Genomic DNA, 718,133 nt, shown 5'->3' with positions numbered 1-718,133 from the left:
GGTCATAGCGGAAGGGAAACACCCGGTTACATTCCGAACCCGGAAGTTAAGCTTTCCAGCGCCGATGGTACTGCACCGGGGACGGTGTGGGAGAGTAGGACACCGCCGGACAAAATTTTATAGGTAGTTGTGTGCAGGTGAGCCATCCACGGTGTGGGTGGCTTTCCTGCGTTTACCGGCCTTTCTTCGCTTGGCTTCACGCCTGATTGAGGGCTCGATGTCCAACGTGATGCCCAGATCGCTTCATGGCTGCTCAGTGTGTGGCGCTGGAGAAGGAGATGGGCGTGCCTCCCTCCTCCTGGCGGGAGCGGCAGGCGCCGGACTGCGAGGGCGTATCCGTCTCGGATGAGGGCCAGGAGTCCTGCTCCATGCCGAATCGCGCGTCGCCCGGCTTCGACCGCCGCTGGGGGCCCGCTCACCTCGACATGTGCCACGTGCTGCCGGCCGAACGGTGGAGACGCCGGATCCGCCGAGCGGTTTGACGATCTTCTCGGCCGCAGGGGTTCGCCCGGAGATTCAGCGATGCGGCAATGGGTTCCCCTTGCCGTGTGCGAACGGTCTCAGCGGTTTCCGCTCACTGGTCAAGGGACGAGGAGATGGTTGCCTCTAGCCGTGCGGTTCCCGTTCACCGGTCAGGGGATTTCGAACGTTTTCAGCGGTTCCCGTCCACTGGTCAGGGGACGAGGAGGAGGGCGTCGCCCACGCCGCGCTCGGAGCCGTCGGAGGGGTGGTTGACGACCTTGCCCTTGACGACCATCGCGCTCGAACCTCCGCCGTCGAGGTTGATGGCCTGGCGGGCGCCGAGCCAGAGCATCAGGTGCGCGGCCTCGACCATCGAGGCTCCGACGGTGACGCCCGGCTTGCGGCCGTCAACCACGGCGAGGATGAGCTGACCCGACTTGGTGACGCCCGCGAGTGTACGAGGGTGGCGGCGCAGGATCATGTTCACGTTCGCGTGACCGTCGGCCTGGGCGGTGACGTGCTCGCGGCCGTTGCGGACGAGGCCGACACCGCCGCCGATGATGTTCGTCTCGGGTGTGAGCGGGACGGACTTGCCGGAGCGCATGTCGGTGACCTTAGTGGTGATCTTCAGGCTCCAGCTTTCCCAGGCGTGGGACCAGATCCAGTCGGCCATGATGCCGGTGCCGTGCAGAACGCTGGTGCCGGCGGCCACCTTGCCGCCCGCGGGGCGCAGTTCGAGGACCTGGCCCTTGGCGTCGAGAACCGCTTCGGCGCCTTCGTCGGCGGGGGTCTTCTCGCCGAACTCCTCGGTGTAGAGCACCAGCTCGTCCGGCGCGGCGACGCGGTTGACGCCGTTGACGACCATTTTCTCGCCGTCGGCGGAAGTGGCCGTGACGGTGGTCGCGACTTCGGAGATGCGGGCGCTGTGCCCCTTCAGGATGAGGGCGCTGCGGCCGAGGACGGCCTCGCTCAGCAGGCGGCCGTTCACGACGGAGATGCCGACGGGTTCGCCTCGGAGGTTCTTCGCGGTGTGGATGTTGAAGAAGCCGCCGTTGACCGCGGCGACCGCGCCCGCCTTCTTGGCCATCGAAGACGTGGTCTCGCGCTTGGCGACGCTCGTCCCGATGCTGGCGCGGTAGGAGCCGGTGAACGCTCGGGGGTCGATGGTGAGGACGCGCATGTCCCAGGGGCCGGTGGTCTGGAAACCGTCGTCGCCGAGGAAGTCGACCTTCGCCTTGACGCCGGATCCGCCGAGCTGTTTGACGATCTTCTCGGCCTCGGACCGCTCGTCGAGCTTCCACATGCCGACGCGCACCATGTAGCTGACGTTCGCCGGGAAGTCCGCGACGGCCGGTCGGGTGAATTCCTGGATGCCCGCGGGGAGTCCCGCGGCCTGCACCGCCTGAGCGGCGGTTTCGGCCTGTTCGCGCGTGCCGTAGTCCTTGCCGCTCATGAGCACCGACACCGTGTATCCGTCGGTCGGCTTCCCGTGGACGACGGTGAACAGGTCGATGCCCTTCGCGACCGCCTTCTGCTTCTGGGCCGCCTTTCCCGGCTGCCCCAGAGGGAAATTCGACGCCGGAAGCCCTGACCGGGCGGGTGTGGCCGCCGCCCCCGCCAACGGTTTCGTCAGTGCCGGCCGCGCGTTCTTCGTCGACTCCGCCGTCGCCGGTGACGGGACCGCGACAGCGGCGAAGGACAGAGCGGCAAGTCCGGCGACGAGACGACGTGGCATCAAGGGCTCCCGTGGGTGATCTGATCCTCAATGCACCATCGTCTTTGCTGTGGATCGTCAAGTACGGGTAAACACGCCAACGTCTACGAGAATGTGACCCGCTGTCGCCGCGGCGATGGTCGTGCGTGCGGCGGTCAGCGGATCTCTCTGCGGAAGGACTCCAGCGCCAGAAGGGCGACGTGGAGGGACAGGCAGGAGTCGACGTCGTCGAGGTCGGTGTCCAGGACGCGTTCGAGGCGCCGGAGCCGGTCGTAGAACGCGGGCCTGGACAGGTGTGCTCGCTGCGCCGCGACGGCCTTGTTGCGTCCGGCGTCCAGGTAGATGCGCAGGATGCCCGTCAGGTCGCCGCCCCGGTGGGCGTCGTGGGCGAGCAGCGGGCCGAGCTCGCGTTCGGCGAAGGTCTGCAGCCGAGCGTCGTCCCGCAGCAGGTGGAGCAGGCCACGAAGGCGCAGGTCGGGCAGGCGGTAGAACGGGCGGCGGTCGGGCTGGCGCGCGGCCGCCTCGGCGACCTGCTCGGCCTCGAGGAAGCTGCGCCGCACCTCTTTGACCGACTCGACGACCGAGCCGGCGGCAAGGACGAACGGGATGGTGAAGGTCGTCCGGAGCCGTTCGGCCAGGGTGGTGAGCGCGCCTTCGGCGAGCGTGCGCGGGGGCAGCGGCAGCAGGACTCCGACGCGGTTCTGATCGAGCGCGCCGACGAGGGCGGGCAGCTTGGCGTCCCGGCAGGCGGCCGCCGCGGCCTCGGCCAGCTCGCCCAGCTTGGCCTGCAGGTTGAGCACGGTCTCGGCCGGCGGCTCGGCGAGACGGAGCACGACGCTGATGAGCTTGCGACCGGTGAGCGGGACGCCGACCGCGCGTGCGCGTGCCGCGGCATCCTCAGGGTCGGCGTACGCGTGGGTCAGGATGCCCGCGATGATCGTGCCGTGTGCCTGGCGCTCCAGACTCTCCTGGTGGCGCTCCAGCAGCCGCCCGAGGGCGAGCGTGGTCGCGGCACGTTCGGCGAGGACGATGTCACGCGGGCTCGGCGGCGACTCGCAGAGCATGATGAGCCGCCCCCAGTCGTGGCCGCGCGCGCCGACCATCGTGACCAGCCAGCCCGACGAGGGGTCGTAGGCTGTGCGTTCGCGCGGGGCCACGGCGCGCGACCGGGCCTCCCAGTTGGCGAGCAGGATGCCGGTGTCGCGCCCGGCGGACTCGCAGGCGAGGACCTGGTGGGCGAGGTTCTCCAGCATCGCGGGCCGGGCCGAGAGGCGGGAGACCTGGGCCAGCACGTCGGCGGGGGAGGCGCCTTCGACCGACAGCTCGGTGAACACCTCGTGCAGTTGCTCGGAGGCGCGCAGCTCTTCGAGCTGGATGTCGATGATGCGGGCGTGCACCGACTCGGTGATCTGCACGAACGGCGTCTCGCGCGCGAGGGTGACGAGCGGCAGCCCGTGGGTCTCCGCGGCGTCCACGACGGCGCGGGGCAGCTCGCCGATGAACCTGCGCCCGAGCTCGACGATCAGGCCGGAGGCGCCCACGCTCGTCAGGTCGGCGATGTACTGGGCGAGTTTGCCCGCCTCGTCGGGCAGGGCGACGCCCGTGGTGAGGATGAGCTCGCCGCCGCGCAGCAGATGGGCGATGTCGCTGACCTCGCCGACGTGGACCCAGCGCACGCGCGTGTCCAGCCGGTCGGACCCCGCCACCACGCGCGGGTTGCCTCGGCGGACGGCGTCCAGGGCGAGGACGTCGGCCAAGGTCGGTAGCATATTTCCGAGCCTAGCCGATCACGGTGTAATAGCGGCCGTTCGCTAACTGACATACGGTCTGACCGTTATGCGGTGATCGCCGTGGATGGCAGCCGATGTCCTGTCCAGCGTCCTAAGTCCCCGCCCTCCAGGAGACCCCCTCGCCGGCTCGCTTGGATGCCGGCGCCTGGATGCCGGGCGGCGTCGGACACGGGTCGACCGGATGCGGGCCGGTCGGTTGAGGGCCCGCGGGAGGCTGGGTCGGTCAGGTTTGGCGAAGGCGGAGCGCCAGGCCGTCCAGGAGGGCGGAGAGTCCGTAGTCGAAGCTGAGACGGCGCATCTGCGTGATGTCGAGGTCGTGGAGGCTGTCGTAGCGGGCGAGCAGTTCAGGATGCTCGGCGCCGGCGACGTGGAGCTGGGCGCTCATGTCGGCCACCCACTCGGCCTGGTCGGCGCCGGCGCGGCCGACGGTGTTGACCCAGATGGCCTCGGGTGTGGTCGCGCCCAGGGTGTAGGAGACGATCGAGCTGACGGCGAAGTCGAGGGTCACGCCGGTGAAGCCGCCGAGCTCGAAGGCGGTGGACAGCGTGGAGACCGCATTGAGCGCGTTGGGCCCGATGCTCGGCATGGAGCCGATGAGCGTGACCGACCACGGGTGCTGGAGCACCGCGTGGCGCATCCCGTAGGCGAACGCCGCCCCGGTGTCGTGCCAGCCGGCCGTGGCGGCGTCGGGAAGGCGCACCTCGGCGTATATCTCGTCCAACGCCAGTTCGAGCAGCTGATCTTTGTTGGAGACGTGCCAGTAGATGCTGGTCGCGCCGGAGCCGAGGCGTGAGCCGAGCTTGCGCATGCTGAGGGCGTCGAGGCCCTCGGCGTCGAGCAGCTCGATCGACGCCTTGACGATCTGCTCGCGGCTCAGCGCCGGCTGCTCGCGGACGGGCGCGGGTCTTTGCGCGCTCTGACGGGACCAGACCGAGATGAAGCGTTGTTTGGGCGGCACGTGCGCGGACTCCTTCGTTCTCTCCAGGATAATTCTCTCGCACACTGTGCGAGGCGTATCGTACGCTGTGCGAGTGAACTCGAACGGTGTACGAGAAGAGAGTGGACGGACCCCGGCCAAGCATCCGCGCCGCTGGTGGATCCTCGGCGTGCTGTGCGTGAGCCTGCTGGTGCTCGTCGTCGACAACACGGTGCTCAACCTGGCCATCCCGTCGCTCATCCGCGACCTCGGCGCGAGTCCCGCGGACGTCCAGTGGATCATCGACGCCTACGTCCTGGCCTTCGCCGGCCTGCTGCTGACCGCGGGCAGCCTGTCCGACCGGTACGGCCGCCGGCGATTCCTGATCATCGGCCTGGTGGCGTTCGGCGTGGCCTCACTGATCGCGACGCTCGTGCAGGAGCCGTGGCAGCTCATCGGCGCCCGCGCGCTGATGGGCGTGGGCGGGTCGTTCCTGATGCCCAGCACGCTGTCCATCCTGATCACGGTCTTCGACGAGTCCGAGCGCCGCAAGGCGTTCGCGGCCTGGAGCGCCGTCGCCATGGTGGGCGTGATCGCCGGTCCGACGCTCGGCGGGTTCCTGCTGGAGCACTACTGGTGGGGTTCGGTGTTCCTGCTGAACGTGCCGATCGCCGCCGTCGCCGTCGTCGCCGCGGTGCTGCTGATGCCCGAGTCCCGCGCGAAGGCCCGCCGTACGGACCCGGCCGGCGCGCTGCTGTCGACGATCGGCATGACCGCGCTGGTGTACGTGGTGATCGCGGCGCCCCGTGACGGCTGGGGCTCGACCGGATCGGTGACCGCGATCGCGGTCGCCGTCGTGGCGCTCGGCGCGTTCGTGGTCTGGGAGCGCAGGACGGACCATCCGATGCTGCCGCTGACCCTGTTCCGCGACCGCGACTTCAGCGGGTCGTCGTTCTCCATCGTGCTGATGTCCTTCGGCACCGGCGCGCTCCTGCTCATGCTCACGCAGTACCTGCAGTTCGTCCTGTCCTACGGGCCCATGAAGGCCGGTCTGGCGCTCCTGCCGTACGCGGTGGCGGCGGCGATCTTCAACGGAGTGGGCGCCGGGCTGGGGCAGCGGGTGAGCAACCGCGTGCTGATCGCCGGAGGCATGGCCGTGATGGCGGGCGGCTTCGCGGTGCTCGGCATGATCGGCCCGGCCGACGGCTACGGCAAGCTGATCGCCGGCCTGCTGGTCATGGGCATCGGCGGCGGCCTCGCGGGTCCGGCGGCGTACGCGACGCTGATGGGCGCGGTGCCGCCGGAGTACGCGGGGGCCGGTTCGGCGTTGAACGACACCGTCCAGCAGGTCGGCATGGCGCTCAGCGTGGCGATCCTCGGCAGCGTGCTCGCCGGCGTCTACACCGCGCGCATGCCCGACGCCGCGCCGGACGCGGCCCGCGACTCGATCGGCGCGGCGCTGCAGATGGGCGACGCGGGGCTGGCGAGCACGGCCAGGGAGGCGTTCGTGTCCGCGATGTCGTTCGGCTCGTGGGTCGGGGTCGCCTTCACCCTGGCGGCCGCCGCGCTGGCCTTCACCGTCCTGCGCCCGGGCCGCCCCGCGCCCGTGGCCCAGCCCGAGCCGGAGAAGGTCGCATGAGGCCGAGAAGTGCGCCCGCAACGGAGAAGGCCGTTTGAGCGCACACGGCCACCTGATGGTCGCGCCCATGCGGTCACACGCGTGGGCGGGACCTCTGTCCGTCGAACCGTCACGTCCTCCCGTCACGTCAAGCGTGAGGTCCGAAGCGTGAGGTCCAAGCGTGGCATCCGTACGATCAAGGTTTAATGTCCGGACATTAAGTTCACCTGAGTGCACGACATTTTAGCCTGGCACTAGCAGCATGTAAGGTGATTTCGAGGTACGCCGACACCTTGGAGGTGGGAGCGATGGCCTCGAATGGACATAATCGGTTTATGTCCGACCTGCTTCCGCGCCATCGTGCGGTCATGCCCAACTGGTTGTCCCTCTACTACGACGAGCCCATCGAGATCGTTCGAGGGAAGGGCAACCGCGTCGTCGACGCCGAAGGCCACAGCTACCTCGACTTCTTCGCCGGCATCCTGACCAACATGATCGGGTACGACGTCCCGGAGGTCCGTGACGCGGTCGAGCGCCAGCTCGCCACGGGAGTCGTGCACACCAGCACCGTCTACCTCCTGCGCGCCCAGGTCGAGCTCGCCGAGAAGATCGCCAGGCTGTCGGGCATCGAGAACGCCAAGGTCTTCTTCACCAACTCCGGCACCGAGGCGAACGAGACGGCTCTGCTGCTCGCGACCTACGCCCGCAGGTCCGACCAGGTGCTGGCCATGCGCCAGAGCTACCACGGCCGCAGCTTCGGGGCCATCTCGGTCACCAGCAACCGCAGCTGGAAGAACAACTCGCTGTCGCCGCTGAACGTCCACTTCCTGCACGGCGCCGACCGCCACCTGACTCAGTTCCGCGGCCTGTCCGACGCCGACTACATCGCGGCCTGCGTCGACGACCTGCGGCACGTGCTCGCCACCGCGGTATCGAACGACGTCGCCGCGCTCATCGCCGAGCCGATCCAGGGCGTCGGCGGTTTCACCATGGCGCCCGACGGGCTGTTCAAGGCGTACAAAGAGGTGCTGGACGAGGAGGGCATCCTCTTCATCTCCGACGAGGTGCAGACCGGGTGGGGCCGCACCGGCTCGGCCTTCTTCGGCATCCAGGGCCACGGCGTCACACCGGACATGATGACCTTCGCCAAGGGGCTCGGAAACGGCTTCGCGGTCGGCGGCGTGGTCGCGCGCGGCGACCTGATGGACGCGCCGCACGCCATCGGCCTCGCCACCTTCGGCGGCAACCCGATCTCCATGGCGGCGGCCAACGCCACCCTCGACTACGTCCTGGATCACGACCTGCAGACACGCGCCGCCACCACCGGCGCCATCCTCATCGACGGGCTGCGCGCCGCCAAGGGCCGGCTGCCGATCGTCGGCGACGTCCGGGGCAAGGGCCTGATGTTCGCCCTGGAGCTGGTCGACCCGGGCACCGGCGCGCCCTCACCGGCGCTGGCCGCCCGGTTCATGGAGGAGACCAAGAAGCTCGGCCTGCTGGCCGGCAAGGGCGGCCTGTACGGCAACGTGCTGCGCATGGCGCCGCCGCTGACACTCAGCGAGGAAGAGGCGCGCGAGGGGCTGGGCATCATCCTCACCGCGCTGGAGACGATCAACGGGGAGACGGGCAAGTGAACGACGGGCCGGTGCGGGGACCGCTCGACCAGCGACCGCGGGACGACGAGGCGACCCAGGCGGAGGCGGTGAGACGGATCACCCACTGGATCGGCGGCGCGGCGGCGCCGGGCGGCTCCGGCAGGCAGGGCGAGGTCTTCAACCCGGCCACCGGCGAGGTGAGCGCCCGGGTCGACCTGGCCGGTCCGGCGGACGTCGACGCGGCGGTGGCCGCCGCGGCGGCCGCCTTCCCCGCCTGGCGGGACACCTCGCTGGTGAAGCGGGCGCAGATCCTCTTCCGGTTCCGCGAGTTGTCGCACGCCCACCGCGACGAGATGGCGGCGCTGATCAGCGCCGAGCACGGCAAGGTGCGCTCCGACGCGCTCGGCGAGGTGACCAGGGGCCTTGAGGTCGTGGAGTTCGCGTGCGGCATCCCGCACCTGCTCAAGGGCGGCTTCTCGGAGAACGTCTCGACCAGCGTGGACTCGTTCTCGATCAGGCAGCCGCTGGGCGTCGCCGCCGGGATCACCCCGTTCAACTTCCCGGCGATGGTGCCCATGTGGATGCACCCCATCGCCATCGCCTGCGGGAACACCTTCGTGCTGAAGCCCTCCGAGCGCGACCCGTCGGCATCGCTGCTGATGGCGTCCCTGTGGAAGCAGGCCGGGCTGCCCGACGGGGTGTTCAACGTCGTCCAGGGCGACAAGGCGGCGGTCGACCGGCTGCTGGAGCACCCGGACGTGCGGGCCGTCTCCTTCGTCGGGTCCACGCCGATCGCCCGGTACGTCTATGAGACGGGCACCCGGCACGGCAAGCGGGTGCAGGCGCTCGGCGGCGCCAAGAACCACATGCTGGTGCTGCCGGACGCCGACCTCGACCTGGTCGCCGACGCGGCGGTGAACGCCGGCTTCGGCTCGGCGGGCGAGCGGTGCATGGCGATCTCGGTGGTGCTCGCCGTGGACCCGGTCGGCGACGAGCTGGTCGCCAAGATCGTCGAGCGGATGAGCGGGCTCACCATCGGCCCCGGCGACGACCCGGACGCCGACATGGGCCCGCTGGTCACCGAGGCGCACCGCGACAAGGTGGCCTCCTACCTGGACGCCGCGCTCGCCGAAGGGGCCAAGCTGGTCGTCGACGGGCGGGAGACGCCGATCAAGGGCGGAGCGACCGCCGCGCGGACGCCCGGCTTCTGGCTCGGCCCGACGCTGATCGATCACGTCACGCCGGGCTCCGCCGTGCACCGCGACGAGATCTTCGGGCCGGTGCTGTCGGTGATCAGGGTTCCCTCCTACGAGGAGGGGCTGCGCATCATCAACGGCACCGAGTACGGCAACGGCACGGCCGTCTTCACCAACGACGGCGGCGCGGCGCGGCGCTTCCAGAACGAGGTGGAGGTCGGCATGATCGGCATCAACGTGCCGATCCCCGTGCCGATGGCCTTCTACAGCTTCGGCGGCTGGAAGGCGTCGCTGTTCGGCGACACGCACGTCCACGGCACCGAGGGCGTCCACTTCTACACCCGGGGGAAGGTCGTCACCTCGCGCTGGCTGGACCCGAGCCACGGCGGCGTGAACCTCGGGTTCCCCACCAGCGATTGACGCGCTCCCCGGGCCGGTAGGCTGCCCAGCAGGAAGCGGAGATGGGGGGCGGCCGACGTGAGCATGCGCAGAAGTCGTCGCCGGTCGGCGGCGGCGTTGCTCGCCTCGGCCGCCGTCGCGCTCACCGGGTGCGGCGCGGTGGGGCGCCAGGCGCAGGTGACCTCGGTGACGACGCCCGGCCCATCCGCGTCCGCCTCCGGCTTCGCGTCCCCCGCCGGGACGCCCTCGCCGTCCGCCTCGCCCACTCCGGCGGTCGCGCCCTCGCCGTCCGCCAAGGCCCTCGGGCCGGGGGAGGGGTCGGTCACGGTCATGACCTACCGGGGCTACGCCGAGTACGGCGGCACCAGTGCGAGCTACAACTGGGTGGGGCCGTTCGAGAGCGCCACCGGCTGCCGGGTCAACCTGCGCTTCCCGCAGTCCGACGACCAACTGGACGCGATGACCGAGAGCACCGCGTTCGACGTGGTGTCGGCGCCTCCGCAGATCGGCGGGCGGCTGATCGCCGAGCGGAAGGTCGCCCCGATCACCACCTCGCTCCTGTCGCACTACGACGAGATCCCCCAGTGGCTGCGCACGCAGCGCGCGGTCACGGCCGGCTCGCGCGTGTACGGCGTGCCATATCTGTGGGGGTGGTACACGACGCTGTACGACAGCGGCAGGACGCGTCCGCCGGGGGGCGGCGCGCTGTACTCCGGCCGCGGGCCGGTCACGCTCAAGGACAGCCCGATGACCATCGCCGACGCCGCGCTCGCGCTCAAGCGCGAACGGCCGAAGCTCGGCATCGGCGACCCGTTCAACCTCACCCGGCCCCAGCTGGACGCGGCGACGGCGCTCCTCGGCGAGCGGGGCGGCGAGCGGTCGTACTGGAAGAGGCCGATCCAGGCGCTGCAGCGGCTCGCCGGTGGGTCGGTGGATGCCGCGCGCACCCTGCCCTCCCAGCTGGACGGGCTGCGCAAGGCCGGCCATCCGGTGAAGGCGGTGAAGGGCGAGCCGGTGACCGGCTGGGCGGACTCCTGGATGATCTCCGCGCGGGCCGCGTCGCCGAACTGCGCCTACCGCTGGATCAACTGGGCCTCTTCGAAGGAGTCGCAGCAACAGGCGTCGGTGTGGAACCTGCTGGCACCGGCCAACCCCAAGGCGTGCGCCTTCGAAGGCGAGGGAAGAGCGGCGGACGGTCAGGCCAGGCTGGCGAAGGGCCTCTGCGCGGCGTTCCGGGTCACCGACGACTCCTTTGGGAAGAAGGTCGAGTTCGCCGTTCTCCCGGGAAGCGATTGCACGGACCGGGACGGGGAATGCACTGACTATGCCGAGTGGGCGGCCAGATGGCGCTCGCTTGTGGAATAGACGGGGCGCTGTTCACCGGCACATGAGAAGGACGCGGGTGCGCCCGTTCCCCCGATGGGCGCCACCTGCCGAAGGCGCTCCGGATGCTCCCCCGACACCCGGAGCGCCTTCCTTCGTCCCGCCTCCCGCCGGCGTGCGCGCCCGTGCCGCCGAGTCCGGGCCTGTCTGCCGCATCGGTCGCCTTATCGGCTGAGGGCGGTTCTTCTGGTCGCTCGTATGGGCCGATGGCGACGGAATCCGTGGTGAGGAGACGGGTGGGCGACGGGCAAAACATTGATTGGTCAACCAGTCAGTTGGTATCGTCGCCGCATGCGCATCCTTCTCGTGGGTGCGGGAGGCGTGGGTTCCGCCGTGGTCCCGATCGCCGCCCGCCGTGACTTCTTCGACCACATCGTCGTCGCCGACTATGACCGCTCACGCGCCGAGGCCGTCGTCTCCGAACAGATGGAGGCCGCTGACCGGGCGCCCGAACGGGTGACCGTCCCCGGGCGGGCGGCCTCTGAACGGGTGACCGTCCCTGAACGTCCGGCGACCTCCAGACAGGCGGCCGCCTCAGAACGGGCGGCCGCCTCCGGACGGTTCAGCGCGATCGGGCTGGACGCCTCCGACGAGGCGGCGGTGGAGGCGGCCCTGCGCGAGCACCGCTGCGACGTGCTGTTCAACGCCGTCGACCCCCGGTTCGACATGCCGTTGTTCCGCGCCGCCCTGGCCGCGGGCGCCGACTATCTGGACATGGCGATGTCCCTGTCGCGGCCCCATCCCTCGCGGCCGTACGAGCTGCCCGGCGTCAAGCTCGGAGACGAGCAGTTCGCCATGTCGCCGCGCTGGGAGGCGGAGGGCAGGCTGGCCCTGGTCGGCATGGGCGTCGAGCCGGGTCTGGCCGACGTGTTCGCCAGGTACGCGGCCGACCACCTCTTCGAGAGCATCGACGAGATCGGCATCCGCGACGGCGCCGACCTGGTCGTCGAGGGACCCGGCGGGCAGGAGGCGTTCGCGCCCACCTTCTCGATCTGGACCACGATCGAGGAGTGCCTGAACCCGCCCGTGGTGTGGGAGGACGGCGGCTGGCACACCACCGAGCCGTTCAGCGAGCCCGAGGTGTTCGACTTCCCCGAGGGCATCGGCCCGGTCGAGTGCGTGAACGTCGAGCACGAGGAGGTGCTGCTGGTCCCGCGCTGGGTGAAGGCAGGCCGGGTGACGTTCAAGTACGGTCTCGGCGCCGAGTTCATCGAGGTGCTGCGGACGCTGCACAAGCTCGGCCTGGACTCCACCGAGCCGGTGCGGATCAAGGGCGTGGAGGTCTCCCCGCGCGACGTGGTGGCCGCGTCCCTGCCCGACCCGGCGACCCTGGGCGACCGGATGCGCGGCAAGACCTGCGCGGGCGCCTGGATCAAGGGCGCCGGGAAGGACGGCCGGCCGCGCGAGGTCTACCTCTACCACGTCGTGGACAACGAATGGTCGATGCGGGAGTACGGGTCCCAGGCGGTGGTGTGGCAGACCGCGGTCCAGCCGGTCGTGGCGCTCGAACTGCTCGCGCGCGGCGCCTGGAAGGGACGTGGCGTGCTCGGCCCCGAGGCGTTCGACCCTGTGCCGTTCCTGGACCTGCTCAACGAGTACGGCTCCCCGTGGGGCATGCGCGAGCAGTGAGCCCGGCGCGCCCCGTGGTCAGGGCAGGGCCGCTCTGCGGGGGGAGGGCTTCTGCCGTGGCGCGGGGGTCGCGGGCAGCAGTGCTTGTGCGCAGTCCTCGCAGGCCATGACGGGGGCGTCGTCCGGAAGCCGGCCGACGCGCACCCGGGGTCTCGGCCACTTCTTGTGGCAGACCACGCAGGCGTCCCCTTCGCGCTGCGGGCCGGTCAGATCATGTGGGTCGAACATCAGATCGAGCCGTGCCGCTCCGGTCGGTTCCCAGCTCATCACGCTCCCGTGGATCGAATGGCTCCTACCCGAACCGTTATAACCCCATTACCCACAGTGATCGACTAGGGCGATGTCAAGGACCGGTTAAATCGCCGCCCTCGCCCCGCCCGTTCAATGACAAAAGGGACACCTAGGCAAAAGCCGGGTGCCCCTTTTGTGGTGATCCTAAACGGACGCGATGGCCTTCTCCAGGATGGACAGGCCCTCCTCCAGCAGGGTGTCCGGAATGGAGAGCGGCGGCAGGAAACGCAGGACGTTGCCGTAGGTGCCCGCCGTGAGCACGACCAGCCCTTCCGCGTGGCAGCGCCGGACGATCTCACCGGTGATCGCCGCGTCCGGCTCCTTGGACCCCGGCACGACCAGCTCGATGGCGATCATCGCGCCGCGCCCGCGCACGTCCCCGATGATGTCGAACCGCTCGGCCAGCGCGTGGAGGCGGGGGAGCATGACGGAGCCGATCTGCCGGGCCCGCTCCACCAGGCCGTCGGCCTCGATGGTGTCGAGAACGGCCAGCGCGGCCTCGCAGGCCAGGGGGTTGCCGCCGTAGGTGCCGCCGAGGCCGCCGACGTGGACGGCGTCCAGGAGCTCGGCCCTGCCCGTGACGGCGGCCAGCGGCAGGCCGCCCGCGATGCCCTTGGCCGTGCAGATGACGTCCGGCACGACGCCCTCGTCCTCGCAGGCGAACATCCGGCCGGTGCGGGCGAAGCCGGTCTGCACCTCGTCGGCGATGAACACGATGCCGTTAGCCTTGGCGTACGCGAGCAGGGCGGGCAGGAAGCCCCGGGCGGGCTCGATGAAGCCGCCCTCGCCCTGGATCGGCTCGATCACGATGGCGGCCACGTTCCGCGCGCCGATCTGCTTGTCGATCGCGTCGATCGCCTGGGCCGCGGCCTCCTCGGCGCAGTTCTCCGGGCCGGTGGGCCACCGGAACGGGTAGGCCATCGGCATGCGGTACACCTCGGGGGCGTACGGGCCGAACCCGTGCTTGTAGGGCATGTTCTTCGCGGTGAGCGTCATGGTGAGCAGCGTGCGGCCGTGGTAGCCGTGGTCGAACACGACGACCGCCTGGCGGCCGGTGGCGTGCCTCGCCACCTTGACGGCGTTCTCCACGGCCTCGGCGCCGGAGTTGACCAGGAACGAGCGCTTCTCGTGGTCGCCGGGGGTGAGGGCGTTGAGCCGCTCGCAGACCTCCACGTAGGACTCGTACGGAGTGACCATGAAGCACGTGTGGGTGAAGTCGGCGACCTGCTTGCGCACCCGCTCCACCACGCGCGGCGCGGCGTTGCCCACCGTGGTCACCGCGATGCCCGAGCCGAAGTCGATGAGGGAGTTGCCGTCGGCGTCCACGAGCACGCCGCCGCCCGCGTGGGTCACGAACACCGGCAGCGTGGTGCCGATGCCCGGCGGCACGGCGGACCGCTTGCGCGCGAACATCTCGCGGGACTTCGGGCCGGGGATCTCGGTCACCAGGCGGCGTTCCTGCGGCAGGGTGGGCCCGCCTTGCGTGATGGGCTGGTCGGGGGCCACGCCCGGCTGCTGCTGTACCTCACGCTCGATGCTCATGCCTGTGACGTTACGGCCGTCGCGTCCGAGTGCCGACCTGGCGACATGTCACAATATGTCGATCCGGCTTGTCCAAGTTGTACAACTCGGCTGTCTGAGGGAGTGGCATGGCTCCGACCCTGCGGCGGGTGGTGGCGCTCGCGCCGCTGCGGCTGCGGGTGCGCGCGGGCAAGGACGCGCTGGAACGGCCGGTGCGCTGGGTCGCGGTGAGCGAGCTGGAGGACCCGACCCCCTTCCTGGAAGGCGACGAACTGGTCCTCACCACCGGCATGCGGCTCCAGCCCCGAGACGCGCGAGCCTACGTCTCGCGGCTGGTCGGCCGGGGAGTCGCCGGCCTGGGGTTCGGCGTGGGGCTCGGCCACGAGAGCGTGCCGCCGGAACTGGTCGAGGCCGCCGCCGGCGCCGGGCTCCCGCTGGTCGAGGTGCCGAGGGAGACGCCGTTCATCTCCATCGGCAAGGCCGTCAGCGAGATGCTCGCCGCCGAGCGGTACGAGGAGCTCGGTGACGCCTTCGCCGCCCAGGGAAGGCTGACCCGCGCCGCGCTGCGGGCGGGCGGCATGGCGGCGGTGGTCAGGCGGCTGGCCAAGGAGATCCACGGCTGGGCCGCGCTGTTCGACGAGACGGGAAGCGTCCTGCACGCGGTGGGGGACGGCGCGGACGAGGGCGTCGCCGCGGTGCGGGGCGAGCTCGGCCGCCTGCGCGCCCCCGGCGGCGCGCCCGCCACCCTCGCGCTGTCAGGGCCGCACGAGAACGTGATCGTCCAGCCGCTCGGAGACCAGCGGCGCGTCAGCGGCTTCTTCGCGGTCGGCGCCCGACGGCCCTTCTCGCCCGTCGGGCACACCGTCGTCAACACCGCCGGCTCGCTGCTCGCCCTCTCGATGGAACACCGCCGTGAACGCCTCGCCGCGGTGCGCCGCGTCCGCGCCGCCGTGCTGCGCCTGCTGCTGGCAGGTGAACGTCAGGCCGCCCGCGAGACCCTGGTCGCGCTGCCCGGCGGCCGGGCCGAGGCGGCGTTCATGGAAGGCGGGCCCATCGTGGTGCTTGCCTGCGACCCGGGCGACGCGGAGGAGCTCCAGGACGCCCTGCCGGGGTTCACCGCGCCATGGGACGAACTCGTGATCGCCCTGGTGCCCGAGGCCGCGGCCGGGCCCGTGATCGAGACGGCGGCCCGGGACGGACGCGTCGGGGTGAGCGAGCCGGTGGACCTGTCCTCCCTGGGCACCGGGCTGGACCAGGCGCAGCGCGCCCTCGCCTCGGCCGGACCGGTCATGCGCTTTCCCGACCTCGCGGGGCAAGGGCTGCTCACCCTGGTCGACCCCGGCCTGCTGTCCGGGTTCGCCGCCTCGCTGCTGGCCCCGCTGCGCGAGTACGGCTCGCGCGCCGACCTGGTGGAGTCGCTGCGCGCCTACCTCGCGTGCAACGGCCACTGGGACGCGGCCGCCCAGCGGCTCGGCATCCACCGGCACACGCTGCGTTACCGGATGCGCAGGGTCGCCGAACTGCTCGGCCGTGACCTGGACGACCCCGCCGTGCGCGCGGAGCTCTGGGTCGCCCTCGCGGCCCCCGCCCCGGGCCCGCGCTGAGGCGGGCGGCACGCTCAGTAGGTGACGGGCAGGGTGTCCTTGCGGACCAGATAGCGGCTGATGGCGGCCAGGGTGACCGAGGTGTAGACCAGGTCGTCGCGCAGGTGCCCGGCGCGTTCGAGGCTCACCGCGCCCTGCGCCGCCGCCCACAGGCAGTCGGCGATCTTGCGCGGCTGGGTGGGCACCAGGTAGCCGGCCGCGATGCAGTCGACGATGGCCCGGTCGAGGATGTTCACCGCGGCCCGTGCGAGCGTGCGCGCCCGCTCGCTCGGCTCGAAGCCGGGAATCGCCTTCTCGAACATCACGCTGTAGTAGCCCGGCTCGGCCAGGCACGCCTCGCGGTAGGCCGGACCGAGGGAGGTGAGGTACTCGAGAGGGTCGTTGTGGCGGGGGACGGCCGCGAGCCTGCGGCGGAACCGCTCGAAGCCCTCAAGGTAGAGCGCCTCGGCGAGCCCCTCCTTGTTGCCGAACATGGTGTACACCACCGTGACGGCGCACCCTGCCTCGGCGGCGATGCGCCGCACCGTCAGGCTGTCGGCGCCGCGGGTGACCAGCAGCTCTCCGGCCACCGTGATCAGGCGGGCGCGCAGCTCGTCCTGGGAGCTCTGGCTGCCCGGCTCATAGGCGCCTTGGAGACCGAGCGGCGCAGGCGAACCCATGAGCGACTCAGCCCCTTCTCCCTGCGGGTCCCGCGCGGACCCGCATGTTGACTTAACCATGTGTCGCGACCTTCAAACCGTCATGCGACAGAAACATCCCGAGATTGCGGCATGCTCGTTACAGAACGGGGAAAGAACGTATCTTATGCGGAATGTAGCGGTCCGAGCGGGCACTTGTCCGTACTGGAGTAGCGCCCAGGACCACGGGAAGGCATAGCGTCGGCTTATGGACGTACGCCCCTTCTGGCTCGCCGGGTCGCCCGCGACGGGCGATGACGAGCTCACGGTGACCAATCCCCACGACGGCCGTGTCGTCGGCGTCGGCTCGGTGCCGACCCAGAACCAGGTTGAGCAGGCGGTGGCGGCCGCGCACGCCGTCCGCAAGGAGGCCGCCGCCCTGCCGATCCACGTGCGCGCCGAGGCGCTGGCCCATGTCTCGCGCCGCCTGGCGGAACGCTCGGAGGAGATCGCCCGGCTGATCAGCGCCGAGAACGGCAAGCCGATCTTCTGGGCGCGCGGCGAGGTCGGCCGCGCGGTCTCCACCTTCCGCTTCGCCGCCGAGGAGACCCGGCGCTTCAGCGGCGACGTCCAGCGGCTCGACACCGAGCCGGCCGCGAACGGTCGTCTCGCCTATGTCTCGCGCCAGCCGTACGGGCCGGTGCTGGCCGTCACGCCGTTCAACTTCCCGCTCAACCTGGTGGCTCACAAGGTGGCGCCCGCCATCGCGGCCGGCGCGCCGGTGATCGTCAAGCCGGCGCCGGCGACCCCGCTGTCGGCGCTGCTGCTCGGCGAGATCCTCGCCGAGACCGCCCTGCCGGCGGGCATGTTCTCGATCTTGCCGGTGCCCAACGACCGCGCCGGCGCGCTGGTCGACGACCCGCGCCTGCCGGTGGTGTCGTTCACCGGCTCGGGCCCGGTCGGCTTCGCCATCAAGGACCGGGTGCCGCGCAAGCACGTGACGCTGGAACTCGGAGGGAACGCCGCCGCGGTCGTGCTCGCCGACGCCGACCTCGACTGGGCGGCCACCCGCGTCGCGCTGTTCTCCAATTACCAGGCCGGGCAGAGCTGCATCGCCGTCCAGCGGGTGATCGTCGAGGAGCCGGTGGCCGAGGCGTTCACCGCCAAGCTCGTCGCCGCCGTCGAGAGCCTCGTCGTCGGCGACCCCGCCGACGACAAGACGCAGGTGGGGCCGCTGGTGTCGGTCGAGGCCGCGGAACGGGTCGAGCAGTGGGTGGCCGAGGCGGTCGCCGCGGGCGGCAAGGTGCTCACCGGAGGCGGCAGGGACGGCGCCACCATCGCCCCCACCGTCCTCGCGGAAGTGCCGCGCGACGCCAAGGTCATCCGCGAGGAGGTCTTCGGCCCGGTGCTGGTGATCGAGCCGGTCGGCTCGGTCGACGAGGCGTTCGACGCCGTCAACGACTCCAAGTACGGCCTGCAGGCGGGCGTCTTCACCCGCAGCCTTGAGGTGGCCTTCCGCGCCGGCAAGGAACTGGAGGTCGGCGGTGTGATCATCGGCGACGTGCCGTCCTACCGCGCCGACCAGATGCCCTACGGCGGCCTCAAAGAGTCGGGCATCGGCCGTGAGGGCCTGCGTTCGGCGATGGAGGACTACACCTTCGAGAAGGTCATGGTGCTCACCGGCCTGGCGTTGTGAGCAGGCCGCGTCCTTCGGTGCCCGGTTCGCCGTCACATCAGGCTCTCTGCGCCGCCTCGAACAGCCGGCGGGCCTGGTCGCCGAAATAGGGCCCGTACATGGTGCCGGCGTCGTCGCTGTACTTGAAGCTGCTCACCGAGGTCACCACCCCCTGCCCGGTCGCCGGGTCGAAGGAGCTCAGCCATGGGCCGCCGCTCGACCCGGCGGTGAGGTCGCAGCGCATGCCCTGGTCGCGGGTCTGGCCGTGCGGATCGGCGTGCGTCGCGCCGGAGCAGTAGATCAGATGCTCGCCGTCGTAGGGCGGGTCGGCGGGGAAGCCGAACCCGAACGCCCGCCCGCCGCGCCGCACGCCGAACCCGATCTCCTGGCCTCCGACGATCTGGCCGAGGTGGCGGTCGCCTGAGGGATTCACCGCGACCATGCCGAGGTCGCTGCTGTCGTCGCCCTTGCGCGACCAGGGTTCGGGCACGAGCATCCGCCGGGCGGTGAACACGCCGTAGGGCCTGCTGCCCGACTCGTACCCCGGCACGAATGTCCAGTTCTCGGCCCAGGCTCCCTTGCCGTCCTTGACGCAGTGGCCCGCGGTGAGGACGACGTCCATGTTGCGGCTGCGGATCGCGCCGGCCGAGCAGACGTAGTCGACGCCGCGCATGGTGAGGAACACCCGGCCGGTGGTGCGCGTCACCGCGCCTCCGGCCGACCATCGCGCGGCGCTGGTGTTCACGGTCGGCGTTCGAGCGCCGGCCGCCGAGGACGACGGCGCGCCGGGCACGCCGGGCGCGCCGCCGCGAGCGGGAGGGCCTTCACCGGCCGGCCTCTCGCGGGGCGGATCGGCCGGGTGTGAGGGCGGGGTCGGCCGCGACGGGGCCGCGGGCCGCCCGTGCCCCGGCGGCCGGGCGCCGGCCACGCGCAGCGGCAGCGCGCCGGAGCCCAGCCTGCCGATCTTGGCGACCGCGCCGAGCAGGCCGCCGGGCAGCGCCCGCGCCATGCGGCGGGGCGTCCAGTAGGTCAGAACCCGGCGCTGCTCGGCCCCGGTGAGGGCGGCCACGTGCTGGACCACCCCCGCCGAGGCGGCCTGCCCGGCCGCCTCGGCCGCGTCAGTGTGGATCACCCTCGCCGGGCTCACCTGGCGGTCGGCGGGCGCGGCGCCGGCGGGCCCCGTGACGAGCGACGCGGCGGCGATCAGGGGGAGGATGGGGGTCATGGATCCCGAGTGTGGACTACGCAAGGTCGCCTTGCGGATACTTTCGGTAAATCAGGCGGCGTCCTGGTTCTGCGCCGCGGTGTACACCGCCTGCGCCTCCGGGCCGAAGTACGGGCCGAACATCCAGTACGGGGCGAAGTTGTACTTGAAGCTGTTCACCGAGTTCAGCGTCCCGGCGCCCGTGGACTCGCTGAAGTTGAGGAACCAGCCGCCCCCGCTGGAGCCGCCGGTCATGTCGCAGGTCAGCCCCTGGTCGGTCGAGACCAGGAAGTCGTTGAACACCCTGCCGCCGCAGTAGATCAGCTTGGAGCCGTTGTACGGGCTCGCGGCCGGGTAGCCGAACGCGTACATCTGCCGCCCGCGCGGCTGGTTGAAGGCCACACCCTGGCCGCCGACCACGTCGACGAGGCGCTGTCCGTTCAGCGGGGCGACCACGGCGGCGGCCATGTCGTGGTTCATGTCCTCGCTCGCGTTCCACTGCGGCGTGGTGAGCAGGCTGGTGGCGACCCAGGTGCCGTACGGGCGGCTGCCGGCGTCGTAGCCGGGGACGAACGCCCAGTTGGTGTGGAAGGCGCCGCCGAGCTTCACGCAGTGCCCGGCCGTGATGACGACGCTCTTGTTGGCGCTGGTGACCGCCGTGCCCGAGCAGGAGGCGTTGCGTCCCTGGTAGGTGAAGAACACCCGTCCCTCGGTACGGGTGATCACGCCGTCCGCCGTCCACGGGGCCCCCGACGAGCGGGCCGCCAGCGTGGACGCCGAGGAGGTCGCGGAGGGGGAAGGGGAGGGCGAGGGGGTGGGCGACTCGGGCGCCGCCGAGGGCGCGGGCGTGGCCGGCGCGGTGGGCGCGGCCTGGGTGGGGGAGGCGGTCGGCGCGGCCGGAGTGTCGGCGCGCTTCACGGCGTGCGAGCCGGGGGCAGGCAGGACGACCGTCTTGCCGCCGCCGGGGGTGGCGGTCGTGCGGCCGCCACGCGACCTCACCAGGTCCAGCGGCTTGGCGGCGGCCATCTTGGCGGGGGTCCAGAACTGCTTGACGACCCGCTGCTCCTTGGTGGTGTCGGCCGCGTCGTGGACGGTGGGCCGGGGCGCGGCGGACGGCTTGGCCGCCTCGGCGGTCGAGGCGTTCAGCAGGATTCCCGCCGCCGCCAGGGGGGTGATCGCGAGGATGGGGATGAGACGTCGTGCCGTGCGATGCATGCGGGGTCCTCCATGCGGTGGTCGCGGGAGCCGGGTGGCGGGCCGGCGCGGGGCGCTGGACGCGTGCCCGGCTCCCGCGTGTTCGGGTGCCGTGCTCTGACGCGGGAAGTTAGTGCGGGCGAATACGGCATTTCTCGCTATTCACCGAGACGGGTATGACGGGTTTCGGGCATTGAGCTGCTGCTTTCCCACCCGTCGCAGGGGTGACAGGAAAAGACCTCCACCGAGCCCGCCCGGAGGGGCGGCGAGGCGGCGGGGGGCGGGCCGCGATAATGGGGGCATGCAGACCCCTCTCGCCGCACCGGCAGGTCCCGCGGGCGCCGCGCCGGCGGGCTCCCCCTCGGCGAGCGCCTCTCAGGCGCGCCCCGCCGATCGGCCCGGCCCCGTGCGGCCGCCCCGCCCGGCCGAGCCGCGCTCGATCGTCGTGCTCGGCTCCACCGGCTCGGTGGGCACCCAGGCCCTCGAGGTCATCGAGCGCGATCCCGCGAGCTTCCGGGTCGCCGGGCTCGTCGCGGGCGGCGGCCAGGTCGACGCGCTGGCCGCCCAGGTGAGGCGGCTCCGTCCCGAGATCGTCGCGGTGGCCGACGAGCGGGCCGTCCCGGCGCTGCGCGAGGCGATCGGGCCGGTGCCGATCGTGGCGGGCGCCGAGGGGGTGGCGCAGGTCGCGGCCTGGCCCTGCGACATCGTGCTGAACGGCATCACCGGGGCCGTCGGGCTGACCTCCACGCTCGCGGCGCTGTCGGCGGGCCGGGTGCTCGCCCTGGCCAACAAAGAGTCGCTCATCATCGGCGGCCCCCTGGTCAAGCGCCTGGCGGGTCCGGGCAGCATCCTGCCCGTCGACTCCGAGCACTCCGCCCTCGCCCAGTGCCTGTGGGCGGCCGGGCCCTCGGGGTACGACCCCGCGCAGGTGCAACGGCTCGTGGTCACGGCGAGCGGCGGCCCGTTCCGCGGGCACGCGCGCGCGCAGCTCACCGGCGTGACCCCCGAGCAGGCGCTGAAGCACCCCACCTGGGACATGGGGACGGTCATCACGCTCAACTCGGCGACGCTGGTCAACAAGGGGCTGGAGGTCATCGAGGCCAACCTGCTGTTCGACATCCCCTTCGACCGCATCGCCGTGGTCGTCCACCCGCAGTCGGTCGTCCACTCGATGGTGGAGTTCGTCGACGGGTCCACCATCGCGCAGGCCAGCCCGCCCGACATGCGGCTGCCGATCTCGCTGACGCTGGGCTGGCCGTCGCGCGTTCCGGGGGCGGCCAGGGCCGTCGACTGGACCAAGGCCCACACCTGGACGTTCGAGCCGCTGGACGACCAGGCCTTCCCGGCCGTGGCCCTGGCCCGGCACGTGGGCACCCAGGGCGGCACGGCGCCGGCCGTCTACAACGCCGCCAACGAGGTCTGCGTGGAGGCGTTCCTGACCGGCCGGCTTGCGTTCCTCGGCATCGTCGACACCGTCGCCGCCGTGGTCGGCGAGCACGCCAGGACGCCCGCGGACTCGGTGGAGGAGGTCCTGGACGCCGACGCCTGGGCCCGCGCCCGGGCCGGCGAGCTGGTGGCCGCGCAGGCGGGGTAGCCCTTCCGTCCCGGCCGGGGCCGGGGGTGGCGGGGATCACAGGTGGCCAGGAGCTCCGGGTTCATCGGCGTCCCGCGCCTAGCGGTCCGCGCGGGTCCCTAGACTGGAGGACGTCTTAGCGCGTCGCCAATACCAAGGTGCTGGAAAAAGATGACATCTGTTGATCTAGGGATTCCCTCGGTACGGAGCAAGCCGATCGCCGAGCGGCGGGTGTCGCGGCAGATCATGGTGGGGTCGGTGCCGGTCGGCGGCGGCGCGCCGGTGACGGTGCAGTCCATGACCACCACGCTGACCGCCGACGTCAACTCCACGCTGCAGCAGATCGCCGAGCTGACCGCGTCCGGCTGCCAGATCGTCCGCGTGGCCGTGCCCTCGCAGGACGACGCCGACGCGCTGCCCGCCATCGCGCGCAAGTCGCAGATTCCGGTGATCGCCGACATCCACTTCCAGCCGAAGTACGTCTTCGCCGCCATCGAGGCGGGATGCGCGGCCGTCCGGGTGAATCCGGGCAACATCAAGAAGTTCGACGACAAGGTCGGTGAGATCGCCAGGGCCGCCGCGGACGCCGGCGTCCCGATCCGCATCGGCGTCAACGCCGGTTCGCTCGATCCGCGCCTGATGGCCAAGTACGGCAAGGCGACCCCCGAAGCACTGGTCGAGTCGGCGCTGTGGGAGTGCTCGCTGTTCGAGGAGCACGGCTTCCGCGACATCAAGATCTCGGTGAAGCACCACGACCCCGTCGTCATGATCCAGGCGTACCGCCTGCTCGCGGCGCAGTGCGACTATCCGCTTCACCTCGGCGTGACCGAGGCCGGCCCGGCGTTCCAGGGCACGATCAAGTCGGCGGTGGCCTTCGGAGCCCTGCTCGCCGAGGGCATCGGCGACACGATCCGGGTCTCGCTTTCGGCGCCTCCCGTCGAGGAGGTCAAGGTCGGCATCGGCATCCTGGAGTCGCTGAACCTCCGTGAGCGCGGGCTTGAGATCGTCTCCTGTCCCTCCTGCGGACGCGCCCAGGTCGACGTATACACCCTGGCGGAGCAGGTGCACGCCGGGCTCGACGGGCTGAAGGTCCCGCTGCGGGTGGCGGTGATGGGCTGCGTGGTGAACGGCCCCGGCGAGGCCCGCGAGGCCGACCTGGGCGTCGCCTCGGGCAACGGCAAGGGCCAGATCTTCGTCAAGGGCGAGGTCGTCAAGACCGTCCCCGAGTCGCAGATCGTCGAGACCCTGATCGAGGAGGCCCTGCGCCTGGCCGAAGAGATGGGCGTGGAGGTCGACCTCGACGACGACGACGCCCCCGGCCCGCAGGTCATCGTCAGCTGAGCTCCCCGGCCTCGCAGGCCACCGGCTGAGCGTCCGTCGGCCCGCAGGTCGTCGTCGGCTGAGCGTCCGGCCGGCGGGCCCATCGGCAGGAGTTTCCCGCAGCGCGGAGGCCGTCGTCGGCCTGAGCGCACTCCGGGCGGCGGCGAAGGCCGGTGGCCGGTGTTCGCGCTGGTGAGGATGGTGGCGGGTTGCCGGCGCAAGGTCGCGCTGGTGTATGCATGGAAGGGTGCGGTACAGGCGGCGGGCTTCTGATCCGCGCCGGTCGTGGCTCCAAAGTCACGGGCTGGTGGCGATCCCGCTCGCGGTGATCGTGGCGATCACCGTCGCCGACCTTTCGACCCCGCGCGAGATCGTGCTCAGTCCTCTGCTGATCGCGGCTCCCGCGGTCACCGCCTCCTTCGCCGGGCCCTGGGTCACGACGATGATCGGCGCGCTGACCATCGCCGTCCAGATCTTCCTCGACATCTACGACGATCTGCTCTGGACGCGTCCCGTGCAGACGCAGTTCGCCGCGACCGTCATGGTCACGGCGTTCCTGGTGCTGTTCTCCCACCTGCGCGACCGGCACCAGAAGGTCCTCACGCGCGTGCGGTCGGTGTCCGAGGCCGCGCAGCGGGCGTTGCTCCGGCCGCTGCCCCCGCGGCTCGGGCGGTTGCGGCTCGCCTCCATGTACCTCGCCGCCGAGGAGGAGGCCCAGATCGGCGGTGACCTGTACGCCGTGGCGCGCACCGATTCGCAGGTGCGCGTCGTCATCGGGGACGTGCGCGGGAAGGGGCTCCCCTCGGTGTCCGACGCCGCGCTGCTCCTCGGCGCCTTCCGCGAGGCCGCCCGCCTGCACCCGACCCTGTCGGCCGTGGCCCGCTATCTTGACGAGAGCGTGCGGGCCGACATGACCGAGCACGCCGCCGATCTCACCCAGGCCGACGAGAACTTCATCACCGCCGCCGTGCTGGAGATCCCCCATGACCGGCCGGTGGTCGGCATGATCGACTGCGGGCATCCGCCGCCGCTGCTGCTGCGCGACCACCACGTCATGATCCTGGAGGCGGCCAAGCCCGCCCCTCCGCTGGGCCTCGGCGAGCTGGCCGATCAGGCCTACGACGTCGAGACGTTCGACTTCAGGGACGGCGACACGCTGCTGCTCTACACCGACGGCGTCATCGAGGCGCGCGGCCCGGGCGGCGGCTTCTACCCCCTTGCCGACCGGGTGAAGAGCTGGGAGGGCGACGGGCCCGAGACGCTGGTCGAGCATGTCCGCGACGACCTGCTCGCGTACGTCGGCGGCAGACTCGGCGACGACGCCGCCATGGTGGCGATCCAGCGCCTGCCCAGTTGAGGCCGGCGAAGACCGCCTGGATCATTACAAACCGCAATTGAATGACTACAGATTGGTAAACGTTGGGCGGGGTCGGCGGTCACCGCCCGTGTCCGTCCGGAAACATCGCCTCTGCCACAGCAGCAGAGGAGTCAACGGGTGAAGCGCGTTTTCAGTGTCATGGCGGGTGTGGCCTTGCTGGTCACGGGGCTGACGGGAGGGGCCGCCGCGGCCCCCGGCGACGGCCCGGCATGGGCGGCGTGTCCCGGGCCGAAGACCTTGGTCACGGTCGAGTGCGCGTCTCTCGACGTACCGCTCGACCCCGTCCGGCCGGACGGGCGCAGCATCGCCCTCGCGCTCAGCCGGGTGAAGGGCGCGCAGTCCCACGACCGCCGGCGCGGGCTCGGCGTGCTGCTGGTCAATCCCGGCGGTCCCGGCGCGCCGGGCGTGAACCTGGCCCGGTACGTCGCCGCGGCCCTGCCCAAGGACGTCGCCTCCAGGTACGACGTCATCGGCTTCGACCCCCGGGGCGTCGGGGCCAGCGAGCCGGCGCTCCACTGCGTCGACCCCAAGAAGCACTTCGCCGCGCCGCGACTGGACCAGGTGCCGGGGAACGACGCGGCCGAGGCCGCGCTGCTCGCCCGCGCCAAGGGGTACGCGAAGGCGTGCGGCGCGCGCTGGTCGTGGCTGCTGCCGCACATGACCACGGAGAACACCGCCCGCGACATCGACGCCATCCGGCGGGCGCTCGGCGAAGACAAGATCAGCTACCTCGGGTACTCCTACGGCACCTACCTGGGCTCGGTGTACGCGACGCTGTTCCCCCAACGGGTCAGGCGGATGGTGCTCGACAGCGTGGTCGACCCCGAGGGGGTGTGGTACGACGCCAACATCGCCCAGGACTACGCCTTCGACCGGCGGCACCGCCAGTTCCTGGCCTGGGTCGCCAGGCACGACGACGCCTACCACCTGGGCGGCACCGAGACCGCGGTCACCGAGGCGTGGTACGCGGTGCGCCGCCGGCTCGCCGCCCGGCCCGCCGGCGGCATGGTCGGCCCGAGCGAACTGGACGACATCTTCACGGTCGGCGGGTACACCAACGCCGTCTGGCCGCAGTTCGCCGCCGCCTTCGCCGCCTACGCCAAGAAGGGGCAGGCCGAGGGCCTGGTCGCCGCCTACCTGCGCCACGTCGACCACGACGCCGCCGCCGAGAACAACTACGCCGTCTACCTCGCGGTGCAGTGCCGTGACGCCGAGTGGCCGCGCGACTGGGCGCGCTGGCAGTCCGACACCGCCAAGGTGAACGCCAAGGCGCCGTTCATGGCCTGGGCCAACGCCTGGTACAACGCGCCGTGCGCCTTCTGGCCGGAGAAGGGCGGCGCGCCGGTCCGCGTCGGCGACGTCGCGCACCTGCCGCCGATCCTGCTCGTCCAGTCCAGGCACGACGCCGCCACGCCTTACGCCGGCGCGCTGCGGGTGCGCGAGCGGTTCCCGACCTCCCGGCTGCTGGTCGAGGCCGGGGGCAACCACGGGGTGTCGCTGGGGGACAACATCTGCGTGGACCGGCACCTGGCCGCCTACCTGCGCGACGGCAGCGTCCCCGGCGGCGCCGAGCGGCACTCCGGGCACCGGCCGGACGGGGTCTGCGCCACCGTGCCCGAGCCGCGGCCGCTGCCGCCAGCCGCGGCGACTCCCGCGCACACCCACCCCGTGAAGGCCATTCTCGGCGACTAGGGTCGGTTCGTTCCAAAATCGGGGCGGTCGCGTAGGCTAAGCCCCGTGATGCTGCGAACATCGGCGTCGCGCGTGCTCGACGATCAGGACCGCGACGAGGTGCTCACGCTCCTCGACGCGGACCCCGTCGCCAACGTCTTCGTCGCCTCCCGGGTCCGGTCGGTCGGGCTGAGCCCGGCCCGGCTCGGCGGACAGATGTGGGGGTTCGGCCCGCGCGGTGGGCTGACCTCGCTGTGCTACGCCGGCGCCAATCTGGTCCCGGTCAACGCCGGGCCGGAGGCCGTACAGGCGTTCGCCGATCGTGCCCGCAGGCAGGGACGGCGCTGCTCCTCGATCGTCGGCCCGGCCGACGCGGTCGAGAAACTGTGGGAACGGCTGGAGCCCTACTGGGGCCCCGCACGGGCCATCCGCTGGGCCCAGCCGGTCATGGCCACCTCGGTGCCCTCGCCCGTCCCGGCCGACCCCCTCGTCCGCCAGGTACGCCCGGAGGACTTCGCCACGCTGCTGCCCGCATGCGTGGCGATGTTCACCGAGGAGGTCGGCATCTCGCCCGACCTCGGCGACGGCGGGGCGCTCTACCGATCCCGGGTCGCCGAGCTCATCCGCATCGGCCGCTCGTTCGCCCGCATCGAGGACGGCCAGGTCGTCTTCAAGGCCGAGGTCGGGGCGGTGACGCCGCAGGTCTGCCAGATCCAGGGCGTGTGGGTGCACCCCGACCGGCGCGGGCGCGGGCACGCCGTCTCGGGCATGGCGGCGGTCATCGGCCTGACCCTGCGGCACTTCGCCCCGGTGGTGTCGCTGTACGTCAACGACTTCAACGGCCCCGCGCGGGCCGCCTACCGCAAGGTCGGCTTCAAAGAGGTCGACACCTTCATGTCCGTCCTGTTCTGACAGCGAGAATGTCCGTGCCGTCCTGTCCGTGAGGATGTCCGTGCTGTTCTGGCAGCGAGGATGGAGGCGCATCCTCCCAGTGCGCTTGGCTCTCGCTCCGACCGGCCACGGTGCTTCAGCGGGATCTTCCGGCCGTCCCGCGTCCGGTCCCGGCGTCGTCCCGGCGATGGCGGCCCTGGCGGCGAGCCGGTCCGCCTTGCTGGACGCGTCGCCCCGGGCGCCGGGGGAGATGACCCGCAGGGTCGGTACCCTTGGCGGGTGCTCGAACTGGTGACCGCGACGCGTTATGTGACCCCCCTCAGGGAGGGGGGTTCGCTGCCGGGTGTCGTCGAAGCAGATGACCTCGGTACTTATGTCATGAAATTTCGTGGCGCGGGGCAGGGGCGGCGGGTGCTCGTCGCCGAGATCATCTGCGCGGAGCTGGCGCGGCGGCTCGACCTGCGCACCCCCGACCTGAAGATCATGGACCTCGACCCGCGCATCGGCGCGCGCGAGCCCGACGAAGAGATCCAGGACCTCCTCAAGGCGAGCGAAGGGCACAACCTCGGCGTCGACCTCCTGCCCGGGGCGCTCGGCTTCGACCCGCTGGCCTGGACGCCCGACGCCGACCTGGCCTCCCGCGTCCTGTGGTTCGACGCGCTCGTCCACAACGTCGACCGCAGCTGGCGCAACCCGAACCTCCTGGTCTGGCACGGCGACATCTGGCTGATCGACCACGGAGCCGCGCTGTGGTTCCACCACAACTGGCCCACCGCCAACCCCCAGCGCCCCTTCGACGCCGGTGACCACGTGCTCGCGCCCTTCGCCAAGCGGCTCAAGGAGGCCGACGCCGAACTGCCCGGCCTGATCACCGAGGACCTGCTCCGCGCGGTCGTGGCCCTGGTGCCCGATGAGTGGCTCGACGGCGAGCCCGGTTTCCCCGACGCCGACGCCGTGCGCCGGGCGTACGTCGACCACCTGCTCGCACGCGCCCACGGCCCGCGCGCCTGGCTTCCGGAGGCCGCCCGATGAACGCCGTGCTCCCGCCTGCCCACCGCGCCGGCGAGCCGGCCGAGTCCCGCGCGACCGGCGAGCCCGCGGAGTCCCGCGCGACCGGCGAGACGACGGCCGTCTACGAGTACGCGGTGATCCGCGTCGTGCCGTGCGTGGTCCGCGGCGAGTTCCTCAACGTCGGGGTGATCCTCTACTCGCAGCCGCACGGCTACCTGTGCGCCCGCACCGAGCTGGACGAGGCCCGGTTGCGCGCGCTCGACGACACCGTGGACGTCGAAGGCGTCGGGAAGGCGCTCGGAGCCTACGAGCGGGCGTGCTCCGCCGACGCGGGGCCGCTGCGCGGCGAGTCGCCCGGGAGCCGCTTCCGCTGGCTCACCGCCCCGCGCAGCACGGTCGTGCAGACCGGCCCGGTGCACGCCGGGCTGACCGGCGACCCGGAGGCCGAGCTCGAATGCCTGCTCGACCGGCTGGTCCGCAGGGGCTCCTCCACGCGCTAGAAGTCCCTCCGGCGGCGACAGGCGAGTCAGGGCGAAGGGCGCGCCCAGCACCGCTGACGGCAGGCCGCCCGCATGCGAAGAACCCGTCCCGTGCTCGGCTACGGGGGAGAGCCGAGCACGGGACGGGCGCTCATGGAGTCCCGGACCGCCCGGAGGGCTCGATGCGGTGGCACCGAGGCCCGGCGGTCACCCAGGTGACTCTCCGTCGTGGTTCGCGGCGGACGGCACCCACCACAGCCCGCCGCCGGCGATCTCGTGGTACACGTCCAGCAGGTCGTCGCCGGTCGTCGCGCTGCGCGACTCGGCCGCGGCCCAGGTGTAGAGGCCGCGCGACATGGCCGAGCTCTCCTGCCGCACCCGCAGCGTGTAGACGCGCGCCCTGATCTCGTGCACCTTGGGATCGGACGGGTCGGCCTGCGTGGCCATCTCGGCCAGCTGGCAGGCCAGGCGCAGATCGCCTTCTGCGGCCGCCGTGGCGGCCCGCGTGGCCAGGGCCGCCGCGCCGCCGGACAGTCCGGCCAGCGCGCGGGCGAAGACCTCGTCGGGCGCGGGTTTGAGGTGGGCGGGGTTGCCATCGTGCCAGCCCCCGTACAGCCGCCATATGTTGCGCACGACGAACTCCGGCTCGTCGTAGTGCGGCTGCAGGTAGGGCCGGCCGGCCAGAGCCTCGGGCGGGCGGACGGCGTGGATGATCTCGTCGAGGCGGGCGCCGGCGTTCATCATGTCCAGCGTCTGCTCGACCAGGCTGTCCAGGTAGTCCGCCGTGTCGGTCAGCGCCTGGCGGACGCGCGCCGCCCCGACGATCGGCAGCCCGTGGCCGGGGAGCAGCACCTCGGGCGACAGTGCGGACATCTCACGCAGGGCGACGGCCCACTCGTCGGGATACCGCTGCGCCTTCTGCGGGTTGCCCGCGTTGGGGGTGACCCAGATGAACAGGTCGCCGGTGAGCAGCACCCCGCGCTCGGGAAGGAACGCCCAGGTCGCGTCGTCGGTCTCTCCCCGGGCGTGCCGCAGATCAAGGGAGACGTCGCCGAGCGACAGGCGCATGCGGTCGTGGTAGGTCAGATCCGGCCGGCGGAAGCTCGTGGGCCACACCATCCGGGTGAAGCCGAACTGCCGCTGGTTGATCACCGTGTTGTACCCGGCCGTCCTGGCATAGCGGACGAAGCGGGCGGCGACGTTCTCGTGCGCGATCACCTGCGGCCGCGGGCCGGTCTCCGCGTCGAAGGGCTCCATGCCGGCGACATGGTCGAAGTGGCCGTGGGAGAAGACGGCGTGACAGACCGGCTCGTCCGACCAGGCGCGCATGGCCGCGTGCATCCTGCGCGCGTCCACGCTGTTGCCCGAGTCGAACAGAGCCAGGCCGCCGTCCCCCCTGATGCCGTAGACGTTGCCGAAGGCCGGCCACATGACCACGCCCTCGGCCACCTCCTGCACCCCCCTCGAGCGCAGGTCCCGCAGCGGCACCTCCTGCGGGGGCACCGACCCGCGCCAGACACTGTCCGCGTGCTCGAGGATCGGCGATGTCATGCGCCCAAGCATGGCCTGGACCGGTCCGGGGCAGCAGTAGGGAGATCCCTACACCTGGCCTCGCGGCGCGGGAGCGTGAGCCAGGCCAGGCGCCGGGCCCTCGCCGGACGCTCGCCACGCCGCCGGGGGGTTGGGCGCTATTCGGGCCAGGTCCAGAGGGGCACTTCGCGGATCGGGTGGAGTTGGTCGTCGGTCTCCGCGTGCGAGTTCTGCAGGGCGACCTGGGAGCCGAACTCCACGTGGGAGCGGAGGGCCTCGCGGAAGGGCGGGTCGGCGGGGAGGCCCACGGCGTCGGCGGCAGCCATGTAGAGCTCGACGAACCGCCGCCGCTGCTCCTCGGTGATCTTGAGGCCGCGATGTACGGCGATGAGATGGGCGAATCCCCCCATGTCGGTGGTGAAGGTGGTGGGCCCCCCGAAGGTCTCCGCGGTGAAGGCGGTCAGGTGGGTGACATGGTCGGGGCGGCCGCGGCCGAAGAGCGGCTGGAGCAGAGGATCGGCCAGGACGCTGCCGTAGAAGGCGTCGACGAAGCGGTGCAGTCCTTCTTGCCCACCGGCATGCTCGAAAAGGGTCTCCATAATTACATGATTACGCAGATGATCCACAAATGCACCGAATGCCGTACCGTGCAAGCAGTCCCTCCGGCTGATAGAGGAAGCGGTGAACCGCATTGACACCTGACCTTCGGAAGGCGCTCTGGCGCAAGAGCAGCTTCAGCGGCGACTCCGGCGAGTGTGTCGAGGTCGTCTCGAACCTGGGCGGGGTGGTCGGGGTGCGGGACAGCAAGGATCTGGGCGGTCCGGCGCTGGTCTGTGCTTCGGGTGAGTGGTCCGCGTTCCTGACCGGCGTCAAGAACGGCCGCTTCACCGCCTGAGCCCGACCTCGGCCACGCCGGCCGCCGTACGCGGTACGCCGCTGAATCACCACGAGAGCCGGCTACCGGAGCCCCCGCCCATCACGACGGGGGCTCCGACAAGTTCGTCCGAGAGGTCGCTCCATCGTGATGCCGCCATGGCGAACGTCCAGCGGCCTTCGAGATACGGCGCGGGCGTGGTGCGCGGCGACGTTGTGTCAGCCGAGGTGGAGGAGCGGTCAGCCTCTCAGGTAGGTGAGGACGGCGAGGACGCGGCGGTGGTCGTCTTCGGCGGGGGGCAGGTCGAGTTTGTTCAGGATGCCGGCGATGTGCTTGGACACGGCCGCCTCGGTGACCACGAGCCGCCGGGCGATGGCGGCGTTGGAACGTCCTTCCGCGATGAGCCCGAGCACCTCCCGCTCGCGGGGCGTCAGGCGGGCCAGCGGGGCGCGGCGGCGGCCGAGCAACTGCCTGACGACCTCCGGGTCGACGACCGTGCTGCCGGCGGCGACGCGCTCCAGCGCGTCGACGAAGTCCCTGACTTCGCCGATGCGGTCCTTCAGCAGGTAACCGATGCCGACGCCCGCGCCCGCGTCGAGGAGTTCGGCCGCGTAGGTCTGCTCGACGTACTGGCTGAGCACCAGCACGGCCAGTTCGGGGCGGCCGGCGCGTAGGTCGAGGGCGGCGCGTACGCCTTCGTCGGTGAAATCGGGCGGCATCCGGACGTCCACGACCACGATGTCGGGTTCGTGCTCCTCGACGGCGGCCAGCAGGGCGCCGGCGTCCCCGACGGACGCGACGACCTCGTGGCCGAACCGTTCGAGCAGGCCCGCCAGTCCCTCGCGCAGCAGGACGACGTCCTCGGCGATGGCTACGCGGAGCCGGCGCACGGGATCTCCACGCGGAGCGAGGTCGGCCCGCCGGGCGGGCTGGACAGCGTCATCACGCCGTCGACGACCGCGACCCGGTCGGCGAGCCCGGCCAGTCCGGACCCGGCGGCAGGGTCGGCGCCGCCGACACCGTCGTCCTCCACCTGGAGCACGAGCGTGTCGTCCAGCAGCCTGCCGTGGACCAGGCAGCGGCCGGCCCGGCTGTGCCTGGCCATGTTGGCGAGCGCCTCGGAGGCGACGTAGTAGGCGGTCACCTCGACGGGGCCGGGCAGCCGTGTGGAGAGGGCGATGTCCACCTCGACGGGGACCGGAGACCTGCCCGCCGCGTCGAGGACGGCGGCGGTCAGGCCGCGGTCGGTGAGCACCTGCGGGTGGATGCCGCGGATCAGTTCGCGCAGTTCGGCCAGTGCCTTCTTGGCCTCCTCGTGCGCCTGGCCGACGTGGGCGGCGGCGGGTGAGCCCGGCGGCAGGTCGAGCCGGGCGAGCCCGAGCCTCATGGTGAGCGCGACGAGCCGCTGCTGGGCGCCGTCGTGCAGGTCGCGCTCGATCCGCCGCCGTTCGCTCTCGAACGCGTCGACGAGCCGGGCGCGCGAGCGGATGATCTCGGCGTCGCGCGGCGCGAGGACGGCGCGGACGATCGTCGCGCGGGTGCCCGCCCAGGCGGTGACGAAATAGGCGGCCAGCGCGAGCATGACGAGTCCTCCGGCGGCCACCGGGAGACCGTTCAGGAAGCCGACGCTGGGCTGCGCCGGCGCCGAGAGCATGAGCAGGGGCAGCCAGATGGCCTGGACCACCACGCCGAGGTCGACGAACCAGATCCCCAGCGCGACCATCAGGAGGGCGACCTCGCGCCAGGTGGCCTGCTCGCGCAGCCGCGCGGCCAGCCAGGCGCGCGGGCCCGGACGCTCGGGCGGCCGGTGCGGATCGGCGGCCGGGCGGAGGTCCACCAGGCGGAGCCTCGCCCGTTCGAGCCGGGCGGCGGGAAGCCCGCACCCCGCGACGACCAGCAGCAGCGCGGCGCAGGCGACGGCGACTCCGCACAGGTAGGCCAGGTAGACCAGGGCTGCGGCCGCCAGGGCGAGGTAGGCGCTGGACAGCAGGTACGCGAACGACCGCCACGGCCACGACGACCGCAGGAACGCCGACGGCCTGCGGGTGAGGGCCTCCAGCGGGGTCCGGGCGAGCACGGTCCGACGCTATCCGACCTCCGTGGCGCGCACAGTAGTGCTGCCTCTACCTCCGGTTCTCGCCATAGCGCCAATGTGCCGAGGCCCGGCGGCGGCTTGGCTTGACAGCATGGAACCAGCAGACATCGTCCAGCTGTGGTCGGTGCGCAAGACGTACCGCACGGCAGCCCACGACGTGACCGCGCTCGACGGGGTGACGACCGGCTTCCGCGCCGGTACGTTCACGGCCGTCATGGGGCCGTCGGGGTCGGGGAAGTCCACGTTGCTCCACTGTGCGGCGGGGCTGGACCGGCCGGTGGCGGGGAAGATCGTCATCGACGGCGTCGACCTCGCGACACTCGACGAGAACGGTCTGACCATGCTGCGCCGCGAGCGGGTGGGATTCGTCTTCCAGGCGTTCAACCTGGTCTCCGCGCTGACCGCGGAGCAGAACGTCTCGCTTCCTCTGCGCCTGGCGGGACGGGCGATCGCGCCCGCCGAGGTCCGCGCGGCGCTGGCGGAGGTCAACATGGGCGACCGGGCCGGGCACAGGCCGAGCCGGCTCTCCGGGGGCGAGCAGCAGCGGGTGGCCATCGCGCGCGCTCTGATCACCAGGCCGGCCGTGGTGTTCGCCGACGAGCCGACCGGCGCGCTGGACATCAAGGCGTCCCGCGGGGTCCTCGGCCTGCTGCGCGGCCTCGTCGACGGCCAGGGGCAGACCGTGGTCATGGTGACGCACGATCCGGTCGTGGCGGCCTACGCCGACAGGGTGCTGTTCCTGGCGGACGGCCGGCTGGTGGAGGAGTTCACGGGGGACGTCGACGCGGAGTCGGTCGCGGCCCGCATGGCGGGTCTGGAGTCGTCGGCATGCTGAGGGGACGAGGAGGTATGTGGCTGGGGCTCGCCGCGGCGCGGGAGCGCTGGACCACGTTCGCGGGCACGTTCGTGACGCTTCTCCTGGCGGTCGCGATCGTGTCGGTGACGTCCGCGGCGTTCTTCTCGGCGGAGCCGACGCCGCCCGCGCGGTTCGCGGGCGCGGGCGTCCTTGTGGGGGTGCCCGCGATCGAGCGGGAGGAGGGGAACTTCACGCCCGACCGGCCGTGGCCGCCCGAGACCGCCGAAGCGCTCATCGAGCGGCTCGGCGGTGTCCCGGGCGTGGCGCGGGCCATACCCGACCGGCCGTTCTACGCGCAGGCCGTCATCGATGGTGAGCCGGTCGAGGCCCACCAGGGGTACGCCTGGTCCACGGCGGCGCTGGCGCCGTACCCTCTGGCGTCCGGCACGGCGCCTCGCGGCGCGGGACAGGTCGTGCTCGACCGGGCGCTCGGCCTCGCTCCGGGAGCGCGGGTCACCGTTCTGACCGCAAGGGGACCCTCGCGCTACACGGTCTCCGGCACCGTCGACGCGCCGGGCGTCTACCTGAGCGACGCCGAGGCGGAGACCTTCGCGGGCGGCGTGCGGACGATCGGGCTGGTCACCGCGCCGGGCGCGGACGTCGCCGCGGTCGAGGCCGCCGCGCGGGCGATCGTGGGCGGCGACGGCCGGGTGTTCGCCGGCGAGGCGCGGGCCGCGCTGGAGCCCTTGGAGGACGCGCGGGTCCGCTGGATCGGGATGCAGGTGCTCACCGCCATGGCCGCGATGGGGGCGTTCGTCCCGATCTTCGTGGTCGCCTCGACCTTCGCGTTCGGTGTGGCGCAGCGGCGCCACGAGTTCGGGCTGCTGCGTGCCGTCGGGGCGACCCCGCGCCAGGTCCGCGCGATGGTGTTCGGCGAGGCGCTCGCGGTCGGGGTGGCCGCCGCGGCGGCGGGGGTGGCACTCGGCGTCGTGCTCGCGCCGGGTCTTGGAGATCTGCTGGTGGAGGTCGGGTTCGAGCCGCGGGGATTCGCCGTGGAGCTCCGGCCCGCGCCGCTCGCCGGCTCGTTCGCGCTGGGAGTGCTGGTCGCCCTGCTCGGCGTGTGGTCGGCCTCGCGGCGCGCCGCGCGGGTGCGCCCGCTGGAGGCGCTTCGCGAGGCGGCGGTGGACGAGCGGCCGATGGCGCGCGTCCGGTGGATCGCCGGTGGGTTGTTCTGCACCGCGGGGCTGGGCGGCGCCGTCGTCACCGCGAGCGCCGGCGGCGAGGGTTTGGTGGGTTTCGGCCTTCTCACCGCGATGGCGCTGATCGTCGGCCTCGCCCTGCTCGGCCCGGCCGTCGTTCCCCCGGTGGTGCGGGTGGTCACCTGGCCGCTGGGCGTGTCGCGCGGCGCGACGGGCATGCTGGTGCGGGAGAGCGCGCTGGTCGCGGTCAGGCGTACCGCCTCGATGGCGACCCCGGTGCTCGTGACGGTGGGCTTCTCCGTGCTGATCACCGGCATGGTGCAGACGACGGCGGGCGCGTTCGCGTCCGCGCGGACCGGGTCCTTCCAGGCGAGGGCGATGGTGGTCCCGGACGGCACGCCCGGCCTGTCCGACGCGGCCGTCTCCGCGGCCGGCGCGACGTCCGTCCTGTCCACGGCCCTCTACCGGCAGGACGGCGAGGCCGTGCCCGCCGCGGGAGTCAGCCCCGAACTGCTCGCGATGGGACGGGAAGGGCTCGATGTCCTGTCCGGCTCGATCGACGGCTTCGGGGAGCGCGGCATCGTCGTCCCGTCCTGGGTGGCGACCCAGTGGGGCTGGACGACCGGCCGCATGGTGCGGGCGGCGTTCGAGGACGGCCGCACCGTGTCGTTGCGGGTCGTCGCCGTGGCCGATGGCGGGCCCGGCGGGGTGCTGGTCCCGCGGGACCTGGTCAGGGCGCATGACAGGTCCGTCCTCGCCGACGAGGGGTTCGTCACCCGCGCGATCGCCGGCCCTCCGCCGTCCGGGCTCGGCGCCAGGGCGGTCGACCTCGCGACCTACCGGGCACGGGCCGACAGCGAGGACGACCGGCTCGTGTGGATCTTCACCGTCCTGCTGGTGATCGTGTCGGCGGGCTACACGGCCGTCGCGATCGCCAACACGCTGATGATGGCGGCGGCCGGGCGCGCCCGGGACCTGACCGTGCTGCGCCTGTCCGGCGCGACGACCCGGCAGGTGCTGGGGACGGTCGCCGCCGAGTCGGCGCTCGTGGTGGTCCTCGGGACGCTGATGGGCCTGGCGGTCGCGCTGCCCGCCCTGCTCGGGATGCGCGCGGGGCTGCAGGAGGCCCTGGCGACGAAGGTCGCGCTCGTCCTGCCGTGGCCGCTCATCACGGGAGTGGTGGCGGCCTGCCTGGTCATCGCCGCGGGCACCGCCGTCCTCACCTCCTGGCCCCGCCTCCGCCCTGGTCAGGCGGCGAGATGACCGGCACGGTCCACCGCGTCCCGCGTCCCGCGTCCCGCGTCCGCCGTCCCGCGTTCCGCCGCCCGCGTGGGCGATGCGCGCTCTCCCCGTCCATCCGCGGGGACCGGGGATTGTCGGTGGCCAGGCCTAGGGTGGGGCGGCACGAAGAAGTTGCGATGCGACCGGAGGTTCCCATGACGACCCTGCCCGATCGGACGAGCGCCGCGCTTATGGTCATCGACGTCCAGAACGGCGTGGTGTCCGGCACCCACAACCGCGACGAGGTGATCGCGAACATCGCCACCCTGATCGAGAAGGCTCGCGCCGAGGACGTGCCCGTCGTCTGGGTGCAGCACTCCAGCGACGAGCTCGTACGCGGCAGCGAGAACTGGCAGTACGTGTCCGAGCTGGCCCGCCGCGATTCCGAGCCTCTGATCCACAAGAGGCACGGCGACTCCTTCGAGGGCACCGACCTGGAGGCGGTGCTCGCCGAGCACAGGGTGGGCCGGCTCATCGTCACGGGCGCCCAGTCCGACGCGTGCGTCCGCTCGACCATCCACGGGGCCTTCGTCCGGGGGTACGACGTGACGCTGGTCGGCGACGCCCACACGACGGAGGACCTCAGCCAGTGGGGCGCGCCGGCCCCCGAGCAGGTGATCGCGCACACCAACCTCTACTGGCGGTGGCAGACCGCTCCCGGGCGCGTCGCCCGCACCGTCGACACCGGCGAGGTCACCTTCGCGGCGGCGGACGCGACCTGAGCCCCCCGAGCGACAGCCCGCCCCACGCCCGGGGGCTCGGAACTCGCCGCGTCAGGAGGGTGAGGGTGATCGCCCGGCCTGAGGGTGCGGCGAGGGGGGCAGCGTCAGCAGGGCGAGGACGGTGAGCGTGACACCGCACAGCAGGAGCGCGGCGATCTGCGCGGCGTTGACGGCGGCCATGGTCCGCGAGACCGCATCGACGCCGTCGAGGTTGATCCGGGCGAGCACGCCGAGCGTCACCGGGACGACGAGCAGCGCCAGCGCCATCGGCGGGCCGGGCGAGCGCCGGGCCGGTACGAGCGCGTGGACGCCGATGCGCGCCACGCAGGCGACGAGCAGCGCGAGGCAGGCGACTCCCGGGAGGTCCATCCACGGCCAGACCCATGCCCAGACCCGCAGGTCGATGCTCCGCGCCAGTGCCTTCGTGCCGAGGAGGCCGAGGAGCGCGTAGAGCGGGACTCCGGCGACGACGGGCAGGGCGGCCACCCACAGGGGGCGGCGGGCCACCGGCGCGTCACGGTGGAACCCGGCGAACAGCGCGAGCACGGGGAAGGCGAACAGGAGAGTCTGCACGACCATCGCCGACACGGCCTGGCCGGGGTCGACGGTCCACATCTTCAGATGGTCTGAGTACACCGACACGACGGCGAGCGACGCCAGTGCCTTGGCGGTGCGCGGGCGGCCCCGGACGAGTGCGGCGAAGGCCGCGACCCACAGGAGGGCGCCGAAGCCGTGGACGATGTCCCAGAGCCGGTCCGGCGACCCGGCGGCCGTGAGGGCCTGCTGGTGGGCGGTGGGGAGCACGCCGAAGAAGGCGTACCTCTCCAGGAAGTCCCCGAACCAGACGCAGCTCATCGCCGACTGGAAGGCCAGCCCCAGCACGGCCACCAGGCGCACCGCCTCGCCCCAGGCGAGGAACCGGGGCGCCGCGCCGATGCCGCCCAGGCGCACGCGCAGCGACAGGGCCGCCACGCTGGCGACCTCCGACCAGCGCGGCCGGGCGTCGTCGGCGCCGGCGAGGTGTCCAGCCCCCTCAAGGAAGGCGCTGACCATCTCCTCTTCTCGTTCGGCCCGATAGGAGGGAGGCAACAGCCGCAGGACGTACCTGTAGCGCTTCTCCAGAAGACTCACGCCATGCCCTCCGCATGCCTGGCGCGCAGCCGGTCGCGCGCGCTCTTGACGTTCTCGGCCAGCCGGACCGCCTCCTCCTCCAGAGCGTGCGCTCCGGCGTCGGTGAGCCGGTAGTAACGGCGCAGCCTTCCCTGGTGCGCCTCTTCGCGATCGAGGGCCACCAGTTCGTCTGCGGCCAGCCGGTCCAGCACGCCGTACAGGGTGCCGACCTTGAGCCGCAGCCGGCCGCCCGAGAGCCGCTCGACCTCCTGGACGATGCCGTAGCCGTGCCGCGGCCGGTCGACCAGGGCGGTGAGGACGAGGAAGGCCGGTTCCGTCATCGAACGGGAAGTCATGAAGGAAAGGATATATCGGAAGACAAGATATAGCACCATTCCGGCATATGCTGCCGCCTCGCGCGCGGGCCATCCCCGTGATTACGGACCGGTCCTTGAGCCCGTCGAGCATCGGGATTCGCCGCGATCCGCGATCGAAGAACCCCGCCGCCGTGACCGGTCGGGTCCGGGCCTGCCCGACACACCTGACCCGGGAGGAGCCTGACGGCTCGCCGGGATGTTGTCCGGGCAGCACGGCGGGGGGCGGCAAGGAGCCTGTGCCGCAGGTAGCGCTCGATCACGGTGGTGAGACCGAGCGGTGGACGGTCTGCTCGGTGATGCGCAGGTCGGTCAGGTCTCACCAGCGCCAGGCATTGCGTCCGGTTGCGCCGCCCCGAGCGGTGGGCCCGGAACAGCGGTCTGAGGGTGTGGCCGGCGGGGGTCAGGTGGAGCTGGGAAAGGTGACGTAGGTTCGGTCGTGGTCAGGTTCGGCGCGAGTTCAGCGTTGCGCACAGCATGTCGATCTCCTCGTCGGTGTTGTAGTAGTGCACCGATGCGCGCACCACCGCGGGGAGGTTGCGTGCGCCCAGGTCGTAGCGGGCAGAGGTGATCGCTGAGACGCTGGTGTTGATGCCGGCCGCGGTGAGACGGCGGTGGACGTCGGTGGCGGGCACGCCGTCGACGGTGAAGGTGACGATTCCGCACAGGCGCCGGCCTCGGTCCTGGACGGTCACTCCGGGCAGCTGGGCGAGCTGGGCCCGGAGCCGTGTGGCCAGAGCGGTGACCCGTTCCTCGATCGCTTCGATACCCCAGTCCAGGGCGTAGCCCACCGCGACGCCGAGGCCGATCTTGGCCGCGTAGTTGGTCTCCCAGCTTTCGAACCGGCGCGCGTCGGGGCGGATGTCGTAGGTCTGTGCGTCGGTCCAGGTGGCGGCGTGCAGGTCGAGGAAGGGCGGCTCTAGGCTTTCGACGAGCCGGCCGGAGACGTAGAGGAAGCCGGTGCCGCGCGGCCCGCGCAGGAACTTGCGCCCGGTGGCTGACAGCATGTCGCAGCCGATCTCCTGCACGTTGACGGGCAGTTGCCCGACGGACTGGCAGGCGTCGAGCAGGAACGGGACGCCGGCGGCGCGGGTCAGCCGGCCGATCTCGGCCGCGGGGTTGACCAGGCCGCTCTGGGTGGGGACATGGGTGACGGCGACGAGCTTGACGTCGTCGTCCAGGCGCCGCTCCAGGTCCTTGACCGACAGCTGGCCGTGCTCATCGTCGTCGACCACCTCGATGTGGGCGCCGGTGCGGCGGGCGACCTGGAGGAAAGCGATGACGTTGCTGGCGTACTCGGCGCGGGAGATCAGGATACGGTCGCCGGGTCCGAAGCGCATCGCGTAGAAGGCCATGTCCCAGGCGCGGGTGGCATTTTCGACTACGGCGACTTCGTGCGGCCGGCAGCCGATCAAGCGGGCGATCGTCTCATAGACGGCGTTCACCTTCGGGGCCGCGGCCGTGGCGGCCTCGTAGCCGCCAAGCCGTGCCTCCAGTTTCAGGTGATCGATGACGGCGTCGAGCACCGGAGCCGGAGTGAGTGCCGCGCCGGCGTTGTTGAGATGCATGACCTCGGCGCACCCGGGGGTGTCGTGGCGGGCGCGGGCCACGTCCACTGGCATCGGCATGGCATTCCTGTTCGCGTTCGTCATGGTGAGGTGGCGGCGGGGTTCAGGGCAGTCGCGGGCCGGCGTCCCGCTGGGCGGCGAGCCATGCCTCCACCTCCTCGGCCCGCCGTGGCAGGCCGGCAGAGAGGTTGACCGCGCCCTCGGCAGTGACCAGGACGTCGTCCTCCAGTCGGATGCCGACCCCGCGGAGCTCGGCCGGAACCAGGTCGTCCTCGGGCTGGAAGTACAACCCCGGTTCGACGGTCAGCACGTTGCCATCGCTGAGTTCGCCCTCGCGGTAGCGGTCTGGGCGAGCTGCGGCGCAGTCGTGCATGTCGATGCCGAGCATGTGGCCGAAGGTGTGCAGCGTCCAGCGCCGGTAGAGCATGGAGGCGGGATCCATCGCCTCGTCGGCGCTTACCCGCAGCACGCCCAGTTCCACCAGGCCCTCGGCGAGCACGCGCATGCAGGTGAGGTGGACGTCGGCGAAGCTCACGCCTGGTTTGATGGCCTCCATGCCGGCCTGCTGGGAGGCGTAGACGATGTCGTAGACCTCGCGCTGGAGCGGGGAGAATGTTCCCGAGACGGGCAGGGTGCGGGTCACGTCGGCGGTGTAGAGGTGGTTGTTCTCCACACCCATGTCCATCAGCAGCAACTGGCCGGGCGCGGTGAGGCCGTCGTTGCGCTTCCAGCACAAGATCGTGGCGTGCGGGCCGGCGCAGACGATCGAGCCGCATCCGACGTCGTTGCCATCATGGCGGGCGCGCAGGCCGAAGACGCCTTCGATGAGGCGCTCGGACACACCGCGGTCGGCCGGCACCACGCGGGCGACGTCTTCGAAGCCGCGGACGGTGGCGTCGATCGCGTCCTGCAACTGGGCGATCTCCCACTCGTCTTTGACGAGCTTCAGTTCGGAGATCGCCGCCGCCAACTCACGGTCGCGGGCGCCTGTGGCGGGCACGGCCGCGTCGACCCGGGGGTCCAGGCCGCGCAGCACGCGGGTGCGGCCCGGCGCGCAGCGGGCCAGGACGGTGTCGAGGTCGGCGAGCGGGGCCGTGTCGATGCCCAGTTCGGCCGTCTTCTCCGCCAGAGTACGACGGCGGCCGGCCCACAGTTCGCCATCCCTGTCGCGGAAGAACTCATCAGTCGCCCGCGAGGAGCGCTGCCTGGTGTACAGGAGGGCGTCGTGGCCGTCGCCACTCGGCCGCAGGATCAGTACGCCATCCGGATCGTGATCGCCGGTGAGGTAGGCGAAGTCGCTTCCCGGGCGAAAGCGGTAGAGCGTGTCGTTAGCGCGCACCTTGGTCGACCCGGTGGGGATGATGAGCGTTTCTCCGGGGAAGGCGTCGGACAGCGCCGCGCGGCGTCGCGCGTGATGGGTCACCGCCGGCTGAGGCCGTACCTCGATCGGATGGTCCAGCCACCCGGCCCGCATGAACTCCAGCAGCTTCTGCGGGAAGTCCTGGTCGTGCGAGGCCGTACGCGCGGTCGCGAACCGGCTCACTCCTTGGTCCGACATCGATACCTCCGGTCTTGCGTACCCACCTCCGTGAGCCGCGATCAGCAGTATGTACTATTGCACGATATTCGCAATAGCAAACAATGTGCATCAAGTGGGAAGATCGGATCCAGTCGTGGCGGCGCTCACCGGCACGTGGTGAGCGCACTCCGTCGCTGGCGAGGTCGTGGTCGGACCGGGTGCTTCGCTACGGCCTCCACTCCTCCGCGAGCAGCGACCAGACCTCCGTGTCGTGGCGTACCCCCCCATGCGGGTAGGACTGACGGAGGACTCCGTCGAGCCGCATGTCCAGGCGCCGGGCCACGTTGCTGCTGCGCACGTTGGCCGGGCTGGTGCGCCATTCGAGCCGGTGCAGGCCGCGAACGGTGAAGGCCCAGTCGATGAGGTGCCGCACCGCGGCGGTGACCAGGCCATGGCCCTGGCCCGCCGGTTCCATCCACACGCCGATCTCCCCGATGCCCGACTCGGCGTCAAACCTGACGAACATGACCCCGCCGACCAGCGTGCCGTCCAGCCAGATGCCGTACAGCCGCTTGGTGTCGGCGGCCTGGCCGTCGGCGTAACGCTGGAGGGTGGCCCGCGCGCCGACCGGGTCGGAGCTCGAGGCCGCCCACGGTATCCACGGGTCGATCGTGGCGCGGGCCCGCTCGATGTGCTCGAAGAACTCGGTGCTCTGCCACGGTTCCAGGGGTCGGAGTTGCGCGTCGTGGCCGGGGCCCGCGGGCAGGGATAGGGCGAACATGCGGGGACCTCACCTCGTACATAACAAATGTTTGGTATGTACCCTAATGCCATGTCACCGAGCAAGGAACGCTGGGATGCCCGGCGCCAGGACGTGTCCGCGGCGGTCTGGCGCGTGATGGCCACGCGCGGCTTCGCCGGACTGACGCTTCGTGCGGTGGCCATCGAGATGGGCGCCTCGACCGGGCTGCTGACGCACTACTTCCCGAACAAGCGAGCCCTGGTGGTGTACGCGCTGAACATCCTGGAGGAGCGCACGCACGGTCGGCTGCGCCAGGCGCCGCCCGCCCCCGGCCTGGCGGCGTTGCGGACCGCGCTGATCGACATCCTGCCGCTGACGCCCGACGGCACCGCGAACAACCGGATCTGGGTCGCCTCGTGGGACGTGGCGCTGGCCGACGCGGAACTGGGCGCGGACCAGGCGGCACGGTACGAGGGCATCCGGGCGAAACTGCGCGAGCACATCGCGGTCGCGCAGGAGCGCGGCGAGCTGCCCGGCAGGGACGGCGACGACCTGGCCGCCGCGGCGATCGCCTTCACACACGGGGTGGTCGTGCAGACACTGTTCGACCCGGCGGCGTTCCCCCCGAAGCGCCAGGTGGCGCTGGTAGACCGCTTCCTGGCCAGCCTTGCCCAGAACTGATCAGGTAAAGATCAGCTGACATGCCTCATGTGACAGAAGGGTCATCGGGCTCTGACCTGCGAGAAGGCCGTCATCCCAAGTAACGATGGAAGGCGGATCATCGCGGCGGGCTCACGGCGACCGTCCGCTCTCATCCGAAAACGCCGCCACGGCGGCGTCGTCCAGCGCCGAGCTGGTGACGATGTCGCGGACGGCGACGATGGCCGCATGGGCGCCGTCGCAGAGCTCGGCAATGGCCCGGGCGCGATCGGCGGTGAACGTGATCTGTCGCTTGGACGGCAGCGCCAGCGCCCGTGAGGCGGCCTTGCGGATCTCGGCAGCGGCACATCCTCACCGGGGCCGGGCTACTGGTCCGGACCGAGGGTGTGGCCGAGGGGTCCACCCGGCTCCGGGAGTGCGGCTGTTCGAGGACCCGGCGACAACCTCTGACCGACGGCTCGCCCGCGGCGCGGGTGGCAGGGGGAGCGGCAGGTCAGACCTCGCCGCGTTCGTGGGCGAGGGCCAGTTCGACGCGAGAGTGCAGGCCGGTCTTGGCGTAGACGCGCGAGAGGTAGACCTCGACGGTCTTGCGGCTGTAGTGCAGCTCGTCGGCGATCTGCGGGTTGGACATGCCCTCGGCTACCAGTTCGACCACGCGGCGCTCGACGGGGGTGAGACCGGTGGACGGCGACACGACGAGCCCGGCCTCCCTCAGGGCGCGGGCCGCGCGGTCGCGCCAGGGAACGGCGCCGAGGTCGGCGAAGATGGCGTGCGCGCGCACCAGCTGCGAACCGTCGGTGAGCGCGCCGAGGACGAGCCGGGCCTTGCCCTCCTCGAAGCGCAGGCCGTCGGCTCTGGCGGTCTCCAGCGCCGCCTCGGCCCGGGCCGCGTCCCTGAAGATCATGGCGGAGGCCAGCTCGGCGGACATCCGCGCCCGGGGGGTGCCGGTGCGGGAGGTCTCGGTCAGGGCGGTGGCGGCGGCGCGGGCGGCGTCCAGCTCGCCGGCGCTGGCGTGCATGTTGACGCGGACGGCGAGCTCGCGGTGCCGGACGTCCGGCGGCCCGGCGGCGGCCTCGTCGAGCAGGCGGGAGGCCGTGGCCCGGTCGCCCAGGGCGAGCGCCCGCCGGGCCTTGAACATGGCCCGCAGCGAGAGCTGGAGGACGCAGTTGGGCGGAGGGTCGGCGAGGAGCTTGCCGGCGTCGTCGTAGCGCCCCTGGTCGATGAGGATGTCCACCTCGATGTTGCGCAGCAGCGCGACGTTCTCCCACAGCCCGGCGTCGGTCAGGGTGACGGCGTCGGAGCGGATGTCACGCAGGGCGTGCTCCCATTCGCCGCCGAGCCGGCGCACCACGGCCATGGTGCGCGCGTGCTGCCCCGCGATGTCGCGCCAGCCGAGGCCGCGGTAGATCTGCTCGGCCTGCGACAGCAGGTCGAGCGCCCGGGTGCGCGCGCCCGCGCTGGCCAGGATGTGCGCGGCCGACTCCAGGGAGGCGAGCCGGCCGGCGGGCGGCAGCGCCGCGGAGGCCGAAAGGAGGGTGTCGAGCGCCCGTTCGGCCTCCTCCCAGCGGGCCTTGATGATCGCATCGCCGGCCAGCGCGCTGAGGGCGATCACCAGGTCCTGCCGCGGGCATCCGGGCAGCGCCTGCCAGGCCGCCTCGGCCAGGCCGGCCGAGGCGATGCCGAGCTGGGTGCTGATCACCGCCTGCTGGGCCAGCAGGGCGGTCGGGTCGTCGGCGTGGGGGAGCTGCTCGGCCGCGATCGACACCGCCACCTCGTACCGGCCCATCGCGTGCGCCGCGTTGACCATCGTCTGGGCGGTGCGGGTGTGGCGGCGCCCGGGCGCGAGCACGGCCAGGGCGGCCTGCCCGGCGCTCAGCGCGTCCGCCGGGCGCGAGCCCTTCCAGTACGAGAGCGCCTGCCGGGACAGCAGCACGCCCCGCTCTTCGGCGGGGGCCAGCTCGGCGGCCCTGCCGTACCAGTGGGCGGCCGACAGCGGCGCCGTCCAGCGGGTCAGCTCGGCGGCGCGCAGCATGGCCGTCAGCGCCTCGGCGCTGGTGCCGCCCTCGGCGACGTGGGTGGCCCATTCGAGCACCCGGCGGGCGCCGAGGAGGCCCTGGCGGTGCAGCAGTTCGGCGATGCGGGCGTGGACCCGGCGCCGCTCGGCCGGCCCGAGGTCGGCGTACAGGGCCTCGGCGACCAGCGGGTGGGTGAACTCGTACGCGTCGTCGCCGGTGTACCGGACCAGGCCGTCCCTCACCAGGCCGTCGAAGGCGCGCTCGGCGTCGGCCACGTCCAGCCCGGCGACCTCGGCCAGCGCTGGGAGGTCGGCCATGGCGGCGGGCCGGGTGCGGCGCAGCGCGGCCAGCACTCTGGCCAGCCTGCGGCCGCCCTGGTCACGCTGGAACAGGCGGCTCAGCATGGCGCCCCGGCGGGCGTCGGGGAAGGCCGACTGCAGGGCGCCGCCCTGCACCAGGGTGAGCACGGTCTCGCGGGCGAACCACGGGTTGCCCCGGCTCTGGGCGTGGACCCGCCGCACGGTGGCGTCGCTCGGGACGCGGCCGAGCATGCCGGCCACCAGCGCGGTGACCTCCTCCACCGACAGCGGGCTGAGCCGGATCACCAGGTCGGCGTCCATCGCGGGCGGCCGCCGGGCGGTGCAGGCGATCACCAGGCCGCGCACGCGGCGGGGCAGGTAGGACAGCGCCCCCACGGTGTCGGCGTCGGCCAGGTGGAGGTCGTCGATGGCCAGGAAGGTGCGGCCGGGCAGCGACTCCAGCAGGTTGGCGGTGCGCACGGCCGGAGCTCCGCCGGTGACGCCGAGCGCGGCCTGGTCGATGGCGTCCAGCAGTTCCTTGAGCGGTTCGCGCGCGGAGGGCTCGGCGTGCAGCGTCCCGAGGGCGTCGGCGAGAGAGGCGTAGGCCAGGCCGCTGCCGAAGTCGCGAGCCTGGCCGTGCAGTACGCGGTAGCCCATGGTCTTGGCCAGCGCCTCGGTCTCGGCCAGCAGGTGCGATTTGCCGATGCCGGCCTCGCCGTGGATGAGCACGGTCAGCGGCGGGCGGAGCAGCGCCGATTCGAGCTCGCGCAGGATGGTCGGCCGATCGGCCTGATAATCGCCTCCGGCGGCGGGCGCTCCGTCTGGAGAAGCAGGCACAACCGGAATGGCGGAGGCCGCCGAAGTGGCCGAGGTCACCGGAATGGCCGAGGTCGCCGAAGTCGCCGGGATGGCTGGGGCCGCCGAAGTGGCCGAGGTCGTAGAAGCGGCCGGGGTCGCCGGGATGGCGGGGGTTGCGGGAATGGCCGGGGTCGCCGGAATGGCGGGGGCCGCCGGGGTCAATGGGATGGCGGGGGTCGCCGGGACCGCCGGGGTGGGCGGGGGGGCAGGCTGGGGGGCGTCTTCGCGGTCGCCTGTCACTCGTCACCGTGCCCGGTCGGGGGACGCGTCGTGGACGGCGAGGGCGGCGGTGAGCACCAGTTCTCGCACGGTCTCCTGGGGAAGGTCCATGGTCTTGACCACGGCGAGCTGCAGGGACCCCATGACCGCCCACGCGCGCACGCGGGCGGCGTCGCCGGGCGCGGGGCCGGCGAGCCTGGCGTGGATCTCGTCGCGGAACGCCCGGATGGCCTCCCGGGGGGAGCCGGGCGCGGCCTGGTCGGCGCCGCCGATGTCCTCCATGAGCAGGCCGATGATGGCGCGGTGCCGTACGACGAAGGCGGTCAGCGGTTCGACGAACGCGCGCGGGTCGTCGCCGTGGTCGCCGTCGAGCAGCGCGACGAGGTCGTCGGCGGCGGGGGCGATGAGCTCGGCGGCCAACCGGTCTTTGGGGTGGAAGTGGTAGGCCACGGCCGTCTTGGTCAGGCCGACGCGCGCGGCGATGTCGGCCAGGGAGGTGGCGGCGTAGCCCCGCTCGGCGAACAACTGGCGTGCGGCGGCGAGAATGCGGGTGCGCGTGTCGCCGCCACGGTCGATTGTGGTCATCGTCTCACTTCTCAGCCCGGTTCGGCGTCCAACGATATTCCCGCCTAAGCTCTTTAACGTACGTCCTGCACGGTCGTACAGAATATTGTTTCTGCGGCGTTTCTGATTCCTCAATACTGTCTGGGACGGTCACCGATGGCTAGCTTGCTCGGTCGATTGGGCGGTTGGTGTGCGAGACACGGCCGCGTGGTGCTGGCCGCCTGGCTCATCCTCGCCGGGGCGCTGACCGCGGGGACGCTGGTCTTCGGCCGGCCGGTCAGCAACGACGCCTCCATCCCCGGCACCGACGCCCAGCGTGCGCACGACCTCATGCGCGACGGTTTCGGGCCAGGGTATGACGCCGGCGGCACCCTCCAGGTCGTCCTGTACGGAAAGGACGGGCCGCTCATCGCCGGCGAGCGCAAGCGCGCCGTCGAGCGGGCCATGGCGGATATCCGCGAGGTGCCGCACGTGGTCCAGGTGGACAGCCCCTTCCGCGTGGGCGGCATTTCGCGCAACCTGGTGATCGGCGTCATCGCCGTCCGGCTTTCCGGCCAGGGTTCCGACGGCCTCGCCGAGAGCTCCCGGCTGGTCTCCGCCGCGGTGGAGCCGTTGCGCGCGGCCGGCGTCGAGGCCGTGCTCGCCGACAACGGCACGCCCGCCGACAAGGAGATCAAGACCGGCAGCAGCGAGATCATCGGTGTCGCCTGCGCCCTTCTGGTGCTGCTGCTCGCGTTCGGCACGCTCGTCGCCGCGCTGGTGCCGGTCTTCACCGCGATCATCAGCCTGGGCGTCGGCCTCGGCGTGATCGGCCTGCTCGGCCATCTGGTGGACGTGCCCAAGCAGGCCTCGGTCATGGCGTCGATGATCGGCCTCGGCGTGGGCATCGACTACGCGCTGTTCCTGCTGTCGAGGCACCGCAAGTTGCTGGCCGACGGCGTGCCGGTCCATGAGTCGGTCCGCCGGACGGCCCAGGGCGCGGGCGGGGCGGTCTTCTTCGCGGGCGGCACGGTCGTCATCGCCCTCAGCGCGCTCCTGCTCGGCGGCTTCCCGATGCTGCGGACGCTCGGCTGGATCACCGGGATCTCGGTCGTGTGCGCCGTGCTCACCTCGCTCACCCTGGTGCCCGCGCTGCTCGGCCTCCTCGGCCACCGGATCAACGCGCTGCGCGTCCCGTTCGTCGGCCCGCGGCGGGACGCCGCGCATTCGGCGGCGAGCGGCTGGGCGGGCCTCGGCGCCTGGGTCGCCCGGCGCCCGTGGCGGGTGCTCGTGGTGGCCGTGGCCGTGCTCGGCGCCCTCGCCGCGCCCGCCCTGGGGTTGAAACTCGGCCCCGCCGACGACGGCTACGCCGACAGGGGCCAGGACGGCCGGCGGGCGTACGAGCTGATGGAGGCGGGGTTCGGGGCGGGGAGCAACGGCCCGTTGATCGTGGTCGGCGAGCTGGACGCCGCGGTCGCCGTCAGCGACCCGCCCGCCCCGGCCGTGACGCGCGTCGGCGACCGCCTGGCGGAGGTCCCCGGCGTCGCGCACGTGTCGCCCCCGAAGATCAACGTCTCCGGCAGGTCCGTCCTGTTCCAGGTCGTCACCGAGTACGCGCCGAGCGACCCGCGGGCGGGCGACGTCGTGCGCGCCGTGCGCGGCCTGCGCGTTCCCGGGGCGGTGCTGCACGTGGGCGGCGAGGTCGCGGGCATGGCCGACGCGAGCGACCGCATAGCCGAGCGCACTCCGGCCGTCATCGGCGTCGTCGTGCTGCTCAGCGCGCTGCTCCTGCTGCTGGCGTTCCGCGCGCCGCTGGTGGCGATCAAGGCGGCGCTGATGAACCTCATCTCGCTCGGCGCGGCGTTCGGCGCGCTCGCGATCGTGTTCTCCTACGGCCTCGGCAGCCGCCTGGTCGGCCTGGATCCACCGGTCTCCGCCCAGGATTCCTCCCTGTCGACGCTTTTCTTCAGCGTGCCCATCGACTCCTACGTGCCGCTGATGCTGTTCGCGGTGCTGTTCGGGCTGTCCATGGACTACGAGGTCTTCCTGCTGACCTCGGTGCGCCAGTCCTATCAGCGCCTGGGCGACAACCGGCGCGCGGTCGCGGAAGGGCTGGGCGCCACCGGCCGGGTCATCACCTCGGCCGCGCTGATCATGGTCGTGGTGTTCGTCGCCTTCATCGCCTACCCCGACCCGCTGGTCAAGGTGTTCGGCGTGGGGCTCGCGGTCGCCATCGCCGTGGACGCCACGGTCATCCGCGGCCTGCTCGTTCCGGCCACGATGGTGTTGCTGGGCCGGCTCAACTGGTGGTGCCCCGCCTGGCTCGACCGCGTCCTGCCCGACCTGTCGATCGCCGGGCACGGCGAGGACGACGACGAGCCGCCGGTGACCGCCGGGCCGGAGAAGGAACTGGTCCCCACCGGCCGAAGCTGAGCCGGGCAGGAGCCGGGCCGGGCGTCTCGGTCAGGGCTTGGCCGGGGCGCGGGCCTCCTCGCGCCGCCGGCGCCGGTCGGTGACCGCGGGGAGCAGCCCGTGCGGCAGGAAGAGCACGACCACGATGAGCACCAGCGCGTAGACCGCGTAGGACAGCACGCTCGGGGCGTAGCTCGGCATCCCGGGCGCCGTCCCCACCACGTTCAGCGCCTGCACGAGCAGCGTGATCGCGGCCGCGCCCACCACCGCGCCCCAGACCGTGCCGAGACCCCCGACCACCGCCATGACGATGTACTCGATGGACAGCAGCACCGGGAACGACGAGGGCGCCACGTAGCCGGTGTAGAAGGCGTAGATGCCGCCCGCCAGCCCGGCGAAGGCGGCCGACAGGGCGAAGACCACCAGTTTGTAGCGGCCGACGGGGACGCCGGAGGACGCCGCCGCGGTCTCGCTCGTCGCCAGGGCGCGCAGCGCGCGGCCGGGCCGCGACTCGATGACGTTGTGCGTCACCAACATGACCAGGGCGACCCCGCCCCAGACCAGGTAGGCGTACTGGCTCGCGTCGCTCAGCTCGAACGGCCCCACGGCGAGCTGCGGGATGCCCTGCAGCCCGATGTCCCCGCCGGTGAACGACAGCCGGCCCGCCAGCGACAGCAGGATCAGCTGCATGGCCAGCGTGGCGAACGCCAGATGGTGCCCGCGCAGCCGCAGCAGCGGCAGGCCGATCACGACGGCGAACACCGCCGCGACGAGCGGAGCGGCCAGCAGCCCGGCGAGCGGGGGACCGCCGCGCACCGCGAGGATGCCGGCCGTGTAGCCGCCGACCGCGTAGAACGCGCCCTGGCCGAGCGACACCTGGCCGGCGTAGCCCATCAGCAGCGAGACCCCGACCGTGACCATGGCGGCGAGGCCCAGGAAGATGTACACCGTCAGGGCGCTGTCGTCCAGGAACGCGGGCAGCGCCAGCGTGACGGCGGCCACGGCGAGGCCGGGCACCAGGCGCCTCGCCCGCCGCCCGCGCGCCGCCTCGGGCGACCTTGGGGAAGGCGGGCCGGGCTCGTCCTCCGCGGGCGTCACGGGCTGTTCCGCAGGACGGGTCATACGCTCTCCCCGAGGACGGCGGGGCGCCGCGCCGACTGCAGCACCATGATCACGAGCATGAGGCCGAGGGCGATCTCCGTCTGGTAGGCCCCGTAGCCGTAGCCCGCGGCCAGCGACTCGGCGACGCCCAGCAGCAGCGCGCCCACCAGGGCGAGCCCGGGGCGGGTCAGCGCGCCGAACACCGCGGCGGCGAACCCGTTGACGATCAGCGTGACGTCGGTGTCGAACGAGATGGGCCGGAGAGGGGTCACCAGCACCCCGGCCACTCCGCCGAGCAGCCCGCCGAGCGCGAAGGCCACCAGCCCCATCTTGCGGACGTCGATGCCGATGACGCGGGCGGCGTAGGGGTTGGACGCGCACGCGCTCAGCGCCTTGCCGAGGTAGGTGCGGCCGAAGAACGCGGCGAGCGCGACGATCGTCACGGCGGTGGCGGCGATGACGAGCAGGTGCTGGCGCTGGACGCCGACCCCGGCGAGCGTCAGCGAGCCCGGCAGCCCCGGGAACGACCGCGGCTGGTCGCCCCAGATCACGATCTCGACGGCGTAGGCGAGCACGCCGACCCCCAGCGTGACGATCAGCGACGACTGGGGCGTGGTGCCGCGCCTGCCGATCGCGAGGAGGCCGGTCAGAAGGCCCGCGGCGGTCGCGATCAGGACGGCGGCGACCTCGCTGAGCCCGTGCGGCAGCCCGGTGCCGAGCAGCCACGACCCGCTCAGCCCCGCGACGACGGCGAACATGCCCTGGGCGAAGTTCACCACGCCGGTCACCCGGTGGACCGCGACCAGGCCGCTGGCGATCAGCGCGAACCCGCAGCCGATCGCCAGGCCGTTGACCAGGTAGGTCAGGAACTCTGTCATCTCACGCCCCTCCCGGCCGCGCGGCGCCGGTCATCGCCGGGGCTCCTCGATCGAGCCGCCGAGGTAGGCGCGGGCGACCCGCGGGTCCTCGGCGAGCTCGGCGCACGGCCCTTCGGCCACGATGCGGCCCGCCTCCAGCACGTAGGCCCGCTCGCAGACGCCGAACGCCAGCCTGGCGTTCTGCTCGATGAGCAGCACCGTGAGCCCCTGGTCCCTGTTGAGTTCCACCAGGTGGGCGGCCAGGTCCCGGGTGGCGATGGGGGCGAGCCCGAGGGACAGCTCGTCCACGACCAGCACCTCCGGCCGCGACATCAGGGCCCTGCCGAAGGCCACCATCTGCTGCTCGCCCCCCGACAGCACGCCCGCCCGGCGCCGGCGCAGCTCGGCCAGCCGGGGAAGGATCTCGAAGACCGGAGCGGGGTCGCGCGCGCCCGCGCGCCAGCCGCCGAGCACGAGATTGTCCTCCACGGTCAGGTCGGGGAACAGCTGGCGGCCCTCGGGGATGTGCGCGAGCCGTCCGGCGACCTCGACGGTCCCCGAGGCGGGCGAGACGATGCCCGACAGTGTGTCGGCCAGGGTCGACTTGCCGGCGCCGTTCGGGCCGAGCAGGGCGACCATCTCGCCGCGCCGCACCGAGAGCCGGACGTGGTCGAGCGCGGTCGCCGAGCCGTACGTCACGACCAGGTCGCTGATCTCGATCACTCCGCGGCCCCACGACGGTCCGCGCGCGGCCTTTTCACGAGGCGTCTCCCAGATAGGCCGAGACGACGAGCGGGTCGGCGCGGACCTCGCCCGGCGTGCCCTCGGCGATGACCCGGCCGAGGTCCAGCACGGTGATGCGGTCGGCGAGCCGGGTGACGAAGGCGACGTCGTGCTCGATCAGCATGATCGTCAGCCCGTCGGCCTTGAGCTCCTCGATCAGCACGGCCAGCGCCTCGCGCTCGGCGGCCCGCAGCCCCGAGGCGGGCTCGTCCAGGAGCAGCAGGCTGGGCTGCGCGCACAGGGCGCGGGCGACCTGCATGGACCGCTGCTGCCCGAGGGGCAGCAGGCCCGCCTGGTGCCCGGCCCACGCGCCGAGGCCGACCCGGGCCAGGGCCTCGTCGGCGCGCCGCGCGATCTCGCGCTCGTCGCGGCGGTGCGGGGGCAGGCGCAGCGCGGCGGCCGCGAAGCCGGTGCGCCCGCGGGTGTGCGCGCCGACCATGACGTTCTCGCGCACCGTCATGCCGCGGAACACGCGCGCGCCCTGGAACACGATGGACATCCCGAGCCCGGCGCGGCGATGCGGCGCGAGCCGGTTCAGCGGGGTGGAGCGCATCGAGATGGTGCCGTGGTCGGCGGGCAGATGGCCGGTGATGAGGTTGAACAGCGTCGACTTGCCGGCGCCGTTGGGGCCGATGATGCCGCGCGCCTCGCCGTCCGCGATGTCGAGGCTGACGTCGCGGACGGCGTAGACGCCTCCGAAGGAACGGGAGACGCCGTCGACGGTGAGCATGCCCGGCACGTCGCCCCTACTCGGCCGTGACGGTCTTGGACAGCTGCTCCGCGGCCCACTCGGTGGGTACGAACTGCCCGTTCTTCACCGTGTTGACGGAGATGAAGTCCGGCCGCAGCCCGGAGTGGTCGGTCGGGGAGTAGCGGAAGCGGCCGTTGGGCGTCCACAGGTCCATGGTCTCCAGCGCCTGCCTGACCTTCTGCTTGTCGGTGCTCCCGGCCTTCTTGATCGCCTCGAACAGCAGCAGGCTGGCGCTGTAGCCGTCCTGGGCGAACTGCGGCGGAGGGTAGCCGTACTTCTGCTTGAACGGCACCGCCATCTGGTCGATGACCTTCTTCTGCTTGCTGTCGGGCAGGTGGTCGCCGATGACTCCGATGGCGCTCTGCACGGTCATGCCCTCGGCGGCGGAACCCATCGGCTCCAGCCACAGCTTGCTGGCCTGCGCGGCGGTGAGGAACAGCGGCACCTTCAGCCCCGAGGCGGCGTACTGCTTGCCCGCCGTGACGCCGGGGGCGCCCGACCCCCAGAACACCAGGGCCTCGGCGTCGGAGTCGCGGACGTGGGTGAAGATCGCGCTGAAGTCGGAGTTGGTCGTCTCGTACGGCTCGTCGACGACGACGGTGACGCCGTACTTGGGCGCCAGGGCGACCATCGCCTTGTGCCCGGCGACGGAGTAGGCGCTCTTGGTGTCGTGCGCCACCGCGATCTTGGTGATCTTCTGGGCCTTGATGTACTGCAGGTAGCGCTCGGCGTACATGTTCGACAGGGCAGGGGTGACGAAGATGTACGACTTGATCGGCTCCACCTGCTCCTGGGCGGGGGCCAGCGAGAGCTGAGGGATCTTCTCGCGCTCGGCGAGCGGCTCGATGGCCAGCGCGGAGTTGGAGAAGACCGGGCCGATCAGCGCGTCGATCTGGCCCTTGATCTGGTTGAACGCGACGATGGCCTGGTCGGGGGCGGTCTTGTCGTCGCGCTGGATGAGTTCCACCTTGCGTCCGAGCAGGCCGCCTTGGGCGTTGACCTGCTCGACGGCGAGCTCGACCGCCTTCTTGTCCTCGCTGCCGAGGGGGGTGTAGTTGCCGGTCAGCGAGACGATGAGGCCGACGCGGATGGGGTCGGACCCGCCGCCGGAGGAAGCGCCGCCGGACCCTCCGCCGCCCGACCCGCCACACGCGGCCACGGTCAGGACTAAGCAGGTGATCGTTGGGACGAGCTTGCGCACGTGCGCCTCCTGGAGGTCATGTCGCGGCGACAGGCTCCTGCGCCGTGCCTCCGCCGTGTGCCGGGACGCCGGAGCACGGGAGGAACGGATGAGATCAAATCCCCGATCGCCTGAATCTAGACACGGCGTTTTTCCGCTGTCAATAAGGTGCGCGACATCCTGAAAACCTCATGTGGAGAAGCGCGTCCTTCGCCCTCCCTCGCGGCAGGGGCGGGCACGATCGTGACACTCGTGACGGGCTGGCCTAAGTTGGGGCGAGATCGCCTGATCGTCAAGGAGTGGCACCATGCGGAATCAGGGATTGGGGTCCTGGCCGGCGCGGCGGGCGCGCATGACACCCGACCGGGTGGCGCTGCGCCACGACGGGCACGCATGGAGCTATGGCGAGCTGCGCGAACGCGTCGACCGGCTGGCCCACGCCCTGCGCGGTATGGGCGTGCGGCACGGTGACCGCGTCGCCTACCTCGGGGCCAACCATCCGGCGTTCGTCGAGACGCTCTTCGCCGCCGGCGCCGCCGGAGCGATCTTCGTCCCGCTGAACACCCGTCTCACCGTGCCGGAGCTGTCGTACATCGCGGCGGACGCCGGCCCGGCCGTGCTCGTCTGCGGGCCCGGGTTCGAGGAGTCGGGCGCCGCGCTGCCCGTCGAGCGCCGGGTGACGGTCGCGGAGGACTACGAGGCGCTGCTGGCCGCCGCCGACCCCACGCCGGCCGACGAGCCGGTCGGCCTGGACGATCCGTGCCTGATCCTGTACACCTCGGGCACCACCGGGCGGCCCAAGGGCGCGACGCTGAGCCACGGCAACCTGGCCTGGAACACCTTCAACCTGCTCGTGGACGTCGAGCTCGCGCACGACGAGGTCGCGCTGATCAGCGCCCCGCTGTTCCACATCGCCGCGCTCGCCCAGACGCTGGTGCCCACGGTGCTCAAGGGCGGCACGTCGATCCTGGTGCCGTCGTTCGACGTGGACCAGACCTTCGACCTCGTGGAGCGCGAGAGGGTGACGGTGATGTTCGGCGTCCCGGCGATGTTCGCCTTCCTCGCGCAGTCGCCCCGATGGGAGGGCTCCGACCTGTCCAGTGTGCGCCACCTGCTGTGCGGTGGCGCGCCGGTGCCCGAGCCGCTGATCCGGACCTACCAGGAGCGCGGGCTGACCTTCCTGCAGGGGTACGGCATGACCGAGACCTCGCCGGGCGCGCTGTTCCTGGCGGCGGAGCAGTCGGTGCGCAAGGCGGGCACGGCCGGCGTGCCGTGCTTCTTCTCCGACGTCCGCCTGGTGCGGGCCGACGGCGAGGACGCGGCGCCCGGCGAGCCGGGCGAGGTGGTCGTGCGGGGGCCGAACGTCATGACGGGATACTGGCGCCGTCCGGAGGACACGGCCGCGGTGGTGTCGCCGGACGGGTGGTTCCGCTCGGGCGACGTCGCGGTCGCCGACGAGGACGGCTACATCCGCATCGTCGACCGCGTCAAGGACATGATCATCTCGGGCGGTGAGAACATCTACCCGGCCGAGGTCGAGGGCGTTCTGTACGGGCACCCCGCCGTCGCCGAGTGCGCGGTCATCGGCGTCCCCGACGACCGGTGGGGGGAGGTGGGCAAGGCCCTGGTCGTCCTGCGGCCCGGCGCCGGGGCCGGGGCGGGCGACCTGCTGGCCCACCTGGCAGGACGGCTGGCGCGCTACAAGATCCCCAAGCACGTCGAGTTCGTGCCCGCCCTGCCGCGCAACGGCGCCGGCAAGGTGGTCAAGGCCCGGCTCCGCTCGCTGTACGGATCCCCTGGCGGCCTCACGCGGGACACGCCCGAATGAACCACGCGGAGTACCCCGGACCGGCCACGCGCGACGAGCCCTGACGAACCACGCGGGAGACGCCTGAATGAACATCGGCAGCCTCGTCGCGAGCGACGTGCACACCCACGCCGAGGTCTCCGAGCACGGCGCCGAGTCGCTCTCGGGTGAGCTGAAGGCCGGCGCGGACGACTACTTCAGGCTGGCCGGGCACCATCGGCCGACCGTGCGCGAGATGGCATAAGATCCTCAAACTGAACGCCGCCCGCCTGCTCGACCGCGCCGGGCTCTCCCACGCCGGACATCAGAAGCGGCAGCAACGTGTCCCGCAATTCCAGTGTCGCCTGGCGAATCCGTTCATGTACCGCGATCTTGTCATCAAGTGCACCGAGCGCATCACCGATGCGCCTTTGCGTGTCAAGTGGAGCGAGCGCGACGGGAAGCACGCCCATTGACCTGGTGCTGATGCTGGGGACAGCGGTCCCGGAGGAATTTCGCGCGAGCCAACCGCGTACGGCCGGGTGGCTGAGATAGTGGTTGAGGTAGCGAGGATCCACGCGATCGTCCGGCCGGAGCCTGATGACGCCGGAACCGAACACCGAGCCTTCGTGCTCATCGGTCACCAAGGCGTTGCGGCCGAGTGCTCCCGTGCGGACGCAAATGACGTCCCCGGGGGCCAGACGATAGGCGGAGAGTCTGGCAGCGGCCTGTTCGGTCATGCGATCGACCGCTCCCGTGATGCGGCCGTCCGCCAGGTTCCTCGGCTTCACGATGGCTACGGAACCCCCGGAATCGGGCGGAGTGCTCGGCCCCGCCCTCAACACGCAGACGTCCGCCAAAGGGATCTCCGTCCAGCCGTCTGGGAGCTCTCCTACCAAACCCGTCACCATCCGAGCCTCCTCAACTCCTGCTCGGCCTTCGCGTCCACCTCTGCCGCACTCCGCCGAAGCTCGTTCAGTTCTCGCCGCAGCGCTCCGATCTTCGCGATGATCTCAGGAGTCCAGGCCCATGTCCGCGTCGTGTATCTGCGCGGGTTGAGGTTGTAGTCCTGGTATCCGATCTCCTCGCGCGATATCAGGGCCGCACCCATCCCGGTGTGGTCGGGCAGTGGGCGTCCAGCCCGATGCCTTTCAATGATATTGATCAGCGTCTTGGAGTCCTCCTCCGTGAGTTCCCGGCGAGTACGGTGGGTCATCAGCCCGGAGGCGTACGCGTCGACGAACAAGATGTCCTCCGGCGAACCACCCGGATGGGTCAGCAGCCACACGGTGACCGCGACCCCTGTATGGGGGAAGAGTTGCGGCGGCAGAGCCACCAGCCCTTCGACGCAGCCGCCTTCGACCAGCCCGGCGCGGATCCTGCGCTCACGAGGATTCTCGGAGAACGATGCGTTGTTCGGCATGACGACGGTCGCGCGGCCTCCAGGCGCGAGCATCTCGACCGCGTGCTGGAGCCAGGCGTAGTTCGCGTTGTGCGCCGGAGGCGGCCCGAACGTCCAGTGCCGCGCGGACTCCTCAGCGCGCCAGTCACCGATGTTGAACGGAGGATTGGTGATGACGTACCCGGCGCGGCCGTGGGGGTGAGGCCTGTCGAACAAGGCTTCGCGGGGCTGGGTCGCGACGCTGGCCTCGACTCCGTGCACAAGCGCGCTCATGGTGGACAGCGCACCCGAGAGCGGGTCCAGCGCGTCACCGCGGACCGCGGTGGGCCACGCACCGGTCAACTCGCGCATCCGTGCCGCCGCAGCGACGAGCAGATCGCCGGATCCGCAGGCGGGGTCGTAGATCTCCGAGGGAGACTCGGGTGCGGTGAGGTCGACCAGGATGCGTACAAGGGAGGCGGGTGTGTAGAACTGCTCGCCCCTCCGGCCCTCCCTTTCGGCGAACCGCTCCAGAACCTGGCGGAATGTCACCGAGTCACCGAGTCGTCTTGCCGCTTCGTCGATGACGTCGGCGATCTCGGCGAGGTGACGCGGGGATGGCTCGCCGGAGCCGAGGTCCGGTATCAGTAGGCCAGGCCGGTCCAATGCCCATAGCGCCTCCTGCGTGTCCTTCAGGTCGCCGCGGAGCGCGGCGGACCATCCTGTACCGCCACGGGCACGAAGGCATATCAGCGCGAGTACCAGGATGAGGTCGCGTACCGATCCTGGGGAGCCGGTGAGCGCGACCAGTTTGTCTATGCGCGGCTCAACGTCCTGTGCCGCGACGGCTGAGATGGGATCCTGCGAAGGCGTTGCGTGACCCGCCACCCCTTTCGCGTTCTTGTCGAAACGTTCACCGTAGGTGGTGCCCGCCGTCTCGTCCGGCAGGAGGGCGTTGGCCGGGATGGTGCGGTGGGCGAGCCAGGCAGCGACCGCGTCCGTCGCGAAGTACTCGTCCTCACCAGAGGTGATCGGCCGGGGAAAGTCCTTGTGGCGGCGTTCCCAGTTGCTCACGGCCGGGCGCCGCACGCCGGCCAGTCGTGCGATGTCCGCCCGTGATAGGTGGCCATCAGGGATGTTCGTCACCGGTCACCTGCCTCGGGCGTCGGGCGAGTATCTCCGGCACTCGATCGAATTCCCGCAACCACATCACGATTCCCGGCTGCAGATAGCCCAGCAGACGGTAGATCTTGGTGTGATCGGCTGCCAGATGGCGGTGGTGGATGGGTTCATGGTGCATGATCCTGTTGCGGAAGAGCACCATGGATTGCAGGCCGTCGCGCAGCCGCTCCCGGCTGCCCGTGTAGTACGGGAAAGCCCGATGCAGCGTCGGAACCCAGAGGTGACGATCGTAGGCACGGGTGAGGAGCGACACCCAGAAACCGAACGACAACTCCGCTACCAGGTCGTCGGCGGTCGGGACCCGTGTGCTGTTACGTGCGTCGTCAAAGGCCTTATGGATTCTCTTGGCGTGATCCGCGCGCAGCGGGGCGACCCGCCACCAGTCCGCCCGGCCATACCGTAGACATAGCTGGTCGTGCTCGGCGTTGCGCAAGCCGATCTCCAAGCAGTGCAGGGGACCATAGAAGGCCTCTGACACCTCGATGTTCCAGCGATACAGGTGCAAAGCCGTGACGGAGTCACCCTGCATGAGGTCCAGATAGGGCTTCAGTCGCGGCGGGGAGAACGCTCCGCTGAACCACTGAGGCGGTTCAGAAGCCATCCGGCATCTGTCTCTCTCGTGAGCATCGACCGTTACACAGCACCGACCATGGGTACACTCATGGCGTAAGCCCCGGGTCCGCCTCTGCGTCGCATGCCGCCCGGGGCACGGCTTTTCCAAGGCTGGTCGGGTGACGTGCTCCCCGGCGCCATGGCTTTCCGAAGATCGATCGTCACTTCTGGGCAGCGTAGCCCGTGCACGGTGACGCGGCAAGCGTATTGCCATACGGGAAACTGTTAACACTGATTCCAGTGTCCTGCGGAGGATCCCGCGATCGTGGGGGTCGGTCACCCGAGTGGCGGGATTGGGCGTGACCGGGCGGGGAAGTACGATCAAGAGATGACCGATAAGACCGAAACCGCACCCGGGTGGCTCGCTCCGGAGGAACTGGAGTCGGTGCGGGGGCGGATGCCGATCCTGTACGTCGACGCCGTGCCCGTGCGGGTCGACGACGCCGGCATGGTCACCCACGTCGGCCTGCTGCTGCGCATCAGCCCGGACGGGGCGGTCAGCAGGGCCCTGGTCTCCGGGCGTGTCCTGCACCATGAGCGCGTGCGCGACGCCCTGCTGCGCCACCTGGAGAAGGACCTCGGCCCCGTGGCGCTGCCGCGCATCCCGGCCTCGCCGCAGCCGTTCACCATCGCCGAGTACTTCCCGACGCCCGGCGTCACGCCGTACCACGACCCCCGCCAGCACGCGGTGTCGCTGGCCTACATCGTCCCGGTCGCCGGTGACTGCCGCCCCCGCCAGGACGCTCTCGACCTGGTCTGGTTCACGCCCGAGGAGGCGGCGTCACCGCTCGTGCAGCAGGAGATGCCGGGCGGGCAGGGAGTCCTGGTCATGCAGGCGCTCGCGCATGTCGGGCGGCTCGCCTGACGATCTCGGCCGTGCGGGCGCGCCCGCACGGCCTGGCGATGGCGGGGTTCACGCGTCGCTGACGCCGATCCAGTTGACGTGCCACTGGTACTGCCGCGCCTTGTCGGGCGTTATGGGCGAGTCGTCGGACGAGCGGACGTACACGCGGAAGCGCGTCGCCGTCGGGAAGTAGATCGCGTTGGCTCCCGTCAGCGTCCACTGGCTGGAGATGCCGCCGATCGAAGCCATGTAGATGGGTGCGCCGCTGAACTTGCCGGCGCTGGTGTCGATGTCGATGTAGAGACCCGACGGGCTGTAGGAGACCCAGCCTTCTCCGGGTGTGGTGCTGCCGGCGAAAAGACGCAGACCGGTCCCTGTGGGCGCCGCCGTGGCCGCGTCCCGGGCGCCGGGGGGAGCCGGGTCGGCGTACGCGGCGGCCCCGGTCGCGAGCGTGGTGCCGCCTGCCAGGAACGCTGACAGGGCGGCCACCGTGAAGGTCTTGGCGAACATGCTTCTCCTTCGTCAAGCAGTCCCCGCCTGGCACGGCCTTTCAAGGAACGCTGCGCGGACCGCGGCCACGACGACCGGGGACATCTGATGATCACTACTGATAGTAGTTAATCGATCACGTTCTGATGCGCATCGCCACATTCAAGCGGTGTGTCGCCGTCGCGCGGCGCCGTGCCGCGTCTTCAGGCAGGCGATCAGGACGACGACGGCGATCAGCAGGGGGATCACGAGGGTCCCGGCGCCGGTGACCTCCTGGCCGGCGGTGGCGCGGACGGTCCCGGCCGGCACGCCGGCCATGGCGGCGGGCAGCGGGAACTCCGCCGCGACCGGCTTCAGGGCGGGCGTGGCGGTGGCGGACGGCTTGCCCGCCAGCGCCCGGGCCTCCGCGGCCTCCTGCTTGCGGGCCTCCGCGGCCTCCTGCTTGGCCTTCACCTTGTCGGGGTAGCCGTAGCCGACGACGTAGGTCTGGTCCCTGACCTTCGTCTTGGCGTACTGGCCGTCGATGTTGCCCTCGATGGTGTGGATCGTGTCGCCGTCCACCGAGGTCACGATGCCGACGTGGTCGATGTTCTCGACGACGTCCGAACCGCCCCAGTCGAAGAACACCACCGCGCCGGGCTTGGGTGTGGTGCCCCAGGCGCCATGGTCGGTGAACCACTCCGCGTGGAAGGGGGTGTACGCGAACTGGCCGAACCACTTCTGGTAGCCGAGCCGGTGCGCCGCCCACGACAGGAACATGTCGCACCAGGGTTGTGCCGAGTAGTCGGAGTCGAACTCCACGTTCTTGCCGTACCAGTCTCCGAACTTGGTGTATCCGCCCGCGTGTTCGCTGTAGCCGATCTGTGTCCGGAGCAGGTCGATGAGCTTCTGCATTTCAGGCGACATGGACATAGGAAGTGAGGGCCCTTCCGCTTGTGTCGACCGGCGCTGGGGCACGCCGGCGTCGACCATGTGGCGGGACCGGCGCGGGGGGCGCCGATCGTTTCCGTATGGCGGATCGGCGCTGGGGGACGTCCGTCCGTGGCGGCCCGACCGGCGCTGGGACGCCGGCCGTGCCGGTGCTGGAGGACGTTAGCCAGGAAAAGCGCAGGTCAAAAGGGGGTCAAGTGGGGGCGGCGCCGCGGCGGGCGGCGTGTCCGCGTGCCGGAAACCCCGTGCCGGCCGGGGTTTCCGGTGCCGGACCAGGCCCGCGGCGGGCAATCCTCGAACGGGATTTCTTTCCACAAACTTGACCAAAACGGTCAGAACCGAACGTCATTCCACTCTCCGGCTTAGAATCGGCGCATGATGCCCGAGCTCGTCACGCCCCAGGAGTCCGACGGCGAGGTCCGCCTCGCGGCTCTCGCCGTGCTCGCCCAGCAGGCGCGCGACCTCGTCGACGCGGTCACGCTGACCGACGTGCCGGAGGACGAACTGACGGCGGTGACCGCCGAACTCGTCGCGCTGACCGAACGGCTGGGCGCGGTGCGGCGGGAAGGCCCGCTGCGGCACGAGTTCGGGCCCGATGGCCGGTTCCGCCACCTCGGCAACGCGGTCGTCGGCGACTGCAACCCCCACGCGCTCCCGCTGGTCGTCGGGCGGACCGCCGAGGGCGGCGTCCGGGCCGACCTCGCCTTCCGGCCCTCCCACGTGGGCCCGCCCGGCTCCGTGCACGGCGGCGTGAGCGCGATGATCCTCGACCATCTGCTGGGGGAGGCCGTCGCCGCGGCCGGCAAGGCGGCCATGACGGGCACCCTCAGCCTGAAGTACCGCCGGCCCGTCCCTTACGGCGTGCCGCTGCTCGGGGCCGCGGCCGTCTCGCGCAGCGAGGGCCGCAAGACGTGGGCCGAGGGAGCGATCTCCCTGCCGGACGGCACGGCGCTGGTGGAGGCCACCGGCCTGTTCATCACCCCCGCCCAGTGGGTGGGCATCGGCACCGACGGCCGAGAGACGGCCGAGGCCCGGGCGGCCGATGGGGGAGACCCCGTGGAAGGCGGCCGGTCAGGACCCCGGTGACGGGGAGACGCCGGGAACGGCGGGCGGCAGGTCGGCCGGCATGTGGAGCTGCTGCGCCAGCCAGGGCAGCGTCCGCGGCAGCTCGCGGCTCCAGGTGTTGAAGTTGTGCCCGCCGCTCGGCAGGATCAGCGAGGACGCCTGCATCGGAGCCCGCACGGCCGCGAGGAAGTCCAGCGTCGGCCGGTAGTTCGACTCGCCCCGCTCGCTGGTGGTCACCAGGGCCGAGATCGGCGGAGGCGGCAGGTTGGCCAGGCGCCACATCAGGTCGTTCTCGTTCCGCAGCCGTGGGTCGCCTCTGAACAGGTCGCCCGTCGTGGCGTCGATCGGCGGCTTGTAGTAGCCCGAAAGGGACGCCACCGCCGAGTACGCCTCGGGGTGGCGCATGCTCATCTTCAGCGCGCAGTATCCGCCGGTGGAGGTGCCCATGATGCCCCAGCTCGCGGCGTCGGCGCCCACGCGGAAGGCGCTCGCCATCGAGGCGGGCACGTCCTTGGTGAAGTACGTCTCGACCTTCGGCCCGTCGGGCACGTCCATGCACTCGGTGTCGCGGGGCGGCACGATGGTCGGCCGCATGAGCACCAGCACCGTGGGCGCCATCTCGTGCTCGTCGATGGCCTTCGCCGCGACGGCGGGCATGTCCATGCGGGTGACCAGGTTGCGGGCGTCCCCGGGGTAGCCGGTCAGGGCCACGATCGCCGGGAAGCGGGTGTGGGCGTACTTCTTCTCGAAGTACTGCGGCGGCAGGTAGACGTACGCGGGGGCGCTCAGCCCGGACGCGCCGCCGGAGATCACGACCTGCTCCAGCCTGCCGGCGGGATGGCCCTTCTTGCCGGAAAGCGGCGGCACCCGCGAGCTGTGCACCACCTGGACGCCGCCGCCCGGGCGCGCCGCCTGCCCGGGGTCGCCCGCGTCGTTGACGATGGGGGCGGCGAGGCCGTCGTCGGTGCCGAGCAGGTCGCTCCAGCTGCCGTAGAAGCCGAAGTAATTGTTCGCCGCGAGCGCGAGCGCCACGAGCAGGAGAATCTGGTTTCCCAGGAGCACCGCGACGCGCCCGAGAATCGCGGGCCAGGTGCGGACGCTCAGGCGCGGCCATATCCACCAGACCGACGTGACCAGGCCCGCGACCGCGAGCAGGCACATCAGAAGCTCCAGCTTCAAAGCTGTGAGGCCCAATCTATGTCTCCCCCGGTCTTGGTCCCGCAGCCCATCTCTTTTAAGGTGGTGCCCAAGTGAAAGTTACCCAACCGAAATAAGGTCGAGTTAAGGATGTATCACCTCTCGGACACCCGAAGCACGGACCTCACCCTCTAGTGTGTCCTGACGTGAACGAACGGACACGCATATCGCGAATGCTCCTCTCGCGGTCCTGGGTTCCGGCCGCCGCGGGATATGCCGCACTTGTCATCGGAATACTCGATATCGTCCGCGGTGTCGTTCCGCATTTCCGCCGGAGCCGCGTCAGCCTCATCGCCGACGTGCTTCCCGGAACGGTCACCACCCTCGCGGCGGCGGCCTCGCTTCTGGTGGGCGTGCTGCTCGTCATGCTCGCCCACGCGCTGCGCCGCCGTAAGGTGCGGGCCTGGCGTGCGGTGGTCATCCTGCTTCCCCTCGGCGCCGCCGTCGAGGCGCTGCGGTGGCGGCACTCCGTCACCCCCGCGATCGGCCTGGTGCTGTTCGTCGTGCTCCTGGTCAACCGCGGTGAGTTCCACGCCCTGCCCGATCCGCGCTCGCGCTGGCGCGCCCTGTGGAACCTCCTCGCCCTCGGCCTCCTCGACATGGGCATCGGGTGGGCGATCGTGAGCGTCCACCCGGCCACCATCGTCGGCGACCCCTCCGCCGGCGAGCGCATCCAGCACGTGCTGCTGGGCCTCGCAGGCATGCAGGGCCCGGTCGAGTACTCCCTAGACCGTACCGCCGACCTGGTGTACTACTCGCTGGCCGGGCTCGGAGCGCTCACCGCGATCACGACGCTCTACCTCGCCCTGCGCCCCGAACGTCCGGTCGCCGCGCTGAGCGGCGACGACGAGGGGCGGGTCCGCGCGCTGCTCGACCGGCACGGCGAACTCGACTCGCTGGGCTACTTCGCCCTGCGGCGCGACAAGAGCGTGGTCTTCTCGCCCACGGGCAAGGCGGTGATCGCCTATCGCGTGGTCGCCGGGGTGATGCTGGCCAGCGGCGACCCCATCGGCGACCCGGAGGCCTGGCCCGGGGCGATCCGGCGCTTCATGGAGGAGGTCAGGCGGCACGCCTGGGTGCCCGCCGTCATCGGGTGCAGCGAGACCGGCGGCGAGATCTGGACGCGTGAGGCGGGCCTGTCGGCGCTGGAGATCGGCGACGAGGCCGTCGTGGACGTCGCCGGGTTCAGCCTGGAGGGGCGGGCGATGCGCAACGTCCGCCAGATGGTCAACCGCACCGAGCGCGCCGGCTACAAGTGCCTGGTCAGGCGGGTCGCCGAGCTGACCGAGCAGGAGCGGGAGCAGATCCTCGCGGCCGCCCGCTCCTGGCGCGGCACCGACACCGAGCGCGGCTTCTCCATGGCGCTGGGACGGTTCGGCGACCCGGCCGACGACGCCTGCGTCGTGGTCACCGCGCACAAACCCGGCGAGGACGGCAAGGCCCCGCCCGGCGGCGACATCCGGGCCGTGCTGCACTTCGTGCCCTGGGGGCGCGCCGGCATCTCGCTCGACCTGATGCGCCGCGACCGCGACGCCGACCCCGGCCTCAACGAGTTGCTGATCGTCAAGACCCTGCAGGCCGCGCCCTCGCTCGGTGTGACAAGGGTCTCGCTCAACTTCGCCATGTTCCGCTCGGCGCTGGCCCGGGGCGAGCGGCTCGGCGCCGGGCCGGTGCTGCGGGCCTGGCGGGGCATCCTGGTCTTCCTGTCGCGCTGGTTCCAGATCGAGTCGCTGTACAAGTTCAACGCCAAGTTCCGGCCCTTCTGGGAGCCGAGATTCCTGGTGTATCCGACGGCGCGCGACCTGCCCCGCATCGGCGTCTCCGCGCTCCAGGCCGAGGCGTTCCTGACCGTGGGGCGCCTGGCCGTTCCCTTCCGCGGGCGCCGCCCCGATTCCGGTTCGCCGGGCTCCACGCCTTCGGAAGGGCCGCTGCCGGTCGCTCCCTGAAGGGTGATGAACGGGAAAGTCCACCTCCTATTCGGATATTCGCCGACATCAGATGCGAGGGCGGCGGCGGCCGGTCGGCCTGGCGCTGAATTGTCTTCAGTTGTGCCGGAGAGCGGTCTCCAGGGAGAGAGTTCCTTCCCTGGTAAATTCTTGTCCTCGTTATATGTTCGAGATGTGCGTGGCGCTTGGTTGGCCTGTGTCGCGATATCGTGCCGTCGGTGACCGTTGGTGCGCCGGATCGATACCACTTCGTCGCATTCGTCGATGACGGTTAATGCGTCTTTTGTGGTGTATGACGGGTTTGGCGGGCGGGTCCTCTGCGGTGGCAACCCCTCGTCCTGCCGCCGCGCAGCACGGAGCCTCACGATCTACCCTTAAGGTGGGCATCTCGCGAAATAGCGCGCCAGACCGGTGCTGACGCCGCCGCTTCCCGCGACGCCGGTGGGCCACAGGTGTCTCAGGGGGACGATCATGGGGCGGGCGAGGCGCCGGTGCCCGCGCGCGGCCTTATGGCCGCGGCGGTTCGACGACCGTGGTAGCTACCCTTGGAGGGCCGGCCGGTGCCGACGATGGTTCCCGCTGCTGTGCGATCGCCGATGACAGGGCGCGAGCCCGCCGGCGGCGTGTCACGGCGCGCGCGCCAGGCCGGAGGCGTGGGCCTCGGCCTGATGGGCCTGGCGATCGCCGTCATGGCGGCCATCGCGCTCCTCGGCCCGTCGGCGGCGGTCCCCGACGTGGGCGGCGACGGCCCTCCGTGGTCCCTGCGGGCGGCTCCGCCCGCCCCGCTGGTGCTGTGGCTCTGCTGGGCGGCCGTCATCGCGGGCGGCCTGGGCCTGGCCGTCGCGCTCGGGGCGCTGCGCCGCGGATGGCGCCCGAGACGAGGGCTGCTTCCCGCCGGCACGGTGATCGCCGTCGCCGTCCTCGCGTTCCTCCCGCCCGCCGGGTCCACGGACGTGCTCAACTACGCCGTCTACGGGCGCATCGCCGCGCTGGGACACGACCCCTACGTGACGACGCCCGCCTGGCTGCACGAGATCGCCGACCCGGTGGGCCGGTACGCCCCGCTCGCCTGGCGCAACGCGCCCTCGGTGTACGGGCCGCTGGCCACCTGGGCGCAGACGGCCGCCGCGATGGCGGGCGGCGGCACGATGGCGGGCACGGTGCTGCTGCTCAAACTGGGCACCGCCCTCGCGTTCCTGCTGTCGGCGGTCATGCTCGGCCGGCTGGCGGGCCGCGACCCCGCGAGGCGGGCCCGCGTCCACCTGCTGTGGAGCCTCAACCCGCTGATGCTCTGGCACGTGGTCCTGGGCGGCCACGTCGACGGGCTCGGCGCGGTCTTCCTGATGGCCGCCTTCCTCGCCCTGCGGCGGGGCGGCGTGATCGCGGGCCTGGCGGCGGGCGTGCTCCTCGGCGCCGCGGCGGCGGTCAAGGCCCCGTTCATCCTGGCCGGCGCGGGGCTCGCCTGGGCGGCGCGGCGGTCGGCGGCCACGTTCCTGGCCATGGTCATGGGCACGGGCACGGCCCTCGTCGCCGCGTACGCGACGCAGGGCACCGACGCGCTGGGCAACCTGATGGGCAAGATCGGGGCGCACTCGCTGGCCGACCCGTGGCGGGTGATCACCGACGCGATGGGCCTCGGCATGGAGTCGTCGGTACTGGAGGGCCGGCTCGCCCTCGGCGCGGCGTTCCTCATCGGCGTGCTGCTGTGCTGGGGGCTCCCCGCGGGGCCGCCCGGGCGGGAATCGGTGCGGCCCGCGCTGGCATGGTGCCTGTGCTGGCTGCTGACCTCGCCCGTGCAGCACCCTTGGTACGACGCGCTGCTGTTCCCCCTGCTCGCCTTGATGCCGGCCGGCCGGCTGGACGGGCTGATGATCGCCAGGGGCGTCGTGACCAGCCTGATCTACCTTCCGGGCGCGGCGGCGATCCTCACCCCGACGCCGTTCACCCAGTGGATAGCCGAGATCTACCGCCCGTGGGCGGCCCCGCTGGCCGCGGACCTGATCATCGTCTGCGTCGTCGCACTGGCCCTGGCCGGCGGCTTCCGTCCCGCCGTGTGGGCTCCGGCGGGCGGGCCGGTCAGGCGATGAGCCGGGCGGCGTGCAGCCGCTCGTCCAGCGCCGCCACGCTGCGGGTGCGGTGCCACGGGCTGAGCTTCTCGCGCGTCTCGATCACCGACCGCACCAGGCGCGGAGAGGTGTTGCGGCCCGCCAGGCGGGCGGCCTCGCCGAGGTGCTCGCACGCCTGGTCGATCTCGCGCAGCTCCAGATGGGCCTGGGCGATCTTCAAGCGCAGATAGGCGGCGTTGCGGACGAACGCCGGGTCGATGCCGGTCGCGGCGCCGGCCGCCACCTGGAGCGCCTGCGCGGGATCACCGGTGTCGAGCAGGCAGCCCGCCTTCGTGGAAAGGTACTGGCCCTGCCCGTAGAACGGGACGAGCCGGGCGCCGGGGTCGTCGGCGGTGGCGCCGTGCAGCTCGCGCTGGGCCTGGTCCACCAGCCGGAAGCAGCGCGTCTGGTCCTTGCGCCGCTCGCCGCGCGCCGTGCGGCGCACCACGGCCGCGTAGGCGCGGGCGCCGACGTCGCAGGAGTAGGCGGTCAGTAACCTGCTGCCCGCCCGCTGTCCCCAGGCGATCGCCCCGAGAGCGTGCTCGACGCCCAGCCGTGGGTCACCGCGCCAGGTGGCGAGCTGGCTCCAGTTGGCCAGCACCATGCTGCACATGGCGTCGTCCTCGGCCTGGTGGGCCGCGTCGCGGGCGCGCGCGTAGTGGTGCTCGGCCCCGCGGAAGTCGTTGAGGTTGAACAGCATCCAGGCGGTGCAGCGGCGGATGTCGGCGAGCAGGGACAGCGTCTTGCCGCGCATCCGCTCGGACACCCCCGCCGCGAGCAGCGAGACGACCAGCTGCTGCTGGGCGAGCACCGTGGCCAGCGCCGCGTGCGGGCCGAGCACGTCGTCCTGGCGCATGGAGTGGCGCAGCACAGCCTGGATGTGGCCGAGCGTCGCCTCGTCCACCCTGTCGGGATCGGCGCCGGCCATCGCCAGGCGTCGCGCCTCGTCGGCGTTCGCCCGGTCGACGAGCGGCGAGGCGTAGGCCGAGGTCGCGGCCGCGCCGATCAGGGCGAGAGCGTCACGTCGGTTCATCTGTGTTGCCCAATCGGTGAAGGCGTGGACGAGCTCCTCGTACTCCCGTTCACGCAGTTCTGCTGAAGACGTCGGCCCGGGGAGCGGCTGAAGAGGAAGGATGCCCTTTATGTCGCTAAAAGTGACGGTAACTGGACTCGGCGGGGTCGGGGTATTCCGCATACGGGCGACATTCGCGTTCTGGTCGGACGCCGTGTGATCCTCCCCGTCGATCAGATCGCACGCCCGGCACCCGTAGATGCGCGCCAGCCGGTTGAGCCCCGCCACCGGAGGCTCGTTGCCGCTGACCCCCGGCCAGGCCTCCCAGGAACCGAGTTTGCGGACGCTGAACGGCTCGGACGGCCACAGCGCCTTCCACTCTTCGACCACACGCTCTTGCGTGTAGCGGTGGGCCTCGCGGAACGCCTGGCGGGAGTTGAGCCGGTAACGGCGCTGGAGCTCACGCGCGATCTCGGCCCACGTCGACCCTCGCTCGCGAAGCTCGGTGGTGAGGCGGTCCATCTCCTCTTTGAGACTGCGTGGTTTACGTGGCATCGCGTACTCTCCGACCCCCGTGGATGCGTATCGCCGACACCGAGAGTAGCCACAGCAACCACCTGACTACGCAGGGTTGCCGGTAATCGGCGACGGGACCGCCGGTTTCTGCGACGACCGGCCGCCCGGACGCCGGATCAGGGGTCCCGGCCTACAGACACACTCCGTCACGTCGCCTGTTGGCGGCCACGCCGCCCGCCGGAAGGTAAAGGTCCGCCCCATTACCCGGATCGGGGGATCCGGTGCGGGGGCCGTCACGCGGCCGATGCACCCCGAGTGAAAGGCCAGGGATCAGCATGATCAGCATCCCGTCCTGTACCCGTGAGGTCCGCTGGGAGCTGCGCGCCGAACCGGGCGTCACGGCCGAGTGCCGCGCGGTGCTCCGCGTGACGCTCGCCGCATGGGACCTGCACGACCTGATCGACGACGTGTTGGTGGTCGTCACCGAGCTGCTCGCCAACGCCCTCGTCCACGGCGGTCCTCCCGTGCACATCGCGATCGGCACCGCCCCGGACACCGTGACCGGCTCGGTCACCGACCGCGGCGCCGGATGGCCGCGCCTGTGCCCGGCGGGCAACGAGTCGGAACACGGCCGAGGCCTGCGCATCGTCGCCGCCCTGACCGACGCGTGGGGGGTGGAGCCCGTCGAGGACGGCATCGGCAAGACGATCTGGTTCACCCGCGCCCGCCGGCCGGACACCGGGCCGCCCGGCCGCGGCCCCGAGCCGCCGGCCATGGCCAAGCCGGCCCGGAACAGTGGAACGAGGCCCGCTCAGAGCGGCGAGTAGAGCACCAGGACGTTGCCCGACGGGTCGCGCAGCACGGCCCTGCTCTCGTGCGGGCCGGCCTCCGGGCCGCTGACCAGCTCGGCGCCGGCCGCCGTCAGCTCAGCCACGGCCTCGGCGAGGTCGCCGACCTTGTAGGAGGGCGCGGTGAGAGCCCCCGCGACCTGCTCCTCGGGAGCGGCCAGCGCGATCGTCACGCCGCCGGCGTCCAGCGCCGCGAACCGGTCGCCGTCCCTGAACTTCACCGTCAGTCCGAGGACCTCCACGTAGAAGGTCAGGGCCTTGCCGAGGTCGTCCACCGGGACCAGGACGTTGCCGAGCTTCTGAACGCGCGCGCTCACGGGGCCTCCACCGGGTAGGTCTTCTCCCGAGAGTCTCGCGTCCGGAGGCTCGCCGCGCACCCGGCGACGTGCGCAGTCCATGCCGCCCGCCGCCACGCCCCTGCGGCGGGCGGGCCGCTCAAGACGGGACGGGGCCGTCCGCTCAGGTCAGGACGGGGCCGTCGCGGGTGCCGCCGGACGGCTCGTCCCTGGGCTCGTCTCTCGGCTCGGGCGAGGGCGGGGGGTCGGCAGGCGGGTCCTTGTCCGGAGGCTCCTCCGTCGGCGGGTCCGACTTGGTCGGCTCCGGGGACGGCTCGGCGCAGGGCCGGCCCCTGCGCGTGAGCTGGGCCGAGTCGCCGGCCGTCCCGAGGGCGGAGACGACCGTCACCGTGACCTTCCTGACGTCCACGTAACCGCACCGCGGGGTCGCGAAGCGCACCGTGAACACCTTGTCGTACACCGAGCCGCCCGACAGGGTCGCCCGGCGCGAGGCGGTGCGGGTCGCCGTGCGTTCGCCGGCCGTGACGGTCTGCTGGAAGGCCGCGGACAGCTTCACCGCGTCCGGGGTGGAGCTCCGCACCCTGACCCTCAGCGTGCTCCCGTCCCAGGAGGTGATCGAGACCTTCGGCGGGGCGCACGCGGGCCCCTCGACCCCGATCTCCTTGAACTGCGCGCCGTTCGCGGCGGTGGGCTGGGTGGTCACCCGCACGCCGAAGTACGCCTTCTCGCCACAGGGAACCTCGCCCAGGTCGCCGGACAGCGAGAACGCGTAGGAGGTGTCGCCGGACAGGGTGCGGCTCGCCTGGTCGACGACCTTGGCCGCGCCCTCGCCCTGCCTGCGGGTGAACTCGGCGGCCAGGCGCACTTCGCCCGGCCCGCCGGCGCGCACGCTGACGCGCGCCGTGCTGCCGTTCCAGCGCGTGACGGACACCGCGCCGACCGTGGGCGGCGGGCACGGGTTGCCCTTGACCTTGACCGTCCGGCTGCGGGAACCGTCCGCCGCGCCGGGCGTGGTCGCCACGGTGACCTGCCGGTAGACGCTCTTGCCGCAGGGCGTGGCGGCGAACCCGGCCGCGGTCCCTGTGGTGGGGAAGGCGGCCTGCTTGGTGTAGAAGGTGGACCCCGCGAGCGGGAAGGTCTGCGTGGCCGTTGTGGAGAGGTCGGAGGGCGAGGAGCCCTCCGCGAAGCGGACGGTCAGCGTGACGGTCTGCGGCGTCGACGTTCGCACCCGCACGGTGGCGGTGCGTCCATCGAACGCGGAGATGGACAGCGCGCGCACCGACAGCCGGGTCGGCGTCGGCGTCGGAGTGGGAGTCGGGGTGGGTGTCGGCGTGGGTGTGGGAGTCGGGGTCGGGGTGGGAGTCGGCGTGGGTGTGGGAGTCGGGGTCGGGGTCGGGGTGGGTGTCCGGGTGGGCGTGGGAGTCGGCGTGGGCGTCCGGGTGGGCGTGGGGGTCGGCGTCGGAGTCGCCTTGTGGGTGGCTCCCGGCGAGCTCTTGGGAGTGCTCCGCGGGACGGCCGGAGACGTGCGGACGGCGTGCGACGGCGACGGCGACGGCGAGGCCTCGGCCTGGCCGGTGTTCTCCGGGCTGGGTGAGACGGGCGCCTTCGCCAGCGCCTTCGACGGCTCGCCCGTCGGGACCTCCACGACGGCCCGCGCGGTCGGGGACGTGGCCAGCGCGACGTCGCGCACCGGAGTGCCGCCGCGGTTGGCGGCCAGCACCGCGATCACCAGGCCAACCGCCACGATGCCGGCGCCGACCAGCACCCGCGCGGGGTGGCGCACCCGGCTCAGAGGGCGCAGCGGCCCCCGCAGCACGGTGTTGGCCAGGCTGGTGCTGGCCTGTGCCTGCGGCCGCGCCAAGGGGAAGCCCAACGCCAGGAGCGCGGCCAGCTCGGCCAGGTGGCGGCGCCCGCGCTCTTCCCATTCGGGGCCGTACGCCGCGACCGCCGCGGACTCCAGCTCGCCGACGAACGCCCGCGCCGTCGAAGGGCGGTCGGCGGGGTTCTTCGCCAGGCCCCGCATCACCAGCGCGCGCACGGAGCCGGGCACCGCGTCCACGGGGATCGCCGCCGTCTGGTGCTGGTGCTGCAGAGCGGCCGGGTGGTCGGCGCGGTAGGGCCTGCGCCCGGTCAGGCACTCGAAGAAGACGCACGTGGCGGCGTAGACGTCGGTCGCGGGGCCGGCGGGGGAGCCGTTCCACTGCTCGGGCGCCATGTAGGGCGGGGTGCCCGACGGCATGCCGGGCCGGCCGGCCGGGGTCGCGATGCCGAAGTCGGCCAGCCTGCTGAACCCGTCGGCCTGGACCAGGACGTTCTCGGGCTTGTAGTCACGGTGCACGATGCCCGCGGAGTGCGCGGCCGACAGGCCGAGAAGCGAGCCTTTCAGCACGACCAGCGCGGCCTCGGGGCTGGTGGAGCCGTGCTCGTGCAGGATCTTGCGGAGCGAGACCCCGTTGACCAGCTCCATGACGATGGCCGCGCCGAGCGGGCTCTCGACGTACTCGTAGAAGCGCACGATGTTCGGGTCGCCGATCTCGACCATCGTGCGCGCCTCTTCGCGGAACGCCGCCAGGAAACGCGGATCGGATCTCAGCTCGTCGCTGAGGTACTTGATCGCCACATGGGCGCCGGTGCCGGTGTAGACGGCCAGGACCACCCGGCCGCTGCCACCGGCGCCGAGCACGCGTTCTTCGCGGTATCCCGGAACGGACCAGGCGTCCATCTTGTCCCCTCGGAGTGGTGCTGCTCCTGACTCCCCAGACGAAGGTCTCATCGGATACGCCTGTTGTCACGGATTTGGTAGATCTTCACGGTGACGATTCAATTACGGAAGGTATGCCCGTTCAGCATAAGTCAAGGTCATGCCCTCTTTGCCCCAAGTCCGACTTACTGCTCGCTCGCGCCCGACTCCTCCGGCCTCGGCCCGCCGGAGCCGGGTCTCCGGAGGCCGGAACGGGGCGGGGGGGGCGTCCTCGGGGGGCGGAGGTAGGACGGTGCGGTCGTCGGGGACGGCGGGATGGAGCGGGTTGTCAGGGAGGACGGGGCGGGTCGTCAGAGGAGGGAGTCGTAGACGGACTCGATCAGGCGGTGGCCGCGCATGCTTCCCGCCACCGCGTTCGCCATCTTGTTCATCGTGTACGCCACGGCCAGTCCGTGCCGCGGATCGCCGAGGCCCGCGAAACCGCCCAGGCCGGGATGGCCGAACGCCCCGGCGCCCTTGGGCGGGGTGAGGAACATCATGGCGGGACGCATGAAGCCGAGCCCGAACGAGCTGTCGACGAACATCACCCGGTCGGGACCGCTCACCCTCGGCCGCAGGGCGTCCTCCAGGGTGGCGGCTCCGATGATCTCGCCCGCCAGCAGGTCGCGGTAGAACCCGGCCAGGCCGCGCGCCGTCGTGACCAGCCCCATGGCCGGCCACCCGGCCCGCATGATCACCGGGTGGTTCGCGCCGCCCTTCAGCTTGGCGGGACTGGGGTTGGCCATCGCCCGGCTCATCAGGCTGCCCCGGTCGAGCGAGGCCCGGGCCATCTCCCACACCGGGTCGCCAGGTCCGCGCCCCGTCAGCTCGCCGACCGTCCGCCCGCTCCCTCCCTCGTGCCGCTCCGCGCCGGCGTCCGCACCGCCGCTCGTGCCGGCTCCGCCGGTTCCAGTGCCCGTCCCTGTGCCGGTGGCCGTGGCCTCGGTCCGGTCGCCGGGTCCGTTCGCGGACGCGCCGCCTGACGGGGCCGTGCGCTCGCTCGCCGGATTCGTGCGCTCGCCGGCCGAGAGCCGGGCGGCGCGGGCGATCACATCGGGAGGGGCTCCCAGCCACAGGTCCAGCCCGCGCGGGCCGGCGATCTCGGTTGCGACGATCTCGCCGACGCTCTTGCCCGTGACCCGGCGGACCACCTCGCCCACCAGGAACCCGTACGTCAGCGCGTGGTAGCCGTGGGCGGTGCCCGGTTCCCACATCGGGGTCTGCCCGGCCAGCCGGGCGGCGATCGCGGGCTGGTCCTCGAACTCTTCGACGGGCACGTCGTGCTCGATGACCGGCAGCCCCGCCTGATGGGTGAGCAGGTGCTCGACGGTCACCCGTTCCTTGCCCCCGGCCGCGAACTCCGGCCACACCTCCGCCACCGGGGCGCCCAGGTCGACCGCTCCGCGTTCGGCGAGCATCAGCACGACGGCGGCGGTGACGGCCTTGGTGCAGGAGTAGGAGAGGGCGGGGGTGTCGCGCTCCCAGGGGCGCCCGGTGTGCCGGTCGGCGACGCCGTCCCACAGGTCGACCACCGGCTCGCCGTCGAGGTGGACGGCGAAGGCCGCGCCGATCTCCTCGCCCTGGGCGAAGTGGCCTTCGAAGACTTCGCGCACGCGGGCGAACCGCGGATCGCAGTGGCCGTGGGCACCCATCAGGACCTCCGATGGCGATGGCTCGCTCGGTCGACGCACCCGGCGGCGTCTCACTAGAACGACGCTCGGCCTGCCATCCCAACCTACCGGCGTCCCACCCGCGGGCGAACCCCTTCCCACGGTCAGTGCCCTCACCCGCCCGCACGCCTCGACGACGGCGGGCGGCGACGACGAGGCGGGGACGGCGGGGACGGCGGCCGGGCGGAACGCGGCCCGCGCCGGGCGGTGGCGCGGGCGACGGCCTCCGTGATGGGGTGTGCTCGTGGCGACGAACGTGATCCTTTCCGGCGGCCTGGCACATGACTTCCCCGCGACGTCCCGCGCCCTCGCCGAGGTCCTGACCGAGGCCGGAGTGCGGTCGCGGATCACCGATGACATCGCCGGGTCGCTCTCGGCCGACCCCCGTCCCGATCTGATCACCGTGAACGCGCTGCGCTGCCACGACGACGGCGGCTGGGCGCGGAGTCAGGGCGCCGTCCCGTTCTCGCTGCCCGGCGCCGCCCGCGCGGCGGTGCTCGCCCATCTCGATCGGGGAGGGGGTGTGCTCGCCGTGCACGCGGCGTCGATCTGCTTCGACGACTGGCCCGCCTGGCGCGGGCTCCTCGGTGCGGCGTGGGTCTGGGGCTCCTCCTACCACCCGCCGCTCGGCCCCGCGGAGATCAAGATCCACGACGAGCATCCGATCGTCGAGGGCCTGGACGACTTCGAGCTGATCGATGAGATCTACAGCGACCTGGACGTCTCGCCTGAGGTGCGGCCGCTGGCGTCCTCCCTCGGCCGCCCGCTGGTGTGGGCACGGGAGGTGCGCGGCGGGCGGCTGGTGTACGACGCGCTCGGCCATGATGCCCGGTCCTACGAGAACCCGGTCCACCGCACGCTCCTCCGCCGCGCCGCCCACTGGCTCCTCGGCGACCTTTCCCGGTCCTGAGCGCCCAGCGGGAACCCCGGGTGGCACCGCGCACCGATGACGCGCTCAAGCTGATCGCCGACAGCGGAGGGACGGGGTCGGTGTCCCCGCTGGGTTCGAGACTCTCGCCGAGTCCGGCGCGCGCCTCGCCGCCGCCTGAGCGCGCGGGGGCGGTCACGGGCGAGGCCCGAAGGACGCTGGGGTGGACGTGGGCCGGCATCGAGGACGCGGGCGGACGTGCGTCAGGCGCCGAGCGGTGGGAGGACGTGCGTCAGGAGCCGAGGACGTGGGCGGACTCGGACTCGTGGGCGAGCCTTCTGAGGATGTCGAAGATCTTGCCGTACAGCACCGTGCCGATCACGAGGGACTCGACGGCCGCCTCGCGCGGGCCGTCGACGGGGATCTTGCCCATCTCGCGCTCCGAGACCAGCTGGGTGATCACATCCGCGTAGTGGCGCAGGTCGTCCTCGCCCGCGGGCCTGCCGAGCTGCGCCAGCCGCACCAGCACCTGCGCCAGCTCGTCCCGTGTGGGCGCCTCGGGGGTGATCCGCCAGCCGAGGTCGCCGATCAGCCGGTCGACGCGCTCGCGCGCGGCGCGCTGCTCCTCGTCGTCCGGGTCGGTCTCGGCCGGGGAGGCCAGGGCGTAGTGGGCCGTGCCGAGCATCCGGTGGACGGGGATCCCCTCGTCCTCCACCGCCGCCACGATCTTGCCGATCGAGGCGACCGGCACGCGGCCGACCTCCAGCAGCGCGCGGATCAGCCGCAGCCTGCGCAGGTGGGCGTCGCCGTACTCGGCCCGGGTCGCGCCGGTCTGCTCGCCCTGCTGGAGCAGGCCCTCGCGCAGGTAGTACTTGATCGTGGGGATCGGCACCCCGGAGGCGGCGCTGAGCTGGGAGATCCGCATGCGGATATCGTACCGGCTGCTGGATACCGTGCCTATCCAATGGGTCGGACGGAAGCCGGGAGCGGGGTGGTGGTCCTAGCCGGTGGGCGGCACCAGGCCGACGCCGCCGAGGCCGCCGGCCGCCGACTCGTCTTCCGTCAGGGCGTGTTCGGGACGCCACGAACCCACGTGGACCAGCCCGGGCTCCACCATCTCCAGCCCGGAGAAGTACCCCTGGATCGTCTCGCGGTCGCGGATCTTCAGCCCTCTCCTGGTCCGCGCGTAGATGGCCTCGGCCTTGGCGATCGTCGGGTCCTCCAACCGGCCGCGGAACCCGTGGGAGAGCACGAGGGCTCCACCGGGCGGGAGGATGCCGCGCAGGTGCGCCACGATGTCCGCGGCCTCGTCGTCGTCCTCGATGAAGTGCACGATCGCGCAGAGGATGACGGCGAAGGGCCGGTCGAAGTCGATGGCGGCGCGGACGGCGGGCTGCTCCATGATCGCCTTGGGGTCGCGCAGGTCGCCCTCGATGACGGTGGTCTGCGGGTTGTCGGCCAGCAGCGCGCGGGCGTGGACCAGCACGATGGGGTCGTTGTCCACGTAGACGACGCGCGACCTCGGCGCCCACGCCAGGGCCACCTGGTGGACGTTCTCACGGGTGGGCAGGCCGGCGCCGATGTCGATGAACTGGTCGATGCCCAGGCCGGCGAGATGGCGCACGGCCCTGCCGAGGAAGGCGCGGTTCTCGCGGGCCACGTGCCTGGCGCTCGGGAGCAGCTCGATGATCTGCTCGGCCGCCGCGCGGTCGGCGGCGAAGTTGTCCTTGCCGCCGAGGTAGTAGTCGTACATGCGGGCCACGCTGGGTGTCGTGGGGTCGATCCCCGGCGGAGCCTTCTCCTGCTCGCTCATCGACGCCCCCTCGCCCCCGGTCGTCCGGTGTTCAAATGCCGGTGATTACCGTCCTCGAGTTGAATATAGACGAAGCGACCGACGAGGTTGATCATGTGACGACTTTTCGTCTCATTGCGCAAGGACGGTCACAAGATCATGTCTGACCTGCGCCGCACGGCTCAGCTCACCGGCAGGTTCTTCAGGGCCTCTCGGCGGCTGAGGCCGGTGAGGCCCTTGTGCTGGACGTAGCGGACGACCTCGCGCGGGCTGGTCTTCGCGTATTGGCGCAGCGCCCAGCCGATCGCCTTGCGGGCGAAGAAGTCGGTGTCGGCCAGGCTCGGCTCGATGCAGGCGTACAGCAGGCCCGCGTCCGTGCGTTCCTTGAAGCTGTTCTGGCACAGGATGGCCGTGCGGCGCCGCCACAGATCGCCGTCGTGCGCCCACTCGAGCATGAGCGGGCGCATCGTGTCGGGGAAGGCCAGCAGGAGCGTCCCCACCCGGTTGATCGCCAGGTCGTCTACGTAGTCCCACCAGGCGCCCGTGACGATCATCTCTTCGTACATCGGCACGGTGTAGAGCGTCTGGAAGGACTTGTAGTAGCGGAAGGCGGACAGCTGCATCGCGGCGTACCGCTCTTCGCGGTACTCGGCGTCGCGCCACATCGCAAGGACGGTCTTGCGCCACTCGGGCGCGCTGTCGATGCGGTGCTCGGCCAGGACCTTGCGCAACGCCGCCCGCAGTGGCACGGCCTGCACGCCGAGGAAGGGCATCGCGGACTTCATGTACGCCTGCATGGCGGGCGCCTTCGCCGGATCGGCGACCTCGGTCAGCGCCACGCGGACGGCCTTGTGCAGAGGGGTCATGCTTTCTGGCTCGTGCGCTCGCCCGTGGCCAGACCGTCGAACAGGACGGTGATGTAGTGCTCGGCGAGGTGGGTCGTGGTGAAACGACCTCCCGGGCGGAACCAGCGCACGGCCACCCAGATGCTGTCGCGGATCATGCGGTAGGTCAGCTTCGGATCGACGTCGGCCCTGAGCTGGCCCGCGGCCTGCCCGCGCTTGATCTGCCCGATCCACATGCGCTCGACCTCGTCCTCGGCCTTGATGAGGTAGTCGAAGCGGTTGCCGGGGAGGGAGCGCAGGTAGTTCCAGTCGTTCTGCATCACGGTGATGGCGGCGCGGTGCGGTTCGAGGGTGCCGAAGCCGATGCGCACCATCTCGGACAGCACGCTGCGGGGGTCGCCGTCGCCCTCCATGACCTGGCGGTAGCGCCCGATAAGATCCTTCAGGAACGTCGAAAGGACCTCGTCGACGATCGTCTCTTTGGAGTCGAAGTGGTGATACAGGCTGCCGGAGAGGATGCCCGCCTCGTCGGCGATCTGGCGCACGGTGGTCGCCTGGAACCCCTTGCGGGCGAAGAGCTCGGCGGCGAGCCTCACGAGATGCTCGCGGCGCTCGGAGGCGGAGGCGGCCGTGGCCGCGCGGCGCGGGGGGCCCTGGCGCCGGGCCGTCGTGGCGTCGCCCCCCGGGGAGATCGCGCTGGTCGCACCTGCCGCGGGCAGCGCTCCGCCGGAGTTCTTACGCGTGTTCACGTCCTCCATTATGGCCTCCATGCAATCGCTTGTTCACCTGACGACCGGCATGAGTAACCTGCTCACCTTACGTTCTTGACACGACCAAGCGCTTGCTATCATGCCGGGCCGGACACCTCCCGGCTGCGGCGGCGGCGGCGGCCGGACGCTCCCGGCGACGCACCGCGTTGGATCGCGACAATTCCTTCCAAAGGGGCATGAATCCGCAGTTCCGGGGAAAAGACCCGTGGTCTAACAGAAAAGGGAACGGTGAAGTGAGCGGTCTCTGCGAGGGACGGGTCGTTGTGGTGACGGGTGCCGGCCGCGGCATCGGTCGGGAGCACGCCATCGAGTTCGCGCGCCAGGGCGCCAAGGTCGTGGTCAACGACCTCGGCACCGGCCCCCAAGGGGGAGGGCGCTCAGGAGACCCGGCTCACGCCGTCGTCGCCGAGATCCGCGACCTCGGCGGCGAGGCCGTCGCCAACTGCGACGACGTCGCCGACTGGGACGGCGCGGGACGGCTGGTGAAGACGGCCGTCAGCGCCTTCGGCGGGCTCGACGTGCTCGTCAACAACGCGGGGTTCCTGCGCGACCGCATGATCGTTTCCATGACCGAGCAAGAGTGGGACGACGTCGTCCGGGTCCACCTCAAAGGGCACTTCCTGCCGCTGCGGCACGCCGCCGCGTACTGGAGGGAGCAGGCCAAGGCGGGCCGCCCCGTGGACGCCCGGGTCGTCAACACCTCCTCCGGCGCGGGCCTGCTCGGCAGCGTCGGACAGGTCAACTACGCCGCGGCCAAGGCGGGCATCGTGGCGCTCACCCACACCGCCGCGACCGAGCTCGGCCGGTACGGCGTGACCGTCAACGCCATCGCGCCCTCCGCGCGCACCCGCATGACCGAGCAGGTCTTCTCCGCGATGATGGCGCCGCCGGAGTCGGGTTTCGACATCATGGACCCCGCCAACATCGCCCCCCTGGTGGTCTGGCTCGGCTCGGCCGAGTCGGCGGGCGTCACCGGGCGGGTGTTCGAGGTCGAGGGCGGCATGATCTCGATCGCGACCGGCTGGCACCACGGTCCGGGCGTCGACAAGGGCGGGCGGTGGCACGTGGAGGAGATCGGCGAGGCCGTCGCCAAGCTGCTGACGGACGCCCCCATCCCCGACCCGGTGTACGGGACGGCGGCCCAGGGCTGATCGCCGCCGCGGGCCGTCGCCGCACCGCCCGCCGGCCCGCGGAAGACGTCACAGGAAGGCGTAACACTCCACCTCCGCCCGGCGGTAGGCAAGGCCATTGTTGACGGAGTCCTGCACGCACCGCCGTTCGAGCGCGCTGAGCTTCAGCGTGCCGCAAACGGTGACGCCGGAGTAGGTGCGGCAGTCGAGATCGGTGGCCCGTGCGCCGAGACGGTACCTGCGCTGGACCTCCACACGGCAGTCATTCTGGGCCTTCGCCGTGTTGGCGTAGCGGCATTGGCGGGTCAGGATTCGATATTGGTCTGAACTGACCGACTGCCTGCCATCTTGGTCAGGCGGCCCCCCGGCCGCGACGGTGCCGAACATCGTCGTCGTGACGAGCACGACGGCCGTGGTGAGATTTCTCATGACTCCCCCCAGTCATGAAGTACTTACCCGCAGTGCCGCCTTCCGAAGAACCATTCGATCGATTGGGCACGGGACGCCTGACGCGGGCGTGGCACCCGTCATGCCGGCGCAGGACGCGTGGTGTGGGCGCGCAGGAGGCGTGACGCCGGGGCCGGACGCCGCCGCTTCGGGGCAGAGCGGGCGACGCCGGCCCCGGCAGGCCGTGGTCAGGAAGCCTGGGCGGCGAAGGTGGCGGCGAGCCGCTCGCCCCACTGGCGAGCCCTGTCCGGCTCGCCCACCATCAGCGGTCCAGGGGATCCCATGACGTAGAAGCTCGTCGCCGGGGAGGCGAACCTGACCCCGAGGCGGCGCAGCCGCTTCTCGGCGCCGCGCGCGGCCGAGCCGGGGACGAGGTGGCTTCTGATATGTGTGTCGAAGGCCGCCGCCGTCAGCGCGGGAGCGTCGACCTTCGCGGAGTCCAGCCATTCGCGCAGCCCGATGCCCTGGGAGATCACCGGTTCCGCGGCCTGCTCGGCGGCGGCGACGCGGGTTCCGGGCTTGCTCATCCCGAAGGCGTGCGTCGGGCCGCCGACCACCAGCAGGTCGACGTCCTCGCCGACGGTCGTGGGCGCCGCGCCGACCTCCACGACGTCCACGCGCATGATCGAGGACAGCCCCTCGGCCACCGCCTTCGCGATCTGCCGCGTGTTGCCGAACATGGACTCGTAGACCACCAGCGCGTACATGACAAGCCACTACCTTTCGCAGGAACGGCCCGCTACTGAGGAGGACCGGCCGCCCCTCCGAGGTGAGGAGGGGCGGCCACCGTCTCCTCGGTGGCCGGCTGGGAAGAGCTACTTACGAGCACGCAGCCGGGCGATGGCGCGTACGGTCAGCAGCACGACCACGGCGACGATCTGGCCGCCGAGGATGACGCGGTTGACGTTGACGACGGGCAGCCAGCGGACCTTGGCGTCCTTGATGACGAACATGCCCTCGGGGGTGACGCCGAGGCCGAAGCCTCCGCCGGTGCCCTCGGACGGCTGCTCGCCTTCCTGCTTGCCCTCACCGCCGCCTCCACCGCCGGAGATACGGGCGACGGGGATGACCGTCACGCCGTCCTGGGTGACGGGGTCACCGAAGACTCGGCCGACCGACGCGGTGTCCTTGGCCCGGTCGATCATTTCCAAGACGTTCATAGCGTCTCCTTCCCGGAGATGACGACCCAAGCTTCGTGCGGAACACACGCGCTGGACAGGGAAGGAGGTCCGCACCCGCGGTGCCGAAGTGCCCATAACGGGCATTGCGCCGCGTGCCGCTCGCGGTCGGGACCGTCAGCGGGCGCTCCACTTGATCTCGTAAGGACGCAGGGTGAACTCCTTGCCGTCCACGGTCGTGGCGATCCGCCCGCCGGTGGTGTTGACCATCACCATCTGCCGGGGCTGCGCCAGCACCCGGACCGCGGGTTCGGACGAGGTGAGATCCTCAAGCTCCGCTCCCGCGGGGAACCACTGGGCGAAATCGCCCATCAGGCGGCCGGTCGGCAGCAGGGCGCCGGTCCGCGGGGCCCACATACAGGCCTGGCAGGCCCCCGTCTTGACCTGCGGGTTCCAGTACAGCGCCGTGGCGGCGCCGCTCTTGGCGAACTCGATCATCGAGGCGGCCTGGACGGCGAGCCGCATGGGCTCCTGCCACTTGGTGCCGTCCTCGGGGGCGAAGTACCACTCCGACCACCAGACCGGCAGGTCGCCGGCCTTGTCGCGCAGCCAGGCGGTGACCGCGCCGAACTTGCTCAGCGCTCCGAACGCGTCGGGCAGCAGCTCGTGGGCGTCGGTCGGCGAGGCGCCGTCGACCACGATGAAATCGGCGCCCTTCTTGTTGTCGAACCAGTACTCGAAGGCGTCCAGCGAGTTCTGGTTGACGACTCCCCAGGGGCCCCGCAGCTCGGACTTGCCGCTCTTGTTGCTGTCGAAGCCGATGTAGGGGCCGCCGATCTGGGCGTCGGGCCGCACCGCCTTCACCGCGTCGTAGACCTTGTTGTACATCTCGGTGTAGCCCTTGATGTCCGCCGGCTTCGAGTGGTCGCGCCAGAAGCCCTTGAGCTCGTTCCACACCATGAAGTACTTGACGTCGGTGTACCGCTTGGCGACGGCCGCCGTCAGGTCGGCGAAGTCGCCGAAGTGCTCAGGGTAGGGAGCGTCCTCCAGGTGCTCGGTCCACGCCGACTCCTCGGTCGGGCCCTCCGGGCCGCCCTTCATCCAGTCGGGGGCGCAGCAGAGGGTGATGACCGGAGTGCCGCCGGACTGCTTCATGAAGTTCGTCCGGCTGTCGAGGTCCTCCCAGAAGAACTCGCCGGGCCGGGGCTCGGGGTTGAGGGCTCCGAAACCCATGATGTGCTGGTTCTGCACCATCGGGGTCTGGGCGAGCGTCCGGCTCACGTCCTGCTCGAACCGCTCGGTGACGTTGTTGGCGCTGGTCCCGGTGTGGGTGAACCCCCAGCGCGGCCAGGCGGGGTCCACCCGCGGCGGCTTGGAGATCGCGGCGCCCGCCCCCGCGGGCGACTGGGAGGCCGGCCGGCGCCCCACGGTGGCCTCCGGCTTCGCGGTCCCTCCGGAGGAGCAGCCGGCCGTCACCAGCGCCATCACGATCCCCATGACCAGGGCGGCCACCCGGCCAGGACACCGCCGTGCAGATCCTCCGCCACCCGCTGACACCTGATCACCCGATCTTCGCCGTCCCGTCTACCTCAGAGCGTTCCACGAGGACTTCGAAAGTGACGAATCAGGCGCATGATTCACAGACAAGCGTTACGCCCCCCACACCCCATCACCACCCGCCCCTCCCCACGAACGCCGCTCCCAGGCCTTGGCGCCCGGGCGGTGTGCAGGGGGCGGCCGTGTTGGGGTGGCGGGGTCATCCCTGGGGTGGAGGCGATCAGGTCCCTGGGGTTGATGTCGTGGGACGGCGGGTGGGGGAGGCTGGGCGACGCGGTGGTGACGGTGGGCGTCGACGATGGAGGGTGCGGTGCGCCGGCGGTGGAGATGGGTTCTGGGCGGAGCGGTCGTGCTGCTCGTCGCGGGGATCGCCGGCGTGGCGGTGGCGTTCCCCTCGGTGGCGGCGACCGCCTGTCCGGGGTGCTACGGGCTGGAGGACCTCGGGGACGGCGTGTACGCCGAGCCGGGGACGCCGAAGGCCGGCGGGGAGCGACTGTCCGACGTCGTCGGGGAGGCGGAACGGCGGGTGGCGGAGTTCTACGGGGGCCGGAAGAGCAGCCCGCGCGTGCTGGCCTGCCTGACCGACGGCTGCTACCGCCGCATCGGCGGGGGAGGGGAGCGTGGGGTCGCGGTGCTGAACCGGGCGGTCCTGCTCTCGCCGCGCGGGCTGGACGCGGTCATCGCCTCCCACGAGATGTCGCACGTCGAGCTGCACGCCCGGCTGGACGGAGGCGAGGTGCCGCAGTGGTTCGACGAGGGGCTCGCCGTCCTGGTCTCCGGTGACGCGCGCTACCTGGCGCCGGCCGGGTCGCCCGACCGTTGCCTGGTGGCCGCGGACCGGTCCCTTCCCGCGGAGCTCGGGCAGTGGCTGAAGACGGCCGGCGCCGACCGGAACCTGTACGCCGAGGCGGCGTGCCGCGTGAGCCGGTGGGTCACCGCCAACGGCGGCTCTGGCGCCGTGCCGTCCCTTATCGACCGCCTCAACGAGGGCGAGAGGTTCGACGCCGTCTTCCGGTCCTGAGCGGTCACGCCGGCGGCTCGCTCCTCGGCCGCGCGGCGGCGCGCAGGACGGCGCGGCGGATGGGCTCGTAACCGGTGCAGCGGCAGAGGTTGGAGCCGAGCAGGGCCGCGAGCCGCTCAGGGTCGTCGGCGACGGCCGGGTCGGACTCCAGCGCTCCGGCGGCCGACATCAGCCATCCCGGCGTGCAGAAACCGCACTGGAGGGCGCGCTCGGCGGAGAACGCCTCCTGAAGCGGGTGTGGACGGCCGTCCGGCGCCGCCAGCCCTTCGACGGTGCGGATCGGCCGCCCGTCGCACTGCACGGCCAGCATCAGGCACGACCGTACGGCCTCGCCGTCCACCAGGACGGTGCATGCCCCGCACACGCCCATCTCGCAGCCCAGATGCGTCCCGGTCAGGTGGCAGTCCTCCCGCAGGACGTCGGCGAGGACGCGCCGCGGCTCGACGTCCAGCGGGTGGTCCCGGCCGTTCACCACGAGCGTGATCCTCATCCCCGATCACCTCCGGGCCGGTGGCCACCGCCGTGCGCCCGCCCGTCCGACGACGCCTCGCACAGGGCCCGGCCCACCAGGACGGCGATCACGTGCCGGCGGTGCTCGACATCGGCGTACGGCTCGGCGACGGGCTCGGCGTCGTCCTCGGCGGCGATGCGGGCCGCGCGGGCGAAGGGATGGCCCGGCGGCGGGCCGAGGCCGGGGGAGAGGTCCTCGGCGCCGATCAGCGAACGTTCGGCCGCGTGCGCGCGCAGCGGCGTGCCCGCGCAGTTGGCCAGGGCGATCCTCGCCTCGGTGACCACACCGTCGCGCACGGTGAGCGCCACGGCGACGGCGACCTGGGCGAAGCAGAACTGTGTGCGACGGTGCTCGGCGAACGCGACCCCCGTGGCGTCGCCGAGCAGGGGCAGCCGCACCGCGGTGATCAGCTCCTCGGGGGCGAGGGCGGTCGCGTGCGGGCCGTGGAAGTAGTCCCGGGCCGCGACCACGCGCGTCCCGGCGGGGCCGCACGCCTCGACGCCGGCGTCCAGGGCCACGGCGACGGCGCACCATTCGGAGGCGGGGTGCGCCCAGGCCAGGCTGCCCGCCATGGTGCCGCGGGCGCGGATGGGCGGGTGGGCGATGTTGACGACGGCGCGCGAGAGCAGGCGTCCAAGCGGGCCCGGGGCCACCCGCGGGGATTCGAAGACGCGATGACGGGCCAGCGCGCCGACCAGCAGCGCTCCCTCGTCCACCCGCACATCGGCCAGGCCGCCGATGCCGTTGATGTCGACCACCAGATCGGGGCACGACCGGCGCAGGCGCATGTCGAGGATCAGGCTCTGCCCGCCCGCCAGCACCTGGGCCCGCCTGCCGGGGACGGCGAGCGCGTCCACGGCCTCGGCGACCGTGTCCGGCGCGAGGTAGTCGAAGGCGGGAGGCTTCACCGGCCGCGGTCCGTCCTGCGGCCGGCCGCCCGGTCGCGGACCGGCCGGCCGTCCGCACGGCCGGGGAGCTCCTGGGCGCCCGCCGGGCCGCGGTCCGCCTTCGGGGCGCGCGCCGCGCGCCATACGACGTCGGGGGTGAGCGGCATCTGGAGCAGCCCGGGGTCGGCGACGCGCAACGCGTCGACGACGGCGTTGACGATGGCCGGCGGGGTGCCGATGCATCCGGACTCTCCCGCCCCCTTGGCGCCCAGCGGCGTGACCGGGCTGGGCGTGCGGGTGGCCGCGATGTCGATGGGCGGCACCTCGGCGAAGGTGGGCAGCAGGTAGTCCAGCAGCCCGTTGGGCAGCACGGGCAGCCCGGCGTCGTCGTAGGGCACCCCTTCGTACAGCGCCTGCCCGATGCCCTGCACGGCCGATCCCAGGGACTGCCCGTGGACCACCGCGGGGTCGAGCGCCACCCCGCAGTCGTCCACGGCGACGAGTCGCAGCACGCGCACGGTACCGAGGTCCACGTCGACCTCCACCACCGCGGCGTGAGTGCCGAACGGGAACGCCATGCCCGCCTCGAACCGCTCGTCCACGCGGAGCGGCCCTGTGGCCCGTACCAGTTCGCCCAGGCCGGTGACGGCCGGGGAAGCCCCCGCGGCCCGCAGGGTGCCATCGGACCAGGTCACCTTGTGGACCGGCAGTTCCCACAGAGTCGCGGCCCGTCGCCTGGCCTGGTCGATGAGCGTCCGCGCGGCCTGCTGGAGGGCCGCGCCGGCGATCTGCGCCGAGCGGCTGGCGAACGAGCCGACTCCCTCGGGCACCTCGCCGGTGTCGCCCTCGATCAGCCGGACGCGCGCCGGCTCGATGCCCAGCGTGGCGGCGACCAGCGCCGAGAAGGTCGTCTCGTGGCTCTGCCCGCTGGAGCAGGCGCCGCACCGGGCGACGACCGTGCCGTCCTGGCACGCCTCGACCGCGGCGAACTCGTGCAGGCCGCCGGGCTCGCCGCCCGAGCGCTCCACATAGCAGGCGAGCCCGATGCCGAGCGGAAGGGCGTCCGGGTCGGCGCGGCGCCGGTCCCGTTCCGCTCGCCACCGGTCGTAGCCGAGGGTCTCCAGCGCGAGATCGAGGGCGGCGGCGTAGTCGCCGCTGTCGTAGCGCCGTCCGGTCGGGGTGTCGTACGGGAAGCGCTCGGGCGCGATGAAGTTGCGCCGCCGCAGCTCGGCGGGGTCCATGCCGAGCCGGCGGGCCACCTCGTCCATCGTGCGCTCCAGCGCGGCCGTGGCCTCGGGACGCCCGGCGCCCCTATAGGGGTAGGTCATCATGGTGTTGGTCAGCACCGAGCGGACGGTGGCGTGCACGCGGGGGGTGGCGTACGGGCCCGTCGCCATGCGGGCCGTCTGCATCGGCAGCGCCGCCCCGAGGTGCGGGTAGGCCCCCACGTCGGCGTCGATCGCCAGCTCGTAGGCCAGCAGCCGCCCGTCGGCGTCGGCGGCCAGCCGCACCCGCTGGTCCTGCCCGCGTCCCCGGGTCGCGGCGAGCAGCGACTCCATGCGGTCCTCGATCCACCGGACGGGGCGTTCGAGCGCCACGGCCAGGAAGGCGGCCACGATGTACTCGGGGAAGGTCGCGCTTTTCGAGCCGAACGCGCCGCCGCTGTCCTGCACCACCACGCGGACGCGGCCGGGGGACCACCCGAGGGTCCCGGCCAGATCCCGGCGCAGCCGGTGCGGCATCTGGTGCGAGCACCACACCGTCAGCCCGTCCCCTTCCGGCACGGCGAGGAAGGCCCTGCATTCCATCGGCGACGGCAGCAGCACCTGCTGGCGGTAGGCCGCCTCGACCACGACGGCCGCGCGCCGCCAGACCGCCTCGTCGATCGGGTCGCCGGCCGAGCCTTCCATCGCGATGTTGCTCAGGCCGTCGAACAGGGGGACCGGCGCCTCCAGCGACGCGGCGGTCGTCACGGCCGCCGGCAGCGGGTCGATCAGGACGCCGACCGCCGCCGCGCCGTCCTCGGCCCGGTAACGGTCCTCGGCGAGGACCACCGCGACGGCCTCGCCCGGGTAGCGCACCCGGTCGGTCGCCAGGGCGGGCCAGTCGCGCCCGGCCACGACCTCATAGGTGGACAGGCCGGCCAGCAAGGCGGGGGGGACCTGCGGCGGATGCCGCCGGTCGGCGGCCGGCATGGCGCAGGTGGCAAGGCGGGGCAGGCCGGCGGCCGACCAGGCGCCCACGACCCCCGGCACCTCCATGGCCGGGGCGCAGTCGACCTCGCGCAGCCTGCCGTGCGCGACGGTGCTCCTGACGAAGACCGCCGCGAGGCATCCGGGCACGTCGATGTCGGCGACATACCGGCCGTGTCCGGTGAGCAGCCGCTCGTCTTCCCGCCTCGTGCATGCGAACGACACCAGGAGCCTCCACGAACATCCTTGTCGGCCGTCGACAAAGCCCGGCTCACCGCACACCTCCTAAGCCGTAAATAGTGGACATGTCCGTAGGATGCGCACGGTACTGACGTGGTGAAATCTGGATGGAGCGTCGTGAAGTTCGCTTATGTCACCTATGACGGGCCGGATGACGACCGGGAGGTACTGCTCGCCGCCTGGGAACGGGCCGGAGCAGAGGGGGCCGCGGTGCGATGGAACGACCCGGCGGCCGACTGGGAGTCCTTCGACGCGGCCGTGGTCCGCTCGCCCTGGGACTACATCCTGCACCGGGACGCGTTCGTCGAGTGGGCGTACAAGGTGGAGAGCGGCACCCGGCTGCTCAACCCCGCTTCGGTGCTCGAGCGGAACACCGACAAGACCTACCTGCGCGATCTGGGCGTCCCGACCGTCCCGACGCACTGGATCCACCCCGGGGAGCAGGTGACGCTCCCCGTCCACGCCGAGTACGTCGTCAAGCCGGCCGTCTCGGCCGGAGCCCGCGACACCATACGCACGGCCGACCGCGCCGCCGCCGAGACCCACGCGCGGAACCTCACCACGGCGGGCCGCGTCGCCATGGTCCAGCCGTACCTGGACATGGTCGAGACCGAGGGCGAGACCTCCCTGGTCTACATCGGCGGCCGGTTCAGCCACGCCCGGCGCCGCGCCGCGATGCTCGCCGACGCCGTCCCCGCCGACCACCGCTCGATCCCCGGCCGCGACCCCGAGCCGGACCAGTTCGCCCTGGCGGAACGGGTGCTCGCCGAGGTGGAGGCCGACCTGCTGTACGCGCGCGTCGACCTGGTCCGCCTCCCGGACGGGACCCCGGCCCTGATCGAACTGGAGCTCACCGAGCCCTACCTGTTCCTCAGCACCACCCCCGGCGCCGCCGACCGCCTCACCGAGGCCCTCCTCGCCCTTCTCTGACCCGAACCGGCGAAGGCTCCGGCTGTTCTGCGGATGACGACGCCGGGCGGGCCTCAGGAACACGCTTCGCCGGGGCGGGGGTTCGCGGGGGTCGTCATGAGTGCGGCCCGCGCCTCCTGGTGTTCGCAGGGGGCGCGGGCCGCGGTTGTCAGGCGGGTGGCCAGGGATGCTCCTATGGATGTCAAGCGGCGAGATCTTGATCGTTTGCTGTGATGATGATCCGGTAGAGCTCCCGGGCGATGTAGCGTTTGAGGCAGCGGATGATCTCTTTTTTGGAGAGTCCTTCTTTTGTGCGTCGTTCCATGTAGGCGCGGGTGCGGGGGTCCCAGCGCAGGCGGCATAGGACGACGCGGTAGAGCGCGGCGTTGGCCTGCCGGTCGCCGCCTCGGTTGAGCCGGTGCCGGTGGGTCTTCCCCGATGAGGCCGGGATCGGAGCAGCGCCGCAGAGCATGGCGAACGCGGCCTCGGAGACAATCCGGTCGTGGTTTTGGCCAGCGGTGACCAGCAGCTGGCCGGCGACATCGGTGCCGACGCCGTTCGCCGCGACCAGGCCGGGGTTGATGGCGGCCACGAGTGGGTCCAGGAGTTCGTTCAGATCGTTGATCTCTTGTGTGAGCTGCTGGTGGCGGCGGGCCAGCGACCGCAAAGCGATCTTGGCGGCGGTGGCTGGACTTGCGGCGTCGGCCCGATCCGGCTGCAGGCCCGCACAAAGGTTGATCAATTCCTTCACGGGCAGGGCGCGCAGTCGTTGGCGCAGGTCGTCGGGAGCGGTGACGATCAGGGTTTTGATCTGGCGCTGAGCGTCGGCGCGCTGGTCGACCGCCGATCGGCGAGCCACGCGTAGGTTGCGCAGCGCCTCGATCCGGCCATCGCGCTGTTCGGGGATGCCGGTGCGGTCGGCGGCCAGGGCGGCCTTGGCCGCGGCGATGGCATCGATCGGGTCGGACTTGCCCTGGAAGCGCCGGGTCTTTCGGCCGGGCCGGTCGACCTCGACCACTACGACGTGCTCGTTTCGCAGCAGGCGCGCCAGTCCGGCCCCGTAGGCGCCGGTGCCCTCGACACCGACGAGCATCAGCGGCCCGAAGGCACGCATCCAGGTCAGCAGGGCGGTATAGCCGGCCGGGGTAGCGGGGAAGCATTCGGTGCCAAGTACGCGGCCCACGTGATCGATCACGGCCGCGGTGTGGGTGTCTTGATGGGTATCGACTCCACCGCAGACTTCGGTGATGGTCGATTGCTGGGGTGTAATGGAGGTCATCGTCGTCCTGTCGTCTTGACCGGGGGCAGGGCGGCACGCACCAGCCGGGCGGACGGACAAGACAGTGATGGGGCCTCTGGCCAGGCTCCTATGAGGTCACCCCGCCACGTCCGGTGAGTGCAGGTGAGCGCCTCCCGACCGAGGCCGACAGATCCGCTTGAGGACCCGAAGTCAGTCAGGGGTTGGGTCAGACCCCGCCGGGAGGCGCTCACCTACATCATCACTGTCAGGGGAGGACCACCGCGAGGGGGGTCACTCCGGCGGTGCGGAGGGCGGCCGGGAGCTTGGCGGCCCAGGGATGCTCGTCGAGGGCCAGGCCCTCGGGGTTGCCCACGACGAAGCGGATCGAGCCGTCGGGGCCGGGCCGCTCGGTCCAGGCCGCGCCGAAGCCGGACAGCGCGGTGGCGACCTTGGCCTTGTCGGCGACGCCGACGGTGACGCGGATGGCCGACTCACGGCCGGGGGCGGCGGCCGCCGTCACCGTGGGGTCCGCGGCCGCGGACGGCGCGCCGGTGGCGGCGTTCCCGGGGGTCCGGCTCTGGGCGGCGGCCGGGGCCTTCGGGAGGTCCGCGGTCAGCGCGTTGGTGATCAGGCGGGCGGTGCCGTCGGTGAAGGCCCGGAAGTTGGGCTCGCCGGCGAACAGGATCGCGTGCCCCCGGCCGACGGGCTCGTCCAGCACCGCGGCGGTGCCGCCGAGCTCCTCCGCGCCGAGCTCGAAGCCCGAGACGAACCAGTCAGGGGAGTCGGCGGCCGGGTAGGAGGCCACGACCTGCGCGGGGTCCGCGGCCCGCATCAGCGGGTCGTAGGAGTAGAACTGCCAGGCGCTGGACCCGACACCCGCGGCCAGCGGGCCCTTGGCCACCTGGACGCGGAACAGCGAGCCGGGGACGTCGGAGGTCGGCTCGGCGAAGGTCGCCGTGCTCACGCCCGCCAGGGAGGCGAGCTGCGCGCCGCCGCTCCATCCGACGTACCGGCCGCCGCGGCTCACCCAGGACGTGAGCGCGTCGCGCCCCTGCTGCCCGAGGGCGGCGTTCGCCGAGGCCGCGGGACCGGCCGGGACCAGCAGCACGTCAAGGCCCGACAATCTGCCCGCCGCGACGTCCGCCGGGGTCAGCGTGGTGTAGGGCAGCTTCCACTCGCGGTCGAGTCGTTGCCGCAGCCAGCCGAGGGACTCGATCGTGGTGCCCGAGGTGGCCGACAGTCCCAGCACGCCGACCTTGGGCCGCTTGGCGGGAGCCGGAGGCGAGACGACGGCGGGGACGCGCTCGGCGGGGGAGGCCGGGGGCGCCAGAACGCCGCCGGACGAGCCGCCGGACACGTTCGCCAGCAGTGGCAGGCTCCAGGCGGTCACGTCGTAGAAGTAGGGGAAGGGCGTGTAGCCGTCCTCGCCGAGCATGGCCTGGATCCAGTGCTTCTGACCCTGGGCCATGGGGATCCAGTACGTGCCCTTGGGCAGGGTGGCGCGGGCCGGCGGGCGGCCGTACTCCTTGTAGTCCGGGACGGTGATGGCCCTGGCGAGCTTGTAGACCTTGACGTCCATGCGCTGGAGCCGGCGCACGATCGACTCGACCGCGGCCTTCTTGCCCGGGTCGCCGGCGCGCAGGAAGTAGTGGCGGACCGGCCGGTCGGGCACCTGGGTGATGACCTCGTTGCCGGGGTTGTAGACCTGGTTCGGTTCGAGCCTGCCGGCGAGGCCCTGCTCGAACGCCTCGGCGTGCATGCCGTGCCAGGTGGTGAGGATGCTCTCCCGGTGCGAGGCGGCGGCCGACAGCGACACCCACTGGGTGAGGTACTGCTCGAAGGCGCGGGTCGCGATGGGGGAGTCGCCGCCCTTCTCGTACGTCATGCCGGCCGCGTTGAAGCCGGTGGTCGGCACGGTGTCGCCGTAACCCATGTAGAACAGGTCGTACACGTCCCTGTTGGTGAAGGGCAGGCCGCGCCGGGTGAACTCGTCGATCATGGACTGGCCGTACAGGTTGCTGATCCAGTCGTAGGCGGGCTCGGCGATGTCGTGGTAGATCGGGTCGGCGTTCGGCGGGAAGAAGTACTCCGTGCCGCCCTGTTCGTGGGCGTCGATGTACAGCTGCGGCGGGTACCTGCGCAGCAGTTCGAGCTTGCCGTCGGTCTCCGGCTGGGTGCGGGCGAACCAGTCGCGGTTCATGTCGAAGCCGTAGGCGTTGCGCCGGGTGTCGGCCTCGCGCCCGTCGGGGTTCTGGATCGGCAGGATGACGACGGTGGCGTTGTCGAGGATGCGCCTGGCCGCGCAGTCGTCGCGGTCCGACAGGTCGTAGAGCGTCTTCAGCGCCGCGTCGGCGCCGCTCTCCTCGTTGCCGTGGACGTTGCCGGTGACCCACAGGACGGCGGTGGTGCGCTTGGCGATGAGCCTGGTCAGCGCCGAGGGGGTGAGCGGGTCGCGCAGCGCCTTGACGGCCAGCTCGGTCGCGGCGAGCCCGGCCTTGGTGACGTTCGCGGGCCTGCCGACGATCGCGTACTTCAGCGGGCGGCCCTGGGCGGTGGTGGCGAGGGTGCCGGAGACGACGCGGTCGCTCGACCGCGCGATCGCTTCCAGGAGCGTGTCGGACTCGGCCGAGGTGACCTCGCGCTCGCCGAGGTCGAACCCGAGCACGCTCTTGGGGGTCGGGACCTTGTTCAGGTACACGGGCGCGGTCCGGGTGGGATCGCAGGTGCCGGACGTCTGCGCGGGTGTGGGGTCCGCCTGGGCGGTCCCGGCTGGGAGGGCGAGCGCTAAGGCCAATGCGGCCGGCGCGACCACTTTGAGACGCTTGAGCATGCGATCACCGTGTCATCGGCATTTATCCGCGACAAGAGTGATTTTTTAGGTTCACGTTACATTCGAGGTGATTGCCGGGTCATCCGGCTCAGAGCCGGAGAGCGGATCGCTCAGCCGGTGGAGATCCCTCCGTCGACCGGGATGACGGCGCCGGTGAGGTACGCCCCCGCGCGGGACGCCAGGAAGATCGCCGCCCCGGCCATGTCGTCCGGGCGGCCGATGCGCCCGAGCGGGACCTGCGTCTCGATGGCGGCGCGCGTCTGCGGGTCGTCCAGCGCGAAGGCCATCATCTTGGACTCGAACGGCCCGGGGGCGATGGCGTTCACGGTGATCGACTCGGCGGCGAGCGTGTGCGCCAGATGCCTGGTGAGCATGTGGACGCCCGCCTTGGCCGCCGAGTAGGCGTAGTTCTCCACGGCCGGGGCGCGCAGGCCGTCGACCGACCCGATGTTGATCACGCGGGCCGGGTCGTCGGCCGACGCCGAGGCGCGCAGCAGCGGCAGGAAGCGCTGGGTCAGGTAGAACACGCCCTTGACGTTGATGCCCCAGAGCTTGTCGAAGGCGTGCTCGGGATACTCCTCCAGCGGTGCGCCCCAGGTCGCGCCGGCGTTGTTCACCAGCACGTCCAGGCGGTCCTCGCGCTCGGCGACCGCCGAGACCAGCGTCTCGACGCCCTGCGGCGTCGAAAGGTCGGCGGGGACGGCCGCGCAGCCGAGTTCGGCGCCCGTCTTCTCCACCTCGGCGGCCTTGCGGGAGGAGATGTAGACGGTCGCGCCGGCCGCCGCGAAGCCTGAGGCGATCATCTTCCCTATGCCCCGCGAACCGCCCGTCACGACGACGGTCTTGCCTTCAACCGAGAACAGCGTCATGTCCCCCGATGATGCCGCACCGGCCTCCGGCCGTCCATACCGACTGGTCGGTCCGACCCGCGTCGCGGGCTCAGACGCCGAAGCGGCCGTAGTCGCCGCGGAAGAACAGCAGGGGACCGTGGTCGGCGTGCGCGTCCAGCGCCAGGACGCGGGCCACGACGATGGTGTGGTCGCCCGCCACGTGCTCCGACTCGATCGAGCAGTCGATCCAGGCCAGTGCGCCGCTGATGAACGGGCCGCCGCCGGGTGACGGGCTCCAGGGCAGGCCGGCGAACTTGTCCACGCCCTTGGCCGCGAGCCGCCTGCTGACGTGCTCCTGCCGTTCGGACAGGACGTTCACGCAGATGCTCGGCGCCGCCTTGAGCCGCTGCCAGGTCATGCTGGTGTTGGCCACGCAGAAGGCCACGAGCGGGGGATCCAGCGACACCGACGTGAAGGAGTTCACCGCGAGGCCGTGCGGCGCGCCGTCGGCCGGGTCGATGCCCGTGACGGCGACCACGCCGGTGGCGAACCGGCCCAGCACACTCCTGAAATGGCCCGGGTCGCCGGCGTCACCGCTCGCCGGCAGGGCGCCGGCTTCGGGCGCCACGTGCCCGTTACCGGCCGCGCGGCGCCCGTTCGCCGCCGCGCGGCGCCCGTCGCCGGGTGGGCGGCGCCCGTCCGGGGGCGTGTGGTGCTCGCCGGAGGGGGCGAAGGACCCGCTCTCGGCGGCGGCGGCGGCGCCGCCGGGCCGCACGTACGGCAAGGGAGGCAGGGGAGGCGGGGGAGGAGGAGCGCTCGGCCTGTACGTCAACGCTCGTTCCCTCCGGAGGCGGCCCTCATGGGGCCGGGCGGTCGGTCCGCCCGGCGAGGGTGTCGCCTTCAGCATGCAACTTCAACCATGGTTCAGGTCAAGGCCGGGGATCTGTGACGGTGAACACGTCCGCGCGCTGGGGCCCTCAGGGGATGCGCCGCACCAGGGGCGCCATGACGAGGTGGTGGCCGGGCCGGCGGTCGAAAACGGAAAGCGTGTCCTGGCGGGCGTGGGGGACCCGCCAGGACACGTTCCGCCCCGGCGCGACTTCCAGGACCCCGGCGAGGGTTGGGGTCCTGGCCGTCGTTTACCGCACGGAGTCGGTGGGCGGCCGGTCGCCGGAGTCATGAGCCCAGGGGTCCCCGGGCTCCTCCTCGGCCGGCCTGCGGAGGCGGCGCTTGACGAGCTGCGCGGCGCCGGCGGGGTCGTCCGACGGATGGGTGACCGTCAGGCCGTCCTCGGTCCAGACGAACGATCCGCTCCTGCACCAGACGGTCAGGCCGGTGGTCACGGACAGCACCGACATCCCGTTCGCGCTGCTCTGATAGGTGTGGGTGAAACCCTCCCGGTGCAGCGCGTAGCGCAGTAGACGCGTCGCCTCGCGGGGATCGTGCCAGGGCAGATATGGCGTGCCCGCCCGGACTGCCAGCACAGGCCCTCACCCCTCGCCGCCTCTTTGATGGATTTGTACCAACGTTTGGATAATGCGGTGTGGAGACGCTTGGGTCAAGGGGTTGTTTGCCGTCAGATCGAGATCGTCTAAATTCGTAGGTACAAAAGGACGCAACCGTAGGTGAGATTTGGCACGGTCTACGCTGTACCAGCAGGTGGCCGGCGAGCTGCGCAGGGCGATTTACTCCGGCGAGCTTGGGCCGGGCGCTCAGCTTCCGACGGAGATGGACCTCATGGACAGCCATGAGGTCAGCCGCAACACGGTGCGCCTCGCCCTGGCCGAACTGGAGAACGAAGGCCTCATCACCCGGATGCGCCGGCGCGGCAGCTTCGTCCGTGACCGCCGCGCGCTGCTCATGCGTCCCCAGGCCGAGCTGAACACGCCTCCCGGCGTGCTGCGCCGCGAGGCGTTCGCCGAGGCGGTCACCAAGGAGGGCCGCAAGCCCGGCCAGGAGATCGAGGTCTCGATCGTGGAGCCGCCCGAGGAGATCGCCGCGAGGCTGGAGCTGGAGGAGCACGCGCTCGCGGTGGTGCGGCGGCGGCTGCGCTACGTCGATGACCAGCCCTACAACACCAACGACTCCTACTTCCCGCACACGCTGGTGCGCGATTCCGAGATCGCCCGTCCGGCGGACATCACGCGTGGGGCCAACCGCGTGCTGGAGGAACTGGGTCACCGCCAGGTCCGCGTCGTGGACGACATCTCCGCTCGTATGCCGACTCCTGAGGAGTCCGGCCGTCTGCAGCTCGAACCTGGCACCCCTGTTGTCGTATATGTCCGAGTTGGCTACGACCGTGAGGACACCCCGGTCCGGGTCGCCGTGTCGGTTCTGCCCGCCGACAAGCATCTGATCAGGTATGAGCTCGCACTGAGCTGATTTCGCGCGCGCCGTCTCGCTCCGTGACGCGGCCGCGCCGTCCTGCCTCCGGCGCGGGCCGGGGCCGTCACCGCGGCCCTGAGGCCCGCAGGCCCGGCGGCGAACGCCGTTCCCACAGGCCTTCACTGATAGGGCCGCGCGCCCCCGGTCGAGCACTTTGTGTGTTCGAGGCGCTACCCACGGCGACGAAAGGACGAGTCATGTACTCCCACACCCTCCAGCAGGCCGGTTCCCTCACCCTGCGTAACGCCACCCCCGACGACCTTCCGGGCGTCCTCGCGCTGTTGGCGGAGACGGCGGGCTGGCTGAACGAGCGGGGCATCCGCCAGTGGCCCGCCGACGGCTTCCCGGCCGCGCGCATCGAGCCGCTGATCGCCGAGGGGACCATGTACGTGCTGGACGACGAGGACGCCGCGGACGCCCGTGAAGGCGGGCGGATCCACGTCCCGGCCGCCACCATGGCCCTGGACGACCACGCCGACCCGGAGTTCTGGAGGCGTGCGGACCACCCCGAGACCGGCCTGTACGTCCACAAACTGGCCGTCAAGCGGGTCTTCGCAGGTCAGGGCCTGGGCGAGACGCTGCTCGACTGGGCGGCGCTGCGCGTGGCCGCGACCGGCCGGCGGTGGCTGCGGCTCGACTGCTCCAAGAGCAACCCCGGCCTGCAGGGGTACTACCGCAAGCTCGGTTTCCGGCACCTCCGGACGGTGGACCTGCCGCACCGCGCCTCCGGCGCGCTGTTCCAGCGGGCCGCCGACCTGGCGTCTCCCGCTCTCCCGCACGCGCGGCGCCGCAGGTCGGCGCACGTGGGAAGCCGATGAGGCCTCGTCCCGGCGTCGCCAGAGCGCCGGGCAGATCATGATGTAGCCGGTTGATCCTGGATCATTAACCGGCTTGCGGGTGGTAGCGGTCCATCTATGGACAAGAGGGTCGGATAACCTCAGGACCCATGACCGGATCGCTGCTGGAGGTGATCGCGCTCGACGTGCGCGACGCCATGGCCGCAGAGGACGGCGGCGCGGACCGCCTGGAGATCGTGGCCGACATGTCCGTCGGCGGGCTGACGCCCGCCCCGGAGACCGTGGCGGCGATCGCCAAGAGGTCCGCGCTGCCGCAAATGGTGATGCTCCGCTCCAACGCCGGGTACGGCGCGACCCCCGAGGAGCTGGAAGGGCTGGAGCGCGACGCGCGCGTCCTGGCGGACGCCGGGGCGGCCGGGTTCGTCTTCGGCTTCCTCGACGACGAGGGCAGGGTGGACCTGGCGGCGACCGAGGCGCTGATCCATGCCGTCACCCCGCTGCCATGGACCTTCCACCGGGCCGTGGACAACGCCGACGACGTCCAGGCGAGCTGGCGGGCCGTGCGGCTGCTGCCCAACCTGGCCACGGTGCTCACCTCGGGCGACCCCTCGGGCATCGCGGCGGGGCTGCCCGTGCTGCGGTCGCGGGCCGAGGCGGGCGACGCGCCGATCATCCTGGCCGGCGGCGGGCTCAAGCCGCACCTGGTCCCCCCGCTGCTGGACTACGGCGTGCGGGCCTTCCACGTCGGCGGCGGCGTGCGGTCGTCCTGGTCGGACCCGGTCGACGTGGAGCGCGTCCGGCGGTGGCGCGACCTCGTGGACACGATCTAGCGTGCGCCTCACCCTCGGGAGCCACGACGTGCCGGGCGCGGACGCCGCCCTGGCCGAGCAGGCGCGGCGCTACCCGGGGCCCGGGGCCGCCTGGCAGCCGGTGCACACCGTGTACGTGCCCGCCGACCGCTTCGACGCCCAGACGGTGCGCGCCTGGGGCGAGGAGGCCCTGGACCTGCTGGAACGCCACCTCCCGGACGGCGCCGCCCTGTCGTCGGTCTTCGGCCCGTTCCCGGCGGAGACGCCCGGACCGCCTGCGGAGGCGCCAGGGACGTCCGCGGGTGCCTCCGGGACGGCCGCGGGCGCCTCCGGGACGGCCGCGGGGGCCGCTGAACCGTCCACGGGGGCCTCTGGGACGTCCGCGGGTGCATCTGGGACGGCCGAGGACGTGCGTCGCAGGGTGGCGCGCAAGCTCGCCCGCGAGCCGGTCGAAGACCTGCGCGTCGACTTCGAGGACGGGTACGGCGCCCGCACGGACGCCGAGGAGGACGGGCACGCCGTCCGGGCCGCCGAGGCGATCGCCGCCATGCACGCCGGCGGGACGCTGCCGCGCCGCTGGGGGCTGCGCGTCAAGTCGTTCGCAGACGGGAACCCGGCACGCAGCCTGCGCACCCTCGACGGCTTCCTCACCGAGATCGTCGCCCGGGCCGGCGGCCTGCCCGGCGGGTTCACCGTCACCTTCCCCAAGGTGCTGATGGAGGACTACCTCGGGCAATTCGCCGCGAGCCTGGCGTCTCTGGAGGAGGGCCTCGGGCTGCGGGCCGGCACGCTGCGCTTCGAGATGCAGGTGGAGGCGCCGCAGACCGTGCTGTTCCTCGCGCGCTCGCCCGACCTGGTGGCGGCCCTGGACGGACGCCTGGCCGCGGCGCACTTCGGGGTGTTCGACTACACCGCCGCCTGCGGGCTCCCGCCCGCCGAGCAGCGCCTGGACCACCCGGTCTGCGACCACGCCCGCGAGGTCATGCGCGTCGCGCTGGCCGGCACCGGAGTCGAGCTGTCGGACGGCTCGCTGGCCGCCTCGCCCGCCTCCGGCTCGACCGAGGACGTGCACGCGCTGTGGCGGACGCACGCCGCGATGGTCCGCCACTCGCTGCGCCACGGGTTCTACCAGGGCTGGGACATGCACCCTTCGCACCTGGTCGCCCGGTACGTCACCGTGTACGGCTTCCATCTGGCGACCCGGGACGCCTACGCCGCGCGGGTGCGCGCCTGGGAGGAACGGCGCGACGCCGGCGGCGGCGTGATGGACGAGCCCGCGACCGTCAAGACCCTGGCCGCGGCGTTGCGCCGCGCCGGCCTCGCTCTCGAAGACGCGGCCGGCCCGGCCCGGACGGATCGCTGACCAATCGGGTCAGGCCTCGGCGGCCGGGGGGAGTGGGAGGTCGCAGGCGGCGAGCATCGCGGGGCGGCCCACGAGCTTGACGTGCTCGCCGCGGCCCAGAGACAGGGCCAGGGCCGCCTCGGCGGCCTCGATGGCGAGCCAGTTGTCGTAGGTCACCGGCCGCACCCCGCGCGCCGCCAGCACCTCCTCCAGCCGGGCGGCCGGCTCGGGCCGCTCGGGCCGCGCGCCGAGATCGGCCAGCAGGGTGCGCACGGTCTCGGCGGCGTCGGACTTGTTGGTGCCGATGACGCCGGTCGGACCGCGCTTGAGCCAGCCGGCGACGTACTGCCCCTCGGCCACCCGGCCGGCGTCGTTCGGCACCGTCATCGTCGCCGTGTCGAACGGCACCCCCGGCAGCGGGACGCTCTGGTAGCCCACCGAGCGCAGCACCATGCCGGCCGGGATGGTCTCGTACTCGCCGGTGCCCACCACCCGGCCGTCCGAGAGGCGCGTGCGCTCGAGCCGCAGCGCCTCGACCTTGCCCGAGCCGAGGATCTCCACCGGCCGGAGCCAGAACCGGACGTCCATGCGCCGCGGCCGGCCCGCCGGGGTGCGCGCGGACCAGGACCTCAGCACCTCCACGTTGCCCCGGACCTGCCGCGACAGCCCGCCGAGCTCGCCGGAGCCTGCCTCGTCGGGGCGGACGAGCACGTCGCAGTTGACCAGCTCGCCCAGCTCGCGAAGCTCCTTGAGCGTGAACTTGGCGTGCTCGGGACCGCGTCTGCCGATCATGTGGATGGTCGTCACCTGGCTCTTGGCCAGCCGGTCGAGGACCTCCTGCGGCACGTCGGTGGACCGCAGCTCGTCGGCGGTCTTGGCCAGGATGCGCACCACGTCGACCGCCACGTTGCCGACGCCGATCACGGCCACCTCGGCGCTGTCGAGGGAGAAGGCGTCGGGCGGCATGTCGGGGTGGCCGCAGTACCAGTTGACGAAGTCGGTGGCGGCCACGCTGCCGGGGAGGTCCTCGCCGGGGATGCCGAGATGCCGGTCGACCATGGCGCCCGTGCAGTAGACCACCGCGTCGTAGCAGGCGCCGAGATCGCCGGCCGTGACGTCCGAGCCGAGCTCGACGCCGCCGAGGAAGCGCACCGACGGCAGCTCGAGCACCTTGCGCAGGTAGCCGGCGATCGACTTGATGGAGGTGTGGTCGGGCGCCACGCCGTATCTCACCAGGCCGTACGGCGTGGGCAGCCTGTCCAGGACGTCGATCTCGACGGGTTCGCCCGCCTGCTTGGTCAGGGCCTCGGCCGTGTAGATCCCGGCGGGACCTGATCCCACGATCGCCACGCGCAGCGACATGCGGCCTCCTTAGCGGGACCTGCCGGCCCCACGACGTCTTGCGCCGATTCTCGCCCAGGCCGGTCCTCCCGACCAGACTCGCACGCCGGAGGCGATCGCAATAATCCGGTTCGGCTGCCTGCGCTCCCGGAACGCCCCGGCGGAGGCGCGCAGGGGGGAGGCGAGGAAGCGGCCCGCCGGACGCAGCCGGGCGGCCTGGAGGCGTCCCGGGCGGGGTTAATTCGGGCGGGGCCCCCGCCGGACTCGATAGCCTGTACACCTGTCAACCACCGCGACCGAGGAGTAGCCGTGCCGCTGCGTATGTCCACCCTGTTCCTGCGCACCCTGCGTGAGGATCCGGCGGACGCGGAAGTGCCGAGCCACAAGCTGCTCGTCCGCGCCGGCTACGTCCGCCGCGTCGCCCCGGGCATCTACTCGTGGCTGCCCCTCGGCAAGATCGTCATGGAGAACGTCGCCCGCGTCGTCCGCGCCGAGATGGACGCCATCGGCGGCCAGGAGGTCCTGTTCCCCGCGCTGCTGCCCCGTGAGTACTACGAGGCGACCGGCCGCTGGACGGAGTACGGCGACACCCTGTTCCGCCTGAAGGACCGCAAGGGCGCCGACTACCTGCTCGGTCCGACGCACGAAGAGATGTTCACCGACATGGTGAAGGGGGAGTACTCCTCCTACAAGGACTACCCGGTCATCCTCTACCAAGTGCAGACGAAGTACCGCGACGAGGCGCGGCCCCGGGCGGGCATCCTGCGCGGGCGTGAGTTCATCATGAAGGACTCCTACTCCTTCGACCTGGACGACGACGGCCTCAAGCGCTCCTACGAGCTGCACCGCGAGGCCTACATCAAGATGTTCGACCGGCTCGGCATCCACTACAAGATCTGCTTCGCGATGTCCGGCGCGATGGGCGGCTCGGCCTCCGAGGAGTTCCTGGCCCCCACCCCCACCGGCGAGGACACCTTCGTGGCCTGCCACAACTGCGGATACGCCGCCAACGCCGAGGCCGTCGTCATCCCCGCGCCCCCGGCCGTGACCGCCGAGCACCCCGCCGCGCAGGTGCTCGACACCCCCGACACCCCGACGATCGAGTCGCTGGTCTCCTTCGTCAACGAGCGCTACGGGCTCGGCGTGACCGCCGCCGACACCCTCAAGAACGTCGTGGTGAAGGTGCGCACGCCCGGGTCCGACGAGGTCGAGACGCTGATCATCGGCGTGCCGGGCGACCGCGAGGTCGACTTCAAGCGGCTGGAGGCCTCGCTGTCGCCCGGCGTCCCCGAGATCTTCGAGGCCGCCGACTTCGCCAAGCACCCCGGCCTCGTGCGCGGCTACATCGGCCCGCAGGTCCTCAAGGAGCTCGGCATCCGCTACCTGGTCGACCCCCGGGTCGTGGCCGGCTCGTCCTGGGTGACCGGCGCGAACGAGCAGGGCAGGCACGCGGCGCACGTCGTGGCCGGCCGCGACTTCGAGCCCGACGGCACCATCGAGGCCGCCGAGGTGCGCGCGGGCGACTCCTGCCCCCGGTGCGCCCACCCGCTGTCCATCGACCGCGGCATCGAGATCGGCCACATCTTCCAGCTCGGCCGCAAGTACGCCGACGCCGCCGGCCTGGACGCCCTCGGCCCCGACGGCAAGCCCATCCGCATCACCATGGGCTCCTACGGGGTGGGCGTCTCGCGCGCCGTGGCCGTGCTGGCCGAGCAACTGCACGACGAGCTCGGCCTGGTGTGGCCCCGCGAGGTCGCGCCCGCCGACGTCCACATCGTCGGCACCGGCAAGGACAACCAGGTCGAGGTGGCGCTCGCGCTCGCCGAGGAGCTCGAGGGCAAGGGGCTGCGCGTGCTGGTCGACGACCGCGCCTCGGTCTCCCCTGGGGTGAAGTTCAAGGACGCCGAGCTGCTGGGCGTCCCGACCATCCTGATCATCGGCCGGGGGCTCGGTCAGGGCGTCGTCGAGCTGCGCGACCGCGCCACCGGCGTCAAGGAGGAGATCCCCCTCGCCGAGGCCGCCGACCGCGTGCTCGCCGCCGCCGCGCCGGCGCCCGCCCAGGGCGCCTGACGCCCGGCCGCGTTGCAAAGGGCCCGCCGCCTCTCGGCCCGAGGCGGCGAGCCCCTCACGCTCGCCGTGGCGGAGTCGTACCGCACGGCGAGCGGCTCGTGGCGCCGGAGCTCGCGCCCGGCGGCCGGTCTAGCTACGGCTGCCGCCGAGCGTCTTGCGCCAGTGGAATCCGCCCGGCAGGTTGATGGTCAGGGTGCGCCGCCCGTCGGCGGTCTTGGTGACACGGAAGCCTCGTCCGCCATAGCTGTGACCGACACCGCTCCGCGACAGGTTGAGCCGGAACGGCCCCATCTTGATCGATTTACGGTAACTCCAGCCCATGTGTCCTCCGTGCGTTTATGTGATGGACGGCTAACTACCCCGGACGCCGATCACAAACGTGGACTTATGGGCGAAATCGCCTTACTGGTCGAGGGAAACGGGCGGGCTGGTGGCCGGCCGCCCCGTCGGGGAGGCGGCCGGCGCGGGCGCCGGGTGGCCGGGCAACGCGGCGATCGCTGGCTGCCAGCCGTACCCCCGCACGGCGCTCTCTTGCATGGCCAGCGCGGCCAGCCGCCGCAGTGAGGGGTCGTCCACGGCGACCAGTTCGAGGTAGGCCGCCGTCACGCGGTCTTCGACCAGCGCCGCCAGACGGGCGGCGTCGCGCGCCGCGGTCACCGGGAACGGCAGCTCGTAGGCCGCTCCGGCCTCCGAGGGGACGCCGCCCCTGGCGGTGATCAGCCCGCGGATCTGGTCGCGCCTGGCCCGGTGGGCGTTGAAGCCCGCCGTCGCCGACGAACGCTGACCGCCGGAGGTGCGGGCTCCGACGACGCCGTAGGCGTACACGGCCGCGTGCTCGGCGGCCAGCACCTTGTTCAGCCCGCCCACGGCGTCGGTCACGACGACCTCGCCAGTGCCGCCGCATGGGCGGCCTCGCACGCGCCGATGGAGGCGAGCAACTGCGCCAGCGCAGGGGAGACCGCGCCGATCTGCCGGGGACGGGACGCCGCCGCCCTGCGTTCCATGTCGCGCAGCGCGCGGATCGAGACCGCCGGAGGCGAGGAGCCCGCGGAGGCGGCCGGCGCGGGCGAGCCCGTCGCGGGCGTCCGGGGCGTCGCCGGCGTCGCGGGCAGGCGGCGCCGCAACTCGGCCAGGTGGGCCTCGTGGCGCTGCTGGAACGGGCGCAGCGTGGCGGCCACCTCGGCGCCCGAGCGCGCGGCCTGCCGGTAGCTGGCCACCATTCGCTCCTTGTCGGCGATGACGCTGGTGAGCAGCACCGTCTCGCGGTCGGGCGGACGTGGCGTCGGCGCCGTGCCGGGCGCGGGCTCGGGCCCGGAACAGCCGGTCACGGACGCGGCGACCGCCGCGGCGGCGGTGCCGCTCAGCACCGCGCGCCGGGTCAGGGCACGCTGACGCACGGTGCGGCCTCCCGTGGATGACGGCTTTTCCTGGCTTGGCACATAGCATCGTACGGCGCGTCGCCCGGTGGGTAACCGAGTGACGCTCTTTCCGTGCCCCGGTGTCGATAGGCTGGTGAACCGTTGGGCGAGGTACGCCTTCGGCCGTTCTTTGAGACGGCCGTTGAAACAACTGGGAGGTCAGCATGGGCTCAGACGCTCGACGTGACCGCCTGATCAAGCTTCTTGAACCCGTCGCGGCCGCCGAGGGCCTCGATCTTGAGGATGTCACGATCACCCCGGCCGGCAAGCGGCGGCTCCTGCGTGTCATCGTTGACGGCGACCAGGGCGTGAGCCTGGACAAGGTCGCCGACATCAGCCAGATGGTGTCGCAGGCCCTCGACGACAGCGACGTGATGGGCGGCAGCCCGTACGTGCTGGAGGTCTCCTCGCCCGGGGTCGACCGCCCGCTGACCGAGCCGCGCCACTGGCGCCGGGCCAAGGGCAGGCTGGTGAAGGCCGACCTGCGCGACGGCAGCTCGCTGGAGGGCCGTGTCGTGGCCGTCGGCGACTCCGGCGTCGAGCTCTCGGTGGGGGAGGCCTCGCGCCCGCTGCTGTGGGACGAGCTGGCCAAAGGTCGGGTGCAGGTGGAGTTCCGCCGGCTCGACGATGACGTGCTGGACGATGAATACGACGCCGACGCCGACGACGGCGACGAGGGCTAGGGGGGAGCCTTGTGGACATTGACATGAGCGTCCTGCGCAGCCTGGAGCGGGAGAAGGACATCTCCTTCGACCTGGTCGTCAAGGCCATCGAGGACGCGCTGCTGATCGCCTACTTCCGTACCGAGGGGGCGGCGTCCAAGGGCCGGGCCGAGCTCGACCGCGCCTCCGGGCATGTGACCATCTGGGCGGCGGAGCTCGACGAAGACGGCCAGGTGGCCAGAGAGTACGACGACACCCCGGGCAACTTCAGCCGCATCGCCGCCACCACGGCGAAGCAGGTCATCCTGCAGCAGCTCAGGGACGCCGAGGACGAGATCAACTTCGGCGAGTTCGCCAGCCGCGAGGGCGAGCTGGTCGCGGGGGTCATCCAGCAGGGCAAGGACCCCCGGGTGGTTCTCGTCGACCTCGGCAAGATCGAGGCCATCCTGCCGCACAACGAGCAGGTGCCGGGCGAGGAGTACGTCCACGGCGAGCGGCTGCGCTGCTACGTGGTGCAGGTGAAGAAGGGCCACAAGGGTCCCTCGGTCACGCTGTCGCGCACCCACCCGAACCTGGTGAAGAAGCTCTTCGCGCTGGAGGTCCCCGAGATCGCCGACGGAACGGTGGAGATCGCCGCCATCGCCCGCGAGGCGGGCCACCGCACGAAGATCGCGGTCCGCTCGCGCCGGGGCGGGGTCAACGCCAAGGGCGCCTGCATCGGCCCCATGGGGTCGCGGGTGCGCAACGTCATGACCGAGTTGCACGGCGAGAAGATCGACATCATCGACTGGTCTGACGATCCGGCCGATTTCGTCGGGAATGCGCTGTCGCCGGCGCGGGTTTCCCATGTAGAGGTGATCGACCTCGACGGTCGTGTCGCCCGGGTGACCGTGCCCGACTACCAGCTCTCGCTCGCGATCGGCAAAGAGGGGCAGAACGCCCGTCTCGCCGCTCGCCTCACCGGATGGCGCATCGACATCCGGCCCGATACCCAACCGGCGGCTGCGGGGGATGCGGTCGGTCCCGCCGATGCCTCCACAAGGTAAGCTTGAGAACGGTGGCCGGGCGGCCCCGCTGAGAACATGTGTGGGCTGCCGGGTTCGCACGGTAAAGTCCGAGCTGCTCCGCCTGGTGGTGGTCAGGGGTGAGATCACTCCTGACCAGCGAGGACGGCTGCAGGGCCGTGGTGCGTACCTGCACCGGGCGCTGAGCTGCCTGGAGCTCGCCGAACGTCGCCGGGCGTTTCCGCGCTCGTTCCGTGTCGCGGGATCGCTCGACGTTTCGTGTCTGCGAGCTCATCTCGCGGGGCTTGACGCCGAGTAGGACCGGGTGAATGGTTACCAACTGTCATGTAGGACGCCGAGTCGATAGGCGGGTCAGATAGCGATGAGCGCCTGATGAGCATGCGGCGATGAGTACGTCTAGGTAGCGACGGTCCGGCGGCACAGCCTCCCGGGCCGAGTTAGGGAGTGCAGTGGCGAAGGTCCGAGTCTACGAGCTCGCCAAGGAGTTCGGAGTAGAGAGCAAGGTCGTGATGGCCAAGCTCCAAGAAATGGGCGAGTTCGTGCGATCGGCGTCTTCAACGATAGAGGCGCCGGTGGTCCGCAAGCTTACGGAGGCCCTCAAGGGGTCATCCGATTCCAGGGGCGGCGATAGGTCGTCCAGGGCGCCGAAGGCGTCCCCCCGGCCGGCTCCCAGCCAGGCCGGCAACGGCGCGCCCGCGCCGGGTCAGGCGGTTCCGCGGCCGGGTCCAGGCCCGCGCCCCGGTCCTGGTCCGCGCCCGGGTCAGGGACAGGGTCAGGCACAGGGGCCGGCGAACGTCGCCCCGCGCCCGCCCGTTCCGATGCCCCACGTCAACCAGCCTCCGCAGGAGGCCCCCCGTCCGGCGACGCCGCGTCCCGAGGCCGCCCGTCCTGAGGCCGCTCGTCCCGAGGCTCCGCGCCCGGCGACGCCGCGTCCCGAGACGCCGCGCACTGAGATGCCGCGTTCCGAGGCCCCCCGGTTCGAGGCGCCGCGTTCCGACGCGGGCCGTCCGGCCGCTCCCGGGGCGCGCCCCGGCTCCGGCCCCAGGCCGGGTCCTCGTCCGGGCCCGAACCAGCGTTCCGACGCGGGACGCCCGTCCGCGCCCGGCGGCGGCGCCCCCAGCGGCCCCAGTGCCCCCGGTGCTCCCGCGGGTCCGCGCTCCGGCGCTCCGGCGTCCGGCGGCGCTCCGCGTCCCGGCGGTCCCAAGCCGGGTCCGCGCGGCCCGCGTCCGGGCAACAACCCGTTCTCCTCGACCGCGAGCGGCATGGGCCAGCGCCCGCCGCGTCCGGGTCGCGAGGGCGGTGGCCCTCCCGGTCGTGACGGCGCTCCCCGCGACGCCGGTCCCCGCGAGCCGCGCCGTGACGGCGCCGGTCCGCGCGAGCCGCGCCGCGAGGGTCCCCGCGACGGCGCGATGCCGCGTCCGCCGGGCGCCCGTTCCGGCCCGCCCGGAGCGGCCGGTCCGCGTCCGGGTCCCGGCGCCGGTGGTCCGCGTCCCGGTCCCGGTGCGGGTGGCCCCCGTCCCGGTGGTCCGCGTCCGAACCCGATGATGATGCCCTCTCGCCCGTCCGGCCCCGGCCAGGGCGGCGGCGGCGGTGGCGGCGGTGGCCGTCCCGGCGGTGGCGGCGGTCGTCCCGGTGGCGGCGGTGGCCGTCCCGGTGGCGGTGGCGGCGGCGCCGGTCGTCCCGGCGGTGGCGGCGGCTTCAGCGGTCCCCGCACGGGCGCCGGTGGGCGTCCCGGTGGTGGCGGCGGCGCCGGCGCGGGTGCCGGTGGCGGCGGCGGTTTCGCCGGTCGTCCCGGTGGCGGCGGCGGTCGTGGCCGCGGTGGCACGGCGGGAGCCTTCGGGCGTCCCGGCGGCCGTCCGACCCGTGGCCGCAAGTCCAAGCGCCAGAGGCGTCAAGAGTTCGACAACATGCAGGCCCCGTCGATCGGCGGCGTGCAGGTCCCCCGCGGCACCGGCCAGACCCTGCGCCTGCCGCGCGGAGCCTCGCTGTCCGACTTCGCCGACAAGATCGGTGCGAACCCCGCCTCGCTGGTGCAGATCATGCTGCACCTCGGCGAGATGGTGACCGCCACCCAGTCGGTGAACGAAGAGACCCTGCAGCTTCTGGGCGCCGAGCTCAACTACGCCATCCAGGTCGTCAGCCCGGAGGAGGAGGACCGCGAGCTTCTCGAGGCCTTCGACATCGAGTTCGGCGAGGACGAGGGCGACGAGAGCGACCTCGCTGCGCGGCCGCCGGTCGTGACCGTCATGGGTCACGTCGACCACGGTAAGACCAAGCTGCTGGACGCCATCCGCAACACCAACGTGGTGGCCCGTGAGGCCGGAGGCATCACCCAGCACATCGGCGCCTACCAGGTCGCGACCGAGCACGAGGGCCAGGAACGCAAGATCACCTTCATCGACACCCCGGGTCACGAGGCGTTCACCGCCATGCGTGCCCGTGGTGCGCAGGCGACCGACATCGCCGTGCTGGTGGTCGCCGCCGACGATGGCGTGAAGCCGCAGACCATCGAGGCCCTCAACCACGCCCACGCGGCGGAGGTCCCGGTCGTGGTCGCGGTCAACAAGATCGACAAGGAGGGCGCCGACCCGACGAAGGTGCGGGCGCAGCTCACCGAGTACGGCCTGGTGGCCGAGGAGTACGGCGGCTCGACGATGTTCGTCGACATCAGCGCCAAGCAGGGCCTCGGCATCGACGACCTGCTCGAGGCGATCCTGCTGACCGCCGACGCCGAGCTCGACCTCCGCGCCAACCCGACGATGGACGCCCAGGGCATCGCCATCGAGGCCCACCTGGACAAGGGGCGCGGCCCCGTGGCCACCGTGCTCGTGCAGCGCGGCACGCTGCGGGTCGGCGACTCCATCGTCTGTGGCGAGGCCTTCGGCCGCGTCCGGGCCATGCTGGACGACAACGGCGACAACGTCGCCGAGGCCGACCCGTCGCGTCCGGTCCTGGTGCTGGGTCTCACGGCCGTGCCGAGCGCCGGTGACAACTTCATCGTCGTCACCGACGACCGCATGGCCCGCCAGATCGCCCAGCAGCGGGCGGCGCGGCAGCGCATCGCCGACATGGCGAGGTCCAGCCGCCGCCGCACCCTCGAAGAGCTCTTCAGCGACATGGAGAAGGGCAAGGTCGACGAGCTCAAGCTCATCATCAAGGGTGACGTCTCCGGTTCCGTGGAGGCCCTTGAGGACGCGCTGCTCAAGATCGATGTCGGCGACGAGGTGCGCCTGCGGGTGCTCCACCGCGCCGTCGGTGCGATCACCGAGTACGACGTCAACCTGGCGATCGCGGACGACAACGCCGTCATCATCGGCTTCAACGTGCGCCCCGAGGTCCGGGCGCGCGACCTGGCCGAGCGCGAGGGCGTCGACATCCGCTACTACTCGGTCATCTACCAGGCGATCGAGGAGATCGAGGCGGCCCTGAAGGGCATGCTGAAGCCCGAGTTCGAAGAGGCCCAGACGGGCACCGCCGAAGTCCGCGAGGTCTTCAAGGTGCCGAAGATCGGCAACGTGGCCGGCTGTCTGGTCCGTTCGGGCACGATCACCCGCAACAGCAAGGCCCGCATCATCCGCGACGGTGTCGTGGTGTCCGACAACCTCACCGTCTCGTCGCTGCGCCGCTTCAAGGACGACGCGACCGAGGTCCGCGAGGGCTACGAGTGTGGTATCGGCCTCGGATACGGCGATATCAAGATCGACGACGTCATCGAGACGTTCGAGATGCGGGAGAAGCCGCGCGCCTGACGGCGGCGTGAGACAAGGCGGAGGGTGTCCGCGGGTCACGGCCCGCGGACACCCCCGGCTTTCATCGCCTCCGCACCGCGGCGTCAGCCATGTACATAGGTGCTCTGACTCTGGACATCCTGCTCGGCGACGTACGCTCGCTGAAGCAGAAGCGCTCAGTGGTGCGTCCACTCATCGCCGAGGTGCGCCGCCGGTTCCCGGCGGTCGCGGTGGCCGAGACCGGCCATCTCGACCTGCACCGGCGCACCGAGATCGGCGTCGCCGTGGTGTCGTCGACGGCCGTCAACTGCGGTGAGGTGCTCGACGACTGTGAGCGGCTCGTAGCGTTCCATCCGGAAATCGAGCTGCTGTCCGCGAGGCGGCGGCTGTACAACGAGGACGAAGATTAGGGCCCGCGGGAAGTAGCGATTCCTGCGGGCCGTTAAGCGATAAAAGCGACAAAGAGGGGGAGCGCGATCGTGGACGCAGCACGCGCCCGTAAACTTGCGGACCGCATTCAGCAGATCGTCGCCGAGATGCTGGAGCGCCGGATCAAAGACCCGCGCCTCGGCTTCGTGACGGTGACCGACACCCGCATCACCGCCGACCTTCGAGACGCGACGGTCTTCTACACGGTGTTCGGCTCCGACGCCGAGCGCGCCGACACCGCCGCCGCCCTTGAGAGCGCCAAGGGGATCATCCGTGCCGAGGTGGGGCGCCAGACCGGCGTGCGGTTCACCCCGACCCTCACCTTCAGCCACGACCCGCTCCCCGACAGCGCCCGCCACCTCGACGAGCTCATCGCCGAGGCCAAGGCCCGCGACGAGGAGATCGCCGAGCGCGCGCGCAACGCCGTGCACGCGGGCGAGCCCGACCCCTACCGCAAGCCGGGCGACGAGAGCCCCGATGGCGAGGAGCCGCCAGGGGGGTTCGAGACCGAGTCGCACGACCGGGCGGGGCGTTCCGCACAGTGACGCCCAGCACCCCCACCGGCCCTCCCGCGTTCACGGTGCGAGACGACGACTGGCGCCGCGCCGTCCGGCTCGTCCAGGACGCGCGGGAGGTGGCGCTGGTCTGCCACGTGGCCCCCGACGGCGACGCCCTCGGTTCCATGCTCGGCTTCGGCATGGCGTTGCGGCGAGCGGGCAAGCGCGTCGCGGCCTCCTTCGGCGACCGCCGGTTCGCCGTGCCCCGGCTGCTGCGCTTCCTGCCCGGCCAGGACCTGCTGGTCGAGCCGGCGGCCTACCCCGCTGAGCCCGATCTGATGATCAGCTTCGACGTGCCGACGATCGACCGCCTCGGCCTGCTCGCTCCGCACGCGGGCAAGGCGGCCGAGCTCATCGTCATCGACCACCATCCCTCCAACACCGGGTTCGGCAGCGTCCCCATCGTCGACCCCCGCGCCGCGTCGACGTCCATGCTGGTGGAGGAGCTGATGACGCGGCTCGGCTACGAGGTCGACCACGACATCGCCACCTGCCTGTACACCGGCCTGGTCACCGACACCGGCTCGTTCAAGCACGCCTCGACGACCCCGGCGGTGCACGAGATGGCGGCCCGGCTGGTGGCGGCCGGCCTGCGCACCGACGAGATCGCCCGCGAGCTGTGGGACCGCTCCCCGTTCTGCTTCCTCAAGCTCCTCGGCACGGTCCTCGGCCGCGTCCGGCTCGACCAGGAGGCCGCCGGAGGCGCCGGCATGGTGTGGACCTACGTCTCCCACGCCGACCGGGCGACGCACTGCCTGCCGTACGAGGAGGTCGAGGGCATCATCGACGTCATCCGCCGCACCGACGAGCCGGACGTCGCGGTCGTGCTCAAGGAGGACGACGACGGGGCGTGGCAGGTCTCCACCCGCTCCAAGGGGCAGGTCGACGTGGGCCGCGCCTGCACGGCCATGGGAGGCGGCGGCCACGTCCGCGCGGCGGGGTTCACCTCGCACGACACCCCCGAGGCGACCATCGCCAAGCTGTGCGCGCTCCTCGGCCCGCCGAGCTGAGCGGCGCCCGCCCGTTCCTTTCCACCGCAGACGAGACTTCGAGGATGTGCCGATGAGTACGGCCGGCAGCGAGCCGAGCGCCCCGGCGGGCGGCGAGCCGAGCGTCGCGCTGGGCGGTGAGCCGGGCGTCGCGATCGACGCGCCGGGCGTCGCGATCGACGCGCCGGGCGTCGCGACGGGCGGTGAGCCGGGCGTCCCGGCCACCGGAGGGACGCGCGTGAGGCGTCCCCCGCCGCCCAGCGGACTGATCATCGTGGACAAGCCGTCCGGATGGACCTCCCACGACGTCGTCGGCAAGATGCGCCGCCTGGCCGGCACCCGCCGCGTCGGCCACGCCGGCACCCTGGACCCGATGGCCACCGGCGTGCTGGTGGTGGGCGTCGAGAAGGCCACCCGGCTGCTCGGCCACCTGACGCTCACCGAGAAGGGCTACGACGCCACCATCCGGCTCGGCGTCACCACCAACACCGACGACGCCGAGGGCGAGATCCTGGCCGAGGTCCCAGCGGGCCACGTGAGCGACGAGGCCGTCCACGCCGGCGTCGCCGCGCTCATCGGCCCGATAGAACAGGTTCCGCCGCAGGTCAGCGCGATCAAGGTGAACGGCGAGCGCGCCTACAAGCGGGCCAGGGCCGGCGAGGAGGTCGAGCTGCGGGCCCGTCCGGTCACCGTGCACGCCTTCGAGGTCACCGGCGTGCGGCGTGACGGCGACGCGATCGAGGTGGACGCCTCGGTGAGGTGCTCCAGCGGCACCTACATCCGCTCGCTGGCCCGCGACCTCGGCGCCGCGCTCGGCGTCGGCGGCCACCTGACCCGCCTGCGCCGCACCCGCGTCGGCCCCTACGACCTGGCGCAGGCGCGCACCATCGAGCAGCTCGCGCACGACTGCGCCATCCTGCCGATGGCCGAGGCGGTGGCCGCGGCGTTCCCGCGGATGGACGTCTCGGCCGAGGAGGCCAAGCTGATCGGCCATGGCGGGCGGCTGGCCTCGGCCGGCCTGGGCAGCGGCCCCATCGGCGTCTTCGGCCCCGACGGCGCCCTTCTCGCCCTGGTCGAGGAGCGCGGCCGCTCGGTCAAGCCTCTTGCCGTCTTCGTCCCCTGAGGCGCCCGCCGACGCGTGATCTCCCTGACTACGCGGGGCCGTCGCCCGGCGGCCTCGTCGCTGGGCTACCCTCGTCCCCGTACGGGGAAAGCGCTTCGCATGGCAGGCTTGGACGAGCGCGACCATCACCACAAGGAGCGAGGTCGAGGTGCAGGGCTGGCACGGACTCGACGACGTGCCCAGGGAATGGGGCAGGTCCGTCATCACGATCGGGGTGTTCGACGGTGTGCACCAAGGTCATCAGCGCATGGTCGAACGTGCCGTCGCGATGGCGGCCGACCTGGGGGCGGCCTCCGTGGTGATCACGTTCGACCCCCATCCGGGCGAGGTGGTCAGGCCGGGCAGCCACCCGCCGAGGCTGACCACGGCCCGGCACCGCATCGAGCTGCTCGGCGCGCTTGGCGTGGACGCCGTGTGCGTGCTGCCGTTCACGCTGGAGTTCTCCCAGATGACCCCGGACGAGTTCGTCCAGGCGGTCCTCGTCGACCGGCTGCACGCCGCAGGGGTCGTGGTGGGGGAGAACTTCCGGTTCGGCCACAAGGCGGCGGGCGACATCGAGACGCTGCGCCAGCTGGGTGAGAAGTACGACTTCGTGGCCGAGGGGGTCCCGTTGGTGAGCAACGGCGAGGCGATCTCCTCGAGCATGATCCGCGAGCTGCTCGCCTCGGGCGACGTCGGGGGCGCCGCGGAGGCGCTCGGCCGGCCGCACCGCGTCGAGGGCGTCGTGGTGCGCGGCCACCAGCGCGGCAAGGCGCTGCTGGGCTTCCCGACGGCCAACGTCGAGTCGCCGGCGTTCACCGCCATCCCGGCCGACGGGGTCTACGCCGGCTGGCTCCAGTGCACCCAGTCACCCTCTCCCTACGAGGGCGACCGATGGCCGGCGGCGATCTCCATCGGCACCAACCCGACGTTCGAGGGCATCGAGCGCACCGTCGAGGCGTACGCCCTGGACCGCGACGACCTCGACCTGTACGGGGCGCACGTCGTGGTGGACTTCACCGCCCGGCTCCGCGAAACGCTGAAGTTCGACTCCATCGAGGCGCTCATCGAGCAGATGCGCCGCGACGTCGACGAGGCCCGCCGCCTGCTCACCGGCGCCTGACCGGCGCGAGAGCCGGTTCGCTCATTGAGCGCGTCGACTTCGCGACGGTGGTAACCTGACGTGTCGGCTCGGCATGGGCTTCGCGCTGCCGCCGACCTGTTACGGCGACTGTAGGCACACACGGTCGTGCGTAGTCCACCATCTGACGTGTGCCCGTAGACAGTTGAAGGAGAGCCGTGTCGCTCGACACCGCCGCCAAGAAGACGATCATCGACGAGTATGGCACCGGAGACGGTGACACCGGGTCCCCCGAGGTGCAGATCGCGCTGCTCAGCAAGCGCATCAGCGAGCTCACCGAGCACCTCAAGACCCACAAGCACGACCACCACAGCCGCCGGGGGCTCCTGCTGCTGGTCGGCCGCCGCCGCCGCCTGCTCAAGTACCTCATGAGCAAGGACATCACGCGCTACCGCACCCTGATCGAGCGGCTCGGCCTGCGCCGATAGTCTGGGAGGGAGCGGCTCGGCGCCGCTCCCTCTTCCATATCAGGGCAAAGGCCGCCTGATATGGAGAAATGGGTCGGCGCGTCCCGTGCGACGCGGACCCGTTTCCGAGCACACTGGCCTAGCGAGACAACTGAACAGCCGAGAAAGTGCCCCGCGTCCGCACAGCACAGCAACGCGCGTCCCGTGACGCCTGCGGGCCGGTCCTCGGTAGTGGCTTCCGGATGCCGACGGCGAACGCGCCGCGCAGTCCGGGTGCTTCGATCGAAGACCGGCGCTGCACATGACGGGGAGCCGGCATAACGGAGCCGGGCACGAGCCCGCCGATCGCGACGAGATACACGGTCGGCCGGTGAGTGCCCGAGCGAGTGCGAACCACAGCACGGACGCGGGCGACCGAAGAGGAGGTCCCCCGTGGAGGGTGTCCACAGCACGGAAGCCGTGATCGACAACGGCTCATTCGGCACGCGTACCATCCGGTTCGAGACCGGGCGGCTCGCGCGCCAGGCGGCGGGAAGCGCCGTCGTCTACCTTGACGACGACACGATGATCCTGTCCGCCACCACCGCGTCCAAGCATCCGAAGGAGAGCTTGGACTTCTTCCCGCTCACCGTCGACGTCGAAGAGCGGATGTACGCCGCGGGCCGCATCCCCGGCTCGTTCTTCCGCCGTGAGGGCCGGCCGTCCGAGGACGCCATCCTCACCTGCCGTCTGATCGACCGCCCGCTGCGCCCCTCCTTCGTCAAGGGCCTGCGCAACGAGGTGCAGGTCGTGGCGACGATCATGGCGCTCAACCCCGACCACCTGTACGACGTGGTGGCCATCAACGCGGCCAGCCTGTCGACCCAGCTCGCCGGCCTGCCGTTCTCCGGCCCGATCGGCGGCGTGCGCGTCGCGCTGATCGGCGGCCAGTGGGTGGGCTTCCCGACCCACTCCGAGCTGGAGGGCGCGACCTTCGACATGGTCGTCGCCGGTCGCGTGCTCGATGACGGCGACGTCGCGATCATGATGGTCGAGGCCGAGTCCACCCGCGACACCCTCAAGCTCGTCGCCGACGGCGCCGTGGCCCCGACCGAGGAGACCGTCGCCGAGGGCCTGGAGGCCGCGAAGCCGTTCATCAAGGTGCTCTGCGAGGCGCAGGGCAAGATCGCCCAGGTCGCCGCCAAGGAGACCGCGCAGTTCCCGGTCTTCCTGGACTACCAGGAGGACGCCTACGAGGCCGTCAGCGGGGCCGTGAAGAGCGAGCTGGCCTCCGCGCTGACCATCGCCGGCAAGAAGGAGCGCGAGACCGAGCTCGACCGGGTCAAGGCCCTCGCCATCGAGAAGGTCGGCTCCGACTTCGAGGGACGCGAGAAGGAGCTCTCCGCGGCGTTCCGCTCGCTCACCAAGAAGCTCATGCGCGAGCGGGTCATCAGCGAGGGCATCCGCATCGACGGCCGGGGCACCAAGGACATCCGCCAGCTCAGCGCCGAGGTCCACGTGGTCCCGCGGGTCCACGGCTCGGCCCTGTTCGAGCGCGGCGAGACCCAGATCATGGGCATCACCACGCTGAACATGCTGCGCATGGAGCAGATGATCGACACGCTCAACCCCGAGCGCACCAAGCGCTACATGCACAACTACAACTTCCCGCCTTACTCCACCGGTGAGACCGGCCGCGTGGGCTCGCCCAAGCGCCGCGAGATCGGCCACGGCGCGCTCGCCGAGAGGGCGCTGCTGCCGGTGCTGCCCACCCGCGAGGAGTTCCCCTACGCCATCCGCCAGGTGTCGGAGGCGCTGGGCTCCAACGGCTCGACCAGCATGGGCTCGGTCTGCGCCTCGACCATGGCGCTCCTGGACGCCGGTGTCCCGCTGAAGAAGATGGTCGCGGGCATCGCCATGGGTCTCATCGGCGAGGGCGACCAGTTCGTCACGCTGACCGACATCCTCGGCGCCGAGGACGCCATGGGCGACATGGACTTCAAGGTCGCCGGCACCCGTGAGCTCATCACCGCCCTGCAGCTCGACACCAAGCTCGACGGCATCCCGGCCTCGGTGCTGGCCGGCGCGCTCAAGCAGGCCAAGGCGGCGCGGCTGGCGATCCTCGACGTGATGCAGGAGGCGATCGACTCCCCGGCGGAGATGAACCCGACCGCGCCGCGCATCATCACGATCAAGGTCCCGGTCGACAAGATCGGCGAGGTCATCGGCCCGAAGGGCAAGATGATCAACCAGATCCAGGACGACACCGGCGCCGAGATCACCATCGAGGACGACGGCACGATCTACATCGGGGCGACCGACGGCCCGTCGGCCGAGGCCGCGCGCACGACGATCAACTCGATCGCCAACCCGCACATGCCCGAGATCGGCGAGCGCTACCTGGGCACGGTCGTCAAGATCGCCGCCTTCGGCGCGTTCATCAGCCTGCTGCCCGGCAAGGACGGCCTGCTGCACGTCTCCCAGATCCGCAAGCTGCACGGCGGCAAGCGCATCGAGAACGTCGAGGACGTCATGAACGTCGGCGACAAGGTCCAGGTGGAGATCGCCGAGATCGACTCGCGCGGCAAGCTGTCCCTGGTGCCGGTCGAGGTCATCGAGAAGGAGTCCGCGGCCAAGGCCGAGAGCGGCGCCGACGACGACGACGCCCCCGAGGCCGAGACCGAGCCGCGCGAAGAGCGTGCCGAGCGCGGTGAGCGTTCCGAGCGCTCCGGCGACCGGCCGCGCCGTTCCCGCACCCGAGGCGGACGGGACGACCGCAACTCGTGACGACCACCACCACTGTGCACCCCGGCAAGGACGGCGCCGGGGTCGTACGGCGCACCGTCCTCCCCGGTGGGCTGCGGGTGGTGACCGAGACCATGCCGACCGTGCGTTCCGTCGCGGTCGGCATGTGGGTCGGCATCGGCTCGCGTGACGAGGCCCCCGAGCACACGGGGGCCACCCACTTCCTCGAACACCTGCTGTTCAAGGGCACTCCCACGCGCGACGCGCTGGAGATCTCCGCGGCGATCGAGGGCATCGGCGGCGAGATCAACGCGTTCACCGCCAAGGAGTACACCTGCTATTACGCACGGGTGCTCGACGAGGACCTCCCGCTGGCCATCGACGTGCTGGCCGACGTCGTCACCTCCTCCCTGATCACCGCCGAGGACGTCGAGTCCGAGCGCGGAGTGATCCTGGAGGAGATCGCCATGCACGACGACGACCCGTCGGACGTCGTGCACGAGCAGTTCTCCGCGGAGCTGTACGGCGACACGCCCATCGGGCGGCCCATCCTCGGGTCGGTCGAGTCGATCAACGAGCTGTCGCGCGACCGCATCGCCGAGTACTACCAGAGTTACTACCTGCCCCCGCACACCGTCGTCTCGGTGTGCGGCAACATCACCCATGAACGGGTGGTCGAACTGGTGGCCGCGGCCTACCAGCGGGCGGGCGCGCTCGGCGGCTCGGCGAGTCCGGCCCCGCCACGCCTGTCAGGCCCGGGGGCCGCGCCGCGCGCGGGCGTCCGGGTGGTCGACCGGCCGACCGAGCAGGCCAACCTGGTGCTCGGCACCACCGCCTACTCGCGCACCGACGACCGCCGCTTCGCCCTGGGCGTCCTCAACGCCGCCCTCGGCGGAGGCATGTCGTCGCGCCTGTTCCAGGAGATCCGCGAGAAGCGGGGCCTGGCCTACTCGGCGTACAGCTACACGGCCCAGTACGCCGACACCGGCCAGTTCGGCGTCTATGTCGGCTGCCTGCCCGCCAAGATCGACGACGTGCTGAAGATCTGCCGCGAGGAGATCGCCCGGGTCGTCGCCGAGAGCATCACCGAGGAGGAGCTCCAGCGCGGCAAGGGCCAGATGCGCGGCGGCCTCGTCCTCGGCCTGGAGGACACCGGCTCGCGCATGTCGCGCATCGGCAAGAGCGAGCTGGTGTACGACACGCTGATGCCGGTGGACGAGGTGCTGGCGCGCATCGAGTCGGTCACGCCCGACCAGGTCGACGCGGTCGCCAAGGAGATCCTCACCCAGCCGATGTCCCTGGCGGTCATCGGCCCCTACGGCGACAAGGACTTCACCTCCTTCATCGCCTGATCCACCCGGTACCCGAGAATGCCCGGCCCTGCCTGCGCAGGCCGGGCATTCTTCGCGGGGAAGCGGTGGCCGCGATGGCGGCGTGGGGTTGGCGGTACGCTTGGGGCTCGTGATCAGGGTTGGAGTTCTGGGCGCCCGCGGGCGCGTCGGCGTGGAAGTCTGCAAGGCCGTGCACGCGGCCGACGACATGGAGCTGGTGGCCGCCGTCGACGCCGGCGACGACATCGAGTCGCTGTCGGCCGCCGAGGTGGTCGTCGACTTCACCCACCCCGACGTGGTCATGGACAATCTCAAGTGGTGCATCGAGCACGGCGTCCACCCCGTGGTCGGCACCACCGGCTTCGACGCCGGGCGTCTGGGCACCGTCCGCGGGTGGCTCGACGCCAACCCCGGCGTCAACGCCCTGATCGCCCCCAACTTCGGCATCGCCGCGGTGCTGATGATGCACTTCGCCCAGCAGGCCGCGCGCTACTTCGACTCCGTCGAGATCGTCGAGCTGCACCACCCGAACAAGGCCGACGCCCCCTCCGGCACCGCCCGGCGCACGGCCGAGCTGGTCGCCGCCGCCCGGCGCGAGGCCGGTCTCGGGGCCATGCCGGACGCGACGACCGCCGAGCTCCCCGGAGCGCGCGGCGCGGACGTCGACGGGGTGCGGGTGCACGGGGTGCGCCTGGCCGGCCTGATCGCCCACCAGGAGGTCCTGCTCGGCGGCGACGGCGAGATCCTGACGATCCGCCACGACACCATGAACCGCTCGTCGTTCACGCCGGGCGTCCTGCTCGGCGTCCGCCGCGTCCGTGAGCTGCCCGGCCTCACCATCGGCCTGGAGAACCTGCTCGACCTCTGACCGCCCGGCGCGCGCGGGCTGTGCGCGAGCGTGCCCCGGGAACTGAGGCGGCCGCGGGGCGCCCGCGAGAGGGGCCTGGCGGGGTCTCCAGGCCACCCAGAACGGCATTCAGCCCGTGAGTGTCGATTGGCTAACTATGGCCGGTCATATGCCGTTCTGACGGCTTACAGCGCGAACCCGATCGTGAACAGCAGGCCGAAGGCGAGCTGAAGGCGGCCGGTCTGCTGGAGCGTGGCGATCAGGGCCGGACCCGTCGCGCCCCCGAGCACCGTCCTGGCCGGCCCCACCGCGAGCGGCAGCGCCAGCACCGCGAGGGCCGCGAACGGGTGTACGAACCCCAGCGCCCCCGCGATGACGAAGGGCAGCAGCAGGCAGCCGACGTAGAGAACGCGCGTGCGCGCGTCGCCGAGCACGACGGCGAGCGTGCGCTTGCCCGCCGGGGCGTCGGTGACGATGTCCCGCAGGTTGTTGACCACCAGCAGCGCGCAGGCCAGCAGCCCCACCGGCACGGCCGCCGCGACCGCCGGCCACGGGAGGCTCTCCAACTGCACGTAGGTCGTACCGGTGACCGCCACCAGGCCGAAGAAGACGAAGACCGAGATCTCGCCGAATGCCCGGTAGCCGTACGGGCGCGAGCCGCCGGTGTAGAACCACGCGGCGGCGATCGCCAGTGCCCCGACGGCGAGCAGCCACCAGGCGCCGGTCGCCACGACCAGCGCCAGGCCGGCCACGGCCGCCGCCAGGAAGCACCCCAGCGCGGCGAGCAGCACCGAGCGCGGGGCGGCGACGCGGGAGCCGACGAGCCGCAGCGGGCCGACGCGCTGCTCGTCGGTGCCGCGCACGCCGTCGCTGTAGTCGTTGGCGTAGTTGACGCCCACCTGGAGCGCCAGAGCGACGAACAGGGCCGTCAGGGCCCGCCACCAGACCGCCCCGCCGTAGGAGATCGCCACGCCCGTGCCGACGGCGACGGGGACCACCGCCGCGGGGAGGGTGCGGGGCCGTGCCCCCGCGAGCCACTGAGCGGGTGTCGCCAACGTCGCCTCTTCCACGAATCCGGTCCTGCGCGGCCCTGGCGTCCACAGTCGTACGCGCTCGCCGGAGCCGCCCAGGAAAGTGCCTATGCAGGGTAAGTCATGACGGCCGCATGACCCGCGCCGGGGTGGAGTCCGGGTCAGCTGATGTCGGTGCTCAGGCGGATCATGCGTACGGGGTGGCCCATGTCCAGGACGCGCTCGGCCTCGTCGGGGCCCCAGCCCGCCGAGGTGAGGAAGTCGACCATCGCCTTGTCCTCGGCGAAGACCCAGGTGACGACCGCGGTGAAGCCGTCCTCGCGGAGATGGTCGACGGTGGCGTTCAGCAGCCGGCTGCCGTGGCCGCGGCGGGTGTGGCCGGGGTCGACGAGCAGCGTGAGCAGTTCGGCGGCGGTCTCGGGGTCGAGGTCGGGGTCCTCGGCGGGCGCGTGGGAGGCGAGCCCGACCACGCGCTGGACGCCCGGGTCGCCGTGCCCCTCGGCGAGGGAGGCCAGCGGGTCGGCCATGGAGGTCAGCGGGTCGTCGCTCTCGACGGCGACCAGGAGACGATGGTGCGGGGAGGGAGGCGCGGCGATGGCCTCCTCCCACTGGCGGCTCCAGACCTCCCGCGCCGACGCGTCGGTCATCTGCTCGAGCGGCCCCTCGGGCAGCACGTCGCGGTAGGCGGCCTGCCACGCCCGGATCTGGGTGGCCGTCACCGCCGGGACGTCCTCGCGCCGTGCCGCGCGCACCCCCACGTCAGCCATCTGGCCGCCCCCCTCTCCTATGGTCCCAACACCGTATCGGGACCCGCGTGCGGCGATGACCCGCCACCGCGGTCCACCAGGTCGCCCGAGAGCTCCGGAGGTGTCGGGACCCGCGTCCGGCGATCACCCGCAGGCCGTCAGGAGGCGGGCTCGGGGGAGAGCGGGGTGTGCCGGCGTCTGGCGCGGTAGGCACGGGTCTTGGTGCGGTTGCCGCAGACCCGCATGGAGCACCACGACCGCGACCGGTTCTTGGAGGAGTCGATGAACGCCCACTGGCAGGTGTCCTGCGCGCAGACCTTCAGGCGCGGCCAGCCGCCGTCGGCGTGGGCCGAGAGGATGGCGGCGGCGAGCAGGCCGACGCCCCTGGCCGCGCCGGCGCCGAGCGGTTCAGGGACCGGCGTGCGTCCCTCCGCCAGCCTGACCCGCAAGGGCAGCGCGGCCAGGGCGGTCTCGAGTTCGGCGGCCATGCCCGCCGGGGCGGCGTCCGTCTCCACCTCGGCGGCCATGCCCGCTGAGGTGGCGTCCGCGGAGCCCTGGTGGCGCAGCGCCGCCCGCAGCCCTTCGCGCAGGTTGATCGCGAGGGCCCAGTCTTCGTCCACCGCGCGGTCGGTCTCGGAGATCAGCTCGCGTTCGCGCAGCCAGACGGCCAGCTCGGCGGGGGAGGCCAGCTCGTCCGCGTCCGCTTCGACGTCGTAGGTGTTCACGAAGTCGCGGAGCAGCTCCGCCGGCCCATCCATGCCACCACTGTAGGGCAGCAGAAGGTTGGCGCCGCCTGCGCCGGAGTCAGCGGGACCCCCGCCCGAGCTGGGCGTCCAGTGCCGCGCCCAGGCGGCGCACGCCTTCGGCGAGCTCGGCTACGTGGGCGGTCGCGATGTGTGTGACCCGGACGTGCGGCGAGGGGGGTTCGGCGGGGTGGTAGATCGCGCCGGGGCTGACCTGGACACCGGCGCGCTGGGCGCTCTCGACCAGGGCGGTCTCGTCGACCTCGCCGGGGAGCCGCACCCACAGGTGGAGCCCGCCCGCGGGCATGAACGGCAGCTGCCCGGCGGGGAGGTGGCGGGCGAGGGCGGCCGCGAGCGCGTTCCGCCGCGCCGCCAGCTCGGCCGTCACCGATGCGCGGTGGCGCCGCCAGGCGGGCGAGCCGAGGAACTCCAGCGCGGTCTCCTGCAGCGGGCGGGCGACGAAGAACGACTCCACGAGCTGGACCGCCCGGAGCCGCCGCGCGGCGGGTCCCCTCGCGATCACCGCCGCGACCCGCATGCTCGGTGCGGTGATCTTGCTGAGCGAGTTGACGTGAACGACGGTGCCGTGGGCGTCCAGGGTGACCAGCGACGGCGGGACGGCGTCCGTGGTGAGGTAGCGCGCGTAGTCGTCCTCGACGACGAAGGCCCCGGCCGCCCTGGCCACGGCGAGGACCTGATCGCGGCGCTCGGCCGACAGCACCACCCCGGTCGGGTTGTGCAGGGTGGGCTGGCAGTAGAAGACCCGCGCGCCGGTGACGGCGAACGCCTCGGCGAGCAGATCGGGCCGTACGCCGTCGTGGTCGATCGGTACGGCGACCGCGCGCAGCCCGGCCGCCCGGGCGGCGGCCAGCGCCCCGGGGTAGGTCGGCGTCTCGACCAGCATGGCCGCGCCCGGCGGGGACAGCGCGCGGAACGCGTGGGTCAGCGCGGCCTGCCCGCCGCTGACGATGAGCACGTCCGCCTGCGTGACGCCGCCGCCCACCTCGGAGGCGAACCAGCGCCGCAGCTCGGCCAGGCCGTTCAGCGGCGGGAGCGCCCAGGCGTCCGGACGGCGTACGGCGCGGGAGGCGGCGTCCGCGAGCGCCTTGGACGGGCGCAGGCCGGGATGGAGGTAGCCGCCGGTGAGCGGGATGACGCCCTCGGGCGGCGGGGTGAGCAGCCCGGCCACCGCGGCGTCGTCGACCGACCGGTCGCCGAGCGACACCGTCTGCCAGGACAGGTCGGCCGCCTCGCCGGTCGTCGCGGCGACGGAGTGCGCGACGAAGGCGCCGCTGCCCGGACGGGTGATCACCCTGCCCTCGGCGGCCAGCGCCGCGAGCGCCCGCGACACGGTGACCGGGCTGACGCCATGACGCCGCACCAGCTCGCGGCTCGACGGCAGCCGGTCGCCGGGCCGCAGCCTCGCCGCCTCCTCGCGCAGCGATGCCGCGATGCGGACGATACTGCTATCGTCATTCATGAGAGACAACAGTAGCGCTACTGTGCGCTGGGCAGTAGCGGTCCCGTTCACCGGCAGGTTCCGGCGCCGGGGCGGGCCGGCAGGCGCCGTGAGCGCGGGGGCGGTGGTCCCGGGTGCCGTGGCCTCGGATGCCGGGATCTCAGGCGCGGGTGTCTCGGCCGCCGTGGTCTCGGGCGCGGGCGCGGGCGCGGTCTTGGACGCGGGCGTCTCGGGCGTGGGTGTCTCGGGCGCCGTGGTCTTGGACGCGTTTGTCTCCGGTGCAGTGGGTTCAGGCGCGGATGTCGCGGGGGCCGTGGCTTCGGGCGCGGGTGTTTCGGGTGCGGGGATCTCGGGGGAGGGCCGCTGGGCGGGGACGCTGCTGGCGGGGCTGGGGGTCCTCGCGTTCTCGGGGACGTTCCCCGCGACCGCTTTCGCCCTGCGGGGCTTCGACCCGTATCTGGTGGCGGTCGGCCGGGGCGCCGTGGCCGCGCTCGTGGCCGGGGCGTGCCTGCTGGCCGCCGGTGCCCCGCTGCTGCCTCCGCGTGCCCACCTGAGGCCGTACGTCGCGATCGCGCTGGGCGTGGTGTTCGGGTTCCCCCTGTTCAGCGGCCTGGCGCTGGCCGCCGGGGCGAGCGTCTCGCACGCGGCCGTCGTGGTCGGGCTGCTGCCGGCGGCCACGGCCGTCTTCGCCGTCCTGCGGGCGGGGGAGCGGCCTCGCCCGCTGTTCTGGGTGGCGAGCGCCGCCGGGGCCGTCGCCGTCACGACCTTCACCCTCACCAGGGGAGGCGGGCGGCTCGCCGCCGCGGACCTGTTCATGGTGGCCGCGCTGGTCTGCGCGGCGGTCGGGTACACCGAGGGCGGACGCCTCGCACGGCACACGCCCGGGTGGCGGGTCATCTCCCACGCCCTTGTGGTCGCGGCCCCGGTGACCGTGCCGATGGCGGTCGTCCTGGGGTTCACGACCGGCCACCAGGTGTCGGCCGAGGCCGTGGCGGGGTTCGCTTACGTCTCGCTGGTGTCGATGTTCCTGGGCTTCATCCCGTGGTACGCGGGCCTGGCCAGGGGCGGCATCGCCCGTGCCGGGCAGACGCAGCTGCTCCAGCCGCTGCTGGCGCTGGTGCTGGCGTGGTCGCTGCTCGGGGAGACCCTCGACGCGGTCACCCTGGCCGCCGCGCTGGCCGTCCTGCTCTGCGTCGCCCTCACCCAGCGCGCCCGCTGACCCGCGCCGGGACGGTGGCGGGAACGCCGGGCCGTGAGGCGGCGGCCGCCCGGAACGTGCGTATGTGCGATCACATCTCAGGTAACGGGACGGAGTAGACGAGGCGGAAGCGGTCGCCGGGGACGACGATGTCACTGGTCTCGACGGGACGGTCGCCGGACCAGTGGGTGCGCTCGACGTGGAGGACGTGCACGCCGGTGGGCAGGTCGAGCAGGTCGCTCTCGGTCGGCTGGGGCACGCGGGTGTGGACGCTCTCGCGGAGATCGGTGATCTTGACCCCGGCGGCGGACATGCGGGCCAGGAGGCTCTTGCGCCCGTTGGTGCCCTCTTCGGGCAAGGAGTGGACGCGGCCGAACTCGACCGGTTCGTAGGAGGTGGCGAGCTGCATCGGCTTGCCGTCGGTGCGGAACACGTAGCGCGTGCGGATCACCGGGTCGGCGGCCTCGATGCGGAGGCGCCGGGCGATCTCCGGCCCGGCCTTGACGGGTTCGCTGCGCCAGTCCCACGTGGCGCGGCGCCCGCCGGCCTGCATGTCGGCGGCGAACGGGGCGTCGTGGTCGGTGTTGCGGCACCGCTGCAGGGGATAGAGCACGGACTTCTCGCGGACGTAGTGGCCCGAGCCGACCCTGCCGATGATCAGCCCTTCGGCGGCGAGGACGCGCAGGGCGTGCCGGGCGGCGGTCTCGCCGACGCGGAAACGCTGGGTGAGTTGCGCGCGAGACGGGATGGGCGCGCCCGGCGGCAGTATGCCGTCGACTATCTGCGCCCGCAGCTCTTCGACCACACGGAGGTACACCGGGTCGTTGCCAGTCATCCGTCCATCCCTCAGGGAGTTCGAGATCGTTTCCTTATCTTGCCGTAATCGAAGGACAACTAGGAGTAATGGAGAACACTTGGAGTCCCAACTTTACGAAACGTGATTCTGTGGGGACGCAGCGTTCCGCTGGACGGAGAACGGCCTGGGAGTGGAGCCGGGGAGCCGCCCGCGACCTGGGCCGGCGGGCGGAGTGGAGGGACGGGGCGCGCCCGGCGGGCGGCGCCGGATCCTTCCCCGGCGCCGCCCATGCGGACGATCGGAAAATTCTTCTCAGATGTATGTAACGCCCCCGTAAGTGGGGCCGATTGCACGGATAGAGGTCGTCGATGTGTGTACCCCCGAGCACATATCGACGGCCTCTATCCATGTCCGGCGATCTCCGCCGTAACCGGTACACACCCGGATCGGCCGTCGTGTCGCCACGAACCGGGGTGGCGGGGTCCACCGTCTTCGCGGATCCAGGTACCGTTCCGTCTATGGCATCGCCAACCGGAACCTCCGACGCGCCCTTCGGCCGCATGCTGACCGCGATGGTCACGCCGTTCACCGCCGACGGCGCCGTGGACATCGAAGGTGTCCAGCGCCTGGCCACCTATCTCGTTGACGAACAACGCAACGACGGCCTCGTCGTGAGCGGCACGACAGGGGAGTCGGCCACGACCTCCGATGCCGAGAAAGACGCCATCCTGCGGGCCGTGCTCGAAGCGGTCGGCGACCGGGCCACCGTCGTGGCCGGCGCGGGCACCAACGACACCCATCACTCGGTCGAATTGGCGAAGGCCGCCGAGCGCGCCGGCGCCCACGGCCTGCTCGTGGTGACGCCGTACTACAACAAGCCGCCGCAGGAGGGCCTGTACCGCCACTTCACGGCGGTCGCCGACGCCACGGCCCTGCCGGTGATGCTGTACGACATCCCGGGCCGCACGGGCACGGCCATCGCCACCGAGACGCTGCTGCGCCTGAGCTCCCACCCGCGCGTCGCCGCCGTGAAGGACGCCAAGGGCGACCTGTTCGGCGGCTCGCAGGTCATGGCCGCGACCGACCTCGTCTACTACTCCGGCGACGACGCGGTCAACCTGCCCTGGCTGTCGGTCGGCGCCGCCGGCTTCGTCAGCGTGGTCGGCCACGTGGTGGGGGCCGAGCTGGCCTCGATGATCAAGCTGTTCCGGTCGGGCCACGCGGAGGGCGCCCGTTCCGTGCACCAGCGCCTGCTGCCGGTGATCACGGGCATCATGACCCGCACCCAGGGGGCGATCATGACCAAGGCCGCGCTCGGCCTCCTCGGCAGGCCTGTGGGCCCGGTGCGCGCGCCGCTGGTCGACGCCACCGCCGAGCAGGTCGCGATCCTGCGTGAAGACCTGGTGGCGGGCGGCGTGAAGTTGTCCGACTGACATGCCCGCGCAGCGGGTCCCGACGAGAGTGCCGCGCGTCCCGCCGGACGCGCGAGAATTGCCTGGCGTGACCGCCGCACGTCCATCGTGAGCGGCGGAGAGTCCCATCCGGCCCGATCGCCGCGAATTGTCCGCGGCGGGGAGGAACAGAGAGTTTGAGAGAGAGACACGACGAATTCGGCCCGCGACGCGCCGGACGGCTCGGCGAGGGAGCCGTACGCGTGCGGCGGGCCGATGTACACGGGGGTAGATCATGAGTCATCCGCATCCCGAGCTCGGGCCGCCTCCGGCGCTGCCGGAGCACGGCCTGCGCATCGTCGCGCTCGGCGGCCTCGGCGAGATCGGCCGCAACATGGCGGTCTTCGAGTTCGACGGCCGGCTGCTCGTGGTCGACTGCGGCGTGCTGTTCCCAGAGCCCGACCAGCCGGGCGTGGACCTGATCCTCCCGGATTTCGAGTACATCCGGGACCGTCTCGACGACATCGAGGCGGTCGTGCTCACCCACGCCCACGAAGACCACATCGGCGCCGTGCCCTATCTGCTGCGCGAGCGCCGCGACATCCCGCTCGTCGGCTCACGCCTGACCCTCGGCATGATCGAGAGCAAGCTCACCGAGCACCGCATCCAGCCGGTCAAGATCGAGGTGGCCGAGGGGCAGAGGCAGCGGTTCGGGCCGTTCGAGTGCGAGTTCTTCGCGGTCAACCACTCCATCCCCGACGCCCTCGCCGTCGCGATCCGCACGCCCGCGGGCATCGTGCTGCACACGGGCGACTTCAAGATGGACCAGCTCCCGCTCGACGGGCGGCTGACCGACCTCGGCGGGTTCGCGAGGCTCGGCGCCGAGGGCGTCGACCTGCTGATGTCCGACTCCACCAACTCCGAGGTGCCCGGCTTCGTGCCGAGCGAGACCACCATCGGACCGGTGATCGACGAGGTCTTCCGCAGCGCGGCCAAGCGCATCATCGTGGCCTGCTTCGCCTCGCACGTGCACCGCGTGCAGCAGGTGTTCGACGCCGCCGAGGAGAACGGCCGCAAGGTCGCGCTCATCGGGCGCTCGATGGTCAGGAACATGGGCGTGGCCCGGGAGCTCGGGTACCTCCGGGTGCCGGCGGGCCTGCTGGTGGACGCCCGCGAGATCGAAGAGTGGCCGCCGGAGGACGTCGTGCTGATCTGCACGGGGTCCCAGGGCGAGCCCATGGCCGCGCTGTCGCGCATGGCCAACCGCGACCACCCCATCCGGGTCGCCGAAGGTGACACGGTCGTGCTGGCGTCGTCTCTCGTGCCCGGCAACGAGACGGCCGTCAACAAGGTCATCAACGGCCTCACCCGCTGGGGCGCCCGCGTGGTCCACAAGGGCAACGCGCTGGTGCACGTCTCGGGTCACGCCGCCGCGGGCGAGCTGCTGTACGTCCTGAACGCCACCAAGCCGTCCAACTTCATGCCCGTGCACGGCGAGTGGCGCCACCTGCGGGCCCACGCCAAGCTGGCGGCGCTCACCGGCGTGCCGGACGACCACATCGTCATCGCCGAGGACGGCGTGGCCGTCGACCTGGTCGACGGCCGGGCGCGCATCGTCGGCGCGGTGCCGTGCGGCTACGTCTACGTGGACGGCTCGTCGGTCGGCGGCGTCACCGACGTGGCGCTGAAGGACCGCCGCATCCTCGGAGACGAGGGGTTCATCTCGGTGGTCGTGGTCGTCGACTCGACGACGGGCAAGGTCAGCGGCGGCCCCGAGGTGTACGCGCGGGGCTCGGGCATCGAGATCGACGCCTTCGACGCGGTGATCCCGCTGATCGAGAAGGCGCTGCAGGACTCTGCGGCCGACGGTGTGGCCGACATCCAGCAGATGCGCCGCCTGACCCGCCGCATCGTCGGGCGCTGGGTCAACGACACCTACCGCCGCCGCCCGATGATCGTCCCGGTGATCGTCGAGGTCTGATCCGGCGGTCCCCGCGCGTGAAGGGGAGCCGCGAGGACCGCGAGGTCCGACCGGCCGGCCCCGGGCGGGGGAGGACGCGAGGACCGCCACGCCGCCGACGGCGGCGTGGCGGTCCTTTTCCCGTCCGTCCCCGGTCAGAGCAGGCGGCCCGCGCCGGCCAGCAGGGGCACCTTGACGGGTACGAGCACCGCCGGGTCCACCCGGGTGTGCAGGGTGGGCGTCCACCCGGCGTCACCGGACAGGTCGGGGTCGTGGGTGGCGTTGTGCGCGGCGAGGATGTCCACGGACCGGATCCTGGCGCCGGTGGACACCAGCGTGCCGGTGGCATGCAGGGCGGTGCCGCCCCAGTTGTAGATGATCGTTCCCGGGTCCACGCCGGCGCCGAGGCGGAAGAAGTTGTTCTCGGCGTAGATCTTCGACTGCACGCCGGCGCCGAGGCTGTAGACGTAGTCGTCCCCGGCGGGGATGTCGTAGTAGTTGTTGTACACGTGCACCTGGCCGAACCGCACGCGCGGGGCCCGCTGCAAGATGGTGTCGAACACGTTGTGGTGCACGGTCACGTTGAGCTTGCCGCTGTCGGCGGCCGGGTTGTTGGTGGAGCCGATCAGCATGGTCTTGTCGTGGTCGGCGAACCGGTTCCACGACACGGTCGCGAGGTCGGAACCGTTGGTGATGTCCAGTTCGCCATCGTGCACCTGGTAGGGCCGGCCGAAGTACAGCGGCTGGGCCGCGTCGGGGTTGTTCCCGTCGTCGAAGCTGCTGTGGTCCACCCAGACGTGCGTGGACCCGGTGACCGAGATGTTGTCGTAGAGCGAGTTCCAGTTGCCCTCGTCGCCGTCGGTGGGATCCCACTGGGGGAAGCAGTCGTAGGTGTCCTGGAACCCGATGTTCCTGATGATGACGTTGTCGGCCTTGTCGACGTGCAGGTTCAGGCCCTTGATCACGGCGTTGCCGAGGCCCACGATGGTGGTGTTGGAGCCGACCTTCGGCTTGATCTGGGCGGTCTGCCTGGCCGCCGAGGCGGCGCGCGCGTCCTCCAGCGGCCCGGACGGTTCGGCGTCGCGGCCCCACACCGCCGGGTCGTAGGCGGCGAGGTAGGCGGGCAGGGTGTAGCCGTCCGCCGCGTAGTCGTCGCAGTCGAGCCGGGCGCCCGCGTCGTCGGTGTTGCCGTCGACGACGCCCCTGACGTAGATGATCTTGGGGGTGGCGTCGCCCCTGTTGAGGGCGGCGACCAGCCCCTTGCGATCGCGGACGGTGTACACGTGGGCGTCGTCGGCGGCGGATCCGCCGGTGGTGCCGGTGGTCGCGGACGCCCACCCGTCGCCGGCGGGCAGGGTGCGCCGCCCGAGGGGGACGTCGTGGCCGGTGGCGGCCGAGGCCGGCGCCGCGGTCAGCGCCGCGGCGCACAGGGCCGCGGCCAGGGCGGCCACGGCCTTGGAAGATGCTGGCAAGGGGATACCTCCTGGGTCAGGGAGGCTCCCGCTCGGGCGGAGGAGAGCCTCCAGGGGGTTCGGGCCCGTGGGGGCGTGCCCCCGGGGCCCGGGCAGGCGCCTCCCCGACGCGGCGCCGGCCGGGTCACCGGCCTTCGGTGATCTCCAGCGCGCGCTCGATGAGCTCGCCGAGCCGCTTGACGTGCTCGGGCGCCGGCTCGCAGAGCGGGGCGCGCACGGGGCCCGCGTCCAGGCCGCGCAGCCGCACGCCGGCCTTGATCAGCGACACCGCGTACCCGGCGCCCTGGCGGCGCAGTTCGACCAGCGGACGGTAGAACTCGTCGATCAGGCGGTCGGTCACGGCGTCGTCCCCGCTGAGCAGGGCCTTGTGGAAGGCCATGGCCACGCCGGGGAGGAAGCAGAACACCGCCGAGGAGTAGCGGGTGATGCCGAGGCCGCGGTAGGCGAGCGCCGACATCTCGGCCGTGGGCAGGCCGTTGAAGTAGAGCAGGCCGGCCGAGGCGGAGCGCACCGCGCTGATGATGCGCTGAAGCAGGTCCAGGTCGCCGTGGCCGTCCTTGAAGCCGATGATGCCGGGATGACGGGCCAGCTCGACGACGGTCCGCGGCTCGAAGATCGCGTTGTCGCGCTGGTAGAGGATCACCGGGAGCCGGGTGCCGTCGGCGAGCGCCTGGTAGTGCCGCTTCAGGCCCTCCTGGTCGGCCTGCACGAGGTAGGGCGGCAGGGCGAGGAGGCCGTCGGCGCCCGCCTCCTCGGCGGCGGCCGAGAACCCCGCGGCCAGCGTCGTGGCGTACCCGGTGCCGGCGATGACCGGCACCCGCCCGGCGGTCTCCTCGACGGCGGCGGCGACGCACGCCGCGTAGTCCGCGAGGCCCAGCGAGGGGAACTCGCCCGTCCCGCAGCAGGCGAAGACCGCGCCGCACCCCGCGGCCACGCCGTCGCGGACGTGCTCGCGGAAGGCTTCGAGGTTGAGCCGCTCCTGGTCGTCGCAGGGGGTGACGGGAAAGAAGAGCGGCCCGTCCAGCCGATCCACCAGCGAAGTCATACGGTCCTCTCTCGCGTACACATGCCAGGACTGTATTCACGTATATGAACACAGGGAACGTATGGCGACTTCGCCCCGCCAGTCAAGGGAGCGGCGGGAACGCGCGGGACCTGCCGCCGAAATGCTTTGGTTACCTGGCGAAGGGTTGACAGTGCGCATGCCGCCTTCCTACGTTGACGGCGCGTCCACAAGTGTGAACCTTGTTCAAGGATGTGTCACTGAACCCGATGGCCGACCCGAACGGAGCGCGAGGTGGCTTTCGCCAGGACAGCGGCGGCGAGGGGGCGTCCTCGTGCTCTGCGCTGGGCCCCGTACCTGCTGATCTCCCCGACCGTCCTGCTGATCACGGTATTCCTCGTCTACCCCATCGGCAGCGTCCTGTACTACAGCCTCCAGCACTACAACCTGACCAAGCCGTGGGCCAACGGCTTCGCGGGCCTGGACAACTTCAAGGAGATGCTGTTCGAGGACCCGCTGTTCTGGTCCAGCCTCGGTTTCACCGCCAAATGGGTCATCGTGGAGATCGGGCTCCAGCTCGTGCTCGGCCTCGCGCTGGCGCTCATGGTCAATGAAAGTTTCATCGGCCGGGGGCTCGCTCGCTCGATGGTGTTCTCCCCGTGGGCGGTCTCCGGAGTGCTCACCACCGGCATCTGGATCCTGCTCTACAACCCGACCACCGGCATCGTCCGCTACCTCGGCGCGCCCGAGACCGCCGTCCTCGGCAACCTGGACACCGTCTTCGGGGCGCTCGTCATCACCGAGCTGTGGCGCGGCGTGCCGTTCTTCGCGATTCTGCTGCTCGCCGGCCTGCAGGGCATCCCCGGCGAGCTGTACGAGGCCGCGGCGGTCGACGGGGCGGGCCGCACGCGCCGGTTCCTGCACGTCACCCTGCCCCACCTGCGCGACGCCATCGTGCTGGCCACACTGCTGCGCTCGGTGTGGGAGTTCAACAACGTCGACCTGATCTACACCCTGACGGGCGGCGGACCGGCCCAGGTCACCACGACGCTGCCGCTGTACGTCGCCCAGCGCGCGATCGACTCCAAGGACTTCGGGTACGGGTCGGCGCTCACGACGGCCGGCTTCCTGATCCTGCTGTTCTGCTCGCTGCTGTACCTCCGGCTGAGCAGGTTCGGCGCGGACCACAAGGGATGAGGGACGCTTCCATGGCGACGGACACCATCGCGCGGCGCCCCGAGACGGTACGGGTCCAGACCGCTCCCGGCGGGCGGCGCCGCAAGGACCCGGGCAGGGTGCTCCGGCTCTACGTCCCCCTCGGGCTCTACCTGGTCTTCACGCTCGTGCCGTTCTACTGGATGGTCGTCTTCGCGCTCCGGCCCACGGGCTCGACCGCGCCGGTGCCGTGGCCGATCACCTTCGAGCACTTCGACACCGTCTGGAATGACATCGGGTACGCCGTCTTCTTCAGAAACAGCGTGATCGTCGGTGTGCTGTCGCTGTTCCTCACGACGGTGATCGCGCTCATGGGCGGGTACGCGCTCGCGCGCTTCCGCTTCCGCGGCCGGACGTTCTTCATGGTCGTCCTGCTGTGCACCCAGTTCATCCCGGGCGCCATGATGCTGATCCCGCTGTTCACGATCTTCCGCGGTCTCGGGCTGATCAACTCGCTGTGGAGCCTGGTGGTCGCGGACACGGTGTTCAACCTCCCGCTGTCGATCATCTTGATGAGCGGGTTCGTCACCGCGGTGCCCTTCCAGGTGGAGGAGGCGGCGATGGTGGACGGCTGCTCGCGGGTGCGGGCCTTCTTCGCGGTCGTGCTGCCGCAGTTGCGTCCCGGCCTGATCGCGGTCGGCTCGTTCGCCTTCATCCACACCTGGAACAACTTCCTGTTCGCGCTCATGTTCATCAGCAAGCAGGACAACTTCACCATCCCCGTCGGCCTGAGCTACACGATCGGCGAGTACAGCGCCGATTTCGGGGCCCTGGCGGCGGGCGGCGTCGTGGCGGCCGTCCCTGTCGTCTGCGTCTTCGCAGTGATTCAGCGCTATCTCGTGCACGGCATCAGCGCCGGTGCCGTGAAGGGATAGCACCCCCCGCCTGGAGGACACCACACCATGAGAACCATCACCAAGGTCCGCACGGCCGCCGTCGCGGTCCTCGCCCTTTCCGTGACCGCCTCGGCCTGCGGGTCGGACTCCGGCGGCGGAGGCGAGGCGTCCGGCGGCAAGACGACGATCACGTTCTGGGACAACAACGGAGGCGTGCGCACTCCGGTCTACCAGGAGCTGATCAAGCGGTTCGAGAAGGCCAACCCGGCCATCCACGTCCAGTACGTCGGCATCCCGATCGCCTCGGTCCAGCAGAAGTACGACACCGCGGTCGCCGGGGACGCGACCCCCGACGTGGGCGGCGTGACGACGAGCTACCTGGCCGGCCTGATCGGCCAGCAGGCGCTCGAACCGGCCGATGACTGGCTGTCCAAGAGCCCGGCGAACGGCAAGCTGCTGGACAGCATGCTGGCCTCGGTCAAGGGGACCAACCCCGACGGCAAGCTGTACATGGTGCCGGCCACCTCCAACCTCGACGTCGTCTGGTACCAGAAGGACAAGCTGTCGGCCGCCGGGGTGGAGGCGCCCAAGACCTGGGACGAGTTCTTCACGGCGGTGGACAAGCTCACCAAGACCCCCGACCAGTACGGCTGGACGATCCGCGGCGGCGCGGGGTCCATCTTCCAGCTCCTGGCCGAGGCCTACGCCTACTCGGGGGTCACCGAGTTCTTCGACGCCTCCGGCAAGAGCACCGTAAACGACCCCAAGAACGCCGAGCTGATCGCCAAGATCGCCGCGCTGTACAAGAAGAACACGCCCGAGGCGGACGTCACCAACGACTTCCCCAAGATGGTGGCGCAGTTCACCAGCGGCAAGGTCGCGATGATGCACCACAACCTCGGCTCCTACAACGACCACGTCAAGGCGTTCGGCGCCGGCAAGGTCGACGCCTTCCCGATGCCGGTCGGGGCCTCGGGCAAGCGCACCATCGTGGCCAACCCGGTCGACGGCTTCGCGGTGTTCAAGAACAGCAAGAACAAGGACGCGGCCTGGAAGTTCGTCGACTTCCTGGTGTCCAAGGAGAGCAACAGCTACTGGAACCAGCAGACCGGACAGATCCCGGCGAACAAGGAGGCCCAGGGCGACGCCTGGCTGGACGAGCGGCCGTACCTGAAGAACGCCGTGCAGGTCCTCGGCGACCCGTCCACCGTGGTCGTCTCCCCGCCGTACTACCTGCCGCAGTTCTCCTCCATCACCAAGGCCGACACCGAGCCGCTGTTCCAGAAGGTCCTGCTCGGCCAGATGAAGCCGCAGGAGTTCCTGGACACCATGGCCGAGAAGCTCACCGAGGCCCAGGCGGAGTGGAAGCAGTCCCACTCCTGACCTCGGCCGGGCACGACCCCGGCGCCCGTCACCTGACCGCGGGCGCCGGTCCCGGTCCGGCCCGGCGGCGAGGCCGGGCGGACGGATTCGAGCGGAAGGAGAGGTCATGGCCGTCATCGAGCGCGTCGGCGTCACGGTGTTCGCGACCATCACCGAATCGGTGGTGGACGGGCACGGTCACCGGCATCCCGGGCCGCCCCGGGAGGTCAAGGAGGCGCTGCTGGAGATCACCGACAGCGACGGCGCGAAGGGGTACTGCCTCGGCCAGCCGGAGACGCTGCGCGAGAGCATGATCCAGGCGCACGTGCGCCCGGTGCTGGCCGGCCAGGACGGCATCGAGCGCGAGCGGCTCTGGCACGCGCTCGCGCGCCGCCAGCGCGGCGCCCACGGCCACCTCACCGACCGCCTGCTCAGCACCGTGGACCAGGCCCTGTGGGACCTGGCGGGCCGCAAGCTGGGCCTGCCGGTCTGGCAGCTCCTCGGCGGCGCCCGGGCGGCGGTCCCCGCGTACGCCAGCACGATGTGCGGCGACGACATCCCCGGCGGCCTGGCCACGCTTTCGGACTACGCGAGCTTCGCCAAGGAACTGGTGGCGCGCGGGTACCGCGGCATCAAGCTGCACACCTGGATGCCGCCGATGCGGCACGGCGTCGACCTGGACATCAAGGCGTGCGCCGCCGTGCGGGACGCGGTGGGCCCCGACGTCGCCCTGATGCTCGACAGCAACCACTGGTACAGCCGCACCGAGGCGCTCAGGCTGGGCCGGGCGCTGGACGAGCTGAAGTTCGCCTGGTACGAGGAGCCGATGGAGGAGGCGTCGGTCCAGTCGTACCGCTGGCTGGCCGACCAGCTCGCGACCCCGATCCTCGGGCCCGAGACCTCCTGGGGCAAGCACATGGCACGGGCCGAGTGGGTGGCGGCGGGGGCGTGCGACATTCTGCGCGTCGGCGTCGTCGGCTCCGGCGGCGTCATCCCGGCGCTGAAGGCGGTGCACACCGCCGAGTCCTTCGGCATGGGCTGCGAGATCCACGGGAACGGGTCGGGGGCGCTCGCGGTGATCGGGGCGACGCTGTGCGGGGAGTGGTACGAGCGCGGCCTGCTGCACCCGCATTCGGACTACGACACGCCGCCGCCGCATCTCCGCTCGATCGTCGATCCGATGGACGATTCAGGGAATGTGACCCTTCCGACGCGTCCGGGACTGGGCGACGATCTTGACGTGGACTACATCGCCGCCCATACGGTTGCCACATGGTGAACAACATTCTGGTGACCGGCGCCGCCGGCCGGATCGGCGCCTGCCTGACCGCGGGTCTGCCCGACCACGGTCACACGTTGCGGCTGTTCGACCGCACTCCGATCGACGACGAGCGCTTCGAGGCGATCTGCGGCGACATCACCGACGCGGCGGCGGTCGAAAGGGCCATGAAGGGGGTCTCCGCGGTCGTCCACCTCGCCGGCACCCCCTCGACGAAGGCGTCCTTCGAGAAGGCGCTGACGGCCAACATCGAGGGCACCTACCGCGTCATCGAGGCCGCCCGGCAGGCGGGCGTCGAGCGTTTCGTGTACGCCAGCAGCAACCACGCCGCAGGCTTCGTCCCCCGCCAGGATCTGGTGGCCGCCGACACCCCGGTGGCGCCCGACTCGCACTACGGGGTGTCCAAGGCGTACGGCGAGGCCCTCGGCCGCTACTACCACGACAGGTACGGCATGCGCGTGGCGTGCCTGCGCATCGGCACCTTCGAGGAGCGCCCGCCCGGTCCTCGCGCCCTGTCGACCTGGATCAGCCCGGGGGACATGGTGCGGCTCGTCCACGCGTGCCTGACCGCGCCGGAGCTCACCTACGCCCTGGTCTGGGGCGTGTCGGCCAACACGCGCAACTGGTGGGACCTGTCGGCGGGGCGGGCGCTCGGCTACGAGCCGGTGGACGACGCCGAGGCCTACGCGGCGGGCATGCCCGACCTCGACCCCTCCGACCCCGAGTACGCCTGGCTCGGCGGTCGCGTCGTCGAGTCGTGAGCGGGTGACAATGGAGGTAACGTGCGGCAGGGAGGACGAGAATGACGCAGCAGGAGATTGCGGCGCCACAAGAGGGAACCGCGGCGCCGCACGTCAAGTCCGCCGTGCGGACCGTCGAGTTGCTCGACTTCTTCGCCCAATATCCCGGTCTGCACAGCCTTTCGGATCTTCAGGCCAAGCTCGGCTACCCCAAGAGCAGCCTGCACGCCCTGCTGCGCACGCTGGTGGGCCTGGGCTGGATCGAGACCGACGTCACCGGCACCCTCTACCGCATCGGCATGAGGGCGCTGCTGGTGGGCGCCACCTACATCGACGGTGACCCGGTGGTCCAGATCGCGCGCGACGCGCTCGACTGGCTCGCCGAGGTCACGGGCGAGACCGTCCACCTGGCGCGACTCGACCATTTCGACGTCGTCTACCTCGCGACGCGGGCCTCGCGCCACTACCTGCGGCCCTTCGCCCGGGTCGGCCGGCGCCTGCCGGCCAGCACCACCTCGCTCGGCAAGGCCATCCTCGCCACCCGCGACGACGCCGAGGTGGCGCGCATGCTTCCGGCCGAGCTGCCCCGGCTCACCAAGAACACCGTCGTCGACCAGGCGCAGCTCATGGCCGACCTGCGGCGCATCCGCAAGCGGGGTTACTCCATCGACCGTGAAGAGAACACCGAGGGGCTGCGCTGCTTCGGTGTCGCGCTCGACATCGCCTACCCGCCTCGCGACGCGGTGAGCGTCTCTGTCCCGGTGCCCCGCCTGACGGCGGGTCGCGACCGCGAGATCGCCGCCTGCCTGCTCGAGGCGCGCGAGCGCATCGAGGTGGCCGCCCGCGGCGTCCGCCGCACGTACTGAGCCGCCCCCGGGCGCGCCCTGCCGCGCCGCCTTGCCGACGGCTTGACCCGGCACGCCCAAGACAGTTCTATATAGCGATATCGCATTTTATGTAACGGAATGGGAGGCGTGGTGGAGGTACGGTACGCGACGGCACCGGACCAGGTGCCGGGCATGACGACCGACCGGCTCAGGAGCCGCTTCCTCGCGGAGGACCTCTTCGTCCCGGGCGAGATCCGCCTGGTGTACTCCCACGAGGACCGCATCGTCATCGGGGGAGCGGCGCCCGGCGGCGCGCCGCTGGACCTTCCCTGCCCCGACGAGTTCCGCGCCGAGTACTTCCTGGAGCGCCGCGAGCTCGGCGTCGTCAACCTCGGGGAACCCGGCGCGGTCACCGTCGACGGCGAGGAGTACGCGCTCGGCAACAAGGAATGCGTGTACGTGGGCATGGGCTCGCGCGCGGTGTCGTTCAGCGGCGGGCCGTTCTACCTGGTGTCGACCCCCGCGCACGCCGGGCACCCGACCGTCAGCGCGGGCCTCGCGGACGCCGAGCCCGTGCGGCTGGGCTCCCAGGAGGGCTCCAACGATCGCACGATCCACAAGTACATCCACGCCAAGGGCATCCAGAGCTGCCAGCTCGTCCTCGGCGTCACCGTCCTCGCGCCCGGCAGCATGTGGAACACGATGCCCTGCCACACCCACGAGCGGCGCACCGAGGTCTACCTGTACTTCGACGTCCCGCAGGACGACCGGGTCGTCCACCTCATGGGCAGGCCGGACGAGACGCGCAACCTGATCATCGCCGACCGCCAGGCCGTCATATCGCCGCCCTGGTCGGTGCACTGCGGGTTCGGCACCCGCAACTACGCCTTCGTCTGGGCGATGGGCGGCGAGAACCAGGCGTACGAGGACATCGAGCAGGTCGCGATCGGCGAGATGCGGTGATGTTCTCCCTCGAAGGCAGGACGGCGCTGGTCACGGGCTCCCGCACCGGCATCGGCCGGGCGGTCGCGGCCGGCCTCGCGAGGGCGGGCGCCGACGTCGTCCTGCACGGCCACCGCGACGACCTTTCTGAGGTGGAGGCCGAGGTCCGCGAGGCCGGCCGGGAGTCCTGGCGGTGGGTCCTCGACCTGTCCGACCTCGACCGCGTGCCCGGGGCCGCCGAGGAGCTGCTCGCCCGGCACCGCGTCGACATCCTGGTGAACAACGCCGGGATCATCCGCAGGGCTCCGGCCGCCGGGCACGCCTACGCCGACTGGCGGGCCGTGCTCGACGTCAACCTCGACGCGGTCTTCCTGCTCAGCCAGGCCTTCGGCCGTCCCATGCTCGAACGCGGGCAGGGGAAGATCGTCATGATCGCCTCGATGCTGTCGTTCCAGGGGGGCGTCAACGTGGCCGGGTACACCGCCGCCAAGCACGGCGTCGCCGGCCTCACCCGTTCGCTGGCCTGTGAGTGGGCCGCCCAAGGCGTGCAGGTCAACGCGATCGCCCCCGGGTACATCGCCACCGGCAACACCCGCGCGCTGCGCGAGGACCCCGAGCGCGAGCCCGCGATCAGGGCCCGCATCCCGGCCGGCCGCTGGGGCACCCCCGAAGATCTCGCCGGCGCGGCCGTCTTCCTCGCCTCCTCCGCCTCCGACTACGTCAACGGCCATGTCCTGGCCGTGGACGGAGGCTGGCTCGCCCGCTGACCCACCCGTCCTCCCCGCGCCCCGCCGGGCCCGCTCCGGCGCCGCGCCGCCCCCGGTGTCCGTCCCCCGCCCGCGAGACGGGCGACGGCGGCGCGCCACCCCCCCGCTGCGCCGTGCGCAGCGTGCCGCCCGGTGGCTGTTAGTAGGCTCTGGACGTGGTCAGGGAAGGCAGCTCCATCGACAAGGCGCTGGCGGTGCTCGAGGCGATCGCCGAGCACCACCGCGTGACCGACATCGCCGCGGCGACCGGCGTCTCCAAGTCGACCGTTCACCGCATTCTGCAGTCGCTCGTCGAATGGGGCTTCGCCCGGGCCGACGGCGCCGGCGGCTACGAGCCGGGGCCGCGCATCCTCACTCTGGCCGGCAGGGTCATGACCAGGTTCGACCCGTCGCGGCAGGCCTCCGCTGCTCTGCGGGCCCTGCACGAGCGCACCGGCTACACCACCCACTTCGGCATCCGCAGCGGCGACGAGGCGGTCTACGTGGACAAGCTGGAAGGCCGCAGGCCCTACCAGATGCCCTCCCGGGTCGGCATGAGCCTGCGCCTGCACACCACGGCCATCGGCAAGGCCATCCTCGCCGGGCTCGGCGACGACGAGGTCAGGGCCATCGCGGGGCGCACCGGCCTGGTCCGGCTCACCTCCGCCACCCTGACCGGCGTGGAGGAGCTGCTCGAGCACCTTTCGAAGGTCCGCGCCCTCGGTTACGCCGTGGACGACGAGGAGAACGAGCCGGGCGTCCGCTGCGTCGGCGCGGCCGTCTTCGACCACACCGGCCATGTGCTGGGCGGCATCTCCATCTCCACCCTCGCCATGGACATGGACCGCGCCACCCTTGAGGAACTCGCCCCCGTGGTCACCGCCGCCGCCCGAGACGTCTCCCACGCCCTCGGCGCCCCTGCCGCCACCCCCGCCCACTGACTCCGCGTCACCCGCCATTGCCGTGTGGCAGGGCGAGGAGCCGGTCGATCTCCTCGGGGGTGGCCACCCGGCCGGTGCCGCCCTGGCCTTCGAGGCTGACGGCGGCGGCGGCCGTTCCCGCTCGTACGGCGTCGCGCAGGGACGCCCCCGCGGCCAGCCGGGCGGCCACGGTGCCGGCGAACGCGTCCCCGGCCCCCGTCTGGTCCACGACCGTCCGCGCCCGGACCGCCGGGATGGTCTCGAACGGCTCGCCGTCCTGGCCCTCGCGGCCGTCCCTGACGCCCAGCAGGACGCCGTCCGGCCCCTGGGTGACGGCCGCCGCGCGGGCGCCGAGCTTCAGGCAGGCGCGCAGGGTCTCGGCCGGGTCGGCGGTGCCGAGAAGGGGGAGGCCGTCGCCGGGGGAGGACGGGGTCACCAGCGCGGCGAACGGGGCGACGGCGGCGAGCATCGCCGCGGCCTTCTCGGGTGTGGTGAGCCGGGAGCGGAAGTTCGGGTCGTAGACGACCTTGCCCCCGGCCTCGTGCACGATCTCCGCGGCGTGGCGCACCGCGTGGGCGCAGGAGGGGGACAGCGCGGCGGCGATGCCGCCGACCAGCAGGACGGAGGTCTCGGCCAGCGGCGCGTCCGCGACGTCGGAGGGGCCCATCCTGGAGGCGGCGCTGCACGCCCGCATGTACGTGAAGTCCCGCTCGCCGCCCGGGTCGGCCCCCACGGCGTACGCCCCCGTGGACCCGGCGCCCGGCAGCATCCACCGGGTGTCCACGCCGTGCGCGGCCGCGAACCTGATCAGCCGCTCCCCGAACTCGTCCACGCCCACCCGCGTCACCAGGGCGACGTGCGCGCCGGCGGCCGCCGCGGCGACGGCGGCGTTGAGCGCGTCACCGGAGAACGACAGGCGGAACGTCTCGGCCTCGGTGAGGGGAGCGGACGCCGAGAACTCGACCAGCGGCTCGCCGATCACTATGACGTCCACGACGGCTCTCTCCTTCTTGGTTCATGTAATGGAATCTGATTTCATGTGATGCAACACATGGAACCGGAGGACATCATGCCGAACATCACTGTGGAACTGCTCTCGGGACGCACGATGGACCAGCGCCGCGAGTTCGTGGCGGCGGTGACCGAGGCCGCCGTGGGCATCCTCAAGGCGCGGCCGGAGGCGGTGCGCATCGTGTTCACCGAGATCGAGAAGTCCGACGTGGCCAACGGCGGCATCCTGGAGTCGGACAAATAGCGGTTACAAGCCTACGAACACCGGGAGAGGGACTGTTCCCTCTCCCGGTGTTCCATTTCCCCGCCTTCTACATCCGCCCGGCGCGCCCAGGCGCCGCGTGAGCGAACCGAGCGCTCGTGAACGACGAGGAAGGGCGCCGGCTCAAGGGCGCCCGGGCACCGCGTGAGCGGAGCGAGCGCCGACAACGCGGGCTCGGGCGCGCCGGTGTCGTGACGAGGAGGGAGCGAGTGCGAGGGACGAGCGCTCGTGAGCGACGAGGAAGGGCGCCGGCTCAAGGGCGCCCGGGCACCGCGTGAGCGGAGCGAGCGCCGACAACGCGGGCTCGGGCGCGCCGGTGTCGTGACGAGGAGGGAGCGAGTGCGAGGGACGAGCGCTCGTGAGCGACGAGGAAGGGCGCCGGCTCAAAGGCGCCCGGGCACCGCGTGAGCGGAGCGAGCGCCGACAACACTGTCGTCGTTGAGGGAGTCGACCAGGTCGTCGCGGTCGGGGGTGTTCTCCGGGCGCAGCAGGCCGATGACGACATAGAGGATCAGCGACGTCACCAGCGGGGCGGCCACGACGAGCGTCTGGTTCGCCGAGGTGATCACCCACTTGACGACGGCCCACACCGTCAGCCCTGCCGCCCAGGAGACGATGGCCGCCGTGGGGCCGCTGCGCTTGAACCAGGGGAGCAGCCCCAGCATCAGCGGGATCGAGATCGGTCCCATCGTGGCCGCCACGACGTCCACGACGATCTTCAGCACCACGCCCTGGCCCTGAGTGGTGATCGCGATCGTCATGCTGACGACCACGAAGACGAAGGTCGTCACGCGGGCCAGGCGCAGCGCGCCGCCCGCCGACATGTTCCGCAGCCGCCGTACGAACACCGGCAGGATGTCGCGGGTGATCACCGCCGAGATCACGTTGGCGTCGGAGGAGACCATCGCCATCGTGTGGGAGAAGAACCCGGCCAGCACCAGGCCGATGAGGCCCGTGGGCAGCAGTTCCTGCGCGAGCCGCACGTAGGACTGGTCGGAGTCGGTCAGCCCCGGCACGATGAGGGGCGCGGCGAACATCGGGATGAACAGCACCAGCGGCCAGAGCAGCCACAGGGCGCTGGACAGCAGCGCCGCGCGCTTGGCCTGCGTGCCCGACGGCGCGCTCATGTAGCGCTGGGCGAGGTTCCACATGCCGCCGTTGTACTCGAAGGTCTTGATCAGCAGGAACGCGAAGAAGTACGTCGTGGTGTAGGGCCCGGTCAGCGGGTCTCCGTGTCCCTCGGGCAGTTCGCCCCACATGGTCCACAGCGCCGAGACCCCGCCGAGGTGCCCGAGGACGGCGGCGAACATGACGATGCCGGCCACCGCCTGGATGACGAACTGGCCGAAGTCGGTGAGCACGTCCGCCCACAGTCCGCCGACCGTCACGTAGATCACGGTCACCGCGCCGGTGAGGGCGATGCCGTACTGGATGGGGATCCCGGCGAAGCCCTTGAGCAGCACCGAGATGGCGACCCACTTGGCGGCGATGTCCACGACCTTCAGCAGCGCGCCGCTGTAGGCCATCACCTGCTGGGTGGGCAGGTTGTAGCGCCGGGTGAGGTACTCCAGCGGCGAGACGACGCCGTGCTTGGACCTGAGCCGGTTCCACCGGGCGGCGAACAGGAAGGCGCCGATGCCCACGCCGATGCCGATGGTCATCGCCCACCAGACGTAGACGGTGAGCCCGTAGTCGTAGGCGACGGCGGCGAACGCGACGAACATGACCGCGCTGTAACCCGACATGTGGTGGGAGATCCCCGACAGCCACCAGGGGATCTTCCCTCCGGCCGTGAAGTAGTCGATGACGGTCTTGATGCGGTTCTTCGACCACACGCCGATGACGATCATCACGGCGAAGTAGGCGCCCAGCACGGACCAGTCGAGTGCGGACATCACTCCTCCTTCCAACGTCCCGTTGGATGGAGATTCCATTACATGAAACGCTATGTCAATACATAGAACACAATCACTCGACGCCGCGCGGATTGCGATGGATCGCGCGGATCATGACGATCGCGGCGGTACCGGCGCGCCTTCCGCCGCCGCCCGCGCATCATGCGTACCCTCGGTACCATGGCCACCCGTACGTCGAAAAGCACCCCGAAGGGGTCGGCGAAGCGGTCCACGTCATCGCGCCCGTCCCCCGCCAAGCGGCCCGCCGGCGCGCGATCCGCGGGCGCGCGCGCGGGCGGCCGCCAGCCCGCCCGCCGTCCCGCCCCGCAGCAGCCCGATCCGATCGGCTGGGTCTTCCTCGCGATCGGCAAGCTGTTCGTCGGCGTGTGGCTCCTGTTCGCCAACGGCATCGGCACCGCCGCGCGGGCCTTCGGGCAGCAGGCGCGCGAGCTCGACCCGGCCCACCGGCGCGACGGCCTCGGCCTGGCCGTGCTCGGCGGGGCGATCGTCCTGGCCGCCATGACCTGGCGCACCACCAAGGGCGCGGTCGCCACCGTCGTCGACACGGTGCTGCGCGGCGCGTTCGGCTCGCTGGCCTGGTCGGTGCCCATCCTGCTCGCGCTGGTCGCCTGGCGCCTGCTGCGGCATCCCGACCAGAACGCCGACACCGGCCGCATGATCATCGGCTGGACCGCGCTGCTGGCGGGCCTGCTCGGCATCATCCACGTCGCGCACGCCACGCCGTACCCCTCGGGCCCGGCCGCGACCGACGGCATGGACAAGGTGTCGGCGGCGGGGGGCATGGTCGGGTTCATCGTCTCGGCGCCGCCGTCCAGCATCCTGCCGGCGTTCATCACGATCCCGCTGCTCCTGCTGCTGTCCGGGTTCGGCGCCCTGGTCATCACCGCCACGCCGGTGCACCGCGTGCCCGAGCGCCTGGCCGAGATCCAGCACATGCTCTTCCACAAGGGCGACGCCCCCGCTGAGGGCAAGCCGGGCGAGCGCACGACCCGCGCACCCCGCAAGACCCGCGGACGCGCCGCCGGCGGCAAGGGCGGCGCAGCGGACGCCGAGGTGGGCGAGCACGTCAAGCCCTACGACACCCCGGTCATCGCCGACACGCCCGGCAAGATGTCCGACCACTCGCCCGAGATCGTCCCCGGCCTGGTGGACGAGGAGCCGCCCGAGCCGTCGCGCGTGCCCGAGCCGCCCCAGCCCACCCCCGCCCCGCGCAAGGTCGAGCAGCTCGTCCTGTCCCCGCAGGCCGGGCCGTACGCCCTGCCCGACCTGCAGGTGCTGCGGCCGGGCACCCCGCCCAAGCCGCAGACCAAGGCCAACACGACCGTGGTCAACGCGCTCACCAGCGTGATGGAGCAGTTCGCCATCGACGCCCAGGTGATCGGCTTCACCCGCGGCCCGACGGTCACCCGGTACGAGATCGAGCTGGGCCCGGCGGTCAAGGTCGAGAAGGTCACCGCGCTCACCAAGAACATCGCCTACGCCGTGAAGTCGGCGGACGTGCGCATCCTGTCCCCGATCCCCGGCAAGTCGGCGATCGGCGTCGAGATCCCCAACACCGACAAAGACCTGGTCAGCCTCGGCGACGTGCTGCGCTCGCAGGTGGCCCAGGCCGACCACCACCCGATGATCGTGGGGCTCGGCAAGGACGTCGAGGGCCGCACCATCGTCGCGAACCTGGCCAAGATGCCCCACCTGCTCATCGCGGGCGCCACCGGCGCGGGCAAGTCGGTCTGCGTCAACGGGCTGATCTCCTCGATCCTCATGCGCGCCACGCCCGACGAGGTGCGCATGGTGCTCGTCGACCCCAAGCGGGTCGAACTGAACACCTACGAGGGCATCCCCCACCTGATCACGCCGATCATCACCAACCCCAAGAAGGCCGCCGAAGCCCTCGAATGGGTCGTCGGCGAGATGGACCGCCGCTACGACGACCTGGCCGCGAGCGGCTTCCGGCACGTCGACGAGTTCAACAAGGCCGTGCGCGCCGGCAAGCTGGTGCCCCCGCCAGGCAGCGAGCGCGTCTACCAGCCCTACCCCTACCTGCTGGTGATCATCGACGAGCTCGCCGACCTGATGATGGTCGCCCCGCGCGACGTCGAGGACTCCATCGTCCGCATCACCCAGCTGGCCCGCGCCGCCGGCATCCACCTGGTGATCGCCACCCAGCGTCCGTCGGTCGACGTGGTCACCGGCCTGATCAAGGCCAACGTGCCCTCCCGGCTGGCGTTCGCGACCTCCTCGCTCGCCGACTCGCGGGTCATCCTCGACCAGCCCGGCGCCGAGAAGCTCGTGGGGCAGGGCGACGCGCTGTTTCTGCCGATGGGCGCCAGCAAGCCCATGCGCCTGCAGAACGCGTTCCTCTCCGAGAAGGAGATCAACGACATCGTCGGCCACTGCAAGGCGCAGATGCAGGTCGAGTACCGCGACGACGTCGCCGCCGTGGCGACCGCCAAGCGCGAGATCGACGAGGAGATCGGCGACGACCTCGACCTGCTCGTCCAGGCCGCCGAGCTGATCGTCACCACTCAGTTCGGCTCCACCTCCATGCTCCAGCGCAAGCTCCGCGTCGGCTTCGCCAAGGCCGGCCGCCTGATGGACCTCCTCGAGAGCAGGAACGTCGTGGGCCCGAGCGAGGGCTCCAAGGCCCGCGAGGTGATGGTGAAACCCGACGAACTGCCCGGCCTGCTCGCCGACTTGCGGGGAGAGTGACCCCTCCGCGACCGTCCCCCTCGGTTACTGGTTGAATGTGAATGACTACGCATCGTCGGATTACGGGCGCGTAGCGCAGGTGCACGGCGAGGGGGACGTATGAGCATTGGAGTGACGCTGGCCGCGGCACGCAACGCGGCTGGGATGACGGTCGCCCAGCTGAGCGGCCGCACGCGAATAAGAGAGACGGTCATCTACGCCATCGAGCGGGACGACTTCTCGCTCTGTGGAGGCGACTTCTACGCCAGGGGACACGTTCGCAACATCGCCAAGACGCTCGGGCTCGACCCCGACGCCGTGGTGCACCAGTTCGACGAGGAACACGGCGGCGTCCCCCTTCCCGTGCGGGCCGCGGCCGTCTTCCAGGCCGAAAGCCAGATCAAGCTGCGCGAGCGCCGCAGCCCCAACTGGTCCACCGCGATGGCCATCGCGCTGGCGATCGTCGCCGTCTTCGGGGTGGCGCGCGTCATGAGCCGGCCCGGCGAGAACGTCGCCACCGGCGCGGACCTCAAACCGAACCCGGTCGTGCCCAAGTCCACCGCCTCGGTCACGCCGTCCACCCACCCCAAGGCCGCCAAACCGGCCGGTGACCTGGTGACATTGCGGGTCAAGGCCAACAAGCCGTCCTGGCTGGAGGTCAGTGACAACAAGGGGAAGGCCATGTTCCGGGGCACCATGCGGGCGGGCGACACCTCGACATGGAAGGCCCGCAAGCAGCTGAGGGTCACCATCGGCAACGCCGGAGGCGTCGACCTGGAGGTCAACGGCAAGCACCTCGGCACTCCCGGCAAGCCCGGCCAGCTCGTGCGCAAGTCCTTCGGACCGGAGGCGGCAGGTTCGCGGTGACCCGCGCGGCCCTTCCGCGCGCCCCGGGATGACGCCCGGGGCGCGGGTCTGGCGGGCACGGCGGGGGAAGTACGGGGGGAGTGCGTCACGTGGTGGCCAACTCCCGATACCGTAGAGCCCATCATGTCTTCCCGCCGAACCGCATCGCTGATCACACTGGGTTGCGCGCGCAACGAGGTCGACTCCGAGGAGCTCGCCGCGCGCATGGAGGCTGCCGGGTGGCGGCTCGACGACGGCGATCCCGACGTCGTCATCGTCAACACCTGCGGCTTCATCGACTCGGCGAAGAAGGACTCCATCGACACGCTGCTCGCGGCCGCCGACTCCGGCGTCAAGGTGGTCGCCGCGGGCTGCATGGCCGAGCGTTACGGCAAGGAGCTCGCCGAGGCTCTGCCCGAGGCCTCCGCCGTCATCTCGTTCGACGACTACACCGACATCGGGGCGCGGCTGGACGACGTCCTGGCCGGGCGGTCGCTCGTGCCGCACAGCCCGCGCGACCGGCGCACGCTGCTGCCCATCTCTCCGGTGGAGCGGTCCGCGGGCGCGGCGCACGGCCACATCCCCGGCCACGGCGAGCTGCCCGAGGGCCTCGCGCCCGCGAGCGGCCCCCGCACGCTGCGCAAGCGCCTGTCCGGCGGCCCGGTGGCCTCGCTGAAGCTCGCCTCCGGGTGCGACCGGCGGTGCACCTTCTGCGCGATCCCCGCCTTCCGGGGCGCGTACGTCTCGCGGCGCCCCGAGGAGGTCCTCTCCGAGGCCGCCTGGCTCGCGGAGCAGGGGGTCAAAGAGCTCGTGCTCGTCAGCGAGAACTCCACCTCCTACGGCAAGGATCTCGGCGACCTGCGCGCCCTTGAGAACCTCCTTCCGCAGCTGGCGGCCACCGACGGCATCGAGCGGGTGCGGGTCAGCTACCTGCAGCCGGCCGAGCTGCGCCCCGGGCTCATCGAGGTGATCGCCGGCACCGAGGGCGTCGCCCCGTACTTCGACCTGTCCTTCCAGCACGCCAGCGGGCCGGTGCTGCGCCGGATGCGCCGCTTCGGCGACCCGCGGCGCTTCCTCGACCTGCTCGCGACCGTCCGTGAGCTCGCTCCGGAGGCCGGGGTGCGGTCCAACTTCATCGTCGGCTTCCCCGGCGAGTCCGAGGCCGAGTTCGGCGAGCTGGCGGGCTTCCTGGAGGAGGCCCGCCTGGACGTCATCGGCGTCTTCGGCTACTCCGACGAGGACGGCACCGAGGCCGCCAAGCTGGGCGGCAAGCTCGACCAGGACACGATCGACGAGCGGGTGGCCGCGCTCACCGAACTGGCCGAGGAGCTCACCACCCAGCGCGCCGAGGAGCGCATCGGCACCGACATCGAGGTGCTCATCGAGGACGACCTCGGCGACGGCGGCTACGAGGGCCGTGCCGCCCACCAGGGCCCCGAGGTCGACGGCTCGGTGACCGTCCAGGGCATCGGGCTCCGGCCCGGGCAGATCGTGCGGGCGACCGTCGTGGACGCCGAGGGGGTCGACCTGATCGCCCGCATCAAGGCCGGGCCATGACGAACACGCCGGAGACCGGGACCGAGCCGATGACCACGCCGGTGGTCCGGCGGGTCAGCCCGTGGAACATCGCCAACGTGCTCACCGTCCTCCGGCTGGTGGTCGTCCCGTTCTTCGTGGCCTGCATGCTCGTCGACGGGTCCGGCTGGCGCTGGACCGCCTTGGTCGTGTTCCTGCTGGCCTCGCTGACCGACCAGCTCGACGGCTGGCTCGCCCGGCGGTACGGGCTGATCACCGACTTCGGCAAGATCGCCGACCCGATCGCCGACAAGGCGCTCATCGGGGCCGCGCTCGTCACGCTGTCCGCGGCGGGCGAGCTGCCCTGGTGGGTGACCGTCGCGATCCTCGGCAGGGAGGTCGGCGTCACGGCCCTGCGGGTCGCGGTGATCCGGCACGGCGTCATCCCGGCCAGCTACGGCGGCAAGGTCAAGACCGTCCTGCAGATCGCGGCGGTCGCCCTGTACATCCTGCCCGGGGTGCCGCAGCCGCTGAGGTGGGTGATGATCGGCCTCGCGCTGGCGGTGACCGTGGTGACCGGGGCCGACTACGTCATCCGGGCCGTGCGGCTGCGCAAGGTCGCCGAGAAGGCGCGCGGCGCTTGAGCGCGGGGCTCGCCACCGACGTGCTGGCGCTCCTGGTGCGCCAGGGTGCCACGGTCGCCGTGGCCGAGTCCCTCACGGGCGGGCTGATCGGCGCCACGCTCACCGTGCCGAGCGGGGCGTCCGCGGCGTTCCGCGGCGGGGTGATCGTCTACTCGACCGATCTGAAGGCGCGGCTGCTCGGCGTCCCGCGGGAGCTCCTCGAGCGGGTGGGCGCCGTCCATCCGGACGTGGCGGCGGCCATGGCGGCCGGGGTGCGGCGGGTCACCGAGTCGTCGTTCGGGCTCGCGGTGACCGGTGTCGCCGGCCCCGACGAGCAGGACGGGCGGCCCGTCGGAACCGTCCATGTCGCCGTCGCTGGTGCGCACGGGAACGTATGGCACCGCGATGTTCTTTTGCGAGGATCGAGAGAAGACATCCGTGAACGTACTGTGAAGGAGGGTTTGGATCTCCTGAGAGGTGTGCTGGAGGTACTAGTGGGGGAACAATCAGGATGATTACCGCGTTACGTCACCAGCGAACATGGTCCCCACGGTCTGCCGTCCCATTGGCCTATGCAGGTACGGTGGAGCTGTGAGCGAGGTTCGTGACCCATCGGTGAGGAGCAGGTCCGGCGTACGCCCGGCAAAGGGGCCGAGCGAACCAATGATGACGGCGAGGAGTATGTACGAAGGGCACCCGAAGAACGGGCGATACGAACCGACCGCGCGGAGCGTAGTGAAGACGCCTGCGCCGGGGAGGGAGCGACAGATGATCCTGCTGCGTCAGCTGCTCGGTGACGTGCTGCGGCGGCTGCGGGTGCGGCAGGCGCGCACCCTGCGTGAGGTCTCCACGCTGGCACGTGTCTCCCTTGGCTACCTGTCCGAGGTAGAACGTGGCCAGAAGGAGGCGTCTTCGGAGCTGCTCGCCTCGATTTGCGGCGCCCTCGGGGTGCCGCTTTCACAGGTGCTTCGTGAAGTCTCCGACCAGTTCGCTCTGGCCGAGCTTCAACACGCGCCCGTGCTGGCCGATGCGCCCGAGCACGAGCGTCTGCCCATGGCCGAGACCGTGTCCACCACGATCTCCGGTCCCGAGTTCGACGGCTTCCCCGAAGTCAAGGACATGGTCGCCGCGTAGGTCACGGCCGCTGGTTTCACGTCCTTTCAGAGCCGGACCGTCGCGCGTCATGCGCGTGATGGCCTAGTTCACCGATGCCCGAGGGCCGGGCCCGCTAGGGCTGGCACGCGGGACAGTAGTAGATCGCTCTTTCGTATGGCTGCGCTCCGAGCTCGCCGCCGAGCACTTCGCCGCCGCAGCGAAGGCAGGGCCGCCCGGCCCGGCCGTATGCCCAGAACCGCCGTCCTGGGCGTCTGTCGCCGGTGGTGACCGGACCGCCCGATTGGTTCTTTCCCGCGTCCAGCAGCCGGTGGGCCAGCCCCATCATCCCGGCCAGGTCCGCCACCTGCCCGACGGGGCGGAACGGCGAGACTCCCGACAGGAACAGCGTCTCCGCCCGCCAGATGGTGCCGATGCCCGCCACGTTGCGCTGATCGAGCAGAGCCTCCCCGATCGTCGCCTCAGGCCGCGCCGCCATGTTGAGCGCCGCCCGCGCCGCCATTTCGTGGCCCCACTCAGGGTCGAGCAGGTCAGGTCCCAGATGGCCGACGACCCGGTCCTCCTGGTCGGTGCGCAGCAGGTCGACCATGCCGAGCCGGATGCCGACCGCCTGCCATGTCTCGTTGGCGAGGATCAGCCGGATCATATGCCCCGAGCGCAGCGGTGTCCCGGCGCGCTCGACGCGCCAGCTGCCGTCCATGCGCAGGTGGGTGTGGACGGTGAACCCACCCTCCACCCTGGTCAGCAGATGCTTGCCTCGTGAGGCCGTGGTGAGCACGACGCGGCCGGTGAGATCGGCCGTGGCGTGCCGGGGGACCCGGAAGTCCGAGCGGGTCAGCGCCCTCCCGTCGAGCGCGGCGCGAAGCCGGGCCGCGGCGCGGTAGACGGCGTCCCCTTCGGGCATGGCGTGTTCAGTCCCAGGCGGCGGGGTCGGCCGCCAGCTCCATCACCCGGTCGGGCAGGTTCTCGGAGGCGATCTGGTCGAGGGTCACCTCTTCCAGGATGGCGCGCTCGCTGGCGCGCAGCGCGATCCACACCTGCTGGAGCGAGCGGGCCGCCCCACGGTAGCCGACATGTTCGGGCCGCTCGCCGCGGACGTTGGCCAGCGGGCCGTCCACGGCGCGGATCACGTCGGCCAGGGTGATCTCGGCGGCCGGCCTGGCGAGGACGTAGCCCCCCTCGGGGCCGCGCTGGCCGCGGACCAGCCCCGCCCGGCGCATCTGGAGCAAGATGTTCTCCAGATATTTGGGTGGCATTTCCTGTTCCTTGGCCAGCTCGCCCACCGTGGTGGGGCCGCTGCCGGCGGCGGCCAACTCGGCGGCGGCGCGAAGGGCGTAGTCGACACGGGCGGAAAGACGCATGTTGTCGATTATCCCGCCTGCTAAACCCCGGTTACGCGCAACCTGACCACGAGAGGCCGATGATCTGAGAATCCGAGTCCGGGAGCCCGGGCCGCCGTCACCACCAGCCCCGGGCTCACCAGCACGTGGTCGATGCGCTCGACCGGGGCGTCCGCGGGGGAGGTGAGCGGGTCGCCGAAGGCCGTGAGCGGGTCCGACAGCCCCGCCGCGGTGAGGACGCGCATCGCCGGATCGCCCGGTGTGGTGTTCAGGTCGCCCGCCAGCAGCACCGGCCGCCCCTTGGCAAGATCCCGGACGACGGCGGCCACCTCGGGCGCCTGGCCGGGCGGCGCCTGCAGGTGGGTGTTCACGATCCCGACCTCTCTGCCGGCCACCTCGACGACCGCCGCCTGCGCCTGGGCGCCTGTCGGGTAGTCGTGCCTGCCCAGAGGGTGGGAGGTGATCCACCGGACCGGCAGGTTCGTGATGACCGCGTCGCCCCACAGCGGGTCGGCGGCGGGCGCGAAGTGATAGCGCATGCCGAGCCCCCGCGCGATGCGCGCCAGGTCGTCGTGGCCGCCGTTGAGCAGCCACCCACGGTCCACCTCGCTGAGCAGGACGATGTCGGGACGCTCATTCCGTGCCCAGGCGGCCACCCGGTCCAGGTCCAGGGTGCCCTTCAGCCCGAAGCCCATCCGGATGTTGTAGGCGATCAGTGTGAACTCGCCCGCGGAGGCCACGCGCACCGCGGGCAGCGGACGCCAGGTGAGCGCCGCGACCAGCGCCGCCGTGACCAGCGCCGCGACCGCGACCAGCCGGGGCCGCGGGCGGGCGAGGTGCTGGACGGCGCGCCCGCGCACGGCCGCGGCCGCGGCCGCGGCGACCGTCCCGGCGAGCAGCACGGGGGTCACACCGTTGGGAAAGCCCAGGTCGGTGTCGTAGGCGGCGTAGTAGAGGAAGACGGCGACGAGGAACATCAGCATCCCGCCGAGCAGCGCGATCCCGCCGCGCCGGGGGGACGTCGGCGCGGGCAGGGCCGCCATCCCCAGGCATCCGCCGAGCGCCACCGCGGTGAACAGGGCGAACGGCAGGGCGGAGGAGACGGCCAGCGCCACGGCTCCGGCCGGGAGCAGCGCGACGATGATCCAGCGCCGGTAGGGCGGGCGTGCGGCGTAGGAGGCCATCATGAACTGGCCGCAGACCAGCGCGGCGGCGACGACGGCGATCCGCCAAGGGTTCCCCTGCTCCCCGCCGGGATGCTCGGCCAGCCCGAGGGTCGCCAGGTACATGCCGTGCAGCGCCAGCGCCGGGCCGAACGCGAACCACACCCCCGCGGGGGCGGGACCGCCGACCGGGACGGGCTGCCGCACGAGCCACAGGAAGGCCGCGCTCAGGGCGATGACGGCGAGCCAGGGCAGGACGCCGTCCCTCCAGACGAGGTCGACCTGGCCGAGGGCGAGATGGCCGGTGGCCGAGGCTGCGAGCCCGGCGGCCAGTCCGGCCGGGACGGCCGCGCGGGGGAAGGTCAGCGCACAGCCGTACAGGAAGACCAGGCCGCACGAGACGCCCGCGCCGGCCAGATAGAGCTGCGGGGCGCCGCCGCCGGCCGCCTGGAGCGCCAGCCTGACCGCCACCAGGAGGACCGCGGCGCCGAGCGCGACCGGCCGTGCTCCCCACCGGCGGGCGATGGGCGCCGCGGCGAACGGGATCACGAACCACAGGGCCGCGTACAGTCCCATCTGCTCGGCAGGGGTGTCGCCCGCCCGCCCGAACAGGGTGATCAGCGACGGCAGGAAGACCCGCAACAGGTCGGTGAACAGCACGACGCCGAGGGCCAGGGCGACCGCCGCCCGGTGGCGCGCGGCGAGCGGGCGCAGGGGGATCCGGAAGGCGGGGGAGATGTCGGTGGTGGCGGCGCCCATGAATGCTCCTCAGAAAGACATGAGCGATCCTCGGGTCAATGCCACGGCGAACGCAAGGGGGAGCGGCACGGCAAAGGCGGGCCGCGAACGCGGGTGAAGGAGGCAGGCCGGAGGCGCGGTGGCCTTTCACGCGCGAATCCTGCCGCTAAACTGGCAGGAAGCTTTACTGAGCACTGGTTGAGTCACGCCGCGCGCGCGTTTTGTGATGAAACCAACGGGGACCGACGACAAGAAAGCCTGTGATGGAGCGACGTCCTGGCGTGCCCAGGTTGCTACGGGAGATCAACGACCGGGCCGCGCTGGAATTGCTGCTCGGCTCCGGCCCGCTGACCAGGGGCCAGATCGGGGAGATGACCGGCCTGTCCAAGGTCACCGCCTCGCAGACGCTGTCGAGGCTGGAAGAGCGCGGCCTGGTCGAGGTGGTCGGGGAGCAGGCCGGTAACCGGGGGCCCAATGCCGCCCTTTACGGGGTGATTCCGTCGGCGGCCTATGTGGCCGGGCTCGATGTCGGACCCGAAAGGGTGACCACTGCCATCGCCGATATCAATGGCGAAATCATGGCCGAGGCGAGTCTTTCCCCCAATGGGCACGACGATCCGGTCGCCCTGGTGCACAACGCGGTGGTGAAGGCCTGCCGCTCGGGGAAGGTCGCGCTTTCCCGCCTCAAGGCCATCGTGATCGGCACCCCCGGAGTGGTCGACCCCCGCACCGGCGACGTCCGGTTCTCCTTCGACCTGCCGGGCTGGCACGAGGGCAGCCACCAGGCTCTGGCCCAGGACCTCCGGCGGCCGGTCTCCATCGAGAACGACGTGAACCTCGCGGCGATCGCCGAGCGCGCGGAAGGGGCCGCCAAGGGCGTCGACGACTTCGTGCTGCTGTGGGTCGAGCGCGGCGTCGGCCTGGCCGTCGTCCTCGGCGGCAGGCTGCACCGAGGGCGTTCCGGCAGCGCGGGCGAGATCGGCTACCTGCCGGTTCCCGGGGTGCCGCTGGCCGAGGACGTCAAGGCCGTCCCCGGCCGGATGCCCTCGCTCGCCGGCGGCCTGCACGCGCTGATCAGCGCCGAGGCCGTCACCGAGCTGGCCGGGCCGTACGGCTTCGCGGGCGGATCCGCGGCCGACGCGGTCCGCGCCGCCGTCGGCGGCGGGGACGCCGGCGCGGCGTTCCTGGACGAACTGGCCCACCGGCTGGCCCTCGGCGTCGCCTCGGTGTGCGTGGTCCTCGACCCGACCCTCGTCGTCCTCAACGGCGAGATCGGCCGGGCCGGCGGGGCCGCGCTCACCCACCGCGTGGAGGAGGCGGTGGCGCGCATCTGCCCGATCAGGCCGGAGGTCGTGGCCAGCGAGGTGAAGGGCCGCCCCGTGCTGCGCGGCGCCGTCCTCGCCGCCCTCGACCAGGCCCGCGAGGAGATCTTCGCCTCCTGACCGCGAAGCCTGGCGTCCGCGGGATGCTCGAGGCGGTGACGCGGGCAGGACTCCGGCACGCGGCGGCCGTTCGAGCGACAGGTGCGCGGCTCGGCGGCCGGATGGGCGTCAGGCGGTCAGCAGCTCGGCGGCGGCCTGGGCGTTGGCGCGGGCCGCCCCGTAGGTGGCGATGTACGCCGCGGCCTTGGGCCGCCAGATCGGCAGGCCCATCTCCACGACGACGGCGTCCGGGCGCGCCGCGAGCAGCGCCGAGACGATCTCCTGGCACGCCCGGTGGCGGTGGGCGTCCTTCACCACGATCACCAGTGACCGGCCGCGGGCGCGTTCGAGCAGGCCGGCCGGGTCGGCGGCGTCCGGCTTGACCCGGGCGATCTCCGCGTCCGGCAGCCAGGGCGCGAACCCCCACGGCACGTCGCCGACGGCGATCGTGGGCGGGGTGTCCACCTCGACGACGAACGGGTCGACCAGCGGTGCCGCCGTGCCCGACAGCCGCACCGCCCGGCGGGCCGCGGTCAGGCCGATCACGTTGCCGTCCCTGGCCTCCTCGCGGGGCGCGCCGAACCAGCCGCGCAGCCGGGCGACGCGTTCGGCCGCCTCCTCCAGGCGGGCGAGCGGCAGCCGGCCGTCGCGCACCGCCGCCACGATCTCGTCCTTGATGGCGTCGATCTGCTCGCGCGTCGGCAGCGGGCCGAGGCACAGCAGGTCGGAGCCGGCGGCCAGCGACAGCACGGCGCCCCCGCCGAGCCCGACGCTCTCGGTGATCGCGTGCATGTCGAGCGCGTCGGAGATCACGACGCCGGTGTAACCGAGCTCGCCCCTGAGCAGCTCGGTCAGCGCCGGCGCCGAGAGCGTGGCGGGAGCCGTGCCGGTGAGGAACGGGACCCGCACGTGCGCCGTCATGATCGACCGGGTGCCGGCCTCGATGGCGGCGCGAAAGGGAACAAGCTCGCGCTCCCACAGCACCTCACGCGAGACGTCCACCACGGGGACCTCCAGATGGGAGTCCTGGCGGGTGGCGCCGTGCCCGGGGAAGTGCTTGACGCAGGCCGCCACTCCCGCGTCCTGCAGCCCGGCGACGGCCGCCACGGTGTGCCGCGCGACCAGGGCCGCCTCCGAGCCGAACGACCGGGTCCCGATGACCGGGTTGTCGTCGGCGGTGTTGACGTCCGCGTCGGGGGCCATGTCCAGGTTGACGCCGCAGCGCGCCAGGTCGTCACCGATCGACCGGTACACCCGGCGGGTCAGCTCGACGTCGTCGACCGCGCCGAGCGCCGCGTTGCCCGGGTAGGGGCTGCCGACGTGGTAGGCGAGCCGGGTGACGTCGCCGCCCTCCTCGTCCAGGCTGATGATCGGATCGCCCGCCTCGCGCAGACGCGCCGTGAGGCCCGCGAGCTGCTCGGCTCCCGCGACGTTGAAGCCGAAGAGCGTCACCCCGCCCAGGCCGTCCTCCAGATCGCGCAGGATCCAGTCGGGGGCGGTGGTCCCGGGGAAGGCGGCCAGGAGCGTGCCGGCCGCGAGGCGGCGCAGCCCCCGGTCGCCGCCCACGGGAGACACGCCCTGGGACGTGCCCGCGGAGAACTCAGACATGGCTGTACTCGACTCCTTCGATACAGAGCTGGCAGGCTGCTGACGTCAGCCTTTCACGGCGCCGGCGACCAGGCCCGAGACCATGCGCCGCTGCACCAGCAGGAAGAACGCGATGACGGGGATCGTCATCAGCGTCGAGGCGGCCATGATGCCGCCCCAGTCCGTCGACCGCTGGCTGGTGAAGAACCCCAGCGCCACCGGCATCGTGTAGGTGCCCTGGTCGCTGATCAGGGTCAGCGCGAAGACGAACTCGTTCCAGGCGGTGATGAACGAGAAGATGCTCGTCGCCACCAGGCCCGGCGCGACGAGCGGGAACAGCACCCTCCAGAAGGTGATGAAACGTCCCGCGCCGTCGATGGCGGCGGCCTCCTCCAGTTCCCTGGGCACTGCGGCCACGAACGTCCGCAGCATCCAGATCGCGAACGGCAGCGTGAAGCCCACGTTGACGACGATCAGCCCGAGCAGCTGGTTGTACAGGCCGAGTCGCTTGACCATCAGGAACAGCGGGATCAGCAGCGCCTCGCCCGGCACCATCTGCACGATCAGCAGCAGGATGAGGAAGCTCGTGCGGAACCGGAACCTGAAGCGCGCGACGGCGGTGGCGGCGAGCAGGGCGAACACCGCCCCGACGAGCACGGTGCCGAGGGCGACGACCGCGCTGTTCAGCAAGTACTGCCACACCGAGTGCCCGGCGACGCCTCGGGTCAGCACCCGGGACACGTGGTCCATGGTCGGAGCGAGGGGGAAGGGGATGAACCGCGTCGTGAAGATCTCGTCGGTGGGCTTGAACGCGGTCGCGACCATCCAGTAGACGGGGAACACGGCGAACAGGAAGACCACGACGCCGGCCGCGTTCAGGGCGGAGGTCTTGAGCCGCTTGGCGGTCCGCGGGTTCATCGCACGTCCTCCGTTCTGACGATCTGGCGGACATAGACGGCGGTGATCAGCAGCATGATCACGGTGAGGACGACGGCGATGGCCGCGCCGAAGCCCATCTTGGGCGGCGCGCTGAACGCCTCGGTGTACGCCCACAGCGACAGGTTGAACGCGTCCCGGTTGGTCGTGCCGCCGGCCAGCACGTACAACTGGGTGAACACCTTGAAGTCCCAGATGATCGACAGTACGAGCAGGACCGAGAACACCGGCCGCAGCAGCGGGAAGGTGATCCTCCGGAAGGTCGTCAGCGGCGCCGACCCGTCCACCCGGGCCGCCTCGTACAGCTCGGAGGGGATGCTCTTCAGCCCGGCCAGCACCGACACCGCGATGAACGGGAACGACGCCCAGACCACGGCGACGATCAGCACCAGGTAGATCGTCGAAGGGGAGTTGAGCCACGGCTCGCCCGACCAGGCGGCCCGTCCGAAGACCAGGTTCGAGAGCCCGTCGGGCAACTGGTCGAGCACCCAGTTGACCACGCCCGCGTCGGCGTCGAACAGCCACTTCCAGATGATCGCCGTCGCGGTGGGCGGGGTGGCCCAGGCCGCCATGATGCCCACGACGACGAACGTGGACATCGCGCGGCCCAGCCGGTTCAGCAGCAGCCCGACCAGCGTGCCGAGCACGAGCGTCAGCGCGACGGTGATCGCGGCGAACACCACCGTGTTGCGGAGCGAGGACCAGAACAGCTCCGACTGGAAGACCTGGGCGTAGTTGTCCGCCCCTACGAACTCGGCCGGCTTCGGGTTCGGCCGGATCTGCCGCAGTCCCACCTTGTGGAAGGACATCTCCACCATCTGGTACAGCGGGTAGAGCAGCAGGACGCCGATGACCAGCAGGCCGGGCAGCAGCAGGACGTAGGGGACCGCGCGGGCGGACAGCCCGCGCGACCTGCGGGCGGGTCGGGATGGGCGCCGCGCCGGGGCGGAGGGGGGACCTCCGCCCCGGGCGACGGTCGACGTCTGCGCCATCGTCACTGCTGCTGGTTGAGGATCGTCTCGAGTTCGGAGTTGGCGTCGGAGAGGGCGGTGTCGACGTTCTTCTTGCCCTCGATGACCGACCGCGCCGCGTTCTGCAGCACGGCCTTGGTGTCGTTGGCCTGGGCCCAGTCAGGGTCGGCGGGGAAGCCCTTGGCGACCTTGAACGTCTCGGCGAACGGCGCCTGCACCGGGTCGCTCGCGTACTCGGCCAGGGCGTCGGGGTAGAGCGGGAGAAGACCGCCCTCCTTGGCGTACCGGGTGCCGTACTCCTTGCCCGCGGCCAGCTTGACGTACTCGGCGGCCAGCTCGGGATTCTTGGCGTCCTTCCAGACGGCGATGTCGTTGCCGCCCTGGAAGGCCGGCGCCGGGCCGCTGCCGTCCTTGTTCGGCAGCGAGAAGAAGGCCATCTGGTCGTCGCCGATCTTGTTCTTGCTCTGCTCCTTGATGGTGGCGATGTCCCAGCCGCCCGTGACGTACATGCCGACCTTGCCGGCGGCGAAGCGCTGGCTGATGTCCACGGAGTTCAGGTTGAGCCGGCCCTTGCCCGACACGCCGTCCTCGGCGACCAGGCCGGTGTAGAACTGGAAGCCGTCCTTGAACCCGGGCTCGGTCAGCTTGCCGACCCACTTGCCGCCCTCGAAGGCGGCGAAGTCGCCGCCGGCCGACCAGACGAACGGCGAGAGCGACATGTTGGCGTCGGAGCCGCCGTTGAAGGCGAACCCGTCGACGTCCTTGCCCTTCTCGGCGACGATCTTCTTGCCCGCCGCGACGAGGTCGTCCCAGTTCTTGGGCGTCTCGATGCCGAGCTCCGAGAACCAGTCCTTGCGGTAGAGCACGGCGCGGGTGCCGCCGCCCCACGGCGCGGCGTAGACCTTGCCGTCGATGGTCTCGTATCCCCACAGGTTCTGCGGGATCTGCTGGAAGTCGGGGTTGGACTTGACCAGCTCGGTGATGTCGGCGAGCGCGTCCTCGGCCACCCAGGCGGCGACCTGGTCGTTGCCGAACTCGGTGACGTCCGGGCCCACGCCGCCGGCGAGCGCGGCGGTCCACTTCTTCTGGGCGTCGGGCCAGGGGATCCACTGCAGGTCGACGTCGGCGCCGGTCTGCTCCTTGAACTTGGTGTTCAGGTCGGTCATGTACTTGTCCTGAACGTCATTGGGGGCGCCGAGCCGCCAGACGGTCAGCTTCTGGCCGGCGAACGCCGGACCTTGCGACGCGGACGACGCCTGCGGCGCCGCGGCCTGGCCGGCGGGTTCGCCGCCGCCCCCGCACGCGGCGACGCCAACGGCGAGAGCGGCGGTCGTGGCCGTCACGGTGGCGATCTTTGCGATGTTCACGTTGAGTTCTCCCTTCCCGGCTTCGCGTCGGGATCGCGCTCTTCGAAGGGGACGTGCGGCGAAAGCCGCACGCCGCGGCGAAGGCGCCGTCCTCGCGCTCTGCGCTGCGACATCCCGAGGCCTGATCGCTTGCCCGCGGGCTGACTGCCGCTAAACTAACAAGAAACTTTCTTAAAAAAAACCCTGTTAGCGGATCGTGACGAGAGGGCCGGCCTCATGCCAGGACGACATCCGGGAACACCGCGGCTGCTGCGCCGGCTCAACGACCGCGCGGCGCTGGAACTCCTGCTCGCCAAGGGACCGCTGACGCGGGGCGAGCTCGGAGAGCACACCGGGCTGTCCAAGGTGACCTCGGGCCAGCTCCTCGCCCGCCTGGAGGAACGCGGCCTGGTCGAGGTCTCAGGGCAGCGTCCCGGGGGCCGCGGGCCCAACGCCGCGCTGTACACCGTCGTGCCCGCGAGCGCCTACGTCGCCGGCCTGGAGGTGCTCCCCGACCGGGTCACCGCCGGCGTCGCCGACATCACCGGCGCCCTCATCGCCGAGGTCGGCGTGGACCCGTGCGAGACGGGAGAGCCCGTCAAGACCGTCCACAGCGCCGTCCGCCGCGCCTGTGACGCGGCCGGGATCCCCCTCGGCAGGCTCCGCGCGCTGGTCATCGGAACGCGCGGCGTGGTCGACCCGCGCACCGGCGACGTGCGCTTCTCCTTCGACCTGCCGTCCTGGCACGCGGGCGTCCTCGCCGACCTGCGGGCGACGCTCGGCGCCTCGGTCACCATCGAGAACGACGTGAACCTGGCCGCGCTGGCCGAGCACGCCTACGGGGCGGCGCGCGGAGCCGATGACTTCGTCCTGGTCTGGGCGGGCGTGGGGCAGGGACTCGGCGTCATGCTCGGCTCGCGGCTGCACCGCGGCTTCACCGGGGGAGCGGGCGAGATCGGCTGGCTTCCCGTCCCCGGCGAACCGCTTCCCGTCAACGTCACAGAACCGCAGTCCGGCTCCTTCCAGCGCCTCGTCGGCACCGCCGCCCTGAACCGCCTCGCCGCCACCCACGGCCTGCGCCCCGCCCCCGCCCACGGCCTAGGCCCGGCCCCCGGCGCAGACCTGGTCCGCACGGCCGTCGAGACCGGCGGGGAGGAGTTCCTGGACGAGGTGGCCCGGCGGCTGGCCATCGGCGTCGCCGCGGTGACCGTCGTCCTCGACCCGGGGCTGATCGTGCTCAGCGGCGACATCGGCAGGGCCGGCGGGCAGGCGCTCGCCGGGCGGGTCGAGAGGGCCGTCGCCCGCGTCTGCCCGAGCCGCCCCAAGGTGACCGTCACCGAGGTGGAGGGAAACCCGATCCTGCGGGGCGCCCTGGCCGCCGCCCTGGATCAGGCACGCGAGGAGGTCTTCTCCAGCACGGTCGACGGCATGCCCTCCTGACCCCGGCGCGGGCGACGGCCGGGGCGCCCTGGCCGCCGCCGCTCTGGGCCGGGCAGGCGAGGAGGTCTTCTCCAGCACGGTCGACGGCATGCCCTCCTGACCCCGGCGCGGGCGACGGCGGGCTTGAGGGGTACCACACGGCGAGGGCAAAGAGCCGGTCATGTCAGACTTGCTGGTCATGCCCAATATCGTGCTCATCTCCGACCCCCGCGTGACCTCCATCCCCGTCCAGGAGAACGGTGAGGCGCTGGCCGACGTTCGCGGCGTGCTCAGTGTCGACGGCAGGCTCGCCGATCCCGCCGGCGCCTACGCCCACCTCCGCGAGGGGCTGCTGCGGCGGCTGGAGGACGCGCAGTCGCAACTGCCGTACGGCTACCGGCTGCTCGTGGTCGAGGGATACCGGCCTCCCGAGCTGCAGCGGCGCTACTTCGAGGAGTACAAGGACGAGTTGCGGGCGGCGTTCCCGGAGATGTCCCCCGAAGAGCTGCACGTCGCCGCCAGTCGGTACGTCTCGCCGATCGAGGTCGCGCCGCACACGGCCGGCGCCGCGGTCGACCTCACCCTCGCCACCGACGACGGCGCCGAGGTGGACATGGGCACTCCGGTGAACGCCAACCCCGAAGAGAGCGACGGCGCCTGCTACACCGGCGCACCGAACATCTCGGACGCCGCGCGCCAGAACCGCAAGATCCTCAGCACGGCCCTGGAGGCCGCCGGTCTGGTCAACTACCCCACCGAGTGGTGGCACTGGTCCTACGGCGACCGCTACTGGGCCATGACCACCCGCACCCCCACCGCCCTCTACGGCCCCCTCACCCTCCCCTAAGACGGCCAAACCAAGCGATCGCCCCCGCTCCCGCGGAACCCGCCACTGCCCCCCAACCACCCGCACCCTCAACCACCCTCCACGGCCTGCATCCGTCGGAGGTGCCTTTCACCTTCTGGTGCGGAGCCTGTGGCGCCGGCGACCGCTTGCTTTCGCCGGGGGGTCTCGTTCTCCGGTGGATGGTGCCTGTCGTACGGCGCCGGGTCGGCGAGGTGGGGTACGGCGGTGCCGGCGCCGCCGTACGCCGAGCAACCCGGCGAGCCCTGTGCGGACGACCGGTCAGGCGCGCAGGCGGAGGCCGCGGGGGGTGGGGTGGAAGCCGGCGGCCTCGAGGGCGGCGGCGAGGGGGGAGTCGACGATCGCGGTGCCGTCGGCCTTCTCCACCGTCAGCTTCCCGAGCGCCCCGTCGCGTACGGCCAGCACAAGAGCGTCGACGGCCGGTTGCAGGCGTTCGTCTTCGGCGAAGGACAGCAGGGTCTTGCCGCCGCGCTCGACGTAGAGGACGAGACGGCCGTCCACCAGCACCACCAGCGCCCCGGCCTTGCGGCCGGGTTTGTGCGTGACATCTCCTGGATGCGCCGGCCACGGCAGCGCCGCGCCGTACGGGCCGGCCGGGTCGGTGGCCGCCAGCACCACCGCCCGCCTCTCGGCCGCTGATCGATTCGGCGGAGACGCCGCGTACGCGTTCGTCGCCCCGTACGGCTGCGGCGTCCCATACGGCTGCGTCGCCCCGTCCGGGTTCGGAGTTTCGTACGGGTTCTGCGCTTCGTATGGACTCGGCGTTTCATGCGGGCCCGAGGTCCCGTGCGGGCTCGGGGTGTCGTGCGGGCTCGAAGTCTCGTATGGGCGGGGCGTGTCGTGTGGACTTGGGGGACCGTCTTGCGCCCGGCCCGGTGTGCCTCCGGCATCGGCGTGGCGGGTGGACGTGCGAGCCAGGGTGGCGGCGGAGGCGCGCATGCGGTCGACGGCGCCGGCTAGGGCGAACTGGGCGCCGCCCAGGCCCTCCACGAAGTAGCCGCGGCGGCACCGGCCGGTCTCTTCGAACGCGCGGAACACCGGGTAGACGCCGGCGAACCCGCCGGTGAGGCGCTCGCCCGCCACCGCGCCCTTGGTGACCACGCCATGTCGTTCGAGCAGCACCTCGGCCTGCGCGTGAGCGCGCTCGGTGGCGTCGGCCGAGATCTCGGGCAGCAGCCACCAGCGGCCGCTCACCGTCGGCGGGCCCGCCCGGGTAGGCAGCACGGGCCTTCGCCTGCGCGTGGCCGTCGGCCGGTGCGCGGGCCGTCCTGAGCCGAGCGCCGAGCGCAGCGGCGCGAGCGTGTCTCCAGAGACGCGGCCGGACCACACGAGATCCCACAGGGCGCCGGCGAGCGCGATGTCGTCCAGGGAACCCGCCCGCGAGGAAAGATCGCGGAAGAACAGCGCGCCACCGCCGCCCAGCGCCGCGAGGATCTGCTCGTGCAGCGGGGTCATCGTGATCACGGCCGGCGCGGGCAGCAGCAGCGGGGCGGTGTCGGCGAAGAACAGGGCCACCCAGCCGTCGCCGCCGGGCAGCGACCCCTGGCCGGACCACAGGACCTCGCCCGAGGCGGTCAGTTCGTCCAGCAGGGCCGGCTCGTAGCCCGGCACCCGGCTCGGCAGGACCAGAGTCTCCAGCGCCGACGCCGGCACCGCGGCGCCCTGGAGCCGCTCGATGGCGTGCACCAGGGCGTCCATGCCGCGGGCGGAGCGGCCTTCGGTGATGCCGTGCCATGCGGTGGAGAACGCTGCCAGAGCCTCCGGCGGGACCGGCTCGACCTCCTTGCGCAGCCGGGCCAGGGACCGGCGCCGCAGCTGCCGCAGCACGCCCGCGTCGCACCACTCTTCGCCCCAGCCGCCCGGCCGGAACTCGCCGGAGACGACCCGGCCCGAGGACGCCAGCCGCCGCAGGGTGTCGGTCACGACGGCGACGCCCAGGCCGAACCGGGTGGCGGCCGTGGCGGCGGCGAAGGGACCGCGGGTGCGGGCATGGCGGGCGAGCAGGTCGCCGAGCGGGTCGGCGGCCGGTTCGAGGAACACGTGCGGCACCCCCATGGGCAGGGGCGCGCCGAGCGCGTCGCGCAGCCGGGCGGCGTCCTCGATCGCCGCCCACTGCTCGGCCCCGGCGACCCGGACGCGGATCGCCCGCCGGGCCGCTTCGAGATCGGCCGCCCAGCCCGGGTCGCCGCCCCGCACGGCGATGTCCTCGGGACGCAAGGGGCCGTGCGTGCGCAGCAGGTCGGCGAGGTCTTCGGCATCGCGCAACGGGCGGTCCAGCCGCGCCAGCTCGCGTTCGGTGTCGGCCACCACGTCGGGGTCGAGCAGCTCGCGCAGGTCGGCCTCGCCCAGCAGCTCGGCGAGCAGATGGGTGTCCAGGGACAGGGCCTGGGCGCGCCGCTCGGCCAGCGGCGCGTCCCCCTCGTACATGAACGCGCCGACGTAGGCGAACAGCAGCGAGGCCGCGAAGGGCGACGCCTGGGTGGTCTCGACCTCGACCACGCGCACGCGGCGGGCGGCGATGTCGCGCATGAGCCGCACCAGCCCCGGCACGTCGAAGACGTCCTGCAGGCACTCGCGCATGGTCTCGAGGACCACAGGGAACGAGCCGTACTGGCTCGCGACCTTGAGCAGACCGGCGGCCCGCTGGCGCTGCTGCCACAGAGGGGAGCGCCTGCCGGGGTTGCGGCGGGGCAGCAGCAGGGAGCGGCCGGCGCACTCGCGGAACCGGGAGGCGAACAGCGCCGACCCGCCGAGCTCCTCGGTGACGATCTGCTCGATCTCGTCGGCGTCGAACACCGCCACATCGGTGGGCGCGCCCTCGAGCGTGTCGGGGATGCGCAGCACGATGCCGTCGTCGGAGTGCAGAGCCTGCACGTCCACGCCGTACCGTTCGCGCAGCCGCCTGCCGATGGCCAGGGCCCACGGTGCGTGGACGCGGGCGCCGAAGGGGCTGTGCACGACGACCCGCCAGTCGCCGAGCTCGTCGTGGAAGCGCTCGATGAGCAGGGTGCGGTCGTCGGGGACGTACCCGGTGGCCTCGCGCTGCTCGGCGAGGTAGGACAGCAGGTTCGCGGTGGCGAAGGCGTCCAGCCCGGCCTTGGTGAGGCGCTCGGTGCCGCCCTCGGACAGCTCGCGGGTGAAGGCGCCGAGGGCCCGCCCGAGCTCGGCGGGACGGCCCGGGGTGTCGCCGTGCCAGAACGGCAGCTTGCCCGGCTGGCCGGGCGCGGGGGAGACCAGCACGCGGTCGGCCGTGATGTCCTCGATGCGCCAGGAGGTGGCGCCCAGCACGAAGACATCGCCCGTCCTGGACTCGTAGACCATCTCTTCGTCCAGCTCGCCGACCCGCCTGCCGCCGCGCCCGGTGTCGCCGCCGACGAGGAAGACGCCGAACATGCCGCGGTCGGGAATGGTGCCGGCGTTGGTCACGGCGAGGCGCTGGGCGCCGGGGCGACCGGTCACCCGGCCGGTCACGCGGTCCCACACGACGCGCGGGCGCAGCTCGGCGAACTCTTCGCTGGGGTAGCGCCCGGCCAGCATGTCGAGGGTGGCCTCCAGCGCGCTGCGCGGCAGCGTGGCGTACGGAGCGGCCCGCCTGACCAGGGTCTCGAGCTCGTCGACGGTCCACTCGTCCAGCGAGCACATGGCCACGATCTGCTGCGCGAGCACGTCGAGGGGGTTGCGCGGGTAGCGCATCTCTTCGATCTCGCCGCTCTTCATGCGCTCGGAGACGACGGCCGTCTGGAGCAGGTCGCCGCGGTACTTGGGGAAGATCACGCCCTTGGAGACCGCGCCCACCTGATGGCCGGCCCGGCCGATGCGCTGCAGGCCGCTGGCCACGCTCGGCGGCGCCTCGACACAGGCGACCAGGTCGACCGACCCCATGTCGATGCCCAGTTCGAGGCTGGAGGTGGCGACCACGGCGGGCAGGCGCCCGGACTTCAGGGCCTCCTCGATCTGCGCGCGCTCTTCTTTGGAGACCGACCCGTGGTGAGCGCGGACGACCTCGGGGACGACCCCGGCCGACGCGCCGGCCTGCGCCATCATCGCCGCCGGAGTGGAGACCGACGCGACCGGCCTCGGCGGCCCGCCGCCTGGGGAGGACCCCGCTCCTCCAGCGGTCGTCCGTGGATCGACGGAGGAGGCGGAGCCGCTGTCAGGGGTGGTCCACAGGTCATCGGGAGGGAAGGAGGCGGGCCCGCCGCCGGTCGCCCGCTCGTGGGCCAGCTCGTTGAGCCGGGTGCACAGGCGCTCGGCCAGGCGCCGGGAGTTGGCGAAGACGATCGTCGAGCGGTGGGCCTGGATGAGACCGAGAAGATGCTCCTCCACGTGAGGCCAGATGGACCGGCGCGCCGGAGGTTCAAGCCAGGGCGCCTCGGCGTCGCCGGGCGGCGGCCCCTGCCGGGGGGCGGTGTCCAGTTCGGTCATGTCCTCGACGGGGACGACCACGTCGACCTCGATGACCTTCTCGGAGGGCGGCTGGACGACCGTCGTCGGGCGGGCGCCGCCCAGGAACGCCGCCACCTCGCTCACGGGACGCACCGTGGCGGACAGGCCGATGCGCTGCGCCGGCCGGGCGAGCAGCGCGTCGAGCCGTTCGAGGGTCAGCGCGAGATGGACGCCGCGCTTGGTGGCCGCCACCGCGTGCACCTCGTCGACGATCACCGTCTCGACGTCGCGGAGCGCGTCACGGGCCTTGCTGGTCAGGATGAGATAGAGCGACTCGGGCGTGGTGATCAGGATGTCCGCCGGGGCGGCGGCGAAGCGCCGGCGGTCCTCGGCCGTCGTGTCGCCCGACCGGATGGCCACCGAGATCTCGGGGGCGGAGAGCCCGAGGCGCCGCGCGGTCTGCTTGATGCCGGTGAGCGGAGCCCGCAGGTTGCGCTCGACGTCGACGGCCAGCGCCTTGAGCGGCGAGACGTACACCACCCGGCACCCTCGCGCGGGGCCCTGCGCGCGCGCTCGACGCCTCTTGGCCGGCCCCGCCGCGGACGAGTCGCCCGCGCCGCCGGCCCCCGCCGCCGGGGACGCCGGATCGCCCGGCGCCGCGGGCGCGGCCTGCGGCGAGCCCGCGGCCATGAGTTCGGAGGCGAGGCGGTCGAGCGACCACAGGAACGCGGCGAGCGTCTTGCCCGACCCGGTGGGGGCGACGACGAGCGTGTTGTCACCGCGCGCGATAGACCGCCACGCGCCCTCTTGGGCCGCCGTCGGCGTGGCGAAGGCGTCGGTGAACCACTGGCGGGTCACCGGAGTGAAGTGGTCGAGCGAGGATCCGGTCACCGCTTCATCATGCAACCCGCCACCGACAGAACGCGTCACCCCACCCGGCTGACGTGCTCGAACAGGGACAAAGTGGAGCACTTGGCCGTATCCCGCCCGCACGCCGGGCCCTCGAGGCTTGACATGGCGCATTCCCGGGCCGTCATCTGAGGTCATGGGCATCGACTACGCGGCCATCGAGGCGACTCGAGAGCGGATCCGCGGGCAATATCTCCAAGCACGACGGCCAGAGAGCAGCGCACGTGGCCTGCACCACTTTGCACTGATCTGTTCAAATGTCGAGCGGACCGTCCAGTTCTATCAGGAGCTACTGGAGTTCCCGCTGACCGAGATCTTCGAGAACCGCGACTACAAGGGGTCCAACCACTTCTTCTTCGACATCGGCAACGGCAACCTGCTGGCCTTCTTCGACCTGCCCGGGCTCGACCTCGGGCCGTACCAGGAGGTGCTGGGCGGCCTGCACCACATCGCGATCTCGGTCGAGCGCGGCAGGTGGGAGAGGCTCAGGGACAAGCTGGACGCCGCCGCGGTGCCCTACCAGCTCGAAAGCGACGCCTCGATCTACTTCCGCGATCCGGACGGCGCGCGTCTGGAACTGCTGGCCGATCCCCTTGGAGAGATGTACGGCTCCCGCGTCATGTGAGCCGCCCGCCCAGGCCCGGCGGGCGTCCCTGCGGGGCGTTCGCCCGGCCCGGCCCGGCACGGTGGCCTGCGCACGTGACCGGGGCGTTCGGAGGTCCCCGCAGTTCTCGCTCACGGTGGCCGCCCGGCGTGCGCGAGCCCGGGCGGCGGCCTGAGGGGTGCCCGCGGCGCCGGGCCGGCGCCGCGGGCCGGCGCACGCGGGGCCGGGACCATACTGAGAGCATGCGCTTGACGGACTTCTGGAGCCGGATGAACCGCCACTTCGGCGAGGGGTACGCCGAGTCCTGGGCGCGTGACTACGTCATCGCCGAGCTGGGCGGCCGCACCGTGACCCAGGCGCTCGCCGACGGCGAGTCCGTCAAGGACGTGTGGCGCGCGGTCTGCGGCGTCACCGACGTCGACTCCCGGCTGCGCTGAGGCGCCCGGCTCCACGCCTCTGCGGCGGTGGCGCGCGGCTGCGCCGTTGAGCTGTGATCGAACAGCCGTTCGGCTATATTGGGCATGCCGCCGCCGCCGGCGCCCTGGGCCCGTTCCGGGAAATTGTCGGTGGCACCCCGTAGCTTGCTAGCGACGGAAACGACTTCGACTCAACCCTCCAGGGGGCACCCCATGGCAGCCAACGACCGCGAGAAGGCTCTTGAGACCGCGCTCGCTCAAATCGAGCGGCAGTTCGGCAAGGGCTCTGTCATGCGCCTCGGCGATGACGCACGAGCCCCCATCGAGGTGATCCCCACCGGGGCCATCGCGCTCGATGTCGCCCTCGGCATCGGCGGGTTCCCCCGCGGGCGCATCGTCGAGATCTACGGCCCCGAGTCCAGCGGTAAGACCACCGTGGCGCTTCACGCCGTCGCCAACGCCCAGCGCGGCGGCGGCATCGCGGCGTTCATCGACGCCGAGCACGCCCTCGACCCCGAGTACGCCAAGAAGCTCGGCGTCGACACCGACGCTCTGCTGGTCTCCCAGCCCGACACCGGCGAGCAGGCGCTCGAGATCGCCGACATGCTGATCCGCTCCGGCGCGATCGACCTCGTCGTCATCGACTCGGTGGCGGCCCTCGTGCCCAAGGCCGAGATCGAGGGCGAGATGGGTGACAGCCACGTCGGCCTGCAGGCCCGCCTCATGTCCCAGGCCCTGCGCAAGATCGCCGGCGCTCTCAACAACACCAGCACGACCGCCATCTTCATCAACCAGCTCCGCGAGAAGATCGGCGTCATGTTCGGCTCGCCCGAGACCACGACCGGTGGCAAGGCGCTGAAGTTCTACGCCTCCGTGCGTCTGGACGTCCGGCGCATCGAGACGCTCAAGGACGGCACTGAGCCGGTCGGCAACCGCACCCGGGTCAAGGTCGTCAAGAACAAGATGGCCCCGCCCTTCCGGCAGGCCGACTTCGACATCCTCTACGGCTTCGGCATCTCCCGCGAAGGCGGCCTGATCGACATGGGCGTCGAGCACGGCTTCGTCCGCAAGGCCGGCGCCTGGTACACCTACGAGGGCGATCAGCTCGGCCAGGGCAAAGAGAACGCCCGCAACTTCCTGAAGAACAACCCCGACATCGCCAACGAGATCGAGAAGAAGATCAAGGAGAAGCTCGGCGTCGGCCCGCGCCTCGACAGCCCCGTCGAGCCCGCCGCTCCTCCGGCCGCCGCCGCTGCCGCCCCCTCCGGGCGTGGCGCCAAGGCGCCCAAGCCGGGCGACGTCTGATCGAGCCGATCCGCCATGCCGATGCCTGGTTCGAGCCGATCCGCCATGTCGACGTCCGATCCGAGCTCATCCGCTATGCCGATGCCTGGTTCGAAGCGATCCGCCATGCCGATGTCTGATCCGAGCTCATTCGCCACGCCGATGTCTGATCCGAGCTGATCAGCCATGCACGCGCGCGATGACGAGCCCGGTCGGCTGCGGCCGGGAGACTGGGGAGCCTGGGTCGAAGACGGGGCGGGCGACAAGCCCGCCCGCCGTCGCGGCCGGGGGAGAGGGTCCTCGCGGCAGAAAGGGTTCGACGGGCCGGTCGAGGGGTCGCCGGCGGCCGAGGCGCCTCCCGCCGACCCTCAGGCGGTGGCTCGGGCGGTCTGCCTGCGTCTGCTCACGCTGGCGCCCCGCACACGCGCCCAGCTCGCCGACGCCCTCCGTAAGCGGAACATCCCCGACGAGGCGGCCGAGGTCGTCCTCGCCCGCTTCTCCGATGTGGGGCTCATCGACGACGAGGCGTTCGCCGAGGCATGGGTGACCTCGCGGCACGCCGGGCGAGGGCTGGCCCGCCGGGCGCTCGCCGCCGAACTGCGCACCCGCGGCGTGGACGAGGAAACCGTACGCGACGCCGTCGACCAGCTCGATCCCGACCAAGAGCTCGAGACCGCGCGCCGGCTCGTCGCGCGCAAACTGGCCGGCACCCGCCACCTCGAACCCGCCGCCCGGGTCCGGCGGCTGGCCGGCATGCTCGCCCGCAAGGGCTACTCGGGAGGTCTCGCCTACCGCGTCGTCCGCGAGGCCCTCGAAGGCGAAGACCTGCCGACGGACGCCTTCCCCGACTCTTTCGAGTGACCTGCGGTCCTGATCTGCTGCCGCCCTGGTGATGTCAGGTGTCCACGTGAAACTCCTCAGAGTTACCTGACGTCACGATCCGTGGGTACGATGGTGATGTCACCTGACCGTGCAGGCGAGGAGGGGGCCGGATGACGGCGGCTTTTCCCGACTGGTTCTATCCAGGACCGCCCGGCGGCTGGACGGCCGACATGCTCGATCATCTCCCCCCCGGCGCGCCCCGGCACGTCGAACTGATCGATGGATCACTCGTCATGATGTCGCCGCAGAGCGCCTTCCACATGCTCACGCTCAGACTTCTCGAGCGCGGGCTCGACCCACCCCCTGACCTGGTCGTGGTCAGGGAGATGAGTGTGACACTCGGTCGCCGGCAGCGCCCCGAACCGGACATCCTCCTGGTGAAGCGCGCGGCGATGGCGAGTCTCGCCACGACCTCATTCAAACCGGAGGACGTTCACCTGGTGGTCGAGGTGGTGTCGCCCGAGTCGGCCGAGCGAGACCGCACCACCAAGCCCATCAAATATTCCGATGCCGGCATCCGGTTCCTCTGGAGGGTCGAACAGGAGGACGAGGCGCCGGTCGTCTACACCTTCGAGCTGGAGCAGGGGGTGAGGGCGTACGTCCCGACCGGAGTCCACCGCAAGCGGCTGCGGACCACGGTCGGGTTCGAGGTGGACCTCGATCTCGATCTGAGCCGGGTCGTCAGCTGAGGTCGCGCAGGGCGGGGAGGAGTTCCTTCTCGGCCCAGGCGAGGAACTCGCGCTGGTGGTCCCCGCCCACCTGCGCCAGCGTCACGTGCGTGAAGCCGGCGTCGGTGAACTCCTTGACCGCGCGCACGACCGCGTCGACGTCGGAGCCGCAGGGGACGTGCCCGGTCACGTCCTCCGGGCGGACGAACCGCGAGTAGGCCGCGAAGTTCACCGGTCCCGGCAGTTCCGAGAGCACCTTCCAGCCCGCGGGGAACCACTTCCAGAGCCGGTGGGCCCGTTCGGCGGCCGTCTCGGCGTCGGTGTCGTAGGAGACGGTGAGCATCCCGTACGCGGGCTTGCCCGCGCCGCCTGAGGCGTGGAAGCGGGAGACGAGGCCGGCGTCGGGATCGGTGGCGATGAGCGCGTCGCCGTACTCGGCCGCGAGGTCCACCGACTGCGGCCCTGAGGCGGCGATGCCGACCGGCACCGGCTGGTCGGGCAGGTCGTACAGCTTGGCGGAGTCGATCGTGAAGTGGTCGCCGCGGTAGCTGACGTACTCGCCGTCGAACAGCGCCTGGATGATCTCGATGGCCTCGCCGAACATCTCGTGGCGGATGTTGACCGGCGGCCATCCGCGCCCGACGACGTGCTCGTTGAGGTTCTCGCCCGCCCCGAGGCCGAGGGTGAAGCGGCCCTCCGACAGCGCGCCCATCGTCGCCGCCTTCTGCGCGACGACGGCGGGGTGATAGCGCATGATCGGGCAGGTGACGTAGGTCATGAACGGGATGCGCTCGGTGGCCTGCGCCACCGCCCCGAGAACCGACCAGGCATAGGAGGAGTGCCCCAGGTCCTCGAGCCACGGGAAGTAGTGGTCGGAGATGGTCTCGTAGTCGAACCCGGCGCGCTCGGCGGCGACGGCGTCCTGGACGAGTTGCCTGGGCGGGGCCTGCTCGCACATGAGCATGTAACCGATCTGTGCCATGGCGGCCCCATACCCGTCCGTCCGGGGAAGGTGCGGAGCGCCCCGAAGATCTTCCGAATCCGGCCGAGGAAGAGACGGCGGGCCAGGGGAACCTTCCCCACTCGACATATGATCATTTTCCCGACTTGTCGCTGCATACTGGGATTAATCCGGCGCATCGCCGCCGCACCGCCGATCCCATGAGATGACAAAACTGGCCTGACGGGCGGTCTTTGCTTGCTCGTTACCTCTCTGACGCTTAATCTCGACCACAGTGAGGAGTTACTCCGCGCGGTGCGGATTGCCATAACTGTGCACGACGGACGATCGAGACCGATCACACCCAGCGGACCGGCATCTGATGCCGGCGCGTTGGACATATTCGTCTGACCCGGATCGCCCGGTCGGGCTGGTCCGTGCTGCGCGTGTAACCCCTCGCGTGCTGAGGCTCGCGACGCGAGGAGGGGTGGGCGCGCATGAATTCGACAGTCGTGATCATGCTGGCGGTGGCCGTTGTTCTGCTGGCACTCGTCGCGATTGTCGCGCTCGTCGTGCTGATACGCCGCACCGGAGGTGATCGGTCCGGCAAGCGGGGGCCTACCGCGGAAGAGATCGCCGACGTCCAGGCCGAGCTGGAGCAGGCACGCCGGGAGGGCGCCGAGATCCGCGTGAAGGCCGAGTCGGACGCCGGAGACATGCTCCGCCGGGCCGAGGCCGCCGCCGAGGGCGCCCTGCGGACGCGCAAGGAGGTCGAAGATGAGACCCGTGCTCTCAAGAACGAACTGAAGGAGCTCAGGTCCGACCTCGAACGCCGGGAGAACCGCCTGGCCGAGCGCGAGCAGCGGCTCGATGAGGAGGCCCGCAGGCAGGCCGAGCGGAGCAGCAAGATCGTCGAGACCGAGACCCAGCTCGCCGACCGCCGCGCCGAGCTCGACCAGGTGGAGGCGAAGCGCCGCGAGGTGCTCGAACGGGTCGCCGGCCTCACCTCCGATCAGGCCAAGGCCGAGCTCGTGATGACCATCGAGAACCAGGCCAAGCGCGAGGCGGCGCTGATCGTCCGCGAGATCGAGGGCGAGGCCCGCAAGGAGGGCGAGAAGCGCGCCTGCAAGATCGTCACGCTGGCCGTGCAGCGCGTGGCGACCGAGCAGACCGCCGAGTCGGTGGTCAGCGTCCTGCACCTGCCCGGCGACGAGATGAAGGGCCGCATCATCGGCCGCGAGGGCCGCAACATCAGAGCCTTCGAGTCCACGACCGGCGTCAATCTGATCATCGACGACACTCCGGAGGCCGTGCTGCTGTCGTGCTTCGACCCGGTGCGGCGCGAGACGGCGCGGCTCACCCTGGAGAAGCTCGTCCTGGACGGCCGCATCCACCCGCAGCGCATCGAGGAGGCCTACGAGCGCAGCAAGGAGGAGGTCAAGGACCTCTGCGTCCGGGCCGGCGAGGACGCGCTGGTCGAACTGGGCATCACCGACATGCACCCCGAGCTCATCACCCTGCTCGGCCAGCTCCGCTACCGCACCTCCTACGGGCAGAACGTGCTCAAGCACCTCATCGAGTCGGCGCACATCGCCGGGATCATGGCCTCGGAGCTGCGCCTGAACCCGATGCTCCTCAAGCGCTGCACGGTGCTGCACGACATCGGCAAGGCGCTCACCCACGAGGTCGAGGGCAGCCACGCCCTCATCGGCGCCGAGATCGCCCGGCGCTACGGCGAGCACGAGGACGTCGTGCACGCCATCGAGGCGCACCACAACGAGGTCGAGGTCCGCACGGTCGAGGCGGTGCTGACCCAGGCCGCCGACGCGATCAGCGGCAGCCGTCCCGGCGCGCGCAGGGAGTCGCTGGAGGCGTACGTCAAGCGGCTCGAGCGCCTGGAGGAGATCGCGCAGTCCTACGACGGGGTCGAGAAGGTCTTCGCCATGCAGGCCGGCCGCGAGATCAGGGTCATGGTGCGGCCGGACGCCATCGACGACATCCAGGCCCAGGTGATCGCCCGCGACGTCGCCAAGCAGGTGGAGGAGGAGCTGACCTACCCGGGCCAGATCCGCATCACCGTCGTCCGCGAGTCGCGCGCCACCGAGTTCGCCCGCTGAACGGACCCTCCCGGACGTAGGGCTCATCAGGGACCGGCTTAGGGCGAACCAGAACGTCCTGGACCGGTCGGCGGCGCGCTGGGACGTTCTGAGCCGGTCCGGGGCGCGCGCAGGGCCGGGGAGCGAGGGACGCGCGGGCCTCAGAGGCGGAAGAGCTGCTGGTAGAAGGCCAGTTCGGCGGCGAGGGCGGCGCTCTTGGTCTCGGCCTTGCGGAACTCGTGCGACTCGCCCTCGAAGGCCAGGTAGACGCACGGCACCCCCCGCTCGTTCAGGCTCGCCACGAACGCCTCCGCCTGCCCCGGCGGCACGATGGGGTCGTCCTGGCCCTGCATCAGCAGCATCGGGCAGTCGATCTGGCCGCACTTCGCCAGCGGCTCGCGCGAGGCGTACAGCAGCGGGTCGGCCGGACCGACGAGCCATTCGACGTACCGCGACTCGAAGTCGTGGGTCGAGGCGGCCAGGGAGCCCAGCGTGCTGACCCCGGCGATCGCGACGCCGCCGCAGAACAGCCCCGAGGAGCAGCAGGCCGCCATGGTGGTCCAGCCGCCCGCGCCGACGCCCCTGATCGCGATGCGCGCCGGGTCGGCGTGCCCGTCCGACAGCAGCCACTCGGCGGCGGCGATGGTGTCCTCCACGTCGATGACGCCCCAGTGCCCTTTCAGGCGGTCGCGGTAGGCGCGGCCGTAGCCGGTGGACCCGCCGTGGTTGACGTCGATGATGCCGATGCCCCGGCTGGTGAAGAACGCCTTGCGCAGGTCGAGGGCGGAGGTGCTGTGCGCGGCCGGCCCGCCGTGCACGAAGACCACGTACGGCGGCGCGGCGTCCCCGGAGGTGACCGCCGGGTTGGCGGGCGGGTACACGTAGGCGTGCACGCGCCGGCCTGAGCGGCCGCGGATCTCCACCGGCCGGCAGGGCGGCAGGTAGCCGGCGTCGGGCAGCTCGCCGATGTCGCTGCGCAGGCTCTCGGCGTGGCCGGTGGCGGTGTCGACCCGCACCACCGACCGGGGCCGGCACGCCCCGTAGGCGACGCCGCACACGGTCGAGCCGTCGGCGCTGAGGAACGGCACCCAGCCGTCGTAGGGCAGGTCGAGGTCGGTGAGGACGCCGGTGCGCGGGTCGAGGATGCCGAGCCGGAGCTCCGGCGTGCCGTGCAGGACGGCGACCCTGCCGTCGTCCAGGATGGCGTACGGCGTGCCGCCCAGTTCGCGGGGCGCCCACGCGAACTCCTCCTCGGCCGGGCAGAGGGCGCGCGGCGGGCCGCCGCCGATGCCGGCCTCGTAGAGGTTCCACCACCCCGACCGGTCGGAGACGGCGTACAGGGTGGAGCGGTCCAGCCAGCGCGGGGCGAGCACCGACTCCGACGCGTCGCCCATGATCGGACGGGAGCCGCCGTCGGCGAGCCTGGTGACGCGCAGTTCGGTGCCGGTCCAGGGCAGCCGGGGATGGTCCCAGCAGACGTAGGCGATGTGCTCGCCGTCGGGTGAGATCGAGGGATGGGCGTAGAAGTCGCTGCCCGCGACGCGCTGCCGGGGCTCGGCGCCGCCGTGCAGCGGCACCGACACGATGGACCGGACGACCTTCCCGCCGCCCGCGTGGCGCTCCTGGACGCACCACACCTCGTCGCGGTGCACGGTGAGGTCGGCATAGCGCAGGGCGCAGGGGGCGTCCGGCGCGGGCGTGATGGCGACCGGGTCTCGCGCCGGCCCTGATCCGTCGTCGCGGATGAGGTAGAGCCGCTGGTCGGCATGGGAGGCGAACACGACGCCGACCCCGGGCGCCACGGCGTAGGAACGCCCGCCGTATTCGTGGACGCGGGTGCGGGCGTCCCAGGGCGGGCTCAGCAGCTCGCGCCGTGCGCCGCCGGCCGCGTGGTGGACGAGGGTGCGCCGCCCGCCTTCGGTGGGGCGGTCCTCCTCCCACCACATCTCTCCGGCGAGCGCCGTCGGGTATCCGGGACGCAGCCCACCGCGGACGACGTCGGCGGTGGAGATCGGCGAGGGCCAGGCGCCGAACGGCGACGAGGGGTGCCCGGACATGCGATCGGGGGGCATAGCGGCATCCTGCCGGAAAACCCCGGCCCGCGTGGCGGCTACGCCGCTGATCGTGCCACGCGTATCACCGCAAAGCACGTGGAGAAGGCTGTTTCGCCCGCCCGGCCGGCGTCCCGGACACGTGGCAGCCTCGTCAAGGTGGCGTCCTGACACGCGGCGGGCTCGCCAGGGCGGCGTCCTGGACACGCGCGCGAAGTCCGGGGCACGTGTCGCGAGCTCGGCCGGCCGGAGTCCGGGACACGTCGCGGGGCCCGGCCGGCCGGCGTCCACGGCGTCGTCCGCCGCGGCTCCGGCCGGCCGGAGCGTCAGAACCTGACGTCGGTCCCGGCCGCCGCGCTGTTGACCCCGACCGCGCCCGGGGCGGTGACGACGGTCGCGCTCGTGCGCCGGCTGCGCCTGCTGCGCCGTTCCAGCACGTTGGCGAGGTAGCTCAGCGCCAGGTTGATCGCGATGTACACCAGCGAGATGACGATCGCGCTCGGGATGAGGTTGCCGAAGTTCGCCGGGATCTGCTTGAGCCCGAAGTTCAGCAGCTCCTCGTAGGCGATGACCCAGCCGAGCGCGGTGTCCTTGAGCAGGACGACCATCTGGCTGACGATGGCCGGCATCATCGCGGTCGTGGCCTGCGGCAGCAGGATGATGCGCATGACGCCGCCCTTGCGCAGCCCGAGGGCGTACCCGGCCTCCGACTGGCCCTTGGGCACGGCCAGGACGCCCGCCCGGAACACCTCGGCGAGCACCGAGCCGTTGTACAGGGTCAGGCCGACGACCACGGCGGCGAACGCCGGCACACTGAGGGTGTAGCCGCTTATGGTCGCGACCCCGGCCTGGGCGAAGAAGATGAGCAGCAGCAGCGGGATGGCGCGGAAGAACTCCACGACCGCGCCCGCGGGCCTGCGGATCCAGGCGTGGTCCGACATCCTGCCCAGCCCGAAGACGACGCCGAAGAGCAGCGCGAGCACGGCGGAGACGACGGCGGCCTGCAGGGTGGCGATCAGGCCGGGGAAGATCTGCCCGGTCCACACCTCGGCCCGCAGGAACGGCTCCCACAGGCGGCCCGCGAACTGCCCCTTGTCCGCCAGGCCCTTGATCAGCAGGTAGGCGATGCCGAGCACCACGACGGCGGAGGCGAGGGTCAGGACGTTGTTGCGCAGGCGCGCGCGGGGGCCCGGAACGTCGAACAGGACGCTGGTGCTCATCGGACCACCGCCATGCGCTTGGCGAGCCAGCCGAAGAAGAACCCGGTGGGCAGGGTGAGGATCATGTACCCGGCCGCGAACCCGAGGAAGATCGGCAGCGTGCCTCCGTAGTCGTCGAACATCTGCTTCATGACCGCCGACGCCTCGATGTAGCCGGCGACGATCACGATGGTGGTGTTCTTGGTCAGCGCGATCAGGATGCTGCCGAGCGGCGCGATCACCGAGCGGAAGGCCTGTGGGAGCACGACCATGCGCAGTGACTGCGTGAACGTCAGCCCGATCGCCCGCGCCGCCTCGGCCTGGCCGGGGGGCACGGTGTTGATGCCCGAGCGCAGCGCCTCGCAGACGAACGCGGCGGTGTAGGCGGACAGGCCGAGCGTGGCCCACCAGTAGTAGTTGGTGGGGGAGTCACTGGACAGCGACAGCTGCAGGGTGTCGCTCAGGCCGAGCGCGCACAGCAGCAGCACCAGCGTGAGGGGGGTGTTGCGGAGGGTGTTGACGTAGATCGTCCCGGCGGCGCGCAGCACGGGCGTGGGGGACACCCGCATCGCGACCAGGACCGTGCCGAGGATCAGCGCCAGGATCGCGCTCATCACGGTCAGGCGGATCGTCGACCAGAAGCCTGTGAGGATCGTGCCGAACTGTTCGACGAGGGGGCTGAAGTCGAGAAGCGATTCCATCGGGCTCCACCGGAGACGGGGAGCGCCGGTGAGGGGACCTCACCGGCGCGGGGACAGGGGATCAGGCGCAGCCCTCGGCAGGCGGCGCGCCGGTCGCGGTGAACTTCAGGCCGGTGCCGGAGAAGTGCTTGTCGAACAGCTTCTGGATCGTCCCGTCGGAGTACATCTCGGTGATCGCCTTGTTGACGGCCTCGCAGGTCTCCTTGTCGCCCTTCTTCAGGCCGACGCCGTACTTCTCGTCGGTGAACGGGGCCCCGGTGACCTTGAGCGAGGAGCCCTCGCGCTTGGCGTAACCGGCGAGGATCATGTCGTCGGTGGTCACCGCGTCGATCGCGTTGCCCTTGAGCTTGGTGATGCACTCGTCGTAGGCCCCGGCCGGGACGAGCTGGACGTCGACCTTCTTGTTGTCCTTGTTGGTGCCCTCGGCGATGTTCTTCCAGGAGTTGGACCCGCTCACCTGGCAGATGCGCTTGCCCTTGAGGGTGTCCAGCGAGGTGATCGAGGTGTCGTCCGCGCGCACCAGCGTGTCCTGGTGGGCGATGTAGAACGGCCCGGCGAAGGTCACCTTGGGCTTGCGCGCCTCGGTGATGGAGTAGGTCGCGACGATCAGGTCGACCTGGCCCTGCTGGAGGAACGTCTCGCGGTTGGCCGAGCGCGCCTCCTTCCAGGTGATGCCCTCCGGCGGGACGCCGAGCTTGCCGGCCAGGTAGGTCGCCACGTCGACGTCGAAGCCCTCGACCGTGCCGTCGGGCTTCTTCAGGCCCATGCCCGGCTGGTCGTACTTGACGCCGATGGTGAGCTTCTTGTCGTCCTTGGCCTTCTGCAGAGCCGTCGTCGGGCCGCTGTTGCCGCAGGCGGCGAGGCTGCCGGCCAGTGCCGCGGCGGACAGGAGCAGGGCCCCGAACCGTCGTGAACGCATATGCGTGTACCTCAGCTTTCTTCGTGACGTGCGTAACAGCGTGACGAGCGATGTGCGGACGAGCGATGTGCGGACGAGCGATGTGCGAGGAGCGGCTTTCTCATGAGCGGCGTACGGACGAACGCATGCGAGGGACAGCTTGACGAGCCGGAGTCGCGAGACGCCGGCGGCTCGCTCGCATCCGTCCCGGAGTACGACGGCACGGCGGCCCGTACGAACCGCCGTACGAGCCGCGCGCGCGTGCACGACCGCCGATCAGTGCGTCAGGATCTTGGACAGGAAGTCCTTGGCCCTGTCGGTGCTGGCGTTGGTGAAGAACTCGTCGGGGGTGTTCTCCTCGACGATCTGGCCCTCCGCCATGAACACGACGCGGTTGGCGGCCCGGCGGGCGAAGCCCATCTCGTGGGTGACCACCACCATCGTCATGCCGTCCCGCGCCAGGCCGATCATGACGTCGAGCACCTCCTGGACCATCTCGGGGTCCAGGGCCGAGGTCGGCTCGTCGAACAGGATCATCTTGGGGTCCATCGCGAGCGCGCGGGCGATGGCCACCCGCTGCTGCTGGCCTCCCGACAGCTGGGCGGGGTACTTGCTCGCCTGGCTGGCGATGCCGACCCGTTCGAGCAGCTCCATGCCGCGCTTCTCGGCCTGCTCGCGCGGCACGCCCCGGACCTTGATCGGGCCCAGCGTGACGTTCTCCAAGATCGTCTTGTGCGCGAACAGGTTGAAGGACTGGAACACCATCCCGACGTCCGACCTCAGCCGGGCCAGCGCCTTGCCCTCGGCGGGCAGCGGTTGCCCGTCGAAGACGATGGTGCCGGAATCGATCGTCTCCAGCCGGTTGATGGCGCGGCAAAGCGTCGACTTCCCGCCCCCGGACGGGCCGATCACCACGACGACCTCCCCCCGGGAGACCGTCAGGTTGATGTCCCTGAGCACGTGCAGGGCACCGAAGTTCTTGTTGACGTTCTCGACTCTGACGAGAGGAGTCGCGTCCCCGTTGTCCGTCATGGTGGACAACGTAAGTGGTCCGGGGCACTGGTCACTAACCGGGTGGTACCGATCGCATCACGGCCTGGTCTCGACGCGGCGCCTCAGGTGATGGAACGCTTCACCAGCGGCGGGGCGCGCGACGTGCGACGAGCGTCGCGGAGCGCCTACCCTAGTCGTTGAGATGACTGTCACCGAGGAGCGCGCCCGCACGTACGAGGTCATCACGTACGGGTGCCAGATGAACGTCCACGACTCAGAGCGGCTCACCGGCCTGCTGGAGGACGCCGGGTACGTCCGCCCGGGCGACGGCGAGACGGCCGACGTGGTCGTGTTCAACACCTGCGCCGTCCGCGAGAACGCCGACAACAGGCTGTACGGCAATCTCGGCCACCTGCGCCCCGCCAAGGTGCGCAACCCCGGCATGCAGATCGCCGTGGGGGGCTGCCTGGCGCAGAAGGACCAGGGCGAGATCGTGCGCAAGGCCCCGTGGGTCGACGTGGTCTTCGGCACGCACAACATCGGCTCGCTGCCGGTGCTGCTCGAACGGGCCCGCATCGCGCAGGAGGCCCAGGTCGAGATCAAAGAGTCGCTCGAGGTCTTCCCGAGCACGCTGCCCACCAAGCGCGAGTCGGCGTACGCCGCGTGGGTGTCGGTCTCGGTCGGGTGCAACAACACCTGCACTTTCTGCATCGTCCCCGCGCTGCGCGGCAAAGAGAAGGACCGCCGCCCCGGCGACGTCCTCGGCGAGGTCCGCTCGCTGGTCGACCTCGGGGTCCTCGAGGTCACCCTCCTCGGTCAGAACGTCAACACCTACGGGGTCGAGTTCGGCGACCGGCTGGCCTTCGGCAAGCTGCTGCGCGCCTGCGGCGACGTCGAGGGGCTTGAGCGGGTGCGTTTCACCTCGCCGCACCCCGCCGCGTTCACCGACGACGTCATCGCCGCCATGGCCGAGACGCCGAACGTCATGCACCAGCTCCACATGCCCCTGCAGTCGGGCTCCGACCGCGTCCTGAAGGCCATGCGCCGGTCCTACCGGGCCGAGCGCTACCTCGGCATCATCGAGCGCGTGCGCGCCGCCATGCCCGACGCGGCCATCTCCACCGACATCATCGTCGGCTTCCCCGGCGAGACCGAGGAGGACTTCCAGGCCACCCTGGACGTCGTCCGCGCGTCGCGCTTCGCCAACGCCTTCACCTTCCAGTACTCCATCAGGCCGGGCACGCCGGCCGCCACCATGGACGAGCAGGTGCCCAAGCAGGTCGTCCAAGAGCGCTACGAGCGGCTCGTCGCCCTGCAGAACGACATCTCGTGGGCCGAGAACAAGGCCCAGGTGGGCCGCACTCTTGAGGTGCTGGTCGCCGAGGGCGAAGGCCGCAAGGACGAGGCGACGCACCGCATGTCCGGCCGCGCTCCCGACAACCGCCTGGTCCACTTCGTGCCCGCGCTGCGCGGCGCCGGCGAGGGCGGGGCGCACGGCGACCCGCCGCGGCCCGGCGACATGGTCACGGTCGAGGTCACCTACGCCGCTCCCCACCACCTGGTCGCCGATGGCCCCGCGCTCTCGCTGCGCCGCACGCGCGCCGGTGACGCCTGGGAGGCCAGAGAGAGCGCCGCCTGCGGCACCGGCGACGGCGGCGGCTCGGGCAAAGCGGGCGCGGTGCCGCTCGGCATGCCGTCCATCCGCCGCTCCTGACCAAGGCCGTTTTTCGGCGCTCTTGGCTAGGGGCGCCTTGTGTCGTTCCCCATGCCGTCGATGAGCCGCTCGCAGTAGTCCTTGCGGAAGTCGGTGAAGGTCGCGCAGGGGTTCGGCGTCCGGCGTGGCGGCCCGACCGGCGCCGGGGTGGCCTCCGGCCGCATCCTGGCGTCAGGGGGCGGCTCAGGTCGCCGGCGGTCCTGAGAGGGCGGTCGCTGCGTCTTGGGGGGCGGCGGCGCAGACCGCGGCGTCTTGAGCACGGGTGACGCCGGGCGCGGCCGATCACGGTTGTCCGAAGGCCGTTCGGGACGGTCCTCGCCGGTCGGCGAGCCGCCCCGTCCCTCGGGCGCCCGTCGCCGATCAGGTGCCTGGGAGGCGTCCGGGGCCGGAGGGCGAGCGGGCCCGCGCCGCCCGTCGTTCCCGGACGGCCCCCTGGCCCCCGCCCGCGTGCCGTGGCCCCCGCGAGCCCTGGGAGTGGTCAGCCCCTGCTCCGGAGCACCGGGTCGTCCGGGGGGAGGCACCGCGCGGGTCCATCCGCCCTCGGGCGGGCCGGGCCGCGTCCACGGGGGAGTCGAAGGCGGCTGACCTGCCCCTTCTTGGTGTTCGAATACTCCGCCGTCCTCGGAGTGCCCTCCCGCGCGCGTCGCGGGGGCCGGACGGGGGGTCGGCGTGGCCTGCCCGTGGGCTGATCGGGAAGCCGGATCGGGGGACGCCGCCGGGGATCCCGGCGCGCAGGCGCCGGCGCCGAGGACCACCGTGAGCCCCAGCATCCGGAAGATCGCCCTCGCGCCGCCGCGCGGCGGCATCGTTCGAAATGAGATCGGTCCAAGTGATGACAAGTCGTGATTCTTCCGTGATTGAGGTGCGGTAATCGGGCCTATGGGGCTAGTGTGACGACCGCCCGCGGAAGCCGGAGTGCTTTCCCCCCGATAGGCCGCAGGAGTCAACTACATGGATCGGCACGACCATCGGTCGCCGGGCCCCTATGACGAGTCCAACTCTGCAATGCCCCCGGAGTACCTCTCGTCCGAGCCCGCGTCCCCCTCGGGTTCCCGGAGACGGACCCTTGTGATCTGCGCGGCGGCCGCCGTGTTCGCCGCGGCGGTCACCGCCGGAGGGGTCATCACCCTGACCGGCGGCTCGGATCCGGTCAGCCGGCAGTCCTCCGAGCAGGCAGGCGCCGGCGGCGTCGCGGCCGCAGGCGACGGCCAGGCGGCCACGGACGACTCGTCGGCGGACGACGACGCCACCTCCGACGACGGATCCGCCGGATCGGCGGACATCGGTGGCGGTGCGGACGGTTCCTCCGGGGCAGGACAGTCCGGCGGCGAGGGACAGTCCGGCGGCGGGGCGCAGTCCGCGCCGAACGGCCAGGAGGCCGAGCCGGTCGGACAGACCGAGAGCACCAAGAGCAAGCTGGGCACGAAGACCGGCACCCAGGCCGAAGGCCAGGGCATCCCCGGGCCGGACGGGCCGGCGGGCTACGTCGAGCCCAACCCGCAGCTGCCGGGACGGTCCGCGGGACTGGGCGACCCCTCCTCAGACCCGGCCCCGAACACCCCCCCGTCCAAGTCCCCGCCGGCCACGCCCACCCCGAAGCCGAAGCCGACGGCGAAGCCCACCGCGAAGCCGTCCGCCAGACCCACTCCCAGGCCGTCCGCCAGGCCCACCCCGAAGCCGACGAAGAGCCCGGCCAAGCCGGCGCCCCCTCCGGCGGACGCGCCCTCGTCCGTCGTGGCGGCCGAGAACGAGGTCGCGCGCCTCACGAACGTCGCCAGGCAGGAGGAGGGCTGCGGCCCGCTGCGCATCGACGAGCACCTGCGCGCGGCGGCCCGGGGCCACTCGGACGACATGGCGGCCAAGAAGTACTTCGACCACACCTCCGCCGACGGGCGTTCCCCGTGGGACCGCATCAAGGCGGCGGGGTACAACTCCTCGGCGTTCGCCGAGAACATCGCGCGCGGCCAGGCCACCCCGGCGGAGGTCGTCCAGGGCTGGCTGAAGAGCCCCGGTCACCGGGCCAACATCATGAACTGCAAGCTCAAGGCCATCGGCGTGGGCGTGCACTTCGGCAGCGGCGGCCCCTGGTGGACCCAGGACTTCGGCGGCACCTGATCCCTGGGGCCGGCCGACGCTCCCACCCCGGTCGCCGGGCATCGCGGCTCGCGAGGCCCGGCGACCGGCCGGCCGGGACTAGCCTGATCTTGTGCTTGTCGCCGCGGCCGTGTGCCCGCATCCTCCGCTGATCGCGCCCGAACTCGCCGGCGCGGCGGCGCCAGAGCTGGACGACCTGCGCGCCGCCTGCGTGTCCGCCGTCCGATCGCTCGCCGAGGCGGCGCCTGACGCGATCATCGTGACCGGCGCCGCCGACGGGCCCGCGCAGGCGGTCTCCTACGGGCCGGACGCCGGAGGCAGCCTGGCACCCTGGGGAGCCGGCGTGCTGGTCGGCGCCGGAGTCCCCGTCCTCCCGCTGTCGCTGACCATCGGACGCCTGCTCGCCGACCTGGCGGGCGTCGGGCCGGTGGCCGGGTACGAGGCGGTGCCCTCCGACGCCTCGCCCGCGGCGTGCGCGCGCGCCGGCGAGGCCATGGCCCGCTGTGCGGAACGCGTGGCGCTGCTGGTCATGGGCGACGGCTCGGCCAAGCTCACCGTCAAGTCCCCCGGCTACCACGACCCGGGCGCCCAGGCGTACAACGAGGCGCTCGCGCGGGCGCTCGGCGACGCCGACCCGCGAGCCCTGGCCGCGCTCGACCCCGGCGAGGCGGCCCGCATGTGGGTCGCGGGCCGGGCGGCGTTCCAGGTCCTCGCCGGCGCCGCCGGAGCGGGCACGGGGGACGGCGGCACGGGTCTGCGGGGCGAGTTGCTCTACGATGACGCGCCCTACGGCGTCGGTTACCTCGTGGCGCGCTGGAGCCTTGCCTGAGCCGCTCGCCCCACACGGGACGAGGGCGTGCCCAAGTGTGGTTACGGTGAAGGCAGGGGGACGGCGACGGCCGTGCCCGCGGTCAAGAGCGCGCGGATGGACATGATCAGATGGTAGACGTCGCCTTCGGCAGCGTGCCGACACCACTTGGTGACGTGCTGGCGGCCGTCACCCCCGACGGCGTGGCGGCCACCGCGTTCGAGGACGGGCAGCAGGTCAGGGCCAAGATTCTCGATCGCCTCGGCGCGCACGCCGTCGACGACCCCGCCCGCACGGCCGGGGCGCGCGACGAGCTCGCCGCGTACTTCGCCGGGCGGCTCACCGCCTTCACGGTGCCGGTCGACTGGCGCCTGATGTCGGCGCTCCAGAGACTGGTGCTGGGCACGCTGTACGAGACCGTCCCCTACGGGAAGGTGACGACGTACGGCGAGCTTGCGACGAGCAGCGGCGCGGGCGTCCCGGCCCGCGCCATCGGGTCGATCATGGGGAGCAACCCGGTCCCGATCATCGTGCCGTGCCATCGCGTCGTCGCGGGCAACGGCCTGGGCGGGTTCAGCGGCGGCGACGGAGTCGAGTCCAAACGCTGGCTGCTGACCCTGGAAGGCCACCTCCCTCCGACCCTCGACTGGGAGCTGTAGTGGCACGCGAACCCGAGGCCCTCCCGAGCCCGGCGGCGCCGGGCACGCCGGTCGCGCCCCGCCAGGGGCGGCCGCAGGGCGCGCGCCCCCAAGGACGGCCGCCGGTCGTGGCCGTCGTCGGGCCGACCGCCGCGGGCAAGTCCGACCTGGCCGTGGACCTCGCGCTCCGCCTGGGCGGCGAGGCGATCAACGCCGACTCCATGCAGCTGTACCGCGGCATGGACATCGGCACGGCGAAGCTCACCCTCGCCGAGCGGCGCGGCGTCCCTCATCACCTGCTGGACGTCTGGGACATCACCGAGACGGCCAGCGTCGCCGAGTACCAGCGGACGGCCCGGCCGCTGATCGACGCCATGCTGGCCCGAGGCACGACGCCGATCCTGGTGGGCGGTTCGGGGCTGTACGTGCGCGCGGCCCTGGACGACCTGCGCTTCCCCGGCACCGACCCCGGCATCAGGGCGAGGCTGGAGGCCGAGCTGGCCGAGGCCGGGCCCGAGGCGCTCCACCAGCGACTGAAGGAGCGCGACCCGGTGGCCGCCGAGGCCGTCCTGGCGAGCAACGGCCGCCGCATCGTCCGCGCCCTTGAGGTGATCGAGCTGTCCGGGCAGCCCTTCTCGGCCACGATGCCCTCCTACGACGCCCTCTACGACAGCGTGCAGATCGGCGTCGAGGTGCCCCGGCCCGTGCTCGACGAGCGCATCGCGCTCCGCGTGGACCGCATGTGGGCGGCCGGGTTCGTCGAGGAGGTGAAGGCCCTGGCCGCGCTGGGGCTTCCGCAGGGCCGTACGGCAGGCCGGGCCCTCGGCTACGCGCAGGTCCTGCGGTTCCTCGCGGGGGAGTGGACCGAGGAGCAGGCCCGCGACGAGACGATCAGGGCCACCCGGCGGTTCGCCAGACGCCAGCAGTCGTGGTTCCGGCGCGACCCGCGCGTGCATTGGCTGCCTTTCGACGCTCCTGACATGGTGGAACGATCCCTGGCGCTCGTCGGGGCGTAAGATCTGTCGGCATGCGGTTCGTCAAAGGGCACGGCACCCAGAACGACTTCGTCATTCTTCCCGACCGTGACGGGAGCCTCGACCTGCACGCCTCGGCGGTCGCCGCGCTGTGCGACCGCCGCGCCGGCATCGGCGCCGACGGCGTGCTGCGCGTGGTGCCGGTCAAGCTCAGCCCCGAGGCCGTGAGCATCGCCGAGTCGGCCCGCGAGGCCGGCGGCCCCACGGGCGCCGAGTGGTTCATGGACTACCGCAACGCCGACGGCGGCCTGAGCGAGATCTGCGGCAACGGCCTGCGGGTCTTCGCGCGCTACCTCGTGGACGCCGGCCTGGCAGAGCCCGGCGAGTTCGACGTCGTCACCCGGGCGGGCGTCCGCCGGGTGCGGCTCGGCCGCGAGGGGGACGTCACGGTCGACATGGGCGCGCCCAAGGTGCTCGGCGAGAGCCGGGCCGGCCTCGGCGGCGCCGAGTTCGACGGGCTCGTCGTCGACGTGGGCAACCCGCACCTGGCCTGCGTGACCGGCGAACCGGTGACTCATCTCGACCTGTCCTCCCAGCCCGCGTTCGACCCGGCCGTGTTCCCGCACGGTGTCAACATCGAGTTCCTCAACGCCGTGGGCGAACGCCGGGTCGTCATGCGCGTCTTCGAGCGCGGCTCGGGCGAGACGCTGGCGTGCGGCTCCGGCGCGGTCGCCGCGGCCGTGGCGGCGGCTCGGCTCGGCGGCGATCCGCTGGGCACCTGGGCGGTCGAGGTCCCCGGGGGCCTTCTGACGGTGACGCTCGAAGAGCACACCAGCCTGCTGACCGGCCCGGCCGTCCTGGTCGCCTCCGGCGACATCCCCGCCGCCCAGCTCACCTGAACCACGCACGCCCGAAGGCTCCGGGCGCCCGACCGGCTGGTCCAGGGCGCCCGGCGGCCCGTCTCGGGCGGGACCGCGGGTTCGCCACGGGCGGCCCGCGAGCCGGCCCTGTACGGGGAGTCATCCTCACCGCACCGTCCGCATGTTTGGGACATGCTCTGCGAACTGGCAGACTGACCTGCCATGGACGTGGACATCTGGGCCTGGGTCGCAGACACCCAGCGGCAACTGCACGAAGCGGGGAACACCGGGCTGGCCATCGCGCTGGGTGACCTGCCCGCGCAGGCTTTCGAGGGCCGGTACGCCCAGCTCGACGTGATGGCGCCGGCCGTCGCCCAGCAGGCGGAAGAGCTCGAGCTGCCCTGGCTGGAGCTGTTCGCCCGCCACTGGCACCTGCTGAGCCGCATCGGTGACCGCGCCCAGGGCGTGGCCGCCCTCGGCGACGCCGAGGCGTTGATGGAGTTCGCGCGCCGCGAGGACACCAAAGACTGCCCCTCCGTCCCCGCCGCCGTCGAGGCGCTGGCCGTCTGCCAGGCCAACACCGACGGCCCCGGGTACGCCGCCGAGCGCCTGGCCGCCCTGGGCGCCGCGCTCGAGGGCCTCCGGCCCGACTCCCCCGCCTACTGCGGGCTCGTCACGCAGTACGTCGCGGCGCTGTCCGACAAGGGCGAGGTCGAGCAGGCGGTCACCTACTACGAGTCCGCCGTCGCCGGGCGCAAGGCCGCCGACGCGCAGGTCAGCTGGGAGCTGGCGGCCGCGGGTGTGCGCGCTCTGCTCGCCGCCGGCCGCACCATGGAGGCCCTCACCGAGCTCGACGCGGCCAAGGAGTTCCCGGCGGACGACCCGGTGGCCAAGGACCACAGGGAAGGCGTGCTGCGGGCTCTGGTGCTCGCCTCCGCCGACCGCAAGGCCGAGGCGCTCGAGGCCCTTCCCGATCTCGACGTCGTCGGCGAGCACCCGCGCGACTGGGTCGAGTGGGCGCGCGCCGTCCGCCTGCTCGACTCGGTGATCAGCAACACCTGGCAGCTCGGCCGTGTGCTGCGCCAGTGGATGGCCTACTTCGAGACCATGGGCGTGCATCACGGCCGGGTCGAGCTGGCGCTCATCGCCGGCGAGCTGGCGGTGGCGCGGCAGGGCATCTGGCAGGCCCGCGCGCTGGCCGACCTCGCCGAGTCGTGGCTGGGCGACCTGCGCGTCTCCGACGGGCTGCCCGAGCGGGTGGCCGCGCTGCGCGCCGCCGTCGACGCCGCCGTGCCGCCCCCGCCGCCGGGCCCGCAGCCCGAGCTGGTCGCCTACTTCGACGCCGCGGACGGCCACAACGCCGACCCCGAGCGCTGGGTGGGCTGGCTGTGGCCGCTGTCGGGCACCGACCTTGAGGCGACCCGCCGGCACACCACCACGCTGGGCTTCCTCGGATACGCGCCGCTGGGCGCCGACATCCTGTGGAAGACGATCGTCGAGGACGCCGACCCGGCCGCCGCCGAGGACGAGGACGTCGCCTACCTCACCGGCGTGCTGATCGAGGCCGAGCAGGACGAGCGGCTGGAGCGTTTCGCGGCCATGCTGCCCCCCGCGTCCTCTCACCTGGCGCTGGCGCGCCTGCACCGGGCCCGCGAGCGGTGGACCGAGACCGCCGCCGAGGCCGAGCAGTCGATCGCGTCCGGCGCGCAGGGCATGGTCGAACTGGAGGCCCGCCGGCTGCTCGCCGGAGCCGCACAGCAGCTCGGCGACAACGTCAAGGGCGCGGCCATCCTCCGCGACCTGGTCGAGTCGGACGCCGGCGAGGAGGAGGACGTCTGGCGCATGATCGTCATGGCGACCGCCTCGGAAGACTGGGCTCTCGTGCGCGAGGGCGCGGCCAAGATCGGCATGCCGATCGAGTCCCCCGAGGGTCCCATCGAGGAAGAGTGGCACCTCGTCCGGGTCGTCCTGCCGGTCTCCGACGGCAGCCGCCGCGAGGTCCTGTCCGTCCGCACGGGCCCGGCCACCGCGCGGCTGCTCATCCCGCAGCCCCGCGGCATGGACTACAACGCCGGTGACACCGTCGTCGTCGACCCCCGTCCCCTGGAGCCGGTGCCCGAGAGCGCCGAAGAGCAGGAGAACTACGTCATCCCGTTCGCGGGCGTGGCGATGCTGCGCCCGGGCGGCTACACGAGCTGGTTCTTCGACGGCGCGGCCCCCAGCGAGGACGACTGGACCGAGTTCAACGAGGTCCTGGCCGAGCGCGGCTGGCCCATGTGGGTCTACAGCGACGAGAACTACTCGGTGACCCACCCCTCCACCGGCGAGCGGCTCCAGGGCGTCTACGGCTGGATCGCCGTGCCGCCGGGCGTCGAGGCGGTCGAGGTCGACGCCCTGCTCGACGACGCCACCGAGCGGTGGAGCCACCCGCTGGCCTGGCTCGACCTCGCCCGGAGCGCCGGCATCGAGGTCGAGCGCCACGAGCGCATCACGAAGGAGTACGGCCTCTAGCGTCCCGCGGCCCGAAGGGGACGCGGCGGTCCAGGTGCCCGGAATCCGGTGGTCGGATTCCGGGCACTCTGCCGTGCGGGAGGCGGCGAGTCGCCGCGCGGCGAGGTGTGGTGCGCCGAGGTGCGGTGCGTCGAGGTGCGGTGCGCCGCGTCGTGTCCGGTCCGTCGTGTCCGATCCGCCGGTATCGCGGGCCGCCGTCCGGAGACCTCATCCGATCAGGTGCCGTAATCGCGGCTTTCGCGGGTAGTTGCTATACCTAGGCATTACTTTCCTTTTACCTGGGGGTGGCAGTGCGCCTGCGTGGATCTCGCGCGATCGTGGTGGGAGCGGTCGTGGCCGCCATGATCGGGGGATGTGCTCCGATCGACGCCGGCGGTTCCGGTGGCGGCGGGAGCGATGGAGGGGCGCGGGGGGACGGCGGCGGCTCGACCGGCGTCAACCCGCTGGACAACCCCAAGGGCACCGAGCGCGGCCTTGGAGTGATCAAATCCGCCAAGGACCTCGCCGAGGCGATCAAGATCATTGAAAAGGTCCCGACCAAGGGACGCGGACCGAAGACGGGCTACGACCGCGATGAGTTCGGGTACGCGTGGGCGGACAACGCCGAGGAGATTCCCCTCGCGCACAACGGCTGCGACACCAGGAACGACATCCTGGCGCGCGACGGCGAGAAGCTGAAGTACCGCTCCGGCTCCAACTGCGTCCTGGTCTCGATGACCCTGGACGACCCGTATACGAGCAAGACCATCGAGTGGACCAAGCAGGACGCCTCCGAGGTGCAGATCGACCACGTCATGCCGCTCTCCTACGACTGGCAGATGGGCGCGTCGCGGTGGAGCAGGTCCAAGCGGGTCCAGATCGCCAACGACCCGCTGAACCTGATGCCGGTCGACGGCTCGGCCAACTCCTCCAAGGGCGACTCGGGGCCCGCCACGTGGCTGCCGCCGGCGAAGGGCATCCGGTGCTCCTACGTCGTCCGCTTCGCCCAGGTGGCCCTGAAGTACGACCTCCCCGTCACGGCCCCCGACAAGGACGCCATGCTCACCCAGTGCCGCTGATCCCGTCCCCGCGGAGGACGGGAGCGGCGGCGCTCTGGGTCAGTGGTCGTGCTTCTGGCGGAACTTGATGATCTTTCCGGTCGTGACGGAGATGTACACGCGGTACTCGATGCCGCGCTTGTGCAGTTCGACCTTCCACGCCCGCCGGCCGTGCTCCCACTCGCGCTCGACCTTGGTGACCCGGGCGCCGGGGACGCGCTTCTTGGCGATCCTGATCGCCTGCCGGTAGGTGATCCCCAGGGAGGTGGCCGAGCCCTGGCTCGCGGTCGCCGCCGAGGCGGCCGCGGAGCCGGTCGCGCCCGTGAGCGACGCGGCCCCGGAGGGGACGGAGAACCCGGGGGACGCGGCCGAGGCGGCGGCTCCGGTGCCGAGGACGACGGCGACGCCGGCTCCCGCGATGGCGAGCTTGGCGGCCTTGCTGATGCGGTGTGCGTTCGTCATGCGCCAACACTCGCGCCGACCGCGCTAAGCCCGCGCTGCGACGACGTTAAGGCACTCCTAAGAGCGTCCGGGACGGGACGCCGACGCCGCTTCGGGGTCGCTCGCGGGTCCCGGGTGCGCCGCGGCGGGTCGCGTCACGGTCATCGGGGGGACCCCAGGCGGAGGACGACCAGGGCGCCGCCGGTGGGGGAGGCGTCCAGGGCGAGGGAGCCGCCGGACGCCTCGGCCGTCCGCCGGGCGATGTCCAGGCCGAGCCCCGTGGAGCCGCCGCCGCTCGTGCCGCGTTCCACAGGCGGCCCGGCCCCGGGACGGAAACCCGGCCCCGAGTCGGCGATCTCCAGCAGCGCGCCGCCGGCCTCGGGCTCCAGCCGCACGGAGAAGGCGGCGCCCTCGGGGGTGTGGGCGAAGACGTTGCCGAGCAGCGCGTCCACGCAGGCCGACAGCTCGGCGGCGCTCACGGCCACCTCCAGCGGCTCCGGCGGCACCCTCACCCGCGCGGCCCGTCCCTGGTCCTCGGCGAGCACCGACCAGAAGGTCACGCGTTCGCTCACGACCCGCGCCGCGTCACAACTCGCCTGCTCGCGCGACCTGCGGCGCACGTCGGTGATGACCGAGGTCACGGCGCGCTCCAGCGCGTCCACGCGGGCGCCCAGCCGCGCCGCCTCCCGCGGGTCGGCCAGCGACTCCGCCTCCAGCCGCAGCCCGGTCAGGGGCGTGCGCAGCCGGTGGGAGATGTCGGCGGCCGTCTCGCGCTCCTCCGCCAGCAGGTCGCTGATCCGTCCCGCGAGATGGTCGAGCGCGAGCCCCACGTCGCGCACCTCGGCCGGGCCTCCCGGGGTGGTCCGCGCCGTGAGGTCCCCCGCGGCCAGCCGGTGCGACACGCGGGCCAGCCCGCTCATGGGCCGGGTCAGGGCCAGGGCCAGGCGGTCGGCCACCAGGATGCCCACTCCGATCAGCGCCAGCCCGAGCAGCAGCATGCCCAGCCACACCTCGCGGACGCCGCGGTGCAGGTCGTTCTCGCCGAGGAACGCGCGGACCACCGCCGTGCCGCCGGGCACGCCTTGCACCGCGACCAGGACCTCCAGCCCCGCGGGCGTCTCGGCCGTCAGGCTCTGCCCGCGCGCGGCCAGCTCCACGGCGGCCGACCGGGGAGCCGGAGCCCCGGCGACCCGCCCGTCCGGGAGGAACACGGTGATCGCGTGCCCGCTGCCGGCGGAGGTGCGTTCGGCGGTCAGCGTGAGACCGGCGACGTCCGCGGTGCCCACGGCCGCGGCGACCGACTGCGCCTCGGCGGTCGCCTGGGTGAGCGCGCTGCTCTCGGCCAGGGCCCGGACGAGCAGCGCGAGCGGCACGAGCAGCGCGATCAGCACCAGCGAGGTGGTGGCCGCCACCAGCAGCGCGAGCCAGCGCCTCATGACGGCTCGACCAGTTTGACCCCGACGCCGCGCACCGTCTGCAGGTAGCGGGGTTCCTGGGCGGTCTCGCCCAGCTTGCGGCGCAGCCAGGACAGGTGGACGTCCACGGTCTTGTCCGCTCCGCCGTAGGGCACCTGCCACACCTCGGTGAGCAGCTCGCGCTTGGTCACCACCTGGCCCGGGCGGGCGGCCAGGTAGTGCAGCAGGTCGAACTCCCGCGGCGTGAGGTCCAGAGGGGTTCCGGCGAGGACGGCCTCACGGCTGCGCGGATCGAGCCGCAGGTCGCCCACCGTCACCGAGGCGTCGGCGCGGCCGTCCCCGGTGCGGCGGAGCACGGCGCGGACGCGCGCGTCGAGCTGGGCCGCGCTGAAGGGCTTGACCACGTAGTCGTCGGCCCCCGCGTCGAGAAGCCGCACCATTTCGGCGTCGCCGTCCCTGGCGGTCGCCACGATCACCGGCACGCGGCTGACGGCCCGGAGCATCCGCAGCATCTCGATGCCGTCCAGGTCGGGCAGGCCCAGGTCCAGGACGACCAGGTCGGGTCGTTCGGAGACGGCGAGGCGCAGCCCTTCCAGCGCGGTGGGAGCGGAGGACACGGCGTGACCACGGTCACGCAGTCCTCGCATGAGTGCGGTGCGGATCGTCGCGTCATCCTCGACGAGCAGGACGTTGGCCATGGGCGGTTACGCTAACCGGTCAAAAGCACCGGCATAAGCCCGGTCACGGCGTCTCGGTGTCGGCATGGGCCCTGTTATGGCGCCTTTAACCCGGTCTTAGGCTTCGGCCGGGGAACATCGGGCGCATGGATCCACTGTCACGGAGGGCTCGCGGGTGAACGGCGTCGAGGGCGGCTCGCCCGAGGGTGCGGCATGAACCGGCGCCCGCTTCTGGTCGTGGGCGGCTGGCTGCTCACGGCGGCCATCGCCACCGGCGCCGGCGTCGTCGTGACCACCTTTCTCGGGGACGCCGTCACCGGCTCGGCGACCCGGGCGCTCTCGCCCGCCGACGTGCGGCGTTCTCTCGACGCCTCCGCTCGCCCTGCGGGGCCGTCGCCGTCCGCGCCGTCGCCCTCCGAGGTCGCGCCGTCCCGCCCGGCCGCCTCGCCGTCGTCGTCTCCGCAGGCGTCGCCGTCCGGCGGGGAGAGCCCGCGATCGGGCCACAGCGGGGTCATCGCCACGCGCGGAGGCGTGGTGGTGGCCCGATGCGAGGACGGCGGCCTGGTGAGATCGCAGTCGTGGACGCCGGCTCAGGGGTATGAGGTCAAGGACGCCGAGCGCGGGCCACGGGACAAGGTGCGCGTGCGGTTCGAAGGCGAGACCAGGGTCGAGATCGAGATCCGCTGCTCCGGCGGCCGCCCCGTCCACACCGTCAAGACCGGCTGAACACCGGGACCCGGCCGCGTGGACGCCGGTGGCGTCCCTCGCATGCGCGTCCGTCCGGAGGAACGCTCCGCCCGGGCCTGCGTCCGTCCGTCCGGAGGAACGCTCCGCCCGGGCCTGCGTCCGTCCGTCCGTCCGTCCACAGGCTGCCCGGCCGGCGGTCGTCCGTCCACAGGAAACCGGTCGGCTCCGCCGCGCCTCCCGCCCGGTGTTCTAGGATCGGCCGACCGTAAAGCCTGAGTAAAAGGACGGGTGGGCGATGAGCGCACGCAAAAGCACCGATGACCAGGCGCAAGGAGGGCGGCGCGGCCGGTTACTGCTGAAGACCGTCCTGCTCGCCGTGATCGCCATCGTGGTCCTGGGTTTCGTCGCCACCGGGTGCACCAAGGTCAGCACGGCGCCCGACGAGGTGAGGCTGCACTACGCCGGCGGCCCCTTCGAGGCGATCAAGTTCGTGAAGTGCATCAACCCGTCCAGCGGGGCGACCTACCTCGGCCCGGGCGACACCTCCTACTCCTATCCCTTCGGCCAGCGCACCTTCGACTTCTCCGGCTCGCCGGATGCCGAGTCCAAGCCGATCAGCATCGTCTCCAAGGACAACGTCGAGATGGAGGTCGCCGGGTCTGCGACCTTCACGCTCAACACCTCGTGCGAGACCCTGCGCCGCTTCCACGAGAAGATCGGGCTGAAGTACGTGGCGTATTTCGAGGGCTCGCAGTCCTCCGACGGCTGGCGGCGCATGCTCAACTTCTATTTCAAGCAGCCGCTCGACCGGGCGATGGACGCCGCCTCGCAGGAGTTCGAGTGGAAGAAGCTGTTCAACGACCCTGACGCCAAGCAGCAGTGGGAGGCCCGGGTCGGTCAGCTGGCGCGGCAGTTCATCAAAGAGACCGCCGGCGCCGACTACTTCTGCCAGCCCAACTTCGGGGGCACCGGCGACTGCGGCGATGTCGTGCTGACCATCCAGAAGCCCGAGCCGCCGCAGACGCTGATCGACGCGCTCGCCGCCGAGCAGTCCGCCAAGCAGCAGAACCTCGCGCAGCAGCAGATCAACACCAAGGTCAAGACCGAGCTCGAGTCCATCAAGGACCTGGTGAAGGTGCTCGGGCCGCAGGGGGCCATCCTCTGGAAGGCCATCCAGGACGGCAGGGTCCAGGTCGTGCCGGTGCCCCAGAACGGCTCGATCAACATCACCCCGCAGTCACGCTGACCCCACGTCAGCCCGTGATTTACGGGCATATGTCCAGATAATGGCTCGCTTGGGGGTCCGAGAGGGCCAGTGCCGGGTGTTGATGGAAGTATGCCCCTAAGGGGCTCATGTCTTCTCGGGGGGAGATCTGTGATGTCGGAGCGCTGCCGCTACCCTGACGGCGCACCCTGCTGGCCGGAGCTGACGACGCATGACGTCTCGGCGGCGGCCCGCTTCTACCAGGACGTCTTCGGGTGGACCTGTCAAGATCTCGGGCCCCGGTTCTGGCACTACACGATGTGCCTGGTCGACGGCATGCCGGTCGCGGCCATCACGGCGCCGGCGGTCGGTCTGGAGGGCGTCGAGCCGGCGTGGAACACCTACCTCGCCACCTCCGACGTCGAGGCCTCGGCCGTGCGGGTCGAGGCCAACGACGGAAAGCTCCTCATACTTCCGACCACCATCCGCGACGAGGGCCGGCTCGCCCTCGCCACCGATCCCGAGGGCACGTTGTTCGGGCTGTGGCAGTCGGGCGCCCGCATCGGGTCCCGTCTGTACGGAGACGTCGGCGCCATGTGCTGGAACGAGCTCAACGCCAGGAACGCCCGGGTGACCGACCAGTTCTACCAGGCGCTGTTCGGCTACCAGCCGCTCCAGATCGGCGACGGGGTCGACTTCGACTACGTCGTGTGGCAGATCGGCGACCTACCCGTCTGCGGACGGCTGCGCGTGCCCTACGAGATCGAATGGGTTCCGCGCCACTGGATGCTCTACCTGCGGGTGAACGACTGCGCCGAAGCCGTCGCCCGCATCGTCCGCGAAGGCGGGGCGGTGCGCATCCCCGCGTACGAGTCGCGCACCGGCCCGGTCGCCGTCGTCTCCGACCCCTTCGGGGCCGACTTCGCCCTCTGCCAGCACCCCTTCGGTGAACACCCCGTCGGCACCAGGATCCTCGAGCACTGACGCGCCGTCTCCGGAAGTTCCGCCTGCACCGCCCGCCGTCTCACCGTCCGGCGACGTGGCGCAGTCTCCGCTCGCGGCGCGGCGCGAGGGAAGGAGGGCGGGCGCGTCAGCGTGAGGGGGAGACGTCCTGGCCGAAGTCCGCGGCGATCTTGCGCATGCCCTCGGCCAGTTCCTCCCGGTCCAGCGCCTCGATGCGCTCCACCGGTCCAGAGATCGACATGCCGGCGATCACCCGGCCGCCGTCGCGGACCGGCACCGCCAGGCAGTGCACCCCGAGCTCCTCCTCGCCGAAGTCCATCGCGTAGCCCCGCGACCGCACGGCGTCCAGCTCGGCGAGCATCGCCTCGACCGTCGTGATCGTGTGCTCCGTCCGGCGCGGCAGGCCCGTGCGCGCAAGGATGTCCGCCGCGTCCGGCCGGTCGGCCAGCAGCACCTTGCCCACCGCGGTGCTGTGCGGCAGCACCCGCCGTCCCACCTCGGCGAACAGCCGCAGCCGCCGCGGGGACGCCGCCTGGGCCACGTAGACGACGAAGTCGCCCTCCAGCACCGCGAGATTGGCCGTCTCGCCGGACAGCGCCACCATCCTTTCCAGGTACGGCTGCGCCCACACGCCCACCATGCGCTCCGCCGCCCCGCCCAGCCGCACCAGGGCGCCGCCCAGCGCGTACCTGCGGTCGGACTCCTGCCGGACGTAGCCCCGGCTCAGCAGCGCCTGCAGCAACCGGTGGATCGTCCCGTACGGCAGCCCGGTGCGGGCCGCGATCTCCGACAGCCCGGCCTCCCCGCCCTGGTCGGCGAGGGCCTCCAGCACGTCCAACGCCCGATCGACACTCTGGACCGTGCTCACCGGCCCTCGTTCCTCGCGGTCGAGAGACCTTCGGAGGCACGGCCGAGGGTGGCGGGGGAGAGGCCGCGCAGGGAGGCGTCGAGCAGCTCGGCGGTGTGGGCGACGCGGATGTGCTCGCCCCGGCGGCGGGCGGCGGCGGCGATCTGCATGGTGCAGCCGGGGTTGGCCGACACCAGGAGATCGGCTCCGACGGTGAGCACCCGCGCGGCCTTGCGGTCGCCCAGCTCGCGGGCCGCGACCGGCTGGAACAGGTTGTAGGTGCCCGCCGAGCCGCAGCACATCGCCGCGTCAGGCACCTCCCGCAGCCGCAGCCCCGGAACGGCGGCCAGCAGCGCCCTGGGCTGCGCCCGGATGCCCTGGGCGTGGGCCAGATGGCAGGCGTCGTGGTAGGCGACCGTGATCGGCAACGGGTGCCGTTCGGCTATCGGGCCGAGTTCGGCCAGGTATTCGGCCAGGTCGGCGAACCGCAGCGCGCGCGCCCGCGCCGCCCACGCGGGATCGCCGGCGAGCAGGTCGGTGTACTCCTTGGTGCTCGACCCGCACCCCGCAGCGTTGACGATCACCGTGTCGACGCCCGCCTGTTCGAAGGTCTCGATCGTCCGGCGCGCGAACCGCGCGGCCTCCTCCGGCCGTCCCGAGTGGACCGACAGGGCGCCGCAGCACCCCTGCCCCGGCGGGATGACCACGTCGCACCCCTCCATCGCCAGCACCCGGACCGTCGCGGCGTTGACGCCGGGAAAGAACTCGCCCTGGACGCACCCCGTGAGCACTCCGACGGTCGCCCGGCGCTCGCCGCGCGCCGCCACGCGTCCCGGCAGCCGCACCCGGCGGCGGGGCAGGGGAGGCGCCAGCTCGGCCATGGCGGCGAGCCGTGGGTCCAGCCGCTCGAGCAGGGGGCGCATCAGGGGCGTGAGGCTCTTGCTCAGCCGCAGCGGCAGGCGCAGCGCCCGCAGCCGCCGAGGGTAGGGGAACAGGCCGAAGACCAGTGCCCGGAAGGCCCGGTCGGTCCGTGAGCGCGGGTGGACCCGTTCCACCTCGGCACGCGTCTGCTCGATCAGCCGGTCGTACCTGACGCCCGACGGGCAGGCGGTGACGCAGGCCATGCAGCCCAGGCACGCGTCGAAGTGGCCGGCCATCTCCGGGGTGATCGGGGTGCCCTCGACGTGCTGTCTCATCAGGTGGATGCGCCCGCGCGGGGAGTCCATCTCTTCGCCCCAGAGCTCGTAGGTGGGGCAGGTGGGCAGGCAGAACCCGCAGTGCACGCAGTCGTTGATCAGGTCGGGGTTCATCGGCGTAGGCTCCTCACGCGCGTTTCCCGCCCCCGGACGGCGGGCCGCCCGCGGGCAGCCGTCCGGGAGACAGGCGGCCCTCGGGGTCGAATCGCTCTTTGACCCGCCGCATGAGCGTGGCGGCCCCGGCCGGGCCCCACCGGTCGAGCAGGCCGGCCGCGTCCGCCGGGGCGGTCCATACCACCAGTCTGCCGCCGTGCGCGGCCAGGTCGGAACGCAGCGCCGACACGAACGTCAGCGCCCGCGCGGGGGAGGCGTCCGCGGGGAGGGCGAGGTGGACGACGGCCGAGGCGGCCGACCCGCGCAGGCGCACCGGCAGGTCGCCGGCCTCCCGCGCCGCGCCGGCCACCGCGGCCAGGGCGGGGACGGCGGCGCTCGGCCGCACGCGCATCTCCAGCAGGAACTCCTCGCCGGGGAGCCTGCCCCACCAGGCGGGCGGCTCGGGGCCGGTCACGGCCGTGGCGTCCAGCAGTTCGGCGGCGGCCTTGGCGCGCTCGCCGGCCGCCACGCCTTCGAACAGCGCGGCGACGGTCAGCGGGCCGTCCGTGGTCGGCCGGTCGACCTCCACGGCGCTCGGCTCGGTCTGCGAGCCGGCGAGGGCGGCGAGGTCGGGGAGCCGGTCGAGGCCGGGGACGGTGGCGGTGATCCACGCGCGCGCGGCCGGCAGCGGGTGGAGGCGGACGGTGGCCTCGGTGATGACGCCGAGCGTGCCGAGGGAGCCGGTGAACAGCTTGCCCAGGTCGTAGCCCGCGACGTTCTTGACGACCTTGCCGCCCGAACGGGCGACCGTGCCGTCGGCCAGGACGACCGTGATGCCGATCAGCAGGTCGCGCCCGGTGCCGTACCGCAGGCGGCGAGGGCCCGCGGTGGCGGTGGCGAGCGTGCCGCCGACGGTGGCCCCTTCGAGGGGGACGTCCAGGGCGAGTTCCTGGCCGGACGCGGCCAGCACCGCGGCGAGGTCCTGCGTGCGCACGCCGGCCTGCACGCGCGCGACCAGGTCGCCCGCGGCGTGCTCCAGCACGCGGTTCATGCGGCCGGTGCTCAGCAGCAGGTCGCACCGCTCGGGCGGCGGTCCCCAGCCGAGCTTGGTGCCTCCGCCCTCGGCGACCACGGCCAGCCCGTGCTCGGCGGCGGCGCGCATGACGGCGGCCGCCTGGCCGGTGGACTCCGGCAGGGCGATCCAGCGGGGGGTGAGCCGGCCGAGGCCCGGCGCCCGGGTGGCCGCGTCGTCCGCGGTGGCGGCGCGGATGGTCGCGCCGCTCGCGGCGAGGGTCTCATCGAGGGGAAGGGGCATCAGAACAACTCCGCCTCTCCCGAGGCCACCAGGGGGTGGACGCCCTTGCGGACGCCCGGCGCCTCGCCGCACAACCGCGGCGTGGGGAAGATCTTTCCGGGGTTGGACAGGTTCTTGGGGTCGAAGGCGCACCGGACGAGTTGCATGGTGTCCAGATCATCCGCCGAGAACATCTTGGGCATATATCGAGACTTGTCCACACCGACGCCGTGCTCTCCGGTGATCGACCCGCCCTTCTCGATGCACAGGTCGAGGATCTCGCCGGACACCAGTTCGGCCCGCTCGCCCGCGCCCTCCTCGGCGTCGTCGAACAGCACCAGCGGGTGCAGGTTGCCGTCCCCCGCGTGGAAGACGTTGGCCACGCGGATGCCGTACCGCGCGGACAGCCGTTCGATGCCCGCCAGCACCTCGGGCAGGGCGGTGCGCGGCACGACCCCGTCCTGGACCAGGTAGGCGGGGCTGATGCGCCCAACGGCCGCGAACGCCGACCTGCGGCCCCGCCAGATGGCGGCCCGCTCGGCCGGTTCGTCGGCGACGCGCAGCTCGAAGGCGCCGGTGTCGCGGCAGATGGCCTCCACCTGGGCGAACTGGTGGGCGACCTCCGGGGCCGGGCCGTCCAGCTCGACGATCAGCACCGCGCCGGCCCCGGCGGGGTAGTCGCAGCGCACCGCGGCCTCGGCGGCCTCGATGGCCAGGGCGTCCATCATCTCGATCGCCGCCGGGACGATGCCCGCGCCGATGATGGAGGACACCGCCCGCCCGCCCGCCTCGACGGTGGTGAAGGCGGCCAGCAGGGTGGTCACCGTCTCGGGGACGCGCAGGAGCCGCACGGTGATCTTGGTGGCGATGCCCAGTGTGCCCTCGGAGCCGATGAAGGCCCCGAGCAGGTCGTACCCGGGGTCCATCGCGTCCAGCTCGACGATGTCGCCGTCCGGGGTGACCAGCTCGATCGCCAGGACGTGGTTGACCGTGAAGCCGTACTTCAGGCAGTGCGCGCCGCCGGAGTTCTCCGCGACGTTGCCGCCGATCGAGCACACCTGCTGGCTGGAGGGGTCGGGCGCGTAGTAGTAGCCGTACGGGCGGGCCGCCTCGCTGATCGCCAGGTTGGTGACGCCCGGCTCCACCACGGCCAGCCGGTCGGCGATGTCGATCTTGATGATGCGGCGCATGCGGGAGGTCACGATCAGCACGCCGTCGGCGCGCGGCAGCGCCCCGCCGGACAGGCCGGTGCCCGAGCCGCGCGCCACGAACGGCGTGCCGGTCTCGTCGCAGACCTTGACCACCGCGGCGACCTGCTCGGCCGTCTCGGGCAGGACGACGACGGCCGGGGTCGCGCGGTGGTAGGTCAGGCCGTCGCACTCATAGGTGCGCAGCCGCACGGGGTCGGTGATCACCCCGTCGGGACCCAGGATGGACATGAGACGGCCGGACAGCTCGGCCGGTGCCGGTGTCATGGCATCCGGGCGTAGGCCGGGAGAGTGAGGAAGTCGGCGAAGTCGTCGTCCAGGGCGACCTCCGTGAACAGCTCCGCCGCCTGCCCGTACAGGGCCCCGTCGAAGCCCGGCTCCCGGCGGATGTTGTCCAGTTCTTCGGCGATGACCCGCTCGACCAGCTCTTTGGTCACCACCTCGCCGGTGTCGGCCAGCTCGATGTCGTTGTGCACCCACTGCCAGATCTGCGAGCGGGAGATCTCGGCCGTGGCGGCGTCCTCCATCAGGTTGTGGATGCCCACCGCGCCGCTGCCGGCCATCCAGGCCGCCAGATAACGGAGGGCGACGTCGACGTTGTTGCGCAGGCCCGTCTCGGTGATGTCGCCCGGCGTCTTGGAGACCGCCAGCAGGTCGGCGGCCGAGACCGAGACGTCCTCGCGGAGCCGGCCGAGCTGGTTGGGCCTGTCGCCGAGGACCGCGTCGAAGACCTCCTGGCAGATCGGCACCAGGTCGGGGTGGGCGACCCAGGACCCGTCGAACCCGTCGCCCGACTCGCGGGTCTTGTCGGCGCGGACCTTCTCCAGCGCGACCTTGTTGACCTCGGGGTCGCGCCGGGAGGGGATGAACGCGGCCATGCCGCCGACGGCGTGCGCGCCGCGCTTGTGGCAGGTGCGCACCAGCAGCTCGGTGTAGGCGCGCATGAACGGCGCCGTCATGGTCACGGCGTTGCGCTCGGGCAGCAGGAACTCGCGACCGCGGGTGCGGAACTTCTTGATCACGCTGAACAGGTAGTCCCACCGCCCGGCGTTGAGGCCCGCCGAGTGGTCGCGCAGCTCGTAGAGGATCTCCTCCATCTCGAACGCGGCCGGATAGGTCTCGATGAGGACGGTCGCCCTGATGGTGCCGTGCGGGACGCCGAGCAGCGCCTGCGCGCGCGTGAACACGTCGTTCCAGAGGCGGGCCTCGAGATGCGACTCGATCTTGGGCAGGTAGAAGTACGGGCCCTTGCCCTTGTCGATCTGCCGCCGCGCGCAGTGGAAGAAGTACAGGCCGAAGTCGAAGATCGACGCTGAGAACGGCTCCCCGTCCACCAGGACGTGCTTCTCGGTCAGGTGCCAGCCGCGGGGCCGGACCACGATCGTGGCGAGCTCCTCGTCGGGACGCAGGGCGTACCGCTTGCCGCCGGCCTCGAAGTCGATCGTGCGGTCGAGGGCGTCGCGCAGGTTGAGCTGGCCGCCAACGACGTTCTCCCAGAGCGGGGAGTTGGCGTCCTCGAAGTCGGCGAGCCAGACCTTGGCGCCCGAGTTGAGGGCGTTGATGGTCATCTTCCGGTCGACCGGCCCGGTGATCTCGACCCGGCGGTCCACCAGGCCCGGCGCCGGTTCGGCCACGCGCCAGGAGTCGTCCTCGCGGACGGCCTTGGTCTCGGGCAGGAAGTCGAGCGTGCCGCCGGCCGAGAGCTCGGCCTGGCGGGCCTGCCGGACGTCCAGCAGCTCGCGCCTGCGTCCTTCGAACTCCCGCTGGAGGGTGGCCACGAAGCGCAGGGCCTCAGGGGTGAGGATCTCGTCGAAGCGGTCCAGCGAGGGACCACTGATCTCAACGCCTTCCATGGCCATCCTTTCCACCATGCGGAAAAATACTTCTGAATTGTGGAATCGACGCTACCGCTGCCGGGCTAGGGGGTCAATGTCAGGTCCCCCTGAGGGACCGCTAAGGGATGCCTCCGGGCCTTCCCTGATGGGCGTGGCCGTCCGTGACCAGCAGTCTTGGACCATGACGAACCGAACGTCCCCAGCGAACACCTCCCCCCGCGCCGGCTCCGCACGCGTGTCGGCGCGCGCCCGGCGCGTCATGGCCGCCGGGGCCGCGCTCGGCGCGGGGCTCATGCTCACCGCCTGCGGCGTGACCGACCTGGCCGCCCCCACCAAGAAGGCCACCAACACCTACGACGTGACCGGAGAGACGGCCGTGCTGCACGTCGCCGGCGGCGCGGGGGACGTCCAGGTGACCGAGTCCGGCCGCACCGGGTTCCACGTGACCGAGAAGCTCTACTGGAAGGGCGACAAGCCCGTCACGCGGCATCCTGTGGACGGCGACACCCTCACCCTCGACTACACCTGCGTGGACTCCGGCTGGGCTTGCGGCGTCGACTATCTGGTCGAGGTCCCGCGCGGGGTCCAGGTCAAGGTGGAGGCCGGGTCGGGCGACATCACCCTGCGCGCGCTGTCGGGAAAGATCGACGTGCACACCGGGTCGGGCACGATCGACGCCGGCGGGCTGGGCGGCAAGCAGGCGGTCGCCAAGGCGGGCTCGGGGGACGTCGACCTGCGCTTCACCGCCGCGCCGGACAAGGTGGACGTCCAGACGGGGTCGGGCACCGGCACCGTGCAGGTGCCGGGAGGCGCGTACAACGTCACCGTGGGCACCGGCTCCGGCGACAAGGAGATCGGGGTCACCGACGACGACTCCTCGCCTCGCACGATCGTCGTCAGGGCAGGCTCGGGCGACGCCAAGGTGCTCGCCACCTGAGCGGGGTCGTGGCATGGACGGTCACCGATGGCCGGTGACCGCGGGTGTGACGGACTCCCTCGGGCGTGACCGATGACGCCGGGGGCTCCCTGATCGCGGACGCGACCGATAACAAGGTGAATCCGCGTGGCCGACGTGGCACCATTCGGGGAAGACACCGGCGGGGTCCCCGTGTTGAATTGAGCGGAGCGGTCCACCCACGAGCGGTGACCCATGAGCGCTGAGGAGCGCGACCATAGCCACAGAGAAGACTTATATGTACAACGAGTCCAACGAAGACCTCGCCACGGGTGACTACGACCTCGAAGAGCGGCAGGCGCTCCGGCGTGTGGCCGGCCTGTCGACCGAGCTCGAGGACATCACCGAAGTCGAATACCGGCAGCTCCGCCTCGAGCGGGTGGTCCTGGTCGGCGTCTGGACCGGCGGAACCATCGTCGACGCCGAGAACTCCCTGGCCGAGCTCAAGCTGCTGGCCGAGACCGCGGGGTCTCAGGTCCTGGAAGGGCTCATCCAGCGGCGCCAGCGTCCCGACTCCGCGACGTACATCGGTTCGGGCAAGGCCATCGAGCTGCGCGACGTCGTGGTCTCCACCGGCGCCGACACCGTGATCTGCGACGGCGAGCTGACCCCCGGTCAGCTCCGCCAGCTCGAGGAGATCGTCAAGGTCAAGGTCATCGACCGCACGGCCCTGATCCTCGACATCTTCGCCCAGCACGCCAAGAGCCGCGAGGGCAAGGCACAGGTCGAACTGGCCCAGCTCAGCTACCTGCTTCCGCGGCTGCGAGGCTGGGGTGGCAACCTGTCGCGCCAGGTCGGCGGACGGGCGGCCGGAGGCGTCGGCATCGGCGGCCGCGGCCCCGGTGAGACCAAGATCGAGCTCGACCGGCGCCGCATCCGCGAGCGCATGGCCAAGCTGCGGCGTCAGATCAGCGGCATGTCGACCGCGCGAGAGACCATGCGTTCCCGCAGGACGCGGCGCGAGGTGCCCGCGGTGGCGATCGCCGGTTACACCAACGCCGGCAAGTCGTCCCTGCTGAACCGGCTCACCGGCGCGGGGGTGCTCGTGGAGGACGCCCTGTTCGCCACGCTCGACCCGACGGTGCGCAGGGCCCGCACGCCCGACGGCAGGCTTTTCACGCTCGCCGACACGGTCGGGTTCGTCCGGCACCTGCCGCACCAGCTGGTCGAGGCGTTCCGCTCCACGCTGGAGGAGGTCGGCGACGCCGATCTGATCCTGCACGTCGTGGACGGCTCACACCCCGATCCGGAGTCCCAGATCGCCGCCGTGCGCGAGGTGTTCTCCGACATCGAAGGGGTGGGCGACATCCCCGAGATCATCGTGGTCAACAAGGCCGACGCGGCCGACCCGGTGGCGCTGGCCCGGCTGGCGACGCGCGAGCGCCACAGCGTGGTCGTCTCCGCTCGCACCGGCGCGGGCATCGACGAGCTGATCGCCATGATCGAGCGGGAACTTCCCCGGCTCGACCACGAGGTCCACGTGCTGGTCCCGTACGAGCGCGGCGACCTCATCGCCCGCGCCCACAAGGAGGGCGAGGTGCGGTCGGTGGATCACACGGGCGACGGCACCGTCCTGCACGCGCGCGTTCCGGCCGGCCTGTACGCCGATCTCGAGCGCACCGCCAAGCCGGTCGAGACCGTCTGATCCCGGCCGGGGGTCCCAGGCCCCCGCCCGGGACCCCCGGGTGCCCGGCTGAGCACGTTCTCGCGTAATAACACCCCGCCCGGAGATCGTCCTTGGTAGCCTCTTGAACCGTCGAGAGGGCCTCAGGGCCGGCGGCGGGGGTCGGCGAGCCGAGATGACGCGCCAGGGAGGGCTTGGTGCGGCGTCGTCGGCGGCTTCGCCGATATGCGGGCGAAGGCTGTACCGCCATCGGGGAGGCGGGCGTCATAAGGTACATATCAGGATGTAGCGGCTTAAAAGGTATAAAAGTACGACAGGGTGGGGAAACCTCGCAAAGGCGCAGGAAGGTGGCTGTGGCCTGCGGGGGTTGATTATTGCTACGATATGGGCACCCTGACAAGAAATTCTGGCGCTGGTTTCGCATGATGACGCGTGTGACTGCTGCTACAGCAGGGGCTAGGTCGGCACCAGGCGTTCCCGGGGACAGGTTAGCGACATGCCGGGGTGCAGAGGGCCTCGACGCAGCACAGGTGAGATGAACTGGCGTTCTTCTCAATAACCCTGTACAGCGAGCCGACCTGTGAAATAACGTAACTGAACTGAAATCGCCTGGCCAAGATCCCGGGCGATACCGTCATCGCACACCAGTGCGGATGAGATCAGGAGACCCCCCAATGACGTCCGGAAACGGAGCGGACCCAGCGGGCGTGGCGCCCGGCACCAACTGGGCCCCGGCGGCGTTCCCGGATGCTTCCACGGCCCTGGGCCGGGCGGTGATGCCATGACGGTGCGGCTACTCACGAACATCGGCCGGCTATGGACCGGCAACGATGTCTGCAGCAACGCCGCGATCCTCGTTCACAACGACCGCATCGCTTGGGTCGGGCGTGCCGCCGATCTTCCGCAGAGCGTGCCCGGTGTCGTGGACGACATCACGGACGTCGATCACGTCGAGAACCTCGGCGGGTCTCTGGTGACCCCGGGCCTCATCGACGCGCACACTCATCCGGTGTACGCGGGCAACCGCTACGCCGAACTGGCCATGCGCTCGGGCGGCTCGACGCCGAGCGCGATCACCGCGGCGGGCGGCGGCATCGGCTCCACCGTCACGGTGACCCGCGGCACCGACCCGTGGACGTTGTGCAACGGCGTGCGCGAGCGTCTGCGCGACTGGATACTCAACGGCACCACCACCGTCGAGGCCAAGACCGGCTACCACCTCACCCGCGACGGCGAACTGGCCGACGTGCGGCTGCTGCGCGAGCTCGAGAAAGAGCCGATGATGCCGCGGGTGCACGTCACCTTCCTCGCCGCCCACGTGGTGCCGCCCGAGTACTTCGGACGCCAGCGCGACTACGTCGAGGCCGTCGGCTCCTGGTGCGGCGACGCCGCCGCGGCGGGCGCCGACAGCGTCGACGTCTACTGCGACGACGGCCACTTCACCACCGACGAGGCCCGCTGGGTGCTCGCCTCCGGCCGCAACGTCGGCCTGCTGCCGCGCATCCACGCCGGCGCCCACAAGCGGCGCGGCGCCGTCCAGCTCGCCGCCGAACTCGGCTGCGCGTCGGCCGACCTGCTGCACAACACCACCGACGAGGACATCGCGCTTCTCGCCCGCTATGGCGTGCCCGCGGTCGTGTGCCCCGGCACGGCCCTCCAGCAGGGCAACCTGCCCCCGGTGCGCCGCATGCTCGCCCAGGGCGTCACGGTGGCACTCGGCAGCGACCACAACCCCGGGCACTGCGGCATCACCTCGATGTCCCTGGTGATCAGCCTCGCGGTCGCCGCGTTCGGCATCAGCGTCGGCGACGCCCTGCGCGCCGCCACGCTCGGCGGGGCGACGGTCCTCGGCGCCCCCGACCGCGGCGTGCTCACCCCGGGCCGCCTCGCCGACATCGTCCAGTGGGACGCCGACCACGAGGGCGCCTTCGCCTGGGGCTTCGGCCTCAAGCCCCGCCGCGTCTGGCGTGGCGGCACCCCCGTCCAGTAACTCCGCCCCCACGCCGTCCCCCGTGCGGCGCCCTCCCCACCACGCGCGGTCACACCACCCCCCGCGGTGGTCACACCACCCCCGCGGCGGCCACGCGCACCCTCCCCCCGCGGCCACGCGTACCGTCCCCCTGCGGCGGCCAGGCCGTCCCACCGCACGCGGCCCTGACCGGCAACCGATAACCGATGACCGGCAACCGCAGGGAGCCGATGGCGGAGCCCCGGCGAAGTCCAGTGGCGGTCCCGCGGCGCCACCTGGGGCGGTCCCGGGTAGCCTTCGGTCATGTCGCAAGCGGTCGCCGTGGTCACAGATTCCACCGCCTACCTCGACGCCGAGGAGACCCGGCTGCTGGGCGTCATCGTGATCCCCCTGCAAGTGGTCGTGGGGGGACGCGCGCTGGACGATGTGGCCGAGATCGACGCCGGTGGCGTGGCCGCCGCGCTCCGCCAATGGTCGCCCGTCTCCACTTCCCGCCCATCCCCGCAGCGCTTCGCCGACGCGTACGAGATGGCCGCGGCGCAGGGCGCCACAGGGGTGGTCTCCATCCATTTGTCGGCCGAGATGTCCGGCACGGTGGAGTCCGCGCGCATCGCGGCCGCGGAAGCGATGATCCCGGTCGACGTCGTGGACAGCGGGTCGCTGGCCATGGGGCTCGGCTTCCCGGTGCTCGCGGCGGCGCGGGCGGCGCGCGAGGGCGCCACGCGCACCGAGGTGGTGGCGGCGGCGAAGGCGTGCGCGGAGGGCACCAGCAGCTTCTTCTACGTCGACACCCTCGAACACCTGCGCAGGGGAGGCCGCATCGGCGCCGCGGCGAGCCTCCTCGGATCCGCCCTCTCGATCAAGCCGCTGCTGCACATATCAAAGGGCACCATCGAGCCTCTGGAGAAGGTGCGCACCGCCGGTAGGGCGATCGCCAGGCTCGAGGACCTGGCGGTACGGGCGGCGGGCGACGAGCGGGTCGACGTCGCCGTGCACCACCTTGTCGCCGCCGAGCGCGCCCGCACGCTGGCCGATCATCTCGCCAAGCGCATCCCGTCCCTCGCACGGCTGCGCGTGGTGGAGGTCGGCGCGGTCGTCGGCGTACACGTGGGCCCCGGCATGCTGGGCATCACCCTGGCCCCCGCCCTCCCCGATCCGGCCGCCTCCCCAGACCCCGATCGCTAGGACGCGGTCCCTCGCGGCGGACTTATCCACAGAACGCCGTTCGTGTCAGATCGACGGCGGCCCGGCGGCCTAATGTCCACCGCGTGAGAACAGCGGACAGGTCCTTGCGCAGCGATGCCGGCGAGTCACGCCTGCACGCCCTCAGCCCCCTCGGCCGGCACCGCCCGCCCGTGATCTCGGCGCCGTGGCATGACCACGCCGACCCCGGTCTCCTCCATCCACCTCGATCGACGACGACGAACGTCCCGGAGTCCCCGGCGGCCTCCGCCGAGGCCGGCGTCCCCTGGGGCGGCGAAGGCTCACCCGCGCACATTGGTGAGCCGACGCAGGGCGAGGCGGCGCCGGCAGGCCGCCTGCGGTCGCAGCCGATGCCCGCTCTGTCGTTGCGCGCCCGGCTGGCAGATCTCGTCACCGAGCACGGAGCGCGCCTCGACCCTGGCCGCCCGGGCGTGCGCGTCTTGGTCGTGCTCGGCCTCCTCGCGGCCCTGGCAGCAGGCGTCTATGCCTGGCAGGCCCGGCCCGAGGTCGAACCGCTGAGCCCGCCGATCCCGACCGGCGCCTCGCCGGCCCTGGCATCCGCCGCGCCTGTGCTCGCATCGAGACCTGCATCGGCTCCTCAGGTGTTCGTCCACGTGACAGGGAAGGTGCGCAGGCCGGGTGTGATCACGCTTCCCGGCGGGTCCCGAGTGGCCGACGCGGTCGCGGCGGCGGGAGGCGTGCGCGCGGGTGCCAAGGCCGGCGCGCTCAACCTCGCCCGGAAGCTGATCGACGGGGAACAGATCGTGGTCGGACAGGCCGGCGGGCTCGGCCTCGGGGCCGGTGCGGCATCGAGCGCCGATCCGGCCGCCGTGCCTGGTGCGCCCGTCGACCTGAACACCGCGACCGCGAGCCAGCTGGAAGGGCTGCCGGGGGTGGGGGAGGTCCTCGCCGGCCGCATCATCGAGTTCCGTCAGGGCCACGCCGGTTTCCAGAGGATCGACCAGCTCCGTGAGGTGACCGGCATCGGCGAGCGCAAGTTCGCCGATCTCCGCGACAAGGTCCGCGTATGACGGCCGCTATCCGCGTCCCCACCCGCAACGCCGTCCCGCAAGAAGAATCGAGACCAGTCTCGCTTGGGCGGGGTGATCTGCGGTTGGCGGTGCCGGCGCTCGCCGCCTGGGGAACGGCCCTTGTGCTCTTGAGGTGTTCCGTCACGATCAGTGTTGTCACGGCCGTCCTTGCCATGATCGCAATGACCGTCATCGCATTCGCCCGTCACCCTCTGATCGCGCCCCGTACGACGGTCGTCCGCCCCGATACGGGCTCGGGCCGTGAGCCGAAACCGGGACAAGAGTGGGGGCCGGGATCGAGATCGAGATCGGGGGCGGAATCGGGAGGGGGATCTGGAGGGGGGTGGGGATCTGGAGCGAGGGCGGGATGGGGGGCGGGGCTGGGGCAGGGGGCGTGGCGTGGGTGGCGGTACACGCTGCTCGGGGTGCTGGGGTGCGTGGCGGCCGTCGCCGGGGCGGTGGCCTTCCGGGTTCATGCGGTGACATCTGGACCGCTCGTCGATCTCGCTGAGAAGCGGGCGGTGGTCACCGTGGAGCTGTCGCTGACCGGTGATCCGCGCGTCCTGCCCGGCAGGCGAGGGCTGGTACGGCGAGAACGGGTCATCGTCGAGGGCTCCGTCGAGCGCGTCGAAGCCTCTGGCATGCGGGTCGGCACGGCGGCGCCGGTGGTCGTGTTCGCTCAGGGCGCGGCCGACTGGGCGTCGCTGCTGCCGAGCCAGCGGGTCCGCGTCCAGGGCAGGCTGGCTCCGTCGGATCCGGGCGAGCTGACGGCCGCCGTGCTCCTGGCGGGGAAGCCTCCGGAGGTGCTCAGCGGTCCTTCCCCGCCGCAGCGGGCCGCTGCCGCTCTCCGCGAAGGGCTGAGACAGGCCTGTGCCGTGCTGCCGCCGGCCGAACGCGGGCTCCTGCCCGGACTCGTCGCCGGTGATCTGTCCCTTATGGATGAGCAGGTCAGGCACGATCTCAAGACGGCCGGCCTTAGCCATCTGACGGCCGTGTCCGGAGCGAACCTGGCCATCGTCGCGAGTACGGTGCTCGCGCTCGGGCGGCTCGCCGGACTGCCGCTGGCCGTCCGGGCGGCCCTCACCATCGTGGCGATGATGTGCTTCGCCGTTGTCGCGAGACCTTCGCCGAGCGTGCTCCGCGCGCTGGTGATGGGTTCGGTGGCCGCTGTGGCACTCGGCACCGGACGCGCCGGGGACGGCGTCATCGCTCTGTCGGCCGCAGTCCTCGGGCTGATCCTGTTCGATCCGGGGCTCGCCGCCGAATACGGCTTCGCGTTGTCGGTCTTGGCGACCGCCGGCATTCTGGCGTTCGCGCCAAGGTGGCGTGACCGCATGTCCAGGCGGATGCCGCGCTGGGCGGCCGAGGCGATAGCGGTGCCCTGCGCGGCGCAGGCGGCGGTGACGCCGTTGCTGGTGGTCATGGCTGGGGAACTGGAGCCGGTGGCGATCCCGGCCAATCTGCTGGCCGGACCGGCGGTGGCCCCGGCGACGGTTCTCGGGTTCGCCGCGTCGGTCGTGGCCCCCGTCCACCTGGAGACCGCGCGGTGGCTCGTCCGTCCTGCGGGGTACGCGGTCGGCTGGATCATCCTGGTGGCCCGGCGGGCGGCCGGGTTTCCCGCCGCCATCCTGCCGTGGCCGGGCGGGGCGATCGGCCTGATCCTGCTGGTCCTCCTGGCCGGGCTGGGCTGGGTGGTGCTGCGCCGCGCGGCTTTGCGGCTCGTGGCGTGCGCCATCGCGGCCGGCGTGGTCTTCACCGTGGTGGTCGTCCGGCCGGTCGTGGCGTCCTGGCCGCCGCGTGGCTGGCTCATGGTGAGCTGTGACATCGGTCAGGGTGATGCGCTCGTCCTGTCGGCGGGCGTAGACAGGGCGGTGGTCGTCGACGCAGGGCCCGACCCGGTGTCGGTCGATCGCTGCCTGCGCGCGCTCGGAGTCGAGCGGGTGCCCCTGGTGATCCTCACCCATCCGCACTACGACCATGTAGGAGGGCTCGACGGCGTGTTCCGCGGCAGGAGGGTCGGGGCCGTGGTGACCAGTCCGGGCCGTGAGCCGCGTCAGGAGAGTGCGCGGGTGTCCGCGGATCTCGGCCGCCGCCACGTGCCCGTCTGGGCGGCTTCCCCGGGCATGAACTGGCGTCTCGGCCCGGTCGAGTTGCGCATCATCGGGCCGGTGGGCGAGGCGATGTCGGCGGGCCCCGGCGAGGGTTCCATCGCGAACAACGCCAGCGTTGTGGTGCACGCGCGGTGGACATCCGGATCGGCCCTGCTGTCAGGGGACGTCGAGATCGAGGCGCAGTCCGAACTGTTACGTCAGGGGCTGCCGCGGGCCGACATCCTCAAGGTGCCGCATCATGGGTCGGCGCGCCAGGACCCCGCCTTTCTCGCCGCCACGGGCGCGAGGGCGGCGTTGATCAGCGTCGGAGCGGACAATGACTACGGCCACCCGGCCCCGTTGACGATGCGACGCCTTCACGAACTCGGCATGCGGGTCTACCGCACCGACCGGCAGGGCGACGTGGCCGTCGTGTCCGACCACGGCCGTCTCGCCGTCGTACCACGAGGCCGCTGACGCGAGGTGTCCCGGACACCGTCGGCGTGGGGCGGCATGTGGCGTCGGGTGGCGGGCTTGGGGCCGCGACCGATCCCGAGGTGGCGCCGGTACGAGTGCGGCGCGCCGCCTGAGTCACCGTTGTGAGTGTGGCGCGCCGTCTGACCTGCCCTTGGGCGGGTGATGTGCCGTCTGGTTCACAGGTGGATGGCGTTGCCGGCGTTGGTCGCCATCGCGGGCCGGCGTGCCGGGTGGCCAGAGGTCTTGTCGGGCCGTTGGTCAGTGTTGCGCGGCGTGGTGGGTGTGGAACTCGGTGTCGAGGTCGGCGGCATACACCGAACGACGGCACGGCGCGCAGCGGTACAGGATGGGACCGTCGTCCAACACGGCTCCGCAGCGAGGGCAGCTATGACGGCGCTTGTTCATGGTGGAGTTCACCTCCTCGTCCGTTGTTCGTTGCTTCCAACTTGCCCGACACTACCTGCAGTTGAATTGCTGATGACTTGCAGCGTTGCCGCTGATGCGGGAAGTGAATGCTGTGACTGAGCCTTTGCCGGATCGTGGAGATTTGTGGACTTATGGGCGCTTCGCTCTGTCTTGGTGACCAGATTCGGCCGGTCCCGCGTGTCTCGGAGGTGCGGTGTGGGCTGGGGCGGGCTGATCGGTGATCGGTAGCCGGGATCTGGGGCCTGTGGTCCGTGGCCGGCGTCCGGGGCTTGGGGTCTGTGGTGGTGGTTGGTTGCTGGGCGGGGGGTGGGACGTGGGATGCTGCTCGCATGGCGACGCAACCAGCACCCGTGAGCCTCGTCGTCGGTGATGAGGAACTGCTCGCCGATCGCGCGGTCGCGTCGATCATCACGGCCGCGCGCGCGGGCGATCCCGAGACCAAGGTGCACGATCTGTTCGGCGGCAAGGTCGAGCCCGGCGAGCTGACCCGCATGACCTCCCCGTCCCTGTTCGGTGACCGTTCGGTCGTGGTGTTCCGCTCGGCGCAGGATCTCGGCAAGGACGTCGTCGCCGAGGTCGTGGCGTACACCAGGAATCCTTCGGAGGACGCGGTGGTGGTCCTCGTGCATCCTGGCGGAGTGAAGGGCAAGGCCCTGGTCGACGGGGTCAAGAAGGCCGGAGCGGCGGTCGTCACGGTCACCAAGCTGACCAAGGCGGGGGAACGGCTCGACTTCATCAAGAACGAGATGAGGAACGCCGGACGGTCGATCAGCGGCGACGCCGCACAGGCGCTGCTCGACGCCGTGGGCAACGACCTGCGAGAGCTCGCCGCCGCGTGCGGCCAGCTGGCCTTCGACACGCCGGGCAAGGCGATCGACGAGGCGGCGGTCGCGCGGTATCACCGGGGCCGGGCGGAGGTCAGCGGGTTCACGGTCGCGGACAAGGCGGTCGAGGGTCGGCTCGCAGAGGCGCTCGAACAGCTGCGGTGGGCGCTCGCCACCGGGGTCGCACCTGTGCTGCTCGTGAGCGCGCTGGCCGGCGGGGTACGGTCGCTCGCCAAGGTGGGCAGCGCTCCACGCAACCTGCGCGGCGGGCAGCTGGCCAGCCATGTCGGCATGCCCCCGTGGAAGATCGACCGGGTGAAACGCCAGCTCAACGGCTGGGGTCCGGAGGGCATCGCGCGAGCTGTGCAGGCCGTCGCCCTCGCGGACGAGCAGGTCAAGGGCGGCGGCACCGATCCCGCTTACGCTCTTGAGCGCACGGTGCAGGTCATCGTCGCCAGCCGCACCGGCCGCTGACGGCCGGATCCTGCAGGAGGTTCGCGCCCGGTCGGCAGGACCCCGCATGGGGCATGGCGGACACCGGCGGACGGATCGTCTCCGCTCCGCGATGTCACCCGTGTTCCGTGTTCGAGGGTGTTGTGCCGCCCTCGCCTCAGGCCGTCAGCCTCAGGCCGCCAACCTCGCCTCAGGCCGTCAGCCTCAGACCGGTCCTCGCCTCAGGCCGGCCGGCGTCTCCGTCTCCTCCGGAGGGTCAGGCCGGGGCGGAGGTGGGGACGAGGTCGGGGTCGGCGAGGGTGCCGTCGTGGAGTTGCAGGACGCGGTCGGCCAGAGAGATGAGGGCGGGGTCGTGCGTGGCGACCAGGGCGGTCACTCCTTCGCTGCGCACCAGAGCCCGCAGCAGCTGCATGATCTGCCGGCCTGTCTGGGAGTCGAGCTGCCCGGTCGGCTCGTCGGCGATCAGCAGGCGCGGCTTGTTCGCCAGAGCGCGCGCGATCGCGACACGTTGCTGCTGTCCGCCGGAGAGCTCGTAGGGCCGCTGGTTCATGTGCTTCTCCAACCCGACCAGCGAGAGGAGCATTCGTACGCGTTCGTCCCGTTCGGCGACGGCGGTGCGGGACAGCCGCATGGGAACGCCGACGTTCTCGGCCGCCGACAGCACCGGGATCAGGCCGAAGGACTGGAAGACGAAGCCGATGACGTCTCGGCGCAGCTCCAGCAGGCCGGTCTCGGGCAGTTCCGTGACGACGCGCCCGGCGACGGTGACGCGGCCGCTGTCGGGGCGGTCGAGGCCGCCGATCTGGTTGAGCAGCGTGGTCTTCCCCGAGCCCGAGCGGCCCCTGATCGCGATCAGCTCACCGGGGTAGGCGTCGAAGGAGACGCCGCCGAGGGCCACGACTTCCTTGGGCCCGCTGTTGTAGACCTTGCGAAGCCCCTGGACGACGACCAGCGGCTCGCTGCCCGGCGTCGAAGAGGGGGCGCGCCCCTCGGCCATCCCCGCCACAGGGCCGGGGGCCGGGGTGGCGAGCCGGTGCTCGATGGGGGTTGCGGGCTGGTCGGGGTTTTCGGGTCGGGTGCTCATTCGGTGTCCCCCGCTTGCGGCTTGTCGGGCCATACTCCGATGTGGTCGCGTTCGAGCTCCAGCCGTACGCGGCGCTCCATGTCCAGGGCGTTGGTGAAGTCCCTCGGAAGCTGCAGGCGCCCGACCCGGTCGAGGACGGCGTACTCCTCGGCGATGATCTCGCCGTCGGAGGAGGCGCGGCGGAGCGTCTCGCTGCTGGTGCGCCCGTCGCGGATGCCGACGGTCCGGTCGACCTGCTCCGACACCAGCGCGTCGTGGGTGACGATCACGGCGGTGACGCCGAGCTCGCGGTTGGCCCGGCGCAGCGCGGCGAAGACGTGCTCGGAGTTCTCGGTGTCCAGTTCGCCGGTCGGCTCGTCGGCCAGGATGACCTGCGGAGAGTTGGAGAGGGCGACGGCGATGGCGACGCGTTGCTGCTCGCCGCCGGACATCTCGCCCGGCTTCCGGTCGGCGCAGTAGGCGACGCCGAGCAGTTCGAGCAGGTCATCGGCGTGCGCGGCGCGGGCGCGCTTGCCGGCCAGCCGCATGGGCAGCCGGACGTTCTCCCGGGCGCTGAGGTAGGGCAGCAGGTTGCGGGCCGTCTGCTGCCAGATGAACCCGACCACCTCGCGCCGGTAGCGCAGGCGGTCCTTGGCGGTCATGGCGAGCAGGTCGGTGCCGGCCACCCGCGCGATGCCGGCGGTCGGCACGTCCAGCCCGGACAGGACGTTGAGCAGCGTGGACTTTCCTGAGCCTGACGCGCCCACGATGGCGATGAGCTCGCCCTTGTCGATGAGCAGGTCGAGCCCCTGCAGGGCCACGACCTCGACGCCCTCGGTCTTGTAGATGCGCACCAGGTTGTCGCAGAGGATGTGCGCGTGCTCACCGAAGGCGGGCTGAGCCCGCCCGGCCTGCGCCTCCAGTTCCGACAGCGTGGGCGTGTCCACGTCACCGGCCGCGTTCACCGCGCCCGGTGTGTTCACTGTGCCCGGTGTGTTCACTGTGCCTCCAACGTGGGCGGTGCCGGTGCGGCGGTCATTCGCCCACCCGCAGGGCCGAGCCGAGTGAGCGGTGGGCGCCGAATCTGGCGTGCAGGAACGCGCCCAGCACGGACACGGCGGCCAGCCCGGCGGCGAGCAGGGCCGGCATGGTGGGGCTGAGCCGGTAGTCGCCGACGGTCAGGGCGCCGGCGTAGGGGCTGAGGTCGATGGCCGGGCCGAGCGCGGAAGGCAGCGCGAGGCCGAGCACCAGTCCCGCGAACGCGGTGATCAGGATCAACGGGGTGATCTCCAGGACGGTCAGGGTGGACGCCTGGCGTTCGGACAGGCCGAGCGTGCGCAGGTAGGACAGGGCGCGTGCCCGGTCGGCGGCGCCGATCACCAGGGCGATGATCACGGTGAGCAGCGCGTACACGGCAAGGGCGACGGTCACGACCCGGAAGCTGGTCATGATCGTGCCGGCGAGCGGCGTGCCGGTGACCTTGCGCAGCGACTCGCCGAACGTGGACACCAGGATGTCGGCCCGGCCGCCCGTGGCGGCCCTGAGCTTGGCGCCGTCGATGTCCTCGCCTCCGATGAGCAGCACGTTCGTGTAGAGGCGGGCGCCGGCCCGCTGGGAGGCGTCGTAGGGAAGCACGATCAGGTTGTTCACGGTGAAGCTCACGCCGGGGAGCCCCCCGCGCAGGACTCCCGCCCTGGTGAGCTTCATGCGGACGTGCCAGCCGATCTCGACGTCGGCCAGATTGGCCAGGTCGGGGGAGACCAGGGCCGGGATGGCCGGAGCGGGCATGGCGGCCGGCGCGCGCGGGACGTCCAGCGGGGTGTCCGCCACGGCGCGGCGGTAGGCCTCGAGGTCGACGGCGACGACCGTGACGGTCTTGCCGCTGAGGCCGATCTGCGCCGTGCCCTTGTCCGCGGGGATGACCGTCTTGACGCCGGGGACGTGCCGGACCCGTTCGATGACGTCCGCGGGCAGTTCGGCGGAGGCCTCCACCCGGGCGGCGGCGCCGGTGGCCTGCCAGGCGGCCAGCCGCTGCGTGGTCTCCAGCGCCCCGCCGACGACGGCCCCGTACACCGAGACGGTGAGCGCGGGCAGCAGGATGATGACGGGCAGTGCGGTGACCGACCGGGCGCGGGCGGCCAGGGTCAGCCCGACGAACGGGACGGCGGAGCGCGCACGGCCGGCGACCCACACGATCAGTCGCAGGGGGTAGGGGTAGCAGCGCAGCGTGATGAGCGCCGTGGCGATGGTGAGCGCGGCGGGGACGAGCATGAGGAACGGGTCGGCGCCGCGCCGCAGGGTCTGGGTGGTGAGCCCGCGGGTGCGCAGCAGGTAGGCGCCGACGAGGGCGAGGACGATGACCACGACCTCCAGCGCCACGCGTCGCGGCGAGAGGCGGCGGGCGACCACGTCATCGCGGCGGTCGTCGATCGGCCTGCGGTGCCCGGTGGCCAGGCGCGCCGCGGTGAACGCGAGCGTGACCAGGGTGATCAGCAGGGTTCCGACGTGCACGGCGGCGGTCGCCGGGCCGGGGTAGGCGAACGCCAGCGCGTAGCCGGCCAGCACCGGCGGCAGCAGCGCCATGGCGACGACGGCGGTGCCGGTCAGGACGATCTGGCGCAGCGACGCGCCGCGGGCGCGCGCCAGGGTCAGGCCGGCGCGCATGCGCTCGGCCAGGAGCTGGACCGCCAGGATGAGGACGCCGACGGCCACCGTGACCAGGCCGCCCAGAATGAGGAACATCAGCGTCTGGGCGGTGCTGAGCCGGCCGAGGAAGCCGGACAGCACGTCGGGCAGCGAGGTCAGCAGTTCGTAGGGGGCGACCCCGATGCGCGGGTTGTAGGGGATGGGCCCGCCGGGGTCGACGACGATCGTCCGCAGGTACGCGCCGACGCCGTCGATCACCGAGAGGGCGTTGCGCGCGGTGAGCTTGTCGTTGTCGACGGCGAAGACCCACCGGTAGTCGAGCTGCCTGGCCTCCCCGGCGAGCTTGGTCAGCGACGCGGGGCTGGTCAGGCCGGTGATGTAGTTCTCTTCGATGTCCAGCGACGGCTGGCGCAGGACGGTCACGGTGAGCATGTCGTGGTTGTGGTCCCAGTAGCGGTCGCGCGGGGCCAGGGCTTCGTACACGCCGGTGACCTTCGCGAGCGTGGGAAGGCTGTGGCCGAGGATCAGCGTCGTGCCGATCGGGATGTCCATCTTGTCGGATGCCTGCTTGGACAGGGCGATCTCGAACAGTGTGACGTTCCGGAGCTCGGGGTGGCCGGGGACGCGGGCGACCGTGGTGGGCGCCCCGGGCGGCTTGCCCGCCACATACCGGATCCGCTGGTCGGCGCCGGACACCCAGGCCATGTCGACGTACTGGTACGGCCGATGGCCGCGGCCGAGGCGGCCCGCGACGGGCGTGCCGACGGTCTTGGCGCCGTAGTGGCTGCGGTCGCGGGGCCCGTGGTAGAGGACCTCCGACACTTCGCCGGGCAGGAGGCCGCGGAAGTGCCGGTCGCCCGCGGCGAAGGCGTCCACGGTGGTGAGCGCGCTGGTGTCGAACGCCCGCACGCTGACGGTCACGTCGGTCAAGGTGGCGGCGGTATCGTCCAGGACGCCTTGCAGCGCCCCGTCGTAGGACGCCTCGAACGCCCGGGGCAGCGCGCCCACCAGCAGCGTCGCGCTGAGCGCGAGCAGCGCGAGGACGGTGGCGGCGCCCCGGTGGACCTTGAGGAGAAGCAGCGGGTTCATCGGTCCTCTCCGATCCGCAGGGCCCGGCCCAGACCCCGCCGGCGGAGCGAGCGGGCGAGGCCGGCGACGATCGAGAACAGCAGCGCTGCGACCACGGCCAGCAGCGCGATCGTGGCGGGCCAGGGGATGTCGAGCAACACGGACGGGGTCACGGAGACCGCCTGCCCGGTCAGCACGATGTGCGGGACGACCAGTCCGGCGACGCCCACGGCCAGCAGTGTGCCGCCCACCAGTGACAGTCCGATCAGGAACGTCTGCTCGACGGCGAGCAGCCCGAAGATCTGGCGGAAGCTCATGCCGAGGGCGCGCAGGATGGCGAACTCGGCGATCCGCTCCCGCGCGGCGACGGCCGCGTTGACCAGGAAGCCCAGCAGGGCGAAGATCAGCGCGGCGACGAAGCCGAGGATCAGCGCGCCCTGCAGGCCGCTGGCGAGGGGGTCGTCCCTGAGCTGCCGGGTGAGCGATCCGAGGTCGACCATGGTCTGGTCCCACTCGGGGTGGCGGGTGAGCTCGCCCGCGGCCGCGGCGGTGTCGTCGTCCCGGGTCTCCATCCACCATTCGCCGACCGGCCGCGGGTCACGGCCGCCGAAGACGTCCCTGGTCAGCAGCGTGGGCAGGTCGGCGAGGACGGCGGGCGTCCCGGGCGGGGTGCCGGGCATGGACTGCACGACGCCCGCCACCTGGACGGTGACCTGCTCGCCCTCCATGTTGATCACCGCGGTCTTGCCCGCGGCGAGATTCTGGCTTGCCGCCAGATCGGCGGTGAGCACGACGGGGACCGGCCGGAAGATCTTGCCGTCCGGGCCGTCCGTGCGCTGGAACAGGGCGTCGTTGGGGATTCCGGCAGGCGCGGCGACGACGGCCAGGCGCTCGGAGTCGTCCATGTCGGAGGGCTTGCGCGCCTTGGGCGCCGGCACGTCGAGGGTGAGCAGGGGAGCGCCGGAGGCGGCGGTCCGCTCGGCGAGCATGACCTTGGCGTTGTCGATGAGGCCCCGGCCGCGCACCATGTGGCCCCATTGGAAGCCCTCGGGCAGGACGACGGCGGTGCCCGCGTCGGTCCGCGCCGCCTCCAGCGCCAGGCTGAGGCCGCTGCCGCTCGCGGGGACCGGGAGGTCCACGTAGAAGCCGCGCAGGCTCAGCGGATAGCTGAGCGCGCCTGACCGGCCGGCGAGCGCGGCGAGGTCGACGCTGACGGGATGGGGGCGGCCATCGGGGGTGAAGGGGCCGATCTGGACGTCTCGGTGGACGCCGAGCGCGTCGGCCAGGACCACGCGGATCCGCAGCCCCTCGTACTCGGGCAGGGCGGCGGGGACGTCGAGCCGGAAGCGGACGTCCATGGTGAGCGTCTTGGGCCTGCCCGGCAGGGGGACGCCGGGGGCCGCGGGCCGTCCGGCGGTCAGGCGCCCTGCCAGCGTGCGCACCGAGTCGGGGGAGAGGTCGGGGCGCAGCATGAGCGTCCGCTCGATCTTGGCCGCGTCGGTGGCGAGGAGCGTGGGATTGGCGCCCGAGAACGAGGTGACCCCCCGGTAGACGGGGCTGACCGCGGTGACGCCGGTGAGCCCGCCATAGGTCGCGCCGCGCCCGAGCGGGCCGAGTTCGGAGGACTCCGGCGGGCCGGCGACCCGCAGGTCCGCCGCCGCCTGGTGGCGGGCCTGGTCCTGCTGGGAGGTGCGCCAGGTCGCGGCGGTGGCCATGGAGACCACGCCGATGGCGACCGCCATGGTGAGCAGCAGGGCGGGCCCGGAGTAGCGCAGGGGACGGCGGCTCACCTGCCAGGCGCCGAGGGCGGGGGCGAGGCCGGGGCGCCGCGAGGTGAACCGTTCGGCGATCCGGGAGACGCGCGGCACCAGCCGCAGCCCGAGCATGCCGCCGCAGAGCAGGGCGAGCGCGGGCCCGGTGACGATCAGCGGGTCGATGCCGAGGTCGCCTTCGGCGGTGGCGGTCACCGGCGCGCCGTAGTGCTGGAGCTGCCAGATCGCGAGGACGGCGACGGCGAGCAGCGCGATGTCGCCTCCGGCCCGCTCCACCAGGCCCTGGCGGTCGCCTCTGCCGCGCGCGGACTGCTCCTCGACGTAGGTGCGGCGGGTGCCGCGCAGCGCGGGCATGACCAGCAGCAGGGCGCACGCGAGCGCGACGCCTGCCGAGATCGCGTAGGTGGCCGGGCCCGGCTCGGGGGCGATGTGGACGCCGGCCGCCTGGATCCACGGGATCGCGTTGACCAGGCGAAGCAGGGCGGGCGCCAGGAAGGGCGCGACGACGGCGCAGGGGAGGGCGACGAGCAGGGCCTCGGCGCCGGTGAGGACGGCCAGCCGCAGGCTTCCCGCGCCGCGCGAGCGCAGCAGCGCCACCTCCATCCGCCGGTGGTCGGCCAGCAGCCGCGCGGTCAGGACCAGCGAGTACGCGGCGAGCAGGAGCAGTTGCAGCACCGGGACGAGCATGGTCGAGCGGGCGACCAGCGCGGCCTGGTCGAGCTGCGTGAGCATGTCGGGCAGCCGGGTGAAGGTGGTGCACTGCGAGCAGTCCCGCTGGAGGTCGTCCTTCAGCGCGGCCACCGACGCGGCGAACGGCCGCAGCCGCTCGGGCGTCACCTTCCGCAGGTCGGGCAGCGCGGTCCAGGTCGCGGCGATGCTGGTGGCGGTGAACCTGCCGAGGAAGGTCTCCCGCGGCACCATGAGCGGGCCGTACGTCGTGTAGTTGCCGCGCTCGACGCCCCTGCGCAGCAGCTCCTCGCCGTTCCAGCGGTCGGCGTAGGGGTCCTGGAGCTGGAAGACGCCCGTGACCTTCACACGTACCGGCTTGTGGTCGAGCCGGCCGACGACGGTGAACTCGCTCCCGGCGGCGAGCTGCATCCCCCGGGCGGCGGGCTGGGAGAGCGCCGCCTCGATGGTGCCGACGGGGGCGGGATGGGGCCAGGAGCCCTCGACGAGCCGGGCGGCCTGGCCGAGGCCGTCGTAGACACCGAAGCGGGTGAGGTCGGGCTGGGCGCGGCGCTCCTGGCCAGGCATGGCGTAGGAGTCGGAGCGGGCGCTGAAGGTGATGCGCTCGGGCACCTCGGCGCGGCCGTCGCGGACGCGTTCGGCGAGCCGGTCGCGCACGGCCCGGTCGATGCCCCCGAAGGTCGCGTGCTGGACGGGCGCGGTGATCCGGATGGCCGTGAGGTCCGCGGAGGCCGTCTCCATCGCCCGGCGGACGCCGACCTCGGCGACCGAGGACGCGTACATGGCCAGGGCGACCAGGGTGGTGGTGGCCAGCAGGATGGAGCCGAAGGCCGCCAGCAACAGGAGCGGCTCGCTGAAGGCACGCCGCAGCACCAAAGGTGTCCGCCCCCGCATGAACCCCGCCTTCCGCTGTGCTGTTTGTGCTTTACGCACCATACGGGCGGTTTTGCGGCCACAGAGCGCGTCGGCGGAGAAGGTGACGGAGCCGATATCGCCTGGCAACGGCGGTGTTATGCCGAAATCGTGACAATTGAAGGTGTAACGCGGTGGACAGCCCTGCGCGGAAGGCATTCCGCGCGGGCCGCCGGCGCCGCGTACGCCGGACGAGCCCTGCCCGAGCACGATGGACGGCGCGTGGAGACCGCGGGCGTACGGGTCGGCGGGTACGGGCGGCGGGCATACGAGGGCGCGGAACGGGCGACGCCGGGACGCGGGTCACGGACATGCCGAACGTCATGTCGATGGACGCGGCGGTGTGCGGACATGCCGAACGCCACGTCGACGGACGCGGCGTGTGCGGACATGCCGAACGCCGCATCCTCGATGGACGCGGCGCTGGGGAATGCCCGGGCTAGCGGGCAGGTCGGATCGCTCGGGCGGACGCCCGGCGAGTCACTCGGCCGGCTGAAGGGAGGCGACGCGCTTGGCGATGGCCGACTTGCGGTTGGCCGCCTGGTTCTTGTGGATGACGCCCTTGCTGACAGCCTTGTCGAGCTGACGCGAGGCGGCGCGCATGAGAACTGCGGCCTCCTGCGCGTTGCCCTGCTCGGCGGCCTCGCGGAACTTGCGGACGGCCGTCTTCAGGGACGACTTGACGGCCTTGTTGCGCAGCCGGGCCTTCTCGTTCTGCCGGTTGCGCTTGATCTGGGACTTGATGTTCGCCACGAAGAAGCCTCGGTGAAAGTCGATTGGATGGGGCGCGCGGGCAGAGAGGGCGCGCCACACGCAGTTGAACAGGGTACCAACATGCCGAGGTCACGCTCAAATCGACCGACCACGGCACACGCCTGCGGCCTCATCGTAGCGCAGTGACGAGCCCGACGGTCTTGGTGCCCGGTAAACTGAAGGCGAAGCGCGGCACCGGCACGCCCGCGAGGCGAGACCGGCCCTCACCGGCCGGCGGCCCACGGGCATCGCGTCGCCGCGCCGATCTGCTGTCCGGGTGACGCTGCCTGGGTGACCACCCGGGCGTGCCACCATGGGTGGCGGCTGCCCCGCCAGCCTCTGACTCGTCTCGAACCTGCCGAAACGGACCCCGGTGCCCAACCAGCCTGGCCAGACCGACCCCGCGCTGATCCGCAACTTCTGCATCATCGCGCACATCGACCATGGCAAGTCCACGCTTGCCGACCGGATGCTGCAACTGACCGGTGTGGTCGACGCACGGCAGATGCGCGCCCAGTACCTCGACCGCATGGACATCGAGCGCGAGCGCGGCATCACGATCAAGTCGCAGGCCGTCCGGCTGCCCTGGGACGGGCACGTGCTCAACATGATCGACACGCCCGGCCACGTCGACTTCACCTACGAGGTCTCGCGGTCGCTGGAGGCCTGCGAGGGCGCGGTGCTGCTCGTCGACGCCGCGCAGGGCATCGAGGCGCAGACGCTGGCCAACCTCTACCTGGCGATGAACGCCGACCTGCACATCATCCCCGTGCTGAACAAGATCGACCTGCCGGCCGCCCAGCCGGACAAGTACGCCGAGGAGCTCGCCGGGCTCATCGGCTGCGACGCCTCCGACGTGCTGCGGGTGTCGGGCAAGACCGGCGAGGGCGTGCGCGAGCTGCTCGACCACGTCGTCGCGAACGTGCCGGCCCCGGTCGGCGACGCCGCGGCCCCCGCCAGGGCGCTGATCTTCGACTCGGTGTACGACACCTACCGCGGCGTGGTGACCTACGTCCGGGTCATCGACGGACAGCTCACCAAGCGCGAGCGCACGATCATGATGTCGACCGGAGCCGCGCACGAGACGCTGGAGCTCGGCGTCATCTCGCCCGAGCCGGTGCCGTCCACGGCGCTGGGCGTGGGCGAGGTCGGCTATCTGATCACCGGCGTGAAGGACGTCAGGCAGGCCCGCGTCGGCGACACGGTCACCACCACCGCCCGTCCGGCGCGGGAGGCCCTCGGCGGGTACGAGCACCCGAGGCCCATGGTGTACTCCGGCCTCTACCCCATCGACGGCGACGACTACCCCGAGCTGCGCGAGGCCCTGGACAAGCTGCAGCTGAACGACGCGGCGCTGGTCTACGAGCCCGAGACCTCCGCCGCGCTGGGCTTCGGCTTCCGCTGCGGCTTCCTCGGCCTGCTCCACATGGAGATCGTCCGCGAGCGGCTGGAGCGTGAGTTCAACCTCTCGCTGATCTCCACCGCGCCCAACGTCATCTACCGGGTGATCATGGAGGACGGCAAGGAGATCGTCGTCACCAACCCCTCCGAGTTCCCGGCCGGGAAGATCGCCGAGATCTACGAGCCGGTGGTGAAGGCCACGCTGCTTTCGCCCGCCGACCACATCGGCGCCATCATGGAGCTCTGCCAGACCCGCCGCGGCTCGCTGCTCGGCATGGACTACCTGTCCGAGGACCGCGTCGAGATCCGCTACACGCTGCCGCTCGGCGAGATCATCTTCGACTTCTTCGACCAGCTCAAGTCCCGCACCCGCGGGTACGCCTCCCTCGACTACGAGCCGTCCGGCGAGCAGGAGGCCGACCTGGTCAAGGTCGACATCCTGCTGCAGGGCGAGGCGGTCGACGCCTTCAGCGCCATCGTCCACCGTGAGAAGGCCTACGCCTACGGCGTCGAGATGGCCAAGAAGCTCAAGGACCTCATCCCGCGCCAGCAGTTCGAGGTGCCCATCCAGGCCGCCATCGGCGCCCGGGTGATCGCCCGCGAGAACATCCGCGCCATCCGCAAGGACGTTCTGGCCAAGTGCTACGGCGGCGACATCAGCCGCAAGCGCAAGCTGCTGGAGAAGCAGAAGGAGGGCAAGAAGCGCATGAAGATGGTGGGCCGCGTCGAGGTCCCCCAGGAGGCCTTCGTCGCCGCCCTGTCCACCGAGAGCGGCAGCGCCGACAAGGCCAAGAAGTAACTCCTCCGCCTCGTCGTCCCTCCCGTCGTCCTTCGCGAGAGGCGGCGGGAGGTTGTCCACAGGCCGTGCGAGGCATGAGTCCGGGGGCGGCAGACTGGGGGCGTGCCTTCCGTACTTCTCGACGGCGACGCCGTTCCCGCCTCGGGTGAGCTGCCCTCCGGCGCCCTCCGGGGCCTCGGCGCGCGGCCGTTCGGCTTCTACGTCCACGTGCCCTTCTGCGCCACCCGCTGCGGCTACTGCGATTTCAACACCTACACCGCGACCGAGCTGGGTCCTGGGGCCTCGCGCGCCGACTACGCCGCCACGGCGGTCGAGGAGATCCGGCTGGCCCGCCGGGTGCTGGGCGACGCCGAGCTGCCGGTGCAGACCGTCTTCTTCGGCGGCGGCACGCCGACGCTCCTGCCCGCCGAAGACCTGACCGAGATCCTGCGGGCGATCGACGGCGAGTTCGGGCTGGCGGCGGGCGCCGAGGTCACCACCGAGGCCAACCCCGAGTCCGTCGACCCCGCCTCCCTGGAACGGCTGCGCGCCGGCGGGTTCACCCGCGTGAGCTTCGGCATGCAGAGCGCGGCCGAGCACGTGCTCACCGTCCTCGACCGGCGCCACACCCCCGGCCGCCCGGCCGAGGCCGTGCGCGAGGCACGCGACGCCGGGTTCGCGCACGTCAACCTCGATCTGATCTACAGCACGCCGGGGGAGACCGACGACGACTGGCGCGCCTCCCTGGCCGCCGCCATCGAGGCGGGCCCCGACCACGTGTCGGCCTACTCGCTGATCGTCGAGGACGGCACCCGCCTGGCCACGCGCATCCGCAGAGGCGAGCTGCCCATGCCCGACGACGACGTGGCGGCCGACCGCTACGTCATCGCCGACACAATGCTGTCGCAGGCCGGGTTCTCCTGGTACGAGGTGTCCAACTGGGCCACCTCGCCGCAGGCGCGGTGCCGGCACAACCTTCTCTACTGGACCGGCGGAGACTGGTGGGGCGTGGGTCCCGGGGCGCACGGCCACGTGGGCGGCACTCGATGGTGGAACGTCAAGCATCCCGCCGCCTACGCCTCGCGGCTGGCCGCGGGGTCCTCGCCCGGTCACGCGCGCGAAGAGCTGTCGGCGGCCGACCGCCAGGTCGAGCGGCTCATGCTCGAACTACGCCTCGACTCGGGGTTCCCACTCGCCGAGATCGCCCCGAAGGCCCGCACGGCCGTGGCCCGCGCCATTGGGGAGGGCCTGTTGCAGCCCGAGCCCTTCAAACGGGGCCGGGCCGTTCTCACGCTGAAGGGCCGCCTGCTCGCCGACGCCCTGATCCGCGACCTCACCTGACCTGTGTGATGTCACCTGACCTGGGCGATGTCAGCCGACCTATGGATCTCAGCCGACCTATGCGACCTCACCCGACCTGCACGATCTCAGTTGACCTGCACGACCGCACCTCTGTCCGTGGCCGACGGGCCCGAGATCAGCTGATGAAGCGGATGTTCAGCGGGTAGCGGTAGTTCTCCCCGCGGTTCGCCGCGACGGCCGCCATGATCATCAGGATGAGAGAGCCGACGCCCACGACGAGCAGCAGGAGCACGCCGATGATCGCCAGCACCAGCACGGCGGAGACCGCGTAGGCGATGAAGAGCGTGATCTGGAAGTTCAGCGCCTCGGCCGCCTGGTCGCGCACATACGGAGACTCGTCCTTCTTCACCAGGTACAGCACCAGCGGGCCGAGGAACGAGGTCAGCAGGCCGAGCAGGTGGGCGAGCATCGCCATGGTCGTGTCGTCCGAGCCGGGGCGCGGCCCGTACCTGCCGGGGACGTGAGGACCGGCCGCGAAACCCGGCTGCCCGTAGCCATGCTGGCCGTACATCGGCTGCTGGTACGGGGGCGGCGGCGGCGCGTACCCGTACTGGGCGTGGCCCGGGTCCGGATGCCCGGCGCCGTACCCGGCCTGCGGCCCATACCCGGGGTGCTGGACCTGCTGGTCGGCAGGGGTCCCGTACCCGGGGTGCGGGGCCTGCTGGTCTGAGGGGGGCTCGTATCCGGGGTGCTGGGCTTGCTGGTCGGCAGGGGGTCCGTACTCGGGGTGCTGGGCCTGCTGGTCTGAGGGGGGCCGGTACCCGGGGTGCTCGGCCGGTCGGTCGGCAGGGGGGCTGTACGCGGTGTGCTGGGCCGGTTCGCCGGTGGGCGGCTCGAAGGCGGGGGGCTCGAAGGCGGGGGACTCGAGGGGCTGCGCCGCGGCGCCCTGGTGCCCGGAGCCGCCGGCCGCCGGCTCGCCTTCGGGACGGAGCTCGCTTTCGGGGCGGGGGTCGCCTTCCGGACGAGGGTCGCCTTCGGGGTCGGGGTCGCCCTGCGGGCGGGGGTCGACTCCGGGCCGAGGGTCGCCTTCGGGGTCGGGGTCGCCCTGCGGGCGGGGGTCGACTTCGGGGTTGGGGTCGCCTTCGGGGCGGGGGGCGTCGGCGGGGTGGTCGTTCGGAGGACGGTTCATCAGTTCTCCTCGGTCGACACGAAGTCGATGAGCTCCTCGACCCGGCCCAGAAGCTCCGGTTCAAGGTCAGTGTAAGTCTGGACGGCGCCGAGGATGCGGTGCCAGGCTTCCGCGGGTTCCAGCCGCCAGCCGAGCGCCTCGATGACGCCTTCCTTCCATGGGATTCCCCGAGGCACCTGCGGCCAGGCCGGGATGCCCAGGACGGAGGGCTTCACCGCGGCCCAGATGTCGATGTACGGATGCCCCACGACGAGCACGTGGGCCGACGCGGACACCCGAGCGGCGATGCGGCTCTCCTTCGACCCGGGGACCAGGTGGTCGACCAGCACCCCGAGGCGCCGTCCCGGGCCGGGCTCGAACTCGGCCACGATCGCCGGCAGGTCGTCCACACCCTCCAGGTATTCGACGACGACGCCCTCCACCCGCAGGTCATGGCCCCAGATCTTCTCGACCAGGGCCGCGTCGTGCACCCCTTCGACATAGATGCGGCTCTCGCGGGCGACGCGCGCCCGCAGGCCCTCGACCGCGATCGACCCTGACGCGCTGCGGGCGGGCCCCTTGGCGACGGCGTCCGGGGCGGGGCGCACGAGCGTCACCGGCTTGCCGTCGAGGAGGAACGCGGCCGGCGCCAGTGGGAACACCCGCCGCCGCCCGAAGCGGTCCTCCAGGGTGACGGCCTCCTTGTCACAGGCCACCACGGCTCCGCAGAAGCCTCCGCCGGCGTCCTCCACCACCAGGTCGAGCTCGGCCGGCACCTTGGGGATCTTGCCGCGCAGCGGTCGCCGCCAGTCTCCGGCCAGTACGTCCCGTCCGTAGTCCCGCATAGCTGGGCACGCTAGCAAAGATCACGCCCGGGGCGGGGCGCCCTGGGGCCACCCGCCGCCGTAGGGGACGGCGGCCGCCGCCTGCCGCTTGCGGTTACGGCTGCGCCGCACGAGGACGACGATCGTCGTGACGACCGCGAGGAGGAACCCGGCCAGCGGGACGAGGATCAGGAAGGCGACGCCGCCCGCGAGGGCGCCGGGGTCGGCGGTCAGCGACTTGCCGACGCCGAACAGCGCCTGCTTGCCCGCCTCGGCCTCGCAGCTCACCTTGTAGGTGCCGGGGGCGGGCACGCCGATGTCGAACACGGCCTCCCACGCCCGCCCGTCGGCGCTCACCGTCTGGGAGGCCTTGGGCGAGGTCAGGCCCACCTTGTTCCCGGCGCCGTCCGTGGCGAGGCAGGTGACGTCGGTGGGCCCGGACGCCGAGGCGTACAGGATGGGCTTGTCCTTGGGGTCGATCGCGACCGTCACGCTGCCGCCGCTCTGGAACGTCCGCGTCGGCGCCGCGTCCGTGATGGTCTTGAAAAGGCCGCCGGCGAAACCCACGACGCCCACGACGCCGCAGATCACGGCGACGAGCCAGGCGAGCACGATCCACAGCACGCGCGGCCGCACCGGGCCGGGCGCCGCCGGGGCGGGCGTGGCGTAGAGAGGGTGAGCGGCCCCGGGCGGAGGCGTCCCGTAGGAGGGGCCTCCGTAGGAGGGGCCGCTCGGGGCGCCGGACGGGCCACCGGCGGGAGCGCCGTAGGGGGAGCCGGCCGGGGCGCCGTATGGAGAGGAACCGGCCGGGGCGCCGTAGGAGGAGGATCCGGCTTGGCCGCCGGAGGCGGAGCCGTACGGAGCGTCCGAGGGTGAACCGGACGGCGGCCCCTGCGGGCGGGGAGGGACCTGCGGACCTGAGGAGTCCGGACGCGGCAGCCGGGTCGTCGCGTCGGGCAGGCGGGGATCGTTCTCGCTCATGCCGTGAGTCTGGATTAGATCACTTGCCAGCGGATAGCAAGCCGCTTGTCACCGGCCGGGCCGTCTGCCGTCCATGTGCGGCTTGTCACCTTTGAGGCCGCTTCTCGCCGGCTCATCTCACCGGCTCGTCTCACTGGTTCACCTCACCGCTCGGCAGGCTGATCACCGGTTCGGCGGCCTGTCATCGGCTCGTCTGCCGTGGGTCCGGTGGCTCGCTCGTCGCCAGGGACGGGTGTGCCCGGCGGGCCGGGCGGGTGGACGGGAAGGGAGCGGTTCACGGTGCGGGACGAGGGTGGGATGGCCTGAGTTATCGCACCCTGTGGCCAGGAGCCGTACACTTGGCACTCGGGAACACTGAGTGCCAGACCCGGTGTTCACGCAGGCACGGACAGGCAGGGAGGTGAGCATGATGCTCGATGAGCGGAAGCTGGCCGTTCTGCGCGCCGTCGTCGAGGATTTCGTGTCCACCAACGAGCCGGTCGGGTCGAAGGCACTGGCGGAGCGTCACAATTTGGGGGTCTCTCCGGCCACTGTGCGCAATGACATGGCCGTCCTCGAAGAGCAGGGCTACATCGCGCAACCTCACACCAGTGCGGGGCGGGTTCCCACCGACAAGGGATACCGGCTGTTCGTCGACCGGCTGTCCCAGATCAAGCCTCTGTCGGCCGCCGAGCGTCGCGCCATCGAGACGTTCCTGGCCGGCGCCGTCGACCTCGACGACGTCGTGACGCGCACGGTGCGGCTGCTGGCGCAGCTGACCCGCCAGGTGGCCGTGGTGCAGTACCCGTCGCTGATCCGCTCAGCGGTCCGGCACGTCGAGCTGGTGCCCCTCGCCGAGCGGCGCATCATGCTCGTGGTGATCACCAACACCGGCCGGGTCGAGCAGCGGGTCGTCGACCTTCCCGACGTGGTGGAGGACGACCAGGTCGCCCACCTGCGGGCGGTACTCAACGCCTGCCTCGACGGGTGCCGGCTCGGCCGCGTGGCCGAGACGGTGGCCGACCTGCCCGAACGGCTTCCCGAGGCTGACCGGCCGATGGCGACCACCATCCTGTCGGTCCTGCTGGAGACCCTGGTCGAGCGGCACGACGAGAAGATCGTCTTCGCCGGCGCGGCCAACCTGGCGGGCGATTTCAGTGTCGGCCTGCGCGAGGTGCTGGAGGCGCTCGAAGAGCAGGTCGTGCTGATGCGGCTGCTCGGCGAGGCGAACGACCCCTCCGCCCTCACCGTGCGCATCGGCTCCGAGAACCCTTACTCGGGGCTTCACGGCACCTCGATCGTCGCCGCCGGGTACGGTTCGGGCGACAATGAACTGGCTCGGCTCGGAGTGCTGGGCCCTACGCGAATGGACTACCCGGTGACGATGGGAGCGGTGCGCGCAGTGGCACGCTATGTCGGCCAGATCCTGGCGGGGTCCTAGGTGGCCCGCGACTATTACGGCATCCTCGGGGTCCGCCGTGACGCCACCCAGGACGAGATCAAGAAGGCGTATCGCCGCCTCGCACGTGAGCTCCACCCTGACATCAACCCCGACCCTGAGACGCAGGAGCGCTTCAAAGAGATCAACCAGGCGTACGAGGTCCTCTCCGACCCGAACAAGCGCCAGATGTTCGATCTCGGCGCAGACCCGTTCGGCGGCGCCGGAGCGGCCGGGGCGGGCGCGGCGGGCTTCGGCGCCGGCTTCCCGTTCAGCGACATCATGGACGCCTTCTTCGGTGGCGGCGCGGGCGCGCGCGGCCCCCGTTCCAGGGCCAGGCGCGGGCGCAACGCCACGATCCGGGTCGAGCTCGACCTGGCAGAGTCGGCGTTCGGCACCACGCGAGAGCTGGTCGTGGACACCGCCGTGCTGTGCGAGGTGTGCCAGGGGTCGGGCGCGGCGGCCGGCACCCACCCGGACACCTGCGACATGTGTCACGGCCGCGGCGAGATCTCCCAGGTCACCCGGTCGTTCCTCGGCCAGGTGATGACCGCGCGGCCCTGCCCCCAGTGCGGCGGGTTCGGCTCGGTCATCCACCACCCGTGCCAAGAGTGCTCCGGCGACGGCCGGGTGCGCACCCGGCGCACGATCAAGGTGCGCATCCCGGCGGGCGTCGAGGACGGCACGCACATCCAGCTCGCCGGCGAGGGCGAGGTGGGTCCGGGCGGCGGCCCGCCCGGCGACCTGTTCCTCGAGATCGTCGAGCGCCCGCACGAGATCTACGAGCGGCGGGGCGACGACCTGCACTGCACGGTGCAGATCCCGATGACCGCGGCGGCGCTCGGCACCATCCTCACCGTCGAGACGCTCGACGGCGCCGAGGAGCTCGACGTGCGGCCCGGCACCCAGGCCGGCCAGGTCATCCCGCTGTACGGGCGGGGCATCCAGCGGCTCAACGAGACCGGCAGGGGCGACCTGCTGATCCACGTGAACGTGGAGACCCCGAGCAAGCTCGACTCGGCCCAGGAAGAGCTGCTCAAGGAGCTGTCCAGGCTCCGCGGCGAGGAGCGCCCGCCGGGGAAGTTCGCCCCCGGCCAGCAGGGTTTCTTCTCGCGGCTCAGGGACGCCTTCAACGGCCGATGAGCGGCGGTGTGCGGTGAGCGTGCCGGTGTTCCTCGCCGGCGACCTGTCCGGTGAGGAGATCGTCCTCGACGGCCCTGAGGGACGGCACGCCGCCACCGTGCGGCGGCTGCGCGCGGGCGAGCGCGTCGACCTGACCGACGGGGCCGGAGCGGTGGCCGAATGCGTCGTGCGCGACGCAGGGAAGGACTCCCTGCGTCTCGGCGTCCTCGGCCGCCGCGTGGTCCCCGCGCCCGAGCCGCGCCTGGTCGTCGTCCAGGGGCTGCCCAAGGGCGAGCGGGGCGAGCTGGCGGTCGAGATGATGACCGAGGCCGGGGTGGACGTCATCGTCCCGTGGGCCGCGGCCCGGTGCGTCACCCAGTGGAAGGGCGAGCGCGCGGCCAAGTCGCTGGCCCGCTGGCGCTCCACGGCCCGCGAGGCGGGCAAGCAGGCCAGGCGGTTCCACATGCCCGAGGTCGCCGAGCAGGCGACCACGGCCGAGGTGGCCACCCTGCTGAGCGGCGCCGCCGTGGCGGCCGTCCTGCACGAGGAGGCCGCCGTGCCGCTGTCGCGCGTGCCGCTGCCCGCGAGTGGCGACATCGTCGTCGTGGTCGGCCCCGAAGGCGGCATCGCCGACGACGAGATCAAGCGCTTTCAGGACGCCGGGGCCACCCCGGCGCTGCTCGGCCCGACCGTGCTGCGCACCTCGACCGCGGGCGTCGCCGCCGCCGCGGTGCTGCTCGCCCGCTCAGGCCGCTGGTGAGCCCACCGGCGGCTGGTGAGCCCTACCGGCCGCTGGTGAACGCCGCGGCCGGCGGTGAACCCGATCGGCCGCTGGTAGAGGCGCACCTTGGAAGGGCGGCTACTCCTGCGTGGCGGTCTGGTCGGTGTCGGTGTCGGCCTCGGTGGTCATCAGAGGGCTGGCCGTGGGCTCCGGGGGGTCGCTGGGCGCCTGGGAGGCGGTCGGGGTCGGCTGCTCCACCGTCGGCTTCGGGCTGGACGTGGCGGTTCTCGTGGGCGTCGGCGTGCCGCTCTGACGCGTCGGCGTCGGACGGGGCTCGGTCGTCTGGTCCGGCTGCGACTCGGTGCTCGTGGGCTCGGCGCAGGGCTGCGGCGAGTCTCCCGCCTCGGGCTCCACGGTGGTCGGCGGGGCGGTGACGCAGTCGTTGCCCGGCGAGGTCGTGACCGACGGCGTGGGGGCCGTCGCGGGCGTCTCGCCGGCCGACGTGGTCGGCTGCGGGCGCTGGGAGCCGACGACCGCCGGTGAGTGGCCGCCGTTCCAGGGGCGGCGCGTGCTGGACTCGTCAGGAGGCGAGGTGTCGTACTGGACCTGGACGATGGGCTGCTGGTCGATGTCCAGCCGCTCTCGCAGGCCGGGCACGACCATCACGACGGTGGCGGCCACCAGGACGGCCCCGAACGCCGAGGCGGCGGCCCTCCACCAAAAGATCCCCCGCACACCGCGTTGCTCGATGCGGGTGCGGATGATCTGCAATCCTTCCGCGGAGGGCACGACAGAATCCGCCTCCGCGCGCAAGACACGGCGCAGGACCTCGCCGTACTCGTCGGGGGACTCGGTCATGACAATTGCTCCAGTACCGTGCGTAGTGCGGCCATGCCGCGGGCTGTGTGGCTCTTCACCGCACCCTTGCTGATGCCCATGGCGTGCGCGATCTCGGCTTCGGACAGGTCGCCGTAGTAACGCAGCACCAGCGCCTCGCGCTGCCTGGTCGGGAGCCCGCGCAGTGCCTCGATGACGGCGGACCGCTCGAGCTCTCCTATGGCTCCGTTCTCCGCGCTCGGCGCGTCGGGCAGCCCCTTGGGCGCGTATTTCTCCACGACGGCACGATGGCGGAGCACAGAGCGCGATCGGTTGACGACCGACTGGCGCAGGTAGGCGAGTGCCTTGTCGGTGTCGCGCAGGCGGCGCCACGCCCCATGAAGGGCGACGAACGCATCCTGCACGACTTCCTCCGCGGTCGCGCTATCGCGGACCAACAGCATGGCGAGACGCACAAGTGACCGATAGTGGGCGCTGTAAAGCGCCGTCACGGCCATGTCGGCGTCCCATCCGACGGGCACCGCCCCGAGCGACCTTTCGGCCACGAGGGTCTCGGTGGTCACATCTGTTGGACGCACGGCCTTTCCAGAGGGTTTACTCTCTGGCGATTCTTTAGGGGGCATGACCCAGTTGTGTCCTCGCCGATGGCCTGGCCGACACTGACCGCTGACTGACGCTGAAGTGTCGCACACCAACCCTAGCCGCGCGGATCTTTCCGCGGGACCTCCTCGGTATTACCGATTGGCAACAGAGGTGACTACCATGCGTGCGTGACAGACTGCCTGTTCTGCAAGATCGTGGCCAAGGAGATCCCGGCCAAGGTCGTCTACGAGACCGAGCGCACGCTGGCCTTCGGGGACCTCAATCCTCAGGCGCCCACGCACGTCCTGGTGATCCCCAAGGGGCATTACCAGGACGCCGCCGCCCTGGCCGCCGCGGACGACGGCCTCGCGGACGAGGTGCTGAAGACCGCGCACGCGGTGGCCGTGCAGGAGGGCGTGGCCGACTCCGGCTACCGCCTGGTGTTCAACACCGGCCCGCAGGCCGGTCAGACGGTCTTCCATGTGCACGGGCACGTGCTGGGAGGCCGCGACCTGCAGTGGCCACCGGGCTGACCCCGGCCCAGATAGCATGGGCTTAACCAACACGGCGTGGTCGGGCCACATCACAGGGGCTGGACGCCGACGAGCGCGACGGCAGACACGCATGAGACCGGGAGGCGAGCAGGCCGCAAGGGCCGCCCATGTCCGAGTCATACGAACCCCGCAGCGCGCCCAACGGCGCGCAGACCAGCGAACCGCCTCGCACCAAAGGCCCGTCCCGCACGCAGGCCAAGGTGGTGATCCCGGACGAGCACTCGATGGTGGCCATCCTCGGTTCCCGTGACGAGCTGCTGAGGGTCATCGAGGGCGCGTTCCGCGCGGACGTCCACGTCCGCGGCAACGAGATCACCATCAGCGGAAGCCCGGAGGAGAGCGGCCTCGTCGTCCGGCTCTTCGAAGAGATGGTCGAGCTGGTGCGGTCCGGAGCGCAGCTCACCACCGACGCCGTCGAGCGCAGCATCGCCATGCTCCGCATGAGCTCGGCCCGGCCCGCCGATGTCCTGTCGCTGGACATCCTGTCCTCGCGCGGGCGAACGATCCGCCCGAAGACCGTGAACCAGAAGCGATACGTCGACGCGATCGACAGGCACACCATCGTGTTCGGCATCGGGCCGGCGGGCACCGGCAAGACCTACCTGGCCATGGCCAAGGCCGTGAAGGCCCTGCAGGCCAAGGAGGTCAACCGCATCATCCTCACCCGGCCGGCGGTCGAGGCCGGCGAGCGGCTGGGCTTCCTGCCCGGCACCCTCTACGAGAAGATCGACCCTTACCTGCGCCCGCTCTACGACGCGCTGCACGACATGCTCGACCCCGACTCGATCCCGAGGCTGATGGCCGCGGGCACGATCGAGGTGGCACCTCTCGCCTACATGCGCGGGCGCACGCTCAACGACGCCTTCATCATCCTGGACGAGGCGCAGAACACCTCGCCCGAGCAGATGAAGATGTTCCTCACCCGCCTGGGCTTCAACGCCAAGATCGTCGTCACGGGCGACGTCACGCAGATCGACCTGCCCGGCGGGCAGGACAGCGGCCTCAAGGTCGTCCAGGATATCCTGGAAGGTATCCCGGACATCCATTTCTGCAGGCTGACGAGCGCGGACGTCGTGCGGCACAAGCTGGTGAGCGACATCATCGACGCCTACAGCCGCCACGACCTCGCGACCGCCGAGCCGCATGCCATCAAGGGCGGCAAACGCCCGCGGGGGAGATAAGAAACACCATGAGTATCGAGGTGGCCAACGAGTCCGGCGTCGAGGTGGACGAGTCCTCGCTGGTCGAGCTGGCCGGTCACGTGCTCGGCCGCATGGGCATCCACCCCTTGGCCGAGCTGTCCATCCTGATCGTGGACGAGGCGGCGATGTCGCAGCTCCACGAACAGTGGATGGGCGAGCCGGGGCCGACGGACGTCCTGGCCTTTCCCATGGACGAGCTGCGGCCCAACCCCGGCGGCTCGCGCCAGGACGCCGACGCCCCGCTCGACCCGGCGCTGCTGGGCGATGTGGTGCTGTGCCCGCAGGTCGCGGCCAAGCAGGCCGCCGACGCCGGCCACAGCACCCGTGACGAGCTCGAACTGCTCTGCACACACGGCATCCTGCACCTTCTCGGGTACGACCACGCCGAGCCCGAGGAGCACGCCGAGATGTTCGGGCTCCAAGGCGAGCTGCTCGAAGCGTGGCGGGGGGTGCGGCGGGAGCCGTGAGTTCCCCCAGCGGGTGGCTGCTGTCCGCCGCCCTTCTGATCATCCTCGGTGGCCTGCTGGCCAGCGCTGAGACCGCTCTGGCGCGCATCTCGCGGGTGCGCGCCGAAGAGTTCGCGCGCAAGGGGCGGCGGGGGGCGCAGCGCCTGCAGGCGATCGTCGCCGATCCGCCCCGCTACCTGAACCTGCTGCTGCTGCTCCGGCTGAGCTGCGAGCTGATCGCCACGGTGATCGCGACGCTGCTCTTCATCGACTGGCTGGGCGACGAGGGCCAGGCGTACGCCGTGGCCGCGGGCGTCATGATCGTGATCAGCTACGTCATCGTCGGCGTCTCGCCGCGCACGCTCGGCCGCCAGCACGCCGAGCCGATCGCGCTGGCGAGCGCGCCGATCGTGTACGGGCTGACGCGCATCTTCGGGCCGCTGCCCAAGCTGCTGATCCTGCTGGGCAACGCGCTCACCCCCGGCAAGGGGTTCCGCGACGGCCCGTTCACCTCCGAGGCCGAGCTGCGCGACCTGGTCGACCTGGCCGAGGAGCGCCGGGTGATCGAACCGGACGAGCGGCAGATGATCCACTCGGTGTTCGAGCTGGGCGACACCCTCGTCCGCGAGGTCATGGTGCCCCGCACCGACATGGTGTTCATCGAGCGGGGCAAGACCCTGGGCCAGGCCCTCTCCCTCGCGCTGCGCGGCGGATTCTCGCGCATCCCCGTGGTCGGCGAGAACGAGGACGACGTCGTCGGCATCGCCTACCTGAAGGACATCGTCCGGCGGATGCACGAGGCGTCGGCGGCCGGCGACGCCGAGCGGGAGAAGATCGGGTCGCTCATGCGCCCCGCGACGTACGTGCCCGAGAGCAAGCCGATCGACGAGCTGCTGCGCGAGATGCAGGCCCGCCAGATCCACATGGCCATCGTGATCGACGAGTACGGCGGCACGGCGGGACTGGTCACCATCGAGGACGTCCTTGAGGAGATCGTCGGCGAGATCGCCGACGAGTACGACCAGGAGGCGCCGCGGGTGGAATGGCTGGAGGACGGCGGCGCCCGGGTGACGGCGCGGCTGTCGGTGGACGAGCTGGGCGAGCTGTTCGACACCGAGCTGGAGGTCGACGACGTCGACACGGTGGGCGGCCTGCTGGCCCACGCTTTGGGGCGGGTGCCGATCGCCGGTTCGCGCGCCACGGTGGACGGCCTGGACCTGACCGCCGAGAGCACGGCCGGCCGCCGCAACCGCATCAGCACGGTGGTCGTGCGCCGGGTGGTCCCCGTCGAGGGGGACCAGCCCGTCTCCGCCTCCGCCGAGCACGAGTCCTGACCCTCGCCCGACGGCGGCATGAGCACGGTCGTCCGTCCGACGGCGGCATGAGCACGGTCGTCCGCACCCCTTCGAATGGCACGCGGTCACCGGAGGTCCGCCGTGCCTATCCCTGGCGGGGTGTGGCTGGGTGCGGCCCCGGCCGCGAATACTGTGAGCCATGAACGCGAGACGACAGCTCGGAGAGTTCCTGCAGACGAGGCGCTCCCAGTTGCGGCCCGAGGACGTCGGCGTCGTCACCTACGGTGATCGGCGCCGGGTTCCCGGGCTGCGCAGGGAGGAGCTGGCGCTGCTGGCCGGGGTGAGCGCGTCGTACTACTCGCGGCTGGAGCAGGGCCAGGCGCGAGGCGCCTCGCCCGAGGTGCTGGACGCCCTGGCCGAGGCGCTGCTCCTGGACGACGCGGAACGCCGGCACCTGCACGAACTGGCCGCCGGCACCCGCCGCGGGGGCACCGGCCGCCGGCCCGCGCCCGAACGGGTCGGTCCGGCGACACGTCAGCTGATCGCGGTGCTGGGGGACGTGCCCGTGGTGGTGCTCGGCCGCCGGAGCGACGTGCTGGCGTGGAACACGCCGGGACACGCGCTGTTCGCGGGCCATCTGGCCTCGGACGGTCCGGACACGCCGCGGCTGCGGCCCAACATGGCGCGCCTGATGTTCCTGGACGCGCACACTCGTGACCTGTACGCCGACTGGAACGGCAAGGCGCGTGCCGTGGTGGCGACCCTGCGGATGGTCTCCGGGCGGCGCCCCGACGATCCGCTGCTGGCCGCGCTGGTCGGCGAGCTGACGGTCAAGAGCCCGGAGTTCGCCACGATGTGGGCCGACCACCGGGTCAAGGCCGGCGGTGACGCGGTGTACGAGATGCGTCATCCGCTGGTGGGCGCCATGTGGGTGACCCAGCAGACGTTGCAGACCACGGACGACCAGGCGGTGGTGGTCGCCACCACCGAACCCGGGTCTCCCTCGCACGCCGCGATGACGCTGCTCGTGCACAGCGCGGTCACCGGACGTGTCTCCGCCGCTCACGACCCCCGGCGCGACGCGCCGGCGGGAGATCGGACCGGCTGATCGTCCCCCGTTCTGCCAGGCGCTCCGAGCGGAGCGTCTGGTCTCGCATGCCTGCGAACTCCCGTTCGCGAAACCTTCTGGAAGGACCAAGAATGCGCAAGAGCACGCTTCCCCTCGCGGTCGTCGTCGCGGCGGCCGGGATCGGTCTGATGACCGTCCCGCCGTCGAACGCGGCGACGGTCACCGCCGCGCCGGCCACCGTGCAGACCCGTCCGCCGGCGGTGACGTCACGGATCGGGGTGCACTTCGACCTGGCGAAGGGGCAGATGCCGGAGAACATCGCGCTCGGCCCGGACGGCACGGCCTATGTCACCTTCGCGGCCGCCCGCCAGGTCGCCGCGATCAGCCCCGCCGGCGCCACGCGGATCCTGGCGACCCTCCCCGCCCCAGCTGACGGCGGCGCCGGGACCCCGGTCCTCGGGTTCGCGCTCACCACCGGAATCGTGCGTACCGGCGACGGCACGCTGTACTTCCTTTACGCGAGCGGCGACGCCGCGAGCACAGGCCTCTACCGGCTACGTCCTGGGAAGACGCCGCAGCGGATCGCCGCGCTGCCCGCCGCCGGGCTGCCCAACGGCCTGGCGTACGACGAGCCCGCCAAGACCTTCTACCTGACCGACTCGGTGTCCGGCAGCATCACCACCGTGCCCCTGAACGGGGGCCGCGCCCAGGTCTGGTCGTCGGCGCCGGAACTCGCCTCGACCGGTTTCCTCGGAGCCAACGGCATCAAGGTGCGGCGCGGCGCGATCTGGGCCACCAACCTCGACCGGGGCACCCTGCTGCGGATCCCGATCGAGCGCGGCCGGCCCGGCACCGTCCAGGTCAAGGCCTCGGGGCTGGCCGGCATCGACGACATCGCCTTCAGCGGGACCGGCGGCGACCAGGTCATCGCGGCTCTCAACGGGCCGAACAAAGTGGTGCGCATCGACGCGGACGGGCACGTCACGACGGTTCTGACCACCGCCGAGGGACTGCAGAACCCGACGTCGGTGGCCGTACGCGGACGCACCCTCTATGTGCTCAGCGCCGCCTACACCACCGCCACCGACCCCAACCTGGTGCTCGCCACCCTGCCGCGCCGCTGATATGTGGTGATTAGCGGCATATGTGTCAAGCGGGCTTCAAGTGACCTGCAAGTGGCGCGTGAAACCTTGATGCCAGGCGCCCAACGGCTCGGGGCGCCGGCAAGGGGAGGGCCGGTGTACCGGGGAGGGGTTCGCGGGACACCGGCAGAGCCGGGGGGACGCGTGGCGGCCCTGGCCGGGTGACCGGCCAGGGCGCGGCACGCCGAAAAGGGTGCTCCGGCCTACGCTGGGCGGGCGGGAGCACCCTTTTCGGTATGTACGGGCGCCGCCGGGTGGGAGGGGTTGAGAGGCTCCCACCCGAGGCGGCGTGCGACGTCAGCAGATGATGTTGGGGGCGCACTGCTGGTTGGTGCACCAGTCGTCCTCGTCGCCGGTCAGCCAGGTGGAGCGCTGGCGTTCCTGGTTCTCTCCGCCGGTGTTCGGGCTCATCGGCATGAACGGCATTCCGCCCATTCCGCCGGCGGTTCCCGTGCCGATGCCGCGGGCGAGGTTCGGGCCGGCCGCCCCGCCGTACCCGCCGCCGTAACCGGTGCCGCCGCCCAGTCCCGCGCCGCCCGACCCGTTGACGCCCGTGCCGATCGGGACGCCGCCCACGCCCGTGGGGGTGGTGAAGGTCGTCCCGTTGACGCCCGTCGGCGGGTTCAGCCCGACGCCGGTGGGCGCGGCCAGGTTGGTGGGATTGTTCAGCGCCGGATTGGTGAGGCCGTTCGTCGGGTCGAACCCGGCCAGGTTGGTGGAGCGTGGATCGTTCGGGTTGAGCCCGGCGTTCCCCAGGCCGTTCCCTCCGAGACCGTTGCCCGTTCCATTCCCCGTGCCGTTGCCCGTGCCCGTGCCGTTACCCGTGCCGTTACCCGTGCCGTTACCCGTCCCGGTGCCCGTGCCGTTGCCGTTGCCGGTCCCCGTGCCGTCACCCGTTCCCGTCCCGGTGCCCCCGCCTCCGGTGCCGACGCCCGGCACGGTGGTCGACCCGTCGCCCGTGCCATTGGCGCCGGGAAGGCCGGTCGTGTCGAAGGCGTTCTTCGCGTTCGGACCGGTGAAAGGGGAGTAGTCCGTGCCGTTCCCGCCGTTCCCATGCGTGTTGGGCATGGTGAAGTCCTTCGGGAACTTCGGCAGGTCGGGGATGTCCGTGCTCGGGGCCAGCTGCGGCATCTCGTACTCGACCCGCGCGGGGAGGGCCTCGTACAGCTTGAGCATCTCTTTGTTGAGGTTCTCCAGGTGGTGGCGGGCGCGGCTGTTGGGGGAGTCGGTCGCCTTCGCCGCCGTGGAGTTGGGGTCGTCCTCGCCCCAGTCGCCGGGCACGAAGTCGATGCCGTTGGACCACGACCCGAAGACGTCGTCCTTCACCTGGTAGTTCTCGCGATACCAGGTCAGCCTCTCGCTGAGGCTCTGGAGGGTGTTCCCCATGCCCTCCATCTTGGTGGCGAGTTCGCGCCCGGTGCCGACCAGCTTGTCGGTGGCCTGCCGGAACAGGGTCGCCGCGGGCCCGTTCCACGCGTCGGGCATGTCCGTGGCGATCTGCTTGTACAGAGCCTCGGCGCTCTCTTTGATCGCCTTGGCGGCGGCCAGGTGGACCGCGCCCGCCTCGTGGACCGCGCCCGGGTTCGTCGCGTTCAGCCAGTTCCGCACGCTGCCGACGTCGCCGTCCGGGACGCCGGTCTCCGGTACCGCGCCCCGGATGTTCTTGAAGTCGATTCCCACGAAAACCCCCAGGCGGCCGTGCCGCCGTCGTCTACGAACCTCAGTTGGCGCCGGGCGCGGGGATGGTGCTCGCGTCCTCGGCCGCCGCCGTGTTGATCTTCCCTGCGCGGAGGGTCGCGATCAGTGCGTTGTACTGCTGGACATAAGTGGCGTACAGCCCCAGCAACGCGTTGACACCGGTGTCCGGGCCGCTTGAGCCCACCGTCTGCGCGAACGTCTGAGCCGCCTGCCACTTGCCCAGCTGGTCAGGGGTGAGTTGCCCGTTGTAGCGCAAGGAGTACAGGGAGCCGGACTGCTCTCCGCCGGAGCCCGCACGGCCGTTCTGTCCCATGGCATCGGCGTGCGACTGCAAGGCTTTCGCGATCCGCTCGACATCCGTATGAGAGAGGTTGATGTTCTGGTCCCCGTTTTCACCACTCATCGTCGTCCTCACAGAATGTGCAAGCCGCGCGGTGCGGCGAGGATGGGTCGTGCGATACGGCGGCGGCCTACCGGCCGTCGAACATCGCGACGTTGGCCTTCTCGGTCAGGTGGAAGTTCTCGTGGCCCTGCTGGACCACGGCGCCGAGCTGCTGGAGCAGGCCCGCCATGCGGCCGGAGGCGGCGTCCCACTGCGCCCGGGCGGCCCAGTACGCGGCGCGCGCGTCGCCCTCCCACTCGCCGAGCAGCCGGTCGAGGTTGCCCTCGAGCTCCTGCAGCGTGCCTTCCATCGCCTGCCACTGACGGGCGAAGTCCTGCGCACCCGTGGTCATCGACCCGAAGTTGACCAGCGTGCGGTCGATGTCGTTGTTGATACCAGCCATGATGATCTCCGTTGTCCGAGGCGTTGCGGGTCAGGCGTTGATGTTGCCGGAGAGCGAGCTTCCGCTGATGACGCGGTTCGCCGCCGCGGTCTGGTCGGCTTCGGTGTTGCGGTAACGAGCCTCGACCTGGTGGAGCTTCACCGAGAGGCCCTGGAGCTCGCCGAGCACCTTGGAGAGCTCGCGGTTCCACTCGTTGTAGACCGCCTCGAACGCCATGCCGGACTGACCGCCCCAGCCTGCCCGGAGCTCGGCGACGTGTCCCTGCAGCTGGGTCTGGATGCTGCCGATGAGCCCGTGGGCCGTCTCGGTCTTCTTCGCGGACTCGACGATCTGGGGAAGCTGTGCTGACGTCTGCTGGGTCACGGGTACCTCCAAGGAGTGTGGCCTGGCCGTGATACGCGTGATGGCCCACACTGCAATACGCATCGTGCGCCCCCGCGATGCTGATCAACACAAACACTAGGATCATTCACCACAACATGGCCAGGCGTCGCATTGCGAGTCAGTAACGGTTTTTCGTACCAATGGCCATAAATCGCATCATGGGGTCAATGTCGCGGCCGGTGTGATAGAGAGCGGCGTCCTGGCGGCCACCGGGTCGAGTGTGGGCCCTTCGGGGATCAGGTGCCAGATGCCCGCCGGGAGCGGCGCCACGTCGCCGGTGTCGTAGCCGAGTTTCGTCAGCAGGTCGCCGGAGGCCAGCGCGAACTTGCGTCCCTGGTCGCTGACGAGCGCGAAGTTCTGGATCGCCCCGAGCTGCCCCTCGCCCGGCAGCAGCCCGGCGAGCACCGCGCTGCCGGGCGGCAGCAGCACCTGGTCGAAGTGCTCCTGGTCGGACCCCGCGTTCGGCGGCACCGGGATCCGCATGCGAGAGCCGATCGTCAGCCGCGCCCGGGTGGATCCCTGAGGGGTGTCGGAGTAGACGGTGCACAAGGGGGCCGCCGGGTCGGGCGTCGCGATCTTCGGCATCGTCGTGGGCAGGCCGTTAACGGCAGGCGACGTCTTGGACTGCGGGAACGCGAAGGCCCTGGCCGCGTCCACCTCGATGGGCCGCACCGGGTACCTGCCATAGGCGGCCTTGCTCGCCGGGTCCTCCAGCAGCAGCGTCGCCTGTGTCTGGGAGATCACCGCCAGCCCGTCGCGCAGGAGGACGTACCAGCGGACCTCGCCGCCGGCCACCGCCGGCACGGTGTACACCCGGCCGACGGCGGAGGCGCGGCCGTCAGGGCCGCGCAGCCTCTGGCCCAGCCCGGAGATGCGCGGGCCGCGGAAGTCCGGGCCGATGGGCAGGGCGTTGAGCCAGGTCGCGGGGATCTGCCGGGGCGGGGTGGGCGACAGCGCCCGCGCTCCGGAGTCCGAGACCCGCATGCGGCGGTCGGCGAGGATGACCCAGGACTGCTGCCCGTCGTCGGCGATCATGGCCTCGGAGCCGAACGGCCGGCCGCCGACGTCCATGCCGCCCACCAGTGAGACGTACGGCTTGCGCGCCCCGCCCGGGTCCATGGTCTCGGCCACGCACGCCGACCACGGGCCGCGCACCAGCTTCTCGCGCGCGGGCAGCGACTCGGGCGCGCCCGAGATGCCCACGAGGGTGCCGCGGGTGAAGCCGGCGAGCGACGCCGACGACACCGTGCGCACCGTCACCTCCGGGGTGTCGAGCATCAGGCGGGCCGAGGTGTAGTTGGCCACCGGGATGAGCTTGGACTCCTGCTGGCTGTAGACGAAGGTGGCGCCGGTCTCCTCCTCGACGATCAGCGTGCCCGGCGCGGTCAGCGACGTCGCGCCGCCGGGCTTGAGCAGGCCGTAGATGCCGAAGCAGGCCGCCACGAGCACCGCCACCAGCACACCGCAGAACATGGCGACGTTGTGCCTGCGCATGGGCGACTCGGGGATGTCCGGTTCGCCTTGCAGGAGGGCCATGCCCAGGCGCTGCATCATCAGCCGGTGGGCCTGGTAAAGATCACGACGGGTCTGCATGCCACCTCAGCCTTGCCTGGCGGGTCATCGCCGACAGCATAGAAGCGCGCCCGCGAACGGGAGCCTTCACCTCGCGACCGATATAGCGCGTATATCGACATGAAGGCGATATGTCGGGTTCGCTGCTCTGCGCGTGCGGTGCGCCATCTGACCGCCGAACAGCCGTTACGGCGGAAAGGGGGATGGAGACCGACCTTGATGGCTTTCTGTACGGTCCGATGGGCACTGGGTTAGTCTGCCGTCTCACAGGCTGATCAAGAGCCTGGCTGCCGGAGACGGGGGGACGGAAGGTGAGCGAGCAACACGGGTTCGACGCTCTGCTGAACGCGGGTAGCCCATCCTCCCCCGGAGGCGCGGGCGACACCGGGGCGGGCGATACCGGCGCGGGCGGCGCGTACGCCGTCTCCGGCGGCGGAGCGGACGGCCATGCGAGCGGGATGGACGGCCAGGCGGGCGGGGCAGACGGCTCTGCCTACGTGAACCAGACCTTCGCGGGACCGGGCCAGCCCGACGCCCTGGGCGGCGCGGGGCACCCGTTCACGCAAGGAGATCCCCTCGGCGCGAACCCGGTCGCGACCGGTGATCCCGGTCAGCCGTTCTCGCCGGGGCAGCCGTTCGGCGCCGATCCGGTGGGTACCGGTGGTCCGGGGCAGCCGTTCAGTATTGACCCGGTGGGGACCGGAGGTCCCGGTCAGCCGTTCTCGCCGGGGCAGCCGTTCGGCGCCGATCCGGTGGGTACCGGTGGTCCGGGGCAGCCGTTCAGTATTGACCCGATGGGGACCGGTGGTCCCGGCCAGCCCTTCTCGCCCGGTGACCCGTTCAGCGCCGACCCGATCGGGACCGGGAACCCGGGACAGCCCTTCGGCCTGGACCCGATGGGCACCGGGAACCCGGGGCAGCCGTTCGGCTTGGACCCGGTGGGTACCGGGGATCCCGGGCAGCCCTTCTCGCCGGGGGATCCGGTCATCGTGAGCCCCGTGGGGAACGACCTCGGCGGGGGGCCCTACACCACCGACCCGAACGTCGGCGAGCCCGGAGACCCCACCACTTCGGTGCCGTTCAACCCGGTCACCTCGATTCCCGGTGATCCGACGAACTCGGTGCCGTTCACCCCGATCACCTCGAACCCCGGTGACCCGACGAACTCGATCCCGGACATCCCGCAGATCCCCGAGCAGACCATTCCCGGCCTGCCAGGCGGCAACAATCCCGGAGGGCAGGACCCGACCATCCCCACCGGGCAGGACCCGAGCATCCCGGCGATCCCGAACGTGCCCGCCGGGCAGAACCCGGTCGTCACCGATCCCACGGGGACCGGCTCGGGGGGTGACCCCGGCGGCGGCCTCAACCTGCCATCGCCGCTCGGCGGCACGGGAGGCGGCGGCACCGGGGGTGGCGGCATTCCCCAGATCCCCGGCCTGCAGGGCGACGGAGGCGGCAGCGTCCCCCGGACGACCGGCGGGAACAACGGGAGCGGCTACACCCCCGGCGCGGCGGAACCGTCGGCCACCCAGCACGTGAAGCACCAGGCCGTCATCGACCTCGGCAGCAACATCTACACCAACGTCGGCACCAACGCGGAGACGGCCAAGAAGGTGCCCGCGGGCAACCACATCGGCTGGAGCGACTGCGGGCTCATCGGCATCCCGATCTCCGCCAAGCACGGGGACATGGCCAGAGGCTCGGTGGAGTACATCGAGGCCGTCCGCCGGCAGATGGAGCAGTGGAAGGGTGACCTGAGGCTTTCCGGCGAGAGGTGGAAGGCCTACGAGGAGGACATGGCGGCTCGGTCCGACGCGCTCAAGAAGGAGATGGGCAAGTGAGCTACGAGCACTGGGAGTACGGGTTCTACACCGGGCTCGCCGGAAGTTACGCCTACTGCCTGGTGAATCCGGCGCGCGGCCTGATGATGGCCGCCGCGGTCACCGCCGTGGTGTCCAAGCCGAGCGCTCTGACCGGCGCGGGCGAGAAATGGGGCACGACGTCCGAGAGCATCAAAACGCTCGGGGTCGACCTGCAGAAACACCTCGACGACGTCCCCGTGACCGACTGGACCGCCGATGACAAGGTGGCGTTCAAGCACGCGGTGGACAAGGTCGTCGGCAATCTGAGCGAGGGGGCGAACGCCCACTCGGACGCCGCCAGGTTCATGAACGGTCTGGGGCATCTGTCCGCCAACGCCGCGCTCTTGTCGGGGGTCGCGGGAGTCTTCCTCACCGCACTGACGATCTACACGATGGCCACGCGCCCCGTCCCGGGCCTCAACGTGGCGGCGCAGGCGTCGGCGGAGGCGGCCGCGACCACCACGCAGCTGACATTGAGCGGCATGATGCGAAAGTACGGCGTCGTGATCACGGCCGCCTCGCTGGTCGCCGCCGCCGTCTTCGCCAAGCAGGGCGAGCTTGCGGGACAGCTCGCGACCCTGCAGGGGAAGACCGAGGAGATGAAGCAGCTGGGGCTCCCGCTTTCCAACGTCCAGCCGGTCGACACCACCGGGCAGAGCGGTGCCCCGACCGGGCAGAACCTCGGCGTCACCGGGCAGAACGGCGGTCTCACCGGGCAGAATGGCGCTGTGACCGTGTAGGAGGTCACCCCTGGACCGTGTAGGAGGTCACCCCTGCAGGCGGCGCCGGATCTCGTCCAGGTCGGACATGACCTCTTCGAAGGTGCGGTCGTAGGCGGCCTCGGCCTGCTTCACCTGCGCGAGCGCGGCCTCCGGATCCTGGAGCAGCTTCATGGGGTTGTCCTCGCCGAACAACTCCTCCATCAGCTCGTTGGTCTGGCGCTCCAGGTCGAGCCCGGCCTCGCGGACCACCGTCTTGATGAGGGCGGCCAGGTCCGAAGAGGGCAGGCGCATCGCCCGCGGGTTCAGTTCGAGCTCGTGCAGCCCCTGCCCGGTGTACTCGACGGTCACGTAGCCGTTCTTGTCCGCGGCGCGCCCGACCAGCTCCGCGGTGCGCCGCTGGAGCTCCTCCACCTGGGCGAGCTGCCGCTGTGCTCCGCTCATCAGCTTGTCGATGTCGAAGCCCGCGAAGTCGCCGAACTCGGTCACGTGATCTTCACCCTCCGTCGCCCGTACCGGCACAGTCCGACCTGAGGCACCCTACAACCGCCGTCTTCCGGCCGCGGTGCGCGTGAACGCTGATCATCGCCGATCTTGCCATCATCTACGACTGGATGAACAAATAAGACAGGGCGGCCGAATGATCCCGGAGTGCTGATAGACATCACTCGCGACATCGGATCATGGAGGCGGCATGGCGCAGGAAAGGTACGTCACCTCGGAGGCGATCCAGAGCATCATCGACGAGATCACCGAGGACGTGATCCCCGCCGTGAAGCAATGGCGCGCCATGGTGGACAGCACCGACGTCGGGTTCCCCGGCTGGGGCCTGCTCGGCGAGGTGGTGATCGGCCGCCGGTACGACCACCTCCAGGACGATGTGCGCGACAAGCTGACCCAGGCCATCTCGGTCCTGGAGACCTGGACCCACCAGCTCGACACCGCGCGGGGCAACTGGCGTACGGCCGAGGAACGCTCCACCGCCGTGTACGCCTGACGACCGAGCGACGCGAAGGAGCTGTCGGACACCATGCCCGCTGGGGTGTACGGACCGTCTCTCAGGACCGCGGGAAGCAGCGCGCTCGCGGTCCTCGACGACCTGCGCAAGGCCGCCCTGCTGTCCCGGCCGCTGCTGGTGGGCACCGCCATCGCCGGCACCGCGGTCGCCAACGTCCCCGGCATGGCGGACGCCTACAACAACTGGGAGTCGATCCACTCCCGCCTGGACACGGCGATCAAGAGCTACATCCGCAACCTCGGCGACAAGGGCAAGGACGGCTGGGTCGCCGAGGACCACGACGCGTACGCGGACGCCGTCGAGCGGTATCAGGAGGCCTTGGAGAGCCTGCGCGGGTACGTGAAGAACATCGCGGGCATCGTGGACGAGCTGGGCGACGCCTACCGCGCCTACTGGGTCTCCCTGGCCCGGGTCGCGGCGGTGCTCGCCGCGGCGCTGCCGATCGCCGCCGCCATGCTCGCGACGCCGTACGCGGCCGCCGGGTACGCGCGACTGGAGGCGCTGGGAGCCATGGCCACCAGTACCATCGCGGCGGCGACCAGCCTGCTCGCGAAGGTGGTCTCCTCCGTGGCGGGCGGAATGTCGGTCTACTTCGCCGGCAAGGCGCTGGCGCAGATGTTCAATCTCGAACCCACCGCCGGCGCGAAGATCGACTTCAGGCAGGCGGTCATCGACACCCACGGCCTGCCGCCGTTCCAGCAGCCGCCGGCCGTGCCCGCCGGGCAGCCGCCGTCGCTGCCGCCCTCCGGCGGGTTCGAGTGGCGCGAGCCCAAGCAGGACCGGCCGGAGCCGTACCACCCCTGACCAGCGCGGCCTCGCCGCCCCCGGATCCATCTCCGAGGCCTTGGAACCCCGATCCATCCCCGGAGCCTCGGATCCATCCCGGCGCCCTCATCCACGAGTCACGTACGCGCGTGAGCCCACGTGCTTCCAGCGAAGGAGCGGTGCCGTGTTCCGACCGGACGACTTCCGCCTCGAGGACCTCGAACGTGTCGCGCGGCAGAACGAAGAGGCCGTCCAGCGCCTCAGCGGCGTGTTCGGCGAGCTGCGGACCGTCAAGGGCGAGGGCGCGGCCGCCGGCGGGCTGGTGGGGGCGGTGGTGGACGGCGGCGGTCAGATCGAGGAGGTGACCCTGGACCCGCGGGTCATGCGGCTGGACAGCGCCTCCATCGCGCAGGCCGTGACCGAGGCGGTGCGCGCGGCCCAGCAGGACGCCCAGCGCCGGAACGCCGAACTGCTGCGCGAGGCCACCGGCGGCGAACCGCCCTCGCTGGACCCGGCGAGCGCGGAGACCTGGCTGAAGGACGTGGCGGACGCCATGGGCGCTCCATGGTCGGACGACCGCTTCTAGCGCGCCGTCCACGGACGTTCGCGGGGCCGGGCGTCGTACGGCGGCGCCGGCATCGCCGTACCACGACCCGCCGACCCGGCGCCGATCACATCCGTCAGCACACGGGGTGAAGACCGCTCCCGGCGAAGGTGAATGATCACCGCCCGGTCGCTCCGGGCCCCTGCTCCCTGTCGCTCTGCGCCTCTGTTCCGGTCGCTCCGGGCCGTTGCTTCCGGTCACTCCGTGCCTCTGTTCTCGGTCGCTCCGGGCACCCTGCTTCTGGTCGGCGGGTTCGAGGGCGCCGGTTCCGGGGGCCGCCCCGGCGGCGGTCTCGGCTAAGATCACGGGTTGTCCGGTAGGTAGGATGTGTATTCTCGATCATGCCGATCGGTGAGACCCGAACATGTGCGCCGGCCGGTCGCGAGCGTTGGACAGGCAGGGGTCCGGCGGGCGGTGGCCCCCGGTGTACCGCCCCATCCCGACACGGGGGGACGCACATGTCGAAGGTACCCGCCGAAGATCCGGTCCCCGGGCCGTCCGGAGGGCCCGGCCAGGTCCTCGACGTGTCTCCGTCCGGCATCGGCGACATAGGCAGGCTCTTCGACGGCCAGGGCGAGGAGCTCGCCGACGCGGCACGCGAGGCGACGCGGCGGCTGATGGACATCGGCGACTTCTGGGGGAGCGACGACGCCGGGCGCGCATTCCACGACGGCAAGGACGGCAAGGCCGGGTACGGCGCCCGCGCCGCCGATCTCGAATCCGAGGTCCACGCGCTCGCGACGGCGTACGCGCTCATCGGCGACCGGCTGGTCATGATGGGCAGGAACGTGGCGGTCGCCGACTGGGCCTCGATCGCCCGGATGCTGGAGGGCGACCGGTGACGTTCGCCCGCTGGATGCTCTATCCCGCCGGTGGAGCGGGCATCGCCGGCTTCGTGGCCTCCATGATCCTGGTCCAGTGGCCGGACGGGGACCCCGGCGGGGCGCGCGACGCGGCCAAGGTGTGGCGGTCGTTCGCCGGCAAGATCGAGGCCAACACCACCGTGACCGGCCACCTGGCCCAGAGGGTGTGGACCGAGCACCCGAGCCAGGGGTCGGAGGCGTTCCACGCCTTCTGGTCGACGGCCGGGTCCGCGGGGGCGCCGGGAGGCGTCTCGGCCGTCCCTCCGGCGCTGTCGGCCTACTGCCGCCGCATGGCCGAGGCGTGCGATGGGTACGCCGAGGCGCTGGACAAGACGCGCGACGCCCTGCGGGTGATGGCCCTGACCAGCTATGCCCAGCTCATGCTGGCCGCCTCCTGGCCGTGGATCGGCGCCCAGACGGCGGCGCTGTCGCGATGGCTGGTCGACCGGCTGTACAAGAAGATCCAGGCGCAGGTCCTGCTGAAGCTCCTGGAGACCGCGCTCGCGAGGCTCGTCGTGGAGAAGCTCGCCGGGTACACCGTCGGCAGCGCCGTGTTCGCCCTCGGGGACGAGGCCCTGGCGCTCGGCGCCAAGGCGGCCTTCGGCCAGGACCTCGGCTCCTTCTCGGAGAACGCCACGACGACGCTGAAGGACTTCGCCGCGTGCCTGGCCTTCTTCGGCGTGTGGGACCTGACCAAGCTCGGGCCGATGCGCAAGGTGTTCCGGGACAACGACGCCGGCGACTTCGCCTCCTTCTACGTCGGCTCCAACGCCTACACGGTCGTCTACAACATGGAGAACGGCAAGTCGGGAACCGAGGTGCTGCCGACGCCGAGCCAGCTGATCGCAAAGCTCCTCATCGGCACGTCGCAGCGCGGCAAGGACCCCGGCTACCCGGTGGTCCCGTAGGCCGCGCCGCAGCGGGTCAGCCGGCCAGGCCGCGGATCCAGGTGTAGACGTCCAGGACGCCCAGGGCCAGGGGGAACAGGGCGACGATCAGCGCGAACTCCACGATGTCCCCGGCCCTGCCCCAGAAGGGGGTGGGCCTGCGCTGGGGGAGGAACAGGCCCATTCCGGCGCCGATGGCGGCCACGGCGACCAGCGCGGGGACGACGAGAAGGGCGGCGCCCGAGCCGCCCAGAGCCATTCCGGCCAGGAAGGCGACCAGCCCGGCGGCGCCGGTGCCGATCAGCCACACCCGCTGGCCGACGCCCTGGAAGACGCGGGCCCTGAGCATCACCGCGAGGGCGAGCACCACCAGCATGGCCCTGCCCGTCCAGTCGCCCGCGCCGAGCAGGAGGAACGAGGTGACCAGGGCGACCAGGGCGACGCCGGAGGCCAGGCCGGTGGCGAACCGCTCGGCCTCGACGGCGCGCCGCTTCACGTCCGGCCCGTCCAGTTCCTGGTCGTCGGCGCGCAGTTCCTCGGCGTTCCTCGGGGCGGAGGGAAGGGGGAGCCGGGCCAGGCGGAAGGACAGGGTGGGGATCAGGGGCGTGCAGGCCAGGACGACCGCGACCAGCAGGGCGGCCACGCCCGCGGACGGGGGGTGCCAGATCATGACGATCGCGGCGCCGGCGGCTCCGGCCATCGAGGCCAGCATGATCCCGAAGAAGTTCGGCAGCCCTTCGGCGACCGCCCAGCCGGCGACGGTCGCGGTCAGCGCGGTCATGGCGAAGGCGGCCAGCAGGTTGGGCGCGCCGAACCACAGCATGCCCACGTTCTTGGCGGGGGCGAGCAGCCCGGTCAGGAAGGCGTACGGGAGGGCGGTGTAGCCGATGACCGCGCCGGCGGCGCCGTCGCCGAGGGCGCGGGACAGAGCGGCGCCCGCGCCGACGAGCAGGAGCGCCATGACGCCGGTGACGATCATCGGGAGCGTCCAGGGCGGCCCTGACACCGTGAGCACGACGGCGCCGGCGACGAGGGACGCGACGGCGGCGCCGAGGCCGGTGGCCCGCGTGTGCCGCGGCTGCCACCGGCCCGACCTCTCCTTGATGCCGGTGGCGATGGTGTCGGCGACGTCGTCGAAGACGGCCTCGGGCAGCTCGGAGGGGCGGGGCAGCAGGTAGAGGACCTCGCCGTCGCGGATGCCCAGGGCGGTCATGCTGGCGTCCAGCGCGAGGCCCCGGCCGCCGATCCGCTGCAGCACCCAGCCGGTGGTGGACAGCACGCTCTCTTCGCCGTTCTCGCCGACGGCGCCCAGCAGGCTCGGCAGCACGTGCGCGAGCGGAAGGTCGGAGGGGATGGCCAGGTCGATGCGCTTGCGCGGGGTCACGATCGTGACCCGGGTCGTCGCGATGGCCGATCCCGGCGTCCGCAGCACGGCCGGCTTCGGCTGGCCGTTCATCACGTCGAGCGCGCCGCCGGGACCCCCCGGACCGCCGGGGCCCGCGGGTCCGCCGGGGCCGGCCGGGCCGCCGGGGCCGCCCGGGAGGCGCATGGGAGGAGGCCCGCCCATCGGGTTGAGGGTCACACCGACTCCAATGAGATCACGCGGATACCGTATCGGGCCGCCCTGCGGCATGCGGGTGGACATATGCATCTTTTGGCGGATACTCCGGGTTTCCGAGTCCGGGCCGGTGCGGTGATCCGAGTTCGCTACGGTTAGCTGCGGTACGACAGATCCCTGCCCCTCGCCCGGTGCGCGGCCCGCCGGCCCGCCGGACCCGGGGGACAGGTCCTCGCGAACATGGAGCGACGTGGGCATAGTCGTCATCCGGCGACCCGAGCGCCGTCCGCCTCCGGCACCGCCGCGAGGCGAGATCCTGCTGGAGTCGCCGCCGGAGATCCCCGAGACCATGTCCGGGGGATTCATGCAGATCCTCACCTTCCTGCCGATGGCGGCGGGCGGCGCCGCGATGGCCCTGATGTTCACCGGGGGCGGCGGCGGAAGCCCGATCATGTACGTCGCGAGCGGAATGTTCGCCCTGTCCATGGTGGGCATGAGCATGAGCCAGCTCGGCCGGGCCTCCGGCGAGCGCAAGATGCGCCTCAACGGCCTGCGGCGCGACTATTTCCGCTATCTGTCGCAGACCCGCGCCAAAGTCCGCAGGGCCGTCCGCCAGCAGCGCGAGGCGCTCGACTGGAACGGGCCCGACCCCGGCTCGCTGTGGTCGGTCGCCATGGGGCCGCGTCTGTGGGAGCGGCGGCCCCGTGACGGGGACTTCGCCGCCGTGCGGGTCGGCACGGGCACCCAGCGCCTCGCGGTGCAGCTCATCGCGCCCGACGCCAAGCCGGTGGAGGACCTCGACGCCATGTCGGCGGGAGCCCTGCGCCGTTTCATCAGGGCCCACTCCACCGTGGACGACCTGCCGATCGCGATGGCGCTCCACTCCTTCGCCCGCATCCTGCCCGCGGGCGACCCCGCCGCCGTCCGCGACCTGGTGCGGGCGCTGGTCGCGCAGCTGGCGGTGTTCCACTCCCCGGACGACATGCGGGTGGCCGTGTGCGCCAGCAAAGAGTGGATGGCCCAGTGGGAGTGGGTGAAATGGCTGCCGCACGCCCTGCACCCCGAGGAGTTCGACGCCGCGGGCCCCGTGCGGCTCATGGCCGACGACCTGCGCGACCTCGACCGGCTGCTCGGCGGCGAGCTCAAGGACCGCGGCCGGTTCAAGCAGGGACTGTCCCCCGAGTCGCTGCCCTACCACGTGGTGATCGTCGACGGCGGGCACATCCCGCAGGACTCCGCGCTCGGCGCGGACGCCATCCAGGGCGTCACCGTCATCGACCTGAGCGGCTCGACCTCGCTGGTCGAAGAGGGGATCACCCTGCGGCTGGAGGTCCTGCCCGACCGTTTCAACCGCGTCCAGCTCGACCACGCGGGCAAGGAGCTCGTCACCGGCCTCGGCCGGCCCGACCGGCTGTCGTTCCTGCAGGCGGACGGGCTCGCCCGCCAGCTCGCGCCGCTGCGCGTCTCCACGGCCAAGAGCGGCGACAGCCAGGACGTCCTGTCCTCCAACATGACGCTCGCCGACCTGCTCGGGGTGCCCGACGCGCGGCGGCTGGACATCACCGCGCTGTGGCGGGCGAGGGCGCCCCGTAACCGCTTCCGCGTGCCCATCGGGCTCGGCGCCGACGGCCGCATGGTCGAGCTGGACATCAAGGAGTCCGCCCAGGGCGGCATGGGCCCGCACGGCCTGGTCATCGGCGCGACCGGTTCGGGCAAGAGCGAGCTGGTGCGCACCCTGGTACTCGGGCTGGCCACCACGCACTCCTCCGAGATCCTCAACTTCGTCCTGGTCGACTTCAAGGGCGGCGCGACCTTCCTCGGCATGGAGTCGCTGCCGCACGTCTCGGCGGTGATCACCAACCTGGAGGACGAGCTTCCCCTGGTCGACCGCATGTACGACGCGCTGCACGGCGAGATGGTCCGCCGCCAGGAGCTGCTGCGCTCGGCGGGCAACTACGCCTCCCTGCGCGACTACGAGCGGGCCAGGGAGCAGGGCGTCGATCTGCGGCCGCTGCCCACGCTGTTCGTCGTGCTGGACGAGTTCAGCGAGCTGCTGTCGGCCAAGCCCGACTTCATCGACCTGTTCGTCATGATCGGCCGGCTGGGCCGGTCGCTCGGCGTGCACCTGCTGCTCGCCTCGCAGCGGCTGGAGGAAGGGCGGCTGCGCGGCCTGGACACCCACCTGTCCTACCGCATCGGCCTGCGCACCTTCTCGGCCATGGAGAGCCGGGTCGTGCTGGGCGTCGCCGACGCCTACGAGCTGCCCTCGGCCCCGGGCAACGGCTACCTGAAGTTCGACACCACCGGCATGACCCGGTTCAAGGCGGCCTACGTCTCGGGCCCGTACGCCGAGGAGGCCCGCCAGGAGCGTCGCGGCGCCGCCGAACAGCGGCAGGTCGTCCTGTACGGCCCGGCCTACATCCCGCCCCCCGTCGCCCCCGCGCAGCCTGACCCCCCGCCCGAGGCCACCGTCGTCGGCAGGGACAGCCTGCTGGACATCATGGTGCGCCAGTTCGACGGCTACGGGCCGCCGGCGCACCGCATCTGGCTGCCGCCGCTGGCCGAGCCGCTGACGCTGAGCCACCTGCTCCCGCCGCTGAGCATCACCCCCGAGTACGGCCTGACCACCGGCGGGTGGGCGGGCCGCGGCAGGCTGCGCGCCGTGCTCGGCATCGTGGACCGGCCCTTCGAGCAGCGGCGCGACCCGCTGGCCGTCGACCTGTCCGGCGCGGCGGGCCACCTGGCCGTCGTCGGGTCGCCGCAGAGCGGCAAGAGCACGATCCTGCGGACGCTGATCGCCGGGCTCGCCCTCACCCACACCCCGCGCGAGGTGCAGTTCTACTGCCTGGACTTCGGCGGCGGCACGCTCGGCTCGCTGGAGGGGCTGCCGCACGTGGGCGGCGTCGCCAACCGCCTCGACGGCGACCGCGTGCGCCGGACCGTCGCCGAGGTCAGCGCCCTGCTGCAAGAGCGCGAGCGCGAGTTCGCCGAGCGGGGCATCGACTCGATCGCCACCTACCGGCGCCAGGTCGCCGAGGGGCAGCTCACCGGCGGCAGGTACGGCGACGTGTTCCTCGTCGTGGACGGCTGGCTCACCGTGCGCCAGGAGTTCGACTCGCTGGAGCCGACCATCACCGACCTGGCCGCCCGTGGCCTCGGCTACGGCATCCACGTCGTGGCGGCCACCAACAAGTGGTCGGAGTTCCGCCCCGGCATCCGCGACCTGTTCGGCTCGCGCCTGGAGCTCAAGCTCGGCGACGCCTACGAGTCGGAGGTCAACCGCAAGACGGCCCTCGCGGTGCCCGAGGGGGTGCCCGGCCGCGGGCTGACCCGCGACGGGTTGCACTTCCTCGGCGCGCTGCCGCGCATCGACGGCGTACGGTCGGCCGACGACCTCACCGTGGGCGTGCGCGCCCTGGTCGACGGCGTCCGGGAGGCCTGGCGCGGCCAGCCGGCCCCGCGCGTGCGGCTGCTGCCGTCGGTGCTGCAGGCGAGCGCGCTGCCGGGCGTGGAGGAGACCGGGGCGCGCATCCCCATCGGCATCGACGAGGCCACGCTGTCGCCGGTGCTGGCCGAGTTCGACGTCGATCCGCACCTGACCGTCATCGGCGACACCGAGAGCGGCAAGTCGAACCTGCTGCGCCTGGTCGCCGAGGGCATCGTCGCGCGGCACGCTCCCGCCGGCGCGCGGCTCATCGTCATCGACTACCGCCGCTCGCTGCTGGACGCCGCCTACACCGAGCACCGCATCGGGTACGCGGCCTCCAGCACCACGGCGGCCGAGATGGTCGCCGAGGCGCGCGAGGCGCTGGTCAAGCGGCTCCCGCCGGCCGATCTGAGCCCCGACCAGCTGCGCGCGCGCAACTGGTGGAAGGGCGCCGACCTGTACTTCGTCGTCGACGACTACGACCTGGTCGCCACCGGCACCAACCCGCTCGCGCCGCTGCTCGACCTGCTGCCGCAGGCCAGGGACATCGGCCTGCACCTGGTGCTGTCGCGGGCGATGGGCGGCGCGGGGCGCGGCATGTTCGACCCTGTCATGCAGCGGCTGAAGGACATGGCCAGCCCGGCGGTGATCCTGTCCGGCGACCGGGACGAGGGCGTGCTGTTCGGCGTGCGGCCGCACCCGCTGCCGCCGGGCCGCGCCTACTACGTGGACCGCAGGTACGGCTCCCGGCTGATCCAGACCGCGTTCCTCCCGCAGGCCGAACCGAACGCTCAGGAATGACGTTTTCGTCCAGATTCACGGGTCATGATCACCTGAGCCGGATATGATCGTTCGTTGGCGGTTCCGGGTGGACGGTGGGCAAGGCCCGGAACGCGGCCGACTGGTCCTGGCCGACGGCGGAGGGAGCCGGCCCCGGTGAGTCTCGACATGAACTACGACGCGCTGGCCAAGCTCCGCGTCGCCGTCAACACGCAGGCCGGGCGGCTCGCCTCCATCGGCGACGACTTCCCGGCCAAGAACGCCGCGACCTCCACCCTGTTCGGCACGCTCATCGGGGCCGCGGAGCTGGTCACGGCCATCGGCTCGGTGGAGAGCCACGTGGACGACGAGCTCGCCACGGTCAAGACGCGCCTCGACGGGGTCGAGCGCGCGCTGGACACCGTCGAGACCAACGTCAAGAACGCCGAGCACGGCACCAAGAAGAATCTGCCGGTGGTATGACCGACGCCGCCGCGGTCGCCGCGCTTCCCGGAGGCCAGGAACTGGCCGCCCTGCTGAAGAAGACCGACGGGGACCCCGACGCCGTCGAGGCCATCGCCAAGCGCTGGCGCGCCGCGGCCACCGGTTCCGCGGGCAAGCTCAAGACCCTGGGCGACGCGGTGGTCAAGGTGGACGGCGCCTGGGAGGGCGACTCCGCCGACGCCTTCGTGGTCTACATGCGGCGCTACGGCAAGGCGGGGAGCGCCCTGCACGACGCGCTGGTGAACTGCGCTGGCAGCCTGGAGACGGCGGCGGGCGCGGTCAGGACGGCCAGGAAGAACGTCGGCCGGCTGTGCGACGACGTGCTGGCCTGGGCGGCCGAGTACCGCCGCCTGAACCCGCACGCCACAGAGGAGCAGCTCAAGCCCGGCATCGAGCGCGAGGTCGGGCTCGCCGTCCACAAGGCCAAGGGGCAGGTCGAGACGGCCGAGAGCGCGCTGTCCACCGCGCGCGGCGACATCGGCAAGCATCTCGGCGAGGCGATCCCGACGTTCGCCGGCATTCCGGCGGCCGACCGTCAGGCGTTCGTCCCCGGGCCCGGCCAGACCACAGAGTGGCTGCCGACGCCGCTGGACGACAAGCGCACCACCCAGCTCGCGGGCACGAGCGGAGGGCCGCCTGGAGGGTCGTCCGGCGGGTCGTCCGGCGGCGGGGGGTCCGGAGGGACGACGGTCACCGGCGGCGGCGGTGGCCGCGCCATCCCGTTCGAGGTGACCGGGAGCGGCACGGGAGCCGACATCGTGGCCGCCGCCCGCAGCCACCTGGGAAAGCCCTACGTCTGGGGCGCGGACGGGCCGAACGCGTTCGACTGCAGCGGCCTGGTGCACGCCTCGCTGAACGAGGCCGGCATCAAGATCGGTGACAACACCGCCGCCGGGTACCAGGCCAGCGGCAGGCCGATCACCGGTCCGCCGCAGCCGGGGGACATCATCTTCTTCGGTGACCCGCCGACGCACTGCGCCATCTACATCGGCGACGGGAAGATGATCGCCGCTCCGCACAGCGGGACCGTGGTGCAGATCCAGGACGTCGCGGGGAAGGCGCCCATCACCTACCGGCGGTTCGATTGAGGCGCCGCGGGACGGGAGCCGGGGCGCGTTGACCGACATCGACGCGGTGGCCGCTCTTCCGGGCGGCCAGGAGCTCGCCGGGCTGGCGCGCAAGGTGCAGGGCGACCCGGCCGCGCTCCGTGAGATCGCCAAGCGCTGGCGGAAGGCGGGAAGCGGCGCCGTCGAGCGGCTCAACGCGCTCGGGACGGCCCTGTCCAGGGTCGACGCCGCCTGGAAGGGCGCGTCGGCCGACGCCTTCGTGACCTACATGCGCCGGTACGGGCGCGCGGGCGACGCCCTGAACGGCGCGCTGGCCTCCTGCGCCGACTCCCTGGACACCGCGGCGGGCGCCGTGGAGACGGCGAAGCGGAACGTCCACGGCGCGTGCGACGACCTGCTCGCCTGGGTGGCCGAGTACCGCCGCCTGAACCCGCAGGCCACCGAGGAGCAGCTCAAGCCGGGCATCACAGAAGAGGCCGGCGAGCAGACCACTCTGGCGCGGACCTACGTCGCCACGGCCGAGAGCGCGCTGTCCACCGCGCGCGGCGACATCGGCGCCCACCTGAAGGAGGCCACGCCCGCGTTCTCCGACATCCCGCCCGCCGGTGACCAGCCGTTCGTCCCTGGGCCCGGGCACGCCACCGAGTGGGTCCCGGCGCCGAAGAGCGAGTACGACCGGTACTTCGGCCGCGGCGCCTACGCCGGCTCCGAGGGAGGCGGCGGAGGGGGCGGGGGCGGTTTCGGCGGCTACGGCGCGAGCGGCCCGCCTCCGCCGGGAGGCGGCCCGGCTCCGCAGGGGCAGGTGGCCGAGTGGATCCGGCAGGCGATCGAGATCCTCAAGGCCCACGGCTACCCCGTGGAGAAGATGAACGTCGACGACATCTGGATGATCATCCAGCACGAGTCGGGCGGCAACCCGCATGCGATCAACAACTGGGACTCCAACGCGGCGGCGGGCACTCCGTCGAAAGGCCTGATGCAGACCATCGACCCCACGTTCTCCCGGTGGTCGCTTCCGGAGCACCGCGACATCTACAACCCCGTGGACAACATCATCGCCGGCGTGCGATACGCCATCGAGCGGTACGGGTCGGTCTCGAACGTCCCCGGAGTCGTCGGCATGAAGGACGGCACCGGCTACCGGGGCTACTGACGGACGCCCGCCGGACGGGTTCCGCCGAAGGCGCTCCGCTCGCCTCGGATGTCGGCGCGGCGCGCCGGGCAGGGGCGATGTCGCGGAGGTGTCAGGGGGCTCACTTTGGCGATCTTCTGGAAGATCACATCTCGAAAATCGGGTGAAACCACGCTTTCCTACCATTGAATTCGATCATGTGGACAGGGAACGCGGAGGCGCCGGCGTGGCAGAAACGGACGACCCGGTACAAGGCGGCCCGCCCGGTGTCACGACGGACGTCGTGCCCACCGTCCTCACGCGGCGGCTGGACGACTTCCACGACTGCCGCGACGAGCTGGGCCTGGCGTTGAAGAACGCCATGACGGCCCTGTCGGGGCTCGGCCCCTTCTGGGGTGACGACGAGCACGGCCGGGCCTTCTACGAGGGCACGGGAAGCGGCAAGGGCTTCCGGGCGGCCACCGAGGAGATCGTCCGGCACGTCGGGAACATCACGACCGCCTACGACCGCATCGGTGACAACGTCGCGCAGGCCGGGGCGAACCTGGAGACGGCCGACTGGGCCACCGTCGGCCGGCTCGCGCAGGCGGTCGACGCCACGGGCTTCGCCGTCCCGGTCACCAAGGCGGAGGTGAGGTGAGCCCGTCCCTCTCCGGGCTCACGGCCCCCTTCGCCGCCTTCGGCAGGACGGCGGGCAGGCATCCCGTCGGCACCACCTTCACCGTGGCCACCGTGGCCCACGGGGCGTTCGTCACGGCGATGCTCGGCGTCCAGTGGCCCGAGGGCGACCCCGACGGCCTGCGGACCGCGGCCGACACCCTGGACGGGCTGGCGAAGAAGATCGACGACGGGCTCATCGCGGCGGACGAGGCGGCGAGGCAGGTGTGGACCGGCCATTCGGGGCCGGGCGTCGAGGCGTTCAGGTCCATGTGGCAGGGCTCGGGCACCCCGCTGGCCGGCTTCCGCCCGGACGGCTTCTCGGGGTATCCGCCGGACGTCGCGGACTACTGCCGGCGGGCCGCCGCGGCGTGCCGCGCGTACGCCCACCACATCGACACGACCCGGCACCTGCTGGTCGTCATGGCGATACAGGCCTGGGTGAACATGCTGTTCACCACGATGTACGCCTGGCCCACAGCGGGCATGGCCAAGTTCGCCGAGCAGGCGGTGCAGAAGTACTTCACCTCGCTAGCCCGCTCGCAGCTCAAGATCTTCAACATCGGGGTCGCGCAGATCGTCCAGAAGGCCTTCTACTACACGATCGACAGCGTCGCCTACGCCGGCATCCAGCAGGCGCTCCAGGCCGGCGTCTACGCCGCCTCGGGCGTGCGCAAGGACGCCGACGGCAACGACGTGCTCTCGCTGCGCACCAACGCCGTCGAGTTCGGGCAGGCGTTCGTGGCCAACCTGGCCTTCGACGCCGCCGCCGACTCCGTCTCGCTGCTGAAATTCTTCCCGGGCGGGCGCCTGGGGAGCTTCACCGCCCGCATGACCGGCTCGACGACGTACAGCATCGTCGCCAACCTCCAGCAGGACCCGGGGGAGAACCCCGTCCCCACCGACTGGGAGACCTGGGTGACCAAGCTGCTCATCCACGGAACCCGCACCATCAAGCCACCGGCCTGACCGGCCTCACGGAGCCGGCGGGCGGGGCTCCGCGCGAGGTCACAGGTCGCGGCCGGTGTGCGCGAGGATGAAGTCGTCGAGGGTCTCCTGGTAGAAGGCGATGTCGCCCTCCAGGGACGCCCGGGTGAACCGCTCGGGCGCCTCGCGGCGGATCGCCGCGCCCTGCTCGGTCCAGAACGCCGTGCCGGGCACCTCCGAGGCGCCCGGCGGCAGGAACTTCGCCGCCTCGGCGGTCGCGTCACGGGCCGACTCCCAGGTGAGCACCACGCGCTCGAACGCTTCGGGGTCGCCGGGGGACGCCGCGAACAGCAGGTCATCGCGCATGGCGCGCCGGGCGTAGGCGGCGCCGAGCACGCGCCACTGGCCGGCGTCGATCAGCTCGGAGCGCCCGGCCCCGAAACGCAGCCGGCCGCGCCGTGCCTCCAGCTCGGTCGCGTACGGCACCCGGACTTCGACGCGCAGCGCGAGACCGAGGTCGTGCCCGTCGAAGCGCAGCGTCCACTCGTCCTCGCCCTCGGTCAGCGTCGTGCGGGCCTCGTGGTCGAGCTCGGGCTCGGCGGCCCGGCCGGGGTCGTCCCGGCTCGCGGCGAGCGTGATGTACAGGTGCGCTTCCATGAGCGTTCTCGCGCGAAGCGGCGACATGCCGTCCCTTCCTCTGCCGGCCCGGGCCCTCTCGCGACGATATCGGCCCGGCCGGTCACCGGCTCTCGGCGAGCCGCCGGTAGGCGTCGCGCACGATCAGCAGCCGGTCGACCTCGAACCGGCCGGGCTCGGCGATGCGCACCTGCCGCCCCAGCTCGGTCCAGAACGCCCCCTCGGGCACCTCCTCCGCGCCCGGCGGGACGAACTTCACCACCTCCTCGACCGCCGCCACCGCGATGGCCAGGGCCTGCCGCGCCGCGTCCGGATCGTCCGCGGGGACGCTGCCGGCCGTCAGGTCGGCCACCCACAGCCACTCGCCGGCGTCCAGGAGCCGCGACGGCTCAGGACCGCCGAACGTCGGGAAGCGGCCGGCCGCGACCTCGCGCTCGGGCACGCCGAACAGGTGGCGGCGTTCGGCGCCGCAGCCCGAACAGGTGCCGGAGTACCGCACGGCCATGCCCTCAGGCACGGCGACCAGCGCGTGCTCCCATGCCGTGTCGGCCGACCTGCACCGCCCGCACGGGTTCAGGTCGAGATACAGGTGCGCCTCGTCACGGGTGCGCGCCACCGGAAGCGTCATCACGTCCCCTTCGATGCCGGTTCCCGCGCCGGCGGCACGAGCTCCTGCCCGGCGCGGATCACGTCGGGGTCGTCCCCGATCACGTCGCGGTTCGCCCGGTACCAGTCTCCCGCGGCCCGCCGGACCTCCTCCTCGCTCGCGCCCGGCCCGAGCCACCGGCGGGCGATGAGGGTCAGCGAGTCGTTGTCGCGCACCCTCACCGTCCTCGCGCGCGCCTCGCCGAAGAGCGGCGGCCCGGCCTCCACCGGCTCGCCGTCCCCGCCGCCACGACCGGGCTTGGACGGGGACGACGCGCGCTCTTCCTCCTCCTCCGGGGGGATCCAGCCGGTGGTGTTGCTCATGCGGCGCATCCGGGCCCAGTACTCCTCCCGCGACTCGCCCCTCGGCCCCGGCGGAACGGGGTTCGCGGCCGTCCCCGAGCCGTTCCCGGCGGGCGTCCCGGCGGCGTTTCCCGCCGCGGGGTCCGGGGGCGGCTGGTTGAGCAGCCTGCTGATGCTCCCCCGCGGGAGCGGCACGGCCGGCGGTCCGCCGGACCAGGGCGGCGGCGGGGCGACGAGCCCGCGCGCCTCGATGAGGCGGGCCAGTCCCTCGATCTGCGGCCGCAGGCGCGCCCGCCGGCCGGGCGCCCCTTGCGTCCACGCGCGCGACAGGTGCCGGTACTCGTCCACGCGGGCCTCGGCGCACGCGTCGAAGGCGGGGGCGGGCCTGTTCGGGTCCGGCGCCGCGAGCTGCGTGCGGATCACTCCCTGCGGCGCGCCGTGCGTGATCGCCGTCAGCTCCCGGAGGGCGTGGCTGACCTCGTGGAGCATGGTCCGTGCCACCAGGTGCGGAGGGATGTCCGGGTCGAGCCTGATGGTGAAGGGGGAGCCCGACCGCAGGTCGGTGCTCGCCATCCGGTCGTCCGGCACCGTCTCGACGGTGGGGCGGAAGCGGACGGGGCCGATCTGGCGGGTGATGACCAAAAGGACCGGATCGCCGTCGGGCCACACCACGACGCGCGCGTTCTCGCCCAGGTCGGAGGCCTCGACGGTCCGCCAGGCGGCGCGCACCTCGGGCATCTCCAGCGGGCCGTCCGCGGGGGCCCGTCCCTTGACGAAACCCGAGCCCGGGTCCACCGGGGCCGGGACGCCCATGCTGCCCAGCGTGGCGGAGCCGGCGGACTCCTCCGGGCCGAGGCCCCACAGAGGGCGCGGGAAGATCGGTTCCTGTCGCCGTGGCGGCGTCACCCCGAGGTCGCGCAGCTCGGCCTCGACCTGCTCGGCGAAGGCGCCCTGCCGGGCGGACCGGTTGAACAGCCGGCGCAGGTCCAGCTCGTGGGCCACCGCCGTGCCGGCCAGATCCGTCGGCAGGGTCGCCACGGCCGCGGCGAACCCGCCGTCGTCCTGCGTGACGCTCTCCAGCCCGCCGGTCGGCGTGGCGAGATAGCCGCGCACCCCGCCCTGCTCGGCCACGTCGAGGCGCACCTCGATGCCGAGCTCGCGGGACAGCAGGCGCGCCCAGGTCAGCGGCACCGGCAGGTCGGCGGGAGCCGACGTCGCCCGCAGCGAGACCGGGCCGGTGGATCGGCCGAGCCGGGGCAGGCGGCGGCGCAGTTCCTCGGCCACCATCTGGACCGGCCTGTCGGAGAAGTGCTCCCGGCCGCTGACGGTGTCCACCAGCTCGGCCAGCGACTGTGGCGGGTGGCCGGACGGGGTGCGCCGCCACGGGGCGCGCCGGCGGCCCGCCCGTTCCTCTTCGCCGTCGAAGGTCCAGCCCCTGCCATGCTCGGCGCTCCGCTGCCGGGCGAGCATGGCCTCGTAGTCACCCAAGGTCATCATCACCTCGGTGGCGCCGGTCACGGGAGCGGGCAGCTCGATCACGCGGCCGGGGCGCTCGCTGCCGTCCCTGCGCACGGTGGCGGTCCTGAGCGTGACCGTGTAGTCCACCCGGGAGGCGACCGTGACCACGAGGCCCTTCTCGTTGAGGACCTTCTCCCGGCGGACGCCGCCATTGGCGGACAGGTGCTCGCCCGCCTGTTCCCCCGAGGAGAAGCTCTGGCTCGTCCCCCATGCGCCCTGGCCGGGGTCGACGTTGCGGCTCAGCGGGCCCAGCCTGTTGCGGTCGGTGCCGGTGCCGTGGGTCACCTGCCTGCGGTAGGCGTTGCCGACTTCGACGTTCTCGCGCGGCCCGATGACGAGCTGATCCTCGGAGGTCCTGGCCTGGATCCACACGTCCACCACCCTGCCGCCCTGGATGGGGATGCGCAGCATCGGATGGCCCTCGGGGTCCATCATCAGCTTCAGCTTGGCGTTCAGCGCCATCCGCGACAGCGCGTGCGACACGCGCGTCCACTGCTCCTGGACGCCCTCCTTGCCGAGCAGGTCGTCGGCGGCCAGCGCCGCGCGCACCGCGTCGACCAGCGTGTCGGCGGTCGTCTCCACCGGGAAGTAGGACTCGGGCAGGTCCACGGGCCGGGCGTCGGGCAGCGGCCCGTCCAGCGGCTTCACGTGCCGCTGGAGCGCCGTCAGCCCGTCCGGCACCAGCCGGACCGCCGAGCCGATCAGTACGAGCGGCGGCGGGTCGGCCTGCCCGGTGGAAGGCGCGCGCCGCGCCGCCCTGACCGCCGCGCCGGTCGCGGTGCGCGCCATCCGGCCGGCCTGATGGGAGAGGGAGTGCAGCGGCCGGGTGAGCCGGTTGCCGACCCGGCCCTGCGAGAGGGGCGTCCGTCTGACCGTCACGGTGACCTTGAGGTTCTGCCGGACGAGGTCGGCCCCGTCGAAGGACGCCGTGCGCTCGAGCTGGGTGTACTGCTCGCCGGTCGACTCCGAGCGGGTGTACCCCCGGTGACTGCCGGCGCCGACGCCCACGCCGTGCCCGCCGCCCGCGAGCCCGCCGTTCGCCCCGCCGCCGACCGACCAGCCGGCCGACCGGGCCTGCCCTTCCTCGGCGTAGCCGTAGGGCTGCCTGATGTGCACGGTCTCGTCGTTGCGGCCCTCGAGCACCGCCGGGTCGTCGAGGATCTCGGTGTCGATGGCGATCTGCAGCAGTTCCATCCGGTGCCGGCCCACACGCACCGGCTGCTCCCACTCCATGCCCTCGGGGGACAGCTGGTTCCGGACGGTTCCCTGCCAGTTGTCGCCGACGAGCATCCCGGCCAGGGCGCGGGTCATGACCAGGTCGCGGACCTCGGCGTCCGGGATGGCCGCCCGGATGCGGTTCATCACCGCCTCCAGCACCTCCATGCGGACCGACGTGCCGGTGGTGGTGTACAGGTCGACCGAGTCGAACGTGGTGAGCCCCATCCTCGTGCGGACCTGCTCGGGCATCGCGACGATGATCTTCTTCAGCTGGCGTACGGGGTCGAGCAGGTCGCCCAGGTCCCGGGCGCGTTCGGCCAGCTCCCTGCCCAGCCGCTCGCTGATCCCCTCGAAGAGCGCCTGCGGCGTGTGCCCGGCGACCAGGGGATGGGCCGGGACGCCCGGGTCCCGCGCGGCGGCCGACCGCTGCTGGAGATACCTGCGCGCCACTCTCATGACCAGGGCTTGGTCGAGCTTGAGGTGACCGGTGAGGAAGCGTTCCATGGCGTCGGCCACGATGTGCAGCGGCAGCGGCAGCTCTCCCTGACCGTAGAGCGCGAGAGCGCTCAGCTCGGGCAGGTAGTAGCGCACCGTGCGGTCGGCGAGCACCTCGCGGCGGACCTCGCCGCCGTTCTCGGATCCGGAGACGAAGAAGGTCGCCGCGGCACGGTAGCGGTACTGCTTGCCGGTGCGGACCGTGATCGGCTCGTCGCCGGTGATGGTCGTCCGCGAGTCCGAGTGGTCGCCGCTCACCGACACCGAGCCGCCCACCCCGACGCTCCCCGGGCTGCCGACGCCCCAGCCCGCCGAGACGTTGACGCCGTTGGCGCGGGCGGCGCCGGCGTTCGCCGAGGTGCTGGTCAGAGCCAGCGCGATGTCGCCGGTCACCGGGTCGCCGACCCCTTCGAACTCCGAGTCGCCGAGCTCGACCCGCACCCCGGCCGACGCCTGGACCGGACGGAGCCCCTTCGGGCGGACGACGACGTCGGCGCGGTGCTCGGAGTACAGCCAGCCGGTGTCGGACAGGAACGTCCGGGTGTTGGCGAAGGCCGCCAGCTCGTGGAGGGCCGCGGAGTCGGCCAGGGCCGCGCGCGGGAGCACGCTGCGGAGCTTGTCCATGATGCCGGTCACGTCCACGCCCGTCAGGGTCGAGCGGCGCATGATGTCGTTCGTCGTCGGGTGGGTGACCACCGGGTGCGGCACCGAGTCGGCCTCCGGGAGCTGGTCGGCGGGCACGAACAGGCGCCCGGACACCGGCTCGGCGACCGACTCGGGGGACAGCAGCGACTCGGCGCGGCCGTTCGGGTGGATCCGGTCGACCTCCATCGTGTACCGCTGCCCGAACCGCGCGGTCGGCACGCCCTCGATCAGCGTCACCTCGTTCAAGGTGGAGCCGGAGGCCCAGCCGAGGATCCTCTTCAGGGTGCCCGAGTAGCCGCCCTCCGCGCCGCTCCAGTGGAGGCCCAGCTTCTTCGCGATCCGGCCGAAGGACAGCCCGATCGAGATGCCGAGCGACCTGGTCCGGCTCCTGGAGCGCACCGCGGTGTTGGAGCTGATGTTCAGCGACACATGGCCCTCGGCCTCCGACCACCCTTCGTACCTGGGTCGGCCGACGGCGCCGAGGCGGACGCGCATCGTGAAGTACCGCACCCCGCCGCCGGCCCGCACACGGGTCAGGCGGAGGTACACGCCGTCCTGGGAGGCCTGGTCGATGCGGCTCTGCAGCCCGTTGACCGACAGCTGTTCGCGCACCTCCCGCAGGTTGGCGAGCTGGGCCGCCGCCTCCAGGGTGTCGGCCGACGGTCTCGGCAACCCGTCGCGGATCCCGGGCACCAGGCCGAGCCCTCGCAGGCTCCTCAGCACCTCCTCCCGCTTCCGCGCGACGTCCACCGGGTCGAGGTACAGCGTCGAGGGGCCGCCCCAGCCCTCCCTGCTCCCCAGCCCGGCCGGGGCCTCCGCCTTCCGGCCCGGAGGCGGGCCCGGTACGGGGTCGTCGCGGAACCGGACCGTGCCGTCGGCGTTCCTGGCCATCTCACCGGCGTCGTCCCTGACGACGGCCTCCGGGTCCACCTCCCAGCCCGCGCGGGCCGAGTCCGGCTCCGGAGTCTGCAGCAGCATCCGGCTGTCGCCGGTCACGGTCGGGCGCGGCCCGCCTTCGTCGGGGAAGTAGATGGTGACGTGGTGACGCATGACCACGTCGTGGGTGTTGGTCCGTCCCATCCAGCGCCGCACCAGCGGGTAGATGGCGACACGGGTCGCCGACACGCTGTCCGACCGTGACCAGCCCCACTGGAAGGCGCCGGACAGCAGCACCTTCAGCCCGTGCCAGCCCTTCGATCCCGGTGAGTCGCCGGCGAGGCCCACGCCGGCCTTCACGTTGATCCCCGAGGACCGGGCGGCCGAGGCCGACCCCGTGATGCCGGAGAAGGTGACGCCGAGCCACTCCTGGAACTGCTTCCAGCCCGGACGCGACGCCATCCTCGTGGATACCGGCTCCGACCGCACGCGCAGGACGCCCGGGCGGCCGCCGTCGTTGATGTTCCGCTCGAAGCCGGCGGGGTCGTCGACGGCCACGTCGAGGTGGCCGGGCAGGTCCTGGGTGAGGATCGCGCGCACCTGCTCGCGGGCCGCGCCGGTGAGCGGCACCTGGGCGGTCCCGGCGGTGGTCACGGCCTGTTCGGCCAGCGACTCCAGCCCCTCCACCTGCAGCGGGACGTACCTGGGGAACCTCGCCTCCGGCCTCTCCTCCGCGGGGAGCCGGAAGGGCCGGTCGGGGGCGTGCTCGGTGTGGGCGTGCGAGAGCCACATCTCCACGGCGTTCTTGTCGTTGCCGACGCCCTCGCTGACCTGCGCCAGGGTCCTCCACGCGGCGGGGAGCCCCCGCCGGGTGACCGGGCGGAGGCCGATCTTGTAGGTGCCGGGGACGTGGAGCAGCGTCGCGTCGCCCCGGTTGTCGGCCACCTGGCCCGGCAGGACGTGCTCGGCCTGCGCACCCGTCTCGGACTCGGAGTGGCCGCCGCTGAACTTGACGCCGAGGTGGACGATCTTGGCCCAGGTCTTGATCTGGGTGAGGACGCCGCCGTCGTGCGGAGCGAGCTGCACCAGGGTCGACAGGTCCAGGCCGAAGGCCGCGTTGATGGCCCGGGTGATCGTGGCCGAGACCCAGCTTCCCCCCTGCGGCAGCGACCCGATCATTCCTTGGGAGAAGGTCCTGCCGGAGTTCGGCACCTCGACCGGCTCGCCCAGTTCGAGCTGGATGCGCAGCTCGCCCTGACGCCTGCGCCCGAAGCGCAGCGGCCACCTTCTCCTCAGATCGAAACGCAGGACCAGGCCGTCCTCGGAGGCCAGCGCCTGGACGTCCGAGCGCATGTGCCACAGCAGCTCTTCCCTGCTGATCGGCGCCGCGGCCCCGTTGTCGGCCAGGATCCGGTTCACCACGTTGGTGAGCCTCGTCAGGTGCGGCAGCCGTCCGCTCGGCAGGCCGGCGGACAGCAGATCCTGAGGCGGACGCGCGGCGGTCATCGCCGCGCCGAACTCCGCGAACGCCGTGTCCGCCTCGCGGGTGAGCCGGGCGACCTCCGCGGCCAGGTCGGCGGCGGGCGTCGGATCCTGCCCGGAGGCGAGCCGGTCGATGGCGTCCGCCACGGCCGCGTAGGCGCCGGACACCGCGCGTGCCCGCGTGAGGGCCGCGCCGTAGTTGCGGGCGATACGGCTGTAATGTTCGCTCGCGATGCGTTCGAGACGGCTCTCCTGGAGCTGGGCCCGCCGGCGTTCGGCGTGCCACGCGTCCAGCGCCTGGGCGGCCTCCTTCGCCTTCTTGCGCGCGGACCTGCCGCGCTTGACGGCGTCCTTCGTCTTCTTGTCGTTCTCCGCCGCGCGTACTCTCAGCCCGTCCTGGGTCGCCTCCAGGGCCGCGCGCATCCGCCGCACCCGGTCGGCCAGCTCGGCCACCGCTTCCGGCACCGGCGTACCGGAAGGCGCCGCCGCCGCAGCGGAGGTCGCGGGGACGCCCGAAGGGGACGCCGCCGAAGCAGTGGAGGCGGACGCCGCGGAGGTGGCGTGAGGGGACGTCGCCGGCGGGCCCGCTGCGGGGGCGGTCGCCACCGTGTGGATCCTGTGCGTCGCCCAGGGCGGCACCGGCGCGGGCCGGCCGTGCGCTTCGAGATCGGCGATCACCCGGCGGAGCGCGGCCTCATAGTCGTTCCGCCGGTCGGGGGCGCCGTTCGACCACAGCCCGGCCAGGTGCCGGTACTCGGTGAACCGCGCCTCAATGTAGGCGTTGAAGGCACCGGTCGCCCCGGCCAGCGGGCTCCGCACCGCGCCCAGGAACCCGCGGATCACCCCCTGCGCAGGACGGGACGCCGCCGGCCCCGTCACCCCAGGACCGGTACCGCCGACGGAGGAACCCGGCACGGTGCCCGCCCGCGGCGCACCGGGGGTGCCGCTGGTGGAGGAACCTGGCGTGGTGCTCGCCTGGGGTGCGGTGGTGGTGCCGCTGGGGGAGGAACCTGGCGCGGTGCCGCTCAGGGGGGCGGTGGTGGGGCTGTTCGAGGTGCCCGCGGCGGTGCCGGTGCCGGTGTTCGTGGCGGACGCGCTCGCGGTGCCGGCGGGCCCGTTCGTGGCGGCCGTGCCCGTCCCGCTCTGGTTCGCCAGGTCGGCGCCCAGTGCCGCGGCCCGCTCGGAGATGGCCCGTCGCCGGTCGTCGAGCGGCCCGACGCGCATCGCGTCGAAGTTCGACGCCGCCTCCGGGAGGCGGCCGTTGGCCTCCTCCGCCACGCGGAGTCCCGCTTCGCTGAGATCGTGCGACCGCAGGCGGCCCCACCGTTCGCCCACGACCTGACGTGCCACGTCCGCGATCACGTCCATCATGCCGGGCGAGGCGTCGGCGAGCCGGCCGAGAGCGTTCAGCGAGCCTTCCATGGGCGACATGTGCGCCGCTCCGGCGATGGCGGCGCCGAGCCGGGCCGCCGTCTCGGCACGCAGCCTGTCGTCCTGGGCGCCGTCCGCCACCCGCACGCGCAAGCGCCGCTGCACGCGGGTGACCACGTCGGCCGGGACGTGGCGCACCCGGCGGTCGGGGCCGGTCACGCGGATGGTGCCGTCCCGCAGCGGCAGCGCGTCCGGCGCCACCAGCGGCAGCGCGTCGCTCAGCAGGCGGTTGACGCGGCGCCTGACCCGAGGATCGGTGGGGAGCAGGACCGCCGGAGCGTTCACGGCACCACCGGCCGCCGCCGGCACGGTGGCGGGAACCACGGCCCCGGCCGCGGCGCCGCGGCCCGGTGCGGCATTGGCGGGGGCAGGTGTGGTGTTGGTGGAGACCGGTGTGGCGTTGCCGGGGCCGGATGTGGCGTTGGCGGGGCCAGGTGTGGTGTTAACGGGGCCGGGTGTGGTGTTAACGGGGCCGGGTGTGGTGTTAACGGGGCCGGGTGTGGTGTTGCGGGAGCCCGGTGCGGCGTTGGCGAGGTCTGGTGAGGTGGCAGGGCTCGGCGCGGGGATCGCGGGAGTCGGTGAGGTGGTGGCGGTGCCGGCCGCGGAGGGCGCGGGGGGCGGTGCGGCGTTGGCGGGGTCCGGGGCAGGGAGTGCGGGGTTCGGTGTGGTCTTGGTGGGGTCCGGGGCCGGGGGTGCGGGGTTCGGTGTGGTGTTGGCAGGTCCGGGGTTGGCCGCGCTGCCGGTCGCGCCTTGCGGTGATGTCGTGCCCCGCCCCATCTGAACGGACGGCATGCCGGGCATGAAGAGCGGCGCCGGGCCGGTGGCGGAGCCCGAGGACGGGACGCCGATCGCCGGCGCCGTGCCGGCCGAGGGCGCGCCGGGCGTCCCCGGAGTGCCGATCGCCGGCGACGCGGGTGAGGAGGGGCCCGCCGTGGGCGCGGCGTTCGGCGTAGCCGGTGCGGTGGCGGCGGGGGCCGCCTGGGGAGCTCCCGATGCCGGCGCGCCGGACGGCGGCGGTGTGGTCGGGTTCGACATCGCGGCGGCGACGGCGCCGGACGCCGGAGCGGCCTGCACAGGCGCACCTGGCGTGCCCGTCGTGCTGGGCGCACCGGTGGAGGTCGGGGTGCCCGGAGAGGTGACCGTCCCGGACGGATCCGGGTTCACTCCGGGTGGCGTCACACCCGAGCCCGGTGGCGTGATCGCGGCCCCAGGAGGGGTGGTACCGGAGCCGGGTGGAGTGGTGGCGTTCCCGGGCGGGGCCGTGCCCGAGGCCTGCGGGGCCGATCCGGACGGGGTGGCTCCGGCGGGGTTCGACGCGGGGGGCGGGGTGGCCTGCTGAGCCGTCGCGGGTGTCCCGGTGCCCGGTGACGATGGCGCCGGTGTGCTCGAGCCGGACGGGGCGGCGGGTCCTCCGGGACTGGAGGACTGCGAGCCCCCGCCGGCACCAGAGGGCTGAGACCCTCCGCTGGTGGTCTGGGAGCCCGCGCTGGTGGTTTGGGAGCCCGCGCTGGTGGTCTGGGAGTTCCCACCGGTGGTCTGGGGGCCGCCGCCACCCGTGGATTGAGATCCTCCGCTCGCGTTGGTGGAGTGCTGGTTCGCGCCGGTGGCGGATTGGGGGCCGGCGTTGGTGGGTTGCGGGTTTGCGCCGGTGGGTTGGGGGCCTCCGGCGGTGTTGGTGGATTGCTGGTTTGTGCTGGTGGCGGATTGGGGGCCGGCGTTGGTGGGTTGCGGGTTTGCGCCGGGGGGCTGTGCGCCTGTGCTGGTGGGCTGGGCGCCCGCGCCGGTGGTGGAGAGGGTGGACGTCGCGGGTGGGGCGCCCGCGGGGCCGGCGCCCGAGCCGGCGGGGGGGCCGGAGGCGTTGGCGGTGCGGGCGGCGCGGGCGGCGTCGTCCGCCGCGGCGGCGGCGTTGGCGGCCTGCAGCGACTGCACCGGATGCGTGATCGCGTGGAAGACCTCGGGGTTGGTCGGGCTGATCGTCCGGGTGCGGCCGGCGCCGCCCATGAAGGCGCCGCCCAGCGACTCCGCGGTCAGCGAGTGCAGCGGGTTCCAGTCCCCGTACACCGCCCCGTTGGCGAGGAAGCTTCCGGCCGGAGAGGCGACCATGTTGTTCAGGCCGGTGTGCATGGCGTCGCGCCCGAACCCGGCGAGGGCGCTGGAGAACCCCGAACCGTCGCGGGCCGCGTCGTCCAGCCGGTTCATCAGCGGGATCCGCCCGCCGTAGCGGGACAGCAGCGGGGCGGCGACCTTCATGCCGACGACCGCGCCGCCGCCCGCGCCGATCGCCGAGGCCTTCGTCTTGTCCCAGTCCCAACTGGTGCGCGTGCCGAGCCGCATCTGCTCGTGCTGGGTGTAGGCGTCGATGAAGACTTCCTCGCCGATCTCCTCGATGATCTCGCGCCCGAGGTGGCTCGTCAGCATGGTGCGGACCAGGCTCCTGCTGCCGGCCTGCGCGGCCCTGCCCGCCGCCAGCCGGGTGGCCATGCCGGCGCCGAAGTCCCGCCCGGCGGCCGCCGCGAGCCGCGCGAGGATCCGGCCGATGGCCGCGCGGGTGGAGGCGGCGATGGGGCCGATCACCGGGGTGGTGGCGCCGGCGGTGAAGAACGCGCTGACCAGCGCGATGAACGCGGCGGTGACCCCGATCCAGAACGCCACGTTGATCGAGATCTTCGAGTACTGCGTCTCGCGGGCGAAGTCGTCCACCTGCAGGGCCTTGATGCGGTGCTGCTGTCCAAGCCCGTAGACGCCCGAGTCGCCCTTGAGCACCAGGTCGGCCTGCTGGACGTACAGCGGCGTGGCGGGCACCTGCCATCCGGCGAGTACGGCCTTCCCGGCCGCGATGCCGGGGTCCACCGCGCCGTGCAGGCCCTCGCCGAGCGCCTGGTGCTCCTTGGCCAGTTCCCACAGCAGGCTCTCGCTGGCCTTGGGCCAGCTCTGCCCGGAGGCGAGCATGGCGATGAAGGTGTCCACCCAGGCGGGCAGCGACTCACCCCAGGCGGGGGTGACGTCGGTGGAGGAGGTGCCGCCGATGCCGGTGGACGCGCCCCCGCCGGGGGTGTTGGGGTTGACGTTGGGGCCGGTGCCTGACATCACCTCACCCCAATCCGGTCATCGTCGCAGGTCCGAGTGGCGCCTGGCCGGCTGGGCCGGCGGTGGCCGCCGTCCGCGCTCGGGGAGGCGGGTTCACATGCTCAGGGTGTTGCCGGCCTGGGTCCGGTCCGTCCGGCGCGTGTGCGTGACGGCCGTGCGGACGTTGCCGCCGAGCGTGTCGACGTCCTCCATGATCCTTTTGCCGATCCTGGCGATGACCTCCGGCCCGCCGTCCTTGGTGTACGCGGCGTGGAAACTGGCGCCCGCGGAGTCGTCTCCCCAGGGCGCCGCCGCGGCGAGCTGCTGGATGCGCGCGGAGCCCTCCGCCCACAGGCGGGTGATGCCCGCGGTCGCGGTGTCCCACTGTGCCAGTGCGTGGACGGCGGTCGGGGAGTGGACGTCGATGTCATCGGGCATGGGCGGTCACCGCTTCCTGAGCATCTGCTCGGCCATCCGTTCGAGGACGCCGTCGAGGTCGCCTTCGAGGTGGGCCTTCATGTGCTCGCTCGGGATGAGCGGCGCGAACATCTCGATGACCTGTTCCTGGGCCTTGGCCGCGGCTCGCTGCACGGTCTCGGTGATGGAGTCGGCCAGTTCGCGGGAGTCCGGCCGCCGGTACACGCGGGGGTCGATGTCGAGGCGGATGAGGTCGCCGCGGGCGCCGACGGTGGCCGCTATCAGCCCGTCGCCGGACTTCTCGGTGACCTGGACGGCCCTGGCCTTCTTGTGCATCGCGGGCGCTTCCTCTTGCAGCCGCACGAAGGTGGCGCGCAATTCTTCGGCGTAGGCCCGCATGTCCGCCCCGTCCCCGCTGGAGATGCCCTCCATGTAACCTCCCCGAGCACCTGTCCACATGGTTGCAGGTGCTTAACTGCACCGTAACCACGGCCTAACTTCAGGGAAACAGTCGCTAGATCGGCCATTGTGGCATTTGTGAATTGACTCGGCAAGCGTTGTGCGTCGATTGCGGCATCTATTAGGCGTTGCCGGTTATGTCGGTATTCGGGATGGCCGATGGCGAGAACGGGAGGAGAGAGCCCGCCGCGCAGGTCAGAGGTCCAGGGGGACGGCGTGCTCGTGGAGCTCCAGGACCTCTTCGCGGGGGACCCAGGCCCGGTGGACGCCACGCTCGACCCGCTCGAACCCGAGCGCGAGCGCCTCAGGCAGCAGCCCTCCGACGTACTCGACCAGCAGCCGGCCGTCGCGCTCGTCGTGCACCTGGCACGGGGCGCCGCGCCACCGGCCGGCCGTCGTCACGAAGACGACCGCCTCGCACTCGTGCGCCGGCACCGGCCGGACGAAGCGCCCCGGCGCGACCGGCTCGAACCCGGCTGCGGGCTCCGGCGCCCGCAGCCGCATCCACAACCCGTCCGGGCGCGGGTCGGGCCCGGCCTCGTACTCCACGCCCCGCCAGCGCGCGCGGTAGGCGTGCCACCTCATCGCGGATCCCCGCCGGCGGAGGGGCCGGGCTCCCCGTCGTCCGCCGCGCCGGTGGAGTCCTGGCCGGAGGGGCGCGGCCGGACCAGCAGCCAGCGCTCCAGGTCGCCGTCGTACACGGCGCGGCGGCGCTGGACCCCCGCGTCGGTCAGCTCCCAGATCTCGGCGCCGTGCGGCAGGCCGACACCGTCCAGCTTGTACTCGCGGATCACCTGGTCGACGTTCGGCGCCAGCCCCAGCCCGACGAACGGGGGCTCCTCGACGAGCCACCCGTCCACGGCGGCCATGCTCTCTTCGTCCACGCCGCCGTAAGGGGTGCGATAGAGGTTCAGTCCGACGGCGGCCCACCTGAGCATGTTCACCGAGCCCTCGTCGGTGACCACCCCCTCCACCGAGGCCATGCCGACCGCGTCGGCCAGCACGGCGGGGGTCGCGATGTGCGCCACGTCCAGCGCGTTGTGGCAGTACCCGGACACCCGGGACTCGCCCTCCGCCAAGTAGGCGTACAGGTCGCGGGGCGTGAGCAGCTTCTGCATGACGGGCAGGCCGGCGCCGGGGTCGGCGAGGCGTTCTTCGGCCGGCGAGGGGACCGCGAGCCTGGCCACCGTGCCCGACCGCAGGAACAGGTGCACCGGGAGGCCGGGGTTGACCGCGAGCCCCCAACGCGGGTCGGGCCAGCCCGCGGCCAGTTCGGGCAGTGTGACGACGCGGTGGTGCGGGCTCGCCGCGCCGATGCCCGCCCGCATGGCCCCGGCCGAGGTGTAGGCGAGGATCCAGGTGCCCTCGGAGTCGGACGCGGCCGGCCAGGCCACCGGCTCGCGCCCGGCGGCGGCCGCCGGGCTGACCGGCAGCGCCAGCTGCGCGAGCCGGAGCAGGGCGAGGCAACGGGCCAGATCGTGCGCCGCGAACGCCGAGCAGAGGTTCTCCTCGAACGGGCCCGCCGGCTCCCATGCCCCCACGCCGATCACTCTAGTGCGGCGCGCGGCGAGGTCAGCCGCGCGGGAAGCCGCCGGGGTGAGGGGGCTCCTCCACGAGGGAGGCCATCAGCGACTCGGCCTGTCCGGCGGCGTCCGCCTCCGCGAGCCGGGCCGCTGCGAGGATCGCCTCGGCCAGCGCCTCTGACCCGAGCCGCATCGCGCGCGGGTCGATGCGCAGGGACACCACGGAGCCGCCGGGCAGCGCCTCGACGACCACGCGGCCCTCCTCGGCCTCGCCGCGTCCCCGCGTCTCGGAGATCCGCAGCCCGACCGCCTGGAACGTGGCCGACTGCGCGGCGAGCCCTTCGAGCACCTCGTCGACCTCGGGGTCGCCGGTGGGGGAGAAGGGGCCGCCGCTGGTCGTCATCCGGTCGTCCTCTATCCGCAGTTGCCGAACGGCGCGTTGGCGGAGCCGGCTCCCGCGCTGCCGCCGAACCGCACGCACTTGCCCTTGGCCTGGAGGACCACCGGGCCAGCGTAGTACTTGAACGACCCGCTGTCGGTGACCGGGGCCGACCCCTGCACCTCGAGCGTCGCGGACACCGGGCTGGCCACGCCGATGTTCTGCGTCTTGATCGTGACCACGCAGTTGGAGCCCGTGGCGGCGCTGTACAGCTGGTAGGCGACCCCGCCGTTGAACGCGGCCTGCCGCTGGACGCTGAAGCCCGAACCCTTGCCCGACGCGTTGCACACCTGCTGGGGCGAGTACGGGTTGGCGGCCGGCGCCTGGCTTCTGGACGCGGTCGGCGTGGCCGTGCTGGGACGGATGACGGGCGGCCTCGGAGTGGCAGTCCTGGTCACGGTCGGCCTCGAGGTGGGCCTGGGCGAGACCGTCACCGTCGGCCGGGGCAGGCTCGTGCGCGTGGGCCGCGGCGCGAACGTCCTGGTCACGCTCGGGCTGGGCGTGGCGGACGGCGAGCTCGGGTGCGGGGTGGCGGGGCCGGACGTGGTCGGCGACGGCGTGCCCGTGGGCACCAGGGCCTGCGGCCCGCTCGGCGACGGCGTCGCGGACGGGCTGCCCGACGGCGACGGCGTGGCCCCGTCAGGGGTGGGGCTGCCGCCGCCGGACGGCGACGGCGACGCGTTCGGGTGTTCCTGGCTCGGCTCCGCCGACGGGGTGATCGTCGGGCCGGGAGTCGCGGTGACGGTGACCGTCGGGACCGGGGTCGGCGACGACGGCTGCGAGGGCGAGGCCGTCACGGTCGGCGGGGCCGACGGGATCGGCGGCGGGGTGAACTGCGGGCCGGGCGACAGCGTCGGGAGCCCCACCGAGGGGGTCGAGGTCGTCAGCTGCATCGGGTACACGCCGGTCTCCTGCGGACCCGGAGTGGCGGCCCACGGCGCGGTCACCTGGGGGCGCGGCGCGGTGCTCTGGCCGACGCCTCCGACGTCGCCGAGGCCGCCGGAAGGCTCGGGGACGCTGCTCGCGTTCACCTGTCCCTCGGCGGCCACGCGGCCGATCTGCTGGCTGCCGCCGCCCGCGTAGTGCCCGGCGCCCCACAGGCCGAGACCGGACAGGCCGATCACGACGCCCACGCCCGCGGCCAGGCCGACGGGGAAGTGGGGGCCGGTCTTCTTGCGCGGGGGCGCGGCGGGCGGCGCCTCACCGGCGGCGGCGGGCAGCTCGTGCCGCTCGGGCTCGCCGGACGGGAGCGCGGGGGCGCCCCACACCTGCTGGGCCGGCGGCTGCGGCTCGGCCGCGTACACCGTCGGAGCCTGGCCTTCGGGACCCTGCGGGGGCACGGCCGGCGGCTGTGCGCCGGTGCCGCTCACCTCCACCCAGGGCTGCTGCGCCGGGACCGCGGCCGGGCCGGCCGGCCCAGTCTGTCCAGTCTGTCCAGTCTGTCCGGCGGGGACGGTCGGCGTGCTCGACGGCGCCGCACCGGGGATCGGCGCGCCCGGGACGGGGACACCGGGCACCGGCACTCCCATGATGGGCGCGGCGGGGATGGCGGGGGCGGGCGGGGCCGCCTTCTCCTCGCCGAGCAGCCACAGCATCGCCCCCTGGGCGGTGGGCCGTTCGGCGGGCATCTTGGCGAGGCAGGAGGCCACGACGTCCCGCAGCGGCGCGGCGAGGCGGCCGAGGTCGGCGCGGGCGGTGGCGATCGCCTCGGCGTCCTCGCCGAACGGCTCCTCGCCGGTCGCCGCGTACACCATCGTGGTCGCCCAGGCGAACAGGTCGGCGGCCGGGCCGGTCGGCTCGCCGCGGACCTGCTCGGGTGAGCGGTAGGCCGTCTCGCCGAGGCCGAAGTCGCAGACGCGGGGGCCGTCGGCGGCGAGCAGGACGTTGCCGGGGGTGAGGCCGCGGTGGGCGATGCCGGCCAGGTGGACGGCGGTGAGCGCGGTCAGCGTGCCGACGGCGACGCGCTCCAGGGCGTCGCCGGTCAGCGGGCCGTCCAGCTCGACGGCCTCGCGGAGCGAGCGGCCCTCGACGTGCTCGCGGACCACGTAGGCGCGGTCGTCCAGCCAGCCGGCGTCGACGCTCCTCACGGCGTAGGCGCTGGACACCCGCTGCGCGGAGGAGAGGTCGTCGAGCACCCGCGCGCGGGCCTCGTCGCCGGCTTCCGGCCACGGGGGCAGCAGCTTGACGACGAACAGCCGGTCGGGCTCGCCCGTGACGGGGGAGGGCGCGGGCTCGGCGGACGCCTCGGCCGTGTCCGGGGCCTCAGGCTCGGCCTCCGCGGCCGGCGTTTCACCAGAGAGGCGGCCAAGATAGACGACGCCCCGAGTTCCCTGACCCAGGCGCCCGATGAGCGTGTACGCGCCCACCTGCTTGGGGTCGTCCGGCAGCAACGACAGCATGTCCTTTATCGCCTTCCCCTGTGGATCAACTCAAGCATCATGACACCACACGCTTGTGTCGCACTTGGCGTAATTTGTCACGTCTGCATCACATGTTACGGACCCGTCGATCTTCGCGATGGGGAACGGGTACGGAAAATCCGGCATCGGACCGAATGCCGGTTCCCATGGCCGGATCCCGCCGCATGACCGAATCCGGCTCAGTCGCCGGGCGCCGTCGCGCGCCCCGGTTTCCAGCCGCGGCGGCGGCCCAGGGGGATGACGATCCCGGCGGCCGTCACCAGACCCGCGGCGAGGACCGCGATCACCGCCACGGCCGCCGAGACGTCGATCGCCTCCTGGTCGGGCGGCCGCGGCTTGGTCACGACCGACGACGGCAGCGCCTCGGGCCGCCGGGGGGCGATGGCCACCACCTCCGACGGAAGGATTTCCGACACGGCCATCAGCGGGTTCACCATGCCGGCGCCGGTCCCCGCGCCCGAGGCGCCGTCGGCGGTGATCTCGATGCGCCGCCGCACCCGGACGCTGTCGAGTTCGGGATGGCGCGAACGCACCAGCGCCGCGACCCCGGCGACGTACGGGGCGGCGTAGCTGGTCCCGCTCAGGTCCTGGCGGTAGGCGGCGCCGGGCCAGGTGCTGGTGATGTCCTGTCCCGGCGCGATGACCGAGACCGGCGTGGCGGAGTTGGAGAAGTCGTTGCGCTTCCCGTCCGGCCCGGCGGAGCCGACCGACAGCACGCCCGGGTAGGAGGCCGGGTAGGCGGCGGCGGGGGTGCCGTCCTCCTTCTTGATGTTCCCGGCGGCGGCCACGATCACGACGTCCTTGGCGATCGCGTAGTCGACGGCGGCCTTGAGGTCGGGCTGGTCGCTGGTCTGCACGGAGATGTTGACGACCTGGGCGCCGAGGTCGGCGGCCTGCCTGATGCCCCGCGCCAGCAGCGCCACGTCCCCGTTCTCGCTGTTGGTCTGCTTGATGGAGATGAGCCGCGCCCGGGGCGCCACGCCCGCGAACGGGATCTCCTTCATGTCGGCGCCGGCGATGATCCCGGCGACGGCCGTGCCGTGGCCGACGCAGTCCAGCGGGCCGGTCCCGGTCAGGTCGACCGACTTGGCCACCCTCACCTGCGGGTGACGGGTGTCCACGCCGCTGTCGATCAGCGCCACGGTGACGCCTTCCCCCATGGTGAGCGGCCAGACGCCGGTGAAGGCCAGCCGCCGCTGCGCCCACGACTCTCCCACCTGCGCGCCGCCGCGCGGTGGCGAGCACTGTTCCGGCGCGCGCGCGGACGCCGCGGCGGCCGCGCCGGGACCCGTGGCGAGCACGATCGCCAGCGCGCCGGTGATGATCCCCCGACCGGCCATCCATCAGCTCCATCTCTCGGCGAGGTGACCGCCGGGCCGCCTTCGCGGGCGACCGCCGGACATGCGGCGCCGCCTTCGCGGGGCGACCGCCGGACAGGCGGGCCACCGCCCGAACACGTCGGAGAAGCCTAGCCAATGGCATGTCGCTGATCACCGATATATCCGGATCGTTGGCGTTTCTCCGTCGTCCCCTGAAGGCCGGGAGCCGCAGGGCCGCCGAGTAGCCTTCTGCCGTGACCGACACCAACCTCGATCCCGAGGACAGCAAGATCATCACGCTGGCCCGTGCCGCCCGCGCCCGCAACGGGACGGTCCAGGGCGCCGCCGTCCGCGACGAGACGGGGCGCACCTACACCGCGACCAACGTGGACCTGCCTTCTCTGCGGCTGTCCGCCGTCCAGGTCGCCGTGGCGATGGCCGCCTCCAGCGGGGCGGTCTCCCTCGAGGCCGCGGCCCTCGTCAGCGACGAGGAAGAGCCCGAGGACGAGGACATGGCGGTCATCCAGGATCTCGGCGACGCGATCCTCTTCTTCGCGGCCCCCGACGGCTCGGTGAAGGGCCGCTACCGCTGACCCGCCTTCCCCGGCGCGGACCACGGCCCGCGGCGGGCGCCGTCCCTGTGGGGGACCGCGGCCGGCGGCGGGCGCCGTCCCGATGGGCCGTCACGATGGGCGCCGTCACGGCCGGGCGGGCCGCCGGTGGAGGCCGCGCACCACCCGGCGGGGGAGGGCGGTCGGTCTGATCGGCGACAATGGGTGACGTGAGTTCCTCAGCCGCTGAGTTCCGTTCCGGGTTCGCCTGCTTCGTCGGCAGGCCCAACGTCGGCAAGTCGACGTTGATGAATGCGCTGGTCGGCGCCAAGGTGGCGATCACCTCGTCCAAGCCGCAGACGACCCGCCGCGCCATCCGCGGCATCGTCAACCGGCCCGACGCCCAGCTCGTCGTCGTCGACACGCCAGGCCTGCACCGCCCGCGCACCCTGCTCGGAGAGCGGCTCGACAGCCTCGTGCTGTCCACCCTGACCGAGGTCGACGTGATCGGCTTCTGCATGCCGGCCGACGAGCAGATCGGCAAGGGCGACCGGTTCATCGCCGAGAAACTCGCGGCCGTCAAGAAGACCCCCGTGGTCGCCGTGGTCACCAAGTGCGACCTGGCCTCCCGCGAGCAGATCGCCGCCCGGCTGCTCGACGTGTCGCGGCTGGCCGACTTCGCCGAGATCGTCCCGGTCTCCGCCGAGTCGGGGGAGCAGCTCGACGTGCTGGGCGACCTGCTGATCGAGCGCCTCCCGAAGTCACCGCCGCTCTACCTGGACGGCCAGCTGACCGACGAGCCCGAGCAGGTGCTCGTCGGCGAGCTGATCCGCGAGGCGGCCCTCGAAGGCGTGCGCGACGAGCTTCCCCACTCCATCGCCGTGGTGGTCGAAGAGATGACCCCCAGGGAGGGCCGCGACGACCTGCTCGACGTCTACGCCCACATGTTCGTCGAACGCCCCTCGCAGAAGGCCATCGTCATCGGCCCGAAGGGCGCCCGCCTGAAGGACGTCGGCACCCGCGCCCGCAAGCAGATCGAGGCGCTGCTCGGCACCCACGTCTATCTCGACCTGCGCATCAAGGTCGCCAAAGACTGGCAGCGCGACCCCAAGCAGCTCCGCCGCCTCGGCTTCTACGACTGAGTCTCCACGACCGCTTCGGCTTCTACGCCTGAGTCTCTACGACCGGGTCTTCACGACCGGGTCTCTACGACCGGGTCTTCACGACCGAGGGCCGGCGGGCGGCTCGCCGCCGGTCGGCGGGACGGCGCCGAGACGGCGACCGGCGCCCAGCCGTGCTTCGCCCCAGGCGAGCCGCGCGCGCAGCGCGGGCGCGTCAGGGGCCAGGGCCGAGATCAACGTGCCCGGGCCGGCGAGGGGAAGCACGGCGCAGCCTTCTGAGAGCGCGCATTCGCCCGCCTCGTAGGGGAAGCGGGGGCCGGCGACCAGGACGGTGCCGACGCAGCGCGCGTCGCCGTACACCGCCGGACTGCCGTCCACGGCCGGGTCGCCGGCCACGAACTCCTGGCGCAGCAGCGGCACGCCCTCGACGGTCGCGTCGAAGCGGGCGTGGCATCGGCCCGGCGCCTCGCCGTACCGGCCGAAGACGATCTCCTCGCGCCACGACACCGACGCGCCCTCGGCCAGGGCCAGGCGGACGATCATGCGGTGGTCGCAGCCGGCCGCGAGCACGGTGGGCTCGGGGGCGTACACGAGCGTCGCCCCCGCGCCGACCCGCGCCTCGACCGTCATGACGGACCGCCCCGCCCCGGGCAGGACCAGCGTGCTCGCCACCGAGGCGATGCGCAGGCGGGTGCCCGGGGCGACGTCCACCACCAGCTTGAGACGGTCGCCGCCGAGCGGTCCGGCGGCCGTCGACACCAGGTGCACCGTGCCCGGCCCGGTCTGCCGCAGGGTGAGCGGCGGATCCGACCGCAGGGTGCCGAGCACGGTGCGCCCGCCGGACAGCTCGGTGACCACCGCCGCCCGTGCGTCGAACACCCGCCGGCCGGCGCCGCGCACCGCCCTCGCGTCCTGTCCGTCCTTGGTGATCTCGTGCATGGGCGGAGGTGCGGTCAGGCGTTGGCGGTGGGGATGGCGGGGCCGTGGGGATGCGCGCGGGTGTGCGCCCAGGACTGCGCCACCCCGTGCACCCATTCGGCGACCGCGTACACCTCCGGCACCTCCCTGATCGAGGTGAACAGCACCGGTTTGCCGTCGCGCACGGCCGCCGCGTCCCTCGACATCACCGTCAGGTCGGCTCCCACGTGTTTCGCCAGGTCGGTCTTGTTGATCACGAGCAGGTCGGCGGAGGTGACGCCGGGGCCGCCCTTGCGCGGCACCTTGTCGCCCCCCGACACGTCCAGCACGAAGATCTGCTGGTCGGCGAGCCCCCGGCTGAAGGTCGCGGTCAGGTTGTCACCGCCGCTCTCGACGATCACGACGTCCAGTGGCCCGAAGCGTTCCTCCAGGGTCTCGACCGCGTCGATGTTGGCGGCGATGTCGTCGCGGATCGCCGTGTGCGGGCAGCAGCCGGTCTGCACGGCGACGATGCGCTCAGGGTCGAGCACGCCGGCCCTGCGCAGGAAGTCGGCGTCCTCGGTGGTGTAGATGTCGTTGGTGACCACGCCCATGCGGAGCACCGGGCCGAGCGTGCGGCACAGCGCGGCCACCAGGGCGGTCTTGCCGCTGCCGACCGGGCCGCCGACGCCGAGGCGCAGTGCTCTTCCGCGGGCGTCGGGGGAGTCGTGGCGGTCGTCGTGGTTAGCTGACAAAGAGCCGTACCTCCGTGCGTAGGTGCTGTTCGGCCAGCAGATCGAGTGCGGGAGCGGCGTGCGCGGGAAGGTTCTCCCACGTTGTACGGGCGACGGCCTCACCGGCCGTGCCCTGGGCGGCCGCACGTGCCGCGCTTGCGGCGGCCGTGCGGGCGACGCCGGAGATGTCCGGCGCGAGGCCGGCGAGCACCCGGTGCACGACGACGGGGTCGAGCCCGAGCAGCCGGACGGCGGCGGTGGCCGGTCCGGTGATCGAGGTGTACGCGGCGGCCAGCGCCGCGTCGTGAGGCGAGCACCCGGCGGCGGCGGCCACCGCGCCGAGCGCGATCGGATGGTGGGCGCCGTCGGGCACGGCGCGCGCCAGGGTGTCGAGCGCGGGGGACGGCCAGATGCGGCGGCCGCTGCGCACCAGCAGCCTGCCCTGGGTGCGGGCCGCGCCGCGCTGAGCCGGTGACGCCGTACGGGCGTCGGCCTCGGCGTCCAGCTCACGCCACTCGCGTTCGGCGGCGGCCGGTCGGGCGTCCTGGTCTTCGCGTCCGGCGGCGCCGATGGCGGCGTCCCCTTCCTGCCGAGCCCGATCGGAAGGGCCGGCGGACGGGTTCGCGGGCGTCGTCGCGAGGGAGCAGGCGGCGGCGGACAGGGCGGCGGCGACGAGGCCGGACGTGGCGAGCCGGCCACGGAGGAACCGCGCCAGTTCCTCCGGGCCGGTGATCGCCCCGATGCGTACCGCCTGCTCCGCGCCCCCGGAGTGGCCGTGGCCACCGGCCGGGAGCCGGGAGTCGGCGAGGAGCAGCAGCGCCGCGTCCATGTCGAAACCGTCAGAACAGGAAGTAGCGCTGGGCCATGGGAAGCTCCTCGGCCGGGGCGGGCTCGATGAGCTCGCCCTCGACGCGGACCGCGAACGTGTCGGGGTCCACCTCGATGGCCGGGAGCGCGTCGTTGAGCGGCATGGACTCCTTTCGGCGCGTGCGCACGTCGGCGACCGGCGCCAGCCGGCGGTTCACCCGCAGCCGGTCCGCCAGGCCGTTCTCGAGGGCGAGCGGCGCGACGAAGTGCAGGGATGTGGCGGCCGCGGTGACCGGGACCGCGCCGAACATCGGGCGCGGCATGACGGGCTGGGGGGTGGGGATGGAGGCGTTGGCGTCGCCCATCTGCGCGTAGGCGATGACGCCGCCCTTGACGACGAGCTGCGGCTTGACCCCGAAGAACGCCGGCTCCCACAGCACCAGGTCGGCGAGCTTGCCGACCTCGACCGAGCCGACGTGCTCGTCCAGCCCGTGGGCGATGGCCGGACAGATCGTATATTTCGCGATATAGCGCTGTGCGCGAAGGTTGTCGGCCCGCCCGTCGCCGGGCAGCGGGCCCCGGCGCTTCTTCATCACATGAGCGGTCTGCCACGTCCTGATGATCGTCTCGCCGACCCGCCCCATCGCCTGGGAGTCCGAGCCGATCATCGAGATGGCCCCGATGTCGTGCAGCACGTCCTCGGCGGCCATCGTCGTCGGCCGGATGCGCGACTCGGCGAAGGCCAGGTCCTCCGGCACGGACGGGTTGAGGTGGTGGCAGACCATCAGCATGTCGAGGTGCTCGTCGAGGGTGTTGACGGTGTGCGGGCGCGTCGGGTTCGTCGAGGACGGCAGCACGTTCGCGTAGGCCGCCACGCGGATGATGTCGGGCGCGTGCCCGCCGCCCGCGCCCTCGGTGTGGTAGGCGTGGATCGCCCGGTCGCCGATGGCCGCCAGCGTGGACTCGACGAACCCGGCCTCGTTCAGCGTGTCGGTGTGGATCGCGACCTGCACGCCGGTGGCGTCCGCGACCCGCAGGCAGGCGTCGATGGCCGAGGGCGTCGTCCCCCAGTCTTCGTGCAGCTTGAACCCCGAGGCGCCCGCCCTGAGCTGTTCGAGCAGCCCTTCCTCGCTGACGGTGTTGCCCTTGCCGAGCAGCGCCACGTTGACCGGCATGCCGTCCATCGACTCGAGCATCCGGGCCAGGTACCAGGTGCCGGTGACGGTGGTCGCCTTGGTGCCCTCGGCGGGGCCGGTGCCGCCGCCGATGAGGGTGGTGACGCCCGCGGCGAGCGCCTCGTCCACGATCTGCGGGCAGATCAGGTGGACGTGCGAGTCGATCGCCCCGGCGGTGACGATCTTGCCGTTGCCGGCGAGGATCTCGGTGGAGGGGCCGATCACCAGGTCCGGGTGGACGCCGTCCATCGTGTCGGGGTTGCCCGCCTTGCCGATGGCGACGATGCGCCCGTCCCTGACGCCGATGTCGGCCTTGACCACACCCCAGTGGTCGAGGATCACCGCTCCGGTGATCACCAGGTCGGGGGCGCCCTCGGCGCGCGTGGTCCGCGCCTGGCCCATCGACTCGCGGATCACCTTGCCGCCGCCGAAGACCACCTCGTCGCCCGCGCCGTGACGTCCACGGGAGAGGTCGTCCGCGACCTCGACGAACAGGTCGGTGTCCGCCAGCCGGATGCGGTCGCCGGTCGTCGGGCCGTACAGCACGGCGTAGCGGGAGCGCTCGATCGACGGATGCGGCTCAGTCATCGGAGTCTCCCTCGGCCGTGCCGGCGCTCTGCTCGGACGGGCCTTCGCCGTCCGCGCCACCGTCCGCGGCGGCGTCCGTGCGCGCCGTGCGCGCGTCCAGCGTGCCGGCCCATTCGGGGCGCAGGCCGGGGACGACGCGGCGCCCGGCGATCGGCACGAGCGTCACGTCCCGCTCGATGCCCGGCTCGAACCTGATGGCGGTGCCCGCGGGCACGTCCAGGCGCATGCCCCAGGCGGCGTCCCTGTCGAAGCCGAGACCGGGGTTCGCGGCGGCGAAGTGGTAGTGCGAGCCCACCTGGATGGGCCGGTCGGCGGTGTTGACCACGCGGAGCACCACGCGCTCGCGGCCCGGGTTCAGCGGGATGGGCCCCTCGGCATGGAGGATCTCACCCGGCGTCATCGGATCGCGCGTCACAGGATCGGCCGGTGGACGGTGACCAGCTTGGTGCCGTCGGGGAAGGTCGCCTCGATCTGGACTGATTCGAGCATCTCGGGGATCCCCTCCATGACGTCCTCGCGGCGGAGGACCTTGCGTCCCGCCTCCATCAGATCGGCGACGGTCCGGCCGTCCCGCGCGCCCTCGAGGAGGAACGACGCGATGATCGCGGTGGCCTCCGGGTGGTTCAGGCGCAGCCCTCTGCCCTGACGCTCGCGGGCGACTCCCGCGGCGACGTGGATGAGCAGGCGTTCCTGTTCGTGTGGGGTGAGCCGCATGGCCGGACCCTAGGCAACCGCCGTTTCGGTGACGTGTCACCGGCATTTCCGGTCTGTGTCGGACGCCCGAGCGCCCGCGCATTCTTCCGCCCGGCCTTCCCAGGCCATTTCACAGCAAAGGTGACCCGATGTGCGCGGGCCCGTCCGGCGCCAAACGGCCGGACGGGAAACATCCAATTCGGCCGGACCTTGCGGACCGTTCGTGTTGTTCCGGTGAAGAGCCGGTAAACGGCAATTAACAATCGCGACGTCGGCGGGAAACGTGGCTCGATCACCTTGGCGGCAGATGGGTCGGTGCGGGGGCCGTGTCGGCAAGGAGGAGTAATTGCGGAATTCAGCTTGGCGCATCGGGGCCGCGGTGGCGGTCCTGGCAACCGGGCTCGCGGCCTGCGGTGGTCAGCCATCGACGACCACGGGCGGCACCGCCGCATCGGGTGGGAGCGACACGATCAAGGTCGGGCTGCTGCACTCGCTGAGCGGCACCATGGCGATCAGCGAGGTCACCGTCCGTGACTCCGAACTGCTGGCCATAGAGGAGATCAACAAGGCGGGCGGCGTGCTGGGCAAGCAGCTCGTCCCCGTCGTGGAGGACGGTGCGTCGGACTGGCCGACCTTCGCGGAGAAGGCCACCAAGCTGATCGCCCAGGACAAGGTCGCCACCGTCTTCGGCGGCTGGACCTCGGCCAGCCGCAAGGCCATGCTCCCCGTGTTCGAGAAGCGCAAGGCGCTGCTGTGGTACCCGGTCCAGTACGAGGGCCTGGAGAGCTCGCCCTACATCTTCTACACCGGCGCCACCACCAACCAGCAGATCGTCCCGGGTCTGGACTATCTGAAGGAAAAAGGCAAGAAGAAGATCTTCCTGGTGGGCAGCGACTATGTGTTCCCGCGCACCGCGAACAAAATCATCAAGGCGTACGCGGCGGCGAACGGAATGCAGGTGCTCGGCGAGGAATACACCCCGCTCGGGCACACCGAATACAGCACGCTGGTGAACAAGGTCGTCCAGGCCAAGCCGGACGCCGTTTTCAACACGCTGAACGGCGACAGCAACGTCGCCTTCTTCAAGCAGCTGAAGAGCGCCGGGGTGGGCGCCGACACGATGCCCGTCATGTCGGTGAGCGTCGCCGAGGAAGAGGTCAAGGGCATCGGCGTCGACAACATCGCCGGCCACCTGGTCGCCTGGAACTACTACCAGACCACCGAGAACGCGGCCAACGCCAAGTTCGTCGAGGCGTTCAAGGCCAAGTACGGCGCCAATCGCGTGACCTCCGACCCGATGGAGGCCGGTTACAACTCCGTCTACCTGTGGGCCGAGTCGGTCAAGAAGGCGGGCTCGACCGACGTCGAGGCCGTGAAGAAGGCCGCCGGGGGCATCGCGCTGGAGCGGCCCGAGGGCGAGGTCACCATCGACGGCGAGAACCAGCACATGTACAAGACGGCCCGCATCGGCGTCATCGAGCCGGACGGCCAGATCAAGGAGGTCTGGAACTCCGGCAAGCCGATCAAGCCGGACCCGTACCTGAAGACCTACCCCTGGGCGGGCGGCCTCACCTGACGGTGGGACGGCTCACGAGAACGCGGCCGGGGCGAGGAGCGACCCTCGCCCGGCCACCCACGACGGCACACGGCTGTGCGAGGAGCGCCTGCACCAGTGACAGCGAGACGGCCGCTCGGCGGCACTCGGATTCGGCGGGGAAGGCAAGGGAGGTGAGGCCCGGATGGAGGCCATAGTCAACCAGCTGCCCATCGGGCTCTCGATCGCGGCCGTGCTGCTGCTGATCGCACTCGGCCTGACGTTCACGTTCGGCCAGATGGGCGTGATCAACATGGCCCACGGCGAGTTCATCATGGCGGGCGCCTACACCGCCTACCTGCTCCAGGACTGGGCGGGACGGCAGGCGGTGCTCGTCGCGCTGCCGGTCGCGTTCGCCGTGGCCGGGGTCATGGGGCTGATCCTGGAGCGGCTGGCCATCCGGCACTTCTACGGCCGCCCCCTGGACACCCTGCTGCTGACCTGGGGCGTCAGCCTGGTGCTGCAGCAACTGGCCCGCGACCTGTTCGGCGCGCCCAACGTCCAGGTGCAGGCGCCCACGTGGCTCCAGGGCGGCTTCGGCATCCTGCCGTACAACCGCCTGTTCATCTTCGCGCTCGCGGTCGGCAGCGTCGTGGCGATCTGGGCGTACATGAACCGCACGTCACAGGGGCGGCGCATGCAGGCGGTGATGCAGAACCGGCAGCTCGCCGCCGTCAGCGGCATCAACACCGGGCGGGTCGACCAGCGCACCTTCTTCATCGGATCCGGCCTGGCCGGCATCGCCGGTGTGGCGCTCACGCTGATCGGGCCGGTCGGCCCGGCGCTCGGCACGTACTACATCGTGGACGCGTTCCTCGTCGTGGTCGCCGGCGGCCTCGGGCAGTTGCGCGGCGCGGTGATCGCGGCCGTCGCCCTCGGACTGCTGAACTCCTACGCCGAGTTCTGGACCAACGCGAGCCTGGCCAAGGTCATCGTCCTCGTGGTGATCATCGGGTTCCTGCAGGTGCGGCCGCAGGGACTGTTCGTGCTCAGAGCGAGGGCGCTCACATGACGGCGATCGCGCGCATACGGAGGGCGCTCACATGACGGCGGTTCCGGGCACACGGAGGGCGCTCACATGACGGCGACCCCGCGGAACGTCGCGTCGCTCGCGTCGCCGGACGGCGGCGGCGGATCGTGGCGCGACCGGCTCAAGGGCCCGGCGGTGTTCACGCTCGTGGCCGTGGTGGCCCTGGTGGTCGCTCCGATGCTGCTGGAGCCGTTCCGTCTGGGACTGCTCGCCAAGTACCTCTGCTTCGGCATCGTCGCGCTCGGCATCGGGCTGGCGTGGGGCCAGGGCGGCATGCTCACCCTCGGCCAGGGGGTGTTCTTCGGGCTCGGCGGCTACGCGATGGGCATGTACCTCAAGCTGCACGACGCGGGCGGCGACCTGCCCGACTTCATGGTGTGGAGCGGGGTCGAGAAGCTGCCCGCGCTGTGGGCGCCGTTCGGCAACCCGCTGTTCGCCATCGCCTTCGCCGTCGCCGGGCCGGCCATCCTGGCCTTCCTGCTCGGCATGCTGGTGTTCCGGCAGCGCGTCCGCGGCGCCTACTTCGCGATCCTGACGCAGGCGCTCGCCGCCGCCACCGTCATCCTGCTGGTCGGGCAGCAGGGGCTGACCGGCGGCACCAACGGCCTGACCAACTTCTTCGACCTGTTCGGCCAGGACCTGGCCGCCGACCAGACACAGCGCGGGCTGTACCTGGTGGTGGCGGCGGTCCTCGGCCTGCTGTACCTGCTGGCCTGGCAGCTCGTCCGCAGCCGCTTCGGCCGGCTGCTGGTCGCCATCAGGGACGGCGAGGACCGCGTCCGCTTCCTCGGCTACAACCCCGCGACCGTCAAGACCATCACCTTCGCGGTGTCGGCGGGCATGGCCGGGCTGGCCGGGGCGCTGTTCGTGCCGGTCGTCGGCATCATCTCGCCCGCCCTGCTCGGCGTGGTGCCCTCGCTGGAGCTCGTCGTCGCCGTGGCGGTCGGCGGCAGGTTCTCCCTCGCGGGAGCCGTGCTGGGCGCGGTGCTGATGGGATACGCCAAGACGGCGTTCAGCGAGCAGTTCGCCGACGGCTGGCTGTACCTGCAGGGTGCGCTGTTCATCCTGGTGATCAGCCTGGCGCCCAAGGGCGTGTTCGGGCTGGCCGCCGCCGCCCGCGACCAGCTGGCCGCGAGGATGCCGCGCCGCACGCCGCGGACCACTGGACCGGTCGCCCCCGGCGGCCAGAGCGAGGACCGGAGCGCTCCCTTGATCGAGGTACCGGAGCCCAGGGCATGAGCGGGCCACTGCTGGAGGTGCGCGGCCTGTCGGTGGTGTTCGACGGGTTCCGGGCGCTGGACGGGGTCGACTTCACCGTCGAGCCGGGCGAGCTGCGCTTCCTCATCGGCCCGAACGGCGCGGGCAAGACCACGCTGATCGACGTCATCACCGGGCTGACCAAGCCCGCCGCGGGCACGGTGCGCTTCGAGGGCGGTGACCTGGTCGGCCGCAAGGAACACGAGATCGTCCGGCTGGGCGTGGGCCGCACCTTCCAGACCTCGGTCGTGTTCGAGGAGCTCACCGTGCTGGAGAACCTCGACCTGGCCGCGTCGTTCCGCAGGCCGCTGTGGTCGCTGGCCCGCAGGCGGCGCGGGGTGTCCGAGGCCGTGGCGGCGGCCATGGAGACCACCGGCCTCCACGCGCTCGCCGACCGGCCGGCCGGGGTGCTGTCCCACGGGCAGCGGCAGTGGCTGGAGATCGGCATGCTCATCGCCCAGGGACCCCGGCTGCTGCTCCTGGACGAGCCGGTCGCCGGCATGTCGGCCGAGGAACGCGTGAGCACCGGCGAGCTGCTCACCGAGATCGCCAAGGACCACACGGTGATCGTCATCGAGCACGACATGGACTTCCTGCGGCGGTACGCGTCCCAGGTGACCGTCCTCCACGAGGGCAAGGTGCTCGTGGAGGGCTCGGTCGACCAGGTGCGGGCCGACCCCCGTGTACAGGAGGTCTACCTGGGCAGGGCCGAGGAGAAATCCAAGGACGCGGCCACCGCCGGAGAGGTGAAGTGATGCTGTCGGTGCAGGGCTTGTCAGCGGGGTACGGCAGGGCGCGGGTGCTGTTCGACGTGTCCTTCGAGGTGGGGGCCGGCAACCTGGTCTGCGTCATGGGGCGCAACGGCGTGGGCAAGACCACCCTGCTCAACACCGTGATGGGCGTGCTGCCCGCCACGGCGGGGACCGTCACGTTCGAGGGCAAGGACGTGACCCGGCTGCGCCCGCACGAGCGGGTGCGGCTCGGGCTCGGCTACGTGCCCCAGGGGCACGAGACGTTCCCCCAGCTCAGCGTGATGGGCAACCTGCTGGTGACGGTGGAGGCGTCCACGCACAAGGACGCCGGCGCCATCGAGGAGGCGCTGGAGGTCTTTCCCCGGCTGAAGCCGCTGCTGAAGAAGCGGGCGGGCTTCCTGTCGGGAGGCCAGCAGCAGCAGCTCGCCATGGCGCGGGCGCTGGTCACCCGGCCCAAGCTGCTGATCCTGGACGAGCCGACGGAGGGCATCCAGCCGTCGATCATCCTGGAGATCGAGGAGGCGATCGAACGGCTGCACGACTCGGGGCTCGCGGTGCTCCTCGTCGAGCAGTACCTGGACCTCGCGCTGCGGCTCGCCGACCGCTTCCTCATCCTGGACGCCGGGCACGTCGTGCGCGCCGGAACCTCCGACGAGCTCCGCGAGGAGGAGGTCCACCGCCTGCTGGCCGTCTGAACGGCGGCGCCGCCCTCTCACCCGCCGGTCGCGGTCACTTCTTCCTGGCCACCCGCTCGATCTGGATCGGCAGGTGGGAGTAGTGCAGGTCGAAGGCCGGGCGCTCGGAGCGTATCGGCGGGATTTTGAGGAAGTTGTGCCGCGGGGGCGGGCAGGAGGTCGCCCATTCGAGGGAGTTGCCGAATCCCCACGGGTCGTCGATGGTCACCCGGGGGGCGTGCCGCCAGGAGTACCAGATGTTGAACAGGAACGGCAGCGTCGAGGCGCCCAGGATGAACGCGCCGACCGACGAGATCATGTTCGCCACCTGGAAGCCGTCCGTCGGGGCGTAGTCGGCGTACCGGCGCGGCATCCCCTGCGCGCCCAGCCAGTGCTGCACCAGGAAGGTGGTGTGGAACCCGACGAACAGCAGCCAGAAGTGCCACTTGCCGAGCTTGTCGTTGAGCATCCTGCCGGTGAGCTTGGGCCACCAGAAGTAGAACCCGGAGAACATCGCGAAGACCACGGTGCCGAAGACGACGTAGTGGAAGTGGGCGACCACGAAGTAGGTGTCGCTGACCTGGAAGTCCAGCGGCGGTGAGGCCAGGATGACGCCGGTCAGGCCGCCGAACAGGAACGTCACCAGGAAGCCCACCGCGAACAGCATCGGCGTCGGGAAGGTGAGGTGCCCGCGCCACATCGTCCCCACCCAGTTGAAGAACTTCACCCCGGTCGGCACCGCGATGAGGAAGCTCATGAACGAGAAGAACGGCAGGAGCACCCGGCCGGTGACGAACATGTGGTGCGCCCACACCGTCATCGAAAGGCCCGCGATCGCGATGGTCGCCCCGACCAGGCCCATGTAGCCGAACACCGGCTTGCGGCTGAAGACGGGCAGCACCTCGGTGATGATGCCGAAGAACGGCAGCGCGATGATGTACACCTCGGGATGCCCGAAGAACCAGAACAGGTGCTGCCACAGTATGGCGCCGCCCGTGTCGGCGTCGAAGATGTGCGCGCCGAGCTTGCGGTCGGCCGCGAGGCCCAGCAGCGCGGCGGCCAGCACCGGGAAGGCCAGCAGCGCCAGCAGGCTGGTGAGCAGGACGTTCCAGGTGAAGATCGGCATCCGGAACATGGTCATGCCGGGCGCGCGCATGCAGATGATCGTGGTGATGAAGTTGACCGCGCCGAGGATCGTCCCGAGACCGGACATGACCAGTCCCATGATCCACAGGTCCTTGCCGACGTCGGGGGAGTAGGTCGAGGTCGACAGCGGCGTGTAGGCGGTCCAGCCGAAGTCCGCGGCCCCGCTGGCGGTGAAGAAGCCGGACACCACGATGACGCCGCCGAACAGGAACAGCCAGAAGCTCAGCATGTTGAGCCGGGGGAAGGCCACGTCGGGCGCGCCGATCTGCAGCGGCATGATGGCGTTGGCGAAGCCCGCGAACAGGGGAGTGGCGAACAGCAGCAGCATGAGGGCGCCGTGCATGGTGAACATCTCGTTGTACTGCTTGTTGCCGACGAACTGCAGTCCGGGCCTGGCCAGCTCGGCCCGGACGACCATCGCCATGAGGCCGGCGAGCAGGAAGAACCCGAACGACGCGATGAGATACATGTTGCCGATCACCTTGTGATCGGTGGAGGCGGCCCATCCGGTGAGGAGCCGGCCCTTGCGGGCCAGCTTGGTCGACGGGACCTGTGCCTCGCGCGTGTAGATCACCAGCCCGCCTCCCCGCCACGGTCCCTGCGCTCGTCCTACGAGTCGTTCCGTACGTCCGATTACAGCGCGCAAAAAGGACTTAGTGTCGAAAATGCGAGCAAAAACCGCAAGGGTGACGGCCAGGCTTTCTTTGCCGAGAATGCGGCCCGTGATGTGGCACGTCGCCTGTTCAGGGTCGACCGCAGGTCGCGGGGCAGAACGTGACCTCGGGGTAGCGTGATGACGGCTCGTCCAGGAGGGGGCGCCGCCGTGATCTCAGGTGCTGGTCGAGGAAGGCCGCCACGTAGGCGCGGGTGAGCTCCGCGCCACGGGCCGCGGGCAGCATGCCGGGGAGAGGTTCGAGGCCGAGGACGTCCGCCACCAGCGAGATGTCGGTGAAGGACTGGTGTCCGGCGTCCGGCAGCACGATCCAGCGCTTCCACCCGGTCAGCAGCTTCCAGTCACGGTCCCACGAACTGTCCTGGCCGCCCGGTACGTGACCCTTCGCACCGAGGAACATGAACGGCCGGGAGAGGCCGCTCTTGGGGATCCGGGCGTAGGTGGTGCCGTCCATGTCGATCCCGGCGCGCACCCGAGAGTCCTTCACCATGGCCGCCACGACGCCGGCCCCGCCGATCGACTGGCCCGCCATCGCGATCCGGGTGCGGTCGATCAGGTCGTGTCCCTCCCACTCGGAGGTCAGCCGGTCGAGGACGAAGGAGACGTCGGCGGCCCGGCCCTGGACCAGTCCGGCGCCGAAACCGGGGTCGCCGTCGCTGTCGCAGGCGAGGCATTCGGCGACCCGCCCGTCGGCCAGGGTGGTGGCGTGGCTCTCGTAGGTGTGGTCGATCCCGGCCACGACGTACCCGCGGCTGGCCAGATCCTCGGCCAGGGACGTGAGCGTGCTCATCGGTTTGGTGAAGCCGGGTGAGAGCACCACCAGCGGAAGCCCGCGTCCATCGGGGGCGGCGTCCTTGACGGCGTTGGTGCGGGTCTCGCTCAGCGTCTCGTACGGCGCGGTCGAGATCCCGGAGCCTCTCAGGAACAGTTCCGCTTCCTTGGGCGTCATGTAGGCCGAGCGCCGCCCGCCGCGCCGCTTGGCCGGGTACCACAGGGTGACCTTGAGCTCCCTGGCCTTCACGTCGAGGTTCCAGGGATCGGGGCGGGAAGTGTCGGTCAGATGCAGGGCGGTGGTGCCGACCGGCCGGGGGCCGGTGGGAGCGGGCAGGGTGACGTGGCCGGCCGGTGTGGCCGGCGGGGCGTCGGAGCGGGGCGGCGCGGGCGCGGAGCAGGCGGACGCGGCCAGGACGGCCAGTCCCGCGGCGAGGGCGTGGAGTCTTCTCATGGCGAGGTCCCTTCACGTGTGCAGCAGGGTCAGGGCCTCGGCCAGGACGGGGTCGCGTCCTGCGGCCGCGTCCTTCGAGGTCAGCGGCACGTAGTGGTCGGGCGGCACGCCGATCCGGTCGATCACCTCGCGACCGGGCCCCAGGTGGTGAGTGGCGGGGAGGCTCAGCACGGTGTTGTCGGCGAGCAGGTAGCCCTGCGCCGGGCCGGAGATCACGCCGGCGGTGCGGGTGCCGGCCAACCGGCCGGCGCGCAGGTCCTTGACCGCGGAGCTGAAGTGCTCACAGGCCGAGACGCAGCCGCGGTCGATGAGCACCACCAGCGGCAGGCGCAGCAGCCCGACCGTGTCGTCGGTCGGCATGGCCGCGCAGTTCCCGGCCACGCCGCACTGGTAGGCGGTGACCTTGCCGTGGACGAACGCGCTCAGCAGCCGGACCGCCTCCGTGGGGCTGCCGCCGCCGTTGCCGCGCAGGTCCAGCACGACGCCGGACAGCGTCCGGCCGGTGCGCAGCCTGGTGATCGCTCGCAGCACCCGGTTCGCGGAGCCGGGAGCGAACCCGGTCATCCGCACGTAGGCGATGTCGTCGTCCAGCAGTCGCGACCGCACCACCCGCAGGCCGGCCAGGTCGCGCTGGTAGAGGCCGGGCACGAGCGTCACGCTCCAGCGGCGGCCGGTGCTCTGCCGCAGCAGTCGCAGCCGCACCGGCCGCGCGTCCGGATACTCGGGGGAGAGGGCGGCGATCGCGGAGGTGGGCCTGCCGTCGATGAAGGGCGCCGACGTGTTGATCGATTCGATGAGGTCGCCCGGGCGCAGTCCGGCGGCCCGCGCCGCGCCGCCGAGCACCGTGGTGACGAACAGCGGGCCGGCGGCGGTGCCGGGGGCGGCCTCCACCTGCCGGCGGGAGACGTTCGCCGCAAGGCCCAGGCCGTAGCCGTCGCCGTCGTAGTAGCCGGGCGGCCGCTCGGGCCGGTGCTCCCAGCGGGCGTGGTCGTCGCCGAGGGCGGCCACGATGGCCCGCAGGGTGACGGCGGCCAGCTTGTCGCGCAGGCCGGGAACCTCGTCGGTGATCGTGCGGTAGGCCTTCTCGAAGGCCGCCCAGTCGGCTTCGCGGTCGCCGGTCAGCGCGGGCATGGTCGCCTCGGGCAGGTCGCGCCCGTCGCGGTCGAGCTGCTGTGTCAGGGCGGCGAATCCGGCCGTCAGCAGCGAGCGGGCGTCCAGCGTTTCGCCGCTGTAGTAGTTGCCGAGGACGCAGAAGTACGCCTGCTCGATGACGTCGATCGTGGTGGCCTTCTCCGCCTCGGGGACTCCCGAGGGTGGCGCGCAGACCGTGGCGGCCGGCGTGCCCGCCTGGCCGCGCGGCGGCGCCGGCGCGGTGCAGGCCGCCGCCAGGATGAGCGCGAGCCCGGTGGCGGTGACGGTTCTGACGGTGGTCATGACAGGCGTCTCCGCAGCCACCACAAGGACGACCACGCGAGGCCGAGGGCGAGCAGGGCGTAGATCCCGGTCTCGATCCACTGGAAGGGCCAGAACCGCTCAAGCGGCTGGTAGGTCGCCTGCTGCCGGTAGCCGAGCCGGTTGATCTCGGCCAGGCACCCCCCTGCGGACAGGCCTTGGAATGAGCAGGGTCCCGACGTCGTGGAGACCGGGACGGCCCGCACGATCGTCGACGACGGTCCCGAGCTCCCGTCTCCGCCGAAGACCGTGCGTCCGGACGGATCGACCAGCTCGCTGGACAGCACCCAGGCGCCCGCGTGGCCGGAAACGGCCGACGTCCTCAGGAAGATCTGCAGGGATCCGCCGCTCGGCGCGCTGAGGCCGTCCACGTTCTCCCGGCCGAGCTGGAAGGTCCCGGCCACCGGGGGCATCAGGTGGGGACGGACCAGCAGCGGCATGGCGATCTGGATCGCGACGAAGACGGCCAGGGTGAGGGCCATGGCGGGCAGTGTGCGGCGCACCAGCATGCCCACCGTGACCCCGAGGACGAAGGCGAAGGCCGCGTACCCCATCGGGGCGATGCCGCGCGCGCCGAACACCACGGGAGCCATCTGCGCCATTTCCGGAACGGCCGACTTGTCCAGAGGAGCGGACCACCAGGTCACCGCGAGGCCGCACACGCCGGCGGCGGCCATGGCGACCAGGCCGGTGAGCCCGAGCTTGACCGCCAGCCAGCGGCCGCGGGTGACGCTCTGGTTCCACACCAGCAGATGCGTGCCCGTCTCCAGCTCCCGGGTGATCAACGGCGCTCCCCAGAAGAGCCCGACCAGCGCCGGCATGATCAGCACGACGAGGGTGAGGGCCAGGAAGAGGAGGTCGTACTCGCCGAAGAACCGGTCGAAGAAGTCGAGGCAGGTGTCGTCCGGGGTGCAGCGGGCGATCCCGGCGGCGTAGCCGGAGGCCAGATCCGGGCCGGTCAGAGCCAGTGCGGCGCCGAGGACCACGAGTACGGCGGCCATCATCGTGGCCGAGCCGCGCAGCTGGCGCCAGGTGAGCCAGATCATCGCCGCACCTCCTGGACGGCCCGCCGGTCGTCGGCGGCGCGCTTGTCCATGTAGGCCAGGACGAGGTCCTCCAGGCTGGGCCGGGCGACCGTCCAGGCGGGGTCGTGGATCGGGGCGTCGGCACGCACCACGTACGTGCTCCGCCCCTCGGAGTGGCCGGCGGAGACGACGTGATGGCCGGCGGGGAACAGGCCGGGATCTCCGCGTGGGCCGGTGAGCCGGTGATGGGCGGCCAGCAACCGGTCGACCTTCCCGGCCAGCTGGACGCGGGAGCCGGCGAGCACGATCACGTAGTCGCAGACCCGTTCCAGGTCGGAGACCAGGTGGGAGGAGAGCAGCACGCTCAGCCTCTGCGCTGCGGCGGCCTCCGTCAGCCCCCGCAGGAACTCGAGGCGGGCCAGCGGGTCGAGCGCGGCGACCGGCTCGTCCAGGATCAGCAGTTCGGGGCGTTTGGCCAGGCCCAAGGTGAGGGCCAGCTGGGCGCGCTGGCCACCCGACAGCCTGCCCGCCCGCTGGGCGGGGACCAGGCCGAGCCGCGCGATGCGCTCCCGCGCCATGGCGGCGTCCCAGCGGGGGTTGAGCCGGGACCCCAGCCGCAGGTGCTCGGCGACGGTCAGTCCCGCGTAGACGGGGGTGTCCTGGGCGACGAACCCGACCTTGGCCAGCTGCGCGGGCGTGTCCCCGGGCCGGCCGCCGAGCACGGTGATGCCGCCCGTGGTCGGCCGGAGCTGGCCGCCGGCCAGCTTCAGCAGCGTCGTCTTGCCCGCTCCGTTGGGTCCCACCAGTCCCACGACGTGGCCCGCCGGGATGTCGATGGTGCACTCGCGCAGCGCCCAGCGGCGGCCGTACCTCCTGCCCAGTGCATGGGCCTGCAGAACAGAAGTCACGCTGTGTCCTCCTGAGCGGTGGTCCGGAAGCCGGTCACGAACGGCGCCTCGATGCCTCGTCGAGGCCGTGGCCGAGATCGAGGCGCGGCTCCAGAGCGGCGGGATGCCGGGATGGCGGGATCCGGGATGGCGGTGCCGGGATGGCGGGAACGAACCTAGGCGTCGCCCATGCCGGTGCGCGTCGGCCGTCGTACCGAGATCGCGTACCACCCGGGGACGAAGGGCCGCCAGGTCATCCCTGCGATGTACTCCCGAAGACCATGAGCCCCGTCACCACGGCCGATGCGGGACTAACGGGCGAGCGTGACAATGGTGCCGGTGGAAACCCGTGAACGACCGCGGTGGTGGCGGCAGGTGCTCGACCTGGCCGGCCGGCCTGACGAGGGTCGCCCGGACCGGCGCGGCGTCCGAGACACCCCTGGGCCGCGTGGCGACGGCCCCCCACGGCCGTCTCGCCGAGCACGGGTCACCGACGTGGCGGTCGCGATCGTCCTGACGGTCATCGCGATGGCCGTATCGGCATCGGTGGGAGATCCTTCGGCCGGCCCTTTGGCGAACCGGCCCGAAGTGCTCGATTATCTGCGGCTCCAGCCCGCCGCTTCGTCGCCGGCCCCTGAACCCGCCGATCTGCCCGATCTCCCCGACCTGCCTGATCTGCCCGCTCTCCCTGATCTGCCCGATCTGCCTGATGCCCCGACCGGCTTCCCACCCTCTCCTGCTCCTGCCGCCCCGACCGGCTTCCCACCCTCTCCTGCTCCTGCCACCCTGTCCGGCAGCCCGTCTCCACCGCCACCCTCCGGTGACCCGTCCGGCGACGCGCCCGCCCGGCCGCTGCCCGACGATCCGCCCGCGTTCCTTGTGGCGCTGACGGCGTTACCGCTGGCGGTGCGGCGCCGGTACCCGCTCACCACCTTCTGGGTGGTGCTGGCCGCGGCGCTGGCCACCCACGCGGGTGCCACCTGGATCACGGTGCTGACCTGCGCTGTCGCCGCGTACGGTGCCGTCGCTTACAGCCGGAACCGGTTCCTGGCGATGGGCGGACTCGTGCTCGCGGCCGGGCTCGCGGGCGCCGCCTTCCGGGATGTCGGGCCTGCGCCGCCGAACTGGATGGGGCCGCTGGTCGTCCTGCTGAGCGTCGGCGTCTTCGCGAGCTTCGTCCGTTCCTGGCGCCGACGGCTGGGAGCCAGCGGGCATCGGCTCGCCGAGCTGCAGCAGGCGCAGGCGGACGCCATGCGCAGGGCCGTCGCGGAGGAACGCTCCCGCATCGCCGCCGAACTCCACGATGTGGTGACCCACAATGTCAGCGTGATGGTGATCCAGGCCGGCGCGGCCCGCAAGGTCATGGACGTGGAGCCGGACCAGTCGAAGCAGGCGCTGCTCGCGATCGAGTCCGGCGGCCGGGCCGCCATGGCCGAACTGCGCAACGTCATGGGACTGCTCGCCGGCCCGGGCGGCGAGCGCCTCGACGGGCCTTGCGACGGGCTCGAACCCCAGCCCGGGCTCGACCAGCTCGACGCCCTGGTGGAACGGGTCCGCGCCGCCGGCGTGCCGGTGAGCGTCGAGGTGTCGCCGCCCGGGCCGCTGCCTCCCGGGGTCGACCTCGCCGCCTACCGTGTCGTACAGGAGGCCCTCACCAACACGATCAAGCACGCGGCCGGCGCCGCCGCGTCCGTGACGATCGGTCATGACGGCGACTGGCTGGAGATCGAGGTGACCGACACCGGCGGGGCGCCGAGCGCCGGTTCGCGGACCGGCGACGGCAGGGGGCTGATCGGGCTGCGCGAGCGGCTCGCCGTCTACGGCGGGACCCTGGACGCGGGCCGGACGGCCGGGGGCGGCTTCCGGATCGGCGCCCGCGTCCCGTGGAGGACGACATGACCGGGCGGCTGCGCGCCGTCATCGCCGACGACCAGGCGTTGGTGCGCACGGGATTCCGCATGATCCTCGCCGCCGACGGCATCGAAGTGGCGGCCGAGGCCGCCAACGGGGAAGAAGCCGTCGCCGCGGTCCGCCGTACCAGCCCCGACGTCGTGCTCATGGACATCCGCATGCCGCGGATGGACGGCCTCGAAGCCACGCGGCGGATCGTCGCGGGCGGCGCCGAGGACACCCGCGTGCTGATCCTCACCACCTACGACCTCGACCACTACGTGTACGCCGCGCTCGCCGCGGGGGCGAGCGGGTTCCTGCTCAAGGACGTCTCACCCGAACACCTGGTGGCCGCGGTACGCCTGGTGCGCTCCGGCGACGCCCTGCTCGCGCCCACCATCACCCGCCGTCTGGTCGAACGCTTCGCCCGCCGCGACGACGCGCGGCCCACCCTTCACCGTGATCTCTCGCAACTGACGCCACGGGAACTGGACGTGCTGCGCCTGCTCGCCACCGGCATGAGCAACGCCGAACTCGCCGACCGGCTGACCCTCAGCGTGGCCACGGTGAAGACCCACGTCGCGCGCATCCTGTCCAAGCTCGGCCTGCGTGACCGCGTCCAAGCCGTGGTGGTCGCCTACGAGACCGGCCTGATCTCCCCCGGCGGCACCGCCTGACCTCAAAGCCATCCTGGGCCCCGGTCACCGGCCTCGTAGAAGCCGTTCTGGGCCCGGGTCCCCGGCCTCTCACCTGGACCGGGGACCCGGAGCGATCACTGCTGGTAGTTCTCGACCTCGTCGACCGGGCGCGGGCTGGAGAAGTCGGGGTCCTCGCCGAACTCTCTGCGCGCCTTGCGCTGGCGCAGCAGGTCCCAGCACTGGTCCAGCTCCTGCTCGAGCTCGCGGACCCGGCCGTGCTCGTCGTCGGTGGAGACCTCTCCGGTGGTCACGCGCGCGCGCAGATCGTGCTCCTCGGAGATGAGGTCCTTGATCTTCGCGAGAATCTCGCCGTCCTGCATTACAGTTCCTCCTGTCTTCACCTGGGAGCTTACGGGGACGGCGCCGCGCGGCGCCGCCCGCCTCGACCGGCTGTGGACACCGCGCGCGGGCGTGGTGAGGGCAAGGGCGGGCGCCCCCCTTCCGCACCCCTGGTCCCGCGATCGGGTCACGGGCAGGCCCCGCCGTCTGCTACGGTCGTGGGTATGCTGCGCGGGCTGCTTCTTAGCTGCCGCGGCGAGGGCCTGTAAGAGGCCGGCTCCCTCGCCGCGGAGCGAGCCATGCGTGTCGGCCGCTTTTCAGGGTTCATCCCGGTGGCGACCACTCTCTGATCTCTCAGACCAGCTCAGGCGCGTTGTGTCCTGACGTGCGCCGCCCCGGTTCCGACACGACCAGGAGCACGCATGTATCCCCAGCAGCAGCCCAGCCCCATGCCTTTCCAGCGCTACCAGCCGTTCACCCCGGTGCGCCTCACCGACCGCACGTGGCCCGACAAGGTCATCGACCGGGCGCCCCGATGGTGCGCGGTCGACCTGCGCGACGGCAATCAGGCACTGATCGACCCGATGGACTCCCACCGCAAGCTGCAGATGTTCGACCTGCTGGTACGCATGGGCTACAAGGAGATCGAAGTCGGGTTCCCCGCGGCCTCGCAGACCGACTTCGACTTCGTCCGGCAGATCATCGAAGAGGGCCGCGTCCCCGACGACGTGGTGATCCAGGTGCTGACGCAGGCGCGGCCCGAGCTGATCGAGCGCACCTTCGAGTCGCTGCGCGGCGCCAAGCAGGCCATCGTGCACCTGTACAACTCCACCTCGACCCTCCAGCGCCGCGTGGTGTTCGGCCAGGACAAGGACGGCATCACCGCCATCGCCGTCGAGGGCGCCAAGCTGTGCAAGAAGCTCGCCGACACCATGGGCGACACCGAGATCTACTTCCAGTACTCGCCTGAGTCCTTCACCGGCACCGAACTTCCGTACGCCGTCGAGGTGTGCGACGCCGTCAACGACGTCTGGCAGCCCACCCCCGACCGCAAGGTCATCGTCAATCTGCCCGCCACCGTCGAGATGGCCACGCCGAACGTCTACGCCGACCAGATCGAGTGGATGCACCGCAACCTGGCCTACCGTGACTCGATCGTCCTGTCCCTGCACCCGCACAACGACCGCGGCACGGCCGTCGCCGCCGCCGAGCTCGCCTACCAGGCGGGCGCCGACCGCATCGAGGGCTGCCTGTTCGGCAACGGCGAGCGCACCGGCAACGTCTGCCTGGTCACCCTGGGCCTGAACCTCTTCTCGCAGGGCGTCGACCCGCAGATCGACTTCAGCGACATCGACGAGATCCGGCGCGTCGTCGAGTACTGCAACCAGCTCCCGGTCCACCCCCGCCACCCCTACGGAGGCGAGCTGGTCTACACGGCCTTTTCCGGCTCCCACCAGGACGCCATCAAGAAGGGCCTGGAGGCGCTCGAGCGCGACGCCGTCGCCGGCGGTGTCCCGGTCGACGACTTCGCCTGGGCCGTCCCCTACCTGCCGATCGACCCCAAGGACGTCGGGCGCACCTACGAGGCCGTCATCCGGGTCAACAGCCAGTCCGGCAAGGGCGGCGTGGCCTACATCATGAAGGCCGAGCACGGCTTTGATCTGCCGCGCCGCCTGCAGATCGAGTTCTCCGGCGTCATCCAGTCCCACACCGACACCGCGGGCGGCGAGGTCACCCCCGCGCAGATGTGGGAGGTGTTCAGCGACGAGTTCCTCCCGAACACGGTCAAGCCGTGGGGGCGCTTCGGCCTGCTGGCCCACCGCAACGTCTCCCAGGTCGACGAGAAGGACGCCATCAGCGCCGACATCCGCATCGGCGACGAGATCCGCGAGGTGGAGGGCGTCGGCAACGGCCCCATCTCCGCCTTCGTCGACGCTCTCGGCCGCGTCGGGGTCGACGTGCGCGTCCTCGACTACACCGAGCACGCGATGAGCGCCGGCTCCGACGCCCGGGCCGCCGCCTACGTCGAGTGCCAGGTGGGCGAGCGCGTCCTGTGGGGCGTCGGCGTCGACGGCAACACCGTCACCGCCTCCCTCAAGGCCATCCTCAGCGCCGTCAACCGCGCTTCCCGTGCCTGATCGGGCACCCTGACCTGCTCCGCCTCCGCCGTCCTGCACGATCTGCGGGACGGCGGGCGCCGGCGATGCCTCATCGTGGCGACACCGGGCACGACCTGCCCGCCGTCGCCGGGACTGTGCCCATAAGGCCCCTGCTCCTCCTCGACCGCGCCTTCCGCCACTCCGCTGAGGCGCGGCCGAGTCGTTTCCCGACCGGCCGCAGGCCGGCCGGTGGTGAGTCGGCTCGTCGGCGACCGGCGTGCCAGCATTATGGCGACCAGCCTGCCAGTCCTGATGCGACCAACGTGCCAGATAGTGTGCGACCAGCGTGCCAGGAGAGTAGCGGCCATCGTGCCGGACCAGCGGCGGCCAGCGTGCCGTCGATGGTCATCTGTGGCATTCTGACCAGGTGGTCGACACCTCGCAGACCCCTTTGGGGAAAGTGCTGCCGCGCCGTGCGGGACAAGCCGTTCGAGAGGCGCTGCGCGACACCCGGGTCGTGCTCGTCAACGGTGCGCGCCAGTGCGGCAAGAGCACCTTGGTCCGGTCGCTGGCCAAAGACCGCGCGGCCGAGTGGCGCAGCCTTGACACGCCCGCCGTGCGGCAGGCGGCGATCGCCGATCCGGCCGGCTTCGTCGCCTTTCGGGAACTCATGGTCATCGATGAGATCCAGCGCGCTCCTGATCTTCTGCTGGCGATAAAAGAGCAGGTGGACACCGACCCCAGGCCGGGGCGATATCTGCTGACCGGATCCGCGCGAGTGCTCGGTCTTCGCGGGCTCCCGGACGCCCTGCCCGGCCGGGTGGAGACCATCGAACTCTGGCCCTTTTCGCAGGGCGAGATCGACGGAACGGGTGACCGCCTGGTGGACGCGCTGTTCAGCGAGGGCCCAGATCTCCGCCACACCTCATCTCTGACCCGGAACGAATACGCGGAACGGATCACTCGCGGAGGCTTTCCTGAAGCGGTCGCCCGGACGAACCCTCGCCGGCGTGAACGCTTCTTCGACTCGTACGTGTCGGATCTCATCGCACGGGACGTGAGTCAGCTCTCGGACATCGAACGGCTGTCGGAAATGCGTGCGCTGGTGCGACTGCTGGCGGCGCGATCAGGTGGGCTCCTCGTCGCGAATGCGCTGAGTGGCGATGCGGGGCTGTCGGCGAGAACCGTACATCGCTATCTCACGCTGCTCGACGAGGTGTTCCTGACCAAGCGCATCCCGGCGTGGTCGCGCAACCTGAGCAGCCGCGCGATCAGCACGCCGAAACTCGCCTTCGTGGACTCCGGCGTGGCCGCGAACCTGCTGGGCGCCGACGCCAGGAGCCTCGTCCGGCCCGAAGGCGCCTTCGGACCGCTCCTCGAGGGGTTCGTCCTCATGGAACTGGCCCGTCAGCTGAGCTGGTCGGAAGAGCGCGCCGAGCTGTTCCATTACCGCACCAAGGACAAGGTGGAGGTCGACGCGGTTCTGGAGAACCGGCAGGGGCGGGTGGTCGCCATCGAGGTGAAAGCCTCTTCCACGGTGCGCCCGGACGACTTCAGAGGGCTGCGGCATCTCGCCGACCGGCTCGGAGACGAATTCGTCGTCGGAGTCGTTCTCTACACCGGCACCCAGACCCTGTCGTTCGGAGGGCGCATGCGCGCCATGCCGGTGAGCGCGCTCTGGGAGGTGGGTTCCCGGGTAGGCCTCGACGCCATATGACTCATGGCGGGAGGAGTCGCGGGTAATGCCGCGGATCAAGCATTACCCCCGTGTCGGCGTGGGGCTCGGCGGGACGGGGGACTTTCCCGATCACACGCGGATGCCGCGCGGTCAACCCTGAGATCCGGGTGAAACGGGAGATATCGTGGAAAATCATCACTCGCCGGCAGTGAGCCGTCGTGACCTGCTGGGCCTGTCCACCGTCGCCCTGGCCGGCGCGGTGCCCCTCACCGTCTATCCCGGATCCGGCACGGCTCTCGCGGCGGAGTCCCCGTCCCTGGTCCACGGGCATGGGCACAAACCCAGGGTGACGCCTCCGGAGGACCTCATGCGGGAGCACGGGGTGCTCAAGAGCATCCTGCTGGTGTACCGGGAGGGGATCCGGCGGATCCAGCGTGGCGAGCAGGTGCCCGCCCAGGCGCTGCACGCCGCGGCCCGCGTCATCCGCGACTTCATCGAGCACCACCATGAGCAGCTGGAGGAGAAGTACATCTTCCCGCGCCTGCGCGAGGCCGGCAGACTCCGCCACACGATCACGGTCCTGTGCCTGCAACACAAGCGGGGACGCGAGGTGACCGCCCGCATCCTGGCCGCCACCCACCATTCCGCGGCCTCCGCTCACCAGCGCAACGCCCTGGTCTCCGACCTGGCCGCCTTCATCCGCATGTACGAGCCCCACGAGGCCCGCGAGGACACCGTGGTCTTCCCCCTCTTCCGCAAGGTGACGCCCGCCAGGCAGTTCGCCCGGCTGGGCGAGATCTTCGAGGCCGAGGAGCACCGCCGTTTCGGGCACCGCGGCTTCACCACAGTGGTCCACCGGGTCTCCGACATAGAAAAGGCCCTGCACATCCACGACCTGTCCCAGTTCACCCCCCGGAAGTCGTCCACCTACCCGAGGCACGGCCGAAGCTCAGCCCGCTGACCTCCCGCTCTCTGCCCGCGCGGCACCGGCTCATCGGACCGGTGCCCTGGCGGAACCGCCGTGCGGAGAAGACGGCACCGCGGACGTCATCGCGGCCGGGTCCGGAGAGCCGAACAGGCGGATCAGCCGGTTGGCGTCCAGGTAGGTGGTGATGCCATTGATCAGCCCCTCGGACACGTCGAGGAGCACCAGGGCGAAGGGGGTGTGCACACCGTCGGGGCCGGGCCTGGTCTGCCAGAACGCCGGCGAGCCGTTCGCCGCGACCGGGATCAGGCGCGCGCCCGCACAGGACCCGTCCGGGTCCAGCAACGCCCGCCTGATCTGGTCGCGGCCGCGCAGCCACCAGGTGAAGGGCGGCATCGACATCGTCGCGTCCTCGTGCAGCAGGGCGACGAGCGCGGTGATGTCGTGACGCTCGAACGCGGTGCAGTAGCGGGCGAGCAGCTCACGCTGGGCGGGGTCGGACGGCCGGAACGGCTCGCCGGGCATCACTTCGATCGTCTTGAGCGTCGCCCTCGCCCTCTGCAGCGCGCTGGTCACCGATGCGACCGTGGTGTCCAGGAGGTTCGCGACCTCCTCGGCCTTCCACCGCAATACCTCGCGCAGGATCAGCACCACCCGCTGCCGGGGCGGCAGGTGCTGCAGCGCGGCGACGAACGCCAGACGGACCGTCTCGCGCCGCACGGCGAGCTCCGCCGGGTCGCCGTCCATCGGCAGCACCGACGCGTCCGGAACCGGCTGGACCCACCTGCGCTCGGGCGCCGGCTCACCGATGTTCGACCCGGCGGCCCCCGCCGGGCCGAGATCCATGGCCAGGGCCCGGCGTTGCGGGCTGCGCAGCATGTCGAGGCAGACGTTGGTGGCGATGCTGTAGAGCCAGGTGCGCAGCGCGGCCCGCCGCTCGTCATAGCGGTCGAACGACCGCCAGGCACGCAGCAGCGTCTCCTGCACCGCGTCCTCCGCCTCGAAGCCGGAGCCGAGCAACCGGTAGCAGTAGCCGGTCAGCTCGGCCCGGAACGGCTCCAGCCGGGAGCCTTCGCCGGTCAGCGTCTCCACCATCCCCCGACCATATGCGCCGTCACCGACACATCGCCGGGCCGGACCGATGACTTTCCGGCCTCGCGCTCGTACTCACCCAAGGAACGGTCGACGAACGCGAGCGAGGAGATGGTGATGACCGAAGACGGCCTTCAGGACGCGGTGGTCGCAGAGGTGGTGGCGGAACGGGCAGAACAGGCGGATCTGCTCGCCACTCTGCGACCGGAACAATGGGACGCGCCCACGTTGTGCGACGGCTGGAGGGTGCGCGAGGTCGTCGCCCACACCACGTTGCCCTACCGCACCTCCCTCGGCAGGACCGTGGTGGAGCTGGTGAAGGCGCGCGGAGACTTCAACCGCATGGCCGATCGCTGCGCGCGCCGCGACGCCGCCAGGCTGCCGCCCGCCAGGCTGCTCGCCTCGTTGCGGGACAACATCGCGCACCCGTGGACGCCCCCCGGCGGGGGCGTCCACGGGGCGCTGTCCCATGACGTCATTCACGGACTCGACATCACGGTGGGCCTGGGACTCGACCGCCGGGTCCCGCCCGAACGAGTCGCCATGGTGCTGGCGGGGATGCGGCCGAAGAACATCGCGTTCTTCGGGACCGACCTCACGGGGGTCGCACTGCGGGCCACCGACCTCGACTGGAGCCACGGCACGGGAGCTCCCGTCTGGGGCCTGGCGCAGGATCTGCTGCTCGTCATCTGCGGACGGCGTCTGCCCGCGAGCCGGCTCACGGGTGAGCCGGCGTCACGGTTCTCCCTGGAGTCCCGGCGGCGGTGAGCGACCACCGTGCCGGCATCCTCGCGGCGAACGTGTCAGCGCGGAGGCGCGCGATCGGCGGGGCCGGCTCGGTCGCGCGCCGCGGTGACACGGTCAGGGCAGTTTGCCGAGGCCGCGGGCGAGGATGGTGGCGGTCTCGGCGATGACCTTGTTGCCGCTCGGCGTGCCGGCCGCCTTGCCGTTGGTGTAGACGGTGACGATCACCGGGGCGGCGCCGGCCGAGGTCACGACGACGGCCACGTCGTTCGCGAGGCCGGCGGTGGCGTTGGTGCCGGTCTTGTCGCCGACGATCCAGCTCTGCGGCAGTCCGGCGCGGATGCGCTCATTGCCGGTCTCGGACGCGCGCAGCCAGGCGTTCAGCTGTGCCCGGTCCGCCGCCCGCAGAGTCGTGCCAGCGGCCACCTTGCTCAGGTCGCGGGCCATCGCGGCGGGCGTGGTGGTGTCCCGCTTCTCCTTCAGGGTCCAGTCGTTCAGCTCGGTCTCCCAGCGGTCGAGGCGGGAGACCGGGTCCTTCAGCGTGCGGAAATACCTGGTGAGACCGCGAGGGCCGCCGATCTGCTTCAGCACCATGTTGCCTGCGGTGTTGTCGCTCACGGTGATGGCCGCGTGGCAGAGCGCCGCCACGGTCATCCCGTCCTCGACGTGCTTCTCGGTGACCGGGGAGTTCTCCACCACCTCGTCCTTGGTCCAGTGGATCACCCGGTCCATCAGGCCGGGGTCGGACGTGCGGGCCTTGTGCAGCACCGCGGCGCACGCGACCGCCTTGAACGTGGACAGCAGCGGGAACCGCTCGCCCGACCGGTAGCCGATCGTCTCGCCGGTGGCCGTGTCGATCGCGTAGGCGCCGATGCGCCCGGCGAAGGACGCCTCCAGCGCCCGCAGCCGCCGCCGCGCCTCGGCCTCCGGCGACGGCGCGCGCACCTCGCCGGTGGCGGTCGCCCCGCTCGCCGTCCCGGCAGAGGCCGCCCCGGCCCGTGCCGACGCGGTGGAGGCGACCCCGGTCGTGGACGCGCCCCCGGTTTCGGCGGCCGACGCCGGGCCCGCTCCGTAGGCGCCGCCGCCCGCCAGCACGGCGATCGCCAGTACGCCTGCTTTCGCCGTCACAAGAGACCGGCGGAAACGGAGGTGTCGCATGCTCATCCTCACTGTTGATCGATCAGGAACGGCGAGCAAACCAGACCAAAAGCACCGATGTCCAATATCGATATCAGTCGTGACTCGATAGCGATTCGCATATCAACGCAGGTGAAGGAGCGTTCCCTTGATCCCGGGGGGTGTTCTCACGAACGAGGTCCGGACAGGACGGTCAGGCACCTCGTCTCGATTCCCTCGCCCATGGTGAGTCCTGATCACTCGTTCGGGACGAGGCCCAGCAGGTGGCCCTGGAACAGGGCGGTGTGGTCGAAGACGGCGGCGCGGTCCTCTTCGATGACGCTCTTGTACATCCCGAACAGTTCGAAGCTGACGGCGCCGTAGACGTGGGTCCAGGCGCCGATCGCGCGCAGGATGACGTCGTCGGACAGGTCGGTGAACAGCGCCTCGCGCAGCCGCCGGGCGTCCGGGGCGAACGACGCGGGGGCGGGCGGCAGCCCGGCCAGGGGCGCCAGCGTGCCCGCCTGGTGGGCGTCGCGCAGGATGTTCGCCATGACGACGCCGTCCCGGGCGGCCGCCACGGCGGTGTCCTGCGGGGCGACGTAGCCGGGCACCGGAGTGCCGTGGATGAGCGCGTACTCGTGCGGATGGGCCAGCGCCCACGCGCGCACGGCCCTGCAGGCCGCCATCCAGCGGTCGAGGTGGCGGTCGCGCCCGCATGCCGCGTCGGCCGCCTCGACGGCGGCGCCGACCGCGTTGAACGCCTCGATGATGAGCGCGGTGATCAGGTCGTCGCGGCTCGGGAAGTAGCGGTAGATGGCCGACGACACCATGCCCAGCTCACGTGCGACGGCGCGCAGCGAGAGCCCGCCGGCTCCCTCCTCGGCGAGCCGGCGTCGCGCCACCTGCATGATCTCGCTGATCAGCTCGGCTCTGACGCGTTCGCGGGCGGTGCGGCTGGCGTTCATTCCCCCGACTCTACCTGGGCACCGGCTTGATTAGAGAGCACCGCTCTGCTCGCGATCGGCAGGCTGACGACCGGGAGCAGAGCCGGGCTCCCGGCACGGGATTTCGAGCGCTCCGCGGCAGGGGCTCCCGGACGGCCCCTTGCCCACGGTCTCGCCCAAGATTGCCCGCGCTCTCGCCCAAACCGTTCGTTTCAGTGATGTGGACGGCCGCCCGATCAGTCAGCATCGAGGACGGTCACACCGAAGGGGAGAGATGAACGCTGCACGCACCGGGCGACGAGGCACGGCAACAACGTCCCTGCTGGCGCTCGCCGTCACGGCACTGTCGGCGGGAGCCCTGCCGGCGAGCCGAGCCCAGGCGGCGGAGGCCGTGTCGTCCGGCCACGCCCAGCAGGCCACGCCATCACCACCACCCTCACACGCGCCGTCGAACCGGCCGTCGTCGTGTCCGGGAGCCGGCCGCGCCAAGCCCACGGTCGTGCTGGTGCACGGCGCATGGGCCGACGCTTCGAGCTGGAGCGGCGAGGTGAGCGCCCTGCAGCGCGCGGGTTACACCGCGCGGGCCATAGCGAACCCGCTCAGGAACCTCACCACCGACGCGGCGTCCGTCGCCGACTTCCTGAAGACCCTCTCCGGTCCGATCGTGCTCGTCGGGCACTCCTACGGAGGCTCGGTCATCACCAATGCCGCCGCGGGCGTCCCGAACGTCAAGGCGCTGGTGTACGTGGACGCCGCGGCGCCGGACGTCGGCGAGACCACCGGCGGGCTCAGTGGCGCGGACTCGGCGCTCAACCACAAGCCCGAAACCCTCTACGACAGCGTGTCCTATCCGGGAGCGCCCCAAGGGGCGACCGACCTCTACCTCAAGCGGGACGTCTTCGTCCGTTCGTTCGCCAACGACCTTCCCCGGGACACCGCGGTACGTCTGTGGGCCTCGCAACGGGCCGCCTCGACCAGCGCGTTCATGACGCCCTCGAAGGCCGCGGCGTGGCGCACGATCCCGTCCTGGTACTTCATCAGCACCGGTGACCGGATCATCACCCCGTCCTCGGAGCGGGCCATGGCCCGCCGCGCCCGCGCGAAGATCACCGAGTTCCGGGGCGGATCCCACCTGACCCTCATCTCCCACCCCGAGGCGGTGACCCCGGTGATCAGGTCCGCCATCTGCTCCGTGCACTAGGGCGTGTATCGAAAGTCGATCTTTGATGTAAGATGATCTTGACTCGTGGCGCGTGGAGATCTGACGGATGGACAGTGGGCCCGCCTGGAGCCGCTGCGCGTGGCTATGACTCGCGCCGCGGCAGGGCGAGTTCATAGCGGCTGACCCAGGTGACCGGACCATCCTCCAGTCGCTGACCAGGAGCACCCCCCACCGGCACGTCTCCGCGGTGCGCGAAGCCGTGGGTCTCGTAGTAGGCACGCAGCCGATCATTGGACTTCACGCAGTCCAGCCGCAGAGAGTCGGCGCCCTGCTGCCGTGCGGCATTGGCTGCCCAGTTGAGAATGCGGGCCCCGAGCCCCGCCGCCCATCGACGCACGGCCATGCGGTGCACGTATCCCGCAGCGCCGCCGGCGTCCGCCCACAGCGGATCAGACCAGTCCATGGTGACTGTCCCCGCCACCTTGTCCCCGGTAGCCACCAGCCACGTCTCGCCCCGAAAGAGGGCCTCCTCAACCCATGCGGTCTCAAAACGCACAGGCCACTGGCCGATTCCACGTGCGTTCAGCCATCCTGCCGCCTCATCGAGCACGGTCAGCACCTCGTCCATACGGTCGACGCCGACACGCTGGAAGACGACCTCCATGCCGTTCCAATCAGCTGTCATGGCCAAATTATCCCAGCACTTCCGATATACGCCCTAGTGCGGCGAATCGCGGGCTAAGAAGGTGGGCGGCGGCCGGCGGTTGACCGTTCGGTGTTGGCGACGGTCCGCATGGTCGAGTCGAATGGATCGGGGCGCGCCGCACAGCGAAACCTTGGGATCTTTCTCGGCTGCGGTTCGTTTCCAGGGACAGCACGCGTCTACTTCCTGGAGACATGATGTTAGATACCGTCTTAGCGAGCCTCGCCCTCGCTATCGCGCTCGCAGCCGCCATCTTCGCGGCTCGACAGACCAGCGTTGCCACACAGCGAATGGCTTGGGGCTCTGGAAGGGGCACAGCGCCTTCATGCTCGAGACGTGCCCTGCTCTCCGAGCCGTAGTAGATCGGAATCCGGCCATCTGGCAGTACCTCACTCCTCGCTGCGGGTGCCGTAGGTCGCGTTGCACAGCCCGTCGGCCTCGGCCGACATCAACGTCTCGGCCATGGTCTTCACCATGGATCGCAACAGATCCGGCTCCTGGGTCTCGATCTGCTTCGCCAGCCGGCTCGCAGGATCCACACTGTCGTTGACGGCCATCCTGTTCTCCTTCGATCTTGATCTTCGCACTCGAAGGATCACGCGATGGCCGTCCTCATTTCACGACGCCACGCTGGCTACCAGCGGAAACTCGTACACCACCTCCGTGGACGCAACCCGCGGTACGGCGCGTGACGTGCGGCATGCCCCAGGAGTCCCCCCGCGCCCGCGGATCTCGCGAGGTAAGGTCCAGGCCAGTGACGCGATCTTGGCGGACGCACGCACCGCAACGGAGGTGGCGCGATGAGCGCGCTCGAGGTACGACTGCGACCGGTGACAGAGGACGACCTGGACATGTTCCGGCGTTTCGCCACGGAGCCGGGATTGGTCGGCCTGGACTGGACGGGATTCCGCGATGCGCAGGCCCCGGCGCGGCGCTACGCTACCGACGGTTACCTGGGCGAAGAAGACAGCAGGGTTATCGTCGAGGTCGACGGCACGGCGGCGGGTTTGATGAGCTGGTCGGCCCGAGGGTTCGGGGTCTCCCGCTACTGGGAGATAGGCATCGCCCTGCTTCCGGACTGGCGCGGGCGTGGGATCGGCGGACACGCTCAGGCGATGCTGTGCGACTACCTGTTCACTCACACTCCAGCCGAGCGCATCCAGGCGACAACCCACCCGGAGAACATCGCAGAACAGAAATCGCTGGAGAGGGCCGGCTTCACATTGGAGGGCGTCCTACGCGCGGTGGAGTTTCGCGCCGGTCGGTGGCGCGATGGCTGGATGTACAGCAGGTTGCGAGACGATCCGCCTCCCGCGGGCCAGTGAGCGTGGCCCCCCTGTGCTCAGGTTCGGCTTCTGAGGCGGGCGTAGGACGCGGGGGACATGCCGACCGCGGCGGTGAAGTCGCGGGTCAGGTGGGCCTGGTCGGTGTAACCGAGTTCGGAGGCCAGCGTGGCGAGGTCGAGGCCCTGGTATATCCGCTCCGCGGCCTCGTGCAGCCGGAAGCGGCGGATCACCCACTTCGGGCCGATGCCGACATAGTCCCGGAACAGGCGCTGCAACGAGCGCACCGACCGCCCAGAGGCGGCGGCCAGCGCGTCGACCCTGGTCACGGACACGTCGCGCTCCACCAGCTTGACCAGCGCCGCGACCTCCTCCACCAGCGGATCCCGCTGCGGCCCCAGACCCAGCAGGAACGCCTCGACGAGCGCGATGGCGGCCCGGGTGTCGGGTTCGGCCAGAACCCGCTCGACCAGGGTCGCGCCCGCCGCGCCGTGCATCTCGCCGATCTCGGCGAAGCGGCCGGTCAACTGGGACGCCGGGCCGCCGAGGAACGGCCGGAAGCCGCCGGGGCGGAAGCGCGTGCCGAGCACGCGGCCGCTGCCCCGCATCGTGTAGGAGAACCCACCCTTGATCACTCCCGCGACCCGGTGGAAGTCGTGGGTGATCGTCATGTTCACGGTGGGATGCGACACGATGCGCTGTTCGTACGGCTCGGCGAGGTCGGTCCACGTGACGACCCAGAAGTGGTCTACATAGGCGGAAATTTCGGGTGATGGCGCCTGGCGCGCGAAATCGAAGGCCTTGAGCCCCGCGTACGGGTCGACCCAGCCGCGCTGTCGCGTTTCTACAAGCCGCGCCTCGGGCTGGCGGGGCACGATCGCTGCCATGGACGACATGATGCCCGTGATGACGCGCGCCACCGAACGGACCGCAGGATTGGTTCGCGCGGTGCGGCAGGAACAACTCGCGCATGCGACGCCCTGCGCGGAGTTCGACGTCAAGGGCCTGATCAACCACCTTGAGTGGGTGGCGGAGATGTTCGAGTCGCTGGGGCGCAAGGGGGCGATGGTCGAGCAGGGACCCTACGCCGGCGACTTCCCCGAGCGCGCGGAACGCATGTTGGCCGTCTGGTCGCGGCCCGAGGCCTGGGAGGGGAGCAACCCCGCCATGGGCCTGCCGATGACCACGCTGGGCCACATGTGGCTCGTCGACATGGTCGTGCACGGCTGGGATCTGGCGCGGGCCACCGGCCAGGAGTACGACCCGGACCCCGAGGCCGTCTCGCGCGCGCTGAGCTTCACCGTGCAGATGGTGGAGATGGGCAGGCAGCGCGGCGTCTTCGGGCCGCCGGTGGCCGTGCCGGACGACGCCCCGCCGTTCGACCGCCTCCTAGGCCTCATCGGCCGCGACCCAGCCTGGAAGCCATGACCCGCCCCTCGGCCCTGGATCCGCTTGTGGGAAGGGCTGTTTTCAGCGTCAGGCCGGAGGATCCCGGAGGAGGAGGGGTGTCTCCTTGATCCGCTCGTAGACGCCCCTGCCTCTGACAAAGTCTGATTCAGACCCTAGCGGCCGCTGCTGTCGAGACCCTTTCCGTAACCATCGGTGATCGATCGTTTCCAGAAGGCACGCACGAGTTCCACGGCGGTAGCCAGGTCGGCAGGGGCGTCAGTGAGTCCTCTCGCCAAGGGTGGGTAGTCGACTTCCCACCGGGGCGGCGGATCAGGGATCTCGTCAGGCAGGGCCTGCACTGTCCGCACGTTGAAGACGTGTCCGCAGACCTCGACCAGCTCCGCGTTCGGGGTCAACCCTGTCTCTATCAGCAGCACCAGATCAACGAGATCCTTCACTCTCGTGTTTGGCCGATCACCGTAGTCGCTGGTGAGCGCGTGCAGCTTCTCTGCGAAATGCTGACGGGGATGGACTGCTTCGACGCTGCGGACGGGCACCTCGGCGAACGACAACGCTCCAGGAAGTCTGAGCTGTTCGGTCTCGGCGAGCTCCTCAGGACGTAATACGGCATCCAACCGGAACGCCGCGAACTGCTTGCCGCCGATGCGGGCTTCGATTCCGAACCGGTAGGCGGGGCGCTCCATGCTGTCCGACCGTAGTTTGAAGGGCGCTGCCACACGGAAAAGGAAGCCATCGGAATCCAGATCAGGAGCCAGTGTTTCGATCAGCTCTTCACGCGGAGCGTCGGCGTTCAGGTCTCCGGCGCGAATGGCGAGATCGAGATCCTTGGTCGCCCGTGCCCTGTCCAGCAGCCGGAACTCCATGACCGCGCCGCCTTTGAGAACCCAACGTCCAGGCTGGAACGCCGACAGCCGGACGGCGACCCGCTCGAACAGGACCCTTCGGTGGAGCCTGCCAAGGTCGGTGCCGTTCCCGTCGGCCTGTTGTTCAAGGCGGGTCTCCAGCGCCTGACGCAGTGACACCGCCGTCCCGTAGCGTGTCACGTCCAAGCCGTCCGCAGTGCACGTTCAACGCCCAGTTCGGCGCGGCTCCCGAGCCGCTGCGCCGCCCGGGCAAGCTGACCGCGCGTGACCTCACCGCGGTCGAGGAGCTCGGCGACGGCAGAATCGATCAAGTCCTGATCCAGCGCCTCGGCGGCGGACTCGGTGATGGCCCGGAGAGGTGTAGTGACCTTGAACCCCTCACGATCCTCGATGTCCTCCGGCAGAAGCTCGGCACGATGGAGTACGACGGCCTCGCCCCTCTGTCGGAAGCCGGGATCGACCGTCAGATGGATCTTCTCTGGATTCGCGATGCCGAGGTCGTGAACGGCCAGTGCGCTGGCATGTGACACAACGGCACGTCCCCTGCTCCAGAGCCACCAACGCACAAAATGGTCATGTTCATCACCAGGCAGCATGGCGAACTCGCGGAGGCGGTAGAGGCCCCTGTCGATGCGGACCCAGTTACCGCTCCGGACGTGGAAATGCTGCGCCTGATGGGAGTAGCCGACCTTCACCGCCTGGGCAGCGGTGAAGTAGCCACTCTGCCTCGCCGCCAGCTCCCAGAGCAGGTCATGGCGCCTGTGCTTGGCCGCCGTCCGGTGGATCAGCATGCCTTCATCGTAGCGCGCAAACTAAGACTAGCTTTTAGTTTCTTGCGAATCGGCTACACCAAACTAAAGTGGAGTTGTAGCTGCGCACGTCGTCCACATGTGACTCGGCTCGGTCAGCGCATCGTCCGCCGCCCGTGACAGCGCCTCTGTGGCCACCAGACCGTCGCCGGCGTCGTGCAGCCCTGCGGCATGGACGCCGGCAAGCTACCTTCTCGGCCGGCCCGGTTCGTCGCGTATCCGAGTGTTCAAGGACGGTGGGCGGGGAGGGGGGCGAGGGCGGGCCAGCGCGTGAGCATGCGGCTGCGCATCGCCGCGCAGAATTCCCCGAGGGCGGTGAGCCGGTCGTGATCGAGAGTGATCTCCGAGACGACCCCGAGACGGTGGAGGAGTCGTTGCCGCGCGGTGGCGGTGCCCCAGAGCCAGTCCTCCCGGGGGATCCGCGCCAGGTGATCGACCCCTTGCCGGTGGGCTCTCTCGACGAGGGCGTCGCCGCGCAGCAACCAGCCGGCGCACGCGTCCGCGAGGTCGCCCTCGAGCTCGGCGCCTGTGGCGGTGTGCCAAGCCGCGCGGTACGCCGCCTCCGCCTGCCGCAGCATCGGCTCGGGAGGCGCGGTGACGCACCAGCAGGTCGGGAACCCGATGCGCAGGTAGGCCAGTTCGATGAGCCCGTCGCCCAGCGAGGCCTGTTCGAAGTCGACGAAGCGGAGTCCGCTGCCGGTGTACAGGTCGTTGCCGGGACAGGGGTCGCCGTGCAGCAACGCGTGCCCCGATGTCCGCCGGAGCCGGTCCAGGAGTCCGTCGAGCTCGGCGGACACGGTGGACGACGCCGGGATGTCCAGTTCGGCCGCCAAGCCGAGGAAGGCGCTGACGTCGTCCTGGCCGGGAGGCGACCATCGCGGCAGCGCCCCGGCGTCGTCCTGCGTCGTGGCCGCGTGCAACCGGGCCAGCGCCACCGCGTAGCTCACCACCCAGTCTTCGGGTGGGTCATGGCTGTCCACGTACTCCAGCACCATGACGCGCCTGCAGGGGTCGGTGCCGATGATCGCGGGCACGAGGGGCGGGTCGGCCCGCGAGGCGAGTCGCAGCGCGGTGACCTCGCGGCCGAACCGCAGCGAAGCGTCCGGCCCGTCGACCGCCTGCTTGATCACCACGGTGGCTCCGTTCAGCTCGGCACGCCACACCCGTGAGCGAGGGCTGCTGTCGAGCCGCCGCACTTGCGTGGGGGAGCCAAGCTGGTCACGCAGCTCATCACCTAACGCGGCACTCGCTCGCATGCGCATGTCCTTTTCCACCCGGCGCCCTGGCCCTGCCACCATAGAAGATCACTGAAGATCTTGGCGTGGCCTGTTGTGCTGAGGATCGAAACGCCGCCCCTTCACCTGGGTTGATCCGGCAACCGCGACGGTCATTTCAGGGGAGCGCGCGGACTCCCCGGCTGGCTCGCTCGTGGCGAACGGGCGCGGCCTTTCGGGGCGCGCCTGACATGGTGGGACGGTGAATTGGAACACGCGAGCGCTCGAAGTGCTGGCGATGGGTGAGCCCACCCCGCTGATCGACTTCCCGGTATCGGCGCCCGGGATCAGACTGCTGCTGAAGGACGAGTCCGCGCAACCGACGGGGAGCCTGCGGCACCGGCACGCCAGGGCACTGTTCCGCCGGGCCGTGCTCGACAGGTCGGTCACCGAGGGGGTGACCGTGGTGGAGGCGACCGGCGGCAACGCGGCCGTGGCGCAGGCCTGGTTCGCGCGGCGGCTCGGGCTGCCGTACATCGTGGTCATGCCGGGCGAGCGCAGCGAGGCGCGGGCGCGGCCGGTGGAGGAACTGGGCGGGGAGTGCCGATTCGTGACGCCGCCGCTGGCGATCTACGACGCCGCGCGGGAGATCGACGGGCACTTCCTGGACCAGTTCGGGCGGGCCGCGCCGCACGACCTGGCGGAGGAGCTGTTCGGGCAGGTGCGGCCGGACTGGGTGGTGACGGGCGCGAGCACCGGCGTGACCTCGGCCGCCCTCGGCCAGTGGATCCGGGCCCACGGTGAGGACTGCCGGGTCGCGGTGGCGGATCCCGAGAATTCGGCCTACTTCCCGGGATGGACCCTGGACGTGCCCGACTACGGCACCGGGATGCCCTCGCGGATCGAGGGCATCGGACGACCGCGCGTCGAGCCCGGCTTCCGGCCCGACCTCGTGGACCTGGTCGTCCCCGTGCCCGACGCGGCCAGTGTGGCGGCGGCCCGGCACATCCGCGAGGTGACCGGGCTGCCGGTCGGCGCCTCGTCGGGCACCGCGTTGTGGGCGGCGCTGGAGCTGGTGGAGCGCATGCGGGCCAGAGGCGAGACCGGCACGGTGGTGTCGCTGATCGGCGACGCGGCCGATCGACACCTCGCGACCTGTCACGACGACGGGTGGGCCGCCGGGAAAGGGCTGGACGTCGGACGGTACGCGGGCACTCTGAGGCAGCGCACCAGCTTGTGACCTGTGCCGGCGTGCGGCTTGTGGTAGCCGGACGAGCGGCGCTTGTTGACGGATTTCGGGGAATCGCCAGCTCGGCCGATCGATTCGCCGGCTCTCACACGTCGGCAGGAGGAGACTTCAGGACTCCGCGACGCGGCGCCAGGTCAGCTTGACGTTGAGATGGCCCTCGACCGACGACTTGGCGATGACCGCGCCGGCCTCGGCGTTCAGCTTGACGCCCAGTTCGATCTCCACCTCGTCCGGGCCCGACTTGCGGAATGTCTCCAGCGCGGCCTCGGCGGCCTCCCTGATCGGCTGAAGCGCGTGCTGGAGGGAGTCCACGGCCGCGTCGATGGTGTCGCCGGTGCGCGAGGCCCGCCGGACCCCGGGTTCGTTCTCGGACACTTCGACCACGACCTGACCGCCGCCGGCCAGCGGAACGCGCATCAGCTCACTCACGTCAACTCCGGGGGAAGAGGAGGCCGCCGTAAAGGACTGGGGCCGTGACCCAACAGCTCCAGACACTATCGACGGCCAGGGTTCCCCGCACCAGATCAGCACACCGTTTCCGGCGTGGTTGTGTCCGCGACAGTGGTGTGCTCTGGTCGTCAAGGCGTCGTCGGTACGAGTCTCTTCCGTGTCGGTGGGCTGTGCGGGAAGTGGGGCTGAGGTGGTGGCCCCACCCGTTGCCGATGCCGCCGGTCGCCATCGCCGCGCCCACCCGAAACCCCCGGGCGCTGATCGCGGGCGGAGCCTGCCGGCCCTGCGGGCGCGGTCGGTCCGGCGGGCGCGGTCGGCCCGGCAGGCCCGGCCGGTGCGCCGCCGTCGAGGACGGTAGCGGGCCCGCCGCCATCGGCACCACGGCCGCTACCGGTCTCGTCGGCGACTGCGACCGCTACCAGTCCTATCGACCTCTGTGGCCGCTGAGTGGTCTCGACCGCGACCGCGACCGCGACCGCGACCGCGACCGTACCGATCGCATCGGAACCGTGGCCGTCCGCTGAGTGGTCTCGTCGGCGACCGCGGCCGCAATCAGTCCTAGTCGGAACTGCGGCCGTTGAGCGGTCTTGTCGGCGATTGCGGTCCTTACCGGTCCTATCGGCACCGCAGCCGCTGAGCGGGTCTCGTCGGCCACTGCGGCCGCTGTCGGCCTTCGTCCGCACTGCGATCAGTGCCAGGGGTTTCGGGTGGGCGCGGCAATGGTGACCGGCGGCATGAGCAACGGGTGGGACCACCGTCCCCAACCCCGAGCTGCGGATGTGGACGCGGTTGAGCGACGGGAATGCGGTGCTGTATACGGGGATGTGTGATCGAACTTCGGGACTTCGCCCCGTCTGACGTACCTTCGTTGATCTCGTGGATCGACGGTCCGGAGGCCCTCGTGATGTGGTCGGGTTCGTCCGGGTTCGTCTGGCCACTGGACGAGTCACAAATACGCCGGTACGCCGACAAGGTCGGTCCCAAACTGCGTGTCTGGACGGCGGTGGACAAGACCGATCCGGATCGGCCGATCGCGCACGCGTCGCTGATGGTGGACGCGCCGGGCTGGTCGGCCCGGCTCGGCCGCGTGGTGGTGGCGCCGGACGCGCGGGGACGCGGGATCGGCGAGACGCTTGTGAGGGCCGCTCAGCGGGTCGCCTTCGACGAGATCGGGGTGCACCGGTTGTCGCTCGGCGTGTTCGCGCAGAACGTCACGGCCGTGCGGCTCTACGAGCGGCTGGGCTTCGTCCGCGAGGGGACCCTGCGTGAGGTCGCCGCAGTCGGCGGCACCTGGTGGTCGTCCTTCGAGATGGCGATCCTCGACCACGAATGGCGCACCAGGCCGGGCACCTGAACCGCTCCTCGGCGCACGACCCGTCCACGAGCGTCCGCTGCTCCGTGATCTCCGCGCAGGCCGGCTGCTCGCGGTGCCGGCCTGCGGTCACGACCGTCGGCGGGAGTGCTGGTCCTGTGGGCGGGAGGTCAGGAGACGGTGCCGTCTTTCAACCCGCCGATGAACGCCTCCCAGGCCGTCCCGTCGCACATCAGGACCGGGCCGAGGGGGTTCTTACTGTCACGCACCACCCGACGGCGTCCGGAGAGACAGGCGACCTCGACGCATTCACCGCCGTCGGGCCCCGACCGGGTGGACTTACGCCACTCGACCGCTTCCGGTCGCAGGGTCATCTCATCCATCGCTGCATCCTGTCCTTGATCAGGCCTAGCGAGTCGCGCCGGGAGAGCGCTTCGGCACGAATCCCTTCGTACCTGAATGTTAGGGTTTTTATGTCCTCTGATCGCTCGGTCACCCTACCGAGAATTCCGGCGGATTCAACGTAGGCGGTATCGGCGATCCCATCGGCCTGTGCGATGACGAAGGCCCCCGCCAGTCCAGCGGTGGAGTAGGCGTCATAGGGCAGGATCTGGATTCTGACGTATGGTTCCTCTGCGGCTCGCAGAATGCGCTCCAGTTGGCTCGCCATTATGGCGTGGCTCCCCACGGGACGGCGTAGCACCCCTTCGTCAATGACGACCCAGAGGATGGGGGGCTTCGGGCGAGTGAGGATGACCTGACGCTCCATGCGCGCGGTCACCTGCTCTTCGATCTGCTCCGTTGTGACCCCTACGTCACCACTGAGGATCGCTCGGGCGTAGTCCTCATTCTGCAGCAAGCCGGGAATCACCAAGGGCGACCAGAAACGCAGGGCCTCTGCCGTGTTCTCGATGTCGAGCCAGGGGCGGAACCACGGGGGAGCGGTCGGGCGGCCGACCATGGGCCACAGGCGTACGAGGGCGCCTTCGGCCTGGAGGGCGTCGTCGCAGTAGCGGGCGAACTCCTCGGACGGAGAGCGCCGCGCCGTCTCGATCATGCTGATCGTGCCCACCGAATAGGGGATGAATCGGGCGAGGCGGGTCTGCGACCATCCACGCTCTTTGCGGTGTCGCCGCAACTCGAAGCCGAACAGGGCGGTCGGGGATTCGGACGGGCTGAGCTCGCTTTCCTTTGGCATGGGGGACTCCGGGTGGCCTTCCTCAGCATTTCACCGAGGGTTTAAGTCGAAGCGTTCATGACTGGTTGAAGTCGATCCGACACGTACGGTAGTCGAATTCTGGCACTGTCGGGGAGTCCTCGCGATCGAATTCTTCGAACGGATGAAACGATGGAGCCGGCGAAAGCGGAGTGGGAGCTTCTCGGCAGGACGAGCCTGCCGGGAGTGCGCGAATCGGTGTCGTGCGCGCGTCACCAGGTGCGTCAATGGCTGGGAAACGGCCATCCCGCCGTGAACGATGTCGTACTGGCCACCTCGGAATTGGTCACCAACGCGGTCACGCATTCGGGCTGCGGAAGGGACGACTTCATCGGGCTGGTCCTCGCGCGGCGTGACGGGCTTCTGCGCGTGGAGGTGAACGACCCCGGAGCCCTGGACTTTGAGCCTGAGGTGCGTGAGGACCCGGAGGCGGAGAACGGCCGTGGGCTGCTGATCATTCGGGAACTCGCCGAGGAGTGGGGGACCCGCGCCCATGGCCCCGGAGTCGGGCGCACGGTCTGGTGTGTCATCCGCTTCGCGCCGCGCCTGGTCACCCAGGTGCGTCACGAAGCGACAGCGGCTCCTTGATGCGGCCCTCGACGCCGGCCATACGGGCGAGCGCCTCGGCCGCGCGGAACCTCATCGCGCTGTAGGACGAGGAGTCGACCACGAGATCGTGCACGGCGGCCATGGCGGCCTGCCGATAGGGCGTCCCCAACTCGGCGAGGCCCTCGGCGATCGTCAGCCGCCGGTCGGCCGGCATACCGGGGTTGTCCAGCAGCAGCTCTCGGGCGCGGTCACCGGCGGCCCGCCGGTACGACCGGCGGAGACCGGCCAGTGCCAACGCCATGACGGCTCGCTCGTACGGGCTCGCGAGAGGGTCGGCGACGGACCGCTGAAGGAGCCGGACGGCGGCGTCACGGTCACCGGGTCCCATGCCGGCCAATGCCTGGGCTGCCAGGAGTCGTTCCTCGGGTTCCGCCGAGTCGTCCTCGGCGATCTCGTGCAGGAGTTCGGCGGCTCTGCGCCGGTGTGCCAGGTGACGGTGGGCCAGTGCCTCGGCGGCCAGGCGACGGAGCGGCGCCGGGGTGGACGCGTCCGCGCCCTCCCGCGCCAGCGCCTTCCCGGCCTCTTCCTGAAGAGACGCGTCCGAGGTCATGAGAGCCAGGGAGTCCAGCGCCAGAGCGCGGTGCGCGCCCACGACGGTCGTGTCGGCGGACAGGTGCCGGAGCGCCTCGACCGCTTCGCGGCGTCGCTCGTCGCCGAGCATCGCGAGGGCCTCCGCCGCCCGCCGCCGCAGGCCCGCGTCGGCGCGCGCTTCTTCTGTCAGCTCGCGAAGGGCGCGGGCCAGCAGGTCGCGGTCCTCTTCCTGCTCCAGCAGGACGGCGAACGCCTCCCACCGGTCGTCTTCTCCGGCTCTCCGGTCGCCGGCCGTCGACTGGAGAGCCTTGATTCCTGCGGCACGTGCCTCGGGCCCAAGTCTGAGGAGCATGCCGATGGCAGGACGGCGCTGCTCAGTGAAGACGCTCTCGCGCCGCATGATGCGCCGCATGTGGGCGATCGCGCGTTCGCGCCTGTCGGCGGAGAGTTCGGCGAGGGCGATCGCGGCCTCCGCCTGCTCCCAGGGGTCGGCGGAGGCGTCGTCGGCGAGGGCGTCGAGCAGGTCGACGGCCTGCTCTCGATGGGCGGGACCGAGGCGGGCGAGCGCTTCGGCGGCCTGGCGGCGCTCCCAGGCACGGACTCCGGGGTCTTCGGCGATCACCGTGAGCAGGCGCGCTCCCCGCTTCGCATGGAGGTCGCTCAGCTCCAGGAGGCCTGTGGCGGCCTGGATCCGTTCACGACCCGTGCGTGCGGTGTCTTCGGCCGATCGGGTGAGCAGGTCGACGGCGTCGAAGTGGCAGGCGTCGCTCACGTCGGCCATCGCCGCGACCGCGAGCGCGCACGGCAGTTCGCCGCCCGGCTCGCCCACCTGCTCGCGGAACCGCCGCACCGCGTCGAAGGCGAGCCGTCGCGCGTCCGGGCCGAGCTTCGCCAGGGACTCGATGGCCCACAACCGGTTCCAGCGGTCCACGTCGCCGTCTCCGGCAAGGCGGTGCAATCCGGCCACAGCCGTCTCCAGCGCTTGCGGAGACAGCAACGAGCCCAGGAACTCCGCCGCCCGTCGGCGGACCGTGACGTCGGGGCCGGCGTCCATCGTCAGCTCGCCGAGCAGTACCAGAGCGCGGGACTGGGCGGCCGGCCCGAGCCTGACGAGGTCTCGCGCCACTCGCAGGCGTTCGACGGGATCGTCGATCAACTCGACGACCAGCCGGTGCAGGACCTTCGCGCCTTCGTCACGCTCGTCGCCGCCCAGGCCGGCGAGATCCTGCGCCGCCGCGAGACGTACGCCGGCGTCGGCCGACGCATCCGCCGCGAGCCGGCGCAACACCTCGGCCCCCTGCGCCCGTCGCCCGCCGCCCAGCCCGGCGAGGTCCCGCGCGGCCTGCCGACGATCGTCCGGCTCTGAGGTGCCTCCGGCGACAGCGCCGGTGGCGAGCCGGTACAACAGGTCCGCCCCTGGGTTCTCCTCCTCGCCGCCGAGGTTGATCAGCGACGTCGCCGCCTTCCGGCGTACCTGGGCGTCGAGGAGGACGTCGAGGGCCATCCGCTTGAGGATCTCCGCGCCGCGCTCGTGATGCTCGTCGCCGAGTTTGGCGAGTTCATGGGCGGCCTCGCGGCGTGAATCGGGGTCGATGAGCGGGTCGGTGGCGTGCCGGCGCAGCGACTCGGCGCCGCGCTCGCGCTGTGAGGCGTCGAATTTCACCAGGTCGGCCAGGATCATCGGCCGATGCCGGACATGGGCACCTGACATCTCGGCCATCAGGCCAAGGATCACGACACATCGCGCACGTTGATCGGTGCCCAGGGATGCCAGCTCTTGGACGGAGTTCAGACGAGCTGTCGCCGTGGCGGCCGGGTCCGTCGCGAGCTGGTGCAAGTGGGCTACGGTTCGGCGGTGCCGGTCGGTGTCGCCGGCGTGCCCCTGGCGGACGGCGAATCTCCTCTTATCGTGATCGAGGGTGACGTCGGCGGCGATGCGGTCATAAATCTCCACGTAGAGCGAGGGTGCCAGGTGGTGGGTCTCGAGAAGAAGGAGAATTCTCTCCCCGGCGTTGATGCTGGGATCGTCGGCCAGCTCCCGGAACGCCGCGCCCGCCTTCTCCCGATATCCGGCACCCAGATCGAGCAGCTTCTTCGCAGCGTCCCGGCGAAGTCCGATTTCCGCCACGTGGTCGGAGGCCAGACGCGTCCACAGGCCCGCCGCCTGGTCGAGATGGCCGGCTCCCATGTCCACCAGTGCTTGGCCGCTGTGCAACCGGGTCTCGGCGGAGGCCGTCGCGGTCATCGCCAGCCGATGGATCAGCGTGGCCGCCGACGGCGTCTCGCCTGGCCTGAGCGTCATCCGCGTTGCCATCGCCAGCGCGCGTTCGGCCGATGAGGAGAAGGGATGGCGGAAGAGCTCGTCGACGAAGTGCAGGACGCCGGACAGGAAGCGCGTCCCCAGGTTGGCCAGTGTGCTCGCCGCCTTGAGGCGGACGTCGAACGAGAGTGCGGGAGCGGTGACGAGCCTCAGCAGGATCTCGGCTGCGAGCGTTCGATCGTCAGCCTCGAGCTGTGCGAGCTGGACGGCCACGGAGCGGAGTTGCATAGCGCGAACGGTCGTGTCCCTGCCGATCGCGCGAAAGGCCTCCGCTCCTTTGGACTGATACGCGCTACCGAGTTCGGTCAGTCTCTTCGCCGCGTTATAGGCCAGGCTGGGATGGGGCATCGCTGCGGCGTCTGGTCTCGTGGCGAGGTCGAACATGACCTGCGCTGTCGCCGACCGGTGTGCTCCGCCGAGTTCCGCCAGTTCGATGACGGCGGACAGCCTGGAGCCGCTATCGAAGGTAGGAGTGGTGATCACCTGGAGGAGGGCCTTGGCGGCGGAGGAACGATGGGATGGCTCGATCTTCGCGAGCGCGGCCAGCGTCATGGTCTGGTCGAATCGCTGGTGACGGAGGTCGTGCGCCAGCCGTCCGAGCAGGTGGACACTCTCGCGGCCATGTGGCCCGCCCAGCTTGTGAAGCTTCTCGGCGGCCGACTGGCGTTTCCACGCCTGAAGCGTACGGTCCATGGCGACGTGGCGCAGGATCGCGGCCGCTCGTGCCCGTTGCTCGGGACCGCACTTGGCCAGCTCCTGAGCCATGTCCAGGCGTTGCCATGCTTCCACCGCCGGGTCCGTGGCCAGTCGGTGGAGCATGTCGGCCGCGCACGCTCGATGCCGGCCGCCCAGCCGGGCCAGGCTCTCGGCGGCCGCGAAGCGATACGCGATCTCCGTACCGCCGTCTTCGCCGAGGGCGACGAGCAACCCCGCGGCCTGGTCGCGGTGCTCGCCTCCGAACCTGGACAGGACGGTCGCCGCCTTGCACCGCACCCTCGCGTCATGCTCCGCGGTGGCGAAACCTCGCAGTATGGCCGGTCCGTCACGACGCACTGCGCCCGATCGCTCCCGGAGCAGGTCGATGATGGAGATCCTGATCGCTGCGCCGAGGGACGCGTCCGCCAGCAGTCCTTCGAGCCGCTCGCGGACGGGGGTGTGGCGAGTGAGGGCGATCATCTCCTCCAGGTCGGTCACCGTGCCCGTTCCCACCATGTCCTCCAGCCGGGACAGGTAGGTCGTGAGCTGGGTGTCCGAGACGGGGGCGCCCTTCTCGACCAGGCCGTCGGCGGTAACACGCTGGTCAAGAGTGCCGTTCTGGAGCGCGTCCAGGAGCCCCGCGCCCGGCCCCACGAGGTGCAGGTAGTGCAGCACCACGCGGCCGGCGGCCTCGTCGCCGAGCAGGAGGTCGCTCACCAGCTTCTCCCACGGCGGTTCGCCGGGGCGGAACTCCCGGGGAAGGGTCTTGGCGCGGGCGGTGGCGGCCAGGTGTTCGGCGAAGGTCTGGTGCAGGAATCTCAGGCGGGTGCGGCTCCTCGCCAGCACCCCCGTCTGGGACAGCCACTCGGCGAGCGCGCTCTCCCAGTCGAGGGGCAGGCGGGCGGGCATCGGCGCGTGCTCGGCCAGGAAACGCCGCGCGACCTCCATGAGCGGGGTCTCGGTGGTGGTGTAGGCGGTGGCCAGCTCTTCCATCAGCACGACCCGGTGCTCGTACAGCCACGCCGCGAGCCGCGGACCTTCCGGGACCTCGTGCAGGGCGGCCAGTGACGAGGCGCCCGCCTCGATCCGGGCCTGGGCGTACCGCCCGATGTACTCCTCGTACAGCTCGTAACGTCCGGCCGGCAGCGGGCGGTCGCGGCGGGACTGGTGGATGTTGGCGGCCACGGTCGCCAGGAGGGGCACGACGAGCACCTCCTCAAGGCCGGCCAGCCGCACCTGGCGCAGGAACTCCTCCGCCGCGGCGTTGCCTGAGAACGTGTCGTCCGGGTCGAACCAGTTCCGGGCGAACTGCACCAGGGCGTCCTCGTCGAACGGCTGCAACTCGTAGAAGCCGACCCCCGGGCCGCGCAGGCGGTCGATCTCCCCGGGGGACAGGGGGCGGGTGGTGACCAGGAAGCGGGCCTGCTCCTCGCCGCCCGGGAACCGGGACGCGAGCGCGGTCAGCAGCCGCTCGCGGTCGTCCTGGTCGGGGATCTCGTCCAGGGCGTCCACCACGATCAGCCACCGCCGCCCGCCGACCTTCCCGGCGAACAGGGACGCCGGCACTTCACCGTCCGGCTGTCCGTACTCCGTGGTGACCGCGGCCCGCAGCGCTTCGGGCCAGCTGTTGCGGAGATGGGCGGCCAGCACGCGCGCCGGCAGTATGACGGGGAGCGGCTGCGCGCCGCCGTCCTGGTCCGCCTCGTCCAGCACGGTCCGGGCCATGTGCCGCGCCAGCATCCTGCCGAGGGTGGTCTTGCCGAGGCCCGCCGCGCCCTCGATCACCAGGTGGTCGTGCTGCTCGAAGACCTGCTCGAACGGCTGGGCCAGGCCCGGGGACGGCCGCCTGTCCTCCTCCGCCTCCAGAAAGTCCTCGCCCTCCTCCTCCCAGGGCCTGCGCGGTTCGGGGGCGGCGGCGACGCTCTGCCGCACGTACACCTCCGACAGCGGGAAGCGTCCATGGGCGCCGCGGAGCGGATAGGGGAGGTCGTCGGAGACCTGGCACATCACGCGAAGGACGCCGGCGAGCTGGGGAGGTACCGGTGTCACCCGCGAGCGGACCGGTCCGTCCACGGGGGGAGGCCCGCAGGAGGCGGCCAGGCGCGGCCAGCGGTGGAGGAGGGCAGAGATGGGGAGCATCCAGGCGACCTTGGCGCCGTCGTCGCCGTCCTCGGTGACGGCGATGCCGACGACGTGGCCGGTGTCGTCGCGCTCCACGGCGGCGCCGCTGAAACCGTGCTGGATGCGCCTGCCGACGGCGCGCGTGGCGTCGAGTTGGACCCATTCGGGCCCGCCTGGGTCGCCCACCTCGTACGACACCGCCCAGACGCCCGTGTCGACGCCCGGGGGATAGCCGTAGGCGCGCACGGCCGTGCCCCGTTCCACGCGCTCGTTCAGCTCGGCGGGGGCGGTGCCGGCAGGGGGCGCGGCGCGGAGCTCCAGGATCGCGACGTCGCCGCGCTCGTCGTCCTCGATGGGGAACCAGCCGCCGTCGGTGACCCAAGCCTGGAACCGTGCCGCGCGAGCGGCGATCGGGAAGTCGACCTCGATCGGATCGGATGGGTGCGAGCGTTCGGCGGCGTGCCGCCCGAGGGCGGCGTTGACCACATGGGCGCAGGTCAGCAGGTGCCGGTCGTCGATCAGGACACCGGCGCCGCATGTCCCCGAGCCCGCGCGGACGCGAACGGACCAGGGGCGCATGTCAGGACTCCGCGACGCGGCGCCAGGTGAGCGTGACGTTCAGGTGGCCCTCGAGCTTGTCCCCGGTGCGCGATGCCCGCCGGCCGGCCGGCTCGTCGTCCGCGATCTTCACCACGACCTGGCCGCCGCCGTCGGCCAGAGGCACGCGCATCAGCTCGCTCACATCAACTCCGGGGAAAGGGAAACCGCCGTAACCGGTACGTAGCGGATGGTAGCCCGCGGAGTGGCCATTCGGTCCCAGCTCCGTCGAATGCTTCGCTGCGGCTCTATACCCATCGGGGATTTGTCTGATATGAGCTGATTTGCCCGCTTAATTAACAAAAGGGCAAGCTACAGCAAGATAGTAGTAATATCTAGTACTTTACACTGCCTGCCCAGAGGTGATCGGATTCCTCCGATCATGAACTCTGGAGGCAGTGTGAGGCTTGGTTTCCCCCCGAGGTCCGCGGCATTGACCGCCGCGGCCCTTGTCGCCGTCGTGGTCACCCCCACGGCGGCTCATAGTGATTCACCTGGGCGACCGCCCGCGGTGACGTCGGCGGCGACCGGCGGCGCGCAACGCGCGCCTGGCGCGGTGACGTTGATCACCGGCGACAAGGTGAAGGTGACTCAGGGCTCCGGCGGGGCCTTCTCGGTGGACGTCGAGCGCGCGCCGGGAGCCACGGGCCCGGTGCGCATCGCCACCGAAGGCGGGGACACCTATGTGTACCCCGACGAGGCCGCGGCCTACATCGCGGCCGGCCGGCTCGACAGGCAGCTCTTCAACGTGACGCAACTGATAGCCCAGGGCTACGACGACGCGCACAACAGTGAACTTCCCTTGATCGTCACCCGCGCCAAGGACTCGGCCACCGCCAAGCCCGAAGCCAGGAACGGCGCGTCCGCCCCACCGGCCGGCACCGTGCTGCCGGGTGCCACGACCACGCTGAGCCTCCCCTCCGTCCACGGTGAGGCGCTCCGCGCCAGCAGGCCGAAGGCCGCGGACTTCTGGTTGGCCCTCACCGACGCAGGAAAGGGCGGCCCGTCGCCGACGGGCCGGGCCGGTGGCACGCCGGACGCCGCTGAGGCGCCCGCCTTCACCGCCGGCATCGACAAGGTGTGGCTCGACGGCAAGGCGAAGGGGACCCTCGCCGACACCACCGCGCAGATCGGCGCCCCCGCGGTCTGGACCGCGGGAGGCACGGGCGCGGGGGTCCGGGTCGCCATTCTGGACAGTGGGGTGGACGCCACCCACCCGGACCTCGCGGACCGCATCGCGGCGTCCCGGAGCTTCGTCCCCGGCGTGGACGTCGTCGACCGGTACGGGCATGGAACCCACACCGCGTCCACCCTGGCCGGGACGGGCGCGGCTTCCGGCGGCAAGGAGCGAGGGGTCGCCCCCGGCGCCAAGCTTCTGGTGGGCAAGGTCCTCGGCGACGACAATTCCGGGCCGATCTCTGGCGTCATCGCGGGCATGGAGTGGGCGGCGCGCACCGAGCACGCCAAGGTGATCAGCATGAGCCTGGGCGTCGGAAGCTGGCACACCCAGGACGATCCGCTGAGCCAGGCCCTGAACAGTCTGAGCGCCGAGACGGGCGCGCTCTTCGTCGTCGCCGCGGGCAACGACGGAAACAGCCCCTACAGCATCGCCGCGCCGGGAACCGCGGACGCCGCGCTGACCGTCGGCGCGGTCGACGGGGCCGATCACCTCGCCGCGTTCTCCAGCGCGGGGCCGCGCATGTTCGACGACGCCCTCAAGCCCGACCTGACCGCTCCCGGCGTGGACGTGCTGGCGGCGCGCTCGCAGTTCATGTCCGACGGAGGGGAGGGCTACTACCGTCTGGACAGCGGCACCTCCATGGCGACGCCGCACGTCGCCGGCGCGGCGGTCCTGCTGGCCCAGAAACACCCGGAGTGGTCGGCGCAGCAGATCAAGAGCGCCCTGATGAGCACCACCGTGCCGACCCCCGACTACAGCCCCTACCTGGCAGGGACCGGCCGGCTGAACGTGGCCGCCGCCTACCTGCAGGACCAGATCGTCGCGACCGGATCGGTGGACGCGGGGCTCGTCAAGTGGTCGTCCGGCACGCAGCGGCAGCCGATCAAGCGGAAGATCACCTACACCAACACCACGGACGGCCCCATCGATCTGGAGCTGTCCGTCGACCGCGGTGAGGTCCCCGCGCAGGCGTTCACGACGGCCGCCGACCACGTCACCGTGCCCGCGCGCGGAACCTCGACGGTCGAGGTCACGGTGGACCCGAACGGGCTCGCAGCGGGCCAGTACGCCGTCCAGGTCAAGGCACGGCACTCGGCCGGTGAGGTGCACACGGCCGTGGGGGTCTCCGTCGAGTCCGAGAAGTACGACCTCACCATCCACCTGAAGGACCGCGCCGGCCGGCCCCTGAGCGACAATGTCGAGATCAGGAGCGCCGACGGGAGCACCACGTACTTGTGGGTCCCGAACGGGAAGCTCACCAGCCGCTGGGCCCCTGGCTCCTACACGGTCCTCTCCTTCGCGGACGTGGAAGGGCTGCACGGCCCCAACTCCCTCGGGCTCGCGACGCTGGTCGCCCCCGAAGTCGACCTGACGGCCGACCGGAGCGTGGATCTCGACGCCTCGCGGGCACGCCAGGTGAAGGTGGCGACACCCCAGCCGGCCAGCGTCGTCAACAGCAGGATCGACATCTACCGCTCCTTCACCTCGAGCGAGCCGGCCCCCGGCGACTGGGGCGCCCTGCGTGAGATGATCATGCCTCCCGCCGCCTACGACAGCCTGTGGGCGCTGCCGACCAAGCAGAAGGTGAAGAAGGGCAGCTTCGTCTTCACCACCAGGTTCCGCGCCGAGCAGACGCCACTGGAGATCGCCTACCGCGGGCACCGTCTCGACGACGCCCTCGTGCAGCAGGGCTCCCAGGCGATGCGGGACGGCGCCTCACGCCTTCCCGCCGTCTTCGCCGGCACCGGCTCGCCGGCCGACTACGCGGGCGTGTCCGCCCGTGGCAAGGCCGTGGTCGTGCGCGGCAGTGACGCCGTGGCCCCCACGGACCAGGCGGCGGCGGCGCGCACCGCCGGTGCGGCGATGCTCCTGGTCGTCAACAACGGCCCCGGACGCAAGAGCGTCTGGTACGGCGAGCCCGACGGGGTGACGACCGGGCGGATCCCGGTCGCCTCGGTGACCATGGACGAGGGCGAAAAGCTGATCAAGGAGATCGCCGCCGCGGGCAGGAACGGGCTCCGGCTGGACGTGGAGGCCCACCCGGCGCCGAAGTACGTGTACGACCTGGTCGACTACCACCTCGGAGGGGTGCCGCAGGACCCCTCCGCCAAGACCTCTCCCCGCGACCTCGCCCGGATCGATCTCGAGTTCACCCCGCCTCCCGGCAGGCAGGTCGTCGAGATGCGGACCGACTTCCCGCCGTACGAGTGGTACGAGGCCCTCCGGTTCACCGACAGGCCCGTCGCCTCGGGACGGCGCACCGACTGGGTCTCGGCCGGGGACGGAGTCGAGTGGCGGCAGGAGGCCGCTCTGGTGGGCTGGGGAAGGTCGCAGACCGACCGGCTGTCCTACCGTCCGGGCAGCGTGCAGAAGGACCGCTGGTTCGGCCCCATCACCCGGCCGCGCCTGATCAGCGCCGAGATCCCGTTCCGCGGCGAGTACGGGCTCAGCACCTACATCCAGGGGTTCGGCGACGCGGGATCCGCGCACAGCGGCGGGTCCGGCGTACCCGGCGTGCAGCAGACGATCACGATGTACCAGGGGGACAGGCAACTGGCCCAGACCCAGGGCCGGCCCATCCTCAACGTCGGGGACATGGCGCCGGAGAAGCTGCCGTACCGGCTGGTCGTCGACACCAAGAACGGCACCGACGTCCATCCCTACTCCACCGTCACCCGGACCGAGTGGACCTTCACCTCCGCCGCCACCAAGGAGGTGGTGGCCATCCCGCTGGTCCAACTGGACTATGGCACGGAGCTGGACGCCGAAGGCAGGGCGGAGCGCAGGTCGGAATTCTCCGTCACGCCGGTGGTGCTCGGCAGCGACTCCGCGCAGGATGCGGTCTCGTCGGTCGCGCTCGAGGTCTCCTACGATGACGGCGCCACCTGGCAGCGGCAGAGCCTGAAGGAGAAGAAGGGCTCCTGGCGGACGTCTCTGGACGCGCCGCGCCGCGCCGGCTTCGTGTCCATCCGGGTCACGGCCGAGCAGCGCAACGGCGGCGGCGTCACCCAGACGGTCACCCGGGCCTTCGGCCTGCGAACCTCCTAGAAGTGCCCTGTCACCCGGTCTCCGCTCCCTCGAAGAGCGGAGACCGGGTCTCGCCCGGGCTGACGGCAGGGCGCACGGTGGCGAGCCACCGTGCGCCCCTCGGGTCTCAGATCAGCTGTTGGGGAGCAGTACCTGGCTGCGGAAGATGTAGTGGTCGGAACAGGGATGGTCGTCGTCGCCGCACGTGCCGACGTCGGTCAGGTGCTGGACCCGGCCGGGCGGCACGTAGAGGTGCCATCGGCTGGCGAACACGTAGTCGATCTTCTGTGGCTGGTTGCCGCTCAGTTCGTTGCCCCAGTGCGTGGGGCCGCCGCTCTGGCGGGGAACGCATGAGCCGTTCTCGCCGCAGTCGCGTTCCTGGTCGACCTCGTTGAACTCACCGGTGCCCGCGGGGTCGGCGTAGATCGTGTCGAGGGCGCCGTTGGACGGTGGCACCCGGAGGTTGAAGTCGCCGGCCAGGATCAAGGGCATCGTTCTCGCCTCGGGGCCGAAGACGCGCCGCATTTCGCGAACCTGCTTCTCCGCGACCTCGTACGGGTTGGACGCGTCCTTGTTCTCCTGCTGCAGGTGCGTGGAGCACGCCTTGAGGTCGCGGCCGGCGCCGGGCAGCCGGGCGACCACGCAGGCCACGCTGCGGTCGACGCCCAGCAGGGACTCACCCGGACGGGCGCTGCGCTCCTCCAGTTCGTCGTCGGAGTTGAAGACCCATCCCTGGTGGCTGACCATCGACCCTCTCACCAGCACGGCGTTCCCCGCTGACACCCGCGTGTCCGGTGGGACGGTACAGTCCGGCACGGTGAGGTTGCTGGCGTGGTAGTAGCCCGCCATCTGGTACCCGATCTCACGGAGCCGGACGATGGTGTGCTCGAACTGGCGCAGGCAGACCTCGTTCAGCGAGATGACCTCCGGGTTGCGGGCCTGCACCTCCTGAACCAGCCGCTCCACGACGTCGTACTCGCCGTCGTTCTTGGCACCCCCGGCGAGGTTCCAGTGCAGCACGTCGACCGTCGTGGCGCTGGGCACGGGCACGAAGGCGACGGCGTCGAAGGCGATGTCCTCGGTGCCGTCGCCGTCCGGGGTGACAGAGGACAACTGGACGTCGGGCTGGTTGTTGAACCTGAACGTGCCGAGCGAGGCCCAGCGGTTGCCGCTGCCGGGCTGGCTCAGCGTGCTGACGCGTTCGCCGTTCGCGGTGCGGACGACGTACCGGGCCTTGGTCGTCTGGGCGCCGTGGTCGGGCAGCGCGACGAGCACCTTCCACAGTCCGGTGATCGACTGGTTGAGCCGCCACGTGGCGTCGACGCGCAACCTGCCGCCTTCGTCCTGTGCCGTGCGGGTGTGGGTGAACCAGAAGTGTCCCCCGAACCCGCCGCCGATCTGGTGGGTGTCGGCCTTGCCGGGATAGTTGCCGTTCGAGTCGGGATGGTATTGGAACGTGAAGGTGCCCTGGTTGGTCCAGGTCCTGTCGCAGTTCGGCCGGATCGACGGCGTCCCGTCCGGCAGGTCGTCGATGATCTTGGCGCCGGACGGCAGCCCGCTGAGCGAGCAGTTCGGCGGGTACGCCGTTCCGTCCTCCTGGTAGGCGTAGCCGGGGTCGAAGCGCAGCAGCTCGTTGCCGCAGCTGTAGGCACAGTCACTCTTCCACGTGGCCGGTTGGTGGTACCAGCACTTGAGGTCGCGCAGGCCGGCCGCGTTCTTGTGATCGCACGGCCCGGCGGGCTCACCGATCACGTCGGGATCGGTGGGCGGGTAGGTGGCGCCCGGGACGCAGTTGTTACTGGTATCGCAGAACTTGTGCGGGGGCGGCTTGACCTCCGAGCGGTTCTTGGGGGCGGTGATCTCATCGCCGTTCCACCACGCGGGGCGGTAACCGGACACCAGGACGTCGGGCGACTCGAGCACCTCGACCGGATGACCGGCCCAGCCCAGCACCTTCTCCGGATACGGCCAGTGCTGCGGGTGCGCCGCGTCCTCGTAGGTGCGGTCGAGGAAGGCGTCGCGGTTGGCGGGGTACTTGGGGTTGTCCGGGTTGTTGGCCCAGCCGACACCCCACGCGCCGCCGTTCTGCCCCGCCTCGGACTGCGGGTAGAACCCGGAGTTGTACGCCCACACCGCGAAGAACCAATTCTCGATCTTGGAGATGTCGCCGTTGTTGACCACCAGGCCCGCCGAGCGGGTCTGGTTCCACTTGTCCTGCAGGATCCGCAACCCAGCGGCCACGTTCGTCGCGAAGTCCAGCGCGACGGCGCGCTGGGTCTGGTACGGCATCGCGGTCTCGCCCGGCTTCTCCTTGCCCGCGAGCCGCATGCCGTCGGTGACCTGGGTGACGCCGTAGCCGCAGTCGGCGTCCGACCAGCGAATGGTCCAGTCGTCAGAGGTGTCCGCGTCGTAGATGTCGAGCCCGTAGTAGTTGCCGATCAACGGGTTCGCGGTCACTCCGGGCACCGCGAAGCGCGCCGCCTGCCACAGGTTGGACTCCTGCGCGGCGATCCCCAGCATGATCTGCGCGGGCACCGCGCCGCCGCCGACCAGCGCCCGCGGCGGGAACAGGCCCTGCGGGGTGTAGGCCGGCATGCCGAGGTTCTTCCAGTTCGCCGGCCGCGACACGTTCAGCGTCCCGCTCACGGCCTGGTCGACCGCCCATTCGACCTGGCGCGGCTTGGGCTGCATCACCTGGTTGCGCGGGTCGTTGCGGGGCACGGAGCAGTACCGTTCGGCGAAGTCGGCCGGATCGGTCGGACTCGCCATGGGAGCGGCCTGCAGGCGACTCTCGCCGACCGGCGCGGCGCCGGCCTCGGGCGTCACGGTGAACGCGGTCGCGGTCCTGGTCTTCGTCGCGGTCGCCTTGACCGCCAGCCGCTTCGGCCTGGGTTGCCCGGTCACCGCCGGGCCGGTCACCGGGCTCGTCACCGGGAGCACGGAGGTGACCACGAGCTCACCATCGAGGGAGGGCCGCGATCCGGGTGGCGCGTCCAGCCCGGACACGCCGCGCGCACTCGTCGCGAACGTACCGGCACCCAGCACGAACACCCGGCCACCGCGCCCGGCCGTGACGTCGAGCCCGGCCAGCGAATTCGAGGCGAGCGTGGCGGGGACGGCGCGCCCCTTCGCCGGCACGGGCACCCGGCGGGCCCGCGCCCGGTCGGCGCCCGATCGCTCCAGGTAGACCACGCCGCCGGCGGCGTCGGCGGTCACGTCGAACGCCACGCCCTGCGTCGCGGCGAGCACCCGTCGCGATCCGTCGCCGGCGACCCGGACGAGTGCGCCGCTGTCGGCCGCGACGATCCCGTCCGCCACCGGCACCGCCGACGTCAACTGGCCGGGCACTTCGATCCGCGCGCCGATCCGGGCCTTCTCCGCGTCCACCCGGATCAGCCGGGTGCGGCCCAGGTCGGTGTCCCCGCCCTGCGTCAGCACCGCCTGCTCGCCCGCGCCGCACGCCGGCGTGAAATACGCGAGGCTCGACCGCACCGGCAGCCGGGTGACGTCGCCGGTGGTCAGGTCGACCACCGCGGTGAAGCCACCCCGGTCGAACAGCCGCTCGTCGTTGGTGAAGGTCCGCGGCGCGTACACGACGACCGCGCGCCGGCCGGAGGCCGTCACGCACATGTTCCCGATCCACCGGTCGGTCTCCACGCCCGGTTCACCAAGCGTGGAGACGGTCCTCCAGGCGTATCCCGTCGTGGCGTCGGCGGCCAGGATGTGGAAACCGGTGGCGTCCCCCGTCGCCAGCAGCGCCCGGTCGGTGGAGTCCTGCCACCGTTCGCCCAGGATCCGGGCCCGGTCGGCCGCCGGAACGGCGGCGGGCGCCGTCGCCGCCACCGGTAGTGCACGCACGTCTTCCTCCGGGCCTGGACCCGGGGCCGCGGCGAGGGCCACGGGCTGGACGCCGAGCAGGCCTGCCAGCAGGCCGCCCAGCGTCATACCTCGTAATAGTCGAGCTCTCATGCCCGCAATGTGCTCTGTCCCAGGCGGGATGAGAACAGGTTTGCGGCACAACGCAAACCGCCCTTTTCCTCCATACTGGAAGTGATGTCCGCTGACGACGGGGGACGCATTGCTACGAATACACTTCACCGCCGAGGACATCGCGCGGACCAGCCTGAGCCGGGTCGCCGACCCGTTATGGGAAGTCCTACTGAGTCATTTCCGCCTGAGCGACCGCGACAGGCCGGTGTGCTTCCAGCCGTGGCTGGTGCGGCTCCGCAGCCGCCCAGACCTGCTGACCATGATGCGGCCGGCGGGGACGCTCCTCTCCGACCTCGCGCCGCTCGGCCCCTACTTCCCCGACTTCCTCACCCCACCCGAGTCGGCGGCCGGGCTCGACGCCGGGCTCGACGCCGTGAGCGCCACGGGCCGGCGACGGCTGCGGGATGAGCTGAACCTGCTGCACCAGACCAATCGGCGCCGAGGCCGCGCCACCCCGGACTGGCTCGCCGGCCTCACCGACTCGCAGAGCGGCGCGCTGACCTCCCTGACGACCTCACTGCGCAAATACCACCAGGCTGCGGTGGGTTCCTACGACGACCTGATCCGCGCCAGCGTCGAGGCCGACGTCACGCAGCGGGTGAGCGCGCTGCTCGCCGGCGGCGTCGAGGCGCTGTTCCGCAGCTTCACGCCGCTGATGCGCTGGCACCGGCCGGTGCTGGAGGTGCGCTACGACGTCGAGCAGGACCTGTACCTGCAGGGGCGGGGTCTGCGGCTCGTGCCGTCCTTCTTCTGCCACGGGTCGGCCGTGTCGTTCGCCGATCAGGACCTGCCGCCGGTCCTCATCTACCCGATCATGTCGGAACATCGCTGGGAGACGATCACCTCTGTCGACCGGCGCCCGCTGGCCGAACTCATGGGCGCGACCCGCGCCACCGTGCTCGTAGCGCTGCGGCACAGCGCCTCCACGACAGAACTGGCCGCGACACTTCACACGTCACTGGCGTCGATGAGCCGCCACACCAAGACGCTCCGGCAGGCGGGGCTGATCACCAGTGAACGGCGCGGGCCCGCCATTCTGCACGCCCTCACCCCGCTGGGCTGGACGCTCCTGGACGGTGCCAAGGTCCGGGTCTGACCCTTGCGCCGCCGCGTGGATTCGAGCCGCCGGCGTACCGCTCTGGGCCGACAGGCATACGGCCCCCTCCCTTCCTCGTCAGGGGCCCACGTGAACGTGGCCGTCGCATCTTGACGACTAGCGCTCCAACGAGAGAGCATTGCTCTTGTTAGAGAGCAATGCATCGCCGAGATGAGGCCTGCCAGATGCTGAGCGTGGTCAAGAGCGCCAACATGGCGTTGATGTTCCTCCTGGAGCTGGGGGTCTACGTCGCCGTCGGCTACTGGGGGTTCACGATCAGCCCCAACTGGGCGGTCAAGCTGCTGCTCGGCATCGGCGGCCCGGTGCTGTTCGCGGTCATCTGGGGCGTCTTCGGGGCGCCGAAGGCGAGCGTCCCGTTGCACGGAATGGCACGGGCGGCCCTGGAGCTCCTCTGGTTCGGCGGTGGCGTCGCGGCCGCGGCGGGGGCCGGCCTCGTCACCACCTCGGTCGTGTTCGCCGTGCTGTTCGCCGTCAACGCCGCGCTGCGGCTGCTCTCGCACCAGGTCTGAGCCCGGCCTCCGCGCACCGCCTCGCAGGCGGCATCACCATGGGGAGGCCGCTCTCCGGTGGTGTGACAGCAGGCAGGCGGTGTGACCGCAGGGGCCGTTCTCGGGCGGCGTCACCACAGGGAAGACCGGCCTCGGAGCGCGTCACCACAAGGGAGATCGAACATGGGAAAGCATGTCATCGTCGGGTCCGGGCAGGTCGGCGGGCAGCTCGCGGAGACGCTGGCCGAGTCCGGGAACGAGGTAGTCATCGTCACCCGCTCAGGGTCGGGGCCGTCCGTTCCGGGGATCACCCGGCTCGCGGCGGACGCGAGCGACGCCGACCGGCTCGCCGGCATCGCAACGGGCGCGGACGCCCTCTACAACTGCGCGAACCCGCGCTACCACGAGTGGGCCCGGGACTGGCCGCCGATGGCGGGCGCGATGCTGACGGCGGCCGAGCGCAGCGGGGCCGTGCTGGTCGTCACCGGCAACCTGTACGGGTACGGCCCGGTGGACCGCCCGATGACCGAGGACATGCCGCTCGCGGCCCCCGGGACGAAGGGGAAGGTGCGCGCGCGGATGTGGCGCGACGCGCTCGCCGCGCACGAGGCGGGCCGTGTGCGGGTCACCGAGATACGCGGCTCCGACTACTTCGGTCCGGGGATGTCCGACCAGAGCATCTTCGGCGACCGCTTCCTCAGGCCGCTGATCGCGGGTAAGCCGATCCGGGTGCCCGCCGACCCCGACCAGCCGCACAGCCTCACCTACCTCCCGGACGTCGTCCGGGCGCTGGCGACGGCCGCCGTGGACGAGCGGGCCTGGGGCCGGGCCTGGCACGTGCCGAGCGCGCCCGCGTCGACCGTCCGCCAGATCGCCGTGCGCCTGGCCGAGCTCGCGGGGGCCCCCGCGCCCCGCGTGTCGTCCATCCCGCACGTGGTGATGCGCGTCGCCGGAGCGTTCTCCCCGCTGCTGCGCGAGCTGGAGGAGACGCGCTACCAGTTCGTCCGGCCGTTCACCGTCGACTCCTCGGCCTTCGAGTCGACGTTCGGCGTCGCGCCGACCCCGATGGACATCGCCCTGAAGCAGACCCTCGACTGGTGGCGCGCTCGGTAGGCCGCCCACGGGCGGCGCGAGGAATGGCGGCCAGGAGAGCCGGATCGGCGGCGGCCGGGGGAAAGCCGGATCGGCGGGGGTGTGGCGGTCGGAGGGAAGGCAGGATCGGCGGCGGTCGAGGGGAGAGGCGACTCGGATCGGCGGGCGTGGCGGTCGGGGAGAAGGCCGGGGCGGCGGGACGCTTCGACGGATGGTTGGATGTCGGCCGTATGAGACGGCGTCGACGGGGAGGGGTGCCGGCGGCATGGTGCGGCGGGCGGTGGTGGCGGACGCGGGGGCGCTGACGCGCCTGCGGGCGCTGATGCTGGAGGCGATGGGCGCGCCCGTCGGCGACCAGGACGCGGAGTGGCGCAAGGCCGCCGAGGCGTGGTTCGCCGAGCGGCTGGCGGACACCGGCGGGTTCGCGGCGTTCGTCGTGGACGAGCCGGACTCCGGGGTGGTGTGCGGCGCCGCGGGCATGTGCGACCGGCGCGCTCCCGGGCCGTCCAACCTCACCGGCACGCAGGGCCATGTCTTCAACATCAGCACCGACCCCCGGCACCGCCGGCGCGGGCACGCGCGGGCATGCCTGGAAGCGCTGCTCGCCTGGTTCCGGGACGAGACCGACGCCAAGGTGATCAACCTCAACGCCACCGGGGACGGCGCGGACCTGTACCGCGCGGCCGGCTTCGTGGCCCCCCGCTTCCCCGCTCTCCAACTGAGAATCGCCGAGCTCCCGCCCACCTCGCGGCCCTGACTGCCGCCCTCCGCTTCCGCCATGGTCGTGGCCGGGGCTCGCGCCATGGGCGGCGCGGACCGCCGGCCCCGGAACGTCCGGTGGGCGTCCGGCCGTAGTCTCTCGGCATGAAGACGACGAGGGTGGCGATGATCGGGCTCGGGGACATCGCGCAGAAGGCGTATCTGCCGGTGCTGTCGGCCACGCCGGGGCTGGACCTGCTGCTCTGCACCCGCGACCGGGACACGCTGGCGCGACTGGGGGACGCCTACCGCGTTCCGGCGCGGTTCACCTCGGTCGATCAGGTGATCTCCGAGGGGGTGGAGGCGGCGTTCGTCCACGCCGCGACCGGGGCGCACGTGGAGATCGTGGACGCGCTGCTGCGTGCCGGCGTGCACGTGTACGTGGACAAGCCGCTCGCCTACGACCTCGGCGGGGCCGAGAAGCTCGTGCGACTGGCGGAGGAGCAGGGGCGGTCGCTGATGGTGGGCTTCAACCGCCGGTACGCGCCGGGGTACGCGTCGCTGCGGGAGATGTCCCGTGACCTGGTCGTCATGCAGAAGAACCGGTCCGGCCTCGCGGACGACCCGCGCCGAGTGATCTTCGACGATTTCATTCACGTGGTCGACACTCTGCGATTCCTGGCGCCGGGCGAGATTTCGGAGATGTCGGTGGACGTGCGGGCCGGCGGCGGCTTGCTGGAGCACGTGGTCCTGCGCCTCTCCGGTCACGCGCCGAACGGCCTTCACGGCGGCCGTGATGAGGGAGGGCGGGCGTTCACGGCGATCGGGATCATGAGCCGGGTGAGCGGAGCGAGCGAAGAGTCCTGCGAGGTCATCGGGGGTGGCGCCAAGCGCCGGGTGGTCAACCTCGCCGACGTCGTCGACTACGACGGCGGCGAGACCGTGACCCGGAGAGGCGACTGGACGCCGGTCGCCCGGCAACGCGGCATCGAGCAGGCCTGCCAGGAGTTCCTGGCCGCAGTCCGCGACGGCCGGATCATCACCGCCGACGACGCCCTGCGCACCCACGCCCTGTGTGAGCAGATCGTCGCCGCCGCCTCCTGACAAGGCCCGCGTCCCGCCCCGCGCCGGACCCGGGGTTCGTGTGGGGCGGTGGACGGGCCGGGGAGGTCAGTCTTTCGGGATCAGGCGCATCTGGGCGCCTTGGGAATCTATGGTGTGGCGTTCCGCGATGGCGGTGAGGCGTTTGTTGGTCTCCTCGTGATCCAGGTCGTGCGACAGGTCGGGGACGTCGATCGTCCCGAGTTCCTCGCCGGGCCCCAAGGACATTCCTGGACGGGCTCCGTCTTCCGGAGCCGTCGCCAGCGACTTGATGTTCCCGGCCGGGTCGTACACCACGACGACGCGCATTTCCGTCCGCCTTCGGTCATAGGGATAGAACGCTGGGGCGCACATGCAAGCCGCCAGGGTTATGGGGATATGACGCTGGTGTGCACGTAGAAGCCGCTCACGGTAATGGGCCCGTTGTTGGTGACGACGATGTCGAGGTAGAAGCGCCCGGCGTAGTCGCCGCGGGTCGCGAGCTGGGTCACCTCGAGATATCTCTCGGGGGCGTAGGTGGCAACGGCGGTGACGGTGACGGCGCCCCTGCCGAACAGGGGGTGCTCGAGCCAGAAGTAGACGTGGCCGTTCGGGCCGCGTGGCGGGATGGTCCAGGCGTAGTCGTTGCGAAAAAGCGTGACGGTCGGCATCCGTTGCCCCATTCGCTGTAATTTCGGCCGATTGTCGGGTTTGTATTCCGGTGAACGCGGCCGATGCCTGCGCGGTGACGGCGCCGTGGTCATCCGAATGATGCGGTCGTATGTCTCTCCCCAGTCATACAGTGGCACGTTGGTCACGTATAGGTGCTGTCCGTATTGCCCGCCGCGTGGAAAGGGAAATGTTCCGTCGCGGCAAGGCCCGGCCCGATCTTTTAATTCGAATGATATTCATATGGTTATCGCGCGCGTCCCGTCGTCCGCCCGGCCGGCAGGGGCCGGCGGCCAGGCGGCGGGGGAGGGGCGCCGGTCGTGCGATCACCCGCATTCGGCGCCCTCGCGGCGGCGTTACCGGGAGCCGAGGTACTGGGCGCCCAGGGCGCGCAGGCGGGCGTGGGCGCCTTCGTAGACCTCGGGGGCGCCGAGGTAGGCCTTGGGGAGTTTGGCGACCATCGTGTAGTTGGTGTCGCAGACGTTGCCGACCGGCGCCTCGCCGCCCTGGCTGACGAGCTGGTAGGCGTCCAGCTGGTCGAGGCCGGTGAGCGAGGACGTCCAGGTGACCAGGTCGTGCTGGCTGATGCGGTAGGCGTCCTCCAGGGGGCGCGCCGACCCGGTGGACATGAGATGGGCGTCGTCCTCCAGCCGGGGCCAGGGGGTGAGGACGCCCTTGATCAGTTCGACGGCGACGACGGTGTTCATCGCGGCCTCCACCGCCGTGCCGCACACCTCGCCGTGCCCCTGCCGGCAGTGGCCGTCGCCGATGGCGAACAGGCCGCCTTCGACGTTGACGCCCAGGTACACGGTGACGCCGGCCCGCAGCTCAGGGGTGTCCATGTTGCCGCCGTGCGCGTCCGGGGTGATGGTCATGCGCGCCTCGGAGGCGCCGGGCGCGACGCCGACGGTGCCGTGCATCGGGTCGAGGGGCATCTCCACGGTGAAGTCGCCGCGCCGTGCCCGGTAGGTCACCGTGCGCCGCTCCCTGTCCACCTCGTACATCCACACGACCTCCGGGAGCGGCGGCTGGAGCATCGCGGTGGTGTGCGTTCCGGTCAGCGCCCCGAAGTGCGGGAACGTCGTGGAGACCGCCCAGTCCCGCGCGGGTTCGATGGAGATGAAGTGCAGGGCGAGCGTGTCGCCCGGCTCGGCGCCCTCGACGTGGAAGGGGCCGGTGACCGGGTTGAGGTAGGGGAACTCGCAGACCGCCGAGGGGAGGTCGTCCACGCCGCGCACGCGCCCGCCGAAGCAGTCCTCGGTGAAGAGTTCCAGGACGGTGCCGGGCGTGACCATGCCGACGGCGGGGCGCCCGCCGAAGGTGTAGGACAACTCACCGGGCGAGGGGCGGTAGGAGACGACGTTCACTCGGAGACCTCCGTGGTCATGGCGGGCAGGGTGGGACGCCGGCCGACGCGGTAGGAGTAGGCGAGGATCGCCAGGCCGACCAGCAGCCAGACGAAGCCGAGCACCTGGGCGGCGATGTTGGCGTTGACGACGACGTAGAGCAGGATCAGGAAGCCGATGGCCGGGGCGATGAGGTGGCGCCACCAGTCGCGGCTGCCCTTCCGGATCACATAGTGGACGACGACGGACACGTGCAGGGCGAGGAAGGCGGTCATCGCACCGAAGTTCACCAGCGAGGTGAGCAGGCTGATGCCGTCCGAGAGCCTGCTCATGTACACGCCGAAGATCAGCGAGACGGCGGCGACCACGAAGGTGGCGTTGACCGGGATCTTGTGCTTGGGGTGGACCTTGGCGAGGAACTTCGGGAGCTGCCCGTCGCGGGCCATCGCGAACAGCAGGCGGGAGGTGGCCGCCTGGGCGACGAGGGAGTTGGCGAAGCCCCAGGCCACGGCGGTGGCGACGGCGGTGAGCACGCTGAGCCAGTGGCCGCCCGCGTACTCGGCGGTGTCGTAGAAGGCGGTGCCGGCCGGGTCGCCCTTGGCCAGCAGGGTCGCCCGGTCGGGGGTGAGCAGCGCGGCCACCCACGTCTGCACGACGAACAGCACGCCGGCCAGGGCAAGGGCGGCGACCATCGAGCGGCCGAGCCTGCGGGTGTCCTCGCGGCTCTCCTCCGCGAGCATCGAGATGCCGTCGAAGCCGAGGAACGACAGCACGGCCACCGACACGGCCCCGAACACCAGTGGCCAGGAGAAGGTGGTGGAGTCGTACAGCGGGCTGAGCAGGTCGCCGTGCCCCTTGCCCTGGGCGAGGGCGGTGATGCCGATGACCAGGAAGATCGCCAGGACGATCAGCTCGCCCACCAGCATGATCTTGTTCAGGCGCGCGGTCATCTCGATGCCCATGTAGTTGACCAGCGTGTTGAGCACGATGAAGCCGATCAGCCACGCCCAGATGGGGATGGCGGGCACGAACGAGGCCATGGCGGCGCTGGCGATGAGGTACAGCAGGGCCGGCACCAGCACGTAGTCGAGAAGGATCACCCATCCGGCGAGGAAGCCGACCGGCGCGGCGATGCCGCGGCCGGCGTAGGTGTAGACCGAGCCGGCCATCGGGAACGCCCGCGCCATCTGCGCGTACGACAGCGCGGTGAAGGCCATGGCGATCATGCCGATGATGTAGGCGAGCGCCACCATGCCGCCGGAGCCCTGGAAGACGCCGCCGAAGATGCCGAACGGGGCGATCGGCACCATGAAGATCAGGCCGTAGATCAGCAGGTCGGCGAAGCTCAGTGACCGCTGCAACTCCTGTTTGTATCCGAAGCGCTCGACGCCCGCGGCCGGTGTGGCGTCGGACGAGGCCTTGAGAGGGGCGCCGGAGGCGGACGGCGACGTCCCGGACGGGGAAGACATGGAGGCTCCTTCTTGCGGTGGCAGAGCCGTACGATAGGACCAATCCTTGAAAGTGAAAAGGTTTCTGTAGAAAGATTTACGTGGCGGTCGCGGCTGGAGCGGCCCGAGCACGACGTGGACAGGGCGCGCCAGGCCGGCGGCCGGCGCGGAAGGCGCCTGCCCGCAGCGGGTGGGCTTCGAGGGGGTCGATCACCGCGGTGAGGTCAGGCCACGTGGAAGAGTGTCCTCCTGGCGTTCGCGGACGAAGGGGGCTCCCAGTGGTGACGGCGGTTGCCGCTCTGCCGGTGCGAGGACGGGGCGGCCGGTGATGAGGGGCGCGGGCGACAGCGGGACGACGGGCAGGCCGGCGGTCCCGGCCCAGGCCACGGCTCCGGCATCGTCCCCTGTCCCGGCCCAGGCACAGGCGCCCGAGGCGATCCCGGCCCAGGCGCGGGCTTCGGGGGCGGAGGGGGTGGGCGGGCTCGGAGGGTCGCTGGCGTACCTGCTCACCCGTGCCGAGCGGAGCGTCAACCGGGGGCTGTCGGCGGCGCTCGCCGCCGAGGACGTCACCGTCGAGCAGTGGCGCATCCTCCAGGCTCTCGCGGACGGGCGCGGCCATTCGATGGGCGACCTGGCCGAGGCGGCGCTGATGCCGCATCCGACGCTGACCAAGGCGGTGGACCGGCTCGTCGAACGGGCCGTGGTGTATCGGGGCAACGATCCCGCCGACCGTCGGAAGGTGGCGGTATTCCTCGCGAACCGGGGCAGTGAGCTTCTCGGCCGGCTGGAGGCCGGCATCGCCGAGCACCACCGGGCGATCCGCGCGACGTACGGCGGCGTCCGCACCGAGCGGTTGATGCGAGACCTGGAGCTCCTGCTACGGTCCCTCGACGGCTGAACTCCGCGGCGCCCGCCGGAAGTGGCGTGGCGCGCGGTGATCGCTTCCCGGGGCATCCGTGTCATGGCCGTCCGGCGGACGGGTCCATGCCGTGGTGTTCCGGTAGGCCGTTCTCCATTTCCGGATGGGTTGCGCATAAGGTGCATAACGCTGCTCAAAAGGGGAGGTCACGTGCCCGACTTGCTGGTAGGGCCGATGTTGCGCTACGTCGATGAGACGAGCGCGTCTATATGGGTGGAGACGAGCGACCCGTGCGAGGTCGCGATCGAGGTCGCGGGCGCCCGTGCCACCGAGCGAACGTTCACGGTGCACGGTCACCACTACGCGATCGTCGACGTCGAAGAGACCGGTGCGTACACCGTCGAGCTGGACGGGCGGAGGGTGTGGCCGTTGGAGGGATTCCCCGACAGCCAGATCTGCCCGCTGGCCGAGCTGAACCGGGTGATCTTCGGTTCCTGCCGCACCAGCGTGCCGCACGACGACGTGCACGTGCGCACCCACGGACACGACGTGTTGCGCGAGTTCGGCCTGCGGCTGCTGGACGGTGACGACCTGCCGAGCCTGCTGATCTTCCTGGGCGACCAGGTGTACGCCGACGAGCCGTCCCAGGAGATGCTGGACTTCATCCGCTCGCGCCGGAAGGACGGCCCGGACGAGATCGTGGACTTCGAGGAGTACGCCGAGCTCTACCGGCAGGCGTGGACCGACCCGGTGGTCCGCTGGGTCCTGTCCACCGTCCCCTCGGCGATGATCTTCGATGACCACGACGTGCGCGACGACTGGAACACCTCCATCGCCTGGCGGCGGACGATGGCCGAGGTCCCGTGGTGGCACACCCGGGTGGTGTCCGCGCTCGGCGCCTACTGGGTCTACCAGCACCTCGGCAACCTCTCGCCGTCCGAGCGCAAGGCCGACCCGATGTTCGCGGAGATCCGCGGAGGCGGCGGGGACGGCGGCGCGGCGCTCGACGCGTTCGCCGAGCGGGCCGACGAGGACCCCTCCTCCACGCGGTGGAGCTACACGCGCGACGTCGGCCGCACCCGGCTCGTCATGGTGGACACCCGGTGCGCCCGCGAACTGGATCCCGGCCACCGGCGCATGCTGGACGACGACGAATGGACCTGGCTCACCGAGGTGGCCACCGGCGACGTCGACCACCTGCTCATCGGCTCGTCGGTCCCGGTGTTCCTGCCCAGCGGCATCTTCGACGTGGAGAGCTGGAACGAGGCCGTCGCGGGCGGGGCGTGGGGGCGCCGGGCGGCGGGGTGGGGCGAGAAGATCCGCCAGGCGCTCGACCTCGAACACTGGGGGGCGTTCCGGCATTCGTTCGAGGAGTTCGGACGCCTGCTCGTGGACGTCGCCGCGGGCCGGCGCGGCAGGGCTCCGGCCACGATCGTGCTGCTCTCGGGGGACGTCCACTACTCCTACCTGGCGGCGGCCGGCCCGGCGTCGGCGGACCTCGAGTCGGCTCGCATCTACCAGGCGGTCTGCTCCCCGATCCGCAACCCGCTGAGCCGCAGCCTGCGCCTGGCGAACGTGATCGGGTCGTTCGGCGTGGCCAGCCTGGTCGGCGGCATCCTGACCCGCACGGTGCGGCTGCCCCGGCGCGCGCTGCGATGGAAGATCACCAACGGGCCGTGGTTCCCGAACGCGATCGCCTCCCTCGACCTGGACGGCCGGTCGGCGGTCGTGCGCTGGCACACCGCCCGGCCGGAGTTCGAAGAGATGACCCGGATACAGCTCGCGCCCTGAGGCGCGAGTTCCACCCGGGCCGCGGTTTGTGCGGACGGGCCGCCCGCGTCGTCCGCGGGCGGCCCGCCGGGCCCGGCTCCGAGAGCGGGCTCTACCGGCCCGAGAGCTCCGGCGTCCTTCCGGCCTGCTCCGCGTCGGCGGGGCCGGAGAGCGCCGCCGTCCCGGACAGTTCGGACAGGACCTCGGCCAGCCGGTCGACGGCCCAGTTGAGGTCCTCCTCGGACACCACGAGCGGCGGCGCGAGGCGGATCGTGGAGCCGTGGGTGTCCTTGGCCAGCACCCCGTGCCGCATGAGGGCCTCGCAGACCTGGCGGCCGGTGGCGATGGAGGGGTCGATGTCCACCCCGGCCCACAGGCCGCGTCCCCGCACCGCGACGACGCCGTGGCCGCCCTCGCCGGCGGGACCGATGAGGGCGCGCAGGCGCTCGTGCAGGACGGCGCCGAGCTCGCGGGCCCTGGCCTGGTACTCGCCGCTCTTCAGCAGCTCGATGACCGCGCCGCCCACGGCGCAGGCCAGCGGGTTGCCGCCGAAGGTCGAGCCGTGCTGCCCCGGCTTGATCACCCCGAGGACATCGGCGTCGGCGACCACGGCGGACACCGGGACGACGCCGCCGCCGAGCGCCTTGCCCAGCACGTACATGTCCGGGACGACGCCCTCGTGCTCGCAGGCGAAGGTCTCGCCGGTGCGGCCGAGGCCCGACTGGATCTCGTCGGCGACGAGCAGCACGTTGTTCTCGGTGCAGATCTCCCTGACCTGCCGCAGGTAGCCCGCCGGCGGCACGAGCACGCCGGCCTCGCCCTGGATGGGCTCCAGCAGGACCGCGACCGTGTCGGGGGTGATCGCCTCACGGATCGCCTCGGCCGAGCCGTACTCGACGATCGTGAAGCCCGGCGTCGCGGGGCCGAAGCCGTCGCGCGCGTCGGGGTCGGTCGAGAAGCTGACGATCGTCGTCGTGCGGCCGTGGAAGTTGTCCGCCATGACGATGATGTCCGCGCGGTCGGGGGTGACGCCCTTGACCTCGTAACCCCACTTCCTGGCCACCTTGATCGCGGTCTCGACGGCCTCGGCGCCGGTGTTCATCGGCAGGACCATGTCCTTGCCGCACAGGTCGGCCAGCCCTTCGCAGAAGGCCGCGAACCGGTCGTGGAAGAAGGCGCGGCTGGTCAGCGTCACCCGCTGGAGCTGCTCCTGGGCCGCCTTGAGGATCGCCGGATTGCCGTGGCCGAAGTTGAGCGAGGAGTAGCCGGCCAGGCAGTCGAGGTAGCGCCTGCCCTCCACGTCGGTCACCCACGCTCCGCGCGCCTCGCGCACGACGACGGGCAGCGGGTGGTAGTTGTGCGCGCTGCGCCGCTCGCTCAGCTCGATGATCTCAGTGGTCGTGCTCATACGCGGATCTCCAGGGTGCAGCACTTCGGACCGCCGCCTGCCTTGCGCAGCTCGCTGAGGTCGACGGGGATGACGTTGAGGCCCCGGCGCTTCAGTTCCAGGGCCAGCTCGCCGGCCTCGACGTTGATCACGACATTGTGGCCGTCGCTGACGGCGTTGAGGCCGAGCACCGCCGCGTCATCCGCCGAGGCGATCACGGCGTCGGGGAACATGTGACGCAGCACCGCCTGGCTGCCCGGCGAGAACGCGCCCGGGTAGTACGCCACGTTGCGCCCGTCGATGGGGAACAGCGCGGTGTCCAGGTGGTAGTAGCGCGGGTCGACGAGCTGGAGGGTGACCACGGGGCGGCCGAGGAACTCCTGGGCCTCCTTGTGGGCGGTGATGGCGGTGCGGAAACCGGTGCCGGCCAGGATCACCTCGTCGAGGGTGAGGAAGTCGCCCTCGCCCTCGTTGGTCTCGGTGGGCTCCATCGCGGCGCCGAAGCCGTTGCCGGTGAACCAGCGCAGGTAGGCGGGGCCCTCTGCGGCGCGTTCCGCGTTCGCGAACCTCGCGCCGTACACCCGGCCGCCGACCACCAGGGCGCCGTTGGCGGCGAACACCATGTCCGGCAGGCCGTCGATCGGGTCGATCAGGCTGACCTTGTGCCCCAGTTCCTCGTAGGTGTCCTTCAGCTGCTCCCACTGGCGCACGGCGGTGGCGGCGTCGGCTCCCGCGACGGGGTCCATCCAGGGGTTGATCGCATATTCGACCGCGAAGTAGTCGGGACGACACATGAGGTAGTGCCGGCTGTGCGCCATGTATCACTCCGTCGGATAACGGCTGGTCAGAGATGGCTTCAGCCTAGGAATCACGGCAGGTCCGAGCCAGGCGCGGAGCTTGCGCGCTTGCGGCGATCGCTTGCGTGCTTCGCCCCTTTCGTGGCGATCCGTTGCGTGATCACGATATGCGGTTTCACGAGCTGCACGGCAGCGGCGCCGCAGGTCACGGTATGTTTCGCCGGCGTCTCGGCCCGATGTCCGCCATGTCACGCACGGCGTCGCCCGGGACCTCCCAGGACGGCTCGCCGGGGTCCTCCGGGACGGCTGCCGGGGTCCTCCGCGACGGCTGCCGGGGTCCTCCGCGACGGCTGCCGGGTCCTGCGGGACGCCGCCGGGCGTGCCCGCCCCGTCGCCTCGGCGCGTCGGGCCGGGCTTCAGGAGGACTGGGGAACGCCGTCGCGGGCGTGCGGCGTGTCGATGAGACGCGACAGCACGATCGCGCTCTTCGTGCGGATCACGAACGGCTCGGCGGCGACCCGTTCGATCACCTGCTCGACGTGCCGGACGTCCTTGGCGCGGATGTGCAGCAGCGCGTCGGCCTCGCCGGTGATCGTGCAGGCGGAGATGACCTCGGGATGACGGGAGACGGCCATGCCGATCTCGGTGGGGGAGGTCTTTCCCCGGCAGAACAGCTCCACGTACGCCTCGGTGGTCCATCCAAGGGCCGAGGGCTCGACGCGGGCGGTGAAGCCGGTGATGGCGCCGCTGCTCAGCAGCCGGTCGATCCGTCGCTTGACCGCGGGGGCGGAAAGCCCGATCTGGTGCCCGATTTCGGCATAGGTCGACCGGGCGTCCTCGACCAGGGCCCCCACGATCGCACGATCAAGCGCGTCCAACTCCACGGAGACCTGTATACAGCCGGTACGCGTGCGGCACACAGCCAGGGTCGCCTCCGGCGTCCGCGGCCCGCGGCCGGTGCGACGGCTCCACGGGCCGTGGCCCCGCGTCGCGCCCGTGCTCAGGCCTCGCCGGCCGGAGTCTCCCGGCCTGCCGGCGAAGCCGCCCGCTCCGCCGGCCCGGTCGTGCCGGTCAGGCCTTCTCGGCCTCGCCGGTGGCCTGCTCGAGGGCGTCCTCGGGGGAGGCCTCCAGGTCGTCGGAGGCCTGGGCGAGCGCGCTCTGCTTGTCCAGGCCCACCCAGCTGGTGATGCTCTCGATCGCGAACAGCACGCCCAGGTACACCGACATCACGGCCACCACCCAGGTGAGCACGCCGAGGGCGGCCCCCACGCCCAGAAGCAGCAGCCGGACCTCCCAGCCGAGCCCGGCCTGGAACACCCAGGGGGCCGGCCAGATGCTCTGCCGCGTCCGGTACACCGTGTCGTAGGTGTGGTAGCCCACCACGTAGATCAGCACGTACAGCAGCCACTTGGGCATGTCGGCGGCCAGGCCGAGGACGATGATCGTGAGGAACTCGGTGCCCCTGATCAGCGGCGGGACCAGCCAGTCGAACCGGCCGAGGTGGTCGCGCGGCGCGGTCGGCACCATCAGGAGCACCATCACCAGCACCGGCAGCAGCATGATCGGCCCGCGGCCGGCGGACAGCACGCCGCTCGCGCCGATGGCCGCCACCGCGAGCAGCGTGGCCAGCCCGGTGGGCACCGGGGGCAGGCCGGGGCCGAGCCTGCCGCGCAGCAGCGCGACCAGCGGGCCGTCGTCGCGGTAGGCGAGGAGGCGGGCCGTCTGGATGCGGCGGCGCTCCTCGTCGGGATCGGGGAGGGGGACGGGCGCGGTCTGCGGGTGGGTGATCATGCGAGCGACCTCATGAGACGTCCGGTGAGGGTGTAGGTGGCCGCGACGCAACCCCAGATCACGAGCGTGAGGAACGTGACCCGGGGCTCGAACAGAGCCGCGGTGATCGCGATGGCGGCGAAGCGCTCACCGATCGGGAAGACGATCATCTTGCGGGCCCAGTGGACGGCGCGGAAGCGCCCGGCCTTGGTCCACATCTTCAGCAGGCCGCGCACCCCCGTGCTGCGGGAAGCCTTGCGCTTCTCCAGCGCGTCGCGCAGCTGCCGGTCGTCGGCGACGGTCAGCGCCAGCGTCGGCAGCGGGTTCGGCGGCCTGCGGCGGCTGGCCGCGCCGTAGGAGAAGTCGAGCAGGTGACGCACCGACTGCACCGACAGGGCGATCAGCGCCAGCGTCCACACGTCGCCCTGCCCGGCCACGACCGAGCCGACGGCCAGGCCCGCGAAGACGACGTACTCTTTGGCGCGGTCGAACGTCGCGTCCAGCCACGCGCCGAGCACGCCGAACTTGCGGGCGTAGCGGGCGACCTGGCCGTCCACGCAGTCGAAGACGAAGGCGAAGTAGATGAGCAGGCCGCCCGCCACCGCGCCGGCCCGCGTCCCCGTGGCGAACGCCAGCGCCGACAGCACGCCGAGGGCGATCGAGATGAGGGTGACCTGGTTGGGCGTCAGCCCGCGCCGCGCCGCCCACCGCGCGATGAAACGCGAGTAGGTGCTGACGAAATAGGTGGTGAAGAAGCCGTCCGCGCCCTTGACCGCGTTGTTCAGGCGCGCGCGGTCCTCGTTGTAGGTGGCCATGACCGTCACGGCCTCGTCGGCCTCGGCCTGCGTGCCCACGCGGCTGAAGAACAGGTCTCTGCGGCCGCGGGTGCCGACCGAGACGCCCTTGCGCACCAGGCCGAGCACGAGCAGCTGGACCAGGTCGTCCTCGGGGCCGAACAGGTGGGCCAGGTCGGCAAGCTCGCGGGCCGCCTCGGCGAGCGTCGCCGCGTGACGCTGGTGCAGGTGGAGCGGGCCGAGGATGACGGCGTTCGGCCGGGTGACCGCGTGGTGGGCCGACCCGACCGAGATGACCCGCGAACGTCCCACCCGCGAGCGGACCGGCAGACCCTCGAAGACGTGGTCGCCGATCTCGGGCTGGGCCTCCTCGATCGGCGTCTCGTACTCGATCGGCTCGCCGTTCGCGTCCTCCGGGCGCGGCTCCTTGACGATGAGCGCCAGCGCTCCCCGCTTGGACTTGGTGATCTGGTAGATCAGCTCGTCGTGGATCACGACGCCGGCGGGGATGAGGAACAGGTTGTCCGTCGCGCGTTCGACGGCGTCGGCGAGCGCGCGCAGGCCGGCGGCCAGGTCGGCGGACTCCACGACCTCACCGGGGAAGCGGCGGTGGTCGTCCGCCTCCTCCGGGCGCACGATGGCGACGGGGTCGGGATCCATCGACAGGACCTGGCCGTACAGCCGGTCCAGGACGGTGGGCGAACCGGGAAGCGACGTCAGCGCCAGGCGACCGGGCGGGACGTGTGGTTCAGGGGAACCGATCGGGCCGGGCGAGGCGCCCAGCAGGACCACGCGGGTCATGTCACCCTTTCAGGCAGCGTGCAGGGGGCAGAGGCGATTTTCAGGGGGTGTCGCCAGGGGCAAAAGTTTAGTGACTGTTCTTGCCAAGGATGCCATCCGGGGTTGACCCGAGATCGATTCGTCGCCTCCGGGAGTCGCATCCGGATTCACGAGCCTCATAGGTATTCGCCCCATTTACCCATGCGATGCATCCACTTCCGCCCAGCGACCCTTCTGTCCCACCCTCCCATGCGCAGGCCGGTGGCCGGGAGGCGCGTCCGATTCGTCCATCGAGGGTGTCGCGTCCCTAGACTGGGCCGGGTGAACCTGTACCGCGACGAAGGCATCGTGCTGCGCACCCAGAAGCTGGGCGAGGCCGACCGCATCGTCACGGTCCTGACCAAACGCACCGGCAAGGTGCGCGGGGTCGCCAAAGGCGTGCGGCGCACCAAGTCCAGGTTCGGCGCGCGGCTCGAGCCCTTCACCCATGTCGACCTGCAGCTTCACACCGGGCGCTCGCTCGACGTGATCACCCAGGCCGAGACGCTCCGGCCGTACGGCGAGGCGCTGGTCTCCGACTACCCGCGCTACACGGCGGGCACCGCCATGCTCGAGACCGCCGACCGGCTCACCGTGGGCGAGAAGGAGCCCGCGCTGCGGCAGTTCCTGCTGCTCGTCGGGGCTCTGCGCACCCTCGCCGACGGAGGCCACGAGGCCAGGCTCGTCCTCGACGCCTTCTTCCTGCGCTCCCTGGCCGTCGCCGGATACGCCCCCGCCCTGGAATCGTGCGCCCGCTGCTCGACCCCCGCGATCAGGGCCTTCGCCATCCCCGCGGGCGGCGTGGTGTGCGGCGGATGCCGCCCGCAGGGCGCCGCCGTCCCCGCGGCCGAGACGATCGGCCTGATGATCGCGCTCACCCGCGGCGACTGGGCCTCCGCCGACGCCTCGGAACCCCGGCACCGCGCCGAGTGCAGCGGCCTGGTCGCCGCCTATCTGCAATGGCACCTCGAACACGGAATACGCTCGCTACGGCACGTCGAACGCGTCTGAACGCCGGCCGGGCCGGTCGCGCGCACGCCTCCCCGGCCGCGCGCACATCCCCCGGCCGCTCGTACGCCGGTCGTTCGCACGCTCGTCCGCCGGAGCCGCGCCCCTTCGACACCCACCTACAGGAGACGCAGACCGTGAACGTCCGCCCGCCCACTCCTCACTCGTCAGGCGCCGTCCCGCCGTCCATCCCGCGCGACCTGATCCCCCGGCACGTCGCCATCGTCATGGACGGCAACGGGCGCTGGGCCAAGGCGCGCGGACTGGCGAGGACCGAGGGCCACAAAGCAGGTGAGGCCTCGCTCTTCGACGTGATCGAGGGGGCGATCGAGCTCGGCGTCCCCAACCTGTCCGCGTACGCCTTCTCCACCGAGAACTGGCGGCGCTCCCCGGACGAGGTCCGCTTCCTCATGGGGTTCAACCGCGACGTCATCCGCCGCCGCCGCGACGAGCTGAACGCCATGGGCGTGCGGGTGCGCTGGGCCGGCCGTCCGGGGCGGCTGTGGAAGAGCGTCATCAAGGAACTGCAGGACGCCGAGGAGATGACGCGGGACAACCGCACGCTGACCCTGCAGTTCTGCGTCAACTACGGAGGCCGCGCCGAGATCGTCGACGCCGCCGTGCGCCTCGCCCAGGACATCGCCGCCGGCCGCGTCAAGGCCGGCAAGGTCTCAGAACGCACCTTCGCCCGCTACCTCGACGAGCCCGACATTCCCGACGTCGACCTGTTCGTGCGCTCCTCGGGCGAGCAGCGCACCTCCAACTTCCTGCTCTGGCAGTCGGCGTACGCCGAGATGGTCTTCCTCAACCAGCTCTGGCCCGACTTCGACCGCCGCGACCTGTGGCAGGCCTGCGAGATCTACGCCAAGCGCGACCGCCGCTACGGCGGCGCCCTGCCCAACCAGGTCTGACGGCGCCGCCCTCGGCGCTCCGGCCTCGCCGCGCTCGGGCCGGCCGCGCTCGGGCCGGCCGCGATCAGGTCCGCCGCGATCAGGTCCGCCGCGATCGAGTCCGCCGCGCTCCGGTCCGCCGGGATCAGGCGCGGCGGCGGGCCCGGTAGGCGGCGACGTGCATGCGGTTGCCGCAGGTGCGGCTGTCGCAGTAGACGCGCGAGCGGTTGCGGGACTCGTCCACGAAGACCCGCTCGCAGTCGGGGGCCGCGCAGGTGCGCAGCCGCTCCCACTCGCCGTCGACCAGCAGGTGGGCCAGGGCCACCCCGAGCTCGGCGGCCAGGTGCTCGGCCACCGGCGCCCCCTTGGCGAAGTAGTGCACGTGCAGGGGATAGTCGTCGTGCTCGGTCAGGCGGGCGGTGATGCGCGTGCGCTCGAGCAGGACGTTCAGCCGGGCGACGGCCGCGGCCGAGTCGGGGGCGGCGAAGATCGTAAGGAACGTCGTCCGCAGGGCGCGGACCTCTCGCAGGTCGCCCGGGCCGACGCCCTCGACGCCGCTCAGCTCGTTGCGCCGGACGTAGGCGTCCAGCTCCTCCACGTTCGTGAGCCCGTCGAGCCCGCCGGTCTCGGGGGCGGTGTTGACCAGGTCGGCCACGGCGGCCAGCGAGCACACCATGTCATGGCTGAACGGCATGTCGTCTCCTGCCGGGCCGGTCGTGGACAGGGGCGCGGGTCACCGGGGCGCGGCGCGGACGGCATCGGATCCCGGTCTCACCGCCAGGGAAGCGTATCCCGTAACCCGCCCGCGCGGGACTGGTGGCGGGGATGGCGGCGGTGGCCGGCGGGGTGCGCGGGTGAGGGCGTGCGGGGTGGGTCCGGACTCGCGAGCGGCGGACGATTTTGACAACGGTTTTCATTTTGCGCGATACTCGGCAATGTGATGCCCTTTTCGTCCAGGTACGATCACCACGCACGATCGACATATCCCCGTCGCCTGACCACATCCCTGAGCGTCTTCGCCGGTGCGGCGGCCCTCCTCGCCGCCACCGCGTGTTCCCCCACCAGCTCCGCCTCCACGCAGGGCGCGGGCGCGTCCGGCGGCCCCAAGGTGCTCGCGGCCTTCTACCCCCTCGAATGGCTGGCGACGCGCGTCGGCGGGCCGGACACCACGGTCACCGGCCTCACGCGGCCCGGCGTCGAGCCGCACGACCTGGAGCTGACCCCGCGCCAGATCGCCGACATCCAGCGGGCCGACCTGGTCGTCTACATCAAGGGCGTCCAGCCGGCCGTCGACGAGGCCGTCGAGCAGCAGGCGCCGGACAAGGCGTTCGACGCCGCCTCCCTGGTGCCCGTCCTGTCGGCCACCGGCGAGGAGGAGCACGAGGAGCGGGCCGGGGGAGGCCAGGCGCACGAGCCGGTGCCCTACGACCCGCACCTCTGGCTCGACCCCGACCGCCTGGCCACGGTGGCCGCCGAACTCGGCAAGAGGCTCGGGCAGGCGGACGGCGCGCACGCCTCCGCGTACACCGGCAGGGCGAACACCACGGCCGGGGAGCTCAAGGCGCTGGACGAGGAGTTCCGCAAGGGGCTCGCCCAGTGCTCCGGCCGCACGATCGTCACCTCGCACGCCGCGTTCGGCTACCTGACGAACCGGTACGGCCTGAAGCAGGTGGGCATCAGCGGTCTCGACCCGGACGCCGAGCCCTCCCCGGCGCGCATCGCCGAGGTGGCCGCGACGGCCCGGCGGGAAAAGGTGACTACCATCTTCACCGAGGAACTGCTCAGCCCCAAGGTCTCCGCGGTCCTCGCCAAGGAGATCGGCGCCACGACCGCCGTCCTCAACCCCATCGAGAGCCGCCCGCCCTCGGGGGACTACCTGTCCGCCGCCCGCGAGAACCTCTCCGTACTCCGCACCGCACTTGGATGCTCATGACCCGATCAGCACAGGCGACCGGCGTGTCCGAGCAGGCGCCCCAGGCCGCCGGCGCGCCCGCCGCGTTCGCCATGACGGACGGGCACGTCCACCTGGACGGGCGGCCGGTCCTGCGCGGGGTGAACCTGCGCATCGAGGCCGGGGAGGTGGTCGCGGTCCTCGGCGTGAACGGCTCGGGCAAGTCGACGCTCATCCGCGCCCTCCTCGGGCTGACCCCGCTGTCGGCCGGCTCCGCCGAGCTGTTCGGCGTGCCGCCCGGCCGCTTCCGCGAATGGTGGCGCGTCGGGTACGTCCCGCAGCGGCTCTCGGTCGGCGGCGGCGTCCCCGCCACGGTCCGCGAGGTGGTGGCCTCCGGCCGCGTCGCCCGGCAGCGGCGGCTGCGTCCCGCCGGGCGGCAGGACCGCGCGGCGGTGGACCGCGCGCTCGACGCCGTCGGCCTGACCGGCCGCGCCGGCGACCCGGTGGGCCGGCTGTCCGGCGGCCAGCAGCAGCGGGTGCTCATCGCCCGAGCGCTGGCCGGTGAGCCGGACACCTTCGTCATGGACGAGCCGACGGCCGGTGTGGACGCCGAGAGCCAGGCGCACCTGGCCGACACGCTCGCGACCCTGGTGCGGCAGGGCAAGACCGTCCTGCTGGTGGCGCACGAGCTCGGCCCGATGGCCCCGCTCATCACCCGGTCGATCGTCCTGCGGGACGGCAGGGTCGCCCACGACGGGCCGGCGGCCCCCGGCGACACCGGGTGTCACCCGCATCCGGGGCGCGAGCAGGAGCGCCCGCACGCCTACGACGTGGCCGGCGGCCCGATCGGTTCGGGGACGGCGCAGTGATCGAGATCTTCCAGTACGACTTCATGGTGCGCGCGCTGATCGCCGCGCTCCTCGTCGGCCTCGCCGCCCCGGCGGTGGGCACGTTCATCGTCCAGCGGCGGCTCGCCCTGCTCGGCGACGGCATCGGCCACGTGGCGCTCACCGGCGTCGCGCTCGGGTTCCTCACCGGCACCGCCCCGGTGCTCACCGCGGTGCTGGTGTCCGTCCTCGGCGCCGTGGCGATCGAACTGGTCCGCGCCCGGGGCCGCACGACGGGCGACGTGGCGCTGGCCCTGCTGTTCTACGGCGGCATCGCGGGCGGCGTGATGCTGATCGGGCTCGCCCCCGGCGGCAGCAACGCCACGCTGACGTCATACCTGTTCGGCTCGATCAGCAGCGTCACCACCGAGGACGTGTGGGTGATCGCCGTGCTGGCCGCTTTCGTGCTCGGCGTGGTGGCGGCGTTCGGCCGCGAGCTGTTCGTGCTCTGCCAGGACGAGGAGGTCGCCAAGGTCAACGGCCTGCCGGTGCGCTTCCTCAGCCTGCTCGTGGCCGTGACCGCCGCGCTGACCGTCGTGATCGCGATGCGCGTGGTGGGGCTGCTGCTGGTCAGCGCGCTCATGGTGGTCCCCGTGGCGACCAGCCAGCAGGTCACCCGCGGCTTCCGCACGACGATGGCGCTGGCGATGGTCCTCGGCGTCGTGTCCACGGTCGGCGGGCTCACCTCGGCGTTCTACGCGAGCGTCGCGCCGGGCGCGGCGATCGTCCTGCTGGCGCTCGCGGGCTTCGTCGTGGCGCTCGGCGCCGGCAGGCTGCTCCGGCGGAGCCGCGCTCGTGAGGCGGCCCCATGACCGGCGGGCGCGCGCGCTCACGGCGCGCGAAGACAGGGACGAGGCAGACCAGGCACCCGCGCAACGAGGAGACGCGCCGATGACCAGCCGCCGGACCGCCGTGCGGGAGATCCTCAGCCGCAGCGACGGCTTCCGCAGCGCCCAGGACATCTACGCCCAGCTGCGCGCCGACGGCGCGAAGATCGGGCTGACCACGGTGTACCGGACGCTGCAGGCACTGGTCGAGTCCGGCCAGGTCGACGTCCTGCGCACCGACGACGGCGAATGCGTGTACCGGGCGTGCGCGACAGGCACGCACCACCATCACCTGGTGTGCCGCAACTGCGGCCGCACGGTCGAGGTGGCCGGGCCGGACGTCGAGCGCTGGACGGAGGCCGTCGGGGCCGAGCACGGCTTCACGGCGATCACCCACACCATGGAGATCTTCGGCACGTGTGCCTCCTGCGCCGCCGTCGCCTCCGCCGGCTGACCGCCCCGCCCGCGCTCCGCTCAGTGCCACCTTCCTCGACTCGCCGGGTGCCGCGCCGGACACGATCGCCGCTCGATGGATCACATGGCCGAGCGTCACCCAATCATCCAGCCCCTCGTCCAGGACCTCTGCCGTCAGGGCACGGACCTGCTCGTTCAACCGATCCGCACCTTGACTTGTCCGCCGGACGTGCACCTTCTGTCACCCCGTTCCGGCGGCGTCGTCGTGCAGAACCAGCGCCTCGGCGAGCAGCGAACAGGTGATGTCTCCCATGTCCACCTCGAAGCGCGAGACGCCGTTCTCCGTCCGGTGCACAACTCCTTCCAGCGAGTCCGCGGCCCGCGGGTCGTAGTCGGCCGCCTGCTGCATGCGCAGGTGCCGGACCCCGCGGAACTCGAGGACCACGGGACGGCCCTTCGTGTCCACCTCGCGCCAGTTCTCCGCATATCGGAACGCGATGCTGAGCACCGCAGAGCCGGGAGCGAAGTCGACGCGCTCGATCTTCGCATTGTTGTGCAGGTCCAGGATTCCTCTCGGGGTCGAGAACTCGACCCGGGGCTGATCGTCCGGCCAGGACGCCAATCCCGAGAACGACGCCGTGACCATCTCCGCCCCATCTCTACTTGATCTTCGCGTGTGCGGTGGATCAGGACGTGCGCGGGGACGCGGGCCGGGTCAGAAGAGGCCGAAGCGGTCGGCGGCGAGGGCGATGAGGAAGGCCGTCATGGCGACGCGCATCAGGCGGGCCCAGGTGCCGAGCGAGGGCCAGGACATGTAGGCGAGCCAGCCGACGAAGCCGAGGACGGGCAGGACGGCGACGCCGCCTCGCCAGTCGGGGACGGCGAAGCCCACCAGCAGGAGGATCACCAGGACCACGGGGATGATCCAGCGCGGCAGCCCGTACAGGAAGACCAGGGGCACCGCGCTCTTGCGCTCGACCACCTCGCGCAGCCCCGTCGCGCCGGGTGTGAGGAACCGTTCGCCGGGGGGCAGCGGCCGCGCCGCGGCGGGACGCCGGCCGCGTGCGAGCGGGTGGTCGGGCACGGCGCGCCCGCGTGCCGCGGAGGAGGAAGAGGAGCGCGAAGAGTCGCTGCGCTGGTGCTTGTCGGCCACGGTTCGAGCCTAACGTCGAACACCCTCGCTCCGGCGGCCTGTCCGATGTATCCGGGAACGAGGCGGCCGGATGCGGGAACGGGGCGGCCGTTCGTGCGGGGAACGGGGCGGCCGTATCCGGCAACGGGGTGGCCGTTCGTGCGGGCGGACGGCCACGCGGCAGGGACGGGCTGGCATGCTGAGCGGCATGCTCGCGCTCATCAGGTATTCGGTGCCCGGCTCGCAGTCCGGGCAGTTCGTGGATCAGGCCAAGGCGATTCTGGGGACGTTCGCCGCCCAAGAGGGGTTCCTGCGTGGTCACATCGGCAGATCGGTGGACGAGCCGGCTTTGTGGGCGCTGGTCAGCGAGTGGGAGGGGGCGGGTTACTACCGCCGCGCGCTGTCGGCGGCGCGCATGGACATGTACCCGCTCATGACTTTGATGATCAATGAACCGAGCGCCTTCGAGATCGTCGCCGGCAGCCAGGAATGACCGCTTCCGGGGGCGGGACGGCCGTCTCCCAGGGGCGGAAGAAGGCGGGCTCAGGGCTGGAGAGAGCGGGGGCCGGCCCTCGAACCGGGGTGATCGAGGGCCGGGAGAGGAAGGCTCACCGGCGCGCGGAGGCGATTGTGGGCGGGCCGTGTCGGTGGTGCCCCTAAGCTTGAGTGTGATCGGGCAGGTGACGCGCCCTCTGATCGACAAACCCAACCCCGACCGCCAGCCGGATGGAGATTCTTGATGGCCCGCCGTACCGACATCATGGACACGATCGTCAGCCTCGCCAAACGCCGGGGGCTCGTCTACCCGTCGAGCGAGATCTACGGAGGTCTGCGCGCGTCCTGGGACTACGGCCCGCTCGGCGTCGAGCTCAAGAACAACGTCAAGCGCGAGTGGTGGAAGTCCATGGTCCAGGGCCGCGAGGACGTCGTCGGCCTCGACTCCTCGGTGATCCTGGCGCGCGAGGTCTGGGAGGCCAGCGGCCACGTCAGGGAGTTCGTGGACCCGCTCACCGAGTGCCAGTCGTGCCACAAGCGCTTCCGCGCCGACCACCTCGAAGAGGCCTACGCCGAGAAGCACAGCGGCAGGGCCCCCGAGAACGGCCTGGCCGACCTCACCTGTCCCAGCTGCGGCACCAAGGGCGCGTTCACCGCGCCGCGCATGTTCAACGGCCTGCTCAAGACGTTCCTCGGCGCCGTCGAGGACGAGTCGGGCCTCGCCTACCTGCGTCCCGAGACCGCTCAGGGCATCTTCATCAACTACCTCAACGTGCAGCAGTCGTCCCGCAAGAAGATCCCGTTCGGCATCGGCCAGATCGGCAAGTCCTTCCGCAACGAGATCACCCCGGGCAACTTCATCTTCCGCACGCGCGAGTTCGAGCAGATGGAGATGGAGTTCTTCGTCAAGCCCGGCAGCGACGAAGAGTGGCACCAGTACTGGATCGACACTCGCCTGCAGTGGTACATCGACCTCGGCATCAACCGCGACAACCTCCGGCTGTACGAGCACCCGAAGGACAAGCTGTCGCACTACTCCAAGCGCACCGTCGACGTCGAATACCGCTTCAACTTCACCGGTTCCGAGTGGGGCGAGCTCGAGGGTGTGGCCAACCGCACCGACTTCGACCTCACCACGCACGCCGCCGCCTCCGGCACCGACCTGTCGTTCTTCGAGCAGGAGTCCGGTGACCGGTACGTGCCGTACGTCATCGAGCCGGCCGCCGGCGTCGACCGCTGCGCGCTCACCTTCATGATCGACGCCTACACCATGGACGAGGCCCCGAACGCCAAGGGCGTCATGGAGCAGCGCACGGTCATGCGGCTGGACCACCGGCTCGCGCCGGTCAAGGTGGCCGTGCTGCCCCTGTCGCGCAACGCCGACCTCTCGCCGAAGGCCCGCGACCTGGCCGCCCAGCTGCGCCGCCGCTGGAACGTCGAGTTCGACGACGCCGGAGCGATCGGCCGCCGCTACCGCCGCCAGGACGAGATCGGCACGCCGTTCTGCATCACGGTCGACTTCGACACCCTGGAAGACCACGCCGTGACGATCCGCGAGCGCGACTCCATGGCCCAGAAGCGCATCGCCCTCGACCAGGTCGACTCCTACCTGCGCCAGCACCTCAACGACTGACACCGCCCTCTGTCGCCAGGTGGGGCCGCGTCACGCGATGGTTCACGGGCCGGAGTACAGGGGCCGCTCACAGTGACCGGTAACCGGTGACGGGTGGCCGGTGACGGGCTTGATGCTCGGTTGCGGGTGCGGACGCGGTCCCGGGCTTCCGGGCGGCGGTGTCCTCGTCACACGGAGGAGGGCAGGATGTCCACGTCGTCGGCCTTGACGAAGGCCACGCGGTGGCCGAGCTGCACCTGGTAGTACAGGGTGCGGCCCCTGACGAGCCGGTGGGCCGTCTCGTCGTAGGTCGTCGAGTGGTAGTACTCGCCGTGCGTCGCCAGCCCGACGGCGTACCGCTGCCCCCGCGGGATCATGTACTGCAGCGGCACGATCGGCTGCACCGGCACGCCCTTCGGGTAGGCCTCCGGCTCCGGATAGGCCCTGCCGTACACCGGCACGCTCGCGCGGCCCGGCCTGGGGGTGACGATCAACCCGCCGGCGTTGACCGCGGTCGGCGCGTCGTGCGGGTTGTGGAACCACGCGCGCTGGCCGAGGTACCAGATGGCCGTCCAGTCGCCCTTGCGGCCCGCGAGGGCGTACTGCTGGCCGGTGGTCGCCCGGGCGCCGTGGTCGTGGACGCCGTAGGTGGACCGGCCGCCGGACCTGCGGCCGACGTCCCTGACCAGCGGCTTGCCGTGGCCGGGCGCGGTGTGCAGGCGCACGGACGCCGAGCCGTGCGGCCGGCAGTCCTCGCCGGGCTCCTCGCAGCCGGTGTAGCGGGGACGGTGGCGGGCGTAGTCGGTCCTGATCGTCACCAGGCCCGCGTGGGCGCCGCCCGTGGCCTTGAACGGACTGCCCATCAGCGCGAAGTAGTGGCCCCAGTCCCAGTAAGGCCCCGGGTCGACGTGCATACCGGCCACGGAGCCTGGCACGGTGCCGGGGACGTTGTCGTGGCCGAGGATGTGCGCGCGGTCGAGCGGGATGCCGTACCGCCGGGCGAGATAGCGGACCAGCCGGGCGGAGCTGCGGTACATCGCCTCGGTGTACCAGGCGCCGGCCTTGGCGAGGAAGCCCTCGTGCTCGATGCCGATCGCCTTGGCGTTGACGTACCAGTTGCCCGAGTGCCAGGCGATGTCCCGCGTGCGGACGTGCTGGGCGATGTGCCCGTCGGACGAGCGGATGGTGTAGTGCCAGCTCACGTACGTGGGGTCGTCCACCAGCCTCAGCGTCTTGCCGTAGGTCTCCTCGGTGTCGTGGATGACGATGTACTCGATGCGATGCTCGCGCGGCCGGTCGGACAGGTCGTGGTTACCGTAGCCGCCGCCCGGCAGTTCGCGGTACGGCGCCGGCAGCCACTCGCAGGCCAGGTTCGCCGGGCAGTCGGTGTTCCTGTTCCCGCCCTCGCGCAGCCCCATGCGGTCGACGTGCTCCATGTGCGGAGCGATCTCCGGTGAGGGGGACAGCCAAACCTGGCGGCCGTCGTCGGTGATCCTGCCGGCTCCCGTCCTGAGCAGCGAGAACACCTCGCCGGCGAAGTGCCGGGCGTCTCCGGCCCCGGTGGCGCCCGAGTAGCGGGCGACGGCCCCGGACCAGTCGGCCGGCCTCGGGCTCATCGGCAGGCCGAGATCCCTCTGGTGGCGGGCGAGCAGGGCGGCCCCGCCCAGGATGTTGGCGCCGGGGTCGCGGACGAGCCGGTCGGCGGAGATCCCGGTGAGCCGGGCGGCCTCCTCGGCGGTCCCGCGACCGGCGCGATGGGAGACCCGGCGCGGGCCGGCGCGATGGGAGGTCCGGCGCGGGCCGGTGGGGTGGAGGGCGTCGTGCGGGCCGGTGAGGCGGAGGGCCCGGCGCGGGTCGGTGAGGTGCATCGGGCCGTATCCCGCGGTGACGCTGGGCAGGCCCTGGTGGGCGTCCCAGCGCGACTCCAGGTACGAGACGGCGAGCAGGACCTTCTCGGGGACGCCGTACCGGGCGGCGGCGGCACGGAACGCCTCCTGCCGCTCGGCCCGTGGCGCGTTCCAGGAGGCTCGCGGCGCGTTCCAGGAGGTCCAGGCGGTCCGCGGCGTGTTCCAGGCGGCCTGCGGCGCGCTCCAGGCGGCCTGCGGTGCGGCGAGGCCGGCGAGGAGCAGGGACGCCGCCAGCGGGACGGCGGCGACCGGCGTTCTGCGCATGGACGACCCTTTCTCAGGCGGTCACGCGGGCAGTGCGAACGCATCTGCGGAACTGCGTGAGCCCGGAATACCGACGGTCACCCTACGACTTCGCGCGGCCCGATCCACTGCTTGTCATGCGGCGTGTCAAAGACGCTTTCGCGTACAGCTGATGCCAGTCCACCTGGAAATGGCAGAACGGCGGCACGGCGGCCACGGTCGAGGTGGACCTGACCTCCGGTCTTTTCCGAGCACATGTGCGTGTTACGCGAGGCGGGCCGGTAACGGAGCGTAAGGTCGGGTGGCAGCGGCTCTATCGGCCGGCAGCGGTGCCGCCGAACGGGGTGCGGCCGTGACCGAGCCCGTTCGAGCGATTCCGGCGCGCGAGACTCGCCGGGTCGCGCGACCTGCTCGACCACCTGGACGACGAGCGATGAGCACGGGACGACGAGGGATGAGCGACGACGATCTGACCACCGTCCACCTCGATCAGTTCCTGCCGCACCCGCCCGCGAAGGTATGGCGGGCGCTGACCGAACCCGAACTGCTGGCCCAGTGGCTGATGCCCGGCGACTTCCGGCTGGAGGTCGGTCACCGGTACACCATGCGGATGGTCCCCATGCCGGGCACGGGCTTCTCCGGCACGGTCTCGGCAGAGGTGCTCGCCTTCGAGATCGGCAGGATGCTCCGCATCGGCTGGCGGGACGCCGACCCCGCGAACGTCGCCGACTGGACGATCACCTGGACGCTGGAGCCGGAAGGCGAGGGCACCCGGCTGTTCCTCCTGCACGAGGGCTTCGACCCCGACGACCCCCTCCAGCGGCGGGCACAGAGGGTCATGGGCGGCGGCTGGCGATCGAGCGTCCTGCGCGGCCTGGAATCCGTCCTCGACCGCATCTAGAGACCACTCCCCGGACACAGACCACGCCCCGGAAACAGACCACGCCCCGGACACAGACCACGCCCCGGACACCGACCGCGCCCCGGACACAGGCAGCGTCCTCATGCGGGTGGCGCACTCCAACGAATGCCGCCCTGACGTGGCATGCACGGCCGGGGCGGTGTCTCCGCGCTTCATAGGACGTCGTCCCCTTACGCGGTCGGCTCGGCGGACCGCCAGCTGGACAGGACCTCGTCGAGGCGAGAGCGGATGCGTTCGCGGGCGGTCACGCGCGGCACCCCGGACATCAGCAGGTCGTCGTAGTCGGTGTCCAGGTGGCGCACGCTCGCGACCACGGCGAGAGTGATCGCGTTCTCGTCCAGCGCGCGGGCGGCGGCGGTGCGCCCCACCCTGCCGCTGCCGCGCACCGCGGCGTGGCCGGCGATGGCCTCGGCCCGCTCCGCCGGGCAGCCGGGGAACAGGCGCCGGATCTCCGCCGCCATCGTGGTCTGGAACGCGGCGTCCTCGCCGGCCCGCCGCTCGCGGTCGCGTTCGCGGCGGCGCAGCCGCACCTCTTCGTCGGCCAGGCACTGCTCCTCGGCCCGCGCCAGCGCCTCCTCCTCCACCAGCACGCCGAGCCGCTCATGCCGCCTGCGCCGCCGGTTGAAGCGGACGACCACGGCCGACAGGCCGCTCGCCTTCTTGGCGCGGCGGCTCAGCGCGGCGTTCCCCGCGGGCAGAAAGCACAGGTGATCCATGTCGGCGCAGGTCAGACAGTGCGGGCGTTCGTCCTCCATGATCAGATAGGGGCCGGTGTCCCCGCATCCGGCGCAGGTCCACGCCTCCAGCGGCGCGACGGCCACGAGGTCGGGGGCCTTGTTCTGCCGCTCTTCGATCTGCCGCCGCCGCGACTCGCTCAGCTGAGCCGACAGCCAGTGGACGCGGAACCCGCGCTCGGCCTCCTCGTCCCCGTCCAAGGTGAAGCGCAGCGGCCGCCGATCGCGGCTCGCGGCCGCGTACGCCGCCTCGCTCTCCACCAGGGCGCGGCCGAGGGCCCATTCGCGCAGGTGGACAAGGGCCTGCTCCATCTTGGTCCTGTCCACGGGCGCCAGCCGTTCCAGGCTGTCGACGCGGCCCTGCCGCCACATCTCCACATGGCGGTCGTGCAGCCACCCCAGGCCGGTCAGGACGTCGATCGCGGTCACGTGGTCGCGGACGGCGAGGGCGGTCTCCGCCACCTGGGCCACCCTGCCGCCGAGCTTGCTGCGCACCCGTCCAAGACTGCCCTAAGTGGACGCGTGCGCATGCCGGTTCTCCTCACGAGCCCACGCGGCCCGCCCTCGGCAGAGAGCACACCCGGCTCGCCCTCAGCAGGGAGCCCGCGCGGCGGCGATGACATTCAGGGGCGGTCACCTCGACAGCGGCGACGGGTGAAATGATGCGGGCGGGCCCAGAACGTCCCACCCCTTGGACTCGGCCGCGGCCCCCGGCGCGGACGAGCTCGCACAGGGGCGTCGCCGGGTCCGACCGCGCACGAGGCCGAGGGCGCCGCCGGACGGCGCCATGCATCCGACCGAGGAGCACCAGTGCACCTGCTGACCAACCCCGTCAAGGACTACGCCTGGGGATCCCGCACGGACATCGCCGAGCTCACCGGCAGGCCCGCGCCCGCGGCCGGTCCCGAAGCGGAGATGTGGCTCGGTGCCCACCCGTCCGGCCCGTCGCGGCTGGCCGGCGACGACGGCCGCACCCTCGCCGACCTCATCGGCTCCGACCCCCGCGGCGGGCTCGGCGAGGCGACGATCGACGGGTTCGGCGAGCGACTGCCGTACCTGATGAAGCTCATCGCCGTGGCCCAGCCGCTGTCGCTGCAGGTGCATCCCTCCGCCGACCAGGCCGTGGACGGCCACGCGCGCGGCGTCTACGGCGACCCGTGGCCCAAGCCGGAGCTGGTGTGCGCGCTCACGCCGTTCACGGCGCTGGCCGGGTTCCGACCCTTCGCGCAGGCCGCGATGCTCGTCGACCGGCTCGGCGTCCCCGACCTCAAGGACGTCGTCTCCCTGCTGGAGGGCGGCGCGCCGCTGAAGGCGCTGGAGGCCCTGCTCGGCAAGCAGCAGGCGGCCGGGCAGATCGTCTGGGCCGCTTCGGCGGTGCACCACCCCGATTACGAGCTGGTCGTACGCCTGGCCAGGCGCTATCCGGGCGATCCCGCGTGCCTGGCGCCGCTGCTGCTGCGCAGGCACGAGCTGGCTCCCGGCCAGGCCCTCTTCCTCGGCGCCGGCGTGCTCCACTGCTACCTCAAGGGCTTCGGCGTGGAGATCATGGGCAGCTCCGACAACGTCATGCGGGCCGGTCTCACCCCCAAGCCGCTCAACGTCGAGGAACTGCTGCGCATCACCGACCCCGGCGAGGTCCCGCTCGCCCTCCAGGCCGGCCCGGGCGGCGTGTTCGACACCCCGAGCCCGGAGTTCCGCCTGCGCCGCGTCCAGGGCGACGAAGGTGAGGTCCACCTGGACGGCGGAGTGCCGCGCATCCTGCTGGCCACCGAGGGGACGGCGACGGTCGGCTCGGCCGAACTCCGCCAGGGGGAGTCCGCGTTCGTCCCCGCCGCCGAGCCTTCCCTCACCGCCCGCACGACCGGCACCCTCTTCGTGGCCGAACCCGGTACGTCCGCAGGCAGCGGGCACACGCCCGAGTGACCTCGACCGGTACGCATCCGAGTGACCTCGACGGTAGGTATCTGAGTGATTTGGGCCGGTGCGTATCTGAGTGATTTCCACCCCGGCTTTCAGCCCGCCGCGGGCGACGTGGTCGCCCGGTACTCGCACTCCGACGTCCTCTACGCCCCCCTTGCAAGGCCGGCCCGCCCCCGACGCCCGCAGCGGCCTCTTCCGATAACGACCCGCGTCCGATAATGACCCGCGTCCGGTGCGACCGCGTCGGGTGCGCCCCTGCGTCGGGTGCGGCTCCACGTCCGGTGCGGGCCTGCGTCCGGTGCGGCCTCGTGTCCGGTGCGGCCTCGTGTCCGGTGCAGCCTGCGCTTCGGGCGGGTCATGTCGGCGTCCTCGCCTGTTCCGGCGGGAGGGCAGACTGGAGTGGCATACCTCCGGGCCCGCGAGGCCGGGCGCTGGAGGACACCGTCGATGTGGCCGTGAAGGCGAGGACGTCCATGAGCGTCGATCTTGGAGTCTGGTACGCGCGCACGCCCCTCACTCCCGAGGAGGCGGCGCGCAAGTACCTCGCCTGGTGCGCCGGGGAGGCGTCCTCCGGTGAGGTGGACCTGGGCGGCGGCCTGACCCTGACCGCGGACCTGGTCCTGGGCGGCGACCCGGCTCCGGCCGGCGACACGGCTTCCACGAGTGGCCTGGCCTGGACGGACGAGAAGGCCGCTCAGGCAGGCGCCGGCGGACCTGTCGCCGAGGTGATCGCCTTCTACGACGCGCTGACCGACGAGTTCCCCGACCTGCCCGACGGCGACTACCGGACCTCACCGTGGGCGACACCGCTGACGGTCGGGGACGAGTTCGTCGTGATGTCCATCGTCTTCCCCCGCGCAGCCGAGGTCTGCCGGACGGTCCTGCGCCTGGCCGCCGACCACGACCTCGTCTGTTTCGACCTCCACCCCGACGAGCTGTTCTTCGGACGCCCGTCCTCGTCATGACGCCGGCGGCGTGACCGCCGGGCCCCTCTGTCCGAAAAATATGGACATGCCCGTATCCTGCCGTGGTGCTGGAGCTGACGCTGCCGTCCCTGGACTTCGCCCAATGGGCGGTGGTGCTCTTCGCGCTGGTCCTGGTCGGATTCGCCAAGACGGGGATCTCCGGCGCGGGCACGGTGGCGATCGCGCTGTTCGCGCTGGTCCTGCCGACGAAGAGCTCCACCGGGATGCTCCTGCCCCTGCTGCTCGTCGGGGACGTGGTCGCCGTGGTCACCTACCGGCGGCACGCCGACTGGCCAAGGCTGCTCAAGCTCTTCCCCTGGGTGGCCGTCGGGGTGGTCGTCGGCGCCTTCGTCGTGCGCTGGGTCGACGACGCGCAGATGCGGCGCATCATCGGGACGATCCTGCTGGTGATCATCGCCCTGCACTTCTGGAACCGGAGCCGCGGGTCCGAGCTCGCCGAGCACCGGGCGGTGGCCGCCTCCGCGGGCGTGTTCGCCGGCTTCACCACCATGACGGCCAACGCCGCCGGCCCCATCATGGCCGTCTACTTCCTGGCGGCGGGCCTGCCGATGCTCGGCTTCCTCGGCACGACCGCGTGGTTCTTCCTGACCATCAACGCCTTCAAGGTGCCGTTCAGCGTGGCGCTCGGCCTGATCACCCCCGCCACGCTGACCTTCGCCGCGGTCACGGCCCCGGCGGTCGTCGCGGGAGGCGTGGTAGGGCGCGTGATCGTCAAGCGCATCAACAGGACCTGGTTCGAACGGATGACCCTGGCCCTCACCTTCCTCGCCGCGATCCGCCTCATGTTCTGACCATCAAGCCGGAGCCTCACGTGCTGACCACGGAGCCGGCCGTCCGCGGCGGCTCGGCGGTAGGTGGCCGATCGGTCAGATCCCGCCGGCGCCGATGGCGTGGCCGATGAAGTACACGACCACGGCCGCGCCTCCGCCGATGAGGAGCTGCCGGGCGCCCGTGAGCAGAGGCGACCGGCCGTTGAGCATCCCGAGCAGCGCGCCCACCGTGAACAGGGCCAGCGAGGCCAGGAGCACCGCGGTGACCAGGGCGGCCGTGCCATCGCCGAACAGGTAGGGGATGACGACCACGACGGCCCCCAGCGCGAAGGCGACGAGGCTGGACAGCGCCGCCGACCACGGCGAGCCGAGCTCCTCCGGATCCAGGCCCAGTTCCTCACGGGCCATGGTCTCCAGCGCGGTGGAGTGGTCCTTCATGATCGTCTTGGCGACGTGCTCGGCCTCTTCGGCGTCCAGGCCCTTGGCCCGGTAGATCAGCGCCAGTTCCTCCGCCTCGGCCTCGGGGTCGTCGCGCAGTTCCTCGGCCTCCAGCGCGATCTCGCGCTCGTAGGCCTCCCGCTGGCTGCGCATCGAGATGTACTCGCCGACGGCCATCGAGAACGCGCCGGCCAGCAGGCCGGCGAGCCCGGCGAACAAGATGGTGTGCCCCGCGGCCCCCGACCCGGCGAACCCCATGGCCAGCGAGGTGTTGGACACCAGGCCGTCGTTGACGCCGAACACGGCCGCGCGCAACGTGCCGGAGCGGTCGCTGCGATGCCAGCGCTCGCGCCGGGCCACGCCCCTGCCGCCCCCAACGCTCGGTCCACCCACACCGCTCAGGCCACGCGCGCCGCTCAGCGCGCCCGCGCCGCTCACACCTTCCACAATGTTCGCGCCGCTCGCACCGGCCATGCCGTCCGCGCCGCTCAGCCCGCCCGCGCCGCTCGCACCGGCCATGCCGTCCGCGCCGCTCGTGCCGGGGAGGTCGTGTTCGCCCTGGTCCGCTCGCTCCCGCCGGCGCATCCGGGTGAGCACCCGGGCGTGCGAGCGCTCGTCGGCGGCCATGCCGGGGTCGGCGTCGGGATCGCCGTCGTACAGGCCCGCGTCGGCGTGCTCGGCGCGCTCGACGAACGGCAGCACCGCGTCGACGGAGTAGCGGCGGGCCAGCCAGGACAGCAGGCGGATGCGCATGCTGGACCGGCGAGGGCCGGGCACCCGCTCGCCGAGGGCGGCGAGTTTGTCCGCCCAGTGAGCGGCGTGCCGCTCCTCCACGGCCGCGAGCTGCAGGAAGATCTGCCGTCGTTCTCCCTCGGCGCCCGCGGCGAGCCCGCGGTACAGGGCGGCGCTCTGCCGCTCGGAGTCGAGCGCGCCGCGATAGCGGGCCGCTGATCGCCGGTCCCCGCGCGCGCCGTGGTGGTCCTTCTCGGTGTTGCCGATCTCGGCGCTCATGCTCTGTGCCTCCTGCCCGGTCGTACAGGCGTGCTGTGGTATCCGCGGCCCTCAGGCGGGTGCGTTCCGGCCGAGGCAGTCGTGGCAGACCCCGCGGAAGATGACCTGCGCCTCCTCCACCTCGCCCATGTCGCCGCCCGGGGCGAGGCAGGGCTTCGCGTCCCCGGCACAGGGCACGTCGCTGACCTGCCCGCACCGCCGGCAGACGAAATGGTGGTGCCGGCGCTCGGCCACCTCGTACACCGCCGCGCCCGGCCCGACGTCCGCGCGCAGCACCACACCGAGGTCGGCCAGCGTGACCAGCGAGTTGTAGACGCTGGTGCGCGGCAGCGAGACGCCGCGCCCCGCCAGGTGCGCGTGCACGTCGTCGGCCGTGCGGTGGCCGCCCATCGAGCGCAGCGCCTCGATCACGGCCAGCCGCGGCCGCGTCGCCCGCAGCCCGGCCGACCGCAGCGACGCCACGGTGTCACCGGTGAACTCGCCCACCATCTCCTCCGGCCATCGGGTTCGGCCTTATATGGATATTGTGCAAATAAGTCTACATCCCGCGGCGGCGCGCCAGGCGGCCGGGTACGACGCCCTAATTGCCCCAGTTGGACGGCTTTATTGTGGGAAGAGGAGACTGGCGTAGTAGCTGATCTTTTTCGAGGAGGAACTTTCATGCAGACTCGCCGCATCGGCGACGTCCAGGTCGGCGCGATCGGTCTGGGCGGCATGCCCATGTCCATCGAGGGGCGTCCCGACGAGCAGCGTTCCATTTCGACCATCCACGCGGCGCTCGACGCCGGCGTCACCTTGATCGACACCGCGGACGCCTACCACCTCACGGCGACCGACGTGGGCCACAACGAGTCGCTGATCGCCCGCGCTCTCGCGAGCTACGGAGGCGACACCTCCGACGTGCTGGTCGCCACCAAGGGCGGCCACCTGCGCCCCGGCGACGGCTCCTGGACGGTGAACGGCTCGCCCGACTATCTCAAGACCGCCTGCGAGGCGTCGCTCGAGAGGCTCGGCGTGGAGGCCATCGGCCTCTACCAGTTCCACCGTCCCGACCCGAGCGTGCCCTACGCCGACTCGGTCGGCGCCATCCGCGACCTGCTCGACGCGGGCAAGATCCGGATGGCCGGCATCTCCAACGCCGACCCCGATCAGATCCGGCAGGCCGCCGAGATCCTGGGCGGGCGGCTGGTGAGCGTGCAGAACCAGTTCTCGCCCGCCTTCCGCTCCAGCGAGCCGGAGCTCGACCTGTGCGCCGAGATGGGCATCGCCTTCCTGCCGTGGAGCCCGCTCGGCGGCATCACGCAGGCCGGCGACCTCGGCTCGCGGTTCGCCGTGTTCGCGGAGGTGGCGCACGAGCACGGGGTCAGCCCGCAGCAGGTCTGCCTCGCCTGGCTGCTCGCCAAGGCGCCGGTCGTCATCCCCATCCCGGGCTCGTCGCGGCCGGAGACCATCCGCGACTCGGCCGGCGCGGTCGACCTGAAGCTGTCGCCCGAAGAGCTGTCGCGCCTCGACGCGGCCTGACCACGGCGACACCCCGGGCGTCGTCCGCCGCACGCACGCCCGGGGAGGTCGTCCGCCGTGCGCACGGACGCCTCGGGAGGTCGTCCGCCGTGCGCACGCCCGGGGAGGACGCCTGGGTGCTCCCCGTCCCGGCGGGGCCGGGCGCCCGAGCCGCGTCGTCGCGCGAAGCGACCGACGTCAGTTGGTGCGGGTGTTCGGGAGATGCCCGCCGAGATAGCCGACGTACACCTTTCCCGTGGCGCCGCCCGAGTCGTCGTGGAAGTACATGCGCGGCGCCGGGTAACCGACCGCGCGCAGCTTGATGTGGGCCTCCATGAGGATCTCGCCGCGCGCGTCGACCTCGGTCGGCACGGGGAAGGTGCGCGGATCGCGGAACTTGTCGCGGCTGGTGACGCTCTTGGACTCGCGCATGACCAGCATCCCGGTCGGGACCGTGTAGCGGCCCGGCACGCCGACGGCGCACCAGTCGTAGAAGCCGCCCGCGTACTCCCCGCTGGAGCGCGCGCGGGCGAAGTCGTTCAGGGCGTGCAGCGCGTCCCAGGCCTTGCCGGCCCAGCTGCGGCGCAGCCCCGGGTAGACGACGTCCAGGCGCGCGGCGGGGGAGTCGGTGTCGCCGATCACCACATGGGTGAGCCTGGACCTCGCCTCGATCAGCGCCTCGGACAGGCTGTCGGGATGGAACACCTCCTCGGGGACGGCGACGCCGTACATGGGGTGGCCCAGCTCGGCCAGCGCGCCTTCCAGCCATCGGACGCGTTCGGCGAGCACCCGCGCCGCGTCCACGGCGTCGGCGTACTCCTCCTGCAGCAGCGCGTAGGCCACCTCCGTGTCCTCCGGGTCGTCCGGCGGGGGCGGTTCATCGACGACCAGGTCACGCAGGCCGTCCAGACGCAGGCCCAGCGTGCGCACCTCGCGCAGGAGCTGCTGCCCGGTGTCCAGGCCGGCCGCCAGCCCGAGGGCGGTCTCCAGTTCCTCGCGCATCTCCTTGACCACCAGCTCGGCGACCTCGTGCGCGAGCTCGGGCCGCGCGTCCGCGGCCGGATGCCGGCCCGCCCCGGCGTCCGTCCCCGCCTCCAGGTCGGGATGCCGGCCCACCCCCGCGTCCTCGACCGCGTGACGGCTCGACGCCGGTTCCTCGCCTCCGCGCCGGCCCGCCGGCGTCTCATGCGGCGCGTACCCGGTCGCGTCCGCTCCGGAGGACGTCCCTGCTTCGGATGCCGCCGCGCGCGGTGCCGGCGCCGGTCCCGCGAGCGACCCGGCGGACGAGCCGGCCCCGGACGCGGCGTGGGGCGCGGCGGCCGGCCGGGGTGCCGGGACGACGGTGTCCCGCGCGCCCGGCCCGGCGGCCGGACGGGGTGCGGGCACGACGGCATCACCGGCGGCCGGCGCGACGGCGCCTGCGGCGGTGTCCCTGGTGGCGGGCGCGGCGGCGATCCGGGAGGCGGGCGTGACGGCCGCGGCCGCCGGACCGGGGCGCACGGCCAGCGTCATCATCTTGCGCCGCAGTTCCTCGCGCGCCGGACCGGCGGGTCTGGGACGCGGGCCCATCGCATCCGCCAGTTCCGCGGACGGTGAGCGCCCGGCCAGCACCCGGTGAACCACCGGCAGGGCCCGTTGCACCTCGTCGGGCAGGTCCACACCCGCGGACCGGCCGATCATGCCCTCCGCGATCTTGGCAAGCGCCGCTTCGCCTTCTTCGCGCAGCTTCGCCGGACGCATCGGCGGATGGCGGTAGACGTGACGCTCGGTCGCCGGATCGAACGGGGCGGCGTAGGTGCGGATCGCCCCGCCGTACACGCCGAGGTCCTTACCGACGGCCTGGTTGAAAAGGTCCTCGGTGTGCTTGTCGGCCAGCCGCACCACCACACCGGCTCCGGCCACCGCGGCCGCCAGCCACTCGGCGCGCGCGGCGCTTCCGGGATCCGGCGTCACGACCGCGATGGGCACGCGCCGCCGTGGCTCGGTCAGCACATGGACGAAGTGGGCGACCTCCTGCTCGGCCAGGACGACCGAGGCGTCCGCCAGGTGGACCGCGCCGTCGGTGATCCGGTGGGTGCGCAGGTACGCGGGCAGGAACCCGGGCGCCTGGGACGTCCCGCTGTGCGCGCCGCCGAGCTGCTCGACCGTCACCACGACCCAGCCCGGCGCCCGATCGGTGCCGTCGAGGAACACCGCCTTGGTGCGCAGCACGCCGATGTCGCACGGTTCGTCCAGGACGTACCGCCCGCACAGATCACGGCGCTCCAAGATCAGCTGTCTGCCGTCCGCCTCGTACGCCGCCCTCTGCCCGGCGGCGTCGGCGGACGGAAAGCCCTTCTCCGCCGCCCACTGCGAGAAGGCGCGATGAAGCCGGACCCAGATGGGCTTGGAGCCGTCTCGCAATACAGCCTGGTAGAGCCGTGTCGTCGACCTCACTGTCCGCCCTTCGGTCTGCCATGGGTGAGAGATACGGCCAGCCCCCGTGCCAGTTGGACGCGAGCACCACCGCACCGGATGTCACGGACGGCCTACATGTTCACTCCAGAGAGTGAGCCCAGGGGCGGAAATCGCCTCAGGCGGAAAGTGTCGGTGCCGGGAGGCAGGATGACGGCATGGCTTCATGGCAGGAGATCGAGAGGGAAGTCCCCGAGCTGGCCGCCCGCGTGGTGCAGATCATGGCGAAGGGCAAGCACAAGACGATGGCCACCCTCCGAAAAGACGGCTCGCCGCGCATCAGCGGCATCGAGGTCGAGTTCAAGCAGGGCGAGGTCTGGTTCGGCTCGATGCCCGGCGCGGTCAAGGCCCTCGATCTGCGCAGAGATCCCCGCCTGGCCGTCCACAGTCCTTCCGAGGACGCCGACGAGGCCGATCCGAGCAGCTGGAGCGGCGACGCCAAACTCGCGGGCAAGGCCGTCGAGATCACCGACGAGGGGGTCCGCGCGAGCTATGGCGGCCCGCCCGGGCAAGAGTTCCACCTCTTCCGCATCGACGTCACCGAGATCGTCCTCACCCGCGTCGACGATGACGCCCAGCACCTGGTGATCGAGATGTGGCACGAGCCCACCGGCCACCGCGTCGTCCGCCGTAAGTGACACCCCAGCTCCCAGCCCATCACCCCCACTGACCGCCCGTCACCCGCACTCTGGCCGGCCCGGCCTCGCCCCGGCCGGCCCGTCATCCGCCCCGGCCGGCCCGTCATCCGCCCCGGCCGGCCCGTCATCCGCCCCGGCCGGCCCGTCATCCGCCCCGGCCGGGCCGTCATCCGCCCCGGCCGGGCCGTCATCCGCCCCGGCCGGGCCGTCATCCGCTCGGATTGGCGCGCCATGCGGCGGCCTGATTTGTCGGCGGATGTCTGAGATAGGCGACTTGCCGGAGGTTGATCTCTTCACGGCGGGCGTCCCTGGGTGCGATGATCGCCCGGTACGCGCCGACGATTGCCGTGTATCCGCAGTGCAGGAGAGTGTCCGGTGACAGAGCACGCGACGACCCCCGACCGGCCGCAGCCCGCCACCGACACTGCCGCGTCCGCGACCGCCGCAACCGCGACCGGCACCGCCGCAACCGCGACCGGCACCGCTGCGTCCGCGACCGGCGCCGCCGCGACCGGTACCGCCGCGACCGGCGTCGCAGTGCCGGAGGTGGACACGACCGTGCCGCATTCGGCGCGCATCTGGAACTACTGGCTCGGCGGGGAGGACAACTACCCGGTCGACCGCGCGGTCGGCGAGCAGACCATGCGGGTGCTGCCCGAGATCGTCGACATCGCCCGCCACTCCAGGGCGTTCCTCGGCCGTGCCGTCCTCTACCTGGCCGGTGAGGCGGGCATCCGCCAGTTCCTCGACCTGGGGGCGGGCCTGCCGACCGTCGACAACACCCACGAGGCCGCCCAGCAGGTGGCGCCCGAATGCCGCGTCGTCTACGTCGACAACGATCCTCTGGTGCTGGCGCACGCCCAGCAACTGCTGACCAGCGCGCCGCAGGGCATGACCGACTATGTCCACGCCGACGTGCGCGACCCGGACGCCGTCCTGCGGGCGGCGTCCCAGACCCTGGACCTCACGCGGCCGGTCGGCATCATCATGCTGGGCATCCTGCCCTTCATCGGGGACGACGCCGAAGCCGGGGCGATCGTCGCCCGCCTGCTGGACGCCGTGCCGGAGGGCAGCCACCTCGCCATCACCCACAGCACGAGCGTCGTCACCGGTGACCGGGTCGTCGAGGCCGTCCGTCAGTGGAACGCGGTGGCCCCGGCCCCGTACCACCTGCGCACCCCCGGCCAGATGGCGCGCTTCTTCGACGGTCTCACACTGGTCGACCCGGGCATCGTCTCCTGCCCGCGATGGCGCCCTGACCTGATCTCCCTCCACGGCCTCCCCGAGATGGACGAGTTCTGCGCGGTCGGCCGCAAGTAGGAGCCGCAAGTAGGAGCCGGGACCACCGGCGGACGCCCGCGAGCGCTCTCACCCGGCCGGGATGCACCCGCCCGCCGTCCAGCCCACCAACCCCACTCGCCCGGCCGGCTTCCGAAGGTCCTCAGAAGGTCTCCTGACGCCTTCGCTCAGGAGGTCTTCTGGTCCGCCGGAGGCTTCCAGTCCGGGTGGCCCGGCATCGGCGGTACCTTGGCGCCGTAGAGCCATCCTTCGATGTAGGAGGTCAGGTCGCGCCCGCTGACCTTGTTGGCCACGTCGATGTAGTTCCGGGTCGTCGCGGACGCGCCGCTGTACCGGTCGAAGAAGGTCCGCTCGATCCGCTTGAAGACCGCGTCGCCGACCTGGTGACGAAGGCCCGCGAGCATCAGTGCCCCTCCGTTGTTGCCCCCGGTCAGCACGTCCGCCGCCGACTTCAGCCGTGCGGGAGGCCCGGATTCGAGCCGCTTGCCGAACTCGAACTCGTAACGCTGCTTCAGGACGTCGTCGAGCTCCCGGTACCCCTTGTCCACGGAATAGAGCAGCTGGTAGTAGTCGGCGTGGCCCTCGCTGATCCACATGTCGTTCCAGTCGTGCGGCGAGACGGCGTCGCCGAAGTACTGGTGGACCAGCTCGTGGATCATGGTCGGCGCGATCTCCTTCACCGGTTTCGCCAGTCCGTCGACGGCGAACGTGGAGAGCGTCGCCGACTCAAGGGCGACGCCGGCGTAGGTTCCCGGCACTCCCAGCACCCCGTAGGCCTCGTAGGGGAACCTGCGGCCGAACTCCTTCTCCATCCAGGCGACCTGGCGGGCGATGTCGTCCACCATCGGCTTGGCCGCCTTGTACCGGCCGGTCGCGATGTAGCTGCGAATCGGCAGGCCGTGCGGGCCGCGCGCCGTCACCTTCGTGAAGCGGCCGACGGCCGCCTGCGCGACATCGGTCGGGATGGCGTCACGGCCGACGTAGGTGAAGGTGGTCCGGTCCCCGGTCGTCTTGCGCGATCGCAGTGTCCCCCCGGCCACGGCCTGGAGGTCCTTCGGCGTGGTGATGCGGAAGGTGAACCGGGCCTTGTCGCTCGGGTGGTCGTTGCCGGGGAAGAACATGTGGGCGCGGTCCGGCTGGCCCATGAGCGCGAAGCCGTCGTCCTTGTTGATCCAGTGGTCGAGGATGTGCGTCCCCGGCGGGTAGGAGGGCGACGGCGGGTTCTGCCCGCGATCGACGCGGTAGGAGATGTCGACGTGGAAGCTCTCGCCCTTGCGCAGGGCGTGCTTGGGAGTGATCAGGAGCTTCTCGCCCGAGACCCGGAACGCGGCAGGCTTGCCCTGCACGGCGACCGACTTGACGCGCTCGACCGCCGAATCCAGGCTGAAAGCCGACAGCGCCTGCGTCGCCGTGGCCGTGATGCGCACCGAGGAGTCCATCTTCAGGGTGCCCGCGCGGTAGTCGTAGGCGACGTCGTAGGAGCGGACGTCGTACCCGCCGTTCCCGAGGTAGGTGAAGAGCCGATCCCCGGCGGTGTGCGCGCCGGGCCGGGGGGCCTCACGGCCGGACGTGCCGGCCCACGTGGGGGAAAGCCCCGGGGCCGCTGAGATCGTCACCGTCACCGCCGAGGCGACCGCCAGCGCGGTGAGCGACCTGCGCGCGGCCTCGCGGCGACGTCGCGCCTGGCGGCGCCGGAGGCCGAGCGCCTCGAACGCGGCCGGCGCCGGCCGCGCGCCGGACGGGCCGGTTCGCGGTGACGGCTGGGCGTTGAACGCGTCGCCGGGTGCGGGAACGGAGAACATGTCGACCACCTTCGGGAGTCAGGGCGCCGCTTCGGCGCGCTGGGACAACCCTGGCCGGGGAGGATGTCCGCGCTGTGGAGACCGGGCCTTCGCCGTGGCTCAGCCGCGTATCAGTCGTGTAGCGAGGCGGCGGACGCGGAGCGGCCGAGCGGGCGGACCGGCCGCCTCACCCGGGTGGCAGGGCCGCGGCCGGCAGGGGTCTGAGGGCGCCCGTCACCCGTGAGCGGGTCGACAGGCGCGAGCTAACTTTTCATTTCTTATGAATAGTTATTGACGTTGCGTCCGCCGGGATGCCAATGTGTGCTTCGGCCTGGCCGCCCCCCACCTCTCCACCTCCTCGCTTCCCGGAGGCCACCCTTGAACCACCCAACTGTGAGCCGGCGCGGCTTCCTCGCCGGCGTCGGCGCGCTCGGCATGACGTCGGCCCTGGGCGCGTGCGCGACGAGCACCTCCTCCGGGCCGGCCGCGGCAGGAGCCGGCGCCACGTCGAAGGCACTGCAACTGAAGTCCCGCGAGACCAGCGACAAGAGCCGCAAGGCCATGCAGGCGCTGCTCGACGAGTTCGTCAAGCTCAACCCCCAGTACAAGCCGACGCTGAACACGATGGAGGCGGCCGCCTTCCAGCAGCAGATCCGCGCCGACCTCGCGCTCGCCACGCCGCCGGACGTGCTCACCTGGTTCGCCGGAGAGATCGCCGGCAACTTCGCCCAGCAGGGCCTCCTGCTCGACGCGACCTCCGCGTTCCCCGCCGACGGCTACAGCGAGCAGTTCGCCAAGCTGTCCTCCGACGCGTCCGGCAAGAAGATCTTCGTCCCGACCAACTACTACTGGTGGGGCATGTTCTACCGGACGTCCATGTTCGAGAGGTGGGGCGTCTCCGAGCCGAAGACCTGGGACGAGTTCATCGCGCTCTGCAAGACCCTGAAGGGCAAGGGCGTCAGCCCGCTTGCCCTGCCGCTCGCCGACGCCGCCTGGCTCACCGCGTCCTGGTTCGACTACCTCAACCTGCGCGTCAACGGCGCGACGTTCCACCGGGCGCTGCTGGCCGGGCAAGAGAGCTACACCGACGCCCGGGTGGCCAAGGTGCTGGACGTCTGGCGGGAGGTCCTGCCGTATCTCGACCCCGCCGGCAAGGGGCTGTCCTTCCAGGAGGGCTCGGCCAAGTGGCAGCAGGGCAAGGACGCCGTCTTCCTGTGCGGGCCCTTCCTCGCCGACGCCATGCCGGCCGAGGTGAAGGCCGACGTCGACTTCTTCCAGTTCCCCATCGTCGACCCGGCCGTGCCGGTGGCCGAGGAAGCGCCGCTGGACGGCTTCATCGCCAGCGCCCACACCGCCAACCCCGACGGGGCGCGGGCGTTCCTGTCGTACGCCGCCACCCCGGCGGCCCAGGAGCTCTACCTCAAGATCTCCGAGAACACGCTCATCCCGGCCAACGGCAACGCGAAGTCCCCCTTCTCGACGCCGCTGCAGGAGAAGGGCCGGGCGATGGTCGCCGCGGCGTCCGACGTGACGCAGTTCTTCAACCGCGACTCCAACGACGACCAGCTCAACGCGCTGACGACGGCCCTGGTGAGGTTCATCGACAAGCCCGCGGAGGCCGGCGACATCCTCAAGCAGTGGCAGCGCGACTCGGAGAAGGCCCGCGGTAACTGACGATGGCCGCCGTTCCGAAGTCCTTCTCGCGCGGCTCCCGCGGCGTCGGCGCCCTGTCCCAGGGCGCACGGCAGGGGGCCCGCGAGAAGGCCGTCCTTCTCGCCTTCGTGCTCGTGCCGTTCGCGGCGGAGATGCTCTGGACATTCTGGCCGGCGCTGAACAGCGTCTACATCTCCCTGACCCGGTGGGACGGCATCTCCCCGCCCGTGTTCGTCGGGCTGGACAACTACCTGCGCATGTGGTCCGACGAGACGTTCCGCACGGCGTTCGGCAACACCGTGGTGTGGCTGGTGCTGTTCGGCGGGCTGTCGGTGCTGGGCGGGCTGGGGCTGGCGCTGCTGCTCGACCGGCCGCGGCGGGGGGTCGGCTTCTACCGCGCCGTGTTCTTCCTGCCGGTGGTGTTCTCCATGGTGGTCTCCGCGCTGGTCTGGCGGATGATCTACCAGCCCGACGGCCTCGTCAACGGCCTGCTCACCGCGGCCGGGCTGGAGGACCAGGCGCGCATCTGGCTCGGCGATCCCGACACCGCCCTCTACGCGCTGATCGTGCCCGCGCTGTGGCGGCAGATCGGCTACATCATGGTGTTGTTCCTGGCAGGGCTGAAGACGGTGGACCCGCTGCTGCACGAGGCGGCGAAGATGGACGGCGCCACCGCCGTCGAGCGGTTCCGCTACGTCACGCTGCCGCAGCTGCGACCGATCAGCACGGTGGTGCTGGCGGTCACCGTCATCGACGCCCTCCGCTCGTTCGACATCGTGTGGGCGCTGACCAAGGGCGGCCCGTATCACTCCTCGGAGCTGCTCAGCACCTACCAGTTCTCGACCGGCGTGCTGGGATCCCAGCTCGGCTACGGGTCGGCGCTCGCTGTGGTGATCTTCGCGCTCACCATGGCCACGATCGTCGTCTACCTCGTCCGGAGCCTGCGCGAGGAGGAGACCGCATGACGACCATGAACGCCCGGCTCAGGCCCTGGCTGTTCCACGGCACGATGGGCATCCTGGCCGCGTTGTGGCTGCTCCCGCTCGCGCTCGTGGTGGTGACCTCGTTGCGCACGTTCGACGACCTCGCGGCGAGCGGGCTCGCGAGCCTGCCCGGCGGCTTGACGATCGGCCCCTACCAGCAGGCCCTCAGCGCGGGGGAGTGGCGGGCGATCGGCAACAGCCTGCTCATCACGGTGCCCGTCGTCGTCGCGACGCTGGCCCTGGCCTCGATGGCGGCCTACGGCCTGGCCAGGCACCGCATCCCCTTCCGCAAGACGCTGCTGCTGCTCATGCTGGCCGGCAACCTGCTGCCCGCGCAGCTGCTGCTGATCCCGGTGGTCAAACTGACCGAGCGGTTCGGCCTGTTCGACACCCGCATCGGCATGATCGTGGTGTTGACGGCCGTCGGGCTCGGCTTCTACACCTTCGTCCTGCACGGGTTCATGCGGAGCATCCCCCAGGAGATCACCCAGGCGGCCAAGATCGACGGGGCCACCGTCTTCGGCGTCTACCTGCGCATCGTGCTCCCGCTCACCAAGCCGGCGCTGGCCGCGCTGGGGTCGCTCGCCTTCACGTGGACCTTCAACGACCTGCTGTGGGCCATCACCCTGCTGCGCGACGAGACCAAGCTGCCGGTCACCCCGGCCATCCTCGGCATGCAGGGGCAGTACTTCTCCTCCTGGAACGTCATCGCCGCGGCCACGGTCCTCGCGGCGATCCCCACCGTGGTGGTGTTCCTGCGCTTCCAGCGCTACTTCATCTCGGGCCTGCTGATCGGATCCTCCAAGTGACCGCGGAGCCGAGCGCGGCCCGCGGGGTGTGGACGGCGGGTGGAGCGCGGTGAGAGATTCCGCATGATCACATACCTGACACGAGGACGGCGAAATTGAGCGTGTATCCGGGCCGCGGCGTGCACGGGCAGGTCGTCGAGGCGATCGGCCGGCGGATCGTCAGCGGCGAGGACGCTCCGGGGTCCACCCTCAACCTGGACGGGCTTGAGGTCACCTACGACGTCAGCAAGACCGTCGTGCGCGAGGCGCTCAAGGTCCTCGCGGCGAAGGGGCTGGTGGACGCCCGGCCCAAGCGCGGCACCTTCGTCCGCCCCCGCTCCGAGTGGAGCCTGCTCGACCCCGACCTGCTGCGCTGGCAGTTCGAGGCCCCGACGGGCGGCGGGCTGCTCGACGACCTGTACGAGGTGCGGACCATCGTCGAACCCGCCGGCGCCCGGCTCGCCGCGGCCCGCCGCACCGACGAGGACCTGGCCCGGCTCACGGACACCCTCGCCGCGGTCGGCCCGGACTCCGGCGCCCAGGAGATCGTCGAGGCCGACCTCGCCTTCCACCGCCGGCTGCTGGAGGCGTCGCGCAACGAACTGCTCATCCGGATGGAGTACATCATCGAGATCGGGCTGCGGGCCCGTGACCTGCTCGTCCACGGCGAAGGCCACCAGGACGACTTCCTGCCTCCCCACCAGGCCGTGCTCGACGCCGTGCGCGCCTCGGACCCCGACGGCGCGGAGCGGGCGATGCGCGCACTGCTGGAGCAGGCCGCCAAGGACGAGCAGGCGATCAAGAATCGGGGACGACAATGAAGATCGTGAAGGTCGAGACCTTCCTCGTGCCTCCACGCTGGCTGTTCTGCCGCGTGGAGACCGACGAGGGGGTGGTCGGCTGGGGCGAGCCGATCGTGGAGGGCCGCGCCGAGGCGGTGCGCGCGGCCGTCGGCATCCTGGCGGAGTACCTCATCGGGCAGGATCCGCTGCGCATCGAGGACCACTGGCAGGTCATGGCCAACGGCGGCTTCTACCGCGGCGGGCCGGTGCTGTCCAGCGCGCTCGCCGGCCTCGACCAGGCCCTGTGGGACATCGCCGGCAAGACCTACGGCGCGCCCGTCCACGCGCTGCTCGGCGGGCCGGTCCGCGACCGGGTCCGCATGTACGCGTGGGTCGGCGGCGACGCGCTCGGAGAGCTCGCCGAGAGCATCGCCGCCCGCGTCGAGGCCGGCTTCACCGCGATCAAGATGAACGCCACCGGGCGCATGCCCGCCCTCGCGACCATGGCCGACGTCGCCGGCGTGGTGGACCGCGTCGCCCTGGCCAGGGAGGTCCTCGGCCCGTCCAGGGACGTGGCCGTGGACTTCCACGGCCGTGCCAGCGCGGCCGACGCCCGGCGCATCCTGCCGCTCATCGCCCCCTTCCAGCCGATGTTCGCCGAGGAACCCGTGCTGCCCGACCGGCCTCACCTGCTGCGCGACGTCGTCACGGCGAGCAGCGTCCCGGTGGCGACCGGAGAGCGGCTGTACTCCCGGTGGGACTTCCGGGAGGCCCTCGAGGCCGGCGTCGCCGTCGTCCAGCCCGACCTGTCCCACGCCGGAGGCATCTCCGAGACCCGCAGGATCGCCGCCCTCGCCGAGGTGTGGGACGCCAAGCTCGCCCCGCACTGCCCGCTCGGCCCCCTCGCCCTCGCCGCGAGCCTCCAGGTCGCCTTCGCCACTCCGAACTTCCTGATCCAGGAGCACTCGATCGGCATCCACTACAACGAGGGGGCCGATCTCCTCGACTACGTCATCGACGCCGAGGTGTTCCGCTTCACCGACGGGTACGCCTCCCGGTCGGACGCCCCCGGGCTGGGCGTGGAGATCGACGAGGCGGCGGTCAGGCGCGCCGACCAGGACGGGCACGCCTGGCGCAATCCCGTCTGGCGGCACGACGACGGCGGACTCGCCGAATGGTGACGCCCCCGGCCCCGCCCCACACCCGCTCCGAGCCGGCCCGCGACGCAGGTGGTGAGGCCCCGTCCCTGCTTCGGCCCGGCCTTTCGTGGCGGTTGCCGACGTTCCCCGCCCCGCACCGCACCCGCTTCGAGTCGGACCAGGGTGGAAGATGCTGACGGCGCCGATCTCGCTGCGCGCCCGCTTCGAGCCGGCCCGGGGTGGCGGATGCTGACGGCCCCGGTCTCGCTGCGCGCCCACTTCGAGTTGGCCCAGGGCGGAAGATGGACCTCGCTCGCGGGCGGTGGCCGCGAGTGGCTGTGGTCCCGCCCCGACGATGCCCGGCCGGGCGTGGCTCCCGGTCACGAGTTCGTGGACGCGGGAGGCCTCGAAGAGTGCGTGCCCACCGTGCGGGGCCGTCCCGACCACGGCGACGCCTGGAGCCGCCCCTGGACGGGCACACCGGCCGCGGCCGTGGTGACCTGCGACGACTTCGAGCTGCGGCGCGAGGTCACCGAAGAGGCGGGCGCGGTCGTGGCCACCTACCGGCTGTCCGCCGGCCCCGGGTACGCGTTCGTGTGGGCCGCGCACGCGCTGCTCGACCTCGGCGAGCGGGCAAGGCTCGACGCACCCGCGGGCGTCCTCGCGCGGATCTTCCCCGAGGCCGCCCCGCTGCTCGATCGTCCCTGGCCCACCGGCGCCGCCTACCTGGAGGGCGCCTGGCCGGCGCCGTTCGGGCTCGCGCTCGACCGGCTTGGCCCGGACGACGGGACCGCGGTCGGCGCCGTGGTCCGCTGCCCGGCCGTCCGGGTCGTCGACGGCGCCGACGTGCTCCACCTGCGCGTGGAGGCCCCCACCGGAGTGCCCGTCTCCACCGCCCTGTGGCGCAACCTCGGCGGGTTCCCCGCGGGCGCGCCCTACCGCAGCATCGGCGTCGAGCCCATGCTCGGCGCCGTGTTCGACCTCGCGGAGGCGGGCCCCGGCGACGCGGCCGTCGTCCCCTCCTCCGGCGAGCTGACCTGGCGGCTGATCCTGACCGCGGAACGGATCACCGACGACCGCGCCCAAGCGGTCCCTGACCGATGACCGACACAAGTGGTCTCCGGCCGATGACCGACCACGGCCGGTTCACAGCGGGACGGATGATCGATGACCGACCACGGCCGGTTCACAGCGAGACGGATGATCGATGACCGACCACGAGCCCTCCTTGAGGGGACGGATGATCGATGACTGAGCACGAGAAGTTCCTGGCGGCGCTGGCCGCGCGGCGGCTGCTGGCCATCGTCCGCGGCGCCGACGCCGACGCGGCGCTGCGCGCGGTGGTGACGCTGGCCGAGGAGGGCGTGGACCTCATCGAGGTCTCCCTCGTGACCCCGGACGCCCTGACGGTGATCCGGCGCGCGCGGGAGATCGTCGGGGACGCCGCCGGCCTCGGCGCGGGCACCGTGATCACCGCGGACGACGCGCGGCGGGCGGCCGACGCGGGGGCCCGCTACCTCGTCACGCCCGCCGTCAGCGAGGCGGTGGCCACCGGTCACCGGCTCGGCCTTCCCGTCCTCGCGGGGGCGCTCACGCCGACCGAGGTCGTGACCGCGCTCGGCGCCGGCGCGACGGCGATCAAGCTGTTCCCCGCGTCCCTCGGCGGCGTGCGCCATCTGAAGGCGCTGCGCGACCCCTTCCCCCACGTGCCGTTCGTGCCGGTCGGCGGGGTCGGGGCCGCGGAGGCGCGCGACTACCTGCGCGCGGGAGCGGTCGCGGTCGGCGTGGGTTCCCCCCTCGTGGGCGACGCCGCCGACGGCGGGAGCATCGACGACCTCAGGGCCCGCGTCGCCACCTTCCAGGAAGCACTGTGAGCCGCGCTCGGGACCATCAAAGGCCAGGGCCCGCTCGAAGCTCCTTGGCGGACGGAGTGATCGACGTCGCCACCTTCGGGGAGACGATGGCCGCCGTGCGGGCGATCGATCCGCTCAGGCTCGGCGGTGCGATGCGCCTGTCGGTCGCGGGCGCCGAGTCCACCGTCGCCATCGGCCTCGCCCGCCTGGGGCACCGCGCCCGGTGGATCGGTCTCGTCGGAGACGACGAGACCGGGGCGCTCGTGCTGCGCACGCTGCGTGCGGAGGGGGTCGACGTGGCCCATGTCCGGACCGACCACCGGGGCCCGACCGGGCTGATGCTGCTGGAGCGCCGGGTCGGCGACCTGACCCGGGTGATCTACCACAGGTCGGGGTCGGCGGCGTCGTACCTGGAGCCGGCGGACGTCCTGCCCGCGCTCGACCCCGCCCCCGCGATCCTGCACGTCACCGGCATCACGCCCGCGCTCGGCCCCGGCCCCGCCGCGGCCGTGCGCGCCACCGTCGAACGGGCGGCGAGGACTCCGGGGACGCGGGTGTGTCTCGACGTCAACTACCGCTCCCGCCTGTGGGACCGGGACCGCGCGGCCGAGGTGCTGCGCGGGCTGGTCCCCTCGCTGTCGCTCGTCGTCGCCTCGCACGACGAGCTCGACCTGGTCGCGCCGGCCTCCGCGACGACCGAATCCGACCGGGTGGCCGCGCTGCTGGACGCGGGGGTCGCCGAAGTGGTCGTCAAGCGCGGGGCCGACGGCGCGAGCGGGCACACGCCGGAGGAGACCGCGCACGTCCCGGCGCGCCGCGTGGAGGTGACCGACCTGGTCGGCGCCGGCGACGCCTTCGTCGCCGGCCACCTGTCCGGCACGCTCGACGGTCTCGGCCTGGCCGGCCGCCTCGGCCGCGCCGTCACCTGCGGCGCCTTCGCCGTCGCCTCCTCGGGCGACTGGGAAGGGCTTCCCACCCGGCACGAGCTGGCGCTCCTCGACGCCCTGCCCGGCTCCACCCTGCGCTGAAACGAGATGTGATCGCATGAACGTCTGGTGCCCGGCCTCCTGCGAACTGGGCGAGGGGGCGCGCTGGGTCGACGGACGGCTCGTCTTCGTCGACATCCTCGCGGGCCGGCTGCTCGCCGCCCCGGCCGACCGGCCCGGACCGGCGCGGGTCCTGGCCGAGGTCGGCGTGCCGCTCGGCGCGGTGGCCCCCACCCGCTCCGCCGGTCGCTGGCTGGCCGCCGCCGGGCAGGGCTTCGCGCTGCTGGACCAGGCGTCCGGCACGCTCGACTGGATCGCCCGGCCGTTGCCCGCGACGTCCCGCATGAACGACGGGGTCTGCGACCCGTCGGGCCGCTTCTTCGCCGGCGGCATGGCGTACGACGCGGCGCGGGGAGCGGGCGCGCTCTACCGGGTCGGTCCCGACCTGAGCGTGACCACGGTGAGAACCGGCCTGACCATTCCGAACGGCCCGGCCTTCACCGCGGACGGCCGCACCATGTACCTCGCGGACAGCGCCGAGGGCCGCATCGACCGCCACCCGGTCGACCCCGCCACCGGCGACCTCGGCGAGCCGTCCGTCTTCGCCACGCTCACCGACGGCTCCCCGGACGGGATGACCGTGGACGAGGAGGACCATCTGTGGGTGGCGGTGTGGGGCGGCTCCGCCGTCCACCGCTACGCCCCCGACGGCCGGCTCGTCAGCGTCGTCCCGGTGCCCACCCCCCAGCCGACCAGTGTCTGCCTCATCGGCGGACGCCTGCTCGTCACCTCCGCCGCCTACGGCCTCGACCCGGTGCCGGCGGGCGCCGGATCGGTCTACGCGGTGGACGGCGTGGCCCGCGGCCGCCCGGCGAGCCGTTTCCCGCTCGACTGACCTTCCACGGCTTTCCGGCGCCCGAGGGGCGGGTCGTTCACATGACCGCGATCGCTGCGCCGATCACGCCGCGCCGACGGCCATGGCCACGAGTTCGCCCAGCACCTCGCGCTCGATGTCGAGGAACGAGCGCTCCTCACCCTCGGCGATCCACTTCCTGAAGGCCACGCCGAACACGGTCATGCCGGATTCCGCGGCGAGGGTGGCCATCGCGTCGGGAACCCCTCGCGACCGGAGGGCGGCGGCGACCGCCGAGGCCAGCCCCGCCAGCTTCAACAACTCGCGTTCCTGCAGCGCGGGATTCCCGGAGATGATCGTCTGCCGCCGCCTGGAGTGGTCGCGGCGCTCGGCCGGGAAGAGCGCCGCCGCGGCCGACAGGGCGAACTCGACCATCTCGAGCGGTGACGCGTGCGGCGCGGCCGCGGCCACCCCGTCCAGCAACGCCTGTTCCAGCAGCTCCTGTCCGCTGAAGAGCACCTCACGCTTGTCGGCGAAGTGGCGGAAGAACGTGCGCTCCGTGAGGCCGACGGCCTGGGCGATGTCGGCCGCGGTCGTCTTCTCGAAACCGCGACTGATGTAGAGGTCCATCGCCGCCGCCTGCAGGCGCTCGCGCGCCCCGGGCTCCCATCGCACCATGACCGCCACTCTAGCGATGACAGCGGCCGACATGAGCGCTACAGTGACATCAGTGACTGACATCAGTGACTGACATCGCTCGCTTCGTTCATCAGGCCTCAGCGCCGAAGGAGATCATTCACATGCGCGTTTTCGTCACCGGAGCATCCGGGTGGATCGGTTCGGCCGTGGTCGACGAACTGCTCGCCGCCGGCCACGAGGTCACCGGGCTCGCCCGCTCCGGCGCCTCCGCCGCGTCCCTGGAAGCGAAGGGTGCCCAGGTCCGCCGCGGCGACCTCGACGACCTCGACGGCATCCGCGAGGGCGCCGCGGCCGCTGACGCCGTCATCCACCTCGCCAACAAGCACGATTTCGTCAACCCCGCCGTCTCCGCTCAGGCCGAACGGGGCGCCGTGCAGGCCATCGGCGACGTCCTGGCCGGATCAGGCCGGCCGTTCCTGCTGGCGTCCGGCACCGCCGGTCTGGCGCAGGGCCGGATGGCGACCGAGGACGACAGGTCACCTTTCCACGGCCCTGAATCCCCCCGAGGCGGCAGCGAGAACCTCGCGCTGGAGTACGTGGATCGAGGCGTGAACACCGTCAGCGTGCGGTACGCCCCGACTGTGCACGGCGACGGCGACCACGGGTTCATCGCGGTCCTGGTCGCCATCGCCCGCGAGAAGGGGGTCGCGGGCTACGTCGGCGACGGCACGAACCGCTGGCCGGCGATCCACCGGTCGGACGCCGCGCTGATCACCCGGCTGGGACTGGAGAAGGCTCCGGCGGGAACGCTCCTGCACGCGGTGAGCGAGGAGGGAATCCCCACCCGGGAGATCGCAGAGGCCATCGCGAGAGGACTCGGCGTTCCCGTGACCTCGATCGCACCGCAGGACGCGCAGAAGCACTTCGGATGGATCGGCCGATTCTTCGCCATGGACGCCCCCACGTCGAGCGCTCGCACGCAGGAGCTCCTCGGATGGGCTCCGAGCGGGCCTGGCCTCATCCAGGACCTGGACGCCGGATCCTACTTCCGCGCCTGACGCGCCTGAGGGCCGGCGCGCCGGCGGTGTCGGTCTCGGCAAGGACGGCACGTGGTGGCGAGGACGCGCGGTCGGCGGGGCTCGCCTGATCCGTGGCTTGGACGTGACGAGTCTGTGCGCTGAGCACCTGCCTCGCCGGGTGTGGTGCCTGAACGGCTTGGGCTGCACTCGGGGATCGCGCTGTGAGCAGGGGAGATATCGGAGGCGATATCGGTCCTGTCATTGCCCCGATATTGGACATATGGCGAAAGGTCTGGTCTGCTCGGCGGGCAGCGACGCCCCGGCGCCCAGTGACTCCGGGGTCCAGTGACTCTGAAGGTCCAGTGATTCCGGGTCCAGTGATTCCGGGGTTCAGTGACTCCGGGGTTCAGTGACTCCGGCGTCCGGTGTCCTCAACCGGACCCTGACCATCCGACCAGCCCGAACGACCGACTGGACCCCGCCGTCTCGTGAACCCTCCGCACCGGCCCTCCGACGCCACCGCCGCGCCCCGCCCGTCCCTCGCCCCTGGCGACATGGGTCCAGCACCCCATGCGGGCATTCCCGGCGAGCGGAGAAACTCGGCCGGACCGGTCACGGTGGCGGACCCGGGACGCCGGGCGATCGTGGTCATCATCGTCATGCAGCTGGCCATCTCGATCGGCTTCTTCGCCGTCATGGCGCACCTGGTCGCCCACCTGCGCCATGACCTGGGCCTGCTCGCCGGAACCGTCAGCCTGGTGCTCGGCCTGCGGGTAGCGGTCCAGTACATGCTGTTCCTCCCGGCCGGCGCGCTTGCCGACGCGATCGGCCCCGGACGTGCCGGAGCTCTGGCCTGCGCGCTCCGGGCGGGCGGTTTCGCGCTGCTGGGCACGGCCACCGGCCTCGGCGGGCTCCTCCTCGCCGCGGTGGTGCTGGCGGTAGGCGGAGCCCTGTTCCACCCGTCCGCCCAGTCCTTGCTGGCCGGCGTGGCGCCCGCCCGCCGTTCCCGGGGCTTCGCGGCCTACCTGATCGCCGGCCAGGTCGGCGCGGTGGCCGGCCCACCCGCAGGCCTGCTCCTCCTCAGCGTCGGCGGCTTCGGAACGCTGTCGGCGCTGGCAGTCGTCGCATGGACGGGCGGAGCCGTCCTGTTCCTCCTGCTCCCTCCCGTACGCGGCACCGCGAGGCGAACCGAGGTGCTCCATGACCGGCCGTCCGCCGGCATCTCGGCGGTGCACCGCGTCCGGAGGTCCCGCGAGCCGTCCGGCGGCGTTTCGGCGGTCCCGCGTGAGTGGGCGCCGCGTGACCGTCGGTCCCGCGAGCCGTCCGGCGGCATCTCGGCGGTGCTGCGTGACCGGCGGTTCCTCGTCTTCGCCGTGACGGTGGCGCCGGCCACGCTGCTCGCCGACCAGGTGGTGAGCGTGGTCCCGCTCAAGGAGGTCGGCGGTCAGGCGAGCACCCTGTTCTTCTGCGTGGTCGCGATGGCCACAGCCGCGGTCCAGCCCTGGTGCGCCGCGGGCGGCCGGGCCGAGCGTCCCTGGGTGCTCAGAAGCGGCCTGCTCTGCGCGGGCGCCGGCTACCTGCTCCTCCTCGCCATCCCGTCGGGCGGTGTCCCGCCAGGCGGCGCTCCGCCGGCCGGCCCGTCGGCCCCCATGCCGTCGGAGAGCGTCCTCACCGGCGGCATCTTGCCGGCCGGAGGCTCGATCGTCCTGCTCACCCTCTTCGTCATGGCGGCCGTGCTGCACGGACTGGCCTCCGGACTGACGCAGTCGGCGCTGTTCCAGACGGTGACGCGCCGCGCGCCGTCCGGGCGGTTCGGCACGTACTTCGGGTTGCTGAGCTTCCTCGGGGGCGCGGTCGCGCTGGTGGGCGGCTTCACCGTCGGCCGCCTCTTCGACGCCGGAGGCCGGGGAGAGGTCACGGCCCTGATCGGCCTGGCCGCGGTGGCGGCCCTTTCCGCCACCGCCGTACGAGCACCCCAGCGACCCTCGCGAGACCGGCACGGATCATAGGGACGGAGTAACGCACATGCGTGAGCTGATCTTCTGCGCACTGGTCGTCGTGCCCGCGGTCTTCCTGACGCTGGCCATCCGGCTCGTCATGCGCGGGATTGGGGCGCTGCGACGAGGAAGGCTTCCCTCGGTCGACGAGGCCCTGTCGGCGAAACCCCTGGGGGAACTGGCCGTGATGTCCGCCATCGGGACCGCTCTCGTCTGGGCGCTGGGCATCGCATTCGGCTTCTTCTTGCTCGACCCCGGCCAGATGTGCGCGATGGCCGCCGCACGCTCGGAGGTGTACACGGACGCGGCGTTCGCCGGCGTCGTGACCCATCACGCCTTCCCCGTGGCCGCGACCTGCGCGTGGGCCGACGGCACCGAATACGACCTCGTGCCAGGCTGGATCAACCCGCTGATCGCCCTTTTCGCGCTGACCTTCGTGGCCGCACTCCTGGCCCTCACGGCGGGAGCCGTCCGCCGGCGTCAGGGCCGCTACAGATCGCCGAAGGGCTCGCGGTCGTAGCGGAACTCGGTCGTAGTCGTCCTCGACGATCAGCGCGTCGCGTTCGTGCGCCCACGCGACCAGCGCGTGGCGTGGCCGGCTCGTCCACTGCGATCTCCATGCATCTGATCGCGGGCGTCCCTCCGAAGGACAGGGTGTGATGACGTGGGAGACCTCCGGCCGGGCGGCGGAGGAGGAGGGCGCGGTCCCGGCGCGGCCGGTCGGCCGCCGGTTCGCCGTCGCGGGCGCCGTCCTGCTCGCCGCCATGATGGGCGCCCAGGTCGCCACTGGGCTGTCGGCAGGCGACGTGAGGCTGACCACGCTCGTCGTGCTCCTCCTCGCCGCGTCCGCGCTGACCTTCGCGGCGGCCGTCCACCGCCCGGCGCGCGCCGCCGCGGCGTTCGCCGCCGCCGCGGCCGTCGGGTACGCGGCGGAATGGATCGGGACCAGGACCGGGCTGCCGTTCGGCGACTACCGCTACACCGGGGCGCTGTGGCCCAGTCCGGGCGGCGTCCCGCTGGTCGTCGCCCTCGCGTGGGGCGGGATGGGGCTGGCGGCCCAAGCGGTGGCCTGCCGCATCGTCCCCGCAGACCGCGCGACGGCCCGCGCCTGCGTGGGAGCCCTGGCCCTGACGGCGTGGGACCTGTTCCTCGACCCCCAGATGCTCCGGCTCGGCCTGTGGGAGTGGGCCGACCCGGGACCGTACCGAGGCGTGCCGCTCAGCAACTTCGCGGGCTGGTTCCTGGTGTCGCTGCTGGTGATGGCCGTGATCGGCGCGATCGCGCGCGACCCTGCGCAGGGCGGAGCCGCGGTCGGCGGGTCGGTGGCGGGCCCGGCGGCTCGCGGGCTCGCGCCGGGCGGGGCCGGGCTGGTCGCGCTCTACACCGTGATGGCGGTGATGGAGACGATCGCCTTCGCGGCCGTGTTCCGCCCTCCCGACCCGCTGGTCGCCGCGGTGGGGGGCATCGCGATGGGGACGTTCGCCATGTCTGCCTGGAGGCGCTCATGGCGGAGGTGATCGTGGTCGGCGGCGGCGTGGGCGGCATGGTCTGCGCCTTGTCCCTGGCCCGGAACGGGCACGCGGTGCGGCTGTACGAGCGACTGCCCCGGCTCGGCGGCAAGCTGGCCGAGCACCGGCGGGACGGTTTCACCTTCTCGATCGGCCCGTCGCTGCTGACGCTGCCCGGACTGTTCCGCGACCTCGGGGTGCCGCTCGACCTCGTGGAACCGGACGAGTTGTGCCGCTACCGGTTCGCCGACGGCTCCACCTTCTCGGCATACCGTGACCCCGGTCGCACCGCCGCCGCCGTGGAACGGCTCGCGCCGGGGGAGGGCGAGCGCTGGCGGGCCTTCCACCACTGGGCCGAGGGCTGCCTCGCGGCGTCGCGGCGCACGTTCTTCGCCGGTCCGATGCCGCCATCCTTGCGCCCGTCCCGGCATCCGCAGCCGGAAGGATCCTCGCTGGGAAACCTGTTCTCGCCGCCGGATCAGCCCTTGCCGGATCGGTGCCACCAGTCCGTTCGATCCTCACCGCCGCTTCGGCCCGCGTCGTCGCCGGCGCCGGCGCGGCCGCGTGTCGCCGACCTGTGGGCCGTCGCGCCTGGGCGCACTCTCGACGGGCTGGCGCGCCGGTTCTTCCGCGACCCCCGCCTGCGTCAGTACGTCGACCGCTACGCCACCTATGCCGGGTCCAACCCCTTCCGGGCCCCCGCCGCGCTCGGCTGCGTCCCCGCCATCGAGCACGGCGAGGGCGGCTGGTACGTTCCCGGAGGGCTGCCCAGGATCGCCGACGCCCTCGCCGTCCTGCTCGACAAGGCGGGGGTCGAGGTCCGCGTCGGCGCGGAGGTCACCGAGGTGCTGGCCGACCGCACCCGCGTCCGCGGCGTGCGACTCGCCTGCGGGGAAACGGTGCCCGCCGCGGCGGTGGTCGTCAACGCGGACGCGGCGGCGCTGTACGGGCGACTGCTGCCCGACCGGGCCCGCCTGCGGCGCATCGCCAGGCTCGGCCCGTCGTCGTCGGCGTTCCTCCTGCTCGCGGCCGTCGAGGGGAGGACCGAGGGGCTGCCGCACCACTCGATCGTGTTCTCCGCCGACTACCGGCGCGAGTTCGGCGACATCTTCGACCGGCGCCGGCCGCCCGCCGACCCGACCGTCTACATCGGTTGCTCCGCCGTGGACGACCCCTCCCAGGCTCCGCCGGGCGCCGAGAACTGGGTGATGCTGGTCAACGTCCCCGCAGGCGACCCGTCCCGCTGGCCCATGTCGCCGGAGGCGTACGGCGCGCACGTGCTCGACCGCTTGGCGGCGCGCGGCCACGACCTGTCCGGACGGCTACGCTTCGTCGAGACCTTCACCCCCGCCGACATCCGCGACCGCTACGGAGCGCCGGGCGGCGCCATCTACGGCAGCGCGTACGGCGGGCCGCTCGCCCCCTTCAGGCGTCCGGGCAACCGGGGGCCGCGGCGCGGCCTGTACCTGGTGGGCGGCTCCACGCACCCCGGCGGGGGCCTGCCGCTCGTCGCGATGGGCGGAAGCATCGTCGCGGGCCTGGTCGAGGAGGACTTCCCCATGCGGGCCTCGCGGTGAAGCCCGCCGCAGCCGTCCGCGCGTACGCGGTCGCGCCGGCCCCGACGGTCGTCCGTGCCATACGTGGTGTGACTCCGGGGCGGGTGCTCGCCGTCGCGCAGGGGCTGGCGGCGGCGGCGGTGCTCGTGCGGCTCGCGCGCGGCCGCCGTCGCCTGCCCCCGCTGACCGCCGCCTCCGCACGTTCTGACGGAGAGGACGCCCGTGGCCGGCGTCCGGACGGAGGGACCGCCGCTTCCTGGCCTGCGGGCGGGGGCGGCGCCGCGATCTCGGTGGTGATCCCGGCCAGGGACGAGGAGGCACGCATCGGCCCCTGCCTCGCGGCCGTCCTCGCCGACCCCGCCGTCACCGAGGTGATCGTGGTGGACGACCGGTCCTCCGACGGCACCGCCGCCCTCGCCGCCTCGCTCGGCGCGACCGTGGTCGCCGGACGTCCGTTGCCCGGAGGCTGGGTGGGCAAACAGTGGGCGCTCCACCAGGGCCTCCAGCGGGCCCGCGGCGACGTCGTCGTGACGCTGGACGCGGACACCCGGCCCCGTCCGGGCCTGTTCGCGGCGCTGGCGGACGCCCTCGCGGGGCGTGACCTGGTGAGCGCCGGACCGCGGTTCGTCTGCGACGGGGTCGCCGAGCAGGCGCTGCACGCCTCGTTCCTCGCCACGCTGGTCTACCGGTTCGGGCCGATAGGTTCGCCGTCCGCGCCGCCGCCCCACCGGGTGGTCGCCAACGGCCAGTGCCTGGCCTTCCGCCGGGAGGCGATGCTGCGGGCCGACGGGTTCGCCCGGGTACGCCGCCACATGACGGACGACGTCGCCCTCGCCCGGATGCTCGCCGCCGACGGGTGGCGGGTCGCCTTCCTCGACGCGGGCGGCCTGCTGGAGGTCGACATGCACGAGTCGGCCGCCGGGGTGTGGCGGGAGTGGGGCCGCTCGCTGCCGCTGGCCGACGTGACGGCTCCCGGGTGGCGGGCCGCGGACCTCGCCGTCGTGTGGCTCGCCGGCGCCCTGCCGGTGATCCGGCTCGCGGCCGGCCGTCCGACCCGGCTCGACCTCGCCCTTCTCGCCGTACGGACGCTGCTCGCGGGCGCGCTGCGCGGCAGCTACACGCGGCCGGGTCCTGGGGTCGTCCTGTCGGTGCTGCTCGACCCGGCCACCGCCGTGCGGCTGACCCACGCGACCCTCCGGCCGGTGCGCACCTGGCGGAAGCGCACCTATACCGGGATGGCGGGGAACCGGTGCTCCGCCGGGCCGGCCGGGTACCGGTCCCACGTCGCGAAGGTGCGGAACCGGTTCTACGCCGGGATGGTCAGTTACCGGTCCTTCGCCGGGAAGGTCCGGAACGCCGTCCGGTCAGGGCCGCCTGGGCGAAGCGCAGCCCGATGAGGCACATCAGCGCGCCGGTGGCCGCGACGTGGCCGATCGGGGCGAAGAGCAATTGCGCCACCGGCAGCGCGAACACCGCGGTCCGCGCGGCGATCGTGAACGACCGGGTCAGCGCGGCGGTCACGGCGAGCAGGGCCAGCCCGAGCGCGAAGGCGGGTGGGCAGAGCACGGCGAACCCTCCGGCGAAGGCGAGGATCGAGCGCCCGCCCCGGAACCCCGCGAAGACCGGCCAGGCGTGTCCGGCCATCGCCGCCGCCACCGCCGCGTACGCGGTGGGCACGCTCGGGCCGGCGACCACGCCCAGCGCGGTGGTGTGCGCGCCGCCGGCCAGCAGGCCGAGCAGCCCGGCGAGCAGGCCCTTGAGCAGATCCCCCGCGAAGACCGGGGCGGCGCCGCGCCCGCCGAGCCGCTCCCGCACGTTCCAGAAGCCCGGGTTGCGGTCGCCGACGTCACGGGGGTCGAAGCCGTGGGCACGGGCGACCAGCACCGCCACCGGAACCGAGCCGAGGAGGTAGCCGCCGATGACCGACACCGGCACCTGGACCAGCGCTGAATCCATCGCTTCCTTTCACCTCAACAGATATGCGGATCTGGGCGCCATGCGGTACATGGCGGAGGACCGTCCGGTGCTGCGCCGCACGGAGGGGCTGGTGTTCTGGCGGCTGCTCGGCACCGGGCGGGGAGCGTCGATGACGCTGGGCGCCGATCCGCGCCGCTGGGCGCTGTTCGCCGTGTGGCGGGACGAGGCGGCGCTCGACCGGTTCCTGGAACGCTCGCCGATCGCGGCCCGCTGGCGGCGCGAGGCCATCGAGTCCTGGCAGGTACGGCTCGCGCCGCTCGCCTCGCGCGGCCGCTGGGACGGCGTCGCCCCCTTCGGCGCCGGCCCCCGCGGGCCGGTCGTGCGGGGATCCGTCCCGGACGGGCCGGTGGCGGTGCTGACGCGGGCGGCGATCCGTCCCCTCCGGCTGGTGGCCTTCTACCGGTCGGTGGCGGGGGTCGACCGGCTGCTGCGGGAACAGGACGGGTGCCTGGCCTCGGTCGGCGTGGGGGAGCGGCCGCCGGCCCGGCAGGGCACCTTCTCCCTGTGGCGGGACGCCGCGGCCGTCCGCGCCTTCGCCTACGAAGCCCGGGCCCACCGGCGGGTGGTGGACCGGGTCCGCGCGGAAGGCTGGTATGCCGAGGAGCTGTTCGTTCGCTTCACCCCCTATGGCAGCGAGGGCGTCTGGGACGGCGCCGACCCCCTCGCCGCCGCCGTCCCCGATTGAGCCGTCCCGAACTCCTCCTGCTACGCCGGGCGAACCGTCTCGGTCTCCTCGCGCCCCGTCGGCCGATTCGTGCTGCGGGTGTGCCCGAGCTGCCCGGTTCGCGCTCACCGGGCGGGTTTGATGGTCAGGCGGTCCCGGACGCGGGCCACCACGCCGCCCTCGGCCAGGTCGCGGGCGACGACGCAGGCGCGGGCGATCGTCGAGGCGCGAGATGAGCCGTGGGCGACGACCACCGTGCCGGTCAGCCCGAGCAGGACCGCTCCGCCGTGCGTATCGGGGTCGTAGAGGCGGCCCACCTCGCGCAGCCGCTCCGGCCCGGCGACGCCGTGCCGCGCCAGCAGCGCCAGGGTCGCCCGAACCGTCCCCTCCACGTTCTTCAGCACGACGTTGCCGGTGAATCCGTCGGTGACGATGACGTCCACGGTGCCCGCGAGCACGTCGTGGCCCTCCACCGTGCCATGGAAGCGCAGCGGCGTCCAGCGCAGCAGTTCCTCGGCCCGCCGGGTGAGCCGGTTGCCCTTGCCCGGCTCGGCGCCGATGGACAGCAGGCCCACGGACGGGTCCGCCACCCCGAGGACGAGCTGGGCGTAGGAGACCCCGAGGAGGGCGAACTGGGCGATCATCTCAGGGGACGGGTCGACGGTGGCGCCCGCGTCGATGAGCACCGTCGCCCCGCCGCGCACGGACGGGAGCGCGACGGCGAGGCCCGGGCGCAGCACCGGCGGCGCCAGGCCCAGCCGGCGTACGGCGGTCGCGACCACCGCGCCCGTGGATCCGGCCGACACCAGCGACGCCGCGGTGCCCTCGCGCAGCAGCCCGAAGCCGACGGCGAGACTGGAGCCCGTCTTCGCCAGCGCCCCCGCGCCGCGCTCGGCCATCGACACGACTTCGGTCGCGTGCGCGACGCCGACCTCGCCCTCCGCGCCGAGCGCGGCCAGCTCGCGGCGGAGCACGTCCGACCGTCCGGTGAGGATCACCGGGACGCCGTGCTCGCGGCGCGCCCGCACCGCCCCCCGCACGGTCTCGGCCGGGCCGTGGTCCCCGCCCATGGCGTCGAGGACGACCGGCCGCGCCGCCCGCCCGTGGCCGTCACCATCGCCGTCGTGGCCGCCACCGCGGCCGTCGCGGCGCTCGGCCGGATCGTCCCGCGGGGTGCCTCGCATGTCAGGGGACGTCTCGTCCCACGGGTCGCGTCGCACGTCAGGGAACCTCCACCCGGACCCGGCGCTCGGCACGGCCGGCGGTCGCGGCGGCGGCCAGGTGCCGGCCGAAGACGGCGAGCCTGCGCCGCGTCGGAACCCTGGCACGCGCGGCCAGCACGTCGTGCCCGGCCGCCTCCACCTGGTCGAGGATCCCGCTGTACAGCTCGTACGCCGCGCGCACACACGGCCGCGAGGACGGGACGAGCAGCTCCACGCCGTCCAGCGCACGCCGGTAGTGGTCGCGCGCCCGCTCCGCCTCGAAGGCGACGAGGGCCCGCACCGCGCGGCTCGCCCGCCTCTCGCCCAGGTCGTCCTCGGCGACGCCGAACTTGTCCAGGTCCGACAGAGGCAGATAGATGCGCCCCCGGGCGAAGTCCTCCGAGACGTCGCGGATGAAGTTGGTGAGCTGGAAGGCCATGCCGAGCTGACGGGCCGGTTCACGCGCCTCTTCGGCGGCGCCGGGCAGCGGTTCGAGGATGGGCAACATCATCGTGCCGATCACCGCGGCCGAGCCCTCCATGTAGCCGAGCAGGCCCTCGTAGGTGTCGTAGCGGCGAACGGACAGGTCGGCCCACATGGAGGTGAGGAAGGCGTCGATGTCGGCGGTGTCGATGTCGAAGGACCGCAGGGTGTGCGTGAACGCGGGCAGGACCGGGTCGGCGGTCGGCCTCCCGGCCACGCAGTCGGCCAGGCGGGCGGTGAGGCCGTTGAGCGCCTCGGCCCGGTCGGTGGTCAGGTCGAAGGAGTCGACGATCTCGTCGGCGTAACGGGCGAAGCCGTACAGCGCGTGGACGTGGGGGCGCTTCCAGGCCGGCAGCAGCCGCGTGGCCAGGTAGTACGAGCGCCCGTAGGCGGCGTGCAGCCGCCGGCAGCATTCATAGCTCATGGTCAGGGTGGTCGGGACCGGCGGCGGGGGAGCCGCCGGCTCCGTCGGTTCCTCCGCCCGGTCGAGCGGTTCGGCACGTTCCGGCGGTCCGGGCACATCGGACGGGCCGGAAGGTCTCGGCGGTTCGGCGAGGCCGGACGGCTCAGAACGGCCGGATCGTTCGGAGAGGTCGAACGGTTCGGGGGGTCCGGAAGGTACGGATGTCATCGATGGGTCTCCAGAATACGTTCGGCCGCGAGCCGGCCGGAGATCAGCACCGGCGGCACCCCGACGCCCGGCGCGGTGTACATGCCGGCGAAGTGCAACCCGGGAACGCGACGGGCGGCGCCGGAGGGCCGGAACCAGGCCGTCTGGGTGAACCGGTGGTCGAGGGCGAAGGGGGTGCCGGCCGAGTGGCCGCGCCGCAGCCATTCGGGCGGGTCGAGGACGAGGCGCGGCGCGGTGAGCAGGTCCCCGTATCCGAGGGCGTCGAGCCGTTCGAGCAGGCGCTCCACCAGCAGCGGGGTGAGGCGCTCCCAGTCGGCCTCGCCCGCCAGGTTCGCGGTCGGCTCCAGCACGCTGAGCGTGGCGTGGCCGGCGGGCGCGGCGTCGCCGTCCGTCTTGGGATAGGTGACCAGCAGGCTGGGGTCGGGCTGCGGGCGGCCCGCTTCCAGCGCCTTGAACGTGGACGCCCATTCGCGTCCGAAGTGCAGGGTGTGATGGGCCTGTCCGGGCAGGCGGCGGTCGAGGCCGAAGTGCGCGACCAGGCAAGACGGGGAGAATCGAGGCCGCCGCAGCCGCCGGTCGTCCGCCTCGCCGGGCAGCAGGCCGCGCTGCGCCGCGACCCGGTCGCACGCCACGACGACGTGACCCGCCGCGATCCGTTCCCCGGTGTCCAGCCGGACTGCGGTCACCCCCAAGCCGTCCGTCTCGACCCTCGTCGCCCGCACGCCGTACTTGAACCGAGCCCCGGCCTTCTCCGCGGCGCCCGCCATGGCCAGGGGGATGGCGCGCATCCCGCCCCGGCGCGGGAAGTAGACGCCGCCGACCGTGTCCATGTGCGTGATGACCGCGTAGATGCCGAGGGCGCGCCGCGGCGACAGCCCGACGTACAGCGCCTGGAACGTGTGCGCCCTGACCAGCCGCTCGTCGGTGAGGTGCCGCCGCACCAGCCCGTCCAGGTTGCGGAACCCGCCGAGTGCGGCGAGCCTGGCCAGCGCGTACGGACGGATCAGGGCGCGCGCCCGCGTCATGTCCCGGTCGATGAACGCCTTCCACTCGGCCTGGAACATCTCCGAGAGCAGCCGGCGGAACCGCAGGTACCGCACGGCTTCGGCCGGTCCGCACAGTGCCCGTACCTGCTCGGCCATCTCTTCCGCGCCGGCGACCACGTCCAGGCTGGAGCCGTCGTGGTAGTTGAGCCGGTAGTAAGGGTCGAGCCGCCGCAACGGCAGCCACTCCGACAGCTCGGCGCCGGCAGTGGCGAAGGTGCCGGCGAGCACGTCCGGCATGGTCAGGACAGATGGGCCGGTGTCGAACCGGTAGGGGCCGAGGGAGGCGGTACCGCAGCAGCCGCCCGGCTCGTTCTCCGCCTCCACGACGGTCACCTCGCGGCCCGCCCCCGCGAGCCGCATGGCCGCCGCCAGTCCGGCCAGCCCCGCCCCGATGACCACGATTCCGTCGTGCCTCGCCCGGCGGGATGTCCTGGTCCGCACTTCCGGCGCCCCCATCAGGCGTTCCTGACCGCGGCGAGCCCGGCCGGCTCTGGCAGCGCCGCCTCGGCGTCTGGCGGCAGGCCCGCACCGGCGAGCGCGTCCCGGGCCGAGTCCGACGTCACCATGGGCACCGCTCCTTCGCCCAAATATCGGGATCATGGATCATCAGTAGGCTTTTCGAGCCGCGCCGCCACCCCGGTTGCATCCACCCGGCGACCAGGCCCGAAGCGAGCCAGAGGAGACGACCTGAACTCTTCGTCCCGCGCTTCCTGGCAAAGTGGACCCACGCCCACCGGCCTCAAGCGGCAGCGCCGGCGACGGCCGGACGACGGTGGAACGTGAGACGACGGCGAGGTGCAGAGGATGGAGCGGCGGGTGACGACGGACGAGGGCGGCAAGAGCACTTCTGGACATGCACGCGGCATCGGCGGTGTCGAAGCCGCGGATGGTGCCGTGCGCGGCGAAAGAATCCCGTTCGAGGATGTCGAAGCCGGGTACGGCATCGGCGCCGTGGCACGCAGGCTCGGAGTCCCCGCACCCACATTGCGCACATGGAACCTGCGCTACGGCATCGGCCCGAGCCGTCGCAGCCCCGGCGGGCATCGCCGGTACGACGACGCCGACCTGCGCCGCTTGGAGGAGATGAAGCGCCTCATCCACGCCGGCGTGCCCCCGGCCGATGCCGCCCGCCAGGCACTCCGGCACCAGCCGCCGCCCCCCGTCGAGCCCGACCACCCCCGAATCCCCGTCCCCCGCGTCGAACCCACCCCTCGCTCAGCTCCGCCACCCGCCCCTGGCCACGCCCTCCCCACGGCTCCGACGGCGGTCCCCGATCATGAGCGACAACCGCGACCCCGGTCCGCCCGCAGCCGCGTCCCTCGCCCCGCCCCCGCCCCGGCGGCCGACACCGGCACAACGCCCACGCCTGGGCCGCCATCGGTGGCGAGGCTGGCCCGGGCCGCGCTCGCGCTCGACGGCCCGACCGTGAGCGAGACCCTGCGCTTCGCCCTCCATGCGCACGGCGTCATCTGGACCTGGGAGCGGCTCGTGCGGCCGGCGTTCGCGACGATCTTCCGCAAGCAGGAGCAGACCGGCGGCGGCATCGACGTCGAACACCTCTTCTCCGACCTGCTGCAGGTCGCGTTCGCCGAGCACGCCGTCCGCAAGCCGCGACCGGACCATCGGCTCTACCCGCGCCCGGTGCTGCTGGCCTGCGCCGAGGAGGAGCAGCACACCCTGCCCGCCTCAGCCCTGGCGGCGGCGCTCGGCGAGCTGACCGTCGAGACCCGGATGCTCGGCGCCCGCACGCCGTACACGGCGCTCGCCGACGCCATCCGCAAGCTGGGACCGGCCGTCGTCTTCGTCTGGTCACAACAGCCCGAGACCGGCGACCCGGCCCCACTCAGTCGGCTGCCCGGCCTGAAACCCGCATACCATCTGGTGGTCGGCGGCCCCGGCTGGACGACCGACCTCCCACCCGCCATCACCCGCGTCTCGACGCTTCAAGAAGCCGTCACCACAGCGCTGGCCTTCCTCCGCTGACCTCCCTCGCCCGCGGCCTGCCCGCCTGTACATCTCCTGCGCATTGACAGCGAGGAACGGCCGGGCCATTACTCCGACCCCCGCCCCTCGACCTGCGGCCCCTGTTCACCCTGGTCGAGCGAGTTCCCCCTGGCCAGAGCGTCGCCGACCCGCTCCCGCCTTGCCCCTTTCTTGCAGAGCGCATGCCCGTGGTGCGGTTGCGCTGCCCGAGCCCAACCCGTTATGAATAGGTTTTGAGTAATTTTTCCCGGCAAGAGAGGCGTCATGAACGAGACGCTGGAGTTCCGGCTCGCCGCGGGGGAGGCGGGCGCGATCGGCGAGTGTTACCGGGCGCACGCCCCCGCCGTCCGTTCCTACCTCCGCAAGCATGTGCCGCTGCAGGACGTCGAGGACGTCCTGCAGGTGGTCTTCACCGAGGTGTGGCGCTTTCGGCACAGGTTCGACCCGACCAGGAGCCTGCCCGCCTGGCTGATCGGGATCGCGCACAAGCGGGCGATCGACCACCTGCGCGCCCGGACCCCGGCCACGGTGCCGCTGGAGGCGGTCGCCGACCCCACCGGCCACGACGGCCGGGTCGATGGCGAGGAGATCGCCGACCGGGACCGGATCCGCCGCGCCCTCGCGGCGCTCCCGTACGCGCAGCGCCAGGCGATCGAGCTGGCCTACTACGGAGACCTGACCCAGCGGGAGATCGCCGACCGGCTGCGCGTGCCGCTCGGCACCGTCAAAGCCCGCACCGCCCGCGGCCTGTCCCGCCTGTCCCGCATCCTCCCCCAGGTCGCCGCCTGATAGTCCTATACCCGGTCGAGTCGGCTCACATGAAGGCTCAAGGTGGTGCATGTGATATGTGATCACAACACGGTAGAACCAGACGGTTTACATCATCAGGTCAAGTCGATGGCCGCTCTCGATGCGTATCCGGCGGTGGCCCTGTCCGGCTTCAGGCTCCCTCCGAGCGGAAGGAGCCTTTGCCTGCTCGTCCGATCGGTTCTAGCCGAGCGCGCCGTTCAGCGCGATCACATACTGCGACCCGGCGGTCCCGACCGCCCACGTGGCCGTGGTGCCGGGGACGCTCGCGAGGTTCTGGACGAAGGGTGAGCGATCGGACGACGTGGGTGCGGCCACGGCCGTCCACTGACCGTCCACATAGCGGAGGAATGTGGTTTTCGCGTTGTTGTAGCTGCTGACCCAGAGGCGTCCTGACTGGTCGCCGGTCACGCCGTAGAGCGCCCCTGCGGCGACCGGAGGGGTGACGGATCGCCACGTGGTGCCGTTCCAGTGCAGGAGAAGCGGCTTGGGGGTGAGGCTTTCACGATCTATCGCGCCGACCGCCCACACGTCATTCGCCGAGATCTTGTGCACTCCCCAGAGTTCGCCCCCGGCGATGGAAGGAGTCGGAGTCTCACTCCACGAGGTGCCGTCCCAGTGCATGATGAGCGGTTCGTCGTTGGTGCGGCCCACGGCCCACGCGTCGGATGCCCCGTCGGCGGTCACGGCCATGAGGCGTGCGGACGTGGGGCCGGTGTTGGTGCCGGTGAAGACCCGCTTGAAGCCCTGGCCGTCCCATTCGGCGATGAAGGGGCGGCCGGTCGAGCCCCCGACCATCCAGGCATGATCACGACCCGTGACGGCGACATCGTTCAGGCCCACGTAGTGGTCGTCAGGGAAGGGGCGGTAGGCATGCCAGGCGCTGCCGTCCCAGCGTGCGGCGTAGGCGAGGGCGCGGTAGGCGTCGTCTCCGAGGACCCAGACGCTGTCCGCGCTTGATGCGCCGACCGCGCCCAGGCTCGTGGGCTTGTCGAGGAGCGTCTGCTCTGCCCACCTCGACCCGTCCCAGCTCAGCAGCGCGTACGGCCGCTCGGGTTCGGGGCCGCCGTACGTCGAACCCTGGTAGCCGACGGCCCAGGCATGGCTCGCGTCGAGGGCGGCGACGTCCGCCAGGCGGCTATCCGACGGCAGTGCCGGACCGGCGGCCAAGCGCCAGCCGGAGGCGGTCGCCGTCGGTGTCGGTGTCGGTGTCGGTGTCGCGCTCGGTCTGGGCGATCGCGTCGGTCGTGGTTTGTGAGCCGATTCGAAGGCCGGGGCGAGGGCGGGCACGCCGCCTCCGGCGGGAGGCAGGGCGGATGTGGCGGCCGAAGCGGTGGGGAAGGTCCCGATCAGTGCGAGGACCATCCCGCTCAGTGGGAGTGCGATGAGAAGTTGTGCCGGGCGGTGGTGGGGTGCCATGAGTCCTCGCTTCTCGTGATCTCTATGCGTCACAGGATCGCCGCGGCATCCCGATCGGTCACCGGTCGGAGGACTGCTGTAAGGGCTTTGTAAGGATCTTTCACCGCCCGTACGCATCTCGGGCCGGCTCGTGCGGGCGCGGCCGGATCGCCGTGTGGGGCGGGCCGGCGGCGGGCCGGGATGGCGGGGACCGCCTGTTCCTGGACGAGCGCCGCCGAGGCCGGGTCTCCGTCGAGTCCCTCGCGGCGGGTGATGCGAGGCCTTCGGTCAACGGGGTTTCGAACGTGTCACAGGCATTGACAGGGTGGTCACGTGGAATTTACGTTCGGGCCTACTTATCCGGTTCAGTCGGATTGGCCGATTTGGTCGTCCGGGCACCCTGGTCAGGGGTGTCGCGTGGTGAGGCAGGAGTCCTGACCGGTCACGAAGCAGGGAACGCATCTGCCGGCAGGTGGCAGTGGGAGCGCTCCCAGATCCCCTGGGGCCCGTACTCGGGCCGGTTCGACAAGGGGCGAGTTCCATCGGGGTGAGGCGAAACGCGAACCTCCGCCGGACGGGCGGAGGAAGGAGAGACACGATGCGAATCCGGGCACGGATCCTGCTCCCCATTCTGGCGACGGCCGGTGTGCTCGCCGCCGCCGGGTGCACCGGGGGTGGTTCCCCCTCCGCCTCCCAGAGCTCCCAGGCGGCCGGCGCCCCGGCGTCCGGCGCCGCGAACCCGAACTCGCTTCCCCGGAACGAGACGCTGTACACCAGCGGCGTGCAGTGGGGCCCGCCGGCGAACTACAACCCGATCCGCGAGTGGGACCACGCCGTCGGCACCAAGGGCCTGGTCTACGAGACCCTGTTCCACTTCGACACCACGACCCTGAAACTCACCCCGTGGCTCGCCGAGAGCGGATCCTGGACCGACGACACGACGTACGAGCTGAAGCTCCGTCCCGGCATCAAGTGGGCCGACGGCACCCCGTTGACCGCCAAGGACGTCGCGTTCACCTACGAGCTCGGCAAGATGGAGACCAGCCCCTACCACCAGCTGTGGGAATGGCTGAAGAGCGCCGAGGCGGTCGACGACCAGACGGTCAGGTTCTCCTTCTCCACCGCCAACTACCAGGAGTGGGACTTCAACCTCTACGGCCGCGCCATCGTCCCCCAGCACATCTGGAGCAAGTTCTCCGAGGAGGACGTGCTGAACGGGGTGAACGAGAACCCGGTCGGCACCGGCGCCTACAAGGTCCTCAGCCATGACCAGGACCGCGTCGTCCTCCAGCGCCGCGACGACTGGTGGGGCAAGACGACGCTGAAGGTGGAGCCCAAGCCCAAGTACATCGTCGACATCGTCAACGGCAGCAACGAGGTCGCGATGGGCCTGCTCCTGCAGAAGGGCATGGACCTCAGCAACAACTTCCTGCCCGGTGTCGCCAACCTCGTGCAGGGCGGCAAGTTCGGCATCACCACCTACTACAACGAGCCGCCGTACATGCTGTCGGCCAACACCGCCTGGCTGGTGCCGAACACCGAGAAGAAGCCGATGGACGACCCGGCGTTCCGCAAGGCGCTGGCCGCCTCGATCGACACCAAGAAGATCGTGGAGGGCGTCTACGGCAGCCTGGTCAAGGCGTCCGACCCCACCGGACTGCTGCCGCAGTGGGACCAGTACATCGACAAGAGCGTGACCGGCGGCGCCGGCTTCTCCTTCGACAAGGCCAGGGCCAAGAAGCTGCTGGCCGACGCGGGCTACAAGGACGGCGACGGCGACGGGTTCGTGGAGAACAAGGACGGCTCCAAGATCAGCCTGAGCCTCATCGTGCCGTCCGGCTGGACGGACTGGATGGAGGCGGCCCGGTCGATCGCCGGCAGCGCCAAGGACGCCGGCATCAACATCACCCCGGACTTCCCCGACTTCAACGCCCTGGTGGAGAAGCGCGGCAAGGGCGACTTCGACCTGCTCGTCAACAACGAGCGCCAGCTGTCCAACAGCCCCTTCACCTACTACCAGTACGTGTTCCAGCTCCCGGTGAACAAGGTGCAGCACACGGTCAACTTCGCTCGCTACGAGAACAAGAAGGCATGGGAGCTCGTGCAGAAGCTCGACCAGGTCAAGACCGACGACGTCGAGGGGATGAAGTCGCTGCTGTCGCAGATCGAGAAGATCCACCTCGACGAGCTGCCCGTCATCCCGCTCTGGTACAACGGCCTGTGGTCACAGACCAGCACCGCGGTGTGGAAGAACTGGCCCTCCTCGGCGCAGGGCACACCGAAGACCCCGGCCGTCACCTGGCGGAACTGGTGGGAGCTCGGCGGCTTCGAGACGCTGACCCAGCTGCAGCCCGCGGCCTCCTGAACTCGCAAGCCACCGCCCCTTCCCCTCGCGTCCCCGCGCGAGGGGAAGGGGCCTGCCCGGGAGGCCTCTCGTGCGTCGCTACTTCGGCCGGAAACTGCTGATCTACGGATTGACGTTCGTCTTCGCCGTCACGATCAACTGGATGATCCCCCGCTTCATGCCCGGCGACCCGGTCGCCAGCATGCTGGCCCGGGCCAACGTGTCCCAGCCGCAGGCCGTGGAGGCCATGCGGGCGTACTACTCCAACCTGTTCGGGTTCGACGAGCCACTGTGGCGGCAGTACCTGAACTTCTGGGGCGCCCTGTTCCGCGGCGACTTCGGCACCAGCATCTGGGTGTTCCCAACGCCGGTCAGCACCGTCATCATGGGCGCCGTGCCGTACACCCTGGGCCTGATGATCCCCTCGGTGCTGCTCAGCTACTTCATCGGCAACCGCATCGGCGCGTTCGCCGCCCGGCGCAAGCTGCTGGACAACACCGTGCTGCCGGTCGGCTACGTGCTGACCGCCACGCCGTACATGTGGCTGGCGGTGCTGCTGGCCTGGGGGCTCGGCGTCGTCGCCGGCGTCTTCCCGGTCGCCGGGGGTTACAGCTTCTCCATCCGGCCGAGCTGGTCGCTGGACTTCGTCCTCGACCTGCTGCACCACTGGGCGCTGCCGTTCTTCTCGCTCTTCCTGGTCGCCCTGGGCGGCTGGGCCATCGGCATGCGCAATATGATCATCTATGAGCTGGAGTCGGACTACTCCAACTACCTTTCCGCGCTCGGCGCGCCGCAGCGGCTGATCCGCCGGTACGCGTTCCGCAACGCCGTGCTCCCGCAGATCACCGGGCTGGCGCTCCAGCTCGGCGTGCTGGTGGCGGGCGCCCTGGTCACCGAGATCGTTTTCTCCTACCCGGGCCTCGGCAGCCTCATCCTCAAGGCGATCCAGAACCAGGACTTCTTCCTGCTGCAGGGCATCTTCCTGTTCATCGTGCTGGGCGTGCTGATCGCCAACTTCATCATCGACATCGTCTACGTCCTGGTCGATCCGCGGACGCGTACGGGAATGGCGGGTGCGTCGGCATGACCGCTCTGCAGGAGATCTCCACCCGCAGGCCCCCCGCGTCGGCGAGCGTCCGCCGCGAGGCGCTGTACTTCGCCCTGCGCAACACCAAGCTGATCGTCGGCGCCGTCGTCGTGCTGGTGTTCCTGGTGGCGGGCATCCTCGGCCCGATGCTGGTGAGCGGCTCGCCCAACGATTACGTGGGCAAGCCGATGGACCCGCCGTCCGCGCAGTACTGGTTCGGCACCACGACCTTCGGCCAGGACGTCTTCGCCCAGTTCGTGCACGGCCTGCGCACGACGTTCCTGGTCGGCGTGCTCGGCGGCGGCGTCGCGGCGATCGTCGGCATGGTGGTCGGCTTCGTGGCCGGCTACCGCGGCGGGATGGTCGACGAAGTGCTCAACATGCTCACCAACATCATCCTGGTGCTGCCCGCGCTCGCCGTCCTGCTGATCGTCAACGCCTATCTGGGCATCCGCAGCGTCGGGGCCCAGGCGCTGTTCATCGGCCTGACGTCCTGGCCCTGGGCGGCCCGGTCGATCCGCGCGCAGACGTTCTCGCTGCGCGGCCGGGACTTCGTCGACCTCGCCCGGCTGAGCGGCGCGAGCACCTGGAAGATCATCACCAGGGAGATCGGGCCGAACATGAGCTCCTACCTGCTGCTGACCTTCATCCTGCTGTTCGGCAACTCCATCCTGATCGCGTCGTCGCTCGACTTCATCGGCCTCGGGCCGACCGAGGGCGTCTCGCTCGGCCTGATGTTGCAGAACGCCGGGCAGTGGAGCGCCATGCAACTCGGCCTGTGGTGGTGGTTCATCCCGCCCGGCGCGGCCATCACCGCCATCGTCGGCGCCCTGTACGTGGCCAACGTGGGCCTCGACGAGGTCTTCAACCCGAAACTGAGGCGGACATGAGCCTGCGCGTCAGCGATCTGAGGGTGCATTACAAGACGCTGAAGGGCGACGTGCGGGCGCTCGACGGGGTCACCTTCGACGTGGGGGACGGCGAGATCCTCGGCGTGGCCGGCGAATCGGGGTGCGGCAAGACGACCCTCGGCAAGAGCCTCATCCGCATGGACGGCCGCATGCGCCACGTCGGCGGCGAGGTCGAGCTGGACGGCGAGAAGCTGCCCATCGGCGACGACCGGCGGATGAACCCGTTCCGCTTCCACCGGGTCTCGCTCATCCCGCAGTACTCGATGAGCGCCATGAATCCGACCCGCAAGATCGGGAAGATGGTCGGCGAGCTGCTCAGGTCGCGTGGCGTCCCGCTCGACCGGGCCAAGCTGGAGAGCCGTCTGGACCTGGTGGGCCTGCCGCGCGAGGTCCTGCGGCGCTACCCGATCGAGCTGTCCGGCGGCATGAAGCAGCGGATGGTGATGGTCATCTCGACGCTGCTGGACCCCTCGCTGCTCATCGCGGACGAGATCACCTCGGCGCTGGACGTCTCGACGCAGAAGTCGGTGGCCACCGCGCTGGCCGGCTTCCGGGACGGCGGGGTGGTGAAGAGCATGGTGTTCATCACCCATGACATCTCGCTCACCTACCAGATCGCCGACACGATCATGGTCATGTACGCCGGGAAGCTCGCGGAGAAGGCGCCGGCCAAGACGATCGTCCAGTCGCCCCGCCACCCGTACACCAAGCTGCTGATCGACTCGCTGCCCGAGGTGGGCGTCCGGCACACCGAGCGGCGGCTGACCGGCATCGCGGGCAGCCCGCCGTCCCTGCTCGACCCGCCGGCCGGTTGCCGGTTCCGCGACCGGTGCCCGCTCGCCTTCGACCGGTGCGCGCAGGAGCCGCCGCCGCGGGAGGTCGAGCCGGGCCACGTCGTCGCGTGCTGGAAGGCGGACGTCTGATGCTGAGACTGGACAACGTGACGAAGGTCTACAAGGTAGGCGCGTTCGGCGGCAAGACGCTGACCGCCGTCGACCGGGTCAGCTTCGACGTCGCGCCCGGCGAGGTGGTGTCGCTGATCGGAGAGAGCGGCAGTGGAAAGAGCACGCTGGGCCGCATGATCCTCGGCCTGCTCCCCGCGACCGGCGGGACGATCACCTTCGAGGGCGCCCCGGTCAAGCCCGGCAAGGCGTACTACCGCAACGTGCAGGGCGTCTTCCAGGACCCGTTCAGCACGTTCAACCCGGTCTTCAAGGCCGACCGCGTCTTCGCCATGATCCGGGACGCGTACTTCCCCGGCGTACCCGACGCCGACTGGTCGGCCAGACTGCGCACCGCGCTGCAGGACGTGCGGCTCGACCCCGACCAGGTGATCGGCAGGTTCCCCCACCAGCTCAGCGGCGGCCAGCTGCAGCGCCTGCTCATCGCCCGCGCCCTGCTGCTGGACATCCGGCTGCTGGTGGCCGACGAGATCACCAGCATGCTGGACGCCTCCACCCGCATCGACGTGCTCAACGTGCTGGCCGACCTCAAGGAACGCGGCCTCGGCGTGCTGTACATCACCCACGATCTGTCCCTGGGCAACTACCTGGCCGAGCGGACCGTCGTGCTGCGGCGCGGCGAGGTGGTGGAGACGGGCCGCACCGAGGCGGTCTTCGCTCGCCCGCTGCACCCCTACACTCGGCAGTTGCTGTCGGCGGTGCCGCGGCTGCACGCTCCGTGGGAGGACGCCGAGCCGGTAGAGACCTGTCTCTACCACAAGCACGGTGCCTCCGGACGGCTGTACACCGCCGAGGAGGACCATCTCGTCGCCTGTGCCCGGCTGAGCGACTGCCCGAAGGAGAGCTAGTTTGAGCGCCTATCGTGCCCTGCACGACGGCTGGACCCTGACCGCGGCCGACGCGGAAACCCGGGTCACCGACGCCCCGGTCGCCGGCGTCCCGACCTCCGGCGTGCCGACCTCCGGCGTCCCGGTCGCCGGTTTCCAGAACTCCGGTGTGCCGACCTCCGGCATTCCGGTCGCCGGCGTCCCGGCTACGGTGCCCGGCTGCGTGCACACCGACCTGCTCGCCGCCGGGCTGATCGAGGACCCCTACCTCGACGACAACGAGACCCGGCTGTCGTGGATCGGCCGCACCGACTGGGCGTACGAGACCTCCTTCACCTGGACCCCGGACGAGCACGAGCGCACCGACCTGGTCTGCGCGGGCCTGGACACGGTCGCCACGGTCGTGCTCAACGGCGTCGAGGTGGGCCGCACCGCCAACCAGCACCGGTCCTACCGCTTCCCGGTGCGCCACCTGCTGCGCGAAGGGCGCAACACCCTGCGCGTGCGCTTCGCCTCCGCGTACGCCTACGCCGAGGCGCGCCGGGCCGCCCTCGGCGACCGGCCCGGCGCCTACGACGAGCCCTACCAGTTCATCCGCAAGATGGCCTGCAACTTCGGCTGGGACTGGGGGCCGACGCTGGTCACCGCCGGCATCTGGCGGCCGATCGGCCTGTCGAGCTGGTCGGGCGCCCGGCTGGCCGAGGTGCGCCCGCTGGTCACCCTCGACGGCCGCACCGGCCACGTCGAGGTGCGCGTACGGGTCGAGCGCACCACCGAGGAGCCGCACGAGCTCACCGCCGAGGTGGCCGGGGTCGAGGCCCGGGCCCTGCTCGCCCCCGGAGCCCGCGAGGCGGTGCTGCGGCTGGAGGTGCCCGAACCCGAGCTGTGGTGGCCGCGCGGCCACGGCGGCCAGGCCCGGTACGACCTCACCGTCCGCATGGGCGAGGAACGGTGGCATCGGCGCATCGGCTTCCGCACGGTCGAGCTGGACCGCGACGCGTTCACCCTCTCGGTGAACGGCCGGCCGGTGTTCGTCCGCGGCGTCAACTGGATCCCCGACGACTGCTTCCCCGCCCGGATCACCCGCGAGCGCCTGGCCGCCCGCCTCGGCCAGGCCGTCGAGGCGAACGTCAACCTGCTGCGCGTCTGGGGCGGCGGCCTGTACGAGAGCGAGGACTTCTACGACCTCGCCGACTCCCTCGGCCTGCTGGTGTGGCAGGACTTCCCGTTCGCTTGCGCCGCCTACCCCGAGGAGGAGCCGTTCCGCTCCGAGGTGGCCGCCGAGGCGCGCGAGAACGTCGTCCGGCTCGCCCCGCACCCGAGCCTCGTGCTGTGGTGCGGCAACAACGAGAACATCGAGGGCCGGTCCGACTGGGGCTGGGAGGAACGGCTGGCCGGCCGCAGCTGGGGCGGCGGCTTCTACTACGACCTGCTGCCCGCGATCGTCTCCGAGCTGGACCCGACCCGCCCGTACTGGCCCGGCAGCCCCTACTCCGGCGCGCCGGACCTGCCGCCCAACGACCCCGGGCGTGGCACGCTCCACATATGGGACGTCTGGAACCGCGAGGACTACACCAGGTACGCCGCCTACCGGCCCCGGTTCGCCGCCGAGTTCGGCTTCCAGGGCCCGCCCGCCTACGCCACGCTGCGCCGCGCGGTCAGCGGCGACCTCGCGGCGGACGCCCCGCTCGTCCTGCACCACCAGAAGGCGATCGACGGCAACGCCAAACTGCTGCGCGGCCTCGGCGACCACCTGCCGCGTCCGAACGCCTTCGACCACGACCGCCACCCGACCCAGCCGAGTACGTCGGACGACGAGCAGTGCCTCACCCGGCCGAAGACATCCGAGGACGACCGTCACCCGACCTCGTCGGACACGTCGAGCGACTGGCGGTACCTCACCCGGCCGGAGAGGTTCGACGACTGGCACTACCTGACCCAGCTCAACCAGGCCCGCGCCGTCGCCTTCGGCATCGGCTGGTTCCGCACGCTGGCGCCGCACTGCTCCGGCACCGTCATGTGGCAGCTCAACGACTGCTGGCCGGTCACCTCCTGGGCCGCCGTCGACGGCGACGCCCGGCGCAAACCCCTCTGGTACGCCCTGCGCCGCGTCTACGCCGACCGCATCCTCGAGGTCCGCGACGGCGCCGTGGTGGCGGTCAACGACTCGGATGAGCCCTGGCGAGGGGACCTGTCGGTCGTCCGGTACGCGCTCGGCGGCGAGCCGCTGGCCAAGGAGACCTTCCAGGTGGCTGCCGAGCCCCGCTCGGTGACACGGGTCGAACTGCCCCGCTCGCTGACCACGCCGGGCGACCCGGCCGCCGAGCTGCTGGCGGTCCGCCTGGACGACCGGCGGACGCTCGCGTTCTTCGCCGAGGACTCGGCCGTGGCCTTCCCGGCGGCCGACTTCGACGCCCGCGCAGAACCGGCCGCCGGCGGCTACCTGGTCACGGTGACCGCCCGGACGATCGTCCGCGAACTCGCCCTCTTCCCTGACCGCCTGGACCCGACCGCCGAGGTGGACGACATGCTGATAACTCTCCTCCCCGGCGAGACCGCCACTTTCCACGTCACCACCCCCCACACCCTCGACCCGGCCGCCCTGGTCACCCCGCCGGTACTCCGCTGCCTCAACGAGACCGCACGGTAGGCGGTCGGTCGGCGGTTCGCGTTCGCGGGCAGCGCTGTCGGCCTCATTGCCATAATCTGACGGGCCATGGGCCGGGTCGAGCAGTTCGCGGGCATCCGGCGCTGGCGAGATGGCGAACGGGCTCCGCACAAGCCGCTCCTGCCTTCTACGCCCTCGGCCGCCACCAGCGCGAGGGTGGTGGGCCGTTCCCCATCCGCCCGGCAGATGATCCTCGCCCTGTCCGAGCGCCCCGTCCGCTCCCCACATGCAGGGATCGAGCCGGCTGCCCCAGCCAACATCGAATGGCACCAGCGCCAGGTCTTCCGCACCCCCGCCCGCAACCGCCCCGACGTGCACTGAGGAGAAGGCCGCGATCATAGGCGGACCTCATCCCAGAAACTGCCGAGCGCCACGCAGCCTGGTCCGAAGCCGCCGCTGAGTCGTGCCGCACTCCAAGCGCACATCTAGCGGGCCGGGCAAGTCGGTGTCCGCTCGGCGGCCTGAAGGCAGTCGGTCCGCGTCTAGTCCGTCACGCCGGGCGATGAGCAGCCCCAGCTCGAATCGGCTCACCGCATCGGTTCCGGCGACATGGTGGATGCCGTGATACTCGGATGCGGCGAGTTCGAGGAGCGCCGCGGCGAGATCGGCGACATGCACGGGACAGCGCACGTCATCGGTGAACAGCATTCCGCTCGCTCTGCCGGTGGCTAGTGAACGCACCAGTGCCTCGTGCGGAGAACCACCGTCACCGATGATCAGTGATGTCCGAGCTATCACCGCGGTCGGCGCGATCGCGTTCACTGCTGTCTCGGCAGCGGCTTTGGCCGCACCATACGGGGTGATCGGGTCGGGGACGCATGTCTCGTCATAGCGAATCGCGGCACCGGAGAAGATCGCGTCGGTGGACACATGGACCAGGCGTCCACCTGCCCTGGACGCGGCGAGAGCCACGTTCACGGCTCCGATCGCCGTGGTCGCCCAATCTGTCTGCCGGTACGCGGCGTTGATGACCACCTCTGGCCGAATTGCGCCGATCAGCGCGTCGACGCCCTCTCGTCGGCGCACATCGAGCGGCGACCACTCAACACCTGCGGTCTCTCCTGATCGGGTCAGGAAGGTGGCAGCCACCTCATGCCCGGCCACCGAACACTGCCGAGCGAGTTCGCTGCCGAGAAAACCACTGCCACCGACGATGAGCACCCTCATGACCGGTCACGATAATTGATCAGTCGCGTCCCGGTCAGCCGCCGCGGTGCCGTGAGCAGGCGGATGAAGGACATTGGGGCGGTCAGGGGTGGAGGGTGAGGCGGAAGGCGCAGCCGTCGCCGGTGGGGCCGGGGGAGCGGACGGTGAGGGTGCCGCCGTGGGCCTGGGCGATCTGGACGGCGATGGGGAGGCCGAGGCCGGTGCCCGGGGTGTCGCGGTGGCCGCGCCAGAAGCGCTGGAAGATGTGTTCCTGCTGGTCGGCGGGGATGCCGGGGCCGTGGTCGGTCACGGTGACCACGGCCTGCGACTCGGTGAGCCCGACGTCCACCTCGACCGCCGAGCCGGCGGGCGCGTACCTGATCGCGTTGCCCACCAGGTTCGCGATCGCCCGCCGCACCGTGGACGCGTCCACCGAGCACTCGACGGCCGGCGGCCCGGTGACCACGAGGCTGATCTTCTTCGCCGCCGCCGGCACCCGGGCCTCGTCCAGGACGTCCCGGACGATGGCCGCCAGGTCGGCCGGGCGGCGCTCGATCACGCGGGCTCGCCCGCGCGCCTCGACGAGAAGCTCCTCGATCGTCGTCTCGAGCCGGTCGATCGTCTTCCTGGACCGTTCGAGCCCCTCCCGGTACACCTCGACGGTGGGGGAGGGGTGGGCGAGGAGGACCTCGGTTCCGGTCATCAGCACCGACAGAGGCGTGCGCAGTTCGTGGCTGGTCTCCTCGACGAGCCGGCGCTGCGTCTCGGCCGCCTGCTGGAGGCGGTCGAGCATCGCGTCGAAACTCGCCGCGAGCCGCACGACCTCGGCCGGACCCTGGCCGAGCCCGATGCGCAGGCCGAGGTCGGTCCCCTCGATGTCCTCGGCGACCTCGCGCACGCGCTCGATGGGACGCACCGCCCGGCCCGCCCACCACCAGGCCAGACCGGCGGCGGCCGGCGCGAGCGCGACGATCGTCCAGGTGACCCAGGCGGAGCCGTGGGCGGACGTGCTGCTGATCGTCTCGACGCCGCCGACCGCGTTCGCGGCCGTCTCGCTGTCGGTCAGCAGGATGACGCCGAACAGCAGGAGGGCCGGGAGGTAGATCGCGAGGAATCCGAGCGCGGCGAGCCGCACCCGCAACGATCGCCACGCGTGGCGGACGCCGGAACGGTCGGGCCGGTCGCCGCGCACGCCGGAACGGTCGGGCCGGTCGCCGCGCACGCCGGGGCGGTCGGGCCGGTCGCTGCGCACGGCGGGGCGGTCGGATGGGATGCGGCGCACGGCGGGGCGGTCGGGCCGGTCGCCGCTCATGCCGGGGCCGTCAGCCGGTAGCCCGCCCCGGTGATCGTGATGATGAGCGGCGGCTCGCCGAGCTTCCTGCGCAGCCGGCTGAGGATCACCCGGACGGACGCGGTGAACGGGTCGGCGTGGGCGTCCCACACGTGCTCCAGCAGGTTCTCCGCCGACAGCACCTGCCCGGGGTGACGCATGAAGTACCTCAGCAAGGAGAACTCCCGTGCGGTGAGGTGCACTTCGGCGCCGGACCGCCACGCGCGGTGCGCCGCGAGGTCGAGCGTCAGCTCGCCGACGCGCAACGTCGCTCCGTGCTGGTCGCCGCGGCGCGCCAGAGCGCGGAGCCGGGCGACCAGCTCGGCGAAATGGAAGGGTTTGGTGAGATAGTCGTCCGCCCCGGCGTCGAGCCCGGCCACCCGGTCGTCCACGGCGTCGCGCGCGGTCAGGATGAGCAGGCGGCCCGGCCGGTGGAGGTCAGGGTCACCGGCCAGGCGGCGGACGAGGTGGAGCCCGTCGCCGTCGGGCAGGCCGAGGTCCAGGCAGGCTACGTCGTACTCCGTCGTCCGGAGCGATTCCTCGGCGCCGGCGTAGGTGCCCGCGACGTCGACGGCGTAGGACTCGTTGCGCAGACCGAGAGCGACGACCTCCGCGAGGTCGGGGTCGTCTTCCAGCAGCAGGATGCGCATGACCGGCTCCGCTCCGCTCGAAGTCACCCGGCCGGCGGGGCGCTCGAATCCCCGGCCGGAGGCGTCTTCGTGTCCAAGGTTGGGCCGTCCGCGTCCCCGGCAGGAGGGGCGTCCGTGTCCAGGGTCGGGCCGTTCGTGTCCCCGGCAGGAGGGGCGTCCGAGGTCGGCCGGCTGCTCGAGTCCGCGGCCGCAGGGGGGTTCGGGGCCGAGGTCGACCGGGCGCTCGAGTCCTCGGACGGAGGGGTGCCCGCGCTCCTGGCCGACCGGGCGATCGTGGTCCCGGCCGGGCCGGAGACGGTGAGGCGGCCTCCCGCGACCTCCACGGTCACGTCGGGGGCGGAGCCGGTCGGGTCGTCCGGCCGGAAGCCGCCGTCGCCGGACGCGACGAGCGGCAGCCGCGGAGGCTCGGCCGGCACCTGGGCAGCCCCGATGCCGCCCTCCTCGTTCAGGAAGTACCAGCCGATGATCACCTTGTCCCGCGCCGTGATGGCGACATAGGTGCGCACGTCGCCCCCGATGACGGCCGTTCCCCTGAGCGTGAATCCGCTGATGGGGCCGAACGACCGCTCGAAGCCCGCGCGTTCCTTGCGGCCTTCCTGGGTCTGCCCGCCGAGCAGCGCCAGCACGCGCCCTTCGTTCGCGCGGAGCTCGGCGGCGGGCACGCGCCGCGGCGGGAACAGCGCCGCGACGGCGTCCGCGCCGCTCGCGGAGATCGCCGTCCGGCCGCCGGTCGCGGTCACCTCGAACGAACCTCCCGTGTCCAGCCGGTACGTTCCGACGATAGCGGCCGCGCGGGCCGCGTCGTCGTCCCCGGCCTGGGCGGGCGGCGCCGGCAGCGGATCGCCGGAGATCACGGCCGGCCCCACGACCTCCAGCAACCGCTCGGCGCTCACCTTGGGCGTGTTCGACGCCATCGCGATCACCTGCCGCCGTTCGGGCAGCCACGCCACGACGGCGTTGTGCCCGACATCGCCTCCGCCGCCCGCCGTGACCAGGAGCGGCGTGCCGTACTTCGACGTGCCGTAGCGCACCCATCCGGGCGTCTCCGCGGTCCCGTCGCCCTGGTCGTACCCCGGGCTGCTGATGGCCTTCGCCGACGCCGGGGACACGATGCGGCCGGTGAACAGCGCGTACGTCCACGACGCGAGGTCTCGTGTCGTCATGGCGAGGCCGCCGTTGCCGTCGAGCGCCCAGTGCGGCCCGGCGAAGTCGCCCCGCTGGCCGGGCGCGCCGTCGTCGAGGTATCCGATGGCGCGCGGGCCCGGCGCCGAGGGCTCGCCGCTCCAGAACCCGCCGGCGACGGCGCCGCCGGGAAGCCGCAAGGTCGCCGCCGCGGTGTACTTCCGGTAGCCGGTCCCCGACACCTTGTCGATGATCAGCGCCAGCAGCGTGTACCCGGCGTTGGAGTACAGGTATCCGGTGCCCGGCCGGAAGGCCGGCGTCAGTCCATCGATCGCCGCGAGCGCGGCGTCGCGTCCGAGGGGCTGGTAGTCGGCGCCGTGCGATCCGTTGAGGCCGCTCGTGTGCAGGAGCAGCTGCCGGACGGTCGCCTTGGCCACCGGCCCCCTCAACTGCGGGAGGATCTCGCCGGCCTGGTCGTCGAGCGACAGTTTCCCTTCGTCGACCAGGCCGAACACCGAGGCGGCGGTGAACGCCTTGGTGACCGACCCGATGCTGAAGACCGTGCTCGGCGTGTTCGTCCGGCCGGTGGCCTGGTCGGCCCGTCCGTAGGCGGCGAGGCAGTCGAACCTGCCGGCCGTCGAGATGGCGATGGAGCCGCTGAAACCGGCCTTCGCCCATGCGTCGAAGCCCTCGCCGAGCCTGCCGTCACACCGGGAGGCGGCCGCGCGCGTCGCGGGCGCGGCCGGCGCGGCCGAGTCGCGTTCCGGTGCGCCCTGCCGGGCATCGCACGCCGCGCACAGGGCCACCACCGCGGCCGCCAGTACTGCACAAGGCTTTCTCATGCGAGCGACCGTACGGACACCCCTGCGAACCTGATGTGAACGAGCCCAGGCGGGGGCGCCCGCCTGTGCGACACCCGCGCTAGCGGCGGGCGGCGGCCAGGGCGGCGCGGATGGTGGCGGCGTCGGCGGGGGAGCCGGGGGCGTCCGTGACGCCGGTGCCCGGCGCGTTCTTGGCGTAGGGCACCACGTAGGCGGGGGCGTCGCGCTGGAAACGCCAGCTCTCGGCCAGCGTTCCGGCGTCGACGGCGTCGAAGCCGAGGGTGTCGAGCAGCGCGGTGGCCACCGCCTTGGCCGCGAGGTCGTCGCCCGCGATCGGCAGGGCGGAGCGGTCGGGGGCGCCCGCCGGGCGAGCGAGGGTGGCCAGGTGCTTGAAGTAGATGTTGTTGAACGCCTTGACGACCTTGGCGTCGGGCAGGTGCCGCTGGAGCAGTTCGCTGGTGGTGGTCTGCTCGGCGTCCAGTTCCGGGATCCGGCCGTCGCGCTCGGGGTAGTAGTTGTCGGTGTCCAGGACGACCTTGCCGGCCAGCGGCTCCACCGGCACCTCGCGGTACGCCCGCAGCGGGACGGTCACCACGACCCAGTCCCCGGCGGCCGCGGCTTCGGCCGGCGTCGCGGCGCGGGCGCGCGGGCCGAGCTCTTCGACCAGCGAGGCCAAGGTGTCCGGGCCGCGCGAGTTGCTCAGCACGACGTCCAGCCCGGCCGCCACCGCCAGCCGCGCGAGCGTGCCCCCGATGTTCCCGCTACCGATCAATCCAAGAGTTCCCATGCCCCCGACAACCTCGCCCCCACCCACGACTATTCCTACCGGCTAACAGGGTCGCGCAGGGCTGGTCGCAGACGAGACCGGGTTCGTGAAGGAGGACGATGACCCCTGGACCTGACCTTGTCCGCCGCACCCCGCCGAGGTTCGCCGTCGTGTGACACGTCCGGCCACAACCGGCACCCGGCCACGTGAAAGGCCCTTGCCCGGTCTCACCAGGGGTCTCCGGAGGCGCCGGCGGCGAGGTGCCGTTCGTAGCTCGCCACCTTGGCGTTGATGAGGTCGAGACAGTCGTGCAGCTGCGCGAGCTGCTCGGCGATGCGGCGCTGGTGCGCGCGCAGCAGCTCCAGCCGTTCCGCCTCGTTGCCGCTGCCTTCACGGACCAGCTCGGCGAGGCGGCCGATCGTGGCCAGAGGCATGCCGGAGGCCCGGAACGTCACGCAGTTGGCCAGCCACTCGACGTCCCAGGCGCTGTAGACCCGCCGGCCGACCTCGTCACGCCGCACCTCGCCGGCGAGCAACCCCTCACGCTCGTACAGCCGCAGGGTGTGGACGCTGACCCCCACGCGCTGCGCCACCTCGCCGATGCTCCAACCGTTCCGCATGATGCCGAACATAGTCCGTTGACCTAGACCTCGGTCTAGCATCTAGCGTTCGCGACATGGCCGGCCAGGGGACCACCGACGCGAAACGCGGCGCATCAGGCACGGCCGACACCGCTGACGACGTTCTCACCCGGATCGATCTCACCGACAGGACGGCGGTCGTCAGGGTGGATTCTCCGATGTTCCCCGAGCCGCGTTCCGGACGGGGGCGTTCGACACGAGGCTTTGTCCGCCCGTTTCCGGACGGTGCTTCACGGACGCACGGACATGCTTCACGGCTACACCGAGGAGGGAGATCATGCATAACGGGGGTTGGTACTTCCGGCTGCTGGGTCCCGTCGAGGCGTGGGACGACACAGGCCCCACCGGCCTGCGCCGACGCGCCCAACGCTGCCTGCTGGGCCTGCTGCTGCTGGACGCGGGACGAGTCGTCCCGGTGGACCGGCTGCTTGAGCTGCTCTGGGACGGCGATCCGCCGGACAACGCCCGGGGCAGCCTGCACAGTCACGTCGCCAGGTTACGAGGGACGCTCGATCCCGACCGGACCGGTTCCAAGGGATTCCGGCTGCTGCGCCGGGGTGACGGATATCTGGCCGAGGCCGACTCGGGCGCCGTGGACGTCCATCGATTCCGGGACCTGGTGGAACGGGCCCGTCGCGCGGCCGGTCCAGGGGACCGGTCCGAACTGCTGAGGGACGCGCTGTCGTACTGGCGAGGGCCGTTGCTCGCCGATGCCGCCACGGACCGGCTGCGGGACCGGGTAGGGACCGGCCTTGAGGAACTGCGGTTGTCCGCGGTCGAGTCGCGCGTCGACGCCGAGCTGGAGTGCGGCCGGCACCGGGAGCTCCTCCCGGAGCTCGCCGACCTGGTACGGCGCCATCCTTTCAGGGAGAAGCTGATTCGGGCCTACATGCTCGCGCTGTACCGCGATGGCCGTCAGCCCGACGCGCTCGCGGTGTACCGAACGGCCCGCCGGGACTTCGGGCGGGAACTCGGCCTCGATCCGACGAGAAAACTTCAGGATCTGCACGACCGGATGGTCCGCGCGGACGACTCGCTCCACCTCGCGCCTTCGTACCTTCGCGCCCTCGGAGCTTGATCACGTTCGCTGTGCGCATCTCGCACCTTGAGCTCCTCGTCCGTGATTCCCGGGATGGACGGCCGGTCATGGCAAGTCCGTGTCAAGCGACGGTTGTCATCCTGTCCAGGACAGCGATCACCGCTCAGGCTTCGAGCGGTGCGGCGCGAATACAGAGGAGAAACATGTCCAGATCAACGATCATGGCCGGCCTGCTGGCCGGCATCGTCACCGTGGTCGTGGCCGCCACCGGTCCGAGCCAGGCGATGGCCGATTCCAGTACCGAAATCGGCCCTGGTCCGACGGTGATCGGCCCTGGTCCGACGGTGATCGGCCCTGGTCCGACGGTGATCGGCCCTGGTCCGACGGTGATCGGCCCTGGTCCGACGGTGATCGGCCCTGGTCCGACGGTGATCGGCCCTGGTCCGACCTGATTGGTCCTGTTCCGACGTCCCTTTCCCTGGGGGCGTGCGGACGGCGGCGCTCTACGCCGAGTGGGGCTCGGCGGACCGGTGGTCTCGAGGCTCTCATGACCCCCGATCCCCGGCGAGGCGGGAGCCGCCTCCCGCGCGCCAGGTATGCCGCTACCGGCTCAGCAAGTGGGCCGGTAGCCCATGTCGGGCAGGTATGTCCCCCATTCCTCCCGGGTGAGTCCCGGCCGATCTCATCCACACGAAAGAAGAGGCACCATGAAGAAGATCTTCACGCGAAGCGGTACCCGCACGAAGGCCCGTGGCGTCTTCGGCGCCGCTCTCCTGGGCAGCGTCCTCGTGCTCGCGGCAATCGGCGTCGGCACTGCGGCGGAGGCGGACTCCTCGGCCGATCTCCCAGCACCCCCCGCGCATCGAGTGCGCATCGAGCTCACCAACTCGAGGGGGGCGGCGAGCGAGCAGGGGGGTGCCCCGAAAGCAGAGACCGCATCCCTCGCCGGCGGCGCCTATGGCAGCCCCAAGTATCGCTCCAGCTACTATGACGGCTCGAACGGTGCCGCGTTCCTATGGCGGGCGCCGGGTTGTGGCTGGTGGAACTTCGGCAGCACGAGCCAGTTCAACCCTGTGATCAACGATCGCCTCACGTCTGTCGATAACAACAGCGCGAGCTACCTTGACCTGTACAACTGGACCGGTACCTGGACCTACCTGGGAACCATATTTCCCTGGACGGCCGGCAATCTCCCCTCGGTCTACAACAACATCGTCGACGCAGTAGACATCAGCTGCTGAGCGGTTCGCGTAACGAGGCAAGCGATCGGTTCGCGATAGGATCCCGGCCTCCAGCCGGCGGCCGGGATCCGCCGCGGTCAGAGTCGTGCCGATTGAGATCGCACCTCCACCACCCGATCGTCCAGTGAGAGCAGCCCGTCGTCGATCGCGAGCCCCACGGCGATCGAGGTGAACGACTTGGTCAGCGAGTAGAGCAGGCGCGGGCGTCCGGCCGAGTACGGCGCCCACCAGCCTTCGGCGGCGACGTGACCATGGCGCGGGACCATGATGGAGTGACACTCCACGGATCGCTCTTCGAGCAGGTCCAGCAGCGCGGCGACCCCGCGGAACGACACCCCCGACGCGGCCGGTGCCGACCGCGGCAGTAGGACACGCCGAGAAGACATCCAGAAACCGTAACAAGATATATGGCCAGGGCGATCACCTGCTGCGGCCGGGAGGTTCCGGCGGGCTTGGGCCGACCGGCTATCTTGCGATGTGGAATCGCAGGTGCGTCACGTTCGGTGACTCGATCAACCTCTCTCGTTCCAACTCGATGTGATCGGTGCCCAGGTGGTCGAAGAGCCGGGTGCCCGAACCGAGCAGCACGGGCACCAGTTGAATCTGAATCTCGTCCACGAGCCCGGCCCTCACGAACTGCTGTGCGGTGTTCGCCCCACCCATGATGAGGACGTTCTTGTCGCGCGCCGCCGCTCGGGCCTGCCGGAGCGCGCTTTCGATCCCGTCGGTCACGAAGGTGAACGCCGCGCTTCTCATGACCAACCTTTCGCGGGCTTGATGGGTGAGCACGAAGCAGGGCACGGGGAACGGGGTGTCCCCCCACAGTTCCACTCCCACGTCGAACGTGCGTCTGCCCACCACAACGGCGCCGGTCGATGCGAAGATCTCCTGTGCGACCTGGGCGTCGACTCCATTCGGGGATGTGCCGGCAACGTCCGTGGTCCGATCCGAACCGCTGTTGAACAGCCACTCGTGGAGCCGCTCTCCGCCCTCGCCCATGGGATGCTCGACGGTCACATCGGGTCCGGCGCTGAAGCCGTTCACTGACACACTCATGTTCAGCACGACGTTTGTCATGGGGCACGCCTTTCGCTCGTTATTGACCGTAGGACGGGATCCGGTTCAGCCGTAAGGTCCAGTTCCACGCCGCTCGGCTGAGCCGGTTCCAGATCACCCCCGTTGCTACCTGGTCACGGCGACCGCGCGCACGATCGTCCGCGAACTCGCCCTCTTCCCCGACCGCCGAAGTCGACGACATGCTCCTCACCCTCCTCCCCGGCGAAAACCATCACCTTCCGAGTGACCACCACCCACACCCTCGACCCGACCGCCCTGCTGACCCACCAGTACTCCGCTGCCTGAACGAGGCGCCCCCACGCTGACCCCCTGAAGCCGGCGCCAACCCGGCGCAGGGGCGACGTGAGGTAGGTCGATGAGGTCGAGACCGGCGGCGAAGGAGCTTCAGCGGAGTCTGACGCAGTACCTCATTACCACCTTCGCGCTCGCGAGTGGGCGCCGCCGGATCTCCGGCCGTACCGGCACCAGGCGCAGGCGTTTCCAGGGCGGCGCGTATGGTGGCGGCGTCCGCGCCGCGCGGCCGGTCAGCCGCCGGGGCCGACCTCGTTGTCGGGGGCGCCGTCGCCGTTGGTGGGCAGGTCGCCGCGTTCCACGGGGCTGGGCGGTGGAGAGGGCGTGCCGGTCCCGGTGGCCGGTCGCGCACCGGCGACGGCGGCTTTCAGGGCAGGCCGGTCCACGTCCGCGAGCCGGCCGGCGAGGCGGATGTAGTGGTCGCCGCGGATCGCGGTGTAGTCGTGGCGGCCGCCGCCTTGCCGGTACCAGCCGACCTCGTCGCGCTCACACCGCACCGGGGCGGTGGGCGGCTCGGCGCCGTCGATGGAGGTGTCGGCGCACAGGCCGTCGCTGAAGGAGCCGCGGTCGACGCGCAGTTCCACCCTCCTGCCGTCGGGCGAGACGTAGAAGGCGCCGAAGCCCTCGTCCCCGACCCCGCCGACCGACTGTTCGGCGAGCTCGTAACCGGGCAGTTCCACGGCGTAGATCAGGTCAGGGGCCGCCCCCTGCGCCTCTGCCCGGTCGATGACGGCCTGACTCAGCACCCCCTCCGAGCCGCAACCGCACAGAACGGCGACCACGACGACGAACACCACCAATAACCGGCCCATCCCCATACTCTAAAAGGAACAGCCGCCGCGAGACTTGGGCGGCAGGCCGTACTCCCGGCGCGGAGCGCTCGCAGGTTCTCCGTAGCCCAGTCGCGTTCTGGCCGGGAGGCGCCCATCATCCTCACTGTCAGGCGAGGTGCCGGGGTGAACCGGGGATGGGCGGATGTTCTCCGCCGCGGCGGCCTCGGCGATGCGTAGTTCGTCGCCACAGACCGCGCGGACGCGGTCGATGCCGGGTGCCGGGCCTGGTGGACCCTCCCAGGGGATGTCATGGTGCACCGCAGATCGCGTTCGTGGCCTGCTAGCGGCGGCCCCATCGGGCCAGGGCGCGGATGACATGAGGAATGTCCTCCTGGCGGGCACGTACGAGTGCGACGAGTCCGAGCACAAGCCATGGAAGAACCGTCAACAGGGCAGCGAGAATCAAAGGCACGACAGATCACCCCTCGGAATCGGCGCCTGTCGCTGGGTCCTGCAATGCATCGCGCACGAGACCGCGCACCCACAAAACAGAGTCCAGCGTCCAGAACCTTGAGTCGACGATCACACGCTACATCACCTCCGTCAACGCGCCGAGGGAAATGCGCCCTTGACTGGAGGGCCTTCGGCCGGCACCACGACCACTCGTTACACCCGAGAGAGGTGACCTCGCTGGGGAGTTTCGAACGGTCTCCTGGTCACCGCATCGATGACCGCCGCCGCGATGTGAGGCTTGGCGGGCGCCTCTGGCGCGACGTCACCCGCCTCTACCGCCGGTGTCGGTGTGGGCCTGGCGGAGGGCGGCCATGATGGTGTCCCGCAGGCCGGGGCACACGGCGATGGTGGCGGTCGAGGCGGCGGTGTGCGGGGTGTCGTCCTGGTCGAGCACCAGGCCGCCGGCCTCGCGGACCAGCAGCACTCCCGCCATCGTGTCCCACGGCTCGTTGGCCAGGATGATCGACGCGTCGAGTTTGCCCTGCGCCACCCACGCCAGGTCGATCGCCGCGGTGCCGATCATCCGAATGCGCTGCGCCTGGCCGCCGAGCAGGGCCAGCAGCGCCATCCGGACGCGGTTCTTCGGCTCCGCGTCCGCGCCGACGGCGAAGTCGCCGATCGAGATCATCGCCTCTGACAGCACCCGGGTCTCCGAGGCGCGGATGCGCTCGTCTCCCATGAACGCCCCGTGCCCGGCGGCGGCGGTGTAGTGGACCCCGAGGAACGGCAGGTCGATCGCCGCGAGCACGCTGTTCCGGCCTTTGACCAGAGCGAGCGACACCGCGCACAACGGAACACCGCGGGCGAGGTTCGCCGTGCCGTCCACCGGATCGAGGGCCCACCACAGTGCGTCGTCCGTCGAGCCGGTGCGTCCGCGTTCTTCGCCGAGGATCCCGATCTCCGGGGTCTCGCGGGCCAGGAAGCCGCGCACCGCGTCTTCGACGGCGAGGTCGACGTCGGTCACCATGTCGCGGTCGCCCTTCGCCATGACCGAATGCGGCATCCGGGACCGGATGATCCGGTGCGCTGTCGCCACGGCCTCCCTGGCGATGGGCAGCAGTTCGATGTGGTCGGTCACGTCAGGCACCGGCGGTGCCGAGCCGGCCGTGCGTGACCGTGTCGAGATGCGGCAGGTGGTGGCCGAGCCGGTCGCGTTTCGCGATCAGGTAGCGGAGGTTGTGGGCGTTGGCCTGCACGAGGAGCGGAACTCGGGCCGCCACCACGATTCCGTGCGATTCGAGGGCGCGGATCTTGTCGGAGTTGTTGGACATCAACCGGATCGACCGGACCTCCAGGTACTTCAGCACTCGGGCGGCCGGGCTGAAGTCCCGCGTGTCCACCGGAAGGTCCAGCGCGGTGGCCGAATCGACGGTGTCCAGACCGTCGTCGTCCTGCAGCACGTGGGTGCGCACCTTGGCGACCAGGCCGATGCCGCGGCCCTCGTGCCCGCGCAGGTACACAAGGACACCGCTTCCGTTCTGGACGATCGCGTCGAGCGCGGCGTTGAGCTGATCACCGCACTCGCACCGCATCGCGTCGAAGATGTCGCCCGTCACGCATTCCGAATGCACCCGGACGAGAACGTTCTCCCCCTTCCTCGTCTCACCGAAGACCAGGGCGAGATGTTCGTGCCCGTCGAGTGGGTCCCGGAACGCGACCGAGCGAAAGGTGCCGCGCGGAGTCACCAGATCCGCCTCGGCGATGTCCTCGCCCGCGATGCTGAGGTCACGCATCTATCTCTCCTTGTTTCCCAACGGCCGACATTCGGCGGCTCCGGCTGTTGCGAGATCGTGAGCGGTGGCCGAGGCTGGCGGCCTATGAGCGACTCCACATATCTCCTGCCGCTGGCCACCACCACCGAAGTACGCGATCGGCGCGCGCGAGTGGCGCTGCTGCCCATCGGCAGCTTCGAGCAGCATGGGCCCTTTCTCCCGCTGGCCACCGACACGATCGTCGCCTGCACGATCGCCGGGGAGCTCGCGGCCGCCCATCCCGTGCTGCACCTGCCGCCCGTCACCGTCTCGTGTTCCCACGAGCACGAGCACGCGGACTGGCCGGGCACGGTCAGCATCTCCGCCACGACGCTCTACGCCGTGGTCCGGGACATGGCGGCCTCGCTCCAGCGGTCCGGTATCACCAGGCTGGTCCTGGTCAACGGCCACGGCGGCAACTACGTGCTGGGCAACGTCGTCCAGGAGGCCGCCGCGTCCGGGCAGCGCATGGCGGTGTTCCCGGGTGGCGCGGACTGGGAGGCGGCGTGGGCCGCGTCGGGCCTTGAAACCTCCGCCTGGAGCGACATGCACGCGGGGGAGCTGGAGACGTCCATCCTTCTGCACGCTCATCCGCGGTTGGTCAGGGACGGCTACGAATCGGGCGACCGGCTGTCCGACGATCGTCAGCATCTGCTCACCCTCGGCATGGCGGCGTACACGGAGTCGGGCATCATCGGCAGGCCGTCATTGGCTTCGGCGAGCAAGGGGAAAGCCGTCCTCGAGAGCCTGGTCGAATCGTTCGGCGCCTACCTCGCCGTCCTCGGCCCCTAGCGCCGGCGCCTCTGCGGCCGGTACGCGGTCAGCCGATCGGGTGCCGCGACGGAGGAGCAGCACCACGGCGCCCGGCAGGCTCGCGACGAAGGCGAGCACCCCGTACACCACCGCGGTGGTGAGCCCCTGCGGGGCGCCGAGCCCCACGGCGCCGAACGCCACCGCGGAGAAGGCCTCGCGCGGCCCCCATCCGCCGACGTTCACCGGCAGGGCCATCACGAGCAGCGCCAGCAGCGCCAGCGGGACGAGCCGTCCGATCGGCGCGGCCGAGCCCGCGGTGCGCGCGGCGACGAGGAACATCGCGACATACCCGAGCAGCACCACGGCGGACAGCCCCAGCACCCCCGGCCAGGCGTCGCGGGCCAGCAGGCCGCGACGCACATCCACCAGGGCGGTCGTGACCGCGCGGCGCCATCTCGGAGCGTCCGTCCTGCGCCAGACCCATGCCGCGAGCACGCCGGCGGCGGCGAGCCCGCCCAGCAGCACGGCAAGACCTGGCATGAGGGAATGGACCATCGTCGCGGCCAGCGAAGGCTCCACCAGCAGCGCGGTCACGCCGGCGCCGACCAGGACCACCTGGCCGGCGGTCCGTTCCAGCACCACGGCGCTGACGCCGCGGCCGACGTCACCGGCGGACCGTCCATGACGAAGCGCGCGGTGCGCGTCGCCGAGCACGCCGGCGGGAAGCACCGCGTTGAGGAACAGCGCCCGGTAGTAGTCCGCGACCGCCGTGAGCACCGGCAACGGCAGGCCGAGCCGGTCGGCCAGCAGGCGCCACCGCCAGACGCTGAACACGGTGGTCAGCAGTCCGATCCCGAGCGCGGCGAGCACCGCCGGGCCGTCGACCAGCCGGAGTCCGTCGACGAACGCGCCGGTGCCGAGCCGCCACACCAGCACGAGCAGGATGGCCACCGCGACGATCATGCGCAGCCAGGGCCACATCCGTCTCATCATCAGCGCGCACCGATCCTCGTCATCAGCACGCACCGGTCGCGGGCGCCGGGAGCGCGAGCAGGTCGTCGTGCCCGACCACGACGCGCAACGCGCTGGCCGCGCACGCGTCGAGCCTGCGCCGCAGGTAGGCCCGCCCTTCCGGCGCGAGGTCCGGCCGCTGCTCGCAGGCGGCGCCGACCCAGCCGCGCAGCCACTCCGCGGTCAACGCCCTCTGATCCGCGCCCAGCCGCCATGGGCTGGGCCGACTGAGCACCACGGCGCCCCGTCGCGCGAAGGCCGCCGCGGCGAAAGCGGACGCGTCGGGTCCGAGCAGGCGACGGCCATCGGTGACCCGGCGCTGGTGGGCGTCGAAGGCGGTGGCGATCTCGGCGTCGAGCGGGTCGGCCGGGTCCAGCTCGACCCGGCCCACCACGGAAAGGGTCAGCAACGCGGGGCGCCGGGCCTTCACGCAGGCGTCGGCGATGGCGTCCACCTCGTCGGCGGTGAGCAGATCCAGCAAGGCCGAGGCGGTGACCAGCGAGGTGCCGTCGAGGTCGCCCGCGCGGAGCCGGGTGACATCACCCTGCTCGGCCTCCGCGGTGACCGGGCCGCCGTCGCCGGCCGGGCCGCGGACGCCGGCGGCGGCACGCGCGAGCAGGTCGGGGTCCCGGTCGTGCAGGATCCAGTGCTGAGGGCCGGGCAGCCGGGCGGCCAGCCAGCGCCCCATGGCGCCGGTGCCGCAGCCGAGATCACGGATGACCAGCCGGTCGGCGGGGGAGCGGGTATCCGTCCGCCGGTCGGCGGGAGAGCGGGCATCCGTCCGCCGGTCGGTCGGCGAGTGCTCGCTCGTCCGCCGGTCGGCCGGCGGGCGCTGGCTCGTCAGATGGGCGCGCAGCGGGTCGAGCAGGTCGGCCGAGCGGGCCGAGGCATCGGCTTCTTCGCGCAGTGCCAGCCAGCGCGGGCTGTATCGGGGCGCGTTCACGTGGCCGGCCAGGACTGCCGCCGAAGCCGTTCCAGCACGTCCGCCAGGCGTCGTGAGGTCACGTCCCATCCGTCCAGCATGTCACGTCTGTCACAGGCCGACCTCTTGATCCGTTGTCTTAGGCCGGGTTCGCCGAGCCAGCGGCGCAGCGCGTCCGCGAGCGCCACCGGGTCTTCCGGGGGCGTCAGCAACCCGGGGACGCGGCCGTCGGGGGCATGGCCCAGGGTTTCCGGCACCGCGTCCACGGCCGTCGCCAGCACGGGAATCCCGCGGGCCAGCGCCTCGGTCACCACCATGCCGTACGTCTCACCGCGCGAGGCCAGCACCACCAGGTCGGCGGCGGCGTAGCTCGCGGCGAGCCGCTCGCCGGTGCGCGGGCCGGCGAGCCGTACCCGATCCTCAAGGCCGAGCGCGGCGATCTGCTCGCGCAGCCGCGTGACGTAGGCGGGACTGCGGTGCGGGCTTCCGACGAACTCGCAGGTCCACGGCAGGTCGACCAGCGATCCGAGAGCCCGCACGATCAGGTCCTGCCCCTTGCGAGGGGTGAGCGCGGCCACGCAGAGGAGCCGGGACGCGCCGTCGGAGCCAGGGGCGAGCGGCGCGGGGTCGGTGCCAGGCGGGACGACGTGGACCCGGTCCGGGTCGAGGCCGTGGTGGCCGATCAACCGGCGCCCGGCCCAAGGGCTGGTGGCCAGCACCGCGGTGGCCGCGTGCAGCGTCGCTCGCTCGGCGGCGTCGAGCTCCTCGGCCAGCGCGGGCGCGATGCCGGTCTCGGCGGCCAGCGGCAGGTGGACCAGCACCGCGAGGCGCAACCGGCGCGCCTGCGGGACGACGACGTCGGGGACGCCGCACGCCACCAGCCCGTCCATCAGCACCACGGCGCCGTCGGCGAGCGAGGCGAGCGCCCGGGTCAGCTCCGCCCGGGCGTCCGCACCAGGCGTCGGCCAGTCACCGCCCACGGCGACCTCGTGGACCGGCCGGCCCGCCGCGGCGAGGCCCTGGCACACGCGCCGGTCGTAGGTGTTGCCCCCGCTGGGCAGGGTCACATCGTCCACGTCACCGGGGAGGAAGACGTGCACCGAGCGCGCTGCCGCGCTCATGGACGCGCCGCCGTGCTCATGAGCGCACTGCCGTGCTCGTGGACGCGGCGGCGGGCGAGTTCGAGAAGCGCACTGCCGTGCTCATGGAGGCGGCGGGCGAGTTCGAGAAGCGCGCTGCCGTGCTCGTGGACGCGGCGGCGGGCGAGCTCAAAGAGCGCGCTCGTAGCTCGCCCAGGCGACGTGCGACTCGTGCAGGGTGACGGTGATCCCGTCCAGCCCGCGCGCCCCCTCGCCCAGCGCGCCCGCGCGTACCCGGTCGGTGAGCCGATCGGCGATGACCTTGGCGAGGAACTCGGTCGTGGTGTTGGTCCCGGCGAAGGCCTGCTCGTCGTCCAGGTTGCGGAAGTTCAGCTCGCCGAGCACGGCGCCGAGCTCCTGGGTGGCGAGTGCGATGTCGACCACGATGTTGTCGCCGTCGAGCTCGGCCCGGCGGAACGTCGCGTCCACGACGAATGTCGCGCCGTGCAACCGCCGCGCCGGGCCGAAGACCTCGCCGCGGAAGCTGTGCGCGACCATCATGTGATCGCGAACGGTGACACTGAACAACGAGTTCACTCTCCAGGAGGTCGGTTGCCGATCAGTCCTCGGCGGGACCATACACGACTCGATGGCACAATCCGGGCAGATCGCCACTAACGATGCGGGTCATCACCTCGGGCAGGTCCGCGAACGCGCACTCGCCGGTGATCAACGCGTCGAACGCGGGGTCGGCGAGCAGGCGCAGGGCCAGCGACAGCCGATCGGCGTAGGTGCGCCGGGAACGCCGGGCCGGGGACACCGCGCCCACCTGGCTGGCACGCAGGATCAGGCGACGGGAATGGAAGGCCTCGCCGAGCGGCACGCTGACCCGCCGGTCGCCGTACCAGCTCAGCTCGACGATGGTGCCCTCGGTCGCCAGAAGCTCCAACGACCGGGTCAGACCGGCCTCGGTGGCGCTGGCGTGCACCACCAGGTCGCACTCGCCGTCGGCCTGCTCGGGCGTCACGAAGCCGACGCCGAGCGCTTCGGCGACGGCCGCCCGTGCCGGATCCACGTCGACCAGCTGCACCTGGACGCCGGGAAACCCGGCGAGCAGCCGGGCCACGGAACAGCCGACCATCCCCGCCCCGACGACGGCGATACGGTCGCCGATGAGCGGCGCCGCGTCCCACAGCGCGTTCACCGCGGTCTCCACCGTGCCGGCCAGCACCGCCCGCGCCGGCGGCACCGCCTCGGGCACCAGGGTCACCGCGTCGACCGGGACGACGTAGCGGGTCTGGTGGGGATAGAGGCAGAAGACGGTACGGCCCTGCCAGGCCGGAGGCCCCTCCTCGACCACCCCCACGTTGAGATAGCCGTACTTGACCGGCCCGGGGAAGTCGCCCTCCTGGAAGGGCGCCCGCATCAGCTCATGCTGGCTCTCCGGCACACCGCCGCGGAAGACGAGACTCTCCGTGCCCCGGCTCACGCCGGAATACAGGCTGCGGACCAGGACCTCGCCGGCCCCTGGGCGCGGCACGGAGACCGGCCGGATCTCCCCTTCTCCGGGAGATCTGAGCCAGAACGCATCTGATTTGATCCGCATCGGCCTCCTCGTCGTACTTCATCGCAGGGGGAGTCTTCCCTACTCGGAGCGGGTCAGCGGAAATGCTATTGGACGCGCCGTATCCGAGGTTCTGGAGCTGGAGGCGTAGTTGACCACACTGGATTGGCGCGTTACGGAGATTCCGGTCCGCGGACCGGCCGCCGGGGTGGGGATGCAGGCCGTCCTGCTCGTCGTGCTCTGGGCCGACGCGGGCCTGAGCCCCGCGGGCGGTCTGGCCGGCGTCGCCTGCGCCGTCGTCCTCTCGGTCCTCCTCACCCGCGCCCTGGACCGATCCGGGAGCCGCTCGCTCGGACCGGCCGGCCTGGTCACCCTGGCCCGCGCCGAGCTGGCCGCAGGCGTCACGGCGCTGGTGACGACCGACCTGACCGGCGGAGACGCGCCCGTCGCGTACATCGTCGTCCTCGCCACGGTCGCGCTGATCCTCGACGGGGTCGACGGCCACGTCGCGCGGCGCACCGCGACCGTGTCAGAGCTCGGGGCGCGTTTCGACATGGAGACCGACGCCTTCCTCATCCTGGTGCTCAGCGTCCACGCGGCCGCGTCGACCGGCGTATGGGTGCTCGCGATCGGCGCCATGCGGTACGTCTTCGTCGCGGCGGCCTGGGCGGCGCCCTGGCTGCGGGCGCCACTGCCGCCGAGCTTCGCCCGCAAGACCGTGGCCGCGCTGCAGGGCATCATCCTGGTCATCGTGAGCGCCGAGGTGGTCCCAGGTGCCGTCGCGACCGGCCTGGCCGGGCTGGCACTGGCGTCGCTGGTGTGGTCGTTCGGCCGGGACATCTGGTGGCTCTGGCTGCGGCGAGACCGGCACACCGGCCGCAGTCCCGCACACTGCCAGGCGACCGCCCTCCACGAGCGCGGCCGGACGGCACGCGAGGCCGCCGAAGAGCCTAGCCTGGTCCATGCCCTCTGAGACCGAACCCGCCGGCCGCCCTTCAGAAGCCGAACCCGCTGGGCGTCCTCCACAAACCGAACCCGCCGGCCACCCTTCAGAAGCCGAACCCGCAGGGTGCCCTCCTGAAACCGAACCCGCAGGGCGCCCCCGAAAGCACGCCGTCGCCGCGCGGGTGGCCACCGCCTTCGCTTGCCTGCTCGTGCTGTTCGCCCTCAACGCCCCGACCCAGATCAGCCACCTCACACCGTGGTCGTTCGCGCGCGTCCCGATGGAGGGAGTCCTCGGCGTCGCCCTCGTTCTCGTCCTGCCGCCGAAGCCGAGGCGAGTGGTGGCGGCGCTCGCCGGAGCGGTCCTCGCGCTGCTGACCATCGTCAAGATCATCGACATGGGCTTCTACGCGGTCCTCCAACGGCCCTTCGACCCCCTGCTCGACTGGGCCTACTTCGGGAACGCCGTGGACTTCCTCACGGCATCGTTCGGCGGCGCCGGCGTGGCCGGCGCCATCGTCGCGGTCGCCGTCCTCGCCGCCGGCGTGCTCCTCCTCATCACACTGTCGGTCGTCCGCCTGGTCCGCATAGTGGCCCGGCACCGCACCCCGGCCGCCGGCGCCGCCGGGACGCTCGGGGCCGCCTGGATCGCCTGCGCCCTGCTCGGCGTCCAGATCGCCCCGGAGGTGCCCGTCGCCGCGCTCGTCCGCGACCATGCTCAGCAGGTGCGCGCGAGCCTGCGCGACCGGGAGGTGTTCGCCGAACAGGCCGCCGTCGACGCCTACCGCGACACCCCGGGCTCGGAACTGCTGACCGCGCTGCGCGGCAAGGACGTCATCGTCTCCTTCATCGAAAGCTACGGCCGCGACGCGGTCGAGGATCCGGAGCTCGCGCCGCAGGTCGACGCGGTGCTCGACGCGGGGACCCGCCGACTGCGCGCGGCAGGGTACGCCTCCCGCAGCGCCTTCCTCACCTCACCGACGTACGGCGGCGGCAGCTGGCTCGCCCACGCCACGCTGCTCTCCGGCCTGTGGATCAACAACCAGCAGCGCTACCGCGACCTCGTCGCGAGCGACCGCCTGACCCTCACCGGCCTCTTCCGGCGCGCGGGCCGGCGGACGGTCGCCGTCATGCCGGGCAACACCAAGGCCTGGCCGGAAGGATCGTTCTACGGCTACGACCGGGTCTACGACTCCCACAACCTCGGGTATCGCGGCCCGGGCTTCAACTGGGGCACCATGCCCGACCAGTACACCCTGTCGGCCTTCCAGCGGCTCGAACGCGCGAAGCCGGGCCACGCCCCGATGATGGCGGAGATCCCGCTCGTCTCCAGCCACGCGCCCTGGGCGCCCATCCCTCGCCTCATCGACTGGAACGCCGTCGGCGACGGCTCGGTCTTCGGCCCCATGCCCGCCACCGGCGACTCGCCGGACGCCGTATGGAGCGACGCCGGCAGGGTACGCGCCGCGTACCGGCAGTCCATCGAGTACTCGCTGAGCGCCCTCATCTCCTACGTGGAGACCTACGGCGACGACGACCTCGTGCTCGTCTTCCTCGGCGACCACCAGGCCGCCCCGATCGTCACGGGTGAGGGCGCGAGCCACGACGTCCCCATCACGATCGTCACCCGCGACCGTGCCGTCCTGGACCGCATCTCCGGCTGGAACTGGCAAGACGGCCTCAACCCCGGCCCGAAGGCCCCCGTCTGGCCCATGAACACCTTCCGCGACCGCTTCCTCACCACCTTCAGCCCCCACCCCACCCCTTCGCCGGCCTCGGTGCCCCGGCGAGCGGGGGCAGCTGCGCTTCAGGGGTGGTCGTAGATCGAATGGTTCCCCACTCGACGCCATTGCAGGACCGGCTCACCGTCGTCGGCGGTCGCGAAGCGGAAGGTGGCCCGGCCGTCCGGAGAGGCGAAGTTCCAGGTCAGCGAGTAGATGTCGGTGTCCGTGAGCTTGTGTACGCGCAGCCGTACCGGCCAAGCGGCGCGGCCGGTGTGTGCTCCCTGCTCGATCGCAGGAAGAAGGTATTTGTAGACGGCGTCCTTGAACATGACGTAGTGCTCGGGGGGTAGCCGTGACGCGTCCCGGAGAAAGGACGCCGAGCGTTCGTACCTCACCGGGTGTCTTCACCACGGACGGCGTCGATCTCGGCGAACATGTCTTCCATGCTGTCGAAGGTCCGGGTGCGGCCCTCACGGAAATCCGCGTCCGCCTCGGTTTCGGCGGACTGCCAGCCGGGAGTCCAATACCAGGCCTCGCTGGCGGGCACGATGGCCGCGACGCGGCGGCCGTGGTCGGTGAGGTAGGCGATGGTGTTGCGTTCGGCTGCCGCGCTGATGACATCGGGCAGGTGGCCGTCTGCCTCGTCCAACGGAACTTCGAACGCGTCTTCGCCCATGTCGCGAGTGTAGGCGGTCGCCTGTGCGGGGGTCACTTAGCCGAGCGTAGCAAGATGACCGCTCATGGTGACGGTCTTTTGGCGGGACATGCAAGAGGGCGTCATGTCCGGTTGAGCCGTCGCACCTTTGCTGCTCAGGCAGCGGAGGTCGCGCTCGCAGAGTGGTGAGCGGCCGCCTCGCCGAGCGGCAAGGGGATCACGGTGGTTCTGGAGGGCTCAATGTTCCTGCGGTGAGCCCCGTGGCGAGGGATGACGCCGCCAGCAGGCCGTACTTTCCTGCTTCGCGGAGTTCGGTCTCGAAGGTGAAGAGGTCACGCCAGACCTGGCCGTAGCGGCGCTGGTCGTCGAGCGGGAGCCGGGGGACGTGGGCGCGACGGGGGTCGAAGCGGCTGACGCCTGATTGCGTGCCACCCCCGCCGGCCGACAACGTACGGATGAACCCGGCGAGGAAGTAGGGGTCGAGACGATCTGGGTGGGGTCTCAGCAGAGTGAGGCGCGGGCCGAGGAGCAGGCCGGGCACCTCGACCACCCTGGTCGCGATCTCTCGATCGCGGGTCGCGACCACCACGTCGCCCGGCCTGATCAGAACCCTGTCCTCCGGCTGTGCCCGCGTCATCGGTTGCCCGCCGGTGAAGACCTGACCGGCTTCGAGCACAAGGTGACCGGAACCCTCGGCGTCGTAGCGGCCGGACTGGAGGAGGGAAAGGGCGCCGGTCCGCTCCAGCTCGGAGAGTGCGACCATCGGCATCTCGCGAGCCCGGGCGGGAACAGCCTGGGGCACCAGCGCCGTGAGGCGTTCCAGGCGGCCCAGGAAATCGGCCCGGACCGTGAGATAGTCGCCCGCCTCTCCGCCTGCCGAGCTCAGGTGCCGGGCCGGGCTGATGTCGATGTCCTCGTCGACGAGGTCGATGATGGGGACGGTGCGAGTCTCGCCGGGTACGTCGAGCACCAGGTCGGGATCGCGGCAGAACTCCCGCCACCGGTCCGCGATCGCGTTGAACGTGGCAGGCTCGGCCACCGACATCAGTACGCGTGCCGGCGTGCGGTCGTCGCCCGCCGGTTTGCGCAGCACCCAGATGTGCACGGGAAGGCCGGTGCCGGGGGCGATCTTCGGTGGGAGGCCGATCACCGCCTGGACGGCGCCGCGGCGGAGCAGGTTGCTGCGGATGCGGCGACCGGATCGCCGGTTGGCGGCGATCTCCGGCATGAGCATCACCGCCACTCCGCCGGGTCGCAGATGCGCGAGCGCGTGCTGCACCCAGGCCAGTTCGGACTCCGACTTGGGCGGCAGGCCGTACTCCCAGCGCGGGTCGCTCGCCAGCTCCTCGTAACCCCAGTTGCGCTCGTTGAACGGCGGATGGCACAGCACCGCGTCCACCATCACGCCCGGCCAGGCGTCGTCCCGCAGAGAGTCACCCGTCTTCACCGCGCCGTCGACTCCGGCCAGTGACAGGCGGGCCTGCGCCAGCCGGGACAGCGCCTCCTCGTACTCCTGCCCGTACACGCGCTCGGCCCCGCTCGCCGCGGCCAGCAGCATCCCCAGCCCGCAGGCGGGATCCAGGACCGTCCGCACGTCAGGACCGGCGAGCCGGACCATGAAGTCCGCCACCTCGGCGGGCGTCTCGGCCAGCCGCCGCGACTGGACGTCGGCGAAGCGATCGAGCAGGAACCGGACGACCTCCGCGGCGCCCTGCTCGTCGGCGAGCTGTTTGATCAGCTTCCACGCCGGCCGCGGGACCAGCCGCGCCTTCCCCTGGCCGTGCAGCAGCTCGGTCGCCTCGGCGACCACGTCTCCCAGGCGCAGATCGTCGGCCGCCATCCTGATCTGCTGCCAGACCCGCTCACGCAGAGGCAGTTCCTCGACCTTGCCCTGGCCGAGCAGCCACGCCTCGACGGCCTTGAGGGAGAACGTCGGACTGGTCGCCGTCCCGCCGACCGGCTCGGGAAAGTCCTCATACCGCCGCCGCCAGTTGCTCACCGCCGCCCGGCCGACACCCGCCATCCGCGCGATGTCGGCCGAGCTGATCGTCGCCTCGTCTCCGCTGATCGCCGGCCTCCCGGTCTTCCGTACCCGGCGCAACCCCACGCCGGTCTTCCTGTGTGGAAGCCAACGTAGCCCAGAAGACTCGCTCAACGTGATTACGGACGGGAAACGCGTGTAACCCATTCACGGCCCGCTGCCCGATGTGTGCTCTCAGTGGCCGTTGGGCGGGTCGTCGGATGGGGCGTCAGGGGAGGCTTCGGAGGGTCGGGGTGGGCGGCCGCGTTTGCGGGTGGCGCGGTGCCAGCTCGCGAGCGCCTCCTTGGAGACGCGCTTGCGGTCCATGGGCGAGGCGCGTGCGTACCGGTGCAGCTCCCGTACCTCGGCGGACAGTTCCTCGGCGTTCGGCGCCCAGGACAGGCCCTTCTCCAGCTCCCGCCCGGCGGACTCGAGCACCTCCTCCGCCCTGGCGACGTCCCCGCGCAGCAGCGCGTCGGAGGCCTGGCGCTTGGCGTCCTGCGCCTGCTGGAACAGGCGCTCGGCGCGCACGGTGAGGTCGGGTGCCCGGCCCGCGGCCTCGTCGCCCGGGACCACGTTGACGCTGACCGGGACGGTGACGGTGTACGAGGTCAGCGTCTCGGTCGCCACGTAGGTGAAGACGAGTTCCGCGATGGTGACCACGCCCAGCCGTGAGATGCCGGGCACGAGCAGCCGCAGGAGGATCTTGCGCGTCTCGCCCGCGTACAGGTCGCCGAGCTCGGCCATGATCGCGCCGCCCGGCAGGCGGGCCGAGGGCAGGCCTCCGTACAGCAGGACGGAGCTGACAGGGGGATGCGGGGTGATCGTCAGGGAGGCCGCCTGGGTGACCTTGGCGAGCAGGCCGTCGAGCTCGCCGGCGATGAGCTGCCCCGCGGTGTCCGGGTCCTCGGCATGCAGGGCGCTGCCCGCTCCGCCGTCGGCGATGGCGGCCATCAGTCCCTCGTCGTAGTCGAGACCGTATCCGAGAGTGCTGGTCGAGACGCCCTGGCGGTGAGCCGCCATCGCGGCCATCGCAAGTCTCCCCGGGTCGGTCACGCCGACGTTGGCGTGCCCGTCCGAGATCAGCAGCAGGGTCGCGCCGCGGTCGTTCGCCGCCCGATGGGCCTCCTGTATGCCGCGCAGCAGCCCGCTGGACAGATCCGTGGAGCCACCCGGGCGGAGCGCGGCGATCGCGTGCTTGGCGCCTCTCTTGTCGGCCAGCGGCCCGGCGGGCACATCCACCCGGGCGGTGTCGTCGAAGCTGACCAGGCCGAAGTTGTCCACCGGGTCGAGCCGGTCCACCAGGGCGGTCAGCGCGCGCCGGGCGCCGTCGAGCCGCCCTCTGCCCATGGAACCGCTGCGGTCGAGGACGATCTGAAGGGTGGCGGGCGGCCGGCCCGCCGATGGCTCGGGTTCCGGCGCGGTGATCCGCACGAGGACGGTCACCTCGTCGTCCTGGTCGACTGGCACCACGTCGAGGTCCAGGTGGGCGGTGACGTGCATGACGCAGGTCCTTTCGCTGGTGAGGACGAGCTCGCGGACCGACAAAGAGGCGCCCGCGGCGGAAAGGCGGGCGGAGGCGAGGACATGGCGACGGTGACACCGCCGGAGAAACATGGAGTCATGCGGCTCGACGGCCCGAGCGGGACGCCGTCGTGCGCATCGAGGGCAGGCTGCCGCGCACCGACTTGCCTGGGTTGGTGTCGTCGCCGGGCGGGGCCCGGCGACGACACGGGAACTTCGTCAGGCGGCGTGCTGAGTGGCCGGTTCGAGGCAGATCGCCTCGGTGGCGGCGGCGGACAGCCTGCGGCTGAGGGAGCCGGGGCGGGACACGACGATCACGTGTAGACCGGCTTCTCGCAGCCAGTGAGCGAGGTCGACGAAGTAGCCGTCTCCGGAGCCGATGACGACGCGCTCGAACCGCAGGTCGATGCGGTCGTGGTACGCGGCCTCGCCAAGCGCCCGGTCGGCGCCGTCAGGGCCGGGACGCGTCAGCAACCGCCCACCGGGGAAGGCGACCCCGACCGCGACGAGCGCGGCGGGGTTCACCGCCACCATGTAGTGGTCCCTCTCGCCTATGGGCACGACCGCGTCGTACATCATCATCACCTCCTCGACCTCGCGGGTCGTGGGACCCGATGTGCCCACGAGATTCTCGATGTCGAGCAGGTGCATGGCCCGGCCGTGCCGCAGCGACTCCTGGTGCCCGGCCGAACGGGAACGGCGGCTCGTCTGTGACCTGCGGGCCTGGAACTCGTCCAGGTGCGCGACGGGGGTGATCACGATCCATGTCCTTTCATGGGTGCGCTGGTGTGCGTCTAATGAAGTAGATCACATGTGTACTCAATGCACAAGAAAATTACCCATGGATCGTTATCACCCTCGAAGAGTGCGCCCCTGGACGGGCGGACTTCCGGCGCCAGACGTCCGACGAGGGCGTCATGCCGTACCGGGCGCTGGAACGGGAGAACAGGCGGGCAAGCCCTGGAAGGGAGCCGTCCGCGATGCCATCAAGAGCTTCTTCCACCTCTACCGCCGGCGTCGGTGCGGGCCTGGCGGAGGGACGTCATGATGGTCTCTCGCAGGCCGGGCACAGGGCGATGGTCACGGCTTAGTCGACGGCGCGCGCGGTGTCGTCCTGGTCGAGCACGACAACCGGGTCGGGAGCACGTGTATGCCGTTCACGCGGGTGACTTGGCGATCTCCGGCCATGGTCTGGAGTCGTGAGGTGTTCAGGCGTGGGGCGATCGGTAGTAGGACAGCCGCACCTCAACTCCCGATGCCTTTCCGCCGTCGGTCAGGGCTGTCCCCAAGCTGCTCCTCGTCCACACCCATGCCCGTACATGGTCAACGCGGACGTCCCCGCTGGCCGCTCGGCGTACCAGCTCCTTCTGCAGCACGTCGCGGAAGTCATCGGCTTCGTTCTTGGTGGCGAAGACGCCGGGCACGGCTCGTTGCCGCTGATCTGTCTGGACCTGTGTGGCCAGGTCCATGGCCTGGGCCATCTCATCCACTTGGCCGGTCGCTGTAACCGGCATCGAGGTGACGACCGGTGTTTCAGTCCGCCACGGTTTGCCGGCAAGAAGGTCGGCCTTTAACCAGGTGGCGAACCGGGATGCGTGCAGGCGGCCGTCGGCGTCGGCGTCGATCCAGGACGATCGGATGGCGTCAGCGACCTGCGCCCAGGTCGTCGTGGCATATTGCGCCCGTTCTGGAAGGCCGGAAGGAGACGAGGGGACTCGGTCACGCGTGATGTAGAGAAGGTCGACGAACGCGTCCGGATAGTGATGGAGGCCGAGCTGGAGATACTCGTCCACCTGACGTTCCCGTACGCTGCCCGTCTCGGTCTTGAGCTCCACCAGCAAGACGCGATCCGGCCATCGCAGGGCAAGGTCGGGCCAGCGGTTCTGCTGCCCAGGCCGCAGAGCATCCAGCTTGAACTCCCAGTAGACCGTCGGCTGAGAGCCCCCTGCGCGATGGTTCGGGTCAAGCAGATCGAGGAGGACCCGCCCCTGTGGGCAGATGGCATAGGGAGTGTTCATCCGCGCGGGACGGTCGCCGATCAGCAGGCTGGCCAACATCAGTTGCGCGAACCACTCGCGGCCCGCCCGCGCCAGCTTACTCCGCTCAATATCAGGGTCGGGGATACCCATGGGTTGCTTCCATTCGATGTCGGTGTTCGAATCCGGCCGAAGGTCTGCGGCCGATGGTCACTGCTGGACGCTTGAAGTGGTGAAATCGTTGCTGGTCGTGGTCTCCTGGCTGAGATCATTTTCATTCGGCGTTTCCAGTCGAGGGTCGATGGTGCAGATCGCCTTCCGCCACGACAGCTCCACTTCAGCGTGATCGGGTCGTCTTAAGACGCGCAGTCCCGTCGGTCGGGCTGCACGTAGCGAGGTGAGAAGCGTCTTGTTGTGAATCCGCGACACCGGGCGCCGTCGCGGCCCTGGGCAGCACCCAGTGTCGACATGTCAGGCGGCGTGGGGGGGCGGATGGTTTCAGGCAGATGACAACAGAGGTGAGGTCGGCCGGTGGCGGCTGAGGGAACGGTGGCGAGAGGCCTCGTCGGGCGCTGATCCCTCAGCCCGACTTCCCGGCATCCTGTCATTGGGGTGCGCTCAACCTCCTTATCGGCTGGTTGATAATCGCACCGACAGGTTGCCGCTTAAGCGGCTTCATATTGTCATGTTGGTTATAGCGTGATATGGGTGCGTGCAAACAGTATGTCATATGCGAGGAAGCCATGAGAGCTGTCAGGCGGCTTGGTGTCACTCCGCAAGAGCGTGGCGACACTACTGCCGTCAGCGGCTCGCCCGATATCCTTGAACTGGACGACGGGAGCTTCGCTGTCATCGGGACCGATATCACCGATCAGATCGGCATCCAGCCTCTAAGGGACGCGAGATGCGCTGCCGATGAACGGATCGTCCGGATTTCCCGAGCCACCCTCATATCGGCGAAAAAAGATATTCCGGACAGGTAGATGATTCCACCTCGATGGGCGACGCGCACCAGCAGGCGGCTGACCCTTGATGAGTTCGCGCGGCAGTTCTCGGGGGAATGGGCGCGGATCGAGTGGCGGTTTCTGAAACTCGAATGTTGGCAGGCGTACCAGGAACTTGATATCAACAGGTCCCAAGAGGCGTACCGCCAGGGTGACGTCGACCGAGCCGTGGAGCTTTTGCGCGAGGAAGCCGAAACCGACAGGCGTCTCTACGACGACATCAGAAGCCGGGGGATCGAGTACTCGCGAATCCGTCTGGTCCAAGAGCCGCTCACCGCGTACCTGCATTATGAGCTGCTGGCCTACCGGATCCGGGCGAGCCTCGGCGAGGTCATCGAAGTCGTGCGCTGCGACACCACGCTGAGCCTGCCTAACGAAGATTTCTTCGACTTCCTGCTTTTCGACCGGCATGCCGCGTTGATTCATGACTACGGTGATGCCGCATCGCAGACGGGGGGTTGGCTGACCCACGATCCTGAGGTCCTGGCGTCTCTGGAGAGCACAGCCGTCAAGATGCGGCAGGCTGCTGTGCCGCTAGAGCAGTTCCTGGAGGCGAAGTAACGGTGGGATTATGCCCAGTACGTGCTGTTCGTCTTGTCGGGTGCGGTCGACGATGATCTGATCTCCCGATATGGTCGCTGAGGTGCGCCGCCACCCGTTGAAGAGACGTGTCATCGGCGCTGGCCTGCTGCTCGGCGTCACGGTTGTCGCGGTCGGTATCATTCTCCCGGTCGTCCTTCTGTTGAACGTCGAAGACACGGAGCTGCATCGCTGGTCGGAGATCGGCCAAGCGGTCACTCCGGTCGGTGTCTTCTTTTTCGGGTGTGGCCTTCATCGCCATTGCGCTCACCCTCTTGCTGCAGAACCGGGAACTGAGGAACCAGCGAGAAGAGCTGGCCATCGCCCGTGAAGAACAGATGCGTAGTAGTGAGATCGCCCTGCGAGAACTGCATACCGGCCTCATCAGAATGGCGATCGACGCCCCGGAGTTGCGCCAGGTGTGGCCCGAGATGGCGGCGTCTCCAAGAAAGACCACTACTGCAACCTGATTCTGAACCTCCAGAAGGTCGCCTACGAGACACACACCATCGAGCTGGCGGAACTGCGTGGTGCGCTTCGCTATCTGATGGCCAGCAGAGACATGTATTCCTTCTGGGCGAAGGCGCGGTCGGCGCGTGTCGCGGTCACAGGAGGCGACGATGCCGAAGATTTCTTCACCGCCGAGGTGGACAGAGCCTTCTCCGCCGCGTCGCCCCCTCAAGCGCAGAGCCCGCTTCGTCTCCTTCGGAAAGCACTCGTCCGGGGGTTCGACCGGCAGCCACGACGTCGTACGAGATGAGTGAGCGCTTCTGTACGGCGTTGCGCTACGCCTCGGTACCCAGGATTGGGTGGTGGAGCCGCCACTGGCGGAGGTGGGCGAGACCGGGGCGGAGGTCGGGGAGGGCGGAGTAGGCCATGCGCGGCCCCGAGGCGGTGGGAAGAGCGAAGGCGACGGCCTTGCCGGGGGAGTCGGTGGTGATTGTGGTCGTCCGGTACGCCTGGCAGTGGCCTTGGGACAGCTCGTAGGTCAGCAGCAGGCCGCGTCCGTTTTCGGCCAGGAGCGACAGGTCGGGCTCGGGGAGTGTCGCCAGCCGCTGGAAGGTATCGCTGATCTTCTCGGGCTCCGGGTCGCCGTCGACGAGCTCGCACCAGGTGGGGACGCCGTCGATCCGGAAGACGCGCAGCTCGTACGGCCGCCGGCCGTGCCGCTCGGCGTTCGCGGCCAGCTCGGCGACCACGATCTCGGCGTCGGTGATCGTGTCGAGGCCGACCCCGGCCTCCTGCAGCACCTCCCTGACCACGGTGCGCGCCCGGCGCGCGGCCGAGCCGGGCCGCCGAGGTCAGCAAGTCCGGCCTGGAGCGCTTGCCGGAAGACCTCCTCGAAGGGCTCCTCGGTCCTGCCGGACGGCTGCTGCACGACCGCCTCCTCTGATCTCATCTCTAGGTCGCAGTGGTCAGGTGTGATGGCTCGGTCAGTGCTTCACGGGCTCCGGCGTAGTCGGCAAGCCGCATGGAAAGCGTGTCGACGGCCAAAGCGCGTGGCAGGGCCGCACTGAACTTCAGCCCGTTGAGCGCCCGGTCGTCGATGTCTGGAGGCAGTGGATCGCGGCTCCGGAGATCCCGACGGGCTCGGTGCCAATCAGGCCACGTCAGGTCGTTGCGAAGCCTGATGTTGAAGTCGTTCACACGGTGGACGGGATCTACCAGGCTTCCGAGCGTGGCCTTGAGCGTGGCGTTGGCCCGATACCCGGCCCATGTCCACCAGATGAGGTCGTCGTCCACGCGGGTGACCACGGTGCCCACAGAGTGGACGGTGGAGGCGTTCTCCGCGCGTACTTTCGCCAGTACATCGATCGCTCGGTGGGTCAGCCGCACAGGAGGGGTAGCACCTAGCACGACGTCGCGCATGGCACGGGTGAGTGCGAAGGACAGCCCGAAGGACCCGGTCGATGCCCAGCGCGCCTCCCCTCCGGTTCCTTCGAGGGGATCGACGAAGCACCGGCGGCGGCGCCAGTCGATCCAGTCGACCTGCCAGGTACGCCCGGCGAGCAGGAGCAGCCGAGGGCCGGCCACTGATGAGGTGAGCAGTGTGGGGTCGGTTCGGCCGATCTCCTTACTGCCGTGCAGCACCGTGAACTCCGGTGGTGCGGTGAACACCGCGACCAGTTCCATGAAGTGGCGGCGGCCGAACCGTTCCTCCGCTTTCGGTCCGATGTGCAGCCATGGGCCGTCCTTCTCCAGGAAACCGTCGCCCACAAGATGGTCGAGGATCGGCTGCGCCTCTCGCCGCTCGAATAGTGGATACCCGTTCCACCAATCGGGCCACCCAGTGTCATCGACGCGCCCCTCCTGCATGGTGAGCGCCAGGAGCTGCTGGGCGATGATGTGGCGTGGCGAGGGAGGCGGCTGGGCCGGTTCTACGAAGCCCGTGCCCCAGAGCAGGAGGAGTCCGGCGCACGTGAGCAGGTCGTCATGGGTCAGGGCCAGGACCAAGCAAGTGCGCCGGGTACCGGTACGGCGTCCCGTCCGGCCGAGTCGCTGGAGGAACGAGGCCACCGACCAAGGTGCGTTCATCTGTATCACGCGATCCAGGTCGCCGACGTCGATGCCTAGTTCCAGTGTTGAGGTGGAGACGATGACGCAGTCTTGTGCCTCGGCGAAGGCCTCCTCGGCACGCCGGCGTTCGTCCGCCGAGAGCGAGGCATGGGACAGGAACGTGGTGACTCCGTGGCCGCGGAGCAGTTCGCCCAACTCCTCCACCATGCGCCGAGAGTCGCAGAACACGAGCCGTTTCTCGCTCTGGAACCAGGCGATGACCCGGGCCGCGTTGGGCAGTGAGCCGACGTAGTCCAGCTCCACATCCGCAGAGGCCGCCTCAATGGTCTCGTCGGGTGTGATGACCCTTGCGGGACGAATTCCGGCGTTGGACCCCTGCAGCCAGGTCAGGACGTCCTCCGGGTTCCCCACGGTGGCCGACAGTCCGATCCGCTGGAGGGGGCGGCCCGCGAGATGGGTGAGGCGCTCCAGCACGCTTAACAGGTGCCAGCCCCGATCGTCCTTGGCGAACGCGTGCGCCTCGTCCACGACGACGGCGTGCAGGTCTCCCAGCAGACGCCTATGATCGACGCTTCTGCTGATCAGCATGGACTCCAGGGATTCGGGCGTGGTCAACAGAATGTCCGGCGGGTCCCTCAGGATGGCCTGCCGCCGTGATCCCGGTACGTCGCCGTGCCAGATCTCCACGCGCCGGCCGAGCCAGCCCGCGTAGGACCTCAACCGAGGCAGCAGGTTGTTGAGCAAGGCCTTGAGTGGGCAGACATAAATCACCGACAGGCCGTTCCATTCCTCCTTCTCCATCGCAGACAGCAGAGGAAAGACCACCGCCTCGGTCTTCCCGCCGGCGGTCGGGGCGACCAGCAGTGCATCCGAACCGTCCTCCACCGGGCCGAGGGACGCCGTCTGGAGAGGGCGGAGGCGGGACCAGCCGAGGGTGTTGGCGAGGTGATACGCGAGCGTGGGGTGCAGGACGGTCGACGAGGGGGTCACGGCAGGTCGAGATCGACTTCGGCGGCAGACATGGGGAGGCGCCTTCTCCGCAGGGCGTTGCGCTCCTCAGCGGTCAGCTCCGCTTCGTTGAGCTTCGTCCGCTCGTAGTCCCTCCGGGGCACGAAGTCCTCGTACTCGGACACCCGGAACAGCACGTCCGCGACCAGCTTCCGCAGAAAGACCCGGGGAGCCGTACCGGCACCCAGGTGTCCCGCTACGGCGGTGGCCAGATCCTTGACGTATCCATCGTCGACCAGCGTCCTGACCCGATCCTCCGCGGGGTCACTCTGCGCGAATAGGTCGCGTACCCGGCAGCCGAGCTCGACCAGGCGGTCACGGTCGAAACCGGTGAGACGTATCTGTACTGCTCGCGCCGTGTCGAAGCGAGCATTGGTCTGGAAGTCGGTGTGCAATCGCTGAGCGAGCGGAGCGGACAGCTGAACCCCTTGACGGCCGTCGTAGAAGGCAGGAGTACCCGTGATGACAAGGTAAAGGCCCGCGAATCGGTTTCTGTCGATGTCGTCGATGAGGCCTCGGAGGGTGTTGAGGCTCCGCTCGCGGAGATTGCTCGGCACGCGCTGCACCGTCTCGACTTCATCGAGTATCACGAGCAGCCCTGGGTGGCCGCAGTCGCGGAGCACCACAAGGAGGCCTTGCAGGAAGTCGAACGCGTTGCCCGCGTCCACCTCACCCTTGATTCCCGCATGGCGCCGGACCGATGCCGCGACGTTCTGTTGGCCACCGATCCAGGCGAGCAGTCCATCGGCCGTCGCGGCGTCCCCGGCAAGCCGCGCCTGACGGTAGAAGCGCAGAGCCGTCGCGAAAGCTGGGACATTGCGCGACACCTCTGACAACCGGGACTCGATGCGCTCCTCGACCGCCGAGTCGATGGCCTTTCTGTTCTCCGAGGCGATCCCGTCCGCTGTGTCGACCTCACCCTCCAGCACGAGCAGCCAGGTGTCGACGATGTCCCGCAGCGCGCTCGGCTGGCTGCCCGCCGTGGACAGGGTGCGGACCAGACCCCGGTAGACGGCCTGGGGCTTGTACAACGGAGTGTCGGTGTCCGTTATCTGTACCTCGCTGGCGGCCATCCGCATGTGCTTGGCCCGCTCGGCGAGCCAGCGCGCGAAGAAGGTCTTACCCGAGCCGTACTCACCGCGGATCGCCTTGAAGCCGCCGCCGCCACTCGCCGCACCGGCCAGTTCGTCGTCCAACACCTTTTCGAATCGTTCCATGCCGACCGCGAACAGGTCGAGGTCATTCTGCGGAACAGTGCCGCGGGACAGGGCGGCGATGATTCGCTGTCGTCGGATCCGGCTGACCTTGCGCGTCACGATCCACTCTCCTCGTCGATGAACTGTTCTTTGAGAAGCCGAAGGTTCAGATCGACGGTCTGGTCCCGGTCCGTGAGCGTGAGGATGGTCTCGTCGATATTGAGCAGTCGCTTCACCGCAGGTAGCAGAAGCCTGGTCTTCTCCACCTGCTCGCCGATCACCTTGGCCATTTCGATTACCGAAAGGCGGCCGCCGCGAGCGTCCAGAGCATTGATCAGGGCGGCTACTTTGTCGTCCTCGATCGAAAACGGCACGACTTCACGCTGCTCGGTGTACGCCTCGGAGATGATCACACGTTCGCCAAGCCGGACCACCGTCGGAGCCGGTGGCTGTTGCCGCTTCACCGGTGTGCCGATGCGCGCGCCGTTGGGAAGCGGCGGGGGCACCTTGGGTGGGGGGTAGGAAATAGGCGGCACCTGGACCTGGCCAGTCGGCTTCGAAGTCGCTGCAGCACCCTGACCGACCGTGACCGATGGTGGCCGTCGCGGTTCGGCACGCGCAGGGGGCGAAGATGCGGGAGAGACAGCTTTGCGCCGTCCGACCGGAGAGGACTCCCGGGGGGTGTCGGGATTGAACATCACCGCCGATCCAGGTGCGACCGTCGGAGTGCGAACCGTTTTCGGGTTCACACGGATCCATCGGCGCCCAACGAGCGCCCGGCCCCATTCACCGGCGATCGGGCGATGGCCATGCGCGGAGGCGGCGAGATCGAAGAGTTGGGTGATCTGGTCGGCGACATGCGGGTCTAGCCCAGGGAGCAGCTTGAGGCTCGCGCCGGGTCGGACATGCGCGTCCCGCGAGAGCACGCGGCCGACCAGCAATGCCAGCTTGTACCGGTCAGTGTCCAGATCAGGACCCGTGGAAGGCTGGCAGGGATCGTTCCAGTCGGGAGTGTGGGCCTGCCGCAGCACTGGCTCTCTTCCCTGCCGCCGGAAGCCGTCACAGTCCAGGACGAAGATGCCGTACGGATCCGCCGGCTGCCACAACAGGTTCCGATAGGAGATGTCCCCGAGCACGATCCCATGACCATGCAGGAGTTCGACCAGCCGGGTGGCCTGCAGAGCGATCTGCAGCCGCTCCTGGATACCCGGCTGGTACAGGTTGCGCCAGGCCCAGCCGGGCTCGTAGAGCAGGTACTGCAGCTCGACGAGCCTGCTGGACCTGCCGATGATCGCGGAGAACTCGCGGGGGACCTCCGGCATGAGAAAGCCGGTGACCCGCGTTCCGGCGACGATCCTGGCGACGGGCCAGGCGCAACGTGCCAGCAGCGACTGCCGGTCGGTTCCCGTCAGAGACTGCCCGAACTCCACCATCTCCGCGAGCTCTCCGCCGTCGACCGGCCCCACCTGCGGCATGTACTCCTTGTAGACCAGCCTCTCCGGGCCGAGCACGCGTTTGACGATGCCCTGCCCGCCCGAGCCCAGCGGTTCCGGCTCAAGGACAAGCGAGTCGCGACGCCGGTCAAGACGGTGAACCGCGAGAGACATTCACACCGTCCACACGCAGATAGCCGTGCGGTCGTCGTCGTGCGACTTGGCCCGGAAGCTCATCTGCCAGAAGAACTCGGGCAGCGATGGTAGGGATCCCCGGCCCCACCAGGTAGCGAGCTGGGCGGCCACGAGATCTCCGCCCATGGGCCTGGCCAAGCCGTCGGTGCAGAGTAGCAGCATGTCGCCGGGACAGAGATCCACGATCTGGGTCTCCACCCGGTGGGTGTCCCGAGGCAGGGCGTGTGTCCTCGACGAACTGACCGACTCCTCCGTCTTCTGCGGGAAGCACGGCTGCCAGGCTTCATCGCGCAGGCACATCGCCTCGCTGTCTCCCACACGCATCAGCGTCGCCTGGAGCCGCTCGGTGTCGATGAGCGCGACCACGAGCGTGGCGCTCAGGTCCTCTGCGGGCACTGCTCGTCCACTGACCCCCGCCTCGGCGCGTTTCATGAGGTCGTCGGCGATGTTCTCGAAGAAGGCCTCTGGCTGAGGATCCAGGGTGACCGGGTCGAAGAGATCCTCGATGTTGTTCCTGGCAGATACACACACCTCGGCGGCGCCCAGGTGTGAGAGAGGTTTGCTGCCGAGCCCGTCGGCGACACAGGCGAGAAGTAGCGTGTCGTCGATCTGCCAGAAGCCCATTCCGTCCTGACGGCTCAGTCCCTGGTGTTGGTGGGACTCGCCGCGGATCGACGCGGCGCGCACGACAATGCCGGGTAGGTCCGCGCCGTCGAGCTCGCTGTCCGGACATCTCGCGTCCATGTTGGGCACACCTGTGAGGGCGGGGCGCACCATCGGTCTGCGCCCGATGACGAGCGGCTCCGGGATGGCGGACACCTGTTCAACCGACATTTCCTCGTGCGGTTGCTCCACGTGAGTGCTGCTCCTCGCTTCGCGTCGCATCAGACGAGGTCGACAGGCAGGACGGTGTAGCCGGCCACCTGATCGGGGACGACCAGCCGAGGTTGCTCGTCCGGGCTGGAGGAGGAGGCGACCGCGGACTGGACGACCGAGTTGAGCAGCTGCTTGGCGAACTCGCGCAGTGCCTGGGTGGGGGACACATCGCCGTTGGCGACGAAAGCGCGGAAGGTGGCCACCTGAGCCAGGGTCGCGGGCTGCGCGTCACCGAAACCGAAAGCCAGGATGTGCGGGTGCGGGCCGAAGCCGGGGTCGACCAGCCGCTGATGATGGGCATGCCAGCCCTCGTCGGTGGGCTGACCGTCGGTGAGGAAGAAGACCGTGGGCCGGTACGGGGCATGGCCGGCCTGTCTCAGCTGCTTGATGTCCTGCTCGATCGTGTCGCGCAACAGTGAGAACGCGGCACCGTAGCTGGTCATGCCTCGCGCGCTGAGCTGGGGGATCGAGTGGATGTCATTGAGATCGGCAAGGGGAAGCAGAACTGCGGCGCCCGAGCTGAAGCCGATGATGCCCAGCCGTGCCTTGTCCGCCACCACTGGATTGCTGGCGATCTCGTCATAGATCGTGGGCAGTTCCTGGTTGATGGCCCGGATCGGGTCGCCGTCCATCGAGTACGACTCGTCGCAGACAAGGTAGAAGGGCAGTACCTGCTCACTCATGGGAATGCTGCCTACGCTTTCGGGTTGTCGGGGGCGCAGCCGTCCGTGACGAAGTAGATCTCCATGGAGATCGACCCGCTGGGTGCGGCGAGGTCGTGGAAGTTCCGGGTAGCGGCCGTGCCGAAAATCTTCGGGTACGCCCTGCGCGCGGCCGCATTGACGCGCGTGGCGAGATGGACCCCGTTGCCCGCGTCGCCGTTGGCGCCGAAGGTCAGCACCATGCCGGCGTGCCGCCCGGCGAGGTGGTCCCTGTGTTTGAGTAGCGAACGTTGGACCTGCGTGGTCAGCGCACGATCGTCGATGCCCGGGTTGATCCGGAACGAGATCTTGACCGGCTTCGCCCGGACACCGCCGATGCGGGTCGCGCATGGGGATGGAGTCGGGCTTGGCGACGGTGTCGCGGTGCCTCCGGCCGCACGCGGACTGAGGGGAATGGCGGGCGGTGCTTGGGCGCCGAGCATGATGATCGTCAGCCCGAGAAGCAGGTCGGCGAAAAGCCATCCGGCCAGCAGGATGGAGGTGGTCGGTCTTCGGCGTATCGTCACCGCGGCTCCCCCAGAGACTCTGAGGCCACCCCTGATCCGTTCCAGGAACCAACCGGTACTTTCGAAGCGGCGGCTGGTGCGTCCCGAGCCTCATGAAGCACGTCCGAGGAATCGCCGGGGGAACCGGGCACAACTGAGATTGCGGTCGACGCGGATGCGGAGACCACCTCGGTCGCGTGGTGCACCGTGGACTCCAAGTGGTTGATCGCGTCCTTCAGTTCTGCGAACTCGCCGGCGGTCAGTTCCTTGATTTTCAACGGCAAGCTGGAGATGACGCCGTCGAGCGCGGCCGGCAGTTGGCCGAGCACGCGCCGGGTTTCCTCCAGGGCAGTGACCGATCTGCCGGAGACGTCGGAGGCGATCTCTATCCGGGAGGCGTGTTCTCCGGCGGACGCGGCCCAGTCCCCGAGGGCTTCCCGGATCTCCATGCTGGTGTTTCCCAAGGTCGCGCGGATATCGACGCTTGTGTTGCCCAACGTCTCCCGGATGTCAGTGCCGGTGCTGCCGAACGTCTCACGGAACTCTGACGCCGTGATGGAGAGTGTGTCGCTCATCTGTTGTCCGAACAGCTCGGCGGCCTTCGCCGTCGATACGCTGACCGTCACCTTCGCCTCGTCGATGGCGGACTCAATGCGGCTCGCCGCATTCACGAACTCACCCGCGTGGATACCCAGCGCCTCGACTCGGGCATCGAGAGCGGCGATATGCGTGTCGAGCGCCGCGACACGGCCGTCCATGATCGCGATCACCTCTCTCACCGCGCGGGTCGACTGCGCGACTTCATGACCGACCGCCTCGCCCATTTCGAGGCTGGTCTTGGAGACGGTCATGGAAAGGTGCTCGCCGGCGGTCACGATCGCCTGCTCGGCCTTGGTTCCTGTGGCCGAGATGACGGTCGACGTCTGCCGCACGGAGTCGATCATTTCGGCGCAGGCCGTGTTGATGTCGGTGAGGTGCCTGTCGAGCCTCTCGACCGCTCCCTGCACGCCCGTCGCTCCGGCGACGAGCGACTCTGACACCTTCTCTGCGGACTCCAATGCCTGCGTGAGCGATTTACTCAGGTCCTGCTGCATCTTGCGCGTGGTGGAGCCTATCTTCTTGATCTCACCGGCGGCCTTGGTGAGTTCGCCGGTGAATCGTGTCGGTGAGGAGAGTCGCACCTGGTTGAGCATGAGCGTCGCCTGCGTCAAGGCACCGCGCAGCCGGGCCCGCAACCGGCCGAGCTCTTGCTCCGAACGATCTTCAGCGCGGCGGCCTGTGGTGTTCTCGTAGACGGTCCACACGATGAGGAAGGCGATCACCGCAAGAGTGCAAGCGGCGATGCTGTCGAACTTGAACAGCCAGAAGAGCCGGCCATCGAAACCCTGCTGCCACATCTCGAGGAAGGGACGGCGCGCCACCTCCGGCCCACCGGCATCCAGAGCGGAACCGTAGGCGGAAGTGGCCATTTTCAGGCCGAACCATGTGGTCAGAATGGGGACGAAGACCAGAACGGAACTGATCGTCGCTCTGGCGCCGCTCGACATCCGCTGCTTCTTCCGGCCCGTGAGTATTTCCACCGAGTGGCCGGTCGCGATCAGGGTGTCTTCTGGCGCGAAGGCGGCGAAGAGATCGACCTCACACCAGCGTTCGGCTTTCCCCGTGAATGGGCCGTCGGCTGGTTCAGAAGGCGAACCAGCATCCGCTGGGATCACCGCCAGAAGCTGGCGTGCTCCGAGGATGGCGTCCGCGAGGTCACACAGTTGGTCGCTGCGGGCCTCCATGAAGGGGTGGCCGGCGATCTGCCGAAGCTCGTCGGCAAGCTCCTGGTCGGTCACGGACGACGGATGTCCTTTCATGAGACGCGAGGTAAGCGGAAACGGATGGTTCCGCTGCGATCAACGTGATTCCGGTGAACCATGGCGCATATGTGGTCAGACGTGGCACCCGTCACGGGGGTTTACCGACGATATTCAAGAGTGATCCGCGTCCATGGCCGTCTCGGTTCCGGTCGATGGGCTCGAAGGCGAGTTGTGGTTTCTGGTCAGCCTTCCTGGGCGAGCCCTAGCTCCTTTGAGCCTTCATGATCATGTTTGTCTGGCGAAGGGTCGTCGCCTCGTGCAGCCTGGTACCAGGCGCCGCCGTGTCAGGGGTCGACGGTTTCTGGGTGGCCTGCTCTGTCCGCATCCGCGATATGGCAGGGAGAGCCGCTGGCTCGAGTGTAGACTTCTGTGAACTTGATGCACAACTCTACTGGAGGGGTCGACAGGACCGCGCGCCATGTCTTAAGGTTCAGTACACACGTGAGTCACCCGCATGGCTTCTGCGGTTTGTTCTGCAAGTGTGGCCGTGGCTGCAATTTAGTCAAACTGCTAGCTAAATGGGTCGTAAGTGATGAATCGGACATGCTGTTTTGTGATTAGTGTCTGTCCAAATCAAAGTCTTGCATTGGCTTTACCGGTTTACGATGATGGCTTGATCTTCTTAGCGTCGGCGAGGCGGTAGTTGTGACTCCTTTGGACCGGTCCGATCCCCAGCGGATCGGGGGCATCGTCTTACGGGGCAGACTCGGCGCCGGCGGCATGGGCAGGGTCTTCTTCGGGGTCACGCCCGACTACGAGCGGGTCGCCGTCAAGGTGATCCGTGAGGACCTCGCGGACCGGTCCGAGGTGCGGGCGAGGTTCGCCCGCGAGATCGACGCGCTGCGCACCATCCAAGGGCCTTCCATCGCGAGTCTCGTGCAGGCGTCCGAGGACGAGGGCGAACGCCCCTGGCTCGCGGTCGAGTACGTCCGAGGGCTGAGCCTGCGCGAGTTCGTCGACCTCCAGGGGCCGCTCCCGGCCGATCAGGCGGCCACCCTCGGCGTGCTGCTGGCGGACGCGCTGCACGCCGTTCACCAGGCGGGCCTGCTCCACCGGGACCTCAAGCCGGGAAACGTCCTGCTGGGAAGGGACGGGCCCAAGGTCATCGACATGGGCCTGGTCGCGCTCGCTGAAGGGCCGACCGACCTCACCACGTCGGAGTCGATGCTGGGCACCCCCGCGTGCATGCCCCCCGAGCAGATCAACACTCCGAAGGCCGTGACGGCCAAGGCCGATGTCTACGCGCTCGGGGCGACGCTGCTGTTCGCCCTCACCAAGCATTACCCCTACGACGCCGCGAATCTGCACGCGCTCCTCTACATCATCACCGACCCCGCCAAGCGGCCCGACCTGGACGGCCTTCCCGAGGACATCACCCCGATCGTCTCGGCGATGCTCGCCCACGACCCCGCCGACCGCCCGGACGTGGGGCAGGCCAGGGCATGGTTCACCGAGCTGGCCACCAGGGACGGAGTCACCCTGCCCGTCGCGATTCGGCGGCTGGCGGTGGCGACGTACGTGGAGCGGCCATCCGATCCCCCCGAGATGGACGAGCCCTTGCGGCGGAGGCGGGAGCTCACCCACGTCCTGAACGCGGACACCGTCGTCGCGCGACTGGCCGAGCGTCTGCGCGGCGCCTACGCCGGCAACGCCAGATTCTGAGCGGCACGGTCCGCAGACAGTTCCAAAGGAGAGCAGTGACCGAGACGACCTTTCCCCCCGGCGCTCGGGTCTGGATCCGCGAAGCGGAGTGGCTGGTCCGCACGTGTACCCCCGTCCAGCACGACGCCGAGCATCACCGGATCACGGTGGTCGGCGCGTCGGAGTTCGTCCAGGACGAGGAGGCCGTGTTCTTCACCGACCTCGACGATGTCGAGTTGATGCGTCCTGAAGAGACGGTCCTCGAACAGGACGAGACGCGGCACTTCGCCAAGAGCCGCCTGTTCCTGGAGGCGGTGCTGCGCAGGACGCCGCTGCCGCAGACCGAGAAGGGCCTCGCGTTATCCGACCGGTTCCTGCTGGACTCGCTGCCCTACCAGCTGCGCCCGGCCGAACTGGCGCTGAAGGGCTTACGGCCCCGCATCCTGCTCGCCGACGTGGTCGGCCTGGGCAAGACCCTTGAGATCGGGCTCATCCTCGCCGAGCTCATCCGGCGCGGCCGAGGCGATCGCATCCTGGTGGTCACCCCGCAGCAGGTGCTGGAGCAGTTCCAGCACGAGCTGTGGACGCGGTTCTCCATCCCGCTGATCCGGCTCGATTCGGTCGGCATCGAGCGCATCCAGCGTGAGATCCCCGCTGGGCGCAACCCGTTCACGTACTACAAGCGGATCATCGTCTCCGTCGACACGCTGAAGAACGAGGGCAAGTACGGCCAGCACCTGGAGAAGATCCACTGGGACGCCGTGGTCATCGACGAGTCGCACAACCTGATCGGTGAGACGAGTCTGCGCAACAAGCTGGCCAGGCTGCTGGCCCGCCGCACCGACGCGCTGCTGATGGCCAGCGCCACCCCGCACAACGGCGACAGCAAGTCGTTCGCCGAGTTGATCCGCATGCTGGATCCGGCCGCCATCGCCAACGACGACGACTACTCGGCCAAGGACATCAAGCACCTCTACATCCGCCGTACGAAGGTCAACCCCGAGGTGCGGGACCACATAGGCACCAAGTGGCCCGACCGTGGGCCGTCCGTCCCGATCAGGTGCGCAGCCTCCGGCCCGGAGGAGCGCATCTTCGCCGAGCTAACCGAGGTGTGGCTGGCCGGCGACCGGCGCGAGGGCGGGGCTCTCGTCAGCAAGGAACGACGGCTGTTTCCCTACACCCTGCTCAAGGCGTTCCTCTCCTCGCATCACGCGCTCGCCAAGACCGTGACCAACCGGCTGAAGAACACCGTCAAACCGCCCGAGCCGCGCGAGCGGGAAGCGCTGGAGACGCTCGGCAGGCTCGCCGCCCAGGTGACCGACAGCGATTCGGCCAAGCTCGCGGCCCTGGTGAAGCAGCTCACCGAGATCGGCGTCGGCCCGCGCAGCGACCGCCGGGCGGTGGTGTTCTCCGAGAGCGTCGAGACGGTGAAGTGGCTCGCAGGCGCTCTCCCGGCGCGGCTGGGCCTGACCACGCAGGGCGCCGTGGAGATGATGCTCGGCAGCGGCTTCACCGACCAGCAACAGCAGGAGGTCATCGAGCGGTTCTCGCTCGCCGACAGCAAGGTGCGCGTACTGGTCACCACCGACGTGACCTCCGAAGGCGTCAACCTGCACCGGCAGTGCCACCACCTCGTCCACTACGACGTGCCGTGGAGCCTGATCCGCATCGAGCAGCGCAACGGCCGCATCGACCGCTACGGGCAGGAGTACCAGCCGGAGTTCACGGCGCTGATCCTGACGTCCGGCGTGCCGGGAGCCAAGGACGACACGCTGGTCGCCGAGAAGCTCCTGGAGAAGGAGGCGACCGCACACCAGAGCCTCGGCACGGCCGAAGGGGTCACCGGGGAGTACCGCGCCGAGCGTGAGGAACGCCGGCTCATCCAGGACCTTCTCGACGGCAAGACCGTCGAGGAGTCCCTGGAGGCGCACGCGGGCCGCGACGTCATGGCCGACCTGCTCGCGGAGGACGGGGAGCAGCACGGCGACTCCGAGCCGGCGCGCGCGAACGTCCCGAAGCTGTTCGACAGCACCAGGGACTTCGTCAACGAGAGCGTGGAGACGCTCGGCCTGCTGAAAGACCTAGAGGACGACGGCGAGATGCTCGCCTTCGAGCCGCCGTCGGACCTCGTCCACCGGCTCTCCGCACTCCCCTCCTCCTACCTGCGCACGCATGACGTCAGGAAGCGGATGAAGGTCACCTTCAGTCGTTCCCTGGCCCAGCGCAAGCTCGACGAGGCCCGCAGGACCAAGACGATGTGGCCCGACATCGCCTACCTGTCCGACCTGCATCCCCTGGTGGAGTGGCTCACCGACAAGGTCCTCGTACGGCTCGGCCGGCAGAAGGCCCCCGTGCTGATCGCGGACGTCACCGAGCCGACCTTCCTCATCCAGGGCATCTACTCCAACACGCTCGGCCAGCCGACGGTGGTGGAGTGGATGGCGGTCACCGGGCTCACCGGTTCCCCCTCGCCCGCCGTGCACGACATGGTGGAGAGCTTGCGCCAGGCCAAGGTCGGGCCGCGGATGAATAACCCGGGCCTGCCGCTCGACCTCCGTACTCTCCAGGACCTGGTGAAACCGGCGGTCGAAGTCGCCCGTGCCCATCTGGAAGAGCGAAGGGCGCACTACGACGCGAAGATCGTCGAGCCTCTCGACGCCTACCGGGCGAAGCTCGCCGAGTGGCAGCAGCTCACCCTCGACGGCGTGCATGTCTCCCAGTTCGGCCGCAGGTCGGCCGGCGTGCGGGAGACCGTCGAAGAACAGCGGCGGCTTCTCGACTCCCTGCGGACCACTGGTGAACCGCTGCTGCGGGTGCTCGCCGTACTGATTGAGGGCTGAACCCATGAGCTTCGACTCGCTGGTGAACCGCGGCGACTACTTCTCGGCGCACTACCTCGCCGAAGTCCTGCCCAAGGACCTCAAGAAGAAGGACGGACTGCTCGCCCGCTGGAACGACGAGGAGAAGGCGGGCCGTACGACGCCGCGCCGCGGCCTGCGCGCGCTGGGTAAGCCGTACTTCGCGGGCCGGCCCTTCTTCGCCGACTTCGACGCCCGGCTGCGCGGCAACGACGCCGTCAGCCCGGACGAGGAGACCGAATGGCGTAAGGCGCTGAACGAGCTGCACGGTGACGTGCTGCGCTCCCTGGCCTTCGAGGCCGAGCCGCGCGAGATCACCGTGGAGCGGGCCGGCAAGGAGTACGCCGTCCAGGTCGCCTACGCCGACCAGCACCTGGTCGCCGTGGAGTGCGGCTGGGCCGCCGACGTGGACGCCGCCCTCGACGCCCGCTCGGGCCGGGTGCTGTTCCCGGTGCAGCTCGACAACCGGGAGCGCCTCACGTCGGTGACCAAGCTGGCGTCGTGGCTGCTCGCGAGCGACACTCCGCCGCGTTACGTGCTGATCCTCGCGGGGGGAGTGGTCGTGCTCGCCGACCGCGCCACGTGGGGGGAAGGGCGCTACCTCGCGGTCAGCCTGGACGTGGCGCTCGGGCGCAACAGCTCCGAAGAGCTGCAGGTCATCGCGGCGCTGTTCGGCGCCGACTCGCTGCTGCCGCCCGAGGAGGGCGGCGCGGACAAGCTCGACGAGCTGCTCACCAGCTCCCGTCAGCACGCCGTCGGCGTCTCCACCGAGCTTCGCAAAGGGCTGCAGAAGTCCGTCGAGCTCATCGCCAACGAGGTGCTGAACCGCATCCGGCAGGCCGAGCGGCCCACCGAGGACGGGCCCGTCCAGGTGCAGCCCGAGGACATCATGGAGCCTGGTGCTCTCGCCAAGGAACTGGGCCGCGAAGCACTGCGCTACCTCTACCGGATCCTGTTCCTGCTGTACGCCGAGGCACGGCCCGAGCACGGCATCCTGCCGACCGACGACGATGACTACACCAAGGGGTACAGCCTCGCCCGGCTCGGCGACCTCGTCGTCCGCGACCTGTCCGGCGAGGAGGGCAGGCACGGGTTCCACCTGTACGAGTCGCTCGACAAGCTGTTCCAGCTGGTCAACAGGGGCCACCGCCCCCGGGGTGGCGCCGCGCCGGAGGGCTCGGAAGGAGAGGGGCTGCGTTTCGAAGCGCTCCGCTCGGGGCTGTTCGAGCCGGAGGCCATCAAGCTCATCGGCCGCGAAGCCCTGACCATGCCCGGGTACGACGAGGACGACCCGGAAGCGCCGAAGATCGACACGCGGCTCCGCAACGAGACGCTGCACGAGGTGCTTCGCCTGCTCATGCTCACCCAGGGCCGCAGAAAGGAGCGCGGCGGGTTCATCTCGTACGCGCAACTCGGCATCAACCAGCTCGGCGCGGTGTACGAGGGCCTGATGTCCTACACGGGTTTCATCTCCACCGAGGAGCTGTACGAGGTCGCCAAGCACGGCGACCCGCACGGCGGTACCTGGACCATCCCCGCCTCCAAGGTCGACGACTACCCCTCGGACGTGTTCGTTCCCGAGGTCGACAGGCACGGGAACCTGACCGGTGGCTACCAGCACCACCCCAAGGGCGCGTTCGTGTACCGGCTCGCCGGGCGTGACCGTGAGACCAGCGCCTCCTACTACACGCCCGAGTCGCTGACCCAGGTCACCGTCCAGCTCGCCCTGCAGCACCGCCTCGACCAGGACGACACGGTCACCACCGCCCGCGAGATCCTGGAATGGAAGATCTGCGAGCCGGCCCTCGGGTCCGGCGCGTTCCTCAACGAGGCCATCAACCAGGTGGCCGCCGAATACCTCAGACGTCGCCAGAAGGAACTCGGCCAGAGCGTCGATCCGGAGAAGTACGAGGAGACGCTCCAGCGGGTCAAGGCGTACATCGCGCTGCACAACGCCTACGGGGTCGACCTCAACGAGACCGCAATCGAACTGGCCGAGGTGTCCGTCTGGCTGAACGTCATGCACCCCGGCCTCCAGGCGCCCTGGTTCGGGCTGCACCTGCGGCGGGGCAACTCCCTCATCGGCGCCGGCCGGCGCGTGTACGACCCGTCGGCGCTGGTCAAGGGGCAGTGGCTGAAGTCCGCCCCCGAGGACGTCCCGTTCTCCGCCGGCAAGCTCCCCTCCGGCAAGGTGCACCACTTCCTGCTGCCCGCCGAGGGCTGGGGAGCGGTCGCGGGGGCCAAGGAGGCCAGGGAACTCGCCCCCGAGGACACCAAGCGCCTGGGCGACTGGCGTCGACAGATCAGGAAGTCACCGTCGGACAAGAAGTCCGGTGGCCGGAAGCTCTCCCAGCTCCAGCGCCTCCAGGCGCTCTCCGGCCGCGCCGAATACCTCTGGGACCTGGTCATCCAGCGTCTCGCCATCTCCGAGCGCGAGATCAGCAGGAAAATCGACGTCTGGGGCGCCGACTGGATCGACCACCCCGCCGACGCCGTCTCCAAGGAGAAGGTCTTCGGCGACCTCGTCGCCCCAGGGACGCCGTACTGGCGCCTGAAGAAGGTCATGGACGCCTGGTGCGCCCTGTGGTTCTGGCCCCTCGACAAGGCCGCCCTCCTCGACGGCACCGCCCCCGTCTACACCCGGCTGACCCCGTTAAGCGCATCTGACTACGGATCAGACGCTGTAACACCGGCCACCACGGAGGTCGGCGCGGAGCCTGGAGGCGGTGGAGCGTCGTCTCCGGCACGCTCAAGTACCCCTGACCTGCTCCGGACGCCCATTCCCGCTGCCGCGGATGCCGAGGAGACGATCGGCTTCCGGGTCCGTCACCAGGACGCGCTGTTCGCGATCGGTGACGAGCAACTGTCCCTCGACGGCTTCGCCCACGAGGCCAAGGAAGCTCGTGCCACCCGCCCGAAGCCCGCCGCCCGCAAGCGCCCGGTCTTCGAACCCCTCCGCCCTGTCATCCCCCTCGCCAACCTCGACGACTGGCTCGACTTCGCCGAATCCCTCCTCGGCCGCGCCGACATCCACGAAGACTCCCTGGCCTCGAACTTCGCCAGCCTGGCCGACCTCGAGGCGTACGAAGACCAGCTACCACTCTGGATGGGCATGGCCTCCCCTAACAAACTGGCCGAACACTTCCCCTGGCTCGACACCATCGAAGACATCGCCGATCAACAAGGCTTCTTCCACTGGGAACTCCACTTCGCCCAGGCGCTCTCTACGGGTGGTTTTGACCTTCAGGTCGGTAATCCACCGTGGGTGCGTCCCACATGGGAGGAAGCTCCTGTTCTCGCTGAATTAGATCCTTGGTTCAAGCTTGCGGATCAGCCGCTTCCAGAAGATTTCCAGCAGCGCAAGAAGGCGGTATTGCGGAGTGCTCGAGCTACTCTCTTCATCCTCAACGAGCTTGTTGTGCAGGTAGGTAGTAACGGCTTCTTCTCTTCGCCCGGCACTTATGAGCTTCTAGTCGGTACGCAGCCTAACCTATACCGGGCATTCATGATTCGATGCTGGGTAAATAACGCGCCCTGCGGTACGGTTGGCCTTATTCACCCCGACAGTCATCTTGTAGGAGGTCAGGAAGGCGGCTTGAGGGAGGCGTCATATCGTCGTTTGCTTATTCATGCAGACTTCATGAACGCGGGAAATCGATTCTTTCCGGACCCTGTGAACCGGCGTACGCACTTCGGTCTTCATATTTACGGAACGGAAAAGGGGATTTGCTTCAAGCATCTGAGCTGGCTGTTTGATGTGCGCACCCTTATCGGCTCTCTTGCAGGTGGAGCTGATGGCGACCTGCCTGGAGTGAAATATAATGGAGATTGGGATCTGCGCCCGCATTCGGCGCGAGTGATCGAGGTAGACCCCCAAGTGCTGATCAGATGGCGCGAACTCTCCGGTGATCTCGAAGCGCCGCTGGAGCAAGTAAGGCTACTCTATCCCGTAACCATAGAAGAGCAGCATGCGATTTCCGCGCTAGCCTCCTTCGGTCGACGGCTAGGAGAAGCCCAACCCAAGATCAGTGGCGGCTATCATGAGGCGAATGCGAAGAAGCTTGGCCTCATTGGCTGGGACACCTTTGACCCCGAAAGTTGGTCGGAAGTTATACTCCAAGGGCCGTTGCTAGGGGTGGCGAACCCTATGGTGAAGAAGCCGAATATTCCTTGTAGGAGTAACCGAGACTATACAGCATTGAACCCAGAGGAAATCCCGGAAGATGGTGTCCTGCGTAGCAACTATAGGCGGGTCGCTAACTTGGATTCCTATCAAAAGGCGCAAGACGTATGGGATGGTCGGTCATACGCCGACTACTTCCGGGTGGCATGGCGCGAAATGATTGCTCCCAGTAACGAACGAAGCCTGTACGCGGCTCTGATTCCACCTGGCCCTACGCACATTCATGCTGTTCGCAGTATGGCGATGTCAACTAATCGAGAGACTGTTTTGGTCGCAGGCTTTTGGGCCTCGCTTCCGCTGGATTATCTACTGAGAATTACCGGACGTGGCCATCTGGATGTGACAGAGGCGCGAGCTATGCCCGCACCCCACCTTCAGCACCCTTTGGTGGAATCACTCATCCTTAGAACGCTTCGCCTGAATTGCCTAACTCGTGTATACGGTGAACTGTGGAGTGAATTATACAAGGAAGCTTGGCGATTGGAGGAATGGTGTCTCGATTGGCCAGGGTTGCCTGCAATTGGGGGAATTTCGGAAAAATGGGGACTCGCATCACCTTTGCGCAGTGAGCTGGAGAGAAGGGCGGCGCTTGTAGAATTGGATGCGCTCGTGTCCGTTTGGATGGGAATCGACGCAAATCAGCTAGTTTCCATCTATCGGTCTCGCTTTCCCGTGCTGGATGAATTCGAATCAGAGACCTGGTTCGACATGCGTGGTCGAAAGATTGCGGCGAACTTCAATACCTATGGTTACGGTCAGACAAAAGAGCACTATGAGAAGTTGATGGCCCACCTCGATCCGGAGATTTGTGGGCCGGTTCCGGATGGGTATGTGGGGCCGTTCTATAAGGCTGACCGGGAGGCTGAGTATCGGCAGGCTCATGCGGTTTTCAGTGAGCGGCTTCGCAGGGCGCAGGCGGGGGAGTGATGGCTCTCGTGGGCGGGAGCCGTACCCGGGAGGCGGCTTGGCGGGCCGGTGGCGTGGATCGTCAGACGTGTAGTCGGGTTATAGGCGCACAAAGCAGGGCGTTAGCCATACAACTTCATAGGAGGGCTACGTGAAGCCGACGTTGGCGGGTGAGGAGTTACGGCGGAATCTGACGCAGTACCTCACGACCACGTTCGCCCTCGCAGAGAGACCCGTACGTGAGGCGCTCGAGCGGTTTCTCAACCATCGCGAGCAGGGCATCTTCCGAGGGCCTTACCTCCGCATCCGCACGCCGTTCCGGGCCGCCGAGACAGGATGGCGGGACAACCTGGGGTGGGCGCCGCAGGACTTCGCCCCGTACGGGCACCAGGCCAAGGCCTTCCAGCGGCTCAGTTCGCTGAACAAGACCCCCGAGCCCACCCTGATCACCACCGGGACCGGCTCGGGCAAGACCGAGTCGTTCCTGATCCCGGTGCTGGACCACTGCCGGCGCGAGCGGGCCAAGGAGAAGCCCGGTGTGAAGGCCGTGCTGCTGTACCCGATGAACGCCCTGGCCACCGACCAGGCGCACCGGCTGAACGAGTACCTGCAGCAGACGGAGCTCGACCGGGTGACCGCCGCGCTCTACATCGGCGACACCCCCGAAGTCGGCTACCAGCGGGTGATGACCCAGCGCGCGGAGATCCGCAGGAACCCGCCCGACATCCTCATCACCAACTACAAGATGCTGGACCTGCTGCTCCAGCGGGCCGACGACCTACCGCTCTGGGACGACGCCGACATCGCCTACGTCGTGGTCGACGAGTTCCACACCTACGACGGCGCCCAGGGCACCGACGTCGCCATGCTGCTGCGCCGCCTCGCCGCCGCCACCGGCCACTCGAGGGTTTCCGGCCAGGGAGAGGGCAGACCCCTCGGCGGCATCTGCCCGGTCGCCACGTCCGCGACCCTGGGTGAGGGCACCGACGGCGAGACCATCCGGCAGGTCGCCGAGCAGGTCTTCGGCACGCCGTTCCCCGAGGGGGCCGTGGTCGGGGAGGACCGGCTGACGCCGGAGGAGTTCGTCGGCGAGATCGACGTCACCCTGCCGCTTCCCGACCCCGGAGCGCTCGCCGTCCTCGGCGACCCGCTGCGCGACCCGGCCGCGCTCGGCGAGATCGCCGCCGAGGTCACCGGGCAGAATGACCTGACGCCGGCCGAGCTCGGCAAGGTCCTCAAGACGCACATCCTCACCCAGGCGGTGCTCGACCTGCTCAGCGGGGGCCCGGCCACGATGGAGGAGATGCTCGAACTGCTGCCGCGCCGGGGCGCGTACAACTGGGGCAGGGCGATCCGCCAGTCGCCCGCCCAGGCCGCGACCGCGCTGGCCCGTTTCGTCGCGCTGCTGTCGGCCGCCAAGGACCCGGACGACCCTGCCCGGCCGTTGCTGCACATCGAGTCGCACATCTGGGTCCGAGCCGTGTCCCGGCTGCTCCGCCTGGTGCATCATTCGCCGGCTTTCGCCTGGGTGGGCGAGCTCGCGGTCCTGGACGCCGACTCCACGTTCAACCCGGCGGGCAAGACGCTGCTGCCGTCGGTGTACTGCCGCCACTGCGGCCGGTCCGGCTGGGCGGCCTACTCGCCGGAGCGTGACCCCCAGGAGCTGGTGACCAACCCGGACAAGATCTACCGCGCCTCCGCGGGGGCGGAGAAGAAGCGGATCCGCCCGCTGCTGCTCGCCACCCGCCGCGAGGTCGAGGGCACCGCCCCGTGGGTGGCGGTGCTCGACGGTGACCGGGTACGGCCGGTCGACCCGCACAAGGACGTCTACGGCGATGGGGACAACGTGTTCGTCCTGGTCGATCTGCGCACCGAGGCCGAAGCCGGCCGGGCAGCCGAACAGGACCGCTGCCCCGCCTGCCAGATGGACCAGGGCATCCGTTTCCTCGGTGCGGGCCTCGCCTCCCTCGCCTCGGTGACGATCACCCAGCTGTTCGCGGGCGATCAGCTCGAACCGCGGCAGCGCAAGACCCTGCTGTTCAACGACTCGGTGCAGGACGCCGCCCACCGGGCCGGGTTCGTCGCGAACCGCTCCTACACGTTCTCGCTGCGGCGGCTGCTCACCTCGCGCCTGGACCAGACGCCGACGCTGCTCAACGATCTGGTGGCCGACCTCATCGCCGCCGCCAGCGATGCGGACGTGCTGTCCGCCGTCGTGCCACCCGACCTGCACGACCGGGACGAGGTCGACGCGATCCTGTCCGGCGAGACCACGGGCACGGCGCAGGCGTGGGGCCTGATCGGGGAGCGGCTGGCGTTCGCCACCGTCATGGAACTCGGGCTGCGCTCGCGGCAGGGCCGCACGCTGGAGCTCACCCGCACCGCGGCGGCGGAGGTCGTGCTGAACGACCCCGAGAAGGTCGCCGCGCTTGCCCGGGACGTGCACCTGGACATGCACGGCATGATCGAGCTCGCCGGCGACGATCGCTATGTGGCGTACGTGCGCGGCCTGCTGGAGCGGTTGCGCACCCGGGGCGCGATCAAGCACGCCTGGCTGGATCGATGGATCGCGGTCGCCGGCACCAAGCGGTATGAGGCGATCTGGGGCAAGCGTCCCGAGGGCATGCCCGCCTTCCCCAAGGGGCTGTCCGCGCCGACGTTCCTGCTCGACCGTAAGAAGAACCGGTCGGAGTTCGACCGGATCGACGCCGACCAGGGCTGGTACCAGGACTGGACGACCCGCTGCCTCGGCCTCGGGCGCGGTGCCGCCGGCGACTACCTGGCGCGGATCCTGCCGATGCTGGCAGGGGAGGGCGTGCTGTCGGCCCGGGTCGCGGGCGACGGGGCCACCCGGGTGTACGGGCTGCAGCCCGGCCACGTCCAGATCCGGCTGCTGGCCGATCGTGAGACCGGCGAAGCCGGCATCGGCTGCGACGCCTGCGCCTGGGAGCAGACCGTGCATCCCGAGCTGGCCGGCGACTGGCTCGGCCAGCCGTGCCCGCGCTACCGCTGTGCCGGCCGCCTCGCCCGCCGCGACGACCTCGACTACCGGCGTGACTACTATCGCCGGCTCTACCTCGGCGGCGAAGGCGTGTTCCGGGTCGTCACCGCCGAGCACACCGGTGCGCTCACCCGCAAGCAGCGCGAGCTGGTCGAGCAGCGGTTCCGCGAGGGCACGCGGTACAACGACCCGAACGTGCTGGCGTGCACGCCCACCCTGGAGCTGGGCATCGACATCGGCGACCTGTCCGCCGTGGTGCTCGCCTCGCTGCCACCGGGTCCGGCGAACTACGTGCAGCGGGTCGGCCGGGCGGGCCGTCGTACGGGTAACGCCTTCCTGGTCACGCTGGTCGGCAGGTCGCCCCGCGACCTGTACTTCCTCGGCGAGCCCCGGGACATGATCGCGGGCGAGATCGTGCCGCCGGGGAGCTATCTGTCGGCGGTGGAGATCCTGCGCCGCCAGTACGTCGCCCACCTGGTCGACCTGTGCGCCCGCGGCAGGCTCACCGGCGATGGCGCACCGGGCCGGCCGCCCGCACAGGGGAGCGGGCACGGAGCATTCGGGCGGCCGGAGCAGGGTGTGCTTCCGCTTCCGCGGCTGGCCTCGGCGCTGTTCGGCGAGACCGGCTGGCTCGCGGCCTTCGTCCCGGCCGCCCTGCACGACGCCGCCACGCTCGTCGACGGCTTCCTCGGCCTGTTCGGCGAAAACGTCTCGGCCGGGGCCGCCGCAGAGCTGCGCACGTTCGCCGTCGCGGGTCTGGCACACGCCGTGGACGAGGCCGAGCGGACCTGGAACGAGCGGCTGTCCGACCTGCGGGACCGGCTGTCCGCGATCGACGCCGCCATCGAGCCCCTGGTGGAGTCCGATCCCATCCAGCGCGGCCGGAAGCGGGAGCTGATCGCCGAGCGCCGTGGGGTCGCCAAACGTATCGGGGAGATCGGCCGGGCGAACGCGCACGGCGCACTGGTGGAGTTGGGACTGCTTCCCAACTACTCGCTGATCGATTCCCGTACGAGCCTGGAGGCCACGCTCACCTGGCAGGAGGACACCCCTGACGGGAACCCCCGCTACCACAGCGAGGTGCGAGAGTACCAGCGCTCGGCCAGGCTGGCGCTCACCGAGCTGGCACCCGGCAACTCCTTCTACATGCAGGGCTACCAGCACCGCGTGTCCGGACTGGACCTCGGCACCCCGTCCCGCCCGGCCTGGGAGCACTGGCGGATCTGCCCTGAATGCGGGTACGTGCGCACCACGCTCGCCGAGACCGACACCAGCCCCTGCCCGCGCTGCGCCGACCCTGCCATCGGGGATCGGGAGTGCCTGCACGGGGTACTGCGCCCGAGCCGCGTGACCGCCCACGACCGGCGGGACGACGCGCAGATCGGCGATGACCACGACGACCGGGAGCGGCGGTACTACGAGCGGGCGGTCGCGGTCGACCTGGAGGCGGCGGACATCGCGCCCGGCTCCTGGAGGCACGCCACCACGACGTTCGGCGTCGACTTCACGCGCAAGGCGGTCATCAGGCGGTTCAACCTCGGCACCACCCGCTACGACCGGCCCGCCACCGACAGGTTCGCGGGCGAGGACGTCCGGTTCAACCCCTTCTACGCCTGCCCGGTCTGCGGCGGCGCGACCTGGGACGGCCCTCCGGCGATGGTGGCGAACCTCGGACCGCAGGCCAGCTCGTTCGCCGACCCGTCCCGCAGGCACCACCGGCCGTGGTGCGCCTACCGGCGCGCGGCCGAGGACGTCGAGCACGTCAAGCTGATCCTCGCCCACGAACTGCGCACCGAGGCGCTGCGCATCCTGCTCCCCGTCGCGACCCTGCTCATCGAGCAGCGGATGGCGTCGTTCGAAGCGGCGCTGATGGCGGGCGTCGCGGCCTGCTACGGCGGCGACCCCGACCACCTGGCCGTCGTCACCGCGACGATGCCCGACCAGGAGACCGGACGGCGCCGCAGATTCCTCGTACTCCACGACACGCTGCCCGGAGGGACCGGCTACCTGCACCGGTTGTCCGCGCCCGAGGAATTCAGGAAGGTGCTCGGCGCGGCTCTGAAGATCGTGGAAACCTGTTCGTGCGCAGCGGACCCGGTCAAGGCGGCGTGTCACAGATGCCTGCTTGCGCACGTGTCCGATGACAAGTACGCCGTGGTCAGCCGCGCGGAGGCACTCGTCATGCTCCGGGAGCTGCTCGAAGGATGGGACACCACGACGGTCTCCAGCACCGACGCGATCTCGTTGTGGGACCAGGTGGAGAGCGAGTTGGAGGCCAGATTCCTCGGCGGGCTGCAGGGGTGGGCACGCCGGGGCGACACGCCCGGCACCCTCGGCCGCGCGGGCGCGGTCAACGGCCGCCGCACCGCCGACCTGCGCATCGAACAGCGTGACGGCTCCATCGCGCACTGGCAGATGATCCTGCAGAACACCATCAGGGAGACCAGACCCGACGTGCTGTTCCGGCGGCTGGACGGCGTCTCGGCCGGCGGCGGGCCGGCGCAGGTCGCCGTCTACCTGGACGGATACAACTACCACGCGACCCCGGCGAAGAACCGGCTGGCGAGCGACGCGGCGAAGCGAACCCGGCTCCGCGCGCACGGGACGCTGGTCTTCCAGCTCACCTGGGAAGACCTGGACGACTGGGAGGCGCGCGGGTACGCGCCTCCTCCTCCCGGAGAGCCGTTACGGGCTCCCTATCTGGGCAACGCGCAGACGGCCGCGCGCCAGGTGTACCAGCGGTACTGCCCGGAACGTGAGACCGAAGAGCTGGTCCGCACCATGTGGACCAATCCGATCGACACGCTGCTCGCGTTCCTCGGTGAGCCGGACCCCGAGTTGTGGCTGCACCGCGCCGAAGCCGTGAGCGGCGGGCTGCTGCGCGCCGCGCAGGCGCAGAGCGTCAGCGGTCCGGATGGTGTGGCGGAGCGGCTGATGGCCGCGCTTCGCGGCGAACCCCTGCCCGGCCCCGTCGCCGGCAAGATCGCGATACGGCGCGCCGTCGACACACGCGGATGTCCGCTGGCCGTGATCGTCGACCAGCGGTCCGGGTACACGTGGACGGTCTTCGTCCTGATCGACGACCGCGACGAGACGATCGTCGCCGACGAGGACGGGCACAGGCGGCGCTGGGCGGCCTGGCTCTACTGGAGCAACCTGCTGCAGTTCCTGGACCTGGGCTCGGGAGAGGGCGGCCAGCTCACCGTCACCGGGCTGGACACCTTCGACCCGACGCTGATCGCCGCGGCGGACGGCGCCGGGATCCTGTCCACGCTGAGCCTGCTGCCGCTCGACGAGGACCTGACGGACGAGCGGCGCCTGGACTCGCAGGCATCCGGCGGGAACTCGCTAGACAGGGCGGCACCCGGGGGAGACCGGGCGGAATCCGCATCGGACCTGACGCTGCCCGTGCCACGGCCCCCGGCTGAAGACACGGTCGGACCTGTGCCGTCCGGCGACGAGGTGGATCCCCGCTGGGAGCAGATCTACGACGTCCTGGACCCGGAGGAGGCAGGGCTGGCGGAGTTCGCCCGCGCCCTTGCCGAGCTGGGCGTACCGGCGCCAGGCGAAGGCGGGGTCGGTTTCGAGCTCGGCGAGCAGGCATGGCAGGCAGAGATGGCGTGGCCGTCGGCCAAGGTGGCGATCGTGCTCGCCGGGGACGACGACGAGGCGCGCAAGCGGGACGCGGCGTACGCGGCGGCCGGCTGGACCGCACACGACGTAGGAGGCTGGACCGCCGAGGGCCTCGCCGAACGGATTCGGGGGAGAAGCGCCACATGAACGCGCCTGCCGGCCACCGCGGTCCCGCGGGATCGTCCGGACTCATCGAGCGTGACCGGGGGGATAAGTGAGCATTCAGGGCGAGGCGACGCTGCGGCTGCTCGATAAGGCCGACAAGGAGATCATCAAGCTCTCCCGGGACGTCAAGGGCGCGATCTACGATTTCCAGCACAAGTTCCGCAAGAACCCGGCCAATCCAGGACTGCACTTCAAGCAGCTCAAGGGGCATCCGAGGCTGTACTCCGCGCGGGTCAACCAGGAGTACCGGGCGCTGCTGCTGCACGCCGGCGAGTCCGACTACATCCTGGTCGCGGTCAAGCACCGCAAGGACGTGTACGAGAACCTCGACCGGTTCGCCTACCAGATCAACCCCATCAGCGGCGGCATCGAGTTCGTCGACCTCGTCACCATCGAACAACGCGTACGCGAGCAGAGCATCCCGGGCCTCGGCGCGGCGGCGGATCAGGAGCCGCCCGTGCCCATCCCGGATCCGGCGTCCGACGATCACGCCCCGGGTCCAACGCCGGTCACGGGCCCGGTCACAGGCCCGGCCGCCGGCCCGGAGCCGTTGTTCGCCGCCTTCACGGCCGGGCAGCTTCTGGAACTCGGCGTGGCCGAGCCGCTGCTCCCGCTCATCGCGAAGATCACGACAGAGGACGAGCTGCTCGGCCTGGCCGAGTACGCGCCGCAGCTCACCAGCGAAGTCCTGCTCGCCCTGCACGACGGCAAGAGCGCCGAGGAAGTGCTCGACCAGGTCACCGCACCCGTCACCGCCCCCGAACCGGTCGACGCCGACGACTACCGGGCCGCGCTGGTCAGGCCGGCCACACTGGTCACCACCGAGGACACCGCGCTGCAGGAGATCCTGGAAGGCGACTTCGGGCGCTGGCGCGTGTTCCTGCACCCTTCGCAGCGCAAGACGGTGGAACGCGACTACAGCGGGCCCGCCCGCCTCAGCGGCGGACCCGGAACCGGCAAGACGATCGTCGCGCTGCACCGTGTGAAGTGCCTGGTCGACAAACTCGGACCCGGGCACGGCAAGGCGGTCCTGCTGACCACCTTCAACAAGAACCTGGCCGTCGACCTGCGGCGCAGGATGCTGGAACTCGCCGGACCCGAGGTCGTCGACCGGGTCGACATCGTCAACATCGACAGTCTCGCCGCCAAGATCGTGGCGGAGGCGGAGCCGGGCGGAAAGCGCCGGTGGATCGACGACACCAAGGCGATCCTCGAATGGGAGGAGTTGCTCGGCGAAGCCGGAGAGACACGGTGGGATCCGGATTTCCTGCACGCGGAGTGGTCCCACGTCATCCTTGGCCAGGCGATCAACTCCCGCGCCGACTACTTCCGCGCGCGCCGCGCCGGACGCGGCCGGAGCATCAACCGGGAGGACCGGGCCGCCATCTGGCAACTCGTCGAACGCTACGTCAAGCAACTCGACAAGAAGGAGCTGTGGACCTACCGGCAGGTGGCCGAGCGGGCCGCCCGGCTGGAGATCGAGCGATCGCGGAAGATCGCGTCGTACGAGGAGGATCAGGCCGACGCGGTGAAGCTGCAGCATGACTCCGGGATCTGGTACCGGCCGCGCTACCGGCACATCGTGGTCGACGAGGCACAGGACCTCAGCGCCGCCCACTGGAAGATGCTGCGCGCCATGGTGCTCGAGGGCCCGAACGACATCTTCCTCGCCGGCGACACTCACCAGCGGCTCTACGGCAACTATGTGTCACTGGGGAGCCTCGGGATCAACATCCGGGGGCGCTCGGCCAAGCTGACGCTCAGCTACCGGATCACGCACGAGATCCTCGGCGCGGCCCTTGGCCTGCTCGGCCAGGAGGAATGGGACGACCTCGACGACGGCCGGGACGACCTGACCGGCTACCGCTCGGTGCTGCACGGCATGCGTCCGGCGCTGCGGGCGGCCTCCACCTGGGAGGCCGAGCTGGACGCGATCGTGGACCAGGTCCGCGAGTGGGACGACGTGGCGCCCGCCGCCATCGCAATCTGCGTCCCCGAGCGGCACATGGTCTCCGAGGTGGAGAACCGGCTCGGCAAGGCGGGCATCATGGCCGCCGCCATCGGGCCGGAGGGGCCGAAACTGTATGACGCCGTTCACGTCGGCACGATGCATCGCTTCAAGGGGCTCGAATACCAGCGGATGATCATCGCCGGTGTCGCGGAAGGGCTGGTGCCCTCGCGTCACGTCGCGCAGTACGAGCGGAGTGACGCGCTGCGCCACCGGCGCGAGCTGCAACGGACGCGCTCGCTGCTCTTCGTGGCCTGCACGCGAGCCCGCGACATGCTGGTGATCTCCTGGCACGGCCGCCGCAGCAGGTTCCTGGCATGAATACCATCGCCGGGCGCTACCAACTGTCCCAGCCCATCGCGCGAGGCGGCATGGGTCAGGTCTGGCTGGGATCTGACCTGCGACTCAACCGGCCCGTCGCGGTCAAACTCATCCGCGAGGACGACCTGGCCGACAGGAAGGAGGCCATCCGGCGCTTCTACCGCGAGGCGCGGATCACCGCCCGCCTGCGGCATCCCGGCGTACCTGTCGTGTACGACTTCGGGAGCGACGACGGCCGGCTGTTCCTGGTCATGGAGTACCTCGACGGCCACACGGTCTCCCACCTGATCGACGAGCGCTCGCCGCTGCCCGTGCCCTGGGTGGCCCTCATCGGCGCGCAGGTCTGCGCGGTCCTGGCCGCCGCGCACGACGCCGACCTCATCCACCGGGATATCAAGCCGGGCAATCTGGTCATGCTTCCGGACGCGACCGTCAAGATGATCGATTTCGGGGTGGCAACGGCGCTGAGCGGTGAGGAGTTCTCCCGGATCACCCGGTCCGGCGACGTACCCGGGACCGCGCGGTACATGGCGCCGGAGCTGACGAAGGGGGAGGTGGCGAGCCGCTCCAGCGACCTCTACGCGGTGGGATGCCTGCTGTACGAGCTGCTGACCGGCACGCGCCCGTTCGCCGCACCCGACCTGATGACCGAGATCGACCGCAGCCACCGTGAGACGCCGCCCCCGCTGCGCCGCTCCGACGCCCCACGGGAACTCCGCGAGCTGACCTTCCACCTTCTCGCCAAGTCCCCCGAAGAACGCCCGCAGAGCGCGGAGTCCGTCTTCCACACCCTGCTTCCCATGGTGGTGTCACCACCTTCGCTGCCCGGGCTGATCGACAAGGAACTGTCCACCGACCCCGCGCACATGTACGCGGCCGCACTGGCGAGGCTGGGATGAACGTAAGCAGGAAGTCCATGTACGGACGTGATGACGAGACCTGGGACCGGCTCACCGAAGCGGGCCTGGAATTTCTGATCGAATGCGCACGGCAGTCCAGACCGACGTCGTACACGGAGCTGAACGCCCAGTTGGAGCGTCGCACCGGCATCGATGGTTTTGATTTCGGGCGGCAGGATGAGCGCGCCGCGATGGGATATCTCCTCGGGCTCATCGTGGATCGCAACCGCCCGGAGACCGGCATGATGATCTCGGCGCTGGTCACCTATACCGGCGGAACGGGCGCCGGAGCCGGTTTCTTCAACCTCGCGGCTGACCTCGCACTCATCCCCCGCCGGGCATCGGCGGAGCAGAAGGACGAGTTCTGGGTCCGCCAGATGAAGGGCGTGTACGCCTACTATTCGGCGGCGCGGGAAAGCTGACGACCAGCGGTGCCGGCCGCCGACCGAGAGGGGACCGATGTGAGCGGCCTGTAGGACGGGCCGGATCTTCTCTCCGGAGAACTCCCAAGCCTCGAATAGGCGCAGCTGGGCGAAGCCGCTGTAGAACCCGCTGCCGACCACACGGTTGTGTGGATGATGGCTTTTGAACTAAAAGGGCTCGTCGGGGCTGAGTACCCGGAACTCGCGCGCTCCGGAGGGCCGCCAGAAAGTTCACCTCGGTCAGCCCTGGGTGAGCGACGAGGAAGCGATACCGGCGTCACCATCGGTCACCCGACGTATGCCTTCATGCTGGGCATTGTCTACCTCGCAGATCACCTTGCCACAGGATCGCCGCAGGAGACCCCGGGGGCGGCTCCTTCGCATATCGGATTCACGCGTGGCAGGCATCGCAAGCTTGCCGAGGAACGCCGCCGTTGACGAGCGGGGCCGCCCGGTACGTGGCGACCATCTCGCCGTGGCGGCCGCAGGTACCGCTGCACCGCGTCTCTGACGGAAGGGTGCGCACGATGGCCGCGGCGTGATCATGGCGTGGGTCGCGATCGCGATCGATGTCAACGTGCGATGTGGCCAACGCTGGTGGTGTCGGCAAATATAACTGTTATGCGAACTATGGGTATTTAATGATGCATTCTAATCTTCCCGAGTGTGGGTGAGATACGGATGGGCGGTCCGTTTGAGTTCTGGGCTAGCCGTTTACTCGCTGGCCTTTTTTGTGCAAGGATCGTTGGCTCTGCTTGGCGGCGGCATTGCGAAGGGGATGGGTGTGAAGGCCAACGAGACGACGCTGCAAGGGATCATCGCTGGGCAGCAGCAACTGCGGGTGCCGTTGTACCAGCGGCCGTACTCATGGGAGCGCGGGCAGTTGTCAACCTTGTGGCGGGACATCGAACTCCAGGCCGACCGCGTCGAGCAAGGTAAGGACAACAGTCACTTCCTCGGCTCGGTGGTCCTGGCCCCCGGCCCCAACAACTCACCGGGAAATCCGGAGTGGCTGGTGGTCGACGGCCAGCAGAGGCTGACGACCTTGATGGTCGCCCTGTGCGCCCTGCGTGATCACCAGGCCGCCGAAGATCCAGTGCATCGAGAGCGGATTAACGAGACTCATCTGATCAACAAGTTCCAGCCCGGTGAGGCTCGCTACCGGCTGCTGCCCACCCAGGTCGATCGGCAGGCGTACAAAGACTGCGTCGAAGGTCAGCCGTTCGGCGCCACCGGGAGCCTCATCGCGTCCGCCTACCAGTTCTTCCGTACCAAGCTCGTCGAGGTCGACGACCCCGCCGACCCGCACGACATCGCGCGCATCGAGAGCGTCGTGCTCAACCGGCTGAACCTCGTGCAGATCGTCGTGGAGGGTGACGACAACGCCTTCCGGATCTTCGAGTCCATCAACAACACGGGTATGCGGCTCAGCCAGGTCGACCTCATCCGGAACTACGTCTTCATGCACCTGCCGACCAAGGGCCAGTTCGTCTACGACACCTACTGGTTGCCCATGCAGGAGAAACTGGGCCCCAAGGGCATGGACCAGTTGATGTACCTGGCGCTGATCCTCGACCGTGGCGACGAGGCGCAGTACAACGACACTTATCGCGGTCATCAGGACCTGCTCCGTTCGGTGACCATGGACAAGCAGCACGTCGAGGAGCGGGTCGAGGCATACGTCAAGGATCTCGCGCGGCGTGCCCGCTATCTCCAGCGCATTCTGGCGCCGACCGTTGAGAACGGCGGGTCGGAGATCGACGCGCGCCTGCGGTTCCTGAACGAGTGGAAGGGCAACACCGCCTACCCCGTCATCATGCGGCTGCTGGAACTCCACGAGAGCGGCGAGGCCACCGAGGGGGAGGTGGTCGAGGCACAGCGCTACATCGAAAGCTTCCTGGTGCGCCGTCTGATCGGGGGAGTCACCACCGGAAATCTCAACAAGATCTTCATGCGGCTGACCCCGGAGCTGACCGGCGAGGAGCGGGTGCACGAGGTCGTGCGTACCGGCCTGTCGCCGGCTCGCCTGTACTGGTCGTCGGACGAGCAGTTCCGTTCCGACATCCGCAGCCGGGCGTTCTACTGGCAGGGGCGCACCGCGCAGCAGAAGCTCGTGCTCAGCAGACTGGAGGAGTCCTACGGCGGAAAGGAACCGGTCGAGCTCTCCGACAAGAAGATCACCATCGAGCATGTGCTGCCGCAGAGCCCGACCGCCGAGTGGCGAGACCAGCTCGCAGCCGACGGGGACGCCGACCGGATCCACAAGGAGCTCGTCCACACTCTCGGCAACCTCACACTCAGCGGCTACAACTCCGAGCTGAGCAACATGCCGTTCGCCAAGAAGCGGGACCACCTCGGGCACAGCGGCCTCGTCATGAATCAGCGCATCGCCAAGCACGAGCGGTGGGGCAAGACGGAGATCCAGTCCCGCGCCGACGAGTTGGCCGCGCGGGCCATCGAGATCTGGCCGAGTCCGCTGGACCTCGGCCCGGTCGGCCCTTCGCGCGATTGGACGTTGCTGCACTCCGCGCTCGCGGCACTGCCGGCGGGGACGTGGACGACGTACGGAGACCTGGCGGAGCTGATCGGCTCGCATGCCGTCCCCGTCGGCGTGCATCTGTCCACGTCGGAAGTGCTCAACGCCCACCGGGTGCTCACCGCGGCCGGGCAGGTGTCCAAGGGGTTCCGCTGGGCCGACGAGAACGATGACCGGGATGTTCGCGAGGTGCTCCGCGCCGAGGGCATCGCGCTCGACGACGCCGACCGCGCGGACTCCGCCCAGCGCATCTCCGCCCGGGAACTCGCCGAGCTGCTGGAACTTCCGGGGGCGGTGGACCTGAGTGAGGCGGCGCTCGCGGCCGACGACGATTACGCCCATGCCGGCGAACACGAGCAGCGCTTCTTCAAGCAGCTCGGTGACGCGAAGGGGCCGCAGGCGTCCGGTGGGGTATCCCGCCTGTTGGAGTGGTGGCGCGGCAGCGGCGGCGAGGTGCAGTTCGGCCGGTCGGCAGGGGCCTCGTGCGCGCCCTTCATCAGGATAGGCAGTGAAATCCTGCCCATCGTCCGCTTCTATGCCAAGACGGTGGAGGTGCCGTTCGCCACACACAAGAAGCGGGTCCCGTTCAACGATCCCCTCCTGCGGGACGAGCTGCGCCGGAGACTGAACGAGGCACCTGGCGTCGACCTGCCTGCGGCAAAGCTGGAGCTGTATCCCTCCTTCGACATCGACCTGATGGCGAACGACGCCGTCTGGGACGTGATGGTCGCCTCACTCGACTGGTTCGTGAGCCGGGCAAAGGGCGCGACGGACCCGGATTAGCAGCGGCGGGTAGCGCGGGCACGTGGTCTGAGGGCGGGAGTGTGACAGTGTCGGGCACCGGATTCGGGGTGGGCGAGCATCCCATCGACTTCCTGGCGCACCATCAGCGCAGGGGAGAGGCGGGGGCGCGGGAGGATTTCGAGCAGATGCTCGTGTCCCTCGTCTCGGCGGTCACCGGGCAGGAGGCCGCACTGGTGCGTGCCAATCCCGGCGACTGGGGCATCGACGTGCTCGTCGGGGACCTGAACGGCAGCGTCGAGATCTGGCAGTCCAAGTACTTCATCAAGGAGTTCGGCGAGTCCCAGAAGAAGCAGGTGCGGGAGTCCTTCGACTCGGCGATGCGTTACGCGAGGCGCGAAGGCCACACCGTGACGCGGTGGGTGCTGTGCATTCCGTGTGAGATGGACGCGCCGGCTTTGAAGTGGTGGCACGGCTGGCGGTCGCGCCGGCAGGCGGAGCATCAGGTCGAGATCGAGCTGTGGGACGAGAGCGGGCTGCGCCGCCGCTTGGACCTACCTCGGTGCGCGACGGTCAGGCGCGCCTACTACGACCCGTACCGCCACGTGCAGGTGGAGGACACGCCTCCGGTCGCGTTCGCGAATCCCGTCGCCACCGAGGTGGACGTCGACTGGCGGGGCGGTGAGGAGGTGCGTTTCGGTGGCGGCTGCTATCTCCTGCATGACGAGCCCGTCCTGAGGCCGAGCCAGGACCGGGCGTGGGTGTGGCGTGAGGCCACCGCGGACCGGATCGAGCCCACGGCCGCGCGGGTACGGCTGCGTCAGGTCGCCATTCTTCGTGACACGTCCGGGGCCGTCGCCGCGCGGCAGGCCTTGCGCGCCCAGACCGAGCTGCTCAAGGCGGTGTCGGGCGCACATCGTCTTCCCCGGTTGATCGCCGTCCACGAGAGCGGCGCGGCCACCACGACGGCGTCGGAGCTACGTAGCGGCCCCACGTGGCGTGAGGCGTTCGGGCCGAGCTCCATCCCGCTCGACCGGCTCACGGTCGCGGCGGTCCTGGACGCGGCCGCTCGCCTGTGTGAACCGCTGGCCGAACTTCACCGGCGCGGCCAGGCCCATCGCTCGCTCAGCCCTGATGCGATCGTCCTGACCGGCCGTGCCCACGAGCCGGTGCTCGCGGACATCGGCCTGGCGGCATGGCCGCCGCGTCCCGGAGACGGGGCCGACGGATATCGCGCCCCCGAGCAGGTGCGCGTCGGCCCGCATGTGCCGGCCCCGGGGGCGCACACCGACGTGTACCAGCTCGCCGTGCTCGTCTACCACACGGTCACCGGACACCCGCCGATGCCGGGTGGGTCCCCGCCCGTACGGGCAACCGTCCGGCAGTTTCCCGTCGAACTCGACGAGCTGCTGGCGCAAGCGCTCGATGCCGATCCCGGTCGCCGCCCGCGAAGGATCGGCGTCCTCGGCGCCGCGCTGTCGCGTGCCCGACGGGAAATCTCGCGAGGAGGCGAAGCGTGACGACAGTGCGGGTGTCCCTGCCCGGCCCGGTGGCGGTGATCCCCTCCCAGAAGGTGCGCGACCAGCTCGCGCCGCAGCTGCGTCCCGCCCACCTTGTAGAGAACATCAACAGACTGGCCCGGGCCGGCGCGCTGCCGGCGCGCATCGAGGAGAAGTACCTCGCCGTCTACACCGACACGCACGTCGCAGGGCTGTACGTCACACCGCTGGGGGACGCCTACCGGCTTGGATGGGCGGCCCCGCGCGGGTTCCGTGACGAGGAACGTCTGCTGCGTGGTGCGTTGCTGCTGGGCTGCGGCGCAGGCTGGCATGAATACCATCACGTCGGTGACGTGCCACGCGGCGTCATGTCGTCGCATATGGCGCTGCTGCGGCAGGCGTGGGCCGACGTCGGGAGCCTCCGGCCGCCGCCTCCTCGGCTCCCCCCGGAGCACACCGAGTACCTGGACCTGATGGAGCAGGTCATCGACGCCGGACGCGACATAGAGGTCGCTCGCCAGCGCGCCGAGCCGCCGATCCATTACCGGCGGAGGGAGAGCACCCGCGAGGAGCGGCGTTCGGTGAGCGGCGTCTACGAGTTCCACCTGGCGCGTCCCACGGCGCCAGCGGTCGGCGCGGTGGTCCACCTCGCCGATCAGCCCGAGCTGCGGGGCAAGGTCATCCGGGTGAAAGACGCGGAGGTGATCGTCGTCCGCTTCGACTCTGCGGTCGACTACGGTCGCATTCCGGCTCAGGGCGCGCTCACCGTCATGCCCAGCGATCTGGTGTTCCGCGCCCAGGCCGACGCCGTCGCCGCCCTGCGGCGCGGCGAGGTGACCAACGTTGAGCTGCTTCGCTGGCTCGTGGACCGGCGGCTCGCCCCGTTCCGAGTCGATCCGATGGCCAGGCCCCGCGGCACGCTCGACCCCGACAGCCAGCTGCTGGCCTTCCAGCGAGCACTCGCCGTGCCCGACCTCCTGCTGATCCTCGGACCACCGGGGACGGGGAAGACCAGGACGATCACCGAGATCGCGGCCGCCTGCACCGCACGCGGTGAGCGCGTCCTGGTCACTTCGCACACCAACCGTGCCGTCGACAACGTGCTGGAACAGCTGCCCGAGGACGTCCAGACGGTGCGGGTCGGCAACGAGGACGCCATGACCGGCCGGGCGCGCGACCTGATGGTGGAGAACCACGTCATGCGGGCGCGAGAGGAGGTTCTGGCCGCCACCGAAGCCCTGGCCTCCCGCCTCGTGGTATTCGCCGGTGACGCGGAGGCGGCCGAACGCTGGATGACCCATCTGACGGACTCCCTCGACGCCGCCCGCGCGGCGGACCACGAGATGGCGGGGCATGCGACCGCCCTCGACCATGTCGTTCGCCGAGTGCGGGCGCCGATCGCCGACCGGCTCGCCGCCACCGAGGCCAGACTCAAGACGGCCTGGGCCGCCGCCGACCGGCTGCACGATCGGGAAGGCCACTGGGAGCGGCGGCACGCGCAGGCCCACGAGCGCGCGACCGCGGGGCCGCTCGCCTTCTCCTACCGCTGGCTCGCCGACCGTCGGCTCAGCAAACTGCGCGAGGTCCGGCGGCGGCTCGTTCCCGCCCGCGCGGAGCTCGCGGACGCGGCGGGAGCCCACGACGCCGGGCGAGCCGAGGTCGACCGGCTGGTCGCCGCCGACCCGGAGGCGAACGGCCTGATCAGGGTCAGAGACGCGGCCGACCGCCGTCGGCAGGAGGCGGTGGCCGAGGCGAACAGAGCCGCGGAGATGCTGTGGGCGATGGTCTCGGGGGTCATGCCGGTGCCGCCCTTGGACTTACCGGACGATCTGCCCACCTGGGACCGGCTACGCGGCCAGCTCGGTACGAGCGTGATGATGTCGCGCAGGCGTGCGAGCCTGCTGGCCGAATGGCGGGCCGGCATCGGCGACGCTGAACTCGACCTGCAACGCGAGTTCGTCCGGTACGCCGACGTGGTCGCGGCCACCTGCATCGGCACGGCGACCTCCAAACTGCTCGCCGACCTGGAGTTCGACCTCGCGATCGTGGACGAGGCAGGGCAGATCTCCACGCCCAACCTGCTCGTCCCCCTGGTCAGGGCCAGGCGTTGCATCCTGGTGGGGGACCACATGCAGTTGCCGCCGTACCTGGACGACGAGGTGCGCGAGTGGGGGGAGAACCTGGCGCGCGATGGCCTGCTACCGCCGGCGGCGGCCCAGGAGATCGGTGAGCTGCTCGGGCGCAGCGCCTTCGAGCGCCTGTACGGCACGGTTCCTCCCGACCACCAGGTGATGCTCGCCGTGCAACGCCGCATGCCGAGGCAGGTCGGCGAGTTCGTGTCGGCCGCCTTCTACGACGGCGTGCTGCGCACCGAACACGCCGGTGGCGGTGGCGGTCCGCTCTTCACCAGTCCGTTCGCGATGGTCGACACGGCCGATCGTCCTGCCGGCGAGCGGCGGGAGCGCCCCGCCGGCCGGGGTGAGGACGGCAGCGGGCGCGGGTGGGTGAACGCCCTGGAGGCCGATCTCATCGTCCGGCTGGTGACGCGGGACGCGCGCCACCACAAGGACTGGGCGGTGATCGTCCCCTATCGGGCGCAGGCCGAGCGCATCAGGGCCGGCCTCAGGGGCACGCTCGGGGACGGCAGGCAGGTGGCCGACAACGTCGGCACCGTCGACTCCTTCCAGGGAGGAGAGCGCGACCTCATCATCTATGGCTTCACGCGCAGCAACCCCCAAGGTGCTGTGGGATTCCTCAAGGAACTGCGGCGGCTCAACGTCGCCGTCTCCCGGGCCAAGCGGCAACTGGTCCTCGTCGGAGACACGACCACGCTGAGCGCCGCACGAGACGAAGGGTTCCGCCACCTTGTGCGGCGGATGCTCGACCATCTCGGACGCGTCGGTGACCGGCGGTCGTCCGTCGAAGTGCTCGCCCACCTCGACGGGCCGGAGGGTGAGTTCCTGTGACCTCGCGCGCCATCTATCCGGCCCGGCGTGCGGTGGAGCATGCCGTGACGGTGCCAGGTGTCCGTCCGTTGCGCCTGTTCCCCGTCCTGTGGCCGCTCTGGCAGGTGGAGATCAGCGCCAACATCTACGAGGAGCAGGCGTACGAGGTCATCGACCGTTTCCTCGTGCGTGCCGTCGTCGAGGGAGGCGTGGACAGTCCAGACGAGCTGGCCCGCTTCTTCGGCCTGCAGCCCGCACTGGTGGATCGTTGCCTGGCCTTTCTCGGCGTGATCGGCCATCTCACGGTCGACGATGGTCACGTGCGGCTCACCGAACTCGGCTTTCAGTCCTTAAGAGCAGGTGTTCGGTTGACGCCGAAGGAGAGCAGGCAGAAGGTGCTCATCGAACGCTTCACCGGCCGGCCCCTGCCCCGGCGCTACCACCACGGTTCGCTGCATGTGCTGCCGGAACCACGGATACCCGACCACATGCTCGCCGACCGGTCCCGGTTCCTTTCCCTGTTCGCGGCCACGGCGTTCCAGCCGCAGATCGTCGACACGCTGGCCGCCCGCCCCGACCGCACCGAGTACAACCTGCCGAACCGTCTCAGGGACATCACGACCGTCGCCGCCCAGGACGCGTACCTGCCCGCCTACCTCATCGAGACGGAAAAGCGCTCGCTGCTCGCTTATACGGCGGTCGGCGATGAGCGGGACATCTTCCTCGAAGAGATCTGCGGGGATGTCCCATCCATCCACGCCAAGATCGACGCGGAGACCCGGCAGAACGCCCGCGAGCTGTGGACCGAATGGCTCGCCGACAGCAAGCTCGGCCCGGGACGGCTCCTGCAACTGCGGAACGGCGTTTGGCGGGTGACCTTGCTACCAGCGGCGTTCAGCGGTGCCCCAAAGCTCTCGCTCAGCAGCGTCGGCTCCTTCCAGCTGCGCAAATACCACTTCCTGCAGCTCTGGTGCGACGACGCCGATGTGCGCGGCCGGGCCGTCGCCGAACGGGCCCTCGGAATGGCTCGCCTGAGCGAGGTGCGCACGCAGGACGACCTCGCCGAGCGGGTCGGGATGCTGGCGGACCGGCTGGAGGTGGCGGCCCCCTCGATCAGTGACCTTCGTGCCTATGCCCGGACGAACCACCTGCGGGATCACCTCGACCATCTGGACGCCCTGGCATAGAAGGTCTCTGTCACCGCTCTACCACGACACCGGTCAGAGCTCACCGTGCGCCGCGCGACTCGGCGCCTGTCTCGTCACGGTACTTCCATGGAGACTGGATGCTGGTGATACGCGAACGGGATTCTGTGAGGATTCATGCGGGTCGATGAAAATCCCCTGTACAAAGATCCCGCGCTTTTCGACATGTACATGACCGCGCTGGATCGTGTGCCGTCGCGGCCGGAGATCAAGGGAGCGCTGGAGGACTTCGGTATACCCGGGAGCGCTGTTCGGTCGCCGCTGCTGGTCGATGCCCATCGGGTTCTGAGCCTCGCGCCACTTGAATACGCAGCCTACGTGGCCGAGTTCTCGAAGTATGCGAATGCGGGTGACGGGAAGGGCGCAGGTCAGGATCTGGCTGACGAACTGGACGGGATGAGGCTGACGTGGGTGAGGCGCGGGATCGCTTGCGCTGGGGCGCTGATGATCCTCTGTGGCGCCGTGGCGCGGTGGTGGGACTGGTCGTGGATCGGGTTCTGGGCGGGAGGGACGGCTGTGACCGCGGCCATCATGACGCGATGGCTGTTTCGCCTGCGCATCGGGTCCTTCGGGAAAAGGGTCCTGCTGGGAGAGATGATCCCGGGCATGAGCTCGGCGCTGGTTCTCGGGCGTGACCGTCTGATTGGTGAGGTGACCCGGGTTGAACTCCTCGCGCAGGTGAGGATCCTCATCAACACCATACGGGGCGGCCGGTTCGACCATGCCTTCTCGGTCATCAGTAGCCCCGGCCTGAGCGAGGTTCACGACAGCACGTACAACGTGAGCACCCGCACCGTCGAAGAGGTCGAAACGTTGATCAGGGGAGTGTCGGGGATCAGCCTCGGCATCGCCGGTCCTCGAGGGTCGGGCAAGTCGACGATCGTCCGGCAATATTGCGCCCCGACGTCACCGGTGGCTGATCTCGGTGGTCCTGTTCCCGGCTGGAAGGGGGAAGGCCTGCGATGCATGGTTTCCGCCCCCGTCGACTACGCGGCGCGTGATTTCGTGCTCCACCTGTTCGCCACGTTCTGCCGCAGCGTCATCGCCTATTTCACCGCCCGCCATGACGCGGACGAAGCCGTGTTCCGGCGATGCGCGCGCCGTCTCTGGCGGATCCTGGCCGAACTGGTCCAGATGGTCATCCGTTACGGTCTCATCGTCGTCGTCTTGCTCTGGCTGAGAGAGCCGGTCGCGGCGTATATGGGTGTGCAGGAACGATGGATCGTCGCGCTGGCGTCGGCGATCGGCCTGTTCGGACTGCTGCGATATGCGAACTGGTTGAGCGGTGTCATCTCACGGTCGCGGCGGGCGTCCGACCGTGGCCGGGCCGGCATCGTGACCGCCGCACGGCGGAACCTGCTCAGGGTGCGATTCCTGCAGTCGCGCAGTCTGGGATGGGCAAGCGGCATAAAGCTCCTCACAGGCGTCGAGGGTCAGGTGTCCGGGAGTCTCACCCAGGCGGAACAACCTCTCAGTTATCCCGAGGTAGTGGAACAGTTCCGGTCCTTCGCCCACCGTGTCGCCACGTTCGCACACTCGCAGGGGCAGAACGTGTTCGTCGGGGTCGACGAGCTCGACAAGATCGGATCTGCCGATCAGGCCGAACGGTTTCTCAACGAGATCAAGGGCATCTTCGGCGTGCCACACGTCTACTTCATGATCTCGGTGTCCGACGACGCTCTCATGGCCTTCGAACGACGAGGGATCCCGGTGAGAGACGCCTTCGACAGCTCCTTCGACGAGATCGTGCGCGTTGGCCTACTCGACTATGCGGAAAGCCGCAGGCTCCTGTACCGCCGAGTCATCGGGTTGAGCGAGCCGTACATCGCTCTGTGCCATGTGATGTCGGGTGGGTTGGCCCGTGACCTGATCCGGTCGGCGCGTCAGTTGGTGCGCATCGGTAACTCCATGATGGTGCGGCGTATCGATGAGCAGCCCATGGAAACAATGGACGCGAATCAGTACGTGTTGGTGATGGAAGACGTCGCCACGCAGGGGACCGAGCCCGTCCAACCCTCGCTCGGTGACCTCTGCCCCGCGCTGGTGCGTGACGAATTGGCCCGTAAGGCCCGGGCCATCGGGCATGCGTTGAGCGTCGCCCGCTCGAGCGAGGCTAGGCACCTCGAACAGGTTCTTTACGACATCGGCCATGGAGGTGGCGCGGGCAGACCGCCAATGGAGATCGTCGACACCGTGGTGGAGGGCGAACCCGGTGAACCCTTGGACGTGGCCCGGTTCCGTTTCGACTTCGCCGCCTATGCCTACTTCTGTGCGACGCTGTACCAGGTGTTCGGCGATTCACTTGATGGCGACCGCACGCGTGCGTGCGCGGACCGACGGGAATGGCCGGGAAGCTTTGACGCGCTGGCGAACGCGCGGCACGCGTTCATGGTGGACTCGCGGATCGCCTGGACCGCCGTGACCGCATTCAGAAGAGCCTGGGGTCTCGAGGAGCGAAAATTCCATCCTTGACGGTCCTCGCCGTAGCGAGGTGCGCACGCAGGACGACTTCGCCAAGCGGATCGGGATGCCGGCGGACTGGCTGGAGGTGGCGCTCCCATAGATCGCCGACCTTCGTGCCTGCGCACGGACGAGCCGCCTCCGGGATCGCCCCGACCATCCGGACGCCCTGGCGTAGAAGCGTGTTTGTTGCTGCTCTTCCATGACGCCCGTCAAGGGGTCTGAACATGCGTACACCGTGGGCTCAGGATGACAGGAACACCTCGCTGAGGTGCCACTCGAGGCCTTCGCGGCCAGGCCGGTCGCGGCGATGCTCGGGTACGGTGATGGATTGGCCCGCTCGCTTGTAGAACTCTTCGCCGTTGCCGAACTCCTCTCGGAGGCGAGGGCTGACCTGGAGCCGGTAGTCGGGGTCCACCGCCAGGTACCCCCGGTCGAACAGCGTGTGGACGTCCGAGCGGAGCAGCAGCCCATTGTCGAGGCGGTGCTGGCCGCCGGCCGACAGCGGACGGATGTGGGCGGCCTGGAGGACGGGGCGGATCTTCTCGCCGGTGACGGCGCAGCGCCGGTTGTAGGCGCCGAGGACCACGGCCTGGAACGACCGCTGGCCGAGGCGGCGAGGGGCCAGGCGGGGATCGCCGTATACCGGGCCGTCCCGGTGCCATGGCTGGGAGAGGTCGATCTCCACGGGGGCTCCCAGCAGGCGTAAGAGGAGATCGTGGAAATAGTCGGCGCGGGGGTGAACCGCGAGGTCGTACCCCTTGCCCTGCACGATGTTCGGGGCGAAGTCCGGTGGAGGTCCGGCGGCATCGTCGAGCGGGAAGAAGCGTGTGTCGCGGACGAAAACGCAGCCGATCACCGGGTCCTCGCCTGGGGCGATCGGCCGGCTACGGTATTTGCCTATTCGTCGGCGCATCTCGTCCACATCGGCCGCGCCGTTGGCCTGCCCGAAGAACTCCCATGCCTCGGACACGCGAAGCTGGGCGAAGCCGCTGTAGAACCCGCCTCCGATGACGCGGTTGTGCGGGTGGTGACTCTTGAAGAAGAAGGGCTCGCCAGGGCTGAGAACCCGGAACTCGCGCGCTCCGGAGGGTCGCCAGAAATTCACTTCGGCCAACGCCGGGCGAGCGGCAAGGAAGCGGTACCACTCACCATCGGTCACCCCGACGTATGCCTTCATGCGGGCATTGTCCACCGCGATGATCGTCCCTGCCACTCGATCGCTTCCGAAAGACCTATCCGCCGGCCGTGCTGAAGCAGGCTTTCGCGGGACCACATGCGCGTCTATGGGACGCCCGAGACGTGTTCCGTTGACGCCGACCGCCCGGCTGCGGACGACTATGGTGAAGCATTCGTTCCAGTTCTGAGGACGGGCGGCAGGACGCGCACACGAACGGTGAACGCCCATCGCCTGAAGATCCAGCGGTGGGCGGGCTGGGCGGCATCTAGCAGCCGGGGTATTTGGTGAAGGGGACGGGGCGGCCGGTGAATTCGGTGGTGTAGTCGTCGGCTAGTTCGGTGAGGGTGTTCCTGCCTTCCAGGGGTGAGAGCCAGCGCTGGGGGAGGGCCGTGTCGCCGTGCCGGGTTCCTAGGAGGTTGCCGCAGATGGCGCCGGTGGAGTCGCTGGCGCCGGAGTGGTTCACCGCCAGGAGCAGGGCCTGCTCGACGTCGTGCTCGTAGGCCAGGGCGCTGTAGACGGCGATCGCGAGTGCCTCTTCGGCCATCTCGCCGCCTCCCAGCGTTTCCACGGTCTCGGGGGACGGGTTTCGCTTGGTGGCTCGCGCCATCGCGGTTTCGAGTGCCGAGGTGGTCTCGTCGTGTGCCGGGTGCTCGGCGAGCAGGTCGAGGGTGTGCCGTACCGCCTGCGCCATGGGGTGAGCTTGTCCGAGGAAGAAGATGATGGCGGCGAAGGCTCCGGCGGCGAGGCCGCCGGTGGGGTGGCCGTGGGTGAGCTGGGCGCATTGGGCGGCGAGGCGGAAAGCCGTCCGCGCGTCCTGGGCCGACAGGCCGAACGGGGCCGAGCGCGTGACGGCGGCGCATCCCTTGGAGCCGGGATTGATCGCACCGGGCTCGCCCGGGGCGGTCTTCGGGCCGGGCGAGTGGCGCAGGCCGGAGAGGCAGGTGTCGCTCGGTGCTCGGCGCGAGTACAGCCAGGGCTGTTCCCGCAGCCATCCGGTACGCACCAGTTCGTCCGCGGGTGGCGGTGCGGTGTGCCACTGGGTGTCGAGCCAGCGCAGGTACGCGTGCCGCACGACCTCGACCTCGGAGGCGAAGCCCCGCTGCCGTGACCGCACGTCGGCGCGGATCAGTCCCTCGACGGTGAACATGGCCATCTGGGTGTCGTCGGTGACCAGCCCGATCTCGCCTTGCCAGTCGGCGACGAGGTCCGTCAGTCCCGCCGGACCGTGGTGGTGACGGATGTCGGCGATGGAGTCGAACTTGACGGGCGCGCCGAGCGCGTCGCCGATCGCCCCGCCGAGCAGGCAGCCGCGCACTCTGCTCTCGAACGTCACCTCACTGTGCTCGGCTCCGCGCACGATGGTGATCTCCTCCCGCCCGGCTGACCCCGACCGTACCGGCAGAAGCGGTCGCGGCCGGTGTCAGCTCAAGGAAGTCGCGACCGACGTCAGCTCAAGGAGCTCGTGCGCGGCGTACGAAGGCTGTACGGTCTGCGGCCGGACGCGGCGGGGGGCCGTCGTGACGGTCGCGCTTCCGCTGAGTGCGAGGGCAGGCGTCCGGTCAGCCGGGTGTCTGGGCGGTCTCCAGTCTCTGGATGATCGGGCTGATCAGGGCGTTGAGCTCTCGTGCCAGGGCGGCGACCGCCAGGCGGGCGGTGTCGGGGACGGACTCGGACGGGCCGTCGGGGGCGGGCGGGAGGGCGTGGAGGGGGACGGGCGCGTCGATGAGCAGGGTGGTCCGCAGGAAGGGCGCGCGGGTGAGGTCCTGGTCGGTGGGCTCCAGGTACTGGCCGAAGGTCTGCGGCCACTCGCGCCAGCCGCGGTCGCGCCACCATTCGCGGGAGGTGGTGAGCTGGGCGGGCAGCGGTGACACGAGCAGGATGTGGGCGGTCAGCGTGCCGTCCCAGGGGTTGCGGTCGCAGGCGGCGGACAGGACGCGCCGATGCCGGCGCACGTACGGTGGCGAGGGCGTGATGGCGAGCCGCCAGGCGGCGCAGGCGAAGGTGACCGGCGCGATGTCGCCCCACGAGCCCTCGAAGGCCGCGATGTTGCGCCGGACGTGCTCGGCGTAGTGGCTCGACCCATCGGTCGCGAGCTCGCGATCGTGGCCGTGGTCGATCCAGAAGGCATCGTGCTCGCCCATGCGTTCCTCTCTCCGATGTGCTTCCGCCGCCAGTCAACCGCGACATCGTCGCCCTGCGCGCGCGGTTTCTCCTAGTGACATGCGCCTGAAATCCGCCGGATGATTCCTTATCCTGATGTATATGGGCATCCGGGTCCGTCTGCGGTACCGATCGAGTTGACCTACAAGGCCCGGCACGCGGTCGAGTGCGGTATCAATCGCCTCAAGAGGCACCGCGCCGTGGCCGCCCGGTACGACAAGCTCGCGGTCCGCTACGAGGCGACCGTCCTCGTAGCGGCCATCAACGAGTGGCTATGACTGGCCACGTCACGATGGCGCTGCGTAACAGCGGACGGCCACCGTCTGGTGCGGGCTCCACTGCTGCTCGACTGTAGCCATCAGCTTCCAGCCCAACCGTTCATACAGGGCTGCCGCGGCCGTATCGGATGCGACGACGTCGAGCACCGGATGCAGGCCACGACGCCGCGCTTCCTCCACTGCTTGGCCGATCAGCAGTGCACCGATCCGGTGTCCCCTCGCCTGCGGGGCAACGAACAGTCTGCCGACCACGGCGGTCATACCCCGTGTCGCCCCGTTCCGCTCGCTCCACAACATCGGGGCCAGATCGCCTTCGCCGCCTTGCGACAAACTGACGTGCCCAACCAGGCGGCCTTCGAGTTCGGCGACCCAGGAGCCCAGCAGGCGACCGAGTGACAGCCACTCGCCAGGCTGATCAGGCCAGTTCACCGGATAGCCGTCAAGCTGATGGACCTCCGCGAGGACCCGCACGCACTCCTCGACATCGCCATCAGCCCTCTGCCGGACGCAGAAGCTCGGCCTCTCATCAGGCACCTCGGAGCTCTCGATGTTCACTCCGGAATAGAAACACAGGCCACAGAGTCACAACCAACCACGTTCGACACAGGCCCGATGTTCGGCCCCTGCGCCGTGTTCGTTGACGCCTGACGGCCTGCCGTGGGCGACTATGGTGAGGCATTCGCCGCCGACTCTGAGGACGGGCGACAGGATGCGCACACGAACGGTGAACACCATCGTCGCGGCGGCCTTCTGCGTGGTGGTCGCCACCGGAGCCTTCGTCTTCGTGCGGGCGCAGACATTCCTGGACTTCCTTCTCATGAGGGCCGACCCTGCATGCGTCGAGCAGGCTGCCGCCGACAACGACAGGCTGGCCGGCGTCATCGCGCCGTACCTGCCGTCGGTGCGGCCCGATGACATCGACGGCGGCCACGGCTGCGAGCCTCCGGAAAGAGGCGCGTGGGTGGAGGTCGAGCTGTACGGCCCGTCGATCGAGAGAGTCCTGCTCGGGTTCGGCCCTCCGGCATGGACGCGCCTGCCTGAAGCCGAAGCCCGCGAGCAGGCCGAGCCCGGCCAGAACGCCGCGGCCGTCACGGGAAAGGTCGATGATCGCGAGGTGGACGTCTACGCGTTCCAGGCCGAGTCCGGTAAGGGCCCCGTCACCGTCATGGCGTGGTTCACGGGCGAGGAATGACGTCGAAGCGCTGCTCCGGCCTTCCCGGAGACCATCGGTCCCGATCCCGGCCGGCCGGCTCCCGGCCGGCCCCGCCCGTTCGGGATCGACGAGCCGGCCGCACCGGCCTGGCCGGATGGGGGCCTTTCTTCCTCATGCGTCGCGTGTCCGCAGCAGCAGCCCACCGCCCAGGAGTGCCGCGGTGGCCCATGCGGCCAGTACGCCGAGGCCGGCCCAGGGGCTGAGGGGCAGGCTGGACAGGTGGGTGGTCGCTTGGACGGCGAGTCCGGCGTTCATCGGTGAGATCCGCCACAGCAGTTCGGCGACGTCCGCGTCGGGGACCACCAGGATGACGGCCGGAAGGAGGTAGAGCAGACCGAGGACGACGCCGATGGCGGTGGCGGAGTCCCGTACGGCGGTGGCGATGCCCAGGCTGAACAGGGCGATCAACGCGAGGTAGAGAACCGAGCCGAAGGCGGCGCGCAGCATCGGCCCGCTGGTGAGGGCCGGCAACTCGGAGGTGAAGCCGTTGTCGAGCAGGATCCGCCGCCCGGCCAGCGCGGACGCGAGCACGGCCACGCTCCCCGCGGCCAGCGTCAGCCCGGTGAGGATGACGGCCTTGGCGGCCAGGACGCCGATCCGTCCCGGCATCGCCGCCAGAGTGGTGCGGATCATGCCGGTGCCGAACTCGCCGCTGATCGCCAGCACGGCCAAGACGGCGACGACCGCCTGGCCTGCTTGGATGCCGAAAAGGCTGATCTTGGCGGGGTCGTGGCCGCAGCCCGGCGAGGTGCAGGACACGACAGCGGCCGCCGCGACGCTCACGGCGAGGGTCAGCATGACGAGTGCGAGCAGGAGCCGGCCGGTTCCCGGCAGCGTGCGGAGTTTCGTCCACTCCGCGTACAGGTGCCGTGTCATGCGTCCCTCCGGCGTAGCCGGACGACGGCCAGGCCGAGGGCGAGCGCGGCGTAGCCGGACAGCACGGCGAAGCCGGCCCACGGCGGCAGCGGGTAGAAGCCGGCGATGGGCGCGTAGTGCCCGAGCACGTGGGCGTACTCGGGGATGCTCTGCTGGATCGCGAAACCGGCGGCCGGGGTGAGGCGCAGCAGCCATCGCGCCGCGCTGTCGGGCAGGACGGAGGTGGTCGCGAGGACGTGCGGGACCACGATCAGCACGATGGCGGCGATGACTCCCGCGACGCTGCGCCGGAACAGGGCGCCGAGGGCGAGGGCGAGCACGGCGGCGACGGCGAGCAGTGCCGCCGTGCCGACGACGACACGCACCTCGGTGAGCCGGGACACCGGAAGGACGTGGTCGCCGTTGGCGCGCAAGATCTGGGTACCGAAGGTCAGCGTGATCGCGGTGGCGGCGAGTCCGGCGACGAAGGCGACCGTGCCGATCGTGAGGGCCTTGGCCACCAGCATCCGGCCGCGCCGCGGGATGGCGATCAGGGTGGTGCGGATGAGCCCGCGCCGGTATTCGGCGGTGACGAACATCACCGCGACCACGATCACCACGAGCAGCCCGGTCAGCACGCCTGTGAGGGTGCGCTCGATGGTCTGCCCATCGATGGACGGCGCGATGTCGCCTACTCCGGTGACGCTGAACGTGCCGCCGGATTCGCTGGAGCGGCCCGGGTGGTGGGACGATCCGTCGGGCTCTTTCGACACGCCTATGTCGTCGTCGTGCCAGGCGCCGCCGGATGTCTCGCCCTCCAGGCCGACCCGGTCGAAGACGGCGGTGGCCTCGGTGAAACGCACCGCCGAAACGGACCCGCCGAGATCTCCTCGCGTCACCGTCAGATCGCCGGGGGAGGTGGCGAACAGCCCGATCTCGACCGTGGCCGGCAGCCCCGGCAGGCGGGCGGTGCCGACCTTGGCCCAGTTCGTGCCGTCGGTGGACTCGTACCCGGTGAGGGTGTCGCCGGAGCGGGTCAGCCGTAGCCAGCGCGGGGAGTCCTCCGACACGCCGCCCGGACGACCGGCCACATCGTGGGTGAAATCGTGCTGCATCCGCACCCCGTGCGCCCCGGTGACCATCAGCGCCGCGTAGGCCGAACCCTGCTTGGTGCTCTGTTTGACCATGACTCCGGCCTTCGCCCACGGCACGACTCCGGGAACGACGTTCCGTACGCCGGTGGTGACGTCGGGCTTGCGGATCTGGCCGGTCATGGACGTCGCACGGGCGGTGATGCCGCCGTCGCCGGACAGCGTCCGGTGCACGAAGTAGAACTTGTCCTCCACGGCTTCGCCGCCCGGCCCCACGGGAACCGCGGGACAGACGACCTCGATGGGACCGTTGCCGCACGAGGTATGGCTGCCTGAGGCGTACGACAGGCCGAGCAGCACGATGACCAGCGCTCCCGCGGTCATGGCGATCACCCAGGCGCGCACCGTCCTGAACTTGGTCCACTCCGCGCGCAGCAGCCGGGCCAGGTGGTCCGGTCTGAAGTGGTTCACGGTGGCGGTCATCGCGTCGCCCCCCGGAATTCGACGGCGTTCCTGGTGAGCTCCAGGTACGCCTCCTCCAGCGTCGCGCGGTGGGTGGCCACCTCGGAGAACGGCACCGCGCCGGCGTTGAGCAGAGCCACGATCCGCTCACCCGGCAGCCCGGTGACGACGAGTGTGTCGCGCCCGGTTACGGTCGCGGTGGCGCCGGCGTGGGCCAGCGCCGACATCGCGGGCTCGTGTGCCGTCGTGTGCAGCGTGACGCGGCCGTCGGAGGCGGCGGCGATCAGGTCGGCCACGCCGGTGTCGGCGATGACCCGGCCGCGGCCGACCACCACGAGATGGTCGGCGGTATCTTGCAACTCGCTCATCAGATGGCTGGAGATCAGGACGGCGCGCCCTTCGGCGGCCAGTGAGCGCAACAGGCCGCGGATCCACACGACCCCTTCGGGGTCGAGCCCGTTGACCGGTTCGTCCAGCATGAGCACCGGTGGATCGCCGAGCAGCGCCGCGGCGATCCCGAGCCGCTGGCGCATGCCCAGCGAGAAGCCGCCCGCCCTGCGCCGGGCGGCCGAGGCCAGCCCGACCTGTTCGAGCACCTCGTCCACTCGCCTGACGCCCAATCCTTGGGAGTGGGCCAGCCACAGCAGATGGTCGCGCGCGCTGCGGCCGGGTTGCAGCGCGGCGGCGTCCAAGAGCGCGCCGATGTGGCGCAGGGGGGTGCGCAGACTCGGGTACGGCAGGCCGCCGACCAGCGCGTGTCCCTCGTCGGCGGCGTCCAAGCCGAGGATCACCCGCATGGTGGTGGACTTTCCCGCGCCGTTGGGCCCGACGAACCCGGTGACCTGCCCGGGCTGGACGGTGAAGGACATGCCGTCCAGCGCCAGGATCTGGCCGAACCGCTTGCGCAGCCCGGACACTTCGATGGTTGCTCGCATGGGTTCGGTTGTACGGAGAAGGCGCTAACACGGGCCGAATGGGGGCTGTCATATCGCTGTTAGGTCCGGCACGGCATCCTGGAGACCTGCGTGGAACCGGAGAGGACCTATGAGGATGCCGCGACGCCTGGCGCTGCCGACCCGTACCGTACGGTGGCGTTTCACCGTCATGTACGGAGGCGCGTTCCTCGCGTCCGCCGTCGCGCTGCTGGTCATCACCAACCTCATCGGGAGCGGGTCACGGTTCAGCGAGATCGTGCCGCCCGGCAGCCCGCCGGGCAGGCCCACCCTCGCGGCCGCCCAGGACCTCGTCGGCCGCCTCCAGGCCCAGTTGGCGGAGACGCAGACGGCCCAGTCGCGCCGGCTTCTCATCGGCTCGGCGGTCGCGCTCGCCGTCATGGCCGTGCTCTCGGTCGTGCTGGGCCGCATCGTCGCGGGCCGGGCGTTGCGCCCATTGCGGACGATCACCGCGGCCACGCGGCGGATCTCCGCCGACAACCTGCACCAGCGGCTCGCCGTACCGGGTCCCGCCGACGAGGTGAAGGACCTCGCCGACACCATCGACGGGCTGCTGGAACGGCTGGAGGGCTCCTTCGCCGCGCAGCGCCGGTTCGTCGCCAACGCCTCCCACGAGTTGCGCACCCCGCTGGCGACCATGCGGGCATCGCTGGACGTGGCCATCGCCAAGCCGGAGCCCGTACCGGCGCAGACGATCGCTCTCGCCGACCGGATCCGCACCGAACTCGACCAGGTCGACCGGCTTCTCGAAGGCTTCCTCATGCTCGCCCGCACCCAGCACGGCGCCCTGTCCGACCGCGCGGCGATCTCGCTCGGCCGCGTGGTGGCCGCGGCCCTGGACGCCCGGGCCGCCGACATCGCGGACAAGAACCTGACCGTCCACCACGGCGACGTCCACGACGACGCCTGGACGCGGGGAAGCCGGACGCTCCTGTCCCGAATGGTCGACAACGTGATCGACAACGCGGTCGTCCACAACCACGACGACGGCTGGATCCGGGTCGCCGCCGCGGCCGACGGCGCGACGGCGCGGCTCGTCGTCGAGACGGGCGGGCGAGTTCTCGACCAGGAGCAGCTCGCGCGGCTGGCCCAGCCGTTCCAGCGGCTCGGCGCGGACCGGACCGGCTCCGACAACGGCTCCGGGCTCGGACTGTCGATCGTCGCCGCCGTCGCCGAAGCCCACGGCGGCAGCCTGGACCTGCGTGCCCGGCCCGAAGGCGGCCTCCAGGTCGCCATCTCCCTGCCTCTCGCGGCCGTCAAGGCAGGTGTCCCGGCGTGAGGGCGCCGGTCGTCGAGGACGCGCGCTTTCCGGCGGCGGTGCGGGCGGGTGTTCCGGTATGAGGGTGCTGGTGGTCGTGGACGCGCGCTCTCTGGCGGCGGTGCGGGCGGGTGTTCCGGTATGAGGGTGCTGGTGGTCGAGGACGCGCGCTCTCTGGCGGCCGTGCTGGCCGAAGGTCTACGCGATCAGGGCATGGCCGTGGACGTGGCGCATGACGGCCTGGAGGCCGCGGCCAAACTCGACCTCACCACCTACGACGTGGTCGTCCTCGATCGCGACCTGCCAGGAATCCACGGCGACACCCTCTGCCAGATGATCACCGAACGCGATGACCGCGTCATGGTCTTGATGCTGACCGCGGCCGGCTCGCCCGGCGACCGGGTCAGCGGCCTGACCCTGGGGGCCGACGACTACCTCGCCAAGCCCTTCCACTTCCCCGAACTGGTCGTACGCATCCGTTCGCTGTCACGCCGCCGACCCTTCGCCCGCGCCCGCACCCTGCGCGCCGCGGGCATCGAACTCGACCCCCTGCGCCGCACGGCCACCCGCGACGGCCGCCGACTCGACCTGTCGGTCAAGGAATTCGCCCTCCTCGAAGCCCTCCTGCGCGCCACCCCCGCCTTCCTCAGTGCCGAGGACCTGCTCGAACAAGTCTGGGACGAACACGCCGACCCGTTCACCAACACCGTCACCGTCACCGTCGGCCGCCTGCGCCGCAAACTCGGCCCCCCTCCGATCATCACCACCACCCCCGGCGTCGGCTACCGCATCACCGATGACGTCCGCGGAATCGAGAGGTAGAGCACGAAGAAGATCCAGCACAACACCGCATGGTCGTCGCTCGCTTTCGCGTCCGGGGTCGCGGTAGCGGTAGCGGCGTTATGGCGGTCGCTCCATGCGATCGCGCGACGGGCTCCGCCTCCGGTCAGGCGCGCCCCGTGGTTCTCGGACGGGCGAACGCCGGGCCGTGTCGGAGATAGCCTGACGGTCGTCGTTCGTCGGACGTGGAGGATCCGTGGTGATCGATCGGGCTCTGGATCATCTTGTTTACGCGAGTCCGGACCTGGCGGCGGCGGTGGCCTGGGTCGCTGAGTCGACGGGTGTGCGGCCGGTCGAGGGCGGACCGCATCCGGGGCTCGGCACGCGCAACTACCTGCTCGGGCTCGGCGGCCGGGCCTATCTGGAGATCATCGGCCCCGATCCCGGCCAGCCGGCTCCCGGCCGGCCCCGCCCGTTCGGGATCGACGAACTCGCCGCACCGGCGCTGGCCGGCTGGGCCCTCGCGGTCGAGCCCGGCAGACTGGACGAGCGGGTGGCGACGGCCAGGCAGGCGGGGTACGACCCGGGGGAGCCCGAAGCCATGTCACGGCGCAGGCCGGATGGCACCCTGCTCACCTGGCGGCTCACCCCGATGCTGAGCGGGCCGCTGCCCTTCCTCATCGATTGGGGGACCACCGCCCATCCCTCCGCCGGCCTGCCGGTCGTGCCGCTGAGGTCACTGGCGATCATCCATCCCGCGCCCGAGAAGATCCGGCCCGCGTTGGCCGCGCTGGGGGCGGCCGTCCCCGTTCGGGCCGGCGAACGTCAGGCACTGCTGGCAGAGATCGGTGCGCTGGACCGAGTCCTCACGCTCCACTGATCAGGCGGATCGGCGAGCGGCTCGCTCTGCCGCCGCTGCTTACTTAGGAGGTAAGCGACACACCGCGCGGGGGCCGGGAGGTCGACGGGGACGCCGTCGTGGTCGGACAGATCGAGCGGAGGATCTTCCGGGGCCGACGCCGAGGGAAGGTGCCGGACAGGCTCTGTTCCAGGCGGTCCACCTGCTCGGCCTCTCCTGGATGTGGTGCCGGCGATGTGAAGGGCGGTGGTGCGGTCGTCAAGCCGGCGGGCCGGGTCCGGGACGGAAGACGGAGTCCGCCTGTCCGTCCCGGACCTGGTCATCTAGCTCACTAGGCGGTTACTCCCAAGATCGGGAGCGCTGGCGCAACGTGCACGAGCCAGATGAAGGCCGACAGCATTGCCGCTGTGACTATCGCGATTCTCATCTTCTTCCTAACGATCGGCCGCGGTATAGCGACTGGAATTCACTGGTGCATCGATGCGGTCTTGATCTTAGGGGTGCGATGATCGACATGCACGGCCATTGTCAACTTATCCATACATGTAGTGAATAGCAGCGTAAAGTTGGGTATGAGGCGTTCGTTCACCAATGGCGGGATTGATGGAATCGCGAACTTCTCGGCTTATAGTGCAGAGTGTTACACATCTGGCGATCTAGGGGGATTGTGCAGGCGCGTCCGGAGTTCCAGCGCCTCGGGGACGCCGAGGTCCTCATACAGCTTCAGTGCCTGGCGCCAGAGCCGGCGCGCTTGGACAGGATCGCCGATCAGGTCGAGTGTGGAACCCATCTGCCGTAGGGCCTGCGCCTCTTGGTGAACGTCGCCGATCGCGCGCGCCACTCGCAGCGCCTGCTCGTAGAACTCCAGGGCGGCGTGGTGGCGACGTGCGTGCTGATGGGCGTCGCCGATGCCGGTGAGGGCGCGCGCCTGCTGCTGCCGCTCCACCACATCCGCGGAGATGCTCAACGCTCTCTGGTGGTGGACCAGCGCCTGTTCGTCGTTTCCCGTGCCCGCATAGCAGGATCCGATGCTGTTCAGCGTGTGCGCTTCGCCGCGCCGGTCGCCGATCTCGCGGTAGAGGCGCAAGGCTTTCCTGTAGCGTTCCAGCGCTTCACCGTGACGGCCTAGATGCTGTAACACGTTCGCCGTATTGTGCAGCAGACCGGCCTCTTCCCTGGGTCCTGTCTCGGGGGCGAGGGCGGCTGCCCGCTCGTAATACTCCAGCGCGCTGGAGTATTGGCCGCGACGAGCCTCCAACTCGCCGATGTTGTTCAGGACCACCTGGCGGCCATGGAGATCGCCGTCCTCCTCGTGAAGTGCGAGGACCTCGCGCAGCCGGTCGGATGCCGCTTGGTAGTCGCCCTTGGCGTCGGCGATGCCGGCGATGTGGTTCAGGCTTATCGCTTGGCCATAGTGGTCGCCCATCGCCCTTCTGATGTCGAGGGCCCGCTGGAAGTGGCCCAGCGCCGCGTCGAACTCCGAACGCTGCCAGTGGGCGAGGCCGCTCTGGTCGAGGAGTTCCGCGACGCCATGCCGGTCGCCCTGCGCCTGCCGGATGCTCAATGCCTGTGCAGTGATGTCGAGGCACTCGTCGAGTCTGCCGCTCTGCCGCAGCACCTCGCTGAGATCGGTCAGCGCGCGGGCGAGTCCTCGAGGGTCGTCCAATCGGCGCCAGGCTTCGATGGCGTCGGTATGGACGCGGACGGCGTCCGCCCAGTGGCCCCAGAAGCTGAGGTGGCGGCTGAGCACATGGGCGAACATGGCGGTATGCCGCGTCCAGCCGTGGTCGGCGGAATAGGCGGTCAACCGCAGCAGGTTGTCGAGCTCTGTCCTCAGCCACGACAGTGCTTGGTCCGTGGTCGCCATGTCGGGTGAGGCCGCCGGTGGGCCGGTCACCTCGACGGAGGCGCGGGCTCGATGGCGGTACGCGAGCCGGTCCGCGCGGTCGGCGAGGAAGAGGTGGTAGTCGAGGACGCGGTGGACGGCCTCGGTCCGTTCGCTCTCCGATTCCTGGTCCGCGAGCGAGGTGGCGTAATCGCGGATCAGGTCGTGGAGGCGATAGCGGCCGCGTCGCGGTTCGGCGATGAGGTGGTGATCCAGAAGATCGTCCAGGAACCGCTCGGCGATGGCGAGTGGACGTCCCAGCAGCGCCGCCACGCAATGCGCGGTCAGTTCGGTTCCCGGGTACAGCCCGAGCCGGGTGAAGGCTCGCTGCTGGAATCCGGTGAGTCCCTCGTAGGACAGCCGGAACGCGGCGATGACCTCCCGGTTCTCGGCTCTGATCTCGGCCAGGCGCTGGTTGCCGCGTCCCAGCCGGTCGGCCAGGTCGGCGGCGCTCCACGCTGGGCGGTGTCGCAGTTTGCTTCCGACGATCTGGATCGCGAGCGGCAGATAGCCGCAGAGGCGGGTCACCGCGGCGACGCCGTCGGGTTCGAGGGGGCGATGCCTACCGGCGGCTCGGTGGAGCAGTTCGGCCGCGTCCCTGGGGGGCAGGACGTCCAGGGAGAGCGACTCGACGCCCTCCAGGCCGGTCAGCCTGCGTCGGCTGGTGACGATGACCAGGCATCCGGGTTCGCCGGGCAGCAGGTGGCGGATCTGCTGGGTTCCCGTGGCGTCGTCCAGCACGATGAGGACCTTGTGCCCGGCCAGTTCCTTCCGCCATCTGGCGGCTCGCGCGTCCAGCCCTTCTGGAATGTCGCCTGGCACACCGAGGTGACGAAGCAGGCGATCGAGGGCGGTGGCGGGATCGAGCGGCTCGTGAAGAGGGCTGTGGCCGTGCAGGTCGAGGTAGAGCCTGCCATGGTGATAGCGGTCGGCGACAAGGTGGGCGAGATGGACCGCGAAGGCGGTCTTGCCGACCCCCGGCATACCGTCGATGGCCAGTACGGGCACCGCCGCCCCGTCGAGCACCCTGTCCGAGGTCAGGGGGGCGAGTTCGTCCGTCCTGCCGGTGAAGGTGGGGAGGTCCCGCGGCAGGTCGTTGGGCGGGGCGGGGCCCGAGGTGTGCCGAGGGCGGGTGCCGGCGACCAGCCCGGGATCGCGGCGGAGGATGCGCTGATGCAGGTCCCGCAGGGTGGGATCCGGCTCGGTGCCGAGTTGCTCGGTGAACCGCTCGCGAGCCTGCCGGTAGGCCGCCAGCGCGTCCGCCTGCCGCCCGTTCGCGTACAGCGTCCGCATGAGGAGTTCGATGAGCTTCTCGTCCAACGGGTAACGGGTCACCAGTTCGGACAGCTCCGCGACGAGCCGGGTGTGGTCACCCTGGCCGAGTTCCAAGGTGATGCGCTCCATGGTGCCGCCGAGCATCTCCTCTTCGAGGTTCTTGCGAGTGATGTCGGCCCAGGCCCCCGGCAGACCCGCCAGCGGCTCGCCGCGCCACTGATCCTCCGCCTCGCGGTACAGCCGGAGGGCGTTATCGATATCGCCGGCTCCCGCCGACCCCCGGGCGTCCGCGCGTAGTTTGCGGAAGCGGTGCAAATCGATATTTTCGACGTCCGTTTCCAATATGTACGACCCGGAAACGCGGCGCAGGCGCGGACCGGCACTCTCGTCTTCCGCCGTGCCGGCGATTTCCTGCAGACGCTTCCTCAGCCGGGAGACACTGCTCTGCAATAGGGCCGCCGCCTGTGCGGGAGGGTCGCCGTCCCATAGCTTCGCGATGAGCGACCGGATGGGCACCGGACGCCCCGGAGCCAGGAGAAGAACGGCTATGACCAGCCGTTCCTTGGCCCAGCCGACATCATGGCGCCGCTCTTGGGACCACAGTTCCACCGGGCCGAGAATGCGAAATTCCATTCGAGTCCCTTTCCTGGGACATCGCCCATCCGTCCGGATTAGTATCACCTCGGCGCCAATCGATCCAGGGCATGAGCGAGAAGCGGTAAAAGCGTCTCTTGCCAGAAGTGGGTCCGCCTGTAAAACACAAGATCGCCGCAAGGTTCTCCGCAAGGGTCTCCACCCAAGCTGTGCGACAGGGGCGAGGAAGCCTCGCCCGGATGCCGGTGGCCGGCAAGGGGGAGACGGAAACCAATGTCTGGACAGGAATGGCGTCGGGTTCCGGTCGGGCTCGACGCGGACAGGTGGGTGACCCGACCGAATTGCAAGGCGGTTCTCGCGGTCGTGCACACGGTGACCTCGGGACAGCGGCTGCTCGACACGGTGCGGCTGGTCGAGTCGGACCTGCGGATCCAGGTCGTGTTCACAAGGGCTCCCGACGTCTTCGGCAACGGGGCGGCCGAGTTCATCGACGGACTGGGCGCGATCTGCCTCCCCTGGGAGCAGGCCACGCGGCAGAGCTTCGACCTCGCGCTCGCGGCCAGCCTGGGAGCGGTGCACGAGATCCACGCGCCGTTGATCGTCCTGCCGCACGGTGCCGGCTTCAACAAGCTGGCGCGAGGGCGCGAGGGCGTCCGCGCCGTCGGGAGCTCCGTGGCGTACGGGCTCGACGCGCAACGGCTGGTGCACGATGGCGCGGTCGTCCCGGCCGCGATCGTGCTGTCCCACGACTCCGAACTCGGACGGCTCGGCCGGACGTGCCCGGAGGCGGTACCGGCGGCGGCCGTGGTGGGGGATCCGTCGTACGACCGGCTGACCGCCAGTCTGGCGCACCGCGACGCCTATCGCAGGGCGCTGGCGGTCGGACACGACCAGACGCTCGTGGTGGTCACCTCGACCTGGGGGCCGCGGTCACTGTTCGGGCGGTCGTCCGAGCTGCTGTCGCGCCTGCTCGCCGAATTACCCGCGTGCGGGTTTCGCGTCGTGGCGCTCTTGCACCCGAACATCTGGTTCGGACACGGAGTCTGGCAGGTGAGGACCTGGCTCGCCGGACCTCTGCGGCAGGGCCTGGGCCTGGTTCCTCCTGACGCGGACTGGCGGGCCGTGCTCGCCGCGGCCGATCTGATCATCGGCGACCACGGGTCGGTGACCCTGTACGGCACCGTCACCGGGGCTCCGGTGGTCCTGACGGACTTTCCCGAGTCCGAGGTCGACCCGGCCTCGGCGTTCGGGGAGCTCGCGGCCGTCGCGCCTCGGCTGTCCTCTCGCGGATCGCTGCGCGAGCAGCTGACCAGGATCCAGGCCGAGGCCGGAGACGGCCGGTACAAGAGCGCGGTCGAGCGCATCACCTCGGCGCCCGGCCGCTTCGACCGCAACATGCGCCGCCTCATGTACCGGATGATGCGGTTGAAACAGCCCGCCGCCATCACCGCGGCCGCGCCGGCCGCCGTGCCATTCCTGCTGGACCGGTGGACCGGCCATGGGGGCCCGCCGTCCAGCCCACCCTGCACCGCGCCGCCGCCCACCTCCTGCAGGTCCTGTTCCGCCGGCGTACACGGGAGTGCGGCCGACGGCGAACGGAGATGGACGTGATCGAGAGACTCGTCGGCGTTCACCTGTTCCGGCTCAAGAATGTGTTCAACTTGAGCCGCGCCGACGCCGCGCCGCGGGCGGCGACGGCCGAGGTCGCCGCGCCGGCGATTCTGGTGATTCCGCGTGAGGGTCCGCTGCGCGAGCCGCACCTGATGCTGTTCAACGGCACGCGGAGCTTCTGCGCGATGCCGCCGGGCACGCTCGTCTCCCAGGGCGTCCACGTCGTCGTCCATCTCGACGACGGCCTGCGGGAGGCGTGGCCGGAGGTCGCGGACGTGGTCGTCGGGGCGGCCGGGCGCTCGCACCCTTTTGCCGCCTACAGGGTGACGCGTGTCCTGAGCCGCTATCCAGGGTGCGAGGTCGCCACGGGCGTGCGACGCGGCGGCTGCTTGGCGGGGCTTCGGGACGGACAGCTGGTGAAGATCGTCGAGGCGGGCGGGCCGATGGCCGCCACGGGACCGGGACCCGCCGTGTACGGGTCCTTCCTGTACGGCTGGCTGGCCGCCGGCATGCCTCTGGGATGCCTGTCCACGGCGTCGGTGGTCCACGGCCGTTACGCCGGCCCGGCCCGCGGACGGCCGGGGGCGCTGGAGGTCGCGGGCCGCGCGGAGATCAAACTGGCCGGTCCCGTCCTGAGGAGCGTACGAAGGAGGACATCGTGACACCGACGTCCGCGTGCGGAGGACCGCCCGTGTCCGGAGGCGCCGGGCGGTCTTCGCCCGGCGGCAGTAGGGCGCCCGCTTCGCCCGGCGGCAGTGGGGCGCCCGCTTCGCCCGGCGGCAGTGGGGCGTCCGTGAAACCGAAGATCGTGGTGGCCGGGGCGGTCAGCTTCTACCTGTCGGTGGGCGTCCCGGAGTTTCCGCTGCGCTACGCCTCCAAGTGCACGCCGCGCTGGATGGCCGCCGGGGTGTCCGGAGCGGCGGGTCACATCGCGCGCGTCCTGAGCGCGTTCGACGACGACGTACGCCTGTGCACGGTGGTCGGGCGCGACGCCGCCGGAGCGCAGATACGCGCCGAACTGGACCGGGAAGGACTGCTCGGCCCCGGTGTGGTCGACGGCGACGGGTCGTCCATGGGTGTCGCCCTGGTCGCGCCGGACGGCAGCCGCCTCGGACTTCCCCACCTCGAGCCGGTGAACGCGACCGCCTATCCGTTCGAAAGGGTGAGCGCGGCGGCACAGGGCGCCGATCTGCTCGTCCTCACCAACGCGAAGTTCGTCCGGCCCCTGGTGGCGCCGGCGGCCCGGCTCGGCGTGCCCATCGCGGTGGACGTCCATCTCATCGGCGATGTGGCCGATGAGTACAACCGGCCGTGGCTCCAGGCCGCCGAGATCGTCTTCTGCAGCCACGAGAACCTGCCGTGCCGGCCCGAGCCGTGGATGGGGCGGCTCTTCGAGCGCTACCCGCGATGCCGGCTGGCGTGCGTGGGAATGGGGGCGGCGGGGGCTCTGCTCGGCACCCGGGACGGGCGCCTGCTCCGGGCGGAGGCGATGGCGCCGCGCGGCGTCGTCAACACCTCGGGTGCGGGTGACGCGCTCTTCGCCGCCTTCCTGCATATATGGCTGCGCACCGGGGACGCGGCGCGCGCGTTGCGCGGCGCGGTCCTGTACGCGGGCTGGAAGGTCGGTCACCGGCTACCGGTGGCCGCGTCGCTGAGCGAGGCGGAACTCGTGGAACTGGAGGCCGCGTACCCGGTCCGCACCACGGTGTGACGTCGGAACGGAGTCGCCCCATGCGGCACGCGGGGCGGCGCGCTCCGGCACGGCGGCGGTTCGTCGGCTCGGGACACCGGCCCCCGGCGTCCGGACGGGCGGTGACCGCCGCGGCGCCACCGGTCCGTGCCGGCGTGGCTCACGTGGCGGCGTGGCTCACGTGGCGGCGTGGCTCACGTGGCGGCGTGGCTCACGTGGCGGCGGGGCCGCCGGTGTCCAGGCGCGCGGTGACCTGCCGCGCCTCCTCCTCGTACCGGCGTGCGTCGTCGTCCCTGCCGTCCGACAGGGCCAGGTCCGCCAGTGCCCGCAGCGCCAGCGCCTCGCCGGAGCCGGAGCCGATGTCCCTCATCCGCGACAGGCCCCGCTCGAGCAGATCGTCGGCGGCCTCGCCACTCTTGGCCCTCGCGCGGCCCAGCAGGATGAGGACCCGTGCCTGGTTGTACGGATCGGTCTCCGCCGCCAGCAGGTCGCGCGCCTCGGACAACGACGCGACCGCTTCCCTGCCGCGCCCCTGCCCCAGCAGTGCCTCGCCAAGGTCGCACAACGTCAGGGCGATACGGCGGGACGCCCCTTGTGCTCGGTAACGTTCCAGCGCCTCGCCGAAGAGCGTGATCGCCATATCGAGACGGCCCAGGTCCCTCTCCACCATGCCCAGCCGCCGCAGTGCGCCCGCGACACGTAGCCGGTCGCCCAAGCGCCGCCAGATGCGCAGCGATCGGCGGAACTCTCCGGCGGCCTCCTCCGGCCGGCCGAGCGAGAGCAGCGCCAGGCCCGTGCGGTTCAGCATCCTGGCCTCGGCGGAGGCATCGGAGCACGCCCGCGCCGCCTCCAGCCCGAGCCGGTCGACGGCCAGCCGTTCGGCGTGATGACCCCGGTAAAGGAAAAGGGGCCACAGCGCGTCGACGAGTTGCCACGCTGTGCGGAACGATCGACGCTCGGCGGCGAGCCTCGCGGCCGTCCGCACGTTGCCGAACTCGTTCTCCAGCCAGTCCAGGGCCTCGCCCGGCCCGGCGAAGACGAGGGGCTCGGCAGGCGGGTAATCGAGTTCGGGCGGCCGCAGGCGCCGGTAGGGCAATATGACCTGGCTCGCGCTGTGGGTGGTGTGCAGGAACCAGTCGAGGGCCCGTCGCACGGTCTCGTCACGGACGGCCTGGCTCTCCTCCTGCTCGGCCATCTCACGCGCGTGGAGCAAGGTCAGATCGTGGAACCGGTGGTACCCGCCGGGGACGTCGTCCAGCAGATTGGCGTCCACCAGCACTCCGAGCAGCCACCGGACGCGCGTGCGGGGGACGCCGATCGTGGCGGCGGCCGCACGGATGTCGAAGGTCGTGCCCGGAAACAGCCCGAGCAACCGGTAGGCGCGCGCGGCCTCGGGCGGAGAGAGCCCGCGGTAGGACAGCGTCAGGGCGGCCCGGACCGTGATGTCCTCCTCCACGGAAAGCGCGCTGAGGCGCTGCCTCTCAAGGCTGAGGGCGTCGACCATCTCGGCCAGGTCCCAGTTCGGCCTGGTCGCGAGCCGTGCGGCGGCCAGGCACAGCGCCAGCGGGAAGCGCGAGCACAGCTCGACGAGTTCCAGCGCCGCATCCCGCTCCCTCTCGACACGGTCGTCACCGAGGGTGCGTCTCAGCAGGTCCAGCGCTCCATCGGCGGAGAGCCGTTCGAGCCGTACACCGCGGGCGCCGCGCATGAGCAGGCCCGCGAGCCGCCAGCGGCTGGTGACCACCGCCACGCTGTGCGGCGAGGCGGGCAGCAGCGGGCCGACCTGGGCAGCCGAGAGAGCGTCGTCGAGCACGACGACCAGACGGCGTTCGCTGACGATCGACTGGTAGAGGGCGGCGCGTTCGGCCAGGCCCGAGGGGATGCGCTCGGGGGCGATGCCGAACGCCCTGATGAACCGTCCCAAGATCTCGGCCGGTCCGACGGGCTCGGCCGCCGCGTGCCCGCGCAGGTCGGCGTAGAGCTGGCCGCCGGGAAAGGCGTGTCGCTCGCGGTGCGCCCAGTGCAGCGCGACGGCCGTCTTGCCGATGCCGGCGGGACCGCTGACCAGGGCCACCTTGGGCACGCCCGCTCCGCGATCGTCGGAGCGCACGGAGTCGAGCAGGGTCAACGCCTCGTCCCGGTCGACCAGGATGCCCGCCGGGGGGAGCTGGGACGGTGTGGGCAGGGGTTCGAACCCCTGGAACACCTGGATCCCGCCCTGGATGTCGCGCGCCTGGACCACAGGCCCCACGACCGACCCGCTCAAGTCGTTGACGTGATCCTCAGGAGCGTTGTCGTCACCTGGACCTCTGTTCATCACCCTGCACACGTCGTGGGGACGGGACGTCTGGTGAAATCGCCTGGCCCAGTGGAAGACCGTCCACCTTGTCGGCACTGAAACGGACTTCCATGCTTGCTCGTGCCCTAACGTCTCGTCAAGGACCATTGCTCATCGAGTTCGGCGTTCGCCCGCGCCGCCGATCGCCGGCTGTTCACAGGACGACGACGGTGTCACGTTCCTCGCCTGCGACCGGCCGCGCTGTGGCGCGTGAGGAGAGCGGCCGGTCTTGTTCCGGTTCGCCGTTGTGCGTCCGGCCGGGTGGGCGTGCCGCCGGTGTTCCCTTGTTCGGTCAGGGAGCCTGCTCCTGGTCGTGTTGCCAGAGCTGCTCGCCGCCGCTGAACCGCCCGGTAGGGAGCAGGCCCGTGCGGCGGGCGACGGCGGCGGAGGCGCCGTGGTCGGGATGGACGTGCGCCTCCACGGTCACGACGCCGCGCGAGCCGAGCCAGGCGACCATGGCCTGCGCGGCCTCCGAGGCGTACCCGCGCCCCTGCCAGGGCAGGCCGACGACCCAGGCGATCTCGGCTCGCCGCCCGTCGTCCATGATCGTCGCCTGCACGTAGCCGACCGCGCGCCCGTCGGCCTTCCTCCGGACGACCCAGTTGTGCCATTCCTGGCGGCCGTCCCGGGAGCGCCCGGTGACCTGCCGGGCGTAGCGGGCGCGGAGCTGGTCCAGGGTGGGCGCGGAGCCGCCGATGTAGGTGTACAGGTCGTCGCCGGCCAGCACCTCGACCATCTCGCCGGCGTCGCTCACGGCCAACGGATCAAGCCGAAGCCGGTCGGATGTCATTCGAGTGGTCATCAGGTTCCGTCCGGAATCGTGGGGGCCGGTGATCGTCGGTCTCCGGTCGGTTCGCCGCGGGCTCCGTGTGGCCGGTCGGCGTGTCGTGCATGGCATGACCCTAGCGGCGTTGACCGAGGCCGCCGTTTCGCTCTACAGTTGTTGAGTCAACAGCTGTGGAGCGAATGGAGTGAGCGGATGACGGCCCGTTTCGACCGCACCCCCCGCGACGTGCTCGCCCTCTACCACCGCGCCATGGTGGACATGTCGGCCGACGATCTCGCCGACCTGTACGCGGTCGACGGGGTCCACGAGTTCCCCTTCCGGGCGCCGGGATTCCCCGCTCGCTTTCACGGCCGTGAGGAGGTGCGCGCCGGCTACCACAAGGCCTGGGACGCCAGTCCGGTGCGGCTGGCGGAGATCCGGGACGTGGCGGTGCACGAGGCCGCCGACCCCGAGGTCATCGTCGGGGAGTGGCGCGGCACCGGGACGGCCGGGCCCGACGGGCGGCCGTGCGAGTTGTCCGGGCTGCTCATGTTCCGGGTGCGCGAGGGGGAGATCGTGGAAACCCGCGACTACATGGACGTCTTCGGCACCTATCACGCCATCGGGCGCCTGAAGGACGTGGTGGCCGCACTGGACGCCCCGGCACCGAGCTGACGGGCCGGCGGGCTGACGGGCCGGAAGTCGCGGGCGTCGCCGGTGGACGCGCGGTCAGCCCCCGGCGACGCCGAGCCCGCGCAGCAGCACCTGTTTGGCCGAGCGGAACTCCTCGTCGGTGAGCACGCCGGAGCGGTGGAGCCGGCCGAGTTCGCCCAGGCGGCGTACCAGGGCGTCCTGGTTCTCCAGCTCGGCGACGCGGCGCAGCAGCGCTTCGCGGTCGTCGGGCGCGGCCGGCGGCAGGGCGGGCGGCGCTTCGGCCTCGCGCGGCAGCCGGGCGAACACGGCGGCGGCGACCAGGGCGGTCAGGCCGCCGTACCGCTGGACTCCCCACGACAGGGAACGCGGGTCCTCCTCGGGAGGTCTGACCGGCTCGCCGCCCTTGAGGTGGAAGCGGAGACGGCCGTAGCCGATGCCGGACTGCGGAGCCCACTCGACGCCCGCCAGATCGGACAGCGGGATCGTCTGCGGGCCCGCGGTCTGCTTGGCCGTCTTGGCGAACAGCGTCCATTCGAGATGGACCCGGTCGCCGTCGAAGCTCACGGAGCCGTCGCCGGCCGAGGCCGACACCGGCACGGCGGGGCCGGGCAGCAGGAGGGCCGCGCTGGGACCGCTCGGCACCTGCTCCAGGGTGAGGCCGGTGCGCACCTCGTCGACGAGGTACTCGGCCGCTCCGATGCGTTCCTTGGGGATGGCCAGCCGGTACGGGTCGGCGGCCCCCAGGAGCCGTCCGGAGACCACGTCGGTCAGCGGATCGGCCCCCGATCGCAGGCGGAGCTGCAGACTGCCGCCCTTGCGTGACGGCTCGAAGGACACCCCGGCGATCGCCGCGAGGGGGATCGCCAGCTCGCCGAGCACCTTGCGCAGTTCGTGGACGCTCTTGTCGCCGCCCGGAACGATCCTCAGGGTGTCGCCGTCGAACGTCCACGCCCCGTCCGGCGCCAAGATCTCGGCCATGTCCTTCACCCTAGAGCGTCCGAGCCCGCCGTGGCGTGGTCGCCTACGTGGGAGGTAATCGCCATGCCGCGCCGGAACCGAGAGGGTTGCGGCATGACGCATGACACCCATACTGCCGCGGCGCCCGATGAGATCAATGAGACGCACGACGCCGTGGAGACCGGCACCGCCCATGAAGGCCGTGCCACGCGGCACGTCGTGGAGGAACTGCTCCGCCGGATCGCCGGCGGTGACCCCGACCAGGTCGCCGCGTTGTTCGCCGATCGGTTCGACTGGCGGCTCGCCTGGCCCGCGGAGGGACATCCGGCGGTGCCGTGGATCCGGCCGCGGACGAGCCGGGCCGACGTGGCGGACCACTTCCGGTCGCTGGAGGCCCACCATGTGCCCGAGGCGAACGGCACTTCGGTGGCGCGCGTCCTGGTCGACGGGGCGGACGCCGTCGTGCTCGGCGAGATCGCCCAGACGGTGAGGGCCGGGGGTGCGGCTTACACGTCGCCGTTCGCGCTGCACCTCACCGTCGAGAACGGATTCATCACCCGGTACCACATCTACGAGGACAGCCTCACCGTCGCCCGCGCCCTCGGCTCCGGGAACGCCGGGAACGCCGGGAACGCGGTGGACGCGGGGGACGCCGAGGCCGCTACCGCGGGGTCACTCTGACAGGCAGCGGGTCCCGTTGACTCTGAAGATCGTGGGCGACGGGTTGTCCCCGGAATGCGTCCCGTTGAAGCCGATCCATACGGACTGACCGGGGTTGATGGTCTTGTTCCAGGCGAGGCTGGTCGCGGCGACGGCCAGGCCCGACTGGGCCCAGGTGGCGGACCAGCCCGAGGTCATGCGCTGGGCGGTGAGGGCGAAGCCGAACTCCAGCCGCCAGCCGTCGATCGGGGTGCTGCCGGTGTTCTTGATGGAGACGTCGGTGGTGAAGCCGGTCTGCCAGCTCCTCGCCTTGTAGGTGACCTCGCAGCTCACGGGCGTCGGCGTCGTGGACGGTGTCACCGAAGGGGTGACGGAGGGAGTCACCGAAGGGGTGACGGTGGGAGTCACCGAAGGGCTCGGCGAGGTGGAGGGATAGGTGGCGGCGTTGGACGGGGTGCTCAGGTTGCCGGCCTCGCCGACCACCACCACCTGGAACGTGTAGGAGGCCTCGGTACCGATGACCGCCAAGGTGCGCGGAAGCCGGCTGTACCCCGCGTAGTTCCACTCGGTGGAGGAGCGGCGGAACGCGTTGACGAGGTCCTGGCCCGTGCCGCCCGTCGTCGCCCACGACAGCATCACGTAGCCCGCGGCGGGCCCGTTGCCGACTTGCAGGTTGTACGGCGTGGGCGGGGTGGTCGGCCATGGACTCGGGGCCGGGCTGGGGTTCGGCGGCTCGGTCATGGCGGTGCCCTTGGCCAGGAGACTGGGCACGCTCTTGTTGCCGGCGGCGTCCACGGCGACGACGTAGAACAGATAGTCGCGGCCGGGCGTCAGGCCGGGCACATCGGCGACGACCTCGGTGGCCGAGGAGGTGAAATGCGGATTGACGCGGTTGAAGGACGTATTCGTCGGATTGCTGTACGACCAGGCGTACACCTCGTAGCCGGTGACCGCGACGTCATCGGTCGACGGCGTCCAGGCAAGGCGCACGACGCCGTTGAGGTAGACGTTCCGGGTGGTGAGCCCGTCAGGCGTGCTGGGCGGGGTGGTGTCGGCGGTGATCGTGCCGGCCCGCGTCGTGCCGAAGACGGCGCCCGAGGCGGGCATCGGGCCCGCGCCGAGGACGGCCGCCGTGGCGGCGGCGGCACAGCATCCGATCACAAGGGCACGTAAAGCGGCCCCACGAGGACGGGAGAAGGGCATGGCGAACCTCTCGTCGGGCGGACAGGACCGGGCGGGCCTGGCCGCGACATTGCCGGTCGGTACCGAGCGAGCCATGGCCGCGACATTGCCGGCCAGGAGCGGGTGACGCTGACGGACGGGCGGGCAATGCCATTGGGCCATCGGCCATCAGGACACCAGAGCGGCCCCCGTGAGCAGGCGTGGGCCTGACGGCCGATCGTCGCATCGACTCCCCCGAGCGGAACGGCGGAGGACGCCGTTCATCATGATCCTGCGTCCGGCCGGACGGCGTAGTCCATCATCCGCCCGGCCCTGGGCATTTCAGCGCAGCTCAGAGCCGGTACACGCCGCCGGGACATTGAAAGTTTCAGCCTGGCCCCACCTCTCGGCGAGGCCGCCGTCGTGCCGGCTCGCGTCGTGGCGCCCGCATCAGAACGCCCGGTGGCCGCTCGACGACGGCGTCGCGCCCGTTCGATCGCAGGACGTCAGGTGGCCGCTCAGCTTCGGCGCAGTGCCCATTCGACGCCGGGGCAGCGGTTCATGACGACGTCGAGGCCGGCGTCGAGGGCACGCTGGGCGGCGGCCTCGTCGATCACGCCGAGGGGCAGCCAGACCGCGCCGGCGCCCGCCGCGATCGCCTCGTCCACCGCCTGGCCCGCGTACTCCGACCGCCGGTAAACGCCGACGACGTCCGCCTTGACCGGCACCTCGGCCAGCGACGCGTATCCCTGCTCGTCCAGCACGGCCGTGGCGGCCGGATGGACCGGGATGATGCGCTTTCCTCTCGCCTGGAGCAGGCGTGCCTGCTCGAAGGCGGTGCGGGTCGGGTCACCGCCGAGCCCGACGAAAACCCAGGTGCGCGACTCGCCGAGCAGCCGCCTGATGACATCCTGATCCGCGAAACGATCCTTCATGTGCTCCGTCAACACGCCGGGCACCCCTGGGCTTCCCGCCAGGGGGCCTCTCACGCGGGCAAAGGCGTTCCAGCCGCCGCCGCGACGACCTCGCCGGCGCCGGGCGGATGCGGGGGCGCGGGGGCGCGGGGGCGCGGGTGTGAAACCACCACGAACAAAGACGGTTCCCGTCTCGACTAACCCTATGGAGAGCGAACGAGACGGGGTGCGGACATGACGGGCAGCGGCGAGCTGGCACCGGGGGATCCGATCCGGCTGGGGGACTACCTGCTGGCGGGCAGGCTGGGCTCGGGCGGGCAGGGCGTCGTCTACGAGGCCTACGACCGTGACGGCCGCCGGGTGGCGATAAAGATCCTCTATGGAGATCCGGCGCTGAACCGCGGCATCGCGCGCGAGGTCACCGCGGCCGAGCGGGTGGCGTCGTTCTGCATCGCCAAGGTGCTCGCCCACGACCTCGCGGCGGCGAAGCCGTACATCGTCAGCGAGTACATCGAAGGCCCCAGCCTGCGGCGGTACCTCCAGGACCGGGGCCCGTCGCGAGGAGCCGACCTGCACCGGCTCGCGGTCGCCGTCGCCACCGCGCTCACCTCGATCCACGAGGCCGGGGTCATCCACCGCGACCTCAAGCCCGACAACGTCCTGATCGGGCCGGACGGGCCAAGGGTGATCGACTTCGGCATCGCCAGGACCGTCGAGATGTCGCTGACCTCCACCGGCCTGGTCGCGGGGACGCCCACGTACATGGCGCCGGAGGTCTTCACCGGACAGCGCGCCGGCATGCCGGCCGACGTGTTCGCCTGGGGGGCCATCGTCGTGTTCGCGGCCACGGGCCGCGACCCCTTCCAGGCCGACAGCCTGGGCGCCGTCATGCATCGCGTCCTCTCGCTGGACCCCGGCCTGGACGACCTCGACGACCCGCTGCGCGGCCTCGTCGCCTCGGCGCTGAACAAGGATCCCGCCGTGCGTCCCACCGCACGCGAGCTGCTGATGGGCTTGATCGGAGCGGCGGGCGACCCGCTGGCGGCAGGGGCGCAAGCCGCCTCGGAGATCCGTGTCTCCTCCGGCGATCCGGCGCTCGGCGCACGGGCCGAGGACGTCTTCCTGCGGCTGGCGCCGGCGGCGCAGGAACTGGTCGCCGAGCTCTTCCTGCGCATGGTCGGCGTCGACGCCGACAGCGAGGACACCGTCCGGCGCGCCGGACGGGAGGAACTGCCGGCGGGGGCCGATGACGTGCTGGCGGCGTTCGCCGCGGCCGGTCTGGTCACCTCCAGCGGTGACGAGGTGACGATCTCCCGCCTGGCCCTGCTGAGGGCGTGGCCGCGGCTGCGCGAATGGGTGGAGGCCGAGCGTCCCGGCCTCGTGGTGCATCGCGAACTCGCCACCGCCGCCCGGCGCTGGCGCGACGGCGAGGGCGACCCGCCGCACGGCCGGATCCTCGAGTCCGGGTTGCGGTGGGCGGCGACCGGGCGCCGCCATCTGACGCTGAACACGCTGGAGCGCGCCTACCTCGACTCGGGTACGGCTCTGGCCCGCCGGCGCGGCCGCGTCCGCCGCCTGGTGACCGCGGCCCTCGCGCTGTCGCTCGTGATCGCCCTGGGCGCGGGTGCGGTGGCCGTACGGCAGAGCGTGAGCCTCGCCGCGAAACTCGACGAGGCGACGGCGCGTTCGGTCGCCGCGCGGGCGGAGGACCTGCGCTCCACCGACCCGCGCGCCGCGATGCTGCTGAGCGCGGCCGCCTGGCGCATCGCGCCGGTGAGCGAGGCGCGCGGCGCGCTGTACGGGTCACTGGCCCAGCCCCAGCTGGACGACTTCGGCCCCGAGTACGGCGAGCTCGGCCGTGACGGGCGGACGCTGTACGCCGCGGACGCCGCCGGCGTGCGCGTATGGGACGTCGCCGCCCGCAGGCGGATCCGTGCCCTTCCTCCCCTGGTGCCAGGGGACGACGTCACCGTCTCGGCGAGCCGCGACGGACGGACCATGGTGGTCGAGGGCGACGTCGTCCGGCTGGCGGACGCGCGCACAGGGAAGGCGCTCGGTGAGCCCCACGAGAACCTCATGAACGCCGCCTTCGGGGACGGCACCCGGGTGTTCTGGGCGGAGACGCGCAAGGAGCACGTCCAGCTGTGGCGCGTGGGGGACGGCGAGCCGCTGCTGGACCGCGGCTCCTTCGAACACGTGGCGATAGGCCCGGGCGACCGCTACGCGGCGCTGTTCAACCAGGAGGGACCGGCCGAGATCTGGGATCTCTCCAGCGGCAGGCGCCTTCCCGTGCCCCCGTTGCCCAAGGGCGACCAGGTCCACGCCGTCAGGTTCGCGCCCGACGGCCGGACGCTGGCGATCGTGCGCTACACCGATGTCCTGCTCTGGGACGTGCCGTCAGGAAAGGCGCAAGGACAGCCGTTGGAGGCGCCCGGCGCCCTCCATCGGGACCACTACGGCGACGACCTGCTCGCGTACAGCGCGGACGGCCGCCACCTCGCCGTCGTCGACCCCGGCCACATCACCCTGTGGCGCGTGGCCGATCGCACCCGGCTCGCCGAATACCCGCTGGGCACCCGGCAAGCCGATCTCGTGAGCTTCGACACGGACGGCCGGGTCCTGCGCTACACCACGACCGACCCGTCGTTCTCGGTCGTCTCCCTCGACGTCTCCGCCCACACCCGGCCGCCGACGCTGGGCGCTCCTGGCCGCTGGGACGCCGCCCTCAGCCCGGACGGTCGCGTCCTGGCCCTGAGCGACCGCCCCCTGACGACCGTCGAGCTCTGGGACCCATCGCGAGCCCGCCTGCTGGGCCGGCTCGGGATCCCGGCGGACACGGCCGCATACGCCGATCTGATCTTCAGTCCGGACGGTCGTACCCTCGCCGTCAGCGCACGGACGGGCCGCACCCGCGTCACCCTTTGGGATGTGGCCACGCTGCGCCGCCGCCCCGACCTCGACGACCCGGGCGGAGCGGCCCATCTCGCCCGGGCGTTCAGCCCCGACGGCCGGACGCTCGCCGTCTCCTCCGTCAGCGAGGACGGCGCCGAGGTCAGCAGGTCGTGGGATCTGCGGACCCGGAAGCCGGCCGGAGGCTTCGGCCTCGATCGCGGCGGGGTGCTGGCCCTTCTGCCGTACGGACACGTGCTGTCCACCGACGGGAAGATGACGGACGGGTCGTCCGGAAAGCAGGTCCCCTGGGACAGTCCCGGCAGGCTCGGCTTTCGCGCGGTGGCCGTGAGCCGGGACCAGCGGTTCGTCGCCGTCGGAGCGGAGGAAGGGCGCATCGCGGTGTCGGACGCCAAGACGGGCCGGCGCCGCAGCCTCGTCCTGAACGCCGGTGGGGCGGTCCACGCGCTCGCCTTCTCTCCGGACGGGACACTGCTCGCGTCGGGCACCGCGGGCCAGATCCGCCTGTGGGATCCCACGACCGGCAGGTCGGTCGCACCGCCCTTCGCCGGACCCGCCGACATCGTGACCTCGCTCGCGTTCGAGGCGGACGGCACCCTCCGGGCCGCAGGATGGCTTCGGGACCTGCTCTCCTACCCGACCGCACCCGAGCGGGCCGTCGAGGCGGTCTGCGAACGAGCCGGCCGGACACTGACGGAGGCCGAGTGGCGCCGGTACATCCCCGACCTGCCGTACAGGACGGTATGCCACTGACACCAAGCCAGACCCGCCAACGAGCGAGAGCGCCCGGCCGGAGGTGTCCGGTGGCGCCGGACAGCTTGGGTGGTCTGGTGTGGGGCGTTCCACCTGCGGGTTCGAGGTCGGTCTGACGGGATCCGTCCGCTCGTCTCGCCGGACACGGGCTTCAGCGGCGAACGTGATGAGGGCCGGCGCCACCGCATCCGGCGGCTCGCACCTCCAGGCGGTGGCCGGCGCACCCGAGGACCTGGCCGCGTCGGTCACGGGTCAGGTCCGCACAGGCCGCACTGTCCGGCCACATCTGGTCACCAAGCGGCAACTCGTAGCGAAAGGAACGTGTCATGGGAACGATGCGCAGGATCGCGGGCATGGCGACGGCCATGGGCGCCCTCACCCTGGGCCTGGCCCTCCCGGCCACCGGGGCGGCCGACGCCTCCGCCCTCGCGTGGAAGAGGTTCAGCTGGAACACCATCACGGCGGGCGACTGCGCGATGTCCTCCGGCGCGACCTGGACCATCAGGTCCGACGGGACGGCGGACTTCGACGGCACGGTCAGCAGCCGTGACGGCGACGACGCCTGGCTGATGTGGGCGCGCCTGAAGGACGCCAACGGCGCCGTGCTCGCCGACATCCAGGTGGCGAACAGCACCGGCACCAAGTTCGTCAAGGGCCTCCCCCGTGCCTGGCAGCGGTACCGGTGGTTCGCGCGGGGCCACTTCGACCCCAGCCTGTACCCGCTGATCAAGCACATGTCGCTGGCCAAGCACTGCTGAGGATCCGCCTCCGCCCCGGATGCCGGCGCGGTGTGCGGCGCCCCGCCTCCGGCGAGATCGGTCTAGGCCTGATCGGCCGTCCGGTGACGCCCGCGTTCCTGGCGGGCCGTCGCCGTGGCGTCGAGCAGCTCGGCCACGGTGCGGCGGGCGCCCTCCCCGCCGCTCTCGCCGTAGGCGCCGGCGTCCTCGCCGCCGGAGGGGGCCCCGGTCTCCCGGTGGAAGCGGCCGAGCAGTTCCATGCGCACCGGGGCGTCGTCGCCGCGCGCGGCGCGCAGGAGGAGGGCGTTCTTGTCCTCCTCCGGCAGGCGTTCGATCCACCGGGCCAGGCCCGCCGGGTCGTCGCGGCCGGCCGGCAGTTCGGGGGCGGCCGTCGCGGCGGTCGCGAGCAGGTCGGCGTCCAGGCGCAGGAAGGCGGCCAGGGCCCGCTGAGCCGCGGTGAGCGAACGGAGCCCCGCGGGGACGGGCGGTTCCAGCTCGTCTTCCATGTCCTCGTCGAAGGCGTCTTCGTCGCGCTCCCAGGTGCCGACGGCGGCCAGCCAGGCGAGGTACAGCGGGCGCGAATCACCGGAGGCGAGTTCCGCCCGGACGCCCGAGACGGCCGTGAGCCACCCTTCGGGAGGGCTCTCGGCGAGGCCGGCCTCCTCGTCCTCGTTGCGCAGGTCGAGGATCAGGTGCTCATCATCGGTCACCCACCCCTCGAACAGCTCGTCGACGAGGTAGGGCTCGACGGTGGCGAGGTCGAGGAGCTTCTCGGGCAGGCGCAGCATCACCTGGTTGACGCCCCAGCCGGTGACGTACACGTGGGCGTCGTAGTAGCGCTCCATCATCCGCGCCGGATCGCCGCCGAAGTCGTCCGGCTCGTGGTCGGCGGTGAAGGACGTCGCGGTGACCTGGGCGCCGGGGGAGAGGGCGCGTACCTCGGTCTGCTCGGCGGCGGTCAGCGGGCGGTCGATCGCCGCGAATTCGTAGTGCTGGTGCTCGCTCACGGATCAGTGACTCCAGTGCCGTCAGGCGTCGATTCCGTTCGAACCTGTCGGTCGCCGAGAATAGTGGAGCCGGCGCCGCGGAGGGCCATCGATGCTGGAGCGGTGGGCTTTCGCCGCCCCCGCACCGTGCCCGGGCTTCCCGCGCTCGTCCGCCTCCGGCGGGCGCGGGGCGAGCCCGGCCCGAGCCCGTCCGGCGAAGGGCTCGGGACGGGCCGGCCATGCGGGCCTACCGGGTCATCTGGGGCCGTATCCCTGAGGGCCGTGTCCCTGAGGGCCGTACGGATGCCGGTGGCCGGGGTGCCAGTGGTGAGGGCCGTAGGGGTGGCCGTGGTGCCAGTGATGGCGGCGATGGCGCCAGTGGTCGCGGCCGAAGCGGGAGTCGTCGTAGCAGCGGTCGTTGTTGTACTGGCCGTAGGAGGTCTGCGGGCAGGGGTAGGCCTGCGACAGAGACCCCGGGTTCGTGGCGGGTGCGCCGGCGGACTGGGCCGACACCGTCACGGGGACGACAATGGCGAACGCCGCCAGCGAGCCGGCGGCGATAGCGTTCTTGAGCATGGGAGATCTCCGCATCTGGTGATCGAGTCCGGCATGGTGCCTGGACGTACGGAGCGCCGGACCGGCTTTCGGAACGTTCGCCGATTCGACGTCTACGTCTTATGACGCTAGCCCCGGTGATGCGGATGATCATGTCATGGGAAGCAAAAGTCGGGACCGGGATCGCCATGTATTTCGACCGATCGACAATTCGGAATTCACGGCATACAGGCGTTATAACCCGGTAATGCGCGGGGTCGATGGGCCCGCCGGCCGCGAGGGGGAGCGGCCCCTCGCGCCGGTCGTGGGAGGCCCGCCCGGCTAGGCGTCGTTCGCGCCGGTGGCGGCGAGGCGGGCTCGTCGGGCTTCGCGACGGTCGACGAAGCGGGAGGCGGAGACCTCCAGGCGGTTCAGGAACTCCGCGAGCTCGTCGCGGGCCTTGTCCGCCTCGGGGTCCAGACCGGTGAGGTCGAAGACGGCCCACTGGCGCAGGACGGGCATGAGGACGTCGTCCAGGTGCAGGCGCAGGTCGTAGATGCCCGCGTTGGCGATGGTCATCGCCTTGCGGGTGAAGCCCTCGATGCCGGTGCCGGGCATCTGGAAGGTGGTCACCACGTCGGTGACGGCCCGCATGGTCTGGCTCGGGGCCAGCCGGAAGGCCGCGTCGAGCAGGTTGCGGTAGAACAGCATGTGCAGGTTCTCGTCGGCGGCGATGCGGGCGAGCAGGCGCTCGCAGTCGGGGTCCTGGGAGGCCTTGCCGGTGTTGCGGTGCGAGATGCGGGTGGCCAGCTCCTGGAAGGAGACGTAGGCCAGCGAGTGCAGCACGCCCTCGTAGGAGTTGGTGAACCCTTCTCCCATGTGCACCATGCGGGCCCGCTCGAGGGCGACCGGGTCGACGGCCCGCGTCACCGTCAGGTAGTCGCGGATGGCGGTGCCGTGCCGGCCTTCCTCGGCCGTCCACCGGTGCACCCAGGTGCCCCAGGCGGCGTCCCGGCCGAACGTCGTGGCGATCTCGTGGTGGTAGCTGGGCAGGTTGTCCTCGGTCAGCAGGTTGACGATGAGGGAGACCCGCGCCTCCTCGGGGATCGTCGAATCGGTCTCGGCCCAGGCCTCGCCGCCGAAGACGCCGTCGTAGTCGCGGCCCTGCGACCATGGGACGTACTCGTGCGGGAACCACTCTTTGGCCACCTTGAGATGACGGTCCAGCTCGCCGGCCACAACCGGCTCCAGCTCGAACAGCAACTCGGTGTCGTTGAACTCACGCACGAGACATCCCCCCGTTTTAGCTACTTGACCGTAACCTACGCTAGCGTAAGTTACGGGGCTTTGCGCAGTTCGCCGCGATAGGTGCCGAAGGACCACAGGTTGCCTTCAGGGTCGCGGACGGCGAAGTCGCGGGAGCCGTAAGGGGTGTCGCGCGGTGCGTAGAGCGTCTCGGCTCCTGCCGCCGTGGCCCGGGCGTACAGCGCGTCGGGCTCGTCGGTGACGACGTACGCGCCGAAGGTGCCCGGAGGCAGCCACCACGGGTTGTCCTCGCTGCGGTCGCGGTCGGAGCCGAGCATGACGCCGCCGCCGAGCGGCCAGTCGAGCTGCGCGTGGTCGACGCGGCCGCCCTCGCCGTACACGACGGTCTCCTCGAAGCCGAAGGCCTCGACGAGGAAGGCGATGAGCGCGCGGGCGTCACGGGCGCGCAGGGTCGGCCAGACCTGAGGACGCGGTGTCTGTGTCATGCCGCCGAGTCTGACGGCGGGGGCGCGGCGGGGTCTTGGACGTTTCGGAGCTCTTCGGCCAGCCACCGGCTGGGCGGGCAGCCCGCGAGGTCGCGGAACTCGCGGGCCAGGTGCGCCTGGTCGTAGTACCCGCATTCGACCGCCAGGTCCGCCAGACCCACCGCGCCCGCGCCACGGCCCGCCGCGCTCATGCCTTCACCCGCCGCGCCCGCGCCTCGTCTTGCGGCGCCCCCGTCTCGTCTTGCGGCGCCCCCGTCTCGTCTTGCGGCGCCCCCGTCTCGTCTTGCGGCGCCCGCGTCTCGTCTTGCGGCGCCCGCGTCCCGGTCCGCCGCGCTCGTGGCCGGAGGCGCGGCGTTCTGAGCGGCCAGGCGTTGCAGCCTGCGGCGCGTCCGGTCGAATCTGATGACCCGGGCCGCGGCCTTGGGGCTGAGCCCCGTCTCGGCGGTGAACCGCGCGCGCAGATGCCGGGGGCTCCAGCCGACCTCGCGCGCGAGGCCGGCGACCGGCGCCGTGCCGCCGGTGGACAGCAGCAGCCGCCAGGCCCGGGCGACCTCGGAGGGAACACCGCGTTCGCGGCCGGGGCGGCGCAGCAGCGCGCCGGCCCGTCGCATCAGCAGCTCGTCCAGGATCGCGAAGCGCCGCTCCCAGTCAGGCGCGGAGTTCAGGCGGTCGTGCAGTTCGCCGGCGGTCCGGCCGAGGACGGCGCTCGCCTCCACGTCGGTGTTGCCGAGCGAGCCGGCGGGCAGGCCGAGCAGGGCGCGCGCGCCGAGCGGGCTCAGCGCGATCTGCACGCCGGCCTGCCGGCCCTCGTGGGTGATCAGAGCGGGCGTGGTGTGCAGGCCGCCGATCAGGCTCTCGTACCGCCCCGGCGGCTGGGCGGGGTCGGGATGGGCCGCGATCTCCAGCGGGTCGTCGAGGGTCACGATGACGGTCAGGTACGGCGACGGCAGCCCGCGATGGCGGCCCGGCGCCCCGCCCCGCTCGCGATACCCGTGGTAGGGCCCGATCAGCGCACGGAGCGCCGCGGCCGGCGTCCCCAGCACCATCTCCACGCCGCCCACCTCCACCCTTCCGGCGTCTTTGCGCCTGTCGTCCGTCACCGCGAGGTCCGGTGTCCCCACGCTCGACGCCGATCGTCGTCGTCAAGGCCGGCGCTCGTCGTTCTCACGGTTTGCCGGGTCCGTCGTCCCTGCGGCCGTTTCCCGCGGCGCGGGTACCCCGCAACCTACGTCTGAACGTCCCGCGTGCGCGTGCGCGTGCGCACTTCGGTGGACGAAAGGTCGTCCCGGTGTTCACCCCGAACGTGTCGCGTGCGCGCGCACCTTCAGTATCTGGCCGCCTGGTCGCCAGGGGGACCTCGCCGGGGGGTTACGCCGGGCGAAAAATGGCGCGTGAAAGGTCGAGACCTCCTATAGCGTGACCCAGGTGATTTTGACGGAGCGTTGGGGCGTGCTCAGGGGGGTGCGGGCATGCTGAGCCGGCTTCTGCGTGTTCATCTGCGGTCGTACACCGCCGAGTTGGCGGCCGTGGTGTTCTTCCAGCTCGTCGGCACCATCGCGGCGCTGTACCTGCCGAGTTTGAACGCCGACATCATCGACAAGGGAGTCGTGACCGGAGACACCGGTTACATCCTGGGCATCGGCGGGTGGATGCTGGCGGTGTCGCTGGTGCAGATCGCCTGTTCGATCGCGGCGGTGTACTACGGGGCGAAGGTGGCGGCCGGGTTCGGGCGCGACGTGCGGGCGGCGGTCTTCCACCGGGTGGTGGGGTTCTCCACGCGGGAGGTGACCCAGTTCGGGGCGCCGTCGCTGATCACCCGCAGCACCAACGACGTGCAGCAGGTCCAGATGCTCGTGGTGATGACCTGCACGATGCTCGTCGCAGCGCCGATCATGGGCGTCGGCGGCATCATCATGGCGTTGCGGCAGGACATCGGCCTGTCCTGGCTGATGCTGGTCTGCGTCCCGGTGCTGCTGGTCTCGATCGGCATGATCGTGTACCGCATGGTCCCCCAGTTCCGCGAGATGCAGACCCGCATCGACGAGGTCAACCGGGTGCTGCGCGAGCAGCTGACCGGCATCCGCGTCGTGCGCGCGTTCGTCCGTGAGCGGGAGGAGACCCGGCGCTTCGCCGCGGCGAACGAGGCGCTGACCGGGACCACGCTGCGCGTCGGACGGCTGACCGCGCTCATCTTCCCCGTCGTGATGCTGATCTTCAATGCGTCGAGCGTCGCGGTGCTGTGGTTCGGCGCGGCCCGGGTGGACAGCGGTGAGATCCAGATCGGCGCCCTGACGGCGTTCCTCATGTACCTGCTGCAGATCCTGATGTCGATGATGATGGCCACCTTCATCTCGATCATGATCCCCCGGGCCGCCGTGTGCGCCGAGCGCATCGAGGAGGTGCTCGGCACCGAGTCGTCGGTCCGTCCGGCGGAGCGGCCGGTGCGCGAGGTGCGCGGCCGGGCCGAGCTGGAGATGCGCGACGTCGAGTTCCGCTACCCGGGCGCGGCGGCGCCGGTGCTGTCCGGCATCTCCTTCCGGGCGGTCGCCGGCCAGACCACCGCGATCATCGGCAGCACAGGGTCGGGCAAGACGACGCTGGTGTCGCTGGTGCCCCGCCTGTTCGACGCCACCTCCGGCGCCGTGACGGTGGACGGCGTCGACGTCCGCGAGCTCGAACCGCAGATGCTCTGGACGCGCATCGGCCTGGTGCCGCAGAAGCCGTACCTGTTCACCGGGACGGTCGCGAGCAACCTGCGCTACGGCAACCCGGCCGCCACCGACGAAGACCTGTGGGACGCCCTCGAGGTCGCCCAGGCGCGCGACTTCGTGGAGGCCATGCCCGAGGGCCTGGAGGCGCCGATCTCGCAGGGGGGCACGAACGTGTCCGGCGGGCAGCGGCAGCGGCTCTCCATCGCGAGGGCGCTGGTCAGCAAGCCCGAGATCTACCTGTTCGACGACTCGTTCTCGGCCCTGGACCTGGCCACCGACGCCCGGCTGCGCGCCGCCCTGCGCCCGCACACGGCCGAGGCCGCCGTCGTCATCGTCGGCCAGCGGGTCTCCACCATCGCCGACGCCGACCAGATCATCGTCCTGGACGACGGTGTGATCGTCGGCGTCGGCACTCATGACGAACTGCTGGACTCCTGCCCGACCTATGTCGAGATCGTGGAGTCCCAGGCGACCGCGGGGAGCGCAGTATGAGCCGGGTTCCAGCCGACCGTCAGGAGCACGGCGTGAGCGACCCGCCCGCGCCGGCGGAGCAGGCGACCGAGAGCGCTCCGGCGGCGCCCAAGACGCTCGCGACGCCCGTGCGGCCGCCCGCCGGAGGCGGCCCGTTCGGACGGGGGCCCTTCGGCGGCGGAATGCCCACGGAGAAGTCGATGGACTTCGGGCCGTCCGCCCGCCGGCTGATCCGGCGCCTGGACCCCGAGCGCCCGAGGATCCTGGCCGTGATCGCCCTCGCCGTGCTCAGCGTCGTGTTCGCCGTCATCGGGCCGAAGATCCTCGGGCGCGCGACCGACATCGTCTTCAGCGGCGTGGTCGGCAAGCAGTTCCCCGCCGGGTCCACCAAGGAGCAGGCGGTCGAGGCCGTCCGCGCGTCCGGCAACGCCAACCTGGCCGACATGCTCGCCCGCATGGACCTCGTCCCCGGCCACGGCATCGACTTCGCCGAACTCGGCACGGTCCTGGCCTGGGCCCTCGGGCTGTTCGCCGCGGCGTCGGTCTTCGGCTGGCTGCAGGGCTACCTGCTCAACGACGCGACCCAGCGCACCGTCTTCCGCCTGCGCGCGGACGTCGAGGACAAGCTGAACCGGCTCCCGCTGAAGTTCTTCGACGGCCAGCCGCGCGGCGAGCTGCTCAGCCGGGTCACCAACGACATCGACAACGTGTCGCAGACCCTGCAGCAGACCCTCAGCCAGTTGCTCACCTCGCTGCTGACGGTCATCGGCGTGCTGGCGATCATGTTCGTCATCTCGCCGCTGCTCGCGGTGATCGCCCTGGTGACCATCCCGCTGTCGATGATCGTCACCGGGCAGGTCGCCAAGCGCTCGCAGAAGCAGTTCGTCGCCCAGTGGGCCCACACCGGCACCCTGAACGCCCACATCGAGGAGGCCTTCACCGGGCACGAGCTGGTGAAGGTGTTCGGCCGGGGCCCGGAGGTCGAGGAGGTCTTCCGCGGGCGGAACGAGGATCTGTACAAGGCGAGCTTCGGCGCCCAGTTCATCTCGGGGATCATCATGCCGACCATGATGTTCATCGGGAACCTCAACTACGTCGCCATCGCCGTCGTCGGCGCCGTGCGCGTCGCCACCGGGTCGATGACGCTGGGCGACGTCCAGGCGTTCATCCAGTACTCGCGGCAGTTCACCCAGCCGCTCACCCAGGTCGCCTCGATGGCCAACCTGCTGCAGTCGGGCGTGGCCTCGGCCGAGCGGGTGTTCGAGCTGCTGGACGCCGAGGAGCAGGCTCCCGACCCCGCCGACGCGGTGCCGGCCGCCGACCGGCGCGGCCGTGTCGAGTTCGAGCACGTCTCCTTCCGCTACGAGGCCGACCAGCCGCTCATCGAGGACCTGTCGCTGGTGGCCGAGCCCGGCCACACCATCGCCATCGTCGGGCCGACCGGCGCGGGGAAGACCACGCTGGTCAACCTCATCATGCGCTTCTACGAGCTGGACGCGGGCCGCATCACCCTGGACGGCGTCGACATCACCGCGATGCGCCGCGAGGACCTGCGCGGGCAGATCGGCATGGTGCTCCAGGACACCTGGCTGTTCGGCGGCACCATCCGCGACAACATCGCCTACGGCAACCCGCGCGCCACCGACGAGCAGATCCACGCCGCCGCGCGGGCGACGTACGTCGACCGGTTCGTGCGCACCCTGCCCGACGGCTACGACACCGTGATCGACGAGGAGGGGAACAACGTCAGCGCCGGTGAGAAGCAGTTGCTGACCATCGCCCGCGCCTTCCTCGCAGACCCGTCTCTGCTGATCCTCGACGAGGCCACCAGTTCGGTCGACACCCGCACCGAGGTGCTGGTGCAGCATGCGATGGCCGCCCTGCGCAGTGACCGCACCAGCTTCGTCATCGCCCACCGGCTGTCCACCATCCGTGACGCCGACCTGATCCTGGTGATGGAGGCCGGGAGCATCGTCGAGCACGGCACCCACGACGAGCTGCTGGCCGCCCGGGGCGCCTACCACCGGCTGTACTCGGCGCAGTTCAGCGGCGCTCTGGTGGCGGCGGACGACGAGATGGCCGGGTAAGGCGACGCGGGATGGCCGGGTAAGGCGATACGAGGTGGCCCGGTAAGGCGACAAAGGTCGTGGCTCGCGGCGATTCCTCGGTGATGCCGTGGTTGTTACGGTTCTCCGGTGCTCGCCTACACCGACGCGCGCCTGCGGCTGGGCGTTCTGACGCGCAGCGCCCGCCCCGGCGGACCGGTCATCGTCGTCAACCTCTGCGGCCCGGTCGGCGTGGGGAAGAGCCGGCTGGCGTCGGCGCTCGCCGCCGGCACCGTGGTGCGTCCGGCCGCCGGGCCGGCGTCCGGGCCGGCGGCCGGGTTCCGTCCGGCGGACGGCCCTTTGGTGGTCGACGGCGTCGACCACGACGCGCACGCCGACGCCGTCCGTGAGCTGGTCGCGGGCGCGGCGCCGGGCACGTGCGTCCTGGTCGTCGGGCGCAGGCCGCTGGAGTCACGGCCCGGCTGGTCCGACCGGCCGGTCGAGACGGTGCGGCTCGGCCCGTGGAGCCGGGCGGCGGTGCGAGCCCTGGCACGGTCGCGGGGCCTGCGCGACCCGGCCAGGCTGGACCTGGTGGCCGATCTGTCCGGCGGCATCCCGCTCATCGCCGACCTCCTCCTGCGCGCGCTCGCCGCCGGGGCGGGGGCGGAGGGCGACGCGCCCGGAGGGCTCGCCGGGATCGCGGCGGGGACGGAGGGCGACGTGCTGGGAGGGCTCGCCGACGCCGCCGCGAGAGAACTGCTCAGAAGGCTCGCGGTCGAAACCGCCGACCCGCCGCCCGACCTGCGACCCGAGCTGCCGTTCCACCTGCGACCCGACCCACCCGACCCATCGTCCGGCCCGCTGCCCGGCCCGCTGCCCGGCGCGCCGTCCGGCGCGCTGTCCGGTGTGTTGCCGGTCGTGGCGGCCGTGGGCGGCGCGGACGCGGACCTGCTGGCCGCGCTCGTCCACGGGACGCCCGCCGAGTTCGACCGGCTCAGCGCGATGAGCGTCGTCCGGCCGGACGCGCACGGGCTGGTCGTGGTCGAACCCTTCCGCACGATCTTCGAGCTGGCCTACCGCTGGCGGCATCCGGTCACGTCGCGGAGGCTGCTCGCGAAGGGGGCGGCGTACCGCCGGCGTCAGATCGCGGGCACCGGCGACCCCGTCCTGCGCGCCAGGCTGGCGGACCAGGTCCTGCGCGTGTCCGCCCATCCTCAGGTCCGCGAGACCTTCTTCCCGGCGGTGCCGGGCCTGTTGCGCGTCAGGGCGGCGACGGCGGCGGACGAGGACGACATCGTCCGGCTGACCCGCCAGTGGGCCGACATGGAGACGCTGGACCGGCGCCGCGCCGACCGGATGCTCGACCTGTGGATGTCGGCCCCCGCGAGCCGGTTCGACCTCGTCGTCGACGGCGACGACCGGCCGTTGTGCATGGCGAACCTGACGCGCATCGGCGCGGGGACGGCGCCGGTGCTGGAGGCGCTGCTCCAGCAGCACGCGACGTCCCTGGCCGCCTCGGATCGGGACGACGGCCGCGACGGCGTCGTCCTCGGCATGATGGTCGCCGCTCGGCGCCGTCCGGCGGCACAAGCCGCCATGCTCCGGCACATTCTGGGCACCGCCATGGCGAGCGGCAGGGTGGTGGTCTCCACGTCGTGGCCGCCGTACCAGCGCCTGTCGGCGCGCCTGGGCCTCGGTCACGTGGGGGAGACCCGCGACGACCTGTTCGGCTGCGGTCGCAAGAGCGGCGTCTTCTCGCGCACGTTCACCCCGCGCAACCTGCTCGGGTGGCTGCGCCGGCTCGAACAGGGCGCCGTCCCGGCCGCGGACGACGCCCTGGAGGACGCCGTCCGCGTCGCCCTGAGCCGTCTGGGCGACCCGCGCGAGCTGGCCGCGAGCCCGCTGGCCACGCTGCCGGGGCTGGGTTCGGCCGAGGCGATCGTGGCCTTCGTCCGGCGGCAGGTCGAGTCGCTGGCGTCCTCGGACTCACCGGTGGACAGGGAGGCCGCCGAGATACTGCGCCTGTACCACCTTCGCGGGGGCATCGGGCACGAGATGGTCGCCCACCGCCTGCATCTGAGCCGGGCGACCTACTTCCGGCGCCTGGACCACGGCGTCCGCCGCCTCGCCGAGGCCGTCCGGCGTGCGGCCGCTACAAGTTGACCAGGGTGTAGTCGCCGAGTTCGGTGCGGGAGGGGCAGCGCGCCAGAGACGTGCCCGTTCCGGGGCCGTACACCAGAGTGCCGTTGACGTAGACGAAGGTGCCGCGGAAGGTGTCGCACCGGGCCCGCAGATACCACCGGGTGGGGGTCGGGTCGATGCACGTGGCCGCGACCTGCGGGATGGAGAGGTTGAAACTGTACGTGCAGCTCGCCGGGTCGACGGCGGCGTGCGCCGGTGATGCCGTCAGCGCGACGATGCCTGCGGCGCCGATCAGGGCGGCGGCCGCACCGTTGCTGATCCCTCGGACGATGGACACGGTGACCTCCTTCGTGGTCTGTGCCCCGAACGTAACAACGCGCGCCGGCGGTGAAGTCTCACATGAGTCTCAGAGCACGCCGCGCCGTCCGCCGGCACGTCGTCACGCCGTGCGGCGGGTCCGGGGCGGTGGGGATCAGCCGTCCGGGCTTGTCGCCTTCGTGGCCGCCGCCAGGTGCTCGATGGCGACGCGCAGCGGCCGGGCCGTGCCGGCCGGCTCCCATTGTTCGACGGCCACGGGTGTCCCGGTCTCCTTCTCGATCCTGGCGGCCAGCTTGGCGAGGTCCTCTTTGTCCGGGACACAGGTGATCATGATCAGGGCGTCGCACCCTGAGCGCGGGACCTGGCGGACGAACCGGGTGGTGAAGTCCTCGGCGAGCGTGCCGTTCTCGGTCGGGGCGAACATGGCGTAGACGCCGATGCGCACGTCGTCCCGCTCGGAGATCAACTCGGCCAGTGGTTCCCCGATGTCGGCCTCGGGGTGCACCTCGATGCGTTCGCCGTCCTTGAGAGCGGCGATCACCGCGTCCCGCACGCGCGCCTCGAAGAGCAGCGAGTCGATCAGCGTCAGCATGGAGTCGGGGTACGCCGCGGGAGCGGACGCGTCGATGATCGAGAACAGCCGGCGCGCCTCGTCGCTGGGCAGGCGGGAGGCCAGGGCCGCGGCCGACCTGCGCCAGTGCCAGGCCATGCGCACCTCGAAGTCCTGGAACTTCGCCCCGAGGATGGGCATCCCGCTGACCGCGATCAGCAGGAACGCCGCCCCCGTGTGCAGCAGCACCCCGCTTCCGATCTGGTTCTCGCTGAGGAACACGGAGGCCAGGCCCGCGCCCGTCAAGACCATGCCGATCACCGAGGCGCCGAGACGCTGCCCTCGCCTGAGCGGTATGGGCTCCAATAAGTGGGACTCCGTCGACTTGGAGAGCGAGCTCACCTCGGTCTCTGACATGGGTTCGATCTTAGATTGACAACCCGGCCGACATCCCACTTTTTATGACAAATCCGCGCATTCCGGTAGGCGTGGGCGTACAAGGCGAAGATGGCGCGCGGTAGAGGGCGGGCTTGGACGGGCGCCGCGCGGTCGAGGACGGGGGATGCGGCCGCGTCAGCGCTGGGGGCCGCCGCCGTCGCCGGTGCGGTGGGCGGGGACGGGGGGAAGCCGTTCGGTGTACAGCCATCGCGAGAACAGCCCGTCCAGCGCCGTGGCGGAGAAGCGGGCCGCCATGCGGGTGAACTTCTCGGTGGTGACGGCGCCGTGCTGGTAGGTGCCCGTCCACTCGCGCAGAAGCGAGAAGAACGGCTCGTCGCCGAGCGCGCGCCTCAGGGCGTGCAGAGCCAGGGCGCCGCGCTTGTAGACGCGGTCGTCGAACAGCCGGCGCGGCCCGGGGTCGGCCAGCAGGAAGTCCTGGGGGAGCGCCGCCAGCCTGCGGTGCCAGCGATCGGCGAGCGCGTCGGCCGTCTCGTCGCCCGACGCCTCCGACCACAGCCATTCGGCGTACGCCGCGAAGCCCTCGTGCAGCCAGATCTCGCGCCAGTTCTCCAGCGTCAGGCTGTTGCCGAACCACTGGTGGGCCAGCTCGTGGGCGACGAGGCGCTCCTCGCCGCGCCGCCCGTCCACATGATTGCTCCCGAAGATCGACATCGCCTGCGCCTCGACCGGGATCTCCAGCTCGTCGCCGGTCACCACCACGGTGTAGGAGGCGAAGGGATAGGGGCCGAACATGCCGGTGAACAGGTCGATCATCTGCTCCTGGCGGCCGAAGTCCGTGAGGACCCGCGCCCCGAGCCGGGAGGGGAAGACCAGCCGCTGAGGCACCGGACCCTGCACCTCCACGCTCTGGTACCGCCCGACCTGCACGCTCGCCAGGTACGTCGCCGTAGGCTCCGCCTGCTCGTACACCCAGGTGGTGGTGGACGCGGCGCGGCGCCGGCCGGCCAGGCGGCCGCTGGCCACCACCTCGTACGCCGACCCGGTCGTGACCGTGATGCGGTAGGTCGACTTGCCGGACGGGTCGTCGTTGCACGGGAACCACGACGGCGCGCCGGTCGGCTGGCTCGCGACGATGACGCCGTCGGTCAGTTGCTCCCAGCCGAGCCCGCCCCAGCGGCTCGGCAGGGGACGCGGGTTGCCCCCGTACCGGACCTCGACGGCGAACAGCGTGCCCTCCTGCAGGGCGCGGGCCGGGGTGACGCGCAACTTGTCGCCGCGGTGCGCGAAGCGGGCGGGCTCGCCGTCGACCAGCACCCCCGAGACCCGCAGCGCGGACGAAAGGTCCAGGCTGAAGGTGTCAAGAGACCTGGGCCGGCTCGCGAACGCCGAGATCACGGCCGCCGCGCGCAGCCGGTTGGCGCCCACGCGGTAGTCCAGGGACAGCTCGTAGTGCTCGACCCAGTACCCCTCGTTGCCCCGTTCCGGAAAGTAGGGGTGACGGGAGATGCCAGGTGCCACGCTCACGTTCTGTCAGGCCTTCCGGATCATTTCGGCGGGTGCGCGGACCACGGCGTGATCGGGTTGCCGAACCAGCGGGTGCGCGCGGGCACGGTCTCGCCGCGCATCACCAGGGACGCCGGTCCGATCGTCGTGTCCTGCCCGATCGTCGCCGACGGCAGGACCACCCCGTGCGGCCCGAGCGTCGCCCCGTTCCGCAGCACGACCCTATCGATGCTCATCACGCGATCGTGGAACAGGTGGGTCTGCAGCACGCAGCCGCGGTTGACGCTGGCGCCGTCGCCCACCTCGACCAGGTCGGCCTCGGGGAGCCAGTAGGTGTCGCACCAGACCCCGCGGCCCACGCGCGCGCCGAGCGACCGCAGCCAAAGGTTGAGCGGAGCCGTGCCGAGCCACCCTTCGGCGAACCACGGCGCGGCGAGCACCTCGACGAAGTTGTCCGCGAGCTCGTTGCGCCACACGAACGAGCTCCACAGGGGGCGGTTGCCCGCGGCGATCCTGCCCACCAGCGCCCACTTGGCCACGGTGGTGATCGCGGCGGCCACGATGCCGGCGCCTGCGAGGACGAGCCCCACCAGCGCCGCCGCAACCGGGAAGCCGTAGGAGGACGCGAGGAACTCCAGCGTCGCCGCGACCAGGACGGCGAGCGCGACCGTGCACATCGCCGGGACGACGCGGCAGATCTCCACGAAGGCCCGCGCGGCCTTCAGCCGGCGCGGAGGGTCGTAGGTGCGGCTCCGGTCGCCCGACTCGGCGGTCCTGCGCAGCTCGACCGGGGGCATGCCGAGATAGGACGACCCCGCCTTGGCCTTCTTGGGCGTGGCCGACAGCACGCCGACCAGGCCGTCCTTGGGCACCTTGCGCCCGGGGGCGGTCATGCCGGAGTTGCCGAGGAAGGCGCGCTTGCCGATGCGCACCTGGTCGACCCGCAGGCTGCCGTTGACCAGCTCGTACGGGGCGACCATCGTGTCGTCGGCGAGGAAGGCGCCGTCGCCGACGGTGGTCATCGTGGGCAGGGCCAGCACCGTGGACAGCTCGACGTCCCGGCCGACCTTCATGCCGAGGGCGCGCAGCCAGGCCGGGGTCAGGATGCTGGCGTACAGGGGGAACAGCCAGACGCGGGCCGCCGCCATGAGACGGCCGGTCGCCCACGCCTGCCACGCCTGGCGGCTGTGCACCGGGTGCCGTCCCGGGCGCAGCCCGACGCCGAGCAGCCGCACGCACGCCACGACGATCAGCGCGAACGCCGCGAGCGAGGTCACCGTGGCCGGCGCGACGCCGGAGAGCGCGGCGGGCAGCGCCTCGCCGAGCGTGGCGGCGCCGCGCATGAAGGCGTCCAGCACGATCAGGCCGCACAGCGCGGCCACGACCGGGATCAGGCTCAGGAACATCGCGGACAGGCCGTACATCGCCTCCCAGCGCCGCGAGCGCGGCGGCCGTTCCGACGGGGCGAACCGGCGGGCCTTGCCCTGACGGGTGGCCGGCGCTCCCGCCCAGCGTTCGCCGGACGGGACGGCGCCCTGGACCACGGCGCCCGGCGCCACCTGCGCGTTCTTGCCGATGCGCGCGCCGGGCAGCAGGGTGGCGCGCGCGCCGATCGTGGCGGCGGCGCCGACGCGGATCTCGCCGACGCGCAGCAGGTCGCCGTCCAGCCAGTACCCGTGCAGGTCGACCTCGGGCTCGATCGCGGCGTTCCTGCCCACCTTGAGCATCCCGGTCACCGGGGGGAGCGTGTGCAGGTCGGTGCCCTCGCCGATCTGCGCGCCGAGCGCCCGCGCGTACCGGGCGATCCACGGCGCGCCGGACAGCTGGCCCACCCCGATCTGGACGGCGAACTGCTCGGCGAACCACAGCCGCAGGTGGGTGCCGCCGCCGCGCGGGTAGGCGCCGGGCGCGAGGCCCCGCAGCAGGACGCGGGCGACCGCCGCGGCGACGCCGATGCGCCCCCAGGGCGAGACGAACAGCAGCCAGCCCGCCAGCACCCACCACCAGGAGACGTGCGGGGCCCAGGGGAGTGACACGACGTTGTTCAGCGTGGCCAGGCCGACGATCCAGCGCATGCCGCCCACGGTGAGCAGCGGCGCCATCAGCGCCGCCTGCGCCACGGCCGAACGGCGCGGCAGCGGCGCCACGGCGCGCTGGGCGGCCGTGACCTCCGGGGCGGCCAGCGCGGACAGGCGGGCCGCGAGCCCGCCAAGCGTGGGATGCCCGTACACGTCGCCGACCGCCGCCGCCGGGTAGCGGGTGCGCAGCTCGGAGACCAGCCGGGCGGCGGCGAGGCTCGTGCCGCCGAGGACGAAGAAGTCGGCGTCGCGGTCGACGGCGCCCACGCCGATGATGTCGGCCCATCGTTCCGCGAGCCACTGCTCGGCGTCCGTCAGCTCGGCCGCCGCGCCGGTGGACGTCGCGTCCGAGGACGCGCCGGCGGGCAGCGGCCACGGGAGGGCGTCGCGGTCGATCTTGCCGGAGGTGCGCGTCGGCAGATCGCCGACGAGCGCGATGCGCGGGACGAGCGCGGCCGGCAGCGCCTCCGCCAGCCGTTCGCGGGCGGCCTCCGGGTCGAAGTCCTCGCCCGGGACCACGTAGCCGACGAGAAGCTGGTGCCCCGAACCGGTCGCGCGGACCGCGGCGGCCGCGCCGAGGACGCCCGCGAGGGACCGGAGCGCGGCGTCGACCTCTCCCAGTTCGATGCGCCGGCCGCCGAGCTTGACCTGCTCGTCCGCCCGCCCGACGAAGACCAGGCCCTGCGGCTCGGCCGTCACCAGGTCGCCGCTGCGGTAGGCGCGCTCCCAGCCGAGGGAGGGCAGCGGGGCGTACTTCTCGGCGTCCTTGCCGGCGTCCAGGTAGCGGGCCAGGCCGGCCCCGCCGATCACGAGCTGGCCGGTCTCGCCCATGGAGACGGGCTCGCCGGCCTCGTTCACCACGGCGAGGTCCCAGCCGGCGAGCGGCAGGCCGATGCGCACCTTCCCCTGCCCGGTCAGCGGGGCGGCGCACGCGACCACGGTGGCCTCGGTCGGGCCGTAGGTGTTCCACACCTCACGTCCCGGCACGGCGAGCCGTTCGGCCAGCTCAGGCGGGCACGCCTCCCCGCCGAAGATCAGCAGGCGCACGTCGTCGAGGGTCTCGACCGGCCACAGGGAGGCCAGGGTCGGCACCGTCGAGACGATCGTGACGCCCTTGTCGGCCAGCCAGGGGCCGAGATCCATGCCGGTGCGCACGAGCGCCCGGGGCGCGGGCACCAGGCAGGCGCCGTGCCGCCAGGCCAGCCACATCTCCTCGCACGAGGCGTCGAACGCCACCGACAGGCCCGCGAGGACCCGGTCGCCGGGGCCGATCGGCTCGTCCGCGAGGAACAGGCGCGCCTCGGCGTCGACGAACGCCGCCGCGCTGCGGTGCGTCACCGCCACGCCCTTCGGCTTCCCGGTCGACCCGGAGGTGAAGATGATCCAGGCGTCGTCCTCCAGCCCTGGGCGCTCCCGCTCCCCGGCGCCGGGGCCCGCTTCGCCGTGCGGCGTGACGGCGCCCGCCCCGCCGCGCCGGGTGATGGCGCGGCCTTCGCCGACGACCACGTGAACGCCCGCCTCGGTGAAGACCAGGCCGGCTCGTTCGGCGGGATCGTCGGCGTCGACGGGGACGTAGGCGGCGCCGGCCGAGAGCACCGCGAGGATCGCGACGTAGAGGTCGGCGGTGCCCGAGGGCACCCGGACGCCCACGCGGTCGCCGGCGCGCACCCCTGCCTCCCGCAGCGCCCGCGCCAGGCTCTCGACCTCGGCGCTCAGGCTCTGGTAGTCCAGGAGGGCACGGCCGTCGTCGAGCGCGGGGCTGCGGGGGTGACGGCGCGTCGTCTCGGCGAGGATGTCGACCAGCGTCCGCGGCGACGGGGCGTCCGGCCCGGCGAGGAACAGAGCCGGCGGCGCGCCCTTCTCCGCGGCCGCGGGCTCCGGCGTCGCGGGCGACGGGGCCGGTGCGGAGGCCTTCTCCGCGACGGCGGGCTCCGGCGTCGCGGGCGGGAGGGCCGGTACCGGGGTCTTCCCCGCGATGGCGGGCTCGCGCGGCGTAGGGGAAACGGCCGGATCCTGCTCGGTTTCCACCGGTGAGGTGCGCAAAAAGGCTCCTGCTGAATGCCCGGACAGCTCGCCCGGGTCTTCGTCAGGGGCGTCGGGGGATCAGCGGTTCTCGCGGATCATCCTTCTGCGGCTCTTCGGCTCCGAACCGGCCCGACTGACGCCATGGACTTCGCCCGATCTTAACTCCCGGCGCCCCGCCGCCTATTCCCGTCCACCTGGTGGACGACTCCGGGCACACCCTCGGACGCCCCCTCGAATGCTCCCCGGGAGCTCCCTGGCGGTGGCTCAACCCAGAGGACGACATCCTGCGGTCCGACGCGGGGCGGTGGAGTTGCGACGCCGGGCCGATGCGCGCCCCGCCCGGGCCGCGAGAGCGTCGAGGCGTCCCCGTCGACGCCCTCGGAAGGAACCCGATGACCGATGTCCTGGCCGCGGAGTGGCACAAGCTCCGATCGGTCCGCTCCACCTACTACACCCTCGGCGTCGCCGTGGGCGGCATCCTGCTCGGCGCGGCGATCGCCTGGTCGGCGGCGGCCGCGTTCGACGGCGCCCCGCCCGAACGGCGGACGGGAGGCTCGATCTCCAACATCGAGGAGGTGATCGTGATGTTCCCGCAGCTGTGCCTGGGGATACTCGGCGTGCTGGCGATCACCTCCGAGTACGCCACCGGGACGATCGCGACGAGCCTGATGGCGGTGCCCCGGCGCTGGCCGGTCCTCGCGGCCAAGGCCGCGATCCTCGCCGGGCTCGCCGCGATCACCGGGCCGCTGGTCGTGTTCGCGACGTACTTCGTCAGCCGCTCGGTGATCGGCGGCAGGTTCAGCGGCGCCTACCTGACCCCCGTCGCCGACAGGATGCCCGTCCTGGCCCTCACCGGCCTGTCGGTGGTGGCCTTCGCCCTGGTCGGGCTGGGACTGGCGACGATCCTGCGGTCTACGGCGGGGGCGATCGTCATCCTGGTGGGGCTGTTGTACGTGGGCCCGATGGTGGTGGGCAACCTGCCCGCACCGTGGAGTGAGCGGCTCGGCTCGGTCATGCTGCCGGGCCTGCCGCGCCAGATCGCCGGGCAGCCCGACGCCCATTCGGTGTACGGGTCGCTGCTGTCCCCGGCCGGGGCGGTGGCCGTGATGCTCGCGTACGTCGTGCTGCCGCTCGTCGCGGGCACCCTGCTCCTGCGCCGCAGAGACGTCTGAACCGGGCCCGGCGACCGGTACACGCGTCCGGGACGGGGGCCGTGATCTACTCGATGGTGCAGGGAGGTGGTCGCGGTGGGCGGCAAGAAGAACCGGCGGCTGAGCCGTGAGGTGTACGAGGCCGAGTTGTACCGGCTGCAGGCCGAACTGGTGAAGCTCCAAGAGTGGGTCAAGGTCGAGGGCGCCCGGCTGGTGATCGTCTTCGAGGGCAGGGACGCCGCGGGCAAGGGAAGCACGATCAAGCGGGTCACCGAGTTCCTCAACCCCCGGGTCGCGCGCATCGCGGCCCTTCCCGCGCCCAGCGAGCGGCAGCGCGGCCAGTGGTACTTCCAGCGCTACGTCGAACACCTGCCCGCCGCCGGGGAGATCGTGCTGTTCGACCGCAGCTGGTACAACCGGGCCGGGGTTGAGCACGTGATGGGTTTCTGCACTCCTGAGGAGTACACCCGCTTTTTGCGCCAGTGCCCGGTCTTCGAGCGGCTGCTGGTGGAGGACGGCATCCTGCTGCGCAAGTACTGGTTCTCGGTCAGCGACGCCGAGCAGGAACGCCGCTTCCTGTCTCGCCTTGAGGACCCGATGCGGCGCTGGAAGCTCTCGCCGATGGACATGGAGTCGATCACCCGCTGGGAGGACTACTCGCGCGCCAAGGACGAGATGATCGTCCACACCGACAGCATCGAGGCGCCGTGGTACGAGGTGGAGAGCGAGGACAAGCGCAGCGCCCGGATCAACATGATCGCCCACCTGCTGTCGACCATCTCCTACTACGAGGTGCGGCGTCCGCCGCTCAGCCTGCCGCCGCGCCCGCCGTCCACCGGATACCGGCGGCTGCCGCGCAACGAGCGCAACCGCGTCCCCGACCAAGCGGCCACCCTGAAGCAGCGCGCGTGAGCGGTCCTTCGTGAGAGGTGCTTCGTGAGAGGTGCTTGAGAGTCGTCGTCCACAGGATGTCCGTTCGCCGTTGAGAGCAGGGTCGACGGCTGTTAACGTCGGGCCTCCAATCACGCGTGTGGTGACACACTGCGGTTGAGCGGCCTTTGATATCGACCCGTGACGGAGTGGCATGAATCCCGAGCCGTTGAGCCCAAGCTTTGATCCGGTAACGCCCAATGTGGGGCGAATGTACGATTATTACTTGGGTGGCAAGGACAATTACGCCTCCGATCGCGAGGCGGCCGAGCGGGTGATCGGCGTCTTTCCGCGCACCCGCGAACTCGCCGTCGCCAACCGCCGTTTCCTGCGGCGCGCCGTCGAGTACGCCGCGGGCGAGGCGGGCATCGACCAGTTCCTCGACATCGGCTCTGGGCTTCCCACGCAGGAGAACGTGCACGAGGTGGCGCAGCGCGCCGTCCCCGGCGCGCGCGTCGCCTACGTCGACCAGGAGCCGATCGTCCTGTCCCACGGTCAGGCGCTGCTCGCCACCGACGACCAGACCGTCATGGTCGCCGGCGACCTGCGCCGGCCCCACGAGATCGTCGGCGACGCGACAATCCGCGAGCACCTCGACTTCGACCGGCCCATGGCCGTGCTGCTCGTCTTCGTGCTCCACTTCATCAGGGACGAGGAAGATCCGCGCGGCATCGTCCGCACCCTGATGGACGCCCTGGTCCCGGGTTCGGTCCTGGTCCTGTCGCACGCCGAGGCCGATCGGCGGCTGATGCCCGGCACGTCGGTGTACGACAGGGCCAGCTCTCCGGCCGTCCTGCGGTCCTACGACGAGATCGAGACGTTCTTCGACGGCTTGGACCTCGTGGAGCCGGGCGTGACGCGCCTCGATGACTGGCGGCCAGGCACCCCGCTGCACCGCGAGGACGACCTGCCCGCCTACTGCGGCGTGGCCCACAAGCGCTGACCCGGCCGCTCTCGCCCGGCGGGCCGGATCGACCAGCGCGGCGAACGTCACGCCGAGGACGCCGAAAGATGCCGTGCCGGGTCGCCGTCAGGAGGGAGAGACCGGGCGGACCGCGCACCACGCACTCACGCACCCACCCACGCACCACGGGCCACGCGGGGCCTCGGGGTCAACGCGGCATCTACAAGATCTGAACGCGCCGTCTACCGGTGGTGGTCACTGTTGAGTCCGGTCGTCAGAAGGAGTCTGCCGGCCGACCTCGACGTGGAGCCGGTGGGAGCGCGGTGTGAAGACTCGTTGGACCCTGACGGCTGTGTCAGTGATGGCGGCGGTGGCGTTGCCGCACCAGACGATCCCCTCCTGGGGCGCCGTCCCCAGCCAGGTCGCGCAGGTCGCGGGCGTGCGGGCGGGGGACCCGGAGCCCCGGGTGACCGAGGCGGACGCGGCGGGCGCGGCCCGTGAGTCCGGGCGGCCGGTGGAAGTGCTCGGCCTGCGGGGAGAGACGCGTGAGGTGCACGCCCAGCCTGGCGGCGGATTCGTCGCGGTAGAGCACCTGCGGCCGGTACGGACCGTGAAGGACGGCAAGTGGGTCGGCATCGACACCACCCTGCGGAGGGAGCCCGACGGGTCGATCCGGCCGGCGGCCACCACAGTGGACCTGCGGCTGTCCGGCGGCGGCGGCGACCCCATGCTGTCGATGACACGCGCGGGCCGCCGGATGTCGCTGTCGTGGCCGGGCGGCCTCCCCGCCCCCGACCTGGAGGGTGACACCGCGGTGTACCGGGGCGTGCTCGGGCCGGACGTCGACCTGCGGGTCCGGGCCACCGCCGAGGGCGCCTCGCACGTGCTGGTGGTGAAGACGCCGGACGCGGCACGTGACCCCAGGCTGGCCCGGCTGCAGTTCGGTCTGTCGGCGCCCGGCCTGCGGCTGGCGCAGGACGAGCGGGGAAACCAGTCGGCCGTCGACCCGGTGACGGGCGCGGAGGTGTTCCGGGCGCCGCCGCCGAAGATGTGGGACTCCCGCGAGCCGGCCGGTGCGCAGGCCAGGTCGGCCCTGCTCGCGGACGGCGGGCTGCGCAGGGCGTCGGCGGCGGCGCCGGGCGACGCCTCGCGTGTCGCGGTGATGAAGACGGGCACCGCATCCGGGCGGATGATGCTCGAGCCGGACCGGCGGCTGCTCACCTCTCCCGACGTGAGTTTCCCCCTCTACATCGACCCCGTGTGGTACGCCCCCGGCGAGTCGGCCAACCTGATGGTCTCCAGTGGCGGCTGGGAGGACTACAACTTCGAGGGAGAGGGCATGGGGCGGTGCCCCATCAGCCTGCCCCCGGCGGGCGCCTACTGCGGCGGCTCCCACGTCAAGCGGCTGTTCTACCGCATGCCGACCAGCCGTTTCATCGGCAAGCAGATCATCTCCGCGGAGTTCTCCGTCAAGGAGACGTGGGCGCCGTCCTGCAATGGGCGGTCGGTGCACATCTACCGCACCACCGGATTCGGCAAGACCTCGACCTGGAATTCGACCTCGGACAACTGGGCGGACTATCTCACTTACAGGGATGTCGCCAAGGGTCACTCCAGCGACTGCCCTGCCGGCGATGTGCTCTTCAATGTGGAGTCGGCCGTCAAGGACGCGGCCAAGAAGGGCTGGGCCAACACGACGTTCGGTCTGAAGGCGGCCCACGAGGGCGACGAGTACGGCTGGAAGCGGTTCGACGGCGACGCGATTCTGCGCGTGTACTACAACTCCGTTCCGCCGCAGCCGAAGATGAAGCAACTGCACTCCAGCCCCGGCGGCCCGTGCCCCGCTTACGGCCACAGCACGCCGGTGAACCGGCTGCCGATGCTGTACGCCGACAATCTCACCGACCCGGACAACAGCGGTGCCGAGGGGGAGAAACTCAGCGCCGAGTTCGCTGTGGACTGGAAGGACGGCTCCGGCGCCGTCCACCAGTGGCACACCACCACCCCGAAGAAGCAGTCGGCCAAGGGGTCGCACCGCTCGTCGTTCTCGGTCCAGGTGCCGGCGGGCCTGTTCCCGGTGAACACCGACTTCAACTACCAGGTGCGTGTCTACGATGGCGCGGCGTGGAGCCCGTGGAGCTGGGCGGGTGACGCGACCGCCTGCTATCTGAGGTACGACCCCACCGCCCCCCGCACCCCGGTGGTCGACTCACCTGAGTACCCCGCCCTGAACCCCGACGATCCGGACGTGACCGCGCGCGACGGCGTGGGCCGCTACGGCTCGTTCGCGGTCACCTTCGACCCCGAGGTGACCAGGTTCGCCTACGCGCTCAACACCACTCCCGCACCCGCGTCGGCGGCCGACAGGACGGCGAATCCGCAGACGGTCAGGGTGGTGCCGACCCAGGCAGGCGTCAACACCCTATATGTCACCGTGTGGGACGCGGCGGGGAACTTCTCGGTCGGCGGCTACCGGTTCTGGGTGAGCGAGGGCGCGCCGGAGAAGGCGCGCTGGAAGCTGGACGAGCCCGCGGGCTCCACCTCGCTCACGGCGCAGATCCCGGGCATCGCGGCCCGGTCCGGCGCAGGAGCCACCCTGGGCGCGGAGGGCAAGGTCGGCAGCGGCCTGAGCCTCACCGGCGTCCCCGGCGGCTACGCCGCCACAGACCTCTCCGTGGTGCGCACCGACCAGAGCTTCACTGTCTCGGCGTGGGTGCGGCTTCGCAAGAACGACGGCTACTACAACGTCCTGGCCCAGGACGCGGTCGTGCAGAGCGGCTTCCAGCTCGGGGTGGACGCCGGCGGCTCCTGGGTGTTCAAGACGCCGGCGAACGACGTGACCGGCGGAAGCGGTCCCGTGGCCGTCGCGATCGCGCCCATGCCCTCGGAGCTGAACGTCTGGACCCATCTGAGCGGGGTGTACGACGCGGCCGCCAAGAAGATCCGGCTCTACGTGAACGGCGCCCGGGCGGCCGAGACCTCCGTCGCCGCCGTGCTCAACGCCAGAGGTGCCTTCCAGATCGGGCGCAGCCTGTACGACGGTGGGTACGGCGACTTCTGGCCGGGCGACGTCGACGAGATCAAGGTGTTCGCCGCGTCCGTGTCCGACGACGACGCGGCGAGCCTGGCAGCGGGTTCCACGCCCGAAGGCCGGAAGCTGACGGCGCACTGGCGGATGGAGGAGCCGGCGGGCAACGAGCGGGTTTACGGCGACGGCGGCGACCCCGTCACCGCCGCCGTGCAGGGTGGTGCGACCCTCGGGGTCCCGGGGCAGATCGGCACCGCCGTCCAGCTCAACGGCACCACCGGATACGCCGCCACCGCCGACCCGGTGCTGAACACGACCGGAAACTTCGCGGTCGCGGCCTGGGTGAAGCTGCCCGCCGCCGCTTCCGGCAAGGACGTCACCGTGGTCAGCCAGGACGGCGGCACCCAGAGCGGCTTCTACCTGAAGTACCGGGCCGGCACCAAGAAGTGGGGGTTCATGCGGACGGCGGCCGACGTCGCGAGCCCGACGACCGCCACCGCCTACTCCGCCTCCACCGTCACGTTCGACCAGTGGACGCATCTGGTCGGGGTCCACGACGTCATAGCCAAGAAGCTGCGGATCTACGTCAACGGGGTCGAGAGCGGGACCGCCGACCTTCCGGCGGTGTGGCAGGCCGGAGGCGGCCTGCGGATCGGCGGGTCCAAGTGGAACGGCGCCGCCGTCGACTACTGGCCGGGCGCGATCGACGATGTGCGGGTCTACGACCGCGTCGTCTCCGTCGAGGAGGCGCAGGAGCTGTTCGCCGTCAAGTCCGATATCGCCGGGCGATGGCGGCTCAACACCGCGGCGGGCACCCCTGAGACGAGCCCCGACTCCGCGCCGGTCGCGGTGAAGCACCCGGTCGCGCTGGCAGGCGCGGCGAAGATCACGACCGATGCCGGGCTGAGCGTCGTGACCCCGCCCGACGGCCAGGTGGCCGGCGCGCTGGACCTCCCCGGAGGGGACGGCGACTACGCCTCGGCGGCGGGCGCCGTGGTCGACAGCGCCGAGAGCTTCACCGTCTCCGCGTGGGCGCAGACGGCGGGCACCCCCACTAGGTCGATGACCGTGCTCGGTCTCGCCGGCACCACCAACAGCGCCGTGGTGGTGCGCTACGACGCCGCCAAGGGCCGCTACGTGCTGGACGTGCCCAGCGTGGACGGAACGGGCGCGACCACCGCGACGGTGGAGCACTCCAGCTTCCACCATGGCGGTTTCGGCGACTGGGACCACCTGGCGGTCGTCTACGACGGCTTCAACAGCCGTGTCGTGCTGTACGTCAACGGGGTCGTGGAGGCCGCGGCAGAGGCGCCGACGGTGTCCTACCGCGAGGACACCCGGGTGTTCGCCCCCATCACTTCCGTGCAATTGGGCCGGGCCAGGAAAGGCGGCGCCTACCCCGCGGGCCAGAACTGGCGCGGCCAACTGGACGACGTCTGGGTTCTGCGCGGCGCGGCCACCGAGGAAGAGGTCGCCTACCTCGCCAACCCCACTGAGATCGACGAGCTCTAGCCGTGGAGGATGTTGTGCTTAGCGGCAATGGTCTGACGGGTCGGCGTGTCTCGCGGCTGGTCGCGACGGTGGCGGCGCTCGTCTTGTGCGCGGGGCTGCTGGCGGCGCCCCCGGCCGAGGCGGGGTCTGAGGAGGAGTCGAGGGCGGGTGCCGGTCGGCTCGTGCCCAGGCCGGAGGATCCGGACAAGGTGGTGTCGGGACACGCGGTGAAGGTCAAGCCGCGCAGGCTCGACGCGTCGGTGGCCGATCCCGCCGCGTCCGCCGTGGTGAAGTGGCCGGAGCCGGGCACTGCCGAGATCTCCCTGCCTCTCGTGGCGGCGGATGCCCGCAGGCCGGCCTCCGCGGCGGCGACCACTAAGGCGGGCGGTCTTCCGCTCTGGGTCGGCGCCGCCTCGCCCAACGGTGCCGGCGCGCCCACCGCGGCTGCTCCCGTCGAGGCGCGGGTGCGGATGCTGGATCGCGCGTCGGCGCGGCGCGCGGGCGTCGACGGGGTGTTGTTCTCTGTGGAGGCGACCGGTGCCACGCCGGCCCCGGAGAAGACGGCCGTGCGCCTGGACTACTCGGGCTTCGCCCGCGCGTACGGCGCGTCGTACGGCTCGCGTCTGCGGTTGGTGCGGTTGCCCTCCTGTGCGCTCACCACTCCGGATGCTGCGGCGTGCCGTGCGGCGACACCGGTGGCGTCGGTCAACGACACCGGCGACCAGACGCTGAGCGCGCAGGTGGCCACCGCGCCGGCGGGCGGAGCGGCGATGGTGCTGGCGGCCGCCTCGGAGCCTTCCGGAGACAAGGGCGATTACAAGGCGACCCCGTTGTCGGCGTCGGCGACGTGGGACATCGGCGCCCAGTCGGGGGACTTCACCTGGTCGTACCCGATGCGGGTGCCGCCGGTGGCGGGCGGTCTGACGCCGAACCTTGGCCTTTCCTACTCCTCTTCGTCCATCGACGGCCGGACGTCCAACACCAACACCCAGCCGTCCTGGGCGGGCGACGGGTTCGATTTGTGGCCTGGCTACATCGAGCGCCGCTACAAGTCCTGCAAGGACGACGGCGTGCCGAAGAACTCCACCCATGACATCTACCCCGGAGATTTGTGCTGGGGGTATGACAACGCCACGATGACGCTGAACGGCAAGGGCGGCGAGCTGATCTCCGCCGGGGGCCGTACGTGGCGCATGAAGAACGACGACGGCACCCGTATCGAGAAGCTGACCAGTGGCGACATTGACAACGGTGACAACGGCGGGGAGTACTGGAAGGTCACCACCACCGACGGCACTCAGTACTTCTTCGGGCTGAACACCCTGGTCGCCGGCAAGCCGCAGACCAGGTCGGCCTGGACGGTGCCGGTGTTCGGCGACGACGACGGCGAGCCCTGCCACAAGGCCGAGTTCAAGGACTCCTGGTGCCAGCAGGCGTGGCGGTGGAACCTGGACAAGGTCGTCGACCGGGACGGGAACGCCGTCACCTACTTCTACTCCCAGGAGAAGAACCACTACGGCCGCGACCTCGGCAGCGAGGATGAAACCCCGTACGTGCGCGGCGGCTACGTCGACCACATCGAGTACGGCTTGCGTGCCGACGACCTGGTCCCCGCCAAGGCGCCCGCCCGGGTCGATTTCGAGGTCTCCGAGCGGTGCATCCGCGCGGATTCCGCCGACTGCGCCGAGGCCAAGATCAAGGATCATGCCGAGTACTGGGAGGACGTGCCCTGGGACTTGCACTGCGACTCCGGCCAGGAGTGCAAGGAGGACCACGGCACGTCGTCGCCGACGTTCTGGTCCCGCAAGCGGCTGACCAAGGTCACCACGCAGATCGTGAAGGCGGACGGCAGCGGCTACCGCCCCGTGGACTCCTGGGAGCTGAAGCACACGTGGGGAATGGCGGACGTGGACCGGCAGCTGCTGCTGACGTCCATCGTCCACACCGGTCTCGCGGGGACGACGCCGGTCGCGCTGCCACCCGTGTCGTTCGTCTACACCCAGCTGCCGAACCGGGTGGACAAGCTCGGCGACGACCTCGGTCCGTTCGTGAAGAACCGGCTCGGCACGGTCTACAACGAGTTCGGCGGAGTCCTCGAGGTCGACTACTCGGGCGCTGATTGCACCACCGCCGACCTGCCCGTCCCGCACACCAACCACCGTCGGTGCTTCCCCGCGTACTGGGTGAAGAGCAGCGGCGTCAGCGACGACCCCACCCTCGACTGGTTCCACAAGTACGTGGTGACCGAGACCGTCCAGACGGATCTGACCGGCGGATCGCCGGACATGGTCACCAGGTACGACTACAGCATCGGCCGCCCCGCCTGGCACTACGACGACGATGACGGGCTCACGCCGGAGAAGTACAAGACGTGGTCGCAGTGGCGCGGCTATGACAAGGTCCGGGTGAAGACCGGGGCCACCAGCGGCACGCCCGGGCAGGTCGACCACTGGTACTTCCAAGGCATGGACGGCGACCGCCTCAACGCGGGCGGCGGCGAGAAGGACGTCGACGTCTCCGACGGTGAGGGCGGCTCCTACCCTGACCACGGCTCCCTCCAGGGGTTCGAGGTCCGGTCGGTCACCTATGACAAGAGTGGCGGGGCGGTGGTGTCCAAGATCGTGAACTCGCCATGGCATCACCAGACGGCCTCTCGGACCCGCTCCTTCGGGACGGTCACCGCCAACCTGATCGCGACCAAGACCAGCCGGACGTTGACCTCGCTCGACGGCGGGAGATGGCGGGAAACCAAGAGCACCAGCAACTCCTTCGACACCACGACGGGCATGCCCACTCAAGTCGACGACTTGGGGGACACCTCCACCGAGGCTGACAACCGTTGCACCACCACCACGATGGCGGCGCGGAACACCGACGACTGGCTGGTCGGCCAACCGGCGCAGGTGCGGACGGTCGCCGCGTCCTGCGACGCTGCCGTCGACCTCACCAAGCAGCTCATCTCCGACGTGCGCACCTACTACGACGGCGGAGTGTTCGGAGCGGCGCCGTCCAAGGGGCTCGTCACGGCGACCGACAAGGTGGCGGTCTCCGGCACCACCAGCGGGACGGTCCGGTACGTCCCCGCGACCAGGACCGCATACGACGCGTATGGCAGGCCGAAGAGCGTGACGCTGGTCGACAACACCGCGGCCACCCCGGTGGAGCGCACCACGACCACCGCCTACACCGACACGAACGGCCTGACCACCAAGGTGACGGCCACTGGACCACCGGTCAGGAGCGGGGACGCCGGCTCCGCCATGACCACGGTTTCCGAGATCGATCCAGCCTGGGGCAGTGCCCTGCGCTCCACCGACCCGGGCGGGAAGACGACCGTCAACGCCCTGGACGCTCTTGGCAGGGTGACGAAGGTGTGGGGGCCGGACCGCACCACCGCACAGGTTCCCACTCGGGAATTCGGCTACCGGACGACGGCGGGCAAGATCACCGCGGTGGTCGCCAAGGACCTGAACAACGACGGAGGCCAGGACACCTCATACGAGCTGCTGGATGGCTGGCTCCGGACCCGACAGACACAGCAGCCTGGTCCGGATGGCGGCCGGCTGATCGCCGACACCTTCTACAACGCGCGGGGCACTGTGGATCGGACCTACGCCGCGTACTACGCCGACGGTGCCCCCGGTGAAGCGCTGTTCGGTGTGGACACCCCCGGGCAGGTGGAGACCCAGACCGTCTACACCTACGACGGGCTCGGCCGCGTCGTCGCGGAGCGGCTGCTGGCCGGCAACAGCGACACCGGCGAGAAGTGGCGCACCACTTACGCCTACGGTGGTGACTGGACGACCGTCACCCCGCCCGACGGTGGCATCCCCACCACCAGCCTGGTCGACGCGCAGGGCAGGCAGGTCGAGGTTCGCCGACACAGGCCGAACGGATACGACTCCTCCTTCTACACCTACACGCCCGCCGGGCAGCTGAAGTCGATCAAGGGGCCCGGCGGCCACACCTGGACCTACGACTACGACCTACGAGGCCGCAAGATCCAGGAATCCGATCCCGACAAGGGCGTCACCAGGTTCGCCTACGACGACCTCGACCAACTCGTGCAGACCGAGGACGCCCGCGGCAGGAAGATCACCGTCACCTACGACCCGATCGGCAGGAAGACCGCCAGGTACGACACGACCAACGGCAGCCCCGGCACCACGCTGGCCGAGTGGACCTACGACACGGTGCTCAAGGGACAGCCGACCGGCTCCACCAGCCATGCGAACGGCGCCGGCTACACCGAGACGGTCAACTTCTACGACAACAGGAACCGGCCGACCCGCATCACGGTGACCCTGACCGGCCTCCCCGCGGCCGAGGCGGCGCTCGCGCCTTCTGGCGGCTACCAGTTCAACACGGTGTACAACCTCGACGGAAGCGTGCAGTCGGTCAGTAGCCCGGCCGCGGGCGGGCTGTCGGCCGAGGTGATCACCCCGGCCTACGACGCGCTCGGCCGCCCGGTGAAACTGACCGGCAACCTGTCGTCGTACGTCATCGGCACCGACTACAGCAAGACCGGCAAGCTGCTGGGCAGGCGCCTGTCCACCGGCGGCAGCGGCAAACAGGTCGACCAGGTCTACGGCTACGAGTTCGGTAGCCGGCGGCTGAAGACCAGCACCACCGTCCACGCCGGCATGACCGGCGTCGACCGGAGCGCCACCTACACTCACGACGATGCCGGCAATGTCACCCAGATCGCCGATGTCTCCCGCGACGGCACCGACAACCAGTGCTACCGGTATGACCATCTGAGGAGGCTCACCGACGCCTGGGCGCAGGGCGCCGGCACCTGCGCCACCGACCCCGCCTCGGCGACCCTTGGCGGCGCCGCGCCCTACAGGTCCGCATACACCTATGACGGGAGCGGCAACCGCGCCACCGAGACCCGGTACGACGCGGGCAACCATCTCGCCTCCACACGCTCCTATGCCTATGCGGGCGGCACCGGCGTCGACGCTTCATTCAAAGGACATCAGCTCGCCGGGGTCACCCAGACCGGGACCGGCGCACACACCGAGGGCTACGCATACGACGCCACCGGCAACACCACGAGGCGCAACACCGGAACCGGCGACCAGAGCCTCACCTGGGACGCCGAAGGCCATCTCGTCAAGGTCGCCGATCCGGCCACCGGTGAGACCAGCTTCGCCTACAAGGCCGCCGGCGACCGGATGATCCGCCGCGATCCGGGCGGTACCACCTTGTATCTGTCGGCCCTGGAGATCCGTCTCGACAAGGGGGCCACAAGCACCAAGGCCACCCGCTATTACACCCAGAGCGGCGACACGGTCGCGATGCGCACCACCGCGGGCGTCACCTTGCTGTCGTCCGACCATCACGGTACCGGTGAGCTGGCGATCGACGCGACGACCGGCGATCTCGCCAAGCGCCGTTTCACCCCCTTCGGACAGTCGCGCGGCACCGCGACCGGTACGTGGCCCGGCGAGAAGGGCTTCGTCGGTGGCACCATCGACTCCAGTACGTCCCTGACTCACCTCGGTGCACGCGAGTACGACGCGAACATCGGCCGCTTCGTCTCCGTCGACCCGCTGTTCAACATGGAGTACCCGCAAAGCTGGGACGGCTACTCCTACGCCAACCACACACCTGTCACCATGAGTGACCCCGAAGGGCTCGACGGCCCGCTCTCAGGGAATCAGGACTGCCTCTACGCGGGCATCGGATGCAATTCCGGCGGCGGCGGCGGCGGTGGCGGCGGTGGCGGCGGCGGTGGCGGTGGTGGCGGTGGTGGGGGTGGAGGTGGATCGGCCCCCGCACCGAAGTCCGGCTGCAGATGGTACAACGTCGGCTGCCAGGCAAAGAATGCGTTGGCCGGGACGTTGAGTTACGTCAACGACCTCTACAAGGGCTGGAATCAGCTCAGCAACGGCAATCTATACGCGACGGATAACAAGACCACCCGCCGCATAGACTCGTACATCGATGAAGACCTGGATGCTGATCGCGATTCCTGGGCATTCAAGGTAGGGCGGGAATTCATCGGCCCGTCCCTCATCACTCCCGTCGGGGGCGGCGCAGCGGGGGAAGGCCGCACGATCGTCAGAGGCGCGGGCCTTCTCAAGAGTGGATTGAAGGCGCTGGCCAAGCGGTTCGGGTCCAACGCGGCCCGGTACGGCGCCGACCGCGGCGCTATCACTCTCGGTCGGAAGAACCTGTCGGGAGTCGCCATCGTCTATATGGACAAGGGCCACGCGACGATTCAGGTCCGGTACGCCGGTGAAAGCCTGCACACGCACCAGATGGGGACGATCGGTACGCGCGCCATCGGCCGACGATGGACGGAGGAGCACACGCTGGAGGCGGTGGAGAAGTACATTCCGCTCCCGCGCGGTGACCTGGCCCTCGCTTATCAGAAGTCCACGCTGAGGGTTCTCGGTGACTACGACCTGGAAACGAAGTCATGCATGACATACTGTGCGGACATCCTGCGCGCGGGAAGGGTCCGGGGGGTTCCGGACACGACCGGTGGCTTCTACAGCTGGATCAACGACAACTTCCTGTACGGCCGCTGATGCGCATCCGCGGCATGGGCGAGCGGGCTCTGACTCGAGTTCTCCGAGAGGCGTCGACTGGTGACTGAAGAATGGGAGATCCCGCCGGAGCTGAAAGGTCCCACGCATAATCACCTGCGCAATCTCCTCATCCAGATAATGATCGACGGGCTCGTCGGAAATGACGTGCTGGAGCAGATCGGCGAATTGATCGCCGCGCAGGCTCGTTTCAACCGGTGGGTCGCCGTCGAAGGCAAACGAACCCTCGGCACCGGGGAGCTACTCGCCAGATCGACCCTCGGCAGCGAATCGGCGCGGGGCATCCACGCCGCCTGGGCGGCGTTCTATCCGGTGCGCGAGCACCTGGAGGCGGAAGGGCATGAAGAGCGTTATCGAGAGCTCCTCGACGCTCTTCGGTCGAGCGTCGAGAGGTTCGTGTCGGCGTGCGGTTGACCATGCCCCTCAGCGGAGAGGAGATGCTCCGGCCGGAGATCCACAGGGGCCGACGTCGTGAGACAGCAGGCCATCGTGCGAAGTGCGACGTCCTGTTCCTGAGGAAGAAGGTGGCAGGGAGGCCTGCTCCTTGGCGAAAAGGCGCATCAGATCATGCATCCGGTAGCTGCTCGGTTCGAGGGACTCCAGGAGGCGGGCGTCGAGCAGTTTCTCAAGCAGCCACTCGGCCTGATCGACGGTTGTGCCTGTGAGCGCGGCGGCGAGGGGCCCCGTGACGTAGGGCCGGTGCGACAGACCGAGGAGGCGGAACAAGCGGCTCTGGTCTCGTCCGCTCGGATCGGCTTCCAGATCATGCAAGCTGACGGCGAAGGCGGATCGTACGGCCAGGCCATCTATTTGCAGTTCGTCGAGGCGGTGCTGTTCGCTGCTCAGCCTGTCCGCCAGCCAGCGGAGCGGCCAATGCGGCCGGGCCGCCAGGCGAGCGCCGGCGATGCGTACGGCGAGCGGGAGCCCCTCGCAGTACCGGACGATTCGCAGGGCCGCGTCGGGGTCGGTGGTGATGCGCTCCTCGCCTGCCAGTCGGCCGAGCAGCAGCAGTGACTCCTGCTCCGACAAGTTGTTCAGAAGGTGGACGGTACCGTCCAGGGTGCTCAGGGAACGCCGGCTGGTCACCAGTACCGCGCACGGGTCACCTGGGAGCAGAGGCTCGATCTGGGCCGCGTCGACCGCGTTGTCCAGGAGCACCAGCATGCTGCGGCCCGACGTCAGTGAACGGAACCGGGCGGCGGCCTCATCGGGTTCCGCCGGCACGTCGGCAGGGGCGACGCCGAGGGCGCGCAGCATGCGGCTCAGGGCTTCCGCGGGTTGGAGGGGCTTGAGCCCTTCGCCGGTCCCCTGGAGGCAGAGGTGGAGTTGGCCGTCGGGGAAGTGGTCGCGCAGACGATGGGCCAGGTGGATCGCCAGGGCCGATTTGCCCATGCCGCCGGCCCCGGTGATCACGACGGCGCTCGACCTCCGGGAGCCGGTCATGAGACGCTGCAAGGATGCCAGGTCTTGCTGCCGGCCGATGAACGCCGCTACGTCCCGGCGTAGTTCCAGGGGAAGCGATGCCGGGGCGGGGGCGTCCGAGGCTCGGCCGCGGGGCGCGGGAGTGTGGGCGGGCGCGGGGCCGGGCAAGGGGCTGCCCTCAAGGATGGCCTGGTGGAGTTCCCGCAGGTCGGGGCCGGGTTCCAGGCCGAGTTCCCCGACGAGTGCCTGCCGCGCCCTGCGGTAGGAGTCCAGGGCGGCGGCGCGCCGGTCTGCGGCGTACAGCGCCCGCATGAGCTGCGCCCACAGACCTTCCCGCAGGGGATGTTCACTCGTCAGGCACTGGAGCTCGTGGATGAGCTCGTGGCCCCGGCCGCACAGCAGCCCTGCCTCGATGTGGGCTTCGGTGGCGACCAGGCGGCGCTCGCCCAGCCTGCTCACCTCGGCCGCGGCCCTCGAGGTGAGCAGAGCGTCGGAGTAGGGCTCGCCGCGCCAGAGGGCGAGCGCCTGGGACAGCAGCCGGTGGGCCTCCTCCGCGGCGCCCTTGACCAGAGCCGTGCTGCCCTGCGAGGTCAGGGCGTCGAACAGGCTGACATCGGTCGCCTCCGGTGCCGAGGGCATCTCGTACCCGGAGGGCCGGGTGAGGATGGTGTCGTCGCCGAGGTCTCCGAGTGCGCGCCGCAGTTGCGACACGTAGCCCCGGATCAGGGTCGGCGCCGTCGCGGGCGGGTTGGCGGGCCACAGTTCGGACACCATGTGGGCTGTGGAGACCGGCCGCCCCATGTCGATCGTCAGCAGGGCCAGCAGGGTCCGGGGGCGAGGGCCGGGGACCGGGGCCCAGTCCGAACCGGTCCAGAACCGCATCGGCCCGAGGACCTGTAATCGCATGTGCCGCTCACCCCCGTGCCGACATCTCGATCCGCGCTGAGATCACCGGGCGGGAACCGAAGCCGCGTCCGGCCGGCCGTGCCGCCGGAGCCGTGCCATCGAAGCCGTGCCGGTGGGAGCGCGGCAGCGGCACGACAGGAAAGGCGACGATGTGTCCGTCCAGCTGATCTTCAGGCTAATCACGGCGGTTTTCGATGCCAATACGCTCATCGATTGATCCTGGTAAACCAGCGCGGTACCCGCTTTTCCCTTTCGTCGTAGGCGGCTGTACCGAATCGGCCTTCGGGCGCGGGGTGACGAGCGGGCCGGGTTCCGGTCGCGGCCGACGGGGGCGCGCCGTCGGCGCAGGCCGGATCGACGGCGCTCGCGGTTACGGCGCGGCAGCCGAGGGGAGCGCTCGTACCGCGGTGGTTGCAGGAGCGCCTACAGCCCTAGATCGAGGCTCTCGGAGGCGCCATGGGCGCCCTTTCTCCCGCACCGCCGCACGCGGGCACCGCGGGCGCCGCTTCAACGGCGGCTGTACCGGCGGGCGGTCGGGGGGAAGCGTTCTCCCGGTGAGGGGACCACTGGCTCCGGGGTCAGCGGAAGTCGGCGGCGTGGTCGGCGGCCCACTGGCGGAAGTCGGTCGCGGGCGCCCCGGTGATCTCCTCGACGGTCGTGGTGACCGGCTCGGGGGCCGCCACCATCGCGGCGTGCGCGTCCACGATGGCGCCGGCCAGCGAAGGGGGCATGCCCTGGTCGATCATCGCCCGCCGCGCGACCTCCGCGTCCATCTCCTCCCAGCGCACCGGACGGCCGATGGCCTCGCCGATGAGGTGCGCCTGCTCGATCTGCGTGAGGGCGCGCGGCCCGGTCAGCTCGTACCTGGCGCCGCCGTGCCCTGAGCCGGTCAGCGCCCGCACGCCCACGGCGGCGATGTCGCGTTCGTGGATCAGTGATCTGCGCGCGGCCCCGTGCACCCAGCGGACGGTGCCGGTGTCACGGATCTGCGGCGCCCACATCAAGGTGTTGGCCGCGAAGCCGCCGGCCCGCAGGAACGTCCACTCCATCCCGCTCCGCTCGATCAGGTTCTCCAGGCGGGCGTGCGAGCCGAGGATCGTCCCGTCCGCCTCCCGCGCCCCGGCCGCGCCGCGCGCGGACAGGTAGACGAGGCGCCTGGCGCGCGCGGCGATCGCCTCGACCGCGGCGGGAGCGGCGTGGTCGGCCGACAGGGTGGGCCAGACCAGGAACACCGCCTCCACTCCGTCCAGGGCCGCGTCCAGGGTCTCGGGTTTCGCGAGGTCGCCGTGGACGACCTCGACCTTCTCCGGCAGCCCGGCGGCCGCCGGGTCGCGCGACAGCGCCCGCAGTTCGGCGCCGGCCGCCAGCAGGCCGGAAACGGCGTGCCGCCCGACGCGGCCGGTGGCGCCCGTGACCAGGATCATGACGTTCTCCCTTGTCGGCAGTGCAGGGCGACCATCGTGAAACATGAACCTCGGTTGAGGTCAACATCGCGAGGCGGGATGCCACCCGTCGATTAATGGATATGTCGTAATATCGGGTTGTGACGGCATAAAGTCCCGTCAATTGCATAAGGGTGATGAATCGCGTGACCGGCGGCGCGGCGCGTTACGATCGGGCTCACGGGGTGTTCTGACTACGGGGGTCATGAGCGCGTCGCGCGCGGGGCCGCGATCTCGTCCGGGGGGTTTCACGATGAGTTCATGGTGGGTCGGCAGGTGGCCGGTGGTGGACCCGGACATCCCCGACGACGACAAACGGCGCATCGTCGGAAACAACGCGCTCGCCGACCGCCGTTTCGTCCCCACTGGCAGGGCGAGCGTATTCGTCGTGTTCTGCGGTCTCCTGCTCATCTACCTGATCGTCGTGTTGTCGGGGAAGATGGCCGCCGGCGATGTGTCGTTGGCGAACGGAACGCTAGGGATAGTGATCCCGCTACTGGTGGCCACGGCCGTGGGCGCGCCGATCACTCACTACGCGAGGCTCCGGTCGCCCCGGCGCCTGACGGAGCTCTACCAGCACCAATACGTCGTCCCCGCCGACCTCGACCAGCCGGCCCGCCTGCTGCTCGACCGCGCCGGCCACGCCATCGAGACGGTTCACGACTCCCGCGTCAACCGGCTGGGGTGGCTGGACTCGGTGGCCAACGACGTCGTCCTGCCCCGGCGGCTGTGGGAGATCGCGAGGCGGCTCCGCACCCAGTCCGAGCTGCGCGCCGAGCAGGCGCGGGCGACGCGGGGAGTGGTCACCCCCGAACTGCACGCGGTCCTCTCGCCGCAGCGTGCCGCGCTGCGGCGATCGGTCGACGAGGTGACCGGGCAGGTCGCGGCGCTGGAGGCCTACGCGCGCCGCGTCCAGGCGGCGGACGCGGCACTGCACGCCCAAGATCTGCTGCGGAGCAACGACAAGTACCGTGACCTGCTGGCCCACACCGACGACGTCGAAGGACTGGGCGTCCTCGCGTCGCGCGCGGACGGCGTCGGCGCGGTCCTGGCGAACAGCGTGCGCGAGGCCGTGGCCGCCGGTCGCACCCTGGCCGTCTTCTGACCGGTGGTCATCCCTCTCCGCCAGGTCGCGGGCGGAGAGGGATCACGATGGGCGGGGGCTCGAGCCGTTACCGGCGTGCCGGGCGCAGGCCCTCGGTCGGGAACAGCGGGACGGCGGGGGCCTTCAGCGTGCTCGGCGCGCCGGCCTGGGCGCCGCACAGCGCCACCAGCATGTGCTGGGCCAGCGCGATGTCGATCGGGTGGACCTGGATCTGGCCGTTCTCGTCGAATTGCTGGTACTTCATCAGGTTGATGCCGAAGGACGCCTGCCGGCGGCCGTCAGGGCTGGACAGCGTCACCGTGCCGGAGCCGAAGACCGCTCCGTCGTGGCCCCAGAACCGGCCGCACGGCCAGTCCTGCGCGTAGATGCCGAGACCGTAGTTCATCACGACGCTGCCCTGCTCGTCGGTGAACGGAACGGTGCGCTGCATCTCGGCGAGCTGCGCGGCGCCGACCAGCCTGCCGCCGAGGAGCGCGCGGTAGAAGGCGTTGAGGTCGTCCATCGTGGAGACCAGCGCGCCCGCCGTGAAGGCCCAGGACATGTTGTACACGCTGTAGTCGCGCGGCGGGTCGATCAGGCCGTACAACGCCTCGTACATCTTGGAGTGCGGCCCGGGGATGAACGGCGTCCGGGGGAAGTACGTGTCGCGGAGCCCCGCCCTGTCGATGACATTACGGGTGATGTAGGTCTCGACGCGGGTGCCGGTGAGCCTCTCCAGCAGCAGGCCGGCGATCACGTAGTTGGTGTTGGAGTAGGAGGCGCGCTCGCCCGGTCGTCCGGTGGGCTCCGCGGCCAGGCCCAGGCGTGCCAGCTCCTCGGGGGCGAACTGCCTGAACCTGTTGTCGTCGAGGCTGGCGGGTGAGTTCTGGAGCAGCGAAGGGAAGGCGCCCGGGATGTAGTCGCCGATGCCGCTGGTGTGGTTCAGCAGCATCCGCGTGGTCACGGTGCGGCCGCGCTCGCCCGGCACCAGGCGCGGCAGGTAGCGCCCGATCGGAGCGTCGAGGTCGAGCCGCCCGCGCTCCACCTGCTGCATGAGCGCGACGGACGTGAACGCCTTGCTGACGCTGCCTATCCGATGGTGCATTCCGGAGGTCACGGGCCTGCCGGTGCGCACGTCGGCCACGCCCGAGGCCCCCGCCCACCGGGCGCCGCCGTCCCGGACGCTTGAGTAGACGCCGTACATGCCGGCGGCCGGCACCCCGTCGAGGGTCGCCCGCAGCGCGTCGCGGTCGAGCGCGGACGCGTCCGGGGTCCGCGCGGTCCCGTCCAGGCCCGCGGGTTCGGCCTGCCGGGCGGTCACGCTCACCCGCTGGGCCGCCGCGGGGAAGGCCGCCGCCGTCAGGGTCACGAGCACAACGCTGGACGCGAGCCCCGCCATCATCAGCCTCGGGAGGGACATTCGAGCCGATAACATGAATTCATCCCCTTGGTCGGTTTTACTCGGTCGTCATATCGAGTCTGCCGACACCGTGCGCGGGTTTCATCGTCACCGCGGACGATTCCAGCACGAACGACACCCCGGTGAAGAAGGTCAGGCCGATCGTCGCGACGGCGTCGGCCACGGCCCCGAAACGGCCGGCGGGGTCGCTGTGGTGCTCCTGGCCGCCGTGCGCGTCGCCGCCGTGCTAGCGCGCGTCGCGTGACCTGCTCTTGGCGGGCGGGAACGGCCACGGGTTCGGGCGGCAGCCCTGCAGGGACTTGGTCTGCTGGGTCATCACCGGGGCGAGCCTGCCGCGTCCGGCGCACGGCTGGTGCCCGTGCCCGAGCGCGTGGCCGACCTCATGGTTGATCACGTACTGGCGGTAGGCGATGAGGTCGCCGTGGTACCCGGGGACGGCCGCCCCCCAGCGCTTCGCGTTGATGACCGAGCGCCCCCCGTTCCAGCAGGAGAGCTCGCCGAACGTCTGGAGCGGGCGGCAGTTCCGGTTCGTCAGCGCGGGGCTGGACAGGGCCACCCGGAACCGCACCGGTCCGTGGGCCACCCGCTTGAACCGCGTGCGGCCGCGGCCCCAGCTCCGGGGGTCGTTGAGCGTCCGGTGCACCATGGCGGCGAACTCCTCCGGATCGAACGGGAGCCCGCGCTCGACCTCGACGAGATAGCGGATCACCTTGCCGCGACGGCCCGCCGGAGGGCGCGCGCCTCCCTTGACCACCTTGTACCGGCCCTTCGCCGAGTACGGGACTCGGATGACCACCGGCTGCTTGCCGAAGCCCGGGTCCGGGCCGGGGTCGTCGTCCGAGCCGGTCGGGGCCGTGGTCGGCGACTCGGAGGCGGCCGGGGTGGCCGACGCGGCAGGAGACGTCGCTCCCGAGGGGCCGGCCACGACGCCGGGGACGCCGACCGGCAGCCTCGCCGCCGAGCTCGGTTCGGCGCCCTGGCCGCCGAACATGTAGGTGCTTCCGCCCAGCAGGCAGGCGGCAGCGATCGTCAACGCCATGATCAGAGCCCCGGGCTTCCACGTACGACGCAAACGAGGCGGGATATTTCCGGACATCGTCCGCGAAGCCTAGTACCGATCGCCTCATTGATCACCTTAGGCCTCCACGCCGCGAAATCCCGCAAGATGCACGGACGACACGATCTCCGGCCGGCGGATCCGGGCAGGCCGGAAGTGCGGCCCGCCTTCGCCGCATTCCGGGACGACCGCCCGTCAGCCGCCGTGCGCGCCGTGGAAAGGAGTCGTGATCCCCTCGTACGCCAGGTGGAGGACCATGCCCTGATCGGCATGGCTCAGGTTGTGGCAGTGGTTCATCCACAGACCCGGGTTGCCAGCCCGAAATGCCACCTGCCACACCTCGCCCGGCCGGACGTCGAAGGTGTCCAGCCACAGCGGGCCGCCCTCCGGCGCGCGCCCGTCACGCGAGAGCACCAGGACGCGGTGACCGTGCAGATGCCAGGGATGGGTCTCCCGCCCGCGGTTCACCACCGTCGTCCGGACGACGTCCCCCTCGCGGACGAGTTGCGTCGGGACGGACGGGAACGCGTGGCCGTTCACCGTGTGCGCGTACAGCGGCCGTCCGCCGGACAGCGCGAGCCCCTGGTCCAGCACGAGCGTGAAGTCGCGGTCGAACCGCCCGGTCAGGTCATCGTGCCGCGCGCCGTCCGGCGTCCCGTACCGCAGAAGATCGAGCTCAGGCCACCCGGCCGTCGCGGGAACGCCGCCAGGTCCTCCCGGAGCGGCGCCGCCGGTCGCTCCGCCGGACCCCCCTGAACCGGCGCCGCCGGTCGCTCCGCCAGATCCTCCCGGCCCCGGACCGGTACCGCCGGCGGTGAGGCGCAGGACGACCACGCGGTCGTCCACGGCGAGCACGACCGGCGCGCCCGGCGGCATGGTGAAGGACAGGTCGTAACGTCCGCCCGCGGGCAGGCGCAGCCCCACCTGGCTCACCTCGCCGGGGCCGTGCAGATCGGAACCGTCCACGGCCGCCAGCCGGAAGCGCGTGCCCACCGGCGCGAACCGGTGCGGGGTGTTGTCGGTGTTGACCAGCCTCAGCCGCACGGGCGCCCCGGGCGCGGCGCGCCACTCGATCGGCTCGTCATGGTCGCCGGCCACGGTGCGCCCCGCGAACGTGTGCATCAGCAGAGTGAGATCGACGCCCGGCGCGGCCGCTTCCCCGAGCGTCACCGCTCCACCCGCCGCCGTGGCTCCGCCCGAGGTTGCCCGCGCGCCCTGGGCGGCCGGTTCCCGCTGGGACGCGGGGGCGGCCTTGGGGGCCGATGCGCGCGGGGTCACCAGCAGCGCGCCGTACAGGCCCATCTTCACGCCCTGGTCCGACACCTCGTGCGTGTGGTACCAGTACGTGCCCACCTGGTTCGCGAGGAACCGGTACACGAACTCCTGTCCGGGCCGCACACTGTCCTGCGTCAGGCCGGGGACCCCGTCCTCGCCGGAGGGAACGTCGTAGCCGTGCCAGTGCAGGGTGACCCCGCGTTCGATGTCGGCGTTGCGCAGGCGCACCTCGATCAGGTCACCCTCGGCGGCGGTGATCGGCGGGCCGGGGACGGCGCCGTTGAACGTCCACGCGGCCACCTTGCGCCCCGAGGACAGGGTGATCGTGGCCGTGCGCGCCGTGAGCTCGTACCGGCGCACCGTGCCGCCCGGCGCGGGCGCGGAGGGTCCGCGCAGGGCGGTCACCGGCCGGTCGTGCCGCGCCGCGCCGGCCGTCCGCGTTCCTGCCGGGTGCCCCGCTCCGAATCGGCCAGCGGCCATCGGCATGGCGGCGTGTCCGGCCTGCATCGGCGTGACGGTGTGTCCGCCCTGCATCGGCATGGCGGCGTGTCCGGCCGGCATCGGCGGGGCGGCGTGTCCGCCGTGCGTCGGCATGGTGCGCGAGGAGGCGACGGCCGGGCCGCCCCCGGTGTCGACCTCGTCCGCAGGCAGGAACGCGAGCCCTCCACCTACCAGCCCGGCCACGACGGTCGCCGCCACGGCGCCCCTCGTCCCGCGGACGCGCGTGCCGGGGGACAGCAACCGCTGGGTGGTCAGCACCGCCGCGGCCACGAGGACCACGGTGATCACCGCCGTGCTCCACGTCGCCGGGTACCCCAGCAGCAACGTGACCACCGGCCCGGCCGCCGCCGCGTACCCGGCCCCGAACAACGCCGGCACCGCCCAAGACGCCGTCAACGTCGCCGCGCCCGGCCCGCTCGCCGGGTCCTCGACCGCCCGCGCCCCCGTGGCGTGCGGTTCCGTCGCCGTCGAGTCGGTGTGGGCCGCCCCCACGGCGCCGGGCCCCCTCCGGCCGTCCCGCAGGGCCGCGCCGGCCAGGGACGGAGCGGCGAGCACGGCGGCGGCGACCGTGCCGGCCGCCAGCAGCGGCAATGTCAGCGTGAGCTTCTCCTGGACGAACCACCAGCCGGCGCCGGCGAGCGCCAGGACGAGACCGCCCCGCGCGAGCGACGCCAGCACCGCCAGGACGAACAGACCGGCGGCCACCCTGACATGGCGGGTGGCCGCCGCCGCGCCCGCGCCCAGCCACGCCACCGCGGCGAGCACCCCGGCGAGCAGGTCGAGCGCCATGAGTCCTTCGACGGTCACGAGGACCGTGCCGCGGATTCGCCTCCGACAGGACCGGAGACCCGCGCCGCGGGCGCGTCGTCGGCGGCCTGCGCGCCGCGCGGGGAGCCGGCGAGCTTGCGGGCGTTGCGGAGCACCATGCCGGCGGCCCCCATGACGGCCATGCCGTTGATCCCGTGCAGGCCCATGATGGCGAGCCCGGCGGGGGTCGTGTTGTCCGCGCCGTCGTTCAGTACGCGGCCGAGCACGACGATCAGCACCTGGACGATCACCAGGCCGAACGGCAGCAGGGCCGCGGCGATCTGCCGGCCGGGGGCGCGGGAAGCGGCGGCGGCGATGGTGACCAGCAGTGACAGGACCGGGATGATCATCATGCCGGTGACGCTGTGCAGTGCGAAGGAGTCGTCGTCCTGTGGTCTGGCGAACGCGCCCACCGCGGCGAAGTAGAACTGTGCCAGTACGGCGATCAACAGCAGTGCGGCAAGCGCTGCGTAGATTCTGCGCATCGCGTGCTCCCTTCGTAGCTCGGTCGGTAGTGACCGATGCTGTTGCACGCGCCGCTCTACGTCGTCCTCCCTCCAGCGACACATCGTGTACTACCGAGGGAGTAGGCGGACCGCCGGAGATACCCCGGCCGTCCGCCTGCTCCCTGACCGGTGTCCCGGTCGAGCCGAAGGCTCGCCGTCCGCTTCGCGGAAGCGGTCAGTCCTGAACGAAGGACCCCGTGGTGACCTCACCGGCCGGTTCGTAGGTGTTCATGACGACCCCGGTGGTGGAGACCGCGCTGTCGACGAGCTTCAGCCCGGCGGGGACGGCGCCTTCGGAGAACAGCCGCTTGCCCGAGCCGAGGACGACGGGGAAGATCAGCAGACGGTACCGGTCGACGAGGTCGTGGCGCAGCAGCGTCCGCAACAGGTCGCTGCTGCCGTGCACCTGCAGCTCGGGCCCGTCCTCCTTCTTGAGCGCCGCGACGCCCTCGGCCACGTCTCCCTCGATCAGGACCGAGTTCCTCCACTGCAGCGCGGGACGGCTCCGCGACGCGACGTACTTGGTCGCGTCGTTCAGGGGCTTGGCGCCGGCCTCCTCCGGGGCGTTCGGCCAATACGAGGCGAAGAGGTCGTAGGTCTTGCGCCCGAGGACGAGGTCGAACGGCGCGGTCATGGTCTCGTCCATGAACTTGGCCAGCTGCTCGTCCCAGTGGTTCACGGTCCATCCGCCGTGCGCGAAGCCATTGCTGTCGTCCTCGCCAGGGCCGCCGGGAGCCTGCATGATCCCGTCGAGAGTGACGAAGGTGCTCACAACCAGCTTCCTCATTGCCGCGTCCTTTCCGTCGGATCCCCGCTCGGGGTGATCCATCACGTGCTCTCAACCTCGTTGTCGAGGGCGATGCGCCGATCTTCTCGGCCGCTGCATCTCTACTGCCCGATACGTTGCTACCGAAAACTCATCTTGTCAAGAACATTTGTATTGTCGGTGGCGAGCTGGTCGCCTCCCGCGCACCCCGCCCTCTGACCTGCGGACTCTCTGTCGCCCAGGCCTACTCTTGAGGGATGGGTACCGAGAAGGTTTATCTCACCAAGGAGAAGGAGACGCTTCTCGCCACGCTGTACGGGCGCGCCGTGCACAGCCGTACGCCGGACCCGGTGCCGCGCCGCCCTTGCGGGGATGAGCCGCTTCTCGTTCCTCCGCAAGGTCGGCCGCATCCTCATCTATCGCTTCTGGGCCCCCAGCGTGCCCGGAACGGCGAGCGGCCCGGGTAGAGGTGATCGTCGCCGCCGGGGGGTAAACCCCTGCGGTACGGACCGGCGGGAGCGTGACTTCCGCGGTACGCCTCGTCGGTCCGGCGGGGGATGAGGGATCGGTGGTCGTCCCGTTACCATGCGCCGATGGGCACAAGGTTCGTCGCGTCGTTCAGGGGGTTCGCCGCGACGAACCCGCTCGTCGTCGACGGAGGGCTCGCCCTGGTGGCCGCCGGCGTGACCCTGGCCTTCGAAGTGGCGGTGGCCCACGATCCGTGGCTTCTGGGGATGACGGGGCCCGCGAACGGGTTCCGGCTGCCGGACCGGTTCTCCATGGTCCTGACGCTGGTGGTGAACCTCCCGCTGGCGCTGCGCAGGCGCGCCCCGTTCACGGTCCTGCTGATCTCCTGCGCGGCCGCGATCGTGTACCACGCGCTGGGCTACTACTACGGGATGAACACCATGCCGCCGCTGCTGGCCCTGTACACGGTGGCGGCTCAGCGGCCACCGCGTCGGGCCGCCGCGGGCGCGGTGGCCGTCCTGGTCATGTGGTCGCACGCGTTCCTGGTGGGACCCGCCGATCTCCTGTGGGCGGGCGTCGTCCAGGCGGGTGCCTTGATCGCCGTGGCCTGGGGGTTCGGCAACAGCGCGCGGCTGCTGACGGAGCGGAGTCATCGGCTGGCCGAGCTGTCCGAGCGGCTCCGCCGCGACCAGGAGGACAGGGCCCGGCGCGCGGTCACCGAGGAGCGGGTGCGCATCGCCCGCGAGCTGCACGACGTCGTCGCCCACCACATGTCCGTCATCTCGGTGCAGGCAGGGCTCGCCCGGTATGTGTTCACCTCCGACCCGGTCACCGCGCGCGGCGCGCTGGCGACCATCGCCCAGACCGGCAGCGAGGTCATGGGCGAGATGAGGCGGTTGCTGTCGGTCCTGCGCATCGAGCCCGAGGACGACGGCGAGGGGGTGAGCTATGATCCGGCGCCGGGTCTCGACCGGCTCGGGCAGTTGGTCGAGCGGGTGCGTTCCGCGGGGGTGGCGGTGGAGGTGACGGTCACCGGCGTCGAACGGCAGCTGGCGCCCGGTGTCGACCTGTGCGCCTACCGGGTCGTCCAGGAAGCCCTCACCAACGTGCTCAAGCACGCCGTGCCCGCGCGGGCCGGGGTGTCCCTCGGATACCGTCCCGCGGAACTGGTGATCCGCGTCACCGACGACGGCGGCGGGGGCGGGAGGTCGGCCGCTTCCGACGGCGAGAAGGGCCACGGCTTGATCGGCATGCGGGAACGCGTCAAGCTCTACAGGGGAACGATGGCCGCCGGACCCCGCCCGCTCGGCGGGTTCGAGGTCGTGGTGACCCTGCCTTTCTCATCCTCGATCGGGGATGAGCAGCCTCCTATGCCGGCCGGTGGGACGTCCCTATGATCAAAGTGCTCGTCGTCGACGATCAGATCCTGGTCCGTGCCGGCCTCGCCGCGCTGATCCGCGCCATGTCCGGGCTCGACGTCGTCGGCGAGGCGGCCACCGGTGAGGAAGCCGTGCGCCTGGCCGCGGCGAGGCGCCCGGACGTGATCCTGATGGACATCAGGATGCCCGGCATGAGCGGGGTGACCGCCACCGAGCGCATCCTCGCCGCCGCGGACGACCGGCCGCCGAAGGTCGTGATCCTCACCACCTTCGATCTCGACGACTACGTCTACAACGCCCTGCGGGCCGGCGCGTCGGGCTTCCTGCTCAAGGACACCCCGCCCGAGCGCCTGCTCGCGGCGATCCGCACCATCGCGGCCGGTGAGATGCTCTTCGCGCCCAGCGTCACCCGCCGCCTGATCGAAACCTACACGCGCCGCACGGACGTCACCGCGCGTCCCTCCCGCGATCTGGCCGCCCTCACCGCCCGCGAGGCGGAGGTCCTCGAGCTGGTCGGGCACGCGCTGTCCAACACCGAGATCGCCGGTCGCCTCTGCGTCAGCGAGGCGACCGTGAAGACCCACCTCAACCGCACGATGACCAAACTCGGCCTCTCCAGCCGCGCGCAGGCTGTCGCCTTCGCCTACGAGACCGGCCTGGTGACGCCCCGCCGGGCCACGGTGTGAGACGGCTCCGTGCCGTCGCGGCACGTCACCGCCTCTCCCGCGGGGCCCGGAGCGCCGGGTGAGCGGCGGCCGGGGCGTGCGGCGGCGGGCGGGGCCGTTCTCCTCGGCGGCCGGTTCCTAGTCGTCATCGTCACCGTCACCGTCACCGTCATCGCCGTCGTCGGGCCCGCGGTGGTCGGCGCGGGCGAGTTGTGACAGGTGGGTGAGCAGGCGGGTCAGCGCCGGTCCGGCGGTGAACTTCCCGTGCCGTTCCGCGCCGGCCAGGTCGTCGACGATGCCGCGGATGCGGTCGGCCGCCTTGCGGTCGCCCCGATCCCTGTGGCCGTGACGCCCGTCGTCCCGGCCGAGCTCGGCGCGGAGGTCCTCGATGTCGTGGCGGGCCTTCTCCGCGACGCGAGGGTCGAGCCGTCCCTGGGCGACCGCCCAGCTCAGTCCTTGGGCGAGCTGGGCCAGCAGAACGCGCGGATCGTCCGACAGCCGCCTTGGCCCGACGGCCACCACGGAGTTCGGTGAGGGGACCGGCACGGCCGGGACGGACGCGGAAGGCGACGGCGACGGGGACGGGGACGGGGACGGGGACGGGGACGCCGACGGGGACGGTGACGCCTGCGGGGACGCGGGATCGGAGGCGGACGGCGAGCCCGCGGACGCGCCGGCGACCGATCCGGCGGTCGTGGGCGGCCCCGAGCCCGGGCGGAGGAACGCGAAGGCGAGCGCAGCGACGAGCGCGACCGCGACGCCGGCGGCGACGACGGGCGTCCGTTCACCGCGGCGGAGCGACCGCCACGCCTTGACCGCCGGCGAGCGCCCGGCATCGGTCTCGGCGATCGACCAGGTGCGGTGGCCGCCCCCGTCATCCGGCGGCAGGGAGGCCATGAAGCGCGTCACCGAGGGCTCCGCGGCGGATGGCGGCGTCGGCAGGGCCGGCGCGACGGTCGTGCCGGCGCCGGGAGGTGAGGCGTCCGCGAAGAAACCGGGGGCCGGAGCCCCGCCGAAGGAGCGGGGAAGCGGCACGGCGGTGGAGGAGCGGGGAAGCGGGACGGCGGTGGAGGAGCGGGGCGGCGAGGCGGCCGTGGAGGAGGCCGGAGGCCCGGTGAGGCGGTGGGCGACCTGGTCGGCGGCCAAGCGGGCATGGGGATCCTTGGCCAGCAGGCACATCAGCAGGTCGTCCAGGTCGGGGGGCACGTCCCGGCGCACTTCGCCCGGCGGCGTGGGCGGCACCTGGACGTGCTGGTACAGCAGCGCCGTCGGGACGTCCGCGCGGAAGGGCGGGTGCCCGGCCAGCAGCTCGTACAGCACGCACCCGAGCGCGTACATGTCGGACGCCGGGCCCGCCTCGCGGCCGAGGACGCGTTCTGGGGCGAGGTAGGCGCTCGTGCCGACGATCAGCCCGGTTCCGGTGAGCGCCGCCGCCTGGTCGGCCAGCCGGGCGATGCCGAAGTCGACGACCTTCACCGCTCCGTCCGCGGTGAGCAGCAGGTTGGCGGGCTTGACGTCACGGTGGACGACGCCGAGCCGGTGCGCGGCGGCCAGGCCGGAGGCGGCCTGCGCGCCGATGCTGATCACCTCGTCGACGCCGAGCCGTCCGGCGGCGGCGAGATGCCCGGCGAGGCTGTGTCCCTCGATCAGTTCCATGACGAGGAAGAGCCGGTCGCCGGCCTGGCCGAAGTCGTAGACGGAGACGACGTTGGCGTGGTTCAGCCGTGCGGTGGCCCGCGCCTCCTGCCGGAACCGCGTGGCGGCCGAGGATCCGACGGCCTGCGCCAGCAGCAGCTTGACCGCGACGGGACGGTTCAGGACCTCGTCGGTGGCCCGCCACACCTCGCCCATGCCTCCGCGGCCGAGAGGCTCGTCCAGCCGGTATCGAGCCGCCAGCAGCACGCGAACGCCTTCCTTCCCATGCCCGGCAGGCCGTCCGTCCCCCGAGGCCGATGGTGCGCGCCGTCGCGGCGGGGCCGTCCGGCAGCGCAGTGACGATCTTGAGCCGCCACGGCGTCCCAGGATACCGATCGAGGACGGCGGGGGAGCGGGTATGCCCGGAGCGCGGGACGCGGCGTACTGCCACGCCCGCGCCGCCCGCTCGACTCCCTGCCACGGGACGGGCGAGGCCGCGCGAAGGAAATGGCTTGACGTTGGATAGCCAACCTATCTAACGTGGGTCCCGGCGCTGACGCGATGACCGGATCTCCGGTCGCTCTCGCGAGGCCTTCTATTTGTCGATCTTTCTTGAATGTTCGATCTGGTGGAGGAGTGGACGACGATGGTCGCAGACCCCGGTTTCGCGCGGCGGATGTGGCATCAGCTGGAGCCGGTGCACGCGCCGTTCTGGTACGCGCCGGAGGTGTTCGACGAGGCGGCGGCCCTGGGATTCCCGGTGACCACCCGCTGGCCGAGCTACTTCGCCTGGCGGTCCGCGCCGCTGGGGGAGGCCTCCGCCGAACTGGTGGCCGCGACCTTCTACAGCTTCAGCCCGCGCACGGTCGCCGAGCACGTCCCGGCCGCGTGGACCGTCGCCTCCCCCGCGAAGGTGCTGGAAGCCCGCCTGCGCGCCGTGGACCGCATGTACCGGACGCTGCTCGGCGGCGACGCCGGCGCCCCCGGCGTCGCCGAGGCCGCGCGGCTGGCCAGAGAGGCGGCGGAGGCCGCGGGCATCGGGGGCCGCCCGCTCGCCGCCGCGAACGCCGCGCTGCCGTGGCCGGACGAGCCGCACCTGGTGTTGTGGCAGGCCATCGGCGTCCTGCGCGAACACCGGGGCGACGGGCACATCGCCGCGCTGGTCACCTGCGACCTCGACCCGTGCGAGGCGCTGGTCTCGCTGGCCGCGGTCGGCGGCGCCCCGCGCGAGGCGTTCGCCGCCCGCGGGTGGACCGCGCAGGAGTGGGACGCGGCCCGCGACCGCCTCGCCGCTCGCGGGCTGGTCGGCCCGGACGGCACGGCGACCGAGCAGGGCCACCGGCTGCGCGACACCGTCGAGCGGATCACCGACGACCTCGCGATCGAGCCGTGGCGGGCGATCGGCGGGGACGGGGCCGAGCGTCTCGCCGAGCTCACCACGCCCCTCCTGGTCGCAGCCCTGGAGTCCGGCCTGCTCCCCGCCGTCAACACCCTCGGCATCGGCAAGGTGGCGGCCCCGGCCCGCTGAGCCGTGCGCCGATCCGGGCGTCCCCGCGGATCACGGGCGCGGCTGCGAGAGGGGCGGCCACACGGTCAGCAGGCGGCCCTCCGCTTCTTGACCCCCTCGTGGGGGAGGCGGGGCGCGCCCTGGGAACGCCGTGGAGGTCTGGGCGTTGCCGGAGGACGCCGGGCGCGTGCCCTCCCAGTCGCGCTGGTAGGAGGCCCAGTCGGCGGCCGTGGCGGCGAAGTCCGCGTACAGCGCGACTCCGAAGCCCGGCCGGGCGTCCGTGCCGAGGCCGAGGCGCACGCCGCGCACGGCGGCGGCCACGGTCTCGGCGGAGGCGTGCCTGAGCAGGTTGTCGTCGTGGTAGGCGGGCAGTCCCATGACGAGCCGGGTGCCCGGCGGGACCGCCGCGAGGGCCAGCTCCGTCTGCCGCCTGACATATCCGGTGTACAGGGCCTCGGTCGGCTGCGCGGTGTCGTAGCTCATCACCGCCACCTGGTCCACCCGGCGGGCGACCTCGGTCAGATAACCGGGCGTCCACCACTTGGGATGCCCGAGCAGCGCGTTTCCGGCCAGGGCCACGCCGGGCAAGGGCTCGATGTGGTGGACGGACATCGACAGCACGCCCTGGCCGCGCGGTACGGCCGCGCGGGTGGCGTCGAGGAGCTCCAGCAGCCCGCGGTCGCCGTCGGGCGTCGGCTCGAAGTTGTAGTGCACCCCGTCGAAGCCGGCGGCCATCGCCTGTGTGGCCGAGCGCACCACGCCTGCCCGTACGGACGGCGAGGCCAGGTCGAGCTTCCCCGGGTCCACGAGCTGGCCGAGCCAGGCGTGCACGCGCAGCCCGGGGACGGCCCGGTGGAGCGCGCCGACCGCCCACGCGGCGCGCGGATACCGGGAGGCAGGCAGGGCGCCGTCGTAGTCGAGGGGACCGGCGTGCAGGTAGACGTCGCCGATGCCGCCGCCCCGGATCCGCCCGGCGAGCGCCGCCAACTCCGGCTCGCCGTTCCGCCCGTCCACCCACGCGTGCCCCAGCCACAGCGCGTCCTGGCCTGCGGGGTGGGGGCGCGGCGCCGGCGCGCCCGCACCGATCAGCAGGAGCCAGGCTCCGCTCGCCACGAGCAGCAGCGGCGGGACCGACAGCAGAACGACGGCGAGACGCCACCAACGAGCAACGTGCACGGCTGACATACAGGTATATAACCGGATTCAGCGGTCGATCGCGCCCAGGCGGCACGATGCGCCGGACGCTGCCGCGACGGCGGGCGGGGCGGCTGCCCACGGTGGGCGTGATGCTGAGACGCTCCTCCTATGCGGATCGACCTGCACGCGCACTCCACCGCCAGCGACGGCACCGACACCCCCGGCGCGCTGATGGCCGCGGCCGTCGCCGCCGGGCTGGACGTGGTCGCGCTCACCGACCACGACACGACGGCCGGCTGGGAGGCCGCCGAGGACGCCGTGCCTCCCGGCCTGACGCTCGTGCCGGGCGCCGAGCTGTCGGGGCGCTGGCACGGCGCCGAGTCGTCCGTCGGGCTGCACCTGCTGGCCTACCTGTTCGACCCCGCCCACGCGCCGCTGGCCAAGGAACTGGCGAGGGTCCGCCGGTCGCGTGACCTGCGCAGCGAGAAGATCGTCGCGTTGCTGAACGCCGACGGCATCGACGTCACGGTCCCCGAGATCCGCGCCCGCGCGGGCGGCGCCACGGTGGGACGCCCGCACATCGCCCAGGCGCTCGTCCGGCGTGGCCTGGTCGGCTCGGTCGACGAGGCGTTCGCGCCGGAATGGCTGGGCCGCCGCTACCGGCTGCCGAAGACCGACATCGACGTGTTCACCGCCGTGCGCCTGGTGGGCGAGGCGGGCGGGGTGTCGGTGCTGGCGCATCCGAGGGCCGGGCGGCGCGGCCACATCGTCCCCGACGCGCTGATCGCCCGCCTCGCGAAGGCCGGCATGTGGGGGGTGGAGGCCGACCACGGCGACCACACTCCCGGCGACCGTGAGCACGTGCGCGCGCTCGCCCGTGACCTCGGGCTGCGGGTCACCGGGTCGAGCGACTACCACGGCACGAACAAGACCGTCCGGCTCGGCGCCTTCACCACCGGCCGGGACGTGTACGAGGACCTGGTCGCCTCCGCCACCGGGGCCGCCCCCGTCCGCGGAGCCTGACCCGGGCGGCGGTGGCTTACAGGAGGTCGGCGGGGAGGGCGGCGTACTCTCTGCGCACGGTGGTGAGGAGCGGCTCGTCGACCGACAGGCCGGCGCCCTCGATGGCGCCGACGGGGCGCGGGCCGGCGGCGGCGTCGGTGACGAAGGCGGCGTCCATCGTGGCCAGCTCGTCGGTGTCGACGTCGGCGGCCTCGGACGGGACGCCCGCGCGGCGCAGCGCCTCGTCCAGCAGGCGCATGGTCACACCGTCGAGGCGGTCGGAGCGCGGCCACAGGACCCGGCCGCCCCGGATGAACCCGATGTTCCAGGTGGGCCCCTCGGTCACCTGGGAGCGGGCGTTGACGAACAGCACGTCGTCGTACCCGTTCGCCTGGGCGAAGCGGCGCTGCAGCAGCGCGCCGAACATGCCCGAGTGCTTGACCTCCGGCAGGTCGCGCTCGTACTCGGCGACGCCGAGCGCGGGAGGCCGCCGGTCGGCGGGGACGGGCCGGGTGGTGACCAGGATCTCGGGGTGCGCCTTCTCCGCCGGGCGCGCGAGATCCAGCTCGGGGTCGAAGACGGTCACCCGGACGACCGCAGGCGAGGCGGCCGCGGCCGCCGCGCGGCGGACCAGGTGGCGCACCCGGTCGAGGTCGAGCTCGACCCCGTGGACGACGCGGCAGTCGCCGAGCAGCCGGTCGAGGTGGAGTGACAGGCCGCGGACGCGCAGGTCCTCGACCCGCATGGTGGTGAAGTGCCCGTAGTTGTAGAGCGCCAGCGGACCCAGCTCGCCGGGGGTCACGGGGCGTCCGTTCAGCTCCATCATGCGGTCATCCTGGCACCTTCCAGTGTCCGTCCAGGCTCGGCGGCGTCCTTGTTCGCCCGAGGCGTGACGGTAGGGCGGAATCGCCCCGCCGCCGGGCGGCCGTCTCCGTTCCGAGGGCCGGGCGCCGCCCGCCGGGTACCGTGCGCGGCGGCCGTCCGCGATCTTCGCCGGCATGGCGTCCGACGGCGAAATGGTCTATACCAACAAAGCTTCCGCCGGCGGTCATGGTCTACACCAATAAGCGGTGGAGACGGCCTGTGGCAAAGGCTTGCCGCCTCGGCGTGGGGGCTGTGCGAAGGGAATTCACCGTGGCGGCCGTGGTCTATACCAATAATCGCGGCGCGCCCCGGGCGTCGGCCTTTGCCGGCGTGTCGATAATTGGTGTGCACCACGTCTCTTCGGGCCGGGAGTTTCCCCGGTCCGGGAGTCGTGCGGGGCGGTGGAGTAGACCTCTGTGGCTCGCCTAGCAGCGCGAACGCCTCTGAGAAGGGTGGGTGTCGTTTCCGTGGGACGAAAATAGGTAGAGTCCAAGAACAGGGGGGTAACCGTACGCCATTGGAGTCGTTGAAGGAGTCCCAGTGCCCAAATACGTATACGGGTTCACCGAGGGCAACAAAGATCTCAAGGACCTGCTCGGCGGCAAAGGCGCCAATCTCGCCGAGATGACGAACCTCGGCCTTCCCGTGCCGCCGGGGTTCACGATCACAACGGAGGCGTGCCGCCATTTCCTGACCGAAGGCGGGGTGCCGCAGGGGCTCTGGGACGAGGTCGGCGAGCACCTTCGCGCCATGGAGGACCGCATGGGCAAGCGCCTCGGCGCCGCCGATGATCCGCTACTGGTCAGCGTCCGCTCCGGTGCGAAGTTCTCGATGCCCGGCATGATGGAGACCGTCCTCAACATCGGCCTCAACGACGAGTCCGTCCACGGGCTGTCCGAGCAGGCCGGCAACGAGCGTTTCGCCTGGGACTCCTACCGCAGGCTCATCCAGATGTTCGGCAGGACCGTCCTCGGCATCGAGGGCGACCGGTTCGAGGACGCCATCGAGGACGCCAAGCGGCACAACGGCGTGACCAGCGACCTTGAGCTCACCGCGTCCGACTTCCACCACCTTGTGCAGACCTTCAAGGGCATCGTCAAGGACGAGACCGGCGGGGAGTTCCCCGCGGACCCGCGCGTGCAACTGCACATGGCCGTCGAGGCGGTCTTCGGGTCCTGGAACGCCCCGCGCGCGGTCGTCTACCGCCGCCAGGAGCGCATCCCCACCGACCTCGGCACGGCCGTCAACATCGTCGCGATGGTCTTCGGCAACCTCGGCATGGACTCCGGCACCGGCGTCGCCTTCACCCGCGACCCCGGCACGGGGAACCGGGGCGTGTACGGCGACTACCTGCAGAACGCCCAGGGCGAGGACGTCGTGGCCGGCATCCGCAACACGATCCCGCTGCAGCAGCTCGAGAAGATCGACGCCGGCTCCTACCACGCGCTCCTCGGCATCATGCGGACGCTGGAGAACCACTACCGCGACCTGTGCGACATCGAGTTCACGATCGAGCGCGGCAAGCTGTGGATGCTGCAGACCCGCGTCGGAAAGCGCACCGCGGAGGCGGCGTTCCGCATCGCGATCCAGCTCGTCGACCAGGGCCTCATCGACATGGACGAGGCCGTCGCGCGCGTCACCGGCGACCAGCTCGCCCACCTGATGTTCCCGAGGTTCGCCGGGCACGACGACCTCAGGCCGATCGCCAAGGGCATGAACGCCTCGCCGGGCGCCGCCGTGGGCAAGGCGGTCTTCTGCTCCGAGCGCGCCGAGGAACTGGCCGCCCAGGGCGAGGACGTCATCCTGGTCCGCCGCGAGACCACCCCCGACGACCTCGCCGGCATGATCGCCGCCCGCGGCGTGCTGACCAGCAGGGGCGGCAAGACCTCGCACGCCGCCGTCGTCGCCCGAGGCATGGGCAAGACCTGCGTGTGCGGCGCCGAGCAGCTCGACGTCGACACCAGGGAACGGCGCTTCACCGCCCCCGGCGGCGTGGTCGTCGAGGAGGGCGACGTCATCTCGATCGACGGCTCCACCGGCGAGGTGTACCGCGGCGAGGTGCCTGTCATGGCCTCGCCCGTCGTGCGGTACTTCGAAGGCACGGGCGACCTGTCCGACGACCTGATCAGCGCCGTGCACCGCGTCATGGTCCACGCCGACGGGCGGCGCCGTCTCGCGGTGCGGGCCAACGCCGACACCCCCGAGGACGCCGAGCGGGCGCGCAGGTTCGGCGCCGAGGGCATCGGGCTCTGCCGCACCGAGCACATGTTCCTGGGCGAGCGCCGCCGGCTCGTGGAGGATCTGATCCTCGCGGTGTCCGGCGAAGAGCGGAAGGCGGCCCTGGACGCGCTGGAGCCGCTGCAGAAGTCCGACTTCGTCGGCATCTTCGCGGCGATGGACGGCCTGCCGGTGACGGTCCGCCTCATCGACCCGCCGTTGCACGAGTTCCTGCCCGACATCACCGCCCTGTCGGTGAAGGTCGCGCTGGACGGCGACGGCGCCTCCGGCCGCGACCGCAGGCTGCTCGCGGCGGTCAGGCGCCTGCACGAGGAGAACCCGATGCTCGGCCTGCGCGGCGTGCGGCTCGGGCTCGTGATCCCGGGACTGTTCGCCATGCAGGTGCGGGCCATCGCCCAGGCGGCGGCCGAACGCCGCGCCGCGGGCGGCGACCCCCGGGCCGAGATCATGATCCCGCTGGTCGGGGCGGTGCAGGAGCTGGAGCACGTCAGGGACGAGGCGCTGCGGATCCTCGCGGAGGCCCAGGTCGAGGCGGCGATCGGCACGATGATCGAGGTGCCGCGCGCGGCGCTGACCGCCGGCCAGATCGCGGAGGCCGCGCACTTCTTCTCCTTCGGCACCAACGACCTCACCCAGATGACCTGGGGATTCTCCCGGGACGACGTCGAGGGCGCCTTCTTCTCGCGCTATCTCGACCTGGGCATCTTCGGGGTCTCGCCGTTCGAGAGCATCGACCGCGAGGGCGTCGGCAGGCTGATGACCATCGCCGTGAAGGAAGGGCGGGCGACCCGCCCGGATCTCAAGATCGGCATCTGTGGCGAGCACGGCGGCGACCCCGAGTCGGTCCGCTTCTGCCACGAGATCGGCCTGGACTACGTGTCCTGCTCGCCGTTCCGCGTCCCCGTCGCCCGCCTGGAGGCGGCCCGCGGCGCGGCGGCCCGCGGCGAGTGCGACTCCCGCTGACCCGCTCCAGGGCGGCGCCGGCCGGTCGGCCGCCGGCCGGAGCCGCTCGCCCGGCGAGAGCGACAGGAGCCGTCCGGCCCCCGGGGCGCCGCCGCCCCTGAGGTGCCACGCCGTCCCCGGGGTACCGCCGTCCCCGGGGTACGGCGCCGCCCCTCGGGGTGGCGCGCCGCCCCGGGGGCCGGCCGTTTCGGGCAGGGGGGGAGGAATGCGGGACAGGGGTCCGGTGGGGTACGGCAGGGGGCGTCTGACCTGCGGGGGAAGACGAGATGCGCCGGACATCGTGAGTTTCCTGCATGTTTGTCATGCACTACCCGTAGCGGGGGTAGCATCCCGGCTACCGATGACAGGCTACGACGACTTCGATCAGGCCAGATGGGTGCCGGAACCTCCCGGCAACCCCGAGCGCAGCGCGTTCGAGCGCGACCGGGCGCGGGTGCTGCACAGCTCGGCGCTGCGGCGGCTGGCCGCCAAGACGCAGGTCGTCGGTCCGGGGGAGATCCCCGACCACGGCCGCCACATCCCGCGCACCCGGCTGACCCACTCCCTTGAATGCGCGCAGATCGGCCGAGAGATGGGCAAGTCGCTCGGCTGCGATCCCGACCTGGTGGAGACGGCCTGCCTCGCCCACGACCTCGGCCACCCCCCGTTCGGGCACAACGGCGAGACGGCGCTCAACGAGCTGGCGGCCCGCTGCGGCGGCTTCGAGGGCAACGCCCAGAGTCTGCGGCTGCTGACCCGCCTTGAGGCCAAGGTCCTCACCGGCGACGGCCGCAGCGCCGGTCTCAACCTCGCCCGCGCGACGCTCGACTCGTCGCTGAAGTACCCGTGGACCGCGGCCCACGGCCCCAAGTTCGGCGTCTACCCCGACGACCTGCCCGTCTTCGACTGGGTCAGGCAGGGTGCGCCCGAGGAGAGGGTCAGCTTCGAGGCGCAGGTCATGGACTGGTCCGACGACGTGGCCTACTCCGTGCACGACCTGGAGGACGCCCTGCACTCGGGGCACCTGCGCCCGCAGATGCTGTTCGACCCCGGCGAGCGGCGCGAGGTGTGCGAGCGCACCCTCAAGTGGTACGCGGGCGACTCGTGCCTGACCGAGCTGGAGGAGACGCTGGCCGGCCTGGTCGCCGAGCCGTTGTGGCCCGAGCGCTTCGAGGAGACCATGGCCGACCTGGTGGCGCTCAAATCCTTCACCAGCGCGCTGATCGGCCGGTTCTGCCTGTCGGCGCAGGAGGCCACGATCGAGGCGTACGGCCAGGGGCGCACCCGGTACGGCGCCGACCTCATCGTGCCGAGGGCCACCCGGCTCGAGTGCGCGCTGCTCAAGGGGGTCACCGCGCACTACGTGATGTCCCGCGAGGACCACCACGCCAACCAGGCGCGCCAGCGCGACCTGATCGCCGAGCTGGCGTCCATGATCATGCTGGGCGCCCCGGGGACGCTGGAGCCCGCGCTGCGCCCGGCCTTCGCGGGCGCGGCCGGCGACGCCGCCCGGCTGCGGGTGGTGGTCGACCAGATCGCCTCGCTCACCGACGGCAGCGCCGTCGCCCTGCACCGCTCGCTCAGCTCCCGCCACTGACGCTCTGTAAGTTACACGGCCGCGCGGCGGCGGCCCGGCAGGTGAGCTGGGCGAAGGCCGGACGCCGGCGCGCCGGCTCGCCCGGGGCCGTTGCCGGGCCGCGAGCGCCGATCTAGCGTCGAAGACGATCGTGACGTCGTGATCTTCCTGTCCACGGTGCCGCGCCGCGACCCGTCGCGGCGGGCTCCGCCATGCCGAGACGCGGATGGACGATCACATGCCGAGGTTGAAGACCTTCATCATGGGGGCGGTGGCGGCGCTGGTCATCGGGGGCGTCGCGCCGCTCCCGGCGACCGCGACCGCGACCGCGACTGGGACGGCGGCGGCGACGGCGGCGGCGACCGGCGACGGCTCGCCGACCGACGCCAACATCGCGTTCACCGGCCGCTGGGACACCAGGAACGCGGCGGCCTACACGCCGTACTGGGCGGGCGCCTACTTCACCACCGGCTTCACCGGGACGACGGTCAAGCTCAAGCAGCGCAACGCCATCGACCTGTACTACAGCATCGACAACGGCCCGTTCGTCTACCGCACCAACGTCAGCGGCACGGTGAACCTCACTCCGACGCCACTCCAGCCGGCCGGCCACACGCTGCGCGTCTCCTACCGCGTCGTCGCCGGGTCCTACCACGGAGACGCGGTGTTCCAGGGCCTGATCCTGGACCCGGGCGCGAGCACGTTCCGCGCGAACGTGCCCTCGACGCTCCTTGAGTTCATCGGCGACTCGATCACCGTGGGGACCACCACCTCGAAGAACGCGCTGACGGCGTACGGCTGGCTCGTCGGCGAGCGGCTCGGCGTGCGGCACACGCAGATCGCCCAGGGCGGCGCCTGCCTGGTGGCCACGGCGGACGGGTGCGTGGGGCTGGAGCGGCGGTTCCTCAAGCTGAACCCCAACGCGGACACCCCGGACTGGGACTTCTCCCGCTACCAGGCGCACGTGGTCGTCATCAACCTCGGCACCAACGACTCCGGCCACGGCGTGCACACCCCGGAGTTCCAGGCCTCCTACACCAATCTGCTGCGCCAGGTGCGGGCGAAGTACCCCTACGCCACGATCTTCGCCATGGAGACCTTCCGCATGAAATTCGTGGCCCAGACCCAGGCCGCGGTCAAGACGCTCAACGACGGCGGCGATCCCAACGTCTTCTACGTCAACACCGAGGGCTGGCTGACCAGCGGCGACCTCAGCGACTCCGTGCATCCGAACGACGCGGGGCACGTCAAGATCGCGAATCGCCTCGCCCCGATCATCGCCGCGCGGATCGGCGCTCCCTGAGCGGCGGCCGGCACGCCGGGGCCGGGCGGCGGGTCCGCCCGGCGCCTCGCTCGCGGCGGGGGCGTCAGCCGGTGGTGACGGCGTCGGGCTCGCCGGTCTGGGTCGGGACCGGGGTGGGCTTCTTCTTGACCGGCTTGGAGGCGCACAGCGTGCGGCAGGCGGGTGTGGCGCCCACCCGGGCGCGCACGGAGGCGACCTGCTCGGCCGGGGAGAGCGTGGGGTTGCCCTTCAGCCACGCGTCCAGGTAGGTCCACGGGTCGACCATCCCGCGGCGCACCCACCAGTACCGGGAGGCGGTGGACCAGGACACCGAGAAGTAGAGGTTGGCGCCCCGCCCTCTGGCGTCGCCGGAGTCGCCGACACGCCCGAGCGTCTGGCCCGCGGCGACGCGCGTGCCCGGCCGGACGCCCGCCTCGACCGCGTCGAGGTGGCCGCCGAAGTAGCGCACGCCGTCGTCGCCGAGCACGGACACGAACCGGCCCTCGCGATCGGCCCCGTGGTCGGTGGAGGCCTTCCAGCGGTCCCGGGTGCTCACCTCGTGCACGACCCCGGCGACCGGCGAGACGTACGCGCAGCCCTTGCCCGCCCAGATGGTGGTCTTGGGCAGGACGAGCTGCTTGCGGGCGTAGTCCACCCGGCATCCGCGCACGGGGAAGACGTAGCTGAACCGGGACAGCCTCGGCGGGGGAACGCGGACGGGGGCGTCGCCTCGCGGCGGCCTGACGTCGCCGGAAGCCCCCGGGGACGCCGAGGGGGTCGGCTTCAGGGTGGCGGCGTCGATCTCCGTGCCCCCCTGGCCGGCCGAAGGGGTGGGGAGCGCGTCCGCCGCGCCCGTGGCCGCCACGTCCTGCATCGGCGGCGCGGGTGGCAGCGTGCTGATGCCGGGCACTCCGCCCGGGGCCGCGCAGGCCGCGGTGACCAGCACCGCCGCTCCGATGACGGCCAGTCGCCCCGATCGCATGATCCCCACCCGCTTGACGTTACCGATATGAGCGTTCCCTTTGTAACCGACCTTCGCCGCCATCACGACTTATTCGCCGAAAATCCCCCATCTTGGACGGCTTTCGTCGGTAACGGACAGGTCACGCGGACGTGGCGCGGTTCGTCCGCGTCCCCGGAGGGCGGCGCCCGTCGGGGCAGGCGAGGCCGCCGGTCCCGGCGGACGCCGGAGCGAGATGCCGGCGGCGAGTCGTAGACTCGCGGCGTGGCAGGGCGGATCAGTGACGAGGACATCGCGCTCGTGCGAGAGCGCTCGATGATCGCCGACGTCGTGGGCGAGCACATCCAGCTTCGCAACGCCGGCGGCGGCAATCTCAAAGGCCTGTGCCCCTTCCACGAAGAGAAGTCCCCCTCGTTCAACGTCACCCCCTCCCGCGGCTACTGGTACTGCTTCGGCTGCGCCGAGGGCGGCGACGTCATCACCTTCGTCCGCAAACTGGAGCACCTGTCCTTCGCCGAGGCGATCGAGCGGCTGGCGCAGCGCGCGGGCATCCAGCTCCGCTACGAGCAGGGCGGGTACGTCCCCGGGCGCGAGCAGGGCGAGCGCAGCCGCCTGATCGAGGCCCACCGGGCCGCCGCCGAGTTCTACGTCTCCCAGCTGGAGACCCCCGAGGCGGCGCCCGGCCGCCGGTTCCTGTCCGAGCGGGGCTTCGAGCGGGTCGACGCCGAGCACTTCGGGGTCGGCTACGCCCCCACCGAGTGGGACCGCCTGGCCCGCCACCTGCTGGGCCGCGGGTTCACCACCAACGAGCTGATCAAGGGCGGCCTGGCCAGGGAAGGCCGCCGCGGCCCTGTCGACCGGTTCCGCGGCCGGCTGGTCTGGCCGATCCGCGACATCACCGGCGACGTGATCGGCTTCGGCGCGCGCAAGCTGCTCGACAACGACGACGGGCCCAAGTACCTCAACACCCCCGACAGCCCGATCTACAAGAAGAGCACCGTCCTGTACGGCATCGACCTGGCCAAGCGCGAGATCTCCAAGCGCTCCCAGGCCGTGATCGTCGAGGGGTACACCGACGTGATGGCCTGCCACCTGGCGGGCGTGCCCACCGCCGTCGCCACCTGCGGCACCTCCTTCGGCGAAGAGCACATCAAGGTCCTGCGCCGGCTCCTGCTCGACCAGGACGAGTTCCGCGGCGAGGTCGTCTTCACCTTCGACGGCGACTCCGCCGGCCAGAAGGCCGCGCTGCGCGCCTTCGCCGACGAGCAGAAGTTCGTCACCCAGACCTTCGTGGCGGTGCAGCCCGACGGGCTCGACCCGTGTGACCTGCGGGTCAAGCACGGCGACGCCGCCGTCCGCGACCTGATCGCCGCCCGCGAGCCGCTGTTCGCGTTCGCGATCCGCAGCGTCATCTCACGCTACGAGCTCACCACCAACGAAGGCCGCCTCGCCGCCCTGGACGCCGCCGCCCCGCTGGTGGCCGGCATCAAGGACTCCGCGCTGCGCGGCAGGTACGCCATCGACCTCGACCGCTGGCTCGGGTTCATGGACGAGCGCATGGTGCTGCGGCGCATCCAGGAGGTCGGCGGCCGGTCGGGAGGCCGCGCGGCGCCCGAGAGGTCCGCGAGGCCCGGCAGGCGGGCGAGCGCGCCCCCTCCCGCCGATCCCGCCGACCCCGCGGTCCGCATCGAGGCCGAGGCGCTGAAGCTCGCCGTGCAGCGCCCCGCCCTCATGGGCCCCGAGTTCGACGCGCTGGGGCCCCAGGCGTTCACCGTGCCCGAGCACGTCGCCCTCTACGACCTGGTCATCACGGCGGGCGGCACGGTGGCGGGCGGCCCCGGCGGCCGCGAGTGGGTCGACACGCTGCTCGCCGCCACCGAGGACGACGGCCTGCGCGCCCTGGCGACCAGATTCGCGGTCGATCCCGTTCGGGCCGACCTCGCGAGCGAAGAGCGCTACGGCCAGGCCGTGCTGGCCCGGCTGGCCGAGATCGCCGTGACCCGCGCGCTGGTGCAGATCAAGGCCAAGATGGAGCGCCTCAACCCCGTTGAGCAGCAGCAGGACTACAACCGGCTCTTCGGGGAACTGGTCGCGCTCGAACAACAACGGCGCGTGTTAAGAGAACGCGCGGTCGGAGCGTAATTTACCTTACTTTCCGCTTCTCGGAGCAGCCAAACTTTCGGTTGATATCAATTCGGTAATGGCCCGAGCCTTACCTCCGGTGACAAAAATAGGCCTGCCCTTTTACCACCCCTATACCGCAGACTGTGACCCGTGGGTGCATCGGTGCTGCCAAGTGGACCGCCGTCGGTAGATCAGGTGGCGGATCTCGTCGCGAGAGGAAAGGAGCGCGGCAGCGTCACCGTCGACGACGTGGCCGCCGCGCTCGACCGCTCCGAGTTGCCGGCCGACGCGTTGGAGCGTGTCGTGCGGATGCTCGCCGAAAAGGGCGTGGAGGTGCTCGAGCCGCAAGGCGACGAGGACACCGTCCGGCCCGATGAGGAGGATGTCGGCAAGCGGGCGCCGACCAGTGACCTCGTCCGCATCTACCTGCGGGAGATCGGCCGCGTGCCGCTCCTGACGGCCGAGGAGGAGGTGGAGCTGGCCAAGGCGATCGAGGCGGGGCTGTTCGCCGAGGACAAGCTGTGCGACATCGGCATGCGGCTGGCCAAACCCGAGTTCGAGGAGCTCGTCTGGGAGGGCGTGCGGGCCAAGCAGCGCCTGATCGAGGCCAACCTGCGGCTCGTGGTGTCGATCGCCAAACGCTATGTCGGGCGCGGAATGCTCTTCCTCGATCTCATCCAGGAGGGCAACCTGGGGCTGATCCGCGCGGTCGAGAAATTCGACTACACCAAGGGATATAAGTTCTCGACCTACGCCACGTGGTGGATTCGCCAGGCGATCACCCGGGCGATCGCCGACCAGGCGCGGACGATTCGAATTCCCGTGCACATGGTCGAGACGATCAACAAGCTGGTGCGCGTGCAGCGTCAGCTCCACCAGGATCTCGGCCGGGAGCCCGCTCCCGAGGAGGTCGCGCTGGAGATGGACCTGCCCGTGGACCGCGTGGTGGAGATCCAGCGCATCGCGCAGGAGCCCGTGTCGCTCCAGTCGCCGATCGGCGAGGAGGACTCCGACCTCGGCGACTTCATCGAGGACGCCGACGCGGTGGTGCCGATCGAGGCCGCGGCCTTCATCATGCTGCAGGACCAGCTCGACGACATCCTGGCCACCCTCTCCGACCGTGAGCAGCGCATCATCCAGCTCCGCTTCGGGCTGTCCGACGGGCACCCGAGGACGCTGGAGGAGGTCGGCAGGGAGTTCGGGGTGACGCGCGAGCGCATCCGCCAGATCGAGTCCAAGACGCTGGCCAAGCTGCGCCACCCGACGCGGGCCCAGATGCTGCGCGACTACCTCGACTGAGACGTGCCGCGCCCGTCCAGGGCCGGCAGGCCATAGGCCCTGGACGGGCGCGGGCCACCAGCGCGAGGTCCGACGCGAACGAGGAGGGAGGCAAGGCAGGGACGGCACCTAAACCGTTCTCCGAGGGGCGGTCACGGCCGGCACGACACGATCACGGCCGCGAAGCGAAGACCGACCCGGAAGCGCGCCCACGCCGCAAGGCGCGGCGGGCTCCTCCCCAGGATTGCGGACTCCTGCCGACGATCCGATGGACGCGCGGTCCGCGCTCGACGACGACACCGCGCTCGAGCAGGCCGCACTCGACGTGCTTGACGCGAATTGGACGGGTTCGGCCACCGTCCCCTCGATGGGGCGCTATCCCCACCAGTGGAGCTGGGACTCCGCGTTCGTGGCGATAGGGCTCGCCCGCCGCAGATGGTCCCGAGCCTGCGCGGAGCTGCTGAACCTGTTCTCCGCCCAGTGGAGCACCGGCATGCTGCCGCACATCGTCTTCGACCGGGCCCACCAGGAGGCCTACTATCCGGGGCCGTCGATGTGGCGGTCCGGCGAGTGCGCCGCCGCGCCGCGCGGGGTGCCCACCTCGGGTCTCACCCAGCCGCCGCTCCAGGCCTGCGCCGTGTGGTGGATCTGGCGGTACGCCGCCGACCGGGACGCGGCGCTCGGCTTCGTCCGCAGGGCCTGGCCCGCCCTGGTGGCCCAGCACGACTATCTGGCCTCCGCCCGCGACATCGGCGGCGACGGCCTGGCGGCGATCGTCCACCCCTGGGAGTCCGGCCTGGACGACAGCCCCTCCTGGGACGCCCCGCTGGCCGCGCTGCCCATGGTGCGCTACGCCTGCGGGCCGGAGGAGTGGCACTCCGGCAGCCGGCAGGACCGCTATGTCTGGCTGGCCCTGCGCTACCGCGACTCCGGGTACGGCGCGGGCTACCTGCGCGACGAGCATCCCTTCGCCGTCGAGGACCCGATGTTCAACGGGATCTGGCTGGCCTCCTGCACGGCGCTGGCCAACCTCGCCGACGCCATCGGGACCGACCGCAAGCCGTTCGACGAGGCCGCCGAGCGGATCCGCGGCGGACTGCTGGAGCGCCTGTGGGAGGACGGCTTCTACGCGCGCGACCTGCGCGCCGGTGGGCTCATCCCCGTGCGCACGATCGGCGGGTTCGGCCCGATGCTGGACCCCGGCATGCCCGCGACGATCGTCGGCACGCTGATCGAGCTTCTGGAGTCGTCCTTCCTCGGCCCGAGCGGCTACCCCGTGCCGAGCTGCGAGGTGCGGGCGCTGGAGTTCGACCGCGAGAGGTACTGGCGCGGGCCGTCCTGGGTGAACACCAACTGGCTGCTGCGCCAGGCCGCGGCCGAGCACGGGCTGGGCGCCCTGGAGAGGCTGCTGGCGGCCGGCACTCTGCGCCTGGTGCGCCAGGCGGGCTTTCGCGAATGCTTCGACCCCTTCGACGGCATGGGGCGCGGCTGCCGCGACTTCTCCTGGTCCGCCGCCCTCACCCTCGACCTGCTGGCCGGGTGACCGCCCTCGGCCGGCCTGCGGGTAGTTTGCACCCATGCGATTTCCCTGGGCCGCAAGGAGCCTCCCTCCGGAGGCCGGAGTGACGCTGGAGGCGGGCGAGCGGGTGCTCGTCCACGCGCGGACCCCGGACGGCGGGTTCGTCGTCGCCACCGACCGCGCGCTGCGCCTGCCGGCCGGCGTGGTGATGCCCTGGTACCGCATCGACCGGGCGTTGTGGGACGAGCAAGGGCTGCTGGTCGTCGGCACCGACGGCGCCCGGCGGCGGGTCGAGCTGCCCGACCCGGGGCGCCTGCCCGAGGCCGTACGCGAGCGGGTGACCTCCTCGATCCTGGTCAACCGGCATGTGCGCCTGGGCGACCGCGGGGGAGTGCGCCTGGTGGCCCGCCGGGTGCCCGGCCAGGAGACGGCCGACTGGGAGTTCGTCTTCGACGCGGGCCTGGACCCCGCGGACCCAGGCCTGCGAGCCGCCGCCGAACAGGCTTTGGAACAACTGCGCCGCAACCTCGGCGTCTGACGGCCGCGCGGCCCCGCCGGTCGCATACGGAGACGGCCCGTACGCGGGGGTGCACGCGGGCCGTCTCCGTACGCGCGCCGGTCAGGTGACGCGGTCCATCTCGTTGTCGGGCCAGCCGGTGCCGGTGTCGTCCCTGACGGCGCTCCAGCCGTTCCTGTGCAGGAAAGGCACCCGGTCGCCGAGGACGTCGCCCAGCTTGTGCTTGGTCACCTCGGCCGCCTTGGACGCCTGTGCTCCCGCCACGCCCGCGGCCTGCTGCACCATGGGGTTGTCGGCGACGCGCTGCGCCAGCCGCCTGATCTGCTCGTACCGCTCTCGCCCGGCCTTGCTGCCGAGGACGTACCCGATGGCCAGGCCTACGGCGAACGTGAATCGATATCGCATCTTCTACCTCCCGCGTGCCGCTGGCATCCCCCGCTCAGAGCTCCCCTACCCCGGCTGCGGACGGTTATGGTCCCCGCGGGCGGAAGGTTGCGCCGAATGGCGGGCCGGCCGCAGGCAGGCGGGCGGCGCGGGCTTCCACGAGGGGCGGCGCGGCCGGTTCCAGGGGAGCCACGACCCGTTCAGAGGGAGGCTGCCCGGCCCCGTTCAGAGGGAGCCGTCCGGCCCCTTCGGGGGGAGTCGCCGGGCCCGTTCGGGGGGAGGACGGGGCTCCGCGGGGGCCGGGAAGATCTGGGTGCGACACGCACCCCCCGGAATGCGCTAATCTAGTTCCGCGCCGCAAGGAAGGGCCCAACGCCCAGCCGGCGGGGCGCAAACGATCCCGTGTAGCTCAATCGGCAGAGCAGCCGGCTGTTAACCGGCAGGTTATAGGTTCGAGTCCTATCGCGGGAGCCACCGCACAGCCCCAGGGGAGTTCCCCTGGGGCTGTCGCCGTTCTTGGACACCAACCCGTCTGCGATATGACGGGACAATTCCCAGTCGATGGCCGAAGATGTGGGTCTGCCGCACTTCGTGCCGCTGTGCCGCCGTGCCGACGCCCAGAGTGACCGCGTCCGCCCGTCGCCCGCGCCACGGGGCACGGCTGCCGCGGACCCATGCCGATCGCAGCGGGGAAGGCCGCCGCGCCCAGGGCGTCAGAGCTCCCGGAAGGCTGTGACACCCATGTGAATGATGTGGCGGTTGTCCCGTGTTGGGCTGGCTGAGGTCTCGACTTCCGGTAAGGTCTGCTGTCGCGGCGCGTCAAGGAGCTCGTCAGATCTCCGCGCCGTCCCCTGAAGAGGGTGACGCCTGCGCGCCTCCCCCTTCGCAGGAGGATGTCCCACTGTCTCCTCCCGGACGGAGTGGAATCCCCGTGTCGACCCATGAACGAGATCAAGCCCGCGGGCCCGCCCGGCACGCCCTGCCGGTGGCGCTTCCCCTCCACCGGCCCGGCGGCGGCGACGGCCTCGTCGATCCGGGTGAGGCCGAGAAGTTCCTGCGGCTGTTCCACGCCGAGAACCCTTCCGCGGGCCCGTTCTGGCCCCGGATGCACCAGGTGCTGGCCGAGATCGACGCGTGGGGCACCTACACCCACACCCCCGATGAACTGGTCTACGGGGCGCGCGTGGCCTGGCGCAACAGCGGCCGGTGCATCGGCAGGCTGTACTGGCAGTCGCTCCGGGTGCGCGACCGCCGCTCCATCGACTCCGCGGAGGGGGTGGCGGTGGAGTCGGTCGGCCACCTGCGCGAGGCCACCGGGACGGGGCGCATCCGCCCCACGATCACCGTCTTCGCCCAGGACAGGCCGGACCGCCCCGGGCCGAGGATCTGGAACGAGCAGCTCATCCGGTACGCGGGCTACCGAGGGCCGGACGGGACGCCGCTGGCCGGCGACGCGCGCAACGCCGACCTCACCCGCACGGCCCGCCGCCTCGGATGGCCGGGCGGCCCCGGCACCGACTTCGACGTGCTTCCCCTGGTCATCGAGGCGGGCGGCCGGCCGCCTCTGCTGGCCACCGTCCCGGCGGACGCGATCTTGGAGGTGGAGCTCGTCCATCCCGTCTACGCGTGGTTCGCCGAGCTGGAGCTCCGCTGGCACGCCGTTCCCGCGATCTCCAACATGTGCCTGGAGATCGGCGGCGTCTGCTACCCGTGCGCGCCGTTCAACGGCTGGTACATGGGCACCGAGATCGGCGCCCGCAACCTGGCCGACACCGACCGCTACAACCTGCTGGAGGTCGTCGCGCGGCGGCTCGGCCTGAACACCTCCAGCGACCGAACGCTCTGGAAGGACCAGGCGCTGGTCGAGCTGAACGTCGCCGTGCTGTACTCCTTCGAGCGGGCGGGCGTCACGATCACCGACCACCACACCGAGTCGCGCCGGTTCATCTCCCATCTGGAGCGCGAGGAGCGGTCAGGGCGCGTCTGCCCGGCCGACTGGTCGTGGATCGTCCCGCCCCTGTCCGGCTCGCTCACGCCGGTCTTCCACCGCTACTACGACGACGTGCAGCTCTCGCCGGCGTTCGTCCACCACCCCCGGAAGAGCGAGTACGAAGGGTGACCGGCACGACCGGGTCCGGCAGACTGGTGCAGAACGTTGTTCTGTACCGGTCTCCGCTGGAGGTTCCATGTCCGATCTGGTGCTGTCCTCGCTGGACGAAGGCGTGCTGACGCTCACCTTCAACCGGCCCGACAGGCTGAACGCGTGGACCGACGCCATGGGCAGGCGCTACTTCGACCTGCTGGAGGAGGCCGAGCGCGACCCCGGCGTCCGGGTCGTCGTGGTCACCGGCGCGGGCAGGGGCTTCTGCGCCGGGGCGGACTTCCAGACGCTCAAGGCCCTTCAGGAAGGCTCGTACGACGTCGAGCCCGACGAACGCCCCGCCACCCATCCGACGACCATCGGCAAGCCCGTCATCGCGGCCGTGAACGGCGCCTGCGCGGGGCTCGGCCTGGTGCACGCGGTGGTGTGCGACCTGGTGTTCACGGCCGCCGAGGCCAAGTGGACCACCGCCTTCGCCCGGCGCGGCCTGGTCGCCGAGTACGGCCTGGCGTGGATCCTGCCCCGGCTCATCGGGCAGGCCAGGGCGATGGACATCCTGCTGTCCGGCCGCACGTTCACCGGCGTCGAGGCCGGCGAGCTGGGCCTGGCCAACCGGGTGGCGCCGGGGGAGCGGCTGCTGGAGGAGACCCTCGCCTACGCGCGCGAGCTGGCGGCGCACAGCTCGCCCGCCTCGATGGCCGTGATCAAGCGGCAGGTCTGGGGCGACTGGCAGCGGTCGCTGGAGGAGTCGCGGACCGAGGCCGTGCGGCTCATGATGGAATCCTTCGCCCGCCCGGACTTCGCCGAGGGCGTCGCCGGCTTCCTGGAGCGCCGCCCTCCGGCCTTTCCCCCGTTCGCCGGCCACCTCCCGGCATGATCCGCGCCCTCCCGCATGATCCGCGACCGCGCCCGGGCCGTTTCCCGAGGCGGCGGCCCACGGTCACTCGGCGCCTTTCCCGCAGGTCGAAGACAGGCCTTCTGCGCCGCCGGTTTCCGACGCAGTTGTCCAGGGGTCTGCGTTGGCCATCACGGGCGGCATGGTGTTGAATGGGATCGGTTGTAGTAGAGGTTCGTTAACGTGTAGCAGCGCCTGCGGAGTTCTAACAGCGGGCGTTCCACCGTGCGAAGCCAAAGTGTTTCAAGGGGCGGTCGGTCGCTAAACAACCCGAGTGTCCACGCCGTGGACACTCGTAGATCGTCTCATGAGGAGATCAGTTACATGGCTCAGGGAACCGTCAAGTGGTTCAACGCCGAAAAGGGCTTCGGTTTCATCGCTCCCGATGACGGCAGCGCGGACGTCTTCGTGCACTACTCCGCGATCGACGCCTCGGGTTACCGCAGCCTCGAAGAGAACCAGCGCGTGGACTACCAGACGACTCGCGGCCCGAAGGGCCCGCAGGCGGAGCAGGTTCGCCCGCTCTAAGCAGCGCAGCCGCAAGGCTCATGTGAGGGCGGCCTGCCGCCTTCACCCTAAGGACGCTCAAAGGGGCGGTTTTGCTCCACCGCGAACCGCCCTCGCGTCCGCCGATTGGAGGTCCGTCTATGGACCTGTCCGTAACCGTCTCGGCCGATGCGATCGTGTGCCGCGTCAGCGGGGACGTCGACATCGCGTCATCCTCCGCCCTCCGGGAGCGGCTCGTCGGCCTGCTCCGGCTGCCGAACCCCCGGCTCGTCGTCGAGTTGTCGCAGGTCTCCTTCATGGACGCCAGCGGGGTCGCGGCGCTCTTGGCCGCCCGGCGGCGATCGCTGCTCCTGGGCGGCGAACTACGGCTCGCGGAGCCCTCGTCGCCCGTGCGGCGCGTCCTTGAGGCCAGCGGCCTCGGCTCGCGGTTCGAACCCGAGCCGAAGCGAGGGCCATGGCCGCTGACCGACCACCGGGCCGAAACCGCCCCCGCCGCACCCCATTAGCCCGTCAGGCTGGCCCGTCGGACGGCCCGGTCCGCTGACGCCTGCCGTCAGCGGGCGCGGCGACTACTGGAGGCGACGGGCGCCGGGGGCGAGGGAGGCGGGGAAGAACCGCGGAGCGGCCCAGCCGTGCTGCTCGTACGCCTTGGCCACCTCGTCGCGCACCCGATCGGCCCGGTCGTCGGCCACCAGGGCGATCGCCGACCCGCCGAACCCGCCGCCGGTCATGCGGGCGCCCCGCGCGCCGCCGCGCACGGCCGCCTCGACCGCGACGTCCAGCTCGGGGGAGGACACCTCGTACTGGTCGCGCAGCGAGAGGTGCGAGGCGTTGAGCAGGGAGCCGATCTCGCGCACGGCGCCCGCCCGCAGCAGGCCGATCAGCGCCTCCACCCGGTGGTTCTCGGTGACGACGTGCTGGACGCGTTTGCGCTCGTCCCCCTGGAGGAGCGACAGGGCGGCGGCCAGGTCGGTGACGTCACGCAAAGACTTGACGCCGAGGTGGGCGGCGGCGCTCTCGCAGTCGCGGCGGCGGCGCGCGTACTGCCCGTCGGCCAGTTCGTGGTGCGCGCCGGTGTCGATGATCAGGATCTGCAGGCCCTCGGAGGCGAGGTCGAGCGGGACGCTGCGCGTCGCGAGGCTGCGGCAGTCCATGAACAGGACGTGGCCCTCCTCGCTGAGGGCGGACGCCGCCTGGTCCATGATGCCGCAGGGCATGCCGACGAAGTCGTTCTCGGCCTTCTGCGCGAGCAGGGCGAGGTCGAGCCTGGCCAGGCCGAGCCCGTGCAGGTCGTCCAGGGCCATGGCGACCGCGACCTCCAGCGCGGCGCTGGAGGACAGCCCCGCGCCCTGCGGCACGTCGCCGTCGATCACCAGGTCGGCGCCGCGCACGCCGTGGCCGGCCTGCCGCAGCGCCCAGAAGACCCCGACGACGTAGCGCGCCCAGCCCTTGGCCTGGTCGAGGTCGGTGATCACCAGAGGCCGCGGCCCCTCGCCGCCGGTCGCGGAGGCGTCTTGCAGGGACAGCAGCCTGATGGTGTCGTCGTCGCGCGGGGAGACGGCGGCGGTGACCCCCCAGGGCACCGCGAACGGCAGCACGAAGCCGTCGTTGTAGTCGGTGTGCTCTCCGATCAGGTTGACCCGCCCGGGAGCGTGCCAGACACGCTCGGGCTCACGGTCGTACGCGGCGCGGAAGGCATCGACAGCACGCATGACGCGCATCTCCTCATGTTCGAAGGACCGTCGGTAGCCTACCGAGCCCGCCCCACCGCTCGGCGCGTGCCAAGCTGGCCCTGTGGACGACGGCGAGCAGGGCGTCTGGCGGCTGCCGACTCCGATCGAGGAGATCCGCGACGAGCGGCTCGGCGGCGTGCGCCTGTTCGTCAAACGGGACGACCTGCTTCACCCTGAGCTGCCGGGCAACAAGTGGCGCAAGCTCAAGTACAACCTCGCCGAGGCCGCGCGCCAGGAGAAGCGCACGCTGCTGACGTTCGGCGGCGCCTACTCCAACCACATCCGGGCCACCGCCGCCGCCGGGCGCCGGTTCGGGTTCGCGACCGTCGGGGTGATCCGCGGCGAGGAGCACCTGCCGCTCAACCCCACGCTCGCGCGCGCCGCGGCCTGGGGGATGCGGCTCACCTACCTCGACCGCACCGCCTACCGGGCCAAGCACACCCCTGCGGTGATCTCCCGGCTGCGCGACGAGTGGGGCGACGTCTACCTGCTTCCCGAGGGCGGCAGCAACGCCTTGGCCGTCAAGGGCTGCGCCGAGCTGTCCGCCGAGATCGACGCCCAGCTCGCCGCCGACGTGGTCTGCTGCGCCTGCGGCACCGGCGGCACGCTGGCCGGCATCGCCTCCGGCCTTCTCCGGGGGCGGCGCGCCATCGGCTTCCCGGTGCTCAAGGGCGGTGAATACCTGGCGGGCGAGGTGGAGCGGCTGCAGCGCGAGGCGTTCGGCGCGCCGTCCAGCAACTGGAGCCTCGAATGCGGCTTCCACTTCGGTGGGTACGCGAAGAGCACCGCCGAGCTGGAGGCGTTCGTCGAGGACTTCGCGGCGCGGCACGGCCTGCTGCTCGACCGTGTCTATATCGCGAAGATGATGTACGGCGTCTTCGAGCTGGCCGGGCGCGGGGCGTTCGAGGCCGGGACGCGCGTCGTCGCGGTGGTCACCGGCGGCCCCGAACCGGCGGCGCCCCCTGTCCGATTTGAGTCCATTGACAAGGTTTGACCATACGATTTGCAAGCCCGTGTAAGACTGTGCAAGTTACCGGCGTTTCGATAGTGGCCTATTCCATCAAAGAGTCAAAAGAACGCAAGCGACTTGCAGGAATTCGCCCTATGATTGCGCCGTGACACGGCGACTTGCGGAAGTGGCGAAAAAGGTCGGCGTCAGCGAGGCCACGGTGAGCCGGGTGCTCAACGGCAAGCCCGGGGTCGCCGAGGCGACCCGCGCGGCGGTGCTGACCGCGCTCGACGTGCTCGGCTACGAACGTCCGACCCAGTTGCGCGGTGAACGGGCGCGCCTGGTCGGCCTGGTGCTCCCCGAGCTCGGCAACCCGATCTTCCCCGCCCTGGCCGAGGTGGTCGGCGGCGCGCTCGCCCAGCAGGGCTTCACCCCCGTCCTGTGCACCCGCACCGCGGGCGGGCTGTCGGAGTCCGACTACGTCGAGATGCTGCTGGAGCAGCAGGTGTCGGGGGTCGTGTTCGCGGGCGGCCACTACGCCGAGGCCGACGCGCCCCACGAGCACTATTTCCGGCTGCTCGAACTGCGGCTGCCCGTCGTGCTGGTCAACGCGGCCACCGACAGCCTGGACTTCCCTCGCGTGTCCACCGACGACGCCGTCGCGGTGGAGCAGGCGTTCGGCCACCTGGCCTCCCTCGGGCACGAGCGCATCGGGCTGGTGCTCGGCCCCGAGGACCACATCCCCTCGCGGCGCAAGCTCGAGGCGTTCACCGCGTCGGCGCGCCGGGCGGGCGTCGAGGCCGGTCCCGAGTCGGTGGAGCACACCCTGTTCTCCCCCGAGGGCGGGCAGGCCGTGGTCACCCGGCTGCTCAAGCGGGGCATCACCGGCCTGATCTGCGCCAGCGACCCGCTGGCCCTCGGCGCCATCCGGGCCGTGCGGCGGGTGGGCATGTCGGTGCCCGAGGACGTCTCGGTGGTCGGCTTCGACGACTCGGCCTTCATGAACTGCACCAACCCGCCCCTGACCACGGTCCGCCAGCCGATCGAGGCCATGGGCAGGACCGCGGTCACCCTGCTGGTCAGCCAGATCGAGGGGGCGGCGGTCACCGCCGATGAGCTGCTGTACGAGCCCGAGCTGGTCGTCCGCGGGTCGACCGGGCCGGTCAGGGTTCGTTCCGGCGCGTTTGTGGAGTAGGGTCCCGGATTCGGGCCCCTCGGTGCCGTCCGGGAGACGGGGAGCCACCTCAGAGCACGCGGGACCCCTCGGCGGACCCGGCTGGGAGCCACAGAACGAAAGGCAGGTCGGCCAATGTCGCCCGATCGTCGGATTCTTTTCGTCCATGCCCATCCTGACGACGAGTCGATCGGCACCGGCGCCACGATGGCCAGGTACGCGGCCGAAGGCGCCCACGTCTGCCTGGTCACCTGCACCCTCGGCGAGGAGGGCGAGGTGATCCCGGCCGAGCTGCGCCACCTGGCCGCCGACCGCGACGACCGGCTCGGCGAGCACCGGGTGGGGGAGCTGGCGCGGGCGTGCGCGGCGCTGGGCGTGCGCGACCACCGCTTCCTCGGCGGGGCGGGCCGCTGGCGCGACTCGGGCATGATGGGCGCGCCCACCAACGACGATCCCGACTGCTTCTGGCAGTGCGACGTGGACCTCGCGGCGGCCGAGCTGGTCGGCGTCGTCCGCGAGGTGCGGCCGCAGGTGATCGTGACCTACGACGCCAACGGCTACTACGGCCACCCCGACCACATCCAGGCGCACCGGGTGGCGTGGCGGGCGTTCGAGAAGGCCGCCGACCCGGCCTTCGGCGAGGGCGAGCCGTGGACGCCGTCGCGGTTCTACGCCACCGCGACGCCGCTGTCGGTACTGGAGCAGGCGGTGGACGCCGGGCCGTTCGGGCGGCTGAAGTCGGTGGGGGACTTCGGGTTCGGCGTCCCCGACGAGCAGGTCACCACGCGCGTCGACGCGAGCGGCCACCATGAGGCCAAGACCGCGGCGCTGCGCGCCCACCGCACCCAGATCACCGTGGACGGCGGCTACTTCGCCCTGTCCAACGACATCGGCCAGCCGGTGTTCTCCGTGGAGTACTACACCCGCCTGGCCGGCGCCGCGGGCCCCGCCGGCGACGACGGCTACGAGACCGACCTGTTCGGCTGACCCGTCCGCGCACGCCCGGCACCGGCGCCGGGCCTTAGCCGAGCCTTCAGGCCGGGCCGTCGAGGATGGCGGCGGCCACGGTGTCGACGTACCAGCGCTGGTACCGCTCCGGCGGCCAGCCGCGTTGCCGGACGAGCCAGTCGTAGTTGTGGACGTCCATGGCCAGCCAGAGGACGTCGGCGGCGCTGCCGATGTCGTGGTCGGACCGCAGGCCGCCGGTGGCGGCGAGATCGGCGGCGAACATCTCCATGCCGCGCCGCCGGTCGTCGAGGTTCTTGCGCCAGACGGCGGCGGCGCCGGCGTCGGCGGTCGCGGCGCCGGCCAGCGCGAGCATCACCTCCACCTGCCTGGCGTGGGTCTCGGTGAGATGGCGGGCGTAGCGGGTGAGCATGGCCCGGGGGTCGGACAGGGCGCGGATCTCGGCGACGAAGGGCCGGTCGGGCAGGCTGCGCCGCTCGTCGTCGCCCGCGATGGTGACGTCGATCAGCTCGGACAGCAGCCGGCTCTTGCCGCCGAACGCCGCGTACACCGTCTGGACGGCGACCCCGGCCTCGGCCGCGACGGCCGTCAGCGGGGTGGCGGCATAGCCGGGGTCGACGAACAGCCTGCCCGCGGCCTCCAGGATCGCCTGGCGGGTCTGGCGGGCCTGATCCTGCCTGCGCGCCGACTGATACCGCCTCTTGACAGCCATACTCGGAGTGTAGTGCTCTATTAGATAGAGTCTGGCTCTATCAAAAAGGGGTGGGTGCGGTGCCGTTCGGAGTGCTTCAGGAGATGCCCGGCGTCAGCGAGGAGGAGTACCTGCAGGTGGAGAAGCACCTGGGCCCGGATCGTCCCCCCGGTCTGCTCGCGCACGTCGCCGGTCCGGCCGAGGGCGGGTGGCGGATCATCAACATCTGGGAGAGCGAGGAGGCGTTCCGCCGATTCCAGTCGGAGCGGCTGATCCGCGCCGCCGGCCTGGCCGCGCAGGACGAGGGCTTCGATCCCGGCAAGGCCGCCGCGTTCCGTTCGGTGACCGTCGACGGCGCCGAGATGCCGTTCTGATGCCCGGCACCGGCACCCTGCGGGCCCGCAACCACGCTTTCTGGACACAGGCCGCGCCCGGCTGGTCCCGTCACGCCGACCGGCAGGACGAGGCCGGCCGCCCGTTGGGCGCGGCGGCGATGGACTGGCTGCGGCCGAAGCCCGGGGAGCGGATCCTCGACGTGGGCTGCGGCTGCGGTGGCACCACGGCCGAGCTGGCGGCGGCGGCAGGGCCGGGCGGCGAAGCGGTCGGGGTGGATCTGGCCGAGCCGATGGTGGCCGCCGCCAGGCGGCGGTTCCCGCGCGAACGCCACCCCGGCCTGCGGTTCGTCACGGCCGACATCGAGACGGCCGAGACCGTGACGGGCGCCCCGTTCGACGCGGCGTTCTCGCGCATGGCGCTGATGTCGCTGGCCGACCCGGTCGCAGGGTGCACGACGATCCGGCGTTCGCTGCGCCGGGGAGGCCGTCTGGCCGCGACCGTGTTCCGGGACGGCGGCGCCAATCCGTGGCTGCCCGCGGCCACGCTCGGCGCCGCGCCCCATGTCGGGCCGCTGCCGCCGCTGCCGATGGGCGACGAGCCGGGTCCGTTCGCGTTCGCCGACCCCGGCAGGGTGAAGCGCATCCTGACCGCCGCCGGCTTCGACGCCGTCACGGTCCAGCCGTACGACGTCACCATGGACGCCCCCGACGAGGGCGAGGTGGTGGCCGAGTGGCTCATCGAGATGGGCCCGGCGGGCGCGGCCTACCGCGCCAGTGCGCCACAGGGCCGGGCCGCGGCACGCGCGGGGGCGGCCCGGCTGTTCGAACGGTTCCGCGAGCCGGGCGCCGGCTACCGGTTCCCCGCCGGGGTGTGGCTGATCACCGCGGCGACCCCGTCATGATCGCCGCCGTTCGTACGGCGGCCGGTCAGGCGCCGATCCGCGGGAGCGGCGCGCGCCGGCGTCAGGTGCCGTCGTGACCGGCCTCGCGGCGCGAAGGGGCGGCGGGCCAGTGCTGGAGCAGGAAGTGCAGGGCCTCCAGCGCCCGGTCCCATGACTCCTGCACGTCGCGGGAGTGGCTGAACCCGCCGTTGGCCTCCAGGGTGATGTAGCCGTGGAAGGTGCTGCGCAGCAGGCGGCCCGCGTCGGTCAGGTCGGGCTCGGCCAGCCGGTACGCGCGCAGCATCCCGTAGGTCAGTTCGATGGTGCGCGCGTAGGCGTCGGAGGCGGCCAGGACGGAGGGGTCCAGCGTGATCTGGGTCGCCGCGTAACGCCCCGGATGGGCCAGCGCGTACTGCCGGTAGGCGTTGGCGAACGCGGCCAGGGCGTCCTGCCCGGCCCGGCCCGCGACCGCCGCGGCGATGCGGTCGGCCAGCTCGCCCGCGGCCAGCAGCGCGACGCGCTCCCGCAGGTCTTTCAGGTTCTTGACGTGCGAATACAGGCTCGCGTCCTTGACGCCGAAGCTCCGCGCCAGCGCGGACACGGTGATGTTCTCGAAACCGGCGGCGTCCGCCAGGTCGGCGGCGGCCTCGGTCACCCGCTCGGCCGTCAGCCCCGCACGAGCCATCGTCATCTCACTTTCCTAGAGTCTCTAGGTATTTGCTTAATACACCTAGGCGAGGTAGCGTTCCGCGCCACGGGCCGCCCGCGTCCCTGCACAGTCCATTGCATCAAGCCGGGCGTCCGTGACGAGAACGGAGGTACAACGATGCGGTACAGCGGCGGGGTGGCGGAGGGATTCGGCGCGGTCGCGGACGCCTTCTCCCGGAATTTCGCCGAGGACGCGGAGCTCGCGGAGCTCGCGGAGCTCGGCGCGGCCGTGACCGTGTTCGCCGGCGGACGCAAGGTCGTCGAGCTGTGGGGCGGAGTCGCCGACGAGCGCGACGGCCGGCCATGGGAGCGCGACACGATCGTCCCGGTCTTCTCCTGCACCAAGGGCATCGTCGGAGTCTGCGCCCACCTGCTCGCCCAGGAGGGGCGGCTGGACCTCGACGCCCCGGTGGCACGCCACTGGCCGGAGTTCGCGCGGGCCGGAAAGGAGGCGATCACGCCGCGCATGGTGCTCGGGCACCGCGCGGGGCTGCCGGTCCTCGACCGCGTGCTGAGCTTCGAGGAGATCGCCGCCTGGACGCCGGTGGTCCGCGCGATCGAGGAGCAGGAGCCGCTGTGGGAACCCGGCGCCGCCCACGAATACCACGGCCACGTCTTCGGCTTCCTCATCGGCGAGCTGATCCGGCGGATCACCGGGCTCACGCCCGGCGCCTACTTCCGCGAGGCCGCCGGCGACGAGCTGGGGCTGCGGGCCTGGATCGGCCTGCCCCCGGGCGAGCTCGGCGCCCTCGCCCGGCTCGCCGAGGCCGGGGGACGGCCGCCGCTGCCCGGCCCCGAGTCGCTGGTGACGCGCATCGTGACGATGAACGGGGCGCTCGTCTTCCCCGGCCTCGACGAGCCGCACGGCTGGAACGACCCCGCGCTGCTCGCCGCGGAGTTCCCCGGCGCCGGCGCGGTCGCGTCGGCGACCGGCCTCGCCGGACTGTACGCCGCCGCCGCGACCGGCGTCGACGGCTCGGCCCCTCTGCTGAAGCGAGACACCATCACCGGCGCGGTGCGGGAACTGACCGCGGGGCCTTCGTGGTCGGGGTTCCCCGACATGGGCGCCCGCTGGGGGTCGGGTTTCCTGCTCGACTCGCCGGGCTTCCGCACGATGCTCGGGCCGCGCAGCTTCGGCAACGACGGCGCGGGCGGCCAGTTCGCCTTCGGGGACGACGAGTGGGGGGTGGGTTTCGCCTACGTCGCCAACCGGATGATCGGCCACGGCGACGCCCGCGCGAAGCGGCTCGTCGCGGCGGTCCGCGAGTGCCTGTCCGGCGGCCCGCGTCAGTGACCGTGGTGGTAGGAGTGCAGGACGGCGTGGCCCCTGCCCCGTGAGATCAGCCAGCGGTTGATCGGGGTGGTCAGCACGAAGGCCACCACCAGCGAGCCGGCCAGCGACGCCCAGAACAGCACCTCGCCCAGCCCGGCGTCCATCGCCCCCGGCACGGTGACCATCACCGTGTTGTCCAGCACCTCCATGACGGCGATGGAGACGGTGTCGGCGGCCAACGCGATCTTCAGCGCCGCGCCGAGGCCGACCCCGGCGCGCAGCACGCCGCGCATGGTGAAGGCGTAGCCGAAGACGAACGCCAGCGCCACCGACAGCACCACGGTCATGGCGTTGTGCAGGCCGGCGGCGGTGCCGATGGCCATGCCGGCCACCTCGCCGATCGCGCAACCGGTCAGGCAGTGCAGGGTGGCCTGCGCCGCCATCGCCCAGGTGGCGGCGGGCGGGCCGTCATGGCGCCCGCCCGCCGCCGGGGCCGGGTGATCGCGGGCCGAAGCGGCGGGGATGGAGTGGTGCTGGTGGTCGTGATCGTCCATGTCGAGCCTCCTCGCCGCTCATAGTACCCCCTGGGGGTACCGGCGTGGCTAGTCCGCGGCCTCGGTGACGCGCAGCCAGACGGCGGTGTCGGAGGGCAGCGTGTCCCCGTTCACGGGGCCGCTGGCCAGCAGGACGCCCTCGTGCGCGGGCAGCGGCACCGGCTCGGCGCCGAGGTTGACGAGGCAGGTCAGCCCGGACTCGCGCGCGAAGGCCAGCACGCCGTCCGGCGCGTCCAGCCAGCGCAGCGCGCCGTCGCCGAGCTCGGCCCGCCGGATGCGCAGCGCCGTCCGGTACAGGCACAGCATGGAGCCGGGGTCGGCGTCCTGGGCCTCGGCAGTCAGGCCCTCCCACGAGGCGGGCTGCGGCAGCCACGGCTCCGCGGTGCTGTAGCCGAACGGCGGAGCGGCGCCCGACCACGGCAGCGGCACGCGGCAGCCGTCCCGGCCGGGAACGGTGTGCCTCGACCGCGTCCACATGGGGTCCTGCCGCAGCTCGCCGGGGATGTCGTCCACCTCGGGCAGCCCCAGCTCCTCCCCCTGGTAGACGTACACGCTGCCGGGCAGCGCCATGGCGAGCAGCGCCGCGGCCCTGGCCCTGCGCTCGCCCAGCACCAGGTCCGAGGGCATGCCGTCCCTGCGGTCGGTGTGGCTGAAGGAGGTCACGGCCCTGCCGTACTTGGTCACCGGCCGCGGCACGTCGTGGTTGGACAGCACCCACGTCGGCGGGGCGCCGATCGTGCGGTGCGTGGCCAGCGTCAGGTCGATCGACTCCCGCAGCTCGGCGGGCTCCCACGGGCGGGCCATGAAGTCGAAGTTGAACGCGGTGTGCATCTCGTCGGGCCGCAGGTAGAGCGCGAACCGCTCCTGGTCGGGCAGCCAGACCTCGCCGATCAGGATGCGGTCGCCGTACTCGTCGGCGATGCGGCGCCACCCCCGGTAGACCTCGTGGACGGCGTCGTGGTCGGTGTAGGACTCCTCGACGCTGTCGAAGTCCTTGAAGAGCACGGCCGCCGAGTCGATGCGGATGCCGTCCACGCCGCGGTCGAACCAGAACCGCAGGATGTCGTGGAACTCCTCCACCACCTCGGGGTTGGTCCAGTTGAAGTCGGGCTGCTCGGGGGCGAACAGGTGGAGGTACCACTGCCCGTCCGGCACGCGCGTCCACGCCGGGCCGCCGAAGATCGACTGCCAGTCGTTCGGCGGCAGCTCGCCGCGCCCCTCGGCGAACCAGAAGCGCGCCCGCTCCGGCGAGCCGGGCCCGGCGGCGAGCGCCTGGAGGAACCATTCCTGCTGGTCCGAGCCGTGGTTGGGCACGATGTCGATGATCGTCCTGATGCCCAGCGCGTGCGCCTCCTGGATGAACTTCTCCGCCTCCGGCAGGGTGCCGAACGAGGGGTCGATGTCGCGGTAGTCCGCGACGTCGTATCCGCCGTCGGCCATGGGGGAGGGGTACCAGGGGTTGAGCCAGATCGCGTCGACGCCGAGCTCCGCCAGGTAGGGCAGGCGAGACCGCAGGCCGGCCAGGTCGCCGACGCCGTCGCCGTTGCCGTCGGCGAAGCTTCGCAGGTAGACCTGGTAGATCGCGGCTCCCCGCCACCACGTTTTCGACATGCTGGAGTCTCTCCTTACAGATTCGGTGCGCGGCGGGCGCCGTCCGCGGTGACGGAGGGCGCGCCGGCCGCGGCGTGTACGGCCCGGGTGGTGGGTGCGTCGGGCGCGGCCGGGCAGCGGCCGCGCCGGGTCATCCCTTGAGGCTTCCGGCGGTCAGGCCGGCCATGATGCTGCGCTGGAAGACGAAGAAGATCACGATGGCCGGGATGCTGGCGATGACCAGGGCCGCCATGAGCACGTTCTGCGGCATCTGCGCCGACAGCGATGAGATGCCCACGCTGATCGACATCTTGTCGCTGTCGGGCAGCACGAGCAGGGGCCAGATGAAGTCCTTCCAGACGCTGACCACCGACAGGATCGACACCACGCCGAGGATCGGCCGCGACACCGGCAGCACGATCGACCACAGGATGCGCGCCGGGCCGGCGCCGTCGATCTCGGCGGCCTCCAGCAGTTCCCGGGGGATGGAGTCGAAGAACCGCTTGAGCAGGAAGATGAAGAAGCCGTTGGCCGCGGCCGGCAGCCAGATCGCCCAGGGGGTGTTCAGCAGGTTGAACCCGAGGATCGGCAGGTCCTTGACCGTCAGGTAGGCCGGCAGCAGGATCACCGTGGGCGGGATCATCAGCGTGGCGAGCATCCCGCCGAGGACGAGCTTGCCGAGCACGGGCCGCAGCTTGGACAGGGCGTAGGCGGCGGTGACGTCGATGGCCAGGGTGAACAGCCAGGCTCCCGCGGCGTAGATGACCGTGTTGCGCAGGAACACGCCGAGGTCGAGCTGGTCCCACGCCTCGGCGTACACGCTGAAGTCCGGGGAGCTCGGGAAGAACGACGGCGGGATCTGGGCGAGCTCGTCCGGCGACTTCAGCGCCCCGGTGACCATCCAGTACAGCGGGAAGACGAAGATCGCGGTGAAGCCGACGACCACCGTGACCAGGACGATCCAGTAGATGATCTTCCCGTGGGTCGTGCCGAGCGTCTGCGGGGACACAAGGCCGCGGACGTGGCGCTCCGGCGCCTTCCCGCGCCGCCCGCGCGCGGGGGGTGAGGTCTCGGCGCCGCCCGGCGGACCTCCCGCGTGCGGCGGGACGGGACGCGGCGGGTGGCCGGGGCGTACCTCGCCGCCCGAGCGCACTGTGCTGCTCGACATCGTCGCCAACTCCTAGATCTGGTTGTCCCGCGAGACGCGCAGGTAGACGGCCGAGAACACCATCAGCACGATCATGAGCATCAGTCCGAGCGCGCCTCCGCCGCCGAAGTTGCCGAAGCTGAAGGCGTACTGGTACATGAGGTAGGCCACCGTGACCGTCGCGTTCTCAGGGCCGCCGCCGGTCAGCAGGTACGGCTCGATGAACACCTGCATGGTGGCGACGATCTGCAGCAGCAGCATCACCAGCAGGACCAGTTTGGTCTGCGGGATGGTGACGTGCCACACCCGCCTGAACAGGCCCGCGCCGTCCAGCTCCGCCGCCTCGTACAGCTCGCCCGGGATGCTCTGCAGCGCCGCCAGGTAGATCAGCGTGCCGGTGCCGAGGTTCATCCAGGTGGAGACGAGCACCAGCGAGAGCAGCGCGGTGCTGGTGGAGTCCAGCCAGCTCAGCCCCGGCAGGTGCACCAGGTCGAGGATCTGGTTGAACAGCCCGGGGCCCGGGTCGTAGAACCACTTGAACAGCAGCACCGCGACGGCCGGCGGCAGCATCACCGGCAGGTAGACGACGAACCTGAGGTAGGCCTTGGCGTGCCGCAGCTCGTTCAGGACGATCGCCGCCACGAACGGCACGGCGTACCCGACGATCAGCGCGAGCCCGGTGAAGGCGGCCGTGTTGATCCAGGCCTGGGCGAACGCCGAATCCTCGGTCACGGTGCGGAAGTTGTCCAGGCCCACCCATTCGGGCGGCCCGACGAAGTTCGTCTTCTGGAAGCTGAGCAGGAACTCCCGCACCATCGGGTACCAGGAGAAGAACGCGAAGCACAGCAGCGCCCCGCAGAGGAACCCGTACGCCGTCAGATTGCGGCGGACGCTGCGCCCCGCCGCCCCCGGAGCGCGGCGCCGTGACGCCGCCGCGGCCGTCGTGGTCATCTGTACTCCCGATTGCGTCAGTGCGTGGGCGGGGTGCCGGCCGGTGGCGGCCGGCACCCCGGGGCCGAGGTCAGCTCGACTTGGCCAGGATGTTGTTGACCTTCTTCTCCGCGTCGGAGAGCAGCTGGTCGACGTTGGCGTCCTTCCTGGTCAGCACCGCGGACATCGCCGTGTCCAGTACCGCGTAGATCTCCTGGGCCTTCGGCGGCTCAAGCTTGAACTGGACCGCGGTGTTGGCGTCGATGTACGGCTGGAAGTGCTCCACCGGGATCGTCGCGAACTGCTTGCGCAGGTCCAGGATCTTCTTGCCCGGCTCGGTGTCGCCGAACAGGTCGATGTCCGGCAGTCCGACCGGCAGCCCGTCGGCCTTGGCCCGCTCGAAGTCGAACTGGCCCTGTCCGGGGGTCAGGAACTTGTACTCCAGCCACTGGAGACCGGCCTTGATCTGCTCGGGGCTGGCCTTGGGGTTGAACATGTAGCCGTCGCCGCCGCTGAGGGAGGTGGTGGCCTCGGGCATGCCGGTCACGCCGTAGTCGTCGAACTTGCCCTTGAAGGTGTTGTTGACCTCCTTGACCACGTCAGGAGCGCCGATCATCATGCCCAGCTTGCCGCTGCCCATCATGCGCATGAGGTCTTCCCAGCGGAGCAGCTGCTTGGTGCCCATGCTGTCGTCGGTCCAGCGCATCTGCTTGAGGTTGTCCAGCACGGCCTTGCCCTGAGGGCTGTTGAAGGCGGCCTGCTTGCCGTCGGGGGTGACGACGTCGCCGCCGCGGCCGTAGATGGAGGAGGTGAAGTGCCAGCCACCGGTGTTGCCCGCGCTGTACTCGCCGTACCCGACGTAGCCGGCGCCGAGCGCCGCGATCTTCTTGGCCGCGGCCTGCACCTCCGCCCAGGTCTTGGGCGGCTGGTCGGGGTCGAGCCCGGCCTGGGTGAACAGCTTGCGGTTGTACACAAGGCCCGTCGAGTAGTTGACCCTCGGGAGGCCGTAGACCTTGTCACCGCTCTTGAAGACGCTGATGACGTCGGGACGGATGTTCTTCAGCGCGGGGACGCTGTCGAGGTACGGCGAGATGTCCGCCGCCTGGCCGGAGGCGATGATCTTCTGGACGTCGGTGTAGTAGACGTAGAAGAGGTCCTCCATCTCCCCGCCGGCCAGCTTGGCCTGGAACGTCTCGGGGACGATGCAGGGGAAGGCGTCCTTGCCCTCGACCGTGATGTTCGGGTGCGACTGCTGGAACGCCGTGACGTCGGCGTCCCACTGGGCCGCTTCCTTGGGGTTGTTCTTCGGCGGCTTGCAGCCGACCGTGATCGTCACCGGTGCCGCCGCGGCGGGGGGCGCCGAGCCCTGCGACGACTTCGCGTCAGGGGTGTCGCCGGCGCCGCTGCCGCATCCGGCGGCGGCGAGCGCGATCCCTGCGCTCAGCAGGATCGCAAGGTTGCGGGGTTTCATGGATGTTTCCCTCCTGGACTGCCCCCGACTACGAGGCCCAAGTTCTGGTACAGCTTCGTGAACCGGTTGGGAGCAACATATAGAGGCAGACATATGCCAGCAAGAGTCCGATGTCCTTGATGCAAAAAAGTGACAGTGACCTCTCTGGTAACAGGCTTGTCACCTCGACGTCACACTGATGCGCCGCCCCGGCGGCGAGACGCCGCGAACCTGACGGGCCGCGGGATGATCCGGCACGGCGCGTACGAGCCGGCCACGCGTACGAGCCGGCCACGCGTGCGGAAGCCGGCCACGCGCGCGAGAGCCGGCCGCGCGTGCGAAGCCGGTCGCGAGCCGGTCGCGTGTCGCGCGGGGAGGGCGCGTCCGCGTCAGTCGCGCGTCTTGACCGGGCCGGTGGAGCCGCGGACGACGAGCTCGGGCTCGAACAGCAGCTCCTCGGCGGTCACCGAGCCGCCGTCGATCTGGTTGACCAGCAGGGTGACGGCCGTCCTGCCGATGGCCTCGATGGGCTGGCGCACGGTCGTCAGGGGCGGGTTCGTGCAGTTCATGAAGGCCGAGTCGTCGAAGCCCACCACGGAGACGTCCTCGGGCACCGACATGCCGAGGCGGCGCACCGCGCGCAGCACGCCGAGCGCGAGGACGTCGCTGGCGCAGATGATGCCGGTGAGCCCGCTGTTGACCAGCCGCGTCGCCACGGCCTGGCCGCCCTCCAGCGAGAACAGGCTGTGCTCGACGGTGTCCGGGCCCGCCTCCAGCCCGGCCCGGCGGGCCTCGGACTGGAACGCGGCGAGCTTCCGGCGCGAGGGGACGTGGTCGCGCGGCCCGAGGACCATGCCGATGCGGGTGTGGCCGAGCGAGGTCAGGTGGCCGAACGCCTGCTCCACCGCCACCACGTCGTCGGTGGACAGGCAGGGGAGGCTCAGCTCGCCGATCGCGGCGTTGACGAGCACGGTCGGCAGGCGCCGGTCGAGCAGGCGCAGGTAGTGCTCGTGCGGCGCGTCGGCCTCCATGTAGTGCCCGCCGGCGAAGACCATGCCGGAGACCTGCTGCTCCAGCAGCATCTCGACGTAGTCGGACTCCGACAGCCCGCCCGCGGTGCGGGTGCACAGGACGGGGGTGAAACCGCGCTGGGCGAGCGCGCCGCCGACCACCTCGGCCAGGGCGGGGAAGATCGGGTTGCCGAGCTCGGGGAGCACCAGGCCGACCAGGCGCGCCCGTTCACCGCGCAACTGGGTGGGCCGTTCGTAGCCGAGCACGTCGAGCGCGGTCAGCACCGCGGCCCGGGTGGTGTCCGAGACGCCGGGCTTGCCGTTGAGCACCCGGCTCACCGTGGCCTCGCTGACGCCGACCTTGCGGGCCACCTCGGCGAGTCTGCGCGTCGTCGCGCGCGCGACCGTGTCGCCGGCGGCCGCGGGGCGGGCGGCCGGGCCGCCGTTCGGACGGGAGGCCGCCTTGTCGCTTGTCACGCCCGCAAATATACGGCAGCCGTCTGCAAGCCGTTTGCGCGGAGTGCCGGAAACGGGCGTCAAGGCATGCCTGTCCGCCCGTCTGGGCCGGTTGATCGCGGCGAATCGCGTGACATAGTCGTGACCTTGCAGCTATTCGTCGAAACATTGCAGTTATCTGTCTGTCATCTTATGGTGTGGGCAGTTCCGCCGGGCAAGCGACGGTCCGCGCGTCCCTGACCGCGAAGCGTCCCGGCTCTTCGCACTTCGCAGAAGGGTCAGCCGATGAGACAAACGGGCAGGCTGCGCGCCTGGACGATCGCCACCGCGGTGGCACTGGCGGCGGGGACGCTCTCGGTCCCGCCGTTGTCCTCCGGGACGGTGGCCGCCACGGCGGTGGACACGCCGTGGGACTTCGCCGGGCGCGGCGCCACGGTTCCCTTCACCGAGTTCGAGGCAGAGGACACCGCCCACGCCACGACGAACGGCCAGGTCATCGGGCCCGACCGGGTCTACACCCACCTGCCGTCCGAGGCGTCCGGCCGTCGCGCCGTGACCCTGGACGCCGCCGGCGAGTACGTGGAGTTCACGCTCACCAAGCCGGCGAACGCCATGGTCGTGCGCTACAGCGTGCCCGACAACGCGGCGGGGACCGGCCAGAACACCACCGCCGGCGTGCGGGTCAACGGCGCCCACCTCAAGGACCTGCCGCTCACCTCCCGGTACGGCTGGTACTACGGCGGCTACCCGTTCGGCAACAATCCGGGCGCCGGCAACCCGCACCACTTCTACGACGAGGCCCGCACCACGCTGGGCTCGACGCTGAGCGCCGGGACCAAGGTGCGCGTCCAGCACGCCGGCGGCATCCCGATCACCGTGGACCTGGCCGACTTCGAGGCCGTCCCCGCGCAGATCGGCCGCCCGGCGGGCTCCCTGTCGGTCGACGACTTCGGGGCCGCGCGCAACTCCGCGACCGACTCCACCGCCGCCTTCCAGGCCGCCGTCGACGCGGGCAAGGCCCAGGGCAAGGTGGTCTACATCCCCGAGGGCACCTACACGCTGTGGGACCACGTGGTCGTCGACGGCGTCACCCTCGCCGGAGCCGGACCCTGGTACAGCGTGCTGACCGGCCGGCACCCCACCCAGCGCAACCTGGCGGCCGGCATCTACGGCAAGTACGTCGCCGGCGGCGGGTACACCGGCCCCGTCCGCTCGCACGAGGCCGGCGGCCCGAGCCGCAACGTGACGCTGCGCGACTTCGCCATCATCGGCGAGATCGCCGAGCGGGTCGACGAGGACCAGGTCAACGCCATCGGCGGCGCCATGACGAACTCGGTCGTCGACAACGTGTGGATGCAGCACACCAAGGTCGGCGCCTGGATGGACGGCCCGATGGACGGCTTCACCATCAGGAACAGCCGCATCCTCGACCAGACCGCCGACGGGGTGAACTTCCACACCGGCGTCACGAACTCGACGGTGACCAACACCTTCGTCCGCAACACCGGCGACGACGGGCTCGCGATGTGGCCGGACCGGATGGCCAACGTCGGCAACTCGTTCACCCGCAACACGGTGGTCGCGCCGGTGCTGGCCAACAACATCGTCACCTACGGCGGACGGGACATCAAGATCACCGACAACGTGGTGACCGACACCGTGACCAACGGCGGCGGCATCCACATCGCCAACCGCTACCCCGGGGTCAACTCCGGCTCGGGCACGGCGGTCGCCGGCACGCACACCGTGGCGCGCAACACTCTGCTGCGGGCGGGGAACTCCGACTACAACTGGAACTTCGGCGTCGGCGCCATCTGGTTCGACGCGCTCAACGAACCGGTCAACGCGACGATCAACGTCACCGACACCGACATCCTGGACAGTTCGTACGCGGCGATCCACTTCATCGAGGGCAGCACCCAGACCGTCAACTTCACCGATGTCAAGGTCGACGGGACGGGCACGTACATGATCCAGGCGCAGGCCGCGGCCCGGACGACGTTCACGGGCGTCAGCGCCGCGCACATCGGCGCCGGGGTCAGCGTCCACAACTGCGTCGGCAGCGGCTTCTCGATCACGCAGGGCAGCGGCAACACCGGGTGGAGCCCCGGCTCGACGTTCTGCGGCGGCTGGCCGGCGCCCAACTACATCTACCCCGGCGGAGGCGGCGGCACCACGCCGACCCCGACGCCCACCGTCCCCACCCCCACCCCCACCCCCACTCCGACGCCGACCCCCTGCGTTCCCGGCGCCGGCGACCTGGCGCGCGGCAGGACGGTCACGGCGACCGGCCAGTCGCAGGGCTACGCCCCGGCGAACGCCGTCGACGGCAACGCCGACACCTACTGGGAGAGCACGAACAACTCCTGGCCGCAGTCGATCACGGTCGACCTGTGCGCGGTCGCCTCGGTCCAGCGCGTGACGTTGAAGCTGCCCCCGGCGGCGGCGTGGGCGGCCCGCACGCAGACGATCGCGGTGCTGGGCTCCACCGACGGCGGCGGTTACACCACCCTGTCGCCCGCCGCGGGACGCGCGTTCGACCCGGCGTCGGGCAACACGGCGACCGTGTCGTTCACCCCGGCCGGCGTCCGGTACGTCCGGCTGACCTTCACCGGGAACACCGGCTGGCCCGCCGCCCAGCTCTCGTCCTTCGAGGTGTACGGCGGAGCGGCCGCGACACCCACGCCCACCCCGACGCCCACTCCTACGCCGTCCTCGGGGAACCTCGCCCGGGGCAAGGCGACCAGCGAGAGCGGGCACGCGGACGTGTACGGCTCGGGCAACGTGGTCGACGGCAACGCGGGCACCTACTGGGAGAGCGTGAACAACGCCTGGCCGCAGTCGGTCGCCGTCGACCTCGGCGCGTCCTCCAGCGTCGGAAGGATCGTGCTGAAGCTGCCGCCGTCCGCGTCCTGGGCGACCCGCAGCCAGACGATCGCGGTGCTCGGCTCCGCTGACGGGTCGTCGTACAGCACCATCGCAGGCCCGGCCGCTTACACCTTCAACCCGGCCACCGGCAACAGCGCCACCATCACCTTCTCCGCCACCGTCCGGCGCCACCTGCGCCTGACCTTCACCGGGAACACCGGCTGGCCCGCCGGGCAGCTGTCGGAGTTCGAGGTCTACTCCTCCTAGCGGAGGGCGGGCCGCGCGGGCGGCCGAGTGGAGAATCCGGTGCGGGGGGCGCCCCCGAGCGACGCCCCCCGCACCGGATCCGAGACCGGGCCTCGGTGGCAGGGGGACGCACCTGCCACCGAGGTCCCTGCCATCCGGCGATGGCTCCCGGTGATCAGCCGGATGTGTTCCTCGGCCGCCCGGCGCGCGGGCGGAGCCCAGGCGGCCGCGCATGCACCGCCGTTCAGGGCGAACGCCCAGCATGAGCCCTTACGCTCACCCGAACGGGATACGAGTCCCGCTCGAAAGTTACGGAGCATAACCGAAAGCGACAAGACCGCCGATGGTCGCGTGGTCTGCCGACGACGGCTTGAACAGGGAAAATCGGCGTCAACACGCAGGTCGTGGCCGTGGGCTGATCGCCGGCTCGGCGTGGCCCGGCCACGTGATCCCATGAAACTTTCGACCTCGCCGCCGCACGGGCAGGGGCCGCCCCCTGGCGACCCCTGCCGGTCGATCACCACCAGCCGGTGGGCGAACCCGCGGCGCAGTCCCACGTCTTGTTCTTGATGACGCACGCGCGGAAGGCGCGGGTCGACCCCGAGGCCGTGGGATAGCCGCGGGTGTAGTTCCGGGAACTGATCAGTTTGGTGTCCAGGGTGTCCCATTGGCGGTCGCCGTTGGTGTCGACCTCCAGCACGACGTAATAGTCGCCCCTGCCGTTGATGACACGCCCCCAGCCGTGCTGCCGGCCCCCGCATGTGCCGTACCGGATCTGGACGGTGTACCCGTTGACGTCCCGCTGGACCGCGGTCTGCACGTTCGTGCAGCCGCCCGGGTCCGACAGCCAGGTGTCGGCGCCGGCGGGCACCGCCGTCGCGACCGACGTGGCCACGGCGACCGCCGCGATTCCCACTGACATGCTGATCCGCCGCTTGCTCAGGTGTACCGACATGCGACTCCTCTCCGAGTTCTCATCTCTCGACGACCCGCTCTCCAACCGGGTGCAAGCCGCTCCGAACCGGGTGCTACCGCTCCCGAAACGGGTGTGAGGCCGATGCTCGCGGGCGGCCGCCGGGGCGGGCCAGAGCAATCATGAGAAATGGGACGCTGGGATGCGACACGCGCGCCGACCTGGGGTTCGCCACGCCCGGGGAGATGAAAGTGGGACGTCCTCCACACGCTCTCGGCGGTCCCGTCGAGCACCGCGCAGCCGAGGAACGTGCGGCCGCACGCTACACCCGAGACGCTTCATCGTCGAGAAAGATCTCTTCGATCTTCAGGTCGAACAGCCTGGCGAGACGGAAGGCGACGGGAAGGCTCGGGTCGAACTTCCCTGTTTCGATCGCGTTGATCGTCTGCCTTGACACGCCGACACGCTGAGCCAGGTCGGCCTGCGTCCAGGCGCCTTCGGCCCGGAGGTCCTTGATGCGGTTCTTCATCGATATCTGATCTTGCCGACCATGACGGCGATCACGTAGACGACTCCTAGGAGCACGGGGAGGACCGCGACATCGACGTCGTAGACGACGAGGTCGGCGGCGTCCGCGACGACGTAGGCGAATCCGATGACCCACCCCACTCCGAGGGCGACCGCCAGCGCATCCTGCATGATCTTCCGTTGCAACTCATCTTGTCCTCGGAGAAAGCGCGCGAAGGCGACGATCCATCCGATGCCGACGACGAGATTGGCGGCGACCGCGGCCCAGCTCGCCGCCGGTCGCTGCGAATCCCAGAAGAGTCCGGGGCCGAATTTGGCCAAGGCAAGGGTCGCCAGCCAGGCGAGTGTCCAGAGTGCAAGTCGAACGGTCGTCTCGATCGACTCCCGATAGTCCCCGGTCGCGTCGTGTGCCTGCACGAGTGGCCCTCCCTGCGGCGAAAAGTCAAGTGCACTTGACACGGTAGGAGGAACCTGCCGCGATGTCAAGCTCACTTGACATCAGTCGAGCCGCCCCCGGTCCGGGCGGCATGGGACTGCCGTCGGTTCTGCCGTGGCAGGCCCTCCACTCGGGTCGGACGTCACCGGCCGCGTAGCGGCGAGAAGGCCTGGCGGCGGGGGGCGCCGGCGGGAGTGGAGGGCCGCGACGGCGGTACGAACAGAGGTGACCGGGCTGAACACGCGGCTCACGGCGGTGCCGGCCGTCAGCGCGTCACAGCCCGGTCACCTGGTCGTTGGAACTTCGAGGACGGACCGGCGGCCCCGGCGGAAGGCGGGGCTTCGGCCCGCGGGGCGAGGCCTTGTTCGCGGACCTCCCGGCCCGTCGTGGTGCGGGAGGTCAGACAGGCTGGTCCTCGACGTGGAAGGAGATGCCTCCCTGGTCGTCGACGTCGGCGTCCAGGGCCTTGTCGTCGAGCACGGTCGCGGCCACCGGGTCCAGGTAGACCTTGGCCCCTTCGCTTTCGACCACCTTGTCGGTGGTCTCGGGCCCGTCGGCGACCGACAGCATCAGTGAGCCGGCGTCCTCGCCCTGCGAGGAGATGCGGATGCCCTTGTCGGTCGACTCGCCCGACTGGGTGTTGAGGTCACGGATCACCTTGGCGGCGGTCTCGGTCAGCGTGAGCATTGAGCCTCCTCGAGAGGGTCACTTCCCGGGTTAACCGCCCCATGCCCGATTTGGGGTGTATAAACCTCATTGTCGGATTCCTGGGAGTCGATTCTCGCTCATCGGCGTTGGCACGGCAGTGGTCGTCCGCACGTCGGCCGATGGGTTCGAGCGGTCCGTGCCCGGGTGCCCGGATGGCCGCGAACGCATCACCTTACGTATGCCCGAACGCATGGCCAACCGGTGCAGGAACGGTCATAGTGGAGCCGCGGGCGGCGATCGTGCCGGTTCCCGCGTTCACGAGGGGGAGGGGCCGGCTCCCGCCTGCGCCACGGGGGTGCGCGCGCAGCGGGAACGTTCCCGTCCGCGTTCACTACGGGAGCGGTCATGGTCGTCGTCGGCACGTGGAACCTGGAGAACCTCTACCGGCCCGGCGGGGAGTTCGGCCCCCGCGACGAGGCCGCGTACAAGGCGAAGATCTCGGCACTGGCCGGCACCCTCACCGGCATCGGCCCCGACGTGCTCGGCGTCCAGGAGGTCGGAGACCCCGCGGCGCTCGCCGACCTGGTGGAGGCGCTCGGCGGCGAATGGCACACCGCGCTGTCGGGACATCCCGACGCGCGGGGGATCCGGGTCGGAGTGCTCAGCCGCCTCCCGCTCACCGTTCTCCACGACGTCACCGCCTTCACCTCGCCGCTTGCGGCCGTCCAGAGCACCGACGCCGGGCCCGCGACCGCCCAGACCAGCCGTGGCATGCTCGCCGTACGGGTCGAGCCGAGCGCGGGCACCACGCTCGACGTGGCGGTCTGCCACCTGAAGTCCAAGCTGCTGAGCTTCCCCGGCGGCCGGTTCGCCGCCCGCGACGAGGGCGAGCGCGCCAGGTACGGCGCCTACGCCCTGTACCGGCGGGCCGCCGAGGCCACCACGCTGCGCGGCCTCGCCGACATGCTCGTCGGCGGCCACGGGCAGGAGCGGCCGGTGGTCGTGCTCGGCGACTTCAACGACGAGCCGCAGGCCGCCACCACGCAGATCGTCCTCGGCCCGCCCGGGTCCGAACTCGGCACCGCCGGGGCGCTGCGTCCGGACAAGGGCGACGCCTGGCGGCTGTGGAACCTCGCCACGCTGATCCCCGAGGCGGAGCGCTTCTCCCGCGTCCACAACGGCCGGGGAGAGCTGATCGACCACGTCCTCGCCAGCCGCGCGCTCATCGAACGCGTCGCCGAGATCCGTTCAGTGGTCGGCCACGGCCTCCCCTCAGTGGCCGAAGACCCCACCCCCCGCCGCGACGCCCCCGACTCCGACCACGCCCCCATCGTCGCCCACTTCACCCTCTGAGACCGGATGACCGGCCCGCCCGTCATGCACACGAGTGCCCAGTACGCCGAGCTCACGCCTCAGAGAAGTGGCATTCAAGTCTCCGAGGCACTGGCCACTGGCGCACCGTTGGATTTGAGGGTGGAGGTGGTGGTCCGACCCGTTGCCCATGCCGCCGGTCGCCGTCGCCGCGCCCATTCGAAACTCTCTGGTGCTGACCGTTGGGTTGATGGAGGCTGGTCGCGGTCGGCGCTGTCGCCGCGCCCATTCGAAACTCTCTGGTGCTGACCGCAGGGTTGATGGAGGCTGGTCGCGGTCGGCGCCGTTGCCGCGCTCACCCGAAACCCTCTGGTGCTGACCGCGGGGTACGCGTGACACGGGATACGCGTACGGGCGGGCTATGTGTCCCCTCGTGTGGGGGTGGGGTAGAGGGCGCCGTGGCGGCGAGTGCGGATCACGGCGGCTCCGGCGCCCTTTGTACGGCGAGAACCGGTCAGGTCACGCGGCCAGTTCTTGTCGGACGCGGTCGCGGAACTCGCGGACCTGGATGGTGTCCGCGTAGGGCTCCAGGTGCGTGTCGAAGCGTCGCAGGCGTTCCGCGGGGCGGGCGGAAGTCAGGGTCTTGGCCATCGGAATCGACTCACGTGCGAGGTGGAGAGCACGGTCCAGCTCGCCCATGCCGAGATACGCCTCGGCGGCGCTCACCCGGCTGAACTGCGCCGACCGGAAACGACGCTCGGTGTACTGCTTGATCACGGATTCGGCGCAGGCAGCGCCGCGCTCGTGCTCGCCGATGAGATGCCAGGCTATGCCCGCCTCGGCCACCGGCTCCGTGGCCTCGAACTGCGCGATCCATGAAGGGTCGCGGTCGGCGGGGCCCTGGGCGTAGTCGCGTTCGACCTCGCCGAGCAGGCGTTCGACGTGCTTGACGGCGTGGCCGTCACGGGTCTCGGCCAGGTTGACCTCAAGGGCGAGCGCCCATGCCTCCCGGCTGCGGAGCCGTGCCATGGCGCGTGGTGACGCCTGGGCGCGGCGGCCGGTGTCGACGGAAGCCCGCGCCAGCCGCGCGGCCCAGCGGGGATGCCCCATATGGGTGGCCTGGTGGGTCATCGTGGTGAGCACCCAGGCGGCGGTCAGCGGGTCGTCTCCGCCCTTGGCGAGTTGCAGCGCCTGCCCGTAGTAGTACTGCGCCTGCCCCTGGAGGCCGAGGTCGAAGGCCGTCCATCCGGCCAGCCCGGTCATGCCCGCGGCGGCCGTCATGAGGCGGGCGCCGACGCGCTCGTCGTAACGCCCGCGCAGCAGGGGAGCGACCTTGGTGTTCAGGTAGTCGACCACGGCCGGGCGGATGAGCCCCGCGCCGAACTGGTTGTCCATCCTGATGAACGCCTGCCTGGCCTCGTCGATGCGCTCGACGTCGCCCATGCCCACCGACGGTCCGACCCCGGTGTGGGCGACGGACGCGCTCGCGCGGTCGTAGGTCCAGGCCGAGAGCCACTCGCCCAGGGCGGCCGGGACGAACGGCAGCGCCGCCAGGATGTGCCGGCGGGACAGATCCATGTCGCACCTCCACAGATGCTCGGCCGCCCTCACGGTAGCCGCGAGGGATCCGCGCCCGAAGTCCGTCATCGGCGACAGTTCAGTGGCGGGAGTGAGAGCCTCGCCCTCCACCCACCGCTCCACCTCGGCCGGGTCCACGTCGAACACGGCGGCCAGGCGCATCCGGTAGATCGGGCGGATGCCCTGGTCGCCCCGTTCCCAGCGACCCCACGTCCTGGGCGTCACGCCGACCGCCTCGGCCGCCACCTCCTGGCTCATGCCGAGCCGTTTGCGCGCCTTGACCAGCCCAGGACGTTCCCCGTAAGGGCGAGCCCCCGTCATGGCCGTGCTCCTCTCCGTGATCGGATCCTCACTGATTGTGGTATCGATCGTCTCGGCGACGCCAGGCGGTCACGGGAAGCGTCCGGAAAACGACACCTGATCGGTGACGGTCACGGAGGGGCATGAACGGGCGGATGGCGGTCTTTCACGCCCGTGGCGTCGTGCCGTTTCCTGCTGTGCGCAATCACCCGAGATGAAGGGGAGCGTGCGCGCATGCCATCAGCCGACAGCCGTGGTCGAGCGGAGATCCTCGGCTCGCCCGAGACGGCGCCGACCGACGAAGACGATCTTCGTATCCTGATCAGGATCCTTCCCGCCGGCTCCGCGTCGCGGCGGGCGCGGGCCGTGGTCCGCGAAGCGCTCCAGAACGCCGGGGTGGGCGCGGACGCCGTCGGCGACATGGAGATCATCGCCGCGGAGCTGGCGGCCAACTGCGAGAAGCACGCCCGGCCACCGTACGAGATGCGCGTCTTCAGCCTCGGCGAGGTCCCGATCTGGTGCGAGATCATCGACGGCGACCCGGACATCAGCGCGGTCTCCCAGGTCCTGGACGTCCTTCGCGCGCCGCAAGGATGGCGGCAGCCGGACGTCGTCGCGCCGCAGGAGGCGGCACCGGAAGCGGCCGGCACCGTCTCCGGAGAGATCGTCGGCGCCGTTCCCGGAGAAGCCGACGGCGCCGTCCCAGAAGAAGCGGGGGAGTGCGGCCTGTTCACCGAGGGCGGTCGAGGACTGCTCCTGGCCCACGCGCTGTCCGACGGCCGCTGCCGGGCCTACTCCACCCGCACCGTCATCACGGGCGCACCCGCCAAAGCGGTCGCCTTCGCCCTACCCCCCTTCTCGGACAAAGGACTCGCCTTCCCGTACTTGGTGGAAGCGTCCTTCGGCTACGCAGCGGCCGACGATGACGGGCTCGATTGTCGACGGCCGCACGACGAGATGACGAACTCCTCTTCGCGAGGCGAAGGTTCCACATGAACGCTGGCGGAAGCCCGTCTGGGCCACTCCTAGTTCTGGGCGGCTTCGCTACTGGGCTCGCTGCAGGTTGCCTCGTACCGTTTTCGTCAACGGGTGCTCCCCGCCCAGTACCCGCTCACAGTCGGCCAGCGTCTGCTCGTACACCGGGATCGCCCGCTTCAGGTTCCCGGCTGCCTGGTAGGCGCCGGCCAGGTTGTTGCGTGAGGTCAGCGTGTGGGGGTGTCCGTCGCCCAGTAGGCGCTCCTGCTCGGCCAGTGTCTGTTCGTACAGCGGGATGGCCCGCTTCAGATCCCCCGCCGTCTGGTAGGCGCCGGCCAGGTTGTTGCGTGAGTTGAGCGTGTGGGGGTGCTCGTCGCCCAGTAGGCGCTCCTGCTCGGCCAGTGTCTGTTCGTACAGCGGGATGGCCCGCTTCAGATCCCCTGCGGCTCGGTAGGCGCCGGCCAGGTTGTTGCGTGAGTTCAGCGTGTGGGGGTGCTCGTCGCCCAGCACGCGCTCCTCATCGGCCAGTGTCTGTTCGTGCAGCGGGATCGCCCGCTCCAGGTTCCCGGCTGCCTGGTAGGCGTTGGCCAGGTTGTTGCGTGAGGTCAGTGTGTCGGGGTGCTCGTCGCCCAGCACGCGCTCCCGCTCGGTCAGAGCTTGTTCGAACAGCAGGATCGCCCGCTCCAGATTCCCCGCCGTGAGGTAGGCGTTGGCCAGGTTGTTGCGTGAGGTCAGTGTGTCGGGGTGCTCGTCGCCCAGCGCCCGCTCCCGCTCGGTCAGAGTCTGTTCGTACAGCGGGATGGCCCGCTCCAGATTCCCCGCCGTGAGGTAGGCGTTGGCCAGGTTGCTGCGTGAGGTCAGCGTGTAGGGGTGCTCCTCGCCCAGCAACCGCACATAGTCGACCGATGTCTGTTCGTGCAGTTGGATCGCTCGCTCCAGGTTCCCGGCTGCCTGATAGGCGTAGGCCAGGTTGTTGCGTGAGTTCAGCGTGTGGGGGTGTTCGTCGCCCAGCACGCGCTTCCGCACGGTCAGAGTCCGTTCGTGCAGTGGGATCGCCCGCTTCAGGTTCCCGGCTGCCTGATAGGCGTATGCCAGGTTGCTGCGAGAGTTCAGTGTGTCGGGGTGCTCCTCGCCCAGCGCCCGCTTCTGCTCGGCCAGTGTCTGTTCGCACAGAGGGATCGCCCGCCGCAGATCGGCCAGGTCGATCAGGTATCGAGCGCACCAGGCGCGCAAACTCAACAGAGGCCCGGTGAGCGCGTCCTGCGGGGTGAGGGCGTGTAGGGCGGTGGTCTGTTCGATGAGCATCTCTGTCGCTGGGCGGGCGCTCCAGGTGGCGTGCCCGTCCGGCAGGGCGTCGTTGAACCGGGCCAGCAGTGCGGTGACTTCGGTGAGAGTGGCCTGGAGCCGGTTGTCGTACCGGGCGCGTTCGCGTAGGACCCGTTGGACCAGCCGGTGCATCAGTACGGTGCCGCCGTCCTCGGTGAAGGAGATCAGCGAGGTGTCGGCGAGGTCGGCCAGCACCTCATCGACCTGCTCCCGCGCGATCTCCGCCTGCTCGTCCAGGTCGTCTGGGTCACCAATGTCCGGTGTGCCGTACAGGATGAGCCGGGGCACACCGGCGGGGGACAGTACCGCCAGCTTCTCGAGCATCGGCCGAGCGTGGGGCAGGGTTTCCTCTGCTTGGGTCACTGCCAGCAGGATCGCCTTGGCGGTGCCCGTCGGGTAGCGGGCGCCGGCTTCGGCGGGCAGGTACCGGGGCAGTGGAAAGGTGCGCAGCAGCCGCAGGTACCGGCCGTAGTCCAGACGCCGCCGCACGATCAAGGCCGCCGCCTGGTCCAATGCCAGGGGTAGATAGCCCAACTCCGCCGCCACCTGCCCCGCGCCGACCTCGTCGGGGAGGCCGGTGCGTTCGCGCAGAAACCTCCGCGCCTGCTCCGGGGTGAACTCCTGCACCGGCACCGCGTCGTAGGCGCGTTCGAACGCGCGGTTGCGGGAGGTGATGACCACCCGGGCCGCTCCGGTGGCCGGGCACCAGGTCCGCACCTGCTCCACATCGGCGGCGTTGTCGAACACCAGCAGGCTCGGTTGCCGGGTGGCGGAAAGCCAGTCCCGGGCACGTCTGGCCGCCGTGGCGGCGTCGTCCTCGGTCTGGCGCAGTTGTAGCCGCTCGGCAAGGGCGGCCAGCCCGGTCTGGATCTGCTCGCCGGTCTCGGCCACGATCCAGGCCACCACCGGCCATCCGGCGGCCTGACAGCTCCAGGCGTAGGCGGCGGCCAGCATGGTCTTGCCCACTCCCGGTGTGCCGGTCACCGCGCACACCACCGCCGCGCCGGTCGCGGCCACCTGGTTGTGCAACCGCTCCAGCAGTTGCCGGCGGAGCTGGAAGCCGCGGGGCTGCTGCGGGATGTCCCCCTCGATGATCTGCTGGAGGTCCCGCTCCAGCACGGAGGCCGTCTCGCCCAGGCGGACGGTGACGTTGCCCTCGACCTGGCTGATCTGCAGCAGATGGCCGTATACCTGGGTATCGACGACCGATTGCGCCGGCCGGTCCGGGTCTGTCAGCGGTTCTGCGGGTGCCGGGCTGCTCATCAGGATTCGATGTCCACGTCGCCCTGTACGCCGGAGATCTGGTCGATCGATCCGCCGGCCTGCGAACCGGTCACCGCCTGGTGACCGCCGCCCGGACGCGGCCCGGCGCCACCACCCACCGGCTCCGGCGAGGGATCGGTCGCTGCTGGGGCGGGAGGTGGAGAGGACGGCACGGGTGGCGGAGAGGACGGAGCGGGGGTGCGGCTGCGGACGATGCGCACGCCTCCTGCCCCCTGGATCTGGGTGATGTCGCCGGCGGCGGTGGAGCCGCTCACCGTCTGGGTCGTCCGGGTCGCCTTTCCGCTCTCGGTCGAGCCGTCGGCGGCCGAGGCGGCGATGTGCGCGCCGTCTGGAGCTGCGGCTGCGGTATGCCTGCCGCCTGGAGGTGCGGTGGCGGTATGCGTGCCGCCCGAGGCTGCGGCGGTGGTGTTCGGGCCGCCTGGAGGCGTGGTGGTGTTTGTTCCGCCTAGAGGTGCGGGGGAGGCGGCAGGGCCGGTCAGGTGGTGGGTCACCAGGGTGCCGGCGGCGGTCAGGGTGACGGCGACCAGGCCCCACCACAGGTTCCACGCCCCGTCGTTGAGAATCTGGTTGCCGGCCACCGCGATCGCCACCGGCAGCACCACCGAGGCCGCCAGCAACGGCCACGCCCACCTTGCCCGGCCCGCGTTCATGCCTCCATCATCGGTGTACATCTGGCGCATCGCAGGCGATTGCGATCAAACAGTGTCCGATCGGTAGCGGAGGGTGCCTTCCCGTGGTGCCGATCTCAACTCTCTTTGGGCGTTCGCCTGCTCCGCCGGCACCCCGTCCGTGCGTTGGGCTGCTACGACTTCTCCGCCTCACGGTCCGGCGCCGTGCGCGGGGTTCTTTGTGGCTCTGCCGTCCAGGGGCGGAGCTTTTCGGGGTTGCGTACGGCCCAGATGTGCTTGATCCGGTCGCCTGGGGCGTCGAAGGCCGCGACCGTCACGGTGACGCCGTCGTGCTGGGCCACCAGGCCGGGCTGACCGTTGATCGTGCGCTCCACGATCGTCAGGCCGGGCGCCAGGTCGGCGATGGCGACGATGTAGCGGGCGATCTGCTCGCCGCCTTCGATCGGGCGGAGCACGGCGCTGACCAGGCCGCCGCCGTCGGAGATCATCGTGGCGCCGGGGTCGAGGAGGCCGACGAGGGCGCCGATGTCCTTGGCCTCCCATGCCCGCTTGAAGTCTCTGACGAGGTCCGCCTGACGCGTTACCGGAGTCGCGGGAGCCTGCGACGCGCGGACGCGGCGGCGGGCCGAGGAGGCGAGTTGGCGGCAGGCCGCCGGCGTACGGCCGACGATCTCGGCCACTTCGGCGAAGGAGTAGCGGAAGACGTCGTGGAGGATGAACGCGACGCGCTCGGCTGGGGTCATCGATTCGAGGACGACGAGGAAGGCCATGTTGATCGACTCGTCGAGGGTCACCCGGTCGGCGGGGTCGTCCGGGTCGGCGGTGGCGCCGCCTGGATGTCCGTCGATCCACTCCGTACTCCCGGGCAGTGGCTCGGGAACCCATTCGCCCACGTAGCGCTCGCGCCGGGCCCGCGCCGAGCCGAGCAGGTCGAGGCAGATGCGACTCGCGACCCTGGTCAGCCAGGCGCCGGGTGACTCGATGGCCTCCTGTCGCTGCGCGGACATGGCGTACCAGCGGGCGTAGGTCTCCTGTACGACATCCTCGGCGTCGGACAGGGAGCCGAGGAGCCGGTACGCGAGATTGATCAGCTGACGCCGCTCGCTCATGATCGCACTCAGGCTCGGGTCGAGCGGGCCGTCTCCTGGCGTGGATGGGGTGGTCATGGTGTCCCCGGCTTCCTGTGTCGCGTCCGTCCTCACCGGTCCGACGAGACGGCGCACCGAATTGTGAGGCCGGCGCGCCGCTTCTGTCGCGTCCGCCCTCACCGATTCGACGCAACAGCGCACCGGAATATGACAGCCCGCCGGAATGTGACGGGTCAGCGCTCCGGAACGTGAGGTCGGCGCGGCGCCTCACATTCCGGGCGGCTGTGTCGTCGGACTGCTGACACGCCGGGGCGCACGCCCCGGACACCGCTGAGATCGAGAAGGAAACCCGCCATGCCCACGCGCACGATGACGAAGCAGCGCAACCTCATGTTCCTGCGGATCGCGATCACCCTGCAAACCGTGGCCGTCTTCGTCCAGGCGATCACCGCGGGACTGTTGCTGTCCGCGCCCGGCGGCGGGGCGCTGCACAGTGCCGGGGCGTACACGCTGTTCGTCGTGGCGATGGTGCACCCGATCGTCGCGATCTTGGTGTGGCGGCCGGGCGGCGGTTCGCCCCGGCCCATCCTGTACGCGGTCGGCTTCTTGGTGCTCGCGCTGGCGCAGATAGCGCTGGGCATCGCGCACGTGAAGATCGTGCACGTCCCCCTGGGCGTCCTGATGTTCGGCATGAGCGTCATTCAGTCCGCCCGGATCTGGACCGGCGGCCGCACCTCCCTCGCCACGGCGGCGTGACGGCCGGCGCGTCGCCTCGAACCCGCGTTGCAGCAGAGAAGGGAAACCTCGCCATGACCACGCCCACGACGACCGGGCAGGACACTTTCCAGTCCCGTCTGCCCGACCCCAGCCGGTTCTTCCCCGAACTGGGAGCGATCGCCGGAGCCATGACCAAGGCCGCCCGGAACGGTGCGATCCCCCACACCACCGTCAGCCTGGTGCAACTGCGCGCCGGGCAGATCGTCGGCAGCACCTACCACACCGTCCGGCAGACGGGCCTCCTCCGCAAGGCCGGGGAGACGGAGGAACGCATCACCGCCGTGGCGTCGTGGCAGGACGCCCCCTACTTCACCGGCGCAGAACGGATCGCACTGGAGCTCGTGGAGGCCGTCCTCATCCCGAACCCGCGCGGGGAGCGCGTCCCCGACGAGCTGTACGCCAGGGCGGCCGCCCACTACGACGACAAGGCGCTGTGGACGCTCACCATGGCGATCGGCCAGATCTGCTTCTTCATCCCCGTCGCGCTCATCGGCAAGCCGATCCCCGGCAAGGTCCCCGGGAAGAACTACAGCAGGTGACGCGGCCCTAAGCGGTGGACGCGTCGACGGACCGGGGCGTCAGGGGTTCGTTCCAGTCGATGCGGTAGCGGTGGACCCAGCCGAACAGCCTCTCCTGGCTGTAGAAGGTGCGTATCGCGAGGGGGAACAGCAGGTCGCGAAGGACGCGTCCGACGGGGCCGGCCGCCTTGTCGTTGTTGACCCGGGCGGTCTTGGCGATGATGGTCTCCACCCGGTGGCGGCGCAGCCGTTCGTAGGCCGTGAACGCCTCCGCGGTCGTCGGCAGGTCGCGCAGGCATCGGGCCAGCTGGACGCCGCTCTCGATGGACAGGGACGCGCCCTGGCCCGAGCTCGGCGACGTGGCGTGCGCCGAGTCGCCGACGAGCACCGCGCGTCCCCGGTGCCAGACGGGGACGGGGGGCATGTCCTGCATCCCGCCGACGTTGACGAGGTCCTCCTCCCGCGTCCGCGAGAGCATCGCGAGGGCGGGGGTCCGGTCGTCCGCGTACAACTCCTTGAGCCGCCGCAGCCACTCGGCGGCCGGGACGGCGCGGGCCTGCGCGGCGGTGAGCGGTTCGGCAGAGGGGAGGTTGGCGAACCACCCGGCGCGTCCGTCTTCAGGGACGAAGTAGCCGAAGAACGCCCGTTTGCCGAACGCCAGGTGCATCGCGCCGCCGGTGCTCGTCAAACCGTCGCGGGGCACCCAGCCGCCCAGGCCCAGCAGGCCCACGTACCGCGGCTGCGGCGCGGCCGGGTCCAGCAGCGTGCGGACGGTGGACCGGATGCCGTCGGCGCCGACGAGCACGTCGCTGGTGGCGCTCGTGCCGTCGGCGAAGTGCGCCACCACGCCGTCCGGCTCGTCGTCGTACCCGATGAGCCTTCTGCCGTGCTCGACCGTGACGCCGTGGCCGGTCGCCTGGTCGAGCAGGGCCCGGTAGAGATCGGGGCGCGCGAACGTCCTGCTGACGGGCAGGCCGGGAAGGTCGTCGTACACGCCGAGCCGTTTGCCGGCGCCGGTCTCCATCACCATGCGGGGCATGGGCACCCCGGCCTCGGCCACCGCCTGGTCCACGCCGAGCGCCTGGAGCGCCGCCATGCCGTTCGGTGCGAGCGTGAGCGCGCCGCCGACCTCGTCGGCCGGCCGCTCGTGCGCCTCGAACACGGTGGCGTCGATGCCCGCCTTTCTGAGCGCGATCGCCGTCACCGGCCCGGCGATGCCGCCTCCTATGACCAATGCCTGCCGGACCTTCGCCACGACGCGTCCTCCTCCATGGGAAAATGTCTCATACTGCCGAATAGCTCGGCTAGACGAGATACTAGCGAAGGCGAGATACTCTTGTCGACGAGTGATTTGCCCACGAGTGAATCGCGCGGGGCGCTCGCGGCCGAGATCGTGGACTCGACCCGCCGGGTGATCGCCTCATCGATCCTGTTCAGCCACCACGTGGCCGAACAGCTCGGTCTGGGGGCGAGCGACTCGCAGTTCATGACCCTGCTCGAGGTGCACGGTCCGCTGACCCCCGGCCGGCTCGCCGAGCTGACCGGCCTGCGCACCGGCACCGTCACCGGCGTGCTCGACCGCCTGGAGCAGGCGGGGTTCATCCGGCGTGACCGCGTCCCCGGCGACCGGCGCAAGGTGATCGTGTCGCGCGACGAGGAGCAGATCCAGCGGCGCATCGCCCCGCTCTACGCGGGTCAGGGCGCGCGGGTGTCCGCGATCCTCGATGAGTACGACACGGCGCAACTGCGGCTCATCGCCGGCTTCATGCGCAAGGTCGCTGGTGACGGGCCGGGGGACGGCGGCGGGTAACATCGGGGCTCATGTCCGAAATGCCATGTGTGCTGGTCGTGCAGCACGGGGAGAAGGGCGGCCCCGGCCGCTTCGGCGAGTGGCTGGGGGAGGCGGGCGTCTCCCTGGAGGTCGTCACCGCGTTCGACGGCTCGGCCCTTCCCACCCGGCTCGCGCACGACGGGCTGATCGTGCTCGGCGGCGGCTACATGCCGGACGACGACGAGAAGGCGCCGTGGCTGCCCGGCGCCCGCTCCCTGGTCGCCCAGGCCCTGGCCCGGTCGGTGCCCATGTTCGGCATCTGCCTCGGCGGCCAGATGCTCGCCGCGGTCGCCGGCGGGAAGGTGCGGGCCGACGCCGGAGCGCCCGAGCACGGCAGCACCGCCGTCACCATCAGGGCGGAGGCGGCGGGCGACGCGCTCTTCCACGACCTGCCCGAGGTCGTCCCCGCGATCGAGCACCACGTCGACGCGATCACCGCGCTGCCGCCGGACGCCGTGTGGCTGGCGGAGACCGGCCGGTGCCCCTACCAGGCGTTCCGGGTGGGCGGCCGGGCCTGGGGCGTGCAGTTCCACCCCGAGGTCACGTCCGAGCGCATCCGCCAGTGGGACGCCGCCGAACTGCGAGGGCAGGGATTCGACCGGGAGGAGCTGTACGCGGCGGCCGTCGCCGACGAGCCGGCCGCCACGGCGGCCTGGCACGAGGTGGCGCGGCGCTTCGCCTCGCTCGTGCGCGACGGTGACTCGGGGACCGTCCGGCGGTAGGCGTCCGCGGTCCCACCGCAGAGTGACAATCACTGGTAAATGCTTTGCGGTGGGCGGGACGGTCTGGGTACGTTCGGCGAATCGCGCATGAGCGCTCACGGGCCGGGCCCCGACCCCCTCTCGTGCGCCCTGCCTGCGACGGAGAGCTCGTGTCGATTCGCATCACTCCGCTGACCGACCCCGGAAGCGGCGACTCCGGCCGCCGTCTGGCCTGGCTGGCATCCGACGCCGGCGGCGATCCGGTGGGTTCGGCGTTCCTGAGGCTGTTCGGCCGGCCCGAGGTGCGGCATCTCGCCGAACTGGAGGTCAACGTCCATCCGGCGGAGCGGCGCGCCCGCGTCGGCACCCTGCTGCTGGACGCGGCGGTGGCCGCCGCGCGCGAGGACGATCGCCGCCGCGTCGTCGCCGACGTCCCGGAGGGCTCGCCCGGCGAGGGGTTCCTGTCGGCGCGAGGCTTCCGGCCGGTCCTGGCGCTCACCTTCGCCCGGCTGCCGCTGGCGCAGGTCGATGCGGCGGCTCTCGAAGCGCTCGCCGAGGAGCCGCGTCCAGGCTACCGACTGGTGTCCTGGGACGGAATCGTGCCCGGCCACCTGCTGAACACCTTCACGGCCTCGCGGCGGGCGATGGCGGACATGCCGATGGGCGAGGCGGACTTCGGCGTGGACGTCTGGGACGCCGATCGGGTGCTGGCCGCCGCGCGGGCCATCGAGGAACGCGGCGAGTCGCTGCACACCGTCGCCGCCGTGACCGAGTCCGACGGATCCATCGCCGGTTTCACCGAACTGGTCGTCCCCGGCGACGGCAAGGGGGACGCCCAGCATTACGGCACGGGCGTTCTCCCCGAGCATCGAGGCCACGGGCTGGCCCGCTGGATGAAGGCCGAGTCGATCAGGCGCGCCCGCGAGCGCCACCCGGACCTCGCCGGCCTGCTCACCGACACCGCCGACGGCAACGTGGCCATGAGAGCCGTCAACGACGCCCTCGGGTACGTCCCCACCCACCGCATCCTCAAATACCAGCTCGACCTCTGACCCGGGACCGCGAAGGCCCCCGGGCGGGACGATGCCGACCCCGATCCGGTCGCGGCGGCGGTGCGGAGGATCGGACCTCATCCGCGCACGTGTCAGGCAGTGCGCCGACCACGGCGACACGTCGCGCCGGGCCGGGGGGTCATCTCAGGGTGGAGGAGAGGACCCGCGGACGTCCCGCGCCGAGGAAGAAGATGCCCGGGAAGCCCTTGGTCTCGAAGCCGGCGCTGCGGTTGCGGCGGAACGCCGATCGCTCGATGCTCAGCGTCCCGGTCCGGTCGTTGCTGACGAAGAAGACGGCCCCGCCGCCCTCCCGCGCGGTGTTGTCGGTGACGATCGAGCCCGCGACGCGCACGGTGAAACGGTTGCCGTCGGTGTAGATCGCCCCGCCGCTGCCGCCGCCCGGTGTGCCGCCCCTCGCGGGGTTGGCGCCCCGCCCGACCGCCTTGTTGTGCGTGAACACGCTGTTCAGGACCACCCACGACACCCCGATGCTGCTCAGCGCCCCGCCGTTGGAGCACACCCCGCCCTGCCCGGCGGCCCCGCCGAACGTGCTCTTCACGATGTACACCGGCAGGTCACGCCACTGGTCCAGCACCCGGATCGCGGCCCCGCCGACGTCCGGCCCGGTGAGGTCGCAGCGGTTGCGCACGAAGGTGGAGTTCACCGCCTTGAACCGGCCGCCCCGCACGAACACGGCGCCACCGCCGCCGCCCTCGGCCCGCTCGCCGGTGGCGTTCCCGTCCGCGAACCGGATGTTCTGCACGGTGAGCTGCGGCCACTGCTGGTCGTCGCAGTGCGGCGTCGTCCACACCTGCGCCTTGTCGCAGGTGTTCATGTACAGGATCCGCCGCTGCCCGCCGCCGCTCAGCGTCACCTTGCCGCCGCCGTCCAGCACCACGCGCTTGGCGGTGTTGCGCACCTTCGCCGTGGCCCGCATCACGATCGTGACGGCCTTCGCCCCGCAGGAGAACCGGATCAGCCCGCCCTTGGCCACCGCCGCCACAACCGCCGCCGACGTGCAGCTCGCGGGCGTCCCGTTCCCCACCACCCGATCGGGACGCGAGGTGCCGATCGCCCTGCCGTCCACGGGCACCGGCGCCCGGCCCGCGGGGTTGCCCGGCCCGGCGGCCCCTTGAGCGCTCGCCGGGACGGCGAGAGCCGCTCCGGCCATGACGACGACGACAGCAACACGGCTCATTCGCACGCCCGCGATGCTACTGCGGCACTTCGATACCATCACTCCCTTTCGTCTATTTCGTCACGACGACCGCCGCTCGCCTCCGGGTCAGCGCCAGGCGTCGTCGCGGGTGGCGGCGCCGGCCGCGGGGGTGGTGAAGGAGCGGTCGGGGTCGCTCTCCCAGGTGACCGAGCCGTCGGGGTTCTTCTTGATGTACTTGTACCGGACGGCCGTGTTCGCCGGCAGGCTCACCGTGGCCCGCCAGACCGGGTACGCCGCCGACGACAGCGCCACCGCGTTCGCGGTGTTCCAGGCGCCCAGCTCGGCGGCGTCGCCGACCACGAACACGTTCTGCCCCCAGGTCGTCGTCACGTTCGCGTTGAACGACACGGCGATCGAGGCGGGCGCGGCCGGGCCGCCGGTCCGGATGGCGACGGCGCTCTTGGCGGGGACGGTGACCGTCGCGGCGCCGCCGGAGCCGACGGTCACCGACCCGCCGCCGGTCAGGTTGGCGTAGACGCCGGCGGGCAGGCCGGTGGCGAAGGCGCCGGAGTAGGACGAGGAACCGTTGTTGATCGCCACCCAGCCCTTGGCGCCGCGGCTGAAGGCGATCACGTTGGAGCCGGGCGCGCTCCAGTTGGCCACCGAGGTGCCCCTGACGGCGTTGCGGAAGCCGACCATGCCGTTGATCGCGCTGTCGCGGTGCAGGCACGTCCACCCGCCGGAGCAGGTGGCGGCGGTCACGCGGCCGTCGCCGTCCGAGGGCGGGGAGGCGTCGTTGTCGCTGAAGGCGAACCCGTCGTAGATCTGCGGCGCGCCGTGCGGCCAGGCGAGCTGGAAGATGTTCGCCAGCGTGTACGTCGCGCCGTTCTTGTAGGTGAGGGTGGAGCCGTTGCGCTCGGTGTCGTGGTTGGTGACGAACGTGACGGCCTTGTCGCCCGGCTGCATGCCGCTCCAGCCCGCGCCGAAGGTCTGCAGGTCGGAGATGGCGCCCTCGAACTTCTGCTTGAGGTAGCGCCCGTACTGGAAGTCCAGCACGTCGCCGAGGCCGGTGTACTGGCCCGGCTGCACGGCCTCGCCGGCGGCGTAGATGACCTCCTGGAAGATGTACGGCGCGCCGGTGAGCTGCCCGTAGATGGCCGAGACGTCGGCCGGGCTCATGTGCTTGACCGCGTCCACGCGGAACCCGTCCACCCCCAGGCCGGTCAGGTCGTCGAGGTAGGCGGCGATGCGCGAGCGCACGTAGCTCGCGCCGGTGTCCAGGTCGGCCAGGCCCACCAGCTCGCACTGCTGCACGTTGCGGGCGCTGCCGCCGTAGTCGCCGTCGTGGACGGTGTTGTCGGCGTTGCCGCAGGCGGCCGGGTGGTAGTGGAAGTCGGCCGGGGAGTAGGTGCCGGGGTAGTTGTACTTGGAGAAGGTCTTCCCGCCGTAGGAGGCCGAGCCCTGGCCGGTCATGTGGTTGATGACCGCGTCGGCGTAGACCTTGACCCCCGCCGCGTGGCAGGCCCGCACCATCGCCGAGAACTGCGCCCGGTCGCCGAGCCGCCCGTTCAGGTCGTAGGCGGCGGGCTGGTACAGCTCCCACCACGAGTGGGTGCCGGACCGCTTCAGCGAGTCCTGCGGCGGCGACACCTGCACGCCTCCGTACCCGGCCGGGCCGAGCACGTTGGTGCACTCGGCGGAGACCGAGGGCCAGTTCCAGGCGAAGAGGTTGGCGATGACGTCCTTGGCGCCGGGCGGAGCCGCCTGCGCGGGGCCGCCCGCCAGGGGGACGGCGACGAGCGCCATCAGCAGGGCGAGGACGGCGGACAGGGCGAGAGAGCCGGTGCGGGGGCGTGAAGCAGGGGCGGAAGGGGGAGAGTCGCAGGATCTCACGTGGCGCCTCCAGGTTCGATGGATGCGATCCCGTGCCGGGCCGGGTGCCGCGACACCCGGCCCGGCGTGCGCGTCCCCTCCCGGCGGCCAGCGTCCGCGGCCGCGCGGGAAGGGGGGCGCGCCTACGGCCGGACGAAGACCGCGACCGTGCGGGCCGGGACGGTCAGCGTGCCGGTCGAGGGGTCGAAGGACGACCGCCGGACGACGGGGTCGTCCGAGGCGGCCTGGACGGGGTGGAGGGCGACCTGCGCCCCCTTCAGCGCGGCCACGGTCTGCGCCTGGGTCTCCGGCGTCGCGTTGAACACGACGGTGACCGACTTCCAGCGCGGGTCGACGCCGGAGGAGTCCAGGTGCATGGTGATCACGCCCGGGGTCTCGCCGCCGCCGCCGACCGGGAAGGACAGCCGCTTCTGCACCTCGGCGAGGGAGCCGAGCGAGAACGCGGGGGAGGAGGAACGGATCTTCAGCAGCTCGCCGGCCCGCGCCCGCGCCGCCTGGATCGCCGCGCAGCCGGGCTTGAGCGCCGGGTCGGCCAGCAGCGGCCTCGCGTAGGGCCACTTGGACTCGTTGTCGGCCTTCGGCGGCAGCCCCGCGCCGAAGCCGTTGCCCGCCGAGCAGTCCCACAGCAGCCGGTTGAACCAGTCGCCGGAGTCGTAGGAGTTGCGGTCGAGCGACTTGGAGCGCAGCCGCTCGCTGCCCGCGTGCACGAAGGCCGTGCCCTGCGACAGGATCGCCGAGGCCAGCGAGAGCGCCTGCATGCGCACCCGGTCGTCCATGGGCGTCGGCTGCGGCAGCTTGTAGGCCAGCGCGTCGAACAGCGTCTCGTTGTCGTGGGCGTCGACGTAGGTGACCGCCTCCCCGGGCGCGGCGGTGTACCCGGCGGGCGATCCGTTGTAGTCGACCTGGGCGCCGGTGACCTCCCTGCCGTCGGAGGCGGTGAACCGGTAGTCGCGCAGGTTGCCCGACAGCCCGACCTTGATCAGGTCCTGGTAGTGCAGCAGCCGCGCCTTCTGCTGCCCGGCGTCGCCGTTGGCCGGTGAGCCGTTCGGCGCGCCGGCCAGCCCGGACCCGAAGCCCTGGACGCGCGGGTCGGCGTCGAACGGCCCTCCGCCGCGCACCGCGTCGCGCAGCCGGTCGTTGAACGTGCCGACGCCGGTGCCGGCCATGTTCGCCTGGGTGGCCTGGACGAACCGGGCCCCGTCGGCGACCTCCCCGAAGTTCCACCCCTCGCCGTACAGGATGATCGACTTGCCGTCCACGCCGTCGCGGGCGAGCGTCAGCTTGTCCAGCGCGGCCCGCACCGCCAGGATGTTCGCCTTCGGGTGGTGGCCCATCAGGTCGAACCGGAAGCCGTCGACCTTGTACTGCCTGGCCCAGGTGACGACGGAGTCGACGACGAGCTTGCCCATCATGGCGTGCTCGGTGGCGGTGCCGGCACAGCAGGTGGAGGTGGCCACCGTGCCGTCCGGCAGCAGCCGGTGGTAGTAGCCGGGCACGACGCGGTCCAGCACCGACTTGGGGTCCTGCCCGGCGGCGAAGGTGTGGTTGTAGACGACGTCCATGACGACCCGCAGCCCGGCCCCGCTCAGCCCCGCGACCATCGAGCGGAACTCCTCGACGCGCCGCGACCCGTCCGGGTCGGTGGAGTAGGACCCCTCGGGCACCGTGTAGTGCACCGGGTCGTACCCCCAGTTGAAGGAGTCCTTGGCGGCGGTCTCCGCCACGCACTGCTGCTGCCGCTCGGAGTCGGCGGGCATCGCGGCCAGGTCGCACGACGGCTCGGTGCGGTCGGCTCTGCGCTCGGGGACGCTGCCGATGTCGAAGGCGGGGAGCAGGTGCACGTGCGTGAGACCGTCGGCGGCGAGCGCGCGCAGCTCCTTCATCCCCGCCGAGTCGCCGGTGAACGCGGCGAACGTGCCGCGCTTCGCCGCCGGGACGGTGGCGTCGGAGGCGGAGAAGTCGCGCACGTGCAACTCGTAGATCGACGCCTTCTCCTGGGGGACGGCCCCGGGCTTGCGCAACGTGGACCAGCCCCGGGGCTGCAGCGAGCGGTCGGACAGGTCGGCGAGCTGGCTGCGCGCCGAGTCGGCGGCCAGCGACACGCTGTAGGGGTCGGTCACCTCGTTGGTGACGACCTTGCCGGCCGCCGGGGCGTACACGGTGACCAGGAAGGTGTAGTAGGACCCCTTCCAGGTGGGCAGGCCGCGCACCGACCAGACCCCGGTGGCGTCGTCGCGCCGCATCCGGTGGACGGCGCGCCCGCCGCCGGAGGCGTCCCGGTAGAGCGCCAGCTCGACCTTGCGGGCCGTGGGCGCCCACACCGACAGCGTGGGCGAGGCCGAACCCGCCGACAGCTGCGAGGCGGACGCCGACGACGACGGCCACACCGGCCCGAGCTCGGCGGTGGCCGCGCCCGCGTACAGGTCGTCGAGCACGCCGGGGATCTGCACGCCCGTCGCCGTGCGCAGCACGCCTGCCGCGTCGCGCTCGACGGCGACGACCTGGCCGCGCAGCGCCTCCCTGACCAGGTCGGCGTCGCGCGGGTCGACCTTCAGCGCGGCGTAGGAGGCCAGGTGCGGCCAGGTGGCCTTCTGCGCGGCGGTCAGCCCGCCGCCGTCCGACAGGCGGATCAGCCGGATGTCGCCGGTCAGGTCCCCCTTGTCGTAGGCGATGTCGCCCTTGGCGGAGAACGCCAGCGCGTACCCCAGGGAGGAGGACGGCGTGACGTTCCAGGCGACGGTGTCGCGGTCGATCCAGTGGGCCGCCGCCTTGGACAGGTCGGCGTCCGCGCCCCGCGCCGGAGGCTGCGGAAGCAGGTAGCCCTCGGTGGCCGCCGGCCGCCAGGCCTCGTGGCCGGTGACGCTCAGGTCGAGCGACTGGTCGGACGGCAGGTCCTTGTCGTCGCCCTTGTGGATGATGTAGCTCAGGCTCGTCGCCCCCTCGGCCAGCGGCACGCGGTAGTACACCCCGAAGCCGTCGGTGCCGGTCGGCTGGAGGGGCGCGGCCCACTCGGTGGGCTGGGCGGCCCCGTTCCACACGTGTAGTCCCCAGCCGTCGTAGTTCCCGTCCGGGCGCCGGTAATGCAGGATCGCCACGTTCTCGGCGGCGGCGCGGGTCGGGTGGATCCGGGTGTCGCCCGAGTTCACGTACGCGTCAGGGCGCTGGGCGGGGGTGAGCGACTGGTCGGGGCCGGGGTCCTTGGCGTCGCCCTTGTGCACGATGAAGTTCAGCGGGACGGCCGGGTCCTTCAGCGGGACCTTCCAGTAGGCGCCGTAGGAGTCCGTCCCGTCCGGCAGGCGAGGACTCGCCCAGTCGGTGCCGGCGCCGTCGGCGAGCGCGTCGCCCCACAGGTGCAGTCCCCACCCGTCGTACGCGCCGTCCGGGCGGTGGTAGTGGACGGTCGCGTAGCCCTGGGCGGCGGCGCGGGAGCCGTAGACGTCGGGCTTGCCCTCGGCGAGCCACACCTCGCCGGTCCTGGCCGGGTTGACGGTACGGTCGCCGCCGTCCTTCTCGTCCCCCTTGTGGGCGATGATCCCGACACTGGCCGCGCCGGGCTTGAGTTTGATCCAGGCGAACCGGCCGAAGGAGTCCTCACCGTTCAGCGGCAGCGGCGCCCCCCACTCGGTGGGCTGCTCGACATCGCCCCACACGTGCAGTCCCCAGCCGTCGTAGCCGGAGCGCTGGTAGTGCACGACGAGCCAGTCGCGGGTGACCGTGCCCGGCTCCTCCGGGGCGGGCGGGGCCGCCACGGTCGCCGTCGCCGAGGCGGCCGCGAACCTGCCGGCCGAATCCTTCACCACCGCCTTGTAGGCGACCTTCGTACCGGCGGCCAGCCCGCCGAGGTCGTGGAACACGCGGAACGTGCGGCCGCCGCCGGAGACGGTGGGCGCGTCGTCGGTGCCCAGCACCTTCCAGGGGCCCTCGCCGGCCTTGGCGGCGAACGTCACCTGGTCGAACCCGTCCCCCGGCACGGTCGCCGTCACCGGGACACGCCCGTCGGCGGCCGTGCCGCCGATCTCGGCGCCGGGCAGCGCGATCGAGACGGCGGGACCGGCGGCGGGCGCCGCGAGCCTGGCCGAGGCGCGGTAGACGACCGCCGACAGCGCCGGGACGGTGACCTGGAGCGCGCGGCCGGCGCTCGTGGTCGCCGTCGCGGGGCCCTCCCCGTACACCCGCGTGAACGCCATGCCCGCCGAGTAGGTCGGCACGGCGGCCGAGGCCGGGGTCTCGGCGTTGTTGACGGCGACGACGTACTCCACCTGCTCCTTGGCGCCGATCCTGCTGAACGCGTACAGGCCGCCGGAGGCCAGGCGCTCGACCTGGGCGCCGTCGGCGAGCGCGGGGTGGGCGTCCCGCAGCTTCGCCAGCGCCGCGAGCCCCTGGTACAGCGGGTGCGAGGCGACGAAATTGTCCTGCGCGTGCGTCGCGGTCGTGCCGATCAGGTCGTCGGTCAGATAGCTCGGCGTCCTGGAGGCGAACATCGTCTGCCGGGCGTCCTTGTCGCCGCCCTTGCCGGTGAAGCCCTGCTCGTCGCCGTAGTAGACGACCGGCTGGCCCCGGGTCAGGTACATCAGCTCGTGGGTGAGCAGGTCGCGCCGCAGCAGCTCGCCGTCGGACGCGCCGGGGTTGTCCTGGGCGATGAACCGGCCGATGCGCCCCATGTCGTGGTTGCCGAGGAAGGTCGGCAGCGAGGCGGCGTCGCGGTCGGCCGTGGTGTGGAAGTCGTCGCCCGCGTACAGGCGGGTGAGACGCGCGGCGTCCGCCGTGCCGCCGCCGAACGACCGCGCGGCCTCCTGGAACGGGAAGTCCAGCGTCGCGTCCATGCCGCCCTGCGTCGAGTAGCGGCTGGTCGTCGCCGGGTCGCTGGAGTACACCTCGCCGAACATGAAGAACCGGTCGTTGCCCCGCTCGGCGGCGTACCGGTGCAGCGCGGGGGAGAAACGCTTCCAGAACGGCATGTCGACGTGCTTGGCGGTGTCGATGCGGAAGCCGTCGATGCCGGTCTCGCGGACCCACGTCTGATAGATGTCGGTCATGCCCCTGACGACCTCGGGCCGCTCGGTCCAAAGGTCGTCAAGGCCCGAGAAGTCGCCGTACTCGTCGGTCTCGCCGCCGCTGAACGTCGAGTCGCCGCGGTTGTGGTACATCGTCGGGTCGTTCAGCCAGGCCGGGGTCTTGACGCCCTTGGCCGCGACCGGCGTGTACGGGAAGGAGCCGGCGTCGACCTTGGGGAAGGTGTTCCCGCCCGCGTGGTCGCGGTCGTCGAAGGGCCTGCCGGAGGTGTCGACGTAGGGGTAGGCGCCCTTGGAGCGGTAGGTGTAGGTCTTCTCCTTGTAGTCGACGACGTCGGCCGTGTGGTTGGTGATGATGTCGAAGAACACCTTCATGCCGCGCTTGTGCGCCTCGCGGACGAGCTGCTTCATCTGCGCGTTGGTGCCGAGGTGCGGGTCGATCGAGGTGAAGTCGGTGATCCAGTAGCCGTGGTACCCGGCCGAGGCGTCGGCCCCGGCGCCCTGCACCGGCCGGTTCTCGAACGCGGGGGTGAGCCAGATGGCGGTGCTTCCCAGCTTCTTGATGTAGTCGAGCCTGCCGAGCAGGCCGGCCAGGTCGCCGCCCTGGTAGAAGCCCTTGTCGGCCGGGTCGAACCCGGTGCTGAGCCGGTCGCCGGTCAGCCCGCCCTTGTCGTTGCCGGCGTCGCCGTTGGCGAACCGGTCGGTCATGACGAAGTAGAACCGCTCGCGTGTCAGCCGGGTGCGCGCGGCGTCGCGGGCCAGTTCCCCGTCCGAGGGCTCGGCCGTCCTGCTCAGCGGAGAGACCAGCGCCTTCGAGCCCTCCGCCCCCGGCGAAGAGCCCCGGGCCGCCACCTCTGCGCCGGAGGCCGGAGACGTCGCCTGAGCGCCGGAGGTCAGGGAGATCGCCGGAGCGCCAGAGTTCAGGGAGATCGTCTGAGCGCCGGAGGCGAGAGAGATCGCCGGAGCGCCGGAGCTCGGAGCGCCGGAGCTCGGAGCGCCCGCCCGGGAGGCGGAGGCGGGGGAGACTGCGGCGAGCGGCGCCGCGCAGAGGACCGCTGTGAGCACCGCGGCCGCTGAGAGCCGGGTCGTCCCGCGAGCGGGCGACCTTCTCGCGGGCCATGGGGGGATTGGCCGGACCACAAGGGCCTCCGCGTGTCGTATTTCAGGGTTGTTGCCCGGAAGTTACTCAGTCGCTCCAGCCTTTGCAATGCCTTTCAGAAATTTCCTGAAATTTGCTGAGAGCGCCGCGAAGGCGTGGCCCTGAGAGAAACAGCCCTGTCCCAGGAAAGGCGGAGGCACGGCTTCCCGAGAAAGCGCGCCGGCCTCAAGAAAGACGGAAGCGGTGCGGCTTTGGGGGAAGCCGCGGGTTCAGGCCGAGGGGACGCGCACCGGGATCTCGCCCCCCAGGGCGGCTCCCGAGGCGAGCTTCAGGTCGTCGCCGCTCCAGAAGCGGCCCGGGTCGTACCAGTTGAGGTGGCGGCCGGCGGGAAGCAGGCCCATGTCCTGGTACGTCGCGGCCACCACCTCGGCGCAGTACGCGGTCTCCAGGGCGGCCTCGTTGACCCGCCGCCGGATGGCGGGCACCCGCCCGCGCAGCCAGCGGCCGGCCAGCCGCGCCGTGGACGGGAACGGCGTGCCGTCCAGACGCGCGATGGTGCGCAGCAGCGCGTCCTCCATCTCGCGCGTGACCGGGCGGTCCAGCTGGCGCAGCCACGCCCGCTGCCCGTACCTGGTCGCCCACACCATGACCGCGTCGCGCAGGTCGTGGAGCTGGACGCCGCGCTGGTGGGTGCCCGACCACATGTCGGGCAGCGACCGCCCCAGCTCGGCGTGCCACATCAACGGCGGCATGTCCTCGATCACCACGGACATGCCGACATGGTTCACCGGGCTGTTGGTCGTCACCTGGATGGCCCGGTCGGGCGCCGAGCGCCCGCGGAACAGCCAGACGTCGCCGGTGCGGGTCAGATCAAGCGCCTCGTCGAGGCTTATGCTCACGCCGGACATCCCACTCCTCTTCCCAGTAGCCTGAGGACATGCGTTGGTGGAAGATACTGGGCCTCGCGGCCTTCGCGGGGGTAGCCGCGTCGGGAGCGGTCATCGTCCGGGCGGAGCGCCGCCGCCGCGCCTACTCCCCGGAGGAGATCCGCGCGCGCCTGCGCGACCGCCTCGCCGAAGCCTCCCCCGCAGATCCCTCACCCCAGCCCGGCCTCCCGGCGCCGTCATCTCCCGGGCATCCGCCCACGAACCCGGCCCCGGGCCCCCGCTGATCTCCGTTCCACGCGCGAACCCGGCCCCGGCTGACCTCAGCTTCACCCCACGAACCCGGCCCCCACTGACGTTCGCTTCACCCTCGAACGGGAGTCGGGCGTCGTGACACGTTCACCGGCGGTGGAGTCCCGCCGGCTTCTCTAAGCGCTGGGCGGCGTCGTACCGTGACCGAGGTCCTTCCTCTGATCGGCCACCTCGCCGTCACCGGGCCGTGGCGGCGGAGTGCCGATGGTGATGGGGCCGGCGAACGAGCCGCCCTGGACGACGGGCCCGCGCACCGTCCCGCTGATGCTGTTGCGGACGCGACCCTCCTCTGAGCCCGCCGTCTCGGCGGCCCCGGACGCCTGCCCCCGGCCGGAGGCATCCCCGGGAGCCCGCCGGGCGAGCACGACTCCGTAGGCGGAGAGGGCGAGGCCGGCGACTCCGGTGAAGGCGCCGAGAACGCTGGCGAACTTGTCGGCGTCGTCCAGGCCGGCCAAGGGGAACAACACTCCCAGCGCCACCAGGACCAGCCCGGTGGCGAGCACCGCCAGCCGGGTGAATCTCCGCTCTCGCGAACGCCTCATCCGGTGATTCTGACCTCCACCGGCAGCTCACGTACAGAGGGGGAGAAAGGATGTGGCGGCGCCGTCCGGCCGGTGGTCGGTGTGTGAAGTGCTTCGCCCTTTGCGCGGGCGACGGGAAAGTATCCTTTCCATAGCGGTTGTGCTGTTTTACGATTGCCTGGCATCTGGAGCCGAGGCGACGTGGGGCTGGCCATGGATGTGCCTGCGGGGGCACACGCGAGCGATGTGCCGGTCGAGACGTCCAGTTTCGTGGGACGGCGCCGGGAGGCTGCCGGGGTCGCGCGGATGCTCGGGGAATCCCGCCTGGTGACGCTCACGGGGGTGGGCGGCGTAGGCAAGACGCGCTTGGCGTCGCGCGTCGCCCATGGCATGACAGTCTGCTTCCCCGGCGGTGTGTGGCTGGTCGAACTGTCGCCGGTGCGGGCCCCCGAACTGCTCGTCGACGCGCTCCGCTCGGCGCTGGGCGTCCCCGCCCGGCCCGGCGTCACGGCGACGGCCGCACTGGAGGAGTACCTGTCGGGGCGGCGCGCGCTCATCGTGCTGGACACCTGCGAGCACCTGGTGGACGCCTGCGCCGAAGTGGTGAGTTCACTCCTGCGCGCCGCGCCGGGGCTCCGCGTGCTGGCGACCAGCCGGCGCGCGCTCGGGGTCCGCGGCGAGTCCAGGTTCCACGTCGAGCCGTTGCCCGTCGAGGGCGATCACGGCCCGGCGGGAGACCCGGGAGGGGACACGGGGGCGGCGCCCGTCGCGCTGGAAGGCGCGGTGGCGCTGTTCACCGACCGCGCCGCCTCGCTGGTGCCGGGTTTCACCGCCACGCCCGAGGTGGTGAGGCTCTGCCGGTGGCTCGACGGCATCCCGCTGGCGATCGAGCTGGCCGCCGTGCGGCTGCGCTCGCTGCCTTTGGAACAGCTCGTCGACCGTGCCGACGAGCGGTTCGACCTGCTCGCCGACGCCGGCCGCGCGGGGGTGGCGCGTCACCGGACGCTGCGCACCGCGGTCGGCTGGAGCCACGAGCTGTGCGAGCCGCTGGAACGCCTGCTCTGGGCCCGGCTGTCGGTGTTCGCCGCCGACTTCGACTTCGAGGCGGCGCTGGCGGTGTGCGCCGACGCCGAGAGCGACGTCGGCACGGGCCTGCGCGGCGAGGATGTCGAAGACCTCCTGCTCGCCCTGGTGGACAGGTCGATCGTGTCACGCGTCGACACCGGCGCGACCGTCCGCTTCAGCATGCTCGGCACCTTCCGCGAGTACGGCGCGGCATGGCTGCGAGAGCTGGGGCAGACCGCGCTGGTCAGGCGCCGCCACCGCGACCACTATCTGAGTCTCGCCCGGCGGTTCGACGCCGAGTGGTTCGGCCCCGGGCAGGCCTCCTGGTACGCGCGCGTGCGGCGCGAGCTGCCGAACCTGCGGACGGCGCTGGACTTCTGCCTCGCGAACCCCGCCGAGCGCGCCACCGGCCTCGACCTGGCGGGACGCCTCGCCTTCTTCTGGCTGGCCTGCGGCTTCGTCGCCGAGGGGCGCCGCCACCTGCGGAGGGCGCTGTCGCTCGCACGGGCCCCCGGGCCTGCCCTGCCGCAGGCGCTGTGGGCCTCCGCGTGGCTCGCCGACCTGCAGGGAGATGTCGACGAGGCCAACGACCTCGCCACCGAATGCCTGGCGCAGTCGTTCGCCCGGGAGGATCTGGCCGCGGTGGGCTGGGGCACCGTCTGCTGCGCCAACACCGGCGTGCGCGCGGGGTACGTCAACGAGGCCCTGTCCATGTACGAGCAGGCGCGCGAGACGCATCAGCAGGGCGGCGACGGCGGTGCGGGCCTGGCGATGGCGCTCACCGGACAGGCGTACGCGCTCTCGCGGCTCGGGAGATTCGACGAGGCCCTCGCCTGCCTGCGGTGGCAACGCTCGTTGTGCGACTCGTGGGGGGACATCTGGGTGCGCTCCTCGGGTGAGTGGGTGAGCGGCCTCATCGCGGTCGCCCGCGAGGACTACGCCGCGGCCGACAGGTACGCCCGCGCGTCACTGCGCCACAAGACGCTGGTCCATGACAGCCATGGCATGGCGATCGTGCTGGCGAGCCTCGCCCGCTCGGCCGCCGGGCTCGGCGACATGGACCGCGCGGCGCGGCTGCTCGGCAGCGGCGAGCTGGTCGAGGACAGCTTCGGCCTGCGGCTGTGCCTGCCGCGCGCGGACGGCCAGCGCGAGCAGGCCGAGTCGCGGGCCAGGGCGGCGCTCGGGGACCGCCGGTTCGACAGGGCGTTCGCCCGGGGCCGCGAGCTGGACGTCGAGAGCGCCCTCGCATACGCGCTCGCCGACACCCCCACCGGCACCCGCACCTGATATCGCGGCAGATCACGGACATGTTTCGGCGACCGCTGGACAACCTTCGAGAAGGCCGGGAAAATCCGGACGAGTAGCGTTCACTCGAATGTGTTGACATTAATGCCAAAAATGACATTATTCAGCCATGCGTGAGGAAGCCGAGCGGCTGCTGCTGATCCAGGATGACTTCGAGCGCTTCCGCGCCGCCACGCGGCTGCTGGTGGATCTGGACGATCTGATCTTGGAGATCTCGCGCATCCGCAACGAGAGCGCGTCCCGGATGCAGATCATCTCGGTGACCCCGCCCGTCCGGTCGGACGACGCCCTGCCGGACGACGCGAGGGCCGTGCTCGAATGCATCCGCAGGACCGGGGCCCAGCGCTTCCGCCGGCGGGATATCTTCCGCCGCCTGGCCCGCCGCTTCAAGAGGGTCGCGGCCATGGTCCCCGCGCTGGACCTGCTGGAGGCCGCGGGGTACATCCGCAAGATCGAACCCACCGTCGCCGCCGGCCAGCCTGGACGGCGGCGCTCGCCGGAGTACGAGGTGCGCCTTTGACGGCCTCTAATGATCCGCTGGTGGTCCCGCGGGGTCAGGCCTGCGGAGCGGGGGTCGGCGTGGCCGGGTCGGGCGGCGGGAGGTCGCGCTGCTGAAGCATCACCGCGTCCGTGACGGCGTCCTCCGCGATCATGGCGTCCCCCGCCGCGATCGTGGCGTCCGGGTGCCTGACCGCGCCGATTCCGGTGGTGGTGTCGCCCGGATTCACGGCGTCGCCGATGATCATCGCGTCCGTCGAGGTGATGGCCTCGGCCGCGTCCGCCGTCGTGGGCGGGACGCGAAGAAGGGCTTCGTCGATGGTCTCGTAGGTGTCGAAGGCATTGCGCAGCCCCGTGATGGTCAGCACCCGCAGTAATGTGCCCTGCACGCCGCTGATCATGAGGGCGCGCCCGGTCTCTTCGCTTCGGCGCAGGGTGGCGATGAGCTCGCTCAGGCCCACGGAGTCGCAGAAGGTCACGGCGGTCAGGTCGAGGACGACGGCCGGCACCCCCGGCACGTCCCAGTAGCGGGAGAGTTCCTCTCTGAGGAGGACCGCCGCACGGTAGTCGAGTTCGCCCGCGGCCTCCACGACGAGGGCACCGTGCCGAATCGCCGAAGAAAGAACCAATCCCGTATGCGGATCGGCGCCAAACTGCATGATCAACTCCTTTGGCCTGCGGGTTTCAGGGCAGGCGTGCATACCTTCCTACCAGGTTCGGCCGACCTGCATGGCCACTCGGCATCGCGGGTGGGGATGTCCAGGGGGGCGCATGCGGCGCGTGTGAGGGCTCTTGTGCAGGTGGGGCAGGGGAAGCGGCGGAGCAGATGGCGGGATGGGCGCGGGTCGAATCAGGGCGCGGGACGACATCCCCGAAGCGTGACGGTCAGGGCCGCGACCGCGCCTGCGACCGGCGTACGCCGTCGGTGGTCCCGTGTCAGCGCACGCCGGTCGTACGCCGTCGGTGGTCCCGCGTGTCAGCGTACGACCGGCGTGCGGGGTCGGTGGTCCCGTGTCAGCGGGTGGGGACGATCACCGTCACGCCCGGCGTCCCGGCGGTGGCCATGGTGGTGAGGGCCTGCGGCACCTCCTCAAGGCCGATGGTGCGGGTGATGAGGGAGCCGGGGCGGAGACCGCCGCCGGCGATCATCTCCAGCATCTCCGGGTAGGCGTGCGCGGCCATGCCGTGACTGCCGAGGATCGTGAGCTCCAGCGCGATCACCCGGTCCATCGGGACGGGCGGGTGCCCGGCGGCCCGGGGGAGCAGGCCGACCTGGACGTGCCGCCCGCGCCGCCGCAGGCTCTCGACGGCCGCGCCCAGGGTCGCGGCGGCGCCGAGCGCGTCGACCGTCAGATGGGCACCGCCGCCGGTGATCTCCCTGACCTGGGCGGAACCGTCCCGACCGGCGTCACGCGCGTCGCCGTGGTCGTCCGGCGAGGCCGGTGATCCGGCCGAAGCGGGCCGGAGGAGGACGGTGTGCGCGGCGCCGAGACGGGCGGCCAGTTCTAGGGCGGCGGGGGAGACGTCGACGGCGACCACGCGGGCCCCGGCCGCGGCGGCGATCATCACGGCCGACAGCCCGACGCCGCCGCACCCGTACACCGCCACCCACTCGCCCGCCGCGACCCGCCCCTGGGCGACGACCGCGCGGAAGGCGGTGGCGAAGCGGCAGCCGAGGCTCGCGGCGGTGGAGTAGGACATCTCTTCCGGCAGCCCGACGAGGTTGACGTCCGCGTCGCCGATCGCGACGTAGCCGGCGAACGACCCCCAGTGGGTGAACCCGGGCTGCGTCTGGTTCTCGCAGACCTGCTGGTCGCCCGCCGCGCAGGCGGGGCAGCGCCCGCACGCGCACACGAACGGCGTGGTGACCCGGTCGCCGGGACGCCATCCGCGCACGTCGTCGCCGACCGCCTCGACGACGCCCGCCAGCTCGTGCCCCGGCACATGCGGAAATTTCTGGATATCGGAGTCGTGGCCCATCCAGCCGTGCCAGTCGCTGCGGCAGAGCCCGGTCGCCTCCACCCGGATCACCGCGCCCGCGCGCCCCGGCGCCGGATCGGCGACCCCGCGCACCTCAGGCTGTTCGCCGAACCCGTCATACTGCACAGCGCGCACCGGCAGGCCTCTTCTCGCTCGCCTCTCGGCGGATCCCGGCCGGGACGTCCCCGGCGCCGGCACCCCGGACACGACCGATTGTGCCGCCCCGTCCCGACCGGACCCCCACCGCCTCGGTCTCCGTGCCCGCCGCTGCCGCCGCGCGGGCGGGCACTCCGCCTCCGCGAATCGGCGGAACACGGCGGCCGAATCCGCCGAGCAGGCCAAGTACGCCGAGCAGGCCGAGCAGGCCGAGCAGGCCGAGCACGCCGATCAGGCCGGCGTCCCGTTTCCGGAGGGCGCGGCCGTGAGCTCGTCGTCCTCCTCGGGCATCGGGTCGGGCAGGCGCCACCCGGCGATAAGGTGCGGCAGGATCAGGTGGGTCGTGAACAGCCCGAAGACGAAGACAGAGAGCGCCAACGCGGGGAGGCGCACCATGTGGTCGTCATTTACCGGCAGGTTGAACACCAGGATCGTGCTCAGCCAGAGCATCCACCCCGTGCCGCGATGGGCGAGCGCTCGTACCCGCTGGCGCTCCGCGAGCTGGCGTTCGTCCAGCTTGTCCTCGGTCAGGCCGACCGCGCCGCCCGAGGCGACCAGCAGCACGGCGAACGCCCACGCGTAGACCACCAGGCCGAGGGCCGTGAGGCCGAACGTGGTCCACATCGCCGTGTCGCTCGGGGCGGTGAACCAGCAGAGGACCGCGTCGACGTACAGGGTGCCGACCGCGACGGCGCCCAGGGCGACGGCGGTCCGGCGTCCGCGGCGGGTGCCGTACCAGAAGAAGGGGATGCCGCGCCGGGCCTCGTTGATGCGCGTCTCGTTCAGCCTGCTCATCACTTCACGACCTCACTGCCCAGCCGGGGGAACGGCTTGAGCGAGAAAACGATCTCCACCGGCACGTCGAAGTACTCGGAGATGCGCAGCGCCAGGAAGAGGCTCGGGCTGTACTCGCCGCGCTCCAGATAGCCGATGGTCTGGTAGTGGACGCCGAGAGCGGCGGCCAGGTCCTTGCGGGAGACCCCGCGCTCCGCCCGGAGCATCGAGATGCGGTTGTAGACGTCTTCACCGGACATCGGGGTGATCTCCCCGCGGCGCGGCCTCGGAGTGCGAAGCCCCGTGATCGGGTGGCCGCCTCGGTTCGCGCGGCTCCACGACTGCAGTACTCATAGCGTGGAATGTAGTACATCTACTACATCTCGTCCAGATCATATGACGATCCGTCCGCCTTCTTCGCCGGGCCTGAAGGAGCGTTCCCCGCGTTATTTGACCGAATTGGGAGCTTCGGTGGAGCTGGAAGCGGATAGGGGTGGACGACCGACCGCCATAGGAGGGAGCCGTCGTCATGACGGACGTGTCGAGCAAGGGCCCCCAGCCGAACGACGAGCGCCCGGTGCTGACCAATCGGCAAGGCCACCCGGTCTACGACAACCAGAACCAGCGGACGGTAGGCGCGCGTGGACCGGCCACGCTGGAGAACTACCAGTTCCTTGAGAAGATCAGCCATTTCGACCGTGAACGCATCCCCGAACGCGTCGTGCACGCGCGCGGGATCACCACGTACGGCTACTTCGAGGCGACCGGATACCTCGGGGACGAGCCGATCGGCCGGTACACCCGCGCCGTCCCGTTCAGCGAGCCCGGCAAGCGGACCGACGTGGCCGTGCGGTTCTCCACCGTCATCGGCGGCCGCGACTCCTCGGAGTCGGCCCGCGACCCGCGCGGCTTCGCGGTGAAGTTCTACACCGAACACGGCAACTGGGATCTGGTGGGCAACAACCTGGCGGTGTTCTTCATCAGGGACGCCATCAAGTTCTCCGACGTGATCCACGCGCTCAAGCCGGACCCGGTGACGTTCCGGCAGGAACCCAGGCGCATCTTCGACTTCATGTCGCAGACGCCCGAGTGCATGCACATGCTCGTCAACCTGTTCAGCCCCCGGGGCATCCCGTCCGACTACCGCCACATGCAGGGGTTCGGGGTCAACACCTACAAGTGGGTGAACGAGCGCGGCGAGACCCACCTGGTGAAGTACCACTGGATGCCCAAGCAGGGCGTCAGGAGCATGACCGCGGCGGACGCGGCGATCGTCCAGGGCCGGGACCTCGGGCACGCCACCAAGGACCTGCAGGACGCCATCGACCGCGGCGACCACCCCGAGTGGGAGCTGCTGGTCCAGATCATGAGCGACGACGAGCACCCCGAGCTCGACTTCGACCCGCTCGACGACACCAAGGTGTGGCCGGAGGACCGGTTCCCCGCGATGCCGGTCGGGCGGATGGTGCTCGACAGCAATGTCGCCAACTTCTTCGCCGAGAACGAGCAGATCTCGTTCGGCACGGGCGTGCTGATCGACGGGCTCGACTTCTCCGACGACAAGATGCTCGTCGGGCGCACCTTCTCCTACAGCGACACCCAGCGCTACCGGGTGGGGCCGAACTACCTGCAGCTGCCGGTGAACCATGCGAAGAACGCCCAGGTGCGCACCAACCAGCGCGACGGCCTGATGACCTACCACGTCGACGGCCAGGGGGAGAACCCGCACGTCAACTACGAGCCCTCGATCACCGGCGGGCTCCGCGAGGCGGAGTACCCGGTCAACGACGAGCAGGGCCCGGTCATCAGCGGGCGGCTCACGCGCAAGCGCATTCCCAGGACCAACGACTACGCGCAGGCGGGCGAGCGGTACCTGCTCATGGAGCAGTGGGAGCGCGACGACCTGGTGCTCAACTTCACCACCTTGCTGGCCCAGTGCGACCGGCCCGTCCAGGAGCGCATGGTCTGGCACCTGCTCCTGGTGGAGGACGACCTCGGGCTGCGCGTCGGCGCCGGTCTCGGCATCGGCCCCGAGGACGTGGCGCACCTGGAGCCGCTGGCGAGCCAGGACCTGACCGACGAGGACCGCGACCGCCTGTCCAAGCTGGGCAAGAACGGCCCGCGTGACGTGACGGGCCGGAAGATGACCCACTGCGTGCCCAACGAGCGGTTCGTCCCCTAGCGTCCCCTAGCGGCAGTACCGGTGGCGACGTCTACGACCGGTGCGTCGAGGGATGCGCTGGAGCCGGGACGCGAACACGAAGATCCGGTCTCCTGCGGACGGCCTTCCACGACCGTCGGTAGGGGGCCGGATCTTCGTGTGTCGTCACCACCGTGATGCGGTCCGCCGCCGTGTCCGGTCGCCGTGCGGACGAGATCTCAGCCGGACGGAGGACCGGTGGCACCGTCGTGCGCGGGTTTGCGGCGCCGAGGGGCGGGCAGCCGCGATCGCACAGGGAACGGCGGGCGGGCGCGTGCGGCGCCGATGCGGAGACGGTGCACGAGATGACTCATCAGGACATCGAGCGTCGCAAACTCCACAGGTTCGGCGAGCAGGGCCGAAAGGGCGGAGCCGTTCCGGAGGGCCGCGAGGTCGGGGCCGTGCCGGACGGCCCGCTGTCGCTGTCCGGCCGGTCGTGGTGGTCGGTGCTCAAGCGCACCGTGCGGGAGTTCCAGGAGGACAAGGTCACCGACTGGGCGGCGGCCCTCACCTATTACGCGGTCCTGTCGATGTTCCCCGCGCTGCTGGCCGCCGTCTCGCTGCTCGGCCTGTTCGGCCGCGCGGCCATCCAGCCGCTCATCGACAACCTCGGCGCCATCGCCCCCGGCCCGGCCCGCGAGATCCTCGGGAGCGTGCTGCAGGCCCTCCAGGGCAGCCCGCGCGCGGCCGGGATCACCACCGCCATCGGCATCGGCGTCGCGCTGTGGTCGGCCTCCGGGTACGTCGGGGCGTTCATGCGGGCGGCGAACGTCATGTACGAGATGCCGGAGGGCCGGCCCATCTGGAAGACGCTGCCGCTGCGGGTCGGCATCACCGCCGTCCTGGTCGTCCTGACGGCCGCCGGCGCCGTCGCGGTCGTGTTCACCGGCGGCCTCGCCGACCAGGCCGGGAAGGTGCTCGGCATCGGCGACACCGCGCTGACCGTCTGGAGCGTCGCCAAGTGGCCGGTGCTGGTCGTCGCGGTGGCGGTCGTCCTGGCCCTGCTGTACTGGGCCGCGCCCAACGTCGAGCACCCGGGGTTCCGCTGGGTGACCCCCGGCAGCATGCTGGCGGTCCTCCTGTGGATCGTCGCCTCCTTCGCCTTCGGCTTCTACGTGGCCAACTTCTCCTCCTACAGCAAGACCTACGCGGCGCTGGCCGGCGTCATCGTCTTCCTCGTCTGGCTGTGGATCACCAACATCGCCGTGCTGCTGGGGGTGGAGTTCGACGCCGAATTGGCCCGGGGCCGCGCCATCGCCGCCGGCCGGCCCGCCGACGCCGAGCCCTACGTGGCACCCCGCGACACCAGGAAGATGGACGACGCGGACACCGCGCGGATGGGCGACGCGGACCCCTCGAAGGCGGGTGACGCGGACACCGCGAGGGCGGACGGCGACGCGGAGATCGGTCCGCGGGGGGAGGGCGGCGGGCCCTCCGGCGGAGGACGGTAGCGTTCGGCCATGACTGCTTCACCCCGGCAGTGGCGGGTCCGGCGCGAGTTCACCCTCATCAAGGGAGCCGCCGCGGCCGCCTTCGCCGTCACCGCCTTCGCAGTGTCGGATGACCCGCGCGGCATGCTGCTGTGCGCGGCGGCGGCCGTGATGCTGGCAGGGTTCGCCTTGCGCGACGTCCTGGCCCCGGTGCGGCTGGCCGCCGACGAGAGCGGCCTCACCGTGGTGACCGGCCTCACCCGGCGCGAGCGGGTGCCCTGGCCGCTCGTCGCGCACATCCGGGTCGCCGCCAACGCCCGGTACGGCCTGCGCTGGGACATGCTGGAGATCGAGACCGCCGAGGGACTGCACCTGTTCTCGTCGCACGAGCTCGGCACCTCGTGCGTGGAGGCCGCGGAGGAGCTGTTCCGGCTCAGGCAGGCCTGAGCGCGGCCCGCGGGCAGAAAGCGCTCTCTCGCGGCGCGCCCTGCCCGGGACGGCGTCCGCGGGCCGAGGGCCGAAAGTTCCATCGACGCCGTCCTCCCGTTCGATGACGTTCCCGTCCTTGCGGCCGCATCCGTCGACCGCCTCCGGAGAGCGCTCTATCGCACTCTTGACTCGGCGGTGTCACATGGTCAGTATCCGAACAGTGCGGCCGCGGGGGGCCGTGACGACCCGCGCAGTGCGACGAGAACGGACGCTCCATGACCAGACCGCCTGTCCGATCAAGAGCCCGCCGCCGCGCCGCGGCGCTACTGGCGAGCCTCGCGCTCCTCGGCGCCGCCGCCGGGACGCCGGCCGCCGGCGCCGACAGCGCGGCCGGCGGCGCCAGAGGCCACAGGCAGCCGGTGATCGGCGCACCCGCCCTGGACGAGCACGGCTGCGCCCGCGTCGAGAAGACCTTGCCCACGCTCGCCGACTGGCCCAAGGTCGTCAGCCGGGTCAAGAAGAACCCCGCCGACGAGCGGCGCATCGCGAAGATCGTCTCCGGTATGACCCTGGCCGAGAAGGTCGGCCAGATGACCCAGCCGGACATCACCGCGATCACTCCGGCCGAGGTCGCGCAGTACTTCATCGGGACGGTGCTGAACGGCGGCGGCGCCTGGCCGGGCCGCGACAAGCACGCGCCGCAGAAGGCCTGGCTCGACCTCGCGGACGCGTACTGGCAGGCGTCCCTCTCCACCAGGACGAAGATCCCCGTCATCTGGGGCATCGACGCCGTCCACGGCAACAACAACGTCTACGGCGCCACGATCTTCCCGCACAACATCGGCCTCGGCGCCGCGCACGACCCCTGCCTCGTCCGCGACGTCAGCGCGGCGACGGCCGCGCAGATCCGCGCCACCGGCCAGGACTGGGCGTTCGCCCCCACCCTCGCCGTCGTGCGCGACGACCGGTGGGGCCGCACCTACGAGGGCTTCTCGGAGGACCCGCGCATCACCCGCGCCTACGGCTACGAAGCGGTCCGCGGCCTGCAGGGCACCCACCCCCGAGGCGTCGGCGACAAGGGCGTCATCGCCACCGCCAAGCACTTCATCGGGGACGGCGGCACGCTCAAGGGCACCGACCAGGGCGTCAACCCCTCCTCCGAGGCCGAGATGATCAACCTCCACGGCCAGGGCTACTACGGCGCGCTCGCCGCCGGGGCGCAGACCGTCATGGCGTCGTTCAACAGCTGGACCAACGCCGACCTCGGCATCGACGAGGGCAAGATCCACGGCAGCAAGCGCGCCCTCACCGACATCCTCAAGGGCAAGATGGGCTTCGACGGCCTGGTCGTCGGCGACTGGAACGCCCACGGGCAGGTCACGGGCTGCACCAACTCCAGCTGTGCCCGCGCCATCAACGCCGGCATCGACGTCGTGATGGTGCCCAACGACTGGAAGGCGTTCATCGCCAACACCATCGCCCAGGTCCAGAGCGGCGAGATCCCGATCGCGCGCGTCGACGACGCGGTGACCCGCATCCTGCGCGTCAAGCTGCGCGCCGGGGTGTTCGGCGCGCCCAAGCCCTCCGCGCGTGCCTTCGCCGGCTCGGCCGAAGCGCTCCAGGCCAAGGCGCTCGCCCGCAAGGCCGTCCGCGAGTCGCAGGTCCTGCTCAAGAACAACGGCAAGGTGCTGCCGCTCGCGCCGGACTCCAAGGTGCTCGTCGTCGGCAAGAGCGCCGACAGCCTGCCGAACCAGAGCGGTGGCTGGAGCCTCACCTGGCAGGGCACCGGCAACACCAACGCCGACTTCCCGAACGGCACCACCATCCTCGGCGGCCTGCGCCAGGCGCTGGGCGAGGCGAACGTCACCTTCAGCGAGACCGCGGACGGCGTCGACCCCTCGGCGTACGACGCGGTCGTCGCCGTGATCGGCGAGACGCCGTACGCCGAGGGCGTCGGCGACCTCGGCCGCCGCACGCTGGAGGCCGCCAGACTCTACCCCGGCGACCTCGCCGTTCTGGACAAGGTCCACGGCAAGGGCGCCCCGGTCGTCACCGTCTACGTCACCGGCCGCCCCCTGTACGTCAACAAGGAGCTCAACCGCTCTGAGGCGTTCGTCGTGGCCTGGCTGCCCGGCACCGAGGGCGGCGGCGTCGCCGACCAGCTCGTGCGCACCTCGCGCTGGAGCAAGGGGTACACCGGCAAGCTGTCCTACTCCTGGCCCAAGGCCCCCTGCCAGACGCCGCTCAACCGGGGCGACGAGGGCTACGACCCGCTCTTCCCGCTCGGCTACGGCCTGCGCCACGGGCAGACCGGCTCGGTCGGGACCCTCGACGAGACCTCGCACGACGCCGCGTGCGGCTCGACCGGCGGCGGGGGCGGCACCGCCACCGAGGACCTGGAGGTGTTCAACAGGACGGACGTCGCCCCGTACAAGAGCCTCATCGGCTCGGCCGAGAACTGGGGCGGAACCGAGATCGGCGCCGACGGCGAGGCCGCCCACTCGGAGATCAACGTGGTGCCCGCCGACGTCAACGTGCAGCAGGACGGCCTCAAGGCCACCTGGACCGGCGCCGGGCCCGCGCAGATCTACATGCAGAACCCGGCGGGCGGCGCCGACCTGCGCGGCTACCTCAACGCCGACGCGGCCCTGGAGTTCGACACCATCGTCCACCAGCCGCCGGTCAACCGCACGGTGATTAGCGTTCACTGCGTCTACCCGTGCCTCGCGGAGGTGGTGGCGACCTCGCTGTTCCAGAACCTCCCGGCGGGGGGCAAGGCCACCGTCAAGATCCCGGTGTCCTGCTTCTCCCCGAACCTGGACTTCGAGAACGTCAACACCCCGTTCCTGGTCTACACCGACGCCGCCTTCTCGGCCTCCTTCGCCAACGTCCGCTGGGTCCCCGGCGGCGCCAAGGACCCAGACGCCCGCAAGTGCTCGGACCTGACATAGGAGCCGTCCGGAGGGAAGTCAGCCCAGCGCGGCCGCCTTGCGCAGCAGCACGGAGCGTTCGCGCTGGTTGGCGCACAGCCGGGCGGCCAGCTCCAGCTCGGCGCGCGCCTCCGTTCGCCGGCCGAGGCGGGCCAGCAGCTCCCCGCGCACGGTCGGAACCAGGTGCGAACCGGGGAGCCGGTCCGCGGCGATCAGCTCGTCCACGATGGCCAGGGCCCGCGCCGGACCCGAGGCCATGGCCACGGCGACGGCCCGGTTGAGCTCCACCACCGGCGAGGGCGCGACCCGGCCGAGCGCCTCGTAGAGCAGCACGATCCGGTCCCAGTCGGTCGCCTCGACCGAGGGCGCCGACGCGTGGACGGCGGCGATCGCGGCCTGCAGGCCGTAGGGGCCGAGGCCGCCGGCCGATGCCCTGGCCAGCGCGGCCAGCCCCCGCCGGATCGCCGGGCAGTCCCACAGCCGCCGGTCCTGGTCCTCCAGCAGGACCGGCGTGCCGTCCGGGCCGGTCCTGGCAGGGAAGCGCGCGGCCGTCAGCTCGCACAACGCGAGCAGGCCGTGCACCTCCGGCTCCTCCGGCTGCAGCGCGGCCAGCATGCGGGCCAGCCGGATCGCCTCGTACGCGATGTCGGGGCGCAGCAGCCGGTCGCCCGACGTGGCCGTCGACCCCTCGGTGAAGATCACGTACAGGACGCTGAGCACGCCGCCCAGCCGTTCCCGGCGCTCGCCGGCCGGCGGCGGCTCGAACGGCACCCCGGCCGCCGCGATCGTCTTCTTGCCCCGGGTGATGCGGGCCTGCACGGTCGGCACGGGTACCAGGAACGCGCGGGCGATCTCCTCGCTGGACAGGCCGCCGACCACGCGCAGGGTCAGCGCCACCCGGGCCTCACGGGAGAGCACCGGGTGGCAGCTGACGAACATCAGCGCCAGGACGTCATCGTCGATCCTGTCGGGATCGATCTCCTGGTCGACCGCGGGCTCGGCCGCCAGCAGGGCGTACCGGTCCTGGAGGGCGGCCCGGCGGCGGATCGCGTCGATCGCCCGCCGCCGGGCCGTGGCCATCAGCCAGCCGGCCGGATTGGCCGGGGAGGCGCGCGGCCACGACACCAGCGCCTCGGCCACCGCCTCCTGGGCCGCGTCCTCGGCCAGCCCGAAATCGCCGGTGAACCGGGTCAGCGCGGCGACGATGCGGGCCGACTCGATCCGCCAGACGGCCTCGACGTCGGCCGTGCCCATCAGGTCCGGCCGTCGCTCTCGCCGCCCTGCGGGGTCTCGTCGGCCTCGGCCACCCGCCGGACCTCGATCTTGGACCCGCGGACCGCCGGGACCCGCTCGGCCCACTCGACCGCCTCCTGCTTCGTGGCGACATCGATCATGAAGTAGCCGCCGAACAGTTCCCTGGTCTCGCCGTACGGCCCGTCCGTGACCACCGGCGCCTCGCCGCTGAAGTCGACCACGACGCCCTGGCCCGGATCGTCGAGCCCTTCGGCCGCGACGAGGACATCGGCCTTCATCATGTCCTCGATGAACTGGCGGGTCGTGGCCATCATCTCGTCGATGCCGGCCATCATGGCCGCGTTCGTCTCGTCGGTGCCCCGCATGATCAGCAGGTATCTCGACATCGCGTTCTCCTCCTCCGGCGGGGCCGCCCTTCGGCCCTCGCCCCCACATGTCGAACGAGCGGCCCGCCGATCGACACGGCCCCGGAGAAATCTTCCGCCGTGACGCGGCCGATCCTGTCAGACCGGCCCCTTGAGCGATGGCCGACGCGGGCGCCCTGCCGATGATGATGACCTGGTCGCGTCCGGCACGTCATCGACCCACTCGGCGATCGCGGTGCGCAGGACCGGTACCCGGCCACAGACGATCTCGCGGTTCACCCGGGGGCGCGTTACCCGGAGGCGCGTTCATCCGGAGGCGCGTTCCCCCGGCTCGGCCGGAGGGACGGTGTCCAGCCAGGCGGCGGCCTCGCGGGGCGCGCCGAAGCGGATCACGCGCAGGTGGGCGAAGCGGGGGTCGCGGGCGCGGCTTCCGATGTCGGCCCGGCGGGCGCCGTGCTGGGACCAGGCCCACCACGCGGGATGGTCCCGGCGGAACCAGCCGGCCAGGGTCTCGCGGTTGCCGCCGAAGACGCGCTCGCGCCGCAGCGTCCGGCGCAGCGAGCGGCGCAGGACGCGCGGCATGATGACCGCCCTCCCGTAGTCCAGCCAGACCACGGTGTCGGCCCGCTCCCACAGCAGGTCGCGCACCTCGGGGTAGCCCAGAGAGTCGAAGACCCAGGCGGGCGAGGCGGTGAGGGCGGCCACCTTGGCCGCGAACCCCTCGTCCACGCCCCAGCCGGGAGCCACATAGCGCAGGGCGTCCATCTCGTGGTAGGGCACGGCCAGGCGCCCGCTCAGGACGCGCGCCATGGTGGACTTGCCGGCCCCGCTGATGCCGACGACGAGAATCCGCTGCACCCGTGCAGCGTAAGGGCCCGAACGAACGCGCCCGGAGCCAGGGCCCGCCGCCGGACGAGATCGTCCTCGCGCCGCGCGTCAACAGACTGTAAGGAAGAGAGTCGGCACGTCCCTTCCGGCGAGAGAGGTCTCGGCGTAAGACTGGAAGGCGTGCATCTCGCGTCACTCCCCACGCGAACGGCCGTTCTGCGCGGCAGAAGCGGCGAACAGGACGCCGTGCGGCGGCTGCTGGACGGAGCCCGCGACGGCTCCGGCGGCGCCCTGCTGCTGATGGGCGGGCCCGGCATGGGCAAGAGCGCGCTGCTGGGCTTCGCCGCCGAGCAGGCGCGCGGCTTTCTTGTCCTGCGCACCGGCGGCGCCGAGGCGGAGCGCCGCCTGCCGTACTCGGCCCTGCACCGCCTGCTCCGCCCGGTCAGGGACGCCCGATCCCTGCTCCCCCCATCCCAGTCCGCCCTCCTCCTCGCCACCCTCCACCTCGGCCCCCCCACCCCGGCCCCGATCCCGGCCCCGTCTCCGGCTCTGATCCCACCCCAGCCCCAGCCCCAGCCCCCGGTCTCGGCTCCGGCTCCGGGTTCGGGTCCGGTCTCGGGCCCGGTCTCGGCTCAGCCTCCGGCTCCGGCCCCGGGTACGGCAGAGGGGTCGCCGGATCGGGTCCGTTCCGCCGAGCAGGCGGGGGACGGGCTGGACGTCGCCGCGGCGGTCCTCGACCTGCTGGCGATGCTGGCCGCCCGCAAGCCCGTCCTCGTCTGCGTCGACGACCTGCACCACCTCGACCCGGCGAGCCGCGACCTGCTCCTGTTCGCCGCCCGCCGCGTGTCCGGCGACCCGATCGTGCTGCTGTTCACCTCCCTGCCGCCCGGCAGGGCTCCCTCGCCGGGCGATCACGACCGGGCGTCGTGCGACCACGGCTGGGAGGCGGGGGAGGTCCCCGTGCGCGTCCTTCACCCGCTCGACGGGACCGCCGCCAGGCAGATGCTCGACGATCTCGTGCCGGCCGCGCTGGGCGAGGAGCCACGGGCGTCGATCGAGCGGCTCGCGCACGGCGTCCCCCTGGCCCTCGCCGAGCTCGCCGGCTCGCTCACCGCCGGTCAGGTCGCCGGCACACACGCGCCCCCCGCCTCCGTCCCGCCGGACGGCCGGCTCTGGCGTGCCTACACCCGCAGACTCGCGCGGCTGCCTTCCGCCACCCGCGACCTGCTTCTTCTGATCGCCGCCGACCCCGGCCTCGACATCCTCACCTTGATCGGCGCCGCCGAGCTGTGGCGCGACGACGGCACGACGCTCCCCGCCGGGCACGGACATGTGCTCGACCTGCTCGAACCGGCGGAGGCCGAGGGCATCCTGACGGCCGCCGACGAACGGTACGCCTTCGCCGAACCGGCGATGGGGCCGGTCGTCTACGCGGGCGCGTCCCTGGCCCGCAGGCGCGCGGCGCACCGCCTGCTGGCCCGGGTCCTCGACCAGGACCATCAGCGGCTGCGGCGGGCCTGGCACCGGGCCGCCGCCCTCGACGGCCCTCCCGGCGAACTGGCCGCGGAACTCGCCGACGCCGCCGAGACGGCGGCCCCGTACGGCGGCCACCCCGAGCCCTTCGTCGCCCTCGAACGCGCCGCCGAGCTCAGCGAGCAGGGCGAGGTCAAGGCCGCGCGGCTGGCGTCGGCCGCCCACCACGCGTCCATCTCCGGCCACCCGCAGCGGGCCAGGGCGCTGCTCGCCCGGCTCTCGCCGCTGGCGGTGCCCCACGAGATGCGTGGCCAGGCCGAGCTGCTGCGCGGCAACCTGGAGCTGCTCGGCGGCGAGACGGGCAACGCCCATGACAGGTTCCTGGCCGCCGCCGGATGGCTGCTCGACCGCGACCGCGCCCTCGGCGTGCGGGCCCTGGTCCGCGCGGCCGAGGCCGGGTACATGGCGGGCGATCATCAACGCTTCCTGGCCATCGCCCGCCGGGCCGCCGCGCTGCGCCGTCCCGACGACCGCCCGGCCACGCAGCTGATGTTCGAGTACCTCGAAGGCATGGCCGCGACCCTGCGCGGACGGCACGCCGAGGCCGCCGGTCCGCTGCGCCGCGTCCTGTGTCTGGCGCCCCGGGTGGACAGCCCGGCCCTGCTGGTCTGGGCGGGGGCCGCGAGCCTGTTGCTCGGCGACGACGCGAGCGCGCTCGCTCTCGCCTCCCGCGCGGTCGAATCCGCGCGCGGACGAGGAGGCGGATCGGCGCTGCCGCAGCTGCTCTCGACCGTCATCTACGCCGAGATGTGGATGGGCAGGTACGGCTCGGTCGCCCGTCACGCCGTCGAAGGGCTCAGGCTCGCCCAGGAGAGCGGCCAGCACTGCACGGCGGGCCACCACCTGGCGTGGCTGGCGATGGCCGCGGCCGTCCAAGGAGACAAGGAGTCGTGCCGCGCGCAGGCCACGGCCGCCATCGAAGTCGCGGACGCCCACGGCCTCGGGGTCGCGGCGGCCCTCGGCAACTGGGCGCTGGCCCATCTCGACCTGGCCTGCGGCCGCGTGGCCGACGCCGCGAACCGGCTGCACGGCGAGCTGCGGCACGGCCACGTCGTGATACGCGTCATGGCGACCCCCACCTTCATCGAGGCCGCGGCGCGCACAGGCGAGAGGCGGGACGCCGTCGCGGCGCTGGAGGTGCTCGACCGCTGGGTCGGCAGCACCCGCAGCCCCGACCGGCTCGCGCTGGCGGCCCGCTGTCACGCCCTGCTCGCCGGGCCGGGCGCGTCGGAGGAGCTGTTCCGCCATGCCCTCGACCTGCACCACCGCGGAGCGTGCGAGTTCGAGACGGCCAGGACGCAGTTGCTGTTCGGCGGCGCGCTACGCAGGGAGCGGCGTCCCGGCGCGGCGAGGGAACACCTCCACAGCGCACTGGACACCTTCGAACGGCTCGGCGCCCGCCTGTGGGCGGGTCAGGCGCGCGCCGAACTCCGCGCCGCCGGGCAGACCGTGCCGCCCGCCTCCGCGCCGGCGGCGCCGCAGGCGTCCCACCTGGCCCCGGCCGCGCGCCTCGCGGCGCGGCAGGAGCACATCGCGCGGCTCACGGCGCAGCAGGCGCACATCGCGCAGCTGGTCGCGGAGGGGGCCACCAACCGCGAGGTCGCCACGCGACTGTTCATCAGCCCGCGCACCGTCGAACACCACCTGAGGAACATCTTCGCCGAACTCGGCATCCGCTCCCGCGTCGACCTTGCCCGTCTCCTGTCCTGACGGCGCCGGCGCCGGTGAGCCCTTCCCGAGGCGGCGAGCCCTTCCCGAGGTGGCGTGTGCGGGCACCGGCTCACCGGTCGGCGGAAGGCTGGTGATTTCGCCGATGCGTGGGTGACCCGGCGATTCCACAATTGCGGCAGTCAGTAGCAGCAGAACAGTCCAGCCCCGTTGACCTGCGACGTTCCCCACATGCCCGGGTGGGGCGGTCGGTTCTGCCGGTCCCCCACCGACAGGGAGCACACGAACGTGCAGCCACGCGAGATTCTCTCCCTCACCCTCCTCCCCGCCGCCACCCCCCGCCACGAGCAGGCCGCCGTCCCCGGCCGGAGCGCCTCTCCCCGGATCGCCGTCGCGCGGAGGGCGCCCCGGCGTCCCTTCGGAGCACGGCTCATCGCCAAGGTGTTCCTGGCGCTGGCCCTGACCGGCGGCAGCGTCGCCTACGCCCCCGGCGCCCACGCGGCGGCCGGTCCCTACGAGCGGGGTCCCGCACCCACCGAGTCCAGCATCGAGGCGGCCCGCGGCCCGTTCGCGACCGCGCAGACCTCCGTCTCGTCGCTGAGCGTGAGCGGGTTCGGCGGCGGCACCATCTACTATCCGACCGACACCAGCCAGGGCACCTTCGGCGCCATCGCCATCTCTCCCGGCTACACCGCCACCTGGTCGACCCTCAGCTGGCTCGGGCCCAGGCTGGCCTCGCAGGGCTTCGTCGTCTTCGGCATCAACACCAACACCCTGTACGACCAGCCCGACAGCCGGGGCAGGCAGTTGCTCGCCGCGCTCGACTATCTCGTCAGGAGCAGCAGCAGCACGGTGAGGTCCCGCATCGACAGCACGCGCCTGGCCGTCGCCGGTCACTCCATGGGAGGCGGCGGCACGCTGGAGGCGGCGAACGCGCGGCCCTCGTTGCAGGCCGCCATCCCCATCGCACCGTGGAACCTGACCAAGATCTGGTCCGGAGTGCGCGTGCCCACCATGATCATCGGTGGCCAGGCGGACGCCATCGCCCCGGTGGCCACGCATTCCCAGCCGTTCTACACGAGCATCCCGTCGTCGACCGAGAAGGCGTACATGGAGCTCACGGCCGCCTCGCACTTCTTCCCGCAGACGTCCAACACCACGATGGCCAAGTACATGATCTCGTGGATGAAGCGCTTCATCGACGACGACACCCGCTATGACCAGTTCCTGTGTCCGGCGCCGCGCAGCATCGCGATCTCGGAGTACCGCGACACCTGCCCGCTCACCTAGCCGCGGCTCCGCGCGCCGTCCCCTCCGTGGCGGCGCGCGGACCGCTCCCGATGGCGGCCGCCGGCGCGGCCGATCCCGCGCTCAGCGGCTCCCGGCGAAGACCGGTGGCGTGCGGCCGGCCCACGGCATGGCCTCCTCGAGCTGCGCCGCGACGCGGAACAGCAGGTCCTCGCGGCCGTACGGGGCGACGATCTGCACCCCGATCGGCAGCCCGCTCGCGCTCAGGCCCAGCGGAAGGCTGATCGCCGGCTCGCCAGTGAGGTTGAACAACGGCGTGAACGGGCCATAGTCGAACAGCGAGTCCAGCCACGTCGCCACCGTGTGATCGGGATCGTTGTAGCGGAGCGTCCCGTGCGGCGCGGGCAACCGGGCGAGCGTGGGCGTCACGAGCAGGTCGTACTCGCCGAAGAAGGCGCCCACCGTCCGCCCCGCGCGGTTCTGCGCGTCGAACGCGCCGAGCAGCCGGTAGACGCTCATCTCCTTCAGCTCGGTGAACGCCCGCAGCGTCACCGCCTCCACCTCGGCCGGGTCCGGCGGCCTGAGCGCCGCCAGCAGCGGCGCGGCGACGGCGACCATCGCGAACGGCACCATCGCCCGCATGACGGTGTCCGCGCCGACGTCCGGTTCCGCCTCCCCGACGACGTGGCCCAGCTTCTCCAGCATCAGGCCCGTCTGGACGGCCGCCGCCGCCACCTCCGGATCCACCACCGCGCCCGACCACGCCCGCGTCGACAGCGCCACGCGCAACCTGCCGGGGTCCGCCCCGAGCTCCTCGGCGTACGGGCGCAGGGGAGGCGGAGCGGTGTACTTGTCGCCGGCGCAGGGCCCCTGGATCGCGTCGAGATAGTGGGCGGTGTCGCGCACCGTACGGCTCAGCCCCGACTCGACGGAGATGCCGAACAGCGCCTCTCCCACGTCCGGCCCGCACGGCACCCGCCCCCGGCTGGGTTTCAGCCCGACCAGCCCGCAGCACGAAGCGGGGATCCGGATCGAGCCCGCGCCGTCGCTGCCATGGGCGAGGGGCACGGCGCCCGCCGCGACCAAGGCGGCCGACCCTCCGCTCGACCCGCCGACCCCCCGTTCCAGGTCCCACGGGTTGCGCGTCGGACCGTACAGGACCGACTCGGTGGAGAAGCTGATCAACATCTCGGGCACCGTCGTCATGCCCAGCGTCACCAGGCCGGCGGCGCGGAGCCGCCGCATCAGATCGGTGTCGCGCGCGGCGACGGCGTGGACGCTGCGGCTCCCGCAGAAGAACGGCATCCCCTCCGCCGTCGGGCCGTTGTCCTTGATCAGGAACGGCACCCCGGCGAACGGCCCCTCTGAGGAGTGGTCGAGCGCCGGGGTGTACGGCGGCACCGCCAACCCGTTCACCTGGGCGTCGGCCACCTCCAAGGCCCGCCGCGCCACGCTCTCCACCTCCGCGGCGGTGACCTCTCCCGCGGCGATCAGGTCGCGCAACCCGATGGCGTCATGGCCCGCGTACTCGTGGAGTTCCACATCGTCCCCCTCTGCTCGCCGGTTCGCCCGGCTCCGGCCCGGGTGGTATGCCCCCGGCGCCTGGAGACCAGCATGGGCCGGGGCCCTCCGCCGGTCATGAGGGCTACCACTGACCCCGGTACTGAACCCGCGCCACCGGGCAGCACAGGCACCCGCCGACCCCGCTGCCGGGCCGGGACGGGCGGCGGCGCGTTCGCGCGCTCGGCTGTCAGACTGGTCACGTGGATGCCGGACAAGGCGCCCGGAGCCCCTTCGCCGGGCGTGATCGCGAGGTCGCGCTGTTGCGCGAGGCCATCGCCGCCGCTCGCGAGGGCGCCGGCGGGATGGTCCTGATCTCAGGCCCGGCCGGCATCGGCAAGTCCCGCCTGGCCGAGGAGGCCGTCGCCGGCGAACCGGGAGTCGTCTGGGGTCGATGCCCGGACGAGGAGGGCGTCCCGCCGCTGTGGCCGTGGACGCGCATCCTGGAGCGGCTCCACCCCCTCCCACCCACCGAGTCGCCCATCGGCCCACCTGCCGGGTCCGCCGCCCCTCCCTCCACCCTGACGGCGGCCGATCCGCCCGCGGCCCCTCCCTCCACCGCGACGGCCGCCGGTCCGTCGGCTGGTCCGCCTGCGGAGTCGTCCGCCGTCCCTCCTCCCACCGCGACGGCCGCTGGTTCGTCCGATGGTCCGCTTGCGGAGTCGGTCGTCGCGGCTGATGCCTCCGAGGCGGGCGCGGCGCGTTTCCGGCTGCTCGTCTCACTCGCCGATGCGCTGTTCGCGGCCGCGGAGGACGCCAAGGGACTCGTCGTCGTCATCGAGGACGTCCACGACGCGGACGAGGCGTCGCTGGCCCTGCTCCGCCAGGTCGCGTCCGAGGCCGCGGGCTCGCGGTTGCTCGTCCTCGCGACGCACCGGCATCCAGGCCCCGGAGACGGCGGCGGCGGCCTTGCCGCCACTCTCGCCGAGATCACCCGCGGCCGAGCCGTACGCTCCCTCGCGCTCGCCCCCCTGACCGCGGCCGACGTGGCGCGGATACTCGCCGGCGTGCCCGACGGCGCGGCGCTCGCGTCGGCCGTGCACGAGCGCACCGGAGGGCTGCCTCTGCTGGTGTCGGCCATGGCCCGTGCCCTGGAACGCGCGCCTCGTCCCGCCGCCGGGTCGCTCCCCGGCGGCGGGGCGATCGAGGACGGGCTGATGCCGCCGGCGGATCTGCGCATGCTCGTGCTCGGCATGCTCGGCGGCCTGGACGCGGAGGTACGCAGGACGGCGGGCGTCGCCGCGGTCCTCGGACAGGAGATCGACGTGCGACTGCTGGCCGCCGTTCGCGGACTGCCGCACGCGGTCGTGTCCGGGCATCTGGACAGGCTCACCGTGTCCGGGGTGCTCACCACCGGCATGGCACCGGCACCCGTTCCGCTCCCGGGCACGCGGACCGGACACGAAGCGGCGGCGCCGGTCGCGCGCGGACAGGCGGTGCCGGTCACGCGCGGACGGGCGGCGCCGGTCGCGCACGGGTGGGCGGCGCCGGCCGCGTACGAGGAGGGCACACCGGGACACCGAGCCCACGAGCCGGGCACAACGCGACACCCAGCGGACGAGCCGGGCGCTCTGGGACACCGAGCGGACGAGTCGGGCGCTCTGGGACACCGAGCGGACGAGTCGGGCGCTCTGGGACACCGAGCGGACGAGCCGGGCCAGTACGACCCGGGCAGGCCGTCGATGTTCCGCTTCGCGCATGCCCTGGTGCGTGAAGGCGTCGCGGCCGCGACGGCGCGGGATGCCGCCGACCTGCACAAGAGCGCGGCCATGGCGCTGGAGCGGTGGGCCGGCGGCGACCCTGCCCAGGCCGCGCGCATCGCCGCGCACTGGCAGCGCGCGGGCGACGACGCCGGCACCCTGCGCACGGCCGTCCGCTGGACGCGCGCCGCGGCCGCGTACGCTCTGCGGTCGGCCGCACCAGAGGAGGCGGCCAGGCTCGCCCGTCAGGCACTCGACCTGCTGGGGCGGGCCGGAGCCGGCCCCGTGCGGCGGGCGGAGGCCCTCATCGAATCGGCCACCGCCGAGTGCTACGCCGGGTTCGTCGGCCAGAGCGCGGGACGCTGCCGCGAGGCCGCGGAGGCGGCCGAGGCCGCTGGACGGGCGGACCTGCTCGCGTCCGCCGCCCTCGTCGTCGGCGGGGCGGGCGACCGGGCCGTCGTGGTCGCCATGGCCGCCCTGTGCGACCGCGCGCTCGCGGCCATGGACGCCGCTCCGGCGACCCCTGCCGCTGACGCGTGCACCGGCGCGGGCGCTGGTCGCGGGTGGGCGGGGGAGGCGTCGGCCGTGGTCATCCGGTCGCGGCTGCTCGCGCGCAAGGCGTCATGGGAGGTCGAGGCCGACAGGTGGGAGGAGGCGGCGCGGACCTCCGCCGAGGCATTGCGTCTCGCCGAGGACTGCGGCGACCCGGCGGCGCTGCTCGACGCCGTGCGCGCCCGCGCGGGGATTCTCGACCGGCCGGGCGACGTGGCCGAACGCCGGCGGCTCGGAGAACTGGCGGTCGGCATCGCCCTGCGCGCCGGCCGGCCGATGTCGGCGGTCCGCGGGCACATCTGGCGGCTCGACGCGGCCTACCAGGTCGGCGACCTGGCCGCGGTGGACGACGGCATCGCGCGGCTGGGCGAGCTGGCGGCGGCGACGCGGCTGCCGGTGGCCGGCTGGTACCACCGGCGGGCCGCGGCGGCGCGCGCGGCTCTGGCCGGACGCTGGGACGACGCCCGCACGCTGTCGGCGGAGGCGGGGACGCTGGCCGTCCGCACGGGGGATTCGCTGGCGTGCGTGGTCACCGACGTGTTCGCCCAGTTGCTCGCGCTGGTGCGCGGCGACCGGCGTGAGCTGCCGGACGGCCACCGGGGCTCGTTCGCCACTCCGCCGACGAACGCGGCGAACGCGGCGAACGCGGCGAACATGGCGAACGCGGCGAACGCGGCGAACGCGGCGAACATGGCGAACGCGGCGATTCCGGTGATCGAGGCCGCGTACGCCCTCCGCCTGCATCTGGACGGGGCCCGTGACGAGGCGCTCGCCAGGTACGAGCGTCTGCGGCTGTCGCTGCGCGGCCCTCTGCCCGGTGCGCGGGGGATGGGCGTGCTCCAGCACGTGACCGAGCTGGTCGAGGCGTTCGACGACGCGGAAGCCGCGCAGTGGGCGCACGAGCACTGGCTGCCCTGGGCGGCGGCCGCGGGGGTGCCCGGGGGAGCCGACAGCTTCTGCGGCGGCTCGTCCGCCAGGGCCGTCGGGCGGATGGCGGCCGTCATGGGACGGCTGGACGAGGCCGAGGGGGCCCTTCGCGCGGCGGCCGAGGTCAACCTGCTGCTGGACGCGCGGCCTTGGCTCGTCCACACGTGGCTTCCGCTTGCGGAGGTGCTGCTGCGCCGCGGGGCACCCGGAGATCACGAGGAGGCGGCGGCTCTCGCGGAGCGCGCCGCGGCCGAGGCGCGGCGGCTGGACCTTCCAGGGCCGCTCGCCCGGGCGGACCGGCTGCTCGCCGCGACGGCGGCGAGGCGCCGCGCCGACGACCCGCTCACCGCGCGGGAACGCGAGGTGGCGGGGCTGGTCGCGCAGGCGCTGTCGAACCGGCGGATCGCCGACCGGCTGACGCTCAGCGAGCGCACGGTGGAGAGCCACGTCCGCAACATCCTCACCAAACTGGGGCTGGCCAACCGCGCCGAGCTCATCGCCCGCCTCCTCGGCGAACGGCAGCGGCACCCGCGCCCGCCGGCCACCTGACTCCCCATGACGGGCGGTGGCGAGGCCGGCGCGCAGCCTGCCGTAGGCGGCGTCCAGCGGTTCGCGCGACGAGTGACGGCCGACGTCCAGCTCGTCGAGGGTGACGAACCGTCGGGTGCCCGCGGCGTCGGTCACCTCCCACTGGTGGCTGCCGAAGCCGACCGGCCGGTAGGCCATCGCCGCCACGGTCACGTCCCAGCAGCGGGCGGGCGCCGACATCAGCGCGTCGTCGGAGAAGCCCGCCGTAGGGGTCAGGACGGCGTCATCGTAGATCCGGCCCTGGGACGGCCGGCCACCGGTTTTTCCGTCCACTGATCCGTTCGGATCCGCGCCGCCTACCATTGCGGACGACAAGCCGGTCATATACCGACACCTCCGCCGACCGTGTCGCTGCCGCGGTTCGGCGACCTGGCAAAGAGGAGCCGGACATGCACGATTCCGCCGAGCCGCCGTTCCCGCACCCCCTCCTTGAGGCGCTGCGCGCCTCGCCCGACAGCCCGGCCTTCGAACAAGGCGACAGGCTCGTCTCACGGGGTGAGCTGCTGGACCTCATCCGGCGCCTGGCCGCCGCGCTGCTCGACGCGGGACTCGGGCCCGGCCGGGGGGTCGCCGTCCGCGCCGGCGTCTCGCCGGAGGCGTTCGCCGCGCACATGGCCGCGCACGCGCTGGGCTGCCGCGTGCTGTGCGTACGGCCCGGCTACACCCCCCGTCTGCTCGCCCATGTGCTCGGCATGGGGATCGACGCGGTGGTCGTCGACGCGTCGACGGCGACGCCGGAGCTGTTCGGCGCCGCCGGGCCGGCCGCGATGCTGTCCCTCGGACCCGTCGCCGGCGCGGCCGACCTGCTGGCCCACCCCGGCGCCGGCGGCTTCCCCGATGTCACGGCCCGCCCGGACGACGTGGCTCTGCTGACCTTCACCAGCGGCAGCACCGGCGAGCCGAAGGGGTGCGCGCTGACCTACCGTGCGCTCGGCGCCCACTGGTCCTGGCAGCCCCGCGGCTGGTCCCCGCTCGCGGCCGAGTTCGCCGAGTCCTTGGGGCGCTTCCTGCTGTTCGGCACCCTGTCCAGCACGGTGATCCTGGACTACCTGCTGCTGTGCCTGCTCGGCGGCGGCACCGCGGTCATCCCCGAGGAGGACGGAGGGCCGCTGTTCCCGTACGCGATCGAGCGTCACCGGATCACCGGCTCGGTCATGGCCGCGCCCCGGCTGTGCCAGATGCTCGACGTGCTGCGCGCCGAGCGGGTCGACGTCGGCAGCCTGCGCGCCCTGATACTCGGCGGATCGCCGGTCGGCCCGCACCGGCTGGCCGAGGCGGTGAAGCGGCTGGGCCCCATCGTGTACAACGGGTATGGGACGACCGAGTCCGGGTTGATCTCCATGCTCACCCCCGGCGACATCGCCCGTTTCCCGGATCGCGCGCCCGCCTCGGTCGGCCGCCCGAATCCCGGCGTCGAGATCAGCGTGCGCGACGAGGAAGGCCGCCCACTCGCCACTGGGGGGACCGGCGAGATCTACGTGCGCAGCCCGTACCTGATGGCGGGCTACTGGGGGCGTCCGGAAGAGACCCGCGAGGCGGTGACGGACGGCTGGCTGCGCACCCGCGACCTCGGCCACCTCGACGAGGCCGGCCTGCTGTACCTGGTCGGCCGGGCCAGGGACGTCATCCTGGTCAACGCGGCGGTGGTGTACGCCGGTGCCGTCGAGCGCGTGCTGGCCGGTCACCCCGACGTGGCCGAGGCCTACGTCGCCGGCGCGCCGGACGAGCGGACGGGGGAGGCCGTCCACGCGTTCATCGTGCCGGCCGCCGGCCGCACCCCGGACCCGGACGCGCTGACCGCGCTGGTGCGCTCCGAGCTCGGCGAGGACGGCGTCCCGCAGACGATCACGACGGTGTCCGCCGTGCCGGTCGCGACCAGCGGCAAACCCGACAAGCGCGCCCTGCTGGAGCTGTACGGCCCGGCCGCGCCGCGCGGCGCCCGGTAGCGTAGGCTCGTCCGTCGCCCAGGGCGCGCCCACCCCGTCCATCGAACCGGCGAGGAGACCGATGACGACCGACCAGACCACGTTCGCCGTCCGGCCCGTGCCCTACGACGACCCCGCGGCCGAGGCGCTGCGGCAGGCCATGGACGCCGAGATGCGACTACGGTACGCCGACCGGCTCGCCGACCCCGGCCACCTGCCCACCGGCATGGGCGTGCGCGCCGAGACGGTCCTTCACACCGGCGTCGCCTTCGACGCCGGGCTGCCCGTGGGCCACATCGCCCTGCGCCGCCTGGGCGAGGAGGTCGAGCTCAAGCGCATGTACGTCGCCCCCTCCCACCGCGGTACCGGGGTGGCGCGGGCCCTGCTGGCGGCGGCGGAGGACGCCGCCCGCGCGCTCGGCGCGGAGCGGATCATCCTGCAGACCGGCGACCGCCAACCGGACGCGGTGCGGCTGTACGAGCGGGCGGGCTACACCCGCGTCCCGATCTTCCCGCCCTATGAGTCCCTCGACTACTCCCTCTGCTTCGAGAAGGCGCTCGCGTCCTGAAGGCCCCCTGACGCGACCGGCCGGCCGGCCCTCCGGGGGGTGGCGGATCTCGCCTCTCCCGCGGCCGGGCGCCTGCTCGGCGCGGGTGCGCGGGCCACTCCAAGTGGCGCAATCTCTCCGTTATCCCTATTTCCCTACCGGATTGCTAGGTTGATTCCGTCGGAGCTGGCGAGCGGCCGGAGGCGGATGTGGAACGGGTCACGACGGAGGCCATCTCGCGGCGCCGCCGGGCCGATCGAGCCCGGCAGGTGGCCGACCTGCTGCGAAGGCAGATCGTGCACGGGCACTTCCCGACGGGGCAACTGCCCCTGGAGGCGGTGCTGGCGCGGGACTTCGGCGCCTCGCGCAACACCGTGCGCGAGGCGCTCCACCTGCTGCGCGAGGAAGGCCTGGTCGAGCGGTGCCCGGGAGTGGGCACCACGGTGGCGAAGGAGAAGCTCCCGCACGGCCTGAACCGGCTGCTCGGTCTGGCAGAGACCCTCCACGAGCACGGCGAGGTGACCAACCAGGTCAGGACCATGACCCTGATCGAGCCGCCCGCCATGGTCGGCCACCGCCTCGGCGTGCCGCAGGGGGAGCGGGTCATCTACCTCGAACGGCTCCGCCGGCTCAACGGCCTGCCCCTCTCGCTCGATCTGACCTACCTCCTGCGCGAGGTCGGCGAGCCGCTGTTCGACGCCGACCTTGAGCACAACGACATCTTCGTGCTGCTCGAACGCATCGCCGGCCAGCCGCTCGGCATGGCCGAGCTCACCCTGGAGGCCGTCAACGCCGACGCCCACACCGCCGCCGCCCTCGACGCGCCGCGCGGCGCCGCGCTGCTCATGGTCGAACGGCTCACCCATCTGGCCGACGGGCGGCCGGTCGACCTGGAGTTCATCCGCTTCAGAGGTGACCGGCTGACCATGCGCGGCCATCTCGACCGCTCACCCCCCACCCCCGGCGGCGCCCGGACCGGCGCGCCCCGGCCCCCGCGCCGCGACCACGACGCCACCACGGAGGAACGGCCATGGCCCTGATCAACCAGCGGGTCGACGTGCCCGTGACCATCGACGAGTCGTTGTGCATCGAGGGGTGCACGCTGTGCGTCGAGGCGTGCCCGCTCGACTCCCTCGCCATCAGCGACGAGACCGGCAAGGCGTACATGCACGTCGACGAGTGCTGGTACTGCGGTCCGTGCGCCGCCAGGTGCCCGGTCGACGCCGTCACCATCGACATCCCCTACCTGCTGCGATGAGGGAGCCCACCATGCGCGGAGCCCTGGCGTCGATCGCCGTGCTGCTCGCCGTGACCGGCTGCTCGGTCGCGGGCGCGGCGGGCGGCAACGAGAAGACGACGCTCGTCATCGGCTACCAGTCCAAGACCATCAACACCGTGACCGCCGGAACGCTGCTGCGGTCCCTCGGCTACCTGGAGAAGCGGCTCGGCCCGGCGTACTCCGTCGAGTGGCAGGACTACGACACCGGCGCCCCCATCACGGCGAAGATGGTCGCCGGAAAGATCGACATCGGGTCCATGGGCGACTACCCGCTGCTGATCAACGCCGCGCGCACGCAGGGCGTCCCCGCGGCCCGCACCGAGCTGGTCTCCATCACCGGGTACAACATGCGCGGCGGGCTCAACATGGTCGTCGTCCCGCCCGGCTCCAGGGCCAGGACCCTCGCCGACCTCAAGGGCGCCACCATCTCGGCCAGCGCCGGCTCCGCCGGGCACGGCACGCTCGTCCAGGCGCTGGAGAAGGCCGGCCTCGACCCGGCCCGCGACGTGCGCGTCGTCAACCACCAGCCCGCGGTCGGCGCCTCGCAGCTGGAGTCGGGGGGAGTCCAGGCGTACGCGCAGTTCGTCGCCTGGCCGGGCCTGCTGGTCTTCCAGCACAAGGCCCGGCTGCTGTACGACGGCTCGGCGCTGGACGTGCCGACCTTCCACGGCGTGGTGCTGCGCCAGGCGTACGCCAAGGAGCACCCCGACGTCGTGGACGCCTTCCTCAAGGCCCAGATCGACGCCACGCGCTACCTGCACGAGCACCCGCTGGAGGCCGCCGAGTCCGTGGCGAAGGCCACCGGCCTGCCCGCCGAGGTCGTCTACCTCTACAACGGCCCGGGCGGCATCTCGACCTTCGACGTCACGCTCAAGCCGCGGCTCCAGGCCGCCCACGAGCACGACGTGCCGTTCCTCAAGCGCATCGGCGACGGCTTCCCCGGAGTCGACGTCCGCGCGTTCGTCAACGACGCCTACCTGCGCAAGGCGTACGGCCCCGCCTACGACGCCGACCGCGCGTCGGCCGTCAACCCCGCGAAGATCACCGGGACCGACCCGGTCTGCGGCACGACGGCAGGTGACCCGGGCACCGCCTCCGAGCTGTGGCTCACCGGCGCCACGACCACGCGGCCGGCCGCCACGCCCACCTGCCTGCTGCGCCAGGTGGCCGCCGCCGGCGCGCCCGTGCGCGCCGCCTACGTCCCCGACACGGTCACCGGCACCCGGTGGTTCGCCGACGGCTCGGTCTGGCTGCGCGACCCCGCCGCCCCGTCCGACGCCAGGTTCCTGCCCTTCAGCACGCAGGACGGCGCCGCCGCCTACCGGGCCGAGCACCCGAAGACGCGGCCCGTCTCCTACGAGGAGGCGCTGCGCGCGGCCAAGACGGGCGGTGAGGGCCGGTGACCGCGCCGCTCGACGGCTCGCCCATCGGCGCCGCGTCGATCGGGAGCTCGCCGATCGGCGCCGCGATCGAGGCCGCGCCCATCGGCGCCGCGCCACGGGAGGCCGCCGCCGCTTCGCCCGGGGCGCGCGGGGGGCGGTGGGGCTGGGCCGTCAAGGCCGCGTCGCTGCTGGCCGCCGCGGGGCTGTGGCAGGCGCTCACCGTCACCGACGCGCGCCTCTGGCTCCGGTTCGACCGCCTGCCGACGCTCGGCGAGATCGCCGCCGAGGCGTCCCGCCGCCTCGCGGACCCGATCTACTACCTGGACCTGCTGCAGAGCCTCCTGCGGATCCTCACCGGGTTCGGCCTGGCCGCGGTCGCGGGCGTGCTCGTCGGCATCGCCGTCGCCCGCTCCGGACGCACCCGCGACGTGCTGCTGCCGCTGCTCGAGGCGGTGCGCCCGATCCCCGCGATCGCGCTGGTCCCGGTCGCGATCCTGCTGTTCCCCACCGACGAGCAGGGCATCGTGTTCATCACCTTCGTCGCCGCGTTCTTCCCGATCATGGTGAGCACCAGGCACGCCGTCCGCGCGCTGCCCACCCTGTGGGAGGACGCCGTCCGCACGCTCGGCGGCGGGCGGCGGCACGTGCTGTGGAACGTCGTGCTGCCGGGCATCCTGCCCGGTGTGTTCGGCGGGCTGTCGGTCGGCATGGGCGTGGCGTGGATCTGCGTCATCTCCGCCGAGATGATCTCCGGCGAGTTCGGCGTCGGGTACCGCACCTGGCAGTCGTACACGCTCGTCGACTACCCGGCGGTCATCGTCGGGATGGCCACCATCGGCCTGCTCGGCTGGTCCACCTCGGCCGCCGTCGAGCTGGCCGGGCGCAGGGCCACCCGCTGGCTGCCCCGCGCCGAGGGGCGGGCGTCATGAGGGCGCGGACGGCCGGCGCGGTCCGAGAGGAGCACCACGTGACGACGCTCGCGCAACCTGTCCGCACCGGCGAGGCGCGGCCGGGGCTCGGGTTCACGCTGGACGGGCTGTCGCTCGGCTACGGCCGCGGCCCGGTGCTGCGGGACGTCGGCCTGGACGTCGTCCCGGGAGAGGTGCTGGTCGTCGTCGGGGCGTCCGGCTCGGGAAAGTCCACGCTGCTGCGCGCCATGGCCGGGCTGCTGGCGCCGCACGGCGGCCGGATCCTCGCCGACGGCGTGCCGGTCGCGGCCACCTCCGCCGACCGCGCCATGATCTTCCAGGACGACGGCCTGCTGCCGTGGCGTACCGTCCGGGCCAACGTCGAGCTCCCGCTGCGCATCCGCAGGACGCCCCGGCGCGAGCGCGCGGCGGCCGCGGGCGCGTGGATCGCCCGGGTGGGCCTGGCAGGGGCGGAGGACCGGCTGCCGCGCGAGCTGTCCGGCGGCATGCGGCAGCGCGTGCAGCTCGCCCGGGCCCTGGTCGGGGCGCCCCGGGCGGTGCTCATGGACGAGCCGTTCGGCGCGCTGGACGCCCAGACGCGCGCGCAGATGCAGCGCCTGCTGCTGGAGGTGCTGGCCGACACCCGGGCGACGGTCGTCTTCGTCACCCACGACGTCGACGAGGCGCTGCTGCTCGCCGACCGGGTGGTGGTGCTCGGTCGCCACGGCGTCCGTTCGGTGATCGCGATGCGCGGGCCCCGCGACCCCGCCGCCGACCGCAGCGAGACGCGCGCGAGGATCCTGGAGGAGCTGTAGATGGACATCCCTGCGATCGAGGACCGCCTGCACCTGGAATGCGACGTGCTCGTCGTCGGCGGAGGCACGGCCGGAACGATGGCCGCGATCACCGCGGCCGAGCAGGGCGCGCGCGTCCTGCTGCTGGAGAAGGCGCACGTGCGCCACAGCGGCGCGCTCGCCATGGGCATGGACGGCGTCAACAACGCCGTCATCCCCGGCAAGGCCACCCCCGAGGACTACGTCGCCGAGATCACCCGCGCCAACGACGGCGTCGTCGCCCAGAAGACCGTCTACCAGACCGCCACCCGCGGCTACGAGATGGTCAGACGGCTCGAACGGTACGGCGTGAAGTTCGAGAAGGACGAGTACGGCGACTACGCCGTGCGCAGAGTGCACCGCTCGGGGAGCTACGTGCTGCCGATGCCCGAGGGCAAGGACGTCAAGAAGGTCCTCTACCGGGTGCTGCGCCGCCGCGACATCAGGGAGAAGGTGCGCATCGAGAACCGCGTCATGCCGGTCAGGGTGCTCACCGCCGGCGGCCGGGCCGTCGGCGTCGCCGGGTTCGACACCAGGTCGGGCCGCTTCGTCACCGTCGCCGCCGGAGCGGTCATCCTCGCCACCGGCCCCTGCGGCCGCCTCGGCCTGCCCGCCGGCGGCTACCTCTACGGCACCTACGAGAACCCGGCGAACGCCGGCGACGGGTACGCCATGGCCTACCACGCGGGCGCGGAGCTCAGCGGCATCGAGTGCTTCCAGATCAACCCGCTGATCAAGGACTACAACGGCCCCGCCTGCGCCTACGTGGCCAACCCCTTCGGCGGCTACCAGGTCAACAGCCAGGGGGAGCGGTTCGTCGACTCCGACTACTGGTCGGGGCAGATGATGGCGGAGGTGGCCGCCGAGATCGCCTCGGCGCGCGGGCCCATCTACCTGAAGCTGACGCACCTGCCCGACGAGACGATCAGCTCGCTGGAGACCATCCTGCACTCCACCGAGCGCCCCACCCGGGGCACCTTCCACGCCGGGAGGGGCCACGACTACCGGACCCACGACGTGGAGATGCACATCTCCGAGGTCGGCCTGTGCGGCGGGCACTCGGCGTCAGGGGTGTGGGTGGACGAGAACGGCGCCACGACGGTGCCCGGACTGTACGCGGCCGGGGACCTGGCCTGCGTCCCGCACAACTACATGATCGGCGCGTTCGTCTTCGGCGACCTCGCGGGCGCCCACGCCGCCGCGCACCACGGCGGCGCCCCGGCGGGGCTGCCCGACGACCAGATCGCCGACGCGCACGAGCTGGTCTACCGCCCGCTGCGCCACCCGGACGGGCCCCCTCAGCAGCAGGTGGAGTACAAGCTGCGCCGGTTCGTGAACGACTACGTCGCCCCGCCCAAGACGGCCGCCAAGCTGGAGATCGCACTGGAGTCCTTCGAGCGGATGCGCGAAGAGATCGTCTCGATGGGCGCGCGCACCCCGCACGAGCTGATGCGCTGCGCGGAGGTGGACTTCATCCGCGACTGCGCCGAGATGGCCGCCCGCGCCTCGCTCACCCGCACCGAGAGCCGGTGGGGGCTGTACCACCAGCGCGCCGACCTGCCCGCGCGCGACGACGGCCGGTGGCTGTTCCACCTGAACCTCCGCAAGCGGGACGACGGGGCGATGGAGTTCCTCAAGCGTCCCGTCGAGCCGTACCTGGTGCCGGTGCCGGAGTTCGCGCCGGCGGGCGGGGAGCCGGTGCCGCTGGGCGCCCACGCGTCCACGGCGGTGCGGCGGGTCGCCGCCGAGCGCGCCGAACGGGCCGCCGTCGGCCGCTCGCCCCGCATCCTGGAGCTGCACCGCCTGGCCGAGGAGCAGCCCACCGCCGACCGGCTCGCGCCCTACCTCGCCGATCCCGACCCCAAGGTCAGGCGGGCGGCCATCGCCGCGCTCACCGAGACCGTCCCGGAGGGCGCGGGCGCGGCGCTGGTCGCCGCGCTCGGCGACGACCACGGCGCGGTACGGCGGGCCGCAGCCACCGGGCTCAGGGAGCTCGCCGAGGTGCTTCCCGCCACCCCGGAGTTCGGCGCGGCCCTGGCCGGGCGGCTCGCCGGCGGCGACGCGGTGGTCCGGGCCACCGCGCTGGACATGCTGCGCGCGCTGCGGCTCGGCGACCGGGACGCCTTCCGCGCCGGCATGGACGACCCCGACCGCCGCGTGCGCATCGAGGCGATCCGCGGGCTGGTCTCCCTCGACGAGGCCGGCCTGGTGGCCGCGGCCGCGGGCGACCCGTCCCGGGAGGTCAGGGTCTGGGCGGCCAGAGGCCTCGGGCTCATCGGCAAGCCGTCCGCCGCGCTCGCGGCGCTCGCCGCCGACACCGACCCGCTGGTCAGGGCGGCCGCGCTGGAGGCGTCCGGCGCCACCGGCGCCCCGCTGGAGGCCGAGGCGCTGCGCGGCCTCGCCGACCCCGCCTGGCAGGTGCGCGTCGGGGCGGCCCGCTGCCTGGGCGCCGCCGGCCGCGACATCGCGTCCGGGCCGCTCGTCCAGGCCCTGGCGGACGCCAACCTCGATGTGCGCAAAGCGGCCGTGCTCGCGCTCACCTCCTGGGCGGCGGCCCCGGACGTCGCCGCCGCGCTGGACGCGGCCCTGTCCGACCCGGACGCCGACGTCCGCGCCTACGCCCGCCGGGCGCTGGAGCCGGCGAGGGAGTGAGCACTCAGTCCGCCTTGACTGAGTGAGTGCTCACTCATTAAAGTGGGCGCATGACGCCCACACCACCCCGTCGGCGAGCGCCGGCGATGAGCACAGACCAGCGCAGGGCGATGATCGTGGCCGCGGCGCTGCCGCTGGTCGCCGAACACGGCGCCGCCGTCACCACGAGCCAGGTCGCCCGGGCCGCGGGCATCGGCGAGGGCACGATCTTCCGCGTCTTCACCGACAAGGAGGAACTGCTGGACGCGTGCACCGCCGAGGCGATGAACCCCGACCACGTGCTGCGCGAGCTGGCCGCGATCTCCCTCGACGAACCGCTCGACGACCGGCTGACCCAGGCGGCCGAAGCGCTGCGCGCCCACCTGGATCGGATGGGCACGGTGATCGGAGCCCTGCACGCCTCCGGTCACCGCCGCGAGCGCACCTCGGCGGCCCGGCCACAGCCCGGAGCCCGGGAGGCCTCGATGAAGGCGACCCACGAGGCCGTCACCGAGCTGGTCGAACCCGACCGCGCCGCCCTGCGCATGGAGCCGGAGAAGATCGCCTCGGTCTTCCTGGGCATGCTCTTCCCCCGCCCCGCATCCCCCGACGCCCAGCCCTCCGCGGAAGAACTGGTCGGCATCCTCCTGCACGGCACCCTCGCCACCCCGGGGCGCACGGCATGACCATCACGCTGAACCACGCCATCGTCCCGGCGATCGACAACCGTCAGGCGGCCGGCTTCTTCGCCTTCATCATGGGCCTGGAGGAACAGCCGCCCGCCGGCCGGGACGGCCACTTCGCCCCCGTGCGGATAAACGACACGCTGACCTTGGATTTCATGACCGTGGACGAGCCGGTCGGCGTGCATCTGGCCTTCGACGTGGATCCGGCCACCTTCGAGCGGATCCTGGACCGCCTGAGGCAGGCAGGCGTGCCCTACGGCGATCACCCGGCCCACCCCGACAACGGCCGCATCGACCATCCGCTGTGCCCCCGCGGGCTGTTCTTCGTCGATGCCGCGCGCAACCTGTACGAGGTCATGTCTCCGGAGTGACCGCCCGTCGCGATGCCGGCGGCGGACAGATCACCGCTCGCAGAAGTCCCGGCACCCGCCGAACCGGCCGGCGTCGGGTGCCGTGAACGCCGTCCCCGCCGTCCCGCTCAGGGCCGCGGTCATCGTGGCCTTCCAGATGGGGGCGGCGATCGTCGAGCCGTCCACCTGCTCGTAGTGGCGGCCCTTGATGGTGACGTCCCTCAGCGGGTGGAGGAAGGGCTGCGGGGGGACACCGAGGCTGACGGCGGAGGCCAGCCCGGGGGTGTAGCCGGCGTACCAGGCGGTCATGTAGCCGTCGGCCGTGCCCGGCATGCCCGCCGCGTCGCGGCCGACGCCGTCCAGCGTGCCGTGGTCGGCCTTCAGCAGACCGGTGACCGCGTCGGCGACCCCCGGGTCCAGGGCCTGGGCGCAGCGCGGCGGGAAGGCGCGGACGGCGCCCGAGGGCTCCTTGATCTCCGCGATCGCCGTCGGCTCGCAGTGCAGGCCCCGGGCGGCGAAGGTCGCGTAGGTGACGGCCACCGAGACGGGGTCCGCCTCGTTGACGCCCAGCGTGAACGTCTCGACCTCCTGTAACGGCCGGGCGTCCGCGCGCCTGAGGCCGAGCCGCTCGGCCGTCTCCACCGTCTCGCACAGGCCCACGTTCTCCTGCAGCCTTATGAAGAAGGTGTTCGCCGCGGCCTCGGCGCCCGAGCGGAGGGTGGTGAACCTGCCGCCGCCGGGTTTCCGGTTGTGGACGATATGCATTGGATCGCCGACGTTCTCGCCCTTGCAGTTCTTGAACGCCGTGTACCCGGCGGCCTGGTAGGTGTCGGGGTTGAGGAACCCGTCGTCGTAGTGCATGCCCTTGGCCAGCGCGGCTGCCAGCGTGTAGGGCATCGCCGTCGTCCCCTGCTGGAGCGCCGGAGCCTCACCGGAGTCGGCGCTGGTGGCCATGGCCCTGATCGCGCCCTCGCCCGGCACGATCAGCACCTGCGAGGCGACCTGCGGATCGTCCGGGCCGATCCAGGAGTCGATCGCCCGTTCGGCGGCCCGCTGCGCCCGCTGGTCGATCGTCGTCCTGATCGTCAGCCCGCCGCGGCCGAGGAGTCCCTTGTCGTAGGCGAGGAGCTGGTCGCGCACGTACCGGCAGACATACGGGTACCTGCTGCCCGCGCAGTCGCCGGAGAACTCCTCGATCACCGTGCCCTGGACGTCCGTCAGCACGCTCTCGCGCGTCTCCACCGGGCGGGGCGCGGCCGGTCGCGCCCCGGTGAGTTCGCTGTGCCCGTCGTCCTGGAGGAGCAGATAGGCGGCGGCCCCGGCCCCGACGATCGCGACGACGCTCGCGATCAGAACAATGCGTAACCAGTTCATCGGTCCCCTCCGGTGAACGACACTTCATGACAATTCCCGCGTCCCCGTCCATTTCGATCGTGACTCATCAGGGCGCGTATCACGAAGCGCTGGAGTCGCGACGTCGTGAACATGTGACTTATCGGCTGGAGGGTGGGTCAGCCGAGGATGAGCGGGAGCTTCGCCGCGAACCCGCCCAGCGCGGCCTTCTCCATATCGGTCGGCGCGCGGCGTCCGGTGCCGACGAGCAACGTGTCCGTGTCGGAGAACGAGGAGGGGAACGGGTGCCCGGCGATCCGCTCCAGGGACGCGCGCGCTGCCGCGAGGGTCTCGGCGGGCGGCTCGGCGGCCGACGGCAGACACGCGATCAGATCGAGGTGGTGCAAGGTCCATTCGAGCACGTACGCCGACAGGTAGTCCCCGACGGTCAGCACCTCCCCGCGGGTGCTGACACGGGCGGCGGGATCGGCGAGCGCGGCGGCGCGCCCCGCCGCGGAGCCGACGTCGTCCAGATGGAACCTCAGCAACCACGGCTCGCCGTACGCGGCGGCCAGCCGGGGGATCAGGGCGTCGAGCGGGTCCTGGCCGGTCGGCGGTTCGACCAGGTTCCAGTACGTGACCGAGTCCACGGTCGGCGCGACCTCGGCGGGCGTGACCAACGTGATCAGGACGTCCTGGGCGTCGATGACCAGGTGGCACACCAGGTCCCGCACGAGCCAGCCGGCACAGCCCGACGGCCGCTCGAAGTCCTCGTCCGGCGTCTCGGCGACCACCGTGCGCAACGCCGTCCACGAACGGGAGAAGAGATCCACCGCCGCACGGTAACGCCGCGCCGCGATGGCGGACAAGCGGAAAACCCGGCGCCCTCCGCGGCGGCCGGCGCCGGGCTCCCCGTCAGCGTCCCGCCCCCCAGCGCCAGGACGGGGGCCGGGCGGGACCGCTGAACCGCGGACTCAAGCGCCTGGAGGGGGCCGGGCGGGGCCACTAGGCGGAGGACTCACAGGTCGCGCAGCGTGAAGTAGCTCTCGATGTCGGCCTGCATATAGCCGTGGAACTTCGCGGCCCTCCCGCTGGCCGCCTTGTTGGCGGTGACGATCGTGACGATCACGTAGTCCTTGGAGTCGCGCCAGCGGATCTTGCCGTAGGCGTAGCTCTTGAGGACGCGGTCCCGCCGCCACTTGAGCGCGCTGGAGGAGAGCTTGGCCAGCCGGGTGGCCGCGGCCTTGGCGTCACGCGCGGTCGGGAAGCCCAGCAGCACCTGCACCGCCTTGATGTTGCCGCCGTAGGCCGAGTACGCGATCTGGACCGCCTGGTCGCAGTGGGTCTTGGCCAGCACGCCCGCGGCGTCGACGGGGGCGCAGGAGGTGTAGTCCCAGCCTCCGACCTTGTCGGCCGAGAATTTGAGGCTCCCGAGCCCGAAGTTCCAGTCGCCGAACTCGCGGTGGCTGATCGGCGAGCCCGGCTCGGCACGCCGGGACCGCGCCTCGGTCCCCGTCTCGCTGGGGGCCGGCGTGGGCGGGGCGCTCTCCTGGGCGGGCGGGTCGGACTCGGAGGAGGCGGGGGTCGGACGGGTGGTGTCCGCCGACGGCGGCTCGATCGTCGGCACCTGGACGGCGACGTTCCCCGCGGGCCCGCCGTTGGCGAAGTAGATGGCCGCGATGATCGCTCCGCCGCCGAGCAGCACGATGGCGAACCCGACGATCAGACCGATGATCAGTCCTTTGCCGCTCTTGGCGGGCGGCGGGGGAAGCTGCGTGCCCGGCAGCGGATACGGATTCTGCGGATGGCCCCCCGCGCCCTGCGGGTATGGTCCCGCGCCTTGAGGGTGCGGTCCCGGGCCCTGCGGGTACGGCCCCGCGCCTTGCGGGTACGGCCCTGCGCCCTGCGGGTACGGCCCCGCGCCTTGGGGGTGCGGTCCCGCGCCCTGCGAGGGTGGGCCGTAACCGGCCGGAGGTCCGTACCCATATGGCCCCGGGGCGCCCGGGGGATACGGCCCGCCCTGCCCATGTGGGACGCCCTGGCCGTACGGGCCACCCTGCGGGCCACCCTGGCCGTACGGGTCACCCTGCCCATGTGGGTCACCTTGGCCGTACGGGCCACCTTGGCCGTACGGGCCCCCCTGCGGCCCCCTCTGGCCGTACGGGTCACCCTGTCCCTGCGGAGCGCCCTGGCCGTACGGGTCACCCGGACTCTGAGGAGCGCCCGGCCCCTGGGGAGCGCCCGGGTCGTGCGGGCCGTTCGGCCCGTGGGGGGCGTCCGGTCCCGGGGGGCCGCCGTGTCCTTGGCTTGCCTGACGCCCCTGAGGCGCGTCGGACGGCGGATCGGGTGGGGGAGGGTAAGACATGCACGCCATTCTCGGCCACGCCAACCCGGCAGGCCGCTCCTTACCGGAAATATCATCGTTAATCCCAGCAAGGCCGATAACGCCGCTCCTGCCGGATTACCAGGGTGACCAGCGTCCTTCAGGGAAGCGAGGAGAGGCGCCGAAGGCGGCGAGATCACCGTGACACAGGCGGTCGCCGATCGGCAGCCGGCCGGTCATCGCTTCGTCTTAAGGCGCAAGCAGGGCATGGCCGCCGCGTTCGGCGCCCTGTACCAGGCGTCAGAGCGAGGCCGTGCACGAGCAGGCCTGCCCCGGCGGCTGCACGCCGACCCGGCGCACCGTCTCCGGCCTGGACCTGACCTTCTTCGAAGGATGATCGAACGCCGCATATGCGGCACGCCGAGTAGTAACATGCAGACATGCATGTACGTGAGTCGTCCGGTCCGGGACGGAGGCCGCCGGCCGGTCGGCGTTCGACTCAGGCCGAACGCAGCGCGCTCTCCCGGAGCGCGTTGCTCGAGGCGGCCGCGCGAGGGCTGTCCCGTCACGGTTACGGCAACCTCGTGCTCGAACAGGTGGCACGCGAAGCGGGCTACACGCGCGGTGCGCTGTACCACCAGTTCAAGGACAAGGAAGCCCTCGCCAGGGCGGTGATCGAGTGGGTCGATGAGACCTGGAGAGCCGAGGTCGGCGGGCCGGCCGACCAGCAGGCCGATCCGGTCGCCGCGCTGCTCGCGCTGGCGCGCGGCCACGCCGTCTTCTGCCGGCGAGACATCGCTCGTGTCGTGATGGCGCTGAGAACCGAGTTCAGCGGCCAGGACCATCCACTCGGCCGCGAGATCGAGCGGGTCTCGGACACCGGCGTCAGGCGGGTGGCCCGGCTGATCACGGCGGGGCGCGAAGCAGGGGCGATTCCCCCCGGCCCTCCGGCAGGAACGGTCGCGCTCGCGTTCATCGGAGCGCTCGAGGGAGCCGTGATCATGCTTGCCGGGCAGGCGCCGCACGACGAGCTGCTGGCGGCCCGCGCGGCCGCGGGCGTGCTCGGGCTGGGCGCGGAGAACACATGATCCACCCAGGAGGAGCTCAGTGAGTCATCGAAGGTACGTCGCGATCGGGGACAGCCAGACCGAGGGCCTGAACGACGGCGACGAGCAGACCGGCTACCGGGGCTGGGCGGACCGGCTGGCCGAACTGCTGGCCGCGCATGAGCCGGAGTTCCGCTACGCCAACCTGGCGGTCCGCGGCCGGCTCACCGCGCAGATCCGCGCCGAACAGGCGCCCGCCGCCCTCGCGCTCGAACCCGACCTGGTGAGCGTCATGGCGGGCATGAACGATCTGGTGCAGCCGGGATTCGACGCCGCGGCCGTCACCGCCGACCTGGAGGCGATGCTGGCCGCGTTCTCCGCCTCGGGCGCACGCGTGGTCACCTTCACCTTCCCCGACGTCGGCCGCGTCATCCCGCTGGCCCGGCGGCTGCGGCCCAGAGTGATGGACTTCAACGAACGCATCAGGGCGGCGGCCCGCCGCCACGACGCGGTCCTGGTGGAGACCTTCGAACACGAGGTGACCTGCGACCCCCGGCTTTACGGCGCCGATCGCCTCCACCTCGGCCCCGACGGACACGCCCGCCTCGCCGCGGCGACCGCCCACGCTCTCGGCGTGCCCGGCAGCGACGCCTCCTGGGCCGATCCGCTCCCGCCGCTGCCGCCCGCAGTGCCGTGGGCCCGTGCCCGCACCGAGCTGACCTGGGCCGCCTCCTTCTTCGGCCCCTGGATGGTCCGCCGGCTGCGAGGCCGCTCATCGGGCGACGGACGCAGCGCCAAACGCCCGCAGTTGCAACCCCTGCACCCCACCCACCCCCTCCCCGGCGACGGCCTGCGAACGTCGTAGGCCTCGCGCCTCATGAAGTCCCGGTGGGTCGCCGACGCGGTGGCCGCCCTCCGCGAGGCGGTCACCAAGGCCATCACCGGCGATGAGCAGGCCGGATCGGCGTCAGCGCCGAATACGCCTTCGCCCTGCCGTCGGCGGGCGACCTGAGTCCCCCGTAACGGCGGACGCGGTGAGACGCGGGCTTTACCGCGCCATTACTTTCTGTCATGCTGACATCACTCAGCGTCACGAAAGTCAGGCTCACCGGCATCGGAGGTTCCGTGCGACGTATCAGCCCCAAGATCGGCATCATCCTCGCGGCGGTCGTGATGTTCGCCCTCACCGCGGCCCCTCCCGCGCGGGCCGTCCGCCTCGCCTCGGCCGAACCGGGCGCGGGGGCCTACTTCGAGATCACCGACGTCACCGGTGAGCGGTTCGTCGTCAAGCTCACCGACCCCGCCAAGATCCAGCACGCCCGAGACCTCGTCAGTGGCACGACCACGTCCGAGCCCCACCTCATCGGCAGGCTCATTCCGCGTCCCGTCCCCTACAACCCCCGCTGGGGGTACCACTACAACCCCGACACGGTCGGCTTCTTCGACATGGCCATCGAGGTGTGCGACGCCACCATCCCCTACGTCGAGGAGCACCTGGACGAGGCCGGCGGAGCGTTCCTGCCGGGGTACATCTGGTGTCCGTGGTCCTCCAGGGTGATACGGGAGGTGAGCGGGTGACCATGCCGGCGCACCCCTGATCCCCCACCATGCCGCCTTGATCAGGGGGCGAGAAAGGGCCCTGGTCCTCCCCTGGGCGGGAAGGACCAGGGCCTCGGCGTGCGGGTCGCGCTGGTGGCGGTCGCGCCTGTGGCCATAGCCGCCTTCGCCTCACCCAGGGTTTTCGCGGTGAAACCTTCACGGCCCTGGCCCGGTCACGGCCTGGTCGCCCAGGGATTCTTGTCGCCCTCTTTGACTTACTTTCATGCCTTTCGAGGCATCAGAGGGGAGTCGACCTGGACGAGGGTGAGGCATGGCGCGAGACTGGACGCGGCGGCGGACCGCCAAGCGCGAGCGTATGGACATGGTCCGCCCCTTCGCCTCGGGCCGGGTTCTGGACGCCGGGCGCATGCGTGAGGCTCTCCAGGCGTTGCTGCGTCCGGGCGACCGGGTGGCGCTGGAGGGCGACAACCAGAAACAGGCCGATTTCCTCGCCGAGGCGCTGGCCGGGTGCGATCCGGGTGCGGTGCACGGCCTTCACCTGCTGATCTCCTCGATCAGCCTGCGCGAGCACCTGGATGTGTTCGAGCGGGGCGTGGCCCGCCGTCTCGACTTCGCCTACGCGGGCCCGCAGAGCGTGCGCATGGCGCAGTTGCTGGCCGACGGCAAGGTCGAGATCGGAGCGATCCACACCTACGTCGAGCTGTACGCGCGGATGTTCGTCGACCTCACCCCGCACGTCGCGCTGCTCTGCGCCGAGCAGGCCGACCGCGACGGAAACCTGTACACCGGTCCCGGCACCGAGGACACCCCGACCATCGCCGAGGCGGTGGCCTTCTCCGACGGAGTCACCGTCGTCCAGGTGAACGAACTCGTGGACAAGGTGCCCCGGGTGGACATTCCCGGCGACTGGGTGGACCTGATCGTGGAGAGCCCGCGGCCGTTCGCGCTGGAACCGCTGTTCACCCGCGATCCCCGCCGCATCGGTCAGGTGGAGATCCTGATGGCCATGATGACCCTGCGCGGGATCTACGAGCGGCACGGCGTGACCACGCTGAACCACGGCATCGGCTTCGACACCGCCGCGATCGAGCTCCTTCTGCCCACCTACGGCGAGGAGCTCGGGCTGCGCGGGAAGATCTGCAGACACTGGGCGCTCAACCCGCATCCGACGCTCATCCCCGCCATCGAGAGCGGCTGGGTCGAATCGGTGCACTGCTTCGGCGGGGAGCCGGGCACCGAGCGCTATGTCGCCGCCCGTCCGGACGTGTTCTTCACCGGCAGGGACGGCTCACTCCGGTCGAACCGGGTGCTGTGCCAGCTCGCGGGCCAGTACGCCGTGGACCTGTTCATCGGGTCGTCGCTGCAGATAGACGCCTGCGCGAACTCCTCGACGGTCACCGAGGGCCGGTTGACCGGTTTCGGCGGAGCGCCCAACATGGGACACGACCCGCACGGCCGCAGGCATTCCTCCCCCGCCTGGCTGAGCATGCTGACCGGCGACGCCCCGGCGCTGCGGGGACGCAAGCTCGTCGTGCAGATCACGCAGACCTTCCGCCAGGGCGGCGAGCCGGCGTTCGTCGAGACGCTCGACGCGGTCCCCGTGGGCAAGGACGCGGGCATGCCCGTCCCGCCGATCATGATCTATGGGGACGACGTCAGCCACGTGGTGACCGAGGAGGGGGTGGCCTACCTCTACAAAGCCGCGGGACCTGCCGAGCGGCGCGAGGCGGTGGCCGCGGTCGCGGGCGCCACCCCGATCGGCCGCGGCATCGACGAGCGGCGCGTCGAGGCGCTGCGCCGGGACGGGCTGGTCGCGCTGCCCGAGGACCTCGGCGTCGACGTCCGCAGGGCGAAGCGATCCTTGCTGGCCGCCCGCAGCATCGAAGATCTCGTGGCGTGGTCCGGCGGACTGTACGACCCACCCGCGCGGTTCCGGACCTGGTGATCCGCCGATGGCCGTGATCGGGCGCGACACTCCGTCACCGCGACGAGCATCGGCGCCCTCCGCGGTCCTTCTCGCCGACGCGGCGGTGCGGGCGCTCCGCGCCGAGGCCCGGCTGAGTCCCAAGCCCGGCCTGGTCGACCACCGCGGAAGCGGCGCGCACGACGACATGGACCTGCCGCTCGTGCTGGCCTCCGCCGAGGCGCTGCGCCCCACGTTCCGGGAGATCGCGAAGGCCGCGGAGCGTACGGCCGCCGGCGTCGAACTGCGGGAGGAACTCGGCGCGCTCGGCCGCCTGGGCGACCAGGCGATGCTGCGGACCACTGGAGGGGTCAACACCCATCGCGGGGCATTGTGGGCGCTCGGACTGCTGGTCGCCGCCGTCGCCGGAGGGGCGGGCCACGAGCGTGAGGCCGCCCGCGGTGCGGCAAGGCTGGCCGCCCTCCCCGACCGGCGGATCCCCGCGGCGGAGCCCTCTCACGGCGAGCGGGCCCGGCGGCGGTACGGGGCGGGCGGTGCCCGCAGTGAGGCGGAGGCGGCCTTCCCCCACGTCACCGACGTCGCGCTGCCGCGGCTGCGCCAGGCCAGAGCGGCCGGCCTCGGCGAAGAGGTGGCCCGGCTGGACGCGTTGCTGGAGGTGATGAGCCTCCTTCGCGACACGTGCGTCCTGCACCGTGGCGGCCCCGCCGGCCTGCGCGTCGTGCGGCTCGGCGCCGAGCGCGTCCTGGCAGAGGGAGGCGCGGGCACCGGCTCGGGCCGTGCCGCCCTCATGGATCTGGACGACGTGCTCCGCGAACGGCGGCTGTCCCCGGGCGGGAGCGGCGACCTGCTGGCCGCCGCGCTGTTCCTCGACATGGTGCCGTGGCCGGAACGCCCGGACAGGAGGTGATCGCATGCAGACGCTGACCTACGAGTTCCCCGCGGACCGCCCGGCCGCCCGGCGGAGCCATGTCGGCGTGGTCGGATCGGGAGATCTGGAGGTCCTGATGACTCCCGCGGACGGCGCGGCCCGGGTGCGGGTGCGCACCAGTGTCGACGGGTTCGACACGGTGTGGCGGACCGTGCTGGAGCGGTTCTTCGCCCGCCACCGGGTGGCCGCGAGCTTCGAGCTCAACGACTTCGGAGCCACGCCCGGCGTGGTGACCCTGCGCCTCCGGCAGGCCATCGAGGAAGGGCAGGCCACTGAGAAGCGCAAGGTCACTGAGGAGGGCAAGGCCATCGAGGAAGGGCAGGCCATCGAGGAGGGGAAGGCATGACGGCCACCGAGTGGGAGTCGCTGCTCGGCCGCACCAGCTTCATCGAGCTGGACGCCCGGGAGCGGGCGGTGGCGCTGCTCGACGCGGGCACCGCCCGTGAACTGTGCGGCCCTTTCGACCGCATCGAGTCGCCATGGCTGGAGCCCCAGGGAGTCGTTCCGCAGTCCGACGACGGCGTCGTCGTGGTCAAGGGCGGACTCGGCGGGCGACCCGCGGTCGTGATCGCCATCGAACAGGCCTTCCAGGGCGGCGGCATCGGCGAGGTCTCCGGTGTGAAGATCGCCGCCGCGCTGTCCCTGGCCGCCCGGGACGGCCGCGACGGCACCCTGACCGCCGCGGTGCTGCTGCTCGAGACCGGCGGCGTACGCCTGCAGGAGGCCAACCTGGGCCTGGCCACGGTCGCCGAAGTGTGCTCCGCGGTCATGGAGCTGCGCGCCCTCCAGCCCGTCGTCGGCGTCATCGCCGGGGCGCTGGGCTGTTTCGGCGGCATGAGCATCGCCGCCGGGCTCTGCACCAGGCTGATCATGACCGTGGAGGGCCGGCTCGGGCTCGACGGTCCCGAGGTGATCGAGTCCGAGGCCGGCGTGGCCGAGTTCGACGCCTCCGACCACCCGCTGATCTGGTCGATCGACGGCGGGACGCAGCGCGTCAGAACCGCTCTGGCGGACATGCTGGTCCTCGACGACGTCACCGCGCTGCGCTCCGCCGTGATCGAGGCCGTGGGGCAAGGCGTGCCCGCCGAGCATCGCTCCCAGCGGATCGGCGAGCTGCGGGCCCGCCTTGCGGCCATCGATCCGGCGCGCCCGCCCGCGCCGTCCGAACTCGCCGCCGCGTGGGCGGACACGCCGCCGCCGAGGGGAGACCGGTGATGAGCCGGAAGGTGACGACCCGCGGGCGGAACTGGACGCACACGCTCGCCGACGGCCCCGTGGACGCCACCGTGCCGTCCGTGATCACGGCGAGCTGCACGCTCGGCGGCGACACCGCCCGCCTCGTCGCCGTCGTGCCGGACCCGGAAAGCCCCTTCCCCCGCGCGCGCGAGGGCGAAGTCGGGCTCCGCGAAGGGCTCGCCCTCGCCGAGGCGGTGACCGAGGTCGTCGCGGCGGACGCGCATCTGCCCGGCGACCGCCGCCGCCCGATCGTCGCCGTCGTCGACCTGCCCAGCCAGGCCTACGGGCGCGTCGAGGAGCTGCTCGGCATCCACCACGCGCTCGCCGCCGCCGTGGACGCCTACGCCTCCGCCCGGACGGCCGGGCACCCGCTCATCACGCTCATCGTCGGAACCGCACTGTCCGGCGGGCTGCTCGCGCACGGTCTTCAGGCGAACCAGATCCTGGCGCTCGACGACCCCGGCGTGGTGATCCACGCCATGCACAAGCGAGCCGCGGCCAGGGTGACCCTTCGGACCGTCGACGAACTCGACCGGCTCGCCGAGCGCGTCCCGCCGCTGTCGTACGACGTCACCGACTGGGCGAAGCTCGGCCTGTGCGACGAGCTCCTGCGGGTGGAGAACGCCGGCGACCCGACCGAGGGGGACACGCGCAAGGCGAAGGACGCGCTCGCCGCCGCCGTCGAACGCGCCCGCAAGGGCCCCCGCGACCTGAGCAACCGCCTCACCTCACCGGGCGCCCGGCAGACCCGGGCGGCCTCCCGCCGCGTCCGCGAGGAGCTCGCCGCGCAATGGGGATGACCGCGCGCCCGCACGACCTGCTGCGGCTCGCCGGAGACGCGGCACTCGGCGCCGCGCTGCCAGGCTGGGCCACCGCGTCGCTCGCCGCCTGCCCGTGGGCCGTCGTACGCCGGGCGCCGCATCCGCCCGGCCTGATCCCCGTCGGCGTGCGCGGCCCCGGGCGCGGGCAGCGCCACGCCGCCCTCGTGCCCGCCGGCGCGGTGACCCGCCGCGTGCCGCCCGAGGAGCTGAACCGGCAGCGCCCCCGCCGGCCCCGGCTAGCCGCCACCCTGTCCGCCGTCGGCCTGCGGCTGGCCGCCGAGCTGGGCGGCGGGGCCGCCTGGGGCCCGACCGGCAGCGTCGGCTTCGAACTGGCCACCGGGCACCCGGCCACGCACCCCGCGAGCGATCTGGACCTGCTCCTGCGGACGCCGCACAGGCTGACCCCGGCGCTGGCCGCGCGGCTGACGACCGCCTTCGCGGCCCTCCCCAGCACGGTGGACTGCCAGCTGGAGACCCCCTGCGGCGGGGTCGGCCTCGCCGAGTGGGCCCGTACCGGCGGCCCGGTCATGGCCCGCACCGGGCACGGCCCGGAACTGGTCGACGACCCCTGGGTCCTCGCGTGAGGGTGGCCTTCCTCTACCCCGGCCAGGGCACCCAGCGGGCCGGGATGCTCCACGACCTGCCCGACCACCCGGCCGTCGCCGCGACCCTCGCCGAGGCCGAACGGATCCTGCCCGGCTCGTCCCGGCAGGACGGTGCGCGGGCGCTGACGTCGACCGTCACCGCGCAGGTCGCGCTCTGCGTCGCCGGAGTCGCCGCGACCATGGCGCTCGCCGGCGAAGGCGTCGTTCCCGACGCAGTGGCGGGCCACTCCGTCGGAGTGTTCCCCGCCGCCGTCGCCGCCGGGGCCCTGACCTTCGCCGAAGCCCTCGTGGCCGTACGCCACCGTGGCGAGCTGATGCGGGACGCCTACCCGTCCGGGTACGGCATGGCCGCCGTGCTCGGGCTCGGCGTGTCCCGGGCCCGGCGCCTGATCGAATCGATCACGACCGACGACGATCCGGTGTACCTGGCCGTCATCGACACCGACCAGCAGGTCGTTGCCGCCGGCAGCGTCCCCGCGCTGGATCGCCTCGCCGCGGCGGCCGAGCGGGCCGGCGCCCGGCGGGTGCGGCGCCTGGACATCGGCGTCCCGTCGCACTGCCCTCTGCTCGCCGGCGTCGCCGACGCGATGGCGGTGCACCTCGGCACGGTCCCGAGGCGTCGCCTCGACGTGCCCTACCTCGGCGACGCCACCGGCCGCCTCCTCCACGACACCGGCGCCGTCCTCGACGACCTCGCCCGGAGCGTCGCCACCACCCTGCGATGGCGCGACGTCACCGCCGTGCTCGGCGAGCTCGGCACGACCCTGTTCATCCAGGCGCCCCCTGGGCACCTGCTCGCCCGGATGGCCGGGGCCGCGCACCCCCGGTCCCGCGCCATAAGCCTGGCCGACACGGCCGTCGGCGACGCGGCGGTGCTCGCCCGCCGCGTCCGCGCGACCCCGCCGCGTGAACGTCACGACCGCGGGGCCGCGCGTTGAAAGTTCCATCGTTTCAGCCGGACACGGCGTCCTCTCCCACTCGCCACCTGCCGACCGTCCGCCCGCCCCGCCGCCGTCCCGCCGCACCGTTGACCCACCTCGGCTCCGGTCCGCATGCTCGTGGGCACATGGCATCCGATGCACGCGGAAGGGCTGATCGATGAACGGACGATGGGCTGTCGCCTGGGCCGTCGCGGCACTGGTCGCGGCGGCCTTCCTCATCCCTGTAGCGGCGAGCGCCTCGTCCGGGGGCCTCCTGGGTGTGCTGAACATGAGCACCCCCGCCCCGTCGCCGTCGTTGCTGTGGCCGTGCTACGACCCGAAGACCTACCCGCCGAGCAGGCCGCCGCTGACGCCGCCGACCGCACCGGGCACCCCCGAACCGGTGATGGTGGCGAACAACTACGTGCAGCTCAGGTGGGCCGCCTCCTCCGACGCGGACGGCCTCGCCTGCTACCAGGTGTACGAGATCAAGAACGGCACGCCGGTCAAGGTCGCCACCTTCGGTCCCGGCGTCACCGAGGGCACGTTCACCGTGGACTACCCGCCGTACGGCACGGCCACGCGGGTCGCCTCCCTCTACATCGTGGCCGTCGACCGCTGGGGAGCGATCAGCCCGCAGTCGGGGACGATCCAGGTCACGATCCACAACGACGTCGTCCTGCCGCCGTCCCCGACCCCGTCCCCCTCGCTCCCGGGCCCCTGTCACGTGTCGTACAGCTCCTACGGCTGGTCCGGCGGCTTGACTTCGTCGGTGTCGATCACGAACACCGGCTCGAACCCGATCAACGGGTGGCGGCTCACCTTCACCTTCCCCGACCCGGGGCAGCGGCTGACCAACGGCTGGACGGCCGACTGGTCGCAGACCGGCTCGACGGTGACGGCCACGGCGCTGTCGTGGAACCGCACCATCGCCCCCGGCAACGCCGTGACCATCGGCTTCAACGCCAGTCGCACGGGCGCCAACCCGGCTCCGACGCTGTTCCAGCTCAACGGCGCCGTCTGCGACTGACAGAGATCGCGGGAGATGAGCGCCTCCCGGTGAGGGTCTGCCCCGGCGACCGCCCGACCTCGGGCCTTCGACCGGCCCCGTCGGCCTTCACCGAGAGGTGCTCATACGCGCCCACCGAACGAACGAGGCGTCGCGTTCCTCGTCCTACCAGCGCGCCGTCTGGCTGATCCGGATTCGCAGGGAGATCTCCCGGTTATGGCGCGGGCGGACGGTATGGTCCCGCGGCATCGGTCGTGTCAGTGGATGGTGGCGGGTTGGGCGGAGAGGAGGGGTTGGTCCCAGCCGTTGTTGTCGAGGTCGTTGAGTTGGGTGAGGTCGTCTGAGGTGGTGTCGTGTGGGTTGATGTCGTGGTAGCGGCGCATGGCGCCGTCGGGGAGGTGGGCGAAGTAGACGCCGCCGCCGGGGGAGAGGAGGGTGTCGAAGATCTGCCAGGTGCTTGTGCGTAGGACGGTGCGCTTCCAGGGGCTGCCGTCGATGTGGTAGGAGATCAGTTCGCCGCTGGTGGTGGTGCCGAGTAGCCAGTTCGGGCCTGTGGTGGTCAGGGTTTTGAGGGTGAAGTTGCCGTCGATGAGGGTGTTGCCGGTGATGTTGGTTTCGGTGGGTTTGTTGGTGGTGATGGTGTAGCGGCGGAGTTGGCCGTTGTAGATGCCGAACAGGTGTCCGGCTCCGTCGTAGGCGAGGTGTTGGTGCTGGAAGCCGTGGCCGATGCGGACGGGTTTGCTGAAGGTGAGGGGTTCGGCGCGGTTGGAGATGATGTCGACGCGGTACAGGTTGCCGTCGGGGCCGTCTTCGGTGACCAGCAGGGTGTTGAAGTTGAGTGTGGCGAGGGCTTTGGGTTTGAAGCCCAGGGTGGTGTCGGATTTGATCGCGCCGAGTGTGCGTTGTCCGAGCGCGACGTCGATCGCGGTGTAGGTCAGTCGCCCGTCCTCGTACGCCCCGTACACCGACGCGACGCCAGTGGGGTGGTCATCGACGATCCGCTCGTACCTGACCGGGATGAAGTTGCCGGTCATGCTCGACCATGACTCGTCCCCACGCTGGCCGTGAGAGTTGGCCTGCGGGCCCTTCGCCCAGTCGTTCTGCCACCCGGAGGAGTCGGCATCCCCGGTCCCGTTGAGCGAGTACGTCCACGCTCCCTTGGTGTGGTCGCCCGCGTCCTTCCAGCGCGCGAAGAGCTCCATGTGCCCGTCACGAAGGATGGCATCGCCGGGACGGAGGTCATGCATGCTCGACAGGCGTTCGATGTCCGAGGAGTGCAGAAAATCGTAGGTGCTGTTTCCACCCTTGCCCGAGTTCGCGGTGGTGTGCCACGCCATGGAGACCAGCCCCGAGCAGTCGGGGCCGTATTTGTCGTCCCCTTCCTGGTCGGTGATCAATGTGCTGGAGTGGCGCGTGGTGTTGTACCTGACATTGCGGTCGACCCAGTTCTGTGCGCGGTCGAGCACTTCTGAACGGCTGATCGTGCCGTTGGGCGCGCTCGCGGCCTGAGCCTGCGTGGCCCGGCCGGCGACGTCCACCGCGGTGAGCAGGCTCGTCATGATGATGGCGCTGAGGCCGGTGATGATGCCGAGGCGTAAGACGGCGTTTTTGGGCATGGTCGTTCCTCGAAGTGGCTGTGATGGATGGGAAGAAGTCGATGATGGCGAGGCGGATGATGACGCCTCGGTCACCGATGGTCACCCAGGCAGGGCATTCCTTTCAGCTGGGCGTACAAATCGCCGGTAGCGGCATGAACGACACGTCGGTCCTGCCGGGCGGCGGGGTTCGCGCCACGTCGCGATGAGGTACGACGGAGCACGCGCGTCACTGAATCTGCGCGGAATGTTCGAAGGTCCCGACCGCCCGTGATCGCCCCCGATCCGGAACACCAACGTAAGGGTGCGTCTGTTACCCGGACGTTAAGGCGGTCCCCGGCCAGACGGTGCGCAGGGCGCGATGAACGACACGCGGGTGGCGCGCAGCGCCGGGAGCGATTCGGAACACGGAATCCCTCCTGTCCGACGATCCTCGTGGTCGTCGCCGCGTGCGGTGCTCTCAGGCGGCGAGGCCGCCGATGAGGAGGTCCACGATGCGGCAGGCGAGGTCGTACACCTCGTCGGCGGACTGGCCCTCGATCCTGCGGTACCACATGTCGACGGCGTTGAGGTTGCTGAGCAGGGTCCTGGTGGCGAGGGCCGCGTCGACCTCGCGGAGGGAGCCGTCGTCGATCCCCGCCACGGCGACGCGCTGGAACGTCTCCTCGTAGTCGCTCCGTAGCCGGTTCAGGGCCAGCAGGGCGTCACGCTGGCGGGTCTTGAGCGCGACCGACATCTGACCCCGTACGGCCTGGTGGATGACGTGGTGGTAGGCGAGATCCTCCATCAGGTTGAGCTCGTGCGCGATGGACATGGCCACGAGCCGGTCGCGGCCGGTCCCGTGCCCGCCGGCGTGCGGTTCGACCCGCTCGCGCACCCGGCGCATGCCCTCTTCGTACACCGCGAGGAAGATGTCGAACTTCGAACGGAAGTCTCATCGGGCTCGTGGCCGGCAGCGGCGGCATCTCGGGCCTGGCGGGCGTCCTGTTCTTCGCGTGGCTCAAGCGCCGCATCGGCCGCGAGGTCACGCTCATCGGGGTGTGCGCCGGCGGCACCCTGGTCGTCATGCTCGCCTACCTGGCCTCCACGAACCCGGTGCTGAGCATCAGCCTGATCTTCGTCTCGAGCTTCTTCGGCCTCGGTACGCTGCCGCTGTTCTGGTCGGTCGCCATGTCCCGCATGTCGGGCCTGATGGCGGCGGCGGGCCTCGCCTTCATCAACATGCTCGGGATCACCGGCGGGTTCGTCGGCCCGTACGTCTACGGCCTCATCGAGCAGGCCACCGGGAGCCTGCGCGCGCCGTACTACGTCATCGTCGTCGCCGCCTGCATCGGCCTCGCGTTCGTGCCCGTCCTCGCGCTGTCGGTCCGCAGGGAGCGGGCGCGCGAGGACGCCGTGACGCCCGGAGAGCACGCCAGGCCGACACCGGCGTAGCCGTCTCGACCGGCCACCCGCGCGTCACGCCCGGCCGTCACGCGCACGCGGGCCTGCTGGCCGCGCTGTACGCCCCCGATCCTCTGACGGGCCGGGCGGTCCCGGCGCGCGACATCGGCGACCGTGCTCTCCGCCCGCCGGAAGTGATGTCGGCGGTCGGAGGGATGCTCTCGACGCTGTCCGACTACGTGCGGTTCACCCGGATGCTCGCCGGCGGCGGCGAGCTCGACGGCGTCCGCGTCCTCGCTCCTCGCACGCTGCGGCTGATGACCGCCGACCACCTGGGCGCTGACCTGGCGACCCTGTCGACCGGGGGATTCCCCCAGACCTCTCTCGACGGCGTCGGGTTCGGGCTCGGCTTCGCTGTCGTCACGAACCCGCTGAAGTCACACAGCGTGTCGAGCGCCGGCGAGTACTACTGGGGAGGCGCGGCCGGAACGGTGTTCTGGGTCGCCCCGGTGGAAGACCTCACCGTCGTCTTCATGACGCAACCGCTGCCCCTGCGGGGCTCCCTTCTCGCCCCGTCGGAGGCGTATCCGCTCCGGCGGCAACTCCACCGGCTCGTCTGCACCTCTCTCACAACCTGAAGCGGTCCGGCGCCGGATACGCCGCTCAGGGGTCGGCGGGCGTTCGCCGGCAGCCGGAGGTATGAACGTGAGCGCGCCGCTCAAGGGTCGGCGGGACGTCCGCCAAGCGTGTAGACGTGAGCGGGAACCTTCCTACTCGCCGTGCTGCCGGCGCACCATCTCGGTGATCCAGACGGGGGCGAACGGAGACGTGCAGCCCGGGGGAGTCGGGTAGTCCTTGAGCACCTCCAGGCGCTCACCGATGCCGATCGCACGGGCGCGGTGCCCGGCGTGCTCGATGCCGATCTGAGCCAGGCAGTGGTTCATCGCCCACTGCAGGCGATCGGGGGCGTCCTTCATCTCCGCCTCGATGACGTCGAGCAGTCCTGTGAGGTCGAGGCCCTCGGGCTTCTTCGCCACGCGTTCGGTGGTCAGCGCCCAGCCGGCGCTCGCGACCACCGGATCGGGATCGGCGGACCAGGCCAGGCGCAGCTCTTCGTAGTGCGGGTTCTTCTTCACCACGTAGTTCACGAGCCAGTCGTGCACCTTGGGGGCGCGGGCCTCGCGCAACATGGCGTCCAGCTCGTCACGCTCGAACGCCTTCGGCCGGCAGATCAGGATCGCCAGCAGTCTCGCCGCCGTGTCGCCTGTCTCCCAGAGCCGGCGCGCGAGTTCCTGCTGCGTCTTCAGCCGCTTGGCGAGCGCGCGCAGCTTGCCGAGGTTCACGCCGTGGTCGTCGCCGTGTCTCTCGTTCACCTGGCGTATCTTCGGGTCCTCGAGTGCGGCCAGCTCGGCCATCACCTCGGCCACCGTCGTCTCGGTCAGCGTCGTCCCGGCCACCTGAGCCTCCTGTCCGTCACGTGCGAGATTCAGCCTACGACGGGAGCGGGTTGTGCCGGACCCGCCGATTCCGCGGCGGCCGTCGGCCTGAAAGCGCTCTCTCGGACGCGGGTCGTAGGGTGACGGCGTGGAGCTTGTGCAGATCCGGCAATATCCCGTTAAGTCGGTGTCGGGGCGAGTGGTGGATTCGGCGGTCGTGGAGCCCTGGGGGCTGGCGTGGGACCGCCGCTGGGCCGTCATCAACGAGCAGGGGGACGTTCACTGGGTCGGGGACAATCCCCGGCTGCTGTCCGTCGTCGCCGGCGTCACGGACGAGGACGGGCTGCTGCTCGACGCGCCGGGACTGCCCCAGTTGAAGGTCCCCCCGGCTGCCGGAGAGCGCGTTCCCATGGGTTTCGCCGAAGTGGACAGCGTCGTGCTCGCCGACCCTGAAGCGCACGCCTGGTTCAGCCGGCTGCTCGGCGAACCCGCCCGCCTGGTCTGGCTCGATGACCCCTACCGCTGCGCCCTCCCGGCCTCCCACGGCGGCCTGCCCGGCGAGGTCGTCAGCCTCGCCAGGGACGCCCCCATCCTGCTCATCTCGCGCTCCTCCCTGCGCCGCCTGGACGACTGGATCCTCGAAGGCGCCATGGAACGCCAGGACGACCCGCCCGCCCCCATGGACATGGCCAGATTCCGTCCCAACCTCGTGATCGACGGCGCATCGCCGTACGCCGAGGACGACTGGCGCGAGATCCGCATAGGCCCGCTCGCCTTCCGAGTCTCGGAACACTGCGACCGCTGCGCCACCACCACCTACGACCCGGTCACCTCGCACAAGGGCAAGGAACCCCTGCGCACCCTCACCCGCCACCGACGCTGGAACGGCAAGATCTGGTTCGGCATCCGCCTGGTCCCCCGAGAGCGGGGCGAAATACGACTCGGCGACCCGGTCACCGTCCTGGCCTGAACCGGCGACCCCGTGGGAATGCTTTGTCAGTGTTCGTCCTCCAGCCACTTGGAGTGTTCCCGCTTCGCCCAGGCCCGCTCCACGGATCCCGTGCGCATTCCGCCACGCGCCTGCGGGTCCCGGTAGGCCAGCCGCATGTGTCCCAGCAGGACGACGGCGATGGCGAGAGCCGTCACGTCGTGCACGAAGATGGCGCTCGTCCGCGAGATCCCCGGCAGGAGTCCGGCGAACCACATCAGCAGCCCGGTGAACATCATGATCGGCACGGCCCCGGCGATCCACCCGGCGTAGATCTTCTGGCCGGCGTTGAACTTGCCCGCGGGCCGGAGGGCGGGCGACGTCCAGCCCTTGCGGACGGCTCGCATCCACTCGTTGTCGTAGCGCGCCCACCGGTTCAGCCTGCGCAGATCGGCGCGGAACGCGGAGGAGGCCAGGCCGAGCAGGTACGGAGCCGGCAGCAGCACGCCCGTCCACTGGTGGACGGACTCCACCAGGTGGCGGCGGCCGACCAGTTGGGCCAGCGGCGAGAAGTACAGGCAGGCCGCCGTCCCCACGCACAGCAGCATGAGCACGGCCGTGGCGCGGTGGACCAGGCGCTCGGCGCGGGTGAAGCGGGGGACACGGTGCCGGGGCTCAGACGGATCTGTCGGCGCCTTCGAGCCAGCCGTCGACGTCATAGCCGTACTCCTCCCAATAGCCGGGGATGACCTGGTCGGTGACCGTGATGCCGGACAGCCACTTGGCGGACTTGTAAAAGAACATCGGCGCCACGTAGAGCCGCACGGGCCCGCCGTGTTCGTGGGTGATCGGCTCTTCGAGCATCTTCAAGGCGATCAGCACGTCCGGGCGGCGGGCCTGGTCGAGGGTGAGGCTCTCGCTGTAGACGCCGTCGAAGCAGGTGAAGCGGATCGCCTTGCCCTCCGGCCGTACGCCCGCCACCGCAAGGAGGTGCGAGAGCGGCACGCCCGCGAAGGGCGTCTTCGGCACGCGCCACCCGTCGGTGCACTCCACGTCGCCGACGATGTGGCTCTGCGGCATCGCGCGCAGGTCGTCGAGCGTGTACGTCGCGGGGCGGTCGACGAGGCCGTCGATGCTCAGCCGGTAGTTCGTGCCGTCCTTGTGGGGCACCGAGCCCGCCACGCTGAAGTAGCGGAAGCCGCTGGGATTGGGCAGGAGCCCGCTGAGGCCGGTGGGGTCGTTCTGCGAGACGGCCCCAAGGGCCTTCTCCCAGCCGCCCTGTATGTACGGGGCCGTGACGAGCCCGGCGGCACCGGCGGCGAGCATCGACAACATCACCCGCCGCGCGATGGGCGGGCCAGCATCGGCTCCTTTTCGGACATCACTCATATGGTGATTTGAGCAGATCCAATTATCCGCCGGGAGGGGCGGCGGGTGGCCGTAAGACATCCGTCAGACTTCTCCGCAGCGAGTCTCCGCTCCCTGGACGCCGGCGCGTGGCGTTACAACAGGCGCTCGGCCCGGGCGGCCGCTTCTTTCCTGACCTCCGCGAAGAACGACGCGGTGCGGCGCTCCTGCCAGTCATCCGCGTCCTCATCGTCGGGATCGCCGGCTTCGTCGAGATCGTCGACCTGCTCGGCGTACAACAGCCAGCAGCCGTGGATCCCGCCGAGCAGGTCCTCCAGGAGGTCGAGAGCCGGGCGGGCGGGATCCACGGGCGTGATCCGCAGGCCGAGGGCGTCCAGGTTCGACCCGGGCTGGTCATCGCGCCATTGGCCGAGCGACTGCTCGGCGGCGGTGATCCGTTGTTTGAGCGCCGTAGTGCTAGGGATTTCTCCTTCCGCGACACGCAGGGCATCGCGGATCAAGGACATCACCGCCTGACGGGGGGAGGCGCCGTCGGCCATCAACTCCAGGACGAGAGTGGGGGTCTCGTGGGCGAGGGCCTCGATGTTGTCGGCCTCGGCCACGACCTGCGTGGCGGGCAGCTCGGCGAATTCCGCGGTGACGGCGGCCGCCGCGTCCAGCCAGTGCGCCGCGGCCACGGCGGCGGCGGCCGGGTCGATCTCGGTGAAGAGCGTTTCGGGGCCGAAGGGGTCGTCGTGCAGTATGCGGTCGGCCTGGGCCACCTGGACCGGCGAAGCGTCCTCGCGAGTGAGCGCGACCGCCTGCCGGGCGCGCTCGGACAGGTTGCCCAGCTCGGCCTGCTCGATCGCGTCCAGTTCGGCGGCGACATCGATGGCGACGAGGGTGGTCAGCTCGGCCGCGCCGAGAGCGTGCAGGGCCCGGCCGACCCGATGGGCCGCCTCCTCGACACGGATGCCGGACTGGATCATGTAGCCGTCCGAGGGAAGGTTCGGGCTTGTCAACGCGGCGGGAACGAGAGCGAAGGCATCGCGCTCTCCATGCCGGCGCCGGCCTTCGGAGTTGGGCTCACGACCGTCGACGGCGCTGGCCGGATGGGTGTAGCACCGCCAGCATGCCTCGGACAGCTGGGTCAGCACCTTGGCCAGACCCAGGGCATCGTGGCCGGAGATCCCGGCAGGAAGATCGGCTACGACCATCGCGGCGTCCCCCAGTCCCGTGCTCCAGCAGGCGATGAGGGCGTCGCGGCTGCGATCGACGGCGTACCGGGTCAAGAGGGCTCCTCACAGCCGAGCACGAATGCGTTGAACACGCTCAGCATGAAGCATCCCCGATCGACCGCGTATCGCACCCGAACCCTCGCGGTATGAGTCGCGCTTGGACGGTCTTGAACGGCACTGAACTGCGACTGCGGCTTGGCCTGCGAAAACAGGAGGCGACAGTCAGAATGGCCATGTCAGGATGGTCGCTTTGTATCCGAGGTGAAAGGAACTGAGTGGCCATGCCTAGTGCCATCACTTTGATTCGCGCCGCTTCTCTGTCCGACGTCGCCCAGTACGCCTACGCGGCCACGGCGCCTGCAGGGTCACGACTCATCTTCCTGGCCGGAGCGTGTCCCTTGAACGAGGACGGCTCGACGGCGGCGGTCGGGGACTACGCGGGCCAAGCGGCGAAAGCCATCGAGAACATGCGGGCGGCTCTCAACGCCGCCGGCGCGTCATTGCAGGACGTCATCAGCACGAGGGTTCTGGTCGCATCCACCCGGCGGAAGGATCTGGTGACTGCCTGGAAGGTGGTCCGGGACTCGTTCGGCGAGCATGACGTACCGAGCACCTTGATGGGAGTCACCGTGCTCGGTTACGACGACCAGCTCGTCGAGATCGAAGCCATCGCCGCCGTACTTGATTCCTGACCGGTAAGCGTCCACCTGGCGCGAACGGAATCGGCTCGTGGCCCGCAACGGCGGCATCTCGGGCATCTCGCATCTCGGGCTTGGCGGGCGTCCTGTTCTTCTACCGGCTGTCTCCGGCGACGACCGCCGCCGCGCATGGCATCTCGTCGGCTCGGGGCCGATCGCCTTTCCGGTTCGCGCTCGTCCGCAGGCGACGAAGCGGTCGTACACCAATCGGTGTACGGGCAGGTGTCTGCGAACAGACGACGCCGGGGACCATGGCGATCCCTAACGTCGGGGCCATGAAGAGAACGGTTCTCGCCGGAGTCGGCGCCGGCGCCGCGGCTTTCGTGATCTCGGACGTGGTCAACAGCGAAATGAGCCCCATTGCCGAGCCGATCAGCAGGTTCGTCAACACGGGCGCGGGCTGGCTGGTCCCGCTCGGGATGCTCGCCATGGCGCTCGCCGCGACGGCCCTGACGGTGACGGTGGCTCGCATCGGCACCAGCCGGGTGGGTGCCTCGCTGCTCGGCATCTGGTCGCTGGGGCTTCTCCTCTCGGCGGTCTTCCCCGCCGACCCGCCGGGCCAGTGGGACGACCCGTCGGCCGTGGACACCGTCCACGGCCTGTCCGCCTGCCTGGGCCTGCTGGCCTTCACGGCCGCCGCCGTGCTGCTCACCAGGGCTTGGCCGCGGGACGCCCTGCTCACCGGTATTGCCGTCGTCTTGGTGTCTGGAATGATCCTGTTCGTGGTCACCCTCGTCGACGTCATGGCCGTGCGTTCACTTCCCCCGCTGGTAGGGCTGACAGAGCGCATCGTCGTCGCCGCCGGTCTCGGCTGGATGGCCGTAGCCGCCGTCCGCCTGACCCCCGCCGACTGATGATCAGCACCCTGCTGCCCGCGGTTCTCACGAGCGTCGCCGTCCTGACCGGGACGGCGGCGGTCGGAGCCCCGATCGACTGGCCGGCGGTCACCATGGCCTTGCTGCTCGGCGGGCTGCTGGCGGCGCGGCGGCGGTGGCCGGTCGGCGTGCTGCTGGTGTCGGCGAGCGTGCTGATCGCCTTCCAGGGGGCGGGGCTGTTCGAGGGTGGCTGGGTCTGGCCGCTGACGGTGGCGTGCTACACCGTCGCCGCGGCGGGCCGGACGCGCTGGGCCGTCGGAACGGGACTGTTCCTGCTGCTGTACGCGCTGGCCTGGGACTGGGCCGTCGCGTCCGGCTCCGCTGCCCGCGCGCTCGCGGCGGGTGGGGCCGAAACGCTCTGGCTGGCGCTCGTGCTGGCGATCGGCAATGCCCGCCACCTCCAGGCACGCTGGCGCCTGCAGATGGAACAGGCGCGTGAGGCGGACGCCCGCCGCCGGCTGGCCGAACAGCGGCTGGAGATCTCCCGCGAACTCCATGACATCCTCGCCCACACGCTGGCCGTGGTCGGCGTCCACCTCAACGTGGCCGCCGACGCGCTGGAGGAGTCTCCCGAGGAGACACGCCAAGCCCTGCGCACCGCGATGGACGTGCGAGGTAAGGCCATGGCCGATCTGCGCTCGCTCGTCGGCGTTCTGCGAATCGAGGGGGACGCCGCCCCTCAGCCGGGCCTGGACGGCATCGCCGCCCTCGTCGCCGCGGCCAGGGCGACCGGTCTGGCGGTCGGCCTGCACGAGGAGGGCGATCTCACGACGGTCACGGGACTGCAGGCCGTCGCGGCCCACAGGGTCGTCCAGGAAGCGCTGACCAACACCATCAAGCACGCGGACGCCGGCCACGTATCGGTACGGCTGAGCTCGACCGGCGCCGCCGTGACCGTCGAAGTGGTCGATGACGGACGCGGGGCCGCGGCTCTCGCCGAGGGGCACGGCCTGACCGGCATGCGCGAGCGCATCACGACCCTGGGTGGCACGCTGAGCATCGAAGGGAGCGGAGGCTTCGCCGTCCGGGCGAGCATTCCCCTGAAGGCATGACGATCAAAGTGCTGCTCGCCGACGACCAGGCCCTCCTCCGGGCGGGTTTCCGCAGCCTGCTTCGCCGGTCCAAGGACATCACCGTGGTGGCCGAGGCCGCCACGGGTGACGAGGCCGTCCGGCAAGCCCGGGCCGCAGAGCCCGATGTGATCCTCATGGACATCCGCATGCCCGGGATGGACGGAATCGAGGCCACCCGCCGGATCCTCGCCGAACGTCCGGCGACCAAGGTCATCATCCTCACCACGTTCGACACTGACGAACACGTCTTCGCCGCGCTGCGCGTCGGCGCCAGCGGCTTCCTCACCAAAGAGGTCGCCCCGGCCGAACTGCGCCACGCCGTCGTCGTGGTCGCGGCAGGAGAGGCACTGCTGTCGCCGAGCGTCACGCGGCGCGTCGTCCAGCAGTTCGCCCACCGGCCCACCCCGGTGAGCGGTGATGGGCTCGCGGTACTCACCGCCCGTGAGCGCGAAGTCGTCCGCCTGGTCGCCCAGGGCCTGTCCAACGAGCACATCGCCGCAAGACTCGTGATCAGCCCGTTGACCGCCAAGACCCACGTCACCCGGGCGCTGATGAAGCTGAACGTCCGCGACCGGGTCCAGTTGGTGATCCTCGCCTACGAAAGCGGCCTGGTACGGCCCGGCCACTGAAGGCCGAACCAGCAGGCTGACGGGCCGACAGCGCCTCCAAATGAACCCCGAGCTGACCGGCGATCCGGCGGATCGCTCCGACCGCGCCGATCGGATCCCGGCGAGCCTCGATCGCCAACCGGGCGCACGCGCACGCAGATCGTCCGGGTACTTCTTCCGTGCGGGCGTTACTGGTGTTCCTCCCAGGTCTCGATGTCTCCAGCAAACCCGTGCGGCGCTCGACGACGATCTCGCTCGGCCGCATTCCCTGCCCGAGCCACTCACGTACCTGGTCCACGACCGCGACCTCGGCCTGCTCGTTCGAGAAACCGTCCGTGCGCAGACGCTTGCCATGCAGCAAGGACCGGTATCCGGACAGGCTCTCGTTGTCCTGCCCGCCCAGGTCGTCGACGAGCGAGCCGTCGAGCAGGCCGGTCGACTCCCAGACGATCGCGTTGGCTGAGGGCTGCGTGTGGATTGACGGCGACTGAGAAGCGTCACACTCGCAGGACGGTGACCTGGCGGCCGGACGGGGTGGCCGCCTGCTCGAAGCCGCCGCGTTCCTTCCAGGGCGACGCTTCGGGGCGGCGGTCGAAGATGACCAGGACGCCGGTGGGCAAGGTCAGCCGGTCGAGGTAGCGGTCGAGCTGGGCCAGGCCCTCGGGCTTCGGGTCGTCCGCGCCGGGTCGCCACACCTTCAGTTCCATGGCTTCGCGTTGCATCACCCGTTCGCCGTTGGGGCCGGTGTACGGCCAGCGGACGAGCACGTCCAGGCGTTTGGTGCCGGCGGCGTATTCGCGGTCGAGGTAGCCGCCGCCGTTGACCAGGCGGTGCAGGAAGGCCATGAGGATGATCTGGCAGGCGGCCTCGTGGTATCCCTCCTGCTGGATGAGGACTTCACCGTGCTCGCGCCAGAACACGACGAACTCCTCCAGCAGGCGTGGCAGGTCGAACCGGCCGTCGGGGAGCACGAAGCTGTGCGGGTCGGCGTGGATGTTCTGCTCCGTCAGGTCGCCCAGCACGCGCAGGATGACCTCCCGGTAGATCGGGTTGGCCACCTGTGGCGGGGGTTTCCGCGTGATCAGGCCGAGATCGCGGGCGTAGGCCAGGTCGTCGGAGTCGCTGCGGTGGGTGTAGGGGCCGCCGGCAACGATGGGTTCCATCACCCGCTTGACCCGGGGCTCCTGCAGCCGGGCCGCCAGGGAGTCCAGGTGGGTGGCGCGCGCCCGGATCAACCGCTCCTTGGCGTCCTCCACCTGCCCGGTGGTGATGGTGCCGGTCACCCCCATCTCGGTGATGATCTCATCGGCGAGGGCGTTGACCAGCCAGGGTTGTCCCTGGGTCAGCTCGAAGACCTGGTCCACCGCGTCCTTGGTGAACTCCTGGCCGGTCGCCTGGGTGTGCTGGTCGTACAGTTCGGCGATCTGGTCGGCGGTGAAGTCGCCCAGGCGTAGCGACCTGGCGATGATGTTGAACGGGCTGGCCGGGCTGAACCGTGCTGGGTCGCCGCCCGCGGCGACCTTGTAGTCGCGCAGGTCCCGCAACCCGCACAGCACTATCGAAGCGGGGAACCGATAGCCCTTCGATCGCTTGTTGTGCCCGTCGCGGAGCTGGCTGAGAATGCTGACCAGGCTGTTGCCCTGCAGAGCGTCGATCTCGTCGAGGAACAGTACGACCCGGCGCGGGCAGCGGCGGCACCACTCACGCAGCGCCGCACCGAACCGGCTGCCTGGGGTGACCTGCGGCGGAGAATCCGGCGGCAGCAACTCCTCTGGCCATCCTGACAGCTCGGCGGCCTCGCGGAGGGAATCCAGCAGAAGCGACTCCGCCCAGCCGACATCGTCACCGGCTGACTTGGCGCGCTCGCAGGAGAGCGACAGAGCGGCGATGTCGCCCTCGGCGGTCAGCTCCGACGCCAGAGCGTCCAGGATGGTCGTTTTCCCGGTCTGCCGGGGGGCGTGCAGGACGAAATAGCGGTCCATCTCGATGAGCGTCCGCGCCTCGGGAAGCCGTGGTGTGGGGGGAAGCATGTAGTGGAGTTGCGGATCGCAGGGACCGGTGGTGTTGAAATACCTAGCTCGGGGTGACCGCATGATCACATTCTGCCATCTCTCTGGCGCTCGCGTCCGGACAGCCGGAACACACCGAGCCACCGTTCTTCTCGTGGTCGAATCCCCAAGCATCGGCGAGCATGTCCACCAACCACAGGCCACGCCCCGTGTCGTCAGGCCACGCCCCGTGTCGTCGTCGAGGGCCGGAGCCCCTATCGCAGGCCGCCGTCGTGTGATCAGGGCGTGGCCCTCTGCGTGAGGCGTTCGCCGGGCCGGACGAACCCAGCACGCCGCAGGCTCGGCCGGAGCGTGGACCGGCACATGTGACCGGCGGATATCGCTTGACATGGACGGTGAAGCTGGGCGTCGATACCGATCGCCCCGGGTCGGCCGGTGGCCCGGAACATCCCGCTACAGCCGCCATGGCGGGCCTGTGCAGGCCGGCGTGGCCGCCCTCGGCCTCCGGGGCACGGCGATCAAGAACGAGGTCGGAGGCCGACGAGAACCGGGAAACCCAAGGGGGAACGCGGTATTGGAGAGTAGGGCGGGTGGGACTTGAACCCACGACCTACGGATTATGAGTGCATAGGCGATCACCAGGGCCGCTGCCGTTCCGACCTGCCCGCCAACCCCTTCGGCAACCGACCGGCCGACACCACCATCCCGCGCATATCCCGTGCGGACGCCGGCCCCGTCCCCCGATGGGCCGGGATGAGGAACGAATCCCGGCGCGCCGATCGCCCCCAACCCCGCACGGCGCTCGACCACCGCAGGGCGATCGTCAGGGCGGCATCTGCACGGGGGGCTCATGGGCGTGCACCAAACCGCATTAGCAGCTCGGATCATGGCCGTTCAGAGTGGTTCAACCTGGACCAACGGGCGTGGGTGGTCCATCTGGAACGGCATGGGGCGACGCTGGATTGCAACTAGGGAGAGGCGGCGACAGGTGGCATGATCTCGGTGATCCGTGCCGTCCCGGTGGGCGGTCGAATCTCGTGCATGGTGATCACATCACCTGCCCTGAGATGGTTCCAGTGATCGGGCGTCAGCGGAAGCAGTCTCACCGCCTTGCACCCACCCGGCTCCAGGAGGTCGCGGCCTTCGATCCAAAGGGCAGCGATGCTGAGCAGAGGTCCACCCTCGGGCGTCCGGCGGCCGATGTCCCACATAGGCCGGAGCAACCCACCGGGAGGCATGGGCGTTCTACGACCCCCGTCCTCGGTGCGGGCGAGACACAGTTCAACTCGGAACGCGCCGGTACGGGCCTCACTACGCCGCCACTGGCACCAGGCAACATCCGACTCAAGCCACATCACTCGGGCGGCATCAGCCAACAGATCCCAGAACTCGGGCGGCTGGGGATGCGCGTCGCCGAGCTCCTCAAGCAGGAGAAGGACCATCTCCCATTCACCGTGCTCCAGGTACTCCAGCACATCGGCCACCCTGACACCGGCTTCGGTTCGGACGTGGGGAGAGCAGAACTGAGCGGCCTTCAACAGCAAGGAGTCCAGGTCCACACCCTGATTGTGACAGGCTCTCGAATTCCGAACCTACGGATTATAGAAGACGATTCGATCAAAGCCTGAGGCTCTGACCATGCGGTCCGGCGTCCGTGATGGTTCGCCAGAGGCCGCCGTCGCCCGCGCTCTTGGCTGTAGCTGTGGCTGTACAGCCAAGGCGTCCGCAGGATGCCGATTGAAAGCTCGGACGAGCATCGTTCTAGCCACATTGATGCAGGTCAGCGCGTACGCGTAGCTCGTTGCGGACAACGGTGGAACTACAACGAATCCCCTCTTTGATCACAGCCAGCTCCAGTATCTTTGCCAGGAGTGGTGGTGTCCCTCGTCCCGCCTGTCGGGGCACCGGAACTACCCGATCGTTGAGCGCGTTGATACACCTGTCGCAGCGCTCATTGCCGACCTGAAGCGCGATACACCTTCTCCAAGCATTCGTTGCGACGATGAACGCACGGAGTATTCATATGGGGGTGAAACTATGGCGAGCGGTACTTCGGTGCCAGAATTACCGTCACGTCGGATGTCGAGATCATTAAGGACTCTTATACTTTCTCCTGCCATATTGCTGTTTGCGGCTGCGATTCGACTTCTTGTGATCGCGAAGTACGATCCAACTATCGCAGCGTCCATCGCATCGACTGCGGGAATTACTGGTACTCTACTTGGCACGCTTATTCCAGTTATTCCGATCTTCCTGCCAGCGTTGGCGTTGGGGCTGATCGTATACAGGGCGTGGCGACTATTTTGGGTGACTGTTGTTGGCATGGTTGTGGTTGCGCCAGCCTATTCTGACGTCGTTAAGGCGCTGCAATCCGGCTGGGAAGGTGTTGTCGCCCTTGCGCATTTTGATGCAAGGGCTGGCAATAGCGATCTGCGACCCGCCGTTGCCTTCGGGGCTGTAGTTCTTGTGGCGGTTGCCGTAGACAACTGGACCGGCATAAAGGGCATGATGCTCCAGACGCGGGATAATATAGCGCGGTGGCGGGATCGTAATGTAGAGGAAACTGAACAAGAAGCGTCGACCGATTTGGAAGCCTCAGGTCGGCGCGAGGATTTGCCTGGCCCAGTGCTAGAGGTAGCTTCGCTTGTCGTAGGATTGTCAATCTCTGCCGCCATGGTGATGTGTATGTCGGTGTTTGCATTCTCGAGCGTTGTGCAACTATACCGAATCCCATATGACTTGAACACGTTAGCCGATATCGTTCGTCGCCCATGGTTGCCACTCGAGGAAGTTGCGTCGAAATCGGGGGCTGTCTACGTAGGCTACACGCTGTCAACTGCAGACGGATGGCACGTTGTTCTAGAGGAGGAATCTAGAACTATACGATATATTCCTACAGATAAAATCGCAGGTCGAACGATATGCAGGAAAGGCGTCGACTCGGGATCGCATCCGGCTCCACTGATCGATTTGAGCGGCCTACCGAAAAAGCCTCCTCTCGCACTGTGCTCCACCTACATATCGGGGTCTAAAGTGAGCAGAATGAGTTAGTGCTTGTTGGCCAGTACTACGCACCTGTGCTCACTCCGAACTGATCATCCCGTCGCCGTCGTCCCACCCGCCAGGGGAGCGGGCCAGGGCCAGGGGGGCAAGGTGGAGCGCCCCACTGGACGAACGACCTTGCCTCCCTGGCCCTGGCCCGCTCGGCTCGTCCTGGGGCGATGGCGGCGGGATGATCAGGTTTCGCCTCAGCCAACCCGGAACCTGCGGCTTTGAGCCGCGATCATCCTGGAACCGGAGCGCCCCCGCCGGAGGCATAAAACGGAGCCGAATCCGCGGTGAGATGGCATGATCGGCGACGGCGCGTCATGGGGTGGCGGGTCGGGCTTCGGTCGGCGAGTGCTCTGTGCGGCGGGCGGCCCGCGTTCCCGCCGCCGGCCGGGACCGGCGCCCACGCCGCACGCCCGGCCGGGCGGAGCGGGCGGCGGGCCGTGCGGCGGCGCGGGGCGCCGTCGCCTCGATGGGCAGCGGGCGGCCGACTCGACCTTCCGGCGTAAGCGGGCGGTGTTCCATCATGCGCTGGAGTACGCCGTTGAGCTGGGGGAGCTTTCGGCAAATCCGCTGGACCGGGTGAACTGGAAGCCCGCCAAGGTTTTGGGGGAGGTGGACCGGCGGGTGGTGGTCAATCCAGTCCAGGCTCGGGAGTTGCTGGTCGCGGTCACGTATGTGGGCCGGTCGCGCGGGGCGATGCTGGCGGGGATGTTCGCCTGCATGTACTTCGCCGGCCTCCGGCCCGCTGAGGCGGCCGGGCTTCGGGAGAAGGACTGCCATCTTCCGGCAATCGGGTGGGGCCTGCTGACATTGGAGCAGACGCGCCCGGAAAGCTCCCGGCGCTTCACCGACTCTGGAAGCACCCATGATGTTCGCGGCTTGAAGCAGCGTCGGCGCAAGGCGATCCGGGACGTGCCGATCCCGCCGGAGCTGGTGAAGATCCTCCGCGAGCACATTGAGCAGCATGGCACTGCGACCGACGGGCGGCTGTTCCGGACTCGTACCGGCAGTGTCTTCGCCGGGACCGCGTACGGCAAGGTTTGGAAGGAAGCGCGGACGTACGCGTTGACGCCGGACCAGGTCGCGTCGCCGCTGGCTGGCAGGCCGTACGATCTCCGGCATGCGGCGGTCTCGCTATGGCTCAACTCGGGGGTACCGGCGCCGGACGTCGCGGAACGGGCCGGGCACAGCGTGGACGTGCTGCTCCGGGTCTACGCCAAGTGCATCGACGGGCAACGGGAGATCGCCAACCAGCGGATCGCCGAGGCTTTGACGGCGTGAAGACGATCTCTCATCCAAGGGTCACGGTCATCCCGTGGCCCTTCGCTTTTGTGGCCCTGAGCTGGGTGAACGCGCCTTATCCCATCCCGCGCATATCCCGTGAGCACCGGCTCCGGACTGCTTGCGGTGACATTCGGCTGCATGCGACGCGTGGGCCGCTGCGTGCAGAAAGGCAGGTCAGCTCGGGTTTCGGGCTGATCGGGAGTAGGGCGGGTGGGACTTGAACCCACGACCTACGGATTATGAGTCAAGCGGACATCGCTACTCTGTCAGGCCTTTGACCTGCGGATACGCCAACCGCCCACGCTAAACTGGGTCCGATTGGGGAAGCATTGGGTGACGAGCGAACATCCGGTCGATGTGGGGGAGTCCGAGGCGTGGCGCCTGCTCCCTTCGCGAACCGTCAGGCAAGGCAAGCCACAAGCACGCTGGACCCCTGAAGTAGGGTGCCCAGGAAAGGCCCAATCTACTCATACTGGGCAATTCGATCATTTGGGACTCTATACACACTTGTCGTGGGATTAGATAGTGTGTCCTAATGAGCACCGATGGAGACGAGAACATTCCATCCAACATACCCAACCAAGCACACGCAAGCGTCCCCATGAAGTGGCTGGAAAGAGCAACGGCTTTAGTGGTTGGTACGGCAGCCGAGATTTCTGGAGGTTACGCAGTATTCAACTCAGATAATCAGGCTGGCACCGTCGCCCTCCTTCTTGCTGGAGCCGTCTTTCTTCTCATAGGCGTGCAGGGTACGCGCCTCATCCGGATGGGAACCGAATCTAGTACTGTCGAGCTGGATCGCCGCTTCCGGGTAGAGAAGACTGTTGAGCGGATTCGCGAGGAAGATGATCCGGATGTGGCTCAGGGAATGATAGAGGCGGCGTCTATCATAGACCCAAGGGTGGCGGAGGTAATGTCTGACACTGGGGTCGCGTACGTTCAACGTCTCCAGCACGCTATCTTGCGTAGCGTCGATTTCAATGTGCAGGCAAGGATAAACTCACCCGACAGCGGATTCGACATTAGGGTTGACACGATTGATTCGAAAAAAGCTCTAGTCGTCGCAAAACCTTATGGAACTTCGCGCACTTTCGACATAATCGACTACCGTCGAGCGACTGACCCTATCATGTTTGCGGAAGATGCGGGCATCCTCATAGCAACAAATGCGTCACTGTCTCGCGACGTTAAGGAAGCCAATTTCAACGGCGACCCAGTAGACGGACGGCCAGTAGAAGCAATCACCTGGCGTGATGAGCGCGATAACGATATCCTGGTACGTGCTCTACTTCGAGTGGCTCGGTAAGGTCGGGTTGCCATTCACGTGGATTCTCATGATCGAGCTGAGGCCGATAGAGCCAATGTTTGAAGATACTCGAGCACGAGATCTGAGCATCTCGTATCGCGGGTCTTGAACTTACTCGATGCGCAGGTAATCTGATGGCGGGCGATCGCTGTAGTACTCGTATGAGTAATCGTTAGCGATCCAGCCGCGGCTATGAATTATTCCTAGCACTGCGTCGGCGAAATCCTCCAGTTCGGGTAGGTAATCGCTTTCTGGATCGTCAGGGTCTTGCGCTACCTCATGAAAATCGGGAGATGTGAAGGCGATCCAGAGGGTAAGTAGATCCTCTGTATCCTCCCATATGCCGTGTCCGTAAGCCCCTATGTTCCAGCCCTTTTGCTCCATTCTGGCGAGCACATCACGCGCTAGATCCCGAGATTCGGGGGCCTGCGCAACGGCAGAAACGGCGTTCTCCATTTGGAGGGTGCTTTCCATGCCAGGGTTGCGGTACGTTGCTATGAACAACAGAGGAAGGTGTTTTATCATCTGAGCGGATACCACCTGTATGAGAACTTGTTCGGCTCGCTGCTCTATGTTATCAGCGTGTCCCAACGATCCACGTGATCCTTCGCGTGCAGGCGGGCTAACAACGGAAGGGGTAGACCAGCCCTGACAGTGCACCCGTCCATGCCATGGCCACATAGAACCCGCAGGCAGCCTTCGATGGTGCGAGCGCCGACGACGTTTCCGGAACCGTTGTCAGTGCCACCCGCTACGTTAAGCACATGAGTCGTCCTAAGGCTGCGAAAGTGCGCGGCCGGCGGGCGCGGCGCGAGCGTAAGACAGCGAAGGAGTCACGTGACTGCATGGTTGATGTACCTGAGCGAGAGGGCCAAGCGTGTGGGTGAGGGGTATGACGACAACCCCTCCACCCACTACAGCTGGGACAGCAAGGTTCCCAACGCGTCCTACGTCCAGGTCGGCGACACGATCGTGTTGTGGGACGGAGACGCCCTGTTCGGCCTATCCGTGATCGAGGACATCGAGACTGGCGCCGGCACGAAGGACCTCAGCTGGTGCCCTACATGCGGAAAGGCGGACATCGCCGAACGTAAGACTAAGACGCCGAAGTACCGGTGCTGGAATGATCAGTGCAAGGCGGAGTTCGACACTCCGGCCGGCAAGACGGTCGCGGTGAAGACCTACCGCGCCCGATATGAAGCCGGCTGGATCGACCTCCGTGGCCACGTCTCCGCGTCGGAACTGCGAGCCCTGTGTGAGGAGCCCGGGTCGCAGAACGCCTTACGGCGCCTGCGTTGGGACGACTTCCGCACCCGGGTAGAGACAGGTAAGAACGCCACCCCCCTGGACGTCGCGGACAACACCCGCAAGGTCATCACCGGGGGGCATAAGACCAGGACGGTCCGCGTCCGCAACGGCCAGGCCGCCTTCCGCGCCAGCTTGTTAGACCAGTTCGGCGAGGTATGCGCCTTCCTCGGCCCCATGCCCGTGGCCGCCCTGGAAGCGGCACACCTTTACAGCTACGCCGGGAACGGCAAGCACCATACTCACGGCGGGCTGCTGCTGCGCCGCGACGTTCACCGCCTATTCGACCTCGGCCAGATCGCCATCGACCCAAACACGATGACGCTGGACATCGCAACCAGCACCCGCGCTTATCCCGACTACGACAAGCTGCACGGCCAGCCTTTGGCCGTTTCCCTCACGAGGACCCACCATAAGTGGATCATTGAGCACTGGGCGATGCATCGTGGCGCTATGACTGTCGCCCCGCGGTAGAGCACCAGCGCCTCAACTGCACCCCCGCATGCGGCGGCTTGACTTCGCGCCACCGCTTTAGACATGGGACATCATCATGGACGATGCGCCAGAATCATCGTTTTCCGGTTTCTTGATTGGCGGTTTTCGGAGCTTTCACGGAGAGCCGCAAGAGATTGGCCCGCTGGGTAAGATAACGTTAATAGCCGGACCTAACAACAGCGGGAAGAGTAACATTCTGTTAGCTGCACAGGCCTGGCTTCCTAGCCTTTCTAATGACATGCAAAGAGGTGCAATTCGCACTACTGTCACTGAGCTGGATCGTCCACTGATAAGCGAAGGGGAAGAGATACCCCCTCTGGCTCTAGGCCTCGCACGTCGGATTCAAGGTGACCCGTTCCAAGATTTGTTGAAAGCACTTCCCAATCGGGACCCCGTAGGTCCACGTACAAATGTATGGGAGTTGGTCACACGTATTGCAAATAGTCCAGCTTTGAGAAGTACTGCTAGGGACCAGGAGACGGTTTGGTTTCGGTGGCAGATTGACGGACAGAAGTTCAAGAGGGATGAGGTTCAGATCACGAAAATCATCTCTGAGTTAGGTAGTAGCCTATATCAGGCCATACCCCCGATCGTGGAACGAATATTTAGTATTCGACCCGAGAGTCCAGATGCCGGTCTAGGATTCTTCCTCGGAGCGTGGGAAAATAGTGTAAGCATCCCTACGGTTATAACAGTTCCGAGTGTTCGGCAGATCCTACCAGATGGATCACCCAGTCCGGATCTAAAAGATATGAGCGGAAAAGGCTTGCCGGGCATGCTTCAAGCGCTCCAGTCGCCATCCGCCGATCGATACAGGGAAGATATACGCAAGTTCCAGCTCATTAACCAATTCATGAAAGATGTCCTCGAGGACTCAACGGTTGAGATACTGGTTCCCTATAATTCGAAGACAGTTCATATCCAAGTGGGGGATCGCGTATTGCCGCTGGAAAATTTGGGGGCGGGTGTTTCCCAGATCCTCTTAATCGCTACAATCGCTTCGCTTCACAATAACGCTCTAATATGCATCGAGGAGCCAGAAACGAATCTTAATCCCATCATGCTACGTAAGCTTGTCAGGCATCTGAACCTCAGAACCAGCAACATGTATCTGATGACAACACATTCCTCTAACTTGCTCGATGACCCGTCTGTGGCCATCCTGCAAGTCGAGTATGACAGCGACTACGGCGGCACCCAGGTATCAAAAGCACTGACTGCGTCTCAACGCGCAAGAATCGCACAGCACTTGGGGTATCGCGCTTCCGATTTGATCCAGTCTAATGCAATCGTATGGGTGGAAGGCCCGTCAGATCGGATTTACGTGAACCACTGGATATCGACTGCGGATCCACGGCTGATAGAGGGTGCACATTATTCCGTCATGTTCTATGGGGGCAGACTGCTTGCGCACCTGACGGGTGAGGTGGCCGACATGCCGGAGCAGAACACTGAGGAGTTCATACAGCTTTTGCCCATAAATAGGAATCCGGCGATCCTTATCGACTCAGATAAGCGGGACGCGTTAACACTAATAAATGCAACGAAATGGCGCGTATGTAGCGAAGTGGAGGACAAGGGGGGAATTTCTTGGGTGACCGCAGGTAGAGAAATAGAGAATTATGTGCCCGTCGACATATTTGTGGCATCCGTCCAGGAAGCCCATCCCAGTGTTCAACCACAGATTGAGGTGTCCGAATTTTCGTCCAGATTCCAATCTTTTGTGAAATCGTCGGGGCCGGCCGAGGCGGGGAAGATTAGAAATCCAAACAAAGTGATTATCGCCGAGAAAGCCTGTGCCATGTCTTCTGGTGAAATATGGGATGTGCTGGATTTGCGTCAGAAAGTTGAAGAGCTTGTGTCTTATCTGCAAGCAGCTAATCATCTTGATCCCTTGCCTGGGCCTTTGGGCTCTTAGTCCCGCTGCGGGCGTGCCATCATGCGATCTTGCAAGCGGTCCGTGAGGTAGGCTGTAGAGAAGGGCGCGCCCGAAATCCGCTTTCTGTCTCCTGTCTTGGCATGCTCATTAAGGGCCTTGCGGAGTCTCTCGTTGCGTCGGCAGTGTTCCTTTGGCTGGCTTGCGTTACCGTGGTGGGTATGGCGTACAAGAGACCGACAATGACATCAGCGCGATGGGATGAGATTGTCGCACTGCTGGAGGACGAGCAGCGGCTAGAGGTCGAGTACCCGAAGGTGGCCGAATATCTGGATATGGCGTCGAGACTGTCGGGGTCGGGCGACCGTGATGCCGACACGGCGTTCGACTTGCGGTTCGTGCACTACATGACCGGCGGAAGCGCTGTGAGCTCCAATCCATATTGGGATATTGTTGAGCCCTTCGTGTCGGAGTACGAGGGCCGTCGCGTGGTAGACGGCGGCCGGGCAGGAGGTAATGCTCGGCTCGCCTATGCACAGGTGCTCTTGCAGGCGGCCTATGCCTATGCGATCCCCTCTCCGCAGACCATTGAATGGATGTCAGCCTTCTGTGCCGATCTTCCGATCGTGGAGATGGGAGCTGGGCGGGGGTACTGGGCCGCTCAGCTGTCTCGCTCAGGGCTGACTGTCGAGGCATACGATGTGGAGCCGCCGGACAAGACTACAAACGTCTCATTCCCTGGAGCTGCCGGCCAGGTAGATGCATGGCATCCCGTCGGTGATCTGGAGGGGTTCGTGTCTCGTGCTCAAACGGCGGATCACGTGCTGTTCCTCTGCTGGCCGCCCGGCTGGGGAAACAAGATGTCGTCTGAGGCGCTGACGGCGTTCGAGGAAGCAGGAGGCGAAAGGCTCATCTACATCGGGGAACCGAAGGGCGGCAAAACCGGCAACGATGCCTTTTTTGATGCCTTGGCGGCTCGCTGGAGGTTGGACTCCGTAGATCCACACTTCGTTTCCTGGTGGACGGAGGGGGACATCGCGCAGGGCTGGGTTCGGAGCTAGGGACGCAGCAAAAACGGGGGTGCCGGATAGGTCGGCACCCCCGTTCTTCTTTCCCTACTTGAGCGCCATGCGGAACACGAATGCGTCGTAGCGATCTCTCGGATACGACACATCGGAAACCATGATGATTCGGTCATCGGCGGAGATGAACCGCTGATGGACCGTCTTGACGAGATCGCCGGGGGTTGTGCGCAACCACTCGGCATGCAGCGGGACCGGTAGCTGGTCATAGAGCGTCTCTTCTAGGAAGGCGGCGCCTGATACATCCGCGACATCTAGCGGATGGTAGGTATCTGAGATCGAGATTGGCCGACCATCCTCGGTGGCCCGGGTGATGACGTGCGCGATCAGCTCGCCCGCTGAGAGGCCGAGCGCCTCGGCGACGTCGCTAGTGGCAGGGATCTGTTCAGCTTCCCGTTCTACCCGAACATCTCGATCAGACTCGTTCCGGAACGTGTGCTCAGCACTCTCCATCTGACGCTCAGGAGAGACGCGAACCAGGTTGGGGCGGTCGGCGACGAACATGCCCCGCCGCCGTACGGATCGAACGAGCCCCTGACTCTGGAGCAGTTCGAGAGCCTTCCGAACCACGATGTCCGACACACCGTTCTGCTGGGCGATCTCGGCATAGCTCGGTAGCTGCATGCCGGGAAGAAGTTCTCCTGCGCGGATACGCCGCGCGTACTCGCCCGCGATGCGGACGTAGGCCGGCTCTGGCACTTGGCGATCAATCCCTTCAAGCTCTCTTCGGTGACCCTTCCAGCGTATACGCATCATCGTATACCTAGGGCTTGTGCGTATACGAAGCTACGTATACGATGCTGCTCGACGCACCCCGCAAGGGACGGGTCACCGGAAGCACTCGGAAGGCGATCTGACGGGATCGCGCGCTGACGCTGACAGACCGCTTCGACCGACGGGCCGAACGCACTCGACGCCTGACAACTACATCGGGTCACCGCCTCCCACTAAAAAGGCGGCCAGCGCAGGGATGACCTGCGCATACAAGCTCTTCTTCTCGTCTGTCCACCAATGCGGCGGTGACCTTCCTGGCACGCCGCTGGCTCTGAAAGGGGAGATCCACGCGTGTATTCCGACCGTCGGCCGCTGCGCCGGTTCCTGCTGGTTCTGTTGGCTGGCCTCGCGCTGGTCTTCGTCGTACGGCAGCCCGACAAGGCGGCCACCCTCGCCACGAGCGCCTTCAACGGGCTGATGACGGTGACCGACGCGCTGGCGTCTTTCGCCGGCAACCTCGGCTAATCGTGGCTGCGACGCCATGTCTGCCGTTGAGATCGTTTCGTTCGGCTACCTCCACGGTGAGCCGCCACCCGCGCACCTGACCATCGACCTTCGGCACCACTTCAAGGACCCGCACGTCTCGCCTGAGTTGCGCTACATGACCGCCCGCGATGAGCCGGTGCGCGCGACGGTGCTGGGCACGCCCGGCATCGCCGATCTTCTGGAGGCCACCGCCACCGCGGTGGCCGCGTTTCTGACCGGTCCGAGCGCCGGCACCGTCACCGTGGCCGACGGGTGCGCTGGCGGGCGCCACCGCGCCCCGATCTTCGCCGAACACCTGGCCCACCGGCTCCGCGGGGACGGCCTATCGGTCACCTTGCACCACCGCGACCTGGACAAGCCCGTCGTCCAGCGCTGACACCCGTTCACCTCGGGGGCGGCCCCAATCCGCCAAGACACGAGCCGCCCCCTTCGACTCCTGGCAAAGGAGCACCATCATCATGACCCACCAATCCAGCGCGCCGCCACGAGCCGAAAGGCCGGCGCCGACGCGGGACCGCGTGGCGCTGATCCTGCTGGCCACCGTCACCGCGCGCATGCCGCGCCACCTTGCCGAGGAGGCCGCGTGCGTGCTCGATCCGGAGTTGCACACCGGCCCGGACGTGTTCGCTGAGGAGTCGGCCGAGGAGCGGGCGGCCCGGGAGCAGGTGGCGCGCGAGGTGTGCGCGGACTGCTCGGTGTGGGCTTCCTGCCTGTTCTACGCCCTGGACGAGCGCCCGCAGGCGGGGGTGTGGGCGGGGCTGACCGCCGAGGAGATCGCCGCCCTGCCCGGCCGTGCCGCCGCCGATGGCGCGGTGTGGTCGCCGGGGGAGGTGGCCTGATGACCCTCGCGCCTCCCCGCTTCGCCGAGGCTCCCGAAGAGGTCGCCGACCTGCCGGGGCTGGCCAAGCTGACCTGCGCGCTGCGCCACAGCGCGCGCCTGCCCGGCCTGCTGGTCCACATCACCCCTGAGCTGGAGGACAACGCCGAGGCCCTGGCCGTTCGCTGCGACCGCACGCCGCGCATCGACCTGGGAACGGGTCTGCTGGGCGAGGGCGACGCGCTGTATGGGGTGCTGGCCCACGAGATCGCCCATCACGCTCTGGGGCACGGGGTGGCCGCACCGTTTTGGCGTCGCCCGTCCTGGTGGGCCAGAGCCGCGCTGCTGGCCGGCCTGATCGTCCACCTGCCGGTGCTGCTGCTGGGCGTGCTGGGCTGCCTGGTGGTGGCCGTGCATGCGGCCGGGGTCCGCCGGGCGCGGTTGGAGGAGTTCGACGCCGACTTCCACGCGGCGCAACTGCTGGACGCCGCCGGGCTGCCCGGCCGGCGCTTGATCGCCGCGGCGCTGGCCGACCTGATCGACCTGCCCACCGCATACCGGCTGATCGGATGGCTGGTGGACGACCACCCCAGCGCCAAGGCCCGGCGCCGACTGCTGGCCGCCGGTCGGCGGGCGCGTCGGCTGCGCTGGGCGCTGCTCTGGCAGCGCACCCACGTCCCCGCCCCGGCCTGCGGCGTGTCGTGCTCGTCCTGCGGGCTGGGCCACCCGCCCGGCACCCGGGGAGGGGCGCGATGAGTCGCATACGCGCCCGGTTCTGGGACCCCACAGGGGCGCGGCACGGCATTCCCACCTGGCCGTGGCGGATGGCGCCGCCGCACCTGTGGACGCTGCGCCAGCTCGCCGCCGAAGGGCTGCGGCCGGGCGGACAGGACGTGCAGGCGCAGATTATGTGGGCCTCGCGTCGGCACGGCGCCCCGGGGGTGCGGGTGGCGTTCTTGTATGACGTGCGCCTCGCGCTGCCCAAGCGCACTGCCACCGCTCGGCAACTGGAGGCGCTGGCCAAGGCGAACGCCGCACGCCGTACCTGTCCCGGCTGCGGCATCGACGCTGGGTATGTGCTGCCGCGGCACCTGGGCATCTGCTTGGACTGCGCCGGGGAGGTCGCGGCATGAACCTGCGCCTGACCGGTGAGCCCGCCCAGGTCACCACGCGTCGTGACTGGATCGCCGATGCCGGTATCGCGGTGGTGGCCGTGGCCGCGCTGATCTCCAGCGCCAGCGCGCTGACCGGTCTGGCCAAGCTCGCGGCCTGGGGTGATGAGCTGTCGCTGTTGTTGCCGCTGATGGTGGACGCCTACGGCATCACCTCCACCCGTATCTGGTTGTCGAAGGCCACGCGTTCACCGCGGGTGCGCCGGCACGCCGCCGGCAACGCGGTGGCCGCGATCGTGATGAGCGTGGTCGGCAACGTCGTCTACCACGCGATCCAGGCCAAGGCGCTTGTGGTGCCGTCCTGGGTGCTGGTGGTGGCGGTGTCGGTGGTGCCGCCGGTCACCATCGGCCTGCTGTCGCACCTGGTGGCGCTGCGCTCGGGCGATCACGCCGAATCCGCGCCGCGCGGCGGACCGGCCGTCCCCCCGCCGACCGCACCCGAGTCCGTACCGACGCCGGCCGCCGTACGTATTGAGCGGTTGCCCCGTACCGGCCCCGGCCCCGCCCCGCGGGAGGATCGGCGCGCGGTCGCCGCCCGTACGCCCGCCGCCACGCATGCCACCTCCTCCCGTACGGGTGTAGTGAATCTGGCCGCCGTACGGGACGGGGCGGGCGAGTCCGCTCGTACGGAGATAAAGCCGGTGGACCGTGCGCGATTCATCGCTGGTCTCGTACGGGACATCCGTGCCGCCGCCGCGAACGGCGGTAGCTGGGAGCCGGACTATCCCGTACTGGAGAAGGTGTCGGGGTATCGCCGGTCATGGTGTGAGAAGGCCGTACGGGAGGCTCGTGAGCAGGCCCGTACCGCTAGCGACACCCGCCCGGTCACCCCGTACACACCCGCCGCGCCGCCGGCCGTCCCCGTGGCCGTCGCCGGACGCGGTGCCGCGCCCGCCGAGGTGGCGCCCATGGGCGACAGCGGGCGGGAGGTGGCCCCGTGAGCTGCCACAAGCCCGACACGAGCCCGCATATCCAGCATGCAGCCCAGGCCCCACCACCGGCCGCTGTGGGCAGGCTGCGAGATCTGCCCCGACGGCCGCATGGGGGCAGCCCGTTGCGCTTGGGCCCGGCGGCAGCGCCGGTCACCGCGGCGCGGACACTGCCACGCGCAGAGGCCCGTACGTACACAGCGAGAGGTGTGATGGCCATGCCCCGTACCGAATCGCCGGTGTACGTCATCACCGACGCCGCCGCCCCGCCCCGTACGGCGCTGCCCATCCGGCCCGCCGTGCCGCTATCCGTACGGCTGAGCGTGCGGGCGGCGGCGGTGATGGCCGTCCTGGCCCTGCTGCACGTGGCCGTGCCCGTGTACGGCTGCGGCTGGTGGCTGTACGGGGTGGCGCTGGTGTGGGTGGTCTGGCCGGTGCTGCGCCCCGTACGGCGCATCGCCGGGCACGTGCTGGGCGCTGCCGATGCGCTGATCGCCGCGGCGCTGGGCACCCGTCGGCTGGCCTACCTCGCCGTGCTGCTGCGCCAGGCCGTACGCGACCCGCACACCCCCGCCCCGGCCCCGGCCCGTGAGGCTTCCTGTCCTCGGAAGGAGAACCGTCCATGAGTACCCCTGACCCCTACGCCGGCCAGCAGACCCCGCAGGACGCCGGCAGGTCTGGCCGTGGCCGGATTCCGGAGTTGTCGGCCATCCCGTGGGCCGGCCCGTCGGCGATCACTCAGTACGCCAAGGTCGGCCGCGACTTCGCCCGCGACCTGGGCGAGGAGTTCGCGCTGGGCGCCGATGAGCTGTATGCGGTACTGATCCGCAGCTTCAAGGGCCACCCGGTGCTGAGCGTGTTCGGCGGCCCCGACGTGCGGCTGCGCGCCCGCCGCGTGGTCAAGCGGCTCCAGCGGGCGGCGGAGTTGCAGCGCGGCGCGGGGGTGGAGCTGGTGAAGTTCCACGCCCAGTTCCGCAAGGAATTCGTTGAGGTGCTGCCGAAGGCCAAGCCGGAAAGGCGCCCGCAGTTCAACTGGAATGAGGACACCTGATGGCCACGCGCACCCCTGCCACGACCCGGACCCCGGCCGGCGCGGACGCCGCGGCGCTGCCCGCGGTCCACGATTCCTCTTCCTGGGAGCAGGTGGCCACCCGCGAGGTGTCCAAGGCCCTGCTGTACTTCCCGCCCTGGCTGATCGGCGTCCTGCTGTTCGGTCTGGGCGCGGGGTTCCACTTCACCCTGCGCAGCGACGACCCGCAGACGGTGGCGTGGACGACCGCGCTGATCATCACGTGCGTGCTAGCGCTGACCGCGCTGACCTGGCGCCAGTCCCACGCCCGCAGCCTGTCCGGGCGGGCGCACACCACGCTGACCACCCTGGCGGGCGGGCTGTGGGTGTGCGCGGCGACCATCAACGGCCCGGCCACCACGGTCACCGGCCGGCTGATCCTGATCGGCGGCGTGAGCTTCGCGCTGTCGTTCAACATCCGCACCGTGATCCGCGCCAAGCAGATCGACGTGGCCGGCGCCGCCGCCGACCCGCTGGGGTTCCTGTTCAACCGCGGCGCCGAGAAGGCAGGCATGGCCCGGGTGCAGGCGCGCACCATCACCGCAACCCCCTACAAGGTGACCGGCCAGGTGCAGTTGCACGAGGGCAAGCAGATCGCCGATGACCTGCAAAAACGCGTCCCCTACGTCGAATCGGGCATCGGCCTGCCCCCCGGATCGATCACCACCACCGTCGACCCGGACGACGCGTCCAAAGCAACGATCACGATCTCCGACCCGCGGGTGATGAAACACCCCATCCCCTGGAACGGCCCCTCCCGCGTCGGCGCCTCGATCGCCGAACCACTACGCCCCGGCCTGTGGCAGGACCAAGACGAGATCGCCTACGTGATCGTCGGTCACCACGTGCAGATCATGGGCAAGACCGGCGCCGGCAAGTCCATCGGCGGCGCGTGGAACCTGCTCGCCGAGATCGTCACCCGGCGGGATGCGGCGGTGTTCGCCATCGACATCACCAAGGGAGAGCAGACCCTCGGCCCGCTGAAAGCCGCGCTGCACCGGCTGGAGACCACCCCCGAGGGGGCCCGCGCCCTGCTGCGCGACGTCCAGACCCAGGTCAAGCCGCGCACCGACCTGCTGGCGTCCAAGAACCTGCAGAAGTGGGCGCCCGGGTGCGGGCTGACCTACTGGGTGCTGTGGCTGGAGGAGTTCCCCGACATCTACGACGCCCTGCCCGACAAGGAACAAGAGCAGTTCCTCAGCCTGATCAAGGCCATCCGCTCCGCGGGCGGCACGGTGGTGCTGTCGTTGCAGCGCAGCGACTGGACCCAGATGCCCACCATCGCCCGCGGCCAGCTCGCCAAGATGTGCTTCGGCGTCGACTCGGCAGCCGACGCCACCTTCGGCCTGTCGGAAGCCCAGCAGGACGCCGGATGCCGGCCGGAGTTGTGGAGCAACAAGCAGCCCGGCATGGCCTACCTGGACGCCCCCTCCATCGGTGAGGACCGGATCACGATGCCGATGCGTACCTACGCCTGGGGCATCGACGCCGCCGGCGACTTCGATGACGAGAGCGCTAACGCGCAGATGCGGGCGCACGCCGCGGCGTTCCCCGCCGTGCACAAGCAGGTCGACCCCATCACCGCCTCGCTGTCACGACTCGATGTGACAGCGCTGGCCGCCCCCGCCTCGCTGCCCACCGGCCACCCGCCGGCCGCGCTCGATGAGCACGCCGACGACGACCAGGCCGACGTGGGCGACGTGGCCGCCGAATACCTCGGCAGCGACGACCCCGACCCCAGCGTGCAGGCCGGGATCGATGACGAGATCCCCGAACTGGAGGAAGGGGAGCCCCCGCTGCGGTTCGCCCAGCCCGAACGCAAGATGACCGCCGAGGAACGCGGCGCGGCGCTGATAGCGCACGTGCAGGACATGTGGGACGACGGCGCCCGCGACTTCTCCTCCGGCGACCTCAAGCCGCTGTGGGAGAGCACCGACATGTCCCGCGCCTGGGTGCAAAAGCAGCTCAAGCGCCTACTCGCCGCCGGCATCCTGACCGGCTACGACGACGAGGCCCAGCGCTACCTGATGGCCAACCGCCCCCAGGTCTGACAGACCACGACCACCACCGTGGCACCCCGCCCGGGTGCCACGGGAGGGGGCTGGGGGAGAGAGTTACAGGCCAGAGGCCCTGCCACGCGTCGTGGCACCCCGCGTGGCACCCACCGTGGCCCCCCGGTGGCACCCCGCGTGGCAGGGCGTGGCCCCTTCTTCTCCGCCCTTCGTGGCACCCCGTGGCAGCAAGATCAAAAGTTTCGCGGACGCATCCCACGCGCAGCCGTGCGCGCGAGCCTGCCCGCCCACACCCCACACCCCACCCTCGGAAGGGACAACCGACCATGACCCCACTGCGGCTCAGCCCACCCCAATGGCGCGTCCTGCGCCACCTGGCCACCTACAGCGCCACCGCCATGCGCACCGGCTTCCTGGCCAAGCGGGTACGCGACACCACCGGCGCCGATGACGCCGACCTGACCGGCTTAGCCGACCTCGGCCACATCACCGGCCGCCTGCACGGCGGCGACGGCCCGCCTCTTGCGATCACCCTGCGCAGCCACCGCGGCGACCCGCGGCTGCGCATCCACCTCACCCCCACCGGCAAGAGCGCCGCCCAGGCCATCGAGATAGCCCACCGCGCGCTGCGCCACCTGCGCGCGCACGCCCCGGCACCGCTCACCCTCACCGAGCTTCAGCACGACGCCGGCGTCGGGGATGACACCCTGACCGAGCTGGAAGCCTGCGGCTTCATCGACATCGCCCCGATGTGCCCCGAGTGCGAAGAGCCGGCCGAACGCGCCACCCCGACCTCCTGGACCCCTGCCTGGGGCCGTGCGCCGTCGTGGTCGCACCTGGACGGAGAGCCGCTGTGCCCGGTGGTCGGGGCCAACGGCTACCAACCCGCCACCCCCACCTCCACCGACCGCCGGATCACCCTCACCAGCATCGGCCGCCGCTACGCCGAGCCCCACACCAGCCAGGACCGGTCATGAGCGACCCGTCCATCAGCCACCCGTCCCTCCTGTCGGCCCTGGCCACCCTGGCGGTCTGCGTGACCGTGCTCGCGGTGCTCGTGCTGGTCCTGGTGGTGGCCTACCGGGTCAGCCTCAAGCGCCACCCCTACACCCACTGCCGGCGCTGCCGAGGGACCGGAGAGCGCCGCAGCCGGCTGTTCGCCAACTCCTTCGGTCACTGCCCCGACTGCGAGGGCACCGGCCACCGCCCCCGCGCCGGCGCCCGCCTGCTCAACGTCCGCTGACCTCTCGCACCGTTCGCTGCCTCCAGTAATCCGCTGATGGAAGGAAGACCTGCCCATGTCCGGCGAGACCACGATCACCATCATCGGCAACCTGACCGCCGCCCCCGAACTGCGCTACACCACCACCGGCACCGCGGTGGCCGGCTTCTCCATCGCCTCCAGCTCGCGCACCTACAACAAGCAGCTCGAGCAGTGGGAGGACGGCGAGGCGCTGTTCCTGCGCTGCTCAGCCTGGCGCGACCTCGGTGAGCACGTCGCCGCCTCGCTGACCCGCGGCACCCGCGTCATCGCCTCCGGCCGGCTGCGCATGCGCACCTACGACACCACCGAGGGCGAGCGCCGCACCGTCTATGAGATGACCGTGGACGAGATCGGCCCCTCCCTGCGCTTCGCCACCACCGAGGTGAAGAAGACCACCCGCAGCACCGCCAACGGCAACGGCGCCGGCGCTGGCGAGTCCGACCCCTGGCGCGCGTCCACCCCCGCCCCCGCGGGGGCCGGCACCGCTCGTGGTTCCGGCGGCTGGGCTGGCGACGAGCCGCCGTTCTAACCCGCCCTGCCCTGGCCTATGCGCTCGCCCCGGGGCGGCACACCCCGCCGTCCCGGGGCTTCTCGGAAAGGAGACCGCCCATGGCCGACGCCACCACTGCCGCCATCGCGGCCGGTGAGCAGGCTGCGTTGTTCGCCCTCGACCCAAGCGCCGACGGCCCGGTGTCAGGAGTTCCCTACCTCGGCGCCGACCCCGCGGTCAGTGACGCCGCGCTGGTCGGCGACGGCTACGGCTGGCTCGCCGCGGCGCTGCCCGCCCCGGCGGCGCCGCCCTGCCCCGACTGCACGTTGCCGCAGATCCTTCCGGCATCGGCGCCGGTGCTGTGGACCTGCCCGCGCTGTCACCCGCTGGAGGCCCGGTGACCGCGCCCCCCGCCGGCCCGCCCGGCTGTTACGTGCGCCGCCCCGGCGGGCGCACCCTGACCATCCACACCCCCGCCGGATTCGACCCACGCGCCTTCACCGCTTTCGCCGCCGGTGAGGAGGTGCTGGGGCTGGATGTGGAGACCAGCGCCATCAACGACAAGGGACCCCGCCACTTCGACCCCGGCTTCACCGTGCGACTGGTGCAGTTCGCCACCACCTCCCACGCTTGGGTGCTGGACCCTGCCGACCCCGCGCAGAACGCCGCGATCCGCGCCACCCTCGCCGACCCCGCCCGCCGCTTCGTCACCCACACCAACTACGACCCGCTCGCGGTGTGGGCGGTGTTCGGCATCGCCCTGGGACAGCGGGTCATCGACACCCACCTGATCTCCAAACTCCTCGACCCCGACGAACGCTCCGGCCACGGACTGAAGGAACTGACCGCCCGCCACCTCGACACCGGCCTGACAGAGGCCGAAGCCGCGCTGCACGCCCGGATGCGCGCCGCCGCCCCGCCCGGCCACCGGGCGGGTAACGCCTGGCTCACCTGGGGCTGGAACCACCTGCCTGCCGACGATGAGACCTACCTGGTGTACGCCGGGCTGGACGCCGTCTACGTCCGCCGGCTGCTGCCCGCGCTGCTGCGCCAGTGCCGCGCCTTCACCCACCTGGTCCACATGGAACAGTGGCTCGCCGCCCGCTCCACCGCCATCACCATCCGCGGCCTGCTACTGGACCGCCCCTACACCACCGAACTACTCACAGCCGTCAACCGCGAGCACACCGACGCCGAAACCCACATCGCCGCCGCCCTCGGCGTCCCCGGCGGCTCACCCCGCTTCGCCGCCTGGCTCGACCACCAGCTCACCGCCGCCGGCGTCACCGACCTGCCGCGCACCCCCACCGGGCGGCTTCAGATCACCGCCGACACCCTCACGAGCCTGACCACCCGCCACGCCACCGCCCTGCCCGCCGACGTGCGCGAGCTGGTCGCCGCGCGGCTGACCATGGCCCGCACCTCCAACCTGATCGCCAACCTGCGGTCCTTCCTGAACTCCGCCGACCCCGACGGGCGGGTCCACCCCCAGATCAACACGCTGCGCGCCAAGACCGCCCGCATGTCCATCACCGGCCCCGCCCTGCAAACCCTCAAGAAACACGACCCGCGGCTACGGCACTGCTTTCGCGCCGACCCCGGCCACGTGCTGATCTCCTGCGACTTCTCCCAGGTCGAAATACGCGTCGCCGCCGCCCTGTCGCAAGATCCCACCCTGATCCGGGTCATCGCCTCCGGGGTGGACATCCACGACGCCACCGCCTCCCTGATGTACGGCCCCGGTTTCATCGAACAGCAGCGGACCGTCTCCAAGCGGGCCACGTTCGGCACCCTGTACGGCGGCGGCGCGGGCGCCCTGGCCGAACAGACCCGCGTCACCCCTCAGACCGCGCGGCAGGTCATCACCCGGTGGCAGTCCACCTATCCCCGCGTCATCGCCTACACCCGAGCACTCGCCCGCCAGACCCTCGTGATCACTCCCAGTGGGCGGCGCATCCCCGCCGACCCCGCCCGCGGCTACGCCAACGGCAACTACATGATCCAGTCCACCGCCCGTGACCTGCTGCTGGCCGCCGTCTACATCTTCGCCACCCTCCACCCCCAGGTGCAGCTGTGGCTGTTCGTCCACGACGAAGTCATCATCCAAGCCCCCCGAGCCGACGCCGAGCGTCTGCGCGATGCCCTCCAGGAAGCGATGACGACCACCTTCCGCGGTGTGCCGATCCTCGCCCACGCCGAGATCCTCGGCACCCACTGGGGCCGACTGCACCCCGAGCGCACCGCCACCACCGGCCACCCGGAAAGGCCGATCGCCGCATGACAACCACGCTCACCTGCGGCTCAATGTGCTCCGGCTACGGCGGCCTAGATCTGGCCGTCACCGCCGTACTCGGCACACGACTGCTGTGGACCGCCGACAACGACCCCCACGCCGCCACCGTGCTCGCCCGCCACTTCCCCACCGCGCCCAACCTCGGCGACCTGACCGCCGTGGACTGGACCGCCGTCCCCGCCCCCGACGTGCTGACCGCCGGGTTCCCCTGCCAGCCCGTCAGCGCCGCCGGCCGACGAAAGGGCATCACCGATGAACGATGGCTCTTCGAGCACATCTGCGCCGCTGTTAGCCGAATGGTCCCACGACCCCGGCTGCTCGTGTTCGAAAACGTCCGTGGGCTGCTGTCTGCTAACGGCGGGGACGCTATGGCCCGTGTCGTTCAGGGACTGGCCGCGCTCGGCTACCTGGGATCCTGGCGGGTTGTCCGCGCTTGCGACGCCGGCGCCCCACACCGCCGCGAACGAGTCTTCATCCTTGCTGCCCACCCCGCGAGCATCCGACACAGGGACCCCCGGCCGGCGAGCGAGCCAGGGTTTCCGCCCCCCGCTGTCACAAGTGATCCTGCCGCTCTTGCCGACACCCCGGGCGACGGACGGCACCAAGGGCGGCCCGAACCAGCGAGGCTCCTCCGGAGACCTGACGCTGCCATCACTGGCCGTCCGACTGTCGACTGGGGAGCCTACGGCCCCGCCATCCGCCGCTGGGAGCACATCATGCACCGCCCCGCCCCCCATCCCACCCAACCCGGACAAACCGGCGAACGCCTCAGCCCCCGATTCGTCGAGTGGCTGATGGGCCTGCCTGACGGATGGGTCACCGGCATCCCCGACATCCCCCGCAACGGGCAACTACGGCTACTGGGCAACGGCGTCGTCCCCGCCCAAGCAGCAGCCGCCCTGACCAGCCTGCTCCCCACCACCCTGACCCCGCCCCTTCCCCGCGACGGCAACCGCCTGGCCGCCTGACCTCCCCCAACTGGTGGCACTGCCAGCCACCCGGCAAGCCACCAGTTGGGGGCAGCCCACCCGCTGACCCCTCCCACCCCCGTCGCCGCCGAAAGGAACGACGCATGACCCGGGAGCTGACCGCCGCCGCGCTGGACTGCGCCGGCCGCGGATGGCACGTCTTCCCCCTCACCCCCCGCGGCAAATACCCGCTGCGCGGCTTCACCGCCTGGCAACAGCACGCCACCACCGACCCCGACAAGATCACCCGAATGTGGGCACGCGCCCCCTACAACATCGGCATCGCCTGCGGCCCCTCCCACCTGGTCGTAGTGGACCTCGACACCTCCAAACCCGGCGAGCACCCGCCCGCCGAGCACGCCCAACGTGGCCTCGCCACCGGTCAGGAGGTCTTCCTGGATCTGTGCGAGCGCCACGGCCAGCCCTACCCCGCCGACACCTTCACCGTCACCACCCGCCGCGGCGGCACCCACCTCTACTTCACCGCACCGCACGGCGCCGCCCTGGGCAACACCAGCGGGAACAAGGGCAACGGGCTGGGCTGGCTGATCGACACCCGCGCCCACGGCGGCTACGTCGTCGCCCCCGGCAGCTACGTCGCCCAACCCGACGGCACCGGCACCTACCGCACCGTCAACCCGATCCCGCCCGCCCCGCTGCCCGCCTGGCTCGCCGCACTCCTCGCCCCACCCCCGACGGCGCCGACGAGCACCGCCCCGCCGGCCGACCTGGACCACGCCCGGCTGACCCGCTACGGCCACGCCGCCCTCACCGGCGAAATCGAACGCGTCACCACCGCCCCCGACGGCGGACGCAACCACGCGCTCAACCTCGCCGGCTGGAAACTCGGCAAGCTCATCGCCCGCGGCATCCTCCCCCGCGAGGTGGTCGAACACGCCCTACAAGGCGCCGCCGAGACCGCCAACACCCACAGCCGCGACCCCCGCCCCCCACACACCCTCGCCGCCGTCATCAGCTACGCCATCGACGCCGGCATGCGCACCTAACCCCGCGCTCCCGCCACCGATCACCAGGGAGACCCATCCATGGCCCAACCCGCCACCCGCGGCGCCGCCTTGCTGGACGCCCTACGAGACGCACTCACCCGATACGTCATCCTGCCGACCCCCGAAGCCGCCGACGCGGTCACCCTGTGGATCGCCGCCAGCCACGCCCAACCCGCATGGGCCCACGCCCCCCGCCTGGTCATCCGCGCCCCCGAAAAGCGCTGCGGAAAATCCCGGCTGCTGGACGTGGTCGAAGCCACCTGCCACGACCCGTTCATCACCGTCAACTCCAGCAGCGCCGCGGTCTACCGGTCCATCAGCGACGACCCACCGACCATGCTCGTGGACGAAGCCGACACCATCTTCGGCCCCAAAGCCGACGGCAACGAAGACCTCCGCGGGCTGCTCAACGCCGGCCACCAGCGCAACCGCCCCGCCAAACGCTACGACGCCAACACCTGCCGCGTGGAATCCATCCCCACCTTCGCCATGGCCGCCCTCGCCGGCATCGGCGCCATGCCCGACACCATCGAAGACCGCGCCGTGGTCATCCGCATGCGCCGCCGCGGTCCCGGCGAAACCGTCGCCCCCTACCGCCACCGCCGCGACCGCCCCGCCCTGCGCCAGCTCGCCGCCGACCTGTCGGCGTGGCTACGCGCCGACCTGGCCACCCTGGAACACGCCGAACCCGCCATGCCCGTAGAAGACCGCGCCGCCGACACCTGGGAACCCCTCGTCGCCGTCGCCGACCACGCCGGCGGCACCTGGCCCGGCCGCGCCCGCGACGCCGTCACCGCCCTGACCGCCGAAGCCGACGACAACGGCCAACCCTCACCCCGCGTCCGCCTGCTCACCGACTGCCGCACCGCATTCCGCACCGACACCGCCCTACCCACCGCCACCCTGCTGGAACGACTCAAGGCCGACCCCGAAGCCCCCTGGGCCGACTACGGACCCAACGGGCTCACCGCCATGAAGCTGGGCACCCTGCTACGCGAATACGACATCCGCTCCGACACGATCCGCTTTCCGCCCCCCGTAGGGCAGGCCAAGGGCTACCAGCGCGCCGACTTCGCCGACGCATGGGCGCGCTACTGCCCCGCCATCGACAGCACCGAAACTACCCCCGCGATCACGGAACCCGGTGACGTGCTCCCATTCGGCAGGGGGAGCCGTACCAGCCGTACCAGCCTCAACACCGCAGCTCAGACACGGTACGGCTTGGAACCTGGTACGGCTCAAGCCGTACCACCCACCGATCTTGGTACGGCTTGAGCCGTACCACCGACCAAGCCGTACCAGCCCTGACCAGCAAAAACGAGGCTGGTACGGCTGGTACGGCTACCCCCCTCAAACATGCAGTGTCTCTGCCCGGCGGCGCCCACCATGGCACACCGCCAAGGCCGCTCGATTCACGCCATCCCACTGATCACAAGTCCTGAAAGGAACACGCCCGATGGCCACCGTCACCCGCCTTCGCGCGATGCTCACCGTTCCCGAGGTCTGCGACGAGCTTCAGATCTCCCGATCCACCTTCTATGACTGGCGGCAAAAGGGGCGCTCCCCGCGCTGCATCACGCTGCCCAATGGCTCTCTTCGCGTCCGTCGCAGTGATCTGGAAAGCTGGCTCAGTGCCCGAGAGGACGCCGCTTGATGCAGAACGCCACATATGACGTTCGTGTCTACAAAACCGAGGTGCGCAAGAATACAAGCGGCAAGGTCACGTCGTACCGAGTTCAGTGGGCAACGGCGGGAAAGCCGTGGAAGAAGACCTTTCGGAACAGCTCGCAGGCGGACGCATACCGAAGCGCCCTGATCACCGCCACGCGCGAGGGAGAGGCATTCAGTCTGCTCACCGGTGAGCCGGTGAAGTGGCATCGCCCCGAGCGGCCCGAGATGAGTTGGTATGAGTTTGCCTGTAAATTCGCCGACTACAAGTGGAAGACCGCTTCGGCAAAATATCGGCAGGACATCGCTCGCGCGCTCACGGCCGCCACACCCGCCCTGCTTGCAACCACTAAGGGCAAGCCTGACGACGTGACCCTCCGCACAGCTATGCGTCGGTGGGCGTTCAACACCAAGCAGCGCGCTGAGGCATCGGGGGAGATGGCGGAAGCGCTCGCCTGGCTGGCGAGGAACACCATGCCGGTCTCCACGCTCGCCGAAGTTGCAACCGCCCGTGCGGTGCTCGACGCCGCCACCTCGCGACTGAACGGCAGCCTCGCAGCGACCAGCACCGTACGAAGGCACAAGACCATCCTGCAAAATGCGATGGATTACGCCGGCGAGTTGGAGCTGTTGACCGGCAACCCGATCAGATCGCTGAAGTGGACAGCGCCCAAGGTCGCCTACGAGGTAGATCGGCGAAGCGTGGTCAACCCTGCGCAAGCGGGCCGTTTGCTCGCCGAAGTCAAAGCGCAAAAGCCGAGCGGAAGACGACTCGTAGCATTCTTCGGTGCGATGTACTACGCCGCCTTACGCCCCGAGGAAGTAATCAACCTGCGCGAGGACAACGTCGTTCTTCCTGAACTGGTCGAGGACCCGGATACCGGGAACATGGAGGAACCAACCGATGGTTGGGGGGAGCTGCACCTCACCGCAGCAACGTCATTCGCCGGGCGGGAATGGACCGACGACGGCAGCCTCTATGAGGAACGTGCGCTGAAGCATCGCGCCGAGGGGCAAACACGTGTGGTTCCTTGTCCGCCGCCGTTGACGAGGTTGCTCCGCGCTCACCTCGCCGAGTTCGGTGCCGGCCGCGGAGGGCGCGTCTTCGTAGGGGTGCGCGGCGGCGAGCTGGCCGGCATCACCTACCGGCGCGTGTGGAACAAGGCGCGTGAGAACGCCCTGACCGCCAAGGAGGTACAGACGCCCCTGGCCAAACGGCCGTACGACCTGCGTCACGCCTGCGTCTCGACATGGCTCAACGCGGGCGTACCGGCAACGCAGGTTGCCGAGTGGGCAGGGCACAGTGTCGATGTCCTGCTGAAGATCTATGCCAAGTGCATCGTCGGTCAGGATGAGGCCGCCAAGCGCCGTATCTCCGATGCGCTCAGCGGTCATGGCTGAGGACGGCCCCCGGGTAAGCATTGGGTAAGACTGGCCGTAGATGACCACCGTCAGCCGTGGACAGCCGGACAAGACGAGAGAGCCCCTGGCGGCATAGTTGCTGGCCAGGGGCTCTTTTCGGTGATCGGGGGTGGTAGGGCGGGTGGGACTTGAACCCACGACCTACGGATTATGAGTCCGCTGCTCTGACCGGCTGAGCTACCGCCCCGCAAGCCTGGAGTCTCTCATAAGTTGGCGTCCATGTGAGCACGGGGAGTTGTTCACTTTGGCCGCCTCCTGGACAAGTTCGGCGGAGCGTGGGGTGTGAGCGGGCGGCGCGGTCGCTGGTGAGCCGCCCGCTCATGTGCCGGGGGTCAAGGAGAGGTGCAGGTGAGGGGGGAGGGGACGGTGTTGCCGCCGGTCCAGGTTCCGTTGAAGCCGAAGGTCGTCGAGGCTCCGGCGCCCAGGTTGCCGTTGTAGCTCATGTTCTTGACCGTCACGGCGCTGCCGCTCTGGGACAGGGCGCCGTTCCAGATCTGGCTGATCGTCTGGCCGTTGGCGAAGGTCCACTTCACCGTCCAGCCGCTCATGGCGGCCGCGCCGTCGTTCCTGACCGTGACCTCGGCCCCGAAGCCGCCCGGCCAGGAGTTGGCGATCCGGTAGGTGGCCGTGCAGCCGCCCGACGGTGTCGGGGACGGGGTGGTGGGCGGGGTCGGGGTGGGGGTGACCGGAGGGGTGGGCGTGGGGGTCACCGTCGGGGTCGGGGTCGGGGTGACCGTCGGCGTCGGAGTGGGGGTGACGGGCGGGGTGGGCGTGGGGGTGGTGCCGTTGAGGAGGGCGGCGAGAGCCGGGTACCACTTGCCCGATATCTTCTGGTCGCCGCTCGCGTTGGGGTGCACCCCGTCGCCGGTGTCGGCGGAGGTGCTGAACCCGGTCCACTGGTCGACGACCACGATCGGCGACTGGCCGGTGCTCTTGGACTGGGCCCAGCCGGGGATGGCGGAGTTGAGGGCGACGACGCGCTGGGCGCATTCGGCGCAGGAGCCGGGGTTCATCGGGATGATCTGGGCGACGAGGATCTTCATGTTCGGGTTGCTCGCCCGCATCTGGTCGACCAGCTTGCCGTAGGCGGCCAGGATCGTGCTGGTCGCCCGGTTGCTCCACACGTCGTTGGTGCCGAAGTGCATCATCACGATGTCGGGACGGGTGGCGGAGAGCCAGCCGGGGAGCTGGTTCTGGTCGGCGACGGTGGTGACCAGCGCGCCGCCGTGGCCTTCGTTGTCGCCGTCGTAGGGCACGCCGCAGCCCTGTGGCGGCAGGGTGCCCACCATGTCCACGCTGTAGCCGCCCTGGACCAGCCTGTTGTACAGCAGGGACCGCCAGCAGCCGGGGGAGCCGGTGATGGAGTCGCCCAACGGCATGATCCGTACGGTGGCGGCGCGGGCCGGCAGAACGGGCGCGACGGCCGCGTACGCCAGGACTCCGAGCAGAGCCGTCATGATCGCCAGGAGTGCGCGTCTGGTCGCCATCCTTCACCTCCGGTAGTCCGCCTGGCGATGGTATGGAGCGGCGGTGTGCCCGAGGAAGGAGCGGGGCTACTTAACCGGTTCGAGCTGGGCAAATGCGTCATTGCTCGTGAAAGTTGCAGAGGGGGCGCCGGGTGCGACAAGGTCTTCCTCCTCGCGCCACCGGCGGAGATCGGGTGGTCTCGATTTGGCGACATGAGGCGAATTGGATCCACAACCCCCGTGACGGCGGGACAAAACGTCCAGCACTGTCGTGATCGGCAAACCCTGATCACGGGAGGTCGACCGGCTCATGCGCCGCATCGCAGCACGTCTGACAGCCGCCGCGGCGGCGCTCGCCATCCTGGCGTCCCCCACTTCCCCGGCCGCGGGTGAGCCGGGCCCTCGTCCCTCACCCGCCCGCGCCACCGGTGCCTCCGCCGGGGCCGTCCACCAGGTCACGCTGATCACCGGGGACGTGGTGACCGTCCGGAACGCGGCGGCGGGCAGGTACGGCGTCTCCGTGCGGCCCGCGCGAGGAAGGGAAGAGGTGCGGTTCCTCTCGCAGGAGGTGGACGGCGCCCTGCGGATCACTCCCGCCGACATGGTCCCGTACGTGGCCGCGGATCTGGTGGACGAGCGGTTGTTCGACGTGACCGGCCTCATCCGCCAGGGGTACGACGACGCGGCGGCCCCGGCCCTGCCGCTCGTGCTGGCCTACGGGGACGCGGCGCGGTCCGCGCGCACCGCGCTGCCGGGCGCCGGGGCGGGCACGCCACTGGAGAGCGTCGGCGCGCGCGCCGTCGCCGTGGACAAGGGCAGGCTGGACGAACTGTGGCAGGCCGCCGAGCCGGCCGCCGCCCCCGCCGGCGCCGCCCGCGCCG

At 71.2% G+C, this 718,133-nt stretch carries 590 protein-coding genes, 2 tRNA genes, 1 rRNA gene and 7 pseudogenes; 325 read left to right on the top strand and 275 right to left on the bottom strand.

Annotation, left to right across the window (positions count from 1 at the left end; genetic code table 11):
* Positions 1 to 111: ribosomal RNA gene (gene rrf, locus ACFO60_RS03000) — 5S ribosomal RNA — on the top strand; the annotation flags it as partial.
* A 562-nt stretch (positions 112 to 673) separates the two neighbouring features.
* Here the strand turns inward: rrf and ACFO60_RS02995 are convergent.
* From ACFO60_RS02995 to ACFO60_RS02985, 3 genes are all read right to left on the bottom strand, one after another.
* A complete protein-coding gene (locus ACFO60_RS02995; RefSeq protein ID WP_380836404.1) occupies positions 674 to 2,197 on the bottom strand; it encodes a phosphodiester glycosidase family protein in 1,524 nt (507 codons plus the stop codon).
* Between the two features lie 134 nt (positions 2,198 to 2,331).
* Positions 2,332 to 3,945 carry a PucR family transcriptional regulator gene (locus ACFO60_RS02990; RefSeq protein WP_380836402.1) on the bottom strand — a complete coding sequence of 538 codons (1,614 nt, stop codon included), beginning with the start codon at positions 3,943 to 3,945 and terminating at the stop codon, positions 2,332 to 2,334.
* Positions 3,946 to 4,189: 244 nt separating this feature from the next.
* Positions 4,190 to 4,924 carry a TetR/AcrR family transcriptional regulator C-terminal domain-containing protein gene (locus ACFO60_RS02985; protein WP_380836401.1) on the bottom strand — a complete coding sequence of 245 codons (735 nt, stop codon included), beginning with the start codon at positions 4,922 to 4,924 and terminating at the stop codon, positions 4,190 to 4,192.
* Positions 4,925 to 4,997: 73 nt separating this feature from the next.
* Between ACFO60_RS02985 and ACFO60_RS02980 the strand changes: the two genes are divergently transcribed.
* The 5 genes from ACFO60_RS02980 (at position 4,998) to ACFO60_RS02960 (ending at position 12,702) form a co-directional block, all read left to right on the top strand.
* Positions 4,998 to 6,521 (top strand): MFS transporter, encoded by a 1,524-nt coding sequence (locus ACFO60_RS02980; protein ID WP_380836399.1) that lies wholly within the window; start codon positions 4,998 to 5,000, stop codon positions 6,519 to 6,521.
* Between the two features lie 314 nt (positions 6,522 to 6,835).
* Positions 6,836 to 8,134, top strand: coding sequence for an aspartate aminotransferase family protein (locus ACFO60_RS02975; protein WP_380836397.1), 1,299 nt, complete (start codon positions 6,836 to 6,838; stop codon positions 8,132 to 8,134).
* A 68-nt stretch (positions 8,135 to 8,202) separates the two neighbouring features.
* Positions 8,203 to 9,711 (top strand): CoA-acylating methylmalonate-semialdehyde dehydrogenase, encoded by a 1,509-nt coding sequence (locus tag ACFO60_RS02970; RefSeq protein ID WP_380836461.1) that lies wholly within the window; start codon positions 8,203 to 8,205, stop codon positions 9,709 to 9,711.
* A gap of 63 nt (positions 9,712 to 9,774) precedes the next feature.
* On the top strand, positions 9,775 to 11,055 hold the full coding sequence (locus ACFO60_RS02965; protein ID WP_380836458.1) for an extracellular solute-binding protein: 1,281 nt from the start codon (positions 9,775 to 9,777) through the stop codon (positions 11,053 to 11,055).
* Positions 11,056 to 11,364: 309 nt separating this feature from the next.
* Positions 11,365 to 12,702, top strand: a complete 1,338-nt coding sequence (locus ACFO60_RS02960) for a saccharopine dehydrogenase family protein (protein WP_380836396.1) — start codon at positions 11,365 to 11,367, stop codon at positions 12,700 to 12,702.
* 18 nt (positions 12,703 to 12,720) lie between these two features.
* Here the strand turns inward: ACFO60_RS02960 and ACFO60_RS02955 are convergent, their stop codons facing one another.
* Both ACFO60_RS02955 and gabT read right to left on the bottom strand, forming a co-directional pair.
* A complete protein-coding gene (locus ACFO60_RS02955) occupies positions 12,721 to 12,969 on the bottom strand; it encodes a hypothetical protein (RefSeq protein WP_380836395.1) in 249 nt (82 codons plus the stop codon).
* 168 nt (positions 12,970 to 13,137) lie between these two features.
* On the bottom strand, positions 13,138 to 14,535 hold the full coding sequence (gabT, locus tag ACFO60_RS02950) for a 4-aminobutyrate--2-oxoglutarate transaminase (protein WP_380836393.1): 1,398 nt from the start codon (positions 14,533 to 14,535) through the stop codon (positions 13,138 to 13,140).
* Between the two features lie 107 nt (positions 14,536 to 14,642).
* On the opposite strand from gabT, the gene ACFO60_RS02945 reads away from it, so the two are divergent.
* On the top strand, positions 14,643 to 16,118 hold the full coding sequence (locus tag ACFO60_RS02945) for a PucR family transcriptional regulator (protein WP_380836391.1): 1,476 nt from the start codon (positions 14,643 to 14,645) through the stop codon (positions 16,116 to 16,118).
* A gap of 14 nt (positions 16,119 to 16,132) precedes the next feature.
* Here the strand turns inward: ACFO60_RS02945 and ACFO60_RS02940 are convergent, their stop codons facing one another.
* Positions 16,133 to 16,777 (bottom strand): TetR/AcrR family transcriptional regulator, encoded by a 645-nt coding sequence (locus tag ACFO60_RS02940; protein ID WP_380836389.1) that lies wholly within the window; start codon positions 16,775 to 16,777, stop codon positions 16,133 to 16,135.
* Positions 16,778 to 17,003: 226 nt separating this feature from the next.
* On the opposite strand from ACFO60_RS02940, the gene ACFO60_RS02935 reads away from it, so the two are divergent.
* A complete protein-coding gene (locus ACFO60_RS02935; RefSeq protein WP_380836388.1) occupies positions 17,004 to 18,431 on the top strand; it encodes an aldehyde dehydrogenase family protein in 1,428 nt (475 codons plus the stop codon).
* Between the two features lie 37 nt (positions 18,432 to 18,468).
* On the opposite strand, the gene ACFO60_RS02930 is transcribed toward ACFO60_RS02935, so the two are convergent.
* Together ACFO60_RS02930 and ACFO60_RS02925 are read right to left on the bottom strand one after the other, a co-directional pair.
* Positions 18,469 to 19,635, bottom strand: a complete 1,167-nt coding sequence (locus ACFO60_RS02930) for a trypsin-like serine peptidase (RefSeq protein WP_380836386.1) — start codon at positions 19,633 to 19,635, stop codon at positions 18,469 to 18,471.
* 51 nt (positions 19,636 to 19,686) lie between these two features.
* Positions 19,687 to 20,829, bottom strand: coding sequence for a trypsin-like serine peptidase (locus ACFO60_RS02925; RefSeq protein ID WP_380836384.1), 1,143 nt, complete (start codon positions 20,827 to 20,829; stop codon positions 19,687 to 19,689).
* Between the two features lie 280 nt (positions 20,830 to 21,109).
* On the opposite strand from ACFO60_RS02925, the gene dxr reads away from it, so the two are divergent.
* The 7 genes from dxr to ACFO60_RS02890 all read left to right on the top strand — a co-directional run bounded on the left by dxr (position 21,110) and on the right by ACFO60_RS02890 (position 29,152).
* The gene (gene dxr, locus ACFO60_RS02920) at positions 21,110 to 22,402 is read left to right on the top strand and encodes a 1-deoxy-D-xylulose-5-phosphate reductoisomerase (RefSeq protein ID WP_380836382.1); all 1,293 of its coding nucleotides are present in this window, start codon (positions 21,110 to 21,112) and stop codon (positions 22,400 to 22,402) included.
* 150 nt (positions 22,403 to 22,552) lie between these two features.
* Positions 22,553 to 23,722, top strand: a complete 1,170-nt coding sequence (gene ispG / locus ACFO60_RS02915) for a flavodoxin-dependent (E)-4-hydroxy-3-methylbut-2-enyl-diphosphate synthase (protein WP_380836380.1) — start codon at positions 22,553 to 22,555, stop codon at positions 23,720 to 23,722.
* Positions 23,723 to 24,008: 286 nt separating this feature from the next.
* Positions 24,009 to 25,058 carry a PP2C family protein-serine/threonine phosphatase gene (locus ACFO60_RS02910; RefSeq protein ID WP_380836378.1) on the top strand — a complete coding sequence of 350 codons (1,050 nt, stop codon included), beginning with the start codon at positions 24,009 to 24,011 and terminating at the stop codon, positions 25,056 to 25,058.
* Between the two features lie 138 nt (positions 25,059 to 25,196).
* Positions 25,197 to 26,771: an alpha/beta hydrolase gene (locus tag ACFO60_RS02905; protein ID WP_380836376.1), complete on the top strand. Its 1,575-nt coding sequence runs from the start codon at positions 25,197 to 25,199 to the stop codon at positions 26,769 to 26,771.
* 48 nt (positions 26,772 to 26,819) lie between these two features.
* Positions 26,820 to 27,662, top strand: a complete 843-nt coding sequence (locus ACFO60_RS02900) for a GNAT family N-acetyltransferase (RefSeq protein WP_380836455.1) — start codon at positions 26,820 to 26,822, stop codon at positions 27,660 to 27,662.
* Positions 27,663 to 27,920: 258 nt separating this feature from the next.
* A complete protein-coding gene (locus tag ACFO60_RS02895) occupies positions 27,921 to 28,673 on the top strand; it encodes a HipA family kinase (RefSeq protein WP_380836374.1) in 753 nt (250 codons plus the stop codon).
* Positions 28,670 to 29,152, top strand: coding sequence for a DUF3037 domain-containing protein (locus ACFO60_RS02890; RefSeq protein WP_380836372.1), 483 nt, complete (start codon positions 28,670 to 28,672; stop codon positions 29,150 to 29,152). Before ACFO60_RS02895 ends, ACFO60_RS02890 begins: the two co-directional genes overlap by 4 nt.
* A gap of 186 nt (positions 29,153 to 29,338) precedes the next feature.
* Here ACFO60_RS02890 and ACFO60_RS02885 read toward each other — a convergent pair whose 3' ends face one another.
* Both ACFO60_RS02885 and ACFO60_RS02880 read right to left on the bottom strand, forming a co-directional pair.
* Positions 29,339 to 30,682 (bottom strand): alkyl sulfatase dimerization domain-containing protein, encoded by a 1,344-nt coding sequence (locus ACFO60_RS02885; protein WP_380836371.1) that lies wholly within the window; start codon positions 30,680 to 30,682, stop codon positions 29,339 to 29,341.
* 137 nt (positions 30,683 to 30,819) lie between these two features.
* Positions 30,820 to 31,260 (bottom strand): group II truncated hemoglobin, encoded by a 441-nt coding sequence (locus ACFO60_RS02880; protein WP_380836369.1) that lies wholly within the window; start codon positions 31,258 to 31,260, stop codon positions 30,820 to 30,822.
* 92 nt (positions 31,261 to 31,352) lie between these two features.
* Here ACFO60_RS02880 and ACFO60_RS02875 point away from each other — a divergent pair, with 92 nt between their 5' ends.
* Positions 31,353 to 31,556, top strand: a complete 204-nt coding sequence (locus tag ACFO60_RS02875) for a DUF397 domain-containing protein (protein ID WP_380836367.1) — start codon at positions 31,353 to 31,355, stop codon at positions 31,554 to 31,556.
* A gap of 218 nt (positions 31,557 to 31,774) precedes the next feature.
* On the opposite strand, the gene ACFO60_RS02870 is transcribed toward ACFO60_RS02875, so the two are convergent.
* Positions 31,775 to 32,425 (bottom strand): response regulator, encoded by a 651-nt coding sequence (locus ACFO60_RS02870; RefSeq protein WP_380836365.1) that lies wholly within the window; start codon positions 32,423 to 32,425, stop codon positions 31,775 to 31,777.
* Complete coding sequence (locus ACFO60_RS02865; RefSeq protein WP_380836364.1) at positions 32,407 to 33,612, bottom strand: sensor histidine kinase; 1,206 nt, start codon at positions 33,610 to 33,612, stop codon at positions 32,407 to 32,409. The genes ACFO60_RS02870 and ACFO60_RS02865 overlap by 19 nt, the downstream gene beginning before the upstream one ends.
* 109 nt (positions 33,613 to 33,721) lie before the next feature.
* Between ACFO60_RS02865 and ACFO60_RS02860 the strand changes: the two genes are divergently transcribed.
* The 3 genes from ACFO60_RS02860 to ACFO60_RS02850 all read left to right on the top strand — a co-directional run bounded on the left by ACFO60_RS02860 (position 33,722) and on the right by ACFO60_RS02850 (position 37,628).
* A complete protein-coding gene (locus ACFO60_RS02860) occupies positions 33,722 to 34,465 on the top strand; it encodes an ABC transporter ATP-binding protein (protein ID WP_380836362.1) in 744 nt (247 codons plus the stop codon).
* Positions 34,466 to 34,479: 14 nt separating this feature from the next.
* A complete protein-coding gene (locus tag ACFO60_RS02855) occupies positions 34,480 to 36,888 on the top strand; it encodes an FtsX-like permease family protein (protein ID WP_380836360.1) in 2,409 nt (802 codons plus the stop codon).
* A 173-nt stretch (positions 36,889 to 37,061) separates the two neighbouring features.
* Positions 37,062 to 37,628 carry a cysteine hydrolase family protein gene (locus ACFO60_RS02850; RefSeq protein WP_380836359.1) on the top strand — a complete coding sequence of 189 codons (567 nt, stop codon included), beginning with the start codon at positions 37,062 to 37,064 and terminating at the stop codon, positions 37,626 to 37,628.
* Between the two features lie 51 nt (positions 37,629 to 37,679).
* Here the strand turns inward: ACFO60_RS02850 and ACFO60_RS02845 are convergent, their stop codons facing one another.
* The 5 genes from ACFO60_RS02845 to ACFO60_RS02825 form a co-directional block, all read right to left on the bottom strand.
* On the bottom strand, positions 37,680 to 38,759 hold the full coding sequence (locus tag ACFO60_RS02845) for a hypothetical protein (RefSeq protein ID WP_380836357.1): 1,080 nt from the start codon (positions 38,757 to 38,759) through the stop codon (positions 37,680 to 37,682).
* Complete coding sequence (locus tag ACFO60_RS02840; protein ID WP_380836355.1) at positions 38,756 to 39,094, bottom strand: PadR family transcriptional regulator; 339 nt, start codon at positions 39,092 to 39,094, stop codon at positions 38,756 to 38,758. The genes ACFO60_RS02845 and ACFO60_RS02840 overlap by 4 nt, the downstream gene beginning before the upstream one ends.
* A gap of 461 nt (positions 39,095 to 39,555) precedes the next feature.
* The gene (locus ACFO60_RS02835; protein ID WP_380836353.1) at positions 39,556 to 40,740 is read right to left on the bottom strand and encodes an aminotransferase class V-fold PLP-dependent enzyme; all 1,185 of its coding nucleotides are present in this window, start codon (positions 40,738 to 40,740) and stop codon (positions 39,556 to 39,558) included.
* 43 nt (positions 40,741 to 40,783) lie between these two features.
* The gene (locus ACFO60_RS02830) at positions 40,784 to 42,238 is read right to left on the bottom strand and encodes an aminopeptidase P family protein (RefSeq protein ID WP_380836351.1); all 1,455 of its coding nucleotides are present in this window, start codon (positions 42,236 to 42,238) and stop codon (positions 40,784 to 40,786) included.
* 187 nt (positions 42,239 to 42,425) lie between these two features.
* Positions 42,426 to 42,980, bottom strand: coding sequence for a GNAT family N-acetyltransferase (locus tag ACFO60_RS02825; protein ID WP_380836349.1), 555 nt, complete (start codon positions 42,978 to 42,980; stop codon positions 42,426 to 42,428).
* Positions 42,981 to 43,031: 51 nt separating this feature from the next.
* Here ACFO60_RS02825 and ACFO60_RS02820 point away from each other — a divergent pair, with 51 nt between their 5' ends.
* Positions 43,032 to 43,622, top strand: a complete 591-nt coding sequence (locus tag ACFO60_RS02820) for a TetR/AcrR family transcriptional regulator (protein ID WP_380836347.1) — start codon at positions 43,032 to 43,034, stop codon at positions 43,620 to 43,622.
* 472 nt (positions 43,623 to 44,094) lie between these two features.
* Here ACFO60_RS02820 and ACFO60_RS02815 read toward each other — a convergent pair whose 3' ends face one another.
* Positions 44,095 to 46,752 (bottom strand): ATP-binding protein, encoded by a 2,658-nt coding sequence (locus tag ACFO60_RS02815; protein WP_380836346.1) that lies wholly within the window; start codon positions 46,750 to 46,752, stop codon positions 44,095 to 44,097.
* 264 nt (positions 46,753 to 47,016) lie between these two features.
* The gene (locus ACFO60_RS02810) at positions 47,017 to 47,577 is read right to left on the bottom strand and encodes a TetR/AcrR family transcriptional regulator (protein WP_380836344.1); all 561 of its coding nucleotides are present in this window, start codon (positions 47,575 to 47,577) and stop codon (positions 47,017 to 47,019) included.
* Between the two features lie 186 nt (positions 47,578 to 47,763).
* Here ACFO60_RS02810 and ACFO60_RS02805 point away from each other — a divergent pair, with 186 nt between their 5' ends.
* Positions 47,764 to 49,968 (top strand): MMPL family transporter, encoded by a 2,205-nt coding sequence (locus tag ACFO60_RS02805; RefSeq protein WP_380836342.1) that lies wholly within the window; start codon positions 47,764 to 47,766, stop codon positions 49,966 to 49,968.
* Positions 49,969 to 49,998: 30 nt separating this feature from the next.
* Here ACFO60_RS02805 and ACFO60_RS02800 read toward each other — a convergent pair whose 3' ends face one another.
* Genes ACFO60_RS02800 through ACFO60_RS02780 form a run of 5 tightly spaced genes read right to left on the bottom strand, consistent with a single transcriptional unit; the run spans position 49,999 to position 54,640 of the window.
* Entirely contained in the window at positions 49,999 to 51,069 is a 1,071-nt protein-coding gene (locus tag ACFO60_RS02800; protein ID WP_380836340.1) for a branched-chain amino acid ABC transporter permease, read from the bottom strand.
* Positions 51,066 to 51,926, bottom strand: a complete 861-nt coding sequence (locus ACFO60_RS02795; protein WP_380836338.1) for a branched-chain amino acid ABC transporter permease — start codon at positions 51,924 to 51,926, stop codon at positions 51,066 to 51,068. Before ACFO60_RS02795 ends, ACFO60_RS02800 begins: the two co-directional genes overlap by 4 nt.
* Before the next feature lie 30 nt (positions 51,927 to 51,956).
* Entirely contained in the window at positions 51,957 to 52,628 is a 672-nt protein-coding gene (locus ACFO60_RS02790) for an ABC transporter ATP-binding protein (RefSeq protein WP_380836336.1), read from the bottom strand.
* A gap of 34 nt (positions 52,629 to 52,662) precedes the next feature.
* On the bottom strand, positions 52,663 to 53,418 hold the full coding sequence (locus tag ACFO60_RS02785) for an ABC transporter ATP-binding protein (protein ID WP_380836334.1): 756 nt from the start codon (positions 53,416 to 53,418) through the stop codon (positions 52,663 to 52,665).
* A gap of 16 nt (positions 53,419 to 53,434) precedes the next feature.
* Positions 53,435 to 54,640, bottom strand: coding sequence for an ABC transporter substrate-binding protein (locus ACFO60_RS02780; RefSeq protein ID WP_380836332.1), 1,206 nt, complete (start codon positions 54,638 to 54,640; stop codon positions 53,435 to 53,437).
* Between the two features lie 286 nt (positions 54,641 to 54,926).
* Between ACFO60_RS02780 and ACFO60_RS02775 the strand changes: the two genes are divergently transcribed.
* Positions 54,927 to 56,447: an acyl-CoA synthetase gene (locus ACFO60_RS02775; RefSeq protein ID WP_380836328.1), complete on the top strand. Its 1,521-nt coding sequence runs from the start codon at positions 54,927 to 54,929 to the stop codon at positions 56,445 to 56,447.
* Between the two features lie 67 nt (positions 56,448 to 56,514).
* Positions 56,515 to 56,670: a hypothetical protein gene (locus ACFO60_RS02770; protein ID WP_380836326.1), complete on the top strand. Its 156-nt coding sequence runs from the start codon at positions 56,515 to 56,517 to the stop codon at positions 56,668 to 56,670.
* On the opposite strand, the gene ACFO60_RS02765 is transcribed toward ACFO60_RS02770, so the two are convergent.
* The 3 genes from ACFO60_RS02765 to ACFO60_RS02755 are packed head-to-tail and all read right to left on the bottom strand — an operon-like array spanning position 56,624 to position 59,569.
* Entirely contained in the window at positions 56,624 to 57,316 is a 693-nt protein-coding gene (locus ACFO60_RS02765; RefSeq protein ID WP_380836324.1) for a restriction endonuclease subunit S, read from the bottom strand. The two genes, ACFO60_RS02770 and ACFO60_RS02765, sit on opposite strands and share 47 nt — an antisense overlap.
* Positions 57,310 to 58,932: an HsdM family class I SAM-dependent methyltransferase gene (locus tag ACFO60_RS02760; protein WP_380836322.1), complete on the bottom strand. Its 1,623-nt coding sequence runs from the start codon at positions 58,930 to 58,932 to the stop codon at positions 57,310 to 57,312. Before ACFO60_RS02760 ends, ACFO60_RS02765 begins: the two co-directional genes overlap by 7 nt.
* Positions 58,916 to 59,569: a hypothetical protein gene (locus ACFO60_RS02755; RefSeq protein ID WP_380836320.1), complete on the bottom strand. Its 654-nt coding sequence runs from the start codon at positions 59,567 to 59,569 to the stop codon at positions 58,916 to 58,918. Before ACFO60_RS02755 ends, ACFO60_RS02760 begins: the two co-directional genes overlap by 17 nt.
* A gap of 339 nt (positions 59,570 to 59,908) precedes the next feature.
* On the opposite strand from ACFO60_RS02755, the gene ACFO60_RS02750 reads away from it, so the two are divergent.
* Positions 59,909 to 60,445 carry an NUDIX hydrolase family protein gene (locus tag ACFO60_RS02750; protein WP_380836319.1) on the top strand — a complete coding sequence of 179 codons (537 nt, stop codon included), beginning with the start codon at positions 59,909 to 59,911 and terminating at the stop codon, positions 60,443 to 60,445.
* Positions 60,446 to 60,493: 48 nt separating this feature from the next.
* Here ACFO60_RS02750 and ACFO60_RS02745 read toward each other — a convergent pair whose 3' ends face one another.
* Positions 60,494 to 60,934, bottom strand: a complete 441-nt coding sequence (locus tag ACFO60_RS02745; RefSeq protein ID WP_380836317.1) for a hypothetical protein — start codon at positions 60,932 to 60,934, stop codon at positions 60,494 to 60,496.
* A 141-nt stretch (positions 60,935 to 61,075) separates the two neighbouring features.
* On the bottom strand, positions 61,076 to 61,819 hold the full coding sequence (locus ACFO60_RS02740) for a CHAP domain-containing protein (RefSeq protein WP_380836315.1): 744 nt from the start codon (positions 61,817 to 61,819) through the stop codon (positions 61,076 to 61,078).
* Between the two features lie 399 nt (positions 61,820 to 62,218).
* On the opposite strand from ACFO60_RS02740, the gene ACFO60_RS02735 reads away from it, so the two are divergent.
* Entirely contained in the window at positions 62,219 to 62,929 is a 711-nt protein-coding gene (locus ACFO60_RS02735; protein WP_380836313.1) for a PaaI family thioesterase, read from the top strand.
* Here the strand turns inward: ACFO60_RS02735 and ACFO60_RS02730 are convergent.
* The gene (locus ACFO60_RS02730) at positions 62,915 to 64,087 is read right to left on the bottom strand and encodes an alpha/beta hydrolase (RefSeq protein WP_380836311.1); all 1,173 of its coding nucleotides are present in this window, start codon (positions 64,085 to 64,087) and stop codon (positions 62,915 to 62,917) included. The genes ACFO60_RS02735 and ACFO60_RS02730 overlap by 15 nt on opposite strands.
* Before the next feature lie 191 nt (positions 64,088 to 64,278).
* On the opposite strand from ACFO60_RS02730, the gene ACFO60_RS02725 reads away from it, so the two are divergent.
* Both ACFO60_RS02725 and ACFO60_RS02720 read left to right on the top strand, forming a co-directional pair.
* A complete protein-coding gene (locus tag ACFO60_RS02725; protein WP_380836309.1) occupies positions 64,279 to 66,051 on the top strand; it encodes a phosphatidylglycerol lysyltransferase domain-containing protein in 1,773 nt (590 codons plus the stop codon).
* 596 nt (positions 66,052 to 66,647) lie between these two features.
* Positions 66,648 to 68,138, top strand: coding sequence for an MptA/MptB family glycosyltransferase (locus ACFO60_RS02720; protein WP_380836307.1), 1,491 nt, complete (start codon positions 66,648 to 66,650; stop codon positions 68,136 to 68,138).
* On the opposite strand, the gene ACFO60_RS02715 is transcribed toward ACFO60_RS02720, so the two are convergent.
* Positions 68,128 to 69,723: a hypothetical protein gene (locus ACFO60_RS02715; protein WP_380836306.1), complete on the bottom strand. Its 1,596-nt coding sequence runs from the start codon at positions 69,721 to 69,723 to the stop codon at positions 68,128 to 68,130. The genes ACFO60_RS02720 and ACFO60_RS02715 overlap by 11 nt on opposite strands.
* A 296-nt stretch (positions 69,724 to 70,019) precedes the next feature.
* Here ACFO60_RS02715 and ACFO60_RS02710 point away from each other — a divergent pair, with 296 nt between their 5' ends.
* Positions 70,020 to 70,511 carry an ATP-binding protein gene (locus ACFO60_RS02710; protein WP_380836305.1) on the top strand — a complete coding sequence of 164 codons (492 nt, stop codon included), beginning with the start codon at positions 70,020 to 70,022 and terminating at the stop codon, positions 70,509 to 70,511.
* Here ACFO60_RS02710 and ACFO60_RS02705 read toward each other — a convergent pair.
* From ACFO60_RS02705 to ACFO60_RS02695, 3 genes are all read right to left on the bottom strand, one after another.
* Complete coding sequence (locus tag ACFO60_RS02705; RefSeq protein ID WP_380836303.1) at positions 70,496 to 70,849, bottom strand: VOC family protein; 354 nt, start codon at positions 70,847 to 70,849, stop codon at positions 70,496 to 70,498. The two genes, ACFO60_RS02710 and ACFO60_RS02705, sit on opposite strands and share 16 nt — an antisense overlap.
* Before the next feature lie 142 nt (positions 70,850 to 70,991).
* Complete coding sequence (locus ACFO60_RS02700; RefSeq protein ID WP_380836301.1) at positions 70,992 to 73,550, bottom strand: serine/threonine-protein kinase; 2,559 nt, start codon at positions 73,548 to 73,550, stop codon at positions 70,992 to 70,994.
* A gap of 329 nt (positions 73,551 to 73,879) precedes the next feature.
* Positions 73,880 to 75,220 (bottom strand): serine hydrolase domain-containing protein, encoded by a 1,341-nt coding sequence (locus ACFO60_RS02695; protein ID WP_380836299.1) that lies wholly within the window; start codon positions 75,218 to 75,220, stop codon positions 73,880 to 73,882.
* A gap of 262 nt (positions 75,221 to 75,482) precedes the next feature.
* Between ACFO60_RS02695 and ACFO60_RS02690 the strand changes: the two genes are divergently transcribed.
* Complete coding sequence (locus tag ACFO60_RS02690) at positions 75,483 to 76,148, top strand: ThuA domain-containing protein (RefSeq protein WP_380836297.1); 666 nt, start codon at positions 75,483 to 75,485, stop codon at positions 76,146 to 76,148.
* A 250-nt stretch (positions 76,149 to 76,398) separates the two neighbouring features.
* Here ACFO60_RS02690 and ACFO60_RS02685 read toward each other — a convergent pair whose 3' ends face one another.
* The 4 genes from ACFO60_RS02685 to ACFO60_RS02670 all read right to left on the bottom strand — a co-directional run bounded on the left by ACFO60_RS02685 (position 76,399) and on the right by ACFO60_RS02670 (position 79,501).
* Positions 76,399 to 77,031: a MerR family transcriptional regulator gene (locus ACFO60_RS02685; protein ID WP_380836295.1), complete on the bottom strand. Its 633-nt coding sequence runs from the start codon at positions 77,029 to 77,031 to the stop codon at positions 76,399 to 76,401.
* A gap of 75 nt (positions 77,032 to 77,106) precedes the next feature.
* On the bottom strand, positions 77,107 to 77,919 hold the full coding sequence (locus tag ACFO60_RS02680) for an SAM-dependent methyltransferase (protein ID WP_380836293.1): 813 nt from the start codon (positions 77,917 to 77,919) through the stop codon (positions 77,107 to 77,109).
* Positions 77,920 to 78,080: 161 nt separating this feature from the next.
* The gene (locus ACFO60_RS02675; protein ID WP_380836292.1) at positions 78,081 to 78,764 is read right to left on the bottom strand and encodes a DNA alkylation repair protein; all 684 of its coding nucleotides are present in this window, start codon (positions 78,762 to 78,764) and stop codon (positions 78,081 to 78,083) included.
* Positions 78,761 to 79,501, bottom strand: a complete 741-nt coding sequence (locus ACFO60_RS02670) for a TetR/AcrR family transcriptional regulator (protein ID WP_380836290.1) — start codon at positions 79,499 to 79,501, stop codon at positions 78,761 to 78,763. Before ACFO60_RS02670 ends, ACFO60_RS02675 begins: the two co-directional genes overlap by 4 nt.
* 245 nt (positions 79,502 to 79,746) lie before the next feature.
* On the opposite strand from ACFO60_RS02670, the gene ACFO60_RS02665 reads away from it, so the two are divergent.
* Positions 79,747 to 80,664, top strand: coding sequence for an SDR family oxidoreductase (locus ACFO60_RS02665; RefSeq protein WP_380836288.1), 918 nt, complete (start codon positions 79,747 to 79,749; stop codon positions 80,662 to 80,664).
* Between the two features lie 48 nt (positions 80,665 to 80,712).
* Here ACFO60_RS02665 and ACFO60_RS02660 read toward each other — a convergent pair whose 3' ends face one another.
* The 4 genes from ACFO60_RS02660 to ACFO60_RS02645 all read right to left on the bottom strand — a co-directional run bounded on the left by ACFO60_RS02660 (position 80,713) and on the right by ACFO60_RS02645 (position 83,720).
* Entirely contained in the window at positions 80,713 to 81,072 is a 360-nt protein-coding gene (locus ACFO60_RS02660; protein WP_380836286.1) for a hypothetical protein, read from the bottom strand.
* 206 nt (positions 81,073 to 81,278) lie between these two features.
* Positions 81,279 to 81,797, bottom strand: a complete 519-nt coding sequence (locus ACFO60_RS02655) for a flavodoxin family protein (protein ID WP_380836284.1) — start codon at positions 81,795 to 81,797, stop codon at positions 81,279 to 81,281.
* Positions 81,798 to 81,905: 108 nt separating this feature from the next.
* The gene (locus ACFO60_RS02650; RefSeq protein ID WP_380836282.1) at positions 81,906 to 82,250 is read right to left on the bottom strand and encodes a spore germination protein GerW family protein; all 345 of its coding nucleotides are present in this window, start codon (positions 82,248 to 82,250) and stop codon (positions 81,906 to 81,908) included.
* A gap of 135 nt (positions 82,251 to 82,385) precedes the next feature.
* Positions 82,386 to 83,720, bottom strand: coding sequence for a xylan 1,4-beta-xylosidase (locus ACFO60_RS02645; RefSeq protein ID WP_380836281.1), 1,335 nt, complete (start codon positions 83,718 to 83,720; stop codon positions 82,386 to 82,388).
* A gap of 355 nt (positions 83,721 to 84,075) precedes the next feature.
* Between ACFO60_RS02645 and ACFO60_RS02640 the strand changes: the two genes are divergently transcribed.
* Entirely contained in the window at positions 84,076 to 84,786 is a 711-nt protein-coding gene (locus ACFO60_RS02640; RefSeq protein WP_380836280.1) for a hypothetical protein, read from the top strand.
* A gap of 4 nt (positions 84,787 to 84,790) precedes the next feature.
* On the opposite strand, the gene ACFO60_RS02635 is transcribed toward ACFO60_RS02640, so the two are convergent.
* From ACFO60_RS02635 to ACFO60_RS02625, 3 genes are read right to left on the bottom strand one after another with little or no spacing between them, the layout of a single operon-like run.
* On the bottom strand, positions 84,791 to 85,276 hold the full coding sequence (locus tag ACFO60_RS02635; protein ID WP_380836278.1) for a (2Fe-2S)-binding protein: 486 nt from the start codon (positions 85,274 to 85,276) through the stop codon (positions 84,791 to 84,793).
* Positions 85,273 to 86,205 (bottom strand): FAD binding domain-containing protein, encoded by a 933-nt coding sequence (locus ACFO60_RS02630; RefSeq protein ID WP_380836276.1) that lies wholly within the window; start codon positions 86,203 to 86,205, stop codon positions 85,273 to 85,275. Before ACFO60_RS02630 ends, ACFO60_RS02635 begins: the two co-directional genes overlap by 4 nt.
* On the bottom strand, positions 86,202 to 88,601 hold the full coding sequence (locus ACFO60_RS02625) for a xanthine dehydrogenase family protein molybdopterin-binding subunit (RefSeq protein WP_380836275.1): 2,400 nt from the start codon (positions 88,599 to 88,601) through the stop codon (positions 86,202 to 86,204). The genes ACFO60_RS02630 and ACFO60_RS02625 overlap by 4 nt, the downstream gene beginning before the upstream one ends.
* Before the next feature lie 132 nt (positions 88,602 to 88,733).
* Here ACFO60_RS02625 and ACFO60_RS02620 point away from each other — a divergent pair, with 132 nt between their 5' ends.
* Complete coding sequence (locus tag ACFO60_RS02620; protein ID WP_380836273.1) at positions 88,734 to 89,546, top strand: ATP-grasp domain-containing protein; 813 nt, start codon at positions 88,734 to 88,736, stop codon at positions 89,544 to 89,546.
* 181 nt (positions 89,547 to 89,727) lie between these two features.
* Here ACFO60_RS02620 and ACFO60_RS02615 read toward each other — a convergent pair whose 3' ends face one another.
* From ACFO60_RS02615 to ACFO60_RS02595, 5 genes are all read right to left on the bottom strand, one after another.
* Positions 89,728 to 90,795 carry an IS110 family RNA-guided transposase gene (locus tag ACFO60_RS02615; protein WP_380836452.1) on the bottom strand — a complete coding sequence of 356 codons (1,068 nt, stop codon included), beginning with the start codon at positions 90,793 to 90,795 and terminating at the stop codon, positions 89,728 to 89,730.
* 235 nt (positions 90,796 to 91,030) lie between these two features.
* A complete protein-coding gene (locus ACFO60_RS02610; protein WP_380836271.1) occupies positions 91,031 to 93,595 on the bottom strand; it encodes a M14 family zinc carboxypeptidase in 2,565 nt (854 codons plus the stop codon).
* Positions 93,596 to 93,705: 110 nt separating this feature from the next.
* A complete protein-coding gene (locus ACFO60_RS02605) occupies positions 93,706 to 94,464 on the bottom strand; it encodes an SDR family oxidoreductase (RefSeq protein ID WP_380836270.1) in 759 nt (252 codons plus the stop codon).
* A 70-nt stretch (positions 94,465 to 94,534) separates the two neighbouring features.
* Positions 94,535 to 95,200: a flavin reductase family protein gene (locus ACFO60_RS02600; RefSeq protein ID WP_380836449.1), complete on the bottom strand. Its 666-nt coding sequence runs from the start codon at positions 95,198 to 95,200 to the stop codon at positions 94,535 to 94,537.
* A gap of 364 nt (positions 95,201 to 95,564) precedes the next feature.
* Positions 95,565 to 95,909 (bottom strand): hypothetical protein, encoded by a 345-nt coding sequence (locus ACFO60_RS02595; RefSeq protein WP_380836268.1) that lies wholly within the window; start codon positions 95,907 to 95,909, stop codon positions 95,565 to 95,567.
* Between the two features lie 148 nt (positions 95,910 to 96,057).
* On the opposite strand from ACFO60_RS02595, the gene ACFO60_RS02590 reads away from it, so the two are divergent.
* From ACFO60_RS02590 to ACFO60_RS02575, 4 genes are all read left to right on the top strand, one after another.
* On the top strand, positions 96,058 to 96,807 hold the full coding sequence (locus ACFO60_RS02590) for a GntR family transcriptional regulator (RefSeq protein WP_380836267.1): 750 nt from the start codon (positions 96,058 to 96,060) through the stop codon (positions 96,805 to 96,807).
* 200 nt (positions 96,808 to 97,007) lie between these two features.
* Entirely contained in the window at positions 97,008 to 97,628 is a 621-nt protein-coding gene (locus ACFO60_RS02585; protein ID WP_380836266.1) for a GNAT family N-acetyltransferase, read from the top strand.
* A 128-nt stretch (positions 97,629 to 97,756) separates the two neighbouring features.
* On the top strand, positions 97,757 to 98,437 hold the full coding sequence (locus ACFO60_RS02580; RefSeq protein WP_380836265.1) for a copper homeostasis protein CutC: 681 nt from the start codon (positions 97,757 to 97,759) through the stop codon (positions 98,435 to 98,437).
* 1 nt (position 98,438) lies between these two features.
* Complete coding sequence (locus ACFO60_RS02575; RefSeq protein WP_380836263.1) at positions 98,439 to 99,779, top strand: DUF6986 family protein; 1,341 nt, start codon at positions 98,439 to 98,441, stop codon at positions 99,777 to 99,779.
* 9 nt (positions 99,780 to 99,788) lie between these two features.
* Here the strand turns inward: ACFO60_RS02575 and ACFO60_RS02570 are convergent, their stop codons facing one another.
* On the bottom strand, positions 99,789 to 101,120 hold the full coding sequence (locus ACFO60_RS02570) for an FAD-dependent oxidoreductase (RefSeq protein WP_380836261.1): 1,332 nt from the start codon (positions 101,118 to 101,120) through the stop codon (positions 99,789 to 99,791).
* Between the two features lie 288 nt (positions 101,121 to 101,408).
* On the opposite strand from ACFO60_RS02570, the gene ACFO60_RS02565 reads away from it, so the two are divergent.
* Positions 101,409 to 103,169: a proline--tRNA ligase gene (locus ACFO60_RS02565; RefSeq protein ID WP_380836259.1), complete on the top strand. Its 1,761-nt coding sequence runs from the start codon at positions 101,409 to 101,411 to the stop codon at positions 103,167 to 103,169.
* A 129-nt stretch (positions 103,170 to 103,298) separates the two neighbouring features.
* Here ACFO60_RS02565 and ACFO60_RS02560 read toward each other — a convergent pair whose 3' ends face one another.
* From ACFO60_RS02560 to ACFO60_RS02550, 3 genes are all read right to left on the bottom strand, one after another.
* Complete coding sequence (locus tag ACFO60_RS02560) at positions 103,299 to 103,490, bottom strand: DUF4236 domain-containing protein (protein ID WP_380836257.1); 192 nt, start codon at positions 103,488 to 103,490, stop codon at positions 103,299 to 103,301.
* 81 nt (positions 103,491 to 103,571) lie between these two features.
* The gene (locus tag ACFO60_RS02555; protein ID WP_380836255.1) at positions 103,572 to 104,048 is read right to left on the bottom strand and encodes a ferritin-like domain-containing protein; all 477 of its coding nucleotides are present in this window, start codon (positions 104,046 to 104,048) and stop codon (positions 103,572 to 103,574) included.
* Positions 104,045 to 104,566, bottom strand: coding sequence for a hypothetical protein (locus ACFO60_RS02550; RefSeq protein ID WP_380836254.1), 522 nt, complete (start codon positions 104,564 to 104,566; stop codon positions 104,045 to 104,047). The genes ACFO60_RS02555 and ACFO60_RS02550 overlap by 4 nt, the downstream gene beginning before the upstream one ends.
* Positions 104,567 to 104,751: 185 nt before the next feature.
* Between ACFO60_RS02550 and rimP the strand changes: the two genes are divergently transcribed.
* The 13 genes from rimP (at position 104,752) to dapB (ending at position 119,550) form a co-directional block, all read left to right on the top strand.
* A complete protein-coding gene (gene rimP, locus ACFO60_RS02545) occupies positions 104,752 to 105,270 on the top strand; it encodes a ribosome maturation factor RimP (RefSeq protein ID WP_380836252.1) in 519 nt (172 codons plus the stop codon).
* An 11-nt stretch (positions 105,271 to 105,281) separates the two neighbouring features.
* Positions 105,282 to 106,295, top strand: coding sequence for a transcription termination factor NusA (gene nusA, locus ACFO60_RS02540; RefSeq protein ID WP_380836250.1), 1,014 nt, complete (start codon positions 105,282 to 105,284; stop codon positions 106,293 to 106,295).
* Positions 106,261 to 106,572 carry a YlxR family protein gene (locus tag ACFO60_RS02535; RefSeq protein ID WP_380836249.1) on the top strand — a complete coding sequence of 104 codons (312 nt, stop codon included), beginning with the start codon at positions 106,261 to 106,263 and terminating at the stop codon, positions 106,570 to 106,572. The genes nusA and ACFO60_RS02535 overlap by 35 nt, the downstream gene beginning before the upstream one ends.
* Positions 106,573 to 106,723: 151 nt before the next feature.
* A complete protein-coding gene (gene infB / locus ACFO60_RS02530) occupies positions 106,724 to 110,023 on the top strand; it encodes a translation initiation factor IF-2 (protein WP_380836247.1) in 3,300 nt (1,099 codons plus the stop codon).
* An 89-nt stretch (positions 110,024 to 110,112) separates the two neighbouring features.
* The gene (locus ACFO60_RS02525) at positions 110,113 to 110,412 is read left to right on the top strand and encodes a DUF503 domain-containing protein (protein WP_380836245.1); all 300 of its coding nucleotides are present in this window, start codon (positions 110,113 to 110,115) and stop codon (positions 110,410 to 110,412) included.
* Between the two features lie 66 nt (positions 110,413 to 110,478).
* On the top strand, positions 110,479 to 110,976 hold the full coding sequence (gene rbfA, locus ACFO60_RS02520) for a 30S ribosome-binding factor RbfA (RefSeq protein ID WP_380836447.1): 498 nt from the start codon (positions 110,479 to 110,481) through the stop codon (positions 110,974 to 110,976).
* Complete coding sequence (locus ACFO60_RS02515) at positions 110,973 to 111,998, top strand: DHH family phosphoesterase (protein ID WP_380836243.1); 1,026 nt, start codon at positions 110,973 to 110,975, stop codon at positions 111,996 to 111,998. Before rbfA ends, ACFO60_RS02515 begins: the two co-directional genes overlap by 4 nt.
* A 52-nt stretch (positions 111,999 to 112,050) precedes the next feature.
* Entirely contained in the window at positions 112,051 to 113,100 is a 1,050-nt protein-coding gene (truB, locus tag ACFO60_RS02510; RefSeq protein ID WP_380836241.1) for a tRNA pseudouridine(55) synthase TruB, read from the top strand.
* A 148-nt stretch (positions 113,101 to 113,248) separates the two neighbouring features.
* The gene (locus tag ACFO60_RS02505; RefSeq protein ID WP_380836240.1) at positions 113,249 to 114,202 is read left to right on the top strand and encodes a bifunctional riboflavin kinase/FAD synthetase; all 954 of its coding nucleotides are present in this window, start codon (positions 113,249 to 113,251) and stop codon (positions 114,200 to 114,202) included.
* Positions 114,203 to 114,378: 176 nt separating this feature from the next.
* Positions 114,379 to 114,648: a 30S ribosomal protein S15 gene (rpsO, locus tag ACFO60_RS02500; RefSeq protein ID WP_354835243.1), complete on the top strand. Its 270-nt coding sequence runs from the start codon at positions 114,379 to 114,381 to the stop codon at positions 114,646 to 114,648.
* Positions 114,649 to 115,059: 411 nt separating this feature from the next.
* A complete protein-coding gene (locus ACFO60_RS02495; protein WP_380836239.1) occupies positions 115,060 to 117,393 on the top strand; it encodes a polyribonucleotide nucleotidyltransferase in 2,334 nt (777 codons plus the stop codon).
* Positions 117,390 to 118,703, top strand: a complete 1,314-nt coding sequence (locus tag ACFO60_RS02490) for a M16 family metallopeptidase (protein WP_380836238.1) — start codon at positions 117,390 to 117,392, stop codon at positions 118,701 to 118,703. Before ACFO60_RS02495 ends, ACFO60_RS02490 begins: the two co-directional genes overlap by 4 nt.
* 109 nt (positions 118,704 to 118,812) lie before the next feature.
* The gene (dapB, locus tag ACFO60_RS02485; protein ID WP_380836236.1) at positions 118,813 to 119,550 is read left to right on the top strand and encodes a 4-hydroxy-tetrahydrodipicolinate reductase; all 738 of its coding nucleotides are present in this window, start codon (positions 118,813 to 118,815) and stop codon (positions 119,548 to 119,550) included.
* A 164-nt stretch (positions 119,551 to 119,714) separates the two neighbouring features.
* On the opposite strand, the gene ACFO60_RS02480 is transcribed toward dapB, so the two are convergent.
* The 4 genes from ACFO60_RS02480 to ACFO60_RS02465 all read right to left on the bottom strand — a co-directional run bounded on the left by ACFO60_RS02480 (position 119,715) and on the right by ACFO60_RS02465 (position 123,529).
* A complete protein-coding gene (locus tag ACFO60_RS02480) occupies positions 119,715 to 120,584 on the bottom strand; it encodes a 1,4-dihydroxy-2-naphthoate polyprenyltransferase (protein WP_380836234.1) in 870 nt (289 codons plus the stop codon).
* Between the two features lie 137 nt (positions 120,585 to 120,721).
* Positions 120,722 to 121,327, bottom strand: coding sequence for a GNAT family N-acetyltransferase (locus tag ACFO60_RS02475; RefSeq protein WP_380836232.1), 606 nt, complete (start codon positions 121,325 to 121,327; stop codon positions 120,722 to 120,724).
* Between the two features lie 137 nt (positions 121,328 to 121,464).
* Positions 121,465 to 122,064, bottom strand: coding sequence for a CGNR zinc finger domain-containing protein (locus ACFO60_RS02470; protein ID WP_380836230.1), 600 nt, complete (start codon positions 122,062 to 122,064; stop codon positions 121,465 to 121,467).
* 46 nt (positions 122,065 to 122,110) lie between these two features.
* Complete coding sequence (locus ACFO60_RS02465; protein WP_380836228.1) at positions 122,111 to 123,529, bottom strand: aminotransferase-like domain-containing protein; 1,419 nt, start codon at positions 123,527 to 123,529, stop codon at positions 122,111 to 122,113.
* 292 nt (positions 123,530 to 123,821) lie between these two features.
* On the opposite strand from ACFO60_RS02465, the gene ACFO60_RS02460 reads away from it, so the two are divergent.
* Positions 123,822 to 124,727: a DMT family transporter gene (locus tag ACFO60_RS02460; RefSeq protein ID WP_380836226.1), complete on the top strand. Its 906-nt coding sequence runs from the start codon at positions 123,822 to 123,824 to the stop codon at positions 124,725 to 124,727.
* 70 nt (positions 124,728 to 124,797) lie between these two features.
* Here ACFO60_RS02460 and ACFO60_RS02455 read toward each other — a convergent pair whose 3' ends face one another.
* Entirely contained in the window at positions 124,798 to 125,541 is a 744-nt protein-coding gene (locus ACFO60_RS02455; RefSeq protein ID WP_380836224.1) for a GntR family transcriptional regulator, read from the bottom strand.
* A 479-nt stretch (positions 125,542 to 126,020) separates the two neighbouring features.
* Between ACFO60_RS02455 and dapA the strand changes: the two genes are divergently transcribed.
* Both dapA and ACFO60_RS02445 read left to right on the top strand, forming a co-directional pair.
* Positions 126,021 to 126,935 carry a 4-hydroxy-tetrahydrodipicolinate synthase gene (gene dapA / locus ACFO60_RS02450; RefSeq protein ID WP_380836222.1) on the top strand — a complete coding sequence of 305 codons (915 nt, stop codon included), beginning with the start codon at positions 126,021 to 126,023 and terminating at the stop codon, positions 126,933 to 126,935.
* 253 nt (positions 126,936 to 127,188) lie between these two features.
* Positions 127,189 to 128,874 carry a ribonuclease J gene (locus ACFO60_RS02445; RefSeq protein ID WP_380836221.1) on the top strand — a complete coding sequence of 562 codons (1,686 nt, stop codon included), beginning with the start codon at positions 127,189 to 127,191 and terminating at the stop codon, positions 128,872 to 128,874.
* Positions 128,875 to 129,008: 134 nt separating this feature from the next.
* Here the strand turns inward: ACFO60_RS02445 and ACFO60_RS02440 are convergent, their stop codons facing one another.
* On the bottom strand, positions 129,009 to 130,325 hold the full coding sequence (locus ACFO60_RS02440; RefSeq protein WP_380836220.1) for a pectate lyase family protein: 1,317 nt from the start codon (positions 130,323 to 130,325) through the stop codon (positions 129,009 to 129,011).
* Between the two features lie 124 nt (positions 130,326 to 130,449).
* Positions 130,450 to 131,370: a 5-dehydro-4-deoxyglucarate dehydratase gene (locus tag ACFO60_RS02435; protein ID WP_380836218.1), complete on the bottom strand. Its 921-nt coding sequence runs from the start codon at positions 131,368 to 131,370 to the stop codon at positions 130,450 to 130,452.
* A 252-nt stretch (positions 131,371 to 131,622) separates the two neighbouring features.
* Here ACFO60_RS02435 and ACFO60_RS02430 point away from each other — a divergent pair, with 252 nt between their 5' ends.
* From ACFO60_RS02430 to ACFO60_RS02390, 9 genes are all read left to right on the top strand, one after another.
* Positions 131,623 to 132,525, top strand: coding sequence for a carbohydrate ABC transporter permease (locus tag ACFO60_RS02430; RefSeq protein ID WP_380836217.1), 903 nt, complete (start codon positions 131,623 to 131,625; stop codon positions 132,523 to 132,525).
* An 11-nt stretch (positions 132,526 to 132,536) separates the two neighbouring features.
* Positions 132,537 to 133,418 carry a carbohydrate ABC transporter permease gene (locus ACFO60_RS02425; RefSeq protein WP_380836215.1) on the top strand — a complete coding sequence of 294 codons (882 nt, stop codon included), beginning with the start codon at positions 132,537 to 132,539 and terminating at the stop codon, positions 133,416 to 133,418.
* Between the two features lie 27 nt (positions 133,419 to 133,445).
* Complete coding sequence (locus tag ACFO60_RS02420; protein WP_380836213.1) at positions 133,446 to 134,762, top strand: ABC transporter substrate-binding protein; 1,317 nt, start codon at positions 133,446 to 133,448, stop codon at positions 134,760 to 134,762.
* Between the two features lie 106 nt (positions 134,763 to 134,868).
* On the top strand, positions 134,869 to 136,020 hold the full coding sequence (locus tag ACFO60_RS02415) for an enolase C-terminal domain-like protein (protein WP_380836211.1): 1,152 nt from the start codon (positions 134,869 to 134,871) through the stop codon (positions 136,018 to 136,020).
* Positions 136,014 to 136,781, top strand: coding sequence for an NAD-dependent epimerase/dehydratase family protein (locus ACFO60_RS02410; protein ID WP_380836209.1), 768 nt, complete (start codon positions 136,014 to 136,016; stop codon positions 136,779 to 136,781). The genes ACFO60_RS02415 and ACFO60_RS02410 overlap by 7 nt, the downstream gene beginning before the upstream one ends.
* A gap of 41 nt (positions 136,782 to 136,822) precedes the next feature.
* Entirely contained in the window at positions 136,823 to 137,626 is an 804-nt protein-coding gene (locus ACFO60_RS02405) for an IclR family transcriptional regulator (protein ID WP_380836207.1), read from the top strand.
* Positions 137,627 to 137,734: 108 nt separating this feature from the next.
* Positions 137,735 to 138,550, top strand: a complete 816-nt coding sequence (kduI, locus tag ACFO60_RS02400; RefSeq protein ID WP_380836206.1) for a 5-dehydro-4-deoxy-D-glucuronate isomerase — start codon at positions 137,735 to 137,737, stop codon at positions 138,548 to 138,550.
* Positions 138,550 to 139,296 (top strand): 2-dehydro-3-deoxy-D-gluconate 5-dehydrogenase KduD, encoded by a 747-nt coding sequence (gene kduD / locus ACFO60_RS02395; RefSeq protein WP_380836204.1) that lies wholly within the window; start codon positions 138,550 to 138,552, stop codon positions 139,294 to 139,296. The genes kduI and kduD overlap by 1 nt, the downstream gene beginning before the upstream one ends.
* Positions 139,297 to 139,451: 155 nt before the next feature.
* Positions 139,452 to 140,216, top strand: a complete 765-nt coding sequence (locus ACFO60_RS02390) for an IclR family transcriptional regulator (protein ID WP_380836202.1) — start codon at positions 139,452 to 139,454, stop codon at positions 140,214 to 140,216.
* A 7-nt stretch (positions 140,217 to 140,223) separates the two neighbouring features.
* Here the strand turns inward: ACFO60_RS02390 and ACFO60_RS02385 are convergent, their stop codons facing one another.
* A complete protein-coding gene (locus ACFO60_RS02385) occupies positions 140,224 to 141,189 on the bottom strand; it encodes a sugar kinase (protein WP_380836201.1) in 966 nt (321 codons plus the stop codon).
* 75 nt (positions 141,190 to 141,264) lie between these two features.
* On the opposite strand from ACFO60_RS02385, the gene ACFO60_RS02380 reads away from it, so the two are divergent.
* Positions 141,265 to 141,450 (top strand): tautomerase family protein, encoded by a 186-nt coding sequence (locus ACFO60_RS02380; protein ID WP_380836199.1) that lies wholly within the window; start codon positions 141,265 to 141,267, stop codon positions 141,448 to 141,450.
* Positions 141,451 to 141,851: 401 nt separating this feature from the next.
* Here ACFO60_RS02380 and ACFO60_RS02375 read toward each other — a convergent pair whose 3' ends face one another.
* Positions 141,852 to 143,363: a sodium:solute symporter family protein gene (locus ACFO60_RS02375; protein WP_380836198.1), complete on the bottom strand. Its 1,512-nt coding sequence runs from the start codon at positions 143,361 to 143,363 to the stop codon at positions 141,852 to 141,854.
* Between the two features lie 180 nt (positions 143,364 to 143,543).
* Here ACFO60_RS02375 and ACFO60_RS02370 point away from each other — a divergent pair, with 180 nt between their 5' ends.
* The 6 genes from ACFO60_RS02370 to ACFO60_RS02345 all read left to right on the top strand — a co-directional run bounded on the left by ACFO60_RS02370 (position 143,544) and on the right by ACFO60_RS02345 (position 150,190).
* Positions 143,544 to 146,093 carry an FtsK/SpoIIIE family DNA translocase gene (locus ACFO60_RS02370; RefSeq protein ID WP_380836196.1) on the top strand — a complete coding sequence of 850 codons (2,550 nt, stop codon included), beginning with the start codon at positions 143,544 to 143,546 and terminating at the stop codon, positions 146,091 to 146,093.
* Positions 146,094 to 146,192: 99 nt separating this feature from the next.
* Positions 146,193 to 146,939, top strand: a complete 747-nt coding sequence (locus ACFO60_RS02365) for a helix-turn-helix domain-containing protein (protein ID WP_380836194.1) — start codon at positions 146,193 to 146,195, stop codon at positions 146,937 to 146,939.
* Between the two features lie 123 nt (positions 146,940 to 147,062).
* Positions 147,063 to 148,475 (top strand): 30S ribosomal protein S12 methylthiotransferase RimO, encoded by a 1,413-nt coding sequence (gene rimO / locus ACFO60_RS02360; protein WP_380836193.1) that lies wholly within the window; start codon positions 147,063 to 147,065, stop codon positions 148,473 to 148,475.
* Positions 148,472 to 149,077, top strand: a complete 606-nt coding sequence (pgsA, locus tag ACFO60_RS02355) for a CDP-diacylglycerol--glycerol-3-phosphate 3-phosphatidyltransferase (protein WP_380836191.1) — start codon at positions 148,472 to 148,474, stop codon at positions 149,075 to 149,077. The genes rimO and pgsA overlap by 4 nt, the downstream gene beginning before the upstream one ends.
* The gene (locus tag ACFO60_RS02350; RefSeq protein WP_380836189.1) at positions 149,074 to 149,571 is read left to right on the top strand and encodes a CinA family protein; all 498 of its coding nucleotides are present in this window, start codon (positions 149,074 to 149,076) and stop codon (positions 149,569 to 149,571) included. The genes pgsA and ACFO60_RS02350 overlap by 4 nt, the downstream gene beginning before the upstream one ends.
* 253 nt (positions 149,572 to 149,824) lie before the next feature.
* Positions 149,825 to 150,190, top strand: coding sequence for a helix-turn-helix domain-containing protein (locus tag ACFO60_RS02345; RefSeq protein WP_380836188.1), 366 nt, complete (start codon positions 149,825 to 149,827; stop codon positions 150,188 to 150,190).
* 94 nt (positions 150,191 to 150,284) lie between these two features.
* On the opposite strand, the gene ACFO60_RS02340 is transcribed toward ACFO60_RS02345, so the two are convergent.
* Genes ACFO60_RS02340 through ACFO60_RS02330 form a run of 3 tightly spaced genes read right to left on the bottom strand, consistent with a single transcriptional unit; the run spans position 150,285 to position 153,431 of the window.
* On the bottom strand, positions 150,285 to 151,073 hold the full coding sequence (locus tag ACFO60_RS02340; protein ID WP_380836187.1) for a DNA-formamidopyrimidine glycosylase family protein: 789 nt from the start codon (positions 151,071 to 151,073) through the stop codon (positions 150,285 to 150,287).
* 7 nt (positions 151,074 to 151,080) lie between these two features.
* Entirely contained in the window at positions 151,081 to 151,530 is a 450-nt protein-coding gene (locus tag ACFO60_RS02335; RefSeq protein WP_380836185.1) for an RrF2 family transcriptional regulator, read from the bottom strand.
* 20 nt (positions 151,531 to 151,550) lie between these two features.
* Positions 151,551 to 153,431: an endonuclease/exonuclease/phosphatase family protein gene (locus ACFO60_RS02330; protein ID WP_380836183.1), complete on the bottom strand. Its 1,881-nt coding sequence runs from the start codon at positions 153,429 to 153,431 to the stop codon at positions 151,551 to 151,553.
* Positions 153,432 to 153,673: 242 nt separating this feature from the next.
* Here ACFO60_RS02330 and ACFO60_RS02325 point away from each other — a divergent pair, with 242 nt between their 5' ends.
* On the top strand, positions 153,674 to 154,852 hold the full coding sequence (locus tag ACFO60_RS02325) for an ROK family transcriptional regulator (protein WP_380836182.1): 1,179 nt from the start codon (positions 153,674 to 153,676) through the stop codon (positions 154,850 to 154,852).
* A gap of 108 nt (positions 154,853 to 154,960) precedes the next feature.
* Here the strand turns inward: ACFO60_RS02325 and ACFO60_RS02320 are convergent, their stop codons facing one another.
* From ACFO60_RS02320 to ACFO60_RS02305, 4 genes are read right to left on the bottom strand one after another with little or no spacing between them, the layout of a single operon-like run.
* A complete protein-coding gene (locus ACFO60_RS02320) occupies positions 154,961 to 156,439 on the bottom strand; it encodes a glycoside hydrolase family 3 protein (protein ID WP_380836180.1) in 1,479 nt (492 codons plus the stop codon).
* 45 nt (positions 156,440 to 156,484) lie between these two features.
* On the bottom strand, positions 156,485 to 157,336 hold the full coding sequence (locus ACFO60_RS02315; RefSeq protein ID WP_380836179.1) for a carbohydrate ABC transporter permease: 852 nt from the start codon (positions 157,334 to 157,336) through the stop codon (positions 156,485 to 156,487).
* Positions 157,333 to 158,346: a carbohydrate ABC transporter permease gene (locus ACFO60_RS02310; protein ID WP_380836177.1), complete on the bottom strand. Its 1,014-nt coding sequence runs from the start codon at positions 158,344 to 158,346 to the stop codon at positions 157,333 to 157,335. The genes ACFO60_RS02315 and ACFO60_RS02310 overlap by 4 nt, the downstream gene beginning before the upstream one ends.
* Positions 158,347 to 158,348: 2 nt before the next feature.
* A complete protein-coding gene (locus ACFO60_RS02305) occupies positions 158,349 to 159,692 on the bottom strand; it encodes an extracellular solute-binding protein (protein WP_380836175.1) in 1,344 nt (447 codons plus the stop codon).
* A 216-nt stretch (positions 159,693 to 159,908) separates the two neighbouring features.
* Between ACFO60_RS02305 and ACFO60_RS02300 the strand changes: the two genes are divergently transcribed.
* Positions 159,909 to 161,111: an ROK family transcriptional regulator gene (locus tag ACFO60_RS02300; protein WP_380836173.1), complete on the top strand. Its 1,203-nt coding sequence runs from the start codon at positions 159,909 to 159,911 to the stop codon at positions 161,109 to 161,111.
* Between the two features lie 160 nt (positions 161,112 to 161,271).
* Complete coding sequence (locus ACFO60_RS02295; RefSeq protein WP_380836171.1) at positions 161,272 to 161,937, top strand: M15 family metallopeptidase; 666 nt, start codon at positions 161,272 to 161,274, stop codon at positions 161,935 to 161,937.
* 279 nt (positions 161,938 to 162,216) lie between these two features.
* Here ACFO60_RS02295 and ACFO60_RS02290 read toward each other — a convergent pair whose 3' ends face one another.
* On the bottom strand, positions 162,217 to 167,232 hold the full coding sequence (locus ACFO60_RS02290; RefSeq protein ID WP_380836169.1) for an Lhr family helicase: 5,016 nt from the start codon (positions 167,230 to 167,232) through the stop codon (positions 162,217 to 162,219).
* Positions 167,233 to 167,386: 154 nt separating this feature from the next.
* Here ACFO60_RS02290 and ACFO60_RS02285 point away from each other — a divergent pair, with 154 nt between their 5' ends.
* The 5 genes from ACFO60_RS02285 (at position 167,387) to ACFO60_RS02265 (ending at position 171,125) form a co-directional block, all read left to right on the top strand.
* On the top strand, positions 167,387 to 167,875 hold the full coding sequence (locus tag ACFO60_RS02285; RefSeq protein ID WP_380836168.1) for a VOC family protein: 489 nt from the start codon (positions 167,387 to 167,389) through the stop codon (positions 167,873 to 167,875).
* A 221-nt stretch (positions 167,876 to 168,096) separates the two neighbouring features.
* Complete coding sequence (locus tag ACFO60_RS02280; protein WP_380836166.1) at positions 168,097 to 168,291, top strand: DUF3046 domain-containing protein; 195 nt, start codon at positions 168,097 to 168,099, stop codon at positions 168,289 to 168,291.
* Between the two features lie 192 nt (positions 168,292 to 168,483).
* Positions 168,484 to 169,575, top strand: coding sequence for a recombinase RecA (gene recA / locus ACFO60_RS02275; RefSeq protein WP_380836165.1), 1,092 nt, complete (start codon positions 168,484 to 168,486; stop codon positions 169,573 to 169,575).
* Positions 169,576 to 169,740: 165 nt separating this feature from the next.
* Positions 169,741 to 170,415: a recombination regulator RecX gene (recX, locus tag ACFO60_RS02270; protein ID WP_380836163.1), complete on the top strand. Its 675-nt coding sequence runs from the start codon at positions 169,741 to 169,743 to the stop codon at positions 170,413 to 170,415.
* 131 nt (positions 170,416 to 170,546) lie between these two features.
* Entirely contained in the window at positions 170,547 to 171,125 is a 579-nt protein-coding gene (locus ACFO60_RS02265; protein ID WP_380836161.1) for a Uma2 family endonuclease, read from the top strand.
* On the opposite strand, the gene ACFO60_RS02260 is transcribed toward ACFO60_RS02265, so the two are convergent.
* A complete protein-coding gene (locus ACFO60_RS02260; RefSeq protein ID WP_380836160.1) occupies positions 171,118 to 172,086 on the bottom strand; it encodes a TIGR03557 family F420-dependent LLM class oxidoreductase in 969 nt (322 codons plus the stop codon). The genes ACFO60_RS02265 and ACFO60_RS02260 overlap by 8 nt on opposite strands.
* 455 nt (positions 172,087 to 172,541) lie before the next feature.
* Here ACFO60_RS02260 and rny point away from each other — a divergent pair, with 455 nt between their 5' ends.
* On the top strand, positions 172,542 to 174,161 hold the full coding sequence (rny, locus tag ACFO60_RS02255; RefSeq protein WP_380836158.1) for a ribonuclease Y: 1,620 nt from the start codon (positions 172,542 to 172,544) through the stop codon (positions 174,159 to 174,161).
* Between the two features lie 140 nt (positions 174,162 to 174,301).
* On the opposite strand, the gene ACFO60_RS02250 is transcribed toward rny, so the two are convergent.
* The 5 genes from ACFO60_RS02250 to ACFO60_RS02230 form a co-directional block, all read right to left on the bottom strand.
* A complete protein-coding gene (locus ACFO60_RS02250; RefSeq protein WP_380836157.1) occupies positions 174,302 to 176,212 on the bottom strand; it encodes a S9 family peptidase in 1,911 nt (636 codons plus the stop codon).
* Positions 176,213 to 176,517: 305 nt separating this feature from the next.
* Positions 176,518 to 177,411 (bottom strand): amino acid ABC transporter permease, encoded by an 894-nt coding sequence (locus ACFO60_RS02245; RefSeq protein ID WP_380836155.1) that lies wholly within the window; start codon positions 177,409 to 177,411, stop codon positions 176,518 to 176,520.
* Positions 177,408 to 178,091 (bottom strand): amino acid ABC transporter permease, encoded by a 684-nt coding sequence (locus tag ACFO60_RS02240; RefSeq protein WP_380836153.1) that lies wholly within the window; start codon positions 178,089 to 178,091, stop codon positions 177,408 to 177,410. The genes ACFO60_RS02245 and ACFO60_RS02240 overlap by 4 nt, the downstream gene beginning before the upstream one ends.
* Before the next feature lie 61 nt (positions 178,092 to 178,152).
* Positions 178,153 to 179,010, bottom strand: a complete 858-nt coding sequence (locus tag ACFO60_RS02235; RefSeq protein WP_380836152.1) for a glutamate ABC transporter substrate-binding protein — start codon at positions 179,008 to 179,010, stop codon at positions 178,153 to 178,155.
* Between the two features lie 255 nt (positions 179,011 to 179,265).
* Positions 179,266 to 180,021 carry an amino acid ABC transporter ATP-binding protein gene (locus ACFO60_RS02230; protein WP_380836150.1) on the bottom strand — a complete coding sequence of 252 codons (756 nt, stop codon included), beginning with the start codon at positions 180,019 to 180,021 and terminating at the stop codon, positions 179,266 to 179,268.
* Positions 180,022 to 180,184: 163 nt separating this feature from the next.
* On the opposite strand from ACFO60_RS02230, the gene miaB reads away from it, so the two are divergent.
* From miaB to ACFO60_RS02190, 8 genes are all read left to right on the top strand, one after another.
* On the top strand, positions 180,185 to 181,696 hold the full coding sequence (gene miaB / locus ACFO60_RS02225; protein WP_380836148.1) for a tRNA (N6-isopentenyl adenosine(37)-C2)-methylthiotransferase MiaB: 1,512 nt from the start codon (positions 180,185 to 180,187) through the stop codon (positions 181,694 to 181,696).
* 951 nt (positions 181,697 to 182,647) lie between these two features.
* Positions 182,648 to 183,811 (top strand): CAP domain-containing protein, encoded by a 1,164-nt coding sequence (locus ACFO60_RS02220; protein WP_380836146.1) that lies wholly within the window; start codon positions 182,648 to 182,650, stop codon positions 183,809 to 183,811.
* Positions 183,812 to 183,902: 91 nt separating this feature from the next.
* Entirely contained in the window at positions 183,903 to 184,619 is a 717-nt protein-coding gene (locus ACFO60_RS02215) for a class III extradiol dioxygenase subunit B-like domain-containing protein (protein WP_380836145.1), read from the top strand.
* 110 nt (positions 184,620 to 184,729) lie between these two features.
* The gene (locus tag ACFO60_RS02210; protein WP_380836144.1) at positions 184,730 to 185,257 is read left to right on the top strand and encodes a methylated-DNA--[protein]-cysteine S-methyltransferase; all 528 of its coding nucleotides are present in this window, start codon (positions 184,730 to 184,732) and stop codon (positions 185,255 to 185,257) included.
* A gap of 107 nt (positions 185,258 to 185,364) precedes the next feature.
* Positions 185,365 to 186,252: a tRNA (adenosine(37)-N6)-dimethylallyltransferase MiaA gene (miaA, locus tag ACFO60_RS02205; RefSeq protein WP_380836444.1), complete on the top strand. Its 888-nt coding sequence runs from the start codon at positions 185,365 to 185,367 to the stop codon at positions 186,250 to 186,252.
* 11 nt (positions 186,253 to 186,263) lie between these two features.
* The gene (gene dapF / locus ACFO60_RS02200) at positions 186,264 to 187,109 is read left to right on the top strand and encodes a diaminopimelate epimerase (protein WP_380836142.1); all 846 of its coding nucleotides are present in this window, start codon (positions 186,264 to 186,266) and stop codon (positions 187,107 to 187,109) included.
* A 183-nt stretch (positions 187,110 to 187,292) separates the two neighbouring features.
* On the top strand, positions 187,293 to 189,581 hold the full coding sequence (locus tag ACFO60_RS02195; protein WP_380836140.1) for a tetratricopeptide repeat protein: 2,289 nt from the start codon (positions 187,293 to 187,295) through the stop codon (positions 189,579 to 189,581).
* 341 nt (positions 189,582 to 189,922) lie between these two features.
* Positions 189,923 to 190,639 carry an HNH endonuclease family protein gene (locus ACFO60_RS02190; RefSeq protein ID WP_380836441.1) on the top strand — a complete coding sequence of 239 codons (717 nt, stop codon included), beginning with the start codon at positions 189,923 to 189,925 and terminating at the stop codon, positions 190,637 to 190,639.
* A 39-nt stretch (positions 190,640 to 190,678) separates the two neighbouring features.
* Here the strand turns inward: ACFO60_RS02190 and ACFO60_RS02185 are convergent, their stop codons facing one another.
* The 3 genes from ACFO60_RS02185 to ACFO60_RS02175 all read right to left on the bottom strand — a co-directional run bounded on the left by ACFO60_RS02185 (position 190,679) and on the right by ACFO60_RS02175 (position 193,172).
* Positions 190,679 to 191,080 carry a PepSY domain-containing protein gene (locus ACFO60_RS02185; RefSeq protein WP_380836138.1) on the bottom strand — a complete coding sequence of 134 codons (402 nt, stop codon included), beginning with the start codon at positions 191,078 to 191,080 and terminating at the stop codon, positions 190,679 to 190,681.
* Between the two features lie 140 nt (positions 191,081 to 191,220).
* Positions 191,221 to 192,495 (bottom strand): sensor histidine kinase, encoded by a 1,275-nt coding sequence (locus tag ACFO60_RS02180; RefSeq protein ID WP_380836137.1) that lies wholly within the window; start codon positions 192,493 to 192,495, stop codon positions 191,221 to 191,223.
* Positions 192,492 to 193,172: a response regulator transcription factor gene (locus ACFO60_RS02175; RefSeq protein ID WP_380836135.1), complete on the bottom strand. Its 681-nt coding sequence runs from the start codon at positions 193,170 to 193,172 to the stop codon at positions 192,492 to 192,494. Before ACFO60_RS02175 ends, ACFO60_RS02180 begins: the two co-directional genes overlap by 4 nt.
* 192 nt (positions 193,173 to 193,364) lie before the next feature.
* On the opposite strand from ACFO60_RS02175, the gene ACFO60_RS02170 reads away from it, so the two are divergent.
* From ACFO60_RS02170 to ACFO60_RS02160, 3 genes are all read left to right on the top strand, one after another.
* The gene (locus ACFO60_RS02170) at positions 193,365 to 193,877 is read left to right on the top strand and encodes a hypothetical protein (protein ID WP_380836134.1); all 513 of its coding nucleotides are present in this window, start codon (positions 193,365 to 193,367) and stop codon (positions 193,875 to 193,877) included.
* Between the two features lie 256 nt (positions 193,878 to 194,133).
* On the top strand, positions 194,134 to 195,084 hold the full coding sequence (locus ACFO60_RS02165; RefSeq protein ID WP_380836133.1) for an SPFH domain-containing protein: 951 nt from the start codon (positions 194,134 to 194,136) through the stop codon (positions 195,082 to 195,084).
* Positions 195,085 to 195,216: 132 nt separating this feature from the next.
* Positions 195,217 to 196,026 (top strand): VOC family protein, encoded by an 810-nt coding sequence (locus ACFO60_RS02160; protein WP_380836131.1) that lies wholly within the window; start codon positions 195,217 to 195,219, stop codon positions 196,024 to 196,026.
* A 106-nt stretch (positions 196,027 to 196,132) separates the two neighbouring features.
* Here ACFO60_RS02160 and ACFO60_RS02155 read toward each other — a convergent pair whose 3' ends face one another.
* Genes ACFO60_RS02155 through aceB form a run of 5 tightly spaced genes read right to left on the bottom strand, consistent with a single transcriptional unit; the run spans position 196,133 to position 202,502 of the window.
* Positions 196,133 to 196,873 carry an IclR family transcriptional regulator gene (locus ACFO60_RS02155; protein ID WP_380836129.1) on the bottom strand — a complete coding sequence of 247 codons (741 nt, stop codon included), beginning with the start codon at positions 196,871 to 196,873 and terminating at the stop codon, positions 196,133 to 196,135.
* Positions 196,870 to 198,162 (bottom strand): (Fe-S)-binding protein, encoded by a 1,293-nt coding sequence (locus tag ACFO60_RS02150; protein ID WP_380836128.1) that lies wholly within the window; start codon positions 198,160 to 198,162, stop codon positions 196,870 to 196,872. The genes ACFO60_RS02155 and ACFO60_RS02150 overlap by 4 nt, the downstream gene beginning before the upstream one ends.
* A gap of 13 nt (positions 198,163 to 198,175) precedes the next feature.
* Positions 198,176 to 199,456 (bottom strand): FAD-binding oxidoreductase, encoded by a 1,281-nt coding sequence (locus ACFO60_RS02145; RefSeq protein WP_380836126.1) that lies wholly within the window; start codon positions 199,454 to 199,456, stop codon positions 198,176 to 198,178.
* A complete protein-coding gene (locus tag ACFO60_RS02140) occupies positions 199,456 to 200,910 on the bottom strand; it encodes an FAD-linked oxidase C-terminal domain-containing protein (protein WP_380836125.1) in 1,455 nt (484 codons plus the stop codon). Before ACFO60_RS02140 ends, ACFO60_RS02145 begins: the two co-directional genes overlap by 1 nt.
* Positions 200,907 to 202,502, bottom strand: a complete 1,596-nt coding sequence (aceB, locus tag ACFO60_RS02135; protein WP_380836123.1) for a malate synthase A — start codon at positions 202,500 to 202,502, stop codon at positions 200,907 to 200,909. Before aceB ends, ACFO60_RS02140 begins: the two co-directional genes overlap by 4 nt.
* 157 nt (positions 202,503 to 202,659) lie before the next feature.
* On the opposite strand from aceB, the gene ACFO60_RS02130 reads away from it, so the two are divergent.
* The 7 genes from ACFO60_RS02130 (at position 202,660) to holA (ending at position 213,551) form a co-directional block, all read left to right on the top strand.
* Entirely contained in the window at positions 202,660 to 203,415 is a 756-nt protein-coding gene (locus ACFO60_RS02130) for a DUF4097 family beta strand repeat-containing protein (RefSeq protein WP_380836122.1), read from the top strand.
* A 256-nt stretch (positions 203,416 to 203,671) separates the two neighbouring features.
* Positions 203,672 to 205,078, top strand: a complete 1,407-nt coding sequence (hflX, locus tag ACFO60_RS02125; protein ID WP_380836120.1) for a GTPase HflX — start codon at positions 203,672 to 203,674, stop codon at positions 205,076 to 205,078.
* 760 nt (positions 205,079 to 205,838) lie between these two features.
* Positions 205,839 to 207,047 carry an amidohydrolase family protein gene (locus ACFO60_RS02120; RefSeq protein ID WP_380836118.1) on the top strand — a complete coding sequence of 403 codons (1,209 nt, stop codon included), beginning with the start codon at positions 205,839 to 205,841 and terminating at the stop codon, positions 207,045 to 207,047.
* 282 nt (positions 207,048 to 207,329) lie between these two features.
* Complete coding sequence (locus ACFO60_RS02115; protein ID WP_380836116.1) at positions 207,330 to 208,211, top strand: DegV family protein; 882 nt, start codon at positions 207,330 to 207,332, stop codon at positions 208,209 to 208,211.
* 83 nt (positions 208,212 to 208,294) lie between these two features.
* Positions 208,295 to 209,260, top strand: a complete 966-nt coding sequence (locus tag ACFO60_RS02110) for a ComEA family DNA-binding protein (RefSeq protein ID WP_380836114.1) — start codon at positions 208,295 to 208,297, stop codon at positions 209,258 to 209,260.
* 479 nt (positions 209,261 to 209,739) lie between these two features.
* Positions 209,740 to 211,827, top strand: a complete 2,088-nt coding sequence (locus tag ACFO60_RS02105; protein ID WP_380836112.1) for a ComEC/Rec2 family competence protein — start codon at positions 209,740 to 209,742, stop codon at positions 211,825 to 211,827.
* A 755-nt stretch (positions 211,828 to 212,582) separates the two neighbouring features.
* The gene (gene holA / locus ACFO60_RS02100; protein ID WP_380836110.1) at positions 212,583 to 213,551 is read left to right on the top strand and encodes a DNA polymerase III subunit delta; all 969 of its coding nucleotides are present in this window, start codon (positions 212,583 to 212,585) and stop codon (positions 213,549 to 213,551) included.
* A gap of 235 nt (positions 213,552 to 213,786) precedes the next feature.
* Here the strand turns inward: holA and ACFO60_RS02095 are convergent, their stop codons facing one another.
* From ACFO60_RS02095 to rpsT, 5 genes are all read right to left on the bottom strand, one after another.
* Entirely contained in the window at positions 213,787 to 214,614 is an 828-nt protein-coding gene (locus ACFO60_RS02095; protein WP_380836109.1) for an ABC transporter ATP-binding protein, read from the bottom strand.
* Positions 214,611 to 215,576: an ABC transporter ATP-binding protein gene (locus tag ACFO60_RS02090; RefSeq protein ID WP_380836107.1), complete on the bottom strand. Its 966-nt coding sequence runs from the start codon at positions 215,574 to 215,576 to the stop codon at positions 214,611 to 214,613. Before ACFO60_RS02090 ends, ACFO60_RS02095 begins: the two co-directional genes overlap by 4 nt.
* A 52-nt stretch (positions 215,577 to 215,628) precedes the next feature.
* On the bottom strand, positions 215,629 to 218,328 hold the full coding sequence (locus tag ACFO60_RS02085) for an FtsX-like permease family protein (protein WP_380836105.1): 2,700 nt from the start codon (positions 218,326 to 218,328) through the stop codon (positions 215,629 to 215,631).
* On the bottom strand, positions 218,325 to 221,660 hold the full coding sequence (locus ACFO60_RS02080; RefSeq protein WP_380836103.1) for an ABC transporter permease: 3,336 nt from the start codon (positions 221,658 to 221,660) through the stop codon (positions 218,325 to 218,327). Before ACFO60_RS02080 ends, ACFO60_RS02085 begins: the two co-directional genes overlap by 4 nt.
* Positions 221,661 to 222,158: 498 nt before the next feature.
* Positions 222,159 to 222,431: a 30S ribosomal protein S20 gene (rpsT, locus tag ACFO60_RS02075; RefSeq protein ID WP_380836101.1), complete on the bottom strand. Its 273-nt coding sequence runs from the start codon at positions 222,429 to 222,431 to the stop codon at positions 222,159 to 222,161.
* A gap of 373 nt (positions 222,432 to 222,804) precedes the next feature.
* Between rpsT and lepA the strand changes: the two genes are divergently transcribed.
* Positions 222,805 to 224,631 carry a translation elongation factor 4 gene (gene lepA / locus ACFO60_RS02070; RefSeq protein ID WP_380836100.1) on the top strand — a complete coding sequence of 609 codons (1,827 nt, stop codon included), beginning with the start codon at positions 222,805 to 222,807 and terminating at the stop codon, positions 224,629 to 224,631.
* A 102-nt stretch (positions 224,632 to 224,733) separates the two neighbouring features.
* Entirely contained in the window at positions 224,734 to 225,951 is a 1,218-nt protein-coding gene (hemW, locus tag ACFO60_RS02065; protein WP_380836099.1) for a radical SAM family heme chaperone HemW, read from the top strand.
* A 136-nt stretch (positions 225,952 to 226,087) separates the two neighbouring features.
* Here the strand turns inward: hemW and ACFO60_RS02060 are convergent, their stop codons facing one another.
* From ACFO60_RS02060 to ACFO60_RS02050, 3 genes are read right to left on the bottom strand one after another with little or no spacing between them, the layout of a single operon-like run.
* Positions 226,088 to 227,101 (bottom strand): DUF4870 domain-containing protein, encoded by a 1,014-nt coding sequence (locus ACFO60_RS02060; RefSeq protein ID WP_380836097.1) that lies wholly within the window; start codon positions 227,099 to 227,101, stop codon positions 226,088 to 226,090.
* Complete coding sequence (locus tag ACFO60_RS02055) at positions 227,101 to 227,925, bottom strand: DUF3097 domain-containing protein (protein ID WP_380836095.1); 825 nt, start codon at positions 227,923 to 227,925, stop codon at positions 227,101 to 227,103. Before ACFO60_RS02055 ends, ACFO60_RS02060 begins: the two co-directional genes overlap by 1 nt.
* A gap of 21 nt (positions 227,926 to 227,946) precedes the next feature.
* Positions 227,947 to 228,885: a hypothetical protein gene (locus tag ACFO60_RS02050; protein WP_380836093.1), complete on the bottom strand. Its 939-nt coding sequence runs from the start codon at positions 228,883 to 228,885 to the stop codon at positions 227,947 to 227,949.
* Between the two features lie 409 nt (positions 228,886 to 229,294).
* On the opposite strand from ACFO60_RS02050, the gene hrcA reads away from it, so the two are divergent.
* From hrcA to ACFO60_RS02035, 3 genes are read left to right on the top strand one after another with little or no spacing between them, the layout of a single operon-like run.
* Positions 229,295 to 230,305: a heat-inducible transcriptional repressor HrcA gene (hrcA, locus tag ACFO60_RS02045; protein ID WP_380836438.1), complete on the top strand. Its 1,011-nt coding sequence runs from the start codon at positions 229,295 to 229,297 to the stop codon at positions 230,303 to 230,305.
* The gene (dnaJ, locus tag ACFO60_RS02040) at positions 230,306 to 231,445 is read left to right on the top strand and encodes a molecular chaperone DnaJ (protein WP_380836092.1); all 1,140 of its coding nucleotides are present in this window, start codon (positions 230,306 to 230,308) and stop codon (positions 231,443 to 231,445) included. It begins immediately after the preceding gene.
* A gap of 13 nt (positions 231,446 to 231,458) precedes the next feature.
* Complete coding sequence (locus tag ACFO60_RS02035; protein ID WP_380836090.1) at positions 231,459 to 232,184, top strand: 16S rRNA (uracil(1498)-N(3))-methyltransferase; 726 nt, start codon at positions 231,459 to 231,461, stop codon at positions 232,182 to 232,184.
* Positions 232,185 to 232,283: 99 nt separating this feature from the next.
* Here the strand turns inward: ACFO60_RS02035 and ACFO60_RS02030 are convergent, their stop codons facing one another.
* Positions 232,284 to 233,003: a hypothetical protein gene (locus tag ACFO60_RS02030; RefSeq protein WP_380836088.1), complete on the bottom strand. Its 720-nt coding sequence runs from the start codon at positions 233,001 to 233,003 to the stop codon at positions 232,284 to 232,286.
* The gene (locus ACFO60_RS02025; protein ID WP_344941967.1) at positions 233,000 to 233,479 is read right to left on the bottom strand and encodes a SigE family RNA polymerase sigma factor; all 480 of its coding nucleotides are present in this window, start codon (positions 233,477 to 233,479) and stop codon (positions 233,000 to 233,002) included. Before ACFO60_RS02025 ends, ACFO60_RS02030 begins: the two co-directional genes overlap by 4 nt.
* Positions 233,480 to 233,752: 273 nt before the next feature.
* Here ACFO60_RS02025 and ACFO60_RS02020 point away from each other — a divergent pair, with 273 nt between their 5' ends.
* The 6 genes from ACFO60_RS02020 (at position 233,753) to ACFO60_RS01995 (ending at position 239,254) form a co-directional block, all read left to right on the top strand.
* The gene (locus ACFO60_RS02020) at positions 233,753 to 234,097 is read left to right on the top strand and encodes a histidine triad nucleotide-binding protein (RefSeq protein ID WP_380836086.1); all 345 of its coding nucleotides are present in this window, start codon (positions 233,753 to 233,755) and stop codon (positions 234,095 to 234,097) included.
* Positions 234,098 to 234,225: 128 nt separating this feature from the next.
* A complete protein-coding gene (locus tag ACFO60_RS02015; protein ID WP_380836084.1) occupies positions 234,226 to 235,299 on the top strand; it encodes a PhoH family protein in 1,074 nt (357 codons plus the stop codon).
* 8 nt (positions 235,300 to 235,307) lie between these two features.
* Positions 235,308 to 235,787 (top strand): rRNA maturation RNase YbeY, encoded by a 480-nt coding sequence (gene ybeY, locus ACFO60_RS02010; protein WP_380836083.1) that lies wholly within the window; start codon positions 235,308 to 235,310, stop codon positions 235,785 to 235,787.
* Positions 235,784 to 237,100: a hemolysin family protein gene (locus ACFO60_RS02005; RefSeq protein WP_380836081.1), complete on the top strand. Its 1,317-nt coding sequence runs from the start codon at positions 235,784 to 235,786 to the stop codon at positions 237,098 to 237,100. Before ybeY ends, ACFO60_RS02005 begins: the two co-directional genes overlap by 4 nt.
* A 160-nt stretch (positions 237,101 to 237,260) precedes the next feature.
* On the top strand, positions 237,261 to 238,169 hold the full coding sequence (locus ACFO60_RS02000; protein WP_380836079.1) for a helix-turn-helix domain-containing protein: 909 nt from the start codon (positions 237,261 to 237,263) through the stop codon (positions 238,167 to 238,169).
* A 92-nt stretch (positions 238,170 to 238,261) separates the two neighbouring features.
* Positions 238,262 to 239,254, top strand: a complete 993-nt coding sequence (locus ACFO60_RS01995) for an SMP-30/gluconolactonase/LRE family protein (protein WP_380836077.1) — start codon at positions 238,262 to 238,264, stop codon at positions 239,252 to 239,254.
* Positions 239,255 to 239,569: 315 nt separating this feature from the next.
* Here ACFO60_RS01995 and ACFO60_RS01990 read toward each other — a convergent pair whose 3' ends face one another.
* The 5 genes from ACFO60_RS01990 to eccB form a co-directional block, all read right to left on the bottom strand.
* On the bottom strand, positions 239,570 to 240,952 hold the full coding sequence (locus tag ACFO60_RS01990) for a WXG100 family type VII secretion target (RefSeq protein ID WP_380836075.1): 1,383 nt from the start codon (positions 240,950 to 240,952) through the stop codon (positions 239,570 to 239,572).
* Between the two features lie 40 nt (positions 240,953 to 240,992).
* Positions 240,993 to 241,373, bottom strand: coding sequence for a hypothetical protein (locus ACFO60_RS01985; protein ID WP_380836073.1), 381 nt, complete (start codon positions 241,371 to 241,373; stop codon positions 240,993 to 240,995).
* Between the two features lie 67 nt (positions 241,374 to 241,440).
* On the bottom strand, positions 241,441 to 241,755 hold the full coding sequence (locus tag ACFO60_RS01980; protein WP_380836071.1) for a WXG100 family type VII secretion target: 315 nt from the start codon (positions 241,753 to 241,755) through the stop codon (positions 241,441 to 241,443).
* Positions 241,756 to 241,785: 30 nt separating this feature from the next.
* A complete protein-coding gene (locus ACFO60_RS01975; RefSeq protein ID WP_380836070.1) occupies positions 241,786 to 242,118 on the bottom strand; it encodes a WXG100 family type VII secretion target in 333 nt (110 codons plus the stop codon).
* A 177-nt stretch (positions 242,119 to 242,295) separates the two neighbouring features.
* Positions 242,296 to 243,732, bottom strand: a complete 1,437-nt coding sequence (gene eccB, locus ACFO60_RS01970; protein ID WP_380836068.1) for a type VII secretion protein EccB — start codon at positions 243,730 to 243,732, stop codon at positions 242,296 to 242,298.
* Between the two features lie 290 nt (positions 243,733 to 244,022).
* Between eccB and ACFO60_RS01965 the strand changes: the two genes are divergently transcribed.
* A complete protein-coding gene (locus tag ACFO60_RS01965; protein WP_380836066.1) occupies positions 244,023 to 245,555 on the top strand; it encodes a hypothetical protein in 1,533 nt (510 codons plus the stop codon).
* Positions 245,552 to 246,316: a hypothetical protein gene (locus tag ACFO60_RS01960; RefSeq protein ID WP_380836064.1), complete on the top strand. Its 765-nt coding sequence runs from the start codon at positions 245,552 to 245,554 to the stop codon at positions 246,314 to 246,316. Before ACFO60_RS01965 ends, ACFO60_RS01960 begins: the two co-directional genes overlap by 4 nt.
* 27 nt (positions 246,317 to 246,343) lie before the next feature.
* On the opposite strand, the gene ACFO60_RS01955 is transcribed toward ACFO60_RS01960, so the two are convergent.
* A complete protein-coding gene (locus tag ACFO60_RS01955) occupies positions 246,344 to 246,784 on the bottom strand; it encodes a YbaB/EbfC family nucleoid-associated protein (RefSeq protein WP_380836062.1) in 441 nt (146 codons plus the stop codon).
* A 205-nt stretch (positions 246,785 to 246,989) separates the two neighbouring features.
* Here ACFO60_RS01955 and ACFO60_RS01950 point away from each other — a divergent pair, with 205 nt between their 5' ends.
* The 5 genes from ACFO60_RS01950 to ACFO60_RS01930 all read left to right on the top strand — a co-directional run bounded on the left by ACFO60_RS01950 (position 246,990) and on the right by ACFO60_RS01930 (position 250,453).
* Complete coding sequence (locus ACFO60_RS01950; RefSeq protein ID WP_380836061.1) at positions 246,990 to 247,292, top strand: hypothetical protein; 303 nt, start codon at positions 246,990 to 246,992, stop codon at positions 247,290 to 247,292.
* Between the two features lie 33 nt (positions 247,293 to 247,325).
* Complete coding sequence (locus ACFO60_RS01945) at positions 247,326 to 248,117, top strand: hypothetical protein (RefSeq protein WP_380836059.1); 792 nt, start codon at positions 247,326 to 247,328, stop codon at positions 248,115 to 248,117.
* 145 nt (positions 248,118 to 248,262) lie between these two features.
* Entirely contained in the window at positions 248,263 to 248,664 is a 402-nt protein-coding gene (locus tag ACFO60_RS01940; RefSeq protein WP_380836057.1) for a YbaB/EbfC family nucleoid-associated protein, read from the top strand.
* Between the two features lie 476 nt (positions 248,665 to 249,140).
* A complete protein-coding gene (locus tag ACFO60_RS01935) occupies positions 249,141 to 249,524 on the top strand; it encodes a hypothetical protein (protein WP_380836056.1) in 384 nt (127 codons plus the stop codon).
* Complete coding sequence (locus ACFO60_RS01930) at positions 249,521 to 250,453, top strand: WXG100-like domain-containing protein (protein ID WP_380836054.1); 933 nt, start codon at positions 249,521 to 249,523, stop codon at positions 250,451 to 250,453. Before ACFO60_RS01935 ends, ACFO60_RS01930 begins: the two co-directional genes overlap by 4 nt.
* A gap of 16 nt (positions 250,454 to 250,469) precedes the next feature.
* Here the strand turns inward: ACFO60_RS01930 and eccD are convergent, their stop codons facing one another.
* Positions 250,470 to 252,014 carry a type VII secretion integral membrane protein EccD gene (gene eccD / locus ACFO60_RS01925; RefSeq protein ID WP_380836052.1) on the bottom strand — a complete coding sequence of 515 codons (1,545 nt, stop codon included), beginning with the start codon at positions 252,012 to 252,014 and terminating at the stop codon, positions 250,470 to 250,472.
* Between the two features lie 226 nt (positions 252,015 to 252,240).
* Here eccD and eccCa point away from each other — a divergent pair, with 226 nt between their 5' ends.
* The 6 genes from eccCa (at position 252,241) to ACFO60_RS01895 (ending at position 260,505) form a co-directional block, all read left to right on the top strand.
* Positions 252,241 to 256,218, top strand: coding sequence for a type VII secretion protein EccCa (gene eccCa, locus ACFO60_RS01920; RefSeq protein ID WP_380836050.1), 3,978 nt, complete (start codon positions 252,241 to 252,243; stop codon positions 256,216 to 256,218).
* A 135-nt stretch (positions 256,219 to 256,353) separates the two neighbouring features.
* Positions 256,354 to 256,659 (top strand): hypothetical protein, encoded by a 306-nt coding sequence (locus ACFO60_RS01915; RefSeq protein WP_380836048.1) that lies wholly within the window; start codon positions 256,354 to 256,356, stop codon positions 256,657 to 256,659.
* Positions 256,656 to 257,768 carry a bifunctional WXG100 family type VII secretion target/C40 family peptidase gene (locus ACFO60_RS01910; RefSeq protein WP_380836047.1) on the top strand — a complete coding sequence of 371 codons (1,113 nt, stop codon included), beginning with the start codon at positions 256,656 to 256,658 and terminating at the stop codon, positions 257,766 to 257,768. Before ACFO60_RS01915 ends, ACFO60_RS01910 begins: the two co-directional genes overlap by 4 nt.
* A gap of 28 nt (positions 257,769 to 257,796) precedes the next feature.
* Entirely contained in the window at positions 257,797 to 258,900 is a 1,104-nt protein-coding gene (locus tag ACFO60_RS01905) for a transglycosylase SLT domain-containing protein (protein WP_380836046.1), read from the top strand.
* 205 nt (positions 258,901 to 259,105) lie between these two features.
* The gene (locus tag ACFO60_RS01900) at positions 259,106 to 259,519 is read left to right on the top strand and encodes a hypothetical protein (RefSeq protein WP_380836044.1); all 414 of its coding nucleotides are present in this window, start codon (positions 259,106 to 259,108) and stop codon (positions 259,517 to 259,519) included.
* Positions 259,516 to 260,505: a WXG100-like domain-containing protein gene (locus tag ACFO60_RS01895; protein ID WP_380836042.1), complete on the top strand. Its 990-nt coding sequence runs from the start codon at positions 259,516 to 259,518 to the stop codon at positions 260,503 to 260,505. Before ACFO60_RS01900 ends, ACFO60_RS01895 begins: the two co-directional genes overlap by 4 nt.
* A gap of 39 nt (positions 260,506 to 260,544) precedes the next feature.
* Here ACFO60_RS01895 and ACFO60_RS01890 read toward each other — a convergent pair whose 3' ends face one another.
* From ACFO60_RS01890 to mycP, 10 genes are all read right to left on the bottom strand, one after another.
* Positions 260,545 to 261,147, bottom strand: coding sequence for a hypothetical protein (locus ACFO60_RS01890; protein ID WP_380836040.1), 603 nt, complete (start codon positions 261,145 to 261,147; stop codon positions 260,545 to 260,547).
* A 55-nt stretch (positions 261,148 to 261,202) separates the two neighbouring features.
* Positions 261,203 to 261,727: a hypothetical protein gene (locus ACFO60_RS01885; protein ID WP_380836038.1), complete on the bottom strand. Its 525-nt coding sequence runs from the start codon at positions 261,725 to 261,727 to the stop codon at positions 261,203 to 261,205.
* Positions 261,727 to 272,799 carry a WXG100-like domain-containing protein gene (locus ACFO60_RS01880; RefSeq protein ID WP_380836037.1) on the bottom strand — a complete coding sequence of 3,691 codons (11,073 nt, stop codon included), beginning with the start codon at positions 272,797 to 272,799 and terminating at the stop codon, positions 261,727 to 261,729. Before ACFO60_RS01880 ends, ACFO60_RS01885 begins: the two co-directional genes overlap by 1 nt.
* Positions 272,800 to 272,892: 93 nt before the next feature.
* Entirely contained in the window at positions 272,893 to 273,216 is a 324-nt protein-coding gene (locus tag ACFO60_RS01875) for a hypothetical protein (RefSeq protein WP_380836035.1), read from the bottom strand.
* A gap of 6 nt (positions 273,217 to 273,222) precedes the next feature.
* Complete coding sequence (locus ACFO60_RS01870; RefSeq protein WP_380836033.1) at positions 273,223 to 273,627, bottom strand: YbaB/EbfC family nucleoid-associated protein; 405 nt, start codon at positions 273,625 to 273,627, stop codon at positions 273,223 to 273,225.
* Positions 273,628 to 273,849: 222 nt separating this feature from the next.
* Entirely contained in the window at positions 273,850 to 274,239 is a 390-nt protein-coding gene (locus tag ACFO60_RS01865) for a hypothetical protein (RefSeq protein WP_380836031.1), read from the bottom strand.
* On the bottom strand, positions 274,236 to 275,195 hold the full coding sequence (locus ACFO60_RS01860) for an SseB family protein (RefSeq protein WP_380836029.1): 960 nt from the start codon (positions 275,193 to 275,195) through the stop codon (positions 274,236 to 274,238). Before ACFO60_RS01860 ends, ACFO60_RS01865 begins: the two co-directional genes overlap by 4 nt.
* A 31-nt stretch (positions 275,196 to 275,226) precedes the next feature.
* On the bottom strand, positions 275,227 to 275,580 hold the full coding sequence (locus ACFO60_RS01855) for a YbaB/EbfC family nucleoid-associated protein (RefSeq protein ID WP_380836027.1): 354 nt from the start codon (positions 275,578 to 275,580) through the stop codon (positions 275,227 to 275,229).
* A gap of 11 nt (positions 275,581 to 275,591) precedes the next feature.
* Positions 275,592 to 278,015 carry a serine/threonine-protein kinase gene (locus ACFO60_RS01850; protein ID WP_380836026.1) on the bottom strand — a complete coding sequence of 808 codons (2,424 nt, stop codon included), beginning with the start codon at positions 278,013 to 278,015 and terminating at the stop codon, positions 275,592 to 275,594.
* Positions 278,016 to 278,215: 200 nt separating this feature from the next.
* Positions 278,216 to 279,376, bottom strand: coding sequence for a type VII secretion-associated serine protease mycosin (gene mycP / locus ACFO60_RS01845; RefSeq protein ID WP_380836024.1), 1,161 nt, complete (start codon positions 279,374 to 279,376; stop codon positions 278,216 to 278,218).
* A 233-nt stretch (positions 279,377 to 279,609) separates the two neighbouring features.
* On the opposite strand from mycP, the gene ACFO60_RS01840 reads away from it, so the two are divergent.
* Together ACFO60_RS01840 and era are read left to right on the top strand one after the other, a co-directional pair.
* A complete protein-coding gene (locus ACFO60_RS01840) occupies positions 279,610 to 279,948 on the top strand; it encodes a cytidine deaminase (RefSeq protein WP_380836022.1) in 339 nt (112 codons plus the stop codon).
* Positions 279,949 to 280,127: 179 nt separating this feature from the next.
* Positions 280,128 to 281,048 carry a GTPase Era gene (gene era / locus ACFO60_RS01835; RefSeq protein ID WP_380836021.1) on the top strand — a complete coding sequence of 307 codons (921 nt, stop codon included), beginning with the start codon at positions 280,128 to 280,130 and terminating at the stop codon, positions 281,046 to 281,048.
* A 78-nt stretch (positions 281,049 to 281,126) separates the two neighbouring features.
* Here era and ACFO60_RS01830 read toward each other — a convergent pair whose 3' ends face one another.
* Genes ACFO60_RS01830 through ACFO60_RS01805 form a run of 6 tightly spaced genes read right to left on the bottom strand, consistent with a single transcriptional unit; the run spans position 281,127 to position 285,942 of the window.
* Positions 281,127 to 281,966, bottom strand: coding sequence for an urease accessory protein UreD (locus ACFO60_RS01830; protein WP_380836020.1), 840 nt, complete (start codon positions 281,964 to 281,966; stop codon positions 281,127 to 281,129).
* Between the two features lie 14 nt (positions 281,967 to 281,980).
* Complete coding sequence (ureG, locus tag ACFO60_RS01825) at positions 281,981 to 282,679, bottom strand: urease accessory protein UreG (RefSeq protein WP_380836018.1); 699 nt, start codon at positions 282,677 to 282,679, stop codon at positions 281,981 to 281,983.
* Positions 282,669 to 283,487 carry an urease accessory protein UreF gene (locus ACFO60_RS01820; RefSeq protein WP_380836016.1) on the bottom strand — a complete coding sequence of 273 codons (819 nt, stop codon included), beginning with the start codon at positions 283,485 to 283,487 and terminating at the stop codon, positions 282,669 to 282,671. Before ACFO60_RS01820 ends, ureG begins: the two co-directional genes overlap by 11 nt.
* A 10-nt stretch (positions 283,488 to 283,497) precedes the next feature.
* The gene (locus ACFO60_RS01815; protein WP_380836014.1) at positions 283,498 to 285,228 is read right to left on the bottom strand and encodes an urease subunit alpha; all 1,731 of its coding nucleotides are present in this window, start codon (positions 285,226 to 285,228) and stop codon (positions 283,498 to 283,500) included.
* Positions 285,221 to 285,628: an urease subunit beta gene (locus tag ACFO60_RS01810; RefSeq protein WP_380836012.1), complete on the bottom strand. Its 408-nt coding sequence runs from the start codon at positions 285,626 to 285,628 to the stop codon at positions 285,221 to 285,223. Before ACFO60_RS01810 ends, ACFO60_RS01815 begins: the two co-directional genes overlap by 8 nt.
* An 11-nt stretch (positions 285,629 to 285,639) precedes the next feature.
* Positions 285,640 to 285,942 (bottom strand): urease subunit gamma, encoded by a 303-nt coding sequence (locus ACFO60_RS01805; RefSeq protein ID WP_380836010.1) that lies wholly within the window; start codon positions 285,940 to 285,942, stop codon positions 285,640 to 285,642.
* 325 nt (positions 285,943 to 286,267) lie between these two features.
* Here ACFO60_RS01805 and urtA point away from each other — a divergent pair, with 325 nt between their 5' ends.
* The 5 genes from urtA to urtE all read left to right on the top strand — a co-directional run bounded on the left by urtA (position 286,268) and on the right by urtE (position 291,249).
* Positions 286,268 to 287,497 carry an urea ABC transporter substrate-binding protein gene (gene urtA / locus ACFO60_RS01800; RefSeq protein ID WP_465269870.1) on the top strand — a complete coding sequence of 410 codons (1,230 nt, stop codon included), beginning with the start codon at positions 286,268 to 286,270 and terminating at the stop codon, positions 287,495 to 287,497.
* Between the two features lie 163 nt (positions 287,498 to 287,660).
* Positions 287,661 to 288,527: an urea ABC transporter permease subunit UrtB gene (urtB, locus tag ACFO60_RS01795; RefSeq protein WP_380836008.1), complete on the top strand. Its 867-nt coding sequence runs from the start codon at positions 287,661 to 287,663 to the stop codon at positions 288,525 to 288,527.
* Positions 288,528 to 288,593: 66 nt separating this feature from the next.
* Positions 288,594 to 289,784 (top strand): urea ABC transporter permease subunit UrtC, encoded by a 1,191-nt coding sequence (gene urtC / locus ACFO60_RS01790; RefSeq protein ID WP_380836006.1) that lies wholly within the window; start codon positions 288,594 to 288,596, stop codon positions 289,782 to 289,784.
* A complete protein-coding gene (urtD, locus tag ACFO60_RS01785) occupies positions 289,781 to 290,557 on the top strand; it encodes an urea ABC transporter ATP-binding protein UrtD (protein ID WP_380836005.1) in 777 nt (258 codons plus the stop codon). The genes urtC and urtD overlap by 4 nt, the downstream gene beginning before the upstream one ends.
* Positions 290,557 to 291,249: an urea ABC transporter ATP-binding subunit UrtE gene (urtE, locus tag ACFO60_RS01780; RefSeq protein ID WP_380836003.1), complete on the top strand. Its 693-nt coding sequence runs from the start codon at positions 290,557 to 290,559 to the stop codon at positions 291,247 to 291,249. The genes urtD and urtE overlap by 1 nt, the downstream gene beginning before the upstream one ends.
* A gap of 34 nt (positions 291,250 to 291,283) precedes the next feature.
* On the opposite strand, the gene ctaD is transcribed toward urtE, so the two are convergent.
* The 5 genes from ctaD to ACFO60_RS01755 form a co-directional block, all read right to left on the bottom strand.
* Positions 291,284 to 292,909, bottom strand: a complete 1,626-nt coding sequence (ctaD, locus tag ACFO60_RS01775; protein ID WP_380836432.1) for an aa3-type cytochrome oxidase subunit I — start codon at positions 292,907 to 292,909, stop codon at positions 291,284 to 291,286.
* Between the two features lie 208 nt (positions 292,910 to 293,117).
* The gene (locus tag ACFO60_RS01770; protein ID WP_380836002.1) at positions 293,118 to 294,272 is read right to left on the bottom strand and encodes an alpha/beta hydrolase family protein; all 1,155 of its coding nucleotides are present in this window, start codon (positions 294,270 to 294,272) and stop codon (positions 293,118 to 293,120) included.
* Positions 294,273 to 294,284: 12 nt separating this feature from the next.
* Complete coding sequence (locus ACFO60_RS01765) at positions 294,285 to 295,706, bottom strand: S41 family peptidase (protein ID WP_380836000.1); 1,422 nt, start codon at positions 295,704 to 295,706, stop codon at positions 294,285 to 294,287.
* Complete coding sequence (locus ACFO60_RS01760) at positions 295,703 to 296,770, bottom strand: ABC transporter permease (RefSeq protein ID WP_380835998.1); 1,068 nt, start codon at positions 296,768 to 296,770, stop codon at positions 295,703 to 295,705. Before ACFO60_RS01760 ends, ACFO60_RS01765 begins: the two co-directional genes overlap by 4 nt.
* On the bottom strand, positions 296,767 to 297,657 hold the full coding sequence (locus ACFO60_RS01755; RefSeq protein WP_380835996.1) for an ABC transporter ATP-binding protein: 891 nt from the start codon (positions 297,655 to 297,657) through the stop codon (positions 296,767 to 296,769). The genes ACFO60_RS01760 and ACFO60_RS01755 overlap by 4 nt, the downstream gene beginning before the upstream one ends.
* Positions 297,658 to 298,131: 474 nt before the next feature.
* On the opposite strand from ACFO60_RS01755, the gene ACFO60_RS01750 reads away from it, so the two are divergent.
* Together ACFO60_RS01750 and ACFO60_RS01745 are read left to right on the top strand one after the other, a co-directional pair.
* Complete coding sequence (locus ACFO60_RS01750) at positions 298,132 to 299,535, top strand: sensor histidine kinase (RefSeq protein WP_380835994.1); 1,404 nt, start codon at positions 298,132 to 298,134, stop codon at positions 299,533 to 299,535.
* A complete protein-coding gene (locus ACFO60_RS01745; protein WP_380835992.1) occupies positions 299,532 to 300,203 on the top strand; it encodes a response regulator in 672 nt (223 codons plus the stop codon). The genes ACFO60_RS01750 and ACFO60_RS01745 overlap by 4 nt, the downstream gene beginning before the upstream one ends.
* A 95-nt stretch (positions 300,204 to 300,298) precedes the next feature.
* Here ACFO60_RS01745 and ACFO60_RS01740 read toward each other — a convergent pair whose 3' ends face one another.
* Positions 300,299 to 300,544: a DUF2630 family protein gene (locus ACFO60_RS01740; RefSeq protein WP_380835990.1), complete on the bottom strand. Its 246-nt coding sequence runs from the start codon at positions 300,542 to 300,544 to the stop codon at positions 300,299 to 300,301.
* Between the two features lie 381 nt (positions 300,545 to 300,925).
* Between ACFO60_RS01740 and leuA the strand changes: the two genes are divergently transcribed.
* From leuA to ACFO60_RS01725, 3 genes are all read left to right on the top strand, one after another.
* A complete protein-coding gene (leuA, locus tag ACFO60_RS01735; RefSeq protein ID WP_380835988.1) occupies positions 300,926 to 302,641 on the top strand; it encodes a 2-isopropylmalate synthase in 1,716 nt (571 codons plus the stop codon).
* A gap of 388 nt (positions 302,642 to 303,029) precedes the next feature.
* Positions 303,030 to 304,319 (top strand): ATP-binding protein, encoded by a 1,290-nt coding sequence (locus ACFO60_RS01730; protein WP_380835987.1) that lies wholly within the window; start codon positions 303,030 to 303,032, stop codon positions 304,317 to 304,319.
* A 169-nt stretch (positions 304,320 to 304,488) separates the two neighbouring features.
* The gene (locus ACFO60_RS01725) at positions 304,489 to 305,241 is read left to right on the top strand and encodes a hemerythrin domain-containing protein (RefSeq protein ID WP_380835985.1); all 753 of its coding nucleotides are present in this window, start codon (positions 304,489 to 304,491) and stop codon (positions 305,239 to 305,241) included.
* Between the two features lie 30 nt (positions 305,242 to 305,271).
* On the opposite strand, the gene ACFO60_RS01720 is transcribed toward ACFO60_RS01725, so the two are convergent.
* Positions 305,272 to 306,300, bottom strand: coding sequence for a sigma-70 family RNA polymerase sigma factor (locus ACFO60_RS01720; protein ID WP_380835984.1), 1,029 nt, complete (start codon positions 306,298 to 306,300; stop codon positions 305,272 to 305,274).
* Positions 306,301 to 306,414: 114 nt separating this feature from the next.
* Here ACFO60_RS01720 and ACFO60_RS01715 point away from each other — a divergent pair, with 114 nt between their 5' ends.
* Positions 306,415 to 307,065, top strand: a complete 651-nt coding sequence (locus ACFO60_RS01715; protein ID WP_380835983.1) for a maleylpyruvate isomerase family mycothiol-dependent enzyme — start codon at positions 306,415 to 306,417, stop codon at positions 307,063 to 307,065.
* Between the two features lie 93 nt (positions 307,066 to 307,158).
* Here ACFO60_RS01715 and bla read toward each other — a convergent pair whose 3' ends face one another.
* Both bla and ACFO60_RS01705 read right to left on the bottom strand, forming a co-directional pair.
* Positions 307,159 to 308,199 carry a class A beta-lactamase gene (gene bla / locus ACFO60_RS01710; protein WP_380835981.1) on the bottom strand — a complete coding sequence of 347 codons (1,041 nt, stop codon included), beginning with the start codon at positions 308,197 to 308,199 and terminating at the stop codon, positions 307,159 to 307,161.
* Between the two features lie 215 nt (positions 308,200 to 308,414).
* A complete protein-coding gene (locus ACFO60_RS01705; protein WP_380835980.1) occupies positions 308,415 to 309,125 on the bottom strand; it encodes a TetR/AcrR family transcriptional regulator in 711 nt (236 codons plus the stop codon).
* A gap of 253 nt (positions 309,126 to 309,378) precedes the next feature.
* Between ACFO60_RS01705 and ACFO60_RS01700 the strand changes: the two genes are divergently transcribed.
* A complete protein-coding gene (locus ACFO60_RS01700; RefSeq protein WP_380835979.1) occupies positions 309,379 to 310,305 on the top strand; it encodes an alpha/beta hydrolase in 927 nt (308 codons plus the stop codon).
* Between the two features lie 103 nt (positions 310,306 to 310,408).
* On the opposite strand, the gene ACFO60_RS01695 is transcribed toward ACFO60_RS01700, so the two are convergent.
* Together ACFO60_RS01695 and ACFO60_RS01690 are read right to left on the bottom strand one after the other, a co-directional pair.
* A complete protein-coding gene (locus tag ACFO60_RS01695; RefSeq protein ID WP_380835977.1) occupies positions 310,409 to 310,951 on the bottom strand; it encodes a GNAT family N-acetyltransferase in 543 nt (180 codons plus the stop codon).
* A 410-nt stretch (positions 310,952 to 311,361) separates the two neighbouring features.
* Positions 311,362 to 311,526: pseudogene (locus ACFO60_RS01690) on the bottom strand (IS256 family transposase); the annotation flags it as partial.
* Positions 311,527 to 311,769: 243 nt separating this feature from the next.
* Here ACFO60_RS01690 and ACFO60_RS01685 point away from each other — a divergent pair.
* Positions 311,770 to 312,294 (top strand): GNAT family N-acetyltransferase, encoded by a 525-nt coding sequence (locus ACFO60_RS01685; protein ID WP_380835973.1) that lies wholly within the window; start codon positions 311,770 to 311,772, stop codon positions 312,292 to 312,294.
* Between the two features lie 17 nt (positions 312,295 to 312,311).
* Here ACFO60_RS01685 and ACFO60_RS01680 read toward each other — a convergent pair whose 3' ends face one another.
* Positions 312,312 to 313,139, bottom strand: coding sequence for a DUF6597 domain-containing transcriptional factor (locus ACFO60_RS01680; protein ID WP_380835971.1), 828 nt, complete (start codon positions 313,137 to 313,139; stop codon positions 312,312 to 312,314).
* On the opposite strand from ACFO60_RS01680, the gene ACFO60_RS01675 reads away from it, so the two are divergent.
* Entirely contained in the window at positions 313,138 to 313,680 is a 543-nt protein-coding gene (locus tag ACFO60_RS01675) for a TIGR03086 family metal-binding protein (protein WP_380835969.1), read from the top strand. The genes ACFO60_RS01680 and ACFO60_RS01675 overlap by 2 nt on opposite strands.
* Before the next feature lie 134 nt (positions 313,681 to 313,814).
* Here the strand turns inward: ACFO60_RS01675 and ACFO60_RS01670 are convergent, their stop codons facing one another.
* From ACFO60_RS01670 to ACFO60_RS01660, 3 genes are all read right to left on the bottom strand, one after another.
* On the bottom strand, positions 313,815 to 314,705 hold the full coding sequence (locus ACFO60_RS01670; protein ID WP_380836429.1) for a nucleotidyl transferase AbiEii/AbiGii toxin family protein: 891 nt from the start codon (positions 314,703 to 314,705) through the stop codon (positions 313,815 to 313,817).
* The gene (locus ACFO60_RS01665; protein ID WP_380835967.1) at positions 314,702 to 315,316 is read right to left on the bottom strand and encodes a type IV toxin-antitoxin system AbiEi family antitoxin domain-containing protein; all 615 of its coding nucleotides are present in this window, start codon (positions 315,314 to 315,316) and stop codon (positions 314,702 to 314,704) included. The genes ACFO60_RS01670 and ACFO60_RS01665 overlap by 4 nt, the downstream gene beginning before the upstream one ends.
* Before the next feature lie 245 nt (positions 315,317 to 315,561).
* A complete protein-coding gene (locus tag ACFO60_RS01660; RefSeq protein ID WP_380835965.1) occupies positions 315,562 to 316,590 on the bottom strand; it encodes a phosphotransferase family protein in 1,029 nt (342 codons plus the stop codon).
* Positions 316,591 to 316,810: 220 nt separating this feature from the next.
* On the opposite strand from ACFO60_RS01660, the gene ACFO60_RS01655 reads away from it, so the two are divergent.
* Positions 316,811 to 317,788, top strand: coding sequence for a PLP-dependent cysteine synthase family protein (locus ACFO60_RS01655; RefSeq protein ID WP_380835963.1), 978 nt, complete (start codon positions 316,811 to 316,813; stop codon positions 317,786 to 317,788).
* 117 nt (positions 317,789 to 317,905) lie between these two features.
* On the opposite strand, the gene ACFO60_RS01650 is transcribed toward ACFO60_RS01655, so the two are convergent.
* Positions 317,906 to 318,226 carry a CU044_2847 family protein gene (locus ACFO60_RS01650; protein ID WP_380835961.1) on the bottom strand — a complete coding sequence of 107 codons (321 nt, stop codon included), beginning with the start codon at positions 318,224 to 318,226 and terminating at the stop codon, positions 317,906 to 317,908.
* A 227-nt stretch (positions 318,227 to 318,453) separates the two neighbouring features.
* Between ACFO60_RS01650 and ACFO60_RS01645 the strand changes: the two genes are divergently transcribed.
* A complete protein-coding gene (locus ACFO60_RS01645) occupies positions 318,454 to 318,771 on the top strand; it encodes a hypothetical protein (RefSeq protein WP_380835959.1) in 318 nt (105 codons plus the stop codon).
* A gap of 278 nt (positions 318,772 to 319,049) precedes the next feature.
* The gene (locus tag ACFO60_RS01640; protein WP_380835957.1) at positions 319,050 to 319,601 is read left to right on the top strand and encodes a GNAT family N-acetyltransferase; all 552 of its coding nucleotides are present in this window, start codon (positions 319,050 to 319,052) and stop codon (positions 319,599 to 319,601) included.
* Positions 319,602 to 319,729: 128 nt separating this feature from the next.
* On the opposite strand, the gene ACFO60_RS01635 is transcribed toward ACFO60_RS01640, so the two are convergent.
* A complete protein-coding gene (locus tag ACFO60_RS01635) occupies positions 319,730 to 319,942 on the bottom strand; it encodes a DUF397 domain-containing protein (RefSeq protein ID WP_380835955.1) in 213 nt (70 codons plus the stop codon).
* Complete coding sequence (locus tag ACFO60_RS01630) at positions 319,930 to 320,757, bottom strand: helix-turn-helix domain-containing protein (protein ID WP_380835953.1); 828 nt, start codon at positions 320,755 to 320,757, stop codon at positions 319,930 to 319,932. Before ACFO60_RS01630 ends, ACFO60_RS01635 begins: the two co-directional genes overlap by 13 nt.
* 150 nt (positions 320,758 to 320,907) lie before the next feature.
* On the opposite strand from ACFO60_RS01630, the gene ACFO60_RS01625 reads away from it, so the two are divergent.
* The gene (locus ACFO60_RS01625) at positions 320,908 to 321,363 is read left to right on the top strand and encodes an ATP-binding protein (protein WP_380835951.1); all 456 of its coding nucleotides are present in this window, start codon (positions 320,908 to 320,910) and stop codon (positions 321,361 to 321,363) included.
* On the opposite strand, the gene ACFO60_RS01620 is transcribed toward ACFO60_RS01625, so the two are convergent.
* Positions 321,326 to 327,631, bottom strand: coding sequence for an NACHT domain-containing protein (locus ACFO60_RS01620; protein ID WP_380835950.1), 6,306 nt, complete (start codon positions 327,629 to 327,631; stop codon positions 321,326 to 321,328). The genes ACFO60_RS01625 and ACFO60_RS01620 overlap by 38 nt on opposite strands.
* A gap of 1 nt (position 327,632) precedes the next feature.
* Entirely contained in the window at positions 327,633 to 327,794 is a 162-nt protein-coding gene (locus ACFO60_RS01615) for a hypothetical protein (protein ID WP_380835948.1), read from the bottom strand.
* Between the two features lie 411 nt (positions 327,795 to 328,205).
* On the opposite strand from ACFO60_RS01615, the gene ACFO60_RS01610 reads away from it, so the two are divergent.
* Positions 328,206 to 331,877 (top strand): S8 family serine peptidase, encoded by a 3,672-nt coding sequence (locus ACFO60_RS01610; protein ID WP_380835946.1) that lies wholly within the window; start codon positions 328,206 to 328,208, stop codon positions 331,875 to 331,877.
* 111 nt (positions 331,878 to 331,988) lie between these two features.
* Here the strand turns inward: ACFO60_RS01610 and ACFO60_RS01605 are convergent, their stop codons facing one another.
* Complete coding sequence (locus ACFO60_RS01605; RefSeq protein WP_380835944.1) at positions 331,989 to 335,801, bottom strand: endonuclease/exonuclease/phosphatase family protein; 3,813 nt, start codon at positions 335,799 to 335,801, stop codon at positions 331,989 to 331,991.
* A gap of 133 nt (positions 335,802 to 335,934) precedes the next feature.
* Here ACFO60_RS01605 and ACFO60_RS01600 point away from each other — a divergent pair, with 133 nt between their 5' ends.
* The 5 genes from ACFO60_RS01600 (at position 335,935) to ACFO60_RS01580 (ending at position 340,346) form a co-directional block, all read left to right on the top strand.
* Positions 335,935 to 336,942 (top strand): ArsR/SmtB family transcription factor, encoded by a 1,008-nt coding sequence (locus ACFO60_RS01600; RefSeq protein WP_380835942.1) that lies wholly within the window; start codon positions 335,935 to 335,937, stop codon positions 336,940 to 336,942.
* Positions 336,943 to 337,127: 185 nt separating this feature from the next.
* Positions 337,128 to 337,472 carry a YrdB family protein gene (locus tag ACFO60_RS01595; RefSeq protein ID WP_380835940.1) on the top strand — a complete coding sequence of 115 codons (345 nt, stop codon included), beginning with the start codon at positions 337,128 to 337,130 and terminating at the stop codon, positions 337,470 to 337,472.
* A gap of 162 nt (positions 337,473 to 337,634) precedes the next feature.
* Positions 337,635 to 338,564: an NAD-dependent epimerase/dehydratase family protein gene (locus tag ACFO60_RS01590; protein ID WP_380835938.1), complete on the top strand. Its 930-nt coding sequence runs from the start codon at positions 337,635 to 337,637 to the stop codon at positions 338,562 to 338,564.
* A gap of 244 nt (positions 338,565 to 338,808) precedes the next feature.
* A complete protein-coding gene (locus tag ACFO60_RS01585; RefSeq protein WP_380835936.1) occupies positions 338,809 to 339,300 on the top strand; it encodes a GNAT family N-acetyltransferase in 492 nt (163 codons plus the stop codon).
* 107 nt (positions 339,301 to 339,407) lie between these two features.
* Positions 339,408 to 340,346: a Gfo/Idh/MocA family protein gene (locus ACFO60_RS01580; protein WP_380835935.1), complete on the top strand. Its 939-nt coding sequence runs from the start codon at positions 339,408 to 339,410 to the stop codon at positions 340,344 to 340,346.
* A 66-nt stretch (positions 340,347 to 340,412) separates the two neighbouring features.
* Here ACFO60_RS01580 and ACFO60_RS01575 read toward each other — a convergent pair whose 3' ends face one another.
* The 4 genes from ACFO60_RS01575 to ACFO60_RS01560 all read right to left on the bottom strand — a co-directional run bounded on the left by ACFO60_RS01575 (position 340,413) and on the right by ACFO60_RS01560 (position 343,806).
* On the bottom strand, positions 340,413 to 340,652 hold the full coding sequence (locus ACFO60_RS01575; RefSeq protein ID WP_380835933.1) for a hypothetical protein: 240 nt from the start codon (positions 340,650 to 340,652) through the stop codon (positions 340,413 to 340,415).
* A 59-nt stretch (positions 340,653 to 340,711) separates the two neighbouring features.
* Positions 340,712 to 340,993, bottom strand: coding sequence for a hypothetical protein (locus ACFO60_RS01570; protein WP_380835931.1), 282 nt, complete (start codon positions 340,991 to 340,993; stop codon positions 340,712 to 340,714).
* Positions 340,994 to 341,347: 354 nt separating this feature from the next.
* On the bottom strand, positions 341,348 to 342,358 hold the full coding sequence (locus tag ACFO60_RS01565; protein WP_380835925.1) for an acetamidase/formamidase family protein: 1,011 nt from the start codon (positions 342,356 to 342,358) through the stop codon (positions 341,348 to 341,350).
* Positions 342,355 to 343,806 carry an APC family permease gene (locus ACFO60_RS01560; RefSeq protein ID WP_380835923.1) on the bottom strand — a complete coding sequence of 484 codons (1,452 nt, stop codon included), beginning with the start codon at positions 343,804 to 343,806 and terminating at the stop codon, positions 342,355 to 342,357. The genes ACFO60_RS01565 and ACFO60_RS01560 overlap by 4 nt, the downstream gene beginning before the upstream one ends.
* 307 nt (positions 343,807 to 344,113) lie before the next feature.
* Here ACFO60_RS01560 and ACFO60_RS01555 point away from each other — a divergent pair, with 307 nt between their 5' ends.
* Both ACFO60_RS01555 and ACFO60_RS01550 read left to right on the top strand, forming a co-directional pair.
* On the top strand, positions 344,114 to 344,683 hold the full coding sequence (locus tag ACFO60_RS01555) for a MarR family winged helix-turn-helix transcriptional regulator (RefSeq protein ID WP_380836426.1): 570 nt from the start codon (positions 344,114 to 344,116) through the stop codon (positions 344,681 to 344,683).
* A gap of 171 nt (positions 344,684 to 344,854) precedes the next feature.
* A complete protein-coding gene (locus tag ACFO60_RS01550) occupies positions 344,855 to 346,435 on the top strand; it encodes an alkaline phosphatase D family protein (protein ID WP_380835922.1) in 1,581 nt (526 codons plus the stop codon).
* Between the two features lie 91 nt (positions 346,436 to 346,526).
* Here ACFO60_RS01550 and rocD read toward each other — a convergent pair whose 3' ends face one another.
* The 5 genes from rocD to ACFO60_RS01525 form a co-directional block, all read right to left on the bottom strand.
* Positions 346,527 to 347,822 (bottom strand): ornithine--oxo-acid transaminase, encoded by a 1,296-nt coding sequence (gene rocD / locus ACFO60_RS01545; RefSeq protein ID WP_380835921.1) that lies wholly within the window; start codon positions 347,820 to 347,822, stop codon positions 346,527 to 346,529.
* Entirely contained in the window at positions 347,819 to 348,619 is an 801-nt protein-coding gene (gene ddaH / locus ACFO60_RS01540; RefSeq protein WP_380835920.1) for a dimethylargininase, read from the bottom strand. Before ddaH ends, rocD begins: the two co-directional genes overlap by 4 nt.
* 395 nt (positions 348,620 to 349,014) lie before the next feature.
* Positions 349,015 to 349,482, bottom strand: coding sequence for an Lrp/AsnC family transcriptional regulator (locus ACFO60_RS01535; RefSeq protein ID WP_380835918.1), 468 nt, complete (start codon positions 349,480 to 349,482; stop codon positions 349,015 to 349,017).
* Between the two features lie 187 nt (positions 349,483 to 349,669).
* Positions 349,670 to 350,389 carry a DUF5941 domain-containing protein gene (locus tag ACFO60_RS01530; protein WP_380835917.1) on the bottom strand — a complete coding sequence of 240 codons (720 nt, stop codon included), beginning with the start codon at positions 350,387 to 350,389 and terminating at the stop codon, positions 349,670 to 349,672.
* A complete protein-coding gene (locus ACFO60_RS01525) occupies positions 350,386 to 351,963 on the bottom strand; it encodes a CDP-alcohol phosphatidyltransferase family protein (RefSeq protein WP_380835915.1) in 1,578 nt (525 codons plus the stop codon). Before ACFO60_RS01525 ends, ACFO60_RS01530 begins: the two co-directional genes overlap by 4 nt.
* A gap of 300 nt (positions 351,964 to 352,263) precedes the next feature.
* Here ACFO60_RS01525 and recO point away from each other — a divergent pair, with 300 nt between their 5' ends.
* Both recO and ACFO60_RS01515 read left to right on the top strand, forming a co-directional pair.
* Entirely contained in the window at positions 352,264 to 352,992 is a 729-nt protein-coding gene (gene recO / locus ACFO60_RS01520) for a DNA repair protein RecO (protein WP_380835913.1), read from the top strand.
* A 134-nt stretch (positions 352,993 to 353,126) separates the two neighbouring features.
* Positions 353,127 to 353,900 carry an isoprenyl transferase gene (locus tag ACFO60_RS01515; RefSeq protein WP_380835912.1) on the top strand — a complete coding sequence of 258 codons (774 nt, stop codon included), beginning with the start codon at positions 353,127 to 353,129 and terminating at the stop codon, positions 353,898 to 353,900.
* Between the two features lie 124 nt (positions 353,901 to 354,024).
* Here ACFO60_RS01515 and ACFO60_RS01510 read toward each other — a convergent pair whose 3' ends face one another.
* On the bottom strand, positions 354,025 to 354,573 hold the full coding sequence (locus ACFO60_RS01510) for a CGNR zinc finger domain-containing protein (RefSeq protein ID WP_380835910.1): 549 nt from the start codon (positions 354,571 to 354,573) through the stop codon (positions 354,025 to 354,027).
* 246 nt (positions 354,574 to 354,819) lie between these two features.
* Between ACFO60_RS01510 and ACFO60_RS01505 the strand changes: the two genes are divergently transcribed.
* The 4 genes from ACFO60_RS01505 to ACFO60_RS01490 all read left to right on the top strand — a co-directional run bounded on the left by ACFO60_RS01505 (position 354,820) and on the right by ACFO60_RS01490 (position 357,938).
* On the top strand, positions 354,820 to 355,812 hold the full coding sequence (locus tag ACFO60_RS01505; protein WP_380835909.1) for a metal ABC transporter substrate-binding protein: 993 nt from the start codon (positions 354,820 to 354,822) through the stop codon (positions 355,810 to 355,812).
* Positions 355,809 to 356,639, top strand: coding sequence for a metal ABC transporter ATP-binding protein (locus ACFO60_RS01500; RefSeq protein ID WP_380835907.1), 831 nt, complete (start codon positions 355,809 to 355,811; stop codon positions 356,637 to 356,639). The genes ACFO60_RS01505 and ACFO60_RS01500 overlap by 4 nt, the downstream gene beginning before the upstream one ends.
* Complete coding sequence (locus ACFO60_RS01495; protein ID WP_380835906.1) at positions 356,636 to 357,469, top strand: metal ABC transporter permease; 834 nt, start codon at positions 356,636 to 356,638, stop codon at positions 357,467 to 357,469. The genes ACFO60_RS01500 and ACFO60_RS01495 overlap by 4 nt, the downstream gene beginning before the upstream one ends.
* 79 nt (positions 357,470 to 357,548) lie before the next feature.
* Positions 357,549 to 357,938, top strand: coding sequence for a Fur family transcriptional regulator (locus ACFO60_RS01490; RefSeq protein WP_380835904.1), 390 nt, complete (start codon positions 357,549 to 357,551; stop codon positions 357,936 to 357,938).
* A 201-nt stretch (positions 357,939 to 358,139) separates the two neighbouring features.
* Here the strand turns inward: ACFO60_RS01490 and ACFO60_RS01485 are convergent, their stop codons facing one another.
* Positions 358,140 to 358,544, bottom strand: a complete 405-nt coding sequence (locus ACFO60_RS01485; protein WP_380835902.1) for a hypothetical protein — start codon at positions 358,542 to 358,544, stop codon at positions 358,140 to 358,142.
* Positions 358,545 to 358,613: 69 nt separating this feature from the next.
* Positions 358,614 to 359,051, bottom strand: coding sequence for a DUF6703 family protein (locus ACFO60_RS01480; RefSeq protein ID WP_380835900.1), 438 nt, complete (start codon positions 359,049 to 359,051; stop codon positions 358,614 to 358,616).
* Positions 359,052 to 359,238: 187 nt separating this feature from the next.
* Here ACFO60_RS01480 and ACFO60_RS01475 point away from each other — a divergent pair, with 187 nt between their 5' ends.
* Both ACFO60_RS01475 and ACFO60_RS01470 read left to right on the top strand, forming a co-directional pair.
* The gene (locus tag ACFO60_RS01475; RefSeq protein WP_380835899.1) at positions 359,239 to 359,523 is read left to right on the top strand and encodes an antibiotic biosynthesis monooxygenase family protein; all 285 of its coding nucleotides are present in this window, start codon (positions 359,239 to 359,241) and stop codon (positions 359,521 to 359,523) included.
* A 246-nt stretch (positions 359,524 to 359,769) separates the two neighbouring features.
* Complete coding sequence (locus ACFO60_RS01470) at positions 359,770 to 361,158, top strand: glycine--tRNA ligase (RefSeq protein WP_380835898.1); 1,389 nt, start codon at positions 359,770 to 359,772, stop codon at positions 361,156 to 361,158.
* 167 nt (positions 361,159 to 361,325) lie between these two features.
* Here ACFO60_RS01470 and ACFO60_RS01465 read toward each other — a convergent pair whose 3' ends face one another.
* Entirely contained in the window at positions 361,326 to 363,308 is a 1,983-nt protein-coding gene (locus tag ACFO60_RS01465) for an N-acetylmuramoyl-L-alanine amidase (protein ID WP_380835897.1), read from the bottom strand.
* Between the two features lie 433 nt (positions 363,309 to 363,741).
* Here ACFO60_RS01465 and ACFO60_RS01460 point away from each other — a divergent pair, with 433 nt between their 5' ends.
* Entirely contained in the window at positions 363,742 to 364,188 is a 447-nt protein-coding gene (locus ACFO60_RS01460) for an SRPBCC family protein (RefSeq protein ID WP_380835896.1), read from the top strand.
* A 191-nt stretch (positions 364,189 to 364,379) separates the two neighbouring features.
* Here ACFO60_RS01460 and ACFO60_RS01455 read toward each other — a convergent pair whose 3' ends face one another.
* Positions 364,380 to 365,438, bottom strand: a complete 1,059-nt coding sequence (locus tag ACFO60_RS01455; protein ID WP_380835895.1) for a DUF2293 domain-containing protein — start codon at positions 365,436 to 365,438, stop codon at positions 364,380 to 364,382.
* A 315-nt stretch (positions 365,439 to 365,753) separates the two neighbouring features.
* On the opposite strand from ACFO60_RS01455, the gene manA reads away from it, so the two are divergent.
* The 3 genes from manA (at position 365,754) to ACFO60_RS01440 (ending at position 368,640) form a co-directional block, all read left to right on the top strand.
* Positions 365,754 to 366,866, top strand: a complete 1,113-nt coding sequence (gene manA, locus ACFO60_RS01450; protein WP_380835893.1) for a mannose-6-phosphate isomerase, class I — start codon at positions 365,754 to 365,756, stop codon at positions 366,864 to 366,866.
* 470 nt (positions 366,867 to 367,336) lie between these two features.
* Positions 367,337 to 367,828 (top strand): hypothetical protein, encoded by a 492-nt coding sequence (locus ACFO60_RS01445; RefSeq protein ID WP_380835892.1) that lies wholly within the window; start codon positions 367,337 to 367,339, stop codon positions 367,826 to 367,828.
* A 65-nt stretch (positions 367,829 to 367,893) separates the two neighbouring features.
* A complete protein-coding gene (locus tag ACFO60_RS01440; RefSeq protein WP_380835890.1) occupies positions 367,894 to 368,640 on the top strand; it encodes a TSUP family transporter in 747 nt (248 codons plus the stop codon).
* A 75-nt stretch (positions 368,641 to 368,715) separates the two neighbouring features.
* Here the strand turns inward: ACFO60_RS01440 and ACFO60_RS01435 are convergent, their stop codons facing one another.
* Together ACFO60_RS01435 and ACFO60_RS01430 are read right to left on the bottom strand one after the other, a co-directional pair.
* Complete coding sequence (locus ACFO60_RS01435; RefSeq protein WP_380835889.1) at positions 368,716 to 370,068, bottom strand: VIT1/CCC1 transporter family protein; 1,353 nt, start codon at positions 370,066 to 370,068, stop codon at positions 368,716 to 368,718.
* 51 nt (positions 370,069 to 370,119) lie between these two features.
* On the bottom strand, positions 370,120 to 370,557 hold the full coding sequence (locus ACFO60_RS01430) for a Fur family transcriptional regulator (RefSeq protein ID WP_380835887.1): 438 nt from the start codon (positions 370,555 to 370,557) through the stop codon (positions 370,120 to 370,122).
* A gap of 171 nt (positions 370,558 to 370,728) precedes the next feature.
* Here ACFO60_RS01430 and ACFO60_RS01425 point away from each other — a divergent pair, with 171 nt between their 5' ends.
* Positions 370,729 to 371,589 carry an aldo/keto reductase gene (locus tag ACFO60_RS01425; RefSeq protein WP_380835885.1) on the top strand — a complete coding sequence of 287 codons (861 nt, stop codon included), beginning with the start codon at positions 370,729 to 370,731 and terminating at the stop codon, positions 371,587 to 371,589.
* A 177-nt stretch (positions 371,590 to 371,766) separates the two neighbouring features.
* Here the strand turns inward: ACFO60_RS01425 and ACFO60_RS01420 are convergent, their stop codons facing one another.
* Positions 371,767 to 374,004, bottom strand: a complete 2,238-nt coding sequence (locus tag ACFO60_RS01420) for a hypothetical protein (protein ID WP_380835883.1) — start codon at positions 374,002 to 374,004, stop codon at positions 371,767 to 371,769.
* Between the two features lie 176 nt (positions 374,005 to 374,180).
* On the opposite strand from ACFO60_RS01420, the gene ACFO60_RS01415 reads away from it, so the two are divergent.
* The gene (locus ACFO60_RS01415) at positions 374,181 to 374,660 is read left to right on the top strand and encodes a pyridoxamine 5'-phosphate oxidase family protein (RefSeq protein WP_380835882.1); all 480 of its coding nucleotides are present in this window, start codon (positions 374,181 to 374,183) and stop codon (positions 374,658 to 374,660) included.
* Between the two features lie 375 nt (positions 374,661 to 375,035).
* Positions 375,036 to 375,980, top strand: a complete 945-nt coding sequence (locus tag ACFO60_RS01410; protein WP_380835881.1) for an SAM-dependent methyltransferase — start codon at positions 375,036 to 375,038, stop codon at positions 375,978 to 375,980.
* 146 nt (positions 375,981 to 376,126) lie between these two features.
* On the opposite strand, the gene ACFO60_RS01405 is transcribed toward ACFO60_RS01410, so the two are convergent.
* Positions 376,127 to 377,761 carry a M1 family metallopeptidase gene (locus tag ACFO60_RS01405; protein ID WP_380835879.1) on the bottom strand — a complete coding sequence of 545 codons (1,635 nt, stop codon included), beginning with the start codon at positions 377,759 to 377,761 and terminating at the stop codon, positions 376,127 to 376,129.
* 357 nt (positions 377,762 to 378,118) lie between these two features.
* On the opposite strand from ACFO60_RS01405, the gene ACFO60_RS01400 reads away from it, so the two are divergent.
* The 9 genes from ACFO60_RS01400 to ACFO60_RS01360 all read left to right on the top strand — a co-directional run bounded on the left by ACFO60_RS01400 (position 378,119) and on the right by ACFO60_RS01360 (position 386,819).
* Positions 378,119 to 379,414, top strand: a complete 1,296-nt coding sequence (locus tag ACFO60_RS01400) for an ABC transporter substrate-binding protein (RefSeq protein ID WP_380835878.1) — start codon at positions 378,119 to 378,121, stop codon at positions 379,412 to 379,414.
* Positions 379,415 to 379,416: 2 nt separating this feature from the next.
* Complete coding sequence (locus ACFO60_RS01395; protein ID WP_380835876.1) at positions 379,417 to 380,358, top strand: carbohydrate ABC transporter permease; 942 nt, start codon at positions 379,417 to 379,419, stop codon at positions 380,356 to 380,358.
* Complete coding sequence (locus ACFO60_RS01390) at positions 380,355 to 381,185, top strand: carbohydrate ABC transporter permease (RefSeq protein ID WP_380835875.1); 831 nt, start codon at positions 380,355 to 380,357, stop codon at positions 381,183 to 381,185. The genes ACFO60_RS01395 and ACFO60_RS01390 overlap by 4 nt, the downstream gene beginning before the upstream one ends.
* 101 nt (positions 381,186 to 381,286) lie before the next feature.
* Complete coding sequence (locus ACFO60_RS01385; protein ID WP_380836424.1) at positions 381,287 to 381,985, top strand: FadR/GntR family transcriptional regulator; 699 nt, start codon at positions 381,287 to 381,289, stop codon at positions 381,983 to 381,985.
* A complete protein-coding gene (gene dgoD, locus ACFO60_RS01380; RefSeq protein WP_380835873.1) occupies positions 381,982 to 383,127 on the top strand; it encodes a galactonate dehydratase in 1,146 nt (381 codons plus the stop codon). The genes ACFO60_RS01385 and dgoD overlap by 4 nt, the downstream gene beginning before the upstream one ends.
* A 204-nt stretch (positions 383,128 to 383,331) precedes the next feature.
* Positions 383,332 to 384,189 carry a hypothetical protein gene (locus tag ACFO60_RS01375; RefSeq protein ID WP_380835871.1) on the top strand — a complete coding sequence of 286 codons (858 nt, stop codon included), beginning with the start codon at positions 383,332 to 383,334 and terminating at the stop codon, positions 384,187 to 384,189.
* A gap of 143 nt (positions 384,190 to 384,332) precedes the next feature.
* Positions 384,333 to 384,959, top strand: coding sequence for a bifunctional 4-hydroxy-2-oxoglutarate aldolase/2-dehydro-3-deoxy-phosphogluconate aldolase (locus ACFO60_RS01370; RefSeq protein ID WP_380835869.1), 627 nt, complete (start codon positions 384,333 to 384,335; stop codon positions 384,957 to 384,959).
* A 56-nt stretch (positions 384,960 to 385,015) separates the two neighbouring features.
* Positions 385,016 to 385,966, top strand: coding sequence for a sugar kinase (locus ACFO60_RS01365; protein ID WP_380835868.1), 951 nt, complete (start codon positions 385,016 to 385,018; stop codon positions 385,964 to 385,966).
* Positions 385,967 to 385,982: 16 nt separating this feature from the next.
* Positions 385,983 to 386,819 carry an SMP-30/gluconolactonase/LRE family protein gene (locus tag ACFO60_RS01360; protein ID WP_380835867.1) on the top strand — a complete coding sequence of 279 codons (837 nt, stop codon included), beginning with the start codon at positions 385,983 to 385,985 and terminating at the stop codon, positions 386,817 to 386,819.
* A 63-nt stretch (positions 386,820 to 386,882) separates the two neighbouring features.
* Here ACFO60_RS01360 and ACFO60_RS01355 read toward each other — a convergent pair whose 3' ends face one another.
* The gene (locus ACFO60_RS01355; RefSeq protein ID WP_380835866.1) at positions 386,883 to 387,455 is read right to left on the bottom strand and encodes a TetR family transcriptional regulator; all 573 of its coding nucleotides are present in this window, start codon (positions 387,453 to 387,455) and stop codon (positions 386,883 to 386,885) included.
* Positions 387,456 to 387,577: 122 nt separating this feature from the next.
* Between ACFO60_RS01355 and ACFO60_RS01350 the strand changes: the two genes are divergently transcribed.
* The 6 genes from ACFO60_RS01350 (at position 387,578) to ACFO60_RS01325 (ending at position 394,893) form a co-directional block, all read left to right on the top strand.
* A complete protein-coding gene (locus tag ACFO60_RS01350) occupies positions 387,578 to 388,474 on the top strand; it encodes an SDR family oxidoreductase (protein ID WP_380835865.1) in 897 nt (298 codons plus the stop codon).
* 515 nt (positions 388,475 to 388,989) lie between these two features.
* Positions 388,990 to 390,444: an MFS transporter gene (locus ACFO60_RS01345; protein ID WP_380835863.1), complete on the top strand. Its 1,455-nt coding sequence runs from the start codon at positions 388,990 to 388,992 to the stop codon at positions 390,442 to 390,444.
* Positions 390,445 to 390,460: 16 nt separating this feature from the next.
* Positions 390,461 to 390,952 carry a hypothetical protein gene (locus ACFO60_RS01340; protein ID WP_380835862.1) on the top strand — a complete coding sequence of 164 codons (492 nt, stop codon included), beginning with the start codon at positions 390,461 to 390,463 and terminating at the stop codon, positions 390,950 to 390,952.
* Between the two features lie 139 nt (positions 390,953 to 391,091).
* Positions 391,092 to 391,949 carry a carotenoid biosynthesis protein gene (locus ACFO60_RS01335; RefSeq protein WP_380835860.1) on the top strand — a complete coding sequence of 286 codons (858 nt, stop codon included), beginning with the start codon at positions 391,092 to 391,094 and terminating at the stop codon, positions 391,947 to 391,949.
* Entirely contained in the window at positions 391,937 to 393,517 is a 1,581-nt protein-coding gene (locus ACFO60_RS01330) for a phytoene desaturase family protein (protein ID WP_380835859.1), read from the top strand. The genes ACFO60_RS01335 and ACFO60_RS01330 overlap by 13 nt, the downstream gene beginning before the upstream one ends.
* 68 nt (positions 393,518 to 393,585) lie before the next feature.
* Positions 393,586 to 394,893: a glycosyltransferase family 2 protein gene (locus tag ACFO60_RS01325; protein WP_380835857.1), complete on the top strand. Its 1,308-nt coding sequence runs from the start codon at positions 393,586 to 393,588 to the stop codon at positions 394,891 to 394,893.
* Here ACFO60_RS01325 and ACFO60_RS01320 read toward each other — a convergent pair.
* The gene (locus tag ACFO60_RS01320) at positions 394,817 to 395,452 is read right to left on the bottom strand and encodes a glycerol-3-phosphate acyltransferase (RefSeq protein WP_380835856.1); all 636 of its coding nucleotides are present in this window, start codon (positions 395,450 to 395,452) and stop codon (positions 394,817 to 394,819) included. The genes ACFO60_RS01325 and ACFO60_RS01320 overlap by 77 nt on opposite strands.
* 40 nt (positions 395,453 to 395,492) lie before the next feature.
* Between ACFO60_RS01320 and ACFO60_RS01315 the strand changes: the two genes are divergently transcribed.
* On the top strand, positions 395,493 to 396,158 hold the full coding sequence (locus ACFO60_RS01315; protein WP_380835854.1) for a spheroidene monooxygenase: 666 nt from the start codon (positions 395,493 to 395,495) through the stop codon (positions 396,156 to 396,158).
* 104 nt (positions 396,159 to 396,262) lie between these two features.
* On the opposite strand, the gene plsX is transcribed toward ACFO60_RS01315, so the two are convergent.
* The 3 genes from plsX to crtI form a co-directional block, all read right to left on the bottom strand.
* Entirely contained in the window at positions 396,263 to 397,357 is a 1,095-nt protein-coding gene (gene plsX / locus ACFO60_RS01310; protein ID WP_380835853.1) for a phosphate acyltransferase PlsX, read from the bottom strand.
* A 1-nt stretch (position 397,358) separates the two neighbouring features.
* Entirely contained in the window at positions 397,359 to 398,246 is an 888-nt protein-coding gene (locus ACFO60_RS01305) for a phytoene/squalene synthase family protein (RefSeq protein ID WP_380835851.1), read from the bottom strand.
* A 203-nt stretch (positions 398,247 to 398,449) separates the two neighbouring features.
* Positions 398,450 to 399,955, bottom strand: coding sequence for a phytoene desaturase family protein (gene crtI, locus ACFO60_RS01300; protein ID WP_380835850.1), 1,506 nt, complete (start codon positions 399,953 to 399,955; stop codon positions 398,450 to 398,452).
* A 360-nt stretch (positions 399,956 to 400,315) separates the two neighbouring features.
* Between crtI and ACFO60_RS01295 the strand changes: the two genes are divergently transcribed.
* Together ACFO60_RS01295 and ACFO60_RS01290 are read left to right on the top strand one after the other, a co-directional pair.
* The gene (locus tag ACFO60_RS01295; protein WP_380835849.1) at positions 400,316 to 401,482 is read left to right on the top strand and encodes a MerR family transcriptional regulator; all 1,167 of its coding nucleotides are present in this window, start codon (positions 400,316 to 400,318) and stop codon (positions 401,480 to 401,482) included.
* A 264-nt stretch (positions 401,483 to 401,746) separates the two neighbouring features.
* Positions 401,747 to 402,271 carry an RNA polymerase sigma factor gene (locus ACFO60_RS01290; protein WP_380835848.1) on the top strand — a complete coding sequence of 175 codons (525 nt, stop codon included), beginning with the start codon at positions 401,747 to 401,749 and terminating at the stop codon, positions 402,269 to 402,271.
* A gap of 201 nt (positions 402,272 to 402,472) precedes the next feature.
* On the opposite strand, the gene ACFO60_RS01285 is transcribed toward ACFO60_RS01290, so the two are convergent.
* Complete coding sequence (locus tag ACFO60_RS01285; protein WP_380835846.1) at positions 402,473 to 403,459, bottom strand: hypothetical protein; 987 nt, start codon at positions 403,457 to 403,459, stop codon at positions 402,473 to 402,475.
* An 826-nt stretch (positions 403,460 to 404,285) separates the two neighbouring features.
* Between ACFO60_RS01285 and ACFO60_RS01280 the strand changes: the two genes are divergently transcribed.
* From ACFO60_RS01280 to ACFO60_RS01250, 7 genes and pseudogenes are all read left to right on the top strand, one after another.
* Complete coding sequence (locus ACFO60_RS01280; RefSeq protein ID WP_380835844.1) at positions 404,286 to 406,052, top strand: ABC transporter substrate-binding protein; 1,767 nt, start codon at positions 404,286 to 404,288, stop codon at positions 406,050 to 406,052.
* 70 nt (positions 406,053 to 406,122) lie between these two features.
* Positions 406,123 to 407,118, top strand: coding sequence for an ABC transporter permease (locus ACFO60_RS01275; protein ID WP_380835842.1), 996 nt, complete (start codon positions 406,123 to 406,125; stop codon positions 407,116 to 407,118).
* A complete protein-coding gene (locus tag ACFO60_RS01270; protein ID WP_380835841.1) occupies positions 407,115 to 408,008 on the top strand; it encodes an ABC transporter permease in 894 nt (297 codons plus the stop codon). Before ACFO60_RS01275 ends, ACFO60_RS01270 begins: the two co-directional genes overlap by 4 nt.
* Complete coding sequence (locus tag ACFO60_RS01265; RefSeq protein WP_380835839.1) at positions 408,005 to 408,952, top strand: ABC transporter ATP-binding protein; 948 nt, start codon at positions 408,005 to 408,007, stop codon at positions 408,950 to 408,952. Before ACFO60_RS01270 ends, ACFO60_RS01265 begins: the two co-directional genes overlap by 4 nt.
* Positions 408,952 to 409,839, top strand: a complete 888-nt coding sequence (locus tag ACFO60_RS01260; RefSeq protein WP_380835837.1) for an ABC transporter ATP-binding protein — start codon at positions 408,952 to 408,954, stop codon at positions 409,837 to 409,839. The genes ACFO60_RS01265 and ACFO60_RS01260 overlap by 1 nt, the downstream gene beginning before the upstream one ends.
* Before the next feature lies 1 nt (position 409,840).
* Positions 409,841 to 412,468 (top strand): glycoside hydrolase family 2 protein, encoded by a 2,628-nt coding sequence (locus ACFO60_RS01255; RefSeq protein WP_380835835.1) that lies wholly within the window; start codon positions 409,841 to 409,843, stop codon positions 412,466 to 412,468.
* Between the two features lie 66 nt (positions 412,469 to 412,534).
* Positions 412,535 to 412,674: pseudogene (locus ACFO60_RS01250) on the top strand (phosphorothioated DNA-binding restriction endonuclease); the annotation flags it as partial.
* 160 nt (positions 412,675 to 412,834) lie between these two features.
* On the opposite strand, the gene ACFO60_RS01245 reads toward ACFO60_RS01250, so the two are convergent.
* The 6 genes from ACFO60_RS01245 to ACFO60_RS01220 all read right to left on the bottom strand — a co-directional run bounded on the left by ACFO60_RS01245 (position 412,835) and on the right by ACFO60_RS01220 (position 418,941).
* The gene (locus ACFO60_RS01245; RefSeq protein WP_380835834.1) at positions 412,835 to 413,653 is read right to left on the bottom strand and encodes an SDR family oxidoreductase; all 819 of its coding nucleotides are present in this window, start codon (positions 413,651 to 413,653) and stop codon (positions 412,835 to 412,837) included.
* A gap of 82 nt (positions 413,654 to 413,735) precedes the next feature.
* Positions 413,736 to 414,944 (bottom strand): HAMP domain-containing sensor histidine kinase, encoded by a 1,209-nt coding sequence (locus ACFO60_RS01240; protein ID WP_380835832.1) that lies wholly within the window; start codon positions 414,942 to 414,944, stop codon positions 413,736 to 413,738.
* Entirely contained in the window at positions 414,941 to 415,612 is a 672-nt protein-coding gene (locus tag ACFO60_RS01235; RefSeq protein ID WP_380835831.1) for a response regulator transcription factor, read from the bottom strand. The genes ACFO60_RS01240 and ACFO60_RS01235 overlap by 4 nt, the downstream gene beginning before the upstream one ends.
* 23 nt (positions 415,613 to 415,635) lie before the next feature.
* Positions 415,636 to 417,576, bottom strand: coding sequence for a serine hydrolase (locus tag ACFO60_RS01230; protein ID WP_380835830.1), 1,941 nt, complete (start codon positions 417,574 to 417,576; stop codon positions 415,636 to 415,638).
* A 79-nt stretch (positions 417,577 to 417,655) separates the two neighbouring features.
* Entirely contained in the window at positions 417,656 to 418,342 is a 687-nt protein-coding gene (locus tag ACFO60_RS01225; RefSeq protein WP_380835828.1) for an NADPH-dependent F420 reductase, read from the bottom strand.
* Between the two features lie 206 nt (positions 418,343 to 418,548).
* Positions 418,549 to 418,941 carry a MerR family transcriptional regulator gene (locus ACFO60_RS01220; RefSeq protein WP_380835826.1) on the bottom strand — a complete coding sequence of 131 codons (393 nt, stop codon included), beginning with the start codon at positions 418,939 to 418,941 and terminating at the stop codon, positions 418,549 to 418,551.
* 298 nt (positions 418,942 to 419,239) lie between these two features.
* On the opposite strand from ACFO60_RS01220, the gene ACFO60_RS01215 reads away from it, so the two are divergent.
* The 3 genes from ACFO60_RS01215 to ACFO60_RS01205 all read left to right on the top strand — a co-directional run bounded on the left by ACFO60_RS01215 (position 419,240) and on the right by ACFO60_RS01205 (position 421,242).
* Complete coding sequence (locus ACFO60_RS01215) at positions 419,240 to 420,040, top strand: AfsR/SARP family transcriptional regulator (protein ID WP_380835824.1); 801 nt, start codon at positions 419,240 to 419,242, stop codon at positions 420,038 to 420,040.
* 164 nt (positions 420,041 to 420,204) lie between these two features.
* Positions 420,205 to 420,453, top strand: coding sequence for a hypothetical protein (locus tag ACFO60_RS01210; RefSeq protein ID WP_380835822.1), 249 nt, complete (start codon positions 420,205 to 420,207; stop codon positions 420,451 to 420,453).
* Between the two features lie 255 nt (positions 420,454 to 420,708).
* On the top strand, positions 420,709 to 421,242 hold the full coding sequence (locus ACFO60_RS01205) for a hypothetical protein (RefSeq protein WP_380835820.1): 534 nt from the start codon (positions 420,709 to 420,711) through the stop codon (positions 421,240 to 421,242).
* Positions 421,243 to 421,319: 77 nt separating this feature from the next.
* Here the strand turns inward: ACFO60_RS01205 and ACFO60_RS01200 are convergent, their stop codons facing one another.
* The 5 genes from ACFO60_RS01200 to ACFO60_RS01180 all read right to left on the bottom strand — a co-directional run bounded on the left by ACFO60_RS01200 (position 421,320) and on the right by ACFO60_RS01180 (position 425,629).
* Positions 421,320 to 421,628, bottom strand: coding sequence for a serine hydrolase (locus ACFO60_RS01200; protein WP_380835818.1), 309 nt, complete (start codon positions 421,626 to 421,628; stop codon positions 421,320 to 421,322).
* A 79-nt stretch (positions 421,629 to 421,707) separates the two neighbouring features.
* Positions 421,708 to 422,319, bottom strand: a complete 612-nt coding sequence (locus tag ACFO60_RS01195; RefSeq protein ID WP_380835817.1) for a dihydrofolate reductase family protein — start codon at positions 422,317 to 422,319, stop codon at positions 421,708 to 421,710.
* Between the two features lie 524 nt (positions 422,320 to 422,843).
* On the bottom strand, positions 422,844 to 423,422 hold the full coding sequence (locus ACFO60_RS01190; protein ID WP_380835815.1) for a hypothetical protein: 579 nt from the start codon (positions 423,420 to 423,422) through the stop codon (positions 422,844 to 422,846).
* A gap of 736 nt (positions 423,423 to 424,158) precedes the next feature.
* Positions 424,159 to 424,974 carry an inositol monophosphatase family protein gene (locus ACFO60_RS01185; RefSeq protein WP_380835814.1) on the bottom strand — a complete coding sequence of 272 codons (816 nt, stop codon included), beginning with the start codon at positions 424,972 to 424,974 and terminating at the stop codon, positions 424,159 to 424,161.
* Position 424,975: 1 nt separating this feature from the next.
* Complete coding sequence (locus tag ACFO60_RS01180; RefSeq protein ID WP_380835813.1) at positions 424,976 to 425,629, bottom strand: GTP cyclohydrolase II; 654 nt, start codon at positions 425,627 to 425,629, stop codon at positions 424,976 to 424,978.
* 84 nt (positions 425,630 to 425,713) lie between these two features.
* On the opposite strand from ACFO60_RS01180, the gene ACFO60_RS01175 reads away from it, so the two are divergent.
* Positions 425,714 to 426,439, top strand: coding sequence for a creatininase family protein (locus ACFO60_RS01175; RefSeq protein ID WP_380835811.1), 726 nt, complete (start codon positions 425,714 to 425,716; stop codon positions 426,437 to 426,439).
* Here the strand turns inward: ACFO60_RS01175 and ACFO60_RS01170 are convergent.
* The 5 genes from ACFO60_RS01170 to ACFO60_RS01150 form a co-directional block, all read right to left on the bottom strand.
* Positions 426,353 to 427,393 carry a lysylphosphatidylglycerol synthase transmembrane domain-containing protein gene (locus ACFO60_RS01170; RefSeq protein ID WP_380835810.1) on the bottom strand — a complete coding sequence of 347 codons (1,041 nt, stop codon included), beginning with the start codon at positions 427,391 to 427,393 and terminating at the stop codon, positions 426,353 to 426,355. The two genes, ACFO60_RS01175 and ACFO60_RS01170, sit on opposite strands and share 87 nt — an antisense overlap.
* 22 nt (positions 427,394 to 427,415) lie before the next feature.
* On the bottom strand, positions 427,416 to 428,354 hold the full coding sequence (locus ACFO60_RS01165; protein WP_380835808.1) for a class I SAM-dependent methyltransferase: 939 nt from the start codon (positions 428,352 to 428,354) through the stop codon (positions 427,416 to 427,418).
* On the bottom strand, positions 428,351 to 429,454 hold the full coding sequence (locus ACFO60_RS01160) for a glycosyltransferase family 4 protein (protein WP_380835806.1): 1,104 nt from the start codon (positions 429,452 to 429,454) through the stop codon (positions 428,351 to 428,353). Before ACFO60_RS01160 ends, ACFO60_RS01165 begins: the two co-directional genes overlap by 4 nt.
* A gap of 147 nt (positions 429,455 to 429,601) precedes the next feature.
* Entirely contained in the window at positions 429,602 to 430,000 is a 399-nt protein-coding gene (locus ACFO60_RS01155) for a 6-pyruvoyl trahydropterin synthase family protein (protein ID WP_380835804.1), read from the bottom strand.
* Positions 430,001 to 430,031: 31 nt separating this feature from the next.
* Positions 430,032 to 431,018, bottom strand: a complete 987-nt coding sequence (locus ACFO60_RS01150) for a zinc-dependent alcohol dehydrogenase (RefSeq protein WP_380835803.1) — start codon at positions 431,016 to 431,018, stop codon at positions 430,032 to 430,034.
* 109 nt (positions 431,019 to 431,127) lie between these two features.
* Between ACFO60_RS01150 and ACFO60_RS01145 the strand changes: the two genes are divergently transcribed.
* Complete coding sequence (locus ACFO60_RS01145) at positions 431,128 to 431,949, top strand: CDP-alcohol phosphatidyltransferase family protein (protein WP_380835802.1); 822 nt, start codon at positions 431,128 to 431,130, stop codon at positions 431,947 to 431,949.
* Between the two features lie 154 nt (positions 431,950 to 432,103).
* Positions 432,104 to 433,741, top strand: coding sequence for a sulfatase-like hydrolase/transferase (locus tag ACFO60_RS01140; RefSeq protein ID WP_380835800.1), 1,638 nt, complete (start codon positions 432,104 to 432,106; stop codon positions 433,739 to 433,741).
* Here ACFO60_RS01140 and ACFO60_RS01135 read toward each other — a convergent pair.
* From ACFO60_RS01135 to ACFO60_RS01110, 6 genes are all read right to left on the bottom strand, one after another.
* A complete protein-coding gene (locus ACFO60_RS01135) occupies positions 433,726 to 434,037 on the bottom strand; it encodes a hypothetical protein (protein ID WP_380835798.1) in 312 nt (103 codons plus the stop codon). The genes ACFO60_RS01140 and ACFO60_RS01135 overlap by 16 nt on opposite strands.
* Positions 434,034 to 434,318, bottom strand: a complete 285-nt coding sequence (locus ACFO60_RS01130; RefSeq protein WP_380835797.1) for a hypothetical protein — start codon at positions 434,316 to 434,318, stop codon at positions 434,034 to 434,036. Before ACFO60_RS01130 ends, ACFO60_RS01135 begins: the two co-directional genes overlap by 4 nt.
* Before the next feature lie 196 nt (positions 434,319 to 434,514).
* Positions 434,515 to 436,404, bottom strand: coding sequence for a class I SAM-dependent DNA methyltransferase (locus ACFO60_RS01125; protein WP_380835795.1), 1,890 nt, complete (start codon positions 436,402 to 436,404; stop codon positions 434,515 to 434,517).
* A gap of 108 nt (positions 436,405 to 436,512) precedes the next feature.
* A complete protein-coding gene (locus ACFO60_RS01120; RefSeq protein ID WP_380835793.1) occupies positions 436,513 to 437,820 on the bottom strand; it encodes a vWA domain-containing protein in 1,308 nt (435 codons plus the stop codon).
* Between the two features lie 240 nt (positions 437,821 to 438,060).
* Entirely contained in the window at positions 438,061 to 438,600 is a 540-nt protein-coding gene (locus ACFO60_RS01115) for an NYN domain-containing protein (RefSeq protein WP_380835791.1), read from the bottom strand.
* A gap of 449 nt (positions 438,601 to 439,049) precedes the next feature.
* Positions 439,050 to 439,970 (bottom strand): hypothetical protein, encoded by a 921-nt coding sequence (locus tag ACFO60_RS01110; RefSeq protein ID WP_380835789.1) that lies wholly within the window; start codon positions 439,968 to 439,970, stop codon positions 439,050 to 439,052.
* Between the two features lie 16 nt (positions 439,971 to 439,986).
* On the opposite strand from ACFO60_RS01110, the gene ACFO60_RS01105 reads away from it, so the two are divergent.
* From ACFO60_RS01105 to ACFO60_RS01095, 3 genes and pseudogenes are all read left to right on the top strand, one after another.
* Positions 439,987 to 440,163, top strand: a complete 177-nt coding sequence (locus ACFO60_RS01105; RefSeq protein ID WP_380835787.1) for a hypothetical protein — start codon at positions 439,987 to 439,989, stop codon at positions 440,161 to 440,163.
* A 637-nt stretch (positions 440,164 to 440,800) separates the two neighbouring features.
* On the top strand, positions 440,801 to 441,382 hold the full coding sequence (locus tag ACFO60_RS01100; RefSeq protein WP_380835785.1) for a DUF6879 family protein: 582 nt from the start codon (positions 440,801 to 440,803) through the stop codon (positions 441,380 to 441,382).
* Positions 441,383 to 441,627: 245 nt separating this feature from the next.
* Positions 441,628 to 442,160 (top strand): annotated as a pseudogene (locus ACFO60_RS01095) (DUF6082 family protein).
* A gap of 25 nt (positions 442,161 to 442,185) precedes the next feature.
* Here the strand turns inward: ACFO60_RS01095 and ACFO60_RS01090 are convergent.
* The 8 genes and pseudogenes from ACFO60_RS01090 to ACFO60_RS01055 form a co-directional block, all read right to left on the bottom strand.
* Positions 442,186 to 442,671, bottom strand: a pseudogene (locus tag ACFO60_RS01090) (ATP-binding protein); the annotation flags it as partial.
* A gap of 130 nt (positions 442,672 to 442,801) precedes the next feature.
* Complete coding sequence (locus ACFO60_RS01085; RefSeq protein ID WP_380835783.1) at positions 442,802 to 444,907, bottom strand: DEAD/DEAH box helicase; 2,106 nt, start codon at positions 444,905 to 444,907, stop codon at positions 442,802 to 442,804.
* A complete protein-coding gene (gene brxD / locus ACFO60_RS01080; RefSeq protein ID WP_380835781.1) occupies positions 444,904 to 446,241 on the bottom strand; it encodes a BREX system ATP-binding protein BrxD in 1,338 nt (445 codons plus the stop codon). Before brxD ends, ACFO60_RS01085 begins: the two co-directional genes overlap by 4 nt.
* Complete coding sequence (locus ACFO60_RS01075; RefSeq protein WP_380835779.1) at positions 446,238 to 447,728, bottom strand: hypothetical protein; 1,491 nt, start codon at positions 447,726 to 447,728, stop codon at positions 446,238 to 446,240. Before ACFO60_RS01075 ends, brxD begins: the two co-directional genes overlap by 4 nt.
* On the bottom strand, positions 447,729 to 448,604 hold the full coding sequence (locus tag ACFO60_RS01070) for a protein phosphatase 2C domain-containing protein (protein ID WP_380835777.1): 876 nt from the start codon (positions 448,602 to 448,604) through the stop codon (positions 447,729 to 447,731).
* Between the two features lie 29 nt (positions 448,605 to 448,633).
* The gene (locus tag ACFO60_RS01065; RefSeq protein WP_380835776.1) at positions 448,634 to 449,308 is read right to left on the bottom strand and encodes a vWA domain-containing protein; all 675 of its coding nucleotides are present in this window, start codon (positions 449,306 to 449,308) and stop codon (positions 448,634 to 448,636) included.
* An 11-nt stretch (positions 449,309 to 449,319) separates the two neighbouring features.
* Complete coding sequence (locus tag ACFO60_RS01060) at positions 449,320 to 449,853, bottom strand: hypothetical protein (protein WP_380835774.1); 534 nt, start codon at positions 449,851 to 449,853, stop codon at positions 449,320 to 449,322.
* Complete coding sequence (locus ACFO60_RS01055) at positions 449,850 to 451,670, bottom strand: hypothetical protein (RefSeq protein WP_380835772.1); 1,821 nt, start codon at positions 451,668 to 451,670, stop codon at positions 449,850 to 449,852. Before ACFO60_RS01055 ends, ACFO60_RS01060 begins: the two co-directional genes overlap by 4 nt.
* Before the next feature lie 669 nt (positions 451,671 to 452,339).
* Between ACFO60_RS01055 and ACFO60_RS01050 the strand changes: the two genes are divergently transcribed.
* The 12 genes and pseudogenes from ACFO60_RS01050 (at position 452,340) to ACFO60_RS00995 (ending at position 483,129) form a co-directional block, all read left to right on the top strand.
* Entirely contained in the window at positions 452,340 to 453,356 is a 1,017-nt protein-coding gene (locus ACFO60_RS01050; RefSeq protein WP_380835770.1) for a serine/threonine-protein kinase, read from the top strand.
* Between the two features lie 35 nt (positions 453,357 to 453,391).
* Positions 453,392 to 456,175, top strand: a complete 2,784-nt coding sequence (locus tag ACFO60_RS01045) for a DEAD/DEAH box helicase (RefSeq protein ID WP_380835768.1) — start codon at positions 453,392 to 453,394, stop codon at positions 456,173 to 456,175.
* A 4-nt stretch (positions 456,176 to 456,179) separates the two neighbouring features.
* On the top strand, positions 456,180 to 461,303 hold the full coding sequence (locus tag ACFO60_RS01040) for a class I SAM-dependent DNA methyltransferase (RefSeq protein ID WP_380835766.1): 5,124 nt from the start codon (positions 456,180 to 456,182) through the stop codon (positions 461,301 to 461,303).
* 130 nt (positions 461,304 to 461,433) lie between these two features.
* The gene (locus tag ACFO60_RS01035) at positions 461,434 to 468,063 is read left to right on the top strand and encodes a DEAD/DEAH box helicase (RefSeq protein ID WP_380835765.1); all 6,630 of its coding nucleotides are present in this window, start codon (positions 461,434 to 461,436) and stop codon (positions 468,061 to 468,063) included.
* A 67-nt stretch (positions 468,064 to 468,130) separates the two neighbouring features.
* Positions 468,131 to 470,404, top strand: a pseudogene (locus ACFO60_RS01030) (UvrD-helicase domain-containing protein); the annotation flags it as partial.
* 2 nt (positions 470,405 to 470,406) lie between these two features.
* Entirely contained in the window at positions 470,407 to 471,309 is a 903-nt protein-coding gene (locus ACFO60_RS01025; protein ID WP_380835762.1) for a serine/threonine-protein kinase, read from the top strand.
* Between the two features lie 17 nt (positions 471,310 to 471,326).
* Positions 471,327 to 471,731 (top strand): hypothetical protein, encoded by a 405-nt coding sequence (locus ACFO60_RS01020; protein ID WP_380835761.1) that lies wholly within the window; start codon positions 471,327 to 471,329, stop codon positions 471,729 to 471,731.
* Between the two features lie 784 nt (positions 471,732 to 472,515).
* Complete coding sequence (locus ACFO60_RS01015) at positions 472,516 to 475,050, top strand: GmrSD restriction endonuclease domain-containing protein (RefSeq protein WP_380835759.1); 2,535 nt, start codon at positions 472,516 to 472,518, stop codon at positions 475,048 to 475,050.
* A gap of 47 nt (positions 475,051 to 475,097) precedes the next feature.
* Positions 475,098 to 476,528, top strand: coding sequence for a protein kinase family protein (locus ACFO60_RS01010; protein ID WP_380835757.1), 1,431 nt, complete (start codon positions 475,098 to 475,100; stop codon positions 476,526 to 476,528).
* Positions 476,525 to 479,473: a DEAD/DEAH box helicase gene (locus ACFO60_RS01005; protein WP_380835755.1), complete on the top strand. Its 2,949-nt coding sequence runs from the start codon at positions 476,525 to 476,527 to the stop codon at positions 479,471 to 479,473. Before ACFO60_RS01010 ends, ACFO60_RS01005 begins: the two co-directional genes overlap by 4 nt.
* Positions 479,474 to 479,517: 44 nt before the next feature.
* Entirely contained in the window at positions 479,518 to 480,639 is a 1,122-nt protein-coding gene (locus ACFO60_RS01000; RefSeq protein ID WP_380835753.1) for a hypothetical protein, read from the top strand.
* 135 nt (positions 480,640 to 480,774) lie between these two features.
* Entirely contained in the window at positions 480,775 to 483,129 is a 2,355-nt protein-coding gene (locus tag ACFO60_RS00995) for a hypothetical protein (RefSeq protein WP_380835752.1), read from the top strand.
* A 232-nt stretch (positions 483,130 to 483,361) separates the two neighbouring features.
* Here ACFO60_RS00995 and ACFO60_RS00990 read toward each other — a convergent pair whose 3' ends face one another.
* From ACFO60_RS00990 to ACFO60_RS00980, 3 genes are all read right to left on the bottom strand, one after another.
* A complete protein-coding gene (locus tag ACFO60_RS00990) occupies positions 483,362 to 484,297 on the bottom strand; it encodes an HNH endonuclease (protein WP_380835750.1) in 936 nt (311 codons plus the stop codon).
* A 265-nt stretch (positions 484,298 to 484,562) separates the two neighbouring features.
* Entirely contained in the window at positions 484,563 to 485,654 is a 1,092-nt protein-coding gene (locus ACFO60_RS00985) for an ADP-ribosylglycohydrolase family protein (RefSeq protein ID WP_380835748.1), read from the bottom strand.
* Between the two features lie 202 nt (positions 485,655 to 485,856).
* Positions 485,857 to 486,438, bottom strand: coding sequence for a hypothetical protein (locus ACFO60_RS00980; RefSeq protein ID WP_380835746.1), 582 nt, complete (start codon positions 486,436 to 486,438; stop codon positions 485,857 to 485,859).
* Between the two features lie 156 nt (positions 486,439 to 486,594).
* On the opposite strand from ACFO60_RS00980, the gene ACFO60_RS00975 reads away from it, so the two are divergent.
* The gene (locus ACFO60_RS00975; RefSeq protein WP_380835745.1) at positions 486,595 to 486,735 is read left to right on the top strand and encodes a hypothetical protein; all 141 of its coding nucleotides are present in this window, start codon (positions 486,595 to 486,597) and stop codon (positions 486,733 to 486,735) included.
* 9 nt (positions 486,736 to 486,744) lie between these two features.
* Here the strand turns inward: ACFO60_RS00975 and ACFO60_RS00970 are convergent, their stop codons facing one another.
* Positions 486,745 to 487,290 (bottom strand): GNAT family N-acetyltransferase, encoded by a 546-nt coding sequence (locus ACFO60_RS00970; protein ID WP_380835743.1) that lies wholly within the window; start codon positions 487,288 to 487,290, stop codon positions 486,745 to 486,747.
* A gap of 154 nt (positions 487,291 to 487,444) precedes the next feature.
* Between ACFO60_RS00970 and ACFO60_RS00965 the strand changes: the two genes are divergently transcribed.
* Positions 487,445 to 487,927, top strand: coding sequence for a hypothetical protein (locus tag ACFO60_RS00965; protein WP_380835741.1), 483 nt, complete (start codon positions 487,445 to 487,447; stop codon positions 487,925 to 487,927).
* A 132-nt stretch (positions 487,928 to 488,059) separates the two neighbouring features.
* Here ACFO60_RS00965 and ACFO60_RS00960 read toward each other — a convergent pair whose 3' ends face one another.
* The 3 genes from ACFO60_RS00960 to ACFO60_RS00950 are packed head-to-tail and all read right to left on the bottom strand — an operon-like array spanning position 488,060 to position 491,291.
* Positions 488,060 to 488,824, bottom strand: coding sequence for an ABC transporter permease (locus ACFO60_RS00960; protein ID WP_380835739.1), 765 nt, complete (start codon positions 488,822 to 488,824; stop codon positions 488,060 to 488,062).
* The gene (locus ACFO60_RS00955) at positions 488,821 to 490,377 is read right to left on the bottom strand and encodes a DUF1349 domain-containing protein (protein WP_380835737.1); all 1,557 of its coding nucleotides are present in this window, start codon (positions 490,375 to 490,377) and stop codon (positions 488,821 to 488,823) included. Before ACFO60_RS00955 ends, ACFO60_RS00960 begins: the two co-directional genes overlap by 4 nt.
* Positions 490,374 to 491,291 (bottom strand): ATP-binding cassette domain-containing protein, encoded by a 918-nt coding sequence (locus ACFO60_RS00950; protein ID WP_380835735.1) that lies wholly within the window; start codon positions 491,289 to 491,291, stop codon positions 490,374 to 490,376. The genes ACFO60_RS00955 and ACFO60_RS00950 overlap by 4 nt, the downstream gene beginning before the upstream one ends.
* Before the next feature lie 115 nt (positions 491,292 to 491,406).
* On the opposite strand from ACFO60_RS00950, the gene ACFO60_RS00945 reads away from it, so the two are divergent.
* The 3 genes from ACFO60_RS00945 (at position 491,407) to ACFO60_RS00935 (ending at position 494,227) form a co-directional block, all read left to right on the top strand.
* Positions 491,407 to 492,588 (top strand): sensor histidine kinase, encoded by a 1,182-nt coding sequence (locus ACFO60_RS00945; RefSeq protein ID WP_380835733.1) that lies wholly within the window; start codon positions 491,407 to 491,409, stop codon positions 492,586 to 492,588.
* A 120-nt stretch (positions 492,589 to 492,708) separates the two neighbouring features.
* Positions 492,709 to 493,389 (top strand): response regulator transcription factor, encoded by a 681-nt coding sequence (locus tag ACFO60_RS00940; protein ID WP_380835731.1) that lies wholly within the window; start codon positions 492,709 to 492,711, stop codon positions 493,387 to 493,389.
* 217 nt (positions 493,390 to 493,606) lie between these two features.
* On the top strand, positions 493,607 to 494,227 hold the full coding sequence (locus ACFO60_RS00935; RefSeq protein WP_380835730.1) for a VOC family protein: 621 nt from the start codon (positions 493,607 to 493,609) through the stop codon (positions 494,225 to 494,227).
* A 619-nt stretch (positions 494,228 to 494,846) separates the two neighbouring features.
* Here the strand turns inward: ACFO60_RS00935 and ACFO60_RS00930 are convergent.
* On the bottom strand, positions 494,847 to 498,152 hold the full coding sequence (locus ACFO60_RS00930; protein WP_380835728.1) for an AfsR/SARP family transcriptional regulator: 3,306 nt from the start codon (positions 498,150 to 498,152) through the stop codon (positions 494,847 to 494,849).
* 135 nt (positions 498,153 to 498,287) lie between these two features.
* Here ACFO60_RS00930 and ACFO60_RS00925 point away from each other — a divergent pair, with 135 nt between their 5' ends.
* The 3 genes from ACFO60_RS00925 (at position 498,288) to ACFO60_RS00915 (ending at position 501,282) form a co-directional block, all read left to right on the top strand.
* The gene (locus ACFO60_RS00925; RefSeq protein ID WP_380835726.1) at positions 498,288 to 499,571 is read left to right on the top strand and encodes a hypothetical protein; all 1,284 of its coding nucleotides are present in this window, start codon (positions 498,288 to 498,290) and stop codon (positions 499,569 to 499,571) included.
* Positions 499,568 to 500,233, top strand: a complete 666-nt coding sequence (locus ACFO60_RS00920; protein ID WP_380835725.1) for a hypothetical protein — start codon at positions 499,568 to 499,570, stop codon at positions 500,231 to 500,233. Before ACFO60_RS00925 ends, ACFO60_RS00920 begins: the two co-directional genes overlap by 4 nt.
* Positions 500,234 to 500,364: 131 nt before the next feature.
* Positions 500,365 to 501,282 (top strand): carbohydrate kinase family protein, encoded by a 918-nt coding sequence (locus ACFO60_RS00915; protein WP_380835724.1) that lies wholly within the window; start codon positions 500,365 to 500,367, stop codon positions 501,280 to 501,282.
* 190 nt (positions 501,283 to 501,472) lie between these two features.
* Here ACFO60_RS00915 and ACFO60_RS00910 read toward each other — a convergent pair whose 3' ends face one another.
* Together ACFO60_RS00910 and ACFO60_RS00905 are read right to left on the bottom strand one after the other, a co-directional pair.
* Complete coding sequence (locus tag ACFO60_RS00910) at positions 501,473 to 503,527, bottom strand: tetratricopeptide repeat protein (protein ID WP_380835722.1); 2,055 nt, start codon at positions 503,525 to 503,527, stop codon at positions 501,473 to 501,475.
* Positions 503,528 to 503,891: 364 nt separating this feature from the next.
* Positions 503,892 to 504,389 carry a GNAT family N-acetyltransferase gene (locus ACFO60_RS00905; RefSeq protein WP_380836421.1) on the bottom strand — a complete coding sequence of 166 codons (498 nt, stop codon included), beginning with the start codon at positions 504,387 to 504,389 and terminating at the stop codon, positions 503,892 to 503,894.
* A 189-nt stretch (positions 504,390 to 504,578) separates the two neighbouring features.
* Here ACFO60_RS00905 and ACFO60_RS00900 point away from each other — a divergent pair, with 189 nt between their 5' ends.
* The gene (locus ACFO60_RS00900; protein ID WP_380835720.1) at positions 504,579 to 505,040 is read left to right on the top strand and encodes a nuclear transport factor 2 family protein; all 462 of its coding nucleotides are present in this window, start codon (positions 504,579 to 504,581) and stop codon (positions 505,038 to 505,040) included.
* Between the two features lie 54 nt (positions 505,041 to 505,094).
* Here ACFO60_RS00900 and ACFO60_RS00895 read toward each other — a convergent pair whose 3' ends face one another.
* Positions 505,095 to 505,997, bottom strand: a complete 903-nt coding sequence (locus tag ACFO60_RS00895; RefSeq protein ID WP_380835718.1) for a DUF4429 domain-containing protein — start codon at positions 505,995 to 505,997, stop codon at positions 505,095 to 505,097.
* Between the two features lie 93 nt (positions 505,998 to 506,090).
* On the opposite strand from ACFO60_RS00895, the gene ACFO60_RS00890 reads away from it, so the two are divergent.
* A complete protein-coding gene (locus tag ACFO60_RS00890; RefSeq protein ID WP_380835716.1) occupies positions 506,091 to 506,657 on the top strand; it encodes a nuclear transport factor 2 family protein in 567 nt (188 codons plus the stop codon).
* Here ACFO60_RS00890 and ACFO60_RS00885 read toward each other — a convergent pair.
* Positions 506,649 to 507,797 (bottom strand): cellulose binding domain-containing protein, encoded by a 1,149-nt coding sequence (locus tag ACFO60_RS00885; protein ID WP_380835714.1) that lies wholly within the window; start codon positions 507,795 to 507,797, stop codon positions 506,649 to 506,651. The genes ACFO60_RS00890 and ACFO60_RS00885 overlap by 9 nt on opposite strands.
* 518 nt (positions 507,798 to 508,315) lie before the next feature.
* Positions 508,316 to 508,732 carry a CoA-binding protein gene (locus tag ACFO60_RS00880; protein WP_380835713.1) on the bottom strand — a complete coding sequence of 139 codons (417 nt, stop codon included), beginning with the start codon at positions 508,730 to 508,732 and terminating at the stop codon, positions 508,316 to 508,318.
* Between the two features lie 213 nt (positions 508,733 to 508,945).
* Here ACFO60_RS00880 and ACFO60_RS00875 point away from each other — a divergent pair, with 213 nt between their 5' ends.
* Together ACFO60_RS00875 and ACFO60_RS00870 are read left to right on the top strand one after the other, a co-directional pair.
* Positions 508,946 to 512,374 (top strand): serine/threonine-protein kinase, encoded by a 3,429-nt coding sequence (locus tag ACFO60_RS00875; RefSeq protein WP_380835712.1) that lies wholly within the window; start codon positions 508,946 to 508,948, stop codon positions 512,372 to 512,374.
* A gap of 326 nt (positions 512,375 to 512,700) precedes the next feature.
* Complete coding sequence (locus ACFO60_RS00870; protein ID WP_380835710.1) at positions 512,701 to 513,132, top strand: DUF6294 family protein; 432 nt, start codon at positions 512,701 to 512,703, stop codon at positions 513,130 to 513,132.
* A gap of 62 nt (positions 513,133 to 513,194) precedes the next feature.
* Here ACFO60_RS00870 and ACFO60_RS00865 read toward each other — a convergent pair whose 3' ends face one another.
* The 5 genes from ACFO60_RS00865 to ACFO60_RS00845 form a co-directional block, all read right to left on the bottom strand.
* Positions 513,195 to 514,118, bottom strand: a complete 924-nt coding sequence (locus ACFO60_RS00865) for a hypothetical protein (protein ID WP_380835709.1) — start codon at positions 514,116 to 514,118, stop codon at positions 513,195 to 513,197.
* Positions 514,119 to 514,352: 234 nt separating this feature from the next.
* Complete coding sequence (locus tag ACFO60_RS00860; RefSeq protein ID WP_380835708.1) at positions 514,353 to 514,673, bottom strand: hypothetical protein; 321 nt, start codon at positions 514,671 to 514,673, stop codon at positions 514,353 to 514,355.
* 300 nt (positions 514,674 to 514,973) lie between these two features.
* Positions 514,974 to 515,918, bottom strand: coding sequence for an acyl-ACP desaturase (locus ACFO60_RS00855; RefSeq protein WP_380835706.1), 945 nt, complete (start codon positions 515,916 to 515,918; stop codon positions 514,974 to 514,976).
* 50 nt (positions 515,919 to 515,968) lie between these two features.
* Positions 515,969 to 516,382 (bottom strand): VOC family protein, encoded by a 414-nt coding sequence (locus tag ACFO60_RS00850; RefSeq protein WP_380835704.1) that lies wholly within the window; start codon positions 516,380 to 516,382, stop codon positions 515,969 to 515,971.
* Positions 516,379 to 517,503: an AraC family transcriptional regulator gene (locus tag ACFO60_RS00845; RefSeq protein ID WP_380835702.1), complete on the bottom strand. Its 1,125-nt coding sequence runs from the start codon at positions 517,501 to 517,503 to the stop codon at positions 516,379 to 516,381. Before ACFO60_RS00845 ends, ACFO60_RS00850 begins: the two co-directional genes overlap by 4 nt.
* 348 nt (positions 517,504 to 517,851) lie before the next feature.
* On the opposite strand from ACFO60_RS00845, the gene ACFO60_RS00840 reads away from it, so the two are divergent.
* The 3 genes from ACFO60_RS00840 (at position 517,852) to ACFO60_RS00830 (ending at position 523,772) form a co-directional block, all read left to right on the top strand.
* Positions 517,852 to 519,585 carry an ABC transporter ATP-binding protein gene (locus ACFO60_RS00840; RefSeq protein WP_380835700.1) on the top strand — a complete coding sequence of 578 codons (1,734 nt, stop codon included), beginning with the start codon at positions 517,852 to 517,854 and terminating at the stop codon, positions 519,583 to 519,585.
* On the top strand, positions 519,582 to 521,651 hold the full coding sequence (locus tag ACFO60_RS00835; protein ID WP_380835698.1) for an ABC transporter ATP-binding protein: 2,070 nt from the start codon (positions 519,582 to 519,584) through the stop codon (positions 521,649 to 521,651). Before ACFO60_RS00840 ends, ACFO60_RS00835 begins: the two co-directional genes overlap by 4 nt.
* 108 nt (positions 521,652 to 521,759) lie before the next feature.
* On the top strand, positions 521,760 to 523,772 hold the full coding sequence (locus ACFO60_RS00830) for a hypothetical protein (protein WP_380835696.1): 2,013 nt from the start codon (positions 521,760 to 521,762) through the stop codon (positions 523,770 to 523,772).
* Here the strand turns inward: ACFO60_RS00830 and ACFO60_RS00825 are convergent.
* From ACFO60_RS00825 to ACFO60_RS00810, 4 genes are all read right to left on the bottom strand, one after another.
* Positions 523,762 to 524,088 (bottom strand): hypothetical protein, encoded by a 327-nt coding sequence (locus tag ACFO60_RS00825; RefSeq protein ID WP_380835695.1) that lies wholly within the window; start codon positions 524,086 to 524,088, stop codon positions 523,762 to 523,764. The genes ACFO60_RS00830 and ACFO60_RS00825 overlap by 11 nt on opposite strands.
* 135 nt (positions 524,089 to 524,223) lie before the next feature.
* Complete coding sequence (locus tag ACFO60_RS00820) at positions 524,224 to 525,036, bottom strand: hypothetical protein (RefSeq protein ID WP_380835693.1); 813 nt, start codon at positions 525,034 to 525,036, stop codon at positions 524,224 to 524,226.
* A gap of 156 nt (positions 525,037 to 525,192) precedes the next feature.
* The gene (locus ACFO60_RS00815) at positions 525,193 to 526,542 is read right to left on the bottom strand and encodes a M1 family metallopeptidase (RefSeq protein WP_380835691.1); all 1,350 of its coding nucleotides are present in this window, start codon (positions 526,540 to 526,542) and stop codon (positions 525,193 to 525,195) included.
* 20 nt (positions 526,543 to 526,562) lie between these two features.
* Entirely contained in the window at positions 526,563 to 530,642 is a 4,080-nt protein-coding gene (locus tag ACFO60_RS00810; RefSeq protein ID WP_380835689.1) for a Pls/PosA family non-ribosomal peptide synthetase, read from the bottom strand.
* Positions 530,643 to 531,016: 374 nt separating this feature from the next.
* Between ACFO60_RS00810 and ACFO60_RS00805 the strand changes: the two genes are divergently transcribed.
* The 6 genes from ACFO60_RS00805 (at position 531,017) to ACFO60_RS00780 (ending at position 545,102) form a co-directional block, all read left to right on the top strand.
* The gene (locus tag ACFO60_RS00805; RefSeq protein ID WP_380835687.1) at positions 531,017 to 531,796 is read left to right on the top strand and encodes an ABC transporter permease; all 780 of its coding nucleotides are present in this window, start codon (positions 531,017 to 531,019) and stop codon (positions 531,794 to 531,796) included.
* Between the two features lie 75 nt (positions 531,797 to 531,871).
* Positions 531,872 to 532,687, top strand: coding sequence for a polyphosphate kinase 2 (ppk2, locus tag ACFO60_RS00800; protein ID WP_380835685.1), 816 nt, complete (start codon positions 531,872 to 531,874; stop codon positions 532,685 to 532,687).
* 172 nt (positions 532,688 to 532,859) lie between these two features.
* The gene (locus tag ACFO60_RS00795; protein WP_380835684.1) at positions 532,860 to 533,648 is read left to right on the top strand and encodes an SAM-dependent methyltransferase; all 789 of its coding nucleotides are present in this window, start codon (positions 532,860 to 532,862) and stop codon (positions 533,646 to 533,648) included.
* Between the two features lie 322 nt (positions 533,649 to 533,970).
* Positions 533,971 to 538,149 carry a LamG-like jellyroll fold domain-containing protein gene (locus tag ACFO60_RS00790; protein WP_380836419.1) on the top strand — a complete coding sequence of 1,393 codons (4,179 nt, stop codon included), beginning with the start codon at positions 533,971 to 533,973 and terminating at the stop codon, positions 538,147 to 538,149.
* A 14-nt stretch (positions 538,150 to 538,163) separates the two neighbouring features.
* Positions 538,164 to 544,670, top strand: coding sequence for an RHS repeat-associated core domain-containing protein (locus ACFO60_RS00785; protein WP_380835683.1), 6,507 nt, complete (start codon positions 538,164 to 538,166; stop codon positions 544,668 to 544,670).
* Positions 544,671 to 544,730: 60 nt separating this feature from the next.
* Positions 544,731 to 545,102, top strand: coding sequence for a hypothetical protein (locus tag ACFO60_RS00780; protein WP_380835681.1), 372 nt, complete (start codon positions 544,731 to 544,733; stop codon positions 545,100 to 545,102).
* 9 nt (positions 545,103 to 545,111) lie between these two features.
* Here ACFO60_RS00780 and ACFO60_RS00775 read toward each other — a convergent pair whose 3' ends face one another.
* Both ACFO60_RS00775 and ACFO60_RS00770 read right to left on the bottom strand, forming a co-directional pair.
* Positions 545,112 to 547,016 carry an AfsR/SARP family transcriptional regulator gene (locus ACFO60_RS00775; RefSeq protein ID WP_380835679.1) on the bottom strand — a complete coding sequence of 635 codons (1,905 nt, stop codon included), beginning with the start codon at positions 547,014 to 547,016 and terminating at the stop codon, positions 545,112 to 545,114.
* Positions 547,017 to 547,594: 578 nt separating this feature from the next.
* The gene (locus ACFO60_RS00770; protein WP_380835677.1) at positions 547,595 to 548,440 is read right to left on the bottom strand and encodes an NAD(P)H-binding protein; all 846 of its coding nucleotides are present in this window, start codon (positions 548,438 to 548,440) and stop codon (positions 547,595 to 547,597) included.
* 271 nt (positions 548,441 to 548,711) lie between these two features.
* On the opposite strand from ACFO60_RS00770, the gene ACFO60_RS00765 reads away from it, so the two are divergent.
* Positions 548,712 to 549,563, top strand: coding sequence for a hypothetical protein (locus ACFO60_RS00765; protein ID WP_380835676.1), 852 nt, complete (start codon positions 548,712 to 548,714; stop codon positions 549,561 to 549,563).
* 67 nt (positions 549,564 to 549,630) lie between these two features.
* Here the strand turns inward: ACFO60_RS00765 and ACFO60_RS00760 are convergent, their stop codons facing one another.
* The 6 genes from ACFO60_RS00760 to ACFO60_RS00735 form a co-directional block, all read right to left on the bottom strand.
* A complete protein-coding gene (locus tag ACFO60_RS00760; RefSeq protein WP_380835674.1) occupies positions 549,631 to 550,962 on the bottom strand; it encodes a serine hydrolase domain-containing protein in 1,332 nt (443 codons plus the stop codon).
* A 37-nt stretch (positions 550,963 to 550,999) separates the two neighbouring features.
* Positions 551,000 to 551,125: a hypothetical protein gene (locus ACFO60_RS00755; RefSeq protein WP_380835672.1), complete on the bottom strand. Its 126-nt coding sequence runs from the start codon at positions 551,123 to 551,125 to the stop codon at positions 551,000 to 551,002.
* A gap of 63 nt (positions 551,126 to 551,188) precedes the next feature.
* The gene (locus tag ACFO60_RS00750) at positions 551,189 to 552,001 is read right to left on the bottom strand and encodes a DUF3152 domain-containing protein (protein WP_380835671.1); all 813 of its coding nucleotides are present in this window, start codon (positions 551,999 to 552,001) and stop codon (positions 551,189 to 551,191) included.
* A gap of 213 nt (positions 552,002 to 552,214) precedes the next feature.
* Entirely contained in the window at positions 552,215 to 554,602 is a 2,388-nt protein-coding gene (locus tag ACFO60_RS00745; protein WP_380835669.1) for a multicopper oxidase family protein, read from the bottom strand.
* Positions 554,599 to 555,087 (bottom strand): DUF6220 domain-containing protein, encoded by a 489-nt coding sequence (locus ACFO60_RS00740; protein ID WP_380835667.1) that lies wholly within the window; start codon positions 555,085 to 555,087, stop codon positions 554,599 to 554,601. The genes ACFO60_RS00745 and ACFO60_RS00740 overlap by 4 nt, the downstream gene beginning before the upstream one ends.
* Before the next feature lie 196 nt (positions 555,088 to 555,283).
* The gene (locus tag ACFO60_RS00735; protein ID WP_380835665.1) at positions 555,284 to 555,895 is read right to left on the bottom strand and encodes a dihydrofolate reductase family protein; all 612 of its coding nucleotides are present in this window, start codon (positions 555,893 to 555,895) and stop codon (positions 555,284 to 555,286) included.
* A 572-nt stretch (positions 555,896 to 556,467) separates the two neighbouring features.
* Here ACFO60_RS00735 and ACFO60_RS00730 point away from each other — a divergent pair.
* Together ACFO60_RS00730 and ACFO60_RS00725 are read left to right on the top strand one after the other, a co-directional pair.
* The gene (locus tag ACFO60_RS00730) at positions 556,468 to 557,739 is read left to right on the top strand and encodes a sensor histidine kinase (RefSeq protein ID WP_380835663.1); all 1,272 of its coding nucleotides are present in this window, start codon (positions 556,468 to 556,470) and stop codon (positions 557,737 to 557,739) included.
* A complete protein-coding gene (locus ACFO60_RS00725) occupies positions 557,736 to 558,407 on the top strand; it encodes a response regulator (RefSeq protein WP_380835662.1) in 672 nt (223 codons plus the stop codon). Before ACFO60_RS00730 ends, ACFO60_RS00725 begins: the two co-directional genes overlap by 4 nt.
* Before the next feature lie 117 nt (positions 558,408 to 558,524).
* Here ACFO60_RS00725 and ACFO60_RS00720 read toward each other — a convergent pair whose 3' ends face one another.
* Entirely contained in the window at positions 558,525 to 560,288 is a 1,764-nt protein-coding gene (locus ACFO60_RS00720; protein WP_380835660.1) for a serine/threonine-protein kinase, read from the bottom strand.
* 349 nt (positions 560,289 to 560,637) lie between these two features.
* Here ACFO60_RS00720 and ACFO60_RS00715 point away from each other — a divergent pair, with 349 nt between their 5' ends.
* On the top strand, positions 560,638 to 561,549 hold the full coding sequence (locus ACFO60_RS00715) for an SCO6745 family protein (protein WP_380835658.1): 912 nt from the start codon (positions 560,638 to 560,640) through the stop codon (positions 561,547 to 561,549).
* Between the two features lie 30 nt (positions 561,550 to 561,579).
* On the opposite strand, the gene ACFO60_RS00710 is transcribed toward ACFO60_RS00715, so the two are convergent.
* A complete protein-coding gene (locus ACFO60_RS00710) occupies positions 561,580 to 562,713 on the bottom strand; it encodes a glycoside hydrolase family 18 protein (protein ID WP_380835656.1) in 1,134 nt (377 codons plus the stop codon).
* Positions 562,714 to 562,833: 120 nt separating this feature from the next.
* On the opposite strand from ACFO60_RS00710, the gene ACFO60_RS00705 reads away from it, so the two are divergent.
* The gene (locus tag ACFO60_RS00705; protein WP_380835654.1) at positions 562,834 to 563,688 is read left to right on the top strand and encodes a PHP domain-containing protein; all 855 of its coding nucleotides are present in this window, start codon (positions 562,834 to 562,836) and stop codon (positions 563,686 to 563,688) included.
* Between the two features lie 16 nt (positions 563,689 to 563,704).
* Here ACFO60_RS00705 and ACFO60_RS00700 read toward each other — a convergent pair whose 3' ends face one another.
* Positions 563,705 to 564,490 (bottom strand): aminotransferase class IV, encoded by a 786-nt coding sequence (locus ACFO60_RS00700; protein ID WP_380836416.1) that lies wholly within the window; start codon positions 564,488 to 564,490, stop codon positions 563,705 to 563,707.
* 581 nt (positions 564,491 to 565,071) lie between these two features.
* On the opposite strand from ACFO60_RS00700, the gene ppdK reads away from it, so the two are divergent.
* The 3 genes from ppdK to ACFO60_RS00685 all read left to right on the top strand — a co-directional run bounded on the left by ppdK (position 565,072) and on the right by ACFO60_RS00685 (position 570,590).
* Complete coding sequence (ppdK, locus tag ACFO60_RS00695) at positions 565,072 to 567,732, top strand: pyruvate, phosphate dikinase (RefSeq protein ID WP_380835653.1); 2,661 nt, start codon at positions 565,072 to 565,074, stop codon at positions 567,730 to 567,732.
* 340 nt (positions 567,733 to 568,072) lie between these two features.
* Entirely contained in the window at positions 568,073 to 569,308 is a 1,236-nt protein-coding gene (locus tag ACFO60_RS00690) for a deoxyguanosinetriphosphate triphosphohydrolase (RefSeq protein WP_380835652.1), read from the top strand.
* Positions 569,309 to 569,525: 217 nt separating this feature from the next.
* Entirely contained in the window at positions 569,526 to 570,590 is a 1,065-nt protein-coding gene (locus ACFO60_RS00685; protein ID WP_380835651.1) for an SGNH/GDSL hydrolase family protein, read from the top strand.
* A 64-nt stretch (positions 570,591 to 570,654) separates the two neighbouring features.
* Here ACFO60_RS00685 and ACFO60_RS00680 read toward each other — a convergent pair whose 3' ends face one another.
* Positions 570,655 to 571,551: a M23 family metallopeptidase gene (locus tag ACFO60_RS00680; RefSeq protein ID WP_380835650.1), complete on the bottom strand. Its 897-nt coding sequence runs from the start codon at positions 571,549 to 571,551 to the stop codon at positions 570,655 to 570,657.
* A gap of 243 nt (positions 571,552 to 571,794) precedes the next feature.
* Between ACFO60_RS00680 and dnaG the strand changes: the two genes are divergently transcribed.
* The 4 genes from dnaG to ACFO60_RS00660 all read left to right on the top strand — a co-directional run bounded on the left by dnaG (position 571,795) and on the right by ACFO60_RS00660 (position 576,989).
* Entirely contained in the window at positions 571,795 to 573,672 is a 1,878-nt protein-coding gene (gene dnaG / locus ACFO60_RS00675) for a DNA primase (protein WP_380835648.1), read from the top strand.
* A gap of 177 nt (positions 573,673 to 573,849) precedes the next feature.
* A complete protein-coding gene (rpoD, locus tag ACFO60_RS00670) occupies positions 573,850 to 574,953 on the top strand; it encodes an RNA polymerase sigma factor RpoD (protein WP_380835646.1) in 1,104 nt (367 codons plus the stop codon).
* A gap of 247 nt (positions 574,954 to 575,200) precedes the next feature.
* Complete coding sequence (locus ACFO60_RS00665; RefSeq protein WP_380835645.1) at positions 575,201 to 576,475, top strand: amylo-alpha-1,6-glucosidase; 1,275 nt, start codon at positions 575,201 to 575,203, stop codon at positions 576,473 to 576,475.
* Between the two features lie 34 nt (positions 576,476 to 576,509).
* Positions 576,510 to 576,989, top strand: coding sequence for a hypothetical protein (locus ACFO60_RS00660; protein ID WP_380835643.1), 480 nt, complete (start codon positions 576,510 to 576,512; stop codon positions 576,987 to 576,989).
* Positions 576,990 to 577,070: 81 nt separating this feature from the next.
* Here the strand turns inward: ACFO60_RS00660 and ACFO60_RS00655 are convergent, their stop codons facing one another.
* The gene (locus ACFO60_RS00655) at positions 577,071 to 577,373 is read right to left on the bottom strand and encodes a YtxH domain-containing protein (protein ID WP_380835641.1); all 303 of its coding nucleotides are present in this window, start codon (positions 577,371 to 577,373) and stop codon (positions 577,071 to 577,073) included.
* A 377-nt stretch (positions 577,374 to 577,750) separates the two neighbouring features.
* Here ACFO60_RS00655 and ACFO60_RS00650 point away from each other — a divergent pair.
* From ACFO60_RS00650 to ACFO60_RS00630, 5 genes are all read left to right on the top strand, one after another.
* Positions 577,751 to 577,826, top strand: a tRNA-Asn gene (locus tag ACFO60_RS00650).
* A 457-nt stretch (positions 577,827 to 578,283) separates the two neighbouring features.
* Complete coding sequence (locus ACFO60_RS00645) at positions 578,284 to 579,471, top strand: nitric oxide synthase oxygenase (protein ID WP_380835639.1); 1,188 nt, start codon at positions 578,284 to 578,286, stop codon at positions 579,469 to 579,471.
* 67 nt (positions 579,472 to 579,538) lie between these two features.
* Positions 579,539 to 580,330, top strand: coding sequence for an enoyl-CoA hydratase-related protein (locus ACFO60_RS00640; RefSeq protein WP_380835637.1), 792 nt, complete (start codon positions 579,539 to 579,541; stop codon positions 580,328 to 580,330).
* Between the two features lie 342 nt (positions 580,331 to 580,672).
* Positions 580,673 to 580,876, top strand: a complete 204-nt coding sequence (locus ACFO60_RS00635) for a cold-shock protein (protein ID WP_380835635.1) — start codon at positions 580,673 to 580,675, stop codon at positions 580,874 to 580,876.
* A 119-nt stretch (positions 580,877 to 580,995) separates the two neighbouring features.
* A complete protein-coding gene (locus tag ACFO60_RS00630; RefSeq protein WP_380835633.1) occupies positions 580,996 to 581,361 on the top strand; it encodes an STAS domain-containing protein in 366 nt (121 codons plus the stop codon).
* A 63-nt stretch (positions 581,362 to 581,424) separates the two neighbouring features.
* Here the strand turns inward: ACFO60_RS00630 and galK are convergent, their stop codons facing one another.
* Complete coding sequence (gene galK, locus ACFO60_RS00625; RefSeq protein ID WP_380835631.1) at positions 581,425 to 582,567, bottom strand: galactokinase; 1,143 nt, start codon at positions 582,565 to 582,567, stop codon at positions 581,425 to 581,427.
* A gap of 82 nt (positions 582,568 to 582,649) precedes the next feature.
* Between galK and ACFO60_RS00620 the strand changes: the two genes are divergently transcribed.
* The 3 genes from ACFO60_RS00620 (at position 582,650) to mshB (ending at position 585,698) form a co-directional block, all read left to right on the top strand.
* Positions 582,650 to 583,582, top strand: a complete 933-nt coding sequence (locus ACFO60_RS00620; RefSeq protein WP_380835630.1) for a 1-aminocyclopropane-1-carboxylate deaminase/D-cysteine desulfhydrase — start codon at positions 582,650 to 582,652, stop codon at positions 583,580 to 583,582.
* 121 nt (positions 583,583 to 583,703) lie between these two features.
* On the top strand, positions 583,704 to 584,732 hold the full coding sequence (locus tag ACFO60_RS00615) for a LacI family DNA-binding transcriptional regulator (protein WP_380835628.1): 1,029 nt from the start codon (positions 583,704 to 583,706) through the stop codon (positions 584,730 to 584,732).
* Between the two features lie 114 nt (positions 584,733 to 584,846).
* Positions 584,847 to 585,698 (top strand): N-acetyl-1-D-myo-inositol-2-amino-2-deoxy-alpha-D-glucopyranoside deacetylase, encoded by an 852-nt coding sequence (gene mshB / locus ACFO60_RS00610; RefSeq protein ID WP_380835626.1) that lies wholly within the window; start codon positions 584,847 to 584,849, stop codon positions 585,696 to 585,698.
* A gap of 46 nt (positions 585,699 to 585,744) precedes the next feature.
* Here mshB and ACFO60_RS00605 read toward each other — a convergent pair whose 3' ends face one another.
* On the bottom strand, positions 585,745 to 586,389 hold the full coding sequence (locus tag ACFO60_RS00605; protein WP_380835624.1) for a TetR/AcrR family transcriptional regulator: 645 nt from the start codon (positions 586,387 to 586,389) through the stop codon (positions 585,745 to 585,747).
* Between the two features lie 59 nt (positions 586,390 to 586,448).
* Between ACFO60_RS00605 and ACFO60_RS00600 the strand changes: the two genes are divergently transcribed.
* Both ACFO60_RS00600 and ACFO60_RS00595 read left to right on the top strand, forming a co-directional pair.
* Positions 586,449 to 586,742, top strand: a complete 294-nt coding sequence (locus tag ACFO60_RS00600; RefSeq protein ID WP_380835623.1) for a hypothetical protein — start codon at positions 586,449 to 586,451, stop codon at positions 586,740 to 586,742.
* Positions 586,742 to 587,605, top strand: coding sequence for a class I SAM-dependent methyltransferase (locus ACFO60_RS00595; RefSeq protein WP_380835622.1), 864 nt, complete (start codon positions 586,742 to 586,744; stop codon positions 587,603 to 587,605). Before ACFO60_RS00600 ends, ACFO60_RS00595 begins: the two co-directional genes overlap by 1 nt.
* Positions 587,606 to 587,666: 61 nt before the next feature.
* Here the strand turns inward: ACFO60_RS00595 and ACFO60_RS00590 are convergent, their stop codons facing one another.
* Positions 587,667 to 588,269, bottom strand: coding sequence for a TetR/AcrR family transcriptional regulator (locus ACFO60_RS00590; protein WP_380836414.1), 603 nt, complete (start codon positions 588,267 to 588,269; stop codon positions 587,667 to 587,669).
* Between the two features lie 141 nt (positions 588,270 to 588,410).
* On the opposite strand from ACFO60_RS00590, the gene ACFO60_RS00585 reads away from it, so the two are divergent.
* The gene (locus ACFO60_RS00585) at positions 588,411 to 589,586 is read left to right on the top strand and encodes a serine hydrolase domain-containing protein (protein WP_380835620.1); all 1,176 of its coding nucleotides are present in this window, start codon (positions 588,411 to 588,413) and stop codon (positions 589,584 to 589,586) included.
* Here the strand turns inward: ACFO60_RS00585 and ACFO60_RS00580 are convergent.
* The 6 genes from ACFO60_RS00580 to ACFO60_RS00555 form a co-directional block, all read right to left on the bottom strand.
* Positions 589,580 to 590,119, bottom strand: coding sequence for a DUF4396 domain-containing protein (locus tag ACFO60_RS00580; protein ID WP_380835618.1), 540 nt, complete (start codon positions 590,117 to 590,119; stop codon positions 589,580 to 589,582). The genes ACFO60_RS00585 and ACFO60_RS00580 overlap by 7 nt on opposite strands.
* Positions 590,120 to 590,167: 48 nt before the next feature.
* Positions 590,168 to 591,730, bottom strand: coding sequence for a glycoside hydrolase family 13 protein (locus tag ACFO60_RS00575; protein WP_380835616.1), 1,563 nt, complete (start codon positions 591,728 to 591,730; stop codon positions 590,168 to 590,170).
* Between the two features lie 130 nt (positions 591,731 to 591,860).
* Entirely contained in the window at positions 591,861 to 592,877 is a 1,017-nt protein-coding gene (locus tag ACFO60_RS00570) for a carbohydrate ABC transporter permease (protein ID WP_380835615.1), read from the bottom strand.
* 12 nt (positions 592,878 to 592,889) lie between these two features.
* The gene (locus tag ACFO60_RS00565; RefSeq protein ID WP_380835613.1) at positions 592,890 to 593,807 is read right to left on the bottom strand and encodes a carbohydrate ABC transporter permease; all 918 of its coding nucleotides are present in this window, start codon (positions 593,805 to 593,807) and stop codon (positions 592,890 to 592,892) included.
* Between the two features lie 70 nt (positions 593,808 to 593,877).
* A complete protein-coding gene (locus tag ACFO60_RS00560; protein ID WP_380835611.1) occupies positions 593,878 to 595,257 on the bottom strand; it encodes an extracellular solute-binding protein in 1,380 nt (459 codons plus the stop codon).
* 368 nt (positions 595,258 to 595,625) lie between these two features.
* Positions 595,626 to 596,723 carry a LacI family DNA-binding transcriptional regulator gene (locus tag ACFO60_RS00555; protein WP_465269869.1) on the bottom strand — a complete coding sequence of 366 codons (1,098 nt, stop codon included), beginning with the start codon at positions 596,721 to 596,723 and terminating at the stop codon, positions 595,626 to 595,628.
* A 264-nt stretch (positions 596,724 to 596,987) separates the two neighbouring features.
* Between ACFO60_RS00555 and ACFO60_RS00550 the strand changes: the two genes are divergently transcribed.
* Positions 596,988 to 599,837 carry a galactose-binding domain-containing protein gene (locus ACFO60_RS00550; protein ID WP_380835609.1) on the top strand — a complete coding sequence of 950 codons (2,850 nt, stop codon included), beginning with the start codon at positions 596,988 to 596,990 and terminating at the stop codon, positions 599,835 to 599,837.
* A gap of 496 nt (positions 599,838 to 600,333) precedes the next feature.
* Here the strand turns inward: ACFO60_RS00550 and ACFO60_RS00545 are convergent, their stop codons facing one another.
* From ACFO60_RS00545 to ACFO60_RS00530, 4 genes are all read right to left on the bottom strand, one after another.
* Positions 600,334 to 600,771 (bottom strand): hypothetical protein, encoded by a 438-nt coding sequence (locus tag ACFO60_RS00545; protein ID WP_380835607.1) that lies wholly within the window; start codon positions 600,769 to 600,771, stop codon positions 600,334 to 600,336.
* Between the two features lie 280 nt (positions 600,772 to 601,051).
* Positions 601,052 to 601,258 carry a helix-turn-helix transcriptional regulator gene (locus ACFO60_RS00540; protein WP_380835605.1) on the bottom strand — a complete coding sequence of 69 codons (207 nt, stop codon included), beginning with the start codon at positions 601,256 to 601,258 and terminating at the stop codon, positions 601,052 to 601,054.
* On the bottom strand, positions 601,255 to 601,674 hold the full coding sequence (locus ACFO60_RS00535) for a hypothetical protein (protein ID WP_380835604.1): 420 nt from the start codon (positions 601,672 to 601,674) through the stop codon (positions 601,255 to 601,257). Before ACFO60_RS00535 ends, ACFO60_RS00540 begins: the two co-directional genes overlap by 4 nt.
* 418 nt (positions 601,675 to 602,092) lie before the next feature.
* Positions 602,093 to 602,380, bottom strand: a complete 288-nt coding sequence (locus ACFO60_RS00530) for a Fe-S cluster assembly protein HesB (protein ID WP_380835603.1) — start codon at positions 602,378 to 602,380, stop codon at positions 602,093 to 602,095.
* Positions 602,381 to 602,746: 366 nt separating this feature from the next.
* On the opposite strand from ACFO60_RS00530, the gene ACFO60_RS00525 reads away from it, so the two are divergent.
* Entirely contained in the window at positions 602,747 to 603,694 is a 948-nt protein-coding gene (locus tag ACFO60_RS00525; RefSeq protein WP_380835601.1) for an endonuclease/exonuclease/phosphatase family protein, read from the top strand.
* A gap of 477 nt (positions 603,695 to 604,171) precedes the next feature.
* Here ACFO60_RS00525 and ACFO60_RS00520 read toward each other — a convergent pair whose 3' ends face one another.
* Positions 604,172 to 605,551, bottom strand: coding sequence for a helix-turn-helix domain-containing protein (locus ACFO60_RS00520; RefSeq protein ID WP_380835600.1), 1,380 nt, complete (start codon positions 605,549 to 605,551; stop codon positions 604,172 to 604,174).
* A 213-nt stretch (positions 605,552 to 605,764) separates the two neighbouring features.
* On the opposite strand from ACFO60_RS00520, the gene ACFO60_RS00515 reads away from it, so the two are divergent.
* Positions 605,765 to 606,526: an ATP-binding protein gene (locus ACFO60_RS00515; protein ID WP_380835598.1), complete on the top strand. Its 762-nt coding sequence runs from the start codon at positions 605,765 to 605,767 to the stop codon at positions 606,524 to 606,526.
* A 48-nt stretch (positions 606,527 to 606,574) separates the two neighbouring features.
* Here ACFO60_RS00515 and fxsT read toward each other — a convergent pair whose 3' ends face one another.
* From fxsT to sigJ, 3 genes are all read right to left on the bottom strand, one after another.
* Positions 606,575 to 609,094, bottom strand: a complete 2,520-nt coding sequence (gene fxsT, locus ACFO60_RS00510) for an FxSxx-COOH system tetratricopeptide repeat protein (protein WP_380835596.1) — start codon at positions 609,092 to 609,094, stop codon at positions 606,575 to 606,577.
* Entirely contained in the window at positions 609,094 to 609,786 is a 693-nt protein-coding gene (locus tag ACFO60_RS00505; protein WP_380835594.1) for a hypothetical protein, read from the bottom strand. Before ACFO60_RS00505 ends, fxsT begins: the two co-directional genes overlap by 1 nt.
* Positions 609,787 to 609,917: 131 nt before the next feature.
* Entirely contained in the window at positions 609,918 to 610,910 is a 993-nt protein-coding gene (gene sigJ / locus ACFO60_RS00500) for an RNA polymerase sigma factor SigJ (protein ID WP_380835592.1), read from the bottom strand.
* A 276-nt stretch (positions 610,911 to 611,186) separates the two neighbouring features.
* Between sigJ and ACFO60_RS00495 the strand changes: the two genes are divergently transcribed.
* Both ACFO60_RS00495 and ACFO60_RS00490 read left to right on the top strand, forming a co-directional pair.
* Positions 611,187 to 611,588 carry a hypothetical protein gene (locus tag ACFO60_RS00495; RefSeq protein WP_380835590.1) on the top strand — a complete coding sequence of 134 codons (402 nt, stop codon included), beginning with the start codon at positions 611,187 to 611,189 and terminating at the stop codon, positions 611,586 to 611,588.
* 53 nt (positions 611,589 to 611,641) lie between these two features.
* Positions 611,642 to 612,148: a carboxymuconolactone decarboxylase family protein gene (locus ACFO60_RS00490; RefSeq protein ID WP_380835589.1), complete on the top strand. Its 507-nt coding sequence runs from the start codon at positions 611,642 to 611,644 to the stop codon at positions 612,146 to 612,148.
* Between the two features lie 7 nt (positions 612,149 to 612,155).
* On the opposite strand, the gene ACFO60_RS00485 is transcribed toward ACFO60_RS00490, so the two are convergent.
* Complete coding sequence (locus ACFO60_RS00485) at positions 612,156 to 613,382, bottom strand: FAD-dependent oxidoreductase (RefSeq protein ID WP_380835587.1); 1,227 nt, start codon at positions 613,380 to 613,382, stop codon at positions 612,156 to 612,158.
* 96 nt (positions 613,383 to 613,478) lie between these two features.
* Here ACFO60_RS00485 and ACFO60_RS00480 point away from each other — a divergent pair, with 96 nt between their 5' ends.
* The 3 genes from ACFO60_RS00480 to ACFO60_RS00470 all read left to right on the top strand — a co-directional run bounded on the left by ACFO60_RS00480 (position 613,479) and on the right by ACFO60_RS00470 (position 615,711).
* Positions 613,479 to 613,937 (top strand): MarR family winged helix-turn-helix transcriptional regulator, encoded by a 459-nt coding sequence (locus ACFO60_RS00480; protein ID WP_380835585.1) that lies wholly within the window; start codon positions 613,479 to 613,481, stop codon positions 613,935 to 613,937.
* Between the two features lie 11 nt (positions 613,938 to 613,948).
* Positions 613,949 to 614,680, top strand: coding sequence for a type 1 glutamine amidotransferase (locus tag ACFO60_RS00475; RefSeq protein WP_380835583.1), 732 nt, complete (start codon positions 613,949 to 613,951; stop codon positions 614,678 to 614,680).
* Positions 614,681 to 614,829: 149 nt separating this feature from the next.
* Positions 614,830 to 615,711, top strand: coding sequence for a GNAT family N-acetyltransferase (locus ACFO60_RS00470; RefSeq protein ID WP_380835581.1), 882 nt, complete (start codon positions 614,830 to 614,832; stop codon positions 615,709 to 615,711).
* 139 nt (positions 615,712 to 615,850) lie between these two features.
* Here ACFO60_RS00470 and ACFO60_RS00465 read toward each other — a convergent pair whose 3' ends face one another.
* From ACFO60_RS00465 to ACFO60_RS00445, 5 genes are all read right to left on the bottom strand, one after another.
* Positions 615,851 to 616,909 carry a hypothetical protein gene (locus tag ACFO60_RS00465; RefSeq protein WP_380835580.1) on the bottom strand — a complete coding sequence of 353 codons (1,059 nt, stop codon included), beginning with the start codon at positions 616,907 to 616,909 and terminating at the stop codon, positions 615,851 to 615,853.
* A gap of 87 nt (positions 616,910 to 616,996) precedes the next feature.
* Entirely contained in the window at positions 616,997 to 618,763 is a 1,767-nt protein-coding gene (locus ACFO60_RS00460; RefSeq protein WP_380835578.1) for a carbohydrate-binding module family 20 domain-containing protein, read from the bottom strand.
* 122 nt (positions 618,764 to 618,885) lie between these two features.
* Positions 618,886 to 624,840 carry a pullulanase-type alpha-1,6-glucosidase gene (pulA, locus tag ACFO60_RS00455; RefSeq protein ID WP_380835576.1) on the bottom strand — a complete coding sequence of 1,985 codons (5,955 nt, stop codon included), beginning with the start codon at positions 624,838 to 624,840 and terminating at the stop codon, positions 618,886 to 618,888.
* 303 nt (positions 624,841 to 625,143) lie between these two features.
* Entirely contained in the window at positions 625,144 to 625,782 is a 639-nt protein-coding gene (locus tag ACFO60_RS00450) for a C40 family peptidase (protein WP_380835575.1), read from the bottom strand.
* Positions 625,783 to 626,186: 404 nt separating this feature from the next.
* Positions 626,187 to 626,612, bottom strand: a complete 426-nt coding sequence (locus ACFO60_RS00445; RefSeq protein ID WP_380835574.1) for a hypothetical protein — start codon at positions 626,610 to 626,612, stop codon at positions 626,187 to 626,189.
* A gap of 285 nt (positions 626,613 to 626,897) precedes the next feature.
* Between ACFO60_RS00445 and ACFO60_RS00440 the strand changes: the two genes are divergently transcribed.
* Both ACFO60_RS00440 and ACFO60_RS00435 read left to right on the top strand, forming a co-directional pair.
* Positions 626,898 to 628,943 carry an ATP-binding protein gene (locus tag ACFO60_RS00440; protein ID WP_380835572.1) on the top strand — a complete coding sequence of 682 codons (2,046 nt, stop codon included), beginning with the start codon at positions 626,898 to 626,900 and terminating at the stop codon, positions 628,941 to 628,943.
* A 127-nt stretch (positions 628,944 to 629,070) separates the two neighbouring features.
* Complete coding sequence (locus ACFO60_RS00435; protein WP_380835571.1) at positions 629,071 to 629,481, top strand: hypothetical protein; 411 nt, start codon at positions 629,071 to 629,073, stop codon at positions 629,479 to 629,481.
* Between the two features lie 34 nt (positions 629,482 to 629,515).
* On the opposite strand, the gene ACFO60_RS00430 is transcribed toward ACFO60_RS00435, so the two are convergent.
* The 4 genes from ACFO60_RS00430 to ACFO60_RS00415 all read right to left on the bottom strand — a co-directional run bounded on the left by ACFO60_RS00430 (position 629,516) and on the right by ACFO60_RS00415 (position 632,629).
* Entirely contained in the window at positions 629,516 to 630,118 is a 603-nt protein-coding gene (locus tag ACFO60_RS00430; protein ID WP_380835569.1) for an STAS domain-containing protein, read from the bottom strand.
* A gap of 355 nt (positions 630,119 to 630,473) precedes the next feature.
* Positions 630,474 to 631,574, bottom strand: coding sequence for a zinc-dependent alcohol dehydrogenase family protein (locus tag ACFO60_RS00425; protein ID WP_380835567.1), 1,101 nt, complete (start codon positions 631,572 to 631,574; stop codon positions 630,474 to 630,476).
* A 252-nt stretch (positions 631,575 to 631,826) separates the two neighbouring features.
* On the bottom strand, positions 631,827 to 632,390 hold the full coding sequence (locus tag ACFO60_RS00420; protein ID WP_380835566.1) for a hypothetical protein: 564 nt from the start codon (positions 632,388 to 632,390) through the stop codon (positions 631,827 to 631,829).
* Complete coding sequence (locus ACFO60_RS00415; RefSeq protein WP_380835564.1) at positions 632,390 to 632,629, bottom strand: helix-turn-helix transcriptional regulator; 240 nt, start codon at positions 632,627 to 632,629, stop codon at positions 632,390 to 632,392. Before ACFO60_RS00415 ends, ACFO60_RS00420 begins: the two co-directional genes overlap by 1 nt.
* Positions 632,630 to 632,898: 269 nt before the next feature.
* Between ACFO60_RS00415 and ACFO60_RS00410 the strand changes: the two genes are divergently transcribed.
* From ACFO60_RS00410 to ACFO60_RS00395, 4 genes are all read left to right on the top strand, one after another.
* Positions 632,899 to 634,551, top strand: coding sequence for a catalase (locus ACFO60_RS00410; protein WP_380835562.1), 1,653 nt, complete (start codon positions 632,899 to 632,901; stop codon positions 634,549 to 634,551).
* A gap of 323 nt (positions 634,552 to 634,874) precedes the next feature.
* Positions 634,875 to 636,020 (top strand): YihY/virulence factor BrkB family protein, encoded by a 1,146-nt coding sequence (locus tag ACFO60_RS00405; protein WP_380835560.1) that lies wholly within the window; start codon positions 634,875 to 634,877, stop codon positions 636,018 to 636,020.
* Positions 636,021 to 636,029: 9 nt separating this feature from the next.
* Positions 636,030 to 636,446, top strand: coding sequence for a PH domain-containing protein (locus ACFO60_RS00400; RefSeq protein ID WP_380835559.1), 417 nt, complete (start codon positions 636,030 to 636,032; stop codon positions 636,444 to 636,446).
* Between the two features lie 257 nt (positions 636,447 to 636,703).
* Complete coding sequence (locus ACFO60_RS00395; RefSeq protein WP_380835557.1) at positions 636,704 to 639,379, top strand: glycoside hydrolase family 3 N-terminal domain-containing protein; 2,676 nt, start codon at positions 636,704 to 636,706, stop codon at positions 639,377 to 639,379.
* A gap of 18 nt (positions 639,380 to 639,397) precedes the next feature.
* On the opposite strand, the gene ACFO60_RS00390 is transcribed toward ACFO60_RS00395, so the two are convergent.
* The 3 genes from ACFO60_RS00390 to ACFO60_RS00380 form a co-directional block, all read right to left on the bottom strand.
* Positions 639,398 to 640,612, bottom strand: coding sequence for an RNA polymerase sigma factor (locus ACFO60_RS00390; RefSeq protein ID WP_380835556.1), 1,215 nt, complete (start codon positions 640,610 to 640,612; stop codon positions 639,398 to 639,400).
* On the bottom strand, positions 640,612 to 640,998 hold the full coding sequence (locus tag ACFO60_RS00385) for a YciI family protein (RefSeq protein WP_380835554.1): 387 nt from the start codon (positions 640,996 to 640,998) through the stop codon (positions 640,612 to 640,614). The genes ACFO60_RS00390 and ACFO60_RS00385 overlap by 1 nt, the downstream gene beginning before the upstream one ends.
* A gap of 285 nt (positions 640,999 to 641,283) precedes the next feature.
* Positions 641,284 to 641,835 carry a P-loop NTPase family protein gene (locus ACFO60_RS00380; RefSeq protein WP_380835552.1) on the bottom strand — a complete coding sequence of 184 codons (552 nt, stop codon included), beginning with the start codon at positions 641,833 to 641,835 and terminating at the stop codon, positions 641,284 to 641,286.
* A 150-nt stretch (positions 641,836 to 641,985) separates the two neighbouring features.
* Between ACFO60_RS00380 and ACFO60_RS00375 the strand changes: the two genes are divergently transcribed.
* Together ACFO60_RS00375 and ACFO60_RS00370 are read left to right on the top strand one after the other, a co-directional pair.
* A complete protein-coding gene (locus ACFO60_RS00375) occupies positions 641,986 to 645,048 on the top strand; it encodes a helix-turn-helix transcriptional regulator (RefSeq protein WP_380835551.1) in 3,063 nt (1,020 codons plus the stop codon).
* A 390-nt stretch (positions 645,049 to 645,438) separates the two neighbouring features.
* Complete coding sequence (locus ACFO60_RS00370) at positions 645,439 to 646,296, top strand: alpha/beta hydrolase family protein (RefSeq protein WP_380836410.1); 858 nt, start codon at positions 645,439 to 645,441, stop codon at positions 646,294 to 646,296.
* Between the two features lie 81 nt (positions 646,297 to 646,377).
* Here ACFO60_RS00370 and ACFO60_RS00365 read toward each other — a convergent pair whose 3' ends face one another.
* Positions 646,378 to 647,796, bottom strand: coding sequence for an amidase (locus ACFO60_RS00365; RefSeq protein WP_380835549.1), 1,419 nt, complete (start codon positions 647,794 to 647,796; stop codon positions 646,378 to 646,380).
* A gap of 221 nt (positions 647,797 to 648,017) precedes the next feature.
* On the opposite strand from ACFO60_RS00365, the gene ACFO60_RS00360 reads away from it, so the two are divergent.
* The 11 genes from ACFO60_RS00360 to ACFO60_RS00310 all read left to right on the top strand — a co-directional run bounded on the left by ACFO60_RS00360 (position 648,018) and on the right by ACFO60_RS00310 (position 662,143).
* Positions 648,018 to 651,542 (top strand): AAA family ATPase, encoded by a 3,525-nt coding sequence (locus ACFO60_RS00360; protein WP_380835548.1) that lies wholly within the window; start codon positions 648,018 to 648,020, stop codon positions 651,540 to 651,542.
* A 428-nt stretch (positions 651,543 to 651,970) separates the two neighbouring features.
* A complete protein-coding gene (locus ACFO60_RS00355; protein ID WP_380835546.1) occupies positions 651,971 to 653,527 on the top strand; it encodes a class I adenylate-forming enzyme family protein in 1,557 nt (518 codons plus the stop codon).
* A gap of 61 nt (positions 653,528 to 653,588) precedes the next feature.
* Positions 653,589 to 654,074 carry a GNAT family N-acetyltransferase gene (locus ACFO60_RS00350; protein ID WP_380835545.1) on the top strand — a complete coding sequence of 162 codons (486 nt, stop codon included), beginning with the start codon at positions 653,589 to 653,591 and terminating at the stop codon, positions 654,072 to 654,074.
* A gap of 188 nt (positions 654,075 to 654,262) precedes the next feature.
* Entirely contained in the window at positions 654,263 to 655,093 is an 831-nt protein-coding gene (locus ACFO60_RS00345; protein WP_380835544.1) for a GntR family transcriptional regulator, read from the top strand.
* Positions 655,084 to 655,311: a 4Fe-4S dicluster domain-containing protein gene (locus ACFO60_RS00340; RefSeq protein WP_380835543.1), complete on the top strand. Its 228-nt coding sequence runs from the start codon at positions 655,084 to 655,086 to the stop codon at positions 655,309 to 655,311. The genes ACFO60_RS00345 and ACFO60_RS00340 overlap by 10 nt, the downstream gene beginning before the upstream one ends.
* 11 nt (positions 655,312 to 655,322) lie before the next feature.
* On the top strand, positions 655,323 to 656,735 hold the full coding sequence (locus ACFO60_RS00335; protein ID WP_380835542.1) for an ABC transporter substrate-binding protein: 1,413 nt from the start codon (positions 655,323 to 655,325) through the stop codon (positions 656,733 to 656,735).
* Positions 656,732 to 657,643 (top strand): ABC transporter permease, encoded by a 912-nt coding sequence (locus tag ACFO60_RS00330; RefSeq protein WP_380835540.1) that lies wholly within the window; start codon positions 656,732 to 656,734, stop codon positions 657,641 to 657,643. Before ACFO60_RS00335 ends, ACFO60_RS00330 begins: the two co-directional genes overlap by 4 nt.
* A gap of 38 nt (positions 657,644 to 657,681) precedes the next feature.
* A complete protein-coding gene (locus tag ACFO60_RS00325) occupies positions 657,682 to 658,437 on the top strand; it encodes an ABC transporter ATP-binding protein (RefSeq protein ID WP_380835539.1) in 756 nt (251 codons plus the stop codon).
* A complete protein-coding gene (locus tag ACFO60_RS00320; RefSeq protein WP_380835538.1) occupies positions 658,438 to 661,107 on the top strand; it encodes a fumarate reductase/succinate dehydrogenase flavoprotein subunit in 2,670 nt (889 codons plus the stop codon). It begins immediately after the preceding gene.
* A gap of 86 nt (positions 661,108 to 661,193) precedes the next feature.
* The gene (locus tag ACFO60_RS00315; RefSeq protein ID WP_380835536.1) at positions 661,194 to 661,772 is read left to right on the top strand and encodes a TetR/AcrR family transcriptional regulator; all 579 of its coding nucleotides are present in this window, start codon (positions 661,194 to 661,196) and stop codon (positions 661,770 to 661,772) included.
* Positions 661,769 to 662,143 carry a VOC family protein gene (locus ACFO60_RS00310; protein ID WP_380835535.1) on the top strand — a complete coding sequence of 125 codons (375 nt, stop codon included), beginning with the start codon at positions 661,769 to 661,771 and terminating at the stop codon, positions 662,141 to 662,143. Before ACFO60_RS00315 ends, ACFO60_RS00310 begins: the two co-directional genes overlap by 4 nt.
* Positions 662,144 to 662,173: 30 nt before the next feature.
* On the opposite strand, the gene ACFO60_RS00305 is transcribed toward ACFO60_RS00310, so the two are convergent.
* The 3 genes from ACFO60_RS00305 to ACFO60_RS00295 all read right to left on the bottom strand — a co-directional run bounded on the left by ACFO60_RS00305 (position 662,174) and on the right by ACFO60_RS00295 (position 665,159).
* The gene (locus tag ACFO60_RS00305; RefSeq protein WP_380835533.1) at positions 662,174 to 663,496 is read right to left on the bottom strand and encodes a hypothetical protein; all 1,323 of its coding nucleotides are present in this window, start codon (positions 663,494 to 663,496) and stop codon (positions 662,174 to 662,176) included.
* 137 nt (positions 663,497 to 663,633) lie between these two features.
* Positions 663,634 to 664,287 (bottom strand): maleylpyruvate isomerase N-terminal domain-containing protein, encoded by a 654-nt coding sequence (locus ACFO60_RS00300; protein ID WP_380835532.1) that lies wholly within the window; start codon positions 664,285 to 664,287, stop codon positions 663,634 to 663,636.
* Between the two features lie 185 nt (positions 664,288 to 664,472).
* Positions 664,473 to 665,159: a superantigen-like protein SSL4 gene (locus ACFO60_RS00295; RefSeq protein ID WP_380835531.1), complete on the bottom strand. Its 687-nt coding sequence runs from the start codon at positions 665,157 to 665,159 to the stop codon at positions 664,473 to 664,475.
* Between the two features lie 1,058 nt (positions 665,160 to 666,217).
* Between ACFO60_RS00295 and ACFO60_RS00290 the strand changes: the two genes are divergently transcribed.
* The 11 genes from ACFO60_RS00290 (at position 666,218) to ACFO60_RS00240 (ending at position 675,847) form a co-directional block, all read left to right on the top strand.
* Positions 666,218 to 666,865 carry a TetR/AcrR family transcriptional regulator gene (locus tag ACFO60_RS00290; RefSeq protein ID WP_380835530.1) on the top strand — a complete coding sequence of 216 codons (648 nt, stop codon included), beginning with the start codon at positions 666,218 to 666,220 and terminating at the stop codon, positions 666,863 to 666,865.
* Between the two features lie 19 nt (positions 666,866 to 666,884).
* On the top strand, positions 666,885 to 667,688 hold the full coding sequence (locus ACFO60_RS00285) for an SGNH/GDSL hydrolase family protein (protein ID WP_380835529.1): 804 nt from the start codon (positions 666,885 to 666,887) through the stop codon (positions 667,686 to 667,688).
* Positions 667,689 to 667,948: 260 nt separating this feature from the next.
* Positions 667,949 to 668,401, top strand: coding sequence for a BP74-related protein (locus ACFO60_RS00280; protein WP_380835528.1), 453 nt, complete (start codon positions 667,949 to 667,951; stop codon positions 668,399 to 668,401).
* 292 nt (positions 668,402 to 668,693) lie between these two features.
* Positions 668,694 to 670,328 (top strand): malonate decarboxylase subunit alpha, encoded by a 1,635-nt coding sequence (mdcA, locus tag ACFO60_RS00275; RefSeq protein WP_380835526.1) that lies wholly within the window; start codon positions 668,694 to 668,696, stop codon positions 670,326 to 670,328.
* 7 nt (positions 670,329 to 670,335) lie between these two features.
* Positions 670,336 to 671,214, top strand: a complete 879-nt coding sequence (locus ACFO60_RS00270; protein WP_380835525.1) for a triphosphoribosyl-dephospho-CoA synthase — start codon at positions 670,336 to 670,338, stop codon at positions 671,212 to 671,214.
* 4 nt (positions 671,215 to 671,218) lie between these two features.
* Positions 671,219 to 671,581 carry a malonate decarboxylase subunit delta gene (locus ACFO60_RS00265; RefSeq protein WP_380835524.1) on the top strand — a complete coding sequence of 121 codons (363 nt, stop codon included), beginning with the start codon at positions 671,219 to 671,221 and terminating at the stop codon, positions 671,579 to 671,581.
* Positions 671,578 to 672,450: a biotin-independent malonate decarboxylase subunit beta gene (locus ACFO60_RS00260; RefSeq protein ID WP_380835523.1), complete on the top strand. Its 873-nt coding sequence runs from the start codon at positions 671,578 to 671,580 to the stop codon at positions 672,448 to 672,450. The genes ACFO60_RS00265 and ACFO60_RS00260 overlap by 4 nt, the downstream gene beginning before the upstream one ends.
* Positions 672,450 to 673,271, top strand: coding sequence for a biotin-independent malonate decarboxylase subunit gamma (gene mdcE, locus ACFO60_RS00255; protein ID WP_380835522.1), 822 nt, complete (start codon positions 672,450 to 672,452; stop codon positions 673,269 to 673,271). Before ACFO60_RS00260 ends, mdcE begins: the two co-directional genes overlap by 1 nt.
* Positions 673,262 to 673,876 (top strand): malonate decarboxylase holo-ACP synthase, encoded by a 615-nt coding sequence (locus tag ACFO60_RS00250; RefSeq protein WP_380835521.1) that lies wholly within the window; start codon positions 673,262 to 673,264, stop codon positions 673,874 to 673,876. The genes mdcE and ACFO60_RS00250 overlap by 10 nt, the downstream gene beginning before the upstream one ends.
* Positions 673,873 to 674,835 (top strand): acyltransferase domain-containing protein, encoded by a 963-nt coding sequence (locus tag ACFO60_RS00245; RefSeq protein ID WP_380835520.1) that lies wholly within the window; start codon positions 673,873 to 673,875, stop codon positions 674,833 to 674,835. The genes ACFO60_RS00250 and ACFO60_RS00245 overlap by 4 nt, the downstream gene beginning before the upstream one ends.
* A 160-nt stretch (positions 674,836 to 674,995) precedes the next feature.
* Positions 674,996 to 675,847: a cellulose-binding domain-containing protein gene (locus ACFO60_RS00240; protein ID WP_380835519.1), complete on the top strand. Its 852-nt coding sequence runs from the start codon at positions 674,996 to 674,998 to the stop codon at positions 675,845 to 675,847.
* Between the two features lie 236 nt (positions 675,848 to 676,083).
* Here ACFO60_RS00240 and ACFO60_RS00235 read toward each other — a convergent pair whose 3' ends face one another.
* The gene (locus ACFO60_RS00235) at positions 676,084 to 677,442 is read right to left on the bottom strand and encodes a hypothetical protein (protein ID WP_380835518.1); all 1,359 of its coding nucleotides are present in this window, start codon (positions 677,440 to 677,442) and stop codon (positions 676,084 to 676,086) included.
* Positions 677,443 to 677,881: 439 nt separating this feature from the next.
* Positions 677,882 to 678,322, bottom strand: a complete 441-nt coding sequence (locus tag ACFO60_RS00230; RefSeq protein WP_380835517.1) for a TetR-type transcription factor C-terminal domain-containing protein — start codon at positions 678,320 to 678,322, stop codon at positions 677,882 to 677,884.
* A gap of 44 nt (positions 678,323 to 678,366) precedes the next feature.
* On the opposite strand from ACFO60_RS00230, the gene ACFO60_RS00225 reads away from it, so the two are divergent.
* Together ACFO60_RS00225 and ACFO60_RS00220 are read left to right on the top strand one after the other, a co-directional pair.
* The gene (locus ACFO60_RS00225; protein ID WP_380835515.1) at positions 678,367 to 678,855 is read left to right on the top strand and encodes an MFS transporter; all 489 of its coding nucleotides are present in this window, start codon (positions 678,367 to 678,369) and stop codon (positions 678,853 to 678,855) included.
* Entirely contained in the window at positions 678,747 to 679,442 is a 696-nt protein-coding gene (locus ACFO60_RS00220; RefSeq protein ID WP_380836408.1) for a serine hydrolase domain-containing protein, read from the top strand. Before ACFO60_RS00225 ends, ACFO60_RS00220 begins: the two co-directional genes overlap by 109 nt.
* Positions 679,443 to 679,574: 132 nt before the next feature.
* Here the strand turns inward: ACFO60_RS00220 and ACFO60_RS00215 are convergent, their stop codons facing one another.
* Entirely contained in the window at positions 679,575 to 680,219 is a 645-nt protein-coding gene (locus ACFO60_RS00215; protein WP_380836406.1) for a DNA alkylation repair protein, read from the bottom strand.
* A gap of 169 nt (positions 680,220 to 680,388) precedes the next feature.
* On the opposite strand from ACFO60_RS00215, the gene ACFO60_RS00210 reads away from it, so the two are divergent.
* Complete coding sequence (locus tag ACFO60_RS00210; RefSeq protein WP_380835513.1) at positions 680,389 to 681,210, top strand: MOSC domain-containing protein; 822 nt, start codon at positions 680,389 to 680,391, stop codon at positions 681,208 to 681,210.
* A 26-nt stretch (positions 681,211 to 681,236) separates the two neighbouring features.
* Here ACFO60_RS00210 and ACFO60_RS00205 read toward each other — a convergent pair whose 3' ends face one another.
* The 3 genes from ACFO60_RS00205 to ACFO60_RS00195 form a co-directional block, all read right to left on the bottom strand.
* The gene (locus tag ACFO60_RS00205; protein WP_380835512.1) at positions 681,237 to 681,887 is read right to left on the bottom strand and encodes a cytochrome b/b6 domain-containing protein; all 651 of its coding nucleotides are present in this window, start codon (positions 681,885 to 681,887) and stop codon (positions 681,237 to 681,239) included.
* The gene (locus tag ACFO60_RS00200) at positions 681,844 to 682,557 is read right to left on the bottom strand and encodes a molybdopterin-dependent oxidoreductase (RefSeq protein WP_380835510.1); all 714 of its coding nucleotides are present in this window, start codon (positions 682,555 to 682,557) and stop codon (positions 681,844 to 681,846) included. Before ACFO60_RS00200 ends, ACFO60_RS00205 begins: the two co-directional genes overlap by 44 nt.
* A gap of 113 nt (positions 682,558 to 682,670) precedes the next feature.
* Positions 682,671 to 683,807, bottom strand: a complete 1,137-nt coding sequence (locus ACFO60_RS00195; RefSeq protein WP_380835509.1) for a hypothetical protein — start codon at positions 683,805 to 683,807, stop codon at positions 682,671 to 682,673.
* Between the two features lie 227 nt (positions 683,808 to 684,034).
* Between ACFO60_RS00195 and ACFO60_RS00190 the strand changes: the two genes are divergently transcribed.
* The 5 genes from ACFO60_RS00190 (at position 684,035) to ACFO60_RS00170 (ending at position 687,470) form a co-directional block, all read left to right on the top strand.
* Entirely contained in the window at positions 684,035 to 684,445 is a 411-nt protein-coding gene (locus ACFO60_RS00190) for a RidA family protein (protein ID WP_380835508.1), read from the top strand.
* 281 nt (positions 684,446 to 684,726) lie between these two features.
* Complete coding sequence (locus ACFO60_RS00185) at positions 684,727 to 685,305, top strand: DUF998 domain-containing protein (RefSeq protein WP_380835506.1); 579 nt, start codon at positions 684,727 to 684,729, stop codon at positions 685,303 to 685,305.
* Positions 685,305 to 686,378 (top strand): sensor histidine kinase, encoded by a 1,074-nt coding sequence (locus ACFO60_RS00180; protein ID WP_380835505.1) that lies wholly within the window; start codon positions 685,305 to 685,307, stop codon positions 686,376 to 686,378. The genes ACFO60_RS00185 and ACFO60_RS00180 overlap by 1 nt, the downstream gene beginning before the upstream one ends.
* Positions 686,375 to 687,028, top strand: a complete 654-nt coding sequence (locus tag ACFO60_RS00175) for a response regulator (RefSeq protein WP_380835503.1) — start codon at positions 686,375 to 686,377, stop codon at positions 687,026 to 687,028. The genes ACFO60_RS00180 and ACFO60_RS00175 overlap by 4 nt, the downstream gene beginning before the upstream one ends.
* A gap of 40 nt (positions 687,029 to 687,068) precedes the next feature.
* Positions 687,069 to 687,470 carry a hypothetical protein gene (locus ACFO60_RS00170; protein WP_380835502.1) on the top strand — a complete coding sequence of 134 codons (402 nt, stop codon included), beginning with the start codon at positions 687,069 to 687,071 and terminating at the stop codon, positions 687,468 to 687,470.
* Between the two features lie 34 nt (positions 687,471 to 687,504).
* Here the strand turns inward: ACFO60_RS00170 and ACFO60_RS00165 are convergent, their stop codons facing one another.
* The 3 genes from ACFO60_RS00165 to ACFO60_RS00155 form a co-directional block, all read right to left on the bottom strand.
* Entirely contained in the window at positions 687,505 to 689,100 is a 1,596-nt protein-coding gene (locus ACFO60_RS00165; protein ID WP_380835500.1) for an AAA family ATPase, read from the bottom strand.
* Positions 689,101 to 689,984: 884 nt separating this feature from the next.
* Positions 689,985 to 690,575: a hypothetical protein gene (locus ACFO60_RS00160; RefSeq protein ID WP_380835498.1), complete on the bottom strand. Its 591-nt coding sequence runs from the start codon at positions 690,573 to 690,575 to the stop codon at positions 689,985 to 689,987.
* A gap of 739 nt (positions 690,576 to 691,314) precedes the next feature.
* The gene (locus tag ACFO60_RS00155; protein WP_380835497.1) at positions 691,315 to 691,587 is read right to left on the bottom strand and encodes a hypothetical protein; all 273 of its coding nucleotides are present in this window, start codon (positions 691,585 to 691,587) and stop codon (positions 691,315 to 691,317) included.
* A 777-nt stretch (positions 691,588 to 692,364) separates the two neighbouring features.
* On the opposite strand from ACFO60_RS00155, the gene ACFO60_RS00150 reads away from it, so the two are divergent.
* Both ACFO60_RS00150 and ACFO60_RS00145 read left to right on the top strand, forming a co-directional pair.
* Entirely contained in the window at positions 692,365 to 693,348 is a 984-nt protein-coding gene (locus ACFO60_RS00150) for a tyrosine-type recombinase/integrase (protein ID WP_380835495.1), read from the top strand.
* Positions 693,349 to 693,886: 538 nt separating this feature from the next.
* Complete coding sequence (locus ACFO60_RS00145) at positions 693,887 to 694,657, top strand: hypothetical protein (RefSeq protein ID WP_380835493.1); 771 nt, start codon at positions 693,887 to 693,889, stop codon at positions 694,655 to 694,657.
* A gap of 111 nt (positions 694,658 to 694,768) precedes the next feature.
* On the opposite strand, the gene ACFO60_RS00140 is transcribed toward ACFO60_RS00145, so the two are convergent.
* Positions 694,769 to 695,131, bottom strand: a complete 363-nt coding sequence (locus ACFO60_RS00140) for a hypothetical protein (protein ID WP_380835491.1) — start codon at positions 695,129 to 695,131, stop codon at positions 694,769 to 694,771.
* Positions 695,132 to 695,494: 363 nt separating this feature from the next.
* Here ACFO60_RS00140 and ACFO60_RS00135 point away from each other — a divergent pair, with 363 nt between their 5' ends.
* From ACFO60_RS00135 to ACFO60_RS00125, 3 genes are all read left to right on the top strand, one after another.
* A complete protein-coding gene (locus ACFO60_RS00135) occupies positions 695,495 to 696,436 on the top strand; it encodes an HNH endonuclease (protein ID WP_380835489.1) in 942 nt (313 codons plus the stop codon).
* A gap of 772 nt (positions 696,437 to 697,208) precedes the next feature.
* On the top strand, positions 697,209 to 698,375 hold the full coding sequence (locus ACFO60_RS00130) for an ATP-dependent nuclease (RefSeq protein ID WP_380835487.1): 1,167 nt from the start codon (positions 697,209 to 697,211) through the stop codon (positions 698,373 to 698,375).
* Between the two features lie 179 nt (positions 698,376 to 698,554).
* Positions 698,555 to 699,394, top strand: coding sequence for a hypothetical protein (locus ACFO60_RS00125; protein WP_380835485.1), 840 nt, complete (start codon positions 698,555 to 698,557; stop codon positions 699,392 to 699,394).
* 54 nt (positions 699,395 to 699,448) lie between these two features.
* On the opposite strand, the gene ACFO60_RS00120 is transcribed toward ACFO60_RS00125, so the two are convergent.
* Positions 699,449 to 700,114 carry a GntR family transcriptional regulator gene (locus ACFO60_RS00120; RefSeq protein ID WP_380835483.1) on the bottom strand — a complete coding sequence of 222 codons (666 nt, stop codon included), beginning with the start codon at positions 700,112 to 700,114 and terminating at the stop codon, positions 699,449 to 699,451.
* Between the two features lie 366 nt (positions 700,115 to 700,480).
* On the opposite strand from ACFO60_RS00120, the gene ACFO60_RS00115 reads away from it, so the two are divergent.
* The 20 genes and pseudogenes from ACFO60_RS00115 to ACFO60_RS00020 all read left to right on the top strand — a co-directional run bounded on the left by ACFO60_RS00115 (position 700,481) and on the right by ACFO60_RS00020 (position 715,765).
* Positions 700,481 to 700,654: a hypothetical protein gene (locus ACFO60_RS00115; protein ID WP_380835481.1), complete on the top strand. Its 174-nt coding sequence runs from the start codon at positions 700,481 to 700,483 to the stop codon at positions 700,652 to 700,654.
* 16 nt (positions 700,655 to 700,670) lie between these two features.
* Positions 700,671 to 701,051, top strand: a complete 381-nt coding sequence (locus tag ACFO60_RS00110) for a RapZ C-terminal domain-containing protein (protein WP_380835480.1) — start codon at positions 700,671 to 700,673, stop codon at positions 701,049 to 701,051.
* An 82-nt stretch (positions 701,052 to 701,133) separates the two neighbouring features.
* A complete protein-coding gene (locus tag ACFO60_RS00105) occupies positions 701,134 to 701,514 on the top strand; it encodes a WhiB family transcriptional regulator (RefSeq protein ID WP_380835479.1) in 381 nt (126 codons plus the stop codon).
* Complete coding sequence (locus ACFO60_RS00100; protein WP_380835477.1) at positions 701,514 to 702,248, top strand: M48 family metalloprotease; 735 nt, start codon at positions 701,514 to 701,516, stop codon at positions 702,246 to 702,248. The genes ACFO60_RS00105 and ACFO60_RS00100 overlap by 1 nt, the downstream gene beginning before the upstream one ends.
* Positions 702,245 to 702,625 carry an RRQRL motif-containing zinc-binding protein gene (locus tag ACFO60_RS00095; protein ID WP_380835475.1) on the top strand — a complete coding sequence of 127 codons (381 nt, stop codon included), beginning with the start codon at positions 702,245 to 702,247 and terminating at the stop codon, positions 702,623 to 702,625. The genes ACFO60_RS00100 and ACFO60_RS00095 overlap by 4 nt, the downstream gene beginning before the upstream one ends.
* Entirely contained in the window at positions 702,622 to 703,605 is a 984-nt protein-coding gene (locus ACFO60_RS00090; protein WP_380835473.1) for a hypothetical protein, read from the top strand. The genes ACFO60_RS00095 and ACFO60_RS00090 overlap by 4 nt, the downstream gene beginning before the upstream one ends.
* 206 nt (positions 703,606 to 703,811) lie before the next feature.
* Entirely contained in the window at positions 703,812 to 704,219 is a 408-nt protein-coding gene (locus ACFO60_RS00085) for a hypothetical protein (RefSeq protein WP_380835471.1), read from the top strand.
* The gene (locus ACFO60_RS00080) at positions 704,216 to 704,644 is read left to right on the top strand and encodes a hypothetical protein (RefSeq protein WP_380835470.1); all 429 of its coding nucleotides are present in this window, start codon (positions 704,216 to 704,218) and stop codon (positions 704,642 to 704,644) included. The genes ACFO60_RS00085 and ACFO60_RS00080 overlap by 4 nt, the downstream gene beginning before the upstream one ends.
* Entirely contained in the window at positions 704,644 to 706,713 is a 2,070-nt protein-coding gene (locus tag ACFO60_RS00075; RefSeq protein ID WP_380835468.1) for a hypothetical protein, read from the top strand. Before ACFO60_RS00080 ends, ACFO60_RS00075 begins: the two co-directional genes overlap by 1 nt.
* Positions 706,714 to 707,000: 287 nt before the next feature.
* Complete coding sequence (locus ACFO60_RS00070) at positions 707,001 to 707,651, top strand: hypothetical protein (protein ID WP_380835467.1); 651 nt, start codon at positions 707,001 to 707,003, stop codon at positions 707,649 to 707,651.
* The gene (locus ACFO60_RS00065; RefSeq protein WP_380835465.1) at positions 707,648 to 707,917 is read left to right on the top strand and encodes a hypothetical protein; all 270 of its coding nucleotides are present in this window, start codon (positions 707,648 to 707,650) and stop codon (positions 707,915 to 707,917) included. The genes ACFO60_RS00070 and ACFO60_RS00065 overlap by 4 nt, the downstream gene beginning before the upstream one ends.
* Before the next feature lie 55 nt (positions 707,918 to 707,972).
* The gene (locus ACFO60_RS00060) at positions 707,973 to 708,467 is read left to right on the top strand and encodes a single-stranded DNA-binding protein (protein WP_380835463.1); all 495 of its coding nucleotides are present in this window, start codon (positions 707,973 to 707,975) and stop codon (positions 708,465 to 708,467) included.
* Between the two features lie 80 nt (positions 708,468 to 708,547).
* Entirely contained in the window at positions 708,548 to 708,829 is a 282-nt protein-coding gene (locus tag ACFO60_RS00055; protein ID WP_380835462.1) for a hypothetical protein, read from the top strand.
* Entirely contained in the window at positions 708,826 to 710,709 is a 1,884-nt protein-coding gene (locus ACFO60_RS00050) for a DNA polymerase (RefSeq protein WP_380835461.1), read from the top strand. The genes ACFO60_RS00055 and ACFO60_RS00050 overlap by 4 nt, the downstream gene beginning before the upstream one ends.
* Positions 710,706 to 711,260: pseudogene (locus ACFO60_RS00045) on the top strand (DNA cytosine methyltransferase); the annotation flags it as partial. The gene ACFO60_RS00050 and the pseudogene ACFO60_RS00045, both read left to right, overlap by 4 nt.
* A 177-nt stretch (positions 711,261 to 711,437) precedes the next feature.
* Positions 711,438 to 711,689: a class I SAM-dependent methyltransferase gene (locus ACFO60_RS00040; RefSeq protein WP_380836464.1), complete on the top strand. Its 252-nt coding sequence runs from the start codon at positions 711,438 to 711,440 to the stop codon at positions 711,687 to 711,689.
* A gap of 104 nt (positions 711,690 to 711,793) precedes the next feature.
* Positions 711,794 to 712,696, top strand: a complete 903-nt coding sequence (locus ACFO60_RS00035; RefSeq protein ID WP_380835459.1) for a bifunctional DNA primase/polymerase — start codon at positions 711,794 to 711,796, stop codon at positions 712,694 to 712,696.
* Between the two features lie 39 nt (positions 712,697 to 712,735).
* Positions 712,736 to 713,971: a DUF3631 domain-containing protein gene (locus tag ACFO60_RS00030; protein ID WP_380835457.1), complete on the top strand. Its 1,236-nt coding sequence runs from the start codon at positions 712,736 to 712,738 to the stop codon at positions 713,969 to 713,971.
* Positions 713,972 to 714,152: 181 nt separating this feature from the next.
* Complete coding sequence (locus ACFO60_RS00025; protein ID WP_380835456.1) at positions 714,153 to 714,350, top strand: helix-turn-helix transcriptional regulator; 198 nt, start codon at positions 714,153 to 714,155, stop codon at positions 714,348 to 714,350.
* On the top strand, positions 714,350 to 715,765 hold the full coding sequence (locus ACFO60_RS00020) for a tyrosine-type recombinase/integrase (protein WP_380835454.1): 1,416 nt from the start codon (positions 714,350 to 714,352) through the stop codon (positions 715,763 to 715,765). Before ACFO60_RS00025 ends, ACFO60_RS00020 begins: the two co-directional genes overlap by 1 nt.
* Before the next feature lie 131 nt (positions 715,766 to 715,896).
* Here ACFO60_RS00020 and ACFO60_RS00015 read toward each other — a convergent pair.
* A tRNA-Ile gene (locus ACFO60_RS00015) sits at positions 715,897 to 715,973 on the bottom strand.
* Positions 715,974 to 716,118: 145 nt separating this feature from the next.
* Positions 716,119 to 717,273 carry a cellulose binding domain-containing protein gene (locus tag ACFO60_RS00010; protein WP_380835452.1) on the bottom strand — a complete coding sequence of 385 codons (1,155 nt, stop codon included), beginning with the start codon at positions 717,271 to 717,273 and terminating at the stop codon, positions 716,119 to 716,121.
* A 289-nt stretch (positions 717,274 to 717,562) separates the two neighbouring features.
* Here ACFO60_RS00010 and ACFO60_RS00005 point away from each other — a divergent pair.
* A pseudogene (locus tag ACFO60_RS00005) lies at positions 717,563 to 718,133 on the top strand (hypothetical protein); the annotation flags it as partial.

Source organism: Sphaerisporangium dianthi (assembly GCF_042654065.1).
Lineage (GTDB): Bacteria > Actinomycetota > Actinomycetes > Streptosporangiales > Streptosporangiaceae > Sphaerisporangium > Sphaerisporangium dianthi.
Note: the sequence above shows the minus strand (reverse complement) of the source record. Positions and strands in the feature narration are given on the sequence as shown.

Bases quoted from the DNA above. Each gene is read 5' to 3' on its own strand.
- ACFO60_RS02995 (WP_380836404.1), bottom strand. From the start codon at position 2,197: ATGCCACGTCGTCTCGTCGCCGGACTTGCCGCTCTGTCCTTCGCCGCT.
- ACFO60_RS02990 (WP_380836402.1), bottom strand. From the start codon at position 3,945: ATGCTACCGACCTTGGCCGACGTCCTCGCCCTGGACGCCGTCCGCCGA.
- ACFO60_RS02975 (WP_380836397.1), top strand. From the start codon at position 6,836: ATGTCCGACCTGCTTCCGCGCCATCGTGCGGTCATGCCCAACTGGTTG.
- ACFO60_RS02965 (WP_380836458.1), top strand. From the start codon at position 9,775: ATGCGCAGAAGTCGTCGCCGGTCGGCGGCGGCGTTGCTCGCCTCGGCC.
- ACFO60_RS02960 (WP_380836396.1), top strand. From the start codon at position 11,365: ATGCGCATCCTTCTCGTGGGTGCGGGAGGCGTGGGTTCCGCCGTGGTC.
- ACFO60_RS02955 (WP_380836395.1), bottom strand. From the start codon at position 12,969: ATGAGCTGGGAACCGACCGGAGCGGCACGGCTCGATCTGATGTTCGAC.
- gabT (WP_380836393.1), bottom strand. From the start codon at position 14,535: ATGAGCATCGAGCGTGAGGTACAGCAGCAGCCGGGCGTGGCCCCCGAC.
- ACFO60_RS02945 (WP_380836391.1), top strand. From the start codon at position 14,643: ATGGCTCCGACCCTGCGGCGGGTGGTGGCGCTCGCGCCGCTGCGGCTG.
- ACFO60_RS02940 (WP_380836389.1), bottom strand. From the start codon at position 16,777: ATGGGTTCGCCTGCGCCGCTCGGTCTCCAAGGCGCCTATGAGCCGGGC.
- ACFO60_RS02935 (WP_380836388.1), top strand. From the start codon at position 17,004: ATGGACGTACGCCCCTTCTGGCTCGCCGGGTCGCCCGCGACGGGCGAT.
- ACFO60_RS02930 (WP_380836386.1), bottom strand. From the start codon at position 19,635: ATGACCCCCATCCTCCCCCTGATCGCCGCCGCGTCGCTCGTCACGGGG.
- ACFO60_RS02925 (WP_380836384.1), bottom strand. From the start codon at position 20,829: ATGCATCGCACGGCACGACGTCTCATCCCCATCCTCGCGATCACCCCC.
- dxr (WP_380836382.1), top strand. From the start codon at position 21,110: ATGCAGACCCCTCTCGCCGCACCGGCAGGTCCCGCGGGCGCCGCGCCG.
- ispG (WP_380836380.1), top strand. From the start codon at position 22,553: ATGACATCTGTTGATCTAGGGATTCCCTCGGTACGGAGCAAGCCGATC.
- ACFO60_RS02900 (WP_380836455.1), top strand. From the start codon at position 26,820: ATGCTGCGAACATCGGCGTCGCGCGTGCTCGACGATCAGGACCGCGAC.
- ACFO60_RS02890 (WP_380836372.1), top strand. From the start codon at position 28,670: ATGAACGCCGTGCTCCCGCCTGCCCACCGCGCCGGCGAGCCGGCCGAG.
- ACFO60_RS02885 (WP_380836371.1), bottom strand. From the start codon at position 30,682: ATGACATCGCCGATCCTCGAGCACGCGGACAGTGTCTGGCGCGGGTCG.
- ACFO60_RS02880 (WP_380836369.1), bottom strand. From the start codon at position 31,260: ATGGAGACCCTTTTCGAGCATGCCGGTGGGCAAGAAGGACTGCACCGC.
- ACFO60_RS02860 (WP_380836362.1), top strand. From the start codon at position 33,722: ATGGAACCAGCAGACATCGTCCAGCTGTGGTCGGTGCGCAAGACGTAC.
- ACFO60_RS02855 (WP_380836360.1), top strand. From the start codon at position 34,480: ATGTGGCTGGGGCTCGCCGCGGCGCGGGAGCGCTGGACCACGTTCGCG.
- ACFO60_RS02850 (WP_380836359.1), top strand. From the start codon at position 37,062: ATGACGACCCTGCCCGATCGGACGAGCGCCGCGCTTATGGTCATCGAC.
- ACFO60_RS02840 (WP_380836355.1), bottom strand. From the start codon at position 39,094: ATGACTTCCCGTTCGATGACGGAACCGGCCTTCCTCGTCCTCACCGCC.
- ACFO60_RS02835 (WP_380836353.1), bottom strand. From the start codon at position 40,740: ATGCCGATGCCAGTGGACGTGGCCCGCGCCCGCCACGACACCCCCGGG.
- ACFO60_RS02830 (WP_380836351.1), bottom strand. From the start codon at position 42,238: ATGTCGGACCAAGGAGTGAGCCGGTTCGCGACCGCGCGTACGGCCTCG.
- ACFO60_RS02825 (WP_380836349.1), bottom strand. From the start codon at position 42,980: ATGTTCGCCCTATCCCTGCCCGCGGGCCCCGGCCACGACGCGCAACTC.
- ACFO60_RS02820 (WP_380836347.1), top strand. From the start codon at position 43,032: ATGTCACCGAGCAAGGAACGCTGGGATGCCCGGCGCCAGGACGTGTCC.
- ACFO60_RS02810 (WP_380836344.1), bottom strand. From the start codon at position 47,577: ATGACCACAATCGACCGTGGCGGCGACACGCGCACCCGCATTCTCGCC.
- ACFO60_RS02800 (WP_380836340.1), bottom strand. From the start codon at position 51,069: ATGACCCGTCCTGCGGAACAGCCCGTGACGCCCGCGGAGGACGAGCCC.
- ACFO60_RS02795 (WP_380836338.1), bottom strand. From the start codon at position 51,926: ATGACAGAGTTCCTGACCTACCTGGTCAACGGCCTGGCGATCGGCTGC.
- ACFO60_RS02785 (WP_380836334.1), bottom strand. From the start codon at position 53,418: ATGCTCACCGTCGACGGCGTCTCCCGTTCCTTCGGAGGCGTCTACGCC.
- ACFO60_RS02775 (WP_380836328.1), top strand. From the start codon at position 54,927: ATGCGGAATCAGGGATTGGGGTCCTGGCCGGCGCGGCGGGCGCGCATG.
- ACFO60_RS02770 (WP_380836326.1), top strand. From the start codon at position 56,515: ATGAACATCGGCAGCCTCGTCGCGAGCGACGTGCACACCCACGCCGAG.
- ACFO60_RS02765 (WP_380836324.1), bottom strand. From the start codon at position 57,316: ATGGTGACGGGTTTGGTAGGAGAGCTCCCAGACGGCTGGACGGAGATC.
- ACFO60_RS02755 (WP_380836320.1), bottom strand. From the start codon at position 59,569: ATGGCTTCTGAACCGCCTCAGTGGTTCAGCGGAGCGTTCTCCCCGCCG.
- ACFO60_RS02750 (WP_380836319.1), top strand. From the start codon at position 59,909: ATGACCGATAAGACCGAAACCGCACCCGGGTGGCTCGCTCCGGAGGAA.
- ACFO60_RS02745 (WP_380836317.1), bottom strand. From the start codon at position 60,934: ATGTTCGCCAAGACCTTCACGGTGGCCGCCCTGTCAGCGTTCCTGGCA.
- ACFO60_RS02740 (WP_380836315.1), bottom strand. From the start codon at position 61,819: ATGTCGCCTGAAATGCAGAAGCTCATCGACCTGCTCCGGACACAGATC.
- ACFO60_RS02735 (WP_380836313.1), top strand. From the start codon at position 62,219: ATGATGCCCGAGCTCGTCACGCCCCAGGAGTCCGACGGCGAGGTCCGC.
- ACFO60_RS02725 (WP_380836309.1), top strand. From the start codon at position 64,279: ATGCTCCTCTCGCGGTCCTGGGTTCCGGCCGCCGCGGGATATGCCGCA.
- ACFO60_RS02720 (WP_380836307.1), top strand. From the start codon at position 66,648: ATGACAGGGCGCGAGCCCGCCGGCGGCGTGTCACGGCGCGCGCGCCAG.
- ACFO60_RS02715 (WP_380836306.1), bottom strand. From the start codon at position 69,723: ATGCCACGTAAACCACGCAGTCTCAAAGAGGAGATGGACCGCCTCACC.
- ACFO60_RS02710 (WP_380836305.1), top strand. From the start codon at position 70,020: ATGATCAGCATCCCGTCCTGTACCCGTGAGGTCCGCTGGGAGCTGCGC.
- ACFO60_RS02700 (WP_380836301.1), bottom strand. From the start codon at position 73,550: ATGGACGCCTGGTCCGTTCCGGGATACCGCGAAGAACGCGTGCTCGGC.
- ACFO60_RS02695 (WP_380836299.1), bottom strand. From the start codon at position 75,220: ATGGGTGCCCACGGCCACTGCGATCCGCGGTTCGCCCGCGTGCGCGAA.
- ACFO60_RS02685 (WP_380836295.1), bottom strand. From the start codon at position 77,031: ATGCGGATCTCCCAGCTCAGCGCCGCCTCCGGGGTGCCGATCCCCACG.
- ACFO60_RS02680 (WP_380836293.1), bottom strand. From the start codon at position 77,919: ATGAGCGAGCAGGAGAAGGCTCCGCCGGGGATCGACCCCACGACACCC.
- ACFO60_RS02675 (WP_380836292.1), bottom strand. From the start codon at position 78,764: ATGACCCCTCTGCACAAGGCCGTCCGCGTGGCGCTGACCGAGGTCGCC.
- ACFO60_RS02670 (WP_380836290.1), bottom strand. From the start codon at position 79,501: ATGGAGGACGTGAACACGCGTAAGAACTCCGGCGGAGCGCTGCCCGCG.
- ACFO60_RS02660 (WP_380836286.1), bottom strand. From the start codon at position 81,072: ATGAGAAATCTCACCACGGCCGTCGTGCTCGTCACGACGACGATGTTC.
- ACFO60_RS02655 (WP_380836284.1), bottom strand. From the start codon at position 81,797: ATGTACGCGCTGGTGGTCTACGAGTCCATGTTCGGCAACACGCGGCAG.
- ACFO60_RS02650 (WP_380836282.1), bottom strand. From the start codon at position 82,250: ATGAACGTCTTGGAAATGATCGACCGGGCCAAGGACACCGCGTCGGTC.
- ACFO60_RS02635 (WP_380836278.1), bottom strand. From the start codon at position 85,276: ATGAGGATCACGCTCGTGGTGAACGGCCGGGACCACCCGCTGGACGTC.
- ACFO60_RS02610 (WP_380836271.1), bottom strand. From the start codon at position 93,595: ATGCTCAAGCGTCTCAAAGTGGTCGCGCCGGCCGCATTGGCCTTAGCG.
- ACFO60_RS02605 (WP_380836270.1), bottom strand. From the start codon at position 94,464: ATGACGCTGTTCTCGGTTGAAGGCAAGACCGTCGTCGTGACGGGCGGT.
- ACFO60_RS02585 (WP_380836266.1), top strand. From the start codon at position 97,008: ATGTACTCCCACACCCTCCAGCAGGCCGGTTCCCTCACCCTGCGTAAC.
- ACFO60_RS02580 (WP_380836265.1), top strand. From the start codon at position 97,757: ATGACCGGATCGCTGCTGGAGGTGATCGCGCTCGACGTGCGCGACGCC.
- ACFO60_RS02570 (WP_380836261.1), bottom strand. From the start codon at position 101,120: ATGTCGCTGCGCGTGGCGATCGTGGGATCAGGTCCCGCCGGGATCTAC.
- ACFO60_RS02560 (WP_380836257.1), bottom strand. From the start codon at position 103,490: ATGGGCTGGAGTTACCGTAAATCGATCAAGATGGGGCCGTTCCGGCTC.
- rimP (WP_380836252.1), top strand. From the start codon at position 104,752: ATGGGCTCAGACGCTCGACGTGACCGCCTGATCAAGCTTCTTGAACCC.
- ACFO60_RS02535 (WP_380836249.1), top strand. From the start codon at position 106,261: ATGCGGTCGGTCCCGCCGATGCCTCCACAAGGTAAGCTTGAGAACGGT.
- ACFO60_RS02525 (WP_380836245.1), top strand. From the start codon at position 110,113: ATGTACATAGGTGCTCTGACTCTGGACATCCTGCTCGGCGACGTACGC.
- truB (WP_380836241.1), top strand. From the start codon at position 112,051: ATGAGTACGGCCGGCAGCGAGCCGAGCGCCCCGGCGGGCGGCGAGCCG.
- ACFO60_RS02475 (WP_380836232.1), bottom strand. From the start codon at position 121,327: ATGGCTGACGTGGGGGTGCGCGCGGCACGGCGCGAGGACGTCCCGGCG.
- ACFO60_RS02470 (WP_380836230.1), bottom strand. From the start codon at position 122,064: ATGGATGGGCCGGCGGAGCTGCTCCGCGACTTCGTGAACACCTACGAC.
- ACFO60_RS02465 (WP_380836228.1), bottom strand. From the start codon at position 123,529: ATGAATGACGATAGCAGTATCGTCCGCATCGCGGCATCGCTGCGCGAG.
- ACFO60_RS02455 (WP_380836224.1), bottom strand. From the start codon at position 125,541: ATGACTGGCAACGACCCGGTGTACCTCCGTGTGGTCGAAGAGCTGCGG.
- dapA (WP_380836222.1), top strand. From the start codon at position 126,021: ATGGCATCGCCAACCGGAACCTCCGACGCGCCCTTCGGCCGCATGCTG.
- ACFO60_RS02445 (WP_380836221.1), top strand. From the start codon at position 127,189: ATGAGTCATCCGCATCCCGAGCTCGGGCCGCCTCCGGCGCTGCCGGAG.
- ACFO60_RS02435 (WP_380836218.1), bottom strand. From the start codon at position 131,370: ATGACTTCGCTGGTGGATCGGCTGGACGGGCCGCTCTTCTTTCCCGTC.
- ACFO60_RS02425 (WP_380836215.1), top strand. From the start codon at position 132,537: ATGGCGACGGACACCATCGCGCGGCGCCCCGAGACGGTACGGGTCCAG.
- ACFO60_RS02420 (WP_380836213.1), top strand. From the start codon at position 133,446: ATGAGAACCATCACCAAGGTCCGCACGGCCGCCGTCGCGGTCCTCGCC.
- ACFO60_RS02415 (WP_380836211.1), top strand. From the start codon at position 134,869: ATGGCCGTCATCGAGCGCGTCGGCGTCACGGTGTTCGCGACCATCACC.
- ACFO60_RS02410 (WP_380836209.1), top strand. From the start codon at position 136,014: ATGGTGAACAACATTCTGGTGACCGGCGCCGCCGGCCGGATCGGCGCC.
- ACFO60_RS02405 (WP_380836207.1), top strand. From the start codon at position 136,823: ATGACGCAGCAGGAGATTGCGGCGCCACAAGAGGGAACCGCGGCGCCG.
- kduD (WP_380836204.1), top strand. From the start codon at position 138,550: ATGTTCTCCCTCGAAGGCAGGACGGCGCTGGTCACGGGCTCCCGCACC.
- ACFO60_RS02380 (WP_380836199.1), top strand. From the start codon at position 141,265: ATGCCGAACATCACTGTGGAACTGCTCTCGGGACGCACGATGGACCAG.
- ACFO60_RS02375 (WP_380836198.1), bottom strand. From the start codon at position 143,363: ATGTCCGCACTCGACTGGTCCGTGCTGGGCGCCTACTTCGCCGTGATG.
- ACFO60_RS02370 (WP_380836196.1), top strand. From the start codon at position 143,544: ATGGCCACCCGTACGTCGAAAAGCACCCCGAAGGGGTCGGCGAAGCGG.
- ACFO60_RS02365 (WP_380836194.1), top strand. From the start codon at position 146,193: ATGAGCATTGGAGTGACGCTGGCCGCGGCACGCAACGCGGCTGGGATG.
- rimO (WP_380836193.1), top strand. From the start codon at position 147,063: ATGTCTTCCCGCCGAACCGCATCGCTGATCACACTGGGTTGCGCGCGC.
- pgsA (WP_380836191.1), top strand. From the start codon at position 148,472: ATGACGAACACGCCGGAGACCGGGACCGAGCCGATGACCACGCCGGTG.
- ACFO60_RS02345 (WP_380836188.1), top strand. From the start codon at position 149,825: ATGATCCTGCTGCGTCAGCTGCTCGGTGACGTGCTGCGGCGGCTGCGG.
- ACFO60_RS02340 (WP_380836187.1), bottom strand. From the start codon at position 151,073: ATGCCCGAAGGGGACGCCGTCTACCGCGCCGCGGCCCGGCTTCGCGCC.
- ACFO60_RS02335 (WP_380836185.1), bottom strand. From the start codon at position 151,530: ATGCGTCTTTCCGCCCGTGTCGACTACGCCCTTCGCGCCGCCGCCGAG.
- ACFO60_RS02330 (WP_380836183.1), bottom strand. From the start codon at position 153,431: ATGGGCGCCGCCACCACCGACATCTCCCCCGCCTTCCGGATCCCCCTG.
- ACFO60_RS02325 (WP_380836182.1), top strand. From the start codon at position 153,674: ATGGAGCGACGTCCTGGCGTGCCCAGGTTGCTACGGGAGATCAACGAC.
- ACFO60_RS02320 (WP_380836180.1), bottom strand. From the start codon at position 156,439: ATGTCTGAGTTCTCCGCGGGCACGTCCCAGGGCGTGTCTCCCGTGGGC.
- ACFO60_RS02315 (WP_380836179.1), bottom strand. From the start codon at position 157,336: ATGAACCCGCGGACCGCCAAGCGGCTCAAGACCTCCGCCCTGAACGCG.
- ACFO60_RS02310 (WP_380836177.1), bottom strand. From the start codon at position 158,346: ATGGCGCAGACGTCGACCGTCGCCCGGGGCGGAGGTCCCCCCTCCGCC.
- ACFO60_RS02300 (WP_380836173.1), top strand. From the start codon at position 159,909: ATGCCAGGACGACATCCGGGAACACCGCGGCTGCTGCGCCGGCTCAAC.
- ACFO60_RS02295 (WP_380836171.1), top strand. From the start codon at position 161,272: ATGTCAGACTTGCTGGTCATGCCCAATATCGTGCTCATCTCCGACCCC.
- ACFO60_RS02285 (WP_380836168.1), top strand. From the start codon at position 167,387: ATGGGCATCGACTACGCGGCCATCGAGGCGACTCGAGAGCGGATCCGC.
- ACFO60_RS02280 (WP_380836166.1), top strand. From the start codon at position 168,097: ATGCGCTTGACGGACTTCTGGAGCCGGATGAACCGCCACTTCGGCGAG.
- recA (WP_380836165.1), top strand. From the start codon at position 168,484: ATGGCAGCCAACGACCGCGAGAAGGCTCTTGAGACCGCGCTCGCTCAA.
- recX (WP_380836163.1), top strand. From the start codon at position 169,741: ATGCACGCGCGCGATGACGAGCCCGGTCGGCTGCGGCCGGGAGACTGG.
- ACFO60_RS02265 (WP_380836161.1), top strand. From the start codon at position 170,547: ATGACGGCGGCTTTTCCCGACTGGTTCTATCCAGGACCGCCCGGCGGC.
- ACFO60_RS02260 (WP_380836160.1), bottom strand. From the start codon at position 172,086: ATGGCACAGATCGGTTACATGCTCATGTGCGAGCAGGCCCCGCCCAGG.
- rny (WP_380836158.1), top strand. From the start codon at position 172,542: ATGAATTCGACAGTCGTGATCATGCTGGCGGTGGCCGTTGTTCTGCTG.
- ACFO60_RS02250 (WP_380836157.1), bottom strand. From the start codon at position 176,212: ATGCCCCCCGATCGCATGTCCGGGCACCCCTCGTCGCCGTTCGGCGCC.
- ACFO60_RS02245 (WP_380836155.1), bottom strand. From the start codon at position 177,411: ATGAGCACCAGCGTCCTGTTCGACGTTCCGGGCCCCCGCGCGCGCCTG.
- ACFO60_RS02240 (WP_380836153.1), bottom strand. From the start codon at position 178,091: ATGGAATCGCTTCTCGACTTCAGCCCCCTCGTCGAACAGTTCGGCACG.
- ACFO60_RS02235 (WP_380836152.1), bottom strand. From the start codon at position 179,010: ATGCGTTCACGACGGTTCGGGGCCCTGCTCCTGTCCGCCGCGGCACTG.
- ACFO60_RS02230 (WP_380836150.1), bottom strand. From the start codon at position 180,021: ATGACGGACAACGGGGACGCGACTCCTCTCGTCAGAGTCGAGAACGTC.
- miaB (WP_380836148.1), top strand. From the start codon at position 180,185: ATGACTGTCACCGAGGAGCGCGCCCGCACGTACGAGGTCATCACGTAC.
- ACFO60_RS02220 (WP_380836146.1), top strand. From the start codon at position 182,648: ATGGATCGGCACGACCATCGGTCGCCGGGCCCCTATGACGAGTCCAAC.
- ACFO60_RS02210 (WP_380836144.1), top strand. From the start codon at position 184,730: ATGGTAGACGTCGCCTTCGGCAGCGTGCCGACACCACTTGGTGACGTG.
- dapF (WP_380836142.1), top strand. From the start codon at position 186,264: ATGCGGTTCGTCAAAGGGCACGGCACCCAGAACGACTTCGTCATTCTT.
- ACFO60_RS02195 (WP_380836140.1), top strand. From the start codon at position 187,293: ATGGACGTGGACATCTGGGCCTGGGTCGCAGACACCCAGCGGCAACTG.
- ACFO60_RS02190 (WP_380836441.1), top strand. From the start codon at position 189,923: ATGATCGGGGGATGTGCTCCGATCGACGCCGGCGGTTCCGGTGGCGGC.
- ACFO60_RS02185 (WP_380836138.1), bottom strand. From the start codon at position 191,080: ATGACGAACGCACACCGCATCAGCAAGGCCGCCAAGCTCGCCATCGCG.
- ACFO60_RS02180 (WP_380836137.1), bottom strand. From the start codon at position 192,495: ATGAGGCGCTGGCTCGCGCTGCTGGTGGCGGCCACCACCTCGCTGGTG.
- ACFO60_RS02175 (WP_380836135.1), bottom strand. From the start codon at position 193,172: ATGGCCAACGTCCTGCTCGTCGAGGATGACGCGACGATCCGCACCGCA.
- ACFO60_RS02170 (WP_380836134.1), top strand. From the start codon at position 193,365: ATGAACCGGCGCCCGCTTCTGGTCGTGGGCGGCTGGCTGCTCACGGCG.
- ACFO60_RS02165 (WP_380836133.1), top strand. From the start codon at position 194,134: ATGAGCGCACGCAAAAGCACCGATGACCAGGCGCAAGGAGGGCGGCGC.
- ACFO60_RS02160 (WP_380836131.1), top strand. From the start codon at position 195,217: ATGTCGGAGCGCTGCCGCTACCCTGACGGCGCACCCTGCTGGCCGGAG.
- ACFO60_RS02150 (WP_380836128.1), bottom strand. From the start codon at position 198,162: ATGAACCCCGACCTGATCAACGACTGCGTGCACTGCGGGTTCTGCCTG.
- ACFO60_RS02145 (WP_380836126.1), bottom strand. From the start codon at position 199,456: ATGCCCCTTCCCCTCGATGAGACCCTCGCCGCGAGCGGCGCGACCATC.
- ACFO60_RS02140 (WP_380836125.1), bottom strand. From the start codon at position 200,910: ATGACACCGGCACCGGCCGAGCTGTCCGGCCGTCTCATGTCCATCCTG.
- aceB (WP_380836123.1), bottom strand. From the start codon at position 202,502: ATGGCCATGGAAGGCGTTGAGATCAGTGGTCCCTCGCTGGACCGCTTC.
- ACFO60_RS02130 (WP_380836122.1), top strand. From the start codon at position 202,660: ATGACGAACCGAACGTCCCCAGCGAACACCTCCCCCCGCGCCGGCTCC.
- hflX (WP_380836120.1), top strand. From the start codon at position 203,672: ATGTACAACGAGTCCAACGAAGACCTCGCCACGGGTGACTACGACCTC.
- ACFO60_RS02120 (WP_380836118.1), top strand. From the start codon at position 205,839: ATGACGGTGCGGCTACTCACGAACATCGGCCGGCTATGGACCGGCAAC.
- ACFO60_RS02115 (WP_380836116.1), top strand. From the start codon at position 207,330: ATGTCGCAAGCGGTCGCCGTGGTCACAGATTCCACCGCCTACCTCGAC.
- holA (WP_380836110.1), top strand. From the start codon at position 212,583: ATGGCGACGCAACCAGCACCCGTGAGCCTCGTCGTCGGTGATGAGGAA.
- ACFO60_RS02095 (WP_380836109.1), bottom strand. From the start codon at position 214,614: ATGAGCACCCGACCCGAAAACCCCGACCAGCCCGCAACCCCCATCGAG.
- ACFO60_RS02085 (WP_380836105.1), bottom strand. From the start codon at position 218,328: ATGAACCCGCTGCTTCTCCTCAAGGTCCACCGGGGCGCCGCCACCGTC.
- ACFO60_RS02080 (WP_380836103.1), bottom strand. From the start codon at position 221,660: ATGCGGGGGCGGACACCTTTGGTGCTGCGGCGTGCCTTCAGCGAGCCG.
- ACFO60_RS02060 (WP_380836097.1), bottom strand. From the start codon at position 227,101: ATGAACCGTCCTCCGAACGACCACCCCGCCGACGCCCCCCGCCCCGAA.
- ACFO60_RS02055 (WP_380836095.1), bottom strand. From the start codon at position 227,925: ATGCGGGACTACGGACGGGACGTACTGGCCGGAGACTGGCGGCGACCG.
- ACFO60_RS02050 (WP_380836093.1), bottom strand. From the start codon at position 228,885: ATGAGCGAGAACGATCCCCGCCTGCCCGACGCGACGACCCGGCTGCCG.
- hrcA (WP_380836438.1), top strand. From the start codon at position 229,295: ATGCTCGATGAGCGGAAGCTGGCCGTTCTGCGCGCCGTCGTCGAGGAT.
- ACFO60_RS02030 (WP_380836088.1), bottom strand. From the start codon at position 233,003: ATGACCGAGTCCCCCGACGAGTACGGCGAGGTCCTGCGCCGTGTCTTG.
- ACFO60_RS02025 (WP_344941967.1), bottom strand. From the start codon at position 233,479: ATGGCCGTGACGGCGCTTTACAGCGCCCACTATCGGTCACTTGTGCGT.
- ACFO60_RS02015 (WP_380836084.1), top strand. From the start codon at position 234,226: ATGTCCGAGTCATACGAACCCCGCAGCGCGCCCAACGGCGCGCAGACC.
- ybeY (WP_380836083.1), top strand. From the start codon at position 235,308: ATGAGTATCGAGGTGGCCAACGAGTCCGGCGTCGAGGTGGACGAGTCC.
- ACFO60_RS02000 (WP_380836079.1), top strand. From the start codon at position 237,261: ATGAACGCGAGACGACAGCTCGGAGAGTTCCTGCAGACGAGGCGCTCC.
- ACFO60_RS01995 (WP_380836077.1), top strand. From the start codon at position 238,262: ATGCGCAAGAGCACGCTTCCCCTCGCGGTCGTCGTCGCGGCGGCCGGG.
- ACFO60_RS01985 (WP_380836073.1), bottom strand. From the start codon at position 241,373: ATGAGTGGTGAAAACGGGGACCAGAACATCAACCTCTCTCATACGGAT.
- ACFO60_RS01980 (WP_380836071.1), bottom strand. From the start codon at position 241,755: ATGGCTGGTATCAACAACGACATCGACCGCACGCTGGTCAACTTCGGG.
- eccB (WP_380836068.1), bottom strand. From the start codon at position 243,732: ATGCAGACCCGTCGTGATCTTTACCAGGCCCACCGGCTGATGATGCAG.
- ACFO60_RS01950 (WP_380836061.1), top strand. From the start codon at position 246,990: ATGGCGCAGGAAAGGTACGTCACCTCGGAGGCGATCCAGAGCATCATC.
- ACFO60_RS01945 (WP_380836059.1), top strand. From the start codon at position 247,326: ATGCCCGCTGGGGTGTACGGACCGTCTCTCAGGACCGCGGGAAGCAGC.
- ACFO60_RS01935 (WP_380836056.1), top strand. From the start codon at position 249,141: ATGTCGAAGGTACCCGCCGAAGATCCGGTCCCCGGGCCGTCCGGAGGG.
- ACFO60_RS01910 (WP_380836047.1), top strand. From the start codon at position 256,656: ATGACCGACGCCGCCGCGGTCGCCGCGCTTCCCGGAGGCCAGGAACTG.
- ACFO60_RS01890 (WP_380836040.1), bottom strand. From the start codon at position 261,147: ATGTCGCCGCTTCGCGCGAGAACGCTCATGGAAGCGCACCTGTACATC.
- ACFO60_RS01885 (WP_380836038.1), bottom strand. From the start codon at position 261,727: ATGACGCTTCCGGTGGCGCGCACCCGTGACGAGGCGCACCTGTATCTC.
- ACFO60_RS01880 (WP_380836037.1), bottom strand. From the start codon at position 272,799: ATGTCAGGCACCGGCCCCAACGTCAACCCCAACACCCCCGGCGGGGGC.
- ACFO60_RS01875 (WP_380836035.1), bottom strand. From the start codon at position 273,216: ATGCCCGATGACATCGACGTCCACTCCCCGACCGCCGTCCACGCACTG.
- ACFO60_RS01870 (WP_380836033.1), bottom strand. From the start codon at position 273,627: ATGGAGGGCATCTCCAGCGGGGACGGGGCGGACATGCGGGCCTACGCC.
- ACFO60_RS01865 (WP_380836031.1), bottom strand. From the start codon at position 274,239: ATGAGGTGGCACGCCTACCGCGCGCGCTGGCGGGGCGTGGAGTACGAG.
- ACFO60_RS01855 (WP_380836027.1), bottom strand. From the start codon at position 275,580: ATGACGACCAGCGGCGGCCCCTTCTCCCCCACCGGCGACCCCGAGGTC.
- ACFO60_RS01850 (WP_380836026.1), bottom strand. From the start codon at position 278,015: ATGCTGTCGTTGCTGCCGGACGACCCCAAGCAGGTGGGCGCGTACACG.
- mycP (WP_380836024.1), bottom strand. From the start codon at position 279,376: ATGGCCGGTCGGGGGATCATCACCGGCGCGCTGGCGATCGTGCTCGCC.
- era (WP_380836021.1), top strand. From the start codon at position 280,128: ATGGGTGACGTGAGTTCCTCAGCCGCTGAGTTCCGTTCCGGGTTCGCC.
- ACFO60_RS01830 (WP_380836020.1), bottom strand. From the start codon at position 281,966: ATGCACGAGATCACCAAGGACGGACAGGACGCGAGGGCGGTGCGCGGC.
- ACFO60_RS01820 (WP_380836016.1), bottom strand. From the start codon at position 283,487: ATGGACGCGGCGCTGCTGCTCCTCGCCGACTCCCGGCTCCCGGCCGGT.
- ACFO60_RS01815 (WP_380836014.1), bottom strand. From the start codon at position 285,228: ATGACTGAGCCGCATCCGTCGATCGAGCGCTCCCGCTACGCCGTGCTG.
- ACFO60_RS01810 (WP_380836012.1), bottom strand. From the start codon at position 285,628: ATGACGCCGGGTGAGATCCTCCATGCCGAGGGGCCCATCCCGCTGAAC.
- ACFO60_RS01805 (WP_380836010.1), bottom strand. From the start codon at position 285,942: ATGCGGCTCACCCCACACGAACAGGAACGCCTGCTCATCCACGTCGCC.
- urtB (WP_380836008.1), top strand. From the start codon at position 287,661: ATGGAGGCCATAGTCAACCAGCTGCCCATCGGGCTCTCGATCGCGGCC.
- urtC (WP_380836006.1), top strand. From the start codon at position 288,594: ATGACGGCGACCCCGCGGAACGTCGCGTCGCTCGCGTCGCCGGACGGC.
- urtD (WP_380836005.1), top strand. From the start codon at position 289,781: ATGAGCGGGCCACTGCTGGAGGTGCGCGGCCTGTCGGTGGTGTTCGAC.
- urtE (WP_380836003.1), top strand. From the start codon at position 290,557: ATGCTGTCGGTGCAGGGCTTGTCAGCGGGGTACGGCAGGGCGCGGGTG.
- ACFO60_RS01770 (WP_380836002.1), bottom strand. From the start codon at position 294,272: ATGAGAAGACTCCACGCCCTCGCCGCGGGACTGGCCGTCCTGGCCGCG.
- ACFO60_RS01765 (WP_380836000.1), bottom strand. From the start codon at position 295,706: ATGACCACCGTCAGAACCGTCACCGCCACCGGGCTCGCGCTCATCCTG.
- ACFO60_RS01760 (WP_380835998.1), bottom strand. From the start codon at position 296,770: ATGATCTGGCTCACCTGGCGCCAGCTGCGCGGCTCGGCCACGATGATG.
- ACFO60_RS01745 (WP_380835992.1), top strand. From the start codon at position 299,532: ATGACCGGGCGGCTGCGCGCCGTCATCGCCGACGACCAGGCGTTGGTG.
- ACFO60_RS01740 (WP_380835990.1), bottom strand. From the start codon at position 300,544: ATGCAGGACGGCGAGATTCTCGCGAAGATCAAGGACCTCATCTCCGAG.
- leuA (WP_380835988.1), top strand. From the start codon at position 300,926: ATGTATCCCCAGCAGCAGCCCAGCCCCATGCCTTTCCAGCGCTACCAG.
- ACFO60_RS01720 (WP_380835984.1), bottom strand. From the start codon at position 306,300: ATGGTGGAGACGCTGACCGGCGAAGGCTCCCGGCTGGAGCCGTTCCGG.
- ACFO60_RS01715 (WP_380835983.1), top strand. From the start codon at position 306,415: ATGACCGAAGACGGCCTTCAGGACGCGGTGGTCGCAGAGGTGGTGGCG.
- bla (WP_380835981.1), bottom strand. From the start codon at position 308,199: ATGCGACACCTCCGTTTCCGCCGGTCTCTTGTGACGGCGAAAGCAGGC.
- ACFO60_RS01705 (WP_380835980.1), bottom strand. From the start codon at position 309,125: ATGAACGCCAGCCGCACCGCCCGCGAACGCGTCAGAGCCGAGCTGATC.
- ACFO60_RS01700 (WP_380835979.1), top strand. From the start codon at position 309,379: ATGAACGCTGCACGCACCGGGCGACGAGGCACGGCAACAACGTCCCTG.
- ACFO60_RS01695 (WP_380835977.1), bottom strand. From the start codon at position 310,951: ATGACAGCTGATTGGAACGGCATGGAGGTCGTCTTCCAGCGTGTCGGC.
- ACFO60_RS01685 (WP_380835973.1), top strand. From the start codon at position 311,770: ATGAGCGCGCTCGAGGTACGACTGCGACCGGTGACAGAGGACGACCTG.
- ACFO60_RS01675 (WP_380835969.1), top strand. From the start codon at position 313,138: ATGGACGACATGATGCCCGTGATGACGCGCGCCACCGAACGGACCGCA.
- ACFO60_RS01680 (WP_380835971.1), bottom strand. From the start codon at position 313,139: ATGGCAGCGATCGTGCCCCGCCAGCCCGAGGCGCGGCTTGTAGAAACG.
- ACFO60_RS01665 (WP_380835967.1), bottom strand. From the start codon at position 315,316: ATGCTGATCCACCGGACGGCGGCCAAGCACAGGCGCCATGACCTGCTC.
- ACFO60_RS01660 (WP_380835965.1), bottom strand. From the start codon at position 316,590: ATGCGAGCGAGTGCCGCGTTAGGTGATGAGCTGCGTGACCAGCTTGGC.
- ACFO60_RS01640 (WP_380835957.1), top strand. From the start codon at position 319,050: ATGCGGTGCTGTATACGGGGATGTGTGATCGAACTTCGGGACTTCGCC.
- ACFO60_RS01635 (WP_380835955.1), bottom strand. From the start codon at position 319,942: ATGGATGAGATGACCCTGCGACCGGAAGCGGTCGAGTGGCGTAAGTCC.
- ACFO60_RS01630 (WP_380835953.1), bottom strand. From the start codon at position 320,757: ATGCCAAAGGAAAGCGAGCTCAGCCCGTCCGAATCCCCGACCGCCCTG.
- ACFO60_RS01625 (WP_380835951.1), top strand. From the start codon at position 320,908: ATGGAGCCGGCGAAAGCGGAGTGGGAGCTTCTCGGCAGGACGAGCCTG.
- ACFO60_RS01620 (WP_380835950.1), bottom strand. From the start codon at position 327,631: ATGCGCCCCTGGTCCGTTCGCGTCCGCGCGGGCTCGGGGACATGCGGC.
- ACFO60_RS01605 (WP_380835944.1), bottom strand. From the start codon at position 335,801: ATGACGCTGGGCGGCCTGCTGGCAGGCCTGCTCGGCGTCCAGCCCGTG.
- ACFO60_RS01595 (WP_380835940.1), top strand. From the start codon at position 337,128: ATGCTGAGCGTGGTCAAGAGCGCCAACATGGCGTTGATGTTCCTCCTG.
- ACFO60_RS01590 (WP_380835938.1), top strand. From the start codon at position 337,635: ATGGGAAAGCATGTCATCGTCGGGTCCGGGCAGGTCGGCGGGCAGCTC.
- ACFO60_RS01585 (WP_380835936.1), top strand. From the start codon at position 338,809: ATGGTGCGGCGGGCGGTGGTGGCGGACGCGGGGGCGCTGACGCGCCTG.
- ACFO60_RS01580 (WP_380835935.1), top strand. From the start codon at position 339,408: ATGAAGACGACGAGGGTGGCGATGATCGGGCTCGGGGACATCGCGCAG.
- ACFO60_RS01575 (WP_380835933.1), bottom strand. From the start codon at position 340,652: ATGCGCGTCGTCGTGGTGTACGACCCGGCCGGGAACATCAAGTCGCTG.
- ACFO60_RS01570 (WP_380835931.1), bottom strand. From the start codon at position 340,993: ATGCCGACCGTCACGCTTTTTCGCAACGACTACGCCTGGACCATCCCG.
- ACFO60_RS01560 (WP_380835923.1), bottom strand. From the start codon at position 343,806: ATGTCTTCCCCGTCCGGGACGTCGCCGTCCGCCTCCGGCGCCCCTCTC.
- ACFO60_RS01555 (WP_380836426.1), top strand. From the start codon at position 344,114: ATGAGGGGCGCGGGCGACAGCGGGACGACGGGCAGGCCGGCGGTCCCG.
- rocD (WP_380835921.1), bottom strand. From the start codon at position 347,822: ATGAGCACGACCACTGAGATCATCGAGCTGAGCGAGCGGCGCAGCGCG.
- ddaH (WP_380835920.1), bottom strand. From the start codon at position 348,619: ATGGCGCACAGCCGGCACTACCTCATGTGTCGTCCCGACTACTTCGCG.
- ACFO60_RS01530 (WP_380835917.1), bottom strand. From the start codon at position 350,389: ATGATCACCCACCCGCAGACCGCGCCCGTCCCCCTCCCCGATCCCGAC.
- ACFO60_RS01525 (WP_380835915.1), bottom strand. From the start codon at position 351,963: ATGACCCGCGTGGTCCTGCTGGGCGCCTCGCCCGGCCCGATCGGTTCC.
- ACFO60_RS01510 (WP_380835910.1), bottom strand. From the start codon at position 354,573: ATGCCGTTCAGCCATGACATGGTGTGCTCGCTGGCCGCCGTGGCCGAC.
- ACFO60_RS01505 (WP_380835909.1), top strand. From the start codon at position 354,820: ATGCCCTTTTCGTCCAGGTACGATCACCACGCACGATCGACATATCCC.
- ACFO60_RS01500 (WP_380835907.1), top strand. From the start codon at position 355,809: ATGACCCGATCAGCACAGGCGACCGGCGTGTCCGAGCAGGCGCCCCAG.
- ACFO60_RS01490 (WP_380835904.1), top strand. From the start codon at position 357,549: ATGACCAGCCGCCGGACCGCCGTGCGGGAGATCCTCAGCCGCAGCGAC.
- ACFO60_RS01485 (WP_380835902.1), bottom strand. From the start codon at position 358,544: ATGGTCACGGCGTCGTTCTCGGGATTGGCGTCCTGGCCGGACGATCAG.
- ACFO60_RS01475 (WP_380835899.1), top strand. From the start codon at position 359,239: ATGCTCGCGCTCATCAGGTATTCGGTGCCCGGCTCGCAGTCCGGGCAG.
- ACFO60_RS01470 (WP_380835898.1), top strand. From the start codon at position 359,770: ATGGCCCGCCGTACCGACATCATGGACACGATCGTCAGCCTCGCCAAA.
- ACFO60_RS01465 (WP_380835897.1), bottom strand. From the start codon at position 363,308: ATGCGCAGAACGCCGGTCGCCGCCGTCCCGCTGGCGGCGTCCCTGCTC.
- ACFO60_RS01460 (WP_380835896.1), top strand. From the start codon at position 363,742: ATGAGCGACGACGATCTGACCACCGTCCACCTCGATCAGTTCCTGCCG.
- ACFO60_RS01445 (WP_380835892.1), top strand. From the start codon at position 367,337: ATGAGCGTCGATCTTGGAGTCTGGTACGCGCGCACGCCCCTCACTCCC.
- ACFO60_RS01435 (WP_380835889.1), bottom strand. From the start codon at position 370,068: ATGAGCGCCGAGATCGGCAACACCGAGAAGGACCACCACGGCGCGCGC.
- ACFO60_RS01430 (WP_380835887.1), bottom strand. From the start codon at position 370,557: ATGGTGGGCGAGTTCACCGGTGACACCGTGGCGTCGCTGCGGTCGGCC.
- ACFO60_RS01425 (WP_380835885.1), top strand. From the start codon at position 370,729: ATGCAGACTCGCCGCATCGGCGACGTCCAGGTCGGCGCGATCGGTCTG.
- ACFO60_RS01415 (WP_380835882.1), top strand. From the start codon at position 374,181: ATGGCTTCATGGCAGGAGATCGAGAGGGAAGTCCCCGAGCTGGCCGCC.
- ACFO60_RS01405 (WP_380835879.1), bottom strand. From the start codon at position 377,761: ATGTTCTCCGTTCCCGCACCCGGCGACGCGTTCAACGCCCAGCCGTCA.
- ACFO60_RS01395 (WP_380835876.1), top strand. From the start codon at position 379,417: ATGGCCGCCGTTCCGAAGTCCTTCTCGCGCGGCTCCCGCGGCGTCGGC.
- ACFO60_RS01390 (WP_380835875.1), top strand. From the start codon at position 380,355: ATGACGACCATGAACGCCCGGCTCAGGCCCTGGCTGTTCCACGGCACG.
- dgoD (WP_380835873.1), top strand. From the start codon at position 381,982: ATGAAGATCGTGAAGGTCGAGACCTTCCTCGTGCCTCCACGCTGGCTG.
- ACFO60_RS01375 (WP_380835871.1), top strand. From the start codon at position 383,332: ATGCTGACGGCCCCGGTCTCGCTGCGCGCCCACTTCGAGTTGGCCCAG.
- ACFO60_RS01370 (WP_380835869.1), top strand. From the start codon at position 384,333: ATGACTGAGCACGAGAAGTTCCTGGCGGCGCTGGCCGCGCGGCGGCTG.
- ACFO60_RS01360 (WP_380835867.1), top strand. From the start codon at position 385,983: ATGAACGTCTGGTGCCCGGCCTCCTGCGAACTGGGCGAGGGGGCGCGC.
- ACFO60_RS01355 (WP_380835866.1), bottom strand. From the start codon at position 387,455: ATGGTGCGATGGGAGCCCGGGGCGCGCGAGCGCCTGCAGGCGGCGGCG.
- ACFO60_RS01350 (WP_380835865.1), top strand. From the start codon at position 387,578: ATGCGCGTTTTCGTCACCGGAGCATCCGGGTGGATCGGTTCGGCCGTG.
- ACFO60_RS01345 (WP_380835863.1), top strand. From the start codon at position 388,990: ATGGGTCCAGCACCCCATGCGGGCATTCCCGGCGAGCGGAGAAACTCG.
- ACFO60_RS01340 (WP_380835862.1), top strand. From the start codon at position 390,461: ATGCGTGAGCTGATCTTCTGCGCACTGGTCGTCGTGCCCGCGGTCTTC.
- ACFO60_RS01335 (WP_380835860.1), top strand. From the start codon at position 391,092: ATGACGTGGGAGACCTCCGGCCGGGCGGCGGAGGAGGAGGGCGCGGTC.
- ACFO60_RS01330 (WP_380835859.1), top strand. From the start codon at position 391,937: ATGGCGGAGGTGATCGTGGTCGGCGGCGGCGTGGGCGGCATGGTCTGC.
- ACFO60_RS01320 (WP_380835856.1), bottom strand. From the start codon at position 395,452: ATGGATTCAGCGCTGGTCCAGGTGCCGGTGTCGGTCATCGGCGGCTAC.
- ACFO60_RS01315 (WP_380835854.1), top strand. From the start codon at position 395,493: ATGCGGTACATGGCGGAGGACCGTCCGGTGCTGCGCCGCACGGAGGGG.
- ACFO60_RS01305 (WP_380835851.1), bottom strand. From the start codon at position 398,246: ATGAGCTATGAATGCTGCCGGCGGCTGCACGCCGCCTACGGGCGCTCG.
- crtI (WP_380835850.1), bottom strand. From the start codon at position 399,955: ATGGGGGCGCCGGAAGTGCGGACCAGGACATCCCGCCGGGCGAGGCAC.
- ACFO60_RS01290 (WP_380835848.1), top strand. From the start codon at position 401,747: ATGAACGAGACGCTGGAGTTCCGGCTCGCCGCGGGGGAGGCGGGCGCG.
- ACFO60_RS01280 (WP_380835844.1), top strand. From the start codon at position 404,286: ATGCGAATCCGGGCACGGATCCTGCTCCCCATTCTGGCGACGGCCGGT.
- ACFO60_RS01270 (WP_380835841.1), top strand. From the start codon at position 407,115: ATGACCGCTCTGCAGGAGATCTCCACCCGCAGGCCCCCCGCGTCGGCG.
- ACFO60_RS01265 (WP_380835839.1), top strand. From the start codon at position 408,005: ATGAGCCTGCGCGTCAGCGATCTGAGGGTGCATTACAAGACGCTGAAG.
- ACFO60_RS01260 (WP_380835837.1), top strand. From the start codon at position 408,952: ATGCTGAGACTGGACAACGTGACGAAGGTCTACAAGGTAGGCGCGTTC.
- ACFO60_RS01245 (WP_380835834.1), bottom strand. From the start codon at position 413,653: ATGAGGGTGCTCATCGTCGGTGGCAGTGGTTTTCTCGGCAGCGAACTC.
- ACFO60_RS01240 (WP_380835832.1), bottom strand. From the start codon at position 414,944: ATGAGCGGCGACCGGCCCGACCGCCCCGCCGTGCGCCGCATCCCATCC.
- ACFO60_RS01235 (WP_380835831.1), bottom strand. From the start codon at position 415,612: ATGCGCATCCTGCTGCTGGAAGACGACCCCGACCTCGCGGAGGTCGTC.
- ACFO60_RS01230 (WP_380835830.1), bottom strand. From the start codon at position 417,576: ATGAGAAAGCCTTGTGCAGTACTGGCGGCCGCGGTGGTGGCCCTGTGC.
- ACFO60_RS01225 (WP_380835828.1), bottom strand. From the start codon at position 418,342: ATGGGAACTCTTGGATTGATCGGTAGCGGGAACATCGGGGGCACGCTC.
- ACFO60_RS01220 (WP_380835826.1), bottom strand. From the start codon at position 418,941: ATGCGGAACGGTTGGAGCATCGGCGAGGTGGCGCAGCGCGTGGGGGTC.
- ACFO60_RS01215 (WP_380835824.1), top strand. From the start codon at position 419,240: ATGCATAACGGGGGTTGGTACTTCCGGCTGCTGGGTCCCGTCGAGGCG.
- ACFO60_RS01210 (WP_380835822.1), top strand. From the start codon at position 420,205: ATGTCCAGATCAACGATCATGGCCGGCCTGCTGGCCGGCATCGTCACC.
- ACFO60_RS01205 (WP_380835820.1), top strand. From the start codon at position 420,709: ATGAAGAAGATCTTCACGCGAAGCGGTACCCGCACGAAGGCCCGTGGC.
- ACFO60_RS01200 (WP_380835818.1), bottom strand. From the start codon at position 421,628: ATGTCTTCTCGGCGTGTCCTACTGCCGCGGTCGGCACCGGCCGCGTCG.
- ACFO60_RS01195 (WP_380835817.1), bottom strand. From the start codon at position 422,319: ATGACAAACGTCGTGCTGAACATGAGTGTGTCAGTGAACGGCTTCAGC.
- ACFO60_RS01190 (WP_380835815.1), bottom strand. From the start codon at position 423,422: ATGGGCCGGTTATTGGTGGTGTTCGTCGTCGTGGTCGCCGTTCTGTGC.
- ACFO60_RS01180 (WP_380835813.1), bottom strand. From the start codon at position 425,629: ATGCGTGACCTCAGCATCGCGGGCGAGGACATCGCCGAGGCGGATCTG.
- ACFO60_RS01175 (WP_380835811.1), top strand. From the start codon at position 425,714: ATGAGCGACTCCACATATCTCCTGCCGCTGGCCACCACCACCGAAGTA.
- ACFO60_RS01170 (WP_380835810.1), bottom strand. From the start codon at position 427,393: ATGATGAGACGGATGTGGCCCTGGCTGCGCATGATCGTCGCGGTGGCC.
- ACFO60_RS01160 (WP_380835806.1), bottom strand. From the start codon at position 429,454: ATGAGCGCGGCAGCGCGCTCGGTGCACGTCTTCCTCCCCGGTGACGTG.
- ACFO60_RS01150 (WP_380835803.1), bottom strand. From the start codon at position 431,018: ATGCGGATCAAATCAGATGCGTTCTGGCTCAGATCTCCCGGAGAAGGG.
- ACFO60_RS01130 (WP_380835797.1), bottom strand. From the start codon at position 434,318: ATGGGCGAAGACGCGTTCGAAGTTCCGTTGGACGAGGCAGACGGCCAC.
- ACFO60_RS01120 (WP_380835793.1), bottom strand. From the start codon at position 437,820: ATGCACGTCACCGCCCACCTGGACCTCGACGTGGTGCCAGTCGACCAG.
- ACFO60_RS01110 (WP_380835789.1), bottom strand. From the start codon at position 439,970: ATGGGTATCCCCGACCCTGATATTGAGCGGAGTAAGCTGGCGCGGGCG.
- ACFO60_RS01105 (WP_380835787.1), top strand. From the start codon at position 439,987: ATGTCGGTGTTCGAATCCGGCCGAAGGTCTGCGGCCGATGGTCACTGC.
- ACFO60_RS01100 (WP_380835785.1), top strand. From the start codon at position 440,801: ATGATTCCACCTCGATGGGCGACGCGCACCAGCAGGCGGCTGACCCTT.
- ACFO60_RS01075 (WP_380835779.1), bottom strand. From the start codon at position 447,728: ATGTCTCTCGCGGTTCACCGTCTTGACCGGCGTCGCGACTCGCTTGTC.
- ACFO60_RS01065 (WP_380835776.1), bottom strand. From the start codon at position 449,308: ATGAGTGAGCAGGTACTGCCCTTCTACCTTGTCTGCGACGAGTCGTAC.
- ACFO60_RS01040 (WP_380835766.1), top strand. From the start codon at position 456,180: ATGAGCTTCGACTCGCTGGTGAACCGCGGCGACTACTTCTCGGCGCAC.
- ACFO60_RS01025 (WP_380835762.1), top strand. From the start codon at position 470,407: ATGAATACCATCGCCGGGCGCTACCAACTGTCCCAGCCCATCGCGCGA.
- ACFO60_RS01020 (WP_380835761.1), top strand. From the start codon at position 471,327: ATGTACGGACGTGATGACGAGACCTGGGACCGGCTCACCGAAGCGGGC.
- ACFO60_RS00995 (WP_380835752.1), top strand. From the start codon at position 480,775: ATGCGGGTCGATGAAAATCCCCTGTACAAAGATCCCGCGCTTTTCGAC.
- ACFO60_RS00990 (WP_380835750.1), bottom strand. From the start codon at position 484,297: ATGAAGGCATACGTCGGGGTGACCGATGGTGAGTGGTACCGCTTCCTT.
- ACFO60_RS00980 (WP_380835746.1), bottom strand. From the start codon at position 486,438: ATGGGCGAGCACGATGCCTTCTGGATCGACCACGGCCACGATCGCGAG.
- ACFO60_RS00965 (WP_380835741.1), top strand. From the start codon at position 487,445: ATGCGCACACGAACGGTGAACACCATCGTCGCGGCGGCCTTCTGCGTG.
- ACFO60_RS00960 (WP_380835739.1), bottom strand. From the start codon at position 488,824: ATGACACGGCACCTGTACGCGGAGTGGACGAAACTCCGCACGCTGCCG.
- ACFO60_RS00955 (WP_380835737.1), bottom strand. From the start codon at position 490,377: ATGACCGCCACCGTGAACCACTTCAGACCGGACCACCTGGCCCGGCTG.
- ACFO60_RS00950 (WP_380835735.1), bottom strand. From the start codon at position 491,291: ATGCGAGCAACCATCGAAGTGTCCGGGCTGCGCAAGCGGTTCGGCCAG.
- ACFO60_RS00945 (WP_380835733.1), top strand. From the start codon at position 491,407: ATGCCGCGACGCCTGGCGCTGCCGACCCGTACCGTACGGTGGCGTTTC.
- ACFO60_RS00940 (WP_380835731.1), top strand. From the start codon at position 492,709: ATGAGGGTGCTGGTGGTCGAGGACGCGCGCTCTCTGGCGGCCGTGCTG.
- ACFO60_RS00905 (WP_380836421.1), bottom strand. From the start codon at position 504,389: ATGACATCCGACCGGCTTCGGCTTGATCCGTTGGCCGTGAGCGACGCC.
- ACFO60_RS00900 (WP_380835720.1), top strand. From the start codon at position 504,579: ATGACGGCCCGTTTCGACCGCACCCCCCGCGACGTGCTCGCCCTCTAC.
- ACFO60_RS00895 (WP_380835718.1), bottom strand. From the start codon at position 505,997: ATGGCCGAGATCTTGGCGCCGGACGGGGCGTGGACGTTCGACGGCGAC.
- ACFO60_RS00890 (WP_380835716.1), top strand. From the start codon at position 506,091: ATGACGCATGACACCCATACTGCCGCGGCGCCCGATGAGATCAATGAG.
- ACFO60_RS00880 (WP_380835713.1), bottom strand. From the start codon at position 508,732: ATGAAGGATCGTTTCGCGGATCAGGATGTCATCAGGCGGCTGCTCGGC.
- ACFO60_RS00875 (WP_380835712.1), top strand. From the start codon at position 508,946: ATGACGGGCAGCGGCGAGCTGGCACCGGGGGATCCGATCCGGCTGGGG.
- ACFO60_RS00870 (WP_380835710.1), top strand. From the start codon at position 512,701: ATGGGAACGATGCGCAGGATCGCGGGCATGGCGACGGCCATGGGCGCC.
- ACFO60_RS00860 (WP_380835708.1), bottom strand. From the start codon at position 514,673: ATGCTCAAGAACGCTATCGCCGCCGGCTCGCTGGCGGCGTTCGCCATT.
- ACFO60_RS00850 (WP_380835704.1), bottom strand. From the start codon at position 516,382: ATGACACAGACACCGCGTCCTCAGGTCTGGCCGACCCTGCGCGCCCGT.
- ACFO60_RS00840 (WP_380835700.1), top strand. From the start codon at position 517,852: ATGCTGAGCCGGCTTCTGCGTGTTCATCTGCGGTCGTACACCGCCGAG.
- ACFO60_RS00835 (WP_380835698.1), top strand. From the start codon at position 519,582: ATGAGCCGGGTTCCAGCCGACCGTCAGGAGCACGGCGTGAGCGACCCG.
- ACFO60_RS00820 (WP_380835693.1), bottom strand. From the start codon at position 525,036: ATGTCAGAGACCGAGGTGAGCTCGCTCTCCAAGTCGACGGAGTCCCAC.
- ACFO60_RS00805 (WP_380835687.1), top strand. From the start codon at position 531,017: ATGACCGATGTCCTGGCCGCGGAGTGGCACAAGCTCCGATCGGTCCGC.
- ACFO60_RS00795 (WP_380835684.1), top strand. From the start codon at position 532,860: ATGAATCCCGAGCCGTTGAGCCCAAGCTTTGATCCGGTAACGCCCAAT.
- ACFO60_RS00790 (WP_380836419.1), top strand. From the start codon at position 533,971: ATGGCGGCGGTGGCGTTGCCGCACCAGACGATCCCCTCCTGGGGCGCC.
- ACFO60_RS00775 (WP_380835679.1), bottom strand. From the start codon at position 547,016: ATGCGATTACAGGTCCTCGGGCCGATGCGGTTCTGGACCGGTTCGGAC.
- ACFO60_RS00770 (WP_380835677.1), bottom strand. From the start codon at position 548,440: ATGATCCTGGTCACGGGCGCCACCGGCCGCGTCGGGCGGCACGCCGTT.
- ACFO60_RS00765 (WP_380835676.1), top strand. From the start codon at position 548,712: ATGAGTTCATGGTGGGTCGGCAGGTGGCCGGTGGTGGACCCGGACATC.
- ACFO60_RS00760 (WP_380835674.1), bottom strand. From the start codon at position 550,962: ATGTCCCTCCCGAGGCTGATGATGGCGGGGCTCGCGTCCAGCGTTGTG.
- ACFO60_RS00750 (WP_380835671.1), bottom strand. From the start codon at position 552,001: ATGGCGTTGACGATCGCTGCCGCCTGCCTGCTGGGCGGAAGCACCTAC.
- ACFO60_RS00740 (WP_380835667.1), bottom strand. From the start codon at position 555,087: ATGCGCAGAATCTACGCAGCGCTTGCCGCACTGCTGTTGATCGCCGTA.
- ACFO60_RS00735 (WP_380835665.1), bottom strand. From the start codon at position 555,895: ATGAGGAAGCTGGTTGTGAGCACCTTCGTCACTCTCGACGGGATCATG.
- ACFO60_RS00730 (WP_380835663.1), top strand. From the start codon at position 556,468: ATGGGCACAAGGTTCGTCGCGTCGTTCAGGGGGTTCGCCGCGACGAAC.
- ACFO60_RS00725 (WP_380835662.1), top strand. From the start codon at position 557,736: ATGATCAAAGTGCTCGTCGTCGACGATCAGATCCTGGTCCGTGCCGGC.
- ACFO60_RS00715 (WP_380835658.1), top strand. From the start codon at position 560,638: ATGTTCGATCTGGTGGAGGAGTGGACGACGATGGTCGCAGACCCCGGT.
- ACFO60_RS00710 (WP_380835656.1), bottom strand. From the start codon at position 562,713: ATGTCAGCCGTGCACGTTGCTCGTTGGTGGCGTCTCGCCGTCGTTCTG.
- ACFO60_RS00705 (WP_380835654.1), top strand. From the start codon at position 562,834: ATGCGGATCGACCTGCACGCGCACTCCACCGCCAGCGACGGCACCGAC.
- ACFO60_RS00700 (WP_380836416.1), bottom strand. From the start codon at position 564,490: ATGGAGCTGAACGGACGCCCCGTGACCCCCGGCGAGCTGGGTCCGCTG.
- ACFO60_RS00690 (WP_380835652.1), top strand. From the start codon at position 568,073: ATGACAGGCTACGACGACTTCGATCAGGCCAGATGGGTGCCGGAACCT.
- ACFO60_RS00685 (WP_380835651.1), top strand. From the start codon at position 569,526: ATGCCGAGGTTGAAGACCTTCATCATGGGGGCGGTGGCGGCGCTGGTC.
- ACFO60_RS00680 (WP_380835650.1), bottom strand. From the start codon at position 571,551: ATGCGATCGGGGCGACTGGCCGTCATCGGAGCGGCGGTGCTGGTCACC.
- ACFO60_RS00665 (WP_380835645.1), top strand. From the start codon at position 575,201: ATGGACGCGCGGTCCGCGCTCGACGACGACACCGCGCTCGAGCAGGCC.
- ACFO60_RS00660 (WP_380835643.1), top strand. From the start codon at position 576,510: ATGCGATTTCCCTGGGCCGCAAGGAGCCTCCCTCCGGAGGCCGGAGTG.
- ACFO60_RS00655 (WP_380835641.1), bottom strand. From the start codon at position 577,373: ATGCGATATCGATTCACGTTCGCCGTAGGCCTGGCCATCGGGTACGTC.
- ACFO60_RS00640 (WP_380835637.1), top strand. From the start codon at position 579,539: ATGTCCGATCTGGTGCTGTCCTCGCTGGACGAAGGCGTGCTGACGCTC.
- ACFO60_RS00635 (WP_380835635.1), top strand. From the start codon at position 580,673: ATGGCTCAGGGAACCGTCAAGTGGTTCAACGCCGAAAAGGGCTTCGGT.
- ACFO60_RS00630 (WP_380835633.1), top strand. From the start codon at position 580,996: ATGGACCTGTCCGTAACCGTCTCGGCCGATGCGATCGTGTGCCGCGTC.
- galK (WP_380835631.1), bottom strand. From the start codon at position 582,567: ATGCGTGCTGTCGATGCCTTCCGCGCCGCGTACGACCGTGAGCCCGAG.
- mshB (WP_380835626.1), top strand. From the start codon at position 584,847: ATGTCGCCCGATCGTCGGATTCTTTTCGTCCATGCCCATCCTGACGAC.
- ACFO60_RS00605 (WP_380835624.1), bottom strand. From the start codon at position 586,389: ATGGCTGTCAAGAGGCGGTATCAGTCGGCGCGCAGGCAGGATCAGGCC.
- ACFO60_RS00595 (WP_380835622.1), top strand. From the start codon at position 586,742: ATGCCCGGCACCGGCACCCTGCGGGCCCGCAACCACGCTTTCTGGACA.
- ACFO60_RS00590 (WP_380836414.1), bottom strand. From the start codon at position 588,269: ATGGCTCGTGCGGGGCTGACGGCCGAGCGGGTGACCGAGGCCGCCGCC.
- ACFO60_RS00585 (WP_380835620.1), top strand. From the start codon at position 588,411: ATGCGGTACAGCGGCGGGGTGGCGGAGGGATTCGGCGCGGTCGCGGAC.
- ACFO60_RS00580 (WP_380835618.1), bottom strand. From the start codon at position 590,119: ATGGACGATCACGACCACCAGCACCACTCCATCCCCGCCGCTTCGGCC.
- ACFO60_RS00575 (WP_380835616.1), bottom strand. From the start codon at position 591,730: ATGTCGAAAACGTGGTGGCGGGGAGCCGCGATCTACCAGGTCTACCTG.
- ACFO60_RS00570 (WP_380835615.1), bottom strand. From the start codon at position 592,877: ATGTCGAGCAGCACAGTGCGCTCGGGCGGCGAGGTACGCCCCGGCCAC.
- ACFO60_RS00565 (WP_380835613.1), bottom strand. From the start codon at position 593,807: ATGACCACGACGGCCGCGGCGGCGTCACGGCGCCGCGCTCCGGGGGCG.
- ACFO60_RS00560 (WP_380835611.1), bottom strand. From the start codon at position 595,257: ATGAAACCCCGCAACCTTGCGATCCTGCTGAGCGCAGGGATCGCGCTC.
- ACFO60_RS00550 (WP_380835609.1), top strand. From the start codon at position 596,988: ATGAGACAAACGGGCAGGCTGCGCGCCTGGACGATCGCCACCGCGGTG.
- ACFO60_RS00545 (WP_380835607.1), bottom strand. From the start codon at position 600,771: ATGTCGGTACACCTGAGCAAGCGGCGGATCAGCATGTCAGTGGGAATC.
- ACFO60_RS00540 (WP_380835605.1), bottom strand. From the start codon at position 601,258: ATGAAGAACCGCATCAAGGACCTCCGGGCCGAAGGCGCCTGGACGCAG.
- ACFO60_RS00530 (WP_380835603.1), bottom strand. From the start codon at position 602,380: ATGCTCACGCTGACCGAGACCGCCGCCAAGGTGATCCGTGACCTCAAC.
- ACFO60_RS00525 (WP_380835601.1), top strand. From the start codon at position 602,747: ATGGTCGTCGTCGGCACGTGGAACCTGGAGAACCTCTACCGGCCCGGC.
- ACFO60_RS00520 (WP_380835600.1), bottom strand. From the start codon at position 605,551: ATGACGGGGGCTCGCCCTTACGGGGAACGTCCTGGGCTGGTCAAGGCG.
- ACFO60_RS00515 (WP_380835598.1), top strand. From the start codon at position 605,765: ATGCCATCAGCCGACAGCCGTGGTCGAGCGGAGATCCTCGGCTCGCCC.
- fxsT (WP_380835596.1), bottom strand. From the start codon at position 609,094: ATGAGCAGCCCGGCACCCGCAGAACCGCTGACAGACCCGGACCGGCCG.
- ACFO60_RS00505 (WP_380835594.1), bottom strand. From the start codon at position 609,786: ATGTACACCGATGATGGAGGCATGAACGCGGGCCGGGCAAGGTGGGCG.
- sigJ (WP_380835592.1), bottom strand. From the start codon at position 610,910: ATGACCACCCCATCCACGCCAGGAGACGGCCCGCTCGACCCGAGCCTG.
- ACFO60_RS00495 (WP_380835590.1), top strand. From the start codon at position 611,187: ATGCCCACGCGCACGATGACGAAGCAGCGCAACCTCATGTTCCTGCGG.
- ACFO60_RS00490 (WP_380835589.1), top strand. From the start codon at position 611,642: ATGACCACGCCCACGACGACCGGGCAGGACACTTTCCAGTCCCGTCTG.
- ACFO60_RS00475 (WP_380835583.1), top strand. From the start codon at position 613,949: ATGTCCGAAATGCCATGTGTGCTGGTCGTGCAGCACGGGGAGAAGGGC.
- ACFO60_RS00465 (WP_380835580.1), bottom strand. From the start codon at position 616,909: ATGAGCCGTGTTGCTGTCGTCGTCGTCATGGCCGGAGCGGCTCTCGCC.
- ACFO60_RS00450 (WP_380835575.1), bottom strand. From the start codon at position 625,782: ATGTCCGGCGTGAGCATAAGCCTCGACGAGGCGCTTGATCTGACCCGC.
- ACFO60_RS00445 (WP_380835574.1), bottom strand. From the start codon at position 626,612: ATGAGGCGTTCGCGAGAGCGGAGATTCACCCGGCTGGCGGTGCTCGCC.
- ACFO60_RS00440 (WP_380835572.1), top strand. From the start codon at position 626,898: ATGCTCGGGGAATCCCGCCTGGTGACGCTCACGGGGGTGGGCGGCGTA.
- ACFO60_RS00435 (WP_380835571.1), top strand. From the start codon at position 629,071: ATGCGTGAGGAAGCCGAGCGGCTGCTGCTGATCCAGGATGACTTCGAG.
- ACFO60_RS00430 (WP_380835569.1), bottom strand. From the start codon at position 630,118: ATGCAGTTTGGCGCCGATCCGCATACGGGATTGGTTCTTTCTTCGGCG.
- ACFO60_RS00420 (WP_380835566.1), bottom strand. From the start codon at position 632,390: ATGAGCAGGCTGAACGAGACGCGCATCAACGAGGCCCGGCGCGGCATC.
- ACFO60_RS00415 (WP_380835564.1), bottom strand. From the start codon at position 632,629: ATGTCCGGTGAAGACGTCTACAACCGCATCTCGATGCTCCGGGCGGAG.
- ACFO60_RS00410 (WP_380835562.1), top strand. From the start codon at position 632,899: ATGACGGACGTGTCGAGCAAGGGCCCCCAGCCGAACGACGAGCGCCCG.
- ACFO60_RS00405 (WP_380835560.1), top strand. From the start codon at position 634,875: ATGACTCATCAGGACATCGAGCGTCGCAAACTCCACAGGTTCGGCGAG.
- ACFO60_RS00400 (WP_380835559.1), top strand. From the start codon at position 636,030: ATGACTGCTTCACCCCGGCAGTGGCGGGTCCGGCGCGAGTTCACCCTC.
- ACFO60_RS00395 (WP_380835557.1), top strand. From the start codon at position 636,704: ATGACCAGACCGCCTGTCCGATCAAGAGCCCGCCGCCGCGCCGCGGCG.
- ACFO60_RS00390 (WP_380835556.1), bottom strand. From the start codon at position 640,612: ATGGGCACGGCCGACGTCGAGGCCGTCTGGCGGATCGAGTCGGCCCGC.
- ACFO60_RS00385 (WP_380835554.1), bottom strand. From the start codon at position 640,998: ATGTCGAGATACCTGCTGATCATGCGGGGCACCGACGAGACGAACGCG.
- ACFO60_RS00355 (WP_380835546.1), top strand. From the start codon at position 651,971: ATGCACGATTCCGCCGAGCCGCCGTTCCCGCACCCCCTCCTTGAGGCG.
- ACFO60_RS00350 (WP_380835545.1), top strand. From the start codon at position 653,589: ATGACGACCGACCAGACCACGTTCGCCGTCCGGCCCGTGCCCTACGAC.
- ACFO60_RS00340 (WP_380835543.1), top strand. From the start codon at position 655,084: ATGGCCCTGATCAACCAGCGGGTCGACGTGCCCGTGACCATCGACGAG.
- ACFO60_RS00335 (WP_380835542.1), top strand. From the start codon at position 655,323: ATGCGCGGAGCCCTGGCGTCGATCGCCGTGCTGCTCGCCGTGACCGGC.
- ACFO60_RS00320 (WP_380835538.1), top strand. From the start codon at position 658,438: ATGGACATCCCTGCGATCGAGGACCGCCTGCACCTGGAATGCGACGTG.
- ACFO60_RS00315 (WP_380835536.1), top strand. From the start codon at position 661,194: ATGAGCACAGACCAGCGCAGGGCGATGATCGTGGCCGCGGCGCTGCCG.
- ACFO60_RS00310 (WP_380835535.1), top strand. From the start codon at position 661,769: ATGACCATCACGCTGAACCACGCCATCGTCCCGGCGATCGACAACCGT.
- ACFO60_RS00305 (WP_380835533.1), bottom strand. From the start codon at position 663,496: ATGAACTGGTTACGCATTGTTCTGATCGCGAGCGTCGTCGCGATCGTC.
- ACFO60_RS00290 (WP_380835530.1), top strand. From the start codon at position 666,218: ATGCATGTACGTGAGTCGTCCGGTCCGGGACGGAGGCCGCCGGCCGGT.
- mdcA (WP_380835526.1), top strand. From the start codon at position 668,694: ATGGCGCGAGACTGGACGCGGCGGCGGACCGCCAAGCGCGAGCGTATG.
- ACFO60_RS00270 (WP_380835525.1), top strand. From the start codon at position 670,336: ATGGCCGTGATCGGGCGCGACACTCCGTCACCGCGACGAGCATCGGCG.
- ACFO60_RS00265 (WP_380835524.1), top strand. From the start codon at position 671,219: ATGCAGACGCTGACCTACGAGTTCCCCGCGGACCGCCCGGCCGCCCGG.
- ACFO60_RS00260 (WP_380835523.1), top strand. From the start codon at position 671,578: ATGACGGCCACCGAGTGGGAGTCGCTGCTCGGCCGCACCAGCTTCATC.
- mdcE (WP_380835522.1), top strand. From the start codon at position 672,450: ATGAGCCGGAAGGTGACGACCCGCGGGCGGAACTGGACGCACACGCTC.
- ACFO60_RS00250 (WP_380835521.1), top strand. From the start codon at position 673,262: ATGGGGATGACCGCGCGCCCGCACGACCTGCTGCGGCTCGCCGGAGAC.
- ACFO60_RS00240 (WP_380835519.1), top strand. From the start codon at position 674,996: ATGAACGGACGATGGGCTGTCGCCTGGGCCGTCGCGGCACTGGTCGCG.
- ACFO60_RS00235 (WP_380835518.1), bottom strand. From the start codon at position 677,442: ATGCCCAAAAACGCCGTCTTACGCCTCGGCATCATCACCGGCCTCAGC.
- ACFO60_RS00215 (WP_380836406.1), bottom strand. From the start codon at position 680,219: ATGGCCGAGCTGGCCGCACTCGAGGACCCGAAGATACGCCAGGTGAAC.
- ACFO60_RS00205 (WP_380835512.1), bottom strand. From the start codon at position 681,887: ATGACGTCGACGGCTGGCTCGAAGGCGCCGACAGATCCGTCTGAGCCC.
- ACFO60_RS00200 (WP_380835510.1), bottom strand. From the start codon at position 682,557: ATGAGTGATGTCCGAAAAGGAGCCGATGCTGGCCCGCCCATCGCGCGG.
- ACFO60_RS00190 (WP_380835508.1), top strand. From the start codon at position 684,035: ATGCCTAGTGCCATCACTTTGATTCGCGCCGCTTCTCTGTCCGACGTC.
- ACFO60_RS00185 (WP_380835506.1), top strand. From the start codon at position 684,727: ATGAAGAGAACGGTTCTCGCCGGAGTCGGCGCCGGCGCCGCGGCTTTC.
- ACFO60_RS00180 (WP_380835505.1), top strand. From the start codon at position 685,305: ATGATCAGCACCCTGCTGCCCGCGGTTCTCACGAGCGTCGCCGTCCTG.
- ACFO60_RS00175 (WP_380835503.1), top strand. From the start codon at position 686,375: ATGACGATCAAAGTGCTGCTCGCCGACGACCAGGCCCTCCTCCGGGCG.
- ACFO60_RS00170 (WP_380835502.1), top strand. From the start codon at position 687,069: ATGAACCCCGAGCTGACCGGCGATCCGGCGGATCGCTCCGACCGCGCC.
- ACFO60_RS00165 (WP_380835500.1), bottom strand. From the start codon at position 689,100: ATGCGGTCACCCCGAGCTAGGTATTTCAACACCACCGGTCCCTGCGAT.
- ACFO60_RS00150 (WP_380835495.1), top strand. From the start codon at position 692,365: ATGATCGGCGACGGCGCGTCATGGGGTGGCGGGTCGGGCTTCGGTCGG.
- ACFO60_RS00145 (WP_380835493.1), top strand. From the start codon at position 693,887: ATGAGCACCGATGGAGACGAGAACATTCCATCCAACATACCCAACCAA.
- ACFO60_RS00140 (WP_380835491.1), bottom strand. From the start codon at position 695,131: ATGGAAAGCACCCTCCAAATGGAGAACGCCGTTTCTGCCGTTGCGCAG.
- ACFO60_RS00130 (WP_380835487.1), top strand. From the start codon at position 697,209: ATGAGCGGAAAAGGCTTGCCGGGCATGCTTCAAGCGCTCCAGTCGCCA.
- ACFO60_RS00125 (WP_380835485.1), top strand. From the start codon at position 698,555: ATGGCGTACAAGAGACCGACAATGACATCAGCGCGATGGGATGAGATT.
- ACFO60_RS00110 (WP_380835480.1), top strand. From the start codon at position 700,671: ATGTCTGCCGTTGAGATCGTTTCGTTCGGCTACCTCCACGGTGAGCCG.
- ACFO60_RS00105 (WP_380835479.1), top strand. From the start codon at position 701,134: ATGACCCACCAATCCAGCGCGCCGCCACGAGCCGAAAGGCCGGCGCCG.
- ACFO60_RS00100 (WP_380835477.1), top strand. From the start codon at position 701,514: ATGACCCTCGCGCCTCCCCGCTTCGCCGAGGCTCCCGAAGAGGTCGCC.
- ACFO60_RS00095 (WP_380835475.1), top strand. From the start codon at position 702,245: ATGAGTCGCATACGCGCCCGGTTCTGGGACCCCACAGGGGCGCGGCAC.
- ACFO60_RS00090 (WP_380835473.1), top strand. From the start codon at position 702,622: ATGAACCTGCGCCTGACCGGTGAGCCCGCCCAGGTCACCACGCGTCGT.
- ACFO60_RS00085 (WP_380835471.1), top strand. From the start codon at position 703,812: ATGCCCCGTACCGAATCGCCGGTGTACGTCATCACCGACGCCGCCGCC.
- ACFO60_RS00080 (WP_380835470.1), top strand. From the start codon at position 704,216: ATGAGTACCCCTGACCCCTACGCCGGCCAGCAGACCCCGCAGGACGCC.
- ACFO60_RS00075 (WP_380835468.1), top strand. From the start codon at position 704,644: ATGGCCACGCGCACCCCTGCCACGACCCGGACCCCGGCCGGCGCGGAC.
- ACFO60_RS00070 (WP_380835467.1), top strand. From the start codon at position 707,001: ATGACCCCACTGCGGCTCAGCCCACCCCAATGGCGCGTCCTGCGCCAC.
- ACFO60_RS00065 (WP_380835465.1), top strand. From the start codon at position 707,648: ATGAGCGACCCGTCCATCAGCCACCCGTCCCTCCTGTCGGCCCTGGCC.
- ACFO60_RS00060 (WP_380835463.1), top strand. From the start codon at position 707,973: ATGTCCGGCGAGACCACGATCACCATCATCGGCAACCTGACCGCCGCC.
- ACFO60_RS00055 (WP_380835462.1), top strand. From the start codon at position 708,548: ATGGCCGACGCCACCACTGCCGCCATCGCGGCCGGTGAGCAGGCTGCG.
- ACFO60_RS00040 (WP_380836464.1), top strand. From the start codon at position 711,438: ATGCACCGCCCCGCCCCCCATCCCACCCAACCCGGACAAACCGGCGAA.
- ACFO60_RS00035 (WP_380835459.1), top strand. From the start codon at position 711,794: ATGACCCGGGAGCTGACCGCCGCCGCGCTGGACTGCGCCGGCCGCGGA.
- ACFO60_RS00030 (WP_380835457.1), top strand. From the start codon at position 712,736: ATGGCCCAACCCGCCACCCGCGGCGCCGCCTTGCTGGACGCCCTACGA.
- ACFO60_RS00025 (WP_380835456.1), top strand. From the start codon at position 714,153: ATGGCCACCGTCACCCGCCTTCGCGCGATGCTCACCGTTCCCGAGGTC.
- ACFO60_RS00020 (WP_380835454.1), top strand. From the start codon at position 714,350: ATGCAGAACGCCACATATGACGTTCGTGTCTACAAAACCGAGGTGCGC.
- ACFO60_RS00010 (WP_380835452.1), bottom strand. From the start codon at position 717,273: ATGGCGACCAGACGCGCACTCCTGGCGATCATGACGGCTCTGCTCGGA.